General features: G+C 61.7%; 803 protein-coding genes, 6 tRNA genes and 11 pseudogenes (1 of these 820 only partly in view). 420 read left to right on the top strand and 400 right to left on the bottom strand.

Annotated features, from left to right (window positions below; translation table 11 throughout):
* Window positions 1-392, top strand: partial view of an autotransporter outer membrane beta-barrel domain-containing protein gene (locus F8N66_RS04305; RefSeq protein ID WP_150768988.1) — the end only. 676 nt of this gene lie to the left of the window's left edge; the window shows 392 of its 1,068 coding nt (coding positions 677-1,068); its start codon lies beyond the left edge, outside the window; it ends in the stop codon at window positions 390-392.
* A 123-nt stretch (window positions 393-515) separates the two neighbouring features.
* Here the strand turns inward: F8N66_RS04305 and glgB are convergent, their stop codons facing one another.
* From glgB to F8N66_RS04285, 4 genes are all read right to left on the bottom strand, one after another.
* Window positions 516-2,750, bottom strand: a complete 2,235-nt coding sequence (gene glgB / locus F8N66_RS04300; protein ID WP_150768987.1) for a 1,4-alpha-glucan branching protein GlgB — start codon at window positions 2,748-2,750, stop codon at window positions 516-518.
* Window positions 2,751-2,752: 2 nt separating this feature from the next.
* A complete protein-coding gene (gene treS / locus F8N66_RS04295) occupies window positions 2,753-6,094 on the bottom strand; it encodes a maltose alpha-D-glucosyltransferase (protein ID WP_150768986.1) in 3,342 nt (1,113 codons plus the stop codon).
* A 141-nt stretch (window positions 6,095-6,235) separates the two neighbouring features.
* Entirely contained in the window at window positions 6,236-8,230 is a 1,995-nt protein-coding gene (locus tag F8N66_RS04290) for an alpha-1,4-glucan--maltose-1-phosphate maltosyltransferase (RefSeq protein ID WP_150768985.1), read from the bottom strand.
* Window positions 8,231-8,729: 499 nt separating this feature from the next.
* Window positions 8,730-9,233, bottom strand: coding sequence for an MgtC/SapB family protein (locus tag F8N66_RS04285; RefSeq protein ID WP_150768984.1), 504 nt, complete (start codon window positions 9,231-9,233; stop codon window positions 8,730-8,732).
* Between the two features lie 120 nt (window positions 9,234-9,353).
* On the opposite strand from F8N66_RS04285, the gene F8N66_RS04280 reads away from it, so the two are divergent.
* The 3 genes from F8N66_RS04280 to mapR all read left to right on the top strand — a co-directional run bounded on the left by F8N66_RS04280 (window position 9,354) and on the right by mapR (window position 12,748).
* Window positions 9,354-9,587: a DUF3203 family protein gene (locus F8N66_RS04280; RefSeq protein WP_150768983.1), complete on the top strand. Its 234-nt coding sequence runs from the start codon at window positions 9,354-9,356 to the stop codon at window positions 9,585-9,587.
* Window positions 9,588-9,782: 195 nt separating this feature from the next.
* Window positions 9,783-11,198, top strand: coding sequence for a cytochrome c oxidase accessory protein CcoG (gene ccoG, locus F8N66_RS04275; RefSeq protein ID WP_150768982.1), 1,416 nt, complete (start codon window positions 9,783-9,785; stop codon window positions 11,196-11,198).
* Between the two features lie 140 nt (window positions 11,199-11,338).
* Complete coding sequence (mapR, locus tag F8N66_RS04270; protein WP_150768981.1) at window positions 11,339-12,748, top strand: GntR family transcriptional regulator MpaR; 1,410 nt, start codon at window positions 11,339-11,341, stop codon at window positions 12,746-12,748.
* 150 nt (window positions 12,749-12,898) lie between these two features.
* Here the strand turns inward: mapR and F8N66_RS04265 are convergent, their stop codons facing one another.
* The 7 genes from F8N66_RS04265 to tpx all read right to left on the bottom strand — a co-directional run bounded on the left by F8N66_RS04265 (window position 12,899) and on the right by tpx (window position 25,936).
* Complete coding sequence (locus tag F8N66_RS04265) at window positions 12,899-13,645, bottom strand: SDR family oxidoreductase (RefSeq protein ID WP_150768980.1); 747 nt, start codon at window positions 13,643-13,645, stop codon at window positions 12,899-12,901.
* Window positions 13,646-13,764: 119 nt separating this feature from the next.
* A complete protein-coding gene (locus F8N66_RS04260; protein ID WP_150768979.1) occupies window positions 13,765-15,846 on the bottom strand; it encodes a putative bifunctional diguanylate cyclase/phosphodiesterase in 2,082 nt (693 codons plus the stop codon).
* 269 nt (window positions 15,847-16,115) lie between these two features.
* Window positions 16,116-17,609, bottom strand: a complete 1,494-nt coding sequence (locus tag F8N66_RS04255) for an efflux transporter outer membrane subunit (protein ID WP_150768978.1) — start codon at window positions 17,607-17,609, stop codon at window positions 16,116-16,118.
* Window positions 17,606-20,713, bottom strand: a complete 3,108-nt coding sequence (locus F8N66_RS04250; protein ID WP_150768977.1) for an efflux RND transporter permease subunit — start codon at window positions 20,711-20,713, stop codon at window positions 17,606-17,608. Before F8N66_RS04250 ends, F8N66_RS04255 begins: the two co-directional genes overlap by 4 nt.
* Before the next feature lie 136 nt (window positions 20,714-20,849).
* Window positions 20,850-23,945, bottom strand: coding sequence for an MdtB/MuxB family multidrug efflux RND transporter permease subunit (locus tag F8N66_RS04245; RefSeq protein WP_150768976.1), 3,096 nt, complete (start codon window positions 23,943-23,945; stop codon window positions 20,850-20,852).
* The gene (locus tag F8N66_RS04240; RefSeq protein WP_150768975.1) at window positions 23,942-25,258 is read right to left on the bottom strand and encodes an MdtA/MuxA family multidrug efflux RND transporter periplasmic adaptor subunit; all 1,317 of its coding nucleotides are present in this window, start codon (window positions 25,256-25,258) and stop codon (window positions 23,942-23,944) included. Before F8N66_RS04240 ends, F8N66_RS04245 begins: the two co-directional genes overlap by 4 nt.
* A 177-nt stretch (window positions 25,259-25,435) precedes the next feature.
* Window positions 25,436-25,936: a thiol peroxidase gene (tpx, locus tag F8N66_RS04235; RefSeq protein WP_150768974.1), complete on the bottom strand. Its 501-nt coding sequence runs from the start codon at window positions 25,934-25,936 to the stop codon at window positions 25,436-25,438.
* A 414-nt stretch (window positions 25,937-26,350) separates the two neighbouring features.
* Here tpx and F8N66_RS04230 point away from each other — a divergent pair, with 414 nt between their 5' ends.
* From F8N66_RS04230 to F8N66_RS04165, 14 genes are all read left to right on the top strand, one after another.
* Complete coding sequence (locus F8N66_RS04230; RefSeq protein ID WP_150768973.1) at window positions 26,351-26,770, top strand: YciI family protein; 420 nt, start codon at window positions 26,351-26,353, stop codon at window positions 26,768-26,770.
* A 352-nt stretch (window positions 26,771-27,122) separates the two neighbouring features.
* Window positions 27,123-27,914, top strand: a complete 792-nt coding sequence (locus tag F8N66_RS04225) for a hypothetical protein (RefSeq protein WP_150768972.1) — start codon at window positions 27,123-27,125, stop codon at window positions 27,912-27,914.
* Window positions 27,915-27,924: 10 nt separating this feature from the next.
* Window positions 27,925-29,337 (top strand): DUF1254 domain-containing protein, encoded by a 1,413-nt coding sequence (locus F8N66_RS04220; protein WP_150768971.1) that lies wholly within the window; start codon window positions 27,925-27,927, stop codon window positions 29,335-29,337.
* Between the two features lie 12 nt (window positions 29,338-29,349).
* Complete coding sequence (locus F8N66_RS04215) at window positions 29,350-30,297, top strand: transporter (protein ID WP_150768970.1); 948 nt, start codon at window positions 29,350-29,352, stop codon at window positions 30,295-30,297.
* Window positions 30,298-30,310: 13 nt separating this feature from the next.
* Window positions 30,311-31,354 (top strand): hypothetical protein, encoded by a 1,044-nt coding sequence (locus F8N66_RS04210; protein ID WP_150768969.1) that lies wholly within the window; start codon window positions 30,311-30,313, stop codon window positions 31,352-31,354.
* 14 nt (window positions 31,355-31,368) lie between these two features.
* Window positions 31,369-32,349: an AAA family ATPase gene (locus F8N66_RS04205; protein WP_150768968.1), complete on the top strand. Its 981-nt coding sequence runs from the start codon at window positions 31,369-31,371 to the stop codon at window positions 32,347-32,349.
* Window positions 32,346-33,281, top strand: coding sequence for a DUF58 domain-containing protein (locus F8N66_RS04200; protein WP_150768967.1), 936 nt, complete (start codon window positions 32,346-32,348; stop codon window positions 33,279-33,281). Before F8N66_RS04205 ends, F8N66_RS04200 begins: the two co-directional genes overlap by 4 nt.
* Window positions 33,278-33,847, top strand: coding sequence for a DUF4381 domain-containing protein (locus F8N66_RS04195; RefSeq protein WP_150768966.1), 570 nt, complete (start codon window positions 33,278-33,280; stop codon window positions 33,845-33,847). Before F8N66_RS04200 ends, F8N66_RS04195 begins: the two co-directional genes overlap by 4 nt.
* Complete coding sequence (locus F8N66_RS04190; RefSeq protein WP_150768965.1) at window positions 33,834-34,826, top strand: vWA domain-containing protein; 993 nt, start codon at window positions 33,834-33,836, stop codon at window positions 34,824-34,826. Before F8N66_RS04195 ends, F8N66_RS04190 begins: the two co-directional genes overlap by 14 nt.
* Before the next feature lies 1 nt (window position 34,827).
* The gene (locus F8N66_RS04185) at window positions 34,828-36,408 is read left to right on the top strand and encodes a VWA domain-containing protein (RefSeq protein ID WP_150768964.1); all 1,581 of its coding nucleotides are present in this window, start codon (window positions 34,828-34,830) and stop codon (window positions 36,406-36,408) included.
* A complete protein-coding gene (locus F8N66_RS04180; protein WP_150768963.1) occupies window positions 36,405-37,823 on the top strand; it encodes a BatD family protein in 1,419 nt (472 codons plus the stop codon). Before F8N66_RS04185 ends, F8N66_RS04180 begins: the two co-directional genes overlap by 4 nt.
* Complete coding sequence (locus F8N66_RS04175) at window positions 37,820-38,848, top strand: HAD family hydrolase (protein ID WP_150768962.1); 1,029 nt, start codon at window positions 37,820-37,822, stop codon at window positions 38,846-38,848. Before F8N66_RS04180 ends, F8N66_RS04175 begins: the two co-directional genes overlap by 4 nt.
* Before the next feature lie 69 nt (window positions 38,849-38,917).
* The gene (locus tag F8N66_RS04170) at window positions 38,918-40,504 is read left to right on the top strand and encodes an arylsulfatase (RefSeq protein ID WP_150768961.1); all 1,587 of its coding nucleotides are present in this window, start codon (window positions 38,918-38,920) and stop codon (window positions 40,502-40,504) included.
* A 187-nt stretch (window positions 40,505-40,691) separates the two neighbouring features.
* Window positions 40,692-43,205 (top strand): fused MFS/spermidine synthase, encoded by a 2,514-nt coding sequence (locus F8N66_RS04165; RefSeq protein ID WP_150768960.1) that lies wholly within the window; start codon window positions 40,692-40,694, stop codon window positions 43,203-43,205.
* Window positions 43,206-43,340: 135 nt separating this feature from the next.
* Here F8N66_RS04165 and F8N66_RS04160 read toward each other — a convergent pair whose 3' ends face one another.
* Window positions 43,341-44,012: a DUF3313 domain-containing protein gene (locus tag F8N66_RS04160; protein WP_150768959.1), complete on the bottom strand. Its 672-nt coding sequence runs from the start codon at window positions 44,010-44,012 to the stop codon at window positions 43,341-43,343.
* 214 nt (window positions 44,013-44,226) lie between these two features.
* Here F8N66_RS04160 and F8N66_RS04155 point away from each other — a divergent pair, with 214 nt between their 5' ends.
* Window positions 44,227-46,593: a tetratricopeptide repeat protein gene (locus tag F8N66_RS04155; protein ID WP_150768958.1), complete on the top strand. Its 2,367-nt coding sequence runs from the start codon at window positions 44,227-44,229 to the stop codon at window positions 46,591-46,593.
* Window positions 46,594-46,713: 120 nt separating this feature from the next.
* Here F8N66_RS04155 and F8N66_RS04150 read toward each other — a convergent pair whose 3' ends face one another.
* On the bottom strand, window positions 46,714-47,193 hold the full coding sequence (locus F8N66_RS04150; RefSeq protein ID WP_150768957.1) for a DUF934 domain-containing protein: 480 nt from the start codon (window positions 47,191-47,193) through the stop codon (window positions 46,714-46,716).
* Window positions 47,190-48,863 (bottom strand): nitrite/sulfite reductase, encoded by a 1,674-nt coding sequence (locus F8N66_RS04145; RefSeq protein WP_150768956.1) that lies wholly within the window; start codon window positions 48,861-48,863, stop codon window positions 47,190-47,192. Before F8N66_RS04145 ends, F8N66_RS04150 begins: the two co-directional genes overlap by 4 nt.
* Before the next feature lie 351 nt (window positions 48,864-49,214).
* On the opposite strand from F8N66_RS04145, the gene ccoN reads away from it, so the two are divergent.
* Window positions 49,215-50,642, top strand: a complete 1,428-nt coding sequence (gene ccoN, locus F8N66_RS04130; RefSeq protein ID WP_150768953.1) for a cytochrome-c oxidase, cbb3-type subunit I — start codon at window positions 49,215-49,217, stop codon at window positions 50,640-50,642.
* A complete protein-coding gene (locus F8N66_RS04125) occupies window positions 50,642-50,863 on the top strand; it encodes a cbb3-type cytochrome c oxidase subunit 3 (RefSeq protein ID WP_150768952.1) in 222 nt (73 codons plus the stop codon). The genes ccoN and F8N66_RS04125 overlap by 1 nt, the downstream gene beginning before the upstream one ends.
* A gap of 130 nt (window positions 50,864-50,993) precedes the next feature.
* Here F8N66_RS04125 and F8N66_RS04115 read toward each other — a convergent pair whose 3' ends face one another.
* The 4 genes from F8N66_RS04115 to F8N66_RS04100 all read right to left on the bottom strand — a co-directional run bounded on the left by F8N66_RS04115 (window position 50,994) and on the right by F8N66_RS04100 (window position 53,696).
* Window positions 50,994-51,488 carry a hypothetical protein gene (locus tag F8N66_RS04115; protein WP_150768951.1) on the bottom strand — a complete coding sequence of 165 codons (495 nt, stop codon included), beginning with the start codon at window positions 51,486-51,488 and terminating at the stop codon, window positions 50,994-50,996.
* Between the two features lie 101 nt (window positions 51,489-51,589).
* The gene (locus tag F8N66_RS04110; RefSeq protein ID WP_150768950.1) at window positions 51,590-52,111 is read right to left on the bottom strand and encodes a GNAT family N-acetyltransferase; all 522 of its coding nucleotides are present in this window, start codon (window positions 52,109-52,111) and stop codon (window positions 51,590-51,592) included.
* Window positions 52,112-52,201: 90 nt separating this feature from the next.
* Window positions 52,202-53,182: a LysR family transcriptional regulator gene (locus tag F8N66_RS04105; RefSeq protein WP_150768949.1), complete on the bottom strand. Its 981-nt coding sequence runs from the start codon at window positions 53,180-53,182 to the stop codon at window positions 52,202-52,204.
* Window positions 53,183-53,255: 73 nt separating this feature from the next.
* Entirely contained in the window at window positions 53,256-53,696 is a 441-nt protein-coding gene (locus tag F8N66_RS04100) for a carboxymuconolactone decarboxylase family protein (RefSeq protein WP_150768948.1), read from the bottom strand.
* 291 nt (window positions 53,697-53,987) lie between these two features.
* On the opposite strand from F8N66_RS04100, the gene F8N66_RS04095 reads away from it, so the two are divergent.
* The 5 genes from F8N66_RS04095 to F8N66_RS04075 all read left to right on the top strand — a co-directional run bounded on the left by F8N66_RS04095 (window position 53,988) and on the right by F8N66_RS04075 (window position 57,977).
* Window positions 53,988-54,185 carry a hypothetical protein gene (locus F8N66_RS04095; RefSeq protein WP_150768947.1) on the top strand — a complete coding sequence of 66 codons (198 nt, stop codon included), beginning with the start codon at window positions 53,988-53,990 and terminating at the stop codon, window positions 54,183-54,185.
* A gap of 391 nt (window positions 54,186-54,576) precedes the next feature.
* The gene (locus F8N66_RS04090; RefSeq protein WP_150768946.1) at window positions 54,577-56,010 is read left to right on the top strand and encodes a PLP-dependent aminotransferase family protein; all 1,434 of its coding nucleotides are present in this window, start codon (window positions 54,577-54,579) and stop codon (window positions 56,008-56,010) included.
* A 123-nt stretch (window positions 56,011-56,133) separates the two neighbouring features.
* Window positions 56,134-56,427 carry an antibiotic biosynthesis monooxygenase family protein gene (locus tag F8N66_RS04085; RefSeq protein WP_150768945.1) on the top strand — a complete coding sequence of 98 codons (294 nt, stop codon included), beginning with the start codon at window positions 56,134-56,136 and terminating at the stop codon, window positions 56,425-56,427.
* 197 nt (window positions 56,428-56,624) lie between these two features.
* Window positions 56,625-57,038, top strand: a complete 414-nt coding sequence (locus F8N66_RS04080; protein ID WP_150768944.1) for a cupin domain-containing protein — start codon at window positions 56,625-56,627, stop codon at window positions 57,036-57,038.
* 228 nt (window positions 57,039-57,266) lie between these two features.
* Window positions 57,267-57,977, top strand: a complete 711-nt coding sequence (locus F8N66_RS04075; protein ID WP_150768943.1) for an ATPase — start codon at window positions 57,267-57,269, stop codon at window positions 57,975-57,977.
* A gap of 180 nt (window positions 57,978-58,157) precedes the next feature.
* Here F8N66_RS04075 and F8N66_RS04070 read toward each other — a convergent pair.
* A pseudogene (locus F8N66_RS04070) lies at window positions 58,158-63,015 on the bottom strand (NAD-glutamate dehydrogenase); the annotation flags it as partial.
* Between the two features lie 508 nt (window positions 63,016-63,523).
* A complete protein-coding gene (locus F8N66_RS04065; RefSeq protein WP_150768941.1) occupies window positions 63,524-64,633 on the bottom strand; it encodes an RHS repeat-associated core domain-containing protein in 1,110 nt (369 codons plus the stop codon).
* Between the two features lie 168 nt (window positions 64,634-64,801).
* On the opposite strand from F8N66_RS04065, the gene F8N66_RS04060 reads away from it, so the two are divergent.
* From F8N66_RS04060 to F8N66_RS04010, 10 genes are all read left to right on the top strand, one after another.
* Window positions 64,802-65,155, top strand: coding sequence for a hypothetical protein (locus tag F8N66_RS04060; protein WP_150768940.1), 354 nt, complete (start codon window positions 64,802-64,804; stop codon window positions 65,153-65,155).
* 281 nt (window positions 65,156-65,436) lie between these two features.
* Window positions 65,437-66,396, top strand: a complete 960-nt coding sequence (locus F8N66_RS04050) for an AAA family ATPase (protein ID WP_150768938.1) — start codon at window positions 65,437-65,439, stop codon at window positions 66,394-66,396.
* A 5-nt stretch (window positions 66,397-66,401) separates the two neighbouring features.
* Window positions 66,402-67,346 (top strand): DUF58 domain-containing protein, encoded by a 945-nt coding sequence (locus tag F8N66_RS04045; protein ID WP_150768937.1) that lies wholly within the window; start codon window positions 66,402-66,404, stop codon window positions 67,344-67,346.
* Complete coding sequence (locus F8N66_RS04040) at window positions 67,343-67,837, top strand: DUF4381 domain-containing protein (RefSeq protein WP_150768936.1); 495 nt, start codon at window positions 67,343-67,345, stop codon at window positions 67,835-67,837. Before F8N66_RS04045 ends, F8N66_RS04040 begins: the two co-directional genes overlap by 4 nt.
* Window positions 67,830-68,909, top strand: a complete 1,080-nt coding sequence (locus F8N66_RS04035; RefSeq protein WP_150768935.1) for a vWA domain-containing protein — start codon at window positions 67,830-67,832, stop codon at window positions 68,907-68,909. Before F8N66_RS04040 ends, F8N66_RS04035 begins: the two co-directional genes overlap by 8 nt.
* Complete coding sequence (locus tag F8N66_RS04030) at window positions 68,906-70,645, top strand: tetratricopeptide repeat protein (RefSeq protein ID WP_150768934.1); 1,740 nt, start codon at window positions 68,906-68,908, stop codon at window positions 70,643-70,645. The genes F8N66_RS04035 and F8N66_RS04030 overlap by 4 nt, the downstream gene beginning before the upstream one ends.
* The gene (locus F8N66_RS04025) at window positions 70,642-72,282 is read left to right on the top strand and encodes a BatD family protein (RefSeq protein WP_150768933.1); all 1,641 of its coding nucleotides are present in this window, start codon (window positions 70,642-70,644) and stop codon (window positions 72,280-72,282) included. The genes F8N66_RS04030 and F8N66_RS04025 overlap by 4 nt, the downstream gene beginning before the upstream one ends.
* 182 nt (window positions 72,283-72,464) lie before the next feature.
* A complete protein-coding gene (locus F8N66_RS04020; protein ID WP_150768932.1) occupies window positions 72,465-73,709 on the top strand; it encodes an exonuclease SbcCD subunit D C-terminal domain-containing protein in 1,245 nt (414 codons plus the stop codon).
* Window positions 73,706-77,347 carry an AAA family ATPase gene (locus F8N66_RS04015; RefSeq protein WP_150768931.1) on the top strand — a complete coding sequence of 1,214 codons (3,642 nt, stop codon included), beginning with the start codon at window positions 73,706-73,708 and terminating at the stop codon, window positions 77,345-77,347. The genes F8N66_RS04020 and F8N66_RS04015 overlap by 4 nt, the downstream gene beginning before the upstream one ends.
* Window positions 77,344-77,940, top strand: coding sequence for a glutathione S-transferase (locus F8N66_RS04010; protein ID WP_150768930.1), 597 nt, complete (start codon window positions 77,344-77,346; stop codon window positions 77,938-77,940). Before F8N66_RS04015 ends, F8N66_RS04010 begins: the two co-directional genes overlap by 4 nt.
* 123 nt (window positions 77,941-78,063) lie before the next feature.
* Here F8N66_RS04010 and F8N66_RS04005 read toward each other — a convergent pair whose 3' ends face one another.
* The 9 genes from F8N66_RS04005 to F8N66_RS03965 form a co-directional block, all read right to left on the bottom strand.
* Window positions 78,064-78,321: a hypothetical protein gene (locus F8N66_RS04005; RefSeq protein ID WP_150768929.1), complete on the bottom strand. Its 258-nt coding sequence runs from the start codon at window positions 78,319-78,321 to the stop codon at window positions 78,064-78,066.
* Window positions 78,318-78,530: a hypothetical protein gene (locus tag F8N66_RS04000; RefSeq protein WP_150768928.1), complete on the bottom strand. Its 213-nt coding sequence runs from the start codon at window positions 78,528-78,530 to the stop codon at window positions 78,318-78,320. Before F8N66_RS04000 ends, F8N66_RS04005 begins: the two co-directional genes overlap by 4 nt.
* 115 nt (window positions 78,531-78,645) lie before the next feature.
* Window positions 78,646-78,771 carry a hypothetical protein gene (locus tag F8N66_RS31945; RefSeq protein WP_263597732.1) on the bottom strand — a complete coding sequence of 42 codons (126 nt, stop codon included), beginning with the start codon at window positions 78,769-78,771 and terminating at the stop codon, window positions 78,646-78,648.
* A gap of 306 nt (window positions 78,772-79,077) precedes the next feature.
* On the bottom strand, window positions 79,078-79,257 hold the full coding sequence (locus F8N66_RS03995) for a hypothetical protein (protein WP_150768927.1): 180 nt from the start codon (window positions 79,255-79,257) through the stop codon (window positions 79,078-79,080).
* A 155-nt stretch (window positions 79,258-79,412) separates the two neighbouring features.
* Window positions 79,413-80,582: a lactonase family protein gene (locus F8N66_RS03990; protein WP_150768926.1), complete on the bottom strand. Its 1,170-nt coding sequence runs from the start codon at window positions 80,580-80,582 to the stop codon at window positions 79,413-79,415.
* On the bottom strand, window positions 80,575-80,913 hold the full coding sequence (locus F8N66_RS03985; protein ID WP_150768925.1) for a DUF5629 family protein: 339 nt from the start codon (window positions 80,911-80,913) through the stop codon (window positions 80,575-80,577). Before F8N66_RS03985 ends, F8N66_RS03990 begins: the two co-directional genes overlap by 8 nt.
* 122 nt (window positions 80,914-81,035) lie before the next feature.
* Window positions 81,036-82,616 carry an aldehyde dehydrogenase (NADP(+)) gene (locus tag F8N66_RS03975; RefSeq protein ID WP_150768924.1) on the bottom strand — a complete coding sequence of 527 codons (1,581 nt, stop codon included), beginning with the start codon at window positions 82,614-82,616 and terminating at the stop codon, window positions 81,036-81,038.
* A 10-nt stretch (window positions 82,617-82,626) separates the two neighbouring features.
* Window positions 82,627-83,619: an AraD1 family protein gene (gene araD1, locus F8N66_RS03970; RefSeq protein WP_150768923.1), complete on the bottom strand. Its 993-nt coding sequence runs from the start codon at window positions 83,617-83,619 to the stop codon at window positions 82,627-82,629.
* Between the two features lie 143 nt (window positions 83,620-83,762).
* Window positions 83,763-85,085 (bottom strand): MFS transporter, encoded by a 1,323-nt coding sequence (locus F8N66_RS03965; protein WP_150768922.1) that lies wholly within the window; start codon window positions 85,083-85,085, stop codon window positions 83,763-83,765.
* 193 nt (window positions 85,086-85,278) lie between these two features.
* Here F8N66_RS03965 and F8N66_RS03960 point away from each other — a divergent pair, with 193 nt between their 5' ends.
* Together F8N66_RS03960 and F8N66_RS03955 are read left to right on the top strand one after the other, a co-directional pair.
* Window positions 85,279-87,015 (top strand): IlvD/Edd family dehydratase, encoded by a 1,737-nt coding sequence (locus F8N66_RS03960; protein ID WP_150768921.1) that lies wholly within the window; start codon window positions 85,279-85,281, stop codon window positions 87,013-87,015.
* A gap of 184 nt (window positions 87,016-87,199) precedes the next feature.
* Window positions 87,200-87,919 (top strand): FadR/GntR family transcriptional regulator, encoded by a 720-nt coding sequence (locus F8N66_RS03955; RefSeq protein ID WP_150769223.1) that lies wholly within the window; start codon window positions 87,200-87,202, stop codon window positions 87,917-87,919.
* Between the two features lie 151 nt (window positions 87,920-88,070).
* Here F8N66_RS03955 and F8N66_RS03950 read toward each other — a convergent pair whose 3' ends face one another.
* The 8 genes from F8N66_RS03950 to F8N66_RS03915 all read right to left on the bottom strand — a co-directional run bounded on the left by F8N66_RS03950 (window position 88,071) and on the right by F8N66_RS03915 (window position 98,688).
* Window positions 88,071-90,455 (bottom strand): efflux RND transporter permease subunit, encoded by a 2,385-nt coding sequence (locus F8N66_RS03950; protein ID WP_150768920.1) that lies wholly within the window; start codon window positions 90,453-90,455, stop codon window positions 88,071-88,073.
* Window positions 90,456-90,483: 28 nt separating this feature from the next.
* The gene (locus tag F8N66_RS03945; protein ID WP_150768919.1) at window positions 90,484-91,536 is read right to left on the bottom strand and encodes a WD40/YVTN/BNR-like repeat-containing protein; all 1,053 of its coding nucleotides are present in this window, start codon (window positions 91,534-91,536) and stop codon (window positions 90,484-90,486) included.
* A gap of 618 nt (window positions 91,537-92,154) precedes the next feature.
* The gene (gene pepN / locus F8N66_RS03940; protein ID WP_150768918.1) at window positions 92,155-94,812 is read right to left on the bottom strand and encodes an aminopeptidase N; all 2,658 of its coding nucleotides are present in this window, start codon (window positions 94,810-94,812) and stop codon (window positions 92,155-92,157) included.
* A gap of 10 nt (window positions 94,813-94,822) precedes the next feature.
* Complete coding sequence (locus tag F8N66_RS03935; protein ID WP_150768917.1) at window positions 94,823-95,653, bottom strand: DUF2797 domain-containing protein; 831 nt, start codon at window positions 95,651-95,653, stop codon at window positions 94,823-94,825.
* Window positions 95,650-95,910, bottom strand: coding sequence for a YeaC family protein (locus F8N66_RS03930; protein WP_056855543.1), 261 nt, complete (start codon window positions 95,908-95,910; stop codon window positions 95,650-95,652). Before F8N66_RS03930 ends, F8N66_RS03935 begins: the two co-directional genes overlap by 4 nt.
* Before the next feature lie 33 nt (window positions 95,911-95,943).
* Window positions 95,944-96,813, bottom strand: a complete 870-nt coding sequence (locus tag F8N66_RS03925; protein WP_150768916.1) for a rhomboid family intramembrane serine protease — start codon at window positions 96,811-96,813, stop codon at window positions 95,944-95,946.
* A 13-nt stretch (window positions 96,814-96,826) separates the two neighbouring features.
* Window positions 96,827-97,798 (bottom strand): metallophosphoesterase, encoded by a 972-nt coding sequence (locus F8N66_RS03920; protein WP_150768915.1) that lies wholly within the window; start codon window positions 97,796-97,798, stop codon window positions 96,827-96,829.
* Window positions 97,798-98,688, bottom strand: a complete 891-nt coding sequence (locus F8N66_RS03915) for an NAD(+) kinase (RefSeq protein WP_065261120.1) — start codon at window positions 98,686-98,688, stop codon at window positions 97,798-97,800. Before F8N66_RS03915 ends, F8N66_RS03920 begins: the two co-directional genes overlap by 1 nt.
* Window positions 98,689-98,812: 124 nt before the next feature.
* Here F8N66_RS03915 and F8N66_RS03910 point away from each other — a divergent pair, with 124 nt between their 5' ends.
* Window positions 98,813-99,763, top strand: coding sequence for a DUF1853 family protein (locus F8N66_RS03910; protein ID WP_150768914.1), 951 nt, complete (start codon window positions 98,813-98,815; stop codon window positions 99,761-99,763).
* Between the two features lie 104 nt (window positions 99,764-99,867).
* Here F8N66_RS03910 and F8N66_RS03905 read toward each other — a convergent pair whose 3' ends face one another.
* The 3 genes from F8N66_RS03905 to F8N66_RS03895 form a co-directional block, all read right to left on the bottom strand.
* On the bottom strand, window positions 99,868-101,151 hold the full coding sequence (locus F8N66_RS03905) for an arsenic transporter (RefSeq protein WP_150768913.1): 1,284 nt from the start codon (window positions 101,149-101,151) through the stop codon (window positions 99,868-99,870).
* A 31-nt stretch (window positions 101,152-101,182) separates the two neighbouring features.
* On the bottom strand, window positions 101,183-101,530 hold the full coding sequence (locus tag F8N66_RS03900) for a metalloregulator ArsR/SmtB family transcription factor (RefSeq protein WP_150768912.1): 348 nt from the start codon (window positions 101,528-101,530) through the stop codon (window positions 101,183-101,185).
* Window positions 101,531-101,599: 69 nt separating this feature from the next.
* Window positions 101,600-102,160, bottom strand: coding sequence for an NADPH-dependent FMN reductase (locus F8N66_RS03895; protein WP_150768911.1), 561 nt, complete (start codon window positions 102,158-102,160; stop codon window positions 101,600-101,602).
* Window positions 102,161-102,342: 182 nt separating this feature from the next.
* On the opposite strand from F8N66_RS03895, the gene F8N66_RS03890 reads away from it, so the two are divergent.
* Together F8N66_RS03890 and F8N66_RS03885 are read left to right on the top strand one after the other, a co-directional pair.
* Window positions 102,343-102,567, top strand: coding sequence for a hypothetical protein (locus tag F8N66_RS03890; protein WP_150768910.1), 225 nt, complete (start codon window positions 102,343-102,345; stop codon window positions 102,565-102,567).
* 88 nt (window positions 102,568-102,655) lie between these two features.
* Complete coding sequence (locus tag F8N66_RS03885; RefSeq protein ID WP_150768909.1) at window positions 102,656-103,549, top strand: LysR substrate-binding domain-containing protein; 894 nt, start codon at window positions 102,656-102,658, stop codon at window positions 103,547-103,549.
* Here F8N66_RS03885 and F8N66_RS03880 read toward each other — a convergent pair.
* The 5 genes from F8N66_RS03880 to F8N66_RS03860 form a co-directional block, all read right to left on the bottom strand.
* On the bottom strand, window positions 103,515-104,129 hold the full coding sequence (locus tag F8N66_RS03880; RefSeq protein WP_150768908.1) for a GNAT family N-acetyltransferase: 615 nt from the start codon (window positions 104,127-104,129) through the stop codon (window positions 103,515-103,517). The two genes, F8N66_RS03885 and F8N66_RS03880, sit on opposite strands and share 35 nt — an antisense overlap.
* 14 nt (window positions 104,130-104,143) lie before the next feature.
* Window positions 104,144-106,399 carry an Orn/Lys/Arg decarboxylase N-terminal domain-containing protein gene (locus F8N66_RS03875; protein WP_150768907.1) on the bottom strand — a complete coding sequence of 752 codons (2,256 nt, stop codon included), beginning with the start codon at window positions 106,397-106,399 and terminating at the stop codon, window positions 104,144-104,146.
* Between the two features lie 222 nt (window positions 106,400-106,621).
* A complete protein-coding gene (gene dnaQ / locus F8N66_RS03870; protein ID WP_150768906.1) occupies window positions 106,622-107,380 on the bottom strand; it encodes a DNA polymerase III subunit epsilon in 759 nt (252 codons plus the stop codon).
* A 141-nt stretch (window positions 107,381-107,521) separates the two neighbouring features.
* Complete coding sequence (gene rnhA, locus F8N66_RS03865; RefSeq protein WP_150768905.1) at window positions 107,522-107,965, bottom strand: ribonuclease HI; 444 nt, start codon at window positions 107,963-107,965, stop codon at window positions 107,522-107,524.
* Between the two features lie 95 nt (window positions 107,966-108,060).
* Window positions 108,061-108,819, bottom strand: coding sequence for a methyltransferase domain-containing protein (locus F8N66_RS03860; protein ID WP_150768904.1), 759 nt, complete (start codon window positions 108,817-108,819; stop codon window positions 108,061-108,063).
* 65 nt (window positions 108,820-108,884) lie between these two features.
* On the opposite strand from F8N66_RS03860, the gene gloB reads away from it, so the two are divergent.
* From gloB to fabI, 8 genes are all read left to right on the top strand, one after another.
* Window positions 108,885-109,652 carry a hydroxyacylglutathione hydrolase gene (gloB, locus tag F8N66_RS03855; RefSeq protein ID WP_150768903.1) on the top strand — a complete coding sequence of 256 codons (768 nt, stop codon included), beginning with the start codon at window positions 108,885-108,887 and terminating at the stop codon, window positions 109,650-109,652.
* A gap of 99 nt (window positions 109,653-109,751) precedes the next feature.
* On the top strand, window positions 109,752-111,194 hold the full coding sequence (locus F8N66_RS03850) for a transglycosylase SLT domain-containing protein (protein WP_150768902.1): 1,443 nt from the start codon (window positions 109,752-109,754) through the stop codon (window positions 111,192-111,194).
* 218 nt (window positions 111,195-111,412) lie between these two features.
* Window positions 111,413-113,221: an extracellular solute-binding protein gene (locus tag F8N66_RS03845; protein WP_412070717.1), complete on the top strand. Its 1,809-nt coding sequence runs from the start codon at window positions 111,413-111,415 to the stop codon at window positions 113,219-113,221.
* Window positions 113,218-115,059, top strand: coding sequence for an extracellular solute-binding protein (locus F8N66_RS03840; protein ID WP_150768900.1), 1,842 nt, complete (start codon window positions 113,218-113,220; stop codon window positions 115,057-115,059). The genes F8N66_RS03845 and F8N66_RS03840 overlap by 4 nt, the downstream gene beginning before the upstream one ends.
* A 4-nt stretch (window positions 115,060-115,063) precedes the next feature.
* Window positions 115,064-116,137: a microcin C ABC transporter permease YejB gene (locus F8N66_RS03835; protein WP_150768899.1), complete on the top strand. Its 1,074-nt coding sequence runs from the start codon at window positions 115,064-115,066 to the stop codon at window positions 116,135-116,137.
* Window position 116,138: 1 nt separating this feature from the next.
* Complete coding sequence (locus F8N66_RS03830) at window positions 116,139-117,158, top strand: ABC transporter permease (protein WP_150768898.1); 1,020 nt, start codon at window positions 116,139-116,141, stop codon at window positions 117,156-117,158.
* Between the two features lies 1 nt (window position 117,159).
* Window positions 117,160-118,770 (top strand): ABC transporter ATP-binding protein, encoded by a 1,611-nt coding sequence (locus F8N66_RS03825; protein WP_150768897.1) that lies wholly within the window; start codon window positions 117,160-117,162, stop codon window positions 118,768-118,770.
* 21 nt (window positions 118,771-118,791) lie between these two features.
* Window positions 118,792-119,586: an enoyl-ACP reductase FabI gene (gene fabI / locus F8N66_RS03820; protein WP_150768896.1), complete on the top strand. Its 795-nt coding sequence runs from the start codon at window positions 118,792-118,794 to the stop codon at window positions 119,584-119,586.
* A gap of 173 nt (window positions 119,587-119,759) precedes the next feature.
* Here the strand turns inward: fabI and F8N66_RS03810 are convergent, their stop codons facing one another.
* Window positions 119,760-120,620 (bottom strand): LysR family transcriptional regulator, encoded by an 861-nt coding sequence (locus tag F8N66_RS03810; RefSeq protein ID WP_150768895.1) that lies wholly within the window; start codon window positions 120,618-120,620, stop codon window positions 119,760-119,762.
* A 112-nt stretch (window positions 120,621-120,732) separates the two neighbouring features.
* Between F8N66_RS03810 and F8N66_RS03805 the strand changes: the two genes are divergently transcribed.
* Window positions 120,733-121,158 (top strand): VOC family protein, encoded by a 426-nt coding sequence (locus F8N66_RS03805; protein WP_150768894.1) that lies wholly within the window; start codon window positions 120,733-120,735, stop codon window positions 121,156-121,158.
* A gap of 140 nt (window positions 121,159-121,298) precedes the next feature.
* On the opposite strand, the gene F8N66_RS03800 is transcribed toward F8N66_RS03805, so the two are convergent.
* From F8N66_RS03800 to F8N66_RS03775, 6 genes are all read right to left on the bottom strand, one after another.
* Window positions 121,299-121,871, bottom strand: a complete 573-nt coding sequence (locus tag F8N66_RS03800; RefSeq protein ID WP_150768893.1) for a GGDEF domain-containing protein — start codon at window positions 121,869-121,871, stop codon at window positions 121,299-121,301.
* A gap of 73 nt (window positions 121,872-121,944) precedes the next feature.
* The gene (locus tag F8N66_RS03795) at window positions 121,945-122,526 is read right to left on the bottom strand and encodes a hypothetical protein (protein WP_150768892.1); all 582 of its coding nucleotides are present in this window, start codon (window positions 122,524-122,526) and stop codon (window positions 121,945-121,947) included.
* 1 nt (window position 122,527) lies between these two features.
* Window positions 122,528-124,696, bottom strand: coding sequence for a xanthine dehydrogenase family protein molybdopterin-binding subunit (locus tag F8N66_RS03790; RefSeq protein WP_150768891.1), 2,169 nt, complete (start codon window positions 124,694-124,696; stop codon window positions 122,528-122,530).
* Window positions 124,697-124,701: 5 nt separating this feature from the next.
* Window positions 124,702-125,157, bottom strand: a complete 456-nt coding sequence (locus tag F8N66_RS03785; RefSeq protein WP_150768890.1) for a (2Fe-2S)-binding protein — start codon at window positions 125,155-125,157, stop codon at window positions 124,702-124,704.
* A gap of 160 nt (window positions 125,158-125,317) precedes the next feature.
* Entirely contained in the window at window positions 125,318-126,475 is a 1,158-nt protein-coding gene (locus F8N66_RS03780; RefSeq protein ID WP_150768889.1) for an NnrS family protein, read from the bottom strand.
* Window positions 126,475-126,723: a transmembrane sensor/regulator PpyR gene (locus tag F8N66_RS03775; RefSeq protein ID WP_150768888.1), complete on the bottom strand. Its 249-nt coding sequence runs from the start codon at window positions 126,721-126,723 to the stop codon at window positions 126,475-126,477. Before F8N66_RS03775 ends, F8N66_RS03780 begins: the two co-directional genes overlap by 1 nt.
* Before the next feature lie 369 nt (window positions 126,724-127,092).
* On the opposite strand from F8N66_RS03775, the gene F8N66_RS03765 reads away from it, so the two are divergent.
* On the top strand, window positions 127,093-127,596 hold the full coding sequence (locus F8N66_RS03765; protein ID WP_150768887.1) for a VOC family protein: 504 nt from the start codon (window positions 127,093-127,095) through the stop codon (window positions 127,594-127,596).
* A 33-nt stretch (window positions 127,597-127,629) separates the two neighbouring features.
* Window positions 127,630-128,463 carry a helix-turn-helix transcriptional regulator gene (locus tag F8N66_RS03760; RefSeq protein WP_150768886.1) on the top strand — a complete coding sequence of 278 codons (834 nt, stop codon included), beginning with the start codon at window positions 127,630-127,632 and terminating at the stop codon, window positions 128,461-128,463.
* Window positions 128,464-128,471: 8 nt separating this feature from the next.
* Here the strand turns inward: F8N66_RS03760 and F8N66_RS03755 are convergent, their stop codons facing one another.
* Together F8N66_RS03755 and F8N66_RS03750 are read right to left on the bottom strand one after the other, a co-directional pair.
* Window positions 128,472-129,059 carry a LysE family translocator gene (locus tag F8N66_RS03755; RefSeq protein WP_150768885.1) on the bottom strand — a complete coding sequence of 196 codons (588 nt, stop codon included), beginning with the start codon at window positions 129,057-129,059 and terminating at the stop codon, window positions 128,472-128,474.
* Between the two features lie 88 nt (window positions 129,060-129,147).
* Window positions 129,148-130,479 (bottom strand): PLP-dependent aminotransferase family protein, encoded by a 1,332-nt coding sequence (locus F8N66_RS03750; RefSeq protein ID WP_150768884.1) that lies wholly within the window; start codon window positions 130,477-130,479, stop codon window positions 129,148-129,150.
* An 88-nt stretch (window positions 130,480-130,567) separates the two neighbouring features.
* Here F8N66_RS03750 and F8N66_RS03745 point away from each other — a divergent pair, with 88 nt between their 5' ends.
* The 4 genes from F8N66_RS03745 (at window position 130,568) to F8N66_RS03730 (ending at window position 134,072) form a co-directional block, all read left to right on the top strand.
* Window positions 130,568-131,464, top strand: coding sequence for a DMT family transporter (locus tag F8N66_RS03745; RefSeq protein WP_150768883.1), 897 nt, complete (start codon window positions 130,568-130,570; stop codon window positions 131,462-131,464).
* A gap of 90 nt (window positions 131,465-131,554) precedes the next feature.
* A complete protein-coding gene (locus F8N66_RS03740) occupies window positions 131,555-132,175 on the top strand; it encodes a LysE family translocator (RefSeq protein ID WP_150768882.1) in 621 nt (206 codons plus the stop codon).
* Between the two features lie 162 nt (window positions 132,176-132,337).
* Entirely contained in the window at window positions 132,338-133,420 is a 1,083-nt protein-coding gene (locus tag F8N66_RS03735) for a bifunctional transcriptional activator/DNA repair enzyme AdaA (protein ID WP_150768881.1), read from the top strand.
* Window positions 133,421-133,454: 34 nt separating this feature from the next.
* Window positions 133,455-134,072 carry a DNA-3-methyladenine glycosylase family protein gene (locus F8N66_RS03730; RefSeq protein ID WP_150768880.1) on the top strand — a complete coding sequence of 206 codons (618 nt, stop codon included), beginning with the start codon at window positions 133,455-133,457 and terminating at the stop codon, window positions 134,070-134,072.
* Between the two features lie 73 nt (window positions 134,073-134,145).
* Here F8N66_RS03730 and F8N66_RS03725 read toward each other — a convergent pair whose 3' ends face one another.
* A complete protein-coding gene (locus F8N66_RS03725) occupies window positions 134,146-135,246 on the bottom strand; it encodes a polyamine ABC transporter substrate-binding protein (RefSeq protein WP_150768879.1) in 1,101 nt (366 codons plus the stop codon).
* A 786-nt stretch (window positions 135,247-136,032) separates the two neighbouring features.
* Window positions 136,033-136,107 (bottom strand) — tRNA-Gln (locus tag F8N66_RS03715).
* Window positions 136,108-136,437: 330 nt separating this feature from the next.
* On the opposite strand from F8N66_RS03715, the gene F8N66_RS03710 reads away from it, so the two are divergent.
* Window positions 136,438-138,150 (top strand): amidase, encoded by a 1,713-nt coding sequence (locus F8N66_RS03710; RefSeq protein WP_150768877.1) that lies wholly within the window; start codon window positions 136,438-136,440, stop codon window positions 138,148-138,150.
* Between the two features lie 129 nt (window positions 138,151-138,279).
* On the opposite strand, the gene F8N66_RS03705 is transcribed toward F8N66_RS03710, so the two are convergent.
* From F8N66_RS03705 to F8N66_RS03675, 7 genes are all read right to left on the bottom strand, one after another.
* A complete protein-coding gene (locus tag F8N66_RS03705; protein ID WP_150768876.1) occupies window positions 138,280-139,176 on the bottom strand; it encodes a transporter in 897 nt (298 codons plus the stop codon).
* Between the two features lie 146 nt (window positions 139,177-139,322).
* Complete coding sequence (locus F8N66_RS03700) at window positions 139,323-140,384, bottom strand: NADH:ubiquinone reductase (Na(+)-transporting) subunit F (protein ID WP_150768875.1); 1,062 nt, start codon at window positions 140,382-140,384, stop codon at window positions 139,323-139,325.
* Between the two features lie 10 nt (window positions 140,385-140,394).
* Window positions 140,395-140,754: a phenol hydroxylase subunit P4 gene (locus F8N66_RS03695; RefSeq protein WP_150768874.1), complete on the bottom strand. Its 360-nt coding sequence runs from the start codon at window positions 140,752-140,754 to the stop codon at window positions 140,395-140,397.
* Window positions 140,755-140,900: 146 nt separating this feature from the next.
* Window positions 140,901-142,412 carry an aromatic/alkene/methane monooxygenase hydroxylase/oxygenase subunit alpha gene (locus F8N66_RS03690; RefSeq protein ID WP_150768873.1) on the bottom strand — a complete coding sequence of 504 codons (1,512 nt, stop codon included), beginning with the start codon at window positions 142,410-142,412 and terminating at the stop codon, window positions 140,901-140,903.
* Between the two features lie 47 nt (window positions 142,413-142,459).
* Window positions 142,460-142,732, bottom strand: a complete 273-nt coding sequence (locus F8N66_RS03685) for an MmoB/DmpM family protein (protein WP_090468604.1) — start codon at window positions 142,730-142,732, stop codon at window positions 142,460-142,462.
* The gene (locus tag F8N66_RS03680) at window positions 142,729-143,721 is read right to left on the bottom strand and encodes an aromatic/alkene monooxygenase hydroxylase subunit beta (protein ID WP_150768872.1); all 993 of its coding nucleotides are present in this window, start codon (window positions 143,719-143,721) and stop codon (window positions 142,729-142,731) included. The genes F8N66_RS03685 and F8N66_RS03680 overlap by 4 nt, the downstream gene beginning before the upstream one ends.
* Before the next feature lie 55 nt (window positions 143,722-143,776).
* The gene (locus tag F8N66_RS03675; protein WP_150768871.1) at window positions 143,777-144,031 is read right to left on the bottom strand and encodes a phenol hydroxylase subunit; all 255 of its coding nucleotides are present in this window, start codon (window positions 144,029-144,031) and stop codon (window positions 143,777-143,779) included.
* Between the two features lie 383 nt (window positions 144,032-144,414).
* On the opposite strand from F8N66_RS03675, the gene F8N66_RS03670 reads away from it, so the two are divergent.
* Window positions 144,415-146,109 carry a sigma-54-dependent Fis family transcriptional regulator gene (locus tag F8N66_RS03670; RefSeq protein WP_150768870.1) on the top strand — a complete coding sequence of 565 codons (1,695 nt, stop codon included), beginning with the start codon at window positions 144,415-144,417 and terminating at the stop codon, window positions 146,107-146,109.
* 109 nt (window positions 146,110-146,218) lie between these two features.
* On the opposite strand, the gene F8N66_RS03665 is transcribed toward F8N66_RS03670, so the two are convergent.
* Window positions 146,219-147,544, bottom strand: a complete 1,326-nt coding sequence (locus F8N66_RS03665; RefSeq protein ID WP_150768869.1) for an OprD family porin — start codon at window positions 147,542-147,544, stop codon at window positions 146,219-146,221.
* 693 nt (window positions 147,545-148,237) lie between these two features.
* Here F8N66_RS03665 and F8N66_RS03655 point away from each other — a divergent pair.
* The 4 genes from F8N66_RS03655 (at window position 148,238) to F8N66_RS03640 (ending at window position 152,059) form a co-directional block, all read left to right on the top strand.
* Window positions 148,238-148,900, top strand: a complete 663-nt coding sequence (locus tag F8N66_RS03655) for a glutathione S-transferase family protein (RefSeq protein ID WP_150768868.1) — start codon at window positions 148,238-148,240, stop codon at window positions 148,898-148,900.
* Between the two features lie 116 nt (window positions 148,901-149,016).
* A complete protein-coding gene (locus F8N66_RS03650) occupies window positions 149,017-149,301 on the top strand; it encodes a hypothetical protein (protein ID WP_150768867.1) in 285 nt (94 codons plus the stop codon).
* 200 nt (window positions 149,302-149,501) lie between these two features.
* Window positions 149,502-150,878: a pyridoxal-phosphate dependent enzyme gene (locus F8N66_RS03645; protein WP_150768866.1), complete on the top strand. Its 1,377-nt coding sequence runs from the start codon at window positions 149,502-149,504 to the stop codon at window positions 150,876-150,878.
* Window positions 150,875-152,059, top strand: coding sequence for a trans-sulfuration enzyme family protein (locus F8N66_RS03640; RefSeq protein ID WP_150768865.1), 1,185 nt, complete (start codon window positions 150,875-150,877; stop codon window positions 152,057-152,059). Before F8N66_RS03645 ends, F8N66_RS03640 begins: the two co-directional genes overlap by 4 nt.
* Window positions 152,060-152,120: 61 nt before the next feature.
* Here F8N66_RS03640 and F8N66_RS03635 read toward each other — a convergent pair whose 3' ends face one another.
* On the bottom strand, window positions 152,121-152,513 hold the full coding sequence (locus tag F8N66_RS03635) for a GFA family protein (protein ID WP_150768864.1): 393 nt from the start codon (window positions 152,511-152,513) through the stop codon (window positions 152,121-152,123).
* Between the two features lie 40 nt (window positions 152,514-152,553).
* A complete protein-coding gene (locus F8N66_RS03630; protein WP_150768863.1) occupies window positions 152,554-153,012 on the bottom strand; it encodes a winged helix-turn-helix transcriptional regulator in 459 nt (152 codons plus the stop codon).
* A 129-nt stretch (window positions 153,013-153,141) separates the two neighbouring features.
* Between F8N66_RS03630 and F8N66_RS03625 the strand changes: the two genes are divergently transcribed.
* The 3 genes from F8N66_RS03625 to tspO all read left to right on the top strand — a co-directional run bounded on the left by F8N66_RS03625 (window position 153,142) and on the right by tspO (window position 155,862).
* Entirely contained in the window at window positions 153,142-154,413 is a 1,272-nt protein-coding gene (locus tag F8N66_RS03625) for an MFS transporter (RefSeq protein WP_150768862.1), read from the top strand.
* Window positions 154,410-155,303 carry an EamA family transporter gene (locus tag F8N66_RS03620; protein ID WP_150768861.1) on the top strand — a complete coding sequence of 298 codons (894 nt, stop codon included), beginning with the start codon at window positions 154,410-154,412 and terminating at the stop codon, window positions 155,301-155,303. The genes F8N66_RS03625 and F8N66_RS03620 overlap by 4 nt, the downstream gene beginning before the upstream one ends.
* 118 nt (window positions 155,304-155,421) lie before the next feature.
* Window positions 155,422-155,862: a tryptophan-rich sensory protein TspO gene (gene tspO / locus F8N66_RS03615; protein WP_150769222.1), complete on the top strand. Its 441-nt coding sequence runs from the start codon at window positions 155,422-155,424 to the stop codon at window positions 155,860-155,862.
* Window positions 155,863-155,919: 57 nt separating this feature from the next.
* Here tspO and F8N66_RS03610 read toward each other — a convergent pair whose 3' ends face one another.
* On the bottom strand, window positions 155,920-156,861 hold the full coding sequence (locus tag F8N66_RS03610) for an AEC family transporter (RefSeq protein ID WP_150768860.1): 942 nt from the start codon (window positions 156,859-156,861) through the stop codon (window positions 155,920-155,922).
* Between the two features lie 104 nt (window positions 156,862-156,965).
* On the bottom strand, window positions 156,966-158,072 hold the full coding sequence (locus tag F8N66_RS03605) for a mandelate racemase/muconate lactonizing enzyme family protein (protein WP_150768859.1): 1,107 nt from the start codon (window positions 158,070-158,072) through the stop codon (window positions 156,966-156,968).
* Window positions 158,073-158,332: 260 nt separating this feature from the next.
* On the opposite strand from F8N66_RS03605, the gene F8N66_RS03600 reads away from it, so the two are divergent.
* A complete protein-coding gene (locus F8N66_RS03600) occupies window positions 158,333-159,067 on the top strand; it encodes a FadR/GntR family transcriptional regulator (RefSeq protein WP_150768858.1) in 735 nt (244 codons plus the stop codon).
* Between the two features lie 166 nt (window positions 159,068-159,233).
* Here F8N66_RS03600 and F8N66_RS03595 read toward each other — a convergent pair whose 3' ends face one another.
* The 4 genes from F8N66_RS03595 to F8N66_RS03580 form a co-directional block, all read right to left on the bottom strand.
* A complete protein-coding gene (locus F8N66_RS03595) occupies window positions 159,234-160,202 on the bottom strand; it encodes an MBL fold metallo-hydrolase (RefSeq protein WP_150768857.1) in 969 nt (322 codons plus the stop codon).
* A 444-nt stretch (window positions 160,203-160,646) separates the two neighbouring features.
* Window positions 160,647-161,291, bottom strand: a complete 645-nt coding sequence (locus F8N66_RS03590; RefSeq protein ID WP_150768856.1) for a response regulator transcription factor — start codon at window positions 161,289-161,291, stop codon at window positions 160,647-160,649.
* 97 nt (window positions 161,292-161,388) lie between these two features.
* Complete coding sequence (locus F8N66_RS03585; protein WP_224790431.1) at window positions 161,389-161,994, bottom strand: lecithin retinol acyltransferase family protein; 606 nt, start codon at window positions 161,992-161,994, stop codon at window positions 161,389-161,391.
* Window positions 161,995-162,122: 128 nt separating this feature from the next.
* Window positions 162,123-167,594, bottom strand: coding sequence for a trifunctional serine/threonine-protein kinase/ATP-binding protein/sensor histidine kinase (locus F8N66_RS03580; RefSeq protein ID WP_150768855.1), 5,472 nt, complete (start codon window positions 167,592-167,594; stop codon window positions 162,123-162,125).
* Between the two features lie 245 nt (window positions 167,595-167,839).
* On the opposite strand from F8N66_RS03580, the gene F8N66_RS03575 reads away from it, so the two are divergent.
* Both F8N66_RS03575 and F8N66_RS03570 read left to right on the top strand, forming a co-directional pair.
* Complete coding sequence (locus F8N66_RS03575) at window positions 167,840-168,238, top strand: response regulator transcription factor (protein ID WP_150768854.1); 399 nt, start codon at window positions 167,840-167,842, stop codon at window positions 168,236-168,238.
* A 280-nt stretch (window positions 168,239-168,518) separates the two neighbouring features.
* Window positions 168,519-168,974 carry a hypothetical protein gene (locus F8N66_RS03570; RefSeq protein ID WP_150768853.1) on the top strand — a complete coding sequence of 152 codons (456 nt, stop codon included), beginning with the start codon at window positions 168,519-168,521 and terminating at the stop codon, window positions 168,972-168,974.
* 22 nt (window positions 168,975-168,996) lie between these two features.
* On the opposite strand, the gene F8N66_RS03565 is transcribed toward F8N66_RS03570, so the two are convergent.
* Complete coding sequence (locus F8N66_RS03565; RefSeq protein WP_150768852.1) at window positions 168,997-169,905, bottom strand: LysR substrate-binding domain-containing protein; 909 nt, start codon at window positions 169,903-169,905, stop codon at window positions 168,997-168,999.
* Between the two features lie 178 nt (window positions 169,906-170,083).
* On the opposite strand from F8N66_RS03565, the gene F8N66_RS03560 reads away from it, so the two are divergent.
* The 5 genes from F8N66_RS03560 to F8N66_RS03540 all read left to right on the top strand — a co-directional run bounded on the left by F8N66_RS03560 (window position 170,084) and on the right by F8N66_RS03540 (window position 175,126).
* Complete coding sequence (locus tag F8N66_RS03560) at window positions 170,084-171,361, top strand: MFS transporter (RefSeq protein ID WP_150768851.1); 1,278 nt, start codon at window positions 170,084-170,086, stop codon at window positions 171,359-171,361.
* Window positions 171,362-171,400: 39 nt separating this feature from the next.
* Window positions 171,401-172,069, top strand: coding sequence for a type 1 glutamine amidotransferase domain-containing protein (locus F8N66_RS03555; protein ID WP_150768850.1), 669 nt, complete (start codon window positions 171,401-171,403; stop codon window positions 172,067-172,069).
* 110 nt (window positions 172,070-172,179) lie between these two features.
* Window positions 172,180-172,482: a DUF1330 domain-containing protein gene (locus F8N66_RS03550; protein ID WP_150768849.1), complete on the top strand. Its 303-nt coding sequence runs from the start codon at window positions 172,180-172,182 to the stop codon at window positions 172,480-172,482.
* A 70-nt stretch (window positions 172,483-172,552) separates the two neighbouring features.
* Entirely contained in the window at window positions 172,553-173,392 is an 840-nt protein-coding gene (gene yghU / locus F8N66_RS03545) for a glutathione-dependent disulfide-bond oxidoreductase (protein ID WP_150768848.1), read from the top strand.
* Between the two features lie 387 nt (window positions 173,393-173,779).
* On the top strand, window positions 173,780-175,126 hold the full coding sequence (locus F8N66_RS03540) for an MFS transporter (RefSeq protein ID WP_150768847.1): 1,347 nt from the start codon (window positions 173,780-173,782) through the stop codon (window positions 175,124-175,126).
* 88 nt (window positions 175,127-175,214) lie between these two features.
* Here the strand turns inward: F8N66_RS03540 and F8N66_RS03535 are convergent, their stop codons facing one another.
* Window positions 175,215-176,171 carry an AraC family transcriptional regulator gene (locus F8N66_RS03535; RefSeq protein ID WP_150768846.1) on the bottom strand — a complete coding sequence of 319 codons (957 nt, stop codon included), beginning with the start codon at window positions 176,169-176,171 and terminating at the stop codon, window positions 175,215-175,217.
* Window positions 176,172-176,347: 176 nt separating this feature from the next.
* On the opposite strand from F8N66_RS03535, the gene F8N66_RS03530 reads away from it, so the two are divergent.
* The 3 genes from F8N66_RS03530 (at window position 176,348) to F8N66_RS03520 (ending at window position 179,301) form a co-directional block, all read left to right on the top strand.
* On the top strand, window positions 176,348-177,298 hold the full coding sequence (locus tag F8N66_RS03530) for a diiron oxygenase (RefSeq protein WP_150768845.1): 951 nt from the start codon (window positions 176,348-176,350) through the stop codon (window positions 177,296-177,298).
* A gap of 81 nt (window positions 177,299-177,379) precedes the next feature.
* Window positions 177,380-177,802 carry an MAPEG family protein gene (locus F8N66_RS03525; protein ID WP_150768844.1) on the top strand — a complete coding sequence of 141 codons (423 nt, stop codon included), beginning with the start codon at window positions 177,380-177,382 and terminating at the stop codon, window positions 177,800-177,802.
* A 161-nt stretch (window positions 177,803-177,963) separates the two neighbouring features.
* Complete coding sequence (locus tag F8N66_RS03520) at window positions 177,964-179,301, top strand: MFS transporter (RefSeq protein ID WP_150768843.1); 1,338 nt, start codon at window positions 177,964-177,966, stop codon at window positions 179,299-179,301.
* Window positions 179,302-179,786: 485 nt separating this feature from the next.
* Here F8N66_RS03520 and F8N66_RS03510 read toward each other — a convergent pair whose 3' ends face one another.
* The 4 genes from F8N66_RS03510 to F8N66_RS03495 all read right to left on the bottom strand — a co-directional run bounded on the left by F8N66_RS03510 (window position 179,787) and on the right by F8N66_RS03495 (window position 184,888).
* Window positions 179,787-180,584, bottom strand: a complete 798-nt coding sequence (locus F8N66_RS03510) for a transporter substrate-binding domain-containing protein (RefSeq protein ID WP_150768842.1) — start codon at window positions 180,582-180,584, stop codon at window positions 179,787-179,789.
* Window positions 180,585-180,660: 76 nt separating this feature from the next.
* The gene (locus F8N66_RS03505) at window positions 180,661-181,830 is read right to left on the bottom strand and encodes an NAD(P)/FAD-dependent oxidoreductase (RefSeq protein ID WP_150768841.1); all 1,170 of its coding nucleotides are present in this window, start codon (window positions 181,828-181,830) and stop codon (window positions 180,661-180,663) included.
* Between the two features lie 4 nt (window positions 181,831-181,834).
* On the bottom strand, window positions 181,835-183,454 hold the full coding sequence (locus tag F8N66_RS03500) for an FAD-dependent oxidoreductase (protein ID WP_191622893.1): 1,620 nt from the start codon (window positions 183,452-183,454) through the stop codon (window positions 181,835-181,837).
* An 87-nt stretch (window positions 183,455-183,541) separates the two neighbouring features.
* The gene (locus F8N66_RS03495; protein ID WP_150768839.1) at window positions 183,542-184,888 is read right to left on the bottom strand and encodes an NAD(P)/FAD-dependent oxidoreductase; all 1,347 of its coding nucleotides are present in this window, start codon (window positions 184,886-184,888) and stop codon (window positions 183,542-183,544) included.
* Between the two features lie 127 nt (window positions 184,889-185,015).
* On the opposite strand from F8N66_RS03495, the gene F8N66_RS03490 reads away from it, so the two are divergent.
* Complete coding sequence (locus F8N66_RS03490; protein ID WP_191622892.1) at window positions 185,016-185,900, top strand: LysR substrate-binding domain-containing protein; 885 nt, start codon at window positions 185,016-185,018, stop codon at window positions 185,898-185,900.
* 32 nt (window positions 185,901-185,932) lie between these two features.
* On the opposite strand, the gene F8N66_RS03485 is transcribed toward F8N66_RS03490, so the two are convergent.
* Window positions 185,933-186,367 carry a GFA family protein gene (locus tag F8N66_RS03485; protein ID WP_150768837.1) on the bottom strand — a complete coding sequence of 145 codons (435 nt, stop codon included), beginning with the start codon at window positions 186,365-186,367 and terminating at the stop codon, window positions 185,933-185,935.
* A gap of 108 nt (window positions 186,368-186,475) precedes the next feature.
* Here F8N66_RS03485 and F8N66_RS03480 point away from each other — a divergent pair, with 108 nt between their 5' ends.
* The 4 genes from F8N66_RS03480 (at window position 186,476) to F8N66_RS03465 (ending at window position 190,686) form a co-directional block, all read left to right on the top strand.
* Window positions 186,476-187,360: a LysR family transcriptional regulator gene (locus F8N66_RS03480; protein ID WP_150768836.1), complete on the top strand. Its 885-nt coding sequence runs from the start codon at window positions 186,476-186,478 to the stop codon at window positions 187,358-187,360.
* Between the two features lie 132 nt (window positions 187,361-187,492).
* Window positions 187,493-187,876, top strand: a complete 384-nt coding sequence (locus F8N66_RS03475) for a VOC family protein (RefSeq protein ID WP_150768835.1) — start codon at window positions 187,493-187,495, stop codon at window positions 187,874-187,876.
* Between the two features lie 186 nt (window positions 187,877-188,062).
* Window positions 188,063-189,343 carry an OprD family outer membrane porin gene (locus F8N66_RS03470; RefSeq protein WP_150768834.1) on the top strand — a complete coding sequence of 427 codons (1,281 nt, stop codon included), beginning with the start codon at window positions 188,063-188,065 and terminating at the stop codon, window positions 189,341-189,343.
* 35 nt (window positions 189,344-189,378) lie between these two features.
* On the top strand, window positions 189,379-190,686 hold the full coding sequence (locus F8N66_RS03465) for a metal-dependent hydrolase family protein (RefSeq protein ID WP_191622890.1): 1,308 nt from the start codon (window positions 189,379-189,381) through the stop codon (window positions 190,684-190,686).
* A 3-nt stretch (window positions 190,687-190,689) separates the two neighbouring features.
* Here F8N66_RS03465 and F8N66_RS03460 read toward each other — a convergent pair whose 3' ends face one another.
* Entirely contained in the window at window positions 190,690-191,364 is a 675-nt protein-coding gene (locus F8N66_RS03460; protein WP_150768833.1) for a TetR/AcrR family transcriptional regulator, read from the bottom strand.
* Between the two features lie 166 nt (window positions 191,365-191,530).
* On the opposite strand from F8N66_RS03460, the gene F8N66_RS03455 reads away from it, so the two are divergent.
* The gene (locus tag F8N66_RS03455; protein ID WP_150768832.1) at window positions 191,531-191,956 is read left to right on the top strand and encodes a hypothetical protein; all 426 of its coding nucleotides are present in this window, start codon (window positions 191,531-191,533) and stop codon (window positions 191,954-191,956) included.
* A 136-nt stretch (window positions 191,957-192,092) separates the two neighbouring features.
* Here F8N66_RS03455 and F8N66_RS03450 read toward each other — a convergent pair whose 3' ends face one another.
* Both F8N66_RS03450 and F8N66_RS03445 read right to left on the bottom strand, forming a co-directional pair.
* Window positions 192,093-192,857, bottom strand: a complete 765-nt coding sequence (locus F8N66_RS03450; protein ID WP_150768831.1) for a Fic/DOC family protein — start codon at window positions 192,855-192,857, stop codon at window positions 192,093-192,095.
* Entirely contained in the window at window positions 192,854-193,114 is a 261-nt protein-coding gene (locus tag F8N66_RS03445; RefSeq protein ID WP_150768830.1) for a hypothetical protein, read from the bottom strand. The genes F8N66_RS03450 and F8N66_RS03445 overlap by 4 nt, the downstream gene beginning before the upstream one ends.
* Window positions 193,115-193,264: 150 nt before the next feature.
* Between F8N66_RS03445 and F8N66_RS03440 the strand changes: the two genes are divergently transcribed.
* From F8N66_RS03440 to F8N66_RS03420, 3 genes are all read left to right on the top strand, one after another.
* The gene (locus tag F8N66_RS03440; RefSeq protein WP_150768829.1) at window positions 193,265-194,443 is read left to right on the top strand and encodes a GGDEF domain-containing protein; all 1,179 of its coding nucleotides are present in this window, start codon (window positions 193,265-193,267) and stop codon (window positions 194,441-194,443) included.
* A gap of 98 nt (window positions 194,444-194,541) precedes the next feature.
* A complete protein-coding gene (locus F8N66_RS03435) occupies window positions 194,542-194,736 on the top strand; it encodes a hypothetical protein (RefSeq protein ID WP_150768828.1) in 195 nt (64 codons plus the stop codon).
* Window positions 194,737-195,536: 800 nt separating this feature from the next.
* Window positions 195,537-195,836 (top strand): hypothetical protein, encoded by a 300-nt coding sequence (locus F8N66_RS03420; protein ID WP_150768826.1) that lies wholly within the window; start codon window positions 195,537-195,539, stop codon window positions 195,834-195,836.
* Between the two features lie 49 nt (window positions 195,837-195,885).
* Here the strand turns inward: F8N66_RS03420 and F8N66_RS03415 are convergent, their stop codons facing one another.
* Window positions 195,886-196,629: an SDR family oxidoreductase gene (locus tag F8N66_RS03415; RefSeq protein WP_150768825.1), complete on the bottom strand. Its 744-nt coding sequence runs from the start codon at window positions 196,627-196,629 to the stop codon at window positions 195,886-195,888.
* Between the two features lie 122 nt (window positions 196,630-196,751).
* Here F8N66_RS03415 and F8N66_RS03410 point away from each other — a divergent pair, with 122 nt between their 5' ends.
* The 3 genes from F8N66_RS03410 (at window position 196,752) to F8N66_RS03400 (ending at window position 198,831) form a co-directional block, all read left to right on the top strand.
* Window positions 196,752-197,669 (top strand): LysR family transcriptional regulator, encoded by a 918-nt coding sequence (locus F8N66_RS03410; protein WP_150768824.1) that lies wholly within the window; start codon window positions 196,752-196,754, stop codon window positions 197,667-197,669.
* An 88-nt stretch (window positions 197,670-197,757) separates the two neighbouring features.
* Complete coding sequence (locus F8N66_RS03405) at window positions 197,758-198,213, top strand: glycine zipper 2TM domain-containing protein (RefSeq protein ID WP_150768823.1); 456 nt, start codon at window positions 197,758-197,760, stop codon at window positions 198,211-198,213.
* Window positions 198,214-198,321: 108 nt separating this feature from the next.
* Window positions 198,322-198,831 carry a DUF6790 family protein gene (locus F8N66_RS03400; RefSeq protein ID WP_150768822.1) on the top strand — a complete coding sequence of 170 codons (510 nt, stop codon included), beginning with the start codon at window positions 198,322-198,324 and terminating at the stop codon, window positions 198,829-198,831.
* A gap of 61 nt (window positions 198,832-198,892) precedes the next feature.
* On the opposite strand, the gene F8N66_RS03395 is transcribed toward F8N66_RS03400, so the two are convergent.
* The 3 genes from F8N66_RS03395 to F8N66_RS03385 all read right to left on the bottom strand — a co-directional run bounded on the left by F8N66_RS03395 (window position 198,893) and on the right by F8N66_RS03385 (window position 202,106).
* Entirely contained in the window at window positions 198,893-200,512 is a 1,620-nt protein-coding gene (locus tag F8N66_RS03395) for a mechanosensitive ion channel family protein (RefSeq protein ID WP_150768821.1), read from the bottom strand.
* 342 nt (window positions 200,513-200,854) lie between these two features.
* Window positions 200,855-201,550, bottom strand: a complete 696-nt coding sequence (locus tag F8N66_RS03390) for a tRNA (adenine(22)-N(1))-methyltransferase (protein ID WP_318194863.1) — start codon at window positions 201,548-201,550, stop codon at window positions 200,855-200,857.
* Between the two features lie 100 nt (window positions 201,551-201,650).
* Window positions 201,651-202,106, bottom strand: a complete 456-nt coding sequence (locus F8N66_RS03385; RefSeq protein WP_224790430.1) for a GNAT family N-acetyltransferase — start codon at window positions 202,104-202,106, stop codon at window positions 201,651-201,653.
* Between the two features lie 113 nt (window positions 202,107-202,219).
* Here F8N66_RS03385 and F8N66_RS03380 point away from each other — a divergent pair, with 113 nt between their 5' ends.
* Window positions 202,220-202,840 (top strand): LysE family translocator, encoded by a 621-nt coding sequence (locus F8N66_RS03380; protein ID WP_150768818.1) that lies wholly within the window; start codon window positions 202,220-202,222, stop codon window positions 202,838-202,840.
* A gap of 330 nt (window positions 202,841-203,170) precedes the next feature.
* A complete protein-coding gene (locus F8N66_RS03375; RefSeq protein WP_150768817.1) occupies window positions 203,171-204,595 on the top strand; it encodes a sensor histidine kinase in 1,425 nt (474 codons plus the stop codon).
* Window positions 204,596-204,752: 157 nt separating this feature from the next.
* Here F8N66_RS03375 and F8N66_RS03365 read toward each other — a convergent pair whose 3' ends face one another.
* Window positions 204,753-207,632 carry an EAL domain-containing protein gene (locus F8N66_RS03365; protein WP_150768815.1) on the bottom strand — a complete coding sequence of 960 codons (2,880 nt, stop codon included), beginning with the start codon at window positions 207,630-207,632 and terminating at the stop codon, window positions 204,753-204,755.
* Here F8N66_RS03365 and F8N66_RS31445 point away from each other — a divergent pair.
* Window positions 207,617-207,790, top strand: a complete 174-nt coding sequence (locus tag F8N66_RS31445) for a hypothetical protein (protein ID WP_191622888.1) — start codon at window positions 207,617-207,619, stop codon at window positions 207,788-207,790. The genes F8N66_RS03365 and F8N66_RS31445 overlap by 16 nt on opposite strands.
* Window positions 207,791-207,908: 118 nt before the next feature.
* On the opposite strand, the gene F8N66_RS03360 is transcribed toward F8N66_RS31445, so the two are convergent.
* Entirely contained in the window at window positions 207,909-209,606 is a 1,698-nt protein-coding gene (locus F8N66_RS03360) for a DUF6531 domain-containing protein (protein ID WP_150768814.1), read from the bottom strand.
* Between the two features lie 9 nt (window positions 209,607-209,615).
* Complete coding sequence (locus F8N66_RS03355) at window positions 209,616-212,723, bottom strand: NACHT domain-containing protein (protein ID WP_150768813.1); 3,108 nt, start codon at window positions 212,721-212,723, stop codon at window positions 209,616-209,618.
* 467 nt (window positions 212,724-213,190) lie between these two features.
* On the opposite strand from F8N66_RS03355, the gene F8N66_RS03350 reads away from it, so the two are divergent.
* The 6 genes from F8N66_RS03350 to F8N66_RS03325 all read left to right on the top strand — a co-directional run bounded on the left by F8N66_RS03350 (window position 213,191) and on the right by F8N66_RS03325 (window position 218,376).
* Window positions 213,191-213,676, top strand: coding sequence for a DUF6130 family protein (locus tag F8N66_RS03350; RefSeq protein WP_150768812.1), 486 nt, complete (start codon window positions 213,191-213,193; stop codon window positions 213,674-213,676).
* Window positions 213,677-213,828: 152 nt separating this feature from the next.
* The gene (locus tag F8N66_RS03345) at window positions 213,829-214,794 is read left to right on the top strand and encodes an amino acid ABC transporter permease (RefSeq protein ID WP_150768811.1); all 966 of its coding nucleotides are present in this window, start codon (window positions 213,829-213,831) and stop codon (window positions 214,792-214,794) included.
* Window positions 214,795-214,809: 15 nt separating this feature from the next.
* Window positions 214,810-215,580, top strand: coding sequence for an amino acid ABC transporter ATP-binding protein (locus F8N66_RS03340; protein ID WP_150768810.1), 771 nt, complete (start codon window positions 214,810-214,812; stop codon window positions 215,578-215,580).
* Window positions 215,581-215,642: 62 nt separating this feature from the next.
* Window positions 215,643-216,482 carry a transporter substrate-binding domain-containing protein gene (locus tag F8N66_RS03335; RefSeq protein WP_150768809.1) on the top strand — a complete coding sequence of 280 codons (840 nt, stop codon included), beginning with the start codon at window positions 215,643-215,645 and terminating at the stop codon, window positions 216,480-216,482.
* A 90-nt stretch (window positions 216,483-216,572) separates the two neighbouring features.
* Window positions 216,573-217,880 carry an NAD(P)/FAD-dependent oxidoreductase gene (locus F8N66_RS03330; protein WP_150768808.1) on the top strand — a complete coding sequence of 436 codons (1,308 nt, stop codon included), beginning with the start codon at window positions 216,573-216,575 and terminating at the stop codon, window positions 217,878-217,880.
* A 25-nt stretch (window positions 217,881-217,905) separates the two neighbouring features.
* Window positions 217,906-218,376 (top strand): Lrp/AsnC family transcriptional regulator, encoded by a 471-nt coding sequence (locus F8N66_RS03325; RefSeq protein WP_150768807.1) that lies wholly within the window; start codon window positions 217,906-217,908, stop codon window positions 218,374-218,376.
* A gap of 43 nt (window positions 218,377-218,419) precedes the next feature.
* On the opposite strand, the gene F8N66_RS03320 is transcribed toward F8N66_RS03325, so the two are convergent.
* Both F8N66_RS03320 and F8N66_RS03315 read right to left on the bottom strand, forming a co-directional pair.
* The gene (locus tag F8N66_RS03320) at window positions 218,420-219,190 is read right to left on the bottom strand and encodes a class II aldolase/adducin family protein (RefSeq protein ID WP_150768806.1); all 771 of its coding nucleotides are present in this window, start codon (window positions 219,188-219,190) and stop codon (window positions 218,420-218,422) included.
* 38 nt (window positions 219,191-219,228) lie between these two features.
* The gene (locus F8N66_RS03315) at window positions 219,229-220,068 is read right to left on the bottom strand and encodes a TauD/TfdA dioxygenase family protein (RefSeq protein WP_150768805.1); all 840 of its coding nucleotides are present in this window, start codon (window positions 220,066-220,068) and stop codon (window positions 219,229-219,231) included.
* Window positions 220,069-220,306: 238 nt separating this feature from the next.
* On the opposite strand from F8N66_RS03315, the gene F8N66_RS03310 reads away from it, so the two are divergent.
* Both F8N66_RS03310 and dapF read left to right on the top strand, forming a co-directional pair.
* A complete protein-coding gene (locus tag F8N66_RS03310) occupies window positions 220,307-220,960 on the top strand; it encodes a TetR/AcrR family transcriptional regulator (protein ID WP_150768804.1) in 654 nt (217 codons plus the stop codon).
* Window positions 220,961-221,097: 137 nt separating this feature from the next.
* Entirely contained in the window at window positions 221,098-221,913 is an 816-nt protein-coding gene (gene dapF, locus F8N66_RS03305; protein ID WP_150768803.1) for a diaminopimelate epimerase, read from the top strand.
* 100 nt (window positions 221,914-222,013) lie between these two features.
* Here dapF and F8N66_RS03300 read toward each other — a convergent pair whose 3' ends face one another.
* The gene (locus tag F8N66_RS03300) at window positions 222,014-223,426 is read right to left on the bottom strand and encodes a DUF1254 domain-containing protein (RefSeq protein WP_150768802.1); all 1,413 of its coding nucleotides are present in this window, start codon (window positions 223,424-223,426) and stop codon (window positions 222,014-222,016) included.
* A gap of 300 nt (window positions 223,427-223,726) precedes the next feature.
* Between F8N66_RS03300 and F8N66_RS03295 the strand changes: the two genes are divergently transcribed.
* The 5 genes from F8N66_RS03295 (at window position 223,727) to F8N66_RS03275 (ending at window position 228,616) form a co-directional block, all read left to right on the top strand.
* On the top strand, window positions 223,727-224,302 hold the full coding sequence (locus F8N66_RS03295; protein WP_150768801.1) for a hypothetical protein: 576 nt from the start codon (window positions 223,727-223,729) through the stop codon (window positions 224,300-224,302).
* Between the two features lie 52 nt (window positions 224,303-224,354).
* Window positions 224,355-225,029 carry a MarC family NAAT transporter gene (locus F8N66_RS03290; RefSeq protein WP_150768800.1) on the top strand — a complete coding sequence of 225 codons (675 nt, stop codon included), beginning with the start codon at window positions 224,355-224,357 and terminating at the stop codon, window positions 225,027-225,029.
* 133 nt (window positions 225,030-225,162) lie between these two features.
* Window positions 225,163-226,635, top strand: coding sequence for a DUF3300 domain-containing protein (locus tag F8N66_RS03285; protein ID WP_150768799.1), 1,473 nt, complete (start codon window positions 225,163-225,165; stop codon window positions 226,633-226,635).
* A 26-nt stretch (window positions 226,636-226,661) separates the two neighbouring features.
* A complete protein-coding gene (locus F8N66_RS03280) occupies window positions 226,662-227,552 on the top strand; it encodes a DUF2950 domain-containing protein (protein ID WP_150768798.1) in 891 nt (296 codons plus the stop codon).
* A 233-nt stretch (window positions 227,553-227,785) separates the two neighbouring features.
* Entirely contained in the window at window positions 227,786-228,616 is an 831-nt protein-coding gene (locus F8N66_RS03275) for a type 1 glutamine amidotransferase domain-containing protein (protein ID WP_150768797.1), read from the top strand.
* A 214-nt stretch (window positions 228,617-228,830) separates the two neighbouring features.
* Here the strand turns inward: F8N66_RS03275 and F8N66_RS03270 are convergent, their stop codons facing one another.
* Window positions 228,831-229,295, bottom strand: a complete 465-nt coding sequence (locus tag F8N66_RS03270) for a nuclear transport factor 2 family protein (protein WP_150768796.1) — start codon at window positions 229,293-229,295, stop codon at window positions 228,831-228,833.
* Between the two features lie 96 nt (window positions 229,296-229,391).
* On the opposite strand from F8N66_RS03270, the gene F8N66_RS03265 reads away from it, so the two are divergent.
* Complete coding sequence (locus F8N66_RS03265; RefSeq protein WP_150768795.1) at window positions 229,392-229,805, top strand: winged helix-turn-helix transcriptional regulator; 414 nt, start codon at window positions 229,392-229,394, stop codon at window positions 229,803-229,805.
* Between the two features lie 59 nt (window positions 229,806-229,864).
* Here the strand turns inward: F8N66_RS03265 and F8N66_RS03260 are convergent, their stop codons facing one another.
* Window positions 229,865-230,614, bottom strand: coding sequence for an SDR family oxidoreductase (locus F8N66_RS03260; protein WP_150768794.1), 750 nt, complete (start codon window positions 230,612-230,614; stop codon window positions 229,865-229,867).
* Window positions 230,615-230,817: 203 nt separating this feature from the next.
* On the opposite strand from F8N66_RS03260, the gene F8N66_RS03255 reads away from it, so the two are divergent.
* Complete coding sequence (locus F8N66_RS03255; RefSeq protein WP_191622885.1) at window positions 230,818-231,699, top strand: AraC family transcriptional regulator; 882 nt, start codon at window positions 230,818-230,820, stop codon at window positions 231,697-231,699.
* Between the two features lie 16 nt (window positions 231,700-231,715).
* Here the strand turns inward: F8N66_RS03255 and F8N66_RS03250 are convergent, their stop codons facing one another.
* Genes F8N66_RS03250 through F8N66_RS03240 form a run of 3 tightly spaced genes read right to left on the bottom strand, consistent with a single transcriptional unit; the run spans window position 231,716 to window position 233,855 of the window.
* Window positions 231,716-232,693, bottom strand: a complete 978-nt coding sequence (locus tag F8N66_RS03250; protein WP_150768792.1) for a saccharopine dehydrogenase family protein — start codon at window positions 232,691-232,693, stop codon at window positions 231,716-231,718.
* Window positions 232,690-233,091, bottom strand: a complete 402-nt coding sequence (locus F8N66_RS03245) for a VOC family protein (protein ID WP_150768791.1) — start codon at window positions 233,089-233,091, stop codon at window positions 232,690-232,692. The genes F8N66_RS03250 and F8N66_RS03245 overlap by 4 nt, the downstream gene beginning before the upstream one ends.
* Before the next feature lie 20 nt (window positions 233,092-233,111).
* Window positions 233,112-233,855 (bottom strand): SDR family NAD(P)-dependent oxidoreductase, encoded by a 744-nt coding sequence (locus F8N66_RS03240; RefSeq protein WP_150768790.1) that lies wholly within the window; start codon window positions 233,853-233,855, stop codon window positions 233,112-233,114.
* Between the two features lie 138 nt (window positions 233,856-233,993).
* Between F8N66_RS03240 and F8N66_RS03235 the strand changes: the two genes are divergently transcribed.
* From F8N66_RS03235 to F8N66_RS03225, 3 genes are all read left to right on the top strand, one after another.
* Entirely contained in the window at window positions 233,994-234,890 is an 897-nt protein-coding gene (locus F8N66_RS03235) for an AraC family transcriptional regulator (RefSeq protein ID WP_150768789.1), read from the top strand.
* Window positions 234,891-235,063: 173 nt separating this feature from the next.
* The gene (locus tag F8N66_RS03230) at window positions 235,064-235,606 is read left to right on the top strand and encodes an AAA family ATPase (protein ID WP_150768788.1); all 543 of its coding nucleotides are present in this window, start codon (window positions 235,064-235,066) and stop codon (window positions 235,604-235,606) included.
* A 140-nt stretch (window positions 235,607-235,746) separates the two neighbouring features.
* Window positions 235,747-236,880, top strand: coding sequence for an aminotransferase class V-fold PLP-dependent enzyme (locus F8N66_RS03225; RefSeq protein ID WP_150768787.1), 1,134 nt, complete (start codon window positions 235,747-235,749; stop codon window positions 236,878-236,880).
* A 104-nt stretch (window positions 236,881-236,984) separates the two neighbouring features.
* On the opposite strand, the gene F8N66_RS03220 is transcribed toward F8N66_RS03225, so the two are convergent.
* The 4 genes and pseudogenes from F8N66_RS03220 to F8N66_RS03205 form a co-directional block, all read right to left on the bottom strand.
* A complete protein-coding gene (locus F8N66_RS03220) occupies window positions 236,985-239,396 on the bottom strand; it encodes a TonB-dependent siderophore receptor (RefSeq protein WP_150768786.1) in 2,412 nt (803 codons plus the stop codon).
* Window positions 239,397-239,518: 122 nt separating this feature from the next.
* Window positions 239,519-240,508 carry a FecR domain-containing protein gene (locus tag F8N66_RS03215; protein ID WP_150768785.1) on the bottom strand — a complete coding sequence of 330 codons (990 nt, stop codon included), beginning with the start codon at window positions 240,506-240,508 and terminating at the stop codon, window positions 239,519-239,521.
* The gene (locus F8N66_RS03210) at window positions 240,495-241,010 is read right to left on the bottom strand and encodes a sigma-70 family RNA polymerase sigma factor (RefSeq protein WP_150768784.1); all 516 of its coding nucleotides are present in this window, start codon (window positions 241,008-241,010) and stop codon (window positions 240,495-240,497) included. The genes F8N66_RS03215 and F8N66_RS03210 overlap by 14 nt, the downstream gene beginning before the upstream one ends.
* Window positions 241,011-241,197: 187 nt before the next feature.
* Window positions 241,198-241,914, bottom strand: a pseudogene (locus tag F8N66_RS03205) (class I SAM-dependent methyltransferase).
* A gap of 231 nt (window positions 241,915-242,145) precedes the next feature.
* On the opposite strand from F8N66_RS03205, the gene F8N66_RS03200 reads away from it, so the two are divergent.
* A complete protein-coding gene (locus F8N66_RS03200; protein ID WP_150768783.1) occupies window positions 242,146-242,589 on the top strand; it encodes a hypothetical protein in 444 nt (147 codons plus the stop codon).
* Between the two features lie 95 nt (window positions 242,590-242,684).
* Here the strand turns inward: F8N66_RS03200 and F8N66_RS03195 are convergent, their stop codons facing one another.
* The gene (locus tag F8N66_RS03195) at window positions 242,685-243,140 is read right to left on the bottom strand and encodes a nuclear transport factor 2 family protein (protein WP_150768782.1); all 456 of its coding nucleotides are present in this window, start codon (window positions 243,138-243,140) and stop codon (window positions 242,685-242,687) included.
* A gap of 95 nt (window positions 243,141-243,235) precedes the next feature.
* Entirely contained in the window at window positions 243,236-244,474 is a 1,239-nt protein-coding gene (locus tag F8N66_RS03190) for an NAD(P)/FAD-dependent oxidoreductase (protein ID WP_150768781.1), read from the bottom strand.
* Window positions 244,475-244,572: 98 nt separating this feature from the next.
* Here F8N66_RS03190 and F8N66_RS03185 point away from each other — a divergent pair, with 98 nt between their 5' ends.
* Both F8N66_RS03185 and F8N66_RS03180 read left to right on the top strand, forming a co-directional pair.
* A complete protein-coding gene (locus F8N66_RS03185; RefSeq protein WP_150768780.1) occupies window positions 244,573-245,205 on the top strand; it encodes a TetR/AcrR family transcriptional regulator in 633 nt (210 codons plus the stop codon).
* A 160-nt stretch (window positions 245,206-245,365) separates the two neighbouring features.
* Window positions 245,366-245,764, top strand: coding sequence for a hypothetical protein (locus F8N66_RS03180; RefSeq protein ID WP_150768779.1), 399 nt, complete (start codon window positions 245,366-245,368; stop codon window positions 245,762-245,764).
* Window positions 245,765-245,874: 110 nt separating this feature from the next.
* On the opposite strand, the gene F8N66_RS03175 is transcribed toward F8N66_RS03180, so the two are convergent.
* Window positions 245,875-246,705: an alpha/beta fold hydrolase gene (locus F8N66_RS03175; protein WP_150768778.1), complete on the bottom strand. Its 831-nt coding sequence runs from the start codon at window positions 246,703-246,705 to the stop codon at window positions 245,875-245,877.
* Between the two features lie 64 nt (window positions 246,706-246,769).
* Here F8N66_RS03175 and F8N66_RS03170 point away from each other — a divergent pair, with 64 nt between their 5' ends.
* Window positions 246,770-247,195: a MerR family transcriptional regulator gene (locus F8N66_RS03170; RefSeq protein ID WP_150769219.1), complete on the top strand. Its 426-nt coding sequence runs from the start codon at window positions 246,770-246,772 to the stop codon at window positions 247,193-247,195.
* Window positions 247,196-247,269: 74 nt separating this feature from the next.
* On the opposite strand, the gene F8N66_RS03165 is transcribed toward F8N66_RS03170, so the two are convergent.
* Window positions 247,270-247,854 (bottom strand): TetR/AcrR family transcriptional regulator, encoded by a 585-nt coding sequence (locus F8N66_RS03165; RefSeq protein ID WP_150768777.1) that lies wholly within the window; start codon window positions 247,852-247,854, stop codon window positions 247,270-247,272.
* Between the two features lie 294 nt (window positions 247,855-248,148).
* Here F8N66_RS03165 and F8N66_RS03160 point away from each other — a divergent pair, with 294 nt between their 5' ends.
* Window positions 248,149-249,273, top strand: coding sequence for an alkene reductase (locus F8N66_RS03160; protein WP_150768776.1), 1,125 nt, complete (start codon window positions 248,149-248,151; stop codon window positions 249,271-249,273).
* Window positions 249,274-249,387: 114 nt separating this feature from the next.
* Here F8N66_RS03160 and F8N66_RS03155 read toward each other — a convergent pair whose 3' ends face one another.
* The 13 genes and pseudogenes from F8N66_RS03155 to gorA form a co-directional block, all read right to left on the bottom strand.
* Window positions 249,388-250,284: an allantoinase PuuE gene (locus F8N66_RS03155; RefSeq protein WP_150768775.1), complete on the bottom strand. Its 897-nt coding sequence runs from the start codon at window positions 250,282-250,284 to the stop codon at window positions 249,388-249,390.
* 54 nt (window positions 250,285-250,338) lie between these two features.
* Entirely contained in the window at window positions 250,339-251,214 is an 876-nt protein-coding gene (locus F8N66_RS03150) for a MurR/RpiR family transcriptional regulator (protein ID WP_150768774.1), read from the bottom strand.
* A 35-nt stretch (window positions 251,215-251,249) separates the two neighbouring features.
* Window positions 251,250-252,485: a cysteine desulfurase-like protein gene (locus tag F8N66_RS03145; RefSeq protein ID WP_150768773.1), complete on the bottom strand. Its 1,236-nt coding sequence runs from the start codon at window positions 252,483-252,485 to the stop codon at window positions 251,250-251,252.
* Window positions 252,486-252,505: 20 nt separating this feature from the next.
* The gene (locus F8N66_RS03140) at window positions 252,506-253,240 is read right to left on the bottom strand and encodes an amino acid ABC transporter ATP-binding protein (RefSeq protein WP_150768772.1); all 735 of its coding nucleotides are present in this window, start codon (window positions 253,238-253,240) and stop codon (window positions 252,506-252,508) included.
* Complete coding sequence (locus tag F8N66_RS03135) at window positions 253,237-253,914, bottom strand: amino acid ABC transporter permease (RefSeq protein ID WP_150768771.1); 678 nt, start codon at window positions 253,912-253,914, stop codon at window positions 253,237-253,239. The genes F8N66_RS03140 and F8N66_RS03135 overlap by 4 nt, the downstream gene beginning before the upstream one ends.
* Before the next feature lie 63 nt (window positions 253,915-253,977).
* Entirely contained in the window at window positions 253,978-254,754 is a 777-nt protein-coding gene (locus F8N66_RS03130; RefSeq protein ID WP_150768770.1) for a transporter substrate-binding domain-containing protein, read from the bottom strand.
* Between the two features lie 178 nt (window positions 254,755-254,932).
* Window positions 254,933-256,213: a translesion error-prone DNA polymerase V subunit UmuC gene (umuC, locus tag F8N66_RS03125; protein ID WP_150768769.1), complete on the bottom strand. Its 1,281-nt coding sequence runs from the start codon at window positions 256,211-256,213 to the stop codon at window positions 254,933-254,935.
* A complete protein-coding gene (locus F8N66_RS03120; protein ID WP_150768768.1) occupies window positions 256,206-256,631 on the bottom strand; it encodes a LexA family protein in 426 nt (141 codons plus the stop codon). Before F8N66_RS03120 ends, umuC begins: the two co-directional genes overlap by 8 nt.
* 117 nt (window positions 256,632-256,748) lie before the next feature.
* Window positions 256,749-256,987, bottom strand: a pseudogene (locus F8N66_RS03115) (2Fe-2S iron-sulfur cluster-binding protein); the annotation flags it as partial.
* Window positions 256,987-257,679, bottom strand: a complete 693-nt coding sequence (locus F8N66_RS03110; RefSeq protein ID WP_224790429.1) for a DJ-1/PfpI family protein — start codon at window positions 257,677-257,679, stop codon at window positions 256,987-256,989. The pseudogene F8N66_RS03115 and the gene F8N66_RS03110, both read right to left, overlap by 1 nt.
* Before the next feature lie 104 nt (window positions 257,680-257,783).
* Complete coding sequence (locus tag F8N66_RS03105; protein ID WP_150768767.1) at window positions 257,784-258,695, bottom strand: LysR family transcriptional regulator; 912 nt, start codon at window positions 258,693-258,695, stop codon at window positions 257,784-257,786.
* Window positions 258,695-259,615 carry a LysR family transcriptional regulator gene (locus F8N66_RS03100; protein ID WP_150768766.1) on the bottom strand — a complete coding sequence of 307 codons (921 nt, stop codon included), beginning with the start codon at window positions 259,613-259,615 and terminating at the stop codon, window positions 258,695-258,697. Before F8N66_RS03100 ends, F8N66_RS03105 begins: the two co-directional genes overlap by 1 nt.
* A gap of 119 nt (window positions 259,616-259,734) precedes the next feature.
* Window positions 259,735-261,096, bottom strand: coding sequence for a glutathione-disulfide reductase (gene gorA / locus F8N66_RS03095; protein ID WP_150769217.1), 1,362 nt, complete (start codon window positions 261,094-261,096; stop codon window positions 259,735-259,737).
* A 310-nt stretch (window positions 261,097-261,406) separates the two neighbouring features.
* Here gorA and lldD point away from each other — a divergent pair, with 310 nt between their 5' ends.
* Window positions 261,407-262,552 carry an FMN-dependent L-lactate dehydrogenase LldD gene (lldD, locus tag F8N66_RS03090; protein ID WP_150768765.1) on the top strand — a complete coding sequence of 382 codons (1,146 nt, stop codon included), beginning with the start codon at window positions 261,407-261,409 and terminating at the stop codon, window positions 262,550-262,552.
* A gap of 143 nt (window positions 262,553-262,695) precedes the next feature.
* Here the strand turns inward: lldD and F8N66_RS03080 are convergent, their stop codons facing one another.
* The 3 genes from F8N66_RS03080 to F8N66_RS03070 are packed head-to-tail and all read right to left on the bottom strand — an operon-like array spanning window position 262,696 to window position 266,728.
* Window positions 262,696-263,601 carry a homocysteine S-methyltransferase family protein gene (locus F8N66_RS03080; protein WP_150768764.1) on the bottom strand — a complete coding sequence of 302 codons (906 nt, stop codon included), beginning with the start codon at window positions 263,599-263,601 and terminating at the stop codon, window positions 262,696-262,698.
* Window positions 263,598-264,647 (bottom strand): glycine betaine ABC transporter substrate-binding protein, encoded by a 1,050-nt coding sequence (locus F8N66_RS03075; RefSeq protein ID WP_412070710.1) that lies wholly within the window; start codon window positions 264,645-264,647, stop codon window positions 263,598-263,600. The genes F8N66_RS03080 and F8N66_RS03075 overlap by 4 nt, the downstream gene beginning before the upstream one ends.
* A gap of 8 nt (window positions 264,648-264,655) precedes the next feature.
* Window positions 264,656-266,728 carry an ATP-binding cassette domain-containing protein gene (locus F8N66_RS03070; protein ID WP_224790440.1) on the bottom strand — a complete coding sequence of 691 codons (2,073 nt, stop codon included), beginning with the start codon at window positions 266,726-266,728 and terminating at the stop codon, window positions 264,656-264,658.
* 267 nt (window positions 266,729-266,995) lie between these two features.
* Here F8N66_RS03070 and F8N66_RS03065 point away from each other — a divergent pair, with 267 nt between their 5' ends.
* Entirely contained in the window at window positions 266,996-267,763 is a 768-nt protein-coding gene (locus tag F8N66_RS03065) for a metallophosphoesterase (RefSeq protein ID WP_150768761.1), read from the top strand.
* 17 nt (window positions 267,764-267,780) lie between these two features.
* On the opposite strand, the gene F8N66_RS03060 is transcribed toward F8N66_RS03065, so the two are convergent.
* Window positions 267,781-268,854 (bottom strand): LacI family DNA-binding transcriptional regulator, encoded by a 1,074-nt coding sequence (locus F8N66_RS03060; protein ID WP_150768760.1) that lies wholly within the window; start codon window positions 268,852-268,854, stop codon window positions 267,781-267,783.
* A gap of 217 nt (window positions 268,855-269,071) precedes the next feature.
* On the opposite strand from F8N66_RS03060, the gene hisD reads away from it, so the two are divergent.
* Both hisD and F8N66_RS03050 read left to right on the top strand, forming a co-directional pair.
* Window positions 269,072-270,379 (top strand): histidinol dehydrogenase, encoded by a 1,308-nt coding sequence (gene hisD, locus F8N66_RS03055; protein ID WP_150768759.1) that lies wholly within the window; start codon window positions 269,072-269,074, stop codon window positions 270,377-270,379.
* 120 nt (window positions 270,380-270,499) lie between these two features.
* On the top strand, window positions 270,500-271,891 hold the full coding sequence (locus F8N66_RS03050; RefSeq protein WP_150768758.1) for a GntP family permease: 1,392 nt from the start codon (window positions 270,500-270,502) through the stop codon (window positions 271,889-271,891).
* 248 nt (window positions 271,892-272,139) lie between these two features.
* On the opposite strand, the gene F8N66_RS03045 is transcribed toward F8N66_RS03050, so the two are convergent.
* On the bottom strand, window positions 272,140-272,709 hold the full coding sequence (locus tag F8N66_RS03045; RefSeq protein ID WP_150768757.1) for a TetR/AcrR family transcriptional regulator: 570 nt from the start codon (window positions 272,707-272,709) through the stop codon (window positions 272,140-272,142).
* 107 nt (window positions 272,710-272,816) lie between these two features.
* On the opposite strand from F8N66_RS03045, the gene F8N66_RS03040 reads away from it, so the two are divergent.
* Window positions 272,817-273,698 (top strand): NmrA family NAD(P)-binding protein, encoded by an 882-nt coding sequence (locus tag F8N66_RS03040; protein ID WP_150768756.1) that lies wholly within the window; start codon window positions 272,817-272,819, stop codon window positions 273,696-273,698.
* A 65-nt stretch (window positions 273,699-273,763) separates the two neighbouring features.
* Complete coding sequence (locus F8N66_RS03035) at window positions 273,764-274,390, top strand: glutathione S-transferase family protein (RefSeq protein WP_150768755.1); 627 nt, start codon at window positions 273,764-273,766, stop codon at window positions 274,388-274,390.
* A gap of 300 nt (window positions 274,391-274,690) precedes the next feature.
* Here F8N66_RS03035 and F8N66_RS31440 read toward each other — a convergent pair whose 3' ends face one another.
* Window positions 274,691-274,840, bottom strand: a complete 150-nt coding sequence (locus tag F8N66_RS31440) for a hypothetical protein (RefSeq protein WP_191622883.1) — start codon at window positions 274,838-274,840, stop codon at window positions 274,691-274,693.
* A gap of 385 nt (window positions 274,841-275,225) precedes the next feature.
* The gene (locus tag F8N66_RS03020; protein WP_150768753.1) at window positions 275,226-276,179 is read right to left on the bottom strand and encodes a LysR substrate-binding domain-containing protein; all 954 of its coding nucleotides are present in this window, start codon (window positions 276,177-276,179) and stop codon (window positions 275,226-275,228) included.
* Window positions 276,180-276,320: 141 nt separating this feature from the next.
* Between F8N66_RS03020 and F8N66_RS03015 the strand changes: the two genes are divergently transcribed.
* Both F8N66_RS03015 and F8N66_RS03010 read left to right on the top strand, forming a co-directional pair.
* Window positions 276,321-277,499: a M20 aminoacylase family protein gene (locus tag F8N66_RS03015; protein ID WP_150768752.1), complete on the top strand. Its 1,179-nt coding sequence runs from the start codon at window positions 276,321-276,323 to the stop codon at window positions 277,497-277,499.
* A 30-nt stretch (window positions 277,500-277,529) separates the two neighbouring features.
* Entirely contained in the window at window positions 277,530-278,831 is a 1,302-nt protein-coding gene (locus F8N66_RS03010) for an MFS transporter (RefSeq protein ID WP_150768751.1), read from the top strand.
* Between the two features lie 94 nt (window positions 278,832-278,925).
* Here the strand turns inward: F8N66_RS03010 and F8N66_RS03005 are convergent, their stop codons facing one another.
* Entirely contained in the window at window positions 278,926-279,699 is a 774-nt protein-coding gene (locus tag F8N66_RS03005) for an AraC family transcriptional regulator (RefSeq protein WP_150768750.1), read from the bottom strand.
* 115 nt (window positions 279,700-279,814) lie between these two features.
* On the opposite strand from F8N66_RS03005, the gene F8N66_RS03000 reads away from it, so the two are divergent.
* From F8N66_RS03000 to ahr, 4 genes are all read left to right on the top strand, one after another.
* Window positions 279,815-281,026 (top strand): MFS transporter, encoded by a 1,212-nt coding sequence (locus F8N66_RS03000; RefSeq protein ID WP_150768749.1) that lies wholly within the window; start codon window positions 279,815-279,817, stop codon window positions 281,024-281,026.
* A 1,045-nt stretch (window positions 281,027-282,071) separates the two neighbouring features.
* Entirely contained in the window at window positions 282,072-283,136 is a 1,065-nt protein-coding gene (locus tag F8N66_RS02995; RefSeq protein ID WP_150768748.1) for an alpha/beta fold hydrolase, read from the top strand.
* 275 nt (window positions 283,137-283,411) lie between these two features.
* Entirely contained in the window at window positions 283,412-284,818 is a 1,407-nt protein-coding gene (locus F8N66_RS02990; RefSeq protein ID WP_150768747.1) for an aldehyde dehydrogenase family protein, read from the top strand.
* A 353-nt stretch (window positions 284,819-285,171) separates the two neighbouring features.
* Window positions 285,172-286,203, top strand: coding sequence for an NADPH-dependent aldehyde reductase Ahr (ahr, locus tag F8N66_RS02985; RefSeq protein ID WP_150768746.1), 1,032 nt, complete (start codon window positions 285,172-285,174; stop codon window positions 286,201-286,203).
* Window positions 286,204-286,359: 156 nt separating this feature from the next.
* Here the strand turns inward: ahr and F8N66_RS02975 are convergent, their stop codons facing one another.
* The gene (locus F8N66_RS02975; RefSeq protein WP_150768745.1) at window positions 286,360-287,220 is read right to left on the bottom strand and encodes a hypothetical protein; all 861 of its coding nucleotides are present in this window, start codon (window positions 287,218-287,220) and stop codon (window positions 286,360-286,362) included.
* 245 nt (window positions 287,221-287,465) lie between these two features.
* Here F8N66_RS02975 and F8N66_RS02970 point away from each other — a divergent pair, with 245 nt between their 5' ends.
* The 5 genes from F8N66_RS02970 (at window position 287,466) to F8N66_RS02950 (ending at window position 291,276) form a co-directional block, all read left to right on the top strand.
* Window positions 287,466-288,443 (top strand): alpha/beta fold hydrolase, encoded by a 978-nt coding sequence (locus F8N66_RS02970; RefSeq protein ID WP_150768744.1) that lies wholly within the window; start codon window positions 287,466-287,468, stop codon window positions 288,441-288,443.
* Window positions 288,444-288,483: 40 nt separating this feature from the next.
* Window positions 288,484-289,608, top strand: a complete 1,125-nt coding sequence (locus F8N66_RS02965) for a sensor histidine kinase (protein ID WP_150768743.1) — start codon at window positions 288,484-288,486, stop codon at window positions 289,606-289,608.
* A complete protein-coding gene (locus tag F8N66_RS02960; protein WP_150768742.1) occupies window positions 289,599-290,090 on the top strand; it encodes an HIT family protein in 492 nt (163 codons plus the stop codon). The genes F8N66_RS02965 and F8N66_RS02960 overlap by 10 nt, the downstream gene beginning before the upstream one ends.
* 88 nt (window positions 290,091-290,178) lie before the next feature.
* Window positions 290,179-290,397, top strand: coding sequence for a DUF4287 domain-containing protein (locus F8N66_RS02955; protein ID WP_150768741.1), 219 nt, complete (start codon window positions 290,179-290,181; stop codon window positions 290,395-290,397).
* 66 nt (window positions 290,398-290,463) lie between these two features.
* Entirely contained in the window at window positions 290,464-291,276 is an 813-nt protein-coding gene (locus tag F8N66_RS02950; protein ID WP_412070709.1) for a CHAD domain-containing protein, read from the top strand.
* Here F8N66_RS02950 and F8N66_RS02945 read toward each other — a convergent pair.
* Window positions 291,257-291,583, bottom strand: a complete 327-nt coding sequence (locus F8N66_RS02945) for an AzlD domain-containing protein (RefSeq protein ID WP_150768739.1) — start codon at window positions 291,581-291,583, stop codon at window positions 291,257-291,259. The two genes, F8N66_RS02950 and F8N66_RS02945, sit on opposite strands and share 20 nt — an antisense overlap.
* Window positions 291,580-292,320, bottom strand: a complete 741-nt coding sequence (locus tag F8N66_RS02940; RefSeq protein WP_150768738.1) for an AzlC family ABC transporter permease — start codon at window positions 292,318-292,320, stop codon at window positions 291,580-291,582. Before F8N66_RS02940 ends, F8N66_RS02945 begins: the two co-directional genes overlap by 4 nt.
* Window positions 292,321-292,432: 112 nt before the next feature.
* Between F8N66_RS02940 and F8N66_RS02935 the strand changes: the two genes are divergently transcribed.
* Window positions 292,433-293,386, top strand: a complete 954-nt coding sequence (locus F8N66_RS02935; RefSeq protein ID WP_191622905.1) for a LysR family transcriptional regulator — start codon at window positions 292,433-292,435, stop codon at window positions 293,384-293,386.
* A 213-nt stretch (window positions 293,387-293,599) separates the two neighbouring features.
* On the opposite strand, the gene F8N66_RS02930 is transcribed toward F8N66_RS02935, so the two are convergent.
* Window positions 293,600-293,914, bottom strand: a complete 315-nt coding sequence (locus tag F8N66_RS02930; RefSeq protein ID WP_150768737.1) for a carboxymuconolactone decarboxylase family protein — start codon at window positions 293,912-293,914, stop codon at window positions 293,600-293,602.
* A gap of 232 nt (window positions 293,915-294,146) precedes the next feature.
* Here F8N66_RS02930 and F8N66_RS02925 point away from each other — a divergent pair, with 232 nt between their 5' ends.
* The 4 genes from F8N66_RS02925 (at window position 294,147) to F8N66_RS02910 (ending at window position 299,960) form a co-directional block, all read left to right on the top strand.
* Entirely contained in the window at window positions 294,147-295,520 is a 1,374-nt protein-coding gene (locus F8N66_RS02925) for a glutamine synthetase family protein (protein ID WP_150768736.1), read from the top strand.
* 37 nt (window positions 295,521-295,557) lie between these two features.
* Window positions 295,558-296,949: an aldehyde dehydrogenase family protein gene (locus F8N66_RS02920; protein WP_150768735.1), complete on the top strand. Its 1,392-nt coding sequence runs from the start codon at window positions 295,558-295,560 to the stop codon at window positions 296,947-296,949.
* Window positions 296,950-296,952: 3 nt separating this feature from the next.
* Complete coding sequence (locus tag F8N66_RS02915) at window positions 296,953-298,113, top strand: iron-containing alcohol dehydrogenase (RefSeq protein WP_150768734.1); 1,161 nt, start codon at window positions 296,953-296,955, stop codon at window positions 298,111-298,113.
* A gap of 284 nt (window positions 298,114-298,397) precedes the next feature.
* Window positions 298,398-299,960, top strand: coding sequence for an amino acid permease (locus tag F8N66_RS02910; RefSeq protein WP_150769215.1), 1,563 nt, complete (start codon window positions 298,398-298,400; stop codon window positions 299,958-299,960).
* Window positions 299,961-300,387: 427 nt separating this feature from the next.
* Here F8N66_RS02910 and F8N66_RS02905 read toward each other — a convergent pair whose 3' ends face one another.
* Both F8N66_RS02905 and mqo read right to left on the bottom strand, forming a co-directional pair.
* Window positions 300,388-300,699, bottom strand: a complete 312-nt coding sequence (locus tag F8N66_RS02905) for a DUF6124 family protein (protein ID WP_150768733.1) — start codon at window positions 300,697-300,699, stop codon at window positions 300,388-300,390.
* Between the two features lie 1,416 nt (window positions 300,700-302,115).
* Entirely contained in the window at window positions 302,116-303,759 is a 1,644-nt protein-coding gene (gene mqo / locus F8N66_RS02900; RefSeq protein WP_150768732.1) for a malate dehydrogenase (quinone), read from the bottom strand.
* A 385-nt stretch (window positions 303,760-304,144) separates the two neighbouring features.
* On the opposite strand from mqo, the gene ilvD reads away from it, so the two are divergent.
* Window positions 304,145-305,827: a dihydroxy-acid dehydratase gene (ilvD, locus tag F8N66_RS02895; protein ID WP_150768731.1), complete on the top strand. Its 1,683-nt coding sequence runs from the start codon at window positions 304,145-304,147 to the stop codon at window positions 305,825-305,827.
* Between the two features lie 125 nt (window positions 305,828-305,952).
* Here ilvD and F8N66_RS02890 read toward each other — a convergent pair whose 3' ends face one another.
* From F8N66_RS02890 to F8N66_RS02880, 3 genes are read right to left on the bottom strand one after another with little or no spacing between them, the layout of a single operon-like run.
* Entirely contained in the window at window positions 305,953-307,380 is a 1,428-nt protein-coding gene (locus F8N66_RS02890; RefSeq protein ID WP_150768730.1) for an aldehyde dehydrogenase family protein, read from the bottom strand.
* Window positions 307,381-307,389: 9 nt separating this feature from the next.
* On the bottom strand, window positions 307,390-308,697 hold the full coding sequence (locus tag F8N66_RS02885; protein ID WP_150768729.1) for an aminotransferase class III-fold pyridoxal phosphate-dependent enzyme: 1,308 nt from the start codon (window positions 308,695-308,697) through the stop codon (window positions 307,390-307,392).
* Window positions 308,698-308,725: 28 nt separating this feature from the next.
* On the bottom strand, window positions 308,726-310,225 hold the full coding sequence (locus tag F8N66_RS02880; RefSeq protein ID WP_150768728.1) for a serine hydrolase domain-containing protein: 1,500 nt from the start codon (window positions 310,223-310,225) through the stop codon (window positions 308,726-308,728).
* A gap of 192 nt (window positions 310,226-310,417) precedes the next feature.
* Between F8N66_RS02880 and F8N66_RS02875 the strand changes: the two genes are divergently transcribed.
* Complete coding sequence (locus tag F8N66_RS02875) at window positions 310,418-311,296, top strand: GntR family transcriptional regulator (RefSeq protein ID WP_150768727.1); 879 nt, start codon at window positions 310,418-310,420, stop codon at window positions 311,294-311,296.
* Window positions 311,297-311,736: 440 nt separating this feature from the next.
* On the opposite strand, the gene F8N66_RS02870 is transcribed toward F8N66_RS02875, so the two are convergent.
* The 7 genes and pseudogenes from F8N66_RS02870 to F8N66_RS32050 form a co-directional block, all read right to left on the bottom strand.
* On the bottom strand, window positions 311,737-313,023 hold the full coding sequence (locus tag F8N66_RS02870; RefSeq protein WP_150768726.1) for an OprD family porin: 1,287 nt from the start codon (window positions 313,021-313,023) through the stop codon (window positions 311,737-311,739).
* A gap of 126 nt (window positions 313,024-313,149) precedes the next feature.
* Window positions 313,150-314,781, bottom strand: coding sequence for an ABC transporter ATP-binding protein (locus F8N66_RS02865; protein ID WP_150768725.1), 1,632 nt, complete (start codon window positions 314,779-314,781; stop codon window positions 313,150-313,152).
* Window positions 314,782-314,783: 2 nt separating this feature from the next.
* Window positions 314,784-315,659: an ABC transporter permease gene (locus tag F8N66_RS02860; protein WP_150768724.1), complete on the bottom strand. Its 876-nt coding sequence runs from the start codon at window positions 315,657-315,659 to the stop codon at window positions 314,784-314,786.
* The gene (locus F8N66_RS02855; protein ID WP_150768723.1) at window positions 315,656-316,597 is read right to left on the bottom strand and encodes an ABC transporter permease; all 942 of its coding nucleotides are present in this window, start codon (window positions 316,595-316,597) and stop codon (window positions 315,656-315,658) included. Before F8N66_RS02855 ends, F8N66_RS02860 begins: the two co-directional genes overlap by 4 nt.
* A gap of 14 nt (window positions 316,598-316,611) precedes the next feature.
* Window positions 316,612-318,168, bottom strand: coding sequence for an ABC transporter substrate-binding protein (locus F8N66_RS02850; protein ID WP_412070716.1), 1,557 nt, complete (start codon window positions 318,166-318,168; stop codon window positions 316,612-316,614).
* Window positions 318,169-318,558: 390 nt separating this feature from the next.
* Window positions 318,559-319,284, bottom strand: a complete 726-nt coding sequence (locus F8N66_RS32055; protein WP_412070715.1) for a methyl-accepting chemotaxis protein — start codon at window positions 319,282-319,284, stop codon at window positions 318,559-318,561.
* A gap of 132 nt (window positions 319,285-319,416) precedes the next feature.
* Window positions 319,417-320,172 (bottom strand): annotated as a pseudogene (locus F8N66_RS32050) (MCP four helix bundle domain-containing protein); the annotation flags it as partial.
* A gap of 219 nt (window positions 320,173-320,391) precedes the next feature.
* Between F8N66_RS32050 and F8N66_RS02840 the strand changes: the two are divergent.
* Window positions 320,392-320,823, top strand: coding sequence for a nuclear transport factor 2 family protein (locus F8N66_RS02840; protein ID WP_150768720.1), 432 nt, complete (start codon window positions 320,392-320,394; stop codon window positions 320,821-320,823).
* A gap of 127 nt (window positions 320,824-320,950) precedes the next feature.
* Here F8N66_RS02840 and nirD read toward each other — a convergent pair whose 3' ends face one another.
* Both nirD and nirB read right to left on the bottom strand, forming a co-directional pair.
* Window positions 320,951-321,325, bottom strand: a complete 375-nt coding sequence (gene nirD / locus F8N66_RS02835; RefSeq protein ID WP_150768719.1) for a nitrite reductase small subunit NirD — start codon at window positions 321,323-321,325, stop codon at window positions 320,951-320,953.
* Window positions 321,325-323,886: a nitrite reductase large subunit NirB gene (gene nirB, locus F8N66_RS02830; RefSeq protein WP_150768718.1), complete on the bottom strand. Its 2,562-nt coding sequence runs from the start codon at window positions 323,884-323,886 to the stop codon at window positions 321,325-321,327. Before nirB ends, nirD begins: the two co-directional genes overlap by 1 nt.
* 706 nt (window positions 323,887-324,592) lie before the next feature.
* Here nirB and F8N66_RS02825 point away from each other — a divergent pair.
* Window positions 324,593-325,486, top strand: coding sequence for an acetoacetate decarboxylase (locus F8N66_RS02825; RefSeq protein WP_191622881.1), 894 nt, complete (start codon window positions 324,593-324,595; stop codon window positions 325,484-325,486).
* A 78-nt stretch (window positions 325,487-325,564) separates the two neighbouring features.
* Here F8N66_RS02825 and F8N66_RS02820 read toward each other — a convergent pair whose 3' ends face one another.
* From F8N66_RS02820 to F8N66_RS02795, 6 genes are read right to left on the bottom strand one after another with little or no spacing between them, the layout of a single operon-like run.
* The gene (locus F8N66_RS02820; RefSeq protein WP_150768716.1) at window positions 325,565-325,876 is read right to left on the bottom strand and encodes a YdhR family protein; all 312 of its coding nucleotides are present in this window, start codon (window positions 325,874-325,876) and stop codon (window positions 325,565-325,567) included.
* A 25-nt stretch (window positions 325,877-325,901) separates the two neighbouring features.
* On the bottom strand, window positions 325,902-326,681 hold the full coding sequence (locus tag F8N66_RS02815) for an SDR family NAD(P)-dependent oxidoreductase (protein ID WP_150768715.1): 780 nt from the start codon (window positions 326,679-326,681) through the stop codon (window positions 325,902-325,904).
* A complete protein-coding gene (locus tag F8N66_RS02810) occupies window positions 326,678-327,856 on the bottom strand; it encodes an acyl-CoA dehydrogenase family protein (RefSeq protein WP_150768714.1) in 1,179 nt (392 codons plus the stop codon). The genes F8N66_RS02815 and F8N66_RS02810 overlap by 4 nt, the downstream gene beginning before the upstream one ends.
* A 29-nt stretch (window positions 327,857-327,885) precedes the next feature.
* Window positions 327,886-328,605: a histidine phosphatase family protein gene (locus F8N66_RS02805; RefSeq protein WP_150768713.1), complete on the bottom strand. Its 720-nt coding sequence runs from the start codon at window positions 328,603-328,605 to the stop codon at window positions 327,886-327,888.
* On the bottom strand, window positions 328,589-328,972 hold the full coding sequence (locus tag F8N66_RS02800) for a DUF6285 domain-containing protein (RefSeq protein WP_150768712.1): 384 nt from the start codon (window positions 328,970-328,972) through the stop codon (window positions 328,589-328,591). The genes F8N66_RS02805 and F8N66_RS02800 overlap by 17 nt, the downstream gene beginning before the upstream one ends.
* Window positions 328,969-330,027, bottom strand: coding sequence for a phosphotransferase family protein (locus F8N66_RS02795; RefSeq protein WP_150768711.1), 1,059 nt, complete (start codon window positions 330,025-330,027; stop codon window positions 328,969-328,971). The genes F8N66_RS02800 and F8N66_RS02795 overlap by 4 nt, the downstream gene beginning before the upstream one ends.
* Before the next feature lie 249 nt (window positions 330,028-330,276).
* Here F8N66_RS02795 and prpR point away from each other — a divergent pair, with 249 nt between their 5' ends.
* The 6 genes from prpR (at window position 330,277) to F8N66_RS02765 (ending at window position 339,457) form a co-directional block, all read left to right on the top strand.
* Window positions 330,277-332,244, top strand: a complete 1,968-nt coding sequence (prpR, locus tag F8N66_RS02790) for a propionate catabolism operon regulatory protein PrpR (RefSeq protein WP_150768710.1) — start codon at window positions 330,277-330,279, stop codon at window positions 332,242-332,244.
* 278 nt (window positions 332,245-332,522) lie between these two features.
* Entirely contained in the window at window positions 332,523-334,124 is a 1,602-nt protein-coding gene (locus F8N66_RS02785; protein WP_224790436.1) for a long-chain fatty acid--CoA ligase, read from the top strand.
* A gap of 85 nt (window positions 334,125-334,209) precedes the next feature.
* Window positions 334,210-334,539, top strand: coding sequence for a DUF485 domain-containing protein (locus tag F8N66_RS02780; protein WP_150768708.1), 330 nt, complete (start codon window positions 334,210-334,212; stop codon window positions 334,537-334,539).
* Window positions 334,536-336,200 (top strand): cation acetate symporter, encoded by a 1,665-nt coding sequence (locus tag F8N66_RS02775; RefSeq protein ID WP_150768707.1) that lies wholly within the window; start codon window positions 334,536-334,538, stop codon window positions 336,198-336,200. The genes F8N66_RS02780 and F8N66_RS02775 overlap by 4 nt, the downstream gene beginning before the upstream one ends.
* A 46-nt stretch (window positions 336,201-336,246) precedes the next feature.
* Window positions 336,247-338,019, top strand: coding sequence for an acyl-CoA dehydrogenase C-terminal domain-containing protein (locus F8N66_RS02770; protein WP_150768706.1), 1,773 nt, complete (start codon window positions 336,247-336,249; stop codon window positions 338,017-338,019).
* Window positions 338,020-338,194: 175 nt separating this feature from the next.
* Window positions 338,195-339,457, top strand: a complete 1,263-nt coding sequence (locus F8N66_RS02765) for an OprD family porin (RefSeq protein ID WP_150768705.1) — start codon at window positions 338,195-338,197, stop codon at window positions 339,455-339,457.
* Window positions 339,458-339,468: 11 nt separating this feature from the next.
* Here the strand turns inward: F8N66_RS02765 and F8N66_RS02760 are convergent, their stop codons facing one another.
* Together F8N66_RS02760 and F8N66_RS02755 are read right to left on the bottom strand one after the other, a co-directional pair.
* Window positions 339,469-339,768, bottom strand: coding sequence for a putative quinol monooxygenase (locus F8N66_RS02760; RefSeq protein ID WP_150768704.1), 300 nt, complete (start codon window positions 339,766-339,768; stop codon window positions 339,469-339,471).
* Window positions 339,769-339,845: 77 nt separating this feature from the next.
* Window positions 339,846-340,529 carry a type 1 glutamine amidotransferase domain-containing protein gene (locus F8N66_RS02755; protein ID WP_150768703.1) on the bottom strand — a complete coding sequence of 228 codons (684 nt, stop codon included), beginning with the start codon at window positions 340,527-340,529 and terminating at the stop codon, window positions 339,846-339,848.
* A 188-nt stretch (window positions 340,530-340,717) separates the two neighbouring features.
* Between F8N66_RS02755 and F8N66_RS02750 the strand changes: the two genes are divergently transcribed.
* Complete coding sequence (locus F8N66_RS02750) at window positions 340,718-341,746, top strand: LysR substrate-binding domain-containing protein (protein WP_150768702.1); 1,029 nt, start codon at window positions 340,718-340,720, stop codon at window positions 341,744-341,746.
* 22 nt (window positions 341,747-341,768) lie between these two features.
* Here the strand turns inward: F8N66_RS02750 and F8N66_RS02745 are convergent, their stop codons facing one another.
* Window positions 341,769-341,969: a YbdD/YjiX family protein gene (locus F8N66_RS02745; RefSeq protein ID WP_150768701.1), complete on the bottom strand. Its 201-nt coding sequence runs from the start codon at window positions 341,967-341,969 to the stop codon at window positions 341,769-341,771.
* 243 nt (window positions 341,970-342,212) lie between these two features.
* On the opposite strand from F8N66_RS02745, the gene F8N66_RS02740 reads away from it, so the two are divergent.
* The 6 genes from F8N66_RS02740 (at window position 342,213) to F8N66_RS02715 (ending at window position 346,097) form a co-directional block, all read left to right on the top strand.
* Window positions 342,213-342,818, top strand: a complete 606-nt coding sequence (locus F8N66_RS02740) for an SCO family protein (protein WP_150768700.1) — start codon at window positions 342,213-342,215, stop codon at window positions 342,816-342,818.
* The gene (locus F8N66_RS02735) at window positions 342,818-343,321 is read left to right on the top strand and encodes a copper chaperone PCu(A)C (RefSeq protein WP_150768699.1); all 504 of its coding nucleotides are present in this window, start codon (window positions 342,818-342,820) and stop codon (window positions 343,319-343,321) included. Before F8N66_RS02740 ends, F8N66_RS02735 begins: the two co-directional genes overlap by 1 nt.
* Window positions 343,322-343,354: 33 nt before the next feature.
* Window positions 343,355-343,861, top strand: a complete 507-nt coding sequence (msrA, locus tag F8N66_RS02730; protein WP_150768698.1) for a peptide-methionine (S)-S-oxide reductase MsrA — start codon at window positions 343,355-343,357, stop codon at window positions 343,859-343,861.
* A gap of 383 nt (window positions 343,862-344,244) precedes the next feature.
* Window positions 344,245-344,826, top strand: a complete 582-nt coding sequence (locus tag F8N66_RS02725) for a hypothetical protein (RefSeq protein ID WP_150769214.1) — start codon at window positions 344,245-344,247, stop codon at window positions 344,824-344,826.
* 243 nt (window positions 344,827-345,069) lie between these two features.
* The gene (locus tag F8N66_RS02720; RefSeq protein ID WP_150768697.1) at window positions 345,070-345,546 is read left to right on the top strand and encodes a hemerythrin domain-containing protein; all 477 of its coding nucleotides are present in this window, start codon (window positions 345,070-345,072) and stop codon (window positions 345,544-345,546) included.
* A gap of 119 nt (window positions 345,547-345,665) precedes the next feature.
* Entirely contained in the window at window positions 345,666-346,097 is a 432-nt protein-coding gene (locus tag F8N66_RS02715; RefSeq protein ID WP_150768696.1) for a short chain dehydrogenase, read from the top strand.
* Window positions 346,098-346,108: 11 nt separating this feature from the next.
* Here the strand turns inward: F8N66_RS02715 and F8N66_RS02710 are convergent, their stop codons facing one another.
* The 7 genes from F8N66_RS02710 to F8N66_RS02670 form a co-directional block, all read right to left on the bottom strand.
* Complete coding sequence (locus tag F8N66_RS02710; RefSeq protein WP_150768695.1) at window positions 346,109-346,981, bottom strand: mechanosensitive ion channel family protein; 873 nt, start codon at window positions 346,979-346,981, stop codon at window positions 346,109-346,111.
* Window positions 346,982-347,208: 227 nt separating this feature from the next.
* Window positions 347,209-349,206 (bottom strand): peptidase U32 family protein, encoded by a 1,998-nt coding sequence (locus tag F8N66_RS02705; RefSeq protein ID WP_150768694.1) that lies wholly within the window; start codon window positions 349,204-349,206, stop codon window positions 347,209-347,211.
* A 218-nt stretch (window positions 349,207-349,424) separates the two neighbouring features.
* Window positions 349,425-349,805, bottom strand: a complete 381-nt coding sequence (locus F8N66_RS02695) for a RidA family protein (RefSeq protein WP_150768693.1) — start codon at window positions 349,803-349,805, stop codon at window positions 349,425-349,427.
* Window positions 349,806-349,883: 78 nt separating this feature from the next.
* On the bottom strand, window positions 349,884-350,999 hold the full coding sequence (locus tag F8N66_RS02690; RefSeq protein ID WP_150768692.1) for an agmatine/peptidylarginine deiminase: 1,116 nt from the start codon (window positions 350,997-350,999) through the stop codon (window positions 349,884-349,886).
* A gap of 153 nt (window positions 351,000-351,152) precedes the next feature.
* A complete protein-coding gene (locus F8N66_RS02680) occupies window positions 351,153-352,256 on the bottom strand; it encodes an extracellular solute-binding protein (RefSeq protein WP_150768690.1) in 1,104 nt (367 codons plus the stop codon).
* A gap of 1 nt (window position 352,257) precedes the next feature.
* On the bottom strand, window positions 352,258-353,166 hold the full coding sequence (aguB, locus tag F8N66_RS02675; RefSeq protein ID WP_150768689.1) for an N-carbamoylputrescine amidase: 909 nt from the start codon (window positions 353,164-353,166) through the stop codon (window positions 352,258-352,260).
* A gap of 4 nt (window positions 353,167-353,170) precedes the next feature.
* On the bottom strand, window positions 353,171-354,223 hold the full coding sequence (locus F8N66_RS02670; RefSeq protein ID WP_150768688.1) for an agmatine/peptidylarginine deiminase: 1,053 nt from the start codon (window positions 354,221-354,223) through the stop codon (window positions 353,171-353,173).
* A gap of 136 nt (window positions 354,224-354,359) precedes the next feature.
* On the opposite strand from F8N66_RS02670, the gene F8N66_RS02665 reads away from it, so the two are divergent.
* Window positions 354,360-355,214: a LysR substrate-binding domain-containing protein gene (locus F8N66_RS02665; RefSeq protein ID WP_150768687.1), complete on the top strand. Its 855-nt coding sequence runs from the start codon at window positions 354,360-354,362 to the stop codon at window positions 355,212-355,214.
* On the opposite strand, the gene F8N66_RS02660 is transcribed toward F8N66_RS02665, so the two are convergent.
* Window positions 355,215-355,544, bottom strand: coding sequence for a hypothetical protein (locus F8N66_RS02660; RefSeq protein ID WP_150768686.1), 330 nt, complete (start codon window positions 355,542-355,544; stop codon window positions 355,215-355,217).
* A gap of 195 nt (window positions 355,545-355,739) precedes the next feature.
* Between F8N66_RS02660 and F8N66_RS02655 the strand changes: the two genes are divergently transcribed.
* From F8N66_RS02655 to F8N66_RS02630, 4 genes are all read left to right on the top strand, one after another.
* A complete protein-coding gene (locus F8N66_RS02655) occupies window positions 355,740-355,976 on the top strand; it encodes a hypothetical protein (RefSeq protein WP_150768685.1) in 237 nt (78 codons plus the stop codon).
* Window positions 355,977-357,000: 1,024 nt separating this feature from the next.
* Window positions 357,001-358,542, top strand: coding sequence for a multicopper oxidase family protein (locus F8N66_RS02640; RefSeq protein ID WP_150768683.1), 1,542 nt, complete (start codon window positions 357,001-357,003; stop codon window positions 358,540-358,542).
* A gap of 12 nt (window positions 358,543-358,554) precedes the next feature.
* Complete coding sequence (locus tag F8N66_RS02635; RefSeq protein WP_150768682.1) at window positions 358,555-359,691, top strand: hypothetical protein; 1,137 nt, start codon at window positions 358,555-358,557, stop codon at window positions 359,689-359,691.
* A 3-nt stretch (window positions 359,692-359,694) separates the two neighbouring features.
* On the top strand, window positions 359,695-360,261 hold the full coding sequence (locus F8N66_RS02630) for an SCO family protein (protein WP_150768681.1): 567 nt from the start codon (window positions 359,695-359,697) through the stop codon (window positions 360,259-360,261).
* Between the two features lie 124 nt (window positions 360,262-360,385).
* Here the strand turns inward: F8N66_RS02630 and F8N66_RS02625 are convergent, their stop codons facing one another.
* Window positions 360,386-361,321, bottom strand: coding sequence for a Ppx/GppA family phosphatase (locus tag F8N66_RS02625; RefSeq protein WP_150768680.1), 936 nt, complete (start codon window positions 361,319-361,321; stop codon window positions 360,386-360,388).
* A gap of 222 nt (window positions 361,322-361,543) precedes the next feature.
* On the opposite strand from F8N66_RS02625, the pseudogene F8N66_RS02620 reads away from it, so the two are divergent.
* Window positions 361,544-361,714 (top strand): annotated as a pseudogene (locus tag F8N66_RS02620) (polyphosphate kinase 2); the annotation flags it as partial.
* A gap of 175 nt (window positions 361,715-361,889) precedes the next feature.
* Here the strand turns inward: F8N66_RS02620 and F8N66_RS02615 are convergent.
* Window positions 361,890-362,888: a bile acid:sodium symporter family protein gene (locus F8N66_RS02615; RefSeq protein ID WP_150768679.1), complete on the bottom strand. Its 999-nt coding sequence runs from the start codon at window positions 362,886-362,888 to the stop codon at window positions 361,890-361,892.
* Window positions 362,889-363,273: 385 nt separating this feature from the next.
* Here F8N66_RS02615 and F8N66_RS02610 point away from each other — a divergent pair, with 385 nt between their 5' ends.
* From F8N66_RS02610 to F8N66_RS02575, 7 genes are all read left to right on the top strand, one after another.
* On the top strand, window positions 363,274-363,864 hold the full coding sequence (locus F8N66_RS02610; protein ID WP_150768678.1) for an amino acid synthesis family protein: 591 nt from the start codon (window positions 363,274-363,276) through the stop codon (window positions 363,862-363,864).
* 43 nt (window positions 363,865-363,907) lie between these two features.
* Entirely contained in the window at window positions 363,908-364,741 is an 834-nt protein-coding gene (locus F8N66_RS02605; protein ID WP_150768677.1) for an alpha/beta fold hydrolase, read from the top strand.
* Entirely contained in the window at window positions 364,738-366,219 is a 1,482-nt protein-coding gene (locus F8N66_RS02600; protein ID WP_150768676.1) for an aldehyde dehydrogenase, read from the top strand. Before F8N66_RS02605 ends, F8N66_RS02600 begins: the two co-directional genes overlap by 4 nt.
* A 12-nt stretch (window positions 366,220-366,231) precedes the next feature.
* Window positions 366,232-366,717 (top strand): flavin reductase family protein, encoded by a 486-nt coding sequence (locus F8N66_RS02595; RefSeq protein ID WP_150768675.1) that lies wholly within the window; start codon window positions 366,232-366,234, stop codon window positions 366,715-366,717.
* Window positions 366,718-366,853: 136 nt separating this feature from the next.
* Window positions 366,854-367,243: a carboxymuconolactone decarboxylase family protein gene (locus F8N66_RS02585; RefSeq protein ID WP_150769213.1), complete on the top strand. Its 390-nt coding sequence runs from the start codon at window positions 366,854-366,856 to the stop codon at window positions 367,241-367,243.
* Window positions 367,244-367,299: 56 nt separating this feature from the next.
* Window positions 367,300-368,052: a GntR family transcriptional regulator gene (locus tag F8N66_RS02580; protein WP_150768674.1), complete on the top strand. Its 753-nt coding sequence runs from the start codon at window positions 367,300-367,302 to the stop codon at window positions 368,050-368,052.
* Window positions 368,053-368,054: 2 nt separating this feature from the next.
* Window positions 368,055-368,618, top strand: coding sequence for an NUDIX hydrolase (locus F8N66_RS02575; RefSeq protein WP_150768673.1), 564 nt, complete (start codon window positions 368,055-368,057; stop codon window positions 368,616-368,618).
* Window positions 368,619-368,750: 132 nt separating this feature from the next.
* On the opposite strand, the gene F8N66_RS02570 is transcribed toward F8N66_RS02575, so the two are convergent.
* The gene (locus F8N66_RS02570) at window positions 368,751-369,047 is read right to left on the bottom strand and encodes a DUF1330 domain-containing protein (RefSeq protein ID WP_150768672.1); all 297 of its coding nucleotides are present in this window, start codon (window positions 369,045-369,047) and stop codon (window positions 368,751-368,753) included.
* A gap of 70 nt (window positions 369,048-369,117) precedes the next feature.
* On the opposite strand from F8N66_RS02570, the gene ribBA reads away from it, so the two are divergent.
* The 5 genes from ribBA to F8N66_RS02540 all read left to right on the top strand — a co-directional run bounded on the left by ribBA (window position 369,118) and on the right by F8N66_RS02540 (window position 374,499).
* The gene (ribBA, locus tag F8N66_RS02565; protein WP_150768671.1) at window positions 369,118-370,227 is read left to right on the top strand and encodes a bifunctional 3,4-dihydroxy-2-butanone-4-phosphate synthase/GTP cyclohydrolase II; all 1,110 of its coding nucleotides are present in this window, start codon (window positions 369,118-369,120) and stop codon (window positions 370,225-370,227) included.
* A gap of 317 nt (window positions 370,228-370,544) precedes the next feature.
* Window positions 370,545-371,570: an ABC transporter substrate-binding protein gene (locus tag F8N66_RS02555; protein ID WP_150768670.1), complete on the top strand. Its 1,026-nt coding sequence runs from the start codon at window positions 370,545-370,547 to the stop codon at window positions 371,568-371,570.
* Window positions 371,567-372,511, top strand: coding sequence for an ABC transporter permease (locus tag F8N66_RS02550; RefSeq protein ID WP_191622879.1), 945 nt, complete (start codon window positions 371,567-371,569; stop codon window positions 372,509-372,511). The genes F8N66_RS02555 and F8N66_RS02550 overlap by 4 nt, the downstream gene beginning before the upstream one ends.
* 6 nt (window positions 372,512-372,517) lie before the next feature.
* Entirely contained in the window at window positions 372,518-373,327 is an 810-nt protein-coding gene (locus tag F8N66_RS02545; RefSeq protein WP_007976227.1) for an ABC transporter permease, read from the top strand.
* A 17-nt stretch (window positions 373,328-373,344) separates the two neighbouring features.
* The gene (locus F8N66_RS02540; protein WP_150768668.1) at window positions 373,345-374,499 is read left to right on the top strand and encodes an ABC transporter ATP-binding protein; all 1,155 of its coding nucleotides are present in this window, start codon (window positions 373,345-373,347) and stop codon (window positions 374,497-374,499) included.
* A 329-nt stretch (window positions 374,500-374,828) separates the two neighbouring features.
* On the opposite strand, the gene F8N66_RS02530 is transcribed toward F8N66_RS02540, so the two are convergent.
* Window positions 374,829-376,031, bottom strand: a complete 1,203-nt coding sequence (locus F8N66_RS02530) for an NAD(P)/FAD-dependent oxidoreductase (protein WP_150768667.1) — start codon at window positions 376,029-376,031, stop codon at window positions 374,829-374,831.
* 291 nt (window positions 376,032-376,322) lie between these two features.
* Between F8N66_RS02530 and F8N66_RS02525 the strand changes: the two genes are divergently transcribed.
* On the top strand, window positions 376,323-376,892 hold the full coding sequence (locus tag F8N66_RS02525) for an RrF2 family transcriptional regulator (protein ID WP_150768666.1): 570 nt from the start codon (window positions 376,323-376,325) through the stop codon (window positions 376,890-376,892).
* A gap of 3 nt (window positions 376,893-376,895) precedes the next feature.
* Here F8N66_RS02525 and F8N66_RS02520 read toward each other — a convergent pair whose 3' ends face one another.
* On the bottom strand, window positions 376,896-377,237 hold the full coding sequence (locus F8N66_RS02520) for a hypothetical protein (RefSeq protein ID WP_150768665.1): 342 nt from the start codon (window positions 377,235-377,237) through the stop codon (window positions 376,896-376,898).
* A gap of 72 nt (window positions 377,238-377,309) precedes the next feature.
* Complete coding sequence (locus F8N66_RS02515) at window positions 377,310-377,528, bottom strand: hypothetical protein (protein ID WP_150768664.1); 219 nt, start codon at window positions 377,526-377,528, stop codon at window positions 377,310-377,312.
* A gap of 181 nt (window positions 377,529-377,709) precedes the next feature.
* Between F8N66_RS02515 and F8N66_RS02510 the strand changes: the two genes are divergently transcribed.
* Entirely contained in the window at window positions 377,710-377,949 is a 240-nt protein-coding gene (locus tag F8N66_RS02510; protein ID WP_150768663.1) for a hypothetical protein, read from the top strand.
* 13 nt (window positions 377,950-377,962) lie between these two features.
* A complete protein-coding gene (gene osmE, locus F8N66_RS02505) occupies window positions 377,963-378,316 on the top strand; it encodes an osmotically-inducible lipoprotein OsmE (protein ID WP_150768662.1) in 354 nt (117 codons plus the stop codon).
* A 55-nt stretch (window positions 378,317-378,371) separates the two neighbouring features.
* Here osmE and F8N66_RS02500 read toward each other — a convergent pair whose 3' ends face one another.
* Window positions 378,372-378,563 (bottom strand): SPOR domain-containing protein, encoded by a 192-nt coding sequence (locus F8N66_RS02500; protein WP_150768661.1) that lies wholly within the window; start codon window positions 378,561-378,563, stop codon window positions 378,372-378,374.
* A 215-nt stretch (window positions 378,564-378,778) separates the two neighbouring features.
* Here F8N66_RS02500 and F8N66_RS02495 point away from each other — a divergent pair, with 215 nt between their 5' ends.
* Window positions 378,779-379,141 (top strand): NUDIX hydrolase, encoded by a 363-nt coding sequence (locus F8N66_RS02495; protein WP_150768660.1) that lies wholly within the window; start codon window positions 378,779-378,781, stop codon window positions 379,139-379,141.
* 11 nt (window positions 379,142-379,152) lie between these two features.
* Here the strand turns inward: F8N66_RS02495 and F8N66_RS02490 are convergent, their stop codons facing one another.
* The 8 genes from F8N66_RS02490 to F8N66_RS02450 all read right to left on the bottom strand — a co-directional run bounded on the left by F8N66_RS02490 (window position 379,153) and on the right by F8N66_RS02450 (window position 386,820).
* Window positions 379,153-379,926 (bottom strand): 1,6-dihydroxycyclohexa-2,4-diene-1-carboxylate dehydrogenase, encoded by a 774-nt coding sequence (locus F8N66_RS02490; RefSeq protein WP_150768659.1) that lies wholly within the window; start codon window positions 379,924-379,926, stop codon window positions 379,153-379,155.
* A gap of 171 nt (window positions 379,927-380,097) precedes the next feature.
* The gene (gene benC, locus F8N66_RS02480) at window positions 380,098-381,111 is read right to left on the bottom strand and encodes a benzoate 1,2-dioxygenase electron transfer component BenC (protein ID WP_150768658.1); all 1,014 of its coding nucleotides are present in this window, start codon (window positions 381,109-381,111) and stop codon (window positions 380,098-380,100) included.
* Window positions 381,112-381,121: 10 nt separating this feature from the next.
* Window positions 381,122-381,610, bottom strand: a complete 489-nt coding sequence (gene benB / locus F8N66_RS02475) for a benzoate 1,2-dioxygenase small subunit (RefSeq protein ID WP_150768657.1) — start codon at window positions 381,608-381,610, stop codon at window positions 381,122-381,124.
* Window positions 381,607-382,971 carry a benzoate 1,2-dioxygenase large subunit gene (gene benA, locus F8N66_RS02470; RefSeq protein WP_150768656.1) on the bottom strand — a complete coding sequence of 455 codons (1,365 nt, stop codon included), beginning with the start codon at window positions 382,969-382,971 and terminating at the stop codon, window positions 381,607-381,609. Before benA ends, benB begins: the two co-directional genes overlap by 4 nt.
* Before the next feature lie 215 nt (window positions 382,972-383,186).
* Entirely contained in the window at window positions 383,187-384,146 is a 960-nt protein-coding gene (locus F8N66_RS02465; RefSeq protein WP_150768655.1) for an AraC family transcriptional regulator, read from the bottom strand.
* Window positions 384,147-384,389: 243 nt separating this feature from the next.
* Window positions 384,390-385,319 carry a catechol 1,2-dioxygenase gene (gene catA, locus F8N66_RS02460; RefSeq protein ID WP_150768654.1) on the bottom strand — a complete coding sequence of 310 codons (930 nt, stop codon included), beginning with the start codon at window positions 385,317-385,319 and terminating at the stop codon, window positions 384,390-384,392.
* A 54-nt stretch (window positions 385,320-385,373) separates the two neighbouring features.
* A complete protein-coding gene (catC, locus tag F8N66_RS02455; protein WP_008029082.1) occupies window positions 385,374-385,664 on the bottom strand; it encodes a muconolactone Delta-isomerase in 291 nt (96 codons plus the stop codon).
* A gap of 10 nt (window positions 385,665-385,674) precedes the next feature.
* Window positions 385,675-386,820, bottom strand: coding sequence for a muconate cycloisomerase family protein (locus F8N66_RS02450; RefSeq protein WP_191622877.1), 1,146 nt, complete (start codon window positions 386,818-386,820; stop codon window positions 385,675-385,677).
* A 127-nt stretch (window positions 386,821-386,947) separates the two neighbouring features.
* Here F8N66_RS02450 and F8N66_RS02445 point away from each other — a divergent pair, with 127 nt between their 5' ends.
* Window positions 386,948-387,832 carry a LysR family transcriptional regulator gene (locus tag F8N66_RS02445; RefSeq protein ID WP_150768653.1) on the top strand — a complete coding sequence of 295 codons (885 nt, stop codon included), beginning with the start codon at window positions 386,948-386,950 and terminating at the stop codon, window positions 387,830-387,832.
* A gap of 119 nt (window positions 387,833-387,951) precedes the next feature.
* Here the strand turns inward: F8N66_RS02445 and F8N66_RS02440 are convergent, their stop codons facing one another.
* From F8N66_RS02440 to F8N66_RS02430, 3 genes are all read right to left on the bottom strand, one after another.
* Window positions 387,952-388,191, bottom strand: coding sequence for a DUF1652 domain-containing protein (locus tag F8N66_RS02440; RefSeq protein WP_150768652.1), 240 nt, complete (start codon window positions 388,189-388,191; stop codon window positions 387,952-387,954).
* Window positions 388,192-388,304: 113 nt separating this feature from the next.
* Window positions 388,305-389,204, bottom strand: a complete 900-nt coding sequence (locus tag F8N66_RS02435; protein ID WP_150768651.1) for a polysaccharide deacetylase family protein — start codon at window positions 389,202-389,204, stop codon at window positions 388,305-388,307.
* Window positions 389,205-389,357: 153 nt separating this feature from the next.
* Window positions 389,358-390,305 carry an ABC transporter substrate-binding protein gene (locus F8N66_RS02430; RefSeq protein ID WP_150768650.1) on the bottom strand — a complete coding sequence of 316 codons (948 nt, stop codon included), beginning with the start codon at window positions 390,303-390,305 and terminating at the stop codon, window positions 389,358-389,360.
* 176 nt (window positions 390,306-390,481) lie between these two features.
* On the opposite strand from F8N66_RS02430, the gene F8N66_RS02425 reads away from it, so the two are divergent.
* From F8N66_RS02425 to F8N66_RS02415, 3 genes are all read left to right on the top strand, one after another.
* On the top strand, window positions 390,482-391,162 hold the full coding sequence (locus tag F8N66_RS02425; RefSeq protein WP_150769211.1) for an SOS response-associated peptidase: 681 nt from the start codon (window positions 390,482-390,484) through the stop codon (window positions 391,160-391,162).
* Between the two features lie 256 nt (window positions 391,163-391,418).
* The gene (locus tag F8N66_RS02420) at window positions 391,419-391,691 is read left to right on the top strand and encodes a hypothetical protein (protein ID WP_150768649.1); all 273 of its coding nucleotides are present in this window, start codon (window positions 391,419-391,421) and stop codon (window positions 391,689-391,691) included.
* 202 nt (window positions 391,692-391,893) lie between these two features.
* Window positions 391,894-392,121: a DUF6555 family protein gene (locus tag F8N66_RS02415; protein WP_150768648.1), complete on the top strand. Its 228-nt coding sequence runs from the start codon at window positions 391,894-391,896 to the stop codon at window positions 392,119-392,121.
* A 363-nt stretch (window positions 392,122-392,484) separates the two neighbouring features.
* Here F8N66_RS02415 and F8N66_RS31435 read toward each other — a convergent pair whose 3' ends face one another.
* The 3 genes from F8N66_RS31435 to F8N66_RS02400 form a co-directional block, all read right to left on the bottom strand.
* Complete coding sequence (locus F8N66_RS31435) at window positions 392,485-392,631, bottom strand: hypothetical protein (protein ID WP_191622876.1); 147 nt, start codon at window positions 392,629-392,631, stop codon at window positions 392,485-392,487.
* Window positions 392,632-392,697: 66 nt separating this feature from the next.
* Window positions 392,698-393,009: an AzlD domain-containing protein gene (locus tag F8N66_RS02405; RefSeq protein ID WP_162130447.1), complete on the bottom strand. Its 312-nt coding sequence runs from the start codon at window positions 393,007-393,009 to the stop codon at window positions 392,698-392,700.
* Window positions 393,009-393,707, bottom strand: coding sequence for an AzlC family ABC transporter permease (locus F8N66_RS02400; protein ID WP_150768646.1), 699 nt, complete (start codon window positions 393,705-393,707; stop codon window positions 393,009-393,011). The genes F8N66_RS02405 and F8N66_RS02400 overlap by 1 nt, the downstream gene beginning before the upstream one ends.
* Window positions 393,708-394,110: 403 nt before the next feature.
* Between F8N66_RS02400 and dapA the strand changes: the two genes are divergently transcribed.
* From dapA to F8N66_RS02385, 3 genes are all read left to right on the top strand, one after another.
* On the top strand, window positions 394,111-394,980 hold the full coding sequence (gene dapA / locus F8N66_RS02395) for a 4-hydroxy-tetrahydrodipicolinate synthase (protein ID WP_150768645.1): 870 nt from the start codon (window positions 394,111-394,113) through the stop codon (window positions 394,978-394,980).
* A gap of 60 nt (window positions 394,981-395,040) precedes the next feature.
* A complete protein-coding gene (locus tag F8N66_RS02390; protein ID WP_150768644.1) occupies window positions 395,041-395,397 on the top strand; it encodes a DUF2784 domain-containing protein in 357 nt (118 codons plus the stop codon).
* Between the two features lie 138 nt (window positions 395,398-395,535).
* Window positions 395,536-396,453 carry a LysR family transcriptional regulator gene (locus tag F8N66_RS02385; RefSeq protein WP_150768643.1) on the top strand — a complete coding sequence of 306 codons (918 nt, stop codon included), beginning with the start codon at window positions 395,536-395,538 and terminating at the stop codon, window positions 396,451-396,453.
* Window positions 396,454-396,464: 11 nt separating this feature from the next.
* Here F8N66_RS02385 and F8N66_RS02380 read toward each other — a convergent pair whose 3' ends face one another.
* Both F8N66_RS02380 and F8N66_RS02375 read right to left on the bottom strand, forming a co-directional pair.
* A complete protein-coding gene (locus F8N66_RS02380) occupies window positions 396,465-398,018 on the bottom strand; it encodes a sensor domain-containing diguanylate cyclase (RefSeq protein ID WP_150768642.1) in 1,554 nt (517 codons plus the stop codon).
* Between the two features lie 160 nt (window positions 398,019-398,178).
* Window positions 398,179-398,706 carry a DUF3087 domain-containing protein gene (locus tag F8N66_RS02375; protein ID WP_150768641.1) on the bottom strand — a complete coding sequence of 176 codons (528 nt, stop codon included), beginning with the start codon at window positions 398,704-398,706 and terminating at the stop codon, window positions 398,179-398,181.
* A 214-nt stretch (window positions 398,707-398,920) separates the two neighbouring features.
* On the opposite strand from F8N66_RS02375, the gene ppnN reads away from it, so the two are divergent.
* The 3 genes from ppnN to F8N66_RS02360 all read left to right on the top strand — a co-directional run bounded on the left by ppnN (window position 398,921) and on the right by F8N66_RS02360 (window position 401,642).
* A complete protein-coding gene (ppnN, locus tag F8N66_RS02370; RefSeq protein WP_150768640.1) occupies window positions 398,921-400,294 on the top strand; it encodes a nucleotide 5'-monophosphate nucleosidase PpnN in 1,374 nt (457 codons plus the stop codon).
* A gap of 70 nt (window positions 400,295-400,364) precedes the next feature.
* Window positions 400,365-400,805, top strand: coding sequence for an NUDIX hydrolase (locus tag F8N66_RS02365; protein WP_150768639.1), 441 nt, complete (start codon window positions 400,365-400,367; stop codon window positions 400,803-400,805).
* 96 nt (window positions 400,806-400,901) lie between these two features.
* Complete coding sequence (locus F8N66_RS02360; protein WP_150768638.1) at window positions 400,902-401,642, top strand: response regulator; 741 nt, start codon at window positions 400,902-400,904, stop codon at window positions 401,640-401,642.
* Between the two features lie 23 nt (window positions 401,643-401,665).
* Here the strand turns inward: F8N66_RS02360 and F8N66_RS02355 are convergent, their stop codons facing one another.
* Together F8N66_RS02355 and idi are read right to left on the bottom strand one after the other, a co-directional pair.
* A complete protein-coding gene (locus F8N66_RS02355; protein WP_224790428.1) occupies window positions 401,666-402,637 on the bottom strand; it encodes a terpene synthase family protein in 972 nt (323 codons plus the stop codon).
* A gap of 18 nt (window positions 402,638-402,655) precedes the next feature.
* Window positions 402,656-403,201 (bottom strand): isopentenyl-diphosphate Delta-isomerase, encoded by a 546-nt coding sequence (idi, locus tag F8N66_RS02350; RefSeq protein WP_150768637.1) that lies wholly within the window; start codon window positions 403,199-403,201, stop codon window positions 402,656-402,658.
* 297 nt (window positions 403,202-403,498) lie between these two features.
* Here idi and F8N66_RS02345 point away from each other — a divergent pair, with 297 nt between their 5' ends.
* From F8N66_RS02345 to F8N66_RS02330, 4 genes are all read left to right on the top strand, one after another.
* Window positions 403,499-404,434 (top strand): polyprenyl synthetase family protein, encoded by a 936-nt coding sequence (locus F8N66_RS02345; RefSeq protein WP_150768636.1) that lies wholly within the window; start codon window positions 403,499-403,501, stop codon window positions 404,432-404,434.
* Between the two features lie 117 nt (window positions 404,435-404,551).
* Window positions 404,552-405,286: a substrate-binding periplasmic protein gene (locus F8N66_RS02340; protein ID WP_150768635.1), complete on the top strand. Its 735-nt coding sequence runs from the start codon at window positions 404,552-404,554 to the stop codon at window positions 405,284-405,286.
* Between the two features lie 107 nt (window positions 405,287-405,393).
* Complete coding sequence (locus F8N66_RS02335; RefSeq protein WP_150768634.1) at window positions 405,394-405,618, top strand: hypothetical protein; 225 nt, start codon at window positions 405,394-405,396, stop codon at window positions 405,616-405,618.
* 313 nt (window positions 405,619-405,931) lie between these two features.
* Window positions 405,932-407,065, top strand: coding sequence for an alpha/beta hydrolase (locus F8N66_RS02330; protein WP_150768633.1), 1,134 nt, complete (start codon window positions 405,932-405,934; stop codon window positions 407,063-407,065).
* A gap of 167 nt (window positions 407,066-407,232) precedes the next feature.
* Here F8N66_RS02330 and F8N66_RS02325 read toward each other — a convergent pair whose 3' ends face one another.
* From F8N66_RS02325 to F8N66_RS02310, 4 genes are all read right to left on the bottom strand, one after another.
* A complete protein-coding gene (locus F8N66_RS02325) occupies window positions 407,233-408,669 on the bottom strand; it encodes an FAD/NAD(P)-binding protein (RefSeq protein WP_150768632.1) in 1,437 nt (478 codons plus the stop codon).
* Between the two features lie 126 nt (window positions 408,670-408,795).
* Window positions 408,796-409,701: an AMP-binding protein gene (locus F8N66_RS02320; protein ID WP_150768631.1), complete on the bottom strand. Its 906-nt coding sequence runs from the start codon at window positions 409,699-409,701 to the stop codon at window positions 408,796-408,798.
* Window positions 409,702-409,887: 186 nt separating this feature from the next.
* A complete protein-coding gene (locus F8N66_RS02315; protein ID WP_150768630.1) occupies window positions 409,888-411,291 on the bottom strand; it encodes an LLM class flavin-dependent oxidoreductase in 1,404 nt (467 codons plus the stop codon).
* 162 nt (window positions 411,292-411,453) lie between these two features.
* Entirely contained in the window at window positions 411,454-412,017 is a 564-nt protein-coding gene (locus tag F8N66_RS02310; protein WP_150768629.1) for a helix-turn-helix domain-containing protein, read from the bottom strand.
* Between F8N66_RS02310 and F8N66_RS02305 the strand changes: the two are divergent.
* From F8N66_RS02305 to F8N66_RS02275, 7 genes and pseudogenes are all read left to right on the top strand, one after another.
* Window positions 412,012-413,038: pseudogene (locus tag F8N66_RS02305) on the top strand (DMT family transporter). The gene F8N66_RS02310 and the pseudogene F8N66_RS02305 sit on opposite strands and share 6 nt — an antisense overlap.
* 245 nt (window positions 413,039-413,283) lie before the next feature.
* A complete protein-coding gene (locus F8N66_RS02300; protein WP_150768627.1) occupies window positions 413,284-416,202 on the top strand; it encodes a monovalent cation/H+ antiporter subunit A in 2,919 nt (972 codons plus the stop codon).
* On the top strand, window positions 416,202-416,546 hold the full coding sequence (locus tag F8N66_RS02295) for a Na+/H+ antiporter subunit C (protein WP_007986256.1): 345 nt from the start codon (window positions 416,202-416,204) through the stop codon (window positions 416,544-416,546). The genes F8N66_RS02300 and F8N66_RS02295 overlap by 1 nt, the downstream gene beginning before the upstream one ends.
* Window positions 416,543-418,222: a monovalent cation/H+ antiporter subunit D gene (locus F8N66_RS02290; RefSeq protein WP_150768626.1), complete on the top strand. Its 1,680-nt coding sequence runs from the start codon at window positions 416,543-416,545 to the stop codon at window positions 418,220-418,222. The genes F8N66_RS02295 and F8N66_RS02290 overlap by 4 nt, the downstream gene beginning before the upstream one ends.
* Window positions 418,219-418,707: a Na+/H+ antiporter subunit E gene (locus F8N66_RS02285; protein WP_150768625.1), complete on the top strand. Its 489-nt coding sequence runs from the start codon at window positions 418,219-418,221 to the stop codon at window positions 418,705-418,707. The genes F8N66_RS02290 and F8N66_RS02285 overlap by 4 nt, the downstream gene beginning before the upstream one ends.
* Window positions 418,704-418,982 (top strand): K+/H+ antiporter subunit F, encoded by a 279-nt coding sequence (locus F8N66_RS02280; protein ID WP_150768624.1) that lies wholly within the window; start codon window positions 418,704-418,706, stop codon window positions 418,980-418,982. Before F8N66_RS02285 ends, F8N66_RS02280 begins: the two co-directional genes overlap by 4 nt.
* Complete coding sequence (locus F8N66_RS02275) at window positions 418,979-419,341, top strand: Na+/H+ antiporter subunit G (RefSeq protein ID WP_150768623.1); 363 nt, start codon at window positions 418,979-418,981, stop codon at window positions 419,339-419,341. Before F8N66_RS02280 ends, F8N66_RS02275 begins: the two co-directional genes overlap by 4 nt.
* A gap of 113 nt (window positions 419,342-419,454) precedes the next feature.
* Here F8N66_RS02275 and F8N66_RS02265 read toward each other — a convergent pair whose 3' ends face one another.
* A complete protein-coding gene (locus F8N66_RS02265) occupies window positions 419,455-419,892 on the bottom strand; it encodes a DUF3995 domain-containing protein (protein ID WP_150768621.1) in 438 nt (145 codons plus the stop codon).
* Between the two features lie 95 nt (window positions 419,893-419,987).
* Between F8N66_RS02265 and F8N66_RS02260 the strand changes: the two genes are divergently transcribed.
* Entirely contained in the window at window positions 419,988-420,374 is a 387-nt protein-coding gene (locus F8N66_RS02260; protein ID WP_150768620.1) for a DUF2946 domain-containing protein, read from the top strand.
* Between the two features lie 89 nt (window positions 420,375-420,463).
* Window positions 420,464-422,596 carry a TonB-dependent receptor gene (locus tag F8N66_RS02255; RefSeq protein WP_150768619.1) on the top strand — a complete coding sequence of 711 codons (2,133 nt, stop codon included), beginning with the start codon at window positions 420,464-420,466 and terminating at the stop codon, window positions 422,594-422,596.
* A 100-nt stretch (window positions 422,597-422,696) separates the two neighbouring features.
* Here F8N66_RS02255 and F8N66_RS02250 read toward each other — a convergent pair whose 3' ends face one another.
* The 3 genes from F8N66_RS02250 to F8N66_RS02240 form a co-directional block, all read right to left on the bottom strand.
* Complete coding sequence (locus F8N66_RS02250) at window positions 422,697-423,710, bottom strand: ABC transporter substrate-binding protein (protein ID WP_150768618.1); 1,014 nt, start codon at window positions 423,708-423,710, stop codon at window positions 422,697-422,699.
* A gap of 118 nt (window positions 423,711-423,828) precedes the next feature.
* Complete coding sequence (locus F8N66_RS02245; RefSeq protein ID WP_150768617.1) at window positions 423,829-424,032, bottom strand: hypothetical protein; 204 nt, start codon at window positions 424,030-424,032, stop codon at window positions 423,829-423,831.
* Window positions 424,032-424,481, bottom strand: a complete 450-nt coding sequence (locus tag F8N66_RS02240) for a hypothetical protein (protein WP_191622874.1) — start codon at window positions 424,479-424,481, stop codon at window positions 424,032-424,034. Before F8N66_RS02240 ends, F8N66_RS02245 begins: the two co-directional genes overlap by 1 nt.
* 431 nt (window positions 424,482-424,912) lie before the next feature.
* On the opposite strand from F8N66_RS02240, the gene F8N66_RS02235 reads away from it, so the two are divergent.
* The 3 genes from F8N66_RS02235 (at window position 424,913) to F8N66_RS02225 (ending at window position 425,926) form a co-directional block, all read left to right on the top strand.
* Entirely contained in the window at window positions 424,913-425,149 is a 237-nt protein-coding gene (locus F8N66_RS02235) for a hypothetical protein (RefSeq protein ID WP_150769209.1), read from the top strand.
* 162 nt (window positions 425,150-425,311) lie between these two features.
* Complete coding sequence (locus F8N66_RS02230) at window positions 425,312-425,542, top strand: hypothetical protein (RefSeq protein ID WP_150768615.1); 231 nt, start codon at window positions 425,312-425,314, stop codon at window positions 425,540-425,542.
* A 144-nt stretch (window positions 425,543-425,686) separates the two neighbouring features.
* Window positions 425,687-425,926, top strand: coding sequence for a DUF2789 domain-containing protein (locus tag F8N66_RS02225; RefSeq protein ID WP_150701445.1), 240 nt, complete (start codon window positions 425,687-425,689; stop codon window positions 425,924-425,926).
* A 7-nt stretch (window positions 425,927-425,933) separates the two neighbouring features.
* Here the strand turns inward: F8N66_RS02225 and F8N66_RS02220 are convergent, their stop codons facing one another.
* The 3 genes from F8N66_RS02220 to F8N66_RS02210 form a co-directional block, all read right to left on the bottom strand.
* Window positions 425,934-426,137, bottom strand: coding sequence for a hypothetical protein (locus F8N66_RS02220; protein ID WP_150768614.1), 204 nt, complete (start codon window positions 426,135-426,137; stop codon window positions 425,934-425,936).
* A gap of 138 nt (window positions 426,138-426,275) precedes the next feature.
* Window positions 426,276-427,505: a methyl-accepting chemotaxis protein gene (locus F8N66_RS02215; RefSeq protein WP_412070714.1), complete on the bottom strand. Its 1,230-nt coding sequence runs from the start codon at window positions 427,503-427,505 to the stop codon at window positions 426,276-426,278.
* Between the two features lie 576 nt (window positions 427,506-428,081).
* Window positions 428,082-428,486 (bottom strand): TraR/DksA family transcriptional regulator, encoded by a 405-nt coding sequence (locus F8N66_RS02210; protein WP_007907888.1) that lies wholly within the window; start codon window positions 428,484-428,486, stop codon window positions 428,082-428,084.
* Window positions 428,487-428,850: 364 nt separating this feature from the next.
* Between F8N66_RS02210 and F8N66_RS02205 the strand changes: the two genes are divergently transcribed.
* Window positions 428,851-429,462 (top strand): glutathione S-transferase, encoded by a 612-nt coding sequence (locus F8N66_RS02205; protein WP_150768612.1) that lies wholly within the window; start codon window positions 428,851-428,853, stop codon window positions 429,460-429,462.
* A 164-nt stretch (window positions 429,463-429,626) separates the two neighbouring features.
* Here F8N66_RS02205 and F8N66_RS02200 read toward each other — a convergent pair whose 3' ends face one another.
* Entirely contained in the window at window positions 429,627-430,559 is a 933-nt protein-coding gene (locus F8N66_RS02200) for a hypothetical protein (RefSeq protein ID WP_150768611.1), read from the bottom strand.
* A gap of 351 nt (window positions 430,560-430,910) precedes the next feature.
* Between F8N66_RS02200 and F8N66_RS02195 the strand changes: the two genes are divergently transcribed.
* Both F8N66_RS02195 and F8N66_RS02190 read left to right on the top strand, forming a co-directional pair.
* The gene (locus tag F8N66_RS02195) at window positions 430,911-431,594 is read left to right on the top strand and encodes a response regulator transcription factor (protein WP_150768610.1); all 684 of its coding nucleotides are present in this window, start codon (window positions 430,911-430,913) and stop codon (window positions 431,592-431,594) included.
* Window positions 431,572-432,966, top strand: coding sequence for a sensor histidine kinase (locus F8N66_RS02190; protein WP_150768609.1), 1,395 nt, complete (start codon window positions 431,572-431,574; stop codon window positions 432,964-432,966). The genes F8N66_RS02195 and F8N66_RS02190 overlap by 23 nt, the downstream gene beginning before the upstream one ends.
* Window positions 432,967-433,085: 119 nt before the next feature.
* On the opposite strand, the gene F8N66_RS02185 is transcribed toward F8N66_RS02190, so the two are convergent.
* From F8N66_RS02185 to F8N66_RS02175, 3 genes are read right to left on the bottom strand one after another with little or no spacing between them, the layout of a single operon-like run.
* Window positions 433,086-433,496: an SRPBCC family protein gene (locus F8N66_RS02185; RefSeq protein WP_150768608.1), complete on the bottom strand. Its 411-nt coding sequence runs from the start codon at window positions 433,494-433,496 to the stop codon at window positions 433,086-433,088.
* Window positions 433,497-433,525: 29 nt separating this feature from the next.
* Window positions 433,526-434,323, bottom strand: a complete 798-nt coding sequence (locus F8N66_RS02180) for an SDR family NAD(P)-dependent oxidoreductase (protein WP_150768607.1) — start codon at window positions 434,321-434,323, stop codon at window positions 433,526-433,528.
* Between the two features lie 2 nt (window positions 434,324-434,325).
* Window positions 434,326-435,342, bottom strand: a complete 1,017-nt coding sequence (locus tag F8N66_RS02175; protein WP_150768606.1) for an aldo/keto reductase — start codon at window positions 435,340-435,342, stop codon at window positions 434,326-434,328.
* A gap of 116 nt (window positions 435,343-435,458) precedes the next feature.
* On the opposite strand from F8N66_RS02175, the gene F8N66_RS02170 reads away from it, so the two are divergent.
* The 5 genes and pseudogenes from F8N66_RS02170 (at window position 435,459) to F8N66_RS02150 (ending at window position 439,854) form a co-directional block, all read left to right on the top strand.
* Window positions 435,459-436,364, top strand: a complete 906-nt coding sequence (locus F8N66_RS02170; RefSeq protein ID WP_150768605.1) for a LysR substrate-binding domain-containing protein — start codon at window positions 435,459-435,461, stop codon at window positions 436,362-436,364.
* Window positions 436,365-436,529: 165 nt separating this feature from the next.
* Complete coding sequence (locus F8N66_RS02165) at window positions 436,530-437,666, top strand: MFS transporter (protein WP_150768604.1); 1,137 nt, start codon at window positions 436,530-436,532, stop codon at window positions 437,664-437,666.
* Between the two features lie 245 nt (window positions 437,667-437,911).
* A pseudogene (locus tag F8N66_RS31625) lies at window positions 437,912-438,244 on the top strand (RHS repeat-associated core domain-containing protein); the annotation flags it as partial.
* A gap of 245 nt (window positions 438,245-438,489) precedes the next feature.
* A complete protein-coding gene (locus F8N66_RS02155; RefSeq protein ID WP_150768602.1) occupies window positions 438,490-438,729 on the top strand; it encodes a hypothetical protein in 240 nt (79 codons plus the stop codon).
* A gap of 204 nt (window positions 438,730-438,933) precedes the next feature.
* The gene (locus tag F8N66_RS02150; protein ID WP_150768601.1) at window positions 438,934-439,854 is read left to right on the top strand and encodes a LysR substrate-binding domain-containing protein; all 921 of its coding nucleotides are present in this window, start codon (window positions 438,934-438,936) and stop codon (window positions 439,852-439,854) included.
* Here the strand turns inward: F8N66_RS02150 and F8N66_RS02145 are convergent.
* The 4 genes from F8N66_RS02145 to F8N66_RS02130 form a co-directional block, all read right to left on the bottom strand.
* Window positions 439,775-440,368 carry a DinB family protein gene (locus tag F8N66_RS02145; protein WP_150768600.1) on the bottom strand — a complete coding sequence of 198 codons (594 nt, stop codon included), beginning with the start codon at window positions 440,366-440,368 and terminating at the stop codon, window positions 439,775-439,777. The genes F8N66_RS02150 and F8N66_RS02145 overlap by 80 nt on opposite strands.
* Before the next feature lie 188 nt (window positions 440,369-440,556).
* Complete coding sequence (locus F8N66_RS02140) at window positions 440,557-441,663, bottom strand: NAD(P)/FAD-dependent oxidoreductase (protein ID WP_150769208.1); 1,107 nt, start codon at window positions 441,661-441,663, stop codon at window positions 440,557-440,559.
* Window positions 441,663-442,976 (bottom strand): MFS transporter, encoded by a 1,314-nt coding sequence (locus tag F8N66_RS02135; RefSeq protein ID WP_150768599.1) that lies wholly within the window; start codon window positions 442,974-442,976, stop codon window positions 441,663-441,665. The genes F8N66_RS02140 and F8N66_RS02135 overlap by 1 nt, the downstream gene beginning before the upstream one ends.
* Before the next feature lie 258 nt (window positions 442,977-443,234).
* Complete coding sequence (locus F8N66_RS02130) at window positions 443,235-444,023, bottom strand: SDR family oxidoreductase (RefSeq protein WP_150768598.1); 789 nt, start codon at window positions 444,021-444,023, stop codon at window positions 443,235-443,237.
* 176 nt (window positions 444,024-444,199) lie between these two features.
* Between F8N66_RS02130 and F8N66_RS02125 the strand changes: the two genes are divergently transcribed.
* The 3 genes from F8N66_RS02125 to F8N66_RS02115 all read left to right on the top strand — a co-directional run bounded on the left by F8N66_RS02125 (window position 444,200) and on the right by F8N66_RS02115 (window position 446,824).
* Complete coding sequence (locus F8N66_RS02125) at window positions 444,200-445,366, top strand: iron-containing alcohol dehydrogenase (protein WP_150768597.1); 1,167 nt, start codon at window positions 444,200-444,202, stop codon at window positions 445,364-445,366.
* Window positions 445,350-445,694, top strand: coding sequence for an NIPSNAP family protein (locus tag F8N66_RS02120; protein WP_224790427.1), 345 nt, complete (start codon window positions 445,350-445,352; stop codon window positions 445,692-445,694). Before F8N66_RS02125 ends, F8N66_RS02120 begins: the two co-directional genes overlap by 17 nt.
* A gap of 149 nt (window positions 445,695-445,843) precedes the next feature.
* A complete protein-coding gene (locus F8N66_RS02115) occupies window positions 445,844-446,824 on the top strand; it encodes a cyclase family protein (RefSeq protein ID WP_150768596.1) in 981 nt (326 codons plus the stop codon).
* Here the strand turns inward: F8N66_RS02115 and F8N66_RS02110 are convergent.
* The 4 genes from F8N66_RS02110 to F8N66_RS02095 all read right to left on the bottom strand — a co-directional run bounded on the left by F8N66_RS02110 (window position 446,817) and on the right by F8N66_RS02095 (window position 452,048).
* Entirely contained in the window at window positions 446,817-447,746 is a 930-nt protein-coding gene (locus F8N66_RS02110; protein ID WP_150768595.1) for a LysR family transcriptional regulator, read from the bottom strand. The genes F8N66_RS02115 and F8N66_RS02110 overlap by 8 nt on opposite strands.
* Before the next feature lie 87 nt (window positions 447,747-447,833).
* Window positions 447,834-449,417 (bottom strand): aldehyde dehydrogenase (NADP(+)), encoded by a 1,584-nt coding sequence (locus F8N66_RS02105; RefSeq protein WP_150768594.1) that lies wholly within the window; start codon window positions 449,415-449,417, stop codon window positions 447,834-447,836.
* Window positions 449,418-449,687: 270 nt separating this feature from the next.
* Entirely contained in the window at window positions 449,688-450,626 is a 939-nt protein-coding gene (locus F8N66_RS02100; protein WP_150768593.1) for a cyclase family protein, read from the bottom strand.
* A 219-nt stretch (window positions 450,627-450,845) separates the two neighbouring features.
* The gene (locus F8N66_RS02095; RefSeq protein WP_150768592.1) at window positions 450,846-452,048 is read right to left on the bottom strand and encodes an NAD(P)/FAD-dependent oxidoreductase; all 1,203 of its coding nucleotides are present in this window, start codon (window positions 452,046-452,048) and stop codon (window positions 450,846-450,848) included.
* Between the two features lie 190 nt (window positions 452,049-452,238).
* Between F8N66_RS02095 and F8N66_RS02090 the strand changes: the two genes are divergently transcribed.
* Together F8N66_RS02090 and F8N66_RS02085 are read left to right on the top strand one after the other, a co-directional pair.
* Window positions 452,239-453,258, top strand: coding sequence for a GlxA family transcriptional regulator (locus F8N66_RS02090; protein ID WP_150768591.1), 1,020 nt, complete (start codon window positions 452,239-452,241; stop codon window positions 453,256-453,258).
* Between the two features lie 100 nt (window positions 453,259-453,358).
* Window positions 453,359-453,679 carry a DUF2388 domain-containing protein gene (locus F8N66_RS02085; protein ID WP_150768590.1) on the top strand — a complete coding sequence of 107 codons (321 nt, stop codon included), beginning with the start codon at window positions 453,359-453,361 and terminating at the stop codon, window positions 453,677-453,679.
* 85 nt (window positions 453,680-453,764) lie between these two features.
* On the opposite strand, the gene F8N66_RS02080 is transcribed toward F8N66_RS02085, so the two are convergent.
* Window positions 453,765-454,673 carry a pyridoxal-phosphate dependent enzyme gene (locus F8N66_RS02080; RefSeq protein WP_150768589.1) on the bottom strand — a complete coding sequence of 303 codons (909 nt, stop codon included), beginning with the start codon at window positions 454,671-454,673 and terminating at the stop codon, window positions 453,765-453,767.
* Window positions 454,674-454,853: 180 nt separating this feature from the next.
* Window positions 454,854-455,645 (bottom strand): SDR family NAD(P)-dependent oxidoreductase, encoded by a 792-nt coding sequence (locus tag F8N66_RS02075; RefSeq protein ID WP_150768588.1) that lies wholly within the window; start codon window positions 455,643-455,645, stop codon window positions 454,854-454,856.
* Between the two features lie 122 nt (window positions 455,646-455,767).
* Here F8N66_RS02075 and F8N66_RS02070 point away from each other — a divergent pair, with 122 nt between their 5' ends.
* Window positions 455,768-456,709, top strand: a complete 942-nt coding sequence (locus F8N66_RS02070) for a GlxA family transcriptional regulator (RefSeq protein WP_150768587.1) — start codon at window positions 455,768-455,770, stop codon at window positions 456,707-456,709.
* A gap of 225 nt (window positions 456,710-456,934) precedes the next feature.
* Here F8N66_RS02070 and F8N66_RS02065 read toward each other — a convergent pair whose 3' ends face one another.
* Both F8N66_RS02065 and F8N66_RS02060 read right to left on the bottom strand, forming a co-directional pair.
* Window positions 456,935-457,603, bottom strand: a complete 669-nt coding sequence (locus tag F8N66_RS02065; protein ID WP_150768586.1) for an HAD-IA family hydrolase — start codon at window positions 457,601-457,603, stop codon at window positions 456,935-456,937.
* Window positions 457,604-457,724: 121 nt separating this feature from the next.
* Window positions 457,725-458,132, bottom strand: coding sequence for a response regulator (locus tag F8N66_RS02060; RefSeq protein WP_150768585.1), 408 nt, complete (start codon window positions 458,130-458,132; stop codon window positions 457,725-457,727).
* Window positions 458,133-458,363: 231 nt separating this feature from the next.
* On the opposite strand from F8N66_RS02060, the gene F8N66_RS02055 reads away from it, so the two are divergent.
* Window positions 458,364-459,239: a LysR substrate-binding domain-containing protein gene (locus tag F8N66_RS02055; RefSeq protein ID WP_150768584.1), complete on the top strand. Its 876-nt coding sequence runs from the start codon at window positions 458,364-458,366 to the stop codon at window positions 459,237-459,239.
* 124 nt (window positions 459,240-459,363) lie between these two features.
* Here F8N66_RS02055 and F8N66_RS02045 read toward each other — a convergent pair whose 3' ends face one another.
* The 7 genes from F8N66_RS02045 to F8N66_RS02010 form a co-directional block, all read right to left on the bottom strand.
* Complete coding sequence (locus F8N66_RS02045) at window positions 459,364-460,728, bottom strand: MFS transporter (RefSeq protein ID WP_150768583.1); 1,365 nt, start codon at window positions 460,726-460,728, stop codon at window positions 459,364-459,366.
* Between the two features lie 164 nt (window positions 460,729-460,892).
* Window positions 460,893-462,341 carry an NAD-dependent succinate-semialdehyde dehydrogenase gene (locus F8N66_RS02035; protein ID WP_150768582.1) on the bottom strand — a complete coding sequence of 483 codons (1,449 nt, stop codon included), beginning with the start codon at window positions 462,339-462,341 and terminating at the stop codon, window positions 460,893-460,895.
* Entirely contained in the window at window positions 462,338-463,372 is a 1,035-nt protein-coding gene (locus F8N66_RS02030) for an aldo/keto reductase (RefSeq protein ID WP_150768581.1), read from the bottom strand. The genes F8N66_RS02035 and F8N66_RS02030 overlap by 4 nt, the downstream gene beginning before the upstream one ends.
* Window positions 463,373-463,382: 10 nt before the next feature.
* Entirely contained in the window at window positions 463,383-463,895 is a 513-nt protein-coding gene (fae, locus tag F8N66_RS02025) for a formaldehyde-activating enzyme (RefSeq protein WP_150768580.1), read from the bottom strand.
* Window positions 463,896-464,281: 386 nt separating this feature from the next.
* A complete protein-coding gene (locus F8N66_RS02020; RefSeq protein ID WP_150768579.1) occupies window positions 464,282-464,533 on the bottom strand; it encodes a pentapeptide MXKDX repeat protein in 252 nt (83 codons plus the stop codon).
* Between the two features lie 55 nt (window positions 464,534-464,588).
* Window positions 464,589-465,362: a molybdopterin-dependent oxidoreductase gene (locus tag F8N66_RS02015; protein WP_150768578.1), complete on the bottom strand. Its 774-nt coding sequence runs from the start codon at window positions 465,360-465,362 to the stop codon at window positions 464,589-464,591.
* Window positions 465,359-465,976, bottom strand: coding sequence for a cytochrome b/b6 domain-containing protein (locus F8N66_RS02010; protein WP_150768577.1), 618 nt, complete (start codon window positions 465,974-465,976; stop codon window positions 465,359-465,361). Before F8N66_RS02010 ends, F8N66_RS02015 begins: the two co-directional genes overlap by 4 nt.
* Window positions 465,977-466,259: 283 nt before the next feature.
* On the opposite strand from F8N66_RS02010, the gene F8N66_RS02005 reads away from it, so the two are divergent.
* Window positions 466,260-467,195, top strand: a complete 936-nt coding sequence (locus F8N66_RS02005) for a class I SAM-dependent methyltransferase (protein ID WP_150768576.1) — start codon at window positions 466,260-466,262, stop codon at window positions 467,193-467,195.
* A 314-nt stretch (window positions 467,196-467,509) separates the two neighbouring features.
* On the opposite strand, the gene F8N66_RS02000 is transcribed toward F8N66_RS02005, so the two are convergent.
* The 4 genes from F8N66_RS02000 to F8N66_RS01985 form a co-directional block, all read right to left on the bottom strand.
* Window positions 467,510-468,190 carry a GNAT family N-acetyltransferase gene (locus tag F8N66_RS02000; RefSeq protein ID WP_150768575.1) on the bottom strand — a complete coding sequence of 227 codons (681 nt, stop codon included), beginning with the start codon at window positions 468,188-468,190 and terminating at the stop codon, window positions 467,510-467,512.
* Window positions 468,191-468,407: 217 nt separating this feature from the next.
* Entirely contained in the window at window positions 468,408-470,897 is a 2,490-nt protein-coding gene (locus F8N66_RS01995) for a TonB-dependent siderophore receptor (RefSeq protein WP_150768574.1), read from the bottom strand.
* Window positions 470,898-471,013: 116 nt separating this feature from the next.
* Complete coding sequence (locus F8N66_RS01990; protein ID WP_224790426.1) at window positions 471,014-471,979, bottom strand: FecR domain-containing protein; 966 nt, start codon at window positions 471,977-471,979, stop codon at window positions 471,014-471,016.
* A 3-nt stretch (window positions 471,980-471,982) separates the two neighbouring features.
* The gene (locus tag F8N66_RS01985) at window positions 471,983-472,492 is read right to left on the bottom strand and encodes a sigma-70 family RNA polymerase sigma factor (protein WP_150768573.1); all 510 of its coding nucleotides are present in this window, start codon (window positions 472,490-472,492) and stop codon (window positions 471,983-471,985) included.
* A 317-nt stretch (window positions 472,493-472,809) separates the two neighbouring features.
* Here F8N66_RS01985 and F8N66_RS01980 point away from each other — a divergent pair, with 317 nt between their 5' ends.
* Window positions 472,810-476,238, top strand: coding sequence for an Ig-like domain-containing protein (locus F8N66_RS01980; RefSeq protein ID WP_150768572.1), 3,429 nt, complete (start codon window positions 472,810-472,812; stop codon window positions 476,236-476,238).
* 167 nt (window positions 476,239-476,405) lie between these two features.
* On the opposite strand, the gene F8N66_RS01975 is transcribed toward F8N66_RS01980, so the two are convergent.
* From F8N66_RS01975 to F8N66_RS01965, 3 genes are read right to left on the bottom strand one after another with little or no spacing between them, the layout of a single operon-like run.
* Window positions 476,406-477,824: a hypothetical protein gene (locus tag F8N66_RS01975; RefSeq protein ID WP_150768571.1), complete on the bottom strand. Its 1,419-nt coding sequence runs from the start codon at window positions 477,822-477,824 to the stop codon at window positions 476,406-476,408.
* Window positions 477,825-477,834: 10 nt separating this feature from the next.
* Window positions 477,835-479,736, bottom strand: coding sequence for a hypothetical protein (locus F8N66_RS01970; RefSeq protein WP_150768570.1), 1,902 nt, complete (start codon window positions 479,734-479,736; stop codon window positions 477,835-477,837).
* Window positions 479,737-479,774: 38 nt separating this feature from the next.
* Window positions 479,775-480,782, bottom strand: coding sequence for a patatin-like phospholipase family protein (locus tag F8N66_RS01965; protein ID WP_150768569.1), 1,008 nt, complete (start codon window positions 480,780-480,782; stop codon window positions 479,775-479,777).
* Between the two features lie 346 nt (window positions 480,783-481,128).
* Between F8N66_RS01965 and F8N66_RS01960 the strand changes: the two genes are divergently transcribed.
* Window positions 481,129-481,734 (top strand): M15 family metallopeptidase, encoded by a 606-nt coding sequence (locus F8N66_RS01960; RefSeq protein WP_150768568.1) that lies wholly within the window; start codon window positions 481,129-481,131, stop codon window positions 481,732-481,734.
* A gap of 27 nt (window positions 481,735-481,761) precedes the next feature.
* Here the strand turns inward: F8N66_RS01960 and F8N66_RS01955 are convergent, their stop codons facing one another.
* The 4 genes from F8N66_RS01955 to F8N66_RS01940 form a co-directional block, all read right to left on the bottom strand.
* Window positions 481,762-482,331, bottom strand: coding sequence for a YceI family protein (locus F8N66_RS01955; protein WP_150768567.1), 570 nt, complete (start codon window positions 482,329-482,331; stop codon window positions 481,762-481,764).
* 93 nt (window positions 482,332-482,424) lie between these two features.
* Entirely contained in the window at window positions 482,425-483,093 is a 669-nt protein-coding gene (locus F8N66_RS01950) for a phosphoribosyltransferase (protein ID WP_150768566.1), read from the bottom strand.
* A gap of 102 nt (window positions 483,094-483,195) precedes the next feature.
* Entirely contained in the window at window positions 483,196-484,170 is a 975-nt protein-coding gene (locus F8N66_RS01945) for an alpha/beta fold hydrolase (RefSeq protein ID WP_150768565.1), read from the bottom strand.
* A gap of 135 nt (window positions 484,171-484,305) precedes the next feature.
* A complete protein-coding gene (locus F8N66_RS01940; protein WP_150768564.1) occupies window positions 484,306-485,667 on the bottom strand; it encodes an MATE family efflux transporter in 1,362 nt (453 codons plus the stop codon).
* Between the two features lie 109 nt (window positions 485,668-485,776).
* Between F8N66_RS01940 and F8N66_RS01935 the strand changes: the two genes are divergently transcribed.
* A complete protein-coding gene (locus F8N66_RS01935; RefSeq protein WP_150768563.1) occupies window positions 485,777-486,022 on the top strand; it encodes a hypothetical protein in 246 nt (81 codons plus the stop codon).
* Window positions 486,023-486,094: 72 nt separating this feature from the next.
* Here F8N66_RS01935 and F8N66_RS01930 read toward each other — a convergent pair whose 3' ends face one another.
* The 3 genes from F8N66_RS01930 to F8N66_RS01920 form a co-directional block, all read right to left on the bottom strand.
* On the bottom strand, window positions 486,095-486,367 hold the full coding sequence (locus F8N66_RS01930; RefSeq protein ID WP_150768562.1) for a hypothetical protein: 273 nt from the start codon (window positions 486,365-486,367) through the stop codon (window positions 486,095-486,097).
* A complete protein-coding gene (locus tag F8N66_RS01925; RefSeq protein WP_150768561.1) occupies window positions 486,367-488,118 on the bottom strand; it encodes an S-type pyocin domain-containing protein in 1,752 nt (583 codons plus the stop codon). The genes F8N66_RS01930 and F8N66_RS01925 overlap by 1 nt, the downstream gene beginning before the upstream one ends.
* A gap of 397 nt (window positions 488,119-488,515) precedes the next feature.
* The gene (locus F8N66_RS01920) at window positions 488,516-488,719 is read right to left on the bottom strand and encodes a hypothetical protein (protein WP_150768560.1); all 204 of its coding nucleotides are present in this window, start codon (window positions 488,717-488,719) and stop codon (window positions 488,516-488,518) included.
* Between the two features lie 573 nt (window positions 488,720-489,292).
* Here F8N66_RS01920 and F8N66_RS01915 point away from each other — a divergent pair.
* Window positions 489,293-489,616, top strand: a pseudogene (locus tag F8N66_RS01915) (hypothetical protein); the annotation flags it as partial.
* 74 nt (window positions 489,617-489,690) lie between these two features.
* Here the strand turns inward: F8N66_RS01915 and F8N66_RS01910 are convergent.
* Window positions 489,691-490,380, bottom strand: coding sequence for a winged helix-turn-helix transcriptional regulator (locus tag F8N66_RS01910; RefSeq protein WP_150768558.1), 690 nt, complete (start codon window positions 490,378-490,380; stop codon window positions 489,691-489,693).
* A 102-nt stretch (window positions 490,381-490,482) separates the two neighbouring features.
* Between F8N66_RS01910 and F8N66_RS01905 the strand changes: the two genes are divergently transcribed.
* Together F8N66_RS01905 and F8N66_RS01900 are read left to right on the top strand one after the other, a co-directional pair.
* On the top strand, window positions 490,483-491,424 hold the full coding sequence (locus F8N66_RS01905) for a carbon-nitrogen hydrolase family protein (RefSeq protein WP_150768557.1): 942 nt from the start codon (window positions 490,483-490,485) through the stop codon (window positions 491,422-491,424).
* 196 nt (window positions 491,425-491,620) lie between these two features.
* A complete protein-coding gene (locus F8N66_RS01900) occupies window positions 491,621-492,064 on the top strand; it encodes a hypothetical protein (protein ID WP_150768556.1) in 444 nt (147 codons plus the stop codon).
* 274 nt (window positions 492,065-492,338) lie between these two features.
* On the opposite strand, the gene F8N66_RS31620 is transcribed toward F8N66_RS01900, so the two are convergent.
* The gene (locus F8N66_RS31620; protein WP_224790425.1) at window positions 492,339-492,674 is read right to left on the bottom strand and encodes a hypothetical protein; all 336 of its coding nucleotides are present in this window, start codon (window positions 492,672-492,674) and stop codon (window positions 492,339-492,341) included.
* Window positions 492,675-493,004: 330 nt separating this feature from the next.
* Window positions 493,005-493,988: a quinone oxidoreductase family protein gene (locus tag F8N66_RS01890; RefSeq protein WP_191622872.1), complete on the bottom strand. Its 984-nt coding sequence runs from the start codon at window positions 493,986-493,988 to the stop codon at window positions 493,005-493,007.
* A gap of 539 nt (window positions 493,989-494,527) precedes the next feature.
* Here F8N66_RS01890 and F8N66_RS01885 point away from each other — a divergent pair.
* From F8N66_RS01885 to F8N66_RS01875, 3 genes are all read left to right on the top strand, one after another.
* Window positions 494,528-495,415 carry a hypothetical protein gene (locus tag F8N66_RS01885; protein ID WP_224790424.1) on the top strand — a complete coding sequence of 296 codons (888 nt, stop codon included), beginning with the start codon at window positions 494,528-494,530 and terminating at the stop codon, window positions 495,413-495,415.
* Between the two features lie 31 nt (window positions 495,416-495,446).
* Window positions 495,447-496,346, top strand: a complete 900-nt coding sequence (locus tag F8N66_RS01880) for a LysR family transcriptional regulator (RefSeq protein ID WP_150768554.1) — start codon at window positions 495,447-495,449, stop codon at window positions 496,344-496,346.
* 169 nt (window positions 496,347-496,515) lie between these two features.
* The gene (locus F8N66_RS01875) at window positions 496,516-497,970 is read left to right on the top strand and encodes a sensor histidine kinase (RefSeq protein WP_150768553.1); all 1,455 of its coding nucleotides are present in this window, start codon (window positions 496,516-496,518) and stop codon (window positions 497,968-497,970) included.
* Window positions 497,971-498,052: 82 nt separating this feature from the next.
* Here F8N66_RS01875 and F8N66_RS01870 read toward each other — a convergent pair whose 3' ends face one another.
* From F8N66_RS01870 to F8N66_RS01855, 4 genes are all read right to left on the bottom strand, one after another.
* The gene (locus F8N66_RS01870) at window positions 498,053-498,544 is read right to left on the bottom strand and encodes a cupin domain-containing protein (RefSeq protein ID WP_150768552.1); all 492 of its coding nucleotides are present in this window, start codon (window positions 498,542-498,544) and stop codon (window positions 498,053-498,055) included.
* A gap of 364 nt (window positions 498,545-498,908) precedes the next feature.
* Window positions 498,909-500,486, bottom strand: coding sequence for a DHA2 family efflux MFS transporter permease subunit (locus tag F8N66_RS01865; RefSeq protein ID WP_150768551.1), 1,578 nt, complete (start codon window positions 500,484-500,486; stop codon window positions 498,909-498,911).
* Window positions 500,483-501,610 (bottom strand): HlyD family secretion protein, encoded by a 1,128-nt coding sequence (locus tag F8N66_RS01860; RefSeq protein ID WP_150768550.1) that lies wholly within the window; start codon window positions 501,608-501,610, stop codon window positions 500,483-500,485. Before F8N66_RS01860 ends, F8N66_RS01865 begins: the two co-directional genes overlap by 4 nt.
* Window positions 501,611-501,696: 86 nt before the next feature.
* A complete protein-coding gene (locus tag F8N66_RS01855; protein WP_150768549.1) occupies window positions 501,697-502,458 on the bottom strand; it encodes an SDR family oxidoreductase in 762 nt (253 codons plus the stop codon).
* A gap of 220 nt (window positions 502,459-502,678) precedes the next feature.
* On the opposite strand from F8N66_RS01855, the gene F8N66_RS01850 reads away from it, so the two are divergent.
* Together F8N66_RS01850 and F8N66_RS01845 are read left to right on the top strand one after the other, a co-directional pair.
* Window positions 502,679-504,262, top strand: coding sequence for a winged helix-turn-helix domain-containing tetratricopeptide repeat protein (locus F8N66_RS01850; protein WP_150768548.1), 1,584 nt, complete (start codon window positions 502,679-502,681; stop codon window positions 504,260-504,262).
* A 193-nt stretch (window positions 504,263-504,455) separates the two neighbouring features.
* Window positions 504,456-504,965 (top strand): YkgB family protein, encoded by a 510-nt coding sequence (locus tag F8N66_RS01845; RefSeq protein ID WP_150769203.1) that lies wholly within the window; start codon window positions 504,456-504,458, stop codon window positions 504,963-504,965.
* Window positions 504,966-505,011: 46 nt separating this feature from the next.
* Here F8N66_RS01845 and F8N66_RS01840 read toward each other — a convergent pair whose 3' ends face one another.
* Together F8N66_RS01840 and F8N66_RS01830 are read right to left on the bottom strand one after the other, a co-directional pair.
* A complete protein-coding gene (locus F8N66_RS01840; RefSeq protein WP_150768547.1) occupies window positions 505,012-505,857 on the bottom strand; it encodes a helix-turn-helix transcriptional regulator in 846 nt (281 codons plus the stop codon).
* Between the two features lie 278 nt (window positions 505,858-506,135).
* Window positions 506,136-507,809: a hypothetical protein gene (locus tag F8N66_RS01830; protein WP_150768546.1), complete on the bottom strand. Its 1,674-nt coding sequence runs from the start codon at window positions 507,807-507,809 to the stop codon at window positions 506,136-506,138.
* Window positions 507,810-508,041: 232 nt separating this feature from the next.
* Between F8N66_RS01830 and F8N66_RS01825 the strand changes: the two genes are divergently transcribed.
* The 10 genes from F8N66_RS01825 (at window position 508,042) to F8N66_RS01780 (ending at window position 513,255) form a co-directional block, all read left to right on the top strand.
* The gene (locus tag F8N66_RS01825; RefSeq protein WP_150768545.1) at window positions 508,042-508,641 is read left to right on the top strand and encodes a hypothetical protein; all 600 of its coding nucleotides are present in this window, start codon (window positions 508,042-508,044) and stop codon (window positions 508,639-508,641) included.
* Between the two features lie 132 nt (window positions 508,642-508,773).
* Window positions 508,774-509,058, top strand: coding sequence for a hypothetical protein (locus F8N66_RS01820; protein ID WP_150768544.1), 285 nt, complete (start codon window positions 508,774-508,776; stop codon window positions 509,056-509,058).
* Window positions 509,059-509,153: 95 nt separating this feature from the next.
* Window positions 509,154-509,738 (top strand): chorismate mutase, encoded by a 585-nt coding sequence (locus tag F8N66_RS01815; protein WP_150768543.1) that lies wholly within the window; start codon window positions 509,154-509,156, stop codon window positions 509,736-509,738.
* 138 nt (window positions 509,739-509,876) lie between these two features.
* Window positions 509,877-510,242, top strand: a complete 366-nt coding sequence (locus F8N66_RS01810; protein ID WP_150768542.1) for a hypothetical protein — start codon at window positions 509,877-509,879, stop codon at window positions 510,240-510,242.
* Between the two features lie 294 nt (window positions 510,243-510,536).
* Window positions 510,537-510,827 carry a type II toxin-antitoxin system RelB/DinJ family antitoxin gene (locus tag F8N66_RS01805; protein ID WP_150768541.1) on the top strand — a complete coding sequence of 97 codons (291 nt, stop codon included), beginning with the start codon at window positions 510,537-510,539 and terminating at the stop codon, window positions 510,825-510,827.
* Window positions 510,793-511,107 (top strand): type II toxin-antitoxin system YafQ family toxin, encoded by a 315-nt coding sequence (locus F8N66_RS01800; protein WP_150768540.1) that lies wholly within the window; start codon window positions 510,793-510,795, stop codon window positions 511,105-511,107. The genes F8N66_RS01805 and F8N66_RS01800 overlap by 35 nt, the downstream gene beginning before the upstream one ends.
* Before the next feature lie 197 nt (window positions 511,108-511,304).
* Window positions 511,305-511,679, top strand: coding sequence for a hypothetical protein (locus F8N66_RS01795; RefSeq protein WP_150768539.1), 375 nt, complete (start codon window positions 511,305-511,307; stop codon window positions 511,677-511,679).
* On the top strand, window positions 511,676-511,876 hold the full coding sequence (locus tag F8N66_RS01790; protein WP_007988375.1) for a helix-turn-helix transcriptional regulator: 201 nt from the start codon (window positions 511,676-511,678) through the stop codon (window positions 511,874-511,876). Before F8N66_RS01795 ends, F8N66_RS01790 begins: the two co-directional genes overlap by 4 nt.
* A 192-nt stretch (window positions 511,877-512,068) precedes the next feature.
* Entirely contained in the window at window positions 512,069-512,800 is a 732-nt protein-coding gene (locus F8N66_RS01785) for an SGNH/GDSL hydrolase family protein (RefSeq protein WP_150768538.1), read from the top strand.
* A gap of 26 nt (window positions 512,801-512,826) precedes the next feature.
* Window positions 512,827-513,255, top strand: a complete 429-nt coding sequence (locus F8N66_RS01780) for a nuclear transport factor 2 family protein (RefSeq protein ID WP_150768537.1) — start codon at window positions 512,827-512,829, stop codon at window positions 513,253-513,255.
* Here the strand turns inward: F8N66_RS01780 and F8N66_RS01775 are convergent.
* On the bottom strand, window positions 513,231-514,205 hold the full coding sequence (locus tag F8N66_RS01775) for a LysR family transcriptional regulator (protein WP_150768536.1): 975 nt from the start codon (window positions 514,203-514,205) through the stop codon (window positions 513,231-513,233). The genes F8N66_RS01780 and F8N66_RS01775 overlap by 25 nt on opposite strands.
* Before the next feature lie 358 nt (window positions 514,206-514,563).
* Here F8N66_RS01775 and F8N66_RS01770 point away from each other — a divergent pair, with 358 nt between their 5' ends.
* The 5 genes from F8N66_RS01770 to F8N66_RS01750 all read left to right on the top strand — a co-directional run bounded on the left by F8N66_RS01770 (window position 514,564) and on the right by F8N66_RS01750 (window position 519,176).
* The gene (locus tag F8N66_RS01770) at window positions 514,564-516,153 is read left to right on the top strand and encodes a PAS domain-containing sensor histidine kinase (protein ID WP_224790423.1); all 1,590 of its coding nucleotides are present in this window, start codon (window positions 514,564-514,566) and stop codon (window positions 516,151-516,153) included.
* Between the two features lie 145 nt (window positions 516,154-516,298).
* Window positions 516,299-516,952 carry a response regulator transcription factor gene (locus F8N66_RS01765; RefSeq protein ID WP_150768535.1) on the top strand — a complete coding sequence of 218 codons (654 nt, stop codon included), beginning with the start codon at window positions 516,299-516,301 and terminating at the stop codon, window positions 516,950-516,952.
* Window positions 516,953-517,052: 100 nt separating this feature from the next.
* Complete coding sequence (locus F8N66_RS01760; protein WP_150768534.1) at window positions 517,053-517,427, top strand: response regulator; 375 nt, start codon at window positions 517,053-517,055, stop codon at window positions 517,425-517,427.
* Between the two features lie 203 nt (window positions 517,428-517,630).
* A complete protein-coding gene (locus F8N66_RS01755) occupies window positions 517,631-518,827 on the top strand; it encodes an NAD(P)/FAD-dependent oxidoreductase (protein ID WP_150768533.1) in 1,197 nt (398 codons plus the stop codon).
* Between the two features lie 88 nt (window positions 518,828-518,915).
* Complete coding sequence (locus tag F8N66_RS01750; protein ID WP_150768532.1) at window positions 518,916-519,176, top strand: transmembrane sensor/regulator PpyR; 261 nt, start codon at window positions 518,916-518,918, stop codon at window positions 519,174-519,176.
* Window positions 519,177-519,197: 21 nt separating this feature from the next.
* Here F8N66_RS01750 and F8N66_RS31430 read toward each other — a convergent pair whose 3' ends face one another.
* Entirely contained in the window at window positions 519,198-519,467 is a 270-nt protein-coding gene (locus tag F8N66_RS31430) for a hypothetical protein (protein WP_191622919.1), read from the bottom strand.
* Here F8N66_RS31430 and F8N66_RS01745 point away from each other — a divergent pair.
* Both F8N66_RS01745 and F8N66_RS01740 read left to right on the top strand, forming a co-directional pair.
* Window positions 519,466-520,842 carry a sensor histidine kinase gene (locus F8N66_RS01745; protein WP_224790422.1) on the top strand — a complete coding sequence of 459 codons (1,377 nt, stop codon included), beginning with the start codon at window positions 519,466-519,468 and terminating at the stop codon, window positions 520,840-520,842. The genes F8N66_RS31430 and F8N66_RS01745 overlap by 2 nt on opposite strands.
* Before the next feature lie 51 nt (window positions 520,843-520,893).
* Window positions 520,894-521,604, top strand: coding sequence for an AraC family transcriptional regulator (locus F8N66_RS01740; protein ID WP_224790421.1), 711 nt, complete (start codon window positions 520,894-520,896; stop codon window positions 521,602-521,604).
* A gap of 41 nt (window positions 521,605-521,645) precedes the next feature.
* Here F8N66_RS01740 and F8N66_RS01735 read toward each other — a convergent pair whose 3' ends face one another.
* Window positions 521,646-523,079 (bottom strand): mechanosensitive ion channel family protein, encoded by a 1,434-nt coding sequence (locus F8N66_RS01735; RefSeq protein WP_150768530.1) that lies wholly within the window; start codon window positions 523,077-523,079, stop codon window positions 521,646-521,648.
* A gap of 230 nt (window positions 523,080-523,309) precedes the next feature.
* On the opposite strand from F8N66_RS01735, the gene F8N66_RS01730 reads away from it, so the two are divergent.
* The 3 genes from F8N66_RS01730 to F8N66_RS01720 all read left to right on the top strand — a co-directional run bounded on the left by F8N66_RS01730 (window position 523,310) and on the right by F8N66_RS01720 (window position 526,109).
* Window positions 523,310-523,828: a hypothetical protein gene (locus F8N66_RS01730; protein WP_150768529.1), complete on the top strand. Its 519-nt coding sequence runs from the start codon at window positions 523,310-523,312 to the stop codon at window positions 523,826-523,828.
* 280 nt (window positions 523,829-524,108) lie between these two features.
* Window positions 524,109-524,483: a response regulator transcription factor gene (locus F8N66_RS01725; RefSeq protein WP_150768528.1), complete on the top strand. Its 375-nt coding sequence runs from the start codon at window positions 524,109-524,111 to the stop codon at window positions 524,481-524,483.
* 183 nt (window positions 524,484-524,666) lie between these two features.
* Window positions 524,667-526,109 (top strand): catalase, encoded by a 1,443-nt coding sequence (locus F8N66_RS01720; RefSeq protein ID WP_150768527.1) that lies wholly within the window; start codon window positions 524,667-524,669, stop codon window positions 526,107-526,109.
* Window positions 526,110-526,344: 235 nt separating this feature from the next.
* Here the strand turns inward: F8N66_RS01720 and F8N66_RS01710 are convergent, their stop codons facing one another.
* Complete coding sequence (locus tag F8N66_RS01710; RefSeq protein ID WP_150768525.1) at window positions 526,345-528,573, bottom strand: TonB-dependent hemoglobin/transferrin/lactoferrin family receptor; 2,229 nt, start codon at window positions 528,571-528,573, stop codon at window positions 526,345-526,347.
* Window positions 528,574-528,815: 242 nt separating this feature from the next.
* Between F8N66_RS01710 and F8N66_RS01705 the strand changes: the two genes are divergently transcribed.
* Genes F8N66_RS01705 through F8N66_RS01680 form a run of 6 tightly spaced genes read left to right on the top strand, consistent with a single transcriptional unit; the run spans window position 528,816 to window position 534,289 of the window.
* Window positions 528,816-529,574, top strand: coding sequence for an energy transducer TonB (locus F8N66_RS01705; RefSeq protein ID WP_150768524.1), 759 nt, complete (start codon window positions 528,816-528,818; stop codon window positions 529,572-529,574).
* Window positions 529,575-529,590: 16 nt separating this feature from the next.
* Entirely contained in the window at window positions 529,591-530,661 is a 1,071-nt protein-coding gene (locus F8N66_RS01700) for a hemin-degrading factor (RefSeq protein WP_150768523.1), read from the top strand.
* A 12-nt stretch (window positions 530,662-530,673) separates the two neighbouring features.
* Complete coding sequence (locus F8N66_RS01695) at window positions 530,674-531,558, top strand: heme/hemin ABC transporter substrate-binding protein (protein WP_150768522.1); 885 nt, start codon at window positions 530,674-530,676, stop codon at window positions 531,556-531,558.
* A 50-nt stretch (window positions 531,559-531,608) separates the two neighbouring features.
* Window positions 531,609-532,592, top strand: coding sequence for a FecCD family ABC transporter permease (locus F8N66_RS01690; RefSeq protein ID WP_191622902.1), 984 nt, complete (start codon window positions 531,609-531,611; stop codon window positions 532,590-532,592).
* Window positions 532,592-533,359, top strand: a complete 768-nt coding sequence (locus F8N66_RS01685) for a heme ABC transporter ATP-binding protein (protein ID WP_150768520.1) — start codon at window positions 532,592-532,594, stop codon at window positions 533,357-533,359. Before F8N66_RS01690 ends, F8N66_RS01685 begins: the two co-directional genes overlap by 1 nt.
* Before the next feature lie 48 nt (window positions 533,360-533,407).
* Window positions 533,408-534,289, top strand: a complete 882-nt coding sequence (locus F8N66_RS01680; RefSeq protein ID WP_150768519.1) for a ChaN family lipoprotein — start codon at window positions 533,408-533,410, stop codon at window positions 534,287-534,289.
* A 157-nt stretch (window positions 534,290-534,446) separates the two neighbouring features.
* On the opposite strand, the gene F8N66_RS01675 is transcribed toward F8N66_RS01680, so the two are convergent.
* A complete protein-coding gene (locus F8N66_RS01675) occupies window positions 534,447-534,836 on the bottom strand; it encodes a c-type cytochrome (protein ID WP_150768518.1) in 390 nt (129 codons plus the stop codon).
* A gap of 180 nt (window positions 534,837-535,016) precedes the next feature.
* Here F8N66_RS01675 and F8N66_RS01670 point away from each other — a divergent pair, with 180 nt between their 5' ends.
* From F8N66_RS01670 to F8N66_RS31615, 3 genes are all read left to right on the top strand, one after another.
* A complete protein-coding gene (locus F8N66_RS01670; RefSeq protein WP_150768517.1) occupies window positions 535,017-535,766 on the top strand; it encodes an SDR family oxidoreductase in 750 nt (249 codons plus the stop codon).
* 46 nt (window positions 535,767-535,812) lie between these two features.
* Entirely contained in the window at window positions 535,813-536,217 is a 405-nt protein-coding gene (locus F8N66_RS01665) for a cupin domain-containing protein (RefSeq protein ID WP_150768516.1), read from the top strand.
* Between the two features lie 187 nt (window positions 536,218-536,404).
* Window positions 536,405-537,004 (top strand): phage infection protein, encoded by a 600-nt coding sequence (locus F8N66_RS31615; RefSeq protein ID WP_224790420.1) that lies wholly within the window; start codon window positions 536,405-536,407, stop codon window positions 537,002-537,004.
* A 125-nt stretch (window positions 537,005-537,129) separates the two neighbouring features.
* Here F8N66_RS31615 and F8N66_RS01655 read toward each other — a convergent pair whose 3' ends face one another.
* Window positions 537,130-537,960 carry an oxidoreductase gene (locus tag F8N66_RS01655; protein WP_150768515.1) on the bottom strand — a complete coding sequence of 277 codons (831 nt, stop codon included), beginning with the start codon at window positions 537,958-537,960 and terminating at the stop codon, window positions 537,130-537,132.
* A 130-nt stretch (window positions 537,961-538,090) separates the two neighbouring features.
* Between F8N66_RS01655 and F8N66_RS01650 the strand changes: the two genes are divergently transcribed.
* Window positions 538,091-538,996: a LysR family transcriptional regulator gene (locus F8N66_RS01650; RefSeq protein ID WP_150768514.1), complete on the top strand. Its 906-nt coding sequence runs from the start codon at window positions 538,091-538,093 to the stop codon at window positions 538,994-538,996.
* Between the two features lie 270 nt (window positions 538,997-539,266).
* Here the strand turns inward: F8N66_RS01650 and F8N66_RS01645 are convergent, their stop codons facing one another.
* Window positions 539,267-539,986, bottom strand: coding sequence for a cysteine hydrolase family protein (locus tag F8N66_RS01645; protein ID WP_150768513.1), 720 nt, complete (start codon window positions 539,984-539,986; stop codon window positions 539,267-539,269).
* A gap of 152 nt (window positions 539,987-540,138) precedes the next feature.
* Here F8N66_RS01645 and F8N66_RS01640 point away from each other — a divergent pair, with 152 nt between their 5' ends.
* From F8N66_RS01640 to F8N66_RS01625, 3 genes are all read left to right on the top strand, one after another.
* Entirely contained in the window at window positions 540,139-541,029 is an 891-nt protein-coding gene (locus F8N66_RS01640; protein WP_150768512.1) for a helix-turn-helix transcriptional regulator, read from the top strand.
* A gap of 19 nt (window positions 541,030-541,048) precedes the next feature.
* Entirely contained in the window at window positions 541,049-541,366 is a 318-nt protein-coding gene (locus F8N66_RS01635) for an NIPSNAP family protein (RefSeq protein ID WP_150768511.1), read from the top strand.
* 564 nt (window positions 541,367-541,930) lie between these two features.
* Window positions 541,931-542,521 carry a hypothetical protein gene (locus tag F8N66_RS01625; RefSeq protein ID WP_150768510.1) on the top strand — a complete coding sequence of 197 codons (591 nt, stop codon included), beginning with the start codon at window positions 541,931-541,933 and terminating at the stop codon, window positions 542,519-542,521.
* Between the two features lie 10 nt (window positions 542,522-542,531).
* Here F8N66_RS01625 and F8N66_RS01620 read toward each other — a convergent pair whose 3' ends face one another.
* Window positions 542,532-543,428, bottom strand: coding sequence for an autotransporter domain-containing protein (locus tag F8N66_RS01620; RefSeq protein WP_150768509.1), 897 nt, complete (start codon window positions 543,426-543,428; stop codon window positions 542,532-542,534).
* Window positions 543,429-543,737: 309 nt separating this feature from the next.
* Between F8N66_RS01620 and F8N66_RS01615 the strand changes: the two genes are divergently transcribed.
* From F8N66_RS01615 to F8N66_RS01585, 7 genes are all read left to right on the top strand, one after another.
* Window positions 543,738-545,237 (top strand): lytic transglycosylase F, encoded by a 1,500-nt coding sequence (locus F8N66_RS01615; protein ID WP_150768508.1) that lies wholly within the window; start codon window positions 543,738-543,740, stop codon window positions 545,235-545,237.
* Window positions 545,238-545,393: 156 nt separating this feature from the next.
* Entirely contained in the window at window positions 545,394-556,745 is an 11,352-nt protein-coding gene (locus F8N66_RS01610; protein WP_150768507.1) for a VCBS domain-containing protein, read from the top strand.
* A gap of 29 nt (window positions 556,746-556,774) precedes the next feature.
* Window positions 556,775-558,310, top strand: coding sequence for a TolC family protein (locus F8N66_RS01605; protein WP_150768506.1), 1,536 nt, complete (start codon window positions 556,775-556,777; stop codon window positions 558,308-558,310).
* A complete protein-coding gene (locus tag F8N66_RS01600; RefSeq protein WP_150768505.1) occupies window positions 558,291-559,049 on the top strand; it encodes an efflux RND transporter periplasmic adaptor subunit in 759 nt (252 codons plus the stop codon). Before F8N66_RS01605 ends, F8N66_RS01600 begins: the two co-directional genes overlap by 20 nt.
* Window positions 559,036-560,382 carry an efflux RND transporter periplasmic adaptor subunit gene (locus F8N66_RS01595; RefSeq protein ID WP_191622870.1) on the top strand — a complete coding sequence of 449 codons (1,347 nt, stop codon included), beginning with the start codon at window positions 559,036-559,038 and terminating at the stop codon, window positions 560,380-560,382. Before F8N66_RS01600 ends, F8N66_RS01595 begins: the two co-directional genes overlap by 14 nt.
* Window positions 560,382-562,478 (top strand): HlyD family efflux transporter periplasmic adaptor subunit, encoded by a 2,097-nt coding sequence (locus F8N66_RS01590; RefSeq protein ID WP_150768503.1) that lies wholly within the window; start codon window positions 560,382-560,384, stop codon window positions 562,476-562,478. Before F8N66_RS01595 ends, F8N66_RS01590 begins: the two co-directional genes overlap by 1 nt.
* Window positions 562,479-562,736: 258 nt before the next feature.
* A complete protein-coding gene (locus F8N66_RS01585) occupies window positions 562,737-564,389 on the top strand; it encodes an arylsulfatase (protein ID WP_150768502.1) in 1,653 nt (550 codons plus the stop codon).
* A 42-nt stretch (window positions 564,390-564,431) separates the two neighbouring features.
* Here the strand turns inward: F8N66_RS01585 and F8N66_RS01580 are convergent, their stop codons facing one another.
* From F8N66_RS01580 to speB, 5 genes are all read right to left on the bottom strand, one after another.
* Window positions 564,432-564,890 carry a GNAT family N-acetyltransferase gene (locus F8N66_RS01580; RefSeq protein WP_150768501.1) on the bottom strand — a complete coding sequence of 153 codons (459 nt, stop codon included), beginning with the start codon at window positions 564,888-564,890 and terminating at the stop codon, window positions 564,432-564,434.
* A 576-nt stretch (window positions 564,891-565,466) separates the two neighbouring features.
* Window positions 565,467-567,155 (bottom strand): choline dehydrogenase, encoded by a 1,689-nt coding sequence (gene betA / locus F8N66_RS01575; RefSeq protein ID WP_150768500.1) that lies wholly within the window; start codon window positions 567,153-567,155, stop codon window positions 565,467-565,469.
* Window positions 567,156-567,158: 3 nt separating this feature from the next.
* Window positions 567,159-568,712, bottom strand: coding sequence for a purine-cytosine permease family protein (locus F8N66_RS01570; protein ID WP_150768499.1), 1,554 nt, complete (start codon window positions 568,710-568,712; stop codon window positions 567,159-567,161).
* A gap of 79 nt (window positions 568,713-568,791) precedes the next feature.
* On the bottom strand, window positions 568,792-570,303 hold the full coding sequence (locus F8N66_RS01565) for an aldehyde dehydrogenase family protein (protein WP_150768498.1): 1,512 nt from the start codon (window positions 570,301-570,303) through the stop codon (window positions 568,792-568,794).
* 10 nt (window positions 570,304-570,313) lie between these two features.
* The gene (gene speB / locus F8N66_RS01560) at window positions 570,314-571,312 is read right to left on the bottom strand and encodes an agmatinase (protein ID WP_150768497.1); all 999 of its coding nucleotides are present in this window, start codon (window positions 571,310-571,312) and stop codon (window positions 570,314-570,316) included.
* A 151-nt stretch (window positions 571,313-571,463) separates the two neighbouring features.
* Between speB and F8N66_RS01555 the strand changes: the two genes are divergently transcribed.
* The 5 genes from F8N66_RS01555 to F8N66_RS01535 all read left to right on the top strand — a co-directional run bounded on the left by F8N66_RS01555 (window position 571,464) and on the right by F8N66_RS01535 (window position 577,273).
* Window positions 571,464-572,387: a LysR family transcriptional regulator gene (locus tag F8N66_RS01555; protein ID WP_150768496.1), complete on the top strand. Its 924-nt coding sequence runs from the start codon at window positions 571,464-571,466 to the stop codon at window positions 572,385-572,387.
* Window positions 572,388-572,447: 60 nt separating this feature from the next.
* Window positions 572,448-573,956, top strand: coding sequence for a sigma-54-dependent transcriptional regulator (locus F8N66_RS01550; protein ID WP_150768495.1), 1,509 nt, complete (start codon window positions 572,448-572,450; stop codon window positions 573,954-573,956).
* 361 nt (window positions 573,957-574,317) lie between these two features.
* On the top strand, window positions 574,318-575,574 hold the full coding sequence (glyA, locus tag F8N66_RS01545) for a serine hydroxymethyltransferase (RefSeq protein WP_150768494.1): 1,257 nt from the start codon (window positions 574,318-574,320) through the stop codon (window positions 575,572-575,574).
* A 218-nt stretch (window positions 575,575-575,792) separates the two neighbouring features.
* Window positions 575,793-576,560 (top strand): M15 family metallopeptidase, encoded by a 768-nt coding sequence (locus tag F8N66_RS01540; RefSeq protein ID WP_150768493.1) that lies wholly within the window; start codon window positions 575,793-575,795, stop codon window positions 576,558-576,560.
* Window positions 576,557-577,273, top strand: a complete 717-nt coding sequence (locus tag F8N66_RS01535; protein ID WP_150768492.1) for a L,D-transpeptidase family protein — start codon at window positions 576,557-576,559, stop codon at window positions 577,271-577,273. The genes F8N66_RS01540 and F8N66_RS01535 overlap by 4 nt, the downstream gene beginning before the upstream one ends.
* Here F8N66_RS01535 and F8N66_RS01530 read toward each other — a convergent pair.
* Both F8N66_RS01530 and F8N66_RS01525 read right to left on the bottom strand, forming a co-directional pair.
* The gene (locus F8N66_RS01530) at window positions 577,176-578,426 is read right to left on the bottom strand and encodes a sterol desaturase family protein (RefSeq protein ID WP_224790419.1); all 1,251 of its coding nucleotides are present in this window, start codon (window positions 578,424-578,426) and stop codon (window positions 577,176-577,178) included. The two genes, F8N66_RS01535 and F8N66_RS01530, sit on opposite strands and share 98 nt — an antisense overlap.
* Before the next feature lie 320 nt (window positions 578,427-578,746).
* Window positions 578,747-579,469, bottom strand: coding sequence for a gamma-glutamylcyclotransferase (locus F8N66_RS01525; protein ID WP_150768491.1), 723 nt, complete (start codon window positions 579,467-579,469; stop codon window positions 578,747-578,749).
* Window positions 579,470-579,534: 65 nt separating this feature from the next.
* On the opposite strand from F8N66_RS01525, the gene F8N66_RS01520 reads away from it, so the two are divergent.
* On the top strand, window positions 579,535-579,711 hold the full coding sequence (locus F8N66_RS01520; RefSeq protein WP_224790434.1) for a TetR family transcriptional regulator C-terminal domain-containing protein: 177 nt from the start codon (window positions 579,535-579,537) through the stop codon (window positions 579,709-579,711).
* Between the two features lie 110 nt (window positions 579,712-579,821).
* Here F8N66_RS01520 and F8N66_RS01515 read toward each other — a convergent pair whose 3' ends face one another.
* A complete protein-coding gene (locus F8N66_RS01515) occupies window positions 579,822-580,355 on the bottom strand; it encodes a cysteine hydrolase family protein (protein WP_150768489.1) in 534 nt (177 codons plus the stop codon).
* Between the two features lie 68 nt (window positions 580,356-580,423).
* Window positions 580,424-582,151 (bottom strand): gamma-glutamyltransferase, encoded by a 1,728-nt coding sequence (gene ggt / locus F8N66_RS01510; protein WP_150768488.1) that lies wholly within the window; start codon window positions 582,149-582,151, stop codon window positions 580,424-580,426.
* A 146-nt stretch (window positions 582,152-582,297) separates the two neighbouring features.
* Here ggt and F8N66_RS01505 point away from each other — a divergent pair, with 146 nt between their 5' ends.
* Complete coding sequence (locus F8N66_RS01505; RefSeq protein WP_150768487.1) at window positions 582,298-582,819, top strand: methylated-DNA--[protein]-cysteine S-methyltransferase; 522 nt, start codon at window positions 582,298-582,300, stop codon at window positions 582,817-582,819.
* 21 nt (window positions 582,820-582,840) lie between these two features.
* Here F8N66_RS01505 and F8N66_RS01500 read toward each other — a convergent pair whose 3' ends face one another.
* A complete protein-coding gene (locus F8N66_RS01500; protein WP_150768486.1) occupies window positions 582,841-583,278 on the bottom strand; it encodes a hemerythrin domain-containing protein in 438 nt (145 codons plus the stop codon).
* Window positions 583,279-583,424: 146 nt separating this feature from the next.
* Between F8N66_RS01500 and F8N66_RS01495 the strand changes: the two genes are divergently transcribed.
* Window positions 583,425-583,850 (top strand): GNAT family N-acetyltransferase, encoded by a 426-nt coding sequence (locus F8N66_RS01495; protein WP_150768485.1) that lies wholly within the window; start codon window positions 583,425-583,427, stop codon window positions 583,848-583,850.
* Between the two features lie 147 nt (window positions 583,851-583,997).
* On the opposite strand, the gene F8N66_RS01485 is transcribed toward F8N66_RS01495, so the two are convergent.
* Complete coding sequence (locus F8N66_RS01485) at window positions 583,998-584,348, bottom strand: hypothetical protein (RefSeq protein WP_150768484.1); 351 nt, start codon at window positions 584,346-584,348, stop codon at window positions 583,998-584,000.
* A 147-nt stretch (window positions 584,349-584,495) separates the two neighbouring features.
* On the opposite strand from F8N66_RS01485, the gene F8N66_RS01475 reads away from it, so the two are divergent.
* From F8N66_RS01475 to F8N66_RS01440, 8 genes are all read left to right on the top strand, one after another.
* A complete protein-coding gene (locus F8N66_RS01475; protein WP_150768483.1) occupies window positions 584,496-584,744 on the top strand; it encodes a hypothetical protein in 249 nt (82 codons plus the stop codon).
* A 19-nt stretch (window positions 584,745-584,763) separates the two neighbouring features.
* Window positions 584,764-585,099, top strand: coding sequence for a DUF6388 family protein (locus F8N66_RS01470; protein WP_150768482.1), 336 nt, complete (start codon window positions 584,764-584,766; stop codon window positions 585,097-585,099).
* A 178-nt stretch (window positions 585,100-585,277) separates the two neighbouring features.
* Window positions 585,278-585,670, top strand: coding sequence for a sulfurtransferase complex subunit TusD (gene tusD, locus F8N66_RS01465; RefSeq protein ID WP_150768481.1), 393 nt, complete (start codon window positions 585,278-585,280; stop codon window positions 585,668-585,670).
* Between the two features lies 1 nt (window position 585,671).
* The gene (gene tusC / locus F8N66_RS01460; protein ID WP_150768480.1) at window positions 585,672-586,034 is read left to right on the top strand and encodes a sulfurtransferase complex subunit TusC; all 363 of its coding nucleotides are present in this window, start codon (window positions 585,672-585,674) and stop codon (window positions 586,032-586,034) included.
* Window positions 586,034-586,327: a sulfurtransferase complex subunit TusB gene (tusB, locus tag F8N66_RS01455; protein WP_150768479.1), complete on the top strand. Its 294-nt coding sequence runs from the start codon at window positions 586,034-586,036 to the stop codon at window positions 586,325-586,327. The genes tusC and tusB overlap by 1 nt, the downstream gene beginning before the upstream one ends.
* Window positions 586,324-586,659, top strand: a complete 336-nt coding sequence (locus F8N66_RS01450) for a TusE/DsrC/DsvC family sulfur relay protein (protein WP_150768478.1) — start codon at window positions 586,324-586,326, stop codon at window positions 586,657-586,659. The genes tusB and F8N66_RS01450 overlap by 4 nt, the downstream gene beginning before the upstream one ends.
* The gene (locus F8N66_RS01445) at window positions 586,656-587,657 is read left to right on the top strand and encodes a glycosyl transferase family protein (RefSeq protein WP_150768477.1); all 1,002 of its coding nucleotides are present in this window, start codon (window positions 586,656-586,658) and stop codon (window positions 587,655-587,657) included. The genes F8N66_RS01450 and F8N66_RS01445 overlap by 4 nt, the downstream gene beginning before the upstream one ends.
* Before the next feature lie 90 nt (window positions 587,658-587,747).
* A complete protein-coding gene (locus tag F8N66_RS01440) occupies window positions 587,748-588,749 on the top strand; it encodes a glutathione S-transferase family protein (protein ID WP_150768476.1) in 1,002 nt (333 codons plus the stop codon).
* 126 nt (window positions 588,750-588,875) lie between these two features.
* Here F8N66_RS01440 and cysG read toward each other — a convergent pair whose 3' ends face one another.
* The 6 genes from cysG to F8N66_RS01410 form a co-directional block, all read right to left on the bottom strand.
* A complete protein-coding gene (cysG, locus tag F8N66_RS01435; protein ID WP_150768475.1) occupies window positions 588,876-590,270 on the bottom strand; it encodes a siroheme synthase CysG in 1,395 nt (464 codons plus the stop codon).
* Window positions 590,271-591,551, bottom strand: coding sequence for a serine--tRNA ligase (gene serS / locus F8N66_RS01430; RefSeq protein WP_150768474.1), 1,281 nt, complete (start codon window positions 591,549-591,551; stop codon window positions 590,271-590,273). It abuts the gene before it with no gap.
* 16 nt (window positions 591,552-591,567) lie between these two features.
* Window positions 591,568-591,942 (bottom strand): fluoride efflux transporter CrcB, encoded by a 375-nt coding sequence (crcB, locus tag F8N66_RS01425; protein ID WP_150768473.1) that lies wholly within the window; start codon window positions 591,940-591,942, stop codon window positions 591,568-591,570.
* Window positions 591,942-593,264, bottom strand: coding sequence for a replication-associated recombination protein A (locus F8N66_RS01420; RefSeq protein ID WP_150768472.1), 1,323 nt, complete (start codon window positions 593,262-593,264; stop codon window positions 591,942-591,944). Before F8N66_RS01420 ends, crcB begins: the two co-directional genes overlap by 1 nt.
* A gap of 145 nt (window positions 593,265-593,409) precedes the next feature.
* Entirely contained in the window at window positions 593,410-594,033 is a 624-nt protein-coding gene (gene lolA / locus F8N66_RS01415; protein ID WP_150768471.1) for an outer membrane lipoprotein chaperone LolA, read from the bottom strand.
* A gap of 66 nt (window positions 594,034-594,099) precedes the next feature.
* Complete coding sequence (locus F8N66_RS01410; RefSeq protein ID WP_150768470.1) at window positions 594,100-596,508, bottom strand: DNA translocase FtsK; 2,409 nt, start codon at window positions 596,506-596,508, stop codon at window positions 594,100-594,102.
* A gap of 307 nt (window positions 596,509-596,815) precedes the next feature.
* Here F8N66_RS01410 and trxB point away from each other — a divergent pair, with 307 nt between their 5' ends.
* From trxB to infA, 4 genes are all read left to right on the top strand, one after another.
* Window positions 596,816-597,775, top strand: coding sequence for a thioredoxin-disulfide reductase (trxB, locus tag F8N66_RS01405; RefSeq protein WP_150768469.1), 960 nt, complete (start codon window positions 596,816-596,818; stop codon window positions 597,773-597,775).
* A 63-nt stretch (window positions 597,776-597,838) separates the two neighbouring features.
* A complete protein-coding gene (gene aat, locus F8N66_RS01400) occupies window positions 597,839-598,519 on the top strand; it encodes a leucyl/phenylalanyl-tRNA--protein transferase (protein ID WP_150768468.1) in 681 nt (226 codons plus the stop codon).
* 68 nt (window positions 598,520-598,587) lie between these two features.
* Window positions 598,588-599,295: an arginyltransferase gene (locus F8N66_RS01395; RefSeq protein ID WP_128607946.1), complete on the top strand. Its 708-nt coding sequence runs from the start codon at window positions 598,588-598,590 to the stop codon at window positions 599,293-599,295.
* A gap of 111 nt (window positions 599,296-599,406) precedes the next feature.
* The gene (infA, locus tag F8N66_RS01390) at window positions 599,407-599,625 is read left to right on the top strand and encodes a translation initiation factor IF-1 (RefSeq protein ID WP_002553999.1); all 219 of its coding nucleotides are present in this window, start codon (window positions 599,407-599,409) and stop codon (window positions 599,623-599,625) included.
* A 212-nt stretch (window positions 599,626-599,837) separates the two neighbouring features.
* On the opposite strand, the gene clpA is transcribed toward infA, so the two are convergent.
* Together clpA and clpS are read right to left on the bottom strand one after the other, a co-directional pair.
* Window positions 599,838-602,108, bottom strand: a complete 2,271-nt coding sequence (gene clpA / locus F8N66_RS01385; protein ID WP_150768467.1) for an ATP-dependent Clp protease ATP-binding subunit ClpA — start codon at window positions 602,106-602,108, stop codon at window positions 599,838-599,840.
* Between the two features lie 30 nt (window positions 602,109-602,138).
* Window positions 602,139-602,522, bottom strand: a complete 384-nt coding sequence (gene clpS / locus F8N66_RS01380; protein WP_150768466.1) for an ATP-dependent Clp protease adapter ClpS — start codon at window positions 602,520-602,522, stop codon at window positions 602,139-602,141.
* A gap of 219 nt (window positions 602,523-602,741) precedes the next feature.
* On the opposite strand from clpS, the gene cspD reads away from it, so the two are divergent.
* Entirely contained in the window at window positions 602,742-603,014 is a 273-nt protein-coding gene (gene cspD, locus F8N66_RS01375; protein WP_318194723.1) for a cold shock domain-containing protein CspD, read from the top strand.
* Window positions 603,015-603,094: 80 nt separating this feature from the next.
* On the opposite strand, the gene icd is transcribed toward cspD, so the two are convergent.
* Entirely contained in the window at window positions 603,095-604,351 is a 1,257-nt protein-coding gene (gene icd, locus F8N66_RS01370; protein WP_095192705.1) for an NADP-dependent isocitrate dehydrogenase, read from the bottom strand.
* On the opposite strand from icd, the gene F8N66_RS31425 reads away from it, so the two are divergent.
* The 23 genes from F8N66_RS31425 (at window position 604,350) to nuoN (ending at window position 631,025) form a co-directional block, all read left to right on the top strand.
* Window positions 604,350-604,517, top strand: coding sequence for a hypothetical protein (locus F8N66_RS31425; RefSeq protein WP_191622868.1), 168 nt, complete (start codon window positions 604,350-604,352; stop codon window positions 604,515-604,517). The two genes, icd and F8N66_RS31425, sit on opposite strands and share 2 nt — an antisense overlap.
* 340 nt (window positions 604,518-604,857) lie before the next feature.
* Window positions 604,858-607,083 (top strand): NADP-dependent isocitrate dehydrogenase, encoded by a 2,226-nt coding sequence (locus F8N66_RS01365; RefSeq protein WP_150768464.1) that lies wholly within the window; start codon window positions 604,858-604,860, stop codon window positions 607,081-607,083.
* Between the two features lie 205 nt (window positions 607,084-607,288).
* On the top strand, window positions 607,289-607,735 hold the full coding sequence (locus tag F8N66_RS01355) for an NUDIX hydrolase (RefSeq protein ID WP_150768463.1): 447 nt from the start codon (window positions 607,289-607,291) through the stop codon (window positions 607,733-607,735).
* A 59-nt stretch (window positions 607,736-607,794) separates the two neighbouring features.
* Entirely contained in the window at window positions 607,795-608,928 is a 1,134-nt protein-coding gene (gene mnmA / locus F8N66_RS01350; protein ID WP_150768462.1) for a tRNA 2-thiouridine(34) synthase MnmA, read from the top strand.
* Entirely contained in the window at window positions 608,925-609,548 is a 624-nt protein-coding gene (gene hflD / locus F8N66_RS01345) for a high frequency lysogenization protein HflD (RefSeq protein WP_150768461.1), read from the top strand. Before mnmA ends, hflD begins: the two co-directional genes overlap by 4 nt.
* A gap of 127 nt (window positions 609,549-609,675) precedes the next feature.
* Window positions 609,676-611,046, top strand: coding sequence for an adenylosuccinate lyase (purB, locus tag F8N66_RS01340; RefSeq protein ID WP_150768460.1), 1,371 nt, complete (start codon window positions 609,676-609,678; stop codon window positions 611,044-611,046).
* Window positions 611,047-611,132: 86 nt separating this feature from the next.
* Window positions 611,133-612,305 (top strand): cupin domain-containing protein, encoded by a 1,173-nt coding sequence (locus F8N66_RS01335; RefSeq protein ID WP_150768459.1) that lies wholly within the window; start codon window positions 611,133-611,135, stop codon window positions 612,303-612,305.
* On the top strand, window positions 612,298-612,723 hold the full coding sequence (locus tag F8N66_RS01330) for a GNAT family N-acetyltransferase (protein WP_150768458.1): 426 nt from the start codon (window positions 612,298-612,300) through the stop codon (window positions 612,721-612,723). The genes F8N66_RS01335 and F8N66_RS01330 overlap by 8 nt, the downstream gene beginning before the upstream one ends.
* A 246-nt stretch (window positions 612,724-612,969) precedes the next feature.
* Entirely contained in the window at window positions 612,970-613,731 is a 762-nt protein-coding gene (locus F8N66_RS01325; protein ID WP_150768457.1) for a secretin N-terminal domain-containing protein, read from the top strand.
* A 474-nt stretch (window positions 613,732-614,205) separates the two neighbouring features.
* Window positions 614,206-615,531, top strand: coding sequence for an isocitrate lyase (aceA, locus tag F8N66_RS01320; RefSeq protein WP_008032724.1), 1,326 nt, complete (start codon window positions 614,206-614,208; stop codon window positions 615,529-615,531).
* 555 nt (window positions 615,532-616,086) lie between these two features.
* On the top strand, window positions 616,087-616,500 hold the full coding sequence (locus tag F8N66_RS01315) for an NADH-quinone oxidoreductase subunit A (RefSeq protein ID WP_003223812.1): 414 nt from the start codon (window positions 616,087-616,089) through the stop codon (window positions 616,498-616,500).
* Between the two features lie 10 nt (window positions 616,501-616,510).
* Complete coding sequence (locus tag F8N66_RS01310; protein WP_007946424.1) at window positions 616,511-617,185, top strand: NuoB/complex I 20 kDa subunit family protein; 675 nt, start codon at window positions 616,511-616,513, stop codon at window positions 617,183-617,185.
* Between the two features lie 72 nt (window positions 617,186-617,257).
* Window positions 617,258-619,042 (top strand): NADH-quinone oxidoreductase subunit C/D, encoded by a 1,785-nt coding sequence (gene nuoC / locus F8N66_RS01305; RefSeq protein WP_150768456.1) that lies wholly within the window; start codon window positions 617,258-617,260, stop codon window positions 619,040-619,042.
* A gap of 2 nt (window positions 619,043-619,044) precedes the next feature.
* Window positions 619,045-619,542, top strand: a complete 498-nt coding sequence (nuoE, locus tag F8N66_RS01300) for an NADH-quinone oxidoreductase subunit NuoE (protein WP_008053447.1) — start codon at window positions 619,045-619,047, stop codon at window positions 619,540-619,542.
* Window positions 619,539-620,894 carry an NADH-quinone oxidoreductase subunit NuoF gene (gene nuoF, locus F8N66_RS01295; RefSeq protein ID WP_150768455.1) on the top strand — a complete coding sequence of 452 codons (1,356 nt, stop codon included), beginning with the start codon at window positions 619,539-619,541 and terminating at the stop codon, window positions 620,892-620,894. Before nuoE ends, nuoF begins: the two co-directional genes overlap by 4 nt.
* 137 nt (window positions 620,895-621,031) lie before the next feature.
* Entirely contained in the window at window positions 621,032-623,746 is a 2,715-nt protein-coding gene (nuoG, locus tag F8N66_RS01290; RefSeq protein ID WP_150768454.1) for an NADH-quinone oxidoreductase subunit NuoG, read from the top strand.
* Window positions 623,743-624,750 carry an NADH-quinone oxidoreductase subunit NuoH gene (nuoH, locus tag F8N66_RS01285; protein WP_150768453.1) on the top strand — a complete coding sequence of 336 codons (1,008 nt, stop codon included), beginning with the start codon at window positions 623,743-623,745 and terminating at the stop codon, window positions 624,748-624,750. Before nuoG ends, nuoH begins: the two co-directional genes overlap by 4 nt.
* A gap of 12 nt (window positions 624,751-624,762) precedes the next feature.
* Window positions 624,763-625,308 (top strand): NADH-quinone oxidoreductase subunit NuoI, encoded by a 546-nt coding sequence (nuoI, locus tag F8N66_RS01280; RefSeq protein WP_224790418.1) that lies wholly within the window; start codon window positions 624,763-624,765, stop codon window positions 625,306-625,308.
* A gap of 9 nt (window positions 625,309-625,317) precedes the next feature.
* A complete protein-coding gene (nuoJ, locus tag F8N66_RS01275) occupies window positions 625,318-625,821 on the top strand; it encodes an NADH-quinone oxidoreductase subunit J (protein WP_150768451.1) in 504 nt (167 codons plus the stop codon).
* Window positions 625,822-625,823: 2 nt separating this feature from the next.
* Window positions 625,824-626,132: an NADH-quinone oxidoreductase subunit NuoK gene (gene nuoK, locus F8N66_RS01270; RefSeq protein WP_007946416.1), complete on the top strand. Its 309-nt coding sequence runs from the start codon at window positions 625,824-625,826 to the stop codon at window positions 626,130-626,132.
* The gene (gene nuoL, locus F8N66_RS01265) at window positions 626,129-627,982 is read left to right on the top strand and encodes an NADH-quinone oxidoreductase subunit L (protein ID WP_150768450.1); all 1,854 of its coding nucleotides are present in this window, start codon (window positions 626,129-626,131) and stop codon (window positions 627,980-627,982) included. Before nuoK ends, nuoL begins: the two co-directional genes overlap by 4 nt.
* Before the next feature lie 39 nt (window positions 627,983-628,021).
* A complete protein-coding gene (nuoM, locus tag F8N66_RS01260; RefSeq protein ID WP_150768449.1) occupies window positions 628,022-629,554 on the top strand; it encodes an NADH-quinone oxidoreductase subunit M in 1,533 nt (510 codons plus the stop codon).
* Between the two features lie 7 nt (window positions 629,555-629,561).
* On the top strand, window positions 629,562-631,025 hold the full coding sequence (gene nuoN, locus F8N66_RS01255; RefSeq protein ID WP_150768448.1) for an NADH-quinone oxidoreductase subunit NuoN: 1,464 nt from the start codon (window positions 629,562-629,564) through the stop codon (window positions 631,023-631,025).
* 353 nt (window positions 631,026-631,378) lie between these two features.
* Here nuoN and F8N66_RS01250 read toward each other — a convergent pair whose 3' ends face one another.
* Genes F8N66_RS01250 through F8N66_RS01225 form a run of 6 tightly spaced genes read right to left on the bottom strand, consistent with a single transcriptional unit; the run spans window position 631,379 to window position 637,333 of the window.
* Entirely contained in the window at window positions 631,379-633,121 is a 1,743-nt protein-coding gene (locus tag F8N66_RS01250; protein WP_150768447.1) for an ABC transporter substrate-binding protein, read from the bottom strand.
* A 47-nt stretch (window positions 633,122-633,168) separates the two neighbouring features.
* Window positions 633,169-633,441, bottom strand: coding sequence for a DUF2160 domain-containing protein (locus tag F8N66_RS01245; protein ID WP_150768446.1), 273 nt, complete (start codon window positions 633,439-633,441; stop codon window positions 633,169-633,171).
* A gap of 10 nt (window positions 633,442-633,451) precedes the next feature.
* Window positions 633,452-634,252, bottom strand: a complete 801-nt coding sequence (locus F8N66_RS01240) for a carbohydrate ABC transporter permease (protein ID WP_046032508.1) — start codon at window positions 634,250-634,252, stop codon at window positions 633,452-633,454.
* Between the two features lie 8 nt (window positions 634,253-634,260).
* Entirely contained in the window at window positions 634,261-635,127 is an 867-nt protein-coding gene (locus F8N66_RS01235) for a carbohydrate ABC transporter permease (RefSeq protein ID WP_056854628.1), read from the bottom strand.
* On the bottom strand, window positions 635,124-636,239 hold the full coding sequence (locus tag F8N66_RS01230; RefSeq protein ID WP_150768445.1) for an ABC transporter ATP-binding protein: 1,116 nt from the start codon (window positions 636,237-636,239) through the stop codon (window positions 635,124-635,126). The genes F8N66_RS01235 and F8N66_RS01230 overlap by 4 nt, the downstream gene beginning before the upstream one ends.
* The gene (locus F8N66_RS01225; RefSeq protein ID WP_150768444.1) at window positions 636,239-637,333 is read right to left on the bottom strand and encodes an ABC transporter ATP-binding protein; all 1,095 of its coding nucleotides are present in this window, start codon (window positions 637,331-637,333) and stop codon (window positions 636,239-636,241) included. The genes F8N66_RS01230 and F8N66_RS01225 overlap by 1 nt, the downstream gene beginning before the upstream one ends.
* A 360-nt stretch (window positions 637,334-637,693) precedes the next feature.
* Here F8N66_RS01225 and F8N66_RS01220 point away from each other — a divergent pair, with 360 nt between their 5' ends.
* A complete protein-coding gene (locus F8N66_RS01220; RefSeq protein ID WP_150768443.1) occupies window positions 637,694-639,526 on the top strand; it encodes a sigma-54-dependent Fis family transcriptional regulator in 1,833 nt (610 codons plus the stop codon).
* Window positions 639,527-639,727: 201 nt separating this feature from the next.
* On the opposite strand, the gene cysS is transcribed toward F8N66_RS01220, so the two are convergent.
* A complete protein-coding gene (gene cysS / locus F8N66_RS01215; RefSeq protein WP_150768442.1) occupies window positions 639,728-641,110 on the bottom strand; it encodes a cysteine--tRNA ligase in 1,383 nt (460 codons plus the stop codon).
* Window positions 641,111-641,125: 15 nt separating this feature from the next.
* Window positions 641,126-642,823, bottom strand: coding sequence for a glutamine--tRNA ligase/YqeY domain fusion protein (locus tag F8N66_RS01210; RefSeq protein WP_150768441.1), 1,698 nt, complete (start codon window positions 642,821-642,823; stop codon window positions 641,126-641,128).
* Window positions 642,824-643,070: 247 nt separating this feature from the next.
* Here F8N66_RS01210 and F8N66_RS01205 point away from each other — a divergent pair, with 247 nt between their 5' ends.
* Together F8N66_RS01205 and lpxH are read left to right on the top strand one after the other, a co-directional pair.
* Complete coding sequence (locus tag F8N66_RS01205; RefSeq protein WP_150768440.1) at window positions 643,071-643,574, top strand: peptidylprolyl isomerase; 504 nt, start codon at window positions 643,071-643,073, stop codon at window positions 643,572-643,574.
* Complete coding sequence (gene lpxH, locus F8N66_RS01200) at window positions 643,571-644,323, top strand: UDP-2,3-diacylglucosamine diphosphatase (RefSeq protein WP_150768439.1); 753 nt, start codon at window positions 643,571-643,573, stop codon at window positions 644,321-644,323. The genes F8N66_RS01205 and lpxH overlap by 4 nt, the downstream gene beginning before the upstream one ends.
* Before the next feature lie 122 nt (window positions 644,324-644,445).
* Here lpxH and F8N66_RS01195 read toward each other — a convergent pair whose 3' ends face one another.
* From F8N66_RS01195 to F8N66_RS01165, 7 genes are all read right to left on the bottom strand, one after another.
* A complete protein-coding gene (locus tag F8N66_RS01195) occupies window positions 644,446-645,978 on the bottom strand; it encodes a DHA2 family efflux MFS transporter permease subunit (RefSeq protein ID WP_150768438.1) in 1,533 nt (510 codons plus the stop codon).
* A gap of 155 nt (window positions 645,979-646,133) precedes the next feature.
* Complete coding sequence (locus F8N66_RS01190; RefSeq protein ID WP_150768437.1) at window positions 646,134-647,336, bottom strand: efflux RND transporter periplasmic adaptor subunit; 1,203 nt, start codon at window positions 647,334-647,336, stop codon at window positions 646,134-646,136.
* A gap of 15 nt (window positions 647,337-647,351) precedes the next feature.
* The gene (locus F8N66_RS01185; RefSeq protein ID WP_150768436.1) at window positions 647,352-648,821 is read right to left on the bottom strand and encodes an efflux transporter outer membrane subunit; all 1,470 of its coding nucleotides are present in this window, start codon (window positions 648,819-648,821) and stop codon (window positions 647,352-647,354) included.
* The gene (locus F8N66_RS01180; RefSeq protein WP_150768435.1) at window positions 648,811-649,293 is read right to left on the bottom strand and encodes a MarR family winged helix-turn-helix transcriptional regulator; all 483 of its coding nucleotides are present in this window, start codon (window positions 649,291-649,293) and stop codon (window positions 648,811-648,813) included. The genes F8N66_RS01185 and F8N66_RS01180 overlap by 11 nt, the downstream gene beginning before the upstream one ends.
* A gap of 248 nt (window positions 649,294-649,541) precedes the next feature.
* Window positions 649,542-653,168, bottom strand: coding sequence for a translocation/assembly module TamB domain-containing protein (locus F8N66_RS01175; protein ID WP_150769198.1), 3,627 nt, complete (start codon window positions 653,166-653,168; stop codon window positions 649,542-649,544).
* 59 nt (window positions 653,169-653,227) lie between these two features.
* Window positions 653,228-654,955 (bottom strand): autotransporter assembly complex protein TamA, encoded by a 1,728-nt coding sequence (locus F8N66_RS01170; RefSeq protein ID WP_150768434.1) that lies wholly within the window; start codon window positions 654,953-654,955, stop codon window positions 653,228-653,230.
* Between the two features lie 79 nt (window positions 654,956-655,034).
* Window positions 655,035-655,685: a GNAT family N-acetyltransferase gene (locus tag F8N66_RS01165; protein ID WP_150768433.1), complete on the bottom strand. Its 651-nt coding sequence runs from the start codon at window positions 655,683-655,685 to the stop codon at window positions 655,035-655,037.
* Between the two features lie 291 nt (window positions 655,686-655,976).
* Here F8N66_RS01165 and xthA point away from each other — a divergent pair, with 291 nt between their 5' ends.
* Both xthA and F8N66_RS01150 read left to right on the top strand, forming a co-directional pair.
* Window positions 655,977-656,789 (top strand): exodeoxyribonuclease III, encoded by an 813-nt coding sequence (xthA, locus tag F8N66_RS01155; protein ID WP_150768431.1) that lies wholly within the window; start codon window positions 655,977-655,979, stop codon window positions 656,787-656,789.
* A gap of 130 nt (window positions 656,790-656,919) precedes the next feature.
* Entirely contained in the window at window positions 656,920-658,254 is a 1,335-nt protein-coding gene (locus F8N66_RS01150; protein WP_150768430.1) for a substrate-binding domain-containing protein, read from the top strand.
* A gap of 114 nt (window positions 658,255-658,368) precedes the next feature.
* Here F8N66_RS01150 and F8N66_RS01145 read toward each other — a convergent pair whose 3' ends face one another.
* Complete coding sequence (locus F8N66_RS01145; RefSeq protein WP_150768429.1) at window positions 658,369-659,598, bottom strand: acyl-CoA dehydrogenase; 1,230 nt, start codon at window positions 659,596-659,598, stop codon at window positions 658,369-658,371.
* Between the two features lie 164 nt (window positions 659,599-659,762).
* Here F8N66_RS01145 and F8N66_RS01140 point away from each other — a divergent pair, with 164 nt between their 5' ends.
* The 3 genes from F8N66_RS01140 to F8N66_RS01130 all read left to right on the top strand — a co-directional run bounded on the left by F8N66_RS01140 (window position 659,763) and on the right by F8N66_RS01130 (window position 662,334).
* Window positions 659,763-660,692, top strand: a complete 930-nt coding sequence (locus tag F8N66_RS01140; protein ID WP_150768428.1) for a LysR family transcriptional regulator — start codon at window positions 659,763-659,765, stop codon at window positions 660,690-660,692.
* A 195-nt stretch (window positions 660,693-660,887) separates the two neighbouring features.
* Window positions 660,888-661,289, top strand: a complete 402-nt coding sequence (locus tag F8N66_RS01135; protein ID WP_150768427.1) for a MerR family transcriptional regulator — start codon at window positions 660,888-660,890, stop codon at window positions 661,287-661,289.
* 145 nt (window positions 661,290-661,434) lie between these two features.
* Window positions 661,435-662,334 (top strand): hydroxymethylglutaryl-CoA lyase, encoded by a 900-nt coding sequence (locus F8N66_RS01130; RefSeq protein ID WP_150768426.1) that lies wholly within the window; start codon window positions 661,435-661,437, stop codon window positions 662,332-662,334.
* 679 nt (window positions 662,335-663,013) lie between these two features.
* On the opposite strand, the gene F8N66_RS01125 is transcribed toward F8N66_RS01130, so the two are convergent.
* Window positions 663,014-664,711 (bottom strand): AMP-binding protein, encoded by a 1,698-nt coding sequence (locus tag F8N66_RS01125; protein WP_150768425.1) that lies wholly within the window; start codon window positions 664,709-664,711, stop codon window positions 663,014-663,016.
* Window positions 664,712-665,006: 295 nt separating this feature from the next.
* Between F8N66_RS01125 and F8N66_RS01115 the strand changes: the two genes are divergently transcribed.
* The 4 genes from F8N66_RS01115 (at window position 665,007) to F8N66_RS01100 (ending at window position 670,678) form a co-directional block, all read left to right on the top strand.
* Window positions 665,007-666,170 carry an isovaleryl-CoA dehydrogenase gene (locus F8N66_RS01115; RefSeq protein ID WP_077045893.1) on the top strand — a complete coding sequence of 388 codons (1,164 nt, stop codon included), beginning with the start codon at window positions 665,007-665,009 and terminating at the stop codon, window positions 666,168-666,170.
* An 11-nt stretch (window positions 666,171-666,181) separates the two neighbouring features.
* Window positions 666,182-667,789, top strand: coding sequence for a carboxyl transferase domain-containing protein (locus F8N66_RS01110; protein WP_150768423.1), 1,608 nt, complete (start codon window positions 666,182-666,184; stop codon window positions 667,787-667,789).
* A gap of 118 nt (window positions 667,790-667,907) precedes the next feature.
* Complete coding sequence (locus tag F8N66_RS01105) at window positions 667,908-668,723, top strand: gamma-carboxygeranoyl-CoA hydratase (RefSeq protein ID WP_150768422.1); 816 nt, start codon at window positions 667,908-667,910, stop codon at window positions 668,721-668,723.
* The gene (locus F8N66_RS01100) at window positions 668,723-670,678 is read left to right on the top strand and encodes an acetyl/propionyl/methylcrotonyl-CoA carboxylase subunit alpha (RefSeq protein ID WP_150768421.1); all 1,956 of its coding nucleotides are present in this window, start codon (window positions 668,723-668,725) and stop codon (window positions 670,676-670,678) included. The genes F8N66_RS01105 and F8N66_RS01100 overlap by 1 nt, the downstream gene beginning before the upstream one ends.
* 39 nt (window positions 670,679-670,717) lie before the next feature.
* Here the strand turns inward: F8N66_RS01100 and F8N66_RS01095 are convergent, their stop codons facing one another.
* Window positions 670,718-671,356 carry a LexA family protein gene (locus F8N66_RS01095; protein ID WP_150768420.1) on the bottom strand — a complete coding sequence of 213 codons (639 nt, stop codon included), beginning with the start codon at window positions 671,354-671,356 and terminating at the stop codon, window positions 670,718-670,720.
* Window positions 671,357-671,486: 130 nt separating this feature from the next.
* Between F8N66_RS01095 and F8N66_RS01090 the strand changes: the two genes are divergently transcribed.
* Window positions 671,487-671,828, top strand: a complete 342-nt coding sequence (locus F8N66_RS01090) for a DUF6124 family protein (protein ID WP_150768419.1) — start codon at window positions 671,487-671,489, stop codon at window positions 671,826-671,828.
* Between the two features lie 499 nt (window positions 671,829-672,327).
* Here F8N66_RS01090 and F8N66_RS01085 read toward each other — a convergent pair whose 3' ends face one another.
* From F8N66_RS01085 to F8N66_RS01065, 5 genes are all read right to left on the bottom strand, one after another.
* Entirely contained in the window at window positions 672,328-673,938 is a 1,611-nt protein-coding gene (locus F8N66_RS01085) for a gamma-glutamyltransferase family protein (protein WP_150768418.1), read from the bottom strand.
* 30 nt (window positions 673,939-673,968) lie between these two features.
* Window positions 673,969-674,748, bottom strand: a complete 780-nt coding sequence (locus F8N66_RS01080; protein WP_150768417.1) for an amino acid ABC transporter ATP-binding protein — start codon at window positions 674,746-674,748, stop codon at window positions 673,969-673,971.
* A 1-nt stretch (window position 674,749) separates the two neighbouring features.
* Window positions 674,750-675,517 carry an amino acid ABC transporter permease gene (locus F8N66_RS01075; protein ID WP_150768416.1) on the bottom strand — a complete coding sequence of 256 codons (768 nt, stop codon included), beginning with the start codon at window positions 675,515-675,517 and terminating at the stop codon, window positions 674,750-674,752.
* Window positions 675,518-675,528: 11 nt separating this feature from the next.
* Complete coding sequence (locus tag F8N66_RS01070) at window positions 675,529-676,335, bottom strand: ABC transporter substrate-binding protein (protein WP_150768415.1); 807 nt, start codon at window positions 676,333-676,335, stop codon at window positions 675,529-675,531.
* Window positions 676,336-676,481: 146 nt separating this feature from the next.
* Window positions 676,482-677,150 carry a GntR family transcriptional regulator gene (locus tag F8N66_RS01065; RefSeq protein ID WP_150768414.1) on the bottom strand — a complete coding sequence of 223 codons (669 nt, stop codon included), beginning with the start codon at window positions 677,148-677,150 and terminating at the stop codon, window positions 676,482-676,484.
* 363 nt (window positions 677,151-677,513) lie between these two features.
* Here F8N66_RS01065 and F8N66_RS01060 point away from each other — a divergent pair, with 363 nt between their 5' ends.
* Window positions 677,514-678,662, top strand: coding sequence for a M14-type cytosolic carboxypeptidase (locus F8N66_RS01060; protein ID WP_150768413.1), 1,149 nt, complete (start codon window positions 677,514-677,516; stop codon window positions 678,660-678,662).
* A gap of 102 nt (window positions 678,663-678,764) precedes the next feature.
* Here F8N66_RS01060 and F8N66_RS01055 read toward each other — a convergent pair whose 3' ends face one another.
* Window positions 678,765-679,316 carry a cytochrome b gene (locus F8N66_RS01055; RefSeq protein ID WP_150768412.1) on the bottom strand — a complete coding sequence of 184 codons (552 nt, stop codon included), beginning with the start codon at window positions 679,314-679,316 and terminating at the stop codon, window positions 678,765-678,767.
* Window positions 679,313-680,389 (bottom strand): catalase family peroxidase, encoded by a 1,077-nt coding sequence (locus F8N66_RS01050; RefSeq protein ID WP_150768411.1) that lies wholly within the window; start codon window positions 680,387-680,389, stop codon window positions 679,313-679,315. Before F8N66_RS01050 ends, F8N66_RS01055 begins: the two co-directional genes overlap by 4 nt.
* A 158-nt stretch (window positions 680,390-680,547) precedes the next feature.
* Here F8N66_RS01050 and F8N66_RS01045 point away from each other — a divergent pair, with 158 nt between their 5' ends.
* Both F8N66_RS01045 and F8N66_RS01040 read left to right on the top strand, forming a co-directional pair.
* Complete coding sequence (locus F8N66_RS01045; RefSeq protein ID WP_150768410.1) at window positions 680,548-681,054, top strand: sigma-70 family RNA polymerase sigma factor; 507 nt, start codon at window positions 680,548-680,550, stop codon at window positions 681,052-681,054.
* Window positions 681,051-681,803, top strand: a complete 753-nt coding sequence (locus tag F8N66_RS01040) for an anti-sigma factor family protein (RefSeq protein ID WP_150768409.1) — start codon at window positions 681,051-681,053, stop codon at window positions 681,801-681,803. The genes F8N66_RS01045 and F8N66_RS01040 overlap by 4 nt, the downstream gene beginning before the upstream one ends.
* A gap of 139 nt (window positions 681,804-681,942) precedes the next feature.
* Here F8N66_RS01040 and F8N66_RS01030 read toward each other — a convergent pair whose 3' ends face one another.
* From F8N66_RS01030 to F8N66_RS01000, 7 genes are all read right to left on the bottom strand, one after another.
* Window positions 681,943-682,905, bottom strand: a complete 963-nt coding sequence (locus F8N66_RS01030; protein ID WP_150768408.1) for a spore coat protein U domain-containing protein — start codon at window positions 682,903-682,905, stop codon at window positions 681,943-681,945.
* A complete protein-coding gene (locus tag F8N66_RS01025; protein WP_150768407.1) occupies window positions 682,902-685,259 on the bottom strand; it encodes a fimbria/pilus outer membrane usher protein in 2,358 nt (785 codons plus the stop codon). Before F8N66_RS01025 ends, F8N66_RS01030 begins: the two co-directional genes overlap by 4 nt.
* A 92-nt stretch (window positions 685,260-685,351) precedes the next feature.
* Entirely contained in the window at window positions 685,352-686,140 is a 789-nt protein-coding gene (locus tag F8N66_RS01020; RefSeq protein ID WP_150768406.1) for a molecular chaperone, read from the bottom strand.
* Window positions 686,141-686,182: 42 nt separating this feature from the next.
* Window positions 686,183-686,683 (bottom strand): spore coat U domain-containing protein, encoded by a 501-nt coding sequence (locus tag F8N66_RS01015; RefSeq protein WP_150768405.1) that lies wholly within the window; start codon window positions 686,681-686,683, stop codon window positions 686,183-686,185.
* Between the two features lie 4 nt (window positions 686,684-686,687).
* Window positions 686,688-687,224 carry a spore coat U domain-containing protein gene (locus F8N66_RS01010; RefSeq protein ID WP_150768404.1) on the bottom strand — a complete coding sequence of 179 codons (537 nt, stop codon included), beginning with the start codon at window positions 687,222-687,224 and terminating at the stop codon, window positions 686,688-686,690.
* Window positions 687,225-687,244: 20 nt separating this feature from the next.
* Window positions 687,245-687,775 carry a spore coat U domain-containing protein gene (locus F8N66_RS01005; RefSeq protein ID WP_150768403.1) on the bottom strand — a complete coding sequence of 177 codons (531 nt, stop codon included), beginning with the start codon at window positions 687,773-687,775 and terminating at the stop codon, window positions 687,245-687,247.
* Between the two features lie 105 nt (window positions 687,776-687,880).
* Window positions 687,881-688,408 (bottom strand): spore coat U domain-containing protein, encoded by a 528-nt coding sequence (locus tag F8N66_RS01000; RefSeq protein ID WP_150768402.1) that lies wholly within the window; start codon window positions 688,406-688,408, stop codon window positions 687,881-687,883.
* Between the two features lie 283 nt (window positions 688,409-688,691).
* Between F8N66_RS01000 and zapE the strand changes: the two genes are divergently transcribed.
* Both zapE and F8N66_RS00990 read left to right on the top strand, forming a co-directional pair.
* A complete protein-coding gene (zapE, locus tag F8N66_RS00995; RefSeq protein WP_150768401.1) occupies window positions 688,692-689,810 on the top strand; it encodes a cell division protein ZapE in 1,119 nt (372 codons plus the stop codon).
* Window positions 689,811-689,986: 176 nt separating this feature from the next.
* On the top strand, window positions 689,987-691,294 hold the full coding sequence (locus tag F8N66_RS00990) for a leucine-rich repeat-containing protein kinase family protein (RefSeq protein ID WP_150768400.1): 1,308 nt from the start codon (window positions 689,987-689,989) through the stop codon (window positions 691,292-691,294).
* 83 nt (window positions 691,295-691,377) lie between these two features.
* Here F8N66_RS00990 and F8N66_RS00985 read toward each other — a convergent pair whose 3' ends face one another.
* Window positions 691,378-692,082 carry a YebC/PmpR family DNA-binding transcriptional regulator gene (locus F8N66_RS00985; protein ID WP_150768399.1) on the bottom strand — a complete coding sequence of 235 codons (705 nt, stop codon included), beginning with the start codon at window positions 692,080-692,082 and terminating at the stop codon, window positions 691,378-691,380.
* Window positions 692,083-692,300: 218 nt separating this feature from the next.
* Here F8N66_RS00985 and F8N66_RS00980 point away from each other — a divergent pair, with 218 nt between their 5' ends.
* Complete coding sequence (locus F8N66_RS00980; protein WP_150768398.1) at window positions 692,301-693,719, top strand: type VI secretion system Vgr family protein; 1,419 nt, start codon at window positions 692,301-692,303, stop codon at window positions 693,717-693,719.
* Window positions 693,720-693,729: 10 nt separating this feature from the next.
* Here F8N66_RS00980 and F8N66_RS00975 read toward each other — a convergent pair whose 3' ends face one another.
* Together F8N66_RS00975 and F8N66_RS00970 are read right to left on the bottom strand one after the other, a co-directional pair.
* Window positions 693,730-695,121, bottom strand: coding sequence for an FAD-dependent oxidoreductase (locus F8N66_RS00975; RefSeq protein ID WP_150768397.1), 1,392 nt, complete (start codon window positions 695,119-695,121; stop codon window positions 693,730-693,732).
* A 70-nt stretch (window positions 695,122-695,191) separates the two neighbouring features.
* Complete coding sequence (locus F8N66_RS00970; protein WP_150768396.1) at window positions 695,192-696,517, bottom strand: MFS transporter; 1,326 nt, start codon at window positions 696,515-696,517, stop codon at window positions 695,192-695,194.
* Between the two features lie 269 nt (window positions 696,518-696,786).
* Here F8N66_RS00970 and F8N66_RS00965 point away from each other — a divergent pair, with 269 nt between their 5' ends.
* Window positions 696,787-697,659 (top strand): LysR family transcriptional regulator, encoded by an 873-nt coding sequence (locus F8N66_RS00965; protein WP_150768395.1) that lies wholly within the window; start codon window positions 696,787-696,789, stop codon window positions 697,657-697,659.
* Window positions 697,660-697,768: 109 nt separating this feature from the next.
* Here F8N66_RS00965 and F8N66_RS00960 read toward each other — a convergent pair whose 3' ends face one another.
* Window positions 697,769-698,632, bottom strand: coding sequence for a LysR substrate-binding domain-containing protein (locus F8N66_RS00960; RefSeq protein WP_150768394.1), 864 nt, complete (start codon window positions 698,630-698,632; stop codon window positions 697,769-697,771).
* A gap of 109 nt (window positions 698,633-698,741) precedes the next feature.
* Between F8N66_RS00960 and F8N66_RS00955 the strand changes: the two genes are divergently transcribed.
* The 3 genes from F8N66_RS00955 to F8N66_RS00945 all read left to right on the top strand — a co-directional run bounded on the left by F8N66_RS00955 (window position 698,742) and on the right by F8N66_RS00945 (window position 701,609).
* On the top strand, window positions 698,742-699,851 hold the full coding sequence (locus F8N66_RS00955; protein ID WP_150768393.1) for a 2-aminoethylphosphonate--pyruvate transaminase: 1,110 nt from the start codon (window positions 698,742-698,744) through the stop codon (window positions 699,849-699,851).
* A gap of 143 nt (window positions 699,852-699,994) precedes the next feature.
* A complete protein-coding gene (gene phnX, locus F8N66_RS00950; protein ID WP_150768392.1) occupies window positions 699,995-700,822 on the top strand; it encodes a phosphonoacetaldehyde hydrolase in 828 nt (275 codons plus the stop codon).
* Window positions 700,823-701,048: 226 nt separating this feature from the next.
* Window positions 701,049-701,609, top strand: coding sequence for a cytochrome b (locus F8N66_RS00945; RefSeq protein WP_150768391.1), 561 nt, complete (start codon window positions 701,049-701,051; stop codon window positions 701,607-701,609).
* 128 nt (window positions 701,610-701,737) lie between these two features.
* Here the strand turns inward: F8N66_RS00945 and F8N66_RS00940 are convergent, their stop codons facing one another.
* Window positions 701,738-702,658, bottom strand: coding sequence for a 1-aminocyclopropane-1-carboxylate deaminase/D-cysteine desulfhydrase (locus F8N66_RS00940; RefSeq protein WP_150768390.1), 921 nt, complete (start codon window positions 702,656-702,658; stop codon window positions 701,738-701,740).
* A gap of 155 nt (window positions 702,659-702,813) precedes the next feature.
* Window positions 702,814-704,853: an FAD-dependent oxidoreductase gene (locus F8N66_RS00935; RefSeq protein WP_150768389.1), complete on the bottom strand. Its 2,040-nt coding sequence runs from the start codon at window positions 704,851-704,853 to the stop codon at window positions 702,814-702,816.
* A 208-nt stretch (window positions 704,854-705,061) separates the two neighbouring features.
* Here F8N66_RS00935 and F8N66_RS00930 point away from each other — a divergent pair, with 208 nt between their 5' ends.
* The gene (locus tag F8N66_RS00930; protein ID WP_150768388.1) at window positions 705,062-706,192 is read left to right on the top strand and encodes a carbon-nitrogen hydrolase family protein; all 1,131 of its coding nucleotides are present in this window, start codon (window positions 705,062-705,064) and stop codon (window positions 706,190-706,192) included.
* Window positions 706,193-706,195: 3 nt separating this feature from the next.
* Entirely contained in the window at window positions 706,196-707,236 is a 1,041-nt protein-coding gene (locus F8N66_RS00925; protein WP_150768387.1) for an AraC family transcriptional regulator, read from the top strand.
* A gap of 382 nt (window positions 707,237-707,618) precedes the next feature.
* Here the strand turns inward: F8N66_RS00925 and F8N66_RS00920 are convergent, their stop codons facing one another.
* The 12 genes from F8N66_RS00920 to F8N66_RS00865 form a co-directional block, all read right to left on the bottom strand.
* On the bottom strand, window positions 707,619-708,461 hold the full coding sequence (locus F8N66_RS00920) for a DUF2242 domain-containing protein (protein ID WP_150768386.1): 843 nt from the start codon (window positions 708,459-708,461) through the stop codon (window positions 707,619-707,621).
* A 201-nt stretch (window positions 708,462-708,662) separates the two neighbouring features.
* Window positions 708,663-710,534 carry a SurA N-terminal domain-containing protein gene (locus F8N66_RS00915; RefSeq protein ID WP_150768385.1) on the bottom strand — a complete coding sequence of 624 codons (1,872 nt, stop codon included), beginning with the start codon at window positions 710,532-710,534 and terminating at the stop codon, window positions 708,663-708,665.
* Window positions 710,535-710,639: 105 nt separating this feature from the next.
* Window positions 710,640-710,714: transfer RNA gene (locus tag F8N66_RS00910), tRNA-Leu, on the bottom strand.
* Between the two features lie 53 nt (window positions 710,715-710,767).
* Complete coding sequence (locus F8N66_RS00905; protein ID WP_002552737.1) at window positions 710,768-711,040, bottom strand: HU family DNA-binding protein; 273 nt, start codon at window positions 711,038-711,040, stop codon at window positions 710,768-710,770.
* Window positions 711,041-711,189: 149 nt separating this feature from the next.
* Window positions 711,190-713,586: an endopeptidase La gene (lon, locus tag F8N66_RS00900; RefSeq protein ID WP_150768384.1), complete on the bottom strand. Its 2,397-nt coding sequence runs from the start codon at window positions 713,584-713,586 to the stop codon at window positions 711,190-711,192.
* Between the two features lie 161 nt (window positions 713,587-713,747).
* Window positions 713,748-715,031, bottom strand: coding sequence for an ATP-dependent Clp protease ATP-binding subunit ClpX (gene clpX, locus F8N66_RS00895; RefSeq protein WP_046032565.1), 1,284 nt, complete (start codon window positions 715,029-715,031; stop codon window positions 713,748-713,750).
* A gap of 112 nt (window positions 715,032-715,143) precedes the next feature.
* Complete coding sequence (clpP, locus tag F8N66_RS00890; RefSeq protein WP_017339698.1) at window positions 715,144-715,779, bottom strand: ATP-dependent Clp endopeptidase proteolytic subunit ClpP; 636 nt, start codon at window positions 715,777-715,779, stop codon at window positions 715,144-715,146.
* 93 nt (window positions 715,780-715,872) lie between these two features.
* Window positions 715,873-717,183 carry a trigger factor gene (gene tig / locus F8N66_RS00885; protein ID WP_150768383.1) on the bottom strand — a complete coding sequence of 437 codons (1,311 nt, stop codon included), beginning with the start codon at window positions 717,181-717,183 and terminating at the stop codon, window positions 715,873-715,875.
* A gap of 402 nt (window positions 717,184-717,585) precedes the next feature.
* Window positions 717,586-717,661 (bottom strand) — tRNA-His (locus tag F8N66_RS00880).
* A gap of 76 nt (window positions 717,662-717,737) precedes the next feature.
* Window positions 717,738-717,822 (bottom strand) — tRNA-Leu (locus F8N66_RS00875).
* Between the two features lie 57 nt (window positions 717,823-717,879).
* Window positions 717,880-717,955, bottom strand: a tRNA-His gene (locus F8N66_RS00870).
* 32 nt (window positions 717,956-717,987) lie between these two features.
* Window positions 717,988-718,064, bottom strand: a tRNA-Arg gene (locus tag F8N66_RS00865).
* Window positions 718,065-718,339: 275 nt separating this feature from the next.
* Here F8N66_RS00865 and folD point away from each other — a divergent pair.
* Both folD and pbpG read left to right on the top strand, forming a co-directional pair.
* The gene (folD, locus tag F8N66_RS00860; RefSeq protein WP_150768382.1) at window positions 718,340-719,194 is read left to right on the top strand and encodes a bifunctional methylenetetrahydrofolate dehydrogenase/methenyltetrahydrofolate cyclohydrolase FolD; all 855 of its coding nucleotides are present in this window, start codon (window positions 718,340-718,342) and stop codon (window positions 719,192-719,194) included.
* Window positions 719,195-719,431: 237 nt separating this feature from the next.
* Window positions 719,432-720,370: a D-alanyl-D-alanine endopeptidase gene (gene pbpG, locus F8N66_RS00855; RefSeq protein WP_150768381.1), complete on the top strand. Its 939-nt coding sequence runs from the start codon at window positions 719,432-719,434 to the stop codon at window positions 720,368-720,370.
* 56 nt (window positions 720,371-720,426) lie between these two features.
* On the opposite strand, the gene F8N66_RS00850 is transcribed toward pbpG, so the two are convergent.
* From F8N66_RS00850 to F8N66_RS00840, 3 genes are all read right to left on the bottom strand, one after another.
* Window positions 720,427-720,642: a hypothetical protein gene (locus F8N66_RS00850; RefSeq protein WP_150768380.1), complete on the bottom strand. Its 216-nt coding sequence runs from the start codon at window positions 720,640-720,642 to the stop codon at window positions 720,427-720,429.
* 17 nt (window positions 720,643-720,659) lie between these two features.
* Window positions 720,660-720,866: a DUF6021 family protein gene (locus F8N66_RS00845; protein ID WP_150768379.1), complete on the bottom strand. Its 207-nt coding sequence runs from the start codon at window positions 720,864-720,866 to the stop codon at window positions 720,660-720,662.
* A gap of 91 nt (window positions 720,867-720,957) precedes the next feature.
* A complete protein-coding gene (locus F8N66_RS00840; protein WP_150768378.1) occupies window positions 720,958-721,686 on the bottom strand; it encodes a peptidase C39 family protein in 729 nt (242 codons plus the stop codon).
* A 167-nt stretch (window positions 721,687-721,853) separates the two neighbouring features.
* Here F8N66_RS00840 and F8N66_RS00835 point away from each other — a divergent pair, with 167 nt between their 5' ends.
* Complete coding sequence (locus F8N66_RS00835; protein ID WP_191622866.1) at window positions 721,854-722,015, top strand: hypothetical protein; 162 nt, start codon at window positions 721,854-721,856, stop codon at window positions 722,013-722,015.
* Window positions 722,016-722,153: 138 nt separating this feature from the next.
* Here the strand turns inward: F8N66_RS00835 and F8N66_RS00830 are convergent, their stop codons facing one another.
* Window positions 722,154-722,903, bottom strand: a complete 750-nt coding sequence (locus F8N66_RS00830; RefSeq protein ID WP_150768376.1) for a TerC family protein — start codon at window positions 722,901-722,903, stop codon at window positions 722,154-722,156.
* Between the two features lie 29 nt (window positions 722,904-722,932).
* On the bottom strand, window positions 722,933-723,175 hold the full coding sequence (locus tag F8N66_RS00825; RefSeq protein WP_150768375.1) for a hypothetical protein: 243 nt from the start codon (window positions 723,173-723,175) through the stop codon (window positions 722,933-722,935).
* A gap of 135 nt (window positions 723,176-723,310) precedes the next feature.
* Between F8N66_RS00825 and nhaR the strand changes: the two genes are divergently transcribed.
* Window positions 723,311-724,210 (top strand): transcriptional activator NhaR, encoded by a 900-nt coding sequence (nhaR, locus tag F8N66_RS00820; protein WP_150768374.1) that lies wholly within the window; start codon window positions 723,311-723,313, stop codon window positions 724,208-724,210.
* A gap of 3 nt (window positions 724,211-724,213) precedes the next feature.
* Here nhaR and F8N66_RS00815 read toward each other — a convergent pair whose 3' ends face one another.
* Complete coding sequence (locus F8N66_RS00815) at window positions 724,214-725,368, bottom strand: MFS transporter (RefSeq protein ID WP_150768373.1); 1,155 nt, start codon at window positions 725,366-725,368, stop codon at window positions 724,214-724,216.
* 279 nt (window positions 725,369-725,647) lie between these two features.
* On the opposite strand from F8N66_RS00815, the gene sstT reads away from it, so the two are divergent.
* Window positions 725,648-726,880 carry a serine/threonine transporter SstT gene (gene sstT / locus F8N66_RS00810; RefSeq protein WP_150768372.1) on the top strand — a complete coding sequence of 411 codons (1,233 nt, stop codon included), beginning with the start codon at window positions 725,648-725,650 and terminating at the stop codon, window positions 726,878-726,880.
* Window positions 726,881-727,068: 188 nt separating this feature from the next.
* On the opposite strand, the gene F8N66_RS00805 is transcribed toward sstT, so the two are convergent.
* On the bottom strand, window positions 727,069-727,578 hold the full coding sequence (locus tag F8N66_RS00805) for a DUF1993 family protein (RefSeq protein ID WP_150768371.1): 510 nt from the start codon (window positions 727,576-727,578) through the stop codon (window positions 727,069-727,071).
* A 139-nt stretch (window positions 727,579-727,717) separates the two neighbouring features.
* Between F8N66_RS00805 and F8N66_RS00800 the strand changes: the two genes are divergently transcribed.
* Entirely contained in the window at window positions 727,718-728,359 is a 642-nt protein-coding gene (locus F8N66_RS00800) for a YceH family protein (protein ID WP_150768370.1), read from the top strand.
* 120 nt (window positions 728,360-728,479) lie between these two features.
* On the opposite strand, the gene F8N66_RS00795 is transcribed toward F8N66_RS00800, so the two are convergent.
* Both F8N66_RS00795 and F8N66_RS00785 read right to left on the bottom strand, forming a co-directional pair.
* Window positions 728,480-728,998, bottom strand: a complete 519-nt coding sequence (locus F8N66_RS00795; protein WP_150768369.1) for a cupin domain-containing protein — start codon at window positions 728,996-728,998, stop codon at window positions 728,480-728,482.
* Window positions 728,999-729,210: 212 nt separating this feature from the next.
* Window positions 729,211-730,029: a shikimate 5-dehydrogenase gene (locus F8N66_RS00785; RefSeq protein ID WP_150768367.1), complete on the bottom strand. Its 819-nt coding sequence runs from the start codon at window positions 730,027-730,029 to the stop codon at window positions 729,211-729,213.
* Window positions 730,030-730,274: 245 nt separating this feature from the next.
* Between F8N66_RS00785 and F8N66_RS00780 the strand changes: the two genes are divergently transcribed.
* The 3 genes from F8N66_RS00780 to F8N66_RS00770 all read left to right on the top strand — a co-directional run bounded on the left by F8N66_RS00780 (window position 730,275) and on the right by F8N66_RS00770 (window position 731,326).
* Window positions 730,275-730,658: a hypothetical protein gene (locus tag F8N66_RS00780; RefSeq protein ID WP_150768366.1), complete on the top strand. Its 384-nt coding sequence runs from the start codon at window positions 730,275-730,277 to the stop codon at window positions 730,656-730,658.
* Window positions 730,659-730,825: 167 nt separating this feature from the next.
* Entirely contained in the window at window positions 730,826-731,020 is a 195-nt protein-coding gene (locus tag F8N66_RS00775; protein WP_150768365.1) for a hypothetical protein, read from the top strand.
* A gap of 114 nt (window positions 731,021-731,134) precedes the next feature.
* Window positions 731,135-731,326: a hypothetical protein gene (locus F8N66_RS00770; protein ID WP_150768364.1), complete on the top strand. Its 192-nt coding sequence runs from the start codon at window positions 731,135-731,137 to the stop codon at window positions 731,324-731,326.
* Here F8N66_RS00770 and F8N66_RS00765 read toward each other — a convergent pair.
* Entirely contained in the window at window positions 731,323-732,384 is a 1,062-nt protein-coding gene (locus tag F8N66_RS00765) for an AI-2E family transporter (protein WP_150768363.1), read from the bottom strand. The two genes, F8N66_RS00770 and F8N66_RS00765, sit on opposite strands and share 4 nt — an antisense overlap.
* 162 nt (window positions 732,385-732,546) lie before the next feature.
* On the opposite strand from F8N66_RS00765, the gene yegQ reads away from it, so the two are divergent.
* Window positions 732,547-733,872, top strand: coding sequence for a tRNA 5-hydroxyuridine modification protein YegQ (gene yegQ, locus F8N66_RS00760; RefSeq protein WP_150768362.1), 1,326 nt, complete (start codon window positions 732,547-732,549; stop codon window positions 733,870-733,872).
* Window positions 733,873-733,971: 99 nt separating this feature from the next.
* Here yegQ and F8N66_RS00750 read toward each other — a convergent pair whose 3' ends face one another.
* The gene (locus F8N66_RS00750) at window positions 733,972-734,835 is read right to left on the bottom strand and encodes a LysR family transcriptional regulator (protein WP_150768361.1); all 864 of its coding nucleotides are present in this window, start codon (window positions 734,833-734,835) and stop codon (window positions 733,972-733,974) included.
* Between the two features lie 98 nt (window positions 734,836-734,933).
* On the opposite strand from F8N66_RS00750, the gene F8N66_RS00745 reads away from it, so the two are divergent.
* Complete coding sequence (locus F8N66_RS00745) at window positions 734,934-735,842, top strand: DMT family transporter (RefSeq protein WP_150768360.1); 909 nt, start codon at window positions 734,934-734,936, stop codon at window positions 735,840-735,842.
* A 132-nt stretch (window positions 735,843-735,974) separates the two neighbouring features.
* Window positions 735,975-737,129, top strand: coding sequence for a class C beta-lactamase (gene ampC / locus F8N66_RS00740; protein WP_150768359.1), 1,155 nt, complete (start codon window positions 735,975-735,977; stop codon window positions 737,127-737,129).
* A 139-nt stretch (window positions 737,130-737,268) separates the two neighbouring features.
* Here ampC and F8N66_RS00735 read toward each other — a convergent pair whose 3' ends face one another.
* The 3 genes from F8N66_RS00735 to F8N66_RS00725 form a co-directional block, all read right to left on the bottom strand.
* Complete coding sequence (locus F8N66_RS00735) at window positions 737,269-737,832, bottom strand: DUF4174 domain-containing protein (RefSeq protein ID WP_150768358.1); 564 nt, start codon at window positions 737,830-737,832, stop codon at window positions 737,269-737,271.
* A gap of 250 nt (window positions 737,833-738,082) precedes the next feature.
* The gene (locus F8N66_RS00730; protein WP_150768357.1) at window positions 738,083-738,868 is read right to left on the bottom strand and encodes a sulfite exporter TauE/SafE family protein; all 786 of its coding nucleotides are present in this window, start codon (window positions 738,866-738,868) and stop codon (window positions 738,083-738,085) included.
* Window positions 738,869-739,082: 214 nt separating this feature from the next.
* A complete protein-coding gene (locus F8N66_RS00725; protein ID WP_150768356.1) occupies window positions 739,083-739,820 on the bottom strand; it encodes a hypothetical protein in 738 nt (245 codons plus the stop codon).
* A 273-nt stretch (window positions 739,821-740,093) separates the two neighbouring features.
* Between F8N66_RS00725 and F8N66_RS00720 the strand changes: the two genes are divergently transcribed.
* Together F8N66_RS00720 and F8N66_RS00715 are read left to right on the top strand one after the other, a co-directional pair.
* Entirely contained in the window at window positions 740,094-740,915 is an 822-nt protein-coding gene (locus tag F8N66_RS00720) for an aldo/keto reductase (protein ID WP_150768355.1), read from the top strand.
* A 29-nt stretch (window positions 740,916-740,944) separates the two neighbouring features.
* Window positions 740,945-741,415 (top strand): DUF1810 domain-containing protein, encoded by a 471-nt coding sequence (locus F8N66_RS00715; protein ID WP_150768354.1) that lies wholly within the window; start codon window positions 740,945-740,947, stop codon window positions 741,413-741,415.
* On the opposite strand, the gene F8N66_RS00710 is transcribed toward F8N66_RS00715, so the two are convergent.
* Window positions 741,380-743,740, bottom strand: coding sequence for a DNA polymerase II (locus F8N66_RS00710; protein WP_150768353.1), 2,361 nt, complete (start codon window positions 743,738-743,740; stop codon window positions 741,380-741,382). The two genes, F8N66_RS00715 and F8N66_RS00710, sit on opposite strands and share 36 nt — an antisense overlap.
* Before the next feature lie 293 nt (window positions 743,741-744,033).
* Between F8N66_RS00710 and F8N66_RS00705 the strand changes: the two genes are divergently transcribed.
* Complete coding sequence (locus tag F8N66_RS00705) at window positions 744,034-744,474, top strand: CBS domain-containing protein (protein WP_008021710.1); 441 nt, start codon at window positions 744,034-744,036, stop codon at window positions 744,472-744,474.
* Window positions 744,475-744,600: 126 nt separating this feature from the next.
* Here F8N66_RS00705 and F8N66_RS00700 read toward each other — a convergent pair whose 3' ends face one another.
* Window positions 744,601-745,224 (bottom strand): glutathione S-transferase family protein, encoded by a 624-nt coding sequence (locus tag F8N66_RS00700; protein WP_150768352.1) that lies wholly within the window; start codon window positions 745,222-745,224, stop codon window positions 744,601-744,603.
* Window positions 745,225-745,364: 140 nt separating this feature from the next.
* Between F8N66_RS00700 and F8N66_RS00695 the strand changes: the two genes are divergently transcribed.
* The 4 genes from F8N66_RS00695 to F8N66_RS00680 all read left to right on the top strand — a co-directional run bounded on the left by F8N66_RS00695 (window position 745,365) and on the right by F8N66_RS00680 (window position 747,804).
* Window positions 745,365-745,886, top strand: coding sequence for a DUF3455 domain-containing protein (locus tag F8N66_RS00695; RefSeq protein WP_150768351.1), 522 nt, complete (start codon window positions 745,365-745,367; stop codon window positions 745,884-745,886).
* A gap of 105 nt (window positions 745,887-745,991) precedes the next feature.
* Window positions 745,992-746,519 (top strand): sigma-70 family RNA polymerase sigma factor, encoded by a 528-nt coding sequence (locus tag F8N66_RS00690; protein WP_150768350.1) that lies wholly within the window; start codon window positions 745,992-745,994, stop codon window positions 746,517-746,519.
* A complete protein-coding gene (locus F8N66_RS00685; protein WP_150768349.1) occupies window positions 746,516-747,238 on the top strand; it encodes an anti-sigma factor domain-containing protein in 723 nt (240 codons plus the stop codon). The genes F8N66_RS00690 and F8N66_RS00685 overlap by 4 nt, the downstream gene beginning before the upstream one ends.
* 161 nt (window positions 747,239-747,399) lie before the next feature.
* Window positions 747,400-747,804 carry a hypothetical protein gene (locus F8N66_RS00680; RefSeq protein WP_150768348.1) on the top strand — a complete coding sequence of 135 codons (405 nt, stop codon included), beginning with the start codon at window positions 747,400-747,402 and terminating at the stop codon, window positions 747,802-747,804.
* Between the two features lie 158 nt (window positions 747,805-747,962).
* On the opposite strand, the gene F8N66_RS00675 is transcribed toward F8N66_RS00680, so the two are convergent.
* Window positions 747,963-749,054, bottom strand: coding sequence for a DUF1615 domain-containing protein (locus F8N66_RS00675; RefSeq protein WP_150768347.1), 1,092 nt, complete (start codon window positions 749,052-749,054; stop codon window positions 747,963-747,965).
* A gap of 245 nt (window positions 749,055-749,299) precedes the next feature.
* Here F8N66_RS00675 and F8N66_RS00670 point away from each other — a divergent pair, with 245 nt between their 5' ends.
* Window positions 749,300-750,835 carry an FAD-dependent oxidoreductase gene (locus F8N66_RS00670; protein WP_150768346.1) on the top strand — a complete coding sequence of 512 codons (1,536 nt, stop codon included), beginning with the start codon at window positions 749,300-749,302 and terminating at the stop codon, window positions 750,833-750,835.
* Between the two features lie 126 nt (window positions 750,836-750,961).
* Here the strand turns inward: F8N66_RS00670 and hemB are convergent, their stop codons facing one another.
* Both hemB and F8N66_RS00655 read right to left on the bottom strand, forming a co-directional pair.
* On the bottom strand, window positions 750,962-751,936 hold the full coding sequence (hemB, locus tag F8N66_RS00660) for a porphobilinogen synthase (RefSeq protein ID WP_150768345.1): 975 nt from the start codon (window positions 751,934-751,936) through the stop codon (window positions 750,962-750,964).
* A gap of 155 nt (window positions 751,937-752,091) precedes the next feature.
* Window positions 752,092-752,802, bottom strand: coding sequence for a glutathione S-transferase family protein (locus tag F8N66_RS00655; RefSeq protein WP_150768344.1), 711 nt, complete (start codon window positions 752,800-752,802; stop codon window positions 752,092-752,094).
* A 368-nt stretch (window positions 752,803-753,170) separates the two neighbouring features.
* On the opposite strand from F8N66_RS00655, the gene F8N66_RS00650 reads away from it, so the two are divergent.
* A complete protein-coding gene (locus F8N66_RS00650) occupies window positions 753,171-753,845 on the top strand; it encodes a histidine phosphatase family protein (protein ID WP_150768343.1) in 675 nt (224 codons plus the stop codon).
* Window positions 753,846-753,955: 110 nt separating this feature from the next.
* Here F8N66_RS00650 and mnmH read toward each other — a convergent pair whose 3' ends face one another.
* The 5 genes from mnmH to F8N66_RS00625 all read right to left on the bottom strand — a co-directional run bounded on the left by mnmH (window position 753,956) and on the right by F8N66_RS00625 (window position 758,375).
* A complete protein-coding gene (gene mnmH, locus F8N66_RS00645) occupies window positions 753,956-755,059 on the bottom strand; it encodes a tRNA 2-selenouridine(34) synthase MnmH (protein WP_150768342.1) in 1,104 nt (367 codons plus the stop codon).
* Window positions 755,059-756,093 (bottom strand): selenide, water dikinase SelD, encoded by a 1,035-nt coding sequence (gene selD, locus F8N66_RS00640; protein WP_150768341.1) that lies wholly within the window; start codon window positions 756,091-756,093, stop codon window positions 755,059-755,061. The genes mnmH and selD overlap by 1 nt, the downstream gene beginning before the upstream one ends.
* Window positions 756,094-756,233: 140 nt before the next feature.
* Window positions 756,234-757,190 (bottom strand): quinone oxidoreductase family protein, encoded by a 957-nt coding sequence (locus F8N66_RS00635; RefSeq protein ID WP_150768340.1) that lies wholly within the window; start codon window positions 757,188-757,190, stop codon window positions 756,234-756,236.
* Between the two features lie 29 nt (window positions 757,191-757,219).
* Complete coding sequence (locus F8N66_RS00630; protein WP_110963981.1) at window positions 757,220-757,393, bottom strand: DUF1427 family protein; 174 nt, start codon at window positions 757,391-757,393, stop codon at window positions 757,220-757,222.
* Window positions 757,394-757,598: 205 nt separating this feature from the next.
* Window positions 757,599-758,375, bottom strand: coding sequence for an AraC family transcriptional regulator (locus tag F8N66_RS00625; RefSeq protein WP_150768339.1), 777 nt, complete (start codon window positions 758,373-758,375; stop codon window positions 757,599-757,601).
* Between the two features lie 146 nt (window positions 758,376-758,521).
* On the opposite strand from F8N66_RS00625, the gene F8N66_RS00620 reads away from it, so the two are divergent.
* On the top strand, window positions 758,522-758,749 hold the full coding sequence (locus F8N66_RS00620) for a DUF6555 family protein (RefSeq protein WP_008152143.1): 228 nt from the start codon (window positions 758,522-758,524) through the stop codon (window positions 758,747-758,749).
* 72 nt (window positions 758,750-758,821) lie between these two features.
* On the opposite strand, the gene F8N66_RS00615 is transcribed toward F8N66_RS00620, so the two are convergent.
* The 3 genes from F8N66_RS00615 to F8N66_RS00605 form a co-directional block, all read right to left on the bottom strand.
* Window positions 758,822-758,983: a metallothionein gene (locus F8N66_RS00615; RefSeq protein ID WP_128608523.1), complete on the bottom strand. Its 162-nt coding sequence runs from the start codon at window positions 758,981-758,983 to the stop codon at window positions 758,822-758,824.
* Window positions 758,984-759,136: 153 nt separating this feature from the next.
* On the bottom strand, window positions 759,137-759,589 hold the full coding sequence (locus F8N66_RS00610; RefSeq protein ID WP_191622864.1) for a DMT family transporter: 453 nt from the start codon (window positions 759,587-759,589) through the stop codon (window positions 759,137-759,139).
* On the bottom strand, window positions 759,589-760,074 hold the full coding sequence (locus tag F8N66_RS00605) for a DMT family transporter (RefSeq protein WP_150768337.1): 486 nt from the start codon (window positions 760,072-760,074) through the stop codon (window positions 759,589-759,591). The genes F8N66_RS00610 and F8N66_RS00605 overlap by 1 nt, the downstream gene beginning before the upstream one ends.
* A gap of 211 nt (window positions 760,075-760,285) precedes the next feature.
* On the opposite strand from F8N66_RS00605, the gene F8N66_RS00600 reads away from it, so the two are divergent.
* Entirely contained in the window at window positions 760,286-761,221 is a 936-nt protein-coding gene (locus tag F8N66_RS00600) for a LysR family transcriptional regulator (RefSeq protein WP_150768336.1), read from the top strand.
* A gap of 125 nt (window positions 761,222-761,346) precedes the next feature.
* On the opposite strand, the gene F8N66_RS32045 is transcribed toward F8N66_RS00600, so the two are convergent.
* The 3 genes and pseudogenes from F8N66_RS32045 to F8N66_RS00585 all read right to left on the bottom strand — a co-directional run bounded on the left by F8N66_RS32045 (window position 761,347) and on the right by F8N66_RS00585 (window position 764,509).
* Window positions 761,347-762,102 (bottom strand): methyl-accepting chemotaxis protein, encoded by a 756-nt coding sequence (locus F8N66_RS32045; protein WP_412070713.1) that lies wholly within the window; start codon window positions 762,100-762,102, stop codon window positions 761,347-761,349.
* 102 nt (window positions 762,103-762,204) lie between these two features.
* Window positions 762,205-763,023 (bottom strand): annotated as a pseudogene (locus tag F8N66_RS32040) (cache domain-containing protein); the annotation flags it as partial.
* A 169-nt stretch (window positions 763,024-763,192) separates the two neighbouring features.
* The gene (locus tag F8N66_RS00585) at window positions 763,193-764,509 is read right to left on the bottom strand and encodes a Na+/H+ antiporter family protein (RefSeq protein ID WP_150768334.1); all 1,317 of its coding nucleotides are present in this window, start codon (window positions 764,507-764,509) and stop codon (window positions 763,193-763,195) included.
* A gap of 337 nt (window positions 764,510-764,846) precedes the next feature.
* Between F8N66_RS00585 and F8N66_RS32035 the strand changes: the two are divergent.
* The 3 genes and pseudogenes from F8N66_RS32035 to F8N66_RS00570 all read left to right on the top strand — a co-directional run.
* Window positions 764,847-766,136, top strand: a pseudogene (locus F8N66_RS32035) (HAMP domain-containing protein); the annotation flags it as partial.
* A 102-nt stretch (window positions 766,137-766,238) separates the two neighbouring features.
* On the top strand, window positions 766,239-766,994 hold the full coding sequence (locus tag F8N66_RS32030) for a methyl-accepting chemotaxis protein (protein ID WP_412070712.1): 756 nt from the start codon (window positions 766,239-766,241) through the stop codon (window positions 766,992-766,994).
* 301 nt (window positions 766,995-767,295) lie between these two features.
* Complete coding sequence (locus F8N66_RS00570) at window positions 767,296-768,972, top strand: MFS transporter (protein WP_150768332.1); 1,677 nt, start codon at window positions 767,296-767,298, stop codon at window positions 768,970-768,972.
* Between the two features lie 126 nt (window positions 768,973-769,098).
* On the opposite strand, the gene F8N66_RS00565 is transcribed toward F8N66_RS00570, so the two are convergent.
* Genes F8N66_RS00565 through F8N66_RS00550 form a run of 4 tightly spaced genes read right to left on the bottom strand, consistent with a single transcriptional unit; the run spans window position 769,099 to window position 771,721 of the window.
* Window positions 769,099-770,415, bottom strand: coding sequence for a sensor histidine kinase (locus tag F8N66_RS00565; protein WP_150768331.1), 1,317 nt, complete (start codon window positions 770,413-770,415; stop codon window positions 769,099-769,101).
* Complete coding sequence (locus tag F8N66_RS00560) at window positions 770,412-771,080, bottom strand: response regulator transcription factor (RefSeq protein WP_150768330.1); 669 nt, start codon at window positions 771,078-771,080, stop codon at window positions 770,412-770,414. The genes F8N66_RS00565 and F8N66_RS00560 overlap by 4 nt, the downstream gene beginning before the upstream one ends.
* Window positions 771,081-771,083: 3 nt before the next feature.
* Window positions 771,084-771,410 carry a PepSY domain-containing protein gene (locus F8N66_RS00555; protein ID WP_150768329.1) on the bottom strand — a complete coding sequence of 109 codons (327 nt, stop codon included), beginning with the start codon at window positions 771,408-771,410 and terminating at the stop codon, window positions 771,084-771,086.
* Window positions 771,410-771,721, bottom strand: coding sequence for a PepSY domain-containing protein (locus F8N66_RS00550; protein WP_150768328.1), 312 nt, complete (start codon window positions 771,719-771,721; stop codon window positions 771,410-771,412). Before F8N66_RS00550 ends, F8N66_RS00555 begins: the two co-directional genes overlap by 1 nt.
* Before the next feature lie 220 nt (window positions 771,722-771,941).
* On the opposite strand from F8N66_RS00550, the gene F8N66_RS00540 reads away from it, so the two are divergent.
* The 4 genes from F8N66_RS00540 to codA all read left to right on the top strand — a co-directional run bounded on the left by F8N66_RS00540 (window position 771,942) and on the right by codA (window position 775,928).
* Window positions 771,942-773,021, top strand: a complete 1,080-nt coding sequence (locus tag F8N66_RS00540; protein WP_150768327.1) for a patatin-like phospholipase family protein — start codon at window positions 771,942-771,944, stop codon at window positions 773,019-773,021.
* Between the two features lie 75 nt (window positions 773,022-773,096).
* Window positions 773,097-773,453, top strand: a complete 357-nt coding sequence (gene queD, locus F8N66_RS00535; protein WP_065884039.1) for a 6-carboxytetrahydropterin synthase QueD — start codon at window positions 773,097-773,099, stop codon at window positions 773,451-773,453.
* A gap of 212 nt (window positions 773,454-773,665) precedes the next feature.
* A complete protein-coding gene (locus tag F8N66_RS00525; RefSeq protein ID WP_150768326.1) occupies window positions 773,666-774,496 on the top strand; it encodes an alpha/beta fold hydrolase in 831 nt (276 codons plus the stop codon).
* Window positions 774,497-774,683: 187 nt separating this feature from the next.
* Window positions 774,684-775,928, top strand: a complete 1,245-nt coding sequence (gene codA / locus F8N66_RS00515) for a cytosine deaminase (RefSeq protein ID WP_150768324.1) — start codon at window positions 774,684-774,686, stop codon at window positions 775,926-775,928.
* A gap of 113 nt (window positions 775,929-776,041) precedes the next feature.
* On the opposite strand, the gene F8N66_RS00510 is transcribed toward codA, so the two are convergent.
* Window positions 776,042-777,034: a diaminopimelate epimerase gene (locus tag F8N66_RS00510; protein WP_150768323.1), complete on the bottom strand. Its 993-nt coding sequence runs from the start codon at window positions 777,032-777,034 to the stop codon at window positions 776,042-776,044.
* Between the two features lie 145 nt (window positions 777,035-777,179).
* On the opposite strand from F8N66_RS00510, the gene F8N66_RS00505 reads away from it, so the two are divergent.
* A complete protein-coding gene (locus tag F8N66_RS00505) occupies window positions 777,180-778,331 on the top strand; it encodes an MFS transporter (protein ID WP_150768322.1) in 1,152 nt (383 codons plus the stop codon).
* Between the two features lie 161 nt (window positions 778,332-778,492).
* Here the strand turns inward: F8N66_RS00505 and F8N66_RS00500 are convergent, their stop codons facing one another.
* The 5 genes from F8N66_RS00500 to F8N66_RS00480 form a co-directional block, all read right to left on the bottom strand.
* A complete protein-coding gene (locus tag F8N66_RS00500) occupies window positions 778,493-780,919 on the bottom strand; it encodes a TonB-dependent siderophore receptor (RefSeq protein WP_150768321.1) in 2,427 nt (808 codons plus the stop codon).
* A gap of 98 nt (window positions 780,920-781,017) precedes the next feature.
* Entirely contained in the window at window positions 781,018-782,001 is a 984-nt protein-coding gene (locus F8N66_RS00495) for a FecR family protein (RefSeq protein WP_150768320.1), read from the bottom strand.
* 145 nt (window positions 782,002-782,146) lie between these two features.
* Entirely contained in the window at window positions 782,147-782,647 is a 501-nt protein-coding gene (locus F8N66_RS00490; RefSeq protein WP_150768319.1) for a sigma-70 family RNA polymerase sigma factor, read from the bottom strand.
* 203 nt (window positions 782,648-782,850) lie between these two features.
* A complete protein-coding gene (cfa, locus tag F8N66_RS00485; protein WP_150768318.1) occupies window positions 782,851-784,005 on the bottom strand; it encodes a cyclopropane fatty acyl phospholipid synthase in 1,155 nt (384 codons plus the stop codon).
* 17 nt (window positions 784,006-784,022) lie between these two features.
* Window positions 784,023-784,439, bottom strand: a complete 417-nt coding sequence (locus F8N66_RS00480) for a DUF6306 domain-containing protein (protein ID WP_150768317.1) — start codon at window positions 784,437-784,439, stop codon at window positions 784,023-784,025.
* A 394-nt stretch (window positions 784,440-784,833) separates the two neighbouring features.
* On the opposite strand from F8N66_RS00480, the gene tynA reads away from it, so the two are divergent.
* Window positions 784,834-787,122 carry a primary-amine oxidase gene (gene tynA / locus F8N66_RS00475; RefSeq protein WP_150768316.1) on the top strand — a complete coding sequence of 763 codons (2,289 nt, stop codon included), beginning with the start codon at window positions 784,834-784,836 and terminating at the stop codon, window positions 787,120-787,122.
* A 135-nt stretch (window positions 787,123-787,257) separates the two neighbouring features.
* Here tynA and feaR read toward each other — a convergent pair whose 3' ends face one another.
* The 3 genes from feaR to paaY all read right to left on the bottom strand — a co-directional run bounded on the left by feaR (window position 787,258) and on the right by paaY (window position 789,930).
* A complete protein-coding gene (gene feaR / locus F8N66_RS00470; RefSeq protein ID WP_150768315.1) occupies window positions 787,258-788,172 on the bottom strand; it encodes a transcriptional regulator FeaR in 915 nt (304 codons plus the stop codon).
* 85 nt (window positions 788,173-788,257) lie between these two features.
* Window positions 788,258-789,181, bottom strand: coding sequence for a phenylacetic acid degradation operon negative regulatory protein PaaX (gene paaX, locus F8N66_RS00465; protein WP_150768314.1), 924 nt, complete (start codon window positions 789,179-789,181; stop codon window positions 788,258-788,260).
* A 152-nt stretch (window positions 789,182-789,333) separates the two neighbouring features.
* Window positions 789,334-789,930: a phenylacetic acid degradation protein PaaY gene (paaY, locus tag F8N66_RS00455; RefSeq protein ID WP_150768313.1), complete on the bottom strand. Its 597-nt coding sequence runs from the start codon at window positions 789,928-789,930 to the stop codon at window positions 789,334-789,336.
* Between the two features lie 352 nt (window positions 789,931-790,282).
* Between paaY and paaF the strand changes: the two genes are divergently transcribed.
* From paaF to F8N66_RS00375, 15 genes are all read left to right on the top strand, one after another.
* Complete coding sequence (gene paaF / locus F8N66_RS00450; RefSeq protein ID WP_150768312.1) at window positions 790,283-791,056, top strand: 2,3-dehydroadipyl-CoA hydratase PaaF; 774 nt, start codon at window positions 790,283-790,285, stop codon at window positions 791,054-791,056.
* A 39-nt stretch (window positions 791,057-791,095) separates the two neighbouring features.
* Window positions 791,096-791,887, top strand: a complete 792-nt coding sequence (gene paaG, locus F8N66_RS00445) for a 2-(1,2-epoxy-1,2-dihydrophenyl)acetyl-CoA isomerase PaaG (protein WP_150768311.1) — start codon at window positions 791,096-791,098, stop codon at window positions 791,885-791,887.
* A gap of 3 nt (window positions 791,888-791,890) precedes the next feature.
* Window positions 791,891-793,408: a 3-hydroxyacyl-CoA dehydrogenase PaaH gene (gene paaH, locus F8N66_RS00440; protein WP_150768310.1), complete on the top strand. Its 1,518-nt coding sequence runs from the start codon at window positions 791,891-791,893 to the stop codon at window positions 793,406-793,408.
* Complete coding sequence (paaI, locus tag F8N66_RS00435) at window positions 793,401-793,850, top strand: hydroxyphenylacetyl-CoA thioesterase PaaI (RefSeq protein ID WP_150768309.1); 450 nt, start codon at window positions 793,401-793,403, stop codon at window positions 793,848-793,850. Before paaH ends, paaI begins: the two co-directional genes overlap by 8 nt.
* Window positions 793,843-795,054 carry a 3-oxoadipyl-CoA thiolase gene (gene pcaF / locus F8N66_RS00430; protein ID WP_150768308.1) on the top strand — a complete coding sequence of 404 codons (1,212 nt, stop codon included), beginning with the start codon at window positions 793,843-793,845 and terminating at the stop codon, window positions 795,052-795,054. Before paaI ends, pcaF begins: the two co-directional genes overlap by 8 nt.
* Window positions 795,055-795,153: 99 nt before the next feature.
* A complete protein-coding gene (gene paaK, locus F8N66_RS00425; protein WP_150768307.1) occupies window positions 795,154-796,479 on the top strand; it encodes a phenylacetate--CoA ligase PaaK in 1,326 nt (441 codons plus the stop codon).
* Between the two features lie 298 nt (window positions 796,480-796,777).
* Window positions 796,778-797,767 carry a 1,2-phenylacetyl-CoA epoxidase subunit PaaA gene (gene paaA, locus F8N66_RS00415; protein WP_150768306.1) on the top strand — a complete coding sequence of 330 codons (990 nt, stop codon included), beginning with the start codon at window positions 796,778-796,780 and terminating at the stop codon, window positions 797,765-797,767.
* Window positions 797,768-797,905: 138 nt separating this feature from the next.
* Window positions 797,906-798,187 carry a 1,2-phenylacetyl-CoA epoxidase subunit PaaB gene (gene paaB, locus F8N66_RS00410; protein ID WP_007943393.1) on the top strand — a complete coding sequence of 94 codons (282 nt, stop codon included), beginning with the start codon at window positions 797,906-797,908 and terminating at the stop codon, window positions 798,185-798,187.
* 8 nt (window positions 798,188-798,195) lie between these two features.
* Window positions 798,196-798,957: a 1,2-phenylacetyl-CoA epoxidase subunit PaaC gene (paaC, locus tag F8N66_RS00405; protein WP_150768305.1), complete on the top strand. Its 762-nt coding sequence runs from the start codon at window positions 798,196-798,198 to the stop codon at window positions 798,955-798,957.
* The gene (paaD, locus tag F8N66_RS00400) at window positions 798,944-799,477 is read left to right on the top strand and encodes a 1,2-phenylacetyl-CoA epoxidase subunit PaaD (protein WP_150768304.1); all 534 of its coding nucleotides are present in this window, start codon (window positions 798,944-798,946) and stop codon (window positions 799,475-799,477) included. The genes paaC and paaD overlap by 14 nt, the downstream gene beginning before the upstream one ends.
* Before the next feature lie 31 nt (window positions 799,478-799,508).
* A complete protein-coding gene (paaE, locus tag F8N66_RS00395) occupies window positions 799,509-800,585 on the top strand; it encodes a 1,2-phenylacetyl-CoA epoxidase subunit PaaE (RefSeq protein WP_150768303.1) in 1,077 nt (358 codons plus the stop codon).
* 167 nt (window positions 800,586-800,752) lie between these two features.
* Complete coding sequence (locus F8N66_RS00390; protein WP_150768302.1) at window positions 800,753-801,061, top strand: DUF485 domain-containing protein; 309 nt, start codon at window positions 800,753-800,755, stop codon at window positions 801,059-801,061.
* A complete protein-coding gene (locus F8N66_RS00385; RefSeq protein ID WP_150768301.1) occupies window positions 801,058-802,704 on the top strand; it encodes a cation acetate symporter in 1,647 nt (548 codons plus the stop codon). Before F8N66_RS00390 ends, F8N66_RS00385 begins: the two co-directional genes overlap by 4 nt.
* Window positions 802,705-802,764: 60 nt before the next feature.
* Window positions 802,765-804,819 carry a phenylacetic acid degradation bifunctional protein PaaZ gene (paaZ, locus tag F8N66_RS00380; RefSeq protein WP_150768300.1) on the top strand — a complete coding sequence of 685 codons (2,055 nt, stop codon included), beginning with the start codon at window positions 802,765-802,767 and terminating at the stop codon, window positions 804,817-804,819.
* Window positions 804,820-805,571: 752 nt separating this feature from the next.
* Window positions 805,572-805,892 carry a hypothetical protein gene (locus F8N66_RS00375; RefSeq protein ID WP_150768299.1) on the top strand — a complete coding sequence of 107 codons (321 nt, stop codon included), beginning with the start codon at window positions 805,572-805,574 and terminating at the stop codon, window positions 805,890-805,892.
* Window positions 805,893-805,990: 98 nt separating this feature from the next.
* Here F8N66_RS00375 and F8N66_RS00370 read toward each other — a convergent pair whose 3' ends face one another.
* From F8N66_RS00370 to F8N66_RS00360, 3 genes are read right to left on the bottom strand one after another with little or no spacing between them, the layout of a single operon-like run.
* Window positions 805,991-806,899 (bottom strand): helix-turn-helix domain-containing protein, encoded by a 909-nt coding sequence (locus F8N66_RS00370; protein WP_150768298.1) that lies wholly within the window; start codon window positions 806,897-806,899, stop codon window positions 805,991-805,993.
* Window positions 806,896-808,314, bottom strand: coding sequence for an aminotransferase (locus F8N66_RS00365; protein WP_150768297.1), 1,419 nt, complete (start codon window positions 808,312-808,314; stop codon window positions 806,896-806,898). Before F8N66_RS00365 ends, F8N66_RS00370 begins: the two co-directional genes overlap by 4 nt.
* A gap of 30 nt (window positions 808,315-808,344) precedes the next feature.
* On the bottom strand, window positions 808,345-809,448 hold the full coding sequence (locus F8N66_RS00360; protein WP_150768296.1) for a polyamine ABC transporter substrate-binding protein: 1,104 nt from the start codon (window positions 809,446-809,448) through the stop codon (window positions 808,345-808,347).
* A 207-nt stretch (window positions 809,449-809,655) separates the two neighbouring features.
* On the opposite strand from F8N66_RS00360, the gene F8N66_RS00355 reads away from it, so the two are divergent.
* Window positions 809,656-810,438: an enoyl-CoA hydratase-related protein gene (locus F8N66_RS00355; RefSeq protein ID WP_150768295.1), complete on the top strand. Its 783-nt coding sequence runs from the start codon at window positions 809,656-809,658 to the stop codon at window positions 810,436-810,438.
* Complete coding sequence (locus tag F8N66_RS00350; protein ID WP_150768294.1) at window positions 810,435-811,616, top strand: acetyl-CoA C-acyltransferase family protein; 1,182 nt, start codon at window positions 810,435-810,437, stop codon at window positions 811,614-811,616. Before F8N66_RS00355 ends, F8N66_RS00350 begins: the two co-directional genes overlap by 4 nt.
* Window positions 811,617-811,827: 211 nt before the next feature.
* Here F8N66_RS00350 and F8N66_RS00345 read toward each other — a convergent pair whose 3' ends face one another.
* Window positions 811,828-812,178 (bottom strand): hypothetical protein, encoded by a 351-nt coding sequence (locus F8N66_RS00345; RefSeq protein WP_150768293.1) that lies wholly within the window; start codon window positions 812,176-812,178, stop codon window positions 811,828-811,830.
* A gap of 307 nt (window positions 812,179-812,485) precedes the next feature.
* Between F8N66_RS00345 and queC the strand changes: the two genes are divergently transcribed.
* The 4 genes from queC to F8N66_RS00325 all read left to right on the top strand — a co-directional run bounded on the left by queC (window position 812,486) and on the right by F8N66_RS00325 (window position 817,504).
* The gene (queC, locus tag F8N66_RS00340; RefSeq protein WP_150768292.1) at window positions 812,486-813,184 is read left to right on the top strand and encodes a 7-cyano-7-deazaguanine synthase QueC; all 699 of its coding nucleotides are present in this window, start codon (window positions 812,486-812,488) and stop codon (window positions 813,182-813,184) included.
* 269 nt (window positions 813,185-813,453) lie between these two features.
* Entirely contained in the window at window positions 813,454-814,623 is a 1,170-nt protein-coding gene (locus F8N66_RS00335; RefSeq protein ID WP_150768291.1) for an aromatic ring-hydroxylating oxygenase subunit alpha, read from the top strand.
* A 145-nt stretch (window positions 814,624-814,768) separates the two neighbouring features.
* Entirely contained in the window at window positions 814,769-816,430 is a 1,662-nt protein-coding gene (locus F8N66_RS00330) for a choline dehydrogenase (protein WP_150768290.1), read from the top strand.
* Window positions 816,431-816,439: 9 nt separating this feature from the next.
* On the top strand, window positions 816,440-817,504 hold the full coding sequence (locus F8N66_RS00325) for a GlxA family transcriptional regulator (RefSeq protein ID WP_150768289.1): 1,065 nt from the start codon (window positions 816,440-816,442) through the stop codon (window positions 817,502-817,504).
* Between the two features lie 2 nt (window positions 817,505-817,506).
* Here F8N66_RS00325 and F8N66_RS00320 read toward each other — a convergent pair whose 3' ends face one another.
* Window positions 817,507-818,235: a class II aldolase and adducin N-terminal domain-containing protein gene (locus tag F8N66_RS00320; RefSeq protein ID WP_150768288.1), complete on the bottom strand. Its 729-nt coding sequence runs from the start codon at window positions 818,233-818,235 to the stop codon at window positions 817,507-817,509.
* 243 nt (window positions 818,236-818,478) lie between these two features.
* Here F8N66_RS00320 and F8N66_RS00315 point away from each other — a divergent pair, with 243 nt between their 5' ends.
* The 3 genes from F8N66_RS00315 (at window position 818,479) to F8N66_RS00305 (ending at window position 822,390) form a co-directional block, all read left to right on the top strand.
* Window positions 818,479-819,414: a choline ABC transporter substrate-binding protein gene (locus F8N66_RS00315; RefSeq protein WP_150768287.1), complete on the top strand. Its 936-nt coding sequence runs from the start codon at window positions 818,479-818,481 to the stop codon at window positions 819,412-819,414.
* A gap of 265 nt (window positions 819,415-819,679) precedes the next feature.
* Window positions 819,680-820,801: an HlyD family secretion protein gene (locus tag F8N66_RS00310; RefSeq protein ID WP_150768286.1), complete on the top strand. Its 1,122-nt coding sequence runs from the start codon at window positions 819,680-819,682 to the stop codon at window positions 820,799-820,801.
* Window positions 820,798-822,390 (top strand): DHA2 family efflux MFS transporter permease subunit, encoded by a 1,593-nt coding sequence (locus tag F8N66_RS00305; protein WP_150768285.1) that lies wholly within the window; start codon window positions 820,798-820,800, stop codon window positions 822,388-822,390. Before F8N66_RS00310 ends, F8N66_RS00305 begins: the two co-directional genes overlap by 4 nt.
* Before the next feature lie 128 nt (window positions 822,391-822,518).
* On the opposite strand, the gene F8N66_RS00300 is transcribed toward F8N66_RS00305, so the two are convergent.
* Window positions 822,519-822,959 carry a carboxymuconolactone decarboxylase family protein gene (locus F8N66_RS00300; protein WP_150768284.1) on the bottom strand — a complete coding sequence of 147 codons (441 nt, stop codon included), beginning with the start codon at window positions 822,957-822,959 and terminating at the stop codon, window positions 822,519-822,521.
* 212 nt (window positions 822,960-823,171) lie between these two features.
* Here F8N66_RS00300 and F8N66_RS00295 point away from each other — a divergent pair, with 212 nt between their 5' ends.
* Genes F8N66_RS00295 through F8N66_RS00285 form a run of 3 tightly spaced genes read left to right on the top strand, consistent with a single transcriptional unit; the run spans window position 823,172 to window position 827,034 of the window.
* Window positions 823,172-823,678 (top strand): sigma-70 family RNA polymerase sigma factor, encoded by a 507-nt coding sequence (locus F8N66_RS00295; RefSeq protein ID WP_150768283.1) that lies wholly within the window; start codon window positions 823,172-823,174, stop codon window positions 823,676-823,678.
* The gene (locus F8N66_RS00290) at window positions 823,678-824,637 is read left to right on the top strand and encodes a FecR domain-containing protein (protein WP_150768282.1); all 960 of its coding nucleotides are present in this window, start codon (window positions 823,678-823,680) and stop codon (window positions 824,635-824,637) included. The genes F8N66_RS00295 and F8N66_RS00290 overlap by 1 nt, the downstream gene beginning before the upstream one ends.
* A 15-nt stretch (window positions 824,638-824,652) precedes the next feature.
* Complete coding sequence (locus F8N66_RS00285) at window positions 824,653-827,034, top strand: TonB-dependent receptor (protein WP_150768281.1); 2,382 nt, start codon at window positions 824,653-824,655, stop codon at window positions 827,032-827,034.
* A gap of 144 nt (window positions 827,035-827,178) precedes the next feature.
* Here the strand turns inward: F8N66_RS00285 and F8N66_RS00280 are convergent, their stop codons facing one another.
* The 4 genes from F8N66_RS00280 to F8N66_RS00265 all read right to left on the bottom strand — a co-directional run bounded on the left by F8N66_RS00280 (window position 827,179) and on the right by F8N66_RS00265 (window position 831,166).
* Window positions 827,179-828,624, bottom strand: a complete 1,446-nt coding sequence (locus F8N66_RS00280) for a mechanosensitive ion channel domain-containing protein (RefSeq protein ID WP_150768280.1) — start codon at window positions 828,622-828,624, stop codon at window positions 827,179-827,181.
* A 214-nt stretch (window positions 828,625-828,838) separates the two neighbouring features.
* Window positions 828,839-829,465 (bottom strand): isochorismate family cysteine hydrolase YcaC, encoded by a 627-nt coding sequence (gene ycaC, locus F8N66_RS00275; RefSeq protein WP_150768279.1) that lies wholly within the window; start codon window positions 829,463-829,465, stop codon window positions 828,839-828,841.
* Between the two features lie 56 nt (window positions 829,466-829,521).
* A complete protein-coding gene (locus tag F8N66_RS00270) occupies window positions 829,522-830,205 on the bottom strand; it encodes an isochorismatase family protein (RefSeq protein WP_150768278.1) in 684 nt (227 codons plus the stop codon).
* A 94-nt stretch (window positions 830,206-830,299) separates the two neighbouring features.
* Window positions 830,300-831,166: a pirin family protein gene (locus F8N66_RS00265; protein WP_150768277.1), complete on the bottom strand. Its 867-nt coding sequence runs from the start codon at window positions 831,164-831,166 to the stop codon at window positions 830,300-830,302.
* A gap of 104 nt (window positions 831,167-831,270) precedes the next feature.
* On the opposite strand from F8N66_RS00265, the gene F8N66_RS00260 reads away from it, so the two are divergent.
* From F8N66_RS00260 to dkgB, 3 genes are all read left to right on the top strand, one after another.
* Window positions 831,271-832,179 carry a LysR substrate-binding domain-containing protein gene (locus F8N66_RS00260; RefSeq protein ID WP_150768276.1) on the top strand — a complete coding sequence of 303 codons (909 nt, stop codon included), beginning with the start codon at window positions 831,271-831,273 and terminating at the stop codon, window positions 832,177-832,179.
* 110 nt (window positions 832,180-832,289) lie between these two features.
* Window positions 832,290-832,829 carry a PaaI family thioesterase gene (locus F8N66_RS00255; RefSeq protein ID WP_150768275.1) on the top strand — a complete coding sequence of 180 codons (540 nt, stop codon included), beginning with the start codon at window positions 832,290-832,292 and terminating at the stop codon, window positions 832,827-832,829.
* 243 nt (window positions 832,830-833,072) lie between these two features.
* Window positions 833,073-833,876 carry a 2,5-didehydrogluconate reductase DkgB gene (dkgB, locus tag F8N66_RS00250; protein WP_150768274.1) on the top strand — a complete coding sequence of 268 codons (804 nt, stop codon included), beginning with the start codon at window positions 833,073-833,075 and terminating at the stop codon, window positions 833,874-833,876.
* A gap of 18 nt (window positions 833,877-833,894) precedes the next feature.
* On the opposite strand, the gene F8N66_RS00245 is transcribed toward dkgB, so the two are convergent.
* The 6 genes from F8N66_RS00245 to F8N66_RS00215 form a co-directional block, all read right to left on the bottom strand.
* A complete protein-coding gene (locus F8N66_RS00245) occupies window positions 833,895-837,125 on the bottom strand; it encodes a transporter substrate-binding domain-containing protein (protein ID WP_150768273.1) in 3,231 nt (1,076 codons plus the stop codon).
* A complete protein-coding gene (locus tag F8N66_RS00240) occupies window positions 837,126-837,752 on the bottom strand; it encodes a response regulator transcription factor (protein WP_150768272.1) in 627 nt (208 codons plus the stop codon).
* A gap of 92 nt (window positions 837,753-837,844) precedes the next feature.
* Complete coding sequence (locus F8N66_RS00235; protein ID WP_150768271.1) at window positions 837,845-838,258, bottom strand: response regulator; 414 nt, start codon at window positions 838,256-838,258, stop codon at window positions 837,845-837,847.
* A 416-nt stretch (window positions 838,259-838,674) separates the two neighbouring features.
* Entirely contained in the window at window positions 838,675-841,392 is a 2,718-nt protein-coding gene (mgtA, locus tag F8N66_RS00225) for a magnesium-translocating P-type ATPase (RefSeq protein WP_150768269.1), read from the bottom strand.
* A gap of 483 nt (window positions 841,393-841,875) precedes the next feature.
* A complete protein-coding gene (locus tag F8N66_RS00220; protein ID WP_150768268.1) occupies window positions 841,876-843,213 on the bottom strand; it encodes a lysine N(6)-hydroxylase/L-ornithine N(5)-oxygenase family protein in 1,338 nt (445 codons plus the stop codon).
* A gap of 189 nt (window positions 843,214-843,402) precedes the next feature.
* Window positions 843,403-843,885 carry a sigma-70 family RNA polymerase sigma factor gene (locus F8N66_RS00215; protein ID WP_150768267.1) on the bottom strand — a complete coding sequence of 161 codons (483 nt, stop codon included), beginning with the start codon at window positions 843,883-843,885 and terminating at the stop codon, window positions 843,403-843,405.
* Between the two features lie 357 nt (window positions 843,886-844,242).
* On the opposite strand from F8N66_RS00215, the gene F8N66_RS00210 reads away from it, so the two are divergent.
* From F8N66_RS00210 to F8N66_RS00200, 3 genes are read left to right on the top strand one after another with little or no spacing between them, the layout of a single operon-like run.
* Window positions 844,243-845,415, top strand: a complete 1,173-nt coding sequence (locus tag F8N66_RS00210; RefSeq protein ID WP_150768266.1) for an efflux RND transporter periplasmic adaptor subunit — start codon at window positions 844,243-844,245, stop codon at window positions 845,413-845,415.
* Entirely contained in the window at window positions 845,416-847,389 is a 1,974-nt protein-coding gene (locus F8N66_RS00205) for a MacB family efflux pump subunit (RefSeq protein WP_150768265.1), read from the top strand.
* A gap of 7 nt (window positions 847,390-847,396) precedes the next feature.
* Window positions 847,397-848,791 carry an efflux transporter outer membrane subunit gene (locus F8N66_RS00200; protein WP_150768264.1) on the top strand — a complete coding sequence of 465 codons (1,395 nt, stop codon included), beginning with the start codon at window positions 847,397-847,399 and terminating at the stop codon, window positions 848,789-848,791.
* Window positions 848,792-848,905: 114 nt separating this feature from the next.
* On the opposite strand, the gene F8N66_RS00195 is transcribed toward F8N66_RS00200, so the two are convergent.
* Window positions 848,906-850,525, bottom strand: a complete 1,620-nt coding sequence (locus F8N66_RS00195; RefSeq protein ID WP_150768263.1) for a PvdJ/PvdD/PvdP-like protein — start codon at window positions 850,523-850,525, stop codon at window positions 848,906-848,908.
* 219 nt (window positions 850,526-850,744) lie between these two features.
* Between F8N66_RS00195 and pvdM the strand changes: the two genes are divergently transcribed.
* From pvdM to F8N66_RS00165, 5 genes are all read left to right on the top strand, one after another.
* The gene (pvdM, locus tag F8N66_RS00190; protein WP_150768262.1) at window positions 850,745-852,094 is read left to right on the top strand and encodes a pyoverdine-tailoring dipeptidase-like protein PvdM; all 1,350 of its coding nucleotides are present in this window, start codon (window positions 850,745-850,747) and stop codon (window positions 852,092-852,094) included.
* 31 nt (window positions 852,095-852,125) lie between these two features.
* Window positions 852,126-853,406 (top strand): aminotransferase class V-fold PLP-dependent enzyme, encoded by a 1,281-nt coding sequence (locus tag F8N66_RS00185; RefSeq protein WP_150768261.1) that lies wholly within the window; start codon window positions 852,126-852,128, stop codon window positions 853,404-853,406.
* Window positions 853,407-853,468: 62 nt separating this feature from the next.
* Window positions 853,469-854,332: a formylglycine-generating enzyme family protein gene (locus tag F8N66_RS00180; protein ID WP_150768260.1), complete on the top strand. Its 864-nt coding sequence runs from the start codon at window positions 853,469-853,471 to the stop codon at window positions 854,330-854,332.
* Between the two features lie 215 nt (window positions 854,333-854,547).
* Entirely contained in the window at window positions 854,548-856,197 is a 1,650-nt protein-coding gene (locus tag F8N66_RS00175; RefSeq protein WP_150768259.1) for a cyclic peptide export ABC transporter, read from the top strand.
* A gap of 221 nt (window positions 856,198-856,418) precedes the next feature.
* Window positions 856,419-858,878, top strand: a complete 2,460-nt coding sequence (locus F8N66_RS00165; protein WP_150768258.1) for a TonB-dependent siderophore receptor — start codon at window positions 856,419-856,421, stop codon at window positions 858,876-858,878.
* Between the two features lie 267 nt (window positions 858,879-859,145).
* On the opposite strand, the gene F8N66_RS00160 is transcribed toward F8N66_RS00165, so the two are convergent.
* From F8N66_RS00160 to F8N66_RS00140, 5 genes are all read right to left on the bottom strand, one after another.
* The gene (locus F8N66_RS00160) at window positions 859,146-860,102 is read right to left on the bottom strand and encodes an alpha/beta hydrolase (RefSeq protein WP_150768257.1); all 957 of its coding nucleotides are present in this window, start codon (window positions 860,100-860,102) and stop codon (window positions 859,146-859,148) included.
* A gap of 159 nt (window positions 860,103-860,261) precedes the next feature.
* Complete coding sequence (locus F8N66_RS00155) at window positions 860,262-872,009, bottom strand: amino acid adenylation domain-containing protein (RefSeq protein ID WP_150768256.1); 11,748 nt, start codon at window positions 872,007-872,009, stop codon at window positions 860,262-860,264.
* A complete protein-coding gene (locus F8N66_RS00150) occupies window positions 872,009-882,988 on the bottom strand; it encodes a non-ribosomal peptide synthetase (protein WP_150768255.1) in 10,980 nt (3,659 codons plus the stop codon). Before F8N66_RS00150 ends, F8N66_RS00155 begins: the two co-directional genes overlap by 1 nt.
* A 246-nt stretch (window positions 882,989-883,234) precedes the next feature.
* Window positions 883,235-883,969, bottom strand: a complete 735-nt coding sequence (locus F8N66_RS00145; protein ID WP_150768254.1) for a thioesterase II family protein — start codon at window positions 883,967-883,969, stop codon at window positions 883,235-883,237.
* 170 nt (window positions 883,970-884,139) lie between these two features.
* Entirely contained in the window at window positions 884,140-885,312 is a 1,173-nt protein-coding gene (locus F8N66_RS00140; RefSeq protein ID WP_150768253.1) for an MFS transporter, read from the bottom strand.
* Window positions 885,313-885,558: 246 nt separating this feature from the next.
* Here F8N66_RS00140 and F8N66_RS00135 point away from each other — a divergent pair, with 246 nt between their 5' ends.
* The 8 genes from F8N66_RS00135 (at window position 885,559) to F8N66_RS00100 (ending at window position 894,672) form a co-directional block, all read left to right on the top strand.
* Entirely contained in the window at window positions 885,559-887,382 is a 1,824-nt protein-coding gene (locus F8N66_RS00135) for a glycoside hydrolase family 15 protein (RefSeq protein WP_150768252.1), read from the top strand.
* A 343-nt stretch (window positions 887,383-887,725) separates the two neighbouring features.
* Window positions 887,726-888,568, top strand: coding sequence for a LysR family transcriptional regulator (locus F8N66_RS00130; protein ID WP_150768251.1), 843 nt, complete (start codon window positions 887,726-887,728; stop codon window positions 888,566-888,568).
* Window positions 888,569-888,928: 360 nt separating this feature from the next.
* Entirely contained in the window at window positions 888,929-890,518 is a 1,590-nt protein-coding gene (locus F8N66_RS00125; protein WP_150768250.1) for an asparagine synthase-related protein, read from the top strand.
* A complete protein-coding gene (locus F8N66_RS00120; RefSeq protein ID WP_150768249.1) occupies window positions 890,515-891,477 on the top strand; it encodes a phosphotransferase enzyme family protein in 963 nt (320 codons plus the stop codon). Before F8N66_RS00125 ends, F8N66_RS00120 begins: the two co-directional genes overlap by 4 nt.
* Window positions 891,465-891,929 (top strand): GNAT family N-acetyltransferase, encoded by a 465-nt coding sequence (locus tag F8N66_RS00115; RefSeq protein ID WP_150768248.1) that lies wholly within the window; start codon window positions 891,465-891,467, stop codon window positions 891,927-891,929. Before F8N66_RS00120 ends, F8N66_RS00115 begins: the two co-directional genes overlap by 13 nt.
* Window positions 891,930-891,938: 9 nt before the next feature.
* Window positions 891,939-893,681 carry an ABC transporter ATP-binding protein gene (locus F8N66_RS00110; protein ID WP_150768247.1) on the top strand — a complete coding sequence of 581 codons (1,743 nt, stop codon included), beginning with the start codon at window positions 891,939-891,941 and terminating at the stop codon, window positions 893,679-893,681.
* A 240-nt stretch (window positions 893,682-893,921) separates the two neighbouring features.
* Complete coding sequence (locus F8N66_RS00105; RefSeq protein WP_150768246.1) at window positions 893,922-894,311, top strand: hypothetical protein; 390 nt, start codon at window positions 893,922-893,924, stop codon at window positions 894,309-894,311.
* 25 nt (window positions 894,312-894,336) lie between these two features.
* Complete coding sequence (locus tag F8N66_RS00100; RefSeq protein ID WP_224790417.1) at window positions 894,337-894,672, top strand: VOC family protein; 336 nt, start codon at window positions 894,337-894,339, stop codon at window positions 894,670-894,672.
* Window positions 894,673-894,678: 6 nt separating this feature from the next.
* On the opposite strand, the gene F8N66_RS00095 is transcribed toward F8N66_RS00100, so the two are convergent.
* The gene (locus F8N66_RS00095) at window positions 894,679-895,662 is read right to left on the bottom strand and encodes a GlxA family transcriptional regulator (RefSeq protein ID WP_150768244.1); all 984 of its coding nucleotides are present in this window, start codon (window positions 895,660-895,662) and stop codon (window positions 894,679-894,681) included.
* A gap of 90 nt (window positions 895,663-895,752) precedes the next feature.
* Between F8N66_RS00095 and inhA the strand changes: the two genes are divergently transcribed.
* Window positions 895,753-896,436, top strand: coding sequence for an isonitrile hydratase (inhA, locus tag F8N66_RS00090; RefSeq protein ID WP_150769197.1), 684 nt, complete (start codon window positions 895,753-895,755; stop codon window positions 896,434-896,436).
* Between the two features lie 451 nt (window positions 896,437-896,887).
* On the opposite strand, the gene F8N66_RS00085 is transcribed toward inhA, so the two are convergent.
* Window positions 896,888-897,376 (bottom strand): SRPBCC family protein, encoded by a 489-nt coding sequence (locus F8N66_RS00085; protein WP_150768243.1) that lies wholly within the window; start codon window positions 897,374-897,376, stop codon window positions 896,888-896,890.
* Between the two features lie 149 nt (window positions 897,377-897,525).
* Between F8N66_RS00085 and F8N66_RS00080 the strand changes: the two genes are divergently transcribed.
* Entirely contained in the window at window positions 897,526-897,927 is a 402-nt protein-coding gene (locus F8N66_RS00080; protein WP_150768242.1) for a lysozyme inhibitor LprI family protein, read from the top strand.
* A gap of 117 nt (window positions 897,928-898,044) precedes the next feature.
* On the opposite strand, the gene peaD is transcribed toward F8N66_RS00080, so the two are convergent.
* From peaD to peaA, 4 genes are all read right to left on the bottom strand, one after another.
* Entirely contained in the window at window positions 898,045-899,163 is a 1,119-nt protein-coding gene (gene peaD / locus F8N66_RS00075) for a quinohemoprotein amine dehydrogenase subunit beta (RefSeq protein WP_150768241.1), read from the bottom strand.
* A gap of 24 nt (window positions 899,164-899,187) precedes the next feature.
* On the bottom strand, window positions 899,188-899,511 hold the full coding sequence (gene qhpC, locus F8N66_RS00070; protein WP_008016081.1) for a quinohemoprotein amine dehydrogenase subunit gamma: 324 nt from the start codon (window positions 899,509-899,511) through the stop codon (window positions 899,188-899,190).
* Window position 899,512: 1 nt separating this feature from the next.
* A complete protein-coding gene (gene peaB, locus F8N66_RS00065; RefSeq protein ID WP_150768240.1) occupies window positions 899,513-900,943 on the bottom strand; it encodes a quinohemoprotein amine dehydrogenase maturation protein in 1,431 nt (476 codons plus the stop codon).
* An 82-nt stretch (window positions 900,944-901,025) separates the two neighbouring features.
* Window positions 901,026-902,606: a quinohemoprotein amine dehydrogenase subunit alpha gene (gene peaA, locus F8N66_RS00060; RefSeq protein WP_150768239.1), complete on the bottom strand. Its 1,581-nt coding sequence runs from the start codon at window positions 902,604-902,606 to the stop codon at window positions 901,026-901,028.
* A gap of 508 nt (window positions 902,607-903,114) precedes the next feature.
* On the opposite strand from peaA, the gene F8N66_RS00055 reads away from it, so the two are divergent.
* Window positions 903,115-904,605: an aldehyde dehydrogenase family protein gene (locus F8N66_RS00055; RefSeq protein ID WP_150768238.1), complete on the top strand. Its 1,491-nt coding sequence runs from the start codon at window positions 903,115-903,117 to the stop codon at window positions 904,603-904,605.
* A 315-nt stretch (window positions 904,606-904,920) separates the two neighbouring features.
* On the opposite strand, the gene F8N66_RS00050 is transcribed toward F8N66_RS00055, so the two are convergent.
* From F8N66_RS00050 to F8N66_RS00040, 3 genes are all read right to left on the bottom strand, one after another.
* Window positions 904,921-906,138 carry an MFS transporter gene (locus F8N66_RS00050; protein ID WP_150768237.1) on the bottom strand — a complete coding sequence of 406 codons (1,218 nt, stop codon included), beginning with the start codon at window positions 906,136-906,138 and terminating at the stop codon, window positions 904,921-904,923.
* Window positions 906,139-906,299: 161 nt separating this feature from the next.
* On the bottom strand, window positions 906,300-907,151 hold the full coding sequence (gene murI / locus F8N66_RS00045; RefSeq protein WP_150768236.1) for a glutamate racemase: 852 nt from the start codon (window positions 907,149-907,151) through the stop codon (window positions 906,300-906,302).
* Between the two features lie 10 nt (window positions 907,152-907,161).
* Window positions 907,162-908,136, bottom strand: a complete 975-nt coding sequence (locus F8N66_RS00040) for a TauD/TfdA family dioxygenase (protein WP_150768235.1) — start codon at window positions 908,134-908,136, stop codon at window positions 907,162-907,164.
* 262 nt (window positions 908,137-908,398) lie between these two features.
* On the opposite strand from F8N66_RS00040, the pseudogene F8N66_RS00035 reads away from it, so the two are divergent.
* Window positions 908,399-908,683 (top strand): annotated as a pseudogene (locus F8N66_RS00035) (aldehyde dehydrogenase family protein); the annotation flags it as partial.
* A 113-nt stretch (window positions 908,684-908,796) separates the two neighbouring features.
* Here the strand turns inward: F8N66_RS00035 and F8N66_RS00030 are convergent.
* From F8N66_RS00030 to mrdA, 5 genes are all read right to left on the bottom strand, one after another.
* Complete coding sequence (locus F8N66_RS00030) at window positions 908,797-910,092, bottom strand: NAD(P)/FAD-dependent oxidoreductase (RefSeq protein ID WP_150768234.1); 1,296 nt, start codon at window positions 910,090-910,092, stop codon at window positions 908,797-908,799.
* Window positions 910,089-910,766 carry a S8 family serine peptidase gene (locus F8N66_RS00025; protein ID WP_150768233.1) on the bottom strand — a complete coding sequence of 226 codons (678 nt, stop codon included), beginning with the start codon at window positions 910,764-910,766 and terminating at the stop codon, window positions 910,089-910,091. The genes F8N66_RS00030 and F8N66_RS00025 overlap by 4 nt, the downstream gene beginning before the upstream one ends.
* Window positions 910,756-912,474, bottom strand: a complete 1,719-nt coding sequence (locus tag F8N66_RS00020; protein ID WP_150768232.1) for an ABC transporter ATP-binding protein — start codon at window positions 912,472-912,474, stop codon at window positions 910,756-910,758. Before F8N66_RS00020 ends, F8N66_RS00025 begins: the two co-directional genes overlap by 11 nt.
* Window positions 912,474-914,378, bottom strand: a complete 1,905-nt coding sequence (locus F8N66_RS00015) for a sigma-54-dependent Fis family transcriptional regulator (protein WP_150768231.1) — start codon at window positions 914,376-914,378, stop codon at window positions 912,474-912,476. The genes F8N66_RS00020 and F8N66_RS00015 overlap by 1 nt, the downstream gene beginning before the upstream one ends.
* Window positions 914,379-914,591: 213 nt before the next feature.
* The gene (gene mrdA, locus F8N66_RS00010) at window positions 914,592-916,484 is read right to left on the bottom strand and encodes a penicillin-binding protein 2 (RefSeq protein WP_150768230.1); all 1,893 of its coding nucleotides are present in this window, start codon (window positions 916,482-916,484) and stop codon (window positions 914,592-914,594) included.
* A gap of 270 nt (window positions 916,485-916,754) precedes the next feature.
* Between mrdA and F8N66_RS00005 the strand changes: the two genes are divergently transcribed.
* Complete coding sequence (locus tag F8N66_RS00005; RefSeq protein WP_150768229.1) at window positions 916,755-917,678, top strand: TIGR03571 family LLM class oxidoreductase; 924 nt, start codon at window positions 916,755-916,757, stop codon at window positions 917,676-917,678.
* The last annotated feature ends 187 nt before the right edge of the window (window positions 917,679-917,865 follow it).

Below are 917,865 nucleotides of genomic sequence, written 5' to 3'. Positions count from 1 at the left end.
TGGAACCCCAGGCGCAATTGATCAATCAACGGATCACCCTGGATACACCCTATGCGGGCTCGGGCAACGCCTCCTCCAGCGACCTGACGTCGTGGAGCGGACGGGTCGGTGCGAAATTGAAAGGCAGCTACGACATCAACGGCCTGCCCATCGAACCCTATGTGCGAACCAACTTGTGGCACACGGTGTACACGGGCAACACCGTCACGCTCGATCAGGTCGACAAGATCAGCAGCAGTCGCAACTCATCGACGGTCGAACTGGGTTTGGGCCTGGTCGCCAAGGTGACGCCAGCCTTGAGCCTGTATGTCAGCGCCGACTACAGCAGCGACGTGGATGACAATGACCTCAACGGGTTGATTGGCAGTTTGGGTGTGCGGATGCGGTGGTGAGGGTCCGACCGCGAGAGATGTAGTGCCTGTTCCGGCCTATTCGCGAGCAAGCCCGCTCCCACAGGTACAGTGTGATCCCTGTGGGAGCGGGCTTGCTCGCGAAGGAAGCGACGCGGTTTCGGATCAGCCTTGCGGGCTGAGCATCAACACCGCCAGCGGCGGCAGGTTCAGCACCAGCGACAACGCCTGCCCGTGGCTCGGCGCTTCCTCGGTTGAGGTCCCGCCGCTGTTGCCATAGTTGGAACCGGCATAGGTCGCCGAATCGCTGTTGAACAGTTCGGTCCAGCGCCCGGCGAACGGCACGCCAATCCGATACGCCTCACGCGGCACCGGGGTGAAGTTGGCCACCACCAGCACTGGCTTGCCTTCCTTGCTCCAGCGCAGCCAGGCGTAGACGCTGTTGATCGCATCGTCGCCGATCAGCCACTGGAAGCCCTGTGGCACATCGTCCTGCTCGTGCAGCGCCGGCTCGTCGCGGTACAGCCGGTTGAGGTCGCCGACCAGCTTTTGCACACCCTTGTGTTCCGAGTACTGCAACAGGTACCAGTCCAGTTGCTGATCGTGATTCCACTCGCGCCACTGGCCGAACTCGCAGCCCATGAACAACAGTTTCTTGCCCGGATGCGCCCACATGAAGCTCAGGTAGGCGCGCAGGTTGGCGAATTTCTGCCAGCGGTCGCCGGGCATCTTGTCGATCAGCGAATGCTTGCCGTGCACCACTTCGTCATGGGAGATCGGCAGGATGAAGCGCTCGGACCAGGCGTACACCAGGCCAAAGCTCAGCTCGTTGTGATGATGGGCGCGGTAGACCGGGTCCTGCTGGATGTAATGCAGCGAATCGTGCATCCAGCCCATGTTCCATTTATAGGCGAAGCCCAGGCCGCCCTGTTGCGTGCTTTGGCTGACGCCCGGCCAGGCCGTGGATTCCTCGGCAATCACCAGCGCGCCCGGCGCTTCGAGGGCGACCACGTCATTGAGATGACGCAGGAAGTCGATGGCTTCGAGGTTTTCCCGGCCGCCGTGACGGTTCGGCACCCACTCACCGGCCTTGCGCGAATAATCGCGGTACAGCATCGACGCCACCGCATCGACCCGCAGGCCGTCGACGTGGAAGTGCTTGAGCCAGTGCAGCGCCGAGGCCAGCATGTAGCCGTGCACCTCGGTGCGCCCCAGGTTGTAGATCAGCGTGTCCCAGTCCTGATGGAAGCCTTCCTGGGGGTTGCCATACTCGTACAGCGCGGTGCCATCGAACTGGGCCAGCCCGTGGGTGTCGGTGGGGAAATGCGCCGGCACCCAGTCCAGGATCACGCCGATCCCGGCCTGGTGGCAGTCGTTGACGAATGCCGCGAACTCATCACCGCTGCCGTAGCGGGCACTGGTGGCGAACTGCGACAGCAACTGGTAACCCCACGAACCGCCAAAGGGATGCTCCATGATCGGCATCAGTTCGATGTGGGTGAACCCCAGCTCCTTCACATACGGAATCAGCCGCTCGGCCAATTCGGGCCAGGTGTACTGGCGGGCCACTTCGCCCAGGTCGTCCAGCTCGCATTGCCAGGACCCGGCGTGCAATTCGTAAATCGACAACGGGGCCGTGGGACGATGCCGCTCGCCCCGGGACTGCATCCAGTCCTGATCCTGCCAGTCGATTTTCAGCGGCGAGGCCACCTTTGAAGCGGTGTCAGGCGGCAGGCTGGTGGCCAGCGCCATGGGGTCGGCCTTGAGCGGGAGAATCCCCTGCTGGCCGAGAATCTCGTATTTATAGGTCTCCCCCGCTTGCAGGCGCGGGATAAATATTTCCCAGACTCCGGTCGGGTGACGCAGGCGCATGGGATGACGACGACCGTCCCAGCCGTTGAAATCCCCCACCACCGACACGCGCCTGGCGTTCGGCGCCCATACGGCGAAGCGCACGCCTTCGACCCCGTCCACGGTCATCAACTGCGCACCGAGGCAACTGCTCAGGTCGCGGTGATTGCCTTCGGCAAACAGGTACAAATCCATCTCGCCCAGCAGCGGACCAAAGCTGTAGGGGTCTTCCGCGGTCAGTTCGCCGCCGGCCCAACGGGTGCGCAGCACATAGGGTTGCGCCCGTTCGAAATGGCCGACGAACAGCCCGGGGGTCTGGGTCGCTTCAAGGTTGCCCAACTCCTCCCCGGACGCCTTGGCCACCACCTGCACGCTCAGAGCGTCCGGCAGGTAAGCCCGGATGAATTGCCCGCCGGCACCGTCGCCGTGGGGACCGAGAATGGCGAAAGGGTCGTGATGCTCGGCGCGCACCAGTGCATCGATATCCCGCGCCCTGGGCAACAGCGCTTCTTTGTGATGATGACCCTGTTCCTTGTTCGAGAAACTCATGACTACTCTCCACCAAGATCGGAAAAGGGTTTGAGCCCACTCAATAACCCGTAAAGGCCGTGCAACGGCACGGACAGCCAGGTGGGGCGATTCTCTGCCTCATAGGCCACTTCATACGCTGCCTTCTCCAGGCCGAACAACGCCAATGCGGCGTCCTCGCCCTCTGGATCTTGCCATGCATGGCCAAGCGTAGCTGCCGATTGCCGATAAGCGACCACAAATGCATGTTTTGCTTCATTTAAATAACGATCGGCGACCCGACGGCGAGCGGCTCGCGCGGCCTCGGTGTGGTCGACATTCTGTACGTTGATGGTCATGGCCGCCGCATAGTCAAACGAGCGCAGCACGCCGCTGACATCTTTGTACGGGCTGTGCTTGCCCCGCCGTTCATGCAATGGGCGGGCCGGCTCGCCTTCGAAGTCGATCAGATAGGCGTCGCCCTTGATCACCAGCACCTGGCCCAGATGCAAGTCGCCGTGAACCCGAATGCGCAAGCCACCGGCCGTCTGCCGGGCCAAGGCCTGCACGTGGCTGAGGATGGCTTTTTTGTTGTCCAGTAACTGGCTGACCAGGTTTTTGTCCGCCGGGTTCAGTTCATTTTGATGCTGCTTGAGCAGTTTCAGTGCGTGTTCGATTTGCCCCGAAACATCCTTGGCCGTTGCCAGCGCATCCTTTGGCGTGGTGGGTTGCGGGGCAAAGTCCGGGTTGTCGCTCGGTGCCGCCAGCACCTGATGCATTTCACCCAGGCGCTGGCCGAGCATCGCGGCAAAATCCTGCAATTCGCCGAGGGCGTTGTAATGCTGCTCCTGCTCGGACATGGCGTCCGCCAACTCGTCGCGCAACGCCCGTTCGAGGTTGTTCTGCGTCCACTCCCAGGCATCGCCCTGATTGCTCAGGTAGCCTTGGGCGATCATCAGCAGGTTGTCTTCGCCCTGGGCATCGCGACGGACCACCGAACCCAGCAGTGGCGAAATATTACGGAAACCGGCCTGGGTCAGGTACGCGCTCATTTCCAGTTCCGGGTGCACACCCGAAGCGACCTTGCGGATCAGCTTCAGCACCAGGCTGTTGCCGACCACCACCGAACTGTTGGATTGCTCGGCCGACAGATAACGCACCTCCGACTCGGCGCCAAGGCCCAGCTTGGCCAGCTCGGCGGTCGGTTCGAAGCGGATCTCGCCCCCGTCGGACGGCAATACCGCACTGTCCTGGATGCGCTGCAACACCGTGCGAATGAAGTTTTCCAGGCTGAAGGCATCGGTGATCAAACCCACCTGCGGGCCACGGCGCACCCTGGAAAGCGCAAGCTGCTGCGGCAGCGCCGTACCAACCTGATCTTCGGCGATGAAGCCAAACGGCAGTTGGTAACGGCTGACCTGGCCGGCGCTGGTCACTTCGATTTCGCTCAACAACACCGGGTGCTGCGCATCGCCGAAGCGCACACCGTAGGCCAGGTTGACCCGGTCGATGGCCGCGTCCTTGCCGGCGAACCAGCGGCGGTTTTGCAGCCAGTTCGGCAAGATGTCCTGCTCCAGGGTGTCGCGGGTGGGCGCTTCGAGCAGTTCTTCCATGCGTTTTTTCAGCACCAGGGTGGTGAAGTCCGGCAGGCTCTGCGCCGGCTCCACGTGCCAGCTCGGCATCTGGTTTTCCGCCGCCAGCACAAACCAGTAAAACCCGTAGGGCGCCAGCGTCAGGAGGAAATTCAACTGGCCGATGGGCGGAAAGGCGTTACCGCCCAGCATCTCCACCGGCACCATGCCGACGTAGGCCGACAGGTCCAGCTCCGCCGCCTGGGCACTGCGCGAGACATTGGCCACGCACAGAATGATTTCGTGCTTGCCGTCGGTCCCGGTGAATTCACGGGTGTAGGCCAGAATCCTGCGGTTGCTCGGCGAGAGCATTTTCAGGGTGCCACGGCCAAAGGCCTTGGATTGCTTGCGCACCGCGAGCATGCGCCGTGTCCAGTTGAGCAGCGAGTGCGGGTCGCCGGACTGAGTCTCGACGTTGACCGACAGGTAACCGTATTGCGGGTCCATGATCGGCGGCAGGACCAGACTGGCCGGGTCGGCGCGGGAGAAACCGCCGTTGCGGTCGATGGACCATTGCATCGGCGTACGCACGCCGTCGCGGTCGCCCAGGTAGATGTTGTCGCCCATGCCGATCTCATCGCCGTAATACAGGGTCGGCGTGCCGGGCATCGACAGCAGCAGGCTGTTGAGCAGCTCCACCCGACGCCGGTCGCGCTCCATCAACGGCGCCAGGCGCCGGCGAATGCCCAGGTTGATCCGCGCCCGACGGTCGGCGGCGTAGTAATTCCACAGGTAGTCGCGCTCCTTGTCGGTGACCATTTCCAGGGTCAGCTCATCATGGTTGCGCAGAAAGATCGCCCACTGGCAGTTGGCCGGAATCTCCGGGGTCTGGCGCAGAATGTCGGTAATCGGAAAGCGGTCCTCCTGGGCCAGCGCCATGTACATGCGCGGCATCAGCGGGAAGTGGAACGCCATGTGGCACTCGTCGCCGTTGAGGCCTTTTTTGTCGGTATCGCCGAAATACAGCTGCGTGTCTTCCGGCCATTGATTGGCTTCGGCCAGCAACATGCGGTCGGGGTAATTGGCGTCGATCTCGGCGCGGATCTGCTTGAGGACGTCGTGGGTCTCCGGCAGGTTTTCGTTGTTGGTGCCGTCGCGCTCGATCAGGTACGGAATCGCGTCCAGGCGCAAGCCGTCGATGCCCATGTCGAGCCAGTAGCGCATCACCGACAGCACGGCCTTCATGACTTGCGGGTTATCGAAATTCAGGTCCGGCTGGTGCGAATAGAAGCGGTGCCAGAAGTATTGGCCGGCCACCGGGTCCCAGGTCCAGTTGGACTTTTCGGTGTCGAGGAAAATGATGCGGGTGCCGTCGTACTTTTGATCGTCATCGGACCACACGTAGAAATCCCGCGCCGCCGAGCCTTTCTTGGCCTTGCGCGCGCGCTGGAACCAGGCGTGCTGGTCGGAGGTGTGGTTGATGACCAGCTCGGTGATCACCCGCAAACCGCGCTTGTGCGCCTCGGCGATGAACCGCTTGGCGTCGGCCATGGTGCCGTAGTCGCTGTGCACGCCCCGGTACTCGGCGATGTCGTAGCCATCGTCGCGGCGTGGCGAGGGGTAGAACGGCAAGAGCCAGATGGTGTTGACGCCCAGATCGGCGATGTAATCGAGTTTGGCGATCAGGCCGGGAAAGTCGCCGATTCCGTCGTTATTGGAGTCGAAATAGGATTTGACGTGAACTTGATAAATGACCGCATCCTTGTACCAGAGTGGGTCCTTGATGAATGTGGCTGCCTTGGGTTTCTTCGCCATTTGAAACTCCTGTTGAATCCGAAAATGCTGTCGCCCCCCTGTGGGAGCGGGCTTGCTCGCGAAAGCGGTGCGTCATTCGACATTGATGGTGGCTGACACAACGCCTTCGCGAGCAAGCCCGCTCCCACAGGAGACCTGCGCTTATGGGGTAATCCGCCAAATCCCGAACGGCTGATACGCCGGGTCGATGCGCATGAACTGGTACTTGCCGTGCCAGGTCCAGCGATGGCCGTTCATCAGGTCTTCGCCCTGGGTGCTGGCGTCGTCGGACAGGCCCATTTCCCACAGCGGCAATTCGAAATTCGCCTCCTGCGGGTTATGCGGGTCGAGGTTGACCGCCACCAGGATGAAGTTGCTGCCATCAGCGCTGCGTTTGCCGAAATACAAAATGTTGTCATTCCAGGCGTTGTAGATTTTCAGGCCCAGGTGCGTGTGCAGCGCCGGGTTCTGTCGGCGAATCCGGTTGAGCTGGGCGATCTCGGCAATGATGTTGCCGGGCGCGGTGAAGTCCCGTGGACGGATCTGGTACTTCTCGGAATCGAGGTACTCCTCTTTGCCGGGCACCGGCGCCGATTCACACAGTTCGAAGCCGGAATACATGCCCCACAAGCCCGATCCCATGGTCGCCAGCACCGCGCGGATCAGAAAACCGGGACGCCCGGACTCATGCAGGAACGCCGGGTTGATGTCCGGCGTATTGACGAAGAAGTTGGGCCGGTAGCATTCACGCCAGGGCGATTCGTTGAGTTCGGTGAAATAGGTCGCCAGCTCCTGCTTGGTGTTGCGCCAGGTGAAGTAGGTGTAGCTCTGGGAGTAACCGACCTTGCCCAACCGCGCCATCATCGCCGGCGTGGTGAAGGCCTCGGCGAGAAAGATCACGTCGGGGTACAGCGCCCGCACATCGGCGATCAGCCATTGCCAGAACGGCAACGGCTTGGTGTGCGGGTTGTCGACACGAAACAGCTTCACACCCTCCAGCACCCAACCGACGACGATGTCGCGCAGTTCAACCCACAGGCTGGGAATCGCTTCCACGGCATAGAAGTCGACATTGACGATGTCCTGGTATTTCTTCGGCGGGTTTTCCGCGTATTTGATCGTGCCGTCCGGCCGCCAGTTGAACCAGCCCGGATGCTGCTTCAGCCAGGGGTGGTCCTGGGAGCACTGGATGGCGAAGTCGAGGGCGATTTCCAGGCCATGATCGGCGGCCGCCGCCACCAGCCGGCGAAAGTCTTCGCGGGTGCCCAGCTGCGAATGAATCGCCTCGTGCCCGCCCTCCTCGCTGCCGATGGCATAGGGACTACCCGGATCATCGGGGCCCGCGGTCAGGGAATTGTTCGGCCCCTTGCGATAGCTGCGCCCGATCGGATGGATCGGCGGGAAATACAGGACGTCGAAGCCCATGTCCTGAATCATCGCCAGCCGTGAATGCACATCGTTGAAGGTGCCGTGCCGCGCCGGATCGTCGGTGATCGAACGCGGGAACAATTCATACCAACTGGCGAACTGCGCCAGTTCACGCTCGACATCCACCGGGTACTCGGGGCTGAGGCTCAGGTAGGCGCGATGATCGGCCTGGGCCATCAGTTCGGCGCTACGTTGGTGCAGAAACAACGCGACCTGCTCGGTTTCCAGCAGCCCGGACAGCTCGTGGTGCAACGCCGACAACTGCTCGCTCAATTCACCTTCCGCGCGTTCGGCGGCTTGCTGAACGTAAAGCCGACCTTCCTGCAGCTCCAGGCTGACAGGAACGGCGGCGGCATGCTTTTTCTCCAGTTCATAACGGAAACTGGCGAACTGGTCGATCCAGGCTTCGATACAGAAGACATGACGACCCTGGGCCTCAACACGAAACCGGCCCTGCCAGCCATTGTTGCCCAGGTCGGTCATGACCTCGCTGCGCCAGACGTCGTCGCCCTCGGCTTGCCAGCGCAGGCGCACGGCCAGCTTGTCATGGCCGTCAGCAAACACCTTGCTGGTCACCACCACGTCCTGCCCTGCCACGGCCTTGATCGCGAACTGCCCGCCCTCAAGGGTCGGCATGGTGTCTTCGATGGCGATTCGCGGCAACAACAAGGCCTGCGACAATGGAATATGCGGGTTGTAGCTCAACTCACCAGGTTTTTCAGCCGTCATCGAGCATCTCTCCTGTACGCCCCAAGGACGCTCTCGTGTCTGATTGTCATCCACATCGGTCAGTCCCTCACCGAATGAACTCACTTAGGTTCCGAGCGACAGCCGCCTGCAAAAGTTCATCGGCAATTGACTGGAATCAAATCCTTCGCGCAGTGGTCAATCCACTTAAGCACGACTCACGCCATGTGCCACCGGAGGCTTGAACGATGAACAACCCCTTCCCCGCGGAAACCCCCGATCCGAACATCGACGACCCCGTAATCCCGCCGAGCGACCCGCAACCAGTGCCTGAAGAAGACCCACCCGGCAGCAACCCGCCACCGAGGGAAGAACCGCCGACGACGATGCCGCCGGTGATTGTCCAACCCTGATACCGTGCCCCAAACTCATGAAGATTCAATGTAGGAGCTGCCGCAGATAGCGATCTATTGATCTTGCTTTTTTGATGTGTCGAAGAGGGCAAAGATCAAGATCAAAAGATCGCAGCCTGCGGCAGCTCCTACGGGGGATCGCGGTCTTTCTCGAACATTTTCACGATCCTTGGCATGACGCTGAAAATCGCGAGCGCCAGGAAGGTGCTGAACAGCGCCGTCGCTTCCCTGCCCAATCCGGCGGATACGCCGATGGCGGCGGTCATCCATAGGCCGGCGGCGGTGGTCAGGCCTTTGACGTGGCCTTCGTCGCCCTCCTGGTTTTTCAGGATGGTGCCGGCTCCCAGGAAACCGATCCCGGCGATCACGCCTTGCACCACCCGGCTCATGGCATCGGCCTGGGCGCCGGACATTTGTGGTACCAGCACGAACAACGCCGCGCCGAGCGCTACCAGCATGTGGGTCCGCACGCCTGCCGCCTTGCCCTTGTGCTCGCGCTCGAAACCGAGAATGCCGCCCAGAATGGCCGCCATCAGCAGGCGCACGGTGATACGCGTCAACTGCGAAGCATCGCCAATGTCGGCGAATTCCGCTTGCAGGGTCACCCAGACTTCGTGCCACCAGGCGTTCATGGTGAGGTCCTTGTGAGGGGGCTATGGAGGATGGACCGCATCGACCATTAATCGGTTGCACAGAACGAAGCCCGGTGCGTGCGCCCTAACGTTTAACCCGTCGCAAAAAAGGATCACGTCATGCCCGTACGCATCGAGAACCAGACCTGCTTCTTCACCGTTGAACATGGCGAGGAAATTCGCCTGTGCCCCGATGTGACCATCATCACTGACGGCGCCAAAGCCATGTCGGCGGTCGACCTCAATGGCCAGCGCATTTACATCACCGAAGCAGAAGCCGACGCATTGACCGTAGCAGGTGCCGTTGACGGTCGCCGGCATTTGAAGGCCACGGACAGTGATTCGGTGATTTGACTGACCCGCATCAACATCACCCGCCAGCGCCTGAGGCAGGCATTCGCATCCCGCCGCGCCAAGTGCTTCAACTTGTCGCAGGCGGGGCCTCAGCAGGCATCTGATCCGGTTTTTATTCAAATACCTGAGTCTGTTATGCAAACAGATCGACGCTCATAGTGCTCATGCCTGATGGAGGCTGATGAGCGAAAGACCATGAGCGAGAGAATCCCCGTCCGAACCGTAGAAACCTTTGAACCTTCACGCCCCAACAAGATGAAGGTCAAGACCAGCGACAACCTGATCCACACCCGCAGCTTCACCGGCCTGTTCCGTACCCTGCGCATCAGCGGCGCAGGCGTTCTGTTCCTGCTGTTCTTCGGAACGGTGTGGTTGAACTGGGGTGGCCGCCAGGCATTACTCTGGGACCTGTCCGAAAGCAAATTCCACATCTTTGGCGCGACCTTCTGGCCGCAGGATTTCATCCTGCTGTCGGCGCTGCTGATCATCGCCGCCTTCGGCCTGTTCGCCATCACCGTGTTCGCGGGCAGGGTCTGGTGCGGCTACACCTGCCCACAAAGCTCCTGGACCTGGATCTTCATGTGGTGCGAGAAAATCACCGAAGGCGAGCGCAACCAACGGATCAAGTTGCAAGCCGCGCCCTGGGGCCTGAACAAGTTGCTGCGCCGCTCGGCCAAGCACACCCTGTGGCTGGCGATCAGCCTGCTGACCGGCCTGACCTTCGTCGGCTACTTCACGCCGATCCGGCCGCTGGCCGAAGAGCTGCTGACCTTGCAGATGGGCGGCGTCAGCCTGTTTTGGGTCTTGTTTTTCACCGGGGCCACCTACATCAATGCCGGCTGGCTGCGCGAAGCGGTGTGCATGCACATGTGCCCCTATGCACGGTTCCAGAGCGTGATGTTCGACAAGGACACCCTGACCATTTCCTACGATGTCGCCCGCGGCGAAAACCGTGGCCCGCGCAAACGCGACGTCAAACCGGCCGAGGCCGGCCTGGGCGATTGCATCGACTGCCAGCTGTGCGTGCAGGTCTGCCCCACCGGCATCGACATCCGCGACGGCTTGCAGATGGAGTGCATCGGATGCGCGGCGTGCATCGACGCCTGTGACTCGATCATGGACAAGATGGGCTACGAACGCGGGTTGATCAGTTACACCTCGGAGCATCAGTTGCAGGGTGGCAAGACGCACCTGCTGCGCCCCCGCCTGATCGGCTACACCGCCGTGCTGCTAGTGATGATCGGCGCACTGGTGGTCGCTTTGATGGAGCGGCCGATGGTGTCGCTGGACGTGAGCAAGGACCGTGGCCTGTTCCGCGAGAACAGCCAGGGGCAGATCGAGAACATCTACAGCCTGAAGGTCATCAACAAAACCCAGCAACGCCAGGACTACCGCCTGACCCTGGTCGACGGCGACGGCTTCCAATTGCAAGGCAAGACCGATTTGAGCCTGGCACCCGGCGAGATTGTCGATATCCCGGTGTCGGTGGCGATGACCACGGAACGGGCGAGCAGCAGTTCGCAGGGCATCAGCTTCAAGATTGTCGACAGCGATGAGCCGGGCGTCTCCAGTGTGGCCAAGAGCCGGTTTGTTGCGCCGATGAATCGTTAACGCTTTAGACTGCGGTGCGCCATTCGCGAGCAAGCCCGCTCCCACATCGGATCTCCAGTGTTCAAAAATCCAATGTGGGAGCGGGCTTGCTCGCGAAGAAGTCACCTCGATTTTTCTGAACAATACCAATCGGGCACTCGATGAAACGCTACGAAAAATTCGCCGACGACATCGCTGAACTGATCCGCTCCGGCGTCCTCGGCCCCGGCCAACGCGTGCCGTCGGTGCGCTACGCCAGCCAGACCTACGGGGTCAGCCCGTCCACGGTGTTCCAGGCCTATTACCTGCTCGAACGCCGTGGCCTGATCCGCGCCCGGCCGCGCTCCGGCTACTTCGTCAACGCCCATGCGCCACGGCCGTTTTCCGAGCCGGTGATCAGCACCCAGGTCAATGAATCGACCGAAGTCGATGTCAGCGAACTGGTGTTCTCGGTCCTCGACTCGATCAAGGACCCGAACACCGTGCCGTTCGGCTCGGCCTTCCCCAGCCCGACCCTGTTCCCGCTGCAACGGCTGTCACGCTCGCTGGCCAGCGCCAGTCGCGAGATGGACCCGCGCATGGTCGTGACCGACATGTCGCCGGGCAACCCGCAACTGCGCCGGCAAATCGCCCTGCGCTACATGGTCGGCGGCCTGATGCTGCCGATGGAAGAACTGCTGATCACCAATGGCGCCCTGGAGGCGTTGAACCTGTGCCTGCAAGCGGTCACCGAACCCGGCGACCTGGTGGCCATCGAAGCCCCGGCGTTCTATGCCTGCCTGCAAGTTCTGGAACGGCTGAAACTCAAGGCCGTGGAAATCCCGGTGCACCCGCGTGACGGCATTGATCTTGGCGTCCTGGCGCAAACCCTGGAACGCCACCCGATCAAGGCCTGCTGGTGCATGACCAGTTTCCAGAACCCCATGGGCGCGACCATGCCCGAGGCGAAGAAACAGGAACTGGTCGAGTTGCTGCGCCACCACCAGGTGCCGCTGATCGAGGACGATGTCTACGCCGAGTTGTACTACGGCCAACAAGCGCCAAAACCGGCCAAGGCGTTCGATACCGAAGGCTTGGTGATGCACTGCGGTTCCTTCGCCAAAAGCCTGGCCCCGGGCTACCGGGTGGGTTGGGTCGCCGCCGGGCGCTACGCGCAGAAGATCGAACGCCTGAAACTCATGACCTCGCTCTGCGCCTCGATGCCGGCCCAGGCCGCCATCGCCGATTACCTGCAACACGGTGGCTACGATCGGCACCTGCGCAAACTGCGTTACGCCCTGGAAGAGCAGCAAAGCGCCATGCTCGCGGCCATTGCCCGCTATTTCCCGGCAGAAACCCGCGTCAGCCAACCGGCCGGCGGCTACTTCCTGTGGCTGGAACTGCCGGCGCAGATGGATTCGTTGAAGTTGTTCCAGATGGCGCTGGCGCAAGGCATCAGCATCGCCCCGGGACCGATTTTTTCCCCGGCCCAGCGCTTCAGGCATTGCATTCGGTTGAATTACGGCAGCCCGTGGAGCGAGGCTGCCGAGAAGGCGATGGAGACGTTGGGACGGATTGTGCGTTCGTTCTGACAGCTCTGCGTCGCCCGTTCCGGCCTCTTCGCGGGCAAGCCCGCTCCCACAATGGACGGTGATGGACACAAATTCTGTGTACGACAAAGAACCCTGTGGGAGCGGGCTTGCCCGCGAAGAGGCCAGTGCTGGCAACGCAAATCCAAGGGACTAGCGCCCACCCCCCAAATCAACAAAAGTCCCGGTGGCATAAGACGCCTTGTCCGACAACAACCACACAATCGCCTCGGCCACTTCATCTGGCCGCCCGCCCCGGGCCATGGGGATCGCCGATTCCAGCTTGCTGACCCGATCCGGATCGCCGCTCAGTGCGTGGAAATCGGTGTAGATGTAACCCGGTCGCACCGCATTGACGCGAATCCCCTCGCCCGCCACTTCCTTGGACAGACCGATGGTGAAGGTGTCGAGCGCGCCCTTGGAGGCGGCGTAGTCGACGTATTCGTTGGGCGAGCCCAGGCGTGCGGCGACCGAGGAGACGTTGACGATGCTGCCGCCCTGCCCGCCATGCTTGGGCGACATGCGCAGGATGGCGTGCTTGGCGCACAGCACCGGCGCCAGCACGTTGGTCTTGAGAATTTTGAGAATGCGGAATTCGGACATTTCGTCGACCCGGGACTTTTGCCCGACGGTGCCGGCATTGTTCACCAGTGCCGTGACGCGGCCCAGTTCGCTGTCCACCCGGTTGAACAGGGCGATCACTTCATCTTCGATGCTGACATCGGCGCGCACCGCAATGGCTTGTGCGCCCCGTGCGCGGACTTGCTCCAGCACGCCTTGCGCCGCCTCTTCATCCGACTGGTAGTTGATGCAGATCCGATAGCCAAGTTCAGCGGCCAACAGGGCTGTAGCGGCGCCAATGCCGCGACTGCCGCCGGTGATGACGATGACTTTTTCCATGCAGGCTTTCCCCGTTTCAAGCGTATGCGGTCGGGGGCAAGAATAACCGGCCTTGGCGGTTTTTGCATGATGTGACGGTGACTTCGCCGTACCGCCGCGCAGAACGATAACGCGGTACGTCAGGCCAGTGCCAACTGCTCCGAGCGATGAATCTCCATCATGAACCGCTCGGCCGGCAACGGATGCCCCAGCAGGTAGCCCTGCAACGAGTTGCACCCCAGTTGCGTCAGGAAGTCCTGCTGGACATCGGTTTCCACGCCTTCGGCGACGATGCGCAGCCCCAGCGCCTGACCGAGGGCGACAATCGCCGAAACGATGGCCGCGTCATCGCTGTCACGCTCCAGGTCACGCACAAAGCCCCGGTCGATCTTCAGTTCATTGGCCGGCAAACGCTTGAGGTACATCAGGCTCGAATAACCGGTGCCGAAGTCATCGATGGACAGGTCGACGCCCATATCCGACAGCTCCTGCAGCACCGTCATGCTCGCATCGGCATCGCTCATGGCCGTGGTTTCGGTGATTTCCAGGGTCAGGCTGTTGGCCGGCAAGTGATGCGTGGACAAGGCCTTGGCCACGCTTTTCACCAACCCCGCATGGCAGAACTGCAAGGCCGAAAGGTTCACCGCGATGCGCCAGTCGGTGTAGCCCAGCACGTACCATTCGCGCATCTGCCGACAGGCTTCGTTGAGCACCCAGTCGCCAATCGGGATGATCAGCCCGGTCTTCTCCGCCAGCTCGATAAATTTGTCCGGCAGCAGCATGCCCTGGGTCGGATGCTCCCAGCGTAACAGCGCCTCGGCGCCGACCGGCTGACCATTGGCGGCATCGAACTTGGGCTGGTAATGCAGGCTGAACTGTTGCTGCTCGACCGCGTTGCGCAAGTCTTGCAGCAGTTGCAGCTGCTTGCGCGCGTTGCTGTTCATCGAGGCGTCGAAGAAGCTGTAGCCGTTTTTGCCGGCGCCCTTGGCGTGATACATCGCCGCATCCGCGTTCATCAGCAGTTCGTGGGCGTTCTGGCCATTGCCCGGATACAGCGAGATGCCGACGCTGGCGGAGATCTGCAGATCATGCTCAGCGACGCGGAACGGACGGGCGATCAGCGCGACCTGGCGGGCGGCGAGGCCCATGGCGTCATTCTGGTCACTGAGTTGCACCAGCAGCACGAACTCATCGCCGCCGATGCGCGCCAGGGTGTCCTGGCTGCGCAAATCCTCACGCAGGCGCAGGCTGACTTCGCGCAGCAACTGGTCGCCCATGTGATGGCCAAACGCATCATTGACCGGCTTGAAGCCGTCCAGATCGATGAACATCAGCGCAAAACAACCGCCTTCGCCATTCACCCGGGAGATGGCCTGGTCGATGCGGTCGGCCAGCAATACCCGGTTCGGCAAGCCGGTCAGGGTGTCGTGCAAGGCCAGTTGGGTCAGTTCACGGTTGGCTTCGGTCAGCGAGTGGGCAAGGCTGGCGGTACGGGCTTCCAGGCGCGCGTCAAGGATCGAGGTCAGCAAGGCGATGCTCAACACCGCCAGCGTGGTGATCAGCACCAGGTTGTCCAGGCCCTTGCCGCTCAAACCGTCTACCGCCGCACCGCAAAAACTGCCGTCCGGGAAACGTGCGGCGGCCATGGCCGTGTAATGCATGCCGACGATGGCAATCCCCATGATCACCGCCGCACCGCCACGGATCAGGCGGACATAAGGCGCGTGCTGGCGCAGGCGGAAAGCAATCCACAGCGCAGCCCCCGACGCCCCGGCCGCAATCAACAGCGAGGTGCCGAACAACGTCGGGTCGTAATCGATGCCCGGTTGCATGCGCATGGCGGCCATGCCGGTGTAATGCATGGCGCTGATCCCCGCGCCCATCACCAGGGCGCCGAACGCCAGTTGCCAGGCCGGCAATCGGGGCTGGCTGACCAGCCACAGGGCGAATCCGCAGGACAGGATGCCGATCAGCAGCGAAAGCAAGGTAATGGTGAGGTCGTAGCCGAGGTCGATCGGCAGCTTGAACGCGAGCATGCCAATGAAGTGCATCGACCAGACGCCGACGCCCATGGCGAATGCGCCGCCGGCCGTCCATAAATGCACGGCTCGCCCCTTGGCAGTGGCAATACGCCCGGTCAGGTCGAGCGCAGTGTATGAGGCGAGGATCGCGACGCAAAGTGAGATGACGACCAGCGTTGGAGAATAGCTACCGATGAGCATAAGGAGTCTCGCCACCGCCCCCCGTACTGCTTCCCTTCTCGGTGGGGCAAATTTGGCGATTATATTGATTCCGCCATTTAACGCACTGAAAAAGTTATCATTTCGCCATCAAGCCGATGAAACGCTTGTTTGATCTACCGTAGATGCTCTATCCCGGCACCTGTCTGTGTAGGAGCTGCCGAGTGAAACGAGGCTGCGATCCTTTCCCGATCAGCGAAAATCAAGATCAAAAGATCGCAGCCTTCGGCAGCTCCTACAGGGACAATGCTTCACTGTTTGTCGCTCACCTGAAGCTGCCCGTCCCAGCCGCCACCCAGTGCGGCAATCAGATTCACGCTGGCAATCAAGCGGCTCTGCAGCAGACTCAGCGCACTGCGTTCGTTGCTCAATGCCGCCGCCTGAACCACCACCACATCCAGATAGGCAATCACCCCGGCCTTGTACTGGTTCTGGGTCAGGCGCAAGGATTCGCGCGCCGCGTCCAGGGCTTGCTGGCGAACCACGGCTTCGTTTTCCAGGACCTTGAGCTGAACCAGGTAATCTTCCACTTCACGGAAGCCGTCGAGTACGGTCTGGCGGTACTTGGCCACGGTTTCGTCGTAGGCCGCTTCGCTGCGGTCGACTTCCGCCGAACGCTGGCCGCCGTCGAACAGGGTCATGGCCAGTTGCGGGCCCACCGACCAGAAGCGGTTGGGCAGGCTGAACAAATCCTTGGAAGTACTGCTGCTGTAACCGCCGTTCAGGCTCAGGGTCAGGTCCGGGTAGTAGGCCGCCTTGGCCACGCCGATGTTGGCATTGGCGGCCATCACCGAGCGCTCGGCGGAGGCAATGTCCGGACGCCGTTCCAGCAACTGCGAAGGCAAGCTCAGCGGGACTTCGGGCAAGGCCGGGATGTCCTCGCTTTCAGCCAGTTCGAACTCGGCCGGCGGCAGGCCGATCAGTACGGCGATGGCGTTTTCGAACTGGGCGCGTTGCCAGATCAGGTCGACCATGTCTGCTTCGGTGCCCTTGAGCTGCGTCTGGGCCTGGGCCACCGCATCCTTGCCGGAGACCCCGGCGCGGTACTGGTTTTCGGTCATTTTCAACGAGCGCTTGTAAGCCTCCACGGTTGCTTCCAGCAGGCGCTTCTGCTCATCGATGACCCGCAATTGCAGGTAGTTCTGCACCAGCTCCGACTGCTGGCTCAAGCGCATCGCCGCCAGATCGGCGTAGCTGGCCTGGGCATTGGCGGTGTCCGCTTCGAGGCCACGGCGTAATTTGCCCCAGATGTCCGCTTCCCAGCTGACGCCGGCCTGGGCGGTGTAGGTGTCGCGAATACCGCTGGAAGAACTGGTCAGGCTGGAACTGCTGCTGCCGGTGCCCTGGCTGGAGCGGTTTTTTCCCATGCTCAGGTCCACGGTGGGGAAAAACGCGCCACGGGCACTGCGCACCAGCGCCTGGGCCTGACGGTACTGGGCCTCGGACTGGGCAACCGTCTGGTTGGCGCTGTTGAGTTGTTCGATCAGGCCGTTGAGCTGGCGGTCGCCATACAGCTCCCACCAGGCACCCCGGGCCAGGGAATCGCTCGGATTGGCCTGACGCCAGCCGGCCGCTTCCTTGTACGCCATCGGCGCGGCGGCTGGCGGGCGCTGGTAATCCGGGCCGACGGCGCAGGCACTGAGCATCGCCATGCACAGCGTCAGGCTCAGCAACCGCGAGCCTCGGGCCTTGATCAACGATGTGGCCAGCGGCGTGGCCAGGTTGAATAGCGATGTGTCAGTCATAGCGGAGTTTCCAGAGCAGCATCGGTACGCACCCCACGCCAGTGGTTGAAGCGATGGCGCAGTTTGTCGAGATAGAGGTAAACCACCGGGGTGGTGTAAAGGGTCAGCACCTGGCTGAAGATCAGCCCGCCGATGATGGTCAGGCCCAGCGGCTGGCGCATTTCCGCCCCTTCGGCACGGCTGAGCAGCAATGGCAAGGCACCGAGGATCGCCGCCAGGGTGGTCATCAGGATCGGCCGCAGGCGTTGCAGGCACGCATTGCGGATAGACTCCAGCGGCGCCATGCCTTGCTGACGTTCGAGCTGCAACGCCAGGTCGATCATCAGGATGGCGTTTTTCTTCACCACGCCGATCAGCAGGAACAACCCCAGCAACGAGATCAGGCTGAACTCGCCCCCCAGGGCATAGATCGACAGCAACGCGCCGACACCCGCCGACGGCAGGGTCGAGAGGATGGTCAGGGGGTGGATATAGCTTTCGTACAAAACACCCAGCACCAGGTACACCGCCACCAGCGCGCCGAGAATCATCCACGGCTGGCTTTTCTGGGTGGCGGCGAAGGCATCGGCGGTGCCGGCCATTTTCGCGATCACGTCTTCCGGCAGGCCCACCGAGGCAATCGCCCGCTCGATGGCGGCACCGCCCTGCTCCACCGTCACGCCTTCGGCCATGTCGAAGGCAATGCTTTCCGAGGCGAACTGGCCTTCGTGGCTGACGCGGTCGTCTTCCAGGCTGTTTTCGTAATGGGCAATGGTCGACAGCGGAATCCGCGCGCCGTCGGCGGTGATCACCTGCACCTGTTTCAGGGTGATCGGGTCCTGGGCGTATTTCGGATTGACCTCCATCACCACCTGGTACTGGTTGAGGCTGTCGTAGATGGTTGATATCTGCCGCTGGCTGTAGGCGTTGTTCAGCACCGCCGTGACCATGTCCATGTCGACGCCCAGGCGCTTGGCCTGGTCGCGGTCGACGATCAGCGTCACCTGCTGGGCGCCACGACCTTCACGAGCATCGATTGCGGTCAGCTCCGGCAGGGCCTTGAGCGCGGTCACCACCTTCGGATACCACTCGCGCAACGCACCAAGATCACCGCTTTGCAGGATGTAGGAATACTGCGACGAGGTCTGCTCGCGACCGCCGCCGAACTGCAGGTCCTGGTCGGCCATCAGCATCAACTGCGCACCGGCGACCTTGGGCATTTCCTTGCGCAAGCGCTCGATGACCTTCTGCGCGGAAATATTGCGTTCCTTGATCGGCTTGAGGCGCACCAGCATGAAGGCGTTGTTGGTGCCGTTGCTGCCGCCAATGAAGCCGGCAACGCTCTGCACGGCGTCATCCTTGAGCACGGCACGGCGGAAAATCTCCATTTTCGGCTGCATCACGCTGAACGACAGGCCGTCGTCGCCCCGAACGAAGCCGATCAGCTGACCGGTATCCTGTTGCGGTAAAAATGTTTTAGGAACAACAACATACAGCGCAATGTTAACGCCAACCGTGACAATCAGGCTGAGCAGCGTCAGCCGGCGATGACGCAGGACCCAGTCGAGGCTGGTGGCGTATTTGCCGACCATCCAGTCGTTGGCGCGGCGGCTCCAGCGTTGCAGGCGGTTTTCCTGGCCCGGTGTGTGTGGCTTGAGCCAGCGGGCGCAGAGCATCGGGGTCAGGGTCAGGGAAACCACCAGCGAGACCACGATGGACGCCGCCAGGGTGATGGAAAACTCGCGGAACAGGCTTTCGATAATCCCGCCCATGAACAGGATCGACAGGAACACCGCCACCAGCGACACGTTCATCGACAGCAAGGTAAAACCGACTTCCTGGGCGCCGAGATAGGCAGCCTTCATCGGTTTGACGCCCTCATCGATATGCCGGGAAATGTTTTCCAGCACCACGATGGCGTCGTCCACCACCAGCCCGGTGGCCAGGATCAGCGCCATCAGCGACAGGTTGTTCAACGAAAAACCGTACAGGTACATCACCGCGAAGGTGCCCACCAGCGACACCGGCACCGCCAGGGTCGGGATCAGCGAGGCGCGGAAATTGCCGAGAAACAGGAACACCACCAGGATCACCAGGGCCACGGCGATCAGCAGGGTCATTTCCGCTTCGTGCAGCGTGGCCTTGATCACCGGCGAACGGTCCATGGCTAGGTTCAGCTTGACGCTGGCCGGCAGCACCGCCTGCAACGCCGGCAACTGGGCCTTGATCTCGTTGACCGTCTCGATGATGTTGGCGCCGGCCTGGCGGTTGATCACCAGCAATACCGCCGCGTCGTCGTTGAAGAAGCCGCTGTTGTAGCGGTCCTCGACGCCATCGCTGACCTTGGCCACATCCTTGAGGCGCAACGCGGCGCCATCGGCGTAGTGGATGATCAGCGACTCGTAGTCCTTGGCTTTCTCCAGTTGATCGTTGGCCTGCACCTGCCACAGCCGCTGGCCGTCTTCCACCGACCCCTTGGGCCGGCGCACGTTGGCATTGGCGATGGTATTGCGCACGTCATCGAGCGCCACGCCGTACTGGTTCAGGGCCTGCGGTTCGAGTTCGATGCGCACCGCCGGCAAGGAGCTGCCGCCGATCTGCACTTCACCGACGCCCTGCACCTGCGACAGGCTTTGGGACAGGATGGTCGAGGCCAGGTCATACAGCTGGCCTTTTTCCAGCACGTCCGAGGTCAGCGACAACACCATGATCGGCGCCTGGGACGGGTTGACCTTCTTGTAGGTCGGCATGCTGCGCATGCCGCTGGGCAACAGGTTGCGCGAGGCGTTGATCGCCGCCTGCACTTCCCGCGCCGCGCCGTTGATGTCGCGGTCCAGGTCGAATTGCAGGATCACCCGGGTCGAGCCCTGGCTGGAACGGCTGCTCATGGTGTTGACCCCGGCGATGGCGCCGAAGGAGCGTTCCAGTGGCGTGGCCACCGTCGAGGCCATCACTTCCGGGCTCGCGCCGGGCAGGCTGGCCTGGACCACGATCACCGGGAAGTCCATTTGCGGCAGCGGCGACACCGGCAACAGGCCGAAGCTCACGCCGCCCAGCAACATGATCGCCAGGCTCAGCAGCATGGTGGCTACCGGACGCTTGATGAAAGGTCCCGAGAGGTTCATCGACGGCGGCTCCCGACATCCATCCCTGAAGGAGCAAGCATGCTCGCGATAGCGGTCGATCTGCCAGCATCGATGTCGCCTGCCATGACCCCTTCGCGAGCAAGCCCGCTCCCACAGGAATCGTGAGTGTGCAGGGTCATACCGCCACCTCTTCGGCTTTGGATTTGCCGAAGCGTCGACCAAGACGGTCGAAATACAGGTAGATCACGGGCGTGGTGAACAGCGTCAGCACCTGACTGACCAGCAAGCCCCCGACCATCACCAGACCCAGCGGCTGGCGCAGTTCCGCTCCGGAACCCGTTGCCAGCATGAGGGGCACCGCGCCGAACAGCGCGGCCAGGGTGGTCATCAGAATCGGCCGGAAACGCAGCAGTGCGGCTTGATAGATCGCCGTTTGCGGGTCCATGCCCTGATTGCGCTCAGCGTCCAGCGCAAAGTCGATCATCATGATCGCGTTCTTCTTCACGATGCCGATCAGCAGGATGATGCCGATGATCGCGATCATCCCCAGGTCATTGCCGCTCAGCAGCAACGCCAGCAAGGCGCCGACCGCCGCGGACGGCAGGGTCGAGAGGATGGTGATCGGGTGGATGTAGCTCTCGTACAGCACGCCCAGCACGATGTACATGGTCACCACCGCCGCCAGGATCAGCAGCAAGGTGCTCGACAGCGACGCCTGGAAGGCCTCGGCGGCGCCCTGGAACTGGGTCTGCACGCCAATCGGCATACCGATGTCCTTCTGCACCTGCTCGATGATCTCCACCGCATGCCCCAACGCCACGCCGGGCGCCAGGTTGAACGACATCATCACCGCCGGGAACTGGCCGATATGGGTGATCGCCAATTGCGCCTGGCGCTCCTCGATATGCGCCAGGCTGGACAAACGGACCTGGCCGCCGTCGGTGGTCTTGACGTGAATCTGGTCCAGCGCCTTCGGGCCGATCTTCTCGCCGGACTGCGATTGCAGCACCACGCGGTATTGGCTGGCCTGGGTGTAGATGGTGGAAATCTGCCGCTGGCCGAAGGCGTCATACAACGCATCGGTGATGTTCGACACCGATACCCCGACCCGCGACGCGGCATCGCGATCGATCACCAGATAAACCTGCAAGCCCTTGTCCTGCAAGTCGCTGGCCACGTCGGTCAGTTCGGGGCGCTGCGCAAGCGCCTCGACCAGGCGCCCGCTCCACAGGCTCAGCAGCTCGGAATCCGGCGACGACATGCTGAACTGGTACTGCGTGCGGCTGACCCGGTCCTCGATGGTCAGGTCCTGCACCGGCTGCATGAACAGGCGGATGCCGACCAGTTTGTCCAGTTCCGGCTGCAAGCGGGCAATCACTTCGGTTGCACTCAGGTCGCGGTTGCCGTGGGGCTTGAGGTTGATCAGCAATCGACCGCTGTTGAGCGTCGAGTTATCGCCGTCGACACCAATGTAGGACGACAGGCTCTCGACCGCCGGATCGGCCAGGATCACCTTGGCCAGTTCCTGCTGGCGCTCACTCATGGCGGCGAAGGAAATCGACTGCGGCGCTTCGGAAATGCCCTGGATCACCCCGGTGTCCTGCACCGGGAAGAAGCCCTTGGGCACCACCATGTACAGGAAGACCGTCAGTGCCAGGGTGCCGATGGCCACCAGCAACGTCAGCGGCTGGTGCTTGAGCACCCACTGCAACTTGCGCCCGTAGGCGGCAATCATCCAGTCGATGACAGCGCCGCTGCCGCGGTAGAAACGGCCCTGTTCCTCTTCCTTCGGCTCACGCTTGAGCAGGCGCGCGCACATCATCGGCGTCAGGGTCAGGGACACCACCAGGGAAATCAGGATCGCCACCGCCAGGGTGATCGCGAATTCGCGGAACAGCCGCCCCACCACGTCGGCCATGAACAGCAGCGGAATCAATACCGCAATCAGCGACAGGGTCAGGGAGATCAGGGTAAAGCCGATCTGCCTGGCGCCTTTGAGTGCCGCATTCAGCGGACTGTCGCCCTCTTCGATGAATCGGGAAATGTTCTCCAGCATTACGATCGCATCGTCCACCACGAAACCGGTGGCGATGGTCAGGGCCATCAGGGTCAGGTTATTGACCGAGAACCCGGCGAGGTACATCACGCCAAAGGTGCCGATCAGCGACAGCGGCACGGCCACCGACGGAATGATCGTGGCACTGGCCCGGCGCAGGAACAGGAAGGTGACCATCACTACCAGGGCAATGGCGATCAGCAATTCGTGCTGCACATCCTTGACCGAGGCGCGGATGGTCTGGGTGCGGTCGGTCAGCACGATGACGTCGAGGCCGGCCGGCAGGTTGTCGGTGATGCTCGGCAGCAAGGCCTTGATCCGGTCCACCACCTCGATGACGTTGGCCCCCGGTTGACGCTGGATGTTCAGCAGCACCGCCTGGTTTTCGTTGGCCCAGGCGGCCAGCCGTTCGTTTTCGGCACCGTCGACGATTTCAGCCACGTCCTTGAGCCGCAACGGCGCACCGTTGGCGTAGGCCAGGATCAGGTTGGCGTAGTCCTCGGGCGAGGTCAGTTGATCGTTGGCATCGAGCATCGACACCCGGGTCGGGCCGTCGAAGTTACCCTTGGGCTGGTTGACGTTGGACGCGCCGATCAGGGTGCGCACGTCCGACAGGTTCAGGCCGTTGGCCGCCAGGGCCTCGGGGTTGACCTTGATCCGCACCGCCTGACGCTGGCCGCCGGCGATGCTGACCATGCCGACGCCGCTGATCTGGGCGATTTTCTGCGCCATGCGCGTGTCGACCAGATCGTTGAGCTTGGGCAGCAACATGGTCTTGGAGGTGATGGCCAGGGTCAGCACCGGCGTATCGGCCGGGTTGACCTTGTTGTACACCGGCGGCGCCGGCAGGTCCTTGGGCAGCAGGTTGGTCGCGGCGTTGATCGCGGCCTGCACCTGCTGCTCGGCGACGTCCATGTTGATGTCGAGGCTGAAACGCAGGGTCAGCACCGAGGCGCCGCCGGAGCTGGTCGAGGCCATCTGGGTCAGGCCCGGCATCTGCCCGAACTGGCGCTCCAGCGGCGCGGTCACGGCGCTGGTCATGACATCGGGGCTGGCGCCGGGATAGAGGGTCATGACGCGAATGGTCGGGTAATCGACCTGGGGCAATGCCGACACCGGCAGCAGTCGATAGGCGATCACGCCGGCCAGTATGATGGCCAGCATGCTCAAGGTAGTCGCTACCGGGCGAAGGATGAACAGCCGCGAGAGATTCATGCGCCGCCCTTTTTCGCCTTGCCGGCAGGTGCCGGTTCAGTGCTGTTGGTCGCCGATCCGCCTTGCAGATGGCCGGCCGGGCTGGTCGGCACTTGCTGCGGGTCGTTGACCACCTCCACGTCGCTGCCGTCCTTCAGGCGGTCGGTGCCTTCCAGCACCACCCGATCACCGGCGACAAGGCCTTCGGTGACCACGGTGTTTTCACCGTCGCTGGCGCCGATTTTCAACTGACGGATCTTGACCTTCCGGTCGCCGTCCAGGGCATAGACAAAGGTGCCATTGGTGCCGAACTGGATCGCCGCGGAAGGCGCGAGGATCACGTCCTTGAGGGTGTCGGCCAGCAGGCGCACATTGACGAACTGGTTGGGGAACAGCGCCTGGTCGCGGTTATCGTAGCGGGCCTTGAATTTCAGGGTGCCGGTGGTGACGTCGATCTGGTTGTCCAGGCTCTGCAATACCCCGGTGGCTTGCAGCTTGGTGTCACCGCGATCCCAGGCTTCGGCAGGCAATTTGGCGCCGCTGCGATAGCGCGCCAGCACCACGTCAAGGCTGTTCTCCGGCAAGGTGAAAGCGACGCTGATCGGCTGGGTCTGGGTGATGATCGCCAGCGCGGTGGCGTCGTTGGCCGCAACCAGGTTGCCGACGTCGAGCTGGCGCAGGCCGACGCGCCCGGCGATAGGTGCGCGGATCCTGGTGAATTCGAGATTGAGCTTGGCGTCGTTGACCGCCGCCTGATTGGTCTTGACCGTGCCCTGGAACTGACCGACCAGCGCGACGGCGGTGTCCAGGGTCTGCTTGGCGATACTGTCTTCCTTGTACAGGCCGGTATAACGCTCCACATCCACCTGGGCATTTTTCAGCTGTGCCTGATTCTGCAGCAAGGTGCCTTCGGCCTGGAGCAAGGCGTTCTGGTACGGGCGCGGGTCGATGTCGGCCAGCAAGTCGCCCGCCTTGACCATCTGTCCTTCCTCGAAATAGACCTTGACCAGCTCGCCGCCAACGCGGCTGCGCACGTTGATGGTGTTCAGCGCGGTGACCGTGCCCAATGCCTTGTAGTAGAGCGGGAAATCGCCCTTGACCGCCGGTGCCACGCGTACCGGAACCGGTCCGGAAGCGCCGCCGAATCCCGGACGCATCGCCCCTGACCTGCCCGTGTGGCCGGCCACGGCTTTCTGCTGCGCGCCCTCTTTCGGCGCAGCGCCACCTGGCCAGAATTTCCAGCACAGGGCGGCGATGACCAACAGGACAAGCAGGCCAAACAGCCAGCGACGGGGACTACGGGAAGCGGAGGATTGCATTGAGAGATCAACCATTGGGCGCGTGGGCTTCTGTTACATGTGGCTGAACGATAAGCACTGGAGGGTCTTAAGCAAAGCGCCTTTACCGGCAATTTACTTTCGGCTTACGTAACAGGAGATTTATCCAAGATACTGAAACACAAATGAAAACGGCCTGGACAGGGCCAGGCCGTTAACAATTGTAATTGCTACTTATTTCAAGACAGCAAGGGCTGCTTCGTAGTTCGGCTCTTCAGCGATTTCCTTGACCAGTTCGCTGTGCAGCACGTTGTCGTTTTCGTCCAGTACCACCACGGCACGGGCGGTCAGGCCCTTGAGCGGGCCGTCGGCGATGGCCACGCCGTAGTTCTCGATGAACTCGGTGCCGCGCAGGGTCGACAGGTTCTGGACGTTTTCCAGGCCTTCGGCGCCGCAGAAACGCGATTGGGCGAACGGCAGGTCGGCGGAGATGCACAGCACCACGGTGTTGGCGATGTCATTGGCCTGGGCGTTGAACTTGCGCACCGACGTGGCGCAGGTCGGGGTGTCGACGCTTGGGAAGATGTTCAGCACTTTGCGCTTGCCGGCGAAGTCTTTCAGGGTGACGTCGGACAGATTGCCGGCAACCAGGGAAAAGGCTGGCGCCTTGGAACCGGCTTGAGGCAGCTGGCCGTTGACTTGAACCGGGTTGCCTTTAAGAGTGACTTGAGCCATGAACGGAGTCCTTCTGAACGTTGTTGTGGAGAATGGTGAAGAGGCCGAAGTTAACCATGAAATCGGTCGGCGACCTACTGCGGTTACAAAACTTGCAGCGCCCCCGATCCCCTGTGGGAGCGAGCCTGCTCGCGATGGCGCCGACACATTCACCACTTCAGTGACTGACCGATTGCATTCGCGAGCCTGCCGACTGTCCATGTAGGAGCTGCCGAAGGCTGCGATCTTTTGATCTTCGATGCGCTTTCAATACCGTCATAAAAAGCGAAATCAAAAGATCGCAGCCTTCGGCAGCTCCTACAAGGGTTCGGGGGTATAACAAAATTTGTTACGACTTTCCCTGACTGCGCTGTCGATCCGGCCCAAGCTCATTCGACTATAAGTGAACAATCCCAATCCAGCGGAGTGAACACCATGCGCTTCATGATCATCATCAAAGCCAGCCAGGACTCCGAAGCCGGCATCATGCCCGACACCGAACTGCTGACCGCCATGGGCAACTACAACGAAGAACTGGCCAAGGCAGGCATCCTCCTCGCCGGCGAAGGCCTGCACCCCAGCAGCAAAGGCGCCCGCGTGCGCTTCAGCGGTGACAAACGCACAGTGATCGACGGCCCGTTCGCCGAAACCAAGGAACTGATCGCCGGCTATTGGCTGTGGCAGGTGAAATCCAGGGAAGAAGCCATCGAATGGGTCAAGCGTTGCCCCAACCCGATGCCGGGTACTGAGGCCGAGATCGAGATTCGTCAGGTGTTTGAGGCGGCGGACTTTGGGGAGGAGTTCACGCCGGAGTTGCGAGAGCAGGAAGAGCGGGCGTTCGGGAAGAAGTGTTAAGTACCGAATGAATCAGGGGCGTTGCCTGCGCAGACAGTAACCTGGCTGATCGTTTACTCCCGCACGGGCACGATCAGCGCGCTCTACAAATCTTGCCACCTGCGCGCTCGCGCTATCTGGGCTGTTGGGTTAACGCACGCAACCCGCTGATCCTTATTAACTTTTCAGTACATACAAAAACCGGAAATCTTGTACAAAAAAACCAAGGAATTAATCCCTTCGACTAGCTAACCCCCATTTAGCTGCTAGCTTCAAGAGACGTGTCCTACAGGCTTGGTAGCAAAGAGACTACGTCGCAACGGCCGCCAAGTGCCGAGTCGTCCAAAATGAGCCACCAGGGAATCGGGGAATCATGTTCAACAAATTGGGGATGCACGCCGGTCTTCTGATGATGTCGCTCGCGCCTTTCATCAGCGCCTACGCGGATAACGCCGAGACCGCCAACAAGAGCAACAACCCGCTGAACCTCGCCCCGGGGATGAACCTGCAGGATTACTACACCCCAAAGTATTACGACTCCAACATCCATACCAATGACCTGCTGGTGCGCGGCACGCTGCCGATTGCGCCGAATGACTACATTGGTGTGCCGCAGTTGCTGCGCGCCACGGCGCCGATCAGCACGCGTCCGGACCCGAGCAGCGGCTACAGCACCGGCGAGGGCGACCTGAACCTGTTCGATATCTTCCTGCTCAAGACCGAGGGCGTGCAGTTGGGCATCGGGCCGATGATCACGGCACCGACCGCCGACCAGGACGAACTCGGTACGGGTAAATGGCAGGCCGGCCTGGCCGCCGTGGCCATCGATTCGTCACCGCGCGGCCTGCTGGGCGCGCTGGTGCAATACCAGAGTTCGTTTGCCGGCGACCACGACCGCGAACACGTCGAAACCGCCACGATGCAACCTTTCATCATTCACAACCTGGACCAAGGCTGGTACCTGCGCTCCACGGGCACCTGGACCTTCGACCTGAAGAACGACACCCACTACATCCCGCTCGGCCTGGGTGTCGGCAAAGTCTGGAAAGACAGGTCCAATATCCTCAACGCCTTCATCGAACCGCAGTGGACCGTCGATCACAAGGGCGACGGCCTGCCGAAGTTCACCCTGTTCGCCGGTCTCAACGTCACGTTCGGGAAATGAGGTCTCTGCCATGCACATAGCCATTCGCGCAGCCGGTTTCGGCCTGATGACGATGTTCGTGAGTTGCGGCGTGGGTGCCGACTTCACCGCCACCCCGCAACAAGCCCGGGCCATCGCCAAGGAAGCCTATCTGTATGGCTTCCCGGTGGTGGAAATGTACAAGACCCTCTACACCCAGGCGGTGGACAGGCACAGTTCGAACTTCAAGGCGCCGTTCAACCAGATCGGCAACACCGCCAAGGCCTTCACCGCCAAAGACACGGCATTCGTCACCCCCAATGCCGATACGCCCTACTCCTTCGTCTGGATGGATTTGCGCGCCGAACCGGTGGTGCTGACCTTGCCCCCCATCGAGGAACACCGTTACTACTCGGTGCAGTTGATCGACGCCTACACGCAGAACTTCGCCTACCTGGGCACCCGCAGTACCGGCAACCATGGCGGCCATTTCATGATTGCCGGGCCCGGCTGGCAAGGTCAGCAGCCGCAGAACATCGACCGACTGCTGCGCAGCGAGAGCAACATCGCCTATGCGCTGTACCGCACGCAGCTGTTCGATGACAAGGACCTGGGCAAGGTCAAGGAGATCCAGAAAGGCTACAAGGTCGAACCCCTGAGCCAGTACGACAAGCACAAGGCGCCACCGGCCGCGCCGAAAATCGACTGGCCCAAACCCTCGCCGACCATGAGCGACACGCCGGATCTGTTTCGCTACCTGAATTTCATGCTGGCCTTCGCCCCGCCCCAGGACGTGGAAAAGGATCTGCTCGCGCGCTTCAAGACCATCGGCATCGAGGCCGGCAAACCGTTCAACCTCACCCGACTGAGCGCCGAACAGCGTAAAGCCCTGGAAGACGGCATCAGCGACGCCAAGGCGCAATTCGCCCAGTTCAAGAAAACCAAAGTCGACACCCACGAAGTCAGCAGCGGCGACCTCTTCGGCACCCGCGATCACCTCAAGGGCAATTACCTTTACCGCTACGCCGGCGCGAACATGGGGATCTTCGGCAACTCCAGCGAAGAGGCGGACTACATCGGCTATTTCGTCGACAAGGACGGTCAGCCGGTCGACGCCTCAAAACACGACTACACCTTGCATTTCGACAAGGACGCGCTGCCCCCGGCGCAGGCCTTCTGGTCGCTGACGATGTACAACGCCAGGAACAAACTGCTGGTGGCCAACCCGCTCAACCGCTACCTGATCAACTCGCGCATGTTGCCGGACCTCAAGCTCGACAGCGACGGCGGACTGACCCTTTACGTGCAGAACAAGGCCCCGGCCACTGACCTGCAAAGCAACTGGTTACCCGCCCCCAACGGGCCGTTCTACGGCGTGCTGCGCCTGTATCTGCCTACGCCTGCGGTGGCCAGTGGCGAATGGAAAATGCCGTTGTTGACGCCGGTCAACCAAAAAAATCAATAAGCGGAGTCGGTCATGATCAAGCCTTTCATAGTGCGCCCCTTATTGGTGCTGAGCATGGTCACCGGCAGTCCTCTGCTATTGGCCGCCGAAGGCGGTGTCGGGCGGCCGATCACCGGCCTGCAGGTATTTTCCAACGCCGGGGTGGTGCCGCCGGCACCCGGCTGGGTCATGTCGTTGACCAGCTTCTGGTACGACGGCGACCTCAAGGGCAACGTTCAGGTCCCCATCGCGGGTGCCTTGAGCGCCGGCGTGGACATGAAGGTTTCCTACACCCTGGCCAACTTCACCCACGTCTGGGACACGGGTAAGGGTGCCTGGAACTTCGCATCGGCCATCGGCGTGCCGGTTCAGTACACCGACGTCACCGCCAGCGTCACCGGCCCGCGCGGCAGGACACTGGGCACCGAGGACAAAGCCACCCAGTTCGCCGACGCACTGGTGACGCCCATCGCCGCCGGCTACCACTTCGACGAGGTCAACCACATCTCGTTTTCGCTGCCGATCTACGTACCCACCGGCGCCTACAACCAAAATCGCCTGGCCAACGCCGGACAGAACAATTACACCTTCATGCCCACCGTGGCCTTCAGTCATCTGGACGGCAAGGGCGGTGAATTCACCGTGATGAGCAGCCTGGAGATCTACACCGAAAACGACGACACGGACTATCGCACCGGCAACATCTTCACCCTCGACGCGCTCTGGACCCACGGCTTCGGCAATGGCTGGAGCGCCGGCATGGCGGCCGGCTACATCCAGCAGGTCACCGACGACTCGGGCAGTGGTGCGAACGGAGGCTTTCGCGGGCGATCGGTCGGGGCCGGGCCGGCAGTGGGCTGGAGCGGCAAATTCGCCGACGCCCAGGCCAACCTGAGCGCGCGCTGGATCCCGGAGTTCGACACCAAGAACCGGCCCGAAGGCAATGGCATCAGCGTCAACATGACGCTGGCATTTTTCTAGGAGATCGCCAGGGATGGCCATCAGCACTCGATTGACCCTGTGCAGCGTCCTGTTCAGCGGTTTCGCCTGCGCCAGCGGTGATCTGCCGGCCCTCGGCACCCCGCCGAAACCGCCCGTGGCCAAGGGCGACGCCGAAACCTGCCAGCGCCTGCAACAGAACTTCGACATCGACCTCAAGGACGTGGTCAAGGCCGGCTGCGATCCGTCCACCGAGCAGATTGCCAAGCTCATGGACAACCCGGTGGGCAACCTGGTGCTGCTATTCAACCAGTTCGACTACACCGCGCTCAAGGGCCCGAACAGCCACGGCACGCGCATGCTGGGCAAATACAGCTTCATGCCGACCTTCCCGATTGCCCTCGGCGAAGACTGGAACCTGATCAACCGCCTGCCCATCAGCTACGTCAGCGCGCCGGTCAACCACCGGGCCGGCAACCTGATCGGCATGGGCCCCAACGAGATCCTCAGCGACCGCAGTGACTTCATCTCGGTGGTCCAGGACCCGTTCGATCGCACCAGCGGCTTTGGCGACCTGGCGTACGTCGGCGTGTTCTCGCCCAAGGAGCCGATCCGCTTCGCCGGTGGCGGCAAAATGGTCTGGGGCTTTGGCCCGACCGCGATGTTTCCCACCGCCGAAGAAGACGTGCTGGGCACCGGCAAATACTCCCTGGGCCCGGCGTTCGTCGCCGCCTACCTGGGCGAAGACTGGACGTTGGCGCTGTTCCCGCAGCATTGGTGGTCGGTGGGTGGCGACAGCCAGCGCAAGGACGTGAGCCTGACCAACATTCAATACTTCATCCAGCGCAGCATTCCCGGTCCCGCGCAATGGCGGGTGGGCATGACGCCCAACGTCACGGTCAACTGGAAGGCCGAAGGCGGCAACAAGGTGACCTTCCCCATCGGCCTCGGCGCCGGGCGGATCTTCAATCTTGGCAAGTTGCCGGTGCGGATTTCCGGGGAGATCCAGTATTCGGCGATTCACCCCGACGACCTGATCAGCAGCCGCTGGAACTTCCGTTTGTCCTTCATTCCGGTCATTCCGACCTTCATGTTTTGAGCGAGGAACCGTTCATGAGCGCACGCGATGACCTCAACGCCCTGCAAGCCAGCATCGCCGAAGCCGTGCTCGGCCAGGACCAGGTAATCCGGCAAATCCTCCTCGGCCTGCTGGCCAATGGTCACTTGCTGCTGGAGAGCCTGCCGGGGCTGGCCAAGACCCGGACGGTCAAGGCGCTGGCCAGGCACCTGGACGCGAAAATGAGCCGCATCCAGTTCACTCCGGACCTGCTGCCGTCCGACATCACCGGTGCCGAAGTGCTGCATCAGGTCGATGGCAAGAACGAGATCCGCTTTCAGCCGGGGCCCTTGTTCGGCAACCTGATCCTCGCCGACGAAATCAACCGCGCGCCGGCCAAGGTCCAGGCCGCGCTGCTCGAAGCCATGGAAGAACGGCAGATCACCGTCGCCGGCAACAGCCATGCGCTGCCGGAACTGTTCATCGTGGTCGCCACCCAGAACCCGATCGAACAGGAAGGCACTTACCCGCTGCCGGAAGCGCAAATGGACCGCTTTCTGATGAAGGTGCTGCTGGACTACCCGAGCCCGGACAACGAAAGCCAGGTCCTGCGCCTGTTGCGTGAAGAAGAGCAGGCGCTTGGCGCCCGCACGGCGGCGGTGCAGGGTTTCGCCCTGGCCCAGGACGTGATCTTCGCCGCCCGCCAGGAAGTCAGCGCGGTGCACGTCTCCCCGGCCATCGACCGCTACCTGATCGACCTGATCAATGCCACGCGCCACCCGGCCGACTATGACGCCGACCTCGGCCGCTGGATCGCCATCGGCGCCAGCCCTCGCGGCGGTATCGGCCTGGACCGCTGTGCGCGGGCCGATGCGTGGTTGCAGGGGCAGGATTTCGTTTCGCCGGACAACGTGCGCGCCGTGGTGCACCCGGTGCTGCGCCATCGCCTGCACCTGAGTTACGACGCGGTGGCCGACGGTGTGACGGCCGATCAGGTGCTCGACCGTCTGCTCGATAAAGTGGCGATTCCTGCATGAATGCCGACGGTCTGGTCTATGTCTCTCTGGCGCAGTTGATGGCGCTGGAGTTCCGGGCCCATGACCTGAGTTTTCTCGCGCGCCAGCCCCGGGGCAGCATCCTCGCCGGCAACCACGCTTCGCGCCTGCGCGGCCGTGGCTTGAATTTCGATGAGTTGCGCCGCTACCAGCCCGGCGATGATTTACGTCACCTCGACTGGCGTGCATCGCTGCGCACCGGTAAACCGGTGGTGCGCACGTTTACCGAAGAGCGCGACCGTCCGGCACTGATCCTGGTCGACCAGCGCATGAGTATGTTCTTCGGTTCGCAACGCAGCCTCAAATCCGCGCTCGCCGCCGAGCTCGGTGCCCTGGCGGCGTGGATGGTGTTCAACGCCGGCGACCGGGTCGGCGGGCTGGTGTTCAACGACCAGCGCATCGACAGCGTCGCGCCGCTGCGCAGCCGCAAGCGCATCGAGGCGTTGTGCAGCCGCATCGTCCAGCAAAATCAGGCACTGAACGCCGCCAACCCGGACGCCGAAGGCGAAGACCAGCTGGACAAGGTGTTGCAGCACTGCCTGGCCCTGGCGGGGCATGATCACTTGATCTGCATCGTCAGCGATTTTGCCGGTGCCGGTGAACGCACCTTGCAGTTGATGCGCCAGCTGGCGGCGCACAACGACGTGATCGCCATGCAGGTCTACGATCCCTTGGCGCTGAACCTGCCGAAAAACGGCCGGTTGCTGATCACCCAGGGTCAGTTGCAGGTGGAACTGGCGGTGGAGCGTCGACAGGTGCATCAGCCGTTGGGCGACTATCTCAGCGGCCGGCTCAAGGACGTCGCCACGCTGCTGCGTCGCAGCCAGGTGCCGTTGATGATGTTCAGCACTGCCACCGAGGCCCACGAACAACTGCGCGCCGAACTGGGCAAGCGTGCCGGGGTGCGGCCATGAACCCGAACATCCCGGACATCGCGCAACTCAAGGAAATCGCCCTGCCGGCACCGGTCAGTTATGCGCCGCAGACCTGGGGGTGGTGGGTGTTGCTCGGGTTGTTGGTGCTCGGCGCGGCGATCATCGCCGCCCGGCGCTACTGGCAATGGCGGCGCGATCGCTATCGGCGCGAGGCGCTGGTGCGGCTGGCGCAATTGCAAAAGCGCAGTGATGACCTCAACGCACTGCGCGAACTTCCAGAGCTGCTAAAACGCGTGGCAATTTCAATTCCTGTGGGAGCGGGCTTGCTCGCGAAGGCGTCCGGTCAGACGACATCAGTGTTGAGTGTAAGGCCCTCTTCGCGAGCAAGCCCGCTCCCACAGGGACCTGCGGCGTTGGGGAAAGAGGACTGGCAAACCTTCCTGCAGCAGCACTGCAAGCAACCCCTGCCCGCTGACTTCAGCCAGCAACTCGCCCAACTGGCCTACGCCCCGGACGCCACCCTGCGCGCCCTGCCCGCCGAACACCGCCAACGGCTGTTCGACACCTGCAAATACTGGGTGGAGCATCACCATGTGGCAGCTTGATTATCCGTGGCTGTTACTGCTGCTGCCGTTGCCGTGGTTCGGTTATCGCTACCTGCCCGACTACCGCGAGGCGCGCAGCGCGGTGCGGGTGCCGTTTTTTGCCGCCATGAGCCGCGCGGTCGGCCAGGCGCCGAGCGCGGCCGGCACCCGCGGCAACCGATGGCAACTGGCCTTGAACCTGCTGGTGTGGGTGCTGTTGCTGCTGGCGGCGGCCCGGCCGGTGTACGTGGAAAAACCCATCGAGCGCCAGCAACCGGTGCGCGACCTGATGCTGGCCATCGACTTGTCCCAGTCCATGGAAACCACCGATTTCACCGATGCCGGCGGCCAGAAAATCAATCGCCTGGCGGCGGTCAAGGAGGTGGTCCACGGCTTTATCGACAAGCGCAAAGAGGATCGCCTGGGGCTGATCGTGTTCGGCAGCGGTGCGTATCCGCAAGCACCGCTGACCCTCGATCACGCCAGCCTGTCGCTGCTGCTGGACGACACCGGTATCGGCATGGCCGGCCCGAACACCGCCATTGGCGATGCCATCGGCTTGAGCCTGAAACTGCTGGACCAGGCCCATGAACAGGAAAAAGTCGTGATCCTGCTCACCGATGGCAATGACACCAGCAGCGCCATCACCCCCGATCACGCGGCGCAAATGGCCGCCGCCAAAGGCGTGGTGATTCACACCATCGGCATTGGCGACCCGGATGCCGATGGCGAGGCCAAGGTCAACCTGCAGAGCTTGCAGCAAATTGCCCAGGCCACCGGTGGCCAGTTCTTCCGCGCCGAAGACCGCAACGCGCTGGACCGGGTCTACAGCACCCTCGACAAACTCACGCCCCATGAGGTGAAAACCCTCAGCCATCAACCGAAAAAGGATCTGTTCTGGTGGCCCTTGGGCGCGGCGATTGCCTTGCTGGCGCTCTATCACCTGGGGGCCTTGCTGCGTCCGCGCCTGTCCATCGCCCGCCAGCGGCAGGAGGCCTGAGATGGACATCAACCTCAGCGACTTCCACTTCCTGCGCCCGCTGTGGCTGTTGCTGCTGCCCTTCGCCGCCGCGTTGCCACTGCTGTGGCGGCGCAGCCGCGACCTGCAGCGGCGTTTGCGCGGCAACATCGCCGGTCACTTGCTGCCGCACCTTTTGATCACCCCGCAGGACCGGCAATGGCTGCGCCCGGTGCATCTGGTCTGCGCGATGCTGATCCTGGGCGCGCTGGCCGCTGCCGGGCCGACCTGGGAGCAGGACCGACCGGATTTCCTGGAAAACCGTGCGCCGCTGATCATCGCCATCGATCTGTCGCCATCGATGGACGCCACCGATGTGCAACCGACGCGCCTGGAAGCGGCCAAACACAAGGTTCATGACCTGATCCAGCGTCGCGCCGGGGCGCGCAATGCGCTGATCGCCTATGCCGGCAGCGCGCACCTGGTGTTGCCACCGACCGACGACCCAGCCTTGCTCGACACCTTTATCCAGGCCCTGGGCACCGACCTGATCGGCAAACCGGGGAAAGATGTCGGCGCGGTGATCGAACAGGCCAAACGCCTGCTGGCGGCGGAAAAATCCCCCGGCACCCTGCTGCTGCTCACTGACGGCGCCGACACCTCGGCACTGGCCGGCCTCGACAAACAACTGGAAGGCAGCGATTTGCAAGTGCTGGTCCTGGCGGTGGGCAGTGAAGACGGCGGGATCATCCGCGACGCCAGCGGCCAGCCGCGCACCGACAGCAATGGTCGTCCGGCGCTGGGCCGTTTCGACCGGGCGGCGCTCAAGCAGCTGGCCTCCACCCTGGACGCACCGCTGGGCAGCCTGACGCTCAATAACGACGATCTGGACTGGGTCGATTTGCACGCCCAGCAGCACTTCCAGAGCGCCAGCGACGAACAGCGCGAATTGCACTGGAAAGACGCCGGCTACTGGCTGTGCTGGCCGTTGCTGTTGCTCGCCTTCTTCAGTGTGCGCAAGGGTTGGAGCCTGAACTGGATGCCCGCTGTGCTCCTGGCGATGGGGCTGAGTGTGCAATCGACACCGGCCCAGGCCAATGCGCTGGCCGACGCCTTTTTCACCCCGGACCAGCAAGGGCGCTGGGCCTTCGAGCATGAGCATTTCCCCCAGGCCGCCGCGCACTTTGTCGACCCGTACTGGAAAGGCATCGCCGCCTACAACGCCGCCGATTTCGACCTGGCCCTGGCCAGCTTCGCGCGCCTGCAAACGCCCCAGGCGTATTTCTACCTGGGCAACATCTACGTGCGGCGCTTCAAGTTCAACGAGGCCATTGCCGCCTACACCCAGGCGTTGAAGCTGCAACCGCAATTCCCGGAAGCCACGGCCAACCTGGCCCTGGCCATCGCTTTGCAGAAAGACACCGAAAGCGCCGAGCAGAACGCCCCCGAGGTAAAGCCCGACGAAATCAAAATGGACAAGGCACCGGGCAAGGGCCAGAGCAAACCCGTGGAGACCGAACAGGCGGCGTCGGACGAGCAGTGGTTGCAAAACCTGAGCACATCGCCGGCGAAATTCCTCAAACAGAAGTTCAGTTTGCAGGATCAGGCGGGGGTCAAGCCATGACCCTCCTCAAAGACCGAGTCACGGCCTTCGCGAGCAAGCCCGCTCCCACAGGGGGAATGCATTCCAAATGTGGGAGCGGGCTTGCTCGCGAATGCGCCAGATCAATCACCACAAGATTCGGCACCTTGCTGTTTTGCCTGATCAGCACAGCAACCCTCGCCGCCGAACCCGAACTGCGCGTCCAGGCCACCCTGCAACCCACCACCCCAGCCATGGTCGGCAGCCTCGTCGAACTGCAACTCGACGTCCTCACCGACAGCTGGTTCACCGACGCCCCCACCCTGCCCGACCTGAAACTGCCGGGCGCGCTGGTGATGCCACCGGACGGTCATGCCGAACACCTGAACCAGACCCTCGACGGCAAAGCCTTCAACGGCATGCGCTACACCTACCGGATCACACCGAATCTGGCGCAGGGTTTCGACATCCCCGCACTGACTGTGCATGCCACACCGGGCCAGGCCAGCACGGCGCTGAGTGCGCAAAGCCAACCCTTGCATTTCAACGCGGCGCAACCACCGGGATTCAAGCCCGGTGAGCCGGTCCTGGTCGCACAGGGGCTACGTTTCACCCAGGACATCACCCAGGCGGCCAGCCCATTGAAAGTCGGGGACAGCCTGACCCGACAATTGACCCTGCAAGCGGACGGGGCCCTGGCCATGTCGTTGCCGACACCCACCCTGGGCGATGTCAGCGGCTTGAGTCGTTACCCGAAAAATCCGCAAGTCAGCGCCCTGGACGACGGTCGCGGCCACTTCACCGGCGGACAGCGCATCGACAGCGTCACTTACCGGATCGACCGCGAAGGCCATCACCGCCTGCCCGCCATCGCACTGAAATGGTGGGACGCCAGCAGCCAGCAGGCGCGCACCGCGCAAGTCCCCGCCGTGGACTTCGACGCCGTGGCCAACCGTGCCTACCAACCGGTGTTTTCGATCAGCGAAGACCTGAAAAAACTTGGCCAGCAGCACCGCCTGCACCTCTCAGGGTTGGCCTTCGGCTTACTGGCGCTGCTATTGGGCCTGGTGCTGCTGGTGTGGTTTGCGCGGCCCTTCATTCATCGCGTGTACCTCGACTGGCAGCGTCGGCGCCAGGCCAGGCACACCGCCTGGCTGCAATCCGCCGACTACGCCTGGCGCCAGATCCCGCCACAACTCGACGGCAAACCGCCGCAGTTGAGCGCCCTCTACCTCTGGACCCGGCGCCGTGGCAGAGGCCTGAAACTCACCGGCCTGGGCCCACGCCTGCAAGCGCTGTTGCGCGCGCTTTACGGTCGTGAGCCGACCGAAGATCAGGCGTTGCACCAACTCAAGAATTCCTTGACTACGCTGCATAGTCAGGCCGAACACAGCACGCACTCGACCGCGCCCGCGCTGCGGCCACTGAACCCCGTTCACGAGAAGGATTTCCCATGACCAGCCCGATATCGATCCGCCAGCATCCCGGGTTCAAGTTTCTGCTGACACTGGCTTTGAGCCTGCCGCTACTGGTTCAGGCGGCCGAGCCGTTGCCCTCGTGGAACGACGGGCCATCGAAAAAGAACATCATCGAATTCGTCCAGGCCGTGACCGACCAAAGCGGCAAGGACTTCGTCAAGCCCGAGGACCGCATCGCCGTGTTCGACAACGACGGCACCTTGTGGAGCGAGCAACCGATGTATTTCGAGTTGCTGTTCGCCTTCGACGAAGTCAAGCGCACCGCAGCGCAACACCCGGAATGGAAAACCACCCAGCCGTTCAAGGCCGTGCTGGAAAACGATCACCAGGCGCTGGCGGCGACCGGCATGGACGGCCTGCTGAAAATCGTCGGCGCGACCCACAGCGGCATGACCACCGAAGCCTTCGACGACTACGCCAAGACCTGGCTGAGCCAGGCCCGCCACCCGAAAACCGGCAAGCCCTACACCGAAATGATCTTCCAGCCGATGCTGGAAATGCTCGACTACCTGCGCAGCCAGCACTTCAAGACCTACATCGTCTCCGGCGGCGACACCGGCTTCATGCGCGCCTTTGCCGAAAAGGTCTACGGCATCCCGCCCGAGCAGGTGATCGGCACCACCTTTGTCACCGCCTACTCGTTCAAGGACGGCAAGGCGTCGATTGTGCGCATGCCGAAACTGGCCCACAACGACGACGGACCGGGCAAACCGGAGAGCATCGACGCCGTGATCGGGCGCCGGCCGATTCTCGCTTTTGGCAACTCCGACGGTGACCAGCAAATGCTGCAATGGACCGCTGCGGGCCCCGGCAAGCGCTTCATGGGGCTGGTGCATCACACCGACGCCAAGCGCGAATGGGCCTACGACCGCCAGTCGCAGATCGGTCGCCTGGACAAAGCCCTGGACGAAGCGAAATCACGTGGCTGGACCGTCGTGGACATGGCCGCCGAATGGCGCCGGATCTACCCCTACGACGCCGCTACCACCGAGCAAGTGCAATAACAAAGCGTGACGCAGGACCGCAATGAATGTTTGTCGCACCGAGCGACGTCAGTAAAAGGAGCAAGTCAGATGACTCGCATACGCAAATGGTTACCGAAGTTGGCCCTGGTGGCGACCTCGGTGATGGCGATCTCGGCAACTGCCGGGGCCGCTGATAAACCCAATATCCTGGTGATTTTCGGCGACGACATCGGCCAGACCAACATCAGTGCCTATTCCATGGGCGTGGTCGGCTACAAGACGCCGAACATCGACCGCATCGCCAAGGAAGGCATGTTGTTCACCGACTACTACGCGGAGAACAGCTGCACCGCCGGCCGGTCTTCGTTCATTACCGGCCAGACGCCGTTGCGGACCGGTTTGTCCAAAGTCGGCGTACCGGGCGCACCAGTCGGCCTGCAAAAGCGTGACATCACCATTGCCCAAGCACTGAAATCCCAGGGTTATGCAACCGGTCAGTTCGGCAAGAACCACTTGGGTGACAAGGATGAATACCTGCCGACCAACCACGGTTTCGACGAGTTCTTCGGCAACCTGTACCACCTCAACGCCGAAGAAGAACCCGAGCGTCCGTACTGGCCCAAGGACGACCCCGAGTTCGTCAAGAACATGTCACCTCGTGGCGTGATTCACAGCTACGCCGACGGCAAGATAGAAGACACCGGCGCACTGACCGTCAAGCGCATGGAAACCATCGACGACGAAACCACGGCGGCGGCGCAAGCGTTCATCGAGAAACAGGCGAAGGCGGACAAGCCGTTCTTCGTCTGGATGAACACCACCCGCATGCACTTGTTCACCCACGTGCGCGACTCGATGAAGGGCCAGAGCGGCATGCCCGGCAACGACTATGCCGATGGCATGCTCGAACATGACGGCGACGTTGGCAAACTGCTGAAAACCCTCGACGACCTGAAAATCACCGACAACACCATTGTCGTCTACACCACCGACAACGGCCCGAACCAGTTCTCCTGGCCGGACGCGGCGACCACGCCGTTCCGCAACGAGAAGAACTCCAACTGGGAAGGCGCCTATCGCGTTCCGGCGATGGTTCGCTGGCCAGGCAAGATCAAGGCCGGTGAAGTGTCCAACGAGTTGTTCTCGGGCATGGACTGGTTCCCGACCCTGCTTGCAGTGGCGGGTGAAACCGACGTAAAAAACAAGTTGCTCAAGGGCTGGGCACCGACTTCGGGCGGTACCAACTTCAAGGTGCACCTGGACGGTTACAACCAGCTGCCTTACCTGACCGGCCAACAGCCTAAAAGCGAGCGCAAGGAGTTCTACTACTTCAACGACGACGGCGTGCTGGTGTCGATGCGCTTCGATAACTGGAAAGCGGTATTCTGCGAGCAGCGTGCACCTGGCGGCTTTAAAGTCTGGAGCGAACCGTTTGTATGCCTGCGCGTACCGAAAATCTTCAACCTGCGGATGGACCCGTATGAAAGGGCCGACGTGGTTTCCGACCAATACTATGATTGGAGCACCAAGAACGTTTACCTGACTGAAATTGCAGTAATGAAGTCCGCTACGTTCCTCCAAACCTTCATCGATTATCCACCTAGCCAGAAACCGGCCAGCTTCAGCGTTGACCAGGTACGGGCGGCCGTGGATGCAAAAATCGCGGAAAAAATGAAGAACCAACCTGCCCAGTAAGACCGCTTGACCGCCGCTCGCCCTCATCGGCGAGCGGCCTTGGTGCAATGCGAACACCTACCCCGCAGGAGCTGCCGCAGGCTGCGATCTTTTGATCTTCAGCCTTTGAAGATCAAAAGATCGCAGCCTGCGGCAGCTCCTACGGGGTTGTGTGTTGAATTTGAATTTTGTGCAAGGCAATGACCCTATGTCCTCACGCGTCGCCAGCAAGTCGTCGGCCATGACTGCCCCCCACGTCGCCTCCCCGGCGCTGTTGATCCCCGCCCTGTTGCTGTTCGTCTCCGGTGCCGCGGCGCTGGTGTATCAGGTGCTGTGGATCAAGCAGCTGTCACTGGTGGTGGGCGTCGAGGTGTACGCCATCACCACCGGGATCAGCGCATTTTTTGCGGGGCTTGCCCTGGGTGGATTGTTGTTTGGGCGCTGGGCTGATCGCTTGCAGCAACCGGTGTTGCTGTATGCCGGGCTGGAGGTATTGGTAGCGGTACTCGGGGTCGGCGCGACGTTCGCCATGAGCCTGGCGGCCAGTCCGTTTGCCTGGCTCGAACAACAGATCGGCCTGCTGGCCTGGGTGTTGCCGTTTGCACTGGTCGGCGTGCCGGCGTTGCTGATGGGCGGCACCCTGCCGGTGCTGGTGCGCTCCCTGGCCGCCGACCCGCAACAATTGGGCAAGGCCGGTGGTCAGCTGTATGCGGCAAACACCGCCGGCGCCATCGCCGGCACCTTGCTTGCCGCGTTCGTGCTGATTGCCACCCTGGGTGTACGCGGCAGTGCCCTGGCCGCCGCGATGCTCAACCTGCTGGCCGCCGCCGGTGCCTTGTGGTTCCAGCGCCAGCGTCCGCTGGCAAACGAAGCGCCGGCCAGGCATCACGCCGACAACGCGCCAGACCGCCTGGCGCTGTGGCTGTATTCGATCGCCGGTGGCGTGGCCCTGGGTTACGAAGTGGTCTGGTCGCAATCGATCGTGCAGTTCATGAGCACTCGCACCTACGCCTTCGCCGTGGTGTTGGCGACCTACCTGACCGGGCTGTTTATCGGCAGCGCCCTGCTCGCCCGTCGGGTCGATCGCCTGCGCGATCCCTGGGGTGTGTTCGGCCTGCTGATTGCCGGTGCCGGGCTGATCGCCCTGCTGGAAATTGCCTTGCTGGGTCGCTGGCTGGTGCTCGCCCAGAGCGTGGTCGAGGCGTGGGTATTGTCGCTGGGCGCCAGTGAACTGGCGGGCATGAGCGCACGTTTTGCGGTGTCGGCCTTGAGCATCGTGTTTGTGCCAACAGTCCTTCTGGGCGCGGCATTCCCCGTGGCCCTGCGCTTGAGCGTCGGCCGCGAGCAGGTGGGGCGCAATGTCGGTGAAGTGGTGGCATTCAACACCCTGGGCGGGATCATCGGCGTGATGCTCTGCGGCTTTGTGCTGATCCCGTTGCTGGGGCTGGTACGTACCCTTGGACTGCTGGCGATCATCGCCGCCGCGATTGGCTACTGCGCGGTGCGCAAGGGGCATGGCGTCAAGAAAGGCCGGCGTCAGGGGGTGATCGCGGTCGGGTTGCTGTCGTTGGCCCTGGCGATACTGACGCCGGTGGACAAACTGGCCAGCCTGCTGCCCGGCGCACGCAACGCAACCCTGGCCTTTTACGAGGAGGGTCGCGGCGGCACCGTTGCCGTGGTCACCCAGGGCAAGGGGTCAAAGGCCTTCCAGCGTTTGTACATTCAGGGCGTCTCGAACACCGGCGACGCCATGCCGTCGCTGCGCTATATGCGCATCCAGGCGCTGCTGCCGCTGCTGATCCACAACGCCGAGCCGCGTTCGGCGCTGGTGATCGGCTTCGGCACCGGTATTACCGCCGGCGCCCTGACGCGTTATCCGGGGCTGGAGCATCGGGTCGTCGCCGAGCTGCTGCCGTCGGTGGTCAAGGCCGCGCCGCTGTTCAAGGGCAACTTCAATGCCGCTGCCGATCCGAGCGTCGACGTGCGCCTGCGCGACGGTCGCCAGGAGCTGCTGCGCAATCCGCAGCGCTACGACCTGATCACCCTCGAACCGCCACCGCCCTCCGCGGCCGGCGTGGTCAACCTCTATTCCCGTGACTTCTACCAACTGGCCGCCAGTCGTTTGCACAAACAAGGGCTGGTCGCGCAGTGGCTGCCGTTGCCGACACAGAACATCGACGACTCGCGCTCGCTGGTGCGCAGCTTCCTCGATGTCTTCCCCTACGCCACGCTCTGGACCAGTGAGTTCCACGAGATGCTGCTGGTGGGCTCGCTGGAACCGATCGAACTGGACGCCGCGAAAATCAGCCAGCGCTTCCAGCAGGACAGCGTGCGCAGCACCTTGCAGGATGTCGGTATAGGCTCGGCCGCCGCGCTGCTCGCCACCTGGGTGACTGACCGCGCCGGCCTGGAACGCTTCGCCGCCGACGCGCCAGCGGTGACCGATGATCAGCCACGCATCGAATACGCACCGTGGGTACGGGCCAGGGAAATCACCCGGGTGCTGCCAGCGCTGCTGGACCTGCACATCGCCGCGCCACTGGTGAATGCCGACGAGGGTTTCAACCAGCGCATGAACGTACACCGGCAACGCCTGATGCAGTTTTACCGCGCGAGCCTGCACGCCTACGACGGCGACCGCGATGCCTGGGCACGGGATATACGCGAGGTGATGGGTGGGGATGGGGGGAATCCGTATTACCGGTGGTTTGTCGGGGAGTGATGTGGCACCTGACGGACCGCTTTCGCGAGCAGGCCCGCTCCCACAGGGGAATGGGTTTGTGCACATATTTTATATACGGCACAGAACCCATGTAGGAGCGAGCCTGCTCGCGAAGGGGCTATCAAATCCAACGCATTATTTGGATTTGAGTTTGAGGTAGGACTGATGCATATCCGCCGCCCAGCCATCGATCACGCTTTTGACATCATCGGCCTTCATCACCTGGGCATCGTTTTCCAGCGGTTTGCCGATGCCCTTGCGCACGACCTGGGCCAGCACATGATTGTTACCCCCATCAAGGAACACCGCTTCGGTGGCCAGGTCGGTTTCCTGGTCGCGGATACCGCTGGCGGTGCTGACCGCCGCGGCCACCAGGGCAATCGGGATCACTTCATAGGGCTTGAGGCCTTCGGTCTTGCTGCTGACGGCGGTGATCGCCGCACGCACCACGATCACACCCGGGCCGGGGCCGCTGGCCAAGGGCAAGGACTTACCGATCTCACGCTTGAGGGCCTGGTCGTAGTAGCCGGTAATCCCGTTGAGCGTCGCCTGGGGAATTTTCACGGTGGGCTGGGGCTTGGGATAGAGCTGGGTCGGTTCGACGTAGACACTCGTGAACTGGTTGATATCGAGCTTGGGATCGACCCAACGCATGACGGTGGCGCCGGAGGGCGACTGGGCCTCCTTGAGCTGGCTGTAATCCTTGAGGAACCCGGAATACTGGTCCGGCTCCACGACCTTGCTGGCGCAGCCGGTCAAGGTGATGGACGCGACGCAGACGGTGCTCATCAGTAACGCTAACTTCATGCGGTAACTCCTGTAAGAAGATCGACAGCGGCAGGAACAGAGGTGTTACAGGTATAGCCAATTATGAGCCCCGCGCTCTCGAATATCGCAATATTCATCTAAAGCTGCACAGCAGATCACAACCGTCATTTGACAGACGCCGGCCATACGGCAAAGCTGCATCGAGCATGATCGCGCGCCTGATGGCAAACGCACCTGGACTACGGAAGTCGCAATGCCGAAAGATAAAAATAAAGCGGTAAGCCCCAACCCTGATTCGCCACCGACCCCGATCAATCGCTACCTGTTCCCCGTCACCATCGGCATCCTGCTCCTGGCGGTCGCGGGCATCGGCTGGTTTCTGCTGAGCAGTCAACCGGCTCCCGTGGCCTATGCGCCGGCCAGCACGCCTGTGGCTCAAGCCGCCAAGCCGAAACCAGTGGTTGCATTGCCGACATCAACGCCGCCGACCATGGTCGACGAACAGCAATGCCAGGGCTGCCACAGCGCCCAGGTCAAGGACTGGCAAGGCTCCCATCACCAATTGGCCATGCAGCAAGCCAACGCGCAAACCATGCTCGGCGACTTCAACGACGTCACGTTCAAGGCGGAAAAGGAAACCACCCGTTTCTCGCGCAAGGGCGACGAATTCTGGGTCAACACCCCCGGCATCGATGGCAAGAACAACGACTTCAAGGTCGCCTACACCTTCGGCATCGCGCCGTTGCAGCAATACCTGATCGAGGTGGGCGAAGGTCGCTTGCAAGCCCTGGGCGTGGCCTGGGATACCGAGAAGCACCGCTGGTTTCATCTTTATCCGGGCCAGGGCGTGACCTTCAAGGACCCGCTGCACTGGAGCAAACCGAGCCAGAACGCCAATTTCATGTGCGTCGAATGCCACACCACCGGTTACAAGCGCAATTTCGATGCGGCGAAAAACACCTTCGACAGTCAGTGGAACAGCCTCGGTGTCGGCTGTCAGGCCTGCCACGGCCCGGCGTCCAGTCACCTGGAATGGACCGCGAAGAAAACCGACCTGATCCACGCCGGTTTTGCCGTCGACCTCAAGGACAAGGACGCCACCGTCGAAATCGAAACCTGCGCCCGCTGCCACGCCCGCCGCGCGCCGCTGGGCGATGGTTTCACGGTCGGCAAGCGCCTGATGGATGACTACCTGCCGAGCCCCCTGACCCGCGAGTTGTATGCGCTGGACGGCAAGATCAAGGATGAAGTGTTCGAACATGGCTCTTTCGCCCAAAGCAAAATGTTCGACAAGGGCGTGCGTTGCAGCAATTGCCACAACCCCCACAGCACTGAACTCAAGGCACCGGGCAACGGCGTCTGCCTGCAATGCCACAACACCGCGGGCAAGACCTCGGTGGAGGGGGTCGACGGCAAGGGCCTGCAAGCAAAAAACTACGATTCCATCGAACACACCCGCCACACCCCGGGCCAGCCGGGCTCGCAGTGCGTGGATTGCCACATGCCCGGCAAGTTCTACATGGGTAACGACTTCCGTCATGACCACAGCTTTAGCATTCCCAACCCCGAGCGGGCGAAAAAACTCGGCACACCGGACGCCTGCCTGACCTGCCACCAGGGCAAGGCCGGGGACAAGGTCACCGAGCAGTTCAAGCTGTGGTCGACCACCAGCGCGGCACAGGCGCCACGCTACGACGAAAGCCTGTGGCTGATACGCAATGGCCAGCCGGGCGCGGCGCAAGCCTTGTACGAGCAGTTGCAACGCAGCAACCTGCCGGCGATTCAACGGGCGACCCTGCTCAACGAATTGCCGTCGTACCCGAGCGAGCAGGCGCTGAAACTGGCCACCCGGGATTTGGGCAACCCGGCGCCGCAAGTGCGTGAAAGCGCCGTGCACGCGGTCAGCGCCTTCCTGCCGCCAGCGGAACGCGCGTCGCTGCTGGCGCCGTTGCTGAGCGACCCGGTCAAGGCCGTGCGCATCGCGGCAGCGCGGGACTTGCTCGGCGTGGCGCGTGACGGCCTGGGCACCGCCCGGGACAGCTGGAACAGCGCCATCGGCGAATACGAAGCCGTGCAAAAGAGCCTGGCCGAACGCGCCGAAGCCAACCTCAACCTGGCCATGCTGTATCAGGCCAGCGGTCGCAATGGCGAGGTCGAGGCGCTGTTGCGCACGTCGTTGCAGCGTGATCCGGATTTCCACCCGGCGCTGGTGACGCTGGTGCAATGGCTGGAAGCCAATGGCCGTAGCCCGGAAGCCCGGACGCTGCTTGCACAAGGGCTGAAAGAACACCCTGACGCCGCCCTGTTGCAACACACCCAGGGCTTGTCGCTGGTGCGTGCCGGGCAAACGGCGCAGGCCATGCCGTTCCTGCGCAAGGCCGCGCAACTGGAGCCGCAGGCTACGCAATATGGGTATGTGCTAGCGGTGGCGCTGCATGACAGCGGCAAGGTGGATGAGGCGTGCGAGGAACTGGAGCGGTTACTGAAGGTGCAACCTACGAACCGTAATGCCCGTCTGGCGCTGATCCAGTACTACCTGGATAACGGGCAGGAGCCCAAGGCCCAGGTGCTGTTGCAGGGCTGGAAGAAAATGAACATGGGGGATCCGGCGTTGAAATAAGCGGGGGGATCCCCTGTGGGAGCGAGCCTGCTCGCGATAGCGGTGTGTCAGTCACATCAATGTTGAATGAACTGCCGCCTTCGCGAGCAGGCTCGCTCCCACCGTTCAGGTGGCGCAATGTCATCGCCGCCGAAACAAGGGGCGCGGCTCAATCACCGACCGCCCGTACAACACACTCATCCCCGCCAGCCCCTTCAACGCATCCTCGGCGGATTTGTCTTCACGCACCGCGAAGCTGTCGAAGCCGCACTGACGCATGTGGCTGAGCTGATCGCGCAGCACATCGCCGATGGCACGCAATTCGCCGCGCCAGCCCAAACGCGTGCGCAGCAGGTACGCCTGGCTGTAGGCACGTCCATCGCGAAAACTCGGGAAATCCAGGGCGATCATGGGCAGCTGCTCAAGCCATGGCTTGAGACTTTCCACTTCATCGTCCGGCCCCAGCCACACGCCATGGTGCTGCGGGTTTTCCAGCCAGCGTGCCAGCGGCAGGATCACGGCCCCCAGGGGCACCGATGCATCAGCGTCCCGGAGCAGCGTCCATCGATCATCCGCGTCAATCCGCGCCACGCCCTCCTCCAGCCGCAGCAGATTGATCATGCCGATACCTCCGGCACTTTCGGGTAAACCGACTCCTTGAACGGCTCCAGGCCGATGCGCCCGAAGGTGTCGACAAACAGTTCTTCACTTTCGCGATAGCGCACGAAGGTCTCGATGATGCGCTCGACGACCCCGGGCACTTCGGCGGCGCTGAAGGACGGGCCGATGACTTTGCCCAGCGCGCTGTGCTTGCCCTGGGCACCGCCGAGGGTGATCTGGTACCACTCGCTGCCGTTCTTATCGACCCCGAGGATGCCGATGTTGCCGATGTGGTGGTGACCGCAGGCGTTCATGCAGCCCGAGATATTCAGGCTGATGTCGCCCAGGTCGTGCAGGTAGTCGAGGTCTTCGAAGCGCGCCTGTATGCCCTGGGCAATGGGGATCGACTTGGCGTTGGCCAAAGCACAGAAGTCGCCACCGGGGCAAGCGATGATGTCCGTGAGCAAACCGACGTTGGCGCTGCCCAGGTTGTGTTCGCAAGCCAGGCGCCACAGCGCGAACAGATCGGCCTTGGGCACGTCCGGCAGGACCACGTTTTGTTCATGGGCAATGCGAATCTCGCCAAAACCGAAGCGTTCGGACCATCGCGCCACGGCCTCCATCTGCGTGTCCGTGACATCCCCCGGGGGCGCGGCGATACCGGGCTTGGTCGACAGCACCACGCTGGCGTAGCCCGGCACTTTGTGCGGCTGCACATTACGCAGCACCCAACGTGCGAACGCCGGGTTTTCGGCCAGACGGGTTCCGAAGTCCAGGTCAGTGTCGGCGAGCGCACGATAATCCGGCGCGACGAAGGCACTGGCGACACGTGCGTACTCCTGCGCGGTCAATTGCGCCGGTCCGTCCTTGAGGTATTGCCACTCGTCCTCGACCTCCCGGGCGAAGGCCTCGATACCCAGGGCCTTGACCAGGATCTTGATCCGCGCCTTGTACTTGTTGTCGCGCCGGCCATGGCGGTTGTACACGCGCAGCACCGCCTCGACGTAGGACAGCAGGTGCTGCCACGGCAAGCCTTCGCGGATCTGCAAGCCGAGGATCGGCGTGCGCCCCAGGCCGCCACCGACGATCACCCGCAGCAGCATTTGCCCGTCGTCGCCGGGATAAAGATACAAGCCGATGTCATGCATCATGATCGCCGCACGGTCCTGCTCGGCCGAGCAGATGGCGATCTTGAACTTGCGCGGCAGGAACAGGAATTCCGGGTTGATGGTCGACCACTGCCGCAGGATCTCGGCCAATGGCCGCGGATCGATCATCTCGTCCGCCGCGACCCCGGCGAAGGCTTCGGTGGTGATATTGCGCACGCAGTTGCCGGAGGTCTGGATCGCGTGCATGTTCACCTCGGCCAGACGCTCAAGGATGTCCGGCACCCGGGCCAGTTCGATCCAGTTGAACTGCATGTTCTGCCGGGTGGTGAAGTGACCGTAGCCACGGTCGTAATCCCGGGCGATGCTCGCCAGCGTGCGCATCTGCCGGGCGCTCAGGGTTCCGTAGGGAATCGCCACCCGCAGCATGTAGGCGTGTTTTTGCAGGTACAGGCCATTCTGCAGGCGCAGCGGCAGGAACTCTTCTTCGCTCAGTTCACCAGCCATGAAGCGTGCGACCTGATCGCGAAACTGCGCAACCCGCTCGAACACCAGCGCCCGGTCATAGTCGTCGTACTGATACATGTGGCTACCTCATCAGGATTGATCGCAGGCTCCTGTGGGAGCGGGCTTGCTCGCGAAAACGGTGTGTCAGGCGACATCAATGTCGAGTGGGCCGACGCCTTCGCGAGCGAGCCCGCTCCCACAGGGTTTGTGCCAGGGTCGGGCTCTGCGGCCCGTTTCAAGGGGCGACTATGAACGGGTGGCGCAGTGCGTTACAGATTCACATGAACGCTAAAAAACCGTATCAGATCGAGGTACATACCCACAGGCAGGCCCTGCATCTGATCCGCACAAATCAGTTTTTCCTGAGTCTGTTTTGTGTTTGCCGGTGTTTTTACAGTGCACGCCATTGCAACCGTGGAAGCATTGAGCATGAGCACAACAACTATCGGACAGGCCTATAACTACAAGGTCGTGCGCCAATTCGTCGTGGCAACCGTGGTCTGGGGCGTCGTGGGGATGGCGATGGGCGTCTGGATCGCGTCGCAACTGGTGTGGCCCGAGATGAACCTCGACCTGCCGTGGACCAGTTTTGGCCGCCTGCGACCGTTGCACACCAGCCTGGTGATTTTCGGGTTTGCCGGCAGTGCGCAATTCGCCGCCAGTTATTACGCGGTGCAGCGTACCTGCCAGGTCCGGCTGTATTCCGACAAACTCGCCGCGTTCACCTTCTGGGGCTGGCAGTCGGTGATCGTGGTGATGCTGGTCAGCCTGCCGCTGGGCTACACCACCACCAAGGAATACGCCGAAATCGAGTTCTCCGGGGCGGTGTGGATGACCGTGGTCTGGGTGGCCTATGCCATCGTGTTCTTCACCACCGTGGTGCAGCGCAAGACCAAACATATCTACGTTGGCAACTGGTTCTTCGGTGCGTTCATCGTGGTCATCGCGATGCTGCACGTGGTCAACCATCTATCGATCCCGGTGGACTGGTTCAAGTCCTACCCGGTGTATTCCGGGGCCACCGACGCCATGGTGCAGTGGTGGTACGGCCACAACGCCGTGGGCTTTTTCCTGACCACCGGGTTCCTCGGCATGATGTATTACTTCGTGCCCAAGCAAGTCGGCCGCCCGGTGTACTCCTATCGTTTGTCCATCGTGCATTTCTGGGCGCTGATCACCCTGTACATCTGGGCCGGTCCTCACCACCTGCACTACACCGCCCTGCCGGACTGGGCGCAATCGCTGGGCATGGCGATGTCGCTGATCCTGCTGGCGCCCAGCTGGGGCGGGATGATCAACGGCATGATGACGCTGTCAGGCGCCTGGCATAAGTTGCGCACCGACCCGATCCTGCGCTTCCTGGTGCTGTCCCTGGCGTTCTACGGCATGTCGACCTTCGAAGGGCCGATGATGGCGATCAAGACGGTCAACGCCCTCTCCCACTACACCGACTGGACCATCGGCCACGTCCACGCCGGGGCACTGGGCTGGGTGGCGATGATCACCTTCGGCGCGACCTATCACATGGTGCCGAAAGTCTTCGGCCGGGAGCAGATGCACAGCACGCCGCTGATCAACCTGCACTTCTGGCTCGCCACCATCGGCACCGTGCTGTACATCGCCTCGATGTGGGTCAACGGCATCACCCAGGGCCTGATGTGGCGCGCGATCAACGACGACGGCACGCTGACCTACTCCTTCGTCGAGGCCTTGCAGGCCAGCCATCCGGGGTTCGTGGTGCGTTTTGCCGGCGGCGTATTGTTCCTCACCGGCATGCTGGTGATGGCCTACAACGTCTGGCGGACGGTACGGGTGTCAGACCTGAAAATGGCCGAACGCCAGGCGCAGATCGCCTGATGATCGAGATCCTGCTCAATGTACTGGGGGTCGCGGGCCTGTGGCTGGCGGTTGAGTGCTGCTTGAAGCACCAGACCGCAAAGGGTCTTGAGGAGGCGAGCCTGATTCCGTTTGCGGACGATCCGGAGGTGGCGCGGCGGGTGGAGGCTGCGACCGGCAAGACCATCGATGCGCTAGCGCCGGAAGAAGCGAAACCGGGTTGGGGCAATCTCGATATGTGATGTACCACTCATCCAATGTGGGAGCGGGCTTGCTCGCGAAGGGGTCGTGTCAGTGGACTTCAATATTGACTGACACGGCCCCTTCGCGAGCAAGCCCGCTCCCACGGGGTCTGTGTCAGTCTCAAAGGGTTTAGACGCGCTCGCGGGGAATCAGGCTTTGCAGCTGCTGGGCGAGGAAGTTCGCATCGAACACGAAGGTATCCGGGTCTTTCAAGCCATTGGTCTTGCGCCATTGCCAATCGGTGGACGGCGGCAGGCACACCAGTGAAACGCTGCCGTAGCGCGCCGCGGTAAAGCCCATGACCGCCAGGGAAATCTGGCCAGCGACACCCATCACATCCGGCACGAACTCCACGGGTTTTCCGGCAATCACGATCGACAGCTTCTCGGTCTTGAATGTCGATGTCTCCACCGGCACGCTCGGTCCGAACGCAACGTACGGCTCCCGGCTGACCTCCAGAAGATTTGGCGCCAGCACCGGTTCCAGCCATTGCTGGATCTGATCGAACAACTCACCGATGCGCGACGCCCACACCGTCGATTGCGCCTCGAATACCTGCTTTTTGTGCGCTTCACTGTCTGCGTAATGGCGAAGCATCTCGCCCAGTTGCTGTACGTCGTCCATTGCGGTGTTCCTATGGTTGAAACCGTGCTGCGGACATCGAGCATGGCAGAAGCGCGCGCGTTGCGTACGACTAAACGCCGGGAGGTCGCGTCGCGGTGAGATCAATCAGCCCCGGGCATGCGACGCAGGCGCGCCATGCTCAAGACGTCGACCCACCGGCCTTCACGCAGCCCGTAGTCGCGCAACAGCCCTTCGGTTTCGAAACCGAATTTTCGGTACAGGCCAATGGCGGCTTCATTGTCCGCATACACGGTCAGCTCGACGCGGCGCAGATTCATCCAGTTGTCGGCGATATCGAGCGCCGCCGCCAACAGTTTTGAGCCAACGCCTTTGCCCTGCCACGCCCGCGCAACGCCCATGCCGAAACTGCCGGCGTGGCTGCGGCGGATGCGCGAAAACTGTTCCAGCGTAATGTTGCCGATAACCGCCCCCTCGTGCAGCGCCACCAGTTGCATCACCCGCTCGTCGTTCGCCTCCAGGCGCTTGCGCCAGATCTCGGGGGACAAAAACGGCATTTGCAGGGTTTGACGGGTGACAACCGGTTCACGGTAAAGCGCGGTGATGCCCTCGAGGTGGGAATCGTCGAGGCGTTCGAGGGTGATAACAGCGTCAGTGACAGGCATGGGTGATTCATCCTTGAGGCAGACATGGCCGCTCACTCTATAACGCCAACCTCCCTGCTGGCGAGCGCGCGCACCACGGATGGATTGGGCTCAGGTCTCGAACCACTCCCGCCGCTCATTGAAGGTGTGATGGATCAACGCCACCAGATTCTGCACCGCCGCGGCGCCCCGGGTCTGGGCATTCACCGCCATCCACACCTGACGCTGCATCGGCTGGCTGAACAGGTCCGGCAAGCCGATCAGCCCGCGATCGAAGTGGCGCATGTAACCGGGCAACAGGCCGATGCACGCGCTGCTGCGAATCATCTCCAGCATCAGGTCATAGGCGTGCAACTGCACGACCCCCGCCAGGCGCTGATCCACCAGGTCGTTCCACGGCTGAAAACTGTCGAGTTGCCGCTCATGCTGCCATTGCACCAGCAGGAAATCAGCGAGGTCGTCGAGGCTGCCGGGGCGCGAGGCGACCCGGCAATAGCGCTTGGCGATGTGCGGCAGGTAGTCCAGCCGTGCCAGGCGTTCAGGCTCGGTGATGGCGAAACTCGGGCCCGGCAGTGGTGAGTCGCCGTCCGCCAACCACACCACCACATCGGCGCTGACCGCTTGCAGGGACAACTCGCTGTCGAGGCTGATGATATCCAGGCGCACGCCGGCATTGCGGCGCAGCATCGCCACCAGATCGCGGCCGAGAATGTCGTGCAAGACCGACTCGGCAACCGCAAGGCGAACCCAGGGTTGCTCGATCACCGCAAGGTCACGTTCGTGAGCCAGGGCGATCAACTGCGATTGCAGCTGCAAGCCGTCGCGACTGAGGACCACGCCATGCTCGCCAGGGCTGAACAATGAACACTGCAGCTGCGCTTCAAGCTGCGCCAGGTGCTTGCGCAGGCCGGTCGCCTTGATGTTGAGGCGCCTGGCTGCCTGCATGAAACAGCCGCAACGGGCACTGACGCTAAAACACTGCGCCAGCAGCGGATCGATCGCCAGCGCGCGGGTGCGCCAGGACGGGGGGTTATCGAGGGGGGCGCGGTACTCGGCAAGCCGCCGGTGGCCGGGGGTTTCCATGAATGACATCGATGACTCCCTGTCGATCTATCACTGGGAGTTCCATCTTGCGCATCATTCATGAAACGGCTGTGACAGCCACTCAGGTGCTGGGGCTCTGCCGAAAACTCACGGCCAGGCGATTCCAGCTGTTGATGGTGGTGACGGCGATGGTCAGGTCCACCAGTTCGCTCTCGCTGAACTGCCCCCGCGCCTGTTCATAGACATCGTCCGGCACATGGTCTTGCGACAGCAGCGTCACGGCTTCGGTCCAGGCCAGCGCGGCACGCTCGCGCGGGTTGAAGAAGTTGCTGTCGCGCCAGACCACAATGGAGTACAGGCGCCGATCGGTCTCACCGAGGCGCCGGGCATCCACCGAGTGCATGTCGGTGCAGAAGGCACAGCCGTTGAGTTGCGAGGCGCGGATCTTGATCAGGTGCAGCAGCGCCTGCTCTATGCTCAAGCTGCTGGTCAGTGCCTCCATGGCGATCATGGCTTTCATCGCTTTGGGGGAAGCGCTGTAGTAATCCAGTCGAGCAGTCATGGCAGGCCTTTCGAATCAGGTGAATGACCAGAAGATTGGCACAAGCACCGACGAATGCCAGATCCAATTATGCGGAAAAACGGTGGACCACTTTTCATCAGTCGCCATTCAACTTAGCCCTGACTTCGCCTCCTCGCCCCGGCACCGCCAATAACGCTCAGGAAACAACTTCCAAACTACACATTGGTCACTGCAATAAGTGCCAAATTGGATATTCCCAGAAAAACCGGCCACTCCCTAAACTGGCCCCGTCATCCAGACATTCAAAACTTTAGATCAAAGGTAAACATCATGAAAAACCTGGTTATCGTGGGCAGCTTGTTGTGCACTGTTTTCTCTGGCCTGAGCTTCGCCGAAGGTGGCAGCGATCGTCTGATCGAGCGCGCAAATGCCCGTTCCCAAGCACTCGCCGCGCAAAACGAACGTATTCAGAATGACAAACGGAACACCGCAGAACGTGCCGAAAGCATTCCAGTCAAGTCCAGCTGAAGTGCCTGACTGCCAATGCGCCGTGCACTTACTCATCCTTGCCGGAGCCAAAAATCCGGCAAGGATGAACATTTAAACAACAATAAGGCAGACATAAAAAAAGCCCTGCAATACTCATTACAAGGCTATGGCGGAGCAACACCAAAACGAATAATCCGTTACTGGTAAATAGATATTTGGCAACTCACATTTGCCTGTTCAATCAGGCCGGCAGGCTAAAGGATTTCACCTGCTCGACCTATAGCCAATTCTGCGTTTTCCCCACAGACCAATGCCCACTAGTCCAATCCGGCGTTTTTTCCCTTCGCAACTTCATCCCTGCCGATAATTCCGGGTAATCTTGCGCAACGCACGCCGCGCAGAAGATCACCCGCCGCAGGAGCTTGCCGGTATGGAACTACATGTTGTCATTAACGGCCGCAAGGATCTGGCGGGGCAGTTGTACAACCAACTGCGCAGCGCCATCGAATCGGGTCGCCTGGCGGCAGGCACGCAACTTCCTCCCAGTCGCTTGCTGGCCGAGCAGCTGGGTATTTCGCGCAAGACCATTTCCGACACCTACGCCCAGCTGACCTACGAAAATTTCCTCACCGGGGTGATCGGCAAAGGCACCTACGTCAACGCCCGCGCCTCGAAAGTCGAGCGCAAGCAAAGCCACTCCGAGCTGGCAGGTTTCGAGGTGATCGAGTCCTGGCGCAACCTGCCGGTGTTCCTGCGCCACCCGACGCTGGAAGGTTCGCTGCGTTATGACTTTATCGGGGGGGCCACCAGCAAAGGCCAGTTTCCCCAGGACGATTGGCGGCGCTGCACCTCCCACGCCTTGCGCCAGATCGCCGCGTCCAAGGGCTTCTACAGCCTGGCCGAGGGTCTGCCGGCACTGCGCAATGCCATCGCGCGGCACATCTCGTTTTCCCGCGGGGTCAATTGCCAGGACGAGGACGTGGTGGTGTGCAACGGCGCCCAGCAAGCCCTGGACCTGATTTCTCGCGTGCTCGTACGCCCTGGCAGCATCGTGGCCATGGAAGACCCCGGTTACCCGCCGGCACGCCTGCTGTTCGGCACCCACGGCGCCACGGTGATCGGGGTGCCGGTAGATGCCGAGGGCATTCAGGTGGACAAGATCCCCCTCGGCACCCGGCTGATTTACGTCACCCCTTCGCACCAGTTCCCCCTGGGCATGCCCATGAGCCAGGAACGGCGGGTGGCGCTGCTGGCCAAGGCCCAGGAACTGGGGGCCATCATCATCGAGGACGATTACGACAGCGAGTTCCGCTACGAAGGCCGGCCGACAGACTCGCTGCAGAGCATGGATGAGCGCGGGATCGTGGCCTACGTCGGGACCTTTTCGAAAACCCTGCTGCCGGAGTTGCGCCTGGGTTACGCGATCCTGCCGCCGGCGATCCTCGAAGCGGTGGTCCGCGCCAAGCAGCTCACCGACCTGCACACCTCCACCCTACCGCAATGGGCGCTGGCCAAATTCATCGCCGAAGGCTGCCTGCTCAAGCACATTCGCCGCTGCCATACGATTTACGCGAGCCGGCGCGAGCGGATCCTGGCGCGCATGGCCGGTGACCTGTCGCCCTGGCTGGAGGCGGTGCCGACCAAGGCCGGTTTCCACATGGTGGTGCTGTGCAAAGTGCCGATCGACGTACCACTGGTGATCGAATTGGCGAAAAAGGTCGAAGTCGGGTTGTATGCCATCGACAGCTTTTTCTACCAGCAAGCGCCACAAGCCGGGTTTTTCCTCGGTTTTGGCGCCATCGAAACCCTGGACATCGACATCGCCCTGGATCGTTTTCGAGACATTTTGCAACAGGTAGCCTGACGGATTGGACTGCGATTTTATCCGGCGATTGGCTATTGGTGGTCCGGGGGTGCAGGCCTATCCTGCATAGGCGTAATCCCTCAATGAGCAGGATTCGTCCCGCCCGATTCAGGAGTGTGAGCAATGTCCTACAAAGTGATCAATACCTTACAGGTGCGGGCCGTCGCCGGCCGCTCGGAAGAGCTGGGTAAGCAACTGCAAAAGATTGTCGACACCCTGCGCGAACTACCGGGCTGTGACGCCTATATGGTCGACCGCTGCCCTGAGGACAGTAACCGCTGGACCGTCAGCGCCCACTGGCAATCGGAAGCGGCCATGCAATCGCATTTCAACAGCCCGCAGGTGCAAGGTTTTATCGACCTGATCGATTGCCAGCTGGCCAATGCCGTGGACTTCAATAGCTTTCCGATTCGATAGCAATCGGTTAAAGATCGCAGCCTTTTGTTCGTTCCCGCAGAGTATGGGTACCTCTGCAGGCACTACCGAAGGCTGCGATCTTTTCGTTTCCGGGTTCGCGCATTGGTCCCCTGTCCTTCTCGAATATTGGCTGTTTGATTGTCCTGGTTGGCGCACTAGATTGGTTCCTGACCTCTCAACCCTTGCAGGTATGAACCATGAACGTTTTGCGCTTCTGTGCCACTTCCCTTGTCGCCCTGACCCTGTCCGTTTCCGCCTTCGCCCATGAAGCCGGTGACCCTTCGGAGAAAGTAACGGTACTGCAGGATCAAATGCTGAAGAACGTCCCGGGTAAAAAAGCCCTGATGATCGAAGTCGACTACAAACCCGGTCAATCGTCGATTGCCCACAAGCACGACGGGACCGCCATGGCCTACGTCCTGGAGGGCTCCATTACTTCCCAGGTAAAAGGCGAGAAAGAGGTGACTTACAAGGCGGGAGAGTTCTGGTACGAAGCGGCGGGGTCCGAGCATCTGGTTTCGAAAAATGCCAGCGCCACCCAGCCGGCCAAGTTGCTGGTGTTCATGGTCTTGTCGCCGGACGAGAAAGTGTTGGTCCCCCTGAAAAACTGATCGCTGGACCATCAGCCATAAATAAAAAAGCCCAAATCATCGATTTGGGCTTTTTTATGTCGACGGGCAATTAAGCCGGGTTCTTTACAGCAAACAAAACTATTGGCCACCTGTTAATGACGGATATTGGCTATTGGCTTGTGCGCTGAGCGGTTTAGTCTGAATGCACTGCCGGTTACTTGCGGCTCGATCACTTTCCGACTGAAGTTGTTTCACTGGAGAAACACCATGAAACTTGCGCTTGTCAGTACGTTGACGATAACGGCTTTATTAACCGGCTGTTCAATTCCCACGGCACCTTCATCGGTGGCTTCGCTGGATGGCATCTTCAATCAATCAGTAGGCCGCAGCAGCGCCACCCGTGTCCCCAGCGGGGCCAATGTTTCCCTGGGCGTGGTGTACAGCCGCAACACCCAGGCCAACCGCGCCTATTTGCAGGATTACCAGGCCAATGCCGGTACGGGTTTCGGCCAGAGCCTGTTGGTGCAGTCAATCCATGACGCCTACGTAGCCACCTCCAACCCCGATCTCGCGGTGGAGGGTGTCAAAACCTCCCTGCAGCGCCAGTTCGGCTCGGTCACGGTGTATCCGGACATGCAAAGCCTCAAGGCCGCCAGCCCGGACGTCGTTGCGGTGGTCGACAGCCGCAGTCAACTCATCACTTCGCGCAGTTCGGATATCGAAGCGGATGTCAGTGCACACTTTTACGACAGGAACCTGAATTACATCGGCAGTGCGCAAGGTCGCGATGCGAAAGCACTGAGCCCTGTTTGGGCGGACTATAAACGCAGTGAAGAGATTGTTGCCGACATTAACGAACAGCAAAATGTGCAAGTAAGGGCATTGCAGAAGTTTGACCAGTCGCTCAGTAATTTATTGACCAGCCCGACAGATAAAGTGTCGATGATCGATAACAAAACAGGCAAAGAGTTGTATTGATATTAATGACGCCTTCGCGAGCAAGCCCGCTCCCACATTGGTTCTGCTTCGTTGCTCGCGAAGGGGCCCGACCAGCCATCAACCATCAGACAAAAAAAAGCCCCGCATCTCTCAATGCGGGGCTTTTTCATTCAGCGCCTGATCAGGCCACAGGCTCCAGCTCTTCGCTGGCGACAGCAGTGGCAGGCACTGCCGGTGCCTGACCGCTCAACGCCACGTCCAGCAACTCACGGTTGGCCACGGCATACATGGCGTAATCCGTGCCGCTGGCGGCACGAATTTCCACCAGCATGGCGCGCCAGCGTTCGATCGTGCTCTCGTGCTGCGCCAGCCACTGCAACAGGCGTGTTTCCACGTCCTGACTGCCGTCGCCCTGTTGCAGGACGGAGATGGTGATCGCACGTTGCTGCCAGTCGACGTCATCGCGGAACGCTTCACGGGCCAGGGCCTGCCAGTTGTTTTCAACCGGCAAGGCACTGATCTGTTGCAGGTACCAGGTGATGTCCAGCGCGCTGCCCACGGCGAAGTAGGCCTTGGCCACGTCCGCTGGGTCCTGGCCGGTCACGTCGGAGGCCTCGATGATCGGCAGCAGCGTGTACAGGTGCGTGGTGCCTGCAACCATGCGCGCCAGCAACTCCGGCACGCCAGCCGCGACGTATGCCTGATAACGGGCCTGCCAGGTTTCGCGGATCTCGCCACTGAGCAACTCGTCGAGCTTGAGGCCCAGCGCCGCCAGGTGCGGACCGAAATGCGCGACGTCACGGGCAGCATTCTGCTCGTTGCGACGGGCACGCAGGAACCAGCGCGTGGCGCGACGGCCCAGGCGCATCAGCTCGTCCATCAGCTCCAGTTGCACGTCGGCGGAAACCTTGTAGTCCAGGGCTTCAATCTGACGGAACCAGTGCGGGAGGTGGAAAATGTCACGCACGATCACGTAGGCGCCGGCCACGTTCGCCGGGCTCATGCCGGTCGACTCTTTGAGTCGTTGAACGAAGGTGATGCCCATGTGGTTGACCAGATCGTTGGCGATCTGGGTGCTGACGATTTCGCGCTTCAGACGGTGACGACGCATGGCTTCGGAGAACTTGCTCACCAGGGTCGGCGGGAAAGCGGTTTCCATGTCGCGGGTCAGGTAGTCGTCGTCCGGCACCAGGGAGCCCAGCAACTGCTCCTTGAGGTCGATCTTGCTGTAGGAAATCAGCACCGACAGCTCTGGACGGGTCAGGCCATGGCCCGCGGCAACGCGCTCGTTGATCGCGTCTTCGGCCGGCAGGAACTCGATGGCGCGATCCAGCTTGCCGCGGCCCTCCAGGTCGTTCATCAGGCGCTTGTATTCAGCGATCCGCGGCAGTGCGCGACGGGCCGCCAGGGACAGGGCCTGGGTCTGCTTGTAGTTGTTGCCCAGCACCAGGTTGCCGACTTCGTCGGTCATGCTCGCCAGCAACTCGTTACGCTGCTTGGCGGTCATGTCACCGGCCTGAACCACTTCGTTCAGCAGGATCTTGATGTTCACTTCGTGGTCGGAGCAGTCCACGCCACCGGCGTTGTCGATGAAGTCAGTGTTGGAACCGCCGCCATTGAGGCCGAATTCCACACGACCCAGTTGGGTCATGCCGAGGTTGCCGCCCTCGCCCACCACCTTGCAGCGCAATTCGTTGCCGTTCACGCGCAGCGCATCGTTGGCCTTGTCGCCGACATCGGCGTGGCTTTCGCTGCTGGCCTTGACGTAAGTGCCGATACCGCCGTTCCACAACAGATCCACCGGCGCCTTGAGCAAGGCATTGAGCAGTTCGGTCGGGGTCAGCTTGTCAGCCTTGATGTCGAAACGCTCTTGCATCTGCGGGGAAATCGCGATGCTTTTCGCGCTACGGGAGAAGATCCCGCCGCCTTCGGACATGATGCTGGTGTCGTAATCCGACCACGCCGAACGTGGCAGGTCGAACATGCGCTGACGCTCGGCGAAGCTGGTCGCCGGGTTTGGGTTCGGGTCGATGAAAATGTGCAGGTGGTTGAACGCCGCGACCAGTTGCAGCTTGTCGGACATCAGCAAGCCGTTACCGAACACGTCACCGGCCATGTCGCCGACGCCCACCACAGTGATGCTGTCTTCCTGGACATTGATGCCGCGCTCGCGGAAGTGACGCTGTACGCCAACCCACGCGCCCTTGGCGGTGATGCCCATTTTCTTGTGGTCGTAACCGGCCGAACCGCCGGACGCGAACGCGTCACCCAGCCAGAAGCCGTAGTCGATGGCGATGCCGTTGGCGATGTCGGAGAAGGTCGCAGTGCCCTTGTCCGCCGCGACCACCAGGTACGGGTCGTCGTCGTCATGACGCACGACGTTGGTTGGCGGCACCAGCGCGCCATCCTTCAGGTTGTCGGTGATGTCCAGCAACCCCGAAATGAAGATGCGGTAGCAGGCGATGCCCTCGGCCGCGATCTCGTCCCGGCTGCCGCCCAATGGCAGGCGACGCGGCAGGAAGCCGCCCTTCGCGCCCACCGGCACGATCACCGAGTTCTTCACTTGCTGGGCTTTTACCAGGCCCAGGACTTCGGTACGGAAGTCTTCTTCACGGTCCGACCAGCGCAGGCCGCCACGGGCAACGTTGCCGAAGCGCAGGTGCACGCCTTCGACGCGCGGCGAGTACACGAAGATTTCGAACTTCGGCACAGGCTTGGGCAGCTCAGGGATCAAGTGCGGGTTGAACTTGAAGCTGAAGTACGACTTGTTATGGCCGTTGGCGTCGGTCTGGTAGAAGTTGGTCCGCAGGGTCGCCTTGATCAGGTCCAGGTAACGACGCAGGATGCGGTCTTCGTTGAGCACCTGGACGTCGTCCAGAGCGGTCAGGATCGCGTGTTCCAGACGCTGTTCGAGGTCGTCGCTGCTTAATTTGCGCGCCAGGTAGAAACGGGTCTTGAACAACCGGGTCAGTTCGCGGGCGATGTCGGTGTGGTTGTTCAGGGTGCTGGCGATGTAGCCCAGGTCGAAGCCCAGGCGGATCTGCTTCAGGTAACGGGCGTAGGCACGCAGCAACGCCACGTCGCGCCAAGGCAGGCCAGCCGTCAGTACCAGGCGGTTGAACGCATCGTTCTCGGCATCGCCGCGCACGATGTGGACGAACGCGTCCTGCAGGGTGTCGTTGAGTTGCTGGATGTCCAGGTCCAGGCCTTCGGCGGCGGTGAACGCGAAGTCGTGAATCCAGAACTCGCGGCCGTTGTTGTGACGCAGGCGGTACGGGAACTCACCCAGCACGCGCAGGCCGAGGTTTTCCAGGATCGGCAGGACGTCGGACAGCGCCAGCGGGGTATCGGCGTGGTACAGCTTGCAATGCAGCTCGCGCTGGCCGGACACCTGGCCCAGCGGCTGATAGAAGCTCATCACCAGCGGGTTCTTGTCGCTGAGGTTCAGCAGGTGCTGCATGTCGACCACGGCCGAATGCGCGGCGAAACGCTCACGGTAGCCAGCCGGAAAGCCTTTCGGGAAGTCGGCCAGCACGTTGGTGCCCTGGGCTTCGCCGAAGGTTTCGACCGTCAGGGCGGAGTAGTCGTCCTGCCAGCTGCGGCAGGCCTGCACCACTTCTTTTTCCAGCAGCAGCGGGTCGATGTCGAGGCGGTTTTTCGGGTCGACGCGCAGGATCAGTTGCACGCGCGCCAGCACGGACTCGGAGAAGAACGTCCAGAACTCGCAATCCGAGGCTTTCAGGCGATCCATCAGCACTTGCTGGATCTTCTGGCGCACTTCGGTGGAGTAGATGTCACGCGGCACGTAGGCCAGGCAGTAGCAGAAGCGGCCGTACGGGTCCTTGCGCAGGAACACGCGAATCTTGTTGCGCTCCTGGATCTGCACGATCGACATCACGGTGCTGAACAGCTCGTCCACCGGGGTCTGGAACAGATCGTCGCGCGGCAGCACTTCGAGCACCTGCGCCAGCTCCTTGCCCAGGTGAGCCTTGGCCTGGAAGCCGGAACGGCGTTCGATCTCGGCAACCTTGCGGCGAATGTACGGAATGACCCGCACGCTCTCGCCGTACACCGACGAGGTGTACAGGCCCATGAAACGGCATTCCTTGATGACCTTGCCGTCCGCGTCGATTTCGCGGATCGACACGTAGTCCGGGTAAGCGGGACGGTGTACACGGCTTGGGTGCGCGGCCTTGGCGAACGACAGCAGGGTCGGTTCGCGCAGGTAGTTCACGGCGTAGTCTTCGATGCGCAGGTCATCGTAGGTCAGGCCGGCACGCAGCAGCTTGGTCAGGCCGAGGAAGGAGTCCTTGTCGTAGACGATGTGGCCGCCATCGGCTTCGTCGCTGACCACGAACTCTTCGTAACCCAGGAACGTGAAGTGGTTGCCCACCAGCCATTCCAGGAAGCTCTTGATTTCGGTCTTTTCGTCGGCATCGACGGCAAAACGGCTGTTGTCCAGGTTGGTCAGGATTTCCTGGACCTTGGCCTTCATCGGCTCGAAATCACCCACCGCGACGCGCACTTCAGCGAGCACTTGCTCCAGCTCTTTGGTCAGTACGTTCAATTCAGCGGTGTTGGCGCAACGGTCGATTTCCAGGTACATCAACGACTCTTGCAGCACGTCGTCGCCCTGGGTGCCTTTGGGCAGGATTTCCAGCAGCTCACCCTTGCTGCCGCGACGCACGCTCAGCACAGTGGTTTGCAGGGTGTGAATGCTGTAGCCGCGACGGTTCAGCTCGGTACGCACCGAGTCCACCAGGAACGGCAGGTCGTGGTGCAGCACTTCGACCGCGGTGTGGGTCGACTGCCAGCCATGACGCTCGTAATCGGGGTTGTAGACGCGCACTTGCGGTTGCGCATGGTCGAAGCGCTCAAGCAGGCGCCACGCAGAAAGGGTACAGCCAGCGAGATCGGACAACCGACGCTGGGTCAGTTCGTCCAGGGAAATGATGCCGAAGAATTGTTCAGCGAACAGCGCCACTTGTGGCAGTGCCTGTTCACTGATGTGCTGCGCCAGTGCCGCTTGCAGTTGGTGCTGGAAGTCGGCTTTGCTGGCTGCGGTGAAGAACGCCATCTGTGGTACTCCGCTTGGGCTTGTTATTGATGGAAGCGTCGCGTGCAAAACCCCTGTCAGGGGCTACCCGTCACCCTGTTCCTGATTCTCGGGCAGAGGAAACAGGGGGACAGGTGGGTGAAGCTGGACGAGACACTCGGGTCACATTCACCTTCCATGAATGGGCATCTGCAAAAACGACTGGGCTGCGCGCAGCGCAATGCCTTTACAGGTGCTCATCCGTTGCGCAGCTTAACGAGTGCGGCAAGGCCCGTGCTTGCGATGCTGCGACATATTCGGTCATCGGTATGCAGGTTGGGGGCTGGAGCATCGGATAACATTAGCAGCCGTGTGGGAAAATGGCGTTTTTTTGCCCAACGTGCAGAACGAAAGTACCAAAAGCATCACTGAGTTGGACAAATTATCGAGAGGGAAAATAATCGTAACGGCATTAAATATGATTACTCATCAAACCTGTGAAGAACCAAAAAAGCACCACCAGTCCTTTTCGAAAGTTAGAACCCTCCATTCAACTCATCCGTATTACCGAACTAAAAATGACAGGGTTATAATTGCCAGCGACTGTTTTATTTATTCCATGATGATAATTACTAACATTCCCCGCGCGCGGATCACCAAAATTCTCAAATACCTGTCCCTTATACCCCTTAACAGGCAGCCTCGTGATATCAGCAAACTCCTGAGCCAAGGGGGTTACACTGCGACCGTAAAAATCCACGCTATCTGCTGAACTACAAATCACCAATCGCACACTACTGTATTTGTTAAAGTCAATCCCAGAATCCTTAGCGACGTTATATAAACCTTTCCCACCAAACTGATAATTCGGGTATCCATCAACAACCCCTGGCTCACCATGCGCACTTATGTTGATTCGAGGCTTTCCCTTATAAACATCATCAAACGCCACCACACCATCAATAAGTGAACTAACGTTGAAAACGGGCTTAACAGGTACATCTGGCCTAATCACCAACCTAGGTGTAGCGTAATATGATGATACATATTTGGCTTTGCCGCCATTACTCAATCCATAGCCCTGGAATGCGGATCCTAATCTGGAAAAGAAGTCAGATACCGCAGCAAAAAAATGCCCCGTAGGGTCGCGACGATTAATCGGGTCTCCTTGGCAATACGCATACGGATTTATCCCACCCTTTCTAAACGGACTCAAATTATCAGGACTATTGAATCGCATTAGCACCGGATTGAACGCACGATAGCCATTCCCCAACAGATAGCATCCAGTCACTCGCTCTAGTCGTTGACCGTTGAACCCCAATAAACTGATTAAACTACTGTTCTCAGGGCGATGACCGTAGGGCAAATACGAGCAGGTTTGTTTCAAGTTCTCTTGGAGCGACCGAATGATAGAGCCAGACAAATCACTGGCCAATAACGTGCATGCAACCCCGTGACCCTGACGCCATTTTTGCGCCAACAATCGATCGTAACACTGAAAAACCGACAACTGTTCGTCGCCTGCCAGCTCGCTGGCCAAAAGGTTGTCGCAGTAGAATCGCTGACATCCGGAATCACTCAGCTGACCATGACTGGTCAAGCGATCCAGCGCGTCGTAGCGATAACGGATTGGAAGTGTTTTCTGTATTCTGGGCATTCAGAAGACTCCAACTGAGATCAGTAAACACCGACGACTGTTGACCACTTTGCTGCCATTGGCAACTAACAGAACTGTTAGGCTCAACTCAGCCCAACAAAATCCCGCCAACACTGGCAAAATCACACTTTACCCGCCAACACCGCGCCCAGCGCCAGGACTTCCCCCATGCAAATGACCACCGCCCTCTTGATCGTCAACCCGTGCGATGACGAAGAAGACAACATGGCCATGCTCTGCTGCCACAGCGACCAGGGCGAAATGTTCCTGATGACCCGCTATCCGGACGAGGACGAGCTGGAAATCACCCTTGACGGCGAGCCTTCGACGCTCGATGGCGTGAAAGTCACCCTCAGCCCTACCCTGCTGAAAATCGAAATCGCGGCGGCGGATGCCGATGCGTTGAATGGGGATGATGTGCTGGAGATCACCCACAGCACCGATGCGAGTGATCTGGCTGAGGTGGAAGAGACGTTGCAGAACATTCTCAAAGGGACCGGGGCTTACATCAGCCAGCTTTGAGGGTGTCTGGCCTGACGCCTTCGCGAGCAAGCCCGCTCCCACATTCAACCGCATTCTTTCAGGAAGAATGCCCTCAATGTGGGAGCGGGCTTGCTCGCGAAGAGGCAAGAAAGAACGACGCAGCTTTCCCGGCCGTACAAACTTCCAGCCGTTTCCCCGATCATTCCCGCACTTTGCACAAAATGCCGTTAGTCGCCGCCCCCCGCGATAGATTAAAGTAACGCCCCCAGCCCTGGCGTTATATGAACGTCTTCGGTCACCCTTTCCAGGAACAGTCATCGATGGAACATCGTGAAGCGCTGCTTGCGCTGCGAACCTTTCTTTCAACGCAGATTCTCGGCCAGGAAAAACTCATCGAGCGCTTGCTCATCGCCCTGCTCGCCGACGGCCATATGCTGGTCGAAGGCGCCCCTGGCCTGGCCAAGACCAAGGCCATCAAAGAACTCGCCGAAGGCATCGAAGCCCAGTTCCACCGTATCCAGTTCACCCCCGACCTGTTGCCTGCCGACATCACCGGCACGGAAATCTATCGCCCGGAAACCGGCAGCTTCGTGTTCCAGCAAGGCCCGATTTTCCACAACCTGGTGCTGGCGGACGAAATCAACCGGGCCCCGGCCAAGGTTCAGTCGGCGCTGCTCGAAGCCATGGCCGAGCGCCAGGTCAGTGTCGGGCGCAGCACGTATGAGCTGTCGCCGCTGTTTCTGGTGATGGCCACGCAAAACCCCATCGAGCAGGAAGGCACCTATCCGCTGCCCGAGGCGCAGCTCGACCGCTTCCTGATGCACGTGAAAATCGGCTTCCCGGACGCCGCCGTCGAGCGCCGCATCCTGCAACAGGCCCGGGGCGAAGCCCTGAACGGCGAGACCAAGCCCGAGCGCCGGGTCAGCCAGCAGGCGATTTTTGCCGCGCGCAAGGAAATCCTCGGCCTGTACATGGCCGATGCCGTGGAGGAATACCTGGTGCAACTGGTCATGGCCACGCGCACACCGGCCAAGTTCGACCCGGAAATGGCCGAGTGGATCGCTTGGGGCGCTAGTCCTCGCGGTTCCATCGCGCTGGACCGTTGCGCCCGTGCCCACGCCTGGCTTGCCGGCCGCGACTTCGTCAGCCCCGAAGACATTCAGGCGGTGCTGTTCGATGTGTTGCGCCATCGCATCATTCTTTCCTTCGAAGCGGAAGCCGCCGGCATCGATCAGGACCGGGTCGTCCAGCGGATCCTCGACGTCGTCGCCGTCGCTTGACCCCGATGAACGCCCTCCTGCCGCCGCAACCAGGTATTCGCGTCACCCTCGCCGATCTGATCGAGATGCGTCATCGCGTGCGCGAAGTGCAACTGTTCTCCACGCCGAGCCAGCGCAGCCCGCTGATCGGCCTGCACCACTCCAAGCTGCGCGGCCGTGGCGTGGACTTCGATCAGGTGCGCGTCTATCAGGCCGGCGACGACGTGCGGACCATCGACTGGCGCGTCACCGCGCGCACCCAGGAGCCGCACACCAAACTGTTCCACGAAGAGCGCGAACGGCCGATTTTCATCATGGTCGAGCAGAGCCGCCGGTTGTTTTTCGGCTCGGGTCTGATGTTCAAGTCGGTGCTCGCCGCCCAGGCCGCGAGCCTGATCGGCTGGGCGGCCCTGGGCCATAACGACCGGGTCGGCGGGCTGGTGTACGGCGACAACGAGCACTACGAAATCAAGCCCCGGCGCAGCAAACAGAGCCTGCTGCAATTGCTCAACCGACTGGTGCGGGTCAATCAGTCGTTGCACACCGAAAGCGAACCGGACCGCGATGCGTTCGGCATTGCCCTGCGCCGTGCCCGGGAAGTGTCGCGCCCCGGCAGCCTGGTGATTGTGATTTGCGATGAGCGCGCCTTGACCGAGAGCGCCGAACAGCAATTGAGCCTGCTGTCGCGCCATTGCGACCTGTTGCTGTTGCCGCTGTCCGACCCGCTGGATCACGCCCTCCCCGCTGCCGGTTTGCTGCGTTTTGCCGAGCGCGGCGCGCAGCTGGAGCTCGACACCCTGAATTTCGAACTGCGCCAGACTTACCGCGCCCAGGCCGAGGCACGCATCGCCCGCTGGGAACTGCTGGCGCAAAAACTGCGGGTGTTGTTGATGCCGTTGAGCACCCAGAGTGAAATGGTCGAGCAACTGCGCGAGTACCTGAACCCTCAGAAGCCGGGGAAAGGTCGATGAACGGTCTCGAACAATTGCAACCGCTGATCTCTCCGCCGGCGATCGGTTTCTGGCCGCCGGCACCGGGTTGGTGGGGCCTGCTGTTGCTGGTGCCCGCCCTGGGCTTCGGCCTGTGGAAACTGCGGCGTTATCTTCCGCAAAAGCACGCGGTGGTGCGCGCCGAACAACCGCTGGACCCGGTGCGCCTCGCCGCGCTGGCGGAACTGGCGCTGATGCCCAAGCCCTACGACGGTGCGCCCGCGGGCGCCTGGCTGCAGCAACTCAACGGCCTGCTCAAGCGCCTGTGCCGCAACCATTACCCTTACAGCCAAAGCCACACACTCAACGGGCGCAAATGGCTGGCCTTCCTCGACAACCGCTGCCCCGCAGCCGGTCTGACCCGCTGGATGGTGCTGGTCGAAGGCGCCTACAAACCCGAGTGCAAACTCGACGACAAGGCCATCGCCGGCCTGACCCAGGCTGTCGACACCTGGATTCGCAAACATGTTTGAGTTCGCCTGGCCGTGGATCTTCGCCCTGCTGCCATTGCCGTGGCTGATGCGTCTGGTGCTGCCGGTGGCCGACAGTGGCGAGCCGGCGCTCAAAGTCAGTTTTCTCAGCGACCTCGAAGGCCTGGCCCGGCGCCGCGCCCGCGCCAACCTGCCGGCCTGGCGGCAACAGGCGCCGTTCCTGCTGCTGTGGTTGATGCTGCTGAGCGCCGCGGCGCGCCCGCAATGGCTCGGCGAGCCGCTGCCGATCGCGGCCAGTGGTCGCGACCTGCTGGTGGCCGTGGACGTGTCCGGCTCCATGGATTTCCCCGACATGCAGTGGCAGGACGAAGACGTCAGCCGCCTGACGCTGGTCCAGCACCTGCTCGGTGACTTCCTCGAAAGCCGCGATGGCGACCGGGTCGGCTTGATCCTGTTCGGCAGCCAGGCCTACCTGCAAGCCCCGCTGACCTTTGACCGCCACACCGTGCGCGTCTGGCTCGACGAAGCGCGCATCGGCATCGCCGGCAAGAACACCGCCATCGGCGACGCCATTGGCCTGGCCCTCAAGCGCCTGCGCCAACGCCCGGCTCAGAGCCGGGTGCTGATCCTGGTGACGGATGGCGCCAACAACGGTGGTGAAATCGACCCGCTCACCGCGGCACGCCTTGCTGCCCGGGAAGGGGTGAAAATCTATCCAATCGGTATTGGTGCCGACCCGGAGGAAGCTGGCAACCTGGGATTCCTTGGCATCAATCCGAGCCTGGACCTCGATGAACCATCACTGATAGCGATTGCCGAGGCGACCGGCGGCCGTTACTTCCGGGCCCGCGATGGCAAGGAGCTGCAAGCGATCAAGACCACCCTCGACCAACTGGAGCCCGTGACCCAGCAACCCACCCAGGCGCGCCCGGCCCGGACACTGTATCAATGGCCCCTGGCGATGGCGCTGCTGTTGAGCCTGTTGCTGGTGGCGCGCGCACTCTGGCCGGACAACCTGCTGCAACGCCTGTTTACCAAGGACCTGTTTTTGCAAACACAACGGCCTGACTGGCGCCAGCGTCTCAAGCGCCTGCGGCTGCGGAGGCGTCGATGAGCGCGCTCTGGCCTTACTGGTTCCGCCCCTGGTGGCTGCTGTTGCTGCCGCTGCTGGGCTGGTTGCTGTGGAAACTCTGGCACCGGCAGAAGCGTGCCGGACGCTGGCAGATGATCCTGCCACCGGCCTTCCATGGGGTGCTGCTCAGCGGTGGCAGCGGGCGCGACAGCAAACTGCCGTGGGTCGCCCTGGGCGTGGCGTGGCTGCTGACCATCCTGGCGTTGCTGGGTCCGAGCTGGGAACGTGTCGAACAACTGAGCCAGAAACCCGCCGACCCCTTGGTGGTGATCCTGGAGCTGACCCCGGAAATGCTCGCCACCGACGTGCAGCCCAACCGCCTGGAACAGGCCCGGCGCAAGCTCTTCGACCTGCTGCAAAACCGCAGCGACGCGCAGACCGCCATCGTCGTCTACGCCGGCAGCGCCCACACGCTGGTGCCGCTGTCGGACGACCTGACCACCAGCCGCAATCTGCTGGACGCGCTCAAGCCGTCGCTGATGCCCGAAGCCGGTCATCGCGCCGATCTGGCGGTGGCCAAGGCCCTGACCCTGCTGGAGCAAGCCGCCCTGGGCGATGGCCGGATCCTGCTGATCGGCTCGTCGCTGACGGAACAGGAACGCCTGGGGATTCGTCGCGCGTTAAGCGGCAAATCCACCCAGTTCCTGATGCTCGGCATCGGCACCGCCGAGGGCGCGCCGATCACCCAGGAAGACGGCAGTTTCCTGAAGGACGAACAGGGCGCGATTCTGGTGCCGCACCTGGACGAGCCCGGCCTGAAAGCCTTTGCCAATGATCTGGACGGGCGCTATCGCCATGCGCGACTGGGCGACAGTGATCTGCGTGCGCTGGGCCTGCTCGATGGCCCGCGCCACTTGCGCAACGACGGCCAGACCCTGCGCCTGGACGCCTGGGCCGACCAGGGTTACTGGCTGTTGTTGCCACTGTTGCTGCTGGCGGCCTGTGCCGGTCGGCGTGGCTGGTTGCTCTGCCTGCCGCTGCTCCTTGCGCTGCCACAACCCAGCCATGCCTTCGATTTCCAGGACTTGTGGCTGCGCCCCGATCAACAGGGCCAGCACCTGCTCAAGCAGAAACGCCCGGCCGAAGCCGCGCAGCACTTCGAAGATCACCAGTGGCAAGGCGTGGCGCTGTACGAGGCCGGCGATTTCAGCGGCGCCGCCCAGCGGTTCGCCGAGGGCAACGATGCCCACGCCCACTACAATCGAGGCAACGCCCTGGCTAAAAGCGGTGAACTGGAGGCGGCGCTGGACGCCTATGACCAGGCCCTCGAACGCCAACCGGACCTACGCCCGGCGCTGACCAACAAGGCCCTGGTGGAAACCCTGCTCAAGCAGAAAACCACCCCGCCCACCGCTGAGCCGGACAATTCCGCCAGCGAGGAGAATCCAGCGTCCGCACAAGAACCACCGCCCGGTGCGGCCACCCAGGCGCAGAGCCCAGGCGAGCCGAAAACCGCGGATTCGCAGACAGACGCCAATGCCGAACCCTCGCCTGCCAGGCCGCCGAAACCGGGCAGCAATGAAGTCCCGGGCAGCGAATTGGGCGACGAACAACACACCACGCCGCCCATGCGCCCGGCCACCGACAGCCTCGACGGCGAGCAGCAGCAGGCGCTGGAGCAATGGCTGCGGCAGATCCCGGATGATCCGGGCGAGTTGCTCAGGCGCAAATTCTGGTACGAACAGCAACAACATCAGGATCAGGGAAAAACTCGATGACCCGCTTCACCGCTTTCACGTTCGCCTTTGTGTTGTACACCGTTCAGGCCCAGGCTGCGGAGCTGGTCGCCAGTGTCGACCGCACGCGCCTGAACTCCGGCGAGACCATCGAGCTGATCCTGGAATCCAACGACGTCACCCAGTTCGGCAAGCCGGACCTGACGCCGCTGGAACCGCTGTTCGAAGTGCGCGGCACCCGCCAGGTCAACCAGTTGAACACCCTCAGCGGCGAAAACCGCGCCACCACCCGCTGGATCGTTACCCTGCTACCGCTGCAGACCGGCAGCGTGGTCATCCCGTCGTTGAAGCTGGGCGACGTGGAAAGCCAGCCGATCACCGTGCAAGTGGTCGAGAGCCAAACCCAGGAAAACACCCACAAACTGGCCCCGGTGTTCATCGACGCCAGCCTCGATCAAACCAGTGTGTACGTGCAGGCCCAGGCGATCCTGACCTTGCGCATTTACCATTCGGTGTCGCTGTACGACGACAGCAGCCTGCCGCCGTTGCAGATCCCCGATGCGCGCATTGAACAGCTGGGCGAATCGCGCACCTATGAAAAAGACATCAATGGCGTGCGTCACGGCGTGATTGAAATGCGCTACGCGATCTACCCGCAGCACAGCGGTGAGCTGATCATTCCGGGACAGATCTTCAATGCCGCGCTGGTGGATGCGCAACCCGCCCAGGACGCCACGTCGCCGGCACCGAAGTCCGGCAAACTGATGCGGGTCAGCTCCGGCGAAATCCTCCTGACGGTCAAGGCCAAGCCCATCACTTACCCCGCCGACCTGCCCTGGTTGCCGGCGCGCAGCCTGACGCTCAGCGAGACCTGGAATCCGGAGCCCGAGCACGTGCAGGTCGGCGATTCGCTGACTCGCAGCCTGACGGTGAAGGCCGAGGGCCTGGCCAGCTCGCAACTGCCGCCGCTGCCCGGCACCGAAGTCAATGGCTTGCGCCGCTATCCGGATCAGCCGGTGCTGGGCAACCAGAACAGCGACCGTGGCCTGGTTGGCAGTCGCGAGGACCGCGAAGCGCTGGTGCCCGCGCGCAGCGGTTCAATCGAGCTGCCGTCGGTCGAAGTGATCTGGTGGAACACTTTCGAAGACCATTTGGAGCACAGCAGCCTGCCGGCCCGGACCCTGCAGGTCGCGGCCAATCCGAGCCTGATGGTCGACACGCCAGCCGGCACCGCGCCCCTCAACGCGACGGTCGACAGCGAAAGCCTGTGGCGCTGGAAGCTCAGCACCTTGGTCCTGGCGTGCACCACCCTGCTGGGCTTCGGCCTGTGGTGGCGCGCACGCTGGCAACCGGCAATCCTGCGCGCGGCGCAAACCGGCCCGAGCCCGCGCACAGTGCTCGACGAGCTCAAGCGCGCCTGCCAGGCCAATGACTCCCACGCCACCCGCCAGGCCCTCGACGCCTGGGCCCGGCAGCAACCGGAAACCCTGGCCGACATGGCCGCCCGCTTCGTGCCACTGTCCGATGCCCTGGACGGCCTGAACGGCGCGCTGTACAGCGAAACCGGCCAGCACTGGCAAGGTGACGAGCTGTGGCGGGCGATTCGGGCGATCCCGATGGCCGAGCGGGTTCAGGACCCGGTGGGCGACAGCGGGCTGCCGCCGCTGTATCCCAAATAGAATCAAAAGATCGCAGCCTGCGGCAGCTCCTACAGGGTGTACGTCGAACCATTGTAGGAGCTGCCGCAGGCTGCGATCTTTTTTGCCTTTCGGCATTCCCGACTGTTTACCAGTAAACTCCCTCCCCTTTAGCCACAATCCATTTCCCATGTGGCCATCACCCAATTCCTACGGAGTTCGCCTTGCGTCTGTTCCACACCTCCGACTGGCACCTCGGGCAGAACCTGCACGGCCAGGATCGCGATTTCGAGCACGGCTGTTTTCTCGACTGGCTGCTGCGCCAGCTCAAACTCGATCAGCCGGATGTGTTGCTGATCGCCGGCGATATCTTCGACACGGTCAACCCGCCGGTCAAAGCCCAGGAACGCCTCTACGACTTCATCGTCAGCGCCCACGAACAGCAACCGAAGCTGACCATCGTGATGATCGCCGGCAACCACGACTCCGGCTCACGGATCGAGCTGCCCGCACCGCTGATGCGCCGTTTGCGCACCCACGCGCTGGGGCGGGTGCTGTGGCTCGATGACGGTCAGCTGGATGCCGAGCGCCTGCTGCTGCCGCTGCCCAATGCCAAAGGCAAGGTCGTGGCCTGGTGCCTGGCGCTGCCGTTCCTGCGTCCCGCCGAAGTCACCGGTGCGCACCTGGGCGACAACTACCTGCGCGGTATCGGCCAGGTTCACGAATGGCTGATCGAAGCCGCCAACGCCAAACGAAAGAAAGGCCAGGCATTGATCGCCATCAGCCATGCGCACATGGCCGGGGGCTCAGTGTCCGAAGACTCCGAGCGCAGCCTGATCATCGGCAACGCCGAAGCCCTGCCGGCCAGCCTGTTCGGACCGAGCATCAGCTATGTCGCCCTGGGGCACTTGCACAAACCGCAGAAGGTCAACGGCGAAGAGCGAATTCGCTACTGCGGCTCACCCATTCCGCTGTCGTTCTCCGAGATCGGCTACAAGCACCAGATTCTCGACATCACCCTCGACGGCGAAACCCTGGTCAGTGTCGAGCCCAGACTCATTCCTCGCGCGGTCAATCTGCAACGCATCGGCCCGGCCCCGCTGGCGGAGATCCTGCTGCAACTGGCCGAACTGCCGATCATCGACCTGTTGGCCGACTACCAGCGCCAGCCCTGGCTGGAGGTGCGGGTACGCCTCGACGAACCGCAACCGGACCTGCGCAACCAAGTGGAAACCGCCCTGCAAGGCAAGGCCGTGCGCCTGGTGCGCATCGCGGCGGAATACGCGGGCGCCGGCAGCCGTGACGGCACCGATGACGATACGACGCTGATCGAGCTGGACCAGCTCACGCCCCAGGAACTGTTCAGCCGCGCCTGGCACGACAACTACGGCAGCGAGGTCGACGAGCAAACCCTAAAGGACTTTGCCGAGCTGCTACACGATGTGCAGATGGAGAGCGAACAGCCATGAAGATTCTCGCGATCCGCCTGAAAAACCTCGCCTCGCTGGCCGGCCCTTTCGAGATCGACTTCACTGCCGAACCGCTGGCCAGTGCTGGCCTGTTTGCCATCACCGGCCCGACTGGCGCCGGCAAAAGCACCTTGCTCGATGCCTTGTGCCTGGCGCTGTTCGGCACGGTGCCGCGACTCAACAGCGTGCAGCCCTCGGCCAAGGCGCCGGATGTCGATGGCGAAATCGGCACCGGCGATCCTCGCACCCTGTTGCGTCGCGGCACCGGTGAAGGTTACGCCGAGGTCGATTTCGTCGGCATCGACGGCCGTCGCTACCGTGCCCGCTGGGAAGCCAACCGCGCACGGGAAAAAGCCGCCGGCCGGCTGCAAGCCAGTCGCCAAAGCCTGCGCGACATCGACCAGGACCAGCTGCTTGCCAGTCAGAAGCTTGAATTCAAAACCCGGATCGAAGCGGTACTGGGCCTGAACTTCGAACAGTTCACCCGCGCCGTGCTGTTGGCGCAAAGCGAGTTCAGCGCTTTCCTCAAGGCCGATGACAACGACCGCAGCGAACTGCTGGAAAAGCTCACCGACACAGCCCTCTACACCCGCTTGGGCCGCCGCGCGTTTGACAAGACCAAGGAAGCCCGCGAAGCCCACAAACTGTTGCAGGATCAGGCCAGCGGAGTCACGCCACTGGCACCCGAAGCCCGGGCCGAACTGGACGCGCGTTTCACCGCGGCGCAGCAACAACTCAAGTTGCAGCAGGCGCAGCTCAGGCAGCTTGAGTTGCAGCACACTTGGCTCAAGGAACTGCGTCAGCTGCAGGACGCGCAACACAGCGCCACCGAACAACGGCAATCGGCGCAGGCCCACTGGCAAAACCTGGCCGGCGAACGCCTCAGGCTGGCGCGCCTGGAGCAACTGGCGCCACAACGGCACCAGTTCGCCCGCAAAGCCCAGATCGATACGCTGCTGACACCTTTGGCGGCGCAAATCGCCCAACATACGCAGCAGCAAGGCGAACTCGTCGAGCGACATACGCAGCTTGAGCAACAGCTCAACGCCGCACGAATCGCCTTGAGCGAAGCGCAACAGCGCCAAACCGACAGCTTGCCGTTGCTGCGTCAGGCCTTCGAAGAACAAAGCACCCTCGCCCGCCTCGCCAGGGACACAGCCCTGAGCGCTGAATCCAAGCACAACGCCGAACAGGCCTGTGCTCAAGGCCAACAGGCGATTCAAGGCTTGCACGAACGGCAGGCTCAAGTGGCCGAACACCTGCAGCGCATCGCCACCGAACTGGAGCAAAGCGCCCATCTGGCGCCGCTGAGCGATGCCTGGAATGCCTACCGCGATCGCCTGCAACAGTTGATGCTGATCGGCAATCGACTCAATCAAGGCCAGGCCGAACTGGCCAGCCTCGAACAGAACGCCACGCAGACCGCACAAGCACTCACTGCACAAAAACAGCAGCTGGAAGTGTTGTTCAAGGAGGCCGACGCCGAGCCCGATGCGGTCGCCGAGCAGATCGGTATTCTCGGCAACCTGTTGCAGGACAACCGCAAGCAACTGCGCGCCATCGAAGACCTGACGCGGCTGTGGGCCAGCCAGCAGGAGCTGGACAAGCGCGCTGCCGAACTGCAACAACGCCAGCTCACCGCCCAGCAGGAACGCGAGCGCCTGACCCAGGATGGGGTCAAGGCCAAGGCTGAACTGAGCGTCGCCGAACAGACCCTCAACGTCACCCGAGAACTGCTGGAACGCCAGCGACTGGCGCGCAGTGCCAGTGTCGAGGAATTGCGTGCGCAGCTGCACGACGATCAGCCTTGCCCGGTCTGCGGCAGCCACGAGCATCCGTACCATCAGCCCGAAGCGCTGCTGCAAAGCCTCGGACGCTTCGACGAGAGCGAGCAAGCCAACGCGCAGAAAGCCGTCGACTTGCTCAAGGAAAAGCTCACCGACCTGCGCGCCGAAGTCGGCGGCCTGATCGCCCAGCAAAAGGAGCTGCTGCAACAGCAGGAGCAACTGGCGACCCAGCAACAGACCTTGGCGCCAAGCCTTGAAGCGCATCCGCTGGCAGCGCAACTACTGGATCAGGACGCCGACAAACGTGACGCCTGGCTCACCCGGCAAACCAGCCAGCTGAATCAGAGCATCACCCAGGACGAGCAACGGCAAACCACCCTGCTCACCCTGCAACAGGACGCCGCGCGCCTGACCCAGCAACTGCGCCAAGCCGAAACCGCGCACCAGCAAGCGGCCCGGCAACTGGACAACCAACAGCGCGAACTGGGCAGCGACCGTCAGCGTCTGGACGAAGAACTCACCGCGTTCGCCAGCCTGTTGCCCGCCGAGACCCTCGAAGCGTTGCGCGTCGAGCCGGCAGCGACCTTCATGCAGTTGGATCGACAGATCACCGAGCGCCTGGCGCAACTCGATCAGCAGAAGGAAGAGCTTGCCGAGCAGCAACAGCGCCAGCAACAGCTGGAAAAGGAACAGGATCGGCAGCAGACTCGCGTGCAACAGTCGCAGGTCGCCGAACAGCAGTTCAATGCGCTGGCTGAACAACAGCAGGCGAGCCAGCAGACGCTCGGACAATTGCTCGGCGACCACAGCAGTGCCGAACATTGGCAGCAGCAGCTTGAGCACAACGTGGAAACGGCACGCAGCGCTGACACCACCACGGCCCAGGAACTGCAAAGCGTCCTCACACAACAGGTGCGCGTCGCCACCGAACTCAAGGCGCAGCAGGAACGCCTGCAAGCGCTGGAAAGCGAAGACACGCAACTGGCCGGCAACATCGCCGACTGGCGCGCCCATCATCCGGAGCTGGATGACGCCGGCCTCGAAGATCTGTTACGGGTTGATGACGCGCAGGTCAGCGAGCTGCGCCAACGCTTGCAGCACAGCGAAAAAGCCATCGAACAGGCGAGCGTCCTGGTGCAGGAACGCGATCAGCGTTTGCTTGATCACCAGGCGCAAAGCAACGGCAACCTGGACGCCGAACAACTCGATGCCGCTCTCACCGACCTGCAAAAACAGTTTGTCGTCAGCGAACAGCAGTGCGCCGAGTTGCGCGCCGAGCAGGCGGAGGATCAGCGCCGGCAGAACGCCAATCAGGCGCTGGCCCGGCAAATCGCCGAGGCTTACACCGAGTATCAACGCTGGGCGCGCCTCAGTGCGTTGATCGGTTCGGCCACCGGCGACACCTTCCGCAAGATCGCCCAGGCCTACAACCTCGACCTGCTGGTGCACCACGCCAACGTGCAACTGCGCCAACTGGTGCGCCGCTATCGCCTCAAGCGGGGCGGCAGCATGCTCGGGCTGCTGGTGATGGACACCGAGATGGGCGACGAGCTGCGGTCGGTGCATTCGCTGTCCGGGGGCGAAACCTTCCTGGTGTCGCTGGCCCTGGCACTGGGCCTGGCCTCGATGGCGTCGAGCACGCTGAAAATCGAATCGCTGTTCATCGACGAGGGCTTTGGCAGCCTCGACCCGGAATCTTTGCAATTGGCCATGGACGCCCTCGACGGCTTGCAGGCCCAGGGGCGCAAGGTCGCGGTGATTTCCCACGTGCAGGAAATGCATGAGCGGATTCCGGTGCAGATTCAGGTTCACCGCCAGGGCAACGGCCTCAGTACCCTGGAGGTGAAATGATCACGCTCTACTCCTTCCGCCGCTGCCCCTACGCCATGCGGGCGCGCATGGCCCTGCGTTACTCGGGAGTGGCCGTGGAGATTGTCGAAGTCAGCCTCAAGGCCAAGCCCGCCGAGATGCTCGCGCTGTCGAGCAAGGGCACGGTGCCGGTGCTGAGCGTTGAAGGCCGGGTGATTGATGAAAGCCTGCAAATCATGCATTGGGCGCTGGCACAGAATGATCCGCAGGATTGGTTGCTCAAGGATGAGCCGCAGGGACAATGCGCCATCGCGGCGTTGATCGAAGAGAACGATCAGGCGTTCAAGGTGCAGCTCAATCGCTACAAGTACGCCGAGCGCTATCCCGAACAGCCGATGGAGCATTACCGCGCCGAAGGTGAAATATTTCTGCGCAAGCTGGATGAGTTGCTGGAGGGTCGGGATTATTTGCTGGCCGACCATCCCAGCCTGGCCGATGTGGCGTTGATGCCGTTCATACGGCAATTCGCCCATGTCGATCGCGAGTGGTTCGCGCAGACGCCTTATGGACGGTTGCAGGCCTGGTTGCAGCGGTTTCTGGATTCGGATTTATTCACATCGATCATGAAGAAATAACCGCTTTTCTGTAGGAGCGAGCATGCTCGCGATGGTCGTTAACGATAACGTGGGGAATCTGACACCCCACTGCTTTCTCGGGTCCATCGCGAGCATGCTCGCTCCTACAGGGGGCCGTGTGGTTTACGCCAGCACTTCACACATGCCGATCACCGAGCAATCGACCTGGAACGGCCCGAAAAACCCGCTATCGGGTTTGAGCGGCGGGTTGCCGGCCAGCATGCCCATGGCCTTGGCGATCTCGATGTTGCGCGCGATGTTGTGATTGGCCTCCATGGCCCGTGCCACCCCGCCTATCGAACCTTGCCCGATGCCCAGCAAGGAAAAGCCATTGGTGATGAACGCCAGAAAGGCGATAACCAGGAGTTTGCAACGGTTCATGCTCCGCCCACTCCCGCCAGATCAGCCTGATCGACCAGCGCCTGTTGTGCGCGGTGTTCAAACTGGATGCCAGGGTGTGCGACTTGGATAGGCGCTTCGAAGGATTGTTGCGATTGTGGCGAAAGACTGACAACCAGCACCATGACCAGGTAAAGACCGATAGCCACATAGGCGCCGCGTTTGGCAGAAGTGATGATTGCGCTGGCCATGATGAACTCCGTGGGCATGTTTCAGAGCCCACAGAATCGGTCAAAAAAGCATCAGCGACCAACCACCCTTGTCTATAGCGAATATCATCTGCGTTGATCATTGAAGAAGACTATTTCAGTCTTCGATAAAACTAATCATGCGCTCGCGGGCAGCGTCGGGCTCCCCGGAAAATGGCTCGGCAGCGGACAGAATTGGAGTGGAATAGAGGAACAGCAGAACCACGGCCAGACGCATCGCCATCTTGTCGATCCTTTTCTAGTGAAGGAGTCAAAAAATCCGCGTCAAATTTAAACCGATGGCCATGTGATATCAAGCGCTACATGAATGGCTAAATGATGTTGTCGTAAACGCGTTATGCAGGAGCGACATCTGTTGCAGCTCGCGAAGCCCGCTTCCATGTAGGAGCGAGCCCTGCTCGCGATTGAAGTCCAGGCGCTGCGGGCAATCAGGCTGTCCGCGTCATCGTTGACGACCATCGCGAGCAGGGCTCGCTCCTACACGGAAGCGGGCTTCGCCAGCTGCTACAGGGATTGCGGGGATAAACGCTCAGTGCTGGGCTTTGTGATCCAGCGCGGCGTAGAAGTTGGCACTTTGTTGCAGGTATTTCGGGGTGTAGCTCTGGGTGTGGGATTTTTTGTCGCTGATTTCAACGTTGGCACTGGCTGGCAGGGCCACGGTGGCAGAGATGGCGGAAGCGGCGATGATGGAGAAGAGATTGAAGTTCATGGTGTATTCCTCGAAGTCAGTTGGCTTGCTTGCCCGGTGGGGCCGTGAAGCAAACTTAACCTTCGAGGAACGACGCCTTGAAATCTTTTGTAGCACTACCAAATATCAGGCTCATTGATAGAAAGCTACAGGCCCCGCGAACCGAGGCCTGCGGTCTATTGTCGCAGCACAAACTTCAGGTCGCTTGGCGCGTCCATCGGCAGTTTCTGCACGGTTTTGCCGAGCAGACCGCTGTTGGCATCACGTTCGACGACGACGATCTGGTTGCTTTTCTGGTTGGCGATCAGCACGAACTTGCCGCCGGGATCGAGGCTGAACTCCCGTGGATGGTCGCCCTCCACCGACCTGCGCTGCAGCTCCTTGAGATGCCCGCTCAGCGGATCGATGGCGAACACCAGCAACTGATTGGCGGTGCCCCGGTTGCTGACGTAGAGAAACTTGCCATCGCGGGAGGCGTGCAGCGCGGCGCCCGCCTTGTCGGACACTGGCTGGCCGGCCGCCAGATCGACCATTTGCGTCTGCTCAAGCGTGCCGTCCCGGTAATCGAACACCGCGACCCGGGCGCTCATTTCCATGGTCAGCCAGGCGTGTTTGCCATCAGCGCTGAACAGCAGATGACGCGGGCCGCTGCCGGGTGGCAGCTGGACGAATGCCGGCGTGGCCGGGGTCAACGGCAGGTCGGGATTGGCCTTGGGGTCGAAGCGGTAGACGAAAACCCTGTCCGCGCCCAGGTCATTGGAGAACACGTACTTGCCATCCGGCGACGTAATCGTCGAATGCACATGCGCCGACATCTGCCGTTCGGGATTGACCCGGCTGGCGGGATGGCTGCTCATCTGCACCACCGGCTTCAGCGTGCCATCTGCCGCCACCGGCAACACCGCCAGGGTGCCGCCCGGATCTTCGGCCACTGAGTAATTGCTGACGAACAGATGGCTGGCATCCGCGCTGAGGCTCGAATGCGTTGGCTCGTTGCCCAGGCTCTGCACCTGATTGATCAGGCTCAGTTCATGGGTCTTGGGGTCGATCGCGTAGCTGCTGACCCGTCCGACCGGTTCGGCCTGGCCCGGGCCATTTTCATTGACCACGAACAGGCGTCGCTGATCCCCGGACAGGGTCAGCCAGGACGGGTTTTCGCTGATGATCACTTGCAACGGCCTGGGGTTGATCTGCCCGGTCGCGCTGTCGAAATTGAGCCGGTAAATGCCCTGGCTTTGCCCGGCGGTGTACGACCCCACGAGCAATGAATACTCATCGGCGCAGGCGCCCTGAACGCCCATCGCGCCGATGCTGGCGGCGATCAGCAGCGGCCAGAGGTTACGCATCCTCTTGTTCGTCGTCTTCGTTGTCGCCGCTGATGACATCGCCGAGGCAGACCAGACGGTGTTCGCCGCCGTCATCCTTGATCAGCCAGCTCTGCAACGTCGTATCGAAGGTCGCCGCCTGGATCTGTGCCGGGGTGAACTCCCAGTGCTTGGCCGCTCGACCGTCCATGCATTCGATATGCAGGTTGTCGTCGACATCAAGGGCGAATTCGAAGGCATGCAGCCCATCGATTTCCACCATACCGCAGTGTTCGAGGGCATTGAGCAAGGTATCGGTTACAGCAGTCATGGCAGTCAATCTTTGAATGGGAAAGACGCAATGATAGCTCATGCACCACATTCCCTGTGGGAGCGGGCTTGCTCGCGAAGGCGGCGTGTCAGTCAATGATGATGTCGACTGACATGCCGCCTTCGCGAGCAAGCCCGCTCCCACAGGGGTTATGCGTGTGTTGGTCAGATCGGGGCGCGCGACGGGTTGCCATCCACCAGCCGCTGGATGCCCAGCGGATTGGCGTTCTTCAGCGCGTCCGGCAACAGGTTGTCGGGGTAATTCTGCAAGCACACCGGGCGCAGGAAGCGATCGATGGCCAGGGTGCCCACCGACGTGCCACGGGCATCCGAAGTCGCCGGATACGGCCCGCCATGGACCATCGAATCACAGACTTCCACGCCGGTCGGATAGCCATTGAGCAGGATCCGCCCGACCTTCTGTTCCAGCAATGCGGTCAATTCGCCGAACTGCTCGAAATCCGCCTGTTCGCCGATGATTGTCGCCGTTAATTGGCCGTGCAAGCCATTCAACGCAGCGCTGAGTTGCGCCTGATCCGCCACTTCGACCACCACCGTGGTCGGGCCGAACACTTCCTCTTGCAACACCTCGTCGCCCTCGATCAGCAAGCCCGCATCAGCCTTGAACAGCTGAGGCTGCGCCTGGCGACCCGACTGGGTTTGCCCCGCCAGATGCTCGATACGCGGATGATCGAGCAGTTTCTGCAAGCCCTTGCCATAGCTGCCCAGGGTCCCGGCGTTGAGCATGGTTTGCGCCGGCTGGTCGGCCATCATCTGCGTCAGTAATGCCAGGAACGCGCTGAACTGCGGCGATCGGATGCCGATCACCAGGCCGGGGTTGGTGCAGAACTGGCCACAGCCTTGAACCACCGAAGCCGACAGGCCACGGGCAATGGTGTCCGTGCGTGCTTGCAGCGCCTGGGGCAGTACGATCACCGGGTTGATGCTCGACATTTCGGCGAACACCGGGATCGGTTGCGCACGCGCCGCCGCCATGTCGCACAGGGCTCGACCGCCCTTGAGCGAACCGGTAAAGCCCACCGCCTGGATCGCCGGGTGCTTGACCAGCGCCTCGCCGACCCCGCCGCCGTAGATCATGTTGAACACGCCGGCCGGCATCGCGGTTTTGTGCGCGGCGCGCAGGATCGCATCGGCCACCTGTTCGGCGGTGGCCATGTGGCCGCTGTGGGCCTTGAACACCACCGGGCAGCCGGCGGCCAGGGCTGCAGCGGTGTCGCCGCCCGCCGTGGAAAACGCCAGGGGAAAGTTGCTGGCACCGAACACCGCCACCGGCCCGAGGCCGATGCGATGTTGGCGCAAGTCCGGACGCGGCAAGGGTTGGCGCTCGGGTAACGCGCGGTCGATGCGCGCGCCATAGAAATCACCACGACGCAACACGCTGGCGAACAGACGCATCTGGCCGCTGGTGCGCCCGCGCTCACCGATGATCCGTGCCGCCGGCAACGCGGTTTCGCGACACACCAGGCTCACGAAGTCATCGCCCAGTGCGTCCAGCTCATCGGCAATCGCTTCGAGGAACTGGGCACGACGCTCGCCACTCAGACCGCGATAGGTCGGGTATGCGGCCGCGGCAGCCTTGGCCGCGGCATCGACTTCTTCCGGCGTGGCCTGGATGAAATCATGGGGCAAGGCTTCGCCGGTTTCAGCGTCGACGCTGTGCAATTTGACGTTGCCCAACGCACTGCGCTGGCCACCGATGTAGTTGTGACCAAGAATCGGGGTCATGAAAAGCTCCTCAAAGTGTGCCGACGGTGCCGGGTTCGAACGCCGCTGCAACGGGGGCAATGCCATTGATCAACGGCGCGCCGAATTCGGCCTGGCTGATCTCGAACACATCGCCCGGTTGCGTGCGAATGCTGTCGGCGAACGACAGGGTCGCGGTGCCGAAGAAGTGAATGTGCACGTCACCCGGACGCAGGAACTGGCTGTACTTGAAATGATGGAATTCGAGGTTCGCCAGGCTGTGACACATGTTGGCTTCGCCGCTGAGGAACTCGTTCTGCCACAGCACTTCACCGTCGCGCAGGATGCGGCTGGTGCCGGCCAGATGCTGGGGCAATTCACCGACCCGCAACTCCGGGCCGTAGCTGCAACTGCGCAGTTTCGAGTGGGCCAGGTACAGGTAGTTCTTGCGTTCCATGACGTGATCGGAGAACTCGTTGCCCACGGCGAAGCCCAGGCGATACGGCTTGCCGTCGTGGCCAATAACATACAGGCCGCTCAGTTCCGGCTCCTCCCCGGCGTCTTCGGCAAACGGCGGTAACGGGAACGGCTGGCCCGGGCGCACGACAATGCTGCCGTCGCCCTTGTAGAACCACTCCGGCTGCACGCCGGCCTGCCCCGCTGCCGGCTTGCCGCCCTCCACGCCCCACTTGAAGATGCGCATGGTGTCGGTCATCGCCGCTTCATCGCCGGCCTGCTGATGCATCTTGTCCCGGGCCGAAGCGCTGCCCAGGTGGGTCAACCCGGTGCCGCTGACCAGCAGGTGCGCCGGGTCCGGGTGGTCCAGCGGCGGCAGAATGCGCAGTTGGGCCAGCAGTTCGGCGTAGTCGTGGCTGATACCGAGCCCCAAGGCTTGCACCTGTTGTTCAAGATTGACGCCCGCCTCGATCGCCGCCAGGGCCAGGTCGCGCACCGTGCGTGCGGCCTGCACTTCGCGCACCTGCTCACCCTCGACCACCCCGACCCGGCGCTCGCCGTTACTCAATTCGAATTGCACCAAACGCATGAATTTTCTCCTTTAAGCAAAACTTGAAAACGCCGCAGTCCCCATGTGGGAGCGGGCTTGCTCGCGAAAGCGGAATATCCGTCGCCATTGATGTTGGATTTGGCGGCCTCTTCGCGAGCAGGCTCGCTCCCACAGGTGTTGTGTCAGGTACGGGAGGCGCCGCGCGCACTCGCCGCAAACTCATCCGCCGGCAGCACGTGCTTGCGTTCCAGCAGGCGATAGACCACGCCGGTCAGCACCAGGCCGAACAGCATCACGCAGGACAGGAAGTACAGGCCCGACGCCAGGTTGCCGGTGTACTCCTTGAGCGCGCCGATCACGAACGGACCGATGTAGCCGCCGAGGTTGCCCACCGAATTGATCAGGGCAATCCCCGCCGCGGCACTGGCACCGGCAAAGAACCGGCCAGGCAAGGTCCAGAACACCGCCGTGCAGGAAAACAGGGCGAAGGCGACCAGGCACAGCGCCATCAATTGCAATACCGGGAACGTCAGCCAGGCACTGAGGAACAGGCCGATGGCGCCCAGTACATAAAGCACTGCCAGGTGGCCGTAACGATCATTCAAGCGATCGGAACTGCGCGGAATGATCAGCAGACCGATGATCCCGAAGATGTAAGGCACGGCCGACACGAACCCGGTCACCAGGTCGCTGCCGCCGAACTGTTTGATCAGGGTCGGCAACCACAAGCCCAGGCCATAGATGCTCAAGGTCACCGGCAGGTAGAACAACGCCAGCAGCAGCACGCGTTTGTCCTTGAGCGCATGCAGCGGGTTGCCATGGCGGGTCTGGCCGTATTCTTCGAGGTCTTTTTTCAGCTCACCGCTCAGCCAGTCCTTTTCCGCCTGGCTCATCCATTTCACCTGTTGCGGGCCGTCGGGCAGGTAGCGCAGCGTCGGCCAGGTCAGCAGGATCGCCGGGGTGCCGATGACGATGAACAGCCATTGCCAGCCGTGCAGCCCCAGCACGCCGTCCATGCCCAGCAAACCGCCGGATACGGGACCAGTGATCATCATCGCGATCGGTTGCGAGAGGATGAACAGGCCGAGGATCTTGCCGCGATGGCGCACCGGGAACCATTGGGTGATGTAGTACAGAACGCCCGGGAAGAACCCGGCCTCCGCCGCACCCAGCAGAAAGCGCATCAGATAGAAGCTGTTCGGCCCCTGGACGAAGGCCATACCGATGGTGATGGCGCCCCAGGTGACCATGATCCGCGCGAACCAGCGTCGCGCACCGAAGCGGTCGAGCATCAGGTTGCTGGGGATTTCCAGCAGGAAGTAGCCAATGAAGAACAGCCCCGCGCCCAGTCCGTAGGCCGCGTCGCCCAGGCCGATGTCGGCGCCCATGTGCAACTTGGCGAACCCCACGGCGGAGCGATCCACATAGGCGATCAGGTACAGCAGGATCAGGAAGGGAATCAGTTTCAGCGTGATGCGACGAATAAGCCGCAGTTCCTGGCTCATGAGATCGGTCTCCGATTGTTGTTTTTATAGAACCTCGGGGGACGCCTCTCACGGTAAACCGCCAGGGCCATCCCTCCGCTGAAAACGACTATATAGTAATACTAATTACCCAACAACACTTCCAAATAGGCAAATTTACGCTTATGTTACGCATCAGCTCGAACAATATAGTCATACAATAAGAGAATCGATCATGTCTGATAAGAAACCCACCCTGCGCTCCGCCTCATGGTTTGGCACTGCCGACAAGAACGGCTTCATGTACCGCAGCTGGATGAAGAATCAGGGCATCGCCGACCACCAGTTCCATGGCAAGCCGATCATCGGCATCTGCAACACCTGGTCGGAACTGACCCCGTGCAACGCGCATTTCCGCCAGATTGCCGAGCACGTCAAACGCGGGGTGATCGAGGCCGGGGGCTTCCCGGTGGAATTCCCGGTGTTCTCCAATGGCGAATCCAACCTGCGCCCCACCGCCATGCTCACCCGCAACCTGGCGAGCATGGATGTCGAGGAAGCGATTCGCGGCAATCCGATTGATGGCGTGGTGCTGCTGACCGGTTGCGACAAAACCACCCCGGCACTGCTGATGGGCGCGGCCAGTTGCGACGTGCCGGCCATCGTCGTCACCGGCGGGCCGATGCTCAACGGCAAGCACAAGGGCAAGGACATTGGCTCCGGCACCGTGGTCTGGCAGCTCAGCGAGCAAGTGAAAGCCGGCACCATTACTATCGATGATTTCCTCGCGGCCGAGGGCGGCATGTCCCGTTCGGCCGGCACCTGCAACACCATGGGCACGGCCTCCACCATGGCCTGCATGGCTGAAGCCCTGGGCACGTCCCTGCCCCACAACGCGGCAATTCCGGCGGTGGACGCACGTCGTTACGTGCTGGCGCACATGTCCGGCATGCGTGCGGTGGAGATGGTTCGCGAAGACTTGAAACTGTCGAAGATCCTGACCAAGGAAGCCTTCGAAAACGCCATTCGAGTGAACGCGGCGATTGGCGGCTCGACCAATGCGGTGATCCACCTTAAAGCCATCGCCGGGCGCATCGGCGTGGAGCTGGATCTGGACGACTGGACCCGCATGGGTCGCGGCATGCCGACCATCGTCGACCTGCAACCGTCCGGGCGCTTCCTGATGGAAGAGTTTTACTACGCCGGTGGTTTGCCAGCGGTATTGCGTCGCCTGGGCGAAGCCAACCTGATCCCCCATCCGAACGCCCTGACCGTCAACGGCAAGTCGATCGGCGAGAACACCAAGGACGCACCGATCTATGGCGAAGACGAAGTGATCCGCACCCTCGACAACCCGATCCGTGCCGACGGCGGCATTTGCGTGTTGCGCGGCAACCTGGCGCCATTGGGTGCCGTGCTCAAGCCGTCCGCCGCCACGCCGGAACTGATGCAGCACCGTGGCCGTGCGGTGGTGTTCGAGAACTTCGACATGTACAAGGCGCGCATCAACGATCCGGAACTGGATGTCGATGCCCACTCGATCCTGGTGATGAAAAACTGCGGGCCCAAGGGTTATCCGGGCATGGCCGAAGTCGGCAACATGGGCCTTCCAGCCAAGCTGCTGGCCCAGGGCGTGACCGACATGGTGCGCATTTCCGATGCACGCATGAGCGGCACGGCTTACGGCACCGTGGTTCTGCACGTGGCGCCGGAAGCGGCGGCTGGCGGACCTTTGGCAGCGGTGAAAGAAGGCGACTGGATCGAACTCGACTGCGCCAGCGGCCGCCTGCACCTGGACATCCCGGATGCCGAACTGGCCGCGCGCATGGCCGACCTGCAACCGCCGCAGCAATTGCTGGTGGGGGGTTATCGCCAGCTGTACATCGACCACGTACTGCAGGCGGACCAGGGTTGCGACTTCGACTTCCTGGTCGGTTGCCGTGGGGCTGAAGTGCCCCGCCACTCTCACTGATTGCACAAAACCCTGTGGGAGCGGGCTTGCTCGCGAACGCGGTGTTTCAGTCGATGCATGTGTTGGCTGACACACCGCGTTCGCGAGCAAGCCCGCTCCCACATTTGCCTTCCACCCGCCTCAAGAATGCGCCGTGCCTGTTATCATGGCCGGCATCCCCCCGCACAGGACCGCGCCGTTCCCCATGGATTACCGCAAACCCTCCGATCGCAAAAGCATGCACTCGCGCATCGTCCAGGAACTGGGCATGCAGATCGTCTCCGGACGCTTCCTGCCTGACGACAAACTGCCCGCCGAAGCCCTGTTGTGCGAAGAATATGCGGTCAGCCGGCCGGTCTTGCGTGAAGCCACCCGGGTACTGGTCGCCAAGGGCCTGGTGTATTCCCGTCCGCGAGTCGGCACGGTGGTCAAGCCACGCAAGGACTGGCACATGCTGGATCCGGACGTGCTGCACTGGCTGATGCAAAGCAGCCCGCAGAATGAATTCTTCGATCTGCTGACCAGCGTGCGCAGCATCATCGAACCGGCCGCCGCCGCCCTGGCCGCGCAGTTCGCCACCGAGGCGGATATTGCCTTCATCGGCGAAGCCTACCAACGCATGGAAGCCGCGCCGACCCCGGAAGCCCTGCTGCAACCGGACCTGGACTTCCACAGCCGGATCGCCGATGCCACCCACAACGACCTGTTGGCCAACCTGTGCAACATGCTGTCTGTGGCGATTGCCGAAGCCTTGAAACATTCCAACCAGCGCCCAAACCTGCATGAACTGGCGCTGCCACGGCACAAGGCGATTCTCACGGCGATCGAAAATCGTGATGCACTGGGGGCGCGGCATGCGACGCTGGTGCAGCTGGATGATGCGCGAAGCGCGTTGAATGTGGTGCTGGGTAGCGATCCATCATAAAAGCAAAGTCAAAAGATCGCAGCCTTCGGCAGCTCCTACAGTTGGCAGTGTGTCCCCCTGTAGGAGCTGCCGAAGGCTGCGATCTTTTTATCTTGACCCCATAAAAAAGCCGCAACCCTGAGGTTGCGGCTTTTGTGTTTCTGATCGCGGATCAGTGGGCAAACAACGAATTACCCTTCTGCCCCGCCAGTTTCTCCGGCTTGATCAGGAACCGTGCCAGCGCTGGCAGCAGCCACAACGCACCGAACATGTTCCACAGCAACATGAAGGTCAGCATCAGGCCCATGTCGGCCTGGAACTTGATGGCCGAGAAAATCCAGGTGCACACGCCGATGGCCAGGCACAGGCCGGTGAACAATACGGCTTTACCGGTGGACTTCAGCGTCTGGTAGTAAGCCTCTTGCAGTGGCAGACCGGCACGCAGGAAGCTTTCCAGGCGACTGTAGATGTAGATGCCGTAGTCCACGCCAATCCCTACGCCCAATGCCACCACCGGCAGGGTCGCGACTTTCACGCCGATGCCCATGAAGGCCATCAGGGCGTTACCCAGAACCGAGGTCAGCACCAGCGGCAGCACAATGCACAGGGTCGCCGCCCAGGAGCGGAAGGTGATCATGCACATGACCGCCACGCAGATGTACACCAGGATCAGGATGGTCAGTTCGGACTTCTTGATCACCTCATTGGTGGCCGCCTCGATACCGGCGTTACCGGCCGCGAGGATGAACTCCAGGCCTTCCTTGTTGTTTTCCCTGGCGAATTCCTGCACCGCGTGAACCGCACGGTCCAGGGTTTCAGCCTTGTGATCGTTAAGGAACACCAGCACCGGCGCCAGCGAGCAGTTGTTGTTGTACAGGCCATCGGCGCGGGCGATGGAGTTGTTCAACACGTCCGGGTTACGCGACAGGGTTTCCCACTTCAGGTTGCCCTCGTTCATGCCCTTGATCATTTGCTTGGACACGGTCACCAGGGAAATCGCCGACTGCACGCCCTCGGTGTTCTGCATCTTCCACATCAGCTCGTCGATCGGCCCCATGGCTTCGTATCGCGAGCAGCCCTCGGATTTAGTCTTGACCATCACCACCAACACATCGGAACTGGTGGAGTAGTTGCTGATGATGAAATTGTTGTCCTTGTTGTAGCGCGAGTCCGGACGCAACTCCGGCGCACCCTGGTCGAGGTCGCCGATCTTCAGGTTCTGGCTGTACCAGAGGCCGCCGCCAAAGGCGATCAGGGCCAGCAGGATCGAGACGGGGGCGACTTTCGCGCTGGCAAAGTTCGACAGCAGGCGCCAGAACGGGTGTTCGCGGGTCGCATCTTTCTTGCTGCGGGCCACGGCGCGCTTGCTGATGCCGACGTAGGAAATCGCCACCGGCAGCAGGATCAGGTTGGTGAACACGATCACCGCCACGCCGATGGACGCGCCGATGGCCAGCTCACGGATCACGCCGATGTCGATGATCAGCAGCGTGATGAAACCCACCGCATCGGCGAGGATCGCGATCATCCCCGGCAGGAACAATTGCCGGAAGGTGCGCCGTGCCGCCGTCAGGGCGTTGTCCGCTTCACTGGATTGCAGGGCGATACCGTTGATTTTCTGTACGCCATGGGAGATGCCGATGGCGAAGATCAGGAACGGCACCAGCATCGAATAGGGATCCAGCCCGAACCCGAAGAAGTGCATCAAGCCCAGCTGCCAGACTACCGCCACCAGCGTGGTGCTCAACACCGCCACCGTGCTGCGCAGGCAGTTGGTGAACCACAGCAGCAGGATCAGGGTGATGACGAAGGCGATACCGAAGAACATCACCACCATCACCAGGCCATCGATCAGGTCACCGACCTTCTTGGCGAAACCGACGATATGGATCTTGACGTTGGGATTCTGTTTTTCGAACTTGTCCCGGATCTTTTCTTCAAGATCGTGGGAGAACTTGCGGTAGTCCAGCGCCAGCAGCTTGCCCTGGTCCTGCGGGTCCGGGTAGGACTCCAGCAGCGGGATGTCGACGATGCTCGACTTGAAGTCGTTGGCCACCAGCCGCCCGATCTGTCCGGACTTGAGTACGTTGTTGCGCAACATGTCGAGGCTTTGCTGCGAACCGTTGTAGCTCTGCGGAATTACCTCGCCGCCGGCGAAGCCCTCCTCCGTCACTTCGGTCCAGCGCACGCTCGGGCTCCACAGCGACTTCAGGCCGGAACGGTCGACGCCGGAGATGTAGAACACCTCGTCGTTGATCTGGCGCAGGGTCTCCATGTATTCCTTGGAGAAAATGTCGCCGTCGGTGGCTTCCACGGAAATCCGTACGGTGTTGCCCAGGTTCGCCAGATCGTTACGGTGCTCCATCATCTTCTGAATGAAGGGATGTTCCAGCGGGATCATTTTTTCGAAACTGGTGGACGGCCGGATCAGCGTCGCCTGCCAGAACAGGAAAATGCTGACCAGCAGGCAGATCGTGATCACCGCCGGCCGGTTGTTGAAGATCAGGCGCTCAAGAAACGTCGCCTTGTCCTGATGATGAGTGCTCAAGGAAGTCATAGCTGCGCCTTCTTATTATTAACCTGGCTCATTTACCCAACTCTGCGCCGTTTGGCGATGTGGCGCGAACGCCGCCCTGCCCACCCAGAATCAGATTGCCATTTCCCGCGCCGACCACCGACGAGATGGAGATACGGTCTCGACGGTTGAAGACGCTGAAGGTTTCGCCGTTGTCACTGCTGCTGATCACCGAACCACCGTTGCCGACGATCACGATGGAACCATCGTCGAGTAACGTGCCACCGGACAGCCCGAACTCCAGGGCGCCGCGTTCAGCCTTGAGCTTGATGGGTTCCCAGGTACTGCCGAAGTCGGTGGAACGGAAAAGATTACCGCGCAGGCCATAGGCCAGGAGGGTATTGGGTTGAGCCGTGCCGATCACACCGAACAGGGAGCCTTCGTACGGGCCTTCGAGTTTCTCCCAGGTCTGGCCCCAGTCGGCGGAACGGAACATGCTGCCCTGCTCGCCGACGATGAACAGCCCGGCATCCTTGACCGCGGTGATCGCGTTGAGGTGGTACTGGTCTTCGTTGTCCAGCCGGTCGCTGACATCTTCCCAGTTTTTTCCACCATCGGTGGTGGCCATCAACGCGCCGTAAGCGCCCACGGCAAAGCCGCTGTTGGCGTCCTGAAACCAGACGTCGAGCAGCGGCGATTCGCGTTTGAGGTCTTCAAACTGTTTGGTCCAGGTGACGCCACCGTCCTCGCTGGCGAGGATCTGTGCGTCATGGCCGACGGCCCAGCCGCGCTTGTCATCGACAAAGAACACCGAGGTCAGCAGTTGCCGGGTTGGCACCTTGGCCTGGGTCCAGGTCGCGCCCTGGTCATCGGAATACAGAACGTGCCCGCGATCCCCGACCGCCACCAGACGCTTGCCTGCGTGCACGACATCGAGGACCAGGCTTTTGCTGGCCTTGGCCGATTCAACGGAATAAACAACGTCGGATGCCGGCGCGTCAGCCGCCAGCACAGGTGCCGACCACACGGCACAGCCCACCAGCGAGAGCGCTGTAGCCAGCAACGCGAGTTTGCGTAATGCCGGCGGGCGGCAGATACCCACACCCATGACAGGCTCACTCATAGACCTTCCCTCATTATTATTGTTAGGCCATTCAACCTTTCAGGGCGCCGCCAGGGTGCATGTCGGGATGGCCTGTTCCAGAGCATAGTCCTGAAACCCGCAATCCAGAGCCCCTTCGGAAGCTGGCTTATCCTATCGGTGTTTTTCGACAGCTGACAATCGACGGCACGTTATGTTTTGTTAACCGGAGGGGGTATGAGGGGATGCTGAATGATGGGGTATTTGTTGGGGTGATTGGGCTTTGAAAGGTTGGTGTCTATTCCCGTTTCTGCGGAAACGGCCACCCAGGGTTTCGACTTTGCGGCGAGTCACTTGACAACCGGCCTGATTTTCGCGGTTGTACCCAATTCCCTGTGGGAGCGGGCTTGCTCGCGAAGGACGTCAACGATAACGCGCCCTGCCTGAATGGACGCGTTGCCGGGTCGTTGTTCGCGAGCGAGCTCCTACAATTGGACATCCTACATTCGTTAAATCAGGACGGCTGTCTGACCGCCTTCGCGAGCAAGCCCGCTCCCACATTCGAATGGGGCAAGAGACTGGATCGGCTATGCAGTCGTTATCGCTGGCAAGCCATCTTCCACGAGATCCGGGTAGACACCCGTGGAAGCGGGAACCCGATCAGGCCAGGCTTTTGCTGACCACTTCAAACACATCGCTGGACAGCTGCCCCGAAGCCCGAATCCGCTCCAGTTCGCCTTTCATCAACGCCTGACGCGCATCGTCATACTTGCGCCAGCGTGTCAGCGGGGCCAACTGCCGGGAAGCAATCTGCGGATTGAACCCGTTCAGCTCGATCACCAGATCCGCCAGGAAGCGATACCCGGAACCATCCGCCGCATGGAAGTTGATCAGGTTCTGCCCGGCAAACGCACCGACCAGCGCCCGCACCTTGTTCGGGTTCTTGATGTTGAACGCAGGATGCTGCATCAACGCCTTGACCCGCTCCAGGCCACCCGGCAAGACACTGCCGGCCTGGACACTGAACCACTGATCCATGACCAGCGGGTTGTCGCTGAAGTGCGCGGCGAAGCTGGCCAGGGCCTTGGCTTTGGGCTCTTCGAACGGCGAGTTGACCAGCACCGCGAGCGCGGTCAGGCGCTCGGTCATGTTGTCGCAGGCATCGAACTGCTCAAGCGTCGCCGCGAGGACTTCCGGTTTGCCGCTGAGCATCAGGTACGACAGCGCGATGTTCTGCAAGGCACGACGGGCGAAGTGTTCGGCCTCGGCCACGTACGGAGTCCGCTTCGACAGGTCGCGATTGGCCTGATAACGCAGCCACAGGCCTTCGAACAGGGCGTCGGCCAGTTGCTTGCGGGCAAACTCGCGGGCGGTGTGAATGGCTTCGACGTCCGCCACGTCGCTGATTTCGGTCAGGTACGCTTCGCTCGGCAGCGAGAGCATTTCGGCGACCATCGCCTGGTCCAGCGACTCATCGGACAGCACGGTACGCAAAGCCGACACCAGGCGCTGATCCAGCACCAGCGCTTCGCCCTTCTGCTGCTGGGCGATCAGTTCCTGCAATACCTGCACCGACAATTGCTGGCCGGCGTCCCAGCGATTGAAGCCATCGCTGTCGTGCTGCATCAGGAACATCAACTGGTCGCGGTTGTACGGGAAGCTCAGTTTCACCGGTGCCGAGAAGCCACGCAGCAGCGAAGGCAGCGGTTGTTCGGCGATGTCGACGAAGGTGAAGGTCTGCTCGGCCTCGGTCACCGAGATCACCCGGGTCGTGCCCTGGGCGCTGTCTTCACCGGCCAGACGCAGGGCAATCTCACCCCCCTTGCTGTCGAGCAGGCCGAGTTCGACCGGAATCACGAACGGCAGCTTCTCTACCTTGTCCGGAGTTTGCGGGCAGCTTTGACGGAACGTCAGGCTGTAGGTTTTCGCCGTCGCGTCATAGGACTCGCTGACCACCAGGCGTGGCGTGCCGGCCTGGCTGTACCAGCGTTTGAACTGGGTCAGGTCGACGCCATTGGCATCTTCCATGGCCTTGATGAAGTCATCGCAGGTCACGGCCTGGCCGTCATGGCGCTCAAAATACAGGTCGCTGCCTTTACGGAAGCCTTCGGCGCCGAGCAAGGTGTGGATCATGCCGACCACTTCCGAGCCCTTTTCGTACACGGTCAGGGTGTAGAAGTTGGAAATCTCGATGAAGCTGTCCGGGCGCACCGCGTGGGCCATGGGGCCGGCGTCTTCGGCGAACTGGTGGGTGCGCAGGTAGGCGACGTCCTGGATGCGCTTGACCGTGGCCGAGTTCATGTCGGCGGAGAAATGCGAATCGCGGAATACGGTGAAGCCTTCCTTGAGCGACAGCTGGAACCAGTCGCGGCAGGTCACGCGGTTGCCCGACCAGTTGTGGAAGTACTCGTGGGCAACGATGGCTTCGACCCGCTGGTGCGCGGCGTCGGTGGCGGTCTCGGCCTTGGCCAGCACGGCGCTGGAGTTGAAGATGTTGAGGCCCTTGTTCTCCATCGCGCCCATGTTGAAGTCGTTCACGGCGACGATCATGAAGATGTCCAGGTCGTACTCGCGACCGTACACCTCTTCGTCCCAGCGCATGGATTTCTTCAGGCTGTTCATCGCGTGCTGGCACTTGTCGATGTTTTCCGGCTCGACATAAATGCGCAATGCCACGACGCGATCGGTCATGGTGGTGAAGGTGTCTTCTACGCACCACAAGTCACCGGCCACCAGTGCGAACAGATAGGCCGGCTTCTTGAACGGGTCTTCCCAGGTCGCCCAGTGCCGGCCGTCTTCGCCGGGACCGGAAGCAATCGGGTTGCCGTTGGACAGCAGCACCGGATAGCTGTGTTGTTCCGCGACCACGGTGGTGGTGAAGGTGCTCATCACGTCCGGGCGGTCGAGGTAGTAGGTGATCTTGCGGAAGCCTTCGGCTTCGCACTGGGTGCAGAACATCGTGCCGGACTTGTAAAGGCCTTCCAGCGCGGTGTTGGTTTCCGGGTGGATGCGCACGCTGGTGTCGACCGTGAAGCTCGTGCTGGCCGGGTGCAACGTCAGGTGGTTCTCGGTCAGCTGGTAGTCGGCGTCCGTCAGTTCTCGATCGGCCAGGGTCACGGACAGCAGGTCGAGCTGCTGACCGTCCAGCACCAGCGGCGGCAGGCCCGGGCCACGCTCGGGGTTGCGGCGCATCACCAGTTGCGCATGGACCAGGCTGTGGTCCTCGAACAACTCGAAGGTCAGGTGCGTTTCGTCGATCAGGTACTCGGGCGCCTGATAGTCCTTGAGGTAGATCATCTTCGGTTGTTCGGTGCGCATGCTGGAGTCCTTACTGATGCACGGCGAGCTGGTAGGCCGTGTATTTACGAATGTTGATCACGCCGGTATCGAAGATCAGGTATTGGCCCTTGATCCCCATCAGCGTGCCTTCGGCAATCGGCTGCTTGTCCAGGTTGAAGCTGACAATCTTGGCCGGGTATTGCTCGACCGGGTAACGGATTTCGAGCGGTTCGACATCGGCAATGGTCTGGATCGCCTGCAAGCCGAATCGTTCCTGTAAACCTTGCAGGCCTTCGGCGCAGCTGTCGAACAGGCGGTCGCGAACCTCGGCGAGGTCCACCGACGCCGCTTCGCCCTTGAGCAAGGCCCGCCAGTTGGTCTTGTCGGCGACCTGGCTACGGAACAAATCTTCGACGAATCCAGACTGCTGGCGGGTTGAGACGCGCATGATCGGCAGCGCCTGACGCGCACCCTGATCGATCCAGCGGGTCGGCAGCTGGGTGGCGCGGGTGATACCGACTTTCACCCCGGATGAATTCGACAGGTAGACAATGTGATCAGTCATGCAGAACGTCTGGCCCCACTCCGGCTCCCGGCAGGTGCCGGCGTCGAAATGGCAGCGTTCCGGGCTCATGATGCACACGTCACACTGGGCCAGCTTGGTCATGCACGGGTAGCAGTAACCCTGGCTGAAACTGGTTTTGGTCTTGCGTCCGCAATGGGTGCAATGGATCGCCCCCAGGTATTCCAGTCGCACCGTAGTGCCGATCAACGGATTGACCGGAACCTCGGTGTCGCCCAGACGAAATGCGTACTGCACGTTCGGCCCGTCCAGGCGCGCCGACATTTTACTGATTGCACCGCGGCCAATCTCGATCAATGGATGGCATCCGACTTGAACAGGATATTCGGCACCTGGATCGACTTGGAGCTGCACTCCTGCGGGCCCATGTAGCCGGTGCGCTCTTCCTCGGGCAGGTTCTGGATTTCCCAGGCGATCATCGCTTGCAGCGACAGTTCGCGTTGCTCGGCGGTGAGTTTGCCACCGTCCGACCATTTACCGATTTCCACCGCCAGTTTCAGGCTCTGGTAGATGTCCGGGGTGATGTTCTTGATCATTTCGTTAAAAGAGGACATTGGGTCTCCGCGTTCTCTATCTGCATAACTGTTTCAGGCGGCCAGTTTACGGCGGTTGTACAAACCACCCAACAAACCGGTCAAGCATCCGACGAGCAACCCGCTGACATGGGCCGCGTTGGCAATTTCTCCGAAGCCGATCATCGAGACCAGCCCGGACAGGCACAGCAACAGCCAGACCAGCATCATCACCAACACGCCACGAGGCAGGCGATAAGCGGCGTTCGGCGCCAATAACTGGAAGATCCAGCAATGTCCGAGCAAGCCGTACAGCACGCCGGACAACCCGCCGAACAGGGTCGGGCCACTGAACAGGTATTGGGTGTAGTTGGAGGCCAGGCTGAACAGCAAGGTCAAACCGATCAGGTTGATGCTGCCCTGGCGCGACTCGATGCGCCGCCCCAGCTCCCAATACCACATGCCGTTCATGGCCAGGTGCAGGATGCCGAAGTGAATCAGCATCGGCGTGATCAGTCGCCACCACTGCCCCGCCGCCAGGCTGTCGGCCAGGGGGGTGAAGTGGATGTATTCGCCGACGATGCGAAAATCGAGGAAGGTCAGCCAATGCATCGTGGCCAGGTTGTCACCCAACTGCGTCAGCGCGCCGACCAGCAGGCTCAGCACCAGCACCACCGCTGTCGCTTTGGCATGGCGAACCTGCTCGACGAAGCCTGGCCGACGCCGGGTTTGTGCCACCGGTATATCCAGTTGCTGATCGGGATCGCCCGCCGGGAAACGCTGGTACAAGGCACGCACGTCTTCGCTGATGTTGTCCGGCACCCACAGCACCTGCTCGCCCGCCTCTTCGCTGACCCGATGCGGCACCTGCATGCGCTGCAGCAACTTGACGAAACCGCTCAAGTCCACGGCGAGCGGCAGCCGCAATACCGCGACAGTACTCATTGCAAGATCTCTCTCATTGCAAAACCTCTGGCCGTTCGACATCGACCCAGACGAATTTATGCGGATCGAGCCGCGTTTCCTGATCCAGGCGATAGGCAACCAGTTTTCCGTAGAGCACGGCGCTGTAATCGAGGCACGCCAGGTTCGGACGAATCGGCACCGGTTTGCCGCTGCGCCAGTAATGGCCGACGAACAGCAACGGTTCGTCGATGCCATAACGCAACAGGTTGTTTTTTTCACTGGACGACAGCGGCGTCCGCGCCACCGGATCGGGCAGCGCGTCGGGCTGGAACACGATGTCGCCGTAGGTTTGCGGGTCGTCTTCCCAGAACTTGGTGCGGAAGAACGAACGGGTCAGGCCATCGCCGCTGGTCATGGTCAGGCCATGGGGCAGGCGCATGTCGGTGCCGCGCAGCAGGCGGTCGAACACGGTGCAGGCAAAAGTGCCCGGCAGCGCCGATTCCTGAAGGAAATGCTCGTCGACGCAGCCATTGGGGAACAATGCACGCAGCGGTTCGATCAGGCCGGCGTCCCAGCACGCATGGACCACGCGGAAGCGCCCGGCATCGACGAACAGCGGCAGCTCATAGAACCATTGCTGGAAGTCATGCCAGTCACCGGGGTGATGCTCGAACTGGGTCAGGGTTTCATGCAGCAAACGGGCATGACGCGGCGTGTGTTCGCGCACGAATTGCTTGCCGCTGCCGGGCAATGCCGGCGTGACCCAGCCCAGGGCGTTGAATTCATGGTTGCCCATGATGCACAGCGCCTGACCGGCCTCGACCATGTCGTGGACGATGTGCAGCGCCTCGCGAATCCGCGGGCCGCGGTCGATGATGTCGCCGACGAACACCGCCATGCGCGAGGCATGGCGCCAGACGCCCCCTTGTTTGTGATAACCGAGCCGGTCGAGCAAATGCTCAAGGGTCAGAGCGCAACCGTGCACGTCACCGATCAGGTCGTAGCTACGCGCGGGATCGAGCATCAGTCGCCTCCACCACCCAAGCGGCTGCCCCAGCCGAGCTTGGTCCGGCAGACTTCATAATAGTTGTGGTCGAGCGGATGGATCAGCCGCAACTTCTGGGCTTTCTTGCTGACGGTGATGGTGTCGCCGGGCGCGCAGGTGAAGTGGTTCTGCCCGTCACACGAGACTTGCGGGTAAATCTGCATATCCTTGGACACGACGATTTTCAGCTCACTGTTGCCATCGACCACAATCGGCCTGCCCGACAAGGTATGGGGGTACATCGGCACAATTACAATGGCGTCGAGCTTGGGGTGCATGATCGGGCCACCCGCCGACAGCGCATAAGCGGTGGAACCGGTCGGTGTCGCCACGATCAGGCCGTCGGCCTTCTGGCTGCAGACGAACTGGCCGTCGATGTACAGCTCGAACTCGATCATCCGCGTGGATTTGCCGGGGTGCAGCACCACATCGTTCAGCGCATCGCCCTGGCCGATGGCCTCGGCATGGCGACGGACTTCGGCTTGCAAGAGAAAGCGGTTTTCCACCAGATAGTGGCCGTCGAGCACTTCGGCGACCTTGATTTCCAGCTCGTCGGGGCGGATATCGGTCAGGAAACCCAGGCTGCCACGGTTGATGCCGAGCACCGGAATGTTGTGCCTGGCCAGCGCACGGGCGGCGCCAAGCAGGCTGCCGTCTCCGCCAACCACAATCACCATGTCACAGACTTCGCCGAGCATCTTGCGCGACGATGTCTGCAGGCCGTGGCCCGGCAGCACTTCGGCGATGGTGTCTTCGAGGATCACGTGCAGGTGACGATCGAGCAGAAACCGTTTCAGTCGGCGGACGGTATCCAGCACCTGAGAACTGCCCAGGCGTCCGATGATGCCGATATTACGAAATTGCTCCATGGGGCTCCTAATTGGCACGCGGGGGCCTGCGACGGCGAAAAGCACGATTATGGGCGAAAGCCCCGGATAGACAAAATCCTTTCAGCGCCAGGGATGTACTCCTGTTAGAGGCTATGCTCGCAAGATGATCCTATTTCCAGAGTTGCTGCAATTGCCCCACCAGTTGCGCCACCCCGAAGTGCGCGACCTGGCGTGGGTCATCCTGGCGCCGCCGATGCTGGGCGACACGCCGTGGCCGCAGCGCCATCCGCTGGCCGGCAGCGACTGGGTACAGGCGCCGGAACGCCTGGAACACTGGCTGCGCCGGCTGGACCAGGACAGCTACGGCCTGCTGCACTGGCTGGCGCAGGCCCGGACCCGGCGCCTGGGCCTGTATTACGAGCGCCTCTGGCAATTTGCCGTCGAACACGCACCGGGCATCGAACTGATTGCCGCCAACATGCCGATCCGCCGCGAAGGCCATACCCTGGGCGAACTGGACATGTTGCTGCGCGATCGCGACGGCGTGCATCACCTGGAACTGGCGATCAAGCTGTACCTGGGCCCGCAGAATGGCGATGGGCGCGACACGGCGCAGTGGCTCGGCCCCGGTTGCCACGACCGGCTGGACCGCAAACTGGCGCATCTGAGCCAGCATCAACTGCCGATTTCCGCGCGCCCGGAGAGCCGGGAAGTCCTGGCGGCGCTGGACATCCAGCAATTCAGTGCGCATTTGTGGCTGGGGGGCTACCTGCTTTATCCCTGGCCGGGGCAAGCGGCGCCGCCGCGTGGCGCGCATCAGCAACATTTGCGCGGTCGCTGGCTGCATCAAAAGGATTGGGACGAATTTGTCAGGCAAAGCCCGCCCGGCCGCTGGCAACCCCTGCCCCGCCACGCGTGGCTGGCACCGGCGCACTACCCCGCCGAACAAGCCTGGAGCACCGGGCAATTGCAGGCGTGGCTGGAGGAGTTGTCACCCTTGGCACCGGCGCAATTGCTGGTGCGGCTGACGGAGAATGCCGAGGGCGATTGGGAAGAAGCCGAGCGCTTGTTTCTGGTGGCGGATCTTTGGCCGGACGTGCCGGGGCAGGGTTGAGATTTTGTGGTGACTGGGCGTGCCCCTTCGCGAGCAAGCCCGCTCCCACAGGGAAATGCATTCAAATGTGGGAGCGGGCTTGCTCGCGAAGGGGCCGACCCGGTCTAGAGGGATAACCGCAAAGCCAAAGCCGCCAGCGTCACCAGCAACACCGGCACCGTCAACACAATCCCGACCTTGAAGTAATACCCCCAGCCAATATGAATGCTCTTGCGCTCCAGCACATGCAACCACAGCAACGTCGCCAGGCTGCCGATCGGGGTGATTTTCGGCCCCAGGTCGCTGCCGATGACGTTGGCGTAGATCATCGCCTCCTTCACCACGCCCGTGGCCTGGCTGGCATCGATGGACAACAGGCCGATCAGCACCGTCGGCAGATTGTTCATGATCGATGACAGCAGTGCCGTCAGCACCCCGGTGCCCAGCGCCGCGCCCCACACGCCGTATTCGGCGAAGCCGTTCAGCCACCCTGCCAGGTAACCGGTGAGCCCGGCGTTACGCAGGCCGTAGACCACCAGATACATGCCCAGGGAGAAAATCACGATGTGCCACGGCGCTTCTTTCATGACTTTGCGCGTGGAAATCCTGTGGCCACGGGCAGCGATGGCCAACAGCAAGGCTGCGCAGACCGCCGAGATCGCACTGATCGGAATGCCCAGCGGCTCCAGGGCAAAACAGCCGAGCAACAGAATCACCAGCACTGCCCAACCGGCGTAAAACGTCGCCTTGTCGTGGATCGCCGACGCGGGGTGCTCCAGTTGCTCCGGGTCATAGTCCCGGGGAATGTCCCGCCGGAAAAACCACATCAACATCGCCAGGGTCGCGGCCACGCTCACCAGGTTGACCGGGATCATCACCGCGGCGTAGCGGTTGAAACCAATGTTGAAGAAGTCCGCGGAAACGATGTTCACCAGGTTCGACACCACCAGCGGCAGGCTCGCCGTGTCGGCAATGAACCCGGCGCCCATGACGAACGCCAGGGTCGCCGCCTTGGAAAAACGCAAGGCCAGGAGCATGGAGATCACGATGGGTGTCAGGATCAGTGCCGCGCCATCGTTGGCGAACAGCGCCGACACCAGCGCTCCGAGCAGCACCATGTAGGCGAACAACTGCCGTCCGCTGCCTCGCCCCCAACGGGCCACATGCAGCGCGGCCCAGGCAAACAGCCCCGCCTCGTCCAGCAACAGGCTGATGATGATCAGTGCGACAAAGGTGCCGGTGGCGTTCCAGATGATCTGCCACACCAGCGGGATGTCCGCCAGGTGCACGACGCCAAAGATCAGCGCCAGCACCGCGCCGAGGACCGCGCTCCAGCCCACGCCGAGGCCTTTGGGTTGCCAGATCACCAGGGTGATGGTCAACAGGAAAATCAGGGACGCTGCCAGCATGAATGTTCGGCCTTACGGGAATGAAAGAGGATCAGCAGCAGCGTACCGGTCGGTCCGCCATCGCTTGCAGGCGCGCCAGATCGGCGCCGAGCCATTCGAGGTTGGCCGCCAAGGCTTCGTGCAACAGGTTGGTGACCCAAGGTGATAACTGGGGGTGCAACCGGTAATACACCCATTGCCCCTGACGACGGTCTGCCAACAGCCCATGGCTGCGCAATTGCGCCAGGTGACGGGAGATTTTCGGTTGGCTCAGGCCCAGCGCGCAGGTCAGCTCGCAGACACAGAGTTCCCCTTCGCGAGCGATCAGCAGCGCCACTCGACTGCGGGTGTCATCGGCCAGGGCCTTGAAAATATCGACGGGACTGCGCGAATCGGACATGAAGAAGCACGCCTCGGAACAAACGAGGCGTGAATATATGGAATTTCGAATATGCAGTAAAGCGCTGCCTCACACCTTCTTGTGCTGCTCTACCCATTGTCCGTAGGCATCAATGAATTTCTGCAGGAAAGGCCGCACCGACCCGGACAACTGGCCGCCCTCGTCAAACGCCGAACCGGCGCCGCCCAGGTAGGCTTCCGGCTGCTGCATCATCGGCACGTCGAGAAATACCATGGACTGGCGCAGGTGATGGTTGGCCCCGAATCCACCGACCGCACCCGGCGAAACACTGATCACCGCCCCTGGCTTGCCGCTCCAGGCGCTCTTGCCGTACGGACGCGAACCCACGTCGATGGCGTTCTTCATCGGGGCCGGCACCGAGCGGTTATATTCCGGGGTCACGAACAGCACTGCGTCGGATGAGCTCACTTGTTGTCGGAAAGTGCTGTAGGCTGCCGGCGGTGAAGCACCATCAATGTCTTCGTTGTAGAGCGGCAGGTCGCCGATTTCGACAATGTTCAGCTTGAGATTGGCCGGCGCCAGTGCCGCCAGCGCAAGCGCGACCTTGCGATTGATCGATTCTTTGCGCAGGCTGCCGACCACTACGGCGACGGTATAGACATTGCTCATGGGAAACGCTCGTTTGTCCGTGGGTGAAGCTAGTAGTTATAGATGATCAGGCGACGGTTCAACCATTGAACACAGGTATATCCGCGTCCTGATTATTTTTTTTATGCAGGAAAACTTACCGTGCTTGATGGCGGTCTACACAGCCGCAAATCAAGCGTTTTATCTCCAGAGGTTCTAAGCAGATGGCAGCAGTACTCGTCGGTCAGTTCCATGCAAGAGACGCGGAAGGCCGCATTTATTCCGTGCATGAGTTCCAGGAATCCACCCCGTCTGCAGACGGCGTGCCTGTCATCACGTACAAGCTGGCTATTGGCGACCGCGTCAACAAACTCGATGACAACGAATTCCAGCTGGTGCAAACCGGCGTCACGCTGACCCGCGAACCGGAAACGATCGTCGCTTCATAACGCCGCGTTATGAGCGGAAGTCATATGCACAGACTTGGGTTAGGATTCAGCCACTGACTCCTTCACCTGCTGAACATGGACTTCACGCATGCGTTTACGCCATATCGAAGTGATCCAGGCGCTCCTGCAGACCGGTCACCTGGGCACCGCCGCCGAATGGCTGCAGTTGCCCGTGACCGAGGTCGAACGCATTTTGCGTGAAACCGAGGATCAGTTGGGGTTCATGCTGTTCTCCAGCGTGCGCGGGCGTTTGCAGGCCACCCGTGAGGCGCGGGAGTTACAGGTTGAAATTGCCCGCGTCTACGACGCACTCGAACCGGTGCAGCGCCTGGCCAGCAGCCTGCGGCAATACCTGGCCCCGCCACTGCGCATCATCTGCACCCCGCCCCTGGCCCAGCAACTCTTGCCGCACAGCATCGCCGCGTTGCGTCGACGCCTGCCTGATGCGCCCTGCACCCTCCTGAGCCAACCCACCCGCGACATCGTCAGAAGCCTGTTGCTGCGCGAAAGCGACGTGGGCCTGAGCCTGCACGATCCGGATCGCGCCGAGATCGACTGCCAGGCGATTGCCCACGGCAAGCTGCAACTGCTCGCCCCCCACGGCTGGCTACAACCGAAACAGAAGTACATCTCGCTGCAGGACCTGGCCGGCCAGGCGATGGTCGGCCTCGAAGGCCATGACCCGCTCAGCCCGGCCCTGGAGCACAAACTGCACGCCCTGCGCCCGGCGCCGGTCATCCAGACCCGGGTCCAGACGCACCAGATGATGCGCAGCATGGTCGAGGCTGGCGAGGGTCTGGCGATCGTCGATCCTTTCACTGCCCTCGGCGCCAAAGCCGCCGGGCTCGATGCCTGCCCATTGGCCCCGGCGGTGCCGGTCAGTGTCTATGCCCTGAGACTGAAAAACGGCGCGCCCTCGCCCGCCGTCCAGACCCTGCTGGAAATCATTACGGAACAAGCCGTGGCGATGATGGCGAACTGATCGGACTTTCCAGCGGGTTATCGAACACTCGATACCAGAACAGCGCCACCTCGGCGGTATTGGGGTCGATGGCGCGATAGCGCATGTGATCGATACCGCCGATCACATAGCCGCAACGCTCATAGAGCCGGCACGCGCCCAGGTTGTTGTTCTGGGTTTCCAGCATGATGCCCGGCAGCTTTTTCTTGCGACTCCAGAACTGCGCCACATCCAGCAACGCCTTGGCCACGCCATGGCGTCGCGCCGGGGCATGCACCGCCAGCTCGTCGATATGGGCAAAACCGTTCCAGTTGGTGCTGATCACCAGGTGCCCCACCGGCTCGTCGTCCAGCCAGGCCATGAAAATCGCACTGTCGGCAGCGTCGCGAAAACTGCTGAATTCTTCAGGATCGATGCCATAGCATTTACGGTAAGGCGTGATCGGCGTGACCGTCCACTGCTCCACTGGCTGGCCTATTTCGGGGGCACCGTAGGCCGTCACTTCAAAACTGAAATCGCTGCCCCAGATGTAGGCGGCAAAGCCTTCGTCGGCAACGCGCACCGACAATCCCGGGTAATTCGGATTCATGACAGGTTGCATACTGGGAAAGGTCCTCATTCCTTGATGCAATCGACGGTGTAATGCCGTCCATTGCCCTCATCTTCGTGTTGCAAGCCGTGCACATCGGCGACGAACCCCGGGAAACTGCTATCGAACGTGCGAGCAAACGCCAGGTAGTCGATGATCGAGCGGGTCGACTCGGTAAAACGCTCGCCAGGCATGATCAACGGGATACCCGGCGGATACGGCACCAGCATCACGGCCGCGATACGCCCCTCCAGCGCATCAATGGATACCGCTTCGACTTCGCCACGCACCAATTGATCATAGGCGTCAGCCGGCTTCATGGCGATTTCCGGCAGCACCGTGTACATGCGCTTGAGGTGTTTGGCCGTGGCATTGGCGCGATAGCAGGCGTGCAGCTGGTCGCACAGATCGCGCAGGCCCATGCCCTGATAACGCGCGACATTCTGTTGCGCCACGCACGGCAGGCAGCTTGCCAGGCTGACGTTGGCGTCATAGCTGCGCTTGAATTCCAGCAGCTCGGTGAGCAAGGTGCTCCATTTGCCCTTGGTGATGCCCATGGAGAACAGCACCAAAAACGAATACAGCCCGGTTTTTTCCACCACCAGCCCGCGTTCCCAGAGGAACTTGCTGACGACCGCCGCCGGGATTCCGCGCTCGCTGAGCGCACCGCCTGCTGTCAGGCCTGGCATCACCAGGGTGACCTTGATCGGGTCGAGTAATACGTAATCGTCTGTCACACCGCCAAAGCCGTGCCAGTCATGTTCCGGTTGCAGCAGCCAGTCCTCGGTCACCACCCGGTCGATCCCTTCCGCCGACGGCGGCTGCCAAATGGAAAACCACCAGTCATCGGCGGCGATGTGCTGACGCAGATTGGCCAGTGCCCGGCGAAAGCTCAGGGCTTCATCGAACATTTCCTGCAACAGCGAACGCCCGGCCCCGCCTTCCATCATCGCCGACGCCACGTCCAGCGAGGCGATGATGCCGTATTGCGGCGACGTGGAGATGTGCATCATGAAGGCTTCGTTGAAGCGATCACGGTCCAGCTGCCGGGCGCCGCCGTCCTGCACGTGAATCATCGACGCCTGGCTGAAGGCCGCCAGCAACTTGTGGGTGGAATGGGTGGTGAACACCAGCGGGCTGTCTTCGCTGCGCGCCGTGCCCATGCCGTAGCGTCCGGCGAAAAACTCGTGAAACGCCGCATAGGCGTACCACGCCTCATCGAAATGCAGCACCTCGACACTGTTGCCCAGTTGCTGCTTGATCAGCTCGGCGTTGTAGCAGAGGCCGTCATAGGTCGAATTGGTCACCACCGCCAGCTTGACCTTGGGCGCCCGGCCCTGGGTCAGCGGGCTGGCGTCGATCTTGGCGCGGATCGACTCCAAGCTGAATTCACTCAGGGGAATCGGACCGATGATCCCCAGTTCATTGCGCTCCGGGCACAGGTACAACGGGATGGCGCCGGTCATGATGATCGAGTGCAGCACTGACTTGTGGCAGTTGCGATCCACCAGCACCAGGTCATCGCGTGCCACCATGGAGTGCCAGACGATCTTGTTCGCGGTCGAGGTGCCGTTGATCACGAAGAACGTGTGGTCGGCGCCGAAGTTGCGCGCCGCCCGGGCTTCGGCTTCTGCCAGCGGCCCGGTGTGATCGAGCAACGAACCGAGTTCGGGCACCGACACCGACAGGTCCGATCGCAGGGTGTTTTCCCCAAAGAACTGGTGGAAGGCCTGACCCACCGGGCTTTTGTGATAGGCCACGCCCCCGCCATGACCGGGGGTGTGCCAGGAATAGTTGGAATCTGCGGTGTGCTGCACCAGCGCCTTGAAGAACGGCGGCAGCAGCCCGTCCAGGTACTTGCGCGCCGCCCGCGCCACCTGCCGGGCGAGAAAGGGCACAGTGTCTTCGAACAGGTAGAGAATGCCGCGCAGCTGATTGAGCTCGGCCATGGCGTCGGCGGGTGCGTTTTCCAGGGTCACTTGCTCGCCGAGGGCGAAGATCGGCAAGTCCGGGGCGCGCACGCGCGCGAGGCCGATCAATTCAGCCATATTCTGCAACAAATGCGAGTGGGCGCTGGCGTCTTCGGCGGCGATCAACATGCAGGAGAGACCGTGATGCGTCGAGGCGACCAGGCGCCCTTCGGTGTAATCCACCGCCGAAACGATGCTGAAACCTTCCTGTTCCAGCTCCCGGGCGATGCCCCGCACGCGATCGCCGGCGACGGTGTCGGCCTTGATGTCGCGGTGGACGATCAGGACCGGGAATTTCAGATCTTTATACATGTGGCTCAGTGTCCTGAGGCGGCAGAACAGAGCCTGCCAATCACCTCAGGGTAGAGGGTTGAAGCGGATGTGGCGAGCATCGTGCCCCGAAATGGGTCATCGGTGCGCCAAAGAGATCGCAGCCTCGTTTCACTCGACAGCTCCTACACAGCTCCTACAGGTATTCGCATTCCCCTGTAGGAGCTGTCGAGTGAAACGAGGCTGCGATCTTTCCCAAACGACCTAAACCTGCGCTTCAGCCTCGGCCAATTGCAACCACAGCGCCGGAGCCCCGGCCGACTTGCTGATGATTTCCAGGCGCGCCGCGTGCCGCGCCAGATCGTCTTCGCTGGCGTGAATGATGCGGGTGCGGTTGCGGTCCGCCGGCAGGCGACGAATTTCGGTGGCCGAGTTGTCCGCGCCTTCACCGGAGCCGTTGCCATCGGACGCGTTGCCGGCCAGGGACAGGCTGGTCTGGCCGCCGGTCATGGTCAGGTAGACGTCGGCGAGGATCTCGGAGTCGAGCAAGGCGCCGTGCAATTCACGGCCGGAGTTGTCGACGCCATAGCGTTTGCACAGGGCGTCGAGGCTGTTGCGCTGCCCCGGGTGACGTTCCCGGGCCATCATCAGGGTGTCGAGGATCGAGCAGTGCTGCGTGATGTCCGCGCGATCGTGCTGGCCCATCAGCGCGAATTCGTTGTTGATGAAACCAACGTCGAACGCCGCGTTATGGATGATCAGCTGCGCGCCCTTGATGAACTCGAAGAATTCTTCGGCCACCTCGGCGAAACGCGGCTTGCCCACCAGGAATTCATTGGTGATGCCGTGGACGCCGATGGCGCCTTCGTCACTTTCGCGGTCCGGTTGCAGGTAAACGTGAAAATGCCGGCCCGTCAGGCGCCGACCGATCAACTCGACACAGCCGATTTCGATAATCCGGTGGCCGTCGGTCACCGGCATGCCGGTGGTTTCGGTATCGAGTACAACGGATCTGGTGGCCATCAGTGCTCAGCTCTCAATCATTCAGTCGTGCAAAAAGCGGAATGTTAACACGCCCCCTGTAGGAGCTGCCGAGTGCAACGAGGCTGCGATCTTTTGTTTTTGAGTGGACAAAGATCAAAAGATCGCAGCCTGCGGCAGCTCCTACAATCCGCGCACTTCATCCACGCCACGGTTGGCCAACTGGTCGGCCCGTTCGTTGCCATGGTGGCCGATGTGCCCGCGCACCCACTTCCAGGTGACGTTGTGACGGTTGACCTGCTCGTCGAGCATCTTCCACAGGTCGGCGTTTTTCACCGGTTCCTTCGCCGCCGTTTTCCAGCCGCGCTTTTTCCAGTTGTCCATCCACTCGTTGATGCCCTTCATCACATACTGTGAGTCGGTCACCAGCAGTACGTCGCATGGGCGCTTGAGTTCTTCCAGGCCGCGGATCGCGCCCATCAGCTCCATGCGATTGTTGGTGGTGTTGGCTTCGCCGCCCCAGAGTTCCTTTTCAACGCCCTTGCACACCAGCAACGCGCCCCAGCCGCCGGGGCCAGGGTTGCCCTTGCAGGCGCCATCGGTGAACAGTTCTACGCTATCGCTCATGCCAATCTATCCAGAAAAATGCCGTGGCTCATCGATCCATGATCGACGACGCCCGAGACCGGGGCACAACCCCGGCCGGGAATATAAAGAAGGTATTACGGTTCGATGCGGCGACGGTTGACCTTGGCCATCGGCAAGGGAATCAGCTTGCCCATCGGTTCGCGACGCTCCTGACGGACCGGCCGCAGGCCCACCACGATCTTGCGCGCCACCAATAAATAGAAACCGCCACCGGCCAGTTGCCAGTCACCGGCCTTGCGCTCCCATCCGGCCAGGCGGGTTTGCCAGGCCGGGGAAGCGAGCGGCGGACGATAGCACCCGAAGCGCCGTTTCTCCAGCGCGAAGCCCAGCAGGTTCAGCCAGTCGGCCACCCGCGACGGGGAAATGCAGCGCGCCTTGCGCAATGCGTCATGGGCAAACACGTGACGCAGGCCCCAGCTGCTCCAGGGATTGATCCCGATGATCACCAGATGCCCGCCAGGCCGCACGCTGCTCGCGGCTTCCCGTAGCAGGCCGTGGGGCGACAGGCAGAAATCCAGTCCATGCTGCAACACCACCACATCGGCGGCATGCTCGCTCAACGGCCAGGCTTGTTCCTCGCAGACAATCTCGACCCCTGGCAACGGTGCCCCCAGGCGCACATTGCGCTGGACCTGCGGCGCCGGCGGCGGCGTCTGGGCCGACGGGCCGTAGTGCACCAGATAGCCGCCAAAAAAACGACCCAGCTCTTCCTCGAGCATGCGTCGTTCCTCATCCAGCAAAAACTGCCCGAGAGGGCCGGACAGCCACTCCCGCGCAGCGCTGATCAACGCCAGCCAGTCAGGATCAGCCTGAGCGAACGCTTTATCGGTCATTGCATTCTCCAACGCGCCAGGAAGTTCTAAGATGCGCCATTGTTTTCCGCTTGGCGAATCCGACGATGATACAGATCAGTGCCCTGCCCGCCTTTACCGACAACTACATCTGGTTGTTACAAGATCACCACACCCGCCGCTGCGCCGTGGTCGACCCCGGCGATGCCGCGCCGGTCCAGGCCTGGCTCGCGGCTAATCCGGGGTGGGTGCTGAGCGATATTCTGATCACTCACCATCATCATGACCATGTCGGCGGCGTCGAACAGCTGAAGAAAGCGACGGACGCGAAGGTCTACGGGCCGGCCAGCGAAAGCATTCCGGCGCGGGACGTCGCGCTCAAGGATAACGATCGCATCGCCGTGCTGGGCCAAGACTTCGAGATCATCGCCGTGCCCGGCCATACCCTGGGACACATCGCCTACTATCACCACGGCCTGCTGTTTTGCGGCGACACCCTGTTCGCCGCCGGTTGCGGGCGCCTGTTCGAGGGCACGCCCCTGCAAATGTACACCTCGCTGTCGCGTCTCGCCGCCCTGCCCGAAGACACTCAGGTGTACTGCACCCACGAATACACCCTGAGCAACCTGCGCTTCGCCGCCGCCGTCGAACCGGGCAACCCGGACACCCTCGAACGCCTGGCCACGGTGACCCGCCAGCGGGAAGCCGGGATCATCACGCTGCCGTCCACGGTCGCCCTGGAAAAGCGCACCAATCCGTTTTTGCGCACCGGTGAAACATCCGTTAAAGAAAAAGCGGACGAACGGACCGGCACCGATAACTCTGCGCCCGATATGGTTTTTGCGACGCTGAGGGCTTGGAAAGACACGTTCTAAATAGCTTGGACGATGGTGCAAAAATCATGAATGGTTGACCGTTAGGGGTGCGCTTTCTAGAATCGCCCGACATTTTTGCCCGGAACTCACTTCCAGCCAATGTCGTCATCTATTCGCAAAGCCATCAATTCGGACGCCTTGACCCGCCTGGCACAAGCCATAGCGGTGGTTGTGTCCGCGACATTGGCAGGCTGTTCCAGCCATGTGCCGCAGACCGATGCGGCGCACACTCCGAATATTGCCGCACGTGCCAAGCAGAAGCCCGTCTGGATCAGCGAAAAGCCGAGCCCGCAGGTGCCCCAGGACGTCTGGGAACGCATGCGCCAGGGCTTCCAGTTGCAGGACGGCGTCGGCGTCAACCCGCGCATCGAACAGCAGCGCCTGTGGTTTGCCAGCAATCCGTCCTATCTCGAAAACGGCGGCGAACGCGGCAGCCTCTACATCCACTACATCGTCGAACGCCTTGAAGAACGCAACATGCCGCTGGAACTGGCGCTGTTGCCGATGATTGAAAGTTCCTACAACCCCATGGCCTACTCCCGGGCCGATGCGTCGGGCTTGTGGCAATTCATCCCGTCCACCGGGCGTTATTACAACCTGCGTCAAACCCGTTTCTATGATGGCCGTCGCGACATCACCGCTTCGACCACGGCCGCAATGGACTACCTGTCGCGCCTGCACGACATGTTCAACGGTGACTGGCTGTTGGCCCTGGCCGCCTACAATGCCGGCGAAGGCACGGTCAGCCGGGCCATCGAGCGTAATGAAAAGCTCGGCCTGCCCACCGACTACTGGAACCTGCCGCTGCCTTCCGAGACACAGGCCTACGTGCCCAAGCTGCTGGCACTCTCGCAAGTGGTGATGTCGCCCGAAGCCTACGGTGTGAACCTCAACCCGATCGCCAACGAACCGTATTTCCAGGTCGTCGAAATCAACCAGCGCATGGACCTGTCCAAGGTTGCCGCGGTGGCCAACATCGACGAAGACGAACTGTTCCAGCTCAACCCGGCCTTCAAACAGCGCACCACCATCGACGGACCCCAGCATCTGCTGGTGCCGACGTCCAAGGCACAGCTGCTGACCACCAGCCTGCAGACCATGCGGCCTGAAGAGCTGATCAGCAAGAAATCGTTCAAGCCGGTGTTCGATGGCGCGGACAACACCGCAGTGGCGAGCCTCAAGCGCAGCTACCGGGTCAAGCGCGGCGACAGCCTGGGCTCCATCGCCAAGGCCAACGATGTTGAGGTCAAGGACCTGCAACGCTGGAACAAGTTGAGCGGCAAGAACCTCAAGCCCGGCCAGACCCTGGTCATGCAGGACACCAGCAAACGCGGCTCGGGGCGCATCAATACCGTGGTCGCGGCCAAGAGCAAGGGCGAGAGCAAGAAGCCTCAGTCCCAGTACAAGGTTCAGCAAGGCGACTCACTGTACATCGTGGCCAAGCGTTTCAACGTTGAAATGCAGCACCTCAAGCGCTGGAATCCGCGCGTTGGCCAGGCACTGAAACCGGGTCAGATGCTGACGGTTTCCAACCCGCACTAAAACGAGCCCCTCAAACGAGGGGCTTTTTTTGGCTCCGCACCTGCCCCCGATCCTCGTAGCCGCTGGCAAGGCCTGCGGCTACGAGGCATCTGCGGGTGCAATTAAGCGCGCATTAAACCGCCGTCTTTTTCCTGTCCATACAAGCTGTTACTGTACGGGCCACTAGCCCAAGCCGCCTGGATCGGATTCCTTACTTGAAGCGTCCCCTCCTCTCGCTCCTGATCAGCCTGGCCTTGAGCTCCACCGCAAGCGCGACGATCAGCGAAAGCCATGGTTACGCGCAGTTCGGCATGCTCAAGTACCCGGCCAGATTTACCCACTTCGACTGGGTCAACCCGCAAGCGCCCAAGGGCGGCACGTTGCGGGTCATGGCGTTTGGCACCTTCGATACGCTCAACCCCTACACCTTCAAGGGCACCAGCCCGGTGGCCACGCCGAATTTCTTGCAATACGGCATCAACGAACTCAACGAACCGTTGATGGTGGGCACAGGCCAGTACGCGCCTTCCGGGGACGAACCCACGTCCAGCTATGGCTTGATCGCCCAATCGGTGGAGTACAGCGAGGATCGCAGCTGGGTGGTGTTCAACCTGCGCCCCGAGGCGCGCTTTCACGATGGCACGCCGATCACCGCCTACGACGTGGCGTTTTCCTACCGCTTGCTGCTCAAGGAAGGTCATCCGCAGTACCGCACCAGCCTGCAGGAAGTCTTGCGCGTCGACATCCTCAACCCGCAGCGCATCCGTTTCGTGTTCAAGCGTGCCGGCAATCCCTTGCAGATCCTGCGCCTGGGTGAGTTGCCGGTGCTGCCACAGCATTACTGGAAAGGTCGCGACTTCAAGGCCACCACCTTCGAACCGCCGCTGGGTAGCGGGCCGTACCGCATCACCTCGGTTACGCCAGGGCGCCAGCTCGTGTTCGAACGGGTCAAGGATTACTGGGGCAAGGACCTGCCGGTCAATCGCGGCAAATACAACGTCGATCGCATGGAGGTCGAGTTCTACCGCGACAGCGACGTGGCATTCGAGGCGTTCAAGGCCGGCGAGTTCGACATCTATATCGAGCATCAGGCGAAGAACTGGGACACCGGCTACAACTTCCCGGCGATACGCCGTGGCGACGTGATCAAGGCGCAGATCCAGCATCAGATCCCGACCCAGACCCAGGGCCTGTTCATGAACGGCCGGCGTCCGACATTTTCCGACAGCAAAGTCCGTGAAGCACTCGGGTTGATGTTCGACTTCGAGTGGACCAACCGCACCCTGTTCAGCGGTGCCTACAAACGCGCCATGAGCTACTACCCCAACAGTGAATTTTCCGCCACCGGTCTACCGGTCGGTCATGAATGGCTGCTGCTCAAACCGTATCGCGAGCAGTTGCCGGCCAAACTCTTCACCGAACCTTTCAGACTGCCGCAGACCCAGGGCACCGGCATTCCCCGGGACACAATGCGCAAGGCCCTGGCCCTGCTCGCCGAGGCCGGCTGGAAACTCAACGGCCAGCGCCTGCAGAACGCCGCCGGACAACCGTTGCGCCTGGAAATCCTGCTGGTCAATCCGAACCTGGAACGCATCCTCCAGCCCTACGTCGAGAACCTCGCCAGCATCGGCATCGACGCCAGGCTGCGCACGGTCGATCGGGCGCAGTACAAACAGCGCCTCGACCAGTTCGATTTCGACATGATCCTGATGACCCTCAACCAGACCCTCAGCCCTGGCCTGGAACAGTGGCAGTACTTTCATTCCAGCCAGGTCGGGGTCAAGGGCAGCAAGAACTACGCCGGCATCGCCAACCCGGTGGTCGACCATTTGCTCGATCAATTGCTCGCGGCCAAGACCCGCGACGAGCAAGTGGCCGCCGGCAAGGCGCTCGACCGGGTGCTGCTGTGGCAGCACTACATCATTCCCAACTGGTACCTCAATTATCACCGCCTGGCTTACCGCAACCGGTTCGCCTTCGTCACCACGCCGCCCTATACCCTGGGCCTGAGCGCGTGGTGGCTGAAATCTTCGGAGAAAGATCGATGAAACCCATCAGCGCCCTGCTGTTGCAGGCCAGCGCCCTGTTGTTCGCCGGGTGGGCCTGTGCCGCCCCGCAACATGCCCTGACCCTGTACAACGAGCCGCCTAAATACCCGGCCGATTTCAAGCACTTCGACTACGTCAACCCGGACGCGCCCAAGGGCGGGATCTTTCGCCAGGCCGGTTTCGGCGGCTTCGACAGCCTCAACCCGTTCATCAGCAAAGGGGTGTCGGCCAACGACATCGACCTGATCTACGACACTCTGGCCCGGCAGAGCCTGGATGAGCCCTTCACCGAATATGGCCTGATCGCCGGCAAGATCGAAAAGGCCCCGAACAACGACTGGGTGCGTTTCTACCTGCGGCCCGAAGCCCGTTTCAATGATGGCCACCCGGTGCGCGCCGAGGACGTGGTGTTCAGCTTCCAGACCCTGATCAAGGATGGCGCGCCGATGTACCGCGGCTACTACAACGACGTCGAAGACGTGGTTGCCGAAGATCCGCTGACGGTGCTGTTCAAGTTCAAGCACAGCAACAACCGCGAACTGCCGTTGATCCTCGGCCAGTTGCCGGTACTGCCCAAACACTGGTGGGCGACCCGCGATTTCAGCAAGGGCAACCTGGAAGTGCCGTTGGGCAGCGGCCCGTACAAGGTCACCGAAGTGAAGGCCGGGCGCTCGGTGCGTTATGAACGGGTGAAGGACTACTGGGGCAAGGACCTGCCGATCAACCGCGGGTTCTACAACTTCGATGTCATGACCACCGACTACTACCGCGACAATACCGTGGCGCTGGAAGGCCTCAAGGCCGGGCAATTCGATTACTGGCTGGAGATGACCGCGAAGAACTGGGCCAACGCCTACAACATCCCGGCCGTGACCGAAGGCCGGCTGATCAAGGAGCAGATTCCCAACGGCAACCCCACCGGCATGCAAGGCTTCGTGTTCAACCTGCGCCGCCCGGTGTTCCAGGACGTGCGCGTGCGCCAGGCCCTGACCCTGTTGCTCGATTTCGAATGGACCAACAAGCAGCTGTTCAACAGCGCCTACGCACGGACCCGCAGCTATTTCGAGAACTCGGAGATGGCCGCCACCGGCCTGCCGGACGCCGATCAGCTGGCGATCCTCGACCCGTTTCGCAGCAAACTGCCGCCACAGGTGTTCAGCGAAGCCTTCGAGAACCCGACCACCGACGGCAGCGGCATGATCCGCACCCAGCAACGCCAGGCCTATCAATTGCTGCAAGAGGCCGGCTGGCGCATCGTCGATGACAAGATGGTCGACGCCACCGGCAAACCGGTGAGCATCGAATTCCTGCTGGCCCAGACCGAATTCGAACGGGTGCTGTTGCCCTTCAAGCGCAACCTGAGCGACCTCGGTATCGACCTGGTCATCCGCCGGGTCGACGTTTCGCAATACGTCAACCGCGTGCGCTCGCGGGACTTCGACATGATCGTCGGCAGCTTCCCGCAGTCCAACTCGCCGGGCAACGAGCAGCGCGAATTCTGGATGACGGCGGCCGCCGACAAGCCCGGCAGCCGTAATTCCATGGGCCTCAAGGACCCGGTGGTGGACCAGCTGGTCGAGCAACTGATCAACGCCGATTCGCGCAAAAGCCTGGTGGCCCACGCCCGCGCACTGGACCGCGTGCTGCAATGGGGTTATTACGTGATTCCCAACTGGCACATCAAGACCTGGCGCGTGGCTTACTGGAACCACATCGGCCATCCGAAGGTCTCCCCCAAATATGACATTGGCACCGCGACCTGGTGGATCAAGCCCGGTGCCAAGCCGGCCATAGAGATCGAAACCAAACTGCAAGCCGACCCTGCGGGCACGGAGTAATCAGATGCTGGCGTATATTTTTCGGCGACTGCTGCTGATCATTCCGACCTTGTTTGGCATTTTGCTGATCAACTTTGTGATCATCCAGGCCGCTCCCGGCGGGCCGGTGGAACAGATGATCGCCAAGCTCGAAGGCTTCGAAGGCGCCACCAGCCGCATCGCCGGCGGTGGCGCGGAAGTGTCGGTGGCCGGTTCCGCCTATCGCGGCGCCCAGGGCCTGGACCCCGCGCTGATCAAGGAAATCGAGCACATGTACGGCTTCGACAAGTCGGCGCCGGAACGCTTGTGGATCATGGTCAAGAACTACGCCGCGCTGGACTTCGGCGACAGCTTCTTCCGCGACGCCAAGGTCATCGACCTGATCAAGGAAAAGATGCCGGTGTCGATTTCCCTCGGGTTGTGGAGCACCCTGATCATGTACCTGGTGTCGATCCCGCTGGGGATCGCCAAGGCCACGCGGCACGGTAGCCATTTCGACGTCTGGACCAGTTCCCTGATCATTGTCGGCTACGCGATCCCGGCGTTCCTGTTCGCCATCCTGCTGATCGTGGTGTTCGCCGGTGGCAGCTACCTGGACTGGTTCCCCTTGCGCGGGCTGACGTCGAACAACTTCGACGAGCTGAGCATGGGCGGCAAGGTCCTCGATTACTTCTGGCACCTGGCGCTGCCGGTGACCGCGCTGGTGATCGGCAACTTCGCGACCATGACCCTGCTGACCAAAAACAGCTTCCTCGATGAAATCAACAAGCAGTATGTAGTGACCGCGAAGGCCAAGGGCCTGACCAATCACCGCGTGCTGTACGGCCACGTGTTCCGCAACGCCATGCTGCTGGTGATCGCCGGCTTCCCGTCGGCCTTCATCGGCATCTTCTTCACCGGCTCGTTGCTGGTGGAGGTGATCTTTTCCCTCGACGGCTTGGGCCTCATGAGTTTCGAAGCGGCGATCAACCGCGATTACCCGGTGGTCTTCGGCACGCTGTTCATCTTCACCCTGCTGGGGCTGGTGGTGAAATTGATCGGTGACCTCACCTACACCTTTGTCGATCCGCGCATCGACTTCGAAAGCCGGGAGCATTGAGATGAACCTGTCCCCTCTCAATCGCCGGCGCTTCGAACTGTTCAAGGCGAACAAGCGCGGCTGGTGGTCGCTGTGGCTGTTCCTGATCCTGTTCGGCGCCAGCCTCGGCGCCGAACTGATCGCCAACGACAAACCGCTGGTGGTGCACTACGACGACGGCTGGTACTTCCCGGCGCTCAAGCGCTACCCGGAAACCACCTTCGGCGGCGAATTTCCGCTGGAAGCCAACTACAAGAGCCCGTACATCCGCGAACTGCTCAAGGCCAAGGATGCCTGGGTGCTGTGGGCACCGATTCCGTTCAGCTACCAGAGCATCAACTACGACCTGCGGGTCCCGGCCCCCGCGCCGCCGTCGGCGGACAATCTGCTGGGCACCGATGACCAGGGCCGCGACGTGCTGGCCCGGGTGATCTATGGCTTCCGGGTGTCGGTGCTGTTCGCCCTGACCCTGACCATCCTCAGTTCGATCGTCGGCGTGATCGCCGGTGCGTTGCAGGGCTTCTACGGCGGTTGGGTCGACCTGGCCGGCCAGCGTTTCCTGGAGATCTGGTCCGGGCTGCCGGTGCTGTACCTGCTGATCATCCTCGCCAGTTTCGTGCAGCCGAATTTCTGGTGGCTGCTGGGGATCATGCTGCTGTTTTCCTGGATGAGCCTGGTGGACGTGGTTCGCGCCGAGTTCCTGCGCGGGCGTAACCTGGAATACGTGCGTGCGGCCCGGGCGCTGGGCATGCAGAATGGCGCGATCATGTTCCGCCACATCCTGCCCAACGCCATGGTTTCGACCATGACCTTCATGCCGTTCATCCTGACCGGCGCCATCGGTACGCTGACCGCCCTGGATTTCCTCGGCTTCGGCTTGCCGGCGGGCAGCCCGTCGCTGGGTGAGCTGGTGGCCCAGGGCAAATCCAACCTGCAGGCGCCGTGGCTGGGCATGAGCGCGTTTGCCGTGCTGGCACTGATGTTGAGTTTGCTGGTGTTCATCGGCGAGTCCGCTCGCGATGCCTTCGACCCGAGGAAGTGAAATGAATCAGGACAATCTGATCGAAGTGCGCGACCTCGCCGTCGAATTTGTCGTCGGTGATCACTGCCAGCGCGTGGTCGAGAACGTCAGCTTCGATATCAAGCGTGGAGAAACCCTGGCGCTGGTGGGCGAAAGCGGCTCCGGCAAATCGGTGACCGCCCACTCGATCCTGCGCCTGCTGCCCTACCCGCTCGCCCGGCACCCGTCGGGCACCATCGAATATTCCGGGCAAAACCTGCTGGACCTGAAAGAAAAAACCATCCGCCACATCCGCGGCAACCGCATCGCGATGATCTTCCAGGAGCCGATGACCTCGCTCAATCCGCTGCATTCGATCGAGAAGCAGATCAACGAGGTGCTGGGCATCCACAAGGGCCTGACCGGCAAAGTCGCGACCAGGCGCACCCTGGAACTGCTGGAAATGGTCGGCATCCCGGAGCCCGAGAAACGCCTCAAGGCCCTGCCCCACGAATTGTCCGGCGGCCAGCGTCAGCGGGTGATGATCGCCATGGCCCTGGCCAACGAGCCGGAACTGCTGATTGCCGATGAACCGACCACCGCGCTGGACGTGACCGTCCAGCTGAAAATCCTCGAATTGCTCAAGCAATTGCAGGCCCGGCTGGGCATGGCGCTGCTACTGATCAGTCACGATTTGAACCTGGTGAAAAGAATTGCGCATCGCGTATGTGTCATGCAGCGCGGTTGCATCGTCGAACAGGCATCGTGCGAAGAGTTGTTCCGCGCGCCGCAGCATCCGTACACTCGGCTCCTGCTGGCCGCGGAGCCCAGCGGGACGCCCGCGACCAACGTGGTCGGCCCGCCCTTGCTGACGGTCGAGGACCTGAAAGTCTGGTTCCCGATCAAGAAAGGCTTGCTCAAGCGCACGGTGGATTACGTCAAGGCGGTGGACGGCATCAATTTCAGCCTGCCCCAGGGCCAGACCCTGGGGATCGTGGGCGAAAGCGGTTCCGGCAAGTCGACGCTGGGCCTGGCGATTTTGCGCTTGATCGGCAGCCAGGGCGCCATCCGTTTTGAAGGCAAGCAGCTAGACTGCCTGACGCAGCAACAAGTCAGGCCGCTGCGGCGGGAGATGCAGGTGGTGTTCCAGGACCCGTTCGGCAGCCTCAGCCCACGGATGTGCGTGAGCCAGATCGTTGGCGAGGGCCTGCGGATCCACAAGATCGGCACCGAGGCCGAACAGGAACAAGCGATTATTGCGGCACTCAAGGAGGTAGGCCTGGACCCGGAAACCCGGAACCGCTACCCCCACGAATTTTCCGGCGGGCAACGGCAGAGAATCGCCATTGCCCGGGCATTAGTGCTAAAACCGACGTTGATCCTGCTGGACGAGCCGACTTCGGCCCTCGACCGGACAGTGCAGCGCCAAGTGGTGGAGCTGCTGCGTTCACTGCAAAGCAAGTACAACCTGACGTATCTGTTTATCAGCCATGACCTGGCTGTCGTCAAGGCGCTGAGCCACCAGCTGATGGTGGTCAAGCAGGGCCAAGTGGTCGAACAGGGAGACGCGCAAAGCATTTTTGCCGCCCCCCAACATCCGTATACACAGCAGTTGCTGGAAGCCGCTTTCCTGGTTCCAGACACTGCGCAATAACCTGAAAGAGAGGAGCAACACATGGGTTTTCTCGCCGGTAAGCGCGTACTGATCGTCGGTGTCGCCAGCAAGCTGTCCATCGCATCCGGCATCGCTGCCGCCATGCATCGCGAGGGCGCTGAGCTTGCCTTCACTTATCAGAACGACAAACTCAAGGGTCGTGTCGAAGAGTTCGCACAAGGCTGGGGTTCGAGCCCTGAGCTGTGCTTCCCGTGCGACGTGGCCAGCGATGCCGAAATCGCCAAGGTCTTCGAAGAGCTGAGCAAGAAGTGGGACGGCCTGGACTGCATCGTGCACTCCGTCGGCTTCGCCCCGGGCGACCAACTGGACGGCGACTTCACCGAAGCCACCACCCGTGACGGTTTCCGCATTGCCCACGACATCAGCGCCTACAGCTTCGTGGCCCTGGCCAAGGCCGGTCGCGAAATGATGAAAGGCCGCAACGGCAGCCTGCTGACCCTGTCGTACCTGGGCGCCGAGCGCACCATGCCGAACTACAACGTAATGGGCATGGCCAAGGCTTCCCTGGAAGCGGGCGTGCGTTACCTGGCCGGCTCCCTGGGCCCGGACGGCACTCGCGTCAACTGCGTATCGGCAGGTCCGATCCGTACCCTGGCCGCTTCCGGCATCAAGAACTTCCGCAAGATGCTGGCCGCCAACGAAGCGCAAACCCCGCTGCGTCGCAACGTCACCATCGACGAAGTCGGCAACGCCGGCGCGTTCCTGTGCTCGGACCTGGCGTCCGGCATCAGCGGCGAAATCATGTACGTGGACGGTGGTTTCAACACCACGGCCATGGGCAACATCGAAGAGTGATTTTCGGTTAGCCATCAAAAAACCCGCCGCTTCCGGCGGGTTTTTTTTTGCCTGCAATTTCAAGCCTGGATGAAATCCAATGTGGGAGCGGGCTTGCTCTCGAATGCGGTTGATCTTTCAACATTGATGTCGACTGACACGACGCCTTCGCGAGCAAGCCCGCTCCCACAGGGTTATTCGGTGCTCAGGCATTTGGCAAACAATTGCTGGATCGGCTGCTGCCGCTGGCTGTAGCGCTGCAACAGCACGATTTCACGGTAGAAGGTCAATTCGCCCAGGCGAACAACCCTGACCTTCGCCCCATGCTCCAGCCACAGCCCCGCCTCGGGCAGCAGCGAAATCCCCAACCCGCACTCGACCATTTTCACGATGGCTTCCAGCTCATCCAGCTCCAGGGCGACATGCACGTCGATCTGTCGCTCGCGCAGGAACTTCGTCACCAGCCGCCCGCCGAACGAGTTGCGGTCGTAGCGCACGTGGGGATGCTCGGCGAGCAATTGCAGCGGATCGTCGCCGTCGAGGTCCGTGGGCACGATCAGCACGAAGGGCTCGCGGCGGATCACTTGCGCCGACAGCTCCTTGGGCAGTTCGAACGGCGGCTTGATCAGGATCGCCAGGTCCACCTCGCCCGTATCGACCTGGCTCAACAGGTTCAGGGACACGCCCGGCACCAGTTTCGCCTCCAGCAACGGCGCTTGCTGGCGCAACTTCAACAATGCCTGGGGCAGCAGGCCGGTCTGCACCGTGGCCACCGCGCCGATCTTCAGCTCGCCACGGTACTCGCTGACGTCATCACTGACCGCCATGCGGCTGAAGATCTCCAGCATTTCCCGGGCCATCGGCAACGCCCGCTGCCCCGCCGCATTGAGCAGCGCCTGGCGCCCGGTGCGGTCGAACAGGCGAATGCCGAGCGCCTGTTCCAGATTGCGTATTTGCGCGCTGACTGCCGACTGCGTCAGGCCGATGTGCATGCCCGCCGCGGCGAAGGTGCCGTAGCGCGCCACCGCGATGAAGGTTTTCAGTTCGCGCAGCATGGCGGCCCTCGTTTGATCGAAATAATTTGTGCTCGACGCAAAAACTATCGTCTTTTAATCGAAAATCACAGGGCTAAACTGAGCTTCATCTTCCATGACCGAGGCACGCCCGATGCAACTTTCCCCTTTTCACCTGGCCATTCCGGTGTACGACCTGGCCGCCGCGCGAGACTTCTACGCCAGCGTGTTCGGGCTGGAGGAAGGCCGCTCCAGCGATCATTGGGTCGACTTCAACTTCTTCGGTCATCAACTGGTGATTCACCTGGCGCCGAAAAATGCCTCGCAGGAAGCCGCCCACACCAACGCCGTCGACGGCCACGACGTGCCGGTGCCGCATTTTGGCGTGGTGCTGGGGATGGCGGAATGGGAAGCCCTGGCCGAGCGCTTGAAGTCGCGGCAGACGCGCTTCGTGATCGAGCCTGGGATTCGTTTTCAGGGACTGGTGGGGGAACAGGCGACGATGTTTCTGTTCGATCCCTGTGGCAATGCGCTGGAGTTCAAGGCGTTCAAGGATATTGGACAGTTGTTTGCCAAGTGAGAGACGCACCGTCTGTCAGGGCCCCTTCGCGGGCAAGCCCGCTCCCACACTGGCTTGGGATGATCAAAAACTTCGCGTACACCCAACAACCCTGTGGGAGCGGGCTTGCCCGCGAAGAGGCCAGTCGTCACACCCCAAAATCAACGGCCCAAGGCGGTTTCGGCCTCCACTAACAGCGCTTCGACCGAGCCATGCGCCGCTGGGTCATGCTCGATCTGCCCAATACTGAAGCGAATGTCATAGCCCTTGCGCGCCGTGACATTGCGTTCATCGAGCATCTCTACGAGGCGCGCCCTGATCGCCGAGATGTCCACGCCACACGACCCCGTCAGCAAGGCCACGAAGGTAGCGCCCTCCAGCCGGCCAATCACATCGCTTTCCCGAAACCCGATGCGCAACACGTCGGCAAAGGTTTTCAGCGCGTTGTCGCCCTCGCGGCGTCCAAACAGATAGTTGACGCGCTTGAAGTCATCCAGATTGAAAAACAGCAGGGTCGCCGGCCTTTGCAGTTGCATGCAGGCCTCCAGTCCCAATTGCGCCAGCGCCATGAAACCGTGCCGGTTGGGCAGCAATGTCAACTCATCCATGCTCGCCATCTGCACGCCGATCAGCGCTTGCTCGGCCTTGCGGGCAAGATCGCGCAGCAGTTCGCGCTCCTGTTGTGGCGTCCCTGCACATACACCTGTTTTGTGCGGTTTGCCTGGGATCAGCATCACATACTCCCGTGGAGGGTATGTTCTTTAGAGTCCTCGATACCGGTTTGACTCCCTGTCCATTGACCGATGGTCAAGTACCCAGCACCGGGCAAGGCCCTCCTGCCTCGGCCCAGCGCTTGAACTGGCTGACAAAAATGTCGTGCGGCACCGGCACCGGTGCGCGATTGCCGCCGGGGTTCCAGCCCCAGAGCACCAGTTTGTCTTCGCTGACGTGCTTGATCAGCGCCGCGAAATCCCGGTCGCCATTGCTGGCGCGGTCCTTGATCATGCTGCACAGCCTGTCCGGCGGCAGGCCGATCCAGGCCATTTTGTGCGCCGCCGGAGGCAGGCTCCAATGGGGCGCGCCCGGTGGGGCCTTTGGCCCGTAGCTGGCCGGCGGGTTGGCTTCGGCGTGGCAACTGGCACAGGGCAAGCCCGCCGCGCCTTTGCCGTCCATGCCCCTCACTACGTTCATGGCATGGGGCGTTCCGGCGTCGAATTGCAACGGCGAGTCGCCGGGAATGTGACAGTTCTGGCAACGGGGGTTCTGGAAGACCTGGCGTACCGTGTCGAATGCCTTCAGTGCTTCTTTGTCACCGGCAAACAGCTCCGTCGCATAGATGAACAGGCAAACCAGCAGCACCCCGCCCAGCAACCAGTGGTGGCGTCTCATCTCACACCCCCGAGAGCTGCAACGGCAGCTCGCGCAGGCGTTGCCCGGTCAAGGCGAACACCGCGTTGGCCACGGCCGGCGCCGTGGGCGGCACGCCGGCCTCGCCGATGCCGCCGGGCTTTTCGCTGCTGGGCAGGATATGCACTTCGACCACCGGCATCTCGTTGAGCCGCAGCACCTGGTAATCGTGGTAGTTGGACTGCACCACCTGTCCGTCCTTGATCGTCAGTTTGCTGTGCAAGGTGAAACCCAGGCCGAAGGCGATGCACGACTCCATTTGCGCCTCAATACTCTTGGGGTTCACCGCAATCCCGCAGTCCACCGCACACACCACCCGATGCACGCGAATCGCCAGGTTGTCCTGGGACACCTCGGCCACCTGCGCCACGTAACTGCCGAAAGACTCGTGCACCGCCACACCCAAGGCATGGCCGTCCGGCAGCGGCGCTTTCCAGTTGGCCTTCTCCACGGCCAGGTTCAACACGCCCAGATGCCGCGGATGGTCCTTGAGCAGGGTCCGCCGGTATTCCACCGGGTCCTTGCCGGCCGCCGTGGCGAGTTCATCGATCAGCGATTCCATGACGAAGGCGGTGTGGGTATGCCCCACCGAACGCAACCACAGCACGCTGATACCGGTCTTCGGCGAATGCAGTTCAACCTGGTGGTTGGCCAGCCCTTCAAGGTAGGGACTGTCCGCCACGCCTTCCACGGAGGTCTTGTCGATGCCGTTCTTGACCATGGAGGCTTCGAGCGAGGTGTCGGCCATGATCGACTGCCCGACCAGCACATGCTTCCACGCCATCGGCAGGCCATCGGCCCCCAGCCCCACCCGCGCCTGATGCAGGAACGCCGAGCGGTAATAACCGCCACGGATGTCATCTTCCCGCGCCCACACGGTTTTCACCGGCCCGCCCGCGGCTTTGGCGACCTGCACCGCTTCGGCGACAAAGTCCGAGGTCGGGTTGGCCCGCCGGCCAAAGCCGCCGCCGAGGAACTCGGTGTGGATCTCGACCTGCTCAGGTTTGAGCCCGGTGATTTTGCCGGCGATCATCTGGTCCAGGGTCTGGAACTGCGTACCGGTCCAGATCTCGCATTTATCCTGGGTGATCTTCACCGTGCAATTGAGCGGCTCCATCGGCGCGTGGGCCAGGTACGGCACGCTGTACTCGACGTCGAGGGTCTTGGCCGCTTTGCCCAGCGCCGCCTTGGTATCGCCGGCCTGGCTGGCCGGGAGGCCGGGGGTGGCGGCGAGTTTGCGAAAGCTTTCCAGCAGTTTGTGACTGTCGAGCCCGGCGTTCGGCCCCGGGTCCCATTCCACGTGCAGCGCATCGCGCCCCAGTTTCGCCGCCCAATAGTGATCGGCGATCACCGCCACGCCGGTCGGCACCTGCACCACTTTGTGCACGCCCGGGATTGCCAGGGCCCCGGCGCCTTCGAAGGATTTGACGCTGCCGCCGAACACCGGCGAGCGGGCGACCATCGCGGTCATCAGGCCATCGAACTGCACGTCCATGCCGAACTTCGCGCGACCGGTGATTTTCTCCGGCGTATCCAGGCGCTTGGTAGGCCGGCCGATGATTGTCCAGTCCTTGGCATCCTTGAGTTTGATCGACGCCGGGTCCGGCACCGGCAGCTTGCCGGCGTCGTCGGCCAGTTCGCCGTAAGTGGCCCGCTGGTCGCCGGCCATCACCACACCCGATTCGGTGCGAATCGTCGAAGGCGCGACGTTGAAACGCTTGGCGGCCGCCTCGATCAACATCAACCGCGCCGCCGCACCGGCCTGGCGATAGCGGTCGAACTCCATCCAGGTCGAGGTCGAACCGCCGGTAATCTGCATGCCGCCAAACCCCGCCAGACCGTAATCCTTGGCCGAGGCCGGGGAATGTTCGACGCGGATTGTCGACCAGTCGGCGTCCAGTTCTTCGGCAATCAGCATGGTCAGGCCGGTCCAGATGCCCTGGCCCATTTCCGAATGGCCGAGCAACACGGTCACACTGTTGTCATTGCCAATACGCAGGAAGGCATTGGGGGCGAACACGTTGCCCTGGTTCTCGGCGCCCACGGCAAAACGATGGGCTCCGGGGATGACGAACGCCACCACCAGCCCGCCGCCGAGCACGGCACCGGCCTTGAGAAACCCCCGTCGAGAAAGCGGATTGAGGCTATTCATGGCCATCAACCCAATTGCGCGGCGCGTTTGACCGCCGCACGGATTCTTGGGTAGGTGCCGCAACGGCAGATATTGCCGGACAACGCCTGATCGATATCGCTGTCGGTCGGCTGCGGGATCTTCGCCAGCAAGGCCGCCGCCGACATGATCTGCCCGGACTGGCAGTAACCGCACTGGACCACATCGAGTTCGGCCCAGGCTTGCTGGACCGGGTGTGAACCGTCCAGCGACAGGCCTTCGATGGTGAGGATTTTCTGGCCATGGGCCACGGCGGTGACGGGCGTGATGCAAGCGCGTAGCGGCGTGCCGTCGATGTGAACGGTGCAAGCGCCGCATTGGGCCATGCCGCAGCCGAATTTGGTGCCGGTCAGGTGCGCGACATCGCGCAGGACCCAGAGCAGCGGCATGTCCGCGGGGACATCCAGTTCCTGGTCCTTGCCATTGATATTGAGGGTCAGCATTGCGGCGGTCCTCAGACTCACGGTGTTCTGAAGGGGGGCGTCGCTGTGGCCACAACACACCTACGCGCGCCTCGGGTTATCCCTACAGCTAAGTCCAATTTGCCCCGCAGGCCGAGGCGTATCGACCACCGGTCACCGCCAGGCGCGAACTCGCTCGCGTCTACAAGGCCCTCGGTTTCAACAAAATATCGCTGTAGCGCAGGAGAAACAGCCCGAACGCACAACACCAGAGCAGCGCCGACAGCGCCAGCCCAAGCCCGGAAAACGGCACCAGCAACACCCGCGACAGCCCTGCCAGCAGCACCAGGGCAAAACCGGCGACAATCGCTTTCGAAGGCTGCAACGCCCGTCCGGTATGCCCCAGGCTGACCCGCGCAATCATCGCCAGGATCAACCCACCCACACCGCCCACCGCCAGCGAATGGGTGGCCAGGCTTTGTTGCGGCATCCAGCCCGCATGCCACATGGCCATGGCAAAAACCGCCACCACCAGCCAGACGTAGGACAGGTACAGCGACCACAACAACGGCACGCGCCACAGGCCCCGGTCATGCCAGCGCCACAACCGCACCAGCTGCAAAGTGCCCATCAGCACAAACAGCGCCGCCAGCCACAGCCTGGGAACATCATCCAGGCCCAGGGCGAAGGTCAGCGCGGCCAGCAAACCACTCACCATCAGAATCCGCGTCGGCCATGGGCTGGCCGCAGGCTGCGCCGGACGGTTCAAACCACGCTGGATGAAGAACGGAATCACCCGCCCGCCGATCACACTCATCATGGCGCCCACCAGCCACAGCGCTGCCAGTACGCCACGCCGTTGCAGGCCGACATCGTCGGTCCACAGGCCCCACAGCGTCATGGCCTGACAACCGGCCAACAGCGCGACCATCAACAGGATCGGGTAATTATCGCGCTTGCCGGCCGCGATCAGGTCGCGACCCAGCACCCCGGCCAGCAGCGGCAGAAAAGGCATCTGCAGCACCAGCAAAAAACCCGGGGACGCCGGCATCAACCAGGCCAGTCGCGCCAGCAGCCAGACCAGCACCAGCCCGATCAGCGGCCAACCCTTGAGCCCCGGTCGACCGGTCCAGTTTGGCACCGCCGTCAGCAGGAACCCGGCGATGATCGCCACCGCGAAGCCGAACGGCATTTCGTGTCGATGCCAGGCGAGCATGCCGCCCACCGGTTGCGCGCCGGGCAAGCGGCCGTACAGCCACAAGGCCCAGATCGCCACCGCCAGCAGGGCGAATGCGGCGCCCGCCAGAAAGAACGGGCGAAAGCCCAGGCTGAAGACGGGGGCAGCGGCCAGTTTGCGCATCAGGCCAGCGCCCCGGCCAAGGGTTTGCTCAACCGGTGCTGGGACAGCAGGCGCATGACGTAGCCGATTTTCAGCAGGGTCGGCCCGACAATGGTCATGGCGTGCAGCGCCACCAGGGCGACGATCGACAGATGACCGTCGTAGAGGTAAGCACCGTAGATACCGGCCAGCAGCATCGCCAGGCCGACGCCGAGTACACGGCTGGACAGTTGCAGAACATTCTGAGGATTGCTGAAGAAATGGAACATTTTCCGTACTCCTGTAGCAGTTCAGTTGTACGAGGGATGTAGCAGGTCTCGTGCCAGATATTTGCACGCTATGAATCAAGCACTTGAGATGGCAGATGTCAAAACGACTCCTCAACGAAATAGTCATTACGACCTATTAAGCAGTCATACTGACTAATCGAGACCCTGTAGGAGCGAGGCTGCTCGCGATGGCGGCCAACGATGACGCGGGGCACCTGAATCACCTCGCTGGCCTCAGGTTTTTCGCGAGCAGTCTCGCGCCCACAAAAAGAGCAAAGAGCGCTTTGGCGATCTACGGCACAACCGGGCGAGCGCAGGCTGTCTACGCTGATAGTCCAGCATTGCAAAAACCTGCCAGGGAGACCCGCCATGCTACACGTTCAAAAACTCACACCCTGCCTGTGGTTCGACGGTCAGGCCGAAGAGGCCGCGAAGTTCTACTGCGCGATCTTCGATCACGCCAAAATCACCGCCATCACCCACTATGGCAAGGCTGGCCAGGAGATCCACGGCCACGCGGAAGGCTCGGTGCTGACGGTCAGCTTCGAACTCGACGGGCAGAGTTTCACCGGCCTGAACGGCGGCCCGAACTTCACCTTCAATGAAGCGATTTCGTTTCAGGTCAATTGCCAGACCCAGGAAGAAGTCGACCACTTCTGGGGGCGGCTGTCCGCCGGCGGGCCGTTGGAAGCGCAGCAGTGTGGCTGGCTCAAGGACAAGTTCGGCGTGTCGTGGCAGATCGTGCCGGTGGCGATGATGGAGATGCTCAAGGACCCCGACACGCACAAATCCCAGCGCGCTATGGCGGCGATGATGCAGATGAAAAAACTCAATATCGCCGAACTGCAACGAGCCTTTGACGGCGAGAGCTAATACACTCCGAGGCTGACCTGCCGAGGACTGACCATGAAGCCTTCCAAGCCGAAGGACACCGACAAGGCCCCGCGCTTCTGGCGCGATGACGCCCTGCCCTTCATCGAGGCACGCGCCATCGCCGACGGGCGCGAGGTCTGTTACACCCGGCATGCCCACGCGCACTTCTCCATCGGTGCGATCACCGCCGGGCGCAGTACCTACGTCCACGAGCAGTCGCAGTGGGAAGTCAGCACCGGCACCGTGGTGCTGATGAACCCCGGCGATGTCCACGCCTGCAATCCGATTGACGATCAACCCTGGTCATACCTGATGCTGTATGTCGATACCGCGTGGCTCAGCGACTTGCAGCATCAGCTCGGGTTCAGCGACGACCTGGCGTTTCGCCGCTTCGCCGTCACCCACACACCGGACTCCGGGCTGTTCGAGGGCTTGAAAAGGTTGTATGAAATCCTGGTCGATCCGCATCAGGATGTCCTGGGCAAGCACAGCGCGACGGTGGAGTTTTTCACCGAGGTGCAGCTGCGGCTGAACCCGGTCGATCAACCGCTGCGCGAGCCCAACTTCAAGCTGGAGCGCGCCGCCGACTTCATCCGCGACCACTGCACCCGAATGCTCAAGCTCGAAGACATTTGCGAAGCCGCGCAGTTGTCGCCGTCCTACCTGATCCGCGCCTTCAAGCAGCATTACGGCATGACGCCCCACGCCTTCCTGGTCAACCAGCGCATCCAGTTCGCCCGGGACCAGCTGCGCCACGGCAAACTGATCGCCGACGTCGCGCTGGAAGCCGGATTTGCCGACCAGGCGCATTTCCAGCGGGCGTTCAAGCTGCACCTGGCGGCGACGCCGGGGCAGTATCGCGGCTGACCAGGTGATCACGGCAGGATCAGGTACACCGCACTCACCGCCAGCATCAACGCCATCACCCGGTTGAACCAGCGCATCCCCGCCGGGTTGTTCAAGTAACCGCGTAAAAACGTCCCGGCGTAGGCCCAGCAACCGACCGATACGTAGCAGATCACCAGGTACACCGCCGCGAACTGCCACACCAGCCGCGCCTCGCCATCGGCGACAAACGCCCCCATCCCGGCCACGCAGGCCAGCCAGGCCTTCGGGTTGAGCCACTGCATGACCGCGCCGTACAGCATCGACGGCGCGCGGCCCGCGTCCTTCGCCTCGAGCTGCCCGTTGTCGGCGGCCAGCCTGAACGCCATGTACAGCAGGAACGCCACACCGGCCCACTGCACCACCCGGGTCATGGCCGGCCACATTTGCAACAGCTCATGCAGCCCCAGCCCCATCAGCACCAGCAGCAACACGAACCCCAGGGTCGCCCCGGCCACATGCCGCTGGCTGGCGCGAAAACCGAAACGCGCCCCGGCACTCAACGCCACAATGTTCACCGGCCCCGGCGTTATCGAAGCAGCCAGCGCAAACGCCGCCATGGACATCATCAGACTCATCGCACACCTTCTTCCTGTCAGTTGAACCAGGCCTCAAGGTAGAGCGCCGACGGGTGTCCGTATTGAACAAAACTGCCCTGCGTGATCGCTATGAGTAAAAGCCCACCACCCGCTTCACTTTCACCAACGCCTGGCGCAACGAGTCCATGTCCACCGAACCCAGCGCCAGGCGAATGGCATGCGGCACATGGGGCGTAACGGCGAAGGGCTCGGCGGGCGACACCGACACCTGTTCGCGCATCAACGCCATGGCGATCTGGTCGGCCCGGGCGTCGTCGGCCAGTGGCAGCCAGATGAAATACGAGGACGGGTGGCTGATGGTCCTGAGCCCCGCCAGCACCTCGCGCGCCAAGGCTTGCCGGGCCTGTGCGTCGGCACGCTTTTGCGCCTCCAGCCGGGTGACGGTGCCGTCGTCGATCCAGGCCGTGGCGATGGCGGTCATTACCCCGGGGGTGTTCCAGGTGGTGGCCATGATGGTGCGCTCGAAGCCCGCGATCCACTGCACGGGCGCGGCGACAAAACCGACGCGCAATCCCGTGGCGACATTCTTCGATAAGCCGGACACGTAGACCGTTCTTTCCGGCGCCCTATGAGCCAGGGGTGAAGGGACGTCCCCGGCGAGAAACGCGTAGGCGGCGTCCTCGATGATCATCAGGTCATGCTGGCGTGCGATCGCCACCAGGCGCTCGCGCTGGTCGGCGTCCATCACCCAGCCCAGCGGGTTATGCATAGTCGGCATCGAGTAGACCGCCCGAACCGGTCGATGCCGGCAGAGTTTTTCCAGGGCCGACAGGTCGGGCCCCGTGTCGGTGACCGGAATGGCCAGGACTTCCAGGTGCAGGGTTTCGGCCAGGGTCTTGAACCCCGGATAGGTCAGGGCATCGGCCGCGATGACATCACCGGGCTTGAGCAGCGTCATCATCACCACCGCCAGGCCATGCTGGGCGCCGCTGACGATCAATACCTGTTCGGGCGGCACGTTCAGCCCGCGCTCCATCAGGTGACGCGCCACCGAGGCCCGCTCATGCATGCGCCCCGCGTGGGGCTGATAGCGCAGCAAGGCTTCGAGGTCGCCAGACAACGCCAACTGGCGCAAGGCCGTGCGCAATAGATCCGCCTGGCCGGGCAACGACGGGTAGTTGAAGTTGAGGTCAATCATCCCTGCCGCCACCACGGACTGGGAAATGCCCTGCCCCGGCGGCAACGCTGTTTCCCGCACAAAGGTCCCGCGCCCGGTTTCGCCGCTGATCAGGCCCATGGCCTCAAGCTCGGCATACACCCGGCTCGCGGTGACCAGCGCCAGGCCGTGCTCGGTGGCCAGTTGTCGGTGCGTCGGCAGGCGTGTGCCGGGCGGCAAATGCCCTGAGCGAATGTCGGCGGCAAAGGCATCCACCAGTGATTTGTAGCGGGAGCGCGGCATGTCGAGATGTATCCATGACAATTTTTTGATTGTATCGATACTCAGCCATAGGATGACTTCATGCAACCTGACAATGAGCGTGAGTGACATGGAACGGACGTCGAATATGCAAAACCAGGTACTGGAAAACAGCGCAAGCGGGTGGATCAATGGCCTGATCGGCGTGGTGATTTTCAGCGGCTCGCTGCCCGCCACCCGGGTGGCGGTGCTGGAATTCGATCCAGTGTTCCTGACGGTGGCCCGCGCGACGATCGCGGCAATGCTCGCGCTGGCTCTGCTGCTGTTGTTCAAGGAAAAACGTCCGGCACGCCAGCAACTGGTGCCACTGGCCATCGTGGCCCTGGGCGTGGTGGTCGGGTTTCCGTTGCTGACTGCGCTGGCGTTGCAGTACGTGACATCCGCGCACTCTATTGTGTTCGTCGGCTTGTTGCCGCTGGCGACCGCGGTGTTCGGGGTCTTGCGTGGCGGGGAACGGCCGCGTCCGGTGTTCTGGATTTTTTCGATACTGGGCAGTCTGCTGGTGGTCGGTTTCGCCGTGGCCCAGGGCCTGACCGCCTCCCCCCAGGGCGACATCCTGATGCTGCTGGCGATCCTGGCCTGTGGCCTGGGCTATGCCGAAGGGGCGAAGTTGTCGCGCACGCTCGGCGGCTGGCAGGTGATCTGCTGGGCATTGGTGCTGGCGTTGCCGGTCATGGCAGCCCTGACCGGGTGGCGGATGCCGGCGTCGTTCAGCGGCATCAGCACGCCGGCCTGGTTCAGCCTGGCTTACGTGTCGCTGTTCAGCATGCTGATCGGTTTTGTGTTCTGGTATCGCGGGCTGGCCCAGGGCGGCATCGCCGCGGTCGGGCAACTGCAACTGCTGCAACCGTTTTTCGGCCTGGCGCTGGCGGCGACCTTGCTCCATGAACACGTGAGTATCGGCATGCTCGGGGTGACCGTGGCGGTGATTGCCTGCGTGGCCGGGGCGAAAAAATTCGCACGCTAGCCACTGTCATGGCGCTTGTCATCATGACTGTACGGGGCCATTCGCCCGGGCCCCGTGTAAAAATGCGGCTCTCGTAACAGGAGCCTGCCCATGGACCTCGCCACCCTCACCTTATTCCTTCCGGCCTGCTTCGCCCTGAACATGGCGCCCGGCCCGAACAACCTGCTGTCGGTCAGCAATTCGACCCGCTACGGCTACCGCACCGCGTGCATCGCCGGGGTCGGCCGCTTGCTGGCGTTCGCCGCCATGATCGCCCTCGCCTCGGCGGGCCTGGCGGTGGTGCTGCAAACCTCGGAATTGTTGTTCTACGGGATCAAGATTCTGGGAGCGGCGTACCTGTTCTATCTGGCCTGGCAACTGTGGCGCGCCGACCCTGGCGTGGAAAACACCGTGACCGGCGCGCCGGTGGGGATGCTGGCACTGGCCCGGCAGGAATTCCTGGTGGCGGCGGGCAACCCGAAGGCGATCCTGATCTTCACCGCTTTCCTGCCGCAATTCGTCGACTCGACCCGCGCCATCACACCGCAATTCGCCGTGTTGGGCGCGTTGTTCCTGGTGCTGGAGTGGATCGCCATCGCGGCCTACGCCTACATGGGCCTTCACATGCGCCGCTGGTTCGCCCGGCCATCGGGCAAGCGGATCTTCAATCGCTGCTGTGCGGGACTGCTGTCGGCGGCGGCTTCGGTGCTGCTGATGGCGCGGCGGGCCTGAAATTGATGTAGGAGCTGCCGAAGGCTGCGATCTTTTGATCTGGCGCATAAAAATCAAAAGATCGCAGCCTTCGGCAGCTCCTACGTGATCGGGGGGCACAGAAGGAAATTCCCTGTCGATTTTCCGGTGGAGGCGACCCCTGCCCCGTTCTATGCTGCGTGCATGAACCTACAACACACGCTGCTTCCGCCCCATGCCGAGATGGTCCGCGCCATGCTTGAGCGAGACACCGCCTACGAGGGGGTGTTTTTTACCGCGGTGAAAACCACCGGGATCTTCTGCCGCCCCAGCTGCACCGCGCGCAAGCCCAAGCCGGAGAACGTCGAGTTCTTTGCCCAGGCCGAGCAATGCCTGTCTGCCGGCTACCGCGCCTGCCTGCGCTGCAAGCCGCTGGACGCTGCCGACAGCGCGCCGGAATGGGTGCAGAGACTGCTCCAATCGGTAGACGCCGATCCCGAGCAACGCTGGACCGACGCGCAATTGCTGGCCGCTGGCATCGAGCCGCTGAAGTTGCGCCGCTGGTTCAAGCAGCATTTGGGCATGACCTTTCATGCCTGGCTGCGCACCCGGCGCCTGGGCATGGCATTGGATGGCATCAAACAGGGCGACTCCATCGACAGCGCGGCATTCGACTCGGGCTACGAGTCCCTGAGCGGTTTTCGCGATGCCTTTCAAAAGTCCTTCCACATCACGCCCGGCCGTGCCGCCAACAGTGAGCCGCTGCTGTTCAGCCGCCTGACCACGCCGCTGGGGCCGATGATCGCCATGGCCGAACGCCGTGGGCTGGTGTTGCTGGAGTTCCTCGATCAGGCGTCGCTCACCCGGGAAGTCGAGACCCTGCAAAATCGTTTCGGTTACGCCGTGGCGCCAGGGCACAACCTGCACTTGCAGCAGATTGAAGCGCAACTGGCCGAGTATTTTGCCGGCACCCGCACTGAATTCAGCGTGGCCCTGCACCTGCCCGGCAGTGAGTTCTCCCGCCAGGTCTGGGCCGAACTGGCGAAAATCCCTTACGGCCAGACCACCACCTATGGCGCCATCGCCGCCCTGCTGGGCAAACCCGGTGCCAGCCGCGCCGTGGGCCTGGCCAACGGTCACAACCGCCTTTCCATCGTCGTGCCCTGCCACCGCGTGATCGGTGCCGACGGCTCGCTGACCGGCTACGCGGGCGGCCAGCCGCGCAAGGCGTTCCTGCTGCGGCTGGAACACGCGGCGGTGCCGCTCACCGATCAACTGCCATTCTGAACCCGCGTAATTTTCATGAAGGAAAGCCTGAACCATGCCTGACCGCTACCAGCCGGCCAGCCGCTTCCTGTCGTCGCTCGACGAGGACTGGCGACGCCACATCGACGCCGTCGGCCCCTGCCTGCATCAACCCCACCCCGCTCGCGATCCTTATGAATCGCTGGTGCGGGCGATTGCCTATCAGCAACTACATGCCAGGGCGGGCGATGCGATCGTCGGGCGACTGCTGGCGCTGTTCCCGTCGGCCTCGTTCCCGAGGCCGGAACAGATCGTCGCCAGCGATTTCGATCAACTGCGCAGCTGCGGGTTTTCCGCCAGCAAGATCGCGACGATCCAGGGCATTGCCCAGGCGACACTGGACGGCGTGGTGCCCGACTATGCGAGCGCGCTGGCGATGGACGATGAAGCCTTGATCGAGCGCCTGGTCACCCTGCGCGGGGTGGGCCGCTGGACCGTGGAAATGCTGTTGATCTACAGCCTGGAACGGCCGGATATTTTGCCGGCCGATGATTTTGGTGTGCGTGAAGGCTATCGACGGCTCAAGGGCCTGGAGGTGCAGCCGACGCGCAAGCAGATGATTGAGATCGGGCAGGCGTGGAGCCCGTACCGGACGGTGGCGGCGTGGTATTTGTGGCGGGTGGCCGGCAAGTAGGCCGTGTCGGCGTTCCTCACCGGAACGCCGCCCGGCGCCAGCCCACACTCGCAGGGTGTGGGCCGCTGGACCGCTATTTGTCCGACTTGATCGCCGTCCACACCCGCGTGCGCACCCGTTCCAGCTTCTGCGGCAACGGCTGCACGACATAGAGCGTTGCCAGCGCTTCATGGGTCGGCGTCAGGTTCGGGTTGCCCGTGATGTCCTTGTTAATCAGCGCCAGCGAGTCCTTGTTGGCATTGGGGTAGCCAAGGAAGTCACTGATGGGCGCGATCACTGTCGGATCGAGCAGGTTGTTGAGAAACGCGTGGGCTTGCTCAACGTTCTTCGCGCTTTTTGGAATGGCGAAGGTGTCGAACCAGATCGGCGCGCCCTCCTTCGGCAAGCGCCAATCGACCACCACGCCGTTACCCGCCTCCCTGGCGCGATTGCCGAACTGGTAGAAGCTGCCGGAGTAACCGATGGCCACGCAGATGTCGCCATTGGCGATGTCGGTCATGTACTTGGCCGAGTTGAAGTAGGTGACGTAGGGGCGGACCTTGAGCATCAGCGCCTTGGCTTTTTCGTAGTCCTCCGGCTTCTGGCTGTTCGGGTCCAGCCCCAGGTAATGCAGGGCCAGCGGCAGGATTTCCGAAGGCGAGTCGAGCATGGCCACGCCGCAGGACTTGAGCTTCTCCATGTTTTCGGGCTTGAACACCAGGTCCCAACTGTCCACTGGCGCATTTTCACCCAGCGCCGCCTTGACCTTGGCCGGGTTGAAGCCGATCAGCACGGTGCCGTACATGTAGGGCACGCCGTACTGGTTGCCGGGATCGTTGGCGTCGAGCAACTTGAGCAGCGCCGGGTCCTGATGCTGCCAGTTCGGAAGCTTGGACTTGTCGAGCTTCTGGAACACACCGGCCTTGATCTGGGTTTCGATGAACTGGTTCGACGGCACCACCAGGTCGTATCCGGAGTTGCCGGTCAGCAGCTTGGCTTCCAGGGACTCGTTGGTGTCGAAGGTGTCCCAAGTGACTTTGATACCGTTTTTCTCGGCGAAGTCCTTGGGCACGGACGGCAGGATGTAATCCGCCCAGTTGTAGACCCTCAACTCGGGCTGTGCGGCGTGCACGGCGCCGGCCAGCAGCGTCAGCCCACATGCCGTGGCGCCCAGGATGCGTTTGATGGTTTCCATGGATCAGTTCCCCAATGTCAGCTCGTTGGTTTTTATGTTGTAGACGGCAGCGGCCTGCAAAACAGCCAAGGGCAAGGAAGATCACGTTGCTGGTTATGGATTTGGTCGGTGCGGCTGAGTCAGCGGCCCGCCTTGATTCTTGCTGAGCGCCTGGCGGGTTCACAGCGTGAGGCAGGCCAAAAGGAGATGGATATGGCCAATATCGGTGTCCGGATGGATCTGGAGGGGCCGGAGGGTGTACATATCCGTTTCTTCGGTAACGGCGGCTTACGGTTTCGCCCTTACGGCGAGTTATCTGGAAAAACGGTACGCCGCCCGGCGCCCAGTAACCAAGCGCCTTTGCCCCACCGCTCAGTGCCTCGCCATGGCTTGGATTGCAGGTGCGTCCGCGATCCAATGTGGGAGCGGGCTTGCTCGCGAAGGCGGTGTACCAGTTGACACATGTATTGACTGACACGGCCCTTTCGCGAGCAAGCCCGCTCCCACATTGGAACTGGGTACATCAGCAAGAGCGAGGTCGGCTTTAAGGCCGCCTCGCCTTGTTTTTGATCCGGGCACCCCTTTAAAGCATGCCGAGACAAGGCGAGGCACCGAGCGACAGGGGCAAAGGCGCTTGGTTACTGGGCGCCGGGCGGCGTACCGCTTTTCCAGGTAACTCGCCGTGAGGACGAAACCGCCAGCCACCGTTACGCAAGAAACGGGTCTACCCCCAATCCAAATGGCACGGGGACAATCTACAGGCAAAAAAAAACGCCAGTCCCGTTCGGAACTGGCGTTTCTTGAAGATGGCAGGGGCGGCTGGATTCGAACCAACGCATGGCAGGATCAAAACCTGCTGCCTTACCGCTTGGCGACGCCCCTGCAAATGTTGCGACGAGTGTCTGACACTCGATCCCAGATTCACACCCTGTTTAAGGCGCTGTGCTGGAATGCGCGGAAATTTACCAACTTTTGTTTCGCCTGGGAAGCCCCCCACGCACAATTTTTCTTTTAAAACAGCGACTTGTTAGTAAAGAGGTTCCCGACCGGTAAAAAAAATTAACGCCAAGGTTGAAATCCCCCTTCTGTCGCGTAAGGCTGTGCAACCAGTAACGTTATGAAAAACCTTTAAAGAGAAGTGAAGTTCCTGTGCTCAATATCCCGCCAGGCAAACACTCACCGTATGTCCCCTCTACTGCCGGTACTGACCGCATGATCCAAGTCACTGAAGTTTCCATTGCCCAACTGCGCGCCGCGCTCGAATCCGGCGAGACTACGTCGGTCGAACTCGTCCAGGCTTACCTCGCCCGGATCGATGCCTACGACGGCCCCCACACCCCGACCGCGCTCAATGCGGTAGTGGTGCGCAACCCGCAGGCCTTGAAAGAGGCGCAGGCCAGCGATGCCCGTCGCGCCAAAGGCGAAACCCTTGGCCCGCTCGATGGCATTCCTTACACCGCCAAGGACAGCTACCTGGTCAAAGGCCTGACCGCCGCGTCCGGCAGCCCTGCCTTCAAGGACCTGGTTGCCTATCGCGATGCGTTCACCATCGAACGGCTGCGTGGCGCCGGGGCGATCTGCCTGGGCAAGACCAATATGCCACCCATGGCTAACGGCGGCATGCAGCGCGGGGTCTATGGCCGCGCCGAGAGCCCGTACAACGCCAACTACCTCACCGCGCCGTTCGCCTCGGGTTCGTCCAACGGTGCCGGCACGGCCACCGCCGCCAGTTTCGCGGCCTTCGGCCTGGCGGAAGAGACCTGGTCGAGCGGTCGCGGCCCGGCGTCGAACAACGGCTTGTGTGCCTACACGCCTTCGCGCGGAGTGATCTCGGTGCGTGGCAACTGGCCGCTGACCCCGACCATGGACGTGGTCGTGCCGTTTGCCCGGACCATGGCCGACCTGCTCGAAGTGCTCGATGTGGTGGTGGCCGAGGACACCGACACCCGTGGCGACCTGTGGCGCCTGCAACCCTGGGTGCCGATTCCGAGCGTCGCTTCGGTGCGTCCCGCATCCTATCTGGAACTTGCCGCGAAGTCCGATTCACTCGCCGGCAAGCGCTTCGGCATTCCGAAGATGTACATCAACGCCGACCCCGAAGCGGGCACCAGCGAAGCGCCGGGCATCGGTGGCCCGACCGGGCAGCGCATCCACACCCGCCCTTCGGTGATCGGTCTTTGGGAACAGGCGCGCAAGGCCCTCGAAGCCGCCGGCGCCGAAGTGCTCGAAGTCGATTTCCCGCTGGTGTCCAATTGCGAGGGCGATCGACCTGGCGCGCCCACCGTGTTCAATCGCGGGATCGTCTCCAAGGAGTTCCTGCACCATGAACTGTGGGATCTGACGGCCTGGGCGTTCGATGATTTCCTGCAAGCCAACGGCGACCCGAAACTGAACCGCCTGGTTGACGTCGACGGCCCGCTGATTTTCCCCCACGACCCGGGCACCCTGCCCAACCGCGAAGGCGACCTGGCCGCCGGCATGGACGAGTACGTGAAGATGGCCGAGCGCGGCATCACGCCGTGGGACAAGATCGACACCGTGCCCGACGGCCTGCGGGGGCTTGAGCAGACCCGGAAAATCGATCTCGAGGACTGGATGGATCGGCTGGGCCTGGATGCAGTGCTGTTCCCGACGGTGGCCGATGTGGGCCCGGCGGATGCCGATGTCAACCCGGCGTCTGCGGACATCGCCTGGAGCAACGGTGTGTGGGTGGCCAACGGCAACCTCGCCATCCGCCATCTGGGAGTGCCCACGGTCACCGTGCCGATGGGCGTCATGCCCGACATCGGCATGCCGGTCGGCCTGACCTTTGCCGGCCGCGCCTATGACGATTCGGCCTTGCTGCGCTTTGCCGCGGCGTTCGAGTCGACCGGCAACAAGCGCCTGATTCCGCCGCGCACCCCGCCATTACCTGCCAATGGATAACTGATGTGGGAGCGGGCTTGCTCGCGAAGGGGCCGTGTCAGTCACTCTTCAGGGTGAATGTTCCGGCCTCTTCGCGAGCAAGCCCGCTCCCACAGTTTTTTGCAGTGATGGGGGTTTGCATGTGCCGTGTCAGAACGGCACGGTCAGTTTCATCCAGTACGCATTACCCTGCGCCCGGTTGCGCACTTCGGTTTCCTGCTCCCATTTCCCCGTGACGAACCATCCCGAATTGCTGGTGTATTTGATCGATGGCCCGATGGCCAGCGAGCGTCCCTTGTTGTTTTCGATGGTCTCGCCGTTCTGGCGGTCGTCGGTGGTCTGTCGGTAGTAATAACCGCCGACACCCAGCACCCAGCCATTGCCCAGCCCCCACCCGACGGCATAGTCGACATGAAATTCCTGGCCCGAACGGTAGTCGGTCGCCGGGTTTTCACGGTTGAAGTCGTACATGATCTTGGCATCGAGGTTGAGCCCGTTGGGGTCGATGTAAGACAGGGCGTAGACCGGCTCGATCACCCAGTAATTGCGCCCGGTGTTGGCCAGGTCGCCACGGTCGTAGCGGCCGGTCGGGGCGATCATGTCCAGGGAAAGAATGCTGTGGAATTTTTCACTGTGGTGAAAGCCCAGCGCGGCCCCGTAAATCACATCCCCCAAGCCTTGCTTGTTCTGCGACTGGCCATTGAGTTCGACCTTGAGATCCACCAGCGGCACGATCGCGTGCAGCGCCACGCTGGCGCCGAACAGGGTGTAGTCGCTGACCCAGATCAGCCGCGGGGTGATCGCGTTGGCACGCACGCGAAAATCCAGCGGGAGTTTCTTGCCGTCGTTGCCACGCAGGTTGTCGGCTTCATAGTGGGTAACGAACAGTTGGCCGTAGAAGCCCGGTGGCGGCATCGCGCCGGACATGTAGTTCTCGGCGCCTAATGGATAAGAGGTGCCGCCGCCTTCGGTGGCGTTGGCCGCCAGAGGCCAGGATGCGACCAGGGCAGTGGAGATCAGGAGCTGCTTTGTTGTTCTACGAGTCATGCATTTCAACCTTTATTGTTGTTATTGGTCGGGCACACCCTGTGGGAGCGGGCTTGCTCGCGAAGGCGGCGGCACATTCAACATCTCAATGCCTGACACCCCGCTTTCGCGAGCAAGCCCGCTCCCACAGGGGTTTTCGGGTGACTTCAGATGCGCTTGAACAGCGCCGAACGCTGGGTCGATTCGCCTCCGTCGGCGGCGCTGTAGAAGCGCTCCATGAAGATGTCGCGCTCGAACAGCCGTCCCTGCATCAGGCAGGTAATGGCCGAATCGATCATCACCGGCGGCCCGCACAAGTAGGCCTTGCGCTGGCTGAAGCGGCCGTCGAAATGCTGCTTCGCCGCGTCATGTACATAGCCCTTGAACCCCGTCCACTCGGGGTCCTCGACCGCCTGGCTGAGCGCCGGCACGTAGGTGAAGTTGGCGTGGTCCCGGGCCAGGGCCTCGAACAGCTCGCGGTTGTACAGTTCGGCACGGTTGCGCGCGCCCTGGAACAGCACGATCTGCCGCGTATCGCCGGCCTCCAGCAGGTCGAGGATCATCGACTGCGGGCTCGACAGGCCCGAGCCGCCGGCGATGAAAATCAGGTCGCCGCTTTGCGAGCCCCGGACGAAAAACTGCCCGTACGGCCCGGACAGGTCCACCGTGTCGCCGACCTTCAATTGATCGTGAATCATGCCAGTGGCGACGCCGCCGTCGACCCGTCGCACGTGCAGTTCGACCTCGTCGGCACGACTTGGTGGATTGGCCAGCGAGAACGCGCGCGTGCCTTCGACCCCGGGCAATTGCAGGTTGATGTATTGCCCGGCCTGGAACGCCATGGGCCGGTCGAGCTTGAGGTGCACGCCCTTGATGGTCGGCGACAGGTCGACCAGGGCGCTGACCACCGCGCGGTAGTCCTCGACCGGATGGCCAAGGAAATCCGGATCGGCATCGATGTCGGCCTCGATCACCATGTCGCTCTGCGGGATCGCGCAGCACGCCAGGACCTTGCCTTCATCGCGCTCCATGTCCATCAGCGCAAAGGACGACGCCGCGCCCAGGTCCGCCTCGCCTTCCAGCACCTGGACCTTGCAGGTGGCGCAGGTGCCATGCCCGCAGGCAAACGGCAACCACACGCCCTGGCGCAGGGCGGCCTGGAGAATGGTCTGCCCCTCTTCCACTTCGATCTGCTCGCCAGTGGGTTCGATGGTGACTTGGTAACTCATGGCCGTGTCCTCAGTTGAAGCTGCCGGCAATGCCGTTCAAGCCTGGGGTGTCGAGGTGCAGCAGGCTCTTGTGATCGATGCCGTTGGCAATCAGGCTGCCTGCGTTGTCCGGGATGAATGGCTGGTCGTTAAGGCGCCATTGCGCCTGGCTGAAATCGACCCGTGCTGCATCCGGGTGCTGGGCGATAGAAGGCTTGACCACCTGTTCGATGAAGTCGCTGAACGGCATGGCCGGTGGCAGTGGAAAGGTGAACGGCGCGCAGAACATCAGGTGTTTTTCCCAGCACAGGTACACCAGTTGCAGGCCGTGGAAATTGTCCTGGCGGTCCAGGGGTTGGGCGTTGTAGGCGCCGATGGCGGTCACGGGCATGATGGTTTTCCTTGTTTTTGTCGGTTGACCTGTAGGAGCGAGCACGCTCGCGATGGTCGACAACGATGACGCGGGGCAACTGAATGCATGCGTTGCCCTGACGTTTTTCGCGAGCGTGCTCGCTCCTACATAGGATCTTGGTTGGGTCAGCCGGCCTTGGCCGGGTGCCAGTCCTGCCAGCGTCGATGCTCGGTGGAGCCCAGGTATTCGAAGTTGTCCTGGCCGGGGTTGATGTTGTAGTAGTCGCGCACCACCGACTCGACGTCGCCGCCACCGCAGTTGCCCTGCAGGATCTGGTGCACCGGCAACCAGGCCTGGATGTACTTGGTCGGCTCGTATTCGAAGATGTCGCAGCAACCCTGGGAGCAGAAGTGATAGCGCTCGCCTTCATGCCCGGCGCTGCGATGGCTGAGGGTGGTCGGGTCGTCCGGCTCGCCGAAGGACAGCGGGATCTGGCAGATCTGGCAGAGCATCGGCAGGGTCGGGTTGTAGAAACGCTCGCCCTTCTCTTGCAGGGCGCGCCAGTGTTCGAAGCGTGGGCGGTAGATCTTGTCGAAGGTGTCCGGGTATTTGGACGACAGCCAGTCCAGCTCCTCGTCGGTGGGCATCCAGGTGTGGAAGTTGGTCGCCTGGCTGTACTGGTAGAAGATCGACCAGGCCTGGTGGCTGACGTGATCCTTGCCGATGTTGGCTTCTTCGACATGCTTGGGCGGACGGATGCCGTAGCGCTCCAGGTCCTTGAACAGCGCCCCGCCCGCCTCTTCGAAATACACGCCCCAGGCTTCCGACCAGGACATGACTTTGTTGGGCAGCATGTAGTCCATCATCATCCCCACCAGCGTAAGCAGGCGGTAGCCGCGCCAGAACCACTTGTCGATCCAGCGCTGGATGATCGGCACGTTGTCTTCGTGCTGCTCCAGCAAAAACTTGATGACTTCCAGGCCCAGGGTCATGTGCCGGGCTTCGTCGGACTGTGCGGAGAAGCCGAAGGTCACCGTGGCCATGTCGCCGTTGAACGCCGCGCCGGACATGAAGGGCACGAACAGCAGGTTGGTCAGCACATACTCGAAGGAGAACGAGATCGCCGTCAGGAACTCGAACGGACCCGCCGTGCGCGCGTCTTCGAAGAACGACTTGGGCACCGAGAGGAACCACACGCGGTCGTGCATGTGGGCGAAATCGTGCAGGCCATTGAAGTGCTTGTTGTAGTGACTCATGGCGTGGATCTGGGTCTGCACGTGGCGCAGTTCATCGATGGCCTGCATCTGGCAGGCGATCCGCGCCCCGGCGCCGCTGAATTGCCGGCCGACCCGGGCGAAACCTTGATAGGCCTGGTATTCCAGCGGCGTGACGCCGGACAGGAACAGCTTCAACGCGTTGACATAACGGGCGTCCGACAGCGTGGTATGGCCGTTGTTCTGCGAGAAGGCGTCGAAGATCGCGTAGAGCTTTTTCTCTTTCTCGGCCTGGTATTTCCAGTAGGTGTCCATGGTCAGGCGGAACGGGTCTTCCCACTTGTCCCAGTCGGTGATCTTGATCCCCTCGAAGCGTTCGTGCGGGTAGATATCCTCGTGGGTCTGGTAGCTCGGCTCCCAGTCCAGGTCACGGGTCAAGCAGCGGTATTTTTCTTTGGCATTGAGGCGTTTTTTCACGGCCATGATGGCGCTCCCGAATTCTTGTTATGGATCAATCGCAGCGGGTTCGATCAGCTGTTCCAGTACAGCGAGAAGCTGTCGTCCTCTTCCACGACGTTGCCGCCGAGGGTGATCACGTACATCAGCATTTCCTGGATGTCCCAGACGCTACCGGTGAGCGCCTCGACCGTTTCCCGGCGAATGTCGAGACGGCCCTGGGCCTCGATGCGGATCATCGAGGGCTGGTGCTGGATCTCGGCGTGGGGGTTGTCCTGCACGATGGCGTCGACGATCGAACGGGCGTAGTCGGTGTCTTGCAGGTTCATGTAGACGAGGGAAGTCATGGGCGGGCTCCAAGTCCGATTTTCTTGAGGCGGGCGGCGAACTCGGTGCACACGGCATCCAGCGCCGAGTCATTGAGGCCGAGGCCGGTCAGAGGACGCAGTGCATCGACAGAACGCTGGCTCCAGTGATCGATCCAGCCCTGTACCAGCGCCTTGTTGGCCGCGCTTTCGTTGATCACGGTCTTGAGCAGCGCATCGACCCAGCGCTGGCTCTCGGCGAACCACAGGCGCATGAATTCGGTGAGCATGCCGACCTGGCCGGCGCCGTTGGCCGTCAGTTGCTCGTCGAGTTTGTGGAACAGCAGCGGGTACACCAGGCCGTCGCTGACCAGGTTTTGCGCCACGGTCAATTCGAACCAGTCGCGCACCACCAGGGTGTCCTCGACGTAGCGGCGCATGCCCTGCCACGCCGGATCGTTGAGCCACTGCTGCTTGGCCTGGGCCAGCAGCAGGACGTCGCCGTCATCGAGCATCAGGCCGATGCGCGACAGGTACTGGGCAATGCCCAAACGGTCCATGGCCTGGAACATGTGCATCTGCGTGACGCTGGTGCCAAAGCCGTCGGCGGCGATGTTGCTGTTGTTCATGTTGGCGCCCATCTCGGCGTGGCGCAGGGGCAACAGCAGCTGGCTGATCAGCTGGACATTGGCGCTGGACAGGCCGGCGAGCATGTCGCGCTTTTCGCAGAAGGCGTAATCGTGCTCGGCGTTTTCCTGCATCTTGGCCCGGGCCCCGACGTACGCGCCGTAGTAGTACTGGCGCGGGTCACTGACCGCGTACCAGTCGGCCATGACCACCGCGGTGCGGGTGGCATCGTTGAGCAGCTTGTCCGGCTGCCATAGCGGCCGGTAGTGGAAATTGGTCGCCGATTCCAGGTCGAAACTGGCTTCCTGGTAACGGCTGGCGGCCTTGTCGCCAAACCGGCGACGGGTGTGGCTGAAGGTGTTGCGGATCGTCTCGACGGTGGTCGTCTTGATCTCGACGCTCATGGAGTGGACTCCTGTGGTTATTGTTCTGTGGGGATGGCGTTGTGCATGCCGCCGCTCAGTCCGCGTCGCGGGTTTCGCCGTAGCGCCACTTGCGCGCATCGGCGTCGAGGGCCTCGGACATCTGCGCATCCATGTGCTGCACGCGGTTGTTTTCGCAGAACTGGAGGAACGCCTGGCGCGGCAGCACCAGCTCGACAAACAGGTCGGGAAAACCGATGGCGAAATCGAATTCGACGAAGTTGTCGTCTGGCCCGCTGCGCACGCGGATGTAGCGCGGCATCTGATCGAAAGTGCTGCCAGGTTGGCTCATGCTCGGGTACTCCCTTGTTATGTCAGGGGTACGGAGCAACAAGGGTGCCAGTGCAGCAAATCGGTTTTGAATTGATTTTTTATTCGTTTAAAAACAATTAGTTAAACCTGATGGAATGCCCCTGCCCTCGCCTGCAATTCGCGTGATGGACGAGGATCCGGGAGCGACGGATTGATCATTTGATCAATCCTTGCCGACGCCTTCGAGCAAATGGATGAATCACGCAATCATTGACTTTTCGCTCGCTTTCAGGCCGCTTAGAAAAAGAAAAACCGACCTTGCCTTGCCTGAAAAACACGGGTCGCTACGATGCGTACACACACCGCCATCGCCTGAGCGGAACGCGTCACCACCCCAATAACTACAAATCAGGGGCGCAACAAATGATCACCACGTACAAGGCTTCCCAGCACCCGCCGTCGCTCAAGGACCTGAGCGACCAGGTTCGCTTTCACGGGAGCGAAGGGAAGATCTGGCTGGACGAGCAACGCATGTTGTTGATCCAGGTTTCGATGATGGCGTCGTGCAGGCGCGAGTTGATAGAGATGCTCGGCGTCGAGCGCGCCAAGGGATTTTTCCTGCGCCTGGGCTATCAGTCCGGGCTCAAGGACGCCGAACTGGCGCGCAAGTTACGCCCGCAGGGCAGTGATCTGGAAATGTTTTTCACCGGCCCGCAACTGCACTCGCTCAAGGGCATGGTCAATGTCATCCCGCAGACCATCGACATCGATCTGGCTCACGGTCAGTTCTACGCCGAGATCGAATGGCAGGACTCCTTCGAAGTGGAAAACTGCCAGACCGAAAACCTGCACTCCGACCAGCCGGTGTGCTGGATGCTGCTCGGGTATGCCATCAGCTACAGCTCGTTTTTCCTCGGCCGGCAGATCATCTACAAAGAGGTCAGTTGCCGTGGTTGCGGCGACTCCCATTGCCGCATTGTCGGCAAGCCGGCCGAGCAATGGGACGATGCCGAAGACATCATGCGCTACTTCCAGAGCGACCCGATCATCGATGAGCTGCAGGCGCTGCAAGTGCAAGTGGCAAACATGCGCCAGCGCTTGCAGATCGAGGCCGGCAAGTTCTATGGCATCGGCCAGTCGGCGATCTACCGCCGCACCTGTTCGCTGATCGACAAGGTGGCCCCGGGCAAGGCATCGGTGTTGCTGCTGGGCGAGACCGGCGTGGGCAAGGAAGTCATCGCCCGCAGCCTGCACTTGCGCAGCGAGCGCGCCGGCGGGCCATTCATCGCGCTGAACTGCGCGGCCATCCCGCCGGACCTGATCGAGGCCGAGTTGTTCGGCGTGGAGAAAGGCGCCTACACCGGCGCCCAGCAGTCGCGCATGGGCCGTTTCGAACGGGCCAATGGCGGCTCGCTGTTCCTCGATGAAATCGTCGAATTGACCCCGCGCGCGCAAGCCTCGCTGCTGCGCGTGTTGCAGGAACAGGAACTGGAACGGGTGGGCGACTCACAGACGCGCAAGGTCGATGTGCGCGTCATTACCGCGACCCACGAGGACCTCGAAAATGCGGTCAGGCAAGGGCGTTTTCGCGCCGACCTGTTCTATCGCCTGAACGTGTTCCCGGTGCGGATCCCGGCCTTGCGCGACCGGCGCGAAGACATCCCGCTGCTGATCGAGCACTTCCTGGAAAAGCTCCATGCCAGCTACCGGAAAAAGACCCTCGGCCTGTCTGACCGCGCCTTGCAGGTGTGCCTGCACTACGACTGGCCCGGCAACATCCGCGAGCTGGAAAACCTGATGGAACGGGGCGTGATCATCACCGATGAAAACCAGAGCATCACGGTCGACGCCCTCTTCCCGCACTCGCCGCCACTGGCCGATAGCATCGGCCTGGCCAGTGACGGGCGACTGGTGAAGTCGACCCAGGCATCCGATCAGACGTGGGTCGACAAGATCATCGACAGCGGTATCGCGCTGGATTCGGTGGAGGATGCACTGATTCACGCGGCCATGGAGCGCGCCCAGCAAAACGTCTCGGAAGCGGCGCGCCTGCTGGGCATCACGCGTCCGGCGCTGGCTTATCGCTTGAAAAAAACCGGTACGCAGAACCCACTGTAGGAGCGAGCCTGCTCGCGATGGACGTCAACGATAACGCGTGCTGTCTGAATGAGCGCGTTGTCTGGACGTTCATCGCGAGCAGGGCTCGCTTCTACAGGGGATGCGTTGATTACAACAACGGGATCGCGTAGTTGATGATGAACCGGCTCTGATCGACATCGCGGCCCGCCTCGGTGTTCGACTGGCCGTTGCGCAGCGAGAAGCCGACGTTCTTGAACGTGCCTGACTGAATCACGTAGTCCAGGGTCATGTCGCGTTCCCACTCCGATTGGTCCCCGGTGTTTTGCGCCTTGATGCCGGTACCCTTCAGGTACACGATCGAGGCCTTCAGGCCCGGCACGCCCAGCGCGACGAAGTCGTAGGTGTACTGACCGAAGGTGGTCTGCTCGCCCGCCCGGGTGAAGCTCTGGATCATGCGGTCGGTGGGCAGGTAGACGCTGCCGCCACCGGCGCCTTTGTCCGGCAGGCTGCCCTGGTTGGGCTGGACGAAGTTACTGCCATCCCCTACCCGCTGATACCCCAGCGCCACGGCGTGGCCGCCATTGGCATAGGTGATCATCGCGGCCCAGGTGCTGTTGTCGATTTCACCGTCGTTGTCCTGGGTGTAGCCCGACACCCGATAACCCTGCGCCCGGCCCGCGGCGGAACTGTTGGCACCGCTCGATGTAGTGCGGAAGTAGCGCAGGTCGGTGGTGATCGAACTGCCGCCATCGAGTGGCAAAAGGTGGGTCAGGCCGAAGAAGTTCTGGTTGTAGAAATCCTCCAGTTGCGCGAAGTAATACTGGGCCTTGAGGGTCTTGGTGACCTCATAGTCGCCGCCGGCGAAATAGAACTTGTTGCTGTCGCGGGTGGCGCCAGCGACCGACAGCCCGGTGCGGTCCGTCGAGGCACGCCCCACGGCTTGTTCCAGCAATCCGCCGGTCAGGGTCAGGCCGTCGAAGTCTTTGGAAGTGACCTGGGTGCCGGTGAACGACTGCGGCAGTACACGGGCGTCGTTGGAAATCAGGATCGGCAATTTCGGCAGCAGCGTGCCGTAGCGCAACTCGGTTTTGCCGAGGCGCATTTTCGCGGTCGGGCCGAAGCTGCTCCAGGTGTCGGCGGCACCGTCTCCATCCGACGGGATCATGCCGCTGCCGACGTGGCGCCCATTACCGCTGTCGAGCGTCACGCCCAGCAACGCCTGGGCATCCAGGCCGAAACCGACGGTGCCCTGGGTGAAACCGGATTCGTAGCGCAACACGAAACCCTGGGCGGTCTCTTCGGTTTTCGACGGGGCCGCGGTGCCGTCGCGGTTGTCGCTGTTGAAATACAGGGTACGCATCGACAACGTGGCCTTGCTGTCCTCCAGAAAACCGTGGGCGCCGGTTTCTGCCGCCTGGGCGCAGATTGAACCGGTGGCCAGGATGATCGCGGTGGGGATTGCTCGTTTGAACATACGGGGGGCTCCTGGGGTGTTTCTTATGGTTATTGGGGTCGTGCGTTAGCCAATCGGGCGCGCACGGCGACGTGCCCGATGGGTGTCGAGGTTTCGTTTTTTTAGCGACTGGTTCGTTTATGGATTGGTTGAATATCCATTCCTGCAGCAACGGCGGCTATCGGTGCCTCGCCTGCATTCGGCCAGCGTGGATTAACGGGGCAAGCCAGCGCGAGTCGGCCTTGAAGCCGACCTGTTTGCAGGCGGGGCCGCGGTCCAAATGTGGGAGCGGGCTTGCTCGCGAAGGGGTCGTGTCAGCCAATTCATGTATCAACTGATACACCGCTTTCGCGAGCAAGCCCGCTCCCACAGGGGATCGCGGTCAGGTCGGCTTTAAGGCCCCCTCGCGAGGGCATGCCGAGCCATGGCGTTCCGTTTCACCAGGTGACTCGTCGTAAGGGCAATTCCATCCCCTAAAAGGCTCACATCGAAATCCGTGAAACTCTTAAAACATTTCAGCCAGCGATTATCAAACCAGATGAAACTAGTTTTCGTGCAGGGATATGGGTTGTCGCACAGAGGCACGACCCGAGGTCGTAACTGAAAATCCGCCCCACAGGTTTTCATCGATTTCCCTCCACAACATCGAAATCGCAACCAGCCCGATGATGGTCAATACTGCCCTTTCCGCCCCCCATACCGAGGAGATGAAGCATGACCCTCACGCTCTACTACCACCCCCTCTCATCCTTCTGCCACAAAGTGCTGATCGCGCTCTACGAACACGGCATCGAATTCGAAAAGCGCCTCATCGACCTTTCCAGCGCAACCGACCGGGCGGAGCTCGAAGCGCTCTGGCCGCTGTGCAAGTTCCCGGTCATCCGCGATCACGCGCGCCAGCGCAACGTGCCGGAATCGAGTGTCATCATCGAGTACCTCGACCAGTTGTATGCCGGCCTGCATCAACTGATACCCGACGATTGGGACACGGCTTTGCAGGTGCGGCTGTGGGACCGGTTTTTCGACCAGTACCTCCAGGCGCCGATGCAACAGATCGTCGCCGACCGTTTGTCCGCCGCCGATGGCGACCTGACCCAACAACGCAGCACCCTGCTGACCGCCTACGCCATGCTCGAACGCCAGCTGTCCTCAAGTACCTGGGCCGCCAGCCCGGACTTCAGCCTGGCCGATTGCGCCGCGGCCCCGGCCCTGTTCTATGCCGGCACCGTCGTGCCGTTCCCCGACGAATGCCGGTACTTGAGCGCTTACTTCGAGCGCTTGACCGAGCGCCCGTCGTTCCAGCGAGTCATCGACGAAGCCAGGCCGTGGTTTGCTTACTATCCGTTTGCCGAGGCGATTCCTGTACGGTTTCGCTAGCCGCTGTACACGTTTTATCGACGATTTCATGACGATTGGCCCGTGCCTTGCTTCGGCTGGTTTCGCCGGGGAATGTGGGTCACCTCCCTGTGGCGCAATCGACTGCGGAGGTGTGCATGGCGGGGCAAGCAACGCAGGCAGTGGTGATGGCGGTGCTGCTGGCCATCGTGATCATCGTGGTCGCGGTATCCGCAGCCGCCGCAGCCGCGCTGGTCACGTCGGCGACCTGCACGGCCATCGGCCTGGCCGAACGGGTCCTGCCGCAGATTCAGCCCCTGGCGGCCCTGGCCCTCACGCCGAACCAGGCACTGATCATGGCGGCCATGCAGGCCGGGAGCCTGTCGACCATTACCGAGCTCATGCAACAGATCAATCTGGTCATGATCACGGCCACGCTCTAGCCACTTTTCCACCCTCAACCCTCCCCCACCACGCCCGCCCGCCACAGGGAAATTCCCCAATGTCGGGGGTACTTTCGCCGGGCCGGTTGCGCGTGTGGCGATCCGGGCCTATGGTCGAGACGAAGCATTGCCATGACGGCGTGAGGGTTCACCACCCACCGATGGCAATCCACCCAGGATCCCCGCAGCGAGGTGACGACATGCCAAACGACTCCCGCCCTGCCGTGCTCGAATTGATCGGCAACACGCCGCTGGTGCGTGTCAGCCGTTTCGATACCGGTCCCTGTACCCTGTTTCTCAAGCTCGAATCACAGAACCCCGGCGGTTCGATCAAGGACCGCATCGGCCTGGCGATGATTGACGCCGCCGAGCGCGATGGCCGCCTCAAGCCCGGCGGCACCATCGTCGAAGCCACCGCCGGCAACACCGGCCTGGGCCTGGCCCTGGTCGGCCGGGCCAAGGGTTACCGGGTGGTGCTGGTGGTGCCGGACAAGATGTCCACCGAGAAAGTCCTGCACCTCAAGGCCATGGGCGCCGAGGTGCACATCACCCGCTCCGACGTCGGCAAGGGCCACCCGGATTACTATCAGGACGTTGCCGCGCGACTGGCCGCGGAAATACCCGATGCCTTCTTCGCCGATCAGTTCAACAACCCGGCCAACCCCCTGGCCCACGAATGCAGCACCGCGCCGGAGATCTGGGCGCAGACCCAGCATGATGTCGACGCCATCGTCGTCGGCGTCGGTTCGGCCGGCACGCTGACGGGCCTGACCCGGTTCTTCAGCCGCGTCCAGCCGAACCTGGAAATGGTCCTGGCCGACCCGATCGGCTCGGTGATGGCCGAGTACAGCCGCAGCGGCACCCTCGGCACGCCCGGCTCCTGGGCAGTGGAAGGCATTGGCGAAGACTTCATCCCGTCGATCTGCGACTTGTCCAGCGTGCGCCATGCCTACTCGATCAGCGACGAGGAAAGCTTCGACCACGCCCGCCAACTGTTGCGCGCCGAAGGCATTCTCGGCGGCTCGTCGACCGGCACCCTGCTGGCGGCGGCGCTGCGTTATTGTCGCGAACAGACCGAACCCAAACGCGTGGTCAGCTTCGTCTGCGACACCGGTACCCGTTACCTGTCGAAGGTCTACAACGACCAGTGGATGTCCGATCAGGGCCTGCTGGCGAGCAAACACTACGGCGACCTGCGCGACCTGATTGCGCGGCGCTTCGAGGATGGCCGGGTGATCAGCGTCGGCCCCGACGACACCCTGCTCACCGCGTTCCAGCGCATGCGCCTGGCGGATGTGTCGCAATTGCCGGTGCTGGTGAACGGCAAGCAATTGGTCGGGGTGATCGACGAGTCCGATATTCTGCTGAACGTGCAGAACGGCGAGGCGCACTTTCGCATGACCGTGACCTGCGCGATGACCGACAAGCTGCAAACCCTGCCGCCCGAGGCCAGCCGCGCGCAACTGCAAGACGTAATCGACCGCGGGCTGGTGGCGATCATTGCCGACGCCTCGGGCTTCCACGGCCTGATCACCCGGGTCGACCTGCTCAATCACTTACGGAGAACCCTTGCATGAGTCAGCACGATAAAAACGCCGCGCCCCGCGGCTTCGCCACGCGGGTGATCCACGCCGGACAGACGCCGGACCCGACCACCGGGGCGCTGATGCCGCCGATCTATGCCAACTCCACCTACCTGCAAGACAGTCCCGGCGTGCACAAGGGATTCGACTACGGGCGCTCGCACAACCCGACCCGCTTCGCGCTGGAACGCTGCGTGGCGGACCTCGAAGGCGGCACCCGGGCGTTTGCCTTCGCCTCCGGCCTGGCGACGATCTCCACAGTGCTCGAACTGCTCGATGCCGGCTCGCACGTCGTCTCCGGCAACGACCTGTACGGCGGGACGTTCCGCCTGTTCGACAAGGTGCGCCAGCGCAGCGCCGGGCACCGTTTCAGCTTTGTCGACCTGACTGACCTGGCCGCGTTCGAAGCGGCGCTGCAAGACGACACGCGCATGGTGATGATCGAGACGCCGAGCAATCCCCTGCTGCGCCTCTCGGACCTGGCCGCCATCGCCCGGATCTGCCGCGCGCGCGGCATCATCAGCGTGGCGGACAACACCTTCGCCAGCCCGTGGATCCAGCGTCCGCTGGAACTGGGTTTCGACATCGTGCTGCACTCGACGACCAAGTACCTCAATGGCCACTCCGATGTGATCGGCGGCATCGCCGTGGTCGGCCAGAACGCCGAGCTGGCCGAGCGCCTGGGCTTCCTGCAAAACGCGGTGGGTGCCATCGCCGGGCCGTTCGACGCCTTCCTCACCCTGCGTGGCGTGAAGACCCTGGCCCTGCGCATGGAACGCCACTGCAGCAATGCCCTGGAACTGGCGCAATGGCTGGAACGCCAGCCGCAAGTGGCGCGCGTCTACTACCCGGGCCTGGCGTCGCACCCGCAGCACGAACTGGCGCGCCAACAGATGCGCGGCTTCGGCGGGATGATCGCCCTGGACCTGAACACCGACCTCGCCGGCGCCAGGCGCTTCCTGGAAAGCGTGCAGATCTTCGCCCTGGCCGAAAGCCTGGGCGGCGTGGAAAGCCTGATCGAACACCCGGCCATCATGACCCACGCCACCATCCCCGCCGACACCCGTGCGCAACTGGGGATCGGCGATGCGCTGGTGCGCTTGTCCGTGGGGGTCGAAGATGTCGAGGATCTGCGCGCGGACCTGGCTCAGGCGCTGGCGACGATTCAGCTCTGAAGCAGACAGTGCATTCATCCGTTTATGGCGCGGGGATTGATCCCCTCGCCACAATGGGCACCTACCCCTCGAAGCGCCCCGCCGTTTCCCGATCCTGCTTGTAACGTCTGGCGAGTGGAAAAACCGGCAACCACGACTCACGACGGACGACCCAGCTTTCATAGGTCGGCATCAGCTGGTCAGGGGCATCCAGCGACCCCAGGTTCACTTCGATTTCATCGTCGGTGCGCGAAAACACCGATGAGCCGCACCGGGGACAGAAAAACCGCCCGGCGTAGTCGCGGGTTTCACCCTCGATGGTCACTGCCTCCTGGGGGAATATCGCGGACGCGTGAAACAGCGCCCCATGGTGCTTGCGACAATCGAGACAGTGACAAAGGCCGACCCGGTAGGGGCGTCCCGAGGCCACAATCCTGACGTCGCCGCACAGGCAACCGCCGGTGAATCGGTCCATGTTGTGTCTCCTCTACGAGCGATGGTTCTGATTGCCGATTTCACGACTCGCCATCGACGAGCCGCAGCCTGTGGCAGTCCGACGGTCCGAGTTTCTGGCCGTTCATGGCGCGAACCTCCATTGGCATCAGGGGCTGCCGGGATTCGTTGTCCAGCAGCACCGAACGGGTTTCTCCCGGCTGGAACAGGAAACGCTCGCCCCACTGCCGCATGCAAACGATAACGGGAAAGATCTCGCGCCCTTTGTCGGTCAGGGCGTATTCCTTGTAGGCGCTTCCATCCGACGCTGGCCGGACCTCGAAGACCCCGATGTCCACCAGGGTTTTCAGGCGCGATGCCAATATGTTCCTGGCCACGCCCAGGCTCTTTTGAAATTCGCTGAACCGGCGAATGTCGTCAAAGGCGTCGCGGATGATCATCAGCGACCAGCGATCCCCAATGACCTCCAGCGTCCTGGCGACCGGGCATTCGCTGCCTGGCGGTGAGGTGTCTTCGACCATCGTATTGACCTCTGGAAAAGAATTGCCGGACCTGTCGACCGGAGCAATCTGGTTGCAATTTGAAACTTGATCCGGCAATACTTGATACAAGTTTTAAATTGAAACCAGTTTAACGCCATGGAGGCGTGTATGACAGCAGAGGCCGATTCAGCCACCCAGGGTTTCTCCGCACAGACTTCGGGGTTGCCGCCTCCGGATAGCGGAGAAAGCCCGTCGGTGGGCCTCTCGGCGTCGCTTACGCTGTTGTTTTCCATTGCCAGCGCACTGGCAGTCGCCAATGTTTATTTTGCCCAACCCTTGCTCGCCTCCATGGCTGAAAGCCTGGACGTCGCCCCGGGCGTGATCGGGGTCGTGGTGACGGCCACTCAGGCTGGATACGCGCTGGGATTGCTGTTCATCGTACCGCTGGGCGACAGGGTTGACCGTAAACGGCTGATTTTGACCCAAGTGATACTGTCCGCCCTTGCGCTGGCGGCCGTCGGCGCATCACAGCAATGGCTGGCCCTGCTGGGCGGCATGATCGCGATGGGCTTGCTGGCGGTGGTCGCTCAGGTGCTCGTGGCCTATGCCGCCATGCTGGCGACGCCCTCGCAGCGTGGTCAGACCGTGGGAACCGTCACCAGTGGGATTGTCCTGGGCATTCTCCTGGCACGGTTCACCTCCGGGCTGATCGCCGACCTGGCGGGTTGGCGCGCCGTGTATTTCATGTCCTCGGGATTGATGCTGACCCTGGCGGCGGTGTTCTGGAAAGTGGTGCCTGGCGCCGTGTCGCCACGCGATCAACAGACCTACCCGGGACTCATCCGGTCGCTCTTCATGCTGTTCCTGACCGAACCGGTCCTGCGGGTCAGGGGCCTGCTGGCCTTGCTGATCTTTGCTGCCTTTTCCGTGTTATGGACGTCCATGGTGCTGCCGTTGAGCGCCCCGCCACTGTCGCTGTCACACACGGCGATCGGCCTGTTCGGCGTCGCTGGTGTCGCCGGTGCCCTGGCGGCCAGGCGAGCCGGTCGCTGGGCCGATCAAGGCCTGGGGCAACGGGTGACGGGCATTTCGCTGGGTCTGCTGACGCTGTCCTGGTGGCCCATCGCGTTTGCCGAATCGTCGCTGATCGCACTGGCCTGCGGGGTGATCCTGCTCGACTTCGCGGTGCAAGCCGTCCACGTCACCAACCAGAGTTTCATTTTTGCCGCACGACCCGACGCGCACAGTCGCATGGTCGGCGCCTACATGTGCTTCTACTCGCTCGGGAGCGCGCTGGGGGCGGTCGCGGCGACCCAGGTGTATGCGCTCTGGGGCTGGATGGCGGTCAGTGTGCTGGGCGCCACGATCAGCGTTGCAGCCTGGGCGCTGTGGCTTTTCACCCGTCATGTCTCAACCCACCTTCAAGGACGACCCGCATGAAACCCGCGCACCTGTTACTCGCGATTTCGATTACCGCCATTTGGGGTGTGAACTTCTCGGTGATCAAACTGGGCCTGACCACCATCGACCCGCTGATACTGGCTGGCGTTCGCTTCACGCTTTGCGCGCTGCCCGCGATCTTCTTCATTGCAAAACCGGATGTGCAGTGGCGCTACCTCATCGGTTATGGCCTGGTCTTCGGCGTCGGTTTGTGGGGCGTCGTCAACCTGGGCATCAAGTCAGGTTTATCGGCAGGCATCGCTTCGCTGGTGCTGCAATTCAGCGCGTTTTTCACCATCCTGCTCGGCGCGTGGGCCTTCAAGGAGGCGATCTCTCGCTATCAACTGGCGGGCATGGGTATCGCCCTCTGCGGGTTGTTGAGCGTGATTTGCATCACAGATGGAACCGTAACCATGGCCGGGCTGATGCTGGTGCTGCTGGGGGCGGTCGCCTGGAGTGCGGCCAATGTAATCAGTAAAAAGGCAAGGACCACGCAAGTCTTCGCGTTCCTGGTGTGGTCCAGCGCCTTCTCGCCCATCGCGCTTTTCGCCCTGGATTACGCGGTCAACGGCTCGACGGGTTACAGCGCATTGGTCAGCCAGCTCGACCACCGCGCCATCCTGTCGATTCTGTTCCAGGTCTACCCCAATACGTTGTTCGGCTACTGGGTATGGAATTCACTGCTCAGACGCTATCCAGTGTCCACCGTCGCGCCGTTGTCGTTACTGGTGCCGGTGTTTGGCATGCTCGGTTCCGTGATGATTTTCGATGAGACGCTGTCGCTCGGCAAAATCGTTGCGGTGGTGCTCATTGTCTCGGGACTGGGCGTCGGTCTGTACGGGCAACGCCTCCACCATGCGGTTTCCAGGGGCACCGTCCGGATGGGCTGAGGTCATGAGCAAAAAAATACTTGCCCGCCCCCGGACTTTCCGCCTCACCAGGCATCCAACCTTGATGGCCGACGTGGTGTTGCAACCCCAGACAGCTGATCCCGGCCAAGGAGCGATGATGACCTTTTTTGTTTTTCTATTAGCCTGTGCGGCTGCGGCGAGCACCGGCATCATTTTCAAACCGGGTCCTTGGTATGAAGCGCTCAACAAACCCGGCTTCACTCCGCCCAACTGGCTGTTTCCCGTGGCCTGGACGATCATCTATCTGCTGATCGCCTGGGCTGGCTACCGCCTGACCCTGATACCTGGAAGCCAAGCGCTACTTGCGTTATGGGCGGCGCAAATTGCGCTCAATACGCTGTGGACACCGGTGTTTTTTGGCGCGCACCGCATTGTCGCCAGCATGGTCATCCTTGCCCTGCTCTGGCTGGTTGTCGCTGCCATGGTGGTGATGGCATTGCGTATCGACGTCATCACGGCCTTCATCCTGTTGCCGTACCTCCTGTGGCTCTGTGTCGCCGCGGCGTTGAATTTTTCTATCCTGCGCCATAACCCGTGATGATGCGCCCCTGGAACACAGAGCAGCACCGGCCACGGGCATTGCCAAGCCCCGTTGTCAGGCGGCGGCCAGTCCGCCATCAATCAGGTAGATCGCGAAGGAAAACGTCACGATCGACAGCACGGTGCTGACCAGGATGGTGGTCGCGGCTTCGCTCTGATAGGCCCCGGTCTGGTTGGCAAACATCGCCGGGATCGTCGCCGAGGGCAGCGCGCACAGCAAGATCATCTGTTGCGCGTACAGACCATGGGTGCCCAGCAATACGGTGGCGGCGAACATCAACACCGGGTGAATCAGCAACTTGAGCCCGAGGTTGCCCCAGACCTCGCCGGACATTTTCAGTTTCTCCGACGACATGATCAGCCCCAGGCACAGCAGCGATACGCCAGGCGTCGCCTTGCCAAGAAGGTTGAGCGATTCCGCCGCCAGGGGCGGCAACTTGACCTGAAGCAGGGAGAGCAGAATGCCCAGGGCCGGCGCCCACATCAGCGGACGGCGCACCGCCCCCGACAGGCTCGACACGAACGCCTGGGTGCCGCTGCCCTTGCCATCGGCGATGGTGAGCAACATGGTGGTCAGCGGGATCATCACCAGGCTGGCGACGAGGTTCAGTACCAGCACCGAGTAGATGCTGCCCGCTCCGAACATGGCGCCGAGGATCGGGATACCCATGAAGGCAGCGTCAGGGTAACCGTTGACGAAGCCCTTGAGCGTTGCAACCTTCAGGTCCCGCGAACGCCACCAGCCGATCGCCAGCGCGATCGTGTACATGCCCATGATGCCGATGAACGTGGCCGCTATGAACTTGAGGTCGAACAGCTGTTCACGGGGCGTGCTCGCCATCCCGACAAACAGCAGCGCCGGGAATATCCAGCCGAGCACCAGCCGGCTGATCAGCAGGCTGTCCGAGTGGGTGAGCCGTCCGCGCTTGCCGGCGATGAAGCCGAGCGCGATTACAAAGGCGACGGGCAAAATGGGCCCTACGATCCTGTCTAACATTTCGTCAATCCTCGTATTTATTTTTATCAAGAATGTCGCCATGGCTGATCGAGGCCGATGCGAAGGCCCCGATCAATGCGGCAATGACCCGGTGGTCGGTGTGGTCAGGGTTCGAAGCGGTAATCGCGAATGACGTCCTCATCCGGCTCGATGCCAAGCCCCGGGCCTTGCGGTACGTCGATGCGGCCGTTACGCGGAATGATGGCGTCGCCATAGAGTTGGGCTTCGAGGTCGAAGTAGCGCCACTCGACCAGTGACTTCGCACCGCCCAGGGCGGCACTGCCATGTACGGCGGCCAACAGGCCGGGACCGTCATAAAAGGCGTGGACCATCACGGTGACGCCATGGGCGTTGGCCAGGGCATAGACTTTTTGCAGTTCGGTGATGCCGCCCATTTTCGCCGGGCTGGGCTGGACGAAATCGACCGCGCCGGCTTCCAGCAGGTGCTGGAAGTCCATCAGCGTCGACGCATTCTCGCCGGCCGCCACGGGAATGCCGCCCTGCTGGCGGACCGTCGCCAGGCCCGCGTAGTTTTCCGGCGGCCACACCGGTTCTTCGATCCAGCGCAGATTCAACGGGCGGAGTTTCTCGGTCATGTCCAGCGCTTCGCGCACGGACCAGGGGGCGTTGACGTCGAGGGTGATTTCCACGTCGGGACCGGCGGCTTCGCACGCGGCGCGGATGACCTCGATATCCACTTCATGCAGCTTGAGGTGGCGGAAGCCGCTGTTGACCGCGCGCTGCACATTGATGCGGATGAGTTCGGGATCGGCATAGCGGATCAGGCTGGCATACGCCGCCAGCGAAGTGGCCTCACTGCCGCCCAGCAGCTGGTAGATCGGTTGACCGGCCGCTTTGCCAGCGATATCCCACAGCGCGATATCAATCGCCGACAGGCCGTAGATGAACGCGCCGCTGCGACCAAAGACGTGAAACTTCTTCTGCAGGTCGCCCTGCAATTTCTCGCGCCGCGTGGCGTCACTGCCAATCAGCTCGGGGGCCAGGATCGTATCGATCACCCTTTTCACTGCCGGTATCGCGGTGAAGCCGAAGGTTTCGCCCCAACCGACGATGCCGTCATCGGTGGTGATCTTGACCACGAGGGAATCGACCATCTGAAGGTCTTTCGGCCCCCAGACCCCACCGGCCGACTTGCCACCCGTCGTGAAGGGAATTCGCAGAGGAATGGTTTCAATGCTGGCAATTTTCATAGGACTTCGCCTCAAGCAGGTTGCAAAGGTGGCGCGGCGACTGGTTCTCGACCGCGTCCGGTTGAGAACAACCTACATGACGTTCTGTTGTCCTTCAACTGAACAACTACAACCCGCTTGCAGACTTTCGTCTATATTCATCCTATCCAATTGATTTAAAAGGTTTTATTCTGAAATATGGATTTTACATTTCAGTTTTAACTGACGGGAACAAGTCGCCTGATGTAGATTAAGTAGACAAGTGAGAGGGACGAACGAACATGAGTGAAATGAATGTGCAACCCGTGGCGCGGCGACCTCATCTAGCCGAGCACATCGCCCGCTCGTTGAGCGACGAGATCGCCTCGGGACGACTGCGTCCGGGTGACCGCTTGCCGACCGAGCAGTTTCTCGCGCAAAACTTCGGCGTGAGCAGGAACGTCGTACGGGAGGGCATCGCGACGCTGCGGGCGCAGGGGCTGATCCAGTCACGCCAGGGCGTGGGCGTCTTCGTCTCGGCCGCGACTCAATCGCCGGAGCCCTCAGCGCCGCGTGAGGCTGCGCCGGTGCTGGACGGTGACAATACGATTCGCAACATGTTCGAAGTACGGGCCGTCCTGGAGAGCCAGGCCGCCGCGCTGACCGCGGCGCACATGACTGCGCGCAAGCTCAAAACGATTCAGGAAGCCGTCCTGCGGATGCAGTACGAAGGTGAACCAACGCTGGACACCGTCAACGCGGACCTCGACTTTCATCGGGCGGTGGCGGCCGCATCAGGCAACGATTATCTCGAGACCATGATCCGCACGGTGCTCGAACCGATGCGGGCACTGATCACCATGAACTTTGCGCGACGAGGCCCCGCCTACAGCAATATTCCCCATGCGGCGCGCGGAGAACATGAAGAACTGGTGCAGGCGTTCATCGACCGCAATGCCCCGGCGGCGCGCCAGATCATGGGGCAGCATATCGTCAGCGCAGCCTCGCGATTCGGTTACGAGATCAAGTTTTTCTAGGGTTGGGGGGCGGGAAAGAGGTTGTTTCTTTGTTCTACAAGTAAGACACCGATTGCGCCCTCAGACACCCGGGCACCGGTCAGCAGGACAATGGCCGGAATTTCCGGGCCCTCCGCCCGGCCGCTGGCTGCACCGGCCTGGACGGAGGACCTGACCCTGCAAGCGGTCAGTAGTCCCAGAAACCCGCTACCCAGCGAAAGGCGTCACCGTCGATGGCTACCCGGCCAACGGAGGGGAACGGCAGATGCGTGGCGACGAACCACTCGCCGCTCGCCGCCGCCTCCTGCATGAGGCGGACCCGAACGCGAACCGACTCCTCGGGATCATGCTCGAAACCGTTGTGCCAGTCGGGGTGTTCGAACGCGACGGGGAACAGCGCATCGCCGGCGAAGGTCAAGCGCTCGCCGCCGGACGTCACGTAGACGACGCTGTGCCCTGGGGTGTGGCCGCCGGTGAGTTTGACGACCACGCCCGGCGCCACCTCATGCTCTTGCTCGAAGGTGCGCACCTGGCTGCGATAGTCGTTGATGAACTGCTGCGCGGTTGCCCGCAGGACGTCCGGCACTGGCGACGGCATCTCGGTCATGGAGAAATCCGGCGACTCCCAGAACGCGACCTCGGTCGCCGAAACATGGATCCGCACGTCCGGACGCAGCCGGTTCTTCACTTCGTCGACCAGCAGCCCGCCAATATGGTCCATGTGCATGTGGGTGATCACAATGTCGGTCACCGACGCCAGATCGATGCCGGCCGCTTCCAGCCGTTTGGGAAACTGCCCGGCCCGCGGAAAGCCCGGGAACTGCCCGCCCAGCCCAGCGTCGACCAGAATGGTCTGGTTGCCGCTGCGCACCACCAAAACGTTCAGCGCCCAATCGAACGCGTCCGGCCCCAGGAACATGTCCTTGAACCAGGCTGCGCGGGCAACGGGGTCGGCATTGGTCGACATGGTGGCGGTCGGCAGCGGCAACACGCCGTCGCTGACCACCAGCACATCAATCTCGCCAACCCGCAGTGCGTAGCGCGAAGGCACCAGCTCCTCGAATCCCGCCACACCCTGATGCGGGGCATTGTGCGCGCTGATGGCCGGCGCATGTTGGGCGTTGCTTTGGGTTGGGTAGTCCAGATGCGTTGTCATGGTCGCTCTCCTGTTTTGTGGGTCAAGATGCTCAGGCAAAAGGCCTTCTCTCGGCGCGAGAGCGACGGATCGCCCTGAGAGAGAGTGTGCATCGCGGCGCACCGGGTTTGTAACCATACGGGGGTATAGCGGGCATGCACTTAAGCTTGATCGTTGCCAACAGATGGATAGGCGGGGTTGTGTGGGGGGGGGACGCTCACCGCGAAAAGCAAAAACGAGGCGGCCTTAAAGCCGACCTGATTTCAGGTGCATCCGCGATCTAATGTGGGAGCGGGCTTGCTCGCGAAGGCGGTGTGTCAGCTGACACATGCATTGACTGACACACCGCCTTCGCGAGCAAGCCCGCTCCCACAGGGATTGAGGGCAACTGCAAAATCAGGTCGGCTTTCAGGCCGCCTCGCAACCTGTGACTACCTCCATCCGCCTCAAAAATGCAGGCCCCCATCAAAGACCGCGCCCAACCCCCAATGCCTCCGCCATCCGCACCAGGTCGGCAAACGACTTGGCGTGCATCTTCTTCATGGCATGGGCCCGGTGAATCTTGATGGTGATTTCGCTGAGGTTCATCTGCCCTGCGATCTGCTTATTCATCAGCCCCTTGACCGCCAGTGCCATCACCTCTCGCTCACGCGCGGTCAGCGACTGGTAGTGCGCCTGCAGATCCGAGGATTGCCGCTCGATCTCCCGGCGCCGGACATCGGTCTGGAGTGCGGCGGACACCGCGTCCAGCAGGTCCTGTTCACGAAAGGGTTTGGCCAGAAAGTCCACGGCGCCCGCCTTCATCGCCTTGACGGACATTTCGATGTCCCCATGGCCGGTGATGAAGATAATCGGAATACGGGTGTTTGATTCAACCAGTTGGCGCTGGAAGTCCAGGCCGCTGTTCCCTTGAAGTCGCACATCCAGCACCAGGCAGCTGGCGCCGTCGCTCGTCGGTTTGCGCAGAAACTCCGCGGTGGAGGCGAACGTCTCGACTCGAATGCCGGCAGATCGCAACAGGTTGCTCAATGCCTCGCGGATGGAGGCATCGTCATCCACCACGAACACCATAGAACCATTGCTTTGCGGCTCATTGAACGGAGCGTTCATGCACGACACTCTTCGGAAATGGACGGAAAAAAAAGTGTAGCACAGCGTAGTTTGCTGTCCCGAGTGGCGCCAGGTGCAACAGCTGGCCTTGCAAACGCTACGCAATAAAGCAGGTTTTCAAGGCCCGGATCATGGAAAAGAAATGCCGGGGTGAATGCAGAAGTGCGTCGACCTGGACGCTGTAACTTTTCCCACGCGTGCACCAACTACAAAAATGTTCGCAGTTGTTGGATAGGATTTTGTAGCTGTTTTCACCGACTCTCGAATACGCACGATTGACGATTTCATCATTGGAGTAATTGCACGGCTCTTGAACTATCCATACGGGCCTGCCATTGGCGAAACTTTCAAGATCGGTGACCTCGACGGGCCCCGGCCTGAATGAACCGCTGTACCCGCAATAGTGGGCGACGCGCCCGCCCCCCAGGTGTATCCCGTGATGAATGTAGAATCGACGCGGACTGATCAGGTGCGAACCCACAGGCAAGCGCATCAATGCCTGATCGACCGCCAGCGGACTCAGTGAATTCTTCCACGACTCTGCCAGGCCACTGCCAATGCGCGGGAGGGCAAGCCAGTCACAGTGGAACAGACGAACGTCTGAACAACACCCTGCGGCTGTCATCATTGACGCGGCTACCACCCGCGCCGCCTGACGAAGTAATACAGCACCTTCAATAAAATGGGCCATTAAGCTTTTCACGATAAAAGCCTCCGCAATCCTTGATGCGGACTGTATCTCCTGGATGGCAGCACTTCATTTGTACAAGCGATTGGTTCATTCGAACCATTAATATGCGCCCGTTAAACCTAAGTATGATTTATACGCACTCAACCCTGGGCAATGGGCAGCGTGAATTGCACCGTGGCGCCGCGAGGCTGGTTGGCGCTGGCCCACAAACGCCCCCCGTGTGCCTCGATGATCGAGCGACAGATCGACAACCCCATCCCCATGCCCGTGGGTTTGGTGGTGTAGAAAGACGCGAAGACCTGTTCGGTGTTGGCCGCCGCGAATCCGGGGCCCGAATCGCTGACGCTGACCAACAGGCAATCCGCCTCCTCCCGCACCACGCTGATATGCAACTGGCGCTCGCCCTCCCCTGTACTGCTCATGGCTTCAAGCGCGTTCATGATCAGGTTCAGCAGTACCTGTTGCAGCTCCACCCGATCGCCTTCGATGAGTGGCAGGCCGTCCGTAAGGTGCGTCTGCAGCGAGGCCCCGCTCTTGATGATCTGGCCACGGGTGAACTCGATCATTTCGCCGATGGCCGCGTTGATGTCCACCGGCCCTTTTTGTGGCGGTGCCTTGCGAATATGCCCACGGATCCGGCCCAGCACGTCGGCCGCGCGGTTGGCGTCGATGATGAGGCGACCGAGCACATGACGGACTTCGTCGAGTTCGGGCGGCTGAATGTTCAGCCAGCGCTGTGCGGCGTTGGCATTGAGAATCGCTGCGGCGATGGGCTGGTTGACTTCGTGGGCGATCGACGCCACGAGCTGGCCCATGGTCGCGACGCGGTTGGCATGGGACAACTCCGTCTGCACCTCGCGATAGCGTCGTTCGCTCTCGCGGTTTTTTTCCTCCGCCTGCTTGCGCTCGGTCAGGTCCAGCACGAAAGCCACCCCTTCCTTGCTGCTGGCTTCGAACATGGCCAGGCCGACGATGACCGGCAGGCGACTGCCATCCTTTTTGAAATACTCCTTCTCGAATGGCCGGGCATGGCCCGTGCGCACCGCCTCCAGCATGGAGCGCTCGCTGAGTTCGCGAAACTCCGGCACCGTCAGGTCCCGCCAGCGCAAGCGGCCCGAGACCACGTCCTCGCGGGCGTAGTCGAGCATGCGCAGGAACGCATCGTTGGCCTCGACAATGCCACCGTCAGCATTCCAGACGACGATGCCGATGATGTTGGCGTCCACCAGGCGCCGGATCTTCGACTCGCGCTCGGCGACCTCTCGGTACAAACGGGCATTCTCCAGCGAGATGGCCGCCTGTGACGCCACCAGCTTGAGCACGGCGATCCGGTTCTGGCTGAAGACACCCGCGGCCAGGTTGTTTTCCAGGTAGAGCGCGCCCACCAGCTTGGCCTGGTTCATCAACGGCAGGCAGAGAATCGAGCGGGCGCGGTGCTCGCGGATGTAAGGGTCGACGGCGAACGGCTGAGCGGCCACGGCATCGTCCAGGAACACACTCTCCCGGGTGCGCAGGACGTGGTAGAGCACGGATTCGGGCAGCAACTGCGAACTGATGGGGGCATCGCGCAACTGCGTCGCGTGGTCGCCGGTGGTCACTTGTGCAGCAATCCGGTGTTCACTGGCGTCCGACAGAATCAGCAGGCCACGCTCGGCGCCCGCCTGTTCGATGGCCGTGCACATGATCATATCGATCAGCTGTTCCAGGACGATTTCGCCCGACACCGCCTGGGACACCTTGAGCACAGTGGCCAGGTCGAGGTGCTCGACCGCGGTGGCCATGGTGGTCGTCGGGCCGGGTGCAGGCTCCTCGGTCCTCAGCAGCGGGTGCCTGGCTTCAAGCTGCCGCACCTTGCCATCCGCGCCCCAACGCAGGTAGGCGTAGCGGGCATCCTGCAAATAGAGACGGGCGATTTTCCCAAGGCCACGGGTCGCGTAGAAACGAGCGGCCAGTTCGTTGGCCAGCGCCTCGACATGGATGAAACCGCTCTCTTGCGCCAGGGTGATGGCTTGCTCGTAAAGCAACTCGGCATCCACCACCCGCCCTTCGACACGGGCCATCTCGGCACCGACCAGCGCGGCCCTGCTGGCAAAATTTTCCGGGCACTGTTGCGCCCAGGACTGGAGCTGCCAGTGATCGCCAGCCATGGCCTCAAGGTGCCGCCCGTGCTCGTCTGCCGGCAGGCCGTCGCACCAGGCCGCCCGGGCCAGGGCGTCATAGAAGTAAAATTCGGCCTCCTCGAAGAACGACTCGCAGACCCAGAGCAACTGCCGTGCCCTGGACGCGGCGTACATGGCCGCCGCCGGCTCGTCGGCCATGTAGCGGGCCTGCAGTTTGCGGACCCAGTACAGACACTCAGCCAGCACCAGGTCCGGGCTGCTGGACAGGTGGGCTTCGATGCCCGCCTCGTTCAGCTCGCCTTCGTCCAGTCGACCGAAGGTGGGGGTCAAGCCTCGCAGCATGCGGATCAGCAGCAATTGCGTGACGATAAAATCAACCACCAGGCCGAAGCGCACCTTCCTGGCGTACGCCAGGCCCTGTTCGGCTTCGCCTTGCACCTCGGCCAACGGCTCGCCGGCGAACAGCAGGTCGGCGGTGAGGTTATTACCCGCATAGGCGCCATAGGGCAGATCGCCGACCCGGTTCGCCGCCGCAAACGAACGGCGCAGCAAGTCCCGGCATTGCCCCACCGGTTTCATCCAGCGCACGGCGAAACACGAGAAGCACAGGTAGGTGCTGGCCTCGAATCGGGTCAGGCCCCGTCGCTCGACCAGGTCGCAGCCCAGCTGGCCGAACCGGAACCCTATCTGGTAGTCGCCAAACCGCCGACCGGCCACCCGGAACACATTCGCGTAGAGCACACAGGAGGCATCGCAATTGCCCCACTCCAGGCTCAGGCTCACGGCCTTGCAGATCGTCAGGCACGACAGGTTGGTGTCCGTCTGCAAGGCCGGGGCGAAGAGCTTGCCCAGCGCATTGACGGTCACCAGGGACGTCGCATCCTCCATCAACGGCAGGTCAATGAGATCCTCGATCGCCCGGTCCCCCAGCATCAAGCCGATCTGCTCGTACTCGCGACGCACTTCATCGTCGCCCGGATGGGCCGACCACTCGATACCGACGTGCCGCAGGTAGTCGAGGCAGACAGCAACCGCGCCGTCGCTGCGATCCAGCAGCAAGTAGACGTCCATTTGCAGGCACGCCACGCTGGCGCGTTCGATCACGGTCCTGGCGCGGCCGGACAAGGCGGCCAAACGCTTTTCGGCGGTGGCGAGCTGGCCGGTCAGGAGTTCGCATTCGGCCATGTCCAGCGACAGCGCGAAGATCAGCCCGTGCCGGCGCGCCCAGCAGTCGTCGTGCAACAACTGCGCACCCGTGGCCAGGTAGTTGAGCGCCGAAGCGTAGGCTGTCGAGGCCTTGGCGCGCTGCCCGGCCATCAGGTTGAATTCGGCCAGTTGCTCGCGCTCGCCCTGCTGCGTAATCAGCACGGCGCCGCGATTGAGCTGCCCGACGATGTCAAAAATCGCCTCATCCTGCTGCTGCGCAGAAGTTTGCGCGGCGAGCAGCCGTCCGATTCGCAGGTGCGCCCCGGCGCGGGCGTCCTTGGGGATCAGCGAGTAGGCGGCTTCATGAATGCGGTCGTGCACGAATCGATAGGCCTCCTCCACCCGCTCGACCAGTTCCTGGCGGATCGCCTCCCACAAGACCCCGCGGATCTGCGCCTTGGGCATGCCCAGCACGGTCGACAGCGCGGCGATACCGGCGACGTTGCCCAGGCAGGCAAGCTGCTGCAACGCCTGCTGTGTCTCGGCCGGCAAGCGCGTCAGCTTGTCGACCATCAGGTCCACCACGTTGTCGGTGTAGCCCTTGGCATGGATGCGATCCGGGTCCCAGCACCAGCGGCGCGCGTCATGATCGAACGCCAGCAGCTGCTCCTCGGCGAGCGCTTGCAGAAACTGGATGACGAAAAACGGATTGCCGGCGGTCTTGTCCAGCACCAACTGTGCCAGGGGCTCGATGTACGCCAGCTCGTCATGCAGTGCCTCGGCGATCAGTTGCTCAATGTGCCCCTTGGCGAGCGGCGCCAGCGTGATCTCCTCAATCCTGCCCCCCGCGTTGCGGATAGCCTGGAGTTTTCCGGTCAACGGATGGGTGACGTCCACTTCGTTGCTGCGATAGGCGCCTACCAGCATCAGGTGCCGCACCTCCGCGCTGGTCAGCAGATCTTCAAGCAGGTCCAGCGTCGCCGCGTCGAGCCACTGCAGGTCATCGAGAAACAGGGCCAGCGGATGTTCGGCCCGGGCAAAGACGCCGATAAACCGCCGGAACACCTGCAGGAACCGGTGTTGCGCCTGCTGCGGTTCAAGGGGCGGAACCGGGGGTGGCTCGCCGATGATGAGCTTGAGCTCGGGGATCAGATCCGTCATCAGCCGCGCATTGGCGGCCAGCGCCTGCTGCAACGCCTCACACCAGTGCGCCAGTTCCGTGTCGGGCTTGCCAAGCAGTGTGCGGACCAGGCTTTGAAAGGCCTGTACCAGCGTCGAGTAGGGAATGTCGCGCCGGTACTGATCGAATTTTCCGCAAGCGAATAGCCCTCGCGGCGGCACCAATACCTTGTGCAGCTCATTGACCACCGAGGATTTGCCAATCCCCGAATAGCCGGTGACCAGCACCAGCTCCGGCGCGCCACTGCCAATGATGCGATCGAACGTGGCCACCAGGGTCTCGACTTCAGGCTCGCGCCCATAGAGTTTCTCGGGGATCAGCAGCCGATCGGACGTGCCGTGCTCACTCAGGACAAACCCGTTGATATGGCGAGATTGCTGCCAGTCCGCCAGGCAGCGACGCAGGTCCTGTTCAACACCCGCGGCGGTCTGGTAGCGCTCCTCGGCGGTTTTGGCGAGCAGCTTCATGACCATGTCGGAAAGCGCCTGGGGGACGCTTTCAACCCGCTGGATCGGTGCCGGCGGCTTCTTCGCGATGTGGCAATGCACCCATTCCATCGGGTCTGAAGCCGCGAACGGCAGCGTGCCCGTCAACATCTGGTAAAGGGTGACGCCGAAGGAATAAAGGTCGCTGCGCGAATCGATCGAGCGATTCATCCTGCCGGTCTGTTCAGGGGCCATGTAGGCCAGCGTGCCCGCGATCGTCTCCGGCGCCTGACGCTCACGCGGCAGGCGCGAGGCCAGGCCGAAGCCAGTGAGCCGGGCCTGACCGTCGGCGCAGTTCACCAGGATATGGCTGGGCTTGATGTCTTTATGGATCAGGCCGCGCTGGTGCAGCTTGCCCAGGGCCACCGCGATGCGGATGGCGTGGTGCAAAAACGCGGTCGTGTCCAGGGGCGCGACCAGCAGCGGCTCCAGAGGCTCGCCACCGGCATCTTCGAGCACCAGTGTCATCCGCCCGTTTTCGCGCACGAGCTCAAGCGGTCGAACCGCCCAGCCGCCCTCCAGCTCGTCCTTCAGGGCAAACTCATGGGCAAGACGGCCCAGGCAGGCCGGCAGCGGATGCTCGGCAGCGGGCCGCGCCACCAGGACATGGCAATCACCTTCTGCTCCCGAACGCACTTCCCGACTGAAGATACGTTCGCCATCACCCCATAATATTTGCATGCGGTTATCCATGTAGCGGTTGCCCCGGGATCCAATACGGGTCGTGTAGCCTTGCAGATTAGCTTCTCATTGCCACAGGCCAGGAAAAACATCACCCAACGAACGACCGGATACGCAGCACCATGTCATTGATTGGTCATGACGACATCACGCTTAGATCTTAGCCAGTCATACATAGATATAACTTTTCCACTTTTGAGGACCGCGTATCGTGTACTGACGCCAGTGCTGTCACGAGAGAACACATGACGCAAGACACCCGGATACGCACTGCAACCATTGCCATTGTCGATGATGACGATTCCGTTCGCAGTGCCCTGGAAAGCCTGGTGCGGTCCGGTGGTTACAAAACCCGAATCTATGCCAGCGCGCTGGAGTTTCTCGACGCCAACGTCTCGGCGCAAACAGATTGCCTGATTTCCGATATCCAGATGCCAGGGATGAGCGGTGTGGAAATGCTTGAACGGCTTGCCGCGACGGGCGTCCACATTCCGACCATCCTGATCACGGCCTATTTTGCAGCGGCACCCTCCGTGGCTGCTCAGATGCCGCAGCTGATTGCCTGCCTGCCCAAGCCCTGCGATGCGGACAGGCTGCTGGACTGCATCGAAACCGCCCTGCTGCGGCGGGATGTCGTTCACTGAAGCACTTTTCAAGACGCCGTTGCGATTCCTGGCGAGAGATACCTTCGAGGAGAAACGCGTCCCCCTGTAGGAGCGAGCTCTGCTCGCGATGGGCGTCAACGATAACGCGCGCTGTCTGGATAATCGCGTTGTCTGGACGTGCATCGCGAGCAGAGCTCGCTCCTACAGGGAAACGCCTGCGTAGCTTGCCGTTGGTTACCGCTGGAACAGCGTCAGGTTCTGATTAATGAGCTATACCCGTTAATCTTCCATGGCAGTTCTTCAACGCAGGAGATTGGCGATGATGTTCAGACACTCACTCGCGGCGTTCATGTTCTGCGCCAGCCTCTTGGGCTGCGCCACGCCTTCAAACCCGAGCGTGACCCTTCCTCTGACGGCCACCGGGCAGAACACCGGTCAGATCGGCAGCGTGGCAATGTCGGATTGGGGCCAGCAAAAAACCGGGTTCAGTTTCATCATCAGCGGTGTGCCCAACGGTGCCTCCCTGCCCTTGCGGCTCAACGCTTTTATCTACAAAGGCAGCTGCCGGCAACCCGGCGCGCTCGCCTATGACATGAACGATCAGGTCACCACCGAACGCCAGGCCATCCGCGGCTGGACGTTTTCAAGAAGCGCACCGGTCGCCATGCCGGTCCTGCTGGCCGGTGATTACTCCGTCATCGTCAGGAGCGCCGCGACCGATGGCAACGGCGATATCTTCTGCGGTGATATTCCGCGCTCAGGCAGCGTGAAATAGCCAGGCGCCCCTTGCCCAACCCTCAATGTGCCCCGGACAAGGCCGTTGCGGTTTCCACCAGCAGCTGTCGAAACCACTTGTGCGCCGGATCGTTGCGATAACGAACGTGCCAGGCGATCTCCACCGGGAAGGTGCCAAGATCGACCGGCGCCGGCACCACCTTCAGCCGTGGGTCCCTGGCAATTTGCTTGCAGATGAGCCGGGGCAATGTGGCGCAGTAATCGGTGACCGCGATGATCTCCGGCACCGCCAGGAAGTGGGTCACCGAAATCGCCAGCTCGCGCTTCAGGCCTTGCCGGTCCAGCGCCTGGAACAGCCCCGCCCTGAGGCGACCCGGCGGCTGGATATTGACGTGCCGCAGCTGCTCGTATTGCTCGCGCGACAGGCTGTCGCCGATATCCGGATGATCGACACGCACCACGCACGCCAGGCCGTCATCCATCAAATGCTGGGCAACCAGATTGTCCGGCGGATCGATGAGGCGGCCCAGCACCATGTCGGTGGTTCCTGACATCACGCCGGTTTCCGCCAAATCGTTGCCGTAGGGCGTCAGCGACATTTTTATGCCAGGCGCCAGCTGTCGCAGCCTGGCGATGATGCCTGGCATGAGCACGATTTCCACATAGCTGTTCGCGGCGACATTGAACTGCCGGTTGGCGGTGGCAGGATCGAAGTGTTGCCGGCCGATAAGGGCTTCATCCAGCCTGGCCAGGGTGTCGACGATAACGGGCGCGATTTGCTCCGCGAACTGCGTCGGCCTGATGCCGTAGCGTTCACGGATAAACAGCGGGTCTTGCAACGTGTCGCGCAGGCGATTGAGCGCGTTCGACAACGCCGGCTGGGTGATGCCCAGGCGCAGTGCGGCACGGGTCACGCTGCGCTCCTCGATCAGCGCAATGAAGACCGGCAGAAGATTGAGATCGTATCGCATGAGTTCCCACCGCTGGATTGACCTGATGTCGCGGCAGTCATAATGCCATATGAATATCTAACATCCAGCAAGTAAATTTCTCGAATATCTGGCCTTGAATCATAGTTGGGCCATCCGAAAGGCACTGCCAGATCCGGCAGTTCCCTTGACTCGCCCAACTTTTATCAAGGTAACTTCCATGACAAGCCCGGCCCCATTGGCAGGTGACGCTGAGCGCGCGCCTGGCCCCAACACGGCAACTGCAACCCGTTCCCTCCCGGCTTCATCCAGCAACCTTTCCCGCGCCCTGGCGCTGTTCGCGCTGGCACTGGGCAGCTTCTGCATCGGGACGTCCGAATTTGCCAGCATGGGCATCATCCAGCTGTTCTCCGCCAGCCTGGGAATCGATGTTCCGCAGGCGACCAACGCCGTCACCGCTTACGCACTGGGCGTGGTCGTCGGCGCGCCGGTGGTCACGCTCGCAGCGGCCCGGCTGAATCGAAGGACGCTGCTGCTGGCGTTGATGGCGCTCTTCGTGGCCGGCAATGTTCTCTCGGCGGTCGCCAGCAACCTGCCACTGCTGATGGCCGCCCGATTCATCAGCGGCTTGCCGCAAGGTGCCTATTTCGGCGCGGGCGCCATGGTCGCTTCCTACCTGATGGGGCCGGGACAGTCGGGCAAGGCTTTCGCCATCGTCATGACCGGCCTGACCGTGGCAACGATCATCGGCTCGCCGCTGGCCACCTTCCTCGGCCAGCATCTGGGATGGCGTGAAACCTACCTCGCCGTCGCCGCGCTCTCTGCGCTGGCATTGCTCGCGATCCGCCAATGGCTGCCGCGCAGCGCGGCCCTGAACGGTGTCCCTATCCGCCAGGAGTTGTCCGCCCTGCGCGAAGGTCCGGTCTGGGGCGTCATGGCGGTGGCCACCGCCGGCATCGCCAGCCTCTTTGCGATCTACACCTTCGTCGGGCCCATTGTGACCGATGCGGCAAGACTGGCCCCTTCGATGATCCCGGTCGCACTGGCCATCTTCGGCATCGGCATGACGCTCGGTAACACCCTGGGTGGCCGTCTTGCCGATCGCTATCCGATGCGCGGCATCGTGCTGGGATTTGGCGCAGCGCTCGCCATGCTCGTGATCATCGCCAAGGGCGGCCAAACGCCGTGGCTGCTGTTCCCCGCCTTGTTTGCCCTGGGCGCTGGCCTGATGGCCTCCATTCCGACCCTACAGGTACGGCTCACCACACTGGCGCCAGCAGCCCCCTCACTGATGGGCGCCATGACCCTGGCCGCTTGCAACCTCGGCAACGCCATCGGCGCCTGGGCCGGTGGCGTCACGATCGACGCTGGCTACGGCCTGCTCTCCGTGGGCTGGGCCGGCTTTGCCCTGACGCTGACCGGCCTGGCGTTTTTCGGCCTGACCCTGATCAACCAGCGTCGCCCTGCCCTCGTGGCCGGTGTGGCGCCGTCCGCCTGAACCCGACACTGAACGTTTTTTCCCTTGAAGGAGTTAGCCATGAGCCTCAAACACGTCCTGTTCATTTTGACCAACGCCGCCGAAATCGGTCCGAACCACCGTCGCACCGGGTACTTCTTCCCTGAAGTCGCCCACCCCTACGAAGTCTTCGCGCAAGCGGGCGTCGCGGTCGAATACGCCTCGCCGCTGGGCGGCACCCCACCGCAAGACGGTTACGACGAAAGCGATCCTTCGCAACGGGCCTTTCTCAACAGCGCTGCGTTCCGGCGCATGGCCCGCAGTCGCAAACTGTCGGAGGTGGATGTCCTCGACTACGACGCGGTCTTTTTCCCGGGCGGGCTGGGCCCGATGGTGGACATCGCCACGGACCCCGACGTGAAGCGTGCCGTGGAACGCGCCTGGAACGGCGGCAAGATTGTCGCTGCCGTGTGCCATGGCCCGGCCGCCTTCCTGGGCGTCAGGCTGGAAGACGGCGCCCCGCTGGTTCGCGGTCGCCGGCTGACTTCGTTCTCCAACGAAGAAGAATCCGGCTACGCGCAGGCTGACGTGCCGTTCAACCTGGAGGATGCACTGCGTGCCGAAGGTGCCGAGTATTCGGCGGCGCCGGTCTGGCAGGAGCAGGTCGTGGTCGATGGCCGCCTGCTGACGGGCCAGAACCCGGCGTCGGGTGGCCCGCTGGCAACAGCGGTGATTGAAGCCCTGCGCTGAAAAGCGTCATCGGCGAGCCCGGCCGGATCACTGGATTGGCAGTGGCCGAGCCGGGCCCTCTTGCGTGACGAAACCAGGCTCTACATTTCATATATATCGAGGAGTTCATTGTGTCCGCTTATGTTATTTTCATCCGCGAAGCGACAACGGACGACGCGCAAATGCAGCTGTATGCGCAAAAGGCACCCGCCGCCCGCACCGGCCACGACATTACCCGGCTCGCCTTCTATGGCCCGTTCGAAGTGCTGGAGGGGCCGTCTGCGGAGGGTGTAGCGATCCTGCGCTTTCCCGACATGAATGCCGCGCGCGCGTGGTACAACAGCCCTGCTTATCAGCAAGCGCGTCAACATCGATTCAATGGCGCGCAGTACCGGATGCTGCTGGTCGAGGGCAGCGACGTCACACCGGCTTAAGGCCCGGGAATGGGTGCCTTCGAGTCCGCGACCCACGTGATCACAGCACACCAACCATGAGGTCCATTTCGTGAGCAAAGCGTCCTACGTTCCCCCCAAGGTCTGGAAACACGATGCCCCGTCCGGCGGACAGTTCGCCAGCATCAATCGCCCGGTTGCCGGGCCGACCCACGACAAGACGTTGCCGATCGGCCAGCACCCGTTGCAGCTGTATTCGCTGGCCACGCCCAACGGCGTGAAGGTGACCATCCTGCTTGAAGAGCTGCTGGCGCTGGGGCATACCGACGCCGAGTACGACGCCTGGCTGATCCGGATCGGCGAAGGCGATCAGTTCTCCAGCGGCTTTGTCGGGATCAACCCGAACTCGAAGATCCCGGCATTGCTGGACCGCAGTGTGCAGCCACCGATCCGCGTCTTCGAGTCCGGCTCGATCCTGCTCTACCTGGCGGAAAAATTCGGCGCCTTCCTGCCCACCGACCCCGCCGGACGCACCGAGACGCTGAACTGGCTGTTCTGGCAGATGGGTTCGGCGCCTTACCTGGGCGGCGGCTTCGGCCACTTCTACGCCTACGCGCCGGAAAAGTTCGAATATCCGATCAACCGCTTCACCATGGAAGCCAAGCGTCAACTGGACGTCCTCGACCGTCGCCTCGGCGAAAGCCGCTACCTGGCCGGTGATGACTACACGATCGCCGATATCGCGGTCTGGCCGTGGTACGGCCAGCTGGTGCGCGACAACGTGTACTCGGCCGCCGAGTTTCTATCGGCCCACCAATACACCCACGTGCAGCGCTGGGCGGAAGACATTGCCAAGCGGCCCGCGGTCATCCGTGGCCAGCGCGTGAACCGCACATGGGGCGATGAGGCGAGCCAGGTGCCCGAGCGGCATCAGGCTGGTGATCTGGATTGAAGGTGATCACAAGACTGGCTCCTTGATCCATCGGGAACTCGCGACTACAGGGTATGGTCAGGCCCCGCCTGACCGTATTTCGCGCCGGTCACACCACGAAGGATGATCGTCGCCGCCGAGATTCCGGTTACGACACCCAAGGCTGCATCAAGCTCTGGAGATCAAGCATCACCTGCCTTTCCCGGCGGCTGCATCATTCGGCACTCACAAGGCTCATGAAGGGCGAGCCGGCCCTTACTCATGCCACATCAATCGTTCTGCCTCCCATCATGCTCAATTCATCCATGAGAAGTCGGTACTGACTACGCGGATGACTCCTTTGAAATAAGCCGCCCGAGTGACTGCCCCGATAATCGAAAGCTCATTGATGAAATGTCGAGGTCAAGCATGACGAGTGCATCCACAGAGCAAGTCAGCCCCAAAACCCTGAGAAAAGTGATTGTGGCGGCCGGCATCGGCAATTTCGTCGAATGGTTCGACTTCGCGGTCTATGGCTTTTTGGCCACGACCATCGCCCAGCAGTTTTTCCCCAGCGGCGATGCCAGTGCCGCATTGCTCAAGACCTTTGCGGTCTTTGCCGTGGCCTTTGCGTTTCGTCCCCTTGGCGGGATTTTCTTCGGCATGCTCGGCGACAGGATCGGCCGCAAGCGCACCCTCGCGATGACGATTCTGCTGATGGCCGCCGCGACCACCTTGATCGGCCTGCTGCCCACCTATGCCGCGATCGGGGTCATGGCGCCGATTCTTCTGTCCCTGATTCGTTGTGCCCAGGGCTTTTCCGCCGGGGGCGAATACGCCGGTGCCTGCGCCTACCTGATGGAGCATGCGCCCAGTGATAAACGCGCCTGGTACGGCAGCTTCATTCCGGTGTCGACATTTTCCGCCTTCGCGGCGGCAGCGGTGGTCGCCTATGCACTCGAGGCGTCACTGTCGGCCGAGGCAATGGGCAGCTGGGGCTGGCGCCTGCCGTTCCTGATTGCCGCGCCGCTGGGCCTGGTGGGTCTTTACCTGCGCTGGAAGCTGGACGAGACACCGGCGTTCCAGGCGGTGACCAAGGAACATGCCGTCGCCCATTCCCCGCTCAAGGAAACCTTGCGCAACCATGGTGCGGCGATCTGCTGCCTGGGCGCCTTTGTCTCGTTGACGGCGCTCTCGTTTTATATGTTCACCACCTACTTCGCGACCTACCTGCAAGTGGCCGGTGGCCTGAGCCGCGCATCAGCGTTGCTGGTGTCACTGATTGCCTTGATGTTTGCCGCCGCGTTCTGCCCGCTGGCCGGGTTGTACTCGGACAAGGTCGGACGCCGGATGACCGTGGTCACCGCGTGCGTCCTGTTGATCGTGGCGGTGTATCCATCGTTCCTGATGGCCAGCTCGGGATCGTTCGGCGCATCCATCGTCGGCGTGATGCTCCTGGCGATCGGCGCGGTGCTGTGTGGCGTGGTGACGGCGGCCTTGCTCTCGGAAACCTTTCCTACCCGGACTCGATACACCGCGTCCGCGATCACCTACAACATGGCCTACACCCTTTTCGGGGGCACCGCCCCGCTGGTCGCTACGTGGCTGATCACCACCACCGGCAGCAACCTGTCGCCGGCGTTCTATCTGATGGCGGTTGGCGTGTTGGGGCTGGTGGGGGGCTTGGCATTGCCGGAGACTTCGCGGATTTCACTGCATGATGTGCAGGTCCAGGATAAAGGCGTCGCCGTGAGCACCGCAGCCGGGAAAGCTTGACGAGCAGATCCGGTGGCCTGGGGGGTGGATTCGTTACCGTAGCAACGGATCTACCCCTTAAGCTGCGTCACATCGATACCGAACTTCCTCATGCTGGTTGTCTGCGCCACATACCCGGAGACATCCCAAACTGGCGTTTGAACGCCCGACTGAACGCAGCCTCTGATTCGTACCCCACCGCATAACCGATTTGCCCCACGTTACCGCGCCCTTCGCGCAGCTGTTGAGCCGCCAGGTGCATGCGCCAGAGCGTCAGGTATTGCATCGGTGGCTGTCCGACCAATGCCGTGAATCGCTCGGCGAAGACCGAGCGCGACATGCCCGCTTCAAGCGCCAGGGCTTCGGCTGTCCAGCCCTCGGTGGGACGAGCGTGCAGCAGCGTCAGCGCACGCCCGACAAACGGATCCCGCAGACCCGCCAGCCACCCGCGCCGCTCGGCGGGGAGGCTGGCGACGTACTGGCTGACGGCTTCGACGAACAGCAGTTCGGAGAGCTTGGCGATCACCGTTGAGGAGCCGACGCGCCCCGCGGCGAGTTCACTGACCGCGAAACGGAACGAGCTTTCGATCCAGGCGCCCGAAGCCGTCGCGCGCAAGTCCAGTTTCAACAAGGATGGCAGCGACGACAGCAGCGGATTGAACGGCGTTTCAGAGCCGAGGAACCCACACAATAGCTGCGTGGCCTCGCCGTCCCCGCCGTACTGGATGCGCGCAAGGCCGCCGGCTTCCGGCGGCTGGATAACGTCGCGCGCCGGCATCGGCGCAAGGCTCAGGTCGCTGCCAAAGGTATGGATATCATTGCGAGGAAGCAGAATGAGTTCACCGGCCCCTACGTCGATAGAAGCGCCACCGTCGATTCGCAGTTGCATGTGCCCCGCCGCGACAAAATGCGAGGCGATGACATGTCGAGGGGCCGTCAGGAACGGTTTGCAATCGTCGGCAGAGATTCTTCCGCTGACGCACCAGGGCGCGGTGAACTGCGCCTCGAGAAAGACCCCTCCGGACAGCCGGATGACACGCAAGACATCTGAAAGCGCATCCAACAATTGCCAACCCTCCTTTGCGGAGCCTGGAGCAGGTAATCAGGCGCACGGAGCATTCACCGCCTGGACGGCGAGGCCTAGATTAGCACCAACGTCGAGGCGATTCCCGGATGCTTCACCCAGGTTCATTGGCTCCGACGCCCCACCTCCCCACTCGACCAGGGCAGCAGGAGATCGACATGAACACCATTGCCACCCTACCCGGTACAGATTCGGGCAACGCCGCCCGCTATGCGCAAATCGTCAGATCATCGAAGAAAACGGAGTGGCAGATCGATCGTGATCTGTTGCAGGACCGCCGCTTCGACTTCTCACGCAAATTCCTGCCCGACGGACTGTCGCACATCGATCGATTGAGCTTCCTCACCGCGCAAGACGCACGCCTGCTCAGTCAGATTCAGGGCCGGACCTATGCGTACATTTTCGGCCTGGTCGAGCGTTTTATCAGCGCAAAAATGCTCGATCAGGGCCGCGCCCATGTCTTTGACGATCAGCTCGCCCTGGAAGCGCTGGTGCGTTTTTCCAATGACGAGATCAAGCATCAGGAATTGTTCCGGCGCATGGAGACGATGATGAGCGCGCAATTCCCGGCGGGATATCGCCAGGTCGCCGATCCAAACGAGGTGGCGCGCGCCGTACTGGCGGCCAGCAACTGGGCGGTGCTGGCGCTGACCTGCCACATCGAGCTGTTTGTTCAAACGCACTACGCGCACAGCATCGCCCCGCGCGAGGAGTTGTGCCCTCTGTTCAAGGATGTCTTCAAGTTTCACTGGCAGGATGAATGCCGGCACGTCATCGTCGATGAACTGGAGTGGGAAGCGGAGCACGCGAAATGCTCGACGGCCGAGCGCGACCGGGCAGTGGACGATCTGATTGCGCTGGTGGCCGCCGTCGACGCGATCCTCCAGGCGCAATCGGCTGCCGATGCGGAGTATTTCCTTGGCCATGCTTCAGCGTCGTTCAGTGTCGATGAAACGGCGCACATCAAAGCCTCGGTACTGGGCGCCTACCGCTGGCAATACATCATCTCGGGCGTTCAGCACCCACACTTTGGCCGATTGCTGGCGCGCATGACGACACCCGCACAGATGTCCAGGATCCAGACCGCACTGGCCCCCATCATGACTTGATCGAACGGGCGCGACCGATCACCCGTCGGCCGCGCCACGGTGGCAAGGCCGGCGAAACCGGCTGGATTGAGGATGGCAACCATGACGACGCCGATGTGGATGTTGCTCGGATTTACGACCTGGACGTTGCTGCTGTTGATGGCAACCGTCGGGGTGTACCGCTGGGTCAGAATCCTGTTCTCGAATGTTCCGATCGCCTCGTTCCGCAGCGACCGGCCCGAGGGTGAGGACTGGTATCGGCGCGGGATGAGAGCACACGCGAACTGCGTGGAAAACCTGCCCGTCTTTGCCGCCATCGTCTGGGTGATTTCTGCCTTGGGCATCGACGGCCCGGCAGTGAGCTACCTGTCGATCATCGTCCTGATTGCTCGCGTGTGCCAGTCGCTGGTTCACGTATCCCATGTGCAAACCGATCCGTTCGTGGCGGTCCGGTTCAGCTTCTACTGTGTTCAGCTGGTCTGCTTTTTCGCGCTTATTGCGATCGCTGCCAGTTTCGCCCCCTGACGTATCGAGAGCGGCGCCACAGGCGCTCCGCCACCATACCTCTCAGGTATCGTAAAGCACTCAAATGATATTAGACCCTGTCGAACGACACCCTTAGCCTGTCACTCGGCGGGCTCTGCCTGTGCGCGAAACTATAAAAATATCTTTTGATTGGAGCGGACATGAGTACGCACTATTCCATTCCCGAGTTGCTCGACAGCACTCGATTGAGCGCCTTTCAGTGGCGCGTCTTTATCCTCTGCTTCCTGGTGGCCATTCTGGATGGCTTCGATACCCAGGCTATCGCCTTCACGGGCCCTTCGATCATTCAGGCCTTCGGACTGGGCGCCGGCGCATTGGCTCCCATTCTGACCGCCGGCATTGTCGGCATGGTGCTCGGTGCGATGACACTGGGCCTGATGGGCGACAAGTTCGGCCGGCGACCGACGATTATCGGTTCGGTCGCGTTGTTTGGCATCGCCTCCCTGGCGACCGCTTTTGCGCAGACCACCGAGCAGATCCTGGTGTTGCGCTTTATCGCCGGGCTTGGAATGGGCGGTGCGACACCGGTTGTCCTCTCGCTTGCCGCCGAATATGGCAGCGCCAGGCACCGTGGCACGATCATGACCACGGTGTTGCTGGGGTTGCCGGCCGGCGCCATTCTGGGAGGGTTGCTGGCGGCCCGGATGCTGCCCTTGATCGGTTGGCAAGGCATCTTTGCGGTCGGCGGGATCGTGCCGCTGGTGCTGTTGGTTGTACTGATGTTCGCCCTGCCGGAGTCGTTGTTTTTTTTAACCAGGCACCGCACCGAAGCCCGTCGCAACACGATGGACGGCATCATCGCCAGAATCACCCGGAACACCCCGCCTTCGGACAGCACCTACAGTGTTCCGGAGATGGATGTAAAAACCAGAGTGGCCTCGCTGTTCAGTGACGGGCTGGCGCGCAATACCTTAGGGATATGGACAGTCTATCTGTTCAACTGGGTGGCCTGGTTCATGTTCCTGTCCTGGCTGCCCACGGTGCTCAAGGCGACCGGGCTGCCCGTGGAACAGGCGCCCATGGGCACTGTCGCGGTCAACGCGGTGTTTGTGGCCTGTGCCATTCCGCTCTCGATCATCCTGCCGAAAATCAATACGCGATTGTTGCTGCTCGCCCTGTTTCTGTTCGGCATCGTGCTGTGCCTGGGGCTGGCCAACAGCGGCAACAACTGGACCCTGGTGTTCATCCTCGCCGGCTGCGCGGGCCTGGGCATTGGCGGTCAGCAGATCGTACTGAACTACATGGTCGCCCAGGCCTACCCCACCGCCTTGCGCGCAACGGCCACCGGCTGGGCGATTGCACTGGGCCGGGTCGGAGCCATTATCGGCTCGGCCAGTGGCGGCTGGTTCCTTGAGCACGGTGGCCCTGCGGGCTACTACTCGGCGCTGATCGTGCCGTTGGTGATTGCGGCGGCCGGGCTCCTCATCATTCGGCCGCAGAAAGAGGTGATGCAAGGGCAGCCGCTGGCTGTGCATTGAGGGTATTCAATGTGCACCTGTGCCGCTCGGTGGGGTGCTTATCCATTATTTAGGTGATGGCGGCTGGCGGTTTCGCCCTTACGGCGAAGCGAGGCGGACTGATAGCCGACCTGATTCGCGGATGTACGCGTCCCCCTGTGGGAGCGGCGGTGCGACGATTCGACTTGCTCGCGAAGGCGGTGTGTCAGTCAATACATGTGTCAACTGACACACCGCCTTCGCGAGCAAGCCCGCTCCCACATTTTGAACGGTGTACATCAACAAGAGCCAGGTCGGCTTTCAGGCCGCCTCGCTTGGTTTTTGATTTTGATCTGGGCGCCCCGTTAAACCACGCTGGCCGAACGCAGGCAGTGCGCAGTGGCTAAACCGGCAGGACGCCGGTTTAGCCGCGCTGGGCCAGGGACGGCCCATCGCGGCGACCCACGGAGCAATGCCGGAGAGTGGGCGTGTACCTCAACAGCCCGCGTTATCGTTGAAATCCATCATCACTGGGGCCAAAGATCAATCGGGAAGTACTTCTGCGAGATCTGCGTGTACTTGCCCGACGCATGCAACTGCGTCAGCGCCTCATCAATGCGCGTCTTGAGTGCCGTGTCACCCTTGCGCATCCCCGCCCCTACCCCCAGGCCATATTGCAGCGGATCCATCTTGACGCTGCCCGTGCCTTTTTCCTCGTAGGCCAAACCATCCTGGGACTTGAGGAATTCGATATCGCCGAGTTTGTCGAGGAACATCACGTCGATACGGCCCGCCAGCAGGTCGGCATTGCAGTCGTCCTGGGTGTTGTAGATGCGGATATCCGAGGTTTTGCCGTAGGCGGTGCGGATGAACTCGGCGTTGGTGGTCGAGCCCTGCACGCCGATGGATTTACCGGCCAGGCCTTCCGGTGTCAGCGTCAGATTGACATCCTTGGCCGCGACGAAGATGCCCGTGGTCTCATAGTACGGACGCGAGAAGGCAATCACCTTCTGGCGTTCCGGGCTGATGCCCATGGAGTTGAACAGCACGTCGAACTTGTTGGCGATCAGCGCCGGAATGATGCCGTCCCACGAAACTTCCTTGATCTCGCATTCGGCCTTCATCTGCTCGCAGAGCGCGCGGATCAGGTCCGGCTCGAAACCGGTGAATTGCCCGGTGGGGGTCTTGACCAGAAACGGCGGGTACGGCTCGGCGGCAACACCGAAACGCAGCGTGTCCTGCGTGGCGTTGGCGGGGGCCGTGAAGGAACACAACGTCATGCCGATCGAGGCCAGCAAAGTCAGATTGCGGAACATTCGTTTCATGATCGATCCTTTCTTGTTCTGGAGGAGGTTTCAATGAGACCGGTTCAACTGCATGCATCGATTCAACGCAACAGGCCTACGCCGCGGGTGCGGGCAACGGCAGCCATCCCTGGATCGCCTGCCAGTCAGGTTCCAGGGACGAAAAACGTGAGAGCGAGAAGGTAGAAAGATCGGCGAAACTGCACGTCCCGTCCACGACAAGATCGCGAATGGCATGCCCGCTCGCCGGAGAAAGTCCGAAGCCGACACCGGACATGGTCGCCACCGTGACGTTGTCCAGGGTGGCGGGCCGATCGATGACAGGGCGACCGTCCGGGGTGTTTTCGATGAACCCCGCCCAGCTGCGAATCACCCGCTTGTGAGCGACCTTGGGGAACAGCTCGGCCAGGCGCCTGGCGATGTTGCATTGCAGCGGCGTCGACTGCGCCCGGGTGCCACGCAGATCCGCCAGGTCCACCCATTCATGCGGGCCGCCGCCATACGCCAGGTTGCCGCGCAGGGTTTGCCGACCATACAAGCCATTGCCATCCACCCCGCCGATCTCGAGCAACGGCAGCGGTTCGGTCACGATCATTTCAGCCCGCGCGGTGACCAGCGGAATTTCCACGCCGAGCCGGGCGGCCAGTTCACCGGTGTGCGGGCCAGCGGCAATCACCAGCTGATCGCAGGTGATCAGGCCCTGGGCGGTGCGCACGCCCGTCACCTGGTCGCCGTCCCTTACGATATCGACGACGGGGGTGTGTTCGAGCACCCGGCCGCCGAGATTTTGCAGGGCCCATGCATAGGCTTGCAGGGTACGGTGCGGGTTGGCGTGGCCGCCGAAGTGGTAGTAGAAGCCAGCCAGCACGTTGTCACCCGCGAAGGGCACGAGTTCGCGAACCTGTTGCGGGTCCAGCAGGTCCACGCGCAATCCGTACCAGGCCGCCTCGCCCACGACTTTTTGATCGAGGGCAATCTGGTGTTCGGTGAGATCGATGCTGATGCGGTCCGGGCGATACTCGGTCGGGTAACCGAGCAGTTCGTCCATCATCGGCCACAGCCGTTGCTCTTCGGCAAACAGCGGGCTGTGGTGATGCGAACAACCGCCGCCGTTACGGCCCGAGGCGCCCCAGCCAATCAGGCCGGCTTCGAGCACCAGCACATCAATGCCATCGCGGGCCAGCCACCAGGCGGCGCTCAATCCGGTCACGCCGCCACCGATGATGACGACGGTCGCGCTGTCGGACGACTTGTTGAGTCCCTGCATGGTGTCAGCCCTCGTGATGTGGCGCGTTGGTGTGATGGGCGCTGTCCTGCGGGTGCCGGGCGACGGTCGGCTGACCGTTGCACAGCCAGAACGGCGTCCACTGCGACGGCATGTCGAACCATGCATCCCAGCGATTGCGCATCGCCGGCGTTTCCTCGATCTGTCCCGCCTGTTGCAAGGACAACGGGCGCACCGGCGGGCGAAACGAAGCCAGTGCAATGTCGTCGACACGCTTGCCGGCGCCGATGCCGAGCAGGGCCGCCACCTGTTCGCGGCAACGCCGCCCCTGGCACGGGCCCATACAGGCCCGGGTGAGCCGCTTGGTCACATCCGGGTTGGGCGCGCCGTTCTGCTGCGCCGACATCGCGTTCTCGAACGCCGCATCGGCGGGTGTCCAGCCCAGGTAGCGAGGGGGCTGCAGTCCGAGGATTTCGCTGGCGGTGACCTCTTCGCACTGGCAGACGAAGGGCTGGTTCTGTGCATGCACGGTGGACGCGCGCACCCACGCCGCGCGATCGGCCGCGATGTCGCAGACAGGCGCGTCGGGCATCGGCGCTGTGTCGTCCTGAGCGATGTCGACGCCCAGCGTGGCCAGCGCGGTGCGGGCGGCGATCCGACCTTCGCGCCGCGAAATGTTCTCGTCGAGGCTTTTCGAGGCCCAGACGCCGGCGCAGTCGCCCGCCACCAGGATCAGGGGCAACGACGTGCGCTGCACAAGGTCCGCGTCGGGTACATGACCGCCACGGTCAGCCTGGAATGACGTGCGGCACCCTGCTGCCTCCACCAGTTCGATCGCGGGAATGGCGGCCACGCCCAGCAGTACCGTGTCGCACTCGATCGCCTGCAAAGATCCGTGTACCGGCAGACCCGCCTCATCGACCGCGACAGCCGTCACGCGCTGGACGCCCAATGCGTCCCCGGCCGCCTCGCGCACGACATGCCCGGTGAACACCCGGGCACCCTGCTCCACCAGCAGGCCGAGCAGCGCGGGATCGCCGCTCACCTGATCGGCCTGTTCAATGATTGCAGCGATCCGCACGCCCTTGCCGATCAGTGCATGGGCCGACGCCAGCGCTTGCGTGTCGCTCCCGACCAGCACGGCACGCTTGCATTCCAGCGCCTCGTACACCGTCGCCAGCCGATGTGCGGCACTGACGCCCATGACGCCGGGGCGATCCCAACCGTCAAACGCCAGGCCCATGTCCCGCCGTCCGGCGGCGACGATCACCTGCTTGAAGCGCAGCAGCCAGGCGTTTTGATCATCCGCAAGGCCGGCAACGGCGCCCTCGATCCACGCCGCCGTGGGTTGCTGTGGAAACAGTCCCCAGACCGCCGTGCCGAGCCGCACATCGACACCGGCTTCAAGCGCCTCGGCAATCTCCGGACGGGCGTCGAGCAAGGTCTGCAGCACGCTGTTGCGGTTGGACACCGCCGCGCCCATCCTTGCGCCGAAATGCAGCGGCACTTCTTCGCCCATGGTTTCGATAGGCACCGGGTTTTCGTCCACCAGGGTGACGTGCAGGCCATGCCCGGCCGCGGTCAGTGCGGCAGCGAGCCCCGCCGGACCCGCGCCGACGATGAGGATATCGGTCTCGTCGTTGATCGGCGGCGCTTTGCCTGCCACTGAGGCGGGATCGTAGTAGATGTCGTGTGTGGTCACTGTGTTTCCCCCGAGATGTGGGCGCGTGAGCGTTGACCCTGTGGGTATCGGCTAGAACAACGAGGAAGGCGGCTTGACGTCGCCCTCGGCGAATCGCGACAGGCGCAGCTGGCGCATGTCCAGCCCCGGATCGCCGGAGTCGATCCAGTCCGCCAGGGTTTTGCCCACGATCGGCCCCATGGCAAAGCCGTGGCCGCAGAAGCCGGTGGCGACGGCCAGGCCGTGCGGTGAGGTTTGCGCATCGATCACCGGAATGCCGTCCGGCAAGACATCGATCGCGCCCGCCCAGCGGTCGGCAATCTGCGTATTCACCTGCCCGGGAAAGGCCGCCTTGAGTGCGCGCATGGCCGTCCCCAGCCCCTTGTCATTGGGTGCAATGAGCGGGTTGCGCTGGTGGATACCCGCGCCCAGTCGCGAAGATTCCGACCACGGCATGCGTTGGTGCAGATCCGTCAGGCAGGCACCGTTGAGGTTAAAGCGAAAGGACTTGCGGTGCGCCCAGAGCGACGGCGCATACCAATGCAGTGCGCGCAGATGGCCCAGCGTCATGTCGACATCGACATGGGCGTCGTCGGCGATGTTGAAGCTGCCATCCAGCCGTTGCCGAAAGCCCACGCCGTTGGCAATGGTGGAGATGCCGCTCAGGGTCGGCCCGGACGTGGTTCGCGCCACCGTGCCCCTGACCAGCTGCTGCGGCAGGGAGATGCCAAGCATTTTCAACAAGCGAAACGTGGTGACACCCGCGGCGCACACCACGGTTTTCGCCTTGACGTAGCCGCGCTCGGTTTCCACGCCCACCACCTGGCCGGCAGCAACGTCGATGCCCTTGGCGCCACAGTGTTCGACGATGCGCGCCCCCAGTTCACGGGCGCGCATCGCAAAGGCACGCGCCACGAGTGTGGGCTCGGCCTGACCGTCACTGGCGGTAAACAGGCCACCCAGTTGCGGGACGGCGTAACCCGGCAGTTTCTTCTCCACTTCTCGCGGCGACAGCATCACGGTGTCGACCGAAAAACTGCGCGCGACGCTCAGCCACGATGCGTATCCGTCACGCTCGGCCTCGTTGGCCGCGACGAACAGGCAACCGTCGTTGCGCCACCCCAGGTCGGCCTGCAGCTCGTGTTCCAGGGCGCGCCAGATTCCGATGCTCGCTTGCATCAGCGGCACCTCGGCTTCATCCCGCGATTGCTGGCGAACAAAGCCCCACGCCCGTGACGATTGCTGCCCCGCCAGGGTGCTTTTTTCGAGGAGCAACACCTTGGCGCCCGCTTTGCTCAGGTAGTACGCGCACGCACACCCCATCAGGCCGCCGCCGATGATTGCCACATCGACTTCACCGGGCAGAGGGTTGTCCCGGGGCGCCGACACGCTGGCCAATGCTGCTGCTGGAATATTCATGAGGGGGACCGTCAGGTGGTGAATGACGCGTAGCGCCGCGTCGGGGTTTGAGCTAAGAATGTGCCCCGATCCTTCGAAATTACAGCGATGTATCTGCATTAATCCCATGCGAGGAGCGCATAGAAAGATGAGCCGCCAACTGCCATCCATCGAGCTATTGCAGGCATTCCTGACGGTTGCCAAGACCGGTAACTTCGGCAAGGCAGGCGAACAGCTCAACCTGAGCCAGAGCGCGGTGAGCCGGCAGGTCGCGCAACTGGAGGCGCGCCTGGAGACGCGCCTGTTCGAGCGGCACACGCGCAAGATCGTGCTGACCGACGAGGGCAAATCCCTGGTGCCGGTGGCGGAACAGGTCATCGGCCTGCTGTCGGACGCCTCGCACATGCTCGCCTCCGTGGGGCGCAGTGTCAGCCTGCGCGCGCACCCAACCATGGCGGCGCGCTGGCTGATTCCACGGTTGACCGCCTTCTATCGCTTGCACCCGCAAGTGACCGTCAGTGTCGACACGGTGTACCACCGCTTTCCCGACTTCGCGTTTGAGTCGATCGACGCCATGATCGCCTACGGCACCGCCACCTGGCCCGACTTCGAAGCGCTGGAACTCTGGGAAGAGGAACTGATCCCGGTGTGCTCGCCGGAGTTGCTCGCCGGGACCACCGCGCAAGAGGTCCTCAAGACCGCGCGACTGGTGGACGCGAGCATGGATCGCCTGGACTGGCGCCGCTGGGAAGAGTACTACCCGGGCTCGACCGGGCCGGACAACGCGCACCTGACCTTCGATACGCTGGAGTCCGCGATCGTCGCCGTGAAATGTGGCCAGGGCCTCGCGCTCGTCGACGCGGTGCTGACACGCGATGAATTGCTCACCGGACAACTGGTGCGACTGCACCCCGGCCGCATCGTGACCGGCGGACGCTATACGCTGGTCTATCCAAAACGGGTGAAGCGCTCTAGCGGCTTTTCCGAGTTCCTTGAGTGGCTGGGGCAGGAAGCGACCGCAGGCGGCGCCTGACGGTCATGACGGCTGGGGACGGCCTCCTCCGGTCAAGCGGTCAAAGCGCTTGCAAAGGCCTCTGGCGTTGGGCTTTGCGGCCATTGCGCTGTCCCTTCCGGCAGCGACAGCCAAGGCTGTTTACGCTTGACCCAGATGTGGGCCAGTGGTGTCATCTGCCCTGCACCGTCGAGCACTCCCGCGCGCACCACGCGCATCCCCGGGGCCGCGGTGGTTTCATTGAACAGCCGGGTGAAGCAAGCACCGCAGGCAAACTGGGTCGACCACTGTCCCTCATGCTCATGGCTGTAGCTCGCCACCTCGCCCGACACCACTACCGCCTGCGCGCTGCACAGCACATGCAAGGCGAAGGCGCTGCCGCTCCAGCGCTGACAGTTCAGGCAATGGCATGCGTACAGGGGCGGCAGGGTTGGCGTCTGCAATCGAAGCGTTACTCGCCCGCATCGGCACTGACCGGTGAAACTCATGGTGTGACTCCTTACAATGGTGCGCTACACAGGGATCGGACGTGCATGATCCCTGTTCCTCACGACCGGCAGAAGACCGAAAACAGCGCAACCGTTGCTAAGGAATGTATGAACGCCCTCGAATGGGAAAGTCAGCGGGTCTTCCTCGCTGTGCTACGCAGCGGCAGCCTGTCCGGCGCCGCGCGGCTACTGGGTATCGCGCAGGCCACGGCGCGTCGGCGCCTGGAAAGCCTTGAAGCCAGCCTCGGCCTGAGCCTGTTTACCCGGACTCCCACAGGGCTGACGCCGACGGCTTCGGCACGCGGGCTGATTCACCATGTCGAGTCGATGGCGATCGCTGCCGAGGCGTTCAATCGCATGGCCAGCAACGAAACCGAGCCATCCCGGGGCACGGTCAGGCTGGCCAGCAGCGACTTGCTCGGGGTCGAGGTGTTGCCTGCATTGATGCGCGAGTTCCACCACCGCCATCCTGAGTTGAAACTCCAGATGAGCATCAATGATCAGCTGGAGGACATCGCCCGCCAGGAGTCGGACATCGCCGTGCGCCTGCTGCGCCCCACCGAAGCCGCCATCGTTGCGCGGCGTACCGGTGCCCTGCGCATCGGCGTATACGCCAGCGACGCCTGCCTTGAGCGCTACGGTGAGCCGACGAACCTCTGCGCCTTGCGACGCGCCCCGCTGATTGGTCCCGACCGCCGTTGCGCCGACCTGCGTCGGTTGGTCGAAGTCGGACTGTGTGAAGCGGACCAGCACTTCGCAATTGCCACCGACAACCACCTGGCCCAGATCGCCGCACTCAGGGCGGGGCTTGGTTTCGGTTTGTGCCCCGCCACTGTCGCCGCCGCGCATGGCCTGATCCCTATCCTGCCGGAGCAATTTGGCTTCGAGGTCGATGTGTGGATTGCCATGCATAACGACCTGCGCAAAGTCAGACGCATCGCCCGAACATTCGACATCCTGGGGGACGCGCTGAGTGAATATCTCGCCGGCTAGCATCAGCAGCACCCGTGCACCCTCTGCTTTCCATGCGTTCCCGACATGGCATTAATGCAGAGACATCACTGTAAATTCAGATGAAAGCGCCACACTCTTGGCCAGTCGTTTCTACCCAGGAGAGCTACAAAAATGAGCGTTTTCACTCACGTGACAGTCGGTACCAATGACCTGAACAAAGCCCGCGGTTTCTACGATGAGGTACTGGCCGAGCTCGGCCACAAACGCCTCGCCGATCTCGGGGACAATGGTTCCATCTGGGGCGAAACGGCACCGGCCTTTTTCGTCCTGAAACCGGCTGACGGTGCCCCCGCCAGCGTCGGCAATGGTGTGACCGTCAGTTTCGAGGCACCGACCCGTGCCGCCATCGACGCCTTCCATGCCGCGGCCCTGGCGGCTGGCGGTCGCTGTGAAGGCCTTCCCGGTCCACGGGGCTGGGCACCGAACGCCTATGCAGCCTATGCCCGTGATCCGGACGGCAACAAACTGGCTGCCTATTGCTTCAAAGCCGACTGAACCCGGCACGAGGCCAGCCTAGGTCGGGTTGGCCTCCGTTCATATTTCATCTATTCACAAGTCGTTTCTCGACCCATTGATCTTCGCCCACTTTAAACATTCTGATGTTGCTTGATTTTCGGCGGCCGAAGTCCACCGAACTGCACAGGCGTTTTCATATAACAATAAAAAGCCCTGAGGCCTTTAATGAAAAAGCGTCCACTGTTGGGTCTGTTTGTCGTTTCGATATCTGCAAGTGCTCTGCAAGCGCAGGCTGATGAAACCCAGGAGGGTTTTATCGAGGGTGGAACTGCGAAACTGCTAGCACGCAATATGTATTTCAACCGCAACTCCCTGTCCGACTATCCCGATGCACGAGGCTGGGGCCAGGGTTTGCTGATGGACTATCAGTCCGGTTTTACCCAAGGCGAAATCGGATTTGGTCTCGATGCAAGTGCCTATACCGCCTACAAGCTCGATGGCGGGCGCGGCACCGTGGGCACGGGGATGTTTCCCGCCGAGGGTGATGGCGAAAGAACGGAGTCCTCCACCCTCAATGCCTCGGTCAAAATAAAATGGTCGAACACGGTGCTCAAGTACGGCGATCTGCGTCCTTACAATCCCGTCTTCGCCACCCCCGATCTGCGGTTGATGCCGATGACGACCCGAGGCATTCAACTGTTAAGCGATGAGATCGACAAGGTCAGTATCGACATCGGCCATTTTTACTCCTCCCGGGGTTACACCAGCACCAGCCATGACGGCGGGTTCATGGCCGGGTACGCCGGGGTCGACGCGGGTGACGTGGACTATGCCGGGCTGACCTACCAGCCCGTCGAACAGGGTGGCGTCGGCGTGTACGTGTCGCGCGCACAAGACTTGTGGCGCCAGTTCTATATCAATGCCAACTACAGCTGGGCACTGGAACAGGAGCAATCACTGAGCCTGGATTTCAACCTCTATCGCTCCCTCGATGAAGGCCAGGCCCGCGCTGGTGCAATAAACGTTACAGCCTGGTCGCTGGCGACCGCCTATGCCAATGGCCCACACACTTACACCTTGTCCTATCAGAAAATCCAGGGTGATCAACCATTCGACTATTTGATGGCGTCGGACGGTACTTACATGGACTCCATCTACCTCGCCAACTCTTCGCAATATGGCGATTTCAACGGCCCTGGCGAGCAGTCCGTGGGGCTTGGTTATGCCTATGACTTTGGAAGTACCGGCGGACTGCACACCACACTCGGCTTTCGTTATGTCTATGGCTTCGATATCGACAATGAACGGGTCGACCCGGATGGCTTGTACGCCTATTTCGCCCATTCGGACAAACAGATCGAGCGGGATATCGATCTGAAAACCGTGGTTGAAACGGGTGCCCTGAAGAACTTGTCCGTGCGTGTCCGCTATGCCGAACATGACTTTACCGGCGACAGCGTCAAGCAACTAAGAATCATCACAGAGTTCCCGCTGGACCTGTTTTGAAGTGATGTCCCTGGGTTTATAACAAGAGGTCTTACATGAACAAATTTTCTATAAAGTGCATGGCGCTGGCCATTTCACTTTCATCGATGGCATTGAATGCTCAAGCCGATACGCTCTACATCCACGCCGGGCACCTGGTGGACGTCGAGCGCGGCAAGGTACTGACCGATCAACGCATCAAGGTCGAGGGCGAGCGCATCGTTGCCGTCGAGCCGTGGAGCGCCCCCGCCGCCGACAGCAAAGTCATCGATTGGTCGACCAAGACCGTGTTGCCGGGCCTGATCGACATGCACACGCATATCTCCGACTGGGACATGACCAACAACGTCGCCGAGCCGCTCCTGCACTCCCCGCAAGACGTCGCGCTGATGGGTGCCAAACATGCCTATCAAACCCTGCGCGCGGGTTTTACCACGGTGCATGACCTGGGCACCTATCGCGCATTCACCGATGTCGCGCTGCGTGACGCGATCAACGCCAACCGGGTGCTGGGGCCGAGAATGAACGTGGTGGGTGCGTACATCACCGTGGCGGGCGGTGGTGGCGAAGTCACGGGATTTGCGCCGGGCGTGGAGATCCCGGCGGATATGCGGGTGGGGGTTTACCGCGATGCCAATGATGCGAAATTGAAGACCCGCTACCTGTTCCAGCACGGCGTCGACACCATCAAGATGATGGCCACCGGCTCGGTACTGGCCGTAGGGACTGAGCCCGGTCAAATGGAAATGACCGAGGATGAAATGCGCGCGGTGGTCCAGGAAGCCAGGATTCACAAAAGCTATGCCACCGTGCATGCCCATGGTGCAGAGGGCATCAAGGCCGCTATCCGGGCCGGCGTGAAATCGGTTGAACATGCTTCGCTGCTGGATGACGAAGGCATCAAAATGGCCAAGGAAAAAGGCACCTACCTGGTGATGGACATCTATAACGGTGACTACATCGATGAAGTCGGTCGCAAGGAAGGCTGGCCGGAGGAATACCTGCGCAAGAACACCGAGACCACTGAAGTACAGCGCGAGGCCTTTCGCAAAGCGGTCAAGGCCGGGGTGAAGATTGCCTATGGCACCGACGCCGGCGTGTATCCGATCGGCACCAATGCCAAGCAATTCGCCTACATGGTGAAGTACGGCATGACGCCCATGCAGGCGATCCAGTCCGCCACCGTGGTCGCCGCCGACCTGCTCAACTGGCAGCAGGACGTAGGCGCCGTCAGTACGGGTCGCTTCGCCGACATGATCGCCGTCGACGGCGACCCGATTGCCGATATTTCGATTCTCGAGAAACTGCCCGTGGTGATGAAAGGCGGCGTGATTGTGCAGCCCGATCTGTTGCCCGGCCTGTAGACGCTAGGCCCCCGGGCCCGCAGGCCTGGCCTTGCGCTTTGGTCGTGCCTGTTCGTCCTCCGCCAGTGCCTGGCGAACGAGCGCCCGCGCCGCCCATGCGGCGGTGTCGAGTGACTCTTCAATGCTTGCGCGACTGATGTCGCGCACGGCAATCAACGCCTCGGTGCCCATGACGATCGACAGCGCCTGCTTCAATCGCTTGCGGGCCCTGGGTGAAAGCACGTCCTTCATCGAGTCGACAATCGGCTCGATGTAGCTCATGCGTCGGCCCGGCCGCAGGGGCTCGTGAGACTCGCCTTCGAGCCACACCGTCATGAACGAGCGTTCCATCACGTGCAGGCCGATCTCGTCGTCGATCAACAGCCTGTTCAACGCGTTGGCCGCCAGGCCAATGCCCTTCACCGGATCATCCCCCGGACGCCAGAGGCGCTCCAGCGGCTGCATGTCGCGATCGGCCGCCGTCTCGCTGATCAACGCCTCCATCGAAGGAAAGTAGCGATACGCCGTGGCCCGCGACACCCTCGCGCGCTCGGCCACTTGCGCAACCGTCGGATTCTGGCCCTCTGCGCGCATTGCAACGGCGGCCTCGACCAGCGCCTGGCGCGTTCGCAGCCGCTGGTTGACGCGGCCTTGGGAATCGCCGTCGCCGATGGACGGGCTTGACTTGGAGGTCGACATGGAATAAATGATACTCCGTCTTGTAATGAGACACGAGTCTCATAATAGACACGCGACCACCCGTCCACAAGGGGTCGCCCAACAGGAGTACAGCGCGCAACGGCAGGCGATTTTCACATCGATCATCAGCAACTGAACGCGCCCCGGGGCGCATGAGGTGAATGCCATGAATCACAATCCCCGTTCGCAAACCTGGTTTCGGCTCGCCGCCCTCTACTTCGCCCTTGGCGTGGCGCTGGGCGTGACCATGGGCGCTTCCGGCGACCATTCGCTCTTCGCGGTCCATGCCCATGTCAACCTGTTGGGATGGGTGTCGATGGCACTGTTCGGACTCATCGGCACCGTCTACCCCGCCACCACCGAAGGCCGCGCTGCCAGCGCCCAGTTCTGGCTGTACAACGTCGGCGTGCCGGTGATGCTCGGCGCACTGACGCTGCGCCTCAAGGGCTTCCCCGCGGTCGAACCTCTGATCGGCGGCGCCTCCCTGCTCATTGGTTGCAGTGTGCTGCTGTTTGTGTGGCTGGCGTTCACGCGCATCGGGGGAAGGCCCAGGGACTTGAGCCGTGCGGCGGGCGAGTCGCACCTGTCATAACGTGGGTAACCGCTAGATGCTTCCGGGCAGCGTGTCGGTGCGCAGGGCGCGCTGTTTCGGATCGATGGCTGCCCTGCGCAACGGGCCGGTATCCGCTGTGGGTTCAACCGGCCGATGCGCGGACTGGCTACAGCTTTCAGCCATCCGATTCGGGAGGTGTCGGGACGTCAAGTGACTGTGTCCTGTATGTCTTGTAGATCTGCTGGACTGCCGGGTTGTCGAGGCTCTCGTACGTAATGGCTTCCTTGTCCAGGCCATCCAGGCCGCTTATGCCACTGATAGTTTCTGGCCACTCGTCACGGCTGGATATGTCCACTATGAAAGGTTTCAAATAGGTATCGAGATATCCCTTACTTGGTTCTCGAATCTCGTCGCTGAGTGCAAGCAGGTAATCATCCTTGCGGGTCCTTGACCAGTCGATGGCGAACCCGGCCCGATAGCAGAGCTCCATGAAAACCAGAAGAATCGTGCGCCCGTTGCCGTCCAGGAAAGGATGTGAAAACGCGAGCTGCCCCATCACCTCGCCAGGGCACGCCCGAAAGCGCTTTTTGTCCGCAGCCAGCTTAAGCGCATAGTCGACAGACATCTTGATGAAGTCAGGCCGCTCGAAGGCGGTGCTGCGCGGATCGTCGTGTGAACCCTTGAAGACTGCAAGGTGAGGTATCAACTCGTTGCGATCCTTACCCGCCCAAGGGTAGAAATCGCAAAACAGGATCTCGTGGATCTTGAGAACTGTTTCATAGTCGATGAGCTTGCTTTTGGCTAAATGAGCGAGAGCGTCTTCGATACTCGATTCGAACGAAAGATGTTCTGACTCTTTGACTTCAACGGGATCCTTCAGCTGGAGCGAATTTTGAAGGTATCCAGCCGTTTCGAAATCGCCGAACGGGTCGAAATTCACGCGCTATGTTTCTCTGAACACCGCTTCTCTTGAAGATAGCGTCCCTGGAGCGTCAGGATCTGCGACTTGCTCAGAACGCCTTTGCGCTTGAGATTGACGAGCAACTGTTCGATGCCATCCAGTTCGACTGCATCGCCAGCCAGACGGGTAATGGTTACAGCCATACGACTCATGCCGTCGGCTTCAGCAGTGACCTTGTTGTCTCTGGCAAGCCTGCGGATTTGACTGGCAACACTGACATCGGCTGATGGGGTCATTGGAAAGTCCTCTATTTGCGGTTAAATCATAGCATGGCGACGGCGTTGCATTTCCACGGGCGTGCGGTGCGTAAACGCTGCCCCTGCGAAAAACCGGCCCAACGCTTACAATCCTGTCTTTTCAGCGAAAATCAGGCAGGCAGTACGTATATGGCGCTAGACCCTCCCACGATGTTGACCCTCTCGATCGCCCTCGCAGCAGCCGCCGCACTGTATCTGGCGGTCGAATGGCGCAGCATTCGTGAAACCTCGCTGCTCTGCTGGAGCGCGGGTTTTGCCACGATCACGGTGGGCTCGACGCTGGCCTTGTTGCGCATGAGCGGCCTGTTGCTGATCGGCATCTGGTTCGCCAACGGCCTGCTGGTGCTGGCCCACTGGTTTTTCCTGTTGGGCGTCGCGCGTTTCACCAAGGCACGCCTGTCGCGTGCCTGGTACCTGATTTTCGTGGCCTGGCTGGCGCTGCTGTTACTGCCGGACGAACCGTCATGGTCAAAGATCATGCTGCTGGCCAATTCGCTGCTGGTCGCCCTGTTGTCGATCAGGGCCAGCTTCCTCCTGCGCCCCCACGGCAAGTCGTTGAGCGTGGGGGCGGTCCAGTTGCGGTATGTGCTGCTGGTCCACGGGCTTTTCTATGTCGTCAAGGCAATCACGGCGGTGATTCCGGGCACCTTGATCGATCTGGCATCGCTGCGTGGCGAAATCATTCAGATTTCGCTGGTCGAGGGCGTGATGGCGATCATGTTGATCGCCCTGTCGATGACCGGGACCGAGCGTTATCAGCGCGAGAAGCAGATTGCGCGCCTGGCCGAACGCGATCCGCTGACCACCCTGTACAACCGCCGCGCCCTCGAAGTGCGGGCACCAAGGCTGTTGGGCGACGTTTCATCGGCTCGACCGGGCGCCTTGCTGCTGATCGACATCGACAATTTCAAACTGGTCAACGACCTGTACGGCCATACCGCCGGCGACCGGCTGCTGGTCGCGTTGAGCGAGATGATCCGCTCGGTACTGCCCGACGGCGCCCTGGCGGCCCGGCTGGGCGGCGACGAATTCGTCATCCTGCTCAAACAGGCTTCGCGCGCGCAGATCGTGGCATTGGGCAGCGAACTGCGAGACCGGTTTCACGCCACGGCCTCACAGACATTCACCACGCCCGAAGCCGTGACCCTGAGTATCGGCGCCAACCTGTTCGACCAGCCGCCCGCCAGTCTGGCGGCGTTGATCGAGCAAGGCGACGTGGCGCTGTATGAATCCAAGCGCGGCGGGCGCGACAGCATCCGCCTGGTTGACCGCACCCATGCGAGCGGCGAGCCCCTGCGGACCGAGTGATTCGCTGTAAGTTTTACTTACATATGCAGCCCGCCTAACACTCAAGTTCCATACGCTTCATGACGACGTAGTCCTTACAACCCCAAGGAGCGCACGCCATGAAGATCACGTATCTGCCCGTCGTCATCAGCCTGTTCTCGACTGCAGGCTGGGCGGCCTCGCCCGTGGTTCAAAACACCATTCGCTTCGAAGGCCGGGTCGTCGAACGCAGCTGCACCGCCGGCGGTGTCGCGCCCTCCTCGTTCGACTCAATACCTGCCCTGCGTCCAGCCGCGCCAGCGTCCTCGAAGTGAGTCACATTGGCCCGTGCAGTGCTTGCAGCAATGTCAGGGTCAAGCTGCTCGCGGACAGTGGCCAGGGCCGCTATTACAATCAGCGGTACGGGTTGGTGGATGGCACGGGGGCGCCGGTACGGTCCGGTAATTACCTGATTACCTTGACGGTGCCCTGAGGGTTCTGCTGATGAATGAGGCCGGTGGCGTAGGATTGTTTGCCCGGTAAACGACATTTTCATGCGTCCAAATTGGGGGGCTTATCCATTCCTTCGGTAACGGCGGCTTATGGTTTCGCCCTTACGGCGACTCCCTTTGGAAAAGCCCCAAAGGAAGCAAAAGGCTCTTGCCCCACCACTCGGTGCCTCGCTCTGGCTCGGCATGCCCGAACGCAGGCATTGCTCCGTGGGTCGCCGCGATGGGCCATCCCTGGCCCAGCGCGGCTAAACCGGCGTCCTGCCGGTTTACCCACTGCGCAATGCCTGCGTTCGGCCAGCGTGGTTTAACGGGGCGCTTAGATCAAAATCAAAAGCCAAAGCGAGGCGGCCTTAAAGCCGACCTGACTTTGGCTGGTGCCCCGATCCCCTGTAGGAGCGAGCAGGCTCGCGATGGTCGTCAACGATAACGCGGGCTGTCTGAATGATCGCGGTGCCTGGGCGTTTTTCGCGAGCAGGCTCGCTCCTACAGGGGGATGCGTACGGAGCGAAAAGCAGGTCGGTACCCCAACCCGCCCGCCGAACGGCCCCAAGCCCATCCACAACACCGACTAACCTCAATAGACAACCCCCACACCAATGGCCACTAGCTCCAGGGGATACGGGATGACCGCAAACACAGCACACCCATCCCTCTTCGCGGTCCTGCCCTCTGTGCTGGTCATCATGGTGGCGCTGACAGCCGGATGCGCAGGCAAAGCCGCAACCGCGCGTTATTCCACCTCAGGCACCGGTTCGAACTGCTATGCAAAAGCGCTCCCCTCTGCCGGCGAAGGCGGCCTGGCGTTTGGCTCCACCTTGAGCATCGCCCGGCAAAAATCCCTGAACAATTGCATACGCTATGCCGGCCGCTCCGGTGGCACACCCAATACCTGCCAGGTGGTGTTGTCGGAATGCAGAAACTAAAAATGCGCCCCCGCCTTTCGGCGGGGGCGCAATCGGCGCATGGCACTGATCAGAAGTCTTGCGACGTCGGCCGCAGGACGATTTCGTTGATGTCGACATCAGCCGGTTGTTCGATCGCGTAGGCGATGGCCCGTGCAACCGACGCCGCGGGTATGGCTTTCTTGTAGAACTCACCCACTACCTCGGCGCTTGGCTGGTGGCCACTGCCGAACTTGAGCTCGGAATCGACCGCACCCGGCTCGATGGTCGTGGTGCGGATGTTGCCGCCGACTTCATGGCGCAGGCCCTCGGAAATGGCGCGCACGGCGAATTTGGTGCCGCTGTAGACCGATCCCCCGGGGCTGAACACCTTGATGCCGGCGACCGAGGATATGTTGATGAAGTGCCCGGCGGCCTGTTTTTCGAACAGCGGCAGCGCTGCCGCGATGCCATACAGCACGCCCTTGATATTGATGTCGATCATGCGGTCCCACTCATCGACACGCAGCTGCGCGATCGGTGATATCGCCATCAGCCCCGCGTTATTGATCATGACATCAATGCGACCGAACGCCTCGACAGCCTTGGCGACCAGTGCGGACAAGTCCTCCTGGCGCGTGACATCAATCGGGTGGGCTATCGCCTTGCCGCCGGCTGCCGTGATCTCCCGGACAATCGCGTCCAGACGATCCTGGCGGCGGGCGCCAAGTACCACGTGGGCACCGAGCGCCGCCAGATGACGCGCCGTTGCTTCGCCCAGACCGCTGCTCGCACCGGTGATGACGACCACTTTACCCTGGATGTTTTTACTCATGTTCAGCGCTCCTGTTGAGGCTTGCTTGGGTTGATGGGTTCAGTTTGCACTGGCATTACCGATCAGAAAATGGAACAGTTCGGATTTGAGAATTCCATTTTCTGGAACAGGAGTTGACAGCCATGCTCAACCGTATGGAGCTGATCCGAATCTTTTCGGTGGCGGCGCAATCGACGACGTTTCGCGAAGCCGCCACCCGCCTCGGCACCTCCCCCCAGACCGTGACCCGGGCCATCAAAGAGCTTGAGCGCACCTTTGGCGAACTGCTGTTCCATCGCAGCACCCGGCAAGTGCACGTCACCGCCTTTGGCGCCGGCCTCGCCTTGCAAGCCCGGGAAACCCTCGAACGCGTCGACCAGTTGTTTGTCGCCAACAGCAAACAGCAGGACCAGGGCCTTGTCGGTCGCGTCGGCATCACCGCGCCGCACGCCATCGGCAAGCTGTACCTGACCGAATTCCTGAAACCCTTGATGCGCGAGCACCCCGGCCTGAGCATCGACCTGAGCCTGGATGACCAGCTCACCGACGCGGTGGCCAGCAAGATCGACATTGGCATTCGTATCGGTGCGGTGCGGGATCGGCGCTACATCGCCCGAACGGTTGCCCGTGTCGAGCTGAAAATCGTCGCGGCCCCGGCACTGGTCGACGCGGTCCAGCGCCCCGACAGTATCGAAGCGTTGCAGCGCCTGCCCCTCTCAATGCTGATGGACCGCAATAACGGCCGCCCCTGGCCGTGGGTACTGGCTGACGGCCAGGCGTTCCTGCCTGCATCGCCGGCCTTCACCTGCGACGACCCCGAAACCGAGCGTGAAATGGTCCTCGCGGGACTCGCCTTCGGGCAAATGCCGAGCTATCTGGCGCAGCCGTTCCTGTCCGAAGGTCGACTGGTCGAGGTCATGCAGAACGCCGCGCCGGCACCCTCGGATCTGATCATGTACCGGCCGCAGTCAGGGCCGGTGCCACCCCGGGTGAGGCAGGTGTACGACCATCTGGTCAACAGCTTCTCCAATCCGCAGATCTTCCCGCAGGGCAAACACTGATTCGATCAGGGGCACCGCCGGTTTTTTTCGACTAACGTAATCGGACGCGTTTGCACCCTTCACTTCCCCTGAAAGCTGGAGCCCGATCATGAAAACCACCGCTTCCTGGCTGGCGATTACGTTGATGTCCCTGGTCCTTGGCGCTTGCGTCGCGGTCGATGCCGGGAGCGGAGGCGCCGGTGAAATGGAGATTCGCTCGGGCAAGATCGAGCAGATTACCCAGACGCAAATGCAGACCAACCACGACAGCGGCGTCGGGGCCATCCTGGGCGGGCTCGGCGGTGTCGGGCTCGGCAGCCTGATCGGCCGGGGCACCGGTCGCGACGTGGCCATGATCGCCGGTGCGCTCGCGGGCGCGGCGGGCGGTAACTACGCGGAGAAAAAACAATACGATCAGCCACGGGACGCCCAGCAAATCATCGTGCGGACCAACAGCGGCGTCCTGGTGTCGGTGACCCAGCCGATCAACCCGGCACTGACCAAAGGCATGAGCGTGTATGTCGAAGGTGCCGGCAGCGAAGCGCGGGTGGTGCCTCAGGGCTAGTCCCGGCGTCCGCGGACAAGCGACGAGCGGGTTGGCAATGCCTGGCCTTTGCACCTACTTTTTGTCGACCGGTCTGTCGTTCCTTCGTGCCGCCTCGGAGCAATCACCATGATTGCCGATTTCATACGCCTGGTCCTGACCAACATCCCTTTGGCGGGCTTCCTCCTGGCGCTGCTAATCCCGACCTTGCTCCCCGACAAGACAGGCCATCGCGCCGAGCAATACCTGTCCTGGCTCCTGCTGCTGTCGATCGGTTTCACATCACTGTGGGCCGGGCTCTACCACACCCTGGCGCCGCAAACCGCGGCCGCGTTCATTGGCTGGCAGGTCAGTCCGTTCCAGTTCGAAATGGGCGTGTCGGACATCGCGCTGGGCGTCGTGGCCATGGTCGCGTTCTGGCGTTCGCTGGCGTTCAAGTCGGCGGTGGTGCTGTGGGTGGTCATTGAGTTTGTCGGGCTGGTCTATGGGCATCTCCAGCAGATCCTCGACGCCGGCAACCATGCGCCGGGGAATGCGGGGATTTTGCTGGGGCTGACCATCGTCCATGTGCTGCTGTTACCGCTGCTGCTGTTCATGGCTCGCCGTCATCGGCTCGATGTGGCGGTGCAACCGACCTGATTCACGTGAACACGCGGCGGGGTTGGCATCGAGCGATTGAGCGTCGAAGGGCGTGCCTTGGCTATCGCTGCCCCAGGTCCTTGGGTTCCTGCGCCGGAGGAGTGAACCACTTGTCCTTTGGCACACGCTTGTCTGTCTCGGGGTCACTGAGGTAATGCGGCGACAGGATCTGCACGCCGTATTCGTTGAAGACGTCCTGAATATTGGCGTGCAGCATGCTCAGCAGCACCGCGCGCGGCCTGGGCTGGCTGGGGATGGCCTGCGCCACCAGGCGATATTCGGGATAGAAATCGGACAGCGCGGTCTGGAATACCTGCGCCGGCGGGGTTTCAAGAATGCCGGGGGTGCGCCTGGCGGCTTCCAGCAGCATGGCCTCCACCTGGCGCCAGGGTGTGTCGTAGCCGATGGTCATCACCGTGTCCACCACGTAGCCCGGGCCTTGCACTGTGCGCGAGTAGTTCTTGGTGACCGTGCCGGTGATCATCGAGTTGGGCAAGGTCAGCACTTCTCCCAGGCCCGTGCGGATGCTCGTGGTGAACATCCCCAGTTCGGTCACCGTGCCTTCGTACTCGCCAATGCGCACGAACTCGCCGGGGCGCAAGGTCCGGGTGTACGTCAAGATCAAGCCGGCAGCGGCCTGCCCGACCACGCTGGTGGCACCCAGCGAAATCATCAGGCCGACCAGTACCGACAACCCTTTGAAGGCATCGGTGCCGGCCCCGGGCAGGTACGGATAGGCCATGGCCAATGCGAACAGCCAGATCGCCAGGGATGTCAGGCGCTGGGTCGGTTGCAGGGTTTCCTGGTTCAGCCAGCTGAAGGTGCCCGGCATTGCCATGCGCCTGAGCACACGACGACTGAACGCCGTTGCGCCACGGGCGATGAAAAAAATCGCCAGCGCCACGCCCAGCCCCGGTATGGCCCCAATGATCGCCTGGAACAAATAGCTGGCCACCTCGAACAGGTAGCTGTTGAGGCTTTCGCCCCAGGGCCGGGTATAGGGAAAACGCGACAGGACAAACCCCAGCCACTCGTAGGTCAGCAGCAGCAAGACCAGCCAGCGCAGCAGCCAAAACAGGCGAATGACCAACGGGTACAGGTAGTTGGCCTCGATGACCTGGACCCGCCCCACTTTCAGCGCCCGCGTGTGCCGATCCATCAACTCGGGCAGTCGCTTGAGCAAGCGGCGGCGCAGACACGCCACGCCCCAGAGCAACGCGAAGTAAATGGCCGTGGCGATGGCCGCCGCGCCGAGCGAGCGAAGAATCAGTTGCAAGTTTCGCGCTTCCCGGGTTTCCGCCACCACCTGGCGCAGTTTGCCTGCCGCTGCCTCCGCAGCCTGCTGGACAGAGGCGTACTCGCCGTCGTCGACATCCCCGGGCGAAACAATGAATGCACGCCGGTGGCCCAATAGCACCATGTAACTGTTCTGGACCGGGTCTACGGCCACCGTGAGATTGTCTGACTCATCCAGCTCTTCGCTGATCACCGCCTTGGCCCGTTTGACCCGCGAAGCCGGTGCCTCACCCAGGAGCGTGGCACGGAACACCATGATGCTGCGGTTGGCCACCTTCAGTTCGGCGGGGTCTACATTGGGCTTCACCGCGTCTTCAGCACATAGCAGCATTGACCAGAACAGGCTGAAAACGGCTATCAAGACGGCAGGCAACCTGCTCCGCATGTGTCTATTCCTTAGGTCACAGGGGTGAGGACGGGTGTTCAGATCGCAGCGTAGTTCAGTGAGGGGGGGTTGTCAGATTGGGCGTGGGGGATTTGGACGGGTACATATCCGTTGCTGCGGTAACGGCGGCTGGCGGCTTCGCCTTACAGCGACTCCTTTTGGCTGGTGTCCCGTCCCCTGTAGGAGCGAGCATGCTCGCGATGGACATCAACGATGACGCGGGCTGTCTGGGATGACCGCGGTGTCTGGCCGTTCATCGCGAGCATGCTCGCTCCTACAGGGGGACGCGTACCTGCGGGAAAGCAGATCGGCCGTCACGCCGCCTCGCAGGTCAGCCATGACTCACGCCAGCAGCTCGGCGATCCACCGCGCCTGCTGCGCGACGTCCTGCACCTTTTCCTCGGGCACGGCCTGTCGCGCCCGGGTGAGGTTGTTCAGGGTTTTCTGCTTCTGGCGCAGCATGCGCTGCCACTTGGCCAGGAACGCCGGGCTGCGTGCCTGCATCTGCAACGGGCCGAAGTACAGCTGTTCGGCGGTGTATTCCACCGGCCCGGCGCGCTCGGCGACGATGATTTCGTAATCGAAACGGTTTTCCCGCAGCAAGTCCTCGCAGAGAATGCGGTAGCCATTGTCCATCAGCCATTGGCGCAGCGGCTGCTCGCCACCGTTGGGCTGCAGGATCAGGCGTTCACGGCCGCTCAGGCGCGCCTTGCCGCCGTCGAGGATGTCGCGGATGGTCTCGCCGCCCATGCCGCAAATGCTGATGGCGGTGATCCCGTCTTGTGCTTCGATCGCCGCCAGGCCGTTGGCCAGGCGCACCGTGATCCATTGCCCCTGGCCGCTCTCGCGCACGGTGCGTTCGGCCGCGCGAAAAGGCGTCAACGCCACTTCGCCGGCCACCGCCGCCGCGATAGCGCCGCGGCGCATCAGGGCCACCGGCAGGTAGCCGTGATCCGAGCCGATATCGGCCAGGCGCGCGCCCGCCGGGATATGCGCCGCCACGCGCTCCAGGCGCATGGACAATGTCTGTTCGTTCAACTGCTGCCCCTTTTCACCACACACGTCCGGCACAGCTGGCTGGACCGGGGCGCGATTGTGTCGGGCAATGCCAGGCATTTCAAATTTATGCGACCGCTGATCATCGAACCTGTAGCGCTTTGCGCATGAAAACCCGTGCGAAACCCTCCTCCGTAGCCCTGTGGGTTTCCTGATAGCCCAACTTCTTATAGATGTCGATGTTCTCGACCATCAACTCATGGGTGTAAAGCCGTACGGCTTCGCACCCTGTGCGCAGCGCATGGCGTTCACAAAATGCCATCAGCCGTTTGCCCAGGCCCCGGCCCTTGTAGCGAGGCGACACCGCGACGTTGATCAGCAGCAGTTCCGTCTGTTCCTGGCTCATCACCAGTACCCCCGCGATAGCCGTCCCGTCGGTCAGCACATAGGTCTCGGTGTCGAGCAGCACCTGCCGATAATCATCCAGCATGGGCGCCGGCTTTTTGCCGATCCTGGCGATGTAGGGTGTGTAGGCCTCGGTGACGAGTGAAGCGATGCATGCGGCATCGTCCTGTCGAGCGCGGCGAATGGTCTGCAATGGCGGTCTCCCCAACAGATAATGATCGTTCCAGCCACGCATGAAGCAGCCAGTACAGCGGGCTGCCGGGCCTGTGTTAACGTGCGGGCATCATGACCTAGAAGTTACAGCCCATGTCTATCGCCGACAATCTCCTCGCGTTCACCCTCGCCGCCACGCTGCTCACGCTCACACCCGGCCTCGATACCGCCCTGGTCTTGAGAACCGCCACGGTGGAAGGCAAGCAACAGGCCTTTCGCGCGGCCCTGGGCATCAATGCGGGCTGCCTGCTGTGGGGCGCCGCAGTCGCCTTTGGGCTGGGCGCGCTGATTGCGGTCTCGGAGCTGGCGTTCAACCTGTTGAAATACTGTGGCGCCGCGTACCTGGCCTGGTTGGGATTGAACATGCTTTTACGCCCGCGAAGCTCGCTGGCGCCTCTCGAAGCGGACGCAAGGCCAAGCGCCAACTGGTTCCTGAAGGGCATGATGGGCAACGTTCTCAACCCCAAGATTGGCATTTTCTACGTCTCGTTCCTCCCTCAGTTCATTCCCCAGGGGCACAACCTGATCGCCTGGACATTCGGCCTGGTCAGCATTCACGTGGTGCTCGGCTTGATGTGGTCGTCGACCCTGATCGGCGCTACTCGCCCCCTTGCCGGCGTTCTGAAGCAAGCCAAAGTGCTCAAGTGGATGGATCGCACGACGGGCATGCTCTTCGTTCTGTTCGCCGCCCGGCTGGCGTTCAGCAAGCGCTGAGCGCGGCACGCCAACCCGGGGGATATGAACGCAGGCTGACAACGCCCGGAGCGGATGAGCCAATGGCAATTGGCTATCCCCGGTCTCAGGAAAAACTCCCCCATAAATGGGCAGTGTGACCCGCTTCCCTTATCCAGTTTTTAATCAACGCAACGGCCACGGCATCAGACCGCACCGTCTCATGCGCGAAACACTTTCAATCACGGGCCCTTGCGCCAGAAATCCGTCAGCCCCCGATCGTCTGGCACAGAGCATGCTATGCCTTCATCCACGCACGCTTTAGCGGATGGAGCCGCTACCACGGTATAGCAACCCACCCGGGGCCATCCTATGCACGCAACCGCCGCATTGTTCAGACGCTTGCGCCGAAGTTCGGCTGACTCGATTGCGCCGACCCGGCAATTCAATCTCCTGCGCTGGTTTTCGGTCGCCAGCTTCCTGCTGATAGGTGTGATTGCTTTTGGGCTCGGTTCGGTGTCAACGCGTTTTCTCGTCACCGAAAGTCTCGAACGCGATGCCCTGATGTCCGCGCAGTTCATCCAGACCATCGCCAAAGGCGAGATTCGTCATCATGGCCTGGCCGGGATGCCGTTCGGGGATGTCCAGCATTTGTCCCGGGACATGGCGCACGACCGCCAGCGCGTGCGTTCCGAATTCCTCGATTACCTCACGCGCCTGCCGGACTCGCTCTTGATCTCCATCTACTCCCCGCTGCGCAAGGTGGTCTGGTCGACCAACTCGCAGTTGGTCGGCAAACAGATCAGCAACGACGAGCTTGAAGAGGCATTCAGCGCCAAGGACCGGGTGTCCACCAAATACAATCAGGTTGATGAAGAGCGGATCGAGCAGAAATTTTTTCGCGCACCGAAGATGTTCTTCATCGAAAGCTACATCCCCCTCGTGGATGACCACGGGAACATCGTGGCGGTGGTCGAGATTTACCGGGAGCCCCTCGACCTGATTGATAGCCTCAAGCGCGGGCACTGGATCATCTGGCTGTCGACCATGGGCGGGCTGCTTTTTTACTTCGGCGTTTACTGGATTGCCCGGCGCGCATCGCTGGTGCTGGCCTCCCAGGAAGACCAGGTCGTTGCCAACAGGACCTACGGTGGCCTAGTCGAATTGTCCACCGCAGTCGCCCACAGCCTGCGCAACCCCCTGGCCTGCATCCGCTCTAGCGCGGAGCTGGCCAAAGACATGGACGGCCAGCCCGCGAAGAAGAACATCGACGACATCGTCGGTCAGGTGGACCGGATGTCGCAGTGGGTGCACGAACTCCTGCTGTATTTGAGCCCGATCCGTGGCGAAGCGCAGCGAGTGGAACCGATGGCGGTGGTACAGGCCACGCTCAACCGCTTCAACTTGCAACTGACGCAATCGAGAATCCAGGTCGAGTTCGATAATCAGCCCACGCCGAGGATCATCAGCCATCCGCTTTTACTGTCCCAGCTGCTCAACAGCGTCATTGCCAATGCCATCGAGGCGATGCCGGCAGGCGGTCAACTGTCCATCCACGCCAACGTCGACCAAGCCCGGCAATGGCTGCAACTGACCATCCGCGACAGCGGGGACGGAACGTCACGGGAGCAGGAAATGCGGGCGTTCAAATCCTTCTACACCACCCGGCAAGGGAGGCTGGGCATCGGGTTGGTCATGGTCAGGCAGATCATGGAAAACCTGGGGGGCGAAGCCTGCCTGATCCGTCATGAAAAGCAGGGCACGTCGGTGCGATTGAGTTTCAGGGTGAGGGAGTGAGGTGTGTGTCCACCGAGACGGCCTTGCTTTGGCGGGTGTACGCGATCCCCTGTGGGAGCGAGCATGCTCGCGATGGAGGTCCCGACACCACGTTCATCCGGACAGCCCGCGTTATCGTTGACGTCCATCGCGAGCATGCTCGCTCCTACAGGGGTGTTCAGGAGCCACCCAGCAGCGAACTCGCCAACAACGCCTCCAGCCCCATCGGCCGGGCAAAATAGTAACCCTGGGCCTGCCCGGCGCCCATTTCGCGCAGCAGGTCCAGGGTCGCTTCATCCTCGACACCTTCGGCCACCACGCTCAGGTCCAGCGATTCGGCCATTCGCACAATCGCCCGGACAATCGCGCGACTGCGGGCACTGGTGGTCAGTTCGAGAATGAACGACTTGTCGATCTTCAGGCCGCTGAAACGGTATTGATGCACATAGCTCAGGGACGAAAACCCTGCACCGAAGTCATCGAGCACCACCGACATGCCGTTGTCAGCCAATTGCTGCATGGTCTGGCGGGCAATCGCCGGCTCGGCGACCAGCGCGCCTTCGGTCAGCTCCAGGCAAATCCGCGACGGCGAGACCCCGTGCCGTGCCAACAGGGCAAGCACTTCAGTGGCGAAGTCCGGGCGCGTCATGCTGTAGCTGGAGCAATTGACGTGTACCGCTGGCCAATGAGCGTGCTCGGGCTGGGCGAGGATCACGGCAATGCTGGTCAGCATGTACAGGTCCAGTCGACCGATCAGGCGCAAACCCTCGACATCCGGCAGGAACTCGCCCGGCGCAATCACCCGGCCGCCCGGCGGGTGCCAGCGGATCAGCGCTTCAAGGGCCAGCAGCTCACCGGTTTCGACACTGACGATCGGCTGGAAATACGGCAGCAGTTCATCGGTCCGCTTGAGCGCATTGCGCAAGGCCCCTTCCCGCTCGACCTGGTCCGAGACTTCACGGCGCACTTCCTGGTTGAACACCGCGTAGCTGTCGCGCCCGGCGCTCTTGACCCGGTACATCGCCGCATCGGCATCGCGCAGCAAGTCGGCGGGTTCGTGATGGAACTGACTGTCGGCGCTGACGATGCCGATACTGCAGGACGAAAACACTTCATGGCCATTGATGAAAAACGGCAGGTCAAACGCCACCAGGATCCGTTCGGCGATACCGATCACCACGTCCAGCGGCGCCTCCGGCGCCAGCACCGAAAACTCGTCGCCCCCCAGGCGCGCCAGCATGTCGGTGTCGCGCAGGCAACCGCGCAGACGGTGGGCGGCCTGCATCAACAGCAGGTCGCCAAAGTGGTGGCCGAGGCTGTCGTTGACCATCTTGAAACGGTCGAGGTCGATGAACATCACCGCCAGGTGCCCGCCTTCGCTGCCGAACCGCGACCAGGCCAGATTCAGGCGCTGTTGCAGGTAGGTACGATTCGGCAACCCGGTCAGTGCGTCGTGGGAGTTTTCGTGCTGCAACTTGGCATTGGCATGATCGAGCTCGCGGGTGCGATCCTGTACCCGGCCTTCCAGCTTGAGGTTGGCGGCATGGATCGCCTCGGCGGCCGTGCGTCGCGACAACGCGGTGTCGATGTGCCGCGACACGAACGTCAGCAGTTCCTGGTCGCGCAGGGTATAGCGCACCTGCGAGGTATAGCTTTGTACCGCCAGCACGCCACGCACCACATCGCCGTCGAACAAGGGAATGCCCAGCCAGGAGTAGGAGCGGACATACGCTTCGGCCACTTCGATTTCGCCGTGCGCAGACAATCGCTCAGCCTCTTGGGCGTCGATCAGGCAAGGCCGGCGCTGACGGATCACGTACTCGGTCAGGCCCCGGCAGCCGCGTCGTGGCAAAGGACGGGTGGTCTGGCGCTCATCGACATAGTAGGGAAAGGTCACCTCACTGGTCGCGTCGTCGAACAGCGCGATGTAGAAGTTCTGCGCGAACAGCAGATCGCCGACGATGCCATGCAGGGATTGAAACAGCTCGGCCATGTCACCCGGCTGGCTCGACAACTCGGCAATCTGGAACAGCGCGCTCTGCAGGTGTTCGGCGCGCTCGCGTTCCGCCACTTCCTGGCGCAGTGCGTCGTTGAGTGCCGAAAGCTCCAGGGTGCGACGCATCACCGTTGCTTCCAGGTCCTCCCGGTGCAGTATCCGGTCCAGCGCCATGGCCACGTGGCGGGCCACCACCAGAAACAGCGCGCGGTCTTCCGCGCTGTAGGTGCGGGAAACGTCGTAGACCTGCATGGCCAGCATGCCGAACACCTCATCGGAGGCATTTTTCAAAGGTGCGCCCATCCAGAATTCGGGACGATCGCCAATGCAGTAGAAACGCCCCTCGGCCTGGGCCGCAAGAATGCCGGCGGCGTCGATCAGCAACGGCTGGCCACTGGTCAACACCTGGCCGGTCAACGACAGGTGCGTAAGGTCAAGGTATTCGTAGTGCTCGGACTCCACGGCATCCACGTCGATGATGTCGACGTAATAGGGGTATTCGATCTTGCCGCTGTGCGGGTCATACAGCGCGAGATAGAAGTTCTCGGCGTCGATCAGGCTGGCCAGCAGCCGGTGAACCCCCACCAGAAACACCGCACGGTCGCGGGTCGAACTGGCCAGGTAAGTGATTTCATACAGCACACGCTGGGTAATCTGCGCGCGGGCAAGGGTATGGGTCTGCACCTCAATGCCCAGGCGCCGGGCAAACCCGGCGAGCGCCGGTTCCTCGGCTTCGTCGACTGGCGCCAGTAGCCAACCCAGCACGCTTTCGCCCTGACCGGTCGGCCAGCGGTGCAAGCGCCAGCTCAGGCAAAAGGCCTCGAACGCTTCATTGGCAATGGTCGATGGCCACTGCACGCGGGGGTCGCCCTGCCCCACCAGATGCATTTGTTCACCGGCGCGGTAAACGACCCACTGGGTGGTATGGGCCCAGCCACGCGCCGAGTCCAGCAATTGTTCGATCCTGTCCTCGCTGCCAGCGGATCCGGTGCCGGCAGTTTGCGAGGCGACAGCGTCGTGGTTCAAGGGTGGCAGGGAGTCGGACAATGGACGAAAACTCATCAGCGCTCTCCCTGAGCCAAAGACTGGCGGTACTGTTTTTTTTGGTTGCTGGCAAAATGCCGGTGAGCCTCTCATTTAAAGGTTATGACATTTTTTTTCAATCGTTTTATTCGCTTTGTGCCAACTGGGACACAGGACGAAATCCAGCTGGCCGATGACTCAGCAGCACCGCGGAACCACCCTTACGCGATATCAGCGCATGGGAACTGCGCTGTCCCTCGTAAATCGGGAACCAGTCCTGGATGTCGTCCCGACTGACCGATGATTGCCCTACATTTACTGCGGTTCAAAGAAGGACTCGACGCTACAGCGACAATTTTGTCCAATTTGTGACCGCTCAACACCCGGCAACTCAGCTGTTGCAGGGGAGGTTATATCCACGAGATTATTGAAAATCCCTGCAACACTCATCGCAACCGAGGGACCATCAGCACTGTCGACCTTATCGATAGTGCCGTCCGCCTTATAGCTAACTGATATTTTTCCAAGCCCCGGAGACTCGACAATAGCGGGCTTACCGAAACGAGGCTCATAAGATACAAGCGCCGCTTTGCCAGTGCTGCTGTCACTGATAGCTGCAATGCGACCTTTTTGATCATAGCGCAGCATTAATTGACCATAGGGGGATTCAACTCTTGATAAATTACATTGTGCATCATAAGAAAACTGGAAACTTCCACGATCATCAACTACGTGAGAAATAGCGCCGCAGTTTTGGTCATATTCATACTTCCGACTGACCTGACCCATTGTCACTTCAGACACGCGACCACCTGCGCTAAACGTGTAGTGATACTCGTCACTCACAGTCTTGACAAAAATGGGGCGCTGATAAATCGGGTGATAATTAACATCCACAACATCAGCACCTGCAATGACGCGTGAACTGGCAAGTATTCTGCGGGTACCTAATGTATTTATTTTAACCCTGTATTCATAAACAGTTTCATCGGCCTCATTCTTCCCCTTGCATAATGAGTTACGTTTAACGCGATATGAGCCATCCGGGTCAATTTTATCTGGGTAAGCAAGTTTTTGCAGACAGCCCGCAGCGGCAAGCTCATCAATTCGCGATGTATCCCCGTTTATTTTGAATTTCACCAACTCGCCTTTGGCTTTCGAATAACTCGATAATTTACCGGCAGGAGTGTATTCATATTTTATAGTTTTATCCGGCGCACTAACAAGAATCAGCTTATTATTTCTATACGTATAACGCACAGATTTAGCTCCACTTTTTACTGAGGAGACAAGACCATTTTCACCCCGCTCAACCGCCGCACTCAATCCATTTTCAGCTTCGATAAGCACCAGCTTTCCACCTGAGTAATTGAACAGAAGAACATTGCCTTGATTGTCTCGTATTTTGGTTAGATGCCCCTCGGAATCAAAACTGGTTACTTGCCCCGACTCATACAATTCATGGCCAGTCGGCGTCTTTATCAAGTAATTCAAACCTCGGCCGTACTCATACAATCGACCCTCAGGCTCAGGTAGAAATTGAACATTTTTTTCTTTCGCCCATTTCCAGCGAAGCAAATGATCATACATTAATCGAGAACGCAAATTATCGTCCGCGCCTGCTTCGCCCAATACATCTGAACTCCATGCATTTACCGCCTTCACAATTCGATCATCCGCCTCCCCTAACGTGCCATAAAGCACCGCCTGGCCAGCACCGCACTCGACGACGAGCGCATTACCCTCAGGCAACACAAACAACTGGGTCTCCAAATTAGAGCACCACCCCTTTCCGAAATAACCTACATGATCTGATAATGAATTATAGGTTCGCATAACCCTGATGTCCCAGCCGGAACCGGGCCATGTCGTGTCGACAACCAGGACACTTAAATTACCGTTCTTTGGATCTACTACTACCCCCTCAACGCCAGTCTCATTGCCCAAGACACTAAAAGCCGAGAACGTAATCAACAATAAAACAGGAACCCTCAGAAATTTTATAAATCTCATCACGGCACCTCATTCTGCCCTTTCAGCAGTTTTCAATTTATCCAATGAACGAAGTCGATCAACGAACTCATACAAAATAGTGCTATCGCGCACGACTGTTGCTTTGAGCGCCAGTTGCGAGAGTAATAAAGTGGCATCTTCTACTGCCAGCTTTTCTGCCAACAAGGTATACACCCCCACAAAGCGAATGTCGTCAAGGTACTCAAACTGCAGATCTGCATGTGTCAGCAAGTGTTGGGCAACCAAATAATCTTGCACGCGGTCATGACGAAAGATTCGCTGATTGGGATCACTGAGACTTCGGAGGACAATTTTTTCCTCCATCAAAAAATCAACGATACTGGGAGCAAGCGCCATATGGTCAAGTATTCGTGAACCTTTCATCTTCGCGAAGTAAGCAAGGCTGGAAAGCTGCTCAAGCGGAAAAGGTGCTCCAGCCTCTTCCTCATGACGCCGTACCACGTACTCGAAATACTGTTGCTGGATATCAAAAGCATTAGGCAATACGCCATTTCTCAATAGACGCGAGACAATCGATAAATCGTAAGGCGTGGTCGAGGCCTGGCTGTCATATCGCTGATCTGTGTTCTCATTCTTGCGCCGGCTTAAATACACGCCCACCGCCTTTGTGTAGTTCTCGGTGTCCGGCCCCACACGCAAGAGGTATTGTTCTATTCGCTGCTGACTTAATGGTTGTAGATCGAAAGACGTTACAGTACTTGGAGCATTCCATTTGAAGCGCTGTGTCGAAATGACGACGCACGCCTTGGGGAAAGACTGCATGAAACTACTGATTCGCTCCCTTATTTCTGGACTGACCTCGTTGAGACCATCGATATACACGTCCAGCGAACTGTGGAAGATGAGAGATTCCACTAACCCGAAATCACGCAATTGAGATGGCAGTTTCTCTGCAATGGCTTCCAGTACTCCATTGCTGCAGGCTCGCGCTGTTAAAAAAACAGCTTGCTGTTTACGGTGCAAAATCAAGTACCGCAATAAATGCGTTTTACCCGCACCTGAAGGTCCACGAACGATGGTGTGGCCACGCAACGTTGCCGCTAACTGGGCGGGATTACAAATAGTTCCCTGCGCGTCATCCCTTATTTCAATATCTTCGAAATAATTTTCACACAAGTCGAGCCGGGCATCGCCCTTCATTGAACTGGCAAAAGGCTGAATGAGCCGTTTTCGCGCATAAGGAACCGCCAGCAGCAATACTTCCACGTACCACAACGACATCGATTTACGAACCGAGCGATTCCAGAATACGCTTGCCTGCAAGGCTGGAGAGTAGGGATAGAGCATAAGCAGGCCGCACCATAGCGCCATATGCGCGCCTATGATCCAAGGTACTTTGACGATGAAACCAGTTAAATAACCTTCCGCCACGGTAGCGACTGGCGCTGGCATCTTGAGTGGCGTGCTGGTGGTATCTCCTAAATGATAAACATCACCATATTCATTTCTTACTTCGGCACTGAGAAACATCTTGGAACCGAAGGAGACGGGTACTGAAATCTGTGCCTTCCCGGCGATCAGACGAATCGTTTGATCGCGATCGAAATCCGTGGGCGAAACACTTAATGAATAGTGCAAATTTAAATTACTATCCGTTAGCTCCTCTTCTGGCAAATCAAGTCGAACAGAAGCCGTTCGCGTCTCTGGATTAACATCTTCCAGTAGCAATCGCCCCTTTGACGCGACATATTCGGTAAAGCCCGTTTGCGGGGAGTCAAACAAATAACTATTGGCCTCCAACCGCAATACTGTACGAACGATTGGATCTGCAAGAGTGCGTATTTTAAATCGAGACCAACTACCATGATTATAGCGATAAAAACTATTTAATCCTGAGACCCAGAGCGATCCATCCAGAGTATTGCTAACGCTCAGCGGCGCGCCCTGCAAACTAACGATATCCGAAAAACGTGTGCCTTCAAGCACCTGCAACGTCCCGTCTTTACCATATATCAAATAAGCAGAAGGCCCGACCGTTTGAACCCGGACAACTTCACGCACTGACAAGCCGCCCAGGCTCAAGGTATAGACTTTTGCCGAGTCATCTTCAAACAGTGCTAAACCAGCAGTACCTAGTGCCAAGACTACCCCGGTCCCGTCGTAGCTTCCCGAGATAGAATTGACAGACTCCAACTGCTGTGTCCCTCCAGGGACTTGCCACACGTGCCATTCGCCGTTGCTGAAAATACGAATGCCGCCTACTTCCATTTGTACCAATACATCGCCGTTTTTGCGCTGGACCATGTCCAGTGCCGGGCCACCCAAATCATGCTGATTCAATTGCCCGTTCGCTGCCTGCAGCCAATAGACCTGGTTACCACGCCCCGCCAGAAACCAAAGATCGCCGTTCGATGAAAGTAGGTGCTTGCCAATTGACTGCGGGTCTTCATCTTTGGTCTTAGTCCAATCAACCAAAACATGGATACCTGACGTACTCGCTAGTGCAACCTGCATGGGAAGCACTATCCAGTACGAATCCGCATTATTCATGACGGGATAAACATGAGTGACAGCGCTGGCTGACAGAGGCTTCTTCAATGTGATTTTTTTCAGCGCCTCCTCCCCTTCACTCAACCCATATAGCGAGCCCCCTGCGGACAGCCAAAGCTTGTCACCGCTTACACCGACGACCCTCAGTTTTTCCGTGCTCGCCGGTAGATTCTTGCCGAGGTCGGTAACCTTTCCGCCAAGGGCTAAATAGATCGATTGCCCAGGTTGAACAATCCAAACTGCACCACTCGGCGAAGGCCGTAATAACAGCCTGCTAAAGTTGCCCAATGCATTTTCTTCGTCATTTGCGGACTTGCCACCAGCAGACTGAACCTTGGAGTCGAGGTTACCGACGCCTAGCTCCACCTCCTTGAACGCTCCCGAGTCGTACAGGAAAAGACCTTCATCAGTACGTATTAAAGTGGTTTTGGGGGTGTTGACGGAGTCAATGATGTTGCTACCCGCCAACGGGGCAAGCGCATCGAGGTTTTTGAATGAGCCGCTAAAGCACACAGACGGGAGCAAAGCCAGGAAAACCACCCCATAGCGGAGTGCCCTCAATCTGTCCACCCCGAGCCACTTCGGGCTCCAAACCAGGTGCCTCATAGTCTCTCCAATAACGCATCTATACCTTCCCGTTATAGCTCCATGTTGAGGGTTCCAGAGTTTTCGTTGAGATTGCGAATGTACTCAGCCTGAAAAGATTAAACAGTGAACACGAAAAACGTAGAGCCCGCGAATATAAGAAAAGGTTACTCCATTGGAAAAGTCAAATAGTCAGACTTGATAGTAATTGGCTTAGCCTGTGTCGACACCCATGCGCCTAAGCCAAATAACACGAGTGGCCGATGCGCCAATAAATCAACATTAGCTATATACATTATTGCAAAACAAAAACACTCTAACGCAGTGACTCACTGTCCTCACCCACGCCCGCTTGACTTATAGTCTTTTAGATTCTTCCGACTCAAACAGCTGTGGCTAATCGAAGTGGGTCATTGCGACGCAAGTAAACACTAAACGCTATTCAGCTTGATCTAGACTTGCATGACATCACGCGGGAGAAAAACACCATGCCCCTCGCTCTCGGAGATTTATTGGCCTTTGCTTCGGGCGTCTGTTTTTGCGCGGCAGCGTTGGGCCAGGGCGCAGCAGATTCCCTTCAGCCTCCAGCCCTGCTCCCATTGGAATCCGAAGCTACGCCACAGCTGATTGCCTATCCGCCGCTTGCCGAGCCGCTCGCCCGGGGTGTGGTGATTATCCAGTATCGAACCGAGCACGCCAGGATCATGCCGGTATTCGGTAAGGCGGCGGTCGAGGTTTCACCCCGCCTGGGTCACCTGCACGTGACCGTCGACGACTGGAAAGGCACCTGGGCGCACACCAGCGAAGACCCCATTATCCTGGTCGGGCTGACGCCCGGCGCGCATAAGGTGCTGCTTGAAGTGGCCGACCCCACTCACAAAATCCTCACCAGCGCGACCGTGAGCTTTACCGTTCCACAGAAACAACCCACCGGGACGGCTCACCGTGACGAGGCTCACGCGGTAAAACCATAACGGTTGATTTTTCTAGCAGATGTAGGGATCGCACCCTGCGATCTGCCAGCACAAACCGGTTAATCCAGCATTTTGCCGGGTCCCGCCCGGCATTTCGCACACCCATAATTGGCTTACAACAACAAAGGGGCACACCCTGAGGTACGTAAGCCATGTACAAAGACCATATCGTCAAGGCGCGCATGACGGACAGCGCCTTGTTCATGGGGGCGGTCGCTGCGGTCATTTTCATCATCACGCTGGCCTGCGGTGTGGGTGAAAGCCGGCTTTCCAGCCTGATGGGGCCCATCGTCCTTGACTTGAAAGCCCCGCTGGCGCGCGACATCGCGGTTGGCGGGACCTTCACTCTCACGGTCGTGCTGAACCTGTTCATCCTTGGCCGGTTCCCCTTGCGGGCACAGATCATTACGGTCTGGTGCGAATTGCTGGTGCTGTTCCTGCTGTTCTTCGACACCTTCAATCTTTCCTACAGTTTCATCGCGACCAAAGTGGGTTTCATGATTACCCAAGGGGTTTTCACCACGGTCTACGTGTCCGCGATCTCCATTGCCATTGCCTTTGTCCTGGCCTTGCTGGGCGCCACGGCCCGCTTGTCTTCGAACGGTTTCGCGATTGCCATCGCCAGCTTCTACACCTCGTTTTTCCGTGGCGTCCCGCTGCTTATCCAGATCTATCTGATCTACCTGGGCATTCCCCAGCTCGGTTACGTGGTCGGCGCCGTCCCGGCCGGGATCCTGGCGCTCTCGCTGTGCTATGGCGCCTACATGACGGAGATCTTCCGTGCGGGGATCAGCAGCATTTCCCGGGGCCAGTGGGAAGCCTCCCGGGCGATTGGTCTCAATCCTTTCCAGACCATGACCCGGGTGATTCTTCCGCAGTCCATGCGCCTGATCATTCCACCGACCGGCAACCAGTTCATCTCGATGCTCAAGGACAGTTCGCTGGTGTCGGTGATCGGCGTCTGGGAGCTGATGTTCCTGGCCCGAACACAGGGACGCGCCGAGTTCCGCCACCTGGAAATGCTCATCACCGCCGCCGTGCTCTATTGGCTGTTGTCGATCGTGCTGGAAACCGTGCAGTCGCGCCTGGAAAAGCACTTCAATCGCGCCCACCGCTGAGTCAGGAGCCTTAGGATGAATCAGCCGTCAGCTTCAGCAATCATTGCGCCGTACCCCGCCGTCTCGATCCACGAAATGCACAAATGGTATGGCGATTTTCATGTGCTCAAGGGCATCGACCTGCACATTGCCAGCGGCGAAATCGTGGTCGTCTGCGGGCCGTCGGGTTCCGGCAAGTCGACCTTGATTCGTTGCCTGAACCTGCTGGAAGACTTCCAGAAGGGCAAGGTGTTCATCGACGGTGTCGAGTTGACCCGCGATGCCGCCTGCGTGGCGGGCATCCGCCGTCAGGTCGGCATGGTCTTCCAGCAATTCAACCTGTTCCCGCACATGACGGTGCTGGAGAACCTCATGCTCGGTCCGCGCCTGGTGAGCAAGCTCAGTGAATCCCAGGCTCGGGAACTGGCCCGTGAATACCTCGATCGCGTGCGCATCGGCAACCAGGCGGACAAATACCCCGGCCAGCTCTCCGGCGGCCAGCAGCAGCGCGTGGCCATCGCCCGCGCCCTCTGCATGCGGCCACGGATCATGCTGTTCGACGAACCCACCTCGGCGCTTGACCCCGAGATGGTCAAGGAAGTGCTGGACGTGATGGGCGAACTGGCCGAGGACGGCATCACCATGGTCTGCGTGACCCACGAGATGGGGTTCGCCCGGCGGGTCGCCGACCGGATCATCTTCATGGACCAGGGTTGCATCATCGAGCAGGCCAAACCCACCGAGTTTTTCGACAACCCGCAGCACCCTCGCGCCCGGGAGTTTCTGTCACAGATTCTCAGCCACTGAGAAGCATCGTCGTACCTTCCAACGTCATCGAAAAAAACAACAAAATACCTGGAGGCTTACTCATGATCTCGATCACTCGTCTGTTCACCGCAGCCGCTGTCACCACCGCCGTCACGCTCGGCAGCGTCGCCGCCTGGGCGGGTTCCACCCTCGACCGCATCCATGAAACCAAGGTGATCAAGGTGGCCACCGCGGCAAACTGGCCACCGCAATCGTTCCTCGGCCCGGACAACAAGCTGCAAGGTTTTGATATCGATGTCGCCACCGAAATCGCCCGGCGCCTGGGCAGCAAAGTCGACTTCGTGACCCCCGAATACGGGATCATTACCGCCGGACGCTGGTCCAGTCGCTGGGACTTGTCGGTCGGCTCGATGACGCCTACCACCGAGCGCGCCCGGGTCCTCGACTTCCCTGCCATCTACTACTACACGCCCTATGTGTTCGCCGTGCACAAGGATGCCGCCGGGGCCAAGGCCACGGACCTGAACGACAAGATCATCGGCGTCGAAGCCGGCACCACGTCGGAGGACTACATCAATCGCCGGCTCAAGATCGACGCCGCCGATGTGCCGGCGTTCACCTACGACGTCACGCCCGGCGAGGTGAAGACCTATGGCGACAGCATGGGGCCGCTGGATGATTTACGCATGGGCAACGGTGTCCGCCTGAACGCCACCTTGTCGGCGCTGCCAACGGTTGTTGCGGCCGTCAAGAATGGTTATCCCATCGTCCGTGTGGAAGGCAAGCCCGCCTACTACGAACCGCTGGCCATCGCCGTGGACAAAGGCGACGAGGCGTTCAACAGCGCGCTGACCAAGACCGTGACCGAGATGAAAGCCGACGGCACGCTCAAGCAGCTTTCCGAGAAGTGGTACGGCGCCGACCTCACCGCCATTCAATAATCCCGGCGCACCACAGCCTTTGCCTGGCAGGCGCCCGTTCCCGACGCGGCGCGCTGCCTGACTGCGCCCGAAAAAAGGACCACGGACTACATGTACAACTACAACAACAATTACTACACCGCGACGATGAACGACACGACTGAGCGCGCGCCGCTGTCACGTCATGTCCAGGCCGATGTCTGCATCATCGGCGCTGGCCTGGCGGGGCTGAGTACCGCCTGGGAGCTGGTGTCGCGAGGCAAGTCCGTGGTGCTGCTCGAGGCAGGCCGCGTGGCCTGGGGTGCCTCCGGGCGCAACGGCGGCTTCGTCCTCCAGGGCTGGTCCGAAGGCTTGTCATCCATCGAGAGCCGCTGCGGCAAAGCGACCGCCGCCGCGCTGTTCAAACTGTCGCTCGAAGGCGTCGATACGGTGCGTGACATGATCGCCCGTCATCAATTGCCAGGCTGCTCGCCAACCCCTGGAAAGCTGAGCGTGGTCCGCTACGAGGATGGCGATAACCTCAAGCGCCTGCGTGACCGGATGGCGACGGATTTTGACTTCCACCTCGAGTATCTGGATCGCCACGCCGTGTGTGAAAAGCTCAAGACCGAGCGCTATTTCCAGGCGCTGCGCGACACCCATGGCTTTCACTTCCACCCCTTGAACTATTGCCTGGGCGTGGCCGGGCTCATCGAGCGCAGCGGCGGCACCATCCATGAGCATTCCCCCATGGTCCGGGTCGAGAGCCGCGACGGACGTCACCGGGTCATCACCGACCAGGGCAGTGTCGATTGCGCTCACGTGGTGTATTGCTGCGGCGGCTATGGCGGTCCGGAATTCGGCAAACTGCGCCGTGCCTTCCTGCCGATCGCGACCTACGCGGTGCTGACTGAACATCTGGGCGAGCGCCTGGCCGATACGGTCCGCACCACCGATGCGGTGGGCGACAATCGCCGGGCCTCGGACTACTACCGGATCGTCGAGGGTGACCGCCTGCTCTGGGGTGGCCGTATCACCACCCGCAACCTGCAGGATGAAAAGCGCCTGGGGCAGTTGCTGACCGACGATATTCTCGACGTCTACCCGCAATTGCGCGGCATCAGGATCGACAAGGCCTGGTCCGGGCTGATGGGCTACGCGCGGCACAAAATGCCCCACATCGGCCCGCTCGGCAAAGGGCTGTGGGCATGTACATCATTTGGTGGCCATGGTATGAACACCGCCCCTATTGGCGGTCGCGTGATCGCCGAGGCCCTATGCGGCGAGACCGATCGCTACCGTCTGTTCGATGCCTACGGCCTGGAATGGAATGGCGGCCCTCTCGGCCCGGCAGCGGCGCAAACGGTGTACGCCGGCCTGAAGATGATGGACAGGTTCCAGGAAACGCGTTCGCAACGCAGGGCGGCCCATAAAAACTGAATTCCACGAGATCAAGGACGTGTTCATGGATGCGCAGAATCCCGGCCCGTTGTTCAACCTGACCGACAAGGACCGGCAATTGCTTGGCCTGTTGCAGGCCAACGCACGCGAGCCCACCGCGTCGCTGGCACGCAAGCTCGAAGTCTCGCGCTCCTCGGTACAGGAGCGCATCGCCCGCCTGGAAAAGGCCGGCGTGATCACCGGGTACAGCGTGCGCATCGACCAGACCCGGCTGCAGCAGACCATCAACTGCTTCACCATGACCTCCTGTACCAACAAGAGCTACACCGACGTCATGACCTCGCTGCGCAAGATGGACTCGGTGCAGGCGGTGTATGCCGTCTCCGGTGAATCCGACTTCATCATTCATCTGGTCACGCCGACCCTGAGCGAACTCAACGCCGAACTCACCCGGATCAACATGATCAAGGGCGTGGCGCACACCGCCTCGCACATCGTGATGGAAACCAAATTCAGCCGGAAACTGACGGTGTGAAGACCGGTCGGTAACGACCGGTACTTTCAGCCGGGAGTGAGGCCTACTCAAGAACCCGTGGGTCGCGGCGGATTTCTTCGCGCGCCATGGCTTCCCAGAGGAACGGGAAGCCATTGGCATCGGTGCGCTCGCCGGTGGCGAGCACGACGCTGGCGGGCAACGGTGAGCCGCCGCCGAGGGTTTCCACATGCCAGGCCAGACGGCTGCGCCACTCCAGGGTGATGGCGCGCAAATGCGCCTGGCGAATCCCGTTGGCCACCACCAGCACCCCGTGGTTGGCGAGCAACGCCCACTTTTGCGCACCGAGCGCGTCGACCACGGCGCGGCCTCGCTCAGTGTCTTCGACCGTGCCCTGATACTCGTCATAGAGCACCGGGTCCGTATCGACCAGGGCCGACGTCTGGTCATAGATCGGTGGGACACGCCCAGCCGCCGACCACACGGAGCCCCACTGCGGATGGTTGTGGATGACCACGCCGACATCATGCCGGGCGGTGTGCACATCAATGTGCAGGTTGATGGCCGGGGTGATGTTCCACTGCCCCTCGATCACCTTGCCTTGCTGATCAAGGCGCACGATATCCGAGGCGCTTACTTCACCCCAGGTCAGTTCCCACGGGTTGGCCAGGTAAGTGCCGTCGTCCTGGCGGACGGTGATGTGGCCGGCGATGTGGTCGTTATAGCCCTCGCGATACAACACCCGGCACAGCAAAGCCACGCTCTGCCGGGGTGTCAATTCAGGCAGCAGGGCATGACGACCTGGCCTGGGCGCGTAGCGGGCCAGCAAATCCTTGTTCAGCGTATCCATCAACATGGCTGTTTCCTCTTGAGCGACTGGCTCGAATCAATGAATTAACCGTGGAAAGACCCGCGCGCGAAAACCGAAGTGCGCTGCATCCGTCGTTGGTGCGGTTGATAGTCCAGGATGGCGTTGTGGAGCACGCTGCGGTTGTCCCAGAGCACCATGTCGCCGACGCGCCAGCGATGGCGGAAACCGAATTGCACGTGTTGGCAATGCGCATGCAGGTAGGCAAGGATGGCGTCGCCCTCGGTGCTGGCCAGGCCGTCGATATGGGTGGTGTAGGTCGGGCTCAGGTACAGCGCCTTGCGACCTGTCAGCGGGTGTTGAATGACCAGCGGGTGCAGGTGCCGCCGGTTCGCTGTGATGACCTCGACATAGCGCTCGTGCGTGACGACGTTGTGGCGCAGCGCCGTGGTCATGGGGCCGTTCATGTCGTGCCAGGCGCTGAGGCCTTCGAGGTAGTGCTTCATGCGCTCGGACAGCGCGTCGTAAGCCGTGGTCATGCTGATCCAGCAGGTGTCCCCGCCACAGGGCGGCAGGATCTGGGCGTGGGTCATGGTGACAATCGGTGGGCTGGGCAGAAAGCTCTCGTCGTGATGCCACATATCCGCGCGATCGCCCAGTTTGGAGTCGATCACCGTGATCTGTTCAAAGCCCTCACCCAGGTTGGGATAGAAGGTGTGTACTTCCGGCTCGCCGAAATAGCGTGCGAGCGCCAGGTGTTGCTCGGGCTTGAGCCCCGGGACGTGCAGTACGACGGCTTCGTGCTTGACGAGTACCGCCTCGAGCGCCGCCAGGGTTTCTGGCAAAACGACTGAAGCCGGATCCAGATCAAGCACTTCGGCACCCAGGCTGGGGCCAAGGGGTCGGACGGTGAAAGATGAAGGCATGGGCAATCTCCCGGTAGGGTTGGAACATCCGAACTTGTGGGGCGCATCACTACGCATTCAGACGATGTCTGATCGACGAAAACGATCATACTCAGGTCGGGATGGCCGAGATATTCGCATTCGGAGAGCGACCATATCAGCCACTAACCAATTGATTTAATTGATAAATATCGGACATTCAGTGCAACGATCGATGTCGCACTCGGATTCCCATGACCAAGCGAGGCGATGAACCACGATGGGCCCCAAGTCTTCGCCGGAGCAGCTTCCCGCGTTACGCAAGCGTCCGACCCAGTCACGCTCTCGCGCCCTGGTCGATGCCGTGGAGCAGGCGTGCCTGCGGATTCTCGATGAGGCCGGAGAACACGCGCTGACCGTCGCCCGCATCGCGGACCTGTCAGGGGTCGCCGTCGGCTCGATCTACCAGTATTTCCCCAACAAGGACGCGATCGTTGCCTTGCTGTACGAGCGCGTTCTCGACGAGGAATCCGAGGAGTTGCTGAGGGTGCGCGAACGGCTGGTGGGCGTGCCATTGAAATCGGCACTGCGCGATATCCTGGCCAACATCATTCGTGTCGAAACCCGGCTGTTCAAATTGAACAAGGCCTTTCACTTGCGTTACCACTCCGCCCTTCACCTGGGCATGTGGCGCGGGCCCTACCACACGACCGGTGAATTCATCGAAGCGACCTGGCTGCCGCTCCTGCACCTGTATGCGCACGAGATCACCACGCAGCACCCTGCCCTGGCGGCATATCTGCTCGGGCAGGGATTGCGCAGTGTCATCCGCTCGGTATTGCAGGACATGCCGGCGCAACTGGAACAGCCGGCCCTGCTCGACAGCCTGGTCGCCATGGCCCTGGGTTGCCTGCGCCCCTGCGCATTCGATTGACAGGCGCCCCATCCAGCCAGGGCCCGCCGCGAACACACACCGATGCTCATACTGAAACGGACAGATTTATTTGTGCGAACAGGGATAGATCGGGTAAGAACGTCCATCCACTCCCCGCCCCTGCGCCAGGTCTACTTATGCCGCTGAGCTTTCATAAAATGCACGCCAATGGCGATGATTTCGTTATCGTGGACTCGCGACACACGCCCAATCCAGTCACAAGCCAACTGGCTCGGCGAATGGGAGATCGCAACAGAGGCATCGGCTTCAATCAACTCGCGGTGGTGCTCGATTGCGATGATGCAGATGCGCGCTTGATGTTCTGGAATGCAGATGGCTCTCCGCTCGACGCTTGCGGCAGCGCAACGCGTGGGGCCGCGGACAGGCTGATGCGCGAATCCAATATGACGTCGGTCGTCCTGCGAACCAACCGTGGCCTGCTGACTTGCCAACGAACTTCGACCGGCGCCATTTCCGTCAACATGGGAAAGCCGCTGTTCGACTGGTCGGAGATTCCTCTGGCCCTGGCAATGGAAACGTCAGTGTTACCCCTTGCCGGGGACCCGGCAGCGTGCAGCATGGGAAATCCGCACTGCACCTATTTTGTGGAAGACCTGAAAAGGGCTGAGATAGCGACCATTGGACCCGCCATTGAAACCAACCCCCTGTTTCCCCGCAGGACCAACGTGCACTTCGTCCAGATCATTGACCGGGCGCACATCCGGTTGCGTATCTGGGAGCGCGGAGGGGGTATTCCATTGGGTTCAGGTTCCTGCTGTTGTGGCGCCGCGGTTAACGGCATTCGACGGGGCTTGCTGGACCCTTGCGTTGAGGTTGAATGTGACGGCGGAGCTGTCACGGTTCAGTGGGATGGCGAGGGGCCCGTCTTTCTCACCGGGCCGGTGGAGACGATTTTTTCGGGAACGATCGGGGATGCTTTGTTGAAAGCTTGAGCCGGGACAGGCGGCAATCAGCTGGGGATTCAATCGGCACATAGAACCTTGTGGCCGGCAACGAACGCAGCAAACGTTTTCATTTTCCGTTCCCGGCCCTTCAATTGACCTTGTTCAATTGCGGTAACTGCCATTTGCCCGACAGCACATCCTGCGAAGGCTGGTACAGGCGCAATAGCACGTAGAACCCGCCTTCAGGTGCCGGCAGCCAATTGGCGGCATTCTCGCCCTGGGGTTTTCCATGGGATATGGGGATGGTGATCGAGCCGTCGGCGGCGACTTTCAATCCCGGTGTATCGGTGCCGACCTTGTAGCGACCGATCTCATTGTCGACCAGCATCTTGTCGCTGGCGTCGTACATGGTCAGCGACCAGAAGGCGTTCACCGGCGGCGCCGAAGCCAGTTTGACCTGGTACTGATGGGCGCCCGTCAGCGGTTGGTTTTGGCTGTCGGTGAAGCGGATCGGATACATCGCTTCCTGTTCACCCTGGCCGCCGAGATACGGCCCGGCCACCATGGCGCGCAGCGGGTAGTTGTAGCCGAAACTGTCGAGGCCGGTCACCCAGTTCCAGCCGTTGCGAATCGACGAGGTGCTGGCCAGCGACGCAATCGCCACGTAGGGCGCATCTTTCAAGCCTTCTTCCAGGCCCTTGCGCGTGGCTGGATTCAGCTTGTCGGCGGAAAAGCCCTTGTCTGTCAGGCCGATACGGGCGAACTGGGCAAACAGTGCTGCGTCAGCAGGTTTGACCGGATTGTCCTTGAGCGCCGCCGCCAGCTCTGTGAAGAAACCGAGCGGGTCATCACCCGTTTGCGGTAATGCGGGCAACATCTGATCGGTATGCGCTTTGCCGCTCAATGGCTCGACACTGAACTGTTTTTGCAGTGCCAGGATCGGCGCGACATCTTCGCCCTGCTTGACGTGGATGCGCCCCCACAGCCAGATCTTTTGGGTCGAGACATCGAGGCGCTTGGCGTCTTTGGGCAGATCGCCCTTCCAGCCCGGCGGCACCAGCACGAACTTGCCGGCCTTGGTACCGGTGGTACGCCGCCCGACGTAGTGTTCAAGTTCCTGCCACATGTTGAATACATCGACCACGTAATAACGGTCGTGGGTGTCGGGCACGGTCAACACGTAGGGCTCGGTGAGGTCCAGCACCGCGCTCATGTAGTACGTGTCATTGTTGGCGGTGGGCATGTCCTTGGCGGACGGTGACGCCAGCGAAGTCGCCCAGCCGATCCGGTTCAGCCCTGCGCGATAGCTGGTATCGGGCTTGGGCGACGCAACCGTGGTGTATTCACGCGCCACCCGCTCCATGCGAACCAATGGATAGCCCCAGTTGTACGCCGAGATTGCCAGGCTGTAACCATCGGCCCGCATACCCTTTTCCACCACATCGGGTGTTGCGGGTGTGGTCAGCAATACATCCGGCGTGCTGGCTTGCGCGTGCGTTGTGCTGCCGAGTGCCACACACAGCGGCAGCACACACACCAACAATTTGCGTGATGAAGTCATCGCGAGCGTCCTTTCAAGAAAGAGTGCGACAGGTACAACCCGTCATGAGCACCGGCCTTGTACAGAATGTCTGCAAGAACCCTAGGCACAGGGTTCGCCTGCGTCAAACGGCCCCGGACCAGCTGTCTTGTGCCTTGGCTGCGAGCCTCGACGAAGGCATCCTCCAGGCGATCAACCCCGCCTGCGCCGCTGCGATGGGGCATCCCGGCAATCAATGTCTATGCTTTGACCTGGGTGCAAAACACGCCCACCGGTCCCCCATAGCGCTGTTCTACCTGCCGATGAAGGAAAAACAGGCCCATGAAACCGATCCCCGCCCTTGCCGTTGTTGCCCTCGCCTCGATCTTGGCCGCGATCGGCTTTACCGCCCGTGCAGCCGAAGTGCCGTTGGGCAGCCATTCCATGGAGGGTCACCTCGTCACGCGGGTGCTGGCCGTTGATCCGGCCAATCATCAGGTGACCATAGAAGACGCCAACAAAAACCCGGTATCCCTCCAGCTCACGGAAAAAGCCAGGACCCTGAACACACTGAAGGTGGGCGAAAAGGTCGATATCCATGTTGTCCGCTCGGTCGCCTATGTGCTCGACACGAATGTCGACGCTGCGCCAGGGATCAGCAACGAATCAGTGACTGTCCGCGCCACCCAGGACAATCCCGATCCGGGCGGTGAGGCGGTTCGAAAGGTCAAGGTCACGTCCAGGATCACGCGCATTGACTTGAAAAAGCATGAAGTGACCTTGCTTCCGCCGGAAGGCGAACTGACCGTCCTCAAGGTCGAAGACCCGCAGCTTCAGGCCCGAATGAAGAAGCTCCAGGTGGGTCAGACCATCAATGCCATCTACACCGAGGTCATGAAGATCGACATCTCGCGTTAAGGGGGCCTGACAAGCAAAGACCCATGAAAAAGGCAACTGCGGACGCTTCGCCATGACAGATTTGTTGAATGCTATCGCGCTTGGATTGCTGGCGTTACTGCCACTGACCAACCCGCCTACAACAGTGGCTTTGTTTATCGCCCTGAGCAAAGGCCTGACCCAGAAAGAAAAAAACCAACAGGCGCTGGCCACTTCGTTCTATGTTTTTCTCATCATGGCACTGACCTATTACATCGGTGAGTTCGTGATGGACGCTTTCAACATCTCCATTCCGGGCTTGAGAATGGCAGGCGGCGGCATTCTCATCATCATGGGCTTGAAGATGCTCTTCCCGCCGCCTGCCCAGGCTTCTGCCGCCGCCAACAGCGCAAAGGAACAGGCCAATTTCGCCTTCATTCCGCTGGCCATGCCCAGTACCGCGGGGCCCGGCACCATCGCGATGATCATCAGCTCCTCGGCGACCATTAAGCACAGCACGTTATTTCCGGCCTGGGTGCTATTGACCGCGCCGCCGTTAATCTTCTTGTTCACGGCGATTATTCTCTGGATCTGCCTGCGCAGCTCAGGGTTAATCATGAAAATAACCGGGGAGTCAGGCATTGATGCGATATCGCGCCTGATGGGCTTTTTACTGGTCTGCATGGGTGCGCAGTTCGCCATCAACGGGTCGGTGGAAATAGTACAAACCCTCATTGACAAAAACGTTCATCTACTCGGACCTCAGTAGTTCTATCTGCAGGCTACGGGCAGCTTGAACGTGAGGGTCTGCTACCCTTAGTGAGTCATCGAAGTCGGCTGTTTTCACTCCCTGTAACTGATCCCGGCCTTCTCAAGCCAGCCTGACCACATGAGGTGGGGCGATGCGCAATTCTCTACTTTACGCAGTGTCCGTTGTACTGGCCCTCAGTGGATTTTCTTGCCTGGCGCAGTCGCCGCAGGCACCCGCCAATGCTGCCGACACTGCGCCCCTGGTGGCACCGGCCAAAGATGCGGTGTTTACCCAGGAACAGCTGGATCAGATGCTGGCGCCCATTGCGCTCTACCCGGACCCGCTGTTGGCACAGGTGCTGATGGCCAGCACCTACCCCGGGGAAATCGCCGAGGCGGTCACCTGGTCCAAGGCCCATCCGGACGCCAAGGGCGATGAGGCGGTCAAACAAGTGTCGAGCCAGACCTGGGACCCGAGCGTACAGGCGCTGGTCGCGTTCCCGCAGGTCCTGGCAACGCTCGGACAGGACCCCGTCTGGGTGCAGCGCCTGGGCGATGCCTTCCTGGCGCAACCCGACGATGTCATGAACGGCGTGCAGCGCTTGCGTCATCAGGCGCAGGCAGCAGGCAACCTGCAGAGCAACCAATACCAGAACGTGACGGTTCAGACCGCACCGGCACCGGCGCCGGCACCCGCTGCCCAGGCCCCTGCCCCTGCCAGCAGCTCCACCACCATCGTCATCGAGCCTGCCGACCCGCAGGTGGTGTACGTCCCCACTTACAATCCGACCACGACCTATGGCACCTGGGCCTACCCTGCTTCGCCGCCCGTTTACTATCCACCGCCCCCGGCGTATTACCCCGGATCGGCCTTGATGGCCGGGCTGGCGTTCGGGACCGGCGTGGCGATCGTCGCCTCGTTGTGGGGTGACTGTGACTGGGGCAACAACGACATCGACATCGACGTCGACCGCTACAACAACATCAATCGCAACACCCAGATCAACCGGAACCAGAACAAGTGGCAGCACAACTCCATTCATCGAGATGGCGTTCCCTATCGAGACAACAGGAGCCGTCAGCAATACGGCCGACAACTGGACGGCGCCAACCAACGTGAAGCATTTCGCGGGGATAATGCCCAGCGCGCCCAGGCGCGTGAAAAGGCCCGCAGCTCAATGGACAGGCACGGTATCGAACGGCCGGCCACCACCAATCGCCAGGCCCGTGATCAAGCACGCAGAGCGCAGTCTGCACCCTCGGTCGGCAATCGCATGCAAGCCGGGGCAGACAGACCGAAGGCGTCCGACAGGAGCCAAGGCGCGGGCAGGAATATCCGGGACAATCAGCAGCCCAGACACCAGACCGCCCAGACGGGACAGCGCCGCCAGGAATTTTCCCAGGCACGCCAGGGAACGCAAAAACGGCCGGCCGCCAGCCCGGGCAGTGCCCGCAACAACGCATTCGCTGGCGCTCGTTCACCTTCGCAGACCAGCATGCAAGCCGCCCGCGGCCGGGCCAGCCAGGCATCCGCCCAACGCCCGAATTTCGAGCGATCTGCCGGTCGTCAGATCAGCAGGCCGTCGGCGCCCCCCATGCGACAACGAGGGGGGGGCCGGCGTTGAATATCCATCTTCGAGTGAAGTTACCCATGGACTTGCTCCCTCATGTCCTGGCAATCATCGTCGGCCTGGCAGGGTCATGCATGGCCATGGCACAGCAAGCCTTTCCAACCCCGGAAAAGGCCGCTCATGCGTTCGTCGAAGCACTGGGAACGGAACGCGCCGACCAGGCACGCCTGACAGAGTTGCTGGGCGAAGACTGGCGCAGTTACATACCGCGAGGCGGCGTGCAGCGCAGTGACGTGGATGCGTTTTTGAAGCTGTACCGCGAGCAACATCAAATCGAAAGACCCAGCAAGCACAAGGCAGTGCTGGCGGTCGGCAGTGACCACTGGACACTGCCGATCCCCATGATCAAAGCCAAAAACGGTTGGCGTTTCGACATCAAGGCCGGCAGCGCCGAAATCCGTACGCGGCGAATCGGCAGCAACGAACTGGCCGCCGTGCAATCGGTGCTGACCTATCACGACGCCCAGATGGACTATGCGTCCGTAGACCGTGACGGTGACGGCGCTCTCGAATACGCGCAGAAAATCTTCAGCACTCCCGGCCAGCACGACGGGCTGTATTGGGCAGACGATGACAGTGGCCAGATCAGCCCCTTGGGCCCCCTGTTCGGCTCAGCCAAAGCGGGCGAAGACTGGCACGGTTATCACTTTCGCATCCTCAAGGGACAAGGCCCCTCGGCACCTGGCGGCGCCTACAGCTACCTCATCGGCGACAAGATGAGCCGTGGCTTTGCCCTCATCGCCTGGCCGGCGAAATACGATGACACCGGGGTGATGAGTTTCATGATCAGCCATGAGGGCCAGGTGTTTGAAAAAGACCTGGGACCCGAGGGATCTAAACTGGCGCAGTCGATGAAGCTGTTTGATCCCGATGACAGCTGGCAGGAGGTCACCGAAGATCAGACGCCGTAAGCGTTGCCTTGATTTCGCTAGCACGTCGTCAAAGCCAGGCTTTACCGCTCATCTGCACAGTCAGCAATCGGGCGTGGATTCAACCGGTCGATGCAACACCGTGTAAGAAGAAGCCGTGCACATCGCCCCATCATTGATTACCCAGTGTAATAACTGAAAATCAATTCAGGGACTCTATCACTGTCTACTCTAGTAATAAGATGGCTCCATCATCCTTCCTGCTGGAGCCTCCCGTGAAAAAAACCATTATTGCCGCCCTGCTCGCCGCTGCCGCCAACTATGCCAACGCCGGCACGGTATTGATCGTACTGTCGGATCAGGCTCAACTGGACCTGAAAGACGGCAAGGTCATGCAAACAGGGTTCTTCCTGAACGAATTGATGCAACCGGTGCAGACCTTCATCGCGGCGGGTCAAACCGTCGTATTTGCCACCCCTAGCGGCAAGGCGCCCACCGCGGACCAGAAATCCAATGATGTGAGCTTCTGGGGCGGCGATGAAAAGGCCCGTCAGGAAAGTCTCGCGCTGCTGGACACCCTGAAGCTGACCTCGAAGAGCGGCTCGCCGGCAATCAGCTTCGCGCAGGTCCAGAAAATCGGCTACGACAAGTTCGATGCCGTCTTCGTGCCTGGCGGCCATATCCCGATGCAGGATCTGCTGAAGGACAAGCAACTGGGCCAACTGCTGACCCACTTCCATGAAAACGGCAAGGTCACCGGCTTCACCTGCCATGGCACCATCGCCATGTTGTCGGCGATCCCCGACGCGCACGGTTTTGTCTCCGCGCTGGAATCGGGCAAACAGCCGGCAGCGCCAGCCAACTGGATTTACAAGGGCTACAAAGTCACCGCCTTCACCGACGCGGAAGAAGAGCAGGCCAAAGGTTTCCTCGGCGGCGGCCATATGAAACTGTTCCCGCAGGATGGCCTGACGGCCGCCGGTGCCAACTTCTCCGAAGCCAAGCCATGGAGCGAGAACGTGATCGAAGACCGCGAAGTCATTTCCGGCCAGAACCCACAGTCGGCCAAGGCAGTCGCCGTGGCCATGCTGGCGAAACTGAAGTAATCCCGGGCGGCCGCGCCAGGCGAGCCGGGCCTCAGGTGCTGCGGGTCAATCTGCTTTGGCTCCAGCACCACCGTCTATGCCAACGACGTTATCTCTGGATAGAGGGCCTTGTACAAAATACCGGCTGGGTCAAAAAAGCTCGACCGGGCGCTCCTGCCTTCCTGAACGTCGTATGGCCTAACGCCCAGGCAAAACACCAGAAAACCCTTCGTGGCTAAATGCCCATGAGCACTTCGATGTCGCCTGTGCGCCAGACGTTGTCGACCGTTACCCGCTCAATACCCCATCCCTCACCGAGCCTCACCAGATCGACCTCGTAGCGGTTCTTCATGAGGTAGTGGCGTGCAGGATCGTTCCTCAGCACATGTTGTGCCTCAACCAGCGCATCCAGATGCGCCTTGTCACCCTCAATGCTCACTCGGGGATTGCTGACCGAATGGGTGGTATCGACATGCCCCAGGGCACTGGACAAGGCAGCAACGATGACGTCTCGCCCTTCAAGTACAGGATATTCAAAGCCGGCCTTTGCTGCGGCAGGCCTGAAGTCGGAAACCGCATCCTGCGTAAAGGCAGAAGCGAGAAGTGCGTTGTCACGCAGATCGATTCCTGCGGCAAAGCGGTAGAGGGTTTCAACGACCGCGAGCTGATCGGCGGCGTCTGTCTGGCGTGTAGATGACATGGGTAACTCCGGATAGGTAGAAACCCAATGGTATATTGTGTATACCTAATATCAATTACGCACTTTGAAGTCATCAGGTATACCCGAGGAAACCCCATGCGTGAAACTGCCGATAAGTCCGCAGCGAAGATCGATCCGGCCTCTGCGGATCGGGGCGTGGATTGCTCCAGCCGCTTCCTGCTCGACCAGATCGCGGACAAGTGGTCGGTGCTGATACTCGCAGCACTGTGCAAGAAGCCACTGAGATTCAATGAGCTCAAACGATGCCTGGACGGGATCACCCAAAAAGCCTTGACCCAAGCCCTTCGTCGTCTTGAACGCAACGGCATTTTGGCGAGGCGCGTCATCCCCTCCTCGCAGGTGGCGGTTGAATACAGCATCACCCCGCTGGGCAGGACGCTCGAACACCCTTTTAACGCCTTGTATCTCTGGACACTCGATCACCTGGAAGCGGTGATGAAGGCCCAAGCCGATTTCGACGCCCGGGCAATCGAGGCGGAACAGGTTTAACCGCCGATGCGGCCCGGCCAGGCACACGCTTGCGTGCGCCTGGGGTTCAAGCAGTCGTGTCAGTAACCCACACCGCGAACACCGCCAGCAGCGCGGATGGATTCGCCGGTCACCCAGTGCGAATCCCCAGATGCCAGAAACACAGCCAACGGTGCGATGTCTTCAGGCTCTCCGAACCGCCCCAGCGGGGTTCCAGCAAGAAGTGTCTCACCCAGGGCGCCGGCGAAATTTCCGTCCGTGGCCGGTGTGTTCGTGTGCCCTGGCAGGATCGAGTTGACCCTGATGCCACGCACGCCCAGCTCCCTGGCCAGTGCAAAGGTCAAGGTGTCGACCGCACCCTTGGTCGCCGAGTACACGCTCGAAGCCAAATAGGGATCGGTGCTGAGGATCGAGCTGATGTTGATGATGCTGCCGTTGCGCCCCAGCAGTTTGACGGCTTCACGGACCGCGAGCAGATAGCCCAGCACATTCAGATTGAATTGCGTGTGGAAGGCCTCTTCGGTCAGGTCATCGATCATCTGGAACACCGCGACACCGGCATTATTGACCAGCACATCCAGGGTGCCGTACTTCGTGCGGACCGTTTCAAACAAGCGCACAACATCAGCCGCCTGGCTCATGTCTGCCTGTACGGCAAAGGCTGAGCCGCCGTCTTCCGTGATGTGGGCAACCACGGCATCCGCATCGGCCTTGCTGGAGGCGTAGTTGACAACGACTGTCGCGCCCTGCGCGGCCAGAGCCTTGGCGATCCCGGCGCCTATGCCTTTCGACGCACCCGTTACAACCGCTATTTTTCCTTCGAGTTTCATGTCTTGCCCTTTTGGAGTTGCCTGAAAGAAGACTTCGTTGCGATCGGGTCGTGAACAACCGCCATGCAACGAGCGAGTGTCATCAGTATTCGGGCATCGAGGGCGCGGACGTTTGCCGGTTACTCGCACATGCTTGCCTATTCTTCTCGGTTGGCTTGCTAAGCCCTGGGATATGGCTCACGGTGGGAAGCATGGAAAAACCAATGGCAGAACTGCGCAGCCTCGTGATGCGTGCACAAGACAAGTGGACCGATACCGGATTGCCCCGTGTTGAGATGGTCCGCGCCGAGGCCTGTGCGGATCAGGTCTATCAGCCCATGCTGCATCTGGTGCTACAGGGCACCAAGACCCTGTCGATAGGGGAAGATGTTTCGAGGTACTCGGCAGGTAGTTATTTTCTGGTGCCTGTCGATGTACCCGCCACGGGGCAGATTCACTCCGATGCAGCGGATCAGCCCTATCTAGCGGTCAGCCTGACACTGGCCCCCGAGGTGATCGCGACCCTGCTGATGGACGAAGGCAAGGGGCCAGGGGCGTCGCAGAACTCGTGTTTCGAAGGTGTTCTCGCACCCGCCGAGATGATTGACGCATGGTTACGCATGATGCGGCTCATGGATCGCCCGCATGAGGCTGGGGTGCTGGCGCCGATGATCGAGCGCGAGATCCTGTTCCGCGCGTTGCAGGGGCCGCTGGGTGGCATTCTTCGTGACATCGCGCGACCGGATGGCCGGATGACGCAGATCCGCCGTGTCACGCAGTGGATTCGCGAGCACTACACCGAGCCTTTTCGCGTCGAGCCGCTCGCGCTCATGTCAGGCATGAGCGTTGCGGCCTTCTACCGGCACTTCAAATCGGTAACGGCGATGACGCCGATTCAATATCAAAAGCGCCTGCGCTTGCTGAGGGCTCGCTGGTTGCTGTTGTTCGATACGCTGGACGCGACGTCCATCGCCTATGCCGTAGGGTATGAAAGCGCTTCGCAATTCAACCGGGAGTACGCGCGGTTGTTCGGCCTGCCACCGGCGCGGGACGCGGCGAGATTCCGCTCGCCCGTCCCCGCACGAGAACCCGTAACAACCGCTTGAGCAAACCGCTCCGGCCTTAGAAATCGGTGATTTCTGTCCCGGCAATGCTTTCGGCAAACCCACCGCCGAAGACCCTGGACGGGGTGGCAAAGCCCGGCTGCCGCTCACCGGTCAATACGCGGCGCGCAGCTTCCACGGCCGCCAGTGGCGTGTAGGAGTAGCCGTTCACGGTTTCGATCATTGACCGTGCGATTGCGCCATCTGCCCCTGTGACCTCAACCACGGCACGTGCCCGATGAGCATCACGCTCCTCTGGCGTCGGACCATCAGGCAATTGCGACAGATCCCCTCCTGGAAATGCGTCGCCCGCGATATGCACGAACATCGCGATATTCGGGATGCCGGTCGAATGCCAGCCCGTCACCAGATCACCGAAAGACAGCGGCGCGCAAAGGACCGGGCCCTCGCCGAAGTCGAATTGACGAGGGGTCGCATCGGGTGTTGCGACCAGTTCGCCATCGACCCTCGCCAGCACGCCTGCGCCAATGATTTCACTGACACTCATGGCCGAGCCTCGGGACATCGAGCCTGGAACCTGAAGCGCGATGCTCAGCGCGCGGGGTTTTTCGACACGCTTGGCGACATGCACCGCCAGCGAGTCGGTAGGCACGACATCCCAACCGACACCCGGCAACAACATGACCCGGTGTACAGCCGCGTCAGCGCCCAGCCGCTCGGCCAGCCGGTAAACGTTGATCTCGGCGGTGATGTCCAGATAGTCGACACCCGCCTTGATGCAGGCACGCATCAAGGCCTCTGCCGTGTGCGCGAACGGCCCCGCGACATTGAGCAATACCGAGATGCCAGATAACGAGCCCTGGGCATCCGCTGCGGTATCGAACACGCGAAACGGCACGTCCAGATGCGCTGCGAGTGTCGCCAGTCCCGAGTGATTGCGCCCGGCGATTTCGAAGTTCAGACCGAGCGCTTTCGCCCGCGATGCTGCCATGCGACCGGTATAGCCCGTGGCGCCATAAATCAGAAGTGTGCTCATTGGGCGTGCTGCCATTTTTTATAGACGAATTCGAGGCTGTACCCATCCGGGTCCAGCACATTGGCGGCGTAGTAATCAGGGTCGTAGTGCAAACGCGCGCCGGGCGCGCCATTGTCGACGGCGCCCTGATCCATGGCAGCGGCATAGGCGGCGTCCACTTCAGCCTTGCTTTTGGCGACAAAACCTAGGTGAACGGCGCGCCCTTCGACGACCCCTTCACGCAGCCAGAAGAACATCCGGCCATGGGCACCAAAGCCTTTCAGGTCAGGATGACCCGGCGGGCCGTCCTTGCCGTCGTAGTCCAGGCGCGCGGTGATGCCCAACGGGATCAGGGCCGCTTCGTAGAATTGGATGGACCGTGCGATATCGCTCACGGACAAAAAAACATGATCCAGCATGGCAAAATCCTCGTTTATGGTCAGATGGTGTAGCCGCCGGCGACTTCGAGGGTCTGGGCATTGATCCAGGCGCCCTCCTCCGACAGCAACATGGCGATGACGCGCGCGACGTCTTGCGGCTCGCCGACGCTGCCGAGCGCTGTCTGCGCCGCCAGCATCGCCTCGAACTCATCGCTCAGCCCGCCACCCAATTCGGTCCGGATGGCGCCGGGCGAAACAGCGTTGGCCCGTATGCGCCGCTCGCCAAATTCCTTGGCCATGTAGCGGGTGAGCACTTCGAGCCCGCCCTTGAATGCCGCATAAGGGGCGACGCCCGCTGTAGCAACGCGGGTCGTGGCACTGGTCACGTTGACGATACTGGCGTTTTCCGCCAGCAGCGGCAGCAGTGCCTGGGTGAGGAAGAACGGTCCTTTGAGATGTACATTCAACAGGCCATCGAATTGCGCCTCGGTGACGGTTGCCAGGGAATTGAACAGCCCGTAGCCCGCGTTGTTGACCAGTCCGCCCAGCGTGGCGGTGTCCCAGGTTTCCCGTAAGGTCAATACCACCGACTGGCGAAACGCCTCAAAACTACCCACGTCAGCTACATCGAGCTTGAGCGCTACCGCCTTGCCGCCCGCGTGTTCAATGCGTGCAACGACCGTAGCGGCGGCGTGCGGGCTGGCGTTATAGGTGAGGATGACTCCCATTCCTCGCCGGGCGATATGTTCGGCGGTACTGGCACCGATCCCGCGACTGCCACCGGTAATGACGATTACGCTCATGCGCTATTCCTCTGAGGTTCAAATGTCGACCCAGCGTACTCATCGCCCCAGCCCGGCCCCCACCCGTTCCTGCTCGAAACCTGCCTGTTTCTGCTTTTCGCTTGCAGGGCGTCAGCATCTACCCTCAGCATGCGCGGCATGGACAATCAACTGAACGAACTCAGGTCGCTCGCGGCCAAGGCTGAAAATCGCCGTACCGAAACGGGCATCCCTCGCGTGGCCATGGTGCAGGGCAAAATCCCCGAGCACCTGCTGGCGGCGGTGTATGACCCGATGATCAACGTGATTCTGCAAGGCAGCAAAAGCATGACCGTGGGGGATCGGACGCTTCGGTATGACCCTGCGACCTATTTCGTCATGTCCATTGATTTGCCCGCGGTGGGGTCTGTGCACCCGAGCGTATCGGGAGAGCCTTACCTGGCTGTCAGCCTGACGCTTGATCCGACAGTGTTGTCGACGCTATTTGCTGACCTGCCAAAACCTCTCGGGCGCATTGAAAACAACCTCGGGTTTTCAGTAGCGCCAGTCACCTGCGAGCTGATGGATGCGTGGGTGCGAATGCTGCGACTGATGGGCGACCCGGACGCCATCGCCGCCCTGGCCCCGGTTTACGAGCGAGAAATCATCTTCCGCGTACTCCAGGGGCCCCTTGGCTGGATGTTGCGGGAAATCGCAGTGCCGGATAGCGCGATGGCCCGGATCAACATGGCGATCCAATGGATCCGCCGTGATTTCGCGCAGTCCATTGGCGTGGAGCGCCTGGCGGAACGAGCCTCCATGAGCGTCTCGGCGTTCCATCGCCACTTCAAGGCAGTCACCAATCTGAGCCCGTTGCAGTATCAGAAACGGATTCGCCTGCTCCAGGCCAGAACACTGATGGTCGCCAATGCCAAGAGCGTCATGGCTGCTGCCTTCGAGGTCGGCTATGAAAGCGCGACCCAATTCAGTCGGGATTATGCACGCGTGTTTGGGCTTCCTCCCTCGCAGGATGCCGGCAGGATCCTCGACCAGACGAAGGCCATCGCAAGCGAGTGAGAGGATGGACTGGCTGGATCGAATTGCAGGCCCTTGTGACGGGCAGCTATCGGCTGTGGATTCAACCGGTTGATGCAGCACCACTCAATTCTGTGGCGCGGTTGCCCACCAGCCTTTAACTGACCTGGCAAAACCTGCACAATTGCCGGCTTTTTGCGCGACAGGACGTCCCCATGCAACGGATTGTAATTCTAGGCAATGCCGGTAGCGGCAAATCTACCCTTGCCCGCGCCTTGGGCAAGCGCCTCGGTCTGCCCGTGGTGCATCTGGACACCCTGTTTTGGGAGCCCGGCTGGATCGAGCCCGACGCCGGGCAGTTTCGCGCACGCGTCAGCGAAGCGATCGCCGCGGATGCCTGGATCTGTGAAGGCAACTATGCCCGGCGCACATTCGACCTGCGCCTGCCCCGTGCCGACCTGATCATCTGGCTCGATACCCCGCGGCTCACCTGTTTCACCCGGGTGATCATGCGCAGCCTGATGAACCGCCCTCGCGCGGACCTTCCGGCAGGCTGTACCGAGAAGCTCGACCGGGCGTTCCTGACCTTCCTGAACTTCGTATGGCGTTTCGATCGTGGCTACCGCCCGGGTATCGAGGCCGTGCGTCAAGCCATTGGCCCGCGTATTCCTACGGTGCACTTGCGAAACAGGCGGCAGATTGGCGCATTTCTGCACAGCTTGCCCGCGACACCCCCTCCACAACTGCGCGCCAACTGAGAGCATTGCCGTGTCCAGTCATCGACCTGATGCTGCCCGCCGCCCGACAGAAGTCGCCATTGACTCCCGGGCAATCTTGTCATTTGCCAAGGCTTAGGGCAGGGTCGATACCACTGAGATTTCTGCCAAAGGAGTCACCCATGTCAAAGCTATATCCCAGTATCGATCCCGAGGGGCTGGTCGAGTACTCCGTGGTCTACACCGACCGCTCGCTCAACCACATGTCGCAGTCATTTCAAGGCGTGATGAAGAACATTTCCACGACCCTGAAACAGGTCTACAACGCCCAGGCCGTGGCGGTGGTCCCGGGCAGCGGCACATTCGGCATGGAAGCGGTGGCGCGACAGTTTGCCACCGGCCAGCAATGCCTGGTGATACGCAACGGCTGGTTCAGTTATCGCTGGAGCCAGATCCTTGAGATGGGCAACATCCCGGCGGCCACCACGGTGCTCAAGGCCCGACCGGTCGACACCGGTCGCCAGGCCGCCTACGCCCCCCCTCCCCTGGACGAAGTGCTGGCAGCCATTGCGGCGCACAAGCCGCAGATTGTCTTCGCCCCCCACGTTGAAACCTCATCCGGGATCATCCTGCCCGACGAGTACCTGCGGGCCGTCGGCGACGCCGTGCATGCCGTGGGTGGCCTGTTCGTGCTGGACTGCATCGCCTCGGGCACGCTTTGGGTGGATATGCACGCATGCGCCGTCGACCTGCTGATCAGCGCACCGCAGAAAGGCTGGAGCGCCTCCCCTTGCTGCGCGCTGGTGATGTTCAGTGCTTTGGCCCTCGAGCGCATCGAACAGACGCAAAGCAGCAGCTTCGCCTGCGACCTGAAAAAGTGGCTTCAGATCATGCAGGTCTACGAACAGGGCGGCCATGCCTACCATGCGACCATGCCCAGCGATTCCCTCGCGCGATTCAACGAAGTGATGAAAGAGACGCAAGCCTACGGTTTCGACAAGGTCCGCGACGAACAACAGGCGCTGGGCGATCGGGTGCGCGCCATGTTGACCGGCAAAGGCATCAAGAGCGTGGCCGCCGCCGGCTTTCAGGCCCCCGGCGTCGTGGTGAGCTACACCGACGATGCCGACATCAAGAACGGCAAGAAATTTGCCAGCCACGGCCTGCAGATCGCCGCCGGAGTGCCGTTGCAATGCGACGAGCCGGCCGACTTCCAGACCTTTCGCATCGGTCTGTTCGGACTGGAAAAGCTGCACAATATCGAGCGAACGGTCAGCACCCTTGAGCAGGCGCTGGACGAGGTGATGGCTAACTGAGCCCTCGATGGCGACCGGTTGCTCGTCGATTGATGGCCAGGTTGACGGTGCCCGCTGCACAGCGGGCACCCCTTCCTGTGCGGGAAAAAGGCTTACACGCCGGCTTACCAGTTGTAACTCACTTTGGCGGTAATTTCGCGACCCGGGTTGTAATAGTTCGCCGTGCCGGAACCGACCACGTGTTGCTCATCCAGCAGATTGTTGACATTCACGGCCAGGTCGGTGCCCTTGGCAATCCGGTAATTGAAGGCGGCGTCGAACAACGTGGTGCCATCGCTTTTGCTGGTGTTGGCGGCGTCCATGTAATAAGCGCCTACGTAGCGTGCGCCGAGGCCGACGCTGACGTCAGTGCCGGGCAAGTCGTAGTAACTCCACAGCGAAGCGGAGTGCTTCGGTGCCGTGGTGAACTGGTTACCCTTGAGGGAGCTGCCGTCGTACAACGTGCCGCGTAGCACCTCGGACTTCATGTAGGAATAGGCGCCGATCAGGCTGAGGTTCTGCGTCACTTGCGCCTTGGCCTCCAGGTCGAGGCCGCGCACCCGCGACTCCCCCACCGTCTGCTGCTCAATGATGCCGCTCGGCAGCACCACAGCGATGGTGACGTTTTCCTGGGTCAGGTCATAAACGGCTGCCGAGAACAACGCGTCCATCGCCATCGGCGAATACTTCACGCCGACTTCGTACTGCTTGCCCGTTTGCGGTGTAACGCCCACCTGAGGGGGCGAGACGGATTCCACCATGCTGACGTAGGTGGACACCTCATCGTTGACGATATAGGTCAACGCACCGCGATAAGAGGTTTCGGAAAAGTTGTCCTTGTCATCAAATTGCACCGGGCTGGAGAACTGGTTGTAGCCCTTGCTGGACAGGTCCATGGAGTCGTTGCGCACACCGCCGGTGACGATGAAACGCTCGTAGAACGACAGGTTCTGCTGGAGGAATACCGCCTTGGTGGTCGCGTCGCTCTTTTTGGCGGTATACGGCGTGAGTGCGCTTGAAACGCCAGTGAACACCGGGTTGGCAATGTCGATCGAGGACGCCAGGTCGTAGACCGAGCTTTCTTTGGTCGACGAGTCGAGATATTCCACGCCCACCAGGGTGCTGCTGTCGATGTTCTCGAAACGGGCATCGTATTGCAGCATCAGGTTGCCGTTGAACTGGTCGGCATCGCTGTCCGTCCCCAGCAGATAGCGGGGGACCGTCGTGCCGACACGCGAGGCGTTATCGCTCAGGTAAACGTAGCCGTAGTCATCGGTCAGCTTGCTGTAACGCAGGTTGCTGCGCAGCACGAAGCCGTTGTCGAAGTCATGGGTGACGTTGCCGCTGAGGCTGGTGCGCTCGACATCGTGAAAATTGTAGCTGGGCTCACCAAAAAATTTGCTGCGGTCGTATTCCTTGTCCAGCGGATAGCCACCGCTGTTCGGCGAACTTTCGGTTTTCAGGTAGTCCAGAATCATGGTGGCCGACGTGTAATCCGTGGGTGCCCAGGTGAGGCCCCCCATGAACAACTGGTTATCGTCCTGTGAGTGGTCGTACTCGCGGTCGCTGTTTTGCCCTTTGGCGGTAAAGCGGCCGGCCAGGGTTTTTTCGTCGTTCAGCACATCCCCCACATCGACGCCTGTCTCGACATGGTCAAAGGAACCGTAGGTCACATAGCCCTGGCCAAACTGCTCGAAGCGCGGCTGCTTGGTCACGAAGTTCACCGAGCCCCCCGGGTCCGCCGGGCCAAACAGCGTGGAGTTGGCGCCACGCAGAATTTCGATGCGCTCATAGGCAAAAGGATCTTCGCGGACACCGCGCATTGAACTCAGGGTCAAGCCGTCACGGTAGGTGGTGGCCTGGAAGCCGCGGATCTGGAAATAGTCGTTGCGGTCGTCCGTACCGTAAAAGTCGCTGACCACGCCCGGCGTGTACTGAAGCGCCTCTTCCGTGGTGCTGACGCTGCGTTGCTCCATTTCCTTGCGGGTCACCACCGACACCGAGGCCGGCGTGTTGAGGATGCTGGTTGCCACCTTGCCGCCGACCCAGAGTTCCTTGGCGACCACCGAATGGGTGTCGTCGTCGGCATTGACCTTGACCTTGGCATTGATGATAAGGGGCGCGAGGCGGTAGTCCTCGATGTCGGTTGCGCCGATTTCGAGCGGGCCGGCAGGCTTTTGCCGAGGTATCAGCAGGTAAGCGTTCGGGCCTTGCTGCTCGATCTGCAATTCGCTTCCCTGCAACAACGTTGACAGCGCTGCCGATGTATCGAAGGTGCCGTTCACGCCTCCCGTAGTGCGGTTCGCTACGCTCGGGGCATCGAAGGAAAGACTGATGCCAGCCTCGCGCGCAAAGCGGTCGAGCGCTGGCGCCAGTGGGCCGGCAGCGATATTCCATTGCTGGACCTGGTTGTGGTGTTCAGCGCTCGAAGATGCTGCCTGCGACGGTAATGCGTAGCTGCTGACGATCAAACCCAGGATCGCGCCGTGTACGGCACGATTCAATGGATGGCGCTGTGTAACCGGGGACGAACTCATTTTCTCGCTCCATGGAAGGGTATCGGCAGATTGGCCTGTAACGTCGGCCTTCCTTACAAGTCGAACGAGAATGAGAAACTACCTCATTAATTTTTTCAGGCAGGAGAAAAGTACGCATGGACTCAGCTGGCGGCGGTCAACGTCACCCAGTAACGGGTCCGGAAATCAACGCGCAAGCGCAGCGACTGCGCGACCAATGCCAGTACCTGATCGTTGTCGGCGAGCTGAAAGGTGCCGGAAACCCGACGATCTGCCACCTCTGCGGCGCAGCGCAATACGCCGGGGCGATAGCGCGACAACTCCACAATAAAATCACTGAGGCGCATATTGCGCGCACTGATCACCCCGTCACTCCAGCTCCAGACATCAAGGCCGTTATCCCTGAACTCACGGCTGCCACTTGAGGTGAACAGCAGCTGATTGGCGGCCTGGATACTGCTGCTTTCGCTACCGGCAAGGGTTTGCCTGGCGCCAGGAAACACGGTGACCGAGCCTCCCTGAACCGCCAGCAGGGTGCCGTCGTCACGCTCGCGCGCCAGCAAGCGGGGACTCTGGGCGCGCATCACCCCGTCGCGTGTTTGAACCCAGAAAGGTCGCGTTTGCGCCGAGCGTTCATCCGCGCCGACATTCACGATGATTTCGCCACGCCGCAGAATGATCAGGCGTCGCTGTGCGTCGAAATCGCTGTCGACAGCACTGTCGCTATTGAGCTGGATAAGGCTGCCGTCATCGAGCTGGACACGTCGTTGCTCGCCGGTGCTACTGCGCTGCTGCGCAAGCATGGCCGGCACGAGTGTGTAATCCCGGCCGAGCCAGGCGGCTGCGCCAACGGTGGCCAATAGGCCCAGCAGCTTCAGGCTTTCCCGTCGACGCATGCCATGGTGGGTGACATCAAGGGTTTGTCGGGCCAATTGCGCTGGCACGCCCGCGAACTCATCCCCGAGCGCTTCCACACGCTGCCACGCCAACACGTGCTCCGGGCGCTGCTGCAGCCAGTGCTCGAAAGTGCGCTGTGTTTGCTCATCTGGCTGATTGAAGCGAAGCCGCACCTGCCAGTGGATCGCCTGGTCGACAACGGCCGGATCCAGCGCCTGCGGCTCACGCCTCGACATAACGCAAGCGATAGCAGTGTTGCAGGGCCATGGCCAGGTCGCGTTCCACTGTCGCGCGGGAAACACCCAACTTTTCGGCTATTTGCGCGCAGGTCAAGCCGTCGAGCCGGGCAAATAAAAACGCCTGGCGAACTCTCGGCTTAAGCATGTCGAGCATGCGGTCTATCCGCTCGAGCGCATCAAGAATCAGCAGCCGGCTTTCTTCCGAGGGAACCTCATGTTGAGGCAGCGACGCGACGCTCTCCAGGTAGGCACGTTCGAGTTCGCGCCGACGATACTGATCAATCATCAGCCCGCGGGCGATGCTGCTCAGATAGGCACGGGGTTCGCGCAAGGGGCTTGACTGACGGGATTTGAGCAGACGCACGAACGTGTCTTGCGCCAAGTCTGCTGCGTTTTCGCGACATCCAATGCGTCGGCTTAGCCAGCCGTGTAACCACGAGTGGTGGGTGCGATAGAGCAACCCTAGATCTGCAGTACCTAGTGTATCGTCGCTGCGCATCGGCATCCCGCAAGTACATAATTGATAATGAATCGCATTCTACCCACGCGATAGGCCTCAGGCAAATGCGTGGCGCTTAGCGTGCGTTTCTGGTCGTCAGCTGCCTTCCTCGAAAGGCCGCTTTGGCTCGATCGCGACCCTTCTCAAAGACCACCTTCAACCACATACCGATTGCTCAAGAGCCTGTTCAACGCGCTTTACAGGTCAACCAGGCGCCCCAGAAAAGGCTGCTGAAGAACCGGGTTGCATCGCCGAACCCGGCTTCATGCAAAAGCCTTTGAACCGCCGCCTCGGAATGTGGAGGATCCGCGCCCTGCAGGATTTTCCCCAGCTTGACCTTCACTTCATCCGGGCTGGCCCCCTGTTGGCGCCACCGCTGCCCCCAGGCGGCCAGCAGCAGCGGCTGGCTGGCGTAGGCGTAGTGATTGCCCGCGACAATCAGCGGCGCACCGGGCTTCAGCCGGGCCTGAATGGAGCGCAGGATGTGTCGCTTGGCATCATCCCCTTCGAGATGATGGAGAACGCCGATCAAGGTGGCGGCGTCGTAGGACGCGTCTGCTGGCAGATCTTCGACGTACCCGGGATGCAGGGTCGTACGGTCGAGCAGGTGGTGGGCGGCCAGTTGCTGTTTCGCGGCGTCCAGCATCGGCTCGGAGGGGTCAACGGCCGTGAAGCGCCAGGCCGGCTCAAGCCTGGCCATGGCGATGATTTCCTGCGCTGTACCGCCCGCGCCCACCACCAGGATTTTTGCCCTGCCCGTATCGCCAAGGCTTGCCGCCAGGATGCACGCCGCCAGGTCCTGGCAGGCGTCATAGCCGGCGAGTGCAATACGGCTCTGCCGACCTTATTCATTGGCGCGTGAGGTATCGAATTTTTCAGCTGCATTGAGGGGGGATGATTTCAAGGCGGTTCTCCATGTCCTCGAATCAACCTACGTCACCGCCACCAATAATAAAAATTCATTAATTTCATGCAATGCATTCCCATCAGGAATACCAAGACTCACCCCATCCACACGCCTCGGGGCGGGTTGGAAGGCGGCCGGTGACCACCCATCAGTTGGATCCCCTGCGCGCAGCCGGCCACTAAACTCCACAGGGGGGAAATCCACGCACCTCTAATCAGGAGATCTGTGATGAACAGAAGATCTTGGCTGGCGTTGGTCGTGGCGACCGGGGTGATTTCAGGCTGCGCAAGCAGGTCTGAAGTCATCGATGTTCCCCTGGTGGCTACCCCACAGAACGCACAGCATATCGCTCGCGCCACCCTCAGCCCGGTGGGCGATCACACCAGCATCTGGCTCACCGTCGGCGGGGTCCCCCACGACATGGCGGTCTCCAGCCGCCTCGACACTGCTCTCTACGCCGGCACCTGCGAGCACCTGAGCGCACAACCGGCGTACGAGACCCGGCAGGCCAACAGCGTCGACTACCCTTCGCTGGCCCCGCGAACCCGGCATTGGGCCCAGGCCCCCGTAGCACTGGGCAAACTGACCCAGGGTGACTACGCCTTGCTCGTTCGCAGCAGTGCGGCAGACGGCAGCCGTCCTCTTTTCTGCGGCAACATCAGCGCCGGCTAGGACGCGCACCCGTTCGGGACCGTGGCCTGTGCAGCTTTCGCCAGGCCATGGCGACGCCTTCCCCATCCCGCTTCACCGCCGCCAGCCAATCAACGTTATCCGCGTGCAGCCTGTGGCAGCGGGCGAAGGACCTCGCGCGATCCCAGTTCATGACTGATGTCCATGCGCCGATGGGCAATACGCCAACCCCGGGCCGTTGATACCCAGCGATCCTGATACTCAGCCAGGGTTTCATAGGTCATGTCCTGCAGGCTGCCCGCTCCGCGATGCGCGGCACGCACGTACACCCGGCTCTCGACCGACGATTCACCGGCATCCACCCGCAGGTTGCCGAGCAAATGCTGGGAAGGCCCGCAACCGTCCAGGTGCATACGGACCATGGCCACGATCGGCGCGCGTCCTTGCAACAGGTGTACGCCGCCGTAGTCAGCGGTGGCCTCCTCCACAAACACATCGTCCAGCGCGGACCAGTCCCGCTGGTCGCAGGCGCGCGCATAGCGGCCAAGGACCTCGTTGAGTTCGCGCTCAAGCAGCAGCGTCTTGATGTCCATCGTGACCTCCGTGTTTTTTGTCCCTGGACGATAGCCCTCCGTGCGGGCGCCAACATCGTCCGTTTGGAGGGCTGCACCCGTGTTCGAACGCGTCGCTAGGACACCCTTGCCATCGGCTTGAGTAGCGGTGGTCTTTGCAGATCCAGCGTCGCCGCCGCCAGTATCTGCTCCCGTCCACCTTGACGAGGTGGGTAAATCCGCTCGCGGTTGATCACCGATTTGGTGTTTTTGGCCTGGGCCCCTTCTGCTACAGCCTCTCGCGCCCACCCCTGCGTATAGACCGCCCCCCAGGGACCCAGGTCGACGATGTTGGTGTACCAGTCGATGTTCAGAGGCTGCTGGGGCCGCCCGAACAGTTCGTTCACAGCGTTATGTCCGGCAAAGCGGCCCATGGGGCGTGCATGCTGGCAGGACATGACGGACGGATGTTCGCCATCGATCAAGGCGTGGGCTACATCGCCCGCGGCGAACAGGTGGTCGATGCCCGCGACGCGCATGCAGTTGTCGACCTTGAGCCGGCCCTGGCTGTCCGGTGTCGCCGCCACGCATTGCGTCAGCTCACTGGCCCGCATGCCCGCACACCACACGACGGTTGACGCCTCGATGCGCCGGCCATCGCCGAGGGTCACACCACGGCTGTCCACCGAGGCCAGGGCGAAATCCGCCCACAACTCGATCCCCAGTTCGCGGCACGCGCGCTCGATGACCGGCTGCCCTCCTCCCAGGCCACGGGCAATCGTCGGCCCGCGGTCAGCCAGGATCACCCGCACCTGGGCAGCGGCTTGCGAACCGTCGCCCCCGCCAGCCGCCGCGCGCAGTCGAGCGGGAAGTTCGCAGGCAATCTCGACCCCCGTGGCCCCGGAACCGACCACCAGCGCGGTGAAGTGGCCGGGCGTGGCCGGTGCGCTCGCCAGGTTATCGATATGGCGTTGCAGCTTGAGCGCGGCGCCGTAAGAGTCGACATCGAAGGTGTGTTCGGCCACGCCGGGTGTCGATGGACGCACGAGGTGACTGCCGCTGGCGAGAATCAATTTGTCGTAGGGAAGACTCAATGTCGATCCTTGCACCTGTGCCGTGACGACCCGCTTACCGGTATCAATGAAAGTGGCCTTGCCTATCAGCAAATTGACGCCGATCGGCGCCAGGACCGAGGACAGGTCGACCCGGGTATCCGACAGGTCGGCCTCATAGTTGCGCACGCGAATGCTGTGCCACGGATCAGGGTTGATCAGGGTGATTTGCGCAATCTTCCCCAGCTCTTCAAGTTGCCGGGCGGCGGAGGCCGCACTCCATAAACCCGCAAAGCCACCGCCGATTATCAAGATGTGTTTCATGGTGATCCTCTGTCAGTCCTGCCTTCGTTGCGTTGACGCAAGGCAGTGGAGAACCAATAATACGAGCCATCACTCGCATTCACTACTCGCGCCAGACCATGCCCGACCTCAACCTGTCAAAACCTCGCAAACTCCCGCGCCAGAGCCGTTCAGTGGCAATGGTCGATGCCATTCTCGAAGCCAGTGCTCGCGTTTTACTGGAGCGCGGCTATGCCGGCATGAGCACCAATGTCGTGGCGCAACAGGCAGGCGTGAGCGTGGGCTCGCTCTACCAGTATTTTCCGAACAAGGAATCCCTGCTGGTGGCCTTGCACAGCCGCCATGCCGAGCAGATGGCCCACTCCATCGAAGCGATTCTGGCCGCCCCCGGCGACGGCGGCTTGCGTGGCGAAATCGTGCGATTGGTGCGCGCGGCCATGGCCGCCCATGAGGTCGAGCCGCAATTGCATCGCCTGCTGGAACACGAACGACCGTTTTTTGAAGACAACGACGGCGCTCACGCCGTGCAAGCGGATATTCACCGCCATATTCAGCGCCTGCTGGCGGATCATCCCCACGACGTCAAGCATCCGGACCTCGCCATGGCCGCGTGGATGACCCTGCGCATGACCGAATCGCTGGTGCATACGGCGGTCCTGCATCCACCCCATGACCTGGATGTCAGCCGGATCGAACCAGCGATCGTCGACGCCATCCATGCGTTCCTCACGTATGACGGTCGGGGCGGCTGAACGCAAAGGCTGTCGACTACTCACGCAGCGGGGTCCTAGAACTTTTCGCTATTTATCGGTCTATGTGGATAGGCACATCCGCTCGGGAAACGCGACCTCGCAGTCTTCCCGCCGCTGGATGGCCACACGTCCATTTGTCAATCAGAGGTTGTCTTCGCTCATGAAATTCCATGACCCACGGAGGGTGATCTTCGGCCTGTTGGCGTTCGCGGCAATGGGCTCGGCATCCGCCACACAAATGAAGACCGCAACCCCTGTTTTCGCCACTGAAGTCGCAGCCGTTCAATCTCCGGTACAGGCTGCCGGCAACCCCTGGCCGACCTTGGCCACTCGCGCCGGCCAACAGCCGGGCCCGTTGCTGGCCCATGACGACCGAGACTGGCATGACGACCGCTGGCATGATCGCCGGGACCATTGGCGCCGAGACGACTGGCGCAGAGAACAGTGGCGTAGGGAGCAAGCCCGCCGAGAAGCCGAACGCCATCGTGACTGGGAACGCCACCGGGATCGAGCCATGCGCCACCGCTACGAGGACGACCGCCGCTACTACCGTCGCTAGCGCGACGCCCCCATCCATCCGCCTGCAACGCGCCTGGTGCCGACACAGGACCGGGTCGTGTTGCAGCGTCAGGAAAAGCCGGGGCAGGATTGGCGCCCGCCCCCCGTTGCCTAACCTCGCAGGAAAGCCAGCAAATCGGCGTTGATGGTATCGGCGTTCGTTGTGGGCATGCCATGGGGGAAGCCCGCGTAGGTTTTCAGCGTGCTGTTTTGCAATAGCTTCGCTGACAGGGGCGCGGAGTTTTCATAAGGCACGATCTGATCATCATCACCATGCATCACCAGCACGGGGATCGTGATGCGCTTCAGGTCGTCGGTAAAGTCGGTCTGGGAAAAGGCCACGATCCCGTCGTAATGGGCCTTTGCACAACCCATCATGCCCTGGCGCCACCAATTCAGGATGGTGCCCTCGGACGGTTTTGCACCCGGGCGGTTATAACCGTAGAAAGGTCCGGCCGGAACGTCATGGTAGAACTGTGCGCGGTTGCCCTTCAGCTGTGCCTGCAAGTCATCGAAAACCGACTTCGGCAAGCCGCCCGGATTACCTGGGGTCTGGACCATCAAGGGTGGCACGGCACTGATGATCGCCGCCTTCGACACGCGGTCTTCACCGTGGCGGGCAATGTAGTGGATGACTTCACCGCCGCCGGTGGAGTGCCCCACATGGGCCGCACCCTGCACGCCAAGATGGTCAACCACGGCCGCGACGTCATCGGCGTAGTGGTCCATGTCGTGCCCGTCCCACACCTGACTGGATCGCCCGTGGCCACGCCGGTCGTGTGCAACCACCCGGTAGCCGTTATCCAGGAAAAACAGCATTTGCGCATCCCAGTCGTCGGCGCTGAGCGGCCATCCGTGGTGAAAGAAGATCACCTGGGCATCCCGTGGACCCCAGTCTTTGTAAAAGATCTCGACACCGTCCTGCGTAGTGACATAACCCATGTTCGCATCTCCTCTCTTCAGGTTTAAAGTCAGCTTCAAGGTCAATGGTTTCCCGGAGTGGAATATGAGAATAGGCGAACTGGCGAAAATCAGCGGACTGGCGCCTTCACGCATCCGTTTTTACGAAGCGAGCGGCCTGATCAAGCCTGCCGCGCGCAAAGCCAACGGGTATCGGGATTACGCACCGGATACGGAGTGGGTCCTGGAGATCATCACCGGCGCCCAGGCGGCGGGCTTTTCATTGGAGGAAATCCGACAATTACTGCCGATGAATGCGAACGGCTGGAAGCAGGAAGCGCTGCTCGGCGGGCTCAAGCGCAAGGTTTTGGAAATCGAAATTCTCCAGCAACGGCTGGCCCTGAATAAAGCGCAACTGCTGCTGGTGATCGAAGGCGTTGAAAGCAAGCCCGAAGGCATGGCTTGCGCGGACAACACGCAGTTGTTATTGCATCGCCTGCGCGAGGAAGGTGTGGCGCCAGTAACAGAATGACCCGTTCCGTGCCCAAAGGAGCGGCCGGCAGCGCCACCAGCAAGCCTGCCAGGGGCCATCGCCAGAAACCGGACTCAAACGCCCAAAAGCCGTTTCGTCATCGCCATCGACGTGCTCAAGGACTGTCCGGTACGTTGCAGCTTGTTCAATAGACTGGCCCCAAGCCAGAGCTGGTACAGGGTTTCCGCCAGTTGCCGGGCGTTGCCGTCAGGCAGGCTGTTTTCGGCCTGACCCTGCTCGATGCATTCGGTGATACGCATCACCACTTTCTGGGCGCCATCACGCAAGGTAAGGCGCATCGCCTCGGACAGGTCGGCGACTTCAGCGCTGAGCTTCACGACCAGACACTCGTCACCGTGCCCTTCCAGGGTGCAACGATCTTGCCACCCCTGCCAGTAATCCATCAGCCGTTCGCGGGCGGATAACCCTGGAAGCGTCAGCCGGCGCTCCATGTCCGCGAGGTAACCGACAAAGTAGTGCTCGAGCAAAGCCTGGCCGTACAACTCCTTGGATTTGAAGTAGTGATAAAACGAGCCCTTGGGCACGCGTGCGGTTTGCAGGAGTTCATTCAAGCCGACACTGGTGAAGCCTTTTTCGGCCATCATCCGGTAGCCGGTTTCGAGCAGGTGTTGCCGGGTATCGTCGTAGGTCGTTTTCATGGGGGCGCAAAGTACCGAACAATAGACCAGTCGTATATTTCGAATAAATGCGAGTTTGCCACACCTTCCCTTGAAAAGCCCTTCTGGAAAAAATCAACTAGACGACTGGTCTAATGGAAGTCTATGCTGCGCCCGGACAGACCTTCCCCCTGATATCGACAGCGTGCACATCAGGCCTCCTTGCACTGAACCGAATACGAACGTCGCAAGCGTGCGGTAGAACGATTTTTTTAACCCGGAAATAGTCGACTGGTCTAATAGATCCGGAAACTCCACTTCACCAAGGTACGACCGATGAACAACGACAGTTTTTTCAAGCCCGCCACCCTGGGGCTTCACACCCTGAAAAACCGCATTGTCCTGCCGCCACTCACCCGCCAGCGCAGTACCCAGCCGGGCAACATCGCCAATGAACTGATGGCCGAGTATTACCAGCAACGTGCCGGCGCCGGCTTGCTGGTGACCGAAGGCACCCAGATCGAACCCCGGGGGCAGGGATATGCCTGGACACCCGGCATTCATACCCCTGAGCAAATCGCCGGATGGCGCAAGGTCACCGAAGCAGTCCATGCCAGGGAGGGTGTGATCTTTGCCCAGCTCTGGCACGTCGGCCGCGTGTCTCACACCGCGTTGCAACCCGACGGAGCGGCGCCGGTCTCGGCGTCCGCAGTCGCCACCGACCGGGTCAGCGTGTTCATTGAAACCGCCCCTGGCACCGGTGCGCTGGTCCCTCCATCCGCGCCTCGGGCGCTGACGACCGATGAAGTCCAGGCGCTCGTGCAGCTCTATATCCAGGCCGCACGAAATGCGATGGCCGCCGGGTTTGACGGGATCGAACTGCACTGCGCCAACGGCTATCTCGTGAATCAGTTCATTTCCGCGCACAGCAACCTGCGCAACGATCAATACGGTGGCTCGTTGCAGAACCGCTTGCGCTTTCTGCGCGAAGTGGTCGCGGGCGTCGCCGAGTGCATCGGCAAAGAGAAAGTTGGCGTGCGCTTCGCGCCTTTGTTCACCACCACCGATGAGGCGCGGACGTACCTCGGCATGGTCGAGGAAGACCCGCACACCACTTACATTGAAGCGATCAAGGTGCTGGAGGACGTGGGCATTGCCTATTTGTCTATCGCTGAAGCCGACTGGGACAATGCACCCGCCATGCCGGAGACGTTCCGCCGAGCCGTACGCAGCACCTTCAGCGGCGCAATCATCTACGCCGGGCGCTACAACGCGCAAACGGGTGCGCAATTACTCGACTCGGGATTGGCGGACTTTGTCGCCTTCGGCCGGCCGTTCATGGCCAACCCGGACCTGCCTGCGCGAATCGCCAATGACTGGCCGCTGAACGCACTGAATCCGGCCACGGTGTACGGCGGCCATGCCGAAGGCTATGTCGACTACCCTGCCTACGACGGATAACGTCAAGGTTTCGGCAATCGCAACAAGTGCTCCCCGATCCTGGGGAGCGCATGTCAGCGCAAATGGCAATCGCCACAGATTTTCAAGACACCGCTGTACCGGCCTGGCACGCCATCAACCGCGCTCCAGCCAGGCACGGGCGATCTCTTCGCGGGTGGCAAACCAGACACCACCGTGCTGTTTGGCGTACTCGATGAATTGCTTGATCGCCCTGACCCGGCCCGGGCGCCCCACCATGCGCGGGTGCAGCCCGATCGACATCATGCGAGGACCTTCGGCCGACTCTTCATACAGCACGTCAAAGCTTTCCTTCATGTACTCGAAAAAATCCGAGGCCTGCGACAGCCCAGGGGAGTTCCAGTAGCGGAAGTCATTGACGTCGGCGGTGTAAGGCACCACCAGGTGGCGCTTGCCCTCGACGTCGACAAAGTACGGGACATCGTCGTTGTAGGCATCGGAATCGTAGAGAAAGCCCCCCTCCTCGGCGACCAGGCGCCGGGTGTTGACGCTGGCGCCATAGCGGCAATACCAGCCAACGGGACGCTTGCCACAGGTGCGTTCGAAGGACTCGATGGCCAGGCGCATGTGGTCACGCTCCTGTGCTTCGCTCAGGCGGAACACTTCTTCCCAACGATAGCCGTGGCTGCAAATTTCATGGCCACCAGCGACGGCGGCGCGCGCCACGTCGGGGTTCTGTTCGAAGGCTACCGCGCAGGCATGAAAGGTCGATCGCACCGATTGCTGGTCGAGGATATCCAGGATGCGCCAGATCCCGACGCGCGAGCCGTACTCATACATCGATTCCATCGCCAGGTTGCGTGTGCCGTCGGGGATCGAATAGCTGCCCCACTCGGTCATCGACTCCTGGTCCGGATCGCCCATGGCCAGCGAACGCTCGGAACCTTCCTCGTAGTTGATCACCAGGCTGATGGCCAGTCGGGCGCCATTGGGCCAGGTGCCTTGCGGGCGTTGTCTGCCGTAACCCACTAAATCGCGTGCAGGTGAAACCATCGGGATCTTCTCCTGAAGTGACGGGTTGAATAAGTACGTGGCGAACGTCGCGACCTAACAGTCGATATCTTCCAGCCGGTCGTGGCTGAGGGTGCCGCTGTCCGATTGCCACTCGCGAAAGGCCAGCCCCATTGCCAGGGTTTGCGCAATGCAGAACGAAGCGGTGAGCGAACGAAAACCCAGCAGTTCGGCGTCGTTGACCTCAATCACCGTATCGGCGATCTGCCCGATAGGGCTGAGCACGCTGTCCGTGATCGCCACCAGCGTCACCCCGGCCTCCCGCGCCTGGCGGCAGGCTTCAATGGTGTCGCTGGCGTAGGGCGGGAAGCTGACGGCGATCAGCAAATCATCCTCGGCAATCGCGCTGACCTGCTCGGGCAACGTGCCCCCGGCGCCGCTGATGTGCACCGCCCGGCGACCCACGCGACTCAACGCGTAGCTCAGGTACGCGGCCACCGGAAAGGCGCGGCGCATGCCAATGACGAACGTGGTGCGGGCCGCTTGCAGGTGGACGATGGCCGCTTCGATATTGGCCTGTTCGCCGCCTTCGGCCAGGTGCTCCAGGGAAACGATATTGGCCTGGCTGAACTCGCGCAAAATCCCGCCGACATCCGTCGGATCCTCCAGCAACGTCTCACCGCCGTAGTGGCGAATCCGCTCGCTGTAGTGGGTGTCGGCAGCCTGTTGCAACGGGGCGCGAAACAGCCGCTGCAACTCCTTGAAACCTGCAAAGCCCAGCGCCTGGGCCAGGCGAATATAGGCCGAAGGCGCAATGCCCGAGCGCTTGCCCAGTTCGGCCACCGTGTTGAGTGCGATCTCATGCGGGTTGTCGATCAGGAATCGGGCGGCATCGCGCAGGCGACCGGTCAGTTGTTCATGCTGGGCCGCGATACAGTCACGCAGCTCGGCAAGGGTTTCAGGTAAGGCCATGGGCAGGGCTCGAAAAATGAAAGTGTGGGCGCCGGTCAACGCAACGCATTGATGGCTTGATCCAGCGCCGTGATGAGCCGCTCGACTTCTTCCAGCGTGTTGTAGTGCGCCAGCGACACCCGCACTACCCCGCCAAACCGCTCAAGCTTAAGGGCTTCGATAAGTCGCCGCGCATAGAAGTCACCAAAGCGAATGCCAATGCGATGTTCATCGACGCGGCGCACCAGCGCCTCGGACTGAATGCCCTCGACCACGAAACTGATGGTGGGCACCCGATTGCGCACATGCGCCTTGCCGATGATGCGCACGCCCTCGCGCTCGCGCAAAAAGGCCAGCAGGCGCTCGGCAAGCAAGTCCTCCTGCACTTCAAAGGCATCGAAAGCGGCCTGCATGCGCTTGCGCTCGCTGCCTTGCGCGCCAAGCCGGGCGCTGATGTCGAGCAGGTAATCGGTAATGCCGATGCAGCCGAAGGACAACTCATAGTTGACGTTGCCCGGCTGCAATTTGTAGGGCACGACGTCCTGGCCGATGAAAAAGTGATTGAGGCTCGGCAGTTCCAGCAACAGGTAGCGCCGGCCCCAGAGCACGGCAAAGTGCGGGCCGAAGGTCTTGTAGAAGCTGTAGACGTAAAAATCGGCGCCGCTGGCCTGCACATCCACCAGGCGGTGGGGCGCATAGGCGACGGCGTCCACGCACAACCTGGCCCCCACCGCATGGACACGTCGCGCCACTTCGGCCACCGGATTGACCGAACCGAGAATGTTCGAGGTGTGGGTCATGGCCACATACCGGGTGTTGGGGTTGAGCAAGACCTGCAGGTCATCCAGCTCAAGCTCGCAACTGGCCGGGTTGACCTGCCACACGCGCAGGGTCGCGCCGCGGCTTTCGCACAGCTTGACCCAGGGGCCGATGTTGGCCTCGTGATCGCAGTTGGTGACGATGATTTCATCGCCCGCAACGATGGACGGGGCGATGGCGCGACACAGTATTTGCAGCAGGTGGGTGGTCGAGCCGCCCATGATCACTTCTTCGGGATGCTCGGCGTTGATCAGCTGCATCACCGAATGACGCGCCTGCATCACGCGCTCGCCAGCGTCGACCGAAGGCTGGTAGGACGCGCCCAGTTGCACGCTGCTGTTGAGCAGGTAGTCGCTGACCCGTTGCGCCACGGCGCTCAGCACCATCGAGCCACCGGCGTTATCCATGTAGGCATAGCCACCGGCCAGACCTGGAAATTGCTTGCGAACGTAATCGATATCGAGAGATTCCACTCTACTGTCTCCAGCCGGATTCAATGATGCAAGATGGCCTGCAGGAACGCTTGCGTGCGAGGTTCCCGAGGGGCGGTAAAAAACGGTTCAGGAATGTTCTGCTCAACAATCCGGCCACTTTCCATGAAGATCACCCGGTCGGCGACCCGCCGGGCAAACCCCATCTCGTGGGTGACCACGACCATCGTGACGCCAGAGCGGGCAAGGTTCTGCATGACGTCCAGGACCTCACCGACCATTTCCGGGTCCAGCGCCGACGTCGGTTCGTCGAACAGAATCGCCCGCGGCTCCATGGCCATGGTGCGGGCAATGGCCACGCGCTGCTGCTGGCCGCCAGACAACTGGCTCGGGTATTTGTGCGCGTGATCGCCCATGCCCACCTTCACCAGCAATTCCCTGGCCCTGGCCTGCGCATCGCGCCGGCTCAGGCCACGCACGCGGATCGGCGCCAGTGACACATTGTCCAGCACGCTGAGGTGCGGATAGAGATTGAAACTCTGAAACACCATGCCCACTTCACTGCGGATCGCGGCCAGTCGCGGACCGTTCTCGACCCGCTCGCCGGCCACGCGGATATGCCCTTGCTGGTAGTCTTCAAGCAGGTTGATGCAACGGATCAAGGTCGACTTTCCCGAACCGGACGGCCCGAGGATCACCACCACTTCACCCTCTTCCACCTGCAGGTTGATATCGCTCAGCGCTTTGAAATTGCCGTAGTACTTGTCGAGCTTTTCGATGTCGATCAGCGTGCTCATGCGGTTTTTCCTCCGGAGGCGTTCCGACGTTCAACCCAGCTGACCATTTGCACCAGCGGCAACAGCAGCAACAGGTACAGCAAGGCGGCCCCTACCAGCGGCGTCGGGTTGGCCGCCAGTGCCTGCGCCTGGGTTGCCTGCTTGAGCAAGTCGGGCATCGCCACCACCGAGGCCAGCGCCGTGTCTTTCATGACGTTGATGCAGTTGCTGGTCATGGGCGGCATGACGATGCGCACCGCCTGCGGCAGGATGACGTCGCGCAGGGTGTTGAAAAAACTCATGCCCTGGGACGCCGACGCTTCGAACTGGCCACGGGGAATGGCCTCGATGCCGGAACGGAAAATCTCCGCGCTGTAGGCGCAGGAAACCAGTGAAAGCGCCATGGTGGCGGCCGCAAAGGACGACAAGCGAATGCCGACAAAGGGCAGCGCGTAATAGATGAGTACCAGCAGCACCAGCAAGGGAATGGAGCGCATGATATCGATGTAGATCCGTGCCAGCGCCCGAACGGGTGCGTAGGAATACAACCGCAGCAACGCCAGCAACAGCCCGCCCACCAGGCCCAGGACAATACTCACCGCCCCGAGCAAAATGGTCACGCCCAGGCCACGTATCATCAGCGGAAGCGACTCGACGAGCACGTTCCAGTTGAAAAATGTCTGCAAAAGATCCATGGGATACCTCGGTCAATACAGTGGCGAACGGGTGTCGCCACTTTCTTGCATCATCGGCAGGGCTTACTTGAGGACAGCGGTCACCTGCATCGTGCTCGATGCTTTATCGGCTTCGGCGCCGAACCACTGCTGGTGGATTTTCCCGAGGGTGCCGTCTTCTTTCATCTTGCTGATGATGTCGTTGACCTGATCGCTCATCGCCCAGCCCTTGGCGTGCATCAGCGAGTAGCGCTCCCCGGTGGGAATGCGCGCGACGATGGAATATTGCGGCTTGTCCTTGATGTAGTAGAGCACCGCCGGAATATCGCTGAGGTAGCCGTCGATCCGCCCGGAAGCCAGGTCCAGCATGGCCGGCGACAATCCTTCGTAGCGCGAGACATCGGCAAACTTGTACTCGTCCTTGTGCTGGCCGATCCACATGTCGCCGGTCGAGCCGGTGTCGACGCCCACCACCTTGTCAGCCATGTCGGCCAGGCCCTTGACCTTGGAGGTGGTCAGCGCGGTGAGCGACTGGTCGCTGTCGAAGTAAGGCTGCGCAAAGGCGACCGATTCCAGCCGCTTGGGGGTGATGGTGATCGATGAGATGGCGATCTCGACGCGCTTGGACTGCACGGCGCTGAACAGGCCGTTGAAGGGGATATTGATGAACTCGACGGTTTTGCCGGCGCGCTTGGCCACCTCTTTCACCACATCGACTTCGAAGCCGACGAACTCGCCCTTGGCGTCCTGGAACTCCCAGGGCACGTTGCCGACGTTAGCACCTACGGTCCAGTCGGCTGCCCAGGTTGGCAGGGCGACGGCGGCCGTCATGAACAATCCCAACATTACTTTCGCTTTCATGTTTGCTCCCGGTTCTTGATTTTTTAGGTGCTAACAGCGGTTGATCCCGTACAACGCAGGTCGAGACTAAACCAGCGGATTAAATAATTCAACATGCAGATTGAATGAATTATTTGCTCCAAAGCGGTGCGTGTTTTTCCTGATCCGTGACGTTCAGAGCGCCGAAACGGGCGCGCGGTCAGCGGCAATGAACCGTCCACAGCTGATCCAGCCGGGTCGTGAAGCTTTGGCTCATCATTTCTCGCCGCATGCCCCACGCTGGATGGCTCGGCACACTGGCGGTGCGCAGCGTCCCCCTGCCCCATCGCCCATTGATCTGGTCCAGCACCGCCATGACCCGGGTCGCCTCGGTCGGCTGCGACACCGCGAACAGATCATCGGTGTACTCACCCGGCTGGCAAAGATTGAGCAGCAGGACCTCGGCCTTGCTGTACCTGAATCCGGGCCGGTACACATGCTCGAGCGCATCCACCGCGGCCCCGGTCAACAGCCGCACATCGTCGGTGGGATACGGCAGCTCGACCACCATGCCATTGGCGAACCTGGCCTCGTCGGGGTTGAACATGCCGGTGCGGATGCTGACGCGGATCTTCTTGCACAGCGAGCCCTGGGCACGGAGCTTTTCCGAGGCGCGCATCATGTAGGTCGCCACGGCCTCCCTGATCGGCGGCAACTCGGTAAGGCGCTGGCCGAACATGCGGCTGCAGCAGATTTCCTGCTTCGGCGGATCAGGCTCATCCAGTTCCAGGCAAGGGGTGCCGGCCAGCTCCCGGGCCGTCTTCTCGATCACCACGCTGAACTTCTTGCGCAAGGTCCAGGGGTCGGCCCTGGCCAGGTCCATCGCCGTCTGGATGCCCATCGCCCCCAGGTGCGTTTTCATGCGCCGGCCTACGCCCCAGACGTCGGAGACGTCCGTGTTGCGCAGCACCCAGTCGCGCTTGAACGGATCGCAGATATCGACCACTCCACCGGTCTGCGCCTGCAAGCGCTTGGCCGTGTGATTCGCCAACTTGGCCAGGGTCTTGGTGGGAGCGATCCCGACCCCGACCGGTATGCCGGTGCACCGCAACACCTGGCTGCGAATCCGTCGCCCCAGGGCATTGAGGTCGGCAATCCCCGTCAGGTCGGCAAAGGCTTCATCGATGCTGTAGACCTCCACCGCCGGCACCATCGATTCGATCAGTGACATCACTCGCTCGCTCATGTCGCCGTACAAGGCATAGTTCGAGGAGAACGCAACGATGCCGTGCTGCTTGAGCACGTGTTTGATCTGAAAATACGGCGCGCCCATTTTCACGAACGGCTTGGCGTCGTAGCTACGGGCAATGACGCAGCCATCGTTGTTGCTCAGCACGACGATGGGCACGCGCGCCAGGTCCGGCCGGAACACCCGTTCGCAACTGGCGTAGAAGCTGTTGCAGTCAATCAGCGCGAACACCGGTGGTGGCTGTTCAGTCATGGCTGTGCACGTTGTGGGTGATCACGCCCCAGATGGCCAGTTCGTCACCTTCAAGCACATAGCGCGGCGGGTACTTCGGATTCTCGGAGAGCAAAATCATCTGGCTTTCGCGTTTGCACAGCCGCTTGCACACCGGCTCATGGTTCAACAACGCCACCACGATGTCGTTGTGGGCCGCTTCCAGCGCGCGGTCGACGATCGCCAGGTCCCCGTCAAAGATGCCGGCCCCCTGCATGCTGTCCCCGGCGATGGAGACCAGGTACACATGCGGGGCGCGGATGTTGAGGACCTCGTCCAGCGAGATGTGCTGTTCGATGTGGTCTGCCGCCGGCGAAGGAAAGCCGGCCGGGACGCGGAACGAACAGCGGGGAAGCTTGAGGCCCCCTGCGGTGAGTGGACCGATGATGCTGAAGCTCATGGTGACGCCTTCTACAAATACTGTATTTATGTACAGTAAACGTCGAAGGCGCGTGGCGGTCAATTTTTCATGTAGGAATTTTCGACAAACGGGGGATATCGCCCCCCGAAAATTCCCTCACAACTCCAGCACCCGGGGTGCATCGCCCTCCCCGGCCTGGGCCGGCACTGCGCAGCAAATCAACACCCCCCTTGCGCCGGCATCTGCGCGGACAAATTCAGGTAATGCACCTGCCCGCTGACCAGTCGGGTGCGGCATGTCCCGCAGGATCCGCCCCGGCAACTGAAGTCTGGATTCAAGCCACGGCTTTGCGCCAGCTCCAGCAAACTTCCGCCACCGGGCTCCCAACGTGCGTCTAGACAGTCTGGACAGATGGCACTTGTGGCGTCGCGTACCAATCAGGATCGGGGGTGGCGAAGCGCATTTTCTGGCGGATATGAGCGGCATTTTCGGCGCTGGTCAGCTGTTCCAGCAGCACAAACGCCACTTCAGTCGCCGTACCCGGCCCGCTGGACGTGATGATGTGGCCATCGACGACGACGGGTCGATCAACGAAGCAGGCGCCGGTTTCAACCAATTGGTTTTTCCGCTTGCCGCCTTCCTGGTGGTAGGTCGTTGCGTTTCGGCCATGCAATACGCCCGCTACCCCCAGGCACACCGATGACACACAGACACTGGCCACCAGTTTTCCGGCTTCCACGAAGTGCCGGATGGTCTCCAGGAAAGGTTCGCTCAAGGCTTCCTCATAAAAGCCTGCCGGTTCAAACCCACCGGGCAGCGCCAGGGCATCGAAGCTGGCCGGATCCAGATCGCTGAGTAAAAACCGTGGATTGATCGTGAGTCCAAAGGTGCTAACGATCTGGGTGCGAAGGCCGGCGTTGACCAGTTCCAGAGGCTGGTCACCGAGCAAATCGGCCCAGCCGAGGACGTCGGTAAACGCCGCCATTTCCAGGGGTTCAACACCATTGGCGAGTAACATGAGCACGCGTTTCATCGGGAAGTGGCCTCTGATAAAGGGCGTTGAAGTCAAAAGAGTGTGTGAACGCATGCTCCGCTGTAACCGTCATCCAGAGAACGCCCAAAAATTACAATCCACTGTTTCGCTGACTGAAATGCCCGGGTGGCGTTTGAATCGCGGCACCCTGCCTTCGCTCAATGCGCATCCGGTTGCAGGGCCGGATGCTCACGCAGGCCCTCGATCATGTAGTCGACGAAACTGCGTACCCTCATCGACGCTTTTCGCCTTTCCCGGTAAACCACGTGCACTGGCAGCGCTGGCAGCTCGTAAGGTTGCAAGACCCGACGCAATCGCCCGCTTTTCAACGCGTCATGAACGGGATAGCTCAAACAGCGCGTCAGCCCGGCCCCATGAGCCGCCGCGTCGATCGCCGCCTGTACCGTGGCGCAGCTGACGCGCGAGCGTGCCTTGATCGTGCTTGGCTCACCCTGGACCTGAAAATCCCACTGCACGCTTTCTCGATAGGCTTGCGTTGCCACCAGTCGATGCTGCATGAGGTCCTCCGGCACCTGCGGTTCACCGTGAGTGGCCAGGTAGCCGGGGCTGCCGCAAATGATTGAGCGAACGTGGCCAACCGGTCGCGCAATCAATGACGAACTCGGCAAATGCCCCACCAGCACGGCCACGTCCAGCCCCTCTTCATTCATGTTCGGAAAGCGATCGTGGTAATGGGCGAACACGGTGACCTCGGGATACTCGTCCATGTAATCCGCCAGCAAAGGCGTCATGACATGACGGCTGAACAGCAGCGGCAGCAGGACCGTCAGCTTGCCCTGGGCCTGAACATGCAAGCCTTTGGCGCAAGCCTCTACTTCATCGATCTCTTTGAGGATGCGCGAGCAATCGGCCATGAAGGCTGCACCCGATTCCGTCAGCACCACCCCTCGCGTGCTTCGTTTCAACAGGGGCACACCCAGACGCGCCTCCAGTCGCGCAATGGCCCGGACCACCGTCGGACCGGACACACCCAGACGACGAGCGGCCGACGCGAGGCTCGGACGCTCTGAAAGCGCTTCAAACATGATCATTTCATGGTAGCGATCCATCAGGCACTGCCCTTGGCGACAGGTTTGAGCGCGGCATCATTGCCCAACCGGTCCGTGAGGAAATCCACGAAGGTCCGTACCTTGGCCGGCACCCGGTTACTCTTGGCGTACACCACCTGAATCGGCAGCGCGGGTGGTTCAAACGCCTGTAGCACCACCTCCAGTTCGCCGGCGGCTACCTGGCTCGCCACTTGATAGGACAGCACCCGGGTGATTCCCCAGCCCAGGCAGGCAATGTTGATGGCCGCCTGATTCGCAGTCACCACCAGGCGCGGGTCGAAGCGAAAGCTCAGGGCGTTACCGTTGTTTTCAAATTGCCAATCGCTCAACAGATGGCTGGCAGAGGACATGACAATGTTGGCCGAACTCAACTCGCCAGGGTGCCCCGGCCTGCCGTAGCGCTCAAAATAAGCGGGGGACGCGCAGATCACCTGCCGCACCTCGCCCACCTTGATGGCGTGCTGATTGCTCTCGTGCAAATGGCCGATGCGAATGGCGACATCGATCCCTTCGTCAGCCATGCTCACCACACGGTCAACCAGCAAGGCATTGAGATGCACTGACGGAAACCGGTCCAGGTACTCGGCCAACAGCGGCGCGATGAACAACTCGCCAAACAGCACGGACGCCGTCACCGTCAAATGACCGCAGGGTATGGAGTAGCTGCCGGCGGCCGCCTCCTCGGCTTCATCGACCTCACTCAGGATCCGCCGGCAATCCTCCAGATAACGTTGCCCCGCTTCCGTCAGGTGCAGGCTGCGGGTTGTGCGCGAGAGCAGCTGGGTGCCGATTCGCTCTTCCATCGCGGCGATGGCACGGGTCACGCTCGGTGGCGAAATGTTCAAGCGACGGGCGGCGGCGGCGAAGCCTTCCTCTTCGGCAACCGCCATGAATATCTGCATTTCCTGAAAGCGATCCATAGGCGACCCTTGATGAACAGACGACGAGGTACCTGACCGCTTGCGCGCGCAGACCCGATTGCCAGTATTGTCGGCTGCCGCGACTTTCGCACGTTCCGTAGGCATGATCGCCGCTTAAGTCACCGGCCACTCACCGGTGTACGCAACGTCACAAACTCTTCCGCCGAGGTCGGGTGCACGCCGATGGTTTCATCGAAGAGGCGCTTGGTGGCGCCGGCCTTGAGAGCAATCGCCAGGCCTTGAATGATTTCTCCAGCGTCCGGCCCGACCATGTGCGCACCCAACACCCGGTCGGATTCGGCATCCACCACCAGCTTCATCAACGTTTGTTCCGGCGACTCGGTGAGGGTCAGTTTCATGGGCCGGAACCGGCTTTCGAACACCGCCACTTTGTGGCCTTGCTCCAGTGCCTGCTGCTCGGTCAGCCCCACCGTGCCAATGTTCGGCTGGCTGAACACTGCGGTCGGAATGTGGCGATAGTCCACTGGACGATACTGCTCGGGCCTGAACAAGCGACGGGCAACCGCCATGCCCTCTGCGGTGGCTACCGGCGTCAGTTGCACGCCACCGATCACATCACCCAGCGCCAGGATCGAAGGTTCGCGGGTCTCGAAATGCTCATTGACGGCGATGTACCCGGCCTCGTTGAGTTCAACGCGAGTGTTTTCCAGCCCCAGGTTATCGAGCATCGGCCGGCGCCCGGTGGCGTAGAAGATGCTGTCGGCTTCCAGCTGACGACCATCCTTGAGGATCGCCAGAAGGCTCCCGTCCGGCTGCTTGTCGATCCGCGCGATGTCGGCATTGAAATCCAGTCGCAGCCCGCGCCTGGTCAACTCTTCGGCCAAATGAGTACGCACCGATTGATCAAACCCGCGCAGGAACAGATCACCGCGATACAACAGGCGCGTGTCAGCCCCGAGCCCGTTGAAGATCCCGGCGAACTCGACGGCAATATAGCCACCGCCCACCACCAGCACGCGCCTGGGCAGTTGCTCCAGGAAGAACGCCTCATTCGAGGTGATCGCATGCTCGCGCCCCGGGATGTCCGGAAGCTGCGGCCAGCCACCCGTTGCAATCAAGATGCGTTCGGCGCTCAAGCGCTGGCCGTTTATTTCTACATGATGGGCATCGGTCAGGCGGGCGTGGCCTTCGAGCAAAGTGACGCCGCTGTTAACCAGTAGCTTGCGATAGACACCGTTGAGCCGTTCGATCTCACGATTTTTATTGGCGATCAATGTTGCCCAGTCGAACTGCGCTGTCGGGCCGGTCCAGCCAAAGCCTTCGGCCTGGTCGAAGTCGTCGGCGAAATGGGCGCCGTAGACCAGCAGTTTTTTCGGTACGCACCCCACATTGACGCAGGTCCCCCCCAGGTAACGGCTTTCGGCGACCGCCACTTTTGCACCGAACCCGGCGGCAAACCGCGCCGCACGCACACCGCCGGAACCGGCACCAATAACAAACAGATCGAAGTCGTGGTTCATTTCAATGCTCTGCATGGATTGCCCAATGGATAATCGAGAGCGCTGCATCGACCGCAAAGGCTCGATCGCGTCCACCGTCAGTCTCACCAGCAATCGGGTTTCAGAGAATGGGCAGGGATAGAACGACTTAATTGTCCTGGGTGAAACAATCCGCGATGCGCACGTCCCGGCCATGGGCTTCTTCGATGGAGCAATGCCCTGGAGGTACGCGTTGCCGGATTGAATCGAGCACAACACCGGTCGCATACGCTAACCTGACCCAGGACTCGCCGGGCGCTGCCCTCACCCATCAGATCAAGGCCTGCACGTTATGATCATCTCTTCTGCATCGGACTACCGCGAAGCGGCACGTCGCAAACTCCCCCGTTTCCTGTTCGACTACATCGATGGCGGAGCTTATGCAGAGCATACGCTGAGGGCTAACAGCGCCGATTTGAGTCACGTCAGCCTGCGCCAGCGGATCCTGAAGAATGTCGAAACCCTGAGCCTTGAAACCACCCTCTTCGGCCAGCGACAGTCGATGCCCATCGTGCTCGCCCCGGTCGGCTTGACCGGGATGTTCGCCCGCCGGGGCGAAGTGCAGGCGGTCAAGGCGGCGCAAAACAAGGGCATCCCGCTGTGCCTGTCGACGGTATCGGTGTGTTCGATCGAGGAAGTCACGGCCAACGCTCAACAGCCGATCTGGTTTCAACTGTACGTGTTGAAGGACCGGGGCTTCATGCGCAACGCGCTGGAGCGGGCGAAAGCCGCGGGGGTGCAGAACTTGGTGTTCACGGTCGACATGCCGACCCCCGGCGCGCGATACCGCGATGCCCATTCGGGCATGTCCGGCCCGTTCGCCTCGTCGCGCCGCATGCTCCAGGCCATGACCCGACCCAACTGGGCGTTCAACGTCGGCCTGATGGGGCGCCCGCACGACCTGGGCAATATCTCCAACTACCTGGGCAAGGCCGTGACGCTTGAAGACTACATGGGCTGGCTGGCCAACAACTTCGACCCTTCGATCAGCTGGAGCGACCTGGAGTGGATTCGTGAGTTCTGGAAAGGCCCGATGATCATCAAAGGCATTCTCGACCCCCAGGATGCCCGGGACGCGGTGAGTTTCGGCGCCGATGGCATCGTCGTCTCGAACCATGGCGGCCGCCAGCTCGACGGCGTGCTGTCGACGGCCAACGCGTTGCCACCAATCATGCAGGCGATCGGCAACGACTTGAGCGTGCTGGTCGACTCGGGCATCCGCTCGGGGCTGGACGTGGTGCGCATGCTGGCGCTCGGCGCGAAAGGCGTTTTGCTGGGCCGTTCGATGGCCTACGCATTGGCCGCCGATGGGCAACGCGGGGTGGAGAATATGCTGGATATCTTTGCCAGGGAGATGCGGGTGGCAATGACGCTGACCGGCGTGACCTCGATTGATCAGATTGACGAGTCGATTCTGGTGCGCGCTCAACCGACCTGATTCTTGCGGATACACCCAGTTCCCTGTGGGAGCGGGCTTGCTCGCGAATGCGGTGTCTCATTCAACCTACATGTCGACTGAAACGGCCTCTTCGCGAGCAAGCCCGCTCCCACATTGGAACATTTGCAGGACGCGGGATTGACCTAAGCCAATAGGTGTAAATCCAGCTGCGCAATATGCTCAGGCCCGATCCCGCAACACCCACCCACGATACTGGCCCCGGCCGCCACCCACGCCCGAGACCAGTGCAGATAAGCCTCCGGCCCCAGGTCGCGACGGATCTCCAGCAAGGTGCTGTTGGCCTCCGCCTCGGCGTTGACCGGCGGGAAAGCGTTGGCGTAGACGCCCAGCTCAACCGCCTGGCCGAGCGCCACAATGACCTCACGGGCCTCGGCCAACGCCGCCGCCATGACTTCCGGCTGGCTGCAATTGAACAACACCGCCGACGCCCCAAGGCTGGCCGCCGCGCGTACCGCGTCGGCCACCGGTTCCGTGGAGCGCAACCGCGGCGGCCCATCCACGTCATCCAGCAGCGTGAAGGACAGCCACAGCGGTTTGATGGCGATATCGAGATCGAGCGCCTCCACCACTGCCCGCACTTCAGCGATGGAGCTTTGGGTCTCCGCCAGCCAGACATCCACGTGCGCCTGCAATCCGGCGATCAGCTCGCGGTGGATCGCGACCGAGCGTTGATGATCAAACAGGTCCGGTCGATACGACCCGAGGGCCGGCGGAAGCGAACCGGCCACCGTGACCGCTTCGACGCTGCCAGACGCCGCCTGACGGGCCAGGCGCCCCGCCCGCTCAGCCAGGGTTCGCCCCTGCGCGGCAAAGCGCTCCTCACCGATGTGAAAAGGCACCACGGCGTAGCTGTTGGTGGTAATGATTCGGGCGCCGGCATCGATGAACGCCTGGTGTGCCTGCTGCACAAACTGCGGCGCTTCGATCAGCGCCAGCGCCGACCATTCCGGCTGGCGAAATGGCGCGCCGATGCGCTGCAACTCACGTCCCATGCCGCCATCGAGCAAGCGCAAGGAAGTGGCACTCATTGCGCGGCACTGACTTTCGGCGCCGAGGCGGTCAGCCATTGATCGACGGTGGCACCGTTGGCCTGGACCCAGGCCTTGGCGGCGACGTCAGCCGGTTGTTTTTCCTTCTCGATCTTCAGGATCAGGTCGTTGAGTTGCGCCGGCGCGATGGCGAAGTTGTGCAGGAACTCGGCAATTTTCGGTGCGCGCTTGTTCAAGGCCGCCGACGCCAGCACGTAGACTTTGGCATCCGGGAAGGCGCAGGTGATCTGGCTCTTGTTCAACCAGTCCGGGTCGACCGTCGGGCTGATGAACTTCCAGCAGCCATCGGCCTTGTACAGCGGGTCGCCTTTTTTGTTGTCCTGGGCATAACCGTCGAACGCGGGTTCTTCCAGGCGACGCAGGTCGAACGCCGAGAAGATCCAGTCCGGGGTGTAGGCATAGAACACCACGCCGCGCTGGGCCTTGTAGGCCGCCGCCAGCTTGGAGTAAGTCACCGCGGCTTCCGTGGACACCGATTCGAATTTATCGGCGAAGCCGTAATCCTTGGCCTTGATCTGGCCAATGTACGTTGACTCCCAGCCCGCAGGCCCGACCAGCAACTGGGCCTTGCCGCCACCCAGCGGTTCGAAGAGCTTGGCCACTTCCGGTTTTTTCAGGTCATAGATGGACTTGACCCCGTACTTGTCCTGCAAGTAGCCCGGGATGTAGAACCCTTGCTCTCCCGCATAGGGTTGAACGTTGGGGACCAATGACTTCGTGCCGGCGGTGACGTATTTGGCCCAGGCGGCCGACTGGTTCGGCAGCCAGATGTCGGTCAGCACGTCGACCGAGCCATCGCCTTTGGCAGCGGCACTGAACAGCACCGGGACATCCCCGGCCAGGTACGAGACGTCGCCATCGAGACGGGTCTTGATCACCTCGCCCAGGATGTGCTGAATGGCGATGGCACCGGTCCAGTTCTGCTCGCCAATGACGATTTTGTCCTTGGCCATGACGGTTGCTGGAAGAATCAGGGAAGTCAGCAGCGCAGCCGCGCCAAGCGTACGAGAGAAATGTGTCTTCACGATAAGTCTCACTGTTGATTGTGCAGGTGATCTTGCTTGCGCAAGCTCGATTGAATGATTCGATCCGGTATCAGCGCGCACAGCACGATCGCCACGCCGGCGAGCATGCCCTCGCCGCCCTTGATGTTGCGCAGCGCGGTCATCACGTCGTAACCCAGGCCGCCGGCGCCGATCAGGGCCGCCACCACCACCATCGACAGGCTCATGACGATGGTCTGGTTGATCCCCAGCAGCAATGAGCGGCGCGCCAGTGGCAACTGCACCTTGATCAGGGTTTGCCAGGGGCTGGCACCGTGGGCGACCGCCGCTTCGACGGCATCCTTGGGCACTTCCTGGATACCCAGCGAGGTCAGGCGGATCATCGGCGCCAGGGCAAAAATCACCGTCGCGATCACGGCCGGGGTCTTGCCGACCGAGAAAAACGCCACGGCCGGAATCAGGTAAACGAAGGTCGGCAGTGTCTGCATCACATCCAGCAACGGCGTGAACAGGCGACGCACCAGCGGCCGCTTCGCCAGCAGGATGCCGGTCGGCACGCCAAGGACCAGGGCGATCAGCACCGATGAGCCGACCAACGCCAGGGTGGCGATGGTGTGTTCCCAGAAACCGAACAGGCCGATGTACAACAAGGCCGCGCCGCTGGTCAGGCCCAACGCCGCGCCCGCCGAACGCCAGGCGAGAAACACCACGGCCAGCGCCGACACCGGCCAGGGCAGCCAGCCGAGCAGGTTTTCGATGCCTTCGATGACCGTACGCACGGCGACGATCACGCCGACGAACGCGCCCTCGAAGGTCACCTGGGACCAGCCGATGAATTGGTCGATGCTGTCCGCCGCCAGCAACAGCGCCTGGCGGTTTTCCGGGAACTGCAGCAACGCATGGGTGGTGTCAGGGGTGATCACGCGCCAGATCACCAGGGCCTGGCTCACCAGCAGCAGTGCCAGGGGCCAGCCCCAGCCCGCCCCTTCGCGCCGTGATGGCTGGCGGGTCAGCGACAGCGCCACATAGCGACTGGCGCCCAGCACGATCAGGGCCGCGAGCACCGCCAGCCAAGTCCCGCTGACAATGCCTTGGCCCAGCACGGCGAAGGCCGCGAGCTCGGCGGCAAACGTCAGCCAGAACGCCCCGCCCTTGCCTCGCGCCGCCAGGGCTGCCGGCCCCAGCAACAGCGCTTGCCAGCGCGACAAGCTGTGAACGGCGGATGGCTCACGGGGCTGGCGTGGCGCCGTCGCCGCACGAGCGCTGGCCGGGCTTTGCAATGGCGAAGGCGATGCCGTTGGCTGGCAATCGCGGAAAAACTCGGCGACTTCGGCGTCCGCAGGGTGCTCAAGCAATTGATCGGGGGTGCCCAATTGCACCAGGCGCCCCTGGCGCAGCACGGCGATGCGATCGGCGAGGCGGATCGCTTCGAGCGGATCGTGGGTGACCAGCAAGGTGCTGATGCCGCGTTCACGGGCCAGCTTCAGGAAATGCGTTTGCAGGTCGCGGCGGATGGTCGGGTCCAGGGCGCTGAACGGCTCGTCCATCAGCAGGATGTCCGGCTTGGTCACCAGGGCCCGGGCGAATCCCACCCGCTGTTGCATGCCACCGGACAGTTCATGGGGATAGTGCTCGCCCCAGCCGTCCAGGCCGACCGCCTGCAATTGCTCGGCGGCCGCCGCATGGCGCACCGACTCGGGCTCGCCGCGCAGCTCAAGGGGCAGCGCGACGTTGTCGAGGATCGTGCGATGGGGCAACAGGCCAAAATGCTGGAACACCATGCCGATGCGCCGCGACCGCAGCGCGCGTAGCGCCTGGTTGCTCAAGCCGCTGATGGCCTGTCCGTCGATCAGCACCTCGCCGCTGGTGGGCTCGATCAAGCGGTTGATGTGGCGCAGCAACGTCGACTTGCCGCTGCCGGACGTGCCCATCAGGCACAGCACTTCGCCGCGACGCACTTTCAGGCTGACGTTGCTGACCGCAGGCGCTGCCGACTGGCCTTTGCGCACATAGGCCTTGGTGATGTCGCGCAGTTCGAGCACGACATCGCTGTCATTGACGGGGTCGTCGACGGGTGCCGGAAATCTCTGCGAGGACTCGATCCGGTCAGTCGACAAAGAGGTTTGTATGATGGTCACAGGAGCTCCCGGCCCAGGGTAGGAAATTGGCCAAGCGCCAGGGTGTTAAACGTAGCGCTCTCAAGAACGCATAAAGCTAATCGATCTTAAAAAAGTTAAATAAATATCTTTTTGGAATTAGCTTAGGCTTCGCAAGCTTGATCAAGGCTGACCTGTGCCGTCCGGGGAGATACAGTGAGGCATCCACTCTGCACAACGCTGTCCAGTAGCCAACACACAAGGAATTGACCCGTGCGCATCGCCTTGCTCTCTGACCTCCACTTGTCCGTCGACCTGATGCCTTTCCCCGACGTGCAGGCCGACATCGTCGTGCTGGCCGGTGACATCGCCCGGCCGGCCAGGGCCATCGAATGGGCCAGGGCCTGCCCGGCCCCGATCCTGTATGTGGCGGGCAATCATGAGTTCTATGGCAGCGATCTGGCTTCAACCTATGAACAGCTCGACAGCCTGGCGCAAGGCACCGGGATCCGCGTGCTGGAGCGCTCGGAATACCTGCACGACGGCGTGCGTTTTCTGGGCTGCACGCTGTGGTCGGACTATCGCCTGTTCGACGATGCGCAGGATCGGGCCCGGGGTGTTGACCTGGCGACGCAGCTGATGCGCGACTTCAGCCACATCAGGATTTCGCCAGACTTTCCCGACTTGTTTACCCCGGCGCTGTCCCAGCTGATTTTCCTGCAGACCGTCGCCTGGCTGGACGAGTGCTTTCGCCGGGACAGCACGACGCCGACGGTGGTGATCTCACATTTCGCCCCGACACGGTCGAGCATCAGCCCGCAGTTTGCCGGCTCACCGATCAATGCCAGTTTCGTTTCGGATCTCCAGGCACGGATCCTGGAATGGCAGCCAGCCCTGTGGCTGCACGGGCATACCCATGGCAGTTTTGATTATCGGGTGGGTGAAACCCGAGTGGTCTGCAACCCGCGCGGCTACGCCAAAAATGGCGTGAACGAGAACCCCGGATTCGACAGCGCGCTGGTGATCGAGCTGGACAGCTGAAGCATCACACCCGGTGATTATTCATCCGGCTGCCAGATCAGGCCGTCGGGGCCCTGCTTCACCCCGTGCGCAGGGATCTTCGAGCTTTTGCGCACGATCAATTGCCCGCGCACCACGTCCTGGATCGCCGCCGTGTCAGGATTTTCCAGTTGCGCACAGATGATGCCGACCGCGCGGCTGACCATGGCGTGCACCGGTTGAACATAGGTGGTCAGGGAAAACACCGGCCAGGCGGCCATGCCGATGTCGTCGAAACCAACGATTGAGAGATCTTTGCCCGGCTGCAGCCCGAACTCTTCGCGGGCGACGTTGATGGCGCCCAGCGCCATGATGTCGTTCGCGCAAAAAATCCCGTCAGCGGGATGCGCGCTCGACAACAGGCGCCGCGTGGCCTCCATGGCGCCGTCGAACGTGTAGTGCCCCACTTCACGCGCTGGCGCCGGTTGCCCCAGTCGTTGCAGCGCGTCGATGAAGCCGCGCTCGCGATCACGGCTGGTCGAGGAGCTTTCCTTGCCGGCGATGTAGGCCAGCCGACGATGGTTGCCCGCCGCCAGGAATTGGGCAATTTCCATGCTGCCCTGGGCGTTGTCGCTGGTCACGCTGGAAATGCTGCTGCTGTCATTTCGACGATTGAGCAGCACCACCGGCAAGCCGGTCTGCTTGCACTCCAGGGCGAAGCGCGACGACAGGCTGGCCGAGACCAGGATCAATGCTTCAACGCGATAGCCCAGCACTTCTTCGAGGACCGGATCGGCGTCTTCGTGGTTCGCCGTGGAAAACAGCAGGACCCGATAGCCCAACTCCTCGAACGCCGCCGATAACGCTTCCAGCACCGCTGAATAAAAGGGGTTCTCCATGCTCGGGGCGACGACGCCGATCAGGTTGGAGCGGCGCTTGATCAACGAGCGAGCCCATTGATTGGGCCGGTAGCCGAGGGCGGCGGCGGCCTCCTCGACCTTGCTGCGCGTCTTCGCCGAAACACTGGCGCCCTTGGTGAAGGTTCGCGACACCGCCGACTGCGACACACCCGCCAGCCTGGCGACATCGTGGGCCGTGATCGGGTGCCGTTGGGGGTCGTTGGAATCAGCCATTTGCATCTCAGCCCGGAGTTGAAAGGCCGATCATACCTGCCATTCAAACCGAGGTGTGCGCCCTGCCCGTTTCGCCGCTGAACAGGGCAAACCCGTCCGGGAAATTTCAAGAGTTTTCGACTCCCCCCTTTTCATCCGCCCAGGGAATGGCTTAGCATTGCCTCGAATTGCATACGTATGCAAAAACCCAAAACAACAACGTGCAGGACTCCATCACATGGCAATCTGGCTCAAAAAAGGCGCAGAAGCGTCCGTCATCAAATCGGCTGCCCGCGAAGTACGCGACACCGTTGAAAAGACCCTGGCCGACATCGAAGAACGTGGCGACGCCGCCGTACGTGAACTGTCCATTCGCTTCGACAATCTGGATCGCGAGGACTACCGGCTCACCAGCGCCGAGATCGATGCCTGCATGGCGCAGCTGACCAAACGCGACATCGCCGACATCGAATTCGCCCAGACCCAGGTGCGCAATTTCGCCCAGCACCAGCGCAACAGCCTGCGCGACCTGGAAGTCGAAACCTTGCCGGGCGTGGTCCTGGGCCACAAAAACATCCCGGTCAATGCCGCCGGTTGCTACGTGCCGGGCGGCAAGTACCCGCTGCTGGCTTCGGCGCACATGTCGGTGATCACCGCCAAGGTGGCCGGTGTGCCGCGCATCATCACCTGCGCCCCGCCGTTCCACGGCAAACCCGCACCGGCCATTGTCGCGGCGCAGCACATGGCGGGTGCCGATGAGATTTACTGCCTGGGCGGCATCCAGGCGATCGGCGCCATGGCCCTGGGCACCCAGGCCATCAAGCCGGTGGACATGCTGGTCGGCCCGGGTAACGCGTTTGTCGCCGAGGCCAAGCGTCAACTGTTCGGTCGCGTGGGTATTGACCTGTTCGCCGGCCCGACCGAGACCCTGGTGATCGCCGACGAATCGGTCGATGGCGAAATCTGCGCCACCGACCTGCTCGGCCAGGCCGAACACGGCCCGGATTCGCCGGCGATCCTGCTGACCACCTCGGAAAAACTGGCCCGCGAGACCATGGCCGAGATCGAACGCCTGCTGCAAATCCTGCCGACCGCAGGCATTGCCCGCCAGGCCTGGGAAAGCTTTGGCGAAGTGATCGTGGCCGAGGACGAACAGGAAATGCTGGCCATCGCCAACGACCTGGCGTTCGAGCACGTGCAAGTGATGACCCGCGACCCGGACTTCTTCCTCACCCACATGCGCAACTACGGCGCGCTGTTCCTCGGCCCGCGCACCAACGTGTCCTACGGCGACAAGGCCATCGGCACCAACCACACCCTGCCGACCAAGAAAGCGGCGCGCTACACCGGCGGCCTGTGGGTCGGCAAATTCATCAAGACCTGCACCTATCAGAAGGTCATGACCGACGAAGCCAGCGCCCTGATCGGTGAGTACTGCTCGCGCCTGTGCGCGCTGGAAGGGTTCGCCGGCCACGGCGAGCAGGCCAACATCCGCGTGCGTCGCTACGGTCACAAGCACGTGCCGTACGCCGGCATCGCCGAGTAACACCCGCCTGGCTAAAAAGGGCCGCGCCACGGGCGCGGCCCTACAACAATAAATCACAGCCAATGCGCAGTCCGTCGCTCGCTTGCTCTGCGCTGCAGGCTCAGCCTCAAAGGACATCCCATGAGTGTCATCATCGCCCTGTTGGCGCTGTTCGCGTTAATGCTCGCTGCCTACCGGGGCTATAGCGTCATTATCTTCGCGCCCCTCGCGGCGCTCGCTGCCGTTTTGCTCACTGACCCCAGCGCGGTTGCCCCGGCGTTCAGTGATATTTTCATGGACAAGATGGTCGGCTTCATCAAGCTCTACTTCCCGGTGTTCCTGCTCGGCGCCGTGTTCGGCAAGCTGATCGAGTTGTCCGGTTTTTCCCGTTCCATCGTCAAATCCGTCATTCATGTGCTCGGCAGCAGCCAGGCCATGCTGGTCATCGTGCTGGTCTGCGCGCTGCTCACCTACGGCGGCGTTTCGCTGTTTGTCGTGGTGTTCGCGGTCTACCCCTTCGCGGCGGAGATGTTCCGCCAGAGCAATATTCCCAAGCGCCTGATGCCCGCGACCATTGCCCTGGGCGCCTTCACCTTCACCATGGACGCGTTGCCGGGTTCGCCGCAGATCCAGAACATCATCCCCACCACCTTCTTCGGCACCACGTCCTGGGCAGCGCCCTGGCTGGGCGTGCTGGGTTCGCTGTTCGTACTGATCGGCGGCATGCTGTACCTCGAACACCAGCGTCGCAAGGCGCAACGCGCGGGTGAAGGCTACGGCCACGATCTGCGCAACGAACCGGAAACGCCGCAGGACATCGCCCTGCCGCACCCGCTGGTGGCGCTGCTGCCGCTGCTGCTGGTCGGCGTGATGAACCTGGCCTTCACCCACTGGATTCCGCACTGGTACGGCAGCGTTTATGAAATCGACCTGCCCGGGCTCAAGGCGCCGATCCAGACCCAGGTGTCGAAAATGATCGCCATCTGGTCGGTGCAGGCGGCATTGCTGGTGGGGATCGTCACGGTCTTCCTGTTCAGCTACCGCACCATCGTGCGCAAACTGGCCGAGGGCAGCCGGACCGCCGTGAGTGGCGCCATGCTCGCCACCCTCAATACCGCCTCGGAATATGGTTTCGGTGCGGTGATCGCCGCACTGCCCGGCTTCGTCGCGGTGGTCGAGGCGCTGAAGGTGATCCCCAATCCCCTGGTCAACCAGGCCATCACCATCAACCTGCTCGCCGGCATCACCGGATCGTCGTCCGGCGGCATGAGCATTGCCCTGGCGGCCATGTCCGACACCTTCATCGCATCGGCCAACGCCGCCCATATCCCGCTGGAAGTCATGCACCGCGTGGCGGCAATGGCCGCCGGCGGCATGGACACCCTGCCCCACAACGGCGCGGTCATAACCCTGCTGGCGGTCACCGGCCTGACCCACCGCCAGGCCTATAAAGACATCTTCGGCATGACCATCTTCAAGGTACTGGCGGCGTTTTTCGTGATCGGCGTGTACTACGCGACCGGGCTGGTCTGATTCGCCAACGCACAAAAAACGGCAACCCCAGGGTTGCCGTTGTTGTTTCAGATGCGGTTGCCGGGCAACTGGCTCACGATCCGGCCGCCGGGTGCAGCAGCATCACATCGACATGCCGGGACGTAGCCAGACCTGAACACGCCACAAATCCCCTGTAGGAGCGAGCAGGCTCGCGATGGTCGCCAACGATAACGCGCCCTGCCTGAATGAACGCGGTGTCTGGCCGTCCATCGCGAGCCTGCTCGCTCCTAAAGGGAATCGGCTTGAGTCAAATGATCACGGGCCGTCTCCAGGATTTGCGCTGAAAGTGCCGGGCGCGAGACCATTCTGGAAAAGGTCAGCGCCCCCATCATGGTGCAGAAGGCGACAATTGCCCGGGCCCGTGCCGTGTCGCCCTCCTCCGTGGCCGAGTGTGCAGCCAGCAGTTCGATGACCCGTTCCAGCCCCGCCGTCGCCACTTCCTTGACCGCCTCGTGACTGCGGGCCAATTCGCAGCCCAGCGCCGCATAAGGGCAACCGGTTCCCAGCGCCTCCCGGTGTTCGGTTGAAAGGTAGGCACTCACCACCGCATCGAATCCACCGTCGCCAGCAACCTCCTCCAGCCCCGACACCAGCGTATCGACCGCCACCTCGCACGCTTGCGCCACGACCTGATCCTTGGATTCGAAGTGCTTGTAGAAACCGCCATGGGTCAGCCCCGCCGCCGCCATCAGGCCCGAGAGGCCCGTGCCGTCTATGCCGTTCTGGCGAAACTCGACGCTGGCGGCCTCTACGATCCGCTGCCGGGTTTCGGCTGTTTCCTGCCGTGATTTGCGCATGCAAAGCATCCTGATGAATGGTGTTTGACTTTAGATGTTGATCAGCATCTAATTTGAATTACGAACATAATATATTTCATCCAGCATCGCAAACCGAGGTGATCAACATGACCCAAGCCACTATTCTCGTCACCGGCGCCACCGGAGACACCGGTCGTAGAACCATCGAAATCCTGACCGCCAAAGGCGTGCCGGTCAGGGCACTGGTACGCCAGGAAGATGAGCGCAGTGCAGCGCTTCGCGCAATGGGCGCCGAGGTTGTGCCCGGTGATCTGCTGGATTTGAATGCCGTGCGCAGTGCCCTCGAAGGCATTCGTACCGCCTACTTCGTCTACCCGATCGCTCCGGGCTTGATCGACGCCACGGCACGCTTCGCCCAAGCGGCGAAAGAGGCTGGCGTCGAAGCGGTCGTCAACATGTCGCAGATTTCCGCACGGCGCGTGGCCAAGAGTCAGGCGGCGCTGGATCACTGGACGGCGGAACGGGTGTTCGACTGGTCCGGCCTGGCCATGACCCACCTGCGTCCGACCTACTTCGCGCAGTGGCTGCTCTACCCGCACTGGCGTGCCCATATCCTGGAACAAGGCCAGATCCGCCTGCCCTTCGGTGAAGGCCGTCACGCCCCGATCGCCGCCGAAGACCAGGCCCGCCTGATTGCCGCCATTCTCCTGGATCCGCTGCCGCACCAAGGCAAGCGCTACAACCTTCACGGCCCGGTGGAACTGAGCCAGCAAGGCGTCGCCGATGCCATCGGTGAAGTGCTCGGGCGTAAGATCAGCTATCAACCCATCAGCCTTGAAGCGTACAAACAGGAACTGCTCGACGCCGGTTTGTCGGCGTTCCTCGTCCAGCACCTGGGGGAAGTCGCCCTGGACTACCAGCATGGCGTGTTCGCGGGCGAAGACAGCATCATCCGCGAGGTGACGGGCGAGGCGCCGATGACCGTGCAGCAATTCGTGACCCTGCACAAAGAACTGTTCAATGCCTGACGCAGCCAGGGTGAGTGCCTTGATCGGGCACTCACCCTGGCGGCAATGCCTGAGAGGAACGTGCGATGAACCCTGAGATTGAGTTGTACGGCGCGAACACCGGCAACAGCGTGAGGGCGGCAATAGCCCTCGAAGAAGCGAACATTCCTTACACGGCGCGGCCTGTGGATCTGCGTGCGGGCGAGCATCGCGACCCGGCGTTCCTGGCGCTGAATCCGGCCGGAAAAGTCCCGACCCTGATAGACCGGACGTTGACACCCGCGCAGGTGATCAACCAGTCCAACGCCATCATCCAGTACGCGGACAGCAGAGCCCCGGGGCGACTGTCGCCCGCGCAGCATGGGCCCGGGCGCGACAAGGTCATGGATCGCTATTTCTTTTTCGTCACCGACATCATCGCCCCCAGCCATGCCGCTTTTTTCCTGCGTCAGGCTGGCCTCAACGATGCTGCCAACCTGATTGATCGGCGTGTGATCGAGCAATTCGGCCTGGCGGAAAGCTTTCTCACAGGAGCATTCATGGCGGGCGATCAATTTTCCATGGCGGATATCTCGGCCTTCACACTGGCCACATCAATCCGCGACCGACTGGACTGGAGATCCCTTGTGCGCCTGGCGCGGTGGTTCGATACCGTTGAGGCCAGGCCGGCGGTGCAGCGGGGGTTGAATGTGTTTCGCGATCTGGCGGGGTGAGTGGGTTTTGGCTGGGGCTTGGGATGGGATGGTGTGTATATCCGTTGCTGCGGTAACGGCGGCTTATGGTTCCGCTCTTACAGCGGGTTACTTGGAAAAGCGCCAAGTAACCAAGCGCTCTTGCCCCACCACTCGGTGCCTCGCTCTGGCTCGGCATGCCCAAACGAAGGCATTGCTCCGTGGGTCGCCGCGATGGGCCATCCCTGGCCCAGCGCGGCTAAACCGGCATCCATGCCGGTTTCCCCACTGCGCAATGCCTGCGTTCGGCCAGCGTGGTTTAACGGGGCGCCCAGATCAAAATCAAAAGCCAAGCGAGGCGGCCTTATAGCCGACCTGGCGTTGGCTGGTGTACGCAACCCCCTGTAGGAGCGAGCCCTGCTCGCGATGGACGTCAACGATAACGCGCGCTGTCTGAATGATTTGCGGTGTCTGGACGTTTTTCGCGAGCATGCTCGCTCCTACAAGGGGATGCGTACGGAGCGAAAAGCAGGTCGGCTTTAAGGCCGCCTCGCTTTGGCTTTTCGCGGTGAACGCCCCCTCGTGAGGCCGAGCGCAGGTTCTGCGCAGTGGGTAAACCGGCATGGACGCCGGTTTAGCCGCGCTGGGCCAGGGATGGCCCATCGCGGCGGGCCCTGTAGGAGCGAGCATGCTCGCGAAAAACCCGAGGGCACCACGGGGTGTCAGGCTCTGCGCGTCATCGTTGACGACCATCGCGAGCATGCTCGCTCCTACAGGCTTCTCCAAGTAACCCGCTGTAAGAGCGGAACCCTAAGTGGCCGTTACCGCAGCAACGGATATGTACACAAACCCAAATCCAGATGAACAGCCTCCCCCCTCAAATCAACAACGCCAACGTATCAAACAACGCCACATCCTCCGCCCGCGCCGACCGCGCACGACGGCGAATCACCTGCAGCAGGCAATCGACAAAACACTGCGCAGCCACCCCCAGCTGCGCATTGCGCGGCGTGACGATACCGATGACGTCAGTCGCGAAGGTTTCGGCCAAATCCAGCCGCGCGACGCGCTCCCGATAGATCGGCACCGTGAGCATGGGCTCTGGAAAGTAGCTGAGCATGTCGGTCTGCTCGATCAGCGACAACGTCAGTTGCGGCGAATGCGCCCGGTGGATGTGCTGCATGTCGATCTGCGCGCCGTGCTGCCAGAACAACTCGGTCATCAAGCCTTCGTGACTGGCATCCGGGTAGTTGACCACCCAGTCCTGATCCAGCAATTGATGGATGGAACGGCTGGCGCGCCGAGGATGATCACGGCGGGCGACCACGGCCATCCGGTAGGAAAAGATCGGCTCGCTGACGAACTCCGGGCGTGGCAGCAGCGACGACACCAGCCCGACCGCAAACTCCATGGTGCCGTCGCGTAATCGCGGCAACGTCACCGCCATCAACCCTTCGAAAATCTCCAGGCGTACCTTCGGCATCCGTTGGCGGAACAGGGTGACGACGTCCGGCAACAGCGTCATGCCCATCCACGGTGAAATGCCCAGGCGCAGCTGCCCCTGTGCCTGGTCGCTCAGGTGCGCCAGCTCCAGCTGCGCACGCTCGAGTTGGCTGAGCATCTGCCGCGCATGCTGCAACAGCGACTGGCCGTACTGCGTCAACACCACCCCGCTGGCATTGCGCACCAGCAATGGCAATTGCAGCTGTTCCTCCAGCTCACGCAGCGCCTTGGCCACCGCCGTCTGCGAGACCTCAAGTTGCCGGGCCGCCGCACGAATGCTGCCGCAGTCGGCAATCATCACCAGCGCCCGCAGTTGATGCAGCTTCATCCCTTCCTCCTGACTCCAGGGTGTAAACCAACGGTTTTCAGCCCCGCTTTTTTGCGACTGCCGCGGCATTCGCCAACTCATTAGGATCGCAGGGTAACAGTCGGACACCCGAAAAAGACCCATAAAAAAGAGGATTTCCTGATGCTCAACCTGCCTGCGCTGCCCGGTATCCGCGCGCTCGAAGAAGAGATGATCGCCCTGCGTCGCCACATCCACGCTCACCCGGAGTTGAGTTTCGAAGAGTTCGCCACGGCCGATCTGGTGGCCGGCAAACTCGAGGAATGGGGCTACCAGGTGCACCGTGGCCTGGGCGGTACGGGCGTGGTCGGATTGTTACGCCAGGGCCAGGGCGACAAGATGATCGGCCTGCGCGCCGACATGGACGCGCTGCCGATCATCGAACAAACCGGGTTGCCCTACGCCAGTCGCCACGAAGGGGTGATGCACGCCTGTGGCCACGACGGTCACACCGCCATGCTGCTGGCGGCGGCAAAATACCTGTCCGAGAGCCGCGCGTTCGACGGCGCGCTGGTGGTGATTTTCCAGCCGGCCGAGGAAGGTGACGGCGGCGCCCGGCGCATGCTCGATGACGGGCTGTTCGAGCTGTTCCCGTGCGATGCGGTGTTCGCGATGCACAACATGCCGGGCCTGCCCGTCGGCAAACTCGGCTTCCTGCCGGGGCCGTTCATGGCCTCGACCGACACGGTGACGATTCGCGTCGACGGTGTCGGCGGCCACGGCGCCATGCCCCATAAGGCGGTGGATCCGGTGCTGGCGGGGGCGGCGATCGTGATGGCGCTGCAAAGTATCGTCGCGCGCAATGTCGATCCGCTGGACACGGCGGTGGTGACCGTCGGTGCATTCCATGCCGGGATCGCCGCCAATGTGATTCCCGATCACGCCGAGTTGCAGCTGAGCGTGCGCGCCCTCAAAACCGAAGTACGCGATGAGCTGATCGCCCGCATCACCGCCGTGGCGCAGGCTCAGGCGGCCAGCTTCGGGGCGCGTGCCACGGTCGATGTCGACGAGGCGCAACGCTTTCCCGCGCTGTTCAACCATCCGCAAAGCACCGAATTCGCGCGCCAGGTGGCGCTGGACTGGCTCGGCGAAGCGGGACTGATCCCGAACATGAAACCGCTGACCGGCAGCGAGGATTTCGCGGTGATGCTGGAGCGCTGCCCCGGCTGTTACCTGCTGATCGGCAACGGCGATGGCGAAGGCGGTTGCATGGTGCATAACCCCGGCTACGACTTCAACGACGACTGCCTGGCGACCGGCGCCAGCTATTGGGTTCGCCTGGTCGAGACCTTCCTCGCCTGATCCCCGCCCTCGCCTACTGGAGTTCGTCCCATGTCCACTGCCGCTTCGACTGCCCTGCCTGCAACCGATGTCAGCCGCCGTCCGATAGGCGCACGCGCCATCGCCGCCATCACCATCGGTTCCGGGCTTGAGTTCTACGATTTCTCCGTCTACAGCTTCTTTGCCACGCTCATCGGCCGACAGTTCTTCCCGGTCGAGAGCACCCTGGGGCAATTGCTGCTGTCGCTGGCCACCTTCGGCGTTGGCTTCGGCATGCGCCCCATCGGCGGCCTGGTGCTGGGCGCCTACGCCGACCGGGTCGGGCGCAAGCCGGCGATGATGCTGACGCTGTGGCTCATGGCCCTGGGCTCGCTGATGTTCGCCATCGCGCCCACCTACGCGCAGATCGGTATCGCCGCCCCGGTGATCATCGTGCTGGCGCGGCTGATCCAGGGCTTCGCCATCGGCGGTGAAGTCGGTGCCTCGACCGCGATGCTGATGGAGTACGCCGACGACAACAATCGCGGCTTCTATGGCAGCTGGCAGCTGTTCAGCCAGGGCCTGAGCTTCCTGCTAGGCGCGCTGGTGGCGCTGGCCTTGAGTTCATCGTTGCCTGCCGAAGCCCTGGAAAGCTGGGGTTGGCGCTTGCCGTTCGTGCTGGGCATCCTGGTGATACCGGTGGGTGTCTACATCCGCCGCCATCTCAAGGAAACCGCCGCCCAAGCCACGCACGAAGAAGCATCCGGCATTCGCCTGATCTTCACCCGCCATCGCCGAACCATCATCACCGGTGTGTTGTTGGTGATTGGCAGTACCGCGTCCAGCTACATCGTGCTGGACTACATGACCAACTACACGGTCACGGTGCTGCACCTGCCGATGACGATGGGCACCATCGCCGCCTGTCTCGGTGCGCTGGTGCAGATCAGCCTGTCGATCTGGGCGGGCCGGCTCAGCGACCGCATCGGCCGTCGCCGCACCATCGCCCTGGGCGCCGTGCCGATGCTGTTGCTGATCTATCCGGTGTTCATGCTGATGAATCAGTACCCGACGCTGCTGACACTGCTGGGCGTCTCGGTGTTCACCACCCTGCTGCTGGTGTTGATCACCGTGCCGACACTGGTGCTGGTGACGGAACTGTTTCCGCGCTCGATCCGGGCGACCGGCCTGTCGATTGTCTATTGCCTGGGCGTCTCGGTGTTCGGTGGTTTCGCGCAGTTCTTCGCCACCGGGCTGATCAGCCTGACCGGCAACAATAACGCGCCGGCGCTGTACGTGATGCTGTGCCTGAGCCTCACGCTGGCGGGCCTGGCCATGGTCAGGGAAACCGCCGGCAAGCCGCTGGCCAACTGAGCACCTGACGCCGTCGAGGGCGGTGTCGGGCACGATGTCCTGCTGGACCCGGATATCATGCGCCGCAAGGTTGCGCGCCAGCATCACACCGCCGCTACTTGAAAAAATGACTGGGCGTGGTGCCGAACTGCTTTTTGAACATGGTGGTAAACGCGCTGGGGCTGTCGTAGCCCAGCGCCCCGGCCACATCGATGATTTTCTCGCCGACGGCAATGCGTTCCAGGGCCAGCAACAGCCGCGCCTGCTGGCGCCACTGGCCGAAGGTCATGCCGGTTTCCCGATGAAACAGGCGCTGGATGGTCTTCGCATCCAGGTTCAGCCGCCCGCTCCAGTCCGACAGCGTCGAACCGTCGCCCGGGTCCTGTTGCAGGGCCCCGCAGATCACCTGGATACGGGGATCGGCCGGTTGCGGCAGGTGCAGTGGCAAGGTCGGCAACAGCGTAAGTTCGTCGACGATCAAGCGCAGGATCCTGGCTTCGCGCGAGTCGGCATCCACCGGTGACGCGATGGTCACCGAGGTCTTGATCAGCTCGCTCAGCAGCGCGGAAATGCTCACGGCCCGGGTTTCAACGGGAAGTTCTGGAAACTGGTCAGGCCGCACGAAGACGCTGCGCATCTTCAACGCGCCAACGCAGCGAATCGAGTGCACGTGCCCGCAGGGCATCCAGATCGCACGACTCGGCGGCACCGTCCACTGGTTCAGCCCCGAGTGCACCACCATCACGCCCTCGATCGCGTAGATCAGCTGATGCTTGGCGTGACTGTGGGGTTCGATGAACCAGTTTTCCGGGTAATCGGTGGCACTGGTGCACACCGCCCAGTCCACTTCGTCCATGGCGACCAGAAATTCTTCAAGTGATTGGATCATGATTCCCTTTTTGCGATAGGAGTCGCCCGGATTGCGCGAGACAGGCAATTTTTCGAAATCTAGCATAGCGCCAGACCTACGCAATGCCCTTTTTTCCTGACCTGGATGATGTGCGATGTCCTCAATGACGACCCCTTCGGCCACCGCCCCGGTGGCCAGCCAGACCAGCCCCCTGGTGATGCGCGTGATCACTGCCTGCGCCCTGGCCCACCTGATTAACGACCTGATCCAGGCCGTGCTGCCTTCGATCTATCCGATGCTCAAGGCCAGCTACGGCCTGACCTTCACCCAGGTGGGCCTGATCACCCTGACCTTCCAGCTCACCGCTTCGCTGCTGCAGCCCTGGGTCGGCTACCACACCGATCGCCATCCAAAACCCTGGTTGCTGCCGACGGGGATGGTCTGCACGTTGATCGGCATCCTGATGCTGGCCTTTGTCGGCAGCTTCCCGGCGATCCTGGTGGCCTCGGCGCTGGTGGGCATGGGTTCCTCGGCCTTTCACCCGGAAACTTCACGCATTGCGCGCCTGGCCTCGGGCGGTCGATACGGCCTGGCGCAGTCGACGTTCCAGGTCGGCGGCAACGCCGGCAGCGCCTTCGGTCCCTTGCTGGCGGCGGCGATCATCATTCCCTACGGACAAGGCAACGTGGCCTGGTTCGGCCTGTTTGCGGCGTTTGCCATCCTGGTCTGCTATGGCCTGAGCCGCTGGTATCGCAGCCACTTGAACCTGTTCAAGCTCAAGCAGGGCAGCAAAGCCACCCACGGCCTGTCGAAACAACGCGTGACCTTCGCCCTGGTGGTGCTGGCGCTGCTGGTGTTCTCCAAGTATTTCTACATGACCAGCTTCACCAGCTACTTCACCTTCTACCTGATCGAGAAATTCGACCTGTCGGTGGCCAGTTCGCAGCTGTACCTGTTCCTGTTTCTCGGTTCTGTGGCGGCGGGCACCTTCTTCGGCGGTCCTATCGGCGACCGCATCGGGCGCAAGAAGGTGATCTGGTTCTCCATCCTCGGCGCCGCCCCCTTCACCCTGGCGCTGCCCTACGTCGACCTGTTCTGGACCGGCGTACTGAGCATGATCATCGGCTTCATCCTCGCCTCGGCGTTCTCCGCCATCGTGGTCTTCGCCCAGGAGCTGGTACCGGGCAATGTCGGCATGATCGCAGGGGTGTTCTTCGGGCTGATGTTTGGCTTTGGCGGTATCGGCGCGGCATTGCTGGGGCATCTGGCGGATATTCATGGCATCGAGTACGTGTATGCGCTGTGCTCCTATCTGCCGTTGTTGGGGATCCTGACGATCCTGTTGCCGTCTACCAAGGGGGTTTGAGGCAGCCTGGAAGCGGACCTGGTTTTGGCGGGTGCCCGATCCCACAGGAAATGGGGCCGATGCCGGCCGGGGGGTACATATCCATTGCTGCGGTAACGGCGGCTTATGGTTCCGCTCTTACAGCGGGTCACTTTGGAAAAAGCCCCAAAGTAACCAAAGGGCTCTTGCCCCACCACTCGGTGCCTCGCTCTGGCTCGGCATGCCCGAACGAAGGCATTGCTCCGTGGGTCGCCGCGATGGGCCGTCCCTGGCCCAGCGCGGCTAAACCGGCATCCATGCCGGTTTCCCCACTGCGCAATGCCTGCGTTCGGCCAGCGTGGTTTAACGGGGCGCCCAGATCAAAATCAAAAGCCAAAGCGAGGCGGCCTTAAAGCCGACCTGATTTCACGGATGTACGCGTTCCCCTGTGGGAGCGAGCCTGCTCGCGAAGGACGTCAACGATAACGCTGGCTGTCTGAATGAGCGCGGTGTCTGGGCGTTTTTCGCGAGCAGGCTCGCTCCTACAGGGGAACGCGGCCCCACCTGCAATCAGGTCGGCTATCAGGCCGCCTCGCTTTGGATTTTGCGGTGCACGCCCCCTCGTAAGGCCGAGTGGAGGTTCTGCGTAGTGGGTAAACCGGCATGGATGCCGGTTTAGCCGCCCCCGGCCATGGATGGCCGATGGCGGCGGGCCCACGGAGCAGGACCGGAACGAGGGCATGCCGAGCCTTAGCGAGGCACCGAACGACAGGGGCAAAAGCGCTTGGTTACTTGGCGCTGTTCCAAGTAACTCGCCGTAAGGGCGAAACCACCAGCCGCCGTGACCGCAGCAACGGATATGTACCCCACCCCACACCGCCCCGCCATGTATCGAAATGTATCTACCCCCCCACCCCGATACATAAGCTTTCACCCGCCCGCTTTTCTGAAACAGCCCAGACACCTCCCCACGCTTAACTGTGCGCCAAGGTTGAAGACACTCGATACCCGGCCTTCAACGCGAACGACAGGCTATACCTGTCGGTACCTCTTTCCACGCCCCCCACGTTTGACAGGAGAACCCCACATGCAAGTGCAGTCGTCGAAAGGTCATTCCGGCAAAACACGCCGCCACCTGGTGGGCCCTTCTGTCCTCGCGTTCGCTTTGATGCAGCTAGGCGCACTCGCCGCCACCAACGCTCACGCCAGCGCCGCCACGCCTGCGGCCGTCACCGCGCCGGCCACCGCGGACGCGCCGTTCGGCCCGCTCAAGCACGTCAACGCCGGGCTGCTGAACGTGGCCTACGCCGAAACCGGCCCGGCCGATGGCCCGGTGGTCATTCTGCTGCACGGCTGGCCCTACGACATTCACAGCTATGACCAGGTCGCCCCGTTGCTTGCGCAGAAGGGTTACCGGGTGCTGATGCCCTACGCACGGGGCTATGGCGATACCCGTTTCCTGTCGGACAAGACCGTGCGCAACGGCCAGCCCGCCGCACTGGCCAGCGATGTCATCGACTTCATGGACGCGCTGAAGATCAAGCAGGCCGTGCTCGGTGGCTACGACTGGGGCGCGCGCTCGGCCGATATCGTCTCGGCGCTCTGGCCTGAGCGGGTGAAGGCGCTGGTCTCGGTCAGCGGCTACCTGATCGGCAATCAGGCGGCCGGCAAGAATCCGTTGCCGCCCAAGGCCGAATTGCAGTGGTGGTACCAGTTCTACTTCGCGACCGACCGTGGTCGCGCCGGCTACGAAAAAAACACCCACGACTTCGCCAAGTTGATCTGGCAGCTGGCTTCGCCGCAATGGGCGTTCGATGACGCCACCTTCAATCGCAGCGCCGCCGCCCTGGACAACCCCGACCATGTCGACATCACGGTCTTCAACTACCGCTGGCGCCTGGGCCTGGTCCAGGGTGAAACGAAATATGACGTCCTTGAGCAGAAACTCGCCAAGGCGCCGTCCATCAGCGTGCCGACCATCACCATGGAAGGCGACGCCAACGGCGCACCGCACCCCAAAGCCGAGGATTACCGCCAGCGCTTCACCGGCAAGTATGAGTATCGACTGATCAGCGGTGGCATCGGCCACAACCTGCCGCAGGAAGATCCGCAGGCCTTTGCCAAGGCCATCATCGACGCCGACCACCTCTGATAGCGCTTCGGCAGCCGACCTGGGCGATCCGTGGTTTTTCTCGAAAACTGAATAAACGCTTCTGAATTATTCAGTTTTCGAAATGTTCGCTCAAGACTACCTTGGCGCGATGTCCGGCAGCCCTTGGGCGGATCGACAGATCGCAGCCTGCGGCAGCTCCTACAATGTCCGGGTGCAAACCCGATTCTGTAGGAGCTGCCGCAGGCTGCGATCTTTTGATCTGCCAGGGCTCGCTAAAACGGCAACCCGTCAATGTACGATTCGAGGTAACTCCCATGTCTGAACAAACCCTGGCTGTGCACGCGCCCTACACCGGTGCGGTCATCGGTCATGTGGCCGTTTCCAGCGAAGCCGAAGTCGAGCAGGCCTTGAGTGTCGCCCATGGCCTGTTCCGCGACCGCGGCCAGTGGCTGTCCATGCCTCGGCGCATTGAAATCCTCCATCGTGCCGCCGGGTTGATTGCCGAGCGCAAGGTCGAGATCGCGACGCAAGCGGCCAGCGAAGGCGGCAAGCCGTTCAAGGATTCGCTCGCCGAAGTCGAGCGCGGCATCGACGGCATCCTCAACAGCATTGAAGTGTTGCGCACCGAGGGCGGTCACGTGATTCCCATGGGCGTCAACGCGGCCTCGGCCAACCGTGTGGCGTTCACCCAGCTTGAACCGATCGGCGTGGTGGCGGCCGTCTCGGCGTTCAACCACCCGTTCAACCTGATCGTGCATCAGGTGATTCCGGCCATCGCCGTCGGCGCGCCGGTGATCGTCAAACCGGCCGCCAACACCCCCCTCAGCTGCCGGACGCTGATCGATATCCTGGTCGAGGCCGGCCTGCCCCAGGGTTGGGCACAAATGGTGCTGCCGTCCGACAACGCCATCACCGGCAAACTGGTGTCCGATGCCCGGGTGGGTTTCTTCAGTTTCATCGGTTCGGCCGCAGTGGGCTGGATGCTGCGCTCGACCCTCGCCCCGGGCACCCGCTGTGCGCTGGAGCACGGCGGTGCGGCACCGGTGATGCTGGCCGCCGATGCCGACCTCGATGACGCCCTGCCGCGCATCGCCCGTGGCGGGTTCTTCCACGCCGGGCAGGTTTGCGTCAGCGTGCAACGGATTTTCTGCCACCGCAGCATCGCCGAACAGGTCGCCGAGCGCCTGGGCCAGCTGGGCGTTGCCATGGTGGTCGGTGACCCGACCGACCCGCGCACCGACGTCGGCCCGCTGATCGCCGAGCGTGAAGTCAAACGCGTGGGCCAATGGGTCGATGAAGCCGTCGCCGGGGGCGCGCGCCTGGTTTCCGGTGGCCGGGTACTGGACAACAACTGCTACGCGCCCACCGTGCTGCTCAATCCGTCCATCGATTCGAACGTGATGCAAAAAGAAGTGTTCGGCCCGGTGGTGGCGGTGTACGCCTACGACGATCTGGCCGACGCGATCCAGCTGGCCAACGCCCTGCCCTACGCCTTCCAGGCCGCGGTATTCACCCAGGACCTGGACACCGCCATGCAGTGCTACCAGGACCTGGACGCCACGGCGGTGATGGTCAATGAAAGCAGCACCTTCCGCGTCGACTGGATGCCGTTCGCCGGGGCACGCCTGTCCGGGCATGGCGTGGGCGGGATTCCCCACACCATGAAGGACATGCAGGTCGAGAAGATGATGGTCTGGCGTTCTCGGGCGGTGCGGGGGTGAGAGCCGCGATGGGTCAAAGCGAGACGGCCTCAAAGCCGACCTGACGTTGGCTGGTGTAGACGTTCCCCTGTAGGAGCGAGCCCTGCTCGCGATGGACGTCAACGATAACGCGCCCTGTCTGAATGATCGCGGTGTCTGAGCGTTTTTCGCGAGCAGGGCTCGCTCCTACAGGGGAACGCGCATGCCCGTGAATCAGGCCGCCTCGCCAGGCTAAAGTGAACGACCTCCGGGGTTTGACACGAACGGCAATGGCGCCACAAAAGAGACCCGCTACACTTCTCTGGCTCCGCCGCCGCTGCACATGAGCTGCACATGAGCGGCCAATCCCGTGTCTCCTGATCTGGAGGTCTCCCATGAGCGACAGCAGCGAACTCACCACTTTCACCGGCTGGGCCGCCACCGCGGCGGGCGCCCCGCTGGAGCGCTACAGCTACGATCCCGGGCCCCTGGGTGAAGAAGAGGTTGAAGTCGCCGTGGAGTATTGCGGCGTTTGCCACTCCGACCAGTCGTTGATCGACAACGATTGGGGCATCAGCCAATACCCCTTTATCCCCGGCCACGAAGTGGTGGGCAGTATCGTGCGGGTGGGCTCGCAGGTGCGCGGCCTGGAGGTCGGTCAACGGGTGGGCATTGGCTGGTTCAAGGGCAGCTGCATGCATTGCGCCTCGTGCATCGAAGGTTCGCACCAGCTCTGCGGCACCGCCAGGCCGACCATCATCGGCAGCCACGGTGGTTTCGCCGATCGGCTGCGTTCGCACTGGGCCTGGGCCCTGCCGATTCCCAAGGAGATCGACCCGGCCCTGGCCGGCCCCTTGTTCTGCGCCGGTTCCACGGTGTTCAACCCGCTGGTGCAATTCAACGTCAAGCCCACTGACCGGGTCGGCGTCGTGGGCGTCGGTGGCCTCGGTCACCTGGCGTTGCGCTTCCTCAACGCCTGGGGCTGCGAGGTCACGGCGTTCACCTCGTCATTGAGCAAGCAGGAGGAAGCCAGGCGCCTGGGCGCGCACCATGTCGTTGCCTCGACCGACAGCAACGCGCTGAAGGCCATCGCCGGCACCCTGGATTTTGTGCTGGTCACCGCCAACGCCAACCTCGACTGGGCCGCGATGCTCGCCACCCTGCGCGGCAAGGGCCGCCTGCATTTCGTGGGCGTGGTGCCCGGCGCGATTCCGGTGCACGTGTTCGACTTGCTCCCCCAACAAAAAACCCTGTCTGCCTCCCCCGTGGGCTCGCCCGCCACCACGGCAAAAATGCTGGAGTTTTGCGCGCGCCATCAGATTTTGCCGCAAGTCGAACAGTTTCCGATGAGCCGGATCAACGAGGCCATCGATCATTTGCGCAGCGGCAAGGCGCGTTATCGGGTGGTGCTGGATGCGCGGAAATGACCTGAATGACCTGTAGGAGCGAGCACGCTCGCGATGGAGGTCAACGATAGCGCGGGCTGTCTGGATGAACGCGGTGTCTGGGCGTTCATCGCGAGCATGCTCGCTCCTACAGGGGAACGCGTGCATCCGGGAAAGCAGGCCGGCTTTAAGGCCGCCTCACTTGGTCGACTGAACAGCCGCCTGCAGCCGGTTCAGCAATTCGCTGGACTTGTCCTCGTCCGCCTCTTTCTTGTCGAACCAGCTGGTGCCGTTCTGCAGGATCTCGGCGAGGATCGGGAAGTACAGCTGTTTTTTCTTCGCCAGTTCCACCGGGTCGGCCGCGGTGGCCTGGCTCAGTGCGGTCTGGATGGTCGAGCGCTGGGTCAACCATTGCGGCGTGGATTTTTCTTCGGGGCTCATGTTGTCCAGGAAGTTCAGCGCCGCCTTGGCACGGCCGACCGGGTCGTTGGCGAACGGGTCTTTCCAGTTCTTCTTCTGATCTTCCGGCCCGACGTAGTAGCCCGTGGCGAGTTGCGCTTGCTGGCGCATCAGGTCTTGCGCCGCGGTCTGCTCTTCCTTGCTGAACTTGCCGCCTTCGTTGGTGGAAATGGCGTACAGCGAACGCCGGTCCAGGTCGCCCATCAGCGCATTGCGATCCTGCACGCTGTTGTCGTACGGCTTGCCGCTGTCCTTCATCAACGCGTATTTCTCGTCCATGCGCTTGCGGGCATCGAGGGCCACATCGGCGAAGGTTTTGTCCTTCGAGCTGGAAATCGCGCCAGGCTTGGCGACGCCCAGGATCAGCGCGTCGGCGTTCATCCCCGCGCGCACCGGAAAGTACGGCGCGTTGCTGGCAATGGAATCGCTGTAATCGGTGGCCGTGCTGGAAAAATTCACCGAGTCATCATTCTGCGTTTTGCCTGTCGCCTGATCGCTGCTGGCGACGTTGCCCCGGGCATCCGTCCCCCGGGTATTGGCGGCAGAGGTATAGGCAGCGATCAGTGCGCTGGATGAAGACGAGGATGAGTTGACGTTCATGAATCTTCCTTGTTGTGAGGCCGGCTGGTCGACAAACCGCTGCCTAATCTACTGGCGTTGGCTCCGTAAATAAACCATCGTCGTGACGAGCATGTGTCGCTTGCGCCAAATGCTCATTTTGTACAGAAAAACCCGCCCCGGCCTTCATACCAAAGCATTAATCACAGACACCCATGTCTGGTGGTCAGTGCACGTCTTTGCCCATAAATTTCTCACCACTTCCAAAACTCAAGTGGGTGTTGATGATGAACGATGAGACAAGCGGAACCTCCCGTCGCGGCCTGATCACAACCGGTGCCATGGCCGCCGCCCTGGTCGTGGCGGTCCCTGCGCTGGCAGCGCAGCAGGCACCCTCCGCGTCCGGCGCGGACCGCAAACCCGCCGGCAAAGGCAAAGGCTCGGGCATGATCACGGTCAAGGACGGCACGCGAATTTTCTACAAGGACTGGGGCACGGGACAGCCCCTGGTATTCCATCACGGCTGGCCCCTTTCCAGCGACGACTGGGATGCGCAAATGCTGTTTTTCCTCAGCCAGGGCTTCCGGGTCATCGCCCACGATCGCCGTGGTCATGGCCGCTCGACGCAGACCGCCGTGGGCAACGAAATGGACACCTACGCCGCCGACGTCGCAGAGCTGATGGCGTACCTCGACATCAGGAACGCCGTGCACATCGGCCACTCCACCGGTGGCGGTGAAGTGGCGCGCTATGTCGCGCGTCATGGTCGTGGCCGGGTGGCCAAGGCAGTGCTGATCGGTGCCGTGCCGCCGATCATGCTGCGCACCGCGAACAACCCGGGCGGCCTGCCCCTGGAAGTATTCGATGGTTTGCGCAAGGCCGTGGCCGACAACCGTACCCAGTTCTACCGTGATTTCCCGTCAGGGCCGTTCTATGGCTTCAACCGCCCAGGCGCGAAAGTCTCCGAAGCGGTCATCGATAACTGGTGGCGCCAGGGCATGAACGGCGGGATCAAGGCGCAGTACGACTGCATCAAGGCCTTCTCGGAAACCGACTTCACCAATGACCTGAAGAACATCGACGTGCCGACCCTGGTGCTGCACGGTGAAGACGACCAGATCGTACCGATCGCCGATTCCGCGCAACTGTCGATCAAACTGCTCAGGCACGGCACGCTGAAAACCTACCCCGGCCTGCCCCACGGCATGTGCACCACGCACACGGAGGTCATCAATAAGGACCTTCTGGCGTTCATCAAGGCTTGACCTTGGAGCCACGACGCGAGCGCACCGCAGGGGCCGGATCATGATTGACATCAGGTCCGGCGCCCTGCGTTCCAGCGCGGCATGCCTGGGACTGTGGGCCACCACCCTCGCGATATTCATCGTCGATACCCTGACCGAGCTGGATATCGCGGTGGCTGTCCTGTACGTCCTGGTGATCATGATCGCCATGGGTTCGTGCACCCTGCGCGGGTTGCGTCGGGTTGCGCTCATCTGTGGCGCGCTGACGCTGGCCGGTTTCTTCGTGTCCCACCTCGAACACCCCTTCGGCACCGCGCTGGCGCGTTGCCTGATCAGCCTGACGGCCATCGGCATCGCCACCTGGCTGGCTGTCAAGAACCGGCGCACCAGTGATGAATTACAGGAACAACTGAGTTTGCTAGCCCATACCCATGACGTCGAAGCGCAGCTGCATCGCGCGCAACTTGAACTGGCCCACATCAGCCGCAATACCACGATGGGCGAAATGGCGGCGTCCATCGCCCACGAGGTGAATCAGCCGCTGGCCGCCATCGCCTCCAGCGCCGAATCGGCCAGCCGCTGGCTCGATCGCCCGATTCCCGACCTGGACGAAGCCCGTGTCGCTATCAAAAGAGCCGCCAGCAATGCCCATCGGGCGAGCGAGGTGATCCGGCGAATTCGCAACCTGACCCGCAAAAGCGATTCGCACTACGAAGATCTGGATCTAGAATCGGTAGTAGCAGACTCACTTGCCCTGCTGGACCGGGAAATCCAGAGCCAGCAGGTGCAATTGTTGCGCAAGGTCGAAGGCTGCTCACCCAAGGTGTCGGGTGACCGGATCCAGCTCCAGCAGGTGTTGATCAACCTGATCATGAACAGCCTGCAGGCCATGACGGGCCGCAAAGACTTGCCCAGGGAGCTGCACGTACGAATTCACGGGAAGGAGAGTCTTGCGGTAGTGGAGGTTCGCGATAACGGCCCAGGGATTGACCCGCAACACCTTGCGCTGCTGTTCGATGCGTTTTTCACGACCAAAGAAGATGGCATGGGAATCGGTTTGTCCATCTGCCGCTCAATTATCGAGTTGCACGGTGGGCGCATTTGGGCAGACAGTCAGCCCGATGGCGGCGCGATTTTTTCATTCTCACTCCCGGCTTCGACAACGGACACCCAACGATGGACATAGCACCACGCTTCATCATCCATGAGACCGCTCACTGGATACTCAATCACCACATGTCGTCCAAGCTTCCGGGTTATCTGGTGCTGGGGACCCGACACCCCGTGCGTTCATTGTCCGACCTGCCGGAAGAGGCCTTGGTCGAAATGGGGGTCTTGCTCGCCCGCGTGCAGAAAATCCTGCAAACGGAACTGCAACCCAAATGGCTCTACATCAGTCGATTCGGCCATGACCCTCGCTTCCCCATCCACTTTCACTTCATCCCGGTATACCCCTGGGTCGAGGCGCTGTTCTACCAGGATGAGCGCTACAAGGTGCTGAAGAACTTCGGCGCGGGCGCCGACGCCCACCCACTGACCGATGGCGCGGAATTGACCCTGTTCATCTGGCGCGAATTCGGCGAAAGCCCGGAGCCGCCGAGCATTCAGGGGGCTTCGATCGAGCAGACGATCGGGCAGTTGCGGTTGGCCTTCGGGCGGGAAATCTAGTTTGATGTGTTGAGCCGATTCCAGTCTGCCTGCACGCTGGAATCGGCCATTGAGCCAATAGTCGTCACGCAAAAAAGGAGTTTGCACCATGACCGAAGATCAAAAAGTAAAAGGACCGGCGTCCTACTTCCCCTCCATTGAAAAAAAGTATGGGCAGCCCATCACCCATTGGCTGGCGCTGCTGGGCACAGTGGCCGGCAAGAAGCACATGGAAATGGTGGCTTGGCTCAAGACTGAGCACGGCATGGGCCATGGCCATGCCAATGCGTTGGTGGCGTACTTTTTAGCGAGCAAGCAAGGCGCCTGACGTTAGGGGCCCCGCACAGCGCCCCCTCCCGGCTTCGCTGTGGTCACCCACTCACAAGCGAGGACGATGATGTCTTTTGTCGACGATTTCGTAGCCAAGATCATCAGCCTGGAAGTCTCCCTCTATCACGCCCGCGCCCGGTTGCAAGCCGACAGCGACCGCGAAGCCCTGCATGACCTGAGGATTTCGGTGCGCAAAATACGCAGTCTGTTGCGCCCGCTGCGCATCATGCCCGAGGTCGCCGCGTTGAATCAGGCGGCCGCTGAAGTCGGCCGCATGACAACGCCCACGAGGGACCTGGAGGTCATCATCGGTGAACTGCAGGAAAGGGGTTATACGCGCCAGGCGACGCGTCGAAGCGCCACCCTGGCGGGCCATTATCGGAACCTCGCCGGCAGCCCTGTGCTCGACAGATTGTTTGTCGAGCTGGATCGATGGCCTGAGTTGTTCCGGACCGCCGAGCGAGCGGGCGCGCTGGCGGGTGTCAAACGCCAGGTTCACAAAGCGCTGAGGAAAAGACTCAAGCAGCTGATCGACGGACTTCGTGACCCGCATTTTGACCGGCACGAGCTGCGAATCATCGTCAAAAACGCCAGATACCTCACCGAGGCGTTTCCGGCATTGTCGCCGCTCAAGGGCAAATCCAGGGCTCAACTGAAGTCGGTCCAGGCCTCGCTTGGCTCTTGGCACGATCACCATCAATGGTGCCTGCGGGCCGAGGCTGAAGGTGATCTGCTGGAAATCGCACCCTTCTGGGAAGTCGCATCGGAACAGGCCCTGGCCGACGCCGAGCTGAAACTGGCGTCGCTGCTTGATCACCTTGAAAAAGACCTGGGCACGCCTGAGCGGGCCCGGCGCACTACAAACCCGCGTACTTGAGCAGCCACAACACGCCCATCCCCGCCGCCAGCGTCAGCACGGTGTTGCGCGTCCGCCAGGCGACCCAGGCGGCAATGATGGCGGCGGGTATCTGCGGGTTGGCGAGCACGAATTCGCCGTGACCGTTGGGGTACACCACGGCGGGCAGCACGAGGGCTGCCAGGACGCTGGCCGGCACGTACATCAAAGCGCGACTCAGTAGCGGCGGGATGCGCAGGCGGCCATAGAGTTCGACAAACGAAAGGCGCATCGCGAACGTTCCCAGGCCGATCACCACAAACATTCCCCACAAGGACCAGTCGCTCATGGTGCCTCCCCCTCGATGTCACGGGCCAGGGTCGTGGTCAACGGGCTTTTGCGGGCGCTCTCGATCAACAGGCCCGCCACGACACCGCCGATGGACGCCGTGACCAGCCCGAGGTTGTAGGGCATGTTGACGGCCAGCACGGCAATCGCACCGCCGACCACGGCGGCCCCCAGGCTGGCCGCATTGCGTATGCCGGGAACCAGTAGCGCCAGGAATGACAGCGGAATGGCGAAGCCCAATGACCAGGTCTCGGGGATACTCGCCCCCACATAGACGCCCGCCAGCACCGAGACCTGCCAGCACAGCCACATGGAAACCGCAGTGCCGGCATAGTAGTGATGGGCGAATCGCCCCAGCTCGCCGGACGACAATTTGAGCGTGCACAAAGCGTAGGACTGGTCGGACAGCATGTAGGACACCGGCCAGGTCCAGCGCCGGGGCAACGCGTGCAGGTGCGGCGCCAGCGAAGCGCTGTACATGATAAAGCGCAGGTTGATGACCAGCGCCGTGACCACGATCGCCATCGGCAACACACCGTTGTGCAGCAGTTGCAGGGCGACCATCTGCGCGGAGCCGGAGTAGAACAGCAGCGTCATGCCCATGGTGGTGCCGGGCGACATCCCCATGTTGATCGCCATCACCCCCGTCAACAGGCCGAACGGTATAACGCCGGGGATCAACGGTAGTAATGCCCGGACACCGCCCATGAATGCTTTCCTGCCTGTCGGGTACGGCATTGCCTTTCCTTTTTTTGAACAGTGGTCCGCAGCGCTGCGTACGGTAGAGTGTGGACCCCGGACTGGACGGGCAGAACCAACTTTTTTTACGAGAAAACAGGTAGTTTTTGTTATGGCTAAAAGCGCCTCGCCGGACCAGGCCCTGATCGCAATGCCGTCGTTCAAGGCCATGAGATCGTTCGTGGCAGCCGCCAAGTATCGCAACTTCACCCGGGCGGCCGAAGCCTTGTGCGTGACCCAGGCGGCAATCAGTCGCCAGATTCGTGAGCTGGAAAGCCATCTGGGCACGGAACTGTTCACCCGTACGGGCCGGGAAATCAGGCTGACCACGGCGGGCACCGCACTCTTCGATGCGGCCCAGTTGTCACTGCTCAACATCTTTCAGGCAACCGAGAGAATTCGCCGGGAAAAGAGCGACAAGCGCACGCTGACGCTGTTCTGCTCGCCCGCCTTCTCGGCGCTTTGGTTATCCCACCGGCTCAAAGACTTCTTCAGCGCCCATCCCGATATCGACCTGAATGTCATCACCACCCAGCACTTCCAGGTCATGGAGCCGGGCATCACGCCTGACATCCTGATTACCAAGACGATTGACCTGGGTCCCGGCTATCAGCGAATCCCGCTGTTTCATGAAGTGGTCTATCCAGTGTGCACGCCCCGCTACCTGGAGGCACATCCCGAATCGGGAACGCCGCAAGGCATGCGCAACGGCGTGCTGCTGGATCTCAACCCTTATGGCCGTTCCCAGCTGACGGAACAGGTCGACTGGAATGTGTGGTTCGCCTTCCAGTCCCACGACCTGCAAATCCCGGCCTCGGACAGCCCGCAGTATTTCAGTAGCAATGACTACGGCTTGCTCATGCAAATGGCGCTGGATGATCAAGGGCTTGCCTTGGGCTGGGATCATCTGGTCAAGCCTCTGGTGCAGCAGGGGCGCCTGGTTCGGCCGGTGCCGGAAGAACTGGCGCTGAGGGAGGCGATTCAGTATTTGATGATCAACGAGAAAAAAGCCGGGGATCCGGCGTGCCAGCGGCTCAGGGATTGGTTGATTGGGCAGTTTGCGTGAGGGTGTGGTGTTGGCGTTGGATGAGGCGGCCCTAAAGCCGACCTGGCGTTGGCTGGTGCCCCGATCCCCTGTAGGAGCGAGCCCTGCTCGCGATGGACGCCAACGATAACGCGGGCTGTCTGAATGAACGCGGTGTCTGGGCGTTTTTCGCGAGCAGGCTCGCTCCTACAGGGGAACGCGTACATCCGGGAAAGCAGGTCGGCTAAAAATCCGCTACCCCACCACATCCTCCACCCAACTGACCGCCGCCACCACCGTCGGAAACCCGATCGTACTGGTCAACGCAATCAAGGCATGCCGGATCTGCTCCGGCGTAGCCCCCGCCTCCAATGCCCGACGTGCATGACTGTGCACGGCACCTTCGGAGTGGATCGCCGCCGCGGCGCCGAGCTGGATCAACTGCACCGTTCGCTCGTCCAGCGGCCCGGCGTGACGAACAGCCGCCCCCAGTGCCTCGACGGCGTCCAGATAAGCGGGGTATTGCTGCTTGAGGTTTTCGTAGGGTTTGTGCTCTTTCTTCTTGGCCATTTTCATCTCTCCGCGAGCCTGTAGAGGCCTGAACCGAGGGGCGCAATCCCGGCAATGTTCCTCCCGAGCGGCACGACTCGACCAGCAAAAACTTGCGAAAAGCGACAGTAGGCTAAGCTATGTTCAGCTAATTGCTCACGATGCTCGCGTCTGCAGGTATGGGTTGTTTCTGGAGAGCGTCTGCAACAGCTATTTCAGACAGGCCCACACCATTTGCGCAGGACTTGCCGTGATGACCGAGCCCCTTCTCAGTTTTGACGAACTCAAGCGTGCTGCCGCCTCCGGCGAAATCGACACCGTCCTGGTGTGCATGGTCGACATGCAGGGGCGACTGGTGGGCAAGCGATTCCAGGTCGAGTTTTTCATCGACAGCGGTCATGAAGAAACCCACTGCTGCAACTACCTGCTGGCCGACGACATCGACATGGAACCGGTGCCCGGCTACGCCGCCGCCAGCTGGAGCAAAGGTTACGGCGACTTTGTGCTCAAGCCCGACATGCGCACCCTGCGCAAAGTGCCCTGGCTGGAATGCACGGCGCTGGTGCTGTGCGACGTGCTCGATCATCACCATCGCCGCGACCTGCCCCACAGCCCTCGGGCGATCCTGAAAAAACAGGTCGAGCGCCTGCGTGAGCGCGGCTACACCGGCATGTTCGCCTCCGAGCTTGAGTTCTACCTGTTCGACGAAAGCTACGAGGCCATCCACAAGCGCAACTATCACAAACCGAAAACCGCCGGGCACTACATCGAGGACTACAACATTCTGCAGACCACCCGCGAAGAGCCGGTGCTGCGGGCGATTCGCAAGCACTTGCAGGCCAGCGGCATTCCGGTGGAAAACTCCAAGGGCGAATGGGGCCCGGGCCAGGAAGAAATCAATATTCGCTACGCCGATGCCATGACCATGGCCGACCACCACGTGATCATCAAGCACGCCTGCAAGGAGATCGCCCAACTGCAGGGCAAGGCGATCACCTTCATGGCCAAGTGGCGCTATGACGCCGCCGGTTCCAGCAGCCACATCCACAATTCGCTGTGGGACAAGAACGCGAAAAAGCCGCTGTTCTTCGACGCCAAGGCCGAGTTCGGCATGTCGAAACTGATGCGCGCCTGGGTGGCCGGGCAGCTCAAGTACGCCAACGACATCACCTGCTTTCTGGCGCCCTACATCAACTCCTACAAGCGCTTCCAGGCCGGCACCTTCGCACCGACCCGCGCGGTGTGGAGCCGCGACAACCGCACCGCCGGCTTCCGCCTGTGCGCCGAGCAAAGCAAATCCATCCGCATCGAATGCCGCATCGGCGGCGCCGATCTCAACCCCTACCTGGCCTTCGCCGCGCTGATCGCCGCGGGGCTGGCGGGCATCGATGAAAAACTCAGCCTCGACCCGCCCTATGAAGGCGATGCCTACGTTGACGAGCATCTGCCGGAAGTGTCCAAGACCCTGCGCGAGGCCAGTGCCGCGCTGAAGTCCTCAAGCATGTTGCGCGAGGCCTTCGGTGATGAAGTGGTCGACCACTACGTGCACACCGCCGAATGGGAACAGAAAGAGTACGACCGGCGGATCACCGATTGGGAACTGCAGCGCGGCTTCGAGCGTTATTGAGTCAACCCCGATGGCAAAAACCAACGCTGAGAACATCATGCCTGAGAAGATTCAGCTCATCTCCCCGGTCGATGGCCGGGTCTACGCCGAGCGTGAATGCGCCGACGTTATCCAACTCGATAAGGCACTGGACGTGGCCGCCACCGCCCAGGCGCAGTGGAAACGCCGCCCCCTGAGCGAACGCGCGGCTTTTTGCAGCGCAGCGGTGAACGCGATGCTGGCCATGAAAGATGAGATCGTCCCGGAACTGGCCTGGCAAATAGGCCGCCCGGTGCGTTACGGTGCCGGCGAGCTGCGCGGGTTTGAAGAGCGTGCGCGGCATATGATCGCCATTGCGCCCGAGGCGCTGGCGGACGTTGAACCCACGCCCATCAACGGTTTTCGCCGGCATATCAAACGCGAACCACTGGGCACGGTACTGGTGATCGCCCCGTGGAATTACCCCTACCTGACCGCCGTCAACACCCTCATTCCGGCGCTGATGGCCGGCAACAGCGTCATCCTTAAACACGCCTCGCAAACCCTGCTGGTGGGCGAGCGTTTCGCCGAAGCTTTTCGCCGCGCACAGCTTCCCGAGGGTCTGTTCCAGAATCTTGTACTCAGCCATCTCTCTACGTCAGCCGCCATCTCATCGGGAAAGCTTGATCAAGTGAACTTTACCGGTTCGGTGAACGGCGGCAGGACCATGGAACACGCGGCCGTCGAACGTTTCATGGGCCTGGGCCTGGAACTCGGCGGCAAGGACCCGGCCTACGTTCGCGCCGACGCCAACCTCGAACACGCCGTGGAAAACCTGGTGGACGGCAGCTTTTTCAATTCCGGGCAGAGCTGCTGCGCCATCGAACGCATCTATGTCGATCAGACCCTCTACCCGGCGTTTATCGAACGCTTCGCCGCCTTGACCCGCCAGTACGTGTTGGGCAATCCGCTGGACGAAGCCACTACGCTGGGTCCACTGGTGAATGCAAAAGCCGCTGATTTCGTACGCGGCCAGATCGCCGAAGCGCTGACTCAGGGCGCCAGGGCGCTGATCGGTCCGCAGGACTTCCCCAAGGATGTGCCCGGCAGCGCCTACCTGGCCCCGCAGGTGTTGGTCGATGTCACCCATGACATGTCAGTCATGCGCGATGAAAGCTTCGGTCCGGTGGTCGGCATCATGCCCGTGACCGGAGACGAGCAAGCCATCGCCCTGATGAACGACAGCGAGTTCGGCCTCAGCGCCTCGATCTGGACCCGGGATCTGGCCGCCGCCGAACGCCTGGGCAACGAGATCGAGACCGGCACGGTGTTCATGAATCGCTGCGATTACCTGGACCCGGCGCTGGCCTGGACCGGGGTGAAGAACAGCGGGCGCGGCGTGACGTTGTCGCGCCTGGGCTACGAACACCTGACCCGCGCCAAATCCTTCCATTTGCGCCACGAGATCTGAGCCATGAGCCTGACTGGAAACTGGAACTACCCCACGAGCATTCGCTTCGGTGTCGGCCGCATCAGCGAGCTGGCCGAAGTCTGTCGCAGCCAGGGTATCCAGCGACCGTTACTGGTCACCGACAGCGGCCTGGCGCGAGCACCAATTACCACGGCTGCGCTGCAATCGCTGCTCGATGCGGGGCTGGGCGCTGCGCTGTTTTGCGACCTCAAGCCCAACCCGGTCGAAGCCAACCTGGCCGGCGGGCTCGACGCCTGGCGCGCGGGCAAGCACGATGGCGCGGTGGCCTTCGGCGGCGGCAGCGGCCTGGACATGGGCAAGCTGATTGCGTTCATGAGCGGGCAAACCCGCCCCGTGTGGGATTTCGAGGACATCGGCGACTACTGGACCCGTGCCGATGCAAGCCGCATCGCGCCGATCATCGCGGTGCCGACGACCGCAGGCACCGGTTCTGAAGTGGGCCGGGCGGCGGTGATCATCGACGATCAAACCCACACCAAACGCATCATCTTCCACCCGAAAATGATGCCGCGCGTGGTCATCAGCGACCCGGCCCTGACCGTCGGCATGCCGCCGAAAATCACCGCCGGCACCGGCATGGATGCGCTGTCGCATTGCCTTGAGGCGTACTGCGCCCCCGGTTTTCACCCGATGGCCGACGGCATCGCCGTGGAAGGCATGCGGCTGGTGACCGATGCGCTGGTGCGCGCGGTACACACGCCTTCGGACCTTGATGCTCGGGGAAAAATGCTCGCGGCGGCGGCGATGGGCGCCACCGCCTTCCAGAAAGGCCTGGGCGGCATGCACGCCCTCGCCCACCCGATCGGTGCGCTGTACGACACCCACCACGGCATGACCAACGCCACGTTGATGCCCTATGTCCTGGCGTTCAATCGCCCGGCCATCGAGGAGCGCATTACACGCCTGGCGGCTTATTTGCATTTGCCCTCCCCGGGTTTCAACAGCTTCCTGGCCTTCATCCTGAAATTGCGCAAGGACATCGCCGTGCCCCATACGCTGTTCGAGCTGGGCGTTGACGACAAGCAGGCCGACCTGATCGCGGACATGGCGATTGTCGACCCCTCGGCCGGCGGCAACCCGCTGCCCCTGACCCGGGCCGGCGTGGCGGATATTTTCGCAGCGGCATATCACGGCCGCCTGTAGGCGCGAGCACGCTCGCGATGGACGTCAACGATAACGCCGGGAACCTGACAACCCGCGGTCGTCTGTAGGAGCGAGCCCTGCTCGCGATGGTCGTTAACGATAATGCGGGGGAACCTGATACCCAGCGTTATCGTTAACGACCATCGCGAGCAAGCTCGGCTCCTGCAAGGGTCGAAATGGACAGGTTCAACGGTGGCAAACAGGAGCAGTACGACAAGGGGTTGAAAGCCAACTCGTCCGGGGGTCCGGATGGATGCGTATCAAAACCTGAAGGGGCACACATGATGAACCCAGCAAGCCAGCCCGGCACCGACGTGCACGACGAAGACGTCAAAGCGCTGCACAGCATGGGCTATGCCCAGCAGCTCTCGCGACGAATGGGGGTTTTCTCCAACTTTGCGATTTCCTTCTCGATCATCTGCATCCTCTCCGGAGGCATCAACTCACTCGCCCAGGGCACCTCGGGCGCGGGCGGTGCCTCGATCGGCATCGGCTGGCCGATCGGCTGCCTGATTTCCGGGGTGTTCGCCCTGGCCATGGCGCAGATCTCCTCGGCCTACCCGACCGCGGGCGGCCTGTATCACTGGGGCTCGATCCTGGGCAACCGCTTCACCGGCTGGCTCACGGCCTGGTTCAATCTGCTGGGCTTGGTCACGGTGCTCGGCGCGATCAACGTCGGCACCTATTACTTCTTTTTCGGCGCCTTCGGACCGACCCTCGGCATGGAAGACACCACCACGACACGGGTGATCTTCCTGGCGATCCTCACCGGGCTCCAGGCCCTGTGCAATCACCTGGGGATCGGCCTGACCGCCAGGCTCACCGACTTCTCCGGCTACCTGATCTTCGCCACGGCACTGGCGCTGACAGTGGTCTGCCTGATTTCGGCGCCCAGCTACGATTTCTCCCGGCTGGTGACCTTCGGCAACTATTCCGGCGAAGCCGGCGGCAATGTCTGGCCACAGGTGTCCAACGGCTGGATCTTCATGCTCGGCCTGCTGTTGCCGATCTACACCATCACCGGCTACGACGCCTCCGCGCACACCTCCGAGGAAACACGCAACGCGGCCATGTCCGTGCCACGGGGCATGGTCATGTCGGTGATCTGGTCGCTGCTGTTCGGCTGGGTCATGCTCAGTGCGTTCGTGCTGATGCTGCCGAGCATGGACGAGGCCGCCAAGCAAGGCTGGAGCGTATTTTTCTGGGCCATGAACACCCAGGTGAACCCGTTGCTCAAGGACGCGCTGTACGCGGCGATCTTCGTCTCGCAGGTGCTCTGTGGCCTGGCGACCGTGACCTCGGTGTCACGCATGATCTTCGCCTTCTCCCGCGATGGCGGCCTGCCGTGCTCCAAGGCCCTGGCCTCGGTGTCGCCGACCTTCCGCAGCCCGGTGGCCGCGATCTGGACCGGTGCCACCCTCGCGGTGCTGTTCGTCTGGGGATCGTCGGTGATCTCGATTGGCGAAACACCGGTCTACACCATCGTGGTGTCCTGCACGGTGATCTTCCTGTTCTTCTCCTTCGTCATTCCCATTGTGCTGGGGCTGTTTACCTACGGCACCTCGAAGTGGCCGACCATGGGACCGTGGAACATGGGGCGATTCTGGTACTCGGTGTTTGCCATTCTCTCGGTGCTGTCGATGGTGATCATCTTTGTGATCGGCATTCAGCCACCCAACGATTGGGCGCTGTACATCACCATCGGGTTCCTGGTGTTGACCGCCATCGTCTGGTTCGGCTTTGAAGCGCGACGGTTCCAGGGGCCACCCGTGGGCGACATGATTGTCCGGCGCCAGGCCGAAATTGCAGCGGCCGAGGCGGCTTTGGACAAACGGACGGGCGTCTAGATTGCAGGGGCGAGCCCGCTGCTACAAGGGACGGATCTTCAACCTTCGAGACGGCCCAGGGCGGTGCATGGATCGAACCGGACACGCATGATCGGGGCAGCCAGAGCGCGTTCAATCGCGGCGACTGCCCTTACCCCTCACGTCGGCGAAATCGTCGCCAGCACACCGATGAAAATAGTCAGCACCAGAAAGCCACCCAGAAAAATCGCCATCTTGCCCATAAGGCCCCCTACACGTTGAGTTTTGCGGTGCACCGCAATCCAGGTTGCGGAACTTGCCGTTATTGTGCGGCGCAAACTGAGTGCATTACAGAGGCAGAAAGCGCTGAAAAATACGGATCAGATGGAAACCGGGCATGAAAAGCCCGCTGACGGTTAATGGTCCAGCGGGCTTGCGACTACGCATGGCGATGCATCGACATCCTCGCCTACTCCTGCGGATCCACGTGATCCAGCACGCGGTTCACCGATAACTCCGCCAGCGCAATCATCTGCTGAATGCCCAACGCCAAATTGCATTTCGGGCCTTCAAGGATAAACGCCAGCTCACTCGCCATGACACTGGCCGAGGCCAGGGTTTCACAGGCGTGAACCAGGAGAGTTTCGTTATTGACGTCGGGGGCGATGGTAAAAATGGGGTTGGGGCGGCGTTCGGCCATGGCTGGCTTTGGTGGTGGGGATATTGGATCAGTGTCAGTGTTGCTGTCCGCGTTCGGGGGATTCGGAGTTACCTTGAACATAGTGAAGCTCCTATGAAAGTGAGCCTCTCCCCATCTGCTACCACGCTAAATAGGGAGACGACTGTACACGGGGTGGTAGACCGGTCATAGGAACCCGGCAGGCCGAAGCCTCCCATGCACAGCCGCCACAAAGCAGCCAGCATGAAAAAACGCCCTGAGGCGTTCTGGGTCCTATAACAACACCGGGCTACCACACCCGATCGCTGAATTGGCAGCGACGGCGGGAAGGTTAACCAGAGGGCCTGGCAAGCGCAAGCCCGGCGGGTGCGCGTTATCGTTGACGTCGCCATCGCCATTGCGAGCAGACCCCACACAAGGGATTAGGTACATCCGCAAAATCAGGTCGGCTATCAGGCCGCCTTCGCGAGCAAGCCCGCTCCCACAGGGGATTGGGTACACCCGCCAAACCAGGTCGAGTGTCAGCTCGCCTCGCCGGCTTTTGATTTTGATCTTCCCGCCCCATCGGCAGGCCTCGTTCCGGTGTTTATCCGGGGAGTGGCGCGCAGCGCCGTTCGACGCAGTCGAACACGCTGCATGTAGGTGCAGCGAAGCCAACCGGAGGGCAGTGTCCCCGGATGAATGCCGGAGCGAAGGAACCCCGAGCCTTGGCGAGGGGCCGGACGCCGGGGCGAGACCTTTGCTTCCTTTGGGTTGGGCCGGCACTCCGGCGTTTGCCAAAGGGAGTCGGCCGTCAGGGCGAAACCATACGTAGCCGTTACCGCAGCAATGGATATGTACTCCGTCAGCGAGAGACAGGTCGGCTACCAGGCCGCCTTCGCGAGCAAGCCCGCTCCCACAGGGGATTGGGTACACCCGCCAAACCAGGTCGAGTGTCAGCTCGCCTCGCCGGCTTTTGATTTTGATCTTCCCGCCCCATCGGCAGGCCTCGTTCCGGTGTTTATCCGGGGAGTGGCGCGCAGCGCCGTTCGACGCAGTCGAACACGCTGCATGTAGGTGCAGCGAAGCCAACCGGAGGGCAGTGTCCCCGGATGAATGCCGGAGCGAAGGAACCCCGAGCCTTGGCGAGGGGCCGGACGCCGGGGCGAGACCTTTGCTTCCTTTGGGTTGGGCCGGCACTCCGGCGTTTGCCAAAGGGAGTCGGCCGTCAGGGCGAAACCATACGTAGCCGTTACCGCAGCAATGGATATGTACTCCGTCAGCGAGAGACAGGTCGGCTACCAGGCCGCCTTCGCGAGCAAGCCCGCTCCCACAAGGGATTGGGTACATCCGCGAAAGACAGGTCGGCTGGCAGGCCGCCATCGCTGCGATGCGGCGACCCGACAAGCCAGCTCCCAAAGGTACTGGTGAGCTCATGAAAACCCATATAGAACAAAAAAGCCCGCTGACCGTCACCGGTTCAGCGGGCTTTCTTTACTGCCGTTCAGTCAGCCCCGTCGCAATGGCAGGTCAACCGGATTACAGCGCCATATCAGCCGCAGCACTCTCTTTCACCGGCTTGGCTTGTTCAGCCTCGACAGCCGGAGCCGCCGCCTGACCAATCACCGGCGGCGCCGGCAGTTCCAGCACCTTGGCGGTGTAGGCCCACTCCTCGGCCACTTTCGCCGGGTCGCTGTTCAGCTGGGTGCCATAGCTCGGCACGATCTTGTGCAGTTTTTCCTGCCACTCAGGGGTCGCGACCTTGTCCTTGAACACCTTCTGGATCACGGTCAGCATGATCGGCGCAGCAGTCGAGGCACCCGGCGAGGCGCCCAGCAGACCCGCGATCGAACCGTCCGCAGAAGCAACGATTTCAGTGCCCAGCTTCAGCACGCCACCGGCGGCTTCGTCACGCTTGATGATCTGCACGCGCTGGCCCGCTTGCCACAGGCGCCAGTCTTCGGCCTTGGCGTTCGGGAAGTATTCCTTCAAGGCGTTGAGGCGGTCTTCGTCAGACAGCATCAGCTGGCCGGCAAGGTATTCCACCAACGGGTATTCCTTGATGCCGACACGGGTCATCGGCCACACGTTGTGCGTGGTGGTGGTGGTCAGCAGGTCCAGGTACGAACCTTCCTTGAGGAACTTGGTGCTGAAGGTCGCGAACGGGCCAAACAGGATCACGCGCTTGCCGTCCAGCACGCGGGTGTCCAGGTGCGGAACCGACATCGGCGGTGCGCCGACGGAGGCTTTGCCGTAGGCCTTGGCCAGGTGTTGCTCGGCGATGGCCGGGTTATCGGTCACCAGGAACGAGCCACCCACCGGGAAGCCTGCGTATTCGCGAGCTTCAGGGATGCCCGACTTTTGCAGCAGGTGCAGGGCACCGCCGCCGGCGCCGATGAACACGAACTTGGCGTCGGTTTCGGACTTGCTGCCGTCTTTCAGGTTTTTGTAGCTGACGCGCCAGCTGCCGTCGTCGTTCTTGGTGATGTCCTGGACTTCAGTGGACAGCTTCAAGTCGAATTTCGGCGTGGTTTGCAGGTGGGCAACGAACTGGCGCGTGATTTCGCCGAAGTTCATGTCGGTGCCCAGCGGGCTCCAGGTGGCCGCGATTTTCTGGTTCGGGTCACGCCCTTCCATCATCAGCGGGACCCACTTCTTGATCACGGCCGGGTCTTCGGAGTACTGCATGCCGGCGAACAGCGGGCTCGCCTGCAGGGCTTCGTAGCGCTTTTTCAGGAACTTGATGTTGTCATCGCCCCACACGAAGCTCATGTGCGGTGTGGCGTTGATGAACGAACGCGGGTTTTTCAGCACGCCTTGCTGAACCTGCCAGGCCCAGAACTGACGGGAAATCTGGAAGGCTTCGTTGATTTCAACGGCCTTGGGGATCGAGACCTTGCCGTTCTCGTCTTCCGGCGTGTAGTTCAGCTCGGCCAGGGCGGAGTGCCCGGTGCCGGCGTTGTTCCAGCCGTTGGAGCTTTCCAGGGCGACGCCGTCGAGACGCTCGATCATTTGCATCGAGGTGCCCGGTTCCAGCTCATTGAGCCACACACCCAGGGTGGCGCTCATGATGCCGCCGCCAATCAGCAGCACATCGACTTTCTTGGCTTCTTCCGCCTGGGCTGTCGTCATCCCCAACGACAACGCCAACCCCAGCAGGGCCGTGTTCACTTTTTTAAACATCTGTAGCACCTATGATAAAACGTCATCCGCCCTTCGATCCTTGTCGAGGAGTCCCTTGATCACGACAGGCAGGCACCTGTCCCGGGTTCTCGCCCGCGAGGATTGGAGGATGGGCACACAAGGCCGACTGACTGCATCGACCCCAGTTATATGTCCCTACTGAACTGACTTCTTATCTTTTTTGGCTTCAGCTACTTGAGCGACAGTGATTCTGTTCGCCCGCCTTAGCGGCAGGAAAACTGAATAGGTCAAACCAAGTTGTTGCCAAGAATATCACGACATGGCAAACCCGCGCGTCTGTTCGCGACTGGTTAGTCCGGGGCGCCGCGCCTGGCCTTCTATACTCATTCTGCTTTTTCCGAATAGAGCGTGCGAGGAGCCAGCAATGAGCGACAAAGACGATCTGCGCAAGTATTCCTCAGAAGTGATCGATGGCGTCGAAGCCGCTCCGGCCCGGGCCATGCTGCGTGCCGTGGGCTTTACCGATGAAGACTTCACGAAGCCGCAGATCGGCATTGCCTCCACCTGGGCAATGGTCACGCCATGCAACATGCACATCGACAAGCTGGCGATCGAAGCGGAAAAAGGCGCGAATGCCGCCGGCGCCAAAGGGGTGATTTTCAACACCATCACCATTTCCGACGGCATCGCCAACGGCACCGAAGGCATGAAGTATTCACTGGTGTCCCGCGAGGTGATTGCCGACTCCATCGAGACCGTGGTCGGCTGCGAGGGCTTTGACGGGCTGGTGACGGTGGGCGGTTGCGACAAGAACATGCCGGGCTGTCTGATCGGCATGGCGCGGCTCAATCGGCCGTCGATCTTCGTCTACGGCGGCACCATCCGCCCCGGTGCCGGCCACACCGACATCATTTCCGTGTTCGAAGCCGTGGGCCAGCATGCGCGCGGTGACATCAACGAGATCCAGGTCAAGCAGATCGAGGAAGTGGCGATCCCCGGCCCCGGTTCCTGCGGCGGCATGTACACCGCCAACACCATGGCCTCGGCCATCGAGGCGCTGGGCATGAGCCTGCCCGGTTCCAGCTCCCAGGAGGCGGTGGGCAGCGACAAGGCCTCGGACAGTTATCGCGCCGGGCAACAGGTGATGGAGCTGCTCAGGCTCGACCTCAAGCCACGGGACATCATGACCCGCCAGGCCTTCGAAAACGCCATTCGCGTGGTGATCGCCCTCGCCGGCTCGACCAATGCCGTGCTGCACCTGCTGGCCATGGCCCATGCGGTGGATGTCGAACTGACCCTGGATGATTTCGTCGAGCTGGGCAAAGTGTCGCCGGTGGTGGCCGACCTGCGCCCCAGCGGCAAATACATGATGAGTGAACTGGTGGCCATCGGCGGCATCCAGCCCCTGATGAAACGCATGCTGGCCGCCGGCATGCTGCACGGCGATGTGATGACCGTCACCGGCAAAACCCTGGCGCAAAACCTCGAAAGCGTGCCCGACTACCCTGCGGGCCAGGACGTGATCCTGCCCTTCGACCAGCCGATCAAAAAGGATTCGCACCTGGTGATCCTGCGCGGCAACCTCTCGCCCACCGGCGCGGTGGCCAAGATCACCGGCAAGGAAGGCCTGCGCTTTGAAGGCAAGGCGCGGGTGTATCACGGTGAGGAAGGTGCGCTGGCCGGCATCCTTAACGGCGAAGTGCAGGCGGGCGAGGTGATTGTGATTCGCTACGAGGGGCCCAAGGGCGGCCCGGGCATGCGCGAAATGCTGTCGCCGACCTCGGCGGTGATGGGCAAGGGGCTGGGCAAGGACGTTGCGCTGATTACCGACGGGCGTTTTTCCGGGGGTTCCCATGGTTTCGTGGTGGGGCATATCACGCCGGAAGCCTTTGAGGGCGGGCCGATTGCATTGGTCGAGGATGGCGACAGGATCACCATCGATGCCGAGACCCGGCAGATCACGGTGGATGTAACCGATGCTGAACTGGCCAGGCGCAAGGCGTCCTGGGTGCGGCCGGAATCGAGGTACAAGCGCGGGGTGCTGGCCAAGTATGCGAAGACCGTGTCCAGTGCTTCGGAAGGGGCGGTGACCGACAAGTACCTTTAGGCATTTGTTCTGCGCTGACTGGACTGACGCCTTCGCGAGCAAGCCCGCTCCCACAGTTGAAATGCGTTTCACTGTGGGAGCGGGCTTGCTCGCGAAGAGGCCGTCAAATTCACCGAAAAGAATCGCTAGGCGGCCGGCTCATAACCAAACATCGACTTCACTTCCAGATAATCCTCCAGCCCGTGCACCCCCCACTCGCGGCCATTGCCCGACTGCTTGTAACCGCCAAACGGCGCGCCGTTGTCAGCCTTGCTGCCGTTGAGGTGAACCATGCCTGTACGCAGGCGCCGTGCCACCGAACGGGCCCTGTCCAGCGTGCCCGCCGTGACATACCCCGAAAGGCCGTAAGGACTGTCATTGGCAATCGCCACCGCCTCGTCTTCGGTGTCATAGGGGATGATCACCAGCACCGGCCCGAACACTTCCTCCCGGGCGATCGGCATGTCCGGATGGACATCGGCGAACACCGTCGGCCTCGTGTAATAACCCCGGCTCACACCGTCCGGGCGCCCGACGCCGCCGCATACGGGGTGCGCCCCTTGATCGATGGCGGCACCGATCAACGCCTGCACCCGTTCAAATTGCGCGGCATTGGCCAGCGGCCCCATGGCACTGGCCGGATGGCTGTCGTCGAAACAGATCTGCGCCGCGACGCTGCGGGCGATGTCCACGGCCTGCGCCTGCAACGCCCTTGGAATCAACAACCGGGTCGGTGCGTTGCACGATTGCCCGCTGTTGCGAAAACAACTGGTCACGCCGTGCCGGACCGCGCTGTCGATGTCGGCATCGGCGAGGATCAGGTTGGCTGACTTGCCGCCCAACTCCTGGGACACCCGCTTGACCGTATCCGCCGCGGCCTTGGCCACAGCGATGCCGGCGCCGGTCGAGCCGGTGAACGAAACCATGTCGATGTCGGGATGGCGGGCGATGCCGTCGCCAAGGGTCGGGCCATCGCCATTGACCAGGTTGAACACGCCCTTGGGTACGCCGGCCCGGTGCAGAATGTCGGCCAGCAACATCGCTGACAACGGCGCCTTCTCGCTCGGTTTGAGCACCAGGGTGCAACCGGCCGCCAGGGCCGGCGCGAGCTTGCAGGTCAACTGGTTGAGCGGCCAGTTCCAGGGCGTGATCAACCCGCAGACGCCAATCGGCTCGCGACTGATCAGGGTGGTGCCGTGCGGCTGGTCGAACGCGTAGTTGCGCAGCACCTCGAAGGCCCGTTGCAAGTGCCCAAGCCCCGCCGGCACATGGGCACTGCGGGCCAGCGACAGCGGCGCGCCCATCTCCCGGTGCACCAGTTCCACCAGCGCTTCACTGTGCTGGCGATAGCCTTCGATGATGGCGGCCAACAGGTCCAGGCGTTGCTCCCGCGACCATGCCGCGTACAGCGGGAAGGCACGTCGGGCCGCCGCCACGGCCAGATCAAGGTCGGCACGGCTGCCCAGGCTGATCACACCAATGGCGCCCTCGGTGGACGGGTCGATCACCGCCAGGGTGTCGCCGCCCAGGGGCTTGACCCACTGGCCGTCGATATAGAAGTCCTGGTAATTCATCGGGCCTCCTCAGGCGACTTGATCGAGCACACGCTGCAAGGTGTCGAAGATCAGCGCGATCTGCTCTTCGCTGATGATCAGCGGCGGCGACAGCACGATGTTCTCGCTCGAGGCGCGCACCAGCAGCCCGGCGTCGAAACAGCGCTGCGCGACCTCGGCGGCACGGGCGCCTGGCGCACCGTCGCGTGTCTTGAGTTCCACGGCGCACAGCAGACCGATGGCGCGCACGTCCTGCACCAGGGGGCTGTCACGCAATGCCAGCGCCGCATTCTGCCAGACCGGAGCGACCTGCCGAACGTGAGCGTTGATACCCAGCTCCTCATGCACCGCCAGGGTCGCCAACCCCGCCGCACAGGCCAGCGGATGGGCCGAATAGGTGTAGCCGTGCATCAGCTCGATGGCTTGTTCGGGACCTTGCATGAACGCCTCATACACCGAACCGCTGACCAGCACCGCACCCATGGGCACAGCGCCGTTGGTCAGGCCTTTGGCCAGGGTCATCAGGTCGGGCGTCACGCCGAAGGCCTGGGCGGCGAACGAATGCCCCAGGCGACCGAAACCGGTAATCACCTCATCGAAAATCAGCAGCACGCCATGGCGGTCGCAAATTTCCCGCAGTTTTTGCAGGTAACCCACAGGCGGCGCGTACACCCCGCCGGAGCCGGTCACCGGCTCGACGATCACCGCCGCGACCGTTGCCGGGTCGTGAATTTCCAGCAATTGCAACAACGCCTCGGCATAGTGCGCGCCCTGCTGCGGCTGGCCGGCGCTGAAGCGCAGGCTGGCGTCATAAGGCAGCGGCAGGTGCGCCACATCGCCCAGCAGCGGCCCGAAGTCGCGCTTCTGCCGTCCGATACCGGACACCGACAAGCCGCCAAACCCCATGCCGTGATAACCCTTGGCGCGGCCGATCAACTTGGTCCGGCGACTGTCGCCACGGGCCTGGTGGTAGGCGCGGGCAATCTTCAGCGCGGTGTCCACCGCCTCGGAACCTGAGTTGGTGAAGAACACCTTTTCCAGCCCGCCCGGTGCGATCGCGGCCAGTTGATCGGCGATGCTCAGGGCCGCCGGATGGCTCATCTTGAACGAGGACACGAAGTCCAGGCGCCCCGCCGCTTCGCGGATCGCTTCAACGATGCGTGCCTGGCCGTGGCCGGCGTTGACGCACCAGAGTCCGGCCATGGCATCGAGCACCCGGCGGCCTTCGGTGGTGGTGTAATGCATGCCCTCGGCGCTGTCGAACAGCATCGGCTGGCGATTGAACGGGCGCATCGGGGTAAACGGCGCCCACAGCGCCGAAGAGGAAATCGGGTTCATTGCGTGTTATCCATCCAGTTAATCAGGGTCAGATCCGGGTAGCGGTGAGTGTCGGGCGTTGCATCGACCCGGCATTGGTGTTGACGCCTCGGTCGAACAGCAGCCGGCCCTCCTCCAATCGGCAACTGACGTGATCGCCGAACGCGGTTTCGACGAAACGCCACTCCATCCGCCACTCGCCTTGCGCGCTCCAGCGACCCTGGGCGATAACCGGGGTCTGCTCCGGCTGGTACTGGTGATGCAGGTAGTTGCCGGTGAGGCTGGTCTGCGTTTCGACGGGCTGCTGCAAACCGACCCGCAGGCTGTGGCGCCCACGGTGATCGACCAGGGTGAAGTCGCAGTAGTCGTCACGAAAATCGAAGCCCAACTCCAGCACACCGTCTTCGTTCGGTTCTACGGCGAAGCGTCCTTGCAGGGCAGCGGCTTGCGGCGAGGCACTCAAGCCTTGCAGCACGGGCAGGCGCAAGCCATCGATCAGCGTGTCGAGCTGCTGCTGGCTGGTGTGGGGATCCGCGGCCTCACGCCCCAGCGCCGGGAACAAGTGTTCCCAGATCGCCGCCTGCAAGCGTCGTTCACCCAGGCGCAGGCCGCAGGTGAAGGCGATCACCGTGTCCTGGTCCGGCAGCACCATGCAGTACTGGCCGAAAACGCCAGAGGCGTAGTAACCGCCGTGCTTGGTCATCCACCACTGGTAGCCGTAACCCTCGCGTTGCGCCTCGGCGTTGCTGTCCTTGTTGCGCGGCAGGTACTGCTTGCCGTCGAACTCGCCCATCCACACATCCTCGACCTGATTGCGGCCGGCCTCGGCGATCCACTGCGCAGACAGCAATTGCCGGCCCTGCCACTGGCCCCGGTTCAGGTGCAGCACACCGAACTTCAACGAGTCTTCCGTGGTGCAGCTCAGGCCGTTGCCGCCAGAGTTGTAGCCACCGGGCGCCAGGTCCCACTCCAGCTTGTCCAGGCCGAGATAGTCGAGGACCCGCTCTTGCAGCAAGGCGTGCAGGGTCTGCCCGGTGACCTGGGTGACAATCGCCGACAGCATGAAGCTGGTGGCGCTGCTGTAGATGAACGACTGGCCCGGCGGCTCATCCACCGGCTCATGCAGGAAGGCCTCGACCCAGCTGGTTTTCAGGTTGCGCCAGTCGCCGCCGGAAATGCCCCGTTGATGGCCGGTGCGCATGGTCAACAAGTCTTCCACGGTCATGGCCGCCAGGTTGGCGCTGATGTCCACCGGGCACAGCTCGGGGAAGAAACTGACCACTTTGTCTTCGAGCTTCAGGCGCCCGTCGTCGATCAGCAGGCCCACGCCAGTGGCGGTCCAGCTCTTGGTTGCCGAGTGCTGCACGTGCATGCGCCGCGCCGAATACGGACGCCAGAACGCCTCCGCCACCACCGCACCCTGGCGATAGAGCATGAAGCTGTGCAGTTCCAGGCCGGCGCTGGCGACGGTCGAGAGGAAATCGACGATCCCGCGAGGGTCGACGCCTCGTTCATGGGGCAAGGCTCTGGGCAAGGGTATGTAGGTCATGGCGCAACATCCTCAAAAATTGCCGTTTTTCTGCCCGGCAATGTTTTTATATATCAAATAATACACACATTGGTTTAACGATCACTGCTTAAATGTATTTGCGCGGCTTATAATTCAGTTTTCGGCGACCTCCTGGCTCCCCGCGCTTTTCGGGTATGCTTCCCTCCCCTGTCACAGGAACCACTACGCGCCATGGCTCAACTCACCTCGCTGCAGACCAAAGTCGCCGGCCAGATCCTTTCCGCCATCCAGTCCGGCGACCTGCAACCCGGTACCCACCTCAAGGAAGTGGAACTGAGCCAACGGCTGGGCGTGTCGCGCTCGCCGATCCGCAGCGCCCTCTCCTACCTCGCCGAGCAGCAGCTGATCGAGCCATTGCCGCAACAGGGCTTTCGCGTGCCGCTGCAAACCACGGGCGTTTTGCCGGAGCAGTTCGACGAGCTGCACAACGAGGAAGACGCGCTGTACACCCGGCTGATCGATGACCGGCTGAACCAGGTCCTGCCCGACCAGATCTCCGAAAGCGATCTGCTCAGGCGCTACGGCGCCGGCAAAAGCGTGTTGCGCCGCTGCCTGCTGCGGCTCTCCGATGAAGGCGTGATGCAGCGCAAGCACGGTCACGGCTGGATGTTCCTGCCGACCCTGAGCAGCCCGCAGACGCGCTTCGAGAGTTACCGCTTTCGCATGCTGGTGGAGCCGGCCGGGCTGCTGGAGCCGACCTTCAAGATCAACGCCGAGCAGTTCCGTCGCTGCCGCCAGCGCCAGCTCGAACTGCTCGAAGGCCAGGTCGACGGGCAGCGTTTTTTTGAAAGCAACGCCGAGTTTCACGAACTGCTCGCGGCGGCGTCGGGCAATACCTACATCCTGCAAGCGATCCAGCAGCAGAACCGCTTGCGTCGACTGACCGAGTTTCATTCGGCGAGCAACGTCGAGCGCGTGAAGGTGTCCTGCCGGGAGCACCTGGCGATTCTCGATGCGCTGGAGCAAGGGGATAACGAATGGGCTTCGACCTTGCTGCACCGGCACCTGGAGGTGGCCAGCAAGATGGGAGTGGCGCGCAATAAGGCTTGATGCACTCGGTTGTGCCGCAACAGCCAAGCGAGGCGGCCTGATAGCCGACCTGACTTTGGCAGACGCGTCTGATCCCTTGTAGGAGCGAGCCTGCTCGCGATGGACGTCAACGATAACGAGCCCTGTCTGAATGGCCGCGTTGCCTGGACTTTTTTCGCGAGCAGGCTCGCTCCTACAGGTATTGGGTAGCTTTTGATTTGGCTTTAGATCTTGATCTACCTGCCCCGTTTCCAGAGGCCGAACGCAAGCCTTTTTGGGTACTTTTTTGGCGTTTGAAAAAAGTGCCTCGCCGTAAGGGCGAAACCCTAAGTGGTCGTGACCGCAGGAATGGATATGTACACCTGACAAACAATCGTCGCCTGACACAAAGCCTTCGCGAGCAAGCCCGCTCCCACAGGGGATAGGTGCACAACCCACCAATCCTGCCGGCCACATGTTCATCACCAAAGCGCCACGGTGTAACCCAGGATCACCCGGTTTTCGTTCATGTCCCGCAGGTAGTTGGCCTTGCTCAGGCCGTTGCGCCAGCGCAGCGAAACCCCCTTGAGCGCCCCGGACTGGAACACATAGCCCAGGTCGATATCGCGCTCCCACTCTCGCCCCTCGCCGGCAAAGCCCAGCACCTGGGCCTGGTCGCCCTTGGCCCAGCGGGTCGAGAACGTCAGCCCCGGAACCCCCAGCACCGCAAAGTCGAAGTCGTAGCGCGCATGCCAGACCCGCTCGTTGGTCTGGGAGAAGTTGCTCAGCTGATACTCCGAGAACAGGTAGGTGTTGGTGCCATCGACATAGGTGAAAGGCGTATCGCCGAATTGCTCCTGATAGCCGCCGCCCAGGCTGTGGCCCTTGTAGCTGTAGGCCATGCGTGTACTCAGGGCACGGTTGTCGACCTTGCCCGCCAGGCCGGCGCCGGCCTTGTCCGCGTCGAAGTAACGGATGTCGGTTTTCAGCGTACCGCCACCGAGGGCGAAGCTGTTTTTCAGGCCCACGTAGTGCTGCTGGTAGATGTCTTCCAGTTGCGCGAAGTGATAGGTCAAAACCAGGTTCGGCATGAGCTTGTAATCGCCGCCCATGAAACGGAACTGGTCACTCTTGGCCGAACTTTTATAGGCACCGCTCTGGCTGGTCAGCCCCATGTCTTCGTAGTCGGTGGACTCACGCTGTTTGGTCCGGTCGATCTGGCCGCCGGTGAGGGTCAGGTCCTTGATGTCCGCCGATGTCAGCTGAGTGCCGCGGAAGCTCTGCGGGAACAACCGGCTGGTGTTCGGCTGCAGGGTGGGCAGGTCCGGCAGCAGATAGCCGCTGCGCAACTCGCTTTTGGCCAGGCGCATTTTCCCGGTCACGCCCAGCTTGGAATAGTCGTCGTGGGCGCGCTTGGCGTAGCTCGGCTTGCCGGGCTCGGCCTCGTTGTCCCGCGACAGCAGGCCGGAGCCGGAGCGGTCGGGGCTGGAATCGAGTTTCAGGCCGAGCATGCCGACCGCGTCGACACCAAAACCGACCGTGCCTTCGGTGAAGCCCGACTTCAGGTTGAGGATGAACCCCTGGGCCCATTCCTCGCGTTTCGACTGCCCGGCGTCTTCACGGTAATCGCGGTTGAAGTAGTAGTTCTTCAACTCCAGATCGGCCTTGCTGTCCTTGATGAATTCAGCCTGGGCCTGGGCACTGAACAGGCCCCCGCCCATCAGGCTGACACCGGTCATGATCAGGTTCAGGTTGCTGTTGTTGCTCATTGCTTGGCTCCTGGCAGTCGTCGTGTATGAGTGGGTCTTATTGTTTTTCGGACATGACTTGCCCCTTCGCGCCAATCTTGGACGGGCGCGCGGGGTGCAATCAGGGTGTTAAATCAGGCGGTTACTTCAATGGCTGGCCGGTCGTATCCGGTAACCGCCATCGGCGAGTTTTTCCAGCGGGCTGGCCGCCGCCAGCAATTGGCGCGTGTACGGATGCCGCGGGTGGTCGAAGACCTGTTCGCGCCCGCCGACTTCCACCACCTCGCCCTGGTGCATCACCGCCACCCGGTGGGCGATGCGCTCCACGGCCGCCAGGTCATGGGAGATGAACAGGCAGGCAAAGCCGTACTGGGCCTGCAAACGCTCGAACAATTCGAGGATCTGCTTCTGGATGGTCATGTCCAGGGCGGAGATCGGTTCGTCGGCGATCACCAGTTGCGGATGGCGCACCAGGGCCCGGCCGATGGCGACGCGCTGGCGCTGGCCCCCGGACAGCTGATGGGGAAAGCGCTCGACAAAATGATCGGCCAGGCCGACATCGCGCAGGGTCTGCGCCACCCGTTCGCGGCGCTGGGCGGCGTTGAGGCCCGGTTCGTGGCGCAACGGTTCGGCAAGGATCTCGCCGATTTTCATCCGTGGATTAAGCGACGAATACGGGTCCTGGAAAATCATCTGGCATTGCAGGCGATGGGTACGGTTGGCCGCCTTGAGGATATCGACGCCCTTGAAGCGGATCGAACCGGCGCAAGGCTTGATCAGCCCCACCAGCGAACGGCCGAGGGTGGTCTTGCCCGAGCCACTGCCACCGACCAGCGCCAGGGTTTCGCCCGGTGCAATCGAAAGGCTCGCCGAATGCACCACACGCTTGTGCTGGCGCTTGCCCCAGAACGATGGCGGACCGGGGTGTTCGATGCACACCTGGTCGACCTCCACCAGCGGCCCGTTGCTCGCCGGCAGCGGTGCCAGTGCGCCGCGCCGGGGCAAGGCTTCGAGCAACTGGCGGGTGTACTCGGCCTTCGGCGCCAGCAGGATGTCGTGGATCGTGCCCTGCTCCACCGATTTGCCGTGGCGCATCACCACCACTTTGTGGGCATAGCGCGCCACCAGGGACAGGTCATGGCTGATGAACAGGATCGCCGTGCCCTGCTCGCGGGTCAGTTCGAGCATCAACTCGATGACATCAAGCTGCGCCAGGCAATCGAGCGCCGTGGTCGGCTCATCGGCAATCAGCAGCGCCGGGCGCAACAGCATCACCGAGGCCAGCATGATCCGCTGGCGCATGCCGCCGGAGAACTGGTGCGGGTAGGCCTCCAGGCAGCGCTCGGCATCCTTGATGCCGATGCGCCGCAACATGGTCAGGCAGCGTTCACGGATCTGCCCGGCATTCAGGTCCGTGTGCAGTTGCAGTGCTTCGCTCATCTGCTGGCCGATTTTCAAGGCCGGGTTGAGCGACACCATCGGTTCCTGGAACACCATGCCGATGCTTGCGCCACGGATGGCCCGCAGCCCGGCGGTATCGGTGGTCACCAGGTCGCGGCCCTGGAAATCCAGGCGTCCGCCGCACACCTGCATCGGCATCGGTAGCAAACCGATGGCCGCCCGCGCGGCCATGGTCTTGCCGCTGCCGGACTCGCCCACCAGGGCCACGATCTCGCCCGGCGCGACGCTGAAGCTCAGGTCATCGACGGCCAGCGGGCCATGCTCGCCCACGCGAATCTTCAGGTTTTGCACGTTCAGCAACGCAGTGTGGGATGACATGCTCATTTCCTCATCCGGGGGTCGAGACGATCACGCAGTGCGTCGCCGAACAGATTGATAGCCAACAGCGCCAGGCAGATGAACAGCCCCGGGAACACGCCCAGCCAGGGGGCCGAGGCGATGTAGGGGCGGCTCGTGGCGAGCATGTTGCCCCAGGTGGCCGCCGGCGGCGGCACGCCCAGGCCGAGGAAGCTCAGCGCACTTTCCGAGAGCAGCGCCCAGCCGAACATGCTGGTGGCCAGCACACAGAGCGGTGCCAGGCAATTGGGCGCGATGTGCCGCAGCATGGTGTACAGCTCGGAGTTGCCGATCACCCGCGAGGCTTCGATGTACTCCAGCTCACGCAGCGACAGCACCGTGCCGCGCACCACGCGCACCACCGACGGCGTGTAGGCGATGCCCAGCGCCAGGACGATGCCGTACTTGCTGGCGCCGATGATCGCCATGATGCCCAGGGCCATGAGGATCCCCGGAAACGCCAGCAACGCATCGTTGAACATCATCAGCAACCGGTCGGTCCAGCCGCGCAAGTAGCCGGCGAGCATGCCGATCAGCGTCCCGGCGACGACGGCGACCGTGACGGTCAGCAGGCTGATCCACAGGCTGGTGCGGGCACCGATCAGCAAGCGGCTGAGCACATCGCGACCGAACTCGTCGGTGCCCAGCCAATGCACGGCCGAGGGCGACTGAAAGCGCGACACCAGGTCGATGCGCAGCGGATCGAACGGGGTCCAGACCAGCCCCAGCAGCGCCAGGACAATCAGGATCAGCAACAGGCCGCCGCCGATCAGCGCGTTGGCCGGTGGCCAGGCGCGCGGTTTCTTGAGCGGTGGGCTCGCGGCGCCCACGAAAGGGGCCGAAGGGATATTCGAACTCATAACTTCACCCTTGGATCGAACAGTGGGTAGAGCAGATCCACGCAAAGGTTGACCAGCACATAGATGAAGGTGATCAGCAACAGGCACCCCTGCAGCACCGGGTAGTCGCGGGCGAAAATCGAGTCGACCATCAGCCGGCCGATGCCCGGCAGGGTGAACACGGTTTCCAGCACCGCAATGCCGCCGAGCAGGTTGCCGAGGATCAGCCCGACCAGGGTCCAGGTCGGCGCAAAGGCGTTAGGCAAGGCATGCCGCCACAACACCGCACGCTCGGACAAGCCCTTGGCACGGGCATGGGCGATGTACTCCAGGCGCAACACTTCAATGGTGCTGGCCCGGGCCATGCGGGTGATCGCGCCCAGCTCCACCAGCGTCAGGGTTACCACCGGCAGCACCAGGAAGCTCATGGCTTGCCACGGCGCCTGGGCAAAACTCACGTAACCCACCACCGGCAACCAGCCGAGCTTGATGCCAAAGGCGTGAAGCAACAGCAGCCCGAGCCAGAAGCTGGGGATCGACAACAGCAAGGTGGCCGTGGTCACCAGCCCCAGGTCCAGGGCGCTGTTCTGTTTCCAGGCGGCGATCAGGCCGACCGGCACCGCGATCAGCGTGGCCAGCAACACCGCCACCAGCACGATGACGGCGCTGACACTGAACCGGTCCAGGATCAGCGGCAATACCGCCTGCCGGGTGCTGATCGAGAAACCCAGGTCGCCGCTGAGGACGGCCTTGAACCAGATCAGGAACTGGGTCACCAGCGTGTGATCCAGCCCCAGGTTACGGCGCATGTCGGCCAGGCTCTGCGGGTCGGCCATATCGCCGAGCATCAGCAGCGCCGGGTCGCCGGGGATCAGGCGAATCAACGCGAACACCATCACCGAAATCAGCAACAGGGTCGGTATCGCCATCCCGAGTTTTTGCAGGATAAAACGCAACATGATCAGGCTCCGCCTTACTTGGCCGCGAGGCTGACGCCCCACAGTCGCGGCTTGGCCACCGGCCAGGAGTGGTAGCCGCGCACGCTGTCGCGCAGCCCGCCAATGATGGTGCCGTTGTAAATGATCACCATCGGCGCGTCCTGCATCATCATCCGGTGCAACTGGTCGAACAATGCCTGGCGCTTGCCGGTGTCGCTCTGGCGCACGGCGTCACGCAGCAACGCCTGGGCCTGCGGGTTATCCCAGACCTTGCGCGGCTCCTTGCTCTTGTCGCCCATCAGCGAATCGAAGCCCAGCGCCGGGTCCAGTCGCGACGAATAGGAGAACGACATCATCTGGTAGTTGCCGCTCTGGTAACGCTCCAGTTGCGTGCCCCACTCCAGGGTTTCCATCTCGATGTTCAAACCGGTGGCCTGGGCCATGGCCTGACTGAGCACGCCCATGTCGAACATCTGCTGGTAGCGTTTGTTGACGATCATCTTGATCGGCTGGCCGTGGTAACCGGCCTCTTTCAGCAGACGCTGGGCCTCTTGCGGGTCGTAGCGGTAGCCCTGTCTGGCGGCGGTGTCATAGAACGGACTGGTTTGTGGGATCGCCGAGTTGTTAGGCTCCGACAGGCCGTTGGACAGGGCGGTGACCATTTGCCCGTAGTCCAGCGAATGGGCGATGGCCTGGCGGATGCGCACGTCCTTGAGCAGGGGGTCGTTGGTCTGGAACAGCAGGCCGCAGATCGCCATGATCGGGCTGACCGACACCTGGATGCCCGGCAGCGCCTTGACTTCCTGGGCGTCACTGGCGGTGATGTCCGGCAGCAGGTCGATGTTGTTCGACAGCAAGGCCGCCTTGGCCGACGCGGCATCGGGAATGATCATGAAGCGCACGGTGTCGACCAGTGCCTGCTTCTTGCCGGTAAAACCGTCGGGGCCGGCCTCGTCACGGGCGCTGTAATCCTTGAAGCGCGCCAGCTCCACGGACTGGCCCGGGTTCCACTGTGCGAGGCTGAACGGGCCGGTGCCGATCGGCGCCTTCCAGCGCCCGTCCGCCGCGACCGAATCCGGGTGCAAGATGCCGCCACCGCCGCAATCCGGCCGGGCCATCGACGCCAGGAACAGTCCGCTGGGCTGGTCGAGCTGGAACACCACGGTCAGCGGATCGGGGGTGGTGATGCTGGTGATTTTCGCCCCGCCGCGACCATCGAACTCCGCCAGGCAGCGCCATTGGGTCTGCGGGTTGAGGTAATGCGACCAGGTCCATTTGACGTCGGCGGCGCTCATCGTCGCGCCATTGTGGAAGCGCACCCCTTCGCGCAGCTTGAAGGTGTAGGTCAAGCCGTCATCGGACACCTGAACCTCCCTGGCCAACAGCGGGCCGACGGAGGCGTCCTCGCGATGGGCCACCAGGCCTTCGACAATGTGCAGCATGACGGTATCGGTGTTTTCGTCACGGTTGACGCCCGGCTCGGTGCTGCGGATGTCGGCGTTGAGGCCGACGCGCAATGTGCTATCGGCCTGGGCCTGCGCCACGGCGGCGCTGAGCGCGACCACGCCGAGCGCTTGCAGGGTGACACTCAGAGATCTGTTGAGTATGCGATTCACGGGAGAGGCTCTCCTTCGCTGAAAAGTCCGGCCAGGGGCAGAGCCGGCTTCAAGCCTGTGTTTATGTCGTTTTTGTTATGGCCTGACCGGGATCAGCGCCGCATGCGATTTTGTTTTTTTGAATTCGCACGAACATATTCACAGCATGCAGATCGCATTGCAATGTTTTTTTCATCACATAAAAACATTGTCGTGAATTTCAGACGAACAGGAAGCTTCCGTGTAGTCCGTGAAATCCGGGCATTCACGGACGGCCCCTTCGCGAGCAAGCCCGCTCCCACAAGGGTCCTGTGTTCACAAGTCCACTGTGGGAGCGAGCCTGCTCGCGAAGGAGGTCTTAAGGGCAATACACATTGAAAGGATGGATCAGAGCCTGAACCGATCCACCGACTGCGACAGCTTCCCTGCCAATAAAGACAACTCATCCGTGGTCGAAGCGGTCTGCCCGATCACCTTGCTGTTGCCTTCGGACATGCCGGCAATCATCTCCACCTGATGGGCGATTTCATTGCTGGCCAGGCTCTGTTCGCCGATGGTGCGGCTGATGTCGTTGACCAGTTGCGTGGTGCTGAGCGTGGCGTCGAGGATTTCGCGGATGGCGCGTTCGACGTCGGCGGTCACGGCCATGCCTTTGTCGACCTGAGCCACGCCCGCCTCCATGCTGGTCACCGCTTCGCGGGTGCTTTGCTGGATGCGCGAGACCATGCTGGCGATTTCCTGGGTGGAGGCGCTGGTGCGTCCGGCGAGGCTGCGCACCTCGTCGGCCACCACGGCAAACCCGCGTCCCTGTTCACCGGCGCGGGCGGCCTCGATGGCGGCGTTGAGCGCCAGCAGGTTGGTCTGATCGGCAATGCCCTTGATCACCTGGATGATGCTGAAAATCCCTTCGGACTCCTTGTCCAGCGTGCGGATCACCTGCGCCGACTGCTGCGCCGAACGGGCGATGCCGTCCATGTCGTTGACCACCTGATGGATCACCCGTCCACCGTCCTTGGCCAGGGCTTCCGCCTGATTGGCCATGTTCAGCGCGCGCTCGGCATGCCGGGTGATTTCCTCGATGCTCGCGGTCATTTCGCTGGCGGCGGCGGCCATGGTGCTGGCGGCGACGCTTTGTTGCTGGCTGCTGCCCGCGACCTCGTGGCAGCCGTCGCTCAAGCGCTCGCTCATGCCACTGACGCCATGGGCGTTGCTGCGCACCACTTCGATCATGCCGCGCAAATCGCGCTGCATGGTGGCCAGGCTGCGGATCAAGCGGCTGGCTTCGTCCTGCCGATCGGTCTCGACAATCGGCTCGCTCAGGTTGCCATGGGCGATGCTGTCGGCGATGCGGCTGGCCGTGCGCAACGGCCCCATGATGCTCAGGGTCACCCAGCGCCCCTGGGCCAACAGCAGCAACAGGCTGACGATGAGCACGACACCGAGGGCGATGTTGGCGTTGCTGATGGCTTGCCGGGTGCCCTCGCTGGTCTGCTGCGTGTTGCTTTCAATCAATTCGCTGAGGGCCGCCATCTGGTCTTCCAGCTGGCTGAACGCGCTGTTGAAGTTGCTCAGTTCTTTCTGTGCGGCGTCGGGGTTTTCCAGGGCCAGGCCGACGATGCGCTCGGCGGCGCCGATGTAGGTATCGAGGCTGGGCTTGATTTGCTTCAGTGCGGTCTTGAGGGTGTCGTTGACCGGCAACTTGAGGTTTTCGCCGAGCACTGCTCGAAAGTGTGCGGTGTGCTCGTCGATGGAGCTGCGCACCTCGGCCTGGCTGCTGGTGCTTTTGCCCAGGCCCACGAGCATCGCCGACAACACATCGGCACGCAGCGCGTCATGCATCATGTCGGCTTCAAGGTGATTGCGCAGCGCGGCCATGCCGACGTCATTGTCCTGCACTGCTTCGGCCATCTGGCCATTTCCCAGGTAACTGACCAGGCCCATGATCAGGGCAGTCAGCACGCTGGTACCGATCAGCAACAGTAAACGCAGTTTTATGGACACTCTGTGGTTCCTCTTTTCGCACGTTTGTCAGGTGGCCGAAGCCCATTGCTGAAAAGGTTATCGGCGGGGCCCGACAGTTACTGAAAGAACGGCCAGCGGTTTTGGCGATTAGGCGACATGCGGTAGGTGTCGCCCGCGATCAATCCCCCACCTGCCATCTTCCAATCCAGGCGAAATCTGTTAGGTTGTACGACAACCTACAACAACAAGGAAACACCCATGAAAAAAGTTAAAGTGCTGGTCGGTTTTCTCTGCCTGTTCAGCGGCTATGTCGTCGCCGCCTCCGCTTCGAGTGACAAGGATGTGGCGCAAGCCGTCGACCACCTGACCGACGCGATGCTGCACAAGAACATCGCGCAGCTTCAGGCGCTGACCGCCGACAACCTGACCTACGGGCATTCCAGCGGTAAAATTCAGGGCAAGAAGGATTTCATTTCCGACATCGAAACCGGCAAAAGCGCGTTCAAGAGCATTGAGACGCAGAACCAGACCATCACCGTTTCCGGGGACGTTGCACTGGTTCGCCATCACTTTTCGGCGCAGGCGATCAAGCCCGAAGGGCTGGTTCCAACCGAAATCGAGAACTTCCAGGTCTGGCAGAAACAACACGGGAAATGGGTACTGGTAGGACGACAAGCGTTCAAATCCTAAGGTTGGTTTGAACGCTCTTCTGTAGGAGCGAGCCTGCTCGCGAAAAACGCCCGGACAACGCGCTTATCCAGACAGGGGCGCGTTATCGTTGACGTCCATCGCGAGCAGGCTCGCTCCTACAGGGGGATCACATGACTGCGACCTCCACCCTGCCCTCGTTCAACCGCACCGGCCAGACCCGCAGCTGCTGTTGCGGGTATTCCAGGCAACTGCCGTCTTCCAGGCGAAAGTGCTGCTTGTAGATCGGCGACGCCACCACCAGGTCGCCCTTGATGCTGCCGACCAGGCCGCGACCGATCACATTGGCCCCGGACTGCGGGTCGTGGTTATCGATGGCGAACAGGTTTTGACCCTCCCTGCCCGGCAGGTAGAACAGCGCCACCTGCGCGCCGTCCAGCCACACCACCACGCCCGAATCGTTGACCAGGTCCTGCTGGTTGCACACCGATTGCCAGACCGCCGACAAACCGGTTTCTACGCGTTGGGTATTGGACTGATTCATCAGACGCTCTCCTCGGTAACAGGGATCAGGTTGAGTTCGGCGGCCATGATCGGGCGCCGTTGGCCGCGTTCCTGGACAAAGTGGATGTCCGGGTCCGCGCGTTTGTCGTTGACGAAGGTGCGGAAGCGCTTGAGTTTTTCCGGGTCCTTGAGGGCGTTGGCCCACTCGCACTCGTAACGGTTGACCACCAGTTGCATCTGCGACTCGAGCTCATCGCCCAGGCCCAGGCTGTCGTGGATGATCACGTCCTTGAGGAAATCCAGGCCGCCCTCCAGGCTTTCGCGCCACACCGAGGTGCGCTGCAATTTGTCGGCGGTACGGATGTAGAACATCAGGAAACGGTCGATGTAGCGGATCAGCGTCGCGTCGTCCAGGTCGGTGGCGAACAGCTCGGCGTGGCGCGGACGCATGCCGCCGTTGCCGGCGATGTAGAGGTTCCAGCCTTTCTCGGTGGCGATCACGCCCACGTCCTTGCTTTGCGCCTCGGCGCATTCACGGGTGCAACCGGACACCGCGAACTTGAGCTTGTGCGGTGAGCGCAGGCCCTTGTAGCGATCTTCGATTGTCAGCGCCATCTGCACGCTGTCCTGCACGCCGTAACGGCACCAGGTGCTGCCGACGCAGGATTTCACCGTGCGGGTCGACTTGCCGTAGGCGTGGCCGGTTTCGAAACCCGCCTCGATCAACTCGCTCCAGATGTCCGGCAATTGATGCAATTGCGCGCCAAACAGGTCGATGCGCTGGCCGCCAGTGATCTTGGTGTAGAGGTCGTATTTCTTCGCGACGACGCCGATGGCAATCAACTTGTCGGCGGTGATTTCGCCACCGGGAATGCGCGGCACCACCGAGTAAGTGCCGTTTTTCTGCATGTTGGCCATGAAGGTGTCGTTGGTGTCCTGCAATGGCACCAGCGAGGGGTCCATGATCGGCTGGTTCCAGCACGAGGCCAGAATATTGCCCACGGCCGGCTTGCACACATCGCAACCGGTGTGGCCACGGCCATGCTTGGCCAGCAGTTCTTCGAAGCTGATCACCCCTTCCACGCGCACCAGCGCATACAGCTCCTGGCGGGTGTAGGCGAAATGTTCGCATAGGCTTTTATCGACGCTGACGCCACGGGCAATCAGCTCATGTTCGAAGACTTGCTTGAGCAGCCCGGCGCAGCCGCCGCAGCCGGTGCAGGCCTTGGTCTGCGACTTGAGCAGGCCGAGGTCGGTGCAGCCGCCGTCGATGGCCGAGCAGATGGCGCCCTTGGTCACGTTGTGGCACGAGCAGACGGTGGCGGTTTCCGGCAAGGCGCCAGGGCCGAGGGTCGGCGCGCCTTCGGACGATGGCAGGATCAGCGCGGCCGGTTCGGCGGGCAAGGCAATCGCGTTCTGCATGTATTGCAGCAGCGTGTCGTAATAGCTGTTGTCACCGATCAGCACTGCACCGAGCACGTGCTTGCCCGTGGCGTCGACCACCAGGCGCCGATAGCTGGCAGTGGTCTCGTCGATGAACTGATAACTGCGCGCGCCCGGCGTGTTGGCGTGGGCATCGCCGATGGAGCCGACATCGACCCCCAGCAGCTTGAGCTTGGTCGACATGTCGGCGCCCCGGAACGGTTCGGCGACGTCGTCACACAGCCGCGCCGCGACGCTGCGCGCCATCTGGTAGCCGGGGGCAACCAGGCCGAACAGGCTGCCGTTCCATGAAGCGCATTCACCAATGGCGTAGATGTGCGGGTCGCAGCTCAAGCAAGTGTCGTCGATCACCACGCCACCGCGCGGGCCGATCTCCAGCGCGCATTGACGGGCCAATGCGTCCTGGGCCCGGATGCCGGCGGAGAACACCACCAGGTCGGTTTCGAGGAACTCGTCGTTGGCAAAATTCATCCGGTAGCGATAGTCCTCGCCCGCGCTGATCGACTGCGTGGCGCGGGACAGGTGCACGCCGACGCCCAGCCGCTCGATCTGCGCCTTGAGCGCCAGGCCGCCCAAATCATCCAGCTGCACCGGCATCAGGCGCGGGGCGAATTCCACCACATGGGCTTCAAGGCCCAGGCTTTTCAAAGCGTTGGCCGCTTCAAGGCCGAGCAGGCCACCGCCGACCACCACACCGCGCCGCGCATGGGTCGCCGCCACGCGAATGGCGTCGAGGTCTTCCAGGGTGCGGTAGACCAGCCGCGAATCACCTTCGGCGCCTTCAATCGGCGGCACGAACGGATAAGAGCCGGTGGCCAGCACCAGTTTGTCGTAGGCCACGCACCCCTGGGCGGTGATCACCTGGCGGCGCTCGCGGTCGATTTCCAGTACCGGCACGCCCAGGTGCAGGGTGACGCCGGGCGTCTGGTACAGCGAGGCGTCACTCAGTGCCAGCGATTCGGCATCGCGCCCGGTGAAATACTCGGACAGGTGCACACGGTCGTAGGCACGCATCGGCTCTTCGCTGAACACGTGCAAGCGATACCGCCCAAGGGCCCCGCGCTCGATCAACTGTTCGACACAATGGTGTCCGACCATGCCATTGCCGATCACGACCAGCGTTTGCTGCTTGTTCAACGTGGCTACATTGGAATTCATATTCGACCCTGCCCATCACGGTTCAAAAAGCAAAAAAAACGCCTGAAACCTTGCGGTTCCAGGCGTCTTTGCCTGTTCTTTTGCGGTGTTGAAACCAGACGGCCATGCCTGATCCACCGATATTGCCCACGACCTGTGCGGTTGATCGATCGTCGTTGACCGAGAGGGCTGCCCATCGCGTTCGGATGGGCTTGAGAAGGTGAATGCAGTGTTTGTGCCAGTCGGTGCCGAGCGGCGCTGCCTTGTGCAATCAGCAGCGCGGGTGGTGCGCCGGCAAACCCTTTGAAAGCCCTGTTCCAGAGGCCTGTCCGGGCGCGATCCGCAGGGATGACACCCCCCGGCACCGCAACGGCAAATCTGCTTGAAGGAAGAGCCCGTTGAGAGGCCAGCCGCTTCTGACTGGTGCACCCTGCCCTTCACTGCGCTTTATAAAAGTGCATGGGCAGTGCGCACCCATGGCCATTCATCTCTGAAATCCGTCTTCCAACTCTGAAAAAAAAAGGCTTTTTTTCAAATCCCAATGATCACACCTCGCTCAAAAAAAGTAGTTATCTTGTTGTTTTACATCAGTATTTTCTTGAATAACGGATCCGGACATCCCCTTCTGAGCGCTTGGCATACGCATTGCTCCGGTCCCCCTTCACATTCCATCAGCCCACAGGCTGATCGATGCCTGAAACCTGTCCATCAAACCGGAGACGCAACCATGAACCTTCCCATAAACCTCTCGCGCAGGGATGTGCTGGTCACCGCGGGGGTCGGACTGGCCGCCGCTGCGAGCCCCCTTTTTGCACAGTCATCGGTGGGGAGTTCCACGGGAGGGATATTCCTTCCAGACTCGATTGGCGGAACACCGCTGACGCCGGAAGGCGTGCGCCAGAAAGCGTTTGCCATGCCCCTTCACGCACCCGCCTACGCCCAGCCGCCCAGTGCCTTCCTCGACCGCCCCTCGCTCACCATCAGTTATCGAACGGACCTGGACCTGGTACGCGCGCTGGTGCCCGAGCCGCTGGTGGTCAAGGACCCCATCGTCAGCCTTTCGTTTCTGTCCATGGTCGCCCCGGGGATCGGTGACTATTACGAGTTCGCCCAGAGCATCTCCTGTTTCCTGGGGGATGAAGCCGTGAGCTTTCGTCCGCTGATGGTCGCGGAGAATGTCACTGCCATCATGCTGGGACGGGAGGTCTGGGGATTGCCGAAGAAATTCGGTCACCCGCGGGTTGGGCAAAACAACGAATCGTATATCGGGACCCTGGAATACGATGGCGCAGTGGTTGCCCGCGCGAGCATGGCCTACAAGTCCAGGAAGGTTGATCTGGCCGAGGCGACCAAAGCGATGCGGGTACCCGGCGTCGTACTTAAAATCATTCCCGACGTCGACGGCAAGACGCCAAGGATCGCCGAGCTGGTCAGGTTCGAGTATTCGACTGTCGATCTGAAAGAGGCCTGGACCGGCGCCGCGAGCCTGGACCTGTTCAATCACGAAGCGGTGCCGATTGCGGCGCTGCCCATCCGGGAGATTGTCTCCGTGCGCCACACGCTGGGGAACTATCTGCTGGAACCGGGCAAGGTGGTTCACGACTACCTGAAACGGACCTGATCAGGCGCAACGAATTGGAACCGGCCGGGAGAGAACGACTACTCTCTCCCGGCCGTCCATGGCACGGCCTGTCGGCGTTCAGGGATGGCGGCAGGCGCCGGGGGTATTGTCCACCACCACCGGCGTGGAAAAGTACTGCACGCTGGGCACGGAGCCATAGCGCTGTTCCACCAACGCTCGCCAGCCTGGCGAGTACTGCGCCTCGGCTTGTGCGCGGCTCTCCCAGAGGTAACAGCCACCGACCGTCAACCCGTCGTCCGACAACAAGTAATACTTGCGCAGCAGACCCTCGACCCCCCGGTAGTTCGGCGCACTGGCCTCAAACAGCTGCTGGGCCATGGCAGGGGTCAAGGGCGTATCGACGGTGAACTGAACAATCGCGGTGATCATTGACTTTCCCTCTTCCACAACACGCTCACAGGCCTGAGCAGGCATGGCCGCCGTCGACGGTGATTTCTGTCCCGGTCATGCCTTTGCCTGCCGCTGAAGCCAGCAACAACAGCGCGCCGTCCAGGTCTTCGCACTGGCAAAAAGTGCGCGAAGGAATGCGCGCGCGCAGCCGCTCGCCCGCCTCGCTGCTCAGAAACCCCTGATTGATTTCGGTCGCCACGTAGCCCGGTGCGAGGGCGTTGACCCGAATGCCGTGACGCGCGAGTTCGAGCGCCATTGAGCGGGTCAGGTGGCTCAAGCCCGCCTTGGCGGCGCAGTAAGGCCCCACCCCGCCCCCGACCCGGCTGGCCAGGATAGAGGTGATATTGATCAGGCTCCCCGGCCGGCCTGCGGCAACCATGCGCCTCGCGGCCTCTTGGGCGACCATCCAGGCGCCCTTCAGGTTGGTGTCGAGGATGGCCTGCCAGTCGGCATCGGTGTATTCGAGGACACGCTTGGTGTCGCTGATGCCGGCGTTGTTGACGACCACATCCAGCCCGTCCCAGTCAGCCACGATCGCGTCCAGGCACTGGATGACCGATTCCCGCGAGGTGACGTCCAGTTCGTAGGCGCGCGCCTGGTGGCCCTCGAACTGCAGATCGCGGACCAGCTCTTCAAGTCGGTCAACCCGCCGTGCCGCCACGGCCACTATGGCGCCGGCGGCGGCCAGGGTCTTGGCGAAGTGCCGGCCCAGCCCGCTGGACGCCCCGGTCACCAGTACCACTCGCCCACTCAGATCGAACAACTGCAAGGGATCGCGGTTCATAGGGAGGCTCCTTGCTCGCCACGGGCCAGGATTTTCTTCGCCAGACTCATGCGATGCACCTCGTTGGGACCGTCGTAGATGCGGAACCCGCGAGCGTCGCGGAAAATCCGGTCGACGATGGTTTCCCCGGTCACCCCTTGGCCACCCAACACCTGGACGCTGCGATCGATCACCCGCCAGATACCTTCGGAGCTGATGACCTTGGTCATGCTCGACTCAACGTTGCCCCGCTCGCCCTGGTCCAGGACCCAGGCGCAATGCCACACGGCCAGGCGAGTGGTCAGCAGGTCCATTTCATTGTCGGCCAGCATGAAACCGACCCCCTGGTGTTCGCCCAGCACTTTGCCGAATGATTCCCGACGCCGTGCGTGCGCGCAGGCCACGTCGTGGGCACGTCGCGCCTGACCTAGCCAGCGCATGCAGTGCGTCAGGCGTGCCGGCGCCAGGCGCACCTGGGCATAGCGGAAGCCCTTGCCGATTTCGCCCAGCACGTCGCTGGCCGGTATCCGCAGGTTTTCGAAACGCAGCACGGCGTGTCCGCCGGTAAAGCAACTGTCCAGTGAATCCATCATACGTTCGAGGATGAATCCCGGTCGGTCGGTGTCGGTCAGGAACATGGTGGCGCTGCCGTCTTCCATCCGCGCCATGATGATGGCGAAACTGGCGCCCTCGGCACCGGTGATCAGCCACTTGCGACCATTGATGAGGTAGTCGTCACCGTCGCGCACCGCGGTCGTGGCCAGCATGGACGGATCAGAACCGGCACCGGGTCCCGGTTCGGTCATCGCGAAGCAGGAGCGGATATGGCCCTGGACCATCGGCAGCAGCCAGCGCTGTTTCTGCGCTTCGCTGGCCACCACCTCCATCAGGTGAATGTTGCCTTCGTCCGGCGCGTGGATATTCAGCGCCGTGGGGCCCAGCGGCGAGTAGGCCGCCTCTTCGAACAGGATCGCCTTGGCCACATGAGACAGGCCCAGCCCGCCCATGTCACGGGACGCATGGGGTGTCAGCAGCCCATGGGCGCGAGCCTTCTCGACCAATGCCTGGCGCAGCGCCTGCGAGGGGCCGTGGGCGCTTTGGCGCGGGTCGTTTTCCAGCGGAATGATTTCATTGGCAATGAAGTGTCTGACCTTGGCCTGCAGTGTCAGAAGCTCGTCAGAAAGTGCGAAGTTCATAGGGTTTTTCCTTGGGTACTGGCTGTGCTTCAGGCCTTCAAGCCATTGGGTTGAATGGCGCTGAACAGATTTTCGAGAACCGTGTTGCGAATAGCCGATTTGTGCGGGTCGTACGGGGTGAAGTTGAGTGTGCGAATGATTGCCCCCGTCACCTGATGGCCCTGCATGTCGATGTCCAGGACGTTCAGGCAGGCGGTGTCTTGCTCGAAGGCGGCAATGCCCGACAGGCCTGAACCACTGGCCCACCCCAGCAGGATCCGGTTGACCGCGTCGTGACTGACGATCAAAGCGCTGTCCCATTCGGGCTCGTCGATAAGGTCGAAGAAAACCCCCAGCACCCGTTGCTCGAACGCGTCCCAGCGTTCACCGCCAAGAAACGCGGCGCCGGGCTGCGCGGCGAGTCGGTAGGCGCCGGTGACGGCAGCGAACAGCGTGTCAGCAGGCAGTTCACGCAAGCGCCCGGCGCGGATCTCGCGCAGTTCCGGCTTCGCCTCGAACGAAAGGTTGCTGTCGGCCAGCAGCAGGTCCAGGGTCTGTCGCGCCCTTGGATAATCCGAGCACAGGACTCGATCGAACGTGAGCGCCTGCAGGACCTGCCCGAGCGAGCGCACCTGCTGCTCGCCGGCGCGGGACAGCGGCACCAGCCGAGGATCGAGCGGCCGGCCATCGGCCGCGAAATACTCGACATGGCCGTGGCGGACCAGGTAGCAGCGGCGACGGCGGATGGGCAGCTCAGACCGGGCGTTCATCGGCCACCACCTTGGGATTGCTGATTGCCAGACGGGTGCGGGTGATCTCGCTTAACGCCCGCAGCAATGTCTCGCTGGAATCGCCGGGCGGGTCGTACAGCCCCTGGCGAATGAACTGGCTGAGCAGCGCCCGCGCATCCTGTGGCGTAAGCCCGGCCAGGCTGTGAATGCCGAGCACATCCGCCAGGCGCTGCTCTTCCAGCAACTCCAGGGTCGTTGCCAGGTCGATTTCCCGCGCGGCCATCGCCATCGCACTGGCGATCATCCGGCATTCGTAACGCAGGCCTTCCGGCAGCGCCGGCATCAACTGCTTGAGCAAGACATCACGGGCCGTTTCCATGAGTTGCACTGCATTGGGATCCGTCATGACCGTCCTCCACTGAGCGCCAGGATTTCATATTCAAGTTCCGGCACCATGCGACCGGTGAGCGCCAATTCGAGGGAGCGCTGCTGACCCGACAAGTGACGCTGTGCCTGCTGCACCGCCACCACCGCCCAGCGCACATGGGCCATGAGCTGCCAGAACTTCAGCTCTTGAGCGGTGGGGCTGTATCCGGCAACGGCCTGGTAACCTTGCAGAAAGTCGCGCAACTCGCCCATGCCGCCGGCTTCCCGGTCCGGACGGGCAAAACGCCAACATTTGGCGGTAAACCAGCCCAGGTCTTCGCGAGGATCGCCCCAGCAGGCGAACTCCCAATCCAGCACCCCGCTCAGGCGCCCCTGGTCGACCATGTAGTTGCCCGTGCGGTAATCACGGTGAATCAGGCAGGCGGGCATGGGTTCGGGTCGATTCAACTCGCACCAGCGCAGACCCCATTCAATGACCGGGTGGCTGCCCGGCAATGCATCGAGGTATTGCCGGTACAGATCGATCGTGGCCTGGATCGGGTCGCCTTGTGGAGCCGGCAGGAACGCCAACCCCGGGTGATCCGGGGTGATCCGGTGCAACAGGGCCAGGCTTCTTCCCAGTTCCCCGGCCAGTTCCTGGCGTGCGGCGTCCAGGTGTTTGTCCGTGGTCAGGCGATGGCCGCTGGCCGTTCCGCGCAAGGCCTGCATGATGAAAAAGTCGCGGCCGATGACCCCGGCGTCCCGGCATAACCACAGCGGCTCGGGCACCTTCACGCCGGCCTGGTGCACAGCACTGAGTACCGCGAACTCCTGGTCACGACTCATGCTCGCCGCGACGGACGAGGGCGAATCCGTGCGCAGCACCCACTGGCGCCTGACCTGGTGTCCACCTTCGGTGACCTGAGCATGTAACAGCCAGTTCTCCTGAATGGCGCCGCCGGACAGGCGCTCACTTTTTTCAATACGCAGCTGGTCGCAATCGAGCCGCGCTTTGAGAAATTCCGCCAATGCCTGATGGGCATCGGGTATATCGATCCGCGTGTCCAGGAAACCTGGAGATTGGAGGGGCGTCATGGTTGGCTCTGTCCCATCGGTATTGACCTGACGGGGTGAGAGCAAGAGCCGCGCCAGAGTCAAAACCTTCGCCGGCACTTTATTTTTAATCTTTTAAAAACAATCACTTAAAACATTACAGCGAAGGCGTTTGGACCCCTGTCGTCAGGCATCGATTGCAGAGTTGAAATCTTTATTTCAACATGGAAAAGAACTATCACGATCAACAAGCGCCTTGAATCCGGCTTGTCCAAGAGAGCGCAATACCGCATGCCTAGCGAACACTACCTGCCCCGCGTCGTCGCCCTGATCACCCACCTACGCCCCCCGGAAGGCCCAAGCCGCATGGCGCGGATCGTCCAGCAGGTCGTACCGGACTACCTGAACCGCACGCAACTCGAAATCGTGGAGACCACCGTCACCGGGCTGCTGGCCACGGGACGGGAGCTGGAAAGCCGGGGTGATGTCGACATGATCATCTGCTCGGGCGCCACCGCCGATTACCTGCGCCGGCACCTGTCGACCACCATCCTTTCAATCCGCATGGGCGAGTACGATCTGATCCGCGCGCTGGACCTGGCAAGGGCCAGGGCCACCAAGGTCGGCATTCTCAGTTTCCAGCACACGCACCCGGAACTGGAAGCCATGGCGTCGCTGTTCACGGTCGATATTCGCCAGGCCACCTACACCAGTTTCGAGGAAGCCCGCCAGCAAATCCGCGTGCTGATGGACGCAGGCTACGGGGTGATTGTCGGCTCCTCCACCGCCGTCGAAGTGGCCGAGGAAGCAGGCGCCCAGGGCGTGCTGGCGCTGAACGTCGATGCCGTGCGCAGGACCCTGGACGATGCCTTGGCCATTTGCCGCAGCCGCACGCTGGCGCTGATCCAGCAACAACGCCTGAATGCCGTGTTGCGCAACCTGACCGACGGGGTGATCGCGATCGACGCCCATGGCCGGGTGCAATCGCTCAACCCCAAGATGGCGAGCCTGCTGGGCATCTCCAGCGAATGGGCCCATGAACGGCCGATCGGCGAGGTGCTGCCCGACCTGAACATTTCGCAAGTTCTTATCAGCGGCGAAACCGAAGAAAGCCGCATCCTCAAGGTGGGCAACAAAACCCTGGCCGCCAACGTCAGCCCTATCATCGAGAATGGCAAGACCGATGGCGTCATCATCACGTGCCAGGAAACCACGGTCATCCAGCGCGCCGATCGCCGTATCCGTGCCCAGGTGCGCCCGCGGCAGTTCACGGCTCGTTACCGCTTCGACCAGATCCTCGGTGACACGCCGGCCTTTCGCGACATGCTGCGCCTGGCCCAAAGCTACGCCCTGACCGATTCCACCGTATTGATCACTGGGGAAAGCGGCACGGGCAAGGAACTGCTCGCCCAGAGCCTGCACAATGCCAGCCCGCGCCAGCCCGGTCCCTTTGTCGCGATCAACTGCGCGGCCTTCCCCGAGTCCTTGCTGGAGAGCGAGCTTTTCGGCTACGAGGAAGGTGCCTTTACCGGCTCCCGCAAGGGCGGCAAGATCGGCCTGATCGAAACCGCGCACACCGGCACGCTGTTCCTGGACGAAATCGGCGACATGCCGGTGTCCCTTCAGACCCGTCTGCTGCGCGTGCTGCAAGAGCGCGAAGTGTTGCGCCTCGGCGCCTCTGAACCGACCCCCGTGGACATCAGGGTCATTGCCGCCACCCATTGCGACTTGCGCGAACGCATCGGTGACGGTCGTTTCCGGGAGGACCTGTATTACCGGCTCAACATTCTGCGCCTGGCCGTTGCGCCGCTGCGCGAGCGTCTCCAGGATATCGCGCCCCTGGCACAGGCCATCCTGCAAAAAATCCCCCGGCGTCCCGAGGCCATGAGCTTCGACCAGCAGCACCTCCAGCACCTGATGCCGTACCTGCTCAAGCATCGCTGGCCGGGCAATATTCGCGAGCTGGAGAACATCATCGAACGCGCCGCCTTGTCGGCCCACGAACTCAATGACCGACAATCGGCGGGGACACTGCCGGCCCTGTTCCCCGAACTGTTTGAAGGTGACGACCTGCCAGCACGGCCTGCCAGCCTGCAACTGCCGGGTGCCGACCTGCGCAGTGTCGGCAAAGCCAGCGAAGTGGCGCATGTCAGGCAAGTCGTGGAGGCCTGCAACGGCGATCTGGATGAGGCGGCCCGACGGCTGGGCATCAGCCGCACCACCCTCTGGCGACGACTGCGCACGGCGCCTGCGGGGTGACATCGAGGCAGGCGTTGATCGTTTCAAAGATGAAAACGCATCTTTGAAATGTCGTTCCAGCTTTGAAATTGCCCGGGCTGTCAGGCTCGGGTCCGGGAGTGGAAGCTTTTCGACAACACAATCTATCTAATTGATTTTAAACGTTATTAATCAGAAAAAACGACCTGCATCGCCGATTGGCACAGCCATTGCTCTCCCACTGGAGAGGGTCCGGTTTCGAGTTGGAAACCCATGGCCCATACCAATAAGAACAAGGCAGGAGGTCGCCTGTGCTAGGCATGATGATGAACTTCAACCTGGGTATTGCCGCCATCATGCGGCACGTCGAACAGGTTGCTGCCCATAGCGAAATCGTTTCGCTGTCCGCCGATGGACGTGTCCATCGGTACACCTACACAGAGGCCTTCGCTCGCGCTCGTCGACTGGCCAATGTACTCGATGATCTCGTCAGCCCTGCCGGTGCCCGCGTGGGCACCCTGGCATGGAACGATCACCGTCACTTCGAGCTGCATTACGCGGTGCCGTGTTCGGGCCGTGTGTGCCACACCATCAATCCCAAGCTGTTCCCGGAACAGATCGCCTACATCATCGAGCATGCACAAGATGATGTGCTGTTCATCGATCCGCAGTTCATTCCCTTGGTTGAGAGCCTTCAGGCCCGGCTGTCTTGCGTCCGCCATTTTGTGGCCCTGTGCGGCCTCGACGAACTGCCGCCAAGCAGCCTGCCCAACCTGCTGTGCTATGAGCAATTGCTGGAAAACGCGGCCGACCGCTACACCTGGCCCGAACTCGACGAGCAGCTGGCCTGCGGACTGTGCTACACCTCCGGCACCACCGGGAACCCGAAGGGCGTGCTGACCAGTCATCGCAGTACGGTCCTGCACGGCATGGCACAGAACATGGCGGACAATGTCGGGCTGCGGGCCCTGGACGTCGTCATGCCAATGGTCCCGATGTTCCATGTCAATGCGTGGGGAATGCCCTACAACGCGGCCATGGTGGGCGCCAAACTGGTGTTGCCGGGCGCGCGCGTGGGCGATGCCGGGGCCATGGTGAAGCTGATCAACGATGAAGCGGTGACCTTCTCGCTGGGTGTCCCCACCCTTTGGGCCAACATCAGTCAGTACCTGCACGCCAACGATCAGCAGATACCCAGCCTCAAGCGTGCCGTCACGGGCGGGGCCGCCTGCCCGCTGTCGCTGATCCGGGCGATGAGCGCGCACGGCGTGGCCCTGGAGAACGGCTGGGGAATGACCGAGATGAGCCCGATGGGCAGCTATAACCGCTACCAGCCCTGGTACGACACCCTGGGCGATGAGGACCAGGGCCAGCAGGTTCTCAAGTCCGGACGCGCACTGTTCGGCGTTGAAATGCGCCTGATCGACGAAGCCGGCGAGCCGGTGGCCCATGACGGGATCGCCTCCGGCGCGCTGCAAGTGCGCGGGCCGTGGGTCAGCAGCGGTTACTACGGCCAGGAAACCCGCGAGGGCTGGTTCGACACCGGCGATATCGCCACCCTCGATGCCCATGGCTACCTGCAAATCACCGACCGGATCAAAGACATGATCAAGTCCGGTGGAGAATGGATCTGCTCGGTGGAAATCGAAAACGCGATCATGGCTCATCCGGACATTGCCCAAGCCGCGGTCATTGGTGTGGCGCATCCCGTCTGGAGCGAGCGCCCGTTGCTGGTGATCGTCTGCCGACAACCCGATAACGCCCCCAGCCATCAAGCGCTCCTGGCGTTCCTCGAAGGCAAGATACCCAAATGGTGGCTGCCGGATGCCAGCGTGCATCTGCGCGAGCTGCCGCACACCGCGACCGGCAAGGTCAGCAAGAAAACCCTGCGCGCGCACTTCGCCGATTTTGTCTGGCCTTAACCGGCTCCCCTCCTTTTCATCCCTTCACGGCCTGGTGCACGCCAGGCCGCAGGGCAGCCCCACAACAAAAATAAACGGAGGCACCATGTCCAATACCGCCGAGCAGCTATGCGATCACTACAGCCGCATCCGCAACAATCCGCGCTTCATTGTCCTGAGCAGGTCTCGCTCACGCACCTCCTGGCTACTCAGCGCCCTGGTGCTGTGCGCCTATTTCGTGTTCATGGCGGTCGCGGCCTGTCTGCCCCAAGCCCTGCATGCGCCGCTCTATCCCGGTAGCCACCTGACATTGGGACTGCCGCTGGGCGCCTTGATCATCCTGGTGTCCTGGCTGCTCACCGGCTGGTATGTCCATCGCGCCAACACCCGCTTCGACAGCCTCAGCGAGCAAATCGTCCAGGAGTGCCGCCCATGAACCGTTGCTTGTCGTTTGCGCTTGCCATTGGCCTGCCCGCCCTGCCGTTGCTGGCCCGCGCCGATACGCTCAGCACCACCCGGCAACCGATGAATCTGCACGCCATCGGTATCTTCCTCGTCTTTGTCCTGGCGACACTGCTGATTACCTGGTGGGCGTCGCGCCGCACCCGGTCGGCCCACGATTTTTATACCGCCGGTGGCGGTATCAGCGGCTGGCAGAACGGCCTGGCGATTGCCGGTGACTACATGTCCGCCTCGACACTGCTGGGGTTATCCAGCCTGGTGTTCACCAAGGGCTATGACGGTTTCATCTACGTCATTGGCTTCTTTGTCGGCTGGCCGGTGCTCACCTTCCTGATGGCCGAACGCCTGCGTAACCTGGGGCGCTACACCTTTGCCGACATCGTTTCGTTCCGCCTCGATCAGCGCAAAATCCGGGTGCTGGCCGCCTGCGGTTCGCTGACGGTGGTCTGCTGCTATTTGCTGTTGCAGATGGTCGGTGCCGGGCAACTGATCAAGCTGCTGTTCGGGCTCGACTACGCGGTCGCCGTGGTGGTGGTCGGCGTGCTGATGCTGGTGTATGTGGTGTTCGGCGGCATGCTCGCCACGACCTGGGTGCAAATCACCAAGGCTGTCCTGCTGCTGGCCGGCGGCACGACCTTGATGCTGCTGGCCCTGGCTCAGTTCGACTTCAGCCTGGAGACACTGGCCCGGCGTGCCGTTGAGGTACACGCCAGCGGCTGGAACATCATGGGGCCCGGTTCCATGCTGTCCAACCCGGTCAATGTCGCCTCCATGGCGCTCGGCCTGGTGTTCGGCCTGGCCGGACTGCCGCACATCCTCATGCGCTTTTTCACGGTCGCCAATGCCAAGGAAGCGCGCAAATCGGTGTTCTATGCCTCGGGCTTTATCGGCTTCTTCTTTCTGATTGTTTGCGTGCTGGGCTATGCCGCCATCGTTATCGTCGGCACCGATCCGCACTACTTCGTGGACGGCAAGCCGGGGGGCGCACTGGTGGGCGGCAGCAACATGGTGGCCATGCACCTGGCCCAGGCCGTGGGTGGGGACCTGTTTCTCGGTTTTCTGTCGGCGGTGGCGTTTGCGACGATTCTTGCCGTCGTCGCCGGCCTCACCCTCGCCGGGGCCTCGGCCATCTCCCACGACCTTTACCTGACGGTGTTCAAACGGGGCAATGCCACCGAAAAGCAGGAGATGCGCGTCACGCGCCTGGCGGTCATCGGCCTCGGGGTGATTGCCATCGGCCTGGGCATCCTGTTCGAACAGGTGAACATCGCCTTCCTGGTCGGACTGACCTTCGGCATCGCCGCTTCGGCCAACTTTCCCGTGTTGATCATGGCCATGTACTGGAAAGGCCTGACGACGCGCGGGGCCATCTGCGGCGGCCTGGCCGGGCTTGCCTCGGCACTGACCCTGGTGATTCTCTCGCCGACGGTCTGGGTCACAGTGCTGGGCCATGCAAAGGCCATCTTCCCGTATGACCACCCGGCCCTGTTTTCGATGCCGGTGGCCTTCTTCGTGATTGTCCTGGTGTCCAGGCTCGATCGCAGCGCCCAGGCGCAAAAGGATCGGGACGGTTTCGACGACCAGAGGATCCGCGCCGAAACCGGGCTGGGCATCGCCACGGCCTCCTCCCACTGACCTTCGGGGGCTGTCGCGCCCCCTTTCCACCGCCGAGATACCGAACATGAACACCTACAACGCCCCACTGCGCGACATGCGCTTTGTCCTGCATGAAGTCTTCGACGCGCCGGCACTCTGGGCACGCCTGCCCACACTGGCAGAACGGGTCGATGCCGATACCGCCAATGCCATCCTTGACGAAGCGGCGAAAGTCACCGGTCAGCTCATCGCCCCGCTCAACCGCAGCGGCGACGAAGAAGGCGCACAGTGGCACGCGGGAACCGTCACCACCCCGACCGGCTTCAAGGAGGCCTACGCCACTTACATCGCCGGTGGCTGGGTGGGCCTCAGTGGCAACCCCGACCATGACGGCATGGGCATGCCAAAGATGCTGGCTGTGCAGGTCGAGGAAATGCTCTACGCCGCCAACACCAGCTTTGCCCTCTATTCGACGCTTTCGTCCGGCGCCTGCCTGGCCATCGATGCCCACGCCAGCGCGGATTTGCGAGCCACCTACCTGCCGCCGATGTACGCAGGTCGCTGGGCCGGCTCCATGTGCCTGACCGAACCGCACGCCGGGACCGACCTGGGCCTGCTGCGCACCCGGGCCGAGCCTCAGGCCGGAGGTACTTATCGCATCAGCGGCAGCAAGATTTTCATCACCGGGGGCGAGCAGGACCTGACCGAGAACATCATTCACCTGGTGCTGGCGAAGTTGCCGGACGCGCCGGCCGGAGCAAAGGGCATTTCGCTGTTCCTGGTGCCCAAGGTCCTGGTCAATGCCGATGGCAGCCTGGGCTCGCGCAATGCCCTGAGTTGCGGCGCCATCGAACACAAAATGGGGATCAAGGCCTCGGCCACCTGCGTGATGAACTTCGATGGCGCCACCGGCTACCTGCTGGGTGAAGTCAACAAAGGCATGGCGGCGATGTTCACCATGATGAACTACGAGCGCCTGTCCATCGGCCTCCAGGGCATCGGCTGCGCGGAGGGCTCCTACCAGGTCGCCCTCCGCTATGCCCGGGAACGCTTGCAGAGTCGGGCGCCGGGCGGCGCCGTGGCCATCGACAAGGCCGCCGACCCGATCATCGTCCATCCCGACGTCCGGCGCATGCTGCTTGGCATGAAAGCACTCACCGAAGGCGGCCGCGCCTTTGCCTGTTACGTCGGCCAGCAACTGGACCTCGCCCGCTTCGCCCAAGACCCCGGGGAACGTCAGCGCTCTGCCGCCCTGGCGGCATTGCTCACCCCGGTGGCCAAGGCCTTCTTCACTGACACCGGGCTGGAAAGTTGCGTGAACGGCCAACAAGTCCTGGGGGGGCACGGCTACGTCCGCGAGTGGGGCCAGGAGCAGTATGTGCGTGACGTGCGCATCGCCCAGATCTACGAAGGCACCAACGGCATCCAGGCCCTCGACCTGCTGGGCCGCAAGGTGATTGCCGATGGCGGTGCCGCACTGCGCCTGTTTTGCGCCGAAGCCCTGGCGTTTGCCGATGGCTGCAAGCTGCCTTACAGCCGCGAACTGGCCGTTGCCCTCGAACGCTTGATGGCCGTCAGCGATGGGCTGATGGATCACGCCAGGACCCATCCGAACGAGCCAGGCGCCGCCGCCGTGGAGTACCTGCACCTGTTCGGCTATGTCGCCTATGCCTACATGTGGGCACGGATGGCTGCCGTGGCCGAGGCCCGGCGCGACGAAGACCCGGCGTTCCATGACGCCAAGCTGGCGACCGCGGCGTTCTATTTCCAGCGCCTGCTGCCGCGAACGCTGGGGCTCGAAGCCAGCATTCGCGCCGGCAGCGCCACACTCTTCGGATTGGCTGAAGAACAGTTCTGATGAATTTTCAAGGCGCGGTCCTTGCACCTTCGGACCGCGTTTTTTTTATTGGCCAGCACCACGCGATGTGACCGGGGCAACCCGGGCATATCCCTCCCTTGATAACCCCTCTGATCGGGACGATGCGTCCCGAACGAACCCGGCTGTTCCATAAAAACAACAAGAGGCAACAACCATGCGCCGAACGACCCTCAAGACCCCTCTATTCCTCGTCAGCGGCACGGTGGCCCTGTCGGCACCGGTCAACGCCGAGTTGATCGCCGACAGCAAGGCCACGCTGGAGCTGCGCAACTTTTACATGAACCGTGACTTCCGCCAGCGGGGTGCGCCCCAGGCAAAGGCCGAGGAATGGGCACAGGGTTTCCTGTTGCGTTATGAATCCGGGTTCAGTGATGGGCCGATCGGGGTCGGGGTCGATGCCCTGGGACTGCTGGGCGTGAAGCTCGATTCAGGCCCGGGACGCAGCGGTACTCAATTGCTCAAGCAGGACCGGGAAACCCGCCGCGCCCAGGACGAATACGGAGAGTTGGGTTTGACCGCCAAATTCAAGGCCTCTCGAACGGTGCTCAAGGTGGGCACCCTCTTGCCCCGGCTTCCCTCGGTGACCTACAACGATGGCCGTCTCCTGCCGCAAACCTTTCGCGGCGTTCATCTGAACGCTCAGGAATGGGCCGGCCTGACACTGGACGCGGGCCAGTTGCAACAGGTCAACCAGCGCAACTCATCTGACTATGAGGACATGGCCGCCAGCAATGGCAGTGCCGGCGCCATCGGTGTGAAGGCCGGCAAGACCAGCGATGCCTTCAACTTTGCCGGCGCCGGCTACCAGTGGAACAGCCAATTGAGCACCGCCTGGCACTACGGCGAGCTGACAGACCTCTACCGGCAACACATCCTGAACCTGGTCCATACCCAGCCGCTGGGCGCCCTGCAATCACTCAAGACCGAGCTGCGTGTCGCCCAGGCAAACGATGCAGGCGACAGCGGCATCGACAACAAAGCCTACGGCGCCCTGCTGAGCTACAAGCATGCAAGCCATACCCTCGCCGTTGCCTATCAACAGATGGAAGGCCGGACGGGATATGCCTACATCGCCGGCAGCGATCCGTACCTGTTCAACTATGTGCAATTCGGTGATTTCGCCAACCGTGACGAGCGGTCCTGGCAACTGCGCTACGACTTCGACTTTGTGGTGCTGGGCATGCCGGGCCTGACGTTCATGACCCGCTATCTCAGCGGTGACCACATCGACCTGGGCCCCGGCCAGCCGGCAGGCACCGAGTGGGAACGCGATACCGACATTGCCTATGTCCTGCAAAGTGGCCCGTTGAAAAACCTCGGCATCAAATGGCGCAACGCCACAGTGCGTACCCGCCATTTCGGCAATGACCTTGACGACAATCGCCTGATCCTCAGCTACAGCCTGCCGCTCTGGTGAGCCAACGGCCGCTAGCCGGTGACGCGCTGATACTTGACGATCCGCGCGTCACCTTGCAGCAGGTCCGAGGCCTGGGCGAGCGCTGCCTGGAGGTGAGGGGTTTGCCAATGCCGTGCCTCGGAGTCCGGGTCTTCCCAGACTTCAAAGGAGGAAAACTCCAGGGGGTTGGCAAGGGATTGATAGTAGGCGTACTCCAGGCAGCCCGGCTCCAGGGCCGTCTGCCGGCTGAGTTCGGCCAGTACGCCGCGCATGGTCTCAAGGCCTTGCGGTTTGACCACGAAGCTGGCCATCACATACACACGGGAACTCATCTCTGCCAAAGCCTCCAGTTAAAACCGGCCGCCCCGCGCTTTGCGTGGAAGCAACGAGGCGACCGCAAACGCAGCCCTTAGCGGGCCAGTTCTTTGAGCACCAGATCGGCAACAGGACCGCCGGAGGCCGGGTTCTGACCGGTGATGACACGCCGGTCAGCAACCGCAAACGGTGCCCACGGCTCGGCGGCTTTCTGGTAGATGGCACCTCGCTTGACCATCTCGTCCTCGGTCAGGTAGGGAACGTATTGGTCCAGCTCGGCAATCTTCTCTTCATTATTGGAGAAACCCGTGACCTCCTTGCCTTCAATCAGCAGCGAGCCATCGGACAGTTTGATGTTCAGCAACCCCACCGCACCGTGGCAGACAGACGACACGATGCCGCCACTTTCATAGATGCTGCGGCTGAGGGCTTGCAGCGCTTCGTTATCAGGGAAATCCCAGACCACGCCATGCCCCCCGGCGTAATAAATGACCGAATAATCCGCCGGGTTGACCTGGTCTGGCTTGAGTGTCGCGCCCAACCGGTTCATGAAGGCCTTATCCTGATACCACTGCCAATCCCCCTCATCAGCCATTGCCAGGCTGTGCGGATCAATCGGCGTGTACCCGCCCTTGGGGCTGACATAGTCGACCTGGTAACCCGCGTCCTGGACTTTTCTGACGAAGTGCACCGCCTCGCCAAGCCAAAGGCCAGTGGCGCGTGCCAGGTTGGGATACTTGGGAAAGCTGGTCAGCACCACCAGCATTTTCTTGCTCATGTTTCACCTCACTTTTTTGTGTTGCCAACGACAGGGGTAGCCCCTCGATCCGAGAGGTCTCCCCTTCCCTATCACAGAGGACATTCGCCATGACTGGCATCCCGCGAGAGCACACCTTAATCCGCACCTCCCGGTCTCGGTAGGCGCCGACTCGCAATTGACTATTTCAACTATGGAACACCTGTGCGATGTATGACCTGAACGAGCTGTACCTCTATGCACAAATCGTCGAGCACCAGGGCATCGGCGCCGCCAGTCGCGAGCTGGGGATCCCCAAGTCCAGGCTCAGCCGCCATTTGTCGGCGCTTGAGGAGCGCCTGGGCATTCGCCTGATCAATCGCTCCACACGCCAATTCCAGGTGTCGGAGCTGGGCCAGGAGTACTACCAGCACTGCCTGGTGATGCTCGACAGCGCCAGCGCGGCGCAAGCGTTGATTGACAACAGCCGCTCGTCGCCCAAAGGCATTGTGCGCATTGCCTGCCCCACGGCCCTGCTCAACTTTCTGGTCGCCGGCATGATCGCCCGTTTCATGCGCCGCTACCCCGAGGTCGAGGTCCACCTGGAAAGCACCAACCGCACGGTTGACCCGCTGCGCGAAGGCTTCGACATCGTCCTGCGCGTCGGATTTCCACCGTTCGAGGACAGCGGCCTGACCATGAAGACCCTGACGCGCAGTCCCCATGCGCTGGTGGCAAGCCCGGGGCTCATCGAACGCGTGGGCCAGGCCACGTCACTGGCCGACCTGACGCATTATCCGAGCCTCGATATGGGACCCTGTGCGCGTCAGTATCAATGGAACATGGAGGGGCCGGGCGGTGTACAGGCGACGGTGCGCCACAGTCCACGGCTGATCACCGATGACATGATCACCTTGCGACGGGTAGCGCTTGAGGGGGGCGGGATTGTCCAGTTGCCGGAACTGGTGGTGTTCAAGGACCTTCGAAGCGGCATGCTCACACCGGTCCTGAAAGACTGGAAACCCAGGAGCGCCATCGTTCATGCGCTGTTTGCGTCAAGGCGCGGCCTGATGCCATCGATCAGGAGCCTGCTGGATTTCCTGGCGCAGAGTTTCGCAGCGCTGGACGTTGACAACCTGTATGACGGCTATGCCCTCAGGGGCGACGAAGACGCCTGTTTTCTCACGGGTTCAACGCTGGCCGGCGAAGGCGATCTCAAGGACGCCTTCGCTGGCAAGCGTGGCGCCTGCGAAAGTTGATTCGACAGGCCAGGCGTGGGGCTCAGCAGCAGCGCGTGTTGCACTTGCCCCGGCCAAACCGGGCTTCCTGGCGCTCGCGGAAAAACGCCTCGTAGCTCATCACCGGCTCGCCCGGGGACTTGAGCGCCATCTGCGCGACGTAGTTATCGTAATCGGGGACGCCCACCATCAACTGTGCGCTCTGGCGCAGGAACCGGGCGGCCTGTTGCAGTTTATGGAACATGGCAATGCTCTCTATGCGGGATGGGATACGCCCCATGGAAGCGCATTCATGTATCTGCAATGTGTCGGCGCAAGGCGTCTTTGTATGTTCGTGTAGGCAAGCCCCGCGACCTTTTGGCGCAGTACCTTCGGGCGACCGATTAAGCGCGATTGGGCAACAGTTTGTTAACATCCCTGCGCTTTTTTCCGCCTGGTTCGTCAGGCACTGTGTTTTTTCTGTCGCTACACAGGAAGCTTTATTTCCATGAGTACGTTGTATTCCCGTCGCACGGTCCTGCAAGGCATGAGCCTGCTGAGCCTTGGCCTGCTGGCCGGCTGCGATGACAGCAGCAAGCTGTCGTTCAAGTACGGCAAGGATCTGAGCGACAAGATCATGGGACGCTCCTTCAAGCTCAAGGACGCCGAGGGCGAGACCCGGATGCTGGGCAGCTACCAGGGCCTGATGCCGATGATCTTCTTCGGCTTCACCCAATGCCCGGCGGTCTGCCCGACGACGCTGGCCCGCGCGGCCCAGGCGAAGAAGCTGATGGGCCGCGACGGCGAGCGCTTGCAGGTGATCTTCATCACCCTGGATCCCGAGCGCGATACCCCGCAAATGCTCGACAAATACGTCAAGGCCTTCGATCCGAGTTTCGTCGCGTTGTCCGGCACGCTGGAAGAAACCGCCGCCACCGCCAAGGAGTTCGGGGTATTCTTCGAGAAGGTCCCGAGCGGTTCGACCTACACCCTGTCCCACACCGCGACCAGCTATGTGTTCGACTCCCGGGGCAATTTGCGCCTGGGCCTGTCCGCGTCCCTTACCGCTCAAGAGTGCGCAGACGACCTGCTCACCGTCATGGAGGTCTGTTGATGACTTTGTTGTGCACAACCCGTATCAAACAGGTGATCCTGGGCCTTTCCCTGGCCGGCATGGCGTGGCAGGTGTCCGCGCAGACCCAGGTCAGTGATGCCTGGGTCCGTGCCACGGTGGCCGGCCAGCCTTCGACCGGCGCTTTCATGACCCTGCAGGCCGACACCGACAGCCAGCTGCTCAGCGTGCAGTCGCCGGTGGCCAAGACGGTGCAGATCCACCAGATGAGCATGAAGGACGATGTCATGCGCATGGGCCAGGTCAAGTCCCTTCCGTTGCCGGCCGGCCAGGCGGTGAGCCTCGATCCCCAGGGCTACCACATCATGCTGCTGGACCTGACGGCCCAGGTCGCAGAAGGCAGCAAGGTGCCGCTGACCCTGACCGTGGAAAACGCCAAGGGCGAGAAAGAGACGATTCAGGTCGAGGCCGAAGCGCGTGCACTGGGCGCGATGGATCACGGCAAGATGGACCACAGCAAGATGGATCACAGCAAAATGCAGTGATGCCCTGGCTACCACTGACTGGAGGTGCGCACCATGACGACGAACACTGAAACCGCCATCCTCGCCGGCGGTTGCTTCTGGGGCATGCAGGACCTGCTGCGACGCTACCCCGGCGTGCTGGCCACGCGGGTCGGCTATTCCGGCGGCGATGTGCCCAATGCGACCTACCGCAACCATGGCACCCACGCCGAGGCGATCGAGATCCTGTTCGATCCCGAGCAGATCAGCTATCGCCAGATCCTCGAATTCTTCTTCCAGATCCACGACCCGACCACCCTCAATCGCCAGGGCAACGACCTGGGCACGAGCTACCGCTCGGCGCTCTACTACCTGAGCGATGAGCAGAAGCGCATCGCCCAAGACACCGTTGCCGACGTCGAAGCTTCGGGCCTCTGGCCCGGCAAGGTCGTGACCGAGATCGAGCCCGCCGGGCCGTTCTGGGAAGCGGAACCTGAACACCAGGACTATCTCGAACACTATCCCAACGGCTACACCTGCCACTTCATCCGGCCAAACTGGACCCTGCCAAGGCGCGGCTAGTCGTCGAAGAGGGATGTGCCTTCCCTGTAGGAGCGAGCACGCTCGCGATGGTGGTGAACGATAACGCGTGCTAACGGGTAATCCACGTTGTTCCGGACACCCTCGTCGGAACGCCGCCCGCAGCCATGCTCGCGCCTACAGGGGGGGGACGGTCCTCTGCACACATTCCCGTCGCTGCGGATTCAATCCCCGAGTAAGGCACAGCAAGGTGCTGCCTGCCATGTCATCCGTCGTCTAAGAAGTCGCGGATAACTCTGCGTTCTTCCTGATCATTTTCGGCCATCAAAATTCCATTCGCGATCTAGACTTGATTTACGGCGAGAAAGAGCACTCGCCCGTTCAACCGGCAGACCAATAAAAATACAAGGAAACCCACCTTGAACATGTCAACCCTCTATCTCTTGGGGAGCCTGATGGTTTCCGCCGGGGCCTGTGCCAACGGGCTTATTCCTGTCCTCGAACTGGACTTCACCAGGGCGGCCACTGAAACCCTGAAAAAACACGGCATCAATGACGCGTGCATCATCGCCGCCGCCAACCCCGGAGCGTTCACCTATTGCCGGGAGGGTTCGCCAACGCTCTGGAAGTACCAGGCGCTGGACCTCAACCAGCAGGCTTCGCCCGTCAAGGACACACGGCTGGCTTCGATGGACGACGGACGAATTACCGTCGCTGAAGCCGAGAGTCCTGTCTGTGAAGAAGATTTTTCCAAGCCCCTGGTTAACCCGGCAGTGACCCGGACGGCGGCCCTGGGCCTGATCTTCCTGTTCCTGATCCTGGGCTTGCGCTACACCTACCGGGCAACCATGGACGGATTCTTTGTCCGGACCCTGTCTACGGGCACACACATGCACCGGTCGACGGGCGAATCCTCGCGCTCGAACCGAGCGACGACGAAGGCCCTGGGCGCCTTTGCCATCGCCGCCGCCGTGGCCTTCATATACTTCGGCTACAGCGCGTTTTGAGCAGGCCGGCAAAAAGCCGGCCCCTCTCGCCCACCCTTGGCAGCCGCTATTTGCAATGCACCTGATACCTCACTCGTGCAGCCTGCATGGGCGCGCTCCCCATCACGTTCAAACAACCCATTGATTGCACAACACTTTGCAGCGTCCATTCGCTTGGCACAGCAAATGCTGCTTCCTCCTGGGAAATCCGAGGGCGCCGGCGCAGACCGGCCGATCACCATCCGTGAGAGAAGAGGCAAAACTATGAACGCCATCGACATCCTCAAAGCCGACCATGAACGCGTGAAAGCCATCCTGACTCAACTGGAAGATTCAACCGAGCGGGCAGTCAAGAAACGCACCGAACTGCTTGCGAAACTTGAGATGGAAATTTCGATCCACACCAAACTCGAAGAAGAAATCCTCTATCCGGCCTACAAAAAAGCCGGGGGCAAAGAGCAGGAAAAAATGTATTACGAGGCCAAGGAAGAACACCGCACGGTCGACTCGCTGGTGCTGCCGGACCTCAAGGGCACCGACCCTGGGAGCGTGGAGTTTTCCGGCCGCGCGAAAGTGGTCAAGGAGCTGCTGGAACATCACATCGAGGAAGAGGAAACCGAGATGTTTCCCGAAGCCAGGAAGCTGCTGGGCAAGGCAGCGCTGGACGAACTGGGCAAACAGATGGAAATGATGAAGGCGTCCTTCAAGAAGGAACTGAGTGGCGGGAACATGGCGGCCTGACCTGTAGGGGCCAGTCCAGCATTCACGTGACAGACGCTTTTCGGTTGCCTGGAAACGTTGAAGCCCGCCCTCCTCGGCGGGCTTCCCGATTCATCACCCGCAGGATGGAGAATCCCACCATGATTGCCCCATTGACCGGCATGAAACCCGGCGAACGCTACATCGTCGAAAGTGTCGAGCGCGCACAGCATTTCCCCGGCTTTTTTCTCGACGGCAAATACTATTTGGGCCCTGAACTGCAAACCGCCGTCGGCTGGCTCGAAGGCCAGCACTTCCTTTATGACCTGCTCGGCCCGACAGGCGAACCGGTATTTCCCGAACGGGTGGCCGGCATCATCGACGACCTGACCCTGATCATGGCCGATGGCGCTCGCCTGCCGCTGAGCGAGGAACCCTTCCGTGCCCAGGCAGACCGTCCCTTACACGTGATCGATGCCCGTCCTGTTCGCCGGTTCGAGCAACGCCCCTCGCCGCTGCTGGTGGCCGCGGCGGCATTGCTGTTCGGCGGTTGCCTGCTGGCGCTCAATCGCCTGCGCGGCCGCCATCGCTGAGCGGCCCCAGGTCACTCCTTGGCCAAGGCGCCCGGCAGCGCGGCGCCTTGCTGGAAGATCACCGTCTGGGCCGGCATCGGTGCCGGGAAGCCGGCTTCACCCAAGGCATCCTTGATGGTGCGGTTGGTGTCGAAATACACCTGCCAGTAGTGCTCGTTATGGCAGTAAGGTCGCACCGCCAACACCGGGCCGACCAGGTTGAATTCCAGAATTTCCACGTCCACCGCCGGGGTTTCGAGCACATTGGGAATGGCGGCGATTTTCTCTTTCAGCAAGGCCGCGGCGGCTTTCCAGTCGGCGGCGCCGGACAGTTGCGCTTTGAGCTCGACGCGACGGAACGGGTTGTGCGTGAAGTTCTGGATGTTGTCGCTGAAGATCTTGTTGTTGCCGACCAGGGTCAGCACGTTGTCCGGGGTGTTGATCGCGGTCGCGAACAGGCCGATTTCGGTGACGGTCCCGGTCACTCCGCCAGCGCTGATGAAGTCGCCGACCTTGAACGGGCGCAGCACGATAATGAAGGCGCCGGCCGCGAGGTTCGCCAGCAGTCCCGACCAGGCCATGCCGATCGCCAGGCCAACCGCCGCGAGCAGTGCCGCGAAGGTGGTGGTCTGCATGCCGAGGAAACCGAGGATGGCGATCACCAGGATGATGTTCAGTGTCACGGTGATGACAGAGCCAACATAGCGCAGCACCGTCGGGTCAACCTTCTGCTTGCCCAACGATTTCTGGACCAGGCCTACGGCAAAGCCAATCAGCCAGCGGCCGATGATCCAGAAGGCGATGGCGCCGAGGATCTTGACCGCGAATGCCACGCCATAGGCCTGCACCACGGCAAGGATCGCGTTGAACTTCTCGGTGGTTACATTAACGATGGTCTCGTCCATGGCAGAAGCTCGCAAATGAGGGATGACCTCAAGACGCTAGCACAGCCTTGGCGGGCTGCCAGTGCGGGGGCGCGTTTGCTTTTGCGGGGATTGATTTCGAATTCGACAGATGACCAATGTGGGAGCGGGCTTGCTCGCGAAAGCGTCGGGTCAGTCAACAATGAAGTTGAATCTGATGCCGCCTTCGCGAGCAAGCCCGCTCCCACAGGTTTTGCCTCCGCCCGAACTCAGTGCGGGGCGCGGGGGATGGTCTTGAGCAGGTCTTCGGGGCTGATGTGGCCGACGACCGGCTGCACGCTGCCCGGTAGCGGCAAACCGAGGATGTGGCCCTTCATCTTGCCGATCACGTGCATCTCACACGGCTTGCAGTCGAACTTCAGTGTCAGCACTTCATCGCCGTGTATCAGCTGCATCGGCGCCACCTTGGTGCGCACGCCGGTCACGCCCTTGGCCTGTTTCGGGCACAGGTTGAAGGAGAAACGCAGGCAATGCTTGGTGATCATCACCGGGACTTCGCCGTGCTCTTCATGGGCCTCGTACGCCGCATCGATCAGCTTGACCCCGTGACGGTGATAGAAATCCCGGGCCTTCTGGTTGTAGACGTTGGCCAGGAACGACAGGTGCGATTCCGGGTACACCGGCGGCGGACTGGTCTCGGCCTTGCGGCCTCCCCGTGGGTGAGCCAGCACGCGGGCGGCGGTCAGCGCTTCGATCACTTCGCGGCGCAAGGCCTTGAGCTGCGAGTTGGGGATGAAGAACGCCTGGGGCGCATCGAGCTTGATGTCGGTGGCGTGATATTCGGTGGTGCCCAGCTGCCCGAGCAGGTCGCGCAGTTGCTCCAGCGCCTGCTCCGGCTTGTTGGCCACACCGAACGGACCGTCCAGGGACACGCTGGCGCTGACGCCCTCCTCGCTGGTGGCGGTCAGTTGCAGGCGCTGTTCGTCCAGGCATGCGACCCAGGTCACGCCGATGCGACGTTCGGCGGAGGTCTTCTGCAGGGCTTGCTGCCAGTTGTGGTCCAGGTTGCGATTCAGCGGATGATTCGGGCGTAGCTGGTGCAGGCCCTTGGGCATCTCGTTGGGCTCGACGCGGTAGCGATAGCGTTTTTCGCCATCCTCTTCGAACTCGCCCTTGGGTTCGGCGATGTTGGTGCGCCAGCCCACCACCTCACGCTTGACCAGCACATTGAGGCCGTCGCCGTTGGACAACGGCTCCTGGGTGACCACGATCAGGTCGCGCTTGCCGACTTTTTCCACGACGCCCACCGGCAAGCCGGTGAAGGTCGGCGAGTCGAACGCGCCGATGTCGATCTTGCGGTCGCTGACGAAGTAGTCGGTGCTGCCACGGTGGAAGGTCTTGTCCGGGTCGGGCACGAAGAAGTGCGCGGTGCGGCCGCTGGACGCGCGCGCCAGGTCCGGGCGGTCTTCGAGGACGTCGTCCAGGCGCTGGCGGTAGTAGGCGGTGATGTTCTTCACATAGCCCATGTCCTTGTAGCGCCCTTCGATCTTGAACGAGCGCACGCCGGCTTCCACCAGAGCGCGGATGTTGGCGCTCTGGTTGTTGTCCTTCATCGACAGCAGGTGTTTTTCGTAGGCGATCACACCGCCTTTTTCGTCCTTGAGGGTGTACGGCAGGCGGCAGGCCTGGGAGCAGTCACCACGGTTGGCGCTGCGCCCGGTCTGCGCGTGGGAAATGTTGCACTGGCCGGAGAACGCCACGCACAGCGCGCCGTGGATGAAGAACTCGATCGCCGCCTCGGTTTCGTCGGCGATGGCTCGGATTTCCTGGAGGTTCAGCTCGCGTGCCAGGACCAGTTGCGAGAAACCGGCCTGGTCGAGGAACCTGGCCCGCGCCAGGGTGCGGATGTCGGTCTGGGTGCTGGCGTGCAGCTCGATCGGCGGAATGTCCAGTTCCATCACGCCCAGGTCCTGGACGATCAGCGCATCGACGCCGGCATCGTACAACTCGTGGATCAGCTTGCGCGCCGGCTCCAGCTCGTTGTCGTGCAGGATGGTGTTGATGGTGGTGAACACCCGTGCGTGATAGCGATGGGCGAACTCCACCAACGCGGCGATATCGCTCACTTCGTTGCAGGCATTGTGGCGGGCGCCGAAGCTCGGGCCGCCGAGGTACACGGCGTCGGCGCCATGCAGGATGGCCTCGCGGGCAATGGCGACATCGCGGGCGGGGCTGAGCAATTCCAGGTGATGCTTGGGCAGGGACATAGTTTTTTTTAGTCAGGCTGTCACGGTCGAGGTGCGCATTGTAGCGGCGAAATGCCTGACCGGCACCCGTGTGCTGCCGGGTGGCAGCCGGATTGCCCAATTCCCTGTGGGAGCGGGCATGCTCGCGAAGGCGGTGTGTCAGTCAATGTTGATGTCGACTGACACACCGCTTTCGCGAGCAAGCCCGCTCCCACAGGGTTATGCGTATGGCAGGGGAATCAGGCCTTGGCCGCCATGGCGACGACTTCCACTTTCATGCCTTCAACCGCCAGGGCGGCCACGCCGACGGCGGCGCGCACCGGCCATGGCTTGGCGAAGTAGCGCTTGTAGACTTCGTTGAACGCGGCGCGGTCGGCCATGTCGGTGAGGTAGATGGTCAGGTGCATGACGCGGTCCATCGAGCTGCCGGCGCGCTCCAGCGCGACCTTGAGCGCTTGCAGGGTGCACTCGCTTTGCAGGGTGATGTCGCCCAGTTCCAGGCTGCCGTCGGCGCGGGTCGGGATCTGGGTGGACATCAGGATGCCGTTGAAAGCGGCGACGTCGGAGGAAATGGAGTCCTGGTCGGGATCGGGCGTGAAGACGATGTCTTGGTTGGCCATGGGGCACTCTTGTCTGGGGAGGTAATAGGCGCCGGCAGTTTACCAGACGCCTGCGCCAGCGCCGCACACCCGCCTCGGCTAGACCCGTGGCTGGTGACTGGTCACGCAGTGGATACCACCGCCACCGGCCGCAATGGCGTCGATGTCGAGCTGCACTACCTCACGGTCGGGATAGAGTCCGGACAGCAGGTCAAAGGCCTTGCGATCCGCCGCCTTGTCGCCGAATTCAGGCGCGATGATCGCGCCGTTGATCACGAAGTAGTTGATGTAGCCGGCGGCAAAATCCGGGTTGCCGCGGCTGAACCGGCTCTTGCGCGGGTTCAGTGGCGGCGACACGGTGTGCACTTGCAGCTTGCGGCCATCGGCATCGGTGGCGTTCCTGAGAATCTCCAGGTGCGCACGGGTGACCTTGTTGTCGTAGGACTCGGGGTCGGTGTCGAGGTTGGCGATCACCACGCCCGGCCTGACGAAGCGGGCATAGAAGTCGACGTGGGCGTCGGTGATGTCCTTGCCCTTGATGCCCGGCAGCCAGATGATTTTGCGCAGGCCCAGGCGCGCCTTCAGTTCTTGCTCGACCTCGGCCTTGCTCCAGTCCGGGTTGCGGTTGGCATTGATCCAGCTGCTTTCGGTCATGATCCCGGTGCCGTGGCCGTCCACTTCGATCCCGCCGCCCTCGCCCACCAGCTCGCTGCGGATGTGATCGGCTTCTTCGCGGCGGGCAATCAGGGCCGCGACCTGCGCATCCTTGGCATGCCGCTGTTTGTTGCCCCAACCGTTGAAGTTGAAATCCACAGCGCCCAGCTCGCCTTTTCCATCCACCACAAAGTTGGCGCCGATATCGCGCATCCAGATGTCATCGAGCTCGGTAATGACGTAGGTGATATTGGTGCTACCGCACTGTTCTTCGGCCAGCTCCCGCTCGCTGTCGCGACAGAACACGGTGACCGGCTCATAGCCGGCGATGGTCCGCGCGATCCGCCCGAGGGCGGCCTGCACGTCCGGGGTGAAGTCTTCCCAGATGGCATCCTGTGCGCCGAACGCGATGAACGCCTGTTCATGCGTGTCGCCCTCATCCGGCATGTACCAGCGGCCCGCGCTGGCCGCCAGCGCTGATAACGGGCCCAGGCCCATGAAAGCGGCTCCCGCAGCGGCAATAACCGATGCCTGTTTGATGAATTCACGACGCGTGGACATGCAATGGTTCCTGAAAATGAATAAACACCCGATCAACAACTCTGGACCCTGTGGGAGCGGGCTTGCCCGCGAAGGCGGCCTGCCAGCCAACATCAATGTCACTGATAGACCGCTTTCGCGGGCAAGCCCGCTCCCACAGGGACACCATTGTTTTTATTGGCCGGTAGCGGTCTTGAACTTGGTCCAGGTGCGCATGCGCGCGCGCATGTCGGCCTGGGGGATGTCTTTGCCCGGGATCAGTCGAGCATAGGTGGCTTCATCGATGTAGATGTCCGGGTTGTCGCGCATCGACGCATCGACACTTGGCCGCGCCTTGGCGTTCGACGTCGGGTAACCGGTGAAGTTACTGATGGCCGCCATGTTCTGTGGACGCATGACGAAGTTGATGAACGCATAGGCGAACTCCGGGTGTTTGGCATCGACCGGGATCGCCATGGTGTCCATCCACACCGTGGTGCCCTCGCGGGGAATGCGGTACTGGAACGAGGTGTTCTTGCCGGCCGAATCCGAAGTGCGCTGGGCCTGGGTCATGTCGCCGCTGTAACCGAGGGACAGGCACAGGTTGCCGTTCACCAGGTCAGTCACCGGCTGCGACTGGAACTTGCGAATGTACGGCCGCACTTTGGCCAGCAGTTCACCCGCGGCCTTGAGGTCGTCAGGCTTGGCGCTGCGCGGCTCGCGACCGAGGTAGTTGAGCACCACCGCCAGCACTTCGTCCGGCGAGTCGATCATCGAGATGCCGCAATCGGCGAACTTTGCCGCCAGTTCCGGCTTGAACAGCATGTCCAGGCTATTGACCGGGGCATCGGGCACCCGCTGCCTGATCTGCTCGTCGTTGAAGGTCACGCCGATGGTGCCCCAGGTGTACGGGACGGTGGCCTGGCTCGAATGCTCGTATTGCCGCCGCAGCTTTTGCAAGCCGGGTTCGATGTCCGCCAGCTCCGTGAGTTTCGAGCGGTCCAGCGGCTGCAGGCTGCCGGCACGCACCAGGCGCTCGGCCACGGTGTCGCCGGGGAAGATCAGGTCGTAGCCGCTGCCGCCGGCCAGCATCTTGGCCTCCAGCGTCTCGCTGCCATCCATCACGTCATAGATCACCTTGATCCCGGTTTCGGCGGTGAACCGGCTCAGGGTGTCCTCGGCAAAATAGTCGGCCCAGTTGTACAGCCGCAGGGTTTTCTCTTCGGCGTGCAGCGCGGGCATTGCGCAACTGACGGCCAACCCGAGGACTGCGGGCAACAGCTTGTTGAAGGTAGGCATGTCAGACCCCTTGGGCATTCCAGCGTGAATGGATGTGGCGGCCGTCCTGGCTCAACAGGGCGCCGTACATCTCCGGGCGGCGATCACGATAGATGCCCCAACTCAGGCGCTCTTCGCGCATGGCCGCCAGGTCCAGGCTGTGCACCAGCACACCGGTGCTGTCGCGGTCGGCCTCGGCAAGCAATTTGCCCTTGTGGTTACAGATGAACGAGGAGCCATAGAAACTCATCTGCAAGGTCGGATCGGTGGTTGCCGCTTCCCGGCCGACGCGATTGGACGCCACCACCGGCAGGATGTTGGCGGCGGCATGACCGCGCATGGTCATCTGCCAGTGGTCACGGGAATCCAGGCTGGCGCACCCCGGCTCCGAGCCGATGGCGGTGGGAAACAGCAAGACTTCGGCGCCCATCAAGGCCAGGCAACGCGCGGTCTCGGGGAACCACTGATCCCAGCAGATGCCCACGCCGAGGCGCCCGAACGCGGTGTCCCAGACCCGGAAACCGGTGTCGCCGGGGCTGAAGTATTCTTTCTCCTGGTAGCCGATGGCGTTGGGGATGTGGGTCTTGCGATAGACCCCCAGCAAGCGCCCATCGGCATCGGCCACGCACAGCGAGTTGAAATAGGCGTTGCCGGCCTTCTCGAACCAGCTCAGCGGCAACACCACACCCAACTCCCGGGCCAGCGCGGCAAAGCGTTGCAGCACCGGGCTGTCGCGAAACTCCTGGGCCAGCGCCAGGTGTTGATGGCTTTGTTCGATACAGAAATACGGCGTGGCGAACAGCTCTTGCAACAGGATGACCTGGGCGCCTTTGGCCGCGGCCTCACGCACCAGCTGCTCGGCCTGATCGAGGTTGTGTGGCAGGTCCCAGGTGCAGGGCATTTGGGTGACCGCAATATTCAACAGGGTCATGGCATCAACCCTCCACCGGCCAGGCCGGCTGTTGCTGGGTGATGCAATGCACGCCGCCACCGCCATGGGCGAGATTGTTGATGCGCACGGGCACCACTTCGCGTCCGGGGAATGCTTGCGCGAGGGTGTGTGCCGCCACGTCATCGGCCGCAATGCCGTAGGCCGGCATGATGATCGCGTCGTTGACGATGTAGAAGTTGGTGTACGAGGCGCAGAACACTTCGGCTTGCGGGTCCACGGCATCGCTGGCCTCAAACAGCTCGATCATTTCGAACTTGCGCCCTTTGGCATCGGTGGCCAGTTCCAGGGCACGGCGGTTCTCCCTGGCGACTTCGGCATATACCGATTGTTGGTCGTGGGTGGCGTCCACCAGCAACACGCCGGGGCGGGCGAAGGCGCATACGCCATCGACATGGCCGTCGGTCATGTCGCCGGTGACATAGTCCGGGTCGCCCGGCAGCCAGATGGTCTTCTTCACGCCCAGCAAGCGCGCAAAGATTTCCTCCATCTCGGCCTTGTTCATGCCCGGGTTGCGATTGGGGTTGAGCAACACCGATTCGGTGGTGATCAGCGTGCCTTCGCCGTCGACATGAATCGCCCCGCCTTCGTTGCTCAGGGGCGTGCCAAAACACGGCAGGCTCAGGTGATTGAGTGCGCGGCGCGCCAGGCCTTCGTCCAGGTCGTGGGCCGACTTGCCGCCCCAGGCATTGAAGCGCCAGCTGACCCCGGCCAGGCCTTGCTGCGGATGGCAGACGAAACTCGGACCGGAATCACGGCACCAGCTGTCGTTCACCGGCAGCTCGATCAGTTCGATGTTCGGCCCGCACAGGGCTTTGGCACTGGCCACGGCAGACGGGTCGACGACCATCTTCACCGGTTCGAAACGGGCAATGGCGTTGGCCACGCCGGCGAAATCCGCTTGTACCTGCGCCAGGGTCACCCGCCAGCCCGACTCCCAGAGGGCCTGATTGTGTGGCCAGACCATCCAGGTCGCCGCGTGGCGGACCCACTCCGCCGGCATCATCCAACCGCTGTTTAGATTTTCATTGCGCAGCATGATAAAAAGCCCTTTCAGTTAAGCCATTGTGTTCAACAAAAACCGTCTTGTTGGTCATGGCCTGCATGCTACGGCTGTAAAAACGGGCAAACAAACGATGGATTTTGCAGAAAAGTGATTAGAGGAACTTATCAGTATGCTTAAGCACTGGCCGCCACTGAGCACCCTCCGCGGCTTCGAGGCTGCCGCCCGCCTGGGCAGTTTCCACAAGGCTGCCGCCGAGCTGCACCTCACCCAGTCGGCCATCAGCCAGCAGATCCGCAGCCTTGAGGCGTACCTTGAGCAACCGCTGTTTTTCCGCAGCGGCCGCAGCGTCAGCCTGACCGACGCGGGGCACGATTTGCTCAGCACCACCCAGGCCATGCTGCAACAACTGTCGGTGGGCATTCGCCGGCTGGGGCAATACCAGAAACCCAACCAACTGGTGCTCAACACCACCCCGGCGTTCGCCCGCCATTGGCTGCTGCCACGCCTGGGGGATTTTCGCCGCCTGCATCCGCAGGTCGACCTGTGGATCTACAGCACCGATGACGTACCGGACATGGCCACCCAGACCATCGACATTGCCGTGCGCGATGACATCAGTTCCCAGGCCGAATGCAGCTTCAAGGTGCTGTACGCCGACCGCCTCTACCCGGCCTGTCACCCCGACCTGCTGGCGCAACCACAGGCACAGCGCACCACGCTGCACGGCGAGCGGGAAATGGACTGGAGCCACTGGGCGGTGGAGTCCGGCATCGACGTCGGCCAGCAGGACCAGGGACTGAACTTCTCCGACCCCGGCCTGCTGCTGGACGCCGCGTGCGCCGGGCTCGGCATCGCCCTGATCAGCGAACTGTTGAGTCGCCAGGCCCGCGCCAACGGCGTGTTGCAGCCCTTGGTCGATCAAACCATCCGCGGCCCGAACTGGGCCTTGCTGACCCATCGGGACAGTGAGAGCAACGCAAGAAGCTTCAGTGAGTGGCTGATCAACCAGCTGGAAGCGGACTGATCAACCGGTGGACATCGCCACGGTGATAAACCCCGTGGTGATGGTGGTCAGCGTCAGGCCGAGCAGAAACAGCGCGTCGGCCACGCGCTCCAGGCGATGGTTGCGCTTGGCCTTGCGCGTGCGTAGCGCCCAATAGGCGATCAGGCAGGTGGTCAGGTAAATGATCGCGTTGATCGCCAGCAGGTTCTGCCCGATCACGTCTTCCTGGCGGATATTGATCACCACCCGAAGAATCCCGACGACGGTGAGGCACACGCCCACCATCGCCCCTGACGAGGTGAAGATATGGACACAGATGTCATCGTCGAGCGTCGTGTTTCGATCAGACATCGTCGAGCCCCTCGTCCTCCTGCGGTCAATTGAAGAGCGTAAACCACCCGCCTGGTTCGGCATTCTTCGCGGCGTGATTTCTGATAGCCGGCGCCGTGCGGCAAGTGACCAGCGGGTTGGAAATTATTGGCATTTGCACCTATTTTTCATTTCTGCAGTAAACGATGGCGCTGACGAAAAAACGGGAGGCACCTGATGCGAATGCTCAAGGCGATTGTTGTCGCAGGCCTGTTAGCCGCAGGGTTGATGGCGCATGCGGGCGTTGCGAGTGCCGAAGGGGATGTTGCCAAAGACGTCCGCGATGGGGTTCGTGATGTGGACAAGGATATTGATCGGGATGGGAAGGATATCGATAAGGAGGCCAAGGAACTGGATAAGGAACGGCATAAGGAAGACAAGCATCTGGATAAGGAAGAGAAGAAGCATCTTTGAGGGTTGTGGTGTTTGGGTTGGGTGAATATCCGTTGCTGCGGTAACGGCGGCTATTGGTTCCGCTCTTACAGCGGGTTACTTGGAAGAGCGCCAAGTAACCAAGCGCTCTTGCCCCACCACTCGGTGCCTCGCTCTGGCTCGGCATGCCCGAACGCAGGCATGGCTCCGTGGGTCGCCGCGATGGGCCATCCCTGGCCCAGCGCGGCTAAACCGGCGTCCTGCCGGTTTACCCACTGCGCAATGCCTGCGTTCGGCCAGCGTGGTTTAACGGGGCGCCCAGATCACAATCAAAAGCGAGGCGGCCTTGTAGCCGACCTGATTTTGGCGGGTGCCACGACCCACTGTAGGAGCGAGCCCTGCTCGCGATGGACGTCAACGATGACGCGGGCTGCATGGATGAACGCGGTGTCTGGGCGTTTTTCGCGAGCAGGGCTCGCTCCTACAAGGGGATCGCGTACATCCGGGAAAGCAGGTCGGCTATAAGGCCGCCTCGCTTTGGCTTTTCGCGGTGCACGCCCCCTCGTGAGGCTGAGCGCAGGTTCTGTGGAGTGGGTAAACCGGCAGGACGCCGGTTTAGCCGCGCTGGGCCAGGGATGGCCCATCGCGGCGACCCACGGAACAGGACCGGAGCAAGGGCATGCCGAGCCCTGGCGAGGCACCGAACGACAGGGGCAAAAGCGCTTGGTTACTTGGCGCTCTTCCAAGTAACTCGCCGTAAGGGCGAAACCGCCAGCCGCCGTTACCGCAGCAACGGATATACACACCTGACAAAAACCGATCCCCAACTACAGTAGTGTTTCACCCATGAGAAAACACACACTTCATCGCTTTATATGATGCCCTGGATCCAAATAACTGGCACACCCTCCCACCTGTTCTACACTGCGAAAAGTTGCACGCAATCGTTCTCATTTCCACTCAAGACGTGGCGGATTGCATTGCGCGGTGGCTCTTGCGGTCGCCTTCGGCAACTAACAGGCGAACTACCCCGTAGTTCATCGCCACGCCATCGAAGGTCGCGATCATGCCCAGAGCTTTCAGCGTCCGCCCCTTTGCCCTTTGCGCGAGCTGGGTGGCTATCGCCCTGACCGGTTGCGCGACACAGCATTCCAGCGAGCCGGCGTCACAGCCCCTGCGCCAGAATCCCGAGTTCACCTACGATGCCAGCGGCGTGACCCACGCCACGCTGACGGCGGCCGAGCAGCCGGTCAACGTCGGCAATGAGCGCTATGTGTCCCTGGTGTTCAACGGCGATTACGATTCGCCGCTGATCAGGACGCGGCCGGGCGGGACCATGGCGATCCGCCTGGACAACCGCATGGACGAGATCACCAACCTGCATTTCCATGGCATGCAGGTGTCACCCCTGGACCAGGGCGACAATATTTTCCGCGTGACCCAGCCCCATCAGGTCGGTGAGTACAACGTCAAGTTGCCGAAGGAACACAGCCCCGGCGCCTATTGGTATCACAGCCATTTCCATGGCGGTTCCCAACGCCAGGTGTCGGCGGGGATTGCCGGCCCCATCCTGGTCGACGGCATGCTCGACCCCTTTCCCGAACTCAAGGGCATCAAGGAACAAGTCCTGGTCCTGCGCAACTTCCAGAAAACCCTGACCGGCAAAGTCGCCAGCGAAATCATCACCAGCGCGCCGTCGATCCGCACCATCAACGGCCAGGAAGTGCCCACCATCGACATCAAGCCCGGGGAAACCCAGCTCTGGCATTTCATCAACATCGCCGCTAACCAGTACTTCCGGATTCGCATCAATGGCCAGTCGATGCAGGTGCTGTCCCGCGATGGCAATACCGTTACCCGCCGGGTCGACACCGACCAGGTGCTGATCGGGCCGTCGGCGCGTTTCAGCGTGCTGGTGGTCGGGCCACCGGCCGGCACTTATGAAGTCGAAACGGGCTCCGGCAACACCGGGCCGGCGGGTGATGATTACCCGGCGGCGAAGCTGGCGATTCTGCGCTCCAGCGGTCAGCAGGTCGCGACGAAGCAGATCACCAGCGCCTATCCGCCCGCCGAGGACTTCAGCAAGATCGCGGTGAACAAGACCCGTCAGTTCGCCTTTCAGGACTCGGACACCGACCCCAATGCCTTCCTGATCAACGGCACGCGCTTCGAACTGGACCGGGTCAACACCACGGTGAAACTGGGCGATGTCGAAGAGTGGCGACTGTTCAATCCCTCCCAGGAACTGCACCAGTTCCATATCCACCAGGTGGATTTCCAGGTCACCCGGATCAACGACAAACCGGTGGAATTCAGCGGCTATCGGGACAATGTGTTCATCCCCGCCACCGGCTCGATCACGGTACGCATTCCGTTTCGCGATCCGGTGATCCTCGGCAAGTTCGTCTACCACTGCCACATCCTCGAACACGAGGACGGCGGCATGATGCAGGCGATCCAGGTGGTCAAGCCCGAGGACTACGAGCAGGCGGTCAAGCTCGAACCCCTGGGCGGGCTGTACGGCGAAAACAACCAGTTGTGCTCCTACCTGCGCAACACCGGACAGGACCCGAAAGCGTCCAGCCCGTTGATCCCGCGAACCAACTAAAGGGGGCGCGCCATGAGCAACTATCGATTGGCAGTGTTGTTGGTGGGGTCGGTGTGTGCCGTTGAGTCGGCGCAGGCCGATGACGGGCAATACCCCAACGTCGGCATGGACTACGACGCGACCTTTCAATATGACCACGTGCACGCCGATTCGCCCCAGGGCGGCAATCGCAACAGCACCGACGCCTACCCGGACATCAACACCACGTTCTACTTTCGCTTCAGCCACGACCAGCAGATCCAGCTGGCCACCGAGATCAATCCCGTCGCCGGGCCGGAGCCCGGGCAGAAGCGATTCTTCGAGGACGTTGGGCTGGTGATCAATGACCTCAACTACTACCAGAACAACGCCAACTCGGCGTTCTCGGTCGGCAAGTACCACGTGCCGTTCGGCCGCGCCCAGGATCAGGCGCCCGGTCTCTACACCAATGATTACGTCAGCACCTACGACCTCGACGGCATGCTTGGCGGCACCGTGGCCTATCGGTTTTTCGACCAGAAGCTGGGCATGATCGAACCCAACCTGAGTGTCTACACCGCGGACAATTCGTTTCTCGGCCGCCCCTATCTGCGCCATGGCGACAAGCTGCAACGCAGCGACGGCGGGCCCTCCAATACCGGCAAGCTCGACTCCTGGGCGGTGACGGTGAACTGGATTGCGATCCCGGCGGTGCCTTACCTGGAGATGCAGGCCGGCTACATGTTCAACAAAAAGGCCGAGGACGCGACGCAACCCGATCCGCCCGGCGAAGACGACGAAACCATCAAGATCGCCTCCGCCCGCTACATCTGGGCCTATGAACCGAGCACCGATCTTGAGCCGACGCTGGCCGGGCGCTACTTCGATATCGTGCCCTTCATCGAATTCGCCGACGTCGACAATGAAGACGGCATCAAGGGCAACGACACCCGCTACCTGACCACCTCGCTGACCTTCGATTTTGGTGACTGGTCCCTGGGCGCGACCCGGACCGACAAGCATCGTGAATCGACGGGGGGCGCCGACCGCCAGGATTACCTCAACGAGTTGAGCCTGACCTACAACATCACCGGCCAGATCAAGCTCGGGCTGTCCGCCGGCACCCAGAAAGAGGACGGCCAGATGTCCGAACTGGTTGGCCTGGCGCTGACCTATTCGGGAGGTTATTGAGCAATGAAATGGTTAATGGTGCTGCTATGGGCGGCAATGGCCGCCAGCTCCACGGCCGCGACCCGCACCGACATCGGCGGCCCGTTCCAGCTGACCAACCAGAATGGCCAACGCGTCACCGAGCGCAGTTTCGGCGAACCGGCCTTGCTGTACTTCGGCTTCATGACCTGCCCGGCCATCTGCCCCACGGACCTTTCGAAAATGGCCCGCATCAGCCGGCAACTGCAACAACAGCAAGGCATCACCGTGCGGCCGGTCTTCGTCACCATCGACCCGGAACGTGACACGCCGAAAAAGCTCAAGGCCTACGTCAACTACTTCGCCAGCGACTTCGTCGGCCTGACCGGCTCGGCGCAGGAAATCGCCCGCATCACCGACGCCTATCACGTGTACTACAAGAAAGTGCCGACCGGCGATCAACCGGGGCAGTACATGATGGACCACTCGACCCTCCTGTTCCTGCTCGACAGCCAGGGCCGCTACCTCAAGCATTTCGGGCGCGGACTGGATGAAAAGGAGATCGAGAAGCAGGTGGTGGCGGCACTGGCGGATGCCGCGGCCGGACGTTGAATGCCTTCACAGGATACTTTCTTTGTAGGAGCTGCCGAAGGCTGCGATCTTTTGATCTGGCTTTTGAACAATCAAAAGATCGCAGCCTCGTTGCACTCGACAGCTCCTACAGGGGGCTTGTCCGTCAGTGCCGGGACATCAGGCCATGCAGCACCCCGAGCCTCAGACCCGGTTCCGACGGCGTCATGTGCGAGATGCCGAAGACCTTGAACGCCGCCAGCATCAGCACCAGGCCACCCGGCAAGATGCTCAGGCGATGGGCTTGCAACCCCGCCAGCCGAAGCTTTTTGACATGCCCGACTTCGATCAGCCGCAGCGACAGACGCAGCAGGCCGCTGTAGGTAATGCCGCTTTGGCCCGGGTCGTTCAACCCGTTGGCATTGAGTATCTTGGCCAGCATGCGCGCCGTGCCCGAGGAGCCAATGGTCTGCTGCCAGCCCTGGGCGCGATAACGCCGGGCCACCTTGTCGAACTCAAGGGTGGCGACCAGCTCGGCCTCAAGCAGCGCCTGGGCGGTGATGCGTCCGCCCGCAAAGTAGCGCGCACCAAAGGTGCCGCTGCCAATGGCGATGCTTTCGGTGACCAGGGGCTGGGGGCCGCGCCCCAGAATCAACTCGGTCGATCCGCCACCGATGTCCACCACCAGGCGCCGGCTCTGCGGGCACGCAATGCTATGGGCGACACCGGCGTAGACCAGATGGGCCTCTTCCTGCCCGGAAATGACGTCGATCCGAAACCCCAGGTGGCGCTCCGCACTGGCCAGGAACAGCTGCGCATTATCCGCTTCGCGCACAGCACTGGTGGCCACCGCCCGCACTCGCCCGGCGTCGAAACCGCGCAGTTTCTTGCCGAATCGCGCCAAGGCCTGCCATCCCCGGTCCAGCGCCATTTCATCCAGGGCCCCGCCTTGAAAGCCTTCGGCCAAACGCACGGGCTCACGCAGGGTTTTCACTTGCTGAATCATCAGTTGCCGGTTGCGTTTGACCGATTGGCCAATCATCAGGCGAAACGCATTGGAGCCCAGGTCAATGGCCGCAAACAGGGAGGCGTCGCCTTTCATGGTAGGGATTCCTGGCAGGTTCATCAGCGCGCAAACGGCGTTGCACCGCACGCCCAAGGCGGTTTGCGTCGATCCTGCCATGCGCTCGGTGACACCACGATGACAGCCCGATGAATTTCGCCATCACCGCAACGTCACCACTTCGTCATACCCGGGGGCCTGGCATGAGCACTTCCAACATCGTCGGGAGGCCTGACCCTGCTGTTGACCAACGACACCCTGATGCAACGCATCCACCGCGAACTGCTCGATCACAGCGACGAAGAGCTTGAGTTGGAGTTGCTGGAGGACGACCACGATCTGAACGCGCTGTTCAGCGACCACCTCGGCGAAAGCCCCGAGCGGCAGGAACGGCGGCATTGCTCGAGTACGCCAGGAAGACTACACGCGCAGCCCGACGCCACAGGACATCATCGTGCCGCAGGTTTACTGACCCTGCTCCCTGTAGGAGCTGCCGCAGGCTGCGATCTTTTGACTTGAACAGGATCAAAAGATCGCAGCCTCGTTGCACTCGACAGCTCCTACACAGCTCCTACACAGTTCCTGCACAGCGCCGGCAAGGTGGTATTTACGGGTCCACCTGCCCCATCAGCTCGGCCACCGATTCCTGGCGCTTGGCATAGCGCTGCGCCAATACCGCACAGACCATCAGTTGAATCTGATGGAACAGCATCAGCGGCAGGATCAGCACGCCAATGGTGCTGCCGGCGAACAACACCTGGGCCATCGGCACGCCGGTGGCCAGGCTTTTCTTCGAACCGCAGAACAGGATGGTGATGCGGTCTTCCTGGTTGAAGCCGAAGGCCTTGCCCAGCACGGTGGCGGCCACCAGCACCAGTGCCAGCACCACGCAGCAGGCCACCACCAGCCCCGCCAGGTCACGCAGCGGGATCTGATGCCAGATGCCTTCGTTCACCGCCTCGCTGAACGCGCCGTAGACCACCAGCAGGATCGACCCCTGGTCCACGAATTTCAGCCAGTTCTTGTTGCGCCCCACCCAGGCGCCGATCCAGCGCCGCGCGATCTGCCCGGCGATGAACGGCAGCAGCAGTTGCACGCTGATTTTCACGATGGCGTCGAGGGTCGAGCCGCCGTCGCCGTGCACGTTGAGCAACAGCGTGACCAGCAGCGGCGTGAGGAAGATGCCGAACAGGCTGGACGCCGCCGCGCTGCAAATCGCCGCCGGAATATTGCCGCGGGCCAAAGAGGTAAAGGCAATCGCCGACTGCACCGTGGCCGGCAATGCGCAGAGGTAAAGCATGCCCATGTACAGGTCGGCACCGATCATCGGCGACAGCACCGGCTTGAGCGCCAGCCCGAGCAGCGGGAACAGCACGAAGGTCAGGCTGAACACCAGCAGGTGCAGGCGCCAGTGCCCGGCGCCAGCGATGATCGACTCGCGCGACAGCTTGGCGCCATGCAGGAAGAACAGCAGCGCAATGGCGATGTTGGTCAGCCAGCCGAAGCCCACCGCCACCTGCCCGCTGGCAGGCAGGAAGCTGGCGAGAAGGACCACGCCGACCAGGGTCAGGGTGAAGTTGTCGGGGAGGAAGCGAGGGCGAGTCATGGGGGTCATCCGGGTTTGCCAGGAACGTGGGCTCGACTCTACTCCGCCGCCAGGGTGCCGGCTAACGCTAGTAAGCCAGTACATGTCGCGTAACGGACAAATCCATCGCATCCACCGGGTACGGCAAATGAAACTGTGGGAGCGGGCTTGCTCGCGAAGGCGGTGTGTCAGCCAGCATCAATGTCACTGGCATAACCTCTTCGCGAGCAAGCCCGCTCCCACAAGGGCCGAGCACATCCCAGACCTGGCACAAGCCGCCACAAGCGCCCACCCCCAAGCTTTTCATCGCCTCCCGACCAGAAACCCCTTCAAGCCTCTTGCACAACCTATATTATGGTATACCATCATACGCACAGACACTTCTCACCCTGATACGGAGCAGCTCATGAGTTTCGAAATCCGCAAGATCGTCAGCTATGTCGAAGAAACCTTCATCGAAGGCGGCAAGGCCACCGATACCCCCGTGACCATGGTCGGGCTGGCGGTGGTGATGAAAAACCCCTGGCTGGGCAACGGCTTTGTCGAAGACCTGAAACCGCAGATCCGCGAGAACTGCTCCGACCTCGGCGCGCTGATGGTCGAGCGTCTGGTGGGCATCATCGGCGGCGCCGAGAAAATCGAGGCCTATGGCAAGGCGGCCGTGGTCGGCGCCGACGGCGAAATCGAACACGCTTCCGCCGTGATCCACACCCTGCGCTTTGGCAACCACTACCGTGAAGCGGTCAAGGCCAAGAGCTACCTGAGCTTCACCAACAAGCGCGGCGGCCCGGGCACCTCGATCCAGATCCCGATGATGCACAAGGACGACGAAGGCCTGCGCTCGCACTACATCACCCTGGAAATGCAGATCGAAGACGCCCCCCGCGCCGACGAAATCGTGGTGGTCCTGGGTTGCGCCGACGGCGGCCGCCTGCACCCACGCATCGGCAACCGCTACATCGACCTGGAAGAACTGGCGGCCGAAAAAGCCCAGTAACCGGCCAGGGCCACTACAACAAAAAGGTATGCAGGAGCGCTCCATGATTCGGCTCACCGCTGAACGCACCCCGGCTGGAACCAGTTACCTGGCGACCGGCCAAGGCCAGCCCGTGGTCTTGATCCACGGCGTGGGCCTGAATAAAGAAATGTGGGGCGGCCAGATCGTTGGCCTGGCCACCCAGTACCGCGTGATTGCCTACGACATGCTGGGGCATGGCGCCAGCCCGCGCCCGGAAAACGGCACGCCCCTGCTCGGTTATGCCGACCAGTTGCTGGAGCTGCTCGATCACTTGCAATTGCCCAAGGCGGCGGTGATCGGTTTTTCCATGGGCGGCCTGGTGGCGCGGGCCTTCGCCCTGCATTACCCGCAACGCCTGCAAAGCCTGGTGGTGCTCAACAGCGTGTTCAACCGCACCGCTGAACAGCGCGCCGGCGTCATCGCCCGCACCAGCCAGGCCGCCGAGCACGGCCCGGACGCCAACGCCGAAGCCGCGCTGTCGCGCTGGTTCAGCCGCGAGTACCAGGCGGCCAATCCGGCACAGATCGCCGCGCTGCGCCAGACGCTCGCCGATAACGATCCGCAGGGTTACCTGACCACCTATGAGCTGTTCGCCACCCAGGACATGTACCGCGCCGATGACCTGGCCAGTATCCAGGTGCCGACGCTGGTCGCCACCGGCGAACTGGACCCGGGCTCGACCCCGGACATGGCTGAGCAATTGGCCAAACGCATTCCCGGCGCGACGGTTGCCGTACTCGCCGAGCAGCGGCATATGATGCCCGTAGAATCGCCGCGCCTGGTCAACCAGCTGTTGCTGGAGTTTCTCGACACCGCGCACTCCCGACAAAACCCTCTGAAGGGGATCGTTGCATGACTCTCGCACGCTTCCAGATGTGCATCGGCGGAGAATGGGTCGACGCCCTCTCCGGCAAGACCTTCGAAAGCCTCAACCCGGCCCTGGCACAGCCCTGGGCTGAACTGCCCGATGCCGCTGAAGCGGACGTCGAGCGTGCCGTGCAAGCCGCGCAGGCCGCGTTCGACAGCCCCGCCTGGCGTGGGCTGACCGCCACCGCGCGCGGCAAACTGCTGCGGCGCCTGGGCGACCTGATCGCTGAAAACAAGGAACAACTGGCGCAGCTGGAAAGCCGCGACAACGGCAAGCTGATCCGCGAGACCCGCGGCCAGGTCGGCTATCTGCCGGAGTTCTTCCACTACACCGCAGGCCTGGCGGACAAGCTCGAAGGCGGCACCCTGCCGCTGGACAAGCCCGACCTGTTTGCCTACACCGTGCATGAAGCCATGGGCGTGGTCGCGGCGATCATTCCGTGGAACAGCCCGCTGTACCTGACCGCGATCAAACTGGCCCCCGCCCTGGCGGCGGGCAACACCATCGTGATCAAGCCGTCCGAACACGCCTCGGCGACCATCCTGGAACTGGCGCGCCTGGCGCTGGAAGCGGGCATCCCGCCGGGCGTGGTCAACGTCGTCACCGGTTACGGCCCCAGCACGGGCGCGGCCCTGACCCGCCATCCGCTGGTGCGCAAGATCGCCTTCACCGGCGGTGCGGCCACGGCCCGGCATGTGGTGCGCAGCAGCGCCGAGAACTTCGCCAAACTGTCGCTGGAACTGGGCGGCAAATCGCCGAACATCATCTTCGCCGACGCCGACCTCGACAGCGCGATCAACGGCGCCATCGCCGGGATCTATGCCGCTTCCGGGCAGAGTTGCGTGTCCGGCTCGCGCCTGCTGGTGCAGGACGAAATCTACGACGAATTCGTCGGGCGACTGGTGGAACGCGCCCAGCGCATCCGCATCGGCAATCCTTCGGATGACAGCAGCGAAATGGGCCCGATGGCCACCGCGCAGCAACTGGCGGTGGTCGAAGGGCTGGTCGCCGATGCGATTGCCGAAGGCGCCCGTCTGCGCCTGGGCGGCAAGCGTCCACAGGACTTGGGCGACGGCTGGTTCTACGAGCCGACGTTGTTCGAGTGCGACCGCAACTCCATGAAGATCATGCAGGAAGAAGTGTTCGGCCCGGTGGCCTCGGTCATCCGCTTCAAGGACGAAGCCGAAGCGCTGGCCATCGCCAACGACTCGCAGTTCGGCCTCGCCGCCGGCATCTGGACCCGCGACCTGGGCCGCGCCCACCGCCTGGCCCGGGACGTGCGTTCGGGGATCATCTGGGTCAACACCTACCGCGCCGTGTCGGCCATGGCGCCGATCGGCGGCTTCAAGAACAGTGGCTATGGACGCGAAAGCGGCATCGATTCGGTGCTGGCCTACACCGAGCTGAAAACGGTGTGGATCAACCTCTCCCAGGCGCCCATGCCTGACCCGTTTGTGATGCGCTAGGAGTCCCGCGAAATGATCGAACCCGGCATTTACAAAGACGTCATGAGCTCGTTCCCGTCCGGCGTCACGGTGGTCACCACCCTGGGCGCGGACGGCGAAATCGTCGGCATCACCGCCAGCGCCTTCAGTGCGCTGTCGATTGATCCGGCCCTGGTGCTGTTCTGCCCCAACTATGGCTCCGACACCTACCCGGTGCTGCGCGACAGCAAGCAGTTCGCGATCCACCTGCTGTCCGCCGACCAGACAGCCGAGGCCTACGCCTTTGCCGGCAAGGGCAAGGACAAGGCCAAGGGCATCGACTGGCACCTGAGCGAACTCGGTAACCCGCTGCTGGCCAAGGCCACGGCGATCATCGAGTGCGAACTGTGGCGCGAATACGACGGCGGCGATCACGCCATCATCGTCGGCGCGGTGAAGAACCTGATCCTGCCCGCGCAGCCGGTGACACCGATGATCTACCACAAAGGCAAGCTGGGCCCGCTGCCCGCGCTGGCCTGACAAATTCACGCAAAACCCAATGTGGGAGCGGGCTTGCTCGCGAAAGCGGTCATTGATTCAACATTGATGTCGACTGATGCGACGCCTTCGCGAGCAAGCCCGCTCCCACAGGGGATCCGTGGTGAGAGTGAAGATGATGAACAACGAAAAGTACCAACAGGGCCTGAAGATCCGCACCCAGGTGCTCGGCCAGGCCTATGTGCAGCGTTCCATCGAGAACGCCGACGATTTCACCCGTCCCTTGCAGGAGATGGTCACCGAATACTGCTGGGGCCACGTCTGGGGTCGTGATGGCCTGTCGCTCCAGGAACGCAGCATGATCAACCTGGCGATGATCTCGGCGCTCAACCGCCCGCACGAACTCAAGCTGCATGTGCGCGGCGCCTTGCGTAACGGCTTGAGTCGTGAGCAAATACGCGAAATTCTGCTTCAGGTCGGTATTTATTGCGGCGTCCCCGCCGCCGTGGACAGTTTCCGGCTGGCCCGTGAAGCCTTCGCCGAAGCCGATGCCGAGGCCTCCAGTTAACCCTCGGCTGTTTTGTTGCCCGCCCGGCATGGACAGCCACCTTTAGAGCGTACCCCATGAAACGCCTGCCACTCGACGACAGCTTCAAGGTCAATCGCAACCCCGTTACCCTGCGCGAAATCGTGCTGGATAAACTGCGAAGCGCCATCATGAACTTCCAGCTCCTGCCGGGAGACCGTCTGGTCGAACGCGATCTGTGCGATCGCCTGGGCGTGAGCCGCACGTCGGTACGCGAGGCCTTGCGTCACCTGGAGTCCGAAGGGCTGGTGGAGTTCGCCGACGCCAAGGGCCCGCGGGTGGCGATCATCACCCTGGCCGATGCCGTCGACATCTATGAACTGCGCTGCGTGCTCGAAGGGCTGATCGTCCAGTTGTTCACCCTGCGTGCCAAGGCCAAGGACATCAAGGCCCTGGAAAAGGCCCTGGAGGAAAACCGCCAGGCGCTCAAGGAAGGCGAACTGCAACAGGTCATCGATTCCGTGCAAGGTTTCTACGACGTGCTGCTCGAAGGCTCCGGCAATCATGTCGCGGCCACTCAGTTGCGTCAGTTGCAGGCGCGCATCAGCTACTTGCGCGCGACCTCGGTGTCCCAGCAGAACCGCCGTGGCGCCAGCAACCAGGAAATGGAGCGCATGGTCGAGGCGATCAAGAGCGGCGACCCCCTCGCCGCCCACCAGGCTTGCGTCGACCACGTGCGTGCTGCCGCCGCCGTCGCCCTCGATTACCTCAAGCGCAAGCAGGAAGAGACCGGGGCGATCCCCGAGATCACCCTGCCGATCGCGCTGAAAGAACCGCGCATAGGTCGCTGATCATGTTCAGCCCGAGCTTTTGTCCGAAGTGCGGCAGCCCTGACCTCAAGTCACAGCTGCCACCGGGCGATACGCACGAGCGCCTGATGTGCCGTGGTTGCGGCTATATCCACTACGTCAATCCGAAAATCATTGCTGGCTGCATCATCGAGCAGGACGGCAAATACCTGCTGTGCCAGCGCGCGATCCCGCCGCGCCCCGGCACCTGGACGCTGCCGGCGGGCTTCATGGAAGCCGGCGAGACCACCGAGCAGGCGGCGTTGCGCGAGGTCTGGGAAGAGAGCGGCGTGCGCGGGGAAATCCTCTCGCCCTACTCCATCTTCAGCGTGCCGAAGATCAGCGAGGTGTACATCATCTTCCGCGCCATCGCCCTGGAAATCACCGGCCAGTTCGGGCCGGAAACCCTCGACTACAAATTCTTCGCGCCCGAGGACATTCCCTGGGACAGCATCTATTACCCGGCGATCCGGCAGATCCTCGAACGCTACATCGAGGAACGCCAGGCCGGGGTCTACGGCATCTACATCGGCAACGACGACAGCGGGAAAATCCACTTCATCCGCTAGCCTGACTCTACACACACTGTGGGAGCGGGCTTGCTCGCGAAAGCGGCGTGTCAGGCAATAGAGTGCCGACTGACACACCTTATTCGCGAGCAAGCCCGCTCCCACAGTTTGTCCGAGTTCACCCTGTAAGATTTATGCTGGCGCCACGCCCTCGACGATCACAATCTGCGCGCTCCCCGCCCCCTCCCGGTGCCCTTTCGCCTCCTGATATTCCTCTGACCGATAACAGGCCAGCGCCTGCTCGTACGAGTCAAATTCAATCACCACATTCCTTTGCGCCCCAGGCCCGCCTTCCAGCGCCTCACTGCGCCCGCCCCGGGCCAGCATGCGCCCGCCGTACCGGGCAAACGCCGCCGGCGCCCGCTGGGTGTATTGGCTGTATTGATCGGGGTCGGTGACATCCACGTGAGCAATCCAGTACGCCTTCATAGTGACCTCTTGGGTTGTTTTGTATTATGGTATACCACAATAAATATCCATCAAACACTGAGAGTCCAGCATGGCCTTCAATAGCATCGAAGAAATCATCGAGGATTATCGCCTCGGCAAAATGGTACTCCTGGTGGACGACGAGGACCGGGAAAACGAAGGCGATCTGCTGCTGGCTGCCGATTGCTGTACCGCCGAGGCCATCAGCTTCATGGCCCGTGAAGCGCGTGGCCTGATCTGCCTGACCCTGACCGACGATCATTGCCAGCGCCTGGGCCTGGAGCAGATGGTGCCGAGCAACGGCAGCGTGTTCAGCACCGCGTTCACGGTATCGATTGAAGCGGCCATCGGCGTGACCACCGGCATCTCCGCCGCCGACCGCGCACGCACCGTGGCGGCCGCCGTGGCCCAGGGAGCAAGCCCTGCCGATATCGTGCAACCGGGCCACATCTTTCCCTTGCGCGCCAGGGAAGGCGGCGTGCTGACCCGCGCCGGCCATACCGAGGCCGGTTGCGACCTGGCGCGCCTGGCCGGCTTCACCCCGGCGTCGGTGATCGTCGAAGTCATGAATGACGACGGCACCATGGCCCGGCGCCCCGACCTCGAAGTGTTCGCGCGCCGGCACGGGATCAGGATCGGCACCATCGCCGACCTGATTCACTACCGCCTGAGCACCGAGCACACGGTCGAGCGCATCGGCGAACGCGAGCTGCCGACCGTGCACGGCACCTTTCGTCTGATCACCTTTGAGGATCGCATCGAAGGCGGTGTCCACATGGCCATGGTCATGGGCGAATTGCGCCGCGACGAGGCGACGCTGGTGCGTGTGCACGTGATCGACCCGTTGCGCGATCTGGTCGGCGCCGAATACAGCGGCCCTTCCAACTGGACCTTGTGGGCGGCGCTGCAACGGGTGGCCGAGGAAGGTCGCGGCGTGGTGGTGGTGCTGGCCAATCATGAATCGTCGCAGGCGCTGCTGGAACGGGTCCCGCAACTGACCCAGACGCCACGGCAATTCAGCCGTTCGCAGTCGCGGATCTATTCGGAAGTCGGCACCGGCGCGCAGATCCTGCAAAACCTGGGGGTCGGCAAGCTGCGCCACCTTGGGCCGCCGCTGAAATACGCCGGATTGACCGGGTATGACCTGGAGGTGGTGGAGAGCATCCCGTTTGCCCAGTGATCGCGCCATCGCGCAGTCCCTGTGGGAGCGGGCTTGCTCGCGAAGAGGGAGTGTCAGTCGACACGCTTGTTGCTGACGCACCGCTTTCGCGAGCAAGCCCGCTCCCACAGGGATGACATTGATTGGTCTCGGGCAAGGCTGCTGAAAATCTCACTGTCCCCGGATAGCCGGTAAGGCAAAGTGCTTGCACAAAGTTTGGAATACCATAATATGATATTCCATAGACCGGGCAGTCAAAGCGACTCGATGGACCTACTGCTCCCGATACGCGGGCACTGAAAGCCCCGCTCAAAAACACAACAAATGAGGGCGTGAAAATGGTGTTGAACAAACGTGTATCCGCCGTGCTGTTCGCGGGCCTGATTGGCGTGACCAGCCAGGCGTTGATGGCCGCCGAAAGCGTCAACTTCGTCAGTTGGGGCGGTAGCACCCAGGATGCGCAGAAGCAGGCCTGGGCCGATCCGTTCAGCAAGGCCAGCGGCATCACCGTGGTTCAGGATGGCCCGACCGACTACGGCAAGCTCAAGGCCATGGTCGAAAGCGGCAACGTGCAGTGGGACGTGGTCGATGTCGAAGCCGACTTCGCCTTGCGCGCCGCCTCCGAAGGGCTGCTCGAACCCCTCGATTTCAAAGTGATCGAGCGCGACAAGATCGACCCACGGTTTGTCTCCGACCATGGCGTCGGCTCGTTCTTCTTCTCCTTCGTCCTGGGCTACAACGAAGGCAAGCTCGGCGCCAGCAAACCCCAGGACTGGTCCTCGCTGTTCGACACCAAAACATACCCCGGCAAACGCGCCCTCTACAAATGGCCAAGCCCTGGCGTGCTGGAACTGGCGCTGCTGGCCGATGGCGTCGCCGCCGACAAGCTCTACCCGCTGGACCTGGATCGCGCCTTCAAGAAACTCGACACCATCAAGAAAGACATCGTCTGGTGGGGCGGCGGCGCCCAGTCGCAACAGCTGCTGGCCTCGGGTGAAGCGAGCATGGGGCAGTTCTGGAACGGTCGCATTCACGCCCTGCAAGAAGACGGCGCTCCCGTCGGTGTGAGCTGGAAACAGAACCTGGTCATGGCCGACATCCTGGTCATTCCCAAAGGCTCGAAGAACAAGGACGCGGCGATGAAGTTCCTGGCCAACGCCAGCAGCGCCAAGGGACAGGCCGACTTCTCCAACCTGACCGCCTACGCCCCGGTCAACGTCGACAGCGTGGCGCGCCTGGATTCGGTGCTGGCGCCTAACCTGCCGACGGCCTACGCCAAGGACCAAATCACTCTCGACTTCGCGTACTGGGCCAAGAACGGTCCGGCCATCGCGACACGGTGGAACGAATGGCTGGTCAAATGAAAATGACGGCAACCGCGTCCCGTCCATCCACGGCCACCGGGAGCGCCAATGGCGCTGCCGGTCCGGCTTCTCCCAAGGCCGCCACGATGGCGCAAACCCCGAGCCTGGCACAGCGCTGGCGTGGTTCGAGCAACCTGATCCCCGCCCTGCTGTTCCTTGGCCTGTTTTTCCTCGCGCCGCTGATCGGCCTGCTGCTGCGGGGCGTGCTGGAGCCGGTGCCGGGCCTGGGCAACTACGAGCAGCTGTTCGCCAACTCGGCCTATGCCCGGGTCTTGCTCAACACCTTCTCGGTGGCCGGCCTGGTGACGCTGTTCAGCCTGCTGCTGGGCTTTCCGCTGGCCTGGGCAATCACCCTGGTGCCGCGTGGCTGGGGTCGCTGGATCCTCAACATCGTGCTGCTGTCAATGTGGACCAGCCTGCTGGCGCGGACCTATTCCTGGCTGGTGCTGCTGCAAGCCTCGGGGGTGATCAACAAGGCGCTGATGGCCATGGGCATCATCGATCAGCCGCTGGAGATGGTGCATAACCTCACCGGCGTGGTGATTGGCATGAGCTACATCATGATCCCGTTCATCGTGCTGCCGTTGCAGGCGACCATGCAGGCCATCGACCCGATGATCCTGCAGGCCGGTTCGATCTGCGGCGCCAGCCCCTGGACCAACTTCTTCCGGGTGTTCCTGCCGCTGTGCCGGCCGGGGCTGTTCTCCGGTGGCCTGATGGTGTTCGTGATGTCCCTCGGTTACTACGTGACCCCGGCGCTGCTGGGTGGCGCGCAGAACATGATGCTGCCCGAGTTCATCATTCAGCAGGTGCAGTCGTTCCTCAACTGGGGCCTGGCGAGCGCCGGTGCCGCGTTGCTGATCGTCATTACGCTGGTGCTGTTCTACTTCTACCTGAAGCTTCAGCCGGAATCCCCGGTTGGCGCCAGCAACGCGAGGTAAGCCGTCATGCTCCTGACCCCCAATGCCATGAGCCGCCGGATGCGCTTTGGCCTGTACGCCACCACCGGGCTGATCGGCCTGTTCCTGTTGCTGCCGATCGTGTTCATCGTGCTGCTGTCGTTCGGATCGTCGCAATGGCTGGTGTTCCCGCCACCGGGCTGGACGCTGAAATGGTACGGCCAGTTCTTCTCCAACGCCGACTGGATGAACGCGGCCATGGCCAGCCTCAAGGTCGCGGTGCTGACGACCTTCTTCGCCGTCGCGCTGGGCCTGCCCACCGCGTTCGCCCTGGTGCGTGGCCGCTTCCCCGGCCGGGAAATGCTCTACGGGCTGTTCACCCTGCCGATGATCGTGCCGCTGGTGATCATCGCGGTGGCGGTGTACGCGCTGTTTCTCAAGCTTGGCTACACCGGGACGATGTTCGCGTTCGTGGTCAGCCATGTGATCGTGGCGCTGCCGTTCACCATCATCTCGATCATCAACTCGCTGAAGCTGTTCGACCAGTCGATCGAGGATGCCGCGGTGATCTGCGGCGCCTCGCGCCTGCAAGCGGTGTTCAAGGTGACCTTTCCGGCGATTCGCCCGGGCATGGTCGCCGGCGCCCTCTTCGCCTTCCTCGTGTCCTGGGATGAGGTGGTGCTGAGCGTGATGATGGCCAGCCCGACCCTGCAAACCCTTCCCGTGAAAATGTGGACCACCCTGCGCCAGGACCTGACGCCCGTGATCGCCGTCGCCTCGACGCTGCTGATCGGCCTCTCGGTGTTGGTCATGGTCATCGCCGCAGCCTTGCGCCGGCGCAACGAAATCAGCGCCTGAGCGCCCAGGAGTACGACATGAGTGCAGTGATCAAAGATGCCGCGCAGCAAAATGACCAACCCCTGGTGAGCCTGCGCAACCTGAACAAGCACTACGGCGACTTTGCCGCCGTGGACAACATTTCGCTGGACATCAAGGACGGTGAATTCCTGACTTTCCTCGGTTCCAGCGGGTCCGGCAAAAGCACCACCCTGTCGATGCTCGCCGGCTTCGAAACGCCCAGCAGCGGCGAGATCCTGGTCAACGGCCAGTCGCTGGTCAACGTGCCGCCGCACAAGCGCGACATCGGCATGGTGTTCCAGCGCTACTCGCTGTTCCCGCACCTGTCGGTGCGCGACAACATCGCCTTCCCGTTGCAGATCCGCAAACTGGCCAGTGCCGAACGCGAACGCCGGGTCGATGCAATGCTCAAGCTGGTACAACTCGAACAGTTCGCCCATCGCCGCCCTTCGCAACTTTCCGGCGGCCAGCAACAGCGCGTCGCCATCGCCCGGGCGCTGGTCTACGAACCACGCATTCTGCTGATGGACGAACCCCTCGGCGCGCTGGACAAAAAACTGCGCGAAGACTTGCAGGATGAACTGCGCCAACTGCATCGGCGCCTGGGTATCACCATCGTCTACGTGACCCACGACCAGGAAGAAGCCATGCGCCTGTCCCAGCGTATTGCGATCTTCAGCCACGGCAAGATTGTCGGCCTGGGCAGCGGCTACGACCTGTACCAAAACCCGCCGAACGCCTTCGTCGCCTCGTTCCTGGGCAACTCGAACTTCCTCAAGCTCAAGGCCCAGGGCAATGCGGTGGCGGCGTTTGAAGGGCAGCCACTGTCGATCCGACTGACCGCGGGCCTGCAAACCGACCAGGATGTATTGCTGATGGTGCGCCCGGAAAAGGCCCTAGCCCTGAGTGCCGGGCAAGCAGCGCTTGAGCCCTTGGCGGCCGGCTGGAATGAGGTGTCGGCCAAGGTCGTGGAAGTGTTGTTCCTCGGCGAGAGCCAGACCTGCAGCGTGGTGACCTCGGGGGGTACGTCGATGACGGTCAAGGCGTTGTCCGCCGCCGGCATGCCGCTCAAGGCGGGCGACCCGGTGCGGGTGCGCTGGGCGACGGCGGATGCCTGTGTGTATACCGAATGGGCGGAGAGTGATTTGAACAAGGCAGCTGGGGCGCATTGATTGTTTGCAGTCCATGCCAGTGGGCTGCTGGGTATGTGTCACCCTCGGGTCGCCGCAACGTCGGGTTGCGGTGGCCTTTTTTTTCGCCTGTACCGTTGCCTTCGCGGGCAAGCCACGCTCCCACAGGTTCCTGTGATGTTCACAAATGCGGCAACCGACACAAAACCTGTAGGAGCTGCCGAAGGCTGCGATCTTTTGATTTGAAAAAGCAAGATCAAAAGATCGCAGCCTTCGGCAGCTCCTACATAGCGCTTGCAGAAGCAAAAAAAATCCCGCCCGGAAAACCCGGGCGGGATTCGCTCAAACCACAAGCGTCATGGGAGTCATGATCAGGCGATCGGAATCAAAGGATCCGCTGCAGCCCAGGCGACGTCACGATCAGCCACCGGCGGGTAGATCCACACGGTGTTGATCTGGGTCTTGAGCTCCTTGCCTTCCTGTTTGGTCAGCTTCACCTGGCGATCCCAGCCTTCGGTGTAAACCGCGCCCCAGGCGCCGAGGTCCAGGCACGTCACGTATTTCGGCTGACGGTAAGGCGTCGGGTCCACACCGAGGATGTGCGCGGCCACGTTGTTACCGGCATGACGGCCCAACACAATGGCGTGCTGGCAGGTCATCAGCGCGTGGTTGCCGATGTCATCGGTGGCGGCGTAAGCGACGTCGCCGGTGGCGTAGACATCGTCCTGGCCAATGACTTTGAGGTGCTCGTCAACGTGCAGACGGCCCAGGTGGTCACGTTCGCCGGGGATTTGCTCGGTCAGGGAGTGAGCGCGCACACCGGTGGTCCAGACCACGGTGTTGGCCTCGAGATGCTGGCCATCGGACAGGGTCACGCCGTTTTCATCGACGGCGACCACCGAGGCGTTCAGGTGCCATTTCACGCCGGTTTCCAGACTGGCTTCGGCAATTTTCTCGGCGATTTGCGGGCCCATCGAACCACCGACCTGGTTGCCACGATCCACGATGATCACGTTGATGTCTGCGCGATCACCCAGGATGGCACGCAGGCGGGTCGGCATTTCAGTCGCCGTTTCGATCCCGGTGAAGCCGCCGCCGGCGACCACGACCGTGTTGCGTGCCTGGCTTTCTGGCTGGCTGGCCAGGGATTTGAGGTGGTTCTCCAGGCGCACGGCCTGTTCGATCTGGTCGACGTCGAATGCATGTTCAGCCACGCCCGGCGTGCCAGGCAGTGCCAGGCGGCTGCCGGTGGCCAGAACGAGTTTGTCGTAGATCACCACTTGCTGGTTGCCCGAAGCGTCAATGTAGCCAACACGTTTTTGCGCGACATCGATGGTCTCGGCGGCGCCTTTGATGAACTTCACGCCGACCGCATCGAACAGCTCGCCAATCGGCGCGGCCAGTTGGTGTGCGTTCGGCTCGTAGAAGCGCGGACGTACACGCAGCTCGGCCTGAGGCGCCAGCACCGTCACATCAACATCGCTGTGATCATGGATGTTGAACAGACGCGTGGCGCTGATTGCTGTCCACATGCCACCGAAACCCGCGCCGATTACCAAGATGTGTTGTTTCATTTTTAACTCCAGGGAAGAACGAGTTTTGTTAAAGGGCAAGGAGCTTGGGGCCACTCTGTCTTCGAGAGCGCCGTTCACTGCCGACCTGACAACGGCGACTATATTGATCCGAGTTAAGCGCTGCAACGATTTTTTTTCAATGGTTCGCATCGATGAAATCGATACCCCTTGAAAACCAGGTCAAACCCTCTCATCCAAAGGGCTATCGCAAAAAAAGAAAAGACCGGCGGGTGCGTTGTCCAGCGCAGTGTCAGCTGATATCATTTGCGACAATATTAGTCGGAGATCGAAATGGCTCTTTACAGCGCAGGCGTCGAATACGGCCTTCACTGCCTGACTTTCCTGGTGGGTAATGGCGGCGACACACGCGAAGCGAGTGTGCGTGACCTTGCCGAGCTGCAAGGCGTGCCTCTGGATTACCTGGCGAAAATCTTCACCAAACTGGCCAAGGCAAAACTGGTGGTTGCCACTGAAGGCGTGCGTGGCGGCTTCAAGCTGGCCCGGCCTGCGGACGAAATCACGCTGCTGGATATCGTCAACGCCATCGACGGGCGCAAGGCGATTTTCGAATGCCGGGAGATCCGGGGACGGTGTGCGTTGTTCGAAGGCGAGACGCCGGAATGGGCCGTGGACGGACGCTGCTCGATCCATGCCGCGATGCTGACCGCGCAAAAACGCATGGAAGAGGCGCTGGCCCAGCAGACCATCCTGGACATCGCCCGCCGGGTCGGGCGCAAGGCCCCGACGGAATTCAACGTGAAGGTGGATAACTGGATGAATGATCGCCGGGAAAAGAAAGGCACGGGCAGTGCCCAGGCCGGTGACGATCAACGCATCCAGGTCACCGAAATCCCCGGCTGATGGCTACAGGCAGTCGCGCACTGCCTTGCGCATGGCGCCTGACTTGGCCCAGGGCGGTCCCTGGTACAGCGAAACCCGGCTGCCGTCCTTGGACTTGACGATGTCGAGGATTTCATCGGCCGTGATAATGCTCGGCGCGGTGATCCGGTAGCCGTTGGAAATCGACGTTTGGGTCGATTTGGGTACATCTTTTTGCCAGGCGGGCAATACGCACGCGGCCACTTCCTTGGGTGGTTTTTCACTGTACTTGCTGACATTCGGCTCACCCGGTACCAGTGACGCTGGCAACGAACACCCCGCCAGCAACGCCAATACCACTCCCCCCATCCACATCCGGTTCTGCATGAAACGCCCTTAATCCTGAAAAAATAAACTGTAGCCTGCCGTCACCCGCACATCCACGGGTTCCAGCGGACTTCAGCGACTGACGTTGTGATCGCCGGGCCCCGGGTATGACTGCTCATTCAAATAGGTCATCCATCGCTCATAGGCTTCGTGCTGCCACTGACTGACCTGCTCCCATTCCGGCCCGCTGAGCTGGTGTGCGCTGATCAGCTTCATCATTTCGCTGGTGGCCGCATCCAGATCGGCAATCAGCTCATGGGCACGCGCCCTGAAGTCATCGGTAGTGGTCATATTGAACGGACCCGCCCTGGCGAAAAACCGGAAAAAAATCCGGTACTGGACTACGACAGCGAATTTTCCCGATCGCGCAAATTTCCCGACCAAAGGACGTCGCCCAGGATCGGACGAACACAAGCGCCCGCCCGCGTAAATGGGACTAGAATTTTGTAGCGCAAGATGGCAGGAGGTGACCATGTGGCTTAACGAATCGGAACAAGCGCTTCGGCGCGACTTGCAGGGCCTGGCGTCGGACCTGCGGTGGTCGGCGGTGGAACTGTTGCGCATCGCGCAGCAGCTGCGCCAGGCCGGGAATGAGGTCGATGCCCAGGCCGTGCAGAGACTCTGCGATTTGTTTCAGGGCGATGAAGAACGGCTGACGGGCTACGCGGAGGAAGTGAAGGCCAAGGTCATCAGCCGAAACAAGGCTCAATAACGGGAGCACGGCCATGCACAAGCTTCTGTCCACGGTTGTCATCGCACTGACGGCGTTGGCAGGCTGCAACACCGATTCTCAAGTCTTTCGCGACCAGCCGCTGGTGGCCAGGGTCGAGACCGGCATGAGCCAGGAGCAAGTCCAGCAAATCGGCGGCCCACCGCTGGCCACGACCGCCCGCACCGTCGAACCCGGCATTTGCTTCGACTACAAGCTGCTCCAGCCGGGCTATCGGCAACCTTACAACGTCAGCTTCGACAGCCGGGGCAAGGTTGATCACAAGGGCTTCATGACGTGCGCCGAATGGAGCAACGCGCAGCAGAAAGCCAGGGAACCCTCCCGTTCCAGTGGCGGCGGCGGGTATTGACCCTGCAAAAATAAAGCCCCGGGCATGCCGGGGCTTGAAGGTGTCGAGGACCAGGCTACTGACTGCGCCCCTGCTTGCTCGACCGCGATCGGTAGCCGGGCAGGGTCGCCGCAAAGGCCAGTGCTTCTTCCCGGCTGCCAAAAGAGCCGAGCCGATCACCCTTGGTGCAGACCCGCCATGGGCCGTTGTTCACGCTGAGTACGTCATAACCGTTCATGTGCATTTTGTTCAGCATCGGAACACTCATGGTCACCTCCATCGGCAATGATATCCAAGGCTAACGTGCCTACCTTACACCTACCCTTGGCTGAAAGGCCGACCAGACGTCGTGTCAGGAGGACGGCATTCAATTGCACTTTCAGGCCGTTCATCCACTCAAAACAGCTACATCCGGCGAATCGGATCCGGCGCGAATATTGCAGTTTTGTTACTGTTTCATGACAAACGTCAAACAGGTCACACATGAAAGTACGCGCCACCGTCATTTGCGAGCAGGACCGCCACATTCTGCTGGTGCGCAAACCGAGAGGCCGCTGGGCATTGCCCGGTGGAACCGTCGAGCCCGGTGAAACCACGGCCGACGCGGCTACGCGCGAACTCCAGGAAGAAACCGGGCTTGACGCCGACGACATGCTGTACCTGATGGTGCTGGAAACCCGCGGCACCCGACACCATGTCTACGAAGCCTCGGTGATCAATCTGGATCAGGCGCGGCCACAGAATGAAATCTTCGATTGCATCTGGTTTCCGCTGGACGCGGTGCAGAACCTGAGCACCAGCGACGCCACACTGAGGATCGTCAGAGCGTTTCAGCGTCGCTTGTAGCAGCCGGTGACTCAGCCCTGATCGCCGCCGCCCACCGGCATGACCATGCCGGTGATGTACGACGCGTCGTCGCTGGCCAGGAACAAAATAGCCCCTGCCTGCTCATCCAGCGTGCCATAACGCTTCATCAAACTGCTGTCCAGGGTCTGGTCGACAATTTGCTGATACCAGACTTTCTCCTGCGCACTCTGCTCGGCGCTGTTGCGCGGAATGACGCGCGGCGGCGCATCGGTGCCACCGGGCGCGGTGGCATTGACCCGCACGCCACGACCGGCGGTTTCGAACGCCAGGCACGCGGTCAGCGCATTCACCCCACCCTTCGCCGCGCCATAGGGCACGCGATTGACGCTGCGGGTGGCGATCGACGAAACGTTGACGATCGCCCCGCTGCCCTGCTCCAGCATGAACGGCAGCGCCGCGTGGCAGCACCACAAGGTCGGGAACAGCGAGCGGCGGACCTCGGCCTCGATCTGCGACGCCTCATAGTGCTCGAACGGCTTGGCCCAGATCGTGCCGCCGACGTTATTGACCAGCACGTCGAGCCGACCGAAGCGCTCGACAGCGGTTTGCATCACCCGGCTGCATTCTTCGTATTGCTCAAGGTCGGCGGTCAGCGCCAGGACCTGGCTGCCCTGCCCCAGCGCCTTCTGCACCTCGAACACCAGGTCGGAGCGGTCGACCAGGATCAACTTCGCCCCTTCCGCGGCCATGCGCTCGGCCACGCGCCGACCGATGCCCTGGGCAGCCCCGGTGATCAGCGCGACTTTGTCTTGGAATCTGTTCATGTAGAACCTCTCTTTGTCGTGCCCGGTATCAGCGTGCGACATCGATCAACTGTGGGAGCGGGCTTGCTCGCGAAAGCGGTCTGACAGCTAGCACCGATGTTGAATGTTCCGCCGTCTTCGCGAGCAAGCCCGCTCCCACATTGAATCGTTGCCACCCCTCAACCGCACGATTCACGCCGCGCTGGCGGCAAATTTTTCGTAGTAGAAGTTCGCCGGCTGGATGCCTTGCTCGCCGATGTACTGGCTGACCGCTTCCACCATCGGCGGCGGGCCGCACAGGTAGACGTCGACGTCGCCATCGTTCAGGTGCCTGGGCTCGATGTGCTGGGTCACGTAGCCCTTGAGCGGGTGCTGGCTGTCGGGGCTGGCCACACACGCGCTGTAAGTGAAGTTAGGGATACGTGCGGCGAACGCTTCCAGTCGATCCATTTCCACCAGGTCGAAATCGTGGGTCACGCCGTAGATCAGATGCAGCGGATGCTCGCTGCCCTGCTCGGCGATTTTCTCCAGCATCGCGGTGAACGGCGCCAGGCCGGTGCCGCCGGCCAGCAACAACAGCGGACGACGAATGTCGCGCAGGTAAAAACTGCCCAGGGGCCCGGCCAGGCTCATGCTATCGCCGGCCTTGGCCATGCCGGTCAGGAAGCTGCTCATCAGGCCGCCCGGCACGTTGCGGATCAGGAATCTGACTTCGCCGTCGCGCTGCAACGAGCTGAACGAATAGGCGCGGGTCTGCTCGCTGCCGGGAATCCCCAGGTTCACGTATTGCCCCGGCAGGAACGCCAGCTTGCTCAACGATTCACCCTTGATGGAGAGCGCGATGGTGCTGTCGGACAACTGGCGCACGGCGCTGATGGTGGCGTCGTAGCTGGCCTGGCGGGTGCGGCAGACTTCCGAGGACGTCGGCACGCGCACCACGCAATCGCTCTTGGCGCGCATCTGGCAAGTCAGGACAAAGCCCTTTTCTGCCTCTTCAGGGCTGAGGGCATCTTCGATGTATTCCTCGCCCAGGTCGTAGGTGCCGGCCTCGGCGAAACACTTGCAGGTGCCGCAGGCGCCGTCACGGCAGTCCAGCGGGATGTTGATGCCCTGGCGGTACGCGGCATCGGCCACGGTTTCGCCGGCATTGGCGTCGATGAACCGGGTGACGCCGTCTTCGAAATTGAATGCGATGGAATGGGTCATGACGGCAGCCTCACAAGTGGTAAACATCGATGACCTGGCGAACGTAGTCGTTCTTCAGGATCACTTTCTTGGCCTTGATCAGCGGGTTTTCACCGCGCACATCAAGGGTGTAGAAGCTGCTGCCGAAGTAGCTGTCGACGGTCTTGTAGCGAAAGCTCAGGGTGTGCCAGTTGAAGCGCACCTTGCATATACCGTCGGCCTGTTCCAGCAGCTCGATGTTGCTGATGTTGTGAGAGGTGCGCGTATCCGGGACGCTCGCGCTGGAACGCTCGGTCTTGATGCGGAAGATGCGGTCTTCCAGGCCGGTGCGGTTGCCGTACCAGATCAGCGAGATTTCCCGCTGCGGGTCTTCGGTCAATTCGTCGTTGTCGTCCCAGGACGGCATCCAGAACGTGGCGTCCGGGGCGTACAGCTCCAGCCACTCGTCCCATTGCCGGTCATCGAGGTAACGCGCTTCGCGGTAGAGGAAGTCGCGCACGGCATCAAAGGAAATGGTCATTGCACGTCCTCCACGGCGATCAACGTCGACTGCTCGGCCGCCAGGGCCTTGAGCATGGTCTGCTGCCAGTATTTGTGTTGCAGCACGAACAGGCCTTCGTCTTCGGTGCGCACGCCGCTGAGCAACGGGTGCAGGTCGATTTCCTTGGCGGCGTCATCGGCGCCTTCGATCCAGTGCTCGGCGCCGCGAGACATGTCGTTCCAGGTGGTGACGCTGCCCTGGTAGCTGGTCTGGCAGGAGCGGAACTCTTCCAGGTCGTCCGGGGTGGCCATGCCGCTGACGTTGAAGAAATCCTCGTACTGGCGAATCCGGCTGGAGCGCGCGTGATCGCTTTCGCCTTTGGGGGCGATGCAATAAATGGTGATTTCCGTGCGGTCGACCGAGATCGGCCGGGCGATGCGGATCTGCGAGCTGAACTGGTCCATCAGGTACACGTTCGGGTACAGGCACAGGTTGCGCGAGTTCTCGATCATCCAGTCGGCGCGCGCCTGGCCGAAGTCCTGGGCCAGTTCGTCGCGACGTTCGTACAGCGGACGGTCCTCGGGGTTGGCCCAACGGGTCCAGAGCAGCATGTGGCCCTTGTCGAAGGAGTAGAAACCGCCGCCCTGCTTGGCCCAGCTGCCGGCGCTCATGGTCGGGTTGGCATCACCGGCCTCGCGCTGCTTGCGCTGGTTCTGGGTGGCGGCGTAGTTCCAGTGCACCGAGCTGACGTGATAGCCGTCGGCACCGTTTTCGGCGGTGAGTTTCCAGTTGCCTTCGTAGATGTAGCTGGACGAACCGCGCAGCACTTCCAGGCCGTCGGCGGACTGGTCGACGATCATGTCGATGATCTTCGCCGACTCGCCCAGGTGCTCGACCAGGGGCAGCACATCAGCGTTCAGGCTGCCAAACAGGAAGCCGCGATAGGACTCGAACCGCGCAACCTTGGTCAGGTCGTGGGAGCCTTCGCAGTTGAAGCTCGACGGGTAGCCGGCGTTCGCCGGGTCCTTGACCTTGAGCAGCTTGCCGGAGTTGTTGAAGGTCCAGCCGTGGAACGGACAGGTGTAGGAACTCTTGTTGCCGGACTTGTGCCGGCACAGGGTCGCGCCGCGGTGACTGCAGGCGTTGATGAAGGCGTTGAGCACACCGTCCTTGTTGCGCGCGATGAAGATCGACTGGCGCCCCATGGTGGTGGTGTAGAAATCGTTGATATTGGGGATCTGGCTCTCGTGGGCCAGATACAGCCAGTTGCCTTCGAAGATGTGTTTCATCTCCAGGTCAAACAGGCGCGGGTCGGTGAACATCTCACGCTTGCAGCGATAGATGCCTTGGGCAGGGTCGTCTTCAAGCAGGGACTCAAGGTATTCGGGTCGCAGGGTCATGGCCGCCGCCTCCATTGTTATTGTTCAGGCAAGGCTCATGCTAGGACGGGGCAATGGGGTGGACTATCCGCGGGGTGCAGACCTCTATCCGTTTTGTGCAAGGGCGCCGACGCCCTGTAGGAGCTGCCGCAGGCTGCGATCTGTTGATCTTGTCTTTTAAAAACAAAATCAAAAGATCGCAGCCTGCGGCAGCTCCTACAGGGGGGCCTTGTGTTTCAGTGCCGGCGCTTGAGGGTGTCGGACGGCAATTCGCCGAACTGTTTGCGATAGCTGTCGGAGAACCGTCCCAGGTGCAGGAAGCCATAGTCCATGGCGATTTCAGTGACGTTGCGCACGTTGCAGGTCGGGTCGCTGAGGCACGCGTTGACCCGCTCCAGGCGTTTCTGGCGGATGTAGTTTTTCGGCGTGGTGCTCGCGTTGCGCTCGAACAGGCCGTACAACGAGCGCAGGCTCATGCTGGCCTGGCGCGCCAGTTCTTCGCTGTCGATGTCTTGCTTGAGGTTCCTGGCAATGTAATCGGCAATCGCGTCGAACGTGGCGGCCTGCGAGCCGATTTCCAGCCGGCTGACGTTGGTCTTCATCAGGCTGAGCATCTTGCTGACGATGATCTGCGCGTAATGCTCCTGCACCCGGGGAATCTGCTCGGTGGCCTCGGCCTCCTGGCAAATCATCGCCAGCAGGTTGACGAAACCTTCCAGCTCGTTGAGCTGATAGCGGTTTTCCACAAACCGCACGCCCTGCCCCGGATAGCGCCAGCGCTGCTCGTTGCAGACGGACTCAAGCAGGGACGTGGGCACCTTGAGGATGAATTTTTCGCAATCGTCGGAATACGTCAGGTCGACCGGGTCGTCGGGATTGATCAGCAGCAGCTCGCCGGGGGCGAAGTAATGCTCCTGACCGTGACCGCGCCACAGGCAATTGCCGCGCAACAACACTTGCAGGTGATAGATGGTTTCCAGCGCGCCCGAAGTGACGCGAACGCTGCCGCCGTAGCTGATACGGCACAGGTCGAGGCTGGCGAATTTGCGATGATTGAGGCTGGCCAGGGGGTGCCCGGCGCGAGGCATGAGGATGCAATGATTACCGACATGCTGATTGACGTACCCCGACACCGCGTACGGGTCGGCATGGTCGAATATGGCGCTGCGCTGACTCAACAGTTGCGCTTGCATCATCGGGTCACTCTCGTTGTTGTTATAGGGTGTATCAGGTCATTCTAGAGCAGTAAGGGTGGCGTTGTGTCATTGGGCTGATATGTGGACCTTATGGCCTTTTCGCGAGCAAGCCCGCTCCCACATTCGACCGTATTTCTTCAGGAGCAATAGGGTCAAAGGTGGGAGCGGGCTTGCTCGCGAAAGCGGTGTATCAGTCAACATCAATGTTGAAGCCGATGCCCACATCGCGAGCAGCTCAAGGAATCAATCCTCCAGCGCACGTACCCGCTCGTGACGCTGCTGCTCTTCAGGCTGGGCGGACGATTGCAGGGTGAAATCGAATTCGATCTCGGCAAAACGACCGCTGACACCGTAGGCCGCTGCACGGGCCTGGTCTTCGCTGAAGGTGATCTTGGCGATCAGCTCGTCGCGGGTGGCGTAGGCGAAATCGTCGTGCAGGTACTTCTCGCCATCCAGGTTGATCTGGGTGGTCAGGTGGCGATGATCCGGTGCGGAAATGAAGAAGTGCACGTGCGCCGGACGCTGGCCGTGACGGCCCAGTTGATCGAGCAGTTGCTGGGTCGGACCGTCCGGCGGGCAGCCGTAGCCCGACGGTACGATGCTGCGGAAACGGTAGCGGCCTTCGGCGTCGGTGACGATGCGGCGGCGCAGGTTGAATTCCGATTGCGATGCATCGAAGTACGAGTAGGTGCCGCCGGTGTTGGCGTGCCACACGTCCACCACGGCGCCCGCCAGGGGTTCGCCAGCGGTGTTGAACACCCGGCCTTGCATGAACAGGGTCACACCCGGATCGACGCCGTCATCCAGACGCGCTTCGCCTTGCGACAGCGGCGCGCCGGCCACGTACAGCGGGCCTTCGATGGTGCGCGGGGTGCCACCGGATTTGCCGGCCTGCTCGTCTTCGGCGTCCATCAGCAGGTCGAGGTAGTGTTCCAGGCCCAGCCCGGCCACCACCAGCCCAGCCTCCTGGCGCGCGCCCAGCACGTTGAGGTAGTTGACCGCTTTCCAGAACTCTTCCGGGGTCACGGCGAGGTCTTCGATGATGTTCACCGAATCACGCAGGATGCGGTAGATCAGGGCCTTGGTCCGTGGATCGCCGGCGTCGTTGTGCAGGCCGCTGGCTTCTTCGAGAAATTTCTGGACTTCGGCAGTGTGGGAAATCTTGACGTTCATTTCAGGGGTTCCTCATCTTGTAATTATTGGCATAGCGAACTGAACAGGCTGGGTTCAGCGGTCATCCTCGCGAATCGACGAAGGATGCCGGCACATCGCGGTGACTTCGATCGCCATGTACGGATACAGCGGCAGTTGCATCAGCAAATCGTGCAGTTCCTGGACGCTGTCGACATCGAACACGCTGTAGTTGGCATACAGGCCGGCGATGCGCCACAGGTGACGCCACTTGCCCTGATCCTGCAGGCGCTGGGCCAGGGCTTTTTCGTCGGCCTTGAGCTGCGCGGCGCGTTCTGGGTTCATGTCGACCGGCAAATTCACGGTCATCTTTACGTGGAACAGCATAATGCTCTCCTCAGGCTTGATGAATGGTGGATGTCTTGTCGCGACGGAAAAACGCCAGGCGTTCTTCGTCCAGGCTCAGGCCCAGACCCGGGGTCTTCGGCACATGCAGCTCGAAATCGCGGTAAACCAGCGGTTCGCTGAGAATGTCTTCGGTCAGCAGCAGCGGGCCGAACAGCTCGGTATCCCACGCCAGTTTGTTGAGGGTGACGAACGCCTGGGCCGAGGCCATCGTGCCCACGCCCCCTTCGAGCATGGTGCCGCCATACAGACCGATACCCGCCGCTTCGGCAATCGAGGCCGTGCGCAACACGGCACGCGGGCCGCCGTTCTTGGCGATTTTCAGGGCGAACACCGAGGCCGCGCCTTCGCGGGCCAGGTTGAACGCGTCTTCCACGCACTCGATGGACTCGTCGGCCATGATCGGCGCCGGGCTCATGGCATTGAGGCGCGTCATGCCGGCGCGGTTGTTGCGCGAAATGGGTTGCTCGATCAGGTCGATGCCATTGGTGCCGAGGATGCGGCAGGCGCGCAAGGCGACGGCTTCGTCCCAGGCCTGGTTGACATCGACCCGCACGCTGGCGCGGTCGCCCAGGGCTTTCTTGATCGCAATCACGTGGGCCAGGTCGCGGTTGACCTCGCCTGCACCGATCTTCAGCTTAAAGATACGGTGACGGCGCAGGTCGAGCATTTTTTCCGCTTCGGCGATGTCCTTTTCAGTGTCGCCGCTGGCCAGGGTCCAGGCCACCGGCAGCGCGTCACGCACGCGGCCACCGAGCAATTCGCTGACCGGCAGGCCGAGGCGCTTGCCCTGGGCGTCGAGCAGTGCGGTTTCGATACCCGACTTGGCGAACGTGTTGCCCCGGATGCTGCGCTCCAGGCGCAACATCGCGGCGTTGACGTTGGCGCTGTCCTGGCCGATCAACAGTGGCGCGAAGTGCGCGTCAATGTTGGTCTTGATGCTGTCAGGGCTTTCATTGCCATACGCCAGGCCACCGATGGTGGTGGATTCGCCGATCCCCTCGATGCCATCGGCGCAACGCACGCGAATGATCACCAGGGTCTGGTTCTGCATGGTGTGCATCGCCAGCTTGTGCGGGCGGATGGTTGGCAGGTCGACGATGATCGTTTCGATCGACTCAATGGCGGACGCAAGCATTTCAATACCCATCAGGTTCTTGGAGTTCTGGGGTCGATTCTCGTACGGCTTTTTTCGCGACGCCAATATAGAATTGGTCTGACTTGATACCTTAAAGGTATGCAACCACTGAGCAACCGGAGGCTCCATGGAACTGCGTCACCTGCGTTACTTCCAGGTACTGGCGAAAACCCTCAACTTCACCCGCGCCGCCGAATTGCTGCACATCGCCCAGCCGCCCCTGAGCCGGCAGATCCAGCAACTGGAGGACGAACTGGGGGTGATGCTGCTGGAGCGCGGGCGGCCGTTGAAGCTGACCGATGCCGGACGGTTTTTCCATGAACACTCCACCGCCCTGCTTGAGCAACTGAACAAGGTCTGCGACAACACGCGGCGCATCGGCCTGGGCGAAAAAACCTGGCTCGGCATCGGTTTTGCGCCGTCGACGCTGTACGGGGTGCTGCCGGAACTGATCCGCCGCCTGCGCAGCGGCGAACCGCTGGAACTGGAGCTGGGCCTTTCGGAAATGACCACCCTGCAACAAGTGCAGGCGCTCAAAGCCGGGCGTATCGACATCGGCTTCGGCCGTATCCGCATCGACGACCCGGCCATCATCCAGACCGTGTTGACCGAAGACCGCCTGGTCGCCGCCCTGCCCGCCGGCCACCCGTTGCTGGCCGGCCCGATCAGCCTGCGTGACCTGGCCAAGGAACCCTTTGTGCTCTACCCCGGCAACCCGCGCCCCAGCTACGCCGACCACGTGATCGCCCTGTTCGAGTCCTACGGCGTGAGCATTCACGTGGCGCAATGGACCAACGAACTGCAAACGGCGATCGGGCTGGTGGGGGCCGGGATCGGTGTCACGCTGGTGCCGGCCTCGGTGCAATTGCTGCACCGCGACGACATCGGCTTCACCCCGCTGCTGGAAGACAACGCGACCTCGCCGATCATCCTTAGCCGTCGGGTGGGCGATGTTTCGCCGGGGTTGAACCATTGTTTGCGGATGATTGAGGAACTACAGCCAGGCGGCTGACACCGGAGGCTTCACCTGTAGGAGCTGCCGCAGGCTGCGATCTTTTGATTTTGCTTTTAAAAACAAGATCAAAAGATCGCAGCCTGCGGCAGCTCCTACAGGGGACCGTGCAGGCTTTGCTAGCCAGCAAACGCTCGGCGGCCGGCGCTCATCTCGGTGCGCAACTCGCCCACCAGCTCGGAAATGGCCCGCACGCTGGTCAATTGCTCGGTCGAGACGCCGCTGATCAGCAGCTCTACCCGACCGCTGGCGGGTTCGTACACCTCAATGCGCAGCAATCCCCCACTTTCCGTGCATTCGCAGGCCAGCGGGGTAAATCCGGACTCGACAATGTTGCAAAGGACTGAGATGGGTAGCATGACCGGTCCCTCGGACGGCTGATGATCGGATAGGATCCGGTTGAGAATAGATGGGCTTTGCCATTTCTGCGCCGGCAGAAAGTGTTATCCGCGTCGCAAATCCAAGCGCTTTCTCACTCGGCATTTCTTTTCCAGATCCAGTTCCAGAAGCCCGGCAGCTTCACCGGCTGCGCACTGTCGCGCACGGTCCGCGCCATCGCGGCCCGTTGCAAGGCGGCCGTGTCATCGTAAAACGGCTGCTGCGCGACCTTCACCCCGGTCGCCCCGGCGCTGTCGAGGAGGATTTGCAGGTACTCGCGGGTATGCCGGGCGGTGTATCGATTAAGGTCATGGAAGGTCACCACCACTGGAATCACCCCGTCGACCACCGGCAGTTCGCCCAAAGCGATGCGCTCGCGCACCTCCGACATCGAGCGCAGGAAGTGCGCCCGTCGCCGGGGGCTGGCGTTGAACCCCCAGATCTTGCCGTCATTGGCGCTCAGGTCGGTCAGCAGCACGTGCAGGCCATGTTGCTGATACGCGGCGAAGGTACGCTTGTCGTAGTTCCAGAAAGGCGGGCGCAGCAGGGTCGGCGGCGCCCCGGTGATCGCCGCGATATCGGCGCAGCCCTTGGTCAGCGCATCTTCAAGCGCCTGCGGGTCAAGGGAACGGTGATTGGTGTGCGAAGGCGTGGCGGTGTGGAAGCCAAGTATATGCCCGGCATCCCGCTCGCGGTGCATGACGGCGCGGCCGATGTCACTGTTGCCGGCGCGTGTGGCACGGGTCTGCACGAAGAACACAGCCTTGATATCCGGCTGCAGCGGATTGCGCGCCAGGCTGTCGAGTACGGTGTCGGTGGGGTTCCAGAAACTCGATGCGCTCGGACCGTCATCGAAGGTCAGCAGGAAGCGAATCGGCGGTTGGGTTTGCAGACGCTGTTCGGTCTGCGGCGTCATTTCGATGGGAGCGGCGATACAACCCAGCAGACTGACTGCCATGGCGCACGCCGATAAAACCTTGACCCACTGTTTCATGTTTTGCCTTAAGCCAGACCTCTACGAGGCTGCCATCTTACCCTGTAGGAGCGAGCATGCTGGCGATGGTCGCGAGAACGCTGTGGGGTGTCAGCCGACCAGAGTTATCGTTGACGACCATCGCGAGCAGGCTCGCTCCTACAGGGGTGCCGCTTAGTTCGCCAGCGCCTGCTGGAACGAGCTGTCGATGATCGGTGCGGTCGCCAGTTCGCTCGGCAGCGCCTTGACCTTGAACAGGAAATCCGCGGTGCTCTGCAAGTCCTTGGCCGCCTGGGCGTCCACCGGGCCGACCGTCATGTGCGCCTGGCGCAACCAGTGGCGCGAGACGTTCTGGTCGAGGTTGGCTTTCTTCGCCCACAGGTCCGCGTATTCGTCAGTGTGGCTGTCGACCCAGGCCCGGGCCTTTTTCAGGCGGCCGAGGAAGTCGGCGATGGCTTCGCGCTTGCTGTCGATCGAAGGTGTCGACGCGGCAATGGCACTCAGGCCGGGCATCAGGTTCTTGGCGGTCAGGATCGGCCGCGCGCCGGAGAACAGGATCTGCTGGGAAATGTACGGTTCCCACACCGGGAAGGCGTCAATGCTGCCCTGGGGCAATGCGGCGGCGGCATCGATCGGCATCAGTTTGATGAAGTCGACGTAGTCTTCCGGCAGGTCGGCTTTTTCCAGGGCGCGCAAGGTCAGCTGCTGGCTCCAGGCGCCAGGCCAGTAGGCGACTTTCTTGCCCTTGAGGTCGGCGATGGTTTTCACCGGCGAGTCCTTGGGCACCAGCAAGGCGATGGTGTCCGGGTTCTGCCGCGACACACCGATCAGCTTGACTGGCGCCTGCTTGGCGGCGAGGAACAGAAAGCCCGAATCACCGAGAAAACCCAGGTCCAGCGCACCGGTGTTCAGCGCTTCGGCCAGCGGCGCAGCGGCCTGGAAGTGCTTCCAGTCAACGGTGTAAGGCGCGTCCTTGAGCACGCCCGACGCTTCGACCGAAGCGCGAATGTTGTAGTAGTTCTGATCGCCGACGTGCAGGACGACCGGCTCAGCGGCATGCGCCAGAGGTGCGGCAAACAGGGCGCTGGTCAACAGACGGCGCACGAATCGGGACAGGTTCATCAGGGGCTCCAGGGGGTGATTTACATAGACCATAACGCTCTTACAATGAGTTATTTAAATTCTATTTTTGCATAAGCTCATCACCCTTCCTGCGCGGTGTTGGCCCTGCAACAGCGGGTCAACAGACTGTTTTCTGGCGTACATCTATGCTGAAAATTCCAGCGGAGGATTCGGTCATGTGCGGACGCCTGTCGCAATACCGGGGCATTCACGATTTCGTCGCGGTGCTGAGCATTCCCGACGCGTTGATCAACCACGTCGGCGATCAGCCTTTGGCGCGCTACAACGCCGCGCCCACCACGCAACTGGCGCTGTTGCATCGCGAAGACGACGGTGTGCATGCCGATTCGCAGCGCTGGGGCTGGCGACCGCACTGGGCGAAGGATCGCGCGGCGCCGATCAATGCGCGGGTCGAGAAAGTGGCCCACGGCCCGTTCTTCCGGGCGATCTGGCCCCACCGCGCAATCTGCCCGGTCGACAACTGGTTCGAGTGGGTCGACGCCGGGGATGGCACCCGGCAGCCCTGGCTGATCCGCCGCCGTGACCGGGGGCCGATTTTCTGTGCGGCGATCGGGCAGTTTCCCATCGGCAGCGCGATGCCCCGGGAGGACGACGGTTTCGTCATCATTACCGCCGACAGCGCGGGCGGCATGGTGGATATCCATGACCGGCGACCGGTGGTGTTATCGGCGCAACTGACGCTGGAATGGCTTGACCCCGCCACGCCCAAAGAGCGCGCCGAACAAATGGTGCTGACGGGAGGAGAGGACAGTGATGTGTTCGAGTGGTACAGGGTTGGCAAGGCGGTTGGCAGTGCCAGGAACCAGGGGCCGGAGTTGATTGAAGAGCTAACTTGAAACGTAATGTCAACCCATCCAATGCTCTATGTAACAAGATTACGGCGAAAAACAGTACAACTACTGTTTCAACTATTTAACACTGATAAGTGTCTTCGCTTCGTGGATTACCGCTTGTCCGACAATCTTGTCGCCATAGATACATTTTCAATGACTACAGCTAGCATTCGCGCCGCCTTCAGAAAGGCTTCATACAGCTGACCAAAGAGTCAGCAATTAAGGACATCCCATACAACAAGCCTTGCAGAGAATCCAATTGCGCAACGATTTTACGAACAATCAAGTCGTGACGCTGGCGTGTGTTTATCTAACAAAGAACGAACACTACCCACTCGACTGTTATATCGGGCAATACATCAATACCCGTAACCTGCGATCCGTCCCGGATATCGACACACTGTTGAGCTCGACCCTGGAAGGCTATCCGGGCCGACCACCGGTGATGGTCAATGAGTTGAATGCCTGGATCGACAAGACCTTGGGTTACCGGGCGGCTCACCCTGATTTTCTGTCGCTGTTAGACGTTTGAGCCTTGTGCGGGGGCTTTCGGCAGAAAGACTGAACGAATCCGCCTTCGCACCACTCTCAAGCGTAGAGGCTCGTTGAGCCTCTTTCTTTTTCAGCCGTACTATTTCTGCACATCCCGTTTATAAAATACGTGCACCGCAGATCTCTCTGAATCCCCTAATCGACTACTGAGCCCATGTTCCGGCTCGCCTCAGGAGGAATACATGAGTGAACTCGTGACTTATGCCGTGCATTACGTTTTTGAGGGTGTGCGCCAGCACTTCTTCAAGTTGGCGGTGAAGTTTTCGGATGGCGAGGCTATTCATTCGGCTGCCATTCATGCTTTTCCCCAGCGTAATCATTCCATGTGCCCAGATATCAGCCTTGAGATTGCCCGTGAGCAGGCGCAGCAACTGGGTATTACGCAGATTCGCTGGAATGAGGCGGTTTGATTGGGTTTGGGGGGAATGATTGCGCTTTTACAGCGGGTCAACCTGGAAGAGCCCCAAGTAACCGAGCGCTCTTGCCCCTTTCGTATTGAGGCCCTGTCCGCGGTCCAAATGTGGGAGCGGGCTTGCTCGCGAAGGGGTCGTGTCAGGCAATACAGGTATCAACTGACACACCGCTTTCGCGAGCAAGCCCGCTCCCACAGGGGATCGGGGGCATCTGGGTAGAAACCGGAGACATCCTTTACGTTTTAAACCGGAGCCCTCGATTACCTGGGGCTCTTACCAAGTGATCCGCTGTAAAGCGCAACCATTAGCTGCCGTTACCGCAGCAATGGGAATTCACACCAAACCGCATTCAAAGAACCTTCAGAACTTACGATCAGGCTCCGACAATTCAGTCCCGTCATCCGGATGCTTCCAGTCCGGCACCGAACGCTTCTGCTGCTCAATCTCTTCTTCCGTAGGCTCATCCACATCTTCGTCCGGGTCCGGACGTTTGGGTTCGTTCGCCATGTTCACCTCTCTTCCTGAAGGGATCGGTCATCCGCTTTAAGCGTAGAACAATTTGCCAACCCCGGTTCACAGCCACCAGCGAAGTAGAAAGAAAAAACCCATGCTTAACAGCATGCTGAGCAAGGTGTTGCGGGTGTACAGCACCAGGCCGACGGCCACCAGCGAACTGATCAGGTAGGGGTTATCCCATTGCAGGTTCAGCTGTTTCTCGGGCATGAACACAATCGGCCCGCAGATCGCGGTCAACATGCCTGGCACGGCGAAGCCGAGGAACTGCCGGGCATTGCTGCTCAGGCGCACCGGCAGTCGTGGCTCTAGAAAGACATAGCGGTTGAGGAACACCAACACGCCCATGCCGATAATCACCGCCCAGACCATCATGTGCGCGCTCCCCAGAACTTGTTGCAGACAAACCCGGCGGTCATGCCCGCCAACCCCGACAGCACCAGCGCCGAACCCCATTGCCAATAGCTGAACAGCACCGAGCAGAACAGCGACACCGCGACGCAGACCACGGTCGGCACATTGCGCACCACCGGGGTGATCAGGGCGATGAAAGTGGCGGCGATGGAGAAATCCAGCCCCAGATGCTCAAGGCCCGGAATGCTACTGCCGAGCACGATCCCGGCCAGGGTGAACAGGTTCCAGGCGATGTAGAACGTCAGGCCCACGCCCAGGGCATACCAGCGATCGAACTGTTGCTTGTCGTGCTGGCTGGTCAGGGCGAACAGCTCATCGGTGAGCAGGAAACCCAACCCCACCCGCCAACGCCCCGGCAAGGGCGAGATCACCGACCGCATGCTCATCCCGTAGAGCAAATGCTGGGACGTCAGCAGCAAGGTGGTCAGCAGGATCGAAAAGATCCCCGCCCCGCCCTTGAGCATGCCGATGGCCACCAGTTGCGCGGCGCCGGCAAAAACGATGCTCGACAAGCCCTGGCCTTGCAGGGGTGTGAGATTGGCTTCGATGGCCATGGAACCGGCCAGCAAGCCCCAGGGCGCGGTCGCGAGGGACAGCGGCATGATCGCCGCGGCGCCGCGCAGGAACGCGGTGCGCGGCAAATGTGAGTTGGACATAACGCTCTACAACCAGGAGAAAGACCCGAGACTTTGCCAGCCGCCGCAGCCAATGGCTTGAACAATCTTGCGCATATTACCTGTCATCGACTACCCGCTTTGCTGATTTTGCTGATTGACAAATACCGCGCCGGCTTTTAAAACTGGGCGCCTCATTCAGGGTGTAAGTAAAAATGTCCGCAACCTTCAACCTCAACACTGTCGTCATTGGCTTGATTGCCAAGGCGCAAGGTTGCGTTGCGCACGCCCTCAAATCGAAGAAACAGTCGCTCATGTGACCGGGGCGCGCTGTCCCGTCAGATGAGCTGACAGGACATTGAGCGCGACGGACCACACGCCCCTTGCTCGCATCCTTCTACGCTCCTGACGGTGACGAAATCGGTCAACCATCAGGAGAAAGTGCATGTCATCGTTCCAAGGTATCTGGGTTCCCCTCGTCACGCCGTTCCACAACGGTGCCATCGATTTCGTCGGCCTGCGGCGGCTGGTCAGCCATTTGCTGGAACAAGGCGTCGACGGCCTGATTGTCTGCGGCACCACCGGCGAACCGGCCGCCATGGCCAAGCATGAGCAACTGGCGGTGCTCGATGCCGTACTGGAACAGGTGCCGGCGCATCGCGTGGTCATGGGCCTGGCCGGGAACAACCTGAGCGAGTTGTTGCAATTCCAGGGCGAAATCCTCAAGCGTCCGCTCGCCGGGTTGCTGGTGCCGCCGCCGTATTACATCCGCCCGTCCCAGGCGGGGCTCGAAGCGTTTTTCAACACCGTGGCCGATGCTTCCAGCGTGCCGCTGATTCTCTACGACATCCCCTACCGCACCGGCGTGGCCTTCGAGCAGGCGACCCTGCTCGACATCGTCGCCCACGAGCGCATCGTCGCGATCAAGGACTGCGGCGGCAACCTGGGCAACACCCTCGCGCTGCTGTCCAGCGGCCAGGTCGATGTGCTGTGCGGCGAAGACAACCAGATCTTCAGCGCCTTGTGCCTGGGCGCCACAGGGGCGATCGCCGCGTCGGCCCATGTGCATCCCGAGCGCTTTGTCACGCTGTACCGGCAGATCCGCGACAACCAGTTGGCCGCCGGCCGTCGCACCTTCTTCGAACTGCTGCCGTTGATTCAAAGCCTGTTCATCGAACCCAATCCCGCTCCGGTCAAGACCGCCCTGGCCCTTGAGGGCCTGATCGGCGATGAACTGCGCGCGCCGATGCAACGCAGCAGCGAGGCCATGGTGGCGCGTTTAAAGACGGTACTCGGCGCGCTGAACAATCGATAGAGCGCCAGCCACCCGCCCGCGTACCATGCAGTGATTCGCCTGACGCCCGCGGGGGTCGCCATGCTCTACCGTATCGCCGCCGATGGGCTGGTGCTGTTTCATCTGTCGTTCATTGTGTTCGTGGTGTTCGGCGGGCTGCTGGTGCTGAAATGGCGCCGCGCGATCTGGTGCCACCTGCCTGCCGCCGCCTGGGGTGTGGCGGTGGAACTGTTCCACCTGCCCTGCCCGCTGACCCGCTGGGAAAACCTGATGCGCCACGCCGCCGGACAAAGCGGCTACGGCGCCGGGTTCATCGAACATTACGTGTGGCCGGTGATTTATCCGGCCGGGCTGACGCCGGCCATTCAACTGTGGCTGGCCGGTTTGGTGCTGGTGGTCAACGCATTGGTCTATCTTCGAGTGATCAGGGCACCGTGAAAATTGTCCGAACGCAACCCGGTAGGAGCGAAGCTTGCTCGCGATGGACTTCCAGACAACGCGCTCATTCAGGCTGCACCCGTTATCGTTGACGTCCATCGCGAGCAAGCTTCGCTCCTACACAAGGATTGGATAAACATGCTGTCGATTGAAGACCTGGCCTTGCTCGAAGCCATTCGCGAAACCGGCAGCCTGTCACGGGCCGCGGTCCGGCTCGGCAAGGCGCCGTCCACGGTGTCCTACGCCGCGCGGCAACTGGAGGAGCGTTTCGATGCGTTGCTGTTCGACCGCCGTCGCTATCGCCTGCAACTGACCCCGGCCGGCGAGTTGCTGGTCAACGAGGCGTCGCGGCTGATGGAAGACGTCTCGCGCCTGACCCAGCGGGTGCAGCAAGTGGCCAATGGCTGGGAGAGTCGCTTGTGGATCGCCACCGATGAACTGCTGGAGTTCGAAAGCCTGCTGCCGATGATCCAGGCATTCGATGCCCTGGGTTCCGGCGTGCCGCTGCGGGTCACCCACGAAGTGCTCAAAGGCGTCTGGGAAGCCCTGCGCGAAGGCCGCGCCGACCTGGTCATCGGCGCCACCAACGAACCGCCGGCGATCCCGTCATTGCGCTGGATGCAGCTGGGGGAAATGGAATGGGTGTTCGCCGTGTCGCCCAGGCATCCGCTGGCCAAGGCCAGGGAGCCGATTTCCCGGGCGACCGTGACGCAGCATCGGGCGATCGTGGTGGCCGACTCGGCCAGGACCACCGAGGGCCGGACCTATGGCGTCTCTGGCGGGCAGCCGGTCATGGCGGTGCCGACCATGCGCGCGAAAATTCTCGCCCAGTGTGCCGGCCTGGGCGTGGGCTGGTTGCCGAGGCATCGGGTGGGGTCGTTATTGACCAACGGCACGCTGATTGAAAAACAGATGGTCGACCCCCGCGAACCGAACGTGCTGTACGCCGGTTGGCGCGGCGACCAGGATGGCCGCGCCTTGAACTGGTGGCTGGAACAGCTCAAGCAGCCAAGCCTTGCCAACCGGCTGGTGCAGGGCATCGACCTGTTCGTTTGAACGGGCGCCGGTCAGTTGGCAATCACGCTCATGTTGCGGCCGCTGGCCTTGGCCACGTACAGCGCCTTGTCCGCCGCCCCGATCAAATCCTCGGTTGCGCTTTGTGACGCCGGGTCGTAGCCGCACACGCCGACGCTGACCGTGATCACGCCCTCCGGGCTTTCACTGTGCGCAAGGCCGGCCGCCAACACCGCGCGACGGATTTTTTCCGCCACCAGGAAGGCCCCCACGTAGTCGGTGCCGGGCAATACCACGGCAAACTCTTCGCCACCAAAACGCGCGGCCAGGTCGCCGGGGCGCTTGATATGGTCGGTGATGATGGCCGCGATGCTGCGCAAGCACGCATCACCGGCCAGATGGCCGTAGTGATCGTTGAACGCCTTGAAATGATCGACATCGATCATCAGCAGCGCGAGGCCGCTCAGGTTGCGCCTTGCGCGGCCCGTCTCGGCCTGGATGAACAGGTCGAACTGGCGGCGATTGGCCAGCCCGGTGAGCGCATCCTCCAGCGCCAGCAACTCCAGGTTGCGATTGAGCTCCAGGAGCTTTTCCTGGGACCCGAGCAACTCGACCTGAATGCGGTTCTGCTGCTTCATCAACTTGATCAGGCGATAACCCAGCACGCCCAGGAAACCGAGCAGCAACGACACGATCAGCGCACTGAGCATCGATTCCTTGCGCCAGCTGCCCAGCACTTCTTCCTTGTTCAGCGCGGCAAAGACGATCAGCGGATAACCCTCGACCCGGCGATAACCCACCACCCGCTCGACGCCATCAATGATCGACTTGATCGTCGCCGTGCCGGCGCTGGCTTGCGGCAGCAACTGGGTAAACAGCTGGCTCTTGGCCAGGCTGCTGCCGATGTCCGCTTCGTTGAACGGCCGACGCACGACAATGCTGGCATCGTCGGCGATCAGGTTGATCACGCCGTTTTTGCCCATGTCGATGCTGTCGTAGAGCTGCAGGAAGTGCGAGAGATAGATCGTCGCCAGCGCCACGCCGGCAAAGCGGCCGTCGGGGTGATTGACCCGCCGCGACACGGTCATGATCCATTCGCCGCTGGAACGGCTTTTGATCGACGGGCCGATGTGCGGGCCACGATCCGGATGATCGCGGTGATAGATGAAATATTCGCGGTCGGAATTGTTGGCGACGCCGACCTCGGCACCATTGGAATTGGCCACCCACTGCCCGGTTTCGTCATACACGAACAGGCCATGGATCTGGCTCAGCTCACTGCGCTGGGCGCTGAGCAGGCGTTGCAGGCGATGCAGCCGGGCCCCTTCAATACCGTCGTTTTCCAGGCGATCGACCAGGCTGAACAGCAGCGTATCGGCTTGCTTGATCGACGCCTGCGCCTGTGACGCCAGGGTCTGCGCCAGGTTGGACATCGCCACCTGCTTGTCATGCAGATGGTACTGGCGCGAACTCCAGGCCTGCCAGGTGACGATCACCGCCATCGACAGGCACACGGCAACCAGCAGCGTGACTGCCGAGCGCACCTTGAGCCTGGCGACGGCTGGCCGGTTTTTCTCGATACGGTCGTAAATGGCCGGATGCCCCATGACGCTCCTCCTTGATGTTGAACGTGTTCCCCCTGTAGGAGCGAGCTCTGCTCGCGATGGTCGTCAACGATAACGAGTCCCGTCTGATTGAACGCATTATCGTTGACGACCATCGCGAGCAGAGCTCGCTCCTACAGTCAAAGCGATAAAACTACCAATACTAGCCCGATGTCCGCTTCACGGCTTCCAGCCACGCCGGATCCAGTCGCGGCTGGTCAGGATCAATCCCCAACGCTTGCATCCGTGCCTCATGCTGTTCCATTTCCCGACGCAATTGCCCATGGTCGCTGGAGTTCCCGTCCAGTTGGTGCATCTGGCTCAATCCCAGGTGGTAGAAACGCAGCAGCTTCATGGCGCCCGGATCACCGCCTTCCACGGCCGCCGTCACGTGGTGCATCACGTTGGTCACGCTCATCAGGTTGCGCTTGAGCTGCCAGCTGTAGACCGCCGGCGCCATCCACGCCTGGGTCCAGAACACCTTGCGCATCAACGCCGCCATCACCAGCACCGCGGCAAACACGCCGCCGATGTTGAAACGCAGGTTGTCCCCGCCCGGCTCCCCGAACAATGCCACTGCCGTGGTCGACAGCACCATCGCCAGCGCCAGGAAAATCAGCGCGATCATCAGCGTGCTGCGCCGCGTCTGTTGCCGATAGCGTTCGGCGTTCATCGGCTGGATTTCAAACATTACGTCGGGTTTCCTTCAATCGTAGGCAAAAACAGTGCGGGCATTATCGCCTCTGCGAGGGATTTAGCTATGCTGGAGCTCCTTTTCATCTTTTCATCGTCACACGGGGACATGGCGAGACCGCGCAGTTCGTGCCATCTTCTTTCATGGATACACACTATTCGGATGCCCTTCGTTGTTTCTTCAGGAATGGCATCGTTTTAAGGATCATTGAATGACCCAACGACAAGTAATCAACGCTTCGGTCAGCCCGAAAGGCAGCCTGGAAACACTCTCCCAACGGGAAGTCCAGCAACTGAGCGAAGCCGGATCCGGCAGCACCTACGACATCTTCCGCCAATGCGCCCTGGCCATCCTCAACACCGGCGCCCACGTCGATAACGCCAAGACCATCCTCGAAGCCTACAAGGACTTCGAAATCCGCATTCACCAACAAGACCGCGGCGTACGCCTGGAACTGCTGAACGCCCCGGCCGACGCCTTCGTCGACGGCGAAATGATCGCCAGCACCCGTGAAATGCTGTTCAGCGCCCTGCGCGACATCGTCTACACCGAAAACGAACTCGACAGCCAACGCATCGACCTGAGCACCTCCCAGGGCATCAGCGACTACGTGTTCCACCTGCTGCGCAACGCCCGCACCCTGCGCCCGGGCGTCGAGCCGAAGATCGTGGTGTGCTGGGGCGGCCACTCGATCAACACCGAAGAATACAAATACACCAAGAAGGTCGGCCACGAACTGGGCCTGCGCAGCCTGGATGTGTGCACCGGGTGCGGCCCCGGCGTGATGAAAGGCCCGATGAAAGGCGCCACCATCGCCCACGCCAAACAGCGCATCCACGGTGGTCGCTACCTCGGCCTGACCGAGCCCGGGATCATCGCCGCCGAGGCGCCGAACCCGATCGTCAACGAACTGGTGATCCTGCCGGACATCGAAAAACGCCTGGAAGCCTTCGTCCGCGTCGGCCACGGCATCATCATCTTCCCGGGCGGCGCCGGTACCGCCGAAGAGTTCCTGTACCTGCTCGGCATCCTGATGCACCCGGACAACGAAGGCCTGCCCTTCCCCGTCATCCTCACCGGGCCGAAACATGCCGCGCCCTACTTGGAGCAACTCGACGCCTTCGTCGGCGCCACCCTGGGCGACGCGGCCAAGCGGCACTACCAGATCATCATCGACGATCCGGCGGAAGTCGCCCGGCAGATGACCCTGGGCCTGAAAGCCGTCAAACAGTTCCGCCGCGAGCGCAACGACGCGTTCCACTTCAACTGGCTGCTGAAAATCGACGAAGGCTTCCAGCGCCCGTTCGACCCGACCCACGAAAACATGGCCAACCTCAAGCTCAGCCGCGACCTGCCGGCCCATGAGCTGGCCGCCAACCTGCGCCGCGCGTTTTCCGGGATCGTCGCCGGTAACGTCAAGGACAAGGGCATCCGCCTGATCGAACAACACGGGCCTTACCAGATCCGTGGCGATGCCGCGGTCATGCAGCCGCTGGATCAACTGCTCAAGGCCTTCGTCGCCCAGCACCGGATGAAACTGCCCGGTGGCGCGGCGTATGTGCCGTGTTATCGAGTGGTTGCCTGATCGCTAACGGATGGACACACGAGCCGAAGCGATTGCTTCGGCTCTTTGCTTCAAGGGACAGAGAAAAACCATGCGCCAACGCAATGCCGCCAAACTGCTCGTCATCAATCCTGCCCGTGAAGTCCTGTTGTTTCGCTTCCAGCACAAGGGCGACGCCCTGGACGGAAGCGACCATTGGGCCGCGCCCGGTGGCGGGCTGGAAGCGGGTGAAACCTTTGAAGCCGCGGCGGTCCGTGAACTGCTTGAAGAAACCGGCCTGCGCGTCGATAACGTGGGGGCTTGCGTGACAGAGCGCAGTTTCTCGATGATGCTGCCCAGTGGCGAAACGGTGTGGTCGGTGGAGCGCTACTTCGTCGTCCACACCCAGGATACCCAGCTGTCCCGGGAGGGCTGGACGGCTGATGAAATGCGGGTGATGACCGACCATAAATGGTGGTCCGTTGCCGAGTTGCAGAGTACGACGCAGACGGTGTGGCCGGAGCGGTTGATCGAGATGCTGGGGAAGGCTTGAGGATTGGCTGGCTGGCAGGCCGCCAAGACAACACGCAAAAAAAAACCAAAGCGTCCATAGAATGCACAATACGCGAATAACAATGAGGATCGACCCATGGACCACGTCAACCACATCCTGATCGTCGACGACGATCGCGAAATTCGCGAACTGGTCGGCAACTACCTGAAAAAAAACGGCCTGCGCACCACCGTCGTCGCCGACGGGCGGCAAATGCGCAGCTTCCTGGAAGCCAACCAGGTCGACCTGATCGTGCTCGACATCATGCTCCCCGGCGATGACGGCCTGGTGCTGTGCCGCGAATTGCGTTCGGGCAAGCACAAAGCCACGCCGATCCTCATGCTCACCGCGCGCAACGACGAAACCGACCGCATCCTGGGCCTGGAAATGGGCGCCGACGACTACCTCACCAAGCCTTTCGCCGCCCGTGAACTGCTGGCGCGGATCAACGCCGTGCTGCGCCGCACCCGCATGCTGCCGCCCAACCTGCTGGTCACCGAAAGCGGCCGGATGCTGGCCTTCGGCCGCTGGCGCCTGGACACCACCGCCCGCCACTTGCTGGACGAAGACGGCACCCTGGTGGCCCTCAGCGGCGCCGAATACCGCCTGCTGCGGGTGTTCCTCGATCACCCGCAACGGGTGTTGAGCCGCGACCAGCTGCTCAACCTGACCCAGGGCCGCGACGCCGACCTGTACGACCGCTCCATCGACCTGCTGGTGAGCCGCCTGCGTCAACGTTTAAAAGATGACTCGCGGGAAGCGGCCTACATCAAGACCGTACGCAGCGAGGGATACGTGTTCTCCTTCCCGGTGGAAATGCTCGATGCGCAGGCGTGAGCCTTGGCAGGAAGTGCGTGGGTTTATTGCTGAAAACGAATCTCCCGATAGCGCGGGACAGCCAGGTGCCAGCCCAGGTTGCCCTGCCATTGCCACTTGAAGGCTTCGGCACAGCGCATGACCTGCTCGCGTAAAACACCGTCACAGTGGAACCGTTCCAGTTCGACAGGTAACCGGGCCTGAACCTCAAGAAACTGTTCGACCCAGCCCTCGATGCGACCACTCACCTCTGCCGCCGCTTCGTCAGGGGAATAACCTCGATGGTGCCTCAGGTGAGTCAGCAGGTTGTAAACGTCTTCATCGGGGTTTTCCATGATGCTGAAAGACAGCAGATCGTTGACGGCCTTGAGCAGGTTCAGGGTCAACCTGCGCAGTTCCTGCCACACCGGGCTGTAGTAAATAGAGGATGGCAATTGCACCTGTGTCGCGAAGTAAGTGAACTCGACACACACCTGAAAACCGCCGGCATTGCGCCAGACACTTTCGTAGTCCTGGGTTGAAGGCTGTGTTCCTTCAAGACGATGCATCGCAGCGCTCAGGCATGGATAGAGATAACTGGCGTACTGTTCGAGCGTGCGTTGCGTCCACTGTGCCGACATGCCAGCGTTTGCCGCACGACGGAAAATCTGCGCCAATCCACTCGCGAGTGCTCCGCCAGGCTTGCCTGCGATATCGGATACAGCGTCATACACCTCGCGAATCGCACTTTCCAATGCTTCAGGCGCCCGGCTTAGATCTTCGTCGGCCAAATCATCCTGACAGCTGAACCAGCCTGTCAGGTCGGAAAGCACATACAAGGTGTCGCGGGTTGCGTAAGGCCACATGAAGCCTGCGTACTTGCCCGGCATGTAGATATCCAGCTGATGGCTGGCATGTGCGCCAGCCTCCAGCCCGAGTTCTTGCAGCCATTGGCGCGTGTGTAACTCCGCATCGTTGGCATAGGGGCTCAGGGTAATGGAGAGATTCTGCAAGGATGCTGGAAGTGCGTTTCTCACTGGACCCTCCTCAGGTCATCAAGGCGAACCCACAAGCGTTTTCCAGGTGCCTATTCCCGCGACACCTTGTTGCTGGAGAATTGTCCGGAACCACACGGTATATCCACCAGGTTCAGCCCTCACATCGCGCTCGATATCGGTCAGCGCGACCCATTTCCAGTCGAGTGCTTCCTCTGGATTGGCGACCGGATCCACGCGGCTGAGTCCGACATAAACATGATCGTATTCATGCTCGATCAGTTCATTGGAAACCTGTTCGCGATAGACGAAAGCGGTGACTTCGATCATCGGCTGGCAATCGAGGCCCATTTCTTCACTCAATCGGCGTTTGGCCGCTGCACGGGTGGCTTCACCATGGCGTGGATGACCGCAACAGGTATTGGTCCAGAGACCCGCAGAGTGATACTTGCCCAGCGCTCGCTGCTGCAGCAGAAGACGCCCCTTTTCGTCAAAAATGAATATCGAAAAGGCGCGGTGCAAAAGCCCTTCGCGATGAACCCGCATCTTCGGCGCATGGCCGGTCGGGTTATCCCGGGCATCAACAAGGATGAGTTGTTCTTCCATGGCGAGGCTCCAGAGTAATGCCTTCGCTACTGGACGAGATGATTGACCAGACTTCGTAGTGACTACATCGGCAAGTAACAAAGATAGTCAAAAACTGCATTGCACATCGAGAATTGCCAGAACCCGCTTGTCGATATAACGGTCAGGGCAAGTGTTATATCCATTACGTCTATTCGTGCATGGCAGAGCACAACGCCATGGCTATCCTTTCGCTAACCGGCCTATTCTGCGGTACAGCCTCAATGACAAATTCAGCCAGACGTGTGCAGTTGGCGACCACCCTCAGGTATAGCTGCCATGTCACTGTCACACGCCACTCAATACGCCTCGGCCAAATCAAGCTGGGCTTCTCCCTTCGAGTATCAGGAGCAGCATGCCGGCAAGAAAGTCCGAACGGATCTGACCCTTGCGCTGGCTGCCTTGTATCGCGTCGCCCCCTCAACCGCGCAAGTTCTCTGCCATGTCGTAGAGAAGTTCAATACCGCTTCACTGGTGCATGATGACATTGTCGATCAGGACCTGATGAGACGCGGAGCGCCCTCCGTCTGGGTTAAATACGGTGTGGGCACTGCCCTGATTTCGGGCATGTACGGGTATATCCACGGACTTCAAAAACTGGGTGGACTCCATAACATTGACCTGATGGACGCTGGTCTGAAAAGTCTTGAAGCGTTGCACGTCGGGCAATACCTGGACACCCAAGTGAGTGATGGCACGGTATTGCCGACATTGGAGGAATATCGCTTTATTGCCCAAACCAACACCGGATGCTTTTTTTTGTTCATTCTTGAGTCACTCCAGCGCCTGCATGCATTGGACAAGTGCATCTATTCAGAACTCAAGGCGATGATGATCGAACTGGCGGTCTATTACCGCTACGTCAATGACTATTGCGACATCAACCATATTCCGCACTTCCAGAAAAAAGGTTTCGCGCCCGATCTTGAGGGCGGCCCGAAATCCTTCCTCATGATTCTTGCCAACACAGCACTGCCGAAGCAGAAAAGGACCGACCAGCAAAAGCGCCAGATCATTCTTGAGTTCGGTCGCGCCGGTGTATTTTCTGCCGCGATAGCGGTCATGGAAGGCAGCTTCAAGCAAATGCAGCGGTCCCTCGAGGCGATTCGAAATCTATCGCCGGATCAAAATTTCGCTCCGCTGGAAGTCTTCTTGCAGAACGTGCATTTTCAGCAAAACCCCGCGGACAATTTTTACGAAAACCTGAACACGTGAAAGATAACGACCCGCCCCATAAATCCTCATCTCTGACACAAAAGCCCCGGAGATAGTCCGGGACAGTGGCACTGTGCCTGTACTAAGATTTGCCCTTGAATTCATCAAGGACGATTCATGAAGCGCTTTGCCGGTTGCCTGCTGTCGTTCCTGGCGCTCAATGCGCTGGCGGCCGATCTGAACCTGCTCACCGACAACCATCCGCCCCTGCATTTCCAGCAAGGTGGCCAACTGGTGGGATTCGGTGTGGAGGTGGTGCAGGCGCTGGCCGAACGTACCGGCGATCACGTGAACCTGCAACAAGTGCCCTTGCTGCGGGCCTTGCACGTGGCCAGCAGCGAACCCGCCACCGGGGTGTTTACGGTCCTGCGCACGCCCGAGCGCGATGGCCAGTACCAGTGGGTCGGGCCGTTGCTGGAAGTGGAAACCGCGCTGTACTCGGCCGACAGCGCCAGGTCGCCGGTGCGCAGTTTGTCCGAAGCCGCCAGCCTGGGCCGGATTGTCGTGCCGCGTAAATGGCTGGTCTACAGCTACCTGCAGCAACAGGGGCTGATCAACCTGTACGGCGTTGCCTCACCCGAACAGATGATGCGCCTGGCGCGCATGGGCCGTACCGACTTCGTGGTGGCCGATACCCTGTCCATTGCGGCCCTGGCCCGCGAAGAAGGCCTGGCACCCAGTCATTTGCATTACCAGATGCCACTGATGCGCCAGGGCAGTTACATCGCGTTTTCCCCGCAGACCGATGCGCGCCAGGTCCAACGCTGGCAACAGGCGCTGGACGAGATGACCCGCGATGGCCGCCTGGAGCAGATCAAGCAACGCTGGCTCAGTGACATCCCGCCCCGCTGAGCATGCATCATCGTCCTCGATAACAACTATGCGTAAGGGTGTTTTCTCATCGCGACGCTCCAGCACTACAGTGGCCACACCTTCTCCCCACGCTCTGGAGCAACATCATGAAAAGCATCATCGGTATCGGTTTCGCCCTTTCGGTCCTTGGCGCCACTTCCGCCATCGCCGCCCCTCATGCCACCACGCCCATCGTCGCAGCGGCCACCTCCAGCCAACCGGCCACGCTGAACGTGAACACTGTCAGCATTGACCGTCAGGACACTCAGAAAGCAAAACTCTACGTCGCGGAAAACCGTCCTGAGTTTGGCTCCAAATATCAGCGCTATTGATTATCGGCCTTGGGCTGCTTCAAACGGGAAACCCCGGATAGATCTGGTCTATCCGGGGTTTCTTCATTTTTCGGGTTCATTGAAAGTAAACTGAATTCGCGCAACAGTGGAGTTTGTACATTTTGATCTTTACAAAGCCGATCAAACTCTCTCTGAACAACTGACATTGTTTTTGGGCTTTAACCACACCGTTAGCCTCTTAGTTTTAACCTCGTAACACCATGTTTTTGAAATGATTTTTGCCTACCACAGTTCTAAATCCTATCGATAAGATCCGGCCGCTTATAACCGAAATCCTATTGAAGGAAACAGCATGAATAATTACAAGAAGATCACACTCAGGATTATGACGGCCCTGCTGCCGCTGGCCATTACGGCCCCGGCAACCGCGCAGGACAAGACCTGGAGTCAATTGATCGACTACCCCGCGCTTGAACGCGCGCAAAGTGAAGCCAATTCACAACCGGGACCACGTCACGTGCCCGCAAAGACCATTCCGTTGCCGTCCACCGTAAGTCCGCGCCTGAGCGAAATGGTGTCGGCGCCTTATCAATACCCGAAATGGACAGGCAACCACCCCCAGGACACGAATGACTGGAAGCCTTTTGTCGCCACGCTGGCGGCGGATATCGTTGCCAGGCTCGGGGCACTGCGCGATCGTCTTGGGGTGACCATTGAACCGGCGACTATGGGTGGCGTCCCGGTGTTCGTCCTGCAGCGTCGCGTACCGGCGGCCGAGCACCGCAATCGAGTGCTGCTCTACATCCATGGCGGGGGCTTCTTGTTCAACCCTGGCGAATCCGGAACGATGGAAGCCACACTGATCGCCGGCCTGGAAGGGTTCAAGGTCGTGTCGGTTGACTACCGGATGATTCCGGATTTTCCGGCTCCCGCCGCGCTAGATGACGTCACAGCGGTCTACAAAGCGCTGCTCTCTCAATACGACGCCGATCGAATTGGCGTCGTGGGGACCTCGGCCGGGGGTAATCTGACGTTGGCACTCATGCACCGGGCGAAAGCCGAGAGGCTACCTCTGCCTGCGGCAATTGCGCCAGCTACGCCCTGGGCCGATCTCACCGAAGAAGGGGGGGGCGACACCATGGAAACTCTCGAATGGGTGGACAACACACTGGTCAGCTACAAGGGTTATCTGAGTGACGCCGCCCCTGCCTATGCCAATGGGCAAGACATGGTTGATCCCTTCCTGTCGCCTCTGCGCGGCAACTTCACTGATTTCCCACCCACGATCCTGACCAGCGGCACACGGGATCTGTTTCTGAGCCAGACGGTGCTGACGCATCGCAAACTTCGCCGGGCCGGGGTCGAGGCACAACTGCATGTGTTCGAAGGCATGTCGCATGCGCAACACATGGACGCTGATGCCCCGGAAGCGAAAGAGGCGTACATGGAAATTTCATCGTTCTTCGATAAACATTTGCGACGCTGACAAAGGATTGATGCATCCGGCAATCCCCATGGAAGCCGGCAGGCCGGCGATAGCGGTGGGTCAATCCACACCGTTATCGCCGGGCAGGACGCCATCGCCGGCAAGCCGACGCCTACAGGAAAATGCGCAGGTAGCGGGTATGCGCAGAAACGGACAGACGCCCATCATCAAGCCTGCTCATTAACCAAGCGAGCGGCCAATGCCTTTGCCTGGCTGGCCACATCCGTCACCGCCGTACTTTCCCACCACATCCCCCGCAACGGCGGCCCCATGGCAAAGAGCCGCACGGCAACCTGCCCGTCCTTGTCCAGCACCGCGCCATCCACAGCCGCCGCAATTCCCAGCGCCAGCGGTCCCGGCCGCACCATTCCGCGAGCCAGCAGCTGCCGGGGCAACGGTCGCGCCACCCGCCGCCAGTCATATTCGATGCCACTGGAATTGATCAAGGCCGCACCACGGATAACCACCGTTTCAGCCTCACCACGACGACGAATCAGAATGCCCACGTCACGGCCCGAAGCAGGCTCAAGGCCCTTGAACGACGCGGCCTGAATCCGCAAGCGCCCTTCTGCGTGCAAGCGCGCCACCAATTGCGCGCTCAAGGGCGGCGAGCGGTGATGGTGGCTTTCCCACCATGGCCGCACATGCCGTACGAACTGGCGGCGTTGCACGTCGGTGGCCTGACTCCACAAGCGACCGATATGCGCCCGCACCGTGTCCAGTGGCGCCTGCCAGTCGATGCCTTGGGCGATGGCGTCGCGGCACTGCCGGCGCAGCTCGTGCAGCAATTGTCGCGGGGTGCGAATGCGGTGATCGGCGGCGAGGAAATCCGCCCAGGCCGGTGGTTGCCGCCGCACATGGGGCAGCAAGCCGTGACGGGAAAACACTTCGATTGGCCCGCGATGTCCGGCCTGTTCCAGCGATACCACGGCATCGACCATGGTCAGCCCCGAGCCGATGATCAGCACCGTCGACTGCGGATCGAGCTGCCGCATGGCCGCCACATCCCAGGGGTCGAGTGCCGCCGCGTTCAAGCCGCTGGATTCGATTTGCGGCGTGCGCGCCGCAGGGAACATCCCCGTGGCGAGTACGGCAAAGTCGCCCCGCAATCGTTGCCCGTCGCTCAGGGTCAACCGCACGCCATCGGCATCGGTTTGCAGGTCCACCACTTCGGCGCGTACGTGCTCGACCGTCGAACCGTTCAGCGCGCCCACCGCTTGCGCCTGCGCCAGGCGCTGCTGCACGTACAGGCCGAATAGGCCCCGTGGCGGGAACAGTTCGCTGATCGGCACATGCTGCTCATCCGATTCCGGCCAGCCCCCGGCGGCGATGTAGTCGGTCAGCCACTGGGTCAGGTCGTCGGCGTTGTCCGGGTCGACGCTCATGCGCGCCGCATTGCCGTTGAGCGTATGGCCCAGTTCCACGGCGCTGTAGGCCTCGCCCCGGCCGAGTTCGGCGCGGGGTTCGATCACCAGCACCGAGCGCCGGCCCGGCAGGCGCAACAATTGTGCCGCCAGCATCGTGCCGCTGAGGCCGCCGCCGACGATCAGGATGGTCGCGTGACGCAGGGCAGCGCTCGCCTGTCCGTGTTGGATTTCACTCATGCCGTTCTCACTGGTCGGTGTTTGCCTGTAGGCGTTCTGGAAAATCGCCTGGACGATAATAAGCGCCAACACCATGGAAGACTCATCGGACAGTACCAAAGTAGGACAGGATGGAATCGATCGTGGTCAAGCGAGGTCCCGTTTCAAGTCGGCAAGCCAGCCCGGCTCGGGTGGTGTCTGTGCCGTGCCCGTGGCTTGCCAGATGAACCGCAGGTTGTGCAAACCCAGCGCTCGGCGAACGCGCTGCCTGACCAGAAACTGCACGCTTTTTTGCGGGTGCGCCAGGGCCCAGTCGAACAGGCGCCGACGCCAGGTCCCCGGCAAAGCCAGATGGCTCTCCCATTGCGCCCCAAGCCGTTGCAGGCGCTCGGCGGAAAGCAGCAGGCCGGAAGGCGCCACTTCCCGGCGGTCATGCCTGGCGCTGCCGGGACTTTGCGCCAGGGCCAGGGTTTGCCCGCGATGCAGCCATTGCTCCAGCACCACGCGCAGGCCGTCCTGCCACTGCGTACCCTCCTCGCTCCATAGCTGTGCGCCAGAGAGCCCCAGGCGCAGGCGTTGCGGGGGCTCGACCGGCCCCAGCAGCCCGGCAAAATCGAGCAGTGACTGGCCCTGGCCGAGCCAGCGTTGCCGCGCCTGTCGGTCCGGCACAAAGGCATGGGTGGGACGGCTGTGCCACAGGACCTTGTGCAACGCGGACGGGTCGAGATTGTCCGGGACGCTGAGCAATTGGCCCCCCACCTGTTGCGCGGCCAGGGCCAGCAACAGCAGGTCCGGTTCGAAGGCACCGCTGACGGCCAACCGCGAATCCTCGCTGAACCCCTGCTGCCGCAAACCATCGGCCAGGCGCTCGACATCACGCAGGACATCGATCCAGCGCCAGACAAACCACTGCCCATGGCGCTTGTGCCGCAAGGCGGGTTGCAAGGGACTGACCTGCGCCCAATGGTTCAACTGCTCCAGCGCCCTGGGCACGCTGACCTGCCATTGCGCGATGTCCACCGTCGACGGACGCTTGAGTTCGTGCACGCTCATGGGGGGAACCTCCTGTTCATGGGCAAAGGCGTGCGGTGGTCCGCCGGGCTGTTCTATTGCTGATCAGCTTCCTGTGGGAGCGAGCCTGCTCGCGAAGAGGCCGGCATATACGACATCAATGTCGTCGGATAGAGCGCTTTCGCGAGCAGGCTCGCTCCCACAGGGATGTATGGTGTGCCCGGTTTTCTAGGCCGACAGCACTTTCTTTTGCTGCCCGCGCAATGCCGCCAGGTCGCGATAACCTGCCCCCGGATGAATCTCCGGCAATCGCGGCCCGGCCCCGAACAACTTCTCGCGCAAGGTCCCCGGTGCATACTCGGTCTTGTACACACCGCGCTTCTGCAACTCGGGCACCAGCAATTCCACGGCATCGATGAAGGTTTCGTGGGTCAGTGCATAGGCCAGGTTGAAGCCGTCCACGTCGGTCTCCTCGACCCATTCCTGCAACAGGTCGGCGACGGTTTCCGGGCTGCCGACGAACAGCGGGCCAAAGCCGCCGATCCCCACCCAATCGGCCAGTTCGTTGGGCGTCCAGACCTTGTTCGGATCCGCCGTGGAGAACGCCTCCACCGCCGACTGGATGGCGTTGGTGTGCACATGCTTGAGCGGCTCGTCGGGTTTGAATTGGCTGAAGTCGATGCCGGTCCAGCCGGAAATCAACGCCATGGCCCCTTCATAGCTGACCCAGGTTTTGTATTCCTCGAACTTGGCCTTGGCCTTGGCGTCAGTCTCGCCAAGGATCACCGTCTGCAAGTTGAAAACCAGCACCTTCGACGGATCGCGCCCGGCCTCGGCGGCACGCCGGCGAATGTCCGCGACGGTTTTCTTGAGCAGCACTTTCGAAGGCGCGGCGACGAACACGCACTCGGCGTGTTCGGCGGCGAACTGCTTGCCGCGGCTCGATGCGCCGGCCTGATAGAGCACCGGGGTGCGTTGCGGCGAGGGTTCGCACAGATGAATGCCCGGCACCTGGAAGTGTTTGCCGACGTGCCGGATTTCGTGGATTTTGCTCGGGTCGCTGAACACCCGACGCTCACGGTCGCGCAGGATGGCGCCCTCTTCCCAGCTGCCTTCCCACAGCTTGTAGCAAACCTCCAGGTACTCCTCGGCGAAGTCGTAACGGGCGTCGTGCTCGGTCTGGGTTTTCTGCCCGAGGTTCTTCGCGCCGCTCTCCAGGTACGAAGTGACGATGTTCCAGCCGGCGCGGCCCTTGGTCAGGTGATCGAGGGTCGACAGGCGCCGGGCGAACGGATACGGGTGCTCGAACGACAGCGAGGCGGTCAGGCCAAAACCCAAATGCTCGGTGACCAGCGCCATCGGCGGGATCAATTGCAACGGATCGTTGACCGGCACCTGGGCCGCCTGCCGAATCGCCGCCTCACCGTTGCCGTTGTAGACGTCATAGATACCCAGCACGTCGGCGATGAACAAACCGTCGAACTTGCCGCGCTCAAGGATTTTCGCCAGGTCGGTCCAGTACTCCAGGTCCTTGTACTGCCACGAGCGATCCCGTGGATGGGCCCACAGCCCCGGGGACTGGTGGCCGACACAGTTCATGTCAAAAGCGTTGAGACGAATTTCACGGGCCATCAAACGGCACTCCGAAAGCATTGGGAAGGAATACCCAGTGCGGTTGCAGGAGTCGTGCCTGATATTAAATTCGTTTTATTTCAGTATCTTAGGAGTAAAATCCAGAAACACTTATAGCTTTGGAGCAGCAAAGTGTTTATCCGCTGTTGACTGGCCAACAGTTCAGATCACCACGTTGCGCACGAACCGCACCGCCACCGTCCCCTCGTTGCGATAGGAATGCGGCTGGTTGCTGGCGAACATGAAAAACTCGCCGGCGCCGATGCGGTGCGGGACATCGCCGACCATCAGGGTCAGGCAGCCTTCAAAGACATAGAACTGTTCACTCCAGCCATCGGCATCCGGCTCCGACGGGTAATGGTCGCCCGGTTCCAGGCGCCATTCCCAAAGCTCGACTTCACGACTGGCATTGGCCTTGGCCAGCAACACCGCCTTGCTGCCGGGGATGGTCCCGGCCCAGGCCAGCTCGTTGATGCGGCTGTGGTCGCGCACTTCGGGGGCCTGGATCAGGTCGCTGAACGCCACGTCCAGCGCCTCGGCCACACGGTCGAGGGTGGTCAGGCTGACATTCTTTTCGCCGGCCTCGATGGCCACCAGCATGCGGCGGCTGACACCGGACTTTTCCGCCAGGGCGGTCTGGCTCATGTCGGCGGCATGGCGCAAACGACGAACGTTCTGGCTGACGTGCTGCAGGACAGAAGCCCGTTGCGTGGAATCTTTGTGCACTATATTGCTCACTGGGTGGTATTGGGCAGTATACTGCCCAACTTCCGGCGCATTGTGCGTCCCCCACTCGATAGTGTGCAAGATCATGACGTCGGTGAACTCCCCCCAGGCTTCCTCCCGTTTCCTGCGGCTCAGCAAGGCTGAGTGCGTACTGGTGCTGATCACCATGATCTGGGGCGGGACCTTTTTGCTGGTCCAGCATGCGATGACCGTCAGCGGACCGATGTTTTTCGTCGGCCTGCGCTTTGCCGCCGCCGCGAGCATCGTCGCCCTGTTCTCCTGGCGCAGCCTGCGCAACCTGACGCTGTTCGAGCTCAAGGCCGGCGCCTTTATCGGCGTGGCGATCATGCTCGGCTATGGCTTGCAGACTGTCGGCCTGCAAAGCATTCCCAGCAGCCAGTCGGCCTTTATCACCGCGTTGTACGTACCTTTCGTGCCGTTGCTGCAATGGCTGGTGCTGGGGCGCCGTCCGGGGTTGATGCCCAGCATCGGGATCATGATGGCGTTTACCGGGTTGATGTTGGTGTCGGGACCTTCCGGCGCGTCGTTCAATTTCAGCCCCGGTGAGATCGCCACCTTGATCGGTGCCATCGCCATTGCCGCGGAGATCATTCTGATCAGCAACTTTGCCGGTCAGGTCGATGTGAAACGGGTGACGGTGGTGCAATTGGCGGTCACCGCGCTGCTGTCGTTCCTGATGGTGGTGCCAACCCAGGAACGGATACCGGACTTTTCCTGGCTGCTGCTGTGCAGCGCCCTGGGGCTGGGCGCGGCGAGTGCGGCGATTCAGGTGGCGATGAACTGGGCGCAGAAGAGCGTTTCGCCCACCCGTGCGACCTTGATCTATGCCGGCGAGCCGGTGTGGGCCGGGATAGTCGGGCGGATGGCCGGGGAGCGGTTGCCGGCGATTGCCTTGCTGGGGGCCGGGTTGATTGTGGCGGCGGTGATTGTCAGTGAGTTGAAGGCCAAGGGTAAGAGTGTCGAGGCTGAGGACGCGTTGGAACAAGAAACTCAAGGTTAACCTGCGAAATCATCGGTGCCTGGACGATAGCCTTCGCGAGCAAGCCCGCTCCCACATTTGGAATGCGTTCCCCCGTGGGAGCGGGCTTGCTCGCGAAGGGGCCAGACCTGCCAAATACAATCCCCTGAAACAATGTTAAACAGGCTTTTTCCAACTACCTTGTAGGATTCTGCGACAGCTTGGCGTTTGGCGATCCGGGAGCTGGCACGTATGATGCTTCACAAACTTCCGCAGATTAGAAGCCTATGTCCCTGATAGTTCTACTGCTTCTGCCTTTTTTAGGCAGCTGTCTGGCAGCGGTGCTGCCACACAACGCGCGTAACACCGAATCCCTCCTGGCTGGCCTGGTGGCCTTGATCGGCACCGTTCAGGTCGCGCTCCTGTACCCGCAAATCGCCCATGGCGGCGTGATCCGTGAAGAGTTTTTCTGGCTGCCGAGCCTGGGCCTGAACTTCGTCCTGCGCATGGACGGCTTCGCCTGGCTGTTCTCGATGCTGGTGCTGGGCATCGGCACGCTGGTGTCGCTGTACGCCCGCTACTACATGTCGCCGGACGATCCGGTGCCGCGCTTCTTCGCGTTTTTCCTGGCGTTCATGGGCGCCATGCTCGGGCTGGTGATCTCCGGCAATCTTATTCAAATCGTGTTTTTCTGGGAGCTGACCAGCCTCTTCTCGTTCCTGCTGATCGGCTACTGGCACCACCGCGCCGATGCCCGGCGCGGCGCCTACATGGCGCTGATGGTCACCGGGGCCGGGGGTTTGTGCCTGCTGGCGGGGGTCATGCTGCTTGGCCATGTGGTCGGCAGCTATGACCTGGACAAGGTCCTGGCCGCCGGCGATCTGATTCGTGCCCATGCCCTCTACCCCATCCTGCTGCCCCTGATCCTCATCGGCGCCCTGAGCAAAAGCGCGCAATTCCCCTTCCACTTCTGGCTCCCCCACGCCATGGCCGCACCGACACCGGTCTCGGCCTATCTGCACTCGGCCACCATGGTCAAGGCCGGGGTGTTCCTGCTGGCAAGGCTGTGGCCGTCGCTGTCGGGCAGTGAAGAATGGTTCTACATCGTCAGCGGCGCCGGGGCCTGCACCCTGTTGCTCGGCGCTTATTGCGCCATGTTCCAGAACGACCTCAAGGGCCTGCTGGCCTACTCGACCATCAGCCACCTCGGGCTGATCACCCTGCTGCTGGGCCTGAACAGTCCGCTGGCGGCCGTGGCCGCGGTGTTCCACATCCTCAACCACGCCACGTTCAAGGCCTCGCTGTTCATGGCCGCCGGGATCATCGACCACGAAAGCGGCACCCGCGACATCCGCAAGCTCAGCGGCCTGATCAAGCTGATTCCGTTCACCGCCACCCTGGCGATGGTCGCCAGCGCCTCCATGGCCGGCGTACCGCTGCTCAACGGTTTCCTGTCCAAAGAGATGTTCTTCGCCGAAACCGTGTTCATCAACGCCACGGCCTGGATCGAAACGACCCTGCCCATCGTCGCGACCATCGCCGGGACCTTCAGCGTCGCCTATTCCCTGCGTTTCACCGTGGACGTGTTCTTCGGCCCGACCGCCACCGACCTGCCGCACACCCCGCACGAGCCGCCGCGCTGGATGCGCGCTCCGGTCGAATTGCTGGTGTTCGCCTGCCTGGTGGTGGGGATCTTCCCGGCGCAGGTGGTCGGCCCGTTGCTGGCCGCCGCCGCGCTGCCGGTGGTGGGCGGAACATTGCCGCAATACAGCCTGGCGATCTGGCACGGCTTGAACGCGCCGATGATCATGAGCCTGATCGCCATGTCCGGCGGCATCGTGCTGTACCTGCTGCTGCGCAACCAGCTCAAGCGCGGGCGCTTCCGCTACCCGCCGCTCATTGGCCGGTTCAACGGCAAGCGCCTGTTCGAACGCAGCCTGGTGATCATGATGCACCTGGGCCGACGCCTGGAGCGGCGGATCAGCACCCGGCGCCTGCAAACCCAGCTGTTCCTGATGGTGCTCGCCGCCGTCCTCGCCGGCTTGATCCCGATGCTGCACAGCAGCCTGAGCTGGGGCGACCGGCCGAAAATTCCGGGCTCGATCGTGTTCGTCATCCTCTGGCTGCTGGCGATTGTCTGCGCCCTCGGCGCCGCCTGGCAGGCCAAGTATCACCGTCTCGCCGCCCTGACCATGGTCAGCGTCTGCGGCCTGATGACCTGCGTGACCTTCGTCTGGTTCTCGGCGCCCGACCTTGCCCTGACGCAACTGGTGGTCGAAGTGGTGACCACGGTGCTGATCCTGCTGGGCCTGCGCTGGCTGCCGCGACGGATCGAAGAGGTGTCGCCCTTGCCGAGCAGCCTGCGCAAGGCGCGTATCCGGCGGATCCGCGACTTGCTGCTGTCGACCGTGGTCGGCGGGGGCATGGCGGTGTTGTCCTATGCGATGCTGACGCGCCAGACGCCGAACGACATTTCCTCGTTCTACCTGAGCCGCGCGCTGCCCGAGGGTGGCGGCAGCAACGTGGTCAACGTGATGCTGGTGGACTTCCGCGGTTTCGACACCCTCGGCGAGGTCACCGTGCTGGCGGCCGTGGCGCTGACCGTGTTCGCCCTGCTGCGCCGTTTCCGCCCGCCCAAGGAAAGCCTGCAACTGCCGGCCCAGCAGCGCTTGCTCGCGCCCGACGTGGTCACCGACCTGGTCAACCCGCGTCACGCCAGCGACACCGCGCTCGGTTTCATGATGGTGCCGGCGGTGCTGGTTCGCCTGCTGTTGCCGATTGCCCTGGTGGTGTCGTTCTACCTGTTCATGCGCGGGCACAACCAGCCGGGCGGCGGTTTTGTCGCCGGGCTGGTGATGTCGGTGGCGTTCATCCTGCAATACATGGTGGCGGGCACGCAGTGGGTCGAGGCGCAAATGAGCCTGCGACCGCTGCGCTGGATGAGCACCGGCCTGCTGTTCGCCACGGTCACCGGACTGGGTGCGATGGCGGCCGGCTATCCGTTCCTGACCACTCACACCTGGCATCTGGACCTGCCGCTGCTGGGTGACATCCACCTCGCCAGCGCGCTGTTCTTTGACGTTGGCGTGTATTCGGTGGTGGTCGGTTCGACACTGCTGATCCTCACCGCCCTCGCCCACCAGTCGGTACGGGGTCATAAAACCTCGGCCCAGCCCAAACCCGTCGCCATCAAGGAGGCCGTCTGATGGAAGAAGTCATCGCAATCGCCATCGGCGTCCTGGCCGCGTCCGGCGTCTGGCTGATCCTGCGGCCCCGGACGTTCCAGGTGGTCATGGGCCTGTGCCTTTTGTCCTATGGCGTCAACCTGTTCATCTTCAGCATGGGCAGCCTGTTCATCGGCAAGGAGCCGATCATCAAGGACGGCGTGCCGCAGGATCTGCTGCACTACACCGACCCGTTGCCCCAGGCGCTGGTCCTGACCGCGATCGTCATCAGCTTTGCCATGACCGCGCTGTTCCTGGTGGTCTTGCTGGCCTCTCGGGGCCTGACCGGCACCGACCATGTGGATGGCCGGGAGCCTAAAGAATGAATGCGATGACGCACCTGATCGCGGCACCGATCCTGCTGCCGCTGCTGACCGCCGCCATCATGATGATGCTCGGCGAAAAGCACCGTCCGCTCAAAGCCAAAATCAACCTGTTCTCCAGCCTGCTGGGCCTGGGCATCTCGCTGCTGTTGTTGCAATGGACGCAAACCACCGGCGTGCCTGGCTCCATCGGCGTGTACCTGCCCGGCAACTGGCAGGTGCCGTTCGGCCTGGTGCTGGTGGTCGATCGCCTGTCGGCGCTGATGCTGGTGCTGACCGGGATCATCGGCGTCAGCGCCCTGCTGTTCGCCATGGCGCGCTGGGACAGTGCCGGTTCGAGCTTCCATGCGCTGTTCCAGATTCAGTTGATGGGCCTGTATGGCGCGTTCCTGACCGCTGACCTGTTCAACCTGTTCGTGTTCTTCGAAGTGCTGCTGGCCGCTTCCTACGGCCTGATGCTCCACGGCTCGGGCCGGGCGCGGGTGTCGTCGGGCCTGCATTACATCTCGATCAACCTGCTGGCCTCGACCCTGTTCCTGATCGGTGCGGCGCTGATCTATGGGGTGACCGGCACCCTGAACATGGCCGACCTGGCGCTGAAGATCCCGCTGGTGCCACAGGCCGATCGCGGGCTGCTGCATGCCGGCGCGGGCATCCTGGCAGTGGCGTTCCTGGCCAAGGCCGGGATGTGGCCGCTGAATTTCTGGCTGGTGCCGGCGTACTCCTCGGCGAGCGCGCCCGTGGCGGCGATGTTCGCGATCATGACCAAGGTCGGCATCTACACCTTGCTGCGCCTGTGGACCCTGCTGTTTTCCGGCCAGGCCGGGGCCTCGGCGTATTTCGGTGGCGAGTGGCTGATCTACGGCGGCATGGCCACGATTATCTGCGCAGCCGTGGCGATCCTCGCCGCGCAACGCCTGGAACGCATGGCCAGCCTGAGCATCCTGGTGTCGGCGGGGATTCTGCTGTCGGCCATCGGTTTCGCCCAGCCCGACCTGATCGGCGCGGCGCTGTTTTATCTGGTCAGCTCGACCTTGGCCTTGAGCGCGCTGTTCATGCTGGCCGAGCTGATCGAACGTTCGCGCTCGGCCAACGAAATCCCCCTGGAAGATGAAAACGAAATGCTGCCACGGCCGCTGGAATCGTTGCATCCGGCCAAGGGCGTCAACCTCGACGATGACCAGAAAGCGGTGGTCGGCCAGGTGATTCCCTGGACCATGGCGTTCCTTGGCCTGAGCTTCATTGCCTGCGCACTGCTGATCATCGGCATGCCGCCGCTGTCGGGGTTCATTGGCAAGCTCGGCCTGCTCAGTGCCCTGCTCAACCCGCTGGGCCTTGGGCATGAAGCACCGATCTCGAACGCGGCGTGGGGCTTGCTGGCGCTGCTGATCCTTTCTGGCCTGGCCTCGCTGGTGGCCTTTTCGCGACTGGGCATCCAGCGCTTCTGGACGCCAGCGGAACGACCGTCGCCGCTGTTGCGCCGCCTGGAATGCGTGCCGATCTTCGCGCTGCTGGGCTTGAGCATCGCGCTGACCTTCAAGGCCGAGCCACTGCTGCGCTACACCCAGGCCGCCGCCGACGCCTTGAACAATCCCGAGCAGTACGTGATGGCCGTGCTCGGCACCCGCGCCGTTCCGAGCCCGGAAGCGCGGGCGGCGATGCTGGAGGTGCGCCCATGAAGCGTCTGTTTCCCGCACCGTGGCTGTCGCTGGCCCTGTGGTTGTTGTGGCTGGTACTGAACCTGTCGATGAGTCCCGGCAACCTGCTGCTGGGTGCCGCGCTGGGTTTCTTCGCGCCCTTGATGATGCGCAAGCTGCGACCTTTGCCGATCCGCATTCGGCGGCCAGGGGTGATCCTGCGCCTGTTCCTGGTGGTCGGTCGCGATGTCGTGGTGTCCAACCTCGCCGTGGCCTGGGGCGTGCTCAATGCCGGGCGCCGGCCACCGCGCTCGCGGTTCATCAAGGTGCCGCTGGACCTGCGCGATGCCAACGGCCTGGCGACGCTGTCGATGATCTGCACCGTGGTGCCCGGCACGGTCTGGTCGGAGCTGGCGCTGGACCGCAGCATTCTGTTGCTGCACGTCTTCGATCTGGATGACGAAGGGCTGTTCATCGAGCACTTCAAGTCGACCTACGAACGACCGTTGATGGAGATCTTCGAATGAGCGCCCTGCTGTCGAACGCGATTGTCCTGAGCCTGTTCCTGTTTTCCGTGGCGATGATCCTGACCCTGATCCGCCTGTTCAAGGGGCCTTCGGCCCAGGACCGGGTCCTGGCGCTGGACTACCTGTACATCATCGCCATGCTGATGATGCTGACCCTGGGCATCCGCTATGCCAGTGATACCTACTTCGAGGCGGCGCTGCTGATCGCGCTGTTCGGCTTCGTCGGCTCGTTTGCCCTGGCGAAATTCCTGCTGCGTGGCGAGGTGATCGAATGAACGCTGAACTGTCCTTGTGGGTGGAAATGGCGGTGGCCATCCTGCTGGTGCTCAGCAGCCTGTTTGCGCTGATTGGCGCCATTGGCCTGGTGCGGATGAAGGATTACTTCCAGCGCATGCACCCGCCGGCACTGGCGTCGACATTAGGCGCCTGGTGCGTGGCGCTGGCGTCGATCATCTACTTTTCCGCGCTCAAGTCCGCGCCGGTATTGCACGCGTGGCTGATTCCGATCCTGCTGGCGATTACGGTGCCGGTGACCACCCTGCTGCTGGCCCGGGCGGCGTTGTTCCGCAAGCGCATGGCCGGGGATGATGTGCCGGCGGAGGTCAGTAGCCGCCGTACCGAAAGCGGGGGTTGAATCCGGGATTTGTATTGAATGGGCCGACGCCTTCGCGAGCAAGCCCGCTCCCACCCTGGAATGCGTTCCCCTGTGGGAGCGGGCTTGCTCGCGAAGGCGTCAGCGGGGACACCTCAAACCCAGGCCACGGCCAACAACCCGCCCCCCAGCACCACACACAACGGCGAATACACCCAGGTATCCCATCGGGCAAACCTGGAGCCTTTGACCTCCTTGAAAAAACCCACCAGCTCCGAATCGCCAATCGCCCGGGCGAACAGCAATAGCGCAATCGCGCTGATCACCCACTGCAACACCCGATGCTGCACCTGTGGCAGCCACCAGCCGACCCGCAAACACACCAGCACCGCAATCGCCAGCAAGGCAGCGGCCACCAGCAAGGTGATCCAGCCTTGTGGTTCGAAGGCCGGCTGCAACTGCACACCGCCCTCCACCGGCACCTGCGGCACGGCGGCCACCGCCGCCCACTCACCGCCAAACGCCCAATACACGTGCACCAGGCTGATCGCCGCAAATATCGTCACCAGCCATTGAGCCAACGCAAAGGTCATGGTTGAAGATCCTTGAAAGGGATTTGGACAGAATCATCCTAGTCGGCATTTTTTGAAGTGCACGACCGGTCGGCGGTGGAGTAAAGTGCCGCCCCATGAAATTCTCCCGCACCGATCGCTCACTGCTGGCCTGGACGCTCTACTGCTGCGTTCTGTTCAATGTGTTCGCCTGCAGCATCGGTCACGGGCAAATGGTCGGGATGCAACTCAATGGCATCGGCGGCCAGTTCTGTACGGTCGACCCGGCCACCCAGGCACCGGCTTCGACCCACTCGTCCCAGGAACAACTGCCGACGCTGTCCAAGGCCTTCGGCTGCCCACTGTGTTCCACCGGGGGCATGGGCCCGGCGTTCAACTCCAGCCTGACCCTGGCGATCCTGCCCGAGCAACACAGCCCGCCGCTGGCGCCGATCGCCAGTACCGACCTCCCTGCCCGCTTCACCTGGCCCTCGGCCAACCCGCGCGCGCCGCCGCTCGCCTGAATCTCTTCGTCGCTATCGTTCAGCCCACTTCGCCAACGCGAGGCGTTTGCGTGTGCGCTGCTTGCTAACCAAGCATTCAGGATTCATCAATGAAACACGTTCCTTTACTGGCGAGCCTGTTCGGCTGCCTGTCCGTCAGCGCCTGGGCACAATCCACGGTCGATCTGGCCCCGATCACCATCGACGGCGAGCAAGGCGCCGCACCCGGCCTGAACCTGGACCAGTCCAGCGGCATGGCCTCGCGCCTGGGCTTGAGTGTGCGGGACACCCCGGCCTCGGTGGCCATCGCCAACCGCAACGACATCGAACGCCGTGGTGCGCAGAACTTCCAGGACGCCGCCAACACCCTGCCCGGCGTCAATGCCAGCGCACCGCCGGGCTTCGGCGGTTTCGTCTCCTATCGAGGCTTCACCAGCAGCCAGATCACCCAGATGTTCAATGGCGTGAACGTATCCGGTGGCCTCGCCCGGCCCGTGGATGCGTGGATTTATGACCGGGTGGAGCTGGTCGGTGGCCCGTCGTCACTGATCAATGGCGCCGGCTCCGTGGGCGGCTCGCTGAACTACGTCACCAAACTGGCGAGCCGCGACGAGCAGGCACTGGAAGGCAGGGTCAGCTACGGCACCTACGACGCCACCCAAACCGCCTTCAGCCTCAATCATGCGTTGAGCGAAGCCGGCGCGAACGTGCAGCATTACGCCCGCCTCGACGTCAGCCACAACACCGGCAACGGCTACATCGACCGGCAGGAGCGTGATGCCTGGAGCGTCGCGTTTTCATTGCTCAGCGACCTGACGCCAGACCTGTCCCACACCCTGGCCCTGGAATACCAGGACGAACACGAAGACAGCCCCTACTGGGGCACGCCAGTGCTGAGCCCCAAGGCTGGCGAACTGAAGATCGACAGACACAACCGCTTCAATAATTACAACGTCGAAGACGGCCGCTACGAACAGCGGACGATCTGGGTGCGCTCGATCATCGACTACCGGATCAACGACAGCACCACCCTGCGCAACATGCTTTACCACCTCGACAGCCAGCGCGATTACCGCAACCTGGAAACCTACCAGTACAACGCCGACAACAGCGCGGTGAACCGCTCCACGGCTTATCAGGTGCGGCACCAGGGCGAGCAGGACGGCAACCAGTTCGAACTGCGCCACGACAACACGCTGCTGGGGCTGGCGACGACCTGGTCCGGCGGCTTCGAGTACAAGGTCAACCAGACCACCAACTCGCCGCTCAACGTCAAAGGCGCCAGCACGGTCGATCCAGACAACTATTCGCCGGGGCACTTCTACGACATTCCTGGCACCCGACAGGGTTTCGTCAGCGACAAGACCAACGAGGTCACCACCAAGGCCCTGTTTGTCGAGAATCGCCTGGCATTCACCGACAAACTGTCGCTGCTGACTGGCCTGCGCTATGACGACATCGACCTCGACGTGACCAACCACCGCGTCGTCACCGCCAGCAATCCACGGCACCTCAAGCGCCGCTGGGAACCGCTGACCGGGCGCGTTGGCCTGACCTATCAGGTATTGCCGTCAGCGAATGTCTACGCGCAATACAGCACCGCCGCCGAGCAGCCCAATGGCACCCAGGACTTCGACGTGTCCACGGGCAAGCAGTGGGAAGTCGGCAGCAAGTTCGACTACCTGGACGGTCGCGGCTCGGCGACGGTGGCGGCGTACAGGATCGAGCGCAAGGACTTCGCGGTGACCGACCCGCAAGACCCGACCCTGAGCATTCCGGTGGGCCAGCAAACGTCGCGGGGCATCGAAGTGGCCAGCTCGCTGCGCATCACCGACCAGCTGCTGGCCGAAGGCAACTTCGCCTGGGTCGATGCCCAATACGATGAATTCACCGAGAAGAATACCGCCGGCGAGGTGGTTTCACGCCAGGGCAACACGCCGACCAACGTCCCGGACCGGGTCGGCAACCTGTGGCTGACCTATGATTTCGCGCCGCAATGGCAAGGCGGAGTGGATGCACGCTACGTGGCATCGGTGTTTGCCGACAGCGCCAACACCCTGACCGTGCCGTCGTACACGCTGTTCGGTTCGTTTCTCAGCTACAAGGTCGACCGGCACACCACGATCACCGGCCGGGTGCGCAACCTGACCAACGAGGTGTATGCCGAGTTTGCCCATGTGTCGCCGGCGTATTACCTGGGATCGCCGCGAACCTTTGAGTTGGCGGTGCAGACAACGTTTTGATATCTCCCTGTAGGAGCTGCCGCAGGCTGCGATCTTTTGATTTTGCTTTTTAAAAAACAAGATCAAAAGATCGCAGCCTGCGGCAGCTCCTACACGGCGCCTACAGACCGGCCGACACCTTGTCCGCCACCTCCTTGGGCACCCAGGCCTTCCACACATCCGGATGCTTCTTCATGAAGTCCTCCGCCGCCTGACGCGGCGCCGTGTGTTTCTCGCTCATGTCCGCCAGGGCCTTGTTCAACGGGTCGATGGGAAAGTCGACCTTGGCGAAGAACTCGGCAATCTGCGGATACTGCTTCTGGAAAGGCGTGGACACGCCGATGGACAGTTTCGAAGCCAGGGAACGGGTGGGTCGCGGGTTTGGATTGTCGGCGTCGGTCAGGGTTTTCCAGGCCTCGGCATCGAATGGCGGCTCTTCCAGCTGAATCAGTTTGAAGCGACCCAGCAGCGGCGTGGGCGACCAGTAATAGAACAACACCGGTTTGCCGCGACGGATCGACGAACTGATCTCGGCGTCCAGCGCCGCCCCGGAACCGCTGCGGAAATTCACGTAGCTGTCTTCCAGGCCATAGGCCCTGAGCTTCTGCTTGTTGACCACTTCCGATGTCCAGCCGATGGGACTGTTGAGGAACCGCCCCTTGCCGGGTGCTTCCGGGTCCTTGAACACGTCCTTGTACCTGGGCAGGTCGCTGACACTGCGCAAGTCCGGCGCCAACGGCTTGATGCCCTTGGCCGGGTCGCCCTTGATCACGTATTCCGGCACCCACCAGCCTTCGGTGGCGCCCTTGACTGTATCGCCCAGGCTGACGACCTTGCCTTCGGCTTCGGCCTTGACCCACACCGGACTGCGCCCGGCCCACTCTTCGCCAATCACCTGAATGTCATTGTTGGCCAATGCGGTTTCCAGGGTAATCGTGGTCCCCGGCAACGTGTCGGTCGGCAGGCCGTAACCCTTTTCGACAATGATCCGCAGGATGTCGGTGATCAGGCTGCCGCTTTCCCAGTTCAGGTCGGCGAAATGGATCGGCGCCTGGGCGGCCAGCACCGGAACGGGCGACGCCCATACACCGCAAGTGACCAGGACAGCAGCCAGCAACCGTCGAAAACCTTTCATGCTTTTGCACCTCGTGCTGTTCACAGCAATAGCAGGATGGCCAGGCAGATGACCACGAAGCCTCTGAAACTTCAGTCATCTGACTGTAGTAGAGGTTCCTGCTTTCGAGGGGTTCGGACTAATTTTCGGAAATGTCCTGCAAACGCTGAAGTTCTCTCCTGACCATGCTGGCGTATTCCGCCGGGCGCATCGTGTAGAGCTGTGACGCCACCCAGTTCAGCCAGGCGCCCTGCAGAACGGCCTTGTGCTCGAATAACCGCAGGGCTTCGGCTTGAGCGTCAGCCTGGTGCTGCTGGTGGAAATCGGCGCGGGTCACGCTCATTACTCGCTGGCCTTGAACGTCACCAGCTCGCCCTTGCGCCATTTGGCGGCCTTGGCGGTCACGGCCTTGAGCGTCTTGGTCAGGCCTTCCTGCAATTGCTGGTGGGCGGCGAACACCGTCACCGCGCTATGGCCTTCCTTGAACACAATGGCCTCGCCGTCGGCGGTAGTCACGAAGGCGTAATCGCCCAGGCCATACACCGTCAGCTTGATATCGCGGAATTTAATGTCCAGCTTGCCGCCTTCGCGACTGGGCAGGACCGAGGCACTGAAATGATCGCCGACCTTGAGCTTGAGGCCCGGCTTGTCGTCCACCACCAGCGCCGATTCGGTATCGATTTCGGCAACATAGATGCCTTCGGCGTTCTGTTCGGTGATGTAGACGAAACGCGATTGAAAGAGTTTGACCAGCTTTGCGCGCAAATCGCCCAGCACAAACAAAGCATGCATATCGAGATTACTTACTGCCAAGGAACCATCCCCACATCTGAAAATGACGCCGCACGCCTGAAAAGCGCACAGCCGAAAAAAGCGGCAATGCCGAAGGTAAAGCTAAAAAACCCGGGTCGAGATCCCCGGATGAGCAGAGGGCTCATCCATCACAAGGCTTGAGCAGACTACTGGACGTCGCTCGCCTCGTCTTGCCTGGCATTCGTCAAAGGTTGAAGGAAAACACCCTTCCTACGCCCAGAAAATACGGACTATCAACTTCAGGGAAAAAACTCTTGAAAAAAAGCACTTTTCCGACATATCGCCCGGAAAAAATTGCTTTAGATAAACATCGGTCACCCACCAGTGAGGGTGATTCTAGAGCAGCCATGCTCGCCGAGACTACCCATACCGACGTGCATACGTCGGTTAAACAACGAAAAGGACTTCATATGTGCACGCTGACACACTTCGCTTCCCCCTTGGCACCGACGCCGACTTCACCTTCGCCGGTGTTACAGCACCCGCAATACCAGCCCCAAGCCCCCGACTCTCCGAAGTTTCAGGTGATATTGGCCGGTATTTCGTTCTTTCATATCAAGGAAATTTCCACCGGGCATGTAAGAGGTTTCCGCGCCGATCATAACGAAGCTTGCGCCCTCGCCCGCTCACTCGAGTCACACATTTGACGAAACCTGTCTTGCTCCCCCATAGAAACGTTTGTCATGCCGGCGACTTAACTCAGCCGCCGGCAAGCAACTACTGCCATACTGCCCGCCCAATCAAACGCGTCCTGCCCACGGCGGGACGTCGTTGAACACAACAATATATTTCCAAGGGAAGGCTGCAACGTGACGGAATTTGATATCGGCGAGTTTTTCATCCGGGGCGAAGCCAGAGAGGTCGACGGCGAGTTCCAGGCCGTGATTGTCATGCGCGCCAAGCCACCCCTGAAAACCGTGACCTATCATCAGGTCGAGAAAGACCGCTGGTTCAAGTCCTCGGACATCGCGGCCGTCGCCGCCCAGGAATCGGCGAAGGAGCTCAAGGCGGCGGTCGATGCCGGCGCATTGAAAGCCTGAAGATCAGGTTTGCGGTCTATGCTCACTTCTGCGTTTGAACTTTGATTTGCACAGTGTTTTCGAACGCTGAAAGCGCAGTTGCCTCAGAAGTAGCGGAACCGGACTTCAAACCTCGAACTCGCCTCACCCTGCCAGGAGATGAACATGGAATCACCGACCCACGACTTGAAAGGTTTGTTCGACCAGCTCGGCCTGGACTCCACCCAGAAAGCTATCGACGATTTCATTGCCAGCCATTCACCGCTGCCCGACGACAAAAAACTCATCGACGCCGAGTTCTGGACGCCGCAGCAAGCCGGTTTCCTGAAAGAACAATTGCGTGAAGACGCCGACTGGGCGCGGGTGGTCGACGACCTGAACCTGCGCATGCACCAGGTTCACTGACCTGGACTCAATGCAGGCTGTCCGGGGTTTCGGCATCCAGTTGCGCCAACCAGGCAGCCCTGCACTCCTCGGCTTCATGGCGACTGGCAAATGCCGTGCCCCGGCGTTCGCCGTTCAGTAACACAACCCAGCACACACTCTGGCCCAAGGCTCGCAAACTGGCGGGTACGCCGCTGCCAATCATCACTGCGACATCGACTTTGCTTTGCATGATGGTCTTCGACTCCGTTAGCAGCCTAACTATGTAGGCATGGTAATGAGTCTGTGGATGGGGATACAGCAGCGAACTTGTACAGCTTCGTTGCCGGCGGCGTAACAATCCCCAGGGTGTAAACGGATAGGTACTCATTCAAGAAGCCTGAACCACTTCCGGCTTATACCCCAACCGCAACCCGCCCCAATGCCGCCCCCTGACCACAATCGGCACCGACAAATCATGCATCAACTCCCCCGTATCACGGGTGTAGGTCTGCAACAACACTGCCTGTTGATGACTCCCACAACGAATCCCGGTGCGGTCGGTGAACTTGCGCTTGGTGCGGTTTTGCAATGTATCGACCTGCACGTCCCCCGTCAGCGGCTGGCTGAAAACAGTGTTGTGGGTCGGCACATACCCCTGCTGGGTGCAGGCAATGGCGAACACCAGGCCTTCATGGCGCGGCAGCAACGGTTCCTGGATCGCCGGCAGGACCTGATCGGTGTAGCGGTCGAAGCGCGTCTGGTACTTGGCCGGGCTGGTGTTCGCAATCGTCTGGTAATTGCGGTCGAACAGGTCGTCGAGACTGATACGGCCCGCGTCGATGTCCGCTTCGAAACGCGCCGCGATCTGGCTCGCGCCTTCGCGGGCCAGGTCGTAGATGCGCTGGTGATAGTCATCGAGCCCGACCTCGGCCAGACGCTCACTGATGGTTTCGGCCTGACCCTCCATTTGCACGGCCGCCTCGGCCAGGCGCCGGGTCTGTTGATCGCTGATGGCCAGGTCACTGCGCATTTGCTCGATGGCGTGAAACAGGCTGTCGAGTTGTTCACGGTTAGTGTCGGCACCCTGGGCGATTTCCCCGACCTGGCGTTCGACACTGGCCGCCAGCCGGGCGATGTTTTCCAGGTGCTGGCCGGTGTGCTCGACCTGCTGGACGCCGGTGTCGAGGTCACTGGACAGCTGGCGAATCTGCTCCACCACTTGCGCCGTGCGCTGCTGGATATCGGCCACCATCTCGCCGACTTCGCCGGTGGCGGTCGCCGTGCGTGCGGCCAGACCGCGAACCTCGTCGGCCACCACCGCGAAACCGCGACCGTGCTCCCCGGCCCGCGCCGCTTCGATGGCCGCGTTCAAGGCCAACAGGTTGGTCTGGCTGGCGATGGACTGGATCACCAGGGTCACGCGCTGGATATCGTCGCTGCGCAGGCTCAGGGCTTCGATCAGTTCCCGGCTGCTATTGGCCCGGGCGCTGAGCTGATGCATCCGGGCAATCGACTCGATCAACTCGGTGCGTCCGGCGGCGCCACTCTGATGCGCCTCGCTCGCGGCGCTCAGGGCCTGGCGACTGAGGGTCGAGGTGGCCTGCTCGGTGGCAATCATCACTTCGGCGTTGCTGACGATTTGGGCGGCGGCACCGAGTTGCGATTGCAACTTGTCAGCCAGTTGCCTGACCGAAAAGGCCACGCCGGCGGCGGACAGCGCGTTATGGCTGGTGGTGTAGGACAGATCGCGCGTCAACGCAGAAATCGCGCCGCCCGTATCGACAGGCACGGCTTCGGGGGTTTTCCGCGATCGCAGGCGAGGCAGCCAGACAATCAGCACGGCCATCGGCAGGCCCACATACAGCGGCCCGTTCCCGAGTGTCATGCCACACAGCAACAGCATCAGGGCGATGCTTTGCAGCGTGGGTGTCAGCCAACGGTTTTTTGGCAAAAGCACTGGCGCAGGCACTGCCGCAACCGGAGAGCCGTCTCTCGTCATCGTCGTCACCCCAAAGTTCTTCTATTTATTGTCTTCGCATTACACGCCACTAAAAAGCCATTATCCATGAGCCTTTAGTCGCGGGTGTTGCGGCAGATCAATCAAAGAATTTTCGGACGACAAAAAGCATCGCGGGCAAGCCCGTTCCCACTGGAGGGTGGAAACGGGCTTGCCCGCGATGCGGACGCTACCGAATCAGGCCTGACGCTGATGCTTGTCGATCTGCTCGTGGCGCTCTTGGGCTTCGATGCAGTACTTGGTGGTCGGGCTGATCAGCAGGCGCTTGAGGCCAATGGCCTCGCCGCTGTCGTCGCACCAGCCGAAGCTGTCTTCTTTAATACGTTCCAGGGCTTGTTCCAACTGAGGCAGCATGCGCTGGTCGCGATCGATGGCGTTCACCAGCCAGGTGCGCTCTTCTTCGACGGAAGCCGCGTCAGCCGGGTCAGCCGGGGTGTCCAGGCTTTCAATGGCGATGCGGTTCTGTTCGATGCGCTCATGGGTTTCGACTTTCATGTTCTGCAACAGCTCGGAGAAAAAAGCATGTTGCTCGGCATTCATGTAGTCATCCGCCGGCATGGCCAGCAACTTGTCCTTTGTCATTGATATCTCTATAAAAAAACGTGCATTAAGGCGAATAAGGGAGCGTTCCGGCGGACCTGGGCAGGCCATCGGAAAGGCGCCGTTTGTTCCAAGCGCCACCCGGCACTCAATTTACGAGGGGCGGCAGTCTAAGGCCGAGTTGAGGCCTCAGCAACTGAAAAGACAGCGAATTTGTCCGACAAGGCCTCGAAAATGCTCTATGGCGGGCATCCAGGCGGTTATCGGAGTGCGTTTATAGCAAGAAATTCAATCGAACGGAGCTATATAGAAGACAAACGGCCGGGCAGCAGGCCGTCGTTTGCAGGTCGCGCTGGCTCAGCTAAGGTTGTCGCTCCCGCAAAGGGCCATCTCAAGGAGCGGTTAAATGAAGCTGATCGGCATGCTGGATTCTCCCTACGTACGACGCGTCGCCATTTCTGCCAAACGCCTGGATATCCAGCTCGCCCACCAATCGGTGTCGGTGTTCAGGACTTTCGAGCAGTTCCAGCAGATCAACCCGGTGGTCAAGGCGCCCACCCTGGTGCTGGACGATGGTGAAGTGTTGATGGATTCCACCCTGATCATCGATTACCTGGAAGCACTGGCCGGCCCCGACCGCAGCCTGATGCCGGCCGACATCGACCAGCGCCTGCGTTCGCTGCGCCTGATTGGCCTGGCACTGGCGGCGTGCGAAAAATCGGTGCAGCTCTATTACGAACGCAACTTGCGCCCGGCGGAAATTCAATATGAACCCTGGGTCGCGCGAGTCGAAGGGCAATTGGCGGCGGCGTACAACGTGCTGGAGCGGGAGCTGGAACAGCAGCCGTTGAAAACCGACGGGGCGATTGATCAGGCGGGCATTACCCTGGCGGTGGCGTGGAGCTTTACCCGCTATGTAGTGCCGGATCAGGTCACGGTTGAGCGGTTTGCGCGGATTGCTGCCTTCACTGACTATGCCGAAGGGCTTGAGGTGTTTGTCAACACACCGATTGATTAACAGTTCAAGATTAAAAGATCGCAGCCTGCGGCGTAGGAGCTGCCGCAGGCTGCGATATTTTGGCTTTTAAACGTTCAATGCATGAACAGCGCAATCAGGATAATGATCGGGATCGGTACGCCAAGAAAGAACAGTAGTAGTGAGCGCATGATGACTCTCCGGGGTTAACGAACAGGTGGGGTGGTCACATAGGTGTCGGTTTCCAGATACACCACGGCATCCCGACGACGACCGCCGAACGTGGCGGCAAAGCTGGCGAAAAACGCACCGAGCAACAATGCAACGAACATCCACAAGGTGGTCCAGGCGGCAACCTTGGCGGCGGTGTCGGCCGCTTGTTGTGCCGCGAGTTTCGCGTCGGCCACGGCTTTTTGCGTGCGGGCATAGACTTCATCGACCCGACGTTCAGCATCCGCCTGGGTCAGGTTGGTCCGCTGTGCGACCAGTTGGGCCAGGTAGGTGCGGTCTTCGGCGGCCAGTTGACCGTCGTTGCCCAAGGAGCGGACGAAGATCCGGGTCACCGTGCCTCGGGCGGCGTCATCGCTGACGGCGGCCGGACGATCATCGCGAAACAGGCTGTCGATGTAGTAGCCGTACTGATCGCTGTCGGTATTGGCCGCAGCCGTGCCGGCAACCTGGGTCATGGCGCTGGCGGCACCGCCGGCGACCTGCGCCCCGGCCTGCACACCACCGCTGATCAGGCTGCTGACCGAGCCCGCGATCAGGGTGGCCGTTACCAGGGTCGCGACGCACCAGGCCAGAAAGCCGTGTGCGGTGTCGCGAAAGTAGACTTCGTCACCATGCATGTACGTCCATTTGACCCGCAGGCGTCCGGCGATGTACCCCCCGAGCCCGGAAGCCACGATTTGTGTGAAAGCGAGCCAGACAATCGTCGTGATGCCCAGCCCCTTGGCGCTGATGCCTTCATTGGCCCACGGCGAGACCGCCGAAAACCCGAGGCCGAAACCCAGCAGCACCAGAATCAGCGACAACGCCGCCGCAGCCGCGGCCCCGGCGAATATCGCGCCCCACGACACGCCAGAGAGCGTGGTCGATTCATCTATGGCGGGATAGAAACCATCAGAGGATCTATTCATTGTGATGTCGCTCCAGGCAGAAAAACGATGTTACAACTCTTCAAATCCACAGTTGCAGTCACCGTGCCAGTCGCGCGTTATTAAAAATGTGTTGGAAGTCAGCAGGTTACAAAAATTGAACTTCCAAACCCCATGCAATATGCAACGAATGGCCAGTCGCGGCGGGTTTTATGCATTAAGGATCAAAAAATCGCCGCCTTCGGCAGCTCCTGCATTTACAACGCGATCCCCTGTAGGAGCTGCCGAAGGCTGCGATCTTTTCAGCATGCATGAACTTTTATTTAGTAAGCCTGCGATCATTTCTTGGCAAAATGTCGCCTATTGTTGTGAACACTTACTCAGGCCAGCCCCATGACCCGCATCTTGACCATCGAAGACGACGCCGTGACCGCCCGGGAAATTGTCGCCGAATTGAGCAGCCACGGCCTCGACGTCGACTGGGTCGACAATGGGCGCGAGGGGCTGGAACGTGCGGTCAACGGCCACTATGACCTGATCACCCTGGACCGCATGCTGCCCGAACTCGATGGCCTGGCGATCGTCACCACGCTGCGGACCATGGGCGTGGCCACGCCTATCCTGATGATCAGTGCCCTGTCGGATGTCGATGAGCGCGTGCGCGGCTTGCGCGCCGGGGGCGACGACTACCTGACCAAACCCTTTGCCACCGATGAGATGGCCGCCCGGGTCGAAGTGCTGCTGCGCCGGCAACACACCGGCACCGCCCAGGCCACGACGCTGCGGGTGGCGGACCTGGAGCTGAACCTGATCAGCCACGAAGCCAGCCGCGACGGCCAGTTGCTCACGCTGTTGCCCACCGAATACAAGCTGCTGGAATTCCTGATGCGCAACACCGGGCAAATCCTGTCGCGGATGATGATTTTCGAAGAGGTCTGGGGCTATCACTTCGACCCCGGCACCAACCTGATCGACGTGCACATCGGCCGCCTGCGCAAAAAAATCGACCCACCTGGCAATGTCCCGTTGATTCGAACCGTGAGAGGCTCGGGTTATGTCATTGCCGAACCCGTCTAAAGGCTGGCGTTCTTCCAGCAGTCGCCTGCTGGCGCTCTACAGTGCGCTGTTCGTGGCCTGGAGCGGCATTCTCATGGGCGTCATGTATTACGAGGTGTCCGCGTACCTGGACAACCTGGCCAAGCATTCGCTGATGCAACGCCAGCATCTGTTTTCGCGCTTTTCCGGCGAGCAACTGGTGGACGCCCTCGCCGTCAGCATGACCTTCGACATCCGCGGCATCGACGCCTATGGCCTGTTCGACGCCGAGCACCGCTACCTCAGCGGCGCCCTGCGCCACATCCCCCAAGGCCTGGCGCTAGACGGCAAGATCCACATGCTGAACGATTGCGCCGAGTCCAATGACCCGACCCTGCCCGCCGACAGCTGCGACGCAGTGGCCACCCAGACCCGCGATGGTCGATGGCTGGTGCTGGTGCGGGACAACGGCTCGTTGTTCGCCGTGACGCGCATCATCCTGCACGCCTTGCTCTGGGGCATGACCCTGACGATCCTGCCGGGCATCATCGGCTGGCACCTGCTGCGCCGCCGGCCGCTGCGGCGCATTCGCGGGATTCAGGCCAGCGCCGAAGCCATCGTCGCCGGTGACCTGACCAGGCGCCTGCCCCTGTCCAACCGCCGCGATGAGCTGGACATGCTCGCCGCCATCGTCAACGCCATGCTCGAACGCATCGAGCGCCTGATGAACGAAGTCAAGGGCGTGTGCGACAACATCGCCCATGACTTGCGCACGCCGCTGACCCGTTTGCGCGCGCAGCTTTACCGCATGCAACAACAGGCCGGTGAAGGCTCGGCGCAAGCGGCGCAACTGGATCTGGTACTGGGCGAAGCCGACACGCTGATGGCGCGCTTTCGCGGCTTGCTGCGGATTTCCGAACTGGAAGATCGTCAGCGCCGCTCCGGCTTCGTGCAGCTCGACCCGGTGCCGTTGCTGCAAGAGCTGCATGACTTTTATTTGCCCCTGGCGGAGGACGACGGCCTGGCCTTTCACTTGCTGCTGCCGGCGTCCTTGCCATCGCTCAATGGCGATCGCGCCTTGTTGTTCGAAGCGGTGGCGAACCTGTTGAGCAATTCGATCAAGTTCACCCCGCCCGGAGGCCATGTGATTTTGCGCGGGGTCAATGAGGGCGGGCATACCCGCATCGAAGTCCTCGACTCCGGCCCCGGCATTCCCGAGGCAGAACGCGCGGCCGTGTTCCAGCGCTTCTATCGCGCCGAGGCGGGCAATCTGAAAAGCGGTTTCGGGCTGGGCCTGTCGATCGTCGCGGCGATTGTCAGCCTGCACGGGTTTACGCTGGAGGTGGGCACGAGTGAATTGGGTGGGGCGCGGCTGGTGCTCGATTGCCGGCAGAGCTTGATTGCCCCGACCTGACACAGAACAAAATGTGGGAGCGGGCTTGCTCGCGAAATCGGTGTGCCAGTCAATAAATGTGTCAACTGATACACCGCGTTCGCGAGCAAGCCCGCTCCCACAGGGACTTGTAATTTATGTCACGCCGGGTAATTGGCCCGCAGCGCCTCAAGCCCACCCTGATAGATCCCGGTGAACAACGCCACCACTTCCTCATCACTCACACCCACCGGTTCGAACCGCCCGGACCAGGTCACCCGGGCGCCCTGCCCCTGCGCTTCGACGCGAATCGTCGCCAGGTAGTCAGTGGCCGGAAACGGCGCCTGCAGGATCGAGTAGCTGTAGCTTTTCCCCGCATTGTCGAACGCTTGCAGGCGTTCGATCACCACCCCACCGTCCGCCGTTTGCAGGCTGCGCACGCGGCCGCCTTCGCTCAGCTCGCTCTTGGGAATGAACGGCAGCCAGTCCGGCAGCGAGTTGAAACCGCCGATCAATTGCCAGACCTGATCGGCCGAGGCCGGGATGTCGATGGATGCTGATGTTGTTGCCATGAAAAATGTTCTCCGGATTCAAAAAAGGTTCAGATGGCCAGGCTGTCGACGACACCGCCATCGACCCGCAAGGCGGCGCCCGTGGTGGCCGAGGACAGCGGCGAAGCGATGTACGCCACCAGGTTGGCGACTTCCTCGACTTCGGCCACGCGCTGGATGATCGAACTCGGCCGGGCCTTGCGCACGAAGGCGTCGGCTTCTTCGCGAACGCTGCGACCGGAGGCGGCGATGGCCTCCTTGAGCATCTCCTCCACACCGTCGGTGAGGGTCGGGCCCGGCAGGATCGAATTGACCGTCACCCCGGTCCCCGCCAGGCGCTTGGCCAGGCCGTGGGACACCGCCAGGTTGGCGCTTTTGGTCACGCCGTAGTTGATCATCTCGGCGGGAATCGCCACGCCGGATTCCGAAGACAGGAAAATCACCCGCCCCCAGCCCTGCTTGACCATGTCCGGCACGTAATGCCGGGCCAGGCGTACACCGGAGATCACGTTGACTTCATAGAAGCGCGTCCACTCGCTGTCCGGGGTCTCGAAGAAGTCCACATCATTGTAGATCCCGAGGTTGTTCACCAGCACATCCGCACGGGGTTCGGCGGCAAACAGTTTTTCGGCGCCTTCAGCGGTGCCCAGGTCCGCGGTCAAACCGCGCAACTGTGCACCCGGCACGCTCTGGCGAATGCTCGCCAGCGCCTGCTCGACCTTGGCCGAATCGCGACCGATCACCACCACCGTGGCGCCGGATTCGGCCAGCGCCTTGCTGATGCCCAAGCCAATGCCGGCGGTGCTGCCGCTGACAATCGCCAGTTTTCCACTCAGATCGATTTTCATGCTCATGCTCCAATGATGGGCAACGGTGCGCGTTCGCTGACCAGCTTCGCGTCACGCAGTGCCTGCCAGAAAGCGGCGGGAATGACCGCCGACAACGCAGCGACATCTTCGGCAATCCGTCCAGGACGGCTCGCCCCCGGAATCACCGCCGCCACCGCCGGGTTCGCCAGCGAGAATTGCAAGGCAGCGGCCTTGATATCGACACCGTGGGCGGCGGCGATGCGCTTGATCTGCTCGACCTTGTTGATGATCGCCGGGCTGGCCTTCTGGTATTCGAAGTGCGCGCCACCGGCCAGGATCCCCGAGCTGTAGGGACCGCCAACCACGATCTCGACGTTCTGCGCCAGCGCCGCGTCCATCAGGCGCTGCAAGGCGCGGTCATGGTCGAGCAGCGTGTAGCGACCGGCCAGCAGAAAACCGTCCGGCTGCGCTTCGCTCAGGTCCAGGGTCAACTCGCAAGGTTCGACCTTGTTCACGCCCAGGCCCCAGCCCTTGATCACCCCTTCTTCACGCAAGCGGGTCAGCACTTTGAAAGCACCGGTGCGCGCCTGGTTGAAGTACTCCAGCCATTGGTCGCCGTAGAAATCCTGGGCGATGTCATGCACCCAGACAATGTCCAGGCGATCGGTTTTCAGGCGCTTGAGGCTGTCTTCGATCGAGCGCAGGGTCGCGTCGGCGCTGTAGTCGTTGACGATCTTGTTCGGGCGACCGTGTTCGAACACCCCGCTCTTCTCGCCCAGATCGCGGGCGGCGGCGTCTTCGACTTCGTCGAGAATCACCCGGCCGACCTTGCTGCTCAGTACATAGTCGTCACGGTTGTAGCGCGACAGTGCCTCGCCGAGGCGAATTTCCGACAGGCCCGAGCCGTAGAACGGCGCGGTATCGAAGTAACGCACGCCGGCATCCCAGGCGGCGTGCACGGTGGCTTGCGCTTCTTCTTCAGGAATGGCGCGGAACATGTTGCCCAGGGGGGCGGTGCCGAAACCCAGGGCGCCAGGCAGTTTGTCTTTCAAGCTCATGGTTCGAATCCTCGTAGGTAGAGAGGTCATTGGCTGACCGTTGAGCAGATCCTAGATTGCGACAGTCGGACCGTCCAAGACATAATGTGCAGCACTTAAGTCCCACGAGGTCTGACATGATCGACATCCGCCAATTGCGCTACTTCGTCGCCGTCGCCGAGGAAGAGCACGTCGGTCGCGCCGCCGAACGCCTGCACATTTCCCAGTCGCCCCTGAGCCGGCAGATCGCCCAGCTCGAAGAACGCCTGGGCCTGACGTTGTTCGAGCGCAGCCAGCAACGCATCCGCCTGACCCGCGACGGCCAGACCTTCCTCGCCGAAACCCGCGCCCTGTTGACCCACGCCAATCGCCTGGAATCCCTGGGCAAACGCCTGGGTCGCGGAGAAGAAGGCGGCCTGTGCATCGGCTACATCGAAAATGCCATGCACGCCGGTGTCCTGCCCAATGCCTTGCGCGTACTGCGCGTCGACCGGCCGAACGTGCATGTGGCGCTGTACAACCTCAGCTCCGCCGAACAACTCGAAGGTCTGCGACAGCGTAGTCTGGATATTGCGCTGGTCAGTGAACCGCCGACCGATGACGACCCCGACCTGCTCGGTTTCCAGGTGCTCGATGACCCGATGTTGCTGGCCTTGCCCGAGGATCATCCACTGGTGCACCAGGCCCTGTTGACCCCCGCCGACCTCGCCGGCCAGGAATGGATCGGCGTGCAGCACCACCAGAACCTCACCAACCGCGAAGACTTCGTCAGCGCCTGCATCCGCGCCGGCTTCACCCCGGACATCCGCATGGAAGCCACCGGCCCCTTCACAGCCTTTGCCCTGGTGGCGTCTGGACTGGGGATCGCGATGATTCAAAAAGGCTTGAGCCGCAACGCCCCGCCGGGCGTGGTGCTGCGGGAAGTGCCGTGGATCTGCTTGAGCAGACCGCTGTGGGCGGCGTGGCACCGGGTCAATTTGCGGCCGTTGGTGGAGACGTTCAGGAAAATGCTTACCGAACCCGAGCCCGTCCATATCCTCTGAATTTTGTACCGCTTCGACTGGCCTCTTCGCGAGCAAGCCCGCTCCCACAGGGGCATGCATTCCAAAGGTGGGAGCGGGCTTGCTCGCGAAGAGGCCCGCCGGCGCACCCTAAAAACAACAGGCGAGCCGAGTACAACAACTCACATCTAATCGGGGAAATGTGCGATGCCAGACAGCAAAACCGGGGTGCCCGCCAGCGTCGCGCTGACACTGGCCATTTGTTGCGGCTTTTGCGTCGCCACCATCTATTACAACCAGACCATGCTGCCGCTGATCGGCACCACGTTCGGCATCTCCGGCGCCCACGTCGGCCAAATCGCCATGCTGACGCAACTCGGCTACGCCCTTGGCCTGTTGCTGTTCGTGCCGCTGGGCGACCGAATCACCCGCCGTACGCTGATCCTCGGCATGCTCAGCCTGAATTTCCTCAGCCTGATCGCCTCCGCCAGCGCACCGGGTTATTCATGGCTGCTCTTGGCTAGCATGGGGGTGGGCCTGTCGGGGATCAGCGCGCAAATCATCATTCCCGCCGCTACCGCCCTCGCGGGGCCGGACCAGCGCGGCCGCGTATTGGGGATGATGGTCAGCGGTCTGTCCGCCGGCGGTTTGCTTGCGCGTGCGTTGAGCGGCGCGGTCAGCACCTGGATCGGCTGGCGTGGCATGTTCTTCGCCGCAGCCGGCATGAACGTGCTGCTGTTCGTGGCAATCCTGATGCGCATCCCGGCGACCGCACCGTCCAGCAGCCTACCCTATGTCGAGCTGATGAAATCGCTGTGGGAACTGGTGCGCGATCACCCGACCTTGCGCCGCTCCTCCTTGACCGGCGGCCTGATCTTCGGGGCTTTGAATGTGTTCTGGGGTTCGATGGCATCGTTGCTGGCGCTGGAGCCGTACCAGTATTCCAGCGGTCAGGCCGGCTTGTTCGGGCTCTCGGCAATTGCCGGGATAGTCGCTGCCTCTTCGCTCGGACGCCTGACCCAGCAATACGGCATCAAGCTCAGCTACCTGGGAAGCGGCGCGGTGCTACTGGCCTTTGTCGCCTTGTACCTGGGCGGCGCGACGGGATTCTGGTGGCTGATCCTGATTTGCGCCACCGCGCTGGACATCGGCAACCGCGCCAATCAACTGGCCAACCAGGCGCGCATCCTGGCGCTTGCACCGGAGGCGGTGAGCCGGTTGAACACGGTGTTTATGGTGACCTACTTCACCGGGGGTGCGCTGGGTTCGGCGTTGGGGGCCAGTGCTGCGGGTTACTTTGGGTGGCAGGGATTGGCGTTGGTCGGCATTGCTTTTTCGGCCTGAGGGTTGCTGGCAATTGCTTATTCAAGACGCGCTGACCTGTAGGCCGGACTGCAAAGATCTTTGTGGGAGCGAGCCTGCTCGCGAAAGCGGTCTGTCAGGCAGCAAGGTGTTGACTGACCCGACGCCTTCGCGAGCAGGCTCGCTCCTACAGTGGATGGGCCGAAACTATCAGTTCTGTTAGTACACAGTTTCGGCAGCGGCGCAGATACTCAAGCTCCCTGCCCTTGAAAACCGGGAGCGCCCCAATGTCCTCAACCACGCTATTGGCAACCGATCAGCAGCGCTCAGTCGTTAACACTCTCAAGGCGAACCATCCGCCACAACCCATCGCCTATTCGCCCTACGGCCACTGTCCTGCGATTTGCGGATTTTTCAGCCTGTTGGGGTTTAACGGCGAACTACGAGACCCGGTGACCGGGCATTATTTATTGGGAAAAGGGTATAGGGCGTTTATTCCGGCACTGATGCGATTTAACCGTCCGGACAATCTCAGTCCGTTTGACGAAGGAGGATTGAATCCGTATGCATATTGCTTTGGAGACCCGACAAATCTGCAGGATCCCAATGGGCGTTCGCCTATAGGTCACTGGCGTGCAATTACACGCCGCCTAATGGCGACTACTGATTTCAAAAGCCGCATTGCAGAATTACAAGCCACAAGGCTTATAGCAGAGCAACCCAATCTGTCAGCACTCATAAAACTCAAGCACCAGAAGATCTTTGAAGAGCTCCATGCCAACGCGCAAAAAACTTACAACCCCAACACCAAAGTCCAAAAACTTGAACTTTAGCGTTGGAGAAATTTCAGGATTTACCAAAGAGTGTGAAATCAACCGCCCCCCCGAAATTCATAAACGCACCAAACATCTCCAAAGCAAAAAAGGATTTGAATGATTTCAACAAGGCTGCTCTTCGAGATCAGAGCGGTGAAATAACCGGCTTTGACATGCGTTTTCTTCGCCGAGCTCACCTGAACACCATGCAACAGCATCCCGAAGTGGCGCTCGCCCGAAAACTTTTATCGAACGTGTCTCAGAAAATCCTGGAACTCAGAGGTGGTTGAACCAGGCATTCGGGATGCCAGTCTGCGGCTGGCGAGGTGAGCTTGCCCGCGAAGGTCATGAACGATTACGCATAAAGCCAGATATCTAGAGGTGTTCCCGCTTTTTTCGCGAACGAGCTCTCTCCTGCAGGGCATCGCGTGATTCCGCATAAGTGGCGTTTGCTGCTTTACTGAAGAAACTCGGTAGCCAGCGAGAGCCCCACCATGAACCGCAACGACCTACGCCGCGTGGACATGAACCTGTTGGTGATTTTCGAAACCCTGATGTTCGAAAAAAACCTGACCCGCGCCGGGGAGAAGCTGTTCCTCGGCCAGCCCGCCGTCAGCGCGGCGCTGGCACGCTTGCGCGATCTGTTCGATGACCCGCTGCTGGTGCGCAACGGTCGGGTGCTGGAGCCGACCCAGCGGGCGCTGGCGATTCTCCAGGAATTGAAGCCGGCGATGGACACCATTTCCGGTGCGGTCAGCCGGGCCAAGGATTTCGATCCGTCCACCAGTCGCGATGTGTTTCGCATCGGCCTGTCCGACGACGCCGAGTTCGGCCTGTTTCCGCCGTTGCTCAAGCAGATTCGCGAGGAGGCGCAGAACGTCGTGGTGGTGGTGCGGCGGGTGAATTACCTGTTGATGTCGTCGATGCTCGCCACCGGCGAGATTTCCGTCGGCATCAGTTACACCACCGAGCTGCCGGCCAATGCCAAGCGCAAGAAGCTGCGGGATTTGAGTGTGAAGATCCTGCGGGGCGATGACCGGCCCGGCCCCCTGACCCTGGATGAATTCTGCGAACGTCCCCACGCGCTGGTGTCGTTTTCCGGGGACTTGTCCGGAGCGATCGATACCGACCTGGCCCGCATCGGCCGTTCGCGCCGGGTGGTGCTGGCGGTGCCGCAGTTCTCGGGGTTGCGCGCCTTGCTGGCCGGCACCGATATGCTCGCCACGGTGCCGGATTACGCGGCGGCCGCGCTGATCGAGGGCAGCAGCCAGTTGCGTGCCGACGACGCGCCGTTCGAGATCAACCTGTCCGAACTGTCCATGGTCTGGAACGGCGTCAACGATAACGATCCGGCAGAACGTTGGTTGCGCTCGCGAATTGCGCAGCACATGTCGGCTCCACTGCCGGGGCATTGAGCGAATTGAAATTCGGGTCGGTCTCGCGCAGGTAGATCGGCAGGTCCGTCATGGGCGGCATGGCCGGGATTTCGAAGTACATCTGGATGATCCAGCCACGGTGATAGCTGGCGTGGTTGACCACGTGCAGCAGCATCGCGCCGGCGCTCATGGTGCCGCTTTCCCCGGAAATGAAGGTGAACCGCACGGGCCGGTCGAGCGAGGCATCGGTTTGTCGGGCGGTCCAGTCGCAATACCAGTGATCGACGTCCTGTTGCGCCAGGCGCAAGTCCGTCAGTGCGGGATGGACGACGTCATGGGAAGTGGTGAAGCCGTGCCCCCGGCCTTCGAGGTGGGCCTGCCAGAGACAGTCCACCACATAGAGGTGATTGAGCGTGCCGATCATGTTCTTGAAGATCCCGGCGCGTTCCTTTTCGACTTCGCCCGGCGGCAACTGCGCCAGGTTGTCGAACAGGCGCCGGTTGGCCCATTGCTTGTAATCGGCGAGCATGCGGGCAGTGCGTGCGTTGATCATCAGAATTCTCCGATGGCGAAGAGCGCATCTCCCAAGGATAGCGCTATCTGCGCGCAGCGGCGCGGGCGCTGATCATCGGTACAACCGCTCCCCTGCAGGAGCGAGCCTGCTCGCGATGGTCGTCAACGATAATGTTGGGTGCCTGACACCCCGTGGTGTTATGGGGTTCATCGCGAGCATGCTCGCCCCTACAAGTGACCCTTTACGTGCTCGGCCAGCGCCAGGCAACTGGTCAGGCCTGGGGATTCGATGCCGAATAGATTGACCAGCCCCGGCACGCCATGCTCGGCCGGGCCGCTGATACGGAAGTCGGCGGCCGGCTCATCAGGGCCGCTGATTTTCGGGCGAATGCCGCTGTAGGCCGGTTGCAGGCTGTTGTCCGGCAGGCCCAGCCAGTAACGCCGGATGGCCTCATGGAAACCATCGGCCCGCGCTGGATCGACGCGATAATCAATGCCGTCGACCCACTCCACGTCCGGCCCGAATCGCGCCTGGCCACCGAGGTCGAGGGTCATGTGCACCCCCAGTCCGGCGCTTTCCGGCGCCGGATAGACCAGGTGACGGAACGGCGCCCGGCCACTGAAACTGAAGTAGCTGCCCTTGCACAGTCGCGCCGTGGGGACGTGTTGCGGTGGCAAACCGACGATACGGCTCGCCACCTCGGGCGCGGACAATCCCGCACAATTGATCAACTCGCGGCAGCTCAAGGTCATGGGCTCGGCACCGCCCATGTGCAACTCGAAACCCTGTTCGATGGTGCGGGCCGACAACAGCGGCGTATGGAACACCAGCGACGCGCCATGGGCTTCGGCATCGCCTTGCAGCGCCAGCATCAGTCCATGGGAATCGATGATCCCGGTGGACGGCGACCACAACGCGGCGACGCAGGACAGCTCTGGCTCCAGCTCCCGAGCCTGAACAGCGTCCAGCCATTGCAGGTCATCGACACCGTTTTGCCGGCCCTGCTCCAGCAAGCGTTGCAGGGCCAGATGCTGCGTCTCATCGGTCGCGACAATCAGCTTGCCAAGCCGCTGATAACTGACACCGCGCTCATCGCAAAAGGCGTAGAGGCGCTGCTTGCCCTCCACGCATAACTGCGCCTTGAGGCTGCCGCCGGGGTAGTAGATGCCGGCGTGGATCACTTCGGAGTTGCGCGAACTGACGCCAATGCCGATGCCTTCACCGGCCTCGACCACAATCACCTCGCGCCCGCCCATGGCCAGGGCCCTGGCCACCGCCAGCCCGACCACCCCGGCGCCGACCACCACACAGTCGATATCCACCCCTGCTTCCATCACACCAGCCCCCGCTCCCGGTAATCGATCAGGCTGGAGAATATCGCCAGCAACATGGCCATGACCACGAAGAAGATCAGCACCAGGAAATACGAACCGGTGAACTGCACGATCAGGCCGATCAGGATCGGTACGATCACCCCGGCCATGTTGCCGCAGAAGTTCATGGTGCCCGCCAGCACGCCGGTTTTCGAAGTGCCGCCGAGGATCGACGGAATGCACCAGTACATGCCGCACCAGCGGATGAAGAACATCGCCACGCACAGCAGACCGATCGCCTGACTGGCCTGCGAAGCGTAGGCCGTGCCGAGCATGCACAGTGCCGCCACCAGCGCCGAGCCGCTGAACATGCTGCGCATCACCAGGTTGGGCGAGGCGCCGCTGGACTTCCATTTATCGCCCAGGTAACCGCCGACCAGTTCGCCGACGAAGCCGCACATGAAGATCAGGAAGGTCGCGCCGCCCATGCCCGAGATGTTCAGGCCGTGGGTCTGGTGCAGGTAGCTCGGCATCCAGGTCAGCAGGCCGTAGAACACGCTGAGGATGCAGCAGTAACCGGCGAACATCGCCAGCACCGAACGGTCCTTGAGCAGCTCCTTGAAGGGGATGCTGATGACCGCGCCGGGCTGGCTGACCGTGGCATTGCCCGCCGTGATGTGCGCCAGTTCCGCCGCGTTCACCCCTGGATGCTCGCTGGGGTGGTTGCGGATGTATTTCCACGCCAGCACACCGGCAAGCATGGTGCCCACGCCGGCAATCACAAAAGCAATGCGCCAAGAATCGAACCAGCCGATCAGCCCGGCAATGATGATCGCGCCGAAGGCACTGCCCAGCGGCGCTCCGCCATCGACCAGTACGGCACCGCGCCCGCGTTCATTGGGGGTCAGCCAGGCGCCGTTGAGCTTGGCCCCGGCGGGCATGATGGGCGACTCGGCGACACCCAGGCCCATGCGGGTGATCAGCAGGGTGATCCAGTTATGCGCGCCAGCGGCCAGGGCCTGGAACGCGCCCCAGGCCACGGTCGCGACGACGATCACGCGGCGGGTGTGGAAGCGATCCAGCAGCATGCCGCCAGGGATCTGCATCAAGGCGTAGGACCAGAAAAACGCGCTGAGCATCAGGCCCTCAAGGGCCGGCGGGATCTGGAATTCGCTGGAAATCAGCGGCAACGCCACCGACAGCGAGGCTCGGTCGATGTAGTTGATCGCCGTCAGCAGCAGCATGATGAGGAAAATTCGCCAGCGGACGTTGGTGGCTCGCACCGTCGCGGTCGCAGCGGGTAATACCAGACTTTCGGCACTCGGATTGTTCATGTGGTGGGCGCTCTTATTGTTGTGGAAACAAGCGGCCCCACTCTAATCACGCCTCCGGGCGCTGAATAATGATGGGATCTGATTGGGGGATCACCGATTGTCATCCCCCCGATTACCCGAATGAAGCCAGTCTCCTGTAGGAGCTGCCGAAGGCTGCGATCCTTTGATGTTGCCTTTGAAAAGATCGCAGCCTCGTTGCACTCGACAGCTCCTACACAGCTCCTACACAGCTCCTGAACAGTTACGACGCTGGATAAATCAGAACGTCCCCGGGTAGCTGCCACCATCGAGCAACAGGTTCTGCCCGGTCAGGAACCCGGACTGTGCGCCACAGATAAACGCGCAATACGCGCCGAACTCATCGGGCTGACCAAAGCGCTGGGCCGGGACATGCTTGCGCCGTTGCTCGGCGATGCTCTCAACGCTGGTGCCATTGGCCTGGGCGGCGGCGTCGAGGGTCTTATGCAGGCGCTCAGTCTCGAACGGCCCCGGTAACAGGTTGTTGACCGTGACGTTGTTCCCCGCCAATCGCGCCTGGCGCGCCAGCCCGGCGATGAAACCGGTGAGGCCGCTACGAGCGCCGTTGGACAGGCCGAGCACATCAATCGGCGCCCTCACCGCGCCGGAGGTGATGTTGACGATGCGCCCGAAACCGCGCTCGGCCATGCCGTCGACGCAGGCCTTGATCAGCTCAATGGGCGTGAGCATGTTGGCGTCCAGCGCCTTCAGCCAGTCCTCGCGCTGCCAGTCGCGGAAGTCACCGGGCGGCGGCCCGCCGGCGTTGTTGACCAGAATGTCCACCTGCGGACAGGCCGCCAGCACCTGGGCACGTACCGCCGCCTCGCTGATGTCCCCAGCCACGGTACGTACCTCGATGGTCGGCGCCAACTGACGCAACGCCACGGCGGCGGCCTGCAACGTTTCGTCGCCACGGGCGTTGATCACCAGGTTCACACCCTCCTTCGCCAAGGCCCGCGCACACGCCAGGCCCAAGCCCTTGCTGGCCGCGCAGACAATCGCCCAGCGCCCCGAAATACCCAAATCCATGACCCTGCTCCTGACGTTTGAAAACGCCCACGTTAACACTGCACAGCTGCTGGCCGGGGGATGACAAAGGGTGATCGGCGGATCAGACCTTTTCATTATCGGCTGCCCGCGACGCTCATTACTGTTGCGGAACGAACAAGAACCAGCACCCAAAACAAAAAGCGCGGAGACACCCTATGAACCCCTTTCAGTTTTACTTCCCCACGACCCTGAAAAGCGGCAACGGCCTGGTGCGCCAGGCCGGTGCGCTGCTCAAGCCCCATGTCCGAAAGAAGCTGCTGGTGGTCACCGACGAAGGACTGATGGCCTCGGGCGTGATGGAATCTTTTTTTGCCTCGCTGGCTGAAAGCGAGATTGCCTACGAAGTGTTTGCCGGCGTCGAACCCAACCCCACGACCGATGTGTTGGAACGCGCCGTCGCGTTCCTGAAAAACCATGAGTGCGATTCGGTGATCGGTGTCGGTGGCGGCAGCAGCATCGACACCGCCAAGGGCGTCGCGGCCATGGCCACCAACCCCGGCAACATCCTCGACTACGAAGGCTACGACAAACTGCTGCACCCGCCGCTACCGGTCTTCGCGATCCCGACCACCTCGGGCACCGGCAGCGAATGCACCGCGTCCACGGTGTTCACCAACACCAAAACCCTGTTCAAGACCGTGATCATCAGCCCGGCGCTGTTTCCGAAACTGGCGATTCTCGACGCCGAACTGACCCTCAAGCTGCCGCCGTCGATCACCGCGGCCACCGGCATGGACGCCCTGACCCACGCCATCGAATCCTACGTCTCCAAACAGGCCAACCCGATCAGCCAGGCCCTGGCGCTGCAAGCGATCAAGATGATCTGCACGCACCTGCCCAAAGCCTTTTTCACCGGGTCCGACCTGCACGCCCGCGAGCAGATGCTGCTGGCCTCATTCCTCGCCGGGGTGGCGTTCGCCCAATCGAAACTGGGCAATGTGCATGCGATCTCGCACACCTTCGGCGGCGTGTTCAACATTCCCCATGGCATCGCCAACGCGACGCTGCTGCCCTACGTCATCGAATACAACCTGCCGGCCTGCCCGGAGCTGTTCCGCGACATTGCCCTGGCCATGGGCGAAAACGTCGACGGCCTGAGCCCTGCCCGCGCCGGCCGCAAAGTGGTCGAGCATGTGATGGCGCTGAACAAGGCCATCGGCATCCCCGACACCATCAAGGACCTGGGCGTGGACCTGGACTACATGCCGCAAATGGTCAGCGACTCGATGCGCAGCGGCAACGTGCTGGTCAACCCGCGCCTGACCCGCGCCGCGGATGTCGAACTGATCATCAGCAACGCCTTCCATGGCATTCACTCCTGAAGAGATGCACACCATGTTTTACGAAATGCGCACCTACACGATTCAGATCGGAAAAATGCAGACCTACCTCAAGCACTTCGAGGAAAACGGCCTGCCGGTGATCTCCCGCTACACCACGCTGGTGGGCTGGTGGTACACCGAAATCGGCGAGCTCAACCAGGTGATCCACATCTGGGCCTACGAGAGCCTGGACGAGCGCATCAAGAAACGCACCGCCCTGTACCAGGACCCGGACTGGCTCGAAGGCTTCGTGCCGATCGCCTTCCCGATGCTGGAGAAAATGGAATCGAAACTGCTGATGCCGGCGGCGTTTTCGCCCATCAAATAACTCCCGACACACATCGCAAAAAACTGTAGGAGCGAGCCTGCTCGCGATAGCGGTGTGTCAGGCTCATCAAAGGTGACTGACACGCCCTCATCGCGAGCAGGCTCACTCCTACAAGGGAATGTGTCTCTGCTTAAAACAAGGAAAACCCCATGTGCGACCACAATAACAACACCGCCGCCGACCGTTCTCCCGACATCAAGGCCCTGCTCGAGGGCCTGCCCACCAACTGGGGCAAATGGGGCCCGGACGATGAAGTCGGCGCCCTGAACTACCTGCAAAGCGCCGAGATCCTGCGCGGCATCGCCGCCGTGCGCCAGGGCAAAACCTTCACCCTGCAAGTGCAGATCGGCCACCCCAAGGGCGAACCGCTGTGGCCCGGACGCCGCCCTTCCATGCGGGTCAACGTGCTGGACAAGGGCCATTTCCTGGCCGGCAAGACCCACTTCGACGGCCACGTGGAATACGCCGACGACGTGATCTTCATGCACCTGCAAGGCTCGACCCAATACGACGCGCTGGGCCACGTCTGGCACGACAATCAATTGTGGAACGGCTACGACGCCATGAGCACCATTGGCGCCATGGACAAGGCCAGCATCCTGCCGATTGCCGAGCGTGGCATCGTCGGCCGCGCGGTGCTGATCGACATGGCGCGCCATCGCGGCAAAGCGGTGCTGGACAAAGGCGAGACCTTCAATCACCACGACCTGCTGGCCGCCGCCAAGGCCCAGGGCATCGAAATCCACAAGCGCGACATCCTGATCATCCGCACCGGCTGGATCGGCTCGTTCTACGAGCGCGAGCCCGAGGAGTTCTACAAGGATTTCGCCGAGCCCGGCCTGACCTTCAGCCGTGAACTGGTGGAGTGGTTCCACCAGATGGAAATCCCCAACCTGGTCACCGACACCATGGCCAACGAAGTGGCGGTCGACCCGGCTTCGGGGGTGCTGATACCGCTGCACAACGCGCTGATGCGCAACCTCGGCGTGACCTTCACCGAAGTGGCGATGCTCGACGACCTGGCCACCGACTGCGCCGAAGACGGCCAGTGGCAATTCCTCTACACCGCCGCGCCGTTGAAGATTGTCGGTGGCACCGGCGCGCCGGTGAACCCGATCGTGATCAAGTAGTCAGGTCACGTTGCAATGCGTTGATCAGCAGGGTCGCCGCCGGAGACAGATTGGCACCGGCCCTGCTGATCACGCCGTAAGGCTCGATCAACGCGCGCAGGGACACCGGCAGCTTCACCAGCAAGTCGTGCTGTTCGCAGAATTCGGCCACTTCCACCGGGATCACCGCCAGCAGCGTCGGGTCCTGTTGCACCAACAGCATGGTGGCGAAGGTCGACGAGGTTTCCAGCGGGTAGCGCGGAATCTCCAGCCCGGCCTCATTCAGTTCACGCTCCAGCGCCTGGCGCATCGGCATGTCCTTGGGATAGACCACCCAGCGGTAATCGCTCAGTTGCGACAGCTGCAACGTCTCGGCGCTGGCCAGCGGATGATCCTTGCTGGCGACCACGGCCAGGGGTTCTTCACTCAGTTCGATGCAGTCATAGGCGTCCGAGCGCTGGCCGACGCTGGTGCGACAGATGGCCAGGTCCAGGCGCCCCTGATCCAGCAGGCCGAGCAAAGTCGCGCTGGTGTTTTCCACCAGTTCCACCGACAGCTGCGGTTGCTTGAGGCGCAATTCGGTCAGGGCACGGGTCAGCAAAGGCACCGCGCCCATGATCACCCCCACCGACAGGCGCCCGCCCTGCCCGCTCATGATGCTCAGCATCTCCTCGCGCAGATGCTCCACGTCGCTGTAGATCAGCCGCGCGTAACGAATCATGCAGCGCCCCATTTCATTGGCCACCAGGCCTTTGGGCTGACGCTCGAACAACGGCATGCCGAGCAGCGACTCGACTTCGTGCAGGGCCTTGGTGGCGCCGGACTGGGAGATCGAAATCTGCTCGGCGGCCTTGTGCAGCGAGCCGCGATCATCCAGGGCGATCAGCAACCGCAGTTGTTTGAGACGCAGACGCGAAGCAATGCTGCCAAGGGAAGGAACCATATCGTGGGGTGCTCGATTCAAGGTGCAAATCCGTAAAAGCCCACGCCGAGGCTGTGCGTAAAAAGAGCCGCCGGCGTGGGCGGAGGTTCAGCTCAGGGGCGACCGGCTCCACTGGCCGTCGACCAGTCGATTGAGGCCCAGCGGGTTGCTGTTTTGCAGCGCTGGCGGCAAGTACTCATCAGGATAGTTCTGGTAGCAGACCGGGCGCAGGAACCGATCGATGGCCAGGGTGCCGACCGAGGTGCCACGGGCATCGGACGTCGCCGGCCAAGGGCCGCCGTGGACCATCGCGTCGCTGACTTCAACACCGGTGGGGTAACCGTTGAGCAACAGTCGCCCGACCTTGTCTTCCAGCAGCGGCAACAGCTCGCTGAAGCGATCCAGATCCGCCGGGTCGGCAATCAGCGTGGCGGTCAGCTGACCGTGCAGGCTGTCGAGTACCCCGCGCAGTTGCTGGTGATCGGCCACTTCCACCACCACGGTTGCCGGGCCGAAGATCTCTTCCTGCAACAGCGGATCGCCGTCGAGCAGCAGCTGCACATCGGCCTTGAACAACTGCGGTTGCGCTTTCGATTCACCCTGGGCCTGACCCGCCAGATGATCGACGCGGTCGTGAGCGGCGATGTGTTGCAGGCCCGCGCGGTAGCTGTGCAGGGCGCCGGCATTGAGCATGGTCTGCGCCGGTTGGCCGCCCATGTTCTGCGCGAACGCGTCGAGGAACGCGCTGAATTGCGGCGAACGCAGGCCGATGATCAGGCCGGGGCTGGTGCAGAACTGGCCGCAGCCCTGGTTGACCGATGCGGTCAGTTCCTCGGCGATCTGGCGGCCACGGCTGCTCAAGGCGTCGGGCAGCAGGATCACCGGGTTGATGCTCGACATCTCGGCGAACACCGGGATCGGCTGCGCCCGCGCGGCGGCCAGGTCGGACAAGGCCCGGCCGCCCTTGAGCGAACCGGTGAACCCCACCGCCTTGATGCCCTCGGCCTTGACCAGCGCCTGGCCGACACCCGCGCCGTAGATCATGTTGAACACCCCCGTCGGCATGCCCGTGCGTTGCGCCGCGCGCACGATGGCGCCGGCCACCCGGTCGGCCGTCGCCATGTGCCCGCTGTGGGCCTTGAACACGACAGGGCAACCGGCCGCCAGCGCCGAGGCGGTGTCACCGCCGGCCGTGGAAAATGCCAAGGGGAAATTGCTCGCGCCGAACACCGCGACCGGGCCGACGCCGATGCGGTACTGACGCAGGTCCGGCCGTGGCAGCGGCGTGCGCGCTGGCAGTGCCTGATCGATCCGCGCCCCGAGGAAATCCCCCCGGCGCAGCACTTGGGCAAACAGGCGCAATTGACCGGTGGTGCGGCTGCGCTCACCGCGAACCCGCCCCTCGGGTAGCGCGGTTTCCTGGCACACCAAGGCGATGAAATCGTCGCCCAGCCCGTCGATTTCCTCGGCGATGGCGTCGAGAAATTCGGCGCGGCGCGGCGGTGGCAATTGACGCAGCGGCGCAAAGGCACGGGTCGCCGCGGCGACCGCAAGCTCGACTTCCTGCGCGGTGGCCTGATGGAAAACATAAGGCAATGCCTGCCCGGTGCTGGCGTCAAGGCTTTGCAAGGTTTCGCGGCCCAGGGCGCTGCGCTGCCCGTCGATGAACTGCTGGCCCAGAATATCGGACATCAAAAAACTCCCTCGCCTGCGCTCGGCAGGCGATGACTCGAATGAAAGGGATGCGCCCAAGGCGCACCGTCACTCTAGGGGCCGGGATCAGGGACGAACAAATGACAACATCGGGCCAGGGGATGAGCATTTGTCATCCCCCGGCCTGCCGAAGATCCCTGTGGGAGCGGGCTTGCTCGCGAAGGCGGAGTGTCAGTCAATAAATGTAGCAACTGATACACCGCGTTCGCGAGCAAGCCCGCTCCCACAGTTGATGGATCGTGAAGCCTGTCAGCGAATCGCCACCGGGTTGATGTTGACCTGGGTCGAGCCTTTGTACAGCGGCTGCCCGAGCACGAACATGAAGGTCCAGGCCTTGTCCCGGACCAGCGCGCGGCTGTCGATCAGTTCCAGGTTGTAGATGCCGTTTTTGGCGAGCATGAATTGATTGACCGGGAACTCCTGGCCATCGGTGCCCGGGTAGATTTCCGAGGCCCAGGTGTCGCCACCGAAGGCGACGATCTGCTTGTCCGCCAGCCACTTGGCCGCCGCCATGCCGATCCCCGGCTCCACCGCGAGGAATTTCTCGTTGTCCTTGCCCAGCAGTTCCAGCCAACCGGTGTTGAACAACACCACGTCGCCCTTCTCGATCGTGATGCCTTGCAGGTCCAGGGCTTTCTGGATGTCGGCCACGCTGAACTCGGTTTTCTCCGGCACGATGGCGCTGCCGTACACCGCCGTCATGTCCAGCACCACGCCACGGGTGACGATCGGCGGGACTTTTTCGATGCCCAGTTTCTGCACCCCTTCCACGGTCACGAAGTCCGCCGCGCGGTTGCCGTTGTAATAGACGTTGTCGATACCGATGTGGCCGATGCCGTTGAGCTGGGTGCCGACACCGGTCCAGCCGACCACCAGTTCATCGTTGAAGGTGAACTTGTTTGGCCCCATCGTGGTGCCACCCGCCTCACCCGGCTGGACGTTGGTCAGGTGAAAACTGCGATGACGGAAGGCTGGCAGGTTTTTGTCGATAGGCACCGCCAGCGGGTAGGTTTTGCCGGTCTTGATCAACTTGGCGGCGTTGAGCACCGATTCGGCATCGAGCAGGTTCAACGCACCGATTTCATCCTGGGCGCCGTACCGGGACGGGTACCACTTTTCGGCCTCGGCGGCGTGGGCGGCGTTGAGGGTGAACAACAGGGCAAAAGGCAATGCCAAGCGGCTGAGCATGAGGAGGTCCTTGTCTGGTTTCGGTGGACCCCAAGGTACGCAGCCCTTTTGTGCGGAAACAGACAGGGATGGACAATACAATTGTTCCGGATTTTCACGAGTGCTCCCACCAGCACAAACCCCTGTAGGAGCTGCCGCAGGCTGCGATCTTTTGATCTTGTTTTTTAACAAGCAAAATCAAAAGATCGCAGCCTGCGGCAGCGCCTACAGAGGGTCTGTTCAGAAGGAAGCCAGCGGATCACCCGCCGCCAGCGCATCGGCACGGTTCGCCGCCGGCGGATAGATCCACTGGGTGTTGATCATGCGTTTGCGCTCCTTGCCCTCATCATGGGTCAGCACGATCTGGCGATCCCAGCCCTCGGTGTACACCGCGCCCCACTCGCCCAGGTCCAGGCAGGTCGCATAGAAAGGTTGACGGTATGGGAGCGTGGGCACGCCCAGCAGGTCGGCGGCCACGTTGTGCCCACCAAAGCGCCCCATGATGATCGCGTGCTGGCAGGACATCAGCGCGTAATGCCCCTGATCGTCAGTCAAGGCCAAGGCCACATCGCCCGCGGCAAACACCTGGTCGGTGCCGATTACGCGCAAGTCGTCGGTGACTTCGGCGCGCCCCAGGCGATCGAGTTGCGATGACACCTGGGAGGTCAGACTGCTGGCCACCAGCCCCCCGGTCCAGATCACGGTCTGGGCATCGATGCGCTGACCGTTGGCGGTTTGCACGCCATTGGCATCGATGGCGACCACCCCGGAGCCGACCTGGAATTCGATGCCCATCTGCTCCAATGCCTCAATGATCAACGGCCGTGGGTTGGCCCCCAGGTCCGGACCGATGTCATCGGCGCGCTCGACCACCACGACCCGGATCGCCGCATCCGCGCCGAGGATTCTGCGCAGTTTTTCCGGCAGTTCAGTGGCCACTTCCAGCCCGGTGAAACCGCCGCCCACCACCACGACGGTGTTGCGTTCCGGCGAGTCCGGCAGTGTGCGCAGCCCGATCAGGTGTTCTTCCAGCTCCACCGCGTCGGGTAACTGATCCGTGGCGAAAGCGTAATCGGCCAGCCCGGGCACCGGTGGTCGATTGAGCTGGCTGCCGCTGGTCAGCAGCAGTCGGTCGTAAGACAGGTCGATGCTGCGCCCGTCGGCGGTCCGGGCATGCACATGGCGGGCCGACGTATCAATGCGCTGGACTTCGGCGCCGACGAATTTGACGCCTATCGCCTCCAGCACCGGCAATAGCGGCGCCGTCATTTCGTGCGGTGAGGGTTCATACAAGCGCGGGCGAATGACCAGTTCCGGTCGCGGCGACACCAGCGTCACCTCGACCTCGCCGCGCTTGCCGTTGATGTCGAGCACGCGCGCCGCGCCCAGAGCGCTCCAGACGCCGGCGAAACCGGCGCCCACAATCACAATATTCCTGGACATGATCTCTACCTTCGTTCAATTGATAGAAGAAGACAGCGAACAAATATCCTACAACCAAGTGCCGCTCGCGGGGCTAGACTGTGCGGGTCCATCGGACAGAAACCCCTGAATTCCTGACAGCCGATCAGCTGCAATCACGTTTATACCGTTTGCGAATTATCATTATTCCAACTCGCTAAAACAGAAGCTTATGAACGCATTTCCCAGTCCTTTCGAATCACCGGAACTTCCCGTTGCCCAACCGCGCCTGATTGTCTTCCTCGCGTACCCGGACATGGGCCTGCTGGACCTGACGGGAGCACAAACGGTGTTCTGGGCGGCCTCGCGATACATGAATGGCCGCGGCTTGCCCGGTTACGCGCTGCACACGGCCAGCGTGGCCGGTGGCTTGATGGCCACCGCGGAAGGCCTGGCGGTGCACACGCTGGCGCTGAGCGAATTCGACGAGCAATCGATCGACACGCTGATCGCTCCCGGCGCACCAAATATCCTGCACGCCATGAACCAGTCGCTGGACCTTGTCGCGTGGCTGGCCGAGGCATCGGGCAAGGCCAAGCGCACCGCGTCGGTGTGCAGCGGGACCTTTCTGCTGGCCGAGGCCGGCTTGCTGGAAGACCGACGCGCCGCCACCCACTGGAAGATGTGCGACATGCTCAAGGAGCGCTACCCGTCGATTGAAGTCGACAGCGATGCGATCTTCGTCAAGCACGACTCGGTCTGGACCTCCGCCGGTGTCAGCGCCGGTATCGACCTGGCCCTGGCGCTGGTCGAGGAAGATTGCGGGCGTGAAGTCGCATTGCAGGTCGCGCGGGAGATGGTGGTGTTCCTCAAGCGTCCCGGCGGCCAGGCCCAATACAGCCAATTGCTCAAATCGCAGACCGATGACGGCGCGGCCTTCGACGACCTGCACCTGTGGATCACGCAGAACCTGGCCGGCGAAAACCTCACGGTCGAGACCCTCGCCCAGCAAGTGCAAATGAGCCCGCGAAACTTTGCCCGGGTCTACAAGCTCAAGACCGGGCGCACCCCGGCCAAAGCCGTGGAAGTGCTGCGGGTCGAAGCCGCCCGCCGCCTGCTGGAAGACTCCGAGCGCAACATCGACCAGATTTCCCGGCTGTGCGGCTTTGGCGATGAAGAGCGCATGCGCCTGACGTTCCAGCGCAACCTGGGGGTCTCGCCACGGGATTACCGCAGCCGGTTTTCGCGCTGAACGGCTTCCACGAATCCGACAGGGGAACTCTGGGCGATCGCCGTGCATCCTAAAAGGTGAGGCACTTCCTTTTTGCTGCACGCTTTCAGAGGACACCGTCATGCGCCGTCTGATTATCGTTTCTTCCCTGCTACTGTGTTTACCCTTCGGCTCTGCCATGGCCAAAGTGGACGCGGGCGACGTCGCCACCTCGGCCGGCGTTTCCGCTTCGCTGTATTCGACGTTCAAGGATGACAAACTGATGATCCCCGCCCGGGATGACGCTTCCAGCTTCGTGGCCAGTGGCGGTGCGATTCGTGGCGTTTACCTGGAGCAGGTTTTACAGCGGATTCGTCAACAACACCCCGACCTCAACAACGCCAGCGACGAAGACCTGGCCCGCGCCATCCTCGTCCAGGACGGCGTTGCCGCCGGTCAATGAACCACGCCAACCTCAGCGGTGGGGCTTGTGAAACCCGGATCGCGTTTCCAGCCCTGCCTTGCTTGAGACACCCGGCAGCGCGGGTTTAACGCGCCCATCCCGCCACCAGCGACGCGCTGATGCTGACCCCGCCGCACACGATAATCACCACGTCATGGACTTCGGCAATGGCCGGGTGGTCCAGGTAGGCGACGGCCAGCGAAACGCCACAGGCGGGTTCGACCAGCTGGCGCATATCGCTGGCGTAGCGCACCACGCCCATGATCGCCTCCTCGTCGCTGAGCACCACGCATTCGTGGGGGAAATCGACAATGTGCTGGACCGGCCACGCGGCCACCAAGGTGGCGCCGAGCGACCTGGCGACCGTGTCGATCCGGGAGAACTTGACGGGGTGCCCGGCCTTGACAGCGGCGGCAAAAGACGCCGAGCCCTGGGTTTCGCAGGCGATGATCCGGCAGTCCAGGCGCTGGTGGCGGATCAGGCCGGTGAGGATCCCCGCCAGCAAGCCACCGCCGCCCACCGACGTCACCAGCGCATCGACCTGCGGACACTCCTCGAGGATTTCATCGATCATCGTGCTATGCCCTTGCCACAGCACCGGATGGTCGAAGGCCGGCACGTACTCGGTGTCCTGGCCCTGTGCCAATTCTTTCGCCCGCAGATTGGCCTCGTCCCAGACCTTGCCATGGACGATCACCTCGGCCCCGGTTTTGCTGATCTTGGCACGGGTGGATTCGGGGGTCGTGTGCGGCACCACGATGCAGGCCTTCAATCCCAGCCGGGCAGCGGCCACCGCCGTGGCAAAGCCGGCATTGCCGCCGGAAGGACAAATCACCTTGCGCTTGCCCTGCGCCGCCGCCTGACTGCACAACAGCCCGATCCCGCGCAGCTTGAAGGAACCGCTGGGTTGCAGGTTTTCCAGTTTGAGCCAGATTCGGCGGGATGGCGTCGACAGGTCTGGGTGCAGGATCAAGGGCGTTCGGATGTGAAGCATGTTGGGCGCCTACCGTGGTGAACGGTCCTTCATCAAGCGTAGTTCATGCAGACGCCAACCCCTGTAGGAGCGAGCAGGCTCACGATGGGCGTCAACGATAACCCGTGAGCCTGACAGCCCGCGTTATCCGAACCTCCATCGCGAGCCTGCTCGCGCCTACAGGGAGGGCGTCCATCGGATCTAACGGTAGCGCGGTGCCGGGACGCAATTGCCGAACAACCCGGACAGCACCTGCCGCTGCGCTTCGTATTGATCCCATTGCGCGCCGTCATGCAGCCCCGGAATGGTCACCACCTCACCACTGGCCAGCCCCGCCAGCGCCGCATCAACCATCTCCTGGGCAGACATGACGATTTCCGGCGGCAGGTTTTCCACCGGGTGTCCGGCCTCGCTCCAGAAGTCCGTGGCGGTAGCGCCCGGCAACACCGCCTGCACACGCACGCCTTTGTCCGCCAGTTCGTGGTGCATCGATTGGCTCAGGGCCAGGACGAACGCCTTGGTCCCGCCATACACGCCGTTGAGGATTTCCGGGGCGATGGCGACGATCGAGGCGATGTTGATCACCGTTCCCGCGCCACGGGCGACGAAACCGGGCGCCACCGCGTAAGCCAGGCGCGTCAGCGCGGTGATGTTGAGGTTGATCATGTCTTCCATGTCATCCACGGGGCTACCGAGCAGCGGCATCACCGCGCCGACCCCGGCGTTGTTGACCAGCAGGGTGATGCTCGCGTCGCTGCGCAGGATCTGCTCGACCCGTCGCACGTCGGCCTTGTCCGTCAAATCCGCGGCCACCACCTCCACGGTGCGCCCGGTTTCATCGCTCAGGCGGGTGGCCAGGGCGTTGAGCTTTGCCTGGCTGCGCGCCACCAGAATCAGGTCGTAACCCAGGCGGGCGAGTCGGTCGGCATACACCGCGCCAATGCCCGACGAAGCGCCGGTGACCAATGCAGTACCTTTGGATGAGAGTGTCATGTTCAATGTCCTTCACGGTGCGGCGAGGGATTCGCCGGGTGTGAACCGTTATAAAGGGACTCGTAGATGTCGCAAATGACGTTTAAAGTACGTTTTTCGGACATGACCATGGGAGTTGCTCGATGATCAGCGTGGCGTTTGTGGTTTTCGACGGGTTCCAGTCCATGGCGCTGGCGGCGATGCCGGTGTTCGAGTACGCCAACTTCAGTGCGGGCGAAACCCTGTACGAGGTGCGCGTGCTGTCCGAAGACGGCCGCCCGCTGCGCGCCTCCGGCGGGTTGACGGTCGGCACCGAGGCCTTCGATGAGCGGGTGATCGATACCGTGATCGTGGTCGGCGGCGATACGATCCTCGAACAGGCCCCCGATGCGGTACTCGACTACGTGCGTGCCAGTGCCGTCACTGCGCGGCGCACGGCGTCCATCTGTTCGGGCGCCTTTGTCATGGCCCAGGCCGGCTTGCTCGACGGACGGCGGGCGACCACGCACTGGGCCTATGCGCGGCAATTGCAGGAACGCTTTCCCTCGATCCAGGTGGAAGCCGACCGTATCTACGTGATCGACGGTTCGATCTGGACCTCCGCCGGGATGACCGCCGGCATCGACCTGGCGCTGGCCATGGTGGAAAAGGACCACGGCGCGGAACTCGCCCGCTCCGTGGCCCAGAAACTGGTGATGTACCACCGCCGCGCCGGAGGCCAGTCGCAACACTCGGCGCTGCTGGAGCTGGAGCCGAAATCCGACCGCATCCAGACCGTGCTCGGCTATGCCCGGGAGCACCTGGCCCAGGCGCTTTCGGTGGAGCAGCTGGCGGACGTGGCGCGCCTCAGCCCCCGGCAATTCAGCCGCGCCTTTCGCGCCGAAACCGGCCAATCGCCGGCCAAGGCCATCGAACACCTGCGCCTGGAAGCGGCACGGCAAATGCTCGAACGCGGGCGCCTGAGCCTTGACCAGATCGCTATGGAAACCGGCTTCAGCGACCGCCGCCGCATGCGCGAAGCCTTCTTGCGAGCGTTCGGGCAGCCACCGCAGGTGATCCGCCGTAGCGCCCGAACAGACTTGTAGGCGCTGCCGCAGGCTGCGATCTTTTGATTTTGAAGAGCCAGATCAAAGGATCGCAGCCTGCGGCAGCTCCTACAGGGGAAGGGGTGCGTTGGCTCGGGGCGCTGCTTCCCGGGTCTACTGAAATACCACACCCCTATGGGAGCGGGCTTGCTCGCGAAAGCGGTGTGTCAGCCCATGCAAATACCGACTGGTCTTGCGCCTTCGCGAGCAAGCCCGCTCCCACCTTCAGAGGGTGTGCAGGCGGATAAAGCCGTCTGTATCGACCTTCGTGACAACCGCGTCATAACCACCCAAGGTCCCATGCAGCGTCTTGATGGGCCGCTCATGCGTCGCCGTCACGATCAGCAAATCCGCCCCCGCCGCCTCTGCCGCGAGGATCCCCACGGTCGCGTCTTCGAACACCAGGCAATCGCCGATCTCCACCCCCAGTCGCCGCGCCGCCAATCGATACCCCGCCGGGTCGGGCTTGCCGACGCTGACGTCCTCGGCGGTGATCATCACGCCCGGCTCGGGAATCCCGGCGGCGGCCATGCGCCGCAGTGCCAGCGTCCTCGGCGCGGACGTGACGATTGCCCATTGATGGGGCGGCAATGAATGGAGAAACCGCGCCGCACCGGCCACCTCTTCAACCCCTTCGACGTCCTCGATTTCCGCCTCGGTGATCCACGCCGCCTCGGCCTCGGCATCGACACCGGGCAACGCCAGGCGGTTGATGGTATCGATGGCGCGGGCGCCATGGATGGTCGGCAGGAAAGCCGCGACGTCGACCCCATGGCGCAAGGCCCAGGTGGCCCAGACCCGCTCGGCGGCGGCAATGGAGGTGAGGATGGTGCCGTCCATGTCGAACAGGAAGGCGCGGTACGGGACATTGAAGACGGGTGTGGGAGAAGACAAAAGGGTTCTTCCTGTCTCAAGGAGCTGGCGAGTGTCTTGAGAAATGTACACGATCCCCGAAGGCGCTGCCGCAGGCTGCGATCTTTTGATTTTTTTAAAAGATCGCAGCCTGCGGCAGCGCCTACAGGGTACGACGCGATTTGAAGGCACCGTCCACGCAATCGAGCAACTGCCCCAACGCCCAGGGTTTCTTGATGAACGAGACGTCGTGCCGCACACCCGAACTCTCGGGGGTTTCGAAGCCCGACATGATCATGATCGGCTTGTCCGGCCAGCGATCACCGAACAGGTTGGCCAGGTCCGCGCCGTTGAGCGTGCCGGGCATGGTGATGTCCGTCAGCAATAACCCGACGTCCGCTGCGTGGCGCTGCAAGTACACCGAGGCGGCGTCCGCACTGGCCTGGGAATGCACCGCGTAGCCTTCTTCCTGAAGAATTTCACAGAGAAATTCGAGGATCAGCGGGTCGTCCTCCACCACCAGAATCAACCCGCCAGGAAGATTTCCACCTGCAGTCGGTACTCGACTCATGACCTTGCCGCTCCCTGTATGCATCAATGATTTCGCGGGCTCTGTTCCGCTACCTACAGGTATGAGCAGCGGTACTGGAGGAAATTCATTTTTATCCCCCCAGGCGATGAAATCAGCCGTCGTGCACGCTGGACCGGTATTTTTTGCACGCCTGAAACAATACTTGCATCCGCTCATTGCCAATAGTCAGATAGGCGCTACAGCACACCCTCTTGAAAATGAGCCCCTCCGATGCGTCAACTGCCCTCGCTCAACATGCTGCGCGTCTTCGAAGAGGTGGCGCGCCATCGCAGTTTCAGCCAGGCAGCCCTGGGCCTGAACGTCACCCAGGGCGCGGTGAGCCGACAGATCAAGCAACTCGAAGACTACCTCGGCGTGGCGTTGTTCATCCGTACACCGCAAGGGCTGTCGCTGACCGAAGCCGGCATCGCCCTCTCCCCGCCACTGAGCGATGCCTTCGACCAGATCGAACGTGCCCTGCAAGGCGTGCGCGTCCCCAACCTGCGCCAGCGCCTGCGCGTTGTCGCGCCACCGACCTGGGCGACGCGCTGGTTATCGGCGCACCTGCGCGCGTTTTGCCAGCGCTACCCGGACATCAGCTTGAGCGTGACCAACCAGGCCAGCCACGACAACCTCGCCGAAAGCGATTGCCACATCCGCTTCGGCCTCGAAGCGGCCACCCATTGCCACAGTCAGTTGCTGGTGATGGAACGGCACATCGCCGTCGCCAGCCCGGAACTGTTCTCAGGCGGTCAGTCACCGGACCTGCAGCAATGGCCGTTGCTGCACATCCTGCACAACGGCAAGCGCTTGAAGGTCTGGGAAAACTGGCTGGCGGCCATCGGCCGCGACGATGTCGATGCCGGGCAAGGGCTGGAATTCAGTACCCTGGACCAGGTGATCCACACCGCGCTGGCCGGTGGCGGGCTGGCAGTGATCGACCGGCAGATGATCGAGAAGGAACTGGCCAATGGCAGCCTGTTGCCAATCACCCCGGTGGAGGTGATCGGGCCATACGGCTATTGGCTGGACGTAGCGAACGACAAATGGGGATTGTCGAAAGTGCGGTTGTTTACCGAATGGCTGGAAACGGTCAGCAATCCATAGCACACCGCCCTCCCCTGTGGGAGCGGGCTTGCTCGCGAAGGCGGCGGGTCAGTCAATTTCAATGTCCACTGACACTCCGCTTTCGCGAGCAAGCCCGCTCCCACATTTGACCTGTGACAGCCTCTCAGATTGGTGTTGCGGCTTTCACGGCCACATGCTCACCCGCCTCCACCGGGCTCTGCGCCTTGCACGCCTGGCTCAGGGTCAGCGACTTGGTTTCCGGCGCCCACGCCCAGGACAGCAACGCACCGATCGCCAGGATCGCCGCCAGGATGCCCATGGTCGGGCTCAGGCCGATCCCCGCCACACTCACCGGCAGCAGGAAGGTGCTGACCGCCGAGCCCAGGCGGCTGACCGCCGTCGCCAGGCCGATGCCGCTGGCGCGCACTTCGGTGGGGAAGCTTTCAGCCGGGAACACGCCCACCAGGTTACTCACCGCCGACAACACCAGGGTGAACAGCCCGAACACCAGCACCATCAGGAACGCCGCGCTGCCCGGCAGTACCGCCAACAGGAACAGGGCGATGGCGAGGATGATGAACGAGTTGATCAGGAAACCGCGACGGGTGAACTTGATGGTGCACCAGATGCCGATCAAGGCGCCGAGGATCAGCAGCATGTTGAGCATCAACTCGGTGCCGAAGCCTTCGGCCAGGCCCATCTTCTGCAGGATCGACGGCAGGAAGGTGTAGATGGCGAAGTACGGCATGACGATGCAGACGAAGAACAGGCAGTTGAACGCCGTGCGCTTGCGGTATTCACGGCTGAACAGCACCGCGTAGCCGGAACGGGTTTCGGTGGAGCGGGTTTCGTCGAGCTCGACGTTGTCGCCCAGGTGTTTCTTGACGATCGCCCGTGCCTCGGCGATACGCCCCTGGTTGACCAGCCAGCGTGGCGATTCCGGGGTGCCGATACGCGCGATCAGGATCAGTGCCGCCGGGATCGCCGACGAGGCCAGCATCCAGCGCCAGGCATCGTCGCCAAGGCTGAGCATGGCGGTGCCGACGAAGGTGGCCGCCACGTAGCCGAAGGTCCAGATCACGCTGAACGAACCGAGCAACACCCCACGGTGCTTCTTCGGCGCGAACTCGGCGAGCATGGCGTGGCCGACACTGAAGTCGCCGCCCAGGCCGATACCGATCAGCACCCGACAGAGGAACAGCGCCATGGCCGATTCAACGTAGAACTGCATCACCGACGCCAGGGTGATCAGCACGAAGCTGACCAGGAAGATTTTCTGCCGCCCGACCTTGTCGGAGATCCAGCCAAAGAACAGGCTGCCCATGAACAGACCGATCAATGCCGAAGCGCCGATCAACCCTTGCCAGAAGGCATCGAGCTGCATCTGTGGGCTCAGCAGGGTAAACGCGATACCGATCAGGCCAAGGATGTAGCCGTCGGTGAAGTGCGCACCGAAGGTCAGGCCGGCAATCTTGATGTGAAAGCGCCCGATGGGCAGGTCGTCGATTTTTACCGGTTGTACGGACATGTAAGTCTCCAATTGTTGTTATTGACGGAGAAATGAAACCGATGGCTTTTGCTTTTTGTGGGAGCGGGCTTGCTCGCGAAGAGGGCGTGTCAGTCGCCGTATTCATTGCCTGACACACCGTATTCGCGAGCAAGCCCGCTCCCACAGGGGGGTGGGTGGTGGGGTTAGAGCCCCCCCATCAACAGGTATTTGAGTTCCAGGTAGTCATCCAGACCGTACTTGGAACCTTCGCGACCCAGGCCCGATTCCTTGATGCCACCGAACGGCGCCACTTCCGTGGAAATGATCCCTTCGTTGATCCCGACCATGCCCGCTTCCAGGCCTTCGGCCATGCGCCACACGCGGCCGATGTCGCGGCTGTAGAAGTACGCAGACAAGCCGTACGGCGTGTCGTTGGCCCGTTGCAGAACCTCGGCTTCGTCCTTGAAGCGCAAGCACGCGGCCACCGGGCCGAAGGTTTCGTCCTGGGCAATCAGCATGTCGCCGCTGGCTTCGGCGAGAATGGTCGGCTCGTAAAAGGTGCCGCCCAATGCGTGGCGACGGCCACCGCACAGGACCTTGGCGCCCTTCTCCACGGCGTCGCTGACATGCAGCTCGACCTTGGCCAGTGCCGCCGCGTTGATCAGCGGACCCTGCTCGGTCTCACCTTGCAGGGCATTGCCGACGCGCATCGCTGCCACGGCTTCGGCGAGTTTCCCGGTGAAGGCTTCGTACACGCCGTCCTGGATGAAGAAGCGGTTCACACAGACGCAGGTCTGCCCGGTGTTACGGAATTTCGAGGCCATCGCGCCCTTCACCGCCGCGTCGATGTCCGCGTCGTCGAAGACAATGAACGGTGCGTTGCCGCCCAGCTCCAGCGAGACCTTTTTCAAGGTGTCGGCCGCCTGGCGCATCAGCAATTTGCCGGTGCGGGTGGAGCCGGTGAACGACAGTTTGCGCACGATGCCGGACGCTTGCAGTGCGCCGCCGATGGCCACGGCGTCGCCGGACACCACGTTGAACACGCCGGCCGGAATGCCGGCCTGCTCAGCCAGTACCGCCAGGGCGAAGGCCGACAACGGCGTTTCTTCCGAAGGCTTGAGGATCATGGTGCAACCGGCCGCCAGCGCCGGGCCGACCTTGCGGGTGACCATGGCCAACGGGAAGTTCCACGGCGTGATTGCGGCGACCACGCCGATGGCTTCCTTGACCACGATGATCCGCGCATCGGCCTTGTGGCTCGGGATCACGTCGCCGTAGGCGCGCTTGGCTTCTTCGGCGAACCACTCCAGGAAGCTCGCGGCGTAGACCACTTCGCCCATGGCTTCGGCCAGCGGCTTGCCTTGTTCGCGGCTGAGCAAGGTGGCCAGGTCCTTCTGGTTGCCCAGCATCAACTCGCCCCAGCGCTTGATGCGCTGGCTGCGTTCCTTGGCGGTCAGCTTGCGCCACGCCGGCAAGGCGCGGTTCGCCGCTTCGATGGCCAGTCTGGTTTCTTCGGCGCCGGCCTTTTGCACGTCGGCGATCAGCTCGCCGGTGGCCGGGTTCAGCACTGGATACGTTGCCCCGCCGCTGGACCCTTCACCAGTAAACCAGTGCCCATCAATGAAATTGCCGTGACGTATCAACGCGCTCATGCCACGGCCTCGGTCAGGGTGAAGCGTTCCAGGCCGGGACGGGCCGAACGCAGGATGCGTTTACCGGCGGTGTAGTCGTTGATCACGTCGCACGGGGTGTAATTGCGTTCCAGCTCATGCAGTTCTTCGGCATCGAGTTTGGTTTCCAGCGCGGCGAGGGCGCTGTCGAACTGCTCGGTGGTGTCGGCGCCGACCAGCATGCAATCCACGCCCGGATGATTGGCGACCCAGGCCTGGGCGATCTGTGCGTTGGACACGCCACGGGCGCGGGCCACGCGCTGCACCGAATGGGCGATTTCGAACGAGGCTTCGTCGCTGTACATCTGCTGGGTGAAAAAGTCGGTCTGGTTGCGGGTCGACTGCGCGTCACCGGTCAGCAGGCCACGGGCCAGCGGGCTGAACACCGACACGCCGAGACCCTGGTCACGGCAGAACGGGATCATCTCGCGCTCTTCTTCGCGGTAGGCGCAGTTCAGTTGCAGCTGCATGTTGATCGGCTTGACCCAGCCATTGCGCTCGCACGCCATGAGGATTTTCGCCAGTTGCCCGGTGAGCATGGTCGACACGCCGATGTAGCGTGCCTTGCCGGAACGCACGATGTCGTTCATCGCGCTCATGGTTTCTTCCACCGGGGTGTTCACGTCGAAGTAATGCAGCATGAAGACATCGACGTAATCCATGTCCAGGCGTTTGAGCGAGGCGTCGATGCTGTCCATGATGTGCTTGCGCGAATGACCGCTGGCGTTGATTCCGGTGCGAGTGCCGTAGCCGACCTTGGTGGTGATCACCAGGTCTTCGCGACGGGCCAGGCGCTTGACGATGCGCCCCACCACTTCTTCGCCGACACCGGCGGAATAGAAGTCTGCCAGGTCGATGAAGTTCACGCCGTTGTCCAGCGCGTGCTTGACGATCGGCTCGCTTTTCTTCTCATCGAAAATCCACGGTTTCCAGTCCGGGGTGCCCATGTTCATGGTGCCCAGGCACAGGCGGGAGACTTGCAGGCCGGAGTTGCCCAAACGGATGTATTGCATGGCGCGGACCTCAGGCTTTTAGCGTGTAGAAAGGGTTGCTGATGTGATTGACCACGTCCGCCAGTTGCGCGGTTTCCGGCTTGCCGGTCAGGGCGGCGCGGATCGCGGTGCGGCAGGCGTTGTAGTTGTTCAGGTACACCGCATCGAGGTCGTCGCAGGCCGGGTTGACCCAGTTGGCCGTGACGATGGCCCACTCGTCTTCGGCTTCCGGCGGCAGGGTGCCGTCGAGCAGTGCTTCGAGCACCGCCTTGGCGATACCGGCCTGGGACGCGCCCCAGGTGGCGTTGCCGTGCAGGTCGCTGCCGATCGCGGCCTTGTTCACGTACAGGGTCATCGGCTTGACCGGGATGTTGGGCTGGGCGATCACCATGAACGGGCAATGGCCCTGGCTTGGCGAGGCCAGGCTGTTGGCGAAGGCTTGCCCGGCCGGGCCGTTGCGCGGACCGATCAGGATGTTGATGTGCGCGGCGTTCACGCCAGGGCCTTCGAAACCTTCACCGATGTACAGGTCGAGTGCTTTCATGGGTCGTTACTCTTCAGGGATTTGGTCAGGGATTTGGGTTGATCAGAGGTGCACGCAAACCGTGGGATTGGCGTGGCGGGTGTCGGGGTTCGAAGAGCGCAGCAGGTCGCTGGCGAGGGCGCGGCAGTGAGGATGAGTCATGGTTGCAAACGCTCTTTTTGTTGTTGATGAGCTGGTTTGCGATTTTTTAACACCGGGGGTTGGCGGGGCTGTAACCATATAAAATCATGGGGGTATGACTTGAAGTCATACCCCTGACGTCGCCACAAAAAAAACTGTGGGAGCGGGCTCGCTCGCGAAGGCGGTGTATCAGGCAACTCATGCGCCGACTGACACACCGCTTTCGCGAGCAAGCCCGCTCCCACAGGGGATTGTGGTGTTTGGGGTTATTGGGACATGGCGTCCTTTTTCATCGCGTCCTTGGACATGGCGTCTTTTTTCATGCCGTCCTTGCTCATCGCATCCTTGGACATGCTGTCCTTTTTCAGGGTGTCCTTGGCCATGGAGTCCTTCTTCATCGCGTCCTTGGACATGGCGTCCTTGGACATCGAATCCTTGCTCATGGTGTCGGCAGCAAACACGCTGGCGGCGCCGACTGCCAGGCACATGGACAGAACGACGGTGGTCAACTTTTTCATGATGAAACTCCTTGAAGCAGAGGTGGTGGACGAGCGAAATAGCCAGGCGGCCCCGTCAACTGCCACCGAACCAGTTGTAGCCCTGGTCTTCCCAGTAGCCACCGCTGTAGGTGTTGCTGACGAAAATCGCCTGGATGTGTTTGGGGTTCTTGTAGCCAAGCTTGGTGGGCATGCGCAGCTTCATCGGGAAGCCGTACTCGCGCGGCAGCACGGCGCCGTCCCAGGTCAGCGCCAGCAGGGTTTGCGCATGCAGCGCGGTGGCCATGTCGATGCTGGTGTAGTAGTCGTCGGCGCACTTGAAGCCGACGTATTTGGCGTCGGTGTCGGCGCCGACGCGCTTGAGGAAGTCACTGAAGCGCACGCCGCCCCAGCGCCCGATCGCGCTCCAGCCTTCGACGCAAATGTGCCGGGTGATCTGTTCGGTCTGCGCCATGGCGCGTAACTCTTCCAGGCGCCAGCTGCGCTTGTCCGCCACCAGGCCGGTGACTTCCAGGCGATAACCCTCCTCCTCCACCGTCGGCGCTTCGTCGATGCCGTAGAAGGCATTGAACGGAAACGGCCGGGTGATCATCGACGCCGGGTAGGTCGGCGCCATGGCGTTGGGGTTGAACAGCCAGCCCTGCACCCGATCGTTGAAGCGCGACATCGACGACAGCGCGGTCTCGACGCTTTCGCTGTCGGTCAGGTTGCAACCGGACAACATCGCCACGCCGCCGAGGGTCAGGCCACGCAGCAGGAACGAACGGCGTGAGCGGTCCTCGATCTGCGGCGCGAGGATTTTGCGGGCGTCGGCCAGGATGGATGACTCATCAAGATCGGGCTTTTTCATACGGGCTCCTTGCGACCGACAATCATCGCCACCAGGGTTTTGGGGACCAGCGCGACCATCAGCAGATGCACCGCCACAAAGGCGACCAGCAGCGACATGGCGATGAAGTGCACATGCCGCGCCGCTTCGTAGCCGCCCAGCAACTCACGCAACAGCGGGAACTGCACCGACTTCCACAGCACCAGCCCGGAGATCACCAGCAGCGTGATGTCGAGCATCACGAACAGGTACGCAAACCGTTGCACCTGGTTGTAATGACTCAGGTCGGCGTGGCCGAGTTTTCCGCGCAATGCGGCCCACAGGTCATGCAGCACGCCTTTGGGTGAAACCGGGAAAAAGCGACGCTTGAGGCGACCACTGAACAGATTGAAAGCCAGGTACACGAGACCGTTGATCGCCAGGAACCACATCGCCGCGAAATGCCATTGCAGCGCCCCCCCCAGCCAGCCGCCGAGGGTGATCGAGGCGGGAAAGCTGAAATCGTAAAGTGGCGATGCGTTGTAGATGCGCCAGCCGCTGGTGACCATCACCAGCACCGCCAGGGCGTTGAGCCAGTGGGTGAGCCGCAGCCAGCGTGGGTGGCTGGCCTTGGGTGAAGCAGGGGTCTGCGACATGTCCGGGCTCCTGTTGATTGTTCGTTGGAGCCGAGTATGGGAGCGACAAGATCGCCAAATCCTCACGCAGAGTTAAATTATTCGTGATAACTCACAACCCTAAAAACCTGTTGCGCCCCCTGTGGGAGCGGGCTTGCTCGCGAAAGCGGTGTATCAGTCAACATTGATGTCGGCTGTCATGCCGCCTTCGCGAGCAAGCCCGCTCCCACAGGGGTTATGTGTGATCCGCTGAGGGTGCAACTATGGTTAAATGCCGCCCCCTCAAATCGCCGACCCTTGACCGATGAACCCAGACGCCCTCGCCACTCTCAACCAGCATGTGCTGACCGCCCTGGCGGCCGCCCCCGCCGAAACCCGCCGCCTGTTCCACGGCCGTGGCCGCTGCTGGCCGGGGCTGGAGCAAGTGACCGTCGACTGGTTGCAGGGCGTGGTGCTGGTGGCGTTGTTCAAGGAGCCGGAGCCTTCGCAATTGGAGGACCTCAAGCAGTTGCTGATGGCGATCACCCGGTCGGCGCAGTGGGCGCAGTCCGGCGCGCATACGCTGTTGCTGCAACATCGCTACCTGCTGCAAAGCACCACCGAGTGGCTGCTGGGGGCAGAAATCGACGAACTGACCATCACCGAGGGCGGCCTGAAATATCGGGTGGACCTGGGCCGCAAGCAGAACACCGGGCTGTTCCTCGACATGCGCTATGGCCGCGATTGGGTACGGGCCAATGCCCAAGGCAAACGGGTGCTCAACCTGTTCGCCTACACCTGCGGCTTTTCGGTGGCCGCCATCGAAGGCGGCGCGACCCACGTGGTCAACCTGGACATGTCCAGCCCGGCCCTGAGCCGTGGCCGCGACAATCACCGGCTGAACGGGCATGACCTGAGCCAGGTGACGTTCCTCGGCCACGACCTGTTCAAATCCTGGGGCAAGGTGATCGGCAAGGGCCCGTACGACCTGGTGATCATCGACCCGCCATCGTTCCAGAAAGGCAGCTTCCTGCTGACCAAGGACTACCAGCGCGTGCTGCGCCGCCTCCCGGAACTGCTCAGCCCGCAGGGTATGGTGCTGGCGTGCATGAACGATCCGGCGTTTGGTGCGGACTTCCTGATCGAGGGTGTCACCCGCGAAGCACCGGGGCTGCGGTTCGAGCAGCGGCTGGAGAATCCGCCGGAGTTTCCGGATGCCGATCTTGAGTGTGGGTTGAAGGCGTTGGTGTTTCGGCAGTAAATCCGAGTCACCCCCTTCGCGAGCAAGCCCGCTCCCACATTTGATTGGCGAACACAGGTCAAATGTGGGGGGACTCGACTAGCGGTACTTGAGGCCGCCCCCCCATGTTTCTACGATGAAGTTGCGCAGCCGCTTGCTTGCCCAAGCCGTTGCGCAGGTGGTGAGTGTACTGAACCCCTATCAAGCTCACCGCCTGCTTCATGCGCATCTTGAGCCTCAATGGCTCCACTTCTCCCCATCAAAGAGCTTTGAGGCTCTTTTTTAACCTTCTGATAACCAACCCATCCCCGGGTGGGAGGGGCTGGAGATTGAGATCAGGCCAACCGCTCGCGCACAAACTCACTGGCCTTGCGCGTCAGTTGGTCCAGGTGCCGGTCGCGCTGTTTTTCCGCATCGATCATGGCCCGCTTGCCGTGTTTTTGCAGCAGATAGGTATGAATCTGCCGCACCTCCAGCGAGCTGTAGATCGACGCCACGTCCAGCAACGCCATCAAGCCGTCGCTGCCGTGATCACGGGTGTTCATCAACACCTGGGTGGCCCGCGTGCCCACCACCTGGAAGCCCATCGCCTCGAAATACGGCACCTTGGCCACCGCGCAGGCCAGCTCGGCGTGCGGGTAGCGAGCCACCATCTCGCGCAGCATCCGACGCGCAATGCCCTGGCGCCGATGGCCGGCGTGCACCGCCATGTACGCCACGCCGCACGCCTGGGAATCGTCCTTGACCGGCAGGTACAGCAGGAACCCCGTGACGTGCTCCGGGTCGTCGGGATCGGTGGCGACGATCAGTTCCACATCGATCCCTTTCGCCCCGTTCAACGCCTCCAGGTACAGGTGCACCTCAAAGCCGATCGCGTACTGGTACACGTTGTACAACAGGTTGCTTGGCGGGATCGCGACCATGCTGATGTCGGTCAGGTTGTCGACCACCATCTGCAGGATCTGGCTGTTGAGGTGCTCGGGGCACGGGGTTTTGAAGTGGGTGATCTGGGGCATTGCGGGGGTTGGCTCCGGTACAAAGCGAAGGTGGTGCGTCTGCCTATGATAGCGCGACTGGCCGGATGACTTGCTTTGATGTTCCGGCCTCTTCGCGAGCAAGCCCGCTCCCACACTTGATCGCATTTCTTCTGGAGAACCTCGATCAGATGTGGGAGCGGGCTTGCTCGCGAAGAGGCCAACTGCCTCACCGCAAAACTGCGCTGGCGGGTAAAAACTACCAGTCGTACGTCATCTCTACCGACGCCACCCGCTCCTGCCCATAGTAACAACCGAACGAGTAGTTGCAGTCCGACACGTATTCACGGTCGAAGAGGTTCTGCACGTTCAGGCGGGTCTGCAAACCGCGCAGGCCAGGGTCCAGCTTGCCCAGGTCGTAGCTGACGGTGGCGTCGTAGACGACCCAGGACGGGACGTCGAACGAGTTGGCCGCGTCACCCGGCTTGCGTCCGGTGTAGCGCGCACCCGCACCGAAGGTCAGGCCGTTGAGGGTGGCCTGGGTGAAGTGATAGTCGACCCACAGCGAAGCCGCCACCGGCGACTGGGCTTCGTTGCGGTTGTCCTGGTTGCCCCAGGTGTCCTTGGTGTAGAACGAGTCCATGTAGCTGGCCGCCGCCATGACGTCGATGTTGTCGAGGCTGGATTTGACTTCCAGTTCCACGCCACGCGAACGCATTTCGCCGCTCTGGGACATGTACTCGGGGTAGTCATCGTCGCCGGTCAGGACGTTCTTCTGCTTGACCTCATACACGGAAGCTGTGATCAGGGTTTTCTCGAACGGCTGGTACTTCACGCCCACTTCGTATTGTTGCCCCTCGGTCGGCTCGAAGGCCTTGCCGCCACGCTGGGGGGCGGCGGTGCCCAGGGTCGGCAGGAACGACTCGGAGTAGCTGATGTACGGCGCCAGGCCGAATTCGGTGACGTAGGTCAGGCCCACGCGGCCGGTGAATTTGTTATCGCGCTTGGCTTCGTGGGTCGAGGCCAGCAAATCCTTGTTGTCGATTTCCGACCAGTCCTGGCGACCGCCGATGGTCAGGATCCACTGGTCCAGCTTGATCTGGTCCTGCACGTACACACCGGTCTGGCGCAGGGTGTTGTCCCACTTTGTGGTCAGGGTCGGCGTGACGCTGCGGGTGTCGTAGTTGTTCTTGCCGTACAGGTCGACCGGCAACACGTTGTTGGCGTTGTAGCCGTCGTACTGGCGGGTGAAATGGCGATAGTCGACGCCCACCAGAGTCGTGTGTTCCAGGGCGCCGGTGTTGAACCGGTATTCCAGGTTGTTATCGACGGTGTAGGCGATGTTGTGCTGGCGCCAGTCGACCTTGGCGCGGTTGGCCCGGGTGAAGTCGGTCACGCCGTCGGCATCGGTGACGAAGCTGCGCAGGTAGAAACCCTTGTAACGGTCGCGCACGTCGGTGTAGCGCGCCGTGGAGCGGTACTTCAGGTCGTCGCTGAGGTCGTGGCTGAAGTCGTAGCCGAAGACGTACTGGTCACGTTTGTAGTCGTTGAAATGCGTGTCGCCGGAGAAAAAGTCGCGGTCGATGTGCTCGCCGTTGGGGCCACGGTCGAGCGAGCCGATCCGGGGCAACGACTGATAATCGGGCACGCCGTCATCGCGCTGGACCTGGGCCAGCAACGTCAGGGAGGTAGCCTCATTGATCGCCCACGTCAGGCTCGGCGCCAGCAGCATGCGCTCGCTATTGTTGTGCGCGACCATTTCGTTGCCTTTGTCCGCGACACCGACCAGGCGATAGCTGAATGCCTTCTGCTCATCGATCGGGCCGCTGGTGTCGAACGCGCCGTTGACCCGGTTGTAACTGCCCGCCCCCAGCTTGACCTGGCTGCGCTGCTCGGTGGTCGGGCGCTTGGACACCATGTTGATCAAACCGCCCGGCTGGTTTTGCCCGTAGAGCACCGACGACGGGCCCTTGAGCACCTCGATGCGCTCCAGGGTGTAGGGATCGATTTGCGGCGCGCCACCGAGGCTGCCGGCATAGGGGATGTAGGCACCGTCCAGGTACAGCGGCGTCGGCGCGAAGCCCCGGCTGGTGATCTCATCGGCAATCGAGTTGCGGTCGGTGAAGCCGCCGGTGTTCAGGCCCGGCGTGTAGCGCAGGGCCTGGGTCAGGTTGCGCGCGCCCTGGGTTTCGACCTGGTCGGCGGTGACCACGTTGATGGTCTGGGGGATTTCCAGGATCGGCGTATCGGTCTTGGTGGCCGTGGCGCTGCGGGTGGCGACGTAGCCGTCCACCGGGCCGTAGGCCGACTCCACGGCCGCCCCGGAAATGCTGGTGGCGCCTAACTGAATCGCCGCCCCCGAGCCCACGATCGGCAACAGCGAATAACTGCCGTTGTCGTGCAGCACCGGCTGCAATTTGCTCCCGGCCAGCAGCTGGCGCAGGCCCGCATCCACCGTGTAGCGGCCCTGCAACCCGGCGGTTCTCTGGCCATTGGCGTTGGCCGGTTCGAAGGACACGGTGACCCCGGCCGTACCGGCAAACTGGGTCAGTGCCGAACCCAGGGGACCGGCCGGGATATCGAATTGGGTTTCGCCCGTGGTCTGCGCCCAGGCCGGTTGCGCCACCCCCGCCATGCCCAGGGGAACCACCAGCGCCATGCCGAGCAGCGCGGCATGCACCGCACGGGTCAAGGGTCTGACGGATGGCTGGTGGGTAGAAATGCTCAGTTGGCAATTGCGAGGGGTCATGCAGTGTCCTTTCGCCCGGTGGCAGTCAATGGCGGCGTCTATGTGCGCCTCTATCACCTAAGTCGAACGAGAATCGAAATCAGTAACCCCTGCGCAGGTTTTTTTTCAAATCGCGCTCAAACCGGCTCCACACTCGCCCAGAAACGGCTGAATCGGCGGATCCGTACCGGCAAGGTCGAGGTCAGGTTGTCGAGGATGGTCTCGGTACTGGCCAGGTGAAAAGCACCGGAGATGCGCAGCGCCGCCACCGAAGGATCGCAGCCCAGGTGGCCGGGACGGTAGCGCTGCAATTCGTCGACGAAATCACCCAGGCGCCAGTCGTTGACCACCAGCATGTCCCGGGTCCAGGCATCGGCCTGGGGGATGGCCGGTTGCACAGGATCGATGGCGTCCCGGCGAAAACTCAATTGCTGGCCGGCGTCGACCCGCACGGCGCTGTCCAGCCCGTTGGCCGGGCGCACTTCGACCGCATGCGCCTGCACACTGACCCGCGTCAGGTCCGCTTCGTGGCGCACGACAAACTGTGTGCCCAGCGCGCGAATGCTGCCTTCGGCGGTGTGGACCACGAAGGGCCGCGCCCGGTCGTCGCGCGCGGTTTCAATCTGGATTTCGCCCTGGAGCAGACGGATTTCACGCAGGGTGTCGCTGTAGCGAATGTCCACCGCGGTCGCGGTGTTGAGTTGCAACTGGCTGCCGTCGTCCAGTCGCACGCGCCGACGTTCGCCGGTGCCGGTGCGCTGGTCGGCCATCAGGGTCGGCAAGGGCGTGGTCGTCCAGGCCAGGGTGCCGGCGCCGCCTGCCATCAGCAGGATCGACAACACCTTGAGCACGTCGCGGCGCTTGGCCCGGGCGCCGCTCAGGGTCGGGCGGGCGATGCCCGGCGTGACCTGCTCCAGCTTGTCCTGCAAGCGCGCCAGGCGTTCCCAGGCCTGGCGGTGCCGTGGGTCGTGCTCCAGCCACCGTCGATGTGCCTCGCGGACGGCGTCGCTGGGGACCTCGCCACGCAGGTCGACGTACCAGCGTGCGGCGGCTTCGAGGGTCGCGTGATCCAGCGGTTGCCCCAGGGATTGAGCGTGCGCCACGGCTCAGTCCTCGATCAGCAACAGGCAGTGCGTCAGGGCGCGCACCGCGTGTTTCTTGACCGTGGTCACCGACACATTCAGGCGCCGGCCGATCTCGACATAACTCAGGCCGTCGAGCTGGGCCATCAGGAAAATCTCCCGGGTCCGCTCGCCCAGGCCATCGAGCAAACGGTCGATTTCCATCAGGGTCTCGATGATCAGCGTGCGGGTTTGCGGGGAGAACGCCACCGGCTCCGGCAGGTTGGCCAGGGTGTCCAGATAGGCCTGCTCCACCGCCCGGCGCCGGAACATATCGATCATCAGGCTGCGGGCAATGGTACTGAGGTAGGCGCGCGGTTCGCGCAGCTCAAAGGTCTTGCGCTGGGTCAGCACCCGAATGAAGGTGTCCTGGGCCAGGTCCGCCGCATGGTGATTGCACCCCAGGCGTTTACGCAGCCAGCCACACAGCCAACTGTGGTGGTCCTCGTAAAGCGTCTGAACGGCGTGATGCGGCGAGAGATCGGCGGAGGACATGGAAAAGGCCCGAAACAAATTTATTTGATAATGACTCTCATTTTCTTCCAAGCCGACACATTTTTGCAAGAGCACCCACGAATGGTGAAAGCAACCCAATGAAATAAGGGGTTTTTCCCCGCAAGTGAGGACTTTCCCCCACCGCTGCCTGCAACGCCACTGAAACAGTCTGAAACAACTTACTCATTAATCAGCACTTTATATCGGCCTCTGAATGATGGCCCAACAGTTGCACCGGCCCCTTTACCGCACTAGCAGTCGTCCCCGTTATCGGGCATGGCGGGTTTCGCCAATTTGGCAGCGTAAGGGGAAACCAAATGAAAATCGCAACACCAGCGTTCAGATCATTCAGATTCTTGCGGGGGTCGGGCATGGCCTCTGTGATGCTGATCACCGCCAGCCTGACCCCGGTCAGTGCGGCACCCATTGACGACGTCAGCCAGCCGCCACCGACAGACCCCTCGGCCTACTCCAACCCCCCTGCCGATCCAGTGGCAGCGGCGGCAGCGCTGGAGGCCTTGAAACTGATGCCCGAGGCCAACCAGGGCTCGCTGGCCCTGCCCAACGGGGTATTTGGCGACCGGGACACACCCCGCGCCGACAACGTCTTGCCGCCAGCCGCGCAGACCTCGTTCAACTTCCCCACCAACGGCAAACCCAGCCCGTTGTTCGGGGCCGCGCCGTATACCCAGCAACTGTTGTTGTTCGAGGAATTCGGCCCGGAAAAACTCGACCCGACCATCCCGCCACCAGCCCTGACCTTCCCGGTCCCGACCATTGGCCCGGCACCGCAGCAAGACCCGGACAATGTCGCACGCAGCGGCCCTTCCAGCGCCGCGCTGGATGCCTTCATGCGCCAGCCGGGGCTGTTTCCGTTCCCGTCGCAGTTCTCCAACGTGCTGGATCGCAACCCCTGGAAGGCGCAGATCGAAACCTTCCTCAACCGCCACCCGGTAGGTTCGCCGGCGGAAGGCCGGCCACCGGGAAAAGGCTGGTCGCACCAGCGCTGGAACGAGTTCTACCCGCAGACCGCCTACAAAACCGTGCAAGCCGGCGCCCGGACCAACCTGGGGTTGCGTGACCGCAAGCAAATGCACAACTACGCCGTCGGTGAATTCGGCCCGGGCGGGCTCTACTACCAGACCTCGGACATCCCGACCACCACGGGCACGACTAAAGGGATCGACACGCGTTTCCACCCCAATTTCCCGCTGCAAAATCACAACTCGATGTGGACCTTTGACGGCACCTTTCCACCGAAATTGCTGATGGTCCGTTACGGCCAGCCACTGCTGATGCGCCACTACAACGCCCTGCCCATCGATCCTGCCGCCAACATGGGTTTCGGTCTGCACACCATCAGCACCCACGAACACAACGGCCACTCCCCCGCCGAGAGCGATGGCTATGCCAACGCGTTTTTCTTTCCGGGGCAGTACTACGACTATCGCTGGCCGATGCAACTGGCCGGCTACGACACCATCAACACTGACGCCCACGACCCGCGCGCGGCGTTCCCTTGCGCGCCGGGCGAAACGCTGTACGTCAACGACACCACGCCAGGCCTGAAAACCTGTCAGAACGGCACGATCAAGATCCGCGGCGACTGGCGCGAAACCATGAGCACCCACTGGTTCCACGACCACATGCTCGATTTCACCGCGCAGAACGTCTACAAGGGCAACGCGGTGATGATGAACTACTACAGCGCGCTGGATCGCGGCAACGAAGCGGTCGAGGACGGCGTCAACCTGCGCCTGCCCAGCGGCTCGGCGCTGCCCTGGGGCAACCGCGACTACGACGTCAACCTGGTGGTCGCCGACAAGGCCTGGGATCAGAACGGCCAGCTGTGGTTCAACCCGTTCAATACCGACGGCTTTCTCGGCGACCAGATTCTGGTCAACTGGCAGTACCAGCCGAAACTGAAAGTGCGCGCGCGCAGCTATCGCTTCCGCATTCTCAATGGCTCGGTGTCGCGCTACTTCAAGATTGCCCTGGTGCGTGAAGTCGCCGGCAATGGCGGCGAATTCCCCGGGCCGTCGGGTTCCGGGGTGTCCTACACCCGCGTGCCGTTCCACATGATCGCCAACGACGGCAACCTGATGGAACACGCCGTGCCGTTCGACGGCAGCATGGACCTGGACGCCGATGGCGATAAGCAAAACCACAACGCCATCCTGCCGACCCAAGGCATCGCCGAACGCTTCGACATCATCGTCAACTTCGCGAAAAACGGGATCAAGACCGGCGACAAGCTGTACTTCGTCAACCTGATGGAGCACAAGACCGGCAAGGGCCCGGAAAAGAACGGGCTGAGCCTGGCCGACGTGCTGTCCGAAAAATACAAGGCGGTGATCAAGCAAGGCAGCAAAGGACCGGAGTGGGACAAGGGCGACCCGGTGGTCGGCAAGTTCCTTCAACTGATCGTTCAGCCTTACAGCGGCACCGATGTCGCCATGAACCCGGCCGATTATGAGCCGGCCAAACCGGGCAAGGCCGCAGGCAAGGTCATGATCCCGCTGACCATCGATCGCGACAGCGTGGCGGACCAGGCCAAGCTGAAGGTGGCGCGGCATCGCGAGTTCATTTTCGGCCGTTCCGACGGCACCGACGAAGCCCCCTGGACGATCAAGACCGACGGCGGTTTTGGCTACAGCATGGACCCTCGCCGGCTCAACGCGGCACCGCAATTGGCCAACGGCCCGACGGACGCCGGGTTCTCCGGTGACGGCACCCTCGAAGTGTGGAAAATCATCAACGGCGGCAACGGCTGGAACCATCCGGTGCATGTGCACTTCGAGGAAGGGATCATCCTCAGCCGCGACGGCAAGGCACCGCCGGAATGGGAAAAAGGCGCGCGTAAGGACGTCTATCGCATCGGCCAGGGCATCGACAGTTCGGTGGATGTGGAAATGGCCATCCACTTCCGCGAGTTTGCCGGGACTTACATGGAGCACTGCCACAATACCCAGCATGAAGACTCCTCGATGCTGTTGCGCTGGGACGTCGAGCATCCGGGTCAGTTCCAGTTGATGCCAACGCCCCTGCCTGGCTGGGACGGTGTCACCTACGTGAACTCCGCGGCGCTGCCGACTTTCCGCAACGGCGACGGTGGCAATGGGGATGATGACGATGACGACAACGAGGACCAGAACAAAAAACCCGTGGCCAACCCTGACAGCGCCGCCAGCGCCAACGGGCAGCCGGTGACCATCAACGTGCTGGCCAACGACACCGATCCGGACGGGAACCTGCCGCTCAAAGTGGTGGGCCTCAATCAACCGGATTCGGGCATGGGCACGGTCAGCACCGACGGCTTGCGTGTGATCTACACGCCACCGGCCAACATCCCCGCGCCGTTCACCGCGACCTTCGCTTATCAGGCCAGCGACGCCAAAAATGCGGTCTCGGAACCGACCACGGTGTCCGTGGCCGTGACGCCGGCGCCGGCGGTCAACGAGGACCTGGTGGTGACCAGTGCGAGCGTCACGGTGCGCAGCAACAACCGCTACACCTGGGACCTGGCCGGCACCACGTCGCGCGGCACCGGCAACACGCTGACGGTGACCGCATCGACCACCGCCGGGCCACTCAACCTGGGTAATGCGATCCTCACGCCAACCGGCACCGGGGCTCGCTGGCGGGTATCGGTCAGCACCACCGGCGCCGGCCCGACGCCGAACCCGACCGTCACCATCACCTCGACCTTTGGCAAGTCGGTGACGGCGCCGATCACCGCGAAGTAAGGTCGTTCGATTGGCGCCCGGTCCATGCCATGTGGGTCGGGCGCCGGTCGATTACACAGAGTCGCTTTCGCGAGCAAGCCCGCTCCCACATTTGATCTGCGTCGTACACACATCAAATGTGGGAGCGGGCTTGCTCGCGAAAGCGGTCACTCGGGTTTTACAGGCAATCAGAACGTAATCCTGATCTCCACCCACAAACCCGTCGGGTGATAGTCCAGCACAGGCCGGTTTTTGTCGGCGCCCTGGTGCTTCATGAAGGTCGCGGTTTCCTCGGCGATCTCGCTGTCGCCGATGACCACGCGTTCCTTGGTCATGGTTTTCAAGGCGTCATAGAGATCGGGATACGGCATGTTCCATTGGTTATCCAGGGCGACTTGCGTGACCACCGGAATCATCGCCACCAATCGCTCGTCGGTCATCTTCTCCAGCCCCAGCTGGCGCAATGTGGCGTTGTGGCTGCAATGGTGACCGACCTTGTACAGCGTCACGCGCGCCAGGATGTCATCCACGGTGAGCGCGCCGCCCTGGGTCGGGTCCGGCGTTCGCGGGTAGGTCTGGTCGGCCCATGACAGCCAGTTGCCGACCTGGGCGTCGCCCGGAAACAACAGCACCTGGCCGTCCGGCAATTCGAAGGCCAGGACCAGGCTGGTGTTATTGGTGTCGGAGTCCATCTTCAGCGCCAGGGTTTCGGCGCACGAGTACCACTCGTCATCGATCTGTCGCTGCGACTCGGCGGGGTCAAAGTACAGCCGTTGGGTCAGCGTACGGTCCCTGGGCTTTTGCTGTTTCACCGTCTCCAGTGGCCGATAATGGGGGCGCGCAAAGGGGACGTCACAGGGGTCGACGCACGGGTTATCGAGCTGGTTGAGGTGCAGGCTGATCGCGCCGGCATCCGCCTGGTCGCTCAGGTACACCTCTTTGGCCGCGCCCCGCGAGGGCAGATCCTTGCGCAGACGCTTCTCGTCCCTCGGGGGCCCCAGGACGTAGGCCTTGAGACCGGCAATCGCGGTCGGCGTGACAACATCGCCCGGTTCCAGGTAACGGGTTCGCGCCGGTGTCGCCTTGTCCTTGAGCATGCGCAGCGTGCTGGCCCCGGTCGGACGCCCGGCTTCGTCGAGGCCGATGAAAGCACTGAGCTCCATGACCGTGCGGATGTGAAAGTCACGGTCTTTCAGAGCGGCCATTTTGGCATGGCTGGCCAGCGCCGACAGCGCCTGCTTGGCCTTGTCAAACCGCTCATGCAACGCAACGGCCGTGGGATCGTTGGGATTTTCCGTCCAGGCCAGCCAGAACTCGGCGATTTCGAAATTTTTCTGGAAGCTCTCCCGTTCATAGAGGAACCCCGACAGGTGATCGTGGTGCTCATGAGTCACCACCAGCAGGTCAAGCCGCCCGCCCGTGGTTTCAAGCAGATCGCGGACAATCCCGGCCATCCGCTCCCTGGCATTCTTGACCCCCTGCAGCACACCGCAATCAATCAGGATGTGCTTGACCGCGCCACCGTCCAGCCCATGGCGCAGCAAAAAACAGTCGCCGAGAATGCCGCGGTACATGCGCACCGACACCGAACCTGATGAAGCACCCATGGCCATGGCTTCAGACTCCACGATGGGTCATGGCAAACGGATTATCCCGGGCATTCGCACGACGGTAGGTCAGCGCCAGGCTGCCTGATCCCGACTCGAGGAAATGACGCTGGCACTGGAGCCGTACATCATCATCGATGCGCTTGCAAATGACGTAGCGCACCTTGCCGTCGCGCAGGTCGATGATCAGCGTCGCGCCGCCGCGAAACTGGAAGTCGCCGGTCAACGGCTCGGTTGTACTGACCAGGTCCTGCCGGTCCTGGATCGCCTGCCTTTGCGGGTCCAGGAAACCCTGGCGTTTTTGCGTGACCTCGATCACCAGTTGGCGCAGGTCCTGGCCATCCGGACCGGCGCGGCGGCAGGTGCGTACCGAATGCACCTCGACCGCTGGCCGGCTGAGATCGCGCCCAAAAAACAGGCTGCCCGCGATGTAGTCCTGGGTGCGTTCGCCATTGAACACCACACCCAGCGCTCTTTCCCAACCCGTGCCCGGATTGCAGACCTTCATCATCCAGTGCCAGACAGCCTTGCGATTACGCTCGGCCTGGCGAAAGCCCTTGTGCCGCTGGTATTGCGGGGTGATATCGAGCGCATCCTGCGCTTTGGAGGCATGCAGCAGTTCGGTGACCGCCAGGGCAACCTGTGGCGCCTCCCACAACAGGCTGTCCGGCGCCAGCGACAGGCAGTTTTCCGGCAGAATGCCGCGACGGCGGAAGGCCTGGATCATCGCCAGGCGATACTGCAGCGGATCGTCGGGGATCAGGTCGGCGTCCGCGGTGACGATGCCCCGCAGGAACTCGCCAAACCGCACGTCCACCGGCGGCAGGTAATCCAGCGCCCGAATGCACATGCGCAAGACATGGTCCGCCGACTTGGTCGCTTCACGGGTCAGGCGCTGGACCAGTTCCGGTGGCAGGCGACTGCCTGCGCGCCCCGTGCCATCGGCCAGGCGCAGGAGATCGGCGGAACGCTGCTCGTAGATACTGATGAAGGCGTCGAAGACCGCGGCCACCAGAATCGCACCGCGCGCGTGTGGCTCATGGGTGCGCGACAACAAGGTCGGGTCGGGCAACTGCTGGCTGTCCTTGTCATCGATGGCTTCGCGCAAGGCCGCATAGCGCCCGGTGGCTTCGCCGAACTGCCGGGCCAGGCCACTCATCCAGGAGCGCTGGTTGAGGTTGCCGCCATTGGCCGCCACGTGCATGGAGACCGCCTCGGGCAGCATGAAATGCATCATCAGCGCGACGATGTCGGCAAAGGCCTCGTGAAAGGCCAGGCTGTCCGCACTGGTCGCCTCACTGTAGCGACGGTGCAAGCCATCGAGAATGGCGTGGGTGGTTTCGTGGGCGATGATGTCGTGGGACAAGGCGGTGAACACCCAGCTCCCGGGAAGATTGACGCCGGGATCGCTCGTCGAGGCCTTGAAGTAACCGAACAGCAGGGCCTTTTTTTCCTTGCTGTAGTACGCATTGGCTTCGCGCAGCGCATGGGGGTAAATGCGCAACTTGCGCACCTGTTGGTACGACCCTGTTTTCTCGTCCCATTGCGGGCACCAATACACCTTGCGCCCCAGCGCCCGCTCGAACAGTTTCACGGTCTTCATCGCCACCGCGAATACCATTTGCTGATGGAACCGCGGGTCGCCTTCAGACGGCGTCAAACCATCCTGGGCCAGCAGATGACGATCGTTGAGGTCCACCGGATCGTAAAACTGGCCGCTGCCGGGATCGATGTCGATGACTTCAAAATACTCGTTGACCGGGCCGGGCTGCATCCTGGCTTCCCAACGCTCTTCCCAGGGAATCTGGATGGTCGCGTGACTGATGCGCGCGGTGTCCAGCTGCGTGGCGGCCTGCGGGTCGAAGGCATACACCCGAAGCTTGCGCATGGCGGGCGGTGGGTAGTCGTTCATGGGCACTCCCTTTGTCGCGCGCGTCACACCACCCGCCGCTAGAGCAGTTCCGGGGCGTAGGCCGCCAATCGGGCCTGGACCAGCGCGGCACCATGGCGGGTCAACACGGCCATTTCTTCCGGCGACAACTGTCGAAGGTTGGTATCGATCGCCGAGGCAAAGGCCGCGTCGCCCTCGCGGGCCTCACCGACCTTGCTGTCGATCGAGAACCACATCGGCTTGGGCCCCTTGCCGGACAGAAAACGATACTGCAGCCGGTCAAACTCCAGGCCCCGTATTTGCTCCATCATGATGTCCAGCCCCGCCTTGAGCACGATGGCGCCGGACTCGGTCGGCCGGTTGTCGTTGGCAAAGGGTTTTCCGCCGTCGCTGACAATGATGTAGTCCAGGTCGTTCCGGTCGCGCACCAGCGGGTTGACCCCCATGTTGTCGTAGACGCCGCCGTCGGTGAGCGTGACGTACTCGACACGGGTGGCATGGGGGTAGGTATTGGCATCGAGCCGCAAGGGAGGAAACACCGGGGGAAACGCAGACGAAGCCGCGACGGCCCGGCAGATGGGGAAATCCTGAGCCGGGGCGACCCCGAGGTCATGATCGCCCATGACACAATCCTTGCCCTCGCCGCAAACGAAGAAGAATAAATTGCCGGTCGCCAGGTTGGTGGCATTCAAATAGATGCGAGGACCATTGCCCAGGGCCGACAGGGTTTTCTTGTGGAACAGGTCCTTGTCGTAGGAGTCCGCCAGTTTCTCAAGTCGAGACTCGAATGGATCAAACGCGCCGGCAATGAATGACGACACCGCAATTGAACGGGTGCGCAGATAAGTATCGAGCAACTCCAGTTTGTTGGCAGCGCTCCAGTTCAAGGCAACGGTGGCCCCCGCGATACTGCCGCCGCTCACGCAACTCAATAGATCGATTTTGTCGAGCAGTCCGTGACGCTTCAGCCCCTGCATGACCCCCAGGTGGAACGCGGCGGCCCTGAACCCTCCCCCCGACATGGCCAGACCGATGCGTTTGGTTTTGCCGTCAATGACCAGTGCCATGATGAGCTCCCTTGACTTGAGAAGTAACTCCACTCAATCAGACTGCCGTACACATATTGTCCAAAGACTAGCTGAATTCTGGCTATACCAGGAAAGGCAATAGCGATTAAGCCATCAGGCTTTATTCCCAAACATTAGAACAAGCAACTAACAGAAAGCTAACTTAATAACTAACGCCCCCATTAATAAATATCATCTTAATTACTGTAAGCCTGCAATTACAACAACCGTAACACTTGCTTAACACCTGTCCCAGACGTTCGCCACAGTGTTGTATCACACTGCTTACATCAAACAACCGGAAAGGAATCCTCTTTGGAACCTTCATCACGACTGGAGCAGCAAGATGAACATTGAAAGGCTGATTCGCGCCGTGCAAAAGGAGATTGGGGTCGAAGTCGACGGCAAGGCCGGGCCACAAACCTGGGAGGAAATTGCCAGGCGCCTGATCCCCGACCAGGCACCGACACTGGCGAGCCCTGCATTGACTGGCCTGGACAGCAGGAGCAAGAAAAACATCGAAAGCCTGTTGCCGCAAGTTCGCCCTTACGCCGTCGCCCTCATCCAGAAAGCCGCACTCAACGGGATAAAGATCAAAATCATCAGCGGACACAGAACTTACGCCGAACAGGATGCCCTGTATGCGAAAGGCCGTCCGGACAACCCGCCAAAGGTCACTAATGCCAAAGGCGGGCAATCGAACCATAACTTCGGTATTGCCTTTGATATCGGAATATTTGAAGGCACTGAATACCTGGGCAGTTCACCCAAGTACAAAGCCATCGGTGTACTGGGCACCGACCTGGGCCTGGACTGGGGCGGTAACTGGAAGAGTTTTAAAGATGCCCCGCACTTTCAACTGCGCCCTGAATGGGCCAACGGAATGCTGGAGAAAGACATGTTGGCCGAACTGAGAAAACGCAAGGAGAACGGCCAGGACGCTTTTGCCTGAGTGCGCTGTCGCGCGGCGCCACCGTCATCAATGCTCCGGCGCCACCATCCGGAAACGGATGTCGATGTCATCGGAAACCATGCTGTCGGCCCACTCGCCAGCACCAATCCTGAAGTCACTGCGCTTGAGCACCAACTCGCCGTCGAAAATGCCAATGGCGCGCTCTGACTTCAGGTGCACCGGCACCGCCACTTCCCGTGTCAGCCCCCGCAGCGTGAGATTGCCGGTGAACTGATAGCGGTTGTCACCGAGGTCCTTGATGCGGGTCGAGGCAAAGGTCGCGACCGGATAACTCGCGGTATCGAACCACTCGGGCTTTTGCAGTTCGCTGTTGGCATCCTCACTGCCGGCGTCGATGCTATTGAGCTCAATGACCAGTCTCGCGTGCGCCGCTTCGGGGTGGAGAGTATCGAAAGCAAGGTTGCCTTCGAACTTGCCGAAGGTGCCATACACCCTGGACCCCATCTGGTTGTAGGTGAAACTGATGGTGCTGGCCGTGGGATTCACGTCGATGTATTCGACCGCCCGGGCGCCCGGTAGAACACCGAGTGCAACGAGGCCTAACAGTGTGGTGAAACGCGTAAATCGAGAGCTCATGAAACGCTCCGGGCCAGGGCCTTTCGTGGAGTGAGGTGCCATACGCACGGTGGACTAAAGCAAAGAACCGCCGTTTATTCCACCCGTCGTCGATCAGCTGCCCTCCCTCTCCCACGCCCGCCGCAACAGATCCATGACCTCGCGGTCCGACGTCTGGGAAAAATCCATGTACCAATAACCGATCGACATCATCCAGTCGGGGATCAGCGGGCAGATCAGCTCATCCACCTCGCTGCGCAGCGCCTCGGCGGTTTCAATCGGCGCCACGGGCACGGCGACAACGATGCGCGCAGGCGCGTGTCCCCGCACGGCCTGGATCGCCGCCATCATCGAGGCGCCGGTCGCCAGGCCGTCATCGATCAGAATCACCACCTGGTCCTTGAGTTGCAGCGGCGCGCGCGAGCCGCGATACACCTGCTCGCGGCGCTTGAGCTCCTGGGCCTCCCGGGCGACCACCGCGTCGAACGCGGCCTTGTCGATCGGGTGCGCCCGCAGCGCCTGCACATTGAGAATCTGAATGCCGCCACTGGCAATCGCACCCATAGCGAACTCCTGGTGCGACGGCACCCCGAGCTTGCGCACCAGCATCAGGTCCAGGCGAACCTCCAGCGCCCTGGCCACTTCGTAAGCCACCGGCACCCCGCCACGGGGCAAGGCCAGGACGATGACATCCGGTCGGCGGGCATACGCGAGCAGCGGTTCGATGAGGCGTCGACCGGCGGCGGCGCGGTCCTGCAGGATGGTTTGCGATGAGGGACCCATGGAACACCTCCTCAGGCGAACACGCCTTGTGGTCCCTCATTTTACATGCACGCGGTGGGAGCGAGCCTGCTCGCGAAAGCGGCAGTCCGTTCACAACTCACTTCACTTGCCTGCTGTCCTCACGTGCCTGTCGAGAAAATCCCCCACCAACCCTGCAATCTGCGCCGGCTGTTCATCCAGGGCAAAGTGCCCCGCCTCCAGCACATGTATCTCGGCGTTGGGCAAATCCCGCCGATAAGCCTCGGTTTCAGCCACGTCAAAAGACGGGTCGAACTTGCCCCACACCACCAGTGTCGGCGGTTGATGCTCGCGCAACCACGCCTGCCACTTCGGGTAACTGGCCACATTGTTGCGGTAGTCATAAAACAGGTCGCTCTGGATATCGGCCTGGCCTGGCTGATTCAGAAAGTTGAATTCGTCGGTCCACAAGTCCGGGTTGAAGATTTCGACATCCGGGTTGGCGCCGACATGCCGTTGCCGGGTGGTCGCCAGGGAGAAAAAGCTGGCCCGCAACCCTGCCTCGTTCGCCTCGCGATGAGCCCAGAACTCGCGGCGCTTCTGCCATAGCGGCCCCAATCCGTCTTCGTGGGACACCGCGTTCTGCACGATCAACGCCTGCAACCGTTCGGGGTGGGCCAACATCATTCTGAAGCCGACCGGGCCGCCGTAATCCTGCACATACAACGCGTAGCTGTTCAGGCCCAGGGCCTCGGTGAAATGCTCCATCACGCTGGCCAGGTGATCGAAGGTATAGGCAAACGCCTTGGCGTCCGGGGCGTCGCTATGGCCGAACCCCGGGTAGTCCGGCGCTACCAGGTGATAGTGCCGGGCCAGGCGTGCCAGCAACGGGTCATACATGCGCGAAGAGCTGGGAAAACCGTGAAGCAGCAGCAAGGTAGGCGCCTCCGGCCGACCGGCTTCGCGATAGAAAATCGTCAGGCCATCGACCTTGATACTGCGGTAGACAACCGACAGCTGCTCGGTGGAGTAACCGGCCGGTTCAGCGGCGTGGGCCATGTTGGCGAGTGAAAGGCCCAAGGCACAGCCAAGGGTCAGGGCAGGCAGTAATTTAAGCATCGGAGGGCTCCGATCAAGGGTGGAAAAGAGGTGTGGGCAAACAGTGCCACCTCGATGTATCCACCCCGTATCGGATTTGTATTGGGCTGTATGTTCGCCACCAATCTTACACAGCGATACACAAGCCCCTGCCGCCTACACCAGCCGCTCGATCTTCTGATGCTGCCACACCCGCTTGTAATACAGCGTCTGCAACGCCAGCATGCCCAGGTACGCCACCGGAAACGCCATCCACACCCCTTGCAGCCCGAACCGCGCGTCCAGCAGATACGCCACCGGCAACTGCACACCCACCACGCACACAATCGAAATCGCCACCGGCACCATCACCGTGCCGCTGGCGCGCATGATGCCGCCGATGATCGCCTGGAAGCCGAACACCAACAGGCTCCACAGCATGATGTGCAACAGGTGCTCGGCCATGCTGCGCGTCGCGTCTTCGGTGAGGAACAAGCCCAGCAGCCAGTGCGACAGCAAATACCCCAACACCACCAGGCCACCGGTCAGGCACACGTTGATCAACAGGCCCGTGCGCAGAATCGGCCCGATGCGCTCGATGCGCCCGGCCCCGATCGCCTGGGCACCAAGGATCGACGCGGTGATCGCAATCGACAACGCCGGGAACTGCACGTAATTGACAATCTGCGTCACCGCCCCGTAAGCCGCCGTCGCCTGGGAACCGTGCTGGTTCACCAGCGCCAGAATCACCAGCTCCGACAGCGACAACACCACCATCTGCAACCCGGTGGGCAAGCCGATGCGCAACACCTTGCCGAGGATCGCCATGTCCAGCTTCATCGCCGCAAAAAACTCGCGGTCCGGCGCCAGCGGATGCCCCTTGCGAATCAACCGCCACGCCAGCCACCCCATCGCCGCGAGGTTCCCCGCCAGCCCGGCAAACGCCGCACTCTGGATCCCCAGCATCGGCAAGCCGAACCAGCCGCGAATCAACGCCGGCGTCAGCGCCAACCCGATGACCGTCGACACCACCAGCGCCAACAACGGCGACAAGGTGTCACTCACCCCGCGCAACAACTGCGTGAACAACACGAACACCAACAGCGACGGCATGAACCACAGCATCACATGGGCATAGGCCACCGCATCGTCCAGCACATCCCCGGGCGTGCCCAACCCCATCAACGACGACCGCGCAAACACACTCCCCACCACCGCCGCCACCAACCCGATCAACAGCCCCAACAACAACGTCGCCCCGGCAATGGCCTTCACCAGATGCGGCTCCCGCGCGCCCCAGGCCTGGCCGATCAACACGCCGGCACCCGCACCGAGACCGATCACCAGGGCGATGAAGAAAAACACGATCGGGAACATGCCGGACACCGCCGCCAGCGCCTGGGTGCCGAGCATCTGGCCGATGTAGATGCTGTTGACGGTGCCGGACATGGACTGGAGGAAGTTCGACAGGACCATGGGGGCGAGGAACAGGAGGTAGGTTTTCCAGAGGTGGGGTTGGGCTTTGGTTGGGGTTTGCATTGAGGGTCCGTCTCGGGTGCTCGGGTGTGGGTTGAGGATAGCTTCGGTGAGTTGCGAGCAAGGGGCAATGAACATTTCAGCGCTGTGTTTAATTTCCCGGGGAAGTGAAATGAAAGCTGGTTCCAGCTCCCTGCTCATCGACACCCAAGCCCCATTCGAAGTCCTGCAAGCCACCGCGGATTACCGCATTCGTGCAGTTACGCAGGTGCTGGAGAACATTGCCTTTCGTGCGGAGATTGGCTGCGACACGGTGGTGTTGTCGGACTTTTCCAAGCTGCTGGCCATTCCGTTAAGGGATGGGTGTGACTTGATGGATGTGATCGGGCGGCGTTTGCGGGCGCAGGCGGCGCAGTGAATGAAAACGGGCGCCGATGGCGCCCGTTTCTTGATAACCATCGTACCCTAAATAGATGGGCACTTCGTAACATCAGTCGAAGGTGTATTTACCTTCTAACATGAATGCAGGCTCTCTCCAGTTAACACCCCTGGTAATCCGGGCACCATTATTTTCTATGAACCCAGCTACACGCATTTCCCAAAGAAGATTCAACAACCCTATATTGTCTCCCACATGCGCCCATCCAGCCACATTGTAAAGTCTATCCAGTTGAGGAAGGGATATACCTAACTCATTTTTTGTGAAAAACAGAACTACCTCTTCAGGTTTCTCGTTATAGATAATTTTATCTAGGACACTCATTATTTCATCACTCCCAACTGTTTGTACTCTCGTTCCCTTTGTTGTTTATCCGCAGCTATAGCGTCAGGTGTATAGAGTAACTCTGCAACATCCTTGAGCTTGTAGTCCTCTAGGGTCGCCGCATGGGTATTATTCCAAACAGCACCTTCATCCTTCGGATTTACGCCATCAGCCACTCCTACCGCCCTGAAACGTTCAAGCTCTCTAAGCTCATGAGTATAGAAACGTTTGTCGATGGCCGTGACTATTAATTTACCCTGAAGAATTTTCTCCAAACGTTCAATCATGATGGCATTGCCATCCGAAGGGTCGAAGCGCCCCGTATGCAATTTGACTAGATCAATACCCGCTTGAGTTACCTTAGCACTCGTCCAATCGAGATCCAGGATTGGGCCGCCTGCTTTGGCGGGATTGTACAATCGACCGCTATACTTTCCTCTCGTGCTAGCTCCTTCATAAGGACTATTGAAAACTACGTAAATAGGCGGTAGACCGCTTTCGATCGGAAAGCAGTAAATACAATCTCTAAAGTCCGGCGACTCGAAAGCAGGCAGGGTTTCGGGCTGCACGAGCAATGGCGTCAGTTCAACCCCTGTATAACTCGGAATATCCGCAGGGCGAACTGGCGAAGTGGTTGAGCTGCCCCCCTGGTGAATGACAGGAAAGCCGAGGGTAATGGGTGGTGTGTCGTGTGACGCGAAACTGTAACTACTTGTGTTACGGTCGAATACTAAAGCTCGTACGGGTACTGCTGGAGAAATACGCCCTCCATTCGGCGTTGCAACCAGTGTGTATTGCCCAGGATCACCATAAATCCTATAGGGAAGATCGATTGTGCCTCCGGCAGAGGCGATTTCATTCAGGTTAGTTGTTGCATCGGGCAAAAGTTTACTGCCAGATAGTTTAAGAGCTGTCTGAGGATAACGCTCGCCGTTACCCAGCGCGGGGGAATAGAGCAAAGTCCCGAGCCCGACTGCCATTGCTCGACTAAGCACTGCTTCCCCCAATCCCGCCAACAACTGAAGGCTTCTATGGATTGCTACCTCAAAGCCCCAACCGTTTGTGCTGTTAAGCGTAGCGGCACCCGCCACAGTAACCACTTCGACGGGCTGATTAAGGCTCAAGTTGAAGTTGTTAGCAGTTTCACCTCTGGCCAAGGCTGAGTGGATTTCAGCATCTATGGAGAGTGAAGCGTCCTCCAAAATGGAAACAGCCTTGACGAGGATTCGTTTAAAGTGGGTGGATGTCAGATGTAACAGAAAACCTTCATAAATGCCTAGGCGTTCTTCCTCGTGTTCCAGGGTATCCAGACTAGTGAAAAAATAAGCGAAGTCCGTTCTGTCTAATGACAATGCGTCTACGCCAAAAAAATGATCCGCCCCACTCCAAGCCTTACTCCATGTAATCCGCTGCACTAATTTGACAATAAATGCTTTCTTTTTTAGGGCAATCTCCAACTGATTGAATGATCCGGCATCAGCAGCTGAGCTTATTAGACTCTCAACCTCACTCCGCACGCTCGTCGTGTCATTCGAAAAAACGCTACTTATCTGGTCGTGTAGCGAATACCCTATAGCGAGATATCTTTCATATGCATCAGGCTCTTCAGCGACGCTTTCAATACTGGCAGTCAAAGTAACCGGCGGAATAGCTCCATCCCATTTCAGAGCACTGTCAAAGCTTGAATTAAACCCGAAAAATCGAGCGTTCGACGACTTCACAGGCGGAGGAAAAATAATTGATTCTTGCATGCAGCATTCCTTGCATTAATTAAGTTCCACGTAAAAGAAGCACTCAACTAATGCCGCGACAGCGCACACCTATCAACAGCAAAACATTTACTAAATATACGGTGACTAAAAACCACCCAAGCAACCCTTATTACACACAGAGAAATTTCCCACATCAGAAATTCTGATTTCAGGCGAATGTTGTGGCGCGCCTCGTAGGGGAGTGTGACCCGGGATATCAGCTAGTGCCGGCGTCGGTTTGAATAAATAAACGGGCGCCGAGTGCGCTCGTTATTTCCCCGCCCACTCAATAAGCCCGCCCCCGGCTTTTGCTCCCGCTGTGACGCCTTGACCTTCATAAACACTTTCGAGTCGCGATGGGCACTTAATAAAACCCTGTACCGGCGGCCTGAATTCCTTAAAACCGCGTCATGATCTCGCCCATAATCCGATTCTGAGTTTCAACACTTGGTCTGTGGCGATAAGCCACGGCGAAAAAAGCAACGCCTTCGTAGTCGCAGCGAATTGAAAACGTCATGCCTTCACGCAACCCAAAGATAGAGCGTTCCCCTGCGTCAACAAAATATTTCGCTTGTGTCAGAACGGCTTTGGCGTGCTCCATGCACCCCACTTTGCTAAGCCCGTGCTCTTTCCAATTGGTAGTGATACGCACAGTGGAAGTTTCACTGTCATCCTCAGGTGGCCGAATGATTTGTTTAGGGGGGGCGGTGCTGGAGCAAGCGGTCAGCCCCATTGTTACAACACTCACTAAACAACAAAAACAAAGTCTCGAATGCACAAGTGAACTTCGCATCATCAAGCCTCCCTTTGACAACCTGCCATCAGTGAACTGTAGATGACTAATGCAATAGCAGATTTCCGTTTTTTTTGCGGTGAGGCTGTAGAGCAGGTCAATTCGCACGAAGGACCTGGCCTGATCAGCCGGGTTTTTCATGACTTTTGATGGGCGCTTTCGCTTCAACGGCCACAAGAACACCTGAGGCCCGTCACAGCATCAGCCACTGGCATAACGCATAGCCTGTAGCAGCGGGCTTCACCAGCTGCTACAAAGCGTCCGGTTTTTGCATCCATTGACTGCATCAATAGTCACCATCAACTCAATGAAGTTCTCTTAATAATCCTGCGGCGTAACATCAGCTCCATACCAACCAATAACACCCCGGAGCACACGATCATGAAATGCCAGACCCTCCTCCGCATCGCTTTCTCGGTTTTCGCAGTTAACGCTTTCGCCGCTACGTCTGCTCAACCTGTGGTCGCTGAAGGCGGCTCGGATCGTCTGATCGAAAGCCGTGTGGCCGAGGGTGGCTCGGATCGTCTGATCCAGAATCGTGTGGCCGAAGGTGGCGCTGATCGTCTGCTGGAAAAACGCGCTGTTGCAGCGGATGGTTCGGATCGTTTGAAAGGCAACACTGTTGCAGCCGATGGCTCAGATCGTCTGCACGGCAACACCGTTGCCGCCGATGGTTCGGATCGCCTGAAAGGCAACACCGTCGCCTAACTGAATCGCGACACTGCATTACCCAAAAAGCCCGGCCTGATCAGCCGGGCTTTTTTGTGGGTGCTCGGTTGCTACCGAACCACCACCGTCCTGCGCGTTCCCGCAAACGCACTCGTCCCCAACCAGCGCCACACACTCTGCGCATCCTTCACCGCCCCATCCACCCGCAGCTCCCCCGACTCCAGCACCTCCCGTGGTGTCCGGTCGCCCGCCCACACCTCGGTCAACGCGCGCACGCTTGAGTCCACGACCAGGGTCAGTTCGCGTCCGGGGTCGTCGCGGCACAGGTCCGCCACGCCCTGCTCGACCACCAGCCACCAGGCTTGCTCGCCGGGGCGCGCGTCGCGGAATGTGAAGTGGATCACCACCGGTCGCGGCGGGAACGTTTCGAGGCGCACGAAACGCCGCACGTCCCACATGAGCAGGCCGGCGTCGAGCTCGTCATCGCGAAGGCGGCTGCCGACCCAGCGTGCGCCCCAATGACCCAGTGCCATGATGATGGGACGCAGTTCCTCGCCCGCCTCGGTCAGGCCGTATTCCCAGACTTTGCCCACGGCCGTGCGATGGACGACGCCAATCGCTTCCAGATGGCGCAGCCGCTGTGCCAGCAGGCCGGTGGACATCCGGGGCACGCCGCGGTGCAGTTCGTTGAAGCGCTTGCTGCCGCACAGCAGCTCGCGCACAACCAGCGGTGTCCAGCGCTCGCACAGTGCTTCAGCGCCGCGTGCGACTGTGCAGAACTGACCGTAGCTCTCTTCCATTGCCTGCACTCCGCGACTGCAACGCTTCAGATTCTGAACTAGTCCCGCCCCGTCCTTGCGCGCAGGCTCAAGACTTCGAAGCCAAGAGCCAAGGAGCATGCCATGACCAAGGTAGCCATCATTCAGCGCCCGCCCGTGCTGCTCGATCGCAGCGCGACAATCGCCCGGGCCGTGCAGTCGGTCGCTGAGGCCGCGGCGGCGGGCGCCTCGCTGATCGTTTTGCCCGAATCGTATATTCCCGGTTATCCGTCGTGGATCTGGCGCCTGGCGGCAGGAAAGGATGGGGTTGTCATGGGCCAGTTGCACGCGCGGTTGCTGGCCAACGCTGTTGATATCACCCACGGTGACCTGAGCCCTTTGTGCGAGGCCGCCAGGCTTCACGCCGTGACGATCGTGTGCGGCATCAATGAATGCGACCAGCGCAACGGCGGTGGCACGCTCTACAACAGCGTAGTCGTGATCGGCGCGAACGGCGCGATGCTCAACCGGCACCGCAAGCTCATGCCCACCAATCCCGAGCGCATGGTGCATGGCTTCGGGGATGCGAGCGGGTTACGTGCGGTCGATACACCGGTCGGGCGCCTCGGTGCGCTTATCTGCTGGGAAAACTACATGCCGCTGGCACGCTATTCCCTGTATGCCCAAGGGGTGGAAATCTACGTCGCCCCCACGTACGACACGGGCGATGGCTGGATCAGCACGATGCGGCATATCGCGCTCGAAGGCCGCTGCTGGGTGCTCGGCAGTGGCACTGCGCTGCGCGGCGAGGACATCCCCGACGACTTCCCGGCGCGTGCTCAACTGTTTCCCGATCCGGACGAATGGATCAACGACGGCGACTCGGTCGTGGTCAATCCCCAAGGCCGGATCGTCGCCGGTCCATTGCGGCGGGAGGCCGGCATTTTGTATGCGGACATCGACGTCGCCCTGGTGGCGCCAGCGCGACGCGCCCTCGACGTGACCGGCCACTACGCGCGCCCTGACATTTTTGAATTGCAGGTGCGGCGCACAGCGGCGAATGCGGTGCGCTACATCGACGCGTGAAGTCATCATTGATCGAGGCTTCATGGCGGCTGGCAGGCCGCCTTCGCGAGCAGGCTCGCTCCCATAGGGATCAGCGGACGACACAACTCACCATTGACTGCGTCAATAGTCACCATTAACTCAATGAAGTTCTCTTAAAAACCGTGCGGCGTAACAATAGCCCCATACCAACCAGATACCCCCGGAGCACACGATCATGAAACGCCAAATCCTCCTCAGCATCGCTTTCTCGGTTTTCGCAGTGAACGCTTTCGCCGCTGCTTCTGCTCAACCTGTCGTCGCTGAAGGCGGCTCGGACCGTCTGATCGAAAGTCGCGTAGCTGAAGGCGGTTCGGATCGTCTGCAACAAAATCGTGTGGCTGAGGGTGGCGCTGATCGCCTGCTGGAAAAACGCGCCGTGGCTGCCGATGGATCGGATCGCCTGAAAGGTAACGAGGTCGCCGCCGATGGATCGGATCGCCTGAAAGGTAACGAGGTCGCTGCCGATGGTTCGGATCGCCTGAAAGGCAACGAAGTCGCCGCCGATGGTTCGGATCGACTGAAAGGTAACGAAGTCGCCGCCGATGGTTCGGATCGCCTGAAAGGCAACGAAGTCGCCGCCGATGGTTCCGACCGCCTGAAAGGCAACACCGTCGCCTGACCCAATCGTTCCACCGCGCCACCCGAAAAGCCCGGCCTGATCAGCCGGGCTTTTTCGTGTTGGTTGGGCCGCGCCTTCCCGCCTCACCGTTCAAGCGAAAACCGCGCAACCGTGCCCCCTTTTCAAAAAAAAAGCGCTCTGTCGATAACGACGAGCGCTAAAACCCGGCTTCGGAAAGGAGGTACCAAAACCGGGGCGTTAATTTGATGCGCAAAGCGAGCCCAGGGCAGTCGAACGACCGCGACACGTTCGCTCACTCAGAGATCGATCAAGGTCAATCCATGGAATAGTGGCCACGAATATCCATTCCCGAGCCATAGACAACACCGACATCCGCCACCCGGCGCTCGATCAAGCGGTCGGAACCCCCTTCAGCGATACGACGCTCGCTGCGCTCGATCAGCCGATCCGATCCACCTTCGGCGACACGGGTGGGTGCCGACCGCGCGCGGTTCTGTTGCACAGGGGCTGACAAATCATCCGGAGCGCTGTTTTCCCGGTTTCTCGTAACGTTCGTTTCGGAGTAACTTTCAGCCGCAACAGCGTGCGTGGCGATATATCCGGTCGCAGCGTAAAAGGTAATGGCCATGGCCAATACGGAAGTATTCATTAGGTTCACCCTGAGTCATTGTGAGGTGCTGCGGATGAGATAACCGGACTGACCCGGACGCACTTACCTACGTCAAACAATCGCCGCCCTTGATCCCCTTTACAGTGCACACTTCAAATAATTGCTACTGCCCAGATAATAAACCTTTCAACACTTTTGTAACTTATGCCCAGGGCTTGCTTATAGACATATTCGTATCGAGCACTAATCCCTAAGTATAAGTTCTTATTAACATCCATCTCTTTTAGTGGGATGACAACACCATTGAGAAACCACTGTCACCGATATAGGGGCAGTGGCTTTATTGCGAGGTCCAGGGGTTTCAATGGCTCAGACGATCAGAATCGCAGAGCCGGTGGTGCGGCGTTCTTCAAGATCGCGGTGGGCATCTATCAGCTGTTCGAAGGGATAAACGCGGCTTGGCTCAACCTCAATCAACCTGGTTTCGATGGCGTCAAACAGGTCCCTGGCCGCGTCGGCCAGTTGTCGAGGCGTTGCGACATACACCGGCAAAACCGGCCACGTCAGGCTGAGCGATCGCGGCGCCAGATCAAACGGGTTGATCAGCGGTGGATTACCGGACGCCTTGCCGAACACAACGAGCGTGCCCCTGGGTTGCAGAACCGATAACGAGTCGACAAAGGTGTCCTTGCCCACGGAATCGAATACCGCTTTTACCCCGATTCCCCCGGTGAGTTCCATAACCTGGCTGGCGAAGTCTTCCGTGCGGTAGTTGATGACCTGCGAACAGCCTGACTGCAGGGCAATGGTCATTTTTTCCTCGGAAGACACGGTGCCGATGACCCGAATCCCTAACGCCGTGGCCCATTGTGTGAACAGCTGGCCGACCCCGCCTGCGGCGGCGTGATAGAGCACCGTATCACCCGCTTCGAGTTTCACCGTTTCCTTGAGCAAGTACCGTGCGGTCAGGCCTTTGAGGAAACTGGACGCAGCCTGCCTGTCGCTGATGCCGTCGGGCACGATGGCGACGCGATCCGCAGGATAGAGGCACAACGTGCAATAGGCGCCGTGCACATCATCGGAGTAAACAACCCGGTCCCCGACCTTGACCGTCGTGACGCCCTCACCCACGGCCTCGACCACGCCTGCCGCTTCATTGCCGAGAACAGCGGGGAACGCGGGCACCGGAAAAGTCCCGCGCCGGTAATATACCTCCACGAAGTTCAAGCCGATGACCGTGTTGCGGATCAAAATCTGGCCCGCACCGGGACTCGGCACTTCGACCTCTTCAAAGACCAGGACTTCCGGGGGGCCATAACGATGGATACGAGCGGCTCTTGCCATATTGGACATGCTGATATTCCTTCTTCCAGGCACGCAGCCGCTTGATTGATCAATGGCGTCGTGGGAGGGGCGATGATCCGAGGTGTGTGTATGCCGGACGAATAATAAGTTTTAACGTTGAAGCGATCATCGACTGGTCGGCGCACGGACTGTGCCGCCATATTTGACAATAGTCCGCCGGCCAATTGCCCGGCCAGTTGGCGCGCTGTAATCAAGGTTGACCTTAAAAGCGTTCATACTTTCATATGACTCAACTAAACCTAGGTATTCAAAGAAGCCTCCCGGTATCTGGCACTATGGCGAAAGTTAAATAATTCCAGGTTTTATACATGCATCCATGCCATTAAAACCGACTGCCGAGGTTTGTTTAAATGTTTAGAAGTCGGGCTGCCAGCCCTTGCGAGATGACGGGATTTGATTCGCTGAACAGATGGGTAATCTGGGGGCCCGTTCTGGTGACCGTCGTTTATCCGTTTTTACTCAATGGCTTCCATTCGCTGGTCTCAAGCGCCGCACCGGATACGTCGCTATCCCCAGCCTCGATATTCATGGCGGTACTGCTGATGCTGGCCGCTTTCGCGGTGCCTGCCCTGGGTTTCGCGCTAGCGTGTCGCACGATCACGCGCCGGCAAAACGCGAGGATTCAGTTGCGGGTTCGGCGCCTGGCGCTGTTCCTGATTTGCGCGCCAACGCTTTACTGTTTTGTCGGGGTCAATCTGATCATGCTGGGCAGTCCGGTCCCGGATGAACTGTTCTGGGCGGCCCTGTGGATAGGCCTGGGGTTCTATCTGTCCAGGGGCGACGGCGGCGATGAGCGGCCCATTGCCCCGATACGCAGCCTGCCGGCGCTGCGCGTGGCCCACGGTATCGCGGGGATCATCGTGTTGCTGTTTGTGGCATTCCATCTGTTCAACCATCTGTTTGGCCTCGCGGGGCCGCAAACCCATGCCGAGGTGATGGAACTGGGGCGCAAGGTCTACCGCCATCCGGTGGTCGAACCCATTCTGGTGCTCGCCCTGCTCTTTCAAGTGGTCAGCGGACTGCGTCTTGCCTGGAACTGGAGTTCGATCGGTAGCGACCATTACCGAATATTCCAGATAGGTTCAGGCGTGTTTCTGTCCGTATTCATTCTGGGCCACCTCAACGCGGTGTTCGTGTTCGCCAGGACTTATGCGGGAATCGAAACCGGTTGGGATTTTGCCTCCGGTGATCCCGTGGGGATGATTCATGACCCTTGGGGCATTCGCTTGCTGCCCCACTATGCCATTGGCGTTTTTTTCGTCATCGCACACCTGTTTTCAGGACTGCGGGTGGTGTTGCTTGCACACGGTGTTTCGCGAGTCACGGCTAATCGTGGCTGGTGGGCGGGCGTCGTCATCGGTGTGTTGGTCAGCGTGATGATCATGCTGGGCATCACGGGTCTTCGCTTGATCTGAAGCCCTGTCGCGCGTTCAAGGTGGATTTCTTTTGACAATCGAAACCGATGGATTCGAACTCTTGACGGTGTTCGTCTGCGTGGCCGATACCCGCGGCTTTACTGCCGCCTCGGTCATGATGGGCGTGAGTAAATCGGCGGTCAGCCATGCGATCCGCCAGCTGGAAAAAAGGGTCGGGGTACGTTTGTTCAACCGAACCACACGCAGCGTAGGCCTGACCGAAGCGGGCGTTGCGTTCTACAACAAAGTGGCGCCGCTGGTCAGGGAGCTCAAGGGCGCTTTCGGTGATTTGGCGCAGGTGGCCGCCACGCCGTCGGGCACCCTGCGCCTGACTATGTCACGCAGCGCTTATGTCATGTTTATCGAGCCGCTGCTGCCCCAATTCCTGGCGGCTTATCCGCAGATCAACCTGGATATCGGCATCGAGAGTCGTTCGGTGGACATCGTCAATGACGGGTATGACGCCGGCATACGGGTGGACCGGATTCTGCAACAGGACATGGTGTGCGTCCCGTTGGGCACCGACATTCGCATGGCGGTGGTCGCCTCACCGGACTACGTCGCTCGCCACGGCGTGCCGCAGGTACCGGTGGATCTGTTGCGTCATGACTGCATCCGTTACAACAGCGCTGTCACCGGGACCTATGAACGGTGGGTGTTTTCACGGGATGGCCAGGACGTTGAAATCGATACCAGGGGGCGCATTTCCAGCAATGACGGCATGACCATGCTCAAGGCGGCGCTCGATGGCTGCGGCTATGCCTATTTTTACGACCGCTACGTTCAGGAATATCTGGCGGACGGCCGCCTGGTCAGGGTCCTGCAAGACTGGAGCCCCAGGCGCAACTTGTCGCTGTATTACTTCAGCCGCAGCGCAATGCCGCAGAAACTGCGGGTTTTCATCGACTTCCTGAAGCAGCACGAGCGTTAAGTACAGGCGTGCGTCTGTGCGCAGACGATTGTGCAATGCGGCGCGACAGCCCGTATCACCGCCCGCTGATTATCTTTCCAATCAGAACCCCTAGCATTCTCATATCGCTCCAGCCCTGTGTCGTTTTCGCCAGGGCTCATTTCGTTCACCCGTTAAGCCGGACATGTTCATGACGCCATTGACGCTGAAAAAATCCTATCTTCAGGTCGATACGGTTGCCCTGCTCGTCGCCTTGTCAGTCGCCTGTTTCGTGGTGCTTTTCAAGTTCGCCACCGACTTGAGTGTTGCGACGACGGTGCTGTATGTGACCCTGGTATTGATGTCGGCCAATGTGTTTTCGATCCGTATCGTCATCACCGTTGCCCTGGCGTGCCTGTTTATCCTGACGGTGATCTTCATAGTCGATCGTGACTACCTGGACACAGGGGCGATAGGTGCCTATGTGCGCTGCATCGTTTCGCTATCGGCGATTACCTTCCTGGCGGTGCGCAGCAAACGGCTGTCGGACACCTTGCGGCGCAACGAGGCGTACCTGGAGGGTGCTCAACGGCTCAGTCAGGTCGGTAGCGTGGGCTTCCGGGTCGGTCGCTCGGAGCTGTTCTGGTCCGCGGAAGCGGCGAGGATTTTCGAATACCCCGTCCATGAGCGTCCGACGATGCTCAAGATTCTGGAGCGCACACACCCCGATGATCGCCACCTGGCCGAAAGCATCTTCGATCAGGCCACAAACCATGTGCCCCGACTGGAAGTCGAACATCGCCTGCTCATGCCGGATGGACGTATCAAGCACATCCACCTGATCGCCAACCCGCTGGAAACCCATCACGACGGCTTCGAATACCTCGGGGCCGTGATGGATGTGACCGCCGCGAAGGAGGCCAAGAACGCGCTGTTTCGATCCCAGTCGCAACTGGCTCACGCCTCGCGCGTGACCTCGCTGGGCGAATTGGCCGCGTCTATCGCCCATGAAGTCAATCAGCCCCTGGCAGCCATCAGGACCAGCGGGGAAGCCGGTCTGCGCTGGGTCGACCGCAGCGAGCCCGACCTGGCCGAGGTCCGGCTGTCGCTCGATCGCATGATCAGCGCCTCTATCCGCGCCAGTGAAGTCATCCGGCGCATCAGGACCCTGTCGCGTAACTGCGATCCGGAGCGCCGGCGCGAATCCTTCAATGAATTGGTCAGCGATACCCTGGGGCTGGTGCAATACGAGCTGAGCCGTAGCCACGTGAAGTTACGTGTCGAACTGGACGTGACCGCGACCTATGTCAGCGCTGACCGCGTGCAACTGCAACAGGTGATACTCAACCTGATCATCAATGCTTGCCAGGCGATGACCGAGATTGACCCACGTACCCGGATCCTCAAGATCCGTACATGGACGCATGGCGACGAAGCCATGCTGGAGATCAGGGATTGCGGCGTCGGCATTTCAGCGCAAGTGATGGAGTCGCTGTTCACACCGTTTTTCACCACCAAAGCCGATGGGCTTGGCATGGGCTTGTCCATCTGCCGCTCTATCATCGAATTTCACAAAGGCAGAATCTGGGCAACCGGCAACGAGAACGGTGGCGCGGTGTTTTCAATTGCACTGCCCGTGCTGGACAACCAGCTTGCCAGCGTTTGATGCCCCGCCCGGCCCGTGGATTTTTCGCGAGCAAGCCCGCTCCCACAGGTGGTCAGGCCGACATCGCGAGCAAGCCTTGTACCTATTGGGCGTTGCGCGGGTCATCGTGGCTGTCGATGTATTCGAGGCCCAGCGGGCCTGTTCCGTAGACTTGCGAGATGTACTCGCCTGACCTGGCCCAGTGGAAATGCGGCGTGTTGGCCGGGAGTATCACAACGCTGCCGGGGCCGTAGGCGACCAGTTTGTCCGGATCGAATACCGAGCCGAAGCCGATGTAGAAGACCCCGGACATCACGGTGTAGATGCGATCTTCAGGGTGGGTGTGGGGCATCAGCTTGGTGCCGTTTGGCACTTTGACCCGCACAACGTAGGGCGCTGGCTTGCTGGGGTCGCCGGCCAGCACCGCCAGCTTCACTTCTTTGGGGAACGCCGCAAAGCTGCGCCACTCCACGTCTTCATTATGCAGGGCACCGGTTTTATCCAGTGGCAAGGGTTGTGCCTGGGCCAGTGGCAGGGCTGCACTGGCAACCAGCAGTGCGGTCAGGCAGGCGGTTTTCATCAGGTTCGCAATCATGTGAGGCACCTTGGCTACGCGGTACGGAAAAGTCCGGTTCAGGGTATTGGCCATCGGGGTAAATGATAACGGCGCGACTGGGCATTTCAGTTGATACGCAATGTAAACAATGCCCCGGCCTGATCAGCCGGGCTTTTTGTTGCCCGTACTATTTTGAGTTGAGTGAATCCATGGTGTGGGAGCGGGCTTGCTCGCGAAAGCGGCATTACATTCAACACCAGCGCTGACTGATCCGCCGTCTTCGCGAGCAAGCCCGCTCCCACAAGGAATGGGGGGCTCCCGCAGAATAGTGCGCGGCGGGGAGACCTGCGCCTACATAGAGCGGTTTTGATTGAACGGGCGTCCAGGCAGGACCGCCCGTTTTTCATGCGTGCTTTGCATGCCGCACGAAGGCGATCTTGATGGCGACCAGCAGGGGCGCGGCGACGGCGAACAGCAGGGTCACGGCGAAGAACGCCGAGTCGAAGGCGATCACGCTCGCCTGGCCTGACACGGCCCGCCCCAGAAGGCTCGCTGCCCCTCGACCGGCGGCCAGTGCGTCCATGCCTTTGGCCGAGAGCAAGCTGGCGCTGATCGTGAGTCGTTCGATCACGGTGGCCGCGCCCGGGGTGATATAGGTGCCGAGGACGGCGACGTTGGCCGCGACCTGGTGTTCGATCAGGGTCTGCAATCCGGCGACGCCCATCAGCCCGCCCAACTGGCGACCGGTGTTGAACAGGCCGATGCCCGCAGCGAGGTGGCGCGGATTGAGGTCGCTGAAGGCGATCAGGGTGATCGACAGGAACAGAAAGCCCAGCCCCAGGCCACGCAGGAGGATGGCAACCATCATGTCATCGCCACCGCTCTCGCTGGTGGAGCCCGACAGCAGCCACATCGCAACCATGATCATCAGGATGCCAAAGGGCACGGTGGCAAACGGTGCTACCCGGCGCACCTGGAATAAAAACGCGGCCACCAGCAATGCCGCGACGAACAGCGCACCGCTGGGCAACAGCAGCAGACCGGCCTCGGTGGGCGTGAAACCGAGGACCGACAGGGCGAAGGCCGGGATCAGGAACGCGCTGCCGAACAACGCCGCGCCGGCGACAAAACTGACGATCAGCGCGAAGGAAAAATCCCTCGACTGGAACAGGCTGAAATCGAGCATCCCCTGCCCCTTGGCCAAGACTTGCTGGCCAAAAAATGCCAGCAGCGTGGCGACACCGATCACGCTCAGCCACAGGATGCGCGGTTCCTCGAACCAGTCCCAGCGTTCGCCCTGGCTGAAGACGTAGGTAAGGCAAAACAGGCTGGTAGCGATCAGGCAGAAGCCGAGCCCGTCAAACGGTCGCCGCTGGCCCCTGGCGGGTAGCGGACTGTCCGCCATCAGCAACAGTCCGCTGGCCGCGAGCGCCACCGGCACGACACTCAGGAAGATCCACGTCCAGTCCTGGCTGTCGATTAACCAGCCTTGCAGCGCCGGGGCCAGGGTCGCGGGCGCGACCACCGAGCCCATGGCAAACAGCGCCTGGAGGATGGGTTGGCGCGATGACGCAAAGACGAAAAAAATCAGCGCCTGGCCACCCACCAGCAAGGTGCCGCCGGCGAAGCCCTGAAGGATGCGCAGCGCAATCAGCAGGTCGAGGCGCGCGGTGATGGCGGCCATGCCGCAGGCCAGGCCCATGACCAGCACGGCACCGATCATCACGCGGCGCGGGTCGAAACGGCCGAGCAGCCAGGCCGCACTCATGAAGCCGATCAGCTTGAACGCGGTGTAGCCGACGTCCAGCCAGGCGAATTCATCCGGCGTGGCATAAGTGTCGCCGAGGATGTCGCTGCGACCGAGAGCCAATACCGTGCTGGCAATCGCCTCCGTCAGCGCGGCCAGCACGATGCCCGCCAGGAGCAGCACGCCGGGCGTGGCACGGCCAATGCCCTGCAAGGTGGCGGCCTGCGTGTTCATGACCCCGCCCCTTGCGCCACCGTGGCTGGCGCCACCTCCGCTGGCGCCACCTCGACCCGTGCCGACAAGCCGGGCACGATGCGCCCCGGTAGCGGATTATCGGTCAGGCGGATCTTCACCGGCACGCGCTGCACGACCCGCACAAAGTTGCCGGTGGCGTTGTCGGCGGGAAGCAGGCTGAACGCCGAGCCGCTGCCCGGCGCGAAGCTGTCGACCACCCCGTCGAGGGCCGTGTCGGGGTAGCCGTCGACCGTGATGCTCACGCGCTGCCCCGGGCGGATATGTTCGAGCTGAGTTTCCTTGAAGTTGGCCACGACCCACACGTCATGGACCGGCACGATATCGAGCAAGGCCGCGCCCGGTGTCACATAGCGGCCGATGCGCACCTGGCGGTTGCCGATCACGCCGTCCACCGGCGCGCGAACCACGGTGCTGTCCAGATCGATCTGCGCCAGGTCCCGTGCCGCCTGCGCCTGGGTCACGGCGGCAACGGCCGCTTCGCGTTGGGCTTCGAGCACGGCGATGCGTTGCTGCTGTGCATCGACCGTGGCCGAAGCGGCCGATACCGACGACTCGGCCCGGGATCGTGCCTCGTCGCTTTCATCGACCAGCGCCTGGCTGACCGCGTTACTGACGATCAGTTTGCGGCTGCGATCATGGGTCTTGGTGGCCAGGTTCATGCTGGCCACCGCCGAACGTCGCTGGGCTTGTGCCTGGCGAATCAGCGCGTGTTGCAGCCTGGTTTCCGCGTCGACATTGCTCAGGCGCGCCTGGGCCGCGCTGACGTTGGCCTCGGCTTGCGCCAGTTTCGCGCGGTAGTCGCGATCATCGATGCGAAACAGCACATCGCCGGCGCGCACGGCCTGGTTGTCCTCGATCTGCGCCGCCGTGACATAACCGGCCACCTTGGCGGCGAGCGAGGTGACGTCGCCGCGCACGTAGGCGTTGTCGGTCGAGGTCGCGCCATGGGTCAGCGACAGGGCCCATCCCGCTGCCACGACCACCACGGCGCTGACGCACAGCAGCAGGCCGATGAGTTTTGTCTTGCTTGGCCGCCCCCCTTTGACAGGGGTTTCGGCGCTGGCGCCGGTGGCCATCGCGGCCTTGTCCTGGGGCAAGTTCATGGTGTTGTTTCCTGATCAATCCAATGGCCAGCGGCAACGTCCGGGCCGCCAACGCCGGCTGCCGGGACGCTGCGACGCCGGAAGTTTCAGCGGCCCGACGCAGCCACCGACTGACCGAGCCAGTCTTCGAAGTGGATGACACCGAGGCGCGGGTGTTTGCCGGGGGTCAGCGATTGATCGTCGAGCAGCGCGCCGAAGTAGCGTGCGTGTACGTCTGGCACCACCTTGCGTGAATCCCGGGTGATCCGCAGGAAACGCCGGACCAGTTCATCGAGCGGCATGGCCTCGGGACCGGCGACTTCCAGCGTGCCGTTGACCGGCGCTGCAAGCGTGACATCGGTCAGCGCGGCGGCCACGTCATCGGAGGCCATTGGCTGGATCAGTGCCGGCGAGAGGAAAATTTCCTCGCCAACCGTGGCCGATTGCGCAATGCCGCCGACAAACTCGAAGAACTGCGTGGCCCGCAGCAGGGTGTAGGGAATGGACGAGGCCTTGATCAGGTTTTCCTGGGCGACCTTGGCGCGGAAGTAGCCGCTTTCGGGCAGCCGTTCGGTGCCGACGATCGACAGCGCCACGTGATGGCGCACCCCGGCCGCCGCTTCGGCCGCCAGCAGGTTTCGGGTTGAGGTTTCAAAGAAATCGAGCACGGCCTGGTCTTCCCACACCGGCGCGTTGGCCACGTCGACCACCACATCGGCGCCATCCATCGCCTGGGCCAGGCCCTCGCGGGTGATGCTGTTGACGCCCGTGTTGGGCGAGGCGGCGAGCGCATCATGACCGCGCTCACGCAGGTTTTTGACAAGTTTCGATCCGATGAGGCCGGTGCCTCCGATGACGACGATCTTCATGGGTTCTCTCCGCTTGTCGGCGGCAACATTGCCGTCGGGGTAGCTGCAGAGTGCCTGCGCGGGCCCGGCAAGTCCTTGCGCCGGGCTTGAGTTTTCCTTGGCACAGGCTTGGTTTTTCGTCCAGGCCATGGACGGTGCAGCCTGCAACGGGCTGCCGTATCATCGACCCATCGCCCACCCGGACACGGAGTCGAGGGCATCCGTCCAGGGGATTGTCACCGTGCCATTCGCGTTTGAAGACTACGTACTCGACCAGGAGCGCCGGGAATTGACCCTGCGTGGCCAGGTGGTGACCGTCGGGCCGCAGGTCTTCGATCTGTTGCTGCTGCTGGTCAGCCAGCACGAGCGCGTCGTCAGCAAGGACGACTTGCTCAAGGCGGTGTGGGCCGGGCGTATCGTCTCGGAATCGACCATCACCAGCCACATCAACGCGGTGCGCAAGGCCATCGGCGATACCGGGGAAGAACAACGGCTGGTTCGCACCATTGCCCGCAAGGGTTACCGCTTCGTCGGCCCGCTCAAGGCCGATCAGCCCTTCGCAGCGCGGCCATCGGCAGCGCCCGGCATGGCTGATCCCGGGACAGCCGAACCCTCCACGCTTAGCCTGCCGGACAAGCCCTCCATCACGGTCCTGCCCTTCCACAACCTCAGCGGCGATCCGGAGCAGGAGTATTTCGCCGACGGCATGGTGGAGGACATCATCGCCGCGCTGTCACGCATCCGCTGGCTGTTCGTGATCGCGCGCAATTCGAGCTTCACCTACAAGGGCCGTGCGGTGGACGTCCAGGGCGTGGGTCAGGAGCTGGGCGTGCGCTACGTGCTCGAAGGCAGCGTGCGCAAGTGCGGGAACAAGGTGCGCATCACCGGGCAACTGATCGACGCCAAGAGCGGCACGCACATCTGGGCGGAACGTTTCGAGGGCCTGCTCGACGACATCTTCGAGTTGCAGGATCAAATCGCCGAAAGCGTGGTCGGCGCCATCGCACCGCAACTCGAACGGGCGGAAATCGAGCGTGCCAAACGCAAGCCGACCGACAGCCTGGACGCCTACGATCACTACCTGCGCGGCATGGCCAAGCTGCACAACGGCACCCGCGAAGCCATCGAGCAGGCGCTGCCGATGTTTTACAAGGCCATCGAGCTGGACCCGGAGTTTGCATCGGCCTATGGCATGGCTGCCTGGTGTCATTTCTGGCGCAAGTTGAATGGCTGGATGGCCGACCGCCCGCAAGAGATCGCCGAGGGCGTGCGGCTCGCGCGGCTGGCGGTGGAACTGGGCCGCGATGACGCGGTGGCGCTCACCCGCGGTGGCCATGCGCTGAGCCATCTGGCCGGCGATGTCGATGGCGGCATTGCCTTGCTCGACCGGGCGCGCCTGCTCAACCCCAACCTCGCCCCCGCCTGGTACCTGGGCGGCATCCTGCGCGCGCTGCGCGGTGAAACGGAGTCCGCCATCGAGAACCTGACCCATGCCGTGCGCCTGAGCCCGCTGGACCCGGAGATGTTCAGGATGCAGGTGGGCATGGCGCTTTCGCACTTCTTTGCCGGGCGCTTCGACTGCGCCACCGACTGGGCGGAAAAAGCCTTGCGCAACCTGCCGACCCTGCTGCCGGCGGTGGCGCTGCTGGCGGCCTGTCATGCACTCAGCGGGCGGATGGACAAAGCCGCGCAGGCGATGCAACGCCTGCACGAGCTGGACCCGTCCTTGCGCCTTTCCCGGATGAAGGAATGGCTGCCGATCCAGCGGCCCGAGGATCTTGCGCGGTTCGTCGATGGACTGCGGCTGGCCGGGTTGCCTGAGTAACCGTCCCCGCGAGCGGCCACCTGCCGGTTTGATCGGCCAGTGGCGAAACAAGACGATCTGCATCGAACCCAATACGTTCAAGCCCCCCGTCCGTGGCAGCAACGGCAACAATGATTCCACGCCCAACGCCACCCGCGTCGGGTTTCGAAAGCCATTGAAAACGCTCGTTACCCCACTACTGGAAGCCTTGATCATGAAAACCCTGAACATTGAGCAGCACAGCCCCCAAGACCTGTCCGCCAGTCAATCGCTCGGCACCCGAACCACCGCGCTGGGCACCTACGGCGTGTACGTTGCGCTCGCCGTCATCTACTTCTGGTTCGGTGGCATGAAGTTCACCCACTACGAAGCGCAGGGACTGGTGCCACTGGTGAGCAACAGCCCGTTCCTGGGCTGGGTGTATGCGCTGTTCAGTGTCGACACTTTCTCCAGCCTGCTGGGCGTGCTGGAGGTTTCGATCGGTGTGCTGATTGCCGGTCGCCTGCTGTCACCCAAGCTCTCATTGATCGGCGGCGCCTTGTCGGCAGGCTTGTTCTTCACGACCCTGAGCTTCATGTTTTCGACGCCCGGCGTGATTGAACCCGGTCTCGGCTTTCCAGCCATTACGGTAGCGCCGGGGCAATTTCTGCTCAAAGACATCGGCTTGCTGGCGGCCTCGATCTTCATTGCCGGCCATTCGCTGACCGCCCTGGAAAAGCGTTAACCCCCCGGTGTCTGTTCCCGCAATGGCCTGGATTCGTTGAACGTGTTCAGGCCGTTGGCACGCCCTTTTCACCTTGCAGGTCCTTCATCCAGTCCCGTGGGCTCATGCCGGTCTTGCGACGAAAAGCGCGAGCCAGGGCCGAAGGGCTTTCATAACCGACTTCGGCAGCAATCAGGGTAATCGGCCGCCCCTCACGCAGGCGCTTTTGCGCCAGGCTGATGCGCCAGCTCAACAGATAATCGGCCGGTGTCTGCCCGGTCACGGATCGGAAATGCACGGCATAGGCAGCGCGAGACATGTTCGACTCGCTCGCCAGCTGCGCGATCGACCAGGCGCGCTCAGGCGCTTCGTGAATCTGAATCAGCGAGCGCGCCAGGCGCGGATCGGCCAGCCCGGCCATCATGCCGGTACGCAGTTGCTGCTGGTCGAGCAGGTGCCGGAACAACAGGATGATCAACAGCTCGAACAAGCGATTGAGCGCGGCCTCCCGGCCACAATGCGTGCCAGCCGCCTCACCGAACATCCACTTCAGCGTGTCGGCCAATTGCGGCAGCTCATCAAGCGCCAGCACCAGGACATCGGGCATCGACGCCGCCAGCGGGTTATCGACACCGCCCTCAAACACCATGGACGCGCACAACAACTGCGCGCCCTCGGGCTCCCCGGCGAGCAGCTGATGCCGGCTCGGGCGTGGCAGAAAAACCAGGCTGGGGCGCGTGAGCAGCAGGTCCTGGCGGCCGGGTCCACGCAAGGTCATGGTGCCCGCTTGCAACAGGTGAATATGTCCGCGCTGGTCAGCCCCCTCGTAGGACGCCATGCCGCAGAGTTTGCCGTTGTAGAACAGATGGGCGCGCACGCCGAACTGCGACAACAACGTGGACAGACGATCCATGGAGCGTTACCTGGCGAGGAAGGGTTTGGCCATCCTATCACTGAGTGTGCCGAGGTCACGGCGCCTGACGGTTTCGCCCTTGCGGCGGCCGCCGGGCACCAAGTGGGAGCGGGCTTGCTCGCGAAGAGGCCGTGTCAGTCGACATCTATGGAGAATGTCATGGCGCATTCGCGAGCGAGCCCGCTCCCACAGGGGATTGGGGGGATTGTAAAAATGAGGTCGGCTTTAAGGCCGCCTCGCTTTGTTTTTGATCTGGGCGCCAGACACCGCAAGCCCTATCACTCACAACACCCCCTCCCCACCCTGCAAAAACACGACCCGGTAATCGCCACATCCGCGCGCGCCATGGCCAGGTCAAGACGGGTTTGCACCGCCGCCGCTTCGGCATCGCGGCCCAGGCGTTTCAGGCATTCCACATAACCGTGCAGGCTCCACACATTGTCCAGGTGCCAGGAGGCGCGGCTGAGGGTGTTGTCCAGGCCGAGGTCGGCGCGATAGGCCTGCAGGGCTTCCTCCACCCGTCCCTGCTCCAGCAGCAGCGCGCCCAGTGCATGGCGCACCGGTTGCATCCAGCCCCAGGGTTCGTCGTAGGGCAGGTTGTCATCCAGTGTCTGCGCCTGGCGCAAGTGTTCGAACGCGCAGTCGTGGTTGCCCTTGCGGTATTCGATCTCCCCGCTCAGCATCGCCCCGGCCACGGCCAGGATGTCGATGCATTGATTGTTGAACAGGTAGCGGGTTGGCGGCACGCGGGCCCAGGCTTCGAGGAACAGGTGCTGCTCGGTGTCGGCCGCGGCGACTTGCCCGGTGGCGGCCAGGGCCACGCCTTTGGCGTAGTGCAGCATGGCGGTGGTCACGCAGTACAGCGCCTGATCCCCGGGCAGCGGTGTGGCGAGGATGTCGTGCCATTTGCCGAAGCGGATCTGCACGTGGACCTTCATCGACACGAAGCTTTCCAGCCAGTCGGCCATGGGCGGTTGTTCCACCCGCAGCAACTCGTCCTTGATGGTGTCGATCAGTTGCCCGGCGGCTTCCAGGGCCGGCTGGTACTGGCCGAGGAGCATCGCCGAGTAGAGTTTGAAGTGGTAGTTGTGGCTGCGGTACAGGGTGTAGAAATTGATCGGTCCTTCCTGTTCCAGGTATTTGCGGTCGGCCTCGATCGCCCGGTGGTTGGTGACCATCGCCCCGCGATAATCGCCGCAGAGCACGTCGATGTGCGACGGCATGTGCCGCAGGTGCCCGGCATCCGGCACCAGGTCGCGCAGGACATCGCCGGCGCGCAAGGCGCGTTCCGGGTAAGGCGACATCTCCAGGGTGTGGACGTACATGTGCAGCACGCCGGGATGCGGTGCGTCGCCGTGTTGCTCCATGCGTTGCAGGGCTTTTTCCAGCACGGCCACCGTTTCCAGGGTGTCGGCGCCCACGGCGGGCTGACCGCTTTTCAGGTCCCACAATTGCCAGGGCGTGCGGTCGATCAACGCTTCGGCAAACAGCGCCGTCACGTCGGGATCGTCGGGAAAGCGCCGATAAACATCACGCATGGACGCGGCGTAGGCATCGTTCCAGGTGAAGAGTTGCTCGACACTGGCGGCCTGATCGGCCTGGTAGCGTTGCTCCAGCGCGCGGATCAGCGCCTGCTCCACCGGTGAGGCGCCGTGCAGATGCGCCAGCGCGGTTTGCGTCGCCTGTCGGGCCTGGGCCACGGCGTCTTTGAGTTCCTGCTCGATGAATGCATCCCAGCGCTTGTTGTAGTTGGGGCCTGACGCGTAGGCGATGCCCCACCAGGCCATGGCGCAATCGCGGTCGTGTTCCAGGGCCTTGTGGAAACAGCGGATCGATTCGTCATGGTTGTAGCCGTAGCACCACACCAGCCCACGGTCGAACCAGAGCTGGGCCAGGGGCGAATGGGTGGTCACGGGACGGCTGTAGGTGCCCAAATCGTAATAGTCGTGCATCGGTTTACCCTCTCGATCAGAGCATTGAATTGCAGATGCCCAGCATACCCCCGCGCTCCTGGCCGGGTGGCAGAGCCGACGACAGGCCGGGCCGTATCATCACGCCCGCGAGGGGCATCCCGCCGGCCCTATCAATAGCGTCGATGTTCGCAATCACCTCAATCAAGTTCTGTTAAAAATCCTTCGGCGTAACATCAGCTCCATACCCACCAAACACCCGGAGCACACGATCATGAAACGCCAAATCCTTCTCAGCATTGCTTTCTCGGTTTTCGCAGTGAACGCTTTCGCCGCTGCTTCTGCTCAACCTGTCGTCGCTGAAGGCGGCTCGGATCGCCTGATCGAAAGCCGGGTGGCGGAAGGCGGTTCGGATCGCCTGCAACAAAATCGTGTAGCTGAGGGTGGCGCTGATCGCCTGCTGGAAAAACGCGCTGTGGCGGCGGATGGCTCGGATCGTTTGAAAGGCAACACCGTGGCCGCTGACGGCTCCGACCGCCTGCACGGCAACACCGTCGCCGCCGATGGCTCCGACCGCCTGCACGGCAACACCGTCGCCGCCGATGGCTCCGACCGTCTGCACGGCAACACCGTCGCCGCCGATGGCTCCGACCGTCTGCACGGCAACACCGTCGCCGCCGATGGCTCCGACCGTCTGCACGGCAACACCGTCGCCGCCGATGGCTCCGACCGTCTGCACGGCAACACCGTCGCCGCCGATGGCTCCGACCGTCTGCACGGCAACACCGTCGCCGCCGATGGCTCCGACCGTCTGCACGGCAACACCGTCGCCGCCGATGGCTCCGACCGTCTGCACGGCAACACCGTCGCCTGAACACATCGCTCCAACGCTCCACACATAAAGCCCGGCCTGATCAGCCGGGCTTTTTCGTGCTCGCGGCCTTCCGGCCCGATCGACTATCCTGTGCCCCCGCTCAATCCCTGCCACAACCTGCCGGAGACACTGGTGCCCGCTCTTACTGCCCGCGAGGTCTACCAGCAGCTGCGTGACGCTGCCCTCGACCTGCGCCCCTTCAAACGCCTCGATCAGCAGCCCGGGCTGGTACAGGTCGACATCGAAGGCTGGCGCCTTACGTTCGATGTCGACAGCCGTCACCTGCGCCACTGCCTGCATTGCCAGAGTCCGGATGGCCGGGTGTTTGATGGCGGGCATCGCTACGGCACCGACCCGGTGAGCCTGCTCAGCACCTGGGAGCTGGCGCAGCTCGAACGCTTGCTGGCCACCCAGTGAACGGCCCAGGTGAAAGGTGACACTGAACTATCGTTCATCAGGCCCGGCTGTGTTACATAAGACCGATGCGCATCCCGTGCCCAAGAGGTTTGCTTATGCTCCACTGCCCACATTTGCCGCGACTGCTGTGCTGTTCGCTACCCACGTTTCTGACGGCGGGTTTACTCGCCGGCGTCGTCCACGCCGCCACGCCCTCCCCGGCCCCTGATGCCTTGCAGCCGTTGCTGGCGACCATCAACGAGCGCCTGAACATCGCCGACCAGGTGGCGCTGACCAAGTGGGACAGTGGCAAACCGATCCAGGATACCGCCCGTGAAACCCTGGTGATCGCCAACGCCAGGAAGCAGGCCGCCGAGCGCAAACTGGACCCGGATGAGGCCGCCGACCTGGTCGCCGCGCAAATCGAAGCCAACAAACTGGTGCAATACGGTTTGATCGCGCAATGGCAAGCGGCGCACAAGGCGCCCGATGTGCCACGGCCGGACCTCAATCAACTGCGCCCGGCGCTGGACAAGTTGCAAGTCCAGTTGCTGCAGCAATACGCCGACTTCGTGCCCTATCGCCTCGACCCGGAATGCCCGGCCTGGCTGGCCGCACAGCGCTCCGGCCTGATCAAGGATGCCCTGCACGGCCAGGCGTTGATCCGTGCCACCGGGGAATTGTGCGTCACGGATCAATGACGGCCCGGTCCCACAGGGATCACCCAACCATCCATTGACTGCGTCAATAGTCACCATTAACTCAATGAAGTTCTCTTAAAAACTGTGCGGCGTAACATCAGCTCCATACAAACCAACAACACCCCGGAGCACACGATCATGAAACGCCAAATCTTCCTCAGCATCGCTTTCTCGGTTTTCGCCGTGAACGCTTTCGCCGCTACTTTCGCTCAACCTGTCGTCGCTGAAGGCGGCTCGGATCGCCTGATCGAAAGCCGGGTAGCTGAAGGGGGTTCGGATCGTCTGCAACAGAATCGTGTGGCTGAGGGTGGCGCTGATCGCCTGCTGGAAAAACGTGCGGTGGCCGCTGATGGCTCGGATCGCCTGCAAGGCAACACCGTAGCGGCTGACGGTTCCGACCGTCTGCACGGCAACACAGTTGCTGCCGATGGTTCCGATCGTCTGCAAGGCAACACCGTCGCCGCCGATGGTTCGGATCGCCTGCAAGGCAACACCGTCGCCTGAATAAATCGCTGCACCGCTCTACACAAGAAGCCCGGCCTGATCAGCCGGGCTTTTTCGTGAACGGTGAATCAACGTTCAACACCATCGGCTGTTTCACGCACTGGAATGGGACGCTTCCCTGCCAGGAAAGAGAACCGGGCTGATATTCATGGCGATTGGAATCAAGTTGAATATCGGGAGGGTTGGCTCCCTTTGAAACCGCCCATCACGCTCAAGTTGACCTGAAAGTCTCCACTCAATCAGAATACTGAGGTAGCGCCAATGTAGCTACAAATCGACAGTGAGGTTATTACCATGGGTGCATTACTGAAAACCACTGATGTGCGTTGCCGCATTGATGAGGATCTGAAAGCGCGTGCTACTGAAGTGTTGAGCGCTTGTGGCCTGAGCATCAGTGATGCCATGCGTCTTTTTCTTCGTCAGGTTGTTGCGACTCAGGGCCTCCCGTTTGAGGTGCGCGTCCCTTCGGAGAAAACGGCCCGCGCGATGATGCAAGCAAAGGACATTCGTCAGCGGTTCGATTCTGTAGACGAAATGCTGGGGGACGTTGATGACGAAACCGGGGAAAAAACAAAAACGCGCTGAGCTTCCCAGGCAATGCGCACAGACATCGGAATTCAAGAAATCGTGGGAACGCTACAAGCGCGCCGGGCGTCGTGACATGAATGAAGTACGACAGGTGATGGTCATGCTTTTTCTGGGAGATCCGTTACCCGCGCAGTATCTGGATCATGCGTTGTCCGGGGACTGGAGCGGTTTTCGAGAGTGTCACATCGGCGGTGATTTTTTGCTGATTTACGAACACACACGCTCCGACCTGCTCACATTTGTCGATCTTGGAAGTCACTCAGAGCTGTTCAAATAGCACCGAATAATGCCCCCCATAAAGCCCGGCCTGATCAGCCGGGCTTTTTGTCGCCTGTGCAATTCTGAGCGGCATTCAGCGCTCACCCACTGATCGTTAACCAGTGGCCCCCCCGAAAAACTTCTATGTAAAACACCCTTTACATCGGTGAGAAGCTCAACGAATATGTAAAGGGACTTTTACATCAGGAAGATGCAATGAAACGCTACTACATCGAAATGGGTTCGGCGCTGGCGCTGTACATGGTGTTTTTGATCCTGTCGCTGAACCTGCTCAAAGACCCCGAAGGCCTGGGTACGGGGTTGCGGATAGTCATCACGTTGTTACCGGTGATTCCGGCAGCGTTGATGTGCTGGGCGATCGTCCGGCAGTTACGCACACTCGACGAGATGCATTTGCGCATTCAGTTCGAGGCCCTGGGCTTTGCCTTTGCGGCCTCAGCCCTGCTGACGTTCAGCTACGGGTTTCTGGAGAATGTCGGCTTTCCACACATTTCCTGGACCTGTGTCTGGCCGGTGATGGGCTTGATGTGGATCATCGGGCTTGCCCTGGCCAGGCGCCGTTATCAATGAAAAACCGACTCAAGGAACTGCGTGCCGAACGCAAGTGGTCGCAGGTGGATCTGGCGGCGTTGCTCAATGTCTCGCGCCAGACCATCAATGCCATCGAAAACGGTCGCTATGATCCAAGCCTGCCGCTGGCGTTTCAAATCGCCCGGGCGTTTGCGCTGCCCATCGAAAGCATTTTTGATGATGAGTTTGCGGGGTGAGTCTCGTTAGCTTCCACGGATGTGCACGTTCCCTTCTGCAAACCAATCCTCAAGTAAACGGCACTGGGCCTGATCAGCCGGGCTTCTGGTGGCCTATTCAATCTTCAGATAGTGGTAGACCGGCTGGCTTGCACAATGGACTTACGGCCGGTTTTTGAGTGAATCTACGATTCCCTTCACAGGAACCCTCGCATGAGCAAAACCGAAACGCTGGCCAAACTCATGCTCGGCCCCGTGTTGCTGATGCAGGGCCTGTACACGCGCAAGGTCACGCCGAAATTGCCCGAGGCCCCAGGTGAGCGCGAAGGCCTGGCCGGGCATGGCGAAACCCTGCGCTTATTGATTCTCGGCGACAGCGCCGCCGCGGGCGTTGGCGCATCGACCCAGGCGCAAGCCCTCAGCGGCCAGTTGGTCAGCCGCCTGGCCAGGGCGTATCAGGTTGGCTGGAAACTCTGGGCCCGGTCGGGCCTGGACTCGCAATCGCTGCTGGACCTGCTCGACCAACACCCGCCCGAACCCTTCGAGGTGGCGCTGCTGTCCATCGGCGTCAATGATGTCACCGGCTCCCTGAGCGCTACGCAATGGATCGCCCGGCAACAGCAGCTGATGGAGGTGCTGGTCGAGAGGTTCGCGGTCAAGCTGATCGTCCTCTCCCCTCTGCCGCCGATGCATCTGTTTCCCGCCCTGCCGCAACCCCTGCGCTGGTACCTGGGCAACCGGGCGGCGCGTTTCAACGCACAACTGGCGATACTGGCGCAGCGCACGGATCGCTGTACGCTGCTGGCAACCCGCCTGGCGCCCGTGGCCGGTTCGATGGCGCGGGACAATTTCCATCCGGGCCCGGCGATCTACAGTCTCTGGGCCGACGAGGCCGCCCGGGTCATCGCCCGACACTTCGATACACCCGCCGCAGGCAAGCTTTGAACAACAACAAAAAACAGGAGTTGACGATGTCTGAACTGCAACTGCACCCCAAAGCCGCAGAATCCCTGAACCTTTGGCACGCGATGATCCGCACCGGCGACCTCAAGGCCCTGCCCGGCCTGCTGGACCCGCAAGCGGTGTTCCGCTCGCCGATGGCGCACACGCCGTATCCGGGCGCGCCGGTGGTTTCGATGATTCTCAATACGGTGTGCAAGGTGTTCGAAGACTTTACCTACCACCGCGAACTGGCGAGCGCCGATGGCTTGAACGTCATCCTCGAATTCAGCGCCAGGGTTGGCGAGAAACAGCTCAAGGGCATCGACATGATCCGCTTCAACGAACAGGGAAAAATCGTCGATTTCGAAGTGATGGTCCGGCCCATGAGTGGCTTGCAGGCCCTGGGCGAGGAAATGGGCAAGCGCCTGGGCGCTTACCTGGCCGCCAGCAAAGCCTGATCGTTGTGCAAGGCCGGTCGAGACTTGGGCACCACCTGCAACTCGATCGGCTCGCACAGCAACGTACAACACCGCGCACGCAGCCAGCGCTGGCCAGGATCGTTATGCGCCGCGGCGCGCCAGACCATGGAAAGCTCGTGGGCCGGCAGTTGCAGCGGCGCCGGTTCCACCCGCATCCCCGCCACCGACGCCATGGCCTTGGCCACGTAGTCGGGCACGATGGCCAGCATGTCGCTTTGCGCCAGCAACCCCGGCAACGCACTGAACTGCGGGACAGTCAGCACGACTTTGCGCTGCCGGCCCAGCGCGTGCAGGACGTGGTCAGTCTCATCCGCGGCATTGCCCATGGACGACACCACCGCATGCGGGCGCCGGCAAAACTCCTCCAGCCCCAGGGGGCCGGGCCGGTTATCGCAGCGCAGCAGCATCGGCCGGATCGGCCGCAGGCCTTTGCGTCGGGCGTTGGCCGGCAGGTCGAGGGTGTGACTGATGCCCACGGAAATGTCGCCATTGACCAGCCGCTGGGACATCTGTTGCTGGTCGACCCGGCGCACGATCAGCGTGGTGTTCGGCGCTTCGATCCGCAACTGCCTTAACAAGCGTGGCAGCAACGCGTATTCGACGTCATCGGAAAGCCCGACATGAAAGGTCGCCTCGCTGGTACGCGGGTCGAACGACTGGCAACGGCTCAAGGCGGCAGCGATGCCATCCAGGGCCGGCGCCAGGTTGGCGAAGATTTCCTCGGCCCGCGCGGTCGGCTCCATCACCCGGCCCGAACGAATGAACAACGGGTCATCGAACAGCACCCGCAAACGGCCCAGGGCACCGCTGATGGTGGGTTGCCCGAGGAACAGCTTTTCACCGACGCGGCTGACGTTTCGCTCATGCATCATCGATTCGAAAACCACCAGCAGGTTGATGTCGGCACGACGCAGTTCGTTTCTGTTCATGAGGTTCGCTACCCGGCACGCGGCCATTGAGTTCGGGAAGGTGCCTGCACAGATTAGGGGCGTGCGTGAAAAACGTCTGTCGTACATGGGGACATCACGCTCATGCGTTAGGCGACCCCACTGATACTTGGGTATAGGGCGCGTGGGCGCTGCCGGGGTGCGGGGCCGGTGCTATAACACCTGACCCATGCCTGTCGAAAAATCCAATGTAATAAAGGGCTTACGAACGCCATAAAGCATTTGACGGTGCCCATAACTGGCAGAAAAACCGGGTTATTTGTCCTAACCAAATAAGAACCGTTGCTCCTAGGATAGCGATGAGATTCTCCGCCCACCCCGAACAAAAAACGAGGCGCGCATGATCGAACCGAAAACCAGCGAGCCTGCCGACAAACGCAGTGCGCCTTCTTTTTTGCCGTCCTTTTTCAGGGTGACTTTCAGCAAGATGCTGTTCAACTCAGGCCAAAGGCCCCCTCGCCCCTCGGACGCCAGCCGCCAGAAATCCCTGGAAAACTGCCTGGTATGGGTGATGGGCCTGATCGTGGCAGCCGGGATCATCGTCAATACCGAAACCCGCGCCGACCTCCCCACCGCCACGCTGTGCATCGCGTTGTTGCTGATGGCGATCAACCTGTTTTCGATCACTGCGGTGATCGTGGTTGCCCTGTTCTGCATGCTGATGTTGACCGCGTTGTTTCTCTACCACGGCGGGTTTGAGCGTTGGGAAACGACGGCGGATTTTCTCGGCCACCTGACCGTGCTGGCGGCGATCACGCTGCTGGCGCTGCGCAGCAAAAGTGACTGCGATGGTTTGCGCCACAAGGTCGTGTATTTTTCCGGTTCACAGCAACTGAGCCAGACCGGCTGCCTGGGTTTTCGCGGGGGTCGCGAGCAATTCTCCTGGTCGGAGCAGTCGGCACGAATCTACGAATACCCGGTGGACGTCAAGCCGACGGTGTCACTGCTCCTGGCGCGCACCCATCCGGGCGATGTGGCGCTGGTGCAGGCCGGTTTCGAGAAGGCGGCGCGCCATGAGCCGCTGATCGAAATCAGGCATCGCCTGTTGATGCCTGATGGTCGCATCAAGCATGTGCACATGACCGCCACGCCCCTCTCCCCCCCGGGCTGCGGCAGAAACCGCCCGGTCGATTATCTTGGCGCGGTGCGGGACGTGACCGCCAGTAAACAGGCCGAGGAAGCGCTCTGCCGGGCCCAGACTCAATTGGCCCATGTCACCCGCGTGACCTCGTTGGGCGAACTGGCTGCCTCGATCGCCCATGAGGTCAACCAACCCCTGGCGGCGATCACCAGCAGCGGCGAAGCCTGCCTGAACTGGCTCGGTCAACCGGCTCCCGACCTGGCCGAAGCACGCCAGGCCCTTGAACGAATCATCGCCAGCGCCAACCGGGCGACCGAAGTCACGCGCCGGGTCAGGGCGTTGTCGCGCAAGTCCGACCCCCTGCGCCAGACCGAGTCACTCAACGACATTGTCAGCGAGACCCTGGGCCTGGTGCGGTATGAACTGGCTCACCACAAGATCAACCCGAGCATCGAGCTGGCGACGTTCGTCGGGCGGGTCAGTGCCGATCGCGTGCAACTGCAGCAGGTCATCATCAATCTGATCATCAATGCCTGCCAGGCCATGGAGACGGTCCAGGCCTCGGAGCGCAGCCTTTACGTGCGCACCTGGATGAAGGACAGCGAAGCCGTGCTGGAGATCACCGACCGCGGCTCGGGGATACCCGCCGAGATCCTGCCGCAGCTGTTCACGCCGTTTTTCACCACCAAGGAAAACGGCCTGGGCATGGGGCTTTCCATTTGCCGCTCGATCATCGATTTCCACAATGGGCGGATATGGGCGACCCCTGCATCCGGCCAGGGCAGCTCGTTTCTGTTTGCATTGCCGGTACTGGTCGCCAACGAACCGGATTACGCGGCAGCCATTTAATACATCGGTATCGGGTGGATAAACCAAAGTATTAAACGACCTTCCACAAGCATGAATGCCTCCTGTCGGAGAGGCGTTTAATGTAGCCCCTTTTTTGCCAGGAACACCGGGGGCAGCGGTATACAAAAAACCTTGGGAACCCGTAATGAAAGAGCATCAACTCATCAACAAGCACACGGTCTGTGAACCTATTGTTTTCATCGTCGACGACGACGCGCCCTTGCGCGAAGCCCTCGGCAGTCTGTTGCGCTCCATCGGCTTGCGGGTCGAGCTGTTCGGCTCGGTGGCCGAGTTCATGAACTACAAGCGCCCGGATACCGCCAGTTGCATGGTGCTGGATGTGCGGTTGCAAGGCAGCAGCGGCCTGGACTTCCAGAATCAGCTGGCCGCCGCGGGCATTACCGTGCCGATCGTATTCATCACCGGGCACGGCGATATCGCCATGACGGTGCGGGCAATGAAGGCCGGGGCGGTGGATTTCCTGACCAAGCCGTTTCGCGAACAGGACCTGATCGATGCCGTGAGCACCGCCCATGCGCGGGACAAGCAGCGCCGCGAGTCCGAGCGCTATGCCGATCAATTGCGTGAGCGCCATCAAACGCTGACCGCGCGCGAGCAGACGGTGATGGCGTTGGCGGCGTCGGGGTTGATGAACAAGCAGATTGCCGGGGAAATCGGCCTCAGCGAAATCACCGTGAAAATCCATCGCGGCCAGGCCATGCGCAAGATGGGGGCGCGCTCATTTGCCGATCTGGTGCGAATGTCCGAGGTCATTTCGGCCCAGCCCGTTATCCGGTGACTATACCCACGTATAGTGTGTGTATTGCTCGGCGACGGCGTATCTTGCAATGATGGCGGAGAGCCTCTAAGTGCTTTCCGCTTCGACGCAGGACACAACTATGCGCAGTGAGGCAATGATTGCCGTTGTCGATAATGATGAATCCGTCCGAATGGCGCTGGACAGTTTATTGCGCTCCAGCGGTTATAAAGTACGCACCTTCGCCGGGGCCCATGAGTTTCTCTTCTGCGATAACCCGGGCCGTACTTCGTGTTTGATCTCGGATATACAAATGCCCGAGATGGACGGCATTGAAATGTATGAAGCACTGGCCGCCATGGGCATCCATATTCCGGTGATCTTTATTACCGGCAACCCCGACGCACAGCGCCCGCTGAGCGCAAACACGCTGAAACCGCTGGCTTTTTTCCCCAAACCCTTTTCAACCGAAAAGTTGCTGGACTGCATCGAGAGCGCGCTCACCTCGCATAACTAACAGGTGATCAAAGAGCGCAACTAAACCTTGGTATAGCCTGGTAATACTTAGTCATACTTCGATTGACCCTATGTAGAAGTGCCAGATACAAGTCCCTGGAATAACATTTGTTCCAGGTCAAAACCAAACTCGCCTGTCCGGCGTGGTTTGTTTAAGTCGCAACATTCTTTCATGCCCTCGATGATTCTTCAGGAGCTAAAACAATGAAACAGATTTTGATTATCGGTGCAGGATTCGGTGGTGTCTGGAGCGCGTTGAGCGCTGCCCGTCTGCTGGACAAGCACGATCGCAATGACGTCGAGATCACCGTTCTGGCTCCTCAGGCCGAGCTGCGCATCCGCCCGCGTTTCTACGAGCCCAACGTACACAACATGAAGGCGCCGCTGACCGACTTGTTCAATGCCGTGGGCGTGAAGTTCGTCCAGGGTTCGGCCGACGCGATCGACGAGACCCACAAACAGGTCAGCTACACCAAGGCCTCAGGCGCCCAGGGCCAGCTGAGTTATGACCGCCTGGTGCTCGCTGCCGGCAGTCAGCTGATGCGTCCTCCGGTGGAAGGCCTGAAGCACGCGTTCGATGTCGATCAGATCGAGTCGGCGAGCACACTGGAAGCCCACCTCAATTCGCTCCGCGACTTGCCCGCCAGCGCGGCCCGCAACACCGTGGTGGTGGCCGGCGGTGGTTTCACCGGTATCGAGACCGCGACCGAAATGCCGGCGCGCCTGCGGGCCGTGCTCGGTGAAAACGCCGACATCCGCGTGATCGTGGTCGACCTCGCCCCGCAAATCGCCGCGAGCCTGGGCGATGGCATTCGTCCTTCGATTGTCGAAGCGTCGGAGCACCTGGGCATCGAGTGGATTCTCGGCACCAGCGTCGCCTCGGTCGATGCCGGGGGTGTCACCCTCGCCGATGGCCAGCGCATCGAATCCAGCACCGTGATCTGGACCGTCGGTTTCCGCGCCAGCCCCTTGACCGAGCAAGTGCAAGGCACCCGTGATCGCCAGGGCCGCCTGCATGTCGACCAGCACCTCAAAGTGCGCGGTCATGCCGACGTGTACGCCAGCGGCGACGTGGCTTACGCCGCGACCGATGACCTGGGCAACTTCGCCGCGATGTCCTGCCAGCACGCGATTGCCCTTGGCCGCTATGCCGGCAACAACGTGGCCGCCGAGCTGCTGGGCGTGGAACCGATGGCGTACAGCCAGCCCAAGTACGTCACCTGCCTCGACCTCGGCGCCTGGGGCGCGGTGTTCACCGAAGGCTGGGATCGCCAGGTCAAACTGGTCAAGCACGAAGCCAAGGAACTCAAGACCCAGATCAACACCGTGTGGATCTATCCACCGGCGGCCGATCGCGCCGCTGCGCTGGCCGCGGCCGATCCGCTGATCCCGGTGGCCTGATACGCCCGTGGTTGGCCGCTAACGGCGGCCGACCACGTCAGCCGCCAGCCGTCGGCCCCCTTCAACACGCTCACCGCAGGTAATCGATATGTTTGATTTTTTTGATGATCCGTACCGGGTGTTGAAGTTGTCTGGCGCACTGCTGGTCGGCGGGCTGATCGCCTTGATCGTCGGGGCCATCGCGGCGTACGGCCTGGACCAGTACCTGACGCTGCCCAGTGTGATCGTTGCCCACGCCATGACAATTCTGGGCCCGACCGCCATCAAGCTGGGCTATGTCATGCGTCTGCTGTCATTCAATCGACTGCGAAGACAGGCCGCGCCACACCTGCCTGGTTTCGCCCAGTGATCTCAAGTTGAAGGTGAACTGTTAATTACCCGCTTCCCGGACAGCCCACTCCTTGCTGCGCCGGGACATTTCCCAAGCGCCCGCCACTCGTTTTTTTGGCGGGCGTTTTTTCTTGCAGGAGCCGTTTCGCACGTAAACCTCATGAAGAGTTTGCCCGGTCTCAACAGCACCGAGCGAGTTGCCGTTAGATAGCAAAAATCCGGAAGAACAAATGTCTATCATTAAACGCTGCAAACAACTTTTTTTATCGGATGCAATAGCCTGGCTGGCCGCCATCGCGGTGGGCAGCATGATCTTTATTATTAATTCACTACTGGACGCCGATGTCGCGCCGACGCTGCTCTACATCACCCTGGTGTTCATGTCGGCCAATATTTTCTCCGTTCCCGTCTTCGTCGGTGTCGCGGCCAGTTGCGCGGCCTTCCTGACGTTCAGTTTCATCGCCGACGCCGGCTATCGTGACGAAAGGCTCATCGCCGGATTCGTGCGTTGCCTGATCGCGCTGACCACCATCACCCTGCTGGCCCTGCGCAGCAAACGCTCCTCCGAAAGCCTGCAGCGCAAGGAAGCTTTTTTTCTGGGCGCACAAAAACTCAGTCGCACCGGCAGCATCGGTTTCATCATCGACAAGGATGAAACCGTGTCGTGGTCGGCCGAGTCGGCGCGCATTTTCGAGTACCCGCTGGACACCACGCCCACGGTTGCCTTGATCAAGGCCCGCACTCACCCCGATGACCTGCACATCGTCGACAGCGTCCTGCAGCGGGCCGCGCGCCAGGAAAACCATCTTGAAGTGGAACATCGCCTGGTCATGCTCGACGGGCGTATCAAGCACGTGCACATGATCGCCAACCCGCTGTTCAATCATCACGGGCGCGTGGAGTATGTCGGCGCCGTGATGGACGTGACGGCGGCCAGGCAGGCCGAAGAAGCGCTGTTTCATTCCCAGGCCAAGTTGGCGCATGTCACGCGCGTCACCTCCATGGGCGAACTGGCCGCCTCCATTGCCCATGAGGTCAATCAGCCCCTGGCCGCGGTGATCACCAGCGGCGAGTCGTGCAAACGCTGGATCAACCGCCCGGAGCCGAACCTGGATGAAGCACGCCGGTCACTGGACCGGATGATCCAGAATTCCTGCCGGGCGTCCGAGGTCATCGCCTGCATCCGCGCGCTGTCGCGCCAGAGCGATGTCCAGCGCAAGACCGAAGTGTTCGACACGATCGTCAGCGACTCGTTGAATCTCATGCAGCACGAGATTTCCAGTCATCAGGTCCGGCCATCCCTGGAAGCGGGCACCGGTGGCGCCTGTGTGAAAGGCGACCGCGTTCAATTGCAGCAGGTCATCATCAACCTGATCATCAATGCCTGCCAGGCGATGGCCGAGGTCCATGACCGGCCGCGCACCCTGCGCATCCGCACCTCGCGCCAGGACAACGAAGCCGTGCTGGAAGTCGCCGACTGTGGCCACGGCATCGCGCAGGACATCCTCGCCACCCTGTTCGATCCCTTCTTCACCACCAAACAGAATGGCCTGGGCATGGGGCTGGCGATCTGCCGTTCCATTATCGAATTCCATGGCGGCCGCATCTGGGTCGCCAGCACGGTGGATGTCGGGACGCAGTTCATGTTTGCGATACCGCTGACCACCTCCAGCGACGATGAATAACCGTTCTTCCCTGCTGTTTCGGTCTGTGAACTCACACGAGGAAATCAAACAGTGTCAATCAACGACAAGAATAAATGCCCCGCAAGCGCCGGCGATGACGGGCTGTCACCGCGCATCGTTCTGTTTTTCGCCTATCCACGGATGGGCCTGCTGGACCTGACGGGGGCCCAGACTGTTTTTTTTGCCGCCAATAACGCCCTGGTCGAACGCGGCCTGCCGGGCTATGCACTGCACACCGCGAGCCTGGACGGCGGACCGATCCAGACCGCCGAGGGCCTGGTGGTGGAAACCCAATGCCTTGACCGGTTTGCCGACGCCGCGATCGATACAGTGCTGATTCCTGGCACGCCAAACGTCCGCCAGACCCTGGGCGAACACAACCCGCTGGTGGAAGCCCTGCGCAATATCGCGGCCCGGGCCCGGCGCACGGCGTCGGTGTGCAGCGGCACTTTCCTGCTGGCCCGGACCGGCCTGCTCGACGGTCGACGCGCGGCCACCCACTGGGTGGTGGCCGATCTGTTCGAGCGGCTGTATCCGCAAATCGAACTCGACCGCGAAGCGATTTATGTCCAGCAGGGCTCGATCTGGACATCTGCCGGGGTCAGCGCCGGTATCGACCTGGCCCTGGCCCTGGTCGAGGCCGACGTCGGTCGCGAGATGGCAATGCAAGTGGCCCGGCGCCTGGTGGTGTTCTATCGCCGACCGGACAACCAGGACCAGTGGGGCTCGCTGCTCAATTCGCAGTACCCCGCCAGCGCCTGATCGCGAAAGCCTGTGGCGAGGGTGTTCGGTGACAGGCGAGGTCACCTTCTTTGCAGCAACCACTGGAACAAGCTGCTTTTCTTGATCTCCACAGGCTTTTGCATGACCAGGGTCTCGCGGATTTCCTGGCGCTGGTCCTGCAAGTTGCCCAAGGCGGTTTTCAGCTCGCCCAGGTGTTCCAGCTGGTTGCCGAACACGGTTTTTTCGATACGAAACAGTCGACCGCTGGTGATGCTGCGGAACTCGCCCCGCGACGGACTATCGGTGAGTATGCCCTCCTCGCCCATGACTTCACCCGGCCCCATGCGCCCCGCTTCCACCAGTTTTTCATCATCGTGGATCGACACGGACACCACCCCGGTGCTGATGATCATCAGGCAATCGGCAACCTCGCCGAACGCCAGGATCACTTCGTCGGCCTGGTAGTCCACCGGCGTCATTTCGTCGGCGAGCCGGTCGCGCTCGTCGTTGCTCAGCGAGCGAAAAATCCGCACATCCTCCAGCAGCCGGCGCTGGCGGTTCCAGCGCTGTTCGTCCTGGCCATGGCCCCAGCTGACACCCGCGGCTTCGAGGTGACGATGGGCCAGGTCGAACATCAGGTTGCACACCTCGTTCTTGTTCTTGGCGGACGCGATGAACCCCTTGAGTTCGTACTCGGTGTAGTCCAGGTGGGAGCTTTTGACCGAGACTTTGGCCGAGCGCGATTGCAGCAGCGCCCGGGTCCCGTGCAAGGTTTTTTCCAGGGCGTCGATCGCCCGGCGCGGGCGCACGCTGCTGGGCACGGCAATGATCACACTGATGCCGTTCACATCACCGGGCCGGCTGAAATTGATGATCCGCGCTTTCGCCGCCACCGAATTGGGCACCACGGCGATGCCGCCCATGTCGGTCATCAGGTGGGTCGAGCGCCAATCGATCTCGACCACCTTGCCCTGGGTGCCATCGATGGAAATCCGGTCGTTGAGTTGGTAGGGCTTGGTGGTGTTGAGCACGATCCCGGAAAACACATCGCTCAAGGTGCTTTGCAGCGCCAGGCCGACAATGATCGCCATCGCCCCGGAGGTCGCCAGCAAGCCCTTGACCGGCAACTGCAGGACATAGGCCGCGGCGGCCACGATGGCGATCAGGAAAATCACCGCACCCATCAAGTCGTAGAGCAAGCGTGCGCTGTGCCCGACGCGGGACGTCAGGCCATAGCCGAGGATGATGGTCAGGGTCCTGGCCGCGAACAGCCACCAGCCGATGCCCAGCACCGTGCCCATCAGGTTGAGAATGGCGTCGTCCGGCCACAGCGGCGGTTGCAATGGACTGATGCCGGCCGCGGTCATGACCCAGCTGAAGGCCACGAAAATGCCGAGGCGCACACTCAGGCGCAGATTGTGCCGGGTGGCGCCGATCAACTGCCAGGACGCCAGGTCGATCAGGATCAGGATGACCCCGCAGATCAACGGATGAGCCTGCAAGAACGTGAGCATCGATGATTTCTCCTCAGTCCTGGTGCAGGACTACGCACTGTAAGTCGTCCCGCAGGCGCCAGGCACTCCTACCTCAGTGCTAACCGCTCATACCCGGGTATGAGCGCCATAGCCCCATGTGCTAGGCCGCCGTCTTGAGGTAGGAGTGTTATCCAGACCCCGTCGATTTACGCTGGTCACCTCGAACTTCAACTCATCGCGCCGGCGTGCTGGCCAGGGGGACGGTTGTCATGAACGCAGTACAAAGGCTCTACCTTGTCAGCCATCCGCTGCGCATCAGTCGTTATGGCGCGCATTCCTCCCTGTCGACCGCCGAGCGTGTGGAAATCATAGACGTTCTGACCCAGACCCTGGGAACCGCGCTGAACCTCCAGGCGCTGCTCAAAGGGAGCCAGCAGACCCTGCACACTGTCAGCTTCCTGCCGGTGCAGCAGTTGTTCCATCGACTGGTGCGCGCCAATGCCGACTACACCGGCTTTCTGGTCGAGGCCATCACTGACCTGGGCGGCCATGCGCAAGCCGAGGCGCTGTACCGTCTCAATGAGATCCAGCAACCGCAGTGCTTCGCCGAGTGCCTGAGCGGCATTTCCAGGGGCGCGCGCCGACTGCGGGCCGTCGACACCCTGCTGCGCGATTACCGCGAATGCGCCGCTGCCAACAAGGACACCGCCAGCAAACGCTTCTTTGAAGAATGCACACGGCACAACGCGCGTTTCCTTTCGCTGATCGAGGACCATCTGTCGCAATGAACAGCCAGGCTGAATGCCCCACAAACCGCCCACGGTGTAACAAGGCTCTTGCAGGAGCTGCCGCAGGCTGCGATCTGTTGATCTTCAGCGGTATCAATATCAATAGAAAATCAAAAGATCGCAGCCTGCGGCAGCGCCTACACAAGCGGCGTCAAGCCATCGCAATTAACGAGAAACAAACAAACATACGCAAGTATACTTTTCCGCTTTCAGGGAGCGCGTATCTTGCAACTATGGCGGGCGCCACTTAGCGCCACTCGCAATGACGCAAGGTTTTTACATGCTTAACGCACCTATTATTTCAGTTGTTGATGATGACGAACTCATTCTTATCTCAATGGACAGTTTATTGCGTTCTTACGGTTACACAGTAAAAACCTACAACAGTGCCTATGCGTTTCTTCAATCCAATGGACCCGAGCAGACCGATTGCCTGATATCGGATATCCAGATGCCCGGCATGTGCGGCGTGCGGATGTACGAGGCACTGGCGGCCAGGAACACCCACATCCCCACCCTGTTTATCACCGGGCAGTCGGGAATGCCGCCGAAATTCAGCGCCAATGTGCGCCAGCCCGAGGGTTATTTCGCCAAGCCATTCGATACCGGTGCGTTGCTGGCCTGCATTGAAGCGGTGTTGAAACGCCGGGTTTGAACGCCCGGCACTTTCTTAACACCTTGGTATGACCGGGTCACGCCCAGGCATGTATTTGTTTACCGTTAGCAGCCATGCATCGCTGCGTTGAAACCCATATTATTTTCGTTATCGCTAGTTTGCTTAGTTCAATACTTCCACTCTTTCCGTGTAACTAAAAACTTAACCGGGATACACCGTGCCATGCCAAAAAACAAACTGACTTCCGCCAACGGCGCCCCCGTCGTCGACAACTACAACACCCAGACCGCCGGCCCTCGTGGCCCGGCCTTGCTGCAGGATGTGTGGCTGCTGGAGAAACTCGCCCACTTCGACCGCGAAGTGATCCCCGAGCGACGCATGCACGCCAAGGGTTCCGGCGCGTTCGGCACCTTCACCGTGACCCACGACGTGACGCGCTACACCAAGGCCCGACTGTTCTCGGAGGTAGGCAAGCAAACGCCGATCTTCACCCGTTTCTCCACCGTGGCCGGCGAGCGCGGCGCGGCCGATGCCGAGCGCGACATCCGTGGTTTTGCCCTGAAGTTCTATACCGAACAGGGCAACTGGGACCTGGTGGGCAACAACACCCCGGTGTTTTTTTTCCGTGACCCGTTGCGTTTCCCGGACCTCAACCACGCGGTCAAGCGTGATCCGCGCACCGGCATGCGCAATGCGCAAAGCAACTGGGATTTCTGGACCTCGTTGCCCGAAGCCCTGCACCAGGTGACCATCGTCATGAGCGAGCGCGGCATCCCGCGCAGCTACCGGCACATGCACGGTTTTGGCAGCCACACCTTCAGCCTGATCAATGCCTACAACGAACGGCACTGGGTCAAATTCACCTTCAAGTCGCAGCAGGGCATTGCGAACCTGAGCGATGAGCAGGCACAGACGCTGATCGGCCAGGACCGGGAAAGCCATCATCGGGACCTGTACGACAGCATCGAGGCGGGCAATTTTCCGCGCTGGACCTTCTACATCCAGGTCATGTCCGAAGACCAGGCCCACGACCACGCGGTCAATCCGTTCGACCTGACCAAGGTCTGGCCGCATCAAGACTTTCCGTTGATCGAAGTGGGTTATTTCGAACTGAACCGCAACCCGGAGAACGTCTTCGCCGACGTCGAGCAAGCGGCGTTTTCACCGTCGAACGTGGTGCCCGGCATCGGCTTTTCGCCGGACCGCATGTTGCAGGCGCGGCTGTTTTCCTACGGTGACGCCGCGCGTTATCGACTGGGCGTGAATCATCACCAGATCCCGGTGAACGCCCCTCGCTGCCCGGTGCACAGCTTCCACCGCGACGGCGCCATGCGCGTCGATGGCAACCACGGTGGCCAGCTGGCGTATGTGCCCAACAGCCAGGACGCCTGGGCCGACCAGCCGGACTTCCGTGAGCCGCCGTTGAAGATAGCCGGCGCGGCCGGGCATTGGGACCATCGCGTGGACGAGGATCATTTCGAACAGCCGGGCAACCTCTTCCGCCTGATGACGGAAGCGGAAAAACAGGCGCTGTTCGACAACACCGCGCGCTCGCTCAGCGGCGTGAGCCAGGAAGTGCAGCAACGCCACATCACCCACTGCACCAAGGCTGATCCGTTCTATGGCGCGGGGGTTGCCCGGGCGCTGGCTGCGATAGATCGGTAAAAACACTCCCCCTGTGAGAGCGGGCTTGCTCGCGAAGGCGGTGGGTCAGTGAGCATGGATGTCGGCTGACACTCCCTCTTCGCGAGCAAGCCCACTCCCACAATCGACGCGTGCCGGCCAGTCCCCCCGGCCGTCAATGTAGGAGCTGCCGAAGGCTGCGATCTTTTGATCCTGGTTTTAAAAGATCAAAAGATCGCAGCCTTCGGCAGCTCCTACAGAGGTTGTTCAGCGCCGATCAGATCTCCCAGATGACGTTCACCGCACCGTAACGCCCCGGCTGGGTCAGGCGACCGAGGCCGGTGGCGTTTTCATCGCGGCCCTGGACGTCACCCCAGCTCCAGTACTTTTGATCGGTCACGTTGAACAGCCCGGCGTTGATCGAGACCTGCTCGGTCACCTGCCACCAGGCGTTGAGGTCGAGCGTGCCGTAACCCGGGGTTTCGAACTGGCGGTTGATCAGCAGATCGGCATCGCCCGTGTGGTCGACGCGGTCCTTGGCCTGCACCAGGGTCCAGGTCAACTGGCCGCCATACACCCCGCTCGGCGCATCGTAGCCCAGACCCAGCACGGCCTTGAGCGGGTCGACGGTGTTCAGCGCCTGGCCGGTTTCTTCGTCCTTGCCACGGGCATAGGCAATCGAACCCAGGGCACGGGTGCCGGCCGGCATGAAGGCGTCGAGCTTGATGTCGCCCTTGGCTTCGGCGCCACGAATGGTCACCTTGCCGATGTTGCGTGGCTGGAAGGTCAGCAGGCCGGTGCCGTTCGGGTCCGGCACGGTGTCGGTGTCGATGAAGTCCTTGTACTTGTTGTAGAACAGCGCGATGCCGAAGCTGCCCAGGTCGTAGCGCCCGCGCAGGCCGAATTCGTAGCTGTCGCTGGTTTCCGGTTTCAGGTCCGGGTTGCCGATCTGCTGGTAGCCAAACTGCGGGTTGCTGAATTCGCCGAACATGTTGATCGCGCTCGGCGCGCGGAAACCGGCAGCGTACTGGCCGTACACGCTTTCGTGTTCGGTCAGCTGATAGGTCACGGCGAATTTCGGCGAGATGTGATCGTCGGTGATGCGCGATGGATCGGTTTGCGCCGGCAGGCCATTGAGGTACTCATCGGTGACATGCGGCGTCTGGCGGTAGTAGTCGTAACGCACGCCGGGCAACAGGGTCCAGCGGCCGATCTCGATGCTGTCCTGCACGAACAGGCCCAGGGATTCGCTGGTCGGGTCCGGGAAGTCACTGACCGGGAAGTTCTCGGTGGCCGGCACGGTGGCGCCGGTGTCCAGCCGCACTTCACTGCCCTTGCGCAGGTTGCTGGCCTCGATGCGCTTGACCTCGGCGCCATAGATCAGGTGGTGCCGGGTATCGGCGAGGGCGAATTCTTTATCCAGTTGCGTGTTCAGGCTCCACAGGCGCTCGTCGTATTGCGAGTCGCGGGTGCGCACGCGGTTCACCCGGGCGGTGGTCTGGCGCTGCTGGAAAGTCTTCTGGTTATTGCCGCTTTCCTGATAGTTCAGCTGCCATTGCAGCTGGTCGGCCAGCAGGCTGTCCAGGCTCAGGGTATGGGCCAGGCTGTAGCGGGTGCGGTCGATGCTGTCTTTGGCCGTGGAACCGAGAATCGCCGGGCTGGTCAGGGTGGCGCGGGTGACCACGTCGCTCAGCAGGTTGCTATTGGCGTCATCCTGATAACGCTCGTAGGTGAACTGCAGGCGGTCGCCTTCGGCGTAGTCCCAGCCCAGTTTGGCCAGCAGGTTCCGGGTGGTGTAGTCGAGCGGATTGGCCTCCTCGCGGGAAGCGCCGACGCCACCGGTGCCGCCCCAGGTATCGGTGGACTGGCCATCGCGACGCCCCAAATGCAACAGGCCGTCGACCGAACCTTCACGGGCCGCGAACGTGGCGCTGCGCTGCCAGCTGTCGTCGCTGCCGTCATAACCGGTCTTGAAGCGGGCGTAGGTGTCGTCGCCCGCTTCCAGGTAGTCGCCGGCATCCTTGGTCAGGTAGCTGACCGCCCCGCCGATGGCGTCGCTGCCGTACAACGAAGACGCCGGGCCCCGAATGATTTCCACCTGCTTGATGGTGTCGAGGTCAACGTAGTTGCTGCGCACGTCCTGGAACGGGCTGAAGAAGTTACTCTGCGGCATGCGCACGCCGTCGACCTGGGTCAACACGCGATTGCCGTTGATGCCGCGAATGGTTGCGCCCGTCGTGCCGAACCGGCTGCCCGTGCCTTCCACCGACACGCCCGGCTCATAGCGCACCAGGTCCTTGAGGTCCTTGTCGTTGTGTTGGTCGATTTCCCGTTCGTTGTGCACCGACACCGTGCTCGGCACTTGCAGCAGGGTCTGCTCGGTGCGGGTGGCGGTTACGCTGACGGTGTCGAACTGGGTAACGGGCTCTGCGGCCAGGGCCAACGATGGCGACAGCAACAGCAAGGACAGCCAGGGACGTTGGGCGAATGGCGGGCGGATCGACATCTGGGTTACTCCTGGTGGTCAGACAGCCGTCATGCGTTGCAAGGCCCTGGGACGGGCGTTTTCCAGCGGCTGGAGCTGTCCGGCATGTGTTTGATTTTGTTGGAAATGCGGCGTTTGAGGCCCTTCTGTGAAGGCCTGAACCAAACGCTTGCTTGGCAGCGGGGGGCGAAGATAAACGAGCTTGACACGCAAATGCAAATTATTATCATGTGCGTTCTTTTTAAGAATAAGTACGAACGTACATGAAGCACTTTGGGGGCTATCTGCTGCTGTCGGTCGCGCTGCATGTGAGCGCTGGCTGGCTATTGCGTGAGCTTCAGGCGGCGCCCGAACCCTTGGCCTGGCAGCCGCCGATGGCGATTCAGCTGGTCAGTCTTGAACCGCTGCCCCAACCCGTCGCGGCCCCCTCTGTGGTGCAAGAACCGACACCTCGGCCAGTGCCGCAACCGGTCACGTTGCCCAAGGCCTACGTGCCGGCCAAAGCGCAGTCCCTGCCCGTAAAACCCCTGCCCGTCAGCGCCCAACCGGCGATCGTCAAGACATCCCCATCGGCAAAGCCGCAGCCAGCTTCACCGCCACAACATGCCGAACCCCGTCCGGTCCAGCCCGCCAGCGCACCCGCTTCAACCGCGCAAACCGCCGCGCCGGCCCCGGCCAAACCGGCCGTCACCCTGCCTCCCGCCATGATCACCCCGGCACCGCCGCTCACGCCGGTGGTCAGCCTGCGCCCCAGTTTCGTGACCCCGCCACCGGCGCCGCGTTATCCGAACACGGCGCGCCGGCGCAATCAGCAAGGCATCGTGCGGGTCGAGGTGCACCTGGATGAACGCGGCCAGCAGCTCAAGCGCGTGCTGAGCCGTTCCTCAGGCGTGGACAGCCTTGATCAAGCCGCGCTGGAAGCGGTGGGCAACTGGCGGTTTCGCCCCGAAATTGTCGATGGCCGGGCCGTGCCCAGCCGCGTGGAAATACCAATAGAATTCGCCCTCACGGCGAACCGATGACCCTGAAGGAGTTCACATGACCGCTCAATCCACTGCCCTGTCCGAAGCCCCGGCGCTGTACCAGCAATGGCAACAGCTGCGCGCCGGGCAATCGGGCCTGCGCGCCCGCGATGCCGCCGCGGAACTGGGTGTCAGCGAGGCCGAGCTGACCGCCAGCCGCCTGGGCACCGATGCCGTGCGCCTGCGGCCGGAATGGGCGGCGCTGCTGCCGGCACTCGGCGAGCTGGGCTACATCATGGCGCTGACCCGCAACGAGCATTGCGTGCACGAGCGCAAGGGCGTGTACGCCGACGTGACGGTGATGGGCAGCGGTCAGATGGGCATGGTGCTGTCGCCGGACATCGACCTGCGCCTGTTCCTCAGCGGCTGGGCCAGCGTGTTCGCCATCGACGAGGCCACCGCCCGTGGCCCGCAGCGCAGCATTCAGGTATTCGACCGCCAGGGCGTGGCCGTGCACAAGGTATTCCTCACCGACACCAGCGAAGATGCCGCCTGGGCGCCGCTGGTCGAGCGTTTCCGTGCCGAGGAGCAAAGCGCCGAACTGAACCTGCAACCCCTGCCGGACGCCAAGGCCCCGCGCGCCGATGCTGACGTTGACGCTGCCGCCCTGCGCAGCGAATGGTCGCAACTCAAGGACACCCACGATTTCTTCGCCCTGCTCAAGCGCAACGACGTGGCGCGCACCCAAGCCCTGCGCCTGGCCGGTCACGAATGGGCCGAACCCTTGGCCACCGTCGAGCTGACCCACGTCATCGAAGCCGCAGGCAAGGGCGAGGTGCCGATCATGGTGTTCGTCGGCAACAAGCACTGCATCCAGATTCACTCCGGGCCCGTGAGCAACCTGCGCTGGATGGACACCTGGTTCAACGTGCTCGACCCGCACTTCAACCTGCACCTCAAGACCACCGGGGTGACCGAGCTATGGCGTGTGCGCAAGCCGAGCGTCGATGGCATCATCACCAGCTACGAAGGTTTCGATGCCGACGGTGAACTGGTCATCCAGCTGTTCGGCGTGCGCAAGCCGGGCATTCCGGAGCGTGACGACTGGCGTGCCCTGGCCGAAACCGCCACCGTCCTGATCGACTAAGGAAGTCTTGCGATGCGAATCAAATCACTGCTGGCCTGCGCCGGCGTGCTCCTCAGCCAGATGGCCGTGGCCGACGGCCTGCCCCAGCGCTGGGTCAGCGCCGGCGGAGCGTTGAGCGAATGGGTGGTCGCCCTCGGTGGCGAGAGCAAACTGGTGGGGGTCGACAGCACCAGCCAGTACCCGCGTTCGCTGCACAACCTGCCGGGCATCGGTTACCAGCGGGCACTGGCGGCCGAAGGCATCCTGGCGCTGAAGCCGGACATTCTGGTGGGCAGCGCCGAAATGGGCCCGCCGCCGGTATTGGCGCAACTGAAGGCCGCCGGGGTGCGTATCGAATTGCTGTCGGCCAAAGCCGATGTGCCTTCGCTGCAACACAACCTGACCGAGCTTGGGCAACTGCTCGGCAAGCCTGATGAAGCCAAGGCGTTGATCGCCGGTTATCAGCAGCGCCTGGAAACTCAGGCCGCGTGGGTCAAGCAGGCGCAACAGCAAAACCCTGCGCCTCGGGTGTTGATGCTGCTCAGCCATTCCGGCGGCAATCTGCAAGCGGCCGGCAAGGACACGCTGGCGGCCTGGATGATCACTCAGGCCGGCGGGCAGAACCTCACCGAACACAACGGCTACAAGCCCGTGTCCAACGAGGCGATGCTGGCCCTGAACCCACAGGTGATCATTTTTGCCGGTGGTCGTCTTGAAGGGGATGCGGCGCGGGCGGCCCTGCTGGAGCAGAATCCGATCCTCGCGCAGACACAGGCCGGCCGTGAAGGCCGGGTGCTGGTGATCGATCCGACGCTGTTGGTCGGTGGTCTTGGCCCACGGATTCCGGATGCCCTGACGAGATTGTCGAAGGCGTTCTATCCGTCGACAGCGATCCAGACTGCCGAGAACAACCGATGACGGCCATCGTTCGGCCCCGGCCGATGCTGATCGCTTTGGGTCTGTTGTTGCTGCTGGTGTTCTGGCTGTCGCTGGCCCTCGGGCCGGTCAGCCTGCCGTTGGGCGATACCTTGCTCGCCGGGTTGCGCCTGCTCGGGCTGCCGGTCGGCGGTGGCGATACGCAACAGGCGGAGCTGATCCTCGGTCAGATCCGCCTGCCGCGCAGCTTGCTCGGCATCGCGGTCGGCTCGGTGCTCGCCCTGTCCGGGGTGGCCATGCAAGGGTTGTTTCGCAACCCGTTGGCCGATCCGGGGCTGGTCGGGGTGTCCGGCGGTGCGGCACTGGGCGCGGCGTTCGCCATCGTTGGCGGCAGTATGCTCGGCGGTGTGCCGCCGGCGATCGAACCGTATCTTTTGTCGGTGTGCGCCTTTGCCGGTGGCCTGGTCGTCACGGCGGTGGTCTATCGCTTCGGTCGCAGCAATGGCCAGACCAACGTCGCCACCATGCTGTTGGCGGGCGTGGCGATGACAGCCATGGCCGGTGCCGGCGTCGGTCTGTTCACCTATCTGGCGGATGACGCCACCTTGCGCACCCTGACCTTCTGGAACCTGGGCAGCCTCAACGGCGCCAGCTACCCGCGCCTGTGGCCCTTGCTGATCGTGGCGGTGGGCGTGGCGCTGTGGTTGCCACGGCGCGCGGCGGCCCTCAATGCGATGTTGCTGGGAGAGTCCGAAGCGCGTCACCTGGGTTTCAATGTCGAGCGGATCAAGCTTGAGCTGGTGTTGTGCACGGCGCTGGGGGTCGGTGCCGCCGTCGCTGCCGCAGGCTTGATCGGTTTTATCGGGCTGGTGGTGCCACACCTGATGCGGCTGCTGGTCGGCCCGGATCACCGGGTGTTGCTGCCGGCGTCCCTCCTCGCCGGTGCCAGCCTGTTGCTGCTGGCCGATCTGGTCGCCCGCCTGCTGTTGGCGCCGGCCGAGCTGCCCATCGGTATCGTCACCGCACTCATCGGTGCACCCTTCTTCCTTTATCTGCTGGTACGGGGGCGTTCCTGATGCTGCGCGCCAACAATCTGCTGGTCCGGCGCGGCAGTCGCACGGTGCTGGCGGACATCGATATCGAGTTGCACCCGGGGCAAGTCCTTGGCGTCCTGGGGCCCAATGGCGCCGGGAAAAGCACCCTGCTCGCCGCCTTGTGCGACGAGCTGCCGGCCAGTGAAGGCAAGGTCAGCCTCGACGAGCGCCCACTCGCCGACTGGCCGGGCCAGGAGCGGGCCAGACGCCTGGCGGTGCTGCCGCAGAGTTCGAGCCTGAACTTCGCGTTTTCGGTCAATGAAGTGGTGGGCATGGGTCGCTTGCCCCACGCCAGCGGTCGGGTGCGCGATGCCGAAATCGTCGCCGAGGCACTCGGTGCCGCCGACGCCCTGCACCTGGCCGGGCGCAGTTACCTGGCCTTGTCCGGAGGCGAACGCCAGCGCGTGCACCTGGCGCGGGTCCTCGCCCAACTGTGGCCGGGCGCCAAGGGGCAGACGCTGCTGCTCGACGAACCGACCTCGATGCTCGACCCGCTGCACCAGCACACCATTCTGCAAGCGGTACGCGATTTCGCCGGGCGCGGCGCGGCGGTGCTGGTGATCCTCCATGACCTCAACCTCGCCGCCCGTTACTGCGATCAGCTGTTGCTGTTGCAGGACGGTCGGCCACACGCCTACGGCACGCCCGATGACGTCCTGACCGCCGACGCCCTGGAGGCGGTGTACGGGCTGCAAGTGCTGATTCACCGGCACCCGGAACGCGGCCACCCGTTGATTATCGCGCGCTGATACCGGCCCCCTCCTGTATGAGGGGGCACCGTCTAATAAGGAAAACCGATGCGCATTCTGCTGTTATGCCTGTTCAGCCTGCTGGCTGCCTGCCAATCCCACACCGTCTCGCCGCCCCCGGCAGCGATTGCCCCGGGTCGGGATCATGCCGATCTCGGCGTGATCCGCGAACTCGCCAGCGGGCGAACCCTCACGCCCCAGGAGCTGGTCGAGCGTCTGGCGGTCGCACCACGGGTGCTGGTCGGTGAACAACACGACAACCCCGACCACCATGCCCTGCAACTGTGGCTGCTGCGCGAACTGGCCAGCCAGCGTCCGCAAGGCAGCCTGCTGATGGAAATGCTCAACCCCAACCAGCAGGACAAAATCGACGCGGCCCAGGCCGCGACCCGTGCCGGCCAACCACCGGCCGACCCTTACCAGGCGCTGGCCTGGCAAGCGAACTGGGATTGGGGCGTCTACGGCGCACTGGTCACCTATGCCCTGCGCCAACCCTACCCGTTGCTGTCGGCCAACCTCGATCGGGCGCAGATCATGCAGATCTACCAACAGCGCCCGACCCTCACCGGCGAAGCGTCCACCACCCGACAGGTGCAAGCGACCTTGCTGGACGACATCCGCGAGTCCCATTGCGGCTTGCTGCCCGAAGCGCAAATGCCGGCGATGCTCGCCGTGCAGCAACAGCGTGACCGGCGCATGGCCGAGCGCCTGCTCGCGGCACCGACGCCGGCGGTGCTGCTGGCCGGGGCGTTCCATGTGCGCAAGGACCTGGGGGTGCCGCTGCACTTGAAGGACCTGGGTGCTGGCGAGGGTAACGTGGTGCTGGTGTTGGCTGAGGCAGGCAAGACGGTCAGCGCCGAAAGCGCGGATTATGTCTGGTATACGGCGGCGCAGCCGGAGCAGGATCACTGCGCCAAATTGCGGCGTTAGTCCGTAAACTGATCCAAAGTTTTTGGCGAGACAACCGTCGCCTTCGCGAGCAAGCCCGCTCCCACATTTGACCGTATTCTCCTGAAGAAACGGGATCTGATGTGGGAGCGGGCTTGCTCGCGAAGGCGGCGCCAGACTCAACACATCGAGTACTGACTCACGGTGTAGGAAAGGTCTCCAGATACGCCAGCAAATCATCGATCTTCTCCTGATCGCTGATCCCCCAGAAAATCATCCGCGTGCCCGGCACCACCGTCTTCGGTGCCTCGATGTACGCCGCCAGCTTCTCCCGGCTCCAGACAATGCCCGAGGACTTCATCGCGTCGGAGTATTGATAGTCCGTGGTGCTGGCGGCCGTCCGCCCCACGACACCGTTGAGTTGCGGACCAAAAAACGCCCTCGCCGACTCGCCGATCTGATGGCAGCCACTGCACATGCGCTTGAACAGTTTCCCGCCCGCCTCGGCATCACCCTGGGCGCTCGCGGGTGTGGCGAGCAGGCCTGCACCCAGGGTCAGGACGAGGGTCATCACGAGCGTTTTGTTCATTTACAGCTCCCGCGTGCAGCGAAAAAATGGCCGCCATTTGATCATGACCAGGGCGCCAGGCCCAAGCCCGCCGTCCATCCCGCCGATCCACGCCGCGCTTTCGCCCGCCTAGACTAGGCTACTCACAACGTACGTGACATGACCCCTCGCCACCCCACACCCACAAATGGAGGCACGATCATGAAAGTTGTCGTCATCGGCGGTACAGGCTTGATTGGAAAACAGCTGTGCACACTCCTGCGCGAAGGTGGACACGATGTCGTGCCCGCCACGCCAAGCACCGGCGTCAACGCGGTGACCGGGGAAGGCTTGCAGGCCGCGCTGCAAGGTGCCGACGTGGTGGTCGACGTCGCCAACTCACCCTCGTTCGAAGACGCCGCGGTGCTCGAATTCTTCGAAAAATCCACGCGCAATCTTGCCGCCGCCGAGCAGGCCGCCGGGGTCAAGCACCACGTTGCACTCTCGGTGGTGGGCACGGAGCGCATGCTCGAAAGCGGCTACTTCCGCGCCAAAATGGCCCAGGAAGAACTGATCAAGAAAGCCGGCGTGCCTTACTCGATCCTGCGCGCCACGCAGTTTTTCGAGTTCATCGGCGCCATTGTCCAATACAGCATGCAGGGTGACACCGCTCGCTTGACCTCGGCGGCCCTGCAGCCGATTGCCTCGGCCGATGTTGCCGCGGCACTGGCCAGCATCGCGGTGGCGGCCCCCACGGGCAAGACCGAGGAAGTGGCGGGCCCCGACAAGCAACCGCTGGTGTCGTTTGCCAAAACCTATCTGCAACACACCGGGGATGGGCGCGAAGTGATCACCGACGATAACGCCGGTTACTACGGCGCGGTTATCAACGACCAGTCGCTGACGCCGGGCGCCAACCCGATCCTCGGCAAGATTCACTTCGATCAATGGCTCAAGAGCACCAGCGCCTGACAGGCAGACACTGGCCCCCACCCTCTATCCTCATCAGGAGCGTCCCATGCGAACCCCCGTTCTTTTCGCCCTGCTTGCGCTGCCATTCACCGCCACCGCACCGGCCCTGGCTGCCGAAGCGCCGCACCCGGATGTCAAGGAAGTGTCGGTCACGGCACTGCCCGATTACCCCGGCAAGGAAGTCATGATCCTCACCGTCGAGTACCCGCCGGGCGGCGCCGACCCGGTTCATCGGCACGACGCCCATGGCTTCGTCTATGTGCTCGAAGGCACCATCGTCATGGGCGTCAAGGGTGGCAAGGAAGTCACGCTGACGCCGGGGCAAAGCTTCCACGAAGGCCCCGAGGACATCCACACCGTGGGCCGCAACGCCAGCCAGGACAAACCGGCCAAATTCGTGGTGTTTCTGTTGAAGGACCAGAAAAAACCGCCGGTGCTGCCTGCCGAATGAACATGACCGGCCATACCTGCGTATGGGCCGTTAATACCTGGGTGTTTGCCTGGACAACCTATGCATAAGTGACGGGATTTTTAAGCCAATTAAGATGCAGGCATCGAATGTCAGGGCTGCGAAAGCCGGGCATTCATGCCTGCCCGATTGTTGCTTGAACCCACCCCTGACTCATTAGGTGAACATGATGAACACCCCCAACCTTGTATTAGGCATTGCGCTCTTTTCAGCCCTCGGTTTTATCGCGGCGAACGCTCACGCGGCCGAATCGGGCGCCGGAACCAGCGGTGCCGATACCGCCGTGCACAACGTTGCCGAAGGCGGCGCCGACCGCATCAAGGAAAGACAACTGGCCGCGGACGGTGCGGACCGTCTCAAGGGCAATCAGGTGGCTGAAGGCGGTGCTGACCGTTTGAGAGAACGGCAACTCAAACAGAATCAGGTCGCTGAAGGTGGTGCGGATCGCCTGAAGGAACGGCAACTCGCTGAAGGCGGGGCCGATCGCCTCAAGGAACGTCAACTCGCCGAAGGCGGCGCCGATCGTCTCAAGGAACGCCAACTCGCCGAAGGCGGGGCCGATCGCCTGAGAGAACGGCAGCTGGCATCGGACGGTTCCGACCGCTTGAAGCAGAACAGCGTCGCAGCGGGCGGCTACAACTCAATGCGCGGTACACGGGTGGCGGAAGGCGGGTCTGACCGGCTGCGGCAGAATCATTACGCCGATGGCAGCAATGGCTACGATGCCAGCTCCGACGTGATGCCCTATTTCTGCCTGGAATGCCGCTGATCAGTCACCCAAAAAACCTGTAGGAGCGAGCCTGCTCGCGAAGGCGGTGTATCAGACAACAATGTCGTTGCCTGATGTACCGCTTTCGCGAGCAGGCTCGCTCCTACAAGTTTGGTGTGTTGCTGTCAGTCCTTGAAGTCCGTCGACAACGCCAGCTCATTCCACTCGGCCAACTCCTGTGCGACAAAGCGGTTCTTCGCTTCGATCCGCGCGATGGTGTCGCTGCCCAGGGCCAGGCGTTGCGGCGGATTCGGTGCATTGACCAGGGCCAGCATGGCCTCGGCGAACTTCTGCGGATCACCCGGCTGGGCGTGGTTGGCCGCCTCGGCATGCTTGCGCATCGCACCCACCGTCTCGTCGTAGTCCGGCAACTCCAGCGCCGTTTTCACCAGCGATTGCTCGTCGAGGAAGTCGGTGCGGAAGAACCCCGGCTCCACCACCGTGGCATGGATGCCCAGTGGGGCCAGTTCCTGATGCAGCGCTTCGGTGATGCCTTCCACCGCAAACTTGGTGGAACCGTAGACGCCCCAGCCCATGTAGGCCTGATAGCCGCCGATGGAGGAAATGTTGATCACATGCCCGGACCGCTGGCGGCGCATGTGCGGCAGGACTGCGCGGGTCACGTTGAGCACGCCGAAGACGTTGGTCGCGAACAAGCGCTCGGTTTCGCTGGCGCTGGTTTCTTCCACCGCGCCCAACACACCGAACCCTGCATTGTTAATCAGCACGTCGATCCGCCCAAAGCGCTTGATGCCTTCTGCCACCGCCTGGTGCGCTTCCTCCTCGCGGGTCACGTCCAGGCGCACGGCCAACAGGTTCGGATGATCGCCCAGTTTGGCGATGACGTCTTCGGGTTTACGGGCCGTGGCGATCACCGCGTCGCCGGCACGCAGCGCCTGTTCTGCGATCAGAGTGCCAAAACCACGGGAAGCGCCAGTAATGAGCCAGGTACGCATATCAACTCCTCCTGTCAGCGACCCGAGCGTGATTGCCGGGCCTTCTTGATGAGTTGACGCCACTGTAGATCTGCTCTACTGATGTGATAATCCCAATAATTTTGCATGGCTTTGTGAAAGGTGCTCACAAATGAAAACGCCCTCGGCGGCTGATCTCTCGATCTTCCTGTGCGTCGCCAGCCACCTGAACTTCAGCCGCGCGGCGGTCGAGCTGGGCGTGACGCCTTCGGCGCTCAGCCATTCGGTGCGCACCCTGGAGAACCGGCTGGGCGTGCGGCTGTTCAACCGCACCACCCGCAGCGTTGGCCTGACCGAGGCCGGTGATCGCCTGCATGCGCGTTTGAAACCGGCCTTCCGCGACATCGACGATGCCCTGGAAGACCTGAACAACTACCGCGACAAGCCCTCGGGCAGCCTGCGCATCACGGCCGGGCGCCAGGCGGCCGAACTGGTGCTGTTGCCGCTGGCCTGCCGGTTCCTGGAGGAGTATCCGGACGTGAAACTGGAGGTTGTGGCGGACGACGGCCTGGTGGATGTGGTGTCCGGCGGTTTTGATGCGGGTGTGCGCTTCGGCGCGCGGCTGGAGGCCGACATGGTGTCGTTGCCCATCGGTGCCTACATGCGCTCGGTGGTGGTGGGCTCGCCGGTTTTTTTCGAGCGGCACCCGGTCCCGCACACACCCGAAGACCTTCACGGCCTGCCGTGCATCCGCCATCGTTTTCCGAGTGGTTCGCTGTACCGCTGGGAGTTCGAGCGCGGCGGTATCGCCCAGGAAATCGAAGTCGACGGACCGTTGACCCTGGGCGACGTGAGCCTGATGGTCGGCCCGGCGCTGCAGGGCGTCGGTCTCGCCTACGTTTTTGCAGACATGGTCCAGGCGCCCATGGCCGATGGGCGCCTGATCCAGGTGTTAAGTGACTGGTGCCCCTTCTACCCCGGCCTGCATCTGTATTACCCGAGCCGCCGCCATGTGCCGGCAACGCTCAAGGCATTCATCGAATTCGCCCGCGCCGCCCGGGAGGACCATCCACGATAACCCTTCAATGGCCGTACGCCTTCCCTGTAGGAGCTGTCGAGTGAAACGAGGCTGCGATCTTTTGATTGTTTGAATGCAAGATCAAAAGATCGCAGCCTGCGGCAGCTCCTACAGGGACCGGGTAATCGGGAGGACCATCCACGGTAACCCTAATTGGCTGTACGCCCTCCTGTAGGAGCTGTCGAGTGAAACGAGGCTGCGATCCTTTGATTGTTTGAATCCAAGATCAAAAGATCGCAGCCTGCGGCAGCTCCTACAGGGGCAGGATGTTCAAACCTTGAGGTAGTCCAGGGTTTGCGCCGTGGTCCACAGGGCGTTGGCGATGTAGCGGTAGTTGATCAGCGCCGCCAGGTAACCGTCGCCTTCGGGGGTGGTCGGGCCGGCGGTGGCGTCGCGGACCACGGCCACTTCGAAGCCCTGCTCCAGCAGTTCACGCAAGTGCGACTCGACACAGAGGTTGGCCGCCATGCCCGCCAGGATGACCTGCGACACCCCGTGCTTGCGCAGTTGCAGCGCCAGGTCGTTGGTTTCCGGACCGTACACCTTGTGCGGCGAGGCAATGATGGTTTTGCCGTCGAGGATGTACGGCTTGAACTCGGGCATGAAGTCGGCGCCGGAGTTTTCAAAACCGTCGAGGGTCAGCGGCCCCTTGCGATCGAACATGCAGATGCTGTGCATGACCTTTTCCAGCGGCCCGCCGAAATGCCATTCGTGGTCGCACGGGTAGTAGTAATGCGGGGAAACAGCGACAGTGATGCCCGCGCCTTTGGCCGCGGCAAACAACTGGCCGAGGTGGTTGACCACGTCGTGCTCGACGATGCTCTTGCCGAACACGCTCCAGCTCACGCCTTCGGGGCTGAGGAAGTCGATCTGCGGGTCGATGACCACCAGCGCGGTGCGCGACAGGTCCAGCTTCATGCCCGGATCCGGCAATGCCGGCTCTGCCGGGTCGGCGTACGGGGAAGCGGTGCGAATCGAATCGTTGCTCATAGCGGTGGACTCCGGTCGTGGACGAAAAAATCGCTCAGTGCCATGGCACCCGCAAGGGGCGTTGATTACCATCGGCGAGCACTGCATCCTACGACCGCGCCCTGCCGCGCTTTTGCCAGGACGTGCAGAGTCTTTACCCGGGCGTCTCCAACATGGATATCCTTTCCGAATTCTTCGAACGCACGCACCTGCAGGGCCGACTGTTTTTCGCCGGTCCCGTGGACGGCACGCTGGTGCTCGACAAGCCGCCGGGCATGGCGTTTATCCATGTGATCAGTCACGGCACTGTCGACATGGTGCAGCCGGGGCTGCCGAAAATCGCCATCAGCGAACCCAGCGTGCTGTTTTGTCCCAGCAGTTGCCGTTATCAGCTGCGCTCCCGTTCCGCCCCAGGCGCGGAGCTGATCTGCGCCTCGTTCCGGTTCGGGCGCAATGCCCTGCAACCCTTCCCGCTCGGGCTCAAGGAAACCCTGGTGTTTCCCTTCCGCGAACTCGAAAACCTCGCGCCGCTGCTCGGCACCCTGATCAATGAATTCCAGGACCAGGCCCCCGGCCGCACCAAGGCACTGAACCTGCTGCTCGAATACATTTTTGTACTGCTGGTGCGCCGCTCGGTGAGCGAAGGCAAGATCGCCAGTGGCCTGCTGTATGCGCTTCAGGACGGACGCCTGGCAACGGTGTTCAACCGCATTCACCAGGCACCGGAAGCACGCTGGACGGTGGAAGAACTGGCCCGGCTGGCGAACATGTCGCGGTCGAAATTCTCGGCGTGCTTCACCCGGATCATGGACATCTCGCCGATGGGCTACGTCACCGCCTGGCGAATGAAACTGGCCCAGGACCTGCTGCGCGAAGGGGTGCAAATCAAGGTGATCGCAGCCTCGGTGGGCTACAGCTCGCAAGCCTCGTTCTCCCGCACCTTCCTCAACGTGGTGGGAGCGCCACCCGCCGAATGGCTCAAGCGCGATGCCTGTGGCGAGGACCTGCCGCAACTGACGGTGCGGGTGCTGCCCGATCCACCCAACGACTCAACCCATCACTAACCAATCAGAGAGAAAACCGATGGTCACGTGCTACCTCAAATATGTGCTCGACCCGTACAAGCTCGAAGCGTTCGAGCACTACGGCAAGCTGTGGATTCCCCTGGTGGAAAAATTCGGTGGCCAGCATCACGGCTACTTCCTGCCGTCCGAAGGCGCCAACAACATCGCCCTGGCCATGTTCACCTTCCAAAGCCTTTCGGCCTATGAAACCTACCGGCAACAGTCGGCGAGCGACCCGGACTGCATCGCCGCCTTCAAGTACGCCGAAGAAACCCGCTGCATCCTCAGCTATGAGCGCAGCTTTTTCCGCCCGGTGTTCGGGGACGCAAAACCCTGAAGTGGCTCAAGGCGCATCACTTGTGGGAGCGGGCTTGCTCGCGAAGGCGGTGTGCCAGGCGACATATAGGCTGAATGTGCCGGCGTCTTCGCGAGCAAGCCCGCTCCCACATGGGATGGGGATCTGCTCGTTGATCGAGTCCTGCGGTTTTTTTCAGCTAGCCTTTCAAGCCACAAGCAAGGCGGCCTTGTCGTCGACCTGATTGCAGGCTTGTCCACCCATTGTGGGAGCGGGCTTGCTCGCGAAGGCGGTGTGTCAGGCGACACATAGGCTGCATGTGCCGGCGTCTTCGCGAGCAAGCCCGCTCCCACATGGGATGGGGGTCTGCTCGTTGATCGAGTCCTGCGGTTTTTTTCAGCTAGCCTTCAAGCCACAAGCAAGGCGGCCATATCGTCCACCTGATTGCAGGCTTGTCCACCCATTGTGGGAGCGGGCTTGCTCGCGAAGGCGGTGTGTCAGGCGACACATAGGCTGCATGTGCCGACGTCTTCGCGAGCAAGCCCGCTCCCACATGGGATGGGGATATCGACACCCGATCCATAAACGCGCCTGAAGGAGCCCAGGATGTTCAAGTTCATCAAAACCACCGTCCTGGGCGGCCTGCTGTTCATTCTGCCGTTGGTGCTGATCATTGTCCTGATCGAAAAAGCCATTCACTTGCTGCAAGGGCCGGTGCAGAAACTGGTGCCGATGTTCTCCGGCTACAACGTCGCCGGGGTCACGCTGGTGAGTGTCGCCACGCTGGTCGGGCTGGTGGTGATGTGCTTCCTCGCCGGGCTGTTGGCCAGGACGGCCATCGCCAAGCGGGCCGTTGACGCCGTGGAAGACAAAGTGCTTGGCAACTTGCCCGGTTATCAGTTGCTCAAGGACGCCACTGCACGCATTGCCGGCATGGACAATGAAGAAGGCTCCCGGGTTGGCATGATTGCCGAAGGCGAAGGCTGGCGGTTGTGCCTGGTGCTGGACGCCGCGGGCGACTGGCTGGCGATTTACATGCCCGATGGCGGGCCGGCGGGCGGCACGGCCGGTGAAGTCAGGCTGATTCCCGCCTCCCAAGTGGTGATCACCGACCTGCCCTGGCTCTCGCTGCTCGGCTGCCTGCGGCGCGGTGGTCGCGGCACGCTGGACATCATGGCGCCCTGGTTGCCCAAGTGATCGCAGGGCGTCAAAAACTACAGGCCAACCCCACCGACACGCCGGAAACGTGATCGCCCATCACATGCCGCACCACCAGCCGCGTGCGGGTGATAAAAACGTCATAGGCACTGGAGTCCAACTCCAGCCCCACCCCGACGCTCGACAGCCGGTCAAACCCCAGCACCCCACGCTGATCGCCCAGATACTCCGAGTGGGAAAACTCCAGCACATAACGCAGCGGCCGCTGCAACGCCATCAAACCGGTGGGCGCGCGCCAGCGGCTATAGAGGTTGACGGAGTCGGCGATGGCCTGGCCGCCGATATCGTTCTTGCCCCCGACATTGCGCAAATTCATGTAGCTGTAACGCAACTCGACGTCGAGTTCGTATTCGGGCCGCACGCGCTCCAGGTCCAGCATCAGCGCCCCGCCCAGGCCCACGGCGGTCATGTGTCCGTTATCGAGAAACTGGATGTCGCGATCAAAGCGGCGATTGATGAACAGGCGCGCAGCGTTGATATCGCTGGTCAGGTAGCCCGCCGCAAAGTTGAAAATCGGACGCAGGGCCAATTCGTCGGTCAAGGGAAAATCCCAGCCGACACCCCCGGTGGCGGAGATGGAATTCCATTTCACCGGGATGGTTTGGGTCTGCTCGCCATCCGTGGCGACAAAGCGCGGGTCATAGCGGCTGTAGGCGAGCGCGCCCTCCAGGTAGAGCGGCGTGTCCTTGCTGAGCGTGGCACCGCCGCCCATCTGAGTCATGGCCAGGCTTGGGTTGCCGGCGCTGTTGTCGTTGATGCTCAGCGAACTGGAGGTCAGGTCCGGCGTCATGGCGTAGGACAGCATGGCGAGCATGCCATTGGCGCGCTTTTCCAGGTCCACGTCACGCAACCGTGACGTGTCCTCGGCGCTGACAGCGGTCGCCATCAACAGCCCCAGTATTTGAACGGCATAACGCGAGTTGCACATAAGCAGGCACCGGCGGAACGCGAGCTGTCCGCTGACCAGAAAGGCCATCAGGAAAAGTTAGGTATAGCCAAGAAATTTCCCGGCACCACGACCTGAGAGTCATCACGGGACGTTCTCGATGAATGGCCTGTCAACAATCGTCGCGAGGCACGCCACTTCTATCGCGATTTAAACCATCCACCGGCCACCTTTCGGGGCGGAAAATGGCCAGCCATTGGCCATACTGCAAGGTGACCCCCTCCTCCCTGCCGATCCCGGTGAGCAACCATGAACACTGTATGGCGCCGTTTTCACGCACTGACCCTGTTGCTGATGCTGTGCTGCCTCAACACCGCGCTGGCCCAGACCCCACCCGAACTGCCCGCCGTCGAGTTGACCCCGGCCGAAGAGGCCGAAGTACAAAAAATGGTGCTGCCCGTTCTGCCGGACTGGGTCGGGGATTTCGAAGGCATGCGCGAGCGCCGGTTGATCCGGGTGCTGGTGCCCTATAGCAAAACCTTTTTCGAACTGGATCGCGGACGGCAGCGCGGGCTGAGTTATGAACTGGGCAAGGGCCTGGAAGCCTGGCTGAACAAGACCCAGCCCTACGGGAAAAAATCCATGCAGTGGCGGGTGATGTTCATCCCCACCGCCCGCAACGAATTGATGCCCAAACTGCTGAAAGGCGTGGGCGACATCGCCGCCGGCGGCCTCACCGTGACCGAGGCACGCCTCAAGGACGTGGATTTCGCCGACCCCTTCGCCGTGAACATCCCGGAAATCCTGGTGACCGCCCCCGGCAGCAAACCCATGGAAAAACTGGAAGACCTGTCCGGCCAGGAAATTACCGTGCGCGCCTCCAGCAGCTACTACGAGCACCTTGAAGCCTTGAACGCCGCCTTCAAGGAGCAAGGCCTGGCGCCCATCGACCTGAAAGCCGCCGACGAAAACCTCGAATCCGAAGACCTGCTGCAAATGGTCAACGCCGGCTTGCTCAAGGCCACGGTGGTGGATCGCTACATCGCAAAAATCTGGGCGCCGCTGTACACCGACATGCAGATTCACGAAAACATGGCCGTGCACGAAAACTCCGAGTTTGCCTGGGCGATTCGCAAGGACAGCCCGCAGCTCAAAAACCAACTCGACGCGTTCGTCAAAACCCACAAGATCGGCACCACGTTCGGCAACAGCCTGCGCACCAAGTACGTCACCAACAGCAGCAAGCGGGTGCTCAACGCGACCTCCGAAGCTGAAATGAAGAAATTCCAGGAGATGGTGGAGATCTTCAATCGCCACGCCAGCACCTATGGTTTCGATCACCTGATGCTCATGGCCCAGGGTTTCCAGGAATCGCAACTCGATCAGAAAGCCCGCAGCCCCCGGGGCGCAGTCGGTGTCATGCAATTGCTGCCGACAACGGCCAGGGACCCGACGGTGGCCATCGGCGACATCGACAAGAGTGCCGACAGAAACATCGAGGCGGGCAGCAAGTACATGCGCCTGCTCGCGGACAAGTACCTGAACGACCCGCAGTTGACGCAGATGAACAGAACCCTGATGACCTTCGCCGCCTATAACGCCGGGCCCGGGAACCTGCGAAAATTTCGTGCACTGGCAGAAAAGTCCAATCTGGACAAAAACGTCTGGTTCGGTAATGTAGAGCAAGCAGCGGCACAGGTGGTCGGCCGGGAAACCGTGGATTACGTCGGCAACATCTACAAGTACTACGTGGCCTACAAACTTGTAGAAGAAAAAACCGCCTCTACCCCTGCAAAGGCCACTCCATGATGGCAGATGGCTGCTGCACCGCAGGTCAAGAACCCCCTTAAATAGCGCCTTACAGCCTGGAAAACGCTAAATATCGACCTACGCTAAACGTGTCCAATAGTGGGCTATTTGTACAAAGGATTGGTTCAACACGCTGTTTGGTTGAGGACTTCCACTATGCAGGGTTTACCGCGTCTTTTTACCGGCCTCCACCTGCGCCCGCAGCGCCAGGCCCTGGCCCTTGAGCCACGGATTCTGTTCGACGGCGCCGCCGCCTCGGCCGCCGCCGATCAGCATCACAGCGATCCCGCCGAAGCCGCGCACCCGGCCACCGACCCGGCCGCCACCCCTGCCACCCCGACCGAAGGCCGGCCCGCCACCGAGCAAGCCCCTTCGGCCGCGCGCGCGTTGCTGGTGCTCGACAGCCGCATCGAAAACCGTGAGCAACTGCTGGCGCAACTTCCGGCGAACGTCACGGCCATCGTGGTCAATGTCGGCGAAGACGGGCTGGCGGCGATTTCCGCGGCCCTGGCCCAGCTGGGCAAGGTCGACTCGATCCAGGTGTTGTCCCACGGCGCCGCCGGGCAATTCACCCTGGGCAACCGCACGATCACCTCGGACAACGTCGACCAACTGGGCCAGACCCTCCAGCAGTGGCGCAACAACCTGACCCAGGGCGCCGACATCCAGCTCTACGGTTGCGACATCGGCGCCGGGGCGGCCGGTAAAACCCTGGTCACCGAACTGGCGCGCTGGACCGGCGCCGACGTGGCGGCATCGAACAACGACACCGGCGGCTCGGCCGCAGGCGGCGACTGGACCCTGGAAACCCGGGTCGGCGATATCGACAAGCTCATCGCCCTCAGCAGCACCGCCATGGCCAATTTCCAGGGCCTGCTGGCCGACGCCGCACCCACCGTGACCTTGCCCGCCACCGGCGCAGACGTGTTGCTGGGCGATCGCTTCAACTTCACCGTCAACTTCACCAACACCTCCGGCCAGGAAGGCTATGCACCGTTCCTGACCCTGTTCATGCCCACCAGCGGCAAGGACGGTGACGACGGCGTGAGTTTCATTTCCGCCAGTTACCTGGGGCAAAACCTGGTCACCCACGTGGTGACTTTCGACGCGGCGGGCAATGCCACCCACCCCGTGGCCAAGGACGCCACCGGCAACTTCCTGACCATCAGCGCCTCGGCATTCGGCATGCGCCCGGGCGATCAACTGGTGGTCATCGAACTGCCATTCGCCAGTGTCTCCACCGACCAGCCGGTGATCTCGGTACAAGTCAGCGCCAGCCTGAGCAACCTGGCCGACACCAACTTTTCCAATGGCAGCCCGGACCTGACGATTCGCGCCAGCGGTGGCTTCCAGTTCGGCAACGACGCACTGGACAACCCCTTCGACGACCCCGCCCTGATCCAGGCCGGCACGTCGGCGTTTGTCGTGCACCCGACAGTCATCACCTTTGACGAAACACTCACCACCCCGGAAGGCGAAACCGCCACCGGGCCGAACTACGGCCGTACCCTGACGGTCACCGTGACACCCGCGCCGGGCCAGACGCTGTCCCATGTCATCGTCACGCAGCCGCTGCCGGACAATATCCAGGTCACCGCGATCACCCCCGGTGCCGGCGGGCGCCTGACGTCGATCACCTTGCATGACGGCACCGTGGTCACCGACCCGAGCGCCATCGCCACGCTGATTGCCTCCGACACCGTGTACATCAACTCATTCACGGTCGAATACGACACCCTGACCGCCGCGACCAACACCCAGGTCGCGTTTTATGTGCCCGAAGTCGACGCCAACGGCCAGCCGATCATCAACCCGGTCACCGGCGACGCTGTCACCATCACCCTCGGCGCGCCGACCGCCAGCGGCCAATGGGCACCGCTGGATCCGCGCGATGTCGTGGCGCCGAACACGGTCATCGACTTTAGCGGCACCGGGCAGACCACCGACTTCATCGCCAAGTCCATCACCCTGCTCAAAACGGTGACCTTGCAGACCGACGTCGGCCAGACCGGCATCACCCCCGGCGACACACTCCAGTACAGCCTGAACCTGGCGATTTCCGACTACTTCGCCTTCGGCAAGGACTTCTTCAATGAAGGGCAGCTGATCATTCGCGACCAGCTCAGTGACGGGCAAACCCTCATCGGCACGCCGACACTGGCGGTCACCCTCAACGGCGTCACGCAGACCATCACCCTGGTGAGAACCACCGCCGTCAATGCCGACGGCACCACGTCGATGGCCTTCGATATCGCCCAGTCGCTGCGCAACGCGTTCTCCAACATCCGTGGCTGGCTCAACGGCGACCTGGCCTTTGATGACCGGCTGGAAGGCGCGGTGCTGGCGGTGCTGAGCTACTCGGCCATCGTCGGCCAGACCTACAAGCCGCCCTCGGGCAACCCCCACAGCGAAATCAACGAAGGCGACGAGCTGGGCAACAGTGCCGTGGTCGATGGCACGCTGCTGCAAGACATCTTCAACCTGACCGGGCAAAACGAAACCGACGGATCAACGACCACCAGCGTGATCCCGACCAACACCGTCGACATCCAGATCGTCGAGGTCAATGACGGCACGCCACCGGCCAGCGGCGAGCTCAAGCCCGGCGACGAAGTGACGTTCGAGCTGAGCTACAACCTGGTCACCGGCGACTACGAGCAGTTCTCCCTTACCGCCTACCTGCCGCTGCCGTTGTTCGACGTGAACGGCGTGGCCTGGGCCCTCGGCGACGATCCGGGGCAATGGCAGATCGGCCCCGGCAACACCAATGCCGGTGGCGTGCTCACGGTGACCAGCGGCGCGGGCAACTCGATCACGTTCGACTTCGGCAGCTTTGTCACCGCCGACACCAACGGCAGCCGCATCGTCGTGCGTTTCACCCTGCGGGTGGGCGACCAGCCGTTCGCCGACCAGCGTTCGCTGGATGTGCTGGCGCAATCGAGCCAGCAGACCACCCTCACCGACCGCACGCTGATTTCCTCGGACGTGGCCGTCATTGTCTCGGTGGCCGAGCCGGTGCTGTCGATCAGGCACGGCGTGGTGTCGAGCACCAACGGTACGGTCAGCAACACCACCGGCAGCTGGAAGGCGCCGGGCACTGGCGGTGTGCCGTTCAATGGCAGCGTCACGGATCTGGCCGCCGTGGATGGCAACATCACCGGCATCGACGGCAGCGACGTGTTGCGCATGGTCACGGCCATCGAAAACAGCGGCGGTGGCGGCGCGTACGACGTCAACACCAGCATTACCCTGCCCACCGGCCTGAGCTTTGTCGGCGGCAGCCTGGCCGCCGCCAACCTGCAGATTTTCCGCGGCGACGGCACGGCGCTGGTGCTCGGCGTCGACTACAGCGTCACCGGCAACCAGATCACCTTCCTCGATGCCGGCGGCCAGGCCACCCTGCTCGCCGGGCGCAACGGCACCGCCGCCGACACCAGCGGCGCCAACCTGGTGGTGATCAGCTACGACGTGGTCGTCAGCGCCACCATCGAAGCCAGCCGCAGCCTGCAAAGCACCGCCACCCTGAGCAACTACGCCAGCGTCAACGGCGGCAGCGACTTCACCCCCACTGACCTGACCGACCTGGCCAGCGAGCAAGTGGCGGCGCCCGTGATCAGCAAGGTGTTCGCCGACGGCACCCTGGACAATGGCGATTCCAGCGCCACCCACACCACCGGCAGCGACCTGGTGATCGGTGAAAGCATGCGCTACGACATCGTCGTCACCCTGCCCGAAGGCAGCACGCAAACCCTGCGCATTGAAGACCTGATCCCGCCGGGCATGCGCCTGGACACCAGCTTCAACGGCGGCCTGGGCTACCAGATCATCACCACCCGCGCCGGCAGTGCCGCCCTCGGCGCCGACTTCGCCGGCAGCATCGTGGTCAGCGCGCTGGCCGGCCAGGGCGGCGCCCTGGGCGACGACGGCGTCGATGCGCGTTGGACTTTCAGCGTGTCCGGCGCCACGGCCGACAACCAGACCGGTAACAACAGCTTCGTGATCCGCCTGCAACTGGTGGCCAACAACGTGATCGCCAACCAGGCCAGCAAAGCCCTGCAGAACAGCGCACAACTGCTGTTCAGCGACCCGGACTCCGACACCCCCAACGGCAACGTGGCGGTGGACCGCACGGTCGCCCTGAACGGCGGCCAGCCCACGGTCACCGTGCGAGAACCGACCCTGGCCGTCACGCAAGCCCTGACCTCGACCTCCGGCCTTGGCGGCTACGATCAGGGCGACACCGTGACCTTTACCATCACCCTGAGCAACGGTGCGGGCGGCAGCGACTTCAATGCGTTCGACATCAGTTTCCTCGACAACCTGCCCACCCAGTTGAGCAACATCACCCTGACCGGCGTGCTCTACCAGAACGGCGCGACCAACAACGGCGGCGTCGATTTCGAACTGGTCAACGGCCAGCTGCGCACCGTCAATGGCGCCAACATCGACATCGCCAAGGGCGGCAGCATCGTGCTGAGCCTGTCGGGCGTGGTGAATGCCACGGCGGCGTCCCAGTCCAATTTCGCCAACATCGCGACCGTGCAATGGACCAGCCTCGACGGCACCCAGGGCGGTGAGCGAACCGGCGTGGATGGACTGCTCAATGGCGGCACCCTGAACGACTATCGCAATGCCTCGACCCTGATCGTGCCGGTGGCCCAGGCGATCCAGATCTCGCGGGTCGGCGGCTTGCCCGACACCGCCGCGCCGGCGCCGACCACGGCGCCTCAGGAAGCGGTGACCATCGGCGAAGTGATCCGCTACCGGGTGGTGGTGCTGGTGCCGGAAGGCAACAACCCCAACTACCAGATACAGATCACCCTGGCCAACGGGTTGCAGTTCATTTCCCCGGATGCGCTGGTCAACGCCCTGCGCATCGGCTTCATTGCCGACGGCGGGCTGACCAGCGATGCCAACCTGATTGTCGGCGGCACGCTGAACATCACCGGCAACGAGAACAGCCCGCAGGCCTTGCCCATCACCCCCGACCTGCTGGGCCTGAGCCCCACCGGCGTGTTCGACCCCAGCCGCCTGACCGTGGTCACCAATGGCGACGGCAGCCAGGTGATCACCTTCAACCTTGGCAACGTGGTCAATGGCGGTGGCACGGACGCCGACCTGGAAGGCGTGGTGCTGGAGTTCAACGTGCGCGTCACCAACCAGGCGAGCAATCTCGCCGGTGTCCAGCTGGGTGCCAGTGCGCTGGAGATCGTCAACGGCGCGGGCCGCGCCGCCAGCAATACGCTGCTGGAGCGAATCGTCGAGCCGAGCTTCAATGGCCTTGATAAACAGATCGTCGGCTTTGATCCCAACCCGACCGGCGTCACGGGTACCGCCACGGTGCAACTCAGTTTCACCCAGAACGGCGGCTTGCCGGCGTTCGACGCCCAGCTCAGCGACAGTTTTGCCAGCGGCAGCAATTACACGCTGGTCAGCGTCACGATCAACGGCGTCACCTTTGGTCCGGGCAATCTTCCCAGTGGTGTCACCTTCAGCACCACCGGTGGCGTGAGCGTCAATTTCGATCAACTGGACGTCGGCGCCCAGGTCCAGGTGCGCTACCAGGTCACCCTGCCCAACGCCACGGCCATCGCCAGCAGCAACGCCACGCTGACCTGGAGCAGCCTGCCGGAAGACTTCACCAGTTGGGGCGGCAACAGCGTCGGCACCGACGGCGCCCTCGATGGCGAACGCACCGGCAGCACTGTCGGCCCCAACCAGTACATCCTGCGCGACAACGCCGGGCTCGGCGTGATCAGCGGCACCTTGTGGAACGACACCGCTTCGGCCGACGGCAGCACCGTCCCCGATGGCGCCGGCCTGGCCGGGCAGACCGTCACCCTGACCTGGGCCGGCGCCGACGGCCAACTCAGTACCAGCGCCGACAACCTGGTTTTCAGCACCGTGACCGACGCCAACGGCCAGTACCGCTTCGGCGTGCTGCCCTTGGGCGTATTCCGCATCGACGCCCCCCAGGGACTGGTCAGTTACCCGCAACCGGTGGGCGACCTGCGGGTGCGCATCGACAGCGATGGCGGCACCTTCGGACAGATCACCATCACCCTGGGCGATGCCGATACGCAAACGGCCAACGCCGGCTACGTCGAACAGAACGATGCGCCGGTCAACACCCTGCCCGGCAACCAGCAAGGCCTGGAGGATGTGCAACTGAGCATCGGCGGCATCAGTGTCGCGGACATCGACCTCGACCGTGACCCGAACGTGGCCGACCGCACCATCAGCGTGACCTTGAGCGTGCTCCACGGCACCTTGTCCCTGGGCACGTCGCTGCCGGGCGTGACCGTCACCGGCGCCAACTCGGCCAGCCTCACCCTCAGCGGCACCCTGGCCGACGTCAACTCGGTGCTGGCCAGCCTGCTCTATCTGGGCAACGCCAACTTCAATGGCAACGACACCCTGACCGTAGTCAGCAATGACCTGGGCAATTTCGGCGACGCCAACGGCGACGGCACGCCAGGCACCCTCGCCGACGCACTGACCGACACCGACACCCTGCAAATCATCCTGGCCCCGGTCAATGACCCTCCGGTGGGCGTCGATGACAGCGCCACCGCCGTGGAAGCCGGCGGCACCAACAACAACGTGATCGGCGTCGACCCCACCGGCCAGCTGCTGAGCAACGATACAGACGTCGACATCGCCACCAACGCCGATCGCCTGCACGTGCAGTCCGTTGCTTCAGTCAATGGCACCGGCGTGCAAACGCCGGTGGCCGGTGTATTGCTGATCAACGGCCAATACGGCCAACTGCTCGTCGGCAGCAACGGCGCCTACCAATACATCGTCGACAACAGCAATCCGCTGGTCCAGGCCTTGCGCCTGTCCGGCCAGACCCTGACCGACCGCTTCGACTACGTGCTGTCGGACCTGGCCGGCGCCACCGACACCGCCCGGTTGACCGTGACGATTCAGGGCGCCAACGACACTCCGGTGGGCGTGGACGATGACGGCACCGCGATCGAGGCCGGTGGCGTGTTCAATGGCACGCCGGGCAGCGATGCCGTGGGCAATGTGCTGGGCAACGACACCGATGTGGACAGCGTGGCCAATGGCGAAACCAAAACCGTCACCGCCGTGCGCCCGGTCCCGGAAGCAGGCAGCGGCCCGATCACACCGGTCACCGGCCCCACCAACGTCGTCGGCCTGTATGGCACCTTGACCATCAATCCCGATGGCAGTTATCGCTACGTGGTCGATAACGCCAACGTCACCGTGCAGCGCCTGAGTGCCGGTAATCAGTTGATCGAATTCTTCAGCTACCGGGTGACCGATGCCGGTGGCCTCAACGACGTCGCGCAATTGCGCATCGTCATCCAGGGCGCCAACGACAACCCGGTGGCCAGCGATGACGCCGCCCAGGCCCAGGCGGCCTCCACCAACGGCAACGCCGCCGAAAGCAACCCGACCGGCAATGTGATCCTGTTCCCCAGCCGCCCGGGCACCATCGGTCAGGTGGGTGGCAATGGCGTCGACCAGGACGTCGATGCGGCCGACCGGCCCAGCGAGCAGTTGCAGGTCAACGGCGTGATCAATAAAAGCGAGGCCACGTACGACCCGGTCAATGATGTGCTGAGCGGCGTCACCACCGGCACCACGCAGGCCAACGGTACGGTGGTGGCCGGTTTGTACGGCACCCTGCGCATCGGCGCCGACGGTTCGTTTTTCTACGATGTCGACAGCACCAACGCCACGGTCCAGGGCCTGCAAGCCGGGCAGACACTGACCGAGTTTTTCACCTATCGCGTGGTCGATACCGCCGGGCTGACGGACATTGCGCAACTGGTCATCACCGTGCGCGGCGTCAACGATCCACCCGTGGCGCAGAACGTCATCGCCCTCGCCACCGAACGCGGCGGCGTGAACAACGGCACCGCTGGCGTCGATCCGGTGGGCGACGTGACCGCCACGGCGTTCGATCCGGATGGCGACCCGCTGACGGTCACCTTCATTCGCGCCGGCGCGGAAAACGCGGCAGACACCCCCGTGGCGGTGGTGGCGGGCGGCACGGTGGTCAACGGCGTGTATGGCACCCTGACCATCAATCCCGACGGCAGCTACAGCTACGCCGTGAATAACAACAACCCGGACGTCCAGGCGCTGCGCCGCGGCACCGACCTGCTGCTCGAACGCTTCACCTACACCATCAGCGACGGGGTCAACCCGACGCCGGAAACCGACACCGCCGAAATCATCGTGCTGATCCGTGGGCAGAACGACAACCCGGTGGCCAGCGATGATGCTGCCATCGCCATCGAGGCTGGCGGGCTGAACAACAACCTGCCAGGCCAGGACCCTGCGGGCAATGTGCTGAGCAACGACAGCGACGTCGACGGCGGTGAAATCCCCGCCGACCTCCCCGCCCATGACTACGGCGAGACCCGCGCAGTGGCGTCGGTGCGCACCGGTGTCGAGGGCTCGGCGGGCACCGCCGGAACACTGGGCAGCGAACTGCGCGGCACCTATGGCTGGCTCACGCTGAACGCCGACGGCAGCTACAGCTATCGCCTGGACAACAGCCTGCCGGCAGTCCAGGCCTTGCGTGCCGGCAACACCCTCGCCGACAGCTTCAACTACAACGTGATCGACGCCAGTGGCGCGCAGGACACCGCGACCCTGACCATCACCATCCAGGGTGCCAACGACAACCCGGTGGCGCAAAACGATGCCGCCACCGCCATCGAGGCCGGTGGCCTGAACAACGCCACGCCGGGGATCAACCCCAGCGGCAACGTGTTGGCCAACGACAACGACGTCGACGGCAACGGCGAAACGCTGAGCGTCATCGATGTGCGCCAGGGCACCTCCGTCGGGGTCATCGGCGCCGGCCTGACCGGCGCTTTCGGCACCCTCACCCTCGGTGCCAACGGCAACTACACCTACGTGCTCGATAACGGCAATCCGCAGGTCCAGGCCTTGCGCACCAACGGCGATGTATTGACCGAAACCTTTACCTACCAGATCCGCGACCTGGCCGGCGCCACCAGCACCGCCACCCTGACCATCATCATTCGCGGCAGCAACGACAACCCGCTGGCGGTCAATGACAGCATCGTGGCCGTCGAGGCCGGCGGCACCGCCAACGCCACGCCGGGGATCAACCCCAACGGCAATGTGCTGACCAACGACACCGACGTCGATGCCAATGACACCAAGACCGTCACCGACATTCGCACCGGCGCCGAAGCCGCCGGCGGCACGTTCACCGGTGTGACCACCAGCCAGACCCTCAACGGTCTGTACGGCACGCTGACGATCAACGCCAACGGCACTTACAGTTATGTGATCAACAACAATCTGGCGGCCGTCCAGGCGCTCAAGGTCGGCGATTCGCTGGTGGAAACCTTTACCTACCGGCTGCGCGACACCGCCGGCGCCACCGACATCGCGCAACTGAGTATCCGCGTCGACGGCGCCTGGGATGCGCCGGTGGCCACCAATGACGTGGCGGTGGCCGTGGCCGACAACGGCGCCGGCAACAGCGTCAACCCGACCCGCAACGTGTTGCCCAACGACTCCGATGTCGACCAGGGCGATGTCCTGCACGTCAGCGGCATACGCGTTGGCACCGAAGCGGCGGGCGGTGCGCTGGATGCGGTCAATCCGGGCACCAATAACACCAACGGCACGCTGGTCACCGGTCAGTTCGGGCAATTGATCATCGGCGCCGACGGCAACTACACCTACATCATCGATTCCAGCAACCCGACCGTTCAGGCCCTGGGCCCGTTGCAATTCCTCGATGAACACTTCACCTACCAGGTCACCGACCTGGGCGGGCTCAGCGACCTGGCGGAGATTCACATCATCATCCGCGGGCGCAATGACGCCCCCGACGCCAACACCGACACCGGCACCGCCGTCGAAGCCGGCGGCCTGAACAACGCCCAGGCGGGCGTCGACCCCGGCGGCAATGTCATCGGCAACGACACGGACCTGGAAGGCGATACCCTGACCGTGACGGCCCTGCACACCGGCGGCCTGGGCGAAACCGGCAACAACGGCGTGGTCGGCACGGCATTGCGCGGGCGCTACGGCGACTTGGTCCTGCTGCCCGACGGCACCTGGCGCTACACGCTGGACAACAGCCTGCCCGAGGTCCAGGCCCTGCGTGTCAGCGGCCAGACCCTGAGCGACGTGTTCACCTACACCCTGACTGACATCTTCGGTGCCTCTTCGAGCGCCGAATTGCAGATCACCGTCGACGGCCGCAATGACACGCCCGTCGCCCTGGACGATGGCAGCACCGCCCTCGAAGCCGGCGGGGTCAACAACGGCACGCCGGGCACCAACGCCACCGGCAACGTGCTGGACAACGACAGCGACGTCGACAGCGTGGCCAACGGCGAGAGCAAGCAGGTGCTCAGCGTCAGCGCCCAGAACGGCCAGAGCAGCGCTGCCGGTCAGGCCCTGATCGGCCTCTACGGGCAATTGATCCTCAATGCCGACGGCAGCTACACCTACCTGATCGACAACAGCAACCCGCAGGTGCAGGCCCTGCGCACCGCCGCCAACACCCTGAGCGAGACCTTCACCTATCGCATGAGCGACACCTTCGGGGCGACCTCGGATGCGCGCCTGACCGTCGTCATCCAGGGCGCCAACGATGCCCCCGTGGCGCAGAACGACAGCGCCATCGCCAGCGATCAGGTGCCGCCACCGCAAGCCACCGGCAACGTGCTGCCCAACGACGGCGACGTGGATGCCAACGACGGCTTGCAAGTGGTCGCCGTGCGCACCGGCAGCGAAGCCGGCACCGGCACGCCGGGGACGATCGGCCAGCCAATCCTGGGCCTCTACGGCACGCTGGTCCTGAACGCGGACGGCAGCTTCACCTACACCATCGACCAGACGAACCCTGCGGTGCTGGCCGCCGCCGGGCTGGGCCAGGTGCTGCAGGACGTCTTCACCTACACCATCAACGACCTCAACGGCGCCAGCGACCAGGCCGAACTGGTGATCACCCTGGACGTCGCCACGCCGTTCATTCCGGCGCCGCAGGGCAACTTCTTCGACAACGACCCGAACAACCGCAATGGCAACCTGCGCCTGCCCGACCCGACACCGGCGATCTTCATCACCCCGGTGGTGGAGCGCGAGGCGCGTTTCCTTGAGGTCTCGGCCTGGAATGCCGGGGGCGCCAGTTTATACCTGGGCAGTGTCGGCCAATTGCAGAGCGAGTCGCTGGCCGCCGGGCTGGGCCTGGTGCCGGGGCAATTCGTCGCCCAGGCCGTGCGCGAAAGCCGCCTGGAAAGCGATCTCGACCTGGCCTGGATCCTTGGCCGTCAGGGCCGGACCAGCCTGAGCGCCGATGGCCTGTTGAGCGATCCGTCGCTGTTCACCATCGACAGCGCCCACATGACCCAGGGGCCGGCACAATCCGAACCGCCAGCGGAACCCCGGCAGGGCCGGGGCTTCAGCGCCCAGTTGCGCAATGCCGCGAACCGTCTGTACCCGGTCAACCGGGAGCCCCGTAACCCGACCTACTGAATAAAACCGGTAAACGCAAAGGATTGAACATGCCCAGAACCGCGACCAGGCTGTTGAGTACCGCCCTCGTTTCGACGCTGCTGCTCAGCGCCTGCTCATCGCTGGAGCCCAAGCCTTCCACCGATGAGGAAAACCGCCAGCGCATCCTCGCCGATCAGTCACGCATGTACGCCGGCCAGGAAGCGGTCACCGCGCCCATCACCTTCTACGAGGCGGCGGCGCGGGCACTGAAATACAACCTCGACTACCGCCTCAAGCTCATGGAAAGCGCCCTGGCCTCGGACCTGCGCGACGTGTCGAGCCACGAAATGCTGCCACGCCTGGTGGCGTCGGCCGGGTATGCCGGGCGCAACAACGATTCGGGCGGCACCTCCATCGGCATCGAGGACCGCCAGGTCAGCTTGCGGCCATCGACCTCCGAAGAACGCTATCGCGAACTCTACGGTTTGGGACTGAGCTGGAGCCTGCTGGATTTCGGCGTGGCCTATTACCGCACCCAGCAGAAATCCGACCAGATCCTGATGGCCGAGGAACGCCGGCGCAAAGTCGCGCAGAACGTCTTGCAGGATGTGCGCAACGCGTACTGGCGGGCGCTCGGCGCCCAGCGGTTGATGCCGGAAGTCGACAAACTGCTGACCCGCACCCAGAGCGCCCTGACCTCGGCCCGGGAAGCCGAAGGCCGTGGCCTGCTGCCGCGCCAGGAAATCCTCGCCTACCAGCGCGCCCTGCTCGATTCCATTTACCTGCTGACCGTGCGCCGCCAGGACCTCGAATTCGCCCAGGCCGAACTGGCGGCACTGATGTCGTTGCCTCCGGGCTCGAAAATGGTCCTGGCCGACACCACCGAGCCGCCCTTGCCGGAACTGCACCAGAGCATGGCGCAGCTCGAACAGCTGTCCATGGAAAACCGCCCGGAGATCATGGAAGAGTGGTACCGCAAACGGGTGAACCAGAAGGACCTGGACATCGCCAAGGCGCAGCTGTGGCCCAACGTCAGCGTCGACTTCGGCTACAAGTACGACTCCAACAAATACCTCTACAACAGCGACTGGATGGGCACCGGCCTGCAAGTCTCGATGAACCTGCTGCGCTTGCTGCAATTGCCGGCGTTGAACGCCGCGGAGAAATCCCAGGGCGAGACCGACGACACCCGGCGCGTGGCCCTGTCGATGGCGATTCTGACCCAGGTGCGGGTCGGCACCCTGCGCTATCAACTGGCGCGCCAGGAGGTGGAATTCACCGAAGAGAGCCTGCGGGTCGATCGCAGCCTGCTCGATTACGCCCAGGCGGCCAAGACCGGCGCCCTCGGCTCCGAGCTGGAAGTGATCCGCGCCGAAGGCCGCTACCTGCTCTCGCGTTACCAGCGCGAAGCGGCATTTTCCAGCGCCCAGGCGGCCTGGGGCCGGCTGTACAACTCGGTGGGGCTGGACGTCCTGCCGAACGAAATCGACAAGCACGACATCAAGACCCTGGCCCGGGAAATCCAGAACACCTTGAACCAACAGGAGCAGCAACGCCTGCTCGTCACCCAGCAAGGAATGCCGAATGTTCAGACCCGCCCGTGACTCGCGATGGTTGTTGCTCCTGCTGACCGCTGCCGCCCTCGGGGCCCAGGCCGACGACCCGCCCGCGCCAGGCGCGTCGACGATCCGCGTGTTGCTCGCCGCCGAGCTGGAAACCACCCTCTCCAGCCAGATGAACGGGACGCTCGGTGAGTTGAAAGCCACCTTCGGCGAGCATGTGGCCAAGTCGGCCCTGCTGGCGCGCTTCAATTGCAACGAGGCCGAGGCCCGCAGCAAGGTGGCCGTGGCGGAACTGGCGATGGCCAGGCAGAACCTGGAGGCGAAAAAACAGCTGCGCCAGCTCAATGCGGTCGGCGACATCGAAGTGTCGATGGCCAATACCGAGGTGCAGAAAGCCGAGGGCGCACGGGCCATGGGCGTGGCCCAGAGCGGTTACTGCCAGGTGCTGGCGCCGTTTTCCGGGACCGTGGCCAAGGTCTACGTCAAGCCCTACCAGACCGTCAGCGCCGGCACGCCGCTGTTCGACCTGGTCAGTGACGGCGCCTTGAAGGTGCGCCTGAACGTGCCCTCCAACCTGCTCAAAACCCTGAAGAAGGGCATGCCGCTGCACGTGAGCATTCATGAAACCGGCAAAACCTACGCGGCCCATGTGACGGTGGTCAATTCACGGGTCGACGCCGTGGCGCAGACCGTCGAACTGGAAGCCCGGCTCGACGAAAAATTCCCCGATCTGATGGCCGGCATGAGCGGCACGGCGCGGTTTGATCATGACAATGAATGAGCCCCTGCCCCACCCGCATCTGTTGCTGGAACTCGATGCCCTGCGCGACAAGGCGATCGCCGCCGACTCGCTGAACGCCCTGGCCTTCAGCATGGCCAACGACCTCTATCCGCTGCTGCCGTTTCACCAGGCGCTGGTGTTCGCCCAGCGTGATACGTCACTGGAACTGCTGTGCGTCTCCGGCCTGTCGCGCCCCAGCGAAGACTCGCCCTATTTGGTGTGGTTAGGTCGCGCCAGTCGCTGGATCGCCACCCAGGTGCCGGGCGGCGAACCGGTCTGGTTGACCCAGGACAGCAGCGCACCGCCGCCGGACATCGCCGAGGGCTGGAGCGAATGGTGGCCGTCGGGCCTGTGGTGCGTGCCGATACAGGATCGCGAGCAGCAGCGCCTCGGCCTGTTGTTGCTGCTGCTCGAACAGGAACCGCCCGCCCTGTTGCGCCAGGTGCTCAGCGGCCCGATACAGACCTGGGCCTATTGCTGGGCCGCGCTGACCCGGCGTCGGCGTTTCGGCCGCTGGTGGCCCAACCGCAAACAAACCCTGCTCGGCCTGTTGCTGCTTGGTGGGTTGCTGTTGCTGCCAGTGCGGCAAACCGCCCTGGCACCGACGGAGATCGTCTCGCGCCAGGCGCAGATCATCAGCTCGCCCATCGATGGCGTGATCGAGCACATCCGGGTCCGCCCCAACCAACCGGTGGAGGCCGGCACGCCGCTGTTTTCCCTCGACGAAACCACCCTGCGCAGCCGCGCCGAAGTGCTCGGCAAAGAGGTGGCGGTGGCCGATGCCGAGTTGCAGGCCGCCAGCCAGCGGGCGTTCGACAACCCCCAGAGCAAAGGCGAACTGACCCTGCTCGAAGGTCGCGCGCAACAGCGCCGGGCAGAACTGGCGGCGGTGCAGGCACAACTCAAGCGCACCCGGGTGCTGTCGCCCCGCGCGGGCGTCGCGGTGTTCAGCGACCCCAACGACTGGCTGGGCAAACCGGTGGTGACCGGCGAACGCATCATGCAGGTCGCCGACCCGAGCCAGCCGGCCATGCTGATCCAGCTGGCGGTGGCCGACGCCATCGCCCTGGAGCCCGGCGCCGAGGTCACGCTGTTCCTCACCGCGTACCCGCTGACCCCGCTCAAGGGCCAAATCCTCGAAACCAGCTACCAGGCCCGGCCCAGCGACGAAGGCGTGGTTGCTTATCGATTGCTGGCGAGCATCGACGGCACGCCGGACCACGCGCGCCTCGGCTTGCACGGCACCGCCAAGCTGTACGGCGGCCGGGTGATGCTCGGTTACTACCTGCTGCGTCGACCGCTGGCGACGTTGCGCGCCTGGAGTGGCTGGTAATGCTCGATCCGGCCGACATCCCCCTGCCCCCGTTGCGCGAGGACCTGCGCCTGAGCGAGGCCGCCCACGGCAGCAGCGGCGAACCGGCCTGGGTGATTCAGGACACGGTGATCAACCGCTTCTACCGCATCGGCTGGCTGGAGTTCGAATGCCTGCTGCGCTGGGGCCAGTCGCCCCGGCAGATCAGCCAGCAGATCGCCGAAGGCACCGCGCTCAAACCCGACGTGGAGCAAATCCTCGACTTCCGCCAGTTCCTCGAACAGCACCAATTGCTGCGCGCCGGCCCCGCGGCACTGGCGCGCTTGCAGGCCAAGGGCGACGAAGGCAGTTGGCTGAGCTGGCGCTGGTGGCTGCACCACTACCTGTTTTTCCGCATACCGCTGCTGCGCCCGCAGCAACCGCTGCAACACCTGGCCCATGCCCTGCGCTGGCTGTTCCATCCGCTGACGGCGATCCTGGTGGTGAGCCTGAGCGTGCTGGGGGTGATCCTGGTCCTGCAACAATGGGACAGCTTCACCCACGCGGTGGTTGAGTCCTTTTCCACCGAAGGCCTGTTCAGTTTCGCCCTGGCGCTGATCGTCGCCAAGACCCTGCACGAACTGGGGCACGCGCTGGTGGCGACGCGCCTGGGGTTGCGCGTCGGGCACATGGGCATCGCCTTCGTCGTGCTGTGGCCGATGCTCTACACCGACACCGGCGAAAGCTGGAAGCTCAGCCGCTCGCGGCAACGGCTGGCCATCGCTTCGGCCGGGATCGTCACCGAGTTGTCCCTGGCCGGGCTCTCGACCCTGGGTTGGGCGCTGTGCGATCCGGGGCCGTTGCGCAACGCCCTGCTGTACCTGGCAACCACCAGCTGGTTGTTGTCGCTGGCCTTGAACGCCAGCCCGTTCATGCGTTTCGACGGGTATTTCATCCTGTCCGACCTGCTGGATTTTCCCAACCTGCACGAACGCGCTTCGGCGCTGGCCCGGGTCACCCTGCGGCGCAACCTTTTGGGGTTGCAGGAAGACTGGCCGGAGGTGTTCCCCACCGGCCAGCGACGACTGCTGGTGGCCTTCGCCATCGTCACCTGGCTGTATCGCCTGGTGCTGTTCCTGGGGATCGCGTTGGCGGTCTACCTGTTCTTTTTCAAACTGCTCGGGATCATCCTGTTCATGGTCGAACTGTCCTGGTTTATCGCCCTGCCGGTGATGCGCGAGCTGGGTCACTGGTGGGCCCGGCGCGCCGCCATTCCACGCCTGCGAAAAGTGCTGTTCTACTCGGTACTGGGCATGATCCTGCTTGTCCTCGCCCTGCCCTGGCGAACCCAGATCGACGCGGTGGGCGTGGCCCGCGCCGAACATCAGCTACGGGTCTATGCGCCCTACCCGGCACGCCTGCAATCGATCCACGGCGAGGGCCCGGTCAAGGCCGGCGAGGTGCTGGTGGTGCTCGACGAACCGGACATCGCCTCGCGCCTGCACAGCAGCGAAGCCAATGCCCGCAGCTACGAGGCGCGCTTGTCCGGATTGCTGGCCGACCCCGGCGGCCTGGCCGAAGACGCGGTCACCCGCCAGCGCCTCAATGTGCAATTCGAGGAAGCCCGGGCGGCCCGCTCGGAAATGGCCCGGCTCAACCTGCAAACGCCCTTCGCCGGCCTGTGGCTGGACGTCAATCCGGACTGGAAAACCGGCCAGTGGATCGGCCGCCAGGAATCCCTGGGCATCCTGATCGACCCGCGCAGCTGGCAGGTGGACGCCTACGTCGCCCAGGACCAGGTGCATCGCCTGGTCGCCGGTGGCCGTGTGCGTTTCTATCCCGACGGCCAGACCACGCCCTTGGCCGGCAAGGTGTTGGCGATCGGCAGTACCCGCGCCAGCCAGTTGTCCCATCGCATGCTCTCGTCACGCTTTGGCGGCCCGGTGCCGACCACCGCTCAAGAACATGAGCTGGTGCCAGGCGAGGCCCTGTTCCAGGTCCTGGTCCAGCTCGACGAGCCATTGCCGAGCCTGCGTGAAACCCGTGGTCATTTGAAAATCGAAGGTGAGCGACGCAGTGTACTGGCCGATCTTGCGACCCGCTTTCTTGCCGTATTGATGCGCGAAAGCGGGTTTTGACAGTTGCTTTCCCGACCTCCTGTCACCGGGAGGATGGCGGCTGTGCGGCGTTGCACAGCCACTACAAAAAAATCGACGAACGACGTCTATTCCACGGGTTTCGCCCGCGCCACGCAGGATATGTCAACTAACCTTTCACGACTGCGTTGACAGTCAACAGGAAGTCTATTGCTTCATTGGAAGGTTTCCTTGAACGCTCCAGACGCAGGGTTGGGTGGTCCGGCAACTACGATCAACTCTTGAGAAAGGAAACCGGGTATGAATAGGCTCTCGCATCGCACCAGGTTCTATGTGGCATGTTCATTGGTCATGGCCCTCAACGGCATTGCCCAGGCAGCACAGACAGAAAAACCCAATATTCTGTTCATCGTTTCCGACGACACCGGCTACGGTGACCTGGGGCCTTATGGCGGCGGCGTGGGTCGCGGGATGCAAACGCCGCGCATCGACGAACTCGCCGCCGAAGGCACCACCTTCTATTCCTTCTACGCCCAACCCAGCTGCACACCGGGCCGGGCCGCGATGCAGACCGGGCGCATCCCCAACCGCAGCGGCATGACCACGGTGGCCTTCCAGGGCCAGGGTGGCGGCTTGCCGGCGGCGGAATGGACCCTGGCGTCCGTGCTGAAAACCGGCGGCTATGAAACTTACTTCACCGGCAAGTGGCACCTGGGCGAGGACGACTACGCCCTGCCCAACGCCCAGGGTTACGACGTCATGAAGTACGTCGGCCTGTATCACCTGAACGCCTACACCTACGCGGACCCGACCTGGTTCCCGGACATGGATGACGAGACACGGGCGATGTTCACCAAGGTGACGCGCGGCGCCTTGTCGGCCAAGGCCGGGGAAAAACCGGTCGAGGACTTCAAGATCAACGGCCAGTACGTCGACACGCCCGTGGTGGATGGCAAGCCCGGTGTGGTCGGTATCCCGTTCTTCGACAACTACGTCGAAAAAGCCACGATGGAATTTCTCGACACCGCGGCAAAATCCAGCAAACCGTTCTTCATCAACGTCAACTTCATGAAGGTGCACCAGCCGAACATGCCGGCACCGGAGTTCGTCCTCAAGTCGATCTCCAAGACCAAGTACGCCGACTCCATCGTTGAACTCGACACCCGCATCGGGCGCATCATGGACAAGCTCAAAGCGCTGGGCCTGGATAAAAACACCCTGGTGGTTTACACCACCGACAACGGCGCCTGGCAAGACGTCTACCCCGACGCCGGCTACACGCCCTTCCGGGGCACCAAAGGCACGGTGCGCGAAGGCGGCAACCGGGTGCCGGCGATCATGTCCTGGCCGGGCAAGATCAAGCCCAATACCAAGAACCACGACATCATGGGCGGGCTGGACCTGATGGCGACGTTCGCCTCGGTGGCCGGCATCAAACTGCCGGACAAGGACCGTGAAGGCAAACCGATCATCTTCGACAGCTACGACATGACCCCGGTGCTGCTGGGTACGGGCCCGGACCCGCGTAAGGAATGGTTCTACTTCACCGAAAACGAACTGTCGCCCGGCGCTGCCCGTGTCGGCAACTACAAAGCGGTGTTCAACCTCAGGGGCGACAACGGCGCCGCGACCGGTGGCCTGGCCGTCGACTCCAACCAGGGCTGGAAAGGCCCGACCAAGTATGTCGCGACGGTGCCGCAGGTGTTCGACCTGCTGCAGGATCCGCAGGAGCGCTATGACGTTTTCATGAACAACTACACCGAGCACACCTGGACAATGGTGCCCATCAGCGCGGCGATTACCAAACTGATGAAAACCTACGTCCAGTACCCTCCACGCAAACTGCAAAGCATGAGCTACGACGGTCCGATCGAAATTTCCAAGTACCAGAAATTCCAGTCGGTTCGCGAAGACCTGGAGAAGGAAGGCATCACCCTTCCAGCGCCTAACTAGCCCCGGGGTGGCAGCCTCGCCGAGGCTGCCACTTCATTGAACTCAGTCCTGTTTCAAATCCAGGCAGTAGGTGTAGTAGCCGGCATCACGCACCCAACCCAGAGACTCATACAGCCGCTGCGCGCTGGCGTTGTCGGTGGCGGTTTCCAGGGTCATGCCCTTGGCGCCCATCAGCCGCGCAAAGTCCCGGGCGGTGCTCATCAGCAAGGTCCCGACGCCTTTGCCCCGGGCGGCGGGCGTGGTGAACAAGTCGCCCAGCAGCCAGGTGCGGTGCGCGTCGATGGAGGAAAACGTCGGGAACATCTGCACAAAACCGAGGGTTTCGCCGCTGGCCTCCTCGGCCAGGAAAATCACCGACTCGTCCCGGGCCAGGCGCTCGGCGATGAAGGCACGGGATTGCGGCAGGTTCGAAGGCTGGCCGTAGAAGCCGCGATAAGCGTCGAACAACGGGGCGATTTTTTCGATGTGGGAAGCGTCGGCGCGCAGGGCCTGGATGGGCATGGGGGTGCTCCATTGCGGTGTAGGGGATTTAGAGCCTAGCAAAGAAAAAGATCGCAGCCTGCGGCAGCTCCTACAGGGAACCGTGCCAACCGTCAGCTCGAGTGTCAGCTCGCCTCGGCTGCTTTTGATCTTGATCCACCCGCCCCTTCGGCAGGCTGAGTGGAGGCGTTCATCCGGGGGGAAGGCGCGTAGCGCCGTGCGGCGCAGCCGCACACATCGAGAGGAGGTGCAGCGAAGCAAACCGGAGGCGATGCCCCCGGATGAATGCCGGAGCGAAGGAACCCCGAGCCTTGGCGAGGGGCCGGACGCTCGGGGCGAGCCTTTTTTTGCTTATCTTTTTTTTGGCGTTTCGGTTTGAAAAAAAAGTAAGTCGCCGTAAGGGCGAAACCCTAAGTGGCCGTTACCGCAGCAATGGATATGTACACCATCAAAAAATTCATCGCCTGACACGAAGCCATCGCGAGCAGGCTCGCTCCTACAGGAGACTGGGGGAGTCCGTGAAACCAGGTTGACTGTGAGGCCGCCTTCGCGGGCAAGCCCGCTCCCACAGGGGATTGGGGTGCCCGCGAGATCACGTCAAACCCGCACATTACGCCCCGGCAACGCCGACCGCTGGCTGTTCTCCCAATTCTCCACCAACCCCACCGCCGCCTCCGACGCTGGCAGCATCGCCACCCCGCGCACCAGGTCCGACGCGCGTTCGGCCAGCATGATGGTCGGTGCATTGAGGTTGCCGTTCGGTTCGGTCGGGAACACCGAGGAGTCGATCACCCGCAGCCCGGCAATGCCATGCACCCGCAACTCGGAATCCACCACCGCCCTGTCGTCCTCGCCCATGCGGCACGAACCACAGGGGTGATAGGTGCTTTCCAGGTTCGCACGGACGAAGGCATCGATTTCCGCATCGGTTTGCACCAGCGGACCCGGGGCGATTTCGCCGTCGCGGAAGCGGTCCATGGCTTTCTGGCCGATGATCTCGCGGGTCAGGCGGATGCAGCGGCGGAAGCCTTCGCGGTCTTCCTCGCGTTGCAGGTAGTTGAAGCGGATTTCCGGGTGCTCATAGGGATCAGCCGAGCGCACCCGCACATAGCCACGGCTTTTCGGTTTGTTGGGACCTGTGAGCACCATGAAGCCATGGCCCTTGATCGGTTTGTTGCCGTCGTAACGCATGGCCGCCGGCAGGAAGTGGAACTGGATATCGGGCCAGCGCAGGCCCTTGTCGGAGCGGATGAACCCGCCGGCCTCGAAGTGGTTGGTGGCGCCCAGGCCGTCCTTGAACAACAACCAGCGCAGGCCGATCAGCAACTTGCTCAGCGGGTCCATTTTGCTGTTGAGCGTCACCGGTTCCTTGCAACCGAACTGGATATACACCTCGGCGTGATCCTGCAGGTTCTCCCCTACCCCCGGCAGGTCATGGCGCACCTCGATCCCGGCTTTGCGCAGGACCTCGGCCGGGCCGATGCCGGAGCGTTGCAGCAGGTGCGGCGAGCCGATGGGGCCGGACGAAATCAGCACTTCGCGGTTGCAATACACCTCGTGGGTCTGGCCATCGTGGTCATAGCGGATGCCCACCGCGCGCTTGCCTTCGAGGATGACCTGGCGGGTCATGGCGTGGGTGATCACGGTCAGGTTCGGGCGACCCATGGCCGGGCGCAGGTAGGCATTGGCGGTCGAGCAGCGCACGCCGTTTTTCACAGTCATGTGCATCGCGCCGAAACCTTCCTGCATGAAGCCGTTGCAGTCGTCGGTCTTGATGTAGCCCGCTTCGGCGCCGGCTTCGACCCAGGCGCCGTACAGCGGATTTTTCATGTGGTTGCCGTTGGTGGTGTGCAGCGGCCCGGTTTGCCCGCGATAACTGTCACCCCCCGACTCGTAACTCTCGGCCCGCTTGAAATACGGCAGGCAGTTTTTATAGCCCCAGCCCTGGGCGCCGAGGGTTTCCCATTCGTCGAAGTCATAGGCGTGGCCACGGATGTAGACCAGGCCGTTGATCGACGACGAGCCACCCAGCACCTTGCCGCGCGGGCAGTGAATGCGCCGGCCGTCGAGCCAGGTTTCCGGCTCGGTTTCGTAGCGCCAGTTGTACTTTTTGGTGTTCATCGGGATCGAGAACGCACTGGGCATCTGGATCACCACACTGCGGTCACTGCCGCCGAATTCCAGCACCAGCACAGACGTGGACGGGTCTTCGCTCAGGCGGTTGGCCAGCACACAACCCGCCGAGCCTGCGCCGATGATGATGTAGTCGTATTTTTGCTTGGTCATGATTTATCTCCGGACCGCCGAGTCGTTGAACACGCTGAGCGAGTCGCCGGTGGTGTATTGCGGGCAGGTTTTTTCGATGTGCTGGATCACGGTTTCTTCGCGCTTGAGATCAATCGAGCGGCTCAGCCAGTAGTACGCCAGCCCCGAGACGATCAGCCCGACCAGCCAGGCGATGTCGATGCTGCCCAGTGCCTTGGCCAGCGGGCCGACATACACCTCGCGCTGTTCGACGCCGTCGTAGATGTAGAAGAACGGGATCATCGAGATGAAGCCGATGGCGTACGCGGCGATGCCTCGCAGGCCCCAGTTGCCGTAGAGGTTGCCGTGGGGCATGAAGAAGTGCGGGATGGCGTAGCGGCCCTTGCGCACGAAGAAGTAGTCGGTGAGGTTGACCGAGGTCCAGGGCACCAGGAAGTACAGCATCACCACCAGATAGATGCCGAGCACCGACAGGCCCTTGCCGGAACTCTGGATACTCAGGGCCACGCCCAGTTGCAGCAGGATCACGAAACCGATCGCGAGGATGCGCGCCTTGCGGGTCGGCTCGATGTGCTTGATGGAATCGACGCAGGTCAGCGTGGTCAGCTTGGCGCTGTAGATGTTCATCGCGATCACCGGCAGGAACGCCAGGATGGTAATGACCACCACCGCCGTGCCCATCAGCGGCGACACGGTGTTGCCCACTTGCCCCAGCGCCACCAGCACGTCGGTGGAGTGCAGGTGGTCGGCGAGCCAGCCGCCGACGGAAATCATCCACGCACCGGACAACGAAGCCCCCAGGAACACCACCGCGATCAGCTTGCCGCTGGAGGTGTTTTTCGGCAGGTAACGCGAGTAGTCGGACACATACGGCGCGTAGGCGATGTTGTAACTGGCCGCCGCCGCAAACTGCGCGATGAAGCCGGTCCAGTTGAAGCCCAACGGCGCCGGGGCCACTTCGCCTTCCGCCAGTGGCGGCAGGACGGCATCGGGCACCCAGCCCATCACCACCGCCAGGGTCACCAGGCCGTACAGCGGCAGCGACAGGTACAACGCCCATTTGAAGCTGCGGTGCATCCAGTCATGGCCGAGGATCGCCAGCACCGCCGCCGGAATGGTCACCGCCACCGCGATCACCGCGGGGTTGAACCCGAACAGCGTGTGCAGCCCCTGCATCATCAACACCAGGTTGACGATGTTGAAACCGGCGAACACGAACAGTGTCGCCAGCAACACCAGGATCACCCCGCGATAGCCGAACTGCGCCCGGGACTGGATCATCTGCGGCAGGCCCAGGTGCGGCCCTTGCGAACCGTGAAAGGCCATGAACAGCGTGCCGAACATGATGCCCAGCGTACCGGCCAGCGTGGTCCAGAGCGCGGTCAGGCCGACGCTCGGGCCGACGAAGCCGATGGTCATGGTGAAGAAGGTGAAGTTGCCGAGAAACCAGAACGGGCCCTGGCTCGACAGTTTGTCGGTGCGCTCGCTCTCCGGGATGAAGTCGATGGAATGACTCTCGACCACGGATTTGTCGTCGAGGATGGATACGTTCGCAGCAGGCTTGGCGTCTATGTTCATGATGGACTCTTGTTCTTGGAAGATCATGACGAGATAACCGCATTCATTTTTTGAACGCCGCTCCCACAGGGAAATTGCGTCAGCCGGGCAATGTGATCCACACCGCCTTGGTTTCGAGCAGGTAATCAAGCTGCTCGGCGCCCAGGTCCTTGCCGAAACCGGACTGCTTGTAGCCACCGAACGGCATCGACGGGTCGAGGGTGCCGTGGGCGTTGACGTAGACCGAGCCCGCTTTCAACCGTGGAATCAGGCTGTGCACCTTGCCCAGGTCGTTGGAGTACAGGGCTGCCGCCAGGCCGTAGTCCGAGTCGTTGGCCAGGGCCAGGGCCTGTTCTTCATCGTCGAAGGGCGCGGTCACCAGCACCGGGCCGAAGATCTCTTCCTGGACGATGCGCATGTCGTTGTGGCAATGGGCGAAGATGGTCGGCTCGACGAAGAAACCCGGCCCTTCCACAGGTTGCCCGCCGTAGACCAGTTCGGCGCCTTCGCGCTTGCCGGTCTCGATGTATTCGGTCACGCGCTGCTTCTGCTGGGCCGACACCAGCGGACCGATGAAGCAGTCCGGGTCCAGCCCTGGCGCGATCTTCAGCGTGCGGGTGTAGGCGACCAACTCGCGCAGGAACTCGTCGTAGACGCTGCGATGCACATAGGCCCGCGTACCGGCGTCGCACACCTGCCCCGAGTTGAAGAACACGCCATTGGCGACCGCTTGCGCGGCGGCCGGGATGTCCGCATCGGCCAGCACGATTACCGGTGATTTTCCTCCGAGTTCCAGGGTTAGTCGCTTCATTTCGTCCAGCGCGGCGCGGCCGACGGTGCGGCCCACCGGGGTCGAGCCGGTGAAGGTCAGTTTGTCGATGCCGGGATGGGTCGCCATGGCCGCACCGACCACGCTGCCGCGCCCGGTGACGATGTTGATCACGCCGTCGGGGATGCCGGCTTCTTGCACCAGTTCGGCAAACCGCAAGGCCGACAGCGAGGTCAGTTCGGCCGGCTTGACCACCACGGTGCAACCGGTGGCCAGCGCCGCGCCGAGTTTCCAGGCCATGGTTTGCAGCGGGAAATTCCACGGCACGATGGCACCGACCACGCCCACCGCTTCCTTGCGCGTATAGGCCAGGTAATTGCCCGGCAGCGAAGGTTCGACGGTGCGCCCGTGGAGCTTGGTCGCCCAACCGGCGAAGTAACGCAGGGTGTCGACGGTGCCCTGGATGTCGACATCCTTGGCGAAGGCGACGGACTTGCCCATGTCGATCGATTCGATTTGCGCCAGTTCCTCGGCGTTTTCTTCGATCAGGTCGGCCAGACGCTGAATCAGGCGTTCGCGTTCAGCCGGTTTGGCCTGGCGCCAGGCACCGCCATCGAACTGTGCGCGGGCGGCTTGCACGGCGCGATCCAGATCCTCGACGGTGCCCATGGGAATGCGGGTGATCAGGCCTTCGGTCGACGGTTCGATCACTTCGGAAACCTGGCCATCGCTGGCCTCGACCCAGGCCCCGCCGATGAACATTTTCTGCACCTTGCCGAGGAAGGTCTGGGTGGCTTCGCTGACGCCGTATTTCTGCAGGTAGCTTTTGACGATCGTGTCCATTTTCATCTCCTCAGGCCGGGGTGGCTTCGTGGATGGACTGCCGCGCCTGGGCGCGCTCGTGGAAGATGAAACCGATGCTGTTGAGCAGCAGCTGCGCGGCGAGGATCGAGGTCATGCCGGTCGGGTCGTAGACCGGTGCCACCTCCACCAGGTCCATGCCGACGATGTTGCCCTGGCTGCGCTTGGCCAGCGCCTGGATGATCTCCAGCACTTCGTAGTAGAGGAAGCCGCCGTGGCTGGGGGTGCCGGTGCCGGGGGCGATGGACGGGTCGAAACCGTCGATGTCGATGGTGATGTAGTAGTTGATGTTCTGCGGGATCAGCGCCAGCACCCCGTCGACACCAAGCCGGCGCACGTCGCGCACCGAGAGGATTTTCGAGCCGGCCGCGTGGGCGGCTTCATAGTCGTCGCGGTTGGACGACGACACGTTGCGGATGCCCATCTGGGTCATGCCGACGATGTGGTTCATTTCCGAGGCACGGCGCAGCGGGTTGCCGTGGCCGTAGCGCACGCCGTGGCGCTCGTCGACGAAGTCCAGGTGCGCATCGAAGTGGATGATGTGGATCGGGCCGCGCCCTTCGAAGGCCTTGATCACCGGCGCGTGCACCGAGTGATCGCCGCCGAGCACCACCGGCATCACGCCGGCGTCGAGGATCTTGCGCACCGCGTATTCCGTGTTTTGGTTACTGGTGACCATGTCGGTGTGGACGATGTCGGCGTCCCCCACATCGACCATGCGCACGTCGGCGGCGGTCAGGTACATCACGTCATCTTCGTGGTCGTAGGCGCCGGCATGGCCGAAGGAAAACAGCGTCGAGGCCTCGCGGATGCCCCGTGGCCCGAAGCGTGCGCCGGAGCGCCATTGGGTGCCCATGTCGTTGGGCACGCCGAGCACCGCCACGTCCGCGTCCAGCGCATCCCAGTCGGTGCACACCGGGGATTTGCCGAAGGTGCAATGCCCCACGAATGGCAGGTTCAGGCGACCGGATTCATAACCGTTGTTCGACATTTCAAGCCTCTCCACTTCTTGTTATCGGCTTGGCGGACTGCAAGGCGACCGCCGTTGAAGAGACTATGGGCGCAGCTTTTCGTGGAAAAAATGCTAAACATCAGATACTCATATCGGCATTACCGATGCATCCACAGGCAGGAGGTTCCAGGTGATTCAACTGCACGATGTCGACCTGAAGTTGCTTCGGGTGTTTGCCACAATTGTCCGCTGCGGCGGTTTCTCTGCCGCGCAGGCGGCGCTGAACGCTGGCCAGTCGACCATCAGCGAACAGATGACCCATCTGGAAACCCGGCTCGGGGTCAAGCTCTGCCAGCGCGGGCGCAGCGGCTTTCGCCTGACCGAGCAAGGGGTGGCGATCCATGAAGCCACCCAGCGCCTGCTCTCGGCGGTGGAGACCTTCTGCATGGACGCCGACGTGCTCAAGCAGCACATCAGCGGCAAGCTCAACCTGGGGATCATCGACACCACCATCACCGACCCCGATTCGCCGATCCCGCGCACCACCCAGCGCTTCGTCTCGCGCGGGCACGATGTGCACCTCAGCGTCTACGTCGGTGAACCCGCCGAACTGGAAGAACGGGTGCTCGACGGCCGCTTGCACCTGGCCATCGGGCACTTCCCGATCCACGTGCCGGGCCTGCTGCATTCGCCGCTGTATCAGGAAGCCCTGGGGCTGTATTGCGGGCGGCGGCACCCGCTGTTCGGCAGCCAGGCCGAGGGCGATGAACTGCTCGAAGAAATCAGCACCAGTCGCATCGTCGTGCGCGGTTACATGCAGCAATACGACCTGGAACATTTGGGTGTCAGCAAGGCCGCCGCCACCGTCGACAACATCGAGGCCCTGGCGATCCTGATCATCTCCGGCGCGTACCTGGGCTTTCTGCCGGCGCATTTCGCCGCGCAGTGGATCAAGACCGGCGAGATGCACCAGCTTGGGCCGATGAGTCTGCAACTGGCGTCGCCATTCGACGTGATCACCCGTCGTGGCACGGCGCCGCCGCCGATTCTCCAGGCATTCCTTGAGGACCTGGCGGCCTGTTCGCGTCAACCGTCGACAGCGCAAAAGCCCTGACGACGGCGCTCGGCGAATTCGACATACTCCTCTGCGCTTCACAACTTTTTCGGGCCACTTATGCGCATCCACGTCACCTTCATCGACCGCGTCGGCATCACCCAGGAAGTCCTGGCGTTGCTCGGTCGACGCAGCTTCAACCTGGACGCCGTCGAGATGGTGCCGCCCAACGTCTACATCGATGCCCCGACCCTCGGCGCCGACGTGCTGGAGGAATTGCGCGAGGCGCTTCTTGAAGTCAAAGGCGTGCAAGCGGTGACCCTGGTCGACATCCTTCCGGGGCAGCGCCGGCGCCTGCAACTCGATGCCTTGCTCGCCGCCAGTTCCGACCCGGTGCTGGCGGTGGATGTTCGCGGTCACGTGCTGCTGGCCAATCCGGCGTTGATCGCCCTGTGCGGTCGTGAGCCGGCCGGCGAATCGCTGGGCGCGCTGTTCGATGATCCGGACTTGCAGCCCGCGCTGATCGAGCACGGCTTTCGCCTGCCCATGCGCGAGGTCAACCTGGGCGGGCATACCCTGCTGCTCGACGCCATGCCGATCACCGAGGCCGGCGCGCTGCTCACCCTGTATCAACCCAACCGCATCGGCGAGCGCCTGTCGGCGCTGCACCATGATCACGCCGAAGGCTTCGACGCATTGCTGGGCGAATCGCCGCCGATCCGTGCGCTCAAGGCCCGGGCGCAACGGGTGGCCGCGCTCGATGCGCCGCTGCTGATCCAGGGCGAAACCGGCACCGGCAAGGAACTGGTGGCCCGCGCCTGCCATGCCATCAGCGGCCGCCATGACGCGCCGTTCCTGGCGCTGAACTGCGCGGCGCTGCCCGAGAGCCTGGCCGAGAGCGAACTGTTCGGCTACGCCCCCGGCGCCTTCACCGGCGCGCAGCGCGGCGGCAAGCTCGGCCTGCTGGAGCTGGCCGATGGGGGCACAGTGTTTCTCGATGAGGTGGGGGAAATGTCGCCCTACCTGCAAGCCAAGTTGCTGCGTTTCCTGAGCGATGGCTGCTTCCGTCGGGTCGGCGGTGATCGCGAAGTGAAGGTCAACGTGCGAATCCTCAGCGCCACCCACCGCGACCTGGAAAAAATGGTCGGCGAAGGGCATTTTCGCGAAGACCTGTTCTACCGCCTCAACGTGCTCAACCTTCAGGTGCCGCCACTGCGCGAGCGTGGCCATGACATTTTGCTGATGGCCCAGCACTTCATGCAGCACGCCTGCGCGCAGATCCAGCGACCGGTGTGCCGCCTGGCGCCGAGCACCTTTCCCGCCCTGCTGGGCAACCGCTGGCCGGGCAATGTGCGGCAACTGCAAAACGTGATTTTTCGTGCGGCGGCGATTTGCGAAAATCCACTGGTGGATATCGGTGACCTGGACATTGCGCGCACGGCGGTGGAACGCAAGAACGACGGCGAGGTGGGCAGCCTGGAAGACGCGGTCGGCGATTTTGAAAAGAACCTTTTAGAGCAGCTGTACCGCAGCTATCCGTCCAGCCGGTTGCTGGCGGCGAGGTTGCAGACATCCCATAGCGCCATTGCGATCCGGCTGCGCAAGTACGGCATTCCCAACAAATCGTAAGCCTCCTATCGCGGACTCAACACCCAATCACTGTAGGAGCGAGCCTGCTCGCGAAAGCGGTGTGTCAGCCAATAATGGTGGCAACTGACACTCCCTCTTCGCGAGCAGGCTCGCTCCTACAGTGGTTTTCTGCTGGAACTCGTTTAAGCCGTCTTGCAATCAATACAACGTAATAAAAACAACACACCCCTCCCCCACGGCCTATTCACGGTGTTTGGCCGCGCGCCTGTATTGATTTAAATACACACCCACCACGCCAATCATCCATCCTCAAACATAAGTCACTGTTTATAAACAAAAAACACACCCTGGCACTGCCCTTGCTATCTCTGGTAAACAAGATCAACCAAGGGGATTCACCATGTTCAGCAAGCACGACCAGATCCAAGGCTACGACGACGAACTGCTGGCAGCGATAAACGCCGAGGATGCACGGCAAGAACACCATATCGAGCTGATCGCCTCGGAAAACTACACCAGCCGACGGGTGATGCAGGCCCAAGGCAGCGGTTTGACCAACAAGTACGCCGAAGGCTATCCGGGCAAGCGCTATTACGGCGGCTGCGAGCACGTCGACGTGGTCGAGCAACTGGCGATTGATCGCGCAAAACAGCTGTTCGGCGCCGATTACGCCAACGTCCAGCCGCACTCCGGCAGCCAGGCCAACGCTGCGGTTTACCTGGCGTTGCTGCAAGCCGGGGACACTGTGCTGGGCATGAGCCTGGCGCACGGCGGCCACCTGACCCACGGCGCCAGGGTGAGTTTTTCCGGCAAGCTCTACAACGCCGTGCAGTACGGCATCGACACCACAACCGGGCTGATCGACTACGACGAAGTCGAGCGCCTGGCCGTCGAGCATCAGCCGAAGATGATCATCGCCGGGTTCTCCGCGTATTCGAAAACCCTCGACTTCCCGCGCTTCCGGCAGATCGCGGACAAGGTCGGCGCGTACCTGTTCGTCGACATGGCCCACGTCGCCGGGCTGGTGGCGACCGGTCTGTACCCGAACCCGATTCCGTTTGCCGATGTGGTCACCACCACGACCCACAAGACCCTGCGCGGCCCGCGTGGCGGGTTGATCCTGGCCAGGGCCAACGCGGAACTGGAGAAAAAGCTCAACGCCGCCGTGTTCCCCGGCGGCCAGGGCGGTCCGCTGATGCACGTGATCGCTGCCAAGGCCGTGTGCTTCAAAGAGGCCCTGGAGCCGGCCTTCAAGACCTATCAGGCGCAGGTAATCCGCAATGCCCAGGCCATGGCGCGGGTCTTTGTCGAGCGCGGCTATGACGTGGTGTCCGGCGGCACCGACAATCATCTGTTCCTGGTCAGCCTGATTCGCCAGGGCCTGACCGGCAAGGACGCCGACGCAGCCCTCGGACGCGCCGGCATCACCGTGAACAAGAACGCCGTGCCCAACGACCCGCAATCGCCCTTCGTGACCTCCGGCCTGCGCCTCGGCACACCGGCCATCACCAGTCGCGGTTTCAAGGAGGCCCAGAGCATCGAACTGGCAGGATGGATCTGCGACATCCTCGACCACCTGGGCGATGCCGATGTCGAAGCCCGGGTTGCGCAACAAGCCGCGGCGATGTGCAGCGACTTCCCGGTTTACCGCAGCTAAACAGTGTGGGAGCGGGCTTGCTCGCGAAGGCGGTGTGTCAGGCAACAGGGATGTAGCCGAGACACTGCCTTCGCGAGCAAGCCCGCTCCCACAGGGACTGTGCTGTGTCAGATGCCGGGGCGTTCGTCCTGGCAGTTCGACCGACATCTTCATGGAGGTGCAGCGGTTTTCAAGCCATGATGAGCTGACTTGTCACTCATATTCAGAGTTCTTGCCCGATGCCATATGCAGCTCGCTCACTGCTCCTGTTGCTGAGTCTCGGCGTCCCGTGCATTGCCAGCGCCGAACCCAGGCCCGGGCACATGGTGTATCTGCGCACCATCGACCCCGGCATCGAGCAGGACATCCGCTACGCCAGCGCCCACAACTTCACCGGTCACCCGCTCGACGGCTACGACGCGCCCGAGTGCCTGCTGGCGCTGGACGCCGCCCAGGCTCTCGCCCGGGTGCAGGCCGCGTTGCGGGCGCAAGGCTATGGCTTGAAAGTGTTCGATTGTTATCGCCCCAGCCGGGCCGTCGCGGACATGGGGCGTTTCGCGACCGAACCGGGCGACCCGCGCAAGGCCGAGTTCTATCCACGGGTGGACAAGCAGGACTTCTGGCGCCTGGGCTACGTGGCGCGGGTGTCCAATCATTCCAGGGGCGGCACCGTCGACCTGACACTGACCGGTCCCGGCGCCCTGCCCGCCGAGACCTGGACGCCCGCCGCCACGCCTGTCGATTGCACTGCGGATTATGGCCAGCGCTGGCACGACGGCGCCGTCGACATGGGCACCGGTTTCGATTGCTTCGATGAGCGCGCCCACACCGACACGACATTGATCAACGCCACTGCCATGGACAATCGCCAGCGACTCACCCGCGCCATGGCGCAAGAGGGATTCACGGGCTATTCCGCCGAGTGGTGGCATTTCACATACAACCGGGATCCGGCGTTGAAGACCGTCATGGATTTCCCCATTACCCCGCTTGAACCCCAGCCATGAACCGCCTGGTCAAGGCGTGCGTCCTGATGCTGTTGCCCTGTGTCGCCATGGCCGAGGGGCTCGACGGCAGCCAGCAGCTGATTGTCGTCACCAGCGCAAATTGGGACGCCATTGAGGGCACCGGCCAGCGCTATGAACGGCACGGAAGCACCTTTGCAAAAACCGGTGAAGCCTTTGCCGTGGTGCTCGGTAAACACGGTATGGGCTGGGGCAAGGGACTCGCCGGCCTTGAACAGGCACAGGGGCCGATCAAACAGGAAGGCGATGGCAAGGCCCCGGCCGGGATCTTCACACTGGGCACGGCGTTCGGCTACGACCCGACAGCTGAAACCCGGCTGCCTTACCTTGCGTTGACAGCGGCCATCGAATGCGTGGATGACAGCCAGTCGAATCGCTACAACCAACTGCTCGACGGCTCGACAGTCACCAGGGACTGGAGCAGTTCCGAACGCATGCGACGCACCGATGAGTTGTATCGCCAGGGCATCGTCATCGAGCACAACACACCGGCCTCCCCCGCCGCCGGCTCATGCATTTTCTTTCACATCTGGCGCGGCCCCACCACGCCGACCCGTGGCTGCACTGCCATGGATCCAGCGGACATCGCACGCCTGCTCAGTTGGCTGGACCCGCGCCAGTCCCCGTTGCTGGTGCAATTGCCCGAGGACGAATATGACCGCTTGCGCGCGCGCTGGCAGCTTCCCGAGCGCTGAGCCTGTCGCCGTTCATCGGTGCAATAACGCTACTGAGATCCCCTGTGGGCGCGAGCCTGCTCGCGAAGACGCCCTCACATCCAACACCCATGTTGATTGACCCAGCGCTTTCGCAAGCAGGCTCGCTCCCACCGTTTTTTTGACCGGTGATTGGAGGGCGTTTTGCCTGGCGAACCTTGTGTGCGGTTTCGATGAAGGGCGTCACGATCAGGCTGTAGAGCGTCAGGTAACGCGCCTGGTCCGCCTCGCCAGTGCCGAAGCGGATGGCTTCCGGTTGGGACTGCGTGACGTAGAGCGTGCCGAACATCCAGTCCCAGAGTGACAGGTTGACCCCGAAATTTTTGTTGTGATGACGGGCCGCGTCGCTGTGGTGAACCTGGTGCTGCGCCGGGCTGTTGAGCACATGCTCGACCACCGGCCCGAATGACAGCCAGACATGGCTGTGCCGCAGGTTGGACGCCAGGGCGTTGAGGATGAACACCATGTAGGTCACGCCGAACAGGGTGTAGCGGCTGATCTCCCCGCCGCAGGCGTACCAGAAGAGACCGGCGAAGGCGCTGATGAACACGATGTCGATCAGCCGCTCGACCATTTTCTCGATGAAATGCACGCGGCTGGCCGTGGCCGGCACCAGCACGGGCGCCGAATGGTGGACTTTGTGGAACGCCCACAGGTAACGGGAATGGTAGGCGCGATGGGCCCAGTAATGGAGGAAGTCCTGCAACACAAACACGCCCATCCCGTACAGCAATGACAACACCAGGTGCTCCTCCACCTGCACCCGCGCGCCCCAGAGTTGAGTGAAAAAGCGCACATAGTCGCCCGAACGCAACACGTAGGGATCCACCAGGCCGACGATGGGCACCACCAGCATGACTTTCAGGATTGCGCGCACGAAGTAGTAACGGTAATCGAGCAACGCCGAGGGATGGAAATGCACGCGGTTGCCGCCGAGGAATTGCCAGAACGTAGGGGCGTCGGTCAGCCCCCGGGATTGGCGCCAGCGGAACAGGCCGTAGGCGACGAGGTAGGAGGTCAACAGAAAAGCCACGCAGAGGCGGCCATTGAGGTCGAACAGGCCAAGGAACTGCTGGCTGACAGGGGCGATCACCCACCTGAACAAGTATTGGTAGAGCGGTGCGAGAACATCCATGGAAGGCTGCCCCCCGAAGGCAGTGCATCGTCGGTTGGTCAAGAGAACGACGCGGATACTAATGATCCGTCCCTTTCCAGCCAACACCCTTCCACTGTCGTCGGGCTTGTGCGCCCGTCTTGCCGGTGATTGCCGTATCACCGAGTGTAGACGCTATTGCGGATGTTTCTTGTTCAAACCTGCGAACGGCGTTCCACCGCCACCCTGTTTTGTGGGAGCGGGCTTGCTCGCGAAGGCGGTGAATCAGGCAACATTTACATTGGCTGACACAGCGCCTTCGCGAGCAAGCCCGCTCCCACCAGAGATCGAGTACACCCAGGTCAAGGATTTTTCGCCGCCAGCAGCGCGGCTTCGATTTCCTCCGCCACCAGGCTTTCGATGCGGCTCATGTTGCTATCGCGGATACCTTGCTCGCGAAGCATGGTCACCGTGCGAAACAGATACTGCGCCGCCGACCCCCAATGCCCCGCCGCGCGGGCCAGGACTTGCGCGACCTTGTCCATCGGCAACTTGCCGGCATAGGCCTTGCCGTCCCGCGCAGCGACGAAGGCCAATGCACGCAGGGGCCCGGACGGGGTTTTCACGGTAATCCAGCGCGCCACATTGGTCGGCGGGTTGGCGTCGATTTCCCGGGCCAGCAACAGCGCGATCTGTTTGAAGTGATCCTGCGCGGGCAACCGGTACGCCAGGCCCTGGCAGCTCCCGCCCCGGTCGAGGGCAAGCATCAGCGCCGGCAACTCGCGGGTGCCGCGCCAGCGGGTCAGGGTCAGGCAGAACGAACGGTGCCAGCCATAAGCGGTGGCACTGCGACGCTCGTCGAATTCGAACTCCGGGTTCCAGATCAGCGAGCCATAGGCGAACACCCACAGATCCCGCGGCGTGTATTCGCGCAGGAGGGTCTCCACCATCGCATCGACCTCGGCCGGGGTGTGTTCGCGGGTGCCGGGGTCGGGCCCGGGATCGGGCTCGAACCGTTCGACCCGGGCGACCAGTTCCGCCGTCAGGTTACGTCGGGGGAAGGCTCGGGTTTTGCCAGTGTCCATATCTGCCTCTCAATATGGATCCAACGCGTCGTTGATCACCCTGAAAGACTAGCAGCGAGTGCCGGATTTGGTTCTGGCGCACGTACACCAACCTCGGTTGGCAGATGGCGCATATCACCGGTCGTGACACCCCGGAAAATGTGGATTATCAGCAGGCGGCGGCGACCATTACCCGGTTGGTGTTGGGGGGTGTGATGCCGGAAGTGGTGGTTGCACCCAAAGTGCTGAAGTTTGCGACGTAAGAGGGGGTGGGAGCGGGCTTGCTCGCGAAAGCGCTGTGTCAGTCGGCATATGTATTGACTGATACACCGTTTTCGCGAGCAAGCCCGCTCCCACAGGGAATTGGGTGTTATCAGAATTGGATTTCTTTTGCCGGGATCACGTCGATCCGCGCCACCGAACTGCTCAAGTCCGCCCAATCCCTGTTGTGTTCGGCAATGATGTCTTCGGCCGTCGTGTTGCCGTTGTCGACGGTGGAATGCGCGTCGGCGGCCAGCACTACGTCATAACCCAATTGATGGGCCTGGCGCAGGGTGGCATTCACGCAGTAATCGGTTTGCAGGCCACAGATGACCAGGCGTTCGAAGTCTTGCACGGGCACCAGTTTCTGCAGGGGGGTCTGATAGAACGAGTCGCCCGTGGTCTTGCGCACGCGATGATCACCGGGGGAAGTGAGCAGCCCTTCGGCCAGTTGCCAGCCCGGGGCACCGTGTTTCAACAGATCGCCCTCTTCTTCGTGCTGGATCAGCACCACCGCAACCCCGGCCTTTCTCGCCCGGGCGCTGAGGTCGTTGAGGGTGTCGATGACGCGTTTGATCTCATGGCACTCGTATTCGCCAGCGCACAGGGCTTGCTGGACGTCGATGATCAGCAGGGCAGTGGTCATGATTCCTTCCTTGAATGGGTGATAAATCAGGGGACGAACATAAGTCCGCCCCCGATTAAACACAACAGTCAGTAACCCAACGACAACCCGGTGTTACGCCGTGGATCGTTGGCACCATAGAAACGGTTCTTGCCCACCGGCTTGCCATCCAGCGAAGGGGCGCCGACCAGGATGGCGGCCAGGTGGTTGGCATCCTGGGGCCCGGCAAACTTGTGGCCCCAGCTTTCGAGGATCTTCACCGTGTCCGGGCTGGTGGTGAAGGTCTCCAGGTTGGTTTCCTCCGGCAGCCATTGCTGGTGGAAACGTGGCGCATCGACCGCTTCCTGGATGTTCATGCCGTAGTCGATGACATTGAGCATGGTCAGCAAGGTGGCGGTGATGATGCGACTGCCGCCGGGAGTGCCGACCACCATTACCACTTTGCCGTCCTTGGTGACGATGGTCGGGCTCATGGACGACAGCGGTGCCTTGCCGGGCGCGATGGCGTTGGCCTCGCCCTGCACCAGGCCGTACATGTTCGGCACGCCGATCTTCGAGGTGAAGTCGTCCATTTCATCGTTGAGGATGACCCCGGTCTTGCTGGCCATGACTCCGGCACCGAACCAGTCGTTGAGGGTGTAGGTCACCGACACCGCGTTGCCCCATTTGTCGACGATGGAGTAATGGGTGGTGTTGCTGCCTTCATGGGGCGCCACGCCAGGCTTGAGATCCTTGGACACGCCGGCCTTTTGCGGCTGTATGGCTTCACGCAGCTTGGTGGCGTAGTTTTTATCGAGCAGGTGGGCAATCGGGTTCTTCACGAAATCCGGGTCGCCCAGGTAGCTGTTGCGATCGACATAGGCGTGACGCATGGCTTCGATCTGGTAGTGCATGCCCTGGGCCGAGTGATAGCCCAGGTCTTTCATCGGGTAGCCTTCGAGGATGTTCATGATCTGGCAGATCACCACGCCGCCAGAGCTCGGTGGTGGCGCCGAGACCACATGATAGCCGCGGTAGTCGCATTCGATCGGCGCCAGTTCGCGGGTCTTGTACTTGTCGAGGTCGGCCTGGGTGATCATGCCCTTGTTGGCCTGGCTAGACGTGACGATGGCGTCGGCCACCCAGCCTTTATAAAAACCGTCGGCGCCCTTCTCGGAGATTTCCCGCAGGGTTTTGCCGAGGTCTTTCTGCACCAGTTTCTGCCCGACCTGCATTGGCTCGCCGTTGCTCAGGAAGATCGCGCCGGAGTCCTTGATGTCCTTCTTGAACACGTCGGTGGCGTACTCCAGCAATTCGACATCGCCCTGCTCCAGCACGAAGCCGTCTTCGGCGAGTTTGATCGCCGGCGCGATCACCTCCTTGCGGGGCTTGGTGCCGTATTTGCTCAGGGCCAGTTCCATCCCGGACACGGTGCCTGGCACCCCTACGGCCAGGTGGCCACGGGTGCTCAAGTCGGGAATAACGTTGCCCGCCTTGTCCAGGTACATGTCGGCGGTGGCGGCCAGCGGGGCTTTTTCACGGAAGTCGAGGAAGGTCTTGCGCCCGTCGGCCAGTTGAATGGTCATGAAACCGCCGCCGCCCAGGTTGCCCGCCGCCGGGTACACCACCGCCAGCGCATACCCCACCGCGACCGCGGCATCGACCGCGTTGCCGCCGTTCTTGAGCACATCCACGCCAACATGGCTGGCCAGGTGCTGCGCCGTGACCACCATGCCGTTCTCGGCCGCGACCGGGGCCACGGAGGCCGCATGGGCCATCAGGCAGCTGAGCGCCAGGGAGGTCGCTATCAGCGATTTGGCAAAAGGTTCGTACTTCATGAGTCGGTCTCTTTTTGTTTTAGGGCTCTGTCAAAACAGAGGGAACGCTTCAAGAGCAGTACGAAGTATGGTCAAGATTGCGTATTGCGCCTCCCCGGCGAGGCAGTATCCTTAACACCTGTTCAACAATTCGGCGCGGCTTCGGCATGACTTATACCTGCATCACCATGGTCTCCCCGGTCGGCGAGTTGACGCTGGTCGCCAATGACGCACGACTGGCAGCCATCCTCTGGGAAAACGACAAACCCGGGCGGGTGCGCCTGGGTCCCATGAGCGAAGCGCCGGACAATCCTGTTCTAGTGCGCGCTGCCGAACAACTGCGCGAATACTTTGCCGGCACGCGCCAGCGGTTTGATCTGGAGCTGGACTTTGCCGGCACGGACTTTCAGAAGAAGGTCTGGGCCGCGTTGCTGACCATTCCGTTTGGCGAGACGCGCAGCTACAGCCAGATCGCCGAACAGATCGGCCACCCGAGCGCGGTGCGGGCGGTGGGGGCGGCGAACGGCAGGAATCCCATCTCGATCATTGCGCCCTGTCATCGGGTGATCGGCGCCTCGGGCAAGCTCACCGGGTTTGCCGGCGGGCTTGAGGCCAAGGAATTGTTGCTCACACTTGAAGGGGGCGATTGGTCGGAAGTTGGCAGGACGGGGGATTTGTTTTCAAGTTAACGCCCCCTGCAGGAGCAACCCTCAGGAAATCTGCGCCTTGTATTCCTTCTCGTACTGACTCGCCAGCGACTCCTTCTGTTTATCGTCGAGCAGCTTGCCGGCCATCTGGAAGAATTTCTGCTCTTCCTCCTTGAGATGGTGATGGACCTTTTCGGAGAGTTTCTTCGCGGTCGCCAGCCAGGCCGGGCTGGACATTTCGGTCTCGTCCAGCTCTTCCATCATTTCGTCCATTTCATGATGCTCGGCAATCGCATGGCGACTGAGGTCGACACCGTTGTCGAGTTCCATCAGCGGGATGTAGAAATAACGTTCTTCAGCGGTCTCGTGGGCCTGCAGTTCGGACTTGAGCTGTTGGTACGCCTCGACCCGCTCGGGGGTGTCGCCGCTGGTCTTGATCAGCGCTTTGGCATAGGTACGCTGGCGTTCGTGGCTTTCGCGCAAGGCTTCGAAAATATTCACGGAGTGTCCTCATGGGCCGCGTTCTGGAATGACGCTTCTTGAGGCTAGACATCTGCGCGCGGGCGACGGTTCCACATTTGCCGGGGGGATGGATCAATCGCCATGACCCGGATAGTCTGCGACTTCACTGCCATAAGGACATTGCCATGACCCTGCGTATCGAGTTCTCGCCAAACCCCACGGAAGAAGAACGCCAGGCCATCCTGCTGCCGCTGCGCGCCTACAACGCTTCGAAGGCCGACGGCGCCATACCCGAGAGCATCGCGCTACTGGTCCGCGACGAAAACGACGAGATCCTCGGCGGTCTGTACGCCAAGTTGTTTTATCAGTGGCTGTTCATCGACCTGCTGTCGGTGCCGGAACAGGCTCGGGGACAAGGCATGGGCACGAAGCTGATGCAGATGGCCGAAGACCTGGCGCGGGAGAGAAAATGCGTAGGGCTGTGGCTCGATACCTTTTCGTTCCAGGCACCGGAGTTCTACAAAAAATGCGGCTACAGCGAGATCGGGCACATCGCCGACTACCCGCCGGGGCACAAACATTTCTTCTTTCAGAAGCGATTGAGCGACTGATCATTACGCAAAGTGTGTAATCAACACGACCCCGAGTGGGAGCGGGCTTGCTCGCGAACGCAGTGTGTCAGTCGAGATCGGTATTGACTGATTCACCGCTTTCGCGAGCAAGCCCGCTCCCACAGGGGATTGCGTTAGCCCTTCAAATCACAGGCACGTCGCCAGCGCCGCCAGCCGGCGCTTGGCGACGAAGTCGTCCTGCTGCGCGTAGTAGCTCAGCACGGTCCCGGACGCATCGGTGGTCACATCCACGAAGGACTCCGCCGAACGCGTGTACACCGTTGTACCGCCCTTCTCCCCCGGCTGCAGATAGCCGCTGGCATCGACACCGAACACCGCTTCGTCCTGCCAGGAAAACTGCACGCACTGGGCCACGACTTTTTCCGGTTTGTCCGAGTTGAGAGTCTTGTACGGGGGTTTGCTGCGGGCGTCGCTCATCACCGAGCCGGCACAACCGGCTAGCAACGTGACGGCCAGCGCCACCATCAGAATTCGCATTGCATTCGCTCATCGGGAAAAAGCGGACTGTATCACCCCGACAGCCCGTGTCGTTCTGCTTTACTTCATTTATACCGCGACATCGCGCCACGATTCGCGCACCCTGTCGCCCCCCTGCGCCGCTTCAACTTTCTTTCTGGAAACCTGATGACCCCCAACGCCGAGTTTTACAAACCGACCACTGAATATGCCGACAAGCTGATCAGCCAGATCGGCCAGACGCCTTCCTGGATCGCCAAGCGAATCGGCGTCACCGACAAGCGCATTCGCTACATCCTCGACGGCGAAAGAACCGTCAAGGGTGAAACCACGCCGATTCAGATGACCTACACCGAGCAGTTTGCCCTGGAATGCCTGGCGGCTGCGGCCAAGGCTGCCAAGAAGCAGTCTGCGTAATCCCTCTCAAGGAGCGACCATGGCGGCATCCGAGCTGCAACACGAACAGGCCCTGAAAAGATTTCTCGATGAGCGTCCCGGGCTGCGCGTCGAGCTGGACAACCTGAACCCGCTGCTCGCCCAGGCCAAGGGCGAAACCGTCGCACAGTTTCGCGACGAGCGATTGCACGAAGCCTTCGAGGCCGAAGCCGAGCGCCTTGGCCTGTTTGCCTGGGAATTGACGCTGCAACTGACCGCCGTCACGCCTGAGGACTACGAGGCCCAGCGCCTGGAAGTGCACAGGGAAGTGGCCGAGATGGCCGGGATGGAATGGCTGGAATATTGCGAATTGTATGGGTTGGCCAAGTCATCCTGATGATTGATGCGCCAGACAGTCCGCCTTCGCGAGCAAGCCCGCTCCCACATGGGAATGCATTTCAAATGTGGGAGCGGGCTTGCTCGCGAAGGGGGTGCCCCAGTCTTCTGTCAAACCCCCTTCGCCGCCCCGCCGATAAAGCTTTATCATGGCCGCAGTTTCACTGATCGAGTCTGTCATGAAGTTCGCCATCGCCGTGTTTTCCGCCGCCCATGCGCCCTCCTCGCGCCGTGCCTTGCTGTTTGCCCAGGCCGCGCTGGCCGGTGGGCATGAGATTGTCCGGCTGTTTTTCTACCAGGATGGCGTCTACAACGCGTCCGCCAGCGTGGTGACGCCACAGGATGAGCTGGATTTGCCCAGGCAATGGCGCGCCTTTGTCAGCGAACATCAACTGGATGGCGTGGTGTGCATCGCCGCCGCCCTGCGCCGGGGTGTGCTGAACGAGGAAGAAGCGCGGCGCTATCAACGCGACGCGGTCGCCGTCGGCGCGCCGTGGGAGCTGTCCGGCCTCGGCCAGTTGCATGACGCGGCGCAGGACGCCGACCGCCTGATCTGTTTTGGAGGCGCGTGAGATGGCCAAATCCCTGTTGATTATCAGCCGCCAATCCCCGTGGTCCGGACCCGGTGCGCGGGAAGCACTGGACATCGTGCTGGCCGGCGGCGCCTTCGACCTGCCGATCGGCCTGCTGTTTCTCGATGACGGTGTGTTTCAGCTCGCCGCCAAACAGGACGCCAAGGCCCTGCAACAGAAAGACCTGAGCGCCAACTTGCAGGCCCTGCCGATGTTTGGCGTCGAAGAACTGTTTGTCTGCGCCGAAAGCGTGGCACAGCGTGGCCTGGACTCAAATGCGCTGTCACTGGAAGACGCCCGGGCGCTGAGCGCCCAGGAAATCACTGCACTCATTGACCGTTACGACCAGGTGATCACCCTCTGATGTCGACTTTGCATGTGTTGTCTCATTCCCCCTTCGGCGACGACCGCCTGACCAGTTGCCTGCGCGTGATCGGTGCCGACGATGCGCTGCTGCTGTGCGGTGACGCCGTCTACGCCTTGCAACCAGGCACCGCGCCGTTCACCACGCTGCAAGCTCGCGGCCTGAAACTCTACGCCCTGGACGAAGACGCCCGGGCACGGGCCATCGCGATTGCGGATTGGGCCGAGGCCGTGGATTATCCGGCCTTCGTCGAACTGTCGGTTCACCATGACAAGGTCAACAGCTGGTTATGAATGTATTGACCGTCGGCGCACGCGCCATCGAATTGGACAAGGACGGTTTCCTGGTCGAGCTGAGTGACTGGTCGACCGACGTCGCCAGCGCCCTGGCCGCCGCCGAAGACATCGAGCTGAGCCCCGAACACTGGGAAATCCTCGACCTGCTGCGCCGTTTCTACGCCGAATTCCAGCTGTCGCCGGCCACCCGCCCACTGATCAAGTACACCGCCTTGAAGCTCGGCCCGGACAAAGGCAACAGCCTGCACCTGAACCGACTGTTCAAAGGCACCCCCGCCAAACTCGCCGCGAAACTGGCGGGCCTGCCCAAACCGACGAATTGCTTATGACCGACTACCCCGCGTTGACCCTCGAAACGCCCGCCGAACACCCGTTCGCCCAGTTCGTGCGCATCCTCGGCAAAGGCAAGCGCGGCGCCCGCGACCTGACCCGCGACGAAGCCCGCCAGGCCATGGGCATGGTGCTCGACGAACAGGTCGAGGACACCCAGCTCGGTGCGTTCCTGATGCTGTTGCGGCACAAGGAAGAAAGCGCCGAGGAAATGGCCGGTTTCACCGAGGCCCTGCGCGAGCGTTTGCAGGCCCCGGCCTTGAAGGTCGATCTGGACTGGCCGACTTATGCCGGCAAGAAGCGTCACCTGCCGTGGTATCTGCTGGCGGCCAAGTGCCTGGCACAGAACGGCATACGGATTTTCATGCATGGCGGCGGCGCACACACGGCGGGTCGGCTATATAGCGAGCAATTGCTGGACGCGCTGCAGATCCCGCTGTGCCGCAACTGGCAACAGGCCGGTGCGGCGCTGGATAACGGCGGCCTGGCCTTCATGCCGCTGGTGGACTGGGCGCCACAACTGCAACGCATGATTGACCTGCGCAACACCCTGGGCCTGCGCTCGCCGATCCACTCCCTGGCACGGATTCTCAACCCGCTGGGTGCCCGTTGCGGCCTGCAAAGCATTTTCCACCCCGGCTACCAGGCGGTGCATCGTGATGCCAGCGGCCTGCTCGGCGACAACGCGATCGTGGTCAAGGGCGACGGCGGCGAGATCGAGATCAACCCGGACGCCGACAGCCATCTGTACGGCACCACGGGCGGCGCAAGCTGGGACGAGGAATGGCCGCAACTGTCGAGCCAGCGCCACGTGAAACCCGCTTCGTTGGAGATCGAACACCTGAAAGCCGTCTGGCGCGGCGATGTAGTCGACAGCTATCCGCAAATGGCCCTGATTTCCACCATGGCCCTGGCCCTGCGTGGTCTCGGCCAGCCCCGCGAGCAAGCGTTCGAAACCGCCCAGCAATACTGGGACGCGCGAGACAAATCGATTTAATCGATAATGACTCTTCAGTATTTGCGCTTTTTTATCGAACCTATAGGAATAGACTCCTCTCCAACGCTTATCGGTTGAGGAGTTTCGGACATGGGTTTGCTAGTCGAAGGTCAATGGCAGGACAAGTGGTACGAAAGCAGCAAGGACGGCGCGTTCCAGCGTGAACAGGCGCAACGGCGCAACTGGGTCACCGCCGACGGCCAACCCGGCCCGAGTGGTGTCGGTGGCTTTGCGGCCGAGGCCGGCCGCTATCACCTCTACGTATCCCTCGCCTGTCCGTGGGCCCATCGCACGCTGATCCTGCGCAAACTCAAGGGCCTGGAAAGCCTGATCGACGTGTCGGTGGTCAGTTGGCTGATGCTGGAAAACGGCTGGACCTTCGACAAGGCACTGGGCTCCACCGGCGACCAGCTCGATCACTTCGACTTCATGCATCAGCGCTACACCGCCGACACCGCCGACTACACCGGCCGCGTCACCGTGCCGGTGCTTTGGGACACACAGCAGAATCGCATCGTCAGCAATGAATCGGCGGAAATCATCCGCATGTTCAACAGCGCTTTCGATGACTTGACCGGTAATGATCTGGACTTCTACCCGCAAGCGCTGCGGGCCGAGATCGACGCGCTGAACGAGCGGATTTACCCGGCGGTAAACAACGGTGTTTATCGTGCAGGGTTTGCCACGTCACAGCAGGCTTATGAAGAAGCCTTCGATGACGTGTTTGCGGAACTGGATCATCTGGAAGCGTTGCTGGGTGCCAATCGTTACCTGGCAGGCGAATACCTGACGGAAGCGGACATCCGCCTGTTCACCACACTGATTCGTTTTGATGCGGTGTACCACGGCCACTTCAAGTGCAACCTGCGGCGGATTGCCGATTATCCGAACCTGTCGAACTGGCTGCGGGAAATGTACCAGTGGCCGGGGATTGCCGGGACCGTGGATTTCGAACACATCAAGAACCACTACTACGGCAGCCACAAGACCATCAACCCGACCGGTGTCGTGCCGAAAGGGCCGGTGCAGGATTTTACGGCACCCCATGATCGGGCGCGGTTGAGCGGGAAAGGGGTTTGGCGCAGGGTTTAAGACTGTCGCAGGTTTTGAGGGCCTCTTCGCGAGCAAGCCCGCTCCCACATTTTTGACCGCGTTCTAACTCAAGAATACGGTCAAAAAGTGGGAGCGGGCTTGCTCGCGAAGGGGACGACTCGGTTTCTAGACCTGCCCCTGAGCCCCTTCAAACCACGCCAGCTTCTCGCGCAGTTGCACCACTTCCCCCACGATCACCAGCGTCGGCGCATGCACTTCATGCTCCGCCACCAGTGTGGGCAGGTCCGCCAAAGTGCCGGTAAACACCCGCTGATTGACGGTGGTGCCCTGCTGGATCAGCGCCGCCGGGGTATCCGCGCCGCGACCATGCCTGATCAGCTGTTCACAGATGATCGGCAAGCCCACCAGGCCCATGTAGAACACCAGGGTTTGCGCCGGGGCCACCAGATCCGCCCACGGCAGATCGGTCGTACCGTCCTTGAGGTGACCGGTGACGAACCTTACAGACTGCGCGTAATCGCGGTGGGTCAGCGGAATCCCGGCATACGCCGCGCAACCGCTTGCCGCCGTGATACCCGGCACCACCTGGAACGGGATGCCATGGGCCGCCAGTTCCTCGATCTCTTCCCCGCCACGGCCGAAGATGAACGGATCACCGCCCTTCAACCGCACCACGCGCTTGCCCTGCATTGCCAGATCCACCAATTGCTGGTTGATCTGGTCCTGCGGCACCGCATGGTCGGCACGACGCTTGCCGACGTACACCCGCTCGGCATCGCGACGGCACAGCTCAAGGATCGCCGGCGCCACCAGACGGTCATACAGCACCACGTCGGCTTGCTGCATCAGGCGCAAGGCGCGGAAGGTCAGCAAGTCCGGATCACCGGGACCTGCGCCCACCAGATACACCTCGCCGGTCGCCACCGGCGCTTCGCCATCGACCTTGGCCTGCAACAGACGCTCGGCTTCGGCGCCCTGCCCGGCCAATTGCCGGTCGGCGATCGGGCCCTGGAACACGTCTTCCCAGAACGCGCGACGCTGCTGCACATCCGGGAACAGGCTTTTCACCTGATTGCGGAAACGCGCCGCGAGACCGGCCAGTTGGCCGTAGGTGGAAGGAATCCAGGTTTCGATCTTGGCGCGAATCAAGCGCGCCAGCACCGGCGCATCGCCGCCGCTGGACACGGCAATGATCAACGGCGAACGGTCGACGATCGCCGGGAAGATCACGCTGCACAGGGCCGGCGCATCCACCACGTTGACCGGCACGCAACGCCGATGGGCATCGGCGGAGACTTGTGCGTTCAGCGCTTCGTCATCGGTGGCGGCGATGATCAGCCCGCAACCCTCGAGATCCGCCTCGACGTAACCGCGCACCACGCACTCGCCGCCGCTGGCGGCAACCAGTTCACGTAGTTGCTGTTCGATTTCAGGTGCGACCACCCGCAGCAGCGCACCGGCATCGGCCAGCAGGCGGGATTTGCGCAAGGCAATCTCCCCCCCACCGACAACCAACACACGACTGCCGCGCAGGTTATGGAACAGCGGCAGATATTTCATTTAGCCGATGACCTCAAGGCCACCCATGTACGGCTTGAGCACGTCCGGCACACGGATCGAACCGTCGGCCTGCTGGTAGTTCTCCAACACCGCCACCAGGGTACGACCGACCGCCAGGCCGGAACCGTTGAGGGTGTGTACCAGCTCCGGCTTGCCGGTTTCCGGGTTGCGGAAACGCGCTTGCATGCGACGGGCCTGGAAGTCGCCGCAGTTGGAGCACGACGAGATTTCACGGTACTTGTCCTGGCTCGGAATCCACACTTCCAGGTCGTAGGTCTTGACGGCGCTGAAGCCCATGTCACCGGTGCACAGCGCCAGGGTGCGGTAAGGCAATTGCAGCAGCTGCAGGACTTTCTCGGCGTTGGCGGTCAGGCCCTCCAACGCTTCCATGGAAGTCGACGGCTCGACGATCTGGACCATCTCGACCTTGTCGAACTGGTGCTGGCGAATCATGCCGCGGGTATCGCGACCCGACGCGCCGGCTTCGCTGCGGAAGCACGGCGTGTGGGCGACGAACTTGATCGGCAGCAGTTTCGAATCGACGATTTCGCCTGCGACGATGTTGGTCAGGGACACTTCGGCGGTCGGGATCAGGTACAGGTCGGCTTCGCCTTCGCGAGCGATCTTGAACAGGTCTTCCTCGAACTTCGGCAACTGGCCGGTGCCTTGCAGCGCCGGGGCCTGGACCAGATAAGGCGTGTAGGCCTCTTCGTAGCCGTGCTCGGTGACGTGCAGGTTGATCATGAACTGCGCCAGGGCGCGGTGCAGACGGGCAATCGGGCCGCGCAACAGGGCGAAACGCGCACCGGACAGCTTGGCGGCGGTTTCGAAGTCCAGCCAGCCGAACTTCTCGCCCAGGGCAACGTGGTCCTGGACCGGGAAATCGAAGACCGTCGGCGTGCCCCAGCGGCGCACTTCAACGTTGCCGTCTTCGTCTTCACCGACCGGCACCGATTCGTGCGGCAGGTTGGGGATGCCCAGCAGGATCGAATCCAGTTCGGTCTGGATCGCGTCCAGTTCGGTCTTACCGCAAGCCAACTCGCCCGCCATGCGCTCGACGTCCGCCATCAACGGCGCGATGTCTTCGCCGCGCTGCTTGGCCTGACCGATGGACTTGGAACGCGCATTACGCTCAGCCTGCAGTGCTTCGGTGCGGGTCTGGACGGTCTTGCGCTGTTCTTCCAGCGCTTCGATGCGCGCGACATCCAGGGCAAAGCCGCGGGATGCCAGGCGGTCCGCTACGTCCTGAAGGTTGCTACGTAACAGTTTGGAATCGAGCATGTCGGTCTCTCGTTTATCAAAGTTTGGTCAAGGACAGGCCAGCCCAGGTGGCGAGCAGCCCGCCGAATACGCTGATGGCCAGATAACCGAAGGCTATCAGTGCCTGCCCGCTTTCCAGCAGGCGCAGCGTATCCAGTGAAAAGGATGAAAAGGTCGTCAGACCCCCTACGAAACCCACAATCAGGCCGGCGCGAATTTCGATCGGCACTTCAGGGCGTGTCAGAAACAGCCCGTACAGCACGCCGATGATCAGGCAGCCCACCAGATTGACAGCCAGGGTCGCCGTATAAAAATGCCGGGGCCAATGGGCGTTGACCCAGTTGCCGGTGGCGAAACGCAGTAATGTACCAGCGATGCCGGCCACGGACACCGCAAGAATAGTCTGAATCACTACTTTCTCCGCTGCCGGGGGCTTAAACGATCGAGTTGCGCCAAATGATTGAGCTTTTCACCGATCTTCATCTCCAGGCCGCGGGGCACGGGCTGATAGAACGGAATCGGGTCGAGCTCTTCAGGGAAGTAATCTTCGCCGGCGGCATAGGCGTCCGGCTCGTCGTGGGCGTAACGGTATTCGTCGCCGTAGCCCAATTGCTTCATCAGCTTGGTCGGGGCATTGCGCAGGTGCAGCGGCACTTCCAGCGAGCCGTGCTCGGCAGCGCTGCGCAGCGCGGCCTTGAAGCCCATGTACACCGCGTTGCTTTTCGGCGCGCAGGCCAGGTACGTAATGGCCTGGGCCACCGCAAGTTCGCCTTCGGGGCTGCCGAGTCGTTCCTGCACTTCCCACGCCGCCAGGCACAGGCTCAGGGCGCGGGGATCGGCGTTGCCGATGTCTTCGCTGGCCATGCGCACCACGCGCCGGGCCAGGTACAGCGGATCGCAACCGCCGTCGATCATCCGCGCGAACCAGTACAACGCGCCGTCGGGGTTGGACCCGCGCACCGATTTGTGCAGTGCGGATATCTGGTCGTAGAACGCTTCGCCACCCTTGTCGAAACGGCGGCGGGTATCACCCAGCAGGCTTTGCAGCAGCTCGACGCCGATCTCACTGTGGTCTTCGGCCAGGTCCGAGGCGTTTTCCAGCAAATTCAACAGACGCCGGCCATCCCCGTCGGCGGCGGACAGCAGCATCTGGAAACCTTCATCGCTGAGGCTCAGGTGACGCTTGCCCAGGCCGCGCTCTTCGGTCAGCGCGCGATGCACCAGTTTGCGCAGGGCGGTTTCGTCGAGGCTTTTGAGTACATAGACGCGGGCGCGGGACAACAAGGCGTTATTGAGTTCGAAGGACGGGTTTTCGGTGGTGGCGCCGATGAAAATCAGCGTGCCGTCCTCGACGTAGGGCAGGAACGCATCCTGCTGTGACTTGTTGAAACGGTGCACTTCGTCGACGAACAGGATCGTGCGCCGACCGTACTGCGCCGCTTGCTGCTTGGCGATTTCCACCGCCTGACGGATCTCCTTGACCCCCGCCAGCACCGCCGACACCGTCTCGAAATGCGCCTCCGAAACTTCCGCCAGCAACCGCGCCAGCGTGGTCTTGCCCACACCCGGCGGCCCCCAGAAAATCATCGAGTGCAGGGCACCCTGCTCCAGGGCTTCGCGCAAAGGTTTGCCGCGAGCGAGCACGTGCTCCTGACCGACGTACTCATCCAGGTTGGCCGCACGCAAGCGGGCGGCCAGGGGTTGAGCGATCGGGGTGCTGCGAAACAGGTCCATCACTGCTGTTGAAACCTCACGGGGTTCTGGTGCTGGTCAGATCCCTGTGGGAGCGGGCTTGCTCGCGAATGCGCAGTGTCAGTCAACCTGGTGGTATCTGACACTGCGCATTCGCGAGCAAGCCCGCTCCCACAGGGTTTACGGCTTATTCCTGGATCACGTCCGCACCCTTGGGGATGTCGAACTTGAACTTGGACGCCGGGATCGGCTCGTTGGCCTTCACCCCGGTGAACAGGATGTTGGTGCGCTGGCCGACGCTGTCGATCAGCTGCATATCATTGACCAGGCCGTTGCGGAACGACAGGCGCAGGCTGTCGAACAGGGTGTCCTTGGTTTTAGGCTTCAGGGTGAAGTCGATCACGCCCCCGGCTTCCTTGGCGCTGATATCGAAGCTCTGGCTGATCTTGGACACGTCACCGGACAACAGCAGCGCCGGCGTCTGGGTCAGGCGTTGATCGAGGTTCTTGATGGTGACTTGCTCCAGGTCCGGGTCCCACAGGGAGACCTTCTTGCCATCGGACACCATCAGTTGCTCCTGCGGTGCATCGGTGTGCCAGTAGAACAACCCCGGACGTTGCAGCGACATCTGGCCGGCGGTTTCCTGCAACTGGGTGCCGGTGCCATCAAGGGTCAACTGGGAAAAGCGTGCGCTCAGGGTCTGGGATTTTTCCAGCAATTGAGTCAGGCGCGCCACGTCCTTGTCATCGGCGTGGGCCGAAAGCGTGGTCAAAGCCAGTACCGGCAGCAACAGCATGCGGATAAGACGCATGGGAGTCCTCATAACATTCGTGGGAGTGCGGGTGGCGCTTCAAGGCGCCGCCCTTTCAATTCGGGGTCAGTCGCGCACCGGGCCAGGGGCCAGGACTTCGCGCGAACCGTTGGTGTTCATGGACGTCACGACCCCGGCCATTTCCATGGCCTCGATCATGCGCGCCGCGCGGTTGTAGCCGATTTTCAGCTTGCGCTGGACGGCGGAGATCGAGGCGCGACGGCTTTCCAGGACGAACTGTACTGCTTCGTCGTACAGCGCGTCGGCCTCCGGATCATCGCCATCGCCGCCACCGCTGCTGCCTTCAAAGCCGCTGCCGGCCTCTTCGACACCGTTGAGGATGTCGTCGTTATACTCCGGCGCCCCGCGCAGTTTCCAGGCTTCCACCACACGGTGGACCTCATCGTCGGACACGAAGGCGCCGTGGACCCGGATCGGCAGGCTGGTGCCCGGCGGCATGTACAGCATGTCACCGTGACCCAGCAATTGCTCGGCGCCGCCCTGGTCGATGATGGTCCGGGAGTCGATCTTGCTCGATACCTGGAACGCCATGCGGGTCGGAATGTTGGCCTTGATCAGGCCGGTGATCACATCCACCGAGGGACGCTGGGTCGCGAGAATCAAGTGGATACCGGCCGCCCGTGCCTTCTGGGCGATACGGGCAATCAGCTCTTCAACCTTCTTGCCGACGATCATCATCATGTCGGCGAATTCGTCGACCACCACGACGATGGTGGGCAGTTTCTGCAACAGCGGCGCTTCGTCGTGGATGCTCTCGCGCTTGTACAGCGGATCGCTCAACGGCTCACCGGCGTCCTGGGCTTCCTTGACCTTGGCGTTGAAGCCCGACAGGTTTCGCACGCCCATCTTCGCCATCAGCTTGTAGCGCCGCTCCATCTCGGCGACGCTCCAGCGCAGGGCGTTGGCCGCATCCTTCATGTCGGTGACCACCGGGCACAGCAGGTGCGGAATGCCTTCGTAGATCGACAGCTCCAGCATTTTCGGGTCGATCATGATCAGCTTGGCGTCTTCCGGGCCGGACTTGAACAGGATCGACAGGATCATCGCGTTCACGCCCACCGACTTACCGGAACCGGTGGTACCGGCCACCAGCAGGTGGGGCATTTTCGCCAGGTCGGTGATCACCGGCTTGCCGCCGATGTCGTGGCCCAGGGCCAGGGTGACCGGCGACTTGAAGTTGTCGTACTCGGGGGTCGACAGCACCTCGGAAAACCGCACGATCTGCCGGTCTTCGTTGGGAATCTCGATACCAACCGTAGTCTTGCCCGGAATCACTTCCACGACCCGCACACTGGTCACGGCCAGGGAACGCGCCAGGTCCTTAGCCAGGTTGGAGATACGGCTGACCTTGACCCCGGCCGCCGGCTGGATTTCGTAACGGGTAATCACCGGGCCCGGGTGGATCGAATCAACGGTGACTTCGACGCCGAATTCCTTGAGCTTGATTTCCAGCAGATGGCCGACCGCCGCCAGGGATTCCGGTGAGTAATTGAGTTGTTTCTTTTCCGCGGGATCGAGAATCGAGATCGGCGGCAAGGTGCCTTCCACGGCGCTGTCGACGAACAGCGGCGCCTGCTTCTCTTTTTCCACGCGCTTGCTGGGCGCGGCCGGCTTGGGCGGCGCTGGCGCGATGACCGGCGGCACCTGCTTCTCACGCTCGGACATGTGCTTGCTCAGGGCCTGCTCACGTTCGATCAGGCGCTCCTTGACCTTGGCCTGCTCGCGCTTGTCGGTGACGGTCGGCGCGACAACGTCATGCACCCGATCGTCGACTTCACGCAATTGCGCGACCAGCTGCTTGCGCTCGGTACGCGCCGCCCACCAGCGATTGGCCGCGCCCTGGAACAATTCGAACAGGTCGAGGGTGATCTTGCCGGTGACGTCCATCACCTTGAACCACGACAGGTCGGTGAACACCGTCAGCCCGAACAGGAACAAGGCGATGAACAGCAGTGTGCTGCCCTGAATGTTCAGCGCATTCTTTGCCAGATCGCCCAGGCTTTCGCCCAGCGCGCCGCCTGCGCCAGCCGGCAGGCCGGTCGCGGCATGGAAATGAATATGGGCCAGCGCCGCGCCGGACAGCACCAGGAACACCAGGCCGATCAGGCGCCAGGAGAACAGCCAGCCACTCCACTGCCACGGTTCGTGGCGCTGGCGGAAGATCTGATAAGCCTTGACCGCCAACAGCAGCGGGAAGATATAGGCGAAATAACCGAGCACCATGAACAGGATATCGGCGCTGTAGGAGCCCGCCGGCCCGCCGAAGTTCTGCACGTCGTCGATCTTGCTGTTATGGCTCCAGCCCGGATCGTCCTTGCCATAGGTCAGCAAGGCCATCATCAGGAACAGGCACAACGCGCCGATGGCGATCAATGCACCTTCCTTGAGCCGGTAGTGCAAATGCTGACGCCAGAGCGGAACGACTGTCTTGGGTGCTTCGGTGGATTTCTTCAAAACGCTTCTTTTCCTGCGCCTGGGGCGCGTCCATCTGTTGAATGACTATAAAAAATGCCCGTTCCAGGCAGGTAAAAAAGTTAACAGGCGCAACCGGGTCTACTTTTAACACTACGCCCCGGTTTTTATAAACAGGTGGCGCAAGGCTTCTCTTGTTACAAACACTGTTACAACCAGGCATTGTACGGGTTTGTTCGCCTGATGCCATGCTTGGAATACTAGTATGCAGCATAGTCAAAAGCACATTACATGCGACTCAATTTGAGCATGCATTCTCTTTTGTGACAAAGGCTTATGAGGTGTTTTTATGAGCGAAGCGCAGCATCACCGCTTGATCATTCTGGGTTCCGGCCCCGCCGGTTACAGCGCAGCCGTGTATGCCGCCCGCGCCAACCTCAAACCCGTTGTCATCACCGGCATACAGGCAGGTGGCCAGCTCACCACCACCGTCGAAGTCGACAACTGGCCAGGTGATGTGGAAGGACTTACCGGCCCGGTCCTGATGGAGCGCATGCAAAAACATGCCGAGCGCTTTGATACACAGATCGTTTACGACCACATCCATACGGCCAAGTTGCAACAGCGCCCGTTCGAATTGGCCGGCGACAGCGGTACGTATACGTGCGACGCACTGATCATCGCCACCGGCGCTTCGGCGCAATACCTCGGATTGCCCTCGGAAGAAACCTTTGCCGGCAAGGGTGTTTCCGCCTGCGCGACCTGCGACGGTTTCTTTTATCGCAAACAAGTGGTCGCGGTGGTTGGCGGCGGCAATACCGCGGTTGAAGAAGCACTGTATTTATCGAACATCGCCCGGGAGGTTCATTTGATTCACCGGCGCGACAAACTGCGTTCGGAGAAAATCCTTCAGGACAAACTCTTCGACAAGGCCGCCAACGGCAATATTCGCCTGCACTGGAACCAGAACCTGGATGAAGTGCTGGGCGATGCCAGCGGCGTGACCGGCGCCCGCCTGCGCGACAGCCATACCGGCGAAATCACCGAGCTGGCGCTGGCCGGCGTGTTCATCGCCATCGGCCACAAACCCAATACCGACCTGTTCGTCGGCCAGCTGGAGATGCGTGACGGCTACCTGCAGGTCAAGGGCGGCAGCGAGGGCAATGCCACCGCGACCGCCATCGCAGGCGTGTTTGCCGCCGGCGACGTGGCCGATCATGTGTATCGTCAGGCGGTGACTTCCGCCGGGGCTGGCTGCATGGCTGCCCTGGACGCGGAAAAATACCTCGACGACATTCCCGCTGTTTAACGGCACACTGGGTGGCGGGCCTCCTGCCCGCTACCGCCCTCCCCTTCTGCAAGCCCGGACGCCATGCTGACTTGGTTACAACGCAACTCCCTGACTTTCCCGCCGCTGGAAAAAGCCATGCGCGACCCCAACGGCCTGTTGGCCGCCGGTGGCGACCTGTCGGCCGACCGGCTGATCCAGGCCTATCGCCACGGTTGTTTTCCATGGTTTTCCGAAGGCCAGCCGATCCTCTGGTGGTCACCGGACCCGCGTACCGTCCTGTTTCCCGACGAACTGCACGTTTCCCGCAGCCTGGGCAAGTTGCTGCGCCAGCAACGCTATCAGGTCAGCTTCGACCGGGATTTTGCCGCCGTCATCCGCGCCTGCGCCGCCCCACGGGAATACGCTGACGGCACCTGGATCACCGGCGCCATGCAGGATGCCTACCTGGAACTGCACAAGCGTGGTTACGCGCATTCGGTGGAAGTCTGGGACCAGGGCGAGCTGGTTGGCGGCCTGTACGGCCTGGCGATGGGCCAGCTGTTTTTCGGCGAGTCCATGTTCAGCCGCGCCGACAACGCCTCGAAATTTGGCTTCGCCGCCCTGGTGCGACATCTGAAAGAGTCGGGTTTTGTGCTGATCGACTGCCAGATGCCCACCGACCACCTGCACAGCCTCGGCGCCCGGGCGATTCCGCGCAGCGCGTTTGCCGGGTATCTGGCGCAGTATCTTGACCAACCCAACCGCGCAACCTGGGTTTGCTGAGCGTCTTTTGCGCGCGTGGCTTACACTTAGAGACGCCCCTAATCAAAAGCTTATTCCGAGGGTTGATCATGACCGAGTTGGCGCGCTTGAAGTTCTATGCCACTCAGCCCCACTCTTGCAGTTATCTGCCTGAGGAGCAGGCCACGACCCTGTTTCTCGATCCTAGCCAGCCCATGGATGTGCATGTCTATGCGGATCTGTCGGAAATGGGTTTTCGTCGCAGTGGCGACCACCTGTATCGACCCCATTGCCAGAACTGCAATGCGTGCGTACCGGCGCGCATCCCTGTGGCGCAATTCACCCCCAACCGCCAGCAGAAACGTATTTTCAAACGCAACGCCGACTTGCAGGTACGCCCGGCCAAGCCAGGGTTCAGCGAAGAGTATTTCGATCTATACCAGCGCTATATCGAACAGCGGCATGCCGATGGCGACATGTACCCGCCGAGCCGCGACCAGTTTTCCACATTCCTGGTGCGCGACCTGCCGTTTTCACGGTTCTACGAATTCCGTCTCGACGGCCGGTTGCTGGCAATCGCCGTGACCGACCTTCTGCCGAACGGTCTTTCGGCCGTCTACACCTTCTATGAACCCGACGAAGAGCGACGTAGCCTGGGGCGTTTTGCCATCCTCTGGCAGATTGCCGAGGCCCGGCGCCTGGGGCTCGACGCGGTCTACCTGGGCTACTGGATCAAAAACTGCAAAAAAATGAGCTACAAGACCCAATATCGCCCCATTGAGCTGCTGGTTAACCAGCGCTGGGTCGTCCTGAACTAGAGCCCGCCCTAAACCCCTTGGCTTGAACCCCATTTTTCGGGCACAATGCACGCCGCTTTTGCCTGGCGCAGTTGCACCGGGCCATTCACTGGACACCGAGGGCTTTACTGCATGTCGAAAGAAGACAGCTTCGAAATGGAAGGCACTGTCGTCGACACCCTGCCCAACACCATGTTTCGCGTGGAGTTGGAAAATGGGCACGTCGTAACCGCGCATATTTCCGGCAAGATGCGCAAGAACTACATTCGTATTCTTACCGGTGACAAAGTGCGCGTCGAACTGACGCCCTATGACTTGAGCAAAGGGCGCATCACTTACCGCGCCCGCTAATCAAGTCAATACAAGACGCCCGGCATAGCCGGGCGTTTTTGTATGCCCGCGATTCAGCACTCTCCCCTGTAGGAGCTGCCGAAGGCTGCGATCTTTTGATCTTAATGTTGAAAAAACAAAATCAAAAGATCGCAGCCTTCGGCAGCTCCTACAGAGGTCGGCGGACAGCAAAAAGGCGCCCGAAGGCGCCTTTTTGTTTTGTTACGTCAGCCTCAGGCCATTTCGGCCGTCGTCTCGAACTCGAAGGTCAGTTCGCCGTCCTTGATGTCGATGTGCACCACACCGCCATGTTCGGCCAGTTCGCCAAAGAGAATCTCCTCCGCCAGCGGACGCTTGATCTTGTCCTGGATCAGGCGAGCCATTGGTCGCGCACCCATCATGGCGTCGTAACCACCGGCCGCCAGCCAGCTGCGGGCCGCATCGGTGACTTCCAGCAGGACACGCTTGTCTTCCAGCTGCGCCTGAAGTTCGATAAGGAACTTGTCCACCACGCTCTTGATAACCTCATGGCTGAGGCGACCAAACTGGATGATGGTGTCCAGACGGTTGCGGAATTCCGGCGTGAAGCTCTTCTTGATCACTTCCATCGCATCGGAAGAGTGATCCTGAAGGGTGAAGCCGATCGAAGCACGCGCCGCGGTTTCGGCACCGGCGTTGGTCGTCATGATGACGATAACGTTACGGAAATCCGCCTTGCGCCCGTTGTTATCGGTCAGCGTACCGTGGTCCATGACCTGCAGCAGCAGGTTGAAGACTTCCGGATGCGCCTTCTCGATCTCATCGAGCAACAGCACGCAATGTGGCTGCTTGGTGATGGCTTCGGTCAGCAGACCGCCCTGATCGAACCCGACATAACCAGGAGGTGCACCAATCAGGCGCGATACGGTGTGACGCTCCATGTACTCGGACATGTCGAATCGAACCAGCTCGACACCCAGCGCCTTGGCCAATTGCCGAGCCGCCTCGGTTTTACCGACACCCGTAGGCCCGGCGAACAGGAACGAACCGACTGGCTTGTCAGGCGACTTCAGGCCGGCGCGAGACAGCTTGATCGCAGTCGCCAGGGAGTCGATCGCCGCATCCTGGCCAAACACCGTCAGCTTCAGGTCACGCTCGAGGTTACGCAGCAGCTCCTTGTCGGAGCTGGTGACATGCTTGGGCGGAATCCGCGCGATTTTCGCGACGATGTCCTCGACCTGAGGCACTTCGATGCGTTTTACGCGCTTCTCGATCGGCTGCAGGCGTTGATAGGCACCCGCCTCGTCGATGACGTCGATCGCCTTGTCCGGCATGTGCCGGTCATTGATGTAGCGCGACGCCAATTCGGCGGCGGCACGCAGGGCTTCATCGCTGTATTCGATGTTGTGATGAGACTCGAAACGCCCCTTCAGGCCACGCAGGATACCGATGGTGTCTTCCACCGACGGCTCCGACACATCGACCTTCTGGAAGCGCCGGGCCAAAGCGCGGTCTTTCTCGAAGATCCCGCGAAATTCCTGGAAGGTGGTCGAACCGATGCACCGGATATCGCCGGACGACAGCAACGGCTTGAGCAGGTTCGAGGCATCCATGACACCACCGGACGCGGCACCCGCACCAATGATGGTGTGGATCTCATCGATGAACAGGATCGCTTGCGGACGTTTTTTCAGTTCATTGAGCAGCGCCTTGAAGCGCTTCTCGAAATCACCGCGGTACTTGGTACCTGCGAGCAAGGCGCCAAGATCGAGGGAATAGACGACACTGTTGGCCAGCAGGTCCGGCACCTGGTTGTCGACGATGCGCTTGGCCAGGCCTTCGGCAATCGCGGTCTTGCCCACGCCGGCCTCGCCCACCAGCAACGGATTGTTCTTGCGACGACGCGCGAGGATCTGTGCAACGCGCTCGACTTCCAGCTCACGACCGACCAATGGGTCGATACGCCCCTGGCGCGCGAGTTCGTTGAGGTTGCTGGCATACGCATCCAGCGGATTGCTTGAAGAAGAAGACTCACCGCCCTCGTCATCCTGCATATCTTGCTCGCCCTCGGAGTGATCGCCGTGCCCTGGCACCTTGGAGATGCCGTGGGCGATGTAATTGACGACATCGATACGCGCAACGCTCTGCTGTTTCAGCAGGAACACTGCCTGACTCTCTTGCTCACTGAAGATCGCGACCAGCACGTTGGCGCCAGTCACTTCGCGTTTGCCCGAGCTCTGTACGTGAAACACAGCACGCTGCAGGACACGCTGGAAGCCCAGGGTTGGCTGGGTTTCGCGATCCTCGTCATGCACGGGGATCAATGGCGTGGTGGAGTCGATGAACTCCTGCAGGTCATGCTTGAGTTTGTCGAGGTTTGCGCCGCACGCACGCAAAACGGTGGCGGCAGCCTCATTATCCAATAGGGCCAGCAGGAGATGCTCGACGGTCATGAATTCATGACGCTTCGAACGGGCCTCCTTGAAGGCAAGATTGAGGGTGACTTCGAGCTCGCGGTTTAACATAGCTTCACCTCATACCCAAGTGTCCGGCGATTAACCGTCCTTCTCGATTTCACAGAGTAGCGGATGCTGGCTTTCCCTGGCGTACTGGTTGACCTGCATGGCCTTGGTCTCGGCGATGTCGCGGGTAAACACTCCACATACTGCCCGTCCTTCCGTATGGACGGCCAGCATGACCTTGGTCGCCAGCTCGCGATTCAGGTTAAAAAACACCTCGAGCACTTCGACGACGAAATCCATCGGTGTGTAGTCATCATTAAACAAAACCACCTTGTACATCGGCGGCGCCTGTAAAGCAGGCTTGGCCTCCTGAACAGCAATGCCTGCTGAATCGTCGTCGTGCTCCTCCGGGTGGTCCTTCTGGAGAAACGGGCGATCCTGATTGAATGTTAGTCGAATCTGGCTGATTGCATGCATGGAAAGAAAGGTTCGTCAGTTGTGCAAATACAGTGGTGGGGGCGGTCTTGTGCGATTTCAACTCCGACTGCCTGGTCACCTTGACTATCGGCAAAACGGTGTTACAACCAATAGAGCCCACAGTGGGTAAAAAAGGTCCGCGGAGTCAACTTTTTTTACAAGAAGTGACTGCGGATTAACTGGATGATACTCCAGTGATGGAGTCTGTTGCAGAGGGATATGGGTATGTCAGGCGTCAAGGTCAGTGGCAAAGTGAAATGGTTCAACAATGCCAAGGGGTACGGTTTCATCAACGAGGACGGCAAGAGCGAAGACCTCTTTGCCCACTACTCGGCCATTCAAATGGATGGCTACAAAACCCTGAAGGCCGGGCAAGCTGTCGTGTTCGAGATCATCCAGGGGCCTAAAGGCCTGCATGCCGTCAATATCGGCGCCCCTGTAGATGCTTCGAAAGCCCCGACACCTGCCCTGCAACAGACCGTGTCGGTTTAACGCCGCACCGTCATCCAGACATAAAAAAACCGCCCGACTCAATCACTGACCCGGGCGGTTTTTGTGCGTCCGTCTTTCGCTTACATGTGTTTGATCAGCGCCTCACCGAATCCGGAAGACGAAACCAGCGTGGCGCCCTCCATCAGGCGTTCGAAGTCATAGGTCACCGTCTTGGCCTTGATCGCGCCATTGGTGCCCTTGATGATCAGGTCCGCCGCCTCGGTCCAGCCCAGGTGACGCAACATCATCTCTGCCGACAGGATCACCGACCCCGGGTTGACCTGGTCCTTGCCGGCATACTTCGGTGCAGTACCGTGGGTGGCCTCGAACATGGCCACGGTGTCGGACAGGTTGGCGCCCGGCGCGATACCGATGCCGCCCACCTCTGCCGCCAATGCGTCGGAGAGATAGTCACCATTGAGGTTCAGCGTGGCGATCACGTCGTACTCGGCCGGACGCAGCAGGATCTGCTGGAGCATGGCGTCGGCGATGGCATCCTTGACGATGACTTCGCGGCCGGTTTTCGGGTTCTTGAACTTCATCCATGGGCCGCCGTCGAGCAGCTCGGCGCCGAATTCTTCCTTCGCCACCTCATAGCCCCAGTCCTTGAAGGCACCTTCGGTGAACTTCATGATGTTGCCCTTGTGCACGATGGTCAGCGACTTGCGATCGTTGTCCACCACGTATTGCAGGGCCTTGCGCACCAGACGCTTGGTGCCTTCTTTCGAAACAGGCTTGATGCCGATACCGCAATCCTGGTCGAAACGGATCTTGGTAACGCCCATTTCTTCTTTCAGGAACTTGATGACTTTGGTGGCTTCCGGCGAGCCGGCCTTCCATTCGATACCGGCATAAATGTCTTCGGAGTTTTCGCGGAAGATCACCATGTCCACGTCGCCAGGCTTTTTCACCGGGCTTGGCACGCCTTCGAACCACACCACCGGCCGCAGGCACACATAGAGGTCAAGCTGCTGGCGCAGGGCAACGTTGAGCGAGCGGATACCGCCACCGACCGGCGTGGTCAGCGGCCCCTTGATGGAGACGACGTAATCTTTAACGGCATCCAGGGTTTCCTGGGGCAGCCAGGTGTCCTGGTCGTAGACCTGGGTGGCTTTTTCGCCGGCGTAGACTTCCATCCAGGAAATCTTGCGCTTGCCCCCATAGGCTTTTTCTACGGCAGCATCGACAACCTTGATCATGACGGGACTGACGTCGACACCAATGCCGTCGCCTTCAATGAACGGAATGATCGGATTATCAGGAACATTGAGAGAATGGTCTGCATTGACGGTGATTTTGTCGCCGACGGCTGGAACCTGAATCTTCTTGTAACCCATGCTGAACTCCATTGATTGGATTGAACATCTGGCTTGGTTCGAGCGTAACCCAGTTAAATCGGCGCGCAAACCCTCTGTTCCATGCATCTGCCGCAAAGCGCTGCGACTGGCGGGCTACAAGCCTGAAAGCAAAGGGAAAAGCGCCAAACTCAAGCACGACGAATGACCCCGCGCCCCACTCGCCCCTGCGACCTTTAGACCAATGGACGAGAATCGATTCACATGAACCATCGGCAGATTGCCAGCTACCTATGTATAATGCCGCCCGCTGACCATAGGGTCACGACGGCCGACCTCTCCTTGCTACCCAAAACGTAGCCGAGACTTTCCGCCCATAGCCGGCCTGTTATCGCAGTCCGACTGCTTGACGCTCTACTGATGCACCCAACATCACCGCGAAGAAACCTCGAAATTCGGCTCATGGATGACTTTGAACGAACGCGCTTACCCGGCGCCCCTCGAGTTTCTGCGCACGCTTTAGCAAAGAAGAGAGAGTTAATCCGAATATGCCCACCCGCTCGAAGATCATCTATACCTTCACCGACGAAGCCCCAGCCCTCGCCACCTATTCACTGTTGCCTATCGTAGAGGCCTTCACCGCCTCCGCTGATATCGCCGTTGAAACCCGCGATATCTCTCTTGCAGGGCGCATCCTGGCCAGCTTCCCCGAGCAACTGGGTGACAAAGCCGTAGCCGACCACCTCGCCGAACTGGGCGACCTGGCCGTTACGCCTGAAGCCAACATCATCAAGCTGCCGAACATCAGCGCCTCGGTTCCGCAGCTGCAAGCCGCGATCAAAGAACTGCAAGCTCAGGGTTACAACCTGCCGGAATACCCGGAAACCGTGACCAGCGACGCCGACAAAGAAGCCAAGGCCCGCTACGACAAGATCAAGGGCAGCGCCGTGAACCCGGTCCTGCGCGAAGGTAACTCGGACCGCCGCGCACCACTGTCTGTCAAGAACTACGCACGCAAGCACCCGCACAAAATGGGCGCCTGGGCTGCCGACTCCAAGTCTCACGTTGCGCACATGAGCACCGGCGATTTCTACGGCAGCGAAAAAGCCGCCCTGATCGACGCCGCTGACGCCGTGAAGATCGAGCTGATCGCCAAAGACGGCACCACCACCGTCCTGAAAGAAAAAACCAGCGTTCAGGCCGGCGAGATCCTCGACTGCGCCGTGATGAGCAAAAACGCCCTGCGCGCCTTCATCGCCGCTGAAATCGAAAGCGCCAAGCAACAAGGCGTGCTGCTGTCGGTTCACTTGAAAGCCACCATGATGAAGGTCTCCGACCCGATCATGTTCGGCCAGATCGTTGCCGAGTTCTATAAAGACGCACTGGCCAAGCACGCTGACGTGCTGGCACAGATCGGCTTCAACCTGAACAACGGCATCGGCGACCTGTACGCTCGCATCAAGGCCCTGCCGGCCGAGCAGCAAGCCGCCATCGAAGCCGACATCCAGGCGGTGTACGCCGTTCGTCCGTCGCTGGCGATGGTCAATTCCGACAAGGGCATCACCAACCTGCACGTGCCGAGCGACGTCATCGTCGACGCCTCGATGCCGGCCATGATCCGTGACTCCGGCAAGATGTGGGGCACCGACGGTCAGCTGCACGACACCAAGGCCGTGATTCCGGATCGTTGCTACGCCACGATCTACCAGGCCGTGATCGAAGATTGCAAAGCCAATGGCGCTTTCGATCCGACCACCATGGGCAGCGTGCCGAACGTTGGTCTGATGGCGAAGAAAGCCGAAGAGTACGGTTCCCACGACAAGACCTTCCAGATCAAGGCTGACGGCGTGGTACGCGTGACCGACAGCAAAGGCACCCTGCTGATGGAACAGGCTGTTGAAGCCGGCGACATCTTCCGCATGTGCCAGACCAAAGACGCGCCGATCCAGGACTGGGTCAAACTGGCCGTCAACCGCGCTCGCGCGAGCAGCACCCCGGCCATTTTCTGGCTGGACCCGATGCGCGCCCACGACGGCGTGGTGATCGAGAAAGTTCAGGCTTACCTGAAGGATCACGACACCGCTGGCCTGGACATCCAGATCATGGCCCCGGTCGACGCCATGAAGTTCACCCTGCAGCGCACCCGCGAAGGCAAGGACACCATTTCGGTGACCGGCAACGTTCTGCGCGACTACCTGACCGACCTGTTCCCGATCATGGAACTGGGCACCAGCGCCAAGATGCTGTCGATCGTGCCGCTGATGAACGGCGGTGGCCTGTTCGAAACCGGCGCTGGCGGTTCGGCTCCGAAGCACGTTCAGCAGCTGCTGGAAGAAAACTTCCTGCGCTGGGATTCCCTGGGCGAGTTCCTGGCCCTGGCCGCTTCCCTTGAGCATTTGGGTGTGAACTACAACAACCCGAAAGCCCTGGTACTGTCCAAGACCCTGGACCAGGCCACCGGCCTGTTCCTGGACAACAACAAGTCGCCATCGCGCAAAGTCGGCAACATCGACAACCGTGGCAGCCACTTCTACCTGGCACTGTACTGGGCCCAGGCCCTGGCCGCCCAGACCGAAGACACTGCACTGCAAGCGCAGTTCGCGACCCTGGCCAAGACCCTGACCGAGAACGAAGCAACCATCGTTGCCGAGCTCAACGCCGTCCAGGGCAAGCCAGTGGACATCGGCGGTTACTACCACGCCAATGCCGAGCTGATCAGCAAGGCCATGCGCCCGAGCGCCACGCTCAACGCGGCGATTGCTGCGCTGGTGTAAGGTTGTAAAGATGTAAAGAAGCCCCGGCCAAGTGCCGGGGTTTCTGTTTCTGGTACACCAATGTGTACGCCAGACAAATGTGGGAGCGGGCTTGCTCGCGAATGCGGTTTATCATTCAACATCCCCAATGACTGACCCTCCGCTTTCGCGAGCAAGCCCGCTCCCACATTGACCGTGTTCCAACATTTGCATTCGAGGACGCTTCATGGACTGGAAACCCCACATCACCGTCGCCACCATCGTCGAAGACCACGGCCGCTTCCTGATGGTCGAAGAACTCAAACATGGACGCACAGTACTCAACCAGCCCGCGGGCCACCTCGACCCGGACGAAACCCTGACCGAAGCCGCCGTGCGCGAAACCCTCGAGGAAACCGGCTGGGACGTCGAGCCGACCGGCGTGCTGGGCATTTACCTGTATACCGCGCCAAGCAACGGCGTGACCTACCAACGGGTCTGCTTCATCGCCAAAGCCCTGAAATACAACCCGGAGTATCAACTGGACGACGGCATCGTCGGCGCCAAGTGGTTGACCCGCGAGGAATTGATGCAACAGCGCGAACACTGGCGCAGCGAGCTGATCATCCGTTGCATCGACGACTATCTGGCAGGTATTCACTTCGGCCTGGAACTGATCCGTCCTTCTCTTTAGCCTTGCGGGCTGGAGCCTGTTAGAATCGCGTCCTTTTTCAAGACACTCATTGAATCCCTATGCGTGATCCAGCCCCTTCTGACACACAAAAGAAGCGCGTCATTGTCGGCATGTCCGGCGGCGTGGACTCTTCCGTTTCCGCTCTCCTGCTGATCGAGCAGGGTTATGAGGTGGAAGGCCTGTTCATGAAGAACTGGGAAGAAGACGATGGAACGGAATACTGCACCGCCATGGATGACCTGGCGGACGCCCAGGCCGTGTGCGACAAGATTGGCATCAAGCTGCACACCGCCAACTTCGCCGCCGAGTACTGGGACAACGTGTTCGAGCACTTCCTGGCCGAATACAAGGCCGGTCGCACCCCGAACCCGGACATCCTGTGCAACCGCGAGATCAAGTTCAAGGCGTTCCTCGACTACGCCATGGTGCTCGGTGCCGACCTGATCGCCACCGGTCACTACGTGCGTCGTCGTGACATCGACGGCCGCACCGAACTGCTCAAGGGCCTGGACCCGAACAAGGACCAGAGCTACTTCCTGCACGCCGTCGGCGGCGAACAGATCGCCAAGACCCTGTTCCCGGTGGGCGAACTGGAAAAACCCCAGGTGCGGGCGATTGCCGAGAAGTACGAACTGGCGACCGCGAAGAAAAAGGATTCCACCGGGATCTGCTTTATCGGCGAGCGCCGTTTCACCGACTTCCTCAAGCAGTACCTGCCGGCGCAACCGGGCGAAATCAAAACCACCGAAGGCGAAGTCATCGGCCGTCACCACGGCCTGATGTACCACACCATCGGCCAGCGCCAGGGCCTGGGCATCGGCGGCTTGAAAGACGCCGGTGAGGAGCCGTGGTACGTGCTGATCAAGGACCTGGAGCACAACGAGCTGATCGTTGGCCAGGGCAACGACCATCCGTGGCTGTTCGCCCGCGCCCTGCTCGCCTCGGACATCTACTGGGTCAACCCGATCGACCTGAGCCAGCCGCGCAAACTGACGGCCAAGGTTCGCTATCGCCAGAGCGACCAGCCTTGCACCCTGGAAAAGACGGCCACCGGTTATCGTGCGACCTTCGACGACCCGCAACGCGCAGTCACGCCAGGCCAGTCCGTGGTGTTCTATGACGGTGAAATCTGCCTCGGCGGCGGTGTCATCGAAGTTGCTGAACCCTGGACCAGCAAAGGCCAGCAACAATGAGCCCCACTCAGGAGCAACTGACGGCGCTGGGCGGCGTTTTCCTCGCCGCCGTGCTGGTCGACAAGATCGCCAAGACCGGCCAGACCAACGAGGCCGGTCTGACCTGCATGCTCGGCAGCCTGCTGATCCGCGACCCCAAGGACACCCTGGAAGTCTACGGCGGCGACGACATCAATCTGCGCGAGGGCTATCGCGCCCTGATCGGCGCCCTCGAGCGCGACCCCAGCGCCCTGCAGCGCGAACCGCTGCGCTATGCGCTGGCGATGCTCGGCCTTGAGCGACAGCTGGCCAAGCGCGAGGACATGCTGGACATCATCGGCAAGCGCCTGCCGCAGATTCAGTCCCAGGTCGAACATTTCGGCCCGGCCCACGAAAACGTGATCGCCGCCTGCGGCGCGCTGTACCAGGACACCCTGAGCACCTTGCGCCAACGCATTCAGGTGCACGGTGACATGCGCAACCTGCAGCAGCCGAGCAACGCCTCGAAAATCCGCGCCCTGCTGCTGGCCGGCATCCGTTCGGCACGCCTGTGGCGGCAGTTGGGCGGGCATCGCTGGCAGCTGGTGATCAGCCGGCGCAAATTGCTCAAAGAGCTTTACCCGCTGATGCGCAGCAGCTGAAGCACATCTGTAACACCGTTTTGTAGTCTGTAACGCGTAATACGCTGGTCAGTTGGCAACGGACCGGCGGATTTTTTCATGTATGATACGCGCCCCATTTCGTTGCCCGACTGTCCGAGAACACCCCATGCAGCTTTCTTCGCTCACTGCGGTTTCCCCTGTTGACGGCCGCTACGCCGGCAAAACCCAGGCCCTGCGCCCAATTTTCAGCGAGTACGGCCTGATCCGCGCCCGCGTCCTGGTTGAAGTGCGCTGGCTCCAGCGCCTGGCCGCTCACCCTGCCATCAGCGAAGTGCCGGCGTTCTCCGCCGAAGCCAACGCTGTATTGAACACCCTGGCGGAAAACTTCTCTCTGGAGCACGCCGAGCGCGTCAAAGAGATCGAGCGCACCACCAACCACGACGTCAAAGCCATCGAGTACCTGCTCAAAGAGCAAGCAGCCAAGCTGCCGGAACTGGCCCAGGTCAGCGAATTCATCCACTTTGCCTGCACCAGCGAGGACATCAACAACCTGTCCCACGCCCTGATGCTGCGCGAAGGCCGTGATGACGTGATGCTGCCGCTGATGCGCCAGACCGCCGAAGCCATCCGCGAACTGGCGATCCGTTTCGCCGACGTACCTATGCTGTCGCGCACCCACGGCCAACCGGCCTCGCCGACCACCCTGGGTAAAGAGCTGGCGAACGTGGTTTACCGCCTCGAGCGCCAAATCGCTCAAGTCGCGGCCGTTCCGCTGCTGGGCAAGATCAACGGCGCTGTCGGCAACTACAACGCCCACCTGTCGGCCTACCCCGAGATCGACTGGGAAGCCAACGCCCGCGCCTTCATCGAAGACGAGCTGGGCCTGGGCTTCAACCCGTACACCACGCAGATCGAACCGCACGACTACATCGCCGAGCTGTTCGACGCGATCGCGCGCTTCAACACCATCCTGATCGACTTCGACCGCGACATCTGGGGCTACATCTCCCTGGGTTATTTCAAACAGCGCACCATCGCTGGCGAAATCGGTTCGTCGACCATGCCGCACAAGGTCAACCCGATCGACTTCGAAAACTCCGAAGGCAACCTGGGTATTGCCAACGCACTGTTCCAGCACCTGGCGAGCAAACTGCCCATCTCCCGCTGGCAGCGCGACCTGACCGACTCCACCGTCCTGCGCAACCTCGGTGTCGGCTTCGCCCACAGCGTGATCGCGTACGAAGCCAGCCTCAAGGGCATCAGCAAGCTCGAGCTCAACGCCGACAAAATCGCTGCCGACCTGGACGCCTGCTGGGAAGTCCTGGCCGAGCCTATCCAGACCGTGATGCGCCGCTACAACATCGAGAACCCGTACGAAAAGCTGAAAGAATTGACCCGCGGCAAGGGCATCAGCCCTGAAGCGCTGCAGACTTTCATCGACGGCCTGGACATGCCAGCCGCGGCCAAGGCCGAGCTGAAACTGCTCACCCCGGCGAACTACATCGGTAACGCTGTAGAGCAAGCCAGACGCATCTGATCGACCGCTTGACCCTTTTAAGACGCCCGGCCGCGCCGGGCGTTTTTATTCCCGTATGAAAAGTAATTTTTTTCAATAGGTTACACATGAATCCTGACATTCCTCTTCAACTCTTGGGCGGCATCACGGCACGGGAATTCCTGCGCGACTACTGGCAGAAAAAACCGCTGCTGATCCGTCAGGCGATTCCTGATTTCGAAAGCCCGATCGACGCCGACGAACTGGCCGGCCTGGCACTGGAAGAAGAAGTCGAATCGCGCGTGATCATCGAGAATGGCGAGCGCCCATGGGAACTGCGTCGCGGCCCGTTCGCCGAAGATGATTTCAGCAAATTGCCGGAGCGTGACTGGACCCTGCTGGTTCAAGCCGTCGACCAGTTCGTGCCGGAAGTCAGCGAACTGCTGGAGCAATTCCGCTTCCTGCCGAGCTGGCGTATCGACGACGTGATGATCAGCTTCGCCGCACCGGGCGGCAGCGTCGGTCCGCACTTCGACAATTACGACGTGTTCCTGCTGCAAGGCCACGGCAAGCGCAACTGGAAAATCGGCCAGATGTGCAACTCCGAGAGCCCGCTGCTGCAACACGCCGACCTGCGCATCCTCGCCGACTTCGAAGCCACCGACGAGTGGGTCCTGGAACCGGGCGACATGCTCTACCTGCCGCCGCGCCTGGCCCACTGCGGCGTGGCCGTCGACGACTGCCTGACCTACTCCGTGGGTTTCCGCGCGCCGAGCGCCGCTGAAGTACTGACCCACTTCACCGACTTCCTCAGCCAGTTCCTGACGGACGAAGAACGCTACACCGATGCAGACGCCCTGCCGGCAGCCGACCCGCACCAGATTCAGCACGATGCCCTCGACCGCCTGAAAAGCCTGCTGGCCGAGCACATGAGCGACGAGCGCCTGCTGCTGACCTGGTTCGGCCAGTTCATGACCGAGCCGCGCTATCCGGAACTGGTGACAGGCCTGGAAGAAGTTGAAGAAGCCGACTTCCTCGCCGCCATCAAAGACGGGGCGATTCTGGTCCGCAATCCAAGCGCCCGACTGGCCTGGTCCGAAGTCGACGACGATCTGTTGCTGTTCGCCAGCGGCCAAAGCCGTTATCTGCCCGGCAAACTGCGCGAACTGCTGAAGATGATCTGCGCCGCCGACGCGCTGCATGCTGATAACCTTGGCTCATGGCTGAACGACGAAGACGGTTGCGGCCTGCTGCACGAACTGGTCAAACAGGGAAGCCTGGGGTTCGCTGACGATGAATAAGATTCACGTACGTGTCGCAAACTGGCAAAAGGACAACGCCGAGATCCGGCGCATTCGTGAAGCGGTGTTCGTTGCCGAGCAATCCGTTCCGCCTGAACTGGAATGGGACGCGGACGACGTGACGGCCGTGCACTTCCTCGCCCTGGAAGGCGACTTTCCGATTGGCACCGCACGCCTGCTGCCCGACGGTCACGTCGGCCGGGTGTCGGTACTCAAGGACTGGCGCGGCCTGAAAGTGGGCGATGCGCTGATGCAAGCGGTGATCGGTGAAGCCGAGAAACGCGGGCTGAAGCAGCAGATGCTCAGCGCCCAGGTACAAGCCACGGCGTTCTATGAGCGCCTGGGCTTTCGCATGGTCAGCGAGGAATTCCTGGAAGCAGGCATTCCGCACGTAGACATGGTGCGCGAGTCCGCCTGAAACCGCGTCGCGGCATTCGCGAGCAAGCCCGCTCCCACATTAGAACAGTGAGTTGCCACAGATTTCGGCAACACCATCAATCGAGTGTGGGAGCGGGCTTGCTCGCGAAGAGGCCCTGAAGAACACCCCAAAACGCCCCGCCATTTTCGAATGCCGGGGCGTTTTGCCGTCTAGGATTCAACTTGCCCCACCGCGAGCCGACAAACTGGCAATATCAACACTTTGAAGTTGGCGGAGATAACGGATATGTCCCTACGCACCCTGCTCACCACCCTGTTGGTGACCTGCAGTCTTTCGGCCATGGCCGCCACCGAAATCGTGCCACTGAACTACCACACCAGTGCCTATATGTTGCCGGTAGCGCAGGACTTCATCGGCAAGGATGGCCAGGTCAGCGCTTATGGAAACCAGCTCATCGTCAACGCCGATCAGCGCAAAATCGACGAACTCAAGGCACTTTTATCCCAACTCGATACCGCCCCCAAACGCCTGCTGATCACCGTCGACACCAACGAAAACAACTTTCAGGGCGATCAGGGTTATTCGGTGAACGGCGCCAAGCCAAGCCAGACCCGCATCATCAATCGCAGCACCGACAGTCGCGATGGCGGCATCCAGCAAATCCAGGCCACCGATGGCATGCCCGCCCTGATCCAGGTCGGCCAGAGCGTGCCGCTGACCAGCACCCAGGTCGACTCCTACGGCGACCTGCGCAGCCAGACCGAATACCGCAATGTTACCCAGGGTTTTTACGTCACCGCCAACGTCACGGGCGAGATCGTTCACCTGTCGATCAGCACCAATCGTGACCGCATGAGCCAGGAACGTCCCGATGTAGTGAACGTACAAAGTACCGACACAACCGTCACCGGCCGCCTGGGCGAATGGATCTTGCTGGCCGGGGTGAATCGCCAGACACAGGCCGACAAACAGGGCCTGACCCGCAACTACGCTACCCAGGGGCGCGATGACATGACCTTGCGAGTGAAGGTCGATGCATTGGACTGAAGCACCGAATACTGACTGACGAGTCGTATTAGACCAAAGATGTAGTGCTCCAAAAAAAGCACTACAAAACGTTTGACGAGTCAAAAAAGCAAAGGCATGATGGCCTCGCTCCCGCTAATCAGGGGCCCTGGCAAGGGCCTTCGAGGCGATGTTCGCACCTACCCCCGCGAACCGCTTCGTGTCTGTACCGCCCACAAGGTGTGTTTGACGAGGTTGTCGACTGGAACGAAGTTGTCCCGAGGGACGGAAGCGTTATTAGGTAACCCGGCACCACACTGATGTTCGTACCAAGGCCCACGACGCCCGAATGCGCCCGCAGTTCGCCTTTACCTGCTCACTTCCCCTCGAGCCCATCGTTCATCCCGTCGCCCTCCCCGCCGAATCCGACTTGACCGCCTAAGCTTCTGGTCAGCGAGCGCAGGACTTTCCACCGCAGAACAACTTTTCATACAAGACGCGACGAGGTTTATCTCCATGGCACTGACACGCGAACAGCAAATTGCAGCCCTCGAAAAAGACTGGGCTGAGAACCCACGCTGGAAAGGCGTGACACGCGCTTACTCCGCTGCTGACGTCGTCCGCCTGCGTGGCTCGGTTCAACCTGAGCACACCTTTGCAAAACTCGGCGCCGAGAAGCTGTGGAACCTGGTCACCCAGGGCGCCAAGCCATCCTTCCGTCCTGAAAAAGATTTCGTCAACTGCATGGGCGCCCTGACCGGCGGCCAGGCTGTACAACAAGTCAAAGCCGGCATCCAGGCGATCTACCTGTCGGGCTGGCAAGTGGCTGCGGACAACAACTCGGCCGAATCGATGTACCCGGATCAGTCGCTGTACCCGGTGGACTCGGTTCCAACCGTGGTCAAGCGCATCAACAACTCGTTCCGTCGTGCCGACCAGATCCAGTGGAAAGCCGGCAAAGGCCCGGGCGACGAAGGCTACATCGACTACTTCGCGCCAATCGTGGCTGACGCCGAAGCCGGTTTCGGCGGCGTACTGAACGCCTACGAGCTGATGAAGAGCATGATCGAAGCAGGCGCCGCTGGCGTTCACTTCGAAGACCAACTGGCTTCCGTGAAGAAATGCGGCCACATGGGCGGCAAGGTACTGGTTCCTACCCAGGAAGCCGTACAAAAGCTGACCGCTGCCCGCCTGGCCGCTGACGTTGCCGGTACGCCGACCATCATCCTGGCCCGCACCGACGCCAACGCGGCTGACCTGCTGACGTCCGACTGCGACCCGTACGACCAGCCATTCGTGACTGGCGAACGCACCCAGGAAGGCTTCTACAAAGTGCGCGCCGGTCTCGACCAGGCAATCGCTCGCGGCCTGGCTTACGCGCCGTACGCCGACCTGATCTGGTGTGAAACCGCCAAGCCGGACCTGGACGAAGCTCGCCGCTTCGCCGAAGCGATCAAAAAGGAATACCCGGACCAACTGCTGTCGTACAACTGCTCGCCTTCCTTCAACTGGAAGAAAAACCTGGACGACGCGACCATCGCCAAGTTCCAGCGCGAACTGTCCGCCATGGGCTACAAGCACCAGTTCATCACACTGGCCGGCATTCACAACATGTGGCACAGCATGTTCAACCTGGCGCACGACTACGCCCGCAACGACATGACTGCCTACGTGAAGCTGCAAGAGCAGGAATTCGCTGACGCCGCCAAGGGCTACACCTTCGTGGCTCACCAGCAGGAAGTGGGCACCGGCTACTTCGACGACATGACCACTGTGATCCAGGGTGGCTCGTCTTCGGTGACCGCGCTGACCGGTTCGACCGAAGAAGAACAGTTCCACTGATCGGCTTCGCCTGAGTCAACGGCCGTTGCGGACCCTATAGAAACCGCAACGCTGCACATCTAACGCCCCGACTGGTTCGGGGCGTTTTTTTTGCCCACGACTCCACCAACACCCCCCAAAACCTGTAGGAGCTGACGAGTGAAACGAGGCTGCGATCTTTTGATATTGCTTCTAAGAAAAATCAAAAGATCGCAGCCTCGTTTCACTCGCCAGCTCCTACAGTAACCCCCATATAAGACAACTTCCCGACCCTCATTCCGTTAAACAGTTTAAAAACCGCCGCAAACAATATTGATTATCATTTAGTGGCAAGTCTATTCGTTGCACTGCATGAAAAACATATTTCCCAAAAAGCCGCCTAATGCCCGCAACGCAAGGCCTACGGCGCTTTTCGCCCGCGCTATGTCCTTATTCCTATAAATAATTTCGCTATAGGAATTTTACTTGCAGGGTGTTGTGCCATAAAATCAGCGGGATTGATTGCTGCGACATATCGTCACTGCTTTGTTTCTATTCAAGCTCAGAGACCCTTGCTCTCTGTTAAGGATTACCAGCATGCCCGAAGCGACAGGACTCATGGCCCACAACTGGGGCTTTGCCATTTTCCTTCTGGGCGTTGTCGGCCTCTGTGCCTTCATGCTTGGTGTCTCCAGCCTCCTCGGGTCAAAAGCCTGGGGTCGCAGCAAAAACGAACCGTTCGAGTCCGGCATGCTACCTACAGGTGGCGCCCGCTTGCGGCTCTCAGCCAAATTCTATCTGGTCGCGATGCTGTTCGTGATCTTCGATATCGAAGCCCTCTTTCTCTTTGCATGGTCTGTGTCCGTCCGCGAAAGCGGCTGGACCGGATTCGTCGAAGCTCTCGTTTTCATAGCAATTCTGTTGGCAGGCCTTGTCTACCTATTCCGAGTGGGCGCCCTTGACTGGGCTCCGGAAGCTCGGCGCAAGCGGCAAGCGAAGCTGAAACAATGAGGCTTTGGCAATGCAATACAATCTCACCAGGATCGACCCCGATGCTCCTAACGAGCAGTATCCGATTGGCGAACGGGAAACCGTTTCCGATCCGTTAGAAGATCAAGTCCACAAAAACATTTTCATGGGCAAGCTGGAAGACGTGCTTAACGGCACGATCAACTGGGGGCGCAAGAACTCCCTGTGGCCGTATAACTTCGGTCTTTCGTGCTGCTACGTGGAAATGACCACCGCCTTCACGGCGCCCCACGACATCGCGCGCTTTGGCGCCGAGGTTATCCGGGCATCGCCGCGCCAGGCGGATTTCATGGTTATCGCCGGCACCTGCTTCATCAAGATGGCGCCGATCATTCAGCGTCTCTACGAGCAAATGCTCGAGCCTAAATGGGTCATCTCCATGGGTTCGTGCGCCAACTCCGGTGGCATGTACGACATCTACTCGGTCGTTCAAGGGGTGGACAAGTTCCTGCCCGTGGACGTCTACGTGCCTGGCTGCCCGCCCCGCCCTGAAGCTTTCCTGCAAGGCTTGATGCTGTTGCAGGAGTCGATTGGCCAGGAGCGTCGCCCACTTTCCTGGGTCGTTGGCGATCAAGGCGTGTATCGCGCCGAGATGCCTTCCGAGAAGGAAAAGCGCCGCGAACAGCGTATCGCAGTCACCAACCTGCGCAGCCCCGACGAAGTCTGATCCAGTTCCGCTGTTTCAAAGAAACGAAAAACTGGCTTCATTCTTTACGTTGACCGAAAGCGATAAATAACCATGACTACAGGCAGTGCTCTGTACATCCCGCCTTATAAGGCAGACGACCAGGATGTGGTCGTCGAACTGAACAACCGTTTTGGCCCCGAGGCGTTCACCGCCCAGCCTACCCGCACCGGCATGCCGGTGCTTTGGGTTGCCCGCGCCAAACTCGTCGAAGTCCTGACCTTCCTGCGCAACCTGCCCAAGCCGTACGTCATGCTCTATGACCTGCACGGCGTGGACGAGCGTCTGCGCACCAAGCGTCAAGGGCTGCCAGGCGGCGCCGACTTCACCGTGTTCTATCACTTGATGTCGATCGAGCGTAATAGTGACGTGATGATCAAGGTCGCCTTGTCCGAGAGCGACCTCAGCGTGCCGACCGTCACCGGCATCTGGCCGAACGCCAACTGGTACGAGCGTGAAGTCTGGGACATGTACGGCATCGACTTCAAAGGTCACCCGCACCTGACCCGCATCATGATGCCGCCGACCTGGGAAGGTCACCCGCTGCGCAAGGACTTCCCGGCCCGCGCGACCGAGTTCGACCCGTTCAGCCTGACCCTGGCCAAGCAACAGCTCGAGGAAGAAGCCGCGCGCTTCAAGCCTGAAGACTGGGGCATGAAGCGTTCCGGCCCGAACGAGGACTACATGTTCCTCAACCTCGGTCCCAACCACCCTTCGGCGCACGGTGCGTTCCGCATCATCCTGCAGCTGGACGGTGAAGAGATCGTCGACTGCGTTCCGGACGTTGGCTACCACCACCGTGGTGCCGAGAAAATGGCCGAGCGTCAGTCCTGGCACAGTTTCATCCCGTACACCGACCGTATCGACTACCTCGGCGGCGTGATGAACAACCTGCCGTACGTGCTCTCGGTCGAGAAGCTGGCCGGCATCAAGGTGCCCGAGAAGGTCGACGTCATCCGCATCATGATGGCCGAGTTCTTCCGGATCACCAGCCACCTGCTGTTCCTGGGTACCTATATCCAGGACGTCGGCGCCATGACCCCGGTGTTCTTCACCTTCACCGACCGCCAGCGCGCCTACACCGTGATCGAAGCCATCACCGGTTTCCGCCTGCACCCGGCCTGGTACCGCATCGGTGGCGTTGCCCACGACCTGCCGCGCGGCTGGGAAAAGCTGGTCAAGGATTTCGTCGAGTGGATGCCAAAGCGTCTGGACGAATACCAGAAAGCCGCCCTGGACAACAGCATCCTGCGTGGCCGGACCATCGGCGTCGCCGACTACAACACCAAGCAAGCCCTGGAATGGGGTGTCACCGGTGCCGGCCTGCGTTCGACCGGTTGCGACTTCGACCTGCGCAAGGCACGTCCATACTCGGGCTACGAGAACTTCGAGTTCGAAGTGCCGCTGGCGGCCAATGGCGATGCCTACGACCGTTGCATCGTGCGCGTCGAGGAGATGCGCCAGAGCATCAAGATCATCGACCAGTGCATGCGCAACATGCCGGAAGGCCCGTACAAGGCGGATCACCCGCTGACCACGCCGCCGCCGAAAGAGCGCACGCTGCAGCACATCGAAACCTTGATCACGCACTTCCTGCAAGTTTCGTGGGGCCCGGTCATGCCGGCCAACGAATCCTTCCAGATGATCGAAGCGACCAAGGGCATCAACAGTTATTACCTGACGAGCGATGGCGGCACCATGAGCTACCGCACCCGGATTCGTACTCCAAGCTTCCCGCACCTGCAGCAGATCCCTTCGGTGATCAAAGGCAGCATGGTCGCGGACTTGATCGCGTACCTGGGTAGTATCGATTTCGTTATGGCCGACGTGGACCGCTAAGCATGAACAGCACGCTTATCCAGACAGACCGTTTCACCTTGAGTGAAACCGAGCGCTCGGCCATCGAGCACGAGCTGCATCACTACGAAGACCCGCGCGCGGCGTCGATCGAAGCCCTGAAGATCGTCCAGAAGGAACGTGGCTGGGTGCCGGACGGCGCCTTGTACGCCATCGGCGAAATCCTCGGCATCCCGGCCAGCGACGTTGAAGGCGTGGCGACGTTCTATAGCCAGATCTTCCGTCAACCGGTCGGTCGTCACATCATCCGCGTCTGCGACAGCATGGTGTGCTACATCGGCGGCCACGAGTCCGTGGTCAGCGAAATCCAGAGCAAGCTGGGCATCGGCCTGGGCCAGACCACCACCGATGGTCGTTTCACCCTGCTGCCGGTCTGCTGCCTCGGCAACTGCGACAAGGCGCCGGCGCTGATGATCGACGACGACACTTTCGGTGATGTGCAGCCTGCCGGCGTTGCCAAATTGCTCGAGGGCTACGTATGACCCTGACTTCCTTCGGTCCTGCCAACCGCATCAAGCGTTCGGCCGAGACTCACCCGCTCACCTGGCGTCTGCGTGACGACGGCGAAGCCGTATGGCTCGACGAATACCAGGCCAAGAACGGTTACGCCGCTGCGCGCAAGGCCTTCGCCGACATGGCCCAGGACGACATCGTCCAGACCGTGAAAGACGCCGGCCTCAAGGGCCGCGGCGGTGCAGGCTTCCCCACGGGCGTGAAGTGGGGCCTGATGCCCAAAGACGAATCCATCAACATCCGCTACCTGCTGTGCAATGCGGATGAAATGGAGCCGAACACCTGGAAAGACCGCATGCTGATGGAGCAACTGCCCCATCTGCTGATCGAAGGCATGCTGATCAGTGCTCGCGCGCTGAAAACCTACCGTGGCTACATCTTCCTGCGTGGCGAGTACACCACCGCCGCCAAGCACCTGAACCGTGCCGTGGAAGAGGCCAAGGCAGCAGGCCTTTTGGGCAAGAACATCCTGGGCAGCGGCTTCGATTTCGAGCTGTTCGTCCACACCGGCGCCGGGCGTTACATCTGCGGTGAAGAAACCGCACTGATCAACTCCCTCGAAGGCCGCCGCGCCAACCCGCGCTCCAAGCCGCCCTTCCCTGCCGCCGTTGGCGTGTGGGGCAAGCCGACCTGCGTGAACAACGTTGAAACCCTGTGCAACGTGCCGGCGATCATTGCCGACGGCGTGGACTGGTACAAATCGTTGGCTCGCGAAGGCAGTGAAGACATGGGCACCAAGCTCATGGGCTTCTCCGGCAAGGTCAAGAACCCGGGCCTGTGGGAGCTGCCGTTCGGCATCACCGGTCGCGAGCTGTTCGAAGACTACGCCGGCGGCATGCGCGACGGTTACCAGCTCAAGGCCTGGCAGCCAGGCGGCGCCGGTACCGGTTTCCTGTTGCCGGAACACCTGGACGCACAAATGTACGCCGGCGGTATCGCCAAGGTGGGCACCCGCATGGGTACCGGCCTGGCGATGGCGGTGGACGACAGCGTCAACATGGTGTCCCTGCTGCGCAACATGGAGCAGTTCTTCGCCCGCGAATCCTGCGGCTTCTGCACCCCTTGCCGCGATGGCCTGCCATGGAGCGTCAAGCTGCTGATGGCCATCGAGAACGGTGAAGGGCAAGCCGGCGACATCGAGACCCTGCTGGGTCTGGTCGGTTTCCTCGGCCCAGGCAAGACCTTCTGTGCTCACGCACCGGGTGCCGTGGAGCCGTTGGGCAGCGCCATCAAATACTTCCGCCATGAGTTCGAAGCCGGCATCGCGCCTACCCGCGCCGCCGTCCCGCCTCTGGCAAGGCCGATCGTAGTCGGCGCGTAAACGCTTAAAAAAGGCGAAGGGTCCGTGCCCTTCGCTTTTCGCGCGATGACGCCTTTACCGGCTGTGTTGATTCGCGCGGATAACAAGATTCCATTAGCCACGCCCGCTGACACCGGGCCAACGAAGAACTTTGAACCATGGCCACTATCCACGTAGACGGCAAAGCGCTCGAAGTCGACGGGGCAGACAACCTGTTACAGGCATGTCTGTCGCTAGGCCTCGATATTCCTTACTTCTGCTGGCACCCCGCCCTTGGCAGCGTTGGCGCTTGCCGCCAGTGCGCGGTCAAGCAGTACACCGACGAGAACGACACCCGTGGTCGCATCGTCATGTCCTGCATGACCCCTGCCACTGATGGCACCTGGATCTCCATCGACGATGAAGAGTCCAAGGCCTTTCGCGCCAGCGTTGTTGAATGGCTGATGACCAACCACCCTCACGACTGCCCGGTCTGTGAGGAAGGCGGTCACTGCCACCTGCAAGACATGACGGTAATGACCGGCCACAACGAGCGCCGTTACCGCTTCACCAAGCGTACCCACCAGAACCAGCAACTGGGCCCGTTCATTTCCCACGAGATGAACCGCTGCATCGCTTGCTACCGCTGCGTGCGCTTCTATAAGGACTACGCCGGCGGCACCGACCTCGGTGTGTTCGGCGCCCACGACAACGTGTACTTCGGTCGCGTTGAAGACGGCACCCTGGAAAGCGAATTCTCCGGCAACCTCACCGAGGTCTGCCCGACCGGTGTGTTCACCGACAAGACGCACTCCGAGCGCTACAACCGCAAGTGGGACATGCAGTTCTCGCCGAGCATCTGCCATGGCTGCTCCAGCGGTTGCAACATATCCCCGGGCGAGCGCTACGGTGAACTGCGTCGTATCGAAAACCGCTACAACGGTTCGGTCAACCAGTACTTCCTGTGCGACCGTGGCCGTTTCGGCTACGGCTACGTCAACCGCACCGACCGCCCACGCCAGCCGCTGCTGGCCAACGGCGCCAAGCTGACCCTCGACGAAGCGCTGGATAAAGCCGCCGACCTGCTCCGCGGTCGCAACATCGTCGGTATCGGTTCGCCACGCGCCAGCCTCGAAAGCAACTACGCGTTGCGCGAACTGGTCGGTGCCGAACACTTCTACTCCGGTATCGAAGCCGCCGAGCTGGAACGCATCCGTCTGGTGCTGCAAGTGCTGAAAGACAGCCCGCTGCCTGTACCGAACATGCGCGACATCGAAGACCACGACGCCGTGTTCGTCCTCGGTGAAGACCTGACCCAGACCGCTGCGCGCATGGCCCTGTCCCTGCGTCAATCGGTCAAGGGCAAGGCCGAAGACATGGCCGACGCCATGCGCGTCCAGCCCTGGCTCGACGCCGCGGTGAAGAACATCGGCCAGCACGCGCTGAACCCGCTGTTCATCGCCAGCCTGGCTGAAACCAAGCTCGACGACATCGCCGAAGAGTGCGTTCACGCCGCTCCCGACGACCTGGCCCGCATCGGTTTCGCCGTGGCGCACGCCCTCGACGCCAGCGCCCCTGCCGTTGAAGGCCTGGACGCCGAAGCCCTGGAGCTGGCCAAGCGCATTGCCGACGCCCTGCTCGCGGCCAAGCGCCCATTGATCATTGCCGGTACGTCCCTGGGCTCCAAGGCCTTGATCGAAGCCGCCGCGAACATCGCCAAGGCCCTCAAGCTGCGCGAGAAGAACGGTTCCATCAGCCTGATCGTGCCGGAGGCCAACAGCCTCGGCCTGGCCATGCTCGGTGGCGAATCGGTCGATGCAGCCCTGCAAGCCGTGATCGATGGCAAGGCCGACGCCATCGTCGTGCTGGAAAACGATCTGTACACCCGCACCGACAAGGCCCGTGTCGATGCTGCCCTGACCGCCGCCAAAGTGGTGATCGTGGCTGACCATCAGAAGACCGCCACCAGCGATCGCGCGCACCTGGTCCTGCCAGCCGCCAGCTTCGCTGAAGGCGACGGCACCCTGGTCAGCCAGGAAGGCCGCGCCCAGCGCTTCTTCCAGGTGTTCGACCCGCAATACATGGACGCCAGCATCCTGGTTCACGAAGGCTGGCGCTGGCTGCATGCCCTGCGTGCCACCCTGCTGAACCAGCCGATCGACTGGACCCAGCTGGACCACGTTACCGCTGCCGTTGCTTCGAGCACGCCGCAACTGGCCGCTATCGTCGATGCCGCACCGTCCGCCGCGTTCCGCATCAAGGGTCTGAAACTGGCCCGTGAACCGCTGCGTTACTCCGGTCGTACCGCCATGCGCGCCGACATCAGCGTGCACGAACCGCGTACCCCGCAGGACAAGGACACCGCGTTTGCCTTCTCGATGGAAGGTTACTCGGGCTCCGCCGAACCACGTCAGCAAGTGCCGTTCGCCTGGTCTCCGGGCTGGAACTCGCCGCAAGCCTGGAACAAGTTCCAGGACGAAGTCGGTGGTCACATCCGTGCTGGCGACCCGGGCACCCGCCTGATCGAAAGCACCGGTGACTCGCTGAACTGGTTCGCCAGTGTGCCGCGCGCGTTCAACCCGGCCCCGGGTACCTGGCAGGTCGTGCCGTTCTTCCACCTGCTCGGCAGCGAAGAGAACTCTTCGAAAGCCGCGCCGGTCCAGGAACGCATTCCGGCTGCTTACGTCGCTTTGGCCAAATCCGAAGCCGACCGCCTGGGTGTCAACGATGGTGCCATGCTCAGCCTGAACGTGGCGGGCCAGACCCTGCGTCTGCCACTGCGCATCAACGAAGAACTGGGCGCCGGTCTGGTGGCACTGCCTGCGGGCATCGCCGGCATTCCGCCAGCCATCTTTGGCAAATCCGTTGACGGTCTGCAGGAGGCAGTGCAATGACCTTGTTCACTCCTGAAGTGATCGACATCATCATCGCGGTCCTCAAGGCCGTGGTGATTCTGCTCGCCGTGGTGGTCTGCGGAGCCCTGCTCAGCTGGGTCGAGCGTCGTTTGCTCGCCCTCTGGCAGGACCGTTACGGTCCGAACCGCGTCGGCCCGTTCGGCGCGTTCCAGATCGCCGCCGACATGATCAAGATGTTCTTCAAGGAAGACTGGACCCCGCCGTTCGCCGACAAGATGATCTTCACCCTGGCACCAGTCGTGGCCATGAGCGCCCTGCTGATTGCCTTCGCGATCATCCCGATCACCCCGACCTGGGGCGTGGCGGACATCAACATCGGCATCCTGTTCTTCTTCGCCATGGCCGGCCTGTCGGTCTACGCGGTGCTGTTCGCCGGTTGGTCGAGTAACAACAAGTTCGCCCTGCTGGGCAGCTTGCGGGCCTCGGCTCAGACCGTGTCGTACGAAGTGTTCATGGGCCTGTCGCTGATGGGCATCGTGATCCAGGTCGGCTCGTTCAACATGCGTGACATCGTTGAATACCAGGCCCAGAACCTGTGGTTCATCATTCCGCAGATCTTCGGTTTCCTGACCTTCTTCATCGCTGGCGTGGCCGTGACTCACCGTCACCCGTTCGACCAGCCGGAAGCGGAACAGGAACTGGCCGACGGCTACCACATTGAATACGCCGGCATGAAATGGGGCATGTTCTTCGTCGGCGAGTACATCGGCATCGTGTTGATTTCGGCGCTGCTGGTGACCTTGTTCTTCGGTGGCTGGCACGGTCCGTTCGGCCTCCTGCCGCAGATCCCGTTCATCTGGTTCGCACTGAAAACCGGGTTCTTCATCATGATGTTCATTCTGTTGCGCGCCTCGATCCCGCGCCCACGGTATGACCAAGTGATGGATTTCAGCTGGAAGTTCTGCCTGCCGCTGACCCTCGTCAACATGCTGGTGACCGCTGCGATCGTGTTGCTCAACACGCCCGCCGTCGCGGCTCAGTGAGGATAGAGAATCATGAAGTACATATTTGACATCGTGCATGGCCTCTACACCCAGCTTCGCAGCCTGGTGATGATTTTCGGCCACGCCTTCCGCAAGCGCGACACGCTGCAGTACCCGGAAGAACCGGTCTACCTGCCGCCGCGCTACCGTGGCCGTATCGTCCTGACCCGCGACCCCGACGGCGAAGAGCGCTGCGTAGCCTGCAACCTGTGCGCCGTGGCATGCCCGGTCGGTTGCATCTCGCTGCAGAAAGCTGAAACCGAAGACGGTCGCTGGTACCCGGACTTCTTCCGCATCAACTTCTCGCGCTGCATTTTCTGCGGCCTCTGCGAGGAAGCCTGCCCGACCACCGCGATCCAGCTGACACCGGATTTCGAGATGGCCGAGTTCAAACGTCAGGGCCTGGTTTACGAGAAAGAAGATCTGCTGATCTCCGGCCCCGGCAAAAACCCTGATTACAACTTCTATCGTGTTGCAGGTATGGCGATTGCCGGTAAGCCCAAAGGCTCCGCGCAGAATGAAGCCGAACCGATCAACGTGAAGAGCTTGCTGCCTTAAGGAAGAAAGATGGAATTCGCTTTCTATTTCGCATCGGGTATCGCGGTGGTGTCCACGCTTCGCGTGATCACCAACACCAACCCTGTGCACGCCCTGCTCTACCTGATCATTTCGCTGATTGCCGTGGCGATGACGTTCTTCGCCCTCGGCGCGCCGTTCGCCGGTGTACTGGAAGTGATCGCCTACGCTGGCGCCATCATGGTGCTGTTCGTGTTCGTGGTGATGATGCTGAACCTGGGGCCCGCCTCGGTTCAGCAAGAGCGCGTCTGGCTCAAGCCCGGTATCTGGGGCGGCCCGGTCGCCCTCGCTGCCTTGCTGCTGGTGGAACTGCTGTATGTGCTGTTCTCCCACCAGACCGGCGAAGCCATCGGCCACACCACCGTAGACGCCAAGGCCGTGGGCATCAGCCTGTTCGGTCCTTACCTGCTGGTGGTTGAACTCGCCTCGATGCTGCTGCTCGCCGCAGCCGTCACGGCGTTCCACCTGGGCCGCAACGAAGCCAAGGAGCAATGACGATGCCTGCTATCCCTATGGAGCATGGTCTGGCGGTCGCCGGCATCCTGTTCTGCCTCGGTCTGGTCGGCCTGATGGTCCGCCGCAACATTCTCTTCGTGCTGATGAGCCTGGAGGTCATGATGAATGCCTCCGCCCTGGCGTTCATCGTTGCCGGCAGCCGCTGGGCGCAGCCGGATGGACAGATCATGTTCATCCTGGTGATCAGCCTGGCAGCCGCCGAGGCCAGTATCGGCCTGGCGATCCTGTTGCAGCTGTATCGCCGCTTCCACACGCTCGATATCGACGCTGCCAGTGAGATGCGCGGATGAACCTACTCTTTCTGACTTTCGTATTCCCCCTGATTGGTTTCCTGCTGCTGTCGTTCTCCCGTGGACGCCTCTCGGAAAACCTCGCCGCCCTGATCGGCGTCGGTTCCGTCGGCTTGTCTGCCATCGTCACGGCCTACGTGATCTGGCAATTCAACGTCGCGCCACCGGAAGGCGGCCACTACACCCAGGTGTTATGGCAGTGGATGGCGGTGGAAGGCTTCACGCCGAACTTCGCGCTCTACCTGGATGGTCTGTCCCTGACCATGCTTGGTGTGGTGGTCGGCGTCGGCTTCCTGATCCACCTGTTCGCGTCCTGGTACATGCGCGGTGAAGACGGCTATTCGCGTTTCTTCGCCTACACCAACCTGTTCATCGCCAGCATGCTGTTCCTGATCCTGGGCGATAACCTGTTGTTCCTGTACTTCGGCTGGGAAGGCGTGGGCCTGTGCTCGTACTTGTTGATCGGTTTCTACTACAGCAACCGCAACAACGGTAACGCCGCACTCAAAGCCTTCATCGTGACCCGTATCGGCGACGTGTTCATGGCCATCGGCCTGTTCATCCTGTTCGCCCAGCTGGGCACGCTGAACGTCCAGGAACTGCTGGTGCTGGCACCGCAGAAATTCCAGGCCGGCGACTTCTGGATGGTCATGGCCACCCTGATGTTGCTCGGTGGTGCGGTCGGTAAATCCGCGCAACTGCCGCTGCAAACCTGGCTGGCGGATGCGATGGCCGGTCCTACCCCGGTTTCGGCACTGATCCACGCGGCAACAATGGTAACGGCGGGTGTCTACCTGATCGCCCGTACCCACGGCCTGTTCACCCTGGCACCGGAAATCCTGCATCTGGTAGGCATCGTCGGTGGCGTGACCCTGGTACTGGCCGGTTTTGCAGCCCTGGTCCAGACCGACATCAAGCGTATCCTCGCCTACTCGACCATGAGCCAGATTGGCTACATGTTCCTGGCCCTGGGCGTTGGCGCCTGGGATGGCGCGATCTTCCACCTGATGACCCACGCCTTCTTCAAGGCCCTGCTGTTCCTTGCTTCCGGTGCGGTGATCGTTGCCTGCCACCACGAGCAGAACATCTTCAAGATGGGCGGCCTGTGGAAAAAACTGCCATTGGCCTACGCCAGCTTCATCGTCGGCGGTGCGGCCCTGGCGGCCCTGCCACTGGTGACCGCGGGCTTCTACTCCAAGGACGAAATCCTCTGGGAAGCGTTCGCCAGCGGCAACCACGGCCTGCTTTATGCCGGTCTGGTCGGCGCGTTCATGACTTCGCTGTACACCTTCCGCCTGATCTTCATCGCGTTCCACGGTGAAGCGAAGACCGAAGCCCACGCCGGTCACGGCATCGCTCACTGGCTGCCACTGTCGGTGCTGATCGTACTGTCGACCTTCATCGGCGCGATGATCGTTCCACCGCTGCACGGTGTACTGCCGCAAAGCGTCGGCCATGCCGGCGGCGAAGCCAAGCACAGCCTGGAAATCGCCTCGGGCGCCATCGCCCTGGCCGGTATCCTGCTGGCCGCGCTGCTGTTCCTTGGCAAGCGTCGCTTCGTCACGGCCATCGCCAACAGCGGCATCGGCCGCTTCCTGTCGGCCTGGTGGTTCGCTGCCTGGGGCTTCGACTGGATCTACGACAAACTGTTCGTCAAGCCTTACCTGGCGATCAGCCACATCCTGCGCAAAGACCCGCTCGACCAGACCATCGGTCTGATCCCGCGCATGGCCAAGGGGGGTCACACCGCCCTGAGCCGTACCGAGACCGGTCAACTGCGTTGGTATGCCGCCTCGATGGCTGCTGGTGCCGTGCTGGTAATCGGCGCCGTCGTGCTGGTAGCGGTCTGATATGAACCTTGCGAACTTGCGAAAGGAATTGAGCCCGTCATGATTCTGCCTTGGCTAATCCTGATCCCCTTCATCGGCGGCCTGCTGTGCTGGATGGGTGAGCGCTTCGGCGCCACCCTCCCCCGCTGGATTGCGCTGATCACCATGTCCCTGTTGCTCGCCCTCGGCCTCTGGCTGTGGGCCCATGGCGACTATTCGTTGGCCCCAAAACCTGGCGCCGATCCGGCCTGGGTGCTTGAGTTCAAGCACACCTGGATCCAGCGTTTCGGCATCAGCGTGCACCTGGCCCTCGACGGCCTGTCGCTGCTGATGATCCTGCTGACCGGTCTGCTGGGTGTTCTCTCGGTACTCTGCTCGTGGAAAGAGATTCAACGTCACGTTGGCTTCTTCCACCTGAACCTGATGTGGATCCTGGGCGGTGTCGTCGGCGTGTTCCTGGCCCTCGACCTGTTCATGTTCTTCTTCTTCTGGGAAATGATGCTGGTGCCGATGTACTTCCTCATCGCGCTCTGGGGTCACAGTTCTTCGGACGGCAAGAAAACCCGGATCTACGCGGCGACCAAGTTCTTCATCTTCACTCAGGCTTCCGGCCTGATCATGCTGGTGGCGATCCTGGGCCTGGTACTGGTCAACTTCAACGACACCGGCGTGATTACGTTCAACTACGCCGACCTGTTGAAAACCAAGATGTCGGTGACCACCGAGTACATCCTGATGCTCGGCTTCTTCATCGCCTTCGCGGTCAAGCTGCCCGTCGTACCGTTCCACTCCTGGTTGCCTGACGCTCACGCCCAGGCACCGACCGCCGGTTCCGTCGACCTCGCCGGTATCTTGCTGAAGACCGCGGCCTACGGCCTGCTGCGTTTCGCCCTGCCGCTGTTCCCGAACGCGTCGGCCGAGTTCGCGCCGATCGCCATGACCCTGGGCCTGATCGGGATTTTCTACGGTGCATTCCTGGCGTTTGCGCAAACCGACATCAAGCGTCTGATTGCCTTCTCGTCCGTTTCCCACATGGGTTTCGTACTGATCGGCATCTACTCCGGCAGCCAACTGGCGCTGCAGGGCGCGGTGATGCAGATGCTGGCGCACGGTGTCTCGGCCGCCGCACTCTTTATCCTCAGCGGCCAGCTGTACGAACGCACCCACACCCGCGACATGCGTGAAATGGGTGGCCTGTGGTCGAAGATCGCTTACCTGCCGGCCCTCAGCCTGTTCTTCGCGGCCGCGTCCCTGGGCCTGCCGGGTACCGGTAACTTCGTCGGCGAGTTCCTGATCCTGATCGGCACCTTCCCGTTCGCGCCGTGGGTCACGATCATCGCGACGTCCGGCCTGGTGTTCGGTTCGGTCTACTCGCTGATCATGATCCACCGTGCCTACTTCGGCCCGTCCAAGTCGGACGCGGTGCTGCATGGCATGGACGGTCGCGAAATGATCATGGTGGTCGGTCTGGCAGCACTGCTGATTTACCTCGGCGTCTACCCGCAACCGTTCCTCGATACCTCTGCCGCTACGATGCATGGCGTGCAGCAATGGCTCGGCACCGCCTTCACTCAACTCGCTTCGGCCCGGTAAGAGCGCTATGGAATTCACACTTCAACACTTTATCGCGCTGGGGCCGCTGCTGATCACCAGCGCCACGGTCATCGTGGTGATGCTGGCCATCGCCTGGCGCCGCAACCACTCCCAGACCTTCCTGCTGTCGGTGGCGGGTCTTAACCTGGCTTTGCTGTCGATCCTGCCAGCCCTGAAAGTCGCGCCATTGGCCGTGACCCCATTGCTGCAGATCGACACCTTCGCCTGCCTGTACATGGCGCTGATCCTGGTCGCCACCCTCGCCTGCGTCACTCTCGCCCACGCCTACCTCGGCGACGGCGGTTCGGGCTACCCGGGCAACCGTGAAGAACTGTACCTGCTGATCCTGATGGCCGCCGCCGGTGGCCTGGTGCTGGTCAGCGCGCAACACCTGGCCGGGTTGTTCATCGGTCTGGAGCTGCTCTCGGTACCGGTCTACGGCCTGGTGGCCTACGCCTTCTTCAACAAGCGTTCGCTGGAAGCCGGCATCAAGTACATGGTGCTGTCGGCCGCCGGCTCCGCGTTCCTGTTGTTCGGCATGGCGCTGCTGTATGCCGACTCCGGCAGCCTGAGCTTCGTCGGTATCGGCCAGGCCCTGGCCGCCACCGGCCTGCCAAGCTCGCTGGCGCAACTGGGCCTGGGCATGATGCTGATCGGCCTGGCGTTCAAGCTGTCGCTGGTGCCATTCCACCTCTGGACCCCGGACGTCTACGAAGGTGCTCCGGCACCGGTCGCAGCCTTCCTGGCCACCGCTTCCAAAGTGGCGGTGTTCGCGGTGATGGTGCGTCTGTTCCAGATCTCGCCGGCGGCAAGCAGTGGTGTCCTGAGCGACGTGCTGACCATCATCGCCATCGCGTCGATCCTGTTCGGTAACCTGCTGGCCCTGACCCAGAGCAACCTCAAGCGTCTGCTGGGTTACTCGTCCATCGCCCACTTCGGCTACCTGCTGATCGCCCTGGTGGCGAGCAAAGGCCTGGCCGTGGAAGCCATCGGCGTGTACCTGGTCACCTACGTGATCACCAGCCTCGGCGCGTTCGGCGTGATCACCCTGATGTCCTCGCCGTACAACGGCCGTGACGCGGACGCCCTGTACGAATACCGCGGCCTGTTCTGGCGCCGTCCGTACCTGACCGCCGTCCTGACCGTGATGATGCTGTCCCTGGCCGGTATCCCGCTGACCGCGGGCTTCATCGGCAAGTTCTACATCATCGCCACCGGCGTCGAGTCGCACCAATGGTGGCTGGTCGGTTCCCTGGTACTGGGCAGCGCCATCGGCGTGTTCTACTACCTGCGCGTCATGGTCACCCTGTACCTGATCGAACCGAACCTGCGTCGCCACGATGCACAGCTGCACTGGGAACAGAAGGCAGGCGGTGTGATGCTGCTGGCCATTGCCGTCATGGCGTTCTTCCTCGGCCTGTATCCACAGCCACTGCTGAACCTGGTTCAGCAATCGGGGTTGGCGGGTTGATCGCTTAGCGGTACTTGGTAGAAAACAGAAACGGCACCTTTGGGTGCCGTTTTTGTTTTTGTAGGATTCAACTTCAAAAGATCGCAACCTTCGGCAGCTCCTACATGAGGATGAGATACATCCTGTAGGAGCTGCCGCAGGCTGCGATCTTTTGATCTATATACATTTGGCAGTCCATTAGAAATCGATTGTCAGAAATGGCCTCTTCGCGAGCAAGCCCGCTCCCACAGGGACCGAGGGTGAGCGGACACCTGCGATCAACTGTGGGAGCGGGCTTGCTCGCGAAGAGGCCTTACCAGGCGCCAAAAAAAACGGCACCTTCCGGTGCCGTTCGTATTTCTCATTCCAGCCGTTTACTTAGGCGCGTTTGCCCAGGATTTCAGCAGATCGTTGTAGTTCACGGTTTCGCCTTTCGGCTTTTCGTTCGCCAGTTTCGGTTTCGGTGCGCCCGGTTGATCGAACCAGTATTGCGCGTCGCGCTCGGGGTTCATTTTCGGGGCGCAAGTAGTTTGCGCTTTCGAACGTTCCAGGCGGGACATGATGGCGTCCTGATCCTTGGCCAGGCCGTCGAGTGCCTCTTGCGGGGTTTTCTCGCCGCTGGCGGCTTCGGCGATGTGGCTCCACCACAGTTGCGCCAGGCGTGGATAGTCCGGCACGTTGGTCCCGGTCGGGGTCCATTGCACGCGGGCCGGGCTGCGGTAGAACTCCACCAGGCCGCCGAGTTTCGGTGCCAGGTCGGTCATGGCTTGCGAGTTGATGTCCGATTCGCGGATCGGCGTCAGGCCGACGATGGTTTTCTTCAGCGACACGGTTTTCGAGGTCACGAACTGCGCATAGAGCCAGGCCGCGAGTTTTTGTTTCTCAGGCGTGGACTTCATGAACGTCCAGGAACCCACGTCCTGATACCCCAGCTTCATGCCCTCTTCCCAGTACGGTCCGCGTGGAGACGGTGCCATGCGCCATTTCGGCGTGCCATCGGCGTTCATCACCGCCAGGCCTGGCTTGGTCATGTCCGCGGTGAAGGCGGTGTACCAGAAGATCTGCTGGGCAATGCTGCCCTGGGACGGTACCGGTCCCGACTCGGAGAAGGTCATGCCCGCCGCTTCCGGTGGCGCGTACTTCTTCAGCCAGTCCACGTATTTGGTGGTGGCGAACACCGCCGCCGGACCGTTGGTGTCGCCGCCACGGGTCACGCTGGAGCCGACCGGGTGGCAATCCTCGACGCGGATACCCCACTCATCCACTGGCAAACCGTTGGGCAGGCCCTTGTCGCCGCCACCGGCCATCGAGAACCAGGCATCGGTAAAGCGCCAGCCCAGGGACGGGTCTTTCTTGCCGTAGTCCATGTGCCCGTAGACGCGTTTGCCGTCGATTTCCTTGACGTCTTCGCTGAAAAACTTGGCAATGTCTTCATAAGCCGACCAGTTCACCGGTACGCCCAATTCGTAGCCGTACTTTTCCTTGAACTTGGCTTTCAGGTCCGCGCGTTCGAACCAGTCGGCGCGGAACCAGTACAGGTTGGCGAACTGCTGGTCGGGCAGCTGATAGAGCTTGCCGTCCGGCGCGGTGGTGAACGAGAGACCAATAAAATCCTTGAGGTCCAGGGTTGGCGACGTGAAGTTCTTGCCTTCATTGGCCATCAGGTCGGTGATCGATTCAGTCTTGCCGTAGCGGAAGTGCGTACCGATCAGGTCCGAGTCGTTGACCCAGCCGTCATAGATGTTCTTGTCAGACTGCATCTGGGTTTGCAGCTTTTCCACCACGTCGCCTTCCTGCAGCAGGTCGTGGGTCAGCTTGATCCCGGTGATTTCGCTGAACGCCTTGGCCAGCACCTTGGACTCGTATTCGTGGGTGGCGATGGTTTCCGAGACCACCTTGATGCTCATCCCGCGAAACGGCTCCGCCGCCTTGATGAACCACTTCAGCTCTTCGAGTTGTTGATCGGCCGTCAGGGTGGACGGCTTGAACTCACTGCCGATCCACTTTTTCGCCGCGTCCTCGTAGGCATCGGCCCAGGCCGAAGCGCTCAAACCGCTGAGTGCCAGCATGGCTGCCAATGAAATGCTATGTCGCAGCTTATTGTTTTTGTCGAACATAGAGACCTCCTTATTAGATTTCGGAGCAACATTGCCGAGCGATTCGACTAGCCCCAACGCATCACAGCCAACAGCCACACCAGGGACAACGCGAACGCTATCCAGATGCTCCAGTCGGTCACGCCGATTACCAGCAAATGCAGGTAGGCGCTGCCGAGAAGACCGATGAACAGCCGATCGCCACGGGTGGTGGCAATCGGCAAAAAGCCACGCCGAAGAATGCTCGGCGAACGCAACTCCCAGGTGGTCATGCCCACCAGGATCAAGCCAATCACAATGAAGAATGCCGCCGTCGGGACGGTCCAGCTCATCCATTCCATCATCAATTCCTCATACCCGGCCCAGGGCAAAGCCCTTGGCCACATGGTTGCGAACAAACCAGATCACCAGCATGCCGGGCAGGATGGTCAACACCCCCGCCGCCGCCAGCACGCCCCAGTCGATGCCGGACGCCGACACGGTGCGGGTCATCACCGCCGCGATCGGTTTGGCGTTCACCGAGGTGAGCGTTCGCGCCAGCAGCAGTTCGACCCAGGAAAACATGAAGCAGAAAAACGCCGTGACACCGATGCCGGAGCCGATCAGCGGGATGAAAATCTTCACGAAGAACTTGGGGAAACTGTAGCCGTCGATGTAGGCCGTTTCGTCGATTTCCTTCGGCACACCGGACATGAAGCCTTCGAGAATCCACACCGCCAACGGCACGTTGAACAGGCAATGGGCCAGCGCCACGGCGATGTGGGTGTCGAACAGACCGATCGAGGAATACAGCTGGAAGAACGGCAGCAGGAACACCGCCGGCGGCGCCATGCGGTTGGTCAGCAGCCAGAAGAACAGGTGCTTGTCGCCGAGAAAGCGATAGCGCGAGAACGCGTACGCCGCCGGCAACGCCACGCTCAGGGAGATCACCGTGTTCAGGCTCACGTAATACAGCGAGTTGAGGTAACCGGTGTACCAGGCCGGGTCGGTGAAGATCACCTTGTAGTTATGGAAGGTGAAATCCTGGGGAAACAGCGTCAGGCCGCCGAGGATTTCGGTGTTGCTCTTGAAGGACATGTTCAGCAGCCAATAGATCGGCACCAGCAGGAACAGGATGTAGATCAGCAGCGGAATCAGCTTTCTCTTGCTCATGGCGGGCCTCAGCGGTTGGCGTCAGAGTGAGTCATGGCGGTGTAGAACAGCCAGGACACCAACAGGATGATCAGGAAGTACACCAGCGAAAACGCCGCCGCCGGGCCGAGGTCGAACTGCCCGATCGCCATCTGCGTCAGGGTCTGGCTGAGGAAGGTCGTGGCATTGCCCGGCCCGCCACCGGTGAGCACGAACGGCTCGGTGTAGATCATGAAACTGTCCATGAAGCGCAGCATCACCGCGATCAGCAACACGCTCTTGAGCTTGGGCAACTGAATGTGCCGGAACACCGCCCAGGCCGAGGCCCGGTCGATGCGTGCCGCCTGGTAGTACACATCCGGAATCGCCCGCAGGCCGGAGAAGCACAACAGGGCGACCAGCGAGGTCCAGTGCCAGACATCCATCACCAGTACGGTGACCCAGGCGTCCATGGTGTTGGCCGCATAGTTGTAGCTGATGCCCATGGCGTTGAGGCTCGAACCGAGCAAGCCGATGTCGGCCCGGCCGAAGATCTGCCAGATGGTGCCGACCACGTTCCACGGGATCAGCAGCGGAATCGCCAGAATGATCAGCACCACCGACGACCAGCGACCCTTGGTCGGCATGGTCAGGGCAATCGCGATCCCCAGGGGGATTTCGATCAGCAGCACGCAGGCCGAATAGATGAACTGGCGCAGCAACGAGTCGTGCAGACGCGGGTCGAGCAGCACCTGCTTGTACCAGTCGGCGCCGACGAAGTAGCGGCTGGACTGGTCGAAGATGTCCTGCACCGAGTAGTTGACCACGGTCATCATCGGGATCACCGCACTGAACGCCACCAGCAGGAACACCGGCAGCACCAGCCACCAGGCCTTGTTGTTCTGCACCTTGTTCATGGCTGCACCTCACCGATAGCTTGCGGCTCCAGCAGGAATTCGTCGGCATAGACCATCAGCCATTGAGCTGGAAAACTGATGTACGCCGTGCCTTCAGGCACCGGCTTGTCTTCGGCCAGGCGTACTTTGAGCGGCACGCCGTCGAGGCTCAGTGTCATGATTTTGTAGGTGCCAAGGTCTTCGACGTGTACGACTTGTGCCCGCATCGCGTCATCAAACGGCTCGTCCCACACGTGCACGAACTCCGGCCGAATGCCGACCTTCAAGGTGTGCCAGGTCGACTCGGCGATGCGTTTTTGCATGGCCTCTGACAGCGGCAAATGGGTTGAGGCGAACCCGACACCGCCCGGTTGCGGCTGCACCTCGATCAGATTCATGCCGGGGCTGCCGATGAAATAGCCGACAAAGGTGTGGCTCGGCCGCTCGAACAATTCCCGCGGCGTGCCGAACTGCACGATCTGGCCGCCGTACATCACCGCGATCTTGTCGGCGAAGGTCGAGGCCTCCAGCTGATCGTGGGTGACGTAGACCATGGTGATGTTGAACTGCTCGTGGATCTGCTTGAGCTTGCGCCGCAGCTTCCACTTCAGGTGCGGGTCGATCACCGTCAGCGGTTCATCGAACAGGATCGCCGACACGTCGTCGCGCACCAGCCCACGGCCCATGGAGACTTTCTGCTTTTCGTCGGCGGTGAGGTTGCGGGCTTTTTTGTCGAGCAGGTTCTGCAGGTCGAGGACTTCAGCGATTTCCTGCACCTTGGTGTGAACTTTCGCCTCGGCCATGCCCTGGTTGCGCAACGGGAAGGCCAGGTTGTCGAACACCGTCATGGTGTCGTAGACCACCGGAAACTGGAAAACCTGGGCGATGTTGCGTTTCTCCGGCGTCAGGTCGTTGACCGCCTTGCCGTCGAACAGCACATGGCCCTGGGACGGGCTGAGCAAGCCGGAAATGATATTGAGCAAGGTCGACTTGCCGCAGCCCGACGGCCCGAGCAAGGCGAAGGCGCCGCCCTGCTCCCAGATATGATCCATCTCGCGGATCGCGTAGTCCTCGGGACCGCTCGGCGTCTTGGTGTAGCTGTGGGCGAGGTTCTGCAAACGGATTTCGGCCATCAGGCAACCCTCGCGATACGCCGGCCCGGCGCCTGGACCAGCCGCCCCTGCGTATCGAACACAAACAGTTTATGGGTCGGGATGTAGATGCGGATCGGCGCATCGACGTCGTATTCGTGAACGCCGGGCAAGTGCAGCACCAGCAGGAAATGCTCGTTGCGCACGTGCAGGAAGGTTTCCGAGCCGCTGATTTCCGCGACTTCGACGGTCACAGCCAGTTCCAGGTCATCGTCGTTGCTCGGCACCAGCGAGATATGACTGGGGCGCACACCGAAGCGGAACTCGCCCTCGCCCACCGGACGCAAATCGACGTTCAGCGGGAAGTGCACGAAATTGGCGAAACTCACCTCGTTGCCGGCAATGCGACCCGGCATCAGGTTGATCGGCGGCTCGGAGAACAGTTCGGCTGCCAGCACGGTCTGAGGCTGGTGATAGACCTCCGACGACTTGCCACTCTGAATCACCCGGCCCTCATGAAGAATGGTCGTGGTGCCGCCCAAAGCCAGGGCTTCGTTGGGCTCGGTGGTGGCGTAAATGGCGATGGTGTGGCGGGCCTTGAACAGCTCGCGCATTTCCTGGCGCAGCTCTTCACGCAACTTGTAGTCGAGGTTGACCAGCGGTTCGTCGAACAGGATCAGCTCGGCGTCCTTGACCAGCGCCCGGGCCATGGCCGTGCGCTGCTGCTGGCCGCCGGAGAGTTCGAGGGGATAGCGCTTGAGGAATTTCTCGATGCGCAGCATCTTCGCGGTTTCCAGCACCTTGCTCTGGATCAGCTCGCTGGACACGCCGGCCTGGCGCAAGGGCGAGGCGATGTTCTCGAAGACGGTCATGGTCGGGTAATTGATGAACTGCTGATAGACCATCGACACGTTGCGCAGGCGTACCGGGCGCTGGGTGACATCGACGCCATTCATCAGGATGCGACCGCTGTCCGGCTTGTCCAGCCCGGCCATCAGGCGCATGAGACTGGTTTTGCCGGACAGCGTGCGCCCGAGCAAAACGTTGAAGGATCCGGGTTCGAAACTAAGGCACGCATCATCGATCCAGGTCTGGCCCTCGACGGTGCGGCTGACATGCTCCAGGGTTAATGACATGGCTCGGCCTTTTTTATTTTTGGAGTCAAGCGACCGGAGCTGTATAGCGACATTTGTGCCAGAAATTTCAAGCCATTGATCTGTTTGGAAAATCTTTTGAATCGCAAAAAATTCGCGTTCGATGCTGAACACAAATGAACAATCGAGGCTGAACAACTGAACAGTTCAACGATTGACAATGAACATTAGTGAACAACACTCTATGAACTGTTCGCGGCCCTTGTAGGAGCTGCCGAAGGCTGCGATCTTTTGATCTTGCTTCTAAAAATCAAAAGATCGCAGCCTTTGGCAGCTCCTACACGTGTTGTTCCGCGGCGAACAAAATAAAAACAATAAGAGCTGGTTCAGAGATCAACTGCCATGGCCGCACCTGCCCCCGCGTTATCCCACGACGCCATCATCCAGGACTCCTGGAAACGTTGCCGCGCATTCGGCCTTAGCCACCAGAGCACGCCGGCCTTCGATCAGCTGCCAGCCGAAGGCATTGCCCAGTTGCTGGAAAGCCAGCATTCACTGGTGCAGACCACCCATCAGGAAGTGCTGCCGTACTACGAGAACATCCTGAGCAACTCCAATTGCCTGATCATGCTCGCCGACAATCAGGGCCAGGTGCTGACGTCCTGGGGCACCCAGCGTTTTATCGAGCCGAGCCTGACCCGCGGCTTCAGCGCCGGTGCCAGCTGGATGGAGCGTTGCAGCGGGACCAACGCCATCGGCACGGCCCTGGCTTGCGAGCAAGCGGTGCATATCGAGCACGACGAACACTTTCTCAAGGCCAACCGTTTCATGACCGGCTCCGCCGCGCCGATTTTCGATGCCGAGCGCAAGGTCATCGCCGTCCTGGACGTGTCCAGCGACAGCTACCTGCCGCCGTCTCACACCCTGGGCATGGTCAAGATGATGAGTCAGACCGTGGAAAACCGGCTGATCCTCAACCTGTTCCACGGCCAGCATTTCCAGCTGACCTTCAACACCGGCCTGAACAACCTCGACAGCCAGTGGGCCGGGTTGCTGATCTTCGACGAGAGTGGCCAGGTGCTCTCCGCCAACCGGCGCGCCGACAATTTGCTGGGCGTGCGGCTGTCCCGAGTCAGTGTCGAGAGTCTGTTCAAGGTCTCGTTGCTGGAGCTGTTGAATCAGCCCGAGGGGTTGCCGTTCTCCCTGCAAACCTCCGGGCGCAATCGTTTCCAGTGTCTGCTGAAACGGCCAAAGCAGGTCGCCATTCAGGCAAGGGTGTTCACTGAACCCGTCGTCGCAGCACCGGCCGCCATCAGCCTCAGCACCCTGCACTTCGGTGACAGCCGCGTGGAAAAAGCCGTGCGCCAGGCCGAGCGCCTGCTGGAAAAAGACATTCCACTGCTGATCCACGGTGAGACCGGCGTCGGCAAGGAAGTCTTCGTCAAAGCCCTGCATCAGGCCAGTTCGCGCAGTAAACAACCGTTCATTGCCGTCAACTGCGCGGCGATCCCCGCCGAACTGGTGGAATCTGAGCTGTTCGGCTACGAAAAGGGCGCGTTCACTGGCGCCAACCAGAAAGGCAGCATCGGCCTGATTCGCAAAGCCGATAAAGGCACGCTGTTCCTCGATGAAATCGGCGACATGCCACTGCCGACCCAGGCCCGGCTGCTGCGCGTGTTGCAAGAGCGTTGCGTGCAACCGGTGGGCAGCAGCGAGTTGTTTGCGGTGGACATCCGCATCATCTCGGCGACCAACCGTTCCTTGCGCGAACAAGTGCAATTGGGGCGTTTTCGCGAGGATTTGTATTACCGCATCGGTGGACTGACCCTGGAGTTGCCGCCGCTACGCGAACGCAGCGACAAGCAGGCGCTGTTCAAGCGTTTGTGGGAGCAACATCGCGAACCAAGCCAGTGGGCCGGTTTGAGCCATGAAGTGCTGGAGCTGTTCGATCGCCACCCGTGGCCGGGAAACTTGCGCCAAGTCAGCAGCGTGATGCAGGTGGCGCTGGCCATGGCCGAGGAGCAACCAGTGCGGCCGGAGCACTTGCCGGATGATTTCTTCGTGGACATGGAGATGGAGCCGGTGGATACACCGCAGCCGTTGGCGGTGGATCTGGATGATGCGGAGGATTTGAATCGGCAGTTGCAGGCGGTGGGGGGGAATATTTCGCACTTGGCGCGGCGGCTGGGAGTTAGTCGAAATACCCTGTACAAGCGGTTGCGCCAGGCGGAATGACAATTCAACCGCACCTGTTTTAGCCGGCTTAAGACCATTCGCGAGCAAGCCCGCTCCCACATTGGATCTGCGTCGTGCACAAGACCCATGTGGGAGCGGGCTTGCTCGCGAAGGCGCCAGCCGGGGCACCGCTAACCTTGCGCCTGGCCCCAAAACAAAAACCCGCACAAGGCGGGTTTTGTTTGGTAAGCACTACAACAATCAGTCAGCCAATCGCCAGGTCGTCCCGCCCTTCCCGTCTTCCAGCACCACGCCCATGGCGGTGAGCTGGTCGCGGATGCGGTCGGATTCGGCCCAGTCCTTGCCGGCACGCGCTGCCAAGCGTGCAGCAATCAGCGCATCGACTTCGGCTGCATCCACGCGCCCTTCGGCACCGGCTTGCAGGAAGTCTTCAGCTTCGAGCTGCAACACACCGAGTACGCTCGCCAGTTCTTTCAAACGGGCGGCGAGACCGGCAGCGGCGTTCAGATCGCTCTCGCGCAGACGGTTGATCTCACGCACCATCTCGAACAGCACCGCGCAGGCTTCCGGGGTGCCGAAGTCGTCGTTCATCACCTGGGTGAAACGCTCGACAAAGGCTTCGCCGCCGGCCGGCGCCACGCTCGGCAGGCCTTTCAACGCGTGGTAGAAACGCTCCAGGGCGCCCTTGGCGTCCTTGAGGTTGTCTTCCGAGTAGTTGATCGCGCTGCGGTAGTGGCTCGACACCAGCAGGTAACGCACGACTTCCGGGTGGTACTTGTCGAGTACGTCGCGGATGGTGAAGAAGTTGTTCAAGGACTTGGACATCTTCTCGCCATTGATGCGGATCATGCCGCAATGCATCCACGCGTTGGCGTAGGTCTTGCCGGTGGCCGCTTCGCTCTGGGCGATTTCGTTTTCGTGGTGCGGGAACTCCAGGTCGCTGCCGCCGCCATGAATATCGAAGGTCTCGCCCAGGCAGCAGGTCGACATCACCGAGCACTCGATGTGCCAGCCCGGACGCCCGGCGCCCCACGGCGATTCCCAGCTCGGCTCGCCCGGCTTGACGCCTTTCCACAATACGAAGTCCAGCGGATCTTCCTTGGCTTCGTCGACTTCGATCCGCGCACCGATGCGCAGGTCTTCGATCTTCTTGCGCGACAGCTTGCCGTAGCCCATGAACTTGCCGACGCGGTAGTACACGTCGCCATTGCCCGGGGCGTAGGCGTAACCCTTGTCGATCAGGGTCTGGATCATCGCGTGCATGCCAGGGATGTGGTCCGTGGCGCGCGGTTCCATGTCCGGCTTCTGGATGTTCAGCCGCGCTTCGTCTTCGTGCATCGCCGCGATCATGCGTTCGGTCAAGGCTTCGAACGACTCGCCGTTCTCGTTGGCCCGGTTGATGATCTTGTCGTCGATGTCGGTGATGTTGCGCACGTAGGTCAGGTCGTAACCGCTGAACCGCAGCCAGCGGGTCACCAGGTCGAACGCGACCATGCTGCGGCCGTGGCCCAGGTGGCAGTAGTCGTACACGGTCATGCCGCACACGTACATGCGCACCTTGTTGCCATCCAGCGGCTTGAAGACTTCTTTGCTCTTGGTGAGCGTGTTGTAGATGGTTAGCACGTTAAATCCTTTGAATCACTGGCCCCACGAATCACGCAGGGTCACGGTACGGTTGAATACCGGCTGGCCTGGTTTCGAGTCCTTGATATCCGCGACGAAGTAGCCTTCGCGCTCGAACTGGAAACGGTCTTCCGGCTGTGCGTTGCCCAGCGAAGGCTCGGCACGACAACCGGTGAGTACCTGCAGCGAATCAGGGTTGATGTTGTCCAGGAAGCTGGCGCTGTCTTCAGCCTTTTCAGGGTTCGCAGAGCGGAACAGGCGATCGTACAGGCGCACTTCACACTCGACGCTGGCCGCAGCCGGCACCCAGTGGATCACGCCCTTGACCTTGCGGCCTTCCGGGTTCTTGCCCAGGGTGTCCGGGTCGTACGAGCAACGCAGCTCGACGATGTTGCCGTCGGCGTCCTTGATCGCTTCGTCGGCGCGGATCACGTAGCTGCCACGCAGGCGCACTTCGCCGGCCGGTTCCAGGCGCTTGTAGCCTTTTGGCGGCTCTTCCATGAAGTCTTCACGGTCGATGTAGATCTCGCGGGCGAACGGCAGCGCGCGCACGCCCATGTCTTCTTTCGGGTGGCACGGCAGTTCGAGGTTCTCGACCTGGCCTTCCGGGTAGTTGGTGATCACGACCTTCAGCGGACGCAGTACGCACATGGCGCGTGGCGCGCTGTGGTCGAGGTCGTCGCGGATGCTGAATTCGAGCATGCCGAAGTCGACCACGCCGTCGGAACGGTTGGTGCCAATCATTTCGCAGAAGTTGCGGATCGATTTCGGCGTATAGCCACGGCGGCGGAAACCCGACAGCGTGGACATGCGCGGATCGTCCCAGCCATTGACGTGCTTCTCATCGACCAGCTGCTTGAGCTTGCGCTTGCTGGTGATGGTGTAGTTCAGGTTCAGGCGGCTGAATTCGTACTGGCGCGGGTTGGCCGGCACCGGCAGGTTTTCCAGGAACCATTCGTACAGCGGACGGTGGCTTTCGAACTCCAGGGTGCAGATCGAGTGGGTGATGCCTTCGATGGCGTCCGACTGACCGTGCGTGAAGTCATAGTTGGGGTAGATGCACCACTTGTCGCCGGTCTGGTGGTGATGGGCGTGGCGGATGCGGTACATGATCGGGTCGCGCAGGTTCATGTTCGGCGAGGCCATGTCGATCTTCGCCCGCAGCACGCGTGCGCCGTCCGGGAACTCGCCGGCGCGCATGCGGGCGAACCAGTCGAGGTTTTCTTCCACCGAGCGATCGCGGAACGGGCTGTTCTTGCCCGGCTCGGTCAGGCTGCCACGGTATTCCTTGGCCTGCTCGGGGCTCAGGTCATCGACGTAGGCCTTGCCGGCCTTGATCAGCTCGACCGCCCAGTCGTGCAACTGGTCGAAATATTGCGAGGCGTAGCGCACTTCACCGGACCACTCGAAGCCCAGCCACTTGACGTCGCTTTCGATCGCGTCGATGTATTCCTGGTCTTCCTTGGCCGGGTTGGTGTCGTCGAAACGCAGGTGCGTGACGCCACCGAACTCCTGGGCCAGGCCGAAGTTCACACAGATCGACTTGGCGTGACCGATGTGCAGGTAGCCGTTGGGCTCAGGCGGGAAACGGGTGACGATCTGCGTGTGCTTGCCCGAGTCCAGGTCTGCCTGGATGATCGGCCGCAGGAAGTTGACCGGCACGGCAGGGCCGGTCTTGGCATTCGAGGTAGGGTCGACAGTGGGCTTGCTCATAGGATCCTTGGCGTACAAGTGCATGGCCTGCTAAGGGCCGGACAAAACAAAGCCGCTATCATAGCCGATGCCGTCAAGCCGCTGACAGAGCAGGCCCGAAAACGGCTGCATTTAATCGGATGCCAATGAAAAACAGCCTCGAAATTCGCGGCCGTCGCGCTAAACTGCGCATCTTGGTCGACGCCGACCAACACGGTTGAGGGCCTTGTTGCCCCGAAACCCACGAATTCCTCAAAGAGTAGCCAACATGACCCAAGTCAAATTGACCACCAACCATGGCGACATCGTCCTGGAACTGAACGCTGAAAAGGCACCGATCACCGTTGCCAACTTCGTCGAATACGTCAAAGCCGGTCACTACGAAAACACCGTTTTCCACCGCGTCATCGGTAACTTCATGATCCAGGGCGGCGGTTTCGAGCCAGGCATGAAAGAAAAGAAAGACAAGCGCCCAAGCATCCAGAACGAAGCCGACAACGGCCTTTCCAACGACAAGTACACCGTCGCCATGGCCCGTACCATGGAGCCGCATTCGGCTTCCGCGCAGTTCTTCATCAACGTGGCTGACAACAGCTTCCTGAACCACAGCGGCAAGAACGTTCAAGGCTGGGGCTACGCGGTATTCGGTAAAGTGACCGCGGGCCAGGACGTTGTCGACAAGATCAAAGGCGTGGCCACCACCTCCAAGTCCGGCCACCAGGACGTACCCGCAGACGACGTGATCATCGAGAAAGCCGAGATCATTGAGTGATATTGCTGATTTCAGACTTGCATCTGGAAGAGGAGCGCCCGGACATCACCCGGGCGTTTCTGGATTTGCTCGCCGGACGCGCCCGCTCGGCCAGTGCGTTGTACATCCTGGGCGACTTTTTCGAGGCGTGGATTGGCGACGACGCCATGACCCCCTTCCAGCGTTCCATCTGCCAGGCCCTGCGCGAATTGAGCGACAGCGGCACGGCCATTTTCCTGATGCACGGCAATCGCGATTTCATGCTCGGCCAGGCCTTCTGCAAACAGGCCGGCTGCACCCTGCTGAAAGACCCGAGCGTCGTGCCGTTCAACGGCGAACCCGTGCTGCTGATGCACGGCGACAGCCTCTGCACCCGCGACGAAGCCTACATGAAGCTGCGTCGCTACCTGCGCAACCCCGTCACCCTGTTCATCCTGCGGCACCTGCCGTTGCGCACGCGGCATAAACTGGCGCGCAAACTGCGCAGTGAAAGCCGTGCGCAGACGCGGATGAAGGCCAATGACATTGTCGATGTCACGCCGGAGGAAATTCCGCGGATCATGCAGCAATACGGGGTGAAAACCCTGGTCCATGGTCACACTCACCGTCCCGCCATCCACAAGCTGCAGATTGGCGATCAGGCGGCCCGGCGCATTGTGCTCGGGGATTGGGATCGCCAGGGCTGGGCGTTGCAGGTGGATGAGCAGGGGTTTGCGCTGGCGCCGTTTGATTTTGCCCCGCCGCCGCAACTTGCTGCACCCACTCTCTAACACCGAACGCAAATCTCCTGTGGGAGCGGGCTTGCTCGCGAAGGCGGAGTGTCAGCCACATCTATGTTGTCTGACACCCTGCATTCGCGAGCAAGCCCGCTCCCACATTGGTCCTGCGGTGTTTAATGGCCGGCGGATGCCGCAGGGCCAGCCTTGGCGGTAAATGGCGGCTTGGCCAGCCACACGATCAGGATCAGGCCCATGAACATCCAGCCCATCAGGGTGAAGTAATCCACCGTGGACATGATGTACGCCTGGCTGACCACCGTCTGCTCCAGCTGCGTGTAGGCCTTGGCCCCTGCCCCGCCCAACTGCGCCAGCGCCTCGCGGGTCGCCGGATCGTACTGGGTGATGCTTTCGGTCAGGTAGGCGTGGTGTTGATCGGCACGACGGATCCAGATCCAGGTGGTCAGGGAGGCCGCGAAGCTGCCGCCCAATGTACGCAGGAACGTGGCCAGGCCGGAGCCGTCGGCAATCTGGTTCGGTGGCAAATCCGACAGCAGGATGGTCAGGGTCGGCATGAAGAACAGCGCCACGCCGATGCCCATGAACAGTTGCACCATGGCGATGTGCTGGAAGTCCACTTCATTGGTGAAACCGGCGCGCATGAAACAGCTCAGGCCGATGGCCAGGAATGCCAGCCCCGCCAGCAGCCGCATGTCGAAACGCGGCGCGTATTTGCCGACGAACGGTGACAACAGAACCGGCAGGATACCCAGCGGCGCCACGGCAAACCCGGCCCAGGTCGCGGTGTAGCCCAAGCGTGTTTGCAACCATTGCGGCAGGATCAGGTTGATCCCGAAGAAGCCCGCGTACCCCAGGATCAGCACGATGGTGCCGTAGCGGAAGTTGCGGTGGGCGAACAGCCGCAGGTTGACCACCGGGTGTTCATCGGTCATTTCCCAGATCACGAAGAACGCCAGGGCGACCACGGAAATCACCGAGCCGATAATAATGAAGCTCGATTCGAACCAGTCGGCGTCGTTGCCTTTGTCGAGGACGATCTGCAAGGCGCCGACGCCGATGATCAAGGCGATCAGGCCCACGTAATCCATGGGTTGGCGGCTGGTGACCACCGGACGCTTCTTCATCTGTTGGGTCACCACCCACGCGGCGAACAGGCCGATGGGCACGTTGATGAAGAAGATCCACGGCCAGCTGTAGCTGTCGGTGATCCAGCCCCCGAGAATCGGCCCGGCAATGGGCGCCACCACCGTGACCATCGCTAATAACGCCAGGGCCATCCCCCGTTTCGCCGGTGGATACACTGCGATCAGCAGCGTCTGGGTCATCGGGTACAACGGCCCCGCCACCACCCCTTGCAGGACCCGGAAACCCACCAGTTCCGGCATCGAGGTGGAGATCCCGCACAGGAACGAGGCCAGCACGAACAACAGCGTCGCCCAGACAAACAGCTTCACCTCGCCGAAGCGCCGGCTGAGCCAACCGGTCAGCGGCAGGGCAATGGCGTTGCTCACGGCGAATGAGGTGATCACCCAGGTGCCCTGCTCCGAACTCACGCCCAGGTTGCCGGAAATCGTCGGCAACGCCACGTTGGCGATGGTGGTGTCGAGCACCTGCATGAAGGTCGCCAGCGACAGGCCGATGGTGCTGAGCAGCAGGCTGGGGGGCGTGAAAGAGGCGTTATTGCTCATCGCGAATCCTATGAAACTAGACGGGGGCCGCGCCCGTTACAGACACAGCTAACCCTGTGGGAGCGGGCTTGCTCGCGAATGCAATGCAACATTCGACATTGTTGTATCTGAAACTCCGCATTCGCGAGCAAGCCCGCTCCCACAAGAGGTCGGTATCAGCGGTTCGCGGTCTTGCTGACCGCGGCGCTGTTGTCGTGAATCAGTTGCGTGATCATGGCGTCGGCTTCGGCCAACTGGCGGTCATAGATGTTGGTGCTGAACGACGCCTTCTGCGGCGGCTGTTGCGCCAGCACCGGGCCGCTCTGGTCATGCAGGTCCACATCGACCACGGTCGACAGGCCCACCCGCAACGGGTGTTTGGCCAGTTCTTCAGCATTGACGTGAATCCGCACCGGTACCCGCTGCACGATCTTGATCCAGTTACCGGTGGCGTTTTGCGCCGGCAACAGGGCAAACGCACTGCCGGTCCCGGCGCCGAGGCTGTCGATGGTGCCGCTGTAGGTCACGTCGCTGCCGTAGAGGTCGGCTTCAATTTCCACCGGCTGGCCGATGCGCATGTCGCGCAGTTGGGTTTCCTTGAAGTTGGCATCGATCCACAGCTGATCCAGCGGGATCACCGCCATCAGTGCCGTGCCCGGCTGCACCCGTTGACCCAGCTGCACAGTGCGCTTGGCCACGTAACCGGTGACCGGCGCGATCAGGGTGCTGCGGGCATTGTTCAGGTAGGCCTGACGCAATTGCGCGGCGGCGGCCATCACATCAGGATGGGACGAGACCACGGTGTCATCCACCAGGGCGCTGGTGGTCTTGAGCTGCTGTCTGGCGTTGGCCAGGGCGTTCTGCGCCGAGGTCAGGTCGTCACGGGCGTGGGACAGTTCTTCCTGGGAAATCGCCCCGCCGGCGGCCAGGTTTTTGCGCCGGTTGAAGTTGTCCTGGGCTTTCTGCACCTCGGCCTGTTGCGCATTGACCTGGGCTTTCATGCCGTCGACGTTGCTGTACAAGCCACGCACCTGGCGCACGGTGCGCGCCAGTTGGGCCTGGGCATTCTGCAAACCGATTTCGGCGTCGTTGGGGTCGAAGTTCACCAGCACCTGGCCTTCATGGACCAGATCGCCATCGTCGGCGCCGATGCTCACCACCGTGCCGGTGACCAACGGGGTGATTTCCACCACGTTGCCGTTGACGTAGGCGTCATCGGTGCTTTCGCTCCAGCGACCGTAGAAATCGTGGTAAGCCCAGACAGCCGCGCCGCCCAGCGCGACCACCACGGCGAGGGCCAGCAACATGAACTTTCGCTTGCCCGCGTTGGGATTGCCCGGTGCGTTTTCAGGGGTTTGAGTTGTATCGGCAGTGGCCATGACAAATACCTTGAATTAGTGAGTCAGCGTGGCTGGAGTAACGTCAGCCGAGGCGACGGCCTCAGGCTGAAAACCGCCACCCAGCGCCTGCATCAGTTGGATCGACAGGTCGATCTGCTCGGCATTCAGGTTGGCCAGCTGACGCTGGGCCTGGAGCAATTGCTGCTCGATGCTGAGCACGTCCAGGTAGTTACCGATGCCGGAACCGTACCGCTGGACCACGGTGTTGTAGGAATCCTGGGCGATGTCGGTGGCGTGCTGCTGGGCAGCGATCTGCCGGCCGATATCGCGCAACTGGTTGATGCTGTCGCTGACATCCCCCAGCGCCCTCACCAGGCTTTTGTTGTACTGCGCCACCGCGAGGTCATAGTCGGCGTCGCGGGAATCGAGGTCGGCGCGCAGGCGGCCACCGTCGAAAATCGGCAGGGAAATGGTCGGCGCGATGTTGAAGAAGCGACTCGCCGAACCGAACATCGCATCGCCCAACAAGGATTCGGCACCGGCCGCGGCGCTGAGGTTCAAGTTGGGATAGAAGCGGGTCTTGCCGGCGTCGATGTTCTTGCTCGCCGCCTCGACCCGCCAGCGCGCCGCCACCAGGTCCGGACGGCGACCCAGCAACTCGGCCGGCAGCACCGACGGCAACGCCACGGCGCTGGCCATGAGGATGTGCGGACGGGCAATCTCATTGCCGCGATCCGGGCCTTTGCCGAGCAGCACGGCCAGGGCGATTTTCGCGCTTTGCAGGCGTTTCTCGGCGTCGATCAGGTTGGCTTGGGAGGTGGCTTCCAGGCTTTCGGTCTGCTGGAACTGATACTGGCTGTCGATCCCGGCACTCAGTCGACGCTTGCTCAGATCGAGCATTTGTCGGGTGCGCTTGAGGTCTTCGGCAGACAGGTCGTAGACAATGTGCGCCTGCCCCAGATCGCTGTAGGCGCGGGCGACATCGGCGGACAGGGTGAGCTGCGCCGCCTGTTGATCGACTTCGGCGGCACGCGCCTGACCCAAGGCGGCTTCCCAGGCGTCACGCTGGCCGCCCCAGAGATCGAAGTTGTAGTTGAAGCTGACGCCGAGGCTGCGCAAGGTCGAGTAGCGGTCGCCCTGCCCGCTCGGGTCCTGATCGCGGGCCAGACGCGAACGGCTGACGCTGGCGCTGGCATCGAGGGTCGGCATGCGTTCGGCGTCGGCAGCCGACGCAGCAGCGGCGGCCTGGTGGGCGCGGGCATCGGCGATCTGCATGTCCGGGCTGTCGTGCAGGGCTTCGCGGATCAGACCGTCGAGCTGCGGATCACCGAGACTTTTCCACCAGTCGCTTTTCGGCCAGGCCGCCGGCGACAGCGTCACGCCGCCAAGGGATTGCCCGGCCTTGAGGTTTTTCGCATCGAGGCTGACGCCTTCGGTGCTCAGGCCACTGTAGCTGGCGCAACCGGCCAGGCTCATGGCCAACAGCACCAGACTCAAACCGGTGCGCAGGGTTTTACTGTTCATGGTTGCCACCTAAGCGCAGCACCGTGATCGAGTCACCGGCTGCCAGCAGTATTTTCTTGAGGATCTCTTCCAGGGTGCGCAGTTCTTGCGGAGTGACAGCGCCCGCCAGCTCGTTCATGGCCTCGGCGCCGATGTGCGGCAGGCGATCGGCGAGCTTCTGGCCCTCTTCGGTCAGCACCAGGCGCACCTGACGGCGGTCTGCTTCGGAGCGTTGGCGCACGAGAAAGCCTTTCTGTTCCAGACGATCGAGCATGCGGGTCATCGAACCGCTGTCCAGGGACAGGTGCCGGCACAGCTCGCCCGGCGAGTCGACGCCGTACTGGGCCATGATGATCAGCACCTTGAACTGCGCGGCGGTGATGCCGTGGGGTTCCATGTGCGTGTCGATGATCCGGTCCTTGAGCAGCGCGGCGCGCCCGAGCAACAGACCGAGATGGCAATTGTGGAAATTGTCCGGAGAGAAATGCTTCATCTGACCACCCGTTAGCTGCCTAGGCAGTGAATGTATGTCGAAATATTACTGCCTAGGCAGCCAATGTCAACGTAATAGTTAGGTTGCTTGGTAATTAGTTGACCGATGGTGTCGGGATTTGTGGCGACCGCGCTGACGCCTTCGCGAGCAAGCCCGCTCCCACATTTGATCCGCGGCGTACGCAGAATCAGTGTGGGAGCGGGCTTGCTCGCGAAGGGAACTACCCGGTTTCTGGAGGGAATGCGGGCCTAGAAATCCCGTTTGTAGAAGATGTCCAGCGAACTGGCCACACCGCCCGCGGCTTCGAGGTAGACCTTTTTGCTCAGCTTGTAGCGCAAGGCAATGGTATTGGCCGGCTCGAACACGCCGACGCCATAGCGCAGGCTGAGTTTCTCGGAGAGGTTGCCGCTGGCGACCACGCTGGTGGTGTTGCCGCTGCCCTGGGTATCGAGTTGGAAGTCCTCGATGCCGAGGTTCTTCGCCAGGCTGCCGGTCACCCCGGAACTGCCCATCAGGCCCAACCCGAGCGCGGCCTGGGCGAGCATGTTGTTGTCCTCGCCGTTGGTGCTTAACGGCCGCCCCAGCACCAGGTAGGACAGCGCCTGCTCCTGGCTCATGGCCGGTTCGGAGAAAATCTGCGTGGTCGGCTGTTCGGCGCTGCCGCTCAAGCGAATGCCGGCGATCACGTCGTCGGTCTGGCGAATGGCTTCGATATCCAGATACGGCTGGTCGATGGGGCCGGCAAACAGCAGGCGCGCCCGGCGCACCGTCAGGCGCTGGCCGTAGGCGCGATAACGCCCATCGTTGAGCCAAAGCTCGCCACGGGTGTCGAGGTTATCGCCGATGTGCACATGCCCCTTCAGGTTCGCCGTCAGGCCAAACCCGGCGAAACTCAGCTTGTCGTCGCCCACCACCACATCGATGTCCATCACCGTGGCCATCGGCGGCTTGCCCTCCTCGGTCTGCTGGCCGACGATGACCGTGTCATCGGACACCTTGACCGTCGAGGGCGGCAACTCGCGAATGGTGATGTCGCCCTTGGGCACCAGGACTTTGCCGGCGACCGCCAGCTTGTCGTCCTTGATCGAAATCTTCAGGTCCGGCGCCACTTCGAGCTTGGCGTAAGGCTCGACGGTGACCGGCAACTGCGCGCCCTTGAGCGCCAGGTCCACCACCAGCGCCTGGCCCCAGGCAATGTTGCCGTTAAGGCTGCCCTGGCCCGCCTTGCCACTTTTCCAGCCGCCGCTGAGTTGCACAGTTTCGCCGGCAATGACTGCCTGAAGCCGCAAGGCTTCGATCTCCATCGGCAATTCAGGGCCGGACACCTCGCCGTCGCTGAGTAACAAATTGCCGTTGACCTGCGGTGCCAGCAGCGTGCCTGCAATCGTGCCGCTGCCGTTCAAGCGCCCGGTCAGCTTTTCGACCATGGGCACAAACGGACGCGCCACCGACAGATCCAGGCCATTCAAGCGGAATGAACCGCTCAAGGGTTTGTCCTTGGCCAGCGGGTTGATCTGCGCCTGCACCATCAACTCGCCGAGCTTGCCGCCGACGAAATTCAGGTCAGTGTCGATACGCTTGGGCGTGAGTGTGCTGGTGAGTTTCAGGGTCTGGTACGGGAAGTCCAGCCACTGGTCTTTGTCCTTGATCCGCAACGTGCCCCCGCTGGCATCGATGCTGATCTGACCGTTCGGGCCGCTGGCCGGTACGTCCAGTTGCACGTCGGCATTGAGCCGGCCCTTCCAGGCAAAATCCTTCGGCAGCCACTGGGCGAGGCTGTCGATCGGGAATTGCTTGAGGTGATAACGCAGCTTCGGTTCGGGCATCAGGCGCTGGTCTTCACCGCACAGGCTGGCGGTGCCGGACATCCAGCAATGGGCGCCGAAGTTGATTTTGCCATCCGCCAGCCGCTCCAATTTTGCCGGCCCTTGCAGCCGCCAGTCCTGGCCACCGGCCTGGATATCGCCACTGGCCAGGCGTCCGCGCCAGTTGCCCTTGTCCAGCGCGCCGTCCAGCCCGAGAGCCAGTTTCAGCTTCGGCCCTTGCAGGTCGAGGCTCAGTTTCTGGTTCCTGATGTCGCCCTGGCCGCTGGCGGTCAAGGTACCGAGCGAGGTGTCACCGGTCTGGATGCCGCTGCCCTTGAGGTCGATTTTCGCCCGTTGCGCACTGTCGAGGGTGGCATCCAGGTTCAGGCTTTGCAGGCGATTATCAGCAAATGCCAGTTGCGAACCTTGCAGCCCGAGCTTGCCCTGGGGCGCCTTGAGCGTGCCGGCGACGTCGACCCGGCCATTGATCTGGCCGCGTAATTGCGGCCAGAGCTGGGCCAGTCGCGGCAACTTGATGTCGATCTGCCCGGCCAGTTTCTGTTGCAGGCTGCCCTTGCCATGGATGCTGTTGTCGCCCAGGCGGATTTGCAGGGCATTGAGGTTCCATTGCTCGCCGCCACCATCGGCCTTGGCTTGCAGGACGGCCGGCTGGCCACGCAACTTGCCCTTGAGGTCGAGGTCGGCGGTCAGGCTGAGTTTCTCATTCTTCATTTCGCCTTTGCTGCGCAACGGTCCGGCGAGGGTGCCCGGCAGCTCCGCGACCCAGTACGCCGGGTTGATCGCCGACAGGTCCAGCGCGGTGTCCCAGGCGATGCCGTCGGCGAATTGCAGGTTCAGGTGCCCTTCGGCCTTACCCTGCCCCGCAGTCAGTTGAATCTGTTGCAGGTAGATTTTCGTCAGGTCGCCGGCGAACGGGCTGCTCAGGCTGAACGCCCCGGCCGGGCCGTCCGCCTTAGCGTCGAAGTGGCCGAGGTACTTGCCGTCGGTGTAGGAAACTTCGCCCTTGAAGGTGCGCAAGGCGACTTCCGGTTCGTCGATCAGCGGATAGAGGCGGTGCCAGGGGAAATCCAGCCAATCGACTGTGGCCTCGGCATTCAAGCCTTTGCTCCAGTCCAGTTGCCCCGTCAGCTTGAGGCTTTGCTTGTCGTTGGCCGTCAGGTCCAGCGCGGCGATCTGCGCGCCGCTGGCGTCGACCTTGCCTTGTAGCGCCAGCGCGACCGGGCCCTGTTCGGCGGGCAGCGTCGCCTTGGCGTTCAACTGGTAACCGTTTTTAAGATCGCCAGCGCCCGTAAGTTCCAGCTGATTGAGTTGCAGGGTGTCCGGCAGATCGGCGCCGGGCTTGAAGCCGTCAGCGGTGATACGCACCTTGGCCGGCAGGTTTTCCACCAGCGGTTGCAGCTCGCCGGTCAGTTGCCCGTTCAGGTATCCGCTGCTGTCGGCGGTCAGGTTCAGGGTTTTCAGCAGGTCGCCATCGACCTTCAAAGCCAGCGCCCACGGTTCGGTGCCTGGCGCAGGCAGCGTGAGTTTGCCTTGAGCCTTGAGCGGCCAGTGGCCGGTGGGTTGCAGCAGGCCGGACAGGTTCAGGCTCAGCTCGTCGCGTTGCAGGCTCACCGAGTCGATCTGCAAGCCGTTGGCCGTCCAGTGCGCCGCCAGTTGCAGGCCCTTGAGCTGTTCGCTGCCGTTGAACAGCAGGCTGCCGACCTTGACATCGCCCAGTTCGAGGGCCACGGGCAGCCGCACATCCGGAAGGCTGATCGGTGCGCTGCTGTCTTCTTCGACACCCGGCGCAAATTGCAGGCTGACCCGGTCGGCCTGCAATTGATCGATGCACAGCGTCATGCGCGTCAGGCACAACGGCGACCAGGCGAAAATCACCTGGTCCAGCTCGACCCGGCTGCTGTCCTGCTGCCACAGCACATGGTCGGCACTCCACTGCCCGCCCAAGCGTCCCTGGAAATTGTCCAGGCTCAGACCCGGGACGAATCCCAGCGCCCAGCGACTGCCCGTCGCCGTCCCCAGCACCGTGGCCAGCGTCAGAACCAGCAGCATCACCAGCGTCAGAATCGCCAGCAGCGTGATTGCCAGGCCACGCTTTACAAAAACAGGCTTCACAGCTCAGGCCCCATGGAAAAGTGCAATCGGATGCCGCCATCGTCGTCCAGCGCATGGGCCAGGTCGAGGCGAATCGGCCCGACCGGCGAGACCCAGCGCACGCCGATACCGACGCCGGTCTTGAGGCTCGGCAGTTCGAGGGTATTGAAGGCATTGCCCTGGTCGACGAACGTGGCGACCCGCCATTTCTCGGCGACCGAATATTGATATTCGACGCTGCCCGCGACCATGTACCGGCCGCCGATGCGGTCGCCCTGGTTGTTTTCCGGGGACAGGCTCTGATAATCGTAACCGCGCACGCTCTGGTCGCCACCGGCGAAAAACCGCAGCGACGGCGGCACCGACGTATAGCCGTTGGTGGCACTGCCGCCGACCTGCACCCGACCGAGGAAGCGGTGCTTGTCGAAGACCGTGGTCAAGCCTTTGACCAGTGCCGTGCCGTACAGCAAGTTGTTGTCCGAACCCAAGCCTTCCTTGGCCACGCGGGTTTCAAATGCCAGGCGATAGCCGTTGTGTGGATCGATGCGATTGTCACTCTTGAGGTACGTATAGCTCACGCCGGGCATCAACAACGTACTGAGCCCGGAGTCGTCGCCCAGCCGATATTCCTCGCGTTGCCACTTCAGCGACACCACCCGCTGCCAGCCGCTGGGCAACTTGCTGTGCCATTCCGGCCCCACCGTCAGCAGTTTGCTGAGGCTGTCCTTGTCGGCGATTTCCTCGTTCTGATAGCCGCCGGCGAAACGCAGTTTGTCGGTCAGCGGCGGGTCCAGCGGGATGTCGTAGAACACCCCGACGTTTTGCCGTGGCGCAGAGACTTCGGTCTCCCAGCCATAGCTATGCCCCTGCGGATTGACCCAGTGCCGGGTCCAGTTGGCCTTGATCCGCGGACCGACGTCGGTGGAGTACCCAAGGCCCAGCCCCATGGTGCGCGGCTTGCGGGTTTCAAGCTTGACGTCGACGGGGATCACATTGTTTTTCGAGGCTGTCGGCGCGGCATCGACCCGCACGCTTTCGAAATACCCGCTCGACTGCATCGCCTGGCTGAGTTCGGCGATCAGCTCCGAGTCATACGGCGTACCTTCCTTGAACGGCACCATGCGTTGCAGCAGGTCTTCGTCGAACGGGGTATCGCCTTCGAAACTGATCTTGCCCAGCGAGTAACGCGGGCCGCTGTCATAGATCAACTCGATATCGGCCACGCCGGCCCGGGGGTCGACCGACAGCTTCGAGCGGGTGAAATGGCCGCTGAAAAAGCCGTAGCGCGAGGCCTGGTTCTGGATCAGCCGCTTGGCGTCATCGTATTGGCCATGGTTGAGCACCGCACCGGTTTGCAAGGCATGGCTCTTGGGCACACGAAAGGATTTGAGGGAGGCCGCCGGGCCATCGACACGGATAGTGACGTTGCGCAAATGCACCGGCTCGCCGGGGTCGATGTCGAGGATCAGGTGCGGGGTCTTGCCTCCCGTCACCTTGCTGTCGATCTGCGGCTGGTAATAACCCAGGGCCTGGGCGGCCTTGCGCGCCTGCTCTTCGGCACCCCGACTGAAGCGCAGCAAGGCCTCTTCGTCACGATCGCCGAGACTGCCGATATAGCCCTCTATATTGGCTTTCAGTGCATCGTTGGACGGTTTGATCCGCACATCCAATTCACTTTGGGCCAGTGCCGCGCAGCTGCTGATCAGCATGAGCACGCCACTGGTAATTCTTCCTGGAAACTTCATAGGCGCGGATGCTATCACGTGCATGGTTGATCAACATGGGAGCGTGATAGAGCCTGGCGCGGCCGAGAAGTTCTCGCTCTTATGCCGTGGCGCTCTGCACGACTTGAGGGTTGGGGTGGAAAAATACGTGCTCGCGGATCGGTCCTACGGCCACCTCTCCAATTTCCTCATAGCCCTGACGCTTGTAAAACTCCAGGTAGCGCGGATTGCCGGTGTCGAGAATTACCCCCTGAGAGTGTTCATCCACCGCGCACCAGTTATGCACCGCTTGCAGCAGCTGCTCGCCAAAGTGTTTGCCCTGGAATTGCGGATGGACCCCCAGCAACGGCAGGACATGCACCGAATCCGACGGCACGCACGCCGCGACCGCATCGTGATACTCAAGGTAGCGGCGGGTGCAGCGAAAACCGGTGCTGAGCACCATCCGCAAGCGCCAGGCCCAACTTTCGGTGATGCCCAGCCGCCGTTGCGGCGGCGCGATCAGGGCGATGCCGATCAAGCGGTCGTTGACCAGCAGGCCAATGGCCGGCAAGTCCTGCAGGAAGTGTTGCTTGACCAGTTCCCGCACCGTGGCGCGCACGCGCTGTTCATAGCCTGGGCGCTCCGACTCGAACAGGTAGCCGAATGTCGGCTCGTGCCGGTAGGCCTGGTACAGCAGGGAACGCGCTTCGCGGGAATAGCCGCTGTCGAGCATGTGGATATCGGCGATGGCGGTGGAGGTTTCGGGCATGACGGTTGATCTCCCCGGCGCGGCTCGGGTGGCTGCGCTCTTTCTTATGGGTACGAGCCTGGCGGTGCCTGCACAGTTCCGTTGTGATCTGAAATCAGCGTGGATCGGGCGGCGCCTTCGCGAGCAAGCCCGCTCCCACAAAGGTATAGACCAGACTCGAACCCTGTGGGAGCGGGCTTGCTCGCGAAGAGGCCGGAACAGTCAATAAAGATCTGACTGAAGACCCCATCCCGACACTGGCCCCAACCCCGCATGTCAGCTAGCATCGCCCTTTTGCCAGGACTGCCGACCATGAAGATTGTCTCCTTCAACATCAACGGGCTGCGCGCCCGTCCCCATCAGCTGGCGGCGCTGATCGAAAAGCACCAGCCCGATGTGATCGGCCTGCAGGAAACCAAAGTCCACGACGACCAATTCCCACTCGATGAAGTCAGGGCCCTGGGCTACCACGTGTATTTCCATGGGCAAAAGGGCCATTACGGCGTTGCCCTGCTCTCGCGCCAGGAACCGCTTGCCTTGCACAAGGGCTTCGCCACCGATGAAGAAGACGCGCAACGACGCTTCATCTGGGGCACCTTCGCCGATGCCAATGGCGTGCCGGTGACCATCATGAACGGCTACTTTCCACAAGGCGAAAGCCGCGACCACCCCACCAAATTCCCGGCCAAGGAACGCTTCTACAGCGACTTGCAGCAACTGCTGGAAAGCCAGTTCAAGAACGACCAGCCGCTGGTGGTCATGGGCGACGTGAACATTTCCCCGGAAGATTGCGACATCGGTATCGGCCCGGACAACATGAAACGCTGGCTGAAAACCGGCAAGTGCAGCTTCCTGCCGGAAGAGCGCGAATGGATGGCCCGATTGAAAAACTGGGGCCTGGTGGACAGCTTCCGCCACCTCAACCCGGACGTGGCCGATCGCTTCAGCTGGTTCGACTACCGCAGCCGCGGGTTCGAAGACGAGCCCAAGCGTGGCCTGCGGATCGACTTGATCCTGGCGTCCCACGGCTTGCTGCCACGGGTCAAGGATGCGGGCGTGGACTACGAACTGCGCGGCATGGAAAAGCCCTCGGATCATGCGCCGATCTGGCTTGAATTGAGCTGAAAGTAAAAGATCGCAGCCTGCGGCAGCTCCTACAGGAGCTGCCGCAGGTTGCGATCCTTTGATCTGTCATATTTCGGAAACCTTACTGACTTAATCTCCCGACACCTCTTTCGCTATGTAAGGTGCCGGCATGACGCTGCGCGGGTTGTTCCTGTTGATGCTCTGGTTGCCGCTCACGGTTCTAGCCAGCAGCCTGCCCCTGCCCGAACGGGGCCCGGTGCTGCGCATCCAGGGTTCCAATACCATCGGCGCGGCATTGGGCCCGGCGCTGGTCGAAGGCTTGCTGCGCCAGCAGGGCCTGGTCAACGTACACCGCGAGACCCCGGACACGGCCAATGAATTGCGCATCGTCGGTGAAACCGTCCAGGGACGCCGGGTCGAGGTGGAACTGGCGGCCCACGGTTCCAGCACCGGTTTCAGTGCACTGAAGACCGGCCGCGCCGATCTCGCCGCTTCTTCGCGCCCAATCAAGGATCGCGAGGTGGCGGACCTCCAGGCGCTGGGCGACCTGAAAAGCCCCGGCGCCGAACAGGTCATCGCCATCGACGGCCTGGCGATCATTGTTCATCCGGACAATCCACTGAACCAGCTCGACACCGAGCAACTGGCGCGCATTTTCAGTGGCGACGCCAACACCTGGGAAGACGTCGGTGCCAGCGGCGGGCCGATACATCTGTATGCGCGGGACGATCAGTCCGGCACCTACGATACGTTCAAGGAACTGGTGCTCAGCGGTCGCGGGAAAACCCTGGGCAGCGCCGCGAAACGTTTCGAATCCAGCGAGCAATTGTCCGACGCGATCAGCCTCGACCCGCAAGGCATCGGTTTCATCGGCCTGCCCTACGTGCGCCAGGCCAAAGCCGTGGCGATCGTCGACGGCCAATCCCAGGCCATGTTGCCGCAGCGCAGCCTGATCGCCACCGAAGACTATCCGCTGTCCCGCCGATTGTTTCTTTACTTGCCGCCGAACGGGAAAAACCCCTGGGCCGAGGCGCTGGTGACGTTCGCGCAAAGCAGCCAGGGTCAGGCGATCGTGGCCGCCAACGGTTTTATCGCCCAGACCGTGCAGGCCATGGCCGTCGTCCCGAATGCGCTGATGCCCGAGGGTTACCAGGGACTGAGCCGTCACGCCCAGCGGCTGACGGTGAACTTCCGTTTCGAGGAAGGCAGCGCCAGCCTCGACAACAAGGCCCGGCAGGACCTGTCGCGGGTGCTCGACTATATAAAGCAGCATGACAAAGCCGACCGGCAGGTGACGCTGGTGGGATTCGGCGATGCCAAGAGCGACCTGGCGCGGGCCGACCTCTTGTCGAAACTGCGGGCCATGGCCGTGCGACGGGAGCTGGTGAAAAGCGGCGTGGTGTTGCGCGAGATTCGCGGCTTCGGCGCGCAAATGCCGGTGGCGGCCAACAGCGCGGATGAGGGGCGGATCAAGAATCGGCGGGTTGAGGTTTGGGTGTATTGAATCTGATGTTTCTGTGGTGATGGGCCTGACGTCTTCGCGAGCAAGCCCGCTCCCACAGGGCTAGCGTAAATCCTGTGGGAGCGGGCTTGCTCGCGAATGGCAGGCGACTCGAACTTACTGGCCGCTACGCAACATCTCTTTGGGCACGTACTTGCCGATCTCGAACTTGCCGATCGCCGCGCGGTGCACTTCATCCGGGCCGTCGGCCAGGCGCAGGGTGCGCTGCATCGCATACATGTACGCCAGCGGGAAATCGTTCGACACCCCTGCCCCGCCATGAATCTGGATCGCCCGGTCGATCACCCGCAAGGCCACGTTCGGCGCCACCACCTTGATTTGCGCGATTTCGCTCTTCGCCACCTTGTTACCGACGGTGTCCATCATGTAGGCCGCTTTCAACGTCAGCAGGCGCGCCATGTCGATTTCCATCCGCGAGTCGGCGATCTTGTCGATGTTGCCGCCCAGGCGCGCCAGGGGTTTGCCGAACGCCGTGCGGTTCACCGAGCGTTTACACATCAGTTCCAGCGCGCGCTCCGCCATGCCGATCGAGCGCATGCAGTGGTGAATCCGGCCAGGGCCAAGGCGACCCTGGGCAATCTCGAAGCCGCGTCCTTCGCCCAGCAGGACGTTTTCGTACGGCACCCGCACGTTGTCGAACAGCACTTCGGCGTGACCATGGGGGGCATCGTCATAGCCGAACACCGGTAGCGGACGCAGGATCTTCACGCCAGGGGTATCGACCGGCACCAGAATCATCGAATGCTGGGCGTGACGCGGCGCATCAGGGTTGCTCAGGCCCATGAAGATCAGGATCTTGCAGCGCGGGTCGCAGGCGCCGGAAGTCCACCACTTCTTGCCATTGATCACCCACTCATCGCCATCGCGCACCGCGCGGGCCGCCATGTTGGTGGCATCGGAGGAGGCAACGTCGGGTTCGGTCATGGCGAACGCCGAGCGGATCTCGCCGCGCAGCAGCGGTTCGAGCCAGCGCTGTTTCTGTTCTTCGTTGGCGTAGCGCACCAGCACTTCCATGTTGCCGGTGTCCGGCGCCGAGCAGTTGAACGGCTCCGGACCGAGCAGCGAGCGGCCCATGATTTCCGCCAGCGGCGCGTATTCGAGGTTGGTCAGGCCGGCACCCAGTTCCGACTCAGGCAGAAACAAATTCCACAGGCCCTCGGCCTTTGCCTTGAGTTTGAGTTCTTCCATGATCGCCGTCGGCTGCCAGCGGTCGCCCTCGGCAACCTGACGCTCGAACACGGCTTCAGCGGGATAAACGTAGGTGTCCATGAACGCGGTCACGCGCTCACGCAGTTCCTGAACCTTGGGCGAATAAGCGAAATCCATGAGCAGCTACCTTCTTGAGGGAGGTTGTTTAGGTCATGCAATCGATGCTAGAACAGCCATGAAAATTTACCTAGCCTATTCTCGGCGTGTATTAACATTCATCACCGATATATGATCGACTGATAGCCACGGCTACCCGTCCACACAATAAGAGAGCCGCGTATATGAATCTGAGCAAGGTCGACCTCAACCTTTTCATCGTCTTCGACGCGATCTACACGGAAGCCAACCTGACCCGTGCCGGGCAGATTGTCGGCATCACTCAGCCAGCGGTGTCGAACGCCCTGGCCCGCCTGCGCGAGACCTTCAACGATCCATTGTTCGTGCGCACGGCCCAAGGCATGGTGCCCACGCCGATGGCACAGAACATCATCGGCCCGGTGCGCAACGCCCTCTCGCTGCTGCGGGTATCGGTGCAGGAAAGCCGCATTTTCAACCCGCTGCAGGCGGTCAAGACCTATCGCATCAGCATGACCGACCTCACCGAAGCCGTGATCCTGCCGCCGCTGTTCCAGCGCCTGCGTCGCCTCGCGCCGACGGTGATCATCGAGAGTTTCCTGTCCAAGCGCCGCGAGACCACCAAGGAACTGGCGGCCGGTCGCCTCGACTTCGCCGTGGATGCGCCGCTCAACACCGACCCGCAGGTACGCCACGTCAAGTTGATGGAAGATCGCTACGTGTGTGCGATGCGCAAGGGGCACCCGCTGGCGGCGAAAGAAAAATTCACCCTTGATGATTACCTCGGCCTGACGCACATCCATATTTCCAGCCGTCGCAGCGGCCTGGGCCATGTCGACCTGGCCCTGGGCAAGATGGGCATCCAGCGCAAGATCGCCCTGCGCTCCCAGCATTACCTGATGGCTTCGCAAGTGCTGCAACAGACCGACATGGTGATGACCGTGCCGGAACGCTTCGCCCGCCGAAACGATCTGCACGCCTTCAGCCTGCCGGTCAACGATGTGCCACCGGTGGAAACCCACCTCTACTGGCACGAAAGCACCGACCAGGACCCGGCCAACCGCTGGATGCGCGAGCAGATGATCGAGTTGTGCCAGCAAGTGACGGCGCATGAGAAGAAGCTGGAGAAGGTGTAGGACGCTCCACCGCGCTGCCCCTTTCGCGAGCAAGCCCGCTCCCACACTGAACGCGTTCTTTCTGGAGGAGCGCGGTTGAATGTGGGAGCGGGCTTGCTCGCGAAGAGGCCCGCGACGACACTGAAAACCCCTGCCCCTTGACGTAAACGTCAACCTGCCATTAGCTTAGCGCCATGACCTTTTGCGAGCGCGCCCATGAGCAGCCAGACCTACAGCATTTCCGACCTCGCCCGCGAGCTCGACATCACCACCCGGGCCATTCGCTTCTATGAAGAGCAAGGCTTGCTCAGCCCCGAACGCCGAGGCCAGGAACGCATCTATTCGCCCCGGGACAAGGTCAGCCTGAAGTTGATCCTGCGGGGCAAGCGCATCGGCTTTTCGCTGGCCGAATGCCGCGAGTTGATCGAGCTCTACGACCCGTCCAGCGGTAACACCAAGCAACTGCACAGCATGCTGGCAAAAATCAGCGAGCGCCGGGAACAGCTGGAACAGCAGCTGCTGGACATCGAACAGATGAAACTCGAGCTGGACACGGCTGAAGAGCGCTGTGTGCAGGCGCTGGAGCAGACCCTCAAGAATCAACAGGCCATTCAATAATCATACGACGATCCCGTGTGGGAGCGGGCTTGCTCGCGAATGCGGCTTTTCATCCAACAGGGATGTCGACTGACCCACCGCTTTCGCGAGCAAGCCCGCTCCCACACGGGATCGTCGTTCACCCATTAATACAGGTGAATTACCCATGTCCCTTCCCACCCACGTACGCCTGGTCGAAGTCGGCCCCCGCGACGGCCTGCAAAACGAAGCCCAACCCATCAGCGTCGCCGACAAGGTGCAACTGGTCGACGCGCTCACGGCCGCGGGCCTTGGCTATATAGAAGTCGGCAGTTTCGTCTCGCCCAAATGGGTGCCGCAGATGGCCGGTTCCGCCGAGGTCTTCGCGCAGATCCAGCGCAAGCCCGGCGTCACGTATGGCGCACTCGCGCCCAACCTGCGTGGCTTTGAGGATGCCCTTGCCTGCGGGGTCAAGGAGGTGGCGGTGTTCGCCGCGGCGTCCGAAGCCTTTTCCCAGCGCAACATCAATTGCTCGATCAGCGAAAGCCTTGAGCGTTTCGTGCCGATCATGGACGCCGCCCGACAGCACGGCGTGAGTGTGCGCGGTTACGTGTCCTGTGTGCTGGGTTGCCCTTATGAAGGTCAGGTCGCCCCCGAACAGGTCGCCCGGGTCGCCCGCGAGCTCTATGCCATGGGCTGCTACGAAGTGTCTTTGGGCGACACCATCGGCACCGGCACCGCTGGCGCCACCCGCCGGATGTTCGAGGTGGTATCGGCCGATGTCCCCCGGGAAAAACTGGCCGGGCATTTCCACGACACCTACGGCCAGGCCATGGCCAACATCTACGCCAGCCTCCTCGAAGGCATCTCGGTGTTCGACAGCTCCATCGCCGGGCTCGGTGGCTGCCCCTACGCCAAGGGCGCCAGCGGTAACGTCGCCACCGAAGACGTGGTTTACCTGCTCAACGGCCTGGGCATCGACACCGGCATCGACCTGGACGCGCTGATCCTGGCCGGTCAGCAAATTTGCTCTGTGCTGGGGCGCCCGACCGGTTCACGTGTGGCCAAGGCCCGTAACGCGCAGTGAGTGTGCGGGTGTGTCCGGGTGTTACCGCCCACGCTGAAAATGTGGGCGGCAGCGAGTAACACGGAAACAAATTGTCAGGGATTCCCTGAGAGAAAAATCCCACAAAATACTAAGTTGTTGATTTTAAAGGGTTTTTAAAAGTTGGCACGGGAACTGCTATCTCTATGGCACAACAAGAATAAAAAATTGCGACACACCTAATAAAAACAAGACGTAACGACTCTGACATAACAAAAACAACACGGCAGAGACGCAGCTAACAGATTTTTTTGGAGAAGATGTGCTTTTCAGGGTGCTTTTCGGAGTAACCCGCAACCGGGCAGAGAACAATAAAACTACCTTCAGGTAGCTCCCGAACTGGTTGGATCGCTCAGCGAAAAAGTAGATCAGCGCTCAAAAAAATACGTTTGCTCTTGATCCCGGATGGGGATCGCCAAAAACAGCGGTAAAGGGCAACGGTTGCCAAAAACAAAAACAGACCGCCCCTCAATAATAAAAAAAGAGCACGCGCAACGACAATTAAAGGGGAGCCTCGGCTCCCCTTTGTGCTGTCTGCGATTTAGATAATCATGCAAAACCCTGTGGGAGCGGGCTTGCTCGCGAATGCGGAGTGCCTGCCAGCGCATGTGTCGACAGGTATACCGTATTCGCGAGCAAGCCCGCTCCCACAGGTTTTGGGTCATGCCTTATTAATGCGCAACTCCTCGATACTAATCTCGCGCATCTTGAATTTCTGGATCTTGCCGGTCACGGTCATCGGGAATTCTTCCACGAACTTGAAGTAACGCGGCGTCTTGAAGTGCGCGATGCGCTCTTTGCACCAGGCTTGCAACTCCTGTTCGCTCGCGCTGTGCCCCGGGTGGAACTTGATCCAGGCGACAATCTCTTCGCCATACCGAGAGCATGGAATACCGATCACCTGCACGTCGGCCACGGCCGGGTGGGTGAAGAAGAACTCTTCCAGCTCTCGCGGGTAAATATTCTCGCCGCCACGAATGATCATGTCCTTGTTGCGCCCGGCGATGCACACATAACCCTCGTCGTTCATGCTCGCCAGGTCACCGGTGTGCATCCAGCCCGCCTGGTCGATCGCCTCGGCGGTGCCTTGCGGGTTGTTCCAGTAGCCGAGCATCACGCTGTAGCCCCGGGTGCACAGTTCGCCGATGGTGCCGCGCGGCACCAGGTTGCCCGCTTCGTCGATAATCTTGCTTTCCAGCTGCGGCTGAGTGCGGCCCACCGTGGTGACGCGCAGCTCCAGATCGTCGGACGGCCCGGTCTGCAACGACACCGGGCTGGTTTCGGTCATGCCGTAGGCAATCTGCACTTCGCTCATGTGCATTTCATTGATCACCCGGCGCATCACTTCGATAGGGCACGTCGCCCCCGCCATGATCCCGGTGCGCAGGCTCGACAGGTCGAATTCCGCGCGTTGCGGCTGATCGAGCATGGCGATGAACATGGTCGGCACGCCGTACAGCGCGGTGGCTTTTTCTTCGGCGACAGTATTCAGGGTCAGCAACGGATCGAAGGCGTCATTGGGATAAATCATGGTGCTGCCGTGGGTGATGCAACCCAGATTGCCCATCACCATGCCGAAGCAGTGATACAGCGGCACGGGGATCACCAGGCGATCAGCGGCGGTAAGGCCGAGGCTTTCGCCAACCATGTAACCGTTGTTGAGGATGTTGTAGTGGCTAAGGGTCGCGCCCTTGGGGAAACCGGTGGTACCGGAGGTGTACTGAATGTTCACCGCCTGGTCGAAATGCAGGCTCTCCTGACGTTCGTGCAGTTGTTGGTCCGATACGCTGCCGGCCAGATCCGCCAGTTGCGCCCAGGGCACGAAACCGCCTGGGGGCTGCGCATCCAGGCTGATGACGCCACGCAGTTCGGGCAGGCGCTCGCTGTGCAACTTGCCGACGGGTTGCTCCGCCAGCTCGGGCACCAGGCCCTGGAGCATCGCGTGGTAGTTGGAGGTCTTGAAAGCCCCGGCGCACACCAGCCACTGACAGCCGGATTGCTTCAACACGTATTCAAGTTCGGAACTGCGGTAGGCCGGGTTGATGTTGACCAGGATCACGCCGATTTTCGCCGTGGCGATCTGGGTGATGCACCACTGGGCGCAGTTGGGTGCCCAGATGCCAAGACGGTCACCGGCCTGCAGGCCCAGCGCCAGCAGTGCCCTGGCGTGCAGGTCCGCGGCGTGCGCCAGTTGCCGCCAGGTGTAGCGCAACTGTTGATGCCGCACGACCAGCGCCTCCCCGTCCGGGTACTGCGCGACCGTGTTCTCGAACGCCTGGCCGATGGTCATCGCCAGCAAGGCTTTGTCCTGGGAACCACGGGTGTAACTGCGTTGCGGGCTTGCACTGGGTTGATCCATGACGACCCCTATTGTCTTTATTTATGGGCTACCGGCGGTGCCCCCTGTGGGAGCGGGCTTGCTCGCGAAAGCGCTGTGTCAGTCGACATCAACGTTGAATGACACAGCGCTTTCGCGAGCAAGCCCGCTCCCACAATGGTGGCCCGCGTTCTATCTTGAACTGCCTCTACTCTCGCTCAAGTTGACGTTAACGTAAAGGGTGATTGACAGCCATTCGTCACAGGCTTACGTTAACGTAAAGGTGAGAGCTGAACCACCGCCCTCCCCACCCGACAAAAAAGCCAAAAGGTGACCCATGAGCTACCCATCCCTGAATTTTGCCCTCGGTGAAACCATCGACATGCTGCGCGATCAGGTTCAGTCCTTCGTCGCCAAAGAGATCGCCCCCCGCGCCGCTCAGATCGACATCGACAACCTGTTCCCCGCTGACCTGTGGCGCAAATTCGGCGACATGGGCCTGCTGGGCATCACGGTTCCAGAGGAGTACGGCGGCGCCGGCCTGGGTTACCTGGCCCACGTGGTGGCGATGGAAGAAATCAGTCGTGGCTCGGCCTCGGTGGCGTTGTCCTACGGCGCGCACTCCAACCTCTGTGTCAACCAGATCAACCGCAACGGCAATCATGAGCAGAAACTCAAGTACCTGCCGAAGCTGATCAGCGGGGAGCACATCGGCGCCTTGGCGATGAGCGAACCGAATGCCGGTTCCGACGTGGTCTCGATGAAGCTGCGCGCCGATAAGCGCGGCGACAAATACGTGCTGAACGGCAGCAAGACCTGGATCACCAACGGTCCGGACGCCAACACCTATGTAATCTACGCCAAGACCGACCTGGAAAAAGGCCCCCACGGCATCACCGCCTTCATCGTCGAGCGCGACTGGAAAGGCTTCAGCCGCAGCAACAAGTTCGACAAGCTCGGCATGCGCGGCTCCAACACCTGCGAGCTGTTCTTCGATGACGTCGAAGTGCCGGAAGAAAACATCCTCGGCGTACTCAACGGTGGCGTGAAGGTGCTGATGAGCGGCCTCGACTACGAGCGCGTGGTGCTCTCGGGCGGCCCGACCGGGATCATGCAGGCCTGCATGGACCTGATCGTGCCGTACATCCACGACCGCAAGCAGTTCGGCCAAAGCATCGGCGAGTTCCAGCTGATCCAGGGCAAGGTCGCCGACATGTACACCCAACTAAATGCCAGCCGGGCCTACCTGTACGCCGTGGCCCAGGCCTGCGAGCGCGGCGAAACCACGCGCAAGGACGCCGCCGGCGTGATCCTCTACAGCGCCGAACGCGCCACGCAAATGGCCCTCGACGCGATCCAGATTCTCGGCGGCAACGGTTACATCAACGAATTCCCGGCCGGTCGCCTGCTGCGTGACGCCAAGTTGTATGAAATCGGTGCTGGCACCAGTGAGATCCGTCGCATGCTGATCGGTCGCGAACTGTTTAACGAAACCCGCTAACGGAGCTGCCCATGGCTACCCTGCATACCCAGCTCAACCCCCGTTCAGCGGAATTCGCCGCCAACAGCGCGGCGATGCTCAAACAGGTCGACGCCCTGCACACCCTGCTTGCCCAAGTGGCGCAAGGTGGCGGCCCGAAGGCGCAAGAACGCCACACCTCGCGGGGTAAATTGCTGCCCCGTGAGCGGATCAATCGCCTGCTCGATCCGGGTTCGCCATTCCTCGAAATCAGCCAGTTGGCGGCCTACGAGGTGTATGGCGAAGACGTTCCGGCCGCTGGCGTGATTGCCGGGATTGGCCGCGTGGAAGGCGTCGAATGCATGATCGTCGCCAACGACGCCACGGTGAAGGGTGGCTCGTACTACCCGCTGACCGTGAAAAAACACCTGCGCGCCCAGACCATCGCCCAGCAGAACCGCCTGCCCTGCATTTACCTGGTGGACTCCGGTGGCGCCAACCTGCCGCGCCAGGATGAAGTCTTCCCGGACCGTGAGCACTTCGGCCGGATTTTCTTCAACCAGGCCAACATGAGCGCCCTGGGTATCCCGCAGATTGCCGTGGTCATGGGCTCCTGCACTGCGGGCGGCGCCTATGTGCCGGCGATGGCCGACGAAGCGATCATGGTGCGCGAGCAGGCGACGATTTTCCTCGCCGGCCCGCCGCTGGTGAAAGCCGCGACCGGTGAAGTGGTCAGCGCCGAAGACCTCGGCGGGGCCGACGTGCACTGCAAGATTTCCGGCGTGGCGGACCATTACGCCGAGAGCGATGAACACGCCCTGGCCATCGCCCGTCGCAGCGTAGCGAACCTCAACTGGCGCAAGCTCGGTGAGGTGCAGCAACGCACGCCCATTGCTCCGCTCTACAGCAGCGACGAGTTGTACGGCGTGGTGCCGGCCGATGCCAAGCAACCCTTCGACGTGCGCGAAGTCATTGCGCGGCTGGTGGACGGCTCGGTGTTCGACGAGTTCAAGGCCTTGTTCGGGACCACGCTGGTGTGCGGTTTTGCCTACCTGCACGTTTACCCGATCGCGATCCTGGCCAACAACGGCATCCTCTTCGCTGAAGCGGCGCAGAAAGGCGCGCACTTTATCGAACTGGCCTGCCAGCGCGGCATTCCGCTGCTGTTCCTGCAAAACATCACCGGTTTCATGGTCGGGCAGAAATACGAGGCCGGCGGCATCGCCAAGCACGGCGCGAAACTGGTGACCGCTGTGGCCTGCGCCAAGGTGCCGAAGTTCACCGTGATCATCGGCGGCAGTTTCGGTGCCGGTAACTATGGCATGTGCGGTCGAGCCTACGACCCGCGTTTCCTGTGGATGTGGCCGAACGCGCGCATCGGCGTGATGGGTGCCGAACAGGCCGCCGGCGTGCTGGTGCAGGTCAAGCGCGAGCAGGCCGAACGTAGCGGCCAGGGTTTCAGCGCCGAGCAGGAAGCCGAGATCAAGCAGCCAATCCTCGATCAGTACGAAGAACAGGGCCACCCTTACTATTCCAGCGCTCGCTTGTGGGACGACGGCGTCATTGACCCGGCACAGACCCGCGATGTCCTGGGACTGGCCCTGTCGGCGTCGCTGAACGCGCCAATCGAACCGAGCCGCTTCGGCGTGTTCCGGATGTAATTTTTTTTGTGGGAGCGGGCTTGCTCGCGAAGGATTCACCGCGGTTTATCTGATGCACCGCGTTATCGTTCTTCGCGAGCAAGCCCGCTCCCACAAAGACCGTGGAGAACGGAAGAATATGAGCGACTTCAACACCCTCGAACTGCTGACCGACCCACGGGGCTTTGCCACCCTGTGGCTTAGCCGCGAAGAAAAGAACAACGCGTTCAACGCCGAAATGATCCGCGAACTGATCATCGCCCTGGACCACGTGTCCAGCGATGCCAGCCTGCGTTTCCTGCTGGTACGGGGTCGCGGCAAGCATTTCAGCGCCGGCGCCGACCTGGCGTGGATGCAGCAATCGGCCGAGCTCGACTACCACACCAACCTCGACGACGCCCGGGAACTGGCGGAGTTGATGTACAACCTGGCCAAACTGAAACTCCCGACCCTGGCCGTGGTGCAAGGCGCAGCCTTTGGCGGCGCACTGGGCCTGATCAGTTGCTGCGACATGGCCATCGGCGTCGATGACGCGCAGTTCTGCCTGTCGGAAGTGCGCATCGGCCTGGCCCCGGCGGTGATCAGCCCGTTCGTGGTGCAAGCCATCGGCGAACGCGCCACGCGCCGCTATGCCTTGACCGCTGAACGCTTCGACGGCCAACGGGCGCGGGAACTGGGTCTGCTGTCGGAGAGCTATCCATCGTCCGAGCTGGAACAGCGCGTCGAACAGTGGATCGACAACTTGCTGCTCAACAGCCCCGCCGCCATGCGGGCCAGCAAGGACTTGTTGCGTGAAGTCGGCGACGGCTCGCTGCTCCCGGCGCTGCGCCGCTACACCGAGAACGCCATCGCCCGCATCCGCGTCAGCCCCGAAGGCCAGGAAGGCCTGCGCGCCTTCCTGCAAAAACGTGCGCCGAGCTGGCAAGCCGCAATCACCCCCAAGGAGTCGCGTTGATGAGCGCACCCGTCCTCACTACCCTGCTGGTGGCCAACCGCGGCGAAATCGCTTGCCGGGTGATGCGCACCGCCAAGGCCCTGGGCCTGACCACCGTGGCCGTGCACAGCGCCACCGACCGTGACGCACGGCACAGCCGCGAAGCCGATATCCGCGTCGATCTCGGCGGCAGCAAGGCCGCCGACAGCTACCTGCAAATCGACAAACTGATCGCGGCGGCCAAGGCCAGCGGCGCCCAGGCGATCCACCCCGGTTATGGCTTTCTCTCGGAGAACGCCGGGTTCGCCCGCGCGATTGAAGCGGCCGGCCTGATCTTCCTCGGCCCGCCCGCCTCGGCCATCGACGCCATGGGCAGCAAATCCGCCGCCAAGGCCCTGATGGAAACCGCCGGCGTGCCGCTGGTGCCGGGTTATCACGGCGAAGCGCAAGACCTCGACACCTTCCGCGATGCCTGCGAACGCATCGGTTACCCGGTGCTGCTCAAGGCCACCGCCGGGGGTGGCGGCAAAGGCATGAAAGTGGTCGAGGACGTCAGCCAGCTGGCCGAAGCCCTGGCCTCGGCCCAGCGTGAAGCGCAGTCGTCGTTCGGCGATTCGCGGATGCTGGTGGAGAAGTACCTGCTCAAGCCGCGCCACGTGGAAATCCAGGTGTTCGCCGATCAACACGGCCACTGCCTGTACCTCAACGAACGTGACTGCTCGATTCAGCGCCGGCACCAGAAAGTCGTCGAAGAAGCGCCGGCGCCCGGCCTGAGCCCGGAACTGCGCCGCGCCATGGGCGAAGCCGCCGTGCGTTCGGCCCAGGCCATCGGTTACGTCGGTGCCGGCACCGTGGAATTTTTGCTGGATGCGCGCGGCGAGTTCTTCTTCATGGAGATGAACACGCGCCTGCAGGTCGAACACCCGGTCACCGAGGCCATCACCGGCCTCGATCTGGTGGCGTGGCAGATCCGCGTGGCCCGTGGCGAAGCGTTGCCGATGACCCAGGACCAGGTGCCGCTGATCGGCCATGCGATTGAAGTACGGCTGTATGCCGAAGATCCGGGCAATGACTTCCTGCCGGCGACCGGTCGCCTGGATCTGTACCGTGAATCCGCGCCGGGCGCGGGTCGCCGGGTGGACAGCGGTGTCGAAGAAGGCGATGAAATTTCGCCGTTCTACGACCCGATGCTCGGCAAGCTGATTGCCTGGGGCGAAGACCGCGAACAGGCACGCTTGCGCCTGCTGAGCATGCTCGATGAGTTCGCCATTGGCGGCCTCAAGACCAACATCAACTTCCTGCGCCGGATCATTGCGCATCCAGCGTTCGCCGCCGCCGAACTGGATACCGGGTTTATCCCGCGCTATCAGGAACAACTTCTGCCGGCGCCTTCGGACCTCAGTGATGAATTCTGGCAAGCCGCCGCCCAGGCATTTGCCCAGAGCCAGCACCGCGCACCGCGTAGCGATGACTCGAGTTCGCCATGGGCCGTCGGCAACGGCTTCCGGGCCGGGTTGCCAGCGCAAATCACCCTGCACCTGAGTTGTGAAGGCCAGGACCGCGCATTGACGCTGGGCGCGCCCGACAGTCACGGCGCACAACTCAAGGGCGAGCATCTGCTGACCGAACACGACGGCGTGCGCCGCCAGCACCGGGCGATTCGCCGTGGCGAATTCGTATACCTGCAATGGGAAGGCGAACTGCGCCGCATCGAGCCCTATGACCCGATCAGCGCCGTTGAAGCCAGTCACAGCCATCATGGCGGGCTGGCCGCGCCCATGAACGGCAGCATCGTGCGCGTGCTGGTGGAGGCCGGGCAAACGGTCGAAGCCGGGGCGCAACTGGTGGTGCTGGAAGCGATGAAGATGGAGCACAGCATTCGCGCGCCCCACGCCGGCGTGATCAAGGCGCTGTATTGCCAGGAAGGCGAGATGGTCAGTGAAGGCAGTGCGCTGGTCGAGTTGGAAGAGGCCTGAAATGAAGATCGGTCCTGCACCCGCCGAGGACCGATCTGATCAGAACTTGACGGTCGCCTGAACCACCACGCCGATGATTCGGCACTCTTCGGTGTACAGGGCTTTCGGGTATGTCGGATTGAGCGGGACCAGGTAACGCTGCCCGCCCTCTTCGATCAGCTTGCGAAACATTGCCTCGCTGCTGTTCGCCCATTGGGCGATGACCAGTTTGCCGGGCTCGACTTCCACATCCGGGTCCACCAGGATCAACATGCCCTCGGCAATGCTGAGGCCACTGGGCGCTGTCATCGCATCGCCCACCACTGTCAGCCAGAACGCCGCGCCTTGTGCGTGATAGTCGGACAGTTCGAAACGGTATTGCCCCTGTTCGCCATCGCGGACCTCACTCGTTTCCCGCCAATCGCTGACCGGGTAGCGAAAGTACGGATTGTATTTTTGCGTCAGGGACAGTTCCTCGTCCTGGGCGTCCTGAGGTTCCCTGATCACCAGCGCCACTTCCAGAAACCCCAGGCCCAGCGCCTGCAGGACGCGATTCATGTCGTCGATGCCTGGCTGGCGGCGTTTCGTCAGCCAGTGCCCGACGCCACCCTGGGACATCCCGAGGCGCTCGGCGAGTATCTCTTGAGTGACTTTGAGTTCACTCATCTTGGTCTTGACCAATTCAATCCATTTATCCATGTGCGGCACGATACGTGGGCGCCTCCGGCCATCAAAACACAAATTGTAGTATTTAATTTATGGTCACAAATACAGATCGTATTAGTATGAGCTTACGGATCTGAACCTATCACGGAGCTTTGCCATCATCATGACCCAACCTGCCAACGAACTGCCGGATATACCCATCGACACGTCCCTCACCTCCCCCCAAGGGTCGGCGGCCGCACAGCGCGCGCTGGACTACTACTTGAAACCAGTTGTTTCAGAGGAAGAGGTCGGGGCGCGTTTCTTTGATGTGAACCGAAATATCAGCAGCGAGGAGGCGCTGGTCCACGCCTCGGACCTGTTGCGTTGCGCGGCAGCCACGGCCTATGAATCAGCCAGTCACCTGCACGGAACAAACCGGGACCTGGCGTTTTCGGCGGTGCATATGATCGACATGGCCAAAGCCATGGTGGACCGGTCGCTGGAGAGGCATCAGAACGGTTGAAGCGAAGATGCAAAAAGAGAGGACTGGAAAGAATTTTCCGATCGCGCAGATAAAAATGTTTGACTTGCAAACGAGAATGATTATTATTGCATCAGCTGGTCGCGAGATCAGTCGATGGACCAGGGACCTTAGGTCGGTCTCCTGGACTATCTCCTCATCAGGCTAATCACGGTTTTTGACCCGGCTTTTTGCCGGGTCTTTTTTTGCCAGTTTTCTGGCTTATGGCTTCAGGCTAATGAAGTCTTTAGGTGCCGCAAATTCGATGGCGCGGATCATATCAAAAGAATATTTGTTGGCAAGAGATGCCTTTGATCAATGGGGCAAAGTAATGGCAAATAGCACTTGAGAATCAATCGCATAATCTCTAAGCTGCGTCGGCGTCAAGGACGACGCCCCCCGTTCCCCCTGCCTCCGCCCCGCACATTGCGGTGATCATTCATCATGAAATGCTCGCTGCGAGGCAGGTGAAGGCATCGCACCCTCACCGCCCTTTCCTCCCTCAATACACAGCAATATGTGAATCCGTACGCGGTTCGGTACCCCCGCATAGCACACCCGTTTCAGGATCGCGCAGGATGATCTGTCCCCGCCCGTAACTGGTGACGTCGCAGGCCACTTCCACCGCATGCCCCCGGCGTGCCAATGCCGCCGCCAGGTCTCTCGATGCGTCCTGTTCGATACCGACCTTCAGTCCACCCAGCCATTGCCAGCGCGGCGCATCCAGGGCCGCTTGCGGGTTGAGCCCGAAGTCCACCAGGTTCATCACCATCTGCACGTGCCCTTGCGGCTGCATGTAGCCACCCATGACGCCAAACGGCCCCATCGCCTCACCGTCCTTGCTGAGGAACCCTGGAATGATGGTATGGAAGGTTTTCTTGCCCGGGGCCAGGCAATTGGAATGCCCGGGATCAAGACTGAATTCTTCTCCCCGGTTCTGCAGGGCGATACCGCTGTCGGGCAGCACCACGCCGGAACCGAAACCGTGATAGTTGCTCTGGATGAAGGAAACCATGTTGCCTTCGCCATCGGCGGTGGCCAGGTACACCGTGCCGCTGGCATGGGGGTCGCCCGGCTGCGGCGCCACGGCCCGCTCACCGATCTGCCCCCGGCGATGAGCCGCATAGTGGTCGCTCAACAAGTCGTCCACGGCAACCCGCATGTGCGCAGGATCGGTGATGTAGTGCAGGCCATCGCAGTAAGCGAGCTTCATGGCTTCGAGCTGGCGGTGCCAGGTTTGCTGGCTGTCGCGATGATCGAAGTCGAAGCCCTCGAGAATCTTCAACGTCATCAGCGCCACCAGCCCTTGGCCACTCGGTGGAATCTCCCAGACATCGACACCGCGATAGTTGACCTTGATCGGCTCGACCCATTGCGCGCGGTAATCCTTCAGGTCACTGGCACGCAAGTAACCGCCCGTGGCCCGGGAGTGGGCATCCAGCCGCTGCGCCAGCGCACCGCGATAAAAACTTTCACACCCCGTGGCGGCCAGTTCACTCAAGGTCCGGGCCTGCGCCGGGTTGCGAAACAGTTCACCGGCACGGGGCGCGCGGCCGTCGATCAGAAAGGTCTCGAACCAGCTCTCAAGGACTTCGCTACGGTCCGGCGTGAAATCCTCCAGCGCGGTTTGCCACTGCAGGGCAACCACCGGTGACACCGGAAAACCATCCCGCGCCAGGTTGATCGCCGGTTGCAGCACATCGGCAAACGGCAGTCGGCCAAAGCGCGTGGACAATTCCGCCCAGGCCGACGGGCAGCCTGGGACGGTCACCGGCGTCCAGCCATGCAACGGCATCTTTTCATGGCCGGCGGCTTTCACCGCGTCGATGCTCAAGGCTTGCGGGGCCGCACCGTTGGCGTTCAAGCCGTGCAATTTGTTTTGCGTCCAGACCAGCGCAAAGGCATCACCGCCGATGCCACAGCCAGTGGGCTCGACCACGGTGAGCGCCGCGGCCGTGGCGATGGCGGCATCGATGGCATTGCCACCGCGACGCATGATTTCGATCCCGGCCTCGGCGGCCAGCGGCTGTGAAGCGGCGACCATGCCACGCTTGGCGAAGACACTTTGACGTTGTGAGGCGTAGGGATACTCATGGGCAGAAAATTTGAACATGGCAGACTCACACAAAAGTTTTTGACGGGTTCACAACACGCGGCTGAGGAACGCCCGCGTACGGGCATGGACGGGCTGGCTGAAGATCTGCTCCGGCGGGCCCTGTTCGATCAGTTCGCCCTGGTCGAGCACCACCACCCGGTCGGCCACTTCCCGGGCAAACCCCATTTCGTGGGTGACCACGACCATGGTCATGCCCTCCTCGGCCAGCTCCTTCATCACCTGCAGCACTTCGCCGACCGTCTCCGGATCCAGGGCACTGGTGGGTTCGTCGAACAGCATCGCCTGCGGTTTCATGGCCAATGCCCGGGCAATCGCGACCCGCTGCTGCTGGCCACCGGACAACATCGACGGATAGTGATCCGCCTTCTCCGCCAGCCCGACGCGCTTGAGCAAGGCGCGCGCCTGCTCGACCGCCGCCGCGCGGGCCACCCCCAGCACCTGGATGGGCGCTTCGATGATGTTTTCCAGGGCGGTCATGTGCGGGAACAGGTTGAAGCGCTGGAACACCATGCCGATGTCCCGGCGCTGGCGGGCGATGTTGCGTTCCGAATCACGGGCCAGGCTGCCGTCGGCCCGGGTGCGATACCCCATCGGCTTGCCAGACACACGGATCTGTCCGGACTGAATGTCCTCCAGCAAGTTGATACACCGAATGAACGTGGTTTTGCCGGACCCGGACGCACCGATCAGCACCACCACTTCGCCCCGTCGCACTTGCAGGGAAATGCCCTTGAGAATTTCCAGGTCACCGAAGGACTTGTGAATGTCCAGCGCTTCGATGACCAGCTCTTCACTCATGTGCGCCATCTCAACGCCCCCTCAACAGTTTCATGGTGTTACGACCGAACATCCGACTGGCGGCCGGCGCCGGACGATCCGACTGACCGAAACGCGCTTCGAGCCAACGCTGGAAAAAGCCCCAGAGCGTGGTCAAGACCAGGAAGTAAATGGCCACGACCAGGTACAACTCGAACACCCGGAACGTCGCCGACGTCACCATCTGCGTACTCAGCAACAACTCCTGCACCCCGATCACGCTGACCAGCGTGGTGTTTTTCAGCATCACGTTGAACTCGTTGCCCAGCGGCGGCACGATCACCCGGAACGCCTGGGGCAACACGATTCGGCGCATCAACTTGGCAAAGGTCATGCCCAGGGAACGGCCCGCTTCGTACTGGCCCTTGTCCACCGCGCCGATGCCGGCACGGATGATCTCGGCCATGTACGCGCCTTCATTCAGGCCCAGGGCGATGATCGCGGCCTGGATGTTGCCGGGCACGATGAACCAGCCAAGGTCGAGGTCTTCAAAGCGGAAAATGCCCCCCGCCGCCAAGGCCGTGTACAGAAACACGATCTGCACCAACAGCGGCGTGCCGCGCATCAACCAGACGTAAAAGCGCACCGGATACTGCAACAGCGGGTTGCTCGACAGTTTCATCAACGCGGCGATCAGCCCCAGCACGCAACCGAGCAACATCGCCGACACACTGATCAGGCAGGTCAGCCACAACCCCGTCAGGTACACATCGCTGGGCTGCAACAGGTACTGCCAGAACACATCCCAATTGAAATTCATTCGGTTTGCCCTCAGTCCAGTTTGTCGCTGTCGACATGCCATTTGCTGAGGAGCGCGGCGTAACTGCCGTCGGCGCGCATGCCTTGCAACACTTCGGTCAAGGCCACCGTCAGCTGCGGATCGCTTTTACGCACGCCGAAACCGGTGAGGATGCGATTGAATGCCGGCACCGCCGACTGAAACAGGTCCGGGGCCAGTTGCTGATAGTGGCCGGCGGATTCGACCGTGGTGCCGAAGGCGTCCACCTGATTGATGCGCAAGGCCTGGAAGGCATCGGCGTCGACGTTGTACACCACCAGTTTCATCGGTGCCTTGCCGGCCGCTTCGAGTTTTTCGTTTTCCTTGCCCAGCAACACGCGGATGGTCGAACCGTTGCTGACAGCGACCTTCAGCCCGGACAGATCCTCCAAAGTGTTCACCGCTTTCGGGTTGCCCTTGGGCACCACGATGGACTGGCTGGAATACATGAAGTTGACGATGTCGATCACCTCGCGGCGTTCGGGCTTGTCGAACAACTGATCGACGATCATGTCGCACTGCTGCGCCAGCAAGGCCGGGATCAGCCCGGCGAAGGGCGAGATGCGCCATTCGACTTTCTTGTCGCCCAGGCGCTGGGCAATGGCTTGCCCCATGTCGACTTGAAGCCCGACCGGTTGTTGCTTCATGTCGAATGACACCAGCGGTGGCGAATCCATGCCGGAGCAATAGACGATCTTTTCACTTTTGCTCAGACGCTCGGGTAACTCGGGGGCGGCGAGCGCCCATTGCGAACACAGACTCAAGGACAGGACAGCAGCTAACGCGCAAGGCTTGTGCATGGCAAAACTCCAAGTGGCTGCAACGTAAACCCCCGTAGGCGCTGCCGCAGGCTGCGATCTTTTGATCTTGTCTTTGAAAGTCAAAGGATCGCAGCCTCGTTGCACTCGACAGCTCCTACACAGCTCCTACGGGGGATGGGGTTGTTCTATTGGTGGGCTTCGAGAAACTGAATGAGCCGCGGAATGGTGCCCTCGATGTGTTCGCACACCACGGCGGCGGCTTTGTCCGGGTCGCCGGTACGCAAGGCGTCAACGATCGAGGCGTGTTCGTCCCGGGCGCTGCGGGGTTTGTCGGCGTGTTGCAGCCACAGGCGCATGTGCGGCTCGATCACCGAATACAGCGCCGAGATTTGCCGCATCAGGCGCGGGCGCTCACTGAGGCTGCACAGGTACTCATGGAACGCACGATGTCGGCTGACCCACTCGGCACCGTCTTCGCGGTAGTCGTCCATTTCATCGAGCAGGCGCTCCAGCTGGCTGAAATGGCGCTCGGTGAGTTTGGTCACGGCGACGCGGATGGCCAGGCCTTCAAGGGCGCTGCGCATCTCGAACACTTCCCGCATTTCATCGATGTTCAAGCCGCGCACGATGGCACCGCGATTGGGTCGCAGCGTGACCAAGCCGTCGGCATCCAGACGGCGGAAGGCTTCGCGCACCGGCATGCGGCTCATGCCGATTTCCCCGGCGATGTCCTCGGCAATCAGCCGTTCACCGGTGCGGTAACGTCCTTTGCAAATCGCTTCCAGGAGAAAGTTGTAGGCCTCCTCTTCGGCGGTCACGGGCTGGCGCTCGGTGTAGACAGGGGCGAATTTCATCGTAAGCACCTTTTGTATTTTTGTATCCAATTATCCATAAAGCCAAAAAAGCACATTGCATGCCAGAATCCACACATGGGATGCAGGTGTTTGATTGGATTGACTTATCAGGAATGGGTGGCGCCATGTGCAGCCTGCGATACCGGACGGTAACGAGTTGAAACGCCCCACGCTGTCACCACAGCGCCACAAAAGGGTGCGGGTGGTAACACGCCCGATAGCTATGCTGTGACGGTGGACTTTCCGGCAAAGGGTGAGCCGCGAATCAAATCGGCGGCATGGCGGGTGAGCCGGTTTTTCTACGCTCCTAACCCCCTGCTCTTGCGTGTAAAGTAGCCGCCATAAAAATCTTAATCAGGAACCCTGACCGTGGCTAAAACTCTCGACATCACTGCCAACTTCGACAGCGGCAACATCCAGGTGATCGATGTCAGCGACCCTCTCAAGCCCTTGCTGGCCATGCGACCCGACACCAAAAGCAACCACTTTCAATGGTTCCACTTCAAGGCCAGCGGTCTGCACGTCGGCCAGGAACACTGGTTTCGCCTGAACAATGCCAGCCAGTCTTCGTACAACAAGGCCTGGGACGGCTATCAGGCCCGGGCCTCCTATGATCACGTCAACTGGTTCCAGGTGCCGACCATCTTCGAAGGCGACTGCCTGCGCTTCTGCCTCGAAGCCACGCAAACCCATGCCTGGTTCGCCTACTTCGAACCCTACAGCCGGGGTCGCCACGACTGGTTGATCGAGCAGGCGCTGAGCAAGGCCGGCACCGAACTGCTGGCCACCGGCAAGAGCGTCGAAGGGCGTGACATTCAACTGCTGCGCAAAGGCACCGGTGCCGAAGGCCGGCGCAAGGTGTGGATCATTGCCCAGCAACATCCGGGCGAACACATGGCCGAGTGGTTCATGGAAGGCGTGATCGAGCGCCTGGAACATCACGACGATCCGGTACTGAACACACTGCTGGCCAGCGCCGACCTGTACCTGGTGCCGAACATGAACCCGGACGGCGCGTTCCACGGCCACCTGCGCACCAACGCCATGGGCCAGGACCTGAACCGCGCCTGGCAGAGCGCCAGCCAGGAAATCAGCCCGGAAGTCTTTTTCGTCCAGCAGCAGATGGAAAAGTACGGCGTCGACCTGTTCCTCGACATCCATGGCGACGAAGAAATCCCTTACGTCTTCACCGCCGGCTGCGAAGGCAACCCCGGCTACACGCCGCGGATCGCAGCACTCGAAGAGCACTTCCGCAGCCACCTGAAACACCTGACCAAGGACTTCCAGACCAAACACGGCTACACCCGCGACGAACCGGGCAAAGCCAACATGACCCTGGCGTGCAACAGCGTCGGCCAGAAATACGACTGCCTGTCGTTGACCCTGGAGATGCCGTTCAAGGACAACGACGATGCGCCGAATCCGCTGACGGGTTGGTCGGGCAAGCGGTCGAAGCAGTTGGCCAAGGATGTACTGACGACCGTGACCGAGATGGTCGGCTCGTTGCGCTGATTGCCCTTTAAGATCAAAAGATCGCAGCCTTCGGCAGCTCCTACAGGTAAACGCCGATCCCTGTAGGAGCTGCCGAAGGCTGCGATCTTTTGTATTTCCAGCTTACAGCCGGCTGCGATCCTTACCCCGCAACATGCTCTCCAGCACCCCATCCCGGCGCACCCAACCGTGATACAACGCCGCCGCCAGATGCAGCAACACCGTCAAAAACAGCAAATACGCCAGATACCCATGGGCCTTGCGCAGGAATGCGAACACCTGCGCATTGGCCGACACAATCGACGGTAACTGCAACGAACTGCCGAGCATCACCGGCTCGCCTGATGCCGAGATCATCGCCCAACCCAGCAACGGCAAAACCAGCATCAAGGCGTACAGCAATACATGCGACGCCTTGGCCGCCAGCGCTTGCCAGCCCGGCAGGTCGGCGGGCAAGGGTGGTTGCTTCGTGGAGAAGCGCACTACGAGACGCACGATCACCAGCAACAGAATCGCCACGCCCAAGGGTTTGTGCAGGTGGATCAGCCATTCATGGCGTTCGGACACCGAGGCGACCATGCCCGCGCCGATGAACAGCATGGCGATGATCATCAGGGCCATCAGCCAGTGCAGCAGGCGCGCCAAAGGAGCGAAGTGGTTAGGTTGAGTGCTCATTGCTGGGCCTCCTGTTGGGCGGCGGGCAACTGGCTGACTTCGCTGGTGCGACGCAGGTAGGAAGTGGCATAGGCGGCCGAGCGTGCGGCAAGCAATGGGTCGTCGGAAGCCTCGATGCCGGAGGGCAACACCAGTGGGTCATAGTTGATGTCGCGGCACTCTCCGCTGAGTTGCGGCTGCACGCTTTCCAGCACCAGAGTACCGGCGTTCAGCACCTTGCGGCCTTCGGGCCAGACCTTGGTGGCGTCGTTGACCGGGTCACCGGGGTTGGCCAGGGTGATCATCAATTGCCAGCGCTGTGGGCCCGCAGCGATACGTTGCACCAGATCTTTATCCAGATAATCGCTGCCCTCTGGCGCTGCTGCACCCGGTGCATCCTGGGCGACCGGCACCATGTTCCAGCGCACCGCCTGTTTTTGCCCGGCGGCATTGACCAGATAGAACGCGTTAACGCTGTTGTAAGTTTCCGTCACGTAGCTGGCCGAAGGTTTCGCGGTTTTCACCCATGCCAGGAACGCCGCGGCTTCGGGGTGCGAACCGAAGAATGCCGGCACTGCCGCAGGGTCCGGTTTACCGGTCGAAGGCAGTGGCGATTGGGCTTGCTGCAACTGATAGAACGCCTCGGGCGTGGCCACCGGGAACACCGGCATGCTGTTCATCCCGGTCCGCCACTGCTGGCCGTTCGCCTGAGTGAAGCGCAGCGCCAGGCTGCGGATCGGTGCCGCGCTGTCCGGCGCGTAAGGATTGCCGGGGGGCACCGCGAGACGGCCAACCACCGGCGTGCGCGGTTCGTTGAACACCTGTGCGCTGGAATAACTGCGCGCCTCGCCGCTGCTCTCGAAATGGCCGATCACGCACACGCCCTTGGCGTGATTGCGGCGGAATCCGGGGTGCACGCCGTTGTTGGTTTCCAGCACATTGATCAGTTTTTTCGGCGTCAGGCGCTGTGGGTCAAAGGTGCCGTTGACGTAGGCAAATGCCCCGGCCACGACCGCGACGACCACGGCAATGCCGGCCAGACGCAACGTCAGGCTGGCGGCACTCAAGGGTGGCGGTGATGATCGATCTACCATGAAAGACTCCAGGGCCATCGGCCACAAGTGAGAAGAATCAGGCAGACGAACCCCACGGCGGTTTATTCCATCGCCTGGTGTTTATTTTTCCGGGCGTGGAATAACCTCGGATGCCGGGCGTCTTCCTAGTCCATAGCGTAGTGACTAGCCAGAACTTCATGAACGAGATCGACGAACAACTGAGAGAAATCATTCCCAGGTTGCGCCGCTTCGCCGTATCGCTGACGCGCAATGCCAGCAGCGCCGACGACCTGGTGCAGTCGTGCCTGGAGCGTGCGCTGTCGAGCTGGGGCGATAAGCGCCCCGAAGGCGACTTGCGCGCCTGGCTGTTCGCAATTCTGTATCGACAGTTTCTCGACGCCCACCGACGCTCCCGGCGCTATGCGCGAATGCTCGAATTCTTTACCGGGCGCGATGATGCGCAACCTTCGGTGGAGCGCACCGTGATCGCCCAATCGACCCTCAACGCCTTCGACCAATTGCCCGCCGAACAGCGCGCACTGCTGCTGTGGGTGTCGGTGGAAGGCCTGAGCTATAAAGAGGTCGCCGAGATTCTCGACGTCCCCACCGGCACCGTGATGTCCCGCCTGTCCCGGGCCCGCCAGGCCCTGCGCCAACTCAGCGATGGCGAAATCACCCGCCCTGCCCTGCGGAGACTCAAATGATCAGCATGCCCCCCAGCGAGCGTGACCTGCACGCTTATGTCGACCACCAACTCGGCGAAGACGACCGGCGTCTGGTGGAGACGTTTCTCGCCAGCCATCCGCAGACGGCTGCACAGGTTCGGGCCTGGCAACAGGACGCCCAGCAACTGCGCGCGGCCCTGAGTGGCGCCTTGCAGCAACCGGCCAATCCGGACCTCGATCCCGCGCTGATTCGCCAGCGCCTCAAACGCCAGTCCCGTCGTCACCTGGCCAGTGCCGCCGTGCTGTTGCTGGCCGTCAGCGTCGGCGGCTTCAGTGGCTGGCAGGCCCGGGAAATGACCCTGCTCAGCGCGGCGCAACCAATGGCCGATGCCCTGCAGGCTTACCGTTTGATTGCCGAGCAGGGTCTGCTGCCGGCGGACTACAAGGCCGGCGATGACGGCGACATGCAGGGCTGGCTCGATCGCTACTTCACCCAGGCCAATCGCTTGCCCGACCTTGCCGGCGCGGGCTTCAAACCGGTGAGCGGGCGCTTGCTCAGCACTGAACAGGGGCCGGCGGCGATGGTGGTGTATGAAGACCAGGGCGGACACAAGATCAGCTTCTACGTGCGCCCGCCGGGACCAAAGAACTTTATGTTGCCCAGGGGCAGTCGCAGCGATGGCGGATTGCAGGCCGAGTATTGGTCCGGGAGTGGCTACAACTATGCGATGGTCAGCCCGACGGACACGCCGGCGGCGCGGATGCTCAGGCAGACCCTGAACTTCTGATCACCATCACCCCCTGTGGGAGCGGGCTTGCTCGCGAAGGCGGTGTGTCATTCGGCAAAAAGGTTGACTGACACGGCCTCTTCGCGAGCAAGCCCGCTCCCACAGGGGATCGAAGGCGCCTGAACATCCGGCGGTCAGTTCAAAACCCCACATCCAGCACCACACTGTCCAGGTAAGTGCCGGCCGGCGGCGTCGTCTGGTCGGTATAAATCCTCGCGTTGTAATTGAAGACCTGGCTGCCGTTTCCCAACCCGTTCCCCGGATTGACCTCCGCATCCGAACTGGCCCGCCGCGCGGCGCCAACGCTGCCCCAACGGGTGGTGCCGGCGCTCTTGAAGATGTCGTAGGCCAGATAATTGCTGCCGGAAATCATCCGTCGACGTCCACCGACACTGAGCGGATTCTGCCCGTCGCTCAGCCCGACAGTGTAGGCACTGCCCTTGGTGCAGGTCAGGTTGATGGTCTGGCCGGTGACCGGGGTGAAGGCGCTGACCACCGGCGCGCTGCCAAAGGCGATATTCGGTGCGGTGATGATGCAGTCGTTGGCCACGGTGAGGTTGACCGTCAGCGTCGTGGTGCCACTGCTGATATCGCGGCCAATGCACACGGCGCCGATACCGATGCCCGAGCAATAGTTCCAGTTCCAGAAGATGCTCAGGGTTTCACTGTAGACCCCGGCCGCGACGTTACTGCCCAGGGTGGTGCCGAAATACAAGGGTACGGTTTTCGGCACCGTTCCATTGAGCAGGCCAAGGGCGTCGATGATGCCGTTGCGGGCAAAGTCGTAGGCGGTGCCGCGGGTCAGCGGGTAACTGGTGCTGTTGTTGGCGTAGATCGTGTAGCCAATGATGTCGCCGGTGGGCCCGCGCAAACCGCCCTGGGTCGAGGTGACGGTGGCCCAGAAGTGGTCGTTGCTGGTCAGCAATGACAGCAGCGAGCCGGTGCAGCTCAAGCCTGCATTGAGCGTGGAACCGGGCTGCGACGTCGTCCGCACGGCGATGGAACTCAGCGAGCCGAAGCTCACGGGCGCAGTCGTGACCACCGAGCACAGGGCCCACGCCGAACCCGGCAGCCAGAGGGCCAACAGCATCAGCCCCTTCATCGGCACACCAACGGCCCGATCAGTGGAATCTGATCCTGCTTCATGTCGACAGAGAATTGCACATGGCAGGTTTTCCCATCGGCCAGGGTTACCTGCAAACGGTTGTCGGCTTGCAGGTTTTCCAGGTACACCAGACCGTCCCAGCCGACCACGGTCTGCGTGCCACTCTGCTCATGCACCACGCCGCTGCCCAGGGGCAATTCCTGCTGCCGGGCATCCACCAGCACGATGCTCGCGGCGATCACCCGGCTGAGCGGGAACTCCAGCAGATAACCGCTGCCCCGCCGTACCGCAATGCGTTGTTCGACGTTCGGGCTGCGCACGTTGGACGGCAGGTTGAGCGGGTCGATTTCGTATTTGCCACGGTAGTAGGCGCTGCTCCAGGGCACCAACAGGTGGCCGTTGCGATCGGTCTGGCCGACCTGCTGGTTCTCGTAGCGCACCGGGATGTCGGCGTAGCCCTCGGTGCTGACCACCACAAAGGCATCGTCGATGCGATTGGCGGCGAACACCTGGCGGTCCATCCACACCAGCGACCCGCTGGCATCGGCCCAGCGGGTCTGGGCATCGCGGGTGCCGTAGACGCCCGCCTGCAACTGCACCGATTGCAGGCGCCAGGTCAGGTCGGCCTGGCGATAATCCGGCCCGTCACCCTTGGCGTAACCGAGGTTGAAGCCCACCCCGCCCTCGGTTGGCACGGCGCGGCTGTAGTTGACCCGCTGCCGGGTCTGCCCGGTCTTGCTGCGTTCGCTGCTGATCGCCAGGCTGCCGCGCAGGTCGAACGGAATCACCAGTTGCGCCTGCACCGCCCAGTTGCTGTCGCCGATCTCGCGGTTGGCCGACAGGTAGAAACTGCTGCTGCGCCACAAGGGTTTGCTCCACGTCAGGTTGAGCAGGCGGGTACGCGAATCGTCCGCGGCGCGCACGTCGAAGTACCCGGCGCCCAGGCTGCCCCAGGTATCGAGGTTGAGGCTCAGCGTCGCCTGCTCGCTGCGCTTGCTCAGGGTGGTGAAGGCGCTGTCGATCACGGTCAGGTCGGCGTATTGATCACGCCGTTGCAGGCGCTGCCAGGAAAAACTGTAGCGCTGGCTGCTGTACTGATAACCGAGGCTCAGTTGTTGCCCGCTTTGGCCGTCGAAACGGCTTTGGCTGACGGCACTGTTGAGCACCCCGAAATTGCCCAGGCGCACATTGCCGCCGACGCCGCCGAGGGTCAGGGAATCGGAGGCTTCGGCGTGGCTTTCCACAGTGAAGTTGTCACTCAGGCCGTAGCGCAGGCTGCCGGAGGTGACACCGGGGCCGTAACTGAAATCGCGCAAGCCGTAGTCCTGGCGCAAGGTGCCCGCCGCCACGGAAAAGTCCGACAGGCCTTTTTGCAGCAAACTGCTGGTGACGTAGAACGGCACCGTGGTCGACACCTGTCGCCCCAGTGCGTCGGTGGTGACCACCACGGCTTCGCCGGCGCCGTTAATGAACGGAATATTGGTCAACGTGTAAGGACCGGGCTGCAAATCGGCGCTGCTGGATTTGTAGCCGTTGATGAACAGGTCCACCGAGGACGGCACGGCCGCTTCACCGGCAAACTGCGGCAAGGGGTACGTCACCAGGTCCGGACGCACGCCGAAGTCCCGCGACCATTGCACACCGCCCAGGCGCACCGAACTGCTCCAGGGCAAGGCACCGCTGACCAGGTCGCCAGCCTCGTAGGTCAGCAGCCGATCATCGTCGGAGTAACGCCAGGTGGTGTCGTAGCGCAGGTAGCCATTGTTCAGCGTGTTGAGTTCACCACCGGACAAGGTGCGACGATATTGCCCGGTATTGGACAGCGTGCCCCAGCCGTCGAACAGCCGCACTTCATTCCACGCCGCCAGGTAGGTGCCGGCGTCATCGGTGTCGTTGAGGTACAGGCCATAGTTGAGCAAGGCGCCGAAACTGCTCAGGGCCGGGGTGCGCGGATACACTTCGCGACGGCCGACAAACTGCTCGGGCAGCCAGTCTGGCGGCACGTCCAGCAACAGGCGCTGTGCGTGACTGTCGTACTCGCTGTGCAGGCCCGGCAGGCTGTCGAGGCCGACTTCGGCGCCGATGTCCTGTGGCAGTTTCATGCCGGTTTCACGCAACGCGCTGGCGGGCACGAAGAACTGCCCGTTGCGCTGCTCGACCGCCACGACCCGTCCGGTGTTCATCTGGTTGACCACCAATTCCAGAAACAACTGCGCATCGGCCACCGCCTCCATGCCACTGGGCGGAGGCGGCAGATCGCCGGCCTGCGCATGATGAATGAGTGCCAGGCAACAGACACAGCCAACGACCCACCACGGACGCTGCAAACTGCGAGCCTTACCCTGGCTCATTACCGCTGTACGTCCGTCAATGGACAATTACCTCCGTGTGCCGCCGGTAACGATCGCAGCCTGCGCCAGCGCCTACAGATAAAAACGCTTGTTCATTTTGCCGGTGGAATGCTCTGCACCTGTGGCCCGCCATTGACCCGCACCTGCAGCGCCGGGTCGCCAGCCACCGGGCCGGGCGCGGGCCAGCGCATGATCGCGCCGGGCAACACATACCCCAGCAATCCGTCCACCAGCGGTTTGCTCTGGCTGCCCTGCTTGAGTGCCACATCGGTCAGGCGCGCGTGCACCGCTCCCTGGTTGCGCACCTCGACATAGGGACGCCCGTCCACCGCCACCGTGCGCCAGCTCAGGTCCGGCAGGCCAACGCCTTTCGGATCGCGCGGGCGGGTGGTGTCTTCCTTGCTCCACAGCCCCGCGCCATAGGCAAACAGCGGCACCGAATAGCGCATCTGGAAACGAATGGCCGCCGCGGTCTTGCCGTCGTCGGCCTCGGGTGGCCTGGCCGAAGGAATTTCATCGATGATGATGCGGTAGGCCAGCTCCTGCCCCGGCGGGATGTCCCGGGTGCGGGTCAGGCGCACCAGTTGTTTCTGGCCCGGCTCGATCTTCGCCACCGGCGGGCTGCCGATCACGTCGCGCTGGTTCTGGTATTGATCGCTGAAGCCGCTCTGGCTCCAGGCAAACACCCGGATTTGCAGATTGGCGGTCTCGTTCCCGCGATTTTCCAGCCACAGGGCGCTGGCCTGTTGATCGGCCTCCAACACCGGATCGATCGGCCAGATCAGCACCGAACTCGCCGCCTGCACCTTGGCCGCCCCCAGCCACAGCAGGGCCAGCAACGCGTGACGTACGACCGAAGGCCGTTGCGATGGTGAACTCATGTCCCACTCCTTATGCCCGTCGGGCCTGATCCGTTCGCCCCGTTACCACGACAGCTGCACTTGCAGTACGTCGCTGTAGGTCCCCACGGGCTGATTGCCCGGTAACTGCACCTGACCGTAAATCGGCAGGCTGATGTTGTTCGCGTTGCTGTACGACACCGCCACGCTCTGCCCGATTCCCAGGCTCTGGCTGAACGCCGCGTCGCGAAACAGCTGGTACGCCAACCGGTTGCTGCCGGTGGTGAGCTGCAGGTGTCGCCCGCCGCTGTTGTACTGACCGCCATCGACACTCATGTTCAGCGTCACGCCCGGCGTGCATTGCAACTGCACGCCGCCAGTCAGCGCCACCTGCACCGTGCCGGTGGCCTGGGCCGGGCGACTGCCGAAGTTCAGGCTGCCGTAACTGGACACCCCGCCGACCACCAGGCACCCGGGCGTCACGGTGGCGCTGACCTGGAAGCTCTGGCTGGTCACCGCCGCCAGCGGCAACGGCACGCAGCCCGCACACAGCAGGAGCAGCGCCGCCCGGCCATGTCGGGCCATGGCGCTAGAACGTCAGTTCAACGGAAATGGTGTCGGTGTAGGTGCCCGCTGGCAGACCGGCCTTGCCCACCGCCTGACCGTAGATGTTCACGGTCTGCGCCTCACCGGTGCTGGCCGCGAGGTTGATCACCCCGTCAATGGCCAGGATCTGCGAGTGTCCCGCGTCGGTGTACAAGTCGTACGGCACATAGTTGGCGACACCGTCGTACAGCGCCCGGGTGCCGCCCGGCGATTGTCCGTCGTGGGCGCCAGCACGCACCTTGACCGTTGGCGTGGTGCCGCTGGAGCACAGAATCGACAGCGCGCCGCCGCCACCGCCCAGCACCTGTCCATTGGCGGTGGTGAACTGGGTGTTGTCGGTGCCGAAATTCAAGGCACCGAAGTTCAGGCCCGTAGCACCGCTGGACCCGTTGACCTGACAACTGCTGGTCAGGACCAGGCTGGAGGTGATCTGGCCGGTGACCGTGGTGGCTGCCTGGGCGCCGGACGCCAGGGTCAGGCCAAGCAATGACAAACCTATCCTTGATGCAAACGTACGCATGGTGTCCTTCCTCTACGGGGTTACCAGTCGAGCGTGACCGTCAGGGTGTCGGTGTAGACACCAGCCGGTAACGCGCGGGTGTTCGCCACCACCGAGCCGAATACCGGGATCGGTATCTGCGCCCCGCTGGTGACAGCGAAATTGTGATGTTGGCCGATGCTGTAACGCTGGTTGCCGGAAGCATCGAGGAACAATTGATAGGCAATGGTCTGGCTACCGTTGCTCAGGCGTCGGGTGGTGCCGTCGCCATGGCTGCCGCCATCGATGGTGACGGTGAAACCGGTGACCGAGGGATTGCAGGCCACGTTCAACTTGCCGCTGGCTTCATCACTGAGACTGGCCCTGATCGGGTTGTTCCAGGTCGGCCCTTGCTGGCCGAAATCCAGCGTGCCGAACTCGCTGAGCGGAACGCCCGGACTGGCAGCGTTGCTCACTTCGCAACCGGCGATCAGCGTCAGCCGGGCCTGGATCTGCCCGCTGACGGCCGCCTGCGCGATACCGCTCGACAGCACCAGCGTTCCCACGGCGAAAACCATCCAGAACCTTGTCATCACACCCATCCCAATTCCTTCAGGATCAAACACACGGTCGTTCGTTCGCGAACGCCCCCTTCCTTGCACAACCCGGATCCGCCAGGTTGCCTGTTGCTGTTGCGCTTACCAGGTCAGGGTCACCTTCACCAGGTCCGAATAACGGCTGACCCGGGGAATCTCCGCCAGGGGCTCGATGCGGGCATACAACGGCAAATCCACCGAGCCGCTATCGGGCACGCGACCGCTCACCGGCACATCCACCGCCAGCGGAATGCGCCGGGCCGGGTCCTGGTAGAGGCGATACGGAATGGGTTTGCTGTGTTCGGCGTCGCCCGCCATGTAGCGCACGTCGCCGACGCCACCGTGCAGGCCGCCATCGACGCGTAATTGATAAGGGGTATCGGGGTTGCATTCGAGCCGTGGCAAGCGCTCGTTCATCAGGGCCGCCCCCAGCGGCCCGGTACGATCATCCAGGCGCGCGCTGCTGCCGAAATCCAGCATGCCCAGTTGCTCGCCGCCGGCGCTGCGTTGTTGCCCGACCAATTGACAGCCACGCTGCACGTCGACCCGCACCTGCACCAGCAGATCAGCGGCCGACACCGATGCACAAAGCCCTACGCCCAAGACTGCCACTGCCACATGTCCATTCACGGCCCCATTCCTTTTGAGGGAGGTCTTGTGAAAAAAAGATTAGCAAGACATCGAAATATCGCCAGTCGCACGTCAAAATTGGATCCGTACAAAAGCAGTGATTTCGTATGGCCATTACCGGAAAACACTCGGATTGCAACGGGCAATAAGCTGTACACACCGCAGTATTCTGTCTAACAATCCCTCGCCCTCGTCGACACAACTGGAAGCAAATTGCCCCTTTTGGTTAAACTGGCCGCTGTGGCTCGGGGAGCCTGCCTGAAGATTACGGGGTGACATCACAGTGGCCGTTCGACCGCCCAACCGTTCGCGACTCGCACCGCGCTGGTCATCGTTGCGCCGTCTCTTTGGCAAGGCATCGAACCCCGGCACGCCGAATGGCCGGGTCATCCATGACTACTTTCATCACAAGGCTCATTCCCAGGGCTACACCCTCAGCCACAGCCAGCAACGCGTGATCGACTGCATGGCGCAGCACGCCATGACGCTGCAGGGGGTCGGGGCGAAAACCCTGCCGGGTCTTTACCTGCATGGCGCCGTGGGCCGGGGCAAGAGCTGGCTGCTCGACGGCTTTTTCCAGGCCATCCCCCTGGCGGAAAAACAGCGCCTGCACTTCCACGAATTCTTTGCCCGGTTGCACCAGGGGATGTTCCGTCATCGCGATCAACCGGATGCGCTGGCGACCACCCTCGATGAATTGCTCAGCGATTGCCGGGTGCTGTGCTTCGACGAGTTCCACGTCCACGACATCGGCGATGCGATGTTGATCACGCGGCTGTTCAAGGCCCTGTTCCGCCGCGGCATCCTGTTGCTGGTGACCTCCAATTACCCGCCGGAAGGCCTGCTGCCCAATCCGCTGTACCACGCGCGCTTCAAACCGGTGATCGACCTGATCAATGCGCGCATGCAGGTGATGGAAGTCGGCGGCCCCCATGACTATCGCAGTCAGGCCAGAACCCACGCGCAGCAACTGTTCACCCAGGGCTTGTATGTGTGGCCCGCCACCCAGGCGCAGCGACGTGCCTCGAACCTGCCCGCCGCCGACGCGCCGGCCATCGCCCTGCCGGTCGGCACGCGCCATCTGCCCGCCCGCTACTGTGAGGGGCGCACCATCGGCTTCACCTTCAGCGACCTGTGCGACCACCCCACGGCGGTCATGGATTACCTGGAACTGTGCCGGCGCTTCGATCACTGGATCATCGACGAACTGCCCAGCCTGGCCGACTGCTCGATTGCCGCCCAGCAGCGCTTCATCAATCTGGTGGACGTCTTGTACGACCAGGACAAGCACCTGATCCTGCTCGGGCAGCGTTCGTTGCGCGAAAGCCTGGGTGGCGATGCCATTGACCTGGCGCGCACGCGCAGCCGGTTGGGGCAGTTGGTCGAGGTGCGAGAAGCTTAGTTTTCTGGTGTGGTTGAACGCCTCTTCGCGAGCGAGCCCGCTCCCACAGTAGACCGAGTCGTTTGAAAGAACGCGGTTAACTGTGGGAGCGGGCTTGCTCGCGAAGGCGCCCTGACAGGCAACACAGTCACCCGCTATCATGCCGCCCATTCTTGAATCGATAGCGAACTCCGCTCATGCACACCCTCGCACAACTGCGCGCCGGCTCACTGGCAGGCATCACGCGCCTGGACCTGAGTTGCGGCCTGACCGAGTTCCCCCGGGAAATCTTCGACCTGGCCGACTCCCTGGAAGTGCTCAACCTCAGCGGCAATGCCCTGAGCAGCCTGCCCGACGACCTGCATCGCCTGACTCGCCTGCGCGTGTTGTTCTGCTCCGATAACCGGTTCACCGAACTGCCCGCCTGCATCGGCCGCTGCGCGGCGCTGAGCATGGTCGGCTTCAAGGCCAACCGCATCCAGCACGTACCGGGTGAAGCATTGCCGCCGCTGCTGCGCTGGCTGATCCTCACCGACAACCGAATCGAATCCCTGCCGACCGAACTGGGTGAACGCCCGCACCTGCAAAAACTCATGCTCGCGGGCAACCGCTTGCAAGGCTTGCCCGAGAGCCTGCGCAATGGCCATCGACTCGAACTGATCCGCCTCGCCGCCAACCGCCTGACCGAACTGCCGCAATGGCTGCTGTCACTGCCGAGCCTGGCCTGGCTGGCCTACGCCGGTAACCCGCTGGAAACCGAAGCCACCCTTGAACCGACGGCGAGCATCCCCTGGTCGCAGCTGCGGCTGGAACAGCAACTGGGCCAAGGCGCTTCGGGCGTGATCCATCGGGCCAGCTGGGCGCAACCGGGACGACCCGTCTCACCCGTCGCCGTCAAACTCTACAAAGGCGAAATGACCAGCGACGGCTCGCCGCTGCACGAAATGAACGCCTGCATCACCGCCGGCCTTCACCCCAACCTGATTCGCGTTGAAGGCCGGATTGTCGATCATCCGCAGCACACCGCCGGGCTGGTGATGCAACTGATCGAACCGGACTTTCGCAACCTCGCCGGATTGCCAAGCCTGGCGTCCTGCAGCCGCGACATCTATGCCGACGACACGCGCTACAGTGCCGGTGTCGCCCTGGCTATTGCCCGAGGCATCGCTTCGGTGGCCGGGCATTTGCACCGCCAGGGCATCACCCACGGCGACCTCTATGGCCACAATATTCTGTTCAACGAGCACGGCGCTTGCCTGCTGGGCGACTTCGGCGCGGCGTCTTTCCATGCCATGGCGGACAGCCTTGAAAGCCGTGCATTGCAGCGGATCGAGGTGAGGGCGTTCGGGATTCTGCTGGGGGAGTTGCTGGAGCGGATTGATTCGGGGCTGGCCGATGGACAGCGTGTTCAACTGGAGGCGCTGCAACAGCGCTGCTGCCAGCCGGATGTGCTGGCGCGGCCGGGGTTCAGCGAGATCGTTCAGGTATTGGAATTACAGGCGTAAATAACAGATCGCAGCCTCCGGCAGCTCCTACAGGTGTGCGCGTAACCCTGTAGGAGCTGCCGGAGGCTGCGATCTTTTGATGTTTAACCCGCCAACCCGACAAACATGTCCTGCACGTCGTCATGGTTATCGAGACCTTCAAGGAAGGCTTCGACTTCAGCCATCTGCTCGTCGCTCAGGCCGCTGACCGGGTTTTTCGGCTGATAGCCCAGCTTGGCCGACAACACGGTGAACCCTTGCTCAGGCAGGGCTTTCTGTACCGCATCAAGGTCCGTTGGCTCGGTCAGGAACAGGGTCGCGCCGTCTTCACCGGGCTCGAAATCCTGGGCACCGGCTTCGATGGCGGCCATTTCCGGATCGGCATCCGGGGTGTCCGGCGAGGCTTCGATCATGCCGACGTGGTTGAAATCCCAGGCCACGGAGCCGGAAGCGCCCAATTGGCCCTTGCGGAAGGCAACGCGGATTTCAGCGACAGTGCGGTTGATGTTGTCGGTCACGCACTCCACGATCAGCGGCACCTGATGCGGGGCAAAACCTTCATAGGTCACGCGATGGTATTGCACGGTTTCGCCCAGCAGGCCCGCGCCCTTCTTGATGGCGCGATCCAGGGTTTCCTTGGGCATCGACGCTTTCTTGGCCTGTTCGACCACCAGGCGCAGGTGTGCGTTGGTGGTGATATCAGCACCGTTGCGCGCAGCAATGGTGATTTCCTTCACCAGTTTGCCGAAGATCTTGCCCTTGGCATTGGCTGCCGCTTCTTTGTGTTTAACCTTCCACTGTGCGCCCATTACTCACTCTCTTGTCTATGGCGCCGAGACATCTATTGGCCGACGCATGGCGCCAAGTTTATACGGCCTAAAGTTGGCAATCGACCAAAAATTCTCACCGCCAATCGACAACTTCACCGGCCGTTGTAGGGCGATTCTGAAACTGCGAATTGCGATGACAACAAAGCCCTGGGGTTTCGTACCCTCTGCGCCCGTCCTCCATGGCAGAAGCGCATTCGATGCACAACGACAAGGAAAGTCCCTTCACCCTGACCCTCCTCCACGACGTCCTGAACCTGCCGGTGCTGCAGTTCAGCGGACACGAGGCCCTCAACCAACCCTATCGATTCGACCTCGAAGTGCTCGGCCCGGCACCGGCCATGGACCTCGAACACTTGCTGCAACAACCGGCGTTTCTCAACCTCGGGCACGGGCATGGGGTCCATGGCGTGTTGCACAGCGTCAGCCGCGAACATCGCGGGCCTCGGCGGATCGCCTACAAACTGGTACTGGTGCCCGCGCTGCAAGCGCTGGATTGCCATCGATCGCGGCGGGTATTCCAGCACCTCAGCGTGCCCATGATCCTGCGCCAGTTGCTGTTGGAAAATGAACTGTCCGACAGCAGCTATCGCTTTGAATTGGCGACCGGGCACTATCCGCCGCGACCGTTTTGCATCCAGTACGAGGAAACCGATCTGGCCCTGCTACAACGGCTGTGCGAGGAGGAAGGCATTCACTATCACTTCGAACATCAAAGCGACGCGCACATGCTGGTCTTCGCCGAAGATTGCCTGAGCTTTCCGCAAGAACCGCTGCTGATGCCGTTCCATGGCGATACCGGCGACGCCGGCGACTCACCCACCATCAGTGAGTTGTTCCAGCGCCATGACGCGCCACCCTCGACTGCCCGACTGGACAGCAGAAATCGCGGTGCCAGCGGCGGCGACAGCGCGGCCAATCATCCCTTTGACCCGATAATGCCGCCCCTGCCCCGCCCCGCCCTCGAACAGCGCCATCGCGACCAACTCGCCCGTCGGGACCTGGAGCGCCTGCGGTGTCGCCCGTTACAGATCCACGGCCAAAGCAATCACGACCGATTACGCAGTGCTCATATCGTGCAGGTGTCCGACCATCCGCTGCCGGGGTTCAATGATCAATGGCTGATAACCCAGGCACGGCATCAGGGGTCGGCACTGGCGTCGGATACGCCCGTCATGGCGCCGCGTTACCGCAATCAGTTCACCGCCATTCCATGGTCGACGGTGTTCCGCCCCGAGCTAACGCAGGCCAGGCCGAACATCCCGGGCCTGCAGCCCGCCCGGGTGAACGGCGCGGTCGGGCAGCCAACGACGCTGGATGATAGAGGCCGGATCCAGGTCAGCTTATGGCCCGCACCGGACGCTGATCCCGAGGCGCCCGGCGGTCTGTGGGTACCGGTCGCCCTGGCCACGCCCGGCACCGCTTTCGACCCGTCGCAGCTGCCATTGGCCGGCAGCGACTGTCTGGTAGGTTTTCTCGACGGTGACGCTGACCGACCGGTGTTTTGCGCCAGCCTGGCGGAGCGCCCCGCCCCCCGCTCCAGCCGCTCCCGCGAACCGCAAGCCGATACCCGCCTGCTGCTCGACTGGCTGACCAGGCCCGCGGATCCCGCGCCCTGACACAGGGGCATCAGCCCTTGTCCGCCTTCCCCGCCGCCGCGGCGAACTTCGCCAGGCGCACGTCCAGGTGCCGTGGCCTGCGCCCATGATCCTCGGCGCGTTCCTTGCGGCGGATGGCGTTGCGGACCATCAGCGAGCCCAGGTAACGAATCGGTTCCGGCGGGAAAAAACCCAGGGGTCCGTTCACCAGCGGCGAACGGGTCCAGGGGTTGTCGAGGCCCTGGACCATCGACGCCAGAATCTGCCCGCCCATATGGCACGGCCCGACTCCGCTGCCGGAATAGCCGAAGCCGTAGAACACGTTGCCACTGGCGCTCATTTGCCCGAAAAACGGCAGCCCCGTGACCGAACGGTCCGACGGTCCGTTCCAGGTCGCCTCGACCTTGACGTCGGCAAAGGCCGGGAAAAAATCCGCCAGGCTGCTTTGCAACAGTCCGGCATAAGGCGACGGCTGATCGAACACCGGCAACATGCGCCCGCCGTAGGCAAAGGTATTTCCGCCTTTGCCGAGCATGATCCGGCCGTCCGGGGTGTTGTGGTAGTAGTGCACGAAAATCCGTGAATCGAGCACCGTGACGCCGCTGGTCAACCCGATTTCATCGAGCAGGTCGGGCCGGGGCTCGGTGATCGCCATGTCGCTGGAAACGATCGCCACGCTGCGTTCGAACTGCGGGAACGCCCGGGCCATCCAGGCGTTCATCGCCAGCACCACGCGATCGGCGCGAACGGTGCCGTTCGCGGTTTGAATCCCCGCCGGCTTGCCTTCTTCCAACCCGGTCATGGCGGTGTTCTCATGAATTTTCACCCCCAGTTGCAGCGCCACCCGGCGCAAACCGCGCACCAGTTTTCCCGGCTGCACACTGGCGGCCGCCGGGGAAAACCAGCCTTCGAGGTGTTTGCCGGAGCCGGCCATGCGTTGCACGTCAGCCAGCGGCCGTTGGCTGAACGAGTTGATGCCATGGCGCTCCAGCGCCGCGATCACCGCATCGGTCGAGCCCACCTGGGCGCGATTGGTCGCGGTGTAGAGCGTGCCGTCGAGGCGGTAGTCCGCGTCGACGCCGTACTGCTCGCAGAAGGCACCGATGGCATGGATGCTGCGCTCGGATTCCTTGACCAGGCGCACCGCTTCTTCGACGCCGAACAGCCGTTCCAGGGTGAAATACTTGGCTGACCACGACAACGCGCAACCCCCGTTGCGCCCGCTGGCACCGGCGCCGCAGATGTCCGCTTCGATCAGCAGCACATCCAGTTCCGGGTTCTGCTCCTTGAGCATGATCGCGGTCCACAACCCGGTATAGCCGCCGCCGACGATGCACACGTCGGCGCGGGTATCGCCCTGCAATGGCGGACAGCTGTCGCTCGTTTCTGCCTTCAAGGCCTGGTCCAGCCAAAAGGGTCTCATGGGGTCGATCTCCGGTCAGATGTCCACACGCCAACCTGCCGCAGGCGCAGCAGGCCGCGAGGGACAGGGGTCAGGTACGCAGCGGTTTAACGTTCATCGGCCCGTTAGGCACGAACGGATAGTTGGTTTTCAGGCCGCCGGGGCGGCTGTTCCAGTGTGGGATCAGGACCAGCGCGGAGAACATCGCGCAGCCGGCGAAGACGATGAACACGGTCACGGTGTCGAAGTAGCCCGGCAGCAACCCGCCGAGAATCGCCCCGACCGAACCGCAACCGTTGACGAAGCCCGCCGCCGTGGCGCCCGCCTTGGCCGTGCCGAAATCGATGGCGGCCGCGCCGCTGATCATCGAGTCCGGTCCATAGAGGGTCAGGCCCATGACAAACAGCAAGGCCACCACCAGCGCCACGCTGCCGGTGTGCAACGCCCCCATGAAGAAGGCCAGCGACACGGTCAGCGCCAGCAGGCTGATCACGCAGGCCGGCATGCGTCGGGCGCCGAACAGTTTGTCGGAGGCCAGGCCGATCATGATCGGCCCCAGCAAACCGGCCAGCTCGAAGGCGGTAGGAATGATCGCCGCGCCCACCTTGCCCACCTGTGGCATCTGTTCGAAAACGATCACCGGGCCCCAGAGCAGAATCGCGTAGCGCGCCGGTTTCAACATGAAATACGCGAGGCCGAGAATCAGTACGGTCCGGTTGCGCAGGATCTCCTTCAAAGGCTCCAGGACGCTGATCTTGCTCTGGGCGTGCGCCTCTTCGGCGCTCAACACCGGCTCCGGCTCCACCGCCGGCAGGCCCACATCTTCGGGTTTGTTGCGCTGGAAAATGAAGAACAGCACCGCGACAACGGCGACCACCGCCGCACTGGAAATAAACGCTGCGTGCCACGAACCGATCAGCGTGTACGCCCACCAGCCGGCAAACGGCGACGCCACCAGCCCGCCAAAGGCATAGCAGGAACTCCACAACCCCAGCACCCGCCCGCGCTGCTCGGCGGGAAAGAAACTGCCCAGGTTCTTGCACAGCCCCGACCATCCCGTGGACTGCGCCAGGCCCTGGATCAGCATGCACGTGGCGAAGATCGGCAAAGTGGCGAAACTGCCCATCACCAGCGCCGCCACCGCGGAAATCAGCAACCCGCCCAGCACCACCACGCGCGGGCCGAACCGGTCGGCGAGGATGCCCCAGGTGAATTGGCCAATGGCGTAGGCGGTCAGGTAAATGGCGTCGAGGTTGGCCATGGCCATTTTGTCGAGCATGAAGGTCGGGTCTTCGCCGATCCCGAGTTTGGCAACGGAAAACGCTTTGCGGGTGAAGTAGAAAGCGGCGTAGGCGAGCCAGGTGATCGCGAAGATCTGCACGCGCCAACGCTTGATGGTGCCGATGTGCTTGTTCATTGTGGTTCTGACCTCAGGGTGTGAGTGTGCCGGCAGAATTGGAAGAAAACGCCTGTGTTTTTTATTGTTGAGCACTGCGAAATCGCCTTGTCCCTGTGGGCGATTCCGGTCAGATGAGTCCTGCTGTTGCACGCACAGGCTCATGGCCACCGAGGCTGTTCGACCGACCAGTCACCGGGGCTGAGGTGGATAAAAACAATTACTGATTAATAAGTGAAATCGATTTATCGTATTTCCAATATAAGCTCAGCTTGTTACTGGAGGTTTCGATGTCGGTTTCCCACGCCCAGCTCAAAGCCTTCCACGCCGTGGCCGTTCACGGAAGCTTCACCAAGGCCGCCGAGCGGTTGTTCCTCACGCAACCGGCGATCTCCGACCAGGTGCGCAAACTCGAGGAGCGCTATGGCGTCCTGCTGTTCCACCGCAACAAACGTTCGGTGCGCCTGACCGATTTGGGCGAACGCCTGCTCGGCGTGACCCAGAAGCTGTTCGTCATCGAAGCCGAAGCCCAGGAGCTGTTGCAGGACTCCCAGGCCTTGCAGACCGGCAGCCTGATTCTGGCGGTGGATGCGCCGGTGCACGTGTTGCCGCAAATCGCCCGCTTCTGCGAACGCTACCCCGGTATCAGCGTGAAGATTGAAACCGGCAACACCGATGAATCGTTGTTCCGGCTGTTCAATTACCAGGCCGACCTGGCGTTGCTGGGCCGTGAAGTCAGCGACGAACGCCTGATCTCGTTACCGCTGCGCAATGATCCGATGGTGGCGTTCGTGTCACGCAATCACCCGTGGGCCGACCGCGAGTCCATCTGCCTGGCAGACCTCGACGACACACCGCTGGTGTTGCGGGAAATCGGCTCGGTGACCCGCCAGACCCTGGAAGAAGAAATGGCCGGCGCGGGGTTTCGCATCCGCCCGGCGATCCAGGTCGAAGGTCGGGAAGCGGCGCGTGAGGCGGTGGTGGTGGGGATTGGTATCGGGGTGGTGTCCGCCGCCGAATTCGGTGCCGATTCCAGGGTGTGTGCGTTGCCGATTGTCGATTGCAAACGGCGCTTGACCGAGACGCTGGTATGCCTGCGCGAGCAGAGTTCGCGGCGGATTGTGGCGACGTTTCTGGAGATGGTGCGCGAGAGTCTTGCATAGGCAGGTCCGGCCTCTTCGCGAGCAAGCCCGCTCCCACATTTGACCGCATTATTCCAAACGACTCGGGCAAATGTGGGAGCGGGCTTGCTCGCGAAGGCCGCACCGCGGTCTATCTGCCTGGCGCCAAGCCGAAAAACGCCTGTATCAGCCGCAAATCCCGCCGCCGCTCCATGCACCCCATCATGTGCCGGTTCACCAACCCCTCGCCAATGATCGGCACCGCCGCCACCCTGGGGTCATGGCTGACTTCCACCGACGACACCACGCCCACGCCCAACTGCGCCGCCACCGCTTCCGTCACCGCTTCACGACTGTCCAGCTCCAGCAGCACCCGTGGATTCACCCTGGCCTGGGCGCAGGCCTCATCGAAGGTGCGCCGGGTGATCGAACTCGGCTCACGCAACACCATGATCACTTGATCGAGTGCCTCCAACGCCACGCCTTGGCTGTTTTGCGTCCACGGGTGGCCCTCGGGCACCAGCGCGCAAATGCGTGATTCGCTCAGGGCTTGCAGATGCAACCCCTTGCGCGGCTCGACCTCGGTCAGCACCGCCACGTCGGCGTGCTCGGACAACAGTGCCGCCAGGGTTTCCTGGGCGTTACCCAGGCGCAGGTTCACGGTGATCCCCGGATAGCGTTCGCGCAGCCTCGCGAGCATTGGCATGACCATGTGCGGCCCGTCCGCCGCCACTTCCAGGCGCCCGGTGAGCAACTGGCGGTTGGCCTCCAGCATCGCCTGCGCCTCTTCGGCCAGCCCGAACATCGCCCGGGTGATCGCCGCCAGCTTGGTCCCCTCTTCCGTCAGCTCCACCCGTCGCGCGGTGCGCCGCAACAAGGTGATCTGATAGTGCTCTTCCAGCGCCTTGATGTGCCCGGTGACCGCTGGCTGGCTGATGAACAGGCGGGCAGCGGCGCGGGTGAAGCTGCCCTCGCGGGCCACGGCATCGAAGGCGCGGAGTTGGAACAGGTTCATGAATAACTCTCACTGATGGCTGGCATAACAACAAACAATTTGATTGATAACTCGGCAAATTGCAATTTAGGCCCCGTAGCTTCAGCCCATCGATTGCGAGGACACGAGAATGAGTACTGCCGCCCCCATCCTGCTCACCCCCGGCCCGTTGACCACGTCGCCCCGCACCCGTCAGGCGATGATGGTGGACTGGGGTTCATGGGATGACCGCTTCAATCAACTGACCGCCAGCCTCTGTGAACAATTGCTGGCGATCATCAACGGCGCCGCCAGCCACCACTGCGTGCCCCTGCAAGGCAGCGGCACCTTCGCGGTCGAAGCCGCCATCGGCACCCTGGTGCCGCGCGACGGCAAAGTCCTGGTGCTGATCAACGGTGCCTACGGCAAACGCCTGGCGAAAATCTGCGAAGTGCTTGGCCGTTCCTTCAGCACCTTCGAAACCGCCGAAGACGAACCGACCACCGCCGCCGACGTCGACCGCCTGCTACGGGCCGATGCCGGCATCACCCACGTTGCGCTGATTCACTGCGAAACCAGCACCGGCATTCTCAACCCGCTGCCGGACATCGCCCAGGTAATTGCGCAACACGGCAAGCGCCTGATCATCGACGCCATGAGTTCTTTCGGCGCGCTGCCGGTGGATGCGCAACACGTGCCGTTCGATGCGCTGATCGCAGCGTCCGGCAAGTGCCTGGAAGGCGTTCCGGGGATGGGCTTTGTGTTTGCCCGCAAAGCGTCACTGGCCGCAGCGGCGGGTAACTCGCACTCGCTGGCGATGGATCTGTTCGACCAGCACAGCTACATGGCCAAGACCGGCCAGTGGCGCTTTACGCCACCGACCCACGTGGTCGCGGCGCTGCACGAAGCCCTGCTGCAATACAACGAAGAAGGCGGCCTGCCCGCCCGGCATGCGCGTTATGCCGCCAACTGCCAGGCACTGATGGAAGAGATGGCCAAACTGGGACTGCGCAGCTTCCTGCCAGCCGCGATCCAGGCCCCGATCATCGCCACCTTCCACGCCCCGAAAGACCCGCGCTACCAGTTCAAGGAGTTCTACGAACGGGTCAAGGCCAAGGGCTACATCCTCTACCCCGGCAAACTGACCCAAGTCGAAACCTTCCGCGTCGGCTGCATCGGCCATGTCCAGCCGGCCGAAATGCGTGAAGCCGTGGCCGCCATTGCCGAGGTCTTGCGCGAGATGGAAGTCCTGGAAATCTAAACCACCCCCAAATCCCCTGTAGGAGTGAGCCTGCTCGCGATAGCGGTCTGGCATTCACGGACGATGTCGACTGACACACCGCCATCGCGAGCAGGGCTCACTCCTACATTGAACCGTATTGCCAACTCAGGAATTTGATCACCATGAACTACACCAACCCAACCCAACTCCAGGCCGCCATCCTCGACTGGGCCGGCACCGTCGTCGACTTCGGCTCTTTCGCACCGACGCAGATTTTCGTCGAAGCCTTCGCCGAGTTCGACGTCCAGGTCTCCATCGAAGAGGCCCGTGGCCCGATGGGCATGGGCAAGTGGGACCACATCCGCACCCTGTGCGATCAGCCGGAAGTCGCCGAGCGCTATCGCAAGGTGTTCGGCCGTACGCCGACCGACGATGACGTCACCGCTATCTACCAACGCTTCATGCCGCTGCAGATCGAGAAAATCGCCGAACACTCGGCGCTGATCCCCGGTGCGCTGGAGACCATCGCCAACCTGCGCCAGCAAGGAATCAAGATCGGTTCCTGCTCCGGCTACCCGAAACAGGTCATGGACAAGGTCGTCGAGCTGGCCGCCACCAACGGCTACGTCGCCGACCACGTGGTCGCCACCGACGAAGTGCCGAACGGCCGCCCTTGGCCGGCCCAGGCCCTGGCCAACGTAATTGCCCTGGGCATCGACGATGTCGCCGCTTGCGTGAAGATCGACGACACCGTGCCGGGCATTCTCGAAGGTCGCCGCGCCGGCATGTGGACGGTGGCGCTGATCTGCTCGGGCAACGCACTGGGCCTGGACTATGAGGGCTATCGTGCACTGGACAGCGCCACCCTCGACAGCGAGCGCAAGCGCATCCACACACTGTTCGAAGGCTCCCGCCCGCACTACATGATCGACACCATCACCGACTTGCCGCAAGTGATCGCCGACATCAACAAACGCCTGGCCAAAGGCGAGATGCCGCAGTCCAACTGACCCCCACCTCCCCCTGTAGGAGCGAGCCTGCTCGCGATGGACGTCAACGATAACGCGTGCTGTCTGGATGGACGCGTTGTCCGGGCGTTTTTCGCGAGCAGGCTCGCTCCTACAGAGAGCATTCAGCGCCCGCAATCCTCAGGCAAACCCGCCGAAACAGGATTACAGTTAAACCACACCGTCGACCAAGAACGGTGGCCTGGCCTGACCTGCGAGGAAACGCGAAATGCCGTGGAAAAACTCCGATTCGCGCTACAGCACCGTATCGATCGCCCTGCATTGGTTGATGCTGGTCCTGCTGGCGCTGGTGTACGCCTGCATCGAACTTCGCGGCATTTTCCCCAAGGGCAGTGGCGGGCGAACGCTGATCGTCGAATCGCACTTCATGCTCGGCCTGACCGTATTTGTACTGGTCTGGATACGCTTATTCGCTCGCAGCCTTGGCCCGGCACCGCAAATCTTCCCCGCATCACCTCACTGGCAGACAGCGCTGGCCAGGCTGATGCACTGGGCGCTGTACCTGTTCATGATCGCCATGCCGGTTCTTGGCTGGCTGGTGACCAGTGCCAAGGGTAATCAAGTGATGTTCTACGGCCTCGACCTGCCGCTGCTGGTTGCCGAAAACAAGGAACTGGCCAAACAACTGCAGGGCTGGCACGTGCTCGGCGGCACCATCGGCTACTGGCTGATCGGCCTGCACGCCGTTGCCGGGCTGTATCACCACTATGTGGTGGGCGATAACACCTTGTTGCGAATGATGCCCAAGCGGATACCACGCAATACCTGAAACCACCACATGCCAATGTGGGAGCGGGCTTGCTCGCGAAGGCGCAGTGTCAGTCGACATCTTCTGTGACTGATTCACCGCTTTCGCGAGCAAGCCCGCTCCCACCTAGGCATGCGTTGTTTTCAAGTTTACGGGTTGAATCCCCGCCGCCCCTGCAAGCCGCCGGTATGGAGGAAGATCAGGCGCGTCCCCGGGGCGAACTTCCCCGCTTCGACTTGTTGCTTGAGCGCCAGCAATGCCTTGCCCGTGTACAGCGGTTCGAAAGGAATGCCGCTGGCCTGTTCGGTGTGTTCGATGAATTCAAGCAGCAACGAATCGACTTTGGCGAAGCCGCCACGGCTGGCGTCGCACAGTTGATAATCCGGGGCGATTACCCCGGACTCTTCCATGATCTGCTCGACTTGCTCTGCAACACCATGATCGTCGGGCACCGCCAGCGCACCGTACACCGTGTGCTCGCCCGCCTCAGCCAGCACCAGGCCCGCCAGCGTCGTGCCGGTTCCGCAGGCCAGCCACCAACCGTCGTAGTCGCTCCAGCCCAGCGCACCGAGTTGCGCACACACCTGCGCCCTGAGTTGCATGCATCCGCGCGCGCCTGGCAAGCCACCGCCGCCTTCGGGCACGGGGTGCAGCGTCGGGTATTGCGTCTGCCATGGCGCCCAGAAACCCGCTTCATGCCGCGCCCGATAGCCGCCATAACCCAACCAGTGCAGTTGCATGCCGAATGCGTGCAAGTCCTTGACCGTCGGCGTTTGCTGGGGATGTCCGCGCAGCAGGCCGACCGTGGCAAAGCCGAATCGCTTGCCGGCCGCAGCCAGTGCATGCAAGTGATTGGAATGAGCACCGCCCAGGCTGATGATGCCTTGGGCCCCGCACCGGTCAGCGGTCTTGAGGTGTTCGGTGAGTTTGAACCACTTGTTGCCGCTGATCAGAGGGTCGATCAGGTCCAGGCGCAGGATGGCGACTTCAATGCCGGCGATTTTTAGCCAGCCGAGAGGGAGGCGTTCGAGGGGGGCTTGGGGTAGCCAGTCGTTGGGAGGGAAAAGCATTGGCATCTGATTGTGCGTATTGAGAGTCAGTATTCTACTGGCTCATCGGCAGCCTTCGCGAGCAAGCCCGCTCCCACAAGGGATCTGTGAACGACACAGATCGAATGTGGGAGCGGGCTTGCTCGCGAAGGCCATAGGTACGTTTGGCCTGTGTATTACAACTCAGCCGCCAGCCGCGAACCCTGATTGATCGCCCGCTTGGCATCCAGCTCTGCCGCGACATCCGCGCCGCCGATCAGGTGCACGTTCTGCCCCGCCGCCAACAGGCCGTCCTGCAACTCGCGCAGTGGATCCTGCCCGGCGCAGATCACAATGTTGTCCACCGGCAGCACTTGCGGTTCGCCGGTTTCGCCGATGCGGATGTGCAGGCCGTCATCGTCGATCTTCAGGTACTCGACGCTGTTGAGCATCTGCACCCGCTTGTTCTTCAGGCCGGTGCGGTGAATCCAGCCGGTGGTCTTGCCCAGGCCGTCGCCGACCTTGGACTTCTTGCGTTGCAACAGGAACACTTCGCGGGCCGGCGCATGGGGCGCGGCTTTGACTCCAGCGACACCGCCGCGCGCTTCAAGGTGCGTATCGATGCCCCACTCTTTCCAGAACTCATCCCGGTTCAGGCTGGTGGACTCGCCCTGGTGAACCAGGAATTCCGAAACGTCGAAACCGATACCGCCGGCGCCAATCACTGCGACGCGTTTGCCCACGGATTTGCGCTCCAGCAGCACGTCCAGATAGCTCAGGACCTTGGCATTCTCCACGCCGGGAATGGCCGGCAGCCGCGGCGCGATGCCGGTGGCCAGGATGATCTCGTCGTAACCGCCCTCGACCAGTTTCGCCACATCAACGCGGGTGTTCAGGCACACCTCCACGTTAGTCGTCTGCAGTTTGCGGCCGAAGTAACGCAGGGTTTCATAAAACTCTTCCTTGCCCGGCACACGCTTGGCGACGTTGAACTGGCCACCGATTTCGCTGGCCGAATCGAACAGCGTCACCTGATGGCCCCGCTCGGCCGCCACGGTCGCGGCGGACAAACCGGCCGGTCCGGCGCCAACCACGGCGATTTTCTTCAGCTGTTGCACCGGCAGGTAGTTGAGCTCGGTTTCGTGGCAGGCACGCGGGTTGACCAGGCAACTGGTCAACTTGCCGCCAAAGGTGTGGTCCAGGCACGCCTGGTTGCAACCGATGCAGGTGTTGATTTCGTCGGCGCGACCTTCGGCCGCCTTGTTGACGAAGTCCGCGTCGGCGAGGAACGGGCGCGCCATGGAAACCATGTCGGCATCGCCTTCGGCGAGGATCTGCTCGGCCACTTCCGGGGTGTTGATCCGGTTGGTGGTGATCAACGGAATGCCCACCGAACCGCGCAGCTTGGCCGTGACCTTGCTGAACGCCGCACGCGGCACCTTGGTGGCGATGGTCGGAATCCGCGCTTCGTGCCAGCCGATACCGGTGTTGATGATCGTCGCGCCGGCCTGCTCGATGGCCTTGGCCAGTTGCACGATTTCTTCCCAGGTGCTGCCGCCTTCCACCAGGTCGAGCATCGACAAACGAAAGATAATGATGAAATTCGGGCCTACCGCTTCACGGACCCGGCGCACGATTTCCACCGGCAGGCGCATGCGGTTTTCGTAGCTGCCACCCCAGCGGTCGGTACGATGGTTGGTGTGGGCGGCGAGGAACTGGTTAATGAAATAACCTTCCGAACCCATGATCTCCACACCGTCATACTCGGCCTGTTGCGCCAGGGTCGAGCAGGTGACGAAATCGCGGATCTGTTTCTCGATGCCTTCCTCGTCCAGCTCCTTGGGCTTGAACGGGTTGATCGGCGCCTGGATGGCGCTTGGCGCGACCTGCTTCGGGCTGTAGGCATAACGACCGGCGTGCAGGATCTGCATGCAAATCTTGCCGCCCGCCTCGTGGACCGCGCGGGTCACGATCTGGTGCTTGAGCGCTTCTTCCTCGGTGGTCAGCTTGGCCGCGCCGGAGTACACGCCACCTTCGTCGTTCGGACCAATACCGCTGGTGACCATCAGGCCGACACCGCCACGGGCCCGCTCGGCGAAATACGCCGCCATGCGCTCGAAACCTCCGGGCTTTTCCTCAAGGCCGGTGTGCATCGACCCCATCAGGGTACGGTTGCGCAGTGTGGTGAATCCCAGGTCCAGCGGGGCCAACAGGTGCGGGTAATGAGCGGCGGTCATTTGTAACTCCACAACGAGCGATCACGGAATATGGGGGCGCTCTTCGGCGCCCCTCAGTCATGTGCTACAGACTATGAGCACTCCGAGGGCCGCTCAATGACCGTAACTGACAACTTATTGATCCAAATGCGCAGCAACCCTTGGCAAGCGCTGGCGCGGGTCATACCCTAGGCATCGAACCCTGCACACGGCCGTTGACTGCTTCCCCATGCGTAAACTCCTGTACCTGACCTTCTCCATGGCGTTGATCGCCGCCCTGACGACCTACGCCATGTGGGCCGCGGACCGTCCGGTGGGCCACTATCTCTCGGACCTGCGGATCGATCTGGCGATCGACCAGGGCACCCCCGCCGACCGTGGCAACCTGCTGGGCATCCAGCCCGAGCTGTTTCCCACCGACTACCAAAGCCCCGAGCGCTTGCACCGCAAGCTCGCGGCCTACCTGCAAAAAGCCCGGGAACAAGGCTTGCTCAACGAGAAAACCATCGTCGTACTGCCCGAACATGTCGGCACCTGGCTGATGGTCAGCGGCGAAAAGGATGAGTTGTACCAGGCCACGACACTCAAGGAAGCCATGAACTGGCTGGCCGTGAGCAATCCGCTGAAGTTCGTCCGTGCCCTGATCAGCGCCGAGGGCGGGAGCCGCCTGGATGACGCTCACCTGCGCATGAAAGCCAAGGGCATGGCCAAGGAATATCAGGCGCTGTTCGGTGGCCTGGCGAAAGAATTTCACGTGACACTGGTGGCCGGTTCCATCGTGTTGCCTGAGCCGAGCATCATCGACGGCACCCTGAAAATCGGTCGCGGCGCGCTGTTCAACAGCAGCGTGGTGTTTGGCCGTGATGGCGTGCCGATCGGTCAGCCCCAGCGGCAGATGCACCCGGTGTTTGAACAGCAGGACGCGCTCAAGGCCAATGGCGAGCACGCACTGAACGTGGTCGACACCCCGGCCGGGCGCCTGGGCGTGCTGATCGGCAGCGACAGTTGGTACCCGGACAACTATCGCCAGCTCGACGACCAGCAGGCACGGATCGTCGCGGTCCCGGCCTTCGTGGCGGGCCGTGGCATCTGGGATCAGCCGTGGCGCGGCTATAAAGGTTCTTCGACGCCGGGCTCGGTCAGCCTCAAGGCCGGGGAGATCAGCGAGGGCCAGGCCTGGCATCGCCTGACCCTGACCACCCAATTGCCCTCCAGCCAGGCGATCGCCGGCATGAGCGTATTTTTACGAGGGCAATTCTGGGATCAGGCCAGCGCCGGCCAGAGCTTTCTGAGCAGCAAGGGTCAGCATTTCGCCGACGGCAACGCCCGTGGCGCGCGCCTGCTGAACCTGTGGTTGTAAGCCATGAAACCGCTGCCGATGCGCCTCGGCGATCTCTCGGTGGGTTTCGTTCACAGCCTGGCCGAGGCTGTGCGCAGCCACGACGCAGACCCGCAACCGCTGCTGGAACAATACGGCCTCGACGCGGCCCGCCTGAGCGAAGCGGGCGCCCGGCTCTCGATTCCGCGCTACATGCGCCTGGGGCACAGTGCCATCCAGTTGACCGGCAACCCCGCGCTCGGCTTGCGCATGGGGCAACTCAGTCGCCTGAGCCAGGCCGGCCTCGCCGGCGTCACGGCGGCGCAGGCGCCCACGGTGCGCGAGGCGGCGCGCTGCCTGATTCGCTTCGAGGCCTTGTATGGCTCCAACTATCGCGGCCAATCGAGCTTTCACGAAGACGCCCAGGGGGCCTGGCTGCGTTTCTATTCCATCAGCCCTTACAACAGCTATAACCGTTTCGTGGTCGACTCGATCATAGCCGGCTGGTTGCAGCAACTGTCCAGTGTGAGTCCTGCCCCCTTGCGTGCCGAGCACATAGACATCGAATTTGAAGCACCTGACTATCACGCAGCCTACGATGCACTTGGCGAATGCCCGATTCAGTTTGGTGCCGAGCACAATCAATTGCGCCTGAGCCTGGCCAGCCTCGCACAGCGCAACCCGGAGCATTGCCCGAGTACCTGGCGGCATTTGCTGAAGCTGTGTGAACGGGAACTGGAGCAACTGACACGCACCCGCAGCCTGCGTGAACGCATCACTCAGTTGCTGGGGCCATTGCTCAATGGCGGCCGGGAACCCGACCTGGAAGAAGTGGCGGCACGCCTGAAGCTGCCCATCTGGACGCTGCGCCGCAAACTGGCCGAAGAAGGCACGCAGTATCGGGCAATTCTCAACGACACCCGTCGCGACCTGGCCATGACCTACATTCGCGATACCGAACTGGCGTTCGGAGAAATCGCCTACCTGCTGGGCTTTGCCTCAGCCGAAGCCTTTCAACGCGCCTTCAAGCGCTGGACGGGCCAGACACCTGGCGAGTTTCGCCGCAGTCACAGGCAAACGGCTTGAAGCTGCAAGTTATCTGCTACAAGTTTGAAGCCTGAAAGCGTTGATTACAGTTCGGTAGCGTCTTCCGCGGGTTCCAGCGGGTCCAGTTCGAATGCCTGATACTCGAGCAACTCTTCTTGATAATCGTCCATTTTCGAATCCCCCACAGCTCAATGAAAAAAGTCTGAATAAATGACCAGCAACTCGAGCTTAAAGTGCCCGCGTGAAAGAAAAATGACGGGCACACGACACTTCGTCGCTACTGAATAAAACGTAGCAGGCTGTCAGGAATTTATCACAGGATTTTTTCGATACAGCCCACAGGACAGCGGGCTGTTTGACGCGGATTAATGAATACGGCGGTGATGGGACCGACGCGGATTCGGCCGGCCCCGTATCGCCATCATTGGCCAGTGATCGGCATGGCCCGGATCGGCTCCGACGGTGGCGGGATATCGCTCGGATTGGCCGGGGGCGTGATCGTTTCCGTGGAAGGTGCCGGCTCGGCGCTTGGGGTCGCGGTGATCGGCGCGGCTTCAGGAGGCGGCGCTACGGGCTCGGACGCGGTGGGAGCGGCTTCGGCGGGCGTTGTTGTCACCTGTGCAGCCGGGGCAGGTTCTGCCGCGGTTTCCGGGGCCAATGGCGCCGGAGTCGCCTTGGGTTCAGGCACGCCCAGATCGGTTTTAGGCTTCTCGGCGATATGGGCCGCTTCCTTCACTTCCTTGGGCAGGAACAGTTCGACCAGGGCGAAGAAACGCTCGTAGAACTTGGCCGAGGATACGGTTTCGCTCGCGACCTTGACCATCGAGTCGTCCGACGAACCAATCGGCATCGACACCGAACCCAGCACGCCTACACCGAGGCTGGCGGAGTTGTTGGTCTTCTTCAGCGCATAACGGTCCTGCAGGGCGTTGGCGAACATCGTGGCGTGATGACCGGCGCTGCCGTCGTCGGCGCAGACCACACTGAAACTGATTTCCATGTGGGTCTCGCCGGTCTGCTGGAAGCTCTTGTGCCCGCTGACCAGTTTCGGATCGCTGCTGGTAATGATGTAGCCCTGGCTCAGCAAGGCCCGACGAGCGGCTTCGCAGCTTTGCGCATCCGTCACCGGGTAGTTGCGGGAAAATGTGCCGGAGTCGTCGAAATTCTCATGCTCGTAGATGGCGGCTTTCTTCGACGAGCACCCGGCCGCAGCTGCCAGCACCAGCGCCAGCCCGGCAACACGCATGGGAATTGATTTAAACATTGAACATCCTGAGGAAAACGGTTCGGGGCGTATTGTGCAACAGATCGTTGCTTAGCGGCGCATCGATTGTGTCTTAAAACAGTTACAGGAGTGTTGACTGCGATATGAGGCAAAAGTCACACCGGTTTTTCATGGCGCCGGCAACAAAAAACCCCGGCCTTTCGGCCGGGGTTCTCATGTAGCGCATGACTCAGTCCGATATCAGAAACGCTTGATCTCGGCCTGGCTTTCCAACTGCTTGCGGTAAGCCGCAAAATCCTGCTGGCCAACGCGTGAAGCGAGGAAGCGACGGTATTGAGCCTTCTCTTCTTCAGTCGGCGTTGCCGCTTCGTTGACGCCATTCAGACGGACGATCATCAGGCTGCCATCCGGCAGGGTCACGCTGGTGAACGTCGGTTTTTCCTTGGCGGCAGGCTTGGGCATACGGAACAGCGCCTGCAGCACGGTTGGGTCGATCCCTTCCTGAGCGCGAGTCGCGGCCTCGGTCACCTTCCAGCTCTGGCCATCGATCGGCTTGTCCAGCGGGGTCTTGCCATCGCGCAGGCTGGCGATCAGCTCATCAGCCTTGGTCTTGGCGGCAGCACTGGCGTGCTCCTTGGTCAATTGCTCGCGGATCGGGCCCGCTACGCTTTCCAGTGGCAGTTGTGCAGGCTTGAGGTGCTCCTTGGCGCGCAACACGACCACGGTTTCCGGATCCAGCTCGATGGCGGTGCTGTTGGCACCCTCATCCAGCACTTCCGGACTGAACGCCGCGGTGATCACGGCACGGTTGGCCGCAATGCCCTCGCCACCCTCACGGCCGAACGGCTTGGAGGTGTGAACGGTCAGCTTCAGATCCTGCGCCGGCTGGGCCAGATCGGAAGCTTCGAAGGAGGCGTCCTCCAGTTGCTTGGTGGCCTCGACAAAACGCTGCTCGACCTGCTGAGTCTTCAATTCGCGGGTCAGCTTGTCTTTCAGGCTGGCGAATGTCGGCACTTCAGGCGCTTCCACACCCAGCAGCTTGATCAGGTGGAAACCGAAATCAGTGCGAACCGGCTCGGAAACCTGATCCTTGGCCAACGAGTACAGGGATTTTTCGAACGCTGGGTCATAGACACCAGGACCTGCGTAGCCGAGGTCGCCGCCATTGTTCGCCGAACCCGGGTCCTGGGAGAATTCCTTGGCCAGGGCCTCGAACTTCTCGCCTTTGGCCAGACGTGCCTGGATGTCGTCGATCTTGGCCTTGGCCTGTGCTTCGGTGGTCTTGTCGTTCACTTCGATCAGAATGTGCGCAGCCCGGCGTTGTTCGGACAGGTTCGCGATTTCTTTCTGATACGCCGCTTGCAGGTCTTCGTCCTTGACGCTGACCTGATCGAAGAAGGAAGACTTCTTCAATTCCAGATAATCGATGACCACCTGATCCGGCGTCATGAATTCCTTGGCGTGTTCGTCGTAGTAGGCTTTGACTTCATCGTCGGTCAGCTTCACCGCCGCCGGGTCAGCCTTGATGTTCAGGGAAGCAAAGTCGCGGGTCTGCTTTTCCAGACGGGCGAACGCCAGAACCTGTGCATCGGTGACGAAGCCGCTACCCGCCAGACCGGCGCGCAGTTGGCCGATCAGCATTTCCTGAGCCAGCATCTGGCGGAATTGCATGCGGCTGTAACCGAGTTGACGGATAACCTGGTCAAACCGCTCGGGGCTGAACTTGCCATCCACCTGGAACTCAGGCGTTTGCAGGATGACCTGGTCCAGCGCCGCTTCGGAGAAAGCGAATTTCGAGCTTTCTGCGCCTTGCAGCAACAGTTTGCGATCGATCAGGCCTTTGAGTGCCGACTCGCGCAGCATCTTTTCGTCGAGCAAGGAAGCATCGAAATCCTTGCCCAGCTGTTGCATGAGTTGACGGCGTTGCATATCGACCGCCTGGCTCAGCTCGTTCTGGCTGATCTCTTCACCATTGACCTTCGCCGCCTCGTTTTTGGTCGTCGTGGCCTGAAAAATGGCGTCGAAACCCGTCAAAGCCATCAGTGCAACGATGACCCCGATAATGGTCTTGGCAATCCAGCCTTGTGAATTGTCCCTGATATTCTGCAGCATGCGTCCCCCATAAACGGTTGAACTTCAAAATTAGGCAACCGTGGAGCGTGGGTAGAATCCGGATAGAAGAAAGGCGCATCCGAGGATGCGCCTTCTCGTAACTGACGGAGCGGACCGATGACTCGAACTTGCGAGCCTCGGTGTCTCGGACCGGCGACCTGCCGACTGGACTACCGCTCCGCTGCCAGGTCAGGCATGACCCCGACCCGGATAGGTAAAAACCTGAATCGAACTTAGTTGACAGCTTCTTTCAGTGCTTTACCGGCTTTGAAACCTGGTTTTTTGGCTGCCGCGATTTCCAGCGTCTTACCGGTCTGTGGGTTACGACCAATGCGAGCTGGACGATCAGTGACGGAGAAAGTACCGAAACCAACCAGAACAACGGAGTCGCCAGCCTTGAGAGCGCCAGTGACGGATTCGATTACAGCGTCCAGCGCACGGCCAGCAGCAGCTTTCGGGATATCAGCGGATGCAGCGATAGCATCAATCAGTTCCGACTTGTTCACTCTAAGTCCCCTTATATCTATTTGAGTATGATTCTAAGTTTTTTTGGTGAAAGCAAAAACGAGTGCTGAATGGCCTACAGACACTTAAGAGCCGCTTTATAACAAGGGCTCTAAAAAGCTGTCAAGGAAGCCCCCCAGGCAAATACGTACTAATGCGTGCTAATTCTTTCCTTAGAATCGGACTCGCGTTTTTCATCCTTCGCGACAATCTCCGGAGCCACATCAGGCAAGGGCTCCGGCGCGTATTGCAGCGCAATTTGCAGGACCTCGTCAATCCATTTAACCGGTTTAATCTGGAGATCCTGCTTGATATTGTCAGGAATTTCCTTCAAATCGCGAACATTCTCTTCGGGAATGATCACGGTCTTGATTCCACCACGGTGAGCAGCGAGCAGTTTTTCTTTCAAACCACCAATTGCCAGCACCTGCCCACGCAAGGTGATCTCACCGGTCATGGCCACGTCCGCACGCACAGGAATACCGGTCAATGCCGATACCAACGCCGTGCACATGCCTACACCGGCGCTAGGACCGTCTTTCGGCGTCGCCCCTTCCGGCATGTGGATATGGGTGTCGCGCTTCTCGTGGAAGTCCAGGGGAATCCCCAGGCTCTTCGCGCGGCTGCGCACAACCGTCAAGGCTGCGGTGATCGACTCGACCATCACGTCACCCAGCGAGCCCGTCTTGATCAATTGGCCCTTGCCCGGCACTACCGCGGCTTCGATGGTCAGCAACTCGCCGCCCACCTGGGTCCACGCCAGGCCAGTAACCTGACCGATCTGGTCCTGCTGCTCTGCCAGGCCGTAGCGGAACTTGCGCACGCCCAGGAAGTGTTCCAGATCCTCTGCGGTGACCTTCACCGAGAAGCGTTTTTCCAGTGCGTGCTCTTTGACCGCCTTGCGGCAAACCTTGGCAATCTGTCGCTCCAGGCCACGTACGCCAGCCTCGCGGGTGTAGTAGCGAATGATGTCGCGGATCGCTTCGGCGTCGAATTCCAGCTCGCCTTTTTTCAAGCCGTTGGCCGTGATCTGCTTCGGCGAGAGGTATTTGACGGCAATGTTGATCTTCTCGTCTTCGGTGTAGCCCGGCAGGCGAATCACTTCCATCCGGTCCAGCAACGCCGGGGGAATATTCATGGAGTTCGAGGTGCACAGGAACATCACATCGGACAAGTCGTAGTCGACTTCCAGATAGTGATCGTTGAAGTTGTGGTTTTGCTCGGGATCGAGCACTTCCAGCAACGCCGACGCCGGGTCGCCACGCATGTCGCTGCCCATCTTGTCGATTTCGTCGAGCAGGAACAGCGGGTTGCGGACGCCCACTTTTGTCATTTTTTGAATCAATCTTCCTGGCATCGAACCGATGTAAGTCCGGCGATGACCACGAATTTCCGCCTCGTCACGCACGCCGCCGAGGGCCATGCGAACAAACTTACGGTTGGTGGCGTGGGCAATCGATTCCGCCAGCGAGGTTTTACCCACCCCGGGAGGACCGACCAGGCACAACACGGGACCACGGATTTTCTTCACGCGCTTTTGTACGGCGAGATATTCGAGAATCCGCTCTTTGACTTCTTCCAGGCCATAGTGGTCGGCATCGAGAATATCTTCTGCGCGCGCCAGATCCAGGCGGACCTTGCTCTGGGCCTTCCACGGCACCTGAACCAGCCAGTCGATGTAGGAACGCACAACGGTCGCTTCCGCGGACATGGGCGACATTTGCTTGAGCTTGTTCAGTTCGGCCTGGGCCTTGGCGAGTGCGTCTTTTGGCAGGCCAGCGGCATCGATACGCTTTTTCAGCTCTTCGATTTCGTTGTGACCTTCGTCACTGTCGCCGAGTTCTTTCTGAATAGCCTTCATCTGCTCGTTCAGGTAGTACTCGCGCTGACTGCGCTCCATTTGCTTTTTGACGCGACCGCGAATGCGTTTCTCGACTTGCAGCAGATCGATTTCGGCATCCAGCAACGCCAGGACGTGCTCGACCCGAGCCGACAAATCGATGATTTCGAGAATTTCCTGCTTCTGCTCGATTTTCAGGGCCATGTGCGCGGCCATGGTGTCGACCAGGCGCCCGGGCTCATCGATGCTATTGAGCGACGACAGGACTTCAGCCGGTACTTTCTTGCCCAACTGCACATACTGTTCGAACTGGGACAGCAAGCTGCGGACAAACACTTCCGACTCGCGCTCCGGCGCGTCGACTTCGTCGATCAACGAGACTTCCGCACGGCAATGGCCGTCCACTTCGCTGAAAAGCTCCACGGCGCCACGTTGCTCGCCCTCGACCAGAACCTTGACCGTGCCGTCAGGCAGCTTCAGCAGCTGGAGAACGGTAGCAATCGTGCCCACGCGATAAAGTGCGTCTTCGCCGGGATCATCGTCAGCAGGGTTTCTCTGGGCCAGCAGAAGAATCTGCTTGTCGCCCGTCATCGCGGCCTCGAGGGCTTCGATGGATTTCTCGCGCCCCACGAACAGCGGGATAACCATGTGCGGATAAACCACGACATCACGCAATGGCAAGAGAGGCAATTCGATGGTTGTCTTCATGATTTCGCCTCTACGGCGGCCATAAGGCCGGAAACAGATGGATGTAAGCTTGAAACCAAGATGGGGGCAGCCTTCAAAAAAAACAAGCACAAAGACTGTGTAAAAACCCGCAAAAAGCAAAGGGGCCCGAAGGCCCCTTCTTTATACCGACTGCGTGACGCTTAAGCGTCTGGCGCGGCCTTGGCAGCAGGCTCACTGTTTTCATAGATATACAGTGGCTTGGACTTGCCTTCTATAACGCTTTCGTCGATCACTACTTTACTCACCTCGGACTGCGAGGGGATTTCATACATAGTGTCGAGCAATACACCTTCGAGAATCGAACGCAGGCCACGAGCACCGGTTTTGCGTTCCAGCGCGCGCTTGGCGACCGATTTCAGCGCGTCGGTACGGAACTCCAGGTCCACGCCTTCCATCTCGAACAGCTTGGCATACTGTTTGGTCAGGGCGTTCTTCGGCTCGGTGAGGATCTGCATCAACGCCGCTTCATCAAGCTCGTCCAGCGTTGCAAGAACTGGCAGACGACCGACGAATTCCGGGATCAGACCGAACTTGACCAGATCGTCAGGCTCGACTTCACGCAGGGACTCACCCACCTTCTTGCCTTCTTCCTTGCTGCGCACTTCCGCATTGAAGCCGATGCCGCCCTTGGTGGAACGGTTTTGAATAACCTTTTCCAGACCGGAGAACGCACCACCGCAGATGAAGAGGATGTTACGGGTGTCGACCTGAAGGAATTCCTGCTGCGGATGCTTGCGACCACCTTGAGGCGGAACGGAAGCAACCGTGCCTTCGATCAACTTGAGCAGGGCCTGCTGCACGCCTTCACCGGAAACGTCCCGGGTGATCGACGGGTTGTCAGACTTGCGCGAGATCTTGTCGATCTCATCGATGTAGACAATGCCCATCTGGGCTTTTTCCACGTCGTAATCGCACTTCTGCAGCAGCTTCTGAATGATGTTCTCGACATCTTCACCCACATAACCCGCCTCGGTGAGGGTGGTTGCGTCGGCGATGGTGAACGGAACGTTCAGCAAGCGGGCCAGTGTTTCGGCAAGCAGGGTCTTACCCGAGCCTGTCGGGCCGATCAGCAAGATGTTGCTCTTGCCGAGTTCGACGTCGTCATTCTTCTTGTCACGCTGGTTAAGGCGTTTGTAGTGGTTGTACACCGCTACGGCCAGAACCTTTTTCGCACGTTCCTGACCAATCACATACTGGTCAAGGATGCCGCTGATTTCTTTAGGCGAAGGCAATTTATGCGCGCTGCTTTCGGCCTGGGCTTCCTGCACCTCCTCACGGATGATGTCATTGCACAGGTCGACGCACTCGTCGCAGATAAAGACCGAGGGGCCGGCAATCAATTTGCGTACTTCATGCTGGCTTTTGCCACAGAAGGAGCAATAGAGCAGCTTGCCGTTGTCCTCGCCGTTGCGGGTGTCAGTCATTCGTTCGATCCAAATCCGATAGGCTTGCAACACAAGATGAAGGCTATTGCGGGCTTTTTCAAGCCCGCCGGTGATCAGACCAGCCGACCAACCCTATTTTGAGCTGCTTATTTTAAGCGGGGCGCTGGGTAATCACTTCATCGATCAACCCGTATTCACGAGCGGCTTCTGCGCTCATGAAGTTATCGCGGTTGGTGTCGCGCTCGATTTCTTCAAGCGTGCGCCCGCTGTGCTTGGCCATCAGCGTGTTGAGACGCTCACGGATGAAGAGGATTTCCTTGGCATGGATTTCGATATCCGACGCCTGCCCCTGGAAACCGCCCAGTGGCTGGTGAATCATCACGCGCGAATTCGGCAGGCAGAAACGCTTGCCAGGTGCGCCAGCGGTCAGCAGAAACGCGCCCATGCTGCACGCCTGACCGATACAGGTGGTCGACACGTTTGGCTTGATGAACTGCATCGTGTCGTAGATCGACATGCCCGCCGTCACCGAACCGCCCGGGGAGTTGATGTAGAGATGGATGTCCTTGTCCGGGTTTTCGGCTTCAAGGAACAGCAGTTGCGCACAAATCAGGTTGGCCATGTAGTCCTCTACCGGACCAACCAGAAAGATCACCCGCTCCTTGAGGAGACGCGAGTAGATGTCGTAGGCGCGCTCGCCACGAGCGGACTGCTCGACAACCATCGGGACCAGGCCGCCTGCGGCCTGGATATCAGAGTTCTGCTGAATATACGAATTACGGAACATGCTCTGCAGTCACTCCCAAATAGTTATGTCTTGAATACGCATAAGCCAGCACGAAGGCTGGCTTATGGTGTGTACTTCTTATCGCAAAAACGATCAGTCGGCTTGTGGAGCTTCTACCGGCTTGACTGCTTCTTCGTAAGAGACCGATTTGTCGGTCACGCTAGCTTTCTGCAGAACAGTATCCACAACTTGCTCTTCCAGCACAACCGAACGAACTTCGTTCAGTTGCTGGTCGTTCTTGTAGTACCAGGACACAACTTGCTCAGGCTCCTGGTAGGCCGAGGCCATTTCCTGAATCATTTCGCGAACGCGGGTTTCATCAGGCTTGAGGTCGAATTGCTTGACCACTTCAGCCACGATCAGACCCAGCACAACGCGACGCTTGGCTTGCTCTTCGAACAGCTCGGCCGGCAGTTGGTCAGGCTTGATGTTGCCACCGAACTGCTGGACAGCCTGCACACGCAGACGGTCAACTTCGTTGGACAGCAGGGCCTTTGGCACTTCGATCGGGTTGGTGGCCAGCAGACCATCCATTACCTGATTCTTGACCTTGGATTTGATCGCCTGACGCAGCTCGCGCTCCATGTTCTTGCGAACTTCGGTGCGGAAGCCTTCCAGGCCGCTTTCCTTGATGCCGAATTGAGCGAAGAATTCTTCGGTCAGCTCTGGCGGTTTTGGCTCGGAGACGCTGTTCACGGTAACGGTGAACTCAGCAGTCTTGCCGGCCAGGTCGAGGTTCTGATAATCCTCAGGGAAAGTCAGGTTCAGAACGCGCTCTTCGCCGGCTTTAGCGCCAACCAGGCCGTCTTCGAAGCCAGGGATCATGCGGCCGGAACCCAGAACCAGCTGGGTACCCTTGGCGGAACCGCCAGCGAACACTTCACCGTCGACCTTGCCGACGAAATCGATGTTCAGCTGGTCTTCGTTCTGGGCAGCACGATCGGCTACTTCAAAACGGGTGTTCTGCTTGCGCAGGATGTCCAGCATCTTGTCCAGATCGGCATCAGTCACGTCAGCGCTCAGGCGCTCGACAGCGATACCGTCGAAGCCGGCAACGGTGAACTCAGGGAACACTTCGAATACCGCGACGTATTCCAGGTCCTTGCCCGCTTCCAGGGATTTAGGCTCGATCGAAGGCGAACCAGCCGGGTTCAGCTTCTGCTCAACGACGGCTTCGTAGAAGGAGGACTGGATCACGTCGCCTACAGCTTCCTGGCGCGCTTCAGCACCGAAACGGCGCTTGATTTCGCTCATCGGCACTTTGCCTGGACGGAAGCCTGCAATCTTGGCCTTTTGGGCAGTCTGCTGCAGACGCTTGTTGACCTGAGTCTCGATGCGCTCAGCCGGCACGGTGATGCTCATGCGGCGCTCAAGAGCAGAAGTATTTTCAACAGAAACTTGCATGGATATTCCTCGTTGCACAGACGTTAGCCGGCCGTTTCCGACCCCAGAATCAAGGGCATGCATTCTAGTGGGTCAAACTCAAGAAGTCACCCTACTGAAAACGGGTAAAAACGCAGCAGGCAATTTATAGGTGCGAATGCACGGATGCACCTCGCCCCGGTGGCAAATACAGCCAATCACGCCAGGGCTCTGCGCCAACCTTTCTATATATAGAAGAGGTTGCCAATCATCTCCCTGACGACCGCCCTTGCGAGCAAGGCCGGCGGGCAGCGCGGCATCATCGAGAAACATAAATACGACGAAACGCCCTGCCCCTGCGACCCACAACCAGCAGCCGCCGAACACACAAACCACTGAAACAAAAAAGGCGCCAGACTGTTAAATCTGGCGCCTTTCGAAATATGGGGTGGACGATGGGGATCGAACCCACGACAACGGGAGTCACAATCCCGTGCTCTACCAACTGAGCTACGCCCACCATATTGCATGACAAAGAACCAAAACCTTCTTTGTCGAGCCCCAGCCACGCCAACCGACATGAATGAAGCTTTATTTGGTGCGGATGAAGAGACTCGAACTCTTACGCCTCGCGGCGCTGGAACCTAAATCCAGTGTGTCTACCAATTCCACCACATCCGCGGCTTGAACCTGTTAAAGCAAAGGCGCCAGACTGTTAATCTGGCGCCTTTCGAAATATGGGGTGGACGATGGGGATCGAACCCACGACAACGGGAGTCACAATCCCGTGCTCTACCAACTGAGCTACGCCCACCATATCGCGTTACTTGTGCCAAAGCTGCCTGATGGCGCACCCGGCAGGACTCGAACCTGCGACCATCCGCTTAGAAGGCGGATGCTCTATCCAGCTGAGCTACGGGCGCCTGATTAATCTGTACTCTTGGAGGACTACAAACTAAGTGCTTTCCAGCGTTGCAGAACCGTAATCCTGCTCGACCTTCTTAACCAGTGCTAGGCTGTGCCCGACAAGTGCGACGAATAGTATAGAGCCCCCCGAAGGTCGTCAAATCCTTTTTAAAAAAAATTCATTTAATTAAAGGGGTTAGCGGAATTTGCAGACCAAGCGCCTTTGCCCTCACCGCATGACATGCGAGAATGCGTTCTCTTTTTTTCCCCTCTCGATGGTTAATCACGCGCAATGACTGCACAACTAATCGACGGCAAATCGATCGCCGCCAGCCTGCGCCAGCAGATCGCCCAACGCGTCAACGAGCGTCGCCAGCAAGGCCTGCGCACGCCCGGCCTCGCGGTGATCCTGGTCGGTAGCGATCCTGCCTCTCAGGTTTATGTCTCGCACAAGCGTAAAGACTGTGAAGAGGTCGGCTTCCTTTCCCAAGCCTACGACCTGCCTTCCGAAACCACTCAGGAAGCACTGACCGAACTGATCGACCGCCTCAATGACGACCCGGCGATTGATGGCGTTCTGTTGCAGCTTCCCCTGCCTGAACACCTGGACGCGTCCCGATTGCTGGAGCGCATTCGCCCGGACAAGGACGTCGACGGCTTCCACCCCTATAACGTCGGTCGCCTGGCCCAACGCATCCCGCTGCTGCGCCCATGCACTCCAAAAGGGATCATGACCCTGCTGGAAAGCACCGGTGCCGATCTGTACGGGATGAACGCCGTGATTGTCGGCGCCTCCAACATCGTTGGTCGCCCGATGGCGATGGAACTGCTGCTGGCCGGTTGCACCGTGACCGTCACTCACCGCTTCACCAAGGACCTGGCCGGCCACGTCGGTCGTGCCGATCTGGTGGTGGTAGCCGCCGGCAAGCCTGGCCTGGTCAAGGGTGAGTGGATCAAGCAAGGCGCGATCGTGATCGACGTCGGCATCAACCGTCAGGAAGATGGCAAACTGGTCGGTGACGTCATTTACGAAACCGCCCTGCCCCGCGCCAGCTGGATCACACCTGTACCGGGTGGCGTCGGCCCGATGACCCGCGCCTGCCTGCTGGAAAACACCTTGTACGCGGCCGAAACCCTGCACGGCTGAGACACTTTTCACAGCTGACAGGTGACTCAAGGAACCCCGCCCATCGCGGGGTTTTTTGTGCCCGCGAAACAAGGTCGACCATCCGCCGGAAAATAACTTTTTTTTCATGTTTCCAACGACTTTCACAGGGTCCTCGAACAACCATCGACAGTTATTCAGCCATACTCCAGAATGTCGCGCTTTTTAAGAAATAGCCCGTTACATAACGGCGTATCAACACCTTATGAGTCTGCCAGCGTGAAAATCCGTCTTTCCATCCTGAGCCTATTTTTTGCCGTTACAGGGACTTTCATCACGCCGATTGCCAGCGCCGGCGAAACCACCGCAGCGCCCCGAGACACCTCGCAACTCAAGATCGCCTCCGGCAGCGCCTTGCTGTTGGATCTGCAGACCAACAAAGTCATCTACGCCAGCAATCCCGACGTAGTTGTTCCGATCGCTTCCGTCAGCAAGCTGATGACCGGCCTGGTGGTGGTTGAAGCCCGGCAGAACATGGATGAGTACATCAACATCAACATCAGTGACACCCCGGAAATGAAGGGCGTGTTTTCCCGGGTCAAACTCAACAGCGAAATGCCGCGCCGGGAAATGCTGTTGATTGCGCTGATGTCCTCGGAAAATCGCGCTGCAGCGAGTCTGGCCCACCACTATCCGGGCGGTTACGCCGCGTTCATCGCTGCAATGAATGCCAAGGCCAGGGCACTGGGCATGACCAACACTCATTTCGTCGAGCCGACTGGCCTCTCGCCACGCAACGTCTCCACCGCCCGCGACCTGAGCAAACTGTTGATTGCCGCGCACAAGTATCCGTTGCTGACAGAGCTGAGCACGACCAAGGAAAAAACCGTCAGCTTCCGCAAACCCAACTACAGCCTGGGCTTCCGCAATACCGACCATTTGGTACGCAAGCCCGACTGGGACATCCAGCTGACGAAAACCGGTTTCACCAACGAAGCAGGCCACTGCCTGGTGCTGGTGACCCGCATGAGCAACCGCCCGGTTGCCCTGGTGCTCCTTGATGCGTATGGCAAATACACGCATTTTGCCGATGCCACGCGCATCCGCAATTGGGTCGAAACCGGCAAAAGCGCCAGCGTCGCATCCGCGGCCTTGCAGTACAAATCAGACAAGAACCTCAAGCACCGCCAGAGCGGCGTGGTTGAAGCGTCGAAGTAACCTCGCTGCAATTCCCTTGAAAAAGCCCCGGACATCCGGGGCTTTTTTGTCAGCGATCAGTCGTTGGGCAGCGGCATCTGGTCGTCGTCCGGGATACCGTCGCCTTTGCTCGGATCCCTCCAGCCCTGCGGATGCTCGCCGGGTGCCACCGCCGGACGCGCCAGCGGATCTCGCAGCGGACTGTCCGGATCCATCACCGGATCGACACTGTCTTCAGGGGTGGTCGGAACGTTTTCCGGACGTTTGTCGTTGAAGCTCGAATCGGTAGACATATGCACCTCCATGGGATCTAGGGCTTCAGATCACCGAGTGGATCATAGGGCTTTGCCGGCGCCTTGGGGTTGTCACCCGGCTTCACATCCCTGGGTGCCCGGGCCGGTCCGACGGGATCGACCTGGGGGTCGGCAAGGTCCGGGGAATCGGGGTCGAATCCCAGTTCATCGCCGGACGAGTGCTCGGACGAATGCGGACCGACGGGGGTCGTGGAATCTGCCATGGGCGCCTCCTGATCGCGGCCCGAGAAGCTCGGGCCTTATTATCTCAGAGACCGACAAGCTGTCGGTGTGCCCGGCAGATGACGAACGGGCTTATTGCGCGGAAAGGGCTCGCTTGGCCTTTGCCGCCGCCTGCTCCTGGCCGGCCTGGGCCAGATCGTTGGCAGCCTTGAGCCAGCGCTGCTGATCGACTTCGGCCGGAACCTGCGTCGGCGCCTGAATCAACACCGCCCATCCCCCTGCGTCCTTGAACGCCGATTCGAACGAGCCGAAGCTCATGAGCTGCCGCTGATCCATCCCCGCCCGCAGCAACACCGTCTGCTTCTGACGGTTATAGCCGGACAGAATCGCGTAACGCGGCTCGGCCCAGAGCGCCGAACCCTCGGTAAAGCGCACCATCACCGGATACCCGGCGGCTACCTGGGTCAACAAGGCGGGCAGATTGCTGTCCAGCGGATAGACCATCATTCCGTATTCGCGGGCCAGGTTCTGCATGTTTTGTTGCAGCTGGGCCTCCGCGCCCGGCAGATGCAACGGTTTCTCGAGCAGCCCCGGCGTAATCACGACGCCTTGCTGGGACAGCATGCTCGCCAACACCTGCGGCCCGCTTTGATTGGCCACGCCGCGGTAGAACCTGCCGCTGAGTTCAACCCGTTCCGGCAGTCGTTTGATCTGCGGCGCCACACTGCCAGCACAACCGGCCAGACCGGCGACGCAACCGACGATGACCGCCGCCGTAAGCATTCGAGAAATTACCCGCACCATCATCACTCTCTTGTTCAGGCGCCAGGCAATCCACTTCCCGGCTTGGCCGTCGATCATAGGACGCCACGCGGCGCGGGTATAGCCTTAACCGGTAGTTGATTGCGTTGCATAGAGCGAACTGGTTGGTCGCAGTCGACCTTCGGTCAATAGCCTGAAACACGCCAGCGACTAGACTGTCACTTGCATGGCGTGTGTGCCCGCTGCAGGGCAAAGAGGAGGCATCGATGAGCCTGACAATGACGATCGTGATGTTGATTGGCGGCTGGCTGGCTGTGGCTGCCGCCATGTTATGGGGCGTGTTGCGCATTACCCGCCGCCACCATCACCACCCTGTTCAACCGGCAGAACCTGCCAAGGCGCCCGGCCGACACGCCAACGCCCACTGACACCCATTTATTAAAAAGCCTGAATCCCCTGTAGGAGCTGCCGCAGGCTTGGATCTTTTGATTTTGAAGAAACCAAAGTCAAAAGATCGCAGCCTGCGGCAGCTCCTACAGTGAGTTCAGGCGGTGTTTCAACCCAGGTCAGGCTTGCGCGACTACACGCTTTTGCTTCGCCCGACGGGACATCATGTTCAGCACCTCGATCGCAGCCGAGAACGCCATGGCAGCGTAGACATAGCCTTTCGGTACGTGGGCGCCGAAGCCTTCGGCGATCAGCGTCATGCCGATCATGATCAGGAAGCCCAGGGCCAGCATCACCACCGTCGGGTTGTCGTTGATGAACTTGGCCAGCGGATCAGCCGCCAGCAACATCACCAGTACCGACACCACCACCGCGATGATCATGATCGGCAAATGCTCGGTCATGCCGACAGCGGTAATGATGCTGTCGATGGAGAACACCATGTCCAGCATCAGGATCTGGCCGATCGCCGCGGCAAAGCCCAGGGTCACGGTCGAGGTCGCCGACTTCGGATCTTCCGGTGCAGGGTCCATGCTGTGATGGATCTCGGTGGTGGCTTTCCACAACAGGAACAGGCCGCCAGCGATCAGGATCATGTCCTTCCAGGAGAACGCGTGTCCGAGAACCTCGATCACGGGCGCTGTCAGCTGGACGATGAACGCGATGGTACTCAGCAAGCCCAGTCGCAGGATCAGCGCCATGCCAATACCAATGCGCCGCGCCTTCTGCCGGTGCTGCTCGGGCAGTTTGTTGGTCAGGATCGAGATGAAGATCAGGTTATCGATGCCCAGCACGATTTCCATCACCACCAGGGTGGCCAGGGCGACCCAGGCTGTGGGGCTGGCAGCTAACTGTAAAAGGTATTCCATGGGTCAGTCCTGACTCGCTGTAAGACGGTTTAGATTTCCTGGGAGGAAGATTCGGTTTTTTCCGGGTCTTTTTCCGCTGATTCTTTTTTGCTGATCAGCCCGCCGGTGGCCTCACTGAGCGCTTGCTCGGCAGCCTTGTGGGTATCGTCGATGGCTTGCTTGGCACTTTCGGCAGCCTTGCCCATCAACTGTTGAGCGCTTTTTTCGGCCTGGTCGCAACCGGCCAGGACCAGTAAAGACGCAATCAGCAGGGCCGTGGTTTTAAGCTTCATGATGTTTTCCTCGATAGAACAAACGGGCCCATATCGATGGCCCGTTGATAGCGACGCATTCTAGGGAGGTGAACACTTCAGGAAAATTCGTATTTTTAGCGGTTATACTTCGGTTTTTACGAACTGTAGATCGCCATGCTCAATTATCGACAATTGCATTACTTCTGGGTGGTGGCCAAGACCGGCAGCATCGTGCGTGCCTGCGAACAGCTGAACCTGACGCCCCAGACCATCAGCGGGCAGATATCGCTGCTGGAGCAAACCTATGGCATTGAGTTGTTTCGCCGGGTCGGCCGGCAACTTGAGCTGACCGAAGCTGGCCGGCAGACCCTGCCCTACGCCGAACAAATGTTTCAGCTGGGCGGTGAACTGGAGTTGATGCTGCGGGCGCAACCCAATGAGCAGCAGATTCTGTTCCGGGTGGGCGTGGCCGACGTGGTGCCCAAATCCATCGTCTACCGCCTGATTGCGCCGACCATGGAGTTGAGCGAGCCGCTGCGCATCACTTGCCGCGAAGACAAGCTGGAACGCTTGTTGGCCGACCTGGCGATCCAGCGCCTGGACCTGGTGATTTCCGACAGCCCGATGCCATCGCACCTGGACATCAAGGGCTACAGCCAGAAACTCGGCGAATGCGGGATCAGTTTCTTCGCCACCGCCGAGCTGGCGGCGCGATACGGACAGGATTTTCCCCGCAACCTGCACGGTGCGCCGCTGCTGATTCCCGGGCCGGAAACCGTGGTGCGCAGCCGCTTGCAACGCTGGTTCGCCGAGCAGCAGATCCAGCCGCAGATCGTCGGCGAATTCGACGACAGCGCCTTGATGCAGGCGTTCGGCCAGTCCGGCAGCGGCATTTTCATCGGCCCGAGCGTGATCGCCGACGAAGTGAAACGCCAGTGTGGCGTGGAGGTGATCGGCCAGACCGACGCGGTGAGCGAGTCGTTCTATGCCATTTCCGTGGAACGCAAGGTCAAGCACCCCGGCATTGTCGCCATTACCGAAGGTGCCCGACGCGAGCTGTTTACCGAACTGTGAAGCCTAGGCACAGACTTCCCGCGGCTTGAAGGTCATCAGGGCGATGGCCAACAGAATCGAGGCGAGGATAAACCCGGCTGCGGCGAAACCCAGGCCTTGCAGGCCGACGCTGTCGATCACCCGGCCGCCGATCATCGCGCCCAGGCCGATCCCGAGGTTGGCCCCGGCGATGTTCAGCGAGGCGGCGAACGCCGGTGCTTCGGGCGCGGCCTTCATCAGGCGCACGTGACTGACCAGGAACAACGCGGCCTGGGTCACGCCCCAGATGCCCATCGCCGCCGCCAGACCGAAGGGTGAATGAATGTTCGGCACCAGGGCCACCAGACCGGCAATCATGAAAGCGCAAAACATCATCGACGCCACCAGCGGATGCCGATCCACCGCGCGGCCACCCAGCGAATTGCCGATCAACCCCACCGCGCCGAAGCCCATCAGGCACCAGCCGACCACCGTGCCATTGAAGCCGGCCAACCGTTCAAGGATGTCCGCCAGGTAGGTGTAGGCCGTGAACATGCCGCTGAACACCACAATCGACAGCAGCACATGCCCCACCATCAAGGGGCTGCGCAGGATCTTGAACTGTGAGCGGAAACTGACTTGATGCTGGTGCAGGTTGGTTTTCGGCAGGTAGATAAACAGCAGCAGCGCCTTGGCGAACGCGATGAACGCCAGAATGGCGAAGGCGCTGCGCCAGCCGAAGGCATCGGAAATTAGCGTGCCCACCGGAATGCCGAACACCGTGGCGCAGACGATGCCGAAGCCGATCTTGGCAATGGCCCGGCCGGCGTAATCCGGCCCGACGATGTCCACCGCCGTCTCACTGGCCAGCGCCCAGAACACCGGCAGGCCCAATGCCGGGACCAACCGGGCAAACGCCATCACCCAGATATTGGGTGCCAGCGCCGCGACGGTATTGGCCAGGCCGAACATGATCAGCACCGAGATAAACAGCTTGCGTCGCTCGAAGCGGGCGAAATACGCCGTGAGGAACGGCCCGAACGCAGCGACGGTGAAGGCGAACAGGGTCACCAGCAACCCGGCTTGCGGGATGCTGACGTCAAGGTCACGGGCGATGGCCGGCAACAGGCCGACAATGATGAATTCCGTGGTCAGCACCGTAAAACCGGCGGCCGACAACAGAAGGATGGGCAACAGCATGCAGAACTCCAGAAAACGACGACACCAGCGATCGCCCGAAGGCTCACTGGCAGAACATGAAAATGAGGATGGCGAAGCTTAACAGAGTGTTTCCGAACAGGGTTGCCCGAACCTGCAAATCGCGTTTAACGCGCGGGTGGCAGATCGTCACAGGGCTGAAGGAATGGGACGACGCTGTGCTAAAGTCCGCGCCCCGCGAAACGTACACCCTGTTCATCGGCCACTGTCCGGCCTTGATGTCGCGATACCCGCACCTAATAAAATCAGAGATGCCGTTTTATGACCGCCTCATCCCCCTCTCTATTGCAACGCCTCAAACGCACCAGCCTGGTCACGCAGATCATCATCGGCCTGATCGCCGGGATCATCCTGGCCCTGGTAGCGCCCGAGGCTGCCAGGTCCATGGCCTTTATCGGCAAAGTCTTCGTCGCTGCGCTGAAGGCCGTCGCGCCGATCCTGGTGTTCGTGCTGGTCATGGCCTCGATCGCCAACCACAAGCATGGCCAGGAAACCCACATCCGGCCGATCCTGTTCCTTTATCTGCTGGGCACGTTCGCCGCCGCCGTGGTCGCGGTAGTGGCCAGCATGATGTTCCCGTCGAGCCTCGTCCTGTCCACCCACGACGTGGCCGTCACCGCACCGGGCGGCATCGGTGAAGTGTTGCAAAGCCTGTTGCTGAGCGTGGTCGACAACCCGGTCAGTGCGTTGATGAACGCCAACTTCATCGGCATTCTCGCCTGGGCCATCGGCATGGGCATTGCCATTCGCCATGCCGGTGACACCACGCGCGAGGTGCTCGGTGACCTGTCCAACGGCGTGACCCTGATCGTGCACCTGGTGATTCGCTTCGCACCGCTGGGGATTTTCGGCCTCGTGGCCTCGACCCTGGCCACCTCCGGTTTCGGCGCCTTGATCGGCTACGCGCACCTGCTGGCGGTGCTGCTGGGCTGCATGCTGTTCGTGGCGCTGGTGATGAACCCGGTCATCGTGTTCTGGAAACTGCGTCGCAACCCCTATCCGCTGGTGCTGATGTGCCTGCGCGAAAGCGGGATCACCGCCTTCTTCACCCGCAGTTCGGCGGCGAACATTCCGGTCAACCTTGAGCTGAGCAAGCGCCTGGGGCTGCATGAAGACACTTACTCGGTGTCGATCCCACTTGGCGCCACCATCAACATGGCCGGCGCGGCGATCACCATCACCGTGCTGACGCTGGCGGCGGTGCATACCCTGGGGATTGCCGTGGACATTCCGACGGCCATTTTGCTGAGCGTCGTCGCGGCGATTTGTGCCTGTGGCGCCTCGGGCGTGGCCGGTGGTTCGCTGCTGCTGATTCCGCTGGCGTGCAGCCTGTTCGGCATCCCGAGCGAAATCGCCATGCAGGTGGTGGCGGTGGGCTTCATTATTGGTGTGTTGCAGGATTCGGCGGAGACGGCGTTGAATTCGTCTACCGACGTATTGTTCACGGCAGCGGCCTGCCTGGGTGAAGAGGCGAAAGCCGAACGTCTGGCCTGAGCCAAATCCGTGTGGGAGCGGGCTTGCTCGCGAAAGCGGTGTGTGTCAGTCAACGTTTATTTTGAAGCTGATGACCCTTTCGCGAGCAAGCCCGCTCCCACCGGATGGGTGGTGTAGAGGAAAAATCTTTACCCATGAAAAAGCCCCCGCAACCTCAGGATGCGGGGGCTTTTTTGTTTCTGGCCGGTTTAGAACGCGCCCATGTAATCGCGCTTGCCCACTTCCACGCCGTTGTGGCGCAGCAGTGCGTAGGTGGTGGTGACGTGGAAGAAGAACTGCGGCAGGCCGTAGGTCAGCAGGTAAGCCTGGCCGGAGAAGCGCTTCTCTTTCGGCGTGCCCGGACGGGTGACGATTTCGATGCCTTCCTTGCCGTTGATTTGCTCGGGCTTGATCTCGCCGATGAACGCCAGCACTTTGGCGATCAGCGCTTGCAGGTCGGCGAAAGTGGTTTCCGTGTCGTCGTACTTCGGCAGTTCGATCTCGGCCAGGCGCGCGGACACACCCTTGCTGAAATCAACGGCGATCTGCACCTGACGCACCAGCGGGAACATGTCCGGGTACAGGCGGGCTTGCAGGAAGGCATTCGGGTCGATGTTTTTGGCGGTGGCGTGGGCTTCGGCCTTGTTCAGCACATCGCTCAGGGCGTTGAGCATTTGCTGGAAAACTGGAACGGAGGCGTCGTACAGGGAAATGGTCATGGCAGTCTCAGGTGATGACAGGAGGGAAACGTCGGCCGATTATAGCCGTGCCCGCCCCTCCTGCGGCTTGTCTTTTCTCCTGCAAGGATTAGGCTAGGCGGCTTCGACGGCATGCTTCGACTGCATAGGGAAAAGCGCGATGAGCACTGAACAAGAACAGACCTTCGACGAACCGCGCCTCAACAGCACGGAAATCCGCATTCTGGGTTCGTTGATCGAGAAACAGGCCACCAGCCCGGAAACCTATCCGCTGACCCTCAACGCACTGGTCATTGCCTGCAACCAGAAAACCAGCCGCGAACCGGTGATGAACCTCACCCAGGGCCAGGTCGGCCAGAGCCTGCGTGCCCTTGAAGGACGCGGCTTCACCAAACTGGTGATGGGCAGCCGCGCGGACCGTTGGGAGCACAAGGTCGACAAGGCACTGGAACTGGTGCCGGCCCAGGTGATTCTGATGGGCCTGCTGTATCTGCGCGGCCCGCAGACCGTCAACGAACTGCTGACCCGCAGCGGGCGCATGCATGACTTCGAAGACACCGAGCAGGTCGTGCACCAGCTTGAACGGCTGATCGCCCGAGGCCTGGCGCTGCTGATTCCGCGTCAGGCGGGGCAGCGTGAAGACCGCTACATGCATGCCATGGGCGATCCGGCGGACATCGAGGTGATCCTCGCCGCGCGGCAGAACCCGGTCGAGCGCAGCGGTGGTGTTTCAGTCGAGCGCATCGAAGAGCTCGAAGCGCGGATTGCGGCGCTGGAAGAGCGTTTGGCGCGGCTGGAGTAACAACACGCTCCAACTGTGGGAGCGGGCTTGCTCGCGAAAGCGGTGTGTCAGTCACATGCAGGCTGGATGTGCCGACGTCTTCGCGAGCAGGTCGCTCCCACAAAGGGTTGATGGTGTGCCTTACTCCCCCTCCCAGTAATCCACCCCATCCGCCTGCCGGGCCACGGCGACGAAGCCCGAGGCATTGCCCTCGGCGTCAACCTTGAAGTCATCCATCACCACATATTTTCCCGAGTCCGGGTATTCGCAGATGTCCGGTGACTGCTGGGTACTGACGGCCAGGTAACGCAGTTCGCCGTCGCTGGTATTGATGATCTGGTGCGCCCGTTCCGGCCCGCCCGCCGGGCAGGCAATCACGTCACCGGCGCGGATGGGAAAACGTTCGGCACCGAGCCGCACCTCACCCTCGCCGGCCACGATGTAGAACATTTCCTCGTTGACCCGGTGGCTGTGAAACGGGCTGCCGCGCATGCCGGGCTCAAGGGCGTACAAGCGATAACCGAGCTTCTGCGCGCCCAGCTGCTGGCCAATGCGTGCCAGGCGCTGCTGATAGCGACCGGCCGTTTCACCGGTGGGGGCAAACTCTTCGGGCAGCGGCAGGAGCTCGGCCTGATCCAGGTTGAGAATCGCGGGATGCATGGGAACCTCGGTCACGGTGATTGTTGTGGGAGGGCCAGTCTTTGCTGGCTGATGGGGAGTATAGATAGAGGTTCGACAGTTGAACCGCGTCGCCCCGTTCGCGAGCAAGCCCGCTCCCACAGTTATCCGCATTTCATCTGGAGGAACGCGGTCAAATGTGGGAGCGGGCTTGCTCGCGAAGAGGCCGGTACAGTCAGCAAGCAACCCGAGGATCAACCCCGGGCAAAAGCCACCGCCGCCTGAAACTGCTCATCTGTCGGCCGCACACCGGTGTACAGCACGAACTGCTCCAGCGCCTGGATCGCAATCACCTCCAGCCCGGTGATCACCTGCTTGCCCTCGGCACGGCCGCGCACGATCAGCGGTGTTTCCGCGGGAATCGCCACCACATCGAAGACGATATCCGCCGCCACGATGGCTTCAGCGTCAAACGCCAGTTGATCGGCTTCCGGGCCGCCGGTCATGCCGATCGGGGTGACGTTGACCAGCATTTGCGGGCGATGCGAACCCAGTTCGGCCTGCCATGGGTAATCCAGGGAATCGGCCAGGGCACGGCCGGCGCTCTCGTTCCGGGCCACGATCAGACCCTTTTTGTAACCGCCGTCGCGCAGGGCGCTGGCCACGGCCTTGGCCATGCCGCCGCTGCCGCGCAAGGCAAACGTGGTGTCCTTGGGCACTGCGTGGGTGTCCAGCAATTGGGCAATGGCGATGTAATCGGTGTTGTAGGCCTTCAGATGGCCGGCGGTGTTGACGATGGTGTTGATCGACTGGATGGCGGCGGCAGACGCGTCCAGCTCGTCGACCAGGGCGATGCAGGCTTCCTTGAACGGCATCGACACGCCACAGCCGCGAATGCCCAGGGCGCGAATACCGCCCACCGCGCCCGGCAAGTCCTGGCTGCTGAACGCCTTGTAGTAGAAATTCAGGCCCAACTGTTCATACAGATGATTGTGAAATCGCAGGCCAAAGTTCCCGGGGCGCCCGGAGAGGGACATGCACAACTGGGTGTCTTTGTTGGGGTTCATCTGCATGCGGATCTCCTTGCAATGCACTTTCAGATGGACGGGATTAGCCAGCCCATCGGGTTCTGATCGATCATGGTCACGTGCCTGCGCGGGGCATCACGCGACCGTAAGCAAGCCGGTACAGACCTTACACAAAATTTACCCAGCGGCTGTGCTGATTTTCAAAAAAACGCTGTCTTAGAAGTATCCCCGCGACAATCCTTGGGTCTATTGCAGACACAAGCGCCGGGTCGAAGAACCGAGGAACTATCATGATCCGTAAAATCCCCACAGTTGCCTTGCTGATTGGTGCCCTGGCGATCGCCGGGCAGGCGCAAGCCCATGGTGGTGGTAATGACGCGGCGGTATTTGGCGCGATCGTCGGTACAGCCATCGTCGGCTCGGCCCTGATCAACGCCAACCGGCCGGTGTATGTCGCGCCACAACCGGTCTATGCCCAACCGGTCTACGCCCAGCCCGCGCCGGTCTATTACGCGCCACCACCGCCACCGGTCTATTACCAGCCGGCGCCGGTGTATGTGCAGCAACCGATCTACTACCGTCCGGCACCGGTCTACTACGGACCGCCCCGTGGCTATTACGGCCCGCCACGCGGTTACTACGGCCCTCCCCACGGCGGTTATGGGCGCTGGTAACAGACTCAAAAACCCCGCTCGCCAGCGGGGTTTTTTGTCGCCATTCGTCGGCGCGGGTCTGGAAAAATCTTATCGATGTCGTTCTCGGGACAGTAACAACGGTGCAAGCAGGCAAGATTGACTCACCTGGATGCCACCCACAGGTTGATCAGTACAAGGACGCCCCTATGCCCACGCAGAACCCGCACCGCATTGTCGGCCTGTGCACTTCCAGCAAGGTGTACAACACCCTGACCGAACTCAAGCACCTGGAAGGTCATCGCAGCGCCAAGTTTCTCTCGCTGCTGACGCAAAACCTGGTGCGCAAAGGCCTGCTCAACGAGCAGGAAGTGGTCCATATGCTCGATCAGGTGGTCGACTGACCGACAGGCGGTCTGTTACCTCACTGGCGTCAATGACCACTATTGAAAACGGTGATTGTCGGAAAAATGACCGGCCCCGTAAGGTAGCTCCATAGATTGATGGAGGTACCTGTGATGTCTCAAGTTCAGATCATGTCCGTTATCGGCAGCGCCGTTCCCGCCTCGCTCAGAGCGACCGGATTGCTTGCCTGCTGGTACCTGGTGCTCGATGGCGAGCCGATCAGCGGCCCGCTCACTTCGCTGCCGGCCGCCCAGGCGATGTCACAGCAGGTCAGCCAGGAACACGCCGGCAAGCTCAACGCCTAAGGCAACTGAACCCGCGGCTTGGTTTCCAGGAAAATGTCCCAGCTGGACATGAACAGCGCCGCGATCAGCGGGCCGATGACGAACCCGTTGAGCCCGAACACCGCCAGGCCGCCAAGCGTCGAGATCAGGATCAGGTAGTCGGGCATTTTCGTGTCCTTGCCCACCAGGATCGGGCGTAGCACGTTATCCACCAGGCCGATCACGAACACCCCGAACAACCCCAGCACCACGCCTTGCCAGATTGCGCCGGTGAACAGGAAAAACGCCGCCACCGGTGCCCAGACAATGCCCGCCCCCACCGCTGGCAACAGCGACAGAAAAGCCATCAACACCGCCCAGAGCAATGCGCTGGGGATGTCCAGAAACCAGAAGATCAAACCGCCCAGCGCCCCTTGGGTGATAGCCACCAGCAGGTTGCCTTTCACCGTGGCCCTGACCACGCGATTGAACTTGAGCTGCAAGCGACGCTTCTGCTGTTCCTCCAGCGGCACCGCGGCGCGCACCTTGCGTGCCAGCTCCGCGCCGTCGCGCAGGAAAAAGAACAGCAGGTACAGCATGATGAAAAAGCTGACGATGAACTCGAAGGTGCCCTGGCCAAAACTGAACGCCTGGGTCGCCAGTTCCTGCCCCCCGGTCACCGCGCTCTTGATGATTTTCTCGCGCATGCCCTCCAGCCCGCCCAGGCCGAAACGATCCATCAAATGCTGGAAGTATGGCGGCAGACTGTGCTTGAACTGAGCGACGTAACCGGCGATGTCCAGCTCACCTGACTCGATGCTTTTGTACACGGCGGCGCCCTCCTGAACCAGGAAGATGCCGAGGACAATCACGGGAAGGATCGCAATGACCAGACAGATGCTGAGGGTGAGCAGCGAGGTGAGGTTGCGTTGCCAGCCGAACTTCAATTGCAGTCGACGCTGCATGGGCGCAAAGAGGATACCGAGGATCACCGCCCAGAACACCGCGCCGTAGAACGGCAACAGAATCCAGATAAACGCGATGCTCACCACACCCAGCAGAACCGTCAAGGACTTGTCTTGCAGTTTCTCTTCGTTCATGTCCGATCCATGTCAGTCCAACGCCACGCAACATTGCGTGCTGATGCTTAGGCCGCCACGGTTCGCGCAAGTGCCATCCGTTTGTTCATCAAGCATAGATCCAGATCAATAAACCCTCGGGGCAAGGCGTTTACCCTCGCCGGCTTTTGCGACCGACCCGCCATGAACCTCATTGCTCCCGAACTGCTCGCCCCGGCCGGCACCCTGAAAAACATGCGCTATGCCTTCGCCTATGGCGCCGATGCGGTGTACGCCGGCCAGCCGCGCTACAGCCTGCGGGTGCGCAACAACGAGTTCGATCATGCCCACCTGGCCCTGGGCATCGACGAGGCACAGGCCCAGGGCAAGCGGTTCTATGTGGTGGTGAACATCGCGCCGCACAACGCCAAGCTGAAAACCTTCCTCAAGGACCTGGCGCCCATCATCGCCATGGCGCCCGACGCCCTGATCATGTCCGACCCGGGCCTGATCATGCTGGTGCGCCGGCACTACCCGCAGATGCCGATTCACCTGTCGGTGCAGGCCAACACGGTGAACTGGGCGAGCGTCGAGTTCTGGCAGCAACAGGGCCTGAGCCGGATCATCCTGTCGCGGGAACTGTCCCTGGAAGAAATCGACGAGATACGCCAGCAGGTCCCGGCCATGGAGCTGGAGGTGTTCGTGCATGGCGCGCTGTGCATGGCATATTCGGGTCGCTGCCTGCTGTCGGGCTACCTGAACAGGCGCGATGCCAATCAGGGCAGCTGCACCAATGCCTGCCGCTGGAAGTACTCGGCGCAGGAAGCGACGCAAAACGCCCTCGGCGAGATCGTTCAACAGTATCAGCCGGAACCGACCCTGGGCCTGGGCGCGCCCACCGGGCAGGTGTTCCTGTTGCAGGAAGCCGGTCGCCCCGGTGAATTGATGCCCGCGTTCGAAGATGAACACGGCACCTACATCATGAACGCCAAGGACCTGCGCGCCGTGCAGCATGTCGAGCGCCTGACCCGGATGGGCGTGCATTCCCTGAAAATCGAAGGGCGGACCAAATCGCACTTTTATTGCGCGCGCACCACCCAGGTCTATCGCCGGGCCATCGACGACGCGGTCGCGGGCCGGCCGTTTGACCGCAGCCTGATGACCGACCTCGAATCACTCGCCCAGCGCGGCTACACCGAAGGCTTCCTGCGTCGGCACGTGCATGACGAATACCAGAACTACCAGAACGGCAGCTCGGTGGCGGAACGGCAGCAGTTTGTCGGCGAACTGACCGGCGAACGGCGCGATCGATTGGCCGAGGTGAAGGTGAAAAACCGCTTCGGCCTGGGCGATCACATGGAACTGATGACCCCCAAGGGCAACTTTCACTTCGACCTGCATCAGCTGCAAAACGTCAAAGGCGCGCCGATCGACGTGGCGCCGGGGGACGGGCATACGGTGTACCTGCCGATACCGGATGCGGTGGATTTGCGGTTCGGGTTGTTGATGCGGGATATCAGCACAACCTGACCCCCTGTAGGAGCTGCCGAAGGCTGCGATCCTTTGATTGTGTTTTTCAAGATCAAAAGATCGCAGCCTTCGGCAGCTCCTACAGAGAGACGGTGCGTATCACGCAAACTCCTCGCGCAACATCGCCACAAACGCTTCGCGCGCCGGGTGCACCCCGGCGTTTTCATGCCAGTAGAACAGGTTGTCGATGGCCGTCAGTTCCGGGAACTCATACCCCACGCACCCCGCGCCCCTGGCGTACTGATCGAACACGCCCTTGGGCACCAGCGCCACGCCGGCCCCGGCGCTGACACAGCCGACAATCGCGCCATAACTGGCCAGGCTGACGATCGGCAGCGCCTGGCCCTGGCGCAACAGCCAATGCTCCAGCGCCGCCCGATACGGACAGCCCTGGGGCCACATGAACACGGTCTTGTCGTGCAAATCCGCCATATCGCGTATCGGCCCAAGAGAGGTCGAGGCAATCAGCAACAGGTCTTCGCGGTACATCGGTGTGCGCTTGAGGTGTGAGCGCTCGACATCCACCGCGACAATCGCGCCGTCCAGGCGATGGCTCAGAGTGTCGTCCAGCAACTGGCCCCAGCTGCCGGTGGTCAATTCCAGCGCCACCGCCGGGTAGCGCTTGTGGAATTTCGCCAGCAGGCGCGGCAAGCGCCCGGTGGCCGACGACTCGATGGCCCCGATACGCAACGGGCCGGATGGCTCGGCGCCGGGGTCCACCGCGCGCTTGGCTTCGGCCGTGAGGGCCAGGATCTTCGAGGCGTACGCCAGAAATGTCTGCCCCGACGGGCTGATGCGCAGGCCGCGCCCCTCGCGAAGAAACAGCGCCACCCCCAATTCCGTTTCCAGCGACTTGATCCGTGCCGTGATGTTCGACGGCACGCAGTGCAGCACTTCGGCCGCACGGGCAATGCTGCCGACCTCGGCCACGGTCTTGAACATGCGTATCTGCGCCAGCTCCATATACATCACTCAAAGTGAACGATTAGCGCAGTATAAGTCAGTTGTGGCGAATGATCCGAATTCTGATACTCAGCGCATCAGCCTCTCGGTGCCATCTCATGAAAGTACTCACGCCCTCTCCCGCTTCTCCCTTGAAAATCATCCTGGCCATGGCCCTGGTCGTGGCCTGCTGGGGTTATTCCCCGACCGGCATCCATATCGGTTTGCAGGCCTACGACCCCGTGCACCTGGCGCTGTTGCGCTTTTTGCTGGCCTCGCTGTTCATGGCCGTGGTCGCAATGATCAGGGGTATTCGCCTGCCGTCACTGCGCGACGTGCCGCTGCTGATGGCCCTGGGGTTCTTTGCGGTGAGCCTGCATCACGTGGCGATCAATTTCGGCCAGCAGGGCGTCAGCGCCGGTGCGTCGAGTGTGCTGGCGCAGTCGACGCCGCTGTTCAGCACATTGCTGGCGCGCTATGTATTCAAGGACCGGGTCAGCGTCTGGCGTTGGGGCTGCGTGCTCCTGGGCCTGACCGGCGTGGTGATCGTGGTGGCGGGCGACCACGGCCTGGGCAGCATCGACGCCCACGGCTTGCTGATCCTGTTGGCGGCGCTGTCCTGGAGCCTCTACTTCGCCCTGCAAAAGCATCACACCGGGCGTTATGACGGCTTGACCCTGGTGTGTTACACGGTCTGGTCGGGCACGGCACTGCTGTTGATTTTCCTGCCGGGGCTGGCGGACCAGGTTCTCAATGCGCCCCTGCGGGTGCAGGCCGCCGTATTGGCCCTGGGGATTTTCCCCAGCGCCCTGGCGTATCTGGCCTGGGCCTATGTGCTGGCGCACGTCGACCTGAGCCGGGCGACGATGACGCTGTACCTGGTGCCGCCGATGGCGATGGCGATGGCATCCGTTGCCTTGGGCGAACAGCCGACGTTGATGGTGGCGGTGGGTGCGGTGGTGGTGCTAATCAGTGTGTTGGCGTTGAATCTGGAGAGGCGGCCAGTGGTTCAGGTGGCACGTGTCTGATCGCCAGTTCGTGTGAAGGCATCTGACGTCATCGCGATGATTGTTGATCGACACGCCACCCGCGAACCGGCTTAAATAAATCCCTCGGCCCGTAACCGTTAATACCCTGAATACTCAAGAAGTGGCTCAATCATGCCTGCTGAAAATCTCGACAAGATCACCCTCTACAGCGCTTTCGCACTCTGCCTCGGTGCCAGCCACTGCTTTGCTGACGAGCGTATGGAAACCCTCGTCAACGCCGCTATCGAACCGGTCATGCAACAACAGAACATTGCCGGCATGGCGGTCGCTATCACCGTCAACGGTCAAGCGCATTACTTCAACTACGGCGTAGCCTCGAAAGAAACCGGCAAGGCTGTCACTGAAAACACCCTGTTCGAGATCGGTTCGGTGAGCAAAACCTACACCGCCACCCTCGCCGCCTACGCCCAGGCCAAAGGTCAGTTGTCGCTGTCGGACAAGGCCAGCCAGATCCTGCCGGAGCTACACGGCAGCGCGTTCGACCACATCAGCGTGCTGCAACTGGGCACCTACTCGGGTGGCGGGCTGCCCCTGCAATTCCCGAGCGAAGCCGATACACCGCAGGCCATGCTGGGTTATTTCAAACAGTGGAAACCGGTCTATGCCCCTGGCAGTCACCGCCAGTACTCGAACCCGAGCCTGGGGTTGTTCGGCTACCTGGCGGCCAAACGCATGGGCGCGCCCTTTGATGAGGTGATGGAAAAAACCCTGCTGCCCAAACTCGGGTTGCAGCACACCTGGCTCAAGGTGCCGCAGGATCAGATGGCGCTCTACGCCCAGGGTTACAACAAGGAAGACCAGCCCGTGCGAGTCGGTCCTGGCGCACTGGACGCCGAGGCCTACGGCGTGAAAACCAGCGCGGCGGATCTGCTTCGTTACGTCGAGGCAAACATGCAGCCGGCAAAGCTGGAAAAACCCTTGCAGCAGGCAATCGCCACCACTCACACCGGCTACTACCGGGTGGGCGGCATGACCCAGGGGCTGGGCTGGGAGTCCTACAGCTACCCGGTTACGTTGCAAACACTGCTCGCGGGCAACTCGACGGAAATGGCCATGCAAGCCCGCAAAGTCCAGTGGCTGAACCCGCCGCAAGCCCAACCTGCGAGCACCCTGTTCAACAAAACCGGCTCCACCGGCGGCTTCGGCACTTACGTGGCCTATGTGCCCGCCAAAGCCATCGGCATCGTGATCCTCGCCAACAAGAACTACCCGAACCCGGAACGGATCAAAATGGCCCATTCGATTTTGAGTGCGCTGGACAAGTAGCACCCACGCCAGCTGTTTCTGGTGAAATAAAAAATGGGCGCGGGCTTGCTCGCGAAGGGGTCGGGACATTCAACAGGGATGTCGACTGACACGGCCTCTTCGCGAGCAAGCCCGCTCCCACAAGGTCAGATGTTAGCGCTTAGTCATCCGGCTGCTCAGGCGGCTTGGCAGGCTTCGCCGGTTTGGCGGGTTTTGCGTTTTTGGCGCCCTTGGCGACCGGCGCCTCGACGGCTACCGGAGGGGGGGCCAGTGTTGTCGTTTCCTTCTCGGCCGCCGGCAGGGCGTCGATGGTGTCGAAGATTTTCTTCAGGTCGACCGACTTCGATTCTTCCCCCGAACTTTCGAGTTTTTTCTCGCCGTCCTTGCCCACCAGAATCACCTTCGGCAGTGCCCCGGCACCCAGCTTCAGCGCACGGATCAGCGCCATGGTGTCTTGTTGGCCGATGTCCTTGCCGTCGAGTTGGCCGGACATGTTCAACACGCTGTAGACCTTGATGTTGCGCTCGGCGACGCCCTGCTTGTTGGCAGGATCCTCCAGGGATTTCTTCAGGTTCACCCAGACCGGATCCACGGTACTCGGCGCAATGACAATCAGGGGTCGGGCCAGGCCTTTGAAGACGTCCAGTGGTGAATCGCCATCGGCAGCGAACAGGGGGCCGGCGATAGCCAGCAGGGTAGCCAGGGTCAGTGACCTGATGAGCATGCGCATCTCCTTTTGATATCCACGCTCTAATGATTGCGCATCGCGGCGTTCGTTCCGGTGACGCTTCGCAAATGTGTTCCGCCTTGACCCAAGCTTAGGTCAGGGCGGACATAGCGCAACAGGCAGGCAACCCCTGGACCGATAAACCGGTCCCTGGAAAGCGCGGGGAGCGGCCGGTGGACGGCGGGTGGATTTCGATGATCCGGACGGACACCGAGTGGACGTTTTCACCCGCGAATGACGCTGGCGTTCAGAACGCCAATTTGTAACCTATCAATACCAGCATCGTCGCCAGGCAAGGACGCAACAGCTCGTCCGAGATGCGCCCGGTCAAGTGGCTGCCCAGGTAAATCCCCGGCAGCGAACCTACCAGCAGGAAACCCAGCACCTGCCAATCCATGTTGCCCATGCTCGCGTGGCCAAGGCCGGCGACCAGGGTCAGGGGGACGGCATGGGCGATTTCCGTGCCCACCAGGCGACGGGTCGGCAACAGCGGATAGAGAATGAACAACGCCACGGTGCCCAGGGCGCCAGCGCCGATGGAGGTCAGCGCGACCATGGTGCCCAGCACCAGGCCGGTGATCACCGTCAGCACATTCAGCCGTGAACCGCTCGGTTTGTATTGGCCGCCGGCACGTTTGTGGGCGAAATCGAGCAGGCGTTTCTTGAACAGGATCGCCAGTGCCGTGGCAAACAGAACAAAGCCCAGGGCCTGCTTGATGATGGCGTTCATCGCATCGGGCGCTTCGTTCAGGCTGCTGAGGAACCACAACGTCATCGCCACCGCCGGCACACTGCCCAGGGTCAGCCAACCGGTAATGGCCCAGTCGATGTTGTTGTTCTTCCGGTGAACCAGCACGCCACTGGATTTGGTGATGGCCGCGTACAGCAGATCGGTGCCGACAGCGGTGGCCGGGTTGATGCCGAAACCCAGCAGGATAGGCGTCATCAACGACCCGCCACCCACGCCGGTCATGCCGACGATGAAGCCGACGACCAAACCGGCGACGACCAAACCGATGTTCACTAAATCCATTGATACGTCCACATAGACCGCAGGGGAAATCCGGCCCGCAGCATAGCGATTTTTCTTATAACCACTTATATCGATGCGATCTATCTTTATTCCCTAAACACATTTCCCCTGTGGGAGCGGGCTTGCTCGCGAAGTCGGTCTTCCAGCCAATACATGAGCCGACTGATACCCCCGTTTCGCGAGCAAGCCCGCTCCCACAGGGGGTGTGGTGGTTTTACTGAACGGGAAGGAAATTGAGGAACAGCAGGCTCTGCGCATAATTGAGGCCGATCCGCCGATAGCGCTCATCCAGCATCTGGGTCAGCAGGTCCAGCCGCGCCACGATCTTGCCGAACTCCACGGCAAAACTCAGGTTGCTGCCCTCCTCCGAGATTTCATTGGAAAACAGCATGGGCTGGCCGTCCTTATTCTGCCGCTGGCTCAGGATCCAGGTGGCGATCTCGATGTTGCGCGCGGCGTTGCTGACAAACGTCGGGTTGATCGCGTCCGTCATGTAGAACTCCAGGCGATTGCCGTGGGCAGTGACCAGCATGCTGCCGACGGCATAGATAAACGCACCGACCCGGTCGCCGAGAAACTCCGGACTCATGGCAAAGCGCAACGCCGCCAGGTCTTTCTTGCCACCCAGGGTCGGCAGCGGCTGTTGCTGTTCAATCGCCATGCGCACCTGCTGGCCGGCCGTACGGGCATCGAGGAAGCCGGATTTTTTCAACTCGTCCGGGTTGCGCAGGTAGAGCTTGCTCATCAGCACATAGAGGCTGTCGAGGTTGTCGCGCATGGTCAGGGTGGCCATGCGGTCGACACTGGTTTGCAGGAACTCCTGGGGCTTGCCTTCGCGCAGCTGGGTGAACAGGTCGTTGCCGGGCTGATGGCTGCAACCGCTGGCACAGAGCAGCAACAGCAAGGCCAACAGTCCATTTCGGGCAAGGTTAAACGGCAACACTGGAACCATAAGGGATTGGGCTGGCACATTCCTGTGCGGCGGGATTCGCCGCAGCGGCTATCGATAGAGCCGGGCATTCCACAAAAGTGCAGTGTTGGCGAAGATCAATCGATCACCGGCCGTGTAGGAGCTGCCGAAGGCTGCGATCTTTTGATCTTGCTTTTCAAAATCAAAAGATCGCAGCCTCGTTGCACTCGACAGCTCCTACGGGGGGACAAGGACATCAGCCAGAACTCAAGCCGAAGGGCTATTCTGATGCCAACCCAAAAAGAGGAATCAAGCATGCGTACCGAGCAACTGGCCGGCACCGCGGTGCCCGTCATCGGCCAAGGCACCTGGCAAATGGGCGAGGACCGTTCCCGGCACAAAGAGGAAGTGGCGGCGCTACGCCTGGGTATCGAACTGGGCATGACCTTGATCGACACCGCCGAAATGTACGCCGAAGGCGGCGCCGAGCACGTCGTGGCCCAAGCCATCAGCGGCCAGCGCGACGAGGTGTTCCTGGTCAGCAAGGTCTACCCGCACAACGCCAGCCGCCAGGGCATCCCCCAGGCCTGCGAACGCAGCCTGAAACGGCTCGGCACCGACCGCATCGACCTGTACCTGCTGCATTGGCGCGGCCAGTATCCCTTGCAGGAAACCGTCGAAGCCTTCGAGCGCCTGCGCGAAGCCGGCAAGATCGGCCGCTGGGGCGTGTCCAATTTCGACGTCGATGACCTGCTGGAACTCGACAGCCCGGTCTGCGCCACCAATCAGGTGCTCTACAACCTGGAGGAGCGCGGGATAGAATTTGATTTACTGCCCTGGTGCCAGCAGCACAGGATGCCCGTCATGGCCTACTGTCCCGTCGGCCAGGGCGGGAAGATGCTGGCCAATGCCACGCTCCGGCAGGTGGCCACCCGGCATGGCGTGACGCCGGCCCAGGTGTCGCTGGCCTGGCTGCTGCGCCACGAGGGCGTGATCGCCATCCCCAAGGCGGTCCGTCCCGAACACGTGCGACTCAACGCCCAAGCGGCAGCACTGCCGCTTGAAGCCGGGGATCTGGAGGCGCTGGACCAAGCGTTTCACGCGCCCAAACGCAAGCAGCGGCTGGCCATGGTCTGAGCCATCGCGGTACGTCAGAGGGCTTCGGCATGAGAAGCACTGATCCGCACGATTCGTTTAACCTGCAACGCTTTGTCCAGGCGCAAAACCCTGTGTATGACCGGGTTCAGGCCGAATTGAACGCCGGTCACAAGCGCAGCCACTGGATGTGGTTCGTGTTTCCACAGTTTGCCGGGCTGGGTGACAGCGAAATGTCCCGACGCTACGCGATCCGCTCCCGGGAAGAAGCCCAAGCCTATCTTGATCACCCCGTGCTGGGTGCCCGGTTGCGCACGTGCACCCATGAAGTCCTGAACATCCAGCAGCGGTCGGTGGCGGCGATTTTCGGCCACCCCGACGACTTGAAATTTCATTCCTCGATGACCCTGTTCGCCCAGGTCGCGGCCAGGGACAGCCCGTTTCATCAAGCCTTGAACCAGTACTTCCACGGCATCCTGGACGATTGGACCCTGTCGCTGCTGGACTCAAAACAGGCCCAGCTGCCCCCCAATCAAGGTTGAGAAATCGTCGTCGACAAACGGCAGGATTGCGTCTGCCACCGGTTGCAGCTGTTTGCTGACGTAGTGGTCGTAATCGATCGGCGCGCTGCGGATCTCCAGCGGTTCGGGGCCGGCCACGGTGATCACGTAGCTGATCCAGCCACCGTTCTGGTACTGCCGCGGGCGGCCTTGCCGGTCGTTGTAATCATCGGCGATACGCGCCGCCCGCACATGGGGCGGGACGTTGCGCTCGTAGTCGTCAAGGGTACGGCGCAAGCGCTTGCGGTAGACCAGGCGTTCATCGAACTTGCCGGCCAGGGTCCGGGCCACGTAGTCGCGCACATAATCCTGATAGGGCTTGCGCTGGAAGATGCGCTGGTACAGCTCCTGCTGGAATTGCCGGGCCAGCGGCGACCAGTCGGTGCGCACGGTTTCCAGGCCTTTGTAGACCATCTCGTCGGTGCCGTCGGCGCGCGTGACCAGCCCCGCGTAACGCTTCTTGCTGCCCTCCTCCGCACCGCGAATGGTCGGCATCAGGAACCGCTTGTAGTGGGTTTCGTACTGCAACTCCAGCGCACTCTCCAGGCCGTACTCCTGCCGGACATGCTCGCGCCACCATTGGTTGACGTGATCCACCAGGGCACGGCCGATCCCGGCGGCTTCCTGTTGGCCATGGGCGCGACGCAGCCAGACGAAGGTCGAATCGGTGTCGCCATAAATCACCGTGTGGCCCTGGGCTTCGATCAACTGGCGGGTGCGCAGCATGATCTCGTGCCCGCGCAAGGTAATGGACGAGGCCAGGCGCGTATCGAAAAACCGGCAACCGCTGGAACCGAGCACGCCGTAGAAGGCGTTCATGATGATCTTCAGCGCCTGGGACAACGGCGCGTTGTGCTCGCGCTTGGCGGTTTCCCGGCCTTCGGCGACCCGGGCGACGATGGCGGGCAGGCAATGCCGGGTGCGGGAAAACCGCGCCCCGCGAAAGCCCGGCACCGAGTCGCTATCGTCCGGATGCTTGAGCCCTTCGATCAGGCCCACCGGGTCGATGAGGAAAGTGCGGATGATCGAGGGGTAGAGGCTTTTGTAGTCGAACACCAGCACCGACTCGTACAGCCCCGGTTGCGAGTCCATGACAAACCCGCCGGGGCTGGCCTGCGCAGGCTTGCCACCGAGGTTCGGCGCGACGAAGCCCTGGCGGTGCATCAACGGCATGTAGAGGTGGGTGAACGCCGCCACCGAACCGCCCATGCGATCGGCCGGCAAACCGGTGACACTGGCCCGTTCCAGCAGGAAGGTCAGCAACTCGGTCTTGGCGAAGATCCGCGTGACCAGTTCGCAGTCCTTGAGGTTGTATTTGGCCAGCGCCGGCTTGTCCTCGGCGAACATGCGGTTGATTTCGTCCATGCGCTGGTACGGGGTGTCGATGGCCTTGCCTTCGCCCAGCAGGGTTTGCGCGACGTTTTCCAGGCTGAAGGACGGGAAATTCCAGGTCGCCGAACGCAGGGCTTCGATGCCGTCGATGATCAGCCGGCCGGCGGCGGAGGCAAAGTAGTGGTTGCCGTTGCCGTGTTCACGCCACTGCATTTCCTCGCCGCCGCGCCCCAGCTTCAGCGGCACCCCCAGTTGCCGGGCGTGTTTGTGCAACACCCGCAGGTCGAACTGCACGACATTCCAGCCAATCAGGGCGTCGGGGTCATGCCGGGCGAACCACTCGTTGAGTTTCTTCAGCAGTAGCGTGCGCGACTCGCAGTATTCGAGCTGGAAATCCACCTCGCTGTCGTCGCCATTGGCCGGGCCGAGCATGTACACCTGGCGCTCGCCGCAGCCTTCCAGGGCAATGGAATACAAATCGCCCTGGGCGGTGGTTTCGATGTCCAGGGACACCAGCCTCAGGTTGGGCCGGTAATCGGGATCGGCTTTCATCTGCGCGTCGAGCAACAGGCCATCAGCCCCCAGCGTGCCGCCAAAACGCACCGGCGCGGTGATGAAGCGCTCCATCATGTAGCGCTCCGGCGGGCGCACGTCGGCTTCGTACACCTCGACGCCCGCCCGGCGCAGCGTGGTTTCCAGGCGCATCAATTGCCCGTGCTGCCGGCAATACAGGCCGGCGACCTGACGGTGTTCGAAATCCTCCAGGGCCAGCGTACGCAGCTCGACGTTTTTTTCGTCGTGCAACAACGCCTCGGCCTGCTCGCGCTGGCAAGCGGGAATGAACGCCACCGACGGCTGATGAGGCAGGCGGATGCGCCGGGGACCGCTGTCGGTCGCCAGCCAGAACTCGACTTCCGTACCCGCCGGGGTATCGCGCCAATGCCGGGTCAGGACGAAGCCCTGGGGTAAATCCACCACTGCAAACCTCGGATTTGATTCAGGATGTTGATTCTACGCGTCATTGCAGGTGGATGCGGTCCTCTTGTGGGAGCGGGCTTGCTCGCGAAAGCGGAGTGTCAGCCAATGCATGGGTTGACTGACACGCCGCTTTCGCGAGCAAGCCCGCTCCCACAGGGTGAGTGCATGGGGTTTACTCGAGAAAAACCGCCAAATGACGTTTTTTGCGCGTTATCCGACGCTTTCGCCCTTGCCCTGCGCGCTTGGGTCTACGATTCTTCAAGGACAACGACAACACCCGGGAAACCGCCATGAAAACCGTCGCGCAACTGCTCAAGCTCAAAGATCAGAAAAACCAGGAAGTGCACCAGATCAAACCCGATCACATGGTGCTGGAAGCGCTGATGAAGATGGCCGAAAAGAACGTTGGCGCCCTGCTGGTGGTGGACAACGACGAAGTGCTGGGCATCATCAGTGAACGGGACTACGCGCGCAAACTGGTGCTGCATGGCCGTTCTTCGGTGGGTACGCCGGTACGCGACATCATGGTGTCGCCGGTGATCACCGTGGACACCCACCAAACCGTCGATACCTGCCTGGGCATCATGTCCGACAAGCGCCTGCGCCACTTGCCGGTGGTGGAAAACGGCAAGCTGATCGGCCTGCTGTCGATCGGCGACCTGGTCAAGGAAGCCATCGCCGAACAGGCCGAGCTGATTCGCCAGCTGGAGCAGTACATTCGCGGCGAATAACTCAAGCTCACCGCATTCCATTGTGGGAGCGGGCTTGCTCGTGAAAAAGGTGTATCAGTCGACCAATGTATTGGCTGATGTACCGCTTTCGCGAGCAAGCCCGCTCCCACATTTGATTTCTGGTGTTCAGGATGGCCAATGCCGGGCGAAGACCGGCGCCAGCGTCGGGTGGCGGTCGATGCGGTCCAGCCAGGCGGAAAAACCCGGTCGGGTTCGACGCAGATGCTCGCGGCTTCCCGCCCAGCGCGTGATCACCGCCGCCAGCACGTCCAGTGCCCCCGGTGCCTCGTCGTCCAGATACAGCGCCGCCGAGAACTGATCGGCAAACACTTCCCAACTCCAATGCAGACGCGCACGGCTGCCGACCATCAGGTTTTGCCGCGAGGCTTCGTCCGCATCGGCCAGCCAGCGTTCCGGGAAGTCGATGGCGCCGATGGCCGTGTAACAATTGCTGACAATAAAGACCATGCCGCGTATGGCCTGGTCGCGATCGGCCGGGTCGGCCGGCAGCAGGTTCGACTTGGGAAACGCCAAGCCGAGGTGAATCAGGATGGCCGCGCTCTCGGTCAGGATGCTGCCGTCCGGCAATTGCAGTGTCGGGATCTGCTTGAGGGGGTTGAGCTTGTGCAGCTCCTGGGCCGCTTCGGCAGAGGCCTCGACATCGATGAAGCGAAAGGGAACCCTGCACAGCACAAGGGCTGCCTCAATCGCCGCAGCGCCAGAATTTTGATAACCATAGAGCTGATACATACACACCTCCTCGGGACGCGCTCCCCAGCCACTGATTTTGCGCCGCTCAACCATTTTTCACGTGCACTGCATCCAAAACGTCCTTCCAAGGGTAGTCCCTGTAGCAGCCCCTGATGCTGCCCATCCACGGAGAGTTTTTGATGAACGCCAAACAGCTGATTTGCCTCCTCGGTTTGTTCACTGCCGTCCCGGCGGCCTACGCCCAGACCGGCCTGCCCGAAAGCATCAAGGTGCCGGACGGACACAAAGTCGCCCTGGAAACCACCGGTGTCGGCGAAATCACCTACGAATGCCGGGACAAGGCCAATGCGGCCGGCCAGACCGAATGGTTTTTTGTCGGGCCCAAGGCCGTGCTCAATGATCGTAGCGGCAAGCAGGTCGGCACCTATTTCGGGCCACCGGCGACCTGGCAGGCCAAGGACGGATCGAAGATCACCGGCACGCAACTGGCGGTCGCCCCATCGACTCCGGGCAACCTGCCTTATCAATTGGTCAAGGCCAACCCGGCCGAGGGCAAGGGCGCCATGAGCGGTGTGAGCTACATCCAGCGTGTCGCCCTCAAGGGGGGTGTAGCGCCCAGTACCGAGTGCACCACCGCCAACAAGGGCAAACAGGAAGTGGTGAAGTATCAGGCGGACTATATTTTCTGGGCCGCCAGCTGAACCACAGGATCCCCGGTAGGTACGGGCGTGGTCCCACACAGGTCGGGATTGTTTGCTAGATTGCATACGACCTGGCACCACGCCCCCCATTGACGGCTGAGAGCAGTGTCCTTGCCCGAGAGCTTTTTCGACTACGAAGCCCACCTGGCCGCCTGTGCACGCGGCGAGCGACAGGCCCTGCGCGATTTGTACGTGCAGGAAAGCCCGCGGCTGCTGGGGGTTGCCAAACGCCTGGTCCGGGACACCGCGCTGGCCGAAGACATCGTTCACGATGCCTTCCTGAAAATCTGGGCAGGCGCGGCGCGCTTCGACCCGGCGCGGGGTTCGGCGCGGGGCTGGATGTTCAGCGTCACGCGGCACCTGGCACTCAATTTCATCCGTGATCACAGCCGCGAGATCCAGGGCGACATCGACGTGGCGGATGACGTTGACGCCTTCGATGTCCAGGGACACTCGGCGCGCATCCACCTGTGCCTGGAGCAACTGGAGCCTGCACGACGCAACTGCATCGTGCATGCCTACGTCGACGGTTATTCCCACGCGCAGATTTCACAGAAACTCGGTACCCCGCTGGGCACGGTCAAAGCCTGGATCAAGCGGAGCCTGTCGGCATTGCGGGAGTGCATGGGATGACCAGCAGACCGACGGACGAAACCCCGCAAGCGCGCGATGAACTGGCCAGCGAATATGTATTGGGCACGCTCTCGGCCGAGCGGCGAATCGAGGTTCAACAACGCTTGCAGCATGATGTTCAGCTGCGCACCGCGATAGACACCTGGGAGAGTCGCTTGCTGGGCCTGACCGAACTCGCCGAGCCGCAGACCCCGTCGGCGCATTTGTGGCAGCGCATCGAACGCAGCGTGAATGCCTTGGGCCGGGCTCCCGCCACAGCGAATGCAGAGCCGTCCGTTGCCTGGTGGAACCGGCTGCCATTGTGGCGATCACTCACCGGCGCAGGGCTGGCGGCAACGGTGCTGCTCGGGACGATGCTGCTGACGCAAACCCCGGTCAAACCGTCGTATCTGGTGGTGTTGGTCGCGCCTCAGGACAAGGCGCCGGGGTGGGTGATCCAGGCCAGCAACCCGAGGGAAATCCAGCTGATCCCACTGGGCGTCGTCGAGGTTCCCGCCGACAAGGCGCTGGAGTTCTGGACCAAGGCGGAAGGCTGGCAAGGTCCGGTATCCCTGGGGCTGGTGAAACCCGGGCAAACCCTGAAGGTGCCATTGGACAAGCTGCCGCCACTGGAACCGAACCAACTGTTCGAACTGACCCTGGAAAACCCTTCGGGCTCGCCGATCGGCAAGCCCACCGGGCCGATTCAGTTCATCGGTCGCGCGGTGAAGGTGCTCTGAGCCCGCGCACCCGTGCGCCGCAACATCATGATCACGATGGGCAGCGAGCGCGTCCTATCAATCGCGTCGATGTTCGCAATCAACTCAATCAAGTTCTGTTAAAAATCCTGCGGCGTAACATCAGCTCCATACAAACCAACAACACCCCGGAGCACACGATCATGAAACGCCAAATCTTCCTCAGCATCGCTTTCTCGGTTTTCGCAGTGAACGCTTTCGCCGCTACTTTTGCTCAACCTGTCGTCGCTGAAGGCGGCTCGGATCGCCTGATCGAAAGCCGGGTAGCTGAAGGGGGTTCGGATCGTCTGCAACAAAATCGTGTGGCTGAGGGTGGCGCTGATCGCCTGCTGGAAAAACGTGCGGTGGCCGCTGATGGCTCGGATCGCCTGCACGGCAACACCGTAGCGGCTGACGGTTCCGACCGTCTGCACGGCAACACCGTAGCGGCTGACGGCTCCGACCGTCTGCACGGCAACACCGTCGCCGCCGATGGTTCGGATCGCCTGCACGGCAACACCGTAGCGGCTGACGGCTCCGACCGTCTGCACGGCAACACCGTCGCCTGAACACATTGCTCCACCGCTCCTGACAAAAAGCCCGGCCTGATCAGCCGGGCTTTTTCATGCCTGCGATAATGGTTGGCTGGACGCCCGCGAAGATCACAGCCTTCGGCATCGCGAACAATTGCTCTGTAGGAGCTGCCGCAGGCTGCGATCTCTTGATCTTAATCCGCGCGCGCCAAACAGCGCTGATAACGCTCATCGACCCGTTTGGCAAACCACGCCGTGGTGAGTTTGCGGGTGATTTTCGGGCTTTGCAGCACGATCCCCGGCAGTACCGCACGGGGCAATGAACGGCCCTCAGCCTGTTCGGCCAGGGCGAAGACCCGCTGATAGAGGTCACTGTTCTCGAACGCCAGCGTGTTGCCCTGCTCCAGTTGATCCCTGATAGTCGGATTGCGCATCTCCAACTGCTTGCCGAGGGCGCGCACGGCCTTTTCCGTGGTGCCGGGCATGATCGAGTCATACCGGACCAGATCGCCGTCCAGCGCCAGCGGGATGCCCGAGGCCCGACTCACGGCGTTCTGGAACGCAGCGTTGCGACTGGCGTACCAGCCGGCATTGAAATCGGCAAAACGATACAGCGGTTGCTTGTAGCTGACCGGATATCCCAGCAAATGCGCGATGCCGAAGTACATGCCGCCCCGGCGGGAAAAGACTTCACGGCGAATCGAGCCGTCCACCGGATACGGATAGTCCTTCGCCTCCTTCTCGGCAAACTCGATGCTGACCTGCATCGGGCCGCCGGTGTGCACCGGGTTGAACCCCGCGAACAGGGTCTTGCCCATGGGCACCATGCCGATGAAGTCATCGAAAATCGCGCTCAGCTCCTTTTCGCTGCGGGCTGCATTCAGGCGGTCGCTGTAGCTTTTGCCGTTGGGTGAGCGCACCTGCAACGCACCGCTGACCAACAGGCCGGGAATGTGCGCGCTGGCGGCCCGGCGGTCGATTTCGTCACGGGCGATCTTGCCCAGGCCCGGCACGGACGGATCGGCCTGGAAGGTCGATTCCTGCTCGGTGACGGCCAGCACCGAACAGAGGTTTTGCGTGGTTGGTTCAATCTGCTGCGCGGCAAACGCGGCCTGGATATCCGTGGCCCAGCCCTGGCGGTCGACGGTTTTGGCCGGCAACAGGCGGACGATCTGCGCCCGGACCTCGGCGGGCTTGCGCGCCGGGGGTTCCTGGGTCCGTTGACTGCCGCAACCGGCCAGCACCAGCAAGGCGGCGACGCTCATGATCAATCGATGGGCTTGCATGGTGCTCCTGGTCATTGACTGCGCCGGATCAACCATAAGGCCGATGGCAGGGTGCTGGCTATGACCGTTGCCCACAAGCGCCGTTCCCCGCGCCTACACACCCCATGCAAGCTCGGTTCCTGCAAATAGCTGTGATACGCATTATTGATTTCTGATTGTTGATGCATCACCCCCCGCTTGGCGCATGGCCTGGCTGTCCGGCCTGTTTGGACCATACTTGCCTGACTCGTTAAGGAGGACAGGTCATGCAACGTAGCGACGTGTTGATCATCGGTGCCGGCCCGACCGGACTGGTACTGGCACTGTGGCTGAGCAAACTGGGTATTCGCGTACGGATTGTCGACAAGGTATCCGCCGCCGGCACCACGTCGCGGGCGGTGGCCGTACAGGCGCGAACCCTGGAGTTGTACCGTCAGCTTGACCTGGCCAATGTGATCATCGAGAAAGGCCACCGCGTGGCGGCGGCCAATTTCTGGGTCAAGGGCAAACCCGTGTCGCGCCTGCCCTTGAGCCGCGTCGGTGAGGGCCTCACGCCCTATGCATTCATGGAAATATTCCCCCAGGACGCCCACGAACGGCTGCTGATCGACCGCCTCGAAACCTTCGGCATCAGCGTCGAACGCGACACCGAACTGCTCGGCTTCGAGGAAACCGGCGACGACATCATCGCCACGCTGCGCCTGCCTGACGGTCAGCAGGAAATCTGCCAGGCCTGCTACATCGCCGGTTGCGACGGTGCCCGGTCGATTGTGCGCAAGACTCTGGACACCGGATTCCCCGGCGGCACCTATCAACAGATTTTCTATGTCGCCGATGTGCAGGCCAGTGGACCGGCGTCCAACGGTGAACTGCATGTGGACCTCGATGAAGCGGACTTCCTGGCCGTGTTCCCGCTGGACGGTCAAGGCCGTGCGCGCTTGATCGGCACGGTCCGCGATGAGCGGGCCGAGCGCGCCGAGACCCTGCGATTCGAAGACGTCAGCAGCCACGCCATTGAAAATATGCAAGTGAACATCGAGCAAGTGAACTGGTTCTCGACCTACCGCGTGCACCATCGGGTGGCGGATCACTTTCGCACCGGACGTGCGTTTTTACTGGGCGACGCCGCTCATGTGCACAGCCCCGCCGGTGGCCAGGGCATGAACACCGGGATTGGCGATGCGATCAACCTCGCCTGGAAACTCGCCGCCGTGTTGAGTGGCGGTGCCAAGGCCCAGTTGCTCGCCAGCTTTGAAACCGAACGCATGGCCTTTGCCCGCAAACTGGTGGCCACCACCGACCGGGTCTTCACCTTCGCTACCGCCGAGGGCCGCGTGGCCGACCTGCTGCGCACGCGCGTGGCGCCGTTCCTGCTGCCGAAAATGGCCTCGTTTGAAAAGTCCCGCGAATTTCTCTTCCGCACGGTGTCGCAGATCACCCTGAACTACCGCGGCATGCCCTTGAGCGCGGGCGTTGCCGGGCACGTTCACGGCGGCGACCGCCTGCCCTGGGCGCACGATGGCGAGGGCGACAATTTCGAACCGCTCAAGTGTCCGACCTGGCAGGTGCATGTGTATGGCGACACCAGCGACGAGATGATCGCCTGGTGCCACGAGCATCACCTGCCCCTGCACGTGTTCGACTGGCGACCGGCATTTGAAGCGGCGGGCCTGGGCCGCAACGGGTTCTATCTGTTGCGTCCGGACACCTATGTGGCGATTGCCGAAACCTGTTCGGACCCGAAGGTGATCGAGCGGTATTTCCGGGACCACGGGATCCGGCCGTTTTTCGGCAGAGCCTGAGTTCACCAAAAATCCCCTGTAGGAGCGAACCTGCTCGCGATGGCGGTGTGTCAGACAACAGAAATGTTGAATGTCAGACCGCATTCGCGAGCAAGCCCGCTCCCACAAGGGGATCTGTGGTGGGTTTTAGATCCCCGCCAACGCCAGGTCCATCGCGAAGTAAGTAAAGATCAGATCCGCCCCTGCCCGCTTGATCGCCCCCAGGCTTTCGCGCACCACGCGATCTTCATCGATGGCGCCGGCCTGCGCGGCGAATTTGATCATCGCGTACTCGCCGCTGACCTGGTACGCCGACAGCGGCAGGCGCGAGGCTTCGCGGATGTCGCGGATGATGTCGAGGTAGGCACCGGCCGGCTTGACCATCAGCGCATCGGCGCCCTCCTGCTCGTCGAGCAGCGATTCACGCACCGCTTCGCGGCGGTTCATCGGGTTCATCTGATAGCTTTTGCGGTCGCCCTTGAGCGCGCTGCCACCGGCTTCACGGAACGGGCCATAGAGCGCCGAGGCGAATTTGGTCGAATAGGCCATGATCGCCGTCTGGCTGAAACCGGCTTCATCGAGCGCGCGGCGAATGGCCTGGACCTGCCCGTCCATGGCCGCCGACGGCGCAATCACATCGGCCCCGGCACGGGCTGCAGCCACCGCCTGTTTGCCGAGGTTGATCAGGGTCTGGTCGTTATCGACTTCATGGTGGTGCAGCACGCCGCAATGGCCATGATCGGTGTATTCACAGAAACAGGTGTCGGACATGACGATCATTTCCGGCACGGCATCCTTGGCGATGCGCGACATGCGCGACACCAGGCCGTTCTCATTCCAGGTGTCGCTGCCGCTGCTGTCCAGGTGGTGCGACACACCGAAAGTCATCACCGACTTGATCCCGGCCCGGGCATAACGCTCGATTTCGCCGGCCAGCTTCGATTCCGGGATGCGCATCACCCCGGGCATGCTGTTGATGGGGACAAAATCGTCGATCTCTTCCTCGACGAAAATCGGCAGCACCAGGTCGTTCAGGCTGAACTCGGTTTCCTGGAACAGGCTGCGCAGGCTCGCATTGCGGCGCAGACGGCGTGGACGTGCTTCGGGGAACTGGCTGGACATGGGTATTCCTGAAAAATCGGGGACGAAGGCACACAAAATCCTGTAGGAGCGAGCCTGCTCGCGATGGTCGTCAACGATAACGCGACAAACCAGACACTCCGCGGCGATCCGGGGATTTTCGCGAGCAGGCTCGCTCCTACAGGGTATGCGGTGTTTCAGTTGGAGAGGGGTTTCGGGATTTCCAGGCCGCGCTGCACCGCCGGCCGCGCCAGGAAGCGCTCCAGCACCCGCGTGACGTTCGGGAAATTCTGAATGCCCACCAGGTCGCCCGCTTCATAGAAGCCGATCAGGTTGCGCACCCACGGAAAGGTCGCGATGTCGGCAATGGTGTAGCGCTCGCCCATGATCCAGTCCCGCCCTTCCAGGCGTTGATTGAGGACACCGAGCAGGCGTTTGCTCTCTTCGACATAGCGGTCACGGGGACGCTTGTCTTCGTAGTCCTTGCCGGCGAATTTGTTGAAGAACCCGAGCTGGCCGAACATCGGGCCAATCCCGCCCATCTGGAACATCAGCCACTGAAGGGTTTCGTAGCGCGCCGCCGATTCCTGGGCCAGCAGTTGCCCGCTCTTGTCGGCCAGGTAAATCAGAATCGCCCCGGACTCGAACAGCGCAAGCGGCTGCCCATCCGGGCCATGGGGATCGAGGATGGCCGGGATCTTGTTGTTGGGGTTCAACGACAGGAATTCGGGGGACATCTGATCGTTGGTATCGAAACCTACGCGGTGCGGCTCATACGGCAGGCCGATCTCTTCGAGCATGATCGAGACCTTGACGCCGTTGGGGGTCGGCAAGGAGTACAGCTGAATCCACTCCGGATACCGGGCCGGCCATTTTCGGGTGATGGGGAACGCAGACAAATCGGTCATGGGCAAGGTCCACGGGAAAATTGAGAATGCCGATCATAATGGAGATAACCCGCGATGCGACGGTCGGGACCATCATTATCACTGATGGTGAAGATCGAAGAGATTACCGCGCCGCTGCGCTGCACTGCGTGTACGGTGTCCACAAATCCGCAACATCCTGTCGATAACCTTCGCTGCAATCCGTTCGAGGTTACCGGTAGATTGCTGCGCCCTCAGGCCGGAATCGAACCAAATGGGCTTCAGAGGACTCTGAGCACTGCCCTTTTGAAACGGATCGGCTTCACGACATGGAAAACACCCGACGCAGGAAATTCGCGGTGTAAAGGTTTGTCAGCCTTAACCCAATACGCTGAAGAACCCATTTTTTCATGAAGAACTTTCTGAAACTCGCCAATCGCTTCAAACATCGCGCCTATATTTTCCTGCCCGCCCTGCTGGCGGCCAGCGCGTTGTTCATGTTGCTGGAGTCCCGCGAAAGTCGCGCTCAACAGGCGGACGGCACCCAGACGCTGGTGTTCCTGCGCCACGCGGAAAAACCCGTCGGCGGCCTGGGCCAGCTCAATTGCCAGGGCCTGAACCGGGCCATCGACCTGGCCACCCTGCTGCCGGAAAAATTCGGCAAGGCCGACTTCGTGTTCGCCGCCAACCCGACACGCAACGTCGAGGAAGGCGAACTGGACAACTCCTACAGCTACATCCGCCCGTTGATGACCATCAGCCCCAGCGCGATCAAGCTCGGCTTGCCGGTGAACATCAACTTCGGGGCGAACGACACCAGCGACCTGGCCGATGAGCTGCTCCACGACAAGTATCACAACTCGGTTATCTACACCGCCTGGTCCCATGGTTATCTGCCGGAACTGATCAACAAGGTCGCCGGGGAGGCGCTGGGCAAGAAGCAGAAAATCACCGAGGACTGGGAATCCAGCGACTACGACTCGCTGTTCGTCCTGACCCTGACCTGGCACAACGGCAAGGCCAGCCTGGTCAGCCACAGCTACAAGCAAGGATTGGATAATGGGCAGGAGACGTGCCCGACCTGAGATTTTCGGTGGCTGTCCGGGCCCCTTCGCGAGCAAGCCCGCTCCCACATTCGACTGCTTGAAGACATGTGGGAGCGGGCTTGCTCGCGAAAGGGCTGGCAAATCCACCCTCACCCTCTCTGCCTGCCCCGCTCTCGCAGGTACTCAATCACCGCCCCCCGCTCCCCCGCAAACTCGATCCGCGCGCCTTTCTTCTCCCGCTGAAACGCGTACATCGGGTCGTAATACTCAACCAGCAACGCCTCGATCCAGCCCCGGTGCACCTCCACCGTGCCGCTGCGTCCCTGCTCGGCCAGGGCATCCTCCATCACCAGCATCAGCCGTCGATGCCGTTCGCCCCCCAGGCGCTTGCGCACATTGTTCAGACTGTCCAGCATGCGCTCCGAAAACAGCACAAAGCCTTCATCGCCATGCACATGGATGAATTCGGCACACAGGTCCACCACGTAGTCACGCAGGATCCGCTCGACCCGCCCTTGCAGGCTGTCTTCGAGCCAGACCATCGGATACTGCTGCATGCCCTGATACAGCGGCAACGGCAGCGCACAACGGCCGATCGCGCGGTTCTCGTCTTCCAGCACGAAGTGTTCAATGCCGTGGGCACGCTTTTTCAGCAGGTCCACCGCCAGGCGGTTTTCGAAGTCGATATTGGTCGGTTGGCCGGTGGCGCGTTTACCGAAGCTGGAGCCGCGATGATTGGCGTGCCCTTCAAGGTCCAGCCCGTCAGGCAATTGCGTCAGCACCTCGGTTTTGCCGGTGCCGGTCATGCCGCCCAGCAACACGAAGTCACATTGGGCCACCGCCTGATCGACCGTGTTCATCAGGAAGTGCCGCATGGCCTTGTAGCCACCGGCGACTCGCGGACAATCGAGGCCCGCCTCGGCCTTGAGCCATTGCTGGACGATTTGCGAGCGCAAGCCGCCGCGAAAACAGTACAGATAGCCATCGGGATGCGCCCGGGCAAAACCGGCCCAGGCCTGGATACGCTCGGCCTTGATCGCGCCGGACACCAACTGATGGCCCAGCTCGATGGCCGCCTGCTGACCGTGCTGCTTGAAACAGGTGCCCACCCGTTGCCGCTCCTGATCGTTCATCAGCGGCAGGTTGACCGCACCGGGGAACGCGCCCTTGGAAAACTCGACCGGCGCGCGCACATCCATCAGCGGCCGGTCGTTGAGGAAGAGGTCGCGGTAATCGGTGAAGTCGGCAGACATCAAGACACCTCGACGGCGTGGCTCTGTCGCTCGACCAGCTCGCCGATGGGTTCAAGGTTCAGGCCCAGTCCGGCGGCGACGTCGAGAAACGCCTGATTGCCCGCTGGCGTCACCGCGACCAGCAGGCCGCCGCTGGTCTGCGGGTCGCACAGCACCCGTTTATGCAGCTCCTGCAGCCGCCCCAACTGACTGGCGTAGCTGTCGAAGTTGCGCAAGGTTCCGCCCGGCATGCAGCCCTGTTCCAGGTAATACTCCACACCCGGCAGGCGCGGCACCCGGTCGTACTGGATACGCGCGGTGAGCCCGCTGCCGTCCGCCATTTCCACCAGATGCCCCAGCAAGCCGAAACCGGTGACATCCGTCATGGCGCTCACGCCGTCGAGTTTGCCGAAGCGACTGCCGGGCTTGTTCAGGGTGCACATCCAGTCGCGGGCCAGGCCGATGTCGGCGGTGCGCAACTTGCCCTGCTTTTCGGCCGTGGTGAGGATGCCGATGCCCAGGGGTTTGGTGAGGTAAAGCAGGCAACCGGCGGTGGCGGTGTCGTTGCGCTTCATGTGGCGTTTTTCCACCAGCCCGGTGACGGCCAGGCCGAAGATCGGTTCCGGCGCGTCGATGGAGTGCCCGCCGGCCAGGGGAATGCCCGCCTCGTCGCACACCGAGCGGCCGCCACGAATCACTTCCCGGGCAATCTCCGGCGCCAGCACATTGACCGGCCAGCCGAGTATGGCGATGGCCATCAACGGGTCGCCGCCCATGGCGTAGATATCGCTGATGGCATTGGTGGCGGCGATGCGGCCGAAATCGAAAGGATCGTCGACGATCGGCATGAAAAAATCGGTGGTCGAGACCACGCCGCGCTCTTCATCAATCGAATAGACCGCCGCGTCATCGCGCGAAGCGTTACCGACCCAGAGCCTGGGGTCCAGGTTCTGCGCCCCGCTGCCGGCCAGAATCACTTCCAGGACTTGAGGGGAAATCTTGCAGCCACAACCGGCACCGTGGCTGTACTGGGTCAGGCGGATCGGCTCGTTCATCGCATAGACCTCCAAGGATCGGTGCGACCGAGTCTAGCCCTGTGGGAGCGGGCTTGCTCGCGAAAGCGGTGTGTCCGGCACATCAATGTTGAATGATGCACCGCTTTCGCGAGCAAGCCCGCTCCCACATTTGATTGTGGTTACGGCAACAGAATCACTTTGTCGCCGCTGCCCTGGTTGACGTCCGCATAGCGCGCCAGCCCGTCGGCCAAGGGCGACTCGAACAATCCTTGCGGCAACGGCAACAAATCCTGATCGAAGAACTGGCCGAACTGATCCAGCATCGCCGCACAGGCCTGCACGCCGTACAGCAACGAGTTGATTCCCACCACCGAACCGCCCTTGCGATACAGCGCCAGCGCCGGCAACTGCACCATGCCGTCCACCGGTGCGGCGATGATGGCGATACGCCCGAACGTGGCCAGTGCCGCGACGGAGGCTGGCAGCCAGAAGCCGGTGGTGTCGAAGATCACATCCGCGCCACCGCTGAACACCGCATTCACCTGCGCGCCCAGATCCTCGGGCTTGTCCAGTTGCAGGGTCTGATAACCCTGGGCTTGCAAGTCGCTGACCTGCTCGGGCCGGCGCGCCGCTGCCAGTACCTGGGCGCCACGCACTTTCGCCAACGCCAGCGCGGCACTGCCCACCGCGCCGCCGCCGATCACCAGCAAGCGGGTTTCAGCGGTCACCAGGCTGCGCTCCAGCGCGTCCCACGCCGTGGTGTAGGGCACGCCAAGGCTGGCGGCTTGGGTAAAGCTCAAATGCGTGGGTTTCAGGGCGACGCCGTTGGCCGGCAGTTTGACGTACTGCGCATGGGAGCCATCGGCGAAAAAGCCCAGCTCCCGGCCCGTGCCCCACACCGTCTGGCCGATCAGTGATGGCGGGCCCTCGACGACGATCCCGGCAAAATCGCGACCGGGAATGCGCGGCAAGGTGGTGTAGGGAAAACGGCCCAGGACGTTCTTCACATCGCTGGGGTTGAGGCCGGCCGCCTTGATCTCGACCAGCACCTCATCAGCGCCGGGCACCGGGGTCGGCACCTCGACGTAGCGCAGGGCCGAGAGATCGCCGGTTTTGTCGAACTGCAATGCTTTCATGACGTTTTCATCCAATCAGAAATAGAAATTCAAGAGATCCAGCCAGCGACCAGCTGCCGGCCCATCGGCCAGAGTTTTTCCCCGGCCAGCATGCCGAGCAGGCCGATCAGCGCGACGGCCGGAGGTGCGGGGGAACGAAAGTCCAGGGCGCCGTAGAGCAGGCCGACGCCCAGGCCGATCACCAGTGAAATGAAGTAGCTCATGGCAGACTCCGAGGGCCATTGAGGGATGCCTGAAGTCTAGAGAGGGGGGAGCGCGAGCACCGGCCAAGTGCTTCGGAATATCGGCCAAACCGCCCTGAATTCATGGAACCTGTAGGAGCGAGCATGCTCGCGATGGACGTGAACGATAACCCGTGCTTCCTTAATTAACGTGGTGCGCTTGAGTCCATCGCGAGCATGCTCGCTCCTACAGGTTTGGGTTCGCGGAAAATTGTGAGGGGGCGACGCCCAGTTCGCGGCGGAACATGTCGCTGAAACTGCTGGGGGAATAGCCCAGCTCACGGGCGATGGCACTGACGGGCACCCCCTGGATCAACTCGGCGGCCGCCGTCGCCAGTTGCACCTGGCGCCGCCACTCGGCGAATCCCATGCCCAGGCCGTCCTTGAACAACCGCGCCAGGGTGCGCACGCTGGCGCCGGCATTTTCCGCGTGTTGTTCGAAGGCAATGTCCAGCGATGGCTGGGCCATGACGGCCTGGCACAGGTTCATCAGACGCCGGTCAGAGTCGTCCGGCAGCGGTATTTTCATCAGCGAGCGCCGGGCTCGCTTGAGCTCCAGCAGCGCCAGTCCCACCAATGCCTCGTAATAGTCCGCCGCGCCGTCATCACCCTGCTCCACCAGGCCGATGATCAACTCGCGCAGCAGCCCGCCCACTTCGATCACCTGGACACTGTCATCCAGGGTCGCCGCCAGGGACGGGCGCAGGTAGATGTTGCGCATTTGCAGGTCCGACACCACACGAATCCCGTGCGGCACACCCGGCGGCAACCACACGGCCCGTTGCGGCGGCACCACCAGCGCCTCATGGGGCGTCTCGACCCACATCACCCCGCTCATCGCATACAGCAACTGCCCCCAGGCATGCTCGTGCGGCTCGATGAACAGCCCGCGCGGATAGGTACGCGCCAACGGTTGGACGGGCACATCGGTGTCACTGAGGTCAGGTGGGGCGGCAAGGGCCATGGGCAATGATCATGGGGGTTCAGGGAAGTTTCATGGTAACGATGCGTGCAGCCGATCGCCAGCATGTGCAACCGTCTGACAATCCGACTGAATTTTCCGTTTGGCGCGTGATCCGTTTATGTACCACAGGGAGGAATACGGGCCATATGAACAACGCAAAACTCTTCGTCATCGAATACACCCTTCATGGCGCGCCCAAGTCGTTCATTATCCGGCTGGATAAAATGGACAATGCCGAGGCCTGGCATTGGGCGAGTTGCGACGCCGGTGTTGGCAGGATTCCGCGTTTTGGCCGGGAAAAGGTACAAAAGACCAGCAAGCCGATGGCAGAGAAATTCGGCGTGGAAAATGTCAAGTGGCGACCCGCGAACTGATGCCTGAAACGGGCACCTCATCAGCTGAAAGCGGAGCCTGACCAGGCTCCGTTTTCCTGTGCACGATCGCTGTCAGCCATGGGCGCACTTGCAGCCTTGATGGGCGCACTCTTCGCCGTGCTCGTGGTGCTTGGCGCAGGCTTCGCAGCAAAAGTGCTTGCCGTGACGCACGATCGGATGCTCGCCGAGCTTGCAGTTGCATTTAGGACAGTCACATTTACGGTCATCGGTCATGGCGCGGACTCCTTTTGGGGTGGTCGTCGGGGGCGGGATAACCCACCCGCCTTACCAGTGTAGGAGCTGCCGCAGGCTGCGATCTTTTGATCTTGTTTTTAACAATCAAAGTCAAAAGATCGCAGCCTGCGGCAGCTCCTACAGGGAGCGGTGTCAGACCCGGCTGCTGCTGCGATACATGAACACCAGCGCCAGGCCCAGGAGCACCATCGCCAACACCCGACTGCCGGACAATTCGATCGCCGGATTGCCCAGCCAGCCAAAGTTGTCGATCAACATCCCCATCCCCAACTGCCCGACAATCACCGCCACCGTCGCCACCGCCGTCCCCACCCGCGGCACCGCGCCGACCATCACCATCATGTAGACGACCCCAAACAACGCACCGCTGAGCTGCCATTTCGGTACGTCCAGCAGGCTGACCGCGTGGGCCGGCTCGAAAAACAGAATCAACAGCCCGGTGCTCACCGCGCCCACCACGAACGTCAGCAAACTGCTGCGCAGCACACCGACCGTTTCCCCCAGGCGTCCGTTGATCGCCGCCTGCACACTCAGCACCGCGCCGGCCGCCACGACCACCGCCAACAACATAATCAGACTCATCATTACCCCCGAGCGATCAGAACAAGTGCCGCGACAATCAGCAGCAAGGCCAGCCAGCGTTCACCGTTGACCTTTTTACGGGTGGCGCCGAACCAGCCGAAATGGTCGATCAGCACGCTCTTGCCGACTTGCCCGGAGAGAATCGCGATCATGGTCATGGCGATGCCGATGTGCGGCGTGGCCAGCGTCAGCACCACCACGTACATGGGCCCGAGAAAGCCGCCGATCAGTTGCCAGCGCGGCAACTCGCTCAGGGCCGGCCCCCGTTGCGGGCCGCTGAACAGCAACAGCAGGAACAGAATGGCCGAGCCGACCCCGAAAATGCTCAAGGTCGCCCATAGATGACCGACCTGCGAACCCAACGGCCCGAGCAAACCAGCCTCCACGGAAAGCCCCATGCCGGCCAGGATGACCAGCGGCAGCAGCAGAAGCCGCAGGCCCGGTTTGGCCGCGGGTGTCGCGGCGATATCGATTGAAGAAGATTGCATAGCGGAATACCTACCCGTCATCAGATAAAACACCAACCCCTTGTGGGAGCGGGCTTGCTCGCGAAGGCGATGTGCCAGGCAACAGAAATGTCGATTGATACACCGCTTTCGCGAGCAAGCCCGCTCCCACAATTATCGGGGTAGCGATCCTTTGCGATAAATGGGAGCATCCTGACAACACTTTTGCGCAACTCGCACAGCAGGATGGGTCATGCAGGGCTTCAACGAACTGGGATTCAAGGCACTACGGCTGTTTGTCGCGGTGCTCGACCATGGCAGCTTTTCCGAAGTCGCCCGCCGCGAGGGCCTGGCGCCCTCTTCGATCTCGCGTCAGATCCAGTTGATGGAGCAGGCCCTGAGCCAGCAACTGCTCTACCGTCACACCCGCGCCGTCACGCCCACCGAAGCCGGGCGCATGCTCGGTCATCATGCCCGGCTGGTGCTGGTGCAACTGGAAGAAGCCGAACAGGCCTTGCAGGAACAGCAAAGCGAACCCGGCGGCCTGGTGCGGATCAATGCGCCGGTGGTGTTCGGCCAACGGCACCTGACGCCATGGCTGGGGCGGTTGTGCGAGCGCTACCCGAAACTGCAACTGGATATCCAGCAGACCGACAGTTACATCGACCCGTTGCAGGAAGGCGCCGACCTGCTGTTCCGCATCGGCCCGCTGCACGATTCCGGCATGCAGGCACGCATCCTCGCCCCCCATCGCTTTCAAGTGGCGGCGAGCCCGGCCTACCTGCAACGACACGGCACGCCGCAACACCCGCAGGACCTGGCGGATCACGATTGCCTGGCCTACAAGGGCGTGACCGGCCAACAACGCTGGTTCTTCCGCCAAGGCCAGCAGGCCTGGACGCCCTGGTCGGTGAAAGGCCCGATCACCGGCAACCACGCCGACACCCTGACCCAGGCCGCCGAACAGGGCCTGGGGCTGGTGATGTTTCCGTCGTGGCTGATCGGTGAAGCGGTGCGCAACGGCACGCTGGTGACGGTGCTGGGCAACTATCAGGTGTCAAACAGCCTTGAGCCGCAGCAGATCGCCGTGCTCTGGCCGGGTAGCCGGCGTTTGTCGGTGAAGGTCAGGACGGTGATCGATTTCTTCGTCGAGTGTTTTGGCGAGGTGCCGTATTGGGACAGGCCTTAGCTCAAACACCACCAACCCCATGTGGGAGCGGGCTTGCTCGCGAAGAGGGCGTGTCAGGCAACAGCGCTGTCGACTGATACACCGCCTTCGCGAGCAAGCCCGCTCCCACATTTTGTTTGGTGGTGTCAGATACGGAACTGTCCGACCAGGCTGCCCAGGCGCTGACCGAGGTCCGCCAGGCTGCGCGATGTCTGCGCGCCCAATTGGGTCTCGCCCGCCACGTTATCCACCGCCACCGCGATCTGATGCACGCTGCGGTTGATCTCCTCGGCCACGGCGGTCTGCTCTTCGGCGGCGCTGGCGATCTGTGCGTTCATCGAATTGATGGTGGCGATCAGTTGCGCCATGGTGTCCAGGGAAGCGCCGGCTTCGTTGGCCTGGGCCGAGGTGCCGTCGCCGGCCTCGCTGGAGCGGCGCATGGCTTCCACCGCCGACTGGGTGCCGGCTTGCAGGCGGTCGATCATGCCCTGGATTTCCTGGGTGCTGATCTGCGTGCGACTGGCCAGCGCCCGGACTTCATCGGCCACCACCGCGAACCCCCGACCGGCTTCACCGGCACGGGCCGCTTCGATCGCCGCGTTGAGCGCCAGCAGGTTGGTCTGTTCGGCAATCGAACGGATCACCCCGAGCACGCTGACAATCGACGACACGTCCTTTTGCAGGCTGTCGAGGGACACGCCGCTGCTGCGAATGTCATCCACCAGCGCATGAATCTTGACGATGCTGCCGGCCACCACACGCTTGGCGGCCTGGCCTTCTTCATCAGTCTGCTGGGCGGCCACGGCGGCGTTTTGCGCACTCTTGGCCACTTCCTGGGCGGCGGCCGACATTTCATTGATCGCCGTGGCGACCTGATCGGTTTCGTGGCGCTGGCGCTCCATGGCCTTGTCCGAACGGTGGGCCTGGTCGGACACCTGGGTCACAAGCCCGGTCAGTTGCGAGGTCATTTCGGTGATCTGGCGCACCAGGCCGTGGATCTTGTCGACGAAACGGTTGAACGAGCCCGCCAGATCGCCCAGTTCATCCTGGCTGCTGATGGACAGGCGCCGGGTCAGGTCGCCCTCGCCCGCCGCGATGTCGTCGAGGTTGGCCTTCATCAGGTTCAGCGGACGCAGGATGGTGTTAGCCAACAGCATCCCCGCCGCCGCGATCAGCAACAGCACCACCACCGCCACGCCGACGATGCTCAGCACCACGCCTTGCATGCGTTCCTCAACCTTGGCTTCGACCACCGCCACTTGGGCCTCGATGCCGTCGAGGTTGACCGAAGTGCCGACCGCCATGTCCCACTTCGGCAGGTATTCGGTGTAGCCGAGCTTGGGCACCAGCACTTGCGCATTACCCGGTAGCGGCGAGCTGTATTGCAGGTAATGGGTGCCGTCCTTGGCCACTTTCACCAGGTCGCGGTTGACGTAGACGCCATTAGGGTCGCGATTGTCCTTGAAGCTCTTGCCCACGCCCTCCGGGTCGTTGGCCTTGAACAGGCGCACAGTCTCGGAGTCGTAGCCGAAGAAGTAGCCTTCCTTGCCGTACTTGATGCTCGACAGCAACTTGATCGCCTGGGCCCGCGCCGCGTCATCGCCCTGGGCGGCGGCGTCGTACAGCGGCTTGATCGTGGTCATGGCCACGGCCACGTAGCTTTGCAGGGTGGCCTTGGCATCGCTGAGCAGGCGCGCGCGGGTCTCCTCGACCTCGTGCCGCGCCTGGCCCTGCAAGATAAACAAGGTGGTCAGGCTGATGACCAGCGCAAAGAGCAGCACCGGGAGGACGGCAAGGGACAGGACTTTAGCCTTCAGGCTCATGCGCATGACGTTCACTCTTTTGATTTTATTGGCGTGGTTAAAGGCTTTAACGGCACGCCGGGTCAAAAGTTGAACCCAAAAAAGATCGCAGCCTTCGGCAGCTCCTACAGGGGAATGGTGCCCACCTGTAGGAGCTGCCGAAGGCTGCGATCTTTTGATCTTCTGTTTTTTACAGCACCATCGCCGCCAGCCAGCCAAACGCCAGTAACGGCAGGTTGTAATGCAGGAAGGTCGGGACCACGGTGTCCCAGATGTGGTGATGCTGGCCGTCGATGTTCAGGCCGGAGGTCGGGCCGAGTGTGGAGTCCGAGGCGGGCGAGCCGGCATCACCGAGGGCGCCGGCCGTGCCGACGATGCACACGATGGCGATCGGGCTGAAGCCCAGCTGCACGCACAGAGGCACGAAAATCACCGCCAGGATCGGCACCGTGGAAAACGACGAACCGATGCCCATGGTCACCAGCAGGCCGACCAGCAGCATCAGCAAGGCGCCGATGGCCTTGCTGTGGCCGATCCAGGCCGCCGACGCCTCGACCAGCGTCTGCACCTCCCCGGTGGCCTTGATCACTTCGCCGAACCCGGACGCGGCGATCATGATGAAGCCGATCATCGCCATCATCTTCATGCCTTCGGTGAACAGGTCGTCGGTGTCACGCCACTTGACGATGCCCGACAGCGAAAAAATCAGGAAGCCGGCCAGCGCACCGATGATCATCGAGTCCAGCAGCAACTGGACAATGAACGCCGCCGCGATGGCCAGGCCCGCCACCATCAGGCTCAGCGGGTTGTACTGCACCGCGACCTGTTCCACTTGCTCGATCTTTTCCAGGTCGTAGACGCGCTTCTTGCGATAACTGATAAACGCCACCCCGAGCCCCACCAGCATGCCCAGCGCCGGGATGCCCATGGCGTGGGTGACGTTGATGCCGCTGATGTCCACGCCGCTGCGGGCGACGTTGGCCAGCAGGATTTCATTGAGAAAAATATTGCCGAAGCCCACGGGCAGGAACATGTACGGGGTGATCAGGCCGAAGGTCATGACACAGGCGATCAAGCGGCGATCCAGCTGCAATTTGGTCAGCACATATAGAAGCGGCGGCACCAGCAACGGAATAAAGGCGATATGAATCGGCAAGATGTTCTGCGAGGCGATGGCCACCACCCACAGCAGGCCGATCAGCAACCACTTGACCTGGCCGCCGCCGCTGGCGTGTTGGCGATCGACCATTGCCAGCGCCTTGTCGGCCAGGGCGTGGGCCAGGCCGGACTTGGCGATGGCCACGGCGAAAGCGCCCAGCAAGGCATAGGACAACGCCACCGTCGCCCCGCCGCCAAGGCCGCTGTTGAACGCCTTGAGTGTCGCGTCGATGCCCAGGCCACCGGCCAGGCCACCCACCAGCGCCCCCACGATCAGCGCGATGACCACGTGCACGCGGGACAGGCTGAGTATCAGCATGATGCCGACCGCGGCAATCACTGCATTCATTTCATTAACCTCGAGACAAACGAAAAGACTCCGTCTGGCAGTCTGCGAGAGCCGCCAGCGGATGAAGGAATGGGTTTTATTAGAGGGCGCGCACTGTGCCGCAGAGTGGGGCCGGTGTCAAAGCGCCTGGGCATATGTAACGGCATGTGAATACCTGTAGGAGCGAGCCTGCTCGCGATGAACGATCAGGCACCGCGGGCCTTCAGGCTCCCCGCGTTATCGTTGACGACCATCGCGAGCATGCTCGCTCCTACAGGGGGATAGACGGGATAAAGAAACCGGATTTGCGGCCGTTACAGTGCAAAGTCTCAGATATTTATCGAATAAGGACGTTGCCATGTCGCTCAGACAACTTTCCATCCAATGGAAAATCACCCTGCTGGCCGGGTTGTGCCTGGCGGGCATCGTGACCCTGCTGGTGGGGCTTTCGCTGTATCGCATGGAGCACAGCTCTGCGCTTGTGAAAGCCTCGAGCATGGAGATGTTGACCGAAGCGGCCCAGGCGCGAATCGAATCCCAGGGTGAAAACCAGGCGCTGGGCATTCGCCAGCAGTTCATGGACGCCTATCAATACGGCCACGGCTTTTCGCGCCAGGTGCTGTTTCTGCGCGACCAGGCCGAAAAACGCTTTCTCGATGCCTTCGACCTGCGTGAAGACCTGACCCGCCAGGTCAAGTCGGCCCTGCAAGCCAACCCGGAATTGCTCGGTCTGTCGCTGGTGTTCGAGCCCAACGGGCTGGACGGCAAGGATGAGCTGTTCGCCGGCCAGAGCGAGGTCGGCAGCAACGAAAAAGGCCGGTTTGCCCTGTACTGGTCGCAACCGGTGCCGGGCCAGCTGACCGCCATGCCCCTGCCGGAAAAAGACATCGCCGACACCAGCACCGGCCCCAGCGGCGAAGCGGCCAATGCCTGGTTCACCTGCCCGCGCGCCCAGCTCAAGCCCTGCGTGATCGAACCGTATTTCTACGTGATCGACGGCCAGAACGTGCTGATGACCAGCATCGTTTTCCCGTTGATGGTCAACGGCAAGCTCATCGCATCGCTGTCGGTGGACATCAACCTCAACAGCCTGCAAGCGGTCAGCCAAGGCGCGAGCAAGAAGCTCTATGACGGCCAGACCAGCGTCAGCATCGTCAGCCCGGCCGGTCTGCTCGCCGGCTACAGCCCGGATGCCAGCAAGCTCAGCCAGCGCCTGGAGGCTGTGGATAAACGCACCGGCGCCGAGCTAATGCGCATGCTCGCCTCCGCCAGCAAGACCACCAGCCTGCACAGCGATCAACAGCTCAAGGTGCTGGCGCCGTTCCAGCCGATTCCGGGCGGCAAAGCCTGGGGGGTGTTGCTCGACGTGCCGGAGAAAGTGCTGGTCGGTCCTGCCGAAGCGCTGAAAAAACAACTGGATGAAAGCAACACCGCCGGCACCCTGATCGAACTCGGCCTGGGTGTGCTGGCCGCGTTGATCGGCCTGCTGCTGGTGTGGCTGATGGCGCGCAGCGTGACCAAACCGATCCTGGGCGTGGCGCACATGCTGGAAGACATCGCCAGTGGCGAAGGTGACCTGACCCGCCGCCTGGCCTACGACAAACAGGACGAGCTGGGCCAGCTGGCCGGCTGGTTCAACCGTTTCCTCGACAAGCTGCAACCGATCATCGCCGAGGTCAAACGCTCGGTGCAGGACGCGCGCAGCACCGCCGACCAGTCCTCCGCCATCGCCACCCAGACCAGCGCCGGCATGGAGCAGCAATACCGCCAGGTGGATCAGGTCGCCACCGCGTCCCACGAAATGAGCGCCACCGCCCAGGACGTCGCCCGCAGCGCCGCCCAGGCCGCCCAGGCCGCGCGGGATGCCGATCAGGCAACCCGCCAGGGCCTGACCGTGATCGACCGCACCACCGCCAGCATCGGCAACCTGGCCGCCGACATGAGCGCGGCGATGGTGCAGGTCGAAGGCCTGGCCGCCAACAGCGAGAAAATCGGATCGGTGCTGGAAGTGATCCGCGCCATCGCCGAACAGACCAACCTGCTGGCGCTCAACGCCGCGATCGAAGCGGCCCGCGCCGGTGAAGCCGGACGTGGCTTTGCCGTGGTGGCCGATGAAGTGCGCAACCTGGCGCGGCGCACCCAGGAGTCGGTGGAAGAAACCCGCCTGGTGATCGAACACCTGCAAAGCGGCACCCAGGATGTGGTGGGCTCGATGGGCAACAGCCATCGCCAGGCCCAGGGCAGCGTCGAGCAGGTCGGCCAGGCCGTGACGGCCCTGCGCCAGATCGGCGACGCGGTGACGGTCATCAGCGACATGAACCTGCAGATCGCCAGCGCCGCCGAAGAACAAAGCGCGGTGGCCGAAGAGATCAACAACAACGTGGCGACCATTCGCGATGTGACCGAGTCACTGTCGGGGCAAGCCAATGAATCGGCGCGGGTGAGCCAGTCGCTCAACCGCCTGGCCAATCAACAGCAGAGCCTGATGGACCAGTTCCGCGTGTAACCCCCCTGTTCCACACAAACCCTGTGGGAGCGGGCTTGCTCGCGAAGGCGGTGTGTCAGTCAATGAAGATGTTGTCTGACACACCGCCTTCGCGAGCAAGCCCGCTCCCACAGGTTCTCCTACAGGTTCTATGTCCGCCGTGATGGCGAGTGGATATCTGAGCAAAGCCGATTATGCTTCTAGAGACCTTGCAGCGATGCGAGGCCGTCAGTTCGTGTTCGATGACATCAGCCCCAGGGCCAGGGTGCGGCGACAACCTTGAAGGTACTCCGGCCTACAACAAGAACAACGGAGAAAACTCATGGCGGTAATCGACGGCACAACCATGGGCAATGTGCCCAACCACGGGGTCACCAAGGAGGAGCGCAAGGTCATTTTCGCCTCGTCCCTGGGCACTGTGTTCGAATGGTATGACTTCTACCTGTACGGCTCCCTCGCCGCGATCATCGCCAAGCACTTCTTTGCAGGCGTCAACGAAACCACCTCCTTCATCTTCGCCCTGCTCGCGTTCGCCGCCGGCTTTGCCGTGCGGCCTTTCGGCGCGATTGTGTTTGGTCGGCTGGGGGACATGATCGGGCGCAAACACACCTTCCTCATCACCATCGTGATCATGGGGGTCTCCACGGCGATAGTGGGCTTCCTGCCCGGCTACGCGACCATCGGCGTGGCGGCACCGATCATTCTGATCACCCTGCGCCTGCTGCAAGGCCTGGCCCTGGGGGGCGAATACGGCGGTGCGGCGACCTACGTGGCCGAACACGCGCCCAAAGGCAAGCGCGGTTACTTCACTTCGTGGATTCAAACCACCGCGACCCTGGGCCTGTTCCTTTCGCTGCTGGTGATCCTCGCCTGCCGCACCGCGCTGGGCAATGAAGCCTTCGAAGCCTGGGGCTGGCGGATTCCGTTCCTGCTGTCGATCCTGCTGCTGGCGGTCTCGGTGTACATCCGCCTGCAACTGAGCGAGTCGCCGGTGTTCATGAAGATGAAGGCCGAAGGCAAGGCGTCCAAGGCACCCCTGACCGAATCCTTCGCCCGCTGGGATAACCTGAAGATCGTGATCATGGCCCTGCTCGGCGGCACTGCCGGCCAGGCCGTGGTCTGGTACACCGGGCAGTTCTATGCACTGTTCTTCCTGTTGCAGACGCTGAAGATCGACGCGCAGACCGCCAACCTGCTGATCGCCGGCTCGTTGCTGATCGGCACGCCGTTTTTCGTGATCTTCGGCAGCCTGTCCGACCGCATCGGCCGCAAGGGCATCATCATGGCCGGCTGTATTCTGGCGGCGTTGACCTACTTCCCGATCTTCCACGCGCTGACCCAGTACGGTAACCCCGACGTGTTCATCGCCCAGGAGAAGAACCCGGTCAAGGTGATCGCCGATCCCGAGCAGTGCTCCTTCCAGTTCGACCCGGTGGGCAAGGCCAAATTCACCAGTTCCTGCGACCTGGCCAAGACCATCCTGGCCAAGCGGGCCATCCCCTATGAGAACGTGAAGGCCGAACCGGGCACCGTGGCCCAGGTGCGCATCGGCGATAAAGTTGTGGAAAGCTTCGAAGGCACCGGCATGCCGGCCGCCGACTTCAAGACCCGCAACGACGCGTTCACCGCCACCCTCGCCACCGGCCTGAAAGAAGCCGGCTACCCCGAGAAGGCCGACCCGGCCAAGACCAACTACCCGATGGTGCTGCTGTTGCTGACGATCCTGGTGATCTACGTGACCATGGTCTACGGCCCGATCGCCGCCTGGCTGGTGGAACTGTTCCCGGCGCGCATCCGCTACACCTCGATGTCACTGCCCTACCACATCGGCAACGGCTGGTTCGGCGGCTTCCTGCCGACCGTGGCGTTCGCCATGGTGGCGGCCACGGGGGATATCTACTACGGGCTGTGGTACCCGATCGTCATCGCGGTGATGACGGCGGTGCTGGGGATTTTCTTCATGCCGGAAACCAAAGATCGGGAGATTCATCACACCTGAGGCAGACACTTACTATCCACTGTAGGAGCGAGCCTGCTCGCGATGGCGGCGGCACATTCACTATCAAGGTGACTGACAAACCGCTATCGCGAGCAGGCTCGCTCCTACAGGGTTTGCGGTGTGTCTTCAAATGCGTTTGGGCAACTCAATCTGTACCTTCAACCCGCCCCACCCGCTCTCCTGCAACCGCAACACCCCGCCCCAGGTGTCGACGATGTCCCGCACGATGCCAAGGCCCAGGCCATGCCCGTCGGTCTGTTCATCCAGCCGAGTGCCACGGCTGAACACCTGGTCGCGGCGATCTTCGGGAATGCCCGGCCCATCGTCCTCGACGCTCAACTCAAACCCTTGCGCGGTTTCGCTCACACTCAGGCGAACCTCCGCGTCCGCCCATTTGCAGGCGTTGTCGAGCAGGTTGCCGAGCAATTCCAGCACGTCTTCGCGATCCCACGGCAGTTGCAGGCCGGCCGGGGCCTGGTAGCTCAACGCAAGGTGTTCGCCGTGGATCATGTTCAACGTGGCCAGCAACCCAGGCAGTTCGGCAGTGCAATCGAACAAGGCGCCGGGCAGTGCGTCGCCGGACAACCGGGCGCGGTTGAGTTCGCGATTCAGCCGTTGCTGGACCTGTTCCAGTTGCGCCTTGAGGACCTTGCGCAGTTGCGGATGCGCGTCCAGCTGCTCGCTGGAGGCCAGGCTCAGCAGCACCGCCAACGGGGTTTTCAAGGCGTGGCCGAGATTGCCCAGGGCATTGCGCGAACGCTTGAGGCTGTCTTCGGTGTGAGCCAGCAAATGGTTGATCTGCGCCACCAGCGGTTCCAGCTCTACCGGCACCTGGTCATCGAGTTGCGAACGCTGGCCCTGTTGCAATTGCGCGATCTGTTCCCGGGCCTTTTCCAGCGGCCGCAAGGCGCGACGCACCGTGATCCGTTGCAACAGCAGAATCAGCAGCAACCCCGCCAGCCCCAGCCCGAGACCGATCTGCCGCATGCGCTGGAAGCTCTCGCGCACCGGGGTGTAATCCTGCGCCACGCTGATGGAAATCGACTGGCCGAGACGCCGATAGTCCGAGCGCAACACCAGCAACTGCTGCCCTTCCGGCCCCAATTGCAGGTTGCTGTGCAGCCCGGGTTGCTCCATCCGTGGCAGTTCCTGGTCCCACAACGAACGGGAACGCCAATGGTTGTCGGCAAAGTCGATACGGAAGTAATGACCGGAAAACGGTCGTTGATAGGCCGGCGACAGATGCCGCTCATCCAGTTGCAAGCCCTGCGGGCCGCGCACCAGCGCCACCAGCAGGTTCTCGCTGTCGTTGCGCAGCCCGGCTTCGAGGTAGCGCTGCAAGCCCATTTCGAACAGCCACAGGCTGGTTTGCGCCAGCACCAGGCCGACGACCACCATCACGCTGATCAGGCCCAGGCTCAGGCGGCGCTGGATCGATCTCAACGCGTTTGCCCGCCCAACAGGTAACCCTGGCCGCGACGGGTTTCGATCACGCTGCGCCCCAGCTTGCGGCGCAGATGATTGACGTGGACTTCCAGCACGTTGGAGTCGCGCTCGGTTTCACCGTCGTAGAGATGTTCGGCGAGGTGGCTTTTGGAAAGGATCTGCTCCGGGTGCAGCATGAAGTAGCGCAGCAGGCGGAATTCGGCGGCGGTCAGCTGAATCTCGGTGCCCTCGCGAATCGCGCATTGGCGCCCCTCATCCAGTTGCAGCCCGGCGGCCTTGAGGGTCGGTTGATTGACCTGGCCGTGGGAGCGGCGCAGCAGGGCCTGCACCCGCAAGTGCAGCTCTTCGGGATGAAAAGGCTTGGTCAGGTAATCGTCGGCGCCAGCCTTGAGCCCTTCGATGCGCTCGGCCCAAGACCCGCGGGCGGTGAGGATCAGCACCGGCGTGGCCAGCCCGCCCGCGCGCCATTGCGCCAGCACGTCAAGCCCCGGCAACCCCGGCAGGCCGAGGTCGAGGATGATCAGGTCATAGGGCTCGCTGCTGCCCTGGTACACCGCGTCACGCCCGTCGGCCAGCCAGTCCACGGCATAGCCCTGGCGATTGAGGCCGGCCATCAGTTCGTCGGCCAGGGGCACATGGTCTTCCACCAGGAGCAAACGCATCGGTCAATCTTCCTTGTCTTTGAGTAAACGGCCGGTGGCGGCATCGAGGTCGAGTTCGCGCACCACGCCTTCAGCGGTCAGCAACTCGACTTCATACATGTAGAGCCCGTGCTTCTCTTCCAGCTCGGCCTCCAGCAGCTTGGCGCCGGGATAACGATCCAGGGCGTTATGCAGCACTTGCTCCAGCGGCAGGATAACGCCTTGCTGGCGCAGGCGCAGGGCTTCGTCCTGATCGAGGTCACGGGCCAGGGCGAGCGAGCAGAAAGCAACAAGCGCCAGTGCCAGGCAGCACACGGCGCGCGTGGGTGAAGCAGGCCAAAACGATTTCATTACGTATCCTGATGATCCTTGCGCAACAGCCCGTCGGCCGCGTCCAGTTCCAGCTCCCATTCCACGCCTTGCGTGTCAGTCAGTTCAACCCGGTAGAGGTAGATGCCGTACCTTTTTTTCAACTCGATCTCGATGATGGTCGAACCCGGATGCCGGGCCAGGGCCACGGCCTCGACCTGCTCGACTGGCACAATGGTACCAGCGTCGACCAGTTTGCGGACTTCGTCGGAACGCAGGTCCCGGGTGTGGGCAAGGTTGGCGTTCAGGCCGAAGAGGACGAGCGCGATGAACAGCGCAGCCAGTATTTTCATGGGCGTCTCCGAATTTCTTGTGTTTCTTCGTGGAGAGCACCTTAGCCATTTCAACTTAATTGAAACTGAATGGCCATCATTGGTCACACCACAATCCCTGTGGGAGCGGGCTTGCTCGCGAAGTGGCGGTGTCCGTCAGCATCCGTGTTGAATGGCACACCGCTTTCGCGAGCAAGCCCGCTCCCACATAATGCGCCGCGTGCCAACATTCGAGACCGGTATGACCGCCATCCACATCAAGTTCCCCTCCCTGACGATCAAGGCCGGCCCGCGTGCCTTTGCGCGCATTCGGGACAACGGCCTCGACGCCGCCGACGTGGGCACACTGCCGGGGGCCGCGGGCGGCCCGAAGGCGCTGGGGATCCAGGGGCTGGACCTGGCCTTGTTCGGCGAATTTCTGCCCTCGGCGCCACGGGAGCGCTCGCTGATCGGTGCCTCGGTCGGCTCCTGGCGCTTCGCCAGTGCCTGCCTGCCCGACGCCGCCGAAGGCATTCGCCGTCTCGGCCAGCTCTACACCGAGCAGAACTTCGCCAAGGGCGTGACCATGGCGCAGATCAGCCAGAGTTCGCGGCGCATGCTCGATGACCTGCTCGACGGCCGCGATGCCGCCCTGCTCGCCAATGCCCATTACCGCCTGAATATCATGGTGGTCAAAAGCCACGGCCTGCTCGCGGACGATCATCGCGGCCGCCTGGGCCTGGGCCTGTCGTCGGTAATCGCCGACAACCTGCGCGGTCGCGCCCGGCTGTCGCGGCACTTCGAGCGGCTGATCATCCACGACCCGCGCCTGGCGCCGCCGGTCGATACGCTGAACGACTTCCCGTCGCGTTTTGTCGCCCTGGACGCCGGCAACCTGCGCCAGGCCTTGCTTGCCTCGGGCTCCATCCCGATGGTGATGGAAGGCGTGCGCGACCTGCCGGGGGCCGGCGCCGGCACCTTCCGCGACGGCGGCCTGCTGGACTATCACCTCGACCTGCCCTACAGCGGCGACGACATCGTGCTGTACCCGCACTTCACCGACCGGGTGATTCCCGGCTGGTTCGACAAAACCCTGCCCTGGCGCCGCGCCTGCCCGGCACGCCTGCAAAACGTGTTGCTGCTGGCACCCTCGAAGGAATATCTGTCGCGCCTGCCCTACGGCAAGCTGCCGGACCGCAATGACTTCAAGCGCTTCATGGGCGACGCCCCGAGCCGGCAGAAATACTGGCGCGCGGCGATGGATGAAAGCCGCCGGCTGGGCGACGAATTTCTCGAACTGGTCGCCAACGGTCGCCTTGGCGAGCGCTTGCTGACCCTTTAGTCAGGACAAACTGGTAAACTCGCCGCCTGCCCACATCGCCGCGGCGATCGCCACCTGAACAGAGCTGAAACCACTGTGGAAATTTTCAAAGAGTTCACCTTCGAATCCGCCCACCGCCTGCCCCACGTCCCGGACGGCCACAAGTGCGGGCGCCTGCACGGCCATTCGTTCAAGGTGGCGATCCACCTGAGCGGCGATCTCGATCCGCATACCGGCTGGATCCGCGACTTCTCGGAGATCAAGGCGATCTTCAAGCCGCTGTATGAGCGCCTGGACCACAACTACCTGAACGACATTCCCGGCCTGGAAAACCCGACCAGTGAAGTGCTGGCCAAGTGGATCTGGGTTGAGCTCAAGCCCCTGCTGCCCGAACTCAGCGCTATCCGCATCCACGAGACCTGCACCAGCGGCTGCATCTATCGCGGCGAGTAATCTCCAGACCTGCAAAATCCCTTGTGGGAGCGGGCTTGCTCGCGAATGCGGTTCGACATTCAATATTAATGCTGGCTGACACGATGCCTTCGCGAGCAAGCCCGCTCCCACAGGGGAACTGCGCTTCGTCAGTTGATTAAATAAACGGCCTTCAACGGCCGTTTTTTTATGCCTATGCTTTTTGCCTTTCCCCCCGCCAAGAGGACGCGTCCATGACTGACTGGCCGCTGGCTCAGACCTATCGCTTCAACGGACACTCGGTTCGCTACGCCGTACGGGGCGACGGCCCGCCACTGGTGTTCGTGCATGGCACGCCTTTCTCTTCCTGTGTCTGGCACCGGATCGCTCCGCACTTCATCACCACGCACCGGGTGCATTACTTCGATCTGCTGGGCTATGGGCAATCGGAGAAGGTCGACGGCGATGTCTCGCTCGGGGTGCAGAACCTGCTGTTGGCGCAACTGCTGGAACATTGGGGGCTCGATTGCCCGGACGTGGTGGCCCACGATTTTGGCGGCGCGACGGTTCTGCGCACCCACCTGCTCAATGGCCAGGACTACCGCAGCCTGACGCTGATCGACCCGGTGGCGCTGTCGCCCTGGGGCTCGCCGTTCGTGCAGCATGTGCGCCAGCACGAAGCCGCGTTCAGCGGGCTGCCCGACTACATCCAGCGGGCGATTGTGCCCGCTTATATACGCGCAGCGATCAAGCGCGATATCCCCGATGACGAACTCGCCCCCTACGTGCAACCGTGGCTGGGCGATCCGGGGCAAGCGGCGTTCTACCGGCAGATCGCGCAGATGGACGAGCGCTACACCCGCGAGGTTGAGGCGCTGTACCCGAGCATCCGCTGCCCGGTACAGATTCTCTGGGGCGAGGACGATCAGTGGATCCCCATCGAGCGCGGGCGTGCCTTGCAGGCCATGATTCCCGGCGCGCAATTTCACGCCATTCCCAATGCCGGCCATCTGGTGCAGGAGGATGCCCCTGAAGCCATCGTCGCCGCGCTGCTGCGATTTTTGCCCCTACCAGCATCCCCCTGACAAACCCCATTCCCTGTAGGAGTGAGCCTGCTCGCGATGGCGGCGTCACATCCGATAATGTCGTTGACTGACCCACCGCTATCGCGAGCAGGCTCACTCCTACAATTGAACGGTGCCACTGGCGGTAATTGCCGCTGCCAAGCTAACGTAGAGGTATCGCCTACACATTTTGATAAGGACCCTCCCGATGCACATCATCAACGCCCGGCTGCGCAACCAGGAAGGCCTGCATGAGTTGCACCTGGAAGACGGCCTGATCCGCAACATCGCCCGGCAGACCGAGGCCCCGACCCTGGGACCGGAGGATCTGGACGCCGGCGGCAACCTGGTGGTGCCGCCCTTTGTCGAGCCGCACATCCACCTCGACGCGACGCTGACCGCCGGCGAGCCGCGCTGGAACATGAGCGGCACGCTGTTCGAAGGCATCGAATGCTGGGGCGAACGCAAGGCGACCATTACCCTTGAAGACACCAAGACCCGCACCCGCAAAACCCTGCAGAGCCTCGCCGCCCACGGCATCCAGCACGTGCGGACCCACGTCGACGTCACCGATCCGCAACTGACCGCCCTCAAGGCGATGCTGGAAATCCGCGAGGAAAGCCGACACCTGGTCGACATGCAAATCGTCGCCTTCCCCCAGGAAGGCATCGAGTCGTACCGCAATGGCCGGGACTTGATGGAAGAAGCGATCCACATGGGCGCCGATGTGGTCGGCGGCATCCCGCACTTCGAGTACACCCGCGACCAGGGCGTCAGTTCGGTGAAGTTCCTGATGGACCTGGCCGAGCGCACCGGGTGCCTGGTGGATGTGCATTGCGACGAGACCGACGATCCGCATTCACGTTTTCTCGAAGTGCTGGCCGAAGAGGCCCGCAGCCGCGACATGGGTTCGCGGGTCACCGCCAGCCACACCACGGCCATGGGCTCCTATGACAACGCCTACTGCGCCAAACTGTTTCGCCTGCTCGGGCATTCAGGCATCAGTTTTGTCTCCTGCCCCACCGAAAGCATTCACCTGCAAGGGCGTTTCGACAACTTTCCGAAACGTCGCGGCGTGACCCGGGTCAACGAGCTGCTGGAAGCCGGCATGAATGTGTGTTTCGGCCAGGATTCGATCGTCGACCCGTGGTATCCGCTGGGCAATGGCAACATTCTGCGGGTGCTCGAAGCGGGCCTGCACATTTGCCACATGCTCGGTTACCGCAACCTGCAAAGCGCGCTGGACCTGGTCACCGACAACAGCGCCAAGGCCCTGGCCCTGGGTGATCGCTACGGCCTGGCGCCGGGGCGGCCGGCGAACCTGCTGATCCTGTCGGCCGAGAGCGACTACGAGGTGATCCGCAGCCAGGGGTTGCCGCTGTATTCGGTTCGCGGCGGCAAGGTGCTGATGAAGCGCACGATGCCGGTGGTGGAGTTCAGTGGTCTGGGCTGAGATGTGCGTTGACCGGACTGGCCACTTCGCGAGCAAGCCCGCTCCCACAGGGTATTTGTGAACGACACAGATCCAAGGTGGGAGCGGGCTTGCTCGCGAAGGCGTCGGTCCGGTCACCCCACCCACCGCGCCGTACCAAACAGACTGACCCGCTCCAACTCCCCCCGCGCCTCCTCCAGCAAAATCGGCGCAGTCCCCCCCGGCATCACCACCTTCACCTCCCCGGCCCTTACCCAGCCCACCCGCCACGCCGCACAGGCCACCGCCGTGGCACTGGTGCCCGACGACGCCGTAGGCCCCTCGCCCCGCTCGAACACCCGCGCAATCACGCGCTGTCCGGACTCATGCATCGCCCATTGCAAATTGATCCCCGCCGGACAGGGTCGCCCTGCCCCGGTCGGCATGGCATAGGCAATCCGCGTCAGCCCTTCGGATAACAGCGGTTCACGCATCTGCTCATTGCCCGGCAAGTCATCTGCGTGATCCACCAACGTCACGCAATGCGGATTGCCGACCCGCGCGAACTGACTGCGCGACCAGGCCGGGTTGAGGGATGCCAACGGCTGCACATGACTCAACTCGCGACCATTGAACGGCACACCTTCCACGCCCTGGGCACTGACCGCCTGCGGCCCGAACCCTGGCTTGCCCAGGTCCAGCCAGAACCCGTCCACAGCATCGACCTGCGCCGCTTTCACCGAGGTTTCACCCGGTGAAAGCACATCGGCCTTGTCGTGGTGAACCCTGAGCAGGCACGCCTGGTCCTTGGGCAAAAGCCCCTGGTCGCTGAGTGCCTGGGAAAAAATCGTCAAGCCGTTGCCGCTGCGCTCGGCGAGGGTGCCATCGGTGTTCACGATCAACAGATCAAAGGGCGGCGACGACTGGAACGGGCCGACCAGCAAACCGTCGCTGCAATGCTCCTTGCTGCCATCCGGTCGTGTGCCCGGCGCCCAGGAACAACACGCCTGGATGGCTGCCAACGCCCAGGATTCCCGGGTCTGCGCGGCAACGCTGGCCTGATCGGGCACGTCGATGCCGTCGCGGCGCAGGTCTTGCGGCGCCACGACCATGTAAATGTTGCCCCTTGCATCGTACCTCTGCGCCATGGCGCCCTCCCTCTGGAATGATCGGTCTGTCTCAACATATCGCGAAACATAGTCGGGCTGTGCAAGGATGTGCGCAGGCTGATCGAAACCTCGCCGGTCGATCACTGTCCCTAAGGGACGCGACGTTTTTTTGCCAAGGATTGATATGACCAACCTCAACACCCAGACCACATTCGTCCCGGGGCGCCTGGAACAGATGTCCACCCGTGTCGCCTTTTTCATCGCCGGGTTCGGCATCGCCGCCTGGGCGCCGCTAGTGCCCTATGCCAAGGCCCGGGCCGGGCTGGACGAAGGCACGCTCGGGTTGTTGCTGCTGTGCCTGGGGGTGGGTTCGATCCTGGCGATGCCGTTGGCCGGCCTGCTGGCCACGCGTTTTGGATGCCGCAAGGTGGCGACCGGCGGGACCTTGCTGATCTGTGCGGCGCTGCCGTTGCTGGCGACGGTATCGTCGATCCCGGCGTTGATTGCGGCGCTGTTCCTGTTCGGCGCCGGGTTGGGCACCGTGGATTCGACGGTGAACCTGCAAGCGGTGATCGTCGAGCGGGCCAGTGGCAAGAACATGATGTCCGGTTTCCACGGTCTGTTCAGCCTGGGCGGGATCGTCGGCGCGGCGGGCGTCAGCGGGTTGCTGGGCCTGGGGCTTTCGCCGCTGGGCGCGACGCTGGTGGTGATCGTCCTGTTGCTGGTCGCGCTGGCAAAAGCGGCGCCGCACCTGTTGCCGTACGGCAGCGAAAGCTCAGGGCCGGCGTTCGCCGTGCCCCATGGCATCGTGCTGTTCATTGGCGGGATGTGCTTCATCGTGTTCCTCGCCGAAGGCGCGGCCCTGGACTGGAGCGCGGTGTTCCTGGCGCAGGAACGCGGGATCGACACGGCGTATGCCGGATTGGGTTACGCGGCGTTTGCGCTGACCATGACTGTGGGTCGCTTGACCGGTGATGCAATCGTGCGCCGGCTTGGCGCGACGCGGGTGATTGTCTTCGGCGGGACCACCGCTGCGCTCGGGCTGTTGCTGGCGACATTCGCCCCCGGCTGGGAAGCGGCGCTGGTGGGTTATGCACTGCTGGGCGCTGGCTGCTCGAATATCGTGCCGGTGCTGTATACCGCCGTGGGCAAGCAGACGGTCATGCCGGAAAGCATCGCCGTGCCGGCCATTACCACCCTCGGTTACGCGGGAATCCTCGCCGGGCCCGCGTTGATCGGGTTCATCGCCCATGGCAGCAGCTTGAGCTTTGCCTTTGGCTTGATGGCGGTGTTGCTGCTGGCGGTGGCTATCGGTGGGAAAGTGTTGAAAGTCTAAAAAAGCTTCGTGGTGTGTCACGCAACATCCATTTCGAATGTAATGGCCCCTTCGCGAGCAAGCCCGCTCCCACATCAGATCTGCAGTGAACACATCATTTGTGCCTGAAGGAGATCAACTGTGGGAGCGGGCTTGCTCGCGAATGAAGGCACCGCGGTCTGTCAGAACCCGACGCTGGCCTGCACGAAGAACGTGCGCGGTGCGCCGACGTACATGCCCGAGTTGTTGTCGCTGGAGCGGGTGAAGTACTGCTTGTCGAAGATGTTTTTCACCCCGGCGCCGACTTTCAGGTTCGACACTGAAGGGCCGAAGTCATAGCCGCCACGCACGTTCCAGGTGACGTAACCCGGAATGTCGCCGTACTGGCCATCGGCGGTGCCTTCGGTGATGTAGTTGTTGGTGAAACTGCCGTCGGCGTTCACGGCGACACCCGGCGAGCGCTGTTTGGACTGAGCGAAGGCATCGACGTTGTAGGTCCAGCGGTCGATGTCGTAACGCAGGCCGGCGGTGGCCACCTGGCGCGAGTAGAACGGCAGGTCGCGGCCCTTGAAGTCCGGGATCTCGCCTTCGTATACGGCACGGGTGTAGGTGTAGCCGGCATTGGCGGTCAGGCCTTCCAGGCGTGGGTCCAGCGCCGCCATGTCGTAGTGCACCGAGGCCTCGATACCCCGGTGCGTGGTCGCGCCGAGGTTGGTCCAGCCCGCGTCGTTGCTGATGTACTGCAACTCTTTGTCGAAGTCGATGTAGAACAGCGTCACTTCGCCGCCCCACACATCATCGTTGTAGCGCGTGCCGATCTCGTAGGTCTTGGCCTTTTCCGGCTCCAGGCCGTTGGCCGTCTCGTCACCCGAGCCACCCTGGCCGAGCTGGAAATACTGCAGGGAGCCGAACGAGGTCTCGTAGTTGGCGAACAGTTTCCAGGCATCGGACATGTGGTACATCACGCTCAGCGCCGGCAGCGGCTCGTTGCTCTCGATGCTGCGGCGTTTTTCCTGCACCGGCTTGCCGGCGGTGTCGAGCACCGGGCGGTCGTGCCATTCGGTCTGGATATGTTCGAAACGCACACCCGGGGTGACGGTCCAGTTGCCGACATCGATTTTGTTGTCGACATACACCGCGTGGGCTTCAGTCCCGCCGGTACGGTCCTGGTACACATGGCCGTCCGAGGTCCTGGTCACCACAGGCTCGTTGCTGCTGTTGAGCGCCAGACGGCTGGCTTCCTCGTGCATGCCTTCCTTCAGGTAGCGATAACCGACACTGACTTCCTGGGTGGTCTGGCCGACGTCGAACACATGGGACACACGCGGCTCGATGCCATAGGTGTAGTAGGTGCGCGGAAACGAACCCAGGGTCTTCTGGTCGCGGGCGGCGATGTTGCTGCCACGGAAACTGTCGGAGTAGTAGGTCAGCACTTCGGCCTGGGTACGGTCGTCGATCTGCCGAATCCACTTGAACGACACGTCCTTGCGGCGGCCGCTGAAGTTGTCGTTGTTGCGGTCGGACTGGAACGGATCGGCATCGTACTGCGCCTGGGTCAGGCCGCCGGGCATGTCGGCGCTGGCGTCGTAGTAGTGAAAATTGAGGCTGAAATCGTCGACGTCGGTGGGCGCCCAGTGGGTCTTGAGGATCACGTCGTCGATGTCGTTGCCGTTGTTGCGTTCACGGTAGCCGTTGCCGTTCACGCCGGAGTACAACAGCGCCACGCCCATGCCGTTGTCGGCGGTGCCGCCCATGAAGGCGGTGTCGATGTGTTTCCAGCCACCGTGCTGGGAAGTCTCCAGGGTCGTGCCGATTTCCGCCGAGGCTTTTTCCGGGATCGCGCGGGTCACGAAGTTGATCACGCCGCCCACGTTCTGTGGTCCGTAACGCACGGAACCGGCGCCGCGCACCACGTCGATGCTGTCGAGGTTGCCGGAGGAAATCGGTGCCATCGACAGTTGAGGCTGGCCATACGGTGCGAACGCCGCCGGCACGCCGTCGATCAACACGGTGGAGCGTGGCGACAGGCGCGAAGTCAGGCCACGCACACCAACGTTGAGGGAAATATCGCTGCCGCCGGTGCCGTTAGCCTCCTGCACCTGCACGCCCGGTACACGCTTCAACACGTCGCCGACGTTCATCGCACCCTGCTCGACCATGGCTTCGCGGCGAATCACGGTACGCGCGCCAGGATGGTTCTGCACCACGGCGGCATCGGCGTCGCCGAGCCAGTCACCGACCACCTTGATGTCGGTCGCGCCCAGCTCCAGCGGGCCGCCGGCTGCCTGGGTCGACGCCGGCATCAGGGTCACCGAACCTTCATCGATGGAATATTGCAGGCCGCTGCCTTGCAGCAACTGACGCAGTGCCTCTTCCGGCGAAAGATTGCCGTCCACCGCCGGGGCTTGCTTGCCAGCGACCAGGTCAGGGCTGAAGAACACCTGCAACGAGGTTTGCTGGCCCAGCTGGGTCAAGGCCTGGCCCAAGGGTTGCGCCTGGATATGAATGGCGTCGGCGGCGAATGCCTGGGGCATCGCCACGTTGACCGCCAGCGCGAGCGCCAGCGGCAACCAGGGGAAGGTTTTGTTGTTAGCGGTGGAGGTATTCACGTCGAACGTATTCCTGTGGATCGCAAGAGTGTGCGCTTGTTAATGCAAACCAGTTGCAGTTGAACAGGAAGACGATGAACTCGAAAAAAACCTGAATTTTATTTTGAAATTATTTCCTGGCTGCCGTCATCGAGGGTGCGCACGGCCACCGGAAGGATGTTTGGCAGGGCCTTGAGCAAGGCATCGGTGTTGTCGGACTTGAACACGCTGGTCAGGCGCAGATCGCCCACCGCCGTGCTGCCGACCTTGAGTGGCTTGTCGCGGTAACGCGAGACCTGCTCGGCGACATCGGCCAGGCTGGCGTTGTTGAACACCAGCTTGCCGTTGCGCCAGGCCGTCAGTTCAGCCGGGTTGACCGCGTAGGCCGCCGCCACCTTGCCACGGGCATCGACATGGGTGCCCAGGCCTGCGGTGAGGTTGACGAAATCATCGTCGGCCGCCGAGTGCCCCTGGACCTTGACCGTGCCCTGCTCCACCACGACCCGCGTGTCGCTGATGCCCCGACGCACATCGAAGCGCGTGCCGGTGACCGTGACCTTGCCGCTACCGGCGTCCACGACAAATGGCCGGCTGCTGTCATGCTGAACGCTGAACATCGCCTCGCCTTCGGCCAGCTCGATGCCGCGGCGATCCTTTTCAAAGTGCACCTGAATCCGGCTGCGGCTGTCCAGGTCGACCAGCGAGCCATCCGGCAACGCGACTTGGCGGCGCTCGCCCAGGGCTGTGGAAAACTCCGCCGTGTAGGTCGACGATTGATTCAAGCCGCCGAAGAGCCCGAACCCGAGCGCCACCGCCAGCACACTGGCGGCCACCGCGTAACGCATGACCGGGCGACGCTTGCTACGGGCCGGCGTTTCTTCACACAGCGCCTGCAAACGCGCCGCCGGCAACAGGTCGGCGGCTTTCCACAGGCCCTGGAGCAATTCGAATTCGCTGCGGTGTTGAGGGTGTTCGTCCAGCCAGGCCTCGAACTGGCGACGCACATCGACGTCGATGACCGGTTCCTGCAAACGCACAAACCACTGCGCCGCTTCATCGCGTACGGTTGTTTGCCCGCAAGCACAATCACGAGTATCCATCATGGAAGTTCCTGTTTGGCCGGGGATGAAAAATCACACCGCATCATGGTGCAGGAGCTGGCGAAGCCTGCGATCTTTTGACTTTGGCTTTTAAAAGCAAGATCAAAAGATCGCAGCCTGCGGCAGCTCCTACAGGTGTTTCCATACATCATGATTGCAGTCCTTCAAGGCGGTCGCGCAGATGCCGCAGCGTGCGGATCATATACTTTTCCACCATGTTCTTGGACAGTCCAAGGCGTTCGGCGATTTCGGCCTGGGTCAGGCCTTCGATTTTCTGCCAGACAAACACCTTGCGGCAGTTGACCGGCAGCTCGGTGAGCGCCCGCTCGATGGAATCAGCCAACTGGATCGCATGCATGTAATGCTCCGGGTCGCCGGATGACGACACACTTTCATCGATCGCCTCTGACTCCATGGCGCCCCGCCGATCCTCACGCCGATAACCGTCCACCGCGATATTGCGTGCGGTCTGGTGCAGGTACGCCCGCGGTTGCTGCACCGCCGCCGAATCGGACTCAAGCACGCGCACAAAGGTATCGTGGGCCAGATCCTCGGCCTGCTGACGATTTCTCAGGCGACGGGTCCAGGTGCCAACCAACTCTTCGTAATGCTCGAAAAAGCCGTGTCTGCGGGGCAGCTTGGGGGTCATTGCGGCATGCTGTATAAACGGGGCGTGAATAGTAATGCTTCCTATTAACCCGAAGCAACGACTTCCCGTCCGGTGTGGCAATCGTGCTCCCGCGCCCCTGTAGGCGCTGCCGCAGGCTGCGATCTTTTGCGTTGGTTTTCAAGGTCGAAAGATCGCAGCCTGCGGCAGCTCCTACACCGCTCGTGCACGGACGGTGAGGGGTTTCAACTGACGCGGTTATAACCGCCCATAACGCCTTTTTTGGAAAGTACCCATTGCCACAGCTGAATGTCCCTGGCGCGAAACGCTCCGGCACAGGACAGCAGATAGTACTTCCACATTTTATGGAAACGCTCGCCCAGCTCCGCCGAGAACAGGCTCCAGTGGCGTTCAAAGTTCTCAAACCACGCCATTAGCGTCTTATCGTAATCGGCACCGAAGTTATGCAGATCCTCGGCGACAAACAAACCTTCGATGGACGTGGCGATCTGCGCAATGGAGGGTAAATCGCCATTGGGAAAGATGTACTTGTCGATCCACGGATCGGGCGCGGTTTTAGTCACATTCTTGCCAATGGTATGCAACAGGAACAAACCATCGTCCTTGAGGCAGCGGTTGGCGGTTTCCATGTAGATGCGATGGTTCTTTCGCCCGACGTGCTCGAACATGCCCACGCTGACAATATGATCAAACTGCTCATCCAGATCGCGATAATCCTGCAACCTGAATTCAAGCGGCAAATGTGCATAGGTTTGTCTGGCCCACTCGCACTGCTCTTTCGAAATGGTGACGCCCACGCATTCGACGCCGTAGTGCTCAGCGGCATAGGACATGAAGCTGCCCCAACCGCAGCCAATATCCAGCACTCGCATGCCCGGCTTCAAATCCAGTTTTCGGCAAATCAGGTCCAGCTTGGCGTTTTGTGCGGCGGCCAGAGTGTCCGCATCTTTCCAGTAGCCGCAGGTATAGGTCATGCGACTGTCGAGCATGCTGGAATAGAAATCGTTGCCCAGATCGTAGTGGCGTTCGCCGACTTCCCAGGCTTTGCGCTGGGTCTGGCGATTGGTGAGTTTTGCAGACAGGACATGAAAGATGATCGACAGTGGATTGACTGTCTCTGTCACCCCGGAGCGCATCAAGCGGGAGAAAAACTCGTCAAGCTCCTGAGCATCCCACAGCCCGGCCATGTAGGCCTCACCGAGGCCCAGGTTGCCTTTTGACAAGGCCAGTTCAGGAACGCCATTGCCCAAGAGCTGCATGTCAAAAGGCGAACTGCCATTCAAGGACAGGCCCGCCGTCTTCAATAAACCCTGCACAAACTGATACGCCTTGGTTTCGTTTACTTCTGTATCCGCGCAGCCGGTTAATTCAGTCCGCATAAACAAACCCTTACAGATCAAGTATATTTAAGATTGAATGCATCGCTATTAAGTACATGTATTTTCAAGACGTTTTCCAGTTCCTTCCTGACAAACTTCGTTGGAATCAACGCCAGGTTTGCATTGAGTTTCCTGATAACCCATCGCTGCCCCCGGTCGATAAAAAACAAACGTTCGACGATGTCTTCAATCGCCATCGCCTTGTTATAAAACTCACCGATATTCAAGCTCGGTTTACCCCCGAGGTACTTGATGCAATCTCGAATTCGCCTGCAACTTTCAGCTTCACCCATGTGAATCTCATTCAAGAGTTGTTGCTGCGTTTCGTCGGTCACTTCCCTGAGCGTGTCCATCGCCAGCCGCGCACCCGCCCTCTCGGCTTCGAGCAGTTCCTGAAGCAGGTTTATCGTGTCGTGCTTAACTGATTCGTTCATACAGATGGGCTCCTGAAGCGGTGCCCGGAAGCATATCCCCGGCCTTTTAATCAGAAGTAATGAATATTGATGAACCTATAGCGCAAAAAAAATGATGGAAACACCGCCACTGCAATCACCGATTACCGCTCTTTTTCAATGCAAAAAAAATGAACTGAAGTATCAATAATTTGATGTTGAAACCGGCGAACCACCCTGTGACTTATTGAAAAATGCAAGACCAATGCACTATTTACTTTTCAAACCAGTTAGCCGCCCCAGGTGATCCGTTCAGCGGAAATGTTGATTCCGGCACAGATCCAAAGGATTCTGGCAGGAATCCCAAAGCAGCCATCCACCGGCTGTAGCAAAGTGCTGGCATGCCTGACACCGGCTTTCCCGAAGGAACCCAGAAATGTTCACCTCCCTTGCGTCGCGACACAGACAACCGCTGGCCCGGCTCGCGCTGGCCATTACCTTGGGCACGCTCGGCCTGCCTTACTGGGCGGACACTGCCCAGGCCCACGGCGGTCACGCCGAAATGGTGCCGCTGCAAGCCGGCCTCGAAGAGTTTGGCGCCACGGTCAAATGGGACGACTACGCCAACCTGTTCACCATTGCCAAGGACGGGGTCTACCTCAAGGTCAAGCCCAACAGTAAAGTGGCCATGCTCAACGGCAAGCGTATCGAGTTGACGGTGCCGGTGGTGTTCAAGGACAAGACGGCCTTCATGTCCAAGGACTTCATCAACCAGGTGTTCCAGTCCGGCCTGGACACGACCTTCGTCGTGGAAACCCGCCCTAACCCGCTCAACCCGTTGAGCGCGCAGGAAATCACCACGGCGGTGGACATCGTCAAGAAATCCGAGCACTACCAGCCCGGCTTCCGATTCACCGAAGTGACGATCAAGGCACCGCCGAAGGACCAGGTGTGGAATTTCGTGTTCACCGGGCAAAACGTCGCCCAGCCTCGCGAGGCCTCGATCGTGGTGCTGGACGGCAAGCATGTGATCGAAGCGCTGGTGGATCTGGACAGCAAGCAACTCAAGTCCTGGAAGCCGATCGAAGGCGCCCACGGCATGGTGCTGCTGGACGACTTCGCCACCGTGCAAACCGCCGTCGAGACCAGCCCGGAATACGCCCAGGCCCTGGCCAAGCGCGGCATCAACGATGTGAAAAAGGTCGTGGCCACGCCGCTGACCGTCGGTTACTTCGACGGCAAGGACGGCCTGGCGCAGGACAAGCGCCTGCTGAAAATCGTCAGCTACCTCAATGTCGATGACGGCAACTATTGGGCGCACCCGATCGAAGGCCTGGTGGCGATTGTCGATCTGGAGCAGAAGAAGCTGATCAAGATCGAAGACGAAGCGCTGGTTCCGGTGCCGATGAAACCGACGCCCTATGACGGGCGCGGCCGCAAGGGCGTATCGGTCAAGCCGCTGGAAATCACCGAGCCCGAAGGCAAGAACTACACCATCACCGGCAGTAGCATTCACTGGCAGAACTGGGACTTCCACGTCCGCCTCGATTCGCGGGTCGGCCCGATCCTGTCCACCGTCACCTACGACGACAAGGGCAAGAAACGCAAAATCATGTACGAAGGCTCGCTGGGCGGCATGATCGTGCCTTACGGCGATCCGGATGTCGGCTGGTACTTCAAGGCTTACCTGGATTCCGGCGACTACGGCATGGGCACCCTGACCTCGCCGATTGCCCGTGGCAAAGACGCCCCGGAAAACGCCGTGCTGCTGGACGCCACCATCGCCGACTACACGGGCGCGCCGACCGCGATTCCCCGCGCCATGGCGGTGTTCGAACGCTACGCCGGCCCCGAGTACAAGCACCAGGAAATGGGTCAGCCCAACCTCAGCACCGAACGGCGTGAACTGGTGGTGCGCTGGATCAGCACCGTGGGCAACTACGATTACATCTTCGACTGGGTCTTCCAGCAGAACGGCACCATCGGCATCGACGCCGGCGCCACCGGTATCGAAGCGGTCAAAGGCGTGAAGTCCAAGACCATGCACGAAGAAACCGCCAAGGAAGACACGCGCTACGGCACCCTGCTCGACCACAACATCGTCGGCACCACGCACCAGCACATCTACAACTTCCGCCTGGACATGGACGTGGACGGCGAAAGCAACTCCCTGGTGGAGGTGAACCCGGTGGTGCTGCCCAACGACCGTGGCGGCCCGCGCACCAGCACCATGCAAACGGAAACCCGCGTGGTCAGCACCGAACAGCAGGCCGCGCAGAAATTCGACCCGTCGACCGTGCGCCTGCTGACCAACTTCAGCAAGGAAAACAAAGTCGGCAACCCGGTTTCCTATCAGTTGATTCCCTATGCCGGCGGCACGCACCCGGTGGCCAAGGGCGCCAACTTCGGCAAGGACGAATGGCTGTACCACCGCCTGAGCTTCATGGACAAGCAACTGTGGGTCACGCAGTACAACCCGGAAGAGAAATACCCGGAAGGCAAGTACCCGAACCGCTCGGACAAGGACTCGGGCCTGGGCCAGTTCACCCAGGATAACCACGCCATCGAAAACACCGACGATGTGGTCTGGCTGACCACCGGCACCACCCACATCGCCCGTGCCGAAGAGTGGCCGATCATGCCGACCGAGTGGGTGCATGTGCTGTTGAAGCCGTGGAATTTCTTCGATGAAACGCCGACGCTGAACCTCAACTCACCGAAGTAACCCGGCAATACACAAAAACCTGTGGGAGCGGGCTTGCTCGCGAAGGCGTCCTGTCATTCAACATTTATGTCGACTGACACGACGCCTTCGCGAGCAAGCCCGCTCCCACAGGATTATTGAATCTTCAGAACGATCTCAAGCATGCTGCTTGCGGTACTCCCCCGGCGCAATGCCGAAGCGGGTCTTGAACGCCGTGGAAAAGTAGCTCGAATCGGAAAACCCCCACGAATACCCCAGCACCGACAACTTCTGCTCCTTGCCCGACTGGCGCAGGGATTCGGCGCACAGGTCCAGGCGACGGTTCTTGATGTAGCGCGCCACCACCAGGCCTTTCTTGGCGAACATCCGGTACAGGCCACGGGTCGACATGCCGACTTCCCGCGCCAGCCATTCCGGGCACAGTTCTTCGGAGCGGATGTGCTGGTCGATAACACTCAGGGTCTTGCGGAAGGTGCGCTCGTGCAGATCGGTGCACTCGTCGCTCTGGCTGATCGCCGGGCGCAGCAGGCTGACAATCGCTTCCAGCGTCGCCTCGCTTTCCTGGCGGCTCAGGTCCGGCTGGCGCGTGGCCTCAAGGATCAAGCGATGCGAGAGCATGGCCATGGGGGATGTCGCCGGGATGCGATGGCCGCATTTGACCTGATTGAAGCGCAGGGTCTGTTCCACCAGCTGATAAGGCAGAATCAGCGACAACTGCCGGGAGTTGTCGCTGTAGGTGAAGTCACTGGGCCGCGAGGCATCGATCAGCGTGATGTCACCGGCGGACAACAACACCTTGTCGTCACCCTGGGCCATGCCCGCCGTGCCATCGAGCTGGAACACCGCGAAATACTTGCCGCCCTCGCCCGCCGCGACTTCCTGCGGCGTGCGGTACAGCCGCGCCTGGCAGGCATCGACGAAGCTGAGCTTGAGGGCTTCGCTGCGGTATTCGCGGATTTGCCCGGCGAATCCGGCGCCCAGGGGTTGAGCGTTGAAGGCGCCACAGATCTGGTTGATCTGATGGATCCACTGATCGAACCCATCCTGGCGCTGTGCGTTTGTAGAAATCATGGCAGGCCTCACGCAGGCTTATTTTTATTGTCTACGTCAATCCAAAAACTCTCCTGAACAGCAACGCTCCCTGAACGACGACGGGTTATTTCAACCCGCCAAAACGTCGATAAAAACTCTCGCCCACGTCCGGCAACGGGCCGTCGGCGGTTTCCAGTGCACTGTTCAGCCATTCCTCGGCCTTGGCGTAAATCAAACGGTAGATGTTGCGGCACAACTGGCGGGCGGCTCGACCTTCCCAATCGCCGGGCAACAATTCGTCCGGCAATTGCGGGTCGCGCAACAGCAGTTTGCGGTACTCGTGAATCAGCAGGATCCGTGCCAGGAAGCAGTCCGCCGGTTGCAGGTTTTCCTGCTCGCGAAGCGCTTGCCAGAGCGGTCGGAACAACTGGATGAACTCGCTGTAATGGGTCGCCAGTTCCTCGATGTTCCAGCTCTCGCGCACCTGAAGGCGCAAGGCCTTGGAGGCCAGCACGTCCTGGGCGGTGGTTTCGAAAACGATGGTGTCTTCCTGGGCCCCGAGGTCGAGCAGGGTGGCGTTGACATCGTTGCGATCACTGCGCGGGCAAGCCAGCACCATCGGCGAAATCGCACCAAAACCTTGCCACTCCAGTTCTTCGCGCACCTGTTTGCGTTTGTCCTGGGTCAATTGCGAGAGCATCACCAGGCACCAGGAACCATCCCACGCCGGCATGCTGGTGCTGTAGACCCGCTTGAACGCCTTGTCGAAACGCCGCCGGCCGGTGCCGGTCAGGCTGTAGTAACTGCGCCGGCCGACTTTTTCGGCGGTCAGCCAGCCTTCCTTGGTCAAACGAAAAATCGAGGTGCGAATCAGCCGTTCGTTGATGCCGATCGGTTCGAGCAATTGAATCAGGCTGCCGAGCCACACCGTCCCGCCATGGGGCTCGATGGCATCACCGTACAGGGTGATGATCAGGGAGCTGGCGCGGATCGGCGTCTGTTCCTGGAAACGGGTGATCAGGTGGTTCAGGGGTGTCAGGGACGACATGGGCGTACCGGGCTGAAAAAAGAAAAGGAATATACCGAAAGCCACAATCCCTGTGGGAGCGGGCTTGCTCGCGAAGGCGTTGTGTCAGTCGACATCAATGTTCAATGACACACCGCCTTCGCGAGCGAGCCCGCTCCCACATTGAACCGTGTTCACAGGGAATTACCCTTGGGCCGCAACCCACGGTCACTCATACGCGGCCGATCCGCTTCGGGCTCGGTCAATGGCTCACACACCTGCATCTGTTCCAGGCAGCGCTTGGCCAGTTCCTGATACTCACGGGTGCCCGCCTGCTTCCACGCCACTTCCTGATCGCTGAGTGTGCGTTTGACAATCGCCGGGGCGCCCATGACCAGCGACTGCTCGGCACATTCGAAGCCGGCCTTGACGAACGCCGCCGCCGACACGAAGGAGCGCGGGCCGATGCGGGCGTTGTCCATCACCACCGCATTCATCCCCACCAACGCATCAGCGCCGATCCGGCAACCGTGCAGCACCGCGCCATGGCCGATGTGGCCGTTGCGCTCGACCACGGTGTCGCTGTCGGGAAAGCCGTGCATCACGCAGGTGTCCTGCAGGTTGGCGCCCTCCTCCAGCACGATCCGCCCAAAGTCACCGCGCAGGCTCGCCAAGGGTCCGACATAGCAATGCGGGCCGACGATCACGTCACCAATCAGTACCGCTGACGGATGGACATAAGCACTGGGGTCGACCACCGGGGTCAGGCCGTCGAGGCTGTAGCAAGTCATTGGCAGGTTCCTTCACAAAGCGATGCCGATATGGACGCATTTTGTATCACATCGCTTTTACCAGCACAAAGACTAAAAAGCGTATCACTTGATAGAGGCCTTCCAACGGGCTGTTATTCCGGCCCTTGAACCGCCATAGACATCAGTAAAATCAACACTCACAGCGCAAACAGCCATCTCTCGCAGCCCACCTTCAAAAATCCTGAATCCGACAATAGGACACATTAAATCGTTTTTTGTGTTGATTTTACGTATCACGTTGTAGGTATACTCCGGCAAAACCGGCCGCCCCGTGGCCGATCCAATAACAAGCCGGCATCACCGCCGTGCGTACACCCTGAGGGCAACCGCCGTGCCTCAAACCCTGACCGTCGAAACGATCGAGACTGGCGTGCGCCTGATTACCCTGCAGCGCCCGCAAGCGCTGAACGCCCTGAACACCCAGTTGCTGGGCGAACTGGCGGATGAACTCAGCGTCGCTCAAGCCGATCCCGACACCCGCGCCGTGGTCATCACTGGCAGCCGCAAGGCGTTCGCCGCCGGTGCCGACATCAAGGAAATGGCCGAGCGCGACCTGGTCGGCATCCTCGACGACCCGCGCCAGGCTTCGTGGCAAGCCATCACCCGCTTCAGCAAACCGCTGATCGCCGCCGTCAACGGCTTCGCCCTCGGCGGTGGCTGCGAACTGGCGATGCACGCCGACATCATCATTGCCGGCGAAGACGCGCGTTTCGGCCAGCCGGAAATCAACCTCGGGATCATGCCCGGCGCCGGTGGCACCCAACGCCTGCTGCGCGCTGTCGGCAAGTCCATGGCCATGCAGATGGTGCTGACCGGCGAGCCGATCGACGCCCGCCAGGCGCAACGCGCCGGCCTGGTCAGCGAAGTCACGCAACCGGAATTCACCGTCGAGCGCGCCCTGCAAGTGGCCCGCGCCATCGCCGCCAAGGCCCCATTGGCGGTGCGCCTGGCCAAGGAAGCGCTGCTCAAGGCCATGGACACCGACCTGGCCAGCGGCCTGCGTTTCGAGCGCCACGCCTTTACCGTGCTGGCCGGCACCCGCGACCGCAATGAAGGCATCGCGGCGTTCCAGGAAAAGCGCACGCCGACCTTTACCGGCCAGTAATCCACGAATTCGTACGACCTCCCAGAGAGCGCCAAGACCATGAACTTCGAACACATCCTGTTTTCCATCGAGGCCGGCGTCGCCCTGCTGAGCCTTAATCGCCCGGACCAGCTCAACAGCTTCAACACCCAGATGCACGGCGAAGTGAAGGAAGCACTGAAACAGGTCCGGCAGAACCCCGACGTGCGCGTGCTGCTGCTGACCGGCGAAGGCCGTGGTTTCTGCGCCGGGCAAGACCTGAGCGACCGCAACGTCTCGCCGGGCAGCGCCGTGCCGGACCTGGGCGAGTCCATCGAGAAGTTCTACAACCCGCTGATCCGCCAATTGCGCGATCTGCCGATGCCGGTGATTTGCGCGGTCAATGGCGTGGCCGCGGGTGCCGGCGCAAACATTCCGCTGGCCTGCGACCTGGTGCTGGCGGCGCGCTCGGCCAGTTTCATCCAGGCCTTCTGCAAGATCGGCCTGATTCCCGATTCCGGTGGCACCTGGACCCTGCCGCGCCTGGTCGGCATGGCCCGCGCCAAGGCGTTGGCCTTGCTGGGCAATCGCCTGAGCGCCGAACAGGCCGAGCAATGGGGCCTGATCTATCGCTGCGTGGAAGACGCCGAACTGCGCGATGAAGCACTGAAGCTCGCGCAACACCTGGCCACCCAGCCGACCTACGGCCTGGCGCTGATCAAACGCAGCCTGAACGCGAGCCTGAGCAACAGCTTCGACGAACAGCTGGAACTGGAACGCGACCTGCAACGCCTGGCCGGGCGCAGCGAGGATTACCGCGAAGGCGTCAGCGCCTTCATGGAAAAACGCACCCCAAGCTTCAAGGGACGCTGAGTCATGACTGCATTGAACACAACCGCACGCATCGCGGTGATCGGCGCCGGCGCCATGGGTGCCGGCATTGCCCAGGTCGCGGCGCAGGCCGGGCATCCGGTGTTGCTGCTGGACAATCGCCCCGGCGCTGCCGCCCAGGCCATCGAAGGCATCGACCGGCAACTGGGCAAGCGCGTCGAGAACGGCAAGCTGTCCGCCGAATCGCGCAGCGCAACCATCGCTCGCCTGCAAGCCGTGGAGGCTATCGAGGCCCTGGCCGATTGCGAGCTGATCATCGAAGCCATCGTCGAGAACCTTGAGGTCAAACGCACCCTGTTCCGTCAGCTGGAAGGCATTTGCGGCGCGCAGTGCATCCTGGCCAGCAACACCTCGTCGCTGTCGATCACCAGCATCGCCGCGCAGCTTAAGCATCCAGAACGCCTGCTCGGCCTGCACTTCTTCAACCCGGCGCCGGTCATGGCGCTGGTAGAAATCGTCTCCGGCCTGGCCAGCGATCCGGCCTTGGCCGACTGCCTGTATGACACCGCCAAGGCCTGGGGCAAGAAACCGGTGCACACCCGTTCGACGCCGGGCTTTATCGTCAACCGCGTGGCCCGGCCGTTCTACGCCGAGAGCCTGCGCCTGTTGCAGGAAGGCGCCGCCGATTGCCCGACCCTGGATGCGCTGATGCGCGAGGCCGGTGGTTTTGCCATGGGCGCCTTCGAACTGACCGACTTGATCGGCCACGACGTCAACTATGCCGTGACCTGTTCGGTGTTCGACGCCTATTACCAGGACACCCGCTTCCAGCCGTCGCTGATTCAGAAGGAACTGGTGGATGGTGGACGTTACGGGCGTAAAAGCGGTCAGGGTTTCTATTCCTACGCCCAGGGCGCGGAACGTCCGCCAGCGAGCGAAATCACCAGCAACGCCAGCGTAGAAAGCTGCGTCGCCGAAGGCGATTTGGGTATCGCCCAAGGTTTGCTGTCGCGCCTGCGCGAACAGGGCGCCAACGTCATCCAGCGTGACGGCCGTGGTTTGCTGCGGGTCGGTGATGCGGTACTGGCCTTGAGCGACGGACGCATGGCCTGCCAGCGCGCCAAGGAAGACGGATTGCGCAACCTGATCCTGCTGGATCTGACCCACGATTACGCCAAGGCCCAGCGCATCGCCATCAGCCACGCGGCCGGCATCGATCCGCTCGCGCTCGCACAAGGCGTTGCGTTGCTGCAACGGGCCGGGCTCAAGGTCAGCCTGCTCAGCGACAGCCCGGCGCTCGCGGTACTGCGCACCGTGGCGATGCTCGCCAACGAAGCCGCCGACGCCCTGCTGCAAGGCGTGGCCTCGGCCGCCGACATCGATCTGGCGATGCGCGCCGGGGTCAACTATCCCCAGGGCCCGCTGGCCTGGGCCGATGCCGTCGGCCTGCCGCACATCCTCGCCACACTGGACAACCTGCAAGCCGCGTACGGCGAAGAACGCTACCGGCCATCGCTGCTGTTGCGCCGCTGCGTGGCCGAAGGGAGAACCCTGCATGACTAATCACGAAGCGATGAACCTGGCCAGCGACTGCGCCCAGGCCCTGTTCCAGCGCGACACCGCCAGCCAGGCCATGGGCATGCGCCTGCTGTCCGCCGGCCCCGGCACCGCCCGCGTCGGCATGACCGTGCGCGCCGACATGCTGCAAGGCCACGGCACCTGCCACGGCGGTTACCTGTTCGCCCTCGCCGACTCGGCGTTCGCCTTTGCCTGCAACAGCTACAACGAAGCCACCGTGGCCATCGGTTGCAGCATCGACTACATCGCCCCGGCCCGCCTGGGCGATACGCTCAATGCCGATTGCATCGAGCAAAGCCGCTCCGGCCGCACCGGCAACTACGACGTACGCATTGAAAACCAGCAGGGCCAGTTGATCGCCCTGTTCCACGGCAAATCCTACAAAGTGCGCGGCCCGGTGCTGACGCAGGAGACCCCGAATGAATGACGCCCTGATTATCGACGCGGTACGCACCCCTATCGGCCGCTACGCCGGCGTCCTGAGCAGCGTGCGCGCCGACGACCTCGGCGCGGTGCCGCTGCGTGAATTGCTGCGCCGCCACCCGAACGTGGACTGGAGCCAGGTCGATGACGTGATCTACGGCTGCGCCAATCAGGCCGGCGAAGACAACCGCAACGTCGCGCGCATGTCGGCGCTGCTGGCCGGGTTGCCAGTCAGCGTACCCGGCACCACCCTCAACCGCCTGTGCGGGTCCGGGCTGGATGCGGTCGGCACCGCGGCCCGGGCGATTCGCAGCGGCGAGGCCGGGCTGATGCTGGTCGGCGGCGTCGAATCGATGTCCCGCGCGCCACTGGTGATGGGCAAGGCCGAGCAGGCGTTTTCCCGCCAGGCCGAGATTTTCGACACCACCATCGGCTGGCGCTTCGTCAATCCACTGATGAAAAAGGCCTTCGGCATCGACTCCATGCCGGAAACCGCCGAGAACGTCGCCGAACAGTTCAACATCTCCCGGGCTGATCAAGACGCCTTCGCCCTGCGCAGCCAGCAACGCGCCGCCGCTGCCCAGGCCAACGGACGCCTGGCCAAGGAAATCGTCGCGGTGGAAATCCCCCAGCGCAAAGGCCCGGCCAAAGTGGTCGAGCAGGATGAACACCCGCGTGGCGATACCACCCTTGAGCAACTGGCCAAACTCGGTACGCCGTTCCGCGAAGGCGGCAGCATCACTGCCGGCAACGCCTCGGGCGTCAACGACGGCGCCTGCGCGCTGTTGCTGGCCAGCCCCGAAGTCGCCAAGCGTCACGGCCTGACCGCCCGTGGCCGCGTGGTGGCGATGGCCACTGCCGGGGTCGAACCACGGATCATGGGCATCGGCCCGGTGCCGGCGACCCGCAAGGTGCTGGAGCTGGCCAACCTGAGCCTGGCGGACATGGACGTGATCGAACTCAACGAAGCCTTCGCCGCCCAAGGCCTGGCCGTGCTGCGCGAACTGGGCTTGAGCGACACCGATCCACGGGTCAACCCCAACGGCGGCGCCATCGCCCTGGGCCACCCGCTGGGCATGAGCGGTGCGCGGCTGGTGACCACCGCCCTGCACGAGCTGGAAGAACGCAATGGCCGCTACGCCCTGTGCACCATGTGCATCGGCGTTGGCCAGGGGATCGCGCTGATCATCGAGCGTCTATCCCACTAAAGAATCGCGATTCCCGGGGAGCCGAGAGGTATCCTTGGGTCATGCACTCAAAGCCCCTCCATGAAGGGGCTGGAACACAAAAACAATTCGAGTGAAACCATGAACATGCCTATTTCCCAATCCGTGCTTGATCCTGTGCTGGACCCGCTGGAAACCGCCAGCGTCGACGAACTCCGTCAGCACCAGCTCGAACGCCTGCGCTGGAGCCTGAACCACGCCTACAACAACGTGCCGCTGTACCGTCAGCGCTTCGATGCGCTGGGCGTGCACCCGGACGACATCAAATCCCTGGATGACCTGGCGAAGTTCCCCTTCACCACCAAGTCCGACCTGCGCGACAACTACCCGTACGGCATGTTCGCCGTGCCGATGAACGAGATTGTGCGCCTGCACGCGTCCAGCGGCACCACCGGCAAACCGACCGTGGTCGGCTACACCCAGAACGACATCGACACCTGGGCCAACGTGGTAGCGCGCTCGATTCGCGCTGCTGGCGGCCGGCGTGGCGACAAGGTGCACATTTCCTACGGCTACGGCCTGTTCACCGGCGGCCTCGGCGCGCACTACGGCGCCGAGCGCCTGGGCTGCACCGTGATCCCGATGTCCGGCGGCCAGACGGAAAAGCAGGTGCAACTGATCAAGGATTTCCAGCCGGACATCATCATGGTCACGCCGTCCTACATGCTCAACATCGCCGATGAAATCGAGCGCCAGGGCATCGACCCGCACAAACTGGCCCTGCGCCTGGGCATCTTCGGCGCCGAGCCATGGACCGCCGAACTGCGCAGTGCCATCGAGGCGCGCATGGGCATCACTGCCCTGGACATCTACGGCCTCTCGGAAATCATGGGCCCGGGCGTCGCCATGGAATGCGCCGAGACCAAGGACGGCCCGACCCTCTGGGAAGACCACTTCTACCCGGAAATCATCGACCCGGTCACCGGCGAAGTGCTGCCGGACGGGCAGATGGGCGAACTGGTGTTCACGTCGCTGAGCAAAGAAGCCCTGCCGATGATCCGCTACCGCACCCGCGACCTGACGCGCCTGCTGCCGGGCACCGCGCGGCCAATGCGACGTATCGACAAGATCACCGGGCGCAGCGACGACATGCTGATCATCCGCGGCGTCAACGTGTTCCCGACGCAGATCGAGGAGCAGGTACTGAAAGTCAAACAGCTTGCCGAGTGCTACGAGATCCATCTGTATCGCAATGGCAACCTGGACAGCGTGGATGTGCACGTGGAGCTCAAGGCCGAACACCAGCACATGACCGACGAACAGCAGAAGGCTGTCTGTGGCGAGCTGAGCAAGCACATCAAGACCTACATCGGGATCAGTTCGCGGATCGTCCTGCAGCCTTTCCACTCGATCAAGCGATCCGAGGGCAAGGCCTGCCACGTGATGGACAAACGCCCGAAAGCATGACTGCTGCACCCCTTTGAACCCCGCTGATGCGGGGTTTTTTTTTGGATTTCTGACGCGACGCCTGTGGGAGCGGGCTTGCTCGCGAAGGGGCCGTGCCAGTCGACATTTGCGCTGAATGACACGCCGCCTTCGCGAGCAAGCCCGCTCCCACAGGGAAAGTGCGAACCCCAAAACGACCAACGGCTCCCAAAGCGATACAAAAAACAAATACGACACGTCATTTTCCGTTTGATATTAATTTCTGTATCGCTTATAAAGTTCTCCATGCCCTCGAATAGCTTCAAGGCCGGAGACCCCAATGTACGCACAGCTAGTAGAAACAGGCGTAAAGCGCATAAAAGACCTGTCGGAGATGTCCGAACAGGAGCGCGCTTTCCAGGAAAAAATCGATTCAGAAATCAAGATCGAAGCCAAGAACTGGATGCCAGATGCCTACCGCCAGACCCTGATCCGGCAGATTTCCCAGCACGCCCACTCCGAAATCGTCGGCATGCTGCCCGAAGGCAACTGGGTCACCCGCGCCCCTTCGCTCAAACGCAAACTGCAATTGATGGCCAAGATCCAGGACGAAGCCGGTCACGGCCTGTACCTGTACAGCGCCATGGAAACCCTGGGCGCCGACCGTGATGCGGAAATCGACAAGTTGCACAGCGGCAAGGCCAAGTATTCGAGCATCTTCAATTACCCGACACTGAACTGGGCCGACATGGGCGCGGTGGGCTGGCTGGTGGATGGCGCGGCGATCGTTAACCAGGTGGTCTTGCAGCGCACCTCGTACGGTCCGTACTCGCGGGCGATGATCCGCATCTGCAAGGAAGAGAGTTTCCACCAGCGCCAGGGCTACGAAATCCTCCTGACCATGATGCGCCACGGCACTCAGGCGCAAAAAGACATGGTCCAGGACGCGATCAACCGCCTGTGGTGGCCGTCGTTGATGATGTTCGGCCCGAGCGACGAACACTCGCCCAACAGCGCGCAATCCATGGCCTGGAAGATCAAGCGCCAGAGCAACGACGAGCTGCGCCAGCGCTTCATCGACCAGACCATCCCGCAGCTGGAACTGCTGGGCTGCACCTGCCCCGATCCCGACCTGAAGTGGAACGCCGAGACCGGCCATTACGACTTCGGCCAGATCCAGTGGGACGAATTCTACGAAGTGCTCAAGGGCAACGGCCCGTGCAACCAGGAACGCGTCGCCACCCGCCGCAAGGCGATTGAAGACGGTGCCTGGGTCCGCGAAGCCGCCGTCGCCCACGCCCGCAAAAAACAAAACAAGAACGCCGCCTGATTCGGCCAACAAACCCTGTGTAGGAGCTGACGAGTGCAACGAGGCTGCGATCTTTTGATCTTGCTTTTTAAAATCTAAAGATCGCAGCCTCGTTGCACTCGACAGCTCCTACAGAGCAACTGATGTGGAGTGAATGTCATGTCCGAGTGGACCCTCTTCGAAGTTTTCGTGCGCAGCAAGCACGGCCTCAACCACAAGCACGTCGGCAGCGTGCATGCCGCCGACACCACCATGGCCATCGAGAACGCACGCGAGCTGTACACCCGCCGCAGCGAAGGCGTGAGCCTGTGGGTGGTGCCTTCGGCACTGATCACCGCCTCGTCGCCGGATGAAAAAGACCCGCTGTTCGACCCATCGGACGACAAGGTTTATCGCCATGCCAGCTTCTACGAGCTGCCGGCCGAAGTCGGGCACATGTGAGGTCGACCATGAATAACAAGACCGATCTGATCGAATACCTGCTGCGCCTGGGCGACAGCGCCCTGATCCAGGGCCAGCGCCTGTGCCAGTGGTGCGGCAAGGCTCCGGCGCTGGAAGAAGAGCTGGCGCTGATGAACGTCGGCCTCGACCTCGTCGGCCAGGCCCGCAACTGGCTGGACTACGCCGCCGAACTGCTGGACGACGGCCGCGACGCCGATGACCTGGCGTTCCGCCGCGACGAACGCGCCTATCGCAACCTGCTGCTGGTGGAACAACCCAACGGCGACTACGCGGTGACCATCCTCAAGCAGTTCCTGTACGACGCCTGGCACCTGGAAGTACTCAAGGGCCTGAGCCAATCCAGCGATGAGCGCATCGCCGGGATCGCCGCCAAGGCCGTGAAGGAAGTCACCTATCACCTGCGCCGCTCCGGCGAGTGGGTCGAGCGTCTGGGCGACGGCACTGAAGAAAGCCACAAGCGCATGCTGGCGGCGATCCCCGAGGTCTGGCGCTTCACCGTCGAACTGATCGCCGCCGATGACAGCGAACAGCGCCTGTGCGAAGCCGGCATCACCCCGGACATCGCCACTGTCGCCGCTGCATGGCAAGCCAAGGTTGAAGCAATCTTCGCCAGCGCCACCCTGCCCGTTCCGGCCTCGCCGAGCTATTTCTACCTGAATGCGCGCAAGGGCCTGCACACCGAGCACCTGGGCATTCTGCTGGCCGAGATGCAATTCCTGCCACGAGCGTACCCCGATGCAACCTGGTGATCTGATCGCCAGCGACCAGGGCGCCCGGCCGGCACAACCGACCGACCTGGCGGCCGCCTGGGCGATCCTGGCCGAAGTCATGGACCCGGAAGTGCCGGTGGTCAGCGTGGTGGACCTGGGGATCGTCCGCGATCTGGATTGGCAGGCCGGTCACTTGCACGTGGTGGTCACGCCGACCTACTCCGGCTGCCCCGCCACCGAAGTGATCGAGGGCGATATCCGCGACGCGCTGGAGCAGGCCGGTTTCCAGGCACCCAACCTGGAGCGCCGCCTGACCCCGGCCTGGACCACCGACTGGATCACCGACAGCGGCCGCGAACGCCTGCGCGCCTACGGCATCGCGCCACCCGATGGCAGCACCAGCAAACGCAGCCTGCTCGGTGAGAGCCCGGTGATCGCCTGCCCGCAATGCGGCAGCGTCCACACCGAGGTGCTCAGCGAGTTCGGTTCCACCGCGTGCAAGGCGCTGTATCGCTGCGTCGATTGCCGGGAACCGTTCGACTATTTCAAGTGCATCTGAGCGGCGTCGGCCGTCCAGCTGGAGAACAATAATGAGCAAGTTTCACAGCCTGACCATCAAGGACGTGCGCACCGAGACCCGTGACGCGGTGTCCATCGCCTTCGAGATTCCCCAGGAGCTGCAAGACAGCTTCCACTTCACCCAGGGCCAGCACCTGGTGGTGCGCACCCAAATGGACGGCGAAGAAGTACGCCGTTCCTACTCGATCTGCACCGGGGTCAACGACGGTGAACTGCGCGTCGCGGTCAAGCGCGTGGCCGGTGGTCGTTTCTCCGCGTTCGCCAATGAGCAGCTGAAGGCCGGGCACAGCCTGGAAGTCATGCCGCCCGCCGGGCACTTCAGCGTCGAACTCGATCCGGCTCGCCACGGCAACTACCTGGCCGTCGCGGCCGGCAGCGGCATCACGCCGATCCTGTCGATCATCAAGACCACCCTGGAAACCGAGCCCCACAGCCGCGTCACCCTGCTGTACGGCAACCGCTCCAGCTCCGGCGCGCTGTTCCGCGAACAGCTGGAAGACCTGAAGAACCGCTACCTACAACGCCTGAACCTGATCTTCGTGTTCAGCCGCGAGCAGCAGGATGTGGACCTGTACAACGGCCGGATCAACGCCGAGAAATGCGAGCAGCTGTTCAGCCGCTGGCTCGACGTGAAAGCCCTCGACGCTGCGTTCATCTGCGGCCCGCAGGAAATGACCGAGACCGTGCGCGACAGCCTGAAAGCCAAGGGCATGGATTCTGCGCGTATTCACTTCGAACTGTTCGCCGCCGCCGGCAGCCAGCAGAAACGCGAAGCCCGCGAGGCCGCTCGCCAGGTGGATTCGGCGGTCAGCCAGATCACCGTGATCAGCGACGGCCGCGCACTGGCCTTCGACCTGCCGCGCAACAGCCAGAGCATCCTCGACGCCGGCAACGCCCAGGGCGCCGAACTGCCCTACTCGTGCAAGGCCGGCGTGTGCTCGACCTGCAAGTGCAAGGTCATCGAAGGCGAAGTGGAAATGGACAGCAACCACGCCCTGGAAGACTACGAAGTGGCCGCCGGCTATGTGCTGTCGTGCCAGGCCTTCCCGATCAGCGACAAGGTGGTGCTGGATTTCGACCAGCTCTGAAACACCGCAATCCCTGTGGGAGCGGGCTTGCTCGCGAAGGGGCCATCAGATTCAGCATTGATGTTGCCTGACACACCGCATTCGCGAGCAAGCCCGCTCCCACAGGGGATTGAGGAATGCCTGAAATCTGCTTCACCCCACAACAAAAACAACAAGGAGAGCGCTCCATGACACCCCAAGACATAGATCTCATCCGCCAGCACCCCGACTTCATCCAGCTGGTACGCCGCAAGCAAGCGCTGTACTGGTCGCTGTCGCTGATCATGCTGGTGATTTATTTCGGCTTTGTCCTGCTGGTGGCGTTTGCACCAAACACCCTCGGCCAGTCCCTGAGCGGCGGCGTGACCACCGTGGGCATGTTGGTGGGTGTGGTGATCGTGGTGCTGGCCTTCGCCCTGACCGGTTTCTATGTCTATCGCGCCAACAACGTGATCGACCCGCTGAACGAAAAACTCAAGCAGGAGTGCGCCCGATGAGCCGTCTTCTCGCGTTGTTCCTGCTGCCGCTGGCAGTGGTCACTGATATGGCGGTGGCTGCCGAAGGCGCCGCTCGTCCATTGAACTGGAACGCCATCGGCATGTTCCTGGTGTTTGTGCTGTTCACCCTCGGCGTCACCCGCTGGGCTGCCTTGCGCACCCGTTCGGCCAGTGATTTCTACACCGCCGGCGGCGGCATGACCGGCTTCCAGAATGGCCTGGCGATTGCCGGCGACATGATTTCGGCGGCGTCTTTCCTGGGCATCTCCGCGATGATGTTTCTTAACGGCTATGACGGCTTGCTGTACGCCTTGGGCGTATTGGCCGGCTGGCCGATCATCCTGTTCCTGATCGCCGAACGCCTGCGCAACCTCGGCAAGTACACCTTCGCCGACGTGGTTTCTTATCGTCTTGAGCAAACGCCAGTGCGCCTGACCTCGGCCTTCGGCACCCTGACCGTGGCCCTGATGTACCTGGTGGCGCAGATGGTCGGCGCCGGCAAGCTGATCGAGTTGCTGTTCGGCATCGACTACCTCTACGCGGTGATGCTGGTCGGCGTGCTGATGGTCTTCTACGTAACCTTCGGCGGCATGCTCGCCACCACCTGGGTGCAGATCATCAAGGCGGTGATGCTGCTGTTCGGCACCAGTTTCATGGCGTTCATGGTGCTCAAGCATTTCGGTTTCAGCACCGAAGCGATGTTTGCCGGCGCCACCGCCGTGCACGCCAAGGGCAACGCAATCATGGCGCCGGGCGGCTTGCTGTCCAACCCGATCGACGCGATTTCCCTGGGGCTGGGCATGATGTTCGGCACCGCTGGCCTGCCGCACATCCTGATGCGCTTCTTCACCGTCAGCGATGCCAAGGAAGCGCGTAAAAGCGTGTTCTACGCCACCGGTTTCATCGGCTATTTCTACCTGCTGCTGATCATTGTCGGCTTCGGCGCGATCGTGATGGTCGGCACCGATCCGTCGTACCGCGACGCCACTGGCGCGATCATCGGCGGCGGCAACATGGTCGCCGTGCACCTGGCCCAGGCCGTGGGCGGCAACCTGTTTCTCGGCTTCATTTCAGCAGTGGCCTTCGCCACCATCCTGGCGGTGGTCGCCGGGCTGGCCTTGTCCGGCGCCTCGGCGGTGTCCCACGATCTGTATGCCTGCGTGATGCGCAAGGGTCAGGCCAGCGAACAGCAAGAGATGCGTGTGTCGCGGATCGCCACCCTGTGCATCGGCGTGCTGGCGATCATCCTCGGCCTGTTGTTCGAATCGCAGAACATCGCGTTCCTGTCCGGGCTGGTGCTGGCCATCGCCGCTTCGGTGAATTTCCCGGTGCTGTTCCTTTCCATGTACTGGAAAGGCCTGACCACTCGCGGCGCGGTGATCGGCAGCCTGATGGGCCTGGTCTCGGCGATTGTCCTGCTGGTGTTGAGCCCGGCGGTGTGGGTCAACGTCATGCATCACGACAAGGCGCTGTTCCCGTATTCCAACCCGGCACTGTTTTCCATGAGCCTGGCCTTCTTCAGCGCCTGGCTGTTTTCCGTCACTGACCGTTCGCCACGCGCCGCCCTTGAGCGCGGCCGCTACCTGGCGCAGTTCATCCGTTCCATGACCGGCATCGGCGCCTCGGGCGCCAGCCAGCACTGATCCTTTTGACCGGCGCGGCTGAGCCCGCGCCAGACACTGACCAAACCCGGAGCAATCCTGATGTCGCACGCCCCTACCCTGCAAAGTTTCATCGCCGGCCGCTGGATCGGCCAACAAGGCGCGCAAACCCTGCGCAGCGCCATCGACGGCCATGAAATCTTCCGCACCCACGAAGAGCGCCCGGACTTCGCCGAAGCCATCGAACACGGTCGCCGCCAAGGCGTCAGCGGCCTGATGGCGCTGGACTTCCAGCAACGCGCCCAGCGCCTGAAAGCCCTGGCCCTGTACCTGGCCGAACGCAAGGAACAGCTCTATGCGATCTCCCACCACAGCGGCGCGACCCGTGCCGACAGCTGGATCGACATCGAAGGCGGCAACAGCACGCTGTTCACCTACGCCAGCCTCGGCTCCCGCGAGCTGCCGTCGGGCAACGTGGTCCACGAAGGCCCGGCGCTGCAACTGAGCAAAATGGGCACCTTCGCCGGCACCCACATCCTGGTGCCACGCGGCGGCGTCGCGGTGCACATCAATGCGTTCAACTTCCCGATCTGGGGCATGCTGGAAAAGTTCGCGCCGAGCTTCCTCGCCGGCATGCCGTGCATCGTCAAGCCGGCCAGCGCCACCAGCTACCTGACCGAAGCCGTGGTGCGCCTGATGGACGAATCCGGCCTGCTGCCAGCGGGCAGCCTGCAGCTGATCATCGGTGGCACCGGTGATTTGCTCGATCGCCTGCAAGGCCAGGACGTGGTGACGTTCACCGGTTCCGCCGACACCGCGGCCAAGCTGCGGGTCAACCCGAACCTGATTCGCAACTCGGTGCCCTTCACCGCCGAAGCCGACTCGCTGAACTGCGCGATCCTCGCCCCGGACGTGACCCCGGACGACGAAGAGTTCGAGCTGTTCATCAAGGAAGTGGCCCGGGAAATGACCACCAAGGCCGGGCAGAAATGCACCGCCATCCGCCGCGCCATCGTCCCGGCCAGGCACATTGATGCCGTCGCTACCCGCCTGCGTGATCGCCTGGCCAAAGTCGTGGTCGGCGACCCGTCGGTGGAAGGCGTGCGCATGGGCGCGCTGGCGTCCCACGATCAGCAGAAAGACGTGGCCGAGCGCCTGGAAATGCTGTTGCAGAGCAGCGACCTGCTGTTCGGCGCCCGTGACGGTTTCGAGCCGCGTGGCGAGAACGTCGATAAGGGCGCGTTCTTCGCCCCGACCCTGTTGCAGGCCCGCGACCCGCACGCCGAAGGTGGCGCCCACGACATCGAGGCGTTCGGCCCGGTCAGCACCTTGATGGCGTATGACGATCTGGACGAAGCACTGGCCCTGGCCGCACGCGGCAAAGGTAGTTTGGTGGCCAGCCTGGTGACCAAGGACCCACAGATCGCCGCCAAAGCCATTCCGGTTGCAGCGGCCTTGCACGGCCGGCTGCTGGTGCTGGATCGCCACTGCGCCGGCGAATCCACCGGTCACGGCTCGCCACTGCCACAACTCAAACACGGCGGTCCGGGTCGTGCCGGTGGCGGTGAAGAGCTGGGCGGCCTGCGTGCGGTCAAGCACTACCTGCAACGCGCGGCGGTGCAAGGTTCGCCCACCATGCTGGCGGCGGTCACCGGCGAACACGTGCGCGGCGCCAAGGTCATCGAAACCGACGTGCATCCGTTCCGTCGCTACTTCCAGGACCTGCAGATCGGCGAGTCGCTGCTGACCCACCGTCGCACCGTCACCGAGGCGGACCTGGTGAACTTCGGCTGCCTGTCGGGCGACCACTTCTACATGCACTTCGACGACATCGCGGCCAAGGAATCGCAATTCGGCAAGCGCATTGCCCACGGTTACTTCGTATTGTCGGCGGCGGCCGGCCTGTTCGTCTCCCCTGGCGTCGGCCCGGTCCTGGCCAACTACGGCCTCGACACCCTGCGCTTCATCAACCCGGTGGGCATCGGCGACACCATCCAGGCGCGCCTGACCTGCAAACGCAAGATCGACCAAGGCAAGAAGAGCCCGCAAGGCGTTCCGCAAGGGGTGGTGGCGTGGGATGTGGAAGTGACCAACCAGCTGGGTGAGCTGGTGGCCAGTTATGACATTTTGACCCTGGTAGTGAAGCGCGAAGATTGATCCGCGTTTCTGGTTGACCACAGATCCTGTGGTCAACCACAAATCAAATGTGGGAGCGGGCTTGCTCGCGAATGCGGTGTATCAGTCGACATCTTCCTTGACTGACACATCGCCTTCGCGAGCAAGCCCGCTCCCACATTTCGTTCTCTGTCGAACTTCAATTTTGTGTTCACTGCCTTTCCCCTGTAGGAGCGAGCATGCTCGCGATGAACCGGAGATCGTCGCGGGGTATAAGGCATCCAGCGTCATCGTTGACGACCATCGCGAGCATGCTCGCTCCTACAGGGGTTGAGGTGACCCGGGTGTCAATTGGCGTAGGACATTTCTGTTTTTCCTAGGATTCGGACATGCCCGTTGTGCCTGACCCACAACTCAACCCCCTCGTTTTGCGGATAGAAGTTCCACAGGCCCCAGGACATTTCTGGGCAAGGTCTTCGGAGATTTCCTTAGAAATGTGGCGATTTGCGTGAACTGGTTTGAACTGCGTTCCATCGATAGTCTTTAGCGGTCGCTGACCATTCAGCGGCAGGGTGTAGGAACCCTTGAAGACCGATGGGATGCAATTGGCGTCGAAGCATGGTTTGCGGCCGTTTACTGGCGTCCGTAAGATCACCTGCGGCGGCTGTGCACGGGCACGCTTCGGCGTGGTCGAGTATTCCCAAAGGTCTCGATATTCCTACCCCGTGCATAGCTGCCACCCTAGCCCGTAGGAAGGCTGACGGCAGCTCCGTTTCTTCTTTGGGAATATCTAAATGAAAACTTTGACACCCGATCCACCCTACGAAAAACCAACCCCACACCCCGACAACCGCTTCATGGCATTGACCGGCAACTGCACCGACATGCCCACCCTCTTCGTCGACACCCAAGCCCCGCTCGACATCCTGATAGACGCCGCCAACTACCGCATCCGCGCCGTCACCCAGGTACTGGAAAACCTCTCCATGCGCGGTTCGATCGAATGCGAATCCTTCATCCTCAGCGACTTCTCACTGCTCTGCGCCATCCCGTTGCGCGATGGCTGCGATGTGCTGGATGTGGTCGGGCGACGGTTGCGGGCACGACCGTCGTAACAAAAGCACAGAATCTAAAAAGATCGCAGCCTTCGGCAGCTCCTACAGGGATACGCATTCCAAGGTAGGAGCTGCCGAAGGCTGCGATCTTTTGACTTTCAATGCCCGCGCAACCACTCGATAAACAGCGCAAACAACTCCGACTGTGAGCCCACTTCCAGCTTCAAATACAAATTCTTGCGATGCATTCGCACGGTTTCCGGGGAGATGTTCATCTGGCCGGCGGTTGATTTGACCGAGTGGCCGCGAAGCACCATGTGCGCCACTTCCCGCTCGCGTTCGGTGAGCAGATCACTGCCGAAATGCTCGAATGCCGATTGCACCCGGTGCTTGAGGTCATCGCGCAGGCCTTGCTCGTGATTGCACTGGATCTCGCTATTGCGCAGCAGGCCACGCCGGCTGAATTCGCTGACGAATTCGCGCACCAGCGGTTCAACGGCGCGCAGCAAATTCAGCTGATCGACCCGCAGGCATTCACCGCCGAAACCTTGATAGAGGCTGACGGAAATCTTCGTGTCATTGCCGGTATCGACGATGTAGTAGCTGTCTTCGGAACAGCCGGCATTCAGGTAATAAGCCTTGTAATAGTCGCTGTCGAAGAAGTTATCCGGGGCGATTTCTTCCAGGTGGTAGAAGCCTTGCGCCAAGCCCTGCTCCACCGCCAGGCAGAACGGGTCGAGCAGATAACCACCGGCAAAATAACGTTCGAGAATCGAGACCTGATACTCCTGGGCAATCCCGCGCTGATACAGCAGCTGGGGGACGCGGTCCTTGCGCTCCAGGCTGATCATCATCGACTCGATGGACACCAGTTGCCCCAACGCTTCTGCCAGATACTGCAGGGCGTCGGGCTCGTCGATATGGGCGAATGCCTCGCGCATGCCCCCATGCCATTTATGCAATGCCCCGAAGGGCATCGCGATCAGCGTTTCGTCGTTTGGTCTGCTCATGACCCGCAGTCTAGCGGGTGAACAGGGCCTTGGTAAAAGCCTGGCGGACGAAGTCATTGGCCGGCGTACTGGCCGCTCGCCTGAAGCTCGGCCGCCACTTCCAGGATGCACTCGCGCAGGATCTCGACGATTTCGTCGACCTGTGCATACGTCAGGATCAGCGGTGGCGACATCACGTTCAGGTGCATGATCGGCCGCACCAGCAAGCCTTTGGCCTGGGCCCGTGAGTGGATTCTTTCGCCGATATTGATCTCGTCGGCGAACAGCGCCTTGGTGCGTTTGTCGGCGACGAACTCCACGCAGGCCATCAATTTCAGGCAGCGAACGTCACCCACCAGCGGCAGGTCCCGCAGCGTGGCCAATTGCTGTTCCAGGTAGCCGCCGACGTCGTCGACATGGGCCAGCAGGTTCTCCCGCTCGATGATTTCAATGTTCTTCAGCGCCGCCGTGCAGCACACCGGATGGCCGCTGTAGGTGAAGCCGTGGGTGAAGCAACGGCCCGTGCCCGGTTCGGCGATGACCTTCCAGATGCGGTCGGAAAAAATGCACGCGCCCAGCGGCAGATAGGCCGAGGTCAGGCCCTTGGCGGTGGTGATGATGTCCGGCTGCACGTCGAACACGTCTTTGGAGGCGAAGAACTTGCCCAGCCGCCCGAAAGACGTCACCACCTCATCGGCGACGAACAGGATGTCGTAGCGCTGGCAGACTTCCCACATGCGCTTGAGGTAACCCTTGGGCGGAATGATCACCCCGCCCGAGCCCATCACCGGTTCGGCGAAGAACCCGGCGACCTTGTCCGCGCCAATCGAGAGGATCTTGTCTTCGAATTCCTTGACCAGGAACTCGAGGAACTGCGCCTCATCCATGCCCTCCGGGGCGCGATAGGGATTGGGGTTGGACACGTGATGGATCAGCGGGTTGGCGTAATCGAACTCCGGCACCCGGTCGGCGGCCTTGTTACCAATCGACATGGTCAGCGTGGTGGAGCCGTGATAGGCGTTGAAACGGGCGATGACGTGCTTCTTTTCCGGCAGGCCACGGCAGTTCTGATAGAACTGGATCAGGCGGTAGGCGGTGTCCACGGCGGTCGAGCCACCGGTGGTCAGGAACACATGGTCGAGGTCGCCAGGGGCCAGGCTGGCGAGTTTTTCGCACAGCTGGATCGCCACGTTGTTGGACATGTCGGAAAACGGATTCGAATAGGCCAGTTGCCGCACCTGATCAGCGATGGCCTCGGCCATTTCCTCACGGCCCAAACCAATGTTGGTGCACCACATGCCGCCCACCGCGTCGAGAAAGCGATTGCCCTGGGTGTCGTAGATGTAGGCGCCTGTGCCTGCGACGATGTTCAGCGAACCCTGTTCAGCATGCTCGTCGAACATGTGGTAGCCGTGCATGTGGTGCGCCTTGTCGGCCTTGACCAGTGCGGCTTCTTCAGCCGGCGAAAACGTTTTTTGAATTGGGGTAGCCATACAAAAACCTCGAACTGAACAATTGAACGATCAAATCCCGCTCTTCACCGTGCTCCAGACCCGCGTGATGGCGCGCATCTCCTTGGCGTCCTGGGTCTTTTGCGGGAACAGCCGTTGACGAATCTCGTCATCGGGATAAATCGCCGGGTTATCGCGCACGCTGGCATTGAGCAACGGCGTGGCCGCCGCGTTGCTGTTGGCGTAGTTGATGTAATCGCTGACATCGGCCATCACCTGCGGCTGCATCAGGTAATCGAGAAACTTGTGGGCGTTGGCCACGTGGGGCGCATCAGCCGGGATGTACATGTTGTCGAACCAGATCAGCGAACCTTCCTTGGGAATGAAGTAGGCCAGGTTGATCTGCTTCTTGGCCTCTTCGGCGCGGGCCATGGCGGTCGCATAGTCGCCGGACCAGGTCATGGCCATGCACACATCACCATTGGGCAGGCTGGTCAGGTAATTGACCGAGTCGAATTTGCGGATGTACGGCCGCACCGACATCAGCAAATCCTGGGCGGCTTTGAGGTCCGCCGGCGCGGCACTGCGCGGGTCTCGGCCGAGGTACTTGAGCGCCATGGGAATGACTTCGGTGGGCGCATCGAGCAGGGTCACGCCGCAGTCGGCAAATTTGGAGACGATCTTCGGATCGAAAATCATCGCCAGCGAACCGATGGGCGCATCCGGCATGCGCTCCTTGATCTTGTCGACGTTGTAGGTCACGCCGTTGCTGCCCCAGGTGTAAGGCGCGGAGTAGTGGGTGCCCGGGTCAAACCCCTGCATGTCCTGCAAGATTTTCGGGTCCAGGTTGCTCCAGCTCGGCAACAGCTTTTTATCCAGCGGCTGGAACACCTTGGCCTGGATCAACGGTGGCGCCAGGGAGGCGTTCAACACGACCAGGTCATAACCGGAGTGACCGGTCAGCAGCTTGGCCTGCACCGTTTCATAGGCATCGAAAGTGTCATAGATGACCTTGATGCCGGTTTCTTTCTCGAAATTCGCCAGGGTTTTCTCGCCGATGTAATCCGCCCAGTTGTAGAGCCGCAGCGTTTTGCTGCCGTCCACGTCAGCGGCATGGGCATTGATGACCAACGAAACAACAAACAGACTGGAAATCACCTTCAGTGTCTTGCGCATTGCACATTCACCTTATCGAGCGAGTTCGGCTCTGGATGAGCGGATGAACCTACTATTGGGCGATTCGCGGGGTGAAGCCATACCCCGAATGGGTGTGTCCGCCGACCACATGGCAAAAAGCATCAGGGCGGTTGACCCGTTTTGTCATAGCTGCAGGGTTTGCCGGGCGCTTAAAGTGGCCGGCAAACCGACTCGCAGGCGCCTTCCATGACCGACCTGATCAAACAAGAAATACATGATGGCGTGCTGACGCTGACCATCGACCGCCCCGACAAGCTCAATGCGTTGACCAACGCGATGTACACGCGGCTGGCCGACCTGATTTTCGCGGCCGACGAGGACGAATCGATCCACGTGGTGATCCTGACCGGTGGCCCCAACTGCTTCACCAGCGGCAACGACCTGGTGGACTTCCTGCAAGCGCCACCGACTCACCTGGACAGCCCGGCGTTCCGCCTGATGCGCGCCGTGACCCACCTGCAAAAACCGCTGATTGCCGCGGTCAGCGGTGCGGCCATCGGCATCGGCACCACCCTGTTGCTGCATTGCGATCAGGTAGTGGTGACCCGTAGCGCCAAGCTGCGCATGCCCTTCGTCAACATCGGCCTGTGCCCGGAGTTCGGCGCCAGCCTGCTGTTGCCGCGCCTGCTCGGTCAGGCCCGTGCCGCACGCCTGCTGTTGCTGGGCGAAGGCCTCAGTGGCGACGATGCCGTGGCATGGGGCCTGGCCAACGAAGCGTTCGACGATGGAGAGCAATGCCTGGCCGCGGCCCGGAAGATCGCCCAGCGTTTTCTGGCGATGCCGCAGCAATCCTTGCGCCAGTCCCGGCAATTGATGAAGCAGGCCGGCATGGCCGAACTGCAAGCCACCCTGCGCGAAGAGAACACCCTGTTCATCCAGCGCCTGCACACCGACGAGGCGAAAAGCGCCTTGAACGCCCTGCTCAATCGCAGTACAGATAAGCATCAACCGAAAGGAAACCAGCCATGAACACCCCGGAAATCTACGTTGTCAGCGCCGCCCGTACCGCCATCGGCTCCTTCGGCGGTGCGCTCAAGGACGTGCCGCTGGCCGACCTGGCGACCACCGCTGTGAAGGCTGCCCTGGAACGCGCCGCCGTGGACCCGGCCCTTGTCGGCCACCTGGTGATGGGCAACGTGATCCCCACCGAATGCCGCGACGCCTACATCTCGCGCGTCGCCGCGATGAACGCCGGCATCCCCAAGGAAACCCCGGCCTACAACGTCAATCGCCTGTGCGGCTCCGGCCTGCAAGCGATCATCAGCGCCGCGCAGACCCTGCTGCTGGGCGATGCCGAGATCGCCATCGGCGCCGGTGCCGAGTCCATGAGCCGTGGCCCGTACCTGCTGCCGTCGGCCCGTTGGGGCTCGCGCATGGGCAATGTCCAGGCCGTCGACTACATGCTCGGCATCCTGCATGACCCGTTCCAGAACTTTCACATGGGCATCACCGCCGAGAACGTCGCCGCACGCAACGGCATCACCCGCGAAATGCAGGACGCCCTGGCGTTCGAAGACCAGAAACGCGCGGCCCATGCCATCGCCAACGGCTACTTCGCCGAGCAGATTGCCACGGTCGAAATCCAGGGTCGCAAAGGCACCCAGCTGTTCAATGTCGACGAACACCCTCGCGCCACCACCCTGGAACAGCTGGCCCAGATGAAGCCGGCGTTCAAGAAAGACGGTTCGGTCACCGCCGGCAACGCTTCGGGCCTCAACGACGGTGCCGCGGCCCTGGTCATGGCCACCGGCGCTGCGGTTCAGGTCAACAGCCTGCGCCCGCTCGCCCGCCTGGTCAGCTACGCCCATGCCGGCCTCGAACCGGAACTGATGGGCCTGGGCCCGGTCCCGGCCACCCGCATCGCCCTCAAGCGTGCCGGCCTGACCGTAGCCGACATGGACGTGATCGAGGCCAACATCGCCTTCGCGGCACAGGCCTGTGCGGTGAGCCAGGAGCTGGACCTCGACCCGGCCAAAGTCAACCCGAACGGCTCGGGCATCGCCCTGGGTCACCCGGTCGGCGCGACCGGCGCGATCATCGCCACCAAAGCCATCCACGAACTGCATCGCACCAACGGCCGTTATGCGCTGGTGACCATGTGCATTGGCGGCGGCCAAGGGATCGCGGCAATTTTCGAGCGCACTTGATAACCCTGTAGGAACGCTGTAGGAGCTGACGAGTGCAACGAGGCTGCGATCCTTTGCTCTTCTTTCATAAAAGCAAAGTCAAAAGATCGCAGCCTGCGGCAGCTCCTACAAAGTGCACGCCTCTCGGCCGGAGATTGTCAAAAAAAACGGGCAAACGAGGTGCGGCTCGCCTGCCCGTAAAAGGGAAATTTGTGTAATAGCTACCGACGACTCAACTGCCCTGCGGCACCAGTCGCGTACCTTGGCGGCTCACCTGCTGGCCCGGCTCGAAACGGGCATTGGGCGAACGCACCGTACTGATTTCACCCTGCGCGTCCTTCACTTCGTAAGCTGTCTGCGTCAGGCCCGCCGCCTGCTGTACCGAGCCCCCGGCGAAAAATCCGGCACCCGCCCCCACCAACGCCCCCACCGGCCCGCCAACAGCACCGACCATTAAACCGGTCAGGGCACCGTAGCCTTTGCCAGCGGTAGTGTCTGGCACTTCGCGCACGACTTGATCGGCCATGCACAGGGGGGAGAACAACAGGCAAAGCGTGAAGCTGAGGGGGATAGAGCGAGACATGGCGAATTCCTGCTTCGGTTTCGATGCATTGGGCATTTCACGAAGCGTGCCAAGTTTTAAAAGCTTATTTTTCAGTTACTTGAGAGTCTATTGCGTCATAGTGACCACACAACAAAGTTGTCTTAATGACCTAAAGGCAGTCATTTTGACACAAATAAACTTGAATCTTTTGCAGTAAACAAATGACACAAACGGAAAACAGAGACAGTCATTTCAGAAACCTCCCACAGCCAAAATCTGTGCGTGTCGGTAGGGTCAAGGCCCCTCCCCCAGCGACACGCCGGGATTGCTGCAAGGAAGAAAAAGCATGACTAAAAAGGCCGTTATCGTTTTCAGTGGCGGACAAGACTCCACCACCTGCTTGATCCATGCGTTACCGCAATACGATGAAATTCACTGTATTACGTTCGACTATGGTCAGCGCCATCGAGCCGAAATTGAAGTGGCGCAATCTCTCTCAAAGGAGCTGGGCGTAAGGGTACACAAGGTGCTGGACGCCTCATTGTTGAATGAACTGGCGATCAGCAGCCTGACACGCGACAACATCCCGGTTCCCACCACCAACAGTTCCGGAGAAAAACTGCCTAGTACGTTCGTCCCCGGCAGGAACATTCTGTTTTTAACCCTGGCGTCTATTTATGCGTACCAAGTCAAAGCGCAGACGATCATCACCGGTGTTTGTGAAACAGACTTTTCCGGTTACCCCGATTGCCGTGACCAATTCGTTAAAGCCCTGAACACAGCCATTGAGTCAGGGATGGACTACAAACTGCATATTGAAACGCCGCTGATGTGGTTGAACAAGGCAGAAACGTGGGCGTTGGCGGATCACCACAATCAACTGGATCTTATCCGCGACCAAACGTTGACTTGCTACAACGGGATAATCGGTAACGGCTGCAAAAACTGCGACGCTTGTAAGCTTCGCGCCAAGGGGCTGAGCGAGTATCTGGAAAACAAAGTGGGAACGATGAAAAGCCTGAATGAAAAAATAAACCTGAGGTAAACGATTCCGTGTGGGAGCGAGCCTGCTCGCGAAAAACGTCCAGACATCGCGTTCATTCAGACAGCACGCGTTATCGTTGACGTCCATCGCGAGCAGGCTCGCGCCTACAGTGGAGAGGTTTACAACCCACACTTCCTGCAACCTGCACCTTGATATTTTCACCCCGCAACTGGTCGCATTTGATCAATCCCCCCTCCTCCCCGCCCCCTAGATTAGGACCCATAACCAAGCCGTACCGTGCGGCGCCAGTCACCGAGGAGATTGCCCCGATGCACAATGTCCAGACGCTCAAATCATCCAGTTCGATCGACGGTTGGGATCATCAGGACCCGGAAGAGGCCTTCACCCTGCCTTCGCGTTACTTCTACGACGAGACGTTGTTCAAGGCCGAGCGCGATAACATTTTTATGCATGCCTGGCACGTGGCCGGGCATGTCAGTGAGTTCGCCGAGCCTGGGCAGTATGTGGTGACGGATCTGTTCGACCAGAGCGTGGTGGTGGCGAAGAATCGGCAGGGGCAGATCCATGCCTTTCATAACGTTTGCCAGCATCGCGGCAACCGCCTGCTCGAAGAGCGGCGTGGCACCACCGGTGGCGTGGTGCGGTGCGCTTATCACTCCTGGTGTTATGAAATGGACGGCAGCCTGCGCAGCGCGCCCCGTTGCGAGAAGATGAAAAACTTCGAGCTGCAGCAGTTCAACATCCCGCAAATCCGCACCGAGGAGTTGGGCGGTTTCATTTACTTCAACCTCGACCCGAACGCACCGTCAATGCGCGACCTGTTCCCCGGTGCCGACGAGGAAATGCGCCGGGTGTTTCCGGACCTGGCCAACATGCGCCTGATCGAGGAACAGGACGTGATCGTGCCGGCCAACTGGAAGGTGATCATGGACAATTCCATCGAGGGCTATCACTTCAAGTTGTCGGGGCCGTGCCATATCGACCTGGCCAGACTCATCGACTTCAAAGGCTACCAGTTGAGCAAACGCGACAACTGGTGGACCTACATCGCCCCGGCCAATCTCTCGGTAACCGAGGCCTACGGCGTGCCACTGCGCAAGGATCTCAACCCGGACGAATGCTTTTTCAATATCGGCCTGTGGCCGAACAACACCTTCTATACCTTCCCGTTCTCGGAGTTCCTGGGCTCGTTCATCATGATTCCGCTGGACGCCGAACGCTCGCTGCTGCGGTTTGGCTACTACTCGAACAATGCCAAAACGGCCGCCGTCAGCGCATCGTGCATGAAGTGGATGAACGAGGACCTGGGGCCTGAAGACATCGCGCTGAACATCTCGGTGCAGAAGGGTTTGCATTCGCTGGGGTACGACCAGGGTCGCTACATGATCGATGCCCAGCGCAGCAATGAGAGCGAGCATCTGGTGCATCACTTTCATCGGTTGGTGTTTAACGGGATTCATGGCCCATCGTCGATCTGAAACGCGTTCCCTGTGGGAGCGGGCTTGCTCGCGAAGGGGCCAGGTCAGTCAACATTGATGCTGGCTGACCCACCGCTTTCGCGAGCAAGCCCGCTCCCACAGGTTTTTGTGTCCTGACCTTTAAATTGAGGGAGCACCCCGAACCATGGCCGACCATGAGTTTGATTACCTGATTGTGGGCGCAGGGTCCGCGGGCTGCGTGTTGGCCAATCGCCTGGGCGAGGATCCGGCGGTGAACATTCTGCTGCTGGAAGCCGGACCTGCGGACAAGAGCTGGACCATCGACATGCCGTCCGCCGTGGGTCTGGTGGTGGGCGGCACGCGCTACAACTGGAGCTACCAGTCCGAACCGGAACCGTATCTGGACGGTCGCCGGATCGGCACGCCACGCGGCCGGACCTTGGGGGGGTCGTCGTCGATCAATGGCATGGTCTACATCCGTGGCCATGCCCGGGATTACGACGCCTGGGCCGACCAGGGCTGCGCCGGCTGGAGCTATCAGGAGGTGCTGCCGTACTTCAAGCGCGCACAAACCCACGCCGACGGTGCCGACGATTATCGCGGGGCGACGGGGCATCTGCACGTCACCCCCGGCGATACGCAAACACCATTGTGCGCGGCATTCCTGGCGGCCGGGGCCGAGGCCGGGTATGGCTTGAGCGATGACCTCAACGGCTATCGCCAGGAAGCCTTCGGACCGGTGGACCGTACCACCCGCAACGGCCGGCGCTGGAGCACTTCTCGCGGTTATCTGAGCCAGGCGCTGAACCGGGGCAATGTCCGGGTGGCCACCGATGCACTGGCGTTGCGCATCCTGTTTGACGGCCAACGCGCCATCGGCATCGAGTACGAACAAAGCGGCGGGATCCATCAAGCGTTCGCCCGAAAAGAAGTGCTGCTGACCGCCGGCGCGATCAATTCCCCGCAGCTTCTGTTGCTGTCCGGTGTCGGCCCGGCCTCCGAACTGCGCGACTTGGGCATCACGGTCAAACATGACCTGCCCGGCGTCGGCCGGCGCCTCAATGACCATCCCGACAGCGTCGTGCAATACCGTTGCAAAAAACCGGTGTCGCTGTACCCCTGGACCACCGCGCCGGGCAAATGGTGGATCGGCGCGCGCTGGTTCGTCAGCCACGACGGGCTGGCGGCGAGCAACCATTTCGAAGCCGGGGCATTCATCCGCTCCCGGGCCGGGGTCGAACACCCTGACCTGCAACTGACGTTCATGCCGCTGGCGGTGATCCCCGGCAGTGTCGACCTGGTGCCGGACCATGCTTTTCAGATCCACATCGACCTGATGCGCCCCACCAGCCTGGGCAGTGTCACGCTCAACAGCGCCGACCCCAGGCAGGCGCCGCGCATCCTGTTCAATTACCTGAAAACCGAGCAGGATCGAGCCGACATGCGCGCAGGTGCCAGGCTGGTGCGCGAGATCATCGCGCAACCGGCCATGGCGGCGTTCAGGGGAGAAGAACTGGTGCCTGGCGCGCAGGCGCAAAGTGACGCTGCGCTGGACGCCTGGGCCAGACAAGTCACGGAAACCGGCTACCATGCCAGCGGCACCTGCAAGATGGGGCCGGTGGGCGATGCCGAAGCGGTGGTCGACCCGCAGCTGCGCGTGCATGGCTTCGATGGCTTGCGGGTGGTGGATGCGTCGATCATGCCGGTGATTGTCAGCGGCAACACCAACGCACCGACAGTGATGATCGCGGAGAAGGCCAGTGACATGATTCGCGGCAAACCAGCCTTGCGGGCCTGCGCGGCGCCGGTCTGGGTTCACCCGCAATGGCAGACACGACAACGATAGAGATCAACCATGAGCAATCCGTCGTCCAGCAATGCAGAAACCCGTTTCACCTGGCGGCGCGGCGAGGTCGCGCCATTGCGGGTCGCGGTGTTGCTGTTGCCGTCATTTTCCAATTTCGGCCTGGCTGCCGTGCTCGAACCCCTGGCCATTGCCAACTGGCTGACGCAACGGCCGTTGTTTCAGTGGTCGCTGCTGTCGCTGGACGGCGAACCGGTGCAGGCCAGCAACGGCTTGAGCACCGTCGCCAACGACGGTTTGAAGGCCGACCAGGGCTTTGACGTGTGCCTGGTGATCGCCAGTTTCGATGTGCACAAACACAGCCGCAACCTGACGCTCAAGAGCTGGTTGCGCAAGCAGGCGCTGTTCGGCGCCGTGCTGATGGGCGTGGAAACCGGCACCGAGCTGCTGGCGGCGGCCGGGGTGCTCGATGGTTATGAAGCGGCGGTGCACTGGGACAACTTGCAGGGTTTTCAGGAAAGTTATCCACGGGTCCACGCCAGGCCGCAGCTCTACACCCTGGAACGCCAGCGCATGACCTGCGCCGGCGCGACCACGACGCTGGACATGCTGCTCGGCTGGATCGGCCAGAGCATCGACAACGAACTGGCACGGGAAATCGGCATGCACTTGTTGATGGGCCAGGTACGCGCCCCGGCGGACAACCAGCTCGACGGCGGCCTGACCAACACCGGCCTGTACGGCAGCAAGATTCGCCGCGCCGTGCAACTCATGGAGCAGGCGCTGGAGGAGCCGCTGGATTGCGAAGCGATCGCGGGCCAGGTCGGGCTGTCGCGCCGGCAACTGGAGCGGCAATTCAAGCATCAGACCGGGCTGTCGCCGCTCAAGTACTACATCACCCTGCGGCTGGCCAAGGCCCACAGCTTGCTGCAACAGACGCGCCTGAGCGTGGCCCAGGTCGCGGCCTGTTCGGGCTTCGGTTCACTGGAACACTTTTCCCGCACCTACCGCGCGCGCTTCGGCTGCCCGCCGAGTGAAGACCGCAGCCAGATCTGGACCGCCCCGGTGATGCGCCAGCCGCTGCGCAAGGAGCAGCGGCCGGCCGGGGCAGAGTGATTTCACAGGCGATAATCCGGCGCTTCCTCGTCCAGGATCGCCATCAGCGCATTGAAATGCTTGTCGGCAAAACCCGGGTACTCAAGCCATTGCCGGCACGTCTTGCGGGCGACTTCATCGCTGGCGATCCGCAACTCACGACCGGTTGAAAGCGCGGTGATATAGGTCTCGCAGGCGCGTTCGAAGTAATACAGATCATCGAACGCCTGGGCGATGCTCGGCGCCGCGACCAGCACCCCGTGGTTGCCCATCAACAGAATCGGTTTATCCCCCAGCAGATGGCTGACCCGCTCGGCCTCGTCCCCCAGGCCCATGCCGTCGAAGCCGTCATCGATCACCACGCGCTCGAAAAAACGCATGGCGTTCTGTTCGATCGGCGGCAGCCGCGAATCCGCCAGGCAGGCCAGCGCCGTCGCATATTTCGAATGCGTGTGCAGGATGCAACGGGCGTGGGGCTGGTTACGGTGCAAGGCACTGTGCAAGGCCCAGGCGGTGATGTCCGGCGCGTCCGGACGATCGAGGCTGGCCGGCTCGTCGGCATTGACCAGCAGCAGATCGCTGGCCTTGATCCGTGAGAAATGCGTGCCGTACGGGTTGATCAGGAACTCCCGACCGTCCCCCGACACCGCCACGCTGAAGTGGTTGGCGATGGACTCGTGCAGGTTCAGCCGCGCGGCCCAGCGGAAGGCGCAGGCCAGGCGGATTCGCAATGACTCGACAGCTGGATTCATCCCGTGCTCCACAGTTATTGATCGGTTGCCTGGCAGTGTAGAGAGACGCCTGGCGCGCACTTGACGGGAAACGACAGCGGCTGCCGTTTTTTCGCAGCACGCCGACCGAGGGAAAACGGCGCACTTATGCCGCGTTTGATCAAGAGCCACGTGGCCGACCCCGCCATAGTGACGGGCACGACCCGCCTGGCTGGACACAACAATAAAAACCGCTGCCGACGTTTACCCCTGAGGAGTCGATCCATGAAAGCCTTGCTCTTGCTTGCATCCCTCGCGTTGCCGTTGCACGCCCTGGCCGCCGAACCGGAGTCCTGCGCCACGGTGCGCTTCTCCGACGTCGGCTGGACCGACATCACCGTCACCACCGCCGTCGCCAGCGAAGTGCTGGAATCGCTGGGCTACAAAACCAAAACCACCCTGCTGTCGATCCCGGTGACCTACCGCGCCCTGTCGTCGGGCAAGGAGCTGGACGTGTTCCTCGGCAACTGGATGCCCACCACCGAAAACGACATCAAGCCTTACCGCGATGCCGGCACCGTGGAGACCGTGCGCGCCAACCTGCATGGCGCCAAATACACCCTGGCGGTGCCCGATTACGTGTACGACGCCGGGCTGCGCGACTTTGCCGACATCGCCAAATTCAAGGACAAGCTCAACGGTCAGCTCTACGGCATCGAACCGGGCAACGACGGCAATCGGCTGATCCAGAGCATGATCGACAAGAACGCCTTCGGCCTGAAGGATTTCAAGATGGTGGAGTCCAGCGAAGCGGCGATGCTCTCGCAAGTCAAACGCGCCGCGCGCAAGAACGAATGGCTGGTGTTCCTGGGTTGGGAGCCGCACCCGATGAACACCCGCAACAAGATGAAATACCTCAGCGGCGGCGATGAGTATTTCGGTCCGAACTTCGGCCAGGCCACGGTCTACACCAATGTGCGCAAGGACTACCTCAAGGAATGCAGCAATGTCGGCAAGCTGCTGCAGAACATGGAATTCAGCCTGGCCATGGAAAACCAGCTGATGGACGCGGTGCTGAACCAGAACCAGAAACCGCGCGCGGCGGCCAAGGCGTGGCTGAAGGCCAATCCGGCGGTGCTGCAGGCCTGGCTTTCCGGGGTGAGCAGCCGGGATGGCAAGGATGGGTTGGCGATGGTCAGTGCTCGGTTGGCGAGTCAGTAATGATTCGATGTATTCGATAAAACTTTATCGCCTGATCTGACGCTTTCGCGAGCAAGCCCGCTCCCACAGTTGACCGAGTCGTTTAGACGGACGCGGTCAACTGTGGGAGCGGGCTTGCTCGCGAAGGCGTCAGATCAATCAACACATCCTTACCTGCCTCACAGCCCCCCACCTGACGATCGGCATAAGAAATAAATTGCCACTAAATATGACATGCGTCATATTACGCACGTAATTAAATGCCGTTTCCTACAGGTAACCCTCCATGACCAGCATGCCCTCCGTTGAGCCCGACCTGGCTGTCCCGGTGACCACCCGCAAGCCTCCCCTGCTCAAACGCCTGCTCCTGCCGACAGCGGGCATCGCCGCACTGGTGCTGGCGGGGGTGTACGCCACGCACTGGTGGACGGCTGGCCGTTTCATCGAGGAAACCGATGACGCCTACATCGGCGGCGAGGTGACGGTGATCGGCTCGAAGGTCGCGGGTTATATCGATGAAGTGCTGGTGACCGATAACCAGAAGGTCAAGGCCGGCGATGTGTTGATCCGCCTCGATTCGCGCGATTACCGCGCCAACCTGGCCAAGGCCGAAGGCGCGGTGGCGGCTGAAGAGGCGTTGCTCGCCAACCTCGACGCCACCGAACAACTGCAACAGGCCGTCATCGGCCAGGCCCGCGCCGGCATCGATGCCGCCGGGGCTGAAACCGCTCGTTCGCGGGATGACGATGCGCGCTACAAAAAACTGGTCGCCACCAACGCCGTCTCGGTGGAAAGCGCGCAACGGGCCAATGCCACGTTCAAGACCGCTTCGGCCTTGAGTGCCCGCGCCCAGGCCGAACTGGTGGCCGCGCAGCGGCAGCTGAACGTCATCGCCACGCAAAAGCAACAAGCCCGCGCCGCGTTGATTCAAGCCAAGGCCGAACGGGACCTGGCGCAGTTGAATGTCGGCTACACCGAACTGCGCGCGCCGGTGGATGGGGTGATCGGCAATCGTCGGGCACGGGCTGGCGCGTACGCCCAGGCGGGTTCGCAATTGCTGTCGGTGGTGCCGGCCAGCGGCTTGTGGGTCGATGCCAACTTCAAGGAAGACCAGTTGGCGCGCATGACGCCCGGCCAGCGGGTGATCATTCACGCCGACGTACTCTCCGGGCAGGAATTCCACGGTCACCTGGACAGCCTCGCACCGGCCAGCGGCTCGCAATTCAGCGTGCTGCCACCGGAAAACGCCACCGGCAACTTCACCAAGATCGTCCAGCGGGTGCCGGTGCGCATCCACCTCGACCCGGCCGACAGCGTGCTCGGCCACCTGCGCCCCGGCCTGTCGGTCACCGCCGAAGTCGACACCCGCCAGGCACCTGAAACCCCAGCCGTGGCCAGCGCGCCATGAGCCGCGCCCTCGCCGCCCCGGCGCCACCGTTCAATGCCGCGAACATGGCCACGGCGACCAAGGTCTTCGCCTTCGCCAGCATGTGCATCGGCATGTTCATTGCGCTGCTGGATATCCAGATCGTCTCGGCTTCACTGCGTGACATTGGCGGCGGGTTGTCGGCCGGTACCGACGAAACCGCCTGGGTGCAGACCAGTTACCTGATCGCCGAAATCATCGTGATCCCGCTGTCCGGCTGGTTGTCGCGGGTGTTTTCCACGCGCTGGCTGTTTTGCGCGTCCGCCGTGGGATTCACCCTCGCCAGCCTGCTCTGTGGCGCGGCGTGGAATATCCAGAGCATGATCGCCTTCCGCGCTCTGCAGGGATTCGTTGGCGGTTCGATGATTCCGCTGGTGTTCACCACGGCGTTCATTTTCTTCTCTGGCAAACAGCGGGTGATCGCCGCCGCGACCATCGGCGCGGTGGCTTCGCTGGCGCCGACCCTGGGCCCGGTGATCGGTGGCTGGATCACCGACATCTCGTCCTGGCACTGGCTGTTCTACATCAACCTGGTGCCGGGGATTTTCGTCGCCGTGGCGGTGCCGATGCTGGTGAAGATCGACCAGCCGGAACTCTCGCTGCTCAAGGGCGCCGACTACCTGAGCATGCTGTTCCTGGCGCTGTTTCTCGGCTGCCTGGAATACACCCTCGAAGAAGGCCCGCGCTGGAACTGGTTCAGCGACAGCACGATCCTCACCACCGCGTGGGTCAGCGGCCTGGCCGGCCTGGCGTTCATCGGCCGGACCCTGCACGTGGCCAACCCGATCGTCGACTTGCGCGCCTTGAAGGACCGAAACTTCGCCCTCGGCTGTTTCTTTTCGTTCGTCACCGGGATCGGCCTGTTCGCCACCATTTACCTGACGCCGCTGTTTCTGGGCCGAGTGCGTGGCTACGGCGCGCTGGACATTGGTCTGGCCATTTTCTCCACCGGGGTGTTCCAGCTTATGGCGATTCCGCTGTACGCCTTTCTGGCCAACCGCATCGATCTGCGCTGGATCATGATGACGGGCCTGGGGCTGTTCGCCTTGTCGATGTGGGATTTCAGCCCGATCACCCATGACTGGGGCGCCAGGGAATTGATGTTGCCGCAAGCCCTGCGCGGGATTGCCCAGCAACTGGCGGTGCCGCCGGCGGTGACCTTGACCCTGGGCGGGCTGGCCCCGGCGCGACTCAAGCATGCCTCGGGATTGTTCAACTTGATGAGAAACCTGGGCGGCGCCATTGGCATTGCCGCGTGCGCGACCATTCTCAATGACCGTACCAACCTGCACTTCACCCGGCTGGCCGAACACCTCAACAGCACCAATGAAGCACTGAACCAGTGGCTGTCCCAGGTCGGCAACAACTTCGCCGCCCTGGGCCAGGGCGGCGACATCGGCGTAACGGCCAGCCTGCATCAGCTCTGGCTGTTGACCTACCGCGAAGCGCAGACGCAAACCTACGGCGACGCGTTCCTGATGATCATGGTCTGCTTCATCGTCGCCACGGCGATGGTGCCCTTGATGCGCAAGGTGCAACCACCGGCCGCGCCGAGTGCCGATGCGCATTGATTCCAGATCTCAAACCTTACCCCTGTAGGAGCGAGCCTGCTCGCGATAGCGTCGACACATTCAATATCGATGTGACTGAACCACCGCTATCGCGAGCAGGCTCGCTCCTACAGTTGATTGGGGGACTATCAGGCCTGCGGCGTCTTGCGGAAGCCTACGGCCAGGCGGTTCCAGCTGTTGATGGTGGTGATGGCCACGGTCAGATCGACCATTTCCTTGGGCGTGAACTGCGCGCTGACCACTTCGTAGTCTTCGTCCGGTGCGTGGGTCAGGCTCAGTTGGGTCAGGGATTCGGTCCACAGCAGCGCGGCGCGTTCACGGTCGGTGAAGAATGGTGCTTCGCGCCAGGCGGTCACGGCAAACAGGCGACGCGGGGTTTCGCCACCCTTGATGGCGTCGGCCGTGTGCATGTCGATGCAGAAGGCGCAGCCGTTGATTTGCGAAGCGCGCAGCTTGACCAGTTCGATCAGGGTCTTTTCCAGCGGCAGCTTGGAGACAGCGGTTTCCAGCGCGATCATGGCTTTGAGGGCATCAGGGGACGCCGTGTAGAAATCGATACGAGGTTTCATGGGATGTTCCAGGGCAAGTGGGTGTGGAGATACGTTAGTCGCGTCATCGATTTGTACAAATAGCCAATCTTTGCGAAGTCGAGGAGGCCATTGGCAAACGCCCTGAAAGAAAGTGCGAAATGACAATTGCCATCACTTGGTGTGGGCCACTAGAATGCGATCAATTCTTAATTGCACTCACGCAGGATGCCCGAGTCGAGTATCTGCCCGCCATGTCGTCCGTCGATCAACCGCTGAACCAGCAAGTCCACACCCTCTACAGCGAACACCACGGTTGGCTGCAGGGCTGGCTGCACCGCAAACTGGGTAACCGCTGCGACGCGGCCGACCTGGCCCACGATACCTTCCTGCGCCTGTTGACACGCCAGGTGGTCAAGCCACTGGGCAGCGAGCCGCGGGCATTGCTGACGCACATTGCCAAGGGCCTGGTGATCGACCGCTGGCGTCGCCAGGACCTGGAGCGCGCCTACCTGGAAACCATCGCGCATTTGCCCGAGGCCGACGTGCCGTCGCCGGAAACCCGCCTGATGATCCTCGAAACGCTGGAGCGGATCGAAGCCCTGCTGCGTGAACTGCCGGCGGCGACCCGCGATACGTTTCTGCTGTCGCAGATCGAAGGCCTGACCTACGCCCAGATCGCCACCCGCCTGAATGTCTCGCTGATCACCATCAAGCGCCATATGCGCGCGGCGTTCATTGCCTGCCTGAGTGTGGCCTGATGAAGGCGTCGATGATCAACCCGCAGATTCTCGGTGAAGCCGCCGACTGGCTGGTGCAGTTGCATTCCGGCACGGCCACCGCCGCCGACCATCAGGCCATCGCTCAATGGCGCAACCGCAGCCAGGAGCATGCCCAGGCCTGGCAACGGGCCGAAGTGCTGCTTGGCGAATTTCGCAGCGTGCCGGCCAACATCGCGATCCAGACCCTGCAACGGGCTTCGCGCCAGGAAGGCCTGAGTCGCCGGCAGACCCTTACCCGCCTGGGCTTGCTGTTGATGGCCGGTCCCCTGGGCATCGCCTCGCAGCATCTGCCCTGGGGGCAATGGACCGCCGACCAGCGCACCGCCGTGGGCGAACAGAAGAACCTGCCACTGCCCGATGGCAGCCAGTTGCTGCTCAACACCGACAGCGCGGTGAACATCGCCTTCAACCCACGGGAACGCCGCGTCAAGCTGCTCAACGGCGAGCTGTTGATCAGCACCGCGAAGGACCCTGGCGCCCGGCCCTTTATCGTCGAAACACCCCACGGCACCGCGCGCGCGCTGGGCACCCGCGTCTGCGTAAGGACCGAGGGTTCGCGCAGCCACGTCTGCGTCCTTGAAGGCCAGGTGGTGGTCACCCCGCAGCTGCTGCAACAGAGCACGACCCTCAGTGCCGGCGAGCGCCTGAGCTTCAAGCTGAACCGGCTGGACGCCCCGGAGCCCTTCGACATCGCGGCCCTGTCCTGGGACAAAGGCATGCTGCTGGCCAACAACATGCGTCTGGACGCATTGCTCGGCGAACTGAGCCGCTACCGGCCCGGTGTGTTGCGCTGTCATCCGGATGTCGCGGCATTGCGCGTGTCGGGGGCGTTTTCCCTGCGCGACACCGACGCCAGCCTGCGCCTGCTCAGCGACACCCTGCCGCTGAACATCAGCCGCCTGACGCGCTATTGGCTGTCGGTCGAACCGAGGGTCTGACGCGGTCAGTCTGTGATGTTCACTCATTCATTGCTGCGCCTGCTCCTGGCCTGCTCGGTGTTGTTGCCAAGCCACGGCCAGGCGGTCGAAAGCCCCAGCCATCACATCGACATCAGCCCGGGTGCGCTCAGCCAGGTCCTGGCGCAGTTGGCCGTGACGGTCGGCGTACCGCTGTCGTTCGATCCGGCGGTGCTGGGCAATCGCCAGAGCCCCGGGCTGCACGGCCGCTACAGCGTGCAATCGGGTTTCGCGCATGTGCTCGAAGGCAGCGGCTTCGTGCTGGTCAGCAGCGGTGACAATGGCTACACCCTGAAGCCGCAAGCGGCCGCCGGCACGGCCCTGGAGCTGGATCCCACCAACGTCAGCGCCCTGGGCAACGACAACCGGGAGACCTACGGCGGCGGGCAACTGGCGCGGAACGCGCAGAGCGGCCTGCTCGGCCAGCAAGCGTTGAACGACCTGCCTTTCAGCGTCACCAGCTACACCGCCAGCACCATCGCCGACCAGCAGGCGCGAACCCTCGGCGACGTGCTGCTCAACGACGCGTCGGTACGCCAGTCCGCCGGCTTCGGCAACTTCTCCCAGGTGTTCATCATTCGCGGGCTGTCGCTGGCTTCCGATGACATTTCCTACAACGGCCTGTATGGCGTCCTGCCACGCCAGATCATCGCCACCGAAGCCATGGAACGGGTCGAGTTGTTCAAGGGGCCGAACGCCTTTATCAATGGCGTGACGCCCAGCGGCAGCGGTATCGGCGGCGGCGTCAACGTGCAACCCAAGCGCGCCGGCGAGACACCGACCCGGCGCATCACGCTGGACGACAGCAGCGATGCGCGCATCGGCGGGCACCTGGATCTGGGCCAGCGTTTCGGCGAGGACCAGCGTTTTGGCGCACGGCTCAACCTGCTGCAGCGCGAGGGCGATACTGCGGTCGAGGATGAAGACCAGCGCTCGTCCCTGATCAGCCTGGGCCTGGATTATCGCGGCGAGCGCCTGCGACTCTCCACTGACCTGGGCTATCAGAAACAAGTGATCAATCAGGGCCGCGCGGTGGTGTACCTCGATCCCACGCTGAACAAGGTGCCCAAGGCGCCGGACGCCAACGCCGGGTACGCCCAGCGTTGGAGTTACTCGCAGCTGGAAGACACCTTCGGCATGGCTCGCGCCGAGTATGAGCTGAGCGAAAACTGGACCGGCTACCTGGCCGGCGGTGCCCGGCACACCCGGGAAAACGGCGTGTATTCGTCGCTCACCGTCACCGACCTCGATGGCAGCGCCCGGGGCGGCATGCTTTACCCGCCTCACGACGAAGACAATCAAAGCCTGATGGCCGGCCTCAACGGTCGCCTGAACACGGGCGCGATCAGCCATCAGCTGAACCTGGGGCTGGCGGGCATTTGGGGCGAACAGCGCTCGGCCTTCGAAACCATCGGCAGTGCCGGGCGCTACAGCACCCATCTCTATGACGTCAGCGAACAGCCACGACCGGTGGCCACCTCGTTCGGCAGCGACCTGCACGATCCACGGGTGGTCGGCAAAAACCAACTGCGCAGCATCGCCCTCGCCGACACCCTGGGCTTTCTCGACGACCGCGTCTTGCTGACCCTCGGCGCGCGTCGCCAGTCGTTGAAGGTCGATGGCTGGAGCACCACCACGGGTGCCCGGACATCGAGTTATGACGACTCGATCACCACCCCGGTGTTCGGCCTGGTGATCAAGCCCCGGGAGCACCTGTCGTTCTACGCCAACCGCATCGAAGGGCTGGCCAAGGGGCCGACGCCACCGACCACTTCACTCAACCGCGACGACACGTTCGCCCCGGTGCGCAGCCGGCAAATCGAGGCCGGTGTGCGCCTGGACATGGGCCGCTACGGCGCAAGCCTGGCGGCCTACCGCATCGAGCAACCGTCGAGCTACACCCAGGACGGCGTCTTCCGCGTCGACGGCCGGCAGCTGAACAAAGGCCTCGAACTGAACCTGTACGGCGAGCCGCTCGACGGCCTGCGCCTGCTCAGCGGCGTCACCCTGATGAAGACGCAAATCCAAGGCAGCGCCAATGGCGTCAATGACGGCAACCGCGCGGTCGGCGTGCCGCGTTTCCAGTTCAACCTGGGAGCGGACTGGGACGTGCCGGGACTCGAAGGCGCGGCGCTCAGTGCGCGGATGCTGCGCACGGGCGGGCAATATTTGAACGCCGCGAACACTCAGGGCATTGCGGCGTGGAACCGCTTTGACCTGGGGGCGCGCTATGCCTTCAGGCTGGATGAGCGGGACGTCACCCTGCGGGCCAATCTTGAGAATGTGGCCAACGAGGCTTATTGGGCTTCGGCCAATGGCGGGTATTTGACCCAGGGCACGCCGCGGACGTTGAAGGTCTCGGCGACGGTGGATTTTTGATCATTACAAGGATTTTTCGCGCGGCAGGTATCGCCTTCGCGAGCAAGCCCGCTCCCACATTCGACGGTGTTTCCCCGCAGAGAATGCGATCACATGTGGGAGCGGGCTTGCTCGCGAACCGCGCAGCGGCCATACCCTGCAAATTCAGCCCGCCCGCTTGAGCAACCACTGCAGGAATCCCTTTTTCTGCACCACCACCGGCACTTCCTGTATCAGCTCCTGCACCTTGTGCAAGCGGAAATCGAGCAAGGTTTTCATCGCGTCGTTGATGTCGTGGCGGGCTTCCAGGCAGGGCCTCAGGTAACCCTTTTCAATGCGGTAAAGCGTGCACGCGGTTTTCGCCGAGAAGGTCGCGGGCAACGCCATGTCGGTCAGGATGCCCGCCTCGCCGATCACTTCCCCCGGCCCCATGCGCCCGGACTCGAAGGGCGTGCCATGGCGAACCAACGAAACCGTCACCACACCGGACTCGATGATGAACAGGTTGCTACTGACCTCCCCTGCGCCGAGGATCGTCTCTCCGGGGCGAAAGTTTTGCAGGATCATGTTCTGGCTGAAGGTTTCTTTCTCTTCCTGGCGCAGGGTGGAGAAAATCGGCGAACTGTCGATCAGCGCCCGTGGCCGCGACAGGTCGCTGGTCGGCGTGGGTTCCACGCTCGACAGCAGGTTTACCCCGGAGGCCCGCAGGTGCCGGTAGGCCAGGTCGTAGAGTTGATTGCGCACCGTGCGCTTTTCGCTCATCGCGGCGACAAAGCCGCTGATTTCGTATTCCACGCCGGCGGGGCTCGAACCCTTGAGCGCCACTTTCGGGCCCGGCTGGTTGAGCAGGACGCGACAGCCCTGCATCGCCCGTTCCAGGGCATCGATCACGGTTTGCGGGCGCACATGGGGGCTGACCTGCAAACTGATCGAAACGCCGAACATATCGCTGGGCCGGCTGAAGTTGGTGATCTTGGCCTTGGCGGCCAGCGAGTTGGGAATCACGATCATGCTGCCCTGCGAGGTTTGCAGTCGCGTGGCGCGCCAATCGATATCAATGACCCGGCCTTCCGTGCCGTCGATGGCGATCCAGTCATCCAGCTGGTAGGGCTTGGTGGTGTTCAGGACGATCCCGGAAAACACGTCGCTGAGGGTGCTTTGCAAGGCCAGGCCGACGATGATCGCCAGGGCGCCGGAGGTGGCCAGCACGCCTTTGACCGGGAGGTTGAGCACATAGGCCAGCGCCGCGATGACCGCGACCAGGAAGATCACGGCGCCGAGCAGGTCTTGCAGCAATCGCCCGGTGTGCCCGACCCGTTGCATCATCGCCGCGCCGATCAACACGGTCAGGGTGCGCGCGCCGAACAGCCACCAGGCAATCTGCAATCCCGTGGCCGACAGTTGCAGCGGCACGCTGTCGACCTTGGGTGCCGGCTCCAGCGGGCTCAAGCCTTCGTTGAACAGCAAAAGGCTGAATAGCGAGAAAATCACCAACCGCAGGAACAGCTTCCAGTTGTGATGATTGATACCGATAAAGCGCCATAACACCAGATCGACGAGGATCAGGACCAGGGCGCAAACCAGCGGGTGTTCGGCGAGCAGCGACAGCATCAAACGACTCCAGCACAGGACAATGAGCAAAAGATCGCACACATTGGGCACAGTGTAGGAGCAATTGATTTGGCGGGAATCCGTCAATCCGCAAAACGCTTCAAAACTCTGTAGGAGCTGACGAAGCCTGCGATCCTTTGACTTTGCCCTTGCAAAGACAAGATCAAAGGATCGCAGCCTGCGGCAGCTCCTACAGGGGTGATGTGGGCCGGGCTTATTGGCTGTTGGTCAAGGTGCTGTAGCTGGTCATCAGGTTGCGGTAGTCCGGGATGTGGTTGGAGAACAGGGTGCCCAGGCCTTCGACGTCGTTGCGCCAGTCGCGATGCAGCTCACAGGCCAGGCCGAACCAGGTCATCAATTGCGCGCCTTGCTGGGACATGCGGTTCCAGGCCGAATCCCGGGTCAGGGCGTTGAACGTGCCGGAAGCGTCGGTGACCACGAACACATCGAACCCCTCGGCCAGCGCCGAGAGTGCCGGGAACGCCACGCACACCTCGGTGACCACGCCGGCAATGATCAGTTGTTTCTTGCCGGTGGCCTTGATCGCCTTGACGAAATCTTCGTTGTCCCAGGCATTGATCTGGCCAGGACGAGCGACATACGGCGCATCCGGGAACAACGCCTTGAGCTCCGGCACCAGCGGGCCGTTAGGGCCGGTTTCGAAACTGGTGGTGAGGATGGTCGGCAACTTGAAGTACTTGGCCAGGTCGGCCAGGGCCAGCACGTTGTTCTTGAACTTGTCCGGATCGATGTCGCGCACCAGCGACAGCAGGCCTGTCTGATGATCGACCAACAGAACGGCGGCGTTATCCTTGTCGAGACGTTTGTAAGAAGTAGTCATTGCAGTAGTCCTCGCGTGTTATCGATGCCGAGTGGAAATCGGCGTGGGGTACCCGGTTAGCGCTGCGAATCCAGCGTTTCGTGTTCGTTCGCCACTTGCTGGGCCTTGAGGTAGCTTTCGATCAGCAATTGATAATGCGGCATGGCCTGGGCGTAGACGGCCGCCCACTGCTCAGCATCCGGACGGTTCCACGAGCCTTGCAGCTCAGAGAGCGTAGCCATGATGTCGATCGGCACCACCCCGGCCTGGGCCAGTCGGGCGATTGTCAGATCAGTGGCCAGCTTCGAGTGGTTGCCGGAGGCGTCGACCACCGCGAACACTTTGTAGCCTTCATGCACCGCGGCAATCGACGGGAAAGCCAGGCACACGCTGGTCAGGGTGCCGGCGATCACCAGGGTCTTCTTGCCCGTGGCTTTGACGGCGGCGTGAAACTCGGGATTGTCCCAGGCGTTGATTTCGCCTTTGCGCGCCACGTATCGGGCGTGCGGCGCCGCCTCGTGGATCTCCGGGATCAGCGGCCCGTTCGGCCCTTGCGGTACCGAGGCGGTGGTGATCACCGGCATCTTCAGCAGGGTCGCGGCCTTGGCCAGGGCAATGGCATTGGCGCGCAGTTGCGGCACGTCCATGTCCTTGACGATCTGGAACAGTCCGCTCTGGTGATCGATTAGCAGCATGGCGCTGTCATTGGCGTCGATCGTCGGTTTCTGGCCGTTGAAATTGGCCGCATTGACGGTATTCATCAGCGTTTCCTCTTTTATTCAGGCAACAGCCATCCCTGGCCTGAAAACCGGCCTACGCATCCTGTGTAGAGCGGGTGGGTCGAAGCGGTCCGGATCAGCCGTGCATCTGGCCGAAGCGGCCGGACTGGAAGTCGGCGAAGGCCTGGTGGATTTCCTGCTCGGTGTTCATCACGAACGGACCGTGGCCGACGATCGGTTCGTCGATCGGCTCGCCGCTGAGCAGCAGCACCACCGCGTCCTCGCTGGCCTGGAGGGTCAACTGGTCGCCCTGGCGGTCGAACAGCGCCAACTGCCCCTGGCGTACCGACTCCAGGCCGTTGACCTGAACCGCGCCGCGCAGGACCACCAGCGCGGTGTTGCGCCCTTCATGCAGGTCGAGGGTGAGCAACTTGCCGGCATTGAGCCGGATGTCCCAGACATCGACCGGGGTGAAGGTGCGCGCCGGGCCCTGGTGGCCGTCGAACTCTCCGGCAATCAGGCGCAGGCTGCCGGCGTCGTCCTTGAGGGCAAGGCTTGGAATGTCGCCATCGAGAATCGTCTGGTAGCCGGCATCGGCCATTTTGTCCCTGGCTGGCAGGTTGACCCACAGCTGCACCATCTCCAGGGTGCCGCCGGTTCTGGCGAACCCTTCGGAGTGGAACTCCTCATGGAGAATGCCGGACGCGGCGGTCATCCATTGCACATCGCCGGGGCCGATCTTGCCGCCGCTGCCGGTGGAGTCACGGTGTTCCAGCTCACCTTTGTAAACGATAGTCACTGTTTCGAAGCCACGGTGCGGATGCTGACCAACGCCACGCCGTTCGGTGGTGGGCGTGAATTCGGCGGGACCGGCGTGATCGAGCAGCAGGAACGGGCTGATGTGTTTGCCCAGGTTGTCGTAGGAAAACAGCGTGCGAACCGGGAAACCGTCGCCGACCCAGTGGGCCCGTGGGCTGGTGTAGATACCGATGATGTTTTTCATGGTGTCTCCTGATGAGGTGGGTGAAGCCATGGACAAAGCTTAAAACCGCGACCTTTGTTGCGCTAGACTGCAAAAATCAGCCTTAGCGTTCTATCTGGAGAACGATGGTGGAAGACCTCAACACCCTCTACTACTTCACCCAGGTGGTGGAGCATCACGGTTTTGCCGCCGCCGGACGGGCTCTGGACATGCCCAAGTCCAAACTCAGCCGACGCATTGCCGAGCTTGAAGAGCGCCTGGGCGTGCGCCTGCTCAATCGCACCAGCCGCCATTGCTCGCTGACCGAAATCGGCCAGGCCTATTACCAGCGCTGCCTGGCCATGCGGGTGGAAGCGGAAAGCGCCGCCGAACTGATCGAACGCAACCGCTCCGAGCCCCAGGGCCTGGTGCGCATCAGTTGCCCGACCGCGCTGCTCAACACTTGGGTCGGGCCGATGCTGACCCGCTACATGCTCAAATACCCGCTGGTGGAGTTGTTTATTGAAAGCACCAACCGCCGGGTCGACCTGATCCACGAAGGCATCGACATCGCCCTGCGGGTGCGTTTTCCGCCGCTGGAAAACACCGACATGGTGATGAAGGTGCTGGGCAACAGCACCCAGAGCATCGTCGGCAGCCCGGTGTTCGCCACTGCGCGCTCGACACCGCCGTCGCCGGCCGACCTCAGCGGCCTGCCCAGCCTGCATTGGGGCGCGGCGCAGCGTGAATATCAGTGGGAATTGCTGGGTGCCGACGGTGCCAGCGCGGTGATTCGCCATGCGCCGAGGATGGTCACCGATGACCTGCTGGCGTTGCGCCACGCGGTCATTGCCGGGGTCGGCATCGCCCACCTTCCCAGCGTGGTGGTGCGTGACGACATTGCGGCCGGGCACCTGGTGGAGCTGGTGCCCGGCTGGGCGCCGAAGTGCGGAATCATCCATGCCATCTTCCCTTCTCGCCGTGGACTGCTGCCGTCGGTACGGACGTTGATCGACTTTCTCGGGGACGAGTTCAGCCACAGCGATATTGTCTAGGCGCAGCGGCAAGCTGCTAGCGACAAGATGATCGGGGGTGGCAAGGGTTTTATTTCGGACGTAATATCGACTTTGATTACAACCATAATATTCGTTCCGAGGACCCGAACATGCAAAGCCCGAATCGCGACGCCACGCTCGCCCAATGGATCGCCCAGGAACAGGCCATGCGTGAGCGCCTGGCCGGGCCTGGCAGTTTGTCCCTGGCCGAGGTCAGTGCCCTGACGCCCGCCGAGTTTTTCGAGGGCATCGGCAACGGTGAGCTGCCCTCGCCGCCTATCGGCACGCTGATGGACTTCATTCCCATCGAATGGTCCGCCGGGCTGTTCGTCTTTCAGGGCACGCCGGATGCGCGGCATTACAACCCGCTGGGCAGCGTGCATGGCGGCTATGCCGCGACCTTGCTGGACTCCTGCATGGGCTGCGCCATCCACACCCAACTGAAAAAGGGCCAGGGCTACACGACGCTGGACCTGCGCATCAGCTATGTCCGGGCGCTGACAGGCGCCAGCGGACCGGTGCGGGCCGAGGGAAAGATTGTTCACCTGGGGCGCTCGACGGCGCTGGCCGAGGGGCGCATTTACGATGTGGATGGGCGCTTGTATGCGACGGGCTCGACGACCTGCATGATTCTTGAGGCGCGGGGGTAGATTCCAAAACCGGGTCGCCTCCTTCGCGAGCAAGCCCGCTCCCACACTGGATCAGCGTACACCGCCTTTCCCCTGTGGGAGCGGGCTTGCTCGCGAAGGCGTCAAACCAGACACCATCCATGCTCCTGACGGCCCCGGATTCTTGACCTGCGGTAAACATTGCTTTGCCGCGCCTTGGGTTTTTCTCACGGATGCAGGCGCGGATACTCGCGCTCATTCCCACTGCAACCCTTGGAGTCATTCATGTCTATCCCCGCATTCGGCCTGGGCACCTTTCGCTTGCAAGGCCAGGTGGTCATCGACTCGGTCCGCACCGGCCTGGCGCTGGGCTACCGGGCCATCGACACCGCGCAAATCTACGAGAACGAAGCCGACGTCGGCGAAGCCATCGCCGCCAGCGGCATCCCCCGTGAAGAGCTGTTCATCACCAGCAAGATCTGGGTGGCCAACTTCGCCCGCGATCGCCTGATCGACAGCCTCAGGGAGAGCCTGCAAAAACTGCGCACCGACTACCTGGACCTGACGCTGATCCACTGGCCATCGCCGGACAACCAGGTGCCGGTCGAGGAGTTCATGGCTGCCCTGCTCGAAGCCAAGCGCCTGGGCCTGACCCGGCAGATCGGCGTGTCGAACTTCACCATCGACCTGATGCAACAAGCCATCGCGGCCGTCGGCGCCGAACACATCGCCACCAACCAGATTGAGCTGCATCCGTACCTGCAAAACCGCAAGGTCGTCGAGTTCGCGCAGAGCCAGGGCATCCGGATCACCTCCTACATGACCCTGGCCTACGGCGAAGTGCTCAAGGACCCGGTCATCGCGCAGATCGCCGACCGCCTGCAGGCGACACCGGCGCAGGTCACCCTGGCCTGGGCCATGCAACGGGGTCATGCGGTGATTCCCTCCTCCACCCAAGCCGCCAACCTGGCCAGCAACCTCAAGGCCTGCAACTTGCAGTTGAGTGAGGCCGACATGGCCCTGATCGCCACCCTCGATCGCGGTCATCGCCTGACCAGCCCGAAAGGCATCGCGCCGCTCTGGGATTAACAGGCCGGGGGTCGAACCTCAGCCCTGTTCCAGGCTGTGATCCAGGCGTGTCATGGCCTGGTGCAACTGATCGACAGCCGCGTCGATCAGTGTGGCATCGCCGCCATCGCATGCACGCTCCAGTTGCTCGCAACACGCGACCAGACGCTGCGCCCGGACCATCTGCGCACCGCCCTTGATGCGGTGCGCCAGGTCGCGCAAGCCGTGGTGATTACCATCGGCATGCGCTTGCAGCAGGCGTGCGCGGTCTTCGCGGTTGGTCACGGCCAGGTCGCGCAGCAACTCAAGGATCAGTTGATTGTCGGCCCCGGTGTAGAGCTGCAACCCGCCCAGATCGATTTCGGCAGTGGCGGGCTCTTCCCCCGCTTGAGCCGATTCGCTTGAAAACCTCGACGCCAGCCAGGCGCTCAGGTCGACCAGTCGAATCGGTTTGAACAGGCAATCGTCCATGCCGGCTTCAATGCACCGCACTTTTTCCTCGGGCTGCGCGTTGGCGGTGAAGCCCAGGATCAGCGTCGGTTGCCCCGCCTGGAAACGCTCCTCGTCGCGGATCGCACCCGCCAGTTCATAGCCGCTGACCACCGGCATGTTGCAGTCGGTGATCACCACATCAAAGGCGTGCTCGCGCCACTGCTCGAACCCCTGCTGGCCATCCTCCGCCACACGCACCTGGTGCCCCAGGTAACTCAACTGGCGCGAGAGCAACAGGCGATTGGCCGGGTAATCGTCGACCACCAGGATGTTCAGCGCGCGGACCCTCGCCGGCCTATCGCCCTGCGGCAGTTCCAGGACCGGCAACGCCTGCAGCGCGACCAGCTGGAGACTGATGTCGACGCAGGTGCCATGCCCCAGAACGCTGTCGAGCTGCAAGCGCCCACCCATCATTTCGCACAAGGTACGGCTGATCACCAGCCCCAGCCCGGAACCTTGCCGACCCGATTGCTGGCTGTTCCCGCCCTGTGCGAACGGGCTGAACAGCCGTTGCCGGTCAAAGGCGCTGATGCCGATCCCGCTGTCCTCGATGCGCACGTTGACCACCAGGCGCTCCGGTGGCGCGGGCACCACCTGCACGGTCAGGCTGACCTCGCCCTTGTGGGTGAACTTGATGGCATTGCTCAGCAGATTGGACAGCACTTGCTTGAAGCGCGTGGGGTCGATCAGCACGTCGCGGTCGCTGTGCTCGTCCAGTTCGACCCGCCAGCGCAGGTTTTTCTGCCGGGCCAGGCCTTCAAAGACACGGCTCACCGAGACCACCAGCGCCTGCAGGTTGGCCCGCTCCGGTGCCAGCGACAGGTGCCCGGATTCGATTCGGGCGATGTCCAGAATGTCGCCGATCAAGGCCAGCAATTGCTGCCCGGCATTGGACGCCACCTCGATGGCCGCACGATCGGTTACGCCTTCATCCGCCCGCTTCAGTGCCAGTTCAAGCATGCCGATCAGGGCGTTCATCGGCGTGCGGATCTCATGGCTCATGGTGGCCAGGAAGGTGGTCTTGGCCCGGTTGGCATCGTCGGCGGCATCCTTGGCGTCCTGCAGTTGCTGGAGCCATTGCTGGCGCTGGCGAATCTGCCGACGCTGCCAGGCCATGGCGCTCAAGGCCAGCAGGAGCAAGACGCCAGCGGCGGCAAAACCCTGGAAAATCGCCTGTCGATGACGCAGCCAGGGGCTCTGTTCCACCATCAGGTCATTGCGCCAGGGCAGGGTCAGTTCTTCGATTTCTTCAGGGGGGATGCTCAGCAGCGCCTTGTCCAGGATCGAATGCAGCTCGGTCGCCTGGCGACTGGTCGCCAGGGTGCTGCGGGCGGGATCGGTGCCCACCGTGCTGCTCACTTGCAGGCGATCGCGGTACTGCCGGGAAATCAAATAGCGGGCGCTGATCAATGAATTGATACTGCCGTCGGCCTTGCCCTGGGCGACCATCTCCATGGCATCGGCTGACAGGGGCGCCTCCACGCAGCGGATCAACGGGAAGTGCTGCCGCACGAATTCGCCAGCGATATTGCCTTGGGTCAGCGCCAGGGTTTTTCCGCTCATCTCATCGAGCAGACCGGGGCTGCCCGGTGCTGCACGGGTGACCAGCACCGAAGGGCTGGTCAGGAATGCCCGGGTGAACAGCAAGTCCTCTTCGCGTCGGGAACTCAGGCCGATCCCGGCCAGCACATCGACCTCGCCACGCTTGATGCCCGTGACCATTTCCTCGACCGACCGCATGGCGCGGATGTCGAATTGCAGGCCGGTGCGCAGGCTGATTTTGGCCAGCACATCGACACCGATACCGCGAAACCGGCCTTCGCTGTCGATGAAGGTGATCGGCGGGATGTTCTCGTTGATCGCCACGCTCACACGCGGGTGCCGGTCGAGCCAGCGTTGCTCGGCCACGCTTAATTGCAGGGAGTGCGTGCCCGGCATCGACACCCCGCTCGCCCCCCAACGCCGCAGAATGTTCATCTGTTCATTGGTGGTGATGGCCGCCAGCGCCTGATTGACGATGCGCAGCAGTCGCTCGTTGTCACGGGGCATGGCAAAGGCGAAGCGGCCCGACTCCATGCGCGAAAAGTCGGCCAGCTGGACGTTGTTGAGATAGTTTTTGCGAATCAGGTAATGGGCGCTGATCGCATCGCCCAGATAAACGTCCGCCTGACCGAAGGCCACCGCGCCCACTGCCGCCAGCGTCGAGGGGAAGAGCTGGACATTGGCCTCGGGATAGAACTGGCGCACGTTCTGTTCCGGCAGATAGTGGTAGAGCATCGCCAGGCGCTTGCCGGCCAGCGCCGGGTCCGGCAGCCAGGTGGAATCGGTGCGGGTGACCAACACCGGTTGATCCACCGCATAGGCGCTGGACATCTGCAGTTGCGAATCCTGTGCCTCGTAACTGTTGGCCGTTGCCAGCAGGTCCACATCCCCTTGCTTGAGCGCCTGAACCGCCTCGTCACGCGAGCCGTAGCGCAGAATATCGATCTCGACCCGCAACAGTTGCTGGAGCAGGCCGACGTAGTCTGCGGTGATCCCCTCAAGGGCATGGCCCGTGGCGGTGATATCGAAGGGCGGATAATCCGGCGTCGACACGGCCAGCACCAACCGGCCCTTTTGCTGTAGCCAGCGCGAATCGGACGCCGACAGCTTCAGGCTGTAGCCGTCCACGTTCGAGCGCCCCAGCAACGCTAATGATTGCGGCTGTGCGACAGCGCCCGCTGTCCATAGACAAAGCGCCAACAACAGCAGGAGCATCAGGCGTCGCAAGGCGTTCATTCAGATCAGGTCATGGCGTTGGGCAAGATCGCGTAGATGCACCGACGATTGCACCTTGAGCTTTTCGATCAAGCGGGTTTTGTAAGTGCTCACGGTCTTGTGGCTCAAATGCAGGGTCTCGGCGATGACCTTGTTACTGAGACCGCGGGCCAGCAGTTGAAAAATGGTCAGCTCACGGTCCGAGAGCAGATCGATCATCTGCTTTTCACTGCGTTGAAAGCCGCTCATCGACACCGAACTCGAAGGGATCTGGGCGAAATAGGTGTACCCGCCCCGCACGGCGCGCACGGCTTTTTGCAGATGCTCCAGGTCCTTGCCCTTGTCGACATAGGCCGAGGCACCGGCCCGCATGCAGCGATCCTGGAAAAACTCCGCTTTCTGGGCGGTAAAGATCACGACGCGACACCGCACCTCGCCCGCCTTGATCCGCGCCAGCACTTCCAGGCCGTCGAGGGAAGGCAGGTTCAAATCCAGCACCACCAGGTCCGTGTTGTGCTCACGAATCATCGACAGGACTTCGTTGCCGCTGTCCGCTTCATGAATGCGCTTGAATCCCTCTTGACTGAGTATGATTTTGACTGCGCCGCGTATCACCGGGTGATCGTCCACAATTAGCACTGAATCCATGGCAACTCCCTGGGCAAAACACGACGATGGGGCAAGGCCCAAATTAGACGCAGTGGCTGCGCCCAGACTCTGGCATGGATAACCGTTGCGCACTACCTGACAGAAATGACAGTGCCGACGAACGGTTGCTGCGGATCGACCTGCGCCATCAAGCGCTGGATCGCCGCCAGATCCGGTAGCGCGACGCGACTGACCTGAACCTTTGGCTGCTCGCCTGTTGGAATGGAGGGCAGCCGGGCCCGCTGGCAGTCGTAGATCAGCACACGATCCAACTGGCGGTTATCGACGCAGAAAGCCACCAGGTCCAGCTGGTCACCGGCCAGCGCGGCATTGACCAGCAGCAGGTCGAAGGGCTCGCTGGCGTACTCCACCAGCACCAGCAACTCCTCGAGGTTTTGCACCGGCGCCACCCCGTAGTACCCGAGCTGGTTGAACCCGCGCTCGATCCGCAGCCGGTTGAAGTGTTGCTCGTCCGCGATCAGGATGCGTAATGACTTGTTCGACAACGGGGCCTCCGCAGGCGAGTCCGAATAATGAGCGCGCAAGGCTACGGAAGACCCTCGGTGGTTTATGTAGGACTTTTCCGAAATAGGGGTATGAATTCCATCTGGAGGTGCTGACAGGTTTGGGTGAGCGTGCTCATTCCCCTGTGGGAGCGGGCTTGCTCGCGAAAAGGCCGTATCAGTCAATACATGGGTCAACTGACACACGCAATCCCCTGTAGGAGCGAGCATGCTCGCGATGGATGTCAACGATAACGCGGGCTGTCTGAATGAGCGCGGTGTCTGGCCGTTTATCGCGAGCATGCTCGCTCCTACAGGGGGTCGAGTACATCCGCGCATTGAAGCTTGCTCCTGCGCGCTCTTCCGATTGCCTCGCCCTAAGGACGAAACCCTGGATCGCCGTTACCGCAGCAATGGAATCACTGCCACCCAAACCGCCGGATGTAAAACCCCTTCACCGCCTGCGTCACCCCCATATACCCCAGCAGAATCACCGGCAGGAACACGAAATACAGCGACGGCAACGCCTGCAATTTGAAGGAGTGCGCCAGCGGCCCCATCGGCAGGAAAACGCCCACGGCCATGATGATCCCGGTCATCACCATCAACGGCAGCGCCGCGCGGCTTTGCAGGAACGGCACCTTGGGGGTGCGGATCATGTGCACGATCAGTGTCTGGGTCAGCAGGCCGACCACGAACCAGCCGGACTGGAACAGGGTTTGATGGTCCGGCGTTTTGGCATCGAACACGTACCACATCAAGGCAAAGGTGGTGATGTCGAAGATCGAGCTGATCGGCCCGAAAAACAGCATGAACCGCCCGACATCCGCCGGCTGCCAGCGCTGCGGTTTTTGCAGCATCTGGGCGTCGACGTTGTCGAACGGGATGGCGATCTGCGAGATGTCGTAGAGCAGGTTTTGCACCAGCAGGTGCATCGGCAGCATCGGCAGGAACGGAATGAACGCGCTGGCCACCAGCACCGAGAACACGTTGCCGAAGTTGGAACTGGCGGTCATCTTGATGTACTTGAGCATGTTGGCGAAGGTCCGCCGCCCTTCCAGCACGCCCTCCTCCAGCACCATCAGGCTTTTTTCCAGGAGGATGATGTCCGCCGCTTCCTTGGCGATGTCCACCGCGCTGTCCACCGAAATGCCGATGTCGGCGGTGCGCAAGGCCGGAGCGTCGTTGATGCCGTCGCCCATGAAACCGACCACGTGACCGTTACCCTTGAGCAGGCGCACGATGCGTTCCTTGTGCGCCGGCGTGAGCCGGGCAAAGACGTTGGTGCGCTCTACCGCCACCGCCAGTTCGGCATCGCTCATGCGTTCGACGTCGTTGCCCATCAGCAGGCCTTGTTGTTCAAGGCCGACTTCCCGGCAGATCTTCGCGGTCACCCGTTCGTTGTCGCCGGTCAGCACTTTCACCGCCACGCCATGGGCCGCCAGCGCCTTGAGCGCCGGTGCGGTGCTTTCCTTGGGTGGATCGAGAAAGGCCACGTAGCCGATCAGGGTCAGTGCCTGTTCATCCGCCAGGCTATAGGCATCGCGCCCTTCAATCATCGGCCGCGCGGCCACCGCCACCACACGCAACCCTTCGGCGTTGAAGGTGGCAGTGACCTGACGAATCCGCGCCAGCAACGCTTCACTCAGCACTTCGTCCATCACGCCGTGACGTACCCGAGTGCACACCGACAGCACTTCCTCAACGGCGCCCTTGCAGATCAGCAGGTGCGGTTGATCACGCTCGCCGACCACCACCGACATGCGCCGGCGGGTGAAGTCGAAGGGAATTTCGTCGACCTTGTGAAACGCTGTGCCGACTTTCAATTGGCGATGGATTTCCACGTGTTCGAGCACCGCCACGTCCAGCAGGTTTTTCAGGCCGGTCTGGTAGTAGCTGTTGAGGTAAGCCATTTCCAGCACGTCATCGCTATCGTCGCCCCAGACATCGACGTTGCGTGCCAGGAAGATCCTGTCCTGGGTCAGGGTGCCGGTCTTGTCGGTGCACAGCACGTCCATGGCGCCGAAGTTCTGGATCGCGTCCAGGCGCTTGACGATGACCTTTTTGCGCGACAGGAATACCGCGCCCTTGGCCAGGGTCGAGGTGACGATCATCGGCAGCATTTCCGGGGTCAGGCCCACGGCAATCGACAGCGCGAACAGCAGCGCCTGGGTCCAGTCGCCCTTGGTGAAACCGTTGATCAACAGCACCAGCGGCGCCATGACGAACATGAAACGGATCAGCAGCCAGCTGACGGTGTTGACCCCGGCCTGGAACGAAGTCGGGGCCCGGTCGGTGGCGCCGACCCGTTGCGCCAGCGCGCCGAAATAGGTGCTGTTGCCCGTGGTGAGAATCACCGCCATGGCCGTGCCGGACACCACGTTGGTGCCCATGAACAGAAGGTTGTCCAGGTCCAGGGGATTGAGGGTGGCGCTGTCCTGCCGGCGCGGGAATTTCTCCACCGGCATCGATTCGCCGGTCATCGCCGCCTGGCTGACGAACAGGTCCTTGGCACTGAGTACCCGGCCATCGGCGGGAATCATGTCGCCGGCCGAGAGCACGATCAGGTCCCCCGGCACCAGCAGGCTGATTGGCAATTCAAGGCGCCGCGGGCCACTGTTATCCGGATCCCGACGCAACACCGTCGCGGTGTTGCTGACCATCGCCTTGAGCGCATCGGCGGCCTGGCTGGATTTACTTTCCTGCCAGAAGCGCAGCAAGGTCGACAGCACCACCATGGAAAAAATCACGATGGCGGCTTTCATGTCCTCGGTCAGCCACGAGACCACCGCCAGCACCGTCAGCAGCAGGTTGAACGGGTTCTTGTAGCAGTGCCACAGGTGGGCCCACCAGGGCAGCGGCTGTTCATGTTCGACTTGGTTGAGGCCGAACTGCCCGCGCAAGGCGTCGGCCTGGTGTTCGCTCAAGCCGTCGGTGTGGCTGCCCAGTGAGTCCAGCAACGGGCCGGTGTCGCTGCCGGCAGCGTTGACCAGGGTGCGCGCCAGCGTCGGCGGCACCTCGCGGCTGACCGTGGTGTCGGTGAAGGTTTCCAGCAACGCCAGGCGACGGAAGTGCCGGGCAATGTGGCGGGTGCGCAGGAATCCGGCGAAGAATTCCTTGAGCAGGGTCAGGTTCATGGCAGCGTCCCCCAGGGTCAGCCGGGAAACCGTCGAGCAGGCGCGTCGGTGCACCGCGATGGCGACAACAATCGGCCATCACGCGGGGTTCAGCGTCGATGAGAGGACGTCGGGACACGGACCGGGAATGGCCGTGATCGGGAGGCCGCTGCTCGCTTTTACGGCGAGGCAACGGCACAAAAAAGCGTGCGCGTTATCTGGCCGAGGAGATGCCGGTTATCGAAACCGGCCGACGACTGTCACTCGAACAAGTACCCACTGTGGGTCTCCGCTATTGATGAAAACGCGCGAAGCTTACGCCCCGGTATTGGCAGAGTAAACCGGTTACAAAAGCTTGCAGGGGCAATCGCGGGGTTCTTCAGGAAGGGTTCAGGATCGGGCTATAAAAAGCAAAAGATCGCAGCCTGCGGCAGCTCCTACAGGTGTACGCCATCCCAATGTAGGAGCTGCCGAAGGCTGCGATCTTTTCAGGCACACTCAATATCAGCTGGCCGTGGCCAACAACAAATCCACCACCGAGCGACTGTGCCCACGCTGCTTGCCATGGTCATACAACGACCCGGCGATCTCATCCGCGCGAATCGGCAGGATCGACAGCAAAGTGTCGCTCAAGCCATGGCTGGCCTGGCAGAAGCCCTGCATATAGATGCCGGCCTTGCAGCGCTCGTCGGAGATCAGCCGGTAGTGACGGTCGACCTCGAAATCACCCAGGTACTGCTCCAGCGGCGCCAGCAATTGGCGGTGCATCTGGCGCTCGTAACCGGTCGCCAGTACCACCGCGTCGTAGTGACGAACCGAGACTTCGCCTGTGGCGTTATCGCGCACCGTCAGATCGATGCCGCGCTCGGTGGCCGTGGCCTTTTCGATCGTCGTCAACGTGCGGAATGCATGGCGCGCGATGCCCGAGACTTTCTGGCGGTAGAAAATCCCGTAGATGCGTTCGATCAGGTCGATGTCCACCACCGAGTAGTTGGTGTTGTGGTACTCGTTGACCAGGCGCTCGCGTTCACTGCTGTGCTGATTGAACACCAGGTCGGTGAACTCCGGCGAAAACACCTCGTTGACGAAGGGGCTGTCGTCCGCCGGTTTCAGCGCCGAGCCACGCAGGATCATGTCGACCTGCACCGACGGGAAGCTGTCGTTCAAATCGATGAAAGCCTCCGCCGCACTCTGGCCGCCGCCGATGATCGCAATGCTCATCGGTTGATTGTTCACGCACGGCTGCCGGGCCATCTGCGACAGGTACTGCGAATGGTGGAAGACCCGCTTGTCACCCTTGAGCGCCTTGAATGCTTCGGGAATGCGCGGCGTGCCACCGGCACTGACCACCACCGAGCGGGTGGTGCGCACGTATTGATGGCCGCCGGCATCGCGGGAAATCACCCGCAGCGCCTCGACCTGCTGGTTGTGCAGCACCGGCTCGATGGTCAGCACTTCTTCGCCATAACGGCTCTGTGCTTCGAACTGGCCGGCGACCCAGCGCAGGTAGTCGTTGTACTCCATGCGGCACGGATAGAAGGTGCCCAGGTTGATGAAGTCCACCAGGCGGCCGTGGGCCTTGAGGTAATTGACGAACGAGTAAGGGCTGGTCGGGTTGCGCAGGGTCACCAGGTCCTTGAGGAAGGAGATCTGCAGCTCGCTCTGGGTCGACAGGGTGTTGCCGTGCCAGCTGTAGTGGGCTTGCTTGTCGAGAAACAGCACATCCAGCTCGCCCTGGGTCGGCCCGCGCTCTTGCAGCGCGATGGCCAGCGCCAGGTTGGAAGGGCCGAAACCGACGCCAATCAGGTCGTGAACGATGGGCGATGCAATTGCCTGTGTCATTTCCAGTGTCCTCTGGATGAACCCCCGAGCCGCGGGGAGTAAGCCTAAGTGACCTGACCGGCCTTGAGCAGGACAGCAGGTCGTCGTTTGATTAGGAACGAGGACAGTGAAATTAAATTTAACCAGGTTTTTACAAGCCGGTTTTTACAAACCGGTTTTTACAAGCCGGCTTTCACAAAGCGGACGGACTCATTGCGCATCCCATTGGCGCACGCGGACCCGGCAATGCTTCATCGCATTGACAATGTGCTTCTCCACCAGCGCCTTGGAAATGCCCAGGCGTTCGGCGATCTCGGGGTGTGACAGGCCCTCGAGTTTGCGCAGCAGGAAACTCTCGCGGCACAGCCGGGGCAGTTCCGCCAACGCCCGCTGGAGCATGTCCAGGCGCTGGCCGTGATCAAGGCTGCTCAACGGGGATGGACTGAAATAGCGCTCTTCATTGTCGAGCACGTCCAGCGACTCGACCTGGCGCAACGCATTGCGCCGGTGATCGTCGATCACCAGGTTCAATGCCGTGCGATAGAGGAATGCCCGGGGCTGCTCGATCGGCGTGTCGCTGGAGCGTTCCAGGACTCGCAGATAAGCGTCATGCACCACATCTTCGGCCACCTGACGGTTGCCGAGCTTGGCGTTCAGGAAACACACCAGCTCTCGATAGTAGTTTTCCAACATGACTCCCGTCCGCACGGGTGCGGGTTCTGTCCTTGAGCCACCGTTGCGGCCACAAAAAAAGGCAGTGGCACGATAGTGGCAATTTGAGGTGCGTAATTTATAGTAATTCTCATATAGATTTAAAGTATTGGTTTGTACTACCCGACAAATAGTCGCCGAGCTGTGGGAGCGGGCTTGCTCGCGAATGCGATGGTTCACCCAACAAATTCGTTGAATGACACACCGAATTCGCGAGCAAGCCCGCTCCCACATTTGGTTACATGTGAGGGCTAAATTCCCTGCCACTCGCCTCGTATACAGAACAGCTCTCCGTCCCTGCCGGCTCAACGGCAGCGTTCAATCGTTTTGGAACCCTGCATGAAACGTCCCCGCCAGACCCGACGCGCCCTGCTTGTAGCGCTCAGCCTGATTCCCGTTGTCGCCGTCGCCGCCTGGCAATTCGTCCCGCCGGGGCGCGACAAGTTCGCCACGGTACAGGTCAGCCGCGGCGATATCGAAAGCAGCGTCACGGCGTTGGGCACCCTGCAACCGCGGCGCTACGTCGACGTCGGTGCCCAGGCGTCGGGGCAGATCCACAAGATCCATGTGGAAGTCGGTGACGTAGTGAAGGAAGGCCAGTTGCTGGTGGAAATCGATCCGTCCACGCAGCAGGCCAAACTCGATGCCGGGCGTTTCTCCATCGAAAACCTCAAGGCGCAGCTCCAGGAACAACGGGCCCTGCACGACCTCGCCCAACAGAAATTCCAGCGCCAGCAGCACCTCAAGGCCGGTGGCGCCACCCGCGAAGAAGACGTGCAGACCGCCCAGGCCGAAGTGCGCGCCACCCAGGCGCGCATCGACATGTTCCAGGCACAGATTCGCCAGGCCCAGGCCAGCCTGCGCAGTGATCAGGCGGAACTGGGCTACACACGGATTTACGCGCCGATGTCCGGCACCGTGGTCGCCCTCGATGCCCGCGAGGGCCCGACCCTCAACGCCCAGCAGCAGACACCGCTGATATTGCGCATCGCCAAACTGTCGCCGATGACGGTGTGGGCCGAGGTGTCCGAGGCCGACATCGGTCACGTCAAACCCGGCATGAACGCCTGGTTCACCACCCTCAGCGGCGGCACCCGGCGCTGGAAGAGCACCGTGCGGCAGATACTGCCGGTGCCGCCCAAACCCCTCGACCAGACCAGCCAGGGCGGTGGCAGTCCCGCCAGTTCGAGCAAAAGCGGCAGCGCCCGGGTGGTGCTGTACACCGTCTTGCTGGACGTCGACAACGCCGACAATGCGCTGATGGCGGAAATGACCACCCAGGTGTTCTTCGTCGCCGATCAGGCCAAAGGCGTGCTGACCGCGCCGATTGCCGCGTTGCAGGCCGGCCCGCAAGCGGACAGCCAGATCGCGCAGGTGGTGGCGAAAAACGGCAACGTCGAACAACGCACCGTGCGCACCGGCATCAGCGATCGCCTGCGGGTGCAGATCCTCGATGGCCTGCAGGAAGGCGATCACTTGCTGATCGGCACGGTCGACGGGAGTGGCGGCTGAATGCAGACGCCCCTGATCGACCTTTCGGACATCCGCAAGGCCTACGGCGGCGGCGACGCGCCTGAAGTCCACGTGTTGCGTGGCATTGACCTGTCGATCCATGCCGGCGAGTTCGTGGCGATCGTCGGCGCCTCCGGCTCCGGCAAGTCGACGCTGATGAACATCCTCGGCTGCCTCGACCGCCCGACCTCGGGCGAGTACCGCTTCGCCGGGGAAAACGTCGCCGCCCTGGACAGCGACGAACTGGCCTGGCTGCGCCGCGAAGCCTTCGGTTTCGTGTTCCAGGGCTACCACCTGATCCCGTCTGGCTCGGCGCAGGAAAACGTCGAGATGCCGGCGATTTATGCCGGCACTCCAGCAGCCGAACGCCACGCCCGCGCCGCCGCCCTGCTCGACCGCCTCGGGCTGGCCACGCGCACCGGCAACCGTCCGCACCAGCTGTCCGGAGGCCAGCAACAGCGCGTGTCCATCGCCCGCGCCCTGATGAACGGCGGCCATATCATCCTCGCCGACGAACCGACCGGCGCCCTCGACAGCCACAGCGGCAAGGAGGTCATGGCGCTGCTCGACGAACTGGCGAGCCAGGGCCACGTGGTCATCCTGATCACCCACGACCGCGAAGTGGCGGCCCGGGCCAAGCGCATCATCGAAATCCGCGACGGCCTGATCATCAGCGACAGCGCCCGGGACAACCCCGCCGCACAACACTCGGCCAACCCCGGCGCGCTGCAAGCCGTGGATTTGCGCAAGCGCCTGAGCGAAGGCGCGCAAGCCTCAGGCGCCTGGAAAGGCGAACTGGTCGACGCGGTGCAGGCGGCCTGGCGGGTGATGTGGGTCAACAAGTTCCGCACCGCGCTGACCTTGCTGGGGATCATCATCGGCGTCGCCTCGGTGGTGGTGATGCTGGCCGTCGGCGAAGGCAGCAAGCGCCAGGTCATGGCACAGATGGGCGCGTTCGGCTCCAACATCATTTACCTCAGTGGCTCCTCGCCCAATCCGCGAACACCGCTAGGCATCATCACCCTGGAAGAGGTCGCCGCCGTGGCCAGCCTGCCCCAGGTGCTGCGCATCATGCCGGTCAACGGCCAGGAAGCCGGGGTGCGTTTCGGCAACCTCGACCACCTGAGCTACGTCGGCGGCAATGACACCAACTTCCCGGCGATCTTCAACTGGCCGGTGGTCGAAGGCAGCTACTTCACTGAAGCCGACGAGCGCAACGCGGCTGCGGTGGCAGTGATCGGCCACAAGGTTCGCAGCAAACTGCTCGGGGGCGTGGCCAACCCCATCGGCCAGTACATCCTGATCGAAAACGTGCCGTTCCAGGTGGTCGGCGTGCTGGCGGAAAAAGGCGCCAGTTCCGGCGACTCCGACAGTGACGACCGCATCGCCATCCCCTATTCCGCCGCCAGCGTGCGGCTGTTCGGCACCCACAACCCCGAGTACATCGCCATCGCCGCCGCCGATGCGAGCAAGGTCAAGGACACCGAGCGTGCCATCGAGCAACTGATGCTGCGCCTGCACAACGGCAAGAAGGACTTCGAGCTGACCAACAACGCCGCGATGATCCAGGCCGAGGCGCGCACGCAAAATACCCTGTCGCTGATGCTCGGTTCGATTGCGGCGATTTCGCTGCTGGTGGGCGGCATCGGCGTGATGAACATCATGCTCATGACGGTGCGTGAACGCACCCGCGAGATCGGTATTCGCATGGCCACCGGTGCCCGCCAGCGGGACATCCTGCGCCAGTTCCTCACCGAGGCGGTGATGCTCTCGGTGGTCGGCGGGCTGGCCGGGATCGCCCTGGCGCTGATCGTCGGCGGCGTGCTGATCCTCAGCGAAGTCGCCGTCGCGTTCTCCCTGATAGCGGTGCTGGGCGCCTTCGGCTGCGCCCTGGTCACCGGTGTTGTCTTCGGCTTCATGCCGGCCCGCAAAGCTGCCCGACTCGACCCGGTCACGGCCCTTACCAGTGAATGATCTCTTGATGAAGCCGCAACTGAGTCTGCTGACCCTCTGCCTGCTGCTGGGCGCCTGCGCCAGCCCTGCCCAGCGTCCGGACAGCGGCATCCAGCCGCCCGCCGCCTGGCAATCGCCACACAACGCAAGCGCCAACCGCAGCAACGGACAATGGTGGAACCGCTTCGGCAGTGCGCAGCTGGAGCGCCTGGTCGAACAGGCCCGGGTCGGCAGTCACGACCTGGCCGCCGCCATCGCCCGGGTGCGCCAGGCGCAGGCTGAAACCGTGGTCGCCGGCGGCTCGCAGCTGCCGGAGGTCAAGGCCGGGCTGAACGCCAACCGGCAGAAGTTGCTGCGCGGCAATGGCTACAGCCAACTCGATGCCGACAGCGATAACAAGGCGCTCGACTACTTCACCGCCAACCTCACGGCCAGTTACGAAATCGATTTCTGGGGCGGCCAGCGCGCCTCCCGCGACAGCGCGCAATTCGCCTTGCAGGCCAGCGAGTTCGATCAGGCGACGGTGGAACTGACGTTGCTCAGCGGCGTGGCCAACGGCTACGCGCAAACCTTGTCGTTGCAGGAACAGAGCCGCATTGCCGGGTTGAACCTGGCCAATGCGCAGCATGTGTTGCAACTGGTGCAGACGCGCTTCGACTCGGGCTCCGCGACCGCCCTGGAACTGGCCCAGCAAAAAAGCCTGGTGGCGGCCCAGCAACGGCAATTGCCGCTGGTGCAGCAACAGGCCAGGGAAGCACGGATCAGCCTCGCCGCCCTGCTCGGCCAACCGGTGCAGGCCCTGTCCCTGGACCAGGAGCGCTTCGATCAGCTTTCATGGCCCGCCATCGACGCCGGCGTGCCCAGCCAACTGCTCAGCCGTCGCCCGGACATCGCCCGCGCCGAAGCGCAACTGGCCGCGGCCCAGGCCGACGTGACCGTGGCCCGCGCCGCCATGCTGCCCACCGTGACCCTGAGCGCGGAAATCGGCTCCGGCGCCGACCGCGCCGGCGACATTCTGCGCAGCCCCTTCTACAACCTCACCGCCGGGCTGCTGGCGCCGGTGTTCAACAATGGACGCCTGGGGGCCGAGCGCGACAAGGCCACCGCCCGCCAGCAAGAACTGCTGGAAAACTATCGCGGCGCGATCATCAACGGCTTCGCCGACGTCGAAAAAGCCTTGAACAGCATTCGTGGGCTGGATGAACAACGGCAGTGGCAAAGTGAAGAACTGCGCCAGGCGCAGACAGCATTCGACATTGCGCAAAGTCGTTATCAGGCGGGGGCCGAGGATTTGCTGACAGTGCTGGAGACACAGCGCACGCTGTATGCGGCGCAGGATTTCAATGTGCAGCTGCGGCTGTCGCGGTTGCAGGCGAGTATTGCGTTGTACAAGGCGCTTGGGGGTGGGTGGCAGGCTTTGTGATGCGTGGTGAATGTCTGGCCGCCTTCGCGAGCAAGCCCGCTCCCACATTTGATCCGCGTACACCTCGGTCAAATGTGGGAGCGGGCTTGCTCGCGAAGAACGATCACGCGGTATTCAAACCTGACTCTGTTTGGCTTTTAGATTCCGCGCATACCAGGGCCGCTGTGGCACCTTCCTGAACAAATCCGCCAACTTCTTCTCGTCCTCGCCAAAGGTAATCCGCAGCGCCAGTTTCATGGTCTCCGGGTCCATCTCTACCGACTTGCTCGCCTGCAACCCCGGCGTGGTGCTGCAACCGTGGGTGTCCGGCCCCAGCCACGGGTCGTCGATCTCGACCCAGCGCCCCGGCGCGAACCATGGCACGCCATTGACCTGGAGCCGGCTGACTTCACCCGGGTGAAAACGCTCATGGGCGCGAAACCAGTCTTCCAGGCGATCGTCGATCCAGCCGTGGAAATGCCAGAACACCGGGCTCACATGGGAGGAAAACGGATCGCCGAGGAAGTCGTTTTCCGGCGCAAACCAGCGCGCGGAAAAGTCCGCCGGATCGCGGGCGAAGGGCACCGGCTGGCCATTGGACGGATCACGGGGCACCGAAGCCCAGCGCATGTGCAGCCAGTCGTGCAGCCCCAATTCGACCTCTGAACCGAACTGGCCCAGGGTCAGCTTCGACAGATATCGCGGGTCGCGGTACTGCGACTCCCAGACCTGGAAATTGCTGTGGTAGGTCTCGGCGGTCTTGATGTCGGCCACCCACTGCGAATACTCGGCATCATCGTCGGCCAGCCAGGTGGGCGGCAGCGCGGTGCCGTCATGGTTATCGAAGTAACGGGCGAAACCGATGCGATCCCGCGCCAGTTCCGGTTGCGGCAACGGGAACTGCGTCCACGACGGCAAATCCTGCATCGCGCGCGCCGTGCCGAGCATGTGCCGGTGCATGAAGAAAAAGTCCACCCCGGAGCCGTTGCGATCCTTGCGCGCGCCGCGGGCATCGCGTTCCTTGTCCCGTGGCCCGGGTTGCCAGCCGATGCCGCGCAAGGCACTGCGCTTGTCTTCGGGCAAGGTGTGCCACTTGTCCCTGGAGGCATGCCAGAGCTGGTGGAACAGTCGATGCTCGGCGGACGTCAGCCAGGCCAGCAGCGGCGCATTCAGCCCGGTGCGCTCGCGCGCTTCGGGAAACACGCGCTTGACGGCGATGAAGCGATTGTCCTGGGCGGTCATCATCAACGGCCGGTCCAGGTTCAGCACCCGGCCACTGAGGGAGCCGCTGCCGGCATTGCCGAACCCGGCCCAGACTTCGTCCAGTGCCATGCTGAATTCGTAATCGGCGCTGCCGTTGGCGCTGAGCAATCGCCAGCTCAACTGCGCCGCTCTGGCGCCGGCCAGATCGCCAAGCACCCGGTAACGCGGCGTTTCGCTTGAACGCAGGCGCTCGGCGGTGTCGACGAAGCCGATCAGGCCGCGCCCCTTGTGGCCGATGTCGAGGAACACTTCCAGCCCGTCCGCCGGCAAGCCTTCGAGGCCCGCGTCGCGCCCTTCGAAACGAAGCTGCCAGACACCGCGCAAGGTGTTCGCCAACTGTTGGCCGGCCACATCCGCGACGTCGAACGTCGCCTCGCCGGGAGTGATCGTCGGGTCCGGTTTCGTCCATTGGCGATGCCCATAAAAAGCCGCCGGCACGGCCGCGCCGGTCAGCGCCAGGCCTGCCATGAACCCTCGTCGAGAAATCGTCATTGCCCTACCTGTGTCAGCCATGAAGCAGGCTTTATCCAAGCTAGAACGTTTGTTGCCCGCCCAAATTTAAAAGCATTCGCGAGCAAGCCCGCTCCCACCCTGGATCGCATTCCACAGGTGGGAGCGGGCTTGCTCGCGAAGACGCCCTCACAAACACTAAATTCCTCCCTCGCTGGCTCGTTCCTCCCAGATAGCAAAGGCTCCCTGACTGAGACGGCAATGACAAAACCACGCTCGAAAAAGGCTCTTTTCATCGGCCTGCCGCTGGCCCTGGCGATCAGCGCCGGCGCAGGCTTCGCGGCCTGGGACTATGGGTTCAAGGACAACCCCGGCTACCCGGTGAAGGTGATGAAGCAGGCCGATGAACTGCATGAGCGCCTGCTCTCGTTCGACAGCCACATCACCGTGCCCATGGACTTCGGCACCGCCGGCAACGAAGCGGACAAGGACGGCAGCGGCCAGTTCGACCTGGTCAAGAGCGGACGCGGGCGGCTGTCCGGCGCCGCCCTGACGATTTTCGGCTGGCCGGAAATCTGGAACGGTGAAAACGCGCCGCACCGCCCCACCGCCGGTTTCGTCGAGGAAGCCCGCTTCGAGCAGGAAACCCGCTACAAGATCATCAGCGCCATGGTCCGCGACTTTCCCAACCAGGTCGCCATCGCCTACACCCCTGACGATTTCCGCCGCCTGCACGGCGAAGGCAAGTTCGCGATCTTCATGAGCATGCTCAACGCCTATCCGCTGGGCAACGACCTCAACGCCCTGGACACCTGGGCGGCCCGGGGCATGCGCATGTTCGGCTTCAGTTACGTGGGCAACAACGCCTGGGCCGATTCCTCGCGACCGCTGCCGTTTTTCAACGACACCCGCGATGCCCTCGGCGGCTTGTCGGACATCGGCAAACAAGCGGTGCAGCGCCTCAACGACCTCGGCGTGATCATCGATGTGTCGCAGATGTCGACCAAGGCCCTGGAGCAGGTCGCGCAATTGAGCCGCACGCCGATGGTCGCGTCCCACTCCGCCCCCCGTGGCCTGGTGGACATCCCGCGCAACCTCAGCGACCAGGAAATGCAGCTGATCAAGCACAGCGGCGGCGTGGTGCAGATCGTCGGCTTCCCGACCTATATCAAACCGTTGAGCCAGGCCACCCAGGACAAACTCAATGCCCTGCGCGCGCGCTTCGACCTGCAACCGCTGCAAGGCCTGGAAATGGCGCTGATGCCGGGCGATCCGGTCATTACCGTGTGGCCCGAACAGCGTTTCGGCGAATACGCCAGCCAGCTCTACGCCATCCTCGACGAAGAACCCAAGGCCACCCTCAAGGACTACGGCGACGCGATTGACTACGCGGTGAAAAAAATCGGCATCGACCATGTCGGCATCAGTTCCGACTTCAACGATGGCGGCGGCCTCGATGGCTGGAAAGACGTCAGCGAGGCGCGCAACGTGACCGCCGAGCTGATCAGTCGCGGCTACAGCGAAGCCGACATCGCCAAGCTCTGGGGTGGCAATTTCCTGCGCGTCTGGGACCAGGTGCAGCAATCATCCAGACCTGTCGCGAAAAACTGATTTCCCCCCTTTGCACAAGCGAACCCCCGCCATGACCAACCGTCGTTCATTCCTCAAGCAGGCCGGCATTCTCGCCGCCGGCCTGCCCCTGACAGCCGGCGTGAACCTGCCGGCACTGGCCGGCAATCCGCCGCCGTTGCCCAAGGGCAAGTGGGCGCAATTGCGCCAGCTGTTCAATCAGGACCCGGACTATCTGCACTTCGCCAACTTCCTGGTGACCTCGCACCCCGCGCCGGTGCGCAGCGCCATTGACCTGCACCGCGCCAACATCGACCGCAACCCCGGCCGGGCCATGGACTGGGACCTGCAGGAAACCGAGAAACGCGAGCACAACGTGCGGGTCTGGGCCGGTCGCTACCTCAACGCCACGCCTGAGCAGATCGCCCTCACCGGCAGCACCACCGAAGGCCTGGCGATGATCTATGGCGGCATCCATGTGCGCCCGGACCAGGAAATCCTGGTCAGCGAACACGAGCACTACTCGACCCACTACACCCTGGAATATCGCCAGCAGCGCCAGGGCACCAAAGTGCGCAAACTCAAGCTGTTCGACAACAGTCGCGACATCTCCGTGGACGAGGTACTGGACTCGATCAGCAAGGGGATTCGACCCGAGACCCGCGTGCTGGGCATGACCTGGGTGCAGTCGGGCAGTGGCGTGAAACTGCCGGTCGGCGAAATCGGCAAGCTGGTCGAAACACTGAACCGCCAGCGCGACGAGAAGGATCACATCCTGTATGTGGTCGACGGTGTGCACGGGTTTGGTGTCGAAGACTTCGAGTTTCCCGACCTGCACTGCGACTTCTTCATCGCCGGCACCCACAAATGGATGTTCGGCCCCCGTGGCACCGGGATCATTTGCGCCCGTTCGGCCGAGGTCAAAGACGTCACGCCGATCATTCCGACCTTCTCCGAAGCGACCACCTTCTCAACCCTCATGACCCCCGGCGGCTATCACAGCTTCGAGCATCGCTGGGCGGCGGACGAGGCGTTCAAGCTGCACCTGGACCTGGGCAAGGCCGAGGTCCAGGCGCGTATCCATGCACTCAACACCTACGCCAAGCATCGCCTGCTGGAGCAACCGCGCATCGAGCTGGTCACGCCGCAGAGTCCGCAATTGTCCGCCGGTTTTACCTTCTTCCGGGTCAGGGAACAGGACTGCGAAAAGGTCGCCAGCGGCCTGATGCAAAACCGTGTGGTCTGCGATGCGGTGGAGCGCGACGCCGGCCCGGTGGTGCGCATCGCCCCGGGCCTGCTCAACAGCGAAAACGAAATCGACCGTTTCATGGCGCTGCTCAACAAAACCGCCTGACGGCCTGGCACTCCCACATTGGACTGTGCATGCCCCCCTATTTTCTTTGGATGAGACGACTCATGGACAAAGCGCTACTGACCCTCGCCCTGACCGCCCTCATGGCCGCGATGCTACCAACCACCGCACAAGCCGCCACCCCAGCGCCCCCTGGCAAGGTATTCAAAGACTGTCGCGATTGCCCCGAAATGGTCGTGCTGCCCGCCGGGACCTTCACCATGGGCACCCCCGACGATGAGGTCGGCCGCGAGCCCGATGAAGGGCCGATGCATGACGTGACCTTTGCCAAACCCTTTGCCATGAGCCGCTTCCAGGTCACCGCCGGTGAATGGGACAGCTACGTCAAGGAAAGCGGCGTGACCATCGCCAATGGCGATACCCGGCCGGGCCGCGAGTGCATCGCCAGCAAGCCGCGCTACCCACAGAGCCCGCGCCAGCCAGCGGTGTGCATGAACTTCGACGACGTGAAAAACTACGTCGCCTGGCTGTCGAAAAAAACCGGGCAGAAATACCACATGGTCAGCGAAGCCCAACGCGAATACGCCGCCCGAGGCGGCAGCAAAGGCCCGTTCCCCTTTCCGTTCGATGAAGGCAAGGAATACAGCATCGCCAAACATGCCAACACCTATGGCCCGGCGGACGGCTACAGCTACAGCTCGCCCGTTGGCAGCTACCCGCCCAACGCCTTCGGCCTGTACGACATGCACGGCAACGTCTATGAATGGGTCGAAGACTGCGAACACCCCAACTACGTCGGTGCACCCACCGATGGCAGCGCCTGGCTGGAGCCCAACTGCGAAGCCGTGCGCATCCGCGGCAATGACTGGGGTGAAGCGCCGGTGTTCTCCCGTTCCGGCAACCGCAACAGCCAATACCCGCAAGAGCGCGGGGACTGGATGGGCTTTCGCGTCGTACGCGATCTCTGATCCCCAACACCGCCCCCTGTAGGAGCTGCCGCAGGCTGCGATCTTTTGATCTTGCTTCTAAAAACAAAATCAAAAGATCGCAGCCTCGTTGCACTCGGCAGCTCCTACAGTGAATTGTGTGATGCCCCACACCACCCATCCCCCCCCCTCTAAATTAACCCCGCGACCAGACGTTCTACTGGGTATCTGCCTTCCGACCCAAGGAACCGTCTTCCATGACCCAGCCCACCCGAGGCGCCATCGGCGAGTTGTTCGCCCTGCTCAAACCCTTTCGACTCATCGTCGCCGCGTCCATTTTCCTGGGCATGGTCGGCGGCCTGAGCGTCACGGTGCTGCTGGCGACCATCAACAATGCCCTGCACTCCGAAAGCGGCCTGACCCAGGGCGTGGTCGCGCTGTTCGCCGGGCTGTGCCTGCTGGCGCTGGCCAGTTCGATCTGCTCGGACATCGGCACCAACTACGTCGGCCAGCACATCATCGCCAAGCTGCGTAAACAGTTGGGTGAAAAGGTCCTGTCGGCACCCATCGAACAGATCGAGCGCTACCGCAGCCATCGCCTGATCCCGGTGCTGACCCACGACGTCGACACCATCAGCGACTTCGCCTTCGCCTTCGCGCCGCTGGCGATTTCCGTCACCGTGACCCTGGGCTGCATGGGCTACCTGGCGATCCTGTCGTGGCCGATGTTCCTGATCATGGTCGCCGCGATCCTGATCGGCACCGCGATCCAGGCCTATGCCCAGAGCAAGGGTGTGCAGGGTTTCATGGCCGCCCGTGACGCCGAGGACGAATTGCAGAAGCACTACAACGCCATTGCCGAAGGCGCCAAGGAACTGCGCATTCACCGGCCACGCCGCCAGCGCATGTTCGTCTCGGGCATCAAGGCCACCGCCGAGTTCATCTGCAACACCCAGGTGCGTTCGATCAACACCTTCGTGATCGCCAAGACCTTCGGCTCGATGCTGTTCTTCGTGGTCATCGGCCTGGCCCTGGCGCTGCAGACCTTCTGGCCGAGCGCCGACAAGACCGTGATGAGCGGCTTCGTGCTGGTGCTGCTGTACATGAAAGGGCCGCTGGAACATTTGATCAGCACCCTGCCCATCGTCAGCCGCGCGCAGATTGCCTTCCGCCGCATCGCCGAATTGTCCGAACAGTTTTCCACCCCAGAACCGCACCTGCTGCTCAGCGATCAGGGCAACGTCAAACAAGCCGTGCACGAACTGCAACTGACGGACGTGCGCTACGCCTTCCCGTCCGTGGACGGTGCCGCGCCCTTCCAGCTGGGACCGGTCAACCTGTCGATCAAGCAGGGCGACATCACTTTCATCGTCGGCGAGAACGGTTGCGGCAAGACCACGCTGATCAAGTTGCTGCTGGGCCTGTACCCGCCGCAGCAGGGGCAGATCCGGGTCAACGGCGAGGCCATCGATGCGCACAACCGCGACGACTATCGCCAGTTGTTCACCACCATCTTCGCCGACTACTACCTGTTCGACGACGTGGTCCAGGGCGACATGCAGATCCCGGAAGACGCCAACCAGTACCTGCAACGCCTGGAGATTGCGCACAAGGTCAGCGTCAAGGACGGCCACTTCACCACCACCGACCTCTCCACCGGCCAGCGCAAGCGCCTGGCGCTGGTCAACGCCTGGCTGGAAGAACGCCCGGTGCTGGTGTTCGACGAATGGGCCGCCGACCAGGACCCGACTTTCCGCCGGATTTTCTATACCGAGCTGCTGCCGGACCTCAAGCGCCTGGGCAAGACCATCATCGTGATCTCCCACGATGACCGCTATTTCGACGTGGCGGATCAGTTGGTGCGCATGGAAAGCGGCCGGGTCATCACCGAACTGACCCCCGCCTGACGGAAATCCAAATGTGGGAGCGGGCTTGCTCGCGAAGGCGGTGTGTCATTCGACATTTTCATCGGCTGACACGACGCCTTCGCGAGCAAGCCCGCTCCCACATTCGTCCTGCGCAAATTAAATGAAATTTCTTTTCCGGTTTCCTGCCAGCGCCCCGTCTTAATAATCATTCCTATTAACAAAAACTCTGCACGACACTTTTTCAGGAGCACAGGTTAGTAATGCGATCTCTTCCACGCCGCACACCTCTCGCGCTGGCTGTACAGCGCCCGTCCCTGCACCGGACCCTGTTGACCAGCGTCCTGCTGACCGCCACCTTGCTGGGGAGCTCGATGGCCAATGCAGCACCCGTGAAAGTGAGCATTGCCGTGCAGCCGCTGTCCAGCGCGCTGACCGAACTGGGCATGCAGACCAACCTGCAGATCCTGTACAGCCCGGACCAGGTGGCCGGTATCAAGTCCCGCGCGGTGTCCGGTTCGCTGGAGCCTTCCGCGGCGCTGGCCGAAATGCTCAAGGGCACCGGCATCTCGTTCCAGATCAATGGCAACAGCGTGACCCTGATTTCCGGCGGCGGTTCGAGCCTGCAACTGGGCGCGACCACCATTTCCGGCCAGGCCCTGGGCCTGGTCACCGAAGACACCGGCTCCTACACCACCGGCGCCACCACCACCGCCACCAAGCTGCCGCTGACCATTCGCGAAACGCCGCAATCGGTGACCGTGGTGACCCGTCAGCAGATGGACGACCAGGGTGCAAAGAGCATTGGTGATGTACTGCGCAATACGCCTGGCATCTCGGTTCAGCAATACGACAGCGACCGGACTGAATACTCCGCCCGCGGTTTTGCAATCACCAACTTTCAGTACGATGGCGTTAACAGCATCTACGACGGCGTGTACGACGAAGGCGCAACCCATGTCGACATGGCGACCTACGATCGCGTCGAAGTCATCAAGGGCGCAACCGGCCTGATGACCGGCTCCGGCGATCCATCCGCCACCGTCAACCTGGTCCGCAAGAAACCGACCCGGGACTTCAAGGCTTCGGTCAGCGCCACCGCCGGCTCCTGGGACAACTATCGCACCGAAGGCGATATCTCCGGCCCGCTGAATGACTCCGGAACGGTGCGTGGCCGCTTTGTCGGCGCCTATCAGGACAAAGATTCGTACATCGATCACTACAGCCAGAAGAAGGATGTGTACTACGGCATCCTCGAAGCCGATCTCACCGACGATACCCTGCTGACCTTCGGCATCGACAAGCAGAGCGTGACGCCGCGCGGTTCATCCTGGACCGGCAACCCGGTGTACTTCTCGGACGGCGGTCGTACCGATTTTTCCCGCAGCTTCAACCCGGGTGCCGACTGGAGCCGTCGTGATTTCGACTCCACCACTTACTTCGCCTCCCTCGAACAGGCATTGGCCAACGATTGGAAACTGAAGGTCAGCCTCAACGAAAAAGTATCCGATCACGATACCCAGCTAGCGTCCGCCAGTGGCGGCAACCCCGACCGTGCCACCGGTGAAGGCATGTTCCTTTACTGGGGGCGCTGGGAAGGTCACCGCGTGCAGGACACAGCTGACGTAAACGTCTCCGGCCCGTTCTCCCTCGGCGGTCGCGAGCATGAATTGGTAGCAGGTTTCATGGCGTCCCACTCGCGCCAGACAGGTTCGACTTACGACACCAGCGCCTTTGAACTGGTCCCGGGCAGCATCTATGACTGGAACGGAACCCTGCCAAAACAGGAGTTTCCGAAAAACGGCAAATATGAACGGACCCAGAGCCAAAACGGCGTTTACCTCGCCACGCGCCTGCGCCCGACCGATGATCTGTCGTTCATCCTCGGCAGCCGTGTGAGCACCTTCAAGTACAACGAGGACTACACCTACAACCCGGGTGCAGGCGATGACACCCACGCCAGCTACAAGGAGCACGGCGTCGTCACCCCTTACGCGGGCGTGGTCTATGACCTGAACGACACTTACTCGCTCTACGCCAGCTACACCAGTATCTACCAGCCGCAAATCTACAAGGACGCCAGCGGCAAGACCCTGGAGCCCGTGGAAGGCGATGCGTACGAGACCGGCCTGAAAGCGGCCTACTTCGAAGGCAAGCTGAACGCCAGCCTGGCCTTCTTCCGCATCGAACAGGACAACGTCGCCCAATCGATCGGCACCAACCCGGTCACCAACGAAGGCATTTACAAAGCCATCGACGGCGCCACCACCAATGGCGTGGAACTGGAACTGGCGGGCGAACTGGCGCAGGGCTGGAACGTGTCTGCCGGCTACACCTACGCCCGTACCCGCGACCAGGACGAGCAACGTATCTACGGGTTCCCGCTGTCCACCACCAAGCCGGAGCACGTGGTGCGAACATTCACCACCTACCGCCTGCCTGGCGCACTCAACCAGGTCACCGTCGGTGGTGGCGTCAGCTGGCAAAGCGCGTTCTACGGCCAGATCTACAGCGCCCCTGCGGGCGATTACACCCAGATCAAGCAAGGCGGCTACACCCTTGTGGACCTGATGACCCGCTACGAGTACGACGACCACTTGAGCTTCACCGTCAATGCCAACAACGTCTTCGACAAGAAATACCTGACTGGCCTTGGCAACTTCGACACCACCTTCTACGGCGAGCCGCGTAACCTGCAACTCACCGCGAAGTACGACTTCTGAGTCATCTGAGCTGAAATGAAAAATGCCCGCGTCGTGAGATGCGGGCATTTTTTTGTCTGTGGGATTTTGGGTGCCGGTGATGCCGCCTTCGCGGGCAAGCCCGCTCCCACAGGTATCCGGTTTGAACCCATAACGTTTGAACGACCCGGGCCACTGTGGGAGCGGGCTTGCTCGCGAAGGCGCTATTACAGCCAACACAACTCTGGCGCCAGACACAAAAAAACCGCCATTCCCTCTTACCGGAATGGCGGTTTTTTTCATTTCAGATCAAAACCGCGTACGCACCCACCCCGCCACTTCCTCATGAATCCCCGCCACCTCCCCCAACAACCCCGCCATGCGCAAAAAATCATGGGTCATCCCCGATTGCTCCAGCAACGTCACCTCATTCCCCGCCGCGCGCAAACGCTCGGCATAGGCCAGCCCTTCGTCATGCAGCGGATCATGCCCGGCCAGGTACACCAGCGCCGGGGCCATGCCCGACAGGTCGTCGGCCAGCAGTGGCGAGCAGCGCCAGTCGGCCAGGTCCCGAGGCGTGCGGGCGTAGTGGGCGTAGAACCAGTCCAGGGTCGGGGTTTCCAGCAGGTAGCCTTCGGCGAAATCGCGATGGGAGGCGCGGTGGGTGGTGGCGTCGGTGACGGGGTAGACCAGCAGTTGGGCCTTGGGTTTGAGGGCCAGTTCCTGGGGTTGGCGTACGGCGATCAGCGACAGCACCGTGGCCAGGGTGGCGCCGACGCTGTCGCCGGCCAGTGCCACCCGTGTGGCATCCAGGCCACGGGCTGCGCCTTCGCGCACCAGCCAGTTGCCGGCGTCGCAGGCGTCCTGCACCGGGGTCGGGAATTTCCATTCCGGCGCCAGGCGGTAATCCACGGTTAGCAGGGCGAAGCCGCCCTGGGCCGCGAGGCGACGGCATAGCGCGTCATGGGAGTCGAGGCTGCCGACCACGTAGCCGCCGCCGTGGAAATACAGCATCACCGGTTGCAAGCCGTCGACCGCCTCGCCGTTGCGGTACAGGCGCGCGGGCAGGCTGTGGCCGTCGCGGGCAGTGATGGTGAAGTTTTCGCAGGCGATGTGGTCCAGTGGCACGTCGAGAAAATCCGAGGAGGCTTCGAAGTCGATCCGTGCCTGTTGCGGGGTCTGTTCGTGCATCGCGCGGCTTTTGCCGGTCAGGCGGCCGAATTCGGCGAGTTCGAGGAAGGCGTCCAGTTCTGGCAGTACGGGCATGGGGGAATCCTTTTACACAAAGAGGTCAGTAATGAAATTTGAAACCGGCGCGAGACCTGTGGGAGCGGGCTTGCTCGCGAAGGCGGTTTGTCAGTCAACTTTTGTGCTGAATGACGCACTGCCTTCGCGAGCAAGCCCGCTCCCACAGGGGTTGCGTGGTTATGCAGTCACCAAGCGGCGCTCCAACAAATCCTCCAACTGATCGAGCAATTGATTGCCGCGCAGCAATTCGTAATGCCCGTCCGTCAACAAACAATCCGCTCCGTGATGGCCGACCTGTGCCTCGAACACCCGCCGCTCGTCCTCACGCCCGGCCACCCACCAGCGGTGCGCCGCGACCTGTACCTTTGGCAGTTGCCGTTGCGCCAGGGCCAGTTGCTTGAGCGATGAACCGGTGGCGAAGATCTGCGTCAGTTCACTGGCCCCCAACGTCGCGTGATCATTGGAACCCTGCATGGCCGCTTCGATCACCGCCGCAGCGCCTTCGCGCTCGTTCAGGCCGGCGGCTTTTACCGAAATCAACGCCTGTGCTTCTTCAGACGGATGACCCAGGACAAACTTCAGGAAGTCCGCCAGGTCTTCGCGCCAATCCCCCGCCTGCGCCGTGCCCGCCACGTAGCTGTCGACCAGCCCGGCAAACGCCACGGTCTGTCCCTGGGCCTCCAGTTCATGGGCGACCAGTTGCGTCAACGCACCGCCCAACGACCAGCCCAGCAAGTAATACGGCCCGTCGGGTTGCTGCACGCGAATCCGCTGCGCATAAGCCTGGGCCATGGCCAGCAGCGATTCGTCCTGCCACTGCGGGTCAAGCAACATCCGGCATTGCAGGCCATACACCGTGCGCCGCCCTTCCAGGCGACGCGCCAGTGGTTCGTAGTCGAACACCGTGCCGAAACCGGCGTGCAGGCAGAACAGCGCCGGCACGTGGGCGACCCGGCCGTTCAACGCCAGTAACGGGTCCGGCGCGCTCAAAGGCTCGGCAGCCTGATAGCCACTGAGTTCGGCGATGCAGGGTTTCTGCATCAGGTCGCGCAGCTTCAATTCGAAGCCCAATGGCGGCTGGCTGCGCACCCGCGAGATCACCTTGAGCACCTGCAACGAGTCGCCGCCGAGTTCGAAGAAGTTGTCGTCGATGCCCACCCGCGGCACACCGAGCACCTCTTGCCAGATCGCCGCCAGCGCTGTTTCCAGCGCATTGCGCGGCGCACGATAACCCCCCAGCGCCCACTCCGGCGCCGGCAAGGCGCGGCGGTCGAGCTTGCCGTTGGCCGACAGCGCGAAGCGCTCCAGCACCATGATCCGCGCCGGCACCATGTAGTCCGGCAGCTGCGCTTGCAGCTCGGCCTTGAGTCGACGGTCCAATCCCGTCGCGCCCATTGCAACGACATAGCCCACAAGCTGCTTGCCGGTCGGCGTGTCATGCACCACCACGGCGGCATCCTGCACCCCGGCACAGTCGCGCAGGCGCGCTTCGATCTCGCCCGGCTCGATGCGGAAACCTCGGATCTTCACTTGCTGGTCGAGTCGCCCCAGGTAGTCGATCAAGCCACATTCGCGCTGGCGCACCAGGTCGCCGGTGCGGTACATGCGCCCGCCAGCTTCGAACGGATCGGGGATGAAACGCTCGGCGCTCATGCCCGGCCGCTGGTGATAACCCCGGGCCAGGCATTCGCCGCCCAGGTACAGCTCGCCGCTGACGCCCACCGGCAATGGATTGAGATCGGCGTCGAGGATGTACAGGCCACGGCCCGCGACCCCACGACCAATCGGCGCGTAGGCGGCGTCGCAGGTTTCATTGGTCTCGGCACGCCACAGCAGCGGCGTGACCACGGTCTCGGTCGGGCCATAACCGTTGACCAGACGCTGCGGACGCAAGGCGCGCTTGACCTGCTCGAAACTGGCATCCGGCACGGCGTCGCCACCGAAGCAATACACCTGCACCGCCGGCGGATTGCCCAGGCGCTCGGCGACTTCGGCCATCTGTTGCAGATAGGCTGGCGGGAAGCAGGCCACGGTGACGCGGTGGCGATGCAGCCTTTCCAGGGTTTGCTCCGGGGTCCACAGGCTGTCGTCGCGGATCACCAGGCTGCCACCGGCCAGCAGCACGCTGAGCCAACGCTCCTGGGCGCCGTCGAAGGCGAACGACATGAAGTGCAATTCACGACTTTCCGGGACCAGTTCATAGAGGTCGATGATGCCGCGGCAATGCCGGGCAATCGGCCCACGCGCCACCGCCACGCCCTTGGGCTGGCCGGTGGAACCGGAGGTGTAGATCAGGTACGCGAGGTGCCCCGGCAGCGGCGTGGACACCGGGCACTGCGCATCGTCGGCATCCGTCAATTGATCGAGCAGCAAACGCGGCGGACAGTCGGCCAGCGGCAGGCGCTCACCCAGATCACTGTCGCATATCAACAGGCTCGCCGCTGAATCGCCCAGCATGTACGCCAGTCGCTCGGCCGGGTAGGCCAGGTCCAAAGGCAGAAACGCCGCACCGGCCTTGAGCACCGCGAGGAACGCGACAATCGTCCGCTCGGAGCGCGGCAACGCCACCGCCACCAGGCTTTCGGCACCGATGCCGCGAGCGATCAGTGCCTGTGCCAGGCCATTGGCCCGGGTCTCAAGCTGTGCATAACTGACTTCGCGATCTTCACAGAACAGCGCCACTTTTTCCGGCTGCTTACGTACGTGCCGATTGAAGCTGTGCAGCAAATCAGATTGATCATCAGATGCCTGCGGCAAACTCAAACGCGCCTCAGGCAAACCGATATTGCCCAGCAGGCGCTCCGCATCTTCAGGCAACGTGCGCAGCAAACCTTCCAGCTGCGCCCGAATCCGCTCCACTTCCACGTCGCTGAAGCGATCACGCAGGTACAGGTATTCGACTTCCAGGCCTTGGTCGTTGGCGCTGACCATCAGGTCCATCGGGAAGTTGGTTACCCCGCCGCTGCCGACGTCGGTAAAACGCAGCTCGCCTTCCTCGCCGCCTTTCAAGGCCCGGTCCACCGGGTGGTTCTCAAAGACGATGATGCTGTCGAACAGCCCCTGGCCACCCTGCCCGGCCCAGCGCTGGATGTCCGAGAGCGGCGTATGTTCGTAGTCGCGCACGCTCAGGTTGTAGTCCTGCAACTCGCGCAGCCACTCGCCCAACGGCTGTTGCGGGTCGAGGGTCTGGATCACCGGCAAGGTGTTGATGAACAGCCCGAGCATTTCCTGTGCCCCGGCCAGTCCCGTCGGACGCCCCGCCACCGTGGCACCGAACGCCACGCTGCGCTGCCCGCTGTGACGTTGCAGCAGCAACAGCCAGGCGCCTTGCACCAGGGTGTTCAGCGTCACGCGCTGATGCTTGGCGAAACGCTGCAAGTGGCCCGTCGCTTCGGCGTCGAGGTCGCTGTACATCACGCCGTGGCCGGAACCTGTGGCACCGGAGGCCTTGGCCAGGATGGTCGGTGCTTCCAGCAACGCGAGGCGCTCGCGCCAGAAACCTTCGGCCTGGGCGGCGTCCTGGCGTTGCAGCCAGGCGATGTAGTCGGCGTAGCGCTCGGTCAATGCCGGCAGGCGGTCGTGGTGGTACAGGCGCAGCATCTCGCCCAGCAGGCGCGACGCGCTCCAGCCGTCGAGCAGCAGGTGATGGTAGACCCAGATCATCTGGTAACGCGCTTCATCCAGTTGCACCAGCACGAAGCGCATCAGCGGCGGGCAGCTCAGGTCGAAGCCCTTGGCCTGTTCGGCCTGCGCCAGTTCGCGCAGCGCAAGTTCTGTGTCCGCGCACTCGCGCCAGTCGAGTTCTTCGATCGGCAACTCGACTTCGGCGAACACCGCCTGCAGCGGATCGGCCAGGCCATCGCGCCAGCGGAACGCTGCGCGCAGCACTTCGTGACGTGCGATCAATGCCTGCCAGGCGGCGCGGAAACGCGGCACCTGCAAGCCGTCCACTTCGACGCTCAACTGGTTGACGTAGGGGTTGAGCTCCGGCGAATCGAGGCAGTGGAACAGCATGCCCTGCTGCATCGGCGACAGCGGATACAGGTCTTGCAGGCCCTCGCGAGCGGCCACGTCAAGATGCTGTACCAGTGCAAAAGCCTCGACTGTCGGCGTTTCTATCAATGCGGCCTCGCGACGGCCGGCCACCGCCGCCAGTGCGCGAATGGTCTGCTGTTCGAACAGTTGCTTGGGACTGAACACCAGCCCCCGCTGCCCGGCGCGGCTCACCGCTTGCAGGGAGACGATCGAATCGCCGCCCAGCTCGAAGAAGTTCTCGGTGACGCCCACCGATTCCAGCCCCAGCAATTCTTTCCAGATCTGCACCAACAGCGCTTCGGCAGGCGACGCGGCCGCCACCTGGTCCTCACGCTGGCGAGTCGCTTCAGGCGCCGGCAAGCCTTGGCGATCCAGCTTGCCGTTCGGCGTCAGCGGCAATGCGGCCAGGCACATCAGATGTGCCGGCAACATGTGCGCCGGCAAGCGGCTGCGCAAATGCGCCGCCAGTGCGTCACGCAAACCCTGTTCGTCGGCGAGCGGATCGCGCGGCACCACGTAACCGACCAGTTGGCGGCCCGCCGGACCTTCGCGGTCGATCACAAAGGCTTCGCGCACCCCCTCGTGTTCGAGCAGGCAGGCTTCGATTTCGCCCAGTTCGATACGGAAGCCACGAATCTTCACCTGCTGATCGATACGGCCAAGGTATTCCACCACGCCATCGGCGCGGAACCGTGCAAGATCGCCGCTGCGATACAGACGCCCGCCCGGCACAAACGGGTCCGGCACGAAGCGTTCGGCGGTCAGGTCCGGACGCTGGTGGTAACCCCGCGCAACGCCTTCGCCCCCCAGGTACAACTCGCCCGCCACGCCCACCGGCAACGGCTGCAAGCCGCCGTCGAGAATGTAGGCGCTGCGGTGGCCCACCGGCCGGCCAATGGGCATGAAGGCCGAGTCGAACTCGGTGTCCGGGTACGCCAGCCAGATCAGCGGCGTGATCACCGTTTCCGTCGGGCCATAGCCGTTGATCAGGCGCTTGGGTTGCAGCACGTGCTGCACGTCGTCGAAGGCATGCTTGGCCATGCCCTCACCGCACGGCGTATAGGAACGGATCGGCAAGTCGCGCCCGGCTTCGCCCATGAAATCGGCAATCTGCCCCAGGTAGGTCGGGGTGAAGCAGGCGATGGTGATGCCGTGCTTTTCGATCTCGGCGCAGGTGCGCTCCACGCTCCACAACTCGTCGTCGCGGGGCATCACCGCCGAGCCGAACACCAGCGGCGTCAGCCAGCGTTCGTGGGCGCCGTCGAAGCTGATCGAGGCGAATTGCAGCTCGCGGTCGTCCGGGGTCATGCCGTACAACTCGCCGATTTTCACGCAATGCATGGCCAGCGGACCGTGGGCCACGCTGACGCCTTTGGGCCGCCCGGTGGAACCCGAGGTGTAGATCAGGTAGGCGAGGTTTTCGCCACAGGTCAGGTTGACCGGGTTGGTCTCGGCCATGGCCGCCAGCGGTTCGCGGTCGATGTCCAGCACCGAAAGGCCATCGGGCAGCGGCAGTTTTTCCCGCAGCCAGGATTGGCTGATCAGCAGCGAAATGCCGCTGTCGTCCATCAGGTAGCGCAAGCGCTCGGCCGGGTACGCCGGATCCAGCGGCACGTAGGCGCCGCCCGCCTTGAGGATCGCCAGCAGGCCGATGATCATCTCGGGTGAACGCTGCATCGCCAGGCCGACCCGCACCTCCGGGCCGATGCCCAATGCGCGCAAGCGATGGGCCAATTGATTGGAGCGACGGTTGAGCTGGTCGAAGCTCAGTTCCAGGTCATTGAAGATCAACGCCGTGGCATCGGGACGAATCCCGGCCTGGATCTCGATCAACTGATGCACGCACAGCGGATTCTGCTCGACGGTGAACGCGGGGTTCCATTCGATCAACTGTTGCGCCCGTTCCGGGGCGGTCAGCAGCTCCAGTTCACTCAAGGCCGCTTGTGGCGCAGCGACCATGGCCACCAACAGCGCCGCCAGGTGCTCGCTCATGCGGGCAATCGCATCGCCGCTGAAGTGGCTGCACTGGTAGCTCCAGTTCAGGCTCAGTTGGCTTTCGGCGGTGGCCGCCAGCGTCAGCGGGAAGTTGGTGCGTTCGTGGTTCTGCGGGAGCTGGAAGCTCAGGCCGGCCGGCGCTCCCTGTTGCAGCGCTTCGGCCACCGGGAAGTTTTCGAACACCAGCAGGCTGTCGAACAGCGGCTCGCCGGCATGTCCGGCCCAGCGCTGGATGTCGCCCAGCGCGGTGAATTCGTGTTCGCGCAATTCCAGGTTCTGCGCCTGCAAACGGTTCAGCCATTGTTCGACGCTTTCCACCGCGTCCGGGCTGCTGATCACCGGCAAGGTGTTGATGAACAGGCCGAGCTGGCTCTCCGCCCCCGGCAAGTCCACCGGACGCCCCGCCACCGTGGCACCGAACGCCACGCTGCGTTGGCCGCTGTAGCGTTGCAGCAACAACGCCCATGCGCCTTGCACCAGGGTGTTGAGCGTCACTTTCTGCTGGCGGGCAAAGTCGCTGAAGCGCTGGCTGGTGGCGACGTCGAAGGTCTGGCGGTGATCGCCGAATGCGCTGTCCGACAGGTTCTTGTGGGCCAGGCTTTGCGCCAACAGGGTCGGGTTGTCGAGGTTCGCCAGTTGCCTGCGCCAGAACAGCTCGTCAGCCTCGGCATCCTGGCGTTGCAGCCAGCCGATGTAGTCGGCGAAACGCCCGGTTGGCGCCTGAACTTCCTGACCGGCGTAACGCTGCAGCACTTCGCTCAACAACAGAGAATTGCTCCAGCCATCAAGCAACAGGTGATGGTGGGTGTAGATCAGTTGCTGGCGCTCATCGTCCAGGCGCACCAGGGTCAGGCGCATCAGCGGCGCCCGGATCGGGTCCAGTTGCAGGCGTTCGCGGTCGATCAATTGCGCCAGCGCCTCGGCCTGATCGTCGCGGTTACGCCAGTCGAGGCAAGTCATCGGCAATGGCAGGTGACGATGCACCAGTTGCACCGGCGCTTCGAAACCTTCCGGGAAGTGGAAACTGCTGCGCAGGATCGCGTGGCTGTCGAGCACGGCTTGCCAGGCGCGGCCCAGGCGTTCGGCATCGAGGCCACAGGCTTCGACGCTGAGCTGGTTCACGTAGGCGCCGGATTCGGATTCATACAGGCTGTGGAACAACAGGCCGGCCTGCATCGGCGACAACGGGTAGATATCCTCGATCTGCGCAGGTTTCACTGGCAGGCCATCGAGCTGCGCCTGGCTCAAGCGCGCCAGCGGGAAGTCCGCCGGGGTCACACCGCCCGCGCCATCGCTCAGGCAGTGTTCGATCAGCCCCAGCAATTCGCTGCGGAAGTTGGCCGCCAGGGTTTCGATTTCCCCCAGGTCGAAGCATTCGCGGCTGAAGGTCCAGTCCAGTCTCAGCTCACCGCCATACACCTGACCGTCCACCGACAGCCAGTTCGGAAGCGGCGCATCCACCGATTGCGCGGCGCCGCTGGATTCCCGCGCCGGGGTGAACAGTGCGTCCTCGGCAAAGCTCTGGTCGAACTGGCCGAGGTAGTTGAAGGTGACCCGCGCCTGCGGCAACGCGGCCAGTGCCGCTTGCGCCGTGGCATCGCCCATGTAGCGCAACAGGCCGTAACCCAGACCCTTGCCGGGGATGTCGCGCAGTTGCTGCTTGATCGCCTTGATCGACCCCGCGAGGTCAGCGGTGGGTGTCAGGCGCACCGGGTACAGGCTGGAAAACCAGCCGACGGTGCGGGTCAGGTCGATGTCGTCGAACAGCTCTTCGCGGCCGTGGCCTTCAAGCTGGATCAACGCCGATGCATGACCGGTCCAGCGACTGAGGGTGCGCGCCAGGGCGGTCAGCAGCAGGTCGTTGACGTGCGTACGATAGATTGCCGGAGCCTGTTGCAGCAGTTGCCGGGTTTGTTCACGGTCCAGGCCGATGCTGACGCCCTGGCGCAGATGCCCGGCCTGACTCGCTTGTGCATTGGCCGCCGGCAGCGAATCACTGGCACCGGCCAAATGACCCTGCCACCCGCTCAATTGCTCAAGGGCCGTTTCAGAACGGGCATAGGCGTCGAGCTTGTCGGCCCAGGCCTGGAAGGCGCTGGTCTTCGGCGGCAATGCCTGCCCCTGGTACGCCGCCTGCAAATCTTCCAGCAACACCCGCCACGACACCCCGTCCACCGCCATATGGTGGATAACCAGCAGCAAGCGTTGCGAACCGTCGGCCTGGGCGATCAGCGCCACCCGCAGCAGCGGTCCGTCCTGCAGGCTGAGGCTGCGCTGGGCTTCGTCGCACACCGATTCCAGCGAGGCGTCGTTGGCCACGCGGGCGGTCCAGAGCATGTCGATCACGTCGGCACTGTCGGCGCCGACATAACGGGCCGACCATTGGCCATCGACCTGGCTGAAGCGCAAACGCAACGCGTCGTGCTGCCCGAGCAACCGCTGCAAGGCGCCTTGCAGGCGGGGCAAGTCGAGGGTTTCCCGTGGCTCCAGCAACACCGCCTGGTTCCAGTGGGCGCGCTGCGGGATCGGCTCTGCGAAGAACCAGCGCTGGATCGGCGTGAGTATTTGCACGCCGTCCACCGGCCCTTGTTGCGCCAGCGGTGCGGCTTGCTCTTTCACGACAGCGGCCAGCGCTTGCAGGGTCTGCTGCTGGAACAGGTCACGCGGTTGCAGGCTCAGGCCGGCGCGGCGGGCGCGGCTGACCACCTGGATCGAGATGATCGAGTCGCCGCCCAGTTCGAAGAAATTGTCCTGACGGCCCACCTGCTCCACGCCCAACACGTCCTGCCAGATCTGCGCCAGCACCTGCTCATGCTGGCTGCGCGGCGCTTCGAAGGCGCGCTGGCTGACCTGCGCGGTCGGCGCCGGCAGGCGTTTGCGGTCCAGTTTGCCGTTGGGGCTCAGGGGCATCTGTTCGATCAGCACGGTCTGCGCCGGCACCATGTAGTCCGGCAGGCTGCCGAGCAGATGCATTTTCAGGGCTTCACGCCAGAGGCCCTGCTGCTCGGCATCGGCTATCACCAGCGCACGATCCTGCGGCACGACGTACGCCACCAGTTGCTTGCCGCTGGGGCCGTCGAGGGCCAGCACCACGGCTTCCTGCACGTCGGCATGCTCTTGCAGGCGCGCTTCGATTTCCCCCAGCTCGATACGCAGGCCGCGAATTTTCACTTGGTGGTCGATGCGCCCGCAGTAGTCGATGGCGCCGTCGGCGCGGTAACGCGCCAGGTCACCGGTACGGTACAGGCGCTCGCCGCTGCCGAACGGATCGACCACAAAACGCTCGGCGGTCAGCGCGCCACGGCGATGGTAGCCGCGAGCGAGGCCGACGCCGCCGAGGTACAACTCGCCCACCGCGCCCAGCGGCAAGGGTTGCAGTTCGCTGTCGAGGATCAAGGTGCGCAGGTTGGCGATCGGGCGACCGATCGGCACGCTGTCGCGGCCCTCCTCCACGCAGCTCCAGTGGGTCACGTCGATGGCCGCTTCGGTCGGGCCATAGAGGTTGTACCGGTTGGCTTGCGGCAGCGCGCGCAGGGTCTGGCGTTGCAGCTCCATCGGCAGTGCTTCGCCGCTGCAAATGATCCGGGTCAGCGAGGTGCAGGCCAGCGCGTCTTCAGCAGCGATGAAGGCCGAGAGCATCGACGGCACGAAGTGCAGCGTGGTGATCGCCTGCTCGACGATCAGCGCGGCGAGGCGTTGCGGATCGCGGTGTTCGCCGGGTGCGGCGATCACCAGCGTGGCGCCTTTCATCAGCGGCCAGAAGAACTCCCACACCGACACGTCGAAACTGAACGGTGTCTTTTGCAGCACCCGGTCGTCCGGTTGCAGGTTGTAGGCGTGTTGCATCCACTCCAGGCGGTTGTGCAGCGCGACATGACGGTTGCCAGCGCCCTTGGGTTTGCCGGTGGAACCGGAGGTGTAGATCATGTAGGCAAGGTTTTCGGCGACGGCCAGGTTGACTGGATCAGTGTCCGGCCATTCGCTCAGCCAGTCGGCGTCATTGTGCAGGCACAGGGTGCGCACGCTGTCCGGGGTCGGCAATTGCGTCAACAGATGCTGCTGGGTCAGCAGCAACGAAATGCCGCTGTCCTCGATCATGTAGCCCAGGCGATCCAGCGGGTATTCCGGGTCCAGCGGCACGTAGGCGCCGCCGGCCTTGAGGATCGCCAGCAGGCCGACGACCATTTCGAAGGAGCGGTCGCAGGCAATCCCGACGATCATTTCCGGGCCGACACCTTGTGCACGCAGGTGGTGGGCCAGGCGGTTGGCGCGCCGGTTCAGTTCGGCGTAGCTCATGGGCTGGCCCTGGAACACCAGCGCCGTCGCTGCAGGGTTTTCAACCACACGCTCTTCGAAATGCCGTTGTACGCAGACTTCACCAGGATAGCTGTGCGCGGTGTCGTTGAGGTCGTCGAGGATGCGCAGGCGCTCGTCGGCGTCCAGCAGCGGCAGTTCGGCGATTGGGGTTTGCGGATTGGCGAGGACCCCGGCCAGCAGGTTGCGCCAATGACGCGCCAGATGCTCGATGCGCTCGGCATCGAACAGGTCGGTGGCATAGGTCAGGCTGGCGAACAGCTTGTCGCCCTCTTCCTGGGTGTCCAGTTGCAGATCGAATTGCGTGGTGGGCGATGTGGCATTCAGCGCCTCGACCCGCAGGCCCGCGAGCAAACCGCTGACTGCCGCAGGTTTGGCCTGCTGGTGGTTGAACATCACCTGGAACAGCGGGCTGTGACTCAGGCTGCGCTCGCCTTGCAGCGCCTGCACCAGGCGCTCGAACGGCAAGTCCTGAAAATCCTGCGCGTCCAGCGACGCGGTGCGGGTCTGCTCCAGCAGCTGGCTGAACGGCAGGCGCCCATCCAGCTCGGCACGCATCACCTGGGTGTTGACGAAGAAGCCGATCAAACCACGGGTTTCCGCACGATTGCGGTTGCCGATGGGCACGCCAATCCGCAGGTCGGACTGGCCGCTGTAGCGGTAGAGCAAGGCCTGGAAACTCGCCAGCAACAGCATGAACGGCGTGACGCCCCGCTGTTTGGCCAGGCTCATCAGGCCGCTGGCCAAGGCTGGGTCAAGGGTGAAATCCAGGCGCGCACCCTGCTGGCTTGGTTGCCCCGGACGCGGGCGGTCGGTGGGCAATTCCAGCAGCGGTTGTTCGCTGCCAAGCTGGGCCTTCCACCAGTTCAATTGGCGCTCCAGCTCCCCTGCTTCCATCCAGCGCCGCTGCCACGCGGCGTAGTCTGAATACTGGATCGGCAACGCTTCCAGCGCCGCACTCTGGCCCTGGCAATGAGCGGCGTAGAGCCGGGAAAATTCTTCGACCAACACCCCCATCGACCAGCCATCGGTGACGATGTGGTGCAGGGTCAGCACCAGCACGTGGTCCTCGGCATCCAGTTGTAGCAGGCTCACGCGCACAAGCGGGCCATGTTGCAGATCGAACGGCCGGGCGATTTCTTCCTCGACTTTTTTCATCGCTGATGCGAGACGCAGCGGCTCGTCGCTCAAATCATGCTGTTCGATCGGCAAAGAGGTGAGCGACGCCAGTGCCTGCATCACCTGACCGTCATCCTCGACGAAACGACTGCGCAGGCTCTGATGCCGCTCCAGCAGCAGGTCGAAACTCTGTTGCAGCGCCGCGACATTCAGCGGCCCGTGCAAACGCAACGCAGCGGGAATGTTGTAGGCGCTGCTGTGCGGATCGAGCTGCCAGAGGAACCATTGGCGTTGCTGCGCGTAGGACAGTTCGAATGTCGCCTGAGTCTCGGCGGCGGGCGGAATCGGCAGTTGGCCGAAGCTCACGCCTTGCTCCTGCATGCGTTGCAGAAACTCGCGGCGCTTGTCCGCAGGCAGGCCGGCGAAGCGGGTGGCGATACGCTGGGCAGTGCTGTGTTCCATCAGTTGAACTCCATCTCGTCGAGGAGCGACTCAAGCGCATCCAGACGAGCATCGTTGTCAGTCGGGGCGTGTTGCCCGGCGGTGGCGGCATAAGCCTGAAGGTCGTTGCTTTCGAACAGCGCGCGCAGCGGCAGCTCGATGCCCAGTTCCAGTTCCACACGGGCACTGGCCTGGGCGGCGAGCAGCGAATGCCCGCCCGATTCGAAGAAGTTGTCGCGCCGGCCGATCCGCGCCACGCCCAGCACCTCGGCCCAAATGACCGCCAGTCGCTGTTCAAGATCGCCTTCGGGGGCTTCGAACGGCCGTTGCCAGTCTTCGGCATCCGGCAGTGGCAGGGCCTTGCGGTCGAGCTTGCCGTTGCTGGTCAGCGGCAGCTCATCAAGCAGCAACCAATGGCTGGGCACCATGTAGTCCGGCAGGTCGACCTGGAGCGCGGCGCGCAGGGTGTCGCGCCAGGCGATCGGGTCGTGCGGGGTGTGTTCGGCGACGACGTAGGCGCACAACTGCGGCCCTGCATCGCCGGCATGCACGCTGATCACCGCCTGACGCACGCCCGGTTGTGCCAACACGGCCGCTTCGATCTCGCCCGGTTCGATACGGAATCCACGGATCTTCACTTGCTGGTCGATGCGCCCCAGGTAGTCGATGCCGCCGTCGGCGCGCTGGCGCGCCAGGTCGCCGCTGCGATACAGGCGTTGCGAGGCTTCGAACGGGCTCGGCACGAAACGCTCGGCGGTCAGGCCGAACCGCCCGTGATAACCCCGCGCCAGCCCGGCGCCGGCGATGTACAACTCGCCCGCCACGCCCACCGGCACCGGCTGCAACTGGCTGTCGAGCAAGTACCAGCGCAGGTCGCGGATCGGCAGGCCTATGGGGCTTTGCAACTGGTCGTCGAGGTCTGCCAGGCGAATCGCGCGGTAGGTCACGTGCACCGTGGTTTCGGTGATGCCGTACATGTTCACCAGCGTCGTTTGTTGGTCGCCGAAGCGCTCGAACCAGGGCCGCAGGCTGGCCACTTCCAGCGCTTCGCCACCGAAAATCACCCGGCGCAACGCCAGGTGGCGCGGGCTGGCGCAGGCAATCGGCAACAGCTGGCGGAACGCGGTCGGGGTCTGGTTCAACACCGTAACCCCTTCATCGCAGAGCAGGCGATGGAACGCCTGGGGCTCGCGGCTGATGTAGTACGGCACGATCACCAGGCGCCCGCCGGTGCACAGCGAACCGAACAGCTCCCACACTGAGAAATCGAAGGCACAGGAATGGAACAGGGTCCAGACATCGTCCGGGCCGAAGTTGAATTCGGCAGCGGTGGCGCTCAACAGGCGCCCGACGTTGCCATGGCTGAGCAATGCGCCCTTTGGCCGGCCGGTGGAACCGGAGGTGTAGATCACGTAGGCGAGGTTGTCCGGGGTCGCCAGCGCTGGCAGGTTGTCGCTGCCGTAGGCGTCGAGCGGCATCGATGTCAGGTCCAGCACCTGCACGCCGTCGCGGGCCGGCAGGCCGTCGATCAGGTGTGACTGGGTCAACAGCAGCGCAATGCCGCTGTCCTCGATCATGTAGCTCAAGCGTTCGGCCGGGTATTGGGGGTCCAGCGGCACGTAGGCGCCACCGGCCTTGAGGATCGCCAGCAAGCCGACCACCAGCGGCAGCGCCCGCTCGGTGGCGATGCCCACGCGCACTTCCGGGCCGACACCCTGCTCGCGCAATTTGCGCGCCAGGCGGTTGGCCTGGGCGTTGAGCGCGGCGTAGCTCAACGGCTCGCCTTCATGGCTCAGGGCGATGGCGTCGGGCCGTTGTTCTGCCTGGGTTTCGAACAGCCGATGCAAGGTGGGCGACGGCGGTTGTGCCTCAAACGCCGGGTTCCAGTGCTGGATCAACCCGTCGTATTGCGGTGTTTGCAGCAGCGACAACTCCGCCACGCGCTGCTGCGGATCGGCGACCACCGCGCGCAACAGGTTCAGCCACTGCTCGGCCAGCCGCTGCATCGACGCCTCGTCGTACAGATCGGTGGCGTAGCTCAAGCTGGCGTCCAGCCCGTCGTCCTGCTCTTGCGTGTCGAGCACCAGATCGAATTGCGCCGTGTGTTGCTGCCAGTGCAGACGCTCGACCTGCAAGTCGGCCACACACCGTTCGACGCTGGTGCCCAGCCGTTGCTGGTGGTTGTAGAGCACCTGGAACAGCGGGCTGTGGTTGAGGCTGCGGTCGGGCTGCAAGGCATCGACCAATTGCTCGAACGGCAAGTCCTGATGGGCCTGCGCGGCCAACGCGCTGTGCTTGACCTGTTGCAGCAACGCGCTGAACGGCTGCTGGCCGTCGATCTCGGCGCGCAGCACCTGGGTGTTGACGAAGAAGCCGATCAGGCCTTCGGTTTCCAGGCGCGAACGCCCGGCGCCCGGCACGCCGACGCTGATGCAAGGCTGCCCGCTCTGGCGGTGCAGCAAGGCCTGGAAGCTGGCCAGCAACAGCATGAACAGCGTCACTTGCTGTTCTTGCGCACGCTGGCGCAAACCGCCGAGCAAGTCGCGATCGACCTGCAACAGCAGGTTCGCGCCGCGTTCGCTGCGACGGGCCGGGCGGCTCAGTTCGCTCGGCAATTGCAGCGGCGCCTGGCTGCCGTCCAGTTGCTCGCGCCACCAGGCCAGTTGCCGCGCACCCTCGCCGGCCTCCAGCCAGTCGCGCTGCCAGCGGGCGTAGTCGCTGTAGGCCACCGGTAGCGGCGTGAGGTGTGCATCACTGCCTTCAACGGCGGCCTGATACAGCGCGCTGAACTCATCGACCATCACCTGCATCGACCAGCCGTCGGCGGCGATGTGGTGCACGGTGAGCACCAGCACATGCTCCTCGGCGCTGACGTGCAGCAGCAACGCGCGCCACAGCGGGCCGTTGCGCAGGTCGAACGGCCGGGCGATTTCCCGGGCGACGGCCGGGTTGATCGCCGACTCTTCGACGGGCTGTTCATCGAGCTGCAACGGCAGGTCGATGTGCACCACGGGACGGGCCTGCTGACCATCCTGTTCGAAGGTGGTGCGCAGGGTTTCGTGGCGCACCTGCAACTGCGCGAAGGACTTGCGCAGGGCTTCGCGGTTCAGCGGGCCCTTGAGGCGCAGTGCCGCCGGGATGTTGTAGGCCGCGCTGAGCGGGTCCAGTTGCCAGAGAATCCATTGGCGTTGCTGGGCGTAGGACAGCAGGCGTGGCTGATCGTCCGCTGCGCGTTGCAGCGGCGGTTGGCCACTGGCGTTGGCCTGGGCGGCGCGTTCGGCAAACTCCGCCAGATTCGCGGCCGAGAACAGGCTGCTCACCGACAGCTCACGTTGCAGTTGCTGACGCACGCGGGAGATCACTTGCAGCACCAGCAGCGAGTGGCCGCCCAGCGCGAAGAAGTTGTCAGCGCGGCCGACCTGTTCGACCTGCAACACGGCCTGCCAGATCTGCGCCAGTTGCGTTTCCAGCCCAGGCCTCGGGGCGACGAAGGCACGCTGCCCATCGCCGGCTTCGGCGCGAGGCAAGGCCTTGCGGTCGAGCTTGCCGTTGTTGTTGAGCGGCAACCGGGCGAGCAGGACCAGGTGGCCGGGCACCATGTACTCCGGCAGCGCCTGGCGCAGGACGGCCTTGAGCCCGTCCAGATAATCCGCCTCGCACACCACCGCGCCACTGGCCACGACGTATGCCACCAGTTGCGTGCCGTCCTGGGCGATGACCGCCGCCTCGCGCACCTCGTCCCGGGCTTGCAGGCAGGCTTCGATCTCGCCCATTTCGATGCGGAACCCGCGAATCTTCACTTGGTGATCGATACGCCCGACGTACTCCAGATCGCCATCGGCGTTGTAACGCGCCAGGTCACCGCTGCGGTACAGCCGCGCGCCCGGTTCGCGGGCGAACGGGTCCGGCAGGAAACGTTCGGCGGTCAGTGCCGGACGGTCGAAATAGCCTTGCGCCAGGCAGGCCGGGGCGCTGATGCACAGTTCGCCGACGCCTTCGGCCGGCAGCAGCAGACCGGCCGGGTCCAGCACGTACAAGGCGCGACCGGCGATGGCGCGGCCGATGGGAATGCCGAAGGCATCGCTGGCATCTTCCGGGCGGCACTCATGAACGCTGGACACCACCGTGGCTTCGGTCGGGCCGTAGGTGTTGAGCAGGCGAACATGGCTCAGGCCGGCCTGATGCCACAGGCGCAGGCCTTCCACCGACATGGCTTCGCCGCCGACATGGACCTGGCGCAAATCGCCAAGGCCTGGCACCGCACCACTGGCGCATTCACCCGCCAGCAGGAACCAGTAGGCAGCGGGCAAATCGGCCACGGTCACGCCCTGCTCGACGATTTCAGCGGCCAGCCGGCCGGCGTCCCACAGGTCGTCGCCGCGCATGATCAGCGCCGCGCCGACGCACAGCGCCGGGAAGCATTGCTCGACGAAGCCGTCGAAGCTGAAGGTGGCGAACTGGAGTACGCGGTCGGATGGCGAAAGTGTCGAGTAGTGGGCCGCGGTCTGGCAGAACTCGCGCAGGGCGCCGTGGGTGATGGCGACGCCCTTGGGTTGGCCGGTGGAGCCGGAGGTGTAGATGATGTAGGCAAGATCGTCGGTGGCGGGTCGGACGCCATCGCGAGCAAGCTGCGCTCCCACAGGGGTTGAGGTGTTTTCAAGCGTCAGGCGAGGCACGCCTTGTCTGTCTTCCAGCAGGCCGGATTCGTGCAGCAGCAGGTCGAGGCGGCTGTCGTCGATCATGTAGGCCAGGCGTTCGGTCGGGTATGTCGGGTCCAGGGGGACGTAGGCGGCGCCGCTTTTCAGGACGGCCAGCAGGCTCACGATCAGTTGCGGGCCGCGATGCAAGGCCAGGCCGACGCGCTTGCCGGGGCCGGCGCCGTTGGCGATCAGATGTTGGGCCAGGTGGTTGGCCTGGGCATCGAGCTGGCCGTAACTCAGGCGCTGGCCGTCGACTTGCAACGCCAAGGCGTCCGGGGTGGCAGCGGCTTGCGCGGCGATTTGCTCGTGGGCCAGCAGCGTTGTGGATAACTCGACCGCTGGCGGCTGGCTGATGGCGAGCACGGCGTTTCTGCGCTCGGTATCGAGCAGTTCCAGTGTGCCCAGTGCCGCCTCCGGCGACGCCACCAGTTGCGTCAACAGGTGCTGCAAATTGGCTGACAACCGGGCGATCTGGGCCGCGCTGAACCGCGCCGCGTCATAACTGAAATCCAGCCCCAGGCCTTCGCCCGGTTCGATGCCCAGCGTCAGCGGATAGTGGGTGCGTTCATGGTTGTGCAGGTGGCCGAACGACAACCCGGCCGGCGCGCCCTGTTTCAGCGCTTCGGCCACCGGGAAGTTTTCGAACACCAGCAGGCTGTCGAACAGCGCCGAGCCTTGCTGCCCGGCCCAGCCCTGAATGTCGTACAGCGGCACATGCTCGAACTCGCGCATGGCCAGGTTCAACCCTTGCACCTCGCCCAGCCACTGGCTGACGGTCTGGTCCGGCTTGATCGCGCACACCAGCGGCAAGGTGTTGATGAACAGGCCGAGCTGTTCCTCGATCCCCGGCAACGGCGCCGAACGCCCGGCCACGGTGGCGCCGAACACCACGCAATCCTGGCCGGTGTAGCGATGCAGCAGCAGGCTCCACGCCGCTTGAATGACGGTGTTGAGGGTGACTTTCTGTTGCCGGGCGAATTCGGCCAGACGTTGGGTGGCTCGGCTGTCGAGGGTGACGCAATGTGCTTCGTTGCCTGTTGCACCAACCGGAGGACGCAGCGCTTCGGCCAGCAAAGTCGGCGCTTCCAGCGGCGCCAGCGCGGCTTTCCAGAACGGCTCGCTGGCCGACGCCGATTGCTGCTGCAACCAGCCCAGGTAATCGCGGTACTGACCTGTGGGTGCCGGCAGCGATTGTCCAGCGGCGTAATGCTGGATCACTTCGGCAAGCAACTGCGCGTTACTCCAGCCGTCCATCAGGATGTGGTGGCTGGTGTAGATCAGGTGCCAGTCATTGGCACCCGTGCGCACCAGCTTCAAGCGAAACAGCGGTGCCGTGCCCAGCTCGAAACCCTGTGCACGCTCGGCGTCGGCCAGGGCCTCGGTGTCGGTCGCCTCAAGCACGTCGAGCGGCAACGCGACGTGGCGGGCAATCGCCTGGTGGGCGGTGTCGAGGCCCTGCCAGTGGAAGCTGCTGCGCAGGATGTCGTGACGCTCGACCGCCGCTTGCCAGGCGCGGGCGAAACGCCCGGTATCCAGCCCGCCGATGTCCAGGCGCAACTGGCTGATGTAGGCGCCGACCTGTGGCTCGTACAGGGTGTGGAACAGCATGCCCTGCTGCATCGGCGACAGCGGATAGAGGTCTTCGAGATTCGCCAATACCAGCGGCAACCCGTCGAGTCGGGCCTGATCGATGCGCGCCAGCGGGAAGTCCGAGGGCGTGGCTTGCGCGGCCTCAAGGGTGCAGCAATGTTCGATCAGCGCATTGAGTTCCCGGGCGTAATCGTCGGCCAGGCGCTGGATGGTCGCGGTGTCGAACATTTCGCGGCTGAAGCCCCAGCTCAGGGACAACTCGCCGCCGTAGACCTGGCCTTCCACGGTCAGCCAGTTGCCCAGCGGCGCCGACGGGTCCTGGGCGATGCCCTGGCCTTCGGTGGAAGGGGTGAACAAGGCGCCGTCGTCGAATTGACGGTCGAACTGCCCCAGGTAGTTGAAGGTGATGCGCGGTGTCGGCAACGCCGCCAGTTCGGCGCGAATTTGCGGGCTGCCGAGGTAACGCAGCGCGCCATGGCCCAGGCCGTTGTCCGGCACTGCACGCAATTGCTCCTTGATGGATTTGATCGACGCGCCGAGATCGGCAGCAGGTTTGAGGTTGACCGGAAACAGGCTGGTGAACCAGCCGACCGTGCGGGTCAGATCAATGTCCTCGAACAGGTCTTCGCGGCCATGGCCTTCAAGCTGGATCAGCGTGCTGCCCTGCCCGCTCCAGCGGCAAACGGTGCGCGCCAGTGCGGTCAGCAACAGGTCGTTGACCTGGGTGCGGTAGGCCGCCGGGGCCTGTTGCAGCAGCTGTCGGGTCTGTTCGGTGTCGAGCTTGATGTCGAGCTTGTGTTCGAAACGGTTTTCCAGCGCGCCATCGGGGCGCTCGCACGGCAGGTCGACGGGGGCGTCTTGCAGTAGGGTCTGCCAGTGGCCGAGGCTGTTTTCGAACGCGGGAAGGTGATCCTGCAACCGCGCGACCCAGCGCTGGTAGCTGCTGGTTTTCGCAGGCGCCGCTGCGCCGTTGTAGAACTGCTGAAGGTCTTCCAGCAGTACGCGCCAGGACACGCCGTCCACGACCAGGTGGTGAACCACCAGCAGCAGGCGCTCGCTGCCGTCGGCCATGGCGACCAGCAACGCACGCAGCAACGGGCCGTTGTGCAGGTCGAGACTGCGCTGGGCTTCGTCGCACAGGGTGTCGAGGGCTTCGACCGATGGCGCATGGCGCTGCCACAACACGGAGTCGGTGGTCGGTGCGGCGTAGGCTTGCCGCCAACCGCTGCCGGCCTGTTGATAACGCAGGCGCAGGCTGTCGTGATGAGTCAGCAATTGCGCCAGGGCACGCTCCAGCGCTTCAACATTCAACGCCTCGCGCGGCACCAGCAACAGTGACTGGTTCCAGTGCTGGCGCTCGGGGATGGCCTGCTCGAAGAACCACTGTTGCACTGGCGCCAGCGTCACCGCGCCGTGGGCCGGGCCTTGATCGATCGTCGATTGTTCGCCGCTGCGGGCGGCCTGGGCCAGGCTGCGGAGGGTCTGGTGCTGGAACAGGTCTTTGGGGCTCAGGACGATCCCGGCCTGGCGGGCGCGGCTGACCACTTGCATCGAGACGATGGAGTCGCCACCCAGCTCGAAGAAGTTGTCTTCCAGACCGACGTTGTCGATGGCCAGTACGTCTTGCCAGATCGCCGCGAGGGCCTTTTCCGGCTCGCTGCGCGGCGCAATGTGCTCGCGCTGTTGTGTACGGCCGTCAACCGCCGGCAAGGCCTTGCGATCGAGCTTGCCGTTGGGGGTCAGCGGCAGGTGTTCGAGGAACAGCAGGAACGCCGGGACCATGTAGTCCGGCAGGTGTTGACGCAGTGCGGCCTTGAGCGCTTCACGTAGAGTGGTTTGCCCGTCGACATCATCCAGCAACGCCGGATCGTTCGGCACAATGTAGGCCACCAGCTGCTGGCCGCTGGCAGCGTCCTGCGCCAGCACCGCCAGTTCGCGTACCCCGTCCTGTTGCAACAAGCGCGCTTCGATTTCACCCAGCTCGATACGGAAGCCGCGCACCTTGACCTGATGGTCGAGGCGGCCGACATATTGCAGGTTGCCATCGGCCTGATAACGGGTCAGGTCGCCGGTGCGGTACAGGCGCTCGCCGGTACGGGAAAACGGATTGGGCACGTATTTTTCGGCGGTCAGGCCCGGCCGTGCCAGGTAACCGCGGGTGATGCCGGCGCCGCTCAGGTACAACTCGGCGGACACGCCCTGCGGCACCGGTTGCAGGTCGGCGTCGAGCAGATAGCTGGCCGTGTGGCTCAGCGGGCGGCCGATGTTGGCGCGGCCACCCGCCTCGCGACGGGTCCAGGTGGAATAGGTGGTGTCTTCCGACGGGCCGTACAGGTCATAGACGTGCTCGACGGTCGATTGTTGATACAGCGCGTCCACCAGGCTTTGCTTCAGCGGCTCACCGGCCAGGTTGATGATGCGCACGCTCGGCGGGATCTGCCCGTCGCGTTGCAACGCGTTGATCGCCGACGGCACGGTGTTGATCAGCCGTACCTGATCCCGGGCCGGCAGCAGAGGCAATTCGAGGGCGTTGCGGGCGATGATCAGCGAGCCACCGTTGGCCAGGGTCACGAACAGCTCCCACACCGACAGGTCGAAGCACACCGAGGTCGAGGCCAGCACACCCTGGATGTCATCGCGGCTGTACACCGATCGGGACCAGTCGATCAGCGCCAGCACATTGCGATGGGCGATGGCCACGCCCTTGGGCTTGCCGGTGGAGCCGGAGGTGTAGATCACGTAGGCCAGGTTGTCCGGCGTGACGCGGGTGACCGGGACGCTGGCCGGGTAAGCGGCGAGCGCGAGGCTGTCCATCAGCAACACGGCGGTGCCCTCTGGCACGGTCAAGGTGGCGGCGACGGATTGCTCGGTCAGCAGCACTCGCGCGCGGCTGTCTTCGAGCATGTAGGCCACGCGTTCGGCCGGGTAGTCCGGGTCCAGCGGCACGTAGGCGCCACCGGCCTTGAGCACCGCCAGCAACGCCACCAGCAGCTGTTCGGAACGCTGCATGGCCACGCCAACCCGGACTTCCGGGCCGATGCCAAGCTGGATCAATTGGTGCGCCAGGCGATTGGCTTGCTCGTCAAGCTCGCTGTAGGTCAGCTGCTCGGTTGCGAAGGTCACCGCCAGCGCATCCGGGGTGGCGGCGACGTGCTGGCCGATCAACTCATGCATGCACAGGTCCTGGGTCAACCCGTCGCCGGCGCGATTCCAGTCATGGACGATGCGTTGGTATTCGGCCGGCTCCAGCAGCGGCAGATCGCTGATGCGTTGCCGGGTATCGCTGACCATGCCTTGCAGCAGGCGGGTCCAGTGCCGGGCCATGCGCGCGATGGTCGCGGCGTCGAACAGGTCGTTGGCGTAGGTCAGCGCGGCGTGCAGCTTGCCGCCCTTTTCGTACGTATCGAGGGTCAGGTCGAACTGCGTGGTGCGCCCTTGCCATTCGATCACGCCCAGCGCCAGGCCGGATCGGGTCGTGACCGTGGAAAGGTCCGCGACCTGCGGCTGGTGGTTGTACATCACCTGGAACAGCGGCGTGTGGCTGAGGCTGCGCTCCAGTTTCAGCGCTTCCACCAGGCGCTCGAACGGCAGGTCCTGATGGGCCTGGGCGCCGAGGGCGGTTTCCTTGATACGGCCCAGCAATTCGTCGACCCGGGTCTGGCCGTCCAGTTCGGTTCGCAGCACCTGGGTGTTGACGAAGAAACCGATCAGGCCTTCGATTTCGGCGCGGTTGCGGTTGGCGATCGGCACGCCGACGCGGATGTCGTCCTGCCCGGTATAGCGGTGCAGCAGCACGTTGAAGGCGCCGAGCAACAGCATGAACAGGGTGATGTTGTGTGTCTGCGCCGTGGTGCGCAGTTGCTCGGCCAGTTGCCCGTCGACAGCGAATTCGTAGCGGGTGCCGCGATAGCTCGGCATCGCCGGGCGCGGATGGTCGGTGGGCAGCTCCAGCACCGGGTGTTCGCCACCCAGTTGCGCCTGCCAGTACTCCAGTTGACGGGCCTGTTCGCCCGCTTCCAGCCAGCGGCGTTGCCACAGGGCGTAGTCGCTGTACTGGATCGGCAACGCCGTCAGTTGCGGTTGGGTGCCGGCGTCGAAGGCGTCGTAGCAGCGGATGAATTCGTCGATCAGCACGTTCATCGACCAGCCGTCGGACACGATGTGGTGCAGGGTCAGCAGCAGGACGTGTTCCTGCTCGCCGAGCTTGAGCAGCGTGACACGCAGCAATGGGCCCGTGCCCAGATCGAACGGCAGCAGCGACTGCTGCTCGGCGGCCCGGGCCACGGCCTGCTCGCGCTCGCTGGCCGCCAGCGCGCTGAAATCCACATGATCGATCACCAACGGCGCCGTGGCCGGCACCTGCAACAGGCTGTCGTCGGCCTGACGGGCGAACACCGTGCGCAGGGTTTCGTGACGCGCCACCAGGCTGGAGAACGCCTGTTCCAGTGCCGACAGGCTCAGACGGCCGGTCAGGCGCACCGCACCCGGCAGGTTATAGGCGCCGCTGTGCGGGTCCAGTTGCCAGAGAAACCACATGCGTTGCTGGGCGTACGACAACGCCTGGCGATCCTCGGCGTCGATGCCGGCGGGAATCGGAAACCGGGCGAACTCCACGCCCTCCTTGTGCAAGGCCGCTAGGAACATCTGGCGCTTTTCCAGGGGCAACCCGATAAACCGGCGAGCAAGTTTCAAGGAGTCTTCAGCATTCATTTCTGGGTATCCGGATCAGTGGCGGGAAGCACAAAGGCACGTCGTCTCTGTAAAACGAATGCAGACCGGAAAAATTAGCGAATGGGAATAAGTATCAGGCAGGAGGTGGAACGCGAAAAACAGAACGATGAATAACACTGTAGGAGCGAGCCTGCTCGCGATGCGGTTCATCATTCAACAGAGATGTTGACTGACATACCGCTATCGCGAGCAGGCTCGCTCCTACAGAGGGGGCGTCGGGAATTGTCAGGCGCTGGCAGCCATGGCGTGGCGCCGATGGTGCACCTCAAGCTGATCCTTGATCACCCTGAGTACCTTGGCCTCATGTTCATGGATGAAGAAGTGCCCGCCGCCGAGCATGTCCACGGAAAAGCTGCCACGGGTTTCCTGGCGCCAGCCGATCAGCTGCTCGGTGGTGGCCCGGTCGGCCTTGCCGCCGAGCACGTGCACCGGGCAGTTGAGCAAGGGCCGGTGCAAGGGCTCGAAACGCCCGCACAACTGGAAGTCGGCGCGCAGGATCGGCAGTGTCAGGCTCATCAGCTCCTGGTTGGCCAGCACGTCCTCGGGGGTGCCGTTGAGCGAGCGCAGTTGTTCGATCAACTCGGCATCGCTCTTGGGCTCGGCAAAACCACGGTCGTAATCCTCACGCATGGTCGGCGCAGCGGTGCCCGAGGCAAACAGGGCCACCGGCTCCGGACAACCGAGCGAGCGCAGCGCATGGGCCATTTCACAGGCCAGCAACGCGCCGAGGCTGTGGCCGAACAAGGCGTAAGGGGCGCTCAGGGTGATTTTCTGCTCCTGCGCCAGTTGCAGCGCCAGCCGGCGCATGTCGGTGTGCAGCGGCTCGCCATAGCGCGCGCCCCGCCCTGGCAGTTCCACCGGTTGCAGTTTCAGCCAGGGCGGCAGCTTGTTGCGCCAGCGGCTGTAAACCATGGCGCTCGCGCCCGAATAGGGCAGGCACAGCAATGTCAGCGGGGTCACCGGGCTTACCTCGAAAAGTTGTCTGCCAAGAGAGAACGGATGAGCGCCGCAGAGAATTAGTCGAATAGCCAATGTGGGAGCGGGCTTGCTCGCGAATGCGGTGTATCAGCCCACTTAAATGTTGAAGGTTGATCCGCTTTCGCGAGCAAGCCCGCTCCCACCATTGATCTCTATTTCAAATGACGGAAGCTTTGTACCGCAGCCCCCAATACGACCGCCCCCGCCGCAATCGCCACCCAAAACCCGCTGCGCGCGCCGAACGCATCCACCAGCCACCCGGAACTGGCGGCGCCGATCGCCACGCCGATGCTCAGCCCGGTGACCAGCCACGTCAGGCCTTCGGTGAGTTTGGCCGGTGGCACGATTTGCTCGACCAATGCCATCGCGACAATCAGGGTCGGGGCAAAAAACAGCCCGGCGACGAACACCGCCAGCGACAGCCCGAAAATGTTCGCCGCCAGCAGCAGCGGCAAGGTCGTCACTGCCGTCGCCACCCCGCCGTAGAGAAACAGTCGCGGCAGCGGCACTGTCGAGCGCAGCGCGCCAAATGCCAGCCCGGCCAGGCACGAACCGATCGCATACACCGACAGCACGATGCTCGCCGCCGCCGGGATGCCCTGATGCTGGGCGAAGGCCACGCTGACCACATCGATCACGCCGACGATGGTGCCCATCGCGACCATCAACAGCACCAGCAACTGGATGTCCACCGAGCGGATGATCGAACCCGAATGATGGGATTCATGGGGATGCACCGCCGGCTCGGTGCTGCGTTGCAGGACAAACGCCGTGACCCCGATGGCCAGCATCAACAGGGCCGCCAGCGGCCCGGCCTCGGGGAACGCCACCACGCACAGGCCCACCGACAACGGCGGCCCGACAATGAAGCAGACTTCGTCCAGCACCGATTCCAGGGCGTAGGCGGTTTGCAGTTGCGGCTGGCCGCGATACAACTCGGTCCAGCGCGCCCGCACCATCGCCGACATGCTCGGCATGCAACCGGCCAGCGCGGCGAACACAAACAGCGTCCAGGACGGCGCCTGCAATCGGGTGCAGAGCAGCACCAGCAGCAAGGACCCGCCACCGATCAAGGCCGACACCGGCAGAATCCGCCGCTGGCCAAAACGGTCCACCAGGCGCGACACCTGCGGTGCGCAAAACGCCGTGGCCAGGGCAAAGGTCGCCGCCACCGCCCCGGCCAGGCCATAGCCACCCTGCAACTGCGACAGCATGGTGATCAGGCCGATACCGGTCATGGAAATCGGCATGCGTGCGATCATCCCGGCCAGCACGAAAGCCCGGCTGCCGGGGGCTTTGAACAGCGCGCGATAAGGGTTTGCCATAGGGTCCGGCCTCGATAAGGGCCTGCAAATTGCCACAGCGGCGGATCGAGGGGGAAGCAGCAAATTGTTGGTCGAATGTGAAGGCCCCTTCGCGGGCAAGCCCGCTCCCACCTTTGACCTGAGTACACCCTCCCCTGTGGGAGCGGGCTTGCTCGCGAAGAGGCCAGAACAGTCACCGCACAAATGAACTCCAGCCCTTTAGCACCAGTCAGCTACTTAGGTCCCAGCTTCTGGAGTTTCGCGACAATGGCTGATCACCCCGAACGCCAAAGCCCCATCGACGCCCACGGCATCATCGGCGACATGCGCACTGCCGCGCTGGTCAACGACAAGGGCAGCGTGGATTTTTTCTGCTGGCCGGAGTTCGACAGCCCGACGATTTTCTGTTCGCTGCTCGACACCCCCGAAGCCGGTATTTTCCAGCTGGCCCCGGACTTGCCCGACGCCCGCCGCGAGCAGATCTACCTGCCCGATACCAATGTGCTGCAAACCCGCTGGCTGAGCGATCGCGCCGTGGTGGAAATCACCGACCTGCTGCCCATCGGCGACAGCGAGGACGATTGGCCGGTGTTGATGCGTCGGGTGCGGGTGGTCAGTGGCCAGGCCCGTTTTCACCTGCGCTGCGCCGTGCGGCATGACTATGCCCGTGCCAACACCCGCGCCCGCCTTGATGAGCAAGACGTGATCTTTGAAGCCATCGACCAGCCATCCCTGCGCTTGTCGTCAGACCAGGCCCTGAGCATCGACACCCGCGCCGCCGTCGCCGAATTCACCCTCGGGCAGGACCAGACCGCCGGGTTCCTGCTCGGCGCCATCGACGATCCGCGCTTCAAGGACGGCGCCGCTGCGCTGTGCCTGGAACGCACGTTGAAGTTCTGGCGTGACTGGATTGGCCAGTCCAACTACCGCGGCCGCTGGCGCGAGATGGTCAATCGCTCGGCGCTGGCCATGAAGCTGCTGACCTCGCGCAAACACGGCGCGATCCTCGCCGCCGCGACCTTCGGCCTGCCGGAAACCGCCGGCGGCGAACGCAACTGGGACTATCGCTACACCTGGATCCGCGACGCCTCGTTCACCGTCTACGCCTTTATGCGCCTGGGCTTCACGGAAGAGGCCAACGCCTACATGCGCTGGCTGCGCGGGCGGGTCAGCGACTGTCAGGGTCATTCGACGAAACTCAATATTCTCTACGGTATCGATGGCCGTCAGGAACTGCCGGAAGTCGAACTCACGCACCTGTCGGGCCACGGCGGCGCGACACCGGTGCGCATCGGCAACCTGGCTTACGCGCAGGTCCAACTCGACATCTTCGGCGAACTGATGGACGCGGTGTACCTGGTCAACAAGTACGGCGAAGCCATTTCCCACGAGGGCTGGAAACACACGGTGGAAGTGGTCGATCAGGTCTGTGAAACCTGGCAGCAGGAAGACGTCGGCATCTGGGAAATGCGCGGCGAGCAGCATCACTTCCTGCACTCGCGCCTGATGTGCTGGGTGGCGCTGGACCGGGCGATCCGCCTCGCCTCGAAACGCTCGTTGCCGGCGCCGTTCGCCCGATGGGACCAGACCCGCCAGGCGATCTACGCCGACATCTGGGACAACTTCTGGGACGACGAACGCGGGCATTTCGTCCAGCACATCGGCGGCACCGGCCTCGACGGTTCGATGCTGCTGATGCCGCTGGTGCGTTTCGTCAGCGCCAAGGACCCACGCTGGCTCGCGACCCTCGACGCCATCGAGAAAACCCTGGTGCGCGACGGCATGGTGTACCGCTATCGCAATGAACACAGCCACATCGACGGCCTGCCCGGCACCGAAGGCGCGTTCGCCGCGTGCTCCTTCTGGTACGTGGAATGCCTGGCCCGCGCCGGTCGGGTGGAAAAGGCCCATCTGGAGTTTGAGCAGTTGCTCAGGTACGCCAATCCGCTAGGGCTGTACGCCGAGGAGTTCGACAGCCATGGGCGACATATGGGTAATACGCCGCAAGCGCTGACGCATCTGGCGTTGATCAGCGCTGCGTGTTTTCTGGATCGCAAGTTGAGTGGGGAGAAGGGTTTCTGGCAGCCCTGAGGTTGGTTTGCGATACCTTCAAAGGTCGCCAACTTTAATGCTGGTCATAATTTTTACTACCGTAGTTGGCGCCATACATATAAAGCCAATACCAATAGTTAAATCATTATATATTGGAGATGTAGGAATCATCCTAAAAGCATGTCGGTCGAATCCCAACCATGCTTAACGATGTATCTAATTCCATCAGACGCTCTACCATTGAAAGTAGCGCCCACCTAATCGCGCGCATACTAAATACAAATAATAAAGAAAAGAAAAACTTGAAAATTCGACATATTGAACACTAACAATTACAGGCTTTAGGCACAAAAAAAAAACCAATAAAAAAGGAGAGCTAAACTTGGAGCTAAGACATCTAAGGCATTTTATTGGCGTTGCAGAGGAGCTTCACTTCGGCAGAGCCGCAAACCGTTTACATATTGAACAATCACCTCTCTCAAGATCGATCAAAGATCTAGAAAACGACTTAGGCGTAAAGCTATTTGAACGAACAACTAGATCAACAAAACTTACCCATGCAGGTGAGATCTTCCTTGATGAGGCACGACAGATAGTTCTGGCAATTGAAAAAGCACGCTTACGCATAAACAGCAGCTGCCAGCAGCTTAACAATAAGTTACGCATAGCAATAACTGACAATATAACCCAAGCCTACGCTACAAAACTGATTAAGAGGTGTAATAAAGAACACCCAGACTTGCAGACATGCATATTCGAATTCAGTGAAGAACAATTAGTTGCCTCACTAGGATCGGGGGAAATTGACGCCGGAATATCGTCTATCAATATCACCTCAAGCGGCCTAACGTCCACCCGTTTATGGAGTGAGGAAATAGTCATACTTATCCCACTAAACCACTGTCTATCAAACAAAATCACAATCACCTTAGAGGATATAGCTACGCAGCCATTGATTTTATTGAAACCTGTAACGCAAAATTTAATTAAAAACCACATCACAACACAACCTCCCTCATTTGAACTAATTTCAAATTTGGATGTATTGCTTCTTCTGATAAATACTGGCTGTGGTATTGGGATTGCAGCAAAATCACAAACCTCTATGCTAAGTCACTCTAAAATACGAATTATGTCCCTACCCCCTGACTCCCCAGAGATTACTACATATTTAATCACGCTGAATCAAAATTCAGACAGACTCGCCACGCTAATACAGGTTTAGGATTATACAACTTCTAGAAGTCACCAAACCTCCATTGACACTACTATGACCAAAAATGCAAAACACTTAGACAAAATCGGACTTTTTTCCTGGAGGCAAATATGGATTCATAGAGGGGCGGGATTGGCTCGCACACTAGGAAAATTAATCATGAAAAGCAGAAAATCAGTTAAATGCAAACAAGACAGCATCATCATAACCCCCACGGAAATCGCTGTACTCAACCCACCATCATCGCCAAAGCGTGCTCCAAAATTTCTGGTTCAAGGTGACAGCAATCGTCTCCGCTACTAACTAGGTCTCATGTAAATCAACATGCAATGTCACAGGTAGGCCGTTGCCCTGAACAAAGGAACATTTATGATAAATTGCAAAATCAACCTTCAATCACGCTTTGGCCTACCTACTTTTAAAAACAATAAATACCAATGGACTGATGGCAGTCATCTATCCATCTTGGACAACCCCTACATCAGTTCAACTTTATTTCACAACATTGATCGATGGATATGCATAATCCGACTCAACCCAAGTTCAATTAAAGATCATCCGCCACTTAATACACTGAACCACTCCATACTAAGCGAGATTTACAAAGAGTTCGCATTACTTGACTCGGAAGGCATACTTTTAGAGCTCGTCTTTGGAAACAATGGAAATGCATTGAGGATTATCGCGTCCAACGAAGGCAGTATTCCAATATATTTCTGCCAAAATTCAAATACCATCTATTTCAATTGGGACTTTAAAGAAATAACCACCAAGCGCAGATCCTTAATTCTTGACTACGAATATCTTATAAAGTCAACATTTGAACCAACATACTCTAACAGAACAGCCTTTCAGGGCATATCGATGCTGACTGCAGGCTCAACCTGCACATTCTCAAGAGAATCGTGCGAGTACAAATATCCCGCCCCAGAGTTATCGTTATCTCGAGAAATGGAACAGATAGATACCGATGAGGCGACAGACTTATTCTGTTCGTTACTGAGGAATAAAACCGATTTTCAACTAGGACAAACAAATAAAATAGCTTTAGAGTTAAGTGGCGGCCTAGACTCTTCGACTGTTGCCGTCACATGCGCACTCTCATGCCTGTCGCCAAAACTGAATACATATGGAATATTAGTCAGTGATCCGTCACTGGTTAAAAGCCAATTAAAAAGAAGATGCACAATTATTAACCATATAGACGCAAGCGACTATACAGTAAAAATTGAGGACCATTTACCGATCCTCTCATCACCTGCCAGTGACAAATACTATCTGAATTCAGAAGCATATGGGGCCGCCTTTGAATCAATATGGCACCGAGCAGCCGCTGACGAACAACATATCATTCTGAACGGCTGTGGTGGCGACGAACTATTCCCACAATTCTTAGAAGAAGATTTTTCAGCAGACCGACTTAGAAGTATCGATGATCATTCTTGGAAACTATACAATCAACTTTTGATTAACCGCCTGACACCGAAAACCCAAGACATCTTAGGTTCTCACTTGCTTCCTTGCGCCCCCCAAAAAATAGTCGACACAGGCATGTTACTAGCAATGGCACGAAGAGCACCTTTACTTCTTAGCCATAACCTATTGCCGCTCTATCCATTTCGAGACAATAACATTATAAGATTCTGCAGCACTCTGCCATCTAATCTAAGGGTAAACAAAACACTGCTTTCAAACTTCCTTAAAAAAAACACTCAAAGTAGTGTTTTTACCAACTACCCTAAAGAAACCTTCATGCACGCTGACAAAATAGCATTACTTACACAGAAAACATCCATATTAAAAAATTACAACACATTTAAAATAATCGAAATAGGACTAATCGAAAAAAACATATTTAAGCGTGACATTGAACAATTAAGTGTTAAAACGCCTAGATATGTGTTGGATTATTTATTGAACATTCTGGCTATCGAGCGTTTCCTGAAGGCCTACCTATGAACTCTATAAATAGTTTACTGTATAAAATCTCAGTAGCCTACGACATCCACGCTAACAACGCAGAAATTATCTACGATGGCGTCAACAAAATATTCAGAATATCAACCGATAAAGAAAATTTTGCCCTGAAAATATTTAATAAAAAAAAATCTACAAAGTATAAAATCTCATTTGAACGAACAATAATGGACCACATTATTTCTAATGGCCTGGACTGCATCCAACCTATATTTCCAAAATCTAACAAAGAACAAACCTACACGTTCGAGAATCAGATTTATTATGGAATTTTGACCCGAGAAATTATCGGGGCATCATACTCAGTAAACAACCAAAGCTTTCATGACTTCTTATTTGGTCAGGCGTTATTCAAACTACACAACTGCCCTACTCCAACTTTTACTAATCCGAAACAAAGCACAAGCAATGCCAACCAATTAATCTCCAACCTTAAAAAACATGATTATTCTTTCGAAACAAGCTGCTTAAAAAAAATAATACTCAATTTATTTCATAACATAGTCCAAACACCCCTGCCCTATCCCCAACATACTAAACGTCGTATTTGTCATGGTGATGCATGGCCAGGAAACGCGCTATATTCTGTGAACTCCTGCACACTAATAGATTTTGAGCACACAAGAATATCTGATCCTGCATTCGACATCGCTACTTTCATGTGGTGGTTAACCGGACTAGACCATGAGGAAACGCAAAAACTTACTGCCTGGAATAACTTCATTTTAGGCTATGGTAATTCAATAGAGTCGTACATCAACGAACACACGCCAACACTAATTAAAATAAACCAGCTTAGAAACCTTACATTCCTTCATGACAACATAATAATCAGCGAAGAAATCTTGGAGATTGCTCGTCAACAAACAACCTTTCTACTCGACAGACTAACACCATATATAAATCATGAACAGCTGACGGAGTCACTATGGAAAGTTTGACATTTAGAATCCGGCGAGCAACCATCAAAGATGTAAAAAAAATCACAAATTTCTACTCCAAAGAATTGCCTTCAACACACCCTTCTAATTTAATAAAAAAAACAATTAAATTTAATTTAACTTCAGCGACACTGAACCCGCCCACGCACGTATTTATAGCCTATCAGCACAGTGAAATACTAGCGCTAGCCATTACTCACTTCAGAGCAACCTACAATGCTTATGAAATCGAATGCACCACTAAAAAAACGTTCAGACGCCTTGGTTTAGGATCATACCTCATAGAACACTCAATAAAAAACTGTCAAACAAATGGATTTTCTTCATTTGTGGCAAATGTATCACCTAACAATCTAAATATCATCAAACTACTTGAAAAGCTAGGATTCAAACTTAGGACAACAACCTCCTCGACCCCATTAACGACATATTACTTATCACTTGAAAAGTGAGCCATAATCGTGCAGAGCACTAATCACAAAAAAAAGAAACACACATGGAACAACGTTTTTACTCTACTTAAACCAAAGCGCTTACAGCTCTTTATTATCGCAACATGCACAATTCTAATTTACATAACCAGTATAGTCTTTCCACTATCCTTGCAAAAAGGCATCGATGCAGCTCTTGACGAAGACTCGAGCCAGTTCTACTGGATGCTCAGCCTCTCAATAGTTGCTTCTATAATTAAAATCACACTCAGTAACTGGCGACTTATTACAATCATAAATCTTGGTGCATATTTAGAGCTTTCCCTTTCAGGAAAATTCGTTAAAACGATTCTCTCTAGGGCCTATACCAAACAGCAACTTTCGCCCGGATGCATTTTGAATGCAACAAACCGGATCAGCCACATAAAGGACTTCACACTAAATACTGCACCACAGACATTTTTAGAAGTAGGCCAAGCCGTAATATCCTTCATTCTTATTTTCCATTTCAGCCCAACCATTGCAATACTAACCGCCGCAATTTTAGCGTTCAGCACTCTACCCTTAAGAATCCGCTCATCCAACCTGCCCCACCGGCTTCAAGAGTACAACATTCAAGAAAACAAAAAGCAGAACACTGTTTGTTCAATAGCTTTCACCCTAAAGCAAATAAAATATCATGCTCTGGAGAGCTTTATATATAGAAAAGCACTACATCGCCTTAAAAACACAACAGCTTCGCTACGCACGCTTCTAAAAGTTAGTAGCACCATCCAATTATGGGGATCATTAACTTCTCGCACACTAACTTTCATAGTTTTTGTTTCTGGTTGCCTCTCTGTAAAATCAAACAATTTGACAATTGGGGAGTTCATGATTATTCAGCTCTTGGTCAGCAGGCTAAGCACATTACTTTGTAGCACTAGCGATTTGTTTAGCAAATACCAGGAAGCAAAGACGGCTCTTGATAACATGGAGTTCTTTAACCAAATACCAGCCGAAAACTCCCTTTCCACCTCGGACACCAAAGCTGAGGAGAATAAAATTTTCGCAACCTTCAATCTCACCTCTCAACATCCAAATGGCAATAACGCACTTCAAAACATCAACTTCGAATTAAACAGCTCTGGCCTAATTGTATTCGCTGGTGTTAGTGGCTCAGGCAAATCAACACTGGCCCACACACTTATGGGCTTAAGTGGATATTCAACAGGTGAAATTTATTATTTTGGAGAAAATATCACCACACTAAACATCAGAGGTGTCCGGAGGGACATTAGTGTTACAGATCAAGATAATTATATTTTTTCAGGGACACTGAGAGAGAATCTGTGCTGTGGAAGGACAATCACAAATTCACAAATTTTTCACACACTTGATTGCGTTGGACTTACATCCTTCGTAGAAACCCTACCCGAAAGCCTAGATTTTTTTATCGATGAAAATGGGCGAGAGCTTTCAGGTGGGCAAAAACAAAAAATCTGTCTAGCACGTGCTTTTTTAAAGGACAGCAAGTGCTACATCCTAGACGAACCAACTTCAGCATTAGACAGTGAAGCAACCTCCAGAATCTCTAGTGCCTTGACCGCCCTAAGCAAGACACATCTAATTATTTGCATCACGCATGATCCCGGACTAATGAAAAAAGCCAATAAAATATTCTTTATCACTAAGGGGTCCATCATTGCATCCGGACATCACACTGAATTGATGAGCTTATGCTCTGACTACAAAAAAATGTACACCACCTCCAAAAATAGTATTTACTCCTAGCCCCTTCACAAGCGGGCTTTAATCATTCCCATATAATCTAGCACCAGTGTTTTATAAGTCACTTAGGGCAATTCAAAATACTGCTATTAAGCATGTTCAATAACGTTATTTTGATTTGCCTTTCGGTAACTTTTCCTACATACAAAATCACCTGTTGCCACTTATTACATCCCCCCCTAACATCCCCGTCCAACGGGCACAGCGGAGCTGTCCATCAACACCCGAATTCAAGGAACCAGAATGACCCAGCGCATCCACCGCAGCATCGACCTGCCCCTTCGCACCGGCCTGAACCGCGACGAATTGTGGGACGCCCACGACAAGGGCCTGATCAAATGCTGGGAAGTCGGCCGCCAGCGCGCCGCCCGCTTTCCCGACCTCGCCCGACAATGCCGCGCCGACGAACTCCCGGTGCTGGGCTGGAAAGGGGGCGTCAGCCGCAGCCTGAAAAAGCTCGAGAAGTACGGCTCGCTCAAATACCTCGCCCAATGGCAGGGCTTGCGCGGGGAGGATCTGGATGTGGATTTAAGTGAAGAGCGGGTGCTGACCTGTTCGCACACAAAAATGGTGGTGACCTTTACACCGGATCGGGCGAAGTACTTCAATCAGGTGGCGGAATCCGTTGAATAGCGGGGCCCGCTGTCCGATCGTTTCGGTGTTGATTCACGTTGCCGACTGGCGCGCCGCCACCGAGTGGTATGCCCGAGCCTTCACCGACGCCATTCGGATTCATCCTGAAACCGACGATTACGGCCACCTCGATGTCGGCGGCGTTGCACTGGAAATCGTCCAGGCCGATGACAAGGTCAGCAGTGGTCCGGCAGGATCGGTGGTGTATTGGTCCGTTTCGAACCTGAAAACCGAAATCGCCAGACTGGCCGTGATCGGTGCAACGCTGTATCGAGGGCCGCTGGAGATCGAGGGCGGCGACTGGATCTGCCAGGTGCGCGACCCTTGGGGCAATTGCATCGGCCTCAGGCAAACGGGCTGAACGCCCTCAAGGCGCTACTGGATCTGCTGCAACACTGACGGAAAAACGCTCGCGATAGGCCTGCGGCGTCACGCCCATGGCCCGTAGAAAATTGCGGCGCAGGGTTTCCTCGCTGCCGAAGCCGCATTGCACGGCCACCCGTTTGATCGGCACGCCGGTGTCGCTGAGCAGGCGCCGCGCGGTCTCGACGCGGATCAATTCGATGGCCCGGGCCGGGGTCTGGCCGGTGTCGGCGCGGTAGTGGCGTACAAAGCTGCGTTCGCTCATGCCGGCCTGCAGGGCCAGGGTGGGGATGCCGAGGTCCCTGGTGAGGTTTTCGCTGATCCAGGCATGAAGATCGTCGAAACGGTTGCCTTCTTTCTGCAAGGACAGGGTCACGCTGAATTGCGACTGGCCACCGGGGCGCTTGAGGAACACCACCAGTTGCCGGGCGACTTCCAGGGCCATGCTGCGGCCGAGGTCTTCTTCGACCATGGCCAGCGCCAGGTCGATGCCGGCGGTGACCCCCGCCGAGGTCCAGACCGGGCCGTCGTTGATGAAGATCGGATTGGGCTCGACCTGCAACTGCGGGTGCTCCTGCGCCAGTTGCTCGCAGCGGGTCCAATGGGTGACCACGCGACGGCCGTCGAGCCAGCCGCTGGCCGCCAGCAAAAACGCCCCGGTGCACACCGAGGAAACCCGCCGGCACTGCGCCCCATGTTCACGGACCCAGTTCACCAGCGACTGATCCTGCGCTGCCGCGTAGACACCCCAGCCCCCGGCGATGATCAGGGTGTCGCTGCCCTGACCGGGCAAGGGCTCGGCCAACAACGCCAACCCCGCCGATGACATCACCGCCCCGCCGCCACTGGCAATCACCGACGGCGCATAAGGGGCGGGCGACCCTTGCTGGCGGGCGATGTCATTGGCCGAGGCGAATACCTGCAACGGCCCGGTCACATCGAGCAGCTGCACATTGGCGAACGCGAGCACGTGAATGGTCTTGGGCATTTTTGGCGTAATTCGTGGGGTGATTGGCGTATGCGCCAAATCCTAAGCGTCTACAGTGAAGTCGTCCACCCACTTCAGGAGAAAAACACCATGACCTTGCAGATCGGCTTTCTGTTGTTCCCACAGGTGCAGCAACTCGACCTGACGGGCCCTTACGACGTATTGGCCTCGCTGCCGGATGTGAAGGTGCATCTGATCTGGAAGGACCTGATGCCCGTCACCGCCAGCACCGGGCTGGTGCTCAAGCCGACCGTCACCTACGACGACTGCCCGGCGCTGGACGTGATCTGTGTGCCCGGTGGCAGCGGTGTCGGGCCCTTGATGGAAGACGACCAGACCCTTGACTTCATCAGGGCCCAGGCCGCCCAGGCGCGTTACGTCACTTCGGTGTGCACCGGCGCGCTGGTACTGGGCGCGGCGGGATTGCTCAAGGGTAAACGCGCCACTACTCACTGGGCCTATCACGAGTTGCTGGCGCCGCTGGGAGCGATTGCGGTGCAGGACCGGGTGGTGCGTGACGGCAATCTGTTGACCGGTGGCGGGATCACCGCGGGCATCGATTTCGCCCTGACCCTGGCGGCGGAATTGTTCGACCGGGACACCGCCGAGCTGGTGCAATTGCAGCTGGAATACGCACCAGCCCCGCCCTTCCTCGCCGGCAGCCCGGAAACGGCGCCCGCCAGCGTCGTGCAGGAGGCCCGCAAGCGCGCTGCCCCGTCGTTGAAGGTGCGTGGGGAAATTACCGAGCGTGCCGCCGCGAAGCTCGAACGCTGATCGCTAAACCTGTAGGCGCGAGCAGGCTCGCGAGGGTGGCTAACGATGACGCGGGGTGTCTGACTTGGCGCGTCAGCGTTAACGACCATCGCGAGCAGGCTCGCTCCTACAGGGTTTTGCATCGAGCCAATGATTTTCATACGCCCATAAAAAAACCCGCCGAAGCGGGTTCTTCCAAGACCATTACGACTCCCTGTCGTCAGCATTCCCTGCATATGGCCGATCATCCATGATCCTGAGCACTCCTGTGCGTCAGTGGATGGGTGCAGATTACGCACGGGATCCAATTTGTAACAGAAGATATAGCTACCATCGCGTGTAAGACATTCGCTATAGCCTATCTTCCAAAAAACTCTGAATGCCTCAGGCAGTGAGCCCGGATGCTGCCAATTTCGCGGTTTGGGATCCACTCACCTTCCAACACTGCAACCACGGCGAGCAGAGGCTGCCGTCAGTCATTCTCACGCTCGCGGGCCTTGGCGCTTTCGACGAGAAAATGTTCAAGCCTGCCCAGTTGCTCCTCCCAGCCACGGCTGTCCATGTAATACGCCTCTTTCTGGCGGATGTCTGGAATGTGCGCGAAACCCGACTCGGACACCGTGAGCAGCGTGCCGTCCTCATAGTCTGCCAACTGGAATTTGACCAAGGTGGTGGGCTCTTGCGAATAGTCGATCTTCGGGTTCACGGCGTAAGGGTGCCAGCGAAAGGAAAACAACTGCTGCGGCTCGACCCGTTCGACCAGCACATTCCACAACACATGTTCATAACCGGGATACGTGACCTGCCCCTGCGTCCACTCGCCGGCAATAAAACGCCTGCCTTCGAGCGCCACGCCGAACCATTGACCGAACGCCTCGGCATCGACCAAGGCCCGCCAGACATGGGAGCGCGTCGACTTGAGCATTATTTTGCGTTCAAAACTATTGGGAACTGGTTTCATACGTCACCTCCTGTAATGAACAACAGTAGGCCTCTAAGACCACATGTCCAGCCCGAAAGTTGTATCAGATGGGTGTCAGCGGTCGTAATCGCAGGGTTTGCATCGCGCTACACTGCCTCTCAACTTTCTCTGTCACAGCGAGTTACCCCATGTATCCACGCCTTCTCCTGGCATTGACGCCTTTGCTGCTCACCCCTCTGGCCCATGCAGTGGACTGCGACAACGCCGCCGACCAGGCCACGATGAACCAGTGTGCGTCGCAGCAGTACGCGGCGGCGGACAAGGAGTTGAATGCGCTGTACCAGCAGATCACGGCAAGGCTCAAGGGCAACCCCGACAGCAAGAAACTGCTGGTGGGTGCGCAGCGGTCGTGGGTGGCGTTTCGGGATGCCGAGTGCAAGTTTTCGGCGTCGGGGGTGGAAGGCGGGAGTGTTTATCCGTTGATCTATGGCAACTGCGTGACGGAGCTGACCAAGGCGCGGGTGGAGACGTTCAAGACCTACTTGAAATGCCAGGAGGGGGATTTGGGGTGCCCGGTGCCGGGGGTTTGATTCTGTGTTGTCTTTGAGGCCCTCTTCGCGGGCAAGCCCGCTCCCACAGGTTTCGTGTCGCACACAGCACCTGTGGGAGCGGGCTTGCCCGCGAAAGCGTCAGATCAATCGCCACCTTTACCGCACAAAAATCTGCGCCGTGGTAATCGCCATGTCCCCGCCCGGCAACTTGATGTTGCCGATCTGCTTCAGGCTGTCGGCATCGAAGATCGCCACATCGTTGAATGTCCCGGCCAGGTAGATCTTGCTGCCATCCTTGTTGAAGGAAATGCAGTAGTAGGAGTGATCGAGCGTCGCCGCCTGCAGCATCTTTTTCTCCTTGATGTCGTACTTGGCCAGGCGGTTGAGCACGCCGAACATCAGGTTCGGGTCCTTGGGCGAACGCATGCCGCTGAAGTAGATTTCCGTCAGGGGCCCGAAGTCAGTGGTTTCGGTCTTGCCGGTCTTCAGGTCGACGCTGAACAGGCCATACAGGTAGTCGGCAGTGGCCGGGTCCTGTTTCTTGTCCTTGAACTTCGCGGTGGTGTAGAGCAGCGAGAAGTCATGCCGATAGGTCTGCTGGTTCCACACGTAGAGCACGTCTGGCGCGGCGTAGTTCGCGCGTTTCCAGTGACGGCTGGGGATCAGCACGTCGAACTTGCCGGTTTGCACATTGACCTTGTAGATATCCGCCCCCGCCACGTACAGCGTGCCGTCGTCACCGCTCTGCATGATGGTCAGCTGGCGCGGCGCCGGGAAACTGCGCACCGGCCTGGCGTCCATGCCGCCATCGGTCTTGTACACATCGAGCCGGGGTTGCTGCACTTCGTAGCGATCGTTGAGCATCAACGTCGGGTTGGCGATGGTGAACAGTTCCTTGCCGTCATGACTGAGGGTGAAGGCGAACATCGACTTGGCCTTTTCCCCCGGTTTCTGGGTAATGCTGGCGTGGAACACCTGTTTGCAGCTGTCCAGTTCGACGCCGTAGACATCCGCATAGTGATTGTTCAGCACATAGGCGGTCTTGCGGTCCGGCGACAGTTGCACGGTGCCGGGGCCGAAGGCGTCGGGCATCTTGCAGGTCTTGAACACGGTGTCGGTGGCCAGGTCGATCACGTGCAGGTTGTTCGGGTAGTTGGTGGTCAACATGTACTCGTGACCGGCTTGCAACGCGGTGTTCTCGTCAGCCAGAACCGTGAACGACAAGGTGCTCAGGACCGCGAACGCGGCCAGGCCGCAGGCTTTTAGATTGGGCATGCTGGAATCCTTCTTGTTATCTGATCACTTGTCTTTGGGGAAGACAGTGCCAAGGTTTCGCCAGTTGTCGTTGGACGCCTGGGCATCCTTGTTCCAGTCCGGGTAGGTGCTCATCATGTCCGGCACCTGGGCCGGCCACCAGCAAGGGTCCGAGCAGCCATACAGGTCGGCTTCCATCGGCTGGCACAACGACGACACACCGCCAAACGCATCGATTTCCCAACCCGGGTCGGTGGTCGAGGCACAGCCCGCCACGGAACTCATGGCCACCACTTCTTCGATGCGGTTCTCGTCCGCGGCCTGATCCAGCTTCAACGCTTTGTTATTGATTGCCTTGAGATGTTTCATATCAGTGAGCCTTGCGCGGAGTGATGTAGCTGCTGATGAACGCAGGGTTATGGGCCATGATCCGGGTGTAGACCTCGATGCCGAAGTCGACCCAGTCACGCATCAGTTCGCAGTAGTGATAGGTCGGGTGCGTCGGGTCGCCGTAGCGGGCGTAGCTCTCGTGGTAGCAGCCGCCGGAGCACAGGTTACGGATCTGGCAGTCTTCGCAGCCGGTGTTGGTGCGGTCCAGGCGCTGGGACAGGAAGTCGTTCAACTCCACCTGTTTCACACCGCTGTGGACGTTGCCGAAGGTCGGCAGGCTCGAACCGGTGAACCGATGGCACAGGTTCAACTCGCCCTTGTGGTCCACCGCCAGCATCTTCAGGCCCGCGCCGCATGGCAGGGCTTTTTTGTGGCCTTCGTGGATGTCGGTGATCAACTGGTGCAGGTTGGAGAAGCCGATGTTGCGGTGCTCCAGCGCCGCTTCCAGATAACGGCGACCGAGGGCCTTCATGTTGGCAAAGACCTGCACCAGTTCGTCGCTGGTGAGGTTGAAGCTGCTGATGTCGCCGGAGGTCACCGGGGCAAAGCCGACTTCGGCGAAACCCAGTTCGTTGAACAGGTGATCCCAGATGGTTTCGACGTCGGTGACGCCGGTGGTCAGGGTCACCCGCGCACCGACCGGACGGCTGTTGTAGCGTGACAGCAGCATCTCGGCCTTGCGCCGCACCACGTCGTAGGTGCCCTGCCCGCCCACAGTGATGCGGTTGCGGTCGTGCACGGTTTTCGGCCCGTCGATGCTCACCGACAGCCCGAAACGGTGGGCGTTGAGGTAGTCCACGGTCTCTTCGGTGAGCAGCGTGGCGTTGGTGGTCATGACGAATTCGACGAACTTGCCGGCCTCGCGGAAACGCTTCTCACAGTAGTCGACCATGTACTCGATCAGCTTGCGATTGCTCAGCGGTTCGCCGCCGAAGAACACCACGGTGAAACGCTCTTCGTCCGGCGATTCGCGCAGCAGCATTTCGACGGACGCGATGGCGGTTTCCACGTCCATCTTCTTGCCGGCCGACGGCTTGTCGAGGTCTTCCTTGTAGCAGTAGGTGCAGCTCAGGTTGCAGCCGGTGTTGACGTTGAGCACCACGGTATTGATCGCCGTGCGCTCGACCCGTTTGGTGGCGATGTCCGGGGTCAGTGGCGAGCCGTCGCTGACCAGTTCCAGGGCCATCAGTTCGCGCAGGGTCTCGGTGATTTCTTCGCCGTTGAAGCGCGCGGCCAGACGCTGGATCAGGTCGTCCGAGGAACAGCCCGGGCCACGCAAGGTATCGATGATGGTGCCCGTCAGTTCATCGCTGGCGAACAGCGAACTGCTGGGGATGTGGAACAGCATGCGGTCGGCATCGACCTGCACTTCGTGCAGGTTACGCTCGACCAGATTCAAAATTGCGCCCATGGCAAACCTCCTGTGCAGGCCCCGCTTGGCGGGGCTTGCGGTCATTCCGAAAAGTGTCTGAATCGCTGACGATCAGCCCAACTCATGGAATGGGTGGATTGTTCCAGCGTTGCACGGTCACGATCATGTGGCCTTCGCCGATCAGGGATTTCCCTGCGTCGTCGACGGCGGCGATCACCTTGAGGTTGCCGGCATTGTTGGTGGACATTTTGCGCGCCGGGTTCGGCCCGGCATCGCCCGGAGTGAAGACGCCCGCATCGGCCTGCATGGTGCCGGCGAACTTGACGTCTTCGTCCTCCTTGGCACGATCATCGAAGGCCTCGACCTTCCACTGCGCCGGGAACACGCCGATGCGATACGGCTTGCCATCGGCGCCCTTGCCCCAGGCTTCGGCGTCGAAACGGCCCTGGACTTTCGGCGTCGAACCACCGCCCTCGCCGATCCGCGCCACGGAGAATTCAGGCACGACTTTGACCTCGGCAATCTTGCTGTAGACCGACAGGCTCGGGCCTTTCAGGGCGCCGACGGTGACTGCGCGCATACCCGGTTGGGCGTTGGCGGCTGCCTTGAGTTTGACTTTGATCTGTTCCGGGCTCTGCGAGACGATTTCCACCACTTCCACGCCCTTGCCGAAGTTCGGCTTGCCGGTCAGGCCGCTGCCGATCAGGGTGACTTCGGTTTCGCTGCCGGCCTTGAGGTAGCCCGGTTGCACCGCCAACAAGCGGCTGGAGCCCTGCTTGGCGGCAACGAAGTCCAGCCCCCGCTCATCATGCTCGGCCTCGAACATCCGGCCCTGCATGGCGTTGCCCTGGGCGGCGAACACCTGGCGCAAGGTCACGCCATCGATGGTCACGTTGCCGCGCCATTCGTAGCCGGTGTAGAGAATCGCGCTGCCGTCGCCGTTGAACGGCGAACCGTCGGCGTATTGGCCTTTGACGCTGACCTTGAAGGTGTCGTTGCCGTCGGCGGCCACGCTCATCACACCGGCCAGTTCGCCTTTGCCCGGCATGTGGCCGCTGAAGCTCCAGTCACCCACCAGTGCCTCGCTTTTCGGCGCGGTGCCCAGCCATTTTTTCCAGGCCGGGTTGTCCAGCGCATAACGCTTGGCCAGCAGCGGCACCATCTCTTTGCGGGCCAGGTCAAACCAGTCGCGGTCGCGGGACAGCGCCTGGTACTCCAGCGACGGCCACTGGCCGAGGTGGAAGTTCACCAGGCGCTCCCATTCCTGGGCCGGACGCCGTTGCAGGGCGACCCGCGCACCGGAGTGGCAGCGGCCGCACATCTGGCTGACCTGGTCGTCGAATGTTTCGACGGTGTTGAGCCGGCGCTCCATGGCATAACGCACGCCGTCGGTTTCGCTCGGTGCCAGGCCCTGGGTATCGGCCAGGTACTTGACCAGCGTCCGGCGGTCTTCATCGCTGATTTGCAGACCGTGCATGGTCTGCATGCGCGCGATACTCATCAGCCAGCCTTCCGGCGTCTTGCGCTGATGGCTGATGCGGCTCAGGGCGTTATCGGCTTCGGGGGTGTGACAGCCCTGACAGGTTTCCTTGAGGATGGTCTGGGCGTCGCGGGCTGCCAGGCTGTCAGGCGAATGCAGCGCCACACAAGCGGCCACGGCCAGCAGACTGGCACTCAGGCCTGATCGGAGTTTTCTCTTCATCAACGTCGAACCTCGCACGGTGCTTTCTTATTTTTGTGGCTTATCGTTTTCTGGGTTTCTGCCGTCGGCGGCGGGCTGCTGACGGAGGCAAGAGAAACGTCTGCGATGAGCAATACACGGAGCGTGCCAGCTTACGAATACTTCAATGAATCAATGGGTTGTGAGTAATCAGCGGGGTTTTGACGTGGACGTTAACGGCATTCCACGTTTAATTTCGCGACAACTGTTGCAACCTGAGACTGTAGGAGCGAGCAAGCTCGCGATGGTCGTCAACGATAATGAGGGTATTCAGACAGCCCACGTTATCGTTGGCCACCATCGCGAGCTTGCTCGCTCCTACAGAGTAGTGCGCCAGTCTCACGTCGTCGCAATTTGCGACGATTGTCCACGCTGGGGGATTGCTCAAAACCTCCGTAAAACCCGCCATATCGGGCCCTCGCAGCACAAATCCACAACTGGCACAGCCATTGCGAAAGACCTCGGCACACGAACAAGACGAGGTTTCAACATGTCGCTCCCAAACCTGCTTCCTGCCACTTCGGCCTTTATCCAGCGCGCCCCGCGCATGCTCATCGGCGGCGACTGGGTCGAGGCCGCCGACGGCCAGACCATGCCCCTGCACAACCCGGCCACCGGTGAAATGCTGTGCGTGGTGCCCAGGGCCACGCCGGACGATGTCGACCGCGCCGTGCTTGCTGCCCGCCGAGCGTTCGACGATTCGGCCTGGACCCGCACCCGCCCCCGTGAGCGGCAGAACCTGTTGTGGAAACTCGCCGACCTGATGCAGCGCGATGCCGAACTGCTGGCGCAGCTGGAATGCCTGAACAACGGCAAAAGCGCCGCCGTCGCCCAGGTGATGGACGTGCAACTGTCCATCGACTTCCTGCGTTACATGGCCGGCTGGGCTACCAAGATTGAAGGCACCACCGTCGATGTCTCGGCGCCGTTGATGCCCCACGACCAGTTCCACAGTTTCATCCGTCGCGAAGCGGTGGGCGTGGTCGGTGCCATCGTCGCCTGGAACTTCCCGCTGCTGCTGGCCTGCTGGAAACTCGGCCCGGCCCTGGCCACCGGTTGCACCGTGGTGCTCAAGCCCGCCGACGAAACCCCGCTGACCGCGCTCAAACTCGCCGAGCTGGTACTGGAAGCGGGCTACCCCGAAGGCGTGTTCAACGTCGTCACCGGCACCGGCATCACCGCAGGTTCCGCCCTGACCCACAACCCGTTGGTGGACAAGTTAACCTTCACCGGCTCCACCGCCGTGGGCAAGCAGATCGGCAAGATCGCCATGGATTCGATGACCCGGGTCACCCTGGAACTGGGCGGCAAATCGCCGACCATCGTCATGGCCGACGCCGACCTGCCAAGCGCCGCCGCCGGTGCCGCCAGCGCGATCTTCTTCAACCAGGGCCAGGTTTGCTGCGCCGGCTCGCGCCTGTACGTGCAGCGCAAACATTTCGACAATGTGGTGGCGGACATCAGCGACATCGCCAACGCCATGAAACTCGGCAACGGCCTGGACCCTAGCGTCGAGATGGGGCCGCTGATCTCCGCCCGCCAACAGGAGCGGGTCTACGGCTATATCGAGAAGGGCCGGGAAAGCGGCGCGACCATCGCTTGCGGTGGCGAGCAGTTCGGGCCGGGATTTTTCGTCAAGCCGACGGTGATCGTCGACGTCGATCAGAAGCACTCGCTGGTCCAGGAAGAAATCTTCGGCCCGGTGCTGGTGGCGATTCCGTTCGATGACGAAGCCGAGGCACTGCGCCTGGCCAACGACAGCCCGTACGGCTTGGGTGCGAGCATCTGGTCCAACGACCTGGCGGCGGTGCACCGGATGATTCCACGCATCAAGTCCGGCTCGGTGTGGGTCAACTGCCACAGCGCCCTGGACCCGGCGCTGCCGTTTGGCGGCTACAAGATGTCGGGGGTGGGAAGAGAGATGGGGTATGCGGCGATCGAGCATTACACCGAGTTGAAGTCGGTGTTGATCAAGCTTTAATCAGCGGCGTTCTCCAGGCCGCCTTCGCGAGCAAGCCCGCTCCCACAGAGTTTTATGGTGAAGATTAACTTCGGCATCACAAAAACCTCTGTGTGCGGGCTTGCCTATAATTGGGTCAGTTCAGACATCAATGAGGATCATGTCCATTTCGGCAATGATCAACTGCCGCAACCTGCTGGTCCGGCGTTGACATTCGACAGGTAGAGATGTGGCGGGAAATGGGGAACTCGACTAATAAGAACCACGCCGACTCTAAGTAAGTATTGATCGAAACTTATGAAATAGTCTTAGGAGATTGCAGCACCTTTCAAACGATTACTCTGAGACCGCCAAAATTTTCTTGCTCTTCTTACTGGTAGTAAATAACAAAATGAAAGAGACTATGGCTAATACTCCCCAACCATAAGCAAAAGTTCCAAGACTGTCTTTCGAAAGACCAATAATTGGAGGCACCAATACTACGGAAACTTGATTAGCTGTCATTGCCATTCCGAGCGCGAAGCCCTTTCGCTCAACTGGAGCGATTTCGGCAATATAAGCCACCCAAGGGCCATACCACCCATATGCAAAAAATCCGGTCAGAATCATGAGTAAACTCACGACAATCAGATTTTTGGTTTCCAATAGTGGTAAAAGCACTAAGACCACACTGACTGCGCCTAAACAAGTCAACACCGGGTAGTACCTCCCAGCCTTGCAGCGGTCGCTCCACGCTGCAAGTATTATTCTCCCAGCCACACCTGAGCCAAGTACTACAAAAAACATTGTTGTAGCAACTAAACTATCAAGTCCAAGCGATGTATGAAGGTACAAGACAAGAAAGACTGAGATCGCGTACTGGGAAGCCGTAAGACTGGCACCCGACAACATGATATTTCTCATCGAGGGCTCTTTTGCCATCGCTAGCCGTGATGAAATCGCCAACCTTAAATTTATTGCTTGTTTTTTGGAGATTCTATGAGTTCTTGGAGGCCTATATAACATCATAAAAACAACCGCACCAATCAACGCAATTATCCCACCTGCCAAGAAAGCTGCCTGAACCGAAAATCGAATAGCAATATACGGAAGAATCAGTGTCGCCAAGGCGCCACCAAGTGGTAAGCCTGCCTGCCGAATACCCATGGCAAATCCTAACTTATCACCTGCAAACCAATTAGATACCGATTTGCTTCCCCCAGGCTGGGCCGTACTATACCCAAGACCTAAAACTGCAAGACATATCAACAACTCAATATAGGAATTAGCCACAGCTGCTGCGCACAATGCAACTCCAACGATCACGGTTCCTCCCCCCACAACGAACCGCTCACTGTGTCTGTCCAACAACTCACCAGCAACCAAAAGTCCAGCAAGTGGTATCAACTGTGCTGCTGAAACCAGCACGCCTATCTGCCAGTTGCTAAGAGACATTTCAGCTTGAACATTTAGCGCAATAGATCCGAACCCCTGCACAAAGAAACAAGCACACGCCTGAGCAAAAGTAGCGACAGCTAGAATGACCCACCGATAGTGCTTGGAAAAAAAGCTCATACGTATAGCTCCACTTTCAACAGAACATAACAACAATGCCCTACCACAACAACACCACACACGAAAGCCCAGTTAGACTGAAACATCCATCAGCTTTAAAGGCTATTAACAAACAGAAGAGATCCAACGAAGATGAGACTTTCTATAAAAAACAGAAACGACTAACAAAAACCGTTCATCGAGAAGACCTGGTGATATTTAACAGCATCAGACTCCCTAGTATAGGTAGCAACTTTAGATACTTCATCAATAGAATCAGACGTTATATCAGTTGATGCAACCACCTGCAAAGCAACTTTTCTAGCGGAATGAATCCAATTATCAGCAGCTGGGAATACTCTCCGCAGACCATCGATCAACAGAGGGAAATGAGTGCAACCTAAAACAACTGTATCAATGGACAACCGCTGCTCTTCCGTAAGATACAAACAAATCAACTCTTCAAAATCTTCAAAACTCACCTCTCCTCCCGCCAACATCTCCTCCGCTAGTGTTACAAGCGTTTGAGTTGCAATCGGCCATACTGCTGCATTGACCCTGGATCTGGCTATAGATTGGATGACATGATTACTTTTTAGTGTTCCAGCAGTTGCAAGAAAAGCAATACACTTGGTCTTGGAAGCATCAACAGCTTCATTTATTTGTGGCGTGACCAAGAAGCATTTATGCCTTAGATTTTCGGCACCATGATCTACTATCGCAACTGATGCGGTATTACATGCTACAACTATCGCCTCTGGTTCAACTTTCGTACATAGTCCATCCAACAGTTTTTCGACCCGCTGAACAACATCAGCTCCTGTTTTGCTACCGTAGGGAAACCAAGCGTTGTCTGCCAGATATAGGATATTTGCATTTGGAATCAACTTCTCAAGCTCACGCACAACTGTCAAGCCACCTACGCCTGAATCAACAACAACGATTGGACGTTTAGACTTGAGCATTTGCATCTCATCAAACCTGGATCCATTTCCAAGCCACAACTTTGGAGTATTTGACAACGGTGAATTCATGGCAGTTCCCTTATGCATTTATGGCACGAGTTTTTATCGAGTTTCGCATTTCACGCGACTTTCGTAAACTAGAAGCAAACACTACTCTTGCCAACCAACGAGCTCCGTCGCCATAGTTCGCTTTGAATGACTCTCGCGCATGCACGCAACGGTAATTATCTATGAATATACAGTCTGTTGCTTCGAGAATGACCGTCATGCGATTCTCAGCAAAATAATTCAGCAGTTTTTTTAAAGCTTGCAATTCGATACCATGATATTCATCAATGTTTAACGCGGCCGCATTGATTTTTACGTATGGCGTATCCCTATGACCAAATAGGATTGACTGTGAGGCTTCCTCCACGATGTCAGACGTGCTATGGATTGGATTGTGAGGAATCCTGAAGCGAGGTTCAAACAAAACTTGTTTTTCTTCAGCGCTAAGCTTGATCCCATCTATGCACGAAATTGTGGTTGAAGCACGTTCATCATTACGCATACAGACGAGCCCCAAGTACTCTGCTCGTGCGGGGTGAAAAGCATCCTCAACATGAAACCCAAAATCCAGGGCAGACCCACTGCTCGAATTTGGAACACTACTCAACTCTTCCAACGGAATAATATTGTTATAAAGACTCCCGCCACGCTGCGAAGTAAACCCAACTCCTTCACCCAGCAATGCCCCATACAAACCATGCAATATTTTTGCGTCATTCAGACAGTACTCTTCATCTAACTCAATATATCTTGAGGGGCTTGGCCCCGCGCCGTCGCCAAGCACTGGATTGCCGGACACCAAAAGCGCTGCCGGTTCTTCACTTCGCTTGAAATCATAAAATTCCTGACGAATTCTTCGGGGTAACTCCTGAGCATAAAGCCCCGCTTTCTCCATGAAAACGTACTGATTTGTCATCGCAGGAACTTCAATTATTTCGTCAAGCAAACCACGAACCTGTTGGCATTCCTTTTCACTAAGAATTAATTTTTTTATAGTAGTTGCCATAAAGCCTTCCAGTCCATTTATGATATAAAAATTGTATTTCACTAAAAATCACTTGCAACTTTATAAAACGTTAGCCACAGACATCGGCACTTATTTAAAACCTGTAAAATTAAATAACGTCTTACTTAGTTAGTCAACACTTTCACCTGTAGGTTATTTCCGATTTTCTGGCAGGAAGAAAGATGTTTGCAGACTGTGTTTCAACGCACTGATTATCACCCTAAATAAGCGCGTCGTTTTATGCTGGATATGTTCGCTTTAGGGCCGGCTGGAGGTCGCCATTCCGTTCGATGACGAAGCCGAGGCGCTGCGCCTGGCCAACGACAGCCCGTACGGCTTGGGTGCGAGCATCTGGTCCAACGACCTGGCGGCGGTGCACCGGATGATTCCACGCATCAAGTCCGGCTCGGTGTGGGTCAACTGCCACAGCGCCCTGGACCCGGCGCTGCCGTTTGGCGGCTACAAGATGTCGGGGGTGGGAAGAGAGATGGGGTATGCGGCGATCGAGCATTACACCGAGTTGAAGTCGGTGTTGATCAAGCTTTAATCAGCGGCGATCTCCAGGCCGCCTTCGCGAGCAAGCCCGCTCCCACAGGGGGAACGCCTTCCAATGTGGGAGCGGGCTTGCTCGCGAAGAGGCCAGTTGTGCCAACACAAATGTCAGGGCTTGAATCCCTGAGCCAACAACCAACTCCTGACCATCCTCCCCTGCTCCACCGTCAGCCCCGCCAGTACATGCTCGGCAGGTTCGGCCCGCAACCGCCGCACCAACGGCGCCAGCTCAACCCCCTGCACATGCCAGATCCCCAACGGCTGATCCGTCGTGATCACCACCTCGGCTTCATCGACAAACCCGTCGCGCAGCACCGGTGCCCGCTCGATCCGCAGCGCACTGAAATCCGCCTCGGCATGGGCGACCTCGGCATCCGGCCATTGCCGTCGCGCCTGCCAGAACGGCTGATCCGGCCAACGTTGCTCATCGGTATAAAAATCCCGGCCAATGCGCGCAAACCGCAGGAACAACTGCTCCACCCGTTGCTGGTGAAAACGCCGGGCCAGGGCCGCTCGCTCGGGTTTACGCAACAGGGTGTTGATCACCGTCGGCGCCTGCAAGGCCGAAGACAGGGATTGAAAGATGCCATTGCCCGACAGCGGATCGACCGCCATCGCCGCATCGCCCACCCGAATCCAGTTGTCGCCGCACACCTGCGGGCTGAGGATCGCCGTGCTGCTGCGGGCGTGCAGTTGCAAATCGTGCTCAAGTTCGCCGGCGAAAAATGCCCGGGCCACCGCCGATTCATGACGCCGCTGGCGGCAGTAGTCGAGCAACTGCGCCTTGCCCGGCAACCCGGCGCTGGCCACGTCCACCGTCCATTGCCAGTAACACTGGCCGTCGGCCCGTCGCGCCATCCAGGCCCAGCCGTCTTCCAGGCTCTCCACGGCGCTGGCGGTATTACCCGACGGACCTTGCCAGCGATTGAGCAGGCTGACCGTCTCCGGCCCGCGCAGGCCCTTGCCGATAGCGGGTGCCTGACGACCGCGTGCCTCCACCAGGAAGTCTGCCGTCAACGACTCGCCCCCGTCGATTTCGATTCGATGGCCGCTCGCGCCAGCCTGAACCGAGAGCACCCGGCCTTCGATCAGTTCGACACCCGCCAATCGCAGGTCTTCACGCAACCCTCGATCGAAGGTCGGGCGGTCCAGCAGAAATTCGACGTTTTGCGCGTGTTGCTGGCCGTTCCAGTTGACCTGCCGCTGGGACGGCAACGTGGCTTGCGAGAGCGCCTGGTGCAGACCGGCGCCGCGCAATGCCTCAAGCACCCGCAGGGAAACCCCTTCCAGCGCGGCAAAGCGGCGCCACTCGCTGACCAGCGTGACCGTGTAACCCAGCCGCCGCAGCCCCAGGGCCACCGCCGCGCCGGCTGGCCCGGCGCCCAGAATCACAACGGTCGTCATGGCCCGGATCGCCGTTCAGGGCCGCGATATCGCGCGTGCTGCCGCAAATACTCGATGACCTGTTCGTTGCTCGCCTCGGGGTTGGCCACCAGGAACGCCGCCATGTGCCCACTCAACGCCGCGCAGCCGAGGCTCGCGCCCGACTGCCCCGGATACGTGCCGTGCACGCACGCGGCGAAATCCGCCTGGGCACTGTTGAGCCACGACCATTCAAGTTCGGCACAGCGCGCATCGCCGGTCACCCGCAGCACCTGTGGATAATTGGCCGGGTACACCCCTTCGCCCTGGGCCGGGCTGGACGCGCACAACAACACGCCCCGTTCTACCGCCGCCGCACACGCGGCCCGCAACAGGCTGCGATCCTGGCGCAAACCGAGGCTCAAATTGATCAGGCGCACGTCTTGCGCCACCAGCCAGTCAATCGCCGTGGCGATCTGCAAGGCGCTGGTGACGCCGCGCTGGTCAAACACCTGTCCCACGCAAAACAGCGCCGACGGCGCACGGCGGCCGATGGCTTCGATCACCGCGCTGCCATGGCCCAGTGGATCGTCACGCAAATCACTTTCAACCAAGCCATCTTCCACCAGCGAAAAACGCCGCCCGGCGATCACTTGAACCCGTTGCGCCGCCGAGTGCCCGCTGTCCACCACACCGATTCGCAGCTCAGGCTTCATGCAGCACCGTTTTGGAAATCAATACGCCGTCGAGCAGTTCAAAGCGCAGGTCGGCATCGGCCAGGGTCGAGGGGCGGTGGCTGATGAGGATGCGCGTGCGCCCGGCGAACAGGCGGTCGATGGCCTCGATCACTTCGCGCTCGGTGGCTTCGTCCACCGCCGAGGTGGCTTCGTCGAGCACCAGGATCAAGGGGTCCTGCAACAGCGCCCGGGCAATGGCAATGCGTTGCTTCTGCCCGCCGGACAACTGCTGGCCGCGCTCGCCCAGCGGACTGTCGAGGCCTTCGGGCAACGACGCGATCAGGCTATCGAGCTGCGCCAGCCGCGCCACTTCGGCAATCGCTTCGCGACTGGCGTCGGGCACCGCATAGGCCAGGTTGTCGGCCAGGCTGCCGCGGAACAGCACGATATCCTGGCTGACCACGGCGATACGTCGACGCAACTGGAACAGGTCCAGCTCGCGCACATCCACTTCGCCCAACAGCACCCGGCCTGATTGCGGGTCGTGGTGGCGTTGCAGCAGGTCGATCAGGGTCGATTTGCCGACGCCGGAGCCACCGCTCAGCGCGACTTTCAAACCGTAGGGAATGCGGGCCTCGATGCCGCGCAGGGTGGTCGAGCGACCGGGATGGCTGAAGTGCACGTCGTCGAAACGCAGTTCGCCCGAGGTCGGTATCGGCTGCGGCGCGGCGGGCGACAGTACCGTCGGCTGTTCGCCGCGCAGCTCCATCACCCGACCGAGGCTGACGGTCATGCGCTGAATCGCGACATAAAGCCCGAGCAAGCTCTGAACCGGGCCCACGGCCATGCCCAGGTAAGTGGAAAACGCAATCAGCGCGCCCAGCTGCCAGGTGCCCTGCACCACCCAGTAACCGCCGATCAGAAACGCGCAAGCGCGGGACAGCGAGGTCAAGGTGCCCGGTACGGCCTGGGTGAAAAACTCGGTGACTTGCAGGCGCAGCAACTGGCTCATGTAGCCCTGGCCCAGGGTTTCCAGGCGCCGTGCTTCGCGCTGTTGCTGGCCGGCGGACTGGATGAACTTCATCACCGGCAGGGTCTCGACCATGAACGACGACATGTCCGCCGAGCGTTCGCGCAACTGCCGCACATCGCGTTCGACCTTGCGCCGCATCCAGCGCAGCCAGAGCACGTCGAGGGGGATCAGCACCAGCGCCAGCAGCGACAGCTTCCACGACAGGGTCAGCAGCATCGCCACGGCCACCACCAGGCCGATCACGCTGGACACCGCCGAGAACAGCGAATCCACGGCAAAGCGCTGGATCTCGGCCACGTCGCCATCGAGCCGCGACATCAGGTCGCCGATGCGCCGCTGGCCGTAGAAGCTCGGTGACAAGGTCTGCAAGTGCCGATAGAGGTCGTCGCGCAGGGCAAACAGCATCCGCCCGGACAGCCGCGTGTGCAGGTATCGATTGATTCCCGACAGTGCCGTACCCAGCAACCCGGCGACGATCATCAACCCGGCGATCAGCACCAGCATCGGGAAGTTGCGCGCGAGCAGGCCGTCATCAATCAGCAGTTTGGTCAGCCAGGGTTGCACCAGCACCAAGGCCGATGCGCAGACCGACAGCCCCAACAACCCGGAAATCGCCAGCCGATGGGGCCGCACAAAGCTGTAGAGCCAACGCAGCGCCGCTTGCAGGGCTTCGGGGTTCTGGCTGTCGATCAGCCGAACGATCAGGCGCTGCATCACGAACGCAACTGTTTGAGCTTGCGATACAGGGTCGCGCGGCTGATACCCAGGGCGTCCGCGGCGGCCGAGACGTTGCCCTGATGGTTGTCCAGGGACTGGCGGATCATCTCCAGTTCGTTTTCGCGAATGCTGCCAGCCTGGGGACGCTCGGTCGCGGTCAACTCGTCGAGCATGCTGTCGGGCAAGTGATCGAGCGTGAGCACGGTTTCCCCCGGTTCGCGCATGGCTAATGCGGTGCGCAGGACCATCTCCAGCTGGCGGATGTTGCCCGGCCAGTGATAGTTGCCGAGCAGGCGGTTGAGGTCGTCATGCAGCACCACGGCCGGCGCATCGAGCCGGGCGAGCAGGCGGCCGACCAGCGCGGTGAAATCCTCGCGCTCGCGCAGGGCCGGCAGCATCACGCTGATGCCGTTGACGCGGTAGAACAGGTCTTCGCGAAAGTGCTTGTCTTCCACCAGGCGCTTGAGGTCGCGGTGGGTGGCGCAGATCAGCGCGACGTCAATGTCCTGTTCTTCGCCGGCGCCCAGCGGTGCGACCTTGCGGTCCTGCAACACCCGTAGCAATCGGGCTTGCAGGGCCAGCGGCATGTCGCCGATTTCATCGAGAAACAGGGTGCCGCCGTGGGCCTGTTGCAAACGCCCGACCATGCCGCCCCGGCGCGAACCGGTGAACGCGCCTTCGCGGTAGCCGAACAGCTCGGACTCGATCAGGCCTTCGGGAATGGCCGCGCAATTGACCGCGACGAAAGGTTTGTCACAACGGCTGCCGGCCATGTGCAGGGCCCGGGCGATGACTTCCTTGCCGGTACCGGTTTCGCCCAGCAGCAACACCGGCAATTGGTTGGCCAGCCCTTGCCGGGCCATGCGCAGGGCGCGGGCATAACGGACGTTACTGCCCGCCAGGGATTCGAGGTCCGGTGGTGCCTTGGTGGTCTTCGCCGTGGTGCGGGGTGGTGTAGTGACATTGAGGCTTCGCTGTGGCGCGCGCAGGGTTTTGTAGAAGAACTCACCCTTGGCGGTCTGCAGACTGCCGGTGCCGCCCTGGTGCAGGCGAGCCAGGAGTTGCAGGCCATCGACGCCCAGAAACTCTTCGCAACGCCGACCGACCAGCGCCAAACGCTCGGCATGCAGCAACTGGCAGGCCTGGGCACTGACCGCGAGGATCTGCCCGCCGAGGCTCACCGCCAGCAGGCCTTGCCACGGGGATTCCAGGTATTGGCGACGGCTGTGGAAAGCCAGGACGATTTCGTCCCGATAGCTGGCGTTGAACACCCGGCTTTCGATCTGGCTGACCGCCATGGCCAGCAGCGCCGTACTGTCGTGGGCGCGGCCCAGCGGGCCTTCGCGGGTCAGGTCGAGTACGCCGAGGATGTCGCCTTGCGGGCAATGGATCGGCACCGAGGTGCAGGAAAAATCACTCAAGCGATCGAGGTAATGTTCACCGCAATCGATCAGGGTGGGTCGGGCTTCGACCAGCGCCGTGCCCAGGGCGTTGGTGCCGCGAGCGGCTTCGCTCCAGCAGGCGCCCAGGGTGATGTCTTGCAGGCCGCTGCCCTTGAGGCGGTCGGCGCGCCCCTCGACGGCGAGGATGGTGGCGTCGGAGTTGGCGAGGATGATCAGGCCTTCCTTGCCCTGGCGTTCGGCCAGGTAATCGATGGCCGGCAGCGCGGCGTCGATCAGCAGGCGATTGCTCGCCAGCAGCACGTCCAGGCTGGCGCTCGATTCCAGTGCCAGCTCATGCTTGGCATTGAAATGCACGCCATGGCTGAGGCTGCGGCGCCACGAAGCATCGATTTCCGCACGCAGGACGCCGTCCGGCACTTCGCCTTCCAGGTGCAGTTTTTCCCGGGCCAACCGGGCTTCGCGGTGCAGTTTGGGGGAGTTTGTTTTTATTAGCGTCATCAAGCGCTCCGGGTCGTCCGCCCTGCGCCTTGATACATCGGCGCCCTGGAGCAATCTTTACGTTAACGTCAGGGCGATGGCAAGTGCCTTACAGCGCTTGTGTTCCGGCAGGCGGATTGCGTTGTCGTTCTTCGCGAGCAAGCCCCCACAGTGGACCCGGTTGAACCGTGGATTTGCGGTCGGCGCCTTGCCTGCTCGCGAAGCGTTGATGATTCAGACGTGAGGATCAGAGGGCGCCTTGCCCGGCGCCGCGTACTGCGGCTTCAGGTGACCGTCCTGGTCGAGTAGCCAGGCGTCCATGATCTGCCGGACCACGGGGCCGGCGACGCGGCCACCCGCCTCGCCGTTTTCGATCATTACCGAAATCACAATTTTAGGGTGTTCAGCCGGGGCAAATCCGACGAACAAGGCATTGTCGCGATTGCGCTCGCGGGTTTTCTCCCGGTTGTAGCGCTCGCCCTGTTTGATCGCCACCACTTGCGCGGTGCCGCTTTTGCCGGCGATGCGGTACTGCGCGCCCGCCGCCGCGGCCCTGGCGATACCGCGAGCATCGTGCATCACCATCTGCATGCCATGGTTGACCTGCTCCCAGTCACGCTGATCCTTGAGCAGGATGTTCGGCATTGGGTGCTCATCCACCGGTGCGACGCCGTCCACGGTCTGCGCCAGGTGCGGGCGATTCCACACCCCTTTGTTGGCAATCAGCGCCGTGGCCTGGGCCAGTTGCAGCGGCGTGACCTGCATGTAGCCCTGGCCGATGCCGAGGATCACCGTCTCACCGGGGAACCAGGGCTGGCGGCGCGTGGCGCGTTTCCAGGCCTGGGAGGGCATCAGGCCTGCGGACTCTTCGTTCATGTCCAGGGACACCTTCTCACCCAGGCCGAACATCGCCATGTAATCGTGCAAGCGATCGATACCCAGCTTGTGGGCCAGGTCGTAGAAGTAGGTGTCGTTGGAGCGCATGATCGCCGCGTCCATGTCCACCCAGCCATCGCCGCTGTGGTTCCAGTTGCGATATTTGTGATCGAAATCCGGAAGTTGGTAGTAACCCGGATCGAACACCCGGGTCTGCGGCGTGACGACACCGGCGTCCAGACCGGCAATCGCCACTTCCGGCTTGATGGTCGAACCGGGCGCGTAGAGTCCGCGCAGCACGCGGTTGAACAGCGGCCGGTCGATCGAATCATGCAGCGCCGCGTATTCCTTGAAGCTAATGCCGGTCACGAACAGGTTCGGGTCGAAGCTGGGCTTGCTGACCATGGCCAGCACCTCACCGGTCGACGGATCAAGCGCGACCACGGAGCCACGGCGATCGCCCAGGGCTTGCTCGGCGGCTTCCTGAAGTTTGACGTCGAGGCTCAATACTATGTTTTTGCCAGGAACCGGGTCGGTGTGCTTAAGCACTCGCAGTACGCGGCCCTGGGCGTTGGTTTCGACTTCCTCGTAACCGACATGGCCATGCAATTGCGACTCGTAGAATTTTTCGATGCCGGTCTTGCCAATGGATTGGGTGCCGCGGTACTCGACCGAATCGAGAGCCTTGGATTCCTTCTCGTTGATCCGTCCGACGTAGCCAATCGAATGAGCGAAGTGCTCGGCCAATGGGTAATGGCGGACGAACTGCGGCTCGACATCGATGCCCGGCAAACGGAACTCGTTGACCGCCAGTATCGCGATCTGTTCTTCACTCAACTCATAGAACAGCGTTACGGGAACGAAGGGATGGCGCGCCTGTTTCATGGCCTTGTCGAACAGCGTGCGATCTTCGGCTGGCAGGTGCAGCAGGTTGACCACCTCGTCCAGTTCTTCTTGGACATCGGTTGCGCGTTCGCGGGTGATGGTCAGGTTGAAACTGGGCCGGTTGTCCGCGAGCACCACGCCATTACGGTCATAAATCAGGCCACGGGTGGGCGTGATCGGCAGCACGTGGACGCGGTTGTTTTCAGAAATCGTCGAGTGATAGTCGAATTCAACGACTTGTAGGATGTACATGCGCACCACCAGCGCGCAGGTGATGGCGACGACGAGCAAGGCGCAGGCCATGAGTCTTTTGTTGACCAGGCGCGTCTCTTTTTCGTGGTCCTTGATCGGTATCGGTTCAGGCATTTCCAGGGCAACTCTTTGAAAAAGCGGTGCCGATCCGTGGGCGTCAACGCAGTCCGTTAAAAAACGAGCTGCACCTTATCAAAAACTGCCTGTTCACTTTGATGCGTTTCCCCCAATGGCGGTCGTGGCGGGGTGAAGAGTTTTTCATCTTGGTGGCAGACTCGTGCGTTTCACTCAAGATTGATATTCCGATTCATGCATTTTTCTTGCTGATCCTGCTGTTGATACTGGGTGCATGTCATTGGGTTTGAGTTTTTCAGGAGTCTTTACATGCATCCACGATTTCAACGATTACTGGGTTCGAACGGGTTTTCCATTGGCCTTGAACTGCCGCTGGATAATGATTGGTCCAGCGACGGTCAGCGGCGGCGGGTTGCCGAAAGCCGGCCCTTTGGTGTGCCTGATCTGAAGCAACACGCGGCCCTGGCCCGCCTGGCCGATCAGTCGGGTTTCAGTGCGCTGTGGGTTCGCGACGTCCCTGTGTACGACCCTCACTTCGGTGATGCCGCGCAAGTGTTCGAAACCTTTTCCTACCTGGGGTATCTGGCCGGCATCACCCACAACATCATGCTGGGTACGGCGGCGGTTGTACTCCCGTTACGCCAGCCTTGGCTGACCCTCAAGTCGGCCAACAGTGTCGACGAACTGAGTGACGGGCGCCTGTTGCTGGGCGTGGCCAGCGGTGACCGTCCGATGGAGTATCCGTTGTTCAATGTGGATTACGATCAGCGCGGCGACAGCTTCCGCGATACCGTTGAACTGCTGCGCAGCCAGGGCGAGGGCCGCCTGCCCGAAGGAGCACGCCTGTTGCCCGAGCGTGAGCAGCCGGCTCCGTTACTGGTAGCGGGCCTTGGCCAGCAATCTCCAGCGTGGATTGGTCAACACATGGACGGCTGGCTCGCCTACCCCGGTACGCCGGACGAACATCGTCGTCGAGTGGGGCTGTGGCGTGAAGTAGGTGGCAACAAACCCTACATCAGTTTTGTTCATCTGGATCTGGCGGCCAACCCCCATGCCCCGATGCGTCGTGTTCGCTTCGGTGGATGCTGCGGGCGATTGGCGTTGATTGATGAACTGCAGGCGTTGCGTGAGGCGGGTGTACAGCACGTAGGATTGCATCTGCGTCGCAGTGAGCGACCTATCGCAGAGACTATTCAGGAGATTGCGGAATACGTTTTGCCAAAGTTTCACTGAAGGAGACTGCCGGAACCAGGGATAGCCCTTAGGCTGTCCCTTTCTTTACGCCACTTTTTCGCAGGCAAAAACAAAACCCCAACTGCTTTCGCAATTGGGGTTTCGGAATTTAATCTTGACGATGACCTACTCTCACATGGGGAAACCCCACACTACCATCGGCGATGCATCGTTTCACTTCTGAGTT

The sequence above is a fragment of the Pseudomonas fluorescens genome, from assembly GCF_902498195.1.
Taxonomy (GTDB): domain Bacteria; phylum Pseudomonadota; class Gammaproteobacteria; order Pseudomonadales; family Pseudomonadaceae; genus Aquipseudomonas; species Aquipseudomonas fluorescens_BU.
The sequence above is the reverse complement of the archived record's forward strand: the minus strand, read 5'-3'. Positions and strand labels throughout refer to the sequence as shown.

What these genes read in the sequence shown, in the direction of transcription:
- F8N66_RS01960 (WP_150768568.1), top strand. Translation starts at nt 481,129, where the DNA reads ATGAACATTGAAAGGCTGATTCGCGCCGTGCAAAAGGAGATTGGGGTC.
- F8N66_RS02015 (WP_150768578.1), bottom strand. Translation starts at nt 465,362, where the DNA reads ATGAAAAAGCCCGATCTTGATGAGTCATCCATCCTGGCCGACGCCCGC.
- F8N66_RS00965 (WP_150768395.1), top strand. Translation starts at nt 696,787, where the DNA reads ATGTCGGTTTCCCACGCCCAGCTCAAAGCCTTCCACGCCGTGGCCGTT.
- F8N66_RS01140 (WP_150768428.1), top strand. Translation starts at nt 659,763, where the DNA reads ATGAATCTGAGCAAGGTCGACCTCAACCTTTTCATCGTCTTCGACGCG.
- hisD (WP_150768759.1), top strand. Translation starts at nt 269,072, where the DNA reads ATGGCAATCTGGCTCAAAAAAGGCGCAGAAGCGTCCGTCATCAAATCG.
- F8N66_RS02190 (WP_150768609.1), top strand. Translation starts at nt 431,572, where the DNA reads ATGTCATTGCCGAACCCGTCTAAAGGCTGGCGTTCTTCCAGCAGTCGC.
- F8N66_RS03760 (WP_150768886.1), top strand. Translation starts at nt 127,630, where the DNA reads ATGAAGCCTTCCAAGCCGAAGGACACCGACAAGGCCCCGCGCTTCTGG.
- F8N66_RS03410 (WP_150768824.1), top strand. Translation starts at nt 196,752, where the DNA reads ATGCTCAACCGTATGGAGCTGATCCGAATCTTTTCGGTGGCGGCGCAA.
- F8N66_RS04085 (WP_150768945.1), top strand. Translation starts at nt 56,134, where the DNA reads ATGTCCTACAAAGTGATCAATACCTTACAGGTGCGGGCCGTCGCCGGC.
- paaG (WP_150768311.1), top strand. Translation starts at nt 791,096, where the DNA reads ATGAACTTCGAACACATCCTGTTTTCCATCGAGGCCGGCGTCGCCCTG.
- F8N66_RS03740 (WP_150768882.1), top strand. Translation starts at nt 131,555, where the DNA reads ATGGACCTCGCCACCCTCACCTTATTCCTTCCGGCCTGCTTCGCCCTG.
- F8N66_RS02680 (WP_150768690.1), bottom strand. Translation starts at nt 352,256, where the DNA reads ATGCCTACCTTCAACAAGCTGTTGCCCGCAGTCCTCGGGTTGGCCGTC.
- F8N66_RS03360 (WP_150768814.1), bottom strand. Translation starts at nt 209,606, where the DNA reads ATGAGATTTATAAAATTTCTGAGGGTTCCTGTTTTATTGTTGATTACG.
- F8N66_RS02295 (WP_007986256.1), top strand. Translation starts at nt 416,202, where the DNA reads ATGGAAGAAGTCATCGCAATCGCCATCGGCGTCCTGGCCGCGTCCGGC.
- benA (WP_150768656.1), bottom strand. Translation starts at nt 382,971, where the DNA reads ATGACCCTGCGACCCGAATACCTTGAGTCCCTGCTTGAAGACGACCCT.
- F8N66_RS01505 (WP_150768487.1), top strand. Translation starts at nt 582,298, where the DNA reads ATGACTTATACCTGCATCACCATGGTCTCCCCGGTCGGCGAGTTGACG.
- F8N66_RS03725 (WP_150768879.1), bottom strand. Translation starts at nt 135,246, where the DNA reads ATGGAAACCATCAAACGCATCCTGGGCGCCACGGCATGTGGGCTGACG.
- F8N66_RS03985 (WP_150768925.1), bottom strand. Translation starts at nt 80,913, where the DNA reads ATGAGCTATCATTGCGTCTTTCCCATTCAAAGATTGACTGCCATGACT.
- sstT (WP_150768372.1), top strand. Translation starts at nt 725,648, where the DNA reads ATGACCGCCTCATCCCCCTCTCTATTGCAACGCCTCAAACGCACCAGC.
- F8N66_RS02080 (WP_150768589.1), bottom strand. Translation starts at nt 454,673, where the DNA reads ATGCTTCACATCCGAACGCCCTTGATCCTGCACCCAGACCTGTCGACG.
- F8N66_RS03460 (WP_150768833.1), bottom strand. Translation starts at nt 191,364, where the DNA reads ATGTCGACCTCCAAGTCAAGCCCGTCCATCGGCGACGGCGATTCCCAA.
- F8N66_RS01825 (WP_150768545.1), top strand. Translation starts at nt 508,042, where the DNA reads ATGAAACGCCAAATCCTTCTCAGCATTGCTTTCTCGGTTTTCGCAGTG.
- F8N66_RS03100 (WP_150768766.1), bottom strand. Translation starts at nt 259,615, where the DNA reads ATGGATCGCTTTCAGGAAATGCAGATATTCATGGCGGTTGCCGAAGAG.
- F8N66_RS02135 (WP_150768599.1), bottom strand. Translation starts at nt 442,976, where the DNA reads ATGAACAATCCGAGTGCCGAAAGTCTGGTATTACCCGCTGCGACCGCG.
- paaZ (WP_150768300.1), top strand. Translation starts at nt 802,765, where the DNA reads ATGTCGCACGCCCCTACCCTGCAAAGTTTCATCGCCGGCCGCTGGATC.
- F8N66_RS03405 (WP_150768823.1), top strand. Translation starts at nt 197,758, where the DNA reads ATGAAAACCACCGCTTCCTGGCTGGCGATTACGTTGATGTCCCTGGTC.
- F8N66_RS02400 (WP_150768646.1), bottom strand. Translation starts at nt 393,707, where the DNA reads ATGTCCAACTCACATTTGCCGCGCACCGCGTTCCTGCGCGGCGCCGCG.
- F8N66_RS02930 (WP_150768737.1), bottom strand. Translation starts at nt 293,914, where the DNA reads ATGGCCAAGAAGAAAGAGCACAAACCCTACGAAAACCTCAAGCAGCAA.
- fae (WP_150768580.1), bottom strand. Translation starts at nt 463,895, where the DNA reads ATGAAAGCACTCGACCTGTACATCGGTGAAGGTTTCGAAGGCCCTGGC.
- F8N66_RS01605 (WP_150768506.1), top strand. Translation starts at nt 556,775, where the DNA reads ATGCCCAGAACCGCGACCAGGCTGTTGAGTACCGCCCTCGTTTCGACG.
- tig (WP_150768383.1), bottom strand. Translation starts at nt 717,183, where the DNA reads ATGCAAGTTTCTGTTGAAAATACTTCTGCTCTTGAGCGCCGCATGAGC.
- F8N66_RS00050 (WP_150768237.1), bottom strand. Translation starts at nt 906,138, where the DNA reads ATGAGCTTTTTTTCCAAGCACTATCGGTGGGTCATTCTAGCTGTCGCT.
- F8N66_RS01210 (WP_150768441.1), bottom strand. Translation starts at nt 642,823, where the DNA reads ATGAGCAAGCCCACTGTCGACCCTACCTCGAATGCCAAGACCGGCCCT.
- F8N66_RS03280 (WP_150768798.1), top strand. Translation starts at nt 226,662, where the DNA reads ATGGACTTGCTCCCTCATGTCCTGGCAATCATCGTCGGCCTGGCAGGG.
- F8N66_RS03220 (WP_150768786.1), bottom strand. Translation starts at nt 239,396, where the DNA reads ATGAGTTCGTCCCCGGTTACACAGCGCCATCCATTGAATCGTGCCGTA.
- F8N66_RS00620 (WP_008152143.1), top strand. Translation starts at nt 758,522, where the DNA reads ATGAACAACGCAAAACTCTTCGTCATCGAATACACCCTTCATGGCGCG.
- dapA (WP_150768645.1), top strand. Translation starts at nt 394,111, where the DNA reads ATGTCATCGTTCCAAGGTATCTGGGTTCCCCTCGTCACGCCGTTCCAC.
- F8N66_RS02000 (WP_150768575.1), bottom strand. Translation starts at nt 468,190, where the DNA reads ATGCCCCAGATCACCCACTTCAAAACCCCGTGCCCCGAGCACCTCAAC.
- F8N66_RS00185 (WP_150768261.1), top strand. Translation starts at nt 852,126, where the DNA reads ATGACCAACCGTCGTTCATTCCTCAAGCAGGCCGGCATTCTCGCCGCC.
- F8N66_RS04230 (WP_150768973.1), top strand. Translation starts at nt 26,351, where the DNA reads ATGCGCTTCATGATCATCATCAAAGCCAGCCAGGACTCCGAAGCCGGC.
- F8N66_RS03230 (WP_150768788.1), top strand. Translation starts at nt 235,064, where the DNA reads ATGCAACGGATTGTAATTCTAGGCAATGCCGGTAGCGGCAAATCTACC.
- F8N66_RS01805 (WP_150768541.1), top strand. Translation starts at nt 510,537, where the DNA reads ATGGGTGCATTACTGAAAACCACTGATGTGCGTTGCCGCATTGATGAG.
- paaX (WP_150768314.1), bottom strand. Translation starts at nt 789,181, where the DNA reads ATGTCGTCCCTGACACCCCTGAACCACCTGATCACCCGTTTCCAGGAA.
- F8N66_RS00290 (WP_150768282.1), top strand. Translation starts at nt 823,678, where the DNA reads ATGAAGGCGTCGATGATCAACCCGCAGATTCTCGGTGAAGCCGCCGAC.
- selD (WP_150768341.1), bottom strand. Translation starts at nt 756,093, where the DNA reads ATGAACGAGCCGATCCGCCTGACCCAGTACAGCCACGGTGCCGGTTGT.
- F8N66_RS02605 (WP_150768677.1), top strand. Translation starts at nt 363,908, where the DNA reads ATGATTCGGCTCACCGCTGAACGCACCCCGGCTGGAACCAGTTACCTG.
- F8N66_RS01170 (WP_150768434.1), bottom strand. Translation starts at nt 654,955, where the DNA reads ATGAAGTTTCCAGGAAGAATTACCAGTGGCGTGCTCATGCTGATCAGC.
- F8N66_RS02030 (WP_150768581.1), bottom strand. Translation starts at nt 463,372, where the DNA reads ATGCAATACATCCGTTTGGGCAACTCCGGCCTGCAAGTCTCCCGCCTG.
- F8N66_RS01495 (WP_150768485.1), top strand. Translation starts at nt 583,425, where the DNA reads ATGACCCTGCGTATCGAGTTCTCGCCAAACCCCACGGAAGAAGAACGC.
- F8N66_RS02820 (WP_150768716.1), bottom strand. Translation starts at nt 325,876, where the DNA reads ATGATCACCGCGATTGTTCAGTTCACCGTCGATACGCCCTTGACCCCT.
- F8N66_RS03000 (WP_150768749.1), top strand. Translation starts at nt 279,815, where the DNA reads ATGTCCTCAATGACGACCCCTTCGGCCACCGCCCCGGTGGCCAGCCAG.
- F8N66_RS03335 (WP_150768809.1), top strand. Translation starts at nt 215,643, where the DNA reads ATGATCTCGATCACTCGTCTGTTCACCGCAGCCGCTGTCACCACCGCC.
- F8N66_RS01670 (WP_150768517.1), top strand. Translation starts at nt 535,017, where the DNA reads ATGAAAGTTGTCGTCATCGGCGGTACAGGCTTGATTGGAAAACAGCTG.
- F8N66_RS01325 (WP_150768457.1), top strand. Translation starts at nt 612,970, where the DNA reads ATGTCCCTACGCACCCTGCTCACCACCCTGTTGGTGACCTGCAGTCTT.
- F8N66_RS04100 (WP_150768948.1), bottom strand. Translation starts at nt 53,696, where the DNA reads ATGACTGCTCGACTGGATTACTACAGCGCTTCCCCCAAAGCGATGAAA.
- F8N66_RS00815 (WP_150768373.1), bottom strand. Translation starts at nt 725,368, where the DNA reads ATGCTGTTGCCCATCCTTCTGTTGTCGGCCGCCGGTTTTACGGTGCTG.
- mrdA (WP_150768230.1), bottom strand. Translation starts at nt 916,484, where the DNA reads ATGCCTGAACCGATACCGATCAAGGACCACGAAAAAGAGACGCGCCTG.
- F8N66_RS02325 (WP_150768632.1), bottom strand. Translation starts at nt 408,669, where the DNA reads ATGAGTGAAATCCAACACGGACAGGCGAGCGCTGCCCTGCGTCACGCG.
- araD1 (WP_150768923.1), bottom strand. Translation starts at nt 83,619, where the DNA reads ATGCGTTTGGTGCAATTCGAATTGAGTAACGGCGAGCGCCGGGTCGGG.
- F8N66_RS04255 (WP_150768978.1), bottom strand. Translation starts at nt 17,609, where the DNA reads ATGACTGACACATCGCTATTCAACCTGGCCACGCCGCTGGCCACATCG.
- F8N66_RS01245 (WP_150768446.1), bottom strand. Translation starts at nt 633,441, where the DNA reads ATGGAATGGATGAGCTGGACCGTCCCGACGGCGGCATTCTTCATTGTG.
- F8N66_RS01840 (WP_150768547.1), bottom strand. Translation starts at nt 505,857, where the DNA reads ATGGATCGTCTGTCCACGTTGTTGTCGCAGTTCGGCGTGCGCGCCCAT.
- benB (WP_150768657.1), bottom strand. Translation starts at nt 381,610, where the DNA reads ATGACCATTTCCTTTGATGCCGTGCGCGACTTCCTCTACCGCGAAGCG.
- F8N66_RS00150 (WP_150768255.1), bottom strand. Translation starts at nt 882,988, where the DNA reads ATGAATGCTGAAGACTCCTTGAAACTTGCTCGCCGGTTTATCGGGTTG.
- F8N66_RS03435 (WP_150768828.1), top strand. Translation starts at nt 194,542, where the DNA reads ATGAAGATCACGTATCTGCCCGTCGTCATCAGCCTGTTCTCGACTGCA.
- F8N66_RS01830 (WP_150768546.1), bottom strand. Translation starts at nt 507,809, where the DNA reads ATGCACGACTATTACGATTTGGGCACCTACAGCCGTCCCGTGACCACC.
- F8N66_RS02100 (WP_150768593.1), bottom strand. Translation starts at nt 450,626, where the DNA reads ATGCTCAGCCGCTTGGCATTGCCTTTTGCCCTGTTGTTCACCCTCAAC.
- F8N66_RS00270 (WP_150768278.1), bottom strand. Translation starts at nt 830,205, where the DNA reads ATGAATACCGTCAATGCGGCCAATTTCAACGGCCAGAAACCGACGATC.
- F8N66_RS02840 (WP_150768720.1), top strand. Translation starts at nt 320,392, where the DNA reads ATGAAAAAAGTTAAAGTGCTGGTCGGTTTTCTCTGCCTGTTCAGCGGC.
- F8N66_RS04240 (WP_150768975.1), bottom strand. Translation starts at nt 25,258, where the DNA reads ATGGTTGATCTCTCAATGCAATCCTCCGCTTCCCGTAGTCCCCGTCGC.
- F8N66_RS00180 (WP_150768260.1), top strand. Translation starts at nt 853,469, where the DNA reads ATGGACAAAGCGCTACTGACCCTCGCCCTGACCGCCCTCATGGCCGCG.
- F8N66_RS02495 (WP_150768660.1), top strand. Translation starts at nt 378,779, where the DNA reads ATGAAAGTACGCGCCACCGTCATTTGCGAGCAGGACCGCCACATTCTG.
- F8N66_RS02330 (WP_150768633.1), top strand. Translation starts at nt 405,932, where the DNA reads ATGAATAATTACAAGAAGATCACACTCAGGATTATGACGGCCCTGCTG.
- F8N66_RS02145 (WP_150768600.1), bottom strand. Translation starts at nt 440,368, where the DNA reads ATGATCAACGCACGCACTGCCCGCATGCTCGCCGATTACAAGCAATGG.
- hemB (WP_150768345.1), bottom strand. Translation starts at nt 751,936, where the DNA reads ATGTCCAGCCAGTTCCCCGAAGCACGTCCACGCCGTCTGCGCCGCAAT.
- F8N66_RS03375 (WP_150768817.1), top strand. Translation starts at nt 203,171, where the DNA reads ATGCACGCAACCGCCGCATTGTTCAGACGCTTGCGCCGAAGTTCGGCT.
- F8N66_RS03580 (WP_150768855.1), bottom strand. Translation starts at nt 167,594, where the DNA reads ATGCAAATATTATGGGGTGATGGCGAACGTATCTTCAGTCGGGAAGTG.
- F8N66_RS02940 (WP_150768738.1), bottom strand. Translation starts at nt 292,320, where the DNA reads ATGCCGTACCCGACAGGCAGGAAAGCATTCATGGGCGGTGTCCGGGCA.
- F8N66_RS03290 (WP_150768800.1), top strand. Translation starts at nt 224,355, where the DNA reads ATGACAGATTTGTTGAATGCTATCGCGCTTGGATTGCTGGCGTTACTG.
- F8N66_RS01250 (WP_150768447.1), bottom strand. Translation starts at nt 633,121, where the DNA reads ATGTTCGACAAAAACAATAAGCTGCGACATAGCATTTCATTGGCAGCC.
- F8N66_RS00970 (WP_150768396.1), bottom strand. Translation starts at nt 696,517, where the DNA reads ATGAACAAGCACATCGGCACCATCAAGCGTTGGCGCGTGCAGATCTTC.
- F8N66_RS00920 (WP_150768386.1), bottom strand. Translation starts at nt 708,461, where the DNA reads ATGTTTAAATCAATTCCCATGCGTGTTGCCGGGCTGGCGCTGGTGCTG.
- F8N66_RS02915 (WP_150768734.1), top strand. Translation starts at nt 296,953, where the DNA reads ATGAGCCTGACTGGAAACTGGAACTACCCCACGAGCATTCGCTTCGGT.
- F8N66_RS03710 (WP_150768877.1), top strand. Translation starts at nt 136,438, where the DNA reads ATGATCCAAGTCACTGAAGTTTCCATTGCCCAACTGCGCGCCGCGCTC.
- osmE (WP_150768662.1), top strand. Translation starts at nt 377,963, where the DNA reads ATGCACAAGCTTCTGTCCACGGTTGTCATCGCACTGACGGCGTTGGCA.
- F8N66_RS00095 (WP_150768244.1), bottom strand. Translation starts at nt 895,662, where the DNA reads ATGCCCAAGACCATTCACGTGCTCGCGTTCGCCAATGTGCAGCTGCTC.
- F8N66_RS01185 (WP_150768436.1), bottom strand. Translation starts at nt 648,821, where the DNA reads ATGAACAGTAAAACCCTGCGCACCGGTTTGAGTCTGGTGCTGTTGGCC.
- F8N66_RS00255 (WP_150768275.1), top strand. Translation starts at nt 832,290, where the DNA reads ATGCAAAGCCCGAATCGCGACGCCACGCTCGCCCAATGGATCGCCCAG.
- F8N66_RS02515 (WP_150768664.1), bottom strand. Translation starts at nt 377,528, where the DNA reads ATGACCACTACCGATGACTTCAGGGCGCGTGCCCATGAGCTGATTGCC.
- F8N66_RS03775 (WP_150768888.1), bottom strand. Translation starts at nt 126,723, where the DNA reads ATGTTCCATTTCTTCAGCAATCCTCAGAATGTTCTGCAACTGTCCAGC.
- F8N66_RS02360 (WP_150768638.1), top strand. Translation starts at nt 400,902, where the DNA reads ATGGACCACGTCAACCACATCCTGATCGTCGACGACGATCGCGAAATT.
- F8N66_RS01040 (WP_150768409.1), top strand. Translation starts at nt 681,051, where the DNA reads ATGATCAGCATGCCCCCCAGCGAGCGTGACCTGCACGCTTATGTCGAC.
- F8N66_RS02540 (WP_150768668.1), top strand. Translation starts at nt 373,345, where the DNA reads ATGAGTGCAGTGATCAAAGATGCCGCGCAGCAAAATGACCAACCCCTG.
- F8N66_RS02585 (WP_150769213.1), top strand. Translation starts at nt 366,854, where the DNA reads ATGAACAACGAAAAGTACCAACAGGGCCTGAAGATCCGCACCCAGGTG.
- F8N66_RS02550 (WP_191622879.1), top strand. Translation starts at nt 371,567, where the DNA reads ATGAAAATGACGGCAACCGCGTCCCGTCCATCCACGGCCACCGGGAGC.
- F8N66_RS02150 (WP_150768601.1), top strand. Translation starts at nt 438,934, where the DNA reads ATGAACCGCAACGACCTACGCCGCGTGGACATGAACCTGTTGGTGATT.
- F8N66_RS01195 (WP_150768438.1), bottom strand. Translation starts at nt 645,978, where the DNA reads ATGAGCAATAACGCCTCTTTCACGCCCCCCAGCCTGCTGCTCAGCACC.
- catA (WP_150768654.1), bottom strand. Translation starts at nt 385,319, where the DNA reads ATGAACGTCAAGATTTCCCACACTGCCGAAGTCCAGAAATTTCTCGAA.
- paaK (WP_150768307.1), top strand. Translation starts at nt 795,154, where the DNA reads ATGAACATGCCTATTTCCCAATCCGTGCTTGATCCTGTGCTGGACCCG.
- F8N66_RS00025 (WP_150768233.1), bottom strand. Translation starts at nt 910,766, where the DNA reads ATGAAGCCTGAGCTGCGAATCGGTGTGGTGGACAGCGGGCACTCGGCG.
- F8N66_RS31615 (WP_224790420.1), top strand. Translation starts at nt 536,405, where the DNA reads ATGAACACCCCCAACCTTGTATTAGGCATTGCGCTCTTTTCAGCCCTC.
- folD (WP_150768382.1), top strand. Translation starts at nt 718,340, where the DNA reads ATGACTGCACAACTAATCGACGGCAAATCGATCGCCGCCAGCCTGCGC.
- F8N66_RS02920 (WP_150768735.1), top strand. Translation starts at nt 295,558, where the DNA reads ATGCCTGAGAAGATTCAGCTCATCTCCCCGGTCGATGGCCGGGTCTAC.
- F8N66_RS03880 (WP_150768908.1), bottom strand. Translation starts at nt 104,129, where the DNA reads ATGCAACCTGTCATGAATCCGAATTACCCGGGATTGTCGGTGCGCGTT.
- F8N66_RS03380 (WP_150768818.1), top strand. Translation starts at nt 202,220, where the DNA reads ATGTCTATCGCCGACAATCTCCTCGCGTTCACCCTCGCCGCCACGCTG.
- F8N66_RS03945 (WP_150768919.1), bottom strand. Translation starts at nt 91,536, where the DNA reads ATGAGTGAGCCTGTCATGGGTGTGGGTATCTGCCGCCCGCCGGCATTA.
- F8N66_RS03325 (WP_150768807.1), top strand. Translation starts at nt 217,906, where the DNA reads ATGGATGCGCAGAATCCCGGCCCGTTGTTCAACCTGACCGACAAGGAC.
- F8N66_RS02005 (WP_150768576.1), top strand. Translation starts at nt 466,260, where the DNA reads ATGAACCCAGACGCCCTCGCCACTCTCAACCAGCATGTGCTGACCGCC.
- F8N66_RS03260 (WP_150768794.1), bottom strand. Translation starts at nt 230,614, where the DNA reads ATGAAACTCGAAGGAAAAATAGCGGTTGTAACGGGTGCGTCGAAAGGC.
- clpA (WP_150768467.1), bottom strand. Translation starts at nt 602,108, where the DNA reads ATGTTAAACCGCGAGCTCGAAGTCACCCTCAATCTTGCCTTCAAGGAG.
- F8N66_RS03170 (WP_150769219.1), top strand. Translation starts at nt 246,770, where the DNA reads ATGAGAATAGGCGAACTGGCGAAAATCAGCGGACTGGCGCCTTCACGC.
- F8N66_RS32045 (WP_412070713.1), bottom strand. Translation starts at nt 762,102, where the DNA reads ATGGAGCGCCAGCGCCACGAAACCGATCAGGTCGCCACGGCGATCAAT.
- ribBA (WP_150768671.1), top strand. Translation starts at nt 369,118, where the DNA reads ATGGCCTTCAATAGCATCGAAGAAATCATCGAGGATTATCGCCTCGGC.
- F8N66_RS01115 (WP_077045893.1), top strand. Translation starts at nt 665,007, where the DNA reads ATGAGCTACCCATCCCTGAATTTTGCCCTCGGTGAAACCATCGACATG.
- F8N66_RS01180 (WP_150768435.1), bottom strand. Translation starts at nt 649,293, where the DNA reads ATGAAGCATTTCTCTCCGGACAATTTCCACAATTGCCATCTCGGTCTG.
- F8N66_RS00040 (WP_150768235.1), bottom strand. Translation starts at nt 908,136, where the DNA reads ATGGCAACTACTATAAAAAAATTAATTCTTAGTGAAAAGGAATGCCAA.
- trxB (WP_150768469.1), top strand. Translation starts at nt 596,816, where the DNA reads ATGAGCGAAGCGCAGCATCACCGCTTGATCATTCTGGGTTCCGGCCCC.
- F8N66_RS03300 (WP_150768802.1), bottom strand. Translation starts at nt 223,426, where the DNA reads ATGACTTCATCACGCAAATTGTTGGTGTGTGTGCTGCCGCTGTGTGTG.
- F8N66_RS01815 (WP_150768543.1), top strand. Translation starts at nt 509,154, where the DNA reads ATGCTCCACTGCCCACATTTGCCGCGACTGCTGTGCTGTTCGCTACCC.
- F8N66_RS02195 (WP_150768610.1), top strand. Translation starts at nt 430,911, where the DNA reads ATGACCCGCATCTTGACCATCGAAGACGACGCCGTGACCGCCCGGGAA.
- F8N66_RS01860 (WP_150768550.1), bottom strand. Translation starts at nt 501,610, where the DNA reads ATGAACTTGCCCCAGGACAAGGCCGCGATGGCCACCGGCGCCAGCGCC.
- F8N66_RS01445 (WP_150768477.1), top strand. Translation starts at nt 586,656, where the DNA reads ATGACCGACTACCCCGCGTTGACCCTCGAAACGCCCGCCGAACACCCG.
- ampC (WP_150768359.1), top strand. Translation starts at nt 735,975, where the DNA reads ATGCCTGCTGAAAATCTCGACAAGATCACCCTCTACAGCGCTTTCGCA.
- F8N66_RS02290 (WP_150768626.1), top strand. Translation starts at nt 416,543, where the DNA reads ATGAATGCGATGACGCACCTGATCGCGGCACCGATCCTGCTGCCGCTG.
- nuoG (WP_150768454.1), top strand. Translation starts at nt 621,032, where the DNA reads ATGGCCACTATCCACGTAGACGGCAAAGCGCTCGAAGTCGACGGGGCA.
- F8N66_RS01130 (WP_150768426.1), top strand. Translation starts at nt 661,435, where the DNA reads ATGTCCCTTCCCACCCACGTACGCCTGGTCGAAGTCGGCCCCCGCGAC.
- F8N66_RS04185 (WP_150768964.1), top strand. Translation starts at nt 34,828, where the DNA reads ATGGACATCAACCTCAGCGACTTCCACTTCCTGCGCCCGCTGTGGCTG.
- F8N66_RS02855 (WP_150768723.1), bottom strand. Translation starts at nt 316,597, where the DNA reads ATGTTGCGTTTTATCCTGCAAAAACTCGGGATGGCGATACCGACCCTG.
- F8N66_RS01645 (WP_150768513.1), bottom strand. Translation starts at nt 539,986, where the DNA reads ATGAGCAACGATTCGATTCGCACCGCTTCCCCGTACGCCGACCCGGCA.
- F8N66_RS03975 (WP_150768924.1), bottom strand. Translation starts at nt 82,616, where the DNA reads ATGACCCCGATTCTTGGTCACAACTACATCGGTGGCCAGCGCAGTGCG.
- F8N66_RS03315 (WP_150768805.1), bottom strand. Translation starts at nt 220,068, where the DNA reads ATGCCTTCATCTTTCACCGTCCGACCCCTTGGCCCCAGCCTGGGTGCC.
- treS (WP_150768986.1), bottom strand. Translation starts at nt 6,094, where the DNA reads ATGGCGAAGAAACCCAAGGCAGCCACATTCATCAAGGACCCACTCTGG.
- dapF (WP_150768803.1), top strand. Translation starts at nt 221,098, where the DNA reads ATGCCGCTGAGCTTTCATAAAATGCACGCCAATGGCGATGATTTCGTT.
- nuoJ (WP_150768451.1), top strand. Translation starts at nt 625,318, where the DNA reads ATGGAATTCGCTTTCTATTTCGCATCGGGTATCGCGGTGGTGTCCACG.
- mnmH (WP_150768342.1), bottom strand. Translation starts at nt 755,059, where the DNA reads ATGTCTGCCGACTTCACCGATTACCGCGACCTCTTCCTCAACGACCGG.
- F8N66_RS03630 (WP_150768863.1), bottom strand. Translation starts at nt 153,012, where the DNA reads ATGGTCGAAGACACCTCACCGCCAGGCAGCGAATGCCCGGTCGCCAGG.
- F8N66_RS02140 (WP_150769208.1), bottom strand. Translation starts at nt 441,663, where the DNA reads ATGGAAGCAGGGGTGGATATCGACTGTGTGGTGGTCGGCGCCGGGGTG.
- F8N66_RS03040 (WP_150768756.1), top strand. Translation starts at nt 272,817, where the DNA reads ATGACCCAAGCCACTATTCTCGTCACCGGCGCCACCGGAGACACCGGT.
- fabI (WP_150768896.1), top strand. Translation starts at nt 118,792, where the DNA reads ATGGGTTTTCTCGCCGGTAAGCGCGTACTGATCGTCGGTGTCGCCAGC.
- F8N66_RS04210 (WP_150768969.1), top strand. Translation starts at nt 30,311, where the DNA reads ATGGCCATCAGCACTCGATTGACCCTGTGCAGCGTCCTGTTCAGCGGT.
- F8N66_RS03195 (WP_150768782.1), bottom strand. Translation starts at nt 243,140, where the DNA reads ATGGACATCAAGACGCTGCTGCTTGAGCGCGAACTCAACGAGGTCCTT.
- F8N66_RS03110 (WP_224790429.1), bottom strand. Translation starts at nt 257,679, where the DNA reads ATGCGTTCACACACTCTTTTGACTTCAACGCCCTTTATCAGAGGCCAC.
- F8N66_RS03925 (WP_150768916.1), bottom strand. Translation starts at nt 96,813, where the DNA reads ATGAGTACTGTCGCGGTATTGCGGCTGCCGCTCGCCGTGGACTTGAGC.
- F8N66_RS02390 (WP_150768644.1), top strand. Translation starts at nt 395,041, where the DNA reads ATGCTCTACCGTATCGCCGCCGATGGGCTGGTGCTGTTTCATCTGTCG.
- F8N66_RS02315 (WP_150768630.1), bottom strand. Translation starts at nt 411,291, where the DNA reads ATGGCCCGTGAAATTCGTCTCAACGCTTTTGACATGAACTGTGTCGGC.
- F8N66_RS03395 (WP_150768821.1), bottom strand. Translation starts at nt 200,512, where the DNA reads ATGCGGAGCAGGTTGCCTGCCGTCTTGATAGCCGTTTTCAGCCTGTTC.
- F8N66_RS02815 (WP_150768715.1), bottom strand. Translation starts at nt 326,681, where the DNA reads ATGAACCGCGATCCCTTGCAGTTGTTCGATCTGAGTGGGCGAGTGGTA.
- F8N66_RS04155 (WP_150768958.1), top strand. Translation starts at nt 44,227, where the DNA reads ATGCCGAAAGATAAAAATAAAGCGGTAAGCCCCAACCCTGATTCGCCA.
- F8N66_RS02445 (WP_150768653.1), top strand. Translation starts at nt 386,948, where the DNA reads ATGGAACTGCGTCACCTGCGTTACTTCCAGGTACTGGCGAAAACCCTC.
- F8N66_RS02800 (WP_150768712.1), bottom strand. Translation starts at nt 328,972, where the DNA reads ATGACGGATCCCAATGCAGTGCAACTCATGGAAACGGCCCGTGATGTC.
- F8N66_RS00165 (WP_150768258.1), top strand. Translation starts at nt 856,419, where the DNA reads ATGCGATCTCTTCCACGCCGCACACCTCTCGCGCTGGCTGTACAGCGC.
- F8N66_RS02440 (WP_150768652.1), bottom strand. Translation starts at nt 388,191, where the DNA reads ATGCTACCCATCTCAGTCCTTTGCAACATTGTCGAGTCCGGATTTACC.
- F8N66_RS00055 (WP_150768238.1), top strand. Translation starts at nt 903,115, where the DNA reads ATGTCGCTCCCAAACCTGCTTCCTGCCACTTCGGCCTTTATCCAGCGC.
- F8N66_RS01365 (WP_150768464.1), top strand. Translation starts at nt 604,858, where the DNA reads ATGCCCACCCGCTCGAAGATCATCTATACCTTCACCGACGAAGCCCCA.
- F8N66_RS02260 (WP_150768620.1), top strand. Translation starts at nt 419,988, where the DNA reads ATGAAATTCTCCCGCACCGATCGCTCACTGCTGGCCTGGACGCTCTAC.
- F8N66_RS01470 (WP_150768482.1), top strand. Translation starts at nt 584,764, where the DNA reads ATGGCGGCATCCGAGCTGCAACACGAACAGGCCCTGAAAAGATTTCTC.
- F8N66_RS01515 (WP_150768489.1), bottom strand. Translation starts at nt 580,355, where the DNA reads ATGACCACTGCCCTGCTGATCATCGACGTCCAGCAAGCCCTGTGCGCT.
- F8N66_RS03020 (WP_150768753.1), bottom strand. Translation starts at nt 276,179, where the DNA reads ATGAAGCTGCATCAACTGCGGGCGCTGGTGATGATTGCCGACTGCGGC.
- F8N66_RS01935 (WP_150768563.1), top strand. Translation starts at nt 485,777, where the DNA reads ATGAAAGCTGGTTCCAGCTCCCTGCTCATCGACACCCAAGCCCCATTC.
- F8N66_RS03135 (WP_150768771.1), bottom strand. Translation starts at nt 253,914, where the DNA reads ATGGATCTTTTGCAGACATTTTTCAACTGGAACGTGCTCGTCGAGTCG.
- paaY (WP_150768313.1), bottom strand. Translation starts at nt 789,930, where the DNA reads ATGACTTGCTACAGCCTCGACGGCCTGACCCCGGTGGTCGACCCCAGT.
- F8N66_RS01695 (WP_150768522.1), top strand. Translation starts at nt 530,674, where the DNA reads ATGCGAATCAAATCACTGCTGGCCTGCGCCGGCGTGCTCCTCAGCCAG.
- F8N66_RS03185 (WP_150768780.1), top strand. Translation starts at nt 244,573, where the DNA reads ATGCCCGACCTCAACCTGTCAAAACCTCGCAAACTCCCGCGCCAGAGC.
- F8N66_RS01110 (WP_150768423.1), top strand. Translation starts at nt 666,182, where the DNA reads ATGGCTACCCTGCATACCCAGCTCAACCCCCGTTCAGCGGAATTCGCC.
- F8N66_RS03060 (WP_150768760.1), bottom strand. Translation starts at nt 268,854, where the DNA reads ATGGCTGATTCCAACGACCCCCAACGGCACCCGATCACGGCCCACGAT.
- F8N66_RS04045 (WP_150768937.1), top strand. Translation starts at nt 66,402, where the DNA reads ATGAACGCCCTCCTGCCGCCGCAACCAGGTATTCGCGTCACCCTCGCC.
- F8N66_RS00655 (WP_150768344.1), bottom strand. Translation starts at nt 752,802, where the DNA reads ATGACCGATTTGTCTGCGTTCCCCATCACCCGAAAATGGCCGGCCCGG.
- F8N66_RS02245 (WP_150768617.1), bottom strand. Translation starts at nt 424,032, where the DNA reads ATGAGCGTGACCCGCGCCGATTTCCACCAGCAGCACCAGGCTGACGCT.
- F8N66_RS01775 (WP_150768536.1), bottom strand. Translation starts at nt 514,205, where the DNA reads ATGAACAGAAACGAACTGCGTCGTGCCGACATCAACCTGCTGGTGGTT.
- cysG (WP_150768475.1), bottom strand. Translation starts at nt 590,270, where the DNA reads ATGAAATATCTGCCGCTGTTCCATAACCTGCGCGGCAGTCGTGTGTTG.
- F8N66_RS01075 (WP_150768416.1), bottom strand. Translation starts at nt 675,517, where the DNA reads ATGAATTTCAATTGGGATGTGTTCTGGCAGTACCTGTTGCAGCCCAGC.
- F8N66_RS01985 (WP_150768573.1), bottom strand. Translation starts at nt 472,492, where the DNA reads ATGTCCTCCGCCGATCTCTCGCCGCATCACGCCGTTCAGACGCTTTAC.
- F8N66_RS02340 (WP_150768635.1), top strand. Translation starts at nt 404,552, where the DNA reads ATGAAGCGCTTTGCCGGTTGCCTGCTGTCGTTCCTGGCGCTCAATGCG.
- F8N66_RS03875 (WP_150768907.1), bottom strand. Translation starts at nt 106,399, where the DNA reads ATGTATAAAGATCTGAAATTCCCGGTCCTGATCGTCCACCGCGACATC.
- F8N66_RS03600 (WP_150768858.1), top strand. Translation starts at nt 158,333, where the DNA reads ATGAGTGAAATGAATGTGCAACCCGTGGCGCGGCGACCTCATCTAGCC.
- F8N66_RS03455 (WP_150768832.1), top strand. Translation starts at nt 191,531, where the DNA reads ATGAATCACAATCCCCGTTCGCAAACCTGGTTTCGGCTCGCCGCCCTC.
- F8N66_RS02095 (WP_150768592.1), bottom strand. Translation starts at nt 452,048, where the DNA reads ATGTCCAGGAATATTGTGATTGTGGGCGCCGGTTTCGCCGGCGTCTGG.
- F8N66_RS02925 (WP_150768736.1), top strand. Translation starts at nt 294,147, where the DNA reads ATGACCGAGCCCCTTCTCAGTTTTGACGAACTCAAGCGTGCTGCCGCC.
- F8N66_RS01980 (WP_150768572.1), top strand. Translation starts at nt 472,810, where the DNA reads ATGAAAATCGCAACACCAGCGTTCAGATCATTCAGATTCTTGCGGGGG.
- gorA (WP_150769217.1), bottom strand. Translation starts at nt 261,096, where the DNA reads ATGAACCACGACTTCGATCTGTTTGTTATTGGTGCCGGTTCCGGCGGT.
- F8N66_RS03310 (WP_150768804.1), top strand. Translation starts at nt 220,307, where the DNA reads ATGGGCCCCAAGTCTTCGCCGGAGCAGCTTCCCGCGTTACGCAAGCGT.
- nuoH (WP_150768453.1), top strand. Translation starts at nt 623,743, where the DNA reads ATGACCTTGTTCACTCCTGAAGTGATCGACATCATCATCGCGGTCCTC.
- F8N66_RS00845 (WP_150768379.1), bottom strand. Translation starts at nt 720,866, where the DNA reads ATGGCAGATTCCACGACCCCCGTCGGTCCGCATTCGTCCGAGCACTCG.
- infA (WP_002553999.1), top strand. Translation starts at nt 599,407, where the DNA reads ATGTCGAAAGAAGACAGCTTCGAAATGGAAGGCACTGTCGTCGACACC.
- F8N66_RS03965 (WP_150768922.1), bottom strand. Translation starts at nt 85,085, where the DNA reads ATGAGCCAGGAACTGCGGCTTATTCGTCGCATCACGCTGAAACTGATT.
- F8N66_RS03160 (WP_150768776.1), top strand. Translation starts at nt 248,149, where the DNA reads ATGAACAACGACAGTTTTTTCAAGCCCGCCACCCTGGGGCTTCACACC.
- F8N66_RS02750 (WP_150768702.1), top strand. Translation starts at nt 340,718, where the DNA reads ATGTATGACCTGAACGAGCTGTACCTCTATGCACAAATCGTCGAGCAC.
- F8N66_RS01705 (WP_150768524.1), top strand. Translation starts at nt 528,816, where the DNA reads ATGAAGCACTTTGGGGGCTATCTGCTGCTGTCGGTCGCGCTGCATGTG.
- F8N66_RS02415 (WP_150768648.1), top strand. Translation starts at nt 391,894, where the DNA reads ATGAGTGAACTCGTGACTTATGCCGTGCATTACGTTTTTGAGGGTGTG.
- F8N66_RS04095 (WP_150768947.1), top strand. Translation starts at nt 53,988, where the DNA reads ATGAAAAACCTGGTTATCGTGGGCAGCTTGTTGTGCACTGTTTTCTCT.
- paaC (WP_150768305.1), top strand. Translation starts at nt 798,196, where the DNA reads ATGAATAACAAGACCGATCTGATCGAATACCTGCTGCGCCTGGGCGAC.
- F8N66_RS03210 (WP_150768784.1), bottom strand. Translation starts at nt 241,010, where the DNA reads ATGCGCAGCGACGATACACTAGGTACTGCAGATCTAGGGTTGCTCTAT.
- F8N66_RS02635 (WP_150768682.1), top strand. Translation starts at nt 358,555, where the DNA reads ATGAGCAACTATCGATTGGCAGTGTTGTTGGTGGGGTCGGTGTGTGCC.
- F8N66_RS02865 (WP_150768725.1), bottom strand. Translation starts at nt 314,781, where the DNA reads ATGTCATCCCACACTGCGTTGCTGAACGTGCAAAACCTGAAGATTCGC.
- F8N66_RS03915 (WP_065261120.1), bottom strand. Translation starts at nt 98,688, where the DNA reads ATGGAGCAATTTCGTAATATCGGCATCATCGGACGCCTGGGCAGTTCT.
- F8N66_RS01395 (WP_128607946.1), top strand. Translation starts at nt 598,588, where the DNA reads ATGACCGAGTTGGCGCGCTTGAAGTTCTATGCCACTCAGCCCCACTCT.
- umuC (WP_150768769.1), bottom strand. Translation starts at nt 256,213, where the DNA reads ATGACTGAACAGCCACCACCGGTGTTCGCGCTGATTGACTGCAACAGC.
- nirB (WP_150768718.1), bottom strand. Translation starts at nt 323,886, where the DNA reads ATGAATTCCAATGTAGCCACGTTGAACAAGCAGCAAACGCTGGTCGTG.
- F8N66_RS02745 (WP_150768701.1), bottom strand. Translation starts at nt 341,969, where the DNA reads ATGTTCCATAAACTGCAACAGGCCGCCCGGTTCCTGCGCCAGAGCGCA.
- F8N66_RS00375 (WP_150768299.1), top strand. Translation starts at nt 805,572, where the DNA reads ATGAAAACTTTGACACCCGATCCACCCTACGAAAAACCAACCCCACAC.
- pvdM (WP_150768262.1), top strand. Translation starts at nt 850,745, where the DNA reads ATGACAAAACCACGCTCGAAAAAGGCTCTTTTCATCGGCCTGCCGCTG.
- F8N66_RS04215 (WP_150768970.1), top strand. Translation starts at nt 29,350, where the DNA reads ATGATCAAGCCTTTCATAGTGCGCCCCTTATTGGTGCTGAGCATGGTC.
- F8N66_RS02600 (WP_150768676.1), top strand. Translation starts at nt 364,738, where the DNA reads ATGACTCTCGCACGCTTCCAGATGTGCATCGGCGGAGAATGGGTCGAC.
- F8N66_RS02955 (WP_150768741.1), top strand. Translation starts at nt 290,179, where the DNA reads ATGACCGAAGATCAAAAAGTAAAAGGACCGGCGTCCTACTTCCCCTCC.
- F8N66_RS03955 (WP_150769223.1), top strand. Translation starts at nt 87,200, where the DNA reads ATGGATTACCGCAAACCCTCCGATCGCAAAAGCATGCACTCGCGCATC.
- F8N66_RS03140 (WP_150768772.1), bottom strand. Translation starts at nt 253,240, where the DNA reads ATGAGCACGCTGATCGACATCGAAAAGCTCGACAAGTACTACGGCAAT.
- F8N66_RS00705 (WP_008021710.1), top strand. Translation starts at nt 744,034, where the DNA reads ATGAAAACCGTCGCGCAACTGCTCAAGCTCAAAGATCAGAAAAACCAG.
- pepN (WP_150768918.1), bottom strand. Translation starts at nt 94,812, where the DNA reads ATGCGCACCGAACAACCGAAGATGATCTACCTCAAGGACTATCAGGCG.
- F8N66_RS01940 (WP_150768564.1), bottom strand. Translation starts at nt 485,667, where the DNA reads ATGCAAACCCCAACCAAAGCCCAACCCCACCTCTGGAAAACCTACCTC.
- serS (WP_150768474.1), bottom strand. Translation starts at nt 591,551, where the DNA reads ATGCTCGATTCCAAACTGTTACGTAGCAACCTTCAGGACGTAGCGGAC.
- F8N66_RS02175 (WP_150768606.1), bottom strand. Translation starts at nt 435,342, where the DNA reads ATGAGCTTGAAAGACAAACTGCCTGGCGCCCTGGGTTTCGGCACCGCC.
- F8N66_RS00175 (WP_150768259.1), top strand. Translation starts at nt 854,548, where the DNA reads ATGACCCAGCCCACCCGAGGCGCCATCGGCGAGTTGTTCGCCCTGCTC.
- F8N66_RS04145 (WP_150768956.1), bottom strand. Translation starts at nt 48,863, where the DNA reads ATGTATCAGTACGACGACTATGACCGGGCGCTGGTGTTCGAGCGGGTT.
- msrA (WP_150768698.1), top strand. Translation starts at nt 343,355, where the DNA reads ATGACGACGAACACTGAAACCGCCATCCTCGCCGGCGGTTGCTTCTGG.
- F8N66_RS02935 (WP_191622905.1), top strand. Translation starts at nt 292,433, where the DNA reads ATGGCTAAAAGCGCCTCGCCGGACCAGGCCCTGATCGCAATGCCGTCG.
- nuoK (WP_007946416.1), top strand. Translation starts at nt 625,824, where the DNA reads ATGCCTGCTATCCCTATGGAGCATGGTCTGGCGGTCGCCGGCATCCTG.
- xthA (WP_150768431.1), top strand. Translation starts at nt 655,977, where the DNA reads ATGAAGATTGTCTCCTTCAACATCAACGGGCTGCGCGCCCGTCCCCAT.
- F8N66_RS01610 (WP_150768507.1), top strand. Translation starts at nt 545,394, where the DNA reads ATGCAGGGTTTACCGCGTCTTTTTACCGGCCTCCACCTGCGCCCGCAG.
- F8N66_RS03640 (WP_150768865.1), top strand. Translation starts at nt 150,875, where the DNA reads ATGAGTCAGCACGATAAAAACGCCGCGCCCCGCGGCTTCGCCACGCGG.
- F8N66_RS03780 (WP_150768889.1), bottom strand. Translation starts at nt 126,475, where the DNA reads ATGCGCAAACTGGCCGCTGCCCCCGTCTTCAGCCTGGGCTTTCGCCCG.
- F8N66_RS03045 (WP_150768757.1), bottom strand. Translation starts at nt 272,709, where the DNA reads ATGCGCAAATCACGGCAGGAAACAGCCGAAACCCGGCAGCGGATCGTA.
- F8N66_RS01735 (WP_150768530.1), bottom strand. Translation starts at nt 523,079, where the DNA reads ATGCTCACGTTCTTGCAGGCTCATCCGTTGATCTGCGGGGTCATCCTG.
- F8N66_RS03480 (WP_150768836.1), top strand. Translation starts at nt 186,476, where the DNA reads ATGAACGCCCTCGAATGGGAAAGTCAGCGGGTCTTCCTCGCTGTGCTA.
- F8N66_RS03520 (WP_150768843.1), top strand. Translation starts at nt 177,964, where the DNA reads ATGAGTACGCACTATTCCATTCCCGAGTTGCTCGACAGCACTCGATTG.
- F8N66_RS04250 (WP_150768977.1), bottom strand. Translation starts at nt 20,713, where the DNA reads ATGAACCTCTCGGGACCTTTCATCAAGCGTCCGGTAGCCACCATGCTG.
- F8N66_RS02110 (WP_150768595.1), bottom strand. Translation starts at nt 447,746, where the DNA reads ATGGTTCCTTCCCTTGGCAGCATTGCTTCGCGTCTGCGTCTCAAACAA.
- F8N66_RS03235 (WP_150768789.1), top strand. Translation starts at nt 233,994, where the DNA reads ATGGACAATCAACTGAACGAACTCAGGTCGCTCGCGGCCAAGGCTGAA.
- F8N66_RS04065 (WP_150768941.1), bottom strand. Translation starts at nt 64,633, where the DNA reads ATGCCCAGAATACAGAAAACACTTCCAATCCGTTATCGCTACGACGCG.
- F8N66_RS00030 (WP_150768234.1), bottom strand. Translation starts at nt 910,092, where the DNA reads ATGACGACCGTTGTGATTCTGGGCGCCGGGCCAGCCGGCGCGGCGGTG.
- F8N66_RS04280 (WP_150768983.1), top strand. Translation starts at nt 9,354, where the DNA reads ATGCCCGTACGCATCGAGAACCAGACCTGCTTCTTCACCGTTGAACAT.
- F8N66_RS01450 (WP_150768478.1), top strand. Translation starts at nt 586,324, where the DNA reads ATGAATGTATTGACCGTCGGCGCACGCGCCATCGAATTGGACAAGGAC.
- F8N66_RS00525 (WP_150768326.1), top strand. Translation starts at nt 773,666, where the DNA reads ATGACTGACTGGCCGCTGGCTCAGACCTATCGCTTCAACGGACACTCG.
- F8N66_RS04170 (WP_150768961.1), top strand. Translation starts at nt 38,918, where the DNA reads ATGACTCGCATACGCAAATGGTTACCGAAGTTGGCCCTGGTGGCGACC.
- F8N66_RS01925 (WP_150768561.1), bottom strand. Translation starts at nt 488,118, where the DNA reads ATGCAAGAATCAATTATTTTTCCTCCGCCTGTGAAGTCGTCGAACGCT.
- F8N66_RS03695 (WP_150768874.1), bottom strand. Translation starts at nt 140,754, where the DNA reads ATGCCCGTGACCGCCATCGGCGCCTACAACGCCCAACCCCTGGACCGC.
- F8N66_RS00120 (WP_150768249.1), top strand. Translation starts at nt 890,515, where the DNA reads ATGAACTCTATAAATAGTTTACTGTATAAAATCTCAGTAGCCTACGAC.
- F8N66_RS02375 (WP_150768641.1), bottom strand. Translation starts at nt 398,706, where the DNA reads ATGTTTGAAATCCAGCCGATGAACGCCGAACGCTATCGGCAACAGACG.
- F8N66_RS02425 (WP_150769211.1), top strand. Translation starts at nt 390,482, where the DNA reads ATGTGCGGACGCCTGTCGCAATACCGGGGCATTCACGATTTCGTCGCG.
- F8N66_RS02215 (WP_412070714.1), bottom strand. Translation starts at nt 427,505, where the DNA reads ATGATTGCCACCGAGCAGGCCACCTCGACCCTCAGTCGCCAGGCCCTG.
- F8N66_RS03010 (WP_150768751.1), top strand. Translation starts at nt 277,530, where the DNA reads ATGTCCACTGCCGCTTCGACTGCCCTGCCTGCAACCGATGTCAGCCGC.
- F8N66_RS03960 (WP_150768921.1), top strand. Translation starts at nt 85,279, where the DNA reads ATGTCTGATAAGAAACCCACCCTGCGCTCCGCCTCATGGTTTGGCACT.
- F8N66_RS03345 (WP_150768811.1), top strand. Translation starts at nt 213,829, where the DNA reads ATGTACAAAGACCATATCGTCAAGGCGCGCATGACGGACAGCGCCTTG.
- F8N66_RS01015 (WP_150768405.1), bottom strand. Translation starts at nt 686,683, where the DNA reads ATGGCCCGACATGGCCGGGCGGCGCTGCTCCTGCTGTGTGCGGGCTGC.
- F8N66_RS02995 (WP_150768748.1), top strand. Translation starts at nt 282,072, where the DNA reads ATGCAAGTGCAGTCGTCGAAAGGTCATTCCGGCAAAACACGCCGCCAC.
- F8N66_RS02775 (WP_150768707.1), top strand. Translation starts at nt 334,536, where the DNA reads ATGAACCGTTGCTTGTCGTTTGCGCTTGCCATTGGCCTGCCCGCCCTG.
- F8N66_RS01550 (WP_150768495.1), top strand. Translation starts at nt 572,448, where the DNA reads ATGCGCATCCACGTCACCTTCATCGACCGCGTCGGCATCACCCAGGAA.
- gloB (WP_150768903.1), top strand. Translation starts at nt 108,885, where the DNA reads ATGATACAGATCAGTGCCCTGCCCGCCTTTACCGACAACTACATCTGG.
- F8N66_RS01780 (WP_150768537.1), top strand. Translation starts at nt 512,827, where the DNA reads ATGTCTGAACTGCAACTGCACCCCAAAGCCGCAGAATCCCTGAACCTT.
- F8N66_RS04050 (WP_150768938.1), top strand. Translation starts at nt 65,437, where the DNA reads ATGGAACATCGTGAAGCGCTGCTTGCGCTGCGAACCTTTCTTTCAACG.
- F8N66_RS03850 (WP_150768902.1), top strand. Translation starts at nt 109,752, where the DNA reads ATGTCGTCATCTATTCGCAAAGCCATCAATTCGGACGCCTTGACCCGC.
- F8N66_RS04160 (WP_150768959.1), bottom strand. Translation starts at nt 44,012, where the DNA reads ATGAAGTTAGCGTTACTGATGAGCACCGTCTGCGTCGCGTCCATCACC.
- F8N66_RS03440 (WP_150768829.1), top strand. Translation starts at nt 193,265, where the DNA reads ATGGCGCTAGACCCTCCCACGATGTTGACCCTCTCGATCGCCCTCGCA.
- F8N66_RS01585 (WP_150768502.1), top strand. Translation starts at nt 562,737, where the DNA reads ATGAATAGGCTCTCGCATCGCACCAGGTTCTATGTGGCATGTTCATTG.
- F8N66_RS01050 (WP_150768411.1), bottom strand. Translation starts at nt 680,389, where the DNA reads ATGGTAGATCGATCATCACCGCCACCCTTGAGTGCCGCCAGCCTGACG.
- F8N66_RS03320 (WP_150768806.1), bottom strand. Translation starts at nt 219,190, where the DNA reads ATGTTGATGGATACGCTGAACAAGGATTTGCTGGCCCGCTACGCGCCC.
- F8N66_RS03900 (WP_150768912.1), bottom strand. Translation starts at nt 101,530, where the DNA reads ATGTCCGATTCGCGCAGTCCCGTCGATATTTTCAAGGCCCTGGCCGAT.
- F8N66_RS00600 (WP_150768336.1), top strand. Translation starts at nt 760,286, where the DNA reads ATGCAGGGCTTCAACGAACTGGGATTCAAGGCACTACGGCTGTTTGTC.
- catC (WP_008029082.1), bottom strand. Translation starts at nt 385,664, where the DNA reads ATGCTGTTCCACGTAAAGATGACCGTGAATTTGCCGGTCGACATGAAC.
- F8N66_RS03255 (WP_191622885.1), top strand. Translation starts at nt 230,818, where the DNA reads ATGGCAGAACTGCGCAGCCTCGTGATGCGTGCACAAGACAAGTGGACC.
- F8N66_RS02220 (WP_150768614.1), bottom strand. Translation starts at nt 426,137, where the DNA reads ATGCAAAGCAAAGTCGATGTCGCAGTGATGATTGGCAGCGGCGTACCC.
- F8N66_RS00975 (WP_150768397.1), bottom strand. Translation starts at nt 695,121, where the DNA reads ATGAGACCCTTTTGGCTGGACCAGGCCTTGAAGGCAGAAACGAGCGAC.
- F8N66_RS02085 (WP_150768590.1), top strand. Translation starts at nt 453,359, where the DNA reads ATGCGCCGTCTGATTATCGTTTCTTCCCTGCTACTGTGTTTACCCTTC.
- F8N66_RS02960 (WP_150768742.1), top strand. Translation starts at nt 289,599, where the DNA reads ATGGACATAGCACCACGCTTCATCATCCATGAGACCGCTCACTGGATA.
- F8N66_RS03750 (WP_150768884.1), bottom strand. Translation starts at nt 130,479, where the DNA reads ATGCCGCGCTCCCGCTACAAATCACTGGTGGATGCCTTTGCCGCCGAC.
- F8N66_RS02670 (WP_150768688.1), bottom strand. Translation starts at nt 354,223, where the DNA reads ATGCTGCGCAATGAAAATCTAAACAGCGGTTGGATGATGCCGGCGGAG.
- F8N66_RS00540 (WP_150768327.1), top strand. Translation starts at nt 771,942, where the DNA reads ATGACCGCCATCCACATCAAGTTCCCCTCCCTGACGATCAAGGCCGGC.
- F8N66_RS00940 (WP_150768390.1), bottom strand. Translation starts at nt 702,658, where the DNA reads ATGCTTTTCCCTCCCAACGACTGGCTACCCCAAGCCCCCCTCGAACGC.
- F8N66_RS03835 (WP_150768899.1), top strand. Translation starts at nt 115,064, where the DNA reads ATGCTGGCGTATATTTTTCGGCGACTGCTGCTGATCATTCCGACCTTG.
- F8N66_RS04105 (WP_150768949.1), bottom strand. Translation starts at nt 53,182, where the DNA reads ATGTCATTCATGGAAACCCCCGGCCACCGGCGGCTTGCCGAGTACCGC.
- F8N66_RS02070 (WP_150768587.1), top strand. Translation starts at nt 455,768, where the DNA reads ATGATCAGCGTGGCGTTTGTGGTTTTCGACGGGTTCCAGTCCATGGCG.
- F8N66_RS01125 (WP_150768425.1), bottom strand. Translation starts at nt 664,711, where the DNA reads ATGGATCAACCCAGTGCAAGCCCGCAACGCAGTTACACCCGTGGTTCC.
- F8N66_RS02970 (WP_150768744.1), top strand. Translation starts at nt 287,466, where the DNA reads ATGAACGATGAGACAAGCGGAACCTCCCGTCGCGGCCTGATCACAACC.
- F8N66_RS01700 (WP_150768523.1), top strand. Translation starts at nt 529,591, where the DNA reads ATGACCGCTCAATCCACTGCCCTGTCCGAAGCCCCGGCGCTGTACCAG.
- mgtA (WP_150768269.1), bottom strand. Translation starts at nt 841,392, where the DNA reads ATGAACCTGACCCTGCTCAAGGAATTCTTCGCCGGATTCCTGCGCACC.
- F8N66_RS01045 (WP_150768410.1), top strand. Translation starts at nt 680,548, where the DNA reads ATGAACGAGATCGACGAACAACTGAGAGAAATCATTCCCAGGTTGCGC.
- F8N66_RS03840 (WP_150768900.1), top strand. Translation starts at nt 113,218, where the DNA reads ATGAAACCCATCAGCGCCCTGCTGTTGCAGGCCAGCGCCCTGTTGTTC.
- F8N66_RS02345 (WP_150768636.1), top strand. Translation starts at nt 403,499, where the DNA reads ATGTCACTGTCACACGCCACTCAATACGCCTCGGCCAAATCAAGCTGG.
- F8N66_RS00305 (WP_150768285.1), top strand. Translation starts at nt 820,798, where the DNA reads ATGAGCCGCGCCCTCGCCGCCCCGGCGCCACCGTTCAATGCCGCGAAC.
- F8N66_RS03155 (WP_150768775.1), bottom strand. Translation starts at nt 250,284, where the DNA reads ATGGTTTCACCTGCACGCGATTTAGTGGGTTACGGCAGACAACGCCCG.
- F8N66_RS03295 (WP_150768801.1), top strand. Translation starts at nt 223,727, where the DNA reads ATGAAACCGATCCCCGCCCTTGCCGTTGTTGCCCTCGCCTCGATCTTG.
- F8N66_RS03415 (WP_150768825.1), bottom strand. Translation starts at nt 196,629, where the DNA reads ATGAGTAAAAACATCCAGGGTAAAGTGGTCGTCATCACCGGTGCGAGC.
- F8N66_RS00140 (WP_150768253.1), bottom strand. Translation starts at nt 885,312, where the DNA reads ATGGCAAACCCTTATCGCGCGCTGTTCAAAGCCCCCGGCAGCCGGGCT.
- F8N66_RS03610 (WP_150768860.1), bottom strand. Translation starts at nt 156,861, where the DNA reads ATGTTAGACAGGATCGTAGGGCCCATTTTGCCCGTCGCCTTTGTAATC.
- nuoL (WP_150768450.1), top strand. Translation starts at nt 626,129, where the DNA reads ATGAACCTACTCTTTCTGACTTTCGTATTCCCCCTGATTGGTTTCCTG.
- F8N66_RS02880 (WP_150768728.1), bottom strand. Translation starts at nt 310,225, where the DNA reads ATGACCTACATACCCTTGCCCAGAGCCTTGCCCCATGAACGAGGCGTC.
- F8N66_RS01025 (WP_150768407.1), bottom strand. Translation starts at nt 685,259, where the DNA reads ATGAGCCAGGGTAAGGCTCGCAGTTTGCAGCGTCCGTGGTGGGTCGTT.
- F8N66_RS01095 (WP_150768420.1), bottom strand. Translation starts at nt 671,356, where the DNA reads ATGGATAAATGGATTGAATTGGTCAAGACCAAGATGAGTGAACTCAAA.
- F8N66_RS03690 (WP_150768873.1), bottom strand. Translation starts at nt 142,412, where the DNA reads ATGGCCGTGAAAAAACGCCTCAATGCCAAAGAAAAATACCGCTGCTTG.
- ccoG (WP_150768982.1), top strand. Translation starts at nt 9,783, where the DNA reads ATGAGCGAGAGAATCCCCGTCCGAACCGTAGAAACCTTTGAACCTTCA.
- F8N66_RS04110 (WP_150768950.1), bottom strand. Translation starts at nt 52,111, where the DNA reads ATGCCTGTCACTGACGCTGTTATCACCCTCGAACGCCTCGACGATTCC.
- F8N66_RS04200 (WP_150768967.1), top strand. Translation starts at nt 32,346, where the DNA reads ATGAATGCCGACGGTCTGGTCTATGTCTCTCTGGCGCAGTTGATGGCG.
- F8N66_RS00360 (WP_150768296.1), bottom strand. Translation starts at nt 809,448, where the DNA reads ATGCGCAAGACACTGAAGGTGATTTCCAGTCTGTTTGTTGTTTCGTTG.
- F8N66_RS02725 (WP_150769214.1), top strand. Translation starts at nt 344,245, where the DNA reads ATGTCAACCCTCTATCTCTTGGGGAGCCTGATGGTTTCCGCCGGGGCC.
- F8N66_RS01235 (WP_056854628.1), bottom strand. Translation starts at nt 635,127, where the DNA reads ATGAACAAGGTGCAGAACAACAAGGCCTGGTGGCTGGTGCTGCCGGTG.
- F8N66_RS31430 (WP_191622919.1), bottom strand. Translation starts at nt 519,467, where the DNA reads ATGCTGCCCACCGCGATGGCGGCCAGCCAGGCTATTGCATCCGATAAA.
- F8N66_RS02525 (WP_150768666.1), top strand. Translation starts at nt 376,323, where the DNA reads ATGGCTCTTTACAGCGCAGGCGTCGAATACGGCCTTCACTGCCTGACT.
- F8N66_RS01620 (WP_150768509.1), bottom strand. Translation starts at nt 543,428, where the DNA reads ATGGCGACCGCTGTCAGCGCCGAGGACACGTCACGGTTGCGTGACGTG.
- F8N66_RS01065 (WP_150768414.1), bottom strand. Translation starts at nt 677,150, where the DNA reads ATGAAATTCGCCCCTGTCTACACCGAGCGCCAGCCCGTGACCGCCGAA.
- F8N66_RS02570 (WP_150768672.1), bottom strand. Translation starts at nt 369,047, where the DNA reads ATGAAGGCGTACTGGATTGCTCACGTGGATGTCACCGACCCCGATCAA.
- nuoC (WP_150768456.1), top strand. Translation starts at nt 617,258, where the DNA reads ATGACTACAGGCAGTGCTCTGTACATCCCGCCTTATAAGGCAGACGAC.
- F8N66_RS01800 (WP_150768540.1), top strand. Translation starts at nt 510,793, where the DNA reads ATGACGAAACCGGGGAAAAAACAAAAACGCGCTGAGCTTCCCAGGCAA.
- glyA (WP_150768494.1), top strand. Translation starts at nt 574,318, where the DNA reads ATGTTCAGCAAGCACGACCAGATCCAAGGCTACGACGACGAACTGCTG.
- F8N66_RS00695 (WP_150768351.1), top strand. Translation starts at nt 745,365, where the DNA reads ATGAACGCCAAACAGCTGATTTGCCTCCTCGGTTTGTTCACTGCCGTC.
- F8N66_RS03005 (WP_150768750.1), bottom strand. Translation starts at nt 279,699, where the DNA reads ATGATCCAATCACTTGAAGAATTTCTGGTCGCCATGGACGAAGTGGAC.
- F8N66_RS03705 (WP_150768876.1), bottom strand. Translation starts at nt 139,176, where the DNA reads ATGACTCGTAGAACAACAAAGCAGCTCCTGATCTCCACTGCCCTGGTC.
- F8N66_RS01005 (WP_150768403.1), bottom strand. Translation starts at nt 687,775, where the DNA reads ATGACAAGGTTCTGGATGGTTTTCGCCGTGGGAACGCTGGTGCTGTCG.
- F8N66_RS04080 (WP_150768944.1), top strand. Translation starts at nt 56,625, where the DNA reads ATGAACGTTTTGCGCTTCTGTGCCACTTCCCTTGTCGCCCTGACCCTG.
- F8N66_RS03655 (WP_150768868.1), top strand. Translation starts at nt 148,238, where the DNA reads ATGACCCTCACGCTCTACTACCACCCCCTCTCATCCTTCTGCCACAAA.
- F8N66_RS04260 (WP_150768979.1), bottom strand. Translation starts at nt 15,846, where the DNA reads ATGCTCATCGGTAGCTATTCTCCAACGCTGGTCGTCATCTCACTTTGC.
- F8N66_RS00160 (WP_150768257.1), bottom strand. Translation starts at nt 860,102, where the DNA reads ATGCCCGTACTGCCAGAACTGGACGCCTTCCTCGAACTCGCCGAATTC.
- F8N66_RS04090 (WP_150768946.1), top strand. Translation starts at nt 54,577, where the DNA reads ATGGAACTACATGTTGTCATTAACGGCCGCAAGGATCTGGCGGGGCAG.
- F8N66_RS03365 (WP_150768815.1), bottom strand. Translation starts at nt 207,632, where the DNA reads ATGAGTTTTCGTCCATTGTCCGACTCCCTGCCACCCTTGAACCACGAC.
- paaD (WP_150768304.1), top strand. Translation starts at nt 798,944, where the DNA reads ATGCAACCTGGTGATCTGATCGCCAGCGACCAGGGCGCCCGGCCGGCA.
- nirD (WP_150768719.1), bottom strand. Translation starts at nt 321,325, where the DNA reads ATGAATCAGTCCAATACCCAACGCGTAGAAACCGGTTTGTCGGCGGTC.
- F8N66_RS01020 (WP_150768406.1), bottom strand. Translation starts at nt 686,140, where the DNA reads ATGAGTTCACCATCGCAACGGCCTTCGGTCGTACGTCACGCGTTGCTG.
- F8N66_RS04180 (WP_150768963.1), top strand. Translation starts at nt 36,405, where the DNA reads ATGACCCTCCTCAAAGACCGAGTCACGGCCTTCGCGAGCAAGCCCGCT.
- idi (WP_150768637.1), bottom strand. Translation starts at nt 403,201, where the DNA reads ATGGAAGAACAACTCATCCTTGTTGATGCCCGGGATAACCCGACCGGC.
- F8N66_RS00650 (WP_150768343.1), top strand. Translation starts at nt 753,171, where the DNA reads ATGAAGAACTTTCTGAAACTCGCCAATCGCTTCAAACATCGCGCCTAT.
- peaB (WP_150768240.1), bottom strand. Translation starts at nt 900,943, where the DNA reads ATGGGCGCAATTTTGAATCTGGTCGAGCGTAACCTGCACGAAGTGCAG.
- F8N66_RS00850 (WP_150768380.1), bottom strand. Translation starts at nt 720,642, where the DNA reads ATGTCTACCGATTCGAGCTTCAACGACAAACGTCCGGAAAACGTTCCG.
- F8N66_RS00220 (WP_150768268.1), bottom strand. Translation starts at nt 843,213, where the DNA reads ATGACACAGGCAATTGCATCGCCCATCGTTCACGACCTGATTGGCGTC.
- F8N66_RS03650 (WP_150768867.1), top strand. Translation starts at nt 149,017, where the DNA reads ATGGCGGGGCAAGCAACGCAGGCAGTGGTGATGGCGGTGCTGCTGGCC.
- F8N66_RS02910 (WP_150769215.1), top strand. Translation starts at nt 298,398, where the DNA reads ATGAACCCAGCAAGCCAGCCCGGCACCGACGTGCACGACGAAGACGTC.
- nuoM (WP_150768449.1), top strand. Translation starts at nt 628,022, where the DNA reads ATGATTCTGCCTTGGCTAATCCTGATCCCCTTCATCGGCGGCCTGCTG.
- tpx (WP_150768974.1), bottom strand. Translation starts at nt 25,936, where the DNA reads ATGGCTCAAGTCACTCTTAAAGGCAACCCGGTTCAAGTCAACGGCCAG.
- F8N66_RS01975 (WP_150768571.1), bottom strand. Translation starts at nt 477,824, where the DNA reads ATGGGTGCTTCATCAGGTTCGGTGTCGGTGCGCATGTACCGCGGCATT.
- paaI (WP_150768309.1), top strand. Translation starts at nt 793,401, where the DNA reads ATGACTAATCACGAAGCGATGAACCTGGCCAGCGACTGCGCCCAGGCC.
- F8N66_RS02240 (WP_191622874.1), bottom strand. Translation starts at nt 424,481, where the DNA reads ATGCATGCTTTGTTTGTGCTGGGCGATTTGCGCGCAAAGCTGGTCAAA.
- F8N66_RS02630 (WP_150768681.1), top strand. Translation starts at nt 359,695, where the DNA reads ATGAAATGGTTAATGGTGCTGCTATGGGCGGCAATGGCCGCCAGCTCC.
- F8N66_RS02735 (WP_150768699.1), top strand. Translation starts at nt 342,818, where the DNA reads ATGACTTTGTTGTGCACAACCCGTATCAAACAGGTGATCCTGGGCCTT.
- F8N66_RS03785 (WP_150768890.1), bottom strand. Translation starts at nt 125,157, where the DNA reads ATGCTGACCCTCAATATCAATGGCAAGGACCAGGAACTGGATGTCCCC.
- F8N66_RS02765 (WP_150768705.1), top strand. Translation starts at nt 338,195, where the DNA reads ATGCGCCGAACGACCCTCAAGACCCCTCTATTCCTCGTCAGCGGCACG.
- F8N66_RS04245 (WP_150768976.1), bottom strand. Translation starts at nt 23,945, where the DNA reads ATGAATCTCTCGCGGCTGTTCATCCTTCGCCCGGTAGCGACTACCTTG.
- F8N66_RS04125 (WP_150768952.1), top strand. Translation starts at nt 50,642, where the DNA reads ATGATCGAGATCCTGCTCAATGTACTGGGGGTCGCGGGCCTGTGGCTG.
- F8N66_RS00285 (WP_150768281.1), top strand. Translation starts at nt 824,653, where the DNA reads ATGTTCACTCATTCATTGCTGCGCCTGCTCCTGGCCTGCTCGGTGTTG.
- F8N66_RS02320 (WP_150768631.1), bottom strand. Translation starts at nt 409,701, where the DNA reads ATGAGCGTGCACGAACTCAAGCGTCCGTCGACGGTGGACATCGCGCAA.
- F8N66_RS03930 (WP_056855543.1), bottom strand. Translation starts at nt 95,910, where the DNA reads ATGTCCTCTTTTAACGAAATGATCAAGAACATCACCCCGGACATCTAC.
- F8N66_RS03165 (WP_150768777.1), bottom strand. Translation starts at nt 247,854, where the DNA reads ATGAAAACGACCTACGACGATACCCGGCAACACCTGCTCGAAACCGGC.
- F8N66_RS00390 (WP_150768302.1), top strand. Translation starts at nt 800,753, where the DNA reads ATGACACCCCAAGACATAGATCTCATCCGCCAGCACCCCGACTTCATC.
- F8N66_RS03910 (WP_150768914.1), top strand. Translation starts at nt 98,813, where the DNA reads ATGATCCTATTTCCAGAGTTGCTGCAATTGCCCCACCAGTTGCGCCAC.
- F8N66_RS02760 (WP_150768704.1), bottom strand. Translation starts at nt 339,768, where the DNA reads ATGAGTTCCCGTGTGTATGTGATGGCCAGCTTCGTGGTCAAACCGCAA.
- F8N66_RS01710 (WP_150768525.1), bottom strand. Translation starts at nt 528,573, where the DNA reads ATGTCGATCCGCCCGCCATTCGCCCAACGTCCCTGGCTGTCCTTGCTG.
- F8N66_RS02640 (WP_150768683.1), top strand. Translation starts at nt 357,001, where the DNA reads ATGCCCAGAGCTTTCAGCGTCCGCCCCTTTGCCCTTTGCGCGAGCTGG.
- F8N66_RS00670 (WP_150768346.1), top strand. Translation starts at nt 749,300, where the DNA reads ATGCAACGTAGCGACGTGTTGATCATCGGTGCCGGCCCGACCGGACTG.
- F8N66_RS01900 (WP_150768556.1), top strand. Translation starts at nt 491,621, where the DNA reads ATGAAACGCCAAATCCTCCTCAGCATCGCTTTCTCGGTTTTCGCAGTG.
- F8N66_RS00840 (WP_150768378.1), bottom strand. Translation starts at nt 721,686, where the DNA reads ATGATCGACGGCCAAGCCGGGAAGTGGATTGCCTGGCGCCTGAACAAG.
- F8N66_RS02200 (WP_150768611.1), bottom strand. Translation starts at nt 430,559, where the DNA reads ATGAATAGATCCTCTGATGGTTTCTATCCCGCCATAGATGAATCGACC.
- F8N66_RS00020 (WP_150768232.1), bottom strand. Translation starts at nt 912,474, where the DNA reads ATGCAGCGCCTGATCGTTCGGCTGATCGACAGCCAGAACCCCGAAGCC.
- F8N66_RS03245 (WP_150768791.1), bottom strand. Translation starts at nt 233,091, where the DNA reads ATGCTGGATCATGTTTTTTTGTCCGTGAGCGATATCGCACGGTCCATC.
- F8N66_RS04015 (WP_150768931.1), top strand. Translation starts at nt 73,706, where the DNA reads ATGAAGATTCTCGCGATCCGCCTGAAAAACCTCGCCTCGCTGGCCGGC.
- hflD (WP_150768461.1), top strand. Translation starts at nt 608,925, where the DNA reads ATGAGCCCCACTCAGGAGCAACTGACGGCGCTGGGCGGCGTTTTCCTC.
- F8N66_RS02660 (WP_150768686.1), bottom strand. Translation starts at nt 355,544, where the DNA reads ATGTCTGATCGAAACACGACGCTCGACGATGACATCTGTGTCCATATC.
- F8N66_RS00935 (WP_150768389.1), bottom strand. Translation starts at nt 704,853, where the DNA reads ATGACCGCCGCTCATTACCCGCACCTGTTGGCCCCGCTGGACCTGGGA.
- F8N66_RS02255 (WP_150768619.1), top strand. Translation starts at nt 420,464, where the DNA reads ATGAAACACGTTCCTTTACTGGCGAGCCTGTTCGGCTGCCTGTCCGTC.
- nuoI (WP_224790418.1), top strand. Translation starts at nt 624,763, where the DNA reads ATGAAGTACATATTTGACATCGTGCATGGCCTCTACACCCAGCTTCGC.
- F8N66_RS00495 (WP_150768320.1), bottom strand. Translation starts at nt 782,001, where the DNA reads ATGATGGATACTCGTGATTGTGCTTGCGGGCAAACAACCGTACGCGAT.
- mqo (WP_150768732.1), bottom strand. Translation starts at nt 303,759, where the DNA reads ATGTTTAAAAAAGTGAACACGGCCCTGCTGGGGTTGGCGTTGTCGTTG.
- F8N66_RS00245 (WP_150768273.1), bottom strand. Translation starts at nt 837,125, where the DNA reads ATGAACGCCTTGCGACGCCTGATGCTCCTGCTGTTGTTGGCGCTTTGT.
- nuoF (WP_150768455.1), top strand. Translation starts at nt 619,539, where the DNA reads ATGACCCTGACTTCCTTCGGTCCTGCCAACCGCATCAAGCGTTCGGCC.
- F8N66_RS01205 (WP_150768440.1), top strand. Translation starts at nt 643,071, where the DNA reads ATGACCCAAGTCAAATTGACCACCAACCATGGCGACATCGTCCTGGAA.
- F8N66_RS02285 (WP_150768625.1), top strand. Translation starts at nt 418,219, where the DNA reads ATGAAGCGTCTGTTTCCCGCACCGTGGCTGTCGCTGGCCCTGTGGTTG.
- F8N66_RS03485 (WP_150768837.1), bottom strand. Translation starts at nt 186,367, where the DNA reads ATGAGTTTCACCGGTCAGTGCCGATGCGGGCGAGTAACGCTTCGATTG.
- F8N66_RS01765 (WP_150768535.1), top strand. Translation starts at nt 516,299, where the DNA reads ATGAAAGAGCATCAACTCATCAACAAGCACACGGTCTGTGAACCTATT.
- F8N66_RS00005 (WP_150768229.1), top strand. Translation starts at nt 916,755, where the DNA reads ATGCATCCACGATTTCAACGATTACTGGGTTCGAACGGGTTTTCCATT.
- F8N66_RS04205 (WP_150768968.1), top strand. Translation starts at nt 31,369, where the DNA reads ATGAGCGCACGCGATGACCTCAACGCCCTGCAAGCCAGCATCGCCGAA.
- F8N66_RS02385 (WP_150768643.1), top strand. Translation starts at nt 395,536, where the DNA reads ATGCTGTCGATTGAAGACCTGGCCTTGCTCGAAGCCATTCGCGAAACC.
- peaA (WP_150768239.1), bottom strand. Translation starts at nt 902,606, where the DNA reads ATGAAGAGAAAACTCCGATCAGGCCTGAGTGCCAGTCTGCTGGCCGTG.
- F8N66_RS01330 (WP_150768458.1), top strand. Translation starts at nt 612,298, where the DNA reads ATGAATAAGATTCACGTACGTGTCGCAAACTGGCAAAAGGACAACGCC.
- F8N66_RS01865 (WP_150768551.1), bottom strand. Translation starts at nt 500,486, where the DNA reads ATGAACACGCAGGCCGCCACCTTGCAGGGCATTGGCCGTGCCACGCCC.
- F8N66_RS02975 (WP_150768745.1), bottom strand. Translation starts at nt 287,220, where the DNA reads ATGAACGTCAACTCATCCTCGTCTTCATCCAGCGCACTGATCGCTGCC.
- aat (WP_150768468.1), top strand. Translation starts at nt 597,839, where the DNA reads ATGCTGACTTGGTTACAACGCAACTCCCTGACTTTCCCGCCGCTGGAA.
- F8N66_RS00715 (WP_150768354.1), top strand. Translation starts at nt 740,945, where the DNA reads ATGAGAAGCACTGATCCGCACGATTCGTTTAACCTGCAACGCTTTGTC.
- F8N66_RS00735 (WP_150768358.1), bottom strand. Translation starts at nt 737,832, where the DNA reads ATGCTCATCAGGTCACTGACCCTGGCTACCCTGCTGGCTATCGCCGGC.
- F8N66_RS00085 (WP_150768243.1), bottom strand. Translation starts at nt 897,376, where the DNA reads ATGAAACCAGTTCCCAATAGTTTTGAACGCAAAATAATGCTCAAGTCG.
- F8N66_RS03250 (WP_150768792.1), bottom strand. Translation starts at nt 232,693, where the DNA reads ATGAGCACACTTCTGATTTATGGCGCCACGGGCTATACCGGTCGCATG.
- F8N66_RS01100 (WP_150768421.1), top strand. Translation starts at nt 668,723, where the DNA reads ATGAGCGCACCCGTCCTCACTACCCTGCTGGTGGCCAACCGCGGCGAA.
- murI (WP_150768236.1), bottom strand. Translation starts at nt 907,151, where the DNA reads ATGAATTCACCGTTGTCAAATACTCCAAAGTTGTGGCTTGGAAATGGA.
- F8N66_RS02205 (WP_150768612.1), top strand. Translation starts at nt 428,851, where the DNA reads ATGAAGCTGATCGGCATGCTGGATTCTCCCTACGTACGACGCGTCGCC.
- F8N66_RS01540 (WP_150768493.1), top strand. Translation starts at nt 575,793, where the DNA reads ATGCCATATGCAGCTCGCTCACTGCTCCTGTTGCTGAGTCTCGGCGTC.
- F8N66_RS02755 (WP_150768703.1), bottom strand. Translation starts at nt 340,529, where the DNA reads ATGAGCAAGAAAATGCTGGTGGTGCTGACCAGCTTTCCCAAGTATCCC.
- F8N66_RS01225 (WP_150768444.1), bottom strand. Translation starts at nt 637,333, where the DNA reads ATGTCATTAACCCTGGAGCATGTCAGCCGCACCGTCGAGGGCCAGACC.
- F8N66_RS00555 (WP_150768329.1), bottom strand. Translation starts at nt 771,410, where the DNA reads ATGAAATCGTTTTGGCCTGCTTCACCCACGCGCGCCGTGTGCTGCCTG.
- peaD (WP_150768241.1), bottom strand. Translation starts at nt 899,163, where the DNA reads ATGCCCAATCTAAAAGCCTGCGGCCTGGCCGCGTTCGCGGTCCTGAGC.
- F8N66_RS03555 (WP_150768850.1), top strand. Translation starts at nt 171,401, where the DNA reads ATGAGCCTCAAACACGTCCTGTTCATTTTGACCAACGCCGCCGAAATC.
- F8N66_RS03350 (WP_150768812.1), top strand. Translation starts at nt 213,191, where the DNA reads ATGCCCCTCGCTCTCGGAGATTTATTGGCCTTTGCTTCGGGCGTCTGT.
- F8N66_RS01530 (WP_224790419.1), bottom strand. Translation starts at nt 578,426, where the DNA reads ATGGATGTTCTCGCACCGCTCTACCAATACTTGTTCAGGTGGGTGATC.
- F8N66_RS00280 (WP_150768280.1), bottom strand. Translation starts at nt 828,624, where the DNA reads ATGCTGTCGCTGCTCGCCGAACACCCGCTGGTTTGCGCCCTGGTCCTG.
- F8N66_RS04040 (WP_150768936.1), top strand. Translation starts at nt 67,343, where the DNA reads ATGAACGGTCTCGAACAATTGCAACCGCTGATCTCTCCGCCGGCGATC.
- F8N66_RS00080 (WP_150768242.1), top strand. Translation starts at nt 897,526, where the DNA reads ATGTATCCACGCCTTCTCCTGGCATTGACGCCTTTGCTGCTCACCCCT.
- inhA (WP_150769197.1), top strand. Translation starts at nt 895,753, where the DNA reads ATGACCTTGCAGATCGGCTTTCTGTTGTTCCCACAGGTGCAGCAACTC.
- dnaQ (WP_150768906.1), bottom strand. Translation starts at nt 107,380, where the DNA reads ATGGCCACCAGATCCGTTGTACTCGATACCGAAACCACCGGCATGCCG.
- F8N66_RS02115 (WP_150768596.1), top strand. Translation starts at nt 445,844, where the DNA reads ATGTGCGACCACAATAACAACACCGCCGCCGACCGTTCTCCCGACATC.
- F8N66_RS02125 (WP_150768597.1), top strand. Translation starts at nt 444,200, where the DNA reads ATGAACCCCTTTCAGTTTTACTTCCCCACGACCCTGAAAAGCGGCAAC.
- F8N66_RS04060 (WP_150768940.1), top strand. Translation starts at nt 64,802, where the DNA reads ATGCAAATGACCACCGCCCTCTTGATCGTCAACCCGTGCGATGACGAA.
- phnX (WP_150768392.1), top strand. Translation starts at nt 699,995, where the DNA reads ATGAACTACACCAACCCAACCCAACTCCAGGCCGCCATCCTCGACTGG.
- F8N66_RS03890 (WP_150768910.1), top strand. Translation starts at nt 102,343, where the DNA reads ATGGCAGCAGTACTCGTCGGTCAGTTCCATGCAAGAGACGCGGAAGGC.
- F8N66_RS01750 (WP_150768532.1), top strand. Translation starts at nt 518,916, where the DNA reads ATGTTTGATTTTTTTGATGATCCGTACCGGGTGTTGAAGTTGTCTGGC.
- F8N66_RS00745 (WP_150768360.1), top strand. Translation starts at nt 734,934, where the DNA reads ATGAAAGTACTCACGCCCTCTCCCGCTTCTCCCTTGAAAATCATCCTG.
- F8N66_RS02490 (WP_150768659.1), bottom strand. Translation starts at nt 379,926, where the DNA reads ATGAACAGATTCCAAGACAAAGTCGCGCTGATCACCGGGGCTGCCCAG.
- F8N66_RS03465 (WP_191622890.1), top strand. Translation starts at nt 189,379, where the DNA reads ATGAACAAATTTTCTATAAAGTGCATGGCGCTGGCCATTTCACTTTCA.
- F8N66_RS00785 (WP_150768367.1), bottom strand. Translation starts at nt 730,029, where the DNA reads ATGCAGATGAACCCCAACAAAGACACCCAGTTGTGCATGTCCCTCTCC.
- F8N66_RS02010 (WP_150768577.1), bottom strand. Translation starts at nt 465,976, where the DNA reads ATGTCGCAGACCCCTGCTTCACCCAAGGCCAGCCACCCACGCTGGCTG.
- F8N66_RS00240 (WP_150768272.1), bottom strand. Translation starts at nt 837,752, where the DNA reads ATGGATTCAGTGCTAATTGTGGACGATCACCCGGTGATACGCGGCGCA.
- F8N66_RS00105 (WP_150768246.1), top strand. Translation starts at nt 893,922, where the DNA reads ATGACCCAGCGCATCCACCGCAGCATCGACCTGCCCCTTCGCACCGGC.
- F8N66_RS00355 (WP_150768295.1), top strand. Translation starts at nt 809,656, where the DNA reads ATGACCGACCTGATCAAACAAGAAATACATGATGGCGTGCTGACGCTG.
- F8N66_RS04010 (WP_150768930.1), top strand. Translation starts at nt 77,344, where the DNA reads ATGATCACGCTCTACTCCTTCCGCCGCTGCCCCTACGCCATGCGGGCG.
- F8N66_RS03605 (WP_150768859.1), bottom strand. Translation starts at nt 158,072, where the DNA reads ATGAAAATTGCCAGCATTGAAACCATTCCTCTGCGAATTCCCTTCACG.
- F8N66_RS04150 (WP_150768957.1), bottom strand. Translation starts at nt 47,193, where the DNA reads ATGATCAATCTGCTGCGGCTGGAGGAGGGCGTGGCGCGGATTGACGCG.
- F8N66_RS00915 (WP_150768385.1), bottom strand. Translation starts at nt 710,534, where the DNA reads ATGCTGCAGAATATCAGGGACAATTCACAAGGCTGGATTGCCAAGACC.
- F8N66_RS32055 (WP_412070715.1), bottom strand. Translation starts at nt 319,284, where the DNA reads ATGGCCGCCGCCGCCAGCGAAATGACCGCGAGCATCGAGGAAATCACC.
- F8N66_RS02335 (WP_150768634.1), top strand. Translation starts at nt 405,394, where the DNA reads ATGAAAAGCATCATCGGTATCGGTTTCGCCCTTTCGGTCCTTGGCGCC.
- F8N66_RS03505 (WP_150768841.1), bottom strand. Translation starts at nt 181,830, where the DNA reads ATGCAGGGACTCAACAAGTCGTCCGACAGCGCGACCGTCGTCATCATC.
- F8N66_RS00685 (WP_150768349.1), top strand. Translation starts at nt 746,516, where the DNA reads ATGACCAGCAGACCGACGGACGAAACCCCGCAAGCGCGCGATGAACTG.
- F8N66_RS02615 (WP_150768679.1), bottom strand. Translation starts at nt 362,888, where the DNA reads ATGACTCGCCCTCGCTTCCTCCCCGACAACTTCACCCTGACCCTGGTC.
- F8N66_RS03265 (WP_150768795.1), top strand. Translation starts at nt 229,392, where the DNA reads ATGCGTGAAACTGCCGATAAGTCCGCAGCGAAGATCGATCCGGCCTCT.
- F8N66_RS00505 (WP_150768322.1), top strand. Translation starts at nt 777,180, where the DNA reads ATGACCAACCTCAACACCCAGACCACATTCGTCCCGGGGCGCCTGGAA.
- F8N66_RS01085 (WP_150768418.1), bottom strand. Translation starts at nt 673,938, where the DNA reads ATGTTCAAATTTTCTGCCCATGAGTATCCCTACGCCTCACAACGTCAA.
- tynA (WP_150768316.1), top strand. Translation starts at nt 784,834, where the DNA reads ATGTTCACCTCCCTTGCGTCGCGACACAGACAACCGCTGGCCCGGCTC.
- F8N66_RS00625 (WP_150768339.1), bottom strand. Translation starts at nt 758,375, where the DNA reads ATGGCCCTTGCCGCCCCACCTGACCTCAGTGACACCGATGTGCCCGTC.
- F8N66_RS03810 (WP_150768895.1), bottom strand. Translation starts at nt 120,620, where the DNA reads ATGCTGCGCGAACTGAAAACCTTCATCGCGGTGGCGCGCTACGGCACC.
- F8N66_RS31620 (WP_224790425.1), bottom strand. Translation starts at nt 492,674, where the DNA reads ATGAATACTTCCGTATTGGCCATGGCCATTACCTTTTACGCTGCGACC.
- F8N66_RS01995 (WP_150768574.1), bottom strand. Translation starts at nt 470,897, where the DNA reads ATGACCCCTCGCAATTGCCAACTGAGCATTTCTACCCACCAGCCATCC.
- F8N66_RS00510 (WP_150768323.1), bottom strand. Translation starts at nt 777,034, where the DNA reads ATGGCGCAGAGGTACGATGCAAGGGGCAACATTTACATGGTCGTGGCG.
- F8N66_RS31445 (WP_191622888.1), top strand. Translation starts at nt 207,617, where the DNA reads ATGGACGAAAACTCATCAGCGCTCTCCCTGAGCCAAAGACTGGCGGTA.
- glgB (WP_150768987.1), bottom strand. Translation starts at nt 2,750, where the DNA reads ATGAGTTTCTCGAACAAGGAACAGGGTCATCATCACAAAGAAGCGCTG.
- F8N66_RS02610 (WP_150768678.1), top strand. Translation starts at nt 363,274, where the DNA reads ATGAGTTTCGAAATCCGCAAGATCGTCAGCTATGTCGAAGAAACCTTC.
- F8N66_RS03790 (WP_150768891.1), bottom strand. Translation starts at nt 124,696, where the DNA reads ATGAATAGCCTCAATCCGCTTTCTCGACGGGGGTTTCTCAAGGCCGGT.
- F8N66_RS03240 (WP_150768790.1), bottom strand. Translation starts at nt 233,855, where the DNA reads ATGAGCGTAATCGTCATTACCGGTGGCAGTCGCGGGATCGGTGCCAGT.
- F8N66_RS03755 (WP_150768885.1), bottom strand. Translation starts at nt 129,059, where the DNA reads ATGAGTCTGATGATGTCCATGGCGGCGTTTGCGCTGGCTGCTTCGATA.
- F8N66_RS00980 (WP_150768398.1), top strand. Translation starts at nt 692,301, where the DNA reads ATGCACAACGACAAGGAAAGTCCCTTCACCCTGACCCTCCTCCACGAC.
- F8N66_RS02090 (WP_150768591.1), top strand. Translation starts at nt 452,239, where the DNA reads ATGAACGCATTTCCCAGTCCTTTCGAATCACCGGAACTTCCCGTTGCC.
- F8N66_RS00385 (WP_150768301.1), top strand. Translation starts at nt 801,058, where the DNA reads ATGAGCCGTCTTCTCGCGTTGTTCCTGCTGCCGCTGGCAGTGGTCACT.
- F8N66_RS03475 (WP_150768835.1), top strand. Translation starts at nt 187,493, where the DNA reads ATGAGCGTTTTCACTCACGTGACAGTCGGTACCAATGACCTGAACAAA.
- F8N66_RS03950 (WP_150768920.1), bottom strand. Translation starts at nt 90,455, where the DNA reads ATGACTTCCTTGAGCACTCATCATCAGGACAAGGCGACGTTTCTTGAG.
- F8N66_RS03680 (WP_150768872.1), bottom strand. Translation starts at nt 143,721, where the DNA reads ATGAGCGTCGAGATCAAGACGACCACCGTCGAGACGATCCGCAACACC.
- F8N66_RS00320 (WP_150768288.1), bottom strand. Translation starts at nt 818,235, where the DNA reads ATGAATCCAGCTGTCGAGTCATTGCGAATCCGCCTGGCCTGCGCCTTC.
- F8N66_RS01650 (WP_150768514.1), top strand. Translation starts at nt 538,091, where the DNA reads ATGAAAACGCCCTCGGCGGCTGATCTCTCGATCTTCCTGTGCGTCGCC.
- F8N66_RS02965 (WP_150768743.1), top strand. Translation starts at nt 288,484, where the DNA reads ATGATTGACATCAGGTCCGGCGCCCTGCGTTCCAGCGCGGCATGCCTG.
- F8N66_RS00835 (WP_191622866.1), top strand. Translation starts at nt 721,854, where the DNA reads ATGAGCCTGACAATGACGATCGTGATGTTGATTGGCGGCTGGCTGGCT.
- F8N66_RS02450 (WP_191622877.1), bottom strand. Translation starts at nt 386,820, where the DNA reads ATGCTTGCGTCCGCCATTGAGTCGATCGAAACGATCATCGTCGACCTG.
- F8N66_RS00830 (WP_150768376.1), bottom strand. Translation starts at nt 722,903, where the DNA reads ATGGAATACCTTTTACAGTTAGCTGCCAGCCCCACAGCCTGGGTCGCC.
- F8N66_RS02055 (WP_150768584.1), top strand. Translation starts at nt 458,364, where the DNA reads ATGCGTCAACTGCCCTCGCTCAACATGCTGCGCGTCTTCGAAGAGGTG.
- F8N66_RS03700 (WP_150768875.1), bottom strand. Translation starts at nt 140,384, where the DNA reads ATGAGTTACCAAGTCACCATCGAACCCACTGGCGAGCAGATCGAAGTG.
- F8N66_RS01230 (WP_150768445.1), bottom strand. Translation starts at nt 636,239, where the DNA reads ATGGCCGAAATCCGTTTGCAGAACCTCGCCCACAGCTACACCAAGACG.
- F8N66_RS00335 (WP_150768291.1), top strand. Translation starts at nt 813,454, where the DNA reads ATGCACAATGTCCAGACGCTCAAATCATCCAGTTCGATCGACGGTTGG.
- F8N66_RS01875 (WP_150768553.1), top strand. Translation starts at nt 496,516, where the DNA reads ATGACGCCATTGACGCTGAAAAAATCCTATCTTCAGGTCGATACGGTT.
- F8N66_RS02555 (WP_150768670.1), top strand. Translation starts at nt 370,545, where the DNA reads ATGGTGTTGAACAAACGTGTATCCGCCGTGCTGTTCGCGGGCCTGATT.
- F8N66_RS01335 (WP_150768459.1), top strand. Translation starts at nt 611,133, where the DNA reads ATGAATCCTGACATTCCTCTTCAACTCTTGGGCGGCATCACGGCACGG.
- F8N66_RS02020 (WP_150768579.1), bottom strand. Translation starts at nt 464,533, where the DNA reads ATGAAAAAGTTGACCACCGTCGTTCTGTCCATGTGCCTGGCAGTCGGC.
- F8N66_RS02780 (WP_150768708.1), top strand. Translation starts at nt 334,210, where the DNA reads ATGTCCAATACCGCCGAGCAGCTATGCGATCACTACAGCCGCATCCGC.
- F8N66_RS00015 (WP_150768231.1), bottom strand. Translation starts at nt 914,378, where the DNA reads ATGACGCTAATAAAAACAAACTCCCCCAAACTGCACCGCGAAGCCCGG.
- codA (WP_150768324.1), top strand. Translation starts at nt 774,684, where the DNA reads ATGCACATCATCAACGCCCGGCTGCGCAACCAGGAAGGCCTGCATGAG.
- F8N66_RS03745 (WP_150768883.1), top strand. Translation starts at nt 130,568, where the DNA reads ATGGAACGGACGTCGAATATGCAAAACCAGGTACTGGAAAACAGCGCA.
- nuoN (WP_150768448.1), top strand. Translation starts at nt 629,562, where the DNA reads ATGGAATTCACACTTCAACACTTTATCGCGCTGGGGCCGCTGCTGATC.
- F8N66_RS00730 (WP_150768357.1), bottom strand. Translation starts at nt 738,868, where the DNA reads ATGGATTTAGTGAACATCGGTTTGGTCGTCGCCGGTTTGGTCGTCGGC.
- F8N66_RS03495 (WP_150768839.1), bottom strand. Translation starts at nt 184,888, where the DNA reads ATGAATATTCCAGCAGCAGCATTGGCCAGCGTGTCGGCGCCCCGGGAC.
- rnhA (WP_150768905.1), bottom strand. Translation starts at nt 107,965, where the DNA reads ATGAGCGATAGCGTAGAACTGTTCACCGATGGCGCCTGCAAGGGCAAC.
- F8N66_RS00315 (WP_150768287.1), top strand. Translation starts at nt 818,479, where the DNA reads ATGAAAGCCTTGCTCTTGCTTGCATCCCTCGCGTTGCCGTTGCACGCC.
- F8N66_RS01105 (WP_150768422.1), top strand. Translation starts at nt 667,908, where the DNA reads ATGAGCGACTTCAACACCCTCGAACTGCTGACCGACCCACGGGGCTTT.
- F8N66_RS03620 (WP_150768861.1), top strand. Translation starts at nt 154,410, where the DNA reads ATGAAACCCGCGCACCTGTTACTCGCGATTTCGATTACCGCCATTTGG.
- F8N66_RS03200 (WP_150768783.1), top strand. Translation starts at nt 242,146, where the DNA reads ATGAACAGAAGATCTTGGCTGGCGTTGGTCGTGGCGACCGGGGTGATT.
- F8N66_RS02795 (WP_150768711.1), bottom strand. Translation starts at nt 330,027, where the DNA reads ATGACGCCCCTCCAATCTCCAGGTTTCCTGGACACGCGGATCGATATA.
- F8N66_RS03635 (WP_150768864.1), bottom strand. Translation starts at nt 152,513, where the DNA reads ATGGACCGATTCACCGGCGGTTGCCTGTGCGGCGACGTCAGGATTGTG.
- F8N66_RS00770 (WP_150768364.1), top strand. Translation starts at nt 731,135, where the DNA reads ATGTCTCAAGTTCAGATCATGTCCGTTATCGGCAGCGCCGTTCCCGCC.
- F8N66_RS01885 (WP_224790424.1), top strand. Translation starts at nt 494,528, where the DNA reads ATGGCGGTACTGCTGATGCTGGCCGCTTTCGCGGTGCCTGCCCTGGGT.
- F8N66_RS01135 (WP_150768427.1), top strand. Translation starts at nt 660,888, where the DNA reads ATGAGCAGCCAGACCTACAGCATTTCCGACCTCGCCCGCGAGCTCGAC.
- F8N66_RS01485 (WP_150768484.1), bottom strand. Translation starts at nt 584,348, where the DNA reads ATGCGAATTCTGATGGTGGCGCTGGCCGTCACGTTGCTAGCCGGTTGT.
- F8N66_RS00925 (WP_150768387.1), top strand. Translation starts at nt 706,196, where the DNA reads ATGAAACCGCTGCCGATGCGCCTCGGCGATCTCTCGGTGGGTTTCGTT.
- yegQ (WP_150768362.1), top strand. Translation starts at nt 732,547, where the DNA reads ATGAACCTCATTGCTCCCGAACTGCTCGCCCCGGCCGGCACCCTGAAA.
- tspO (WP_150769222.1), top strand. Translation starts at nt 155,422, where the DNA reads ATGACCTTTTTTGTTTTTCTATTAGCCTGTGCGGCTGCGGCGAGCACC.
- F8N66_RS03105 (WP_150768767.1), bottom strand. Translation starts at nt 258,695, where the DNA reads ATGGATCGCTACCATGAAATGATCATGTTTGAAGCGCTTTCAGAGCGT.
- queC (WP_150768292.1), top strand. Translation starts at nt 812,486, where the DNA reads ATGACTAAAAAGGCCGTTATCGTTTTCAGTGGCGGACAAGACTCCACC.
- F8N66_RS02950 (WP_412070709.1), top strand. Translation starts at nt 290,464, where the DNA reads ATGATGTCTTTTGTCGACGATTTCGTAGCCAAGATCATCAGCCTGGAA.
- F8N66_RS00155 (WP_150768256.1), bottom strand. Translation starts at nt 872,009, where the DNA reads ATGGAACACAGCACTGCCCAGCGTATCGCCACCCGCTTCGCCGGCCTG.
- F8N66_RS00365 (WP_150768297.1), bottom strand. Translation starts at nt 808,314, where the DNA reads ATGGCTACCCCAATTCAAAAAACGTTTTCGCCGGCTGAAGAAGCCGCA.
- F8N66_RS01755 (WP_150768533.1), top strand. Translation starts at nt 517,631, where the DNA reads ATGAAACAGATTTTGATTATCGGTGCAGGATTCGGTGGTGTCTGGAGC.
- F8N66_RS01890 (WP_191622872.1), bottom strand. Translation starts at nt 493,988, where the DNA reads ATGTCCAATATGGCAAGAGCCGCTCGTATCCATCGTTATGGCCCCCCG.
- F8N66_RS02595 (WP_150768675.1), top strand. Translation starts at nt 366,232, where the DNA reads ATGATCGAACCCGGCATTTACAAAGACGTCATGAGCTCGTTCCCGTCC.
- F8N66_RS03130 (WP_150768770.1), bottom strand. Translation starts at nt 254,754, where the DNA reads ATGAAAGCGAAAGTAATGTTGGGATTGTTCATGACGGCCGCCGTCGCC.
- F8N66_RS00700 (WP_150768352.1), bottom strand. Translation starts at nt 745,224, where the DNA reads ATGTATCAGCTCTATGGTTATCAAAATTCTGGCGCTGCGGCGATTGAG.
- F8N66_RS01055 (WP_150768412.1), bottom strand. Translation starts at nt 679,316, where the DNA reads ATGAGCACTCAACCTAACCACTTCGCTCCTTTGGCGCGCCTGCTGCAC.
- F8N66_RS03670 (WP_150768870.1), top strand. Translation starts at nt 144,415, where the DNA reads ATGATCACCACGTACAAGGCTTCCCAGCACCCGCCGTCGCTCAAGGAC.
- F8N66_RS01190 (WP_150768437.1), bottom strand. Translation starts at nt 647,336, where the DNA reads ATGGCCACTGCCGATACAACTCAAACCCCTGAAAACGCACCGGGCAAT.
- paaB (WP_007943393.1), top strand. Translation starts at nt 797,906, where the DNA reads ATGTCCGAGTGGACCCTCTTCGAAGTTTTCGTGCGCAGCAAGCACGGC.
- F8N66_RS00300 (WP_150768284.1), bottom strand. Translation starts at nt 822,959, where the DNA reads ATGAAACCTCGTATCGATTTCTACACGGCGTCCCCTGATGCCCTCAAA.
- F8N66_RS00260 (WP_150768276.1), top strand. Translation starts at nt 831,271, where the DNA reads ATGGTGGAAGACCTCAACACCCTCTACTACTTCACCCAGGTGGTGGAG.
- F8N66_RS01790 (WP_007988375.1), top strand. Translation starts at nt 511,676, where the DNA reads ATGAAAAACCGACTCAAGGAACTGCGTGCCGAACGCAAGTGGTCGCAG.
- F8N66_RS01475 (WP_150768483.1), top strand. Translation starts at nt 584,496, where the DNA reads ATGACCCCCAACGCCGAGTTTTACAAACCGACCACTGAATATGCCGAC.
- lldD (WP_150768765.1), top strand. Translation starts at nt 261,407, where the DNA reads ATGATCATCTCTTCTGCATCGGACTACCGCGAAGCGGCACGTCGCAAA.
- F8N66_RS02740 (WP_150768700.1), top strand. Translation starts at nt 342,213, where the DNA reads ATGAGTACGTTGTATTCCCGTCGCACGGTCCTGCAAGGCATGAGCCTG.
- F8N66_RS01310 (WP_007946424.1), top strand. Translation starts at nt 616,511, where the DNA reads ATGCAATACAATCTCACCAGGATCGACCCCGATGCTCCTAACGAGCAG.
- F8N66_RS02380 (WP_150768642.1), bottom strand. Translation starts at nt 398,018, where the DNA reads ATGGGGCATCCGGCCATTTACGACCGTATCGAGAAAAACCGGCCAGCC.
- F8N66_RS00765 (WP_150768363.1), bottom strand. Translation starts at nt 732,384, where the DNA reads ATGAACGAAGAGAAACTGCAAGACAAGTCCTTGACGGTTCTGCTGGGT.
- F8N66_RS00630 (WP_110963981.1), bottom strand. Translation starts at nt 757,393, where the DNA reads ATGAGCTACTTCATTTCACTGGTGATCGGCCTGGGCGTCGGCCTGCTC.
- F8N66_RS01810 (WP_150768542.1), top strand. Translation starts at nt 509,877, where the DNA reads ATGAAACGCCAAATCTTCCTCAGCATCGCTTTCTCGGTTTTCGCCGTG.
- F8N66_RS01720 (WP_150768527.1), top strand. Translation starts at nt 524,667, where the DNA reads ATGCCAAAAAACAAACTGACTTCCGCCAACGGCGCCCCCGTCGTCGAC.
- F8N66_RS03215 (WP_150768785.1), bottom strand. Translation starts at nt 240,508, where the DNA reads ATGTCGAGGCGTGAGCCGCAGGCGCTGGATCCGGCCGTTGTCGACCAG.
- F8N66_RS04115 (WP_150768951.1), bottom strand. Translation starts at nt 51,488, where the DNA reads ATGGACGACGTACAGCAACTGGGCGAGATGCTTCGCCATTACGCAGAC.
- F8N66_RS04000 (WP_150768928.1), bottom strand. Translation starts at nt 78,530, where the DNA reads ATGGCCAGCGCAATCATCACTTCTGCCAAACGCGGCGCCTATGTGGCT.
- F8N66_RS01580 (WP_150768501.1), bottom strand. Translation starts at nt 564,890, where the DNA reads ATGCCCATCCAGGCCCTGCGCGCCGACGCTTCCCACATCGAAAAAATC.
- F8N66_RS02575 (WP_150768673.1), top strand. Translation starts at nt 368,055, where the DNA reads ATGTTCAGCCCGAGCTTTTGTCCGAAGTGCGGCAGCCCTGACCTCAAG.
- F8N66_RS02120 (WP_224790427.1), top strand. Translation starts at nt 445,350, where the DNA reads ATGGCATTCACTCCTGAAGAGATGCACACCATGTTTTACGAAATGCGC.
- F8N66_RS03530 (WP_150768845.1), top strand. Translation starts at nt 176,348, where the DNA reads ATGAACACCATTGCCACCCTACCCGGTACAGATTCGGGCAACGCCGCC.
- F8N66_RS03120 (WP_150768768.1), bottom strand. Translation starts at nt 256,631, where the DNA reads ATGAGCTTCAGCATCATCGGTCCACTCACCGCAGGGGGCCTCAAGCTT.
- pcaF (WP_150768308.1), top strand. Translation starts at nt 793,843, where the DNA reads ATGAATGACGCCCTGATTATCGACGCGGTACGCACCCCTATCGGCCGC.
- F8N66_RS01030 (WP_150768408.1), bottom strand. Translation starts at nt 682,905, where the DNA reads ATGAAGGGGCTGATGCTGTTGGCCCTCTGGCTGCCGGGTTCGGCGTGG.
- F8N66_RS02580 (WP_150768674.1), top strand. Translation starts at nt 367,300, where the DNA reads ATGAAACGCCTGCCACTCGACGACAGCTTCAAGGTCAATCGCAACCCC.
- ggt (WP_150768488.1), bottom strand. Translation starts at nt 582,151, where the DNA reads ATGAAGTACGAACCTTTTGCCAAATCGCTGATAGCGACCTCCCTGGCG.
- F8N66_RS01950 (WP_150768566.1), bottom strand. Translation starts at nt 483,093, where the DNA reads ATGGGTCCCTCATCGCAAACCATCCTGCAGGACCGCGCCGCCGCCGGT.
- F8N66_RS01970 (WP_150768570.1), bottom strand. Translation starts at nt 479,736, where the DNA reads ATGAACGACTACCCACCGCCCGCCATGCGCAAGCTTCGGGTGTATGCC.
- F8N66_RS02250 (WP_150768618.1), bottom strand. Translation starts at nt 423,710, where the DNA reads ATGAAAGGTTTTCGACGGTTGCTGGCTGCTGTCCTGGTCACTTGCGGT.
- F8N66_RS03490 (WP_191622892.1), top strand. Translation starts at nt 185,016, where the DNA reads ATGAGCCGCCAACTGCCATCCATCGAGCTATTGCAGGCATTCCTGACG.
- F8N66_RS02510 (WP_150768663.1), top strand. Translation starts at nt 377,710, where the DNA reads ATGTGGCTTAACGAATCGGAACAAGCGCTTCGGCGCGACTTGCAGGGC.
- F8N66_RS02060 (WP_150768585.1), bottom strand. Translation starts at nt 458,132, where the DNA reads ATGAGTCGAGTACCGACTGCAGGTGGAAATCTTCCTGGCGGGTTGATT.
- F8N66_RS00615 (WP_128608523.1), bottom strand. Translation starts at nt 758,983, where the DNA reads ATGACCGATGACCGTAAATGTGACTGTCCTAAATGCAACTGCAAGCTC.
- F8N66_RS01080 (WP_150768417.1), bottom strand. Translation starts at nt 674,748, where the DNA reads ATGGCGCACATGAGTGAAGAGCTGGTCATCGAAGCGCTGGACATTCAC.
- clpX (WP_046032565.1), bottom strand. Translation starts at nt 715,031, where the DNA reads ATGACTGACACCCGCAACGGCGAGGACAACGGCAAGCTGCTCTATTGC.
- F8N66_RS02105 (WP_150768594.1), bottom strand. Translation starts at nt 449,417, where the DNA reads ATGTCCGATATTCTGGGCCAGCAGTTCATCGACGGGCAGCGCAGCGCC.
- F8N66_RS03525 (WP_150768844.1), top strand. Translation starts at nt 177,380, where the DNA reads ATGACGACGCCGATGTGGATGTTGCTCGGATTTACGACCTGGACGTTG.
- F8N66_RS02280 (WP_150768624.1), top strand. Translation starts at nt 418,704, where the DNA reads ATGAGCGCCCTGCTGTCGAACGCGATTGTCCTGAGCCTGTTCCTGTTT.
- F8N66_RS01315 (WP_003223812.1), top strand. Translation starts at nt 616,087, where the DNA reads ATGCCCGAAGCGACAGGACTCATGGCCCACAACTGGGGCTTTGCCATT.
- F8N66_RS02130 (WP_150768598.1), bottom strand. Translation starts at nt 444,023, where the DNA reads ATGGATTTGGGTATTTCGGGGCGCTGGGCGATTGTCTGCGCGGCCAGC.
- F8N66_RS03175 (WP_150768778.1), bottom strand. Translation starts at nt 246,705, where the DNA reads ATGGGTTATGTCACTACGCAGGACGGTGTCGAGATCTTTTACAAAGAC.
- F8N66_RS01635 (WP_150768511.1), top strand. Translation starts at nt 541,049, where the DNA reads ATGGTCACGTGCTACCTCAAATATGTGCTCGACCCGTACAAGCTCGAA.
- F8N66_RS03190 (WP_150768781.1), bottom strand. Translation starts at nt 244,474, where the DNA reads ATGAAACACATCTTGATAATCGGCGGTGGCTTTGCGGGTTTATGGAGT.
- F8N66_RS03575 (WP_150768854.1), top strand. Translation starts at nt 167,840, where the DNA reads ATGACGCAAGACACCCGGATACGCACTGCAACCATTGCCATTGTCGAT.
- F8N66_RS32030 (WP_412070712.1), top strand. Translation starts at nt 766,239, where the DNA reads ATGGAGCAGCAATACCGCCAGGTGGATCAGGTCGCCACCGCGTCCCAC.
- F8N66_RS04195 (WP_150768966.1), top strand. Translation starts at nt 33,278, where the DNA reads ATGAACCCGAACATCCCGGACATCGCGCAACTCAAGGAAATCGCCCTG.
- F8N66_RS03885 (WP_150768909.1), top strand. Translation starts at nt 102,656, where the DNA reads ATGCGTTTACGCCATATCGAAGTGATCCAGGCGCTCCTGCAGACCGGT.
- F8N66_RS02875 (WP_150768727.1), top strand. Translation starts at nt 310,418, where the DNA reads ATGGCTCAACTCACCTCGCTGCAGACCAAAGTCGCCGGCCAGATCCTT.
- F8N66_RS01905 (WP_150768557.1), top strand. Translation starts at nt 490,483, where the DNA reads ATGACCAAGGTAGCCATCATTCAGCGCCCGCCCGTGCTGCTCGATCGC.
- F8N66_RS03540 (WP_150768847.1), top strand. Translation starts at nt 173,780, where the DNA reads ATGACGAGTGCATCCACAGAGCAAGTCAGCCCCAAAACCCTGAGAAAA.
- F8N66_RS03685 (WP_090468604.1), bottom strand. Translation starts at nt 142,732, where the DNA reads ATGACTTCCCTCGTCTACATGAACCTGCAAGACACCGACTACGCCCGT.
- F8N66_RS02825 (WP_191622881.1), top strand. Translation starts at nt 324,593, where the DNA reads ATGAACCTTCCCATAAACCTCTCGCGCAGGGATGTGCTGGTCACCGCG.
- F8N66_RS02770 (WP_150768706.1), top strand. Translation starts at nt 336,247, where the DNA reads ATGAACACCTACAACGCCCCACTGCGCGACATGCGCTTTGTCCTGCAT.
- F8N66_RS01625 (WP_150768510.1), top strand. Translation starts at nt 541,931, where the DNA reads ATGTTCAAGTTCATCAAAACCACCGTCCTGGGCGGCCTGCTGTTCATT.
- ppnN (WP_150768640.1), top strand. Translation starts at nt 398,921, where the DNA reads ATGACCCAACGACAAGTAATCAACGCTTCGGTCAGCCCGAAAGGCAGC.
- F8N66_RS04005 (WP_150768929.1), bottom strand. Translation starts at nt 78,321, where the DNA reads ATGAACCGTTGCAAACTCCTGGTTATCGCCTTTCTGGCGTTCATCACC.
- F8N66_RS02165 (WP_150768604.1), top strand. Translation starts at nt 436,530, where the DNA reads ATGCCAGACAGCAAAACCGGGGTGCCCGCCAGCGTCGCGCTGACACTG.
- F8N66_RS02075 (WP_150768588.1), bottom strand. Translation starts at nt 455,645, where the DNA reads ATGACACTCTCATCCAAAGGTACTGCATTGGTCACCGGCGCTTCGTCG.
- F8N66_RS03735 (WP_150768881.1), top strand. Translation starts at nt 132,338, where the DNA reads ATGAACCTACAACACACGCTGCTTCCGCCCCATGCCGAGATGGTCCGC.
- F8N66_RS02530 (WP_150768667.1), bottom strand. Translation starts at nt 376,031, where the DNA reads ATGAAACAACACATCTTGGTAATCGGCGCGGGTTTCGGTGGCATGTGG.
- F8N66_RS01440 (WP_150768476.1), top strand. Translation starts at nt 587,748, where the DNA reads ATGGGTTTGCTAGTCGAAGGTCAATGGCAGGACAAGTGGTACGAAAGC.
- F8N66_RS00585 (WP_150768334.1), bottom strand. Translation starts at nt 764,509, where the DNA reads ATGAATGCAGTGATTGCCGCGGTCGGCATCATGCTGATACTCAGCCTG.
- F8N66_RS02275 (WP_150768623.1), top strand. Translation starts at nt 418,979, where the DNA reads ATGAACGCTGAACTGTCCTTGTGGGTGGAAATGGCGGTGGCCATCCTG.
- F8N66_RS01150 (WP_150768430.1), top strand. Translation starts at nt 656,920, where the DNA reads ATGACGCTGCGCGGGTTGTTCCTGTTGATGCTCTGGTTGCCGCTCACG.
- F8N66_RS01240 (WP_046032508.1), bottom strand. Translation starts at nt 634,252, where the DNA reads ATGAGCAAGAGAAAGCTGATTCCGCTGCTGATCTACATCCTGTTCCTG.
- F8N66_RS03805 (WP_150768894.1), top strand. Translation starts at nt 120,733, where the DNA reads ATGCAACTTTCCCCTTTTCACCTGGCCATTCCGGTGTACGACCTGGCC.
- F8N66_RS00800 (WP_150768370.1), top strand. Translation starts at nt 727,718, where the DNA reads ATGAGCACTGAACAAGAACAGACCTTCGACGAACCGCGCCTCAACAGC.
- F8N66_RS03675 (WP_150768871.1), bottom strand. Translation starts at nt 144,031, where the DNA reads ATGAGCCAACCTGGCAGCACTTTCGATCAGATGCCGCGCTACATCCGC.
- F8N66_RS31435 (WP_191622876.1), bottom strand. Translation starts at nt 392,631, where the DNA reads ATGGCGAACGAACCCAAACGTCCGGACCCGGACGAAGATGTGGATGAG.
- F8N66_RS03470 (WP_150768834.1), top strand. Translation starts at nt 188,063, where the DNA reads ATGAAAAAGCGTCCACTGTTGGGTCTGTTTGTCGTTTCGATATCTGCA.
- F8N66_RS00325 (WP_150768289.1), top strand. Translation starts at nt 816,440, where the DNA reads ATGAGCAATCCGTCGTCCAGCAATGCAGAAACCCGTTTCACCTGGCGG.
- F8N66_RS01525 (WP_150768491.1), bottom strand. Translation starts at nt 579,469, where the DNA reads ATGGACACTGGCAAAACCCGAGCCTTCCCCCGACGTAACCTGACGGCG.
- F8N66_RS01615 (WP_150768508.1), top strand. Translation starts at nt 543,738, where the DNA reads ATGAACACTGTATGGCGCCGTTTTCACGCACTGACCCTGTTGCTGATG.
- F8N66_RS01730 (WP_150768529.1), top strand. Translation starts at nt 523,310, where the DNA reads ATGAACGCAGTACAAAGGCTCTACCTTGTCAGCCATCCGCTGCGCATC.
- F8N66_RS00135 (WP_150768252.1), top strand. Translation starts at nt 885,559, where the DNA reads ATGGCTGATCACCCCGAACGCCAAAGCCCCATCGACGCCCACGGCATC.
- F8N66_RS02465 (WP_150768655.1), bottom strand. Translation starts at nt 384,146, where the DNA reads ATGATGCAAGCGCAACTGTTGAGTCAGCGCAGCGCCATATTCGACCAT.
- F8N66_RS00825 (WP_150768375.1), bottom strand. Translation starts at nt 723,175, where the DNA reads ATGAAGCTTAAAACCACGGCCCTGCTGATTGCGTCTTTACTGGTCCTG.
- F8N66_RS03595 (WP_150768857.1), bottom strand. Translation starts at nt 160,202, where the DNA reads ATGACAACGCATCTGGACTACCCAACCCAAAGCAACGCCCAACATGCG.
- F8N66_RS03015 (WP_150768752.1), top strand. Translation starts at nt 276,321, where the DNA reads ATGCTCAACCTGCCTGCGCTGCCCGGTATCCGCGCGCTCGAAGAAGAG.
- F8N66_RS01945 (WP_150768565.1), bottom strand. Translation starts at nt 484,170, where the DNA reads ATGCTTAAATTACTGCCTGCCCTGACCCTTGGCTGTGCCTTGGGCCTT.
- F8N66_RS00780 (WP_150768366.1), top strand. Translation starts at nt 730,275, where the DNA reads ATGATCCGTAAAATCCCCACAGTTGCCTTGCTGATTGGTGCCCTGGCG.
- F8N66_RS03510 (WP_150768842.1), bottom strand. Translation starts at nt 180,584, where the DNA reads ATGAAACGAATGTTCCGCAATCTGACTTTGCTGGCCTCGATCGGCATG.
- F8N66_RS01870 (WP_150768552.1), bottom strand. Translation starts at nt 498,544, where the DNA reads ATGATTGCGAACCTGATGAAAACCGCCTGCCTGACCGCACTGCTGGTT.
- F8N66_RS02715 (WP_150768696.1), top strand. Translation starts at nt 345,666, where the DNA reads ATGATTGCCCCATTGACCGGCATGAAACCCGGCGAACGCTACATCGTC.
- F8N66_RS01760 (WP_150768534.1), top strand. Translation starts at nt 517,053, where the DNA reads ATGCGCAGTGAGGCAATGATTGCCGTTGTCGATAATGATGAATCCGTC.
- paaH (WP_150768310.1), top strand. Translation starts at nt 791,891, where the DNA reads ATGACTGCATTGAACACAACCGCACGCATCGCGGTGATCGGCGCCGGC.
- mapR (WP_150768981.1), top strand. Translation starts at nt 11,339, where the DNA reads ATGAAACGCTACGAAAAATTCGCCGACGACATCGCTGAACTGATCCGC.
- F8N66_RS00930 (WP_150768388.1), top strand. Translation starts at nt 705,062, where the DNA reads ATGCGTAAACTCCTGTACCTGACCTTCTCCATGGCGTTGATCGCCGCC.
- F8N66_RS01795 (WP_150768539.1), top strand. Translation starts at nt 511,305, where the DNA reads ATGAAACGCTACTACATCGAAATGGGTTCGGCGCTGGCGCTGTACATG.
- cfa (WP_150768318.1), bottom strand. Translation starts at nt 784,005, where the DNA reads ATGCGGACTGAATTAACCGGCTGCGCGGATACAGAAGTAAACGAAACC.
- ilvD (WP_150768731.1), top strand. Translation starts at nt 304,145, where the DNA reads ATGAGCGACAAAGACGATCTGCGCAAGTATTCCTCAGAAGTGATCGAT.
- mnmA (WP_150768462.1), top strand. Translation starts at nt 607,795, where the DNA reads ATGCGTGATCCAGCCCCTTCTGACACACAAAAGAAGCGCGTCATTGTC.
- F8N66_RS02905 (WP_150768733.1), bottom strand. Translation starts at nt 300,699, where the DNA reads ATGTTCAAGGTAACTCCGAATCCCCCGAACGCGGACAGCAACACTGAC.
- F8N66_RS03035 (WP_150768755.1), top strand. Translation starts at nt 273,764, where the DNA reads ATGAACCCTGAGATTGAGTTGTACGGCGCGAACACCGGCAACAGCGTG.
- F8N66_RS02805 (WP_150768713.1), bottom strand. Translation starts at nt 328,605, where the DNA reads ATGAACGCCCGGTCTGAGCTGCCCATCCGCCGTCGCCGCTGCTACCTG.
- F8N66_RS02210 (WP_007907888.1), bottom strand. Translation starts at nt 428,486, where the DNA reads ATGACAAAGGACAAGTTGCTGGCCATGCCGGCGGATGACTACATGAAT.
- F8N66_RS01590 (WP_150768503.1), top strand. Translation starts at nt 560,382, where the DNA reads ATGCTCGATCCGGCCGACATCCCCCTGCCCCCGTTGCGCGAGGACCTG.
- F8N66_RS02365 (WP_150768639.1), top strand. Translation starts at nt 400,365, where the DNA reads ATGCGCCAACGCAATGCCGCCAAACTGCTCGTCATCAATCCTGCCCGT.
- F8N66_RS03990 (WP_150768926.1), bottom strand. Translation starts at nt 80,582, where the DNA reads ATGCGTAACCTCTGGCCGCTGCTGATCGCCGCCAGCATCGGCGCGATG.
- F8N66_RS03560 (WP_150768851.1), top strand. Translation starts at nt 170,084, where the DNA reads ATGACAAGCCCGGCCCCATTGGCAGGTGACGCTGAGCGCGCGCCTGGC.
- F8N66_RS02035 (WP_150768582.1), bottom strand. Translation starts at nt 462,341, where the DNA reads ATGAGCGCGTTGATACGTCACGGCAATTTCATTGATGGGCACTGGTTT.
- F8N66_RS00125 (WP_150768250.1), top strand. Translation starts at nt 888,929, where the DNA reads ATGATAAATTGCAAAATCAACCTTCAATCACGCTTTGGCCTACCTACT.
- F8N66_RS02720 (WP_150768697.1), top strand. Translation starts at nt 345,070, where the DNA reads ATGAACGCCATCGACATCCTCAAAGCCGACCATGAACGCGTGAAAGCC.
- icd (WP_095192705.1), bottom strand. Translation starts at nt 604,351, where the DNA reads ATGGGTTACAAGAAGATTCAGGTTCCAGCCGTCGGCGACAAAATCACC.
- F8N66_RS04035 (WP_150768935.1), top strand. Translation starts at nt 67,830, where the DNA reads ATGTTTGAGTTCGCCTGGCCGTGGATCTTCGCCCTGCTGCCATTGCCG.
- F8N66_RS00605 (WP_150768337.1), bottom strand. Translation starts at nt 760,074, where the DNA reads ATGCAATCTTCTTCAATCGATATCGCCGCGACACCCGCGGCCAAACCG.
- F8N66_RS00550 (WP_150768328.1), bottom strand. Translation starts at nt 771,721, where the DNA reads ATGAAAATACTGGCTGCGCTGTTCATCGCGCTCGTCCTCTTCGGCCTG.
- F8N66_RS02810 (WP_150768714.1), bottom strand. Translation starts at nt 327,856, where the DNA reads ATGAACTTCGCACTTTCTGACGAGCTTCTGACACTGCAGGCCAAGGTC.
- F8N66_RS01640 (WP_150768512.1), top strand. Translation starts at nt 540,139, where the DNA reads ATGGATATCCTTTCCGAATTCTTCGAACGCACGCACCTGCAGGGCCGA.
- F8N66_RS04165 (WP_150768960.1), top strand. Translation starts at nt 40,692, where the DNA reads ATGTCCTCACGCGTCGCCAGCAAGTCGTCGGCCATGACTGCCCCCCAC.
- F8N66_RS01965 (WP_150768569.1), bottom strand. Translation starts at nt 480,782, where the DNA reads ATGGCACTGGTCATTGACGGCAAAACCAAACGCATCGGTCTGGCCATG.
- clpS (WP_150768466.1), bottom strand. Translation starts at nt 602,522, where the DNA reads ATGCATGCAATCAGCCAGATTCGACTAACATTCAATCAGGATCGCCCG.
- F8N66_RS04030 (WP_150768934.1), top strand. Translation starts at nt 68,906, where the DNA reads ATGAGCGCGCTCTGGCCTTACTGGTTCCGCCCCTGGTGGCTGCTGTTG.
- F8N66_RS02710 (WP_150768695.1), bottom strand. Translation starts at nt 346,981, where the DNA reads ATGGACGAGACCATCGTTAATGTAACCACCGAGAAGTTCAACGCGATC.
- nhaR (WP_150768374.1), top strand. Translation starts at nt 723,311, where the DNA reads ATGCTCAATTATCGACAATTGCATTACTTCTGGGTGGTGGCCAAGACC.
- F8N66_RS01535 (WP_150768492.1), top strand. Translation starts at nt 576,557, where the DNA reads ATGAACCGCCTGGTCAAGGCGTGCGTCCTGATGCTGTTGCCCTGTGTC.
- F8N66_RS01685 (WP_150768520.1), top strand. Translation starts at nt 532,592, where the DNA reads ATGCTGCGCGCCAACAATCTGCTGGTCCGGCGCGGCAGTCGCACGGTG.
- F8N66_RS01420 (WP_150768472.1), bottom strand. Translation starts at nt 593,264, where the DNA reads ATGGACCTGTTTCGCAGCACCCCGATCGCTCAACCCCTGGCCGCCCGC.
- F8N66_RS00635 (WP_150768340.1), bottom strand. Translation starts at nt 757,190, where the DNA reads ATGAAAGCATTGCAGTTCGACAAAACCGGCGATCTCTCGGCCCTGCGC.
- F8N66_RS00205 (WP_150768265.1), top strand. Translation starts at nt 845,416, where the DNA reads ATGCAGACGCCCCTGATCGACCTTTCGGACATCCGCAAGGCCTACGGC.
- F8N66_RS02435 (WP_150768651.1), bottom strand. Translation starts at nt 389,204, where the DNA reads ATGAAACAGTGGGTCAAGGTTTTATCGGCGTGCGCCATGGCAGTCAGT.
- prpR (WP_150768710.1), top strand. Translation starts at nt 330,277, where the DNA reads ATGCCTAGCGAACACTACCTGCCCCGCGTCGTCGCCCTGATCACCCAC.
- F8N66_RS00985 (WP_150768399.1), bottom strand. Translation starts at nt 692,082, where the DNA reads ATGGGCGCACAGTGGAAGGTTAAACACAAAGAAGCGGCAGCCAATGCC.
- F8N66_RS03050 (WP_150768758.1), top strand. Translation starts at nt 270,500, where the DNA reads ATGAGTGTCATCATCGCCCTGTTGGCGCTGTTCGCGTTAATGCTCGCT.
- F8N66_RS03080 (WP_150768764.1), bottom strand. Translation starts at nt 263,601, where the DNA reads ATGAGTGCCACTTCCTTGCGCTTGCTCGATGGCGGCATGGGACGTGAG.
- F8N66_RS02045 (WP_150768583.1), bottom strand. Translation starts at nt 460,728, where the DNA reads ATGTCCGTACAACCGGTAAAAATCGACGACCTGCCCATCGGGCGCTTT.
- purB (WP_150768460.1), top strand. Translation starts at nt 609,676, where the DNA reads ATGCAGCTTTCTTCGCTCACTGCGGTTTCCCCTGTTGACGGCCGCTAC.
- dkgB (WP_150768274.1), top strand. Translation starts at nt 833,073, where the DNA reads ATGTCTATCCCCGCATTCGGCCTGGGCACCTTTCGCTTGCAAGGCCAG.
- F8N66_RS01770 (WP_224790423.1), top strand. Translation starts at nt 514,564, where the DNA reads ATGATCGAACCGAAAACCAGCGAGCCTGCCGACAAACGCAGTGCGCCT.
- F8N66_RS04285 (WP_150768984.1), bottom strand. Translation starts at nt 9,233, where the DNA reads ATGAACGCCTGGTGGCACGAAGTCTGGGTGACCCTGCAAGCGGAATTC.
- F8N66_RS03285 (WP_150768799.1), top strand. Translation starts at nt 225,163, where the DNA reads ATGCGCAATTCTCTACTTTACGCAGTGTCCGTTGTACTGGCCCTCAGT.
- F8N66_RS04290 (WP_150768985.1), bottom strand. Translation starts at nt 8,230, where the DNA reads ATGACGGCTGAAAAACCTGGTGAGTTGAGCTACAACCCGCATATTCCA.
- F8N66_RS03765 (WP_150768887.1), top strand. Translation starts at nt 127,093, where the DNA reads ATGCTACACGTTCAAAAACTCACACCCTGCCTGTGGTTCGACGGTCAG.
- F8N66_RS03800 (WP_150768893.1), bottom strand. Translation starts at nt 121,871, where the DNA reads ATGCTGATCCCAGGCAAACCGCACAAAACAGGTGTATGTGCAGGGACG.
- F8N66_RS00805 (WP_150768371.1), bottom strand. Translation starts at nt 727,578, where the DNA reads ATGACCATTTCCCTGTACGACGCCTCCGTTCCAGTTTTCCAGCAAATG.
- F8N66_RS01010 (WP_150768404.1), bottom strand. Translation starts at nt 687,224, where the DNA reads ATGCGTACGTTTGCATCAAGGATAGGTTTGTCATTGCTTGGCCTGACC.
- F8N66_RS00680 (WP_150768348.1), top strand. Translation starts at nt 747,400, where the DNA reads ATGAAACGCCAAATCTTCCTCAGCATCGCTTTCTCGGTTTTCGCAGTG.
- F8N66_RS04190 (WP_150768965.1), top strand. Translation starts at nt 33,834, where the DNA reads ATGTGGCAGCTTGATTATCCGTGGCTGTTACTGCTGCTGCCGTTGCCG.
- F8N66_RS01845 (WP_150769203.1), top strand. Translation starts at nt 504,456, where the DNA reads ATGAAAACCCTGAACATTGAGCAGCACAGCCCCCAAGACCTGTCCGCC.
- F8N66_RS03270 (WP_150768796.1), bottom strand. Translation starts at nt 229,295, where the DNA reads ATGTCATCTACACGCCAGACAGACGCCGCCGATCAGCTCGCGGTCGTT.
- F8N66_RS02185 (WP_150768608.1), bottom strand. Translation starts at nt 433,496, where the DNA reads ATGGCAACAACATCAGCATCCATCGACATCCCGGCCTCGGCCGATCAG.
- F8N66_RS02690 (WP_150768692.1), bottom strand. Translation starts at nt 350,999, where the DNA reads ATGTCCACGCGTCGTGAATTCATCAAACAGGCATCGGTTATTGCCGCT.
- F8N66_RS01070 (WP_150768415.1), bottom strand. Translation starts at nt 676,335, where the DNA reads ATGCACAAGCCTTGCGCGTTAGCTGCTGTCCTGTCCTTGAGTCTGTGT.
- F8N66_RS02870 (WP_150768726.1), bottom strand. Translation starts at nt 313,023, where the DNA reads ATGAGCAACAACAGCAACCTGAACCTGATCATGACCGGTGTCAGCCTG.
- F8N66_RS01565 (WP_150768498.1), bottom strand. Translation starts at nt 570,303, where the DNA reads ATGGACACGATCGTCAAAAGCTACCTGCAGAAATACGGCGTCAGCGAA.
- F8N66_RS01745 (WP_224790422.1), top strand. Translation starts at nt 519,466, where the DNA reads ATGATCTTTATTATTAATTCACTACTGGACGCCGATGTCGCGCCGACG.
- F8N66_RS01165 (WP_150768433.1), bottom strand. Translation starts at nt 655,685, where the DNA reads ATGCCCGAAACCTCCACCGCCATCGCCGATATCCACATGCTCGACAGC.
- F8N66_RS01725 (WP_150768528.1), top strand. Translation starts at nt 524,109, where the DNA reads ATGCTTAACGCACCTATTATTTCAGTTGTTGATGATGACGAACTCATT.
- F8N66_RS02785 (WP_224790436.1), top strand. Translation starts at nt 332,523, where the DNA reads ATGATGATGAACTTCAACCTGGGTATTGCCGCCATCATGCGGCACGTC.
- F8N66_RS00775 (WP_150768365.1), top strand. Translation starts at nt 730,826, where the DNA reads ATGCCCACGCAGAACCCGCACCGCATTGTCGGCCTGTGCACTTCCAGC.
- paaA (WP_150768306.1), top strand. Translation starts at nt 796,778, where the DNA reads ATGTACGCACAGCTAGTAGAAACAGGCGTAAAGCGCATAAAAGACCTG.
- F8N66_RS02890 (WP_150768730.1), bottom strand. Translation starts at nt 307,380, where the DNA reads ATGAATTACCAGGACTTCTATATCGACGGCCAGTGGGTCAAGCCCCTG.
- F8N66_RS02430 (WP_150768650.1), bottom strand. Translation starts at nt 390,305, where the DNA reads ATGAACCTGTCCCGATTCGTGCGCCGTCTGTTGACCAGCGCCCTGTTT.
- F8N66_RS02695 (WP_150768693.1), bottom strand. Translation starts at nt 349,805, where the DNA reads ATGGCCAACCAAGACATCGTCTTCACGCCCGATCCCGACCAGGACTCC.
- F8N66_RS00795 (WP_150768369.1), bottom strand. Translation starts at nt 728,998, where the DNA reads ATGCATCCCGCGATTCTCAACCTGGATCAGGCCGAGCTCCTGCCGCTG.
- F8N66_RS02665 (WP_150768687.1), top strand. Translation starts at nt 354,360, where the DNA reads ATGCTTAAGCACTGGCCGCCACTGAGCACCCTCCGCGGCTTCGAGGCT.
- F8N66_RS03645 (WP_150768866.1), top strand. Translation starts at nt 149,502, where the DNA reads ATGCCAAACGACTCCCGCCCTGCCGTGCTCGAATTGATCGGCAACACG.
- F8N66_RS01600 (WP_150768505.1), top strand. Translation starts at nt 558,291, where the DNA reads ATGTTCAGACCCGCCCGTGACTCGCGATGGTTGTTGCTCCTGCTGACC.
- F8N66_RS00720 (WP_150768355.1), top strand. Translation starts at nt 740,094, where the DNA reads ATGCGTACCGAGCAACTGGCCGGCACCGCGGTGCCCGTCATCGGCCAA.
- F8N66_RS02300 (WP_150768627.1), top strand. Translation starts at nt 413,284, where the DNA reads ATGTCCCTGATAGTTCTACTGCTTCTGCCTTTTTTAGGCAGCTGTCTG.
- F8N66_RS01675 (WP_150768518.1), bottom strand. Translation starts at nt 534,836, where the DNA reads ATGAACAAAACGCTCGTGATGACCCTCGTCCTGACCCTGGGTGCAGGC.
- F8N66_RS00675 (WP_150768347.1), bottom strand. Translation starts at nt 749,054, where the DNA reads ATGCAAGCCCATCGATTGATCATGAGCGTCGCCGCCTTGCTGGTGCTG.
- F8N66_RS31945 (WP_263597732.1), bottom strand. Translation starts at nt 78,771, where the DNA reads ATGGCGATGCGTCTGGCCGTGGTTCTGCTGTTCCTCTATTCCACTCCA.
- F8N66_RS01570 (WP_150768499.1), bottom strand. Translation starts at nt 568,712, where the DNA reads ATGAACATAGACGCCAAGCCTGCTGCGAACGTATCCATCCTCGACGAC.
- F8N66_RS03180 (WP_150768779.1), top strand. Translation starts at nt 245,366, where the DNA reads ATGAAATTCCATGACCCACGGAGGGTGATCTTCGGCCTGTTGGCGTTC.
- F8N66_RS02945 (WP_150768739.1), bottom strand. Translation starts at nt 291,583, where the DNA reads ATGAGCGACTGGTCCTTGTGGGGAATGTTTGTGGTGATCGGCCTGGGA.
- F8N66_RS01175 (WP_150769198.1), bottom strand. Translation starts at nt 653,168, where the DNA reads ATGCTGCTGGTTCTGACGCTGGCCACGGTGCTGGGGACGGCGACGGGC.
- F8N66_RS03340 (WP_150768810.1), top strand. Translation starts at nt 214,810, where the DNA reads ATGAATCAGCCGTCAGCTTCAGCAATCATTGCGCCGTACCCCGCCGTC.
- F8N66_RS02860 (WP_150768724.1), bottom strand. Translation starts at nt 315,659, where the DNA reads ATGAGTTCGAATATCCCTTCGGCCCCTTTCGTGGGCGCCGCGAGCCCA.
- F8N66_RS03225 (WP_150768787.1), top strand. Translation starts at nt 235,747, where the DNA reads ATGTCAAAGCTATATCCCAGTATCGATCCCGAGGGGCTGGTCGAGTAC.
- F8N66_RS03570 (WP_150768853.1), top strand. Translation starts at nt 168,519, where the DNA reads ATGATGTTCAGACACTCACTCGCGGCGTTCATGTTCTGCGCCAGCCTC.
- F8N66_RS01655 (WP_150768515.1), bottom strand. Translation starts at nt 537,960, where the DNA reads ATGCGTACCTGGCTCATTACTGGCGCTTCCCGTGGTTTTGGCACTCTG.
- F8N66_RS02235 (WP_150769209.1), top strand. Translation starts at nt 424,913, where the DNA reads ATGTGCACGCTGACACACTTCGCTTCCCCCTTGGCACCGACGCCGACT.
- F8N66_RS01920 (WP_150768560.1), bottom strand. Translation starts at nt 488,719, where the DNA reads ATGGAGCACGCCAAAGCCGTTCTGACACAAGCGAAATATTTTGTTGAC.
- F8N66_RS02170 (WP_150768605.1), top strand. Translation starts at nt 435,459, where the DNA reads ATGATCGACATCCGCCAATTGCGCTACTTCGTCGCCGTCGCCGAGGAA.
- F8N66_RS03445 (WP_150768830.1), bottom strand. Translation starts at nt 193,114, where the DNA reads ATGACCCCATCAGCCGATGTCAGTGTTGCCAGTCAAATCCGCAGGCTT.
- F8N66_RS00310 (WP_150768286.1), top strand. Translation starts at nt 819,680, where the DNA reads ATGACCAGCATGCCCTCCGTTGAGCCCGACCTGGCTGTCCCGGTGACC.
- F8N66_RS02885 (WP_150768729.1), bottom strand. Translation starts at nt 308,697, where the DNA reads ATGAACCCGATTTCCTCTTCGGCGCTGTGGGCGCCGTTTACCCCGATG.
- ahr (WP_150768746.1), top strand. Translation starts at nt 285,172, where the DNA reads ATGAGCGACAGCAGCGAACTCACCACTTTCACCGGCTGGGCCGCCACC.
- F8N66_RS01090 (WP_150768419.1), top strand. Translation starts at nt 671,487, where the DNA reads ATGACCCAACCTGCCAACGAACTGCCGGATATACCCATCGACACGTCC.
- F8N66_RS01910 (WP_150768558.1), bottom strand. Translation starts at nt 490,380, where the DNA reads ATGGAAGAGAGCTACGGTCAGTTCTGCACAGTCGCACGCGGCGCTGAA.
- cspD (WP_318194723.1), top strand. Translation starts at nt 602,742, where the DNA reads ATGGGTATGTCAGGCGTCAAGGTCAGTGGCAAAGTGAAATGGTTCAAC.
- F8N66_RS03625 (WP_150768862.1), top strand. Translation starts at nt 153,142, where the DNA reads ATGACAGCAGAGGCCGATTCAGCCACCCAGGGTTTCTCCGCACAGACT.
- F8N66_RS04025 (WP_150768933.1), top strand. Translation starts at nt 70,642, where the DNA reads ATGACCCGCTTCACCGCTTTCACGTTCGCCTTTGTGTTGTACACCGTT.
- F8N66_RS02265 (WP_150768621.1), bottom strand. Translation starts at nt 419,892, where the DNA reads ATGACCTTTGCGTTGGCTCAATGGCTGGTGACGATATTTGCGGCGATC.
- paaE (WP_150768303.1), top strand. Translation starts at nt 799,509, where the DNA reads ATGAGCAAGTTTCACAGCCTGACCATCAAGGACGTGCGCACCGAGACC.
- F8N66_RS03400 (WP_150768822.1), top strand. Translation starts at nt 198,322, where the DNA reads ATGATTGCCGATTTCATACGCCTGGTCCTGACCAACATCCCTTTGGCG.
- F8N66_RS31425 (WP_191622868.1), top strand. Translation starts at nt 604,350, where the DNA reads ATGCTGAACTCCATTGATTGGATTGAACATCTGGCTTGGTTCGAGCGT.
- F8N66_RS00480 (WP_150768317.1), bottom strand. Translation starts at nt 784,439, where the DNA reads ATGAACGAATCAGTTAAGCACGACACGATAAACCTGCTTCAGGAACTG.
- F8N66_RS02405 (WP_162130447.1), bottom strand. Translation starts at nt 393,009, where the DNA reads ATGGTCTGGGCGGTGATTATCGGCATGGGCGTGTTGGTGTTCCTCAAC.
- F8N66_RS31440 (WP_191622883.1), bottom strand. Translation starts at nt 274,840, where the DNA reads ATGCTCGCGAAAAACGTCCAGACACCGCAAATCATTCAGACAGCGCGC.
- F8N66_RS00195 (WP_150768263.1), bottom strand. Translation starts at nt 850,525, where the DNA reads ATGACGATTTCTCGACGAGGGTTCATGGCAGGCCTGGCGCTGACCGGC.
- speB (WP_150768497.1), bottom strand. Translation starts at nt 571,312, where the DNA reads ATGTCGAACAACGGTTATGAATCCGGTCGCCTGAACCTGCCATTCGTG.
- feaR (WP_150768315.1), bottom strand. Translation starts at nt 788,172, where the DNA reads ATGATTTCTACAAACGCACAGCGCCAGGATGGGTTCGATCAGTGGATC.
- F8N66_RS00490 (WP_150768319.1), bottom strand. Translation starts at nt 782,647, where the DNA reads ATGACCCCCAAGCTGCCCCGCAGACACGGCTTTTTCGAGCATTACGAA.
- F8N66_RS01665 (WP_150768516.1), top strand. Translation starts at nt 535,813, where the DNA reads ATGCGAACCCCCGTTCTTTTCGCCCTGCTTGCGCTGCCATTCACCGCC.
- F8N66_RS02180 (WP_150768607.1), bottom strand. Translation starts at nt 434,323, where the DNA reads ATGAAAATCGATCTGAGTGGAAAACTGGCGATTGTCAGCGGCAGCACC.
- tusC (WP_150768480.1), top strand. Translation starts at nt 585,672, where the DNA reads ATGGCCAAATCCCTGTTGATTATCAGCCGCCAATCCCCGTGGTCCGGA.
- F8N66_RS00210 (WP_150768266.1), top strand. Translation starts at nt 844,243, where the DNA reads ATGAAACGTCCCCGCCAGACCCGACGCGCCCTGCTTGTAGCGCTCAGC.
- F8N66_RS00725 (WP_150768356.1), bottom strand. Translation starts at nt 739,820, where the DNA reads ATGGTTCCAGTGTTGCCGTTTAACCTTGCCCGAAATGGACTGTTGGCC.
- F8N66_RS03355 (WP_150768813.1), bottom strand. Translation starts at nt 212,723, where the DNA reads ATGAGGCACCTGGTTTGGAGCCCGAAGTGGCTCGGGGTGGACAGATTG.
- F8N66_RS02655 (WP_150768685.1), top strand. Translation starts at nt 355,740, where the DNA reads ATGCGAATGCTCAAGGCGATTGTTGTCGCAGGCCTGTTAGCCGCAGGG.
- F8N66_RS03330 (WP_150768808.1), top strand. Translation starts at nt 216,573, where the DNA reads ATGTACAACTACAACAACAATTACTACACCGCGACGATGAACGACACG.
- F8N66_RS00945 (WP_150768391.1), top strand. Translation starts at nt 701,049, where the DNA reads ATGCCGTGGAAAAACTCCGATTCGCGCTACAGCACCGTATCGATCGCC.
- F8N66_RS03995 (WP_150768927.1), bottom strand. Translation starts at nt 79,257, where the DNA reads ATGAACTTCAATCTCTTCTCCATCATCGCCGCTTCCGCCATCTCTGCC.
- F8N66_RS03730 (WP_150768880.1), top strand. Translation starts at nt 133,455, where the DNA reads ATGCCTGACCGCTACCAGCCGGCCAGCCGCTTCCTGTCGTCGCTCGAC.
- F8N66_RS01955 (WP_150768567.1), bottom strand. Translation starts at nt 482,331, where the DNA reads ATGAGCTCTCGATTTACGCGTTTCACCACACTGTTAGGCCTCGTTGCA.
- F8N66_RS02545 (WP_007976227.1), top strand. Translation starts at nt 372,518, where the DNA reads ATGCTCCTGACCCCCAATGCCATGAGCCGCCGGATGCGCTTTGGCCTG.
- F8N66_RS01930 (WP_150768562.1), bottom strand. Translation starts at nt 486,367, where the DNA reads ATGAGTGTCCTAGATAAAATTATCTATAACGAGAAACCTGAAGAGGTA.
- F8N66_RS01680 (WP_150768519.1), top strand. Translation starts at nt 533,408, where the DNA reads ATGCGCATTCTGCTGTTATGCCTGTTCAGCCTGCTGGCTGCCTGCCAA.
- F8N66_RS00990 (WP_150768400.1), top strand. Translation starts at nt 689,987, where the DNA reads ATGCACACCCTCGCACAACTGCGCGCCGGCTCACTGGCAGGCATCACG.
- F8N66_RS02500 (WP_150768661.1), bottom strand. Translation starts at nt 378,563, where the DNA reads ATGAGTGTTCCGATGCTGAACAAAATGCACATGAACGGTTATGACGTA.
- F8N66_RS03825 (WP_150768897.1), top strand. Translation starts at nt 117,160, where the DNA reads ATGAATCAGGACAATCTGATCGAAGTGCGCGACCTCGCCGTCGAATTT.
- F8N66_RS03920 (WP_150768915.1), bottom strand. Translation starts at nt 97,798, where the DNA reads ATGCTCGATCCCGCGCGTAGCTACGACCTGATCGGTGACGTGCACGGT.
- nuoE (WP_008053447.1), top strand. Translation starts at nt 619,045, where the DNA reads ATGAACAGCACGCTTATCCAGACAGACCGTTTCACCTTGAGTGAAACC.
- tusD (WP_150768481.1), top strand. Translation starts at nt 585,278, where the DNA reads ATGAAGTTCGCCATCGCCGTGTTTTCCGCCGCCCATGCGCCCTCCTCG.
- F8N66_RS03795 (WP_150768892.1), bottom strand. Translation starts at nt 122,526, where the DNA reads ATGAGACGCCACCACTGGTTGCTGGGCGGGGTGCTGCTGGTTTGCCTG.
- F8N66_RS00560 (WP_150768330.1), bottom strand. Translation starts at nt 771,080, where the DNA reads ATGCGTTTGCTCCTGGTGGAAGACCATGTGCCCCTGGCCGACGAACTG.
- F8N66_RS02625 (WP_150768680.1), bottom strand. Translation starts at nt 361,321, where the DNA reads ATGAAAGGCGACGCCTCCCTGTTTGCGGCCATTGACCTGGGCTCCAAT.
- F8N66_RS01855 (WP_150768549.1), bottom strand. Translation starts at nt 502,458, where the DNA reads ATGAAGATCGTCGTCATCGGAGGCACCGGCCTCATCGGATCGAAACTT.
- lon (WP_150768384.1), bottom strand. Translation starts at nt 713,586, where the DNA reads ATGAAGACAACCATCGAATTGCCTCTCTTGCCATTGCGTGATGTCGTG.
- qhpC (WP_008016081.1), bottom strand. Translation starts at nt 899,511, where the DNA reads ATGAAACATCTCAAGGCAATCAATAACAAAGCGTTGAAGCTGGATCAG.
- F8N66_RS00330 (WP_150768290.1), top strand. Translation starts at nt 814,769, where the DNA reads ATGGCCGACCATGAGTTTGATTACCTGATTGTGGGCGCAGGGTCCGCG.
- F8N66_RS03665 (WP_150768869.1), bottom strand. Translation starts at nt 147,544, where the DNA reads ATGTTCAAACGAGCAATCCCCACCGCGATCATCCTGGCCACCGGTTCA.
- F8N66_RS00750 (WP_150768361.1), bottom strand. Translation starts at nt 734,835, where the DNA reads ATGGAGCTGGCGCAGATACGCATGTTCAAGACCGTGGCCGAGGTCGGC.
- F8N66_RS03830 (WP_150768898.1), top strand. Translation starts at nt 116,139, where the DNA reads ATGAACCTGTCCCCTCTCAATCGCCGGCGCTTCGAACTGTTCAAGGCG.
- F8N66_RS00610 (WP_191622864.1), bottom strand. Translation starts at nt 759,589, where the DNA reads ATGATGAGTCTGATTATGTTGTTGGCGGTGGTCGTGGCGGCCGGCGCG.
- F8N66_RS00265 (WP_150768277.1), bottom strand. Translation starts at nt 831,166, where the DNA reads ATGAAAAACATCATCGGTATCTACACCAGCCCACGGGCCCACTGGGTC.
- F8N66_RS04220 (WP_150768971.1), top strand. Translation starts at nt 27,925, where the DNA reads ATGCACATAGCCATTCGCGCAGCCGGTTTCGGCCTGATGACGATGTTC.
- F8N66_RS01355 (WP_150768463.1), top strand. Translation starts at nt 607,289, where the DNA reads ATGGACTGGAAACCCCACATCACCGTCGCCACCATCGTCGAAGACCAC.
- F8N66_RS00215 (WP_150768267.1), bottom strand. Translation starts at nt 843,885, where the DNA reads ATGTTGGAAAACTACTATCGAGAGCTGGTGTGTTTCCTGAACGCCAAG.
- F8N66_RS02225 (WP_150701445.1), top strand. Translation starts at nt 425,687, where the DNA reads ATGGAATCACCGACCCACGACTTGAAAGGTTTGTTCGACCAGCTCGGC.
- benC (WP_150768658.1), bottom strand. Translation starts at nt 381,111, where the DNA reads ATGACCCATTCCATCGCATTCAATTTCGAAGACGGCGTCACCCGGTTC.
- F8N66_RS00295 (WP_150768283.1), top strand. Translation starts at nt 823,172, where the DNA reads ATGTCGTCCGTCGATCAACCGCTGAACCAGCAAGTCCACACCCTCTAC.
- F8N66_RS04075 (WP_150768943.1), top strand. Translation starts at nt 57,267, where the DNA reads ATGAAACTTGCGCTTGTCAGTACGTTGACGATAACGGCTTTATTAACC.
- F8N66_RS03150 (WP_150768774.1), bottom strand. Translation starts at nt 251,214, where the DNA reads ATGGCCTTACCTGAAACCCTTGCCGAGCTGCGTGACTGTATCGCGGCC.
- F8N66_RS03895 (WP_150768911.1), bottom strand. Translation starts at nt 102,160, where the DNA reads ATGAGCAATGTCTATACCGTCGCCGTAGTGGTCGGCAGCCTGCGCAAA.
- F8N66_RS03565 (WP_150768852.1), bottom strand. Translation starts at nt 169,905, where the DNA reads ATGCGATACGATCTCAATCTTCTGCCGGTCTTCATTGCGCTGATCGAG.
- ccoN (WP_150768953.1), top strand. Translation starts at nt 49,215, where the DNA reads ATGAGCACAACAACTATCGGACAGGCCTATAACTACAAGGTCGTGCGC.
- F8N66_RS03590 (WP_150768856.1), bottom strand. Translation starts at nt 161,291, where the DNA reads ATGAACGCTCCGTTCAATGAGCCGCAAAGCAATGGTTCTATGGTGTTC.
- F8N66_RS04225 (WP_150768972.1), top strand. Translation starts at nt 27,123, where the DNA reads ATGTTCAACAAATTGGGGATGCACGCCGGTCTTCTGATGATGTCGCTC.
- F8N66_RS03905 (WP_150768913.1), bottom strand. Translation starts at nt 101,151, where the DNA reads ATGCTGGCAGCGTCCCTGATTTTCCTGTTGACCATCACCCTGGTGATC.
- tusB (WP_150768479.1), top strand. Translation starts at nt 586,034, where the DNA reads ATGTCGACTTTGCATGTGTTGTCTCATTCCCCCTTCGGCGACGACCGC.
- aceA (WP_008032724.1), top strand. Translation starts at nt 614,206, where the DNA reads ATGGCACTGACACGCGAACAGCAAATTGCAGCCCTCGAAAAAGACTGG.
- F8N66_RS01785 (WP_150768538.1), top strand. Translation starts at nt 512,069, where the DNA reads ATGAGCAAAACCGAAACGCTGGCCAAACTCATGCTCGGCCCCGTGTTG.
- lolA (WP_150768471.1), bottom strand. Translation starts at nt 594,033, where the DNA reads ATGCGTCTTATCCGCATGCTGTTGCTGCCGGTACTGGCTTTGACCACG.
- F8N66_RS04175 (WP_150768962.1), top strand. Translation starts at nt 37,820, where the DNA reads ATGACCAGCCCGATATCGATCCGCCAGCATCCCGGGTTCAAGTTTCTG.
- F8N66_RS01145 (WP_150768429.1), bottom strand. Translation starts at nt 659,598, where the DNA reads ATGGATTTCGCTTATTCGCCCAAGGTTCAGGAACTGCGTGAGCGCGTG.
- F8N66_RS01220 (WP_150768443.1), top strand. Translation starts at nt 637,694, where the DNA reads ATGGCCGCACCTGCCCCCGCGTTATCCCACGACGCCATCATCCAGGAC.
- F8N66_RS00200 (WP_150768264.1), top strand. Translation starts at nt 847,397, where the DNA reads ATGAAGCCGCAACTGAGTCTGCTGACCCTCTGCCTGCTGCTGGGCGCC.
- F8N66_RS00345 (WP_150768293.1), bottom strand. Translation starts at nt 812,178, where the DNA reads ATGTCTCGCTCTATCCCCCTCAGCTTCACGCTTTGCCTGTTGTTCTCC.
- F8N66_RS00570 (WP_150768332.1), top strand. Translation starts at nt 767,296, where the DNA reads ATGGCGGTAATCGACGGCACAACCATGGGCAATGTGCCCAACCACGGG.
- F8N66_RS00370 (WP_150768298.1), bottom strand. Translation starts at nt 806,899, where the DNA reads ATGACTTCGTCCGCCAGGCTTTTACCAAGGCCCTGTTCACCCGCTAGA.
- F8N66_RS02990 (WP_150768747.1), top strand. Translation starts at nt 283,412, where the DNA reads ATGTCTGAACAAACCCTGGCTGTGCACGCGCCCTACACCGGTGCGGTC.
- F8N66_RS00955 (WP_150768393.1), top strand. Translation starts at nt 698,742, where the DNA reads ATGAGTACTGCCGCCCCCATCCTGCTCACCCCCGGCCCGTTGACCACG.
- betA (WP_150768500.1), bottom strand. Translation starts at nt 567,155, where the DNA reads ATGACCAAGCAAAAATACGACTACATCATCATCGGCGCAGGCTCGGCG.
- F8N66_RS00350 (WP_150768294.1), top strand. Translation starts at nt 810,435, where the DNA reads ATGAACACCCCGGAAATCTACGTTGTCAGCGCCGCCCGTACCGCCATC.
- clpP (WP_017339698.1), bottom strand. Translation starts at nt 715,779, where the DNA reads ATGTTCCGTAATTCGTATATTCAGCAGAACTCTGATATCCAGGCCGCA.
- F8N66_RS00115 (WP_150768248.1), top strand. Translation starts at nt 891,465, where the DNA reads ATGGAAAGTTTGACATTTAGAATCCGGCGAGCAACCATCAAAGATGTA.
- F8N66_RS03420 (WP_150768826.1), top strand. Translation starts at nt 195,537, where the DNA reads ATGACCGCAAACACAGCACACCCATCCCTCTTCGCGGTCCTGCCCTCT.
- aguB (WP_150768689.1), bottom strand. Translation starts at nt 353,166, where the DNA reads ATGACCCTGTTGAATATTGCGGTCACCCAAATGCCCTGCACCTGGGAC.
- F8N66_RS03860 (WP_150768904.1), bottom strand. Translation starts at nt 108,819, where the DNA reads ATGACCGATAAAGCGTTCGCTCAGGCTGATCCTGACTGGCTGGCGTTG.
- ycaC (WP_150768279.1), bottom strand. Translation starts at nt 829,465, where the DNA reads ATGACTACTTCTTACAAACGTCTCGACAAGGATAACGCCGCCGTTCTG.
- F8N66_RS02520 (WP_150768665.1), bottom strand. Translation starts at nt 377,237, where the DNA reads ATGCAGAACCGGATGTGGATGGGGGGAGTGGTATTGGCGTTGCTGGCG.
- F8N66_RS00960 (WP_150768394.1), bottom strand. Translation starts at nt 698,632, where the DNA reads ATGAACCTGTTCCAACTCCGCGCCTTCGATGCCGTGGCCCGCGAGGGC.
- F8N66_RS02705 (WP_150768694.1), bottom strand. Translation starts at nt 349,206, where the DNA reads ATGTCCCTGCCCAAGCATCACCTGGAATTGCTCAGCCCCGCCCGCGAT.
- F8N66_RS04265 (WP_150768980.1), bottom strand. Translation starts at nt 13,645, where the DNA reads ATGGAAAAAGTCATCGTCATCACCGGCGGCAGTCGCGGCATTGGCGCC.
- F8N66_RS01595 (WP_191622870.1), top strand. Translation starts at nt 559,036, where the DNA reads ATGACAATGAATGAGCCCCTGCCCCACCCGCATCTGTTGCTGGAACTC.